Source organism: Sphingomonas crocodyli (assembly GCF_004005865.1).
GTDB classification, from domain to species: Bacteria; Pseudomonadota; Alphaproteobacteria; order Sphingomonadales; family Sphingomonadaceae; genus Rhizorhabdus; species Rhizorhabdus crocodyli.
Genome location: NZ_SACN01000001.1, coordinates 1,131,969 through 2,028,381, shown reverse-complemented (window position 1 = coordinate 2,028,381; position 896,413 = coordinate 1,131,969). Strand labels below are relative to the sequence as shown.

Genomic DNA, 896,413 nt, shown 5'->3' with positions numbered 1-896,413 from the left:
ATCTTGTCGGCAACGTCGCCGCAGCCGAACACGCCGGGCACGTTCGTCTTCGTGCCGCCCTTCTCCACGATCAGATAGCCGTCGCTGTCGAGCGCGAGGTGGCCACGGAACAGCTCGGTCGACGGATGGTGACCGATCGCGACGAAGCCGCCGTCGGTGGCGAGCACCGAAAGCTCGCCCGTCTGCGTGTCGCGCAGTTCGATGCCGACGAGGCCCTGCGAGGGATCGTCGCCGCCGATGAAGCGCACGGTTTCCTTGTTCCACAGCACGTTGACGTTCGGATGCTTGAACAGGCGATCCTGCAGGATCTTTTCGGCGCGCAGGCTGTCGCGGCGATGGATCAGGGTCACGTCCTGGCTGTGGTTGGTCAGATACAGCGCCTCTTCGACCGCGGTGTTACCGCCGCCGATCACCGCCACCTTCTTGCCGCGATAGAAGAAGCCGTCGCAGGTGGCGCAGGCCGAAACGCCCTTGCCGCCCAGTTCCTGCTCGCCCGGAATGCCGAGCCATTTGGCCTGCGCGCCCGTGGCGATCACCAAAGTGTCGCAGACATAGAGCGCGCCGCCATCGCCCTTCAGGCGGAACGGGCGCTCGGACAGGTCGACATCGACGATCGTGTCCCACACCATCGTTGCGCCGACATGTTCGGCCTGCGCCTGCATTTCCTGCATCAGCCACGGGCCCTGGATCACGTCGCGAAAGCCGGGATAGTTTTCGACGTCGGTGGTGATCGTCAGCTGGCCGCCGGGCTGGATGCCCTGCACCACGATCGGCGCAAGCCCCGCGCGCGCGCCGTAGATCGCCGCCGAAAGCCCCGCCGGCCCCGAACCGAGGACAAGCATGCGGGTGGAATGCGTGGCGGCCATATCGTCAAATGCTCCTGTGCGAATCTTGTCTGGCAGATAGGAAGTCGCAGGGGCGCTTGGCAACCGGCGCGCCTTTACTCGACTTTAGTATAATCGCTTTAGGGCGGCCTATATGGACTATCGCCCCATCCGCCTCAGCATCGACAAGCCGCGTCGTCGCACGCCGATCAAATTCGCGCTGATGACGTGCCTTGTCGCCGTCGGCGTCGGCATGACATGGCCGGAATTCAAGGACAGCCCGGTGCTGAAGGCCGCGATCGAGCGCGCGGCGGACAACAAGCTGCGCGATCATTTCCGCACCACCGTCGATCATGTGACGGCGACGCTGCGGGGGCGGTGAGGCCGCAAATGGGGAGCCGCCCTGCTCTCCCCACCTCGTCATTGCGAGCGTAGCGAAGCAATCCAGGCCCGCATGGGAGAGGCTCGCGACCCCACTCTCGTGCGGGCCTGGATTGCTTCGTCGCCTTCGGCTTCTCGCAATGACGAGTGGGGAGGTTCAGGCGCTCCAGCTGCCGTCGAGCAGCTTGATGATCGCCGAAAAGTCCTTCGATGCGCCGCCGAGATTGGCGAAGGCCTGATAGAGCGCCTCGGCATTCGCGCCCATCGGCACCGAAGCGCCGGCATCCTGCGCCGCGCCGATGGCGAGCTTCAGATCCTTGAGCATCAAAGCGGAGGCGAAGCCGCCTTCATAGCCGCGATCGGCGGGCGTTTCCGGGCCGACGCCGGGAACCGGACAATAGCTGGTCATCGACCAGCTCTGCCCGCTCGCCTGCGATGAGATGTCGTAAAAGGTCTGGAGATCGAGGCCGAGCTTGGCCGCGAGCGTGAACGCCTCGCACGTCGCGATCATCGTCGCGCCCAGCAGCATGTTGTTCGCGATCTTGGCCGCCTGTCCGGAGCCGAGGCCGCCGGCGTGGATCACCGCCTTGCCCATCAAAGCAAGGATCGGTTCGGCGCGTGCGAAATGCTCGGTCGCGCCACCGACCATGAAGGTCAGTGTGCCGCCATTGGCCGCCGCGATCCCGCCCGAGACGGGGGCGTCGACCATCGCCAGCCCCTTTGCGCCCGCCGATGCGCCCACGGCCTTGGCGGTCGCGACGTCGATCGTCGAACAATCGATCAGCAGCGCGGAGGCCGGCACCGCATCGAACAATTCGCCTTCATAGACCGACTGCACATGCTTGCCCGCGGGCAGCATCGTCACGACGAACTCGGCTTCCTTTGCAGCCTCGGCGGCCGAACCGACGGGCAGGCACCCGGCGGCCTTGGTGCGATCGAGCGCCTCGGCCGACAGATCGAAGGCGCGCACGTCATGCCCGGCCTTGGCAAGGTTCGCGGCCATGCCGCCCCCCATATTGCCGAGACCGATGAAGCCGATCGTCGCCATGATCAGCGCCCCTTCCAGACGCCGGGACGCTTTTCGACGAAGGCGGTCATGCCTTCGACCTTGTCCTCGGTCGCGGTCAGGATCTGGAACAGGCGGCGTTCGGTGGTCAGCGCCTGATTGAGCGGGGTTTCGAAGGCGAGATTGACCATCTCCTTGTTGATCATCGCGGCCATCGGCGGCATCGATGCGATCGTCGCGGCGGTCTTGAGCGCATCCTCCAGCAGATCGGCGGCGGGCACGACGCGGGCGACAAGGCCGCCCTGCTTCGCTTCGGTCGCGTCCATCATCCGGCCGGTCAGGCACATTTCCATCGCCACCGCCTTGCCGACCGCGCGGGTCAGACGCTGCGATCCGCCCATGCCGGGGGCGACGCCCAGCTTGATTTCGGGCTGGCCGAACTTGGCGGTGTCGGCGGCGATGATGAAATCGGCCATCATCGCGAGTTCGCAACCGCCGCCCAGCGCGAAGCCCGCGACCGCCGCGATCCACGGCTTGCGCGTTGCGACCACGCCCGTCTGCCAACCCGAGAAGAAATCCTCGAGGAAGAAGTCGGCCGCGTCCTTTTCGACCATCTGCTTGATGTCCGCGCCTGCGGCGAACGCCTTCTCGCTGCCGGTCAGGACCGCGCAACGCTGGCTCGGGTCGGCGTCATAGGCACGGAAGGCTTGCGTCAGATCGGCAAGAACCTGCGTGTTAAGCGCGTTCAGCGCCTGCGGCCGGTTGAGCGTGATCAGGGTGACGGCGTCGCGCTGTTCGACGAGGATGGTTTCGTAGCTCATGTCTGGCCCTTCTATTGGCGGAGCAGTTCGCGCGCGGTGATCACGCGCATGATCTCGTTGGTGCCTTCGAGGATGCGATGGACGCGCAGATCGCGCCAGAAGCGCTCGATCGGATAGTCCTGCAAATAGCCATAGCCGCCGTGCAGCTGCAGCGCGCGATCGACGACCGAGGAGCCGGTGTCGGTGGCGAAACGCTTGGCCATCGCGGCGAAGCGGGTCTTGTCGGGCGCACCCGCCGTCACCTTGGCAGCGGCGGAATAGAGCAAGGCGCGCGCCGCCTCGAGTTCGGTCGCCATGTCGGCCAGCGTGAACTGTGTGTTCTGGAAATCGGCGATGGCCTTGCCGAATTGCTGGCGCTGCTTGGTGTAGGCGATCGCCTCGTCGAGGCAGCGTTGCGCGCCGCCCAGCGAGCAGGCGCCGATGTTGAGCCGGCCGCCATCAAGCCCCGACATCGCGATGCGGAACCCCTCCCCCTCCGCGCCGACGCGGTTGGATGCGGGGACGCGGACATTGTCGAAATTGACCTGCGCGGTCGGCTGCGATCGCCAGCCCAGCTTGCGCTCGTTCGCGCCGAAGCTGACGCCGGGCATGTCCTTTTCGATGACGAGGCAGGAGATGCCGTTCGGCCCCGCATCGCCGGTGCGGACCATCGTGACGTACAGCTCGTTCGATCCGCCGCCGGAAATGAACGCCTTCGATCCGGTGACGAGATAGTCGTCGCCATCCCGCACCGCCTTCGTCTTGAGCGCGGCGGCGTCGGAGCCCGATCCCGGCTCGGTCAGGCAGTAGGAAGCGAGCACGTCGCCCGTCACCATGTTCGGCAGATATTTCGCCTTGAGCTCGGGCGTGCCGAAGCGATCGATCATCCAAGACGCCATGTTGTGGATCGAAATGAACGCGCTGGTCGACGGGCAGCCATAGGCCATCGCCTCCATGATCAACGCCGCATCGAGCCGGCCGAGGCCGATGCCCCCGCTGTCTTCGGACACGTAGATCGAGGCAAAGCCGAGTTCGGCCGCAGCCTTTACGACATCGCGGGGGAAATGATGCTTTTCGTCCCATTCGGCAGCGAAGGGGGTGATTGCATCGGCGGTGAAACGGCGCGCCATCTCCTGGATCGCGCGCTGGTCTTCGGTCAGGTCGAACTGGTCGGTCATGGGGCTTTGCGCCTTATCCTCTCATATAGGGTCGCGATACCGGCCCCTGCGACGGCGGCAAGCCAAAGATGATAGCCGATCCCGTATCGGACGATCGGATCGGACCCGGCATCGGTTAGAATATCCTTCCAGAACAGACTGTTGATCGTCAATAGCAGCAGGACGATGCCGATCGTCAGGTCGATCGCCGGCCGCTTCGTCCGCTGCGCCGATCCGCGCCAGCCCCGAATCACGGCGACCGGCAGCCACAGGTTCGCCCACCATCCGAAATGGCCGATCAGCATGCCCAGCGGCCCGATGAACCCGATCGCGAAGCCATCATAAGGCGTGCCCCGCTGCGTGACCGCGACGGGCTGCGCCAGTGAAACCAGCCAGACGATCAAGATGATCGCGAAGACGATGCGGCGAATATTGGGATGCATGCGGCCGTGGGAACCATCCGCGCGTGAAGCCGCTTAAACCGATACGCTAGTGTTTCGTTCCGGATATCAAACTTTATTTTTCGACTGTGTGTTTTCGTGAACACTTCTCCGAAACGAGCGTTCGGCTCTCCATCTTTTTTGGAGTTGCCCATGATCGATATCGATACGGCCAAACGAAACAGATTGCTGGCGGCGCTGAAGCCGCACGACCTCGATTTGCTCCTGCCGTCCTTCACGCTGCAGGATCATCCCGCAGGCCGCCTGCTGCAGGAAGCCGGCGCCGATGTGACGCAGGCGTGGTTCCCTTTGGGGTCCGCCGCCGCGTCCTATGTGGTCGCGGCCGATCATAACCACATGGTCGACAGCGCGCTGGTGGGCAATGAAGGCGCGATCGGCGGGATCATCTCGCACGGTCGCATCCCGGCTTATGCGCGCGCCCATGTCCAGTTCGGCGGGCAATTCCTGCGCATCCACATCAACGCGCTCAACACCGCGCGGCTGCAATCGGCGACGCTGACCGACTGGCTCGCGCGCTATTCGGACTGCCTGGTGGCGCAGTTGTTCCAATCGGCCGCGTGCAACGCGTCGCACACGATCGTGCAGCGGCTCGGCCGCTGGCTGCTCGCCACGCGCGACCGGATCGGATCGGACGAGATCACGATCACGCAGGAACAGCTGGGCGAGATGCTGGGTGTCGGGCGCAGCTTCATCAACCGCTCACTGCGGCAGCTGAATGCCAAGGGCATATTGGGTTCGCGTCGCCGCCGGATCCTGATCGCCGATCCGGAGCGGCTGCGCGCGGCTTCCTGCGACTGCAACGATCGGATCCGCCACCATTTCGAAGCGGTGCTCGCCGGCGTCTATCCGCCCGATCAATGCGCGGTGGCGAAATAGTCGCAACCAAGCCCGCCAGCCCGCGTTCTCACCACGATTGTTGCAGGAGCTTTGCCCGCGTGTCTCTTGGCCAGGATCTCGCCTACCACCTCCCCTTCCTGCGCCGCTATGCGCGCGCGCTGAGCGGCAGCCAGACGATCGGCGATCGGCTGGTGAAGCAGACGCTGGCGGCGATCGTCGCCGATCAGGCGTCGTTCCCGACCGATGTCGATCCGCGCCTCGGCCTCTATGCCGCTTTCCTCGACATCTGGGAGGATCAGGGCGCCGATGCGATGGCGGGCGAGGCCGAGGGCGACGAGGCCATCGCGCACCGCCGGCTCGCGCGGATCACCCCGCGCCCGCGCCAGGCGCTGCTGCTGACCGAGATGGAAGGCTTCACGTCGGAAGACGCCGCCTATCTGATGGATACCGACCGCGCCGAGGTCGAAACCCTCGTCGCCGACGCGGTGGCCGAAATCGAGCGGCAGACCCATGCGCGCGTGCTGATCATCGAGGATGAACCGATCATCGCGATGGACATCGAACAGATGGTCAGCGACCTGGGCCATGACGTCTGCGCCATCGCGACGACGCATAGCGAGGCGGTCGCCGCCGCGCGCGCCCACCGGCCGACTTTGGTGCTCGCCGATGTTCAACTGGCCGACGACAGTTGCGGGATCGAGGCGGTGAAGGACATCCTGACCGACTTCCGCGTCCCTACCATTTTCATCACGGCGTTTCCGGAGCGGCTGCTGACCGGCGACCGGCCCGAACCCGCCTTCCTGATCACCAAGCCGTTCCAGCGTTCGACGGTGAAAGCCGCCATCGCGCAGGCTTTGTTCTTCGACGACGCGACCGTGCCGGCCTAATGCAACCGATTGCAGTTTCGGGCGTTCTATCAATGAGTTCTACAAGAAAGCTTACAGGCTTTCGCAGATACGGAGATAGAGCATGGGCGAGATGATGGACAAAGCCAAGGGCCACACGAACGAAGCCATCGGCAAGGCCAAGCGCGCGATCGGCGACGCGATGGACCGCCCCGACATCCGCGCCGAAGGCGATGCGCAGGAAGCCAAGGGCGACCTGCAGAAGGCCAAGGGCGAAGTTAAGGGCGCGATCAACCGCGTCTGATCGCCCGATCGGTTGGACAGGAAGGGCCGTCCCGTCGGGGCGGCCCTTTTCTTTGCCTACCGCGCCCGCAAGGTCGCCAGCGCCGCCGCGACCTCGGCGGGGCCATAGGGCTTCGCCACGACCGGCACATTGCCGAAGCGATCGCCAAGCTGGCTCTGTTCGCCATAACCGCTGGCGAACACGAAGGGCACGCCCAGTTCGGCCAGTTCTTCCGCGACGGGAATGCTGGTCTCCGCGCCCAGATTGATGTCGAGAACCGCGAAATCGGGCACGCCGTCGGCAATCGCCTCGCGCGCCAGACGCACCGAACCCGCGCTGACGACGGTTTCGGCGCCCAGACGGCGCAGCGTATCTTCGATATCAAGCGCGATCAGCATGCTGTCTTCGACCAGCAGCACCGTCTTGGGGAAATCATCGACCTTCGTGACGGCCTTGCCGACATCGGTCGCCTTGAGCGCGTTGAGCGTCCCCGTCCCAACCGTCACATAGCGCGACGGGATCATGAACTCGGCCTCGAACCCGGTAAGCTTGTAGTCGACGCGCGAACGGCCACCCAGATCATATTCGATCGACCGTTCGATGATCGTCGTTCCGAAGCCCTTGCGCATCGGCGCCTGCACCGGCGGCCCACCGCTTTCGCGCCACATGACGAGCAGATCGCCCTCGACATCGACGCCCCAGCGCAGCTCGACCGTGCCATGATCGCCCAGCGCGCCATATTTGGCGGCGTTGGTGATCAGTTCGTGGAGGACGAGCGCGAAGGTGTTGAACGCCACCGGATCGAGCGAGACTTCCGGCCCCGAAATCCGGATGCGATCTTCCTTGCCGCCAACATAGGCCGCAGCCTCCGCGCGAACGAGTGGCTCGATCTCCACCGCGCCCCATTGCTTGGTCGTCAGCTGATCATGCGCGCGCGCGATCGCCTGCACCCGCCCTTCGAGCGTGGTGACGAAATCCTCATAGGTGTCGGTCGCCCCCTGCGTGCGCGAAATGAGGCTACGCACGAGGCTGAGGATGTTGCGAACGCGGTGGTTGAGCTCGGCGATCAGCAATTCCTGCCGTTCGCGCGCCCGCACCTGATCGGTCTGGCGGCCTTCGGACAGCAGCAGGATCACCTCGAGCAGCGAGGTGCGCACCGCCTCCGCCACGCGCCGTTCGGGCGCGGTGAAGGGTTCGCTGACGCCCTGGACCAGCTGGCGCCACGCCTCGAAGCTCTTGCGCGGCGACAGGCGAATGCCCTCGGCATCCTCCTCCAGTGCCTTTTGCGGATCGCCCGCCCAGCGCACCGTCTTGATCTTTTCGCCACGGAACAGGACGACATAATCGCGGGGGCTTCGCGAGATCGGGATCGCGATCATCCCCGCCGCGCGCTCCGAATAATCGGCGGCCGGCGGATGCAGCTTCGACAGATTGTCGCTGGCGACGATCGCGGAGGCCGCCCCGCGCCCGAGATCGCGGATCAGGGTACGGAACTGCCCCTCGTCCGGCGCCATGCCCGACAGCGCGATCCGCCCGTCGAGATAGACGCCGACTCCGTCGTTCGGAATGGCGGAGGAGATCGTATCGGCGATCCATTCCGGATTGCTCAGCAGATCGGCGTCCTGCGCCAGAACCGCCATCAGCCGATCGGTGATCGCACGCGACCTTTGTTCATATTCCGACGCTTCGGCCCGCTCGCGCGATTCCAGCATCATCGAGAACATGCGCCCGAACAGTTCGGCGGCCGTCCGCTGCTCCAGCGTCGGGCGCAGCGTGGAATAATGGTGGCAGGCGATCAGCCCCCACAATTTGCCCTCGGCCATGATCGAGATCGACAGCGAGGCGCGCACGCCCATGTTGCGCAGATATTCGACATGGACCGGCGAGACCGAGCGCAGCACCGACATCGACAGATCGAGCGGCTGCCCCTGCAGATCGAGTTCGGGCAGCACCGGCGCGCCGCGATCGTCGATATCGGCGATCAGGCGCAGGAAGTTGCGACGATAGAGCGCGCGTGCCTGCCGCGGAATGTCGGTCGCCGGATAATGGAGACCCAGGAAGGATTCGCGGCGCGGCGCGACCGCTTCGGCGACCACCTCGCCCGCCTCATCCTGATCGAAGCGATAGAGCATCACGCGATCATAGCCGGTGATCGCGCGGATCTGCCGCACGCCGCTGAGGAAGAAGTTCTGCATCGAGCTGGAGCTCGACTGGCGCATCAGCATCGATCGGACGGTGATGCCGATATCCTCATGCCCCGCCGGGCCGCTCGGCTCGCCTTCGATAACGATCAGGCTGCGCATGAAGTGCAGCGCGATGTCATATTCGGGCAGGTCGTCGCGCAGCTTGATACGCAGCAGGCGTTCGACGCTGTCCTCGCCCTGCAGATAGGCGATGCGGTTGCGGATATCGTGGACGGCCTGTTCGGAAAACAGCTGGTCGAGCGGCTTGCCAACCGGATCTTCGCCCGGCGCGCCGATATGGTCTGCCAGATTGGCCGAATAGCGGCTGACCAGCCAGTCGGCGCTGACCGCGATCAGGAAACCGAAGCTCTGGACAAGACCGAGAAGGTGGATGGGTTCACGATCGCAGACCGTCAGGTCTGGCTGCTGCTCGAAATCACTCAAGAGAACTTACCTCAATCGTGCGCCACGGAGCGCGCCGTCGCATGGAAGGCACGCTCGAACAGGTCAAACGTCGCCGTGGCGTCGGCGAGGACAGTCGTGTCGCTAGCATCGTTACGCGGGTGCGACTGTAGAATAGTGGACAGTGCCTTCCACGAACTCAGATCGCTCGATGCCGTAAAATAGGCCCCCGCACTTTCGATCAGATCGGGCGCACGCTCCGCCAGATCGCGCAGCAATACGGTCGATCCGAGCCGCGATCCTTCGAGGACGTAGCGCATGCCCAGCGACCCGGCGTCGGGCGTCTCGACACCCTCCACCTTCGCCGGCCGTGGCACGCCCAGTCTATCGAGATCGGCGCGCACCCCGGCGAGCCGCGCCTGCGACGGCGCATCGAGAACGGGCGCCAGCGTTTCCCACGCCGCCGCCTGCGCCGTCAGGAAACGGGTATAGCCTTCGGGGGTCGCCAGATCGCAGCTTCCGAACAGGGCATCGACACGGTCATGCGCGATGCGCGTGGCGCTGCGCAGCAGATCGCGAAGCGACGGGGCGGTATCGATGTCAGGCAAGATAATCCTTCCGGGGCGCCGTTCGGGCGACCGGGCATGGCACAGACCCGACGCCTGCGCAAATGACGCAGATTAGCCGCGCGGACCGGAAACGAAACGATCCCCACCGCGTTCGACGGCGACTATGCATGACGTGACGACGGATAGCGTGACGACGATAAGGGTGCCGATGACCGGCGATTCCACCCAGCCCAGCCTGCTCCGCCCCGGCGAGAATTGCTGGCGTATCGAACAGGCCGATCGCCTGTCGGTGATCGTCGACGCGGCCGATTACTTTCGCGTTGTTCGCGACGCGATGATGGGCGCGAAGGAACAGATATTGCTGGTGGGCTGGGACGTGGATCCGCGCATCCTGCTCGACCCCACCGAGGAGGATGGCGAGACGCCGAACTGCCTGGCCGACTTCATCCCCTGGCTGGTGAAGCGGCGGCCCGAACTGCGCATCCACCTGCTCATCTGGAACATGGGTTTCTTCAAGATGGTGGTGCGCGGCGGCAAGGCGATCTTCCAGCTCGCCCGCTGGCGGATGACGCGCAATGTCGAGATACGCTTCGACAGCAGCCAGCCCATCGGCGCGACCCATCATCAGAAGATCGTCGTGATCGACGACAGCATCGCCTTTTGCGGCGGGATCGACATGACGTCCGATCGCTGGGACACGCCCGAACATCTGGACGACCAGCCCTATCGCAGGCTGCCCGGCGGCAGCGCCTATATGGCGTGGCACGATACCGCGACGGCGGTGGACGGGGCGGCCGCGAAGGCGCTGGGCGAACTGGCGCGCGAACGCTGGCATCTGGGAACTAGACGTCACCTGCCCGCCCCCACACCGCATGCGGCGCCGTGGCCCGAGCGGCTCGGCGTGTTGATGGAGGATCGCGGCATCGCGGTCTCGCGCACCGTACCCAAGACCGAGAAGACCGCCGAGACGCGCGAGATCGAGGCGCTCTATGTCGACATGATCGCGGCGGCGAAGCACTTCATCTACGCCGACAACCAATATTTCGCGTCGCGCAGCGTGGCCGAGGCGATGGCGAAGCGGCTGGGCGAGAAGCACGGGCCCGAGATCGTGATCGTCAACCCGGAGAGCGCCGACGGCTGGCTGCAGGAAGCGGCGATGGGCAGCGCGCGCGCCGAACTGATGCAGGCGCTGATCGAGGCGGACAAATATGATCGCTTCCAGATATACACCCCCGTCACCGCGGCCGGGAAACCGATCTACGTCCATTCGAAGCTGATGATCGTCGATGATCGCATCCTGCGGGTGGGGTCGTCGAATATGAACAACCGGTCGATGGGCCTCGACAGCGAATGCGACATCGCGACCGAATGCCCCGATGTCGATCCGGCGATCCGCCATCTGCGCGAGACGCTGATGGCCGAACATCTGGGCACGACGCGCGAGGCGGTGGCCGAGGGATGCAGCCACAGCAAGTCGTTGATCGCGACGATCGACGCGCTGCGCGGACACGGCAAGACGCTGATCCCCTTCGATCCGCCCGAGATCAGCGACGCGACCGCCGCATTCGGCGCGAGCGGGCTGCTCGATCCGGAATCGGTCGATGAGAGGTTCGAGCCGCTGTCGGGGCGCGGGCTGTTCCGCGGGTTCCTGCGCCGGGGTACGCGTGAATTGTGGAACGATCTGCGCGAACGCCGCCGTCAGCGTCGCGAGCGCAATCGCGGACGCTGGCGTCGCAAGCTGCGAAAGCTCATAGACCGGATGCAATGACCGATCGCCCTGCTCCCGACCGATCCTCCCCCGCCCAGCAGCGCTTCGAGGATGCGGCGCGGGCGGCGGACATGAAGCCGGAGAACCGCTGGGTCGAAGGCTATGCCGATTATGAGTGGGATCATCTGCGCCCGCTGATCCAGGCCTATGGCCTCGATCTGGCGGGCAAGGACGTGCTCGAATTCGGCTGTAATGTCGGCGGATCGGCGGTGGTGCTGGCGGCGCTGGGCGCGCGGTTGACCGCGATCGACATCGACGCCGCGACGATCGCGGTCGCGCGTGCCAATCTCGACCGGCACGGCTTCGATGCAGCGACCACGCTCCATGTCCCCAATACACGCACGATCCCGCTGCCCGACGGCGGCTATGACCTGATCCTCGCCAACAGCGTGCTGGAATATGTGCCCGCCGATTGGTTGCCGCAGGTAATCGGGGAGTTTCACCGGCTGTTGCGGCCGGGCGGTCATCTGCTGATCTGCGGCACCGCAAGCCGGCTGTCGCCGATCGAGCTGCACAGCCGCCGCTGGGGGATCAACTGGCTGCCGCGCGCGATCCTGCCGGGCGAGCAGAGGGGCCTCGGCCCGATCGCCTTGGCGAAGGCGGTGCGCGGGCGGTTCGTCGATGCCAGCGGCGATCATTGGGTTGCGGCCCGCCGGGCGATCCACGGTCGCCTGTCGCCGATCAATCGCGCCATCGCGGCTCTGGCCCGCAGCCCCGGCTGGGTCGCGCCCTATATCGAACTGCTGCTGCGCAAGCCCTGAAACGCAAGAAGCGGCCCGACCCCATCGGGTCGGACCGCTCCTTTGCGTTGGTTATGAAATCGCTGGCTTAGTGCGCCATCGACTTCACGATTTCCTCGACCATCTTCTTGGCGTCGCCCAGAAGCATCATGGTGTTGTCCATGTAGAAGACGTCGTTGTCGACGCCGGCATAGCCGACACCGCCCATCGAGCGCTTCACGAACAGCACGGTCTTAGCGTTGGCGACGTCGAGGATCGGCATGCCGTAGATCGGCGAGGTCTTGTCGGTCTTCGCCGCCGGGTTGGTCACGTCGTTGGCGCCGATGACGAAGGCGACGTCGGTCTGCGAGAATTCGCTGTTGATGTCCTCCAGCTCGAACACCTCGTCATAAGGCACGTTCGCTTCGGCGAGCAGCACGTTCATATGGCCCGGCATACGACCCGCAACGGGGTGGATCGCATACTTCACCTTGACGCCCTCGGCCTTCAGCAGATCGCCCATTTCGCGCAGGACGTGCTGCGCCTGGCTGACGGCCATGCCGTAACCCGGAACGATGACGACCTGTTCGGCCTGCCCCATCAGGAAGGCTGCGTCTTCGGCCGAACCGCGCTTCCAGGGGCGCTGTTCCTTGGCCTCGCCACCACCCGAACCGGCATCGTCGGCGCCGAAGCCACCCGCGATAACGCTGATGAAGCTGCGGTTCATCGCGCGGCACATGATGTAGCTGAGGATCGCGCCCGACGAGCCGACCAGCGCGCCGGTGATGATCATCGCCGTGTTGTGCAGCGTGAAACCCATCGCGGCAGCCGCCCAGCCCGAATAGCTGTTCAGCATCGACACGACCACCGGCATATCCGCGCCGCCGATCGGGATGATCAGCAGGAAGCCGATGATGAAGCTGAGCACCACGATCGCGATGAACAGTTCGGGCGTGTTCAGGTGGAACAGGCCGACCAGCACGACGATCGCGGCGAGCGTGCCGAGATTGATGATGTGGCGGCCCGGCAGCATGATCGGCTTGCCGCCCATGTTGCCGTTCAGCTTCAGGAAGGCGATGACCGAACCCGAGAAGGTGATCGCACCGATCGCGACGCCCAGGCCCATTTCGATCCGGCTGACCTGCAGGATGTCAGTGCCCGTCGCGTCGAGGACGTGGAACGCCTCCGGATTCATATAGGCCGCGATCGCGACCAGAACCGCCGCGAGGCCGACCAGCGAGTGGAAGGCGGCCACGAGCTGCGGCATGTCCGTCATCGCGATTTTCTTCGCGGTCACGAAACCGATCACGCCGCCAATGGCGATCGCGATCAGGATTTCGGGCAGCGACGCGATTTCATGCGTGACCAGGGTCGTGACGACCGCGATCAGCATGCCGGCCATGCCGAAGCGGTTGCCACGGCGCGAGCTGGCGGGGCTGGAAAGCCCACGCAGCGCGAGGATGAAGAGTACCCCGGAAACGAGGTAGGCGAGGCTTACCCAGGCGGGTGCAGCGGCGACTTCGTGCATTTATTGGTCCCCCAAAGTCACCGGGCCTCAGCCCTTCTTCTCTTTTTTCTTGTACATGGCGAGCATCCGTTCGGTGACCGCGAAGCCGCCGAAGATGTTGACGCTGGCCATCACGACCGCGCCCAGGCCCAGATATTTCGCGATGACGCTGCCCGCGGCGGCGCTGGCCACCAGCGCGCCGACGATGATCACCGACGAAATGGCGTTGGTCACCGCCATCAGCGGCGTGTGCAGCGCCGGCGTAACCGACCAGACGACGTAATAGCCGACGAAGCAGGCCATCACGAAGATCGACAGGATCGAGATGAAATCCATATGGTGTCCCCTTAACCCTGCGATCAGCCGTTGAGCCGCGCGTTGACGACCTTGCCGTCCTTGGTCAGCCGGATCGCGTCGCCGATTTCCTCGTCGAGCACCGGCGCGTTCTTTTCCTTGTCCCAGAAGGCGGACAGGAAGTTGAACAGGTTGCGCGAGAACAGAGCCGAGCTGTCGGCGGCGAGCAGGCCCGCCATGTTCTTCGCACCGACGATCTTGACGCCGTGCTTGACGACGGTTTCGCCCGCCACGACGCCTTCCACGTTGCCGCCGCTTTCGGCCGCCATGTCGACGATCACCGAACCCGCGCGCATCGTCGCGATCTGCGCGTCGCTGATCAGGCGCGGCGCGGGCCGGCCCGGAATCAGTGCGGTCGTGATCACGATGTCCTGCTTGGCGATGTGCGACGACACCAGTTCGGCCTGCGCCTTCTGATATTCTTCGCTCATCTCGGTCGCGTAACCGCCCGAACCTTCGCCTTCGATGCCCTTGACGCTCTCGACGAAGATCGGCTTGGCGCCGAGCGACTGGATCTGCTCCTTGGTCGCAGAGCGCACGTCGGTCGCCGAAACCTGCGCACCCAGGCGGCGCGCGGTCGCGATCGCCTGAAGCCCCGCAACGCCGACACCCATCACGAACGCCTTGGCGGCCGAAACCGTGCCCGCCGCGGTCATCATCATCGGGAAGGCGCGGCCATATTCGTTCGCCGCGACCAGAACGGCCTTGTAGCCCGCCAGGTTCGACTGCGACGACAGGATATCCATCGACTGCGCACGCGTGATGCGCGGCATGAACTCCATCGCCAGCGCTTCATAGCCCTTGGCCGCATAGGCATCGACCTTCGGCCGATCCCCGAACGGGTTCAGGCTGGCGACGATCCATGCGCCCGGCTTGGCACCGCCCAGGCTTTCCGGATCCGGACCCTGGATGCCGAACACGATGTCCGCGCCCGCCAGCGTCGCCGCCCGGTCGCCGACCTTGGCGCCCGCATTGCTGTAATCCGCGTCGGCAATCGACGCATGCTCACCCGCGCCGGCCTCGACCGCCATTTCGGCACCGAGGGCGATGAACTTCTTCACCGTCTCCGGGGTTGCCGAAACGCGCGTTTCGCCGGGCGCGCCCTCCTTGAGGACCGCGATCTTCATCCGAGCTTACTTCGGCGCGATGAGGATGACGACGAGCAGACCGACCAGCGAGCTGGCAATGGTCCCCACCTTAATCAGGGTAACAAACCCCGAAAAAGTGCGGTTATGGGCCTTATAATCCATCGGAGCGCCCTTGTCGGCCATGATGTCCCCCGTAATTTGTGGTCGTTTCGTATGCCGGGCGCCTTCTAACCATGCGCAGCGATCGCCTCAAGTGAAAGGTTTCTGGTCAGTAGTGCATTTTCGGAATGGCGGATTTCGGCTTAACCAAAGCTCAAGGGGTATGGGGTTAGGCGTTTCGGCGTCATGGGGACTTTGGCCAAAACTGCTCCCGCACGGGGGCTGCTGCTGATCGACGATCAGCCAGCGCAGGGTAGCCTGATCGCCGCAATGGCGGGTCGGGCGAACTGGCGCGTCTCGCGCGCGCCCGACGTAAACGCCGCTCTCAGGATCGCCGACAGCGGGCGCGAGCGGATCGACGCCGTCCTGATGGACGTGTGGTCGCCCGACGCCGACACTGCAGGCGCCATCGCCCAGATGCGCCGCCACTGGCCGCATCTGCCCGTTGTCGTGATGACCGCGCAGGACAGCGCCCGTCTGGCGATCAGCGCGATCCGCGCCGGCGCGAGCGATTTCGTGATCAAGCCGATCGCCCCCGATCGCCTGCTCGCCGCCCTAGACCACGCCACCACCCGCGGCGTCGACGGCGAACTCCGCCCGCTCGCCGAAAAGCCGCAAGCCAGCCTCGACTTCGCGTCGATGATCGGCAGCGCGCCCTGCTTCCGCGATCTCGTCGAAAGCGCGATGCGCGTCGCGCCCACCCCCGCCCCCGTCCTGATCGAAGGTGAAAGCGGCGTCGGCAAGGAGGTGCTCGCGCAGGCGATCCACCGCGCGAGCCCGCTGGGCGCGCAGCCGCTCGTCACCGTCAATTGCGGCGCAATCCCCGCCAACCTCGTCGAATCCGAACTGTTCGGGCATGAGCGCGGCGCCTTCACCGGCGCCTTCGAACGTCGCCTGGGCAAGTTCGCGATCGCCGATGGCGGCACGATCTTCCTCGACGAAATCGGCGATCTGCCGCTCGACGCGCAGGTCAAGCTGCTGCGCGTGCTGCAATCGGGCGAGATTCAGCCGATCGGCGCGCGCATGCCGCGCAACGTTTCGGTCCGCGTGATCGCGGCGACCAATTCGAAACTGGCGCAGGCCGTGTCGCAGGGGCGCTTCCGCGAAGACCTGTTCTACCGCCTTGCCGTCGTCCAGCTGACGATGCCGCCGCTGCGCGACCGGATCGAGGATCTGCCTGCGCTCGCCTGCGGCCTGCTGACCCGGATCGCCGAGCAGCTGGGCGCGAGCCGGCTGGGTATCGACAAGGGCGCGCTCGACCTGCTCGGCGCGTTCGACTGGCCGGGCAATGTCCGCCAGTTGCACAACGTGCTGTTCCGCGCGGCGATCTTCTGCCGCACAGGGACGCTCACCCGCGCCGATTTCCCGCACCTCGCCCGCTCGACCGCGACCGGCCCCGCCATCGCAATCGCCGACATGCCTGCGATCGACGCGCGCGAACCCGGCCCCTCGATCATCGACCCCTTCGCCGCCGACGGCCATGTCCGATCGATCGAAGCGATCGAGGCCGACATGATCCGCCTCGCGATCCACCGCTATGACGGGCGCATGACCGAAGTCGCCCGCCGCCTCGGCATCGGCCGCTCGACGCTGTATCGGAAACTGGCGGAACTCGGGATCAGCGCCTGAATAATCCTCCCCCGCCAGGGGGAGGTGGCGCCGAAGGCGACGGAGGGGGAGGACACGAAGCCTCCCGTTAGTCGCCGCCCTCCCCCTCCGTCAGCTAAAGCTGACACCTCCCCCTGGCGGGGGAGGATTCAAGGGATAGGCGGCGTCAGCGCCTCGTCGCGCATCCCGCGCCAGACGCGCAGCGCCTGCACCGTCTCCGCAACATCATGCACGCGCACGATCTGCGCGCCCAGCCCCGCGCCGTGCAGCGCCAGCGCGACCGAGCCGCCCAGCCTTTTCTCCACCGGCGCCTCGTTCGACAGCGCCCCGATCATCCGCTTGCGGCTTGCCCCCAACAGCAGCGGGCAGCCGAGGCCGTGGAACAGCGCCAGCCCGTTGAGCAGCGCGAGATTGTGGCGCAGCGACTTGCCGAAGCCGATGCCCGGATCGACGATGATCCGGCTGCGCGCGATCCCCGCCGCCTCGGCCGCCGCGATCCGCGCCTCCAGCCAGTCATAAACCTCGATCAGGACGTCGCCATAGGTCGGCCGCTCCTGCATCGTCTGGGGATCGCCCTGATGGTGCATCAGCACGACCGGGCAATCGCGCCCGGCCAGCAGCGGCGCCGACAAGGGATCCCACAGCAAAGCCGACACATCGTTGACGATGTGCGCGCCCTGCCCCAGCGACGCCTCCATCACCGCCGCCTTGCGCGTATCGATCGACACGATCGCGCCCGCCTTGGCGAGCCCCGCGACCACCGGCCGCACCCGCGCAATCTCATCGCCTTCCCACACCGGCTGCGCGCCCGGACGGGTGGATTCGCCGCCGACATCGACGATCGCCGCCCCCGCCTCGCCCATCGCGACGCCCGCCGCGACCGGATCGACATTCTTCCCGCCGTCCGAGAAGCTATCGGGGGTGATGTTCAAAATCCCCATCACCTGCGGCTGATCGAACCGCAGCACGCGTTCGCCGAGCATTACCGGCGGGCGCGGCGCCGTGATGCGCGCGATCGTCCGGCGGGCCATGTCGGCTTCGGCCGGAGATAAGGCGTCGACAAAGCGATCGATGCCATTGACCGGCACCAGTTGCTCGGCAATCCGCCGGCCGCCTTCGGCGCGGATCACTTCATAAGCGGAGAACCACAGCAGCCCGCCGGCGAGCCGCGCCACCTGTCCATCGCGCCCGAATGGCGCATCGACGAAGGCGGCGGGGCGGAGATAGATGGCCATCCCCGCCCTTTAGCGATTTCATTCGCCCGCGGCGAGGTGACGCTGGCGGACCGCGTCGATCGGTTCGAGGCCGTCGGGGCCTTCGATGTGCCAGAAGCTCCACCCGTTACAGGAAGGCGCGTTCTGGAGCTTTGCGCCCAGGCCGTGGATCGAGGCGGCGGTGCCGTCCGCGGTCGCGATCATCGCATCGGCGCGCACCGTCGCCTTCCAGCGGCGCTTGGCGTCGGTCAGCACGGTGCCCGCCGGGATCAGCCCGCTTTCGACCAGCAGGCCGAAGGCCACGCGCGGGGTCGCCTTCTTTTCGGGGATCGACAGCATCATGCTCTCGTCCAGCGGCAGGGTCGCTTCGATCCGCGCCTCGGCGACCTTGATATATTTGTCCTCACGCTCGATGCCGATCCAGCGGCGGCGCAGGCGGCGCGCGACCGCGCCCGTCGTGCCGGTGCCGAAGAAGGGATCGAGCACCAGATCGCCCGGCTCGGTGCAGGCCAGCATCACACGATAAAGCAGCGATTCCGGCTTCTGCGTCGGATGCGCCTTATGCCCGTCGTCGCCCTTCAGCCGCTCACCGCCCGAACAGATCGGCAGCGACCAGTCGCTGCGCATCTGGATGTCGTCGTTCAGCGCCTTCATCGTGCGATAGTTGAAGGTATATTTCGCCTTCTCCGCCTTCGAACACCAGATCAAAGTCTCGTGCGCATTGGTGAAGCGGGTGCCCTTGAAGTTCGGCATCGGGTTCGACTTGCGCCACACGATGTCGTTCAGGATCCAGAAGCCCTCGTCCTGCAGCGCGGTGCCGACGCGGAAGATGTTGTGATAGCTGCCGATCACCCAGATCGTGCCGTCATCCTTCAGGATACGGCGCGCTTCCTTCAGCCATGCGCGGGTGAAGCGATCATAGGCCGCGAACGTATCGAACTTGTCCCAATCGTCGTCGACCGCATCGACCTGGCTGCCGTCGGGACGGAACAGATCGCCGCCCAGCTGCAGATTGTACGGCGGATCGGCGAAGATCATGTCGACCGAACGATCGGGCAGCTTCGCCATTTCGGCGATGCAATCGCCACGCAGGATCGCGTTGAGCGGCAGGAAGCGGTCATCCGGCTTCGCCTTGGCGCGGGTGGCCGCGCGCGCGCTCCCCGCCTTGATCTTTTCCATTACGCCCATTGGTGTTCCCCCGATCTGATGGCGCATAGGTGAATCGTCGCGACTCTTCGGTCAAGAACAATCACTTGTACCGATTCGCGGAGATTCTGAATCAAAAAGAGAACGAAAAGAGTCCGGCACCGTATGTTGAGTCTCGCGCCACGGCGGAGACTCAACCCCTAGTGGTGTGGCGCGGCGGACTCACCTCGTCGATTTTGCCGGAACGCAGGCTTGTGGCCGTCGTTATGGACGGGGAGTGGGCAAAAGGGACCGGAGAGATGCTGCCTCCTGCCGTGCGCCGCTACGCCACCCCCGCATTGTTCGCGATCGGCGCGATCTTCGTCGGCGTCGTTGGCGGCACCGCCACCGTCAGTGGGATGAGCACCCAGCGTTTCGGATCGCAGGCGGTTGCCGCGGGCCTAGAGCATAACCCCTATGCGCCGGGCAGCGGCGGCTATGGCGAAGGCTATTACCAGCCCGCCGCCTATGACGAAGGGTGCAGCGGCTGTTCCGAACGCGACCTCGGCTATCGCTGGGCGGGCCGTCGCAATCTGGCCTCGCCGGATGAATGCCCGACCGACAGCTGGGGCTTCAACCGGGGGTGCATCGCCTATTTTCGGGATGTGACGGGGGTCTAGTCACACCCTCCCCACTCTAATTACTCCGCCGCGAACATGTTGTACTGCGCGACCGGCGCGAAGCTGCGGCGGTGGAGCGGGGTCGGGCCGAGGCGGCGAAGCCCGTCGAGATGCGCGGGTGTGCCGTAACCCTTGTTCGACGACCAGCCATAGCCGGGATGGACCGCATCATGTTCGATCATGATGCGGTCGCGTTCTTCCTTCGCGATGATCGATGCCGCCGCGATCGACAGGCACAGGGCGTCGCCGCCCACCACCGCGACCGAACGGTGCGACCATTTCGGGCAGCGATTGCCGTCGACCAGGATCATTGCGGGCGCGATCGACAGCGCCGCCACGGCGCGCTCCATCGCGAGCATCGATGCCCACAATATGTTGATCTCGTCGATCTCCTCGACGCTCGCGATACCGATGCCAACGCGCGCGCAGGCCATGATCTCGGCACATAGCCGCGCCCGCGCTTCGGCGCTCAATTTCTTGGAATCGTTGATGCCCGCGGGCACGCAATCGCGATCGAGGATCACCGCGGCCGCAACCACCGGCCCCGCCAGCGGACCGCGACCGGCCTCGTCGACCCCGGCGAGCGGCATGGGATGTGCGATTTCCAGTTCGAAATTTGGCCCCTTCATGGGGCCGTCCTAGCGGCTAGCTCAGGCGACTTCCAGCAGGTGCACGCTGAACAGCTGCGCATCGTCGGTCCAGACGCGACGGGCCGTGAAGCCGGCTTCGGCCGCGAGCGCCTGAAAACCGTCGATGTGATATTTCCAGCTATCCTCGATATGAATCGCCTCGCCCTCCGCAATCGGGAAACGATGATGATCGAGGTGGACGGTCTGATCGGCCTGCGAGACCAGATCGATCCCGACCCGGCCCGTATCCGCATGATAGACCGCGCGGTGGCGGAAGCGCGACACGTCGAAATCGGTGCCGAGTTCGCGATTGGCACGCGCCAGCATGTTCAGGCTGAACCGCGCCGTCACACCTTGCGCATCGTCATAGGCCGGTTCGAGGATCGCGGCATCCTTGCGCAGATCGACGCCGATGATCATCAGCGCGCCCTGCCCCAGCCTCTGCGCCCATTGGGTGAGGAAGGCGAGCGCATCGGGCGGCGTCAGATTGCCGATCGTCGACCCCGGATAGAAGCAGACGCGCGGCCCGCCGCCATCGTTGGCCGGCAGATCGAATTCCTGCGCGAAATCGGCGCACACTGCCTCGACCTGCAGCGCGGGGTATCGCTGCTGGATCGCCTGCGCCGCGCCGAGCAGATGTTCGCGGGAAATATCGATCGGCACATAGCTGCGCGGCGCATCGAGCGCGTCGAGCAGCAGGCCGATCTTGGCGCTCGATCCGCTGCCCAGTTCGACGATCTGCGCATTGGGGCCGATCGCCGCCGCCATCTCGGCCGCATGCGCGCCAAGAATGCCGATCTCGGTCCGCGTCGGATAATATTCGGGCAGTTCGCAGATCCGATCGAACAACAGCGAACCCGATGCATCGTAGAGGAAGCGGCACGGGATCGACTTGGCCGGTGCCGACATGCCCGCGATCAAGGCCGCGCGGAAATCGTCCTGCGGCGGCTCATGGTCGTGGAAACGGACGAGGCCCAGCGCATCGGGGCGGGTCGCCAACAGATCAAGCTTCATCGGCGAGCCTCACTCCGGCAAAGGCCCAGCGCGCGGCGGGCGGGAAGAAGTTTCGGTAGGTCGATCGCGCATGACCCGGCGGCGTTATGCAGGCGCCGCCGCGCAGCACCATCTGCCCCGACATGAACTTGCCGTTATATTCGCCCGTCGCGTCGTCGGCCGGTCGGAAACCGGGATAGGGCGCATAGGCGCTGGCGGTCCATTGCCACAAAGCGCCCGCCATCTGGCGCAGCCCGGTGCCGGTTGCGGGCCGGGGGTCGATCGAGGCGCCGGTCGGCTCGGGCGCGACGCTGCGCGCGGCGACCTCCCACTCCGCCTCGGTCGGCAGGCGCTTGCCCGCCCAGCGCGCGAAAGCATCCGCCTCATAAAAACTGATGTGACTTACCGGCGCGGCCGGATCGATCGGCTGTTCGCCGTGCAGGGTGAAGATGCGCCGTTCGTCGCGCCAGTAGAGCGGCGACCGCCACCCTTCGGCGCCGACAGTCGCCCAGCCATCCGACAGCCACAGGGTCGGGGTCGAATAGCCGCCATCCTCGATAAAGGCGTCCCATTCGCCATTGGTGACGAGGCGGTCGGCAAGACGGAACGGCTCGATCCACTGGCGATGGCGCGGACCTTCATTGTCGAAGGCGAAGCCTGCGCCGTCATGCCCGATCTCGATCAGCCCGCCATCGAAGCGGGTCCAACCGCCCTCGCCGCCCACCGCCGACGCTTCCGCCGGTGGGGCATAAGCGGGTGCGATCGCGTTCATCGAGAAAGCGTGCTTGATGTCCATCAGGATCAGTTCCTGATGCTGCTCCTCATGGTTGAGACCCAGTTCGATCAGGTCGGCGGGAAGCCCGTCGATCCGCGCGAGCATCGCGCGATCGACATGCGCGCGATAGGCCATGATCTCGGCCACCGTAGGCCGGCTGAGCAGCCCGCGCTGCGGGCGCGGATGGCGCGCACCGATCGCGTCATAATAGCTGTTGAACAGGAATTTGTAGGCGGGATCGAACGGCCGATAGGCGGGATCGCGCGCCAGCAGGAAGGTTTCGAAGAACCAGCTGACATGCGCCAGATGCCACTTGGTCGGGCTGGCATCGGGCATCGACTGGAGCTGCTGATCCTCGGGGCTGAGCGGCGCGGCAATCGCCTCGCTGCGCGCACGGACCGTGCGATAGCGATCGGCGAGCGAGATACGCCCGCCCACATGCTCGCGATCAAGGATCACATCGTCGCGCAGATTTCCCCCGATCAGCATCCATTCCGAACGCGAAGCTTCTGAAATTGTTCCAAAAGATCAACGGTAGGGCGATTGATAACGCTCTTCGAAGATATGTCCGTATTTCTGCCAGAACTGCACGCTGGCGATCCCCAGCAGGATCATGGCCACGATCGTCATGATGATATCTTTTATAATTTTCGGCATCAGCCCCGGCCTCGCCCCCTTCGCACCTTATGCGCCCGCCGCCCGAATGCTGGCAAGTGCGCCATCGCGAAGACGAACGGGTCGTGCTACGCAGTTGCATATCGGCGACATATCTTGGGAAGCATGATGGCGACGATCATCGGCAGGGACTTTCAAGATGACAGCAGCGCGCGCTTCTTCCGCATCAGCGCGATCGTCATGGCCGGCATCATCGTGCTGGGCTTTTCGATGCAATGGGCATTGGGCCGATCGACCTTCATGGCGCCGTGGACAGTCCACGCCCACGCCCTGATCTTCTTCGGCTGGACCGCCCTTTATGTCACGCAAAGCTTCCTTGCGGGCCATCCGACCGCCATCGCGCTGCATCGCCGCCTGGGCTGGATCGCGCTGATCTGGGTTCCGCTGATGGTTGCGGCGGGGATCGCCGTCACCATCATGATGGTGCAGCGGGGCCATGCGCCCTTTTTCTTCACGCCGCTCTACTTTCTGATCATGAATCCGATGACGATCCTGGCCTTTGCGGGATTGACCGGGGCGGCGATCGTGATGCGCCGGCGCACCCAATGGCATCGTCGGCTGATGTTCTGCGGGATGACGATCCTGCTGGGACCGGCCTTTGGTCGATTGCTGCCGATGCCGTTCCTGATTCCGGCGGCCGGCTGGGCGGTTTTCGCCGCGATCATCATCTTCCCGCTGATCGGCATCCGCCGCGATCTAAGGGTCGATGGCCGGGTCCATCCCGGCTGGTGGTGGGGCGCCGGGACGATAGTGGCGATGCAGATCGCGATCGACCTGATCGTGCTGAGCCCGGCCGGACCCGCATTTTACAGGGTCGTGACCGCCGGCACGCCGGGTGGCGTCTTGCCGCCGTCGGCCTATCCGCCCCCACCGATGGGGCCGATCGTCACTGGCCGATAGGCTCCACGTCGACCGACACGTCGACCTTCTGCCCGTCCAGCCCGGTGAACACGCCGTCGATCGGCGCGACATCCGCATAATCGCGGCCCATCGCGGTGATGATATGATCCGGTCCCACCATGCAGGCATTGGTCGGATCGAAGCCCAGCCAACCGCGCTTCGGCCCGCACCAGATCGCCGCCCAGGCATGCGTCGCATCGGCGCCGATCAGCCTTTCCTTGCCGGGCGGCGGCACGGTGCGCAAATAGCCCGAGACGTAAGCGGCGGGCAGGCCGTGGCCGCGCAAAGCCGCGACCATGATCTGCGCGAAATCCTGACAGACGCCGTGCTTCTTCTCGAACGCCTCGGCCGGCGGCGTATCGACGGTGGTGGCGCTGCCATCATAGACGAACTCGTCATGGATGCGCGTGGCGAGCGCCAGCCCCGCCTCGACGATCGGCCGATCGGGCCGCAACAGATCCGCCGCCCAATCGGTCGCCGCCTGAAACAGCGGGATCGACGGCGAGGGATAGAGATAATTGGCGGGGCTTTCTGGGCGCTTGTCGGCCTTGGCGCGCGCCAGGCTGGCGATTTCGGCGACGGACAGGTCGTCCGCCTCGGGCACCGGCACTTCGCGATCGACCCGGATCCGCATCCTGCTTTCGATCAGGATCTCGCGCGCCGGCACCTCCAGCACCATACGGCTGACGAAGCCCAGATAGCCGATCGGCTTGGGTTGGGAGAGTTTCGCGGTCGGGCTGATCTCCAGATCGAAGCCGTCGAGCCGCTGCCCATCCCATTCGATCGGCTTCAGCCGCAGGTTGCAGCGCGCGAACGTGACGGGGAAGGCATAGCGGAACCGCGTCTTATGGCTGATCTGATAGAGCATCAGGCTAATGTCATCCCGCCCATGCGCAGGCTTTCCGATCCCTGCAGGAAGAAGCGCTTGCCGATCGCATCGGACAGATCCTCGAGCATATTCTCGATCCCCAGCACCGCGCTGGTATCGAGCGTCTCGGCGGTCGCGGTGCGCACCGCGGCCTCGATCCGGATCGACAGCGAGACATGCGCTTCGGCCATGCCGTCGTCGCGCAGGGTGGGCAGGCGATCGAGGTGCTGGCGGATGCGCCCGACCTGATAGGCGATCGAGCGCGGGTTGAACGGATCAAGCGCGATCATGTCGCGCACCGGCTCGACCGCAAGGCCGGTCAGATACCGCGCGCGATAGCTGATCTGCGTGTCGTTGAGGTCGAGCAGGGTCGTCAGGTCGTCCGCCGACGCATCCTTGCCCGCAAAGCTGCGCAGCAGGCGACAGACCATCAAAGCGCGCTCCACCCGGCGGCCCAGATCGTGGAAGCGCCAACCGGAAGTACGGCCCATATTCTCGGCCGCCAAACCCGCCAGCGCGGAGAAGCGCCCCTGCAATTCCACCGCGCGCGCCAAGGTCGCTTCGGCATCTTCGGAGAAACGCCGGGGGAGCGGCGCGTCGATCAGGCGCCACACATCGGCCGACAGGCGATCGCGCATCACGCTGGCGATCATCCGCGCGCTGCGGATCAGCGAGGCGACGCTGGCCGCACCATCGCCATCGAGCGCGAGCAAGGCGAGGTGGCGCAGGTCGTGCGTCTCGCCGCCGTCGACATCATGCTCCTCGGCATCGTCCTCGGGCTCCGGCCCCGTGCGCGCGGCGCCGGTGGAGACGAGCAGCGAGCCGAGCCGGTCGAGCGTCAGCGGGAACAGGGCCGCGCCGCCATCCGCCACGATGCTGCCGCCCAGCGTCGAGCGTACCAGCCGCAGCGTGGACTCGCCACGCTCCAGATAGCGGCCGAGCCAGTAGAGATTGTCGGCCGCACGGCTCGTCAACGTGCCCGGATTGCGGCGGATCGGGACGAGCGAGGGCAGCAAAGATGTCTGGTCGGTCACGGGCTTGCGCCCCACGATCCAGACGTCGGCGGAAAAAGCGCCCTCGCCCATCACGGTCGCGCGCACGTCGCTGTCGTCGCCCAGCCGCGCGAAGCCGCCGGGCATCACCGTCCAATGCCCCTGCGCATCGCGCGCAGCGAAGACCCGCAAGGTGAACGGACGCGGCACCATCGCGCCGTGCTGAACCGCGGGTGTGGTCGAGACGCGGACGATCTCCTGCCCGACATAGTCCATCGGGCGCAGCTTCATGTCGGCAAGCAGCCGTTCGCGATCGACGGCCGACAGCGAAGACCCCAGCACTGGCCGCCCACCGCGCAGCCCCATCGGCGCCTCACGGAAAGCGGGCCCGATGAGCAGTTCGTCGAGATTATCCTCGACAAAGGCGCGCGGCCCATCCTGCCCGCACCACCAGGTCGCGATATTGGGCAGCTTGAGTTCTTCACCGATCAGCCGGCGGGCGAGCGCGGGAAGGAAGGCAGCGAAGGCATTGGCTTCGATCACGCCCGCGCCCGGCGCATTGGCGATGACGGCCTGTCCCGCCTCCATCGCGTCCATCAGCCCCGGCACGCCGATCGCCGAACCCGAATCGAACGCCAGCGGATCGAGATATTTGGAATCGATCCGGCGCCACAACGCGTCGATCCGCTTCATCCCCTCGATCGTGCGCACGAACAGCCCGTCGTCGCGCACCGCCAGATCGCTGCCTTCGAGCAGCAGCAGGCCCAGATAGCGCGCCAGGTGCGCCTGTTCGGGATAGGACTGGTTGTAGCGGCCCGGCGTCAGCAGGCCGATGCGCGGTTCGGACCGGCGGCACACCGCCGACAGACCTTCGCGGAAGGCCGAAAAGAAGCCCGCCAGACGTTCGACCTGCAAGCGCGTCTGCAGATTGCCCATCACGCGGGTCGCAGCGAGGCGGTTTTCCAGTGCATAGCCAGCACCCACGGGCGCGCGCGCATGATCGTCCAGCACGCGCCACTCGCCGCTCGGGTCGCGTCCCAGATCGACGGCGTAAATGTGCAGGCGATAGCCGCCCGGCGGCTTCACCCCGATCTGCGAACGCCAGAAATCGCGGCTGCCGGTGATCAGTGCCTCGGGCACCGCACCGCTCAGCACCATCTGCTGCTCACCGAAGATGTCGCCGAGCAGGCGTTCCATCAGTTCGGCGCGCTGCGAAACGCCCTCGGCGATGCCGTGCCACTCATCCTCGCCGATCAGCAGCGGGACGGCGGAGAGCGGCCATTGGCGCTCCTGCCCTTCGCCGGGCAGGCGGAAGGCGGTGCCGAGTTCCTGCACCTGCCGCGCGATACGCTGCTGGATCGTGTCGAGCCGCCCGCCATCGGCAAGCTCGCTCAGCCCGTCAAAGAGCGTGTGCCACCAGTGCGCGCCACGGCCCGCATCGCCGCGCAGCGTATCCGCCGCGCCCGCGACGCCGATATAGCTGTGCAGCCAGCCTTGTCCGAGACTTGGCATTCCCGGCAGCTGCGCCATCAGTTCCCCCTGCATGGCGCGCTACACGATCGGCGGTGCGCGAAGGTCTAGCGTCATCGGAAACTCGCTCACCCTCTCCTGTATCGGCATCGTCACCGGGCCGGGCGTGTGTCCATGATCCTGGAACCGCGCACGGCGTCGGGCCTCCGCCTCATAATCGTTCACGGGGACCGTATCATAGTTTCTGCCGCCGGGGTGAGCGACATGATAGACGCATCCGCCCAGCGAACGGCCGTTCCACGTATCGAGTATGTCGAAGGTCAACGGCGCGTTGGGCGGCAGCAGCGGGTGCATGCTGTTTGCGGGCCACCACGCCTTGTACCGCACCCCGCCAACCGCCTCGCCCGGAACTCCCGTCGGCGTCAGCGGCACGCGCCGCCCGTTGCACGAAACGATGTGGCGGCCGGGGATCAGCCCGGCGGCCTTGACCTGCAGCCGCTCGGTCGAGCTGTCGACATAGCGCACCGTGCCGCCGATCGCGCCGGTTTCGCCCAGCACATTCCACGGCTCAAGCGCGTGCGCGATCTCCAGCGACACGCCACCCGCCTGCACGGTACCGTGAACGGGGAAGCGGAACTGCCGCTGCGCCTCGAACCATGCCGGATCGAAATCGTAACCCGCCCCGCGCAGGTCGTTCAGAACCTCCAGGAAATCGGCCCAGACGAAGTGCGGCAGCAGGAAACGATCGTGGAGCGTCGTGCCCCAGCGCACGAACCCGCCCTTCTGCGGCTCGCGCCAGAACCATGCGGTCAGAGCGCGGAGCAGAAGCTGCTGCGCAAGGCTCATCTTCGCCTCGGGCGGCATTTCGAAACCGCGGAATTCGAGCAGGCCGAGCCGTCCGGTCGGGCCGTCGGGCGAATACATCTTGTCGATGCAGATTTCGGTGCGGTGCGTATTGCCCGTCACGTCGACCAGCAGGTTGCGGAACAGCCGATCGACCACCCACGGCGCCGGCTGCGGCCCCTCATCCGGCCCCGGCACCTGCGCCAGCGCGATTTCGAGTTCGTAGAGGCCGTCATGCCGCGCCTCGTCGATGCGCGGCGCCTGGCTGGTCGGGCCGATGGTGAGGCCCGAGAACAGATAGCTGAGCGACGGATGCCGTTGCCAGAACAGCACGAAGCTCTTGAGCATATCGGGCCGGCGGATGAAGGGCGAGTCGTTCACCGAACGTCCGCCCAGCACGATATGATTGCCGCCGCCGGTGCCGATCGCGCGCCCGTCGACCATGAACTTGTCGGCGGTCAGCCCGCATTCGCGCGCCATGTCGTACAGGTTGGTCGTGATGTCGACCGTCTCGGCCCAGCTGCCCGACGGCTGGATATTGACCTCGATCACGCCTGGATCGGGCGTGACCTTCAGAACCTGAAGCCGCGGATCGGGCGGCGGGGCATAGCCTTCGATGCGGACGGGAATGCGGGTCTTCGCCGCCTGCGCCTCGATCTCGGCGATCAGCTCCAGATAATCCTCAAGCCGCTCGGTCGGCGGCAGGAACACCGCGACGTGATCGCCGCGCGCCTCGGTCGTCATCGCGGTGCGGACTGCGCCGGCGATGATCGTCTGCTCCTGCCGATCCTGCGCAACGGCGCCGGTCGCCGGAGCCACGGCCTCCGAACGCTGTTCGATCGCCGCATGAAAATCGGGCAATTCCTCGCGCGGCTCTGTCGTGTCGCGCGGGTGGAGATAGGGATAGGCGGCCGGCGGCACGAAGGGCAGCGAGCCGAGCGGCAGGCGATAGCCGATCGAGGCATCCCCCGGCATCACGAACAGCTTGCCGCGTCGCACCGTCCACTTTTCGGATCGCCAGCGGCGGCCGGTGGGTGCCTGCGCCGCCTGCCACGCCTGGATCGGCAGGACATAGCCGACCGGCTTGCTCAGCCCGCGTTCGAACGCCGTCACCATCCGGCTGCGCGCCTCGGGATCGTCGATCTTCGGGTCGGTCGGGTCGACATTGTCGGGAAGCTGCGCCTCCTTCACCGCCCACTCGATCCCGTCCTCAAAAGCCGGCTCGATCATGTCCGCGCCGACGCCCAGCCCTTCGGCCACGCGCGACAGGAAGGATTGGGCATCGTCGCTGGTCAGCGGCTTGCCGGCCTCGGCGCTGCCCGCGATCAGGCTCGCGTCGCGCCACACCGGCACGCCATCCAATCGCCAATAGACCGAATAGCCCCAGCGCGGCAGGCTTTCGCCCGGATACCATTTGCCCTGCCCGTGGTGGATCAGCCCGCCCGGCGCGAAGCGATCGCGCATCTTACGGATCAGCCGGTCGGCATAGCCCGCCTTGGTCGGCCCTACCGCGTCGCCATTCCATTCGGGCGCTTCCGGGTCGTCGATCGCAACGAAGGTCGGCTCGCCGCCCATCGTCAGTCGCACGTCCTGCGCGGCGAGATCGGCGTCGACCTTTTCGCCCAGCGCGTTGACCGCATCCCAGCGGGCGTCGGTGAAGGGCTTGGTGATGCGCACCGCCTCGGCAATGCGCTGCACGTCCATCGCATAGGCGAAGTCGGTCTTGACCGGATCGGGCGACGTCGGCGTCCAGCCGCCCTCGATCGGCGATGCCGACTGGTGGTGCGGCGTCGCGGCGAGCGGAATATGCCCCTCGCCCGCCAGCATCCCCGATGTCGCGTCGAAGCCGATCCAGCCCGCGCCGGGCACATAGGCTTCGGCCCAGGCATGGAGATCGCAGACATCGTGCGTCACGCCTTTGGGACCGTCGATCGGGGTCACGTCGGCGACCAGCTGGATCGAATAGCCGGACACGAAGCGCGCGGCGAAGCCGAGGCGGCGGAGCAGATGGACCAACAGCCACGCACTGTCGCGGCAGCTTCCCGATCCGATCTCCAGCGTCTCCTCGGGCGCCTGCACACCCGGATCGTAGCGGATGACGTAATCGACCTGTTCGCGCACCGCCTGATTGACCTCGACGAGGAAGTCGATCGTGCGCTGCTTCGTGCCGCCAAAGCGGGCGAGCAGGTCTTCGAACAAAGGCCCCTGCGGCTCGGTTTCGAAATAGGCGGCGAGATCGGCGGAAAGCGCGGGCGCGTAGAGGAAGGGCCGGTGTTCGGCATAATCCTCGACGAAGAAATCGAACGGGTTCACGACCACCAGATCGGCGATCAGATCGACCGTGATCGAGAAATGATCCGCCGGCTCCGGAAACACGATCCGCGCCAGCCAATTACCGTGCGGATCCTGCTGCCAGTTGATGAAGTGGTTTTCCGGGCTGATCGACAGCGAATAGTTCGGCACCGCCGTTCGGCTGTGCGCGGCGGGGCGCAGGCGGATGATCTGCGGGCCAAGCTGGACCGGGCGGTCATAGCTGTAGCTCGTGCGATGATGGAGCGCGGCTTGAATCATGGCCGCAAAGGGATGCCGCAACCGCTTGTGCGGTGCAACAGAGTCGTCATCTCCTTTTCCTCGTCATTGCGAGAAGCCGAAGGCGACGAAGCAATCCAGGCCCGAACCAGAGATGGTTCGCGCGCCTCTCGCATGCGGGCCTGGATTGCTTCGCTACGCTCGCAATGACGAGGTTATGAGTTCCACGATCCCCGGCACCAAAGACGCGACCAGCAGGGCCGCCATGCCGATGTTGAACGCGCGCAGGAGCCCCGGCCGATCGAGCCAGTGGCGGATCGCCACGCCGCCGCCCGCCCAGCACATGATGCACGGCAGGCCGGTGAGGCCCAGCACCGCCGCGACGATCAGCACGTCGGTCGTCAGCGTCTCGGGCCGCGAGAAGCTGGTCGCGGCGCCCAGGCACATCGCCCACGCCTTCGGATTGACCCACTGGAACGCCGCCGCGCCCCAGAAACCCAGCGGCTGCGCGCGTGGCCTCACCTCGCCAAGTCCGGTGGATGTCGCGATCTTGTAGGCGAGCCACAGCAGATAGGCGGTCGAGACGATGTGGAGCGCGGTGTAGAGCCACGGCACGCTTTCGATCAGCCCCGCCAGCCCGAAACCGAGCAGCAGCACCATCACGACGCAGCCCGCGCTGATCCCGAACACATGCGGCAAGGTGCGGCGGAAGCCGAACGTGGCCCCCGACGACAGCAGCATCATATTGTTCGGCCCCGGCGTCCCCGACGAGACGATGCAGAAGGAAGCGGCCGCCGCGAGCAGTTCGGGCGTCATCGCCCGAGTGCTTTGGCAAGGTCGTACTGCGCCGCCACGCCGCCGTTCCAGCGATCGTCGCTGATCGCCGACGCCGCGACGATCAGGACGGTGCCGCCCAGAAAGAAGGTCACGATGCTGGTGGTCAGAACATTGCGCATGGAACGTCTCCTTTTTTGGCCGAGTCTCCGATTGGCCGGTTGACGCCGCCGAATTGTCCTGGCAATTGTTACATGTCAAAATTTATATTGTCATAGTGACAATGTTGGAGACAATCGATGTGGACCCCCGTTCTGGCCGACGATGTGGAGACGGTGTCCGGCCGCCTGCTCTCGGCGATGCGCCGCGACATTGCGGACGGGGTTCTGACGCCCGGCGAAAAGCTGCCCACGCATCGCGATCTGGCGCACCGGCTGGGCATCGGCCTCGGCACGGTCACGACCGTCTATGCCGAAGCGGTGCGCGAAGGGCTGATCACCGCGCAGGTCGGACGCGGCAGCTTCGTCGCCGATCAGGCGAGCCTTGCGCCCCCGCTCGACGACGGCACGATCCGCATGTCGCAGAACGTGCCCCCCCTCGCCCCCGCGCAGCGGCGCTTCGCGGCGACCTTCGGGCGGCTGCGCCAGCGCCCCGACCTTGTCGACCATCTCGGCTACGCCCCGCCCGAAGGCTATGCCGCGCACCGCCGGCTCGGCGCCGAATGGCTCAAGCGCGTGAGCGGGCATGACGCGATTGATGTCTCGAAGCTGATCGTCACCACCGGCGCGCAGCAGGCGATGACGCTGGCGTTCGACACGCTTTGCAAGCCCGGCGACACCTTGCTGTGCGAGGCGGCAACCTATTTCGGGATGCGATCGATCGCGCAGGTCGGCGGCTACAAGCTGCGCGGCGTGGCGATGGACGGCGAAGGGCTGTTGCCCGATGCGCTCGACCAAGCGGCGGCGGAAAGCGGCGCGAAACTGCTCTACACGCTCCCCACGCTCCAGAACCCGACCGGGCGGATCATGTCGTACCGGCGGCGAATGGAGATTATCGAGGTGGCGCGCAAACGTGGCCTCTGGATCGTCGAGGACGATCTCTATTCGGTCTTCGCGATCGGCACCGCCCCGCCCCCGCTCAGCGCCTATGCGCCCGATCGCTGCATCTACATCAACGGCACGTCCAAGGCTTTGGCGCCGGGCCTGCGCGTCGGTTACATGGTGATGCCCAATGCCGACCAATATGATGCGGCGCTGCGCCTGATCCGCGCGCGCATCTATTCGCCCGCATCGCTGGGCGCGATGATCGCGAGCCAGTGGATCGAGGACGGTACGGCCGACGAGGTGGTGGCCGAGGTGCAGGCCGAAATGCTCGCCCGCGGCGCCATCGCCCGCGACAGGCTGGGCAGCGCGTGCGAGGCGCCCGCCGATCCGCGCTGTCCGCATCTGTGGCTGCCCATGCCCGAAATCGACGCCGAACGCCTCGCCGCCCGCGCGATGCGCGCCGGTGTGGAGATCACGCCGCCGTCCGCGCCGTTGGTCGATGCAGGGATGTTGTCGGGCGTGCGGCTGTGCATCGGCGCGGTGGCGGATCGCGCGACCTTGTCGAGCGCGGTCGATCGGGTGGCGGATGCCCTGCGCGAGCGCGATCATGGCGTGGTCTAAGTCCCCTCGTCATTGCGAGGAGCCGCAGGCGACGCGGCAATCCATTCCGAAGTGCGGAGTGGATTGCTTCGCTACGCTCGCAATGACGGGTAGAGAGAGACCATGACCAATCCCTTCCCCATCTTCGAAAGCTGGTTCGCCGAAGCGCGGACGAGCGAGCCCAATGATTCGAACGCGATGGCGCTCGCCACCGTTGGCGCCGACGGGCAGCCTTCGGTGCGCATGGTGCTGCTCAAGGGCCATGATGAACGCGGCTTCGTGTTCTACACCAATTTCGAAGGGCGCAAGGCGGGCGAGTTGCTGGCGCATCCCAAGGCGGCCCTGCTGTTCCACTGGAAATCGCTGCGCCGGCAGATCCGCATCGAGGGGCCGGTGAGCCGCGTCACCGATGCCGAGGCCGACGCCTATTTCGCGACCCGCGCGCGGGATTCGCAGCTGGGCGCCTGGGCCTCCGATCAATCGCGCCCGCTCGACAGCCGCGAGACGTTCGAAGCGCGCTTCGATGCGGTGAAGGCGCGCTTCGAAGGCGGCGACGTCACCCGTCCGCCGCACTGGTCGGGCTTCCGCGTCGCGCCCGAACGGATCGAGTTCTGGCAGGATCGCGCCCACCGCCTCCACGAACGCCGCCTGTTCACGCGCGCCGGCGACGGCTGGAGCGAAGGACTGCTCTACCCGTGACCCTCAACGTCCGCGCAGCATTGGCGTCGGTCTCGGTCGCCCTCATCCTCGCGATCCTGAAGGGTCATGCGGCGTGGATCAGCGGGTCGGTCGCGATGCTCGGGTCGCTCGCGGATACGGTACTCGACATCGTTGCCTCGCTCGCCACGCTCTACGGCGTCCGCCTCGCCGCCCGTCCCGCCGATCGCAAGCACCGCTTCGGACATGGCAAGGCGGAGGCGATCGCGGCTTTGTTCCAGGTCGTCCTCATCAGCATTTCCGCCTTCGGGCTGATCATCCGCGCGATCGAACAGTGGATCGAGGGCGCGGAAACCGGCGCGGCGCATGAGGGGATCGCGGTTTCGGTCCTCTCGCTGATCCTGACCGGCGGGCTCCTGCTTTATCAGCGACGAATCATTGCGCAGACCGGATCGGTCGCGATCCGCACGGACAATGTCCATTATCAGAGCGATCTGCTGCTCAACGGCGCGGTGATCGTCGCGCTGGTGCTCGACGGTTTCGTGGGCGTTACTGGCGCGGATCCTCTGTTCGGCATCGCGATCGCTTTGTGGCTCGCCTGGGGCGCGTGGCGCGCGTCGGGCGATGCGATCGATCAGCTGATGGACAAGGAATGGCCCGAGGAGAAGCGCCAGGCCTTCGTCCGCGCCGTCCGCTGCCATCCCGAGCTTGAGGGCATTCACGAACTGCGCACCCGCACGTCGGGCGACCGCGATTTCGTCCAGTTCCACATCTGGGTCGATCCCGCGATGACGATCGGCGAGGCGCATCGCGCGATGGACGCGCTGGAAGCGCGCCTGATGGCCGAATTCCCCGACACCGAAATCCTGATCAACCCTGAACCGACCGGGCAGTTCGACCCGAAAACGGAGATGACCGCGTGACCAGCCTGCCCTTCCACCAGGTCGATGCCTTTGCCGACCGGCCCTTCGTCGGCAATCCGGCCGCGGTGATGCCGCTCGACGCGTGGCTGCCCGACGATGTGCTGCAGCGGATCGCCGAGGAGAACAATCTGGCGGAGACCGCCTTCCTCGTCCCCGATGCGAGCGGCGAGGCCGATTATGAGCTGCGCTGGTTCACGCCGACGGTCGAGGTCGCCTTGTGCGGCCATGCGACGCTGGCGAGCGGGCATGTGCTGCTGTCGGCCGATCCGACGCTCGACAAGGTGCGCTTCCGCACGCGCAAGTCGGGCCTGCTGGAGGTGTCGCGCGCCGATACCGGCTATCGGCTTGCCTTGCCCGCATGGAAGACCGAGCCGAAGTCGCTTCCCCTGCCCCTGCTCGGCGGGGTCGGCGGCGCGCCGGTCGAGACCCTTTGGCGCGACGGCGGCTATGCGCTGCTCGTCTATGGCAGCGAAAAGGAGATCCGCGCGCTCGACCCCGATTTCCGCGCACTGAAGCCGCTGGGCGATCTGCTGCTGATCGCGACGGCGCCGGGGGATGAGACCGACATCGTCAGCCGTGTCTTCGCGCCCGGCGCGGGGATCGACGAGGATCCGGTGACGGGATCGGCGCACTGCCTGCTGACTGCCTATTGGGCCGCCCGCCTCGGCCGTGACAGCTTCACCGCCTTTCAGGCGTCCGCGCGCGGCGGCCATTTGCGCTGCACGCTCAAGGGCGACTGGGCGATATTGGAGGGGCGGTGCGTGACGGTGATCGAGGGGCGCTTCCGCCTCTAATGCCCGGTCTTGGCGGCCGGGTTCGTCAGCTGCACGCGTGCAGGCTGGGCTTCGATGACGTCATCGGAGGGCGAAACCGGCATCACCTCGATACCCTGTTCGGACATCCGCACCACCAGATGCAGTTCGATGATGGCGCCGCCGGCCTGCGGCATTGCGAACTGAGCGGCGCTGATCTCCTCACCGATCCGCGAGGCCAAGCCGGGAAACGTCTCGATAAAGCCATCGTCGGAGGCGACGGCGCCCTTGAGCTCCAGCGCCGATAAGGGCTGCGCAAACTGGCAGCCGATCCTTTTTTCCCCCATCCAGACGACCCGCGCCTCGCGCCAGCCGATCAATGGCACATCGATCATCACCGACGCGCCCAGAAACAGTGAGACGTTGACGAGCATCGCGAAGCCGCCGCCCGACAGATCGGTGACGATGACATTGTGGATCGCGTCTCCGGACGCGCCCTCAAGGTCGAGCACGATCGAAAGCTCCGGGCGAATGCGCGCGGAAAGATGAACTTCGATGCGCTCGTCATGCCGGCGATCAGTCATCACGCAACTCAACACAGCTACTGACAACGGTGACAATGGCGGAAAATCGGGAAGGTTCCGCTGCGCAAAAACTGATTCAGATTAGTTTTGAGAGAGAGAGTGCCGTTAAATCTGATCGACCGACAGCACCTCGACCCCGCGTTCCGACAGGCGCACGGCAAGTTCGAGTTCGATCACCGCGCCGCCCGCCAGCGGCATCGATGTGAGCGTGGTATCGAAGCGCGTGGTCATCTGCGCGACGAGGCCGGGGAACAGCTCGTTGAAATCGCCATCGGACGCGACCGCGTCCTCAAGCTCCTGCGCCGACAGCGGCTCGGCGAACTGGCAGCCGATGCGCCCTTCGGCCATCCACATCACATGCGCCTCGCGCCAGCCGACCAGCGGCACTTCGACCATCACGGGCGAACCGAGGAACAGGGTGGTGTTGCCCAGCATCGAAAAGCCGCCGCCCGAAAGATCGGTGACGGTGACATGCTGGATGATGTCGCCTTTCGCGCCCTCCATATCGAGCGCGATGCAGATGCCCGGGCGCAGCCGGGCGGACAGGTGGACTTCAATACGTTCGTCGTGGCGCCTGTCGCTCATACTCAACTCGATCGGATTGGTTCGATATCGGAGCAACCGCGGAAAAGCGCCAAAAGTTCCGCGCCCAAAACTAACCTGTGTTGAATTTACAATTGTATGGAAACGCCTCGACCACCCACCTCGTCATTGCGAGCGTAGCGAAGCAATCCAGGCCCGCATGAGAGAGGCTCGCGACCTAACTCCAGTGCGGGCCTGGATTGCTTCGTCGCCTGCGGCTCCTCGCAATGACGAGGGGGTGGATATCAGCGCTTCACCAGCGTCACCTGCGCCACGTCGATGCCGCCGCCGGCAAAGCCGCCTTCGCAATACATCAGGTAGAAACGCCACAGTTTGATGAACTCGGCATCGAAGCCGTCGGGCAGCTTGTTGGCCGCCACGGCCGCATCGAAGCTGACGCGCCAGCGCTTGAGCGTTTCGGCATAATGGAGGCCGAAGCCGTGGCGATCGCGCCATTCCAGCCCCGCCTTTTCCGCCGCCGCACGGAAGCGGCTTTCGGAGATGAGCATCCCGCCGGGGAAGATATAGGTCTGCACGAAATCTGGATCGGTGCGGTAGCTGTCATAGACCGCATCGTCGATCGAGATGAACTGGATCGACGCCTTGCCGCCCGGCTTCAGCGCGCGGGCGATCGCCTGCATGTAAGCCGGCCAATATTCCTCGCCGACCGCCTCGACCATCTCGACGCTGGCGACCGCATCATATTGATCGGGCACGTCGCGATAATCGCAGATTTCGAAACGCGCCTTATCGCCAAGCCCCTTCGCAGCCAGCCGATCGTCGGCATATTTCTTTTGTTCGATCGACAAAGTGATGCCGGTAACGTCGGCGCCGTATTCGGCGGCCGCGACCTCGGCCAACCCGCCCCAGCCGCAGCCGATTTCGAGCAGCTTGTCGCCGGGCTTGAGATCGAGCCGGTCGAGCATCGCGCGGATCTTGCGGACCGATGCGTCCTCCAGCGTCTCGGACGGCGAAATCGGATCGGCGAACAGCGCCGACGAATAGCTCATCGTCCGGTCAAGCCAGAGTTCGTAGAAGTCGTTCCCCAGATCATAGTGGAATGCGATGTTCTTGCGGCTGTTCGCGCGGCTGTTTCGGCGGAAAGCGTGCAGGATCATGTTGAACGCGCGCAGCGGCCCCTGCGCGCGGCCAAGCTCGCCCAGCGGATGCCGGTTGCGCATGAACAGATCGAAGATCGGCACCGGATCGGGGCTGGTCCATTCCCCCTCAGCCCAGCTGCGATACCAGCCGACCGAACCGGCGGTGACGAGGCGGACGAGCGGCATCCAGTTCTTGAGTTCGCAGATCGCGACCGGGCCGTTGGTGGGATTGCCCAGCACGCGGAAGCTGCCGTCGGGCAAGGTCGCCTCGATCGCGCCTTCGACCAGGCCGGTGTGAATCGTATCGAGCAACCGCTGGAATCCCGGCGCGAACAGCCGGGCGATCAACCCTGCGCCGGTCGCGAAACCCCGATCGGCCTTGACGAGATGGCGTCCGCGAGCGGCGGGCGGCTGGGCATTCATCGGTTGTGTTGCTCCCCTCACAACAGCGTCGATAACCGGCTGTATAACGGGGGATACGGGGCGGGAAGCGGGTTTGTTGCGTTATGTGTCGTCACCCCGCAAATTTCGTCATCCCGGCGGAGGCCAGGATCTCAGGAGAGTAGCGGCACGCAGGAGCCGCCTGAGACCCCGGCCTCCGCCGGGGTGACGGCTATTTGCCAGCCGCCGCCAGCGCCCGCTCCCGTGCCTCGCGGTGGCCGATCAGCGGCTCGGGATAATCGTCCGGTGCGCATCCCGCTTCGTGCGGATCGTGGATCGCGTCGCCCTCCAGGCCGCGCAGTTCGGGAACCCACTCCCGGATATAGTCGCCCGCGTCGAACTTCCGCGATTGCACCAGCGGCGCCATGATCCGGCCGAACGGGTTGCTGTCGATCCCGGTGCCCGCCACCCACTGCCAGTTGACCGCGTTGTTGCCGTAATCGGCATCGACCAACGTATCCCAGAACCAGCGTTCGCCACGCCGCCAGTCGATCAGCAGATGTTTGATCAGGAAGGACGCCGCGATCATGCGAACGCGGTTGTGCATCACGCCGGTCGCCCACAGTTCGCGCATCCCCGCGTCGACGATCGGGTATCCGGTGCGCCCCTGCGTCCACGCATCGAAATCGCGATCGGCCGCAGATCCCGTCCGCCAGCGGAAATGATCATAGGCTTCACGGCCATTGCGCCGTCCGTAATCTGGCAGGATATCGATCACGTTCGCGGCGAAATCGCGCCACGCCACTTCGCGCAGCCAGGGTTCTGCCTTGGCGCGGCTATGCTTCGCGGCGCGGTGCCAGACATAGGCTGGCGAGACTTCGCCGAAGTGGAGGTGCGGCGACAGGCGCGACGTGCCGTCGATCGCCGGCATGTTCCGGTCATGGTCATAATCTTCGATCTTCGGCAGGAAGTCCGCCAGCGCCTCGCGCGCGCCCACCTCCCCCGGCGTCCAGATGTCGAAGCCCTTCGCCCAGTTCGGTTTGGTCGGCAGCAGATCCCAGTCGGACAACTTGTCGCCCTCGATCGCGACGTGCGGCGCGGTGAAGGCCGAAGGTGCCGGATGCGGGGTCGACGGCGGCATCTGTTCCTTGAGCGCGCGCCAAAAGGGGGTGAAGACGCGGTAGCGCGTATGCGATCCGGTCAATACGCCTTCGGGCGCGGCCAGCCGCCCGCCTTCGTAGATGCGCAGATCGAGATGCTTGGCGAGCGCCTCTTCGGCCGCCTGCCACCACGGCTCATAATGGCGGATGGCGTGAACGGTCTTCGCGCCGATCGCGTCTGCGACCGCGCGCACCTCGGCGACCGCATCGCCCCGGCGCAGCACCAGCCGCCCGCCGCGCTCGCGGATTGTCTCGCCCAGCGCGGTCAGGCTGTGGTGGAGCCACCAGCGTTGCGCCCCACCGGTCGCCCACGCGCCGGCGGCATCGTCGTCGAGCACATAGACCCCGATCCACGGCCCCTCATGGGTCGCGGCGGCGACGGCGGCTTGATCGGAAAGGCGAAGATCCTGGCGAAACCAGGCGATGGAAGCAGTCATGCGCCCCTTAACGCGCCGGACGCGCGGGGGCTGCGAGCGTCTTCAAAAGCACGGCACGATCGGCCTCGGGCAGCGCGCGGATCAGTTCGATCAGCTTGGCGTTGCTTCGCCGACGCCGCTCGGCCTGCAGATCCTCATCCTTCTTGAGCAAGGATTCGAGCGCGTCGACGTCGATCGGGACGGCGGCGATCAACTGGGTGCGTTCGAGCCGCAGCGCGTCGATCTCGCTCTTGAGCTCGCCTGCGCGCGGATCGGGCTGGGCATAGATGCGCGCCGCGATCGTGCGTCCTTCGGCCGACATGCCGTTCCAATTGGGACCGGGCGTCAGGATCACCGGCGCAGGTGCCGGGGCCACGGGCTTGGGCGCGGCGGCCAGAGCGGGCGCGGAAATGGCGGCGAGCAAAGCAAAACGGAGCGACATCGGGGGCATCCTTTCGATCGGCCCCGCTCTACGCCGTCAGTGGCGCCGCGACAAATGCCCGATGCAGCGCAAGGATCGTCGCGACATGGCGCCGCGCCACTGCCATCCGATCCGCGCCATAGCCGCCACCCAGCGCGCTCGCGATCGGCAATCCGCGCCGCCGCGCCTCGTGCATCACGAAGCCATCGCGCGCCGCCAGCCCCTCGTCGCTGAGCGCCAGTCGTCCCAGCCGATCGTCCCCATGCGGATCGACGCCCGCCTGATAGAGGATGATGTCCGGCGCGAAATCGTCGATCGCGCGCGGCAATGTTTCGCCGAGCGCGATCAGATAAGCGGCGTCATCCGTCCCATCGGGCAGGCCCAGATCGAAGCTGCTGCGCGCCTTCCTTGCCGGGAAATTCTTCTCGGCATGGATCGAAAAGGTGAAGATGTCGGGTCGTCTGGCGAGCAGGGCTGCGGTGCCGTCGCCCTGGTGAACATCGAGATCGACGATCATCACGCGCCCCGCATCGCCCTCCTCGATCAGCCGGTTCGCGGTGATCGCCAGATCGTTGAACACGCAATAGCCCGCGCCCGTATCGGCCAGCGCATGGTGGCTCCCGCCCGCCATGTTCGCGGCATAGCCATGTTCGAGCGCCAGCTTTGCCGCCATCCACGTTCCCCCCGGTGCCAGCTGCGCGCGGCGCGCGGTGCGCGGGACGATGGGGAAACCGATCCGTCGTTCCTTCACCGGCGGCACCGCGCAGGCCAGCACCTCGGCGACATAGGCCGGATCGTGGATCGCCTCGATCCAGCCGACCGGCATCGGATCGGGCGCGTGGATGATATGCGGCACCCCGCTTTCGGCCAGCGCCTGCATCACCAGACCATATTTGTCGAAGGCGAAGCCGCTGCCCACCGCGCCCGGCGCGACATAATCGGGGTGGTGGACGACATGCAGCATCTTGCCAGCGTGCGCGCCCTGCCCCACCTCGTCGGTCATGGATAGCGACTTCATCCGTCCCGATGTGCGGACGTTCCTCGACAAGATCAATGGCATGGACCGGCCGGCGCTCTATACGATGCCCGCCGCGCAGGCCCGCGCGCAATCGGCGCAGGACAATGCGCGCAGCGATCTGCCCGCCGATCCGATCGCGTTCCGGCGCGACATCGACATCCCTGCGCCGCACGGAACGATCGCCGCGCGCTTCTACGATGCGCAGGAGGCGCGCGACGAGGCGGGGCCGCTGATCGTCTTCATTCACGGCGGCGGCTTCGTGCTGGGCGATCTCGACACCTATGACAGCGCTGCGACAGCGATCGCCAACGGGACCGGGCTTCCCGTTATCTCGATCGCCTATCGCCTCGCGCCCGATCATCCCTGGCCCGCAGCACCCGACGATTGCGAGGCGGCGTTGCGCTGGATCGCGGAGCAGCCCGATCTGTTCGGCCGCTCTTACGATCGGATCGCGCTGGCGGGCGACAGCGCGGGGGCGACGCTCTCGATCGTATCGGCGATGGCGCTGCGCGAGACAACCGCCGCCCTGCCCGTCACCGCGATCTGGGCGCTCTACCCCGCGACCGACCTGCGCCGCCGCTATCCCTCGACCGAGCGGTTCGCCGAAAAGCATATGCTGACCGCCGATCTGCTGCGCTGGTTCAACGAATGTTATGCGCCCGATTTCAAGCATTGGCGCGCATCGCCCGCTTATGGTCTGCTCGCGGGCCTGCCGCCGGTGCTGGTGTCGACCTCGTCGCTCGATCCCTTGCTCGATCAGGGCCGCGCCTTCGCCAAGGCGCTGGTCGAGGCGGGCGGCAGCGTCACCTATGACGAGGCGGCGGGCACGATCCACGGCTGGCTCACGCTGCGCCGCGCGCTCCCCTCCGCGAACGCAGATCTCGCGCGCAGCCTTGCGCTTTTCCGCACTTTGATCGACCTGAGGCCATCATGACCGATCTTCCCTATCGCCCCGCCGCCGCGATCATGCTGCTGAACGCCGAAAACAAGGTGTTCGTGGCGCAACGCATCGATACCAAACTCGAAGCCTGGCAGATGCCGCAGGGCGGGCTCGACCCCGGCGAAGACCCGCTGACCGGCGCACTGCGCGAACTGGAGGAGGAGACGGGCATCCCGCCCCGCCTCGTCGAGATCATCGCCAAGGCGCCCCAGGAACTGCTCTACGATCTCCCCCCCGAAATGGTCGGCCGGATGTGGGGCGGCAAATATCGCGGCCAGACCCAGCACTGGTATGTCGCCCGCTTCCTGGGCACCGATGCCGACGTGAATCTGGAGACCGAGCATCCCGAATTCCGCGTCTGGAAATGGGCCGACGCGAACGACCTGGTCGACATGATCGTGCCGTTCAAGAAGCGGCTCTATGCCGAAGTCGTCGAGATTTTCCGCGAGCATCTCGGGGCGCCCCGCTAAGGCGCCCCTTGGTGCCGGCCGTCAGAAGCGCGTGCCGATGCCAATCCCGAACACGAGCGGATCAAGGTGGACCTTCACCCGCTGCACGCCCGCATTGGCGGTGGTGAGGCGCGTCTTCGTGTCGATATCGATATATTTGACGTCGACGTTCATGAAGATCTTCTCGGTAATATCGAAGTCGATGCCCGCCTGCGCCGCCCAGCCGAAGCTGTCCGACATGTGCACGTCGGTCTGCCCCACCGCACCGCGCAGCGCCTTCGACGCCTTCTCGCTGTAGAAGATCGTGTAGTTCACGCCCGCGCCGACATAGGGTCGCACCTTCGCCTCCGGCGCGAAATGATATTGCGCGGTCAGCGTGGGCGGCAGCACCCAGGTCGATGCCAGCTTGCCCAGCGTGCCGGTGGTCCCGGTCTTGCCGCTCGCATTGTGCTTGGTGGTCGCGGCGATCAGTTCGAAGCCGACATGGTCGGTCGCCATATAGGTGACGTCGACCTCGGGCATGATCGAATTGTTCACCTTCACCTTCTCGCCCGGAAAGGCGGGCAGGATGCTGCTGCTCTTTTCGTTCGGCGCGACCAGGATCGCGCGGGCGCGAACGATCACGTCGCCCTGCTTGGCGTGCGCGGGGGCCGCTATGCCTGCGATCGCGGCCGTGGCGAGCAGGATGATGTTGCGGCGCATAGTCTGTCTCCTTCTTCCCTGATGGAGACTGCCCTGCGCCTGGAAGACGGTTGCGGCATTGACGGGGATCAATCCTTGCCTTTCACGCCCAAAGATTGATTTTTCGGGATTTATCCCACATATTCCGAAAAGCGAAAATTGTGGGATAAACGGTGAGAACCCGCGTCGACCCCTTCAGCGACGAACAGGCACGCACCCTCGTCAACCTTCGCCAGCGCTACGAGGTGTGGATGGAGGCCGAACGTGCCCTCGCCGCCCTCCCTTACGATCTGCGCCGCAAGGAAATCGGTGGGCGCGCCTATCTCTATGAGATTGCCGACCGCAGCGGCAATGGCCGCAGCCTAGGCCCGTGGTCGCCCAATCTCGAGAAACAGTTCGACGATTATCGCACGACGAAAGCGGCGCTGAAACAGCAACGTGACGACAGCCGCATTTCGCTCGCGGAAAGCTGCCAACTCTACCGCGCCCTGCGGCTTCCCCTGCTGGCCAGCGAGGCGGGCGCGATCCTGCGCGAAACCGATCGACGCGCCCTGCTGGGCAGCCACCTGACGGTCGTCGGCACCAATGCCCTGCCCGCCTATCAGATCGAAGCCGGGGGCTTCATCCGCGCCGTGCCCGACGAAACCTTCGACTTCGATCTCACATGGTCCGCCAGCGCAGCCGATGAAGCCGCCAAGCCGGTCTGGGATATGCTCAAGGCGGTCGATTCCACCTTCACGGTCAACACCGAACGCCCCTTTCAGGCTCGCAATTCGAAAGCCTACGAAGTCGAGATTCTGGCGGCGCCATCGCGGGTCGACACAATGGGCCGCACCGATCGCCCCATGCCGGTCGCCTTGCCAGAACAGGAATGGCTATTGCTCGGCCAACCGGTCGATCATGTCGTCGTCGGTCGCGACGGCGCGCCGGCCCGGATCGTGGCGCCCGATCCCCGCTGGTTCGCGCTCCAGAAGCTGTGGATGTCGGGACAGGCCAAGCGCAATCCGCTCAAGCGACCGAAGGACCGCGCGCAAGGGATCGCCCTGCTCGATACGGTCGACCTGACGATGCCCCAATATCCGTTAGGCGAGGCGTTCGCGGCAGAGCTGCCGCCCGAACTTGCGCCGCTGTTCGACGAATGGGCCGCCGGACGCCCCGAACGCCCCGCGCCCGCCTGGTAGCTAGAGCGGCTTCACCCCCAGCACTTCGATCGCCTCGGCACGTCCCGCAAAGTCGACGCGCTCGCCCTCGGCCGCGCCGATCAGCGCGCGGGCGATGGGCGATGAGAAAGAGATCATACCAGCCGCCGGATCGGCCTCGTCGTCGCCGACGATCGCGATTTCGTTGGTCTTGCCGTTGAGTTTGTAGCGGACGCGGGTGCCGAAGGCGGCTTCCTCGCCGTCGGCCACAGGCTGAACCTCTGCGGTCGCCTTGCGGGTGCGCCAGTAGCGCAAGTCGCGCTTGATGGGTTTCAGCGTCTCCTCGTCACCGCCCTCGGCGACGCGCGCTTCGAGTGCGGCGACCTTGGTTTCGATGAGCTTCAGGCCGTTTTCGGTGACGAGGTTGGGGCCGGGCGGGATCGGCAGCTCGAACTTGGGTTCGAGATGTTCGTCGTCCCCCTCACGCCGGAAGGCTACGCTCATTCTGCGGCCGCCATCTGCGGCGCGACGATCGAGACGCCGTCGCCGCTCACCGCGACATGGCGGCGCACGCCGACCCGCTTGAGGAAGAGCCAGAGCGCCTCGACATGGATGCCAGCGACAACCTTGAGCGTCAGCAGCGGGTGGCGCACGAACTGGCGCACCCATTCGCCATCGGTCATCTCGCGCCGCGCGCCCGCGAAGGCCGCCATGATCAGCGGGCCGTTGGCGTCGCTACCCTCGACGATCACCTTGGTCCGATCACCCGGCACATCGACCGTGAAGTCGTAGCGCATGTCGATGTCCATGAAGGGCGAGACATAGAAGCATTTGTCGCACGCCTGCTTGATAGTGCCGTCCTGCGGGCCATCGACCGGGATGACGTAGCTGTGGCGTTCCTTGAAGGTGTTCGTCACCTCGTAAATGATCGTCGACAGCGCCCCGTCGCGGCGGTGGCAGAACCACACCGACAGCGGGTTGAAGACGTGGCCGAGCATCCGGGGCATCGTCAGCAAACGGATCGCGCCGCCATCGGGTTCCTGCCCCGCCTGCCGCATCAGCGCCTCGATCTGCGGGCGCAGCGGCACCCCCGATCGATCGCCGAAATCCCTGTCGAAGAAGGAGAACAGGTTGAAGCGATTGCGCGAGAACAGCCGCGATTTAGCGGACAGCGCGTCGATCTCGTCGAGGTCGAACAGGCACTGAAACACCTTGTAGCGCAGCTTGTGCGCGCGCGGGCGATAGCGCTGGTGAAAGACTTCGCCCGTATAGATCGCAGATTTCACGCCGCGGCCGCCTTCGCGTTACCGACCAGTTCCATCGAAAGACGGCCATTGGGATTTTCGACCGTCCACGGCCGCTTCGCGCCCAGCATCTCGGCGACCGCAAGGCCCGATTGCAGCCCGTCCTCATGGAAGCCCGCGCCCAGATGCGCGCCGCAGAAGAAGGTGTTGCGCGCGCCCTGAATGCCCCAGATCTGCCGCTGCGCTTCCAGCGCGGCATGATCGAAGATCGGATGTTCGAAGGTGGTGCGGTTCAGTTCATGCCCCGCCCCGATCGCGCGATTGGGGTTGAGCGTGACGATCAGCGGGCGCTTCGTCTCGAAACCCTGCAGACGGTTCATCCAGTAGGACACGCACAGATCGCCGGTCGCATCATTGGCGTGGCGGCGGCCGAAATAATTCCACGCGCCCCACAGCGAACGCCGCTTGGGCATCAGCGCCGGATCGTCGTGCAGCACGGTCTGGTTGATCGAATAGCGGAAGGCGCCGAGGATCGCGCGCTCCTGCGGGCTGGGATCGGCGAGCATCGCCAGCGCCTGATTGCCGTGCGACGCGATCACCACATCGTCGAACGTATCGCGATGGCCGGCGGTGTCGACGATCGTCACCTGCCCGCCTTTGCGTTCGACCTGCGCAACGGGTGTTCCGACGCGGAACTCGCCGCCGAAGTCGCTCAGCAGCCGTTCGACATAAGTGCGGCTGCCGCCCACCACCGTCCGCCATTTCGGGCGCGCGCCCAGATTGAGCAGGCCGTGATTGTCGCAGAAGCGCACGAACGCCTCGGCCGGATAATCGAGCAGCAATTGCGCGGGCGCGGACCAGATCGCCGCCGCCATCGGCAACAGATGATCGTCGCGAAACGCATCGCCATAACGCCCCTGCTCTAGCATCTGGCCCAGCGTCATATCGCCGAAGCCGCCAATCCCCGCCGCCGCCTCGCGATAGAAGCGGACGAGGTTGCGCAGCATCGACCAGAAGCGCGCCGAAAACAGGTTGGATGGCTGTGCGAACAGCTGCCAGATCCGGTCGCCGGCGGCATATTCGAGCTTCCCGTCGTCGAGCGAGACAGCAAAGCTCATGTCGGTCACGCGCGCATCGACGCCCAGATGGCGGAACATCGCGATCAAATTGGGATAGGTGCGATCGTTATAGACGATGAAGCCGGTATCTACGGGCAGCGTCTGACCGCCGCCCATATCGACGTCGATGGTGCGGCTGTGCCCACCGGGACGCGCTTCGGCCTCGTACAGCACCACGTCGTTCGTCTTCGCGAGCAGCCACGCCGCCGAAAGCCCGGCGATCCCGCTGCCCACAACCGCGATACGCTGTCCGCTGCGGCCTTCACTCATCACGATACCCCACCTGAATGCACGGCCTGCCCCGGCCCTCGCCCAGTTACGGGCGCGATGGCGCGCGGGTTGCGAACCGTCCCCGGCCGCACAGCTAAACTGTAGGGAGCCGATGCGGAAGCCCCGGCCGCGTAACGGTCCCCGCCTCCCTTTCCTCGTCATTGCGAGAAGCCGAAGGCGACGAAGCAATCCAGGCCCGCATGAGAGTGGCTCGCGACCTAACTCTAGTGCGGGCCTGGATTGCTTCGCTTCGCTCGCAATGACGAAGTGGGGAAATGGGCGATACGATCGCACCCGCATCGCAACCACTTGGCCTCGCCCGCCGTATTGCCTACCAAATGACGAAGGGGGACGATCGGGGGCAGGCATGACAGCCATCACCAGCATCATAGTCGCGGCCATCGTCCTGTCGGTGATGATGGCGACCGCATGGTGGGTGCAGACGCGCACCAACCAGTCGGGCTGGGCCGATGTCTTCTGGTCTTTCGCGATCGGGCTGGGCGGGATCATCGTCTGCTTCGCGCATGTCGGCGGGGCGCCCACGCTGCGCACCGGCCTCGTCGCCGCAATGGTGATCTTCTGGTCGATCCGGCTGGGACATCACATCCTCATCCGCACGCTAAGCGCGAAAACGGAAGATCCGCGATACGCCGATCTGCGCCGCGAATGGGGCGATCGTTTCCAGTTGCGACTGTTTCAGTTCCTTCAGATTCAGGCCCTGTGCGGCCTCGGCCTGGTCGCCAGCATCTTCGCGGCCGCGCATCGGCCGGGCGATTTCCCGCTGCTCACCGACTGGATCGGGCTAGCGATCCTGATCGTCTCGGTGATCGGCGAAGGCGTGGCCGACCGGCAGTTGCGCGCCTTCGCGAAGAACCCGGCGAACAAGGGCAAGGTCTGCGATGTCGGCCTGTGGGGCTGGTCGCGCCATCCCAACTACTTCTTCGAATGGCTCGGCTGGGTCGCTTACGCCGTGATCGCGATCGATCTCACAGGCGGCTGGTGGCAGGGCTGGCTGGCGCTGATCGGCCCGGTGCTGATGTACTGGCTGCTCGTCTATGCCTCGGGAATCCCCCCGCTGGAGGCGCATATGCTCCGCTCTCGCGGCCAGGCCTTTCGTGACTATCAGGCGCGCACCAGCGCCTTCTTCCCTCTCCCTCCCAGAAAGTAAGACGCTTCATGGATCTGATCGCCGCCGCCACCGCCGCCGTCGAGCGGTTGCCGCTTCCCGACCCCGTCACTTTGGGCGGTGTCCGCTTCCTTGTCGGCAATACCGGCCGCCGGCTCGCCAAGCTGCCGAGCAACGATGCCGAATTCGCCAGGACGATGGCCGATTACCCGATCGCCACCCACACCGACGACGCGAACGCGCAGCATTACGAAGTGCCCGCCGGCTTCTTCGACCTGTGCCTTGGCCCGCGCCGCAAATATAGCTCGTGCTTCTATCCCTCCCCCACCTCGACGATCGCCGAGGCCGAGGTGGCGGCGCTCACCCAGACGGTCGAGCATGCGAAGATCGAGGACGGGCTGGACATATTGGAGCTTGGCTGCGGCTGGGGTTCGCTCAGCCTCTACATGGCCGAAACCTTCCCCAATGCGCGGATCACCGGCGTTTCCAACTCGCACGGCCAGCGCCAGCATATCGAGAAGCTGGCCGCCGCGAAGGGGCTGACCAACCTGACGATCATCACCTGCGACATGAACGATTTCCAGCCGGAAAAGCGTTTCGATCGTGTGGTTTCGGTCGAGATGTTCGAACATATGTCAAACTGGGATGCGCTGCTCGGCCGCGTGAAGCGGTGGGTGAAGCCCGAAGGCTATCTGTTCATCCACATCTTCACGCACGATAAATCCTGCTACCGCTTCGATCATGCCGACAAGGCCGACTGGATCGCGCAGCATTTCTTCACCGGCGGCGTGATGCCCAGCCACGGCCTGATCCGCCAATATCCGCAGCATTTCACCGTCGAGGAGGAATGGCGCTGGAACGGCAAGCATTATGAACGCACCGCGTTCGACTGGCTCCGGCGGTTCGATGCCAACATCGACAAAATCCGCCCGATCCTGAAGGACACCTACGGCAAGGATGCGAACCTGTGGGAACGCCGCTGGCGGATGTTCTTCCTGGCGACCGCCGGCCTCTTCGGCTGGCAGGACGGCGTGCCGTGGGCGGTGAGCCATTACCGGCTGAAGCCCAGCGCCTGAAAATCCTCCCCGATACGGGGAGGTGGCGCCGAAGGCGACGGAGGGGGCTGGCGGCGAACGACATCGCCTGCCTCTTGCCCCCTCCACCGCTTCGCGGTCCCCCTCCCCGTCCCGGGGAGGAGTTCAAAGCGCCGCCTTCGCCTTGTCCCAATCCTTGCCGTCGAACGGCACGATCCGGACGTCCAGATCCTCCCAGTCGTCCACGCATTTCAGGTGGATGCTGATCCCGTCAGGGTGCGATCGGGGGCGGTAGAAGCTCTTGATCCCGCACTGCGAGCAGAAGATGTGCCGCGCCTTGCCGCTGCCGAAGCGGTAGGTTGTCGTGTCCTTCTGCCCTTCGAGCAGGCGGAAGCGCGTGTCGGGGATGATCAGGTGCAGGAAGCCCGTCATCGAACAGATCGAGCAGTTGCAATCGAGCACCTCGATCGGCCCGTCGTCGACGGTCGCTTCGAACCGCACCAGCCCGCAATGGCAACCGCCTTCTATCTTCATTTGGTGACGATCCGCGTCAGGAAATAGGCCGCCGTTGCCGACGAACCCGAGACGAAGGTGCCCCAGGCCATGTCGGCCAGCGTGATCCTGCTCGACCACACGACCAGGGTGGCCTGATTGGTCAGATCATAGGTCGCGTAGCAGAAGAAGCCGAAGGCCGCGCCCTTCACCAGCGCCCCCTGCCAGCCGGCGCCCGACAAAGCGGGATTGACCGCGAAATAGACCAGGCCGCCGATATAGATGAGGTAGAAGATCACAGCCGAGATCATCCGCGGCTCGGGCGCCAGGATCGATCCGATGATCGGCTTGTAGAGGTGCGGCCCCACCTGCGTCAGCCAGATCGCGTCGATGATCGCGAACACGATCAGGGTGGCGACATAAGCGACGGCGATCCTCAGCATGGCGACATCTTCTCCCTGTTGTGGAGGCGTAATGGACCGGGAAAGGCGCGGGTTCCATCCCCTTCGCACCCAAATGGCCTTTTGCGCATCCATCCGCCGATCCGGCTGCGTAAACCACAAAGCCGAACCCGGTTCGGCACGTCACAGATCGAAACGCCAACGCCCCCTTGCCTTTCCCCCGCCGCCCGTCGATGAGGGGAAGGTCCGGCGCAGGGGAGAGGCCGGGCGACAGAGGAATCATGGCCACCCAGTCCAAGGGCCGCAATGCGGCGGTGTTCATCGTCGCCACGATCCTGATCGACGCGATCGGCTTCGGCATCATCATCCCGGTGATGCCGCGCCTCGTGATGCAGCTGGGCCATGTCGACATCGCCACCGCGACGTGGATCGGCGGCTGGATGTCGGCGATCTATGCGGTGATGCAGTTCCTGTGCGGGCCGCTGGCCGGCAATCTCGGCGATCGGTTCGGGCGGCGCCCGGTGCTGCTGCTGGCGCTCGGCGGGTTCACGATCGACTATCTGCTGATGGGCTTCGCGCCGACGCTGGCATGGCTGTTCGCCGGGCGGCTGATCGCGGGCATTTTCGGCGCATCCTTCGGCCCCGCCACCGCCGCACTGGCCGACATCACCGCGCCCGAGAACCGCGCCAAGAGCTTCGGCCTGGTCGGCGCGGCGTTCGGGATCGGCTTCATCGTCGGCCCGGCGATCGGCGGCTTGCTGGGTGAGATCGACGCGCGAGCGCCCTTCTATGCCGCCGCCGCCTTCTCCGCCCTCAATTTCCTGTTCGGGCTGTTCTTCTTCCCGGAGACGCTCGCCGTCGAAAATCGCCGCGCCTTCCAGTGGCGTCGCGCCAATCCGGTCGGCGCGCTGATGGCGGCGGGCAAGCTGCAGGGCGTGCTGGGCCTCGCCGGCATATTGCTGCTCTGGAACATCGCTTCGATGATCTATCCGGCGACGTGGAGCTTCTTCGCGATCGCGCGCTTCGACTGGTCGAACGGGATGATCGGCGCGTCGCTGGCGGTCGCCGGCATTTCGATGACGATCGTGCAGGGCGGCATTCTCGGCCGCATCGTAAAGGCGTTGCGCGAGCGCAAGACGGCGATGCTGGGCGTTTCGGTCGCGGCGGTCGGCTATATCGCCCACGCCTTCAACCCCTATGGATCGATCGCCTTCGTGCTGGTGGGCGCCACCGCGCTGCAGGCGCTCGTCCAGCCGTCGATCACCGCGATGATGTCGCAGCGCGCGCCCGCCAATGCGCAAGGGGAGATGCAGGGTTTCATCGGCAGCCTGAACGCGATCGGCGCGATTGCGGGGCCGCTGCTGCTCAACCCCGCGCTCGCTTATTTCACCGGCCCGAAGGCCCCGGTCCACTTCGCGGGCGCCGCTTTCATCATCGCCGCCATCTTCGCATTTGCGGCGCTGATCGCTTTGTCGATGGCGAAGCCGATGCGCGAAGTGGACGCGGAGAACGCCGCTTAGAGTGACTTCAGCATCGCCAGCACATCGTCATACCGCCCTTCGGCCTCGGCGAAGCGCAGCGGCTTGACGCGATCGACCAGGATTTCGGCGGGCGTCGGCTGGGTCGCGAACAGGCCCATCACCTCATCGATGAAATCCTGCAGCGGCATATAGCCTTCGCGGGTCGACTGGCCGGGGGTCAGCCCGGTCTGCACCGCAGGCGGCGCAAGCTCGATCACCTCGATGCTTCCGCGCAGCTGCTCGCGCAGGATCACGGTGTAGCTGTGGATCGCCGCCTTGGTCGCCGAATAGACGGGCGCCTTGGGGAACGGCACGAAGGCAAGGCCCGAGCTGACGTTGACGATCGCGGCATCGGCCTGCGTCCTGAGATGATCGACCAGCGCCGCGTTGAGCCGGATCGGGCCGAGCAGGTTGGTGACGATCGTCTCTTCGGCGCCGTTGAGCCCATCACCACGCGTCAGATCGTCGGTGCGCATCATGCCGGCATTGTTGATCACGACGTTGAGGCGCGGATGCTCGGCGATCAGCTTCGCCGCGAAGGCCGCGATCGATTCCGCGCTTTCGACGTCGAGTTCGATCGCGTGCATGCCGGTGCGGCCCGCAATCGTCTCGTCGAGCGCATCGCGGCGGCGGCCCGCGACGATCACGTCATTGCCCAGATCGTTGAAACGGCGCGCAAGCTCGCGCCCGATCCCGCTGCCGCCGCCGGTGATCAGAATAACGTTACCGCTGGTCTTCATCGTTCAAATCCTTGTTCAGGAGGAGGATGACCCTTATTTAGTCCATTAGTTTCGATTCGAAAGAAGGCACCTGAAAGTGCCGTAGTTACCCAAAGGTAAGTGATGATGGCGACGTCCCCGCACGACTTCCCCTTCTCCACCGATCCGCGTGTCGAGGCGCTCGTGACCGAGGTGATCGGCCGGGTCGCCGACAAGTGGACGATGCTGGTTCTGGAGGCGCTGGAGGAAAATGGCGAACTGCGCTTCACCGCGCTCGCCCGCGAAATCCCCGGCGTGAGCCAGAAGATGTTGACCCAGACGGTCCGCGCGATGGAACGCGACGGCCTGCTGACGCGCACCGTCCACCCCGTCGTCCCGCCGCGGGTCGATTACAAGCTCACCGACCTGGGCCACAGCCTCGGTGAGGCCTTCTGCGGCGTGTGGCAATGGGCCGAGGCGAACCTTGCGGCGATCGACGCGGCGCGGGCGGCGTTCGATGCGCGGAAAGGCTGAACCTTTATCCTCCCCCGCCAGGGGGAGGTGGCGCCGAAGGCGACGGAGGGGGAGGACACGATGACCTCCAGTTGGTCGCCGCCCTCCCCCTCCGTCAGCTACGCTGACACCTCCCCCTCCGTCAGCTACGCTGACACCTCCCCCTGGCGGGGGAGGATTGAGATCAGATCCCGTCCGCCACCGGCTCGTAGCCCAGCGCCGTCAGCCCCGCCCCGATCGCGGCGATGCACGCCTCCACCGTCGCCGGATCGGTCGATCGCACCACGAAGTTCGCCCCGCCGCGCCCGTCGCGCCAGAAGGGGTAGCTGCCGATCTGCGATCCCGTATGATCCGCCTCGGTCGCGCGCAGCAGATCGGCGACCTCGCTTTCGGGCACCCAGCACCCGATCGTGCGCGACAGCATCGGGCGGCCGCCCTCCAGCGTGCCGGTCAGCGCCTCGAGCATCAGTTCGGCGATGCGCGGCACGCCTGCCAGGATGAAGATATCGCCCACGCGGATGCCCGGAGCGCCGGTCGCGGCATTCTTGATCAGGGTCGCGCCCGCCGGCACGCGCGCCATGCGCAGTCGCGCCTCGTTGATGCCGCCGCGCGACTCGTAATAGCCCTCCAGCACCGCGCGCGCCTCGGGATGGATCTCCACCTCGACGCCCAAAGCCGCCGCAATCGCATCGACCGTGATGTCGTCATGCGTCGGGCCGATGCCGCCGGTGGTGAACAGATAATCGTTGCGGGCCTTCAGCGCGTTCACCGCCTCGCCGATCGCGCCCATATCGTCGGCGACGACGCGGACCTCGGTCAGGCGGATGCCCTGCGTGTTGAGCCAGGTCGCGACCTGCCCGACATTCCTGTCCTGCGTGCGGCCAGACAGAATCTCGTCGCCGATGATCAGCAGAGCGGCGGTCCAGATGCGGTCGGATGTCATGTCTGTGGCCATAGCGCGGCCAACCGCCCTCGCAAAGTGACGACGATGGGACTATACCGGCGCGCATGACGACCTATGTGAACGCCGACGAAGCCGTCCATTCGCGCACCAGCGCCATCAAGCTGCACGGGCCCAAGGATTTCGAAGGGATGCGCGCCGCCGGCCGCCTCGCCGCCGAGATCCTCGACGCGGTCGCGCCGCACGTCGTGGCCGGCGTCACCACCGAAGAAGTCGACCGCCTCGTCTATGACATGACGATCGCGGGCGGCGCCGTGCCCGCCACGATGAACTATCGCGGCTATACGCACAGCTGTTGCATCAGCATCAATCATGTCGTGTGCCACGGCATTCCGGGCAGCCGCACCTTCAAGGAGGGGGATATCGTCAATGTCGACGTCACCCCCCTGCTCAATGGCTGGCATGGCGATTCGAGCCGCATGTATCTGGTCGGCGATGTCGGCGTGAAGGCGCGCCGGCTGGTCGACGTCACCCACGAATGCCTGATGCTGGGCATCGAGCAGGCGAAGCCCGGCAACCGGCTGGGCGACATCAGCCATGCGATCCAGACCTATGCGGAAAAGCACCGCTACGGCGTCGTCCGCGATTTCTGCGGCCACGGCCTCGGCCGCGTGTTCCATGACGCGCCCGAGGTGGTCCATGTCGGCCGCCCCGGTACCGGGCCGGAGTTGAAGCCCGGCATGTTCTTCACGATCGAACCGATGATCAATATCGGCCGCCCCGACGTGAAGATGCTCGACGACGGATGGACCGCCGTGACGCGCGATCGTTCGCTTTCGGCGCAGTTCGAACATTCGATCGGCATCACCGAAACGGGCTGCGAGATCTTCACGCTCAGCCAGCGTGGCCTGCACAAGCCGCCTTACGCCTGACGGTCATTCGCCGTCGGGCGTCAGCGCCATCACGTCGATGAAATTGCCACGCGCATCGAAGCGGCATTTGAAACGCTTAATGCCTTCGCTGCCCTTGTCGACGGTGCCGTAAATCGCCTGCCCACCATGCTCCTTCACCGGCCTGGCGGTCTTCACATAAAGCGGGCGCGTGCCGTACATGCCGGATGCCTCGCCACGGCAATAAGCCGGGCGGTTCTTCGCCGAAATCGGCGCCGCCTGCGCACCGGACGAGGCGACCAACGCCAGCAACGCGGCGGCAATACGAAAGCGCATGTCCAAGCTCCTGAAACACTGGCACATCTGCATAACCTGTTTCTTATAGTCCCAGGAGTCGGCACATGCGTTCCACCATCGCGATTGCCCTTTTTACGGCTCTGTTGGCCAGCGGCGCAGGCGCAAAGGCCGAGACACTCAACCTCGTCTGCCCCGGCGAGGGCGGGAAGCTCAGCTCGCAGTATAAGAGCGGCTATATGTGGGACGCCAAGCGTAAGAAGTACGTCTCGCAAAGCGGCATGGAAACCGAATCCCGCCCCTATGCCGCAGCGGTAACTGTGCGCATCGCAGGCGACAGCGGATCGATCCAGCTCCCCAAATCGATGGTCCCGCCGATTCACGGCAGCGGCAGCGGCGACGGCTGGTGGCCGCTCAACGACGTCATCGTCGGCGACAAGGAAATCCGTGCGGCGTTCAAGCTCAACGGGCTCAATCACCCGAAAATCCGCATCGATCGCATGACAGGCATGCTGACCATGACCGGAACCGGCTTCGATTTCACCGGCCGGTGCGAAAAGACCGATGCCGGGGAGCGCCGCTTCTAGAAACGATCACCGCTTAGGCAGTGTCAGCCCAAAAAAAGGGCAGCTGTCACAAAACTGCCCCGATATGCGGCAGCGCAACAGAATATCGCGGCGGCGCGGCGCACTATCCTTGCGACTCGCTTCGTGGCACGCTTATGGGACTTTTGTTGCGCGGGCCGGGGAGGGCCAAGTGAAGAAGATCGAAGCCATCATTAAGCCCTTCAAGCTCGATGAAGTGAAGGAGGCGCTGCACGAAGTCGGCGTTTCCGGCATCACCGTCACCGAGGCCAAGGGTTTCGGCCGCCAGAAGGGCCATACCGAACTCTATCGCGGCGCCGAATATGTCGTCGATTTCCTCCCCAAGGTGAAGCTCGAGGTCGTCGTGGAAGACGGCCTGGCCGATCGCGTCGTGGAGGCGATCGCCGCCGCCGCGCAGACCGGCCGCATCGGGGACGGAAAGATCTTCATCATTCCGGTCGAAGGGGCGGTCCGCATCCGGACCGGGGAGAGGGACGGCGACGCGATCTGATCGCGCACCGCATCGGTCAACGGGGCGACAACGATCGCCCGCACAGTTTCAAAAGCATTCTCACGGGGAAGGCACCATCATGGCGAACAAGGCTTCAGACGTCCTGAAGATGATCAAGGACAAGGAGATCGAGTGGGTCGATCTTCGCTTCACCGATCCCAAGGGCAAGTGGCAGCACCTGACGATGGTTTCGGGCGTCGTCGGTGAAGACGAGCTCAACGAAGGCTTCATGTTCGACGGTTCGTCGATCGAAGGCTGGAAGGCCATCAACGAATCGGACATGATCCTGAAGCCGGATCTGGATGCGGTTTGGGTCGATCCGTTCTCGGCCACCCCGATGCTGATCCTGGTCTGCGACATCGTCGAGCCTTCGACCGGCGAACTCTATGCCCGCGATCCGCGTTCGTGCGCCAAGCGCGCCGAAGCCTATGTGAAGACGCTGGGCATCGGCGACACGATCTATGTCGGTCCGGAAGCCGAATTCTTCATGTTCGACGACGTGCGTTTCGACAGCACCTACAGCTCGTCCTACTACCACATCGACGACATCGAACTGCCGACCAACACCGGCAAGGAATATGAAGGCGGCAACCTGGCGCACCGTCCGCGCGCCAAGGGCGGCTACTTCCCCGTCGCCCCGGTCGATTCGGCCGTCGACATCCGCGCCGAGATGGTTTCGACCATGCTCGAAATGGGCCTGCCCTGCGACAAGCATCACCACGAAGTCGCCGCCGCTCAGCATGAGCTGGGCCTGACCTTCGGCACGCTGGTGCAGACCGCCGATCGCATGCAGATCTACAAGTATGTCGTGTGGCAGGTCGCCCAGGCCTACGGCAAGACCGTGACGTTCATGCCGAAGCCGATCGCCAAGGATAACGGCTCAGGCATGCACACCCACATGTCGATCTGGGACAAGGGCAACCCGCTGTTCGCCGGCAACGGCTATGCCGGTCTGTCGGACACCTGCCTGTACTTCATCGGCGGCGTCATCAAGCACGCCAAGGCGCTCAACGCCTTCACCAACCCGACCACCAACAGCTACAAGCGCCTGGTGCCGGGTTACGAAGCGCCGGTTCTGCTCGCTTATTCGGCGCGCAACCGCTCGGCTTCGTGCCGCATCCCCTATGGTTCGGGTGCGAAGGCGAAGCGCGTCGAGTTCCGCTTCCCCGACGCGATGGCCAATCCGTATCTCTGCTATGCAGCGCTGCTGATGGCCGGCCTCGACGGCATCGAGAACAAGATCCACCCCGGCGACGCGATGGACAAGAACCTCTACGATCTGCCGCCGGAAGAGCTGAAGGAAATCCCGACGGTCTGCGGTTCGCTGCGCGAAGCGCTCAACAGCCTCGAAGCCGACCATGCCTTCCTCACCAAGGGCGGCGTGTTCACCGAGGACCAGATCGAGAGCTACATCGAGCTGAAGTGGCCGGAAGTCGCCCGCTGGGAAATGACGCCGAGCCCGGTCGAGTTCGACATGTACTATTCGAGCTGATCCCTACCGGATCGGAACGACAGGAGGGGCGTCCCGGCCATGCCGGGGCGCCCTTCTTCTTTAGATCCTCCCCCGGAGGGGGAGGTGGCAGTCCGCAGGACTGACGGAGGGGTATTGGCCGGCAGCAAGACGCCCGGCCTCGAATACCCCTCCACCGCTTCGCGGTCCCCCTCCCCCTCCGGGGGAGGACTTTACTGTCGAAACATCCCGAAGAACTGCCGCATCTCCTCCACGAAAAGCCCCGGCTCCTGCAGCGCCGCGAAGTGGCCGCCCTTCGGCGGTTCGCTCCAATAGACGAGGTTGCTCATGTGCCGCTCCATCCAGCGGCGCGAGGCGTGGCGGGTTTCGCCTTGGAAGGCCGAATAGCCCGCCGGGATCGGGACACCGGTGGGCATCTGATAGGGCGAATAACGCAGCTCCCAATAGAGCCGCGCCGACGAGGCGGCCGTCGCGGTCAGCCAGTAGAGCGTGATATTGTCGAGCAGGTCGTCGATCGCGAAGACGTTGAGCGGATCGCCGCCGCAGTCGGTCGTCCAGTCGCGGAACTTCTCGTAGATCCAGGCCGCCTGTCCCACCGGCGAGTCGGTCAGCGCGTAGCCGATCGTCTGCGGGCGGGTCGACTGCTCCATCATATAGCCGGTCAGCCACATCGCGGTTTCGGCGCGCTGCGCGAGGTAGCGTTTCTCATCCTCGTCGGCGTTCGCGATGTCGTCCGCGGTCGGGATCGCGAAAGCCAGGTTCGAATGATAGGCGATCAGCCCCGGCGCGGCATCGCCCGCCATCTGCAACGTGATCGACGCGCCATAGTCCCCGCCCTGCGCGACATAGCGATCATAGCCCAGCCGCCGCATCAGTTCGGCCCACGCCTTCGCCGTGCGCTTGATGCTCCAGCCGTGCCGGTCGGGTTTCCCCGAGAAAGCGAAGCCCGGACAGGATGGCAGGATCAGGTGAAACGCATCCTCCGCCTTGCCGCCATGCGCGACTGGATCGACCAGCGGGCCGATGACGTGGACGAACTCGAGCACCGATCCCGGCCAGCCATGCGTCATGATCAGCGGCAGCGCATTTTCGTGCTTCGATCGGATATGGAGGAAATGGATGTCGAGCCCGTCGATGGTGGTGACATGCTGCCCCCAGCCGTTGAGCATCGCCTCACACCGGCGCCAGTCGTAATTGTCGGCCCAATGCGCCACGAGCCGCCGCATGTCGGCGATCGGTACGCCCTGCTTCCACTCGCCGATCGTCTCCGCCTCGGGCCAGCGCGCGTGGCGCAGACGGCTGCGCAGATCGTCGAGCGCATCCTGCGGCATCTCGACGTGAAACGGCCTGATCGTCTCGTCCATTCGCCCTCTCCTTCTCTTTTGCGGGAGAAGGTGACGGACAATCATTTCGGCCGGAAGCCTATTCCTCGCTTTTCCGGTGGACCAGCGCGCCGACGCCGGCGGCCGCCAGCAGCACCGCCGCCGCAATCCCGAACGCCGCCCACGGATGCGTCGTGATCGTCATCGCATAGACCCAGCCGAAGAAGATCGGCGATCCGATCCCCGCAATCGCGCCGACACTGTTGTTCGCGCCTTGCAACTGCCCCTGCTCACGCTCCGACACGCGGCGCGTCATCATCGCCTGGATCGTCGGCATGGCGAGGCCCCAGCAGGCATTGGGGATAAGCCCCAGCGCGAAGACCAGCGGGCTTGTCGCGAAGGCGATCACCGCAAGGCCCAGCGCGCCACCGAACAGCCCGATCAGCATCGTCGCCCGATCGCCCAGCCGCTTCGTCACCGGGCCGACCACCAGCCCCTGCACCAGCATGTCGAGCACCCCCGCCCCCGCGAGCAGCAACCCGACGGCGAAGGTGCCGATCCCGTACCGCTGATCGGCGTAGAGCACATAGACCGCCGCAAAGACGTGGTGCGAGAAATAGACGAGGAAGTTGACCGTCGCGAGGCTCGCCAGTTCGGGATGCGACCGCAGCAGGGTCAGCGCGCCGACCGGATTGGCGCGCTTCCACGAAAAGGCCATGCGCCGGTCCTTCGGCAGCGATTCCGGCAGGACGAACAGGCCGTAGAGGAAGGCGATCCCCGACAAGGCCGCCGCGCTCCAGAAAGGCACGCGCGGCCCGATCTCGCCGAGCATCCCGCCCAGCGCCGGCCCGATCACGAAGCCCGCCCCGAATGCCGCGCCGATCAGGCCATAAGCCCGCGCGCGGCCCTCCGGCGGGGTGATGTCGGCCATATAGGCGTTGACGGCGGTGAAGCTGGACGACGTGATCCCGCCGATGATCCGCCCGATCACCAGCCACGCCATGCTGGGCGCCAGCGCCATCATCACCCAGTCGGCGGCAAGGCCGGCGGTGGAGATCAGGATCACCGGCCGCCGCCCATAACGATCGGAAAGCGATCCGATCAGCGGCGAGCAGACGAACTGCATCATCGCCCAAAGCGCCACCAGCACGCCGTTCCATTCGCCCGCCGCCGCGTTCGACCCGGCGAACTCAGTGATCAACGTGGGCAATACGGGGATGACGAGCCCCATCGCCATCACATCGAGCATCGCGGTGACGAGGATGAAGGCGATCGCCGCACGGTTCGCGCGCGGGGGCATAGGGATGCTCTCCTGGGGCATCCGGCGCCATCTACGCAGGAAATATGACAGCGGCAATGGTTGCCCGAATGGCGGTTAACGGCTAAGGAGCGCGCGTCCGCTCCGCCGGACCGCCGGCGGCCCCCACATCATCGAACCCGCGTTCGCGCCAAACTCGCGCGCGTCACGCCCTCGTCACTTGTCCGCGTCAGGAACTGCCCGTGCACTCGCCCGCCCTCCCGAAACAGACCACGCCCCATCCCGGCATGCGCTTCGGCGAGTTCGTCGCGCTGATGGCGATGGTGATGGCGGTCAACGCGCTGGGCGTGGACATGATGCTGCCGGCGCTGCCCGCGCTGGGCGCCGAACTGGGCGTCACGGTCGAAAATCATCGTCAGTGGGTGATCGCGATCTACATGGCCGGCTTCTCGGTGATGCAGCTCGTTTATGGCCCGCTCGCCGATCGTTATGGGCGCCGCCCCATCCTGATCGCCACGATCGCCACCTATGCGCTGATGAGCCTGATCGCGTCGGTCGCCGCCAGCTTCGCGCTGCTGCTCATCGCGCGGCTGCTGCAGGGCATGGCGTCGGCATCGACGCGCGTGCTTTCGGTTTCGGTCGTGCGCGATTGCTATGGCGGGCGCACGATGGCGCGCGTGATGTCGCTGTGCACGATGGTGTTCCTGGCGGTGCCGATCCTGGCGCCCTCGCTCGGCCAGCTCGTGCTGCTGTTCGCGCCGTGGCGCGGCATCTTCTACGCGCTCGCCGGCTTCAGCGGCCTTGTCGCTTTGTGGGTCGCGCTGCGCCTGCCCGAAACGCTCCATCCGGAGGACCGGCGCGCCATCACGGTCGGCTCGATCGCCACGGCGATGAAGCAGACCGTCACCAACCGCTATTCGCTCGGCTACACCCTGTGCATCGGGTGCATGTTCACCTGCATCATGAGCTTCATCAACAGCGCCGAGCAGGTGTTCGTCGACGTGTTCGACATGGAACGCGGCTTCCCGCTGGTCTTCGCGGGGATCGCCGGCACGATGGCGGTGGCGGCGCTGGTCAACTCGCGCATCGTCGAGCGGTACGGGATGCGCAAGGTTTCGCACACCGCACTGATCGGCATCATCGCGATCAACCTGATCCACCTCGCGGTGATCTTCACGGGCCATGAAACCATCGTCACCTTCGCGGTGCTGCAGGGGCTGATGATGTTCTTCTTCAACCTGACGGGGTCGAACTTCAACGCGATGGCGATGGAGCCGATGGCGCATATCGCGGGTACGGCATCGTCGGTGCAGGGCTTCCTGTCGACGATGCTCGGCGTGATCGCTGGATTCTTCGTTGGGCAGGCGTTCAACGGCACCACGTTGCCGCTGGTCCTCGGCTTCACCGGGGCCGGCGTCACCGCGCTTGTGATCGTCCTGATCGTCGAGCGCGGCCGCCTGTTCCACGGCCATATCGCGAACCGGGTCTAAAAGCCCTCGAAGCGGATATTGTCGTCCAGCGGCACGCGATCGCGCTCGAAATTGTTCGCGGGCGATTCCGGGTCGCGATGGCCGATCGCGACCCCGCAAAACAGCAAAGTGTCGTCTGACAGGCCGAGATGGTCTTTGATGCTGCGCCCATAGACGCCCATATATTCCTGCGGGCAGCTATCCAGCCCCTCGCCGCGCAGCAGCAGCATGATCGTCTGCAGCCACATGCCCGCGTCGGACCATTGTGGCTCCTTCATCGCCTTCGGGAAATGGCAGAGCAGCAGCACCGGCGCGCCGAACGACACCAGGTTGCGATCCGAAAACGCCTTGCTGAACTCGCGCTGGTCGCGGCCGATGCCCAGCGATCCGTAAAGCTGCCCGCCCAGATGCTGCAGCCGGCTGTGATATTTGGGGCCGATCGCACTGGGGGCGGAGAAGTCATATTCCTGCGGATCGTCACGCTCGCTCGCCGCCAGCCGATCCTGCAGCGCCTTCAGCGGCGCGCCGGTCAGCACGATCGCCTCCCACGGCTGATAATTGCATCCCGAAGGCGCCATCCGCGCCTGATCGAGCACGCGCCGCACGGTTTCCAGCGGCACCGGCGTATCGAGAAAGGCCCGGATCGACCGGCGGCTTGCCACAGCTTCGGCGACGTTCATGCATTCCCCCGATCTTTTCGCGTCCGGCCACCTGATAGGAGCCGGCACGGGAGGTCAAGCGATCCTCAGGTGCCCAGGATCGCGAAACTGACCGCGCTGTTGATCAGCGATGCGAGCAGCCAAGTGCCCAGCGCCGACCGAAACGCCGCGAACCAGCCGATCCGCGCATGCGAATGCAGCCAGATCGTCTCCACCCACAGATACCAGACGACCGCCCCGATCGCGAGCAGCGCCCCGGCGATCGCGATCCAATGCGCATGGGCGCGCGCCATGATCGTGCCGACCCCGATCGCGAAGGCCGCCGGCGCCGCGACGAAGCATTGCGCGAAGAACGGCTTGCGCAGCGTCTCCCGATTGAGCGCCGCGCGCTGCCGCTGGAGTCGGCGCAGCGCGAACATCAACGGATAGATGGCGAACAGGATCGACCGCAGGATCAGCAGATTCTGATCCGACGCCATAATCTCCTTGCCGATCGGCGAATGGGTCGGCGGCAGCGCGGTGTGCGAGGCCAATTCCACAGCGTGCGACAACAGGATCGTCAGCATCAGGAACAGCGGCGGGCTCAGCGTATCCGCGAAGCGATCCTCCAGCGGATCGTTCAACTCGCGATCCGAATAGCGCAGCATCTGGATCGGGTGCCTGATCGATCGCCACATCGTGCGCGGATAGAAGATCAGCCAGGTCATCACCTCATAGAGGAATTCCTCCAGCGACTGCAGGATGCGCATGAAGTCCATCGGTCAGCCCCTCTTCGCGGCGCTCAGCAGCCTCGCTATGCCCAATATGATCGCCCCGTTCGCCGCCATGCCGGCCACCAGCAGCGGAACCGCGATCCACGGTGATGAAACGGCCAGCCGCGCCAGCATCATGCTCCACGGCATCGCCAGCAGGATCGCATAGATCCCAGCCAGCCCGTCGCCCTGCCCAAACCAGCCGCTTGCCGATATCGGGATCAGCATCAATGCGCCGATGCACAGCAGCGCATAGACCAGCACGATCAGGCGTGCCGCGCGCATCGATCAATAATCCTTCGACACGCGCACGCTCGCGCTCTGGCGGCCGATCGTCGATATGCTCGACAGCAGCGAGAGCCAGCGTGTGATCTGGAACTCGACACGCGTGGCCGAATAGCCGGCGCCGTCGCTGATCACCTCCACGAAGGTCTTGCGGCCGATATATTTGCCGACCGACAGCGACGTCCCCTGCCCCGTCGTCGGATCGGCAGGCAGGATGCGCAAGCGATCGAGGCCGGTCGCCTTGCGGACCGCATTGATCGGATCGAGCCCGCCGCCGCTGCTGCGTAGCGAATTGACCGCCGCCGCCAGCTGCAGCGCCTCGGGCGCCGACAGGTTGGTGATCGACGTGCCGAACAGAAGGCGCGACAGCAATTCGTCCTCGGGCAGCGACGGCACCGACGTGAAGTTGATCTCCGGCCGCAGCCCGGTGCCGGTCACGCTGATCGTCGCGCTGACGCCGTTGATGTTCGCCTTCGCCACGATATCCAGCACCGGATCGGGCGGCGCCTGCCCCAGGAAGCGGATCGATCCGCGATCGAGATCGAAGCGGCGCCCGGCGAACTCATAGCCGCCACGCACCAGATCGGCCCGCCCGCTGATCGCCGGATTGTCGAGCTGCCCGCCGATCTGCACATTCGCGCGCCATTCGCTGTCGAGGCCCAGGCCCGTGACCATCAGCTGGTTTCGCGCATCCGCCTTGATATCGAGCTTCCACGGCGCGCGCGGCGCGACATCGTCGATGCCGGCGTCGGCGCGGTTGAGTTCGGTCGTCTTGATCTGCGGGATCGCCGCGACGGCGGTGGCGCGGCCCAGGCGGAAGCGGCTCTTGTTGAGCTTCACATCGCCCGCGATCGTGCCGCCATTGCCGTTGGACGTAAGCTGCAGCGGCCCGGTGACGGTCGCGCCGATATCGTCGCGGTTGAGCAGTTGCGCATTGGTCGCATCGACCTGCACGTCCATGCCGAATCCGCGCCCGCCCGCAAAATCGAACGACGCCTTGCCCGCAATCGTGCCGCCGCCACGCGTCTGGCCGGAAAGCTTGCCGATCAGCAGGCGGGAGCCGTCGAAGCGACCGGCCGCATTGATATTGGTGATGACCGTGCCCGAAACCGCGCTTTCGAGGCGCGCGGCCGTGGTCTGCACCGTGCCGCGAATGCGCGGATCGGCAACGGTGCCACCCACGTCCGCGCCGATCGCGACCGGCCCCGAAATGTCGATCGTCTCGACCCCGATCAAACGCCACAGCGTATCCGCCGGACCGTTATAGCGCAGCTGCCCAAACAGCCCGCCATTGCGCAGCCGATCGGCCAGCGCCCCGCCTGCGAGCAAGTTCAAGATCCGCCCCTGCGCACGCCCCACGACCTTGCCGCCGCTGGAGACGATCGCACGCCCCGCCGCGCTGTTCGGCGTCAGCACCGCCGCGACCGCGATGTCGGCGGGACGCGAGGAGAGGACGAGACCTGAACGCGACATGCCCTTGATGGTCAGGTTCGCACGCCCCGTCGGCGGCGCACCATTGCCGGGCGCGGCATAATCGAGCTTGCCCGATGCCGTGCCGCTCAGCCCCAGTTGCGGGAAGCCGATGTCGAGCAGCGACAGCGGCATCGCGCTCATGCTCGCATGGAGTTCGTTCGCGCCGCCGCCGAAGCGGCCCGCGACATTCGCCTTGCCGCCCGCAAAGCTCAGGCTGGTCTGCGCCAGCCGCCAGCCTTCGCCCTCGCGCCGCAGGACGGCGGGCGTGTCGATCGCGATCGGGCGGCGATCGATCGTGCCCTTGCCTTCCACGGTCACGCTGTCGGGCGCGAGCGTCAGGGTCGATTCCACCTGGAAGCCGCGCCCGCGCTGGCCCGATGCCGCGCCACGGATCGTGCCGTTGCCGCCCTTCAGCTTGATGTCGGCCCGGCCGCGCGCAAGGCTGATCCCGCCCATGCGCAGCCCAGCGACGCCCGCGCGGCCGTCGATCGTCGTGCCCGCCGGATCGAGCAGGATCGTCCCGTCGAAGCGGCCCCGCCCGATATCGATCGGCGTCGCCGCCTCGAAACGCGCGCGCTGCGCCAGCAAATGCGGCTCGATCGCCTGCACCCCGCCGCGCACCGCGAACAGCATCGGCCCGGTGACGGTGCCGCCCGCCAGATCGATCCGCCCGGTAAAGCCGCCCGGATCGGAGCGCAGGCTGCCCGAACCCTTCGCGCCCGACACGTCGATCTCGGCCACCTGGATCGTCGCGGGCTGGTTGGGCGGAAGCAGGATCGCGCCGTTGCTGGTGAACGGCCCCAGCATCGATCCGCCGCCAGCCGTATAGCGGAAGCCCTCGGGCGTCGGCTCCAGCTTCAACCCGACATCCTTCAGCCCCAGCGGATCGATCGGCGATGCGAGCAGCAGATCGACCTTCGGGCGCGAGATATTTCCGTCGAGCGTGAGTTCGAGCGCGCCATACTGCGTCTGATTGCCCTTACCCTTGAAGTAGAAGGTGCCGTCCTTGCGCCGATAGCCGCTGCCGGTGATCCGGATCGACGGCCCGGTCAGCACAAGTCCGTCGAAATGGAGGATCCCGTCCGGCCCGCGCCGCATCCGCGTGTCGATCGCCGGCAGGCCGCCCGCCAGATAACGCAGGAAGCTGTTGTCGAAGCGGCGCACCCAGGCGCGCCCGCGCCCGGCCACCACGGTCCCGCCCTTGGCACCCGGCACCACCTTCAGTTCCGAACTGACATCGACGATGCCAAGGCCGGGGATCAGGTAGCGGAGCATTTTCCCATTCAGGGCAACATCATAGTCGCCCGTCCGGAGATCGAGATGGAGATCGAGCAGCCCGCTCAACTTGTCCGAACGCAGCTTGAGCTGCTTGCCGACCACCTCTTTCGCGTCGATCGCCAGAACGCCGTCGACGGTGAGGTTGCCCAGGATTCCGCCCGCGACATCGCCGATCCCGGTCACGCGCCGCGCGGTCAGCCGCACCGGCAGCTTGACCGGCGCGGGGGAAAGTTTCCCCTTCCCGTCTGCGCGCACAACGTCAAACCCGGTATTGTCGAACGCGACATGATCGGCGGTCAGCGCATAGCTGTAATCGGCGGTCGCGAACGGCCCTTCGAACTCCGCATGCAGGCGGATGTTGCGCCCCGTCATGTTCGGGAACAGCGCCGGCGGCTTGATCAGCTTGCCGTCGAGCGTCGCCTTCTCAAACGCATTGTTCGCCAGATCGAGGATGCCCGCGGCGGTGAACTCGATCTCGGGCGTCTTGACCGCGATGCTGCCGTCCAATCGGCGATCGGCCAGGATCGCGCCGCCATCGACCCGGATTTCAGGCGCGGTCAGCCGCTGCAGCTTGCCCTTCAACAGCTTTGACGGCGCCAGCGTGCCGTTCAGCCCATAGCGCCCCTGTTCGGCGGTCAGCGCCAGATCGACGACGCGCAGATCGCCCAGATCGAGCCGCGCCAGCCCCTTCCAGACCTTCCACGTCCCCTTGCCCGAAACGCCGCCCGACACCGGCCGCTGGAACCCGATCAGCCCGGCGAACAGCCCCTTGTCCGGCCCCGTCACGCGCGCCTCGACATCGAAGCGATTGGCGTCCGGCTCGGCATCGACGCGCAGCTTCAGCTGGTCGCGTACGTTGCTGTCGGCCGCCAGATCGATCAGCGCGCGGCCCTTGCGAATGTCGGCGCGCCCGTCGATCCGCACGCTGCTCGCCATGCCTGGCACCGCCTTGCCCAGCCGCAGATGCGCGATCTTCAGCTTGCCCAGATGGATGTCGAAGCCGGGCAGCAGCGGCCCCTTCTTCGTCGAAGGTTTCAGTTTGGGCAGGCGCTGCAGCACCACCAGATCGGATTCGAGCCGGTCAATCGACAGCCGGTTCGCCATCCACGCCGCCGGTTTCCAGTCGAGCGCGATTTCGGGCGCCTCGAGGAACAGCCCGCGCGCATCATAAAGCCGCAGGTCGCGGATCGTCGCCTTGCTCCAGATCGAACCGTCGATCCGCCCGATCTTGATGCGCAGGCCCGATGACGGCGCGATCTTCGCGATGCGATCGACGATCAGCCGATGCCCCGGCCCGGTATCGAGCATCGCCACCGCGATCGCGAGCAGCAGCAACAGCCCGACCAGCGCCATGCCCACGCCGCGCGCGATCCGCAGGAGCATCGCCCGCGACATCAGAAGGCCTGCCCCAGCGAGACATAGACGGTGACGCGCGAATCCCCCGGCCGCCGATTGAGCGGGGTGCCGACATCGACGCGGATCGGCCCGAAGCTGGTATAATAACGCACGCCCAGACCCGCGCCGTAGCGCAGATTGTCGAAGGTCGGCAGCGTCGCCGCATAGAGATTACCGCCGTCGATGAACGGCACCACGCCGAAATCGCCGAAGCGCACGCGGCTCTCGATCGAGAATTCCGCAAGGCTGCGCCCGCCCGCCGGATCGCCGTTGACGTCGACCGGGCCGATCTTCTGATAGCCGAAGCCGCGCACCGATCCGCCGCCGCCCGCATAGAAGCGCCGCGTCGGCGCGATCCGTTCCGCCCCCGCGCCGAAGATGCTGCCCAGCCGCACGCGGCCCGCCATCACCACGCGATCGGTGACGGGCATATAGTAACTGCCGTCGACTTGCGCCTTCACATAGCCGAAGGCGCTCCCCTGCAGCGACGCTTCGGGCGAAACGCGGCCCGACAGGCGATAGCCCTTGCTGGGGTTCAGCAGGTCGTCCGATCCGTCATAGGTCAGGCCTGTCGGGAACGCGCCGATCAGATATTGGCGCGAACGCGGCGCGCCCGTCGCCTTGACGGTATCGTCTTCCTTCGATGCGACGAACTCGACCCCGTAGAACCAGGTCCATTTCTTCTGCCAGATGATGTTGGTCTGGCGCTCCATCCCCGCCGCGATCGTAAGGCTGCGCGCCTCATAGGCATTCTGGTCGAGGTGGCTGAGATAGACCTGCCCCGTCAGCACGCGATCGCGCGCCTTGTAATTATTGCGGCGCAGGACCGCGCCCAGCGTCTGTTCCTGCGTACCCAGCACGCCGCGGAAGGTGACGCCGCCTTCGGGGCGGATCAGGTTGCGATGCTGCCAGCTCGCCTCGACGCGATAGCCCTCGCCCGTGCCATAGCCGAGCGCGCCCGAAATCGTCCGCGCCGGTGCCGGCTCCAGCTTCACCGAAACGTCGACCACGTCGGGATCGCTCGTCTCGACCGGCTTGATCGTCACCGCGCTGACAAGGCCCGTCTGGATAAGCGCGCGGCGCAGATCCTCGATCCGCGCGCTGTCATAAGGCTGGCCGGGGCGGAAGCGGGCGATGCGGCCGATATGCTTGGCGCTGAACAGCCGATCGCCCTCGATCGTGATCTTGCCGAACTTGCGCGAACCATTGGGTTCGATGCCCATGACCAGCGCGGCATTGTGCGCTTCGTGATCGACGGTCAGCTCGGGCTCGGCAACCTTGGCGAAGACGAAGCCTTCGCGCCCCAGCTCCGCCGTGACGGCCGCCTGCCCGGCCGTGATCTTATCCGCGTCGACCGGATCGCCGATCTTGAGGCCCAGCGCCTTGCGCACCTCCGGCGCCCTGTCGCCCGCCGCCTCGATCCCTGGCAGGTCGATCGCTGCCAGCGTGTAGAGCGTCCCCGGATCGGCATCGAGCACGACGCGCAGCTTCCCGCCTGCCGGTCGCTCGATCCGCGTCGAGACATTCGCCTCATAATAGCCGGCCGCGCGCAGCAGTTCGCCCAGCAATTCCTCATCCTGCCGCGCGCGGCGATCAATCTGGGCGATATTGCCCTTACCGTCGCCTTCCTTGAGCGCGGACAGGCTGTCGAAACGCAGCTTCAATCCCGCACGCGTCTCGTCGCTCAGGCCCTCGGCGTCCTGCAGCCCTTCGATCGCGATCTGATAATGTTGCTCGGCCTGTTCATCGACGCCGGTTTCGGCGTCCTTGTCGGGCTTGGTCGTGGCGCCGCCAGAAGACGCATCCTCCCCGTCCATCGACGGCCATTCGACACCCAGATCGGGCAAGGGCGCCATGTCCGACGCGGGATCGAGCCCCGCCGTATCGGACGACGGAAGCGTTTCGGGCGCGACAGGCGCAGTGCCTTGGGCCTCGGTTCGGGCGCCCGCACAGAATAACGCTATGACCGCGAGGGACTGTGCGCCCAACGACGCGCGACCGGCCTTCATGCGCGCCTGTCTAGCGCGGCGTCTGACGCCCCGCCAGTAAACAGTTCGATTAAGAAACCATCCGGCGCACGGCCGTGACGGGTCGTCGCGTCAGTGGACGGTGCCGACGGCGCTCGATTGGGCGAGGACGACGAGGACGCGCTCGATCTGGCGCCATTCGCAGAAACGGATCGCATTGCCGAGTTCGCGGTAACGCACGGCGCGCGATGCCGCCTCAGCAAAGGCCGCATCGCCGAAATCACGCAGCAACTCGGTCGCCTGCTCGATGCCCGATCGATCGGCGATATAGAACAGCTCTTCCAAGCAACCCCTCCCAAAACGCCCCTTCCCCTTCCAAGCCGCGTGCCAGCTTTGCGGACTTGGCCGATTTCAGCCCGTTCGCTGGTGCACGCCGCGTTCACCAAATCCCGATATGAACCGTTGTTCCCGCAACGGGACAGGTGGGACAGCAAATCTTCCGCCCCAAAACACCGGCAAACATGAACGGTGAATGGCTGGCGTCCGCCTGCCTGTCGTGGCAAGGGGCGCGCATGTCCGATCCCGCACCCAAGGCATCGCGCGCCGCCGGCGCCATCCTCGCCCTCACCATCGTCGTCGGGGCCTTCGTCGGCGCACGGATGCACCAGCCCACGATCGGCATCATCGCGGGCCTCGCGATCGGCGCGGCGATCTCCGTCGGCCTCTGGCTGTACGATCGCCGCCGCTGAGGCGGGCCTTCCCCGTTTCCCCTTAACGCAAATCCGATGTGCGTTCGCGTGCATCGCGCCTGCCCCCGGCCCCGTGTATCGCTCGCTCCAAACAGCAGAGTGAGGGGATCGACGTGGACCGACGGCCGTTGCGGATCATCCAATGTGGAGCGGGCCTGGCCGGTAAGGAGGGGTTGCGCGCGATCATAGAGCGCGACGACCTTGAACTGGTCGGCCTCTACGCGCATAGCGATGCCAATGTCGGCCGCGATGCCGGCGACTTCGCGGGGTTTCCCGACACCGGCATCCGCGCCACCAACGATATGGCCGCACTGCTGGCCACCGATGCCGACGCGGTCGTCTATATGGTGCGCCAGCCCAATCTGGACGTCATCTGCGGATTCCTGTCGCGCGGCGTCGACGTGCTCACCTCGGCCGGCTTCATGTTCCCGGCGTGGAACGACAAAGAGGCCGCACGCCGGCTGGAGAAGGCCGGTAAAGCGGGCGGCGCCAGCTTCTTCGTATCGGGCCAGAATCCCGGCTTCGTCGATGAAGTGCTGGTCCTCACGCTCAGCTCGCTCAGTGGCACGTGGGACGTGATCCGGATCGACGAATATGCCGATTGCTCGCGCTACCCGAACCAGGGGACGCTGGCGATGATGGGCTTCGGCCACACGCCGGAGGATTTCGCATCGGGCAAGGTCGCCGAACTGGCGACGATGGTGGGCTTCTTCGAAGCCTCGATCGCCGGGCTCGCCCACGGCCTGGGCATGGATCTCGACGAGATCCGCTCGACCCGCGAACTCGTCACCACGCCGCGCGCGCTCGAACTGCAGGTCGGGCGGATCGAGGCCGGCACCGTCGCCGGGCAACGCTGGCGCTGGGTGGGGATCAAGGACGGCGTCGAGCGCATCGTACAGAACACCTATTGGGTCGTCGGCTTCGATCTGGCCGAAGGCTGGCCGAAATCGGGCGAGATGGACGGCGATACGCGCTGGGAAGTGACGATCGAGGGCCGCCCCTCGCTGCGCTGCGTCTTCGATGCCCGCGAAAGCTTCGTGCCCGGCGCCATGCCGACCGGCGCCTACAATGCCAGCGGCGCGGCCACCGCGCTCGCTCTGGTCAATCGGCTTCACGCAGTCGCCGCCGCCCGGCCCGGCATCGTCGCGGCCGGCGATCTGGCCCAGCCGCGCTGGAAGGGTTAGCGGAGCCGCCGTCCCGTCCACAGCACCCGGCCGACCACGTCGACCGTCTCCGGATTGCACGCCCATTCGGCCGGATAACGTTCGCGATTGTCGCTGCGCACGACGAAGCCCGCGCCCGTCCGCTCGATCCGCTTGACGATCAGCATTCCGTCGATGCGCAGCACATAGATGCCCTCGCGCAGCCGGTTCGCGGCGTCGGCGCGGTCGACTAGGATATCGTCGCCATCGACCAATGTCGGCTCCATCGAATCGCCCGCGACGCGGATCATCGACAGGCCGTCGGTCCCGCCCCCTGCCAGCTCGCGCAGCAGCCGCGCGTCGAACGCCAGCCGCGGGCGCGCCTCCTCCGTATCGACGAAGCCGCCCGGCCCCGCCGACGCACCGACATCGATGCGCGGCACCGTCACCAGATCGGCCTGTCGCGCGCGCCGTGATCCCGCCGCCGCCACGACCGGCGCAGGCGCAACCGCTGGGCCGCCCAGAATTTCCTCAGCCACGCGAAAATAGGATGCGAGGATTTTCCTATCGGCTTCGGCCAGCCGCTGCGGCGTTCCGCGCTTGATGAACTGCTGGATATAGGCCGGATTGCGCCCGATTAGCCGCGACAACGAGCTATAATCCTCGCCCCTCTCGCGGATCAGGGCATCGAGCGCCTGTCGGGCTTCATCCTCCATATCGGCGATTATATGATAGGACTTTTCCTAGACAAGTAGGAAATCGAGAATGAGAACATAAACAGAACATTCGAATCGACCACGGAGGCCGCGATGCACCTGCTGACCACAATTGACCGCTATCTGAAGGCCAGCGGGGTGCCCCCTACCCGCTTCGGGCGCGACGCCGTGCGCGATCCGCGCCTCGTGCACGATCTGCGACGCGGGCGGCAACCGGGCGCACGGATGAGCGCGCGCGTCCTTGCCTATATCGCCGATCGGCAGAGCGAGGTGGCGCGATGAACGATCCGGTTCGCATCATCCTGCGCGGCCTGGCGAAGACACTGGGCGGCGCGATCGAACTGGTCGAGCGTGAGACCATCGACTGGGCGAGCATCACCTTTACGGGCGGGCGTCACCGGTTGCGATTGCGGAGTTCGGCCGATCCCGCCCCGCTGATCGCGACGATCGGCGACATCGACTTTCCGCCGCGCGATCATCTGGTCGCGGACATCCTGATCGGTGAGATCAGCGCGTCGGATCGCGGCTGGCTGTTCGAAGTCGAAGCCCTCACGGTCGAGCTGTGAGGGCCGTTCTCCGACGATGACGTAGTGACAAGATTGACAACATTCGACGAAATCAGCCGTGCTTGCGCACCAGTTCGCGCAGCTTTTCGAGCGCCATGTGCAGCGGTTCGTCGAGCATCGCATCGCCGTCGAGCACATTGGCAGGCTTGGGCGGCGTGACCGGGCGCGCCATATCCACGCGCAGCGGCGTCGGGGCGACCGGCGTGGAGGCGATCGGCATCGGCCCGCCGATCACCGGCGGTTCGACCGGCGGCGCCGGTGCGGGCGCCACGGGCTGCACGGCGGCCGGCCAGATATCGGTCGCGGGCGTCGGCGCCGAAACAGGGGCCGGCTGCGGCGGCTGCGGAACCGGCGCGACCCAGGCCGGTGCGGCCGGGCGTTCGACCGGCGCGGCCTGTACAGGCGGCGGTGCGACAGGTGCGGGCGGCGGAGGCGGCGGCGCCATCACCGGAGCGGGCGGCGTCACGACCGGAGGCGGCGGCGGTGCCATGACCGGCGTGGGCGCCGGCAAGGCCGCGGGCGTACGGCGGGTCGCCATGCCGCGCTCGAGCCGCGCCAGCAGATCGCCGAGCGGCGCCTGATCGAGCGACGCCGGCACCGGCGCATGGAAACGCGGCGCCTGTTCGACCACCGGGGGCGGCGGCGGAGGCGCCACAGGCTCGGGCGGAGGCGGAGGCGCCATGACCGGCGGCGGCGGCGCCATCACCGGTTCGGGTGCGGGCGGCGGAGGCGGTGGCGCGACCGGCGGCTGCATCACCGGCGCAGGTGCGACGGGCGGCACGAGCGACGGCGCTGCGAACGGGTTCTGCGCGAAGGGGTTCGACACGGCAGGCGCCGCCAGCGACGGGGCCGCGAACGGATTTTGCGTCAGCGGCGACGCGAGCAGCTGCGACGGCGCAGGCGCGATCGGTGCCTCGGGCGTCGGAGCCGGGCGCGCCGCGAACGGATCGAGCGGAACGGGCGCGGGGATGATCGGCTCGGGCACCGAAAGCTCCGGCATTGGCGTTTCGGCCACGAACGGCTGCGGCATGATCGGCGCTTCGGGAACAATCTCCGGCTGCGGATCGGGCGCCAGCGCGCTCATGTCGAGGTTCAGTGTCGGTGCCGGCGGCTGCGTCGGTGCGCGCGGCGCAGGCGGCACGCCGGGCAGAAGCTGATCGAGCGGCGGCAGCAGTTCGTCCACCGCGGGACTTACGGCGGCCGGCGTAGTCAGGCCGGTCGGCTCGCCGATGTCGGTCATCGCCGAGAGCGGGCGGCGCGTATCGATCTGCGGTAGCGCCGGGGGTGCCGCCGGGCGCGCGCCGGGCAGCGGGCCGAAGTCGATCGGCGCCGGCCCGTGGCCCGCATCATAATCCTCATAATCGTCGTCGCGGCGCGAACGGAAGATCAGGGAGAGCATCGCCTTACCGAACAGCAGCCAATCGACCAGCACCCAGCCTACGCCCGCGGTCGCGATGCCCGCCAGCGCCGCCAGCAAAGCGCGGTCGCTCGCGGAGATCGGCGGCTCCGCCTCGACCATCAGCTTGGACAGGCGCGACATCGTCGTCAGCCGTTCCAGCGCCTCCTGCGGCAGCGCGAACACCAGGAAGGCCACCGCCGCGCCCATTAGCAGCGCCAGCGATATGCCCATCACCAGGCTCGTAACCCGACCGATGCTCTTCTTCTTTCGTACCACCAGCGCACCCATGACGATCCAGCGAGCCCCCTTAACGCAGGATGTGTTTAATTCGGGTTGAAAACGAATGCATGATCATCGGGGTCCGATCAGTTTTTCGTAAACCGGGCGATAGCGCGCAACGTTCACACCCCAGTTGCGCTCGCGCTCGACGAACGCCCTGCCCCGATCGCGCATCGCTTCCCACCCGCTGCGATCGTCGAGCATGTCGGCGACCGATTTGGCGAGCGCGGCGGGATCGTCGGCGGCGAACAAAGTGCCGGTCACGCCGTCCTCGATCAGTTCCTTGTGCCCGCCCACGTCCGACGCCGCGACCAGCCGGCGCTGCGCCATCGCCTCCAGCGGCTTGAGCGGAGTGACCAGATCGGTCAGCCGCATCGACTTGCGCGGATAGGCCAGCACGTCGATCAGGCTGTAATAACGCTCGACCTCGGTGTGCGGCACGCGGCCGATGAAGTGGATGTTCGCGGCGACGCCCGATGCCTCGGCCTGCGTCTTCAGCGCCGCCTCCATTGGCCCGCCGCCGACCAGCAGCAGTTGCGCCTTGGGCCGCCGCGCGACGATCATGGGCATCGCGGCGATCAGATCGTCGAGCCCTTCATAATCGTAGAAGGATCCGATGAAGCCGATGATATCCCCCGGCTCGATCCCCAGCTTCGCGGCGAGGTCCAGATCGGGCGGCGGGATTTCGCCGAACAGCTCCAGATCGACCCCGTTCGGCGACACCATCACCTTGTTCGCGGGCGTCCCGCGCGCGATCAGATCGCCCTTCAGCCCTTCGCAGATCACCGCGACCGCATCGGCATTCTTCACCACATGCGATTCGACCGCGCGGGTCAGGCGGTAGATCGCCGAACCCTCGGTGCCCGTCCCGTTACCGACCGCCGCATCTTCCCAGAAGGCGCGAATCTCATAGACCAGCGGCAGCTTGAGCGCCTTGGCCGCGCGCAGCCCCGCAAGCCCGTCGAGCGCAGGCGAATGGGCGTGGAGCAGATCGGGCTTCCATTCGCGCGCGACCGCGATCACCCGATCGGCCAGCGCCTTCACCTCACGCAGCTCACCGAAAGGCGCGATCGCCTTCTTCACCGGCGCAGTGCGATAGAAGGTCAGCCCCTCCTCGATTTCCGGATCGGGATCGGGCTTGTTGTAGCGCGGCCCCGTCACCCCCGCGACCTCCCATCCCATCGCGATTTGCGACTTCAGGATGGCGCGCGTGCGAAAGGTGTAGCCGCTGTGGATCGGCAGGCTATGATCGAGGATGTGCAGGATCTTCATAGGGCAGCAGGGCGCATGACGCCCCATGCCTTGTCAACCTGTTTCGGCGCGCTGCGAAAGCGGGTAGGAAGATGTTACGATGATTGACACCGGAACGCTGATCCTCGCCCACCTGTTGCTCGCATGGGCGGCGTTGCGCGTGTTCAACTCGCCCGATCTCAATACCGAACCGCAGCGATCGAAGCGCCAGTTCAAGCAGGTCGGGCCGAAGGCGCGACCGTTCGGACTCGACCCATCAGGCAAACGCCGCCGTGCGTGACATATTCCTCATCGTCTTCATGATGGGATTGACGGTGCTGGCGTTGCGGCGGCCGTTCCTGTTCACCTGCGGCTATATCTATATCGACATCGTCTCGCCGCAGCGCCTGGCCTTCTACCTGCTCAGCTCGATCCCGATCTCGCTGATCTTCTTCATCGCCGCCTTCCTCGGCTGGGCGATGGCGGACAATAAGAAGGAACTCGTCTTTTCCGCGCGGCAGGTGATGCTGATCATGCTGCTCGCCTTGTGCGGCATCACGACGTGGAACGCCGTCTTCTATTCATCGGCGATCGTGAAATGGGACTGGGTGTGGAAGGCGCTGGTCTTCGCGATCTTCCTGCCGATGACGCTCTACACGCGCCAGCGGATCGAACTCGTGCTGGTGTTCATGATCGTATCGCTATCGGCGATCACCGTGGTCGGCGGCGTCAAGACGCTGGCGGGCGGCGGCGGCTATGGCACGCTCAACCTGATGGTGAGCAACAATAGCGGCCTGTACGAAGGCAGCATCATCTCCGCCGTCGCGATCTGCATGATCCCGCTGATCCTGTGGTATTCGAAATATGGCACGATCTTCCCGCGCGGGCCGTGGACGCGGCTCTATTGCTACGCGCTGGTCTTCGCCAATCTGATGATCCCGATCGGCACGCAGGCGCGCACCGGCCTCGTCTGCATCGCGTTCATGATCCTGCTGGAGCTGCGCGCCGCCAAACATCGGATGCGCTACATCGCGATCGTCGCGGCGGCGTCGATCATCGCCATCCCGATGCTGCCCAGTTCGTTCAGTTCGCGCATGGAAACGATCGCCGGCTATAAGGGCGATGCTTCGGCCAGCACGCGCCTTGCCGTGTGGAAATGGACGATCGACTATGTGAAGGAACATCCGTTCGGCGGCGGCTTCGACGTCTATCTGGCCAACAAGCTGACGATCAACATGTCGTACAAGACGGCCGACGGCACGACCGTGAACGTCGTCGGCTATGATCAGGGCCGCGCCTTCCACAACAGCTATTTCGAAATGCTGGGCGAACAGGGCTATCTGGGCGTCATCCTGTTCCTGCTGATCCACCTGACCGGCATCATCCGCATGGAGCTGATCAGACGCGCCTACCGGAATAATTTGGGTGAGGATGCGTGGGTATCGCCACTCGCCGCCTCGCTTCAGCACGCCCACCTTATCTACCTGCTCGGCGCATCCTTCGTCGGCATCGCGCTGCAGCCCTTCATCTATCTGATCGTCGCGGTAGAGATCGGCTTCGATGTCTATGTGCAGCGGCATATCCGCAAAAGAGCGTGGAATCCGTTCCGCGTCCGCAAGGGTCGCCAGTCTCCGGATGGCCAATATCTGCCGAACCCGGAGGATGACGAGGACGATTTTGACGAGCCGGAACCGGAACGATCCCCCACCGGCCCACGTTGGGGCCCTAAAGCGGCGCCCAAACCGATGGGCCGCCCAAGTTGAGTTAGGCATCTGGCGGAAGATTGATGACTGCTAAAAAAGGCGATCCCCTGGTCGAAGGCTTCACACCCCTCCTCCAGTCCTCGCACGATCTCCGGATGCTCTGGGATCAGACGCTCCATTGGATCTCGATCAACTTTCTGGGGATCGCCATAGCCGCGACGGTCGGCGCGATCATCATCGCGGCGTTGTACGGCATCCGTATGTTGGGGCTTCGGCTATGCCGCAATGACGGAATGCGCGGGCATTGGCCGGCGATCATCGGCCGCGCGGTCGCCCGCACCAATCTCTTCTTCATAGTGATGCTCGCAGCCCGGCTGGTCAGCGGATATGCGCGCCCGCCCGAAGCGATCGACACCACGGTACGTTTCCTGTTCACCGTCGCCGCAGCCATTCAGGGTGCGATCTGGGTTCGCGAACTGATCATCGGCGCTGTGGAGCAGCGCGCGGGATCGGACGAAGCCTCGACGTCGCTGGGCAGCGCGGTGGGCATCATCCGCCTGCTCGTCAGCGTGATCTGTTTCGCGATCGCGATCCTGCTGATCCTCGACAATATGGGGGTCAACACGACCGGCCTCGTCGCCTCGCTGGGCGTCGGTGGCATCGCGATCGGTCTGGCGGCGCAGGGCGTCTTCTCCGATCTGTTTGCGGCGCTTTCGATCCTGTTCGACAAGCCTTTCCGGCGCGGTGATTCGATCGGCTGGGATCAGACCACCGGCACCGTCGAGGAAATCGGCCTCAAGACGACCCGCGTTCGATCGGTGACGGGCGAAGAGGTCGTCATTTCCAACGCCAATCTGCTGAACAAGGAAGTGCGCAACCTCGCGCGGCTCCCGCGTCGCCGCGTGGTGCTGGCAATCGGCGTGATCTATCAGACCAGCCCCGAGACATGCCGTCGCATCCCGGAGATCGTCGAGGAGATCGTCTCTGGCGTGGAACATGCCCAGCTCTTTCGCTGCGGCATGACGGGGTTTGGCGCCTCCAGCCTTGATTTTGAGGTGCTGGTGGATGTGATGAGCGATGAGTTCGCCATTTTCGCTCGCGCCCGGCATGAAGTCTGCGTAGGCATTCTCGAACGGTTCGCGAAGGAAGCGATCGAGTTCGCCTATCCCACCCAGACCACCTTCACCGCGGCGCCGGACGGCACGATGATCATGCCCTATCCCGACCATGCGATCGTGCCGGTGATGCCGGCGGAGAATTGATCCGCGCCGGCCAAATCGCCCCCATTGTCACCCACCCGCCCGCATGCGATGGCCCGGTCAGCGGGGCACGCTGATGTTGGGGGATGTTTGAAATGGCGGCTTTGTTACCGATATTGATCGCGGCGTCGGTGGTGCCCGCGACGCCGGTCGAACCGAATATGTGGTTCACCAGCAAGGAGCATCCGAAGACCGCGCTGCAGGTCACGCGGCGGGGCCAGCTCGACTATGCGATCGACGTCGCGCCCGATGGCACTGCGATCCGTTGCGACACGCCGGTCCACGAAGGGCTGGACAAGGATGTCTGCGAAATCGTGATGAAGCGCGCGCGCTTCCAGCCCGCGAAGGACGATCAGGGCAATGCCGCCTTCGCACGGCACGACGTCCTCGTCAGCTTCCTGATGCCCGGCAGCAAGGGCCGGCCCGATCGCTCCAAGCTGACCATCAAGGTCGACAGCCTGCCCGCGGGCGTCGTCAGCCCGGCATATGCGAAGGTCGCTTTCATGGTCGATGCCAATGGCGCGATCAGCCATTGTGCGTCGACGGCGGGCGAACGACGTCGCTTCATGCAGACGGTCGAGGCGCTCGGCCCGGCGGCGTGCGAGGCTCTGGCGAAGGACTATCGCCCCACGCCCGCCCGCAATGCCGCCGGTGCGCCTGTGGCTTCGGTGCAGAGCCTGCTCGTCAAGTTCGAGACGAAGCAGCCCTGAAGTCAGCCGGGGCGGTTCAGCCCCGGCCGATCAGGCGCTTGGCCATGCGATCGGCGACGATCGCGGCGGGAACGTCGTTCGCGGCGCTTTCCGCCCACACGTCGTTCAGGCGCTCGGGGATGCGACGGACGCGCGCTTCGACTTCGGCGCGGTCGCCCTCGCCGAGATATTCGAGCGCGACGTTGATGATGCCGCCGGCGTTGATGACGTAATCGGGCGCATAGAGAATGCCGCGCGCATGGACGCGATCGGCGTCGTTCGGCGTCGCCAGCTGGTTGTTCGCGCCACCGGCCACGACCGGCACGCGGAGCGCGGCGATCGACTGCTCGGTCAGGATCGCGCCCAGCGCGCAGGGGCTGAGCACATCGGCCTCGACCGTCAGGATGTCGGCGGCCGGAACGTGCGACGCGCCCAGTTCGTCGGCCAGCTTCGCCGCACGCGCCGCATCGGCATCGGCCAGCGTCAGCTTCGCGCCATCGGCCGCGAGACGACGGGCAAGGCCGCCGCCGACGCTGCCCACGCCCTGGATCGCGACATGGACGCCCTGCGCGCTATCCTTGCCCAGCGCGCGCTTGATCGCGGCCAGCACGCCCAGATAGACGCCGAACGCCGTCGTCGGCCCTGGATCGCCGCCCGCGCTGCCCGCGGCGACGGGCAGGCCCGAGACGTGGCGCGTCGTCTTTGCGATCGCGACCATATCCGCATCCGACATGCCAACATCCTCGGCCGTCACATAACGACCACCCAGCGAGTCGATCGCGCGACCGAAGGCGGCGAGCATCTCGGGCGTCTTGGTGCGCATGGTATCGGCCAGGATCACGGCCTTGCCGCCGCCCATCGGCAGGCCGGCCATCGCATTCTTGAAGCTCATGCCGCGCGACAGGCGCAGCGCGTCGACGATCGCGTCATCGCCGTTCGGATAATGCCAGAAACGCGTGCCACCCGCCGCCGGGCCGAGGTGCGTCGAATGCACCGCGATGATCGCGGTCAGACCCGAAGCCGCATCGCGAAAGAGATGCAGGCCCTCATGATCGTCAAAATCGGGCAGGGTCCAGGGTGCGGTCATGGCGAGTCTCACGCGAAATTAGATTACGGACGCGCGCAATAATCTTATTCGCCCGATTTGGCCACCCCTTGAGCGCTCTATCGTTCGAACAGACGGGGGAGCCGCTTTTCGAACGGCCAGACCAGCAGGAGCATGATGATGATCGCGGCGCTGTCCGCCACCCAGTCCCAGATGTTCGCATCGCGGCCGAAGATCGGCATGCCCTGGCTGATCTCGATCCACGCGCCGTAGATCGACAGGCCGAGGAGGGTCAGCCAGCGGGGCGCCGCAGGATAAGCAAGCCGCGCGAGTAGGGTCAGCGTCAGAAAGGCGGCGACGTGATCGGTCTTGTCGCTGCCGCCCATCGTGGGGGCTTCGTCCCCCGGCATCAGCGCGGCGCCATAGGTGAAGGCGGTGGTCGCCCAGAAGGCCGCGATACGCAACTTACGCCAGTTGGAAAGCGCCATTCACCTGTCCCCGACATGGAAATGGCCGGGCTTTCGGCCCGGCCATCCCGATTTTCAGTTCGCTTGCGAAGCTTACTTCTTGCCGAGCGAGAGCCCGCCGAAGCGCTTGTTGAAGCGAGCCACCTGGCCGCCCGCGTCGAGCATCTGGCCACGGCCGCCGGTCCAGGCCGGGTGCACCGACGGATCGATGTCGAGGAGGAGCGTGTCGCCCTCCGCACCGTAGGTCGAGCGCGTCTGATACGTGCTGCCGTCGGTCAGCTGGATGGTGATCGTGTGGTAATCGGGATGAATGTCTTTTTTCATAGCACTTGGCTCCGCTTGAGCGGCTGGTTCCAACCAGCCCGGAAATCGAAGGCGCGCCTCTACAGGCACCGGCCTCGCTTGGCAAGTCAGGCGTTGGGATCGCCCGGCGCGGGGAAACTCAGATAAGCGAGCCGCCGCACTTCGAGCCGCCCGCGCGTGACCGTGTCGAGGATCAGCCCGCACGCGCCCGACAGCACCGCGAGGATCATCAGCCCGGTCGACAGCAAGGCGGTGGGGATGCGCGGGACCAGCCCGGTCTGGACATAGGTGATGACCAGCGGGATCGCGAACAGGATCGCGGCCAACGCCAGCAGCGCCCCGATCGCCCCGAAATAGATGATCGGCCGCTCGACCCGATAGAGCGTCAGGATCGTCCGCAGGATCCGCCAGCCGTCGCGATAGGTCGACAGTTTCGAGGTCGATCCTTCGGGCCGTGCGCCATAGGCGGTCATCACCTCGCCCACCGGCATCTGCAGTTCGAGCGCGTGGACGCTGATCTCGGTCTCGATCTCGAAACCCGCGCTCAGCACCGGGAAGCTTTTGACGAAGCGGCGCGAAAAGACGCGGTAGCCCGAAAGAATGTCGGTGAAGCTGCGCCCGAACAGCGAAGCGAGCAGCCCGGTGAGCACCTTGTTGCCGGTACGATGGCCGCGGCGATACGCCTCCTCAATCTCCGACTTGCGCGCGCCGACGACCATGTCGAGCCGTTCGTCGAGCATCATCGCGATAAGGGCGGGCGCCGCGGCGGCGTCATAGGTCGCGTCGCCATCGGCCATCACATAGATGTCGGCCTCGACGTCCGAAAACATGCGGCGGACGACATGGCCCTTACCCTGCATCCGTTCGGTGCGGACGATCGCACCCGCGGCCCGCGCCACCTCCACCGTGCGATCGCGGCTGTTATTGTCGAAGACGTAGATGCGCGCTTGCGGAAGCGCCTGGCGAAAGCCCTCCACGGTCGCGGCAATCGCCGCTTCTTCGTTATAGCAGGGCAGGATGACCGCGATCGATGGCATAGCATCCGGTGATATCGATGGCGTCACGACCTGTCATCCCTTCGCTTTGCGACGCGCAATCATCAATGCGACCCACGCGAACAGCGGCAATATCCACACGATCCGCCCCTGATAGCGCCATTGCGGTTCGGACACCGCCCCGCCCAGCACTGCATTGACCAGCATCGCGACGGCGAACAGCGCGAGCCACAGCGCCAGATCGCGCTCCGCACCGTCGCGGCGCCACGGTCTCGTCGCCATCCAGACGAGAAGGCCGAGGACCGATGCCGCGACGACAATCTTGTGAAGCGCCCAGATCGCATCGACCGGCCAGCCATTCTGTCCGCTCAGGCTGCGCATCATCCGCGCATGTTCGGGTTCGGGGATCGACGGCCAGCAGGGCGAGATATCGCCGCAGCCATAGTTGATGCCGACGTCGAAACGGACGAGCTGCGACAGGCTGTTACGCAGCATCGCGTGCGTCTGGGCAATCGAATAGGCCTTGAGCACCGCAATCGCGAAGGCGGTATCTTGCGCCGACATCGCGCGCCGTTCCTCCGGGCTGGCGAGCCGGAAGATTCCCCGCCCCGGCACGGTCGACCACAGAAACTCGCTGTCGTCGCGCGGATGGGCGTCGCGAAAGGCGCAGATCGCGAAGGTGCGCGGATCGCATCCCCGCGCGACGAAGGCTTCGCCCGGCCCGTCGGCGAAGAAGCGCGCCGTCAGCAGCGGGACGAGCTGTGGCTCCTTTCCAAAGGTGCGCTCCACGACCATGTTGGTCACGATCACCGAGACCATTCCGATCGCGACGGCGATCGATGCTGTGACGATCGCAGGGCGTATCTCCGCAAACGGGCGGCGACGGACCAGCGCGATCGCCACCAACAGCGCGGCCATGCTCAGCAAGATCACGATATGCGTCAGATGCGCGACCGCCGATGCCGCCATCAGCAGGATGAGCAGCACTCGCTCCCACCGCGCCAGCCTGCCCCTCTCGGTCGTCAGCAGGAGGAATGCGATGATCCCGAAGCCGGTCAGCGCATCGGGCATCAGCAGCGCGTCGAAGAAAGGCAGGCTCGTCAGCAGCGCGAGCAGCGCCACCGTCCCTGTGACGATCGTCGGGCGCGCCAGCCCCAGCAGCCGCAGCGACTGACGGATCAGGCCATAGGCGATCCCGGCCTGCAGCAGCACGAACAGCCAGAAGGCGCTCGCGACATAGGCGATCCAAAGCGCCATGCCGAAATAAGGTGATCGCCCCGCCATGACATTGCCGTGCGCGATATCGTTGCCGTTCGCAGCCTTCGCCGGCCGCGCCGCAGCGGCGGGCGCCGGTGCGGGGGCATCGAGCGAACGGGCATAATGCGCGGTCCACGTGGTCGCGATCCGCTTGCCCGAAAACAGATAGACCGCGCTGTCGGCGGCGCGGACATAGGATGTCGTGTCGGCGAAATAGAAGGGCTGGCGGTTGACGATCGCGGGCCAGCACAGGGCCAGCACGCAGGCGATGTGCATCAGCCACGCCGCGATCCGTCCGTGCCTGTCGTCCGTTCCGGCCGCTGACGCCACATCACCCCCGTCGGTCGGCCGTCCCCCAACGGCGTTTTACTGCAACCTTCTTTCGCGGTCCCCCGCCGGATTGGCAACCCGCCGCCGCCCGCTTACCCTTGGATCGACACCGGAGACCGAAAATATGATCGAAGACCTTCGCGATATCATGGCGCGGCTGCGCGATCCGGAGCGCGGCTGCCCGTGGGATGTCGAACAGACCTTCGCCACCATCGCGCCCTATACGATCGAGGAAGCCTATGAAGTCGCCGACGCGATCGAGCGATCCGATATGGAGGCGCTGAAGGACGAACTGGGCGATCTGCAGCTTCAGGTCGTGTTCCACGCGCGCATGGCCGAGGAAGCCGGGCATTTCGCGCTGAAGGACGTGCTCGATTCGATCGGCGCGAAGATGATCCGCCGCCACCCACATGTCTTCGGAGACGGAAGCAGCCCCGGCTGGGAGGAGATCAAGGCCGAGGAACGCAAGGGCAAGAGCGCGGACGCGAGCGCGCTGGCCGGCGTCACCGCCGCCCTCCCCGCCTTGCTACGCGCCGAAAAGCTGCAGAAGCGCGCCGCACGCGTCGGCTTCGACTGGCCCGATCCCGATGGCGCGAAGGCGAAGGTGGTTGAGGAGATCGACGAGGTCGTCACCGCGCCCGATCAGGACGCCCGGACCGAGGAGATCGGCGATCTGCTGTTCGCGGTGGTCAACTGGGCGCGCAAGTTCGGCGTGGATCCGGAAGGCGCGCTGCGCGCGGCCAACGCGAAGTTCGAACATCGCTTCCGATCGATGGAGGATATGGCCGGCGACGATTTTCCTGCGATGTCACTGGACGACAAGGAAAAGCTGTGGGTTGAGGCGAAACGCCGGCCGCGCTGATATCATGGAAGCGACGCTGAATGTGCGTCAGTAACGACGCACGTTAGGGCTTTCGTATATAATTGTAAAACATTGTAAAAATCACGATTTTGCGCTATCCGGGCTCGGAATCCGGGGGGACTGAAATTTTGCGGCCGCATATCCTGCCTCGCCTGTTGCGCGCACCCGATCGCGGGTCGAGGCTGTCGCTCGGCACGCGGATCGAGTTGATCCAGTCGCTGTTCGCCATCCCCGCCCCCGCCGTAATCATGACGATCAGCTTCGCGGGCGCCGGTTATTTCGTGGTTCGCGACAGCAATGATCTGCCACTGCTGGTCCTGTTCATCCTGGGCCTCACGTCGTCGGCGGGGCGGCTGGGCACCCTGTTCGGATATCGCCGATCTGTCTTCTCCGACACGATCGAGCCGCAGCGCGTGTTCACGATCGAACGCTGCTTCGCCGCCAGCTATATCGCCTTCGCCATCTTCTTCGGCCTGTTCTGCGCACGCGCCTTCCTGCTGCTCGACGATCATATGCGCCTGCCGATAGTGGCACTCGTCTATGGCTATGGCGCGGGCGTGGCGGCGACGGTGGCGCTGCGCCCGTGGATCAGCGTGACGAGCATATTGGCCGCGATCATTCCGCTGATCGGCGTCGGCATCGCGATGCGCGAGGGCGCCTATCTGGGCACCGCCGTCCTGACCGTGATGTTCCTGGGCGGCGGCATCATCGCGATGATGCAGCGTTATCGATCGGCGTCGAACGAGATCCAGATGCGCCGCCTCCTGGAAACGCTCAACCGGCAGGACGACCTGACCGAACTGCCCAACCGCCTCCAGCTCGACGAACATTTCGCCAGCCTGGCCGCGCGGCCCGATACCGGCGCGATGATCGCGATCCATCGCGTCGACATCGATGGCTTCGCCAACGTCAATCTGGAACATGGCCAGCAGATCGGCGACGCGGTGCTCAAGGCCATATCGCGCCGGCTGGGGCGGATCGGCCGCGGTTGCCTCTCGGCGCGGCTGGGCGGCGACGACTTCCTGATCGTCCAGAGCGAGATCGGACAGGCGCGCGAGGCCGACATCCTTGCGCACAAGATCGTCCAGACGCTCGAAAAATCCGACGGCATCGCCGGCCGCGACGTCCATGTCGCCGCGCGCGTCGGCTATATCGTCGATATCCAGCGCGACGCCGACCTCGACGACCTCGTCGCCCATGCCGAAGCGACCCTGGCTCGCGCCAAGGACGAAGCCGTGCCGATCGCGGGCGAAACCATCAGCGGCTGGAACGCGGCGGCGTAAGGCCGCCTACCCTCCCCTCCCACTCGTCATTGCGAGCGTAGCGAAGCAATCCAGGCCCGCATGACAGAGGCTCGCGACCTAACTCGAATGCGGGCCTGGATTGCTTCGTCGCCTTCGGCTTCTCGCAATGACGATTTTTGTGTGGGAGCGGTGCCGCTCAGTCCCGCGCTTCGAAGCGCCCGTAGTCGATATCCGACAGCCGCACCTCCACAATGATCCGGTCGCCATCGGCCTGCTGATCCAGCACCTCGCCATGCGCGTGCAGCCACGCAAGCGCGGCGCCGTCGGCGGCGTCGAGGGTGAGGCGGTGAATGTGGGCGCCCTTGCTCAGCAGATCGGAGACGGTGCGGCGCAGGTTTTCGACGCCCTCGCCCGACCAGGCCGACAGGGTCGCGACATCCTCGCGCCGCGCCGCCTCGGCCAGCAGCGCCGCGCGCTCCTCCGCGTCGAGCAGGTCGATCTTGTTCCAGACCTCGATGATCGGCGGCCCCGGTTCTTCGCCTTCAGGCGCCTTCGGTCCCACGCCGATTCCGCCCAGCACGTCGAGCACGTCGGCCGCCTGCGCATCGCTGTCGGGATGCGCGATGTCGCGGACATGGACGATCAGATCCGCGCCCGTTACCTCCTCCAGCGTCGCACGGAAGGCGGCGACGAGCTGGGTCGGCAGGTCCGATACGAAGCCCACCGTGTCGCTCAGGATCGCCTTGTCGAGGCCAGGCAGCGAAATCTGCCGCATCGTCGGATCCAGCGTCGCGAACAGCAGGTTTTCCGCCATCACGTCAGCGCCGGTCATCCGGTTGAACAGGGTCGATTTGCCGGCATTGGTATAGCCGACCAGCGCGATCACCGGCCACGGCGCACGCCGCCTGCGCGCACGGTGCAGCCCGCGCGTGCGGCGCACCTGCTCCAGCTCGCGGCGCAGCTTTGCCATCCGATCGCGGATCATGCGCCGGTCGGCTTCGATCTGGGTTTCGCCCGGACCGCCGAGGAAGCCGAAGCCGCCGCGTTGCCGCTCAAGGTGGGTCCAGCTGCGGACCAGGCGGCCCTGCTGATAATCGAGATGCGCGAGTTCGACCTGCAGCCGACCTTCCGCCGTCGCCGCCCGCTCGCCGAAGATTTCGAGAATAAGCCCGGTGCGATCGATGACCTTCGCCTCGGTCGCCTTTTCCAGATTGCGCTGCTGGATCGGGGTCAGCGCGCCATCGACGATGATGAGTTCGGCCTCGGCCATGCGGGCCGCGAGCGCGATCTGATCGACCTGCCCCGAACCGAACAGGGTCGCGGGCTTGGGATCGCGCAGGCGGAAGGCGAGCCTTTCGACCACGTCGACGCCAATCGCCGCGGCAAGGCCGGCGGCCTCGTCGAGGCGCGCGTCGGTCGATCGCTGCGAAGCCTGATCGGCACGATCGGGCAAGGCCACGAGCGCACGCGCGCCGCGGCCGAACCCGTCGTCCTCACCCCGGTTGAAAACGCTCAATCGTCGCCCGAATCAGCCTCGGCCAGATTCAGCGGGTGTGCCGGCTGAACGGTCGAGATCGCATGCTTGTAAACGAGCTGGCTCAGGCCATCGCGCCGCAGGAGCATGCAGAACAGATCATAGGCCGCGATTTCGCCCTGGAGCATCACGCCGTTGACGAGGAACATCGTCACCGGCTCGCGCGCCTTGCGGCAGGCGTTCAGGAAGACTTCCTGCAGCAGGTGCGACTTCTTTTCCTCGAAGCCCTTTTCGACTTCGGAGATGTCGACGGGGTGCGAAGGCATCACGGTGGAGATCGCATGCTTGTAGATCAGCTGCGACTGGCCGTCCCGGCGCAGCAGCACCGAGAAATTGTCGAACCAAGTGATGATGCCCTGGAGCTTGACGCCCTTGACGAGGAACATCGTCACCGGGGTCTTCGACTTGCGAACCGAGTTCAGGAAAATATCCTGGAGATTATTGACCTTGTTGTCGGCCATCGTGCCGGTCTCCGGTCTTGGCGGGTCGTGGCCCGCTCCTGCGCCTTTGCATGGCGTCGTGCGTCGCCCGCCCAACACGGGAACGGCCGACATATAGCGAGCGGACGCACGCGCGTCCACTTCGCAGATGCAGCAATTTGGCAACAGCGGTCTGTTTTTCGTCATCCCACCGGATTGCGATCATTCTTCCTCTTCGCCCTCGCGCGCATCGGCGAGGCCGAGCGTCTTGAGCTTGCGGTGGAGCGCCGACCGTTCCATCCCGATGAAGCTGGCGGTGCGCGAGATATTGCCCGAAAAGCGGCGGATCTGGACGCGCAGATATTCGCGCTCGAATGTCTCGCGCGCCTCCCTCAGCGGCGTTCCCATGATCGATCGCGCCGCCTCTCCGGGCGCGAGCCGCGCCTGATCGTTGAGGATTTCGGGCGGGAGCATGTCGATCTCGATCCGGCTCACCCGGTCGCCCGGTGCCAGGATGATCGTGCGTTCGACGATGTTGCGCAGCTGGCGGACATTGCCCGGCCATTCGAACGCCTGCAGCACGCCCACCGCATCCTCGCTGACCGTCGGGGTCGGCACGCGCCGTTCGGACGCGAAGCGTGCGGCGAAATGATCGACCAAAGCCGGAATGTCGTCGCGCCGTTCGTGGAGCGGCGGGATCACCACCGGCACCACGTTGAGCCGGTAATAGAGATCCTCGCGGAAACGCCCCGCCTCGATCTCCGCCGGCAGATCGCGCGACGTGGCGGATACGACGCGCACGTCGACCTTGACGATGCGGGTGCCGCCGACGCGGCTGAACGCCTGTTCGGTCAGCACGCGCAGGATTTTCGCCTGCGTCGTCACCGGCATGTCGGCGATCTCGTCGAGGAACAACGTCCCGCCATGCGCGCGCTCGAGCAGGCCGGGACGGACAAGTTCGCCGCCCTCCTCCACCCCGAACAATTCCTCCTCCACCCGCTCCGGCTCCATCCGTGCGGCGGAGACGACGATGAAGGGCGAATCGGCGCGGTTGCTCCACAAATGCAGCAGACGCGCGGCAACCTCCTTGCCGACGCCGGCGGGACCGCTGATCAGCACGCGGCTGCCCGTTGCAGCCACACGCTTCAGGGTCGCGCGAATGCCGTTGATCGCGGCGCTGTTGCCGGTCAGTTCCTCTTCCTGCCCGATCTGGGCCTTGAGGGTCGCATTCTCGCGCCGCAGCGCCTCGGTCTCGGTTGCGCGGCCGACGAGCATCAGCAGGCGTTCGGCCTCGAACGGCTTTTCGATGAAGTCCACCGCGCCGCGCCGGATCGCGGCGACCGCGGTGTCGAGATTGCCGTGACCCGAAATCATCAGCACCGGCAGGCTCGGGTCACGCCGCTTGATTTCGTCGAGCAGATCGAGCCCGTCGAGCCGCGATCCCTGCAGCCACACGTCGAGCAGGACGAGTGACGGCCGCCGGTCCGCGATCGCCGCCAGCGCGCCGTCGCTGTCGGGCGCCATGCGGGCGGTATAACCCTCATCCTCCAGCACACCCGCGACCAGTTCGCGAATGTCGGCCTCGTCGTCGACGATCAGGATGTCCAAAGCCATGCTCACATCACCTATGCGCTACGGGTCAGTGCTGGCAGGCGCTCCTGCGCCTCCAGCTCATCGGATGCGTCGCCGGCCAGGCCGCTCAACGCCTCCAGGTTGAAATCGAGATCGACGATCGTGCCGCCGCCGGGCCGATCGCGGAACGAGATGGTGCCCGAATGATCCTCGACGATCTTGCGGACGATCGCGAGGCCAAGGCCGGTGCCCCGCGCGCGCGTGGTCATATAAGGTTCGGTCAGGCGATCGCGCTCGGCCGGCAGGCCGGGGCCGTTGTCGGCCACCTCGATCGACAGCATGCGATCCTGCTTGGCGATCGTCATCACGATCGCGGGCGGCTGCTGCTGATCCTTGTTCTCGGTGATCGCCTCGACCGCATTCTTGACGATGTTGGTCAGCGCCTGGCCCAGCTGGCGGCGATCGCAGATCATCGTCGGCGCCTCGCCCCCCGTCTCCAGCGCAAAGGCGATGCCGGGATGCGCGACTTCATGCAGGAACAAGGCCTGCCGCGCGACATCGACGATCGCCTCCTCACGGAAGGACGGGCGCGGCATGCGCGCGAAAGACGAGAACTCATCGACGATCCGGCGCATGTCGCCCACCTGGCGGACGATCGTGGCGGTCAGCCGCTCAAACACCGAAGGATCGGAGACGACCTCCTTCCCGTAGCGCCGCTGGAGCCGTTCGGCGGCAAGCTGAATCGGGGTGAGCGGGTTCTTGATCTCATGCGCGATCCGGCGCGCGACGTCGGCCCAGGCGGCGCGGCGCTGATCGGCGATCTGCTGGGTGATGTCGTCGAACGTCAGCACCTGCCCCGCCTCGGCACTCACCGCGCGGGCGGCGAGCGTCTTGAGTTCGTTGCCGACAGGCAGCTGCAACACCACCTCGCGCTCCCCGCTGGTCAGGAAGCGATCGAGTTCGGCCGAAATGTCGGCAAGCGGGACGCCCTCCACCTCCTCGGGCAGCGCGAGCATCTGGCGCGCCGAGGGATTGACCAGCGTGATCCGGTGATCCTCGTCGATCGAGATGATGCCTGCGGTTACGCCCGACAACACCGCCTCGATGAAGGCGCTGCGGCTTTCGAGCTGGCTGTTGGCGGAAACCAGCGCGCCTGTCTGTTCGCCCAGCTTGCGGGTCATGCGGTTGAACGCGGTGCTGAGCGCGCCGATCTCGTCCTGCCCCGGCGGTGCGACAACGCGCGCCGAAAGATCACCGCCCGCAATCCGCCGGGCGGCCGCGACAAGTTCGTTCACCGGGCGGACGAGCCGGTCGGCGACGCGGATCGCGACGAGGATCGCGATGCCTAGGATCGACAGCGACACGACCATCAGCGCGACGTTGAACCGCACCTGCAACACGCGCGATCGATCGACGAGGCGGCTATAGTCGCTCAGCGCCGAGCGCGCGCGCGCCGCCTGCGACAGCACCACCGGATCGGACGACCGCGAAATGTAGAGGAAGGTCTGGCTCGCCTTGTCGAGCAGCATCGTGCCTTCGATCCGGTCGCCCGAAATCGCGGTGATATAAGGCTGCCCGCCCTGCAACAGCTGGATCAGCCCCGGCGGCAGGCGCTTGCGCAGCGGGCGCTTGTCGAGGTTGGCGAGCGCGATCAGCTGCGGCGTGCCGTCGCGCTCGACCGAGATGATCGCGGCTTCGGACAGCTGGCGATAGGCGATCTGCCGCGCGAAGATCGGCGCGAAACGCGGGTCGTCGATCGTCATCACGGTCAGCGCGTCGCGCAGATCGCCCGCCATCGGCACGATATCGCCCAGCAAGCGTTCGCGGCTTTCGCGCACATAGGCCTGCGCCACGCGCTCGGCGCTGGCAAGGACGACGCGCGACCGATCGGAGAAGGAGAATTCGATCCCGAACTGGAACAGCAGCGAGGCGAAGATCACGACCAGCAAGGTCGGGATCATCGCGATCGCAGCGAACAAGGCGACGAGGCGGACGTGGAGCCGCGCGCGATTGCCCAGTTCGGATCGCGCGGCGCGGGCGAGCGCGACCCGCCGGGCGATCAGCACCATCAGGCCCATGATCGGAACGAGATTGCCGACCAGTAGCAGCGCGATCAGCGGCGGGCTCATCAGCCGTTCGGGCGCGCCCTGCCCGCTGATCACCAGATAGCTTATGATCGCGATGACGAGCACCGCGCTGAGCGTCAGCCCTTCGAGAAAAGGCATGATCGGCCAGCGTCGAGTCGCAGCGGCAATGCGCCGCCGCAGGCGGTAGATTCGGCTGGCCGGCACGATCATAGTGGCATCGCTACCACAATGTTGTGGCCTTCGGAACACAGCCCCTTTCGGTTCGACGACGTTTTCCTGTCGTTTCGGCGATCGATCACATTCTCCTCGTCATTGCGAGGAGCCGCAGGCGACGCGGCAATCCACTCCGAACTGCGGAATGGATTGCTTCGTTACACTCGCAATGACGATGGAAGAGGATCAGTCGCTCCGCCGCCCCGTGCCCGCGTCGATCTGCAACTCGGTGAGCTTCTTGCGCAACGTGTTGCGGTTGATCCCCAGCAGCCGTGCGGCGCGCAACTGATTCCCCCGCGCCGCCGCGAGCGACAGCTGGAGCAGCGGGCGTTCGAACTCGGCCAGCACGCGATCATAGAGCCCGTCGGGCGGCAGATCGCGGCCGAAACTCGCGAAATAGCGGGTCAGATGCATCTCGACCGCCTCGGCCAGACCGCCCGCCCCCATCACCGGCGGCGCGCCGTCGGGCTGCGGGCCGCCGTCGAACTGCTGCTCGATGACATTGGCCGTGATCAGTTCGTCGCGGCTGAGCGCCGCCAGACGGCGCATGAGGTTTTCAAGCTCGCGGACGTTGCCCGGCCAGGCGTGGCGCATCAGCCGATCGACCGCGCCGGCATCCAGCAGCTTGCGCGGCAGCCCGTCCGCCGCCGCCCGATCGAGAAAATAGCGCGCCAGCTCGCCGATATCCTCGCCGCGCTGGCGCAGCGACGGCAGGCGGATCGGGACCACGTTGATGCGGTAATAAAGGTCTTCGCGGAACGCACCGTCGGCGATCAGGCGCGGCAGATCCTTGTGCGTTGCCGCGATGATACGAACATCGGCGCGGATCGCACGCGAGCCGCCGACGGTGGTGAACTCGCCCGCCTGCAGCACGCGCAGCAGGCGCGTCTGCGCCTCCATCGGCATGTCGCCGATTTCGTCGAGGAACAACGTGCCGCCCTGCGCCTGTTCGAAACGACCGGCATTGCGGCTGGCGGCTCCAGTAAAGGCACCGCGTTCATGGCCGAACAGCTCGCTTTCGATCAGTTCGCGCGGGATTGCGGCCATGTTGACCGCGACGAAGGGCGCCGCGGCGCGCGGGCCGAAATCGTGGATCGCCCGCGCGACCAGTTCCTTGCCGGTGCCGGATTCGCCCAGAACCAAAACCGTGAGGTCGTTCGCGACGACGCGCGCGATCGTGCGATAGACCTCCTGCATCGGCGGCGATCGGCCGATCAGCGGCAGTTCTTCGACCGGGCCGACGCTGTCGCTCGCGCCCGACGCCGCCCGCGCCGCCAGTGCATCCGATACCGCGCGGGTCAGCGCGCCCAGATCGAACGGCTTGGGCAGATAATCGAACGCGCCCTGCTCGGTCGCGCGCAATGCCGTCGTGAAGGTGTTCTGCGCGGACAGCACGATCACCGGCAGGCCCGGCTTGCTGGCGAGCATTTCGGGAATGATGTCGAGGCCGTTTCCGTCCGGAAGAACGACATCAGTTACAAGAACTTCCGGTTCAAAGCTTTGAAACAATCTGCGCTGTTCGGCGACTGAGGCGGCGGTCTCAACGATATGCCCGGCGCGGCGCAGCGCCTCGCGCACCACGGTGCGGATCGCGCCGTCATCGTCGACGACAAGGACGCGGCCGGTGGTGCTCATGCCTTCACCTTGGCGCGCGGCATCAGGATGCGGAACACGGTCCGTTGCGGGCGACCTTCCCGCGCATATTCGATGAAACCGCCCTGATCGGACACGAGCTTCTCCACTAGAGCCAGCCCGAGCCCGCTGCCGGTACGCTTGCTGGTGACGAAAGGATCGAAAAGATGGGTGCCCATTTCGGGCGGGGCGCCGGGGCCGTCGTCGATCACGCAGATCTCGATCGGCAAGGCGCGCGCCTCCTCCTCGCCCAGACGGCGCATCGAAACGCCGTGGCGATAGGCGGTGGTCAGCGTGATCGTGCCTGGCCCATGCCCCAGCGCCTCGGCCGAATTCTTCATCAGGTTGATCAGGATCTGGATCATCGAATCCCGATGGCCGAGCATCGGTGGCAAGGATGGATCGTAAAGCTCTCTGATCTCGCGACCTTTTGCAAAACCCTGCAACGACACCTCACGCGCATGTGCCAAAATTGCGTGAATGTTCTGCGGCCCCATTTCGATGTGGCGCGTATCGGTGAAGCCCTGCATCCGATCGATAAGAGCAGCGACCCGATCGACCTCCTCGCGGATCAGCGATGTGAGCCCCGCCGAAGCCTCGTCGACGCTGGTTTCCAGCAGCTGCGCCGCGCCACGCACCGCCGACAGCGGATTCTTGATCTCATGCGCCAGCATCGCGGCGGCGGCGACCGCGGTGCGCGTGCCCCCTTCGCGCTCGCTGGTGCGGCTGAGGAACGGCCCGCGCGCATGGCCGTGGAGCGAGACGACGCGCCACCCGAGCCGATCGGGCAGCGGCGAGACCATCAGGTCGACCTTCAGCTCGCGATCGTCGGGCAGTTGCAGCGCCAGATCATAGGCGGCGAACGGCGCATCGGACGGCATGGTGTTCAGCGGATGGCCGATCACCTCCTCGGTCGTGCGGCCGATGATCTGGTTGCGGCTGAGATTCAGGAATTGCTCGGTCGCGGCGTTGATGTCGACGATCCGCCCCTCGGGATCGATCGCCAACACCGGCGTCGCCATCGCGGCGAGCAATTCGCCCGCGCTCAGCGGCCCTGCGGAGCGGTCGGCCGGGCGACGGCCGAACCGGATCAGGCCGCCGCCAGGGAGAGCCACGGTGCGTAAAATTCGGCGAGCATCGCCAGCACGCGCTGGTGGCTCGGCTCCTGATTGACCTTCTGGCGGAACTCGGCCGAACCGTGCAGCCCCTTGGTGTACCAGCCGATATGCTTGCGGGCCATGTTCACGCCCACTTCGTTGCCATAGACTTCGAGCATATCGACATAATGGTTTACGATGATACGATATTGTTCCTCGATCGACGGATCGGGGCGGCGCTCGCCCGTCTGCAGATACTGCATTACCTGCGACAATATCCACGGCCGGCCATAGGCGCCGCGACCGATCATCAACCCGTCCGCGCCCGATTGTTCGAGAGCGGTTTCGGCATCCTCGATCGAGCAGATGTCGCCGTTGACGATCACCGGGATCGAGACCGCATCCTTCACGCGGCGCACGAAGGCCCAGTCGGCCGAACCCTTGTACATCTGGTTGCGGGTGCGGCCGTGGACAGTGACCATCTTGATCCCGATATCCTCGGCGATCCGCGCCAGTTCGGGCGCGTTCAGGCTGTCATGGTCCCAGCCCATCCGCATCTTGAGCGTGACGGGCACGCTCACCGCCTTCGCGGTCGCCTCCAGCAGCGCCGTCGCGAGCGGCAGGTCGCGCATCAGCGCCGAACCCGCATCGCCGTTGACGACCTTGCGGACCGGGCAGCCCATATTGATGTCGATGATCGCGGCGCCCTTGTCCTGGCTCAGCTTCGCCGCCTCGCCCATTTCATAGGGCGTGCAGCCGACCAGCTGCATCGACACCGGCTCCTCGATCGCGTCCCACAGCGCCTTCTGGACCGACTGGCGCGTCTCGCGGATCGCGGCCTGGCTGGCGATCATCTCGGTGACGTTCAGCCCTGAACCATAGCGCCGCACGACCCGCCGAAACGGCAGGTCGCTCACCCCCGTCATCGGCGCGAGGATTACGGGCGTTTCGATCCGGACGGGACCGATCTGGATAGGTTGAAGCTGGGTCACGCTAAAAACTGCCTAATAAACAGGCAGCGCAGATAGTCGATCCAGCCCGAACCGGCAAGCGCGACAACAGTTCTACCCTGTTTGGGGAGGATCGAACCGCGCGTCTCGGACACTATGCCCGAAACGACAGAGACGGAGAGGGATATGGCGATCAAGGTCGTGCAGTGGGGCACGGGAACCGCGGGACTGCGCGCACTGCGCTGCCTGCTCAACAATCCGGCGCTGGAACTGGTCGGCCTGTACGTCGCGCGGCCCGAGCGCGCGGGGCGCGACGCGGGCAGCTTCGTCGACATGCCCGACACCGGCGTCATCACCACCAACAGCCTCGACGAACTGCTGGCGATCGAGGCCGATTGCCTAGTCTATATGGGCAGCTTCGCGCGCGGCGGCTTCGGCGATATCATCCCGTTTCTGGAAGCGGGCCGCAACGTCGTGACCCCCACCCTGTTCGAACTGCTGACCCCGCAGGACGCGCCGGCCGATATCCTCGCGACGATCGATGCGGCCTGCAAGAAAGGGAATAGCAGCTTCTTCTCGACCGGCGCCTCGCCCGGCTTCTGCACCGATTTCTTCCCGACATCGATGCTGGGCATCGTCGACGAGATCCGAGAGATCCGCGTGCAGGAAATCGCCGATTATGGAAGCTATCCCGTCATCGAAGTCGCCCACACATGGGGCTTCGGCGCGCAACCCGGCGATCCGATCCCGCTGCTCGAAGGCGATGGGGTCGAAAAGAACTGGCACAGCATCCCGCGCGACATCGGCCGCCGGATCGGCGTGGAGATCGAAGAGATTCGCATCGTCCACGATGTCGCCATCGCCAAGAAGGATGTGCCGGCAGCCTTCTTCACCATCCCCAAGGGCACGGTCTGCGGGCTGCGTTTCGAGGTGCAGGGGCTGGTCGGCGGCAAGCCGCTCGTGATCCTCGAGCACGTCAATTATTGCGATCTGGATTCGATGCCCGATCATTGGCCGCGTCCCAATGCGGCCAATTGCAACCTCGCCTATCGCACCGTCGTGAAGGGGCGGCCCAATCTGGAGGCCGAAATCACGCTCGATTATCCGGTCGCGGGCGTCCGCGCGGTCAATGCGATCCCGGCGATCGTGGCGGCCCCGGCGGGTGTCGTCGCGGGGTCGGACGTGGCTCCGCTCAACAGCGGCAACGTCAAGCTCGATTGATCCCGACAGGGCGGCGCGTTCCAGGTTGTCGCGATTTCCGAGCCGGCGAATGATTCCATTCGCCTCGAAATCGCTCTAGGCGGGTGACGTGACTCGCACCGCCGCCCTCATTGTCGCCGCCGGTCAGGGCGTTCGCGCCGGACAGTCGATTCCGAAGCAATATGCGACGCTGGGCAATCGTGCGGTGCTGGCCCACGCGATCGACGCGCTGTTGGCGCATCCGGCGGTCGACAGCGTGCAGGTGGTGATCGGCGCGGGGCAGGAGGTGCTCTACTCCGCCGCGATCGGCGACCGCGCCCTGCCCGCCCCCGTCATCGGCGGTGCGGCGCGGCGCGATTCGGTGATCGCCGGGCTGCGTGCGATCGATGCCGACATCGTTCTGATCCACGACGCCGCCCGCCCCTTCCTGCCGCCCGCCGTGATCGATCGGCTGCTGGAGGCGCTCGACAGCCATGACGGCGCGATCCCCGGCCTGCCCGTCGCCGACACGCTGACGACCGCCGAGGGCAAGCCGGTGCCGCGCGACGGGCTGTTCCGCGTGCAGACACCGCAGACCTTCCGCCGCGCCGCGATCCTCGCCGCGCATGAGGCATGGGACGCGGCGGCCGAGGCGACCGACGATGCGCAGGTCGCGCGCGCCGCCGGGCTCTCGGTCGCGGTGATCAAAGGCGATCGCGCGCTGGAAAAACTGACCACCCCCGAAGACTTCGCCGCGGCATCGCAGGCGCTGGAGGCCCGCATGATCAGCCGCACCGCCACCGGCTTCGACGTTCACGCCTTTGCGGAAGGCTCATCCGTCTGGATTGGCGGAGTCGAGATCGCGCACAGCCAGGCGCTGTCGGGCCATAGCGATGCGGACGTCGCGCTTCATGCACTGGTCGACGCACTGCTCGGCACGATCGGCGCGGGCGATATCGGCAGCCATTTCCCGCCCAGCGACATGCAGTGGAAGGGCGCGCCGTCGCACCTGTTCCTCGATCATGCCCGAAAGCTGGTGGTCGAAGCCGGCGGGATCATCGATTTCGTCGACCTGACCATCATCTGCGAAGCGCCCAAGGTCGGCCCGCATCGCGAGGCGATACGCAATCGAATCGCTGATTTGCTGGGCTTGAAACTGTCCCAAGTCAGCGTAAAGGCGACCACCACCGAAAAGCTGGGCTTCACCGGACGTCGCGAAGGTATCGCCGCACAGGCGACCGCGACGGTGCGTGTCCCGGCCTGACAGGAACGAAACGTGGCAGATTTTCACGAAACGATTCTCCCGGCCGAGCTGGTCGACGCCGCCCGACGCGTGATCGAGGCGAACCGTGCGGCGGGGCGCACCGTCGCCGTCGCCGAAAGCTGCACCGGCGGGCTGGTGTCGGCCGCGCTGACCGAGATCCCCGGATCGTCCGACGTGCTGGGCGCCAGCTTCGTGACCTATTCGAACGACGCCAAGACCGGACTGGTCGGCGTCGCGCCCGACCTGATCGATACGTTCGGCGCGGTTTCGATCGCGGTCGGCTGGGCAATGGCGCGCGGCGCGCTGGAACGCAGCGGTGCGGACGTCGCGGTCGCGATCACCGGCGTCGCGGGTCCGGGTGGCGGCACCGAGAAGAAGCCGGTCGGCACGGTCGTCTTCGCGCAGGCGCTGAAGGGCGGCGATGCCGAGGATGTGATCGCCGACAAGCGCCATTTCGGCGATCTCGGCCGGGGCGGTATCCGCCTTCAGGCGGCGCTGTGCGCGCTCGAACTGCTGATGCCGGGCGCGTCGGTCGAACCGTAAAGCTTCTTCGCACGCTCCTCGAACGCGCCGATCATCATGCGCAGCGCGGTCGAGAACACCTGGCCTGCCACCATCTCGAAGATCTTCGACTTGAACTCGAAATCGATCGCGAAATCGACCAGCGTGCCCCCGTGCCCGTCGGGCCGGAAGCGCCAGTCGTTGCGCAGATATTTGAGCGGCCCGTCGAGATAGTCGACATGGATCATGCCCGGCCGTTCCTTGCTCACCTTTGAGGTGAACTTCTCGCGCAGCGCCTTGAAGCCGACCATCAGGTCCGCGACCATCTCGGTCGGGCTGTCCGATTTCACCCGCACCGCCGACACCCAGGGCAGAAACTCGCCATAGCGCGCCACATCGGCCACCAGGTCGAACATCTGCTCCGGCGTATAAGGCAGCGCGCGGGTTTCGCTGTGGCGCGGCATATCAGGCTTTTGCGGTTTCCCGCGCCAGCTTGGCGTTCCGCGCATCGCGCAGCTTCGCGAAATCGTCGCCCGCATGATAGCTCGACCGCGTCAGCGGGGTCGCTGAGACAAGCAGGAAGCCCTTCGCCCGCGCGATCGCGCCATAGGCTTCGAACGTCTTGGGCGCGACGAAATCGATCACCTTGGCGTGCTTTGGCGTCGGCTGCAGATATTGGCCCATCGTCAGGAAATCGATGTCGGCCGATCGCATGTCGTCCATCACCTGATGGACCTCCATCCGCTCCTCGCCCAGGCCGACCATGATGCCCGACTTGGTGAAGATCGACGGATCGAGCCGCTTCACGCTCTCCAGCAGGCGCAGCGACGCATAGTAACGCGCGCCGGGGCGGATCGTCGGATAGAGCCTCGGGACGGTTTCGAGATTGTGGTTATAGACGTCGGGGCGCGCCGCGACGATCATCTCCACCGCCGCATCGGCCTTGTTGCGGAAATCGGGGGTCAGGATCTCGATCGTCATGGCCGGATTGGCCTTGCGCAGCGCCTCGATCACCTTGACGAACTGCTTGGCGCCGCCATCGGGCAGATCGTCACGATCGACCGAGGTGATGACGATATGTTCGAGGCCCAGTTCGGCCGCCGCATCGGCGACGTGCTGCGGCTCCAGCGGATCGACCGCGCGCGGCATACCCGTCTTCACGTTGCAGAAAGCGCAGGCGCGCGTGCAGGTGTCGCCCAGGATCATCACCGTCGCGTGCTTCTTGGTCCAGCACTCGCCGATATTCGGGCAGGCAGCCTCTTCGCACACAGTGGCGAGGTTCAGGCGGCGCATCAGCCCCTTGGTCTCGGTAAAGGCCTTGCCGATCGGCGCCTTGACGCGGATCCAATCGGGCTTGCGCTGCCGAAGGGCGGTGGTGGGGGTGGCTGCGGGCTGCAACGGTTCGGTCATGCGCGTGCAGATAGGGGATATGACCCTGACTTGCCAGCCCCGAGGGAGAAGCCTACGCCGCGCGCCGAAGGAGACTCCCCATGACCGACTTCGCCGGACTGATCGATGGCTATCACCGCTTCAAGGAGGGTGACTGGCAGAAGCAGCGCGCGCGCTGGACCGAGCTGGCGGAGGGGCAGAGCCCGAAGGTGATGGTGATCGCCTGTTCGGACAGCCGGGTCGATCCGACGCAGATCTTCGATACCTCGCCCGGCGAGATGTTCGTGGTGCGCAACGTCGCCAATCTGGTGCCGCCGTTCGAAACGACTCCGGGCCATCATGGCGTGTCCGCCGCGCTGGAGTTCGCGGTGACGCAACTGGAAGTGCCCGAAATCGTCGTGATGGGGCATCAGGCGTGCGGCGGCTGCGGCGCGGCGCTGACCAAGCGGTTCGCCGATGCGCCCAAGGGCAAGGGCGGCTTCATCGCCGACTGGATCAACATTCTCGACGAAGCGCGCGATCGCGTCGTCGCCGAACATGGCCAGGGACCGGAAGCGGCGCGCGCGATGGAGTTCGAGGCGGTTCGCGTCTCGATCGCCAACCTGCGCAGCTTCCCCTGCGTGCAGGCGCGCGAGAAGGCCGGCAAGCTGCGCCTCCACGGCGCCTATTTCGCGATCGCCGATGGCATCCTCCACGTCCTCGACGAAGAAGGCGGCGCCTTCTCGCCCGCCTGATTTCCCTTCCTCGTCATTGCGAGGAGCCGAAGGCGACGAAGCAATCCAGGCCCGCACTGGAGAGGCTCGCGACCATCTCATGTGCGGGCCTGGATTGCTTCGCTACGCTCGCAATGACGAGGGGGCTTGGGGAACGCGCTCCGCCACACGGGCGTTTGGCCGGCCATATCCCACGAGGAGACCGGCCATGAAGTTGCTTACCCTGATCGCCGCGACCACGATGGTCGCGGCCGCGCCGCTGATGGCGCAGACCGCCTATCCGGGCACCGACAGCCCCACCAAGACCGATCCCGCCCATGTCGCCGCCGACGCGGCGGAAAAGCCGCAGACGCAGGCGCTCAACAACTCGGTCGATTCGAACATCGCCCATACCGAGGTCGCCAATGCCGCCAATCAGGCGCAATATGACGCGGACAAGGCCGCTTATCTGGCCGCGATGCGCGAACATCGCCGCGACGTCGCGATCACCGACGATGTCTTCATCCGCCAGCAGGCGGCCTATGCGCAGGCGATGGCCGACTGGCGTGTCCAGACCGCGGCGTGCAAGCGCGGCCACACGCGCGCCTGCGACCTGCCGACGCCCGATCCCATGAACTATATGTAAGTATTACGGAAATTATCGAAACGGCCGCATCCGCCCTTCGCAGATGCGGCCGTTTTCGTCTGGTTCCATCATCGCGCGGCGGGATCGGAACATTTTGGCCTCATCGGTATAGAAATCCGGCCCCAAGCCTTTTCGTCATGTTTTTCAGACGAAAAGGCAATGAAACCACCTGTTCGTTACACATTGTACCACACATAAGCCCTTGCGCGCCCCTCGCACCTGATGCAGTGCAACATGGCAAAGCATCTAACGGGAACGTTCAACATCATGCGCAAAGTTGCTCTCTTCGCTCTCGCCCTTCTCGCCGCTGCTCCTGCCGTCGCGCAGGGCGTCGCCGGCCTCAAGACCGGCGCGATCCTCGTCTCGTCGGACGGCAAGCGTCTCGGCCGCATCGACACGATCACCAGCAAGGACGGCGCGCCCGTCTCGCTGAACCTGATCTTCGATTCGCGCTTCGTGCACGTCCCGGCCTCGACCGTCTCGGCCGGCGAAGATGGCCGCCTGACGACCTCGCTGTCGCGCGACGAAGTCCGCAAGCTCAAGTAAGCGGATCGACCCGGCCGGCTCGCCCGGCCGTCGACACGAAAAGGCCGGCGGAAACGCCGGCCTTTTTCTTTTGTGCGCTCTCCGCACTCTCCTCGTCATTGCGAGAAGCCGTAAGGCGACGAAGCAATCCAGGCCCGGACCAAGAGAGGAGGTTACGCCCCTCTCCCGGTTCGGGCCTGGATTGCTTCGCTACGCTCGCAATGACGAGTTAAGTTTCACCGCGTCAGCTTCTTGTACGACTGCGCGCCCGGACGATCGGCGGCGTCGCCGAGGCGACGGCGCTTGTCTTCCTCGTAGCTCTCGAAATTGCCCTCGAACCATTCGACATGGCCGTCGCCTTCGAAGGCGAGGATGTGGGTGGCGAGGCGATCGAGGAAGAAGCGGTCGTGGCTGATCACCACCGCGCAGCCCGCGAAATTCTCGATCGCTTCCTCAAGCGCGCCGAGCGTTTCGACGTCGAGGTCGTTGGTCGGTTCGTCGAGCAGGAGGACGTTGCCGCCCTTCTTGAGCATCTTGGCGATGTTCACGCGGTTGCGCTCACCGCCCGAAAGCTTGCCGACGATCTTCTGCTGATCCGCGCCCTTGAAGTTGAACGCGCCGACATAGGCGCGGGTCGACTGATCGTGGCCGTTGATCTTCATATAATCGTGGCCGCCGGAGATTTCCTGCCAGACATTGTTCTTGTCATCGAGGTGATCGCGGCTCTGATCGACATAGCCCAGGCGCACGGTGCTGCCCATTTCGACAGTGCCGCTGTCGGGGGTTTCCTGCCCGGTGATCAGCTTGAACAGGGTGGACTTACCAGCGCCGTTCGGGCCGATCACGCCGACGATGCCGCCCGCCGGCAGCGTGAACGACAGGTCGCTGAACAGTTGCTTGTCGCCATAGGCCTTCGAGATATTCTCGACCTCGATCACCTTGCCGCCCAGGCGCTCGGGCACCTGGATAACGATCTGGGCCTTGCCGGGGGTGCGGTTCTGCTGCTGTTCGACCAGTTGTTCGAACTTGGCGATACGCGCCTTCGACTTGGTCTGGCGGGCCTTGGCGCCCTGCCGGATCCATTCCAGCTCGTCCTTGATCGCCTTCTGGCGGCCCGATTCCTCGCGATCCTCCTGCTCAAGGCGCTTCGACTTCTTTTCGAGATAGGTCGAATAATTGCCCTCGTACGGGAAATACTTTCCGCGGTCGATTTCGAGGATCCAACCCACCACGTTGTCGAGGAAATAGCGATCGTGGGTGATCATCAGCACCGCGCCCGCATATTCCTTCAGGTGGTTTTCGAGCCACGCGACGCTTTCGGCGTCGAGATGGTTGGTCGGTTCGTCGAGCAGCAGGATCGACGGCTTCTGGATCAGCAGGCGGGTGAGCGCGACGCGGCGCTTTTCACCGCCCGACAGGTTCGCCACCGACGCATCCGACGGCGGGCAGCGCAGCGCCTCCATCGCGAGTTCGAGCTGGCTGTCGAGCGTCCAGCCGTCGACCGCGTCGATCTTTTCCTGCAGCGCGCCCATTTCTTCCATCAGCGCGTCGAAATCGGTGTCGTCCTGCGGATCGCCCATTTCGGCCGAGATCGCGTTGAAGCGATCGACCATGTCGGCCACGTCGCGCGCGCCGTCCTTGACGTTCTCCAGCACCGACTTGGCCGGATCCAGCTCGGGCTCCTGCTGCAGATAGCCGACGGTGATGTTCTCACCCGGCCATGCTTCGCCGGTGAAATCGGTGTCGACGCCCGCCATGATCTTCATCAGCGTCGATTTACCGGCGCCGTTCGGGCCGACGATGCCGATCTTGGCGCCTTGATAGAATTGCAGGTTGATGTTGTTCAGCACCGGCTTGGGGGCGCCGGGGAAGGTCTTGGTCATGTCCTTCATGACGAAGGCGTATTGAGCGGCCATGAGAGGCGATACCTCGATCTATAATGGGGCTGGAAAACTGCCGCCGGCCCTAACCGACGCGCGCAGGATTGGCAAATGGGGACGCGGCCGATAGCGTCCAATCCATGACGAAAAAAATCCTCGCGGCGCTCGCCGCTTCCGCCGCGCTTATCGCCCCCGCTTCCGCCCAGATCGCTCCGGAGAAAGTCGCCGCGCTGCGCGATGCCGCGCTGAAGGACGATCTGGCCTGGGACATCACCGAAGGGCTGACGACCGAGATCGGCCCGCGCCAGGCGGGCAGCGAGGCGGAGGCCCGCGCACGCGACTGGGCGGTGGAGAAGCTGAAGGCTTTGGGCTTCCAGAACGTCCATATCGAAACGTTCGACGTGCCGTGGTGGGAGCGTGGCGAGGCAAGCGCGGAAATCACCGCGCCCTTCCCCCAATCGCTGACGCTCGCCGCCCTCGGCAATTCGGCAGCGACCCCGGCCAAGGGGTTGAGCGCCGAGGTGATCGGTTTCGACAGCATGGCTGCGCTCGAGGCCGCCGATCCGGCGACGATCAAGGGTAAGATCGTATTCGTCACGCACCGCATGGCCGCCGCGCAGGACGGATCGCCTTACGGCCCCGTCGGCCAGATCCGCCGCAGCGGGCCTTCGGTGGCGTCGAAGAAGGGCGCAGCGGCGATCCTGATCCGGTCGATCGGCACCGATCATCACCGCGTCCCGCATACGGGCGTGCAGAGCTGGGTCGACGGCGCGAAGCCGATCCCGGCCGCCGCGCTTGCCAATCCCGACGCCGATCAGCTGGAACGCGTGCTCAAGCGCGGGAAGCCGGTGACGATCGCGCTCAACATCACCGCGCGCATGGCGGGCACACGCAAGTCGGGCAACGTCATCGCCGACGTGCCGGGCCGCGATCCCAATGCGGGCATCGTGCTGGTCGGCGGGCATCTCGACAGCTGGGATCTGGGCACCGGCGCGATCGACGATGCATCGGGCGTCGCGATCACCACCGCGGCCGCCAAGCGGATCATGGATGCGGGGCAGCCGCTGCGCACGATCCGCGTCGTCTGGTTCGGATCGGAGGAGATCGGCCTGTTTGGTGGCGCCGCCTATGCCCGCGCGCACAGATATGAAAAGCACGCGCTGGCCGCCGAATCGGATTTCGGCGCCGATCGCGTCTGGCGCTTCTCGACCGCGGTAAAGCCCGAGGCGCTGCCGGCGATGAAGCCGATTGCCGAGGCGCTTGCCCCGTTGGGTATCGTGCTCAACCGCAAAAATGGCGAAGCCGGCGGTTCGGACACCGACGATCTGCAGCGTTCGGGCGTGCCGATGGTCTCGCTGAACCAGGACGGTACGCGCTATTTCGATCTGCACCACACGGCGGACGACACGCTCGACAAGATCGATCCCGAACAGCTTCGCCAGAATGTCGCCGCGTGGACGACCCTGCTCGCGATCACCGCGAACGATACGACGGAGTACGGGCCGGTCACGCCGTCCAAGGAATGATCGTCATCCCGGCGGAGGCCGGGATCTCAGGAGATTGGAGAACCGCTAGAGACGCCTGAGATCCCGGCCTCCGCCGGGATGACGGGTGTTACCGCTTCGCCAGCTTCGCCTGCATCTTCGCGAACATCTCGGCCTGCTCGTCGCCGACCTGCAGGATCGACTGGCCGAGCATTTCGATCGCGTGCGCGCGGCCCGGCGTCGCATCGGCGCACAGGTCGATCGTCACCTTCGCCATCGCGGTCATCTCCGGCGGCTTGTCGGCCAGGCTTTCGCAGAACGCCATCACCCGATCCTCAAACTCGTCGTCGGGATAGACGTCGTGGACCAGCCCGATCATCAGCGCGCGATCGGCATCGATCGGCTGATCGGCCATGATGATCCACTTCGCCCAGTGCGGGCCGACAAGGCGGGTGAAGCGGCTGACGCCACCCGACGCCGGGATCGAACCCAGCTTCGCCTCGGGGAACATATAACGTGCGCTCTTGGCCGCGAGGCGGAAGTCGCACGACAGCGACATTTCGAGGCCACCACCCACGCACGGCGCATGATGCGCGACGACGAAGGGTTTCTCGATCGACTCCATCTCATTGTAGAGCGTCTGCATCCCCGGCCCCATCGACTTGCGATACCAGTGGCGCACCTTGGTCGAGCTTTTGCCCTCGGGCACCTGCGTGCCCCCGACCAGATCGGCGCCCGCGCAGAAATAGCGGCCGGTGGAGCGGATCAGGAAAACGCGCTGATCGTCGCGCTCGGCATAGTCGCGGACCGCCTTCGTCAGCCCGTCGAAAATCTCCATGTTGAGCGCGTTGAGCTTTTCCGGGCGGTTGAGCGTGGCGCGGACGATGCCCCCGACCTGATCGATGATGAGCGCCTGCGTCATTTACTCTCTCCCGCGGCCCGATCGGCCCTACGGCCTCGCTAGCCGCCAACTTCTGTCGTTCGAAGCGACAAGGATGCAAGATGGCCATGCAAAAATCTGTCGATCCGGATCACCAAAGCGTGTATGTGGATAGGCTTACAGTATAAGAGGCGAGGACATGGCGGGAAAAATCAGTCTGGATCAGATCAATTGGGACGATCTGCGATATTTCCTCGCCGTCGCGCGCGCGGGGCGGCTGAGTGGCGGGGCGATGACGCTGCGCTGTAACCAGTCCACGGTCGCGCGCCGCATCGACCGGTTGGAGGAGACGCTCAACACCCGCCTCCTCTTCCGGTCGACCGGCGGCGTCTCGCTCACGTCGCCCGGCATGCTGCTGATGGAACATGCCGAGCGGGTCGAATCGCAGCTGCTGGGCGCGGCCGAGGCGTTCGATGGCGATGCGCAGCATCCCTCGGGCGTCGTCCGCATCGCCACCCCCGAAGCCTTCGGCTCCTTCCTGGTCGCGCGGCACATCCATCTGCTGCACGAAAGCTATCCCGACGTGCAGCTCGAACTCATCCCCAGCGCGCAGCCGGTGAGTCTGTCGAAGCGCGAGGCCGATCTGATGGTCTCGCTCCATCGCCCCGAACATGGTCGGCTGAAGGTCCGCAAGCTCGCCGACTATCGCCTCTCGCTCTACGCCTCGCGCGATTATATCGCGAAGCACGGCACGCCGACCTGCGTCGAGGATCTGCAGAAGCACCAGTTTGTCTGGTATATCGACGATCTGCTGCAATCGAACGAGTTCCGCTATCTGCGCCAGCTGGTCGACGACGCGCAGATCGCGTTCAGCAGCAGTTCGATCGTCGCACAGCATGAGGCGGTGACGAGCGGGGTCGGCATCGGCCTGATGCACCGCTTCATGGCCGCGTCAGATGATCGGCTGATCCCGCTCCTGCCCGACGTGACGATCGATCGCACCTATTGGGTGATGTACCGCACCGACCAGCAGGGCGTCTCGCGCATCCGCGCGGTCCTGTCCTTCCTCGACCGGCTGATGCAGGTCAGCCGGCCGTTGCTGGCGGGACACGAGGTCGCGGCGGCGGCCTGACTTCTAAGATCCTCCCCGACACGGGGAGGTGGCGCGCGTAGCGCGACGGAGGGGGCTGGCCACAGGCGATGCGCCCAGCCTCTTGCCCCCTCCACCGGCTTCGCCGGTCCCCCTCCCCATTCCGGGGAGGATTAAAGGAGCTTAGGCCGCCTCGAACATCCGCTTCGCCGCGCCCATGTCGATCTTGAGCGACGGGGTGCGGGGCAGCGCCTCGACCATGCGATAGTCGGTCGGGATCATCGTCTTGGGCAGCAGCGAGCGGACATGCGCGTCGAGCGAGGCCGCATCGGGCGCATCCGCCATGTCGCGCGGCTGGATGAGTGCTACCGGGACGGCGCCAAGGCGGGGCTCGGCCATGCCGACCACCGCCGACGCCGCGACCTGCGGATGGCGGTTGAGCGCTTCCATCACCTGTTCGGGCACGATCTTGAACCCGCCGCGCATGATCGCGCCGTCAAGGCGGCCGCGATGATAAAGGAAGCCGTCGGCGTCGAGCATCACCAGATCGGTCGTCTCGATATAATCCTCGCTCATCCCCGGCGCGAAGACGAGCAGGCGCCCCTCCTGCCCCGCCGGCAGATCCGCGCCCGTATCGACATCGACGACGCGCAGCTTCACGCCCGGACAAGCGCGGCCGACCGAGTCCGCCTTGCTGTTCCCGAACTCCTTGACGTGATCGGGCGTCGTGATCGTCACGATCCCGCCAAACTCGGTCGCGCCATAGCTCTGCGTCACGCAGATCGGATATTTCGCCTCGAACTCGCGCCGCAGCGCCGGATCGAGCGTCGCCGCGCCCGTATTGAGCAGCTTGAGGCTCTTGATGTCCTCATAATCGACATCGGCGTCGAGGATCATACGGAAGGCCGCGGGCGGCACGCCCAGGAATTCGGGCTTATACTGCTTCACGAACGCCACCCAGTCGGCGACGTTGAACTTGTCGACCATGATGATCGGCTGGCCGGACGCGATGGCAGGCACGATGATGTAGATGCCCGAAATGTTGCCGAGCGGGAAAAAGGAGAAAAGCGGGTTGCGCTCGGTGGCGCCGAACTCGGTTGCGATCACCATCCGCTTGAGCAGCTTTTCGTAGCTGATCTCGAAATGCTTGGGCGGGCCGGTCGTGCCGCTGGTCAGCAGCGCGACGCCCGGAATGCCATCGGCCTTGCGCTGTTCGACGCCCGGCACAGCTTTCCAGCTTTCGAGCAGTTCGACCTCAGCCCCATCGTCCGACAGCGCGATCGCCGCGCTGCCCAGATCGCGCGCCGCGCTCAGCGTCGGATCGGTCCACTGCTCGATCCCCGCGATGACGGCAGGCAGTTTCAGCTCACGCAGCTTGTTCGCGATCGCCTCGGGCGACTGATAGGCGTAGATCATCACGATCGGCCGCTGCCGCGAAAACAGCGCCACCAAAGCCGCCGCGAAGGGCGGGCGATTATGCGGGGCGAAGCCGATCGGCGCATCTTCGGGCACGCCCGCCGCCGCCAGCGCGGCATCGATCTTGTCGACGAAGGCCTTCAGCCATCCGCGGCTATACCATTTGCCATGAAACTGGATCGCGCCCTCTTCCGGGTCGCGGCTGAGCTGATCGGCGATCACCTCGGCTATCGTCGTCGCCATCTACACCTCTCCTGTCGCCCGAGCCGTTGCGCGATCAGGCTGACTTGTCCACCGCACCCCCGCGATAATGACGGGAGGCCGTTGCAATTCGGTCCTGCATATCTGCCAGAAGCCAAGGCTGGCAAGCCGCCTATATTGCAATATCGATGCGAATATCTACATTGCGACTGAGCTTCAGCCGTGCGAAGAAACGCCTATGGCTCGTCCCGCTCTCTCCGCCGCCCGCGCGCTCGAAATCATCGATTTGATGGCGGCATCGCCCAAGCAAGCCTTCACCATGTCCGAACTGGTGCAGCAGACCGGCACCAATATCGCATCGATGCACGCGATCCTCGCGGTCCTCGTACAACATGGCCACCTGACCCGCCACCCGACCCACAAGACCTATCGCCTGGCCCCGGCCCTGTTCGCGATCGGCGAGGCAATGGCGCAGCACGATCCGCTCCTCACCTCTTCGCGCGCCGCCGCCGAGGCGCTGACCGAGGCGACCGGGCAGGAAGTGGTGCTCACCGGCCGCGCCGGAGAGGACATCATCTGCCTCGCCCGCTTCGCCAGCAGCCGCACGCCGCAGTTCAGCATGCGCGTGGGCGAACGCGTGCCGCTGCGCCCGCCCCTTGGCGGCACCTTCTGCGCGTGGATGAGCGAGGAGGATATCGCCCAGTGGCTCGGCCGCCGCGGAACCGACAGCCCCGAACTCGACGCGCAGGATCGCGCCTCGCTGCAGGCGGTGCGCGAGCGCGGCTATATCGTCGTCGCCAAATCTCCGCCGCAGCAGGCGCTGGGCACCGCCTTCGCGCTGGCGGGTCGCGAAAGCGCGCTGGAGCCGCGTCAGGTCGATGCGCTGATCGCCGATCTCTATGGCGGCGGCTCCTATCAGATCCACGAAATCGATCCTGACCTGTCCTACGATCTGTCGGCCATCTCGGCGCCGATCTTCGATGCGCACGGCCAGGCGATCTACGCGCTGTCGCTGGGCGGCCACCGCGCGGCGATCAGCGGGGCGGTGGTCGAAAGCCTCGCCCGACAGGTCACCGACGCCTGCGCCGCCGTGATGCGCGAAAACGACGTCCGTATCCCCGGCGTCATGCCCGAACGGAGGATCCGGCAACGATGAGCGATTTCAGCGGCAAGATCGCACTGGTGACAGGTGCGGGCAGCGGCATCGGCCGCGAAACAGCCCTGTTTTTCGCGCGCGCAGGCGCCCGCGTCGCCTGCGCCGATATCAATCCCGACGCGCTCGACGAGACGCTCGGCTTCATCCGCCAAAAGGGTGGCGACGGCATCGCGATCCCGGCCGATCTCTCCACGCCCGAAGCGTGCGAAATGGTCGTTGCCAAGACGATCGAAGGATTGGGCGGACTTCACCACGCTTTCAACAATGCCGGGGTCGCGGGCAGCTTTGGCGATCGGCTGTGGGATGCCGACGGGATCCACCGCACGCTCTCGATCAATCTCGAGGCGGTGATCTGGGGCATGAAGCACCAGATCGCGCACATGGTTGGCAATGGCGGCGGCACGATCGTCAACACCGCGTCGATTGCCGGCATTTCCGGCAATGTCGGCACGCTCGATTATACCGCCGCCAAGCATGGCGTGGTCGGATTCAGCAAGGCGGCCGCGATGATGTACGGCCCACAGGGTGTCCGCATCAACATCGTCTGCCCCGGCCTGATCCAGACCGGCATGACGACGATCGAGGGCCGGCCGATAACCGAAGCCGGCCTCAAGAAGCTCAGCCCGGTGACGGGCCAGATGGGCGAGCCTGCCGACATCGCCGAGGCGGTGTTGTGGCTGTCATCGCCCAAATCGAAGTTCGTTTACGGCGTCGCCCTGCCGGTCGACGGCGGTTTCTCGATCAACTGAAAACAGACGGAGGGGATCATGGAAAAGCTGGAATTTCACGGCCGCGCGGCGGTCATCACCGGTGCCGGATCGGGCATCGGCCGCGCGCTTGCGCATGAGGCGGTGAGCCGCGGCATGGCGGTCGCAATCGCCGACATCAACGCCGAGGGCCTTGAGGAAACCGCCGAGGCGCTGCGCCAGCGGCAGGCCAAGGTCGTCTCGCAGGTCGTCGACGTGCGCTCGGCCGAAGCGGTCGAGGAATTCGCCAAGGCCTGCTTCGATGCCTTCCCGTCGATCGCGGCGGTTTATGCCAATGCCGGCATCATCCGCTATCAGGAGACACCCCGGCTCGATCTCGAAAAGTTCAAGTTCACGATCGACGTCAACCTCTACGGCGTCGTCCACATGCTCCACAGCTTCGTCGGTCGGATGATGGACCGTGGCGAGCCGGCACAGTTCGTCGCCACCGGATCGCAGGCGAGCTTCGTCGTCGCCCCCGAAATCGCCGCTTATGCCGCCAGCAAGCATGGCGTGTGGGCGCTGGCCGAAACGCTCAACATGGAGCTGACCGCGCAGAACTCGCCAGTCCGCGCCTCGATGCTCGCTCCGCCGCGCGTCGCGACCGGCATCGTCGCCACCACCGTCGGCCGCGTCCGCGATGCGCAGGGCGAAAAGGCGGCGGACGATTTCTTCGCCAGCCTCATGCCGCCCGAATTCGTTGCCAAGCTGACGATGGACAAGACCGAGGCGCGCGAACTCTACATCCTGCCCGACACCACCTATCAGGGCATGTTCAACGATCGCATCGCGCCGCTGGTGGCCTGATCATGGCGCTCGTTGCAGAAGAACAGGCGCTCGTCGACATGATGAGCGCCGCGCGTCCCACGCCCAAGAAGGATACGGACGCGATCGCCTATCGCAATGCGGGCCTCGCCTTCAAACTGCCGCCCTCGAATGTCGAGGTCGCGCGGGTCGAGGACTTTGCGGTGCCCGGCCCCGCCGGAGACGTGCCGGTGCGGCTCTATTCGAACGGCGGTGAGAAGACCCGCCCGGCCCTGCTCTACATGCATGGCGGCGGGTTCATCGGCGGCAATATCGGCACGCATGACGATCTGTGCCGCCGGATCGCGGTGGAAAGCGACTGGATCGTCGTCTCGATCGAATATCGCCTGTCGCCCGAGGTTCGCTTCCCCGGCGCACTGGAGGATTGCTATGCGGTCCTCAAATGGGCGTCGGAAAGCCCCAAGGGCATCGACGGATCGACCCTGGCGGTCGGCGGCGACAGCGCAGGCGGCAACCTGACCGGCGCGATCACCCTGCTGGCGCGCGAGCGCGGTGGCCCGAAGATCGCGCACCAGTTGCTCCTCTATCCGATGCTCGACGCGGCCTGCGTCGGTTCGTCCTATGAGGAGAACGCCACCGGCTACTTCCTGACGAGCGAAGCCTGCCGCTGGTATTGGGAGCAATATGCCGAACCCGGCTTCGACCGTACCGCGCCGCTCATGTCGCCGCTCAAGGTCGACGATGTGGCGGGCCTGCCGCCCGCGACGGTCATCACCGCCGATCACGATCCGCTGCGCGACGACGGCATCCGCTATGCCGAGCGGCTGCGTCAGGCTGGCGTGCCGGTGGAGGCGACCAACATGGTCGGCAGCTTCCACGGCTTCCTGAGCTTCCCGCAGCTTGCGAGCGCGCAGCGCGGCGTGAAGCTGATCGCCGATGCGCTGAAGAAGGCTGCGGCCTGAAAAGATCCTCCCCCGGCGGGGGAGGTGGCAGTCCGTAGGACTGACGGAGGGGTATTCGCCGCAAGCAGTTCGCTGCCGGCCAATACCCCTCCACCGGCTACGCCGGTCCCCCTCCCCCTCCGGGGGAGGATTTAGATTACCCCATCGTCGGGATCACGAACGCGCTATCGCCGGCGCCGCCATCGGGCCAACGCTGCGTCACCGTCTTCACCTTCGTGTAGAAACGGATGCCCTCTACGCCGTGCTGGTTTACGTCGCCGAACGCCGAACGCTTCCACCCGCCGAAGCTGTGATAGGCGACCGGCACCGGGATCGGCACGTTGATGCCGACCATGCCGACATTCACCCGCGCCGCGAATTCGCGCGCCGCATGGCCATTACGCGTGAAGATCGCGACGCCGTTGCCGTACTGGTGCTGGCTGGGCAGCGCGAGCGCCTCTTCGAAATTCTTTGCGCGCACCATCTGCAGGACGGGGCCGAAGATTTCCTCCTGATAGGTGCGCATCTCGGTCGTCACGCGATCGAACAGCGTCGGGCCGACGAAGAAGCCGTCCTCATGCCCCTGCAGCTTGAAGCCGCGCCCGTCGATGACGAGTTCGGCGCCTTCGTCGACGCCCATCTGGATGTAATTTTCGATCTTCGCCTTGTGCGCGGCGGTCACGACCGGGCCATAATGTGCGTCCTTGTCGGTCGATACGCCCACGCGCAGCGCCTCGATCGCGGGGATCAGCTTTGCACGCAGCTTGTCGGCGGTGTCGTCGCCCACCGGCACGACGACCGGCAGCGCCATGCAGCGTTCGCCCGCCGAACCGAAGGCCGCGCCGCACAGATCCGCGACCACCTGATCCATATCCGCATCGGGCATGACGATGCCGTGATTCTTGGCGCCGCCCATCGCCTGGACGCGCTTTCCGGCGGCGACGCCGCGATTATAGACGTAGTGCGCGATGTCGGACGAACCGACGAAGCTGATCGCGCCGATCGCCGGATGATCGAGGATCGCGTCGACCATCTCCTTGTCGCCGTGGACGACCTGGAAAATGCCGTCGGGCAGCCCCGCTTCCTTCCACAATTCGGCGATGCGCACCGGCACCGAAGGATCGCGCTCGGACGGCTTCAGGATGAAGGCGTTGCCGGTCACGATCGCCGGGCCGCACATCCACAAGGGGATCATCGCCGGGAAGTTGAACGGGGTGATGCCCGCCGCGATGCCGATCGGCTGGCGCATCGAATAGACGTCGATCCCCGGCCCCGCGCCGATCGAGAATTCGCCCTTCATCAGGTGCGGCGCCCCCGCGCAAAACTCGATCACCTCAAGCCCGCGCTGGATGTCGCCCTTCGAATCCGCGATCACCTTGCCGTGTTCGGACGAGAGGAGGCGCGCCAGCTCCTCCATATTCGCTTCGATCAGTTCCTTGAACCGGAACATCACGCGCGCGCGCCGTTGCGGGTTGGTCGTCGCCCAGGCGGGCTGCGCCGCCGCGGCCGCCGCGACCGCCTTGTCGAGGTCTGCGGCCGTCCCCAGGACGACCCGCGCCTGTATCGATCCGCTGTTGGGATCGAATACATCGCCAAAGCGGGCAGCCTCGGCAGCCGTGCCGGTGCCGAAATAATGCGGGATCGTCTTCATTGTCTGGGCTTTCAGATTATTGAGCCACCTGCAGCGGCGGCGCGAACAGTTCGACATTGTTCTCGCGGATCAGCCAGCCGTCCCCATCGCGGACGAGGGTCATGCGGCAGATCGCGAAGGTGAAGTTTCCGGGCGTGTCGTCCCAGCGCGAAACATAATTATAATAGCGCGCATGCACGATGTCGCGGGTGCCATCCGCATAATCGGCATGCAAGTTTGCCGCGATGTGGCGCAGGCGGCCTTTCAGCTGCTCGTAGGTGCTGGTGCTGACGAAGGACAGCGCCGCACGGCCCTTGATCGGCTCGGGCGTGACGCCGATGAAGACGCCTTCCGGCTCCCACAGCGCCGCCCATTCCTCGCCCATGCCTTCGTCGACGAACCAGCAATAGCGGCCCAGATGGTCGCTGATCGCAACCCAGTCATCGGTCGTGACCTTGGTCATCTTCTATCCTCTCCGAAAGACAACAGTCTCAGTCGATCCGTCCAATGATCGTGCCGACGTCCAGCTCCTCGCCGACCGGCGCGATGATCGTCAGCTTGCCCGATGCGGGCGCCTCGACCTCGTTGGTGGCCTTGTCGGCCTCCAGCAGGAACAAGGGCTCGCCTTCCTTGACCTCGCCACCGTCGGCGACCAGCCATTCGGTGACGGTGCCGGCCTGCATCGAGAAACCCAGCTTGGGCAGAACGACGTCGGTGCTCATTATATCTCCCTCGCGCTCACTTGCGCTCTAGCGTGCGGCGAATGGCCGCCTCGATCTTGTCCTGGCTCCACATGAAGTTCTGCTCCAACGGGGCCGAGTAAGGAACGATGGTGTTCATCGATCCGACGCGCTGGACGGGCGCCTTGAGCGTATCGAACAGCTCCTCGTGGATCCGCGAGGAGATTTCCGCGCCCACGCCGAATTGGACGACCGCTTCGTGCAGCGTCACCGCGCGCTTGGTCTTGGCGACCGACTTGAACACGGTCTCCTGATCCCACGGCATCACCGTACGCAGATCGACCACCTCGACCGAGATCCCCTCGGCGGCCAGCTTTTCCGCGACCGCGAGCGCGTCGAGGATCGGGCGGCCATAGCCGATGATCGAGACGTCGGTGCCCTCGCGCGAGACCTTCGCCTTGCCCAGCGGTGCCTCATAATCGGCGGGCACCTCGCCCTTCATGAACTGGATGTAGGTCGTCTCGACGAAGATGCAGGGATCGTCGTCGAAGATGCAGCTCTTGAGCAGCGCTTTCTGATCCGCCGCATTGCTCGGCACGACCACCTTCAGGCCGGGAACGTGCGCCAGCCACGCCTCGTACATGTCCGAATGCTGCCCGCCAGCACCAATGCCCGCGCCGGACATCGTGCGGATCGTCAGCGGCACCGCCGTCTTGCCGCCCGACATGAAGCGCGTCTTGGCGGCATGATTGACGATCATGTCCATCGCGACGGTGATGAAGTTCATCAGCATGATCTCGGCCACCGGCCGCATGCCCGCGATGGCGGCGCCCACCGCCGCACCCGCAATCGCCTGTTCGGAAATCGGGGTGGAACGGACGCGCGAACCGTACTTGGTCGAAAGGCCCGCGGTGGAGCCCATGATGCCGCCGCCTTCGGGATCGGCAACATCCTCACCGAAGACCAATACGGTCGGATCGGCGGCCATCGCCTCATCGAGCGCCTGCTGGGTCGCCTGGCTCAGGGTAATCTCGGCCATCATGCGTTCTCCAGCACGTGCGCGTAAACGTCGGACAGGTTTTCCGCGACGTCGGGATAAGGCGATTCCTGCGCGAAGGTGACCGCTTCGGCGATCTCGGTCGCCGCATCGGCGTCGATCTTGGCGACCTCGTCCTCGGTCGCGATGCCGCGTTCGATCAGCAGCGCGCGCAATTTGGGGACGGGATCGTTGGCCTTCGCCTCGGCCATCATCTCCTTGGGGATGTAGCTCGAAGGGTCGCCGTAATTATGCCCTTCGAAGCGGAAGGTGCGCGCTTCGATCAGGGTCGGCCCCTCGCCGTCACGCGCACGATCGACCGCTTCACGCGCGGCCGCATACATCGCCTCGGGATCGTTGCCGTCGACCAGAATGCCCGGCATCGCATAGCCCTTGGCGCGATCGACGATATTGCCCGCGGTGCACAGTTCGGTCGCAGTATGTTCGGCGAACAGGTTGTTCTGGCACAGGAAAACGACCGGCAGCTTCCACAAAGACGCCAGGTTCATGCTCTCATGGAACGATCCGATATTGGTCGCGCCGTCGCCGAAATTGGTGACGGTGACGCGCCCGTCCTTGCGCTCCTGCGATGCGAGGGCGAGGCCGTTGGCGATCGGCATGCCCGATCCGACGATACCCGTCGTCACCATCACGCCCGCTTCGGGGTGGGTGATGTGCATGCAGCCGCCCTTGCCCTTGCACGATCCGTCGACCTTGCCGAAATATTCGGCCATCAGCGCCTTCAGCGGCACGCCCTTGGCCAGATGATCGTGCAGGCCGCGATAGATGGTCACGACATAATCGTCGGGCTGCAGCGTGGCGGCCATCGCCGCGGCGACGATCTCCTGACCGCGCGGCGAATAATAGTTCGCCTGCAGGCGGCCACGGCGCAGCAGTCCGCGGATGCTCTCGTCGGTCTGCTTGATGAGTGTGCTCGTCCGGTAGATCTTGATCAGCTCTTCCGGTCCGGCGGCGGCATTTGGCCTTGTCACGGCATCCTCCTTGTTCGCGCCGCCGTCTTAGGCGGCTTTCCCTATCCCGGCGAGGCGGTGGACGGTGTCGGATCGGCACCGCACGCGCCAAACGATCTTGCATAAATGCGTGTAAGCGTCGCGCGTCCTACCCTTTATTGTAGGGATGTCGAAAAATGCACGGCACGCATGGCATTATTCCGGGCAGGGAGCTATGATGGCGCCAAAAGGGGCAGCAACCCATCCAGGAGCGGACGATGAACGAACTGACGGGCGGGATCAAAGCGGACATATTCATTCCGGCATCGGAGTATCGCGATCCGGAGCAGGATCGCCGCGAAGCCGAGCTTTTGTGGCCGCGCACCTGGCAGATGGCCTGCCGCGAAAGCGACCTGAAGGCGAAGGGCGACTATGTCGTCTATGATATCCTCGACGAATCGATCCTGGTCATCCGCACCGGCGATGGCGCCGACGACATCCACGCGATGTACAATGTCTGCCAGCATCGCGGTCGCAAGCTGACCGAGCGGACCAAGGGCAAGTTCGGCAACGACATCGCCTGCCGCTTCCACGGTTGGCGTTTCGGCCTGACCGGCGAGCTGAAGCACGTCCCCTTCGAAACCGACTGGGACGGCTGCGCCGCCTTCAACAAGGCCGAACTGACGATCCCCGCGGTGCAGGTCGCGCGCTGGGGCGGCTGGGTCTGGATCAACCAGGATGCGAACGCGATCCCGCTCGCCGAATGGCTCAAGGACGTGTCACCGGTCCTCGAACCCTTCGATCTCGCCGCGATGCGCCCGCTCTGGTGGAAGACGATCATCGCCGATGTGAACTGGAAGATCATCGTCGAGGCGTTTTGCGAGGGCTATCACAGCGGCGAGACCCACATCAGCGGGATCAACTATCGCGAAGCGCCGATGCCGACCCAGATCGTCGGCGAACATGGCATGTTCTACAACGCGCCCGCCCCCTTCACCGAATACAAGACCGAAAAGGGCAGCTGGACGACGCCCAAGACCTTCGTCGAGCATTTCTGGGCGAACCAGAAGCACCTCTTCACCACGCTCGGCGCGATCACGCTGGAGCCGGGGATGAAGGCGACCGAGCGCCTGCTCGACCTGCCCGACGATACGCCCCCCGAACAGACGCTGGCTTTGTTCTTCGATTACCAGCTCGACGAACTCGCCAAGCGCGGCGTCACCCTGCCCTCCAGCATGAACATGGAGAAGTGGTTCGCGGCGGGCACCGACTGGCACATCTTCCCGAACAGCATCTTCCTGCCCTCGCTCGACGGCGCGCTCTGGTATCGCATCCGTCCGGGCAAGCATCATGATCAGGCGGTGTTCGATATCTGGTCGTTCGGCCGCTTCGCGCCGGGCGCGGAGCCGGTGGTCGAACAGGAAATCTACCACGGCTTCGAAGCCTTCAAGGGCAATTGCGAGTTTCTGGAGGAAGACTTCCTCAACATGGAGGCGGTCAACCAGGGCGTGAAATCGCGCGGCTTCAAGGGCGCGGTGACGAACCCGGTGCAGGAAGGCACCGTCGCCCACTTCCACCGCAAGCTCAGGGAGTGGTGCGGGGCGTAAAAACCCTCTCCCTGCAGGGGAGAGGGGGGACCGCCGGCGAAGCCGGTGGTGGGTGAGGGCACACCTTCACCGGCGCCAGCCATCATTGGAAAGCGTGCCCTCACCCTCCCGCCGCTTCGCGGCTCCTTCCCTCTCCCTGAACGGGAGAGGGACAGTCAGGCGGCCACCATGCTCAGCGCCATCGCCTCCGCCACCTTGATCCCATCGATCGCCGCCGAGAGGATGCCGCCCGCATAGCCCGCGCCCTCGCCCGCCGGATACAGGCCGACGGTGTTGACGCTCACGAAGTCCGCCCCGCGCCGGATCCGCACCGGGGACGAGGTCCGCGTCTCCACCCCCGTCATCACCGCATCGGGATCGTCATAGCGCGGCAATTGCCGCCCGAAGACGGGAAGCGCCTCGCGCAGCGCATCGATCGCATAATCGGGCAGGCAGGCGGAGAGGTCGGTCGGCGCCACCCCCGGCTTGTAGGAGGGAGTCACCTCCCCCATCGCAGTCGATGCGCGCTTCGCCAGGAAATCGCCCACGCGCTGACCCGGCGCATGATAGGTGGAACCGCCTGCGACGAATGCGGCCTCCTCCCATTTCCTCTGAAACGCGATTCCAGCGAGCGGATGGCCCGGATAATCCTTGTCCGGATCGATCGCGACCACGAGACCGGAGTTGGCGTTGAACTCCTGCCGCGAATATTGGCTCATCCCGTTGGTGACGACGCGCCCCGGCTCGGACGCCGCCGCGACCACGCGCCCGCCCGGACACATGCAGAAGCTGTACACCGTCCGCCCGTTCGAACAGTGGTGCGACAGCGCATAGGCCGCCGCGCCCAGATCGGGATGCCCCGCGCAATTGCCGTAGCGCGCGCGATCGATCCAGCTTTGCGGATGCTCGATCCGCACCCCGATCGAAAAGGGCTTCGCCTCGATATGCACGCCCCGGTCGTAGAGCATGTGGAAGGTGTCGCGCGCACTGTGGCCAACGGCGAGGACGACATGATCGGCCTCCAGAAACTCACCCGTCGACAGGTGCAGCCCGCGCACCCGGCGCTCTCCGCCACTCTCCTCGATCTCAATATCCTCGACGCGATGCTGCCAGCGATATTCGCCACCCAGTTCCTCGATCGTCGCGCGCATATTCTCGACCATCGAAACGAGCCGGAAGGTGCCGATATGCGGATGCGCTTCGGTCAAAATATCCTCGGGTGCGCCGGCCTTGACGAACTCGGTCAGCACCTTGCGGCCTAAATGGCGCGAATCCTTGATCCGGCAATAGAGCTTGCCGTCGGAAAACGTCCCCGCCCCGCCCTCGCCATATTGCACGTTGCTTTCGGGGTTCAGCTCCGATCGGCGCCACAGCCCCCAGGTGTCCTTGGTCCGCTGCCGCACGACCTTGCCGCGATCGAGGATGATCGGGCGAAAGCCCATCTGCGCCAGGATCAGCCCCGCAAACAGCCCGCACGGCCCCGCCCCGATCACCACCGGGCGCGGACGCGTCGGCATGGCGGGCGCCTGCGCGACGAAGCGATAGCCGGTATCGGGCGTCGGCCGCACATTGGGATCGCCCGCAAAGCGCGCCAGCACCGCCGCCTCGTCGCGCAACTCCACGTCGACCGAATAGACCAGCAGGATAGCGCTGCGCTTGCGCGCATCATTGCCGCGCCGCGCGATGCTGTGCGCGATCAGGTCGCCGGGTTCGATCCCCAGCCGCGCGACGATCGCGGGGGCGATCGCGTCGGGCGCGTGATCGAGGGGCAGTTTCAGTTCGGACAGGCGGATCATCGCCGCCCTTTAGCGATTGACCGGCGTCGGCGCTACAAGCTGGAAATCAGGACATTGGCGAACATCACCGCCGCCGCGATCAGCATCAGCACCCCGCGCTTCATGTCGCGCTGCTTGGCGATCGTCCACACGCCGCCCGCACCCAGCAGCACCGTCGCCAGCATCAGCAGCGACAGGATCAGCGGCGCGATCGACGACATTGCACTTTCCTCCCCGAAATGGAGGGAGCGGCTTGGTGGCCGTTCATGCTTCTGTCAATCACTGCAAACTAAGGGTAGATGACATTGACAAGCGCCCTGCGACTACACAATTCGGGCCATATAGAACAAACGGATGCATGCGTGCTCGATCCTGAAGTGAATGTTCTGATCGGCAGCGGCGAGAGCGCCGAAGTCTATCGAATGGCGGGCGGCAGCGTCGTGAAGCTGTTCCGCGACGGATTTTCCAGCGACCTGATGAAGCGCGAATATGATGCGGCCGATCTGGCGGCGCAGATGGGCCTGCGCGTCGCGCGTCCACTGGGCTGGCAGACGCTTCAGGGCCGCACCGGGATCATCTTCGAAGATCTGCCGAGCCGCGACATGCACTCGATGCTGCGCCTGCGCCCGCTCACGCTGATCCGCGGCATCCAGCGGCTCGCCGATTATCAGGCGCGTATGCACCGCGTCGAAGCAGGCCTCCCGCTCCATTTTCAGCGCACGTTGCTTGAGCACCGGATCGAGACGGCGGATGTGCCTGATGCATGGCGTAAGGCCGCCCTCGCCCGACTAGCCGCCCTGCCCGATGGCGATCGCCTGTGTCATGGCGATCTGCATCCCGGCAACGCGATCGAAACCGACGAAGGGCTGGCGGTGATCGACTGGCTCAACGCCTGCACCGGTCATCCGGCCGCCGATGCCGCGCGCACCGAACTTCTGCTGCGCTATAGCGGCCACGGCCCGCTGGTCCGGCGGGCGGCAATCTTCCGTATCCCGCGCAACACGGCCGCCTGGCTCTACACCCGCTTCTACACGCGCGCCTCGGGCGTCAGCGCGGCGGACATCGCCGCATGGCGCCTGCCGGTCGCCGTCGCATGGCTGCAACCGCGCAGCAGCGCCAACGTGCCGTTGCTGCACGCCGCGATCGAACGCTGGCTCTAACTTTTCCGAGGATCAGAGTGGTGGGCGCAGCAGGGATTGAACCTGCGACCCCACCCGTGTGAAGGGTGTGCTCTACCGCTGAGCTATGCGCCCACTCTGAAGGGCCTGCTGGCTCCCAAGGCGCCGTGGCAGGGCGCACCCCCTAAGGCGCGTCACGGTCGCTGTCCAGCCAAAAACACGATCGGCGGACAGGAATGCGAAGGCGGCCAAAGGGAGTGCCGCCTCCGCTCCCGAAAGACTTAGTTGACCGCGTCCTTCAGCGTCTTGCCCGCGCGGAACTTGGGCTGGTTCGACGATCCGATGTCCATCGGTTCGCCGGTGCGCGGATTGCGGCCGGTCGACGCCTTGCGCTGATTCACCGAAAATGTGCCAAATCCGACCAGTCGAACCTCGTCGCCGCCCTTCAGCACGCGAACGATCGAATCGAACACCGCTTCGACGGCCTTGCCGGCATCATTGCGGGTCAGACCGGTGACATCGGAAACTTTACCGATAAGCTCTTGCTTGTTCATCATTTTATCCTCTGCCCGTGTTGTTGGGCCGCGCCTGGCGACGTCTTGCCCCCTTGATCGGCGTGATGAGCGCCGTCGATCACGATGCTGCAACAAAGGAATGCGGTCCGCAAGAAGCGAAGGTTAGTCGGCTTCCGGCTTTTTTTCGCTGTTTAGTTGGGCTCGCGCATAGCGCAGGAAGTCCTCGTCCATCGGCGGTGGCTCGGACGGGACGGTGCGTTCCAGATGTTCGGCGACGATGCGCAGCACGGTCAGCCGCGCGGCCTTCTTGTCGTTGCCGTCGACGATATGCCACGGCGCCCAGCGCGTGTTGGTTTCGGCGAACATGTCGCGCATCGCCGCCAGATAATCGTCGCGCCGCGCCCGGTTGCGGAAATCGTCGCGGTTGATCTTCCAACGCTTCCACCGGTTCTCCAGCCGCTCGCGCAGCCGCTCGTCCTGCACGTCGGCGCGGACGTGGACGAAGATCTTGATCGTCAGGACGCCGTCGGCGCGCTGCTGCGCCTCGAACTCGTTGATCTCGTCGAAGCCCCGCCGGCGCAGATTGGCATCGATATAGCCCTCGACCCACTCGACGAGGACGCGGCCATACCAGCTGCGATCGAACACCGCGATCTCGCCGGGCGCGGGCAAAGCCTTCCAGAAGCGCCACAGGAAATGCCGCTGCTTCTCCTCGAAGCTCGGCGCCGCGATCGGCCAGACCTCGTAATGGCGCGGATCCCAAGGGGCGGTGAGCCGCTGGATCGCGCCGCCCTTCCCCGCCGCATCCCAGCCTTCGAAGACGATCATCGTCTTGCGCTGGGCCAGCTTGTGCGCGACGCCCAGCTTGGCCAGCCGGTCCTGCAGCTTCTTCAGTTCGGCGTCATAGTCGCCGTCGAAGGGCGCACCTTCCTCATAATCGCTGAGATCGAGAGATCGCGCCTTCGCCATACAGCGTGCCTAGCGCAATCGATCGAGTGCCGGGGGCGCGAAGCAAGGTAAACGCCGCGGCCACCCTGTATCGGAACGGCACAGTTCCAACCTTAATCCTCCCCCGCCAAGGGGAGGATCAGAGAAAGATGAGGGAGAGCGCCCCGCCTCAGGGCTTCGGCCCGTCCACCACGCGAATGCTGAGTTCGCGCAGCTGTTTGGCCGAAACCGGCGCGGGCGCGCCCATCATCAGATCCTCGGCCTTCTGGTTCATCGGGAACAGAACGACCTCGCGGATATTCGGTTCATCGGCGAGCAGCATGACGATGCGATCGATGCCCGGCGCCGAACCGCCGTGCGGCGGCGCGCCATATTTGAAGGCGTTGATCATGCCCGGGAAGTTCGCATCGACCTCCTCGGCGGTATAACCCGCAATCTCGAACGCCTTGTACATGACGTCGAGCTTGTGGTTCCGGATCGCACCCGACGACAGCTCCACACCGTTGCAGACGATGTCGTACTGATAGGCGAGGATATCGAGCGGATCCTTGGTCTCCAGCGCCTCAAGCTCGCCCTGCGGCATCGAGAAGGGGTTGTGGCTGAAGTCGATCTTCTTTGCGTCCTCGTCATATTCGAACATCGGGAAGTCGACGACCCAGCAGAACTTGAACTCGCCCTGCTCGATCAGGTCCAGCGTCTCGCCGACGCGGGTGCGCGCGAGGCCGGCGAGCTTGGCGGCCTGCCCTTCCTTGCCCGCCGCGAAGAACACGCCGTCATTCGGGCCGAGGCCCAGTTCGGCGATCAGCTTGGCGGTGCCATCGGGGCCGTGGTTCTTGGCGATCGGGCCGCCGGCCTCCCCATCCTTGATATTGATATAGCCAAGGCCGGCATAGCCCTGCGCGCGCGCCCATTCGTTCGCGTCGTCGAAGAATTTGCGGCTGCCCGCGCCCGCGCCCGGCGCCGGGATCGCGCGGATCACGCCGCCGCCCTCGACGATCTTCGCGAACAGGCCGAAGCCCGATCCGACGAAGTGGCTGGTGACGTCGGTGATCTGCAGCGGGTTGCGCAGGTCGGGCTTGTCCGAACCGTAACGCAGCATCGCGTCGCGATAGGCGATGCGCGGGAACGGCGCCTGCGTCACCTTCTTGCCGTCCGAGAATTCCTCGAACACGCCCTGCAGCACCGGCTCGAGCGCCGCGAACACGTCGTCCTGCGTCACGAAGCTCATTTCGAGGTCGAGCTGGTAGAATTCGCCCGGCGAACGATCGGCGCGCGCATCTTCGTCGCGGAAGCAGGGCGCGATCTGGAAATAGCGATCGAAGCCCGCGACCATCAGCAGCTGCTTGAACATCTGCGGCGCCTGCGGCAGCGCGTAGAACTTGCCGGGGTGGACGCGGCTGGGAACCAGATAGTCGCGCGCGCCTTCGGGGCTCGACGCCGTCAGGATCGGCGTCTGATATTCGGTGAAGCCCTGCCCGATCATCCGCTCGCGGATCGAACGGATCACGTTGGACCGCAGCACGATATTCTTGTGGATGCGTTCGCGGCGCAGATCGAGGAAGCGATAGCGCAGGCGGATATCTTCGGGATAGTCGGCCTCGGCCGCGACCGGCAGCGGCAGTTCCTGCGCCGCCGACTGGATCGTCACTTCGCGCGCGCGCACTTCGATTTCGCCGGTCGCGAGGTTCGGGTTCACCGCCTCGGCCGAACGCGCCACCACGTCGCCCGCGATCGTCACCACCGATTCCACGCGCAGCCGCTCCAGCGCCTTGAACGCGGGCGCATCGATGTCGGTCACGATCTGGGTGATGCCGTGATGGTCGCGCAGATCGACGAACAGCAGGTTGCCATGATCGCGCTTGCGGTGGACCCAGCCCGAGATACGGACCTGCGAACCGACTTCGGCGGCGCGAAGCTGGGCGCAATGATGGGTGCGATAGGCGTGCATGGTCTGCTTTCAACTTTTTGGTGAATTGTGAAGGGCTGGCGCTTCGCGCGGGCATGTATGCTTGTCAAGCTTTCAGAGGGGACTATGGGATGTTCGGATGCACATCCACCCTTTGATCACCGACAGCGCCTCGCTCGCCAATCTCTGCGCCCGGCTCTCCAACTCGCCCTTCGTGTGCGTGGACACCGAGTTCATGCGCGAGAACACCTATTGGCCCGATCTCTGCCTGATCCAGATCGCCGATAGCGAAGAGGCCGCCGCGATCGATCCCAAGGCCAAGGATCTCGATCTGAAACCCCTGCTCGATCTGCTGGTCGAGAATGAGGAGGTATTGAAGGTCTTCCACGCCGGCGGACAGGATCTGGAAATCGTCCACAACCTGACCGGCAAGACGCCTTATCCCTTGTTCGATACGCAGGTCGCGGCGATGGCGATGGGTCTGGGCGAACAGATCGGCTATTCGAACCTGGTCGAAACCCTGATCGGCGTGAAGCTCGACAAGGGCGCCCGCTTTACCGATTGGGCGCGCCGCCCGCTCGACAAGCGGCAGATCGATTATGCGATCGGCGACGTCACCCACCTTGCCAAGCTGTTCCCCAAGATGCTGGAAAAGCTGCGCAAGACCGGGCGTGGCGGCTGGCTCGATGTGGAGATGGAGCGGCTCGGCGATCCCGCCAGCTATGCCAACGTCCCCGAACTCGCCTGGACGCGCATCCGCCTGCCCGGCCGCAAGCCCGAGGTTCTCGGCCGCCTGCGCGCCATCGCCGCATGGCGCGAGCGTGAGGCCCGCAACAAGAATATCCCGCGCGGCCGCATCGCCAAGGATGAGACGCTGGCCGATATGGCGTCGCACCCGCCGCGCGAGCAGGCCGATCTCTCCCGCGTACGCGGCCTTTCGCCCAGCTGGGCGTCGAACGACATCGGCGCGCGCCTGATGGCCGCCATCGCCGCCGCCGAGCCGTTCACCGAGGAGGAGATGCCGCCTCGCGAAGATCGCCGCCCCGGCCTCGGCAAGGAAGGCGCGCTGATCGCCGACCTCCTCAAGCTGCTGCTCAAGGTCCGTTCGCGCGATGCCGACGTCGCGCCGCGCCTGATCGCGCGCTCCGACGATCTCGAACTGCTCGCCGCCGGCGTCCGCAAGGATCTGCCCCTGCTCGAAGGCTGGCGCTACGACGTCTTCGGCAAGGACGCGCTCGCGCTGGTCGAAGGCCGCCTCGGCTTCAGCGTCAAGAACGGCAAGATGGTGATGACCGCGATCGAGGGCTAACCGCCATTTTTCGGGCGCGGTGTCTTGCGCCCGCCACACACCATCCCCATCATGGGGGCCATGACGCCAGACCCCATCGACGCCCGCGCCCTCCGTCTCTCGCTCGGGCGCGGTGACGCCAGGGTCGAAATCCTCAAGGGCATCGACCTGAAGGTCACGCAGGGCGAAAGCGTCGCGCTGCTCGGCCCCTCCGGTTCGGGCAAGTCGTCGCTGATGGCGATCCTCTCCGGCCTCGAACGCGCCGATGAGGGGCAGGTCCGCGTCGCCGGTCTCGATTTCGGCAAACTCGACGAGGATGCGCTCGCCACCGCGCGGCGCGGCCGGATCGGAATCATCCTGCAGGCGTTCCACCTGCTCCCCACGATGACCGCGCTCGAAAATGTCGCGGTCCCGCTCGAACTGTCGGGGGAGGCCGACGCCTTCACCCGCGCCCGCGCCGAACTCGAAGCGGTCGGCCTCGGCCACCGCACCGGCCATTATCCCGCGCAGCTTTCGGGCGGCGAGCAGCAGCGCGTCGCCATCGCCCGCGCAATGGCCCCCCGCCCGGCCCTGATCTTCGCCGACGAGCCGACCGGCAATCTCGATGCCGCGACCGGCGCCACGATCATGGACCTGCTCTTCGCGCGCCAGGCAGAGGCCGGCGCCACCCTCCTCGTCATCACCCACGACGCCGCGCTGGCCGCCCGCTGCGGCCGCGTCGTCGAAATGCGCGACGGCCTGATCGTCTCGGACAAGAAAGCGGCGTGACCATCTCATCCATGACTCGTCATTGCGAGCGTAGCGAAGCAATCCAGGCCCCAACTGGAGAGGCTCGTGACCCACTCATGTCCGGGCCTGGATTGCTTCGTCGCCTGCGGCTTCTCGCAATGACGAGTGGTGGGGAGACGGCCGCATGAGCCTCTCTCTCACCCTGGCCCTGCGCGAACTGCGCGGAGGCATGCGCGGTCTGCGACTGCTCGCGATCTGCCTGTTCCTGGGCGTTGCAGCCCTCGCCGGCGTTGGCAGCCTCGCCTCTTCGATCATCGGCGAACTCGAGGCGCAGGGGCAGACGATCCTCGGCGCCGACATCGAAATGTCAGTCACTCAGCGCGGCGCCACGCCTGAGGAGCGCGCCGCCTTCGCCCGCCTCGGCACCATTTCCGAAAGCGTGCGCATGCGCGCGATGGCAACACGCGAAGACGGCTCGGCCTCGCTCCTCACCCAGCTCAAGAGCATCGACGCGCGCTGGCCGCTCTACGGCGCCTTCACGATGCAGCCCGGCGCGCTCACCAATCGCCCCCACGGCCTGCAGGCCGCAATCGCCCCCGCACTTGCCGACCGGCTCAACCTCAAACCCGGCAGCATCATCCGCGTCGGCGAGGCGCGGCTGACGGTGATCGGCCTGATAGCCAGCGAACCCGATCAGGTCGGCGAAGGCTTCAGCCTCGGCCCGACCGTCCTCATCGATCCCGCCGCGCTCGCCGCGACCAGGCTCATCCAGCCCGGCAGCCTCTACGAATCGCGCTACCGCATCCGCCTCGACACGGGCGAGGATGCGCACGCGCTCGCCGAAGATCTCGGCCACCGCTTCCATGACGCCAATTGGGACGTGAAGGACAGCAGCAACGCCGCGCGCGGCCTGCGCCGCTTCGTCCAGCAGCTCGAACAGTTCCTCACCCTCGTCGGCCTCACCGCCCTGATCGTGGCGGGGATCGGCGTGGGCAACGGTGTCGCCTCATGGCTCGATCAGCGGCGCGGATCGATCGCCACGCTCAAGATCCTCGGCGCATCCTCCGTCATCATCTTCCGCGTCTATCTGATCCAGGTCGCGATCGTCGCGGCAGGCGCCATCACCGCCGGTTTGATCGTCGGCATTTTCGTGCCGCAGGCCGTCGGCTGGCTCGCGGGCGATGCCTTGCCCGTGAAACCGCGCTTCGGCCTCTATCCGATCCCGCTGATCACCAGCGCCATTTACGGCCTGCTCACCGCCCTCCTCTTCAGCCTCCCCCCGCTCGCCCGCGCGCGCCGCGTGCCGGCGGCCAGCATGTTCCGTGAGATTGTCGACGGTGCCCGCCGCCCCTCGACGCCTGTCCTGATCGCGATGATCGTCGCGGGCCTCGGCATCGCCGCGCTCGCGATCATCAGCGCGCGCGACGCGATCCTGAGCGCCGGTTTCCTCGCCGCCGCCGCCGGGGTGTTCGCACTGTTGAGCCTGATCGGCTGGGGAATCCGCCGCCTCGCCGCCGCCCTGCCCCGCCCGCGCCGCCCGCTCGCCCGGCTCGCGCTCGCCAATCTCCACCGCCCCGGCGCGCAGACCGATCGGCTGGTCGTCGCGCTCGGCCTCGGCCTCACCCTGTTCGTCACCCTCGCGGTCGCGCAGTCGAACCTGACCGCGCAGATCGAACAGACCGTGCCGAAGAAGGCGCCCAATTTCTTCGCGCTCGACATCCCCGTCGACGGGATCGATCGCTTCCTCCAACTCGCGCGCACCGCCAGCCCGGCCGCGACCACCACCAACGTCCCCTCGCTGCGCGGCACCGTCGTCGCGGTGCGGGGCGTGCGCGTCGCCGATATGAAGCCCAAGCCGCAGGGCGCGTGGATCCTCAACGGCGATCGCGGCCTCACCTATGCCAGCGTCCTTCCCGAGGGGAATGAGATCGTCGAGGGCAAATGGTGGCCCGCATATTATAGCGGCCCACCGCTCATCTCGGTCGAGGATCGCGCCGCACTCGCGCTCGATCTCCACCCCGGCGACGCGATGACCATCTCGGTGCTGGGCGTCGAGATCGAGACCAAGGTCGCCTCGATCCGCCGGGTAAACTGGGAAACGATGGGCTTCAATTTCGGCATCATCTTCGCCCCCGGCGCGCTCGAAGGCGCCCCGCACAGCTATATGGCCACCGTCAGCCTGCCCGACGCGGCCGAGGCTCGGCTCAATCGATCGGTCGCCGCCACCTTCCCCTCCGTCTCGCTGATCCGCGTCAAGGATGTGGTCGGGCAGGTCTCGACCCTGTTCGGCCAGATGGCGACCGCGATCCGCGCCGCCGCCGCCGTCGCCGTCGCGGCGGGCATCGCCGTCCTGATCGGCGCCATCGCCGCCTCGCGCCGCGCGCGCATCTACGATGCCGTCCTGCTCAAGCTCTTGGGCGCGACACGCGGCCAGATATTGTTCGCCCAGGCGCTCGAATATGCCCTGCTCAGTATCGCGGTCGCGATCGTCGCCTTGCTGATCGGAAGTGCTGCGGGCTGGTATCTCGTCACCCAGCTGTTCGAACTCCCCTGGGCAACCGACTGGAGCCTCGTCCTCGCGACGCTCGCCATCGGCGCCCTCGGCACCCTCGGCATCGGCCTATTGGGGGCAATCCCTGCACTGTCAGCACGCCCCGCACGGGCTTTGCGCTCTCTCTAACGTCATCCCGGCGGAGGCCGGGATCTCAGGCGTCTCTTGTGGCGAACTCGTCTCCTCGCCTCCTGAGATCCCGGCCTCCGCCGGGATGACGAATGGGGCTTGACAATGTTCCCTTTATGTTCCAATCATCACGCCGTGCGCAGAACTCCACCCCTTCGATAACGCCCCGTGATTCGCTCGATCCCCATCGCGCGAAAAGCCCGGTTTTCAGCCGAAGGCCACGAAAGCCACAAAGGCCGCGACCATTCTGGCTTTTTGGCTTTCGCCCCACTGATGAGACGGTAACATCGGAAAATCGAACCGGGGGGTCACATGACGAAGGCACTGCGCGCACTCTTCCTTCTGCTCGCTTTCTCACTCGCCGCGACAGCACAGGCCGCCGAACGCCGTAAAGTGATCGTTGATCAGGACGCGTTCGAAGGGCCGGGTCTCCAGCCGATATTGATGCTGTTGCAGGATCCCACGGTCGACGTCCTCGGCATCACGATCGTCAGCGGCGACGGCTGGGCGCCCGAGGAGGTCGCGCAGACGCTGCGCATGCTCGAACTGATCGGCCGCACCGAAGTGCCCGTCATCCAGGGCGCGATCCACCCGCTGATCAACTCCAAGGCGCGCAACACGGCGCGTGAGGGGCAGTACGGCGCGCTCGGCTATCGCGGCGCCTGGACCGAAAGCTGGCCCGGCGACAACACGATGAAGCGCGCGCCCTTCCACGATCCCAAAGTCGTCCCGCCGATGGAAATCGGCCTGCCGAAGATCGCCGCGCGCCCCGGCTCCGCCGCCGATTTCCTGATCGACATGACCCGCAAATATCCGGGGCAGGTCACGATCATCGCGATGGGGCCACTCACCAATCTCGCGCTCGCCCAGCGGCTCGACGACGATTTTGCGGGCCGCGTGAAGGAATTGGTGATGGAGGGCGGCTTCTTCGGATCGACCAGCACGCGCGACGAATTCGCGACGCAGGTCGCCTACGCCCCGCGCCTCTCCTTCAACCATTTCTGGGATCCCGAGGCGTCGCACATCGTCTTCACCTCACCGTGGCAGACGCTCACCCTCGTCACCGGCGACAGCAGCGCCCCCACCCGCGCGGGCGCCGACCTCCTCGCCAGGGCGACCGCCAGCAAACGCCCCGTCGCCCGCTACGTCGCCAGGACCGCCCAGCCCGGCTTCCCTCTGTGGGACGAAGTCGAAGCCGCCGCCTGGCTCGACCCCACGATCGTCACGCAGCGCGGCACATTGGCGATGGACGTCGATCTGATGCCCGGCGCCAATTACGGCGCCCTCCTCACCTGGCCCGCCGGCAAAGGCCCGGGCCTGGGCGAACGCGACGTCAACCTGATCTACGCGATCGACGTGCCCAAGATCGAAGCGATGTTCGTGGATCTGATCGGGCGGTGACTCCCCACCTTCGTCACCCCGGACTTGATCCGGGGTCCAGCTTTTTCCTTCTGAAGCCTTCTCCCGCTTGCGGGAGAAGGTTTGGATGAGGGTCTTCTTTCTTCTTCTACCGTTACGAGGAGGTGAGGCAGACCCTCACCCCAACCCTCTCCCGCACGCGGGAGAGGGAGCAAGTAGAAGCTGGACCCCGGATCACGTCCGGGGAGACGGCAAGGGCTGCAGTCGCCACAAACAAAAAGGGCCGCCGAAGCGACCCTTTGGCTTACATTCCGTGGCCGGCGCCCATGCCGCCCATTCCCCCCATCGCGCCGGGGGGCGCGACGGCGATGAGGTCGACGTCGAAGATCGCGACCGCGTTCGGCGGGATCGGGCCGTTGGGGACGCCGCGCTCGCCAAAGGCCAGCGCCGGAGGCATCCAGAAGCGGTATTTGGCGCCCTGCTTCATCAGCTGAAGGCCCTCGCCCCAGCCGGGGATCATGCCGCCCGCGACGGGAAGCGGCTGCGGGCCGCCGTGGCGCGCGCTGGCGTCGAAGATGTCGCCATTGGCCAGCTTGCCCTCATATTCCACCAGCACCATGTCGTTGGCGGTGGGCGAAGGGCCGCTGCCTTCCTTGAGGACTTCGTATTGCAGGCCCGATGCGGTGACCTTCACGCCGCTGCGCTTGGCATTGGCGGCCAGGAAATCCTCGGGCGTCTGCGCCATCGCCACCTGCTTGTAGGTGCCGACATAGGCCGCGCCCGCTGCCGCCGCGAGGACCACCGCTACCCCGATCCACAGCTTGGTCAGGCTTCCCTTCGCGATCGGGCGAAGGGGTACGGCGGTCACTTCGGACATAGGTCTCTCGCGGTTATTGGCGTTCGGGCGAGACACATGCCGCGTCCGGCCGGACGCGGCAAGGATATTCAGGCGGGTAAGTGCTTCTTACCGAACGCCATCACGCTCGGCGCGCTTGCGCTCGAGCTTGCGGGCGCGACGGATGGCAGCCGCACGCTCGCGGGCGCGCTTTTCCGACGGCTTCTCGTAATGGCGACGCAGCTTCATTTCGCGATACACGCCCTCACGCTGCAGCTTCTTCTTGAGCGCGCGGAGAGCCTGATCGACATTGTTGTCGCGAACGATGATCTGCATAAACCCGTTTATCTCCAAATCCGGCCCGGAACGGAGCGCCGCATCGCCGATCCGACGAGCACCGATTTCCTTGACCGGACAACGTATAAGCCTCGTCGCGAGCATCCGCTTCGCGCCGTGAAGCGCCGCCCCTACACCCCTCATACTGATTCATCAAGTCATACGGCCATTTTCAGCCGCGCTTTTGCGTGCCGCAGTCTTTGCCTATGCTCGCGGCCATGACTCGCTTCACCGTCAACGGCCAGCCCATTCATTATAAGATGGACGCGGCCACGCCCCTGCTCTGGGCCTTGCGCGACGCCTCCAACCTCACCGGCACCAAATATGGCTGCGGCGCGGGGCTGTGCGGAGCGTGCACGGTGCATGTCGATGGCGCGGCGATCCGCAGCTGCCAGGTGCCGATCGGCTCGATCGAGGGCAGCTTCGTGACGACGATCGAGGCGCTCGCCCGCGATCGCAGCCATCCGGTACAGCAGGCATGGGTCGCCGAAAACCTGCCCCAGTGCGGTTATTGCCAGTCGGGCATGATCATGGCGGCGGCCGCTCTGCTCGAAAAGAATCACGCGCCGACCGATGAGGAGATCGACGCGGCGATGACCAACATCTGCCGCTGCGGCACCTATCCGCGCATCCGCCGCGCGATCCAGCGTGCGGGCCGGGTAATGTCGGGGGCGGAGGAAATCTCCGCCGCGCCGCCGCCGGGGATCGATCCCGAAGACGCGGCCAATGCTGTGCCCGCGCTGGTGAAGCCGAAGTGACGTCGGCTTTGCTTTCTGAAAGCTGACGACCCAATTCAGACATCGCTCAGTCGCGTTCCGGCAAATGGGGTGCGAGGCTGGCATCATGCCACCTCGGTTGGAGAGTTTCCAAAGATGCGTACCGTGTCGAAGGGCCTGATGGGCCTGTTGCTCGCCTCTGCCGCGTTCGCGCCCGTTGCCGCACAGGCACAGGAAGCGCGGATGGATCGCCCCGGTCGCGGCGATGGTGGTGGCCGGGATTTTCGTGACCGTGGCGGGGCCCAGCAAATGGGTACGCGCGACTTCGCTCAGGAGCGGGAGGAACGCGCCCGACTGAATCCGCAGGAGCCCTCCCGCGAATTTCAGCCGCCACGTCAGGATCGCCCGACTCCGCCCACCCCTGCCCCGCAGGATCGTCGCGACTTCCGCCAGGGCCAGATCGATCGCAACCAGCTGGAACAGCAGCGCGCCAACGACCGACGCGATTTCCGCAACGATCGCCGTGACGACCGGCAGGACTTCCGTGCCGACCGCCGCGACTGGAACGATCGTCGCGACTGGGGCCGGAACGACCGGCGCGACTGGAGCCGCGACTGGCGCAGCGACCGCCGTTATGCGTGGCAGGATTATCGCCGCGACAATCGCTCGATCTATCGCGTGCCCCGCTATGTCGGTCCGCGCGGCTATGCGTACAGCTATCGCCGCTGGTCGCCCGGCTTCCGGATCGATCCGTGGTTCTATGGCAACAGCTATTGGATCAACGATCCGTGGGGCTATCGCCTGCCGCCGGCCTACGGCCCCTATCGCTGGGTCCGCTATTATGACGACGTGATCCTGGTCGACATCCAGACCGGGATCGTCCGCGACATCATCTACGACTTCTTCTGGCGCTGACCCCGCGCCAGAGACGGAAAGCATCGGGCCCGGCGGAGCGATCCGCCGGGCCTTTTCGTGGGCGTCCGCCCGATATTTTTCATTGCTGAAATGTCCAGAAATGCACGGAAATCTGTCATTTCGCTGACGAACCCATTCCCTGACCGTTCAGCCGCGCTGTGCGAATCAGGAACCTGTCGACGCCCCCTGGTGTTGAGCGCCGACCGAGTTTCGAACGGAGAAGGAGCAATAAAATGCGTACCCCGATTCTGATGGCGCTGATGGCCGCTGTCGCGGTGCCGACGATGGCGCAGGCCCAGTCGGCCGCCGAAGTCCGCCACAGCCAGCGCGAGCTGCGCGAGGAACGTCGCGACCTGCGCGATGCGCAGCGTTACGGCAGCGCCCGCGACGTTCGCAACGCCCGTGAGGACGTCCGCGACGCCCGTCGCGAGGTTCGTGAGGATTGGCGCGATTATCGCCGCACGCACCGCGACGTCTATCGTCGCCCGGCCTATGTCGGCCCGCGCGGTTACGTCTATCGCCCGGTGAATGTCGGCTATCGTTTCCAGCCGGCTTATTACCACTCGCGCTATTACATCGCCGATCCGTGGCGCTATCGCCTGCCGGCCGCCAGCGGCTACAATCGCTGGGTCCGCTACGGCAATGATGCGGTCCTCGTGAACGTCCGCACCGGCCGCGTGATCACGGTGAACAACAGCTTCTTCTGGTAAACATTCCATAGAAGAACCGGCGGCCCCGGCATCTCCAAAGATGCCGGGGCCGCTTGCGTTTGGCTGTGTTGGGGGAATAGGACAGGGCATCTTCCAGACAGGGATGCCCCATCCATGAAAATCCGCGCCCTCCTTTTCGCGACCGCCGCGCTCACCCTCGCTCCCGCCGCGATCGCCCAGACGGCGACGCCGGCGGCTGCGGCTTCCGAGGCGCAAAGCCCCGAGGACAAGAAGCTGCTCCAGCTGTTCGCGGACAGCGACGAGGCCTCGCTCAAGCGCAATCCGATCAGCGCCATGTTCCGCGGCGACATGCGCTATGCCGATCGGCTCGGCGACTTTCTGTCCGACGCCTATTTCGATGGGGAGCGCAAGGCGGGCGAACAGGATCTGGCGAACCTGAAGGCGATCGATCGCGCCAAGCTGAACCAGACCAACCAGATCGCCTATGACGTGTTCAAATGGCAGACGGAAACCGCGCTCAAGAGTCTGACGCCCGACATATTGGCGCTCACCGTGGTTCGGCCGATCGACCATTTCTCCGGCTTCCACACCTTCTATCCCGGCTTCGCGTCGGGCGAAGGCGCCGCACCGTTCAAGACGGTGGCCGACTATGAGAATAATCTGAAGCGCCACCGCGAATATGTCGCCCTGCTCGACGAGAGCATCGCGCGCTTCCGCCAGGGCATGAAATCGGGCGTCGTCCAGCCCAAGCTGATCGTCAACAACGTGATCGATCAGCTCAATCTGCAGATCGATCAGGTGAAGACGGGGCCCGAAGGATCAACCTTCTACGGCCCGGTAAAGACCTTCCCAGAAGGCATCGCCCCCGCCGATCAGGCGCGGCTGAAGGCAGACTATGCCAAGGCGATCACCACACAGATCATCCCCGCCTATGTCCGCCTGCGCGATTTCCTGAAGACCGAATATCTCCCCGTCGCGCGCGACAGCGTGGGCCTGGTCGGCATGAAGGGTGGCGACAAACTCTACGCCTATCTGATCGAACAGAATACGACGCTGCCGTTGAAGGCCGAGGATGTTCACCAGCTGGGCCTCAGCGAAGTCGCGCGCATCACCGGCGAGATGGAGAAGATCCGGACGCAGGTGGGCTACAAAGGCACGCTGGCCGAGTTCTTCGAATATCTGCGCAGCGATCCCAAGTTCCAGCCCAAGAGCGCCGAATGGATCCGCGAGGAATATGTCGCGATCGGCAAGCGCGTCGATCAGCGCATCCCCGAACAATTCGCGCTGATCCCCAAGAGCCCGCTCCAGATCAAGGCGGTCGAGCCCTATCGCGAAAAGACCGAGGCAGGCGGCAGCTATCAGCAGGGCACGCCGGACGGTTCGCGCCCCGGCACCTTCTATTATAACAGCTACGATCTCCCATCGCGCACCACGCCGGGGATGGAGACGTTGTACCTGCATGAAGCCGTTCCGGGGCATCATTTCCAGATCAGTCTGGCGCAGGAAAATGCCGCCCTCCCCGCCTTCATGCGCTTCGGCGGGAACACCGCCTTCGTCGAAGGATGGGCGCTCTATGCCGAGACGCTCTGGAAGGATCTGGGCATGGAGAGCGACCCCTATCAGCGGTTCGGCGGTCTTTCCGACGAGATGCTGCGCGCGATGCGGCTGGTGGTCGATACCGGCATCCACGCCAAGGGTTGGACCCGCGATCAGGCGATCGCCTACATGCTCAGCCATTCCAACATGGGCAAGACCGACGCGACCGCCGAAGTCGAACGCTACATCGCCATTCCGGGTCAGGCACTCGCCTACAAGATCGGCGCGCTGACGATCCTGAAGGAAAAGGCGAAGGCGAAGCAGGTCATGGGCGCGAAGTTCGATCCGCGCGCCTTCCATGCCCAGGTGCTCGATACCGGCGCGCTGCCGATGTCGGTGCTGGAAGCCAAACTCGACCGCTGGATCGAGGCGGGCAAGTAGGATGCTGATCTACCGCTTCCTGACCGGCGTCGACGACAGCGCCTTCTGCCACAAGGTGACGAAGGCGCTGTCCGAAGGCTGGCACCTCCACGGATCCCCCAGCTACGCCTTCGATGCGGCAGCCGGACGGATGATGGCCGGACAGGCGGTCACCAAAGAGGTGGCTGACCAGCCTTATGATCCGGACAAGAAACTGGTGGATTATTGAGACAGAACCGCGTTTACCGGGGCGGCAATGTGAAACGCGCGATGACGGCTTTCATCGCGTCGCTTTCACAATAGGCTTTGTCGTCAGCATCGAGCCTGTCCTTTCCGTTGACGCACAGTTCCGCCGCTAGACGCGGGCTGGCCATGCGCACCGGCTGCGATGAGGCATTGCGACGATCCGCAAGATCACGCACGTCCTTGACGTAACGAAGGATACCGCGACGGTTCTCGGCATCCTCGATCGCCTTGCCATTCTCGACCTCGCCAGCCGCATTGCGGCTCTGTGCCGGCACGGGGACATCGAGCGACGCGAGCGGCAGGCCATCAAGGACCGCCTTGGCCTCGTCGAACCGCTCCAGTTCGCGATAGGCATTGCCCGCGCGGGCCTGCATCAACATCCAATCGATCGATTGATCATCGCGGGGCAAGGCCGTGATCGCGGCGGCATATTCGGCCTGATAGCGCTGCTTGAGCGGGATATCGCCATCGGCCTGCCAACTGGCCTGCACCACCTTCCAGGCGACATCGATAGGACTGCGGCCAAGCGACCGCATCAGCCACGCAGCCTTATAATAACTCGTATCCCGATCGCGCATGGCCCGATATTCGGGACTTGAGATCAGCACCTTGAGCGTCTTGACCTCGTCGGCCGAAAACTCCTCTTGGAACATCACCAGCCCATTACCGGGGCAGACCGGTATATCGAGAGGGAAATGCCAGCTTCCAAAGGGCTTTCCGTCCGGACGGCGACCAAAGATGGTGTAGGATGCGGTCGTTATGTGAGTGAACGCCTCGCCACCCACTGCACATTTCATCTTCACTGGAACGGGCATACCGGCAAAAGCAGGCACCGCCGTTAAGCCAATCGCCATCACCGTGAATTTCAGGTGTCGCATAAACCCCTCCCCCACTGTCACCTGGCAGCATAATGGGGAGATCGGGGAAGGACAGTTATGTTTCGGCCGCTCCTAACCCGGCATCATCGTGCCCGTATCGATGAAGCGCTGGTGCCAACTCAATGCCTCGCGCGGGAGTGAGGGGGCGTGGAGGCCGTAGGAGCCTTTGAGCGCGCGATCATAATAATCGCGCAGCATCTCGCGATATGCGGGGTGGGCGCAGTTGGCGATGATCAGTTCGGCGCGCTTGCGGGGGCTGAGGCCGCGGCAGTCGGCGAGCCCTTGTTCGGTCACCAGCACGGCGACGTCCTGCATGATGTGATCGACATGCGCCGCCTGCGGCACGATTGCGGTGATCGCTCCGCCCTTCGCGGTCGAGGGAGTCATGAAGATCGAGACGAAGGCGTTGCGCGCGAAATCGCCCGATCCGCCGATGCCGTTCTGAATGCGCGATCCCATCACGCAGGTCGAATTGACGTTGCCGTAGATATCCGCCTCGATCAGCCCGTTCATCGCGATGCAGCCGAGGCGGCGGACGATCTCCGGATGATTGCTGATCTCCTGCGGGCGCAGGATCATCCTGTCGCGATAGCGCGCCATATCGTTGTTCACGCGCAAGGCCGCCTCGGGGCTGAGCGAGAAGGCGGTGGCCGATGCCATCCGCATCTTGCCCGCATCGATCAGGTCCAGCATCCCGTCCTGTATCACCTCGGTATAGGCGACCAGATCGTCGAACGGCGCATCGATCAGCCCCGCCATTACTGCATTGGCGATGTTGCCGACGCCCGATTGCAGCGGCAACAGATTGGCAGGCATCCGTCCCACCCGCACCTCATGCGAGAGGAATTCGAGCAGATGGCCGGCGATCGCCGACGCGGTCGCATCAGGCGGACTGAACGGCAGGTTGCGATCGGGCGCGTCGGTTTCGACGATCGCGACGATCTTGGTGGGATCGCAGCGCAGGGTCGGCTCGCCGATCCGATCGTCGGCGCGGACCAGCGGGATCGGCACGCGATGCGGCGGAAGCGCGGTGCCGTAATAGATGTCGTGCATCCCCTCCAGCGCCGCATTCTGCCAGCTGTTGACCTCCAGGATCACCATGTCGGCACGATCGAGCCACGTCTTGTTGTTGCCGACCGACGATGAGGGGACGAGCGAACCGTCCGCGCGGATCCCGGACACCTCGACCACAGCGACATTGAGCGGCCCGAGGAAGCCTTCCCACGCCATCGGCGCGACCTGGCTCAGGTGCATGTCGAGATAGTCCATCTCGCCGCGATTGATCTGTTCGCGCGCGATCGGATCGGAATTGTAGGGCAGGCGCAGTTCGATGCCGTTCGCCTTGGCAAGTGCCCCGTCGAGTTCGGGGCCGGTCGACGCGCCGGTCCACACCTTCACGCGCATCGGGCGGCCGGCGGCATGTTCGGCCTCGATCTGTGCGGCAAGCGCGGTCGGCACCGCCTTGGGATAGCCCGATCCGGTAAAGCCGCTCATCCCCACGGTCATGCCGTGCCGGATGAAGCCCGCCGCCTGTTCGGCCGAACAGATTTTCGAACGCAGTCCGGGGTTCGCGATGCGATCCGCCATATATTCTCTCCTGCCTGCTGGCTTGGGGCCAGGCTCAAGCCGTTGCTGATGAATTGGTCGAAATATGTTCACAAGATCGATATTGGGGGCATCACTTGTGCATAGGATGTTCAAATGACCGATCTGGTGCTCGCGCTGCGAACCTATGCCGATGTGGCCGCCGATGGCAGCTTTTCACGCGTCGCCGAACGATCGGGCGCCAGCCATACGACGATCGCGCGACGGATCGATTTTCTGGAGGCGCATTTCGGCGCGCGCCTGCTCCACCGCAGCACGCGGCGGCTGACACTGACGCAGGAGGGGCTGCGGCTGCTCGATCATGCGCGCACCGTGATCGAGGCGATCGAGAATGCGGCGTCCGAACTGGGCGACGGCAAGGCCGCGCGCGGCGTGGTTCGCGTCGGCGTCACCACCGCGCTGGGGCTGCATTATGCCGCGCGGCTGGGCGAGCTACGCGGGCGCCACCCCGAATTGCGGATCGAGTTCGCCGTCGCCGACTGGCAAGGCGAATTGCACGAGGCGGGCCTCGACCTCGCATTGCGCGTCGGCGATCCCGCGCCCGAAAGCCTGTTCGTCGAACCGCTAGGAGCTATCGCGCGCAGCCTTGTCGCGACCCCGGCCTATCTCGCGCAACGCGGCACGCCGTTGAAGATAGACGATCTGCGCACGCATGACTGCATCGCTTATGGCTATGGCCCCGCCCAGTCGATGTGGGACATTGGCGGCACGACGATCGCGGCCAGCGGCTGTTTTCGCGCGAACAGCAGCGAGGCGGTCTATCGCGCGGTGACGCACGATCTGGGCATCGGCCTGCTCCCCGACATCCGCGTCGCCGAAGCTATTACTGCGGGGCAACTCGTCCGCCTAATGCCTGACACGCCGATCGCGCCATTGCGCCTGTCGGTGGTCCATCATTTTCCGGGGCGACAGATGCCGTTCCGGGTTCGCGCGGTCCTCGATTTCCTCCACCGCGCCTTTCCCGGAGCGGCTTAGACCTATTCGTCCTTCGCCAGCGGGCGGACCTTTTCCAGCAGCGCGGCGAAGACGCGGCCGGGTTCCTCGATCATCGGCAGGTGCGCCGAATGTTCGAACCAGACGGTCGCCTTCGACGGCGCATCGACCCGATCGATCCACGCCGATGCGATCGGGGCCGCGCAGGTATAATCGTGGCGGCCCAGCAGGAAGACGACCGGCGTGTCGAGCCGCTTCACGTTCGCGAAGGTCAGGCTCGACAGCTGCGGGAACATCGTTTCGATCGTGAAGCCACTGCCCGCATCCCACGCCTTGCGATCGGCGGGCGTATATTCGGGCGAGAGACGCGGCGCGTGGAAATAGAAATCGGCATTGTCGCGGCCGGCCGCGAGCGCGCCATAATGGATCGACCATTTGCGCTCAGTCGACATCGCATCGACCGAGAAAGCACCCGGCCCCGGATAAGGCCTGAGCGCCTCCAGTTCGCGCACCGCTTCGGCATTGTTGTCACGCCTGGCCTGCGCGAGCGTCCGGTCATAGCCGACCCGCTCATTCTCGCGGAAGTCGATCAGCTGCCCCATGCCGACATAAGCATAGAGCAGATCGGGCCGCTTGACCGCGACCGACAGGCCCACCGCCGAACCCCAGCTATGCCCGAGCAGGAACACCTTGCGCTTGCCATAGCGTTTGCGCAGCGCCTCGATCAGTTCGATCGTGTCGTCGCGGTAGCGATCGGGTGTGAGCGTCGGCGCGATCACCTTGGGATCGTTGAGCGGATAGGAGCGCCCTGCCCCGCGTTGATCCCACTGGACGACGGTGAAATAATCTTCCCACGGCCGTTGAAATGCCCAGGCGACCGGCATCTCGACCGCGCCGGGGCCGCCGTGGACGAAGATCAGGATCGGGTTCGCCTTATCGGCGCCGCGTACGTTCACCACCTGCCGCGCCCCGCCGAGCGTCAGTTCGAACGTCTCCTGCACGCCTTCGGGCGTCACGATCCGGCCGATATCGGCAACGATCTCCTTGCCCGGCGCGTAGGGGTCATCCGCCGGCGCGACGGCGAAGGCCAGCAGCGCGAGCGCAGCCGCCTTCACGCAAGCGCCTCGGCGATCAGCTTGCGCGAATTGTCGATGCCGTAGAGCGCGATGAAGCTGCCCATGCGCGGGCCTTGTTCCGCGCCCAGTAGGGTTTCGTAGAGCGCCTTGAACCAGTCGCGCAGCGAGGCGAAGCCGTAATCGGGGTTCTTCCCGATCTCATAGACCTCGTTCTGGATATCCTCGGCCGAGGCGCCCGGCATTGCCGCCAGCTTGTCGTCGAGCGCCTTGAGCGCGGCCGCCTCGTTCGGCTCAGGCTTGCGGCGCTTGAGCGTCGGTGCGACGAAATCGCGGTGATAGGCGAGCGCGTGGCCGATCAGCCGATCCAGCTCAGGATATTTCTCTGCCGAGGCATCGGCCACATAATTGGCGAGATAGCCCCACACCTGCTCCTTCGACGCCTCCCCCATCACACCGACGAGGTTGAGGAGCAGGCCGAAGGTCACGGGCAGTTCGCCGTCGGGCAGCTTGCCGCTGTGGATGTGGTGCACCGGATTGCCGAGCCGCTGTTCGATCGGCTGCGCGGGATAATTGCCGCGGAACTGCCAATATTCGTCCACCGCGCGCGGGATCACGCCCATGTGGAGCTGCTTCGCCTTCTTCGGCTCGCGATAGGCGAAGAAAGCCAGGCTCTCTTCGGGGCCGTAGGTCAGCCACTGTTCGAGGCTCAGACCGTTGCCCTTGGACTTGGAGATCTTCTCGCCCTTTTCATCGAGAAACATCTCATAGGTGAACATCTCGGGCGGGCGCGAGCCGAGGACGCGCGCGATCTTCGACGACTGCGTGACCGAGTCGATCAGATCCTTGCCCGACATCTCGTAATCGACGCCCAGCGCGACCCAGCGCATCGCCCAGTCGACCTTCCACTGCAGCTTGGCACCACCACCGAGGATAGACTGGGTGATCGTCTGACCTTCATCCTCGAAGCTGACGAGGCCGGCGTCGGCATCGACGACGGTGACGGGCACCTGCAGGACGATGCCCGACGTCGGGCTGATCGGCAGGACGGGCGAATAGGTCGCGCGGCGCTCGGCGCGCAAAGTGGGCAGCATCACGCCCATGATCGCATCATAGTGGCGCAGGACCGACTTCAGCGTCTCATCGAAACGGCCCGACTTGTACTGTTCGGTTGCCGACAGGAATTCGTATTCGAAGCCATAGCGATCGAGAAATTCGCGCAGCATCGCATTGTTGTGCGCGGCGAAGCTGTCGAACTTTTCGAACGGATCGGGCACCTGCGTCAGCGGCTTGCCCAGGTGCTGTGCGAGCAGTTCCTTGTTCGGAACGTTATCCGGCACCTTGCGCAGCCCGTCCATATCGTCACTGAACGCGATCAGGCGGGTCGGGATATCCGACAATTCCTCATAAGCGCGGCGGACCATCGTAGTGCGCAGCACTTCGTTGAAGGTGCCGATATGCGGCAGGCCCGACGGACCATAGCCGGTTTCGAACAGCACATGGCCCTTGTCCGGCGCGCCTTTTTCATAACGCTTGAGCAGCTTGCGCGCCTCCTCATAGGGCCAGGCCTTGGAGACGAGCGCGGCTTCGCGCAGAGCGGCGGATGTGATGCTGTCGGACATGGCCAGCGCCTGTAGCGGCAAGGGGTGTCTCATATCAACAATCCTCGCTGCGAACGCGATTCGAAGCGGCCGGGCGAACGCCGAAAGTTGTCAAAGTTGTCACTACGTCTGTTTCGGAATTGTTTCCCTAACGGCGCTCCATGACGGCGGTGAGGCTCAGGTGGCGATAAGCGGACATGCGGCAATTTTAGGATGACATGTCCATGTAGGACAGCGGCTTGCCTCCTTTGGTGTAAGACACCTGTTCCCCTGCCGTTCCCCCTGCCCTACATGGGGCTGAGATGCCCCCGCCGCTTCCCTATTCCGCGCTGCACGCGACCCATGCCGGCATCTGGATCGCATCGCCCGATGGGCGCACCCGCGCGGTCGGGCGCGGCGAGGCGACGAGCATCGCGGCCGATGCGCCGACGATCATGCTCAACGCCCCGCTGGTCGCCGCGCGGCTGGGTCTGCCCGAACTGGCAGGGCTCGACCTGCTCGAACTGTTCGCCTTCGTGCATCCCGCGCGCTTCGCGGTGCCGACGCCCGCCGGCATCGCCCGCGCGCTCGATCTCGATCCGCCCGAGGACGAAGCGTCGAGCGCGGCTTTGCTGCTGAAGGCCGCGCAAGCGCTGCTGGCGCGGGTCGAGGCCGGTGAAGGCTGGGCCGAGCGCGACGGGGCGTGGAACAGCGCACAATCGCTCGCCCGCCTGCGCTGGCCGTGGGTCGCAGCACTCGGACAGGTGCTGCGCTCCCCCGAAAAGCCCGAACGCGGCCTCTTCGCGCGCCTGCCCGAATGGGATGAGGAGGCGCGGCGCCCCCCGCCCTCCCCCGTCCTGCTCGAGGAAGCCGATACCGTCGATCGGCTGACGCGCCTGCTTGGCACCGGCGGCGAGAGCCGCGACGGCCAGCGCCGCTACGCGACCACCGCCGCCCGCGCCTTCGATCCGCGCATCGCGGAGGGGAAACCCAATCTGGTGCTGGCCGAGGCGGGCACCGGGATCGGCAAGACTTTGGGCTATCTCGCGCCCGCGACGCTGTGGGCCGAACAGGCGCGCGGCACCGTGTGGATTTCCACCTACACCAAGGCGCTGCAGCGCCAACTGGACAAAGAGACGCGCCGCGCCTTCCCCGATCCCGCGGCGCGAGCGGGCAAGGTGGTGATCCGCAAGGGGCGTGAGAATTACCTCTGCCTGCTCAACCTCGAAGACGCATTGCAGGGCGGGTTCCAGAACCGGGCGGCGGTGCTGGCGCAACTCGTTGCCCGCTGGGCGCGCTACAGCCGCGACGGCGACATGGTGGGCGGCGACATGCCCGGCTGGCTGCCCACGTTGTTCCGACGTGCCGGCTCCACCGCACTGACCGACCGGCGCGGCGAATGCGTCTATGCTGGCTGCCCGCATTATCGGAAATGCTTCATCGAACGGGCGGCGCGCGCCTCCGACCAGGCCGATATCGTCATCGCCAATCACGCGCTGGTGATGATCCTGGCCCAGCGCCGCGCCGATGAGGGTGCGCCGATCGGACGGATCATCTTCGACGAAGGCCACCACATCTTCGATGCCGCCGATTCGACCTTCGCCGCCGTCCTGTCCGGGCAGGAAGCGATCGAGCTGCGCCGCTGGATCATCGGCCCCGAGGCGAAATCGCGCGGGCGGCGGCGCGGGCTTGCCGCACGTCTGTCCGACATCGCCAGCTATGACGAGGAAGGCGCGCTGGCGATCGATGCCGCCGCGACAGCCGCTTCTTTGCTGCCCGCCGATGGCTGGCTCGGGCGGCTGAGCGAGGATTTGCCGCAGGGGCCGATCGAGCGACTTCTAGCCGCCGTGCGCGCGGCCGTGCTGGCGCGCGCCGATGCGGCCGATGCGGGTTACGGGCTGGAGACCGACGCGAACATCCCTCCGCCCGCGCTGATCGACGCCGCGCAGCCCGCCATTGCCGCGCTCGAAGGGCTGATGCGGCCGATGGCGAAGCTGCGCCAGCGGCTGGCGGCGGTGATGGACGACGGGCCAGACTGGCTCGATGGACAGGCGCGCGCGCGGGTCGAGGGGGCGATTGCCGGCCTTGTCCAGCGCGGGCAGACCGTGGCGGCGTGGATCGCGATGCTTGCGCGACTGGGCGGCCCGGTCGATCCCGACTTTGTCGACTGGCTTGCGGTCGATCGGGTCGAGGGGCGCGAGTTCGACATCGGGCTGCACCGCCACTGGCTCGATCCCTCGCGCCCCTTTGCGGAGACGGTGCTCAAGCCCGCACAGGGCGCGATCATCACGTCGGCAACCCTGCGCGATGGCGAGGATTGGGCGGTTGCCGAGGCGCGCAGCGGCGCCGCGCATCTCGACGCGCGCAAAGCGCGGATCGCGGTGCCCAGCCCGTTCGATTATGCTGCGCATGCCGAGGTGCTGATCGTCAACGATCTGAAGCGCGGCGACGTCGCACAACTCGGGCAGGCCTATCACCGGCTGATCGCGGCGGCGGGCGGTGGCACGCTGGGGCTGTTCACCGCGATATCGCGGCTGCGTGCGGTTCACGCCCGCATCGCCGATCGCCTCGCGCGGGACGGCCTGCCGATCTACGCGCAGCATGTCGATCCGATCGACACCGGTACCTTGGTCGATATCTTCCGCGACGATCCGCGATCCTCCCTGCTGGGCACCGATGCGCTGCGCGACGGGGTCGACGTGCCGGGCGATTCGCTGCGGCTGGTGGTGATGGAGGGGGTGCCGTGGCCGCGCCCTACCGTGCTGCACGGCGCGCGCAAGATGGCGGGCGGCGGCAGCGCCTATGACGACCGGATCGTGCGCGCGCGGCTGCGCCAGGCGTTCGGACGACTGATCCGATCATCGGGTGATCGCGGCCATTTCGTGCTGCTGGGGGCGGCGACGCCATCGCGCCTGCTCGATGCCTTTCCGGGCGACGTGCCCGTTCTGCGCGTGACGCTCGACGAGGCCGTGGCGCGTGTTGCGGCTGCACAAAAAGCCGGGGTGGACGACTTCCTATCGTCGCATCTTTCAGGCACTGTTTCGCAAGCCGGAGAGGAGACAAACCGATCGTGAAGACGGTTACGTTGCTGCGCCACGCCAAATCGGGGTGGGACGAACCCGTCTCGCGCGACTTCGATCGCCCGCTCAATGCCAAGGGCAAGCGCGCCGCGCAGCGCGTGGGCGAATATATGCGCCACGAACATCTGGAGTTCGATCATATCGTCGCCTCGCCCGCGGTGCGCGTCGTCGAGACGCTGGAGCATGTCGCGACGGGCCTCGGCGAAACGATCGCCCCCGCCTGGGACAAGCGCGTCTATCTCGCCTCGGCCGAATCGCTGCTCGATGTGATCCAGGAAGCGGACGACGCTTATTCGCACCTGCTGATCGCCGGACATAATCCGGGGCTGGAGGATCTGATCCTGATGCTGGTGCCCGAAGATGTCGAAGGCACCGCCCGCTACGAAGTGGAGGAGAAATTCCCCACCGCCAGCATCGCCGAGATCAGCCTGCCGGTCGAACATTGGGAAGATGTGCGCGCGAACAAGGGCGCCCTCGCCCGCTTCATCCGTCCGCGCGATCTGGATCCGGCGCTGGGGCCGGACGGGAACTGATCCCTACTCCATATCCGCTTCGAGTGCGGCCTTCAGCGAGTCGCGTATCTCTTCGAGTTCGCTGCGGATCGCACGCGGCAAGGCGGGCTGGTTGACCACCAGAACCGGCGCGGGCGCGATGGCGCGCTGACCATTCTCGCCCGCGACTTCAGGCTCGGCCGCTGGCGCATTTTTCTGCGCAAGCAACTTTTGCACACCTTTGATCGTGTAACCCTGATCGTTCAGCAGGCTGTGGATGCGGCGGACGAGCGCAGCATCGGCCGGGCGATAATAGCGCCGGTTGCCCGCGCGCTGCAGGGGCTTGAGCTGCGGAAAGCGGCTCTCCCAATAGCGCAGGATATGCTGGGGAATACCGAGTTCGGCCGAAAGTTCGCCGATCGTGCGGAAGGCGTCTTCCGACTTGTCGCCACCACTAGTCATATCAGAGGATTAGTGGCCGTCCACGATCCTGTCACGCAGCATCTGGCTGGCGCGGAAGGTCAGCACGCGGCGCGGCGCGATCGGCACTTCGACGCCGGTCTTGGGATTGCGACCGACCCGCTCCCCCTTTTCGCGCAGGACGAAGCTGCCAAAGCCCGAAATCTTGACGTTCTGCCCTTCGGCCAGCGCGCCACAGACGTGATCGAGCAATTGTTCGACGATGGAAGCGGATTCAGCGCGTGACAGGCCGATCTCGCGATGAACCTGTTCAGACAAGTCCGCGCGCGTCAACGTACCGCTGTCCAACCCCATATTGTCCCCCACCGATCTCGGATATCACCTTATCGTCGTCTTCGCGTTACGCAAAGACGTTTCCTCGGCAAGATTCGACCATCGCAGGTCGATTCAACGAACAAATTTAACATTGTTTTACAATTGAAGCGATTTCGACCGCTCTCAACTGGTCGTCACCTAGATACGGACGACCGCAGCACCCCAGGTGAAGCCACCGCCCATTGCCTCAAGCACGACGAGATCGCCCGGCTTGATCCGCCCATCGCGCACCGCAACGTCGAGCGCGAGCGGCACCGAGGCGGCCGACGTATTGGCGTGCTGATCGACCGTCATGATCACGCGCTCGGCCGGCAGGCCCAGCTTGCGTGCGGTCGCATCGAGGATGCGGCGATTGGCCTGGTGCGGCACGACCCAGTCGATGTCGCCCATGTCGAAGCCGGCATCCTTGACGACCTCGGCCATCACTTCGGCCAGGTTGACGACGGCGTGGCGGAACACCTCCTGCCCCTTCATGCGCAGCTTGCCGACCGTGCCGGTCGTCGAGGGGCCACCATCGACATAGAGGAGCTGGTTGTGGCGGCCATCGGCGTGAAGCTTGGTCGCCAGCACGCCGCGCGCGCCATCCTCGCTCTCTTCCGCCTTCAGCACGATCGCGCCCGCGCCATCGCCGAAAAGGACGCAGGTCGTGCGGTCTTCCCAGTCGAGAATGCGGCTGAAGGTTTCCGCGCCGATCACCAGCGCGGTATCGGCTACGCCCTTGGCGACCATCGAGTCCGCGACCGACAGCGCATAGAGGAAGCCCGAGCAGACCGCCTGCACGTCGAACGACACGCAATCGTCGATGCCCAGCTTCGCCTGCACCTGCGTGGCCGATGACGGAAAGGTCTGGTCCGGCGTCGCGGTGCCCAGCACGATCAGGCCGACCTCGGAAGCGTCGATGCCCGCGGCGGCCAGCGCGGCGCGTGCCGCGTCGGTGGCCAGCGTGACCGTGGTCTCGTCATCGCCCGCAATGTGGCGGGCCAAAATACCAGTGCGGCCCTGAATCCACTCGTCGCTGGTGTCGACCGTCTGCGCGAGCTCTTCGTTCGTCACGCGCCGCTTGGGAAGGGCCGATCCGGTACCCGCGATGACGGCACGACGCATGAAAAGTCCTTGTCCTCGCCGCCTCTCAAATCCGGGCGACTAATTCAGATTAACTCGAGCCGACGTCAAGCGGCGGCTTCGGGCAATTCCGCATGGGTCCGGAAGCTATCCAGATCCTCGGTGATGCGGCGCGTAATATCTTCCGACACGATCCGCACCGCGACATCGATCGCGTTGGCGGTGCCGGTGGGATCGGCGCTGCCGTGGCTCTTGATGACCAGACCGTTCAGCCCGAGAAATACGGCGCCATTATGGTTGTTCGGATCGAGATGGCCGCGAAGCAGCGTGAAAGCCGGACGCGACAGCAGGAAACCGGCCTTCGAGCGCAGCGAGCTGGAGAAGGCGCGCTTCAGTAGATCGGTGATGAACCGCGCTGTGCCTTCGATCGACTTGAGCGCGATATTGCCCGAAAAGCCGTCGGTCACGACAACATCGACTTCGCCGCGGCCAAGGCGATCCGCCTCGATGAAGCCATCGAAGCGCCATTCGCCACTGGTCTGGGTGCGCAGCAGAGCCGCGGCATCCTTGACCTCGCCAGTGCCCTTCAATTCTTCGGTGCCGATGTTGAGCAGACGGACGCGCGGGCAGCTGAGCCCCATCGCCGCGCGGGCATAGGCCGCGCCCATCACCGCAAACTCGGCCAGGTTGCGCGCGTCGCACTCGGTATTGGCGCCGAGATCGAGCATCACGACGTCATTATCGCCCAGCGTCGGCATCAGCGCGGCGAGCGCCGGCCGATCGATGCCATGCATCGTGCGCAGATTGAGCTTGGCGATCGCCATCAGCGCGCCAGTATTGCCAGCGGACAGAGCCGCGTCCGCAAGGCCGTCTTTCACGGCCAACACGGCGCGCCCCATCGACGACGTCTTTGCCCGGCGGATCGCCTGGCTCGGCTTGTCGTCGCCGGTGATGACGTCTTCGGTGTGGACGATCTCGCAGTCGGCAAGAACGGGGTGACGCGCCACTTCGGCGCGCACCTGCGCTTCGTCACCGAACAGAACGAACCGGATAGCGGGGTTGCGCTTGCGCGCGATCGCAGCACCGGCAACCATCGTCGCCGGCCCTACGTCACCACCCATCGCATCCAGGGCGATCCGGGGCCCCTGTTGACCCGTCGCCATGATCCGGACCTGGCTTACGCCTCGACCGAAACGATCTCGCGGCCGTTATAATGGCCGCAGGCGTTGCACAGGTTGTGCGGGCGCTTCAGTTCGCCGCAGTTCGGGCATTCCTGGAACGCTTCCACCTTCAGCGCGTCATGGCTGCGGCGCATGTTGCGCTTGGAAGGCGAGGTCTTTCGCTTGGGGACGGCCATCTCGGCACCTGTTTCCTGTATTGATCAAATAAAATAGCGACGAACCCCCGTGGCATAAGGATCGCGGCCCTCAGGGCCATCGACCCGTTTGACCGGGCTCGTCGCGAGCGGACCGCCCTATAGCGAATTCACCCCGCGTTGCAAGTAAGTCCATGACCTGCGATCAGAACGGCATATTCGATTTTCGGAGGGGACCCATGATCATTCTGCCCGTCACGCTGACGATTGCCGGCGCGGCCGCCATCGTCAATCTCTGGCTCGCGATCCGCGTTGCGGGTCCGCGGGTCAAGAGCAAGGTCTCGATCGGCCACGGCAACGTGCCCCTGCTGGAGGCGCGAATGCGCGCGCATTCGAACTTCGTGGAATATACGCCGTTCATCCTGATCCTGATGGGCCTGATCGAGCTGGCGCGCGGCACCTCTACGACTTTGTGGGTGATCGGCATCATCTATATCGTCGGCCGCCTGCTCCACGGCATCGGGCTCGACAGCAACGCGCGGATGCGCTTCCGTCAGGTCGGCATCCTCGTCACCTTCCTCAGCCTGCTGGTGCTGGCCGGATGGGCGGTGAGCATTCCTTATGTGACGAAGGACGGCACGATCACGACCGTGTCGAGCGACTCGGCGCACTGATTCTTTCTAGATCCTCCCCCGGCGGGGGAGGTGGCAGTCCGCAGGACTGACGGAGGGGTATTGGCCGGCAGCGATGCGCTTGCGGATAGCTACCCATCCACCGGCTTCGCCGGTCCCCTCCCCCTCCGGGGGAGGATTTTTTAGAGACCCACCACGCGATCCCCGACGAACGGATTGCCCTGCCGTTCGTGGGCGAACGTGGACATCGGGCCGTGGCCAGGGACGAAAGCGGTTTCGCCACCCAGCGGCCACAGCTTCTTCGTGATCGAGTCGATCAGCGCCTGATGGCTGCCCTGCGGGAAATCGGTGCGGCCGATCGATCCCTGGAACAGCACGTCGCCGACCAGCGCGAGCTGCGACGGCGCGTGGTGGAACACGACATGGCCCGGCGTGTGACCAGGGCAGTGGATAACGTCGAGCGTCAGATCGCCCACCGTCACCTGATCGCCGTCCTTCAGCCAGCGATCGGGCTCGAACACGCGGCCCTCGATGCCATAGCTGCGCCCGTCGTCGCCGAGGCGCGCGATCCAGAAGCGATCGCCCTCATGCGGCCCTTCGATCGGCACGCCCAGTTCCTCGGCCAAAATGCCGGTGCCGCCGCAATGGTCGATATGGCCGTGGGTCACGAGCAGCTTTTCGATCGTCACTCCATGCTTTTCTGCCGCGCGCTTGAGCGTGGGGAGATCGCCGCCCGCATCGACGAAGGCGCCCTTCATCGTGTTGGTGCACCAGAACAGAGTGCAATTCTGCTGGAAGGCCGTGACGGGCACGATAACCGCCTGAAGCGGGCGTTTGGGGGCGTCGGTCATGCGATCCGACATGGGCGAGCCACTGTCACGATGCAATACCGGGCTTGCCAGCGTCCCCGCTCTCCCCCAATCGCCGCGACATGATCGCGACCGACCGTCCCTTCGTGCTGCTCGACGATGCGCGGCCGGGCTCGGACGGGGCGCGGCTGTTCGCCGATCCTTGCGAGATCATCCGCGCCGACACGCCCGAGGAGGTCGCCCCCGCTCTCGCCCGACTGCGCGCGGCGCAGGCCGAAGAGCTGCACGCGGCGGGCTATATGGCGTTCGAGGCGGGCCATGCGCTCGAACCCCGGCTCGCCCCCCTCGCCCGCCCCGGCAAACTTCTATGGTTCGGACTGTTCGGTGCGCCCCGGCACATGTCGGCGGACGAGCTGGCCGCGCAACTGCCCGATCCCGCATCGGCCTGGGCCGGCGCGCCGAAGCCGCTGATCGATCGACACGAATATGCTGCGGCGTTCGACAAGGTGCAGGCCTATATCGCGGCGGGCGACATCTATCAGGCGAACCTGACCTATCGCGCCGAGGTGCCGTGCTTCGGGCCGCCGCTCGCGCTCTACGCACGGCTGCGCGCGCATGCGCTGTCGGGCTGGGGCGGCGTGGTCTTCGATGGCGAGGACTGGCTGGTGAGCCTGTCGCCCGAACTGTTCTTCACGCTGGAGGATGGCCACATCACGGTGCGCCCGATGAAGGGCACCGCCACGCGCCTGCCCGATCCCGCCGCCGATGCGAAGGCGGCCGAGCAGCTTGCGGCCGATCCCAAGCAGCGCGCCGAAAATCTGATGATCGTCGATCTGCTGCGCAACGATCTGTCGCGGGTCGCCGTGCCGGGATCGGTGCGGGTGACGCAGGCCTTCGCGGTCGAGACCTATCCGACCGTCCATCAGATGACCTCCACGATCGAAGCGCGGCTGGCCGACGGGCATGACGCGGTCGATCTGATCGCGAAGCTTTTTCCGTGCGGATCGGTGACGGGCGCGCCCAAAATCCGCGCGATCGAGATTATCGAGGAAGTTGAAAGGCTTGCACGCGGTCCTTATACCGGCTCTATCGGCTGGCTGGGTCCGCAGGGTTCGGCCGGCTTCAATGTGGCGATCCGCACGCTTTCGATTGGAAGTGGTCGGAAATCTGCCATTCTGGGGTTAGGATCGGGGATCGTTGCCGATTCGGAACGAGAAGCCGAGTGGCGTGAGTGTATGGCGAAGGGGGAATTCGTCGCGATGGCGAGCAGGCCGTTCGACCTGATCGAAACGATGCATTTCGATGCGATCGAGGGTTTCATGGACCTCGATCGCCACATGGCCCGCATGAAGTCGAGCGCCGACGCGCTGGGCTTCCACTTCAATCGCCATGATTGCCGCAACGACCTGCAGGCCGCGACCTTCCGACTGGCGGACAGCGCGAAGATCCGTCTGCTGCTCGCACGCAGCGGGGCGCTGGCGATCGAAGTCCGCCCGCTGCCCGAAACACCGACCGAAGCCGTAAATGTGAAGATCGTGCCGCTGCCCACGTCGCGCGACGATTTCCGCCTGCAGCACAAGACCAGCGATCGCGTCTTCCTGGACGAAGCACGTCACGCCGCAGGCACGTTCGAAGTCGTCTTCGTCGATCAGGACGGCTATCTGACCGAAGGCAGCTTCACCAACATCTTCGTCGAACGCGATGGCGTGCTGCGCACCCCGTTGATCGGCGCGCTGATGCCCGGCGTGCTGCGCGCGCGCCTGCTCGATGAGGGCAAGGCGGTCGAGGCGGCCTTGAAGCCCGAGGATCTGGCCGACGGCTTCTTCATCGGCAACGCGCTGCGCGGGCTGATGCCGGCGCGGCTTATCTAGGCGGCGTAACGCTCCGCAAGGCCGTGATAGAGACGCTGCTTCGACACCATCGAGGCGGCGAATTCGGCGATCAAGGCGGTGGCGAGCAAGGGGAGCATCAGCGCCCGGTCCCCCGTCGTCTCGGCGATGATGATCACGGACGTCAGCGGCGCGCGCACCACGCCCGTAAAATAGGCGACCATCCCCAGCAGCACGACCGCGCTCGATGGCTCGGACGGCAGCATCATGTGGATCAGATGGCCTAGCCCCGCACCGGTCGCGAGGCTGGGCGCGAAGATTCCGCCGGGCAGGCCCGCGCCCGCCGTCACCAAAGTCACGACGAACTTTGCCGGGCCGAACCAGGGCGAGACCTCCTCCCCCGCGATCATCGCGCGGGCGGGGGCATAGCCCGTGCCCCAGGTCGATCCGATCGCGACCCCGATCACCGCCACGATCAGGCCGGCGGCAAAGGCGAACAGGATCGGATGGCCGAAGGACAGCCGCTTCGCCCCGCCACGCGACAGCCAGAGCATGCCGCGCGCGAACAGTCCGCCCGCCGCTCCGCCGATCAGGCCGACGAGCGGCGCGAGGATCAGGGTCGATTTCACCGACAAAGTCGCGCGGACGAGGCCGAAATAGATATAGTCGCCCGCCAGCCCGAGGCTGATCATCCCGGCCACCAGCACCGCCGTCATAACGAGCAACGTCATCCGCTGCTCATAGGCGGCGGCCAGTTCCTCGATCGCGAAGGCGACGCCCGCCAGCGGCGTGTTGAACGCCGCCGCGACACCCGCCGCCGCGCCCGCGACCAGCACCGAGGCACGGACAGGCACGCGCATCAGCCGGTGCGCATAAGCCATGATCGACGCGCCGACCTGCACCGTCGGCCCCTCACGCCCGACCGACGCGCCGACGCCCAGCGCACCGGCGGTCAGCACGATCTTGGTGATCGCGGTACGTGCCGAGGCGAGCCGCCAGGTCGCGCGTTCAGGCGCGGACTTGGCGGCGATGATCTGCGGAATGCCCGACCCCGCCGCCTCCGGCGCGATCCGCGCGGTGAGCCACGCGATCAGCGCATAGCCGAGCGGCGTGACGAGCAAAGGCGCCCACCACCAGCGCGCGACCAGTTCGGAAAACAGATCGCTCGCGCCATCGGCGAGCCGCGCGAACAGGATTGCGGCCAGGCCGACCGCAATCGCCCCGCCGATCGTCGCCGCGCGCCGCCGCCACGGTGGCGCCACCGGGCCATGTCGGCGGAGCAGCACGCGCCCCTTGCGGACGGTGTCGGTCCAATTGCCGGCTGTGGGGTTACGCTTCACCGCGCCCCCTTAGCGCCATCGATCAGCGATCGAAACCCGCCTCCGCCGCAAGCCTCGCGACCAGATCGGCGGCGGGCATCGATCGGGCGAGCGGCGCGCCCTGCCCCGCCCATTGCGCGCCATAGCCGCCATCCCCGCGCGCCTTGGCGGCGGCGTTGAGCGCCTTGCCCGCATCATAGGCCACCGGATAATCGGGCGCGGCGCCCTCGTTCGCCTCGCCCCACGCCGTGAAGCGATTGGCGAGGCACCGCGCGGGGCGGCCCGATATCGCTCGCGTCATCACCGTATGGTCCGCTGCTTCGCTCGCCAGTGCGGCGCGGTGCCATTGGTCGGCGCTGCTTTCAGGGCAGGCGATGAAGGCGGTGCCAAGCTGCGCGGCGACGGCGCCGAGATCGAGCATCGCACGAACGCTCGCGCCGTCCATGATCCCGCCCGCCGCGATCACCGGCAGGCCCGACTTCGCCACCAGCAGGCGGGTTAGCGCGACCGTACCGAGCCGATCGTCACGCGCATCTGGATCGAACATCCCGCGATGCCCGCCGGCCTCCCATCCTTGCGCGACCACCGCATCGATACCGGCCTTCCGGACCTCTTCGGCCTCGGCAAGGCTCGTCGCGGTCGCCAGCAGCAGGCAACCCACCGCCTTGAGCGCCGCGATGCGATCCGCCGAAGGAAGACCGAAGTGAAAGCTCACGACCGGCGGCGCCTGATCGATCAGCAGCCGGAGCATCGCATCATCCTCGGCGAAGCTGGTGTAGATCTCGCGCAATTCGGCCGGTGGGATCGCGCCCTGCTCCGCAAACAACGGCGCCAGCGCATCGACCCACGCCCTCTCGCGCGCCGGCTCACGACGCGGCGGCGCGTGGACGAACAGATTGACGTTGAACGCCCGATCGGTCCGCGCCCGCACCGCATCGATCATCGCCCGCGCGCCCGCCGCATCGGTCGCGCCGACCGCGATCGATCCGAGCGCGCCGGCATTCGATACGGCAGCGGCCATTTCGGGGGTCGACGTTCCGGCCATCGGCGCCTGGATGATCGGCACGGGCACGGCGATGCGGTCTAGCAAGGTCATCCGTCCATCCTACGATTTTACCATGACAAGCAAAGCTAAGGTTGCCCTAGCCCCCGTCGCGCGCCATAGCCCCGCGCGTTTCTCTACCGGCCCAACAGGAAAGCGAATCCCATGAGCCTTATCGCCTCGGCCCTGAACCGCATCTCGCCCTCGCCCACGCTCGCGATGACGAGCCGTGTGCTCGAGCTGAAGCAGAAGGGCATCGACGTGATTGGCCTCTCCGCCGGCGAGCCCGATTTCCCGACGCCCGACTTCGTCAAGGAAGCCGCGATCGAGGCGATCCGCAACAATCAGACCAAGTACACCAATGTCGACGGCACGGCCGAGCTGAAGGCCGCGATCGCCGGCAAGTTCAAGCGCGACAACAACCTGACCTACGATGCGTCGCAGATCACGGTGAACGTCGGCGGCAAGCACACCCTGTTCAACGCGCTGGTCGCCACCGTCGAGGCGGGCGACGAGGTGATCATCCCCGCGCCTTACTGGGTCAGCTATCCCGACATCGTCCAGTTTGCGGGCGGCACCCCCGTCTTCATCAAGGCGGGCGCGGACAAGCTGTACAAGATCACGCCAGATCAGGTCGAAGCCGCGATCACGCCGAAGACCAAGTGGCTGCTGCTCAATTCGCCGTCCAACCCGTCCGGCGCGGCCTATACCGCCGACGAGCTGCGCGCGATCGCCGAAGTGCTGCGCCGCCACCCGCATGTCTGGGTGATGGCCGACGATATGTACGAGCATATCGTCTATGACGATTTCAAGTTCGCCACGATCGCCGAAGTCGCGCCCGATCTGTACGATCGCACGCTGACGGTGAACGGCTGTTCGAAGGCCTATTCGATGACCGGCTGGCGCATCGGCTTCGCCGGCGGCCCGACCCAGCTGATCAAGGCGATGTCGAAGCTGCAGTCGCAGTCGACGTCCAACCCCTGCTCGATCGCGCAGGCGGCAGCCGTCGCGGCGCTCAACGGCCCGCAGGATCATCTGAAGGAACGCGCCAACGCCTTCCAGAAGCGCCGCGACCTCGTCGTCTCGATGCTCAACCAGATCAACGGCATGAACTGCCCGCGTCCCGAAGGCGCCTTCTATGTCTATCCGGACGTGTCGGGCCTGATCGGCAAGTCGACCCCAGCCGGCAAGAAGATCGAGAATGACGCCGACCTGATCGACTATTTCCTCGACGACGCGCGCGTCGCGGCGGTCCACGGCGCGGCCTTCGGGCTCGAGCCGGCATTCCGCGTCTCCTATGCGACGTCGGAAGCGATCCTCACCGAAGCGTGCGAGCGCATCCAGACGGCCTGCGCCGCGCTGCGTTGATATATATTTCGTCATCCCGGCGGAGGCCGGGATCTCGGCGAGCATCTAGGCGGAAGCTAGCCGCAAGAGTCTCCTGAGATCCCGGCCTCCGCCGGGATGACGCATTTTGGGGCACTCGACATCCCTCGTCGAACTGTGGCATAATCGCCACAGGATGATAAAAAAGGATGCCGTCTTGACGGATTCCCCGAACCGACGCCTTGGTGTCGGAATTGCCGCCGGCCTGCTCCTTCTGGGCGCAGCCGGCACGATGGCCACCCGCAGCCCGGCGATCGCGCCGGCGCCGAAGGTCAACGCAGGCCCCATCGCCCGCGTGCCCGCCCCCGCCGTCGATCCCTCCGATAACGCCGCCACCCGCACCGCCATCTTCGCGGGCGGATGCTTCTGGGGCGTGCAGGGCGTGTTCCAACATGTCGAAGGCGTCACCGGCGCCGTCTCCGGCTATTCGGGCGGCAAGAAGGCTGACGCCGAATATGGCGCGGTCGGCAGCGGCACGACCGGCCATGCCGAAGCGGTGCAGGTTACCTACGATCCGCGCAAGGTGAGTTACGGCACGCTGCTGCGTATCTTCTTCGCGGTGGTCGCCGATCCGACCACGCTCAACCGCCAGGGGCCGGATCGCGGCACCCAGTACCGCACCGCCATCTTCCCGACGACGCCCGAGCAGAAGGCGACCGCAACCGCCTATATCGCGCAGCTGGGCGCGGCGAAAGTATGGAAGGCGCCGATCGTCACGAAGGTCGAGCCGAACAAGGGCTTCTTCGCGGCGGAGAAGTACCATCAGGACTTCCTGACGCGGAAGCCCGATTATCCCTATATCGTCTATAACGACCTGCCGAAGGTCGAGGCGCTGCGCGTCGCCTTCCCGCAGCATTTCCGCAAACAGGCGGTGACGGTTTACAAGATCGGCTGACAAGCCGTCGCCCCGGCGGAGGCCGGGGCCGCCACGAAGCGAAGTACCGGACGAGCGACACAAGATGGCGAAAGGCGGCTGGACCTACATCGTCACCGATCGTCCATTCGGGATCCTGTATGTCGGCGTGACAGCCGACCTCGCCGAACGCATCACGGCCCACCGCGAAGGTCGCGGATCGGCCTTCTGCCGGAGATGGAGCTTGAAGCGCCTTGTTCTAGCAGAGCCGCACGACAGCATTGAGAACGCTATCGTGCGGGAAAAGGCGCTGAAGAATTGGAAGCGTGATTGGAAGCTACGGCTGATCGCGGAGATCAACCCGACTTGGGATGATCTCTACGATCGAATTAATGGCTAGCTTTCGCTCCACTCCGTAGCGGCCCCGGCCTCCGCCGGGGCGACGACTTGTCAGCGCCCGCCGGTCTTGCGGACCGCGCTCTTGTGCGCGCCGACCGGGCCCTTCGGGCGGCCGAAGCGGCGCTTCTGGCCCTCACCACCGGCCGGACGCTCACCACCATTGCGGCCACCATCATGGCGACGGCCGTTCTGGCCGTTGCGCTGCTGACGCAGTTCCTCGGCGGTCGGGGCAGCCGGCTTGGGCAGCTTCGCCTTTTCGGAGACGAAGTTTTCCGGAAGCGGCTGGATTTCCAGCTTCACCTTGGTCAGGCGCTCGATCGCCTTCAGGTAAGGCCGCTCGTCATCCGCCACGAAGGCGATGGCGAGGCCCGATGCGCCCGCGCGCGCGGTGCGGCCGATGCGGTGGACGTACTGCTCGGCAACGTTCGGCAGTTCGAAGTTGAAGACATGGCTGACGCCGCCGACGTCGATGCCGCGCGCGGCGATGTCGGTCGCGACGAGGATCTTCACCTCACCCTTGCGGAAGCCCAGCAGGGTGCGTTCGCGCTGCGGCTGGCTCTTGTTGCCGTGGATCGCGTCCGCCGCGATGCCGGCGGCGCGCAGATGCTTCACGACGCGATCGGCGCCATGCTTGGTGCGGGTGAAGACGAGCGCACGGTCGATCGGCTCGGCCTTGATCCGCATGATCAACAGCGCGGTCTTTTCGGTCGGGTTGCAGAAGGTCGCGAACTGCTCGACGCGCTCGGCCGTGGTCGACTGCGGCGCAACCGACACCTTGACCGGATCGGTCAGGAAGCGATCGCCCAGATCGGCGATCGTCTTGGGCATGGTGGCCGAGAAGAACAGCGACTGGCGCTTCTTCGGCAGCAGCTGATCGACGCGCTTGAGCGCGTGGATGAAGCCCAGGTCGAGCATCTGATCGGCTTCGTCGAGGACGAAGATCTCGACGAACTTGAGGCTGAGCGCACGCTGGTCGATCAGGTCGAGCAGGCGGCCCGGCGTCGCGACGAGCACGTCGACGCCGCGCGACAGCTGGCGGATCTGCCGGTTGATCGGCACGCCGCCGAACACGGTCGCGACCGAGAGGCGCAGATATTTGCCGTACTGCACGAAGCTTTCGGCGATCTGGCTGGCCAGTTCGCGCGTCGGCGCGAGGACGAGCATGCGACAGCCCTGCGGCGGCGTATGCTTCAGATTGTCGGCGAGATGGTGGAGCGAGGGCAGCGCGAAGGCCGCAGTCTTGCCGGTGCCGGTCTGCGCGATGCCGCACAGGTCGCGGCCCTGCAGCAAACCGGGGATCGCCTGTGCCTGGATCGGCGTCGGCACGTCATAGCCCTTCGAGGCGAGCGCGCGCTGGATCGGCTCCATCAGGCCGAGGTCGGAGAATTTGGTCATGATAACTTTCGCATGGATGCGGGCGCACGACATCACAGCCATGCGACAGCGGGTTCGAATGACGACCCGCGTGAATTGGGAAGCCTAAGCTTGGATTGCGTCCTTGGACCCGAGCCGGCCTGTCCATTGGAGCGGACAGGAGATCACGCTGCTCTAAGGCCAATCCCGAATTCCGGCATCGACGCGAGGACGCATATGCAGCATTTTGGCCGAAACTTCAAGTCGAGGGCGGAATGACGATACGCAAAGCTGCTAAAATGCTGATCTGTGGCCTCTTTGCATCGGTGTCAGCTACGCCCGCCCTCGCCGCGCTGTCGGCACCTGAAGCGAAGATGGTGGCGACGGTCGATGCCGAAACCGACCGATCGATCGCGTTGCTCCAGAAACTCGTCGAACAGAATAGCGGGTCGCTCAACATGGAGGGCGTCGCCAAGGTCGGCGAGATGATGCGCGCCGAACTGGAGCCGCTAGGCTTCACGGTGAAGTGGGTGCCGATGGCCGCCGCCAAACGATCGGGCCACATCGTCGCGACCCATGTCGGCGCGAAGGGTGGCAAGCGCCTGCTGCTGATCGGGCATCTCGACACGGTGTTCGAACCCGACAGCCCGTTCCAGCACTGGACCCGCAAGGGCGACGAGGCCGAGGGGCCGGGCGTGGGCGACGACAAGGGCGGGATGACCGTGATGGTCGCGGCGCTCCGCGCGATGAAGGCGGCGGGGACGCTCACCAAGGCCAATATCGAGATCGTGCTGACCGGCGACGAGGAGAATGTCGGCGAGCCGGTATCGATCGCGCGCGGCGATCTGATCGCCGCAGGCAAGCGCGCCGATGCCGCGCTCGATTTCGAAGGACTGGCGCGTGACAATGGCCGCGACATGGGGTCGATTGCGCGGCGCTCCTCCTCATCGTGGGTGGTGAAGGCGACCGGCAAGACCGGCCATTCGAGCGGCATCTTCTCCGATCGGGTCGGTTACGGCGCGACCTACGAACTGGTCCGCATCCTCGATCGTTTCCGCCGCGAGCTGCCCGAAACGAACCTCACCTACAATATCGGCCTGATCGCGGGCGGCGCGACCGCCGAGTTCGACGCGCAGGGCATCCGCGCGACCGCGACCGGCAAGGGCAACATCATCCCGCCCGTCGCCGAAGCGCATGGCGACATGCGCACGCTCTCCGACGAACAGACCATCCGCGTGCGTGAGAAGATGAAAGCCATCGTCGCCGATCACCTGCCCGGAACCGGCGCGGAAATCGCCTTCCCCAAGGATGGCTATCCGGCGATGGCGCCGACCGAGGGCAATCGCGATATCCTGGCGAAGCTGAACGGCGTCAATCGCGACATGGGCCTGCCCGAAATGCCCGAACTCGATCCGCTGCGCCGGGGCGCGGGCGACATCAGCTTCGTCGCGAAGGACGTCGCCGGCTATGTCGGCATGGGCGCCGCAAGCCGTGGCGATCATGCGCCGGGCGAGACCGTGGACCTGAAAAGCATCCCACTCCAGGCCAAGCGTGCGGCGATTTTGATGAGCCGGTTGAGCGCGGAGAAACGATCCAATTAATCCTCCCCGGCACGGGGAGGGGGACCATCCGAAGGATGGTGGAGGGGGTTCGCCACAAGCGATGTACCTTGCCTCCAGCCCCCTCCACCGCTTCGCGGTCCCCCTCCCCGTTCCGGGGAGGATTGGAAGTCAGGCCAAACTCACCCTACCGCCCGCGTGGCGTTCGAGCCGGCCCGCAATCTCAAGCTCCAGCAGCACAGTCTGCACGATCGGCGCGGGCAGGCCGCTCTGGCGGATTATCTCGTCGACCGGCAGTGCGACCGGCCCCATCAGGTCGGTCACGACCCGGCGTTCGGCATCGCCCGCATCCATAGGTTCGGGCGGAACATAGGACGCGCCTCGCCCTGCCCGCACACCGCCGCCGATCGTGCCCATCGCCTCGATCGCGTCGGCGGCGGACTGGATCAACGTCGCGCCTTCGCGGATCAGCAGGTTCGCGCCCTGCGAACGCGGATCGAGCGGGGAGCCGGGAACGGCCATCACCTCACGCCCGAACTCGCCCGCAAGCCGCGCGGTGATCAGCGAGCCGGATTTTGGCGCCGCCTCGACCACCAATGTGCCCAGCGACAGCCCGGCGATGATCCGGTTGCGATAGGGGAAGTGGCGCGCCCGCGGCTCAGTGCCCGGCGGCTGTTCGGCGATCAGCAGGCCACGCGCGGCGATATCGTCCTGAAGCGCGGCATTCTCCGGCGGATAGGCGACGTCGATCCCGCCCGCGATCACGCCCACCGTGCCGCCATCGATCGACCCGACATGCGCGGCGGTGTCTATCCCGCGCGCGAGGCCGGACACCACCGTCCAGCCTTCCGCCGCCAGATCGTGCGCCAGTTGCCGCGCGAAGCGGATCGCGATGCCGCTGGCATTGCGCGCGCCGACCATCGCGACGGCGGGTCGATCGAGCAAAGTCACGTCGCCCTTCACGATCAGGGCCGCCGGCGCATTATCGATTTCGGCGAGGAGCGCCGGATAGGCGGCGGTATCGCGGAACAGGTAGCGCGCGCCGAGGCGCTTTACCGTCGCGACCTCCGCTTCGACCGCCTCTTTCGACGCGACAGCGGGCGCCTTGCCGCCGCCCCGCCGCGCAAGATCGGGTAAGGCCGCGAGTGCCGCTTCAGGGTCGCCGAAACGGCGAAGCAACTGGATGTAAGTGACCGGCCCGATACCGCCCGTGCGGATCAGCCGGAGCCGGGCAATGCCTTCGTCCCGGCCGATGCTCACTCGGGCTTCTTGCCCCCGGACCTTGGCTCCGTCCCCGCGAGCAGGCGCGAAATATTCTCGCGATGCTTGATCAGGACCAGCAGGGTCATGCCCAGGAACACCAGCACCTCATCCGAACGCCCGACCATCGCGGCCACCACCGGCGGCGCGATCGATGCACTCATGCCGCCCAGCGAGGAGATGCGCGTGATCGCGAACATCCCGATCCACACGATCGCAAAGGCGAGGCCCGCCGGCCAGTAGAGCGCCAGGCTGACGCCCAGCATAGTCGCGACGCCCTTCCCGCCCTTGAAGCCCAACCACACCGGATAGAGATGGCCGAGAAAGGACGCGCCCGCCGCATAGACCTCAAGGCCCGGCGCGAAGTGGCGCACGATCAGCACCGCGACCGCGCCCTTCGCACCGTCCAGCAGCAACGTCGCCGCCGCCAGCCCCTTGCGCCCGGTGCGCAGCACGTTGGTCGCGCCGATATTGCCCGATCCGATCTGGCGCAGATCGCCCGCCCCGCCCCAGCGCGTCAGCAGCACGCCGAACGGGATCGAACCCAGCAGATAGGAGCCGATCAGCACGATGGCTGTGGCGATATTCGGCATTCTGGCCCCCGCGAGAAACGGCGGCGACCATAGTGGAACGATCCGCTTTCGCAACATGCACTTGTGCGCACTGCGCCGTCCGAGGCGGTGGTCAAAACTCCGCTTGAAGTTAACCCGGCCCGGTGCTGAAACCGCCGCATGACCGCGCGCCGCATCGCCACCCTCATTCTGTTCGCGCTCGGCGCGCTGATCCTCGCCGAACCGGCGCTCGCATCGACCGCCGGCCCCGCGCAGACCGGAGCGCTCGATCGGGCGATGGGGACGATCGCGGGCAACGGCCAGCCGCTGAGCTTGTCGCTCCAGATCCTGGTCCTGATGAGCCTGCTGACGGTTCTGCCGTCGCTGGTGCTGATGATGACCAGCTTCACGCGCATCATCATCGTGCTGTCGCTGCTGCGGCAGGCGCTGGGGCTTCAACAGACGCCGCCGAACCAAGTGCTGGTCGGCCTCGCCCTGTTTCTCTCGCTGTTCGTGATGCGGCCGAGCATCGACCAGATCAATGCGAACGCCTGGAAACCCTATGGCGCCGGACAGATCGGGATCGAGGAGGCGATCACGCGATCGGGCACCGTGCTGCACGGCTTCATGATCCGCCAGACGCGCCAGACCGACCTCAAACTGTTCGCCGACCTCGCCAAGGCGCCGCGCTTCGCCCGCCCGGCGGACATCCCCTTCTCGATCCTGCTCCCCGCCTTCGTGACCAGCGAATTGAAGACGGCGTTCCAGATCGGCTTCCTGATCTTCCTGCCCTTCCTCGTCATCGATCTGGTGGTCGCGTCGACATTGATGTCGCTGGGCATGATGATGCTATCGCCCGCGATCATATCCATGCCTTTCAAGTTGTTGTTGTTCGTTCTTGTCGACGGATGGGCACTGACGATGGGCTCGCTCGCCGGGAGTTTTGCCGGTGGCTAACTCCCCCCATCCGTTCGTGTCGAGCGAAGTCGAGACACGGCCCCGCACCCTCAACCAACGTGTCTCGACTTCGCTCGACACGAACGGTGTGGGGAGGTGAGGTAGTCATGAACGCAACGTCGCCAGATTATTTCATCGGCATCGCGCAGCAGGCGATGTGGATCCTCGCGCTCGCATCCGCGCCGATCCTGATCCCCGCGCTGATCGCCGGAATCATCCTGGGCATGATCCAGGCGGCGACTTCGATCAACGAACAGACGCTGGCGTTCGTCCCCAAGCTGATCGTCGTCGGCGCGATGCTCGCGCTGTTCGGCGGGGCGATCCTGATGCTGCTCGCCGATTTCACGCGGGAGATGTTCGCGCGGATTCCGGATCTGTTGCGATGATCCCGACGGCCTTTGCCGGGGTCGAAACCCAGCTGTGGCTGTGGATGATTGCCATGATCCGGCCGGGCGCCGCCTTCATGGCCGCCCCCGTATTCGGCGCACCCGCCGTGCCGATGCAGTTGCGCACCGTGATCGCGCTGGCGATCGGCATTCCCGCGCTGGCTAGTACGCCGTTCGTTCTGCCCGAAAGCGGCATCGCCTCCTTCGCCGGAGTCGCGCTGGTCGCGGGTGAAGTGCTCGTCGGTCTCGCGCTGGGCTTCGCCACACAGATAGGCTTTTCGGCCGCGATGGTGTCGGGCGAAGTGATCGGCAATGCGATGGGCCTGGGTTTTGCCGGCATGATGGACCCGGCCAGCGGCACGCCCACGCCGGCGATCAGCCAGTTCATGTCGATCATCGCGACCTTCCTGTTCCTGGCGATCGGCGGGCATCTGCAACTCGCGACGATCATCATCGAAAGCTACAAGGCGCTGCCACCCGGCGAAGCCTGGATGGGGGCCAAGAGCCTGCAGGGACTGGCGCTGTTCGGGGGCGATCTGTTCGCGGCGGGCCTCGCCATCGCCCTGCCCGTCGGCTTTGCCCTGATCCTCGTCCAGCTCGTCATGGCGATGCTCGCGCGCTCGGCGCCGCAGATGAACATCTTCTCGGTCGGCCTGCCCGCAACCCTGCTCGCCGGCCTCGTCCTGCTCGCCATCGCCGCGCCCTCGATGGGCGACGGCATCACTGCCTCGATCCAGCGCGGCCTGGCCGTCGCGCACCAGCTCGCGCTCGGGAAATAGCCTATGTCAGAGGGCCCCGAGAGCGACGACAAGACAGAAGCCCCAACCCCGAAGCGCAAGCAGGAAGCGGTCGAAAAGGGTGACGTCCTCCAATCCAAGGAACTCGGCACCGCATTGGTGATGATCGCGGGCGCCGCGTGGATCGCGCTGGCGGGGCCGTGGTTCATCGGCTCGCTCAAGGCGATGCTGGCCGACGCCCTGTCGTTCGATGTCGGCGCGGTCGAGAACTTCGATGCGCGATCGGCGGTCGTGCGCACCCTGCTGCAGGTGGCGCCGCCGATCATCGTCCTGATGGGCCTCACCTTCGTCGCCGCCATCGCCGCACCGGCGGCGCTGGGTTCGCTGGGCTTTCGCTGGGAGGCGATCGGGTTCAAGGCGAACAAGCTCGATCCGATCGCGGGCATCAAGCGCATCTTCGGCACGCAGGGGCTGGTCGAACTGATCAAGTCGCTGCTCAAGATCCTGGCGATGGGCGCGGTCGGCTATTGGCTGCTGTCGGATCAGGTGACGCAGATCGTCACGCTCGGCCAACAGGATCTGCGCACCGCGCTGGGGCAACTGGGATCGAGCTTCGTCTATGCGATCATCGTGATGACGCTGGCGCTCGCGGTCGTCGGCGGGATTGATGTGCCCGCCCAGATCTTCCAGCGGCAAAAGCGCCTGCGCATGTCGAAGCAGGAGATCAAGGACGAGTCCAAGCAGACCGAAGGTTCGCCCGAAATGAAGGGGGCAATCCGATCGAAGCAGATGCAGATGTCGCGCAGTTCGGCGCGCAAGGCGATCAGCGAAGCGACCGTGGTGCTGACCAACCCGACCCATTTTGCGGTCGCCCTGCGCTACCGCCCCGGCATGGACCCCGCCCCCGTCGTCGTCGCGCGCGGACGCGGCGCCACGGCCGATGTGCTGCGCGAACTGGCGACCGAAAATGGCGTGCCGATGCTGCGCTATCCGCAGCTGACCCGCGCCATTTATTATACCAGCCGATCGGGTCAGATGATCCGCGACGACCTGTTCGTCGCGGTCGCATCGATCCTCGCCTTCGTCTTCAACCTCGATCGCGCGGCGGCCGAAGGCATCGTCCAGCCCGATATCGAGGTGCCCGGCGGCGCCCGTTTCGACGAAGATGGTCGACCAACGGCGTAAAATCCGCCGTCCGCAAACCCTTCGGTAACCATCTTCGCCCTAAAGCACTCGCTCGCGATGCCGTTACCGGCTGAAACGAGGGTGGAATTTCACAATGGTTACGGCTGTCGGATCGTCGATCCTTACATCGCTGGGCGCGTCGAGCCTCGACACGGCCTCGCTCGTCGATCAGCTGGCGACCGCCGCGATCGCGAACAAGACGGCTGCGCTGACCAAGAAAGAAACTGCGAACACCACGAAGATTTCCGATCTCGCCAACGCGATCAACACGATCACGACCTTTTCCTCGTCGCTCGCCTCGCTGATCTCGGGCGGCTCGCTCTATACGCAGCCGACCAGCTCGAACACGTCACTGGTGCAGGTGAGCGCGGTTGCGGGCGCGCGGCTTTCGGGCCTGTCGGCGACGATCGAAGTGAAGAACCTCGCCACTGCGCAGACGATGACGTCTGCCCCGCTCGCCGGCAGCAACGCCACGATCGGCGAAGGCACGCTCCAGCTCAAGGTCGGCGACAAGACCGCGACGATCAAAATCGATTCCACCAACAACACCGCCGCCGGTCTCGCCAAGGCGATCAAGGACGCGAACCTGGGCGTCAGCGCCAGCCTGGTCACTGACAGCACCGGCACGCGTCTGGTCGTGAAGGGGCAGACCGGCGAAGCCAACGCCTTCTCGCTGACCAAACTGACCGGCGACGACGCCGGCATAGGCCGATTCACCTATGATCCGACCACCTATGACGCAGACAACGTCACCGGCCTCAAGCTGCAGCAGGAAGCCGTCGATGCCGAATTGATCGTAGATGGCGTCGCGGTCTCCAAGGCATCGAACAGCTTTTCGGACGTGATTGAGGGCGTGAAGATCGATCTGCAGGGCGCCGCCCCCGGCACCACCGTCTCGATCGGCGCGAACCAGCCGACCGATGCGATCAAGCAGGCGATGAGCGACATCGTCGACGCCTATAACGAGGCGCGCGCCACGCTGAAGAAGATGACCGGCACCGACGGCAGCCTGCGGTCGGACCCCGGCATCCGCGCGCTGATGACCCAGTTGTCGCAGCTGACGACCACCAAGCTGACCTACCCGGTCGATCCCAGCAGCCCTTCGACGCTGGCCGAGATCGGGATCAAGACCAACCGCGACGGCACGCTCACGCTCGACACCGCGCGCCTCAATACGGTGATGACGAGCAATCCCGAAGCCGTCGAGGCGATGTTCAATCCGGGGCAGCGTTCGTCCAACCCGCTGATCCAGATCACCAGCCCGATCGGCAAGACGCCCGGCGGCGTCTATACGATTACGAACGTCAAGGCGGCGACCAGCAACACCGCGGCATCGGCGACGATCGATGGGCAAGCGATGCTCCCGTCGGGCAGCGACAGCGTGCAATCGTCCTTCTTCGCGGCCTCGGCCGGCCTGGTCTTCAAGCCGCTGGGCGACGTCGCCAGCGCGACCATTTCGATCGATCTGGGCATTGGCGGCGCGCTGGAGGCGATCAAGACCCGTCTCACCGCATCCTCGGGCGCGCTCACCGCGTCGCAGAACAGCCTCGATACCGAGAAGAAGTCGATCTCGGACGCGAAGGAAAAGCTGGCCGCCAAGGACACCGCCTATCGCGAGCAGCTGACCAAGCAATATACCACGCTGCAGACGGCCTTGCGCGCCTACAGCTCCACCCAGTCCTATCTGACCCAGCAGATCGACCAGTGGAACAAGAGCGATTGATCCCTGCCCGCGTGACGACCCCCTTTTTTGTTCAGGAGCTTTGAATGCTGATGTCCGGTTATCCCGGTGCCGCCCGTGGCCGTTATCAGGTTGTCGATGTCGAAAGCCGCATCGAGAGCGCGTCGCCGCACAAGCTGATCGCGATCCTGTTCGACGAACTGATCAAGGCGATCGAGATCATGCAGGCCGCGCAGGGCGTCGGCAATCGCGCCAAGATGATCGACAAGCAGCAGCGTGCCGCGAACATCCTGCTCGCGCTCGAAACCAGCCTCGATTTCCGCACCGGCGGCGATCTGGCGATCACGCTGGCGCAGGTCTATCGCGAAGGCCGTCGCCTCGTTCAGCAGGGCGGCCGCGAGAACAAGCCCGAACTGGTCGAGGAAGCCCGCTCGATGCTCGCCGAAATCGCCAGCGCCTGGGATCAGATCGGCTGAGGATGAAGGCGGCGTTCACCACGTCGCTTCATATGTCCTTTAGCAGCGCGCGCCCAGAAACGTCGCGAACGGAGAACAGGCCATGACAGCTCCCCAACGGCAGATTCGCGACGGCGGCACGCTTCAGGCGGTGCGCGCGCCGGAGCAGGTGAACCCGATCCAGGCGGCCGCGGCGAGCGCGCGCCCGATCGAATCCCCCGCGCGCGTACTGCAGGAACAGGTCGGCCGCTACGCCGCTGGCCAGTCTGTGCGCCTGCCGCGCGAGCATCGTTCGCACAATGCCGAACTGTCGCGCTTCATCCTGGGCGCGGTGACGCTCTGGGGCTGCACGCTGGGCGGCATCGGCGCGATCCTCGTCAAGGCGGCGATGTAAGCGCCGCTGCGGCGCTCACTCCTCCAGCTTCGCTCCGTCGACCGTGCGCTCGATCCGGGCGCGCTCCTTATCCGCCGCCTGTTTTTCCGCCTTCGTCCGGCCGAACGCCGCGCGGTTCGCATCGGCGCGGACCTTGTCGTCGGCGCGCTTCTTCGCCTTGCGGGCGCGGTTGAGGTTGATGATCTCGGCCATATGGCGAACCCTGCCCCGAAAAAGGTGACGGCGGAACCCGCTTCGTCTAAGGCGCGCCGATGAATGACGATGCCATCGCCGGCTGGGTGCGCGAGGCGCTGGGCCACACGCCCCGCGATCCGGCCCTGTTCACCCGCGCGCTGACCCACGGCAGCTACAATGCCGACCATTATGAACGGCTCGAATTCCTGGGCGACCGGGTTCTCGGCTTGATCGCGGCCGACTGGATTTATGTCGAGTTCCCGAACGAGCCAGAGGGCAATCTCTCCCGCCGTCTCAACGTGATCGTCAGCCGCGAAACCTGTGCCGAGGTGGGCCGCGAGATCGGCGTGCCCGAGCGGCTGATCCTGGGCAAGCAGGCGCGTGACGATGGCGCGCGCCATTCGGACAATGTCGTCGGCGACGTCGTGGAGGCGCTGATCGGCGCGCTCTATCTTGAGGCCGGACTGGAGGGCGCAACCGCCTTCGTCCGCCGCGTGTGGGGCGATCGCGTGACGCGGCAGGCCCAGGCCCCGCGCCATCCCAAGTCCGCGCTGCAGGAATGGGCCGCCGCCAATCGCTGCCGCCCGCCCGTTTACACGCTGGGTGCGCGCACCGGCCCGCACCACGCACCGCGTTTCAACGTGACCGTCGCCATCCCCGGCCGCGCCGAGGCCAGCGCCGAAGGCACGTCCAAGCAGGAGGCGGAAACCGCCGCCGCCAAAGCCCTTCTGGAGAAGCTCGCATGACCGAACGTTGCGGTTTCGTCGCCGTCGTCGGTGCGCCGAACGCCGGCAAATCGACCCTCGTCAACGCCATCGTCGGCCAGAAGGTCGCGATCGTCAGCCCCAAGGCGCAGACGACGCGCACCCGCCTGATCGGCGTCGCCATCGCCGAACAGTCGCAGATCCTGCTGATCGACACGCCCGGCATCTTTGATCCCAAGCGCCGGCTCGATCGCGCGATGGTCGCGGCCGCATGGGGCGGCGCGCAGGATGCCGATCTGATCGCGTTCGTCCTCGATGCCGAGGCCGGGATCACCAAGCGGGTCGCCCCGCTGGTCCAGACGCTGGCCGAACGGCGCGAGCCGAAGCTCGTCATCCTCAACAAGGTCGATCTCTGTTCGAAGGGATCGCTGCTCGAACTGGCGACCAAGCTTCAGGAAGCGTTGAGCCCCGAGGCGATCTTCATGGTCTCCGCCTCGACCGGCGACGGCGTCGATGATCTCAAGGGCGCGCTCGCTGCACGCATGCCCGAAGGGCCGTGGCACTTCCCCGAGGAGCAGGTGTCCGACGCCACCGACCGCATGCTCGCGGCCGAAGTGACGCGCGAGCAGCTCTATCTCCAGCTCCACGCCGAACTGCCCTATGACAGCGCGGTCGAGACCGAGAAATATGAGGAGCGCAAGGACGGATCGGTCGCGATCTACCAGCAGATCCTCGTCGCCCGCGACACCCAGCGCGCGATCGTGCTGGGCAAGCGCGGCGCGCGCCTGAAGGAAATCGGCAGCAAGTCGCGCGAGGAACTGACCAAGCTGCTCGATCGCAAGGTCCACCTGTTCCTGCATGTGAAGGTGGCCGAGAAATGGAGCGACGATCGCGGTCTTTACCGCGAGATCGGCCTCGACTGGGTCGACTGACCCAGTAACTGTCTTGCGATCGTCATGCCGCTGCTTCACCCTCGTCTCAAAAGCGAGGGCGATGGCATGGCACGAGTCTTTTTCGTCACCAACCGCAACTATAAGGGCCGCAATAACCAGGCGAAGTTCGGCGGCTCCTTTTCCGAAGATGGGGTGGCCGCACTCCGCTACGGCTATGCCGAACTGAGCATCGCGGGCGACGCGGCGAGCATCGACAGCGCGGTCGTCTTCCCCGAACCCGATCTCAAGAAACCGCTGGAGAAGCAGCCCAAATCGGGCAGCGAAGCCTTCCTACGCATGCTCAAGGACGCGATCGTCAACGGATGCGTCCATACCGTGATCTTCATCCACGGCTTCAACGTCAGCTTCGAAGACGCGCTCAAATCGGCCGCGCTCCTGTCGGACAGCCTGGAGTTCGAGGGCAAGAAGCTCAACGTCGTGCTGTTCAGTTGGCCGTCGGATGGCAAGGCCATCCCGCTGATGTCCTATTATAGCGACCGCGACGATGCCCGCGTCACCGCCCCCGCGCTGGCCCGCCTCTATCTGCGGCTATGGGACTTCATCAGCCAGATGAAGACCGACGAATATTGCGGCCGCGCGCTCCACATATTGGCGCACAGCATGGGCAATTATGTGCTGCGCAACGGGCTGCAGGCGCTGCGCGCGAAGGAACCGCGCCGGATCGCGCGCTTGTTCGATCAGATCATCCTCGCCGCGCCCGACGAGGATGACGACGCCTTCGAAACCGACGACAAATTGCGCATGCTCCCCGCGCTCGCGCGGCAGGTGACCGCCTATTACAACCGCAATGATCGCGCGCTGCTGGTGTCCGACAAGACCAAGAGCAATCCCGACCGGCTAGGGTCGGACGGGCCCCGCATGATCGACATGGTGCCCAAGAAGGTCGCCTTCGTCGATTGTAGCCGCTTCGCCGGCCAATCCGACACGCTCGTCCAGCACAGCTATTTCGTGAACTGCAAGGAAGTGACGGCCGATATCCGCGCAGTGCTGGAGGGGTTCATGCCCGACGACATCGGCAATCGGGAGATCGTCCGCGCCGAGCGCCTCTATCGGCTGGGCAATGCTGCGGAGAAGGTGATCGTTCACCCCACCCCGCCCGCCTGACCGCTCAGCCGCGCAGCACCTCGTCCACCCAGGCGGGCACCAGCACGCTCGCCGGCCCCATCCGGCTCTCGTCGAAATTGTAGCTGCCGGCGGATGGCTCGAGGTTGAGTTCGAGCGTCTCTGCGCCGAAATGTCGCGCCATCTGGACATAGCCCGCCGCCGGATAGACCGCACCCGACGTGCCGATCGACACGAACAGATCGGCCTCGGCCAACGCCGCCTCGATCCGATCCATCTCGTACGGCATCTCACCAAAGAAGACGATGTCGGGCCGCACGCCACCGCCCTCCCCGCACATCGCGCACTCCGGCCCGTCGAGCATCGCTCCGCCGAACGCGGCGCGTCCGCCGCAGCCCTCGCACAGTGCCGACATCAGCTCGCCGTGCATATGGAGCAGCCGCTTCGCTCCGGCGCGTTCGTGCAGATCGTCGACATTCTGGGTGACGATCAGCAGGTCGCCGGCCCACTTGGCGTCCAGCCGCGCCAGCGCCTCATGCGCCGCATTGGGCTTCACCCGCCCCAGCGCCGCGCGCCTTTGATCGTAGAAATCGAGCACCAGCGGCCTGTTCCGCGCCAGCGCCTCGGGCGTGCAGATATCCTCGACCCGATGCCCCTCCCACAGCCCGCCGGGTCCGCGAAACGTATCCAGCCCACTTTCGGCCGAGATCCCCGCGCCGGTGAGGACGACGATGTTGCGGACGGCGGCGGGCATGGTTCTCCTATCGATCCGCCCAGGGCAACGCGCGATTAAGGGTTTCGACGACTTCGGCCATCGGCTCGATCACGGTGACGCTGCGCCCCTCGCCGAAGCGGATGCGGGTGCCGTCGGTGACCGAGGAGATGAAGGTGACTTGCGCCGCATTGATGGCGGTTTCCAGGCGATCGGTGTCGGTAAGGGTGACGATCATGGCACATCCTCCTTCATTATTTGTGCCGCCAGATTAGGCCGCTTTTTATCGCTGTCACCGATAAATAATCGCTCCGTCGCATCCATATCGCATCTCGCCCCGTAACTGACGGTGCTTCCCAAATACGGGATGCTTCGAGAGGACTTCTTCCCATGAGCATCAAGTTTCGCCTTAGCCTGGCCGCGATCGCGCTCGCCGTCGCCACGCCCGTCATCGCCAATCCGATGGTCGGCGGCGCCGCGATGTACCCGACCAAGACGATCGTCGACAACGCGGTGAACTCGAAGGATCACACGACCCTGGTCGCCGCCGTGAAGGCCGCCGGTCTGGTCGAAACGCTGCAGGGCGCGGGGCCGTTCACCGTGTTCGCGCCGACCAACGACGCCTTCGGCAAGCTGCCCGCGGGCACCGTCGAAACGCTGGTGAAGCCCGAGAACAAGGGCACGCTGACAACCGTCCTGACCTATCATGTCGTCGCCGGCCGCATGACGTCCAAGGACATCGCCGCCGCGATCAAGGCCGGCAACGGCAAGGCCAGCCTCACCACGGTTCAGGGTGAAAAGCTCACCGCGTGGATGCAGGGCGACAAGCTGGTCCTCACCGATGCCAAGGGCGGCAATTCGACCGTCACGATCAAGGACGTGATGCAGTCCAACGGCGTGATCCACGTCGTCGACACCGTCCTGATGCCGTAAACAACACCGGGGCCAGGCACCCCTGGCCCCATTCGTCATCCCGGCGGAGGCCGGGATCTCAGGAGAGTCGCGGACCGACAGAGACGCCTGAGATCCCGGCCTCCGCCGGGATGACGGATATGGTTGCGTCCCCTCCACTCCCGGCCCATTAAGCCGCCGGATCAAACAAGGCGGGACGGCATGACGGCGATCGGGATTTTGGGCGCGCAGGGACGGATGGGCCTCGCAATCGCCAATGAGGCGACCGGCCTGGGCGCCACGATCGCGGGCGGCGTCGATCGCGAAGGCGCGGTCGTCGGCCCGTATGCGGATGCTGCAGCGCTCGCCGGTGCCGCCGACGTCCTGATCGACTTCTCCTCCCCCGCCGCGCTCGAAGCGCATCTCGCGGCGGCCGAGGCGGCAGGCAAGCCGATCGTCATCGGCACGACCGGCCTGAAGCCCGAGCATCATGCCTGGATCGACAAGGCCGCGAAGCGCATCGCGGTCCTCCAGTCGGCCAACACCTCGCTGGGCGTCAACGTGCTCAGCCTGCTGGTCGAGCGCGCGGCAAAGATGCTGGGCACCGACTGGGATATCGAGATCGTCGAGATGCACCATCGTCACAAGGTCGACGCCCCGTCGGGCACCGCCTTGCTGCTCGGCGCATCGGCCAATATCGGCCGGGGTGCGGCCAACGGCACAGACCTCAACCGCATCGACCGCATGGGCGACGATGCCGGCGCCCGCGAAGAAGGCGGCATCTACTACGCCTCGCTGCGCGGCGGATCGGTGGCGGGCGATCATCAGGTCGTGCTGGCAACCGATGGCGAACGGATCGAACTGGGCCACCGCGCCGAAAGCCGCGCGATCTTCGCCAAGGGCGCGGTGAAGGCCGCCCTGTGGCTCGCGGGCAAGCCGGCCGGCCGCTACACGATGGGCGACGTGCTGGGCCTCTGATGCGCGGGCCGTCCTCCCCCACCCCGTTCGTGTCGAGCGAAGTCGAGACACGGTCCTGCGCGCCCAGCCAACGTGTCTCGACTTCGCTCGACACGAGCGGTGGTTTTGGGGGCGGATACGCGAGATGAAAAAGGCCGACGTCTTCGAGTTCTACAGGCGCCTCGCGGAGACCGATCCGGCGCCGGAGACCGAGCTCGAATATGTGAACCCCTATACGCTGCTGGTCGCGGTCGCGCTGTCCGCGCAGGCGACCGATATCGGGGTCAACAAGGCGACGAAGCTGCTTTTTCAGGAGGTGCAGACCCCGCAGGCGATGCTCGATCTGGGCGAAGAGGGGCTGAAGCAGCACATCAAGACGATCGGCCTGTTCAACACCAAGGCGAAGAACGTCATCGCCGCCGCGCGCATCCTGGTCGACGACTATGATGGCGAGGTGCCGCAGAGCCGCGAGGCGCTGGAGCAATTGCCCGGCGTCGGGCGCAAGACCGCCAATGTCGTGATGAACGTCGCCTTCGGGGCGGAGACGATCGCGGTCGATACCCACATCTTCCGCGTCGGCAACCGTACCGGCCTGGCGAAGGGCACGAACGTGCTGCAGGTCGAACTCAAGCTCGAAAAGGTGACGCCCGCGCCCTTCCGCCAGCACGCTCACCATTGGCTGATCCTGCACGGGCGCTATATCTGCAAGGCGCGCAAGCCCGAATGCTGGCGCTGCCCGGTGGACGATCTGTGCGCCTTCAAGCCGAAGACGCCGGCGCCAAAGGAAAAGATCGCTGCATAGGAGGTTGCCGTGAAACTCCGCCTATCCATCCTCGTTGCCATCGCCGCCCTGACCGCGACCGCGGACGCCCGCCCGCTCAAGCCCGAGCAGGAGGCGTTGATCAAGCCCGACGGCAAGGCCGTCAGCTGCATCCCCATCAACCAGATCCGGTCGAGCCGCGTGCGCGACGACAGCACGATCGATTTCTACATGAACAACCGGAAGGTCTATCGGAACAAGCTGCCTATGAGTTGTCCGTCGCTCGGTTTCCAGGAGCGGTTCGGCTACGCGACCTCGATCTCGCAGCTTTGCTCGACCGACATCATCACCGTGCTGTTCTCAAACCCCAATTTCATGCCCGGCGCATCGTGCGGCCTTGGCCAGTTCCAGCCGGTGACGGGCGCGCCCAAATAAAAAACCGGCGGCGCTTCCCCCCTTCGGAAGCGCCGCCGCACTACGTCCGCCAGGACGAACTGTTATCGTTCAGCCGACCGAAGCGTGGAGCGACCACGCCCATTCCTCGCCCGGCCCGCGCTCGAAACCGAGATCGGCGGCGACGTCCTCGACCGGCCAGTCGAGATAATCCTCCCAATCGACCATCATCAGCGGCTTCTTGATCGCCTCGCCCGCCGTGATGCCCAGCCGCATCGCGTGAAGCTGCGCCGGCATCAGCGCGGGATAATGGAGCGACACGCGATAATATCCGGTCGCGCTGACGAACATGTTCGCTTCCGACAGATATTGGGCGAGCTTGGGGGTGAAATAGGCCGCGATCGACGTCGTGTTCATGATTGCCAGCGCTTCCTCGCCCAGCTGGTGCGGGCCGAAGCCGGTGATCATATGTTCGATATCGTGGTTCGCCACGCGGCGCTTCATCACATATTCGATGTCGTTGCGAACCTCGAGACCCGCCTTCATGAAGTTCATCTCCATGCCGCTCTGGCTGATGAACGCATGGATCTGCGCGCCCAAGGTGCCGGGCTTGCAGGCGGCGACGATATCGGGCGTGTAGCTGGTCATCCGCCGCGCATCGAGCCAGGCGGCCAACTCCGGCTTCTTCGCCCGTTCCGCCTGCATCAGCGCATAGAATTCGGCATTGTCGCGCACCTCGGCCAACGCGCGGACCATGTTCGGGATCAGATAGGTTTCGGGCAGATCCGGCCCATGCCGCCGCAGCGCGAACTGCGCGAAAGTTTCGCGGAAATAGGGATCGTTGAGATATTTCGAATTGGATGTGAGCACGCTCGACACCGCCGGCTCGGCATCGCCGCGCATATAGCGTTTCTCGGCCTCGGTCAGCGCGCGGCGCTCATTGGCGTCGGCGATCGTCGACGGATCCTCGATACGCTCGCGATCGAGCGTGGCGACCTCTGGCGGTGTCATCGGCCTCTCCTCTTATGATCGGGAGGATATGCCTTTGACGCCGCCCGGCAAGCGCCGGGGACAGGTCTTTGCACCCCGCCCCGCCTTATGGCCCATTTGGCCCCGTCAGATGACCCGTAACACTCAGCGGCGCAGAAACGCCCCGTCGAGCATCGGCGGAAAGCTGCCCGCGTCGTGGATGCGCCCGACGATATCGTCGGGCTGCATCACCGCCCCCGTCGCATACCAGCGCACCTTGTCGTGCGGCAGGTTGCGATCCTTGTCGCCCAGCGCGAACAGCTGCGCCATGAAGTGATTGAACAGCTCGTCGGCCTTGGCGAAGCTCTCCTCGCTCAGCCGCGCCAGCCCCGAACGGCAGATGGCATGCGGATCGGTGAAATCGAGGTCGGCGAACAGCTTACGCCAGCGCTCCTGCAGATTGTGTAGCATCTGTTCGTTGAGCTGCGCAAAGGGGCGCAGCGACGCGCGCAGCTTGACGCGATTGGCCGGATAGAGCGCGATCACCCCGATCTTGTCGAGCTTGGTGAGCAGGAAGGTCATCTCGCTCTCGCTCAGTTGCAGATTGTGGCCGATGCGATCGACGCTCCATCCCTTGCTGAGCAGGTAGAAGGTGAGGCCCAGCACCTGATTTTCGGCCAATGCCGCCTCCTGCGCGGCGTTCAGGAAGCTGCTCGACACCGCCTCGGCATCGACCGCGAGTTCGGCGAGTTCGAGCAGGTCGGTATCGACGACGGCGCAGATCCGCTCAAGCGCCGCAACCGTCAGGCCCCGCCCGCTCATGTAGCGTTTCATCGTCTTCTCGCTGACGCCAATCTCCTTGGCGACATCGGCATAACGCAGGCCCGCGGCGTGAAAGAGTCGCTTGAGCTGCGCGAGCATCCGCCCGCTGTCGACATTGCCGCGCCGCACGCCTTCGTTTCTTTCCCTGGCGGCCATCATCATCCCCTCCCCGGCTGATGCACGCATCCAACCCTTTATGCGGGACCGGTCAACCCGAAATCCATCAACAGGGGTCAGGAGCCGTCCCGCACGAATTGATCGACGCTGTCATTATGCGCGCATAGGCTGGCGACATGCTGACCCTGCTCCTGCTCGCCGCCGCCGCGTCCTCCGATCCGCTTCTGTGCGCGCCGGGATCGGGTCCGCATATCGTGGCGCATCGCGCGCGGCGCGACGTGGATCGGCCGGAAAACAGCCTCGCCGAAATGAAGGCCACCGTCACCGCCGCGCCTTATATGCTGGAGATCGACCTGAGCGAGACGCGCGATGGCGTCATCCGCCTGCTCCACGACGACGATCTCGATCGCACCACCAATGGCCACGGGCCGCTCGCCGCGATCACCAGCAACGAGGCGGCGAAGCTGCGCCTCAAGGATAGCGCCGAACCGCCGCCCCGCTTCGATACGGCCGCACGCTGGGCTGCGCGCAATCCCGGCGCCACGCTGATGCTCGATATCAAGAAGGTGCCGCCCGCCCGGATCGCGCCGATCGCCGATCGCGTGGGGATGACCGGCCGGGTGCTGCTGCTCACCTTCGACCGTAAGACCACCGAAGCCGCGATCGCCGCCGATCCGATCTGGCGCATCTCGGCGCTGGTGCGATCAAGCGAAGAACTGCGCAGCTACCAGGCGCTTTTTGGCGATCGGCCGTTCGTGGCCTACCTGCCGACCTTCTCACCGACCGCCCTGTTCGCCGAAGCGCGTGCCGCTGGCGTCACGATCCTGACCGACGCGATGAGCGGCGGCATGGCCTCACCCGACAAACTCGCCGCATCGGATGCGGGCGCCTATCGCCGCTATCTCGCCGATCGCCCCGCCGATCTGCTGGTCACCGACCACGCTACGCGCCTTCCTGCCTGCGTCCGTTAAGGCCGCCACACCTCGTGCCGCGCCATCACCCGTTCGAACAAAGGCGAGGCCAGTTGAACGCCCAGCCAGCGCTGCACGCCGGGTAAAGGCTGCACATCGAACCACGCCTGATCGGTGGCGGCGAACTGGCGCACGAAGGGCATCAGCGCCGCATCGGTTAAGGATCGCGATGCGCCGCAAAGCCAAAGCTGGCGCGACAGACGATCCTCCAGCACCGCCAGCATGTCCATCGCCGCCGCACGATGCTCGGCCGGGTCGGAGCCATGCCGCTCGGGATATTTGTATCGATCGAGGTGGTGCTTGAACGCGCCGTCATTCGCCGCGATCAGCGTGTCGTCATCGCCATCGAGCCAATGTTCGGGATCGTTCCGGCCCAGCGCCCAGCGCATGATGTCGATGCTCTGATCGATCACCTGCCCGTCCGGCAGCACGAGCACCGGCACGGTGCCCTTGGGCGACGCGGCCAGCATCTCCGCAGGCTTGGCCGACAGCTTGACCTCGCGCAGCTCGAACGCCGTCTCGCTCACCAGCAGCGCAAGGCGCGCGCGCATCGCATAGGGGCAGCGCCGGAAACTGTAGAGGACCGGTTCAGTCATCCCGCGTCGGATAGGTCGCGCCGACATGCGCCACGCCCCGCGCCTCGGCGAGGCCCGTCTGGCGGTGCCGTTCGGCATAGCCCGCCTTCTGCGCATCGCTGCGATCGGCATGGCAGGCGGGGCAGCTCACCCCCGCGACATAGAGGTCGGATGCGCGATCCGCGACGCTCACCGGCATGCGGCAACCGTGGCAAAGCTCGTGCGTGCCGGGTGCGAGGCCGTGGCCGACCGCCACGCGCTGATCGAACACGAAGCATTCGCCTTCCCACCGGCTCTGCTCGGCCGGCACGCTTTCGAGATAAGCGAGGATGCCGCCCTTCAGGTGATAGACGTCCTCCACCCCCTCCGACGCCAGGAACGCCGTCGACTTTTCGCAGCGTATGCCCCCGGTGCAGAACATCGCGACGCGCGGCTTCTCGCCTTTGGACAGAAGCGCGTCGCGATGTTCGCGAAACCATGCCGGGAAATCGCGAAAGCTGCGCGTCTTCGGATCGATCGCCCCCGCAAAGGTGCCGACCGCGACCTCATAATCATTGCGCGTGTCGATCAGGATCGTGTTCGGATCGTCGATCAGCGCGTTCCAGTCGCCCGGCGCGACATAATGGCCGACGTCGGCGACCGGATCGATCGCGGGTTCGCCCATCGTCACGATCTCGGCCTTGATGCGCACCTTCATGCGATGGAACGGCATCGCCGCCGCCCGGCTCTCGCGCACGCCGATATTAGCGCAGCCCGGCAGCGTGCGAATATGATCCAGAACCTCGCCGATCGCCGCGTCCGTGCCCGCGATCGTGCCGTTCAGCCCCTCATGCGCGACCAGCAACGTCCCCTTCACCCCGCGCGAACAGCAGGCGAGCGCGAGCGACGCGCGCACGGCCTCGCGATCCGCAAAGGGCGTGAAGCGGTAGAGCGCGACGACCCGGATAGGGAAATCGGCAGCGTCCGGGACGTGATCTGTGTCTGACTGCGGCATTGGCCTGCGGAGTTAATGGCGCACCCGAAGGGATTCGAACCCCTGGCCTCTGCCTTCGGAGGGCAGCGCTCTATCCAGCTGAGCTACGGGTGCGTTGAGGGGCGCTTAGCAAAGGGTTGTGCCCCCCGCCAGCGCAAATCTTCACCCCCAGAGCGCGGGATCGGGTGGCGAGGCGATGCCGTTGGCAAACACGATGCCGGGGCTGCGGTCGCGCGCGAGCAGCAACGGCCCGTCGATATCGACCCAGCGCGCGCCCTGCGCGACGATCGTGGCGGGCGCGATGCCGAGCGAGGTCGAGAGCATGCAGCCGACCATGATCTCCAGTCCAGCCGCCTTGCCCTCCGCCGCCAGCGCCAGCGCCTCGGTAAGGCCGCCCGCCTTGTCGAGCTTGATATTGATCGCGGCATAGCGGCCGACGCACCGCGCGAGATCGGTGCGGTCCTGACAACTTTCGTCAGCGCACAGCGGAATCGGCGAGGTGACGCCGTCGAGCAGATGATCCTGCCCCGCCGCCACCGGCTGTTCGATCAGTTCGACGCCGAAGGGCAGCAGACGCGCGGCTTCGGCGGCGACATCGCGCCCCGTCCAGCTTTCGTTGGCGTCGACGATCAGGCGCGCCTCGGGCGCCCCGCGACGCACGGCGGCGACGCGATCGAGATCGCCCTCCCCCGCCAGCTTGAGCTTGAGCAACGGATAGATGGGCGCCGCGGCGCGGGCATCGGCCTCCATCTTCGCCGGATCCGCGACCGAGATCGTGAAGGCGGATTGGACCGGCGTGATCGCGGGCAAGCCTGCGGCCGCCCAGGCGCGAACGCCGCTCGCCTTGGCTTCGATATCCCACAAGGCCGCATCGATCGCATTGCGCGCCGCACCGCGCGGCATCGCCTTTAGCAGCGTCGCCCGGTCGATCCCGCCCGCAATCGCATCGGCCATCGAACGCGCCTGATCCGCGACGCTCTCGGCGCTTTCGCCGTGATAATAGATGGCGGTGCCTTCGCCCCGGCCGACATGCGACCCGTCGGCGATCTCGACGCAGACGACGTCGACCTGCGTCTTGGCGCCACGCGCGATCGTGAACGCCCCGGCGACCGGCCAGGTCTCGATCCGGACGTCGAGACGTCGCATCAGGTGAGGTTCGATCCCTTGGCTCGCGGCACCGGGAGTTCACCCGGCGTCGGCCACATCGCCTTGGGCAGCAGGCGCCCCTTGCGCTCGAACGCCGCCTTCACCGCCGGCCGCGCGAGGAAAGCCTGCCACAGCAGCCGCAACCGCGACGGCGATGCCGCCCATTGCGAGGCCGCCGGTTGGAACTGGACGACGAGGTTGCTTGCCACATCCTTGTCGTCGATCGCCTTGACCAGCATCTTCTCCGCCTCGGCATCGCGCTTCAGGCAGAGCAGAGCCTCGATCGTCGCGGGCTGATTCTGCTGCGCGACGGCGATCAGCTTCGCCATTGCGGCATTGGCCTCGGCGGTGCGGCCCAGCGATCCCAGCGCGCAGATTTCGGTGCGATCAACCCAGCGGCGGCCATAATCGGTCAGATATTGCGCGGCGGTGGCGTTGATCGCGCGCGCGGCGGTCAGCGCCTGTTCCTCACGCCCCGCCTCGTCGAGCATTTCGGCATAGGTGACGAGCGTCGCGGCCGCCTCGGGCGTCTTCATCAGATTGAGCGCGGCGAAGCCCGACATCAGCTTGAGCGCCTCATCGGTCCGCTTGAGCGCCAGCAGCGCGCGGGCGCGGATCAGGGCCGTGCGCACGGCATCGCGATCCATGCCATTCTGCAGCACAACGTCCGACGTCATCTGGACGACGTCGGCATAGCGGCCGAGCAGCAGCATCGCCGCCGCAGCATCACGCAGCGCGCCCGGCGTATCGGGATTGTCCGAATAGAGATCGAGCTTCGCCTTGGCATAGCGATCGACCATCGGCTTGCCGTTGGGGCCGAGCATATCCTCGATCGACGGCCACAAAACCGAATAGCGGCGCTCGATCGCCATCGCGGTCAACTGCTCTGGCTCCTCGACCCGTTCGAGCAGGTTCGCGGCCTCATCGGCGCGGCCCTGATCGACCAGCGAGTCGATCGCGCCCTGCGTCACGCTGATCCGCAGATCGGGCATGTCGGCGGGCAACCAATCGGCCTTGGCGAGCGCGACCATCATCCGCCCGCGCGCATCGAACGCGCGCTGCTCGCCCAATTGGATCGCGATCGCGCGCACCGAAGCGCCGGTCAGCAGCTCCAGATTCTTGGGCGACGATCCCGCAAGCTGGACGATCTTGTCGGCGGCATCGACGAAATGGCTGGAATCCGCCGCGACGAGCACGCCGAAGGCCTGAACCAGCCCGTCCTTGGGCATCGTCTTGGCCAATTCCTGCTGAACCGCCGGAATCTCGCCGGTGCGGCCGGTGGCGGCCAGGCAGGCAAGCCGCATCCGCTGCACGATCGGCCGCTGCGGCGTTTCGCCCAGCTGCGGCACGATTGGGTCGAGCGCGGCCAGCACACCCGCACAGTCATTGTTCATCGCCGCCGCCTGCGCCGCCTGCAGCGAGGCGTCGGGCGAGGTCGGCAGCGTAGTGGTTTCGACAGCGTGAACCGGCGCTGCCGCAGCGATCAGAAGGCCCGCAAAACCGATCGTGGCCTTACGCCCCATGCTTGACGATCCAATCCTCGACGACGGGGGCGATCTTCTCGCGCCAGCGGCGGCCGTTGAAGATGCCGTAATGGCCGACACCCTCGGCGATCATATGCTTCTTGTGCGTCTTTGGCAGATTGGTGGCGATGGTCAGCGCCGCCTTGGTCTGGCCCAGGCCCGAAATATCGTCCTTCTCGCCTTCGATCGCCAGCAGGCCGCAATCGACGATCGCGCCCGGATCGACCTTGCGCCCGCGATGGGTAAGCTCGCCCTTGGGCAGCAGGTGCCGTTGGAACACGCTGTCGATCGTCTGGAGGTAGAATTCGGCGGTCATGTCGCAGACCGAACGATATTCCTCGTAAAACTTCTTGGTCGACTGCGCGCTTTCCTCATCGCCCTCGACGAGATGCTTGAACATCCCCCAATGGCTGACGAGGTGGTTGCCCAGGTTCATCGCCATGAAGCCGGCCAGCTGCAGGAAGCCCGGATAAACGCGGCGGCCACCGCCCGGATACAGCACCGGCACGGTGTGAATGACATTCTGCTCGAACCAGCTGAGCGGCCGCTGCGTGGCGACGGTGTTGACCACGGTCGGCGCTTCGCGCGTGTCGATCGGCCCGCCCATCATGGTCAGCGTGCGCGGACGGCACGGATGCTTGTCCTCGCACATCAACGCCGTGGCGGCATAGGCCGGCACCGACGGCTGGCAGACGGCGAGCATATGCGTGCCCGGCCCGATCTTCTCCAGAAACTCGACGACGTAATCAATGTAATCGTCCAGATCGAAGCTGCCTTCCTCGATCGGCACGTTCCGCGCATCGCGCCAGTCGGTGATGTACACGTCAGCAAAGGGCAGCATGCGTTCGGCGGTGCCGCGCAGCAGCGTCGCATAATGGCCCGACATCGGCGCAACGATCAGCAGCTTGGGGCTGCCCGTCACGCCCTTGCGACGGAAGCGCTTGACCTGGCCGAACGGCTTGCGAAGGATGATTTCCTCGGTGATCGGCACAGTCTTGCCGTCGATCACGACCTCGGTGAAGCCGAAAGCCGGCTTGCCGCGCGATGCCGAAGCATGGGCGAAGACGTCGAGGCCCGACGCCATCATCGGCGCCATCGAAGCATAAGAGAACGGATTCAGTGGGTTCTGGAGCCATTCTGAGCTGATATCGGCCCAGGTGCTGGCGACCGACAGCAGGTTACGCTGAAACTCATACGCATTGTACAACATCGAACCGCTTCTCCGCTTTGCCACAGCCGTTTTACGACCAACTCGGCAGATCACGCAATGCGAACGCCGCAACCCGGACTGCGGGTCCGACAATTGCCTAACAATGGTTAGAAATCAGCGAATTTTCGTCGTACCGACTGGATCGGTACGACGAAAGAACGATTACTGGTTCAGACGCATGTCCAGATAGCCGTCCACCGACTGCATCAGCTGCGGCATCTCGTCGGCGAAGAAGTGGTTCGCCTGCGGGATGGTGTCGTGGTGGATGGTGATGTGGCGCTGGGTGCGCAGCTTGTCGACCAGCTTCTGGACCGCACCCGGAGTCACGACCTCGTCGGCCTCCCCCTGGATGATGATGCCCGACGAGGGACACGGCGCCAGGAAGGTGAAGTCATACATGTTCGCGGGCGGCGCGACCGAGATGAAGCCCTTGATCTCCGGACGGCGCATCAGCAGCTGCATGCCGATCCACGCGCCGAAGCTGTAGCCGGCGATCCAGGTGGTCTGCGCCTCGGGATGGATCGACTGGACCCAGTCGAGCGCCGATGCCGCGTCCGAAAGTTCGCCAATGCCGTTGTCGAACACGCCCTGGCTCTTGCCGACGCCGCGGAAATTGAAGCGCAGGGTCGCGAAGCCACGGCGCACGAAGGTCTGGTACATCGCCTGGACGATGCGGTTGTTCATCGTGCCGCCCGACTGCGGATGCGGGTGCAGGATCATGGCGACGGGCGCGCGCGGGCGCGGCCCCGGATTGAAGCGGCCTTCGAGACGACCTTCGGGTCCGGGGAAGATGACTTCGGGCATCTTTGTCCTTGAATGCTGGCGGCGCGCGGGAATGGCGTCCTAATGATCGTCCGCCTATATAGAAATGGCTTGGCTTTGCGCAATCTTTGGAAATGCTTCTGTCGAACCGAATCTATCTCGATCATGCCGCGACCACGCCGATGCTGCCGGAGGCGATCGCGGCGATGGCGGACGGCCTTGCGCGCTGGGCCAACCCCTCCTCCCCCCATGCCGAGGGCCGTGCGGCGCGGGCTGCGCTGGAGGATGCGCGCGCCCGAATCAAGGCGGCGCTGGGCTGGAAGCACGACCTGATCTTCACCAGCGGCGCGAGCGAGGCGCTGGCGATCGCACTCGGCCGCGCGAAGGCGGGGCCGCGCTTCATCTCGGCGGTGGAGCATGACGCCGTGCGCCGTGCCGCGCCCGATGCGGGAATATTGCCCGTCGATGCCGACGGTATCGCCGATCTTGCCGCCATCGCCGGCGATCGGCCTCTGGTGGCCGTGCAGGTCGTCAATAACGAGACGGGCGTGATCCAGCCGCCGATCGGCGACCAGCTCTGGCTTGCCGATGCCGCGCAGGCGGCGGGCAAGTTGGCCTTGCCGGACGCCGATTTCGTCACGATATCGGCGCACAAGCTGGGCGGCCCGCCGGGAATCGGCGTACTGCTGATCCGCGACCTTGCGACCCTGAACGCCAGCGGCGGACAAGAGCAGGGCTATCGCGCTGGCACCGAAAATCTGCCCGCCGCTCTGGGTTTCGCCGCCGCGCTCGAAGCCGCCCAACCGTGGATGGATCGCGCCGCCAAACTGCGCGCCCGGCTCGATAGCGCGATCGAGGCGGCGGGCGGCATCATCGTCGCAAAGGATTCCCCGCGCCTGCCGACGATCGCCAGCTATCGGATGCCCGGCGTCGCCGCCACCGCGCAGCTAATCCGCTTCGATCTGGCCGGGATCGCGGTATCGGCGGGCAGCGCCTGTTCTTCGGGTAGCCTGAAGCCCAGCCACGTCCTCGCCGCAATGGGATGGGACGAGACCACCGCGCGCGAAGTGGTCCGCGTCAGCTTCGGGCCGTCGACGACATCGGACGAGATCGATCGCTTCGTCGCCGAATGGACCAGGATCGCCGAAAGCGCGCGGAGCCGCGCCGCATGATCTATCTCGATTATCAGGCAACCACCCCGCTCGCCCCCGAAGCCAGGGCGGCGATGCTGCCCTATCTCGACGACAAGTTCGGCAACCCGCATTCGGCCCACAAGCTGGGCCGCGAAGCCGCAGCGGCGGTCGAGGTCGCACGCGATCAGGTCGCGGCGCTGCTGCCTGTGGGCGGGCGCACGATCTTTACCAGCGGCGCGACCGAGGCGCTCAACCTTGCGATCAAGGGGCTGCCCCCCGGCGATATTGTAACGATCGCTACAGAACATGCGGCCGTCCTCGACACAGTCGAGGCGCTGGCCTGGGCCGGGCGCAACGTCACCCTGCTCCCGGTCGGCCCCGACGGGCTGGTCGACATGGCCGCCGCAATGGGCGCGATCGTGCCGGGCGTGGCGGCGGTTGTTGCCATGCTGGTGAATAACGAGATCGGCGTGATGCACGATCTCGCCCCCCTCGCCGATCTCGCGCACCATGCGGGCGCCGCCTTCGTCTGCGATGCCGTGCAGGGCTTTGGGCGGGTCGCCATTCCCGATTTCTGCGATCTGGTCGCTATCTCCGCGCACAAGATCCACGGACCGAAGGGCATCGGCGCGCTCTGGGTGCGCGATGGAATCGCCCTCGCCCCCCTGCTCCACGGCGGCGCGCAGGAACAGGGGCTGCGATCGGGCACGCTCGCGCCGATGCTCTGCGCAGGGTTCGGTGCGGCGGCGAAGCTGGCTTCCGAGCGACGCGACGCCGATGCCGCGCATGTCACCAAATTGTGGGATCGGCTGGCCGCGCCCTTCCTCGCCGAAGGCTGGACGATCAACGGATCGGTCGATCGCCGCTACAAGGGCAATCTCAATATTCGCCGCCAAAGCATTGATTCCGCGAAGCTGATCTCCGGCCTGCGCGACATCGCCTTTTCTTCCGGTTCGGCCTGCGCGAGTGGTTCGGGGCGGCCGAGCCATGTTCTCAAGGCGCTGGGCCTGTCCGACGCCGAAGCGCGCGCCAGCATCCGCCTCGGCTTCGGGCGATACACGACCGAGACGGAGATCGATGAGGCCGCCCGATTGATTCTCGACGCCGCCGCGCGGCAGGCTATGTGGGCGGCATGACCCGCGTGACCTTCCTCTCCGCCGATGGCGAGCAGCGTTCCGAAGTCGATGCGCCCGCGGGCCATCGCCTGCTCGAAGTCGCGCAGAATGATGGTCAGCCGCTCGAAGGCACATGCGAGGGGCAGATGGCCTGCTCGACCTGCCACGTCCTGATCGCGGCGGAGGATTTCGGCAAACTCCCCCGCGCCTCCGAAATGGAGGAGGATCTGCTCGACCTCGCAAGCCACGTCACCCGCTATTCGCGGCTCGCCTGCCAGATCGAACTGACCGATGCGATCGACACCCTCACCGTGCGCATGCCCGGCGGGGTCAAGAACATGCAGGGCAGGTAACAACTCATCCTCCCCCGCCAGGGGGAGGTGTCAGCGCAGCTGACGGAGGGGGAGGATGCAATGTCTTCCAGTGAGCCGCCGCCCTCCCCCTCCGTCGCCTATCGGCGCCACCTCCCCCTGGCGGGGGAGGATAAAGATCAGGCCGCCATATCGCTGAACTGGAGCCGCGCGAGGCGGGCGTAGAGCCCCTCGCGCGCCGTCAGCGAGGCGTGGGTGCCTTCCTCGACGATCCGGCCCTGATCCATCACGATGATGCGATCGGCAGCACGGACGGTCGCCAGACGATGCGCGATCACGATCGTCGTGCGGTTCGCCATCAGCCGGTCGAGCGCATCCTGCACCAGTCGCTCCGATTCCGCATCGAGCGCCGACGTCGCCTCGTCGAGCAGCAGCAGCGGCGCATCGCGCAGCAGCGCGCGCGCAATCGCGAGCCGCTGACGCTGTCCGCCCGACAGCCGCGCGCCGCCTTCGCCCAGGAAGGTATCCAGCCCCTGCGGCATCGCGCGCAGGAAGCTGGCGGCGTTCGCGGCCTCCGCCGCCTTCCAGATATCGTCCTCGCTCGCGTCCCAGCGGCCGTAGCGCAGATTGTCGCGCGCCGAGGCGCCGAAGATCACCGTTTCCTGCGGCACGATCGCCAGACGCGCGCGGATCGCGGCCGGATCGGCATCGGGCAACGCCACGGCGTCGAGCCGGATCGCCCCGCCTTCGGGATCGTAGAAACGCTGCGCAAGCTGGAGCAAAGTCGATTTGCCCGCCCCCGAAGGCCCGACCACCGCCACCATTTCACCCGGCGCGATCGACAGCGAGAAGTCGTCGAGCGCCTTCACCTCGGGCCGCGTCGGATAGCGGAAGGTGACGTGATCGAAGGCCAGAGTGCCGACCGCCGGCACCGGCAGCGCCACCGGATGGGCGGGCGCATGGATTTCGGGTTCGGCGTGGAGCAGTTCGGACAGGCGCATCGCCGCCCCCGCCCCGCGCACCATATCGCCATAAGCCTCGGCCAGCGCGCCGAACGCGCCCGCCATCAGGCCGCCGGTGATGATGAACGCCGCGATCGATCCGCCCGACAGGCGACCGGCGGCAACGTCGATCGCGCCCTGCCACATCACCATCGTGATCGATCCGAAGATCAACCCCATGATCGCGGCGGTCATGATCGCGCGCATCAGGATGCGGCGCTTGGCGGTGCCGAAGGTCGAAGCGACCACGGTGCCGAACCGTTCTGCCTCGCGCTTTTCCTGCCCGAATGCCTGAACGATCTTCATCGCGCCCAGCACCTCGGCGATCATCGCGCCGACATCCGCAATCCGATCCTGGCTGCTGCGCGAAAGACCGCGCAGGCGCCGCCCCATCACCAGCACCGGCGTCAGCACCAGCGGAATGCCGATCAACAGCATCGCCGCCAGCTTCGGCGCGATCGAGAAGAGGTAGATCACGCAACCGATCGCCAGCACGACGTTGCGCAGCGTGACCGACACCGTTGTCCCCACCACCTGCTCGATGATCGCGGTGTCGGCCGTCAGGCGCGACGCGATCTCGGACGGGCGGTTCTCCTCGAAGAAGCGCGGCGCGAGGCGGAGCAGGTTCGCCTGCACCGCGATCCGGATGTCGGCGACGACACGCTCGCCGATCCACGACACGAAGTAGAAGCGAAACGCTGTGCCCAGCGCCATGATCGCGACGATCAGCAGCAAATATCGGAAGTACGGCGCGACATCTCCGCCCGAGGCGATGAACCCCTTGTCGATCACCATCTGGAAACCGCGCGGGATAGCCAGGGTCGATCCCGCCGCCACCACCAATCCCAGCGCCGCGGCCATGATCTGCAACGGATAGCCGCGGGCAAAGCCCCACAGCATCCTCAGCTCGCCAATCTTCCCCCGCGGTGCCTTGTCGTCCGAGTCTTTCGCCATGCGCGCGAACTAGCATCCCTCCCGCGCGAAGGCGAGAAGCGCGCAACCATTGCGATGCGCGTCTGCCGCCCCTAATGCGGCCGAAGAGTGAGCCATTCCGAGAACTTCACCGCACCTACGACCCCGCCGCGCGAACGCGATACGGCGATCGATGTCCTGCGCGGGCTGGCGCTGATCACGATCACGATCAACCACATCACCGGCTTCACCGATCGTATGGGGCTGGTGGGGATGCAATTCCCCACCCTCACCCTCTGGGGCTTTTCCAGCGCGGCCGAAGTGTTCTTCGTCCTGTCGGGCTATCTGGTCGGCGCGGTCTATTTCGCGAAGGTGAAGCAGCCTTCGCTCGGCGGCTTCGCGGCCAAGGTGTGGCGACGCGCGGGCAAGCTCTACGTCTATAATCTGGCGCTGTTCGTGGCGCTGATCCCTTTGTGCCTCGCCTCGCCCGATCTGGCGCGGCTGGGCTTCTACAGTTGGTTCTTCAAGCATGAGCCGTGGGGCTACGTCGAGTTCCTGCTGCTCTACGTCCAGCCTTACTGCCTCGAAATCCTCGTCACCTATATCGTGCTGCTGGCAACCGCGCCGCTCTTTGCCCTGCTGCTGCGGCTCCAGCCCTTCGTCGCGCTCGTCGCCTCGGTCGGCCTCTATTGGTATGCGCACGAACATATTCGCTTCAACATTCCGGGCGGATCGCCGGTGGGCGACTGGCTGTGGAACTTCAATCCGGCGTCGTGGCAGGCGCTGTTCTTCGTCGCGATGGCGGCGGGGCGCTGGCGCATCCTCGATTGGCTGCGCCGGAAGACTCAGGGTAACTGGTGGCTGCTGATCGCCGCCTGGGCGCTGTTCGCGGGGCTGACCGTGCTGTTCCTTGCGCAGACCTGGTACGGATTCCGCATCGATTTCGTCAGCAAGATCCGCGTCGGCCCGGTCCGCACCGCGCACGCATTGTCGGTGATCTGGGCGATCCTAACCCTGTTCTGGATGTGGCCGCGGCTGGGGCGCTTCTGGCTGTTCCGGCAGGTGGCGATCATCGGATCGAACTCGCTCCAGACCTTCGTGGCCTGCGTCGCGATCAGCTATGCCGCCGGCTATATCTGGATCGAACATGCGCGCACGCACGACGCCTATATCGCCCTGTGCATCGGCAGCGTGGTGGTGCTGGGCCTCGTCGCGAACGGTTATGCGCGTTGGAAGGCGCGCGCTTCCACTTAACTCGTCATTGCGAGGAGCCGAAGGCGACGCGGCAATCCATTCCGAACTGCGGAGTGGATTGCTTCGCTACGCTCGCAATGACGAGAAAAATTAGCGGGGGGCTTAACCGACCGCCGCCAGTTCGCGCGTGAGCAGCATCATAGCGCGCGCCAGATGCTTTTCGACGGTCGAGATCGACAGGCCCATCGCCTCGGCCACCTCGCCCGGCGTCCTTTCCTCGATCCGGCGCATCACGAAAGCGCGGCGGCTCTGCGCGGGAAGTGTCGCCACGAACCGTTCGATCTGGCGAAGCTGATCGCGCGCGGCGAGCATCGGTTCGGGGCTGGCGGAGGGCTGCACGGCCTCCATGTCAACGATCGGTTCGAACGAAGCGATCGCCCCGCGCCGCCCCTCGTCGATCAGGATGTTGCGCGCGACGCGGAACAGATAGTGTTTGCCGTTGCCGACGCCGCCCCAATCCTCGGCCGAAAAGGCGCGCGCCAGCGCCTCCGCCACCACATCGTCGGCATCGTCGTCACTACGCACGCTCGATCGCACGCGCCGCCGCAGCGCTCCCGCATGCGGCATCACTTCGCGCGTGAACCAGTCAATCTTCGAAACCCCTGGACCCATTCCGCTCCCCGAAAGCCGGAATCGATCCCCCTGCGACGTCTTTGTTTATTTGATCGGAGGAAATCACCTTTGGAGGGGGTTGTCCACTCCCCACCTCGTCATTGCGAGAAGCCGCAGGCGACGAAGCAATCCAGGCCCGCACAAGAGCAGGTCATGAACCTACTCCCATGCGGGCCTGGATTGCTTCGCTACGCTCGCAATGACGAGCTAAAGGGGAAAGCCGCGCGGCTTACGCCGCGTCGCCGGCCTTTTCCTTGCCCTTCTTGGAAAAGACGCGGACCGGTTCCTTGCGGCCTTCGACCACGTCCTTGTCGACCACGATCTCCTCGACGCCTTCCATCGACGGCAGATCGAACATCGTGTCGAGCAGCAGCCCTTCGAGGATCGAGCGCAGGCCGCGGGCGCCGGTCTTGCGCATGATCGCCTTGCGGGCGACCGCGATCATGGCGTCGTCGGTGAAGCTGAGCTTCACGCCCTCCATGTCGAACAGCTTCTGATACTGCTTGGCCAGCGCATTCTTCGGCTCGACCAGGATCTTGACCAGAGCGGTCTCGTCCAGATCCATGAGCGTCGCGATCACGGGCAGACGGCCGACGAATTCGGGGATCAGGCCGAACTTGAGCAGATCTTCCGGCTCGCACTGCTGCAGCGTCTCGCCGGTGCGACGCTCCTCGGGAGCCGCCACATAAGCGCCGAAGCCGATCGACTTGCCCTGCAGGCGATCGCCGATGATCTTTTCGAGGCCAGCGAACGCACCGCCGCAGATGAAAAGGATGTTGGTCGTGTCGACCTGCAGGAACTCCTGCTGCGGATGCTTGCGGCCGCCCTGCGGAGGCACCGACGCGGTCGTGCCTTCCATCAGCTTGAGCAGCGCCTGCTGCACGCCTTCGCCCGAAACGTCGCGCGTGATCGACGGATTGTCGGCCTTGCGGCTGATCTTGTCGATTTCGTCGATATAGACGATGCCGCGCTGCGCCCGTTCGACATTGTAGTCCGACGCCTGGAGCAGCTTCAGGATGATGTTTTCGACATCCTCGCCGACATAGCCCGCTTCGGTGAGCGTGGTCGCATCGGCCATCGTGAACGGCACGTCGAGCAGGCGCGCCATCGTCTGCGCGAGCAGCGTCTTGCCCGAGCCCGTCGGGCCGACGAGCAGGATGTTCGACTTGGCGAGTTCGACGTCGGCGCCCTTCGCGCCATGATCGAGCCGCTTGTAATGGTTGTGGACCGCGACCGAGAGGACACGCTTCGCCTTTGCCTGCCCGATCACATACTGATCGAGGTGCGCGCAGATGTCATGCGGGGTCGGAACGCCGCCATCCTTCTTGGAGATGAGCGCGCCCTTGGTCTCTTCGCGGATGATGTCGTTGCACAGTTCTACGCATTCATCGCAGATGAACACGGTCGGCCCGGCGATCAGCTTGCGAACCTCGTGCTGCGATTTCCCGCAGAAGGAGCAGTAGAGGGTGCTCTTCGAGTCGCCGCCGGTCAGTTTCGTCATGCTCTCATCCTATCGGCCAAAACACCGGCCTTCCATAAAGGGGTATCCTAAACCCCGGCTTACCGCCGCCGCAACCGGGAATCGGCGGTAGGGGCGCGACGCTGGCATCTCTGGCAGGAACATGCCCACCCCGTTCGAACTATATGGAGCCGTCACGGTTCCGCACAAGGGCGCGATATCGCGTGATGAGACCTATCGCCAACAATGTCAGCAAAAGCCCCGCAGATGCCCAGCTTATGGCCGCGCCGATCCGCTCCGCAGGCAGCGCCGGCATGGTGATTTCGACTCGATGGCGGCCGGCTGGAACGGGCACGACCACATAATTGTCGGGCGCCGGCAGCCGCTCGGTCGGGCGCCACGCCGATCCGTCGATCCGCATGTCCCAGCCCGAATAGGCCCATTGCCGCACGATGATCCGAGTCGCCGCGGGCGCATTGGCGACGAACGTGATCGCCCGACTCTTCCACTGAAGGACATGGACCTCGGTCGCCGGGTCCACCGTGATCACGCGCTTGGGGCCGAACCGGCGGGCATGTTCGAAGTCGCCGACCCAATATTCGTTCACGTCTCGGGCGTAGTCCTTGAGGTAGGCGGGCGGCCAATTTTCGGTCCGCTGCGCCGCGCGCCACACACGGATGCCCAGCATGCCCGCATCGGCGACGAACAAGGCCGGGATGAGCGCCAGCAGCAGCATGCGCCCGCGATTCGCCTGCCGCCCCTGCGCCACCGCATCCCACGCCATCCCGCCTAGCCCTGCGAGGATCAACGTGTGGAGCGTCAGCATCCGCCACGCGAACTGGATCCGCGCCCAGGGCAGATCCTCACGCCACAGCGGCCGCGCCACCTCGGTCATCAGCACAAGGATGATCGCGAAGGCGATCAGCAGGAACAGCCGCGCCCGCGCGTCGACCGGCTTAGTCTGCCGGGTGAGCAGCATCACCCCGCCCAGCATCAGCACATGGACGGCCAGGCAGATCAGCGCCGCGCCTTCGATCCCCGGATCGGGCCAGCGCACGGACGAGAAGAACAGATAGTTGGTCGGCTTGTAGATGCCGTTGAACAGATGCTGCCCGTTGATCAGGTGGACCTGCGTCAGCGCGGGGCCGAGATAGGCGGCCGCCAGCCCGACCCCCAAAGCCGCCGCCAGCCCGGTCGTCACCCAGATCCGCACCGCATTGCTGCGATCCGCAATCGCCACCGCGTAGAGGCACAGAAACGGCGCACCGAACAAGGCGGTCGGCGCGTGGCTGTAGAGCAAGGCCGCGATGCTGATCGCGAAGCCCGCCCAGCCCGAACGCTCCCCCGCGCGGACCGCATGGGCATAACGCAACCCCCAGGGCAGCACGCCCATCCCGACCAACTCGGCACAGGCCGCGCGCTGATAGCTGTCCATGAAGGCGTGATAGGGCAGCAGCAGATAGATGGCGGCGCCCAGCAGCGCGCCCTTGCGGCTCACCCCCATCGCCTCGAGCCAGCGCAACACGCCCCACCCGCCGACGATGCGCGCGAGCAGCAGGATCGCGATCACCCGGCTTCCGGACCACTCCGCCCCCGGCAGAACCGGATCGAGCAAGGCGGGCAGCCACTGGCTGAGCGGCGGATAGATGAAGAAGACCGGGCTGCCCGACCCGAAGTTCAGATCGGGCAGCCAGCGCGGCCAAAGATCGCCCTGCCAGAAGGCCTGGGCGAAATGCCCTTGCCAGCGATAGGCGATGTAGCTGTCGCCCGTCAGCGCCGCCGGATCGACCAGAGCGGGGCCGAGCAGCACGATGCTCAACACGACGATGGCGAACAGCGCCATGCGCGGACGCGACAACGCCGCCCCGATCCGGTCGATCATGGGCGGCGCTGCGGTTGGTTTGCGAAATCGCGCAGGGCGATCAGGCCGCGATCGCCTCGTCGGCCGGGGTCGGGCGCTTGTCGAACACTTCGTCGATCAGGCCGAAAGCCTTGGCTTCGTCGGCCTCGAGGAACTTGTCGCGATCCATCGCGGCTTCGATCTCCGCAATGTCCTTGCCCGTATACTTGGCATAGAGCGAGTTCAGGCGGTGGCGCATGCGCAGGATTTCGCGCGCCTGGATTTCGATGTCGGCCGCCATACCCTGCGCACCGCCCGAGGGCTGGTGGATCATGATGCGGCTGTTGGTCAGCGCGACGCGCATGCCCTTTTCACCGGCCGAAAGCAGGAAGCTGCCCATCGACGCCGCCTGCCCGATGCAGACCGTGCCGACGCGCGGACGGATGTACTGCATGGTATCGTGGATCGCGAGGCCCGCGGTCACCACGCCGCCCGGCGAGTTGATGTACATGAAGATGTCCTTCTTCGGGTTCTCGGACTCGAGGAAGAGCAGCTGGGCGGTGATCAGCGAGGCCATATGGTCTTCGACCTGGCCGGTCACGAAGATGATGCGTTCGCGCAGGAGACGCGAATAGATGTCGAAGCTGCGCTCGCCGCGGTTCGACTGCTCGATGACCACGGGGACCAGCGCGCCCGTCTCGGGGTTTTCAAACTGGCCGGTCTCGAAAGGATTCTGCATGGGGTGTCTCGCTTTGCCCTCTTAGGTGAAAGCCAACATCGGCGTTTGTTCGGGGGACTTCAAGTAGGGGTGACGAAGATCCTCCCCGGCACGGGGAGGTGGCATGCCGCAGGCATGACGGAGGGGGTTCGCCACAAGCGCGCCACCCAGCCTCTCGCCCCCTCCACCGCTTCGCGGTCCCCCTCCCCGTACCGGGGAGGATTGAAGTCGTGAGCACCCCCGCTATCCTCGCCCCATGAACCACCCCGCCCTCGCCCGCATCCGCCGCCCGATCCTCGGCGCGCTGGGCATCGGCATCGTGGTGGGATTAATCGCCTTCGCCCTGCTCTGCCTCGCCAACCGCGCGAGCCTGGGGGACAACAACACCGCCACAGTCCGCGCCGCCTTTGCGAGCGGCGACCTGCAGGACAAGGACTGGCTGCCCGGCAACACCGATATCGGCCATCACCAGTTCAACGACTGCCTGATCCTCCTCCAGGCGATCGATCAGCGGGGCACGGCGGCGCAGCAGACCGTCAGCCCGATCATCTGGACCGACATGCCCGGCGGCATGTGCGCCAAGCTCCATGCCTTTGCCGAACGCGGCGGGCCGACGCCTCCCGTCGCCTTCTACAATCGCTATCTCCACGGCCACACCGCGCTGACGCGCTATCTGTTGCCCGGCCATTCGGTCGCCGCGATCCGCGAGCTTTATAAAAAGACCGAAATCCGCCTGCTCATGCTGGGCATCGGCGTCGCGATGCTCACGGTCGCGCTGCGGCGCAGGCGCGCGGCGGCAGGGCTGGTCTGGCTCGCGGTATTCATCGCCTTTGCGCGCTTCTTCGGGATCGAGGCGTTCGGGCAATCGCTTGGGCACGGCCCCGCCGACATCGTCTTCATCGCCGCCATGCTGGCGCTCGCAATCGCCAATCTCGCGGGCGGCGTGAGGCTGTGGGTGCTGCTGGTGGGCGCCGCCATCTTCGGGGCGCTCACGATCGACTTCGAGTTCCTGAGCGGCGGCCTGCCGCTCGGCACCGCGCTCGTCATCGGCGGCGCGGCGCTAGCGTTGCGCAGCACCGCGAAGACGCCTCCCGCACTCGCAGCCGTGAGTGCGACGATCGCCTTCGGAGCGGCGGTGGTGACGACGATCATCGCCAAGCTCGCGCTGGTCGCGACGACCTTCGGCGCCGGCGCGCTGACCCAGATCGCGCGATCGACCGAAATGCGGATGGCGATCATCCCCGCGACCGGCGAACCGGTCGACGCCTCCTTCGCCCGCTTCCTGAGCGAATTGTTCTGGAACCTAGACGTCCTCGCGCCCGGCGCATGGCCGCTACCGGTGCTGGCGATCGCGCTGGGCATTGCGGGCGGGCTGTGGGCATTGTTCGTCCTGCGCCGTCACCCCGACGCCCGCGTCCACCAGACGGCATGGCTGCTCGCCGGATCGAACGTGGCGCTGCTCGTCTGGGTGCTCGCCACGCGCCAGCATATCGTGCTGCACGCCTGGTTCATGGATCGCATCTTCGCCTGGACGATCGCGAGCGGCTTCGGCCTGTTCGCTTATGGCGCGATCAAGCGGCGTTCTGCCTAAGCCCGATCGCCGAAGATCTTGTCCTTGGCGGTATCGAGCCCTTTGAGGACCGCCCAGCCCACCGCATAAGTGAAGATGACGGGCACCAGCACGCGCGCCACCGTGGCGGTCGCCGCACCGATGATCGCGCCGTCGGCGGTCGAATCGTCGCCGCTCGCCCCGTCGATCGCGCTGCCGATCAACGCTCCTACCGCCGTGCTCAAAGCCATGCTCTGCCTCCGTTTCGAACCCGTTCCGGGGGTCAGACGCGCGGGGACGGAGCCGGTTCCTGAGACAAAGAAAAAGGCCGCGGAGTTGCCCCCGCGGCCTTTCTCAAAATCGATCGACCGGCGATCAGGCGTCCTTGGCGGCAGCCTTCTTCGCGGGGGCCTTCTTGGCCGGAGCCTTCTTGGCAGGCGCAGCCTCGGCCTTTTCCTCGGCCGGAGCAGCCGCAGCCTTCTTGGCCGGGGCCTTCTTCTTCGGCGCCGGAGCAGCCTCGGCTTCCGCCTCGACCTTCTCGGCCGGGGCTTCGGCCTTCTTGGCGGCGGCCTTCTTCGGCGCGGCCTTCTTTGCGGCCGGCTTCACGTCGTGATCGTGATCGCAATCGGGGCCGTGGACATGGCCATGATCGTGATCATGGTCGTGGCCGCAATCCGGACCATGCACATGGCCCTTGCCGATGCTGTCATCGTCCGCCTCGATCGCGGCTTCCAGTTCCTCGCGCGAAACGGCGCGGTCGGTGACGGTCGCCTTTTCGAACAGGAAGTCGACGACCTTGTCCTCATAGAGCGGCGCGCGAAGCTGCGCGGCGGCCATCGGATCCTGCTGGATGTACTGGATGAAGCGATCGCGATCCTTCGGGCCGTACTGCTGCGCGGCCTGCATGATCAGGCGCTGCATTTCCTGCTCGCTGATCTGGACATTGTTCTGCTGGCCGATTTCCGACAGCAGCAGGCCCAGGCGGACGCGGCGCTCGGCGATCGCGCGATAATCGTCGCGATCCTTCTCCATTTCGGCGCGCGCGGCTTCCGGATCGGCTTCGTGGCCGGCTTCATGCTCGAGCTGCGCCCAGATCTGGCCGAACTCGGCCTCGACCATCGACGGCGGCACATCGAAGCTGTGCGATTCGGCGAGCTGATCGAGCAGCTTGCGCTTCATGTGGGTGCGGGTGAGGCCGTTCAGTTCCTGCTCGACCTGGCCCTTGACGAGGTTGCGCAGCGTCTCGAGGCCGTCGAGGCCCAGCGACTTGGCGAAGTCCTCATCGGCAACCGCTTCCTTGGGGATGCGGATGTCGGTGACCTTGACGTCGAAGGTCGCGGCCTGGCCGGCGAGCTTCTTCTCCGGATAGTCGGCCGGGAAGGTGACGTTGAGCGTGCGCTCCTCGCCCTTCTTGACGCCTTCCAGCTGCTCTTCGAAGCCGGGGATCAGGCGGCCCGAGCCCAGCTCGACCGACATGCCCTCACCGGTGCCGCCGTCGAAGGCGACGCCGTCGACCTTGCCGGCGAAGTCCATCACGACCAGATCGCCCTCGACGGCCGGATGGCCATCGAGCGAATCCGCGTACTGCTTCTGCTGGCCGGCGATGCGGGCGAGCGCGGAGTCGATTTCGGCATCGGCCGCATCGACGGTCAGACGCTCCAGCGTCAGCGCGTCGATCGACGGCGCCGGCACGTCGGGCAGCACTTCGAGTTCGACCTTCAGCGCGACGTCCTTGCCGCTCTCATAGCCTTCTTCCAGCTCGACCGACGGCTGGATGGCGGGGCGCAGCTTCTGCTCGACGAGGAGGGTCTGGATGCCGTCCTGAACCGCCTTCTGCAGCACGTCCTGCTCGATCGCCGGGCCGTGCATCTTCTTGACCAGGTTCGTCGGAACCTTGCCGGGGCGGAAACCGGGCATCTTGATCTGCGGCGCGATCGACTTGATCTCGGCCTCGACGCGCTTGGCAACGTCATTGGCGGGGATCGTGACCTTGTAGGCGCGCTTCAGGCCCTCGTTGAGCGTTTCGACAGTCTGCATGGGGTCGTTGAACCTCTATCTCGAGAAATCTGGCGGCAGGGCCTGCCCCTGGGCGGCGAATCTGGTGCGGGCGAAGGGACTCGAACCCCCACATCTTGCGATGGCAGGACCTAAACCTGCTGCGTCTACCAGTTCCGCCACGCCCGCAAGTTTACGCCCGTAGCCCCGCGGGGTGCTGACGCGCCCCACGGTTTCGGCTGGCGCGATTACCCCAGCCGCCTTGGGGGGTCAATGAAACTATTCTGTCGCTATTGCGAGATCCGCTCAGCCTTCGAGCTGGCGGATCAGCAGGCGGACGTCGGCGTCGAGTTCCGCGTCGGTCTGACGCAGCTTTTCGATCTGGCGGACGGCGTGGATCACGGTGGTGTGATCGCGCCCGCCGAAGCGACGGCCGATCTCGGGCAGCGACCGCGGGGTCAGCTGCTTGGCGAGGTACATGGCGACCTGACGCGGACGCGCCACTTCACGCGCACGGCGGGCCGACGACATTTCGGCCTGACGGATGCGATAATGATCGCACACGCGGCGCTGAATCTCGTCGATGGTGACGCGGCGCTGGTTGGCGCGCAGGATGTCGGCCAGCACTTCCTGCGTGAAATCGACGTCGACCGCCTTGCCCGACAGATTGGCGTAGGCGACCACGCGGTTGAGCGCGCCTTCGAGTTCACGGACGTTCGCGCTGATCCGCTTGGCCAGGAACATCACCACGTCATGCGGGACGTTCGCGTTCGGCATCGCCTCCAGCTTGCGGGTCAGGATGTTCAGGCGCAGCTCGAAATCGGCCGGATTGACGTCGGCGACCAGACCCCAGCTCAGGCGCGAAAGGATGCGGCTTTCGATCCCTTCCAGGTTCTGCGGCGAACGATCCGCGCTGATCACCAGGCGGCGGCCTGCCGAGATCAGCTCGTTCATCGTGTGGAAGAATTCTTCCTGGGTCGATTCCTTGCCGGCGATGAACTGAACATCGTCAATCATCAGCACGTCGGCCGATCGCAGACGCTGCTTGAAGCTGAACGTATCCTTCGCGCGCATGGCCGAGACGAACTCGAACATGAACTTTTCGGCCGACATGTAGAGCACGCGCGCATTGGCGTGGCGGGCGAGATATTCCTGCCCGATCGCGTGCATCAGATGCGTCTTGCCCAGGCCCGTGCCGCCGTGGAGGAACAGCGGGTTGAAGGCAAGCGGGCCGCCCTCCGCCAGCGTCTTGGCGGCATTATAGGCGACCTCGTTGGCCTTGCCGACCACGAAGCTGTCGAAGCTGTAGCGCGGTTCGAACTGCGAACTGCGGCCCGCAACGGCCTCGACGACGGCCGGGGCCGCCTCGACAGGCGCTTCCACGATCGGATCGGCGGCGAAGGGCGCTTCCTCCACGATCGTCGCCGCGGCACCCGCCACGATCGCGACGTCGGCGATCTGCGGCAGGGTCGCGCGCCATGCCTGGCGCAGATGATCGATGAAGTGGGTGTTGACCCAATTGGCCATGAAGTCGCTCGGCGCCACCAGACGGACGCTGCCCGCCACCGGATCGCATTCGCCGAGCGCAAGCTGCTTGAGCCAGCCGTCGAAGGTGCGTGCGCCGACCGCGCGCCGCAGATGGGCGCGAACCGAGGCCCAGGCGCTCGCCATCGGGTCGGCGATAGCCACACCCTCGGCGCTCACGCCCATGCCCCGCCGATCCCAATCGGCAGGCCGATCCAACCCATCCGCCAAGCCCCCGCTCCTTCTTTATCGCCCCAGTTGGGCCCCATTGCGCGGGGCAAAAAGCTTCCCACGGCCCGGGGGACATGCCCGACGGACCCTGAAAAACCGCTCTCAATATTGCCCGGAGGAGAGAATCACTCGCACCGGAGGACACACAGTAGGGAGATCGCGAAAGCGCGATCAAGGCCATCAATTTTCGTCAAAGTGAAATAAACCCCATTGACTCAACAAAGCCGGGGTTTTGACCGTAACAATTATTTTTATGGCCTGTTTTCAGTGGCCTACAGACCACCCTGTCAACGAATCAAGCTAATTCCATAGCTTACAGTTTCGTGACCATTCCAAGAAAAAAGCCCGCCGACGATTGCGTCAGCGGGCTTTTGGAATTTTTCGTGACAGGAAAAAGATCAGCCGAGAGCGGCGATCGCCTTCGTCAGACGCGAAAACTTGCGCGACACGGTGTTCTTGTGGAGCACACCCTTCGAAACGCCGCGATACAGCTCAGGCTGCGCAGCAGCGAGAGCCGCGGTCGCCGCGCTCTTGTCGCCCGACGAGATCGCCGCTTCGACCTTCTTCACGAAGGTACGGATGCGGCTGACGCGCGCACCGTTGATTTCGGCGCGACGGTCGTTGCGACGGATGCGCTTCTTTGCCTGCGGCGTGTTCGCCATGCTCGTTCAAACCCTGTCTATCGAATGTCGGATACGGCGGCAGATCATGCGACCTGCGCCGGGAAGGCCGGCCCAATACACAGATGCCCCCATGCGGTCAACCATCAGCGCTGGCATTTTGGACAGTAGAAGGTCGATCTTCCGCCATCCGCGCGCCGCAGGATCGTCGTCCCGCATTCGCACGCCTCGCCCTCGCGCCCATAGACTCGCCATTCCTTGGCAAAATAGCCGAGCTGCCCGTCGGGCCGCGCATAATCGCGCAGGGTCGATCCCCCGGCCTGGATCGCCGCGGCCAGCACGACGCGAATCGCCTCCACCAGCGAATCCAGCCTTTTGCGCGCGATCCGGCCGCCGGGCGTGGCGGGATCGATTCCCGTCATGTGCAGCGCCTCGCACACATAGATATTGCCCAGCCCCGCCACGATCCGCTGATCGAGCAGCAACGCCTTGATCGGCGCAAACCGCCCGTCGAGCGCCTGAGCGAGCATCTTGCCGTTGAAATCGGGGCCAAGCGGCTCCGGCCCCAGCGCCACGAACGGCGCGAATCCCGCCATATCCTCCTGCCGCACCAGATCGACCGACCCGAAGCGCCTGGGATCGCACAGGGCCAGCCGGTGCCCCGCATCGGTTTCGAGAATCAGGTGATCATGCTTGCCGATCTCTTCGGGATCGATCCGCCAGCGCCCCGACATGCCGAGGTGAAAGATCATCACATCGTCGCGATCGGTCTCGATCAGCCCATATTTGGCGCGTCGCCCCAGCTTCGTGACGGTTGCCCCCGTCAGCCGCTGCCGCAGATCGGCGGGGAACGGCCGGCGCAGATCGGCGCGGCGCGTCTCCACGCTCGTCAGGCGGTGGCCGGCAAGCACGGGATCGAGCCCGCGCACGGTGGTTTCGACTTCGGGAAGCTCGGGCATGATCGCTTTTCTCTATCTCGTCATCCCGGCGGAGGCCGGGATCTCAGGCGTCTCTTGTCCGAAGCGGGAGGCAGGAACCTCCTGAGATCCCGGCCTCCGCCGGGATGACGGTTTGTGTAGGTTGGGTTTGCCGCGCGGCCAAGCCTTGGCTAGAGCGCGCCCATGAGCGAGACCGTTTCCTTCGGCTATACCGACATCGCCCCCGCCGAGAAGACCGAGAAGGTCGGCGAGGTGTTCCGCAGCGTGGCGCGCCGCTACGACATCATGAACGACGCGATGTCGGCGGGCATGCACCGGCTGTGGAAGGACCGCTTCGTGCGCCGCGTGAAGCCGCGTGAGGGCGAGACGATCCTCGATATGGCGGGCGGCACCGGCGACATCGCCTTCCGCCTTGCCAAGTCCGGCGCGCAGGTGACGGTGAGCGACATCAACGCCGCAATGCTCGAAGTCGGCATGGAGCGCGCGCAGAAGAAGGGCATAGAAGGGCTGATCTGGTCCGAACAGAATGCCGAGACGCTCAGCTTCGACGACAAAAGCTTCGACGCCTATACGATCGCCTTCGGCATCCGGAACGTCACCTATCGCGCAAAGGCGCTGGCGGAGGCGCATCGCGTGCTCAAGCGCGGCGGGCGCTTCTTCTGCCTCGAATTCTCGACCACGCTCTGGCCGGGCTTCAAGGAAGTGTACGACGCTTATTCGCACAAGCTCGTCCCCAAGGTCGGCAAGGCGCTGGCGGGTGATGAGGAAAGCTATCGCTATCTGATCGAATCGATCCGCCGTTTCCCGCCGATGGACGAGTTCCGCGCCGAAATCGCCGCCGCCGGCTTCGTCCAGACCAAGGTCGAGCCGATGCTCGGCGGCCTCGTCGCCATTCATAGCGGCTGGAAGATTTGACCTCAGCCGTCGTCCATGTCTGGCGGCTCCTGAAATGGGGCCGCACCCTCGCCCGCCACGGCGCGCTGCGGGGGCTTGAGCGCGATCCGCTGACGCCAGCGCCCGCGCGCCGGCTGATGAAGCTCGCCCGCTTCGCCTCGCGCGTGCCCGCCCGCCCGAACTATGCCGCCGCGTTCGAGGCGCTCGGCCCCGCCGCGATCAAGTTCGGACAGGCGCTCGCTACCCGCCCCGATCTGGTCGGTGAGGAGGCCGCCGCCGAGCTGTTCCGCCTGCAGGACGCTTTGCCCCCCGTCCCCTTCGCGCCGATCCGCGCCGCGATCGAGGCGAGCCTTGGCCAGCCGATCGAGGCCCTGTTCGCCAGTTTCGAGCAGGAGCCGGTGGGTGCCGCATCGATCGCGCAGGTCCACCGCGCCGTCACCACCGATGGCCGCAAGGTCGCGGTCAAGGTGCTGCGCCCCGGCGTCGAGGAAGAGTTCGCCAAGGCGATCGAAACCTATGAATGGGCCGCCGCCCATGCCGAGCAGATGGGCGGCGAGATTTCGCGCCTGCGCCCCCGCCTCGTCATCGCGACCTTCCGCCAGTGGACCGCGCGCGAACTCGATCTGCGCCGTGAAGCCGCCTCCGCATCCGAACTCGCCGAGAATATGGAGGCCGTGCCCGGCTTCGTCGTGCCCAAGATCGATTGGGCGCGCAGCTCGCGTAAGGTGATGACGATGGAGTGGATGGACGGCGTCAAGCTGTCCGATACCGCCGCGCTCACGCTGGCCGGTCACGATCGCCGCGCGCTCGCCAACCGGCTCGTCCTCGCTTTCCTGCGCCAGGCGATCAGCGACGGTTTCTTCCACGCCGATCTCCACCAGGGCAATCTGTTCGCGCTGCCCGATGGCAAGATCGGGGTCATCGACTTCGGCATCATGGGCCGGATCGATCGCCGCGCGCGGATGTGGCTGGCCGAGATCATCCACGGCCTGATCACCGGTAATTACCGCCGCGTCGCCGAAATCCATTTCGAGGCGGGCTATGTCCCCCCGCACCACAATGTCGCCGAGTTCACGACCGCGCTGCGCGCCGTGGGCGAACCGATCCGTGGCCTTGCGGTCAAGGACATTTCGGTCGGGCAGATGCTCGACGGCCTGTTCGCGATCACCCGCGATTTCGACATGCAGACCCAGCCGCACCTGCTGCTCCTCCAAAAGACGATGGTGATGGTGGAAGGCGTGGCGACCGCGCTCGATCCCGATCTCAACATGTGGGAAACGGCCGGCCCGTTCGTGAAGGACTGGATGCGCGGCGAACTCGGTCCCGAAGCGTGGCTGGCCGACCGCATCGTCGACGACGTCCGCACCCTCGCCAAACTCCCCGACCTCGTCCGCCGCATCGAGGAACGCTTCCCCGCCCCCGGCGCGGCGCCCCCGCCCCCGCCGCTGCGCGAGGTGCAGATCGTGCGGATCGGTGCGGGCTGGCGCTACTTGGCGGTTGCGTTGCTCGCGGGGCTGGCTGGCGCTGGAGCCACGCTCATATTATCTTGAGGATATGACCCGCGACGAAGCTCTTGCCCGCCTTCGCCCACACGAGCGCGAATTGCGCTCGGCGGGGGTCGATGCGCTGTATCTGTTCGGGTCGACCGGACGGAACGAAGCAAAGGCGACATCCGATGTGGATCTGTTGTTCGACCTCGACGATGCCAGCGATATGAGCTTGATCGAATTCGCACGCATTCGGAGCCAGTTGGCTGACTATTTGGCGGCGCCGGTCGATCTTGTTGAACGGCGAACGTTGCGCCCTCGAGTGAAGGCGCGAGTAATCCCTGAACTCGTGCAGGTATTCTGAATGGCTTCGGACAGGGATGTCGATCATCTGGAAACGATGCTCGAACTCATCGCACACCTTGAACGTCGCACACAGCCGCTCAGCCTCAGCGATTTTGAGGATGACGAAGACGAAGTCGACTTGGCGGCCTTCCGCGTTGGCCATATCGGCGAGGAAAGCAGCAAGCTCTCGCCGGAGATAAAAGCCCGCCACCCCGAGATTGACTGGAAAAACCTCTACGGGATGCGCAACATCATCTCCCACACCTATACCAAGATTCTGGCCAGAGCCGTCTGGCAAGCGGTGCAGCGACATCTCGAACCGCTAAAAGTCGTTTGCCAAGCCGAATTGGATCGCCTCCTCAAATGACCTCTCCTCGCATCCTCCTGATCGTCGGCGGCGGGATCGCGGCCTATAAGGCGTGCGAGCTGGTGCGGCTGATCCGCAAGGGTGGCGGGTCGGTGCGGTGCGTGCTGACCGAAGGCGCGCAGCATTTCGTGACCCCGATGACGCTCGCGGCCTTGAGCGAAAACGAAGTCCACACCAGCCTCTGGGATCTCAAGAACGAGACCGAGATGGGGCATATCCAGCTGAGCCGCGAGGCCGATCTGGTCGTCGTCTGCCCCGCCACTGCCGATCTGATGGCGAAGATGGCGGCCGGGATCGCCGACGACATGGCGACCACTTTGCTGCTCGCGACCGACAAGCCGGTGCTGGCCGTCCCCGCGATGAACGTGCGGATGTGGCTGCACCCCGCCACCCAGCGCAACGTCGCGACGCTGAAGGCCGATGGCGTCACCGTGCTCGATCCCGATGAGGGGCCGATGGCGTGCGGCGAATATGGGCCGGGCCGCCTGCCCGAACCTCCAGTGATCTGGGACGCGATCCAGCAGCGGCTGGGCGGCACGCTCGCGACATCCGAAGCCGGCGTGCTGACGGGCAAGCATATCCTCGTCACCGCCGGCCCCACGCACGAGCCGATCGATCCGGTCCGCTACATCGCCAACCGATCGTCGGGGAAGCAGGGCTATGCGATCGCCGAGGCGCTGGCGAAGCTGGGCGCGCGCGTTACGCTCGTCTCCGGCCCCACCGGCCTACCCGCCCCCGCCGGGGTGAACCGCGTCGACGTCGAGACCGCGCGGCAGATGGCGGCGGCGGTCGATGCGGCGCTCCCCGCCGATGTCGCGGTGATGGTCGCGGCCGTCGCCGACTGGCGCGTCGACACCAATGCCGATCAGAAGATCAAGAAAGACGGCGCCGGCGCCCCGCCCGCTTTGTCGCTGGTCGAAAACCCCGATATCCTCGCCGGCCTCGGCGCCAGCGATCAGCGCCCCCGCCTGCTGATCGGCTTTGCGGCGGAAACCGAGAAGGTCGTCGACCACGCCGTCGCCAAGCGCGAGCGCAAGGGCGCCGACTGGATCGTCGCCAACGACGTTTCGGGTGACGTGATGGGGGGCGACGCGAACACGATCCACATCGTCACCCGCGACGGCGTCGAAAGCTGGGAACGCCTTCCCAAGGCCGACGTCGCCCGCCGCCTCGCCGCCCGGATCGCCGACGAACTCGTCTGACACCTCCGCCGAGCCGCAAGTCATCGAATAGGGTTTGACTTTTCTGAAACCCGTTCGACAATTCTCGTAGATGGTAAAAGTAATTCCCGTCGATCCCGATCGGCGCGGAAATGCGCCGTCGACTCGGCAGACTGCCTTGGGAGAGGAGCTCGGCATGAACGACAAATTGCAGGCCTCAGCGGCCGACTTCGCTTATTATAACGGCACCGCCGCGGCGCCGACCACGACCAGCTCGATCCTGATCAGCTCGTCGCCCTATCTCAACAACGGCCAGCTGCGCGAACTGATCGCGCAGGAAATGCTGCGCCGGAACGGGCCGGATCTGCCCAACACCGCCTTCATCCCCAACGTGGTTCAGATCATGAACCAGATGGAGGATTATCCCCGGATTGAGCAGCTGTTCGAGGAAGAGAAGAAGCGCCTGCCCGAGTTCCGCAAATGGCTCGACGAGCGCAAGCAGTCGAACTTCACGGCCGAGGAATGCAAGGGCGCCGCACCCGGCACGCTGCGCGCGGTGATCTACGATTTCCTGGCGAACAGCGGCTACGATATCGACCATTTCTACAAGGGCATGAAGATCGAGACCGATCTGGAATTCTACCGCAAGGAACGGGTCCACACCCACGATATCGAGCATATGATCACGGGCTTCGAGACCGATCATGGCGGCGAGCTCGCCCTGCTCACCGCGAACAGCCGCGCGATCTACAAATATTTCACGCCCGAACTCGCCAACTACATGTTCCGCACGCAGAGCTATCTGCGCGCCAAGACGATCATGAAGTCGGGCCTCTTCTATCCGGAGAGCGCGGCGCAGATGCAGGATTATGAGGATGTCGGCGCCGCGATGGGCCGTTCGTGGAAGCACCCGCTCTTCATCGTCCCCTTCCGCGACTATCTCGACTGGCAGGTCACCGACATCCGCGAGGAGTTCGGTATCAAGAACGTCCAGCCCTCGGGCGTCTGGGCGCACACGACCGCGCTCAGCGAGGATCCCCGCCCCGAATACGCACAGGCGGCGGAGTAAGATTTAGCGGGCGGCGGTCTTCGGGCCGCCGCTTCGCCACGCGACGAACCAGATCGCCAGCCCGCCCAGCGCCAGCAGCGCGCCGATCGGGCCGGTCGATGTCCACCCCATCCCCGCTGCGATCGCCACGCCGCCCAGCCACGCGCCCAGCGCATTGGCGAAGTTGAACGCGCTGTGGTTCAGCGCCGCGGCCAGCGCCTGCGCATCCTGCGCCACGTCCATCAGCCGGGTCTGCAGCGCCGGCCCGATCGACAGCGCGGCAAAGCCCATGAAGAACATGTTCACCGTCACCGCCGAAACGCTGTGCGCGCTGATCGCCACCAGCCCCAGCACCACGACGTTGAGCGTCAGCGTGATCGCCACCGCGCGCATCACCCCCTTGTCGGCCAGCCAGCCGCCGAACAGGCTGCCCGCGACCATGCCGACGCCAATCACCGACAGGATCGGCGGCACCGCGGCCTCGGTCATCCCGGTCACGAACACCAGCATCGGCGTGATATAGCTGTACACCGCGAACACCCCGCCAAAGCCGATCGCGGCGATGCCCAGCGTCAGCCACACCTGCCCACGCCCCAGCGCGCTCAGCTCGGTCAGCGGGCTCGCGCCTTCGGGCGCGGGCATGGGGCGCAGCGCGATGCGGCACAGGATCGCGGTCGCCAGTCCGATCGCGGCCACCACCACGAACGCCGCACGCCACCCGGCCAGCTGCCCCACCCACGTTGCAAAGGGCACGCCGACGACATTGGCGCTGCTCAGCCCCAGCATCATCCGCGCCACCGCCTGCGCCCGCTTGTTCGGCGGCACCAGCGACGCCGCGACCAGCGAGGCGATCCCGAAATAAGCGCCATGCGGCAGACCCGCCAAAAATCGCGCCGTCACGACCAATCCGTAACTCGATGCCACCGCGCACAGCAGGTTCGCGATCGCGAAGAAGCCCATCAGCCCGACCAGCATCGCCCGCCGCCCTGTCCGCGCGAAGGCGGCGGCCAGCAACGGCGCGCCGATCACCACGCCCAGTGCATAGGCGCTGATCATATGGCCGGCGACCGGCACCGATACGTTGATGTCGCGCGCGACATTGGGCAGCAGCCCCATCGACGCAAACTCGCCCGTGCCCAGCGCGAACCCGCCCAGCGCCAGCGCGAATTCGGCAAAGCCCACGCCATGCGGCGGGCTTTCGACGCGCGTGTCGAGGTTGATCGGCGGGGCGGCGGTGGACATGGGCTTTCCTCAGGGAGACGGACAGGCTCCTCTCCCGAGGATTGGCGCACTTCGGCGCTCTGCAGCCGCATATGGGTCCACCGCCCATAGGATGCAACCGCCCCGGCCGTCACCCCGGCCTTGTGCCGGGGTCCACCACGCCACAAGCGCAGCGAACCACATCGTCCGGCACGTCCGTCTCCCGGTGGATCCCGGAACAAGTCCGGGATGACGGGTCAGTACACGCCACCCCCTCACTCCCCGATAATCACCGCCACGATCTGCCACCCGCCATTTTCGCGCTCCAGCGACACGGTCTCCACCGTCTCGTCCCGGTTGGCGAAGCGGGTGCGGAACTTGACGACCTGATAGCCATTGGGCGGCGCGGGCAGATCCTGCTGGCTCACGAAGGTGCGCGATATCACCGCGCCCAGCGGCACCCGCGCCTGTTCGGACGCATCGGTCCACATCTGCAGCGTGTTCTGCTTGCGAAACTGCGATCCGGTCTTGCGATAGCTTTCGTCCCACCGCCCCTGATCGAGCAGGGTGAGCCACTGCCGCGCCGTCTCCACCACTTCGGCATTCGGCGCCTGAGTGGATGCCTGTGCGGAGATCGTCGTCACGGTCGACGTGACGGAAGTGGCATTGGGCAACGTCGCCAGCACCAGCAGGCTGAGGGCAGCGGTCATGAGACAAACTCCGATGATGATCCTGTTCCGGCGGAAAGCCCGCCGTGCGCCGCCAATCGACGCCGCTCCCTGATCCACCGCAGCCTGCCCCGCGTCCTCCCCGATGAACCTGTCCCCCAACAAATCGGGGGTCGCCCCGGCCCCAGACCCGACCACAGCACCACCCGCCCGATCGCCCGCCGCATCGCCCCCATTGTCGCCTTCAGCCGCCATCAGCAGCCGCGCCGCCTCCCGACTGCTCGACACGGCCATCTTGCGCCGCGCATCGCGCAGCCGCTCGTTGATAGTATGAACCGAAAGCCCCAGGCTGCGCGCCGTCGACTTCGCGTCATGCCCCCGCACGATCAGGCGAAGCGTCTCCTTCTCCTTCTCGGTCAGCGCGCGAAGGCCGTCCTGGACGTGGATGTTCATGGGGTCAGGCGTAGGTCGGGCGCAGTGGTGGAGCTACCCCAAAAAATTGGGGGATGCGTTCAGGGCCTCGCATTCAAATCTGCGCGAGTGCGGCCCTGAGGGCCGGGATCTGCACAGGTTTGGTAAGCACGAAGTCGACATTGGGGAGGGCGTCCGCATCACCCGCAACGCTGTCCCCCCAACCGGTCAGCAGAACGACCTTGGTCTCCGGCGCGTTCGCCTTGACGGCTGCAGCCACATGCGCCCCGTCGACAGACGGCATGCCCAGATCGGTGATGACCGCATCGAAACGATCGCCCAACTCCCCTGAGATGTGCAGCGTGTCGAGCGCCGCCTGCCCCCCTTCGGCGACGCAGACCATGTGCCCGCTCAATTCCAGCACATAAGCCGTCGATCTAAGGACCGCTCGATCGTCATCGACCACCAACAGCCGCAGATCCCGCGGAGCTTCGATCGAAGCGTCCACGGTCTCGGCCAAAGATACGTCATCTTCGGCCGGGAACAGGATGCGCACCCGCGTCCCGGCGCCGGGCGCGCTGTCGATATCGAGGCTCGCGCCATGCCGCTGGACCGCGGCATGAACCATTGCCAGGCCCAGGCCCGTGCCGCGCTCTCCCTTGGTCGTGAAAAAGGGTTCGAGGCAACGGGAACGGGTCGATGCGTCCATACCCGGCCCATCGTCGCCCACTTCGAACCGAACCAGGGCCTTGCCGCCCTCGCCGACCACCAGCCGTTCGGTGGTGATGCTGATCGTTCCGCCATCGGGCATGGCATCGACGGCATTGAAGATGAGGTTGGTCACGGCGTCGCGCATCTCTGCGCTATTGGCGATCACCCGCGGCATGTCCGCTTCAAGCGCGGTAACGACGTTGATCGTAATGCCCCGCCGATGCGGCATGTCGCTCCACCGTGCTCGGGTCAGTTCGACGGTCTGCGAAATGATCAGGTTGAGATCGATCGGCTCCGACGCGCTTTTCCCCGCCCCCGGACGATAGACATCGCGAAGCCGTGCGATCGTCGCGCCGACATCTTCGACCACCCGGCCGACGATCGCCAGATAATCACGCATTTCGGCGGAGAGTTCGTCGCCTCGATCGATCCAGCATTGCGTGTAGATGCCCACGGGCGAGATCGCGTTGTTGATGTCGTGCGCGATGCCGCTTGCCATCTGCCCTATCGCGCTCAGCCGCTCGCGCTCGACGACCGCCCGTTGCGTGCTTTGCAGATCATCATAGGCTTTTCGCAGATTCATGCGCAGCTTGGCCTGATGGGCAGCCACCGCCACATGTCCACCCAATTGGCGCAGGAAATCGCGGTCCGTGGGTGGAAAGCCGTGGGGCTGCTCGCGCGCGACGACCAGGACGCCCAGAACCTGCCCTTCGATCGATAGGGGTGATAATATGAGCGAACGCATGCCGTGTTCTTGCAACGCTCGCATGAACAGCGGCTCGATATCCGACAGATCGGCTTCATAGACGAGTTCATTCGACGAGACGCAGCACTGCAGATGCTGCTGCTCCGTCGATATGAGATCGTCTTTTCCCAGCCCCAGCTGCTCGGCGAGCTGAGGTTTTTGCACTCCCGCAAAAGTCACGTTGAGTGTCTTTGCCACTTCGTCGTGGCGGCATACGCACACGAAATCGGCGGGCAGTTTCTCTTCCACTGCCTGCACTGCGAACCGGAAGACAGCCGCCATCTCGCTTTGTTGGTTCACCGTGCGGGTGATGTTGTCGAGCAGCATCAGCCGCTCGATCTGTGTGGCCAATCGGCCTTCGACACGCTTGAATTCCGCAAGCCATCTGGTGAGGATCAAGCTTGTCGTGATCAGACCGGCAATGGCAAACAAAGCGCTCAAGCCGAGACCGATGGATTGAGAGAGAAAGCCTCTCATAATCTCCACAGTGATGACAGAGAGTGCAAAGCTGATCAGCAGGACAATGATCGCAATGAGGAGATGCGGAGCCCGCTTACTGTTCCGGCAAACGGCAAAGCCGCGCCGAATATTCTGATCCGTGTCAAATTTATTGCAGAATGGCCTTTTGATCATGATGCCTCCCCCCCGGCAACACGCTCACGATTCAACGTCGGTTAACGATGACAATATCCTCGCCTTACGCTGCAAAATTGCCGCTATCTCGACACGTCATCTTGGTTAACGAGACGACCATTTTTATTCATGAATCATGATTGGATGCTAGTCGGCGAAGCGACTTGAAGTCCTTCGATACGGCCAAGGATTAGACCAAAGTCGAAAATCTTCGCTTTGAGATGCGCCGCCTCCCGACGGCTCGACACCGCCATCTTGCGCCGCGCATCGCGCAGTCGCTCGTTGATCGTCTGAACCGACAGCCCCAGGCTGCGCGCCGTCGCTTTGGCGTCGTGCCCCCGCACGATCAGGCGAAGCGTCTCCGTCTCCTTCTCGGTCAGCGCCGGAAGGCCGTCCTGGACATGGATGTTCATGGGGTCAGGCCTAGGTCGGGCGCGGTGGCGGAGCTACCCAAAAAAATTGGGGATGTGCGATGGGGCTATTATCGTTTCCGCAAACGACGCTTTTAGGTCCGCTTACGGACTGACAGCTTTGCAGATGCGAGGCGAGCAAAGCTGCCTGTAATGGAATGTTTAGCTGAGGGAATATTTCCTCCGCGCCGGTCACGACACATTGATTGCTCGCTTTTGTTCAATATTCACGTGGCGCCCGCAGCACGCAGCTGAAAACGCGACCTGCCGTACACCGGCAGGCCGCGGAAGTGGATAGAGCTGAATACTATGCTGCGGCGAGGACGCTCGCGATCGTCTCGGTGTAAATACTGAGCGCATCATATGCAGCCTCGCTTCGTCCCATCACGGTGACCTCGCGATCTAGCGCGCGGAATTGCTGGACTGCTCGCCTGATTAGCTCGTCATCCTTGAACAGGTCCGGCTTTGCCAAGCACCAGCCGGTTGGCCTTTCGACCACGAACGCAGACAGAGCGGACATGAGCGGAAACAAGATCCCGGGGGCGACCCAAACGACCTTGCCATTCTTGTCGCGGCGAACGGGCCTGCCGCCTACGGGCTTGTCGCCGAAGCGGCCCCGCTCGTGGAGCCGGTGACCGTTCCATCCCTCGTGCGTTTCCCACCTCCGATACTCGCGCACCGCGACAGGGGCGATATCGACGATGAAGTCGTGCAGGCGCTTCGCCGCCTCATCGGCTTTACTGTCTCGCGCCCAGGTGCTGAAATCCGTTAGGCACTTGCCCCCTTGCTTATAGGCAAAGTTCTTCGGAGGGGCTTTGTCACCTAACAGACTCTCAGGCATCAACAGGCGTGCATACTGGAGCACGGCCTGAGTATTGAGGCCTACAGTATCGGTCTCGCTCATTTGCAGCGTCTCACCAGGCAATGCTGCTTCGATCGACACGCGGAGATCGGTTAGGTAACCGCGCGCGCTCGCCTGTGACACGCTGCGCACCGACGTGGCTGTGTTCCGAGCGATAGCAATCTCGACGATCGATTCATGCGACGGGTCCATGATGATTTCAGCCCGCACCTGAAAATCGGTGGGGTCGCCATCCTCGAGCGAAGCGAAGTACCGCCGGAGTTCGCCCTGCGTCTGAGCTCCATTGATGATGCTGGCATTCGTCAGCTTCACGACCTTGCGCTGATCGTCCACAACACAATCGGTGCAAGTGATCGTCACGCCGGAGTTGCGGTTGATAAATCGGTCCGGCAGCTCAATCATGGTAGTTTCGATCTGCTTGTGCACCGCATTCCGTTTTGAGGAGGCGTGCTCAGCGATATAGGTTCGGAGGTTATCCTTCGTACCGATAGGTAGCACTTCACGAGCGCTCAGGTTCGCGAACCAGGTCTGGACCTCGTTACTCTTCTCGGCCGGCGATGTGAGGTTGCGGATGACGTCATACCGCAGGAGAGTCACGTCTTCATTGCGATGACCTTTGGTCATAGCTCATTCCTTTCGTCTGCGTCACTGCCATGACAGCTGGCGGGCACCTGCCCGCAGCCCAACAGAGACAGTTAAAGAATATGTTCTAAGCGATCGCCGGTCAATTGGCGGAAGCCCTTTCCGCCCCGGTCGCTGCAAACTTAGTCTGCGCAAACGCAACTTTGCCGTCTGTCCGCGACCCGATGATGTTTCAGCCACTTGCGGGCAAGAGGCGATTAATTGCAGCCCTCAGGATCGCGAACAGCCACATCGGCCGACTAAATACGGAAGCTTGACAGGCTGGAACATATAGAGTACGAACCTGCTCAATCGCGCTCGCGCGTCGCTCTTTCTCACTGTTGGCCGGACCGCAGAATCTTGCGACTGCCTCGCAAGAGCAACAATTTTCTCGCTGGCGGAGCGATTTCCGCGGTGACGTAGTGACAACTTTGACAACTTTCGCGGTTCCAGCGTGACGCTGCGACTCGTCCGCCGCCGCCCGCTCTATCGCCGCGCGAAGCGGATCGGGATCGCGTCGTAGCCGGCGATCACGCCGCTCGGTTTCAGGCGTACGTCGCCGTCGATCGCGACGTCGGTCAGGCGCGCGGTGACGATCTCGACCGCTTCGGCCATTTCGGCGCGGGCGAGCAGTTGGCCGATGCAGACATGGCGGCCAAAGCCGAAGCCCAGATCGTAGAGCGGTTTCGGCCGATCGAGGCGGAAGGCGTGCGGGTCTTCGAACATCGTCGCGTCGCGCCCGGCGGCGCACAGGTTGAGCGAGACGATGTCGTCCTTTTCGAAGCGATGCCCGTCGCGTTCGAACGGTTCGTCGACCACGCGCATCTGGCGCGGCGTGCCGGGGGAATGGCGCATCCCTTCGGCCACCGCTTCGGGCGCCAGCGCGGGATCACGGCCGACGCGCTCCCACAGCCCCGCCTCGATCAGGCTGTGGAAGCAGCCCGCCAGCGTGAAGCGGGTCGTATCGTGCCCGCCCAGCATCAGGAACACGATCGCCCAGATCAGCTCGGTCTCGGACAGCTTTTCGCCCGCTTCCTGCAGCGCGATCAGCGATCCGACGAAATCGTCCTGCCGGTCCTCCCGCCGCCGCGCGACGACGCCTTCGATATAGGAATAGAGGTAGGTCAGCGCCCCTTCCAGCGCGGGCAGGCCCGGCTGGATCGGCCGTTGCCCCAGCATGCGCAGCTGCACCGTCGCATCGGCGAAATCGGGCACGTCCTCGGGCGAGATGCCCAGGAATTCGGCCAGCACCGCTATCGGATAGACATGCGCGAAATCGGCGACCAGATCGCATCGCTCCGCATCGATGAAGCGATCGATCAGCTCATTGGCGATGCGGCGCATCTGCGGGCGGAAGCCGTTGACCCGCGCGGGCGTGAACGCCTTCAGCACGATCGCGCGGATGCGATCATGCTTGTCGGGCGCCATGAAGTTGAGGTTCCCTTCGCGGATGAACTCGAGAACCAGCTCGCTCGCCCCCACGCGGCGGAAATAGTCGACATTGCGCGCGATCATCCGCTTGTCGCGAAAGCCATCACGCACCGCCTGATAGGAGAGGAATTCGGTGCCGTAGATGCTGGTCGCCATCGGATTGCGCTGCCCGTTCGAAAAGGGGCAGACGGCGTTGGGATCGCGATAGAAGGCGTCGGTTTCGGCCGCGATCGTGGTGAGATCGGTCATGCGCTTCCTCTCCATCTGGTCGCGCGGCCGTCTTCGGGGCCGTCACGGCTTGTCCATCGTCTATCCTGACCCTACCAACCCCGGCGTCAACCGCCGCATCAATCGCCTCAGGGGAGAATTCCATGTCCGCAGAAATCGCCATCCGCCTGAAGCGCCTGCCCAATGGCGAGGGGCTGCCCCTGCCCGCTTATGCGACAGCGCATGCGGCGGGGATGGATGTGGTCGCGGCCGAGGATCTCGATCTGGCGCCCGGCGCGCGCCACGCCGTCGCCACCGGCTTCGCGATCGCGATTCCGGAAGGCTATGAGGTGCAGGTGCGCCCGCGTTCGGGCCTCGCGCTCAAGCACGGCATCACCTGCCTCAACACGCCGGGCACGATCGATGCGGACTATCGCGGCGAAGTGCGCGTGATCCTGGCCAATCTGGGCGCCGAACCCTTCCCGATCCGCCGCGGCGAGCGGATCGCGCAGCTGGTGCCCGCGGCGGTGCAGAAGGCCGCCTTCGTCGAGGTGGAGGAACTGGACGAAACCGCGCGCGGCGCCGGCGGCTTCGGTTCGACCGGCCGATAACTCGACTTTCGACCAACAAAATCCACTTCGCGCAATTGTAAAATACGATATGGTGTGTTCCATATTTCCATAGCAATGATTCACGTTAAGATACGGAGACTACATGGATTCCTGTCTTGCCTGATCCTGCTGTCATTCCCCATGATGAAGTGCGGCGCATCGCCGCGCTGCAGCGTTATGCGATCCTCGATACGCCGCGCGACGGGGCGTTCGATCGGATCACGCAGATCGCGGCACGCATCTTCAACGTCCCCATCGCGATCGTCAGCCTGGTCGATCATGATCGCATCTGGTTCAAGTCGCATCACGGGCTCGACGTCGCCGAAATCGGCCGCGAACCGGGGCTTTGCGCGTCGGCGATCCTGGGCGAAGCGGCCTGGATCGTCACCGAGGCGCATGTCGATCCGCGCACTTTGGCCAACCCGTTGGTCGCCGGCGCTTTCGGCCTGCGCTTCTATGCGGGCGTGCCGCTGCGCACCCATGACGGCTACAATCTGGGCACGTTGTGCGTGATCGATCAGGCCCCACGCGAGATCACGACGGAGGAGATTGCGCAGCTGGAGGATCTGGCGGGGCTGGTGATGGAGCAGATGGAACTGCGCCTCGCCGCCCGCCGCTCGGCCGAACGGGTCGCGATCATCCAGCGCGAGGTCGATCATCGCCTCGTCAACAACCTCAACACGCTGTCGCTGATGCTGATGATGCAGCAGGACGAGGTGGTCGATCTGCTGGCCCGGCACCAGTTGCGCGACGCCGCCAGCCGGATCAGCGCGATCGCCGATCTCCACCGCGCCTTCCTGACCACCGGTTGGGGGGCCGCCGACGATCCCGCGCCCGAACGCGCGGCGGGCCTCACCTATCTGCGCCGGCTGTGCATCAAGCTGTCCGAAATGCTGGGCGGGCGGATCGAGGTGGCGGGGACCGAGATCATCCTCCATCCGCTGCAGGTCCAGTCGCTGGGCCTGATCGTCCACGAACTCGCGATGAACGCGCTCAAGCATGGCGGGCGCCGCATCGTCATCCGCCTCGCGACGACGGGCGACGGGCGGCACAAGCTGACCGTGTCGGATGACGGCCCCGGCCTGCCCGACGGCTTCGATCCGTGGGACGAATCGCATGGCGGCGTGGGCATGTCGATCGTCGTGGCGATGACCGAACAGCTGGAAGGCGAACTGACCTTCGACTCGCCGACGGCCGGCGGCGTGACCTTCGCGGTGTCCTTCCCGGCGACGCTCGCCGGACGTTAGACGCTAGGCGGCGTCACCCTCGGCGCAGTCGGCGCAGCAGCCGCGCACCTCGATCACCGGGCGGAGGCGGGAGAAGCCCGCCTGCTCGGCCGATCCGCGCACCGACTGGGCCAGCTTGTCGTCATCGACATGCGCGACCCGGCCGCACACGTCGCAGACCAGGAAGATGCAGTCATGCTCGCATTCGGGATGCGCGTTGGCGACATAGGCGTTCGCGCTCTCGATCCGCCGCGCCAGATTGGCGGCCACGAACACGTCGAGGATGCGATAGACGCTGTTGGCGGCGACGCGGCGCCCGGTCGACTTCGACACAGCTTCGGCCAGATCATAGGCCGATGCGGGTTTCGTCGCGGCGCTCAGCGCGTCGAAGATCTCGGCGCGCATCGGGGTCCACTGCTCGCCGGCGCGTTCGAAGGCACGGCGCGCGGCGTCAGCCAGCGATGAGCCGTGATGAAGGTGGTGCTGATGTGCGGTCGCCATAGGGCGAATCTAGGGATTCGTCAGGCGAGAGGCAACTGCGACGCGACCGTCTCTCGCCGGTTCAGGAAATGCGCGATCGCAACGAAGGTCACGCCCGCCATCGTATAGGCGACCTCGCCCGGCCCGTGACGCACGAACAAAGCCATCGCCATCAGCGCAATACCGATCGCGCCGAGCACCATCGGAACCGGCCGACGATGCTGCGCGAAACCACGGCCAAGGCCGATCACCGCGAGGAAGATCGCAAGGCCCAGACCCACTTCGTGGATCGCCGGATGGAGCAGCGCGCCGCCCGCCGTCGCGAGCACGGCGACCAGCAGCACGCTTGCCGCGCAATGGACGAGGCACAGCGCCGAAAGACCGATGGCCAGCCGATCGAACAGATCGCGGGAGATACGGGGACGAATCACGCAGGCACTTCCTCTCGCCGCCCATATGGCATGGCAGCGCGAAGGATACAATATAACATGAGGCAAAAATCAGGGACCGATCTTCCAGCGGCCCTGCTCGTCCTGCTTCCAGTAGCGCGGTTCGACGCCCTCGCGGCCGTTCAGCGCGCGCCATGCGGTGCGCGCGCCGGCGATGCTTTCGGCGTCGAAGAAATAGAAGGCGCGATCGAAATCGAGCGCCTCTTCGCGCCAGATCCCGTCGGCCAGCGCGATGTTGCGGGCGCCGTTGCCGGCGGCCACATCCGCCCCGATCAGGATCGGCTGCAGCGCGTCATCCCCGCCTGCGCGGGCATGCGGCAGGAAGCTGTCGGGCGCGTTGGTCCACAGCGCCTCGTCGATCTTCTCGGCCAGCGCATCGTCGCCCGCGACCACCAGCAGGCGGCCGCCGGTTTCCAGCACCCGTTCCGCGATGCGCGGCAGGACACGGTCGAGGGGGAGCCGGGTCAGATGATAGAAATCGACCTGCACCCGGCCCGCCCCTTTTACCCTTAGCCCTCGAAATTGTCGGCGACGAAGCGGTCGAGCAGGCGCACGCCGAAGCCGGTCGCCCCCTTGTCCCACGTCGCGCCGGGCTTCGATGCCCAGACCATGCCGGCGATGTCGAGATGCGCCCAACGCACGCCTTCGTCGATGAAGCGCTTCAGGAACTGCGCCGCCGTGATCGAACCGCCCTCGCGCGGGCCGACATTCTTCATGTCGGCGATCGGAGAATCGATCAGCTTGTCGAACGGATCGCCCATCGGCATCCGCCACAGCTGATCGCCCACCGCCTTGCCGGCGGCATCGAGCTGTGCGGCGAGGCTGTCGTCATTGGCGAACATGCCGCCATATTCGTGGCCGAGCGAGATGATCATCGCGCCGGTCAGCGTAGCGAGATCGACGATCGTCTTGGGATTGTAGGTCTTCTGCACCCAGGTCAGCGCGTCGCACAGGACCAGGCGGCCTTCGGCGTCGGTGTTGATCACTTCGATCGTCTGGCCCGACATCGAGGTGACGACGTCACCCGGACGCTGCGCATTGCCGTCGGGCATGTTTTCGACAAGGCCGCACACGCCGATGACGTGCGCCTTGGCCTTGCGGCCCGCAATCGCCTTCATCGCGCCCGCGACGGCGCCCGCACCGCCCATATCCCACTTCATGTCTTCCATGCCGGCGGGCGGCTTGAGCGAGATGCCGCCGGTGTCGAAGGTCACGCCCTTGCCGACCAGCGCGATCGGATCCTTGGCGCCGTCGGTGCCGTCCCATTTCATCACCAGCAGGCGCGGTTCGCGCACCGAACCCTGCGCGACGCCCAGCAGCGATCCCATGCCCAGCGCGCGCATCTCGTCCACGCCGAGCACGTCGATCTGCACGCCGAGTTCGGTCAAGTGCTGGCAGCGTTCGACGAAGCTTTCGGGGTAAAGGACGTTCGCCGGCTCGGCGACGAGGGTGCGCGTGAACATAACGCCTTCCGCAATCGCCTGCTTGGTCGCCCAGGCATCCTCGACGCCCGCGCCCGCACCGACGATCACGATCTCTTCGAGCGACGGGCGCTGCTTGGCATCGAGCTTGGTGCGATAGGTGTCGTGCCGCCACGCGCGCAGCGTCGCGCCCGAGGCGAGCGAGGCCGCCGCATCGCCGGTCGCGCCCTGCCCGAGTTCGATCGTCAGGCTGGTTTCGCCCGACGTGAGCAGCTTGGCGACCAGAGCCGCGCCCGCACGCTCATAGTTGCCACTCGATCCGACGCCGACCAGCAGGATGCGACGCAGCGCGCTGTCGGCCTCGGCGAAGAATTCGACCACACCGCCCGTCTCGCCATCGAAACGGTTCGCCGAAGCCGCACGACGCGCAATCGCCTGGACCGGCTGCGGCAAGGTGGCGAGCGCGGCGCCGCCCAGAGTGCCGGGGGCTACAACGATTGCAAGGGCCTGATCTCCGCTGGGACGGCTGGCGGCGAAACGAACACGCATATTCTGACACATCCTTATGGGGCTTTGCGTCCCTGTAGAGCCTTTCGAACCGCTTAGGGAACCCCGATCCAATGTTTCGGGAGGATTGCGGGACGCGCCGGGGGATGCGATAGGCGGCCCAATAAGCGCCGGTCGAAGCGGGGTTCAGTGAGGAAATTTGTTGCTATCCTGGCGGTGACGACCGCGCTCGCCGGGACTCCGGGTTGGGCGCAGAACCTGCTGGAGCCTGCCGCCGGTCCGCCGAACCAGGGCGATGCGCCGACCCCGGCGAACGAAGAGGAAGTGACCTTCGCTTCCGATCAGATCACCTATGATACCGACGCGGAGGTCGTGACCGCGATCGGCAATGTCCGCATGGCGCGGCGCGGTGATCGCCTGCGCGCCGAGCGGGTCGAATGGAATCAGAAGACCGGCGAGGTCCGCGCGTCGGGCAATGTCGCGGTCGTCAATTCGGGCGGCGACACCGTCTATGGCGACAGCGTGATCCTGACCGACTCGCTGCGCGACGGCGTGGTCGAAAATCTGCTGCTGGTGCTGAACGACGGCGGGCGGCTCGCGGCCAAGCATGGCGTGCGCAAGGATGGCGTCTCCACGCTGACGATGGCCGCCTATACGCCCTGCGCGGTGCTCGACAGCGAAGGATGCCCCAAGGAGCCGATCTGGAAGATCAGCGCGACCAAGGTGGTCCACGATCCGAACAAGCACCGGATCAGCTACGACAATGCGCGCATCAGCTTCATGGGCACGCCGATCCTGTGGCTGCCGGGCCTGTCGCATCCGGACGGATCGGGCGCGGGCGGCGGATCGGGCTTCCTGTTGCCGCAGGTCAAATATAGCCGGGTGAACGGCGCCGAATTCGCCCTGCCCTATTATTTTCAGCTCGCGCCCAATCGCGATCTTTCGATCACGCCGCACGTCTATTCGAAGGTGCTGCCGTCGATCGAGGCGCAATATCGCCAGTTGACCAGCAACGGCGCGTGGCAGGCGGCGGGCATGCTGACCTACGGCACCCGCGTTCCGATCAACGCCACCGGACCGACGCCCAATTCGGATCGCACCTTCCGCGGCTATATCGACGCGAACGGTCGTTTCCAGCTCGGCCCCAACTGGACGATCAGCGGATCGACCCGCCTTTCGTCCGACCGCAGCTTCATGCGGCGCTACGATATTTCGCGCGACAGCCGCCTGCGTTCGACGATCAACGCCGAACGGATCGACAATGACAGCTATCTGTCGATCGCCGGCTGGGCGGTGCAGACGTTGCGCGTGGGCGACAGCCAGGGGCAGCAGCCGATCGCGCTACCGCTGATCGATTATCGCCGCCGCATCGCCGATCCGCTGCTGGGCGGCATGATCTCGCTGCAGGCCAACACGCTGGCGATCACGCGCACGGCGGGGCAGGACACGCAGCGCGCCTTCACGTCGGCCCGCTGGGATCTGCGCCGCTATACCGCTTTGGGCCAGGAACTGACCCTGACGGCCTTTGCGCGCGGCGACGTCTATCACACGTCCAATATCGCTAGCACGATCACGCCCAGCTATCGCGGCGATCCGGGCTGGACGACGCGCGGGATCGGCGCGATCGCGGCCGACCTGAAATGGCCGTTCCTGGGTTCTTTCCTTGCCGGATCGCAGCGGATCACGCCGCGCGTCCAGATCGTCGCGACGCCGCGCACCAAGAACCTCGCCATCCCGAACGAGGATGCGCGCGCGATCGACCTGGAAGATTCGAACCTGTTCGCGCTCAACCGCTTCAACGGCTATGACCGTTGGGAAGATGGCAGCCGCGCAACCTATGGCATCGAATGGTCGGTCGACGTGCCGGGCATCGCCTTCTCGACCGTGATCGGCCAGAGCTATCGCCTGAACAGCCGCCCCTCGATCCTGCCGCCGGGCACCGGCCTCGAAGGGCGTTTCTCCGACATCGTCGGGCGGACGACGCTGCAATATGGTCGCTTCCTGGAGATCACGCACCGTTTCCGCATCGACAAGGACAGCCTGTCGATCCGCCGCAACGAGGTCGATGCCACGATCGGCAGCCGCAAGACCTATGCGACGATCGGCTATCTGCGGCTCAACCGGAACATCCCGACCACCGCGATCCCGGAGGATCTGCGCGATCGCGAGGAAGCGCGCCTGGGCGGCCGCGTCCAGTTCGCGCGCTACTGGTCTATCTTCGGTTCGACCACGATCGATCTGACCGGCAAGAAGGAAGACCCGCTGTCGACGGCCGACGGCTATCAACCCGTCCGTCACCGGCTCGGCCTGCTGTATGACGACGATTGCTTCGAGTTGGGCGTGACGTGGCGGCGCGATTATGACGCCGCCGGCGACGCCCGCACGGGCAACACCTTTCTGTTACGGGTGGCGCTCAAGAACCTTGGCCGCTAAGCGTGCGTTCAGTCGGGCCCCTTTAGGGGCGGGTCGACTTTGTGGGGAACGAGGATCCTACCTAGCGTGATTAATCTGTCTTCGAAGTTCAAGTCGCGCCTGTTGCCGGTTGCCGCGCTCGGCGCCGTTCTGGCCGTTGCCGCCCCGCTGGTCGCCCAGACGGTGGAGGAGCCGGACAATAGCGGCCTCGATCTCCCCAAGGATATCGCCGTCTTCGGCAGCCGCGATCCCAACATCCGCAAGGCGACCGCGATCGTGAACGGCACGATCATCACCGCCACCGACGTCGATCAGCGCCTCGCGCTCGTCCTCGCGGCCAATGGCGGTGATGAGAAGGTTCCCGAAGAGGAAAAGGAACGGCTGCGCCTGCAGGTGCTTCGCAACCTGATCGACGAAACGCTCGAGATTCAGGAAGCCGCCGCGCAGAAGATCGAGGTGCCCGCTGCCGAGATCAACCAGACGATGGCCCGCGTCGCCGCCAATGTCCGCCGCAATCCGACCGAGTTTGCAGCCTATCTGAAGTCGCAAGGCTCGTCCGCGGAATCGCTCCGCCGCCAGATCCAGGGTGAAATCGCGTGGCGCCGCGTGCTGAGCCGCCGCGTCGAGCCGTTCGTGAACGTCAGCGAGGAAGAGGTGAACGCGATCATCGCGCGCCTCAACGCTTCGAAGGGCGCGACCGAATATCATATCGGCGAAATCTTCCTGTCCTCGACGCCTGAGGCGATGCCCGCGACGCAGGCCAATGCCGAACGGATCATCGATCAGATCCGCAAGGGCGGCTCGTTCCAGGCCTATGCGCGCCAGTTCTCCGAAGCATCGACCGCCGCGGTCGGCGGCGATCTGGGCTGGGTGCGCGGCGAACAGTTGCCCGAACAGCTCGCCACCGCGGCCGCGCAGATGGGTAACGGCATGCTCAGCCCGCCGATCGCGGTGCCGGGCGGCTATTCGATCATCGCGCTGATCGACAAGCGCCAGGTGCTGACCGCCGATCCGCGCGATGCGGTCCTCGCGCTCAAGCAGCTGACGATCACCTTCCCCGCCGGATCGACCCAGGCGACCGCCGCGCCGAAGGTGGAAGCCTTCGCCAACGCCGTCCAGACGATCCAGGGCTGCGGCAAGGTAGCCGAAGTCGCCAAGACGGTCGGCGCCGACGTGGTCGACAATGATCAGGTCAAGATCCGCGATCTGCCGCCGGTGCTGCAGGACATGATGCTCGAACTGCAGATCGGCCAGGCTTCACGCCCGTTCGGTTCGCTGGCCGAAGGCGTCCGCGCGCTTGTCCTGTGCGGCCGCGACGATCCGCAAAGCTCGTCCGATCCCTCGTTCGAACAGATCTATTCGCAGATCGAGGAAGATCGCGTGAACCGTCGCGCGCGCCGCTATCTGCGCGATCTGCGGCGCGACGCCGTGATCGAATATCGATGACACAGGTAGCCGGGCGGGCATGACCATCGCACCGCTCGCCATCGCGCTGGGCGATCCGGCGGGCATCGGCCCCGAAATCGTCGCCAAGGCGTGGACGGTGCGCAACGCCCACGATCTGGCGCCCTTCTTCGCGGTGGGCGATTGCCGGTCGGTCGAGCGCGTGTGGCGCGGGCCGATCAAGCGGATCGGCTCGCCCGACGAGGCCGCGTCCGTCTTCGGTGAGGCGCTGCCGATCATCCAGATCCACGACACCGGGGAGATCGTGCCCGGCCAGCCCGATCTGGCGGGCGCCCGCTGCGCGCTGGACTCGCTGGAGCTGGCCGCCGGGCTGGCGCGATCGACGATGGTCGGCGGCCTCGTCACCGCCCCCGTCTCCAAGGCGCAGCTTTACGCGATCGGCTTCACCCATGCCGGGCAGACCGAGTTCGTCGCCGAACGCTGCGGCATCGCGTCGAGCAATGCGGTGATGATGCTGGCCGGCCCGACGCTGCGGGTCGTGCCGATCACCACCCACATCGCCCTGCGCGACGTGTTCGACGCGCTCTCGATCGAGCTGATCTGCGCCAAGGCGCGCGCCACCGAACGCGGCCTGGCCCGCAATTTCGGGATCGAGCGCCCGCGCCTCGCCATTGCCGGGATCAACCCGCATGCGGGCGAAAGCGGCGCGCTGGGCAGCGAGGAGATCGACCTGATCGCTCCGGCGGTCGAGATATTGCAGGGTGAAGGCATCGACATCGTCGGCCCCCTGCCCGCCGACACGATGTTCCATGCCCGTGCCCGCGCACAATATGACTGCGCGCTCTGCCTCTATCACGATCAGGCGCTGATCCCGGTCAAGGCGCTGCATTTCGACGAGGGCGTGAACATGACGCTGGGCCTGCCGATCGTCCGCACCGCGCCCGATCATGGCACCGCGTTCAACATCGCCGGCAAGGATATGGCGCATCCCGGCGCCATGATCGCCGCGATCGCGCTGGCGGCCGAAGCGGCGCGGAACCGTCTGCAGACCGCGTGAAACCCAAGGCAATCCCCGGCCTGCCGCCGCTGCGTGAGGTGATCGCGCGGCACGGCCTCTCCGCCGACAAGGCGCTGGGCCAGAACTTCCTGCTCGACAGCCAGCTGCTCGATCGGATCGCGCGCGTGCCGGGCGATCTGGACGGCGCGACGGTCTATGAGGTCGGCCCCGGCCCCGGCGGGCTGACGCGCGCGCTGCTCGAGGCCGGCGCGAATGTCGTCGCGGTCGAACGCGATCGCCGCTGCCTCGATGCGCTCGCCGAACTCAACGAGGCGTCAGGCGGTCGGCTGCGTGTGATTTCGGGCGACGCGATGAAGATCGACGAGCGTGTCGAGACGGGCGACGGCGCCCATATCGCGTCCAACCTGCCCTATAATGTCGGCACCGCTTTGTTCGTCCGCTGGATGACGCTGACCGAATGGGCGCCGTGGTGGAAATCGCTCACGCTGATGTTTCAGCGCGAAGTGGCCGATCGGATCGTCGCGAAGCCGGGCACCGACGCTTATGGCCGCCTCTCCGTCCTCGCCCAGTGGCGCGCGACCGCGACGATCGCGATGCCGGTCCACCGCTCCGCCTTCGTGCCGCCGCCCAAGGTGATGTCAGCGGTGATCCATGTCGTGCCCGCCGCGCAGCCCGAAGGCGTATCGATCGGCACGATCGAAGCCCTGACCGCCGCCGCCTTCGGCCAACGCCGCAAGATGCTGCGCCAGAGTCTGAAAGGCGTACCGGGTGCAGTCGACGCGCTGGCAAGCGCCGGCATCGCGGCGGAGCGCCGCGCCGAGACGGTCAGCGTCGAGGAATTTATCGAATTGGCGCGGGTGCTGGGCCGCTGATCCAAAAGTTTCCTATAGGAAACTTTTTCAGGTCGCCCCGATCAGTTCGCCTTGCTGGTCTCTTCGCCCTTCGGCGGAACCTTGGTCGCGGTCTGCGCAGCGACGACGGCGGGCGGCGGGCCCTTGGCGATCGCGGCGGCAAGCTGGGTCGCGGGGGCGCATTCGGCCTTGCAAAGGGTGCGGACGCGGGCGAGATTGGCGCGCGCACGCTCCATCGCGCCGCGCTGAACCATCGCTTCGCCCTGCGCGCCCAGCGCGTTGACGTCGTTCGGTTCGATCGACAGCGCCTCGAAATACATGCGGATCGCCTTGCCCGGCAGCTGCTGCGCCTGCGCGACGCGGCCGAGCGCGACGAAGGCGGCGCGGTTGCGCGGATCGATCGCGAGCGCGGTTTCCAGCGTGTCGTTCGCGGCGGCGAAGTTGCCCGCCTTCAGCTGCGACTGGCCTTCGGCGAGCAGCGCGAGCGACTTGGGGTTGATCTGATCATCGGCCTTTTGCGCGACAACGGTGCTGGAGACGGTGGCGAGCACAAGCGAGAGGGCGATGGCCGGCGGCGAGAAACGCATCAACATCTCCAACAGATAAGCACGGCGCGAGGCTATCATGCCTTGATTAGCCTTGCGACGAAAAAGCCGTCGGTTCCGTCCTTTTCCGGGGTCAACAGCTTTCCAGGGCCACGATACGCGCCTGTGGTGAACAAATCCTTGTCGGCTTGGACTCCGGCCGTCCGATCGACGAACGCCTGCGCCTGCCCCGCCCCTTCCTCATCGAGGACCGAGCAGACCGCATAGACGAGCGCACCGCCCGGCTTTACCAACGTGAAGGCCAGATCGAGCAGGCGCGACTGGATCGCGGTGAGCCGCGCCAGCCGATCGGGGGTGAGCCGCCAGCGCGCCTCCGGATTGCGTCGCCAGGTGCCGGTGCCCGAACAGGGCGCATCGACCAGGACGACATCGCAGCCGCCCATCAGATCGGCAATCGCATCCCCCTCCCGGTTCGGGTTCAACAGGCGGTTCTCGATGCCCGTTACGCCCGCCCGTTCGGCGCGCGGCGCGAGACGGGCAAGCCGCGAACGATCGGTGTCGGCCGCGATCAGGCGACCGCCGCCTCCCATCATCGCGGCGAGCGCGAGCGTCTTGCCGCCCGCGCCCGCGCACAGATCGAGCACGGTCATGCCCGCAGCGGCTCGGGTGGCGAGCGAGATGAGCTGGCTGCCCTCATCCTGTATCTCGATCAGCCCCTGCGCCCATTCGGGCGAAGCCTCGACCTTGGTGCCTTCGGGCAGGCGCAGGCCGATCGGGGAGTGCGCGGTGGCCTTCGCCTCAGGCAGCGCGGCCAGCATCGCATCGCGATCGGTCCGCATCGTGTTGACCCGCAGATCGAGCGAAGCGCGTTCGAGCAGGGCCGCCAGTCCGCTTTCGCCCAGGATCGGCGCGACCTTTTCGGCGAGCCATGCGGGGAGCGCCGATGCGGGCGATCCCGCTTCGTCGGGTGCGATCGGCGCCGGGCAATGCAGCGAGCCATCGAACAAGGCCGCCAGCGACGCATCCTCGCGCGCCAGCCCGACCAGCGCCGCGCGCCCGTTCGCCGGCCGCTCGCCCGCGCGCCGGATCGCGCGATAGACGAGGTCGCGCACCGCGCGCCGATCCTTCGACCCGGCGTAGCGCCGCGTCTTGAAATAGCGCGCGATCAGCGTGTCGGCAGCCGCCCCCGCGTCCCGCGCGGAAGCGACGATCTCGTCAAGCAGGTCGATCGCCGCCTGGGCGCGGGCTTGAGGTGTCATGCCAGCAAACTCCCCTCCCTATCAGGGAGGGGCCGGGGGTGGGTGCGAGCGACGAAGTCGCGAGCATCCTCGCTCGTCCCGTAAAGCTCCGCCTTCGGGCTTCGAGCCCTCGGCTGCGCCACCCACCCCCATACCCCTCCCTTGAAGGGAGGGGCGTTATGTCGGTCAGCGCGTCGGATAATTCGGCGCCTCGCGGGTGATGGTGACGTCGTGGACATGGCTTTCCTTGAGGCCCGCATTGGTGATGCGCACGAAGCGCGCCTTCTGCTTCAGCTCGGGGATCGTCGCCGCACCCGTATAGCCCATCGCCGCCTTCACGCCGCCGACCATCTGGTGGATGATGTCCTTGGCCGGCCCCTTATAGGCGACCTGGCCCTCGATGCCTTCGGGCACCAGCTTCATCTGATCCTTGATGTCGCCCTGGAAATAGCGATCGGCCGAACCGCGGCCCATCGCGCCCAGGCTGCCCATGCCGCGATAGCTCTTATAGGCGCGGCCCTGATAGAGGAACGTCTCGCCCGGAGCTTCCTCGGTACCCGCCAGAAGCGAGCCGACCATGACGCAGCCCGCGCCCGCCGCCAGCGCCTTGGCGAGATCGCCCGAGGTGCGCAGGCCGCCGTCGGCGATCACCGGAACGCCCGACTTGGCGGCTTCCTCGGCCGATTCCATTACGGCGGTAAGCTGCGGCACGCCGACGCCGGCGACGACGCGGGTGGTGCAGATCGAACCCGGCCCGATGCCGACCTTCACGCAATCCGCGCCCGCATCGATCAGCGCGCGGGTCGCCTCTGCGGTCGCAACGTTGCCGGCGACGACCTGGACCGAATTGGACAGGCGCTTCACGCGCTCGACGGCGCGGGCGACGTCGCGGTTATGGCCGTGGGCGGTGTCGATGACGATCAGGTCGCATTCGGCATCGACCAGCGCCTCGGTGCGTTCGAAGCCCTTGTCGCCGACCGTGGTCGCGGCGGCGACGCGCAGGCGGCCGCCCGCATCCTTGGTGGCGTCCGGATAGCTGACAGCCTTTTCGATATCCTTGACGGTGATCAGGCCGACGCAGCGATAGTCATTGTCGACCACCAGCAGCTTTTCGATCCGGCGCTGGTGCAGCATCCGGCGCGCCTCGTCCTGCCCGACGCCCGCGCCGACAACGGCGAGATTCTGGCTGGTCATCAGTTCGGACACTGGCTGCGCGGGGTTTTCCGCAAAGCGCACGTCGCGGTTGGTGAGGATGCCGACCAGCTTGCCGTTCGCCTCGACCACCGGAATGCCCGAAATGCGGTTGGACGCCATGATCGCGCGCGCTTCGCCCAGCGTCTGCTGCGGGCTGATCGTGATCGGGTTGACCACCATGCCCGATTCGAAACGCTTCACCGCGCGGACGGCGGCGGCCTGCTGTTCGATCGTCAGGTTGCGGTGGAGAACGCCCATGCCGCCCAGCTGCGCCATCACGATCGCCATGTCGGCTTCCGTCACCGTGTCCATTGCGGCGGACAGGATCGGGATGTTGAGGCGGATCGCCTTGGTAACCTGGGTGCTGGTGTCGGCCGAACTTGGCAGCACGTCCGATTCGCCGGGCCGGAGAAGCACGTCGTCGAAGGTGAGGCCGAGGCTGATGTCCATTGGGGTCCGAATCCTTAGCGGGGCGTTGGATTCGGGGCCGTATATGCCGGGTGGCGGACGGGCGCCACCCCTTCGTCGATATCAGTCGTCGCCGGCGATCAATACGCGGTTACGGCCGGCATTCTTCGCCTTGTAGAGCGCCTCATCCGCGCGCTTGAGCAGCGCGTCGCTATCCTCGCCCGGCTGAAGCTGCGCGACGCCGGCGGAGAAGGTGACGACGTCCATCGGCTCTCCGGTGGTGCGGTTGACCAGGCTGCGATTGCCCAGTTCGTCGCGCACCTCATCGACGCGCATCGCGGCGCGGCGCGCCATGATCCCGTCGAAAAGGACCAGGAATTCCTCACCGCCGAAACGGCCGACCAGAGTATCTTCGCCCACGCCGTCCGACAGCGCTTCGGCGAACATCTTCAGGATGCGATCGCCGGTGTCGTGGCCGTGCGTGTCGTTGATCTTCTTGAAATGATCGATGTCGCAGAAGGCGACCGACAGTGGATAGCCCTCCGCCTCCGCCTGCTCGATCGCCTCGAGCAGCTTCGCCTGGAAGGCGCGGCGGTTGGCGAGGCCGGTCAACGGATCGCTCTCCGCCGTCGCCTGCGCTTCGGCCAGATCGTCACGCAACGAAGCCATCTGCTCGCCCATCGAGCGGAGCTGCGCCTCGGCATCCTGCGTCTTGCCGATCATCGTGCGGGTGAGTTCGACCAGCAGGCCCAGCGCGGTCTGCGCCGGAACGCCGCCCTTCGTCATCGTGCCCGCACCGCTCGCCAGCGCGCTGCCATAAGCCTTCACGTCGGCGGTCGATTGGGTCACGAGGCCGGCGGCCATCGTCATATTCTTATGCGCGCGGCCCAAAAGCTGATCGAGCAGTTCGGACGAAATCTGGTTCGACGCGGCCTGCGAGATTTCGGCGGCGACTTCGGGACGCAGCAGACCGTCGCGCCGGATCGCGCCGTCGATCGCCGCGACCAGATTGGGGTCGTCCGAACAGAAGAACTGGTGCGCCAGATCATAGTTGATCGGGGTGGGATCGAGCTTGTTGGCGCGCAGAAAACCGCCGATCCGCTCGAACAGGTCCACAGGACGCTCGCCCGGATAGGCGGCGGACTTTTCGGCGACGGGAGGCTTTCCCTGGAACATGGCACCCACTGACAGTGATTTGGTTCGTCCTTCGCGTAACCGATGGAAGGTTAATTTTCGGTTTGCCTCATCCTTAGGTCGAAAATTCTTCATCGCGCGCTCGATTGCGCGCCGGTTGAACCCGGCGCGTCGCTGCGCTAACCCGGTTGTCAATTACGAGGAGGCCAAACGGTCCCATGTCGGCAACGATCGCGCTCGTCGACGACGATCGCAACATTCTCACCTCGGTCTCGATCGCGCTCCAGTCCGAAGGTTTCGTCGTGCGGATCTATTCGGACGGCGACACCGCACTGAAGGCGTTGCTCGACAATCCCCCCGATCTGGCGGTGCTCGACATCAAGATGCCGCGCATGGACGGGATGGAATTGCTGCGCCGCCTGCGCGAGAAAAGCGACGTGCCCACCATCTTCCTGACGTCAAAGGATGATGAGCTCGACGAGGCGCTGGGCCTCGCAATGGGCGCGGACGATTATATCACCAAGCCCTTCTCGATCCGGCTGCTGGTCGCCCGCATCCGCGCGATCCTGCGCCGCACCGATGCGCGCGCCGACAGCGCCGAGCCCGATGCGCCGCCCGCCGAACGGATCACGCGCGGACGGCTGGAGATGGATCCGGCGCGCCACAAGGTGAGCTGGGACGGCAAGGAAGTGACACTGACCGTCACCGAATTCCTGATCCTCGAGGCACTGGCGCAGCGCCCCGGCTTCGTGAAGTCGCGCGATCAGTTGATGGACACCGCCTATCAGGACGATGTCTATGTCGACGATCGCACGATCGACAGCCACATCAAGCGGCTGCGGCGCAAGTTCCGCGCGGTCGATAACGAATTCAAGGCGATCGAGACGCTCTACGGCGTGGGTTACAGGTTCGGTGAAGAGTAAGGACGACGTGCTGCAGGGGTCGGCGCGCACGTCGCTGACCACGCGCATCCTGGCCGTGAACATTTTCGCGCTCGCCTTGCTCGCGGGCGGCTTCTTCTATCTGGACAGCTTCCGCGCCCAGCTGGTCGATGCGCGCATCGCAGAAACGCAGACCCAGATTTCGCTGATCGCAGCCGGCGCCTCTGCGGTGCCCGACGACAGCAAGGCGAAGCTGCTGGCCGAGTTCGGCGAACAGACCGACATGCGGCTGCGCCTCTACGATCTGGCGAAGCCGAATGCGCCGCCCATGTTCGACAGCTGGACGATATCGCCCCCCACCTATCAGTTGCGCGATCCATCGCAGGAGGATTGGGAAAAGCGCGTCGCGCGTTTCCTCGATCGCTTCATCGATCGGATCGTCGGCGCCGATCGGCCGGGTTTCTTCGAGGAGCCCGTTCATGACAGGCTGACAAGCTGGCCCGAAGTGCGTGCATCGATGCGCTCCGGCCAGGTCTTCACCGACGTGCGCCGCGCGGCGGATCGGACCCCGGTGGTGGTGGGCGCGCTGCGGCTGCCGCGATCGAACCATATCCTGCTGTCCACCGAGAATCAGCGCGACATCGTCCGCATCGTCCGTGCGGAGCGGCTGCGGTTGGGCATCGTCCTGCTGATCGTGGTCGGCATGTCGGTGTTCCTGTCGCTGTTCCTGGCGCGCACGATCGTCCGCCCGCTGCGGCGCCTCGCGCTCGCCGCGCATCGGGTGCGGCTCGGCCGCGCGCGTGAGGTGCAGGTGCCCCGCCTCCCCTCGCGCCGTGACGAGATCGGCACACTCGCCCGCGCGCTCAGCGACATGAGCCTTGCGATCCGCCAGCGCATCGACGCGACCGAAGCCTTCGCCGCGGACGTGACCCACGAACTCAAGAACCCGCTCGCCTCGCTGCGTTCCGCGGTCGACAGCCTCGCTCTGGTCAAGGATCCCGCGCTCAAGGAGCAGCTGGTCGATGTGATCCGCGACGATGTCGGCCGGCTCGATCGCCTGATCACCGACATTTCCGAAGCATCGCGCGTCGATGCCGAACTGGCGCGCGCGCGGTTCGAGACGATCGACCTCGGCGTGATGATCGAGGGGTTGTTGCAGGCGCGCGAGCAGCGCGGGTTGAACGAGGACGTCCGCGTCGCCTTCGCCCGCCCGCATCGCGGCAGCGCGGTGGTGTTCGGCGATGGATCGCGGCTGACGCGCGTGGTCGAAAACCTCGTCGACAATGCGATCTCCTTCTCCCCGACCGGCGGCCTCGTTCAGGTCGCCGCGACCCTCGATGGAGAGGATGTCGTGGTCCGCGTGGAGGATGAGGGGCCGGGCGTGCCGCCCGAAGCGCGCGAGGCGATCTTCAACCGTTTCCACAGCGTCCGCCCCGAAAGCGAGGCGTTCGGCCGGCATTCGGGCCTCGGCCTCGCCATCGCAAAGGCGATCGTTGAGGGGCATAATGGCTCGATCGAGGTGATCGACCGCGATTTCGGCCCCGGTGCAAAATTCGTGATCCGCCTGCCGGTGGCAGCGATATGAGCGGCACCCTGATCCACGCCACCTGCGTCGCGATCGAAGGGCGCGGCCTGCTGCTCTCCGGGCCGTCGGGCAGCGGAAAATCCGATCTCGCGCTCCGCCTGATCGATCGCGGGGCGCGGCTCGTGTCGGACGATTACACAAGGCTCGAAGCGCGCGGGGACGTGCTGATGGCCTGCCCCGCCCCCCGGATCGAGGGACGGATCGAGGTGCGCGGCATCGGGATCGAGGAGGTCGAGCCTGCCGGCGAAACCCCCGTCGCCCTCCTCCTCCAGCTCGACGAAACGCCCGAGCGGCTGCCCGATGTCGAGGCGCATATGATGACGATCGAGGGTATCGCGATCCCCGCTCTGCCCTTCGCGCCGTTCGAACATAGCGCGCCGATCAAGGCCGAGGCGGCGCTGCGCCGATATGGTATAGACCTGACACGATGACAGCCCCCCGCCCCGATCGCATCCTGTTCGTCACCGGCATGTCGGGTTCGGGCAAGAAGACCGCGCTCAAGACCTTCGAGGATATGGGCTGGGAAACGGTCGACAATCTTCCGCTCTCGCTGGTCGATTCGCTGCTGGGCGCGGCCCCGGCCGAGGGCGCGCAGGGGCTGAGCCGCCCGGTCGCGATCGGCATCGATAGCCGCACGCGCGAGTTCGACGTCGCCCGCATCGTGCGCGGCGTGCGCCAGTTGCGCGACGAGGAAGGTCGCGACGCGCAAATCCTGTTCCTCGATGCCTCTGGCGCCGAAATCGCCCGCCGCTATTCGGAGACGCGCAGCCGGCACCCGCTGGCGCTCGATCGCCCGATCGAGGACGGCATCACCTACGAACGCGAACTGATGGCCCCGCTGCGCGAAGCCGCCGATCATCTGATCGAGACCACCGGCCGCACGACCAACGATCTGCAGGCGCTGCTGCGTCAGGCGTTCGGCGATGCCGGACAGCCTTCGCAGTTGACCGTGATGAGCTTCGCCTTTTCGCGCGGGGTGCCGCGCGACGCGGACCTGGTTTTCGACATGCGCTTTCTGCGCAATCCGCACTGGGACCCCGATCTGCGTCCCATGACGGGACTCGATGCCCCGGTCGGCGCCTATATCGCCGCCGATCCGATCTGGCCGGAGAGCCGCCAGCGGATCGAAGACCTGCTATTACTGTTGCTTCCGCGCTACGAAGCGGAAGGAAAAAGCTATGTCACCATTGCAATAGGCTGCACCGGCGGGAAGCATCGCTCTGTCCATATGGCAGAGACTGTCGCTGCCCGGTTGCGCGACGCGGGTTTTTCGCCCACGTTGCGCCATCGCGATCTGGTTCTGAAGAAACCGGACGCCCAGGGGGATGGCCGAGCCGGGGTAATGTTGAAACGGTCGGACGGATGAGATGATCGGATTGGTGCTCGTGACGCATGGCCGGCTGGCGGCTGAGTTCGTGACGGCGATGGAGCATGTGGTGGGCCCGCAGACCGCGATCGAAGCGATCTGCATCGGTCCGGACGACGACATGGAAAGCCGTCGCGCCGATATCGCGCGCGCGGTGAAGGCCGTCGACGCCGGCGACGGCGTGATCCTGTTGACCGACCTGTTCGGCGGCACGCCCTCCAACCTCGCCATCTCGCTGATGGAGCCCGGCCGGGTCGAAGTGATCGCAGGGATCAACCTGCCGATGCTCATCAGGCTTGAAGGCGCGCGCAAGATGATGAAGATCAAGGCTGCCGTGGCCGCCGCCCGCGATGCGGGACGCAAATATATATCGGTCGCTTCGGAAGTTTTGGGAGAAGCTGCCGCATGAGCCTGGTCCTTCAGAAAGAAGTCCAGATTACCAATATTCGGGGGCTCCATGCCCGGGCGAGCGCGAAGTTCGTGACGCTCGCCAGCGCGCAAAGCGCCGAAGTCGAAGTCGAAAAGGATGGATCGAAGGTCGCGGGCACCTCGATCATGGGACTGATGATGCTGGGCGCCGCCAAGGGCGACAGCGTGATCATCTCCACCAAGGGTGACGGCGCCGAAAAGGCGCTCGCCGTGCTCGTCGAACTGGTCGAGGGCAAGTTCGGCGAGGATTGATCGACCGGCTTTATCGGTCTCCCCATCACCGTTCGTGTCGAGCGAAGTCGAGACACGGCCCCGCGCGCCCAGCCAACGTGTCTCGACTTCGCTCGACACGAACGGGTAGGGTTTAGGCGCAACAAAGGACCAAGCCCCTGCCCCGCCAGATCACCGCCTTTTCCAATCCGCTGATCAAGCGCGTCCGATCGCTGCGTGAAAAGCGGCATCGGCGTGACGAAGGGCTGTTCCTGGCCGAAGGGCTGCGCATCCTCACCGAAGCCGCCGACGAAGGCGTGCTGCCCGATTACATCTTCTTCGCACGCGACGGCGCGAACCATCCGCTTGCCCAGCGGCTGATCGCCGATGTCGAGGCGAAGGGTGGCGAAGCGATCGAGACCGAGCGCGACATCCTGTCCAAGCTGTCGGGCAAGGATAATCCGCAGGCCGTGATCGGGGTCTATCGCGAACTCGACACCAGCCTGTCGCGGATCGACCGATCGACCGCCGACATCTGGATCGTTGCGCAGTCGCTGCGCGATCCGGGCAATCTCGGCACGATCCTGCGCACCGGCGATGCGGTCGGCGCGGGCGGGCTGATCCTGGTCGACGATTGCGTCGATCCCTTCTCGGTCGAATCCGTGCGCGCGACGATGGGCGCCTTGTTCACGCAGAAGATCGCGCAGGCGCGCTGGCCCGAATTCCTCGAATGGCTCCGCTCCGGCCCCGGCCAGCTTGTCGGAACCAGCCTGAAGGCGACGCACGATTATCAGGCGCCGCGCTATGAAGCGCCGACCTTCCTGCTCGTCGGCAACGAGGCGCAGGGGCTGCCGGCCGATTATGAGGCGGAGTGCGATCTGCTGGTGAAAATGCCGATGCTGGGCAAAGCCGACAGCCTGAACGTCGCGGTCGCCACCGCCGTCATCGCCTATGAGGTGCTGAACCAGCGCAGAGCGAAATGAGCGACGGCAAGCCCGCCAATTACATCACCCCCGCCGGCTATGCCGCGATGCGGGCGCGCTATGACGAACTGTTCGGCAAGGAACGCCCCGCTTTGGTCGAGGTGATCAGCTGGGCCGCGGGCAATGGCGATCGGTCCGAAAATGGCGACTACATTTACGGCCGCAAGAAGCTGCGCGAGATCGATCGTGAACTGGGGCATCTGTCGCGCCGGATGAAATCGGCCAAGGTGGTCGATCCGGCACAGCAGGCCGATCGCAACCGCGTCTATTTCGGCGCGACCGTGACGATCGTCGACGAGGAGGACGAGCGCCGCACCGTCACCCTGGTCGGCGAGGACGAGGCCGATGCGAGCGCGGGCCGGATCAGCTGGCGATCCCCCCTTGCCCACGCGCTCAAGGGTGCCGCGATCGGCGATCTGCGCCGCGTGCGCCTGCCGGCGGGCGAGAAGGAATGGGAGATCGAGGCGATCGTCTATCCGGATCGCTGACCGTCACGTCGCAACATCGTGACATAAGCATGTCATTTCGCCGGCAACTTCGTCACCCATCCTGACAGGGTCGCGGATGGGGGTGACCGCGGCGTCTGGAAACCAGGCGGCGAGGATCACCCATGCACGGACGATTGCAGCACAAGATCGGGCCCCAGATCGGACCAAGCCTCGCCTTCATCTTCATCGGCGGAGAGCATCAGGCGCTGCACCTTGCCCCCGTCGCGGCGGAGATCGCCGCGCGGGCGGGCGACGTGACCGCTTATGTCGCCGACGAAGCCGATGCCCGCGCGATCCGCAATCTGTTCGTCCGGCTCGATGCCCCGCACATTCCGATCCGCGTCATGGCGCTGCCGCGTTGGCTCATCCGTCCCGGCAAGACGCTGCGCCTGCTGCGCTGGAGCGCCGAACTGCGCAACCACGACGCGATCGTCACGGCGGAGCGGACCAGCACGCGCCTGCGCCACCTGCCCGGCCGCACCCCGCCGATGATCCACATCCCCCACGGCGCGGGCGATCGCGCGGTGGGGTTCGAGGATCGGCTGCGGCTGTTCGATCATATCATCGTCGCCGGCCCCAAGGACCGCCGACGGATGATCGCCGAAGGGCTGGTCCGCCCCGATCGCTGCAGCATATCGGGCTATATCAAGCTGGCCGCCGTCGAACGCATCGCGCCGCCGATTGACCTCGGCCTCGATCCGGCGCGCCCGACCATCCTCTACAACCCGCATTTCTCGGCGGCGCTGGGATCGTGGGACCGGATGGGCCGCGCGGTCGTCGATCGGATCATCGCCGACGGCCGCTTCAACCTGATCCTCGCCCCCCATGTCCGCCTGCGCAAGCGGATCGACCGCGCCAGCATTGCGGAAATCGAGGCGCTCGCGGTGCCCGGCCGCGTGCTGGTCGACCTCGGTTCGGCGCGCAGTTGCGACATGAGCTATACGCGCGCCGCCGACATCTATCTGGGCGACGTGAGCAGCCAGATCTACGAGTTCCTTGCCAAGCCCCGCCCCTGCGTCTTCCTCGATCCCGCGCGCACCGCGTGGCGCGGCAACCCCGATTACGCGATGTGGCGCTATGGCGCGGTCGCCTGCGATCCCGACGCGGCAATGGCCGAACTCGGCCGATCGCAAGCACTGCACCCCGTATTTCTGGCGACCCAGCAGCGCGGCGCGGCCGACGCGATGGGATCGAGCGGCGCCGACGCCCCGCAGATCGCCGCGCGCCAATTGCTCGATGCGATCGCCAAGCTGACGTCGCCAACCACCCAAGAAGAGGTGAAACCCATCCCAGTATTGCTGACGGTTCCTTAGCCTTCGGTATAATAGGATGGAATCGAACTGGACGTTTCGTTTCGCTATAAGCACCCCTGCGGATTATCGATGTGATTCGGTTTCCGTTGCGTTGTGGGGGTGAGTGATGCCTACCGTGTTGAGAGCTGGGGCGGACGAAGCGACCGGGCTTTCGGTCGCCGAACGCTGGACTCATTTTGGCGACGCTGTCGAACAGCTGAGCAGCGCGCGCACGATGGACGCCGTCGTCGCAATCCTGCGCCGCAATGCGCGTCGCATCGTGGGTGCGGACGGCATCGCCGTCGTCCTGCGCGACGACGACAAATGCCACTATGTCGCCGAAGACGCGAAGGCGCCGCTGTGGGCCGGGCAGAAATTCCCCGCCGAGACCTGCGTTTCGGGCTGGGCGATGATCCATAACGAAACCGCAATCATCCCCGATGTCGAACGCGACCCGCGCGTCCCCTTCGAAGCCTATCGCCCTACTTTCGTGCGCAGCATGGCGATGGTGCCGATCGGCCGCCCCGATCCCGTCGCCGCGATGGGCGCTTATTGGTCCGAAACCGGCGATCCGAGCGATAACGAGATCGCGCTGCTTGAGGCGCTGGCGCGTTCGGCGTCGACCGCGATCGAGAATATGCGCCTGATCGGGTCGCTCGAAGCGCTCAACGCCAATCTGGGCGAGCGCGTCGCCGAACGCACCGCCGAACTGGAAAAGGCCCAGGAAATCCTGCGCCAGACCCAGAAGATGGAGGTGATCGGGCAGCTGACCGGCAACGTCGCGCACGATTTCAACAACCTCCTTTCGCCGATCATGGCGAGCCTGGACCTGATCCTGATGCGCTCCACCGGCGACGAACGGCTGCAGCGTAGCGCCACAGTCGCGATGGACGCGGCCGAACGCGCCAAGACGCTGATCCAGCGCCTGCTGGCCTTCGCGCGCCGCCAGCCGCTCAGCACCAAAGCGGTCGGGCTCGATCAGCTGACCGAGAATATGTCGAGCCTGCTGGCGAGCACGGTCGGCCAGCGGATCGAACTGCGGATCGACTGCGCGAGCGGCCTGCCGCCGGTGCGGATCGATGAACATCAGCTGGAAATGGCGATCCTGAACCTGGCGGTGAACGCGCGCGACGCGATGGCCGATGGCGGCGCGCTGACCCTTTCGGTGCGCCTGCCCGGCCTTGGCGAGACGCGCCCCGCCAATCTGCCCGCGGGCGATTTCGTGCGGCTGGCGGTGAGCGACACCGGCACCGGCATGGATGCGCATACGCTGAAGAATGCGATCGAACCCTTCTTTTCGACCAAGACGAGCGGCCAGGGCACCGGCCTGGGCCTGTCGATGGTTCACGGCCTGATGGGCCAGCTGGGCGGCGGGCTGGAACTGCACAGCCTGCCGGGCAAGGGCACCGAAGTCGCAATGTGGCTGCCCGTCGCGAAGGTCGTGCCCGAAACGCCGGTGGCGGAGCCCGAGGTCGAGGCCGAAAAGAGCCCCGGCCGGGTTCTGGTGGTCGACGACGAAGCGATCGTGCGATCGGCCACCGCCGAAATGCTCGAGGATCTGGGCTACAAGGTGGTGCAGGCCGAAAATGCGCGCCAGGCGCTCGACCTGATCGATGAAGGCTTTGCACCCACTCTGGTCGTCACCGACCATATCATGCCGGGGATGACGGGCGCCGAGTTCGCGCTGCGGCTGCGCGTCGAGCATCCCGACACCGCGATCCTGATCATTTCGGGCTATCAGGGGATCGACCTGATCGCGCCCGACATCGTCCGCCTGTCCAAGCCGTTCCGCCAGATCCATTTGGTCGCGAGCATCGCGGCTGCGCGCGATCAGGTCGCCGCCTGACCACGCCCAAAAGCCGGTAATTTCGGTAGCGAAAGCCGCAAAAGCCACAATGGTCATGGCTTTCGCGGCCTTTGTGGCTTTCGACATTGCAAAGACATGCCGCCCCGATCCCGGCGATCGGGCCATGATTCATCCTGTGCGTGGTTCGCATCGATCCATTTCCCCCAAATAAATACGATCTTGTCTGCAACAGGCGCTGGTGACGCAGCGGGTCGCTTTGCGGAGATCGAGTGGCATTCGATCATGCGCAGCCATCATGGCTAGAACAAATAGAGAACAATGTCAAGGCCCGTCGTCTCGCTGGCTCATTTTCGCAATTTATTATCGTTTGACAGAAATTAATTGCTGACGGATATCGGCCGCATGGCAAGTGTCGTCAAACTCCATGTCCCGCCCCCTGCCCTGCCGATGCGCGCGCTTTCGCCTGCCGAGCGGCGCGTTCGCGTGGGAAGCCTGTGGCTGAAACATCTCTTCTCATTGCTGTTCGCCGCGTCGGCGATCGTGATGGCGGTGGGGATCGCGGCCATGCTGTTCTACGACGGCGACATGCTGCGCATGGGGCCGAGCGGCACCTATGTCGGCGGCGGGCCGGCGGACACGGTCGCGTTCGGCAGCCTGCCGATCGATCAGCGGCTGATCTATGTGCTGGTGGGGCTGGTGCGCTACGCGCCGGTGGCGATGCTGTTCCGGAGCCTGCGCGCCCTGTTCGGCGGCTATGCCGAGGGGCGCGTGTTCACGCGCGAGGCGGGACGCACGCTGGGGCAGGTCGGTATCTGGCTGTGCGCCTATGCGCTGACGCCCTTGCTGTGCCACCTCGCGCTTTCCGCAACGGGCTATGAGATCGACCGGCAATGGCTCCATCTGGCCAGCGTGCAGGCGTTCGTGCTGGGGCTGCTGGTGTTCGTGATCGGGCAGGTGATGCAGGTGGGGCACGAGATCAGCGAAGATCGCGAGGGGTTCGTCTGATGCCGATCGTCGTCCGGCTCGACGTCATGCTCGCCAAGCGCAAGGTGCGGTCCAACGCGCTCGCCGCCGCCGTGGGCATCACCGAAGCCAATTTGTCGCTGCTCAAATCGGGCAAGGTGAAAGGCATACGCTTCGAAACGCTCGCCGCGATCTGCGACTATCTGCAATGCCAGCCGGGCGATCTGCTGGAATATGAACCCGATGCCGGCGGCGAACAGAACGATCTGAAGCGCACCGGCTGACAGCCCCATAGGATGGACCATGATCGAGCTTGCGACGCCCGAAGGGGCGGCCGATGCCGCGCGCCTGCATGCGATCGACGCATCGCGCCGGGCCTATGCCGTGCGATGGGCGATCAACGCCGCCTGGTACGAGCGACAGGGGCTGTACGATCGGCTGGCGGCGATCGCGACCGGGCATGGGCCCATCGGGCGCGCGATCGATCTGGGATGTGGACAGGGTCACGGCACCGCGGCGCTGTTGAGGCGGGCGCCGTCGATGGAGATTTTGGGCATCGATGAAAATCCGCACGGCCTGCGCATTGCGGGCGCGCGAATGCCCCGATCGGTGCGGTGGCTCCATTCCGATTTGCTCGATCACGATCCGGAGCGCGAGGCATTACTCGATGTCACGCCGATCGACCTCATCAGCCTCTGGTTTCCGGGCACGCACGCGGCGCGCGAGCAGGATGCGACGGTGCGGCGGCTCAACCTTGTCAGCGACGAGCTTTATGCGGTGGCGATGGAGATGACCGCGATCCTGATCGCCGCACGCCATCTGCGCCCCGGCGGCCTGCTCCATATCGTCGACCGCGCCGCCCACCCCGATCCGGAGCGGATCAGGCACGTCTATCGCGACAAGATGGCGCGGATGGCGGGCCGCTACGGCCTGCATCCCATCGACATATGCGCGCTGCCCTATGCGGAACCGCAGGAGGGCGGCATCGCGATCGGATCGCCGCGTTTCGATCGCGATCCGAGCGCCACCTTCGCCATATCGATGTTGCTCCGTCGGTCAGAATCGGTCGAACGGGGATCATGAAAGGACGTTAGCGGTTCACGCATCGCGCCCGACCTGCCAAAGCGCAGGGCGAGGCCAGAATGGAGACCGCATGACGACCCCAGCCGCCGAAGCCCCCGCCCGCAACAAATTCCAGCGCTGGTGGCGGATGTCGGCCATAAGCCAGATCGACCATGATGCGGTGCTGCGCGAACTGGTCGAGGAATCGGGCTGGTCGGCGCGATATGCCTTCCTGATCGTGATCGCGGCGGGGATCGCGCTGCTGGGCCTGTTGATGTCGTCGGTCGCGGTGCTGATCGGTGCGATGCTGTTGTCGCCGCTGATGATGCCGATCATGGGGCTGGGTTTCGGCATCGCGACGCTCGATTTCCGCGAGATACGGCGATCGGCCACTGCGCTGCTGATGGGTTGCGCGATTGCGATCGCGCTGACGACGATCCTGTCGACCATGTCGCCGATCCAGACGATCACCCCCGAAATCGCGGCGCGTACCCAGCCGACGCTGTTCGATCTGCTGGTGGCTTTGCTGTCCGCAATGGCGGGCAGCTATGCGTTGATCCGCGGCCGGGGCGGCGCGGCGGTGGGCGTGGCGATCGCGACCGCGCTGATGCCGCCGCTGACGGTGGTGGGGTTCGGCCTGGCGATCGGCAACTGGACGGTGTTTTCGGGCGCGCTGCTGCTGTTCCTGACCAACGCGGTCACGATCGCGCTGACGGCGGCGCTCATCGCGCGGCTTTATGGCTTTGGCAGCCATTTGTCGCCGCACCATACGGGCTGGCAGCTGATCCTGTTCTTCGCGGCTTTGGGCATTCTCGCGATCCCGCTGGGCGCGGCGCTGAAGCGGATCGCCTATGAAGCGGTGGTTCAGCGGCAGACGCGCGACGTGTTGCAGGCGCGCTTCCCGGCCGGAGCGCGGCTGAGCCAGGTCGAGATCGATCCGGGCGCGGATCCGGTGCGCGTGCGCGCCGTGATGCTGACGCCCAAAATCGCCCCCAATGCCGACGGCGCGATCTTCGGCGATCTGACGGCGCGGCTGCACCGCCCGGTCGACGTCCATGTCGATCAGTTGCTGATCACCCCCGAAACATCGGGCGCCGAGGCGCTGCAGATCGCCAAATCAAGCGAGACGAGTGCGTCGAATGCGGGCAATCGCGAGCGTGCGGCGGCGGCGCTGGCGCTGGTCGCAGGGGTCGAGCCGGCGGCGATCCGCATCGATGAGAAGGCCAAGCGGCTGTCGGCCACTGCGGCGGCGCTGCCCGGGCTAGGACTGGCCGGCTATCGCGCGCTGGAGGGTCGCGCGAACGGCGCGTTGCAGGGATGGACGGCGATGCTCGCCCCGCCCGCCGACGTCACCCCGCCCGATATCGCGATCCGCGACGGCGTGATCGACGATGCGGCGCTGGGCCTTGCCGGCTGGGGATCGCAGCGGCTCAACCGGACGATCGAGGTGCTGGGCGGAACCGCCGGGCAACGCGAGGCGGTGGCCGAAGGGATCGTCGCGCGCGGCGGCCGGGCCGAACCGGGCGATGCGCGCGGGAGCCTGCGGCTCGAATGGCAGGCCGTGAATGCCGCACCCGAGGGAACAAGCGCGGGCTGATGCGTTCTCCCCCTATGGGCAGCATGACAGGGGCAGCGGCGGACGCATGACGACACCGCAATGGATGTCCGTCGCCACGTTGATCGGCATGATGGCGCTCTTCATCTGGGGGCGCTTCCGATATGACGTGACCGCGATCCTCGCGCTGCTGGCGTCGATCGCGATCGGCATCGTCAGCCCGAAGGAGGCGTTCACCGGCTTTTCGGACGATATCGTGATCATCGTCGGATCGGCGCTGGTGATGTCGGCGGCGATGCAGCGATCGGGCCTCATAGAACGCGCGCTCGGCTTCGTCGGGCAAAGGGTGCAGCGGGTGCGCGGGCAGTTGCTGGTGCTCAGCGCGTCGGTGGGCGTGGCATCGGCGCTGGTCAAGAATGTCGGCGCGCTCGCGATGCTGATGCCCGCCGCGTTCCAGATGGCGAAGAAGAACGACACGAGTCCGTCGGTCTTCCTGATGCCGATGTCGTTCGCATCGCTGCTGGGCGGGTTGATGACGCTGGTGGGCACATCGCCCAACATCATCGTCAGCCGCGTGCGCGAGGAGATGACCGGCGAGCCGTTCGGCATGTTCGATTATCTGCCGACCGGGCTGGGCCTGCTGATCGTCGGGCTGATCTTCCTGCGCTTCGGCTATCGCCTGTTGCCGCGCGAGCGGCGCGCGACCGCGACGATGGGGGAGGCGCTCGATATTTCGAGCTATGTCACCGAAGCCTCGATCGCGTCGGGATCTCCGGCGGCCGGACAGACGGTGCGCGAGTTTGTCGAGCGGCATGATCGCGAGATCGGGATCACCCGCGTACTGCGCGCCGGCATCCGCACCGCCCCCTCGGCCGACCTGATCCTGCACGACGACGACATCCTGATCCTGACCGGCGCGCCCGATGCGCTGGAGCGCGTGATCGCGCGCGACGGATTGTCGCTGGCCGGCGAGGAGCGCGCGGCGGCCAAGGGCGGCGGTGGCGACGAAATCGGCGTGATCGAGGGTGTGATCGGCGCGGAATCGGTGCTGATCGACCAGACGGCAGGGCGGATGCGATTGCAGGAACGCTATGGCGTCAACCTGATCGCCGTATCGCGATCGACCGAGCGGCTGACGTTCAAGCTGGGCAATACCAAGCTCAGCGCCGGCGACGTGATCGTGCTGCAGGGGCCGCTCAAGCTGCTGCCTGATCGGCTGCGCGATCTGGGCGTGCTGCCGCTGGCGGAGCGCAGCCTGCGGCTGGGCGCGAGCGGGCGCAGCTGGCTGCCGCTGATCGTGCTGGCGGCGGCAATGGCGGCGACCGCGGCGGGGCTGGTGCCGGTGGCGGTCGCCTTCTTCGCGGCGGCGGGGATCGTGATGGCGACGGGCGCGCTGCCCCTGCGCGACGCCTATCAGGCGGTCGAATGGCCGATCCTGATCATGCTGGGCGCGCTGATCCCCGTCAGCGATTCGCTGCGCACGACGGGCGCGTCGGACGTGATCGCGACGCATCTGTCGCAATTCGCGACGATGCTGCCGCCGTGGGGGGCGGTCGCGCTGATCCTCGTGACCGCGATGGCGGTGACGCCGTTCCTCAACAATGCGGCGACCGTGCTGGTGATGGCCCCGATCGCCGCGGTCTTCGCCCATGACCTCGGCTACCGCCCCGAAGCCTTCCTGATCGCGACCGCCGTGGGCGCCGGCTGCGACTTCCTCACCCCCATCGGCCACCAGTGCAACACGCTGGTGCTGGGGCCGGGCGGATACCGCTTCAGCGACTATGCCCGGCTCGGCGCGCCCTTATCGCTGCTGGTGGTGCTGATCGGAACGCCGCTGATCATGTGGGTGTGGCCGGTTCATTGAGGTCGGCAGCAGCGGCGCCGAACTCTCATCCATTTTGCTCCTAATTCACCGGCCGCATACTTGTCCTCTCCGACGATCTGACCAATTCTGCCGTCCGCTTTGCTGGGGGCTGGGCGCAAATGGTCGAAAATCGTGCAATTCTTCGCGCGCTCGGCGCGCTGCTGATACTGATCACAGTGCTGCACGCGATGCGTATCTATTTGGAGATGGAGACGAATTCGATCGATGGCGCGTTCCAGACCTATAGCGCGGTAAGCGCCTATGTTCGCGGCGAACGGCTGGGCGTGGATTTTCAATCCTATCTCGGCGTCCTCATGCCGCTGGCGATCGTTCCGATCTTCGTCCTCCTTGGCCAGACCGTATTTGCAGCGACCTTTTCGGCCATCCTGCTGTGCTGCGCCGGATGCTACTTCACCTTCCTCGTGCTGCTTCGGCTGACGACGCGGCTGGCGAAGGATGAGGCGGCGCTGTGGGCGATGGCGGCCACCTTCCTGGCGATTGCGGGGATCAGGTTGTGGGCCTTCATCGTCCTGCCCGGCGTGTCGCTCAAGGCTTTGCGTTTCGCGCTGCCCTTCTTCGTGGCGCTGCCGACGTGGGCGCTGCTGCAGCGGCAGGCTGCCAACGGGCGATCGCCGCTGATCCCGCCCGCTTTGCTGGGCGTGGTTATCGCCATCGCGTCATTATGGTCGAACGATGCGGGCATACCCTGCCTGATCGCCGGTATCGGCGTTCACGCGGTGCTGTGCCTTCGGACGCTCGATCCAGCCAGGGCCGCCGCCGCGATCGCGACCCTCATGGTCTCCACCCTTGCCGCGATCATAGTGATCCTGTTGGCGCTGACGCATGGCGCGCCGGGGGAATGGCTGCACTATACGTTCGTGTCGATGCCGGCCGATCAGCCGTGGCTGTTCCCGCCCTGGGCACCCCACGAACGCGTTCTGGCGATCGGGGATATCCTCCACATATTGCAGAAGCCGACCGGCTGGACGATCGCGCTGTGCGGCGTGACGGCCTGCGTCGCGATCTACCGCCTGTGGATGCGTCGCGGCGAAGCCGTTCCGACGGCTATGGTGGCCTTCGTCTATGCCGCGACGACGGGCATCGGCCTGTTGCCGCAAGTGGCCGGGCATATCGATGTCGGTTACGGATTCGGAACGATCATTCCGGCCCTGTTCGCGCCGTTGTGGATCGTCCCACGACTGGGCATTGCAGCTACCCAACTGCTGACTTCGCGCTGGCAGGCGCACATCGCCTTCGTCCTCGCCCTGATCGCGCTCATCATGATAGGCGCAAGCGCCCATGCGCGGCTGAAGCGCAATCAGGCGTACAGCCCGACCATCGGCGCCTTCACCGATCCGGGTGAAGCCGACACGCTCGCCGCCATCAGCCGCGCCCGGCCGATGATCGCGCGCATCGCGCCCGATCCCAGGGACCGCATCCTTTCGACCTATTATTCCGCCGTCAGCATCGCCGCGCAGGCTATTCCCCCCACCCGTTATGGGTCGGTCATCCATGTGCTGGGCGATGATGCCCGCGCGGACTATGTCGCAAAGATACGCACCACTGACTTTGCGCTGGTGACAACGATCAATCCGGAGTTTTCGGACTGGGCGGGCTGGAACCTTCGCGCCTCGTGGTTCGCGATCAAGCCCGTCGTCGAAGGTTATGAGCCGTTCGCGAAATCGCTGCAGCACATCTTCTGGAAACGTCGGGAAGCACCCCTGCCCCCTGCGTCGCCGCTATCCTGCACGGTGCGAGCGCTCGATAAGGGCATCGTCGAGCTGACCATTACGGACATTGCGGGCCAACCGAGCCCGAAGGGCGTCTGGTTCGTCGATGCGAGCGCTTATCTGAGCCACCCCGCCAGTCTCTACTGGATAGCCACCGAAGTCGATGCGTCGGCAGAGCGTTGGCTGATCGCCCGGAAGCAAAAGGGGTGGTACGAATTTCCGAGCTACGGCCTGCCACCGAAGCAGCGGCTTTCGCTGATGGCCGAACATGTCGCGGGAAGGCCGACCCGGATCAGGCTCAAGGCCATTCCAGGCCTATCCGCCCACATCACAGGGCAATGCGCGGCAACGATCTTCGCACCCATGCCGTCGGTCAGCGAACTACCGACCCTGAACGACAGGATCCTGCACGAGGCGCTGGCGCCGCGCCTACCCCGCAGCTGAACGAAAAAGGCCCGCGGTTTCCCGCGGGCCTTGTCCGTTTCGATCGAACCGGAGGCGCGTCTTAGTAAACGCGGGCCTTCGGCTTGATATATTCGATCTCGTCGGTGAGCGTGTAATCGTGCACCGGGCGATAATCGATCGTGACCTTGCCCTGATCGAACCACACCACGGTGTGCTTCATCCAGTTGACGTCGTCGCGGTTCGGGAAATCCTCGTGCATGTGCGCGCCGCGGCTTTCCTGGCGGTTGCCCGCCGAGTGCATGGTGACGACCGCCTGCGGCAGCATGTTGTCGAGTTCCATCGTCTCGACCAGGTCGGTGTTCCAGATCAGCGAACGATCGGTGATGCCGACGTCCGACAGGCTTTCGTAAACCCGATCGATCTGGGTGCGGCCTTCGGTGAGCAGCGCGGTATCGCGGAACACGGCGCAGTGCTTCTGCATCGTGTGCTGCATGTCGAGGCGGATCTGCGCGGTCGGCGTGCCGCCCTTGGCATTGCGATAATGATCGAGACGGGCAAGCGCCTTGTCGTCCGATTCCTTGTTCACCACGCCATGCTTCGAGTTGGGCTGCACCAGCTCCGCAATGCGGAAGCCGGTCGCGCGGCCGAACACCACGAGATCGATCAGCGAGTTCGAGCCCAGGCGGTTGGCGCCGTGGACCGAGACGCATGCCGCCTCACCCACCGCGAACAGGCCGGGGACGACCGCATCGGGGTTGCCGTCACGCAGCGTGACGACTTCGCCGTGATAGTTACAGGGGATGCCGCCCATATTGTAGTGGACGGTCGGCGTGACCGGCAGCGGCTGGCGCGTCAGATCGACACCGGCGAAGATCTTGCCGGTTTCGGTGATGCCCGGCAGACGTTCCGCCAGCACCTTGGGATCGATATGATCGAGGTGCAGGTAGATATAGTCGCCATTCTTGCCGACGCCGCGGCCTTCGCGCATTTCCGCCGCCATCGAACGGGCGACGACGTCGCGCGACGCCAGATCCTTGGCCGACGGAGCATAACGCTCCATGAAACGCTCGCCTTCGGAGTTGGTGAGATAGCCACCCTCGCCGCGCGCGCCTTCGGTGATCAGCACGCCCGCGCCGTAAATGCCGGTCGGGTGGAACTGCACGAACTCCATGTCCTGCAGCGGGAGGCCCGCGCGCAGCACCATGCCGCCGCCGTCACCCGTGCAGGTGTGCGCCGAAGTGGCCGAGAAGTAGGTGCGGCCCGAACCGCCCGTCGCCAGCACGGTGGCGTGGCTGCGGAAACGGTGGATCGAACCGTCTTCCATGCAGAGCGCGATCACGCCCTTGCACGCGCCATCCTCCATGATGAGGTCGAGCGCGATATATTCGACGTAGAAGTCCGTGTCGTACTTCAGGCTCTGCTGATAGAGCGCGTGAAGCATGGCGTGGCCGGTACGATCCGCCGCGGCGCAGGTGCGCTGCACGGGCGGGCCGGCGCCCATATTCTGCATGTGGCCGCCGAACGGACGCTGATAGATCGTCCCGTCTTCGTTACGGCTGAACGGCACACCGGCATGTTCCAGCTCGATCACGGCCGCCGGCGCTTCGCGCACCATATATTCGATGGCGTCCTGGTCCCCCAGCCAGTCCGAACCCTTGACGGTGTCGAACATATGCCAGGTCCAATGATCCGGCGAGTTGTTGCCAAGCGACGCCGCGATGCCGCCCTGCGCCGCGACCGTGTGGCTGCGGGTGGGGAACACCTTGGTGATGCAGGCGGTGCGCAGACCCTTTTCCGCGCAGCCCATCGTGGCGCGCAGACCCGAGCCGCCCGCGCCGACGACGACCGCGTCGTAAACGTGGTCGATGATCTTATAGGCTTCGGCCATTATGCCGGCACTCCCGCGAAGGCGATCTTGAGGATCGAGAAGATCGCGAGGGCTGCCCCGCCGATCGCATAGAGATTGAGAAGCAGGGTCCAGAAGACCTTGCCGGCTTCCTCGTGCACATAGTCTTCCATCAGAACCTGGAGGCCCAGGCGCAGATGGGTGAAGACCGACGCGGTCAGCAGCACCAGCGGCACGGCGACGAGCGGCGAGGAAATCCACTTCACCACGGCTTCATATTCGAAGTGCGGCAGGCGGAAGATCGAGATGACGAACCAGGTGACGAGGAGCAGGTTGCCCGCTGCGGTCACCCGCGAACGCCACCAGTGCTGCGACCCGTGCTTGGCCGAACCGAGACCGCGAACGCGGCCGATACCCGTACCGGTGCCCATCAGTTCGCCCCCATCTTCGCGAAGACCGTGCCCCAGATCGCGAGCGTCACGACCACCGCGCCGACCATGCAGATGATCGACCACTTACGGTTGGTGTGCAGTTCATACCCCGCGCCCATATCGAGCACGAAGTGACGCAGGCCCGAGAACATGTGGTTGAAGAACGACCAGGTGAGGCCAACGGCCACCAGATAGCCGAACCAGCTGGTCGCGACCGCCAAGAAGATGGCGTAGGCTTCCGGTCCCATTGCGGCGGCGGTGAGCCACCAGATAAAGCCGAGACCCCCGGCGACTGCGAGGGCGGAGCCCGTCGCGCGATGCAGGATCGAGATCGCCATGTGGGGACCCCATTTCCAGATCGTAAGATGCGGCGACAGCGGCCGAGCATGATTGCGCGCCATGTTCCCTCCCTTGAAACGCAGGCTCGCGAACGGTCCTTAGTCAAAGAAGCGCGCCATGCAAGGCGGCAGACGCGATAGATCGTGGAAAACGCTTCCTTTCGAAAAAGCATCAACGGCTCGTTTACCATTCCCCCCTATCCCGTCGGCGACGCGGCAAGGCGCGAGAGGACGGACGACTCGATGACACAGATCAGGGATATGGCGGCGGCGAGCCTGAGCGATGAGCAGCTTCGGGCGAAGCTGGCCATCTATGATCCGCGCGGCGACCTGAGCCTGCGCCTGAAGCGGATCTTCGAAGGCGTGGTCGATGCGATCGACTCCGTGATTCCCCGTTATGCCGCGATGCTGTTCGATCAGAGCGAGGCCGCGCGCCGTTTCTTCGTCAGCATCGATCCGAATGGCGATCCGGTCGCGGGCCTGCGTTCGACCTGGCTCGATGTGCCCGAAAATGGCGGCACGCTGGCCCGGCTGCACGATTGCGCCAACATGATCCGCAAGATCGAGGAACAGCGCCGCGATTATAGCGTCGTCGCCAAGACCGCGACCGAAAGCTACGCGATGCTTGTCCGCGCCGTCGCCGAGATCCACGCTGACGATATCGGCCGCGCGCTGGACGCGCAGGACGTGCTGATGACGCTGAACGCGCTCTATATCGACGTGTGCACCAGCCAGCAGCGCCAGATCGAAAGCGCGCGCGAAGCCACCACCCGCACCGGCGACAGCGAACGTTTCCGCAGCCACATCTCCGACGCGCTCGGCAAGATGATCGGCGAATCGCGTGGCCTGCGCGATCGCACCGGTGACACGTCCGCCGCCGCGCGCGGCATGCTGGGCAAGGCATCCGAAGTGGCCGCCGCCGCCGAACAGTCGGCGCTTGCGATGCGCGAAGCCGCCCACACCGCCGCCGGCCTGATCCGCGCGATCGACGAAAGCCGCGCCGAAGTGGAAGTCGCCGCCCAGATCGCGACCAAGGCGGCCGAACGATCGATCCATGCGGTCGCTCTCTCCGAAATCCTGTCCGATCACGCGCTGGCGATCGAATCGATCCTGGGCCTGATCCGCGACATTGCCGGTCAGACCAACCTCCTCGCGCTCAACGCCACGATCGAAGCCGCGCGCGCGGGCGATGCGGGCCGCGGCTTCGCGGTCGTTGCGCAGGAAGTGAAAAGCCTCGCCAGCCAGACGGCGCGCGCGACCGACGACATCGCCGCCAAGATCGCCGCGATCCAGGCCGCGACCCGCCAGACCGTCGACGCCAACGGCGCGATCCGCGACATCGTCGGCGAAGTGCAAAGCTCGGCCGAACGCATCCGTTCGACGATGGAAACCCAGGCGCGCACCGTGACGATGATCACCGCCGCCGTCGACGAAACCGCACTGGCGGCCGACTCGATGTCGTCCACCATCTCCGCAATCCGCAGCGACACCGAGACGGTGGCGGGCGAGATCGACCGCCTCGAAGCCGGTTTCCGCGGTGTCGACAGCGAGTTGAGCAAGCTGGAGACCGTGACGGGCGATTTCGTGAACAAGATGGCGGCGTAAGGCGCCCTCGCCACCCCCACCTCGTCATTGCGATCCTTCGACGGACGGGCTTCGACTTCGCTCAGCCCTGCTCAGGATGAGCGGGTTTTGGGTAAATGACCCTCCGCTCATCCTGAGTAGCCGCTGAGCCTGTCGAAGCGGCGTATCGAAGGACCCAAGTTTTTTTCTAGGCCACACAAGCATCCGTGCTTTGCGCCAGCGGCGCCATATCGCCATTTGCCACGCATGGTTTCCCTGCTCGATCCCGAAGCGCGTGGGCGCGTGATCCTGGTCGGCGCCGGTCCCGGCGACCCCGGCCTGCTCACGCTGCGCGCTGTTGAGGCGCTCAAGAGCGCCGATGTCGTCGTGCATGACGGGCTGATCGACATGCGCGTGCTCGATTTCGCGCCCGCCGAGGCGCAGCGCATCTCCGTCGCCAAGAAGCGCGATCGCCACACCTTGTCGCAGGATGCGATCAACGCGCTGATCATCGCCCATGTGAAGGCCGGATCGGTCGTCGTGCGCCTGAAGGGCGGCGATCCGTTCGTCTTCGGGCGCGGCGGCGAAGAGGTCGAGGCCGTGCGCGCGGCGGGGCTGCGCGTCGATGTCGTGCCCGGCGTTTCCTCGGCGCTCGGCTGCGCGGCCGAAGCGATGCTGCCGCTGACCCACCGCGACTGGTCGAGCGCGGTGAGCTTCGTCGCGGGCACCTGCCAGGGGCTGACCGAACAGAATTGGGCTGGCCTCGCCGGACAGGGTCGCACGCTCGTCATCTATATGGGCGTCACCTGCTCGGGCCTGATCGCCGACAAGCTGATGGCCGACGGCGTCGCGCCCGACATGCCCGTCGCGGTGCTCGAGCGCGGGACGCTGGAGGGCAGCCGCGCGATGCGGACTTTGCTTGCGGACCTGGGCGACATGGTCCAGCGCGAAAAGGTGGTGAGCCCGGCGATCATCGTCGTCGGCGAAGTCGTGATGCTCTCGGATGCCGAGAACCGGCTGCACGCCTTCGCCCGCCAGGCCGAACAGATGGAGATACAGCGTTGAGGATCGTGACCGGTAATGACCTCGTGACCGGGGCGGTGACCTGGTGGACCGGCAAAGGCTGGTCGATCCACGTCGCCGACGCCGTCGATGCGGGGCATGAGGCCGAAGCGATCGCCGCGGTCGAGGAAGCCGCACGCCGCGTCAACGGCCCCGTCGTGATCGAGGGCGTGATGACCGACGCCGGCCCCACCCCCGCCCATATCAAGGACCGTATCCGCGCGTCAGGCCCGACCTGCCGCCAGGATCTCGGCATCCGCCCCGACTTCCAGATCGAGAAGGCCTGATCCAAGCCCATGTACCGTTATGACGAATATGATCAGGCGATCGTCGACGCCCGCGTCGAGGAATTTCGCGATCAGGTGAACCGCCGCCTGTCGGGCGAAATGAGCGAGGACCAGTTCAAGCCGATCCGGCTGATGAACGGCCTCTATCTGCAGCTGCACGCTTATATGCTGCGCGTCGCCGTGCCCTATGGCACGATGAGCGGCCGGCAGATGCGCATGCTCGCGCACATCGCGCGCAAATATGACAAGGATTACGGGCATTTCACGACCCGCCAGAACATCCAGTATAACTGGATCGAACTGAAGGACGCGCCCGACATCCTCGCCGAACTCGCGACGGTCGAGATGCACGCGATCCAGACGAGCGGGAATTGCATTCGCAACATCTCGTCCGATCAATATGCGGGCGCCGCGGCCGACGAGGTCGCCGATCCGCGCCCGTGGGCCGAGCTGCTGCGCCAGTGGAGCACCTTCCACCCCGAGTTCAGCTTCCTGCCGCGCAAGTTCAAGATCGCGGTGATCGGCGCCGAGGAGGATCGCGCGGCGATCCAGCTCCACGATATCGGCCTGCAGATCCGCACCAACGATGCAGGTGAGATCGGCTTCCGCGTGTTCGTGGGCGGCGGCATGGGCCGCACCCCGATGATCGGCCCGGTCGTGCGCGACTTCCTGCCGACCGCCGATTTCCTCAGCTACATCGAAGCCTGCCTGCGCGTGTACAATCGCTATGGCCGGCGCGACAATCTGTATAAGGCGCGGATCAAGATCCTGGTCCACGAGATCGGGCGCGATGAATATGCGCGCCAGGTGGAGGAGGAATTCCTCCACACCAAAACGTTGGGCCTCGACGCCCCGCAGGCCGAGATCGACCGCATCGCCGCGATGTTCGCGCCGCCCGCGTTCGAAACCGGCCTGTCGGACGAGATCGATCGTTCGGACCCCGACTTCGCTCTGTGGGTCGATCAGCAGGTCAAGGCGCACAAGGCGCCCGGCTATGCGATCGTCAACATCAGCCTGAAGCCCGTAGAGGGCATTCCGGGCGACGCCAGCTCGGCGCAGATCGACGTGATGGCCGATCTTGCCGAACGCTATGGCCTCGACGAGTTGCGCGTCACGCATGCGCAGAACATCGTGCTGCCGCATGTGAAGAAGGCCGATCTCTACGCGGTGTGGCAGGCGCTCGACGCCGCCGGCCTCGCGACGCCGAACCTCGACCTGATCAGCGACATCATCGCCTGCCCCGGCCTCGATTATTGCGCGCTCGCCAATGCGCGTTCGATCCCGCTGGCGCAGAAGATCGCCAAGCGTTTCGAAAATCTCGATCGCCAGCGCGATCTGGGCGAATTGAAGCTCAAGATCTCGGGCTGCATCAACGCCTGCGGCCACCACCATGCCGGCCATATCGGCATCCTGGGCGTCGACCGTAAGGGCGAGGAGAATTACCAGCTCTCCTTCGGCGGATCGGCGGCGGCGGACACCAGCCTCGCCAAGATCGTCGGCCCCGGCTTCAATGAGGACGGGATCGTCGACGCGATCGAAAAGGCGGTCGACGTCTATAAATCCCTGCGCGAAGGCGGCGAACGCTTCGTCGACACCTATCGCCGCGTCGGCGACAAGCCGTTCAAGGAGGCGATCTATGGTTAAGTCCCTCCGCTATCGCGACGATGCGGTTCACGAGGAGCCTGCGGTCACGCTCGACTCCTTCCTCGGCCAATCGAACGCGACCGCCGTGCGGCTGGAGCCGACCGACGATCCGCGCGCGCTGATCCCGCATCTCGATCGGCTCGCGCTGATCGAAGTCGCCTTCCCCAAGTTTCGCGACGGGCGCGGCTATTCGATCGGATCGATCCTGCGTGAGGCCGGCTATGTCGGCGAACTGCGCGCGCAGGGCGACGTTCTGGTCGATCAGATCCCGCTGATGCGCCGCTGCGGCTTCGACAGTTTCGTCGCCGACGCCGAGATCGACGTCGAGACGCTGGACAAGCTGCTCGCGCTCCACCCGATCGTTTACCAGCAGACGGCCGACCGGCGCCCGCCGGTGTGGGCCTTGCGGCATGGCTGAGATGGCCACGCGCGCCATCGACCGGATCGACAGCGGACCGCATTTCGATGCGGACGATGTCGCGCGCCTCAACGCGCGGTTTGAAGGCGTGCCGACGATCGAGATGATCCGCACCGTGCTGTCCGAAGGGCTGCTCGATCGCGTCGCGGTCGTGTCCTCCTTCGGCGCGGAATCGGCGGTGCTGCTGCATCTGGTGGCGCAGGCCGATCCCGGCGTGCCGGTGCTGTTCCTGGATACCGGCAAGATGTTTCCCGAAACGATCGCCTATCGCGACGAACTGGCCGCGAAGATCGGGCTGACCGGCCTGCGCGTGATCGAGCCCGAAGCGGCGGTGATCGAGGCGAAGGACGGCACCGGCTTGCGCTGGTCCTACGATCCCGACGGCTGCTGCGAGATCCGCAAGGTGATCCCGCTGGCCAAGGCGATGCGCGATTTCGATGCGCAGATCACCGGGCGGAAGGGCTTCCAGTCCGCCACCCGCACCGGCATCGCGCGCTTCGAACTCGACGGCGACAAGATCAAGATGAACCCGCTGGCCGACTGGTCGAAGGCCGATCTCGACGCCTATTTCGAGGCGAACGATCTGCCGCGCCATCCGCTGGAGGCGCAGGGTTATCTCTCGATCGGCTGCGCGCCGTGCACCAGCATCGTCAAGCCGGGCGAAGACCCCCGCGCGGGCCGCTGGCGCGGGTGGGACAAGGTGGAATGCGGCATCCACGGCGAACCGATCGTCCGTCCGGGCGAGGAACCGGTTTTCTAAAACCGTTTTACGTCACCCCGGACTTGATCCGGGGTCCAGCTGCCTTGCCGCGCCCGTCTCCTTACCAGCTTAGAAGAAGAAGCTGGACCCCGGATCAAGTCCGGGGTGACGGTGGAAGTGAGACCAGCGCACGCCAGAATAGCGAATAGCTCCGGCCGCTATTGCGATCGGAGCGAGGAGTCCCAGCGATGCGGCCCGTGGGCCGAACGGCGTCAGCTCAGCAGATACACGCCGAACTGGTAGATCAGATAAAGCGGGGCGGCGCAGACGGCGCTGCCGAACACGGTATCGATCATGCGTTCGATGACGATCATGACATATCTCCTCTCCCACGCCCTGCTTGTGAGGATCTTGGGTCAGGATAGAGTTACATGATTCGCCTTAGGAGTCAGCCCCTTTTCTGACGGTGCGTCATTCGTCGTAAGCAGGCGCGTACTGATCTTCCGCAAGGTCGGAAAACTTGGTGATGCGGGCTTCGAATTTGAGCCGCACCTTGCCCGTCGCGCCGTGGCGCTGCTTGGCGATGATCAGTTCGGAAATGCCGAAGGCGCGCTCCATTTCGCGGCGCCAGTCCTCATGCGCTTCCCAGGTCTTCGCATCGTCGCCTTCCAGCGGGCGCTTGGGCTCGCGCGACTGGACGTAATATTCGTCGCGATAGACGAACCAGACCATGTCGGCGTCCTGCTCGATCGAGCCCGATTCACGAAGATCCGACAGCTGCGGCCGCTTGTCCTCGCGCTGCTCGACCGCACGGCTGAGCTGCGAAAGCGCGATCACGGGGACGCTCAGTTCCTTCGCCAATTGCTTGAGACCGCGGCTGATTTCCGAGATTTCCTGCACGCGATTGCCATCGCGATTGTTGCCCGAACCCTGGAGCAGCTGAAGATAGTCGACGATGACCACGCCGATCCCGCGCTGCCGCTTCAATCGGCGCGCGCGGGTGCGCAGCGCGGCGATCGTGAGGCCCGGCGTGTCGTCGATATAGAGCGGCAGATGCTCCAGCTCGCCCGACGCGCGGGCAAGGTCGCGAAACTCCTGCGTGCTGATCTTGCCCATGCGCAGATTTTCGGAGCTGATCCCCGATTGTTCGGACAGGATACGCGTCGCCAGCTGATCGGCCGACATTTCGAGGCTGAAGAAAGCGACGCCCGCGCCCACCGACTTTTCATCGGCGATCCCGGCTTCGCGATCGCGGATCAGCCGGATCGCCGCGTTGAAGGCGATATTGGTGACGAGCGAGGTCTTCCCCATGCCCGGACGCCCGGCGAGGATGATCAAGTCCGACGGATGCAGACCGCCGATCTTGCCGTTGACGCTGTCGAGCCCGGTGGTGATGCCCGAAACATGGCCGCCCGAATTGAGCGCGCGTTCGGCCGTCGCGACCGCGATCTTGGTCGCCTGCCCGAAACTCTTGACGCTGCCTTCCTCGCCGCCTTCTTCGGCGACCTTGTAGAGCGCGACTTCGGCGGCCTCGATCTGCCCCTTGGGATCGACCAGTTCGGACGTGTCGAGCGCCTGATCGACCATGCCGCGGCCGACACCGATCAGGGCGCGCAGCAACGCCAGATCATAAACCTGCGCCGCGAAATCGCGCGCGCCGATCAACGCCGCGCCGCTGCCCGTCAGTTGGGCGAGATAGGCCGGGCCGCCGCGTTCGCGCATTTCGGCATCGGCATCGAACATCGGCTTCAGCGTGACCGGATTGGCGATCATGTTGCGATCGACCATCCGAAGCGCTGCTTCGTAGATGCGGCCGTGGAGCGGATCGTAGAAATGTTCGGCGCGCAGGCGGACCTGCACGTCTTCGGCGATACGATTGTCGATCAGCAGCGCGCCCAGCAGCGCGGCCTCCGCCTCAACATTGTGGGGGAGCGTCTGGCCCTCGGGCAGTTCAGCGCCAGGGGCGCCGGGCAGGATACGAAGCGGTTCGGGCATGAGGCGATTATCCGCCTCCCCGCCCCCGACCTCAAGCGCCGCGCCGCAAAATATATTTGGATCGATCTGTGGGTAAGTCGAGTCGTGATCTTGCAATGCTCATAGCGAGCATCAATAATGTAAGCATGCTTGCAAATCCCAACCCAAGCCTGGCGTTGCTGATGCACGATATTTCGCAGCGGGTGCGCTATGCATTCGATGCGAAGGCGCGCGACATCGGCGTGACTCGCCAGCAGTGGCGGACCCTGTTCCTGCTCAGCCGGATGGACGGCCCGACGCAGAGCGAAGTTGCGGATATTCTTGAGGTAGAGCGGATCACGCTGACCCGGATGATCGACCGGCTGGCCGATGCCGGGCTGGTCGAGCGCCGCGCCGATCCGAACGATCGCCGGGTCTGGCGTCTCCACATAACGGAGAAAGCCGGCGATATCGTTGACCGGCTCACCGAAATCGGCCGATCGGTCGAACAGACATATATGGCGGCTATCAGCCCGCAGGAGGCCACCCTCCTGTTCGAACTGCTTGGCCGGATCAGAGAGAGCATGCGCGACGAAGGCAGTGCTGTCCCTTCGCAGAACAAGGTTGAGTCATGAACGAGATGAGCAGAGTCGCCCCCGAGGTGATCGTCGGGGAGCCCAAGATCGCGCCGAAGCGCAATCTGAAGCGACTTGCGCTGATGCTGTCGGTGCCGCTGCTGCTGGCGGCGGCGGGCGCCTATCTGTGGATTTCCGGGCTGGGTAAGGTTTCGACCGACAATGCCCAGGTGAATGCCCATGTCGTCGCGATCGCGCCCGAAGTGGGCGGGCGCCTGATCGAAGTCGGCGTGGTGGAAAACCAGCACGTGAAAAAGGGCGACCTTCTGTTCCGCATCGACCCCGAACCCTATCGCATCGCGCTGATGCAGGCCGATGCCGCCGTCGGCAATGCCGAGCTGTCGATCGCGCAGGCCGAGAGCAACTATCATTCGAAGGCCGCCGATACCCTCAAGAGCGCGTCGGACGTGACCCTGGCGCAGGATACGTTCCGCCGTCAGCAGGAACTGCTCGCCCGCGGCTTCACCACGCGGGCCGCCTATGACGCCGCCAAGGCGCAGTTGGCCGCCGCGCGCGCCGACATCGCATCGACCAAGGCGGAGGCCGAATCGGCCCGCGCCGTCACCCAGCTGAAGAACGGCGTGCATCCGCAGGTCGAAGCCGCGATCGCCCAGCGCGACAAGGCCCGGCTCGATCTGGCCCGCACCGAAATCCGCGCGCCGATGGACGGCGTGATCAGCCAGGCCGACAAGCTGCAGCCCGGCGCGCTGGCCATGCAGTCCTTCTCGCTGCTCAACCTCGTTGCCGGCGAAGGTTACTGGATCGACGCGAACTTCAAGGAAACCCAGCTGGCCGACATCCGCATCGGCCAGCGCGCCGAAGTGGAGATCGACGCGGTTCCGGGCCGCACCTTCACCGGCCATGTGATCGGCATCGGCGCGGGCACCGGATCGCAATTTTCGGTCCTTCCCGCGCAGAATGCGACCGGCAACTGGGTGAAGGTTACGCAGCGCGTGCCGGTTCGCATCCAGCTCGACGAGAAGCCCGATCGCCCGCTGGTCGCCGGCTGGAGCTCGCACGTCACGATCATCACGAAATAAGCGTCTCCTCCCCTGCCCCTCGGTCCCGGCCTCACCCGGAACCGAGGGGCATTTTTGTAGTGATCGCTATGGTTGGCAACCTGCCCGCCCCGCGCTAATTCGATTCCAGCATGTCCGACCCGCGCATCATCGACATCGAACTCGACGAGAAGACGATCATCTGGCGCAATGCCGATGTCGAACAGGAACGTCGGATTGCGATCTTCGACCTGAAGGAAGAGAATTTCTTCCGGCCGCTGCGCGCCTATCCGCAGGGCTATGCGGGCCCGTTCAAGGTCAAGCTGCGCGTCGAGGAAGGGCGGCTGGCGATCGATATCGCGGCGGAGACGGGCGATCTGCTCGAAACCCTGATCCTCGGGCTCGCCAGCTTCCGTCGGCCGATCAAGGATTATTTCGCGATCTGCGACAGCTATTTCCAGGCGATCAAGGTCGCGACACCCCAGCAGATCGAGACGGTCGACATGGCCCGGCGCGGCATCCACAATCAGGCGGCCGAGCTGCTCAAGGAACGGCTGGAGACCAAGATCGAGGTCGATTTCGACACCGCGCGCCGCCTGTTCACCCTGATCTGCGTGCTGCACATCCGTGGCTGAGGCGGTCGACATGGGCGCGGTCGCGGGCGCCGTCCTGATCGATGCGGCGCGCGAGGCGGCGAAGAATGCGCACGCGCCCTATTCGCGCTTCGGCGTGGGCGCGGCGGTGCTGCTGACCGATGGCGAGATCGTCACCGGCACCAATTTCGAAAATGCCAGTTACGGCCTGTCGCTGTGCGCCGAGACGGTGGCGCTGGCGACCGTCAACGCGCGCGGCCGATTCCGTGATGTCGTCGCGATCGGGATCATCGGCGGCGCGCTGAACAAGGACGGGACGATCAGCGGGTCGGCCCCGATCTATCCCTGCGGCCGCTGCCGCCAGATCATCAACGAGGCCGCGCAAATGGGTGGCCGCGACATCGACATCCACTGCGGATCGGCCGATGGCTCCGCCGTCGCGCGCCACAGCGCGTCCGAACTTCTGCCCCACGCCTTCGGGCCGGCGGATTTGGGAATCGGCTAAATCGCGTCGGGGTAGAGGCAGGTCATCAGCCGCGCGGCCTGCAACCCGATCGCCTTGCGAATCTCGGGCGTGTCGATGACGTGCGGTTTCGGATCGACCGCGAACATCGTGCCGTAAACGCTGCGATCCATCCGGAACAAAGGAACCGAAACGTAGCTCTGAAAGCCGTAGGTCGCCGGGACAGGATGATCGCGCCATTGGGGCGCATCGCGCACGCTGTCGATAAAGATCGGGCGGCCGGTTTCGCGGATTTCGTTGCAGATCGTCGCGGCGATATCGAGCTCGTCGCCCGCATTCAGGCCGAATTCGATCCGGTCATAAACCTGGAGCGCCATCCAGCGATCCTCGGTCATCCCCGCGACCGCCGCAAAACCCATTCCGGTCAGGTCGCACAGTTCGCGCAGAACATCGGCAACATCGCTGTTCACCGAAACCGCTGCCAAACTTCGTTCGAAGTCCATTGCAGCCGCCTCCTTTCCCACCCGGTTCTATCGCATCAATCCCACAACGCAATCGTATGCATTCAAAGCACTTTGAAAGCCGGAGCGGGCTGCTAGGACAGTCATATCCAAGAGGGAACGCGCATTATATGTCGATTATGTCGGATAAGTGGATTCGCGAGCGCGCGCAGCAGGACGGGATGATCGAGCCGTTCGTCGAGGCGCAGCGGCGCGAGGGGTGCATCAGCTACGGCCTGTCCTCCTATGGCTATGACGCGCGCGTGGCCGACGAGTTCAAGATTTTCACCAATGTCGACAGCGCGACGGTGGACCCCAAGGATTTCGCCGCGAACAGTTTCGTCGATCGCAAGACCGACGTGTGCGTGATCCCGCCGAACAGCTTCGCACTGGCCCGCACGGTCGAATATTTCCGCGTGCCGCGCGACGTGCTGGTGATCTGCCTGGGCAAATCGACCTATGCGCGCTGCGGCATCATCGTGAACGTCACCCCGCTGGAGCCCGGCTGGGAGGGACATGTGACGCTGGAATTCTCCAACACCACCCCGCTGCCCGCCAAGATATACGCCAATGAAGGCGCGTGCCAGTTCCTGTTCCTGCAGGGCAATGAGCCGTGCGAGGTCAGCTATGCCGATCGCGCGGGCAAATATATGGGGCAGCAGGGCGTCACGCTTCCGCGGCTCTAAACCATGAAGCGGATCGGCATCGTCGCAGGCATGCCCGCCGAGCTGGCGGCCTTCGCGCCGGCGATGGCGCGTGAGGCGATTGCGGGGCCGATCGCGGTCGAGGCGCTGACGCTGGGCGACAAGCAATGCTTCCTCGCCTGCGCGGGGATCGGCAAGGTCGCGTCGGCCAGCGCGGCCGCCCTGCTCGCGCATCGCCACGATGTCGACCTGCTGCTGGTGATCGGCACGGCGGCGCGGATCGGGCTGGGGCCGGGCGGCGCCTTCCGGATCGTCGATGCGGTGCAGACCGATTATGGGGCGCGATCCGAGGCGCGCTTCGCCCGCTTCGATCCGGGCACGATCCCATTCGGCGATCCGCCCGCCCTCACCCCCTATAAGGCGTTCGAACTGCACGCGATCGCGGCGCTGCCGCCCGCAAGGATCGCGAGCGCCGACATGTTCGTCGAAAGCGCAGGCCATGCGGCGGAGATCGGCGCGTCGCTGGGCGCGACCCTGATCGACATGGAGACGGCGGCGGTGGCGCAGTTCGCGACGCTCAACGCCCTGCCCTGGGCCGCGATCAAGGCGGCGACCGATGCGGCCGACGAAGACAGCGCCGCCACCTTCCTCGATCAACTCGCCCGCGCGGCGCGTGCGGCGGCCGAAGCCGCCGAACAGGCGATAGCGGCGCTTTAGACCTTCTCGCCCAGCGCGGCGCGGACCATCGCTTCCCAGATGGCGGGATCGCCCGCGCGGGCCATGTCGGCATCGGGCTCGCGCAGCGTGCGCAGGACGGCAATCGCATCCTCACGATAATCGGGCCAGGCGGCGTCGACCGATCGGGCCGCCGAAACCTCCTGCCCGTGCGCGTTCGCGCTGATCCGCTCACCCGCCAGCACCCGCGCGATCCGTTCGATGGCGCTGCGTTCCGAAATGTTCATGGCTGCGATCCTCCCGAGGATCGACAATCAATGAGCCGCGGCAGTGGTTCCCGCAAGCCCGCCCGCGCGCCGCCGGCGCATCGCCCAGCCGATCAGGCCGAAGCCGGTCAGCATCGTCATCCACGTCGCCGGATCGGGCGCCGCGCCGACGATGCTCTGCCCCACGGTCAGATCGTCGAACTCGAACCCGCCGCCGCCATTCTGGATCAGCTGAACCCGGTTGAAGGCGGTATCGCTCTTGAAGTTGAAGAAGGCATAGGCCTCCCCCGTATTGCCGCCACCGAAGGGGTTGCCGAAATAGGCGTTGCTGAAGGTCGGCGATCCCTGCAGCACCGATTGCAGCGCCCAGGTGCCGAGCAAGGTGTCGTTATTGTAGAGCGCGACGGCATTGTTGCCGTCGAGCGCCGAGCCCCACAGGCCGAAATAGTTCACGCTGGTCGACAGGTTGATCGTCGCGGTGCCGCTGACGCTGCCATATTTGCCGGTGCCGCCGACGCCGCCATAAACGTTGGCGTCCGCGCTGGTGATCCAGCCGCTGCTGGTCGTGCCGGTGATGCCCGAATTGCCGAAGGCCAGGTTCGCGCCGCCGTTGATGTTGCCGTTCAGCGTATCGCGCACGAAGGTGTAGCCGCTGAGCGTGGGCGCAGCGACGCCCGCCCCTTCGACCGACACGATCACCGCCGCCGATGCCGGCGCTGCGACCAAGGCCGCTGCGAAAATCAGAAAAGCTGCACGCACCACATTCACGCCCCAGATACGCCCCCACGCATTCGATTACGCGCAATTCCCTAACGACTCAATGTCACCCGCCATCTTGACGAAAATTGATTAGTTAGCTATCTAATAAATATGAGTCGAGCCAGCCAAGAACGGGATATCGCGCAGCGCCTGCCGATGCTGACGCGCATATGGCGGCAGCTGGCGGATGCCCTGCTGGTCGAGTTCGGCGTGTCCAATTCGACGTCGTGGTGCCTGATCTGGCTCGACCGGCTTGGTCCCGACGTTCGCCAGATCGATCTGGCGCAGGCGATCGGCATCACCCAGCCCTCGCTCGTCCGCCTGATCGATCAGTTGCAGCAAAGCGGGCATGTCGTGCGGATGCAGGATCCGGACGACAAGAGGTCCAACCGCGTCCTGCTGACCGATGCGGGCCGCGAACTGGTGGGCACGATCGAGGCGCGGCTGCGCGACGAGCGCGCCATATTGTTCGACGGGATCAGCGATGCCGATATCGAAACCACCCTGCGGCTGATCGACACATTGTCGACACGCATCGCGGAGCGGCGGGTTTGATCGATGGGCGAGCGTTTCGGCCTTCCGGCGGCCCTGTTTTCGGTCAAATGTTTCGTGGCGGCGATGCTGGCGCTGTTCGTCGCGTTCAGCATCGGGCTTGAACGACCCTACTGGGCCTTCCTGACATCCTATATCGTTGCGCAGCCGCTGGCGGGCGCGGTGATTTCCAAGGCGATCTTCCGCCTGATCGGCACTTTCGTGGGCGCGATCGCGGCGGTGGCGATGGTGCCGCCGCTAGTCAACGCGCCCGAATTGCTGTCGCTCGCCTTTGCAAGCTGGCTCGCGCTGTGCGTGTTCGTGTCGCTGCTCGATCGCACGCCCAAATCCTACATGTTCGTCCTGGCCGGATACAGCGCGTGCATCATCGGCCTGCCCAGCGTCGATGCGCCTGCGCAGATCTTCACCGTCGCGTCGCTGCGCGTGCAGGAAATCAGCATCGGCATCCTTTCGGCCAGCCTGGTTCATGGCCTGATCCTGCCCGGATCGATCACCGGTGTGCTGCTGGCGCGGGTCGAGGCGATCTTGCGCGATGCCGAACGCTGGTCGCGCGACGCGATCGCGACCGATCCGGTGCCCGAGGTCGAGCAGGAACGCCGTCGCCTCGCGCTGGACGTGGCCGAGCTTCACCAGCTTTCGATCCACCTGCCCTTCGACGTATCCCGCCTCGCCCCGCGTGTCCGCACGGTGCGCGCGCTGCAGGACCAGCTCTCGATGCTGCTGCCGCTCGGCGCAGCGGTGCAGGACCGGCTGGACAATGTGCGGCGTGAAGGCGGCGAAGCCTCGCCCGAGGTCGCCGCCCTGCTCGACGATGTTCGCGCCTGGCTTACCGCGCCGGGCGACGATCGCGACACGCGCACCGCCATCGCCGCCGGCCTGATCGCCCGGTGCCGCGCGCTCGAGCCCGATGCCGGCCCCGACATGGCGTGGCGCGAGATGCTGCGGCTGAGCCTGCTTGCCCGCCTCGCCGCGCTCGTCGAGGTGCATCGCGATTGTCGCGACCTGCGTGATCAGCTCGTCACCCACAGCCGCCGCCCCGTCACCCCGCGCGTGGGCGAATTGCTCGAAGGGCGCCGCAATCGGGAGCTACATCGCGATTATGCCGGCGCGGCGCGCGGGGCGTTCAGCGCCTTCGTCACCCTGCTTGTCGGCTGCGCCCTGTGGATCGGCAGCGGATGGAAGGATGCGAGCACCGCCGTGATGCTCGCCGGCGTCTTCCTTGCCTTGTTCTCGGCGTTCGAAAATCCGGCCGCGCCGCTCAAGGCGTTCTGGATCGGCACGCTGATCGCCTCCGTCGTCGGCGCGATCTACGGCTATGCGATCCTGCCGCGCCTCGACGGATTTCCGATGCTGGCGGCGGCACTCGCGCCCGCCTTGCTCATCGGCGGCGCCTTCATGGCATCACCGCGTTATGGCGGGATCGCGCTTCCGGCGATGATGGGGCTGGGCAGCCCCGCTTTGATCGAGGCGCGATACGTCAACGAATTCGCGATCTTCGCCAATGGATCGATCGCGCAGCTTGTCGGCATCTGGTTCGCGATCGTGATGGTCGGCCTGCTCCAGTCGGCGGGGGCCGAGCGCGCGATCCGCCGCACGATCCGCGCCGGCTGGGCCGATATCGCGGCGCGCGCCAATCTGATGTCCGCGCCCGACCTGCGCGGCTGGATCAACCGCATGCTCGATCGGATCGGCCTGCTCGCCCCGCGCCTGGCCGCGATCGGCAAGGATGGCGGCGCCCCGCTCTATGATGCGCTGCGCGATCTGCGCACCGGCATCGCGATCGGCGAGTTGCGCCAGTTGCGTCTCGGCCTGTCCGCCGCGCAGTCCGCGCCGCTGACGCGGGTTCTGGCCGATGTCGGCGATCATTATCGCCGGCTCGACCCCGCCGCTCCCGAACCGGCCGACCCGACATTGCTGCGCGATATCGATGGCGCGATGGACCTGATGGCGAACCATGTCACCCCCGCCACGCGGCGCGACGGAACGCTGGCGCTCGTCAGCTTGCGCCGCAACCTGTTTCCCGATGCCCCCGCTTATCAAAGGATCGCCGCATGACCGGGGAAGTCTCGTTCGACGGGGTGTTCGTGCCGACCCTGCTCGTCCTCGCGATGATCGCGTTGGGGGGCGCCTTCGTCGTCACGCGCCTGATCGGCGCCTTCGGCCTCTATCGTTTCGTCGCCTATCGCGCGCTCGTCGATCTCAGCCTGTTCGTGCTGATCCTCGGCCTGCTCAGCATCCTCGCCCCCTCCTTCGGATATTCGCTATGAACCGCCTTGCCGCCCTGCTGACGCGCAGCGCCGCCACGATCGCCATCGTCATCGCCGCCCTCTTCGTCGCGGTGTGGATGTGGACCCATTATGAGCGCAGCCCGTGGACGCGCGACGGGCGGGTGCGCGCCGATGTGGTGCGGGTGACGCCCGATATCGGCGGGCTCGTCACATCGGTTTCGGTGCGTGACAATCAGGCGGTGAAGGCGGGCGATCCGTTGTTCGTGATCGACACGCCCCGCTATGCGCTGGCGCTGCGCCAGGCCGAGGCGCAGGTGGCGAGCGCGCGGGCGACGCTGGGCCAGGCGCGGCGCACCGCGAAGCGCGATCTGGCGCTGGGCGATCTGGTCGCCACCGAAAGCCACGAACAGAATCTCGCCGCCGTCGCCACCGCCGAAGCCGCACTCGCACAGGCGATCAGCGCGCGCGACGCCGCCGCGCTCAACCTGAAGCGCACGCGCATCACCGCATCGGTCAACGGCGTCGTCACCAATCTCGATCTCCACCCCGGCGATTATGTCGCGGCCGGGCAGCAGGCGATGGCGGTGATCGACCGGGATTCGCTGCGCGTCGAAGGCTATTTCGAGGAGACCAAGCTGCCGCTGATCCGCATCGGCGCCCCGGTGCATGTGCGGCTGATGGGCGAGGCGAGCGATGTCACCGGCCATGTCGAAAGCATCGCTTATGGCATCAACGACACCAGCCGCACCGACAGCGGCAATCTGCTCCCCTCGGTCGAGCCGACCTTCTCGTGGGTGCGGCTGGCGCAGCGTATTCCGGTGCGCGTGCGGCTCGATCATGTGCCCGCTGACGTGCGCCTGATCGCGGGGCGAACGGCGACGGTGACGGTCGAGCCGGCGAAGGAGGCGCGTCATGGCTAAGCCGCTTTTCGCGCCGCTACTGGCGCTGAGCCTCGCCGCCTGCGCGACCGCTGGCCCCAATTATCAAGCGCCGACCCATTCGGTGGCAACGACGCCCGCCGCCACGGGAGCTTTCCATTCGGCGGCAGGTGCGGGTGTCGACGGCGCCGCGCCGCTGCCCGATCGCTGGTGGCGGCTCTATGCCGATCCGAAGCTCGATGCGCTCGTCGAACAGGCGCTGGCGGCGAACACCGATCTGCGCGTCGCCGACGCCAATATCGCGCGCGCCGAAGCCGTGCTGCGCGAGGCGCAGGCGGGACGCACGATATCGACCTCGGTCAGCGCGAGCGCGACGCTGGCGCGCGCATCGGGCACCGGCCAGCCGCTGCCGGGCACCGTCGCCGACAATCTGGGGCTGAGCGCATCCTACCCGCTCGACCTCAACGGCCGGATCAAGCGCGCGATCGAGGCGAGCAACGCCGATGTCGAGGCGACCGAGGCGGCGCGCGACTATGTCCGCGTCAGCGTCGCCGCCGCGACCGCGCGGGCCTACACACAGGTCTGCGCAGCCAACTATCTGCTGGGCATCAACCGGCATGTCGTGGCCCTCCAGCGCGATACGCTCGACGCGACCCGTCGCCTCGCCGCCAACGGGCGCGGCACCGCGTTCGACGTGAGCCGCGCCGAGGCGGCGGTCGATGCGAGCGAAGCCGCCCTCCCCGCCTTCGAAGGCCAGCGGCAGACCGCGCTCTACCTTCTCGCGACTCTGCTCGGCCACGCCCCCGCCGATTATCCGGCCGACATCGCGACCTGCGCCGCGCTGCCCGCGCTCGATCGCCCGATCCCGGTCGGCGACGGCGCCGCTTTGATCCGCCGCCGCCCCGACATCCGCCAGGCCGAGCGCAGCATCGCCGCCGATACAGCGCGTGTCGGCGTCGCGACCGCCGATCTCTATCCGCAGATCAGCATCGGCGGATCGCTGGGGCTGAACGGGCCGGTGAAGGACATCGGCAGCGGCACATCGTTCGGCTTCAGCCTCGGCCCGCTGCTCAGCTGGTCCTTCCCCAACCGCTCGGTCGTCCGCGCCCGGATCGCGCAGGCCGATGCGCAGGTACAGGCCGATCTCGCTGGGTTCGACGGCACGGTGCTGGAGGCGCTGCGCCAGACCGAAACCGCGCTCGAAACCTATCGCCGCGATGCCGAACGCGCCGATGCGCTGGCCCGCGCGAGCAGCGCCGCGTCGCTGTCGGCCGATCAGGCGAACAAGCTGTTCCGTTATGGTCGGGGCGACTTCCTCTCGCTGCTCGACGCGCAGCGCAGCTATGCGAGCGCGGAGGTCACGAGCGCTTCGGCGAAGGCGCAACTCACGCTCGATCAGATCGCGATCTTCATGGCGCTAGGCGGGGGTTGGACGAACAGCTGAAACAATCGTTAGGTTATGCTGTCGAGAGAGGAGACCGGCATGAGCGAACTGACGATCTGGACGCTGGACTGGGTGCCCGATGGCCCGCGCGGCTTCGTGCGCGACCTGCGGCTGCGCTGGGCGTGCGAGGAGGCAGGCCGCCCCTACACGATCCGCACGATCGCGTTTGCGGATCGCGAGACCAACCATCTCGATCGCCAGCCCTTCGGGCAGGTGCCTTATCTGGACGATGGCGGGATCGAGCTGTTCGAAAGCGGCGCGTGCCTGCTCCATCTCGCCAGGGACAATGACGCCCTGATGCCCGCCGATCGGGTCGATGAGGCCGAGACGGTGCAATGGGTGATTGCCGCGCTCAATTCGATCGAGATGGCCACCGTGCCGTGGTGGTTCCTGAACATGACCGGGCAGAAGGATAGCCCGCTGACCGGCTGGGTCGAGCAACGGCTTGCCCATATCGAACGCGTGTTGAGCGAGCGCGAATGGCTGGTGGCCGATCGCTTCACCGTCGCCGATCTGCTGATGGCCGACGTGCTGCGCATCCCGCTGGTCCGCGGCTTCGGCGATCGGCCGGCGACGGAAGCCTATGTCGCGCGCGTCACCGATCGCCCCGCCTTCCGGAAGGCGCATGCCGACCAGATGGCGTTTTTCGCGGCGGCCGACGCGAAGCGGAAGGCTTAGCGGCGGCGCCCCTGATGGCGGATGTTGCCGGGTCGTCCGCGCCGGCCCATCGGCAGGCGCTTGCGATCCTTGCCGCCACGCCGGGGGGCGGTGCCAGCGACGCCACCTTCCTCCAGCTCGAAGCGCAGTGAGCCGGTGATCGGGCTGGCTTCGGCAAGGCGCAGCTTCAGGCGCATGCCCGGCGAATAGGTGTCGCCGCTCTCCTCACCGACCAGCGACTGCGACTTCTCGTCATAGCGGAAATATTCGGTGCCGAGCGTCGATACGGGGACGAGGCCATCGCCACCGATCGTCTCCACCGTCGCGAAGAAACCGAAGGGCTGAACCCCGGTGATCCGCGTGTCCATCAGCTCGCCGACATGCTGGCTGAGATAGGCGGCGACGTAACGGTCGATCGTGTCGCGTTCGGCCTCCATCGCGCGCCGTTCGGCCTGGCTGATCGACTCGCCCAGCGCGGTCATCCGCTCGGCCTCGTCGCCGGTCAGCTTGGTCGATGCCGGAATGTCGACCTTGCCACCACCCTTGAGCCGCGGCGGCGCGCATTCGAGGCCATAAGCACCGACCAGCGAGCGGTGCACGATCAGGTCAGAATAGCGGCGGATCGGCGAGGTGAAATGCGCGTAGCTGCCCAAAGCCAGGCCGAAATGGCCGGTATTGGTGGGCGCATAATATGCCTGCGTCTGTGAACGCAGCACCTGCTCCATGATCTGCGGCTTCACCGTCTCGTCGGGGATCTTGGCGATGATGTGATTGAAGGTGGACGGCTTCACCACCTGCCCCAGCGCGAATTCCATGTCGAAGGTGGCGAGATAGTCCTTGAGCGCGACCAGCTTCTCGCGGCTCGGGCTTTCATGGTCGCGGTACATGACCGGCGCCTTCTTCGCCTCCAGCGCCTTGGCGGCGGCGACATTGGCCGCGATCATATAATCCTCGACCAGCTTGTGCGCATCGAGCCGTTCGCGCGCCGCGACCGACATGATCCGCCCCTTCTCGTCCAGCACGACGCGCCGTTCGGGCAGATCGAGTTCGAGCGGCTCGCGCTTCTCGCGCGCGGCATAGAGCGCCTTCCAGCAGGCCCAGAGCGGTTTCAGCGCGCTCTCGGTCAGCGGATGTTCGATCTTCCCGTCGATCGCCGCCTGCGCATCCTCATAGGGAATGTTCGCGGCGATGCGGACGACCGCGCGGGTGAAGCGCCACGCCTTGATCGCGCCGCTCGCGGTGATCGTCAGGTGGCAGACCATCGCCGCGCGATCCTGATCCTGCTTGAGCGAGCAGATATCGGCCGACAATTCCTCGGGCAGCATCGGCACGACGCGATCGGGGAAATAGACGCTGTTGCCGCGCTTCTTCGCCTCGCGATCGATCGCGGAGCCGGGGCGAACGTAGAAGGAGACGTCGGCGATCGCGACGATCGCCTGGAAGCCGCCGGGATTGGCCGGATCGCTGTCGGGCGTCGCCCAGATCGCATCGTCATGGTCGCGCGCGTCGACCGGATCGATCGCGACGATCGGCACATCGCGCAGATCCTCGCGCCCGTCGCCGAGGTCGAGGCCGGGGACGATCTTCGCCTCCTCGATCACGCTTTCGGGGAAGATGTCGGGGATGCCCAGCTTGTGGATCGCGACGAGGCTGAAGCTGCGCGGGGCGAAGGGATCGCCCAGCCGCTCGACCACACGCGCGGTGATGCGCGGTGGGCGGCCCGCCTTTTCGGCCAGCACCAGATCACCCGCATCGGCATCGCCCGCATCGGACACGATCGTCTCGCGCCGCTCGCGCTTGTCGACGGGGCGCAACCACAGCCGGTCGCCCTCGCGGTGAAGGATGCCCAGCATCTGTTCGGACGATTTGGCGAGCCGCTTCATCGGATGCGCGACCCAACCGCGCCCGGCCTCCTCGGTGCGCACCAGCAGCCGATCGCCGACGCCCAGCGCCGCGCCCTTGCCGCGCATCTCCCGCACGCGCAGCTGCGGCGGGGCGCCGTCGCCATGCCAGCTCTCGGGCACGCCCAGCGCGATCCCCTCATCGGTCACATCGGTGACTCGGATCACCGTGACCTTGGGAATACCCCCCATCTTGTGGAAGGCGCGGCCACGCGCGCTGTCGATGAGGCCTTCGTCGGCCATGTCCTTGAGCAAAGCCTTGAGCAGGATCTTGTCCTGCGCGCTCAGCCCGAACGCCTTGGCAATCTCGCGCTTGCCGGCGGGCGTGGGGGATTTCTGGATGAAGTCGAGGATCTGCTCTCGGGTCGGCAGACCCGGTGAAGGACGCTTGGGCATTCAGGGGAGATAGGCGGGATTGAGGAGACACGCGAGTCCTCTCCCTTGAGGGGAGAGGATAGTGAAGCTTGGCGGCTCGCCGCCTAGCGTAACTTGGAGAGGGTGGAGACGTGCCCTCACCCACCACCGCTTTGCGGCGGTCCCCCCTCTCCCCTGCAGGGAGAGGGATTTAGCCGAACGTCCGCTTGCGCAGATCCTCCACGCAACGCTGGGCGGTCTTGCCGTCCCACGCGTCGGGCCGCTTGCGGTCCTTCTTGGGCTGGGCGAGCGCGTCGAGTAGCTGTTCGAGGAGAGCCGGCGCCTTTACCAGCCGGGCGGTGCCTTCGCTGATCGTGATCGGCCGCTCGGTATTGTCGCGCAGCGTGAGGCAGGGGATGCCGAGATAGGTCGTTTCCTCCTGAATGCCGCCCGAATCGGTGATGACCGCAGCGGCGCCCGACACGAGGCTCATGAAGGCGATATAGGCCTGCGGGCCGATCAGCTTGATCCCCGCAGCCTCCAGCTTTGCGCGACCCTCGTCGCCCAGCCGCTGGCTGGTGCGCGGGTGAACCGGGAAGATCAGGGGCAGATGCGCCTGCACCGCGATCAGCGCGTCGACCAGTTCGGCGAGCTTTTCGGGCACGTCGACATTGGACGGGCGGTGGAGCGTGACGACGCCATAGCCCCCCTTCGCAAAGCCCAGCGCCCCGGCGGTGTCCGCCGCCTCGATCGACGGACGGACGAGTTCGTAGCTGTCCATCATGATGTTGCCGACGCGGGTGATCTTGTTCGCGGGAATGCCCTCCGCGATCAGATTTTCGTCGGCGTCGGGCGACGGGGTCCACAGCACATCGGCCAGGACGTCTGTGACGAGGCGGTTGAGCTCCTCGGGCATGTCGCGGTCGCGGCTGCGCAGGCCGGCTTCGAGGTGGATCGTCGGGATGCGCAGCTTGCCCGCCGCCATCGCGCAGGCCGCCGTCGAGTTCACGTCACCGACGACGATCAGCCAGTCGGGCCGCTCCTCCATCGCCAGCTTTTCATAGGCGATCATCACGCGGCCAGTCTGTTCGGCATGGGTACCCGAACCAATGCCGAGGTGATGATCCGGCGCGGGCAGGCGTAGATCCGCGAAAATGTCGTCGGACATCGCCGCATCATAATGCTGCCCGGTGTGGACGATGATCGGCTGAAAATCGCTCGTCGCCTTCAGCGCGTGCCAGAGCGGCGCCACCTTCATGAAATTGGGCCGCGCGGCGGCGATCAGGTGGACACGGGCAGGACTGGACATAGACGACGGCTCCCCAAGATGCGGTGGGTATAGGGGGAAGCGATGGGGTGGCCAACACCCTCTGCTCGCTACCCTGCCTCCCCATTCGTCGCCCTCCCCTCGTCATTGCGAGCGTAGCGAAGCAATCCAGGCCCGCACTGGAGAGGCTCGCGACCTATCTCCAGTGCGGGCCTGGATTGCCGCGTCGCCTGCGGCTCCTCGCAATGACGAGTAGGGGAGGATGGGGAGCGCGGTGGGACAAGTTGTCCAATGGACTTCGCCCGCCCGCCCGCCTACAGGCCCGCCTCATGCACGCCATCCGGGCCCTCTTCCGGCGTCACGCGCTTCTCGCGGCGATCATCGTCGCGCTCGCGCTTGGCGTAAGGGCTCTGGTGCCGACCGGCTATATGACGAGCGCGAGCACGACCGGCTTCACGGTCACGCTGTGCGGCGGCGAACAGGGGCAGACGGTGCATATCGCCCTGCCCACCGATCCGATGCATCAGGACGACAGTGCCAAGGCCGACAGCCCCTGCGCCTTCACCGGGCTGGGCCTCGCCACGCTCGGCTTCACCGATCCCTTCCTGATCGCGATCGCCATCGCGTTCATCTTGGGCGTCGGGCTGCGCCTTGCCGTCACCGCCGTGCCCGCGCGCGGACGCGCCATCCTGCCCCCGACACGAGGACCGCCTTCGATCGCCTGATCTCTCCAAGCGATTCAAAAGGGGTTTTCATGTCTATCTTCACGCGTCGCCTGCTGGCGACGATCGCGCTGCTGCCCGCATGGCAGATGGCGCAGGCCGCAGACGCCGATGACGGTGCCATCCTGGTCGTCGGCCAGACCGACAAGGCCATCACCGTCGAGCCGCGCGGCCTTTCGGTCAGCCTTGGCGACAAGCAGTTTGCGGGCGTCAACGCCTTCAACGTCGAGGATCTGATCAAATATGCGCCCGATTTCTTCGTGCGCACGCGCTTCATCGGCGACAACAACGCGGTGCCGGGTTTCCGCGGCACCCACAGCACGCAGAGCGCGCGCGCGCTGGTGATGATCGACGGGTTCACCGTCTCCAACTTCCTTGGCAACAGCTTCGGCTTCCCGCCCGCCTGGGGCGTTGTGAGCCCGACCGAGGTTTCGCAGTTCGACGTGGTCTATGGCCCCTATTCGGCGCGCTATCCGGGCAATTCGATGGGCGGCATCGTCAACATCACCACCCGCGCACCCGAAAAGACCGAGGCGTTCGGCACGGTGCAGGGCTTCATGCAGCCCTATCGCCAATATGCCACCCGCGACACTTTGTTCGGTGGCGCGGCGGAGTTCGGCTTCGGCGTTAAACAGGCCGAAGGCCCCTTTTCCGCGCGCGTATCGGCCCGCCGTCTGCTCAACGCCGGGCAGCCGCAGCAATATTATCAGCTGGGCGCGGTGACGACGGGAACGGCAACGCCGATTTCCGGCGGCGTGGTCGATCCCGATCTGATCACCAAGACCCCGGTCGCGGGCGACTATGCGAACAGCGATACGCGGCAGGATCAGGTGCGCGGGCAGATCCGCTACGATCGGGGCGACATGCATGTCGAACTGCTCGGCACCTATTGGTGGAACCGCGAAAAGACGCTCAACCCACGCACCTATCTGCGCGATGCCGCGGGCAATCCCTTTTACGGATCGACCGCGAACGGGGGCCGGGTGAGCCTGAACGGCACCACCTACACCCTGCCGGCGGCGTCGACCTTCAACCTGTCGATCGCCGATCGCGACCAGTGGCTCGCCGGTCTCAAGATCGAGGCGCCCGTCGCGGGCTTCACGGTGAAGGCGAACCTGTCGACGCTGCGGTTCGCGCAGGCCGATACGCGCCGTTCGAACGGCTATGCGAACGGCGTCGCAAATGGCGCGGGGCAATTGACCCGGCAGGGTCCGACCGGCTGGTATACCGGCGACATCCTGATCACCCGCGACGTCGGCGCGCACGACATCGGCTTCGGCCTCAACGCCAATCGCTACGACACCGAACAGACCGTGTTCGGCACGACCAACTGGCGCGCCGCGACCGGCCGCACCTTCCGCTCGCAGACCTTCGGGCGGACGCGGCTGATCGGCGTCTTTGCCGAGGATGAGGTGGATCTGGGCGGTGGCGTGACGATCACCCCCGGCATCCGCGCCGATTTCTGGCGCGCCTTTGGCGGGGGCCTGAGCAGCGTCGCCACCACCGGCACGCAGGCGGGGCAGATCGTCACGCAGACCTATGCCCCGCGCAAGGACAGCTCAGTCGATCCCAAGCTCTCCGCACGCTGGGCGATCGACGCCGACTGGGCGGCCGAACTCAGCCTGGCGACCGCCACCCGTTTCCCGACGGTCGGCGAACTATTTCAGGGGTCGCTCAACGGCGACGGATCGTTCAACGTCAACAGCTTCGATCCGAACCTGAAGGCCGAACGCAGCCGCGACGCAAACTTCCTGCTGCGCCGCCATCTGGGGCCGGTGACGCTGACGGGTAGCGTCTTCTACCAGCGGGTGAAGAATGCGATCTTCAGCTATGTCGGGTTCAACCAGAACGGGGTTTCGACCTCGAATTTCAAGAATATCGACGTCACCCGCCAATGGGGCGTCGAGTTGATCGCGGCGACAAAGGACTGGCCGATCGAGGGCATAGCCATCGACGCCAATGCCGCGATGATCGACGCCGAAACCGTCCGCAACCGCGCCAGCCCGTCCTCCGAAGGCGTCCAGTTCCCGCGCATCCCGCGCTGGCGGATCAATGGCAATATCCGGTACGATCTGACGCCGAAGCTACAGGGCGCATTGGGCTTCCGCTACGCATCGCGGCCGAACACCGATCTCGACGGCCTCCAGCGCGGCGACACTTATGGCTACACGTCCGAACTGATGCAGATCGACGCGCGGCTCAACTGGCGGCTGCGCGACGGGCTGCGGCTGTCGGCGGGTGTCAACAACCTGACCAACGACAAAGCGTGGGTGTTCCACCCCTATCCGCAGCGCACCTTCACGATCGAAGCGGGTTGGACGCTGTGAGCCGCTGGTACAACGCGGTCTGGCGCTGGCATTTCTATGCGGGGATGCTGTGCGTGCCCTTGGTCCTGTGGTTGTCGATCACGGGCACGATCTATCTGTGGAAGCCGCAGATCGAGGCGCTGATCGACCGGCCCTATGCGGGGATCGCAACCGGCCCGCTCGCCCCGCCCTCGCGCATTGCCGAGGCGGCGGTGAGCGCCGTGCCGGGCGGGCGCTTTGCCAAATATCAACTGCCCGCCGCGCCCGGAGACGCGGTGCAGGTGGTCGTCGGCGACACGCGCGTTTATGTGAACCCGTCCAGCCTCGAAGTCCTCAAGACGGTGGGCGAGGAGGATCGACTGATGCGCCTGATCTTCCGCCTGCACGGCGAACTGATGATCGGCGATCCGGGCAGCTGGATCGTCGAGACGATCGCCTGCTGGGCGATCGTGATGATCCTGACCGGCCTCTATCTGTGGTGGCCGCGCAAGGGCGCCGGGCTGGCGGGCGTGCTGTGGCCGCGCCTGCATCTGGGCAGCCGCGCCTTCTGGCGCGATATCCACGCCGTCACAGGGATTTGGGTGAGCATGCTCGCGCTGTTCCTGATCCTGACCGGCCTGCCCTGGGCGAATGCCTGGGGCGGCTATTTCAAGGAGGTGCGCGCCGTTACCGGTCTGGCGGACGGGCCGCAGGATTGGACAACCGGCACCCACGAAGGCCATCACGGCATGGCGACGGGACCGGCGCAGGTGAACCTTGCCGAACTCGACCGCGTCGTCCCCGCCGCCGCGAGCGCGCACCTCGCAGGTCCGGTTCTGATCGCGCCGCCCAAGACGGCGGACGCGCTGTGGACCGCCAAGTCGGACGCGGGCAATCGCCCCGAACGCGCCGATCTGGGCATCGACGGCGGCACCGGCCAGATCCTGACGCGCAAGGATTTTGCCGAGCGCCACTGGGTCGATCGGGCGGTCGGCTATGGCATCGCCGCGCATGAAGGGCAGTTGTTCGGCCTCGCCAATCAGTTGCTGAGCATGGTCGCGACGATGGGGCTGAGCCTGCTCGCCATATCGGGGGCGATCTTGTGGTGGCGCAGGCGCCCGGTGGGGCTGCTGGGCGCGCCGATCCCGCTCAGCCGCCCGACGATGCGCGCGCCGTTGATCGCGCTGATCGCCGGGCTGGGCGGGCTGTTCCCGCTGTTCGGGGCGAGCCTGATCGCGGTGCTGCTGCTCGAATGGGCGTTGTTCCGCCGCCTGCCCCCGGTTGCGCGCTGGCTGGGGCTGCGGCAGAGGATCGCCGCATGACGATCTACCGCATCCTCACCGCCGACGATCATGCCGCGCTTCACCGCGACGGCAGCTTCGCGGGCAGCCCGCTCGACCGCAAGGACGGCTATATCCACATGTCGACCGAGGATCAGGTCGCCGGCACCCTTGCCGCCCATTTCAAGGGCGTCGAGGGGCTGATGCTGCTGACGATCGACGAAGCCCGCGTCGCGACCGACGTGAAGTGGGAGGCGTCACGCGGCGGCGCGCTGTTCCCGCACCTCTACCGCGCGCTGACGCTGGAGGATGTGGTGGCGGAACGTGCGATTACGATCGGCGGCGACGGCTCACACCTGTTCTAACCACTCCCGCTCGACACGAGCGGTGAGTTTTAGGCCCGCAATCCCATCAGCGTCGCGGGCGTCAGCAGCTGGGGCAAAGTCTCGATCTGCCCGTCGCGGTGGTAGAAGAGGTAGAGCGGCACGCCCGAGCGCCCCTTGGCCTCGAGGAAGCGGCCGATCGCCGGATTGCCGTCGGTCCAGTCGCCGACCATCACCGTCACGCCCGCCTGTTTGAACGCCGCGCGGACATCGTCGCGGTCGATCGCGGCCTTTTCGTTGACCTTGCACGTCAGGCACCAGTCGGCAGTGAAATAGAGGAAGACGGGCTTGCCCTCAGCCGTGAGCGACGCGAGCTTGGCCTCATCGAACGCCTCACCCTCAACCTTCGCGACCGATGCGACCGCCCCGCCCTTCGGCACCAGCAGCGCCGCCGCGACGGCGATCGCCAGTGCAGGCAGCAACGGCGCGAAGGCGAAGCGGCGCGCCTTGGCCTGCCGCGCGCCCGCCCACCACAGAGCGAGGCCGAGCAGCAGCGCCGCGCTAATGCCGAGCGCCATGCCATCGACACCCGCCTGCCGCCCCAAAATCCACGCGAGGCCCAGCGCGGTCGCGAACATCGGCACAGCGAGGATGTGGCGCAACGTCTCCATCCACGGCCCCGGCTTGGGCAGCTTGCGGCGCAGCGCGGGGACGAAGCCGATCGCGACGAAGGGCAGAGCGAGGCCGAGGCCCAGCCCGCCGAACACCGCAATCGCCGCCACCGTCGGCAGCACCAGAGCCGCGCCCAGCGCACCCGCCATGAACGGCCCGGTGCACGGCGTCGCGACCAGAGCGGCGAGCACCCCGGTCCAGAAAGCGGGCATCGCGCCCTTGCCGTGAGTCAGGCTGTCGCCGACGCCGATCGTGCGCAGTTCGAACAAACCGGCCATGTTCAGGCTGATCGCGGTCATCAGCAGGAGCAGCCCCGCAATCACGCGCGGATCCTGCAACTGAAAGGCCCAGCCGACCATCGATCCGCCCGCACGCAGCGCGAGGATCACTCCGCCCAGCGCGATGCAGCTCAGGATCACCCCGGCCGCGTAGGATAAGGCTTCGACCCGCGCCTCACTGCCCCCCGCCCGCGCGAGGCTGAGCGCCTTCAAACTCAGGATCGGGAAGACGCACGGCATGATGTTGAGCAGCAGCCCCCCGAGCAACGCGCCGCCCAGCGCGAGCAGGAAGGTGCGCAGGTCAAAACCCTTGCCGTCGCCGCTTGCGCCGATCGCGACCCCGGCGGCGGGCACCGCGCCCTTGCCCGCCTGAACCGTCAACCCGCGCCCCTCGCCGGTCGCGATCACGCCCGACAGGCCGGCGACGTCGGAGCCGTCTTCCTTGGCCTTCGCCTCGACGATCAACTGGTCGCCATTACGGCTGATCGATTGGGGCGCGGCATAATCGATCACGCCGTCGGTCGCGGGGTAGAAATAGGGATCGGCCACCGGCTGCGCGGCCGGATAGGGGATGGCGATGCGGATGCGGTCGCCCTTCTTTTCGAAGCTCGCCGGCTGCGACAGCGGCATCGGCATCGCCGCGCGCCAGCGATCGAACTTCGCGCGCGTCGCCGGATCGACCGCGCCGTCGCCCGCGACCAGATCGACCGAGATACGCCCCTTTTCGGGCACGCAGGTCGATGCCGAACAGACCAGCCAGTTGGCGTCGCCCGCGACGGTGAAGCGCTGACCGGGCTTCAGGTTCGTGGGCACGTCCAGCGTCGTCAGCAGCGCATAAGGCGCCTCATAGACGTAATTCATCAGGCCGAGGACGATCAGCCGCTGCGGCACCGGATAGCGCAGACCATCGGTCTTCGCGCCTTCGGGCAGGCTCCATTCGACGACGGTGGGCACGCCCGCATCGCCGGGATTTTCCCAATAACCGTGCCAGTCCTTCTCCGGCGTCATCGAGAGCGCCAGCGTGATGCGGCTGCCAGGCTTCGGCGTCGCGCTCTCGGCAAGGAGCGTGGCGGTCAGGTGGTTCCCCGCCGCCTCCACGCGCAACGGCGCAAGGAGCAGGGCGAGGAGCAGGAGAAAGCGACGAAGCATCTGCGCGCTATAGGGCCAATGGCGCCCCAAGCAAAATCCTCCCCCGGAGGGGGAGGGGGACCGGCGTAGCCGGTGGAGGGGTATTCGAGGCTGGGCGGTTCGCCACCGGCCAATACCCCTCCGTCAGTCCTACGGACTGCCACCTCCCCCTCCGGGGGAGGATTTACCTAAAGGCGGCGCTCTGTTTGATAGACATAGCCGTCGGGGCCGGGCGTGAAGCCCTTGCGCGACAGGCCGGCGGCGATGAGCGCGTTGCGCGGCTTGATCACGGTGCGCAGGCGATATCCGCCGGTCGCGTTGATCGCGATCTCCTGTGTCGCCTCGCCGGTGTCGCTGGCGAGATCGAAGGTCAGCGCGCCGTCGCGGCACAGGGCCGGCCCCTGCATCGATCCGGCGGGCACGACGCCGGCGAGCGGCGACGGGATATAAGCGCGCGTGCTGCCGTCGGCGGTGCCGCAATGCGTGCCGGGGAAACGCGCGGTCAGATTTTCGACGAACAGGGTGCCGCCCGGCACCGGCCCTTCGCCGGGAACGCTGGCGGTCAGGTTCAGCGCGTCGATCCCGATCCCGCCCCAACCGATGCTGAAGCCGCCGCTCAGTTGCGTGCCCGGATTGGTGCCGGTCATGTCGATGCGCAGGCGGCCTTTCAGCAGTTCGGCGGGAACGGCGTGCGTCTCGATATCGCCCAGCGCAATCTTGCCGAGTTGCGCGTCGTAGATGCGGCCTTCCCACGCCGTGCCTTCGGTGCCTGCCGTAGTGAAGCCGATCTTGCCCAGATGGGCGAGGTCGATCACGGTCTTGAGCGGGACGAAGGCGGCAGCGGCGAGCGCCGCGCCGACGAGCACGATCAGAAACAGCAGCACCCTCAACATCGCATTCCCCCCGAAATGTCTTTTATCCGCGCCGCCGCAGCGTGATCGATGCGGCGAGCGTCCTGTCCGCATTGGGATGCGCGTTCAGCCGCTCGACCACAAGCCCCCGCTTCCCCAGCCCTGCGACCCACGCGAAAAAGGCCTGCGGCTTGACCGCCTCGTAACTCAGAACCGCTGTCTCGCCCTGCGTTTCGACCCGCAGCGGCGTGAAGCCCGCGGCTTCGGACGCGGCCTTGGCGGTGTCCGCCAGCGGGCCAGGCGACGGGCGCACATCGGCGCGGCTTTCGCGCGCAATCTCTTCGGCCAGCGCGCGCACATCGTTCAAATCGCGCTCGGCCGTGTTGCGACGATCCAGCGCCGCCTGCCATCCGATGCCGATCGGCCGAACCACGCCGAACCACAGCAGGATCGGCACCGCGATGACGATCAGCAGCCAGAGCAGCCTTTGCTCGCGCGTCGTGCGCTGGCGCCACCAAGTGAGAACGGCGTCGATCATGCGCGGCGGATCCTGAGGGTGGAGCGGTTCGCATCGCCGCCCGGCAGCGTCTCGATCGCAAGGCCGCTCTGCGACAGCCGCCCCACCAGCGCCGAGACATCGGCCGCACTCGCGCCCGTCACCGACGCGGTCAGCACGCCTTCGGCCGAGAAATCGAGATCGGTCAGCTCGACATTGGGCGTCAGTTTAACCGCATCGAACAGCAAAGCCGCGCCGTTCGGAAAGCCCATGCCGGGGCCGCGCAACCCTTCGGCCCTGAGGCTCATCGCGGTCTGCGCGCCTTCGGGCAGGCTTTCGCGGCCCAACGCCAGGCGGGCGATGCGCGACGCCTCCTGATCCATCAGCCAGCCGTCGATCCCGATCCGCCCGACGCGCGCAATCGGCACCGCGACGATCAGGATCGCGGCCGCAATCGCCAACCGCCGCATCCGCCGCTTCCACGCATCGTCGACGCGCCACACGCGGCGGCGCGCAAAGCGCCCCTGCCGCAGATCGAGCGGAAGCACCGCGAGCGCGGCGGGCAATTCGGCCTCGAACCGGGCATCGTCCATCGGCTCCGGCGCGATCGTGCCGAGGATGGTGGGCGCCAGATCGGGCTCGACCGCGAAGGCATGATCGTGGCCGCGCACCACCGACAGGCCGGGTCGATCCCACAGGCGCGGCGCGCCCTCGCCATAGGCCAGCAGCAAGGGCAGCGGCACGACATGATCGGGATCGATCCCGATCGCCTGCGCCCAGCCGATCCATTGCCGCAGCAGATCGGCGTCGATCGTCGCGACCATCCGCCGCCCGCCATGCACGTCGCCGATCGCGACATGGAGGCTATCGGGCGCGCCGATACTGTGATCGGCGATGGCGAGCCGCGCGGCGGCGGCGGCCTGTGCATAGGTGAGCGCGGGAAGTTCGATCCAGCGGATCGCAACCTCATCCCCCTGCAGGATCAGGATCAGGCGTTCGTCGGGCTCCAGCGATGGCAGATGATCGAGCGCCATGTCGCGCGCGATGACGCGGCCGTCCTCCACACGGAACCAACCTTCGATCGCGCCGACATCGGCGCGCGCGAAGAGCAGCAAGGCCCGCGTCACGGTCATTCAGCCCCCCATTGCCGCATCACCACCCGAGGCGGGGGAATGCCGGCATCGATCAACGCCCTTTCCCTCACCTGCGCACCGTCGACGGTCACGTCAAGGTCGAGCGCGAACCAGCGTGTCCTGATATCGAGCGCCGGGTTCAATCCGGTGACATTGGCGAGGCCGCCCAGACGGTCTGCCGTGAACTTTTCGACCGACTCCCATCCGGTCGCCGGGCGGCTGCGGATGATGGCCGCTGCCTGCGATATGGAGAGCCGCCCGCCGAACTGCATCGCCAGCAACGGTGCCTGATCCGGGCGGATCGTATTGATGTTGATCGCCGCCAGCTCAGCCGAATTGAACGCGCAGACCCAGGGGCGGACGCGCTTGTAGATTGCGGGCGTCACCCCCGCGACGGTGCGCAATTCGCTGGGATCGCCGATCAACGTGTTGGCGGCGCGATAGGGGATGGCGGCGCGTGCGTAACTTTCGTCCTCCGCACCGCCCGGCGCGGTCGTCGTATCGCTGTCGACCCAGTCGCCCAGCGCCGCCGAGATCGCCTGCGCGCGCGGCTGCGGCACGCCCAGGACGAGCAGCAGGGTGCGGAACTGATCAATCCCCTGCCGCCGCGCCTTCCAGCCCGAAAAGACGTCGCCCTGCACCACGCTGTTGAGGTTGAAGCAATTGCCCCCATCGGACAGGCGCGCGCGGATCATCCCGCCTTCGACCGGGATCACCCGCTCCGCATCGCGCCATTCGGGCCGCGCGGTCATGTCGCCCCGGCCGCGATCGGTGAGGTCGGCGGCGATCAGGCTGGCCAGCGCCTCCCCGCCATAAGCATAGCTGCGCGCCTGATCGATCGCGCGGGCATTGCCGGCGAGCCGGGTCGCGAGCCCCAGTCGGTCGAGCGCGAGCACCGCCAGCGTCGCAATCAGCGCGACGAGCAGGAGGACGGCGAGCAAAGCCGCGCCCTCCTCCCGATGGCCGCGCGGCGCCTTCACCGCCCCAGCCCGATCAGGAAAAGCTGGCGCACCTCGCCGATGCCATCGATCGACGCGACCATTTCGACCGCATCGGGCATGATCGCCGGATTGCGCTGGTCCCAATTGTCGGACCACACGCCGTCCTTGCGGAAGCGCAGGTGGACCGCCGAAATGCCGCGCATCGCGACCGACACCACCGCGCGATCCTGCGGCACGCCGTCAACCAGCGGCCAGCTCAGCCGTTCGAGCCGGTCGTCCGCGATCCGATAGGCGACCTTCTGCAGGGTCGATCGGGGTGCATCGCCTTCATTCGCCCAGCCGGCGCGCACGAAGCGCAGGATTGGTCCCGATCCGCCGGGCTGCACCCCGACGAACGCCTTCTGGCTGTCGCCGCGATCGTCGCGGCTGGGGCGCGGGGTCGCCTGCGCGAGATCGGCGGTGACGAGCGCGGTCATCCGGCGCAGCGCCGCGGTGCGATCGAGCGCGCCGAGCGCCTGCCCCTGCGTCCCCGTCGCCATGCTCAGCAGCGCGACGCTCGCCAGCGCGATGATCGCGAAGATGGCCAGCGTGACGAGCAGTTCGACCAGGGTGAAGCCGTCCTCCCCCCGCCTCACGTCCCGCCCTTTCGGATCAGCAGGAGCTGGGCGGCGACATTGCCTTCGGGGTCCATCACGTTGATCGCGATCTTCTGAAGCCGGGTTTCGGGCATACGATCGACGATGCGGGTCCAGCGCCACTGGATGCCGGCATTGGCCTCGACCCCGTTCGTCGTGCCGTAAGCAGGCGCGACCGGATCGGTGAGGATTTCGACCGCCTGGTTCCGCGCGACGATCTGGGCGACCGCCTTTCTTTCTATAGCGACCGCTCCAAAAAGCGTCGCCCCCTCCAGCTTCACCAGCGCCAGCGCCGCCAGCGCGAAGACGGCAAGCGCCACCATCACCTCGATCAGGGTGAAGCCGCTTTCTAGCCCCTCCCCTGAAGGGGAGGGGCTTTTGGTTGCGGATCACACGACAAGCTTCACCTCGCCGCCCGCATCGATCGTCACCCGCGCGGTCACGCCGTCCGCGCTCAGCAGCACGCTGACCGGATCGGCAAGGCCGGTCGCGTCGAAGCGGATGCGCTCGCCCGCCGGATCGATCCGGCTCGCGACACCGTCGGGCCAGGCGACCGGCTGGAGCGGCTTGCGCGTCATCGGGGTCCAGGCGCCGCCCTCCCAGCGTTCGAAGCGATAGCCCGTCCGATCGACCCGGATCGCAACCGGCGCGGAGGCGAGGATCGCGGTATCGCGCGCCGCCTCCGCAGCCGATGCGAAGCGGGCGGCGGTGGTGCGTGCCTCGGTGCTTTGCGACGGCATCGCGAACAAAACGGCCGCCGCCGCAATCCCCATGATCGCGAGGACCGCGAGCAGCTCGACCAGGGTGAAGCCCCGCTCTCCGCTTCGCTTATTTCCAGTTGCCGATATCGGCATCCTGCCCCTCGCCGCCCGGCTTGCCGTCCGCGCCGTAGCTGATGATGTCGAACGCGCCATGCTCGCCCGGGGAACGATATTGGTAGGCATTGCCCCACGGATCGTTCGGCAGCCGCTTGATATAGCCGCCGCGCGGATAGCGTTCGGGATGCGCCATCCCGACCGGCGGCTGCATCAACGCCTGAAGGCCCGCGCCCGTCGGCGGATAGGTGAAATTGTCGAGCCGGTAACGTTCGAGCGCCTGTTCGAGCAGCGCGATATCGGTCTGCGCCTTCTGCGTCATCGCCTTGTCCTGCGCGGGCAGGACGTTGATCACGACGACGGTGGTGAGCAGGCCGAGGATCAGGATCACGACCATCAGTTCGACGAGGGTGAAGCCTCCCTCCTTCGCCTCAATCGTCATCCCGGCGGAGGCCGGGATCTCATGCGGCTCCTGCATCGCGCTCATCTCCTGAGATCCCGGCCTCCGCCGGGATGACGTATCCTGGTTCATCATATGCCTGCCAGCGTATCGAGTTGAAGGACGGGGAGCAGGATCGACAGCACGATCAGCGCGACGATCACCCCCATGAAGACGATCACCAGCGGCTCGAGCAGCGCCAGCAATGTCGCGGTGAACATGTCGAACTCGCGCTCCAGATAGTCGGCCGCGCGTTCGAGCATTTCGTGAAGCCGGCCCGATGCCTCGCCGGAGGCCGCCATATAAACCATGATCGGCGGGAACAGATCGGTGCGGCGCAAGGCCGCCGACAGGCTCGATCCGCCTCTTATGTCCTCGACCATCGCTTCGGAGCCGGCGCGCAGCGCGCGGTTGTGGACGGTGCGCGCGGTGATCGCGATCCCTTCGATCAGCGGCAGGCGGCTCTCGACCATTCGCGATAGCGTGCGCGCCATGCGCGCGGCGTGGAGATCGCGCAGCAGGCGGCCGACCAGCGGCAGGCCGAGCAGGCGCGTGTCGAAGCGCAGCCGCCGCCCCTGATCCGCCATCAGCCGCGCGAAGGCGAACACCCCGATCAGGATCAGCAAGGGGGCGATCCACCAGAAGCGGATGAGAAGTTCGGAGGCGCCGACCACGATCCGGGTGATGAGCGGCAATTGTCGCCCCGATATGTCGAATTGTTCGACGATGCGCGGCACGACGAACAGCATCAGCCCCAGCACCACGGCCGTCGCGACGATCGCGAGGACGGTGGGATAAGCGAGCGCGGTGATCAGCTTGCCGCGCACCGTCGCCTGACGCTCGTGCAGGTCGGCGAGGCGCTCGAGGATTTCGGGGAGCGTGCCGGACGCCTCGCCCGCCGCGACCATCGCGCGATAGAGCGGCGGGAAGCTTTGCGGCTCGGTCGCCAGCGCATCGGCGAGGCGATGGCCCTGGACGACGGCGTCGTGGACCGATCCGAGGACGACGGCGGTGGTCGCCTTGCCCGTCTGCTTCTGGATCGTGCGCAGCGCCTCTTCGACCGGAATGACGGTGACGAGGCTGGCGAACTGGCGGGTGACGAGGGTGAGTTCGCGGGTCGAGAGACGCCGACGACGACGGACCAGTTGCGCGCCGAGGCTGGGGCCGCGCGGTGCGCCCTCCCCCTTGTCGATCGCGACGACGTAGAGACGGCGCGCCTCGAGTTGGGCGCGCGCATGGTCGGGCGTTTCGGCCGCGATATGGCCCCGCCGCTCGCGCCCGCCCGTATCGATCGCATGCCAGGCGAAGTCAGTCATCCGCCCCGTCGCCCCGGATGATGCGCAAAGCCTCGTCGGGGCTCGTCACGCCCTCGCGCACCAGCCGGCGTGCGGCCTTGGCGAGGGTGTCGGCGGTTGCGAAGGCATGTTTGGCGATCGCGGCTTCGTCGCCATCGTCGTTGATGATCGCGCGGATCGTGTCGTCGATGCGGATCACTTCGAACAGGCCAATCCGCCCGCGATAGCCGATATGTCCGCACGCCTCGCATCCGCGCGCGACGCGGACGGTGGGATCGCGCTTGAGCTTGAGCGCGGCGCGCACGGCCGGCGACGGCGTGTCGGCGATGCTGCACACCGGGCAGAGGCGACGAACCAGCCGCTGCGCGATCACCGCGCGCAGGGTGGAGGCGATCAGGAACGGCTCAACCTTCATGTCGCGCAACCGCGTGATCGCGCCGACCGCATCGTTGGTATGAAGCGTCGAGAGGACGAGGTGCCCGGTCAGCGACGCCTGGGTCGCGATCTGCGCTGTCTCCCCGTCGCGGATTTCGCCGACCATTACGACGTCGGGATCCTGTCGCAGGATCGCGCGCAGGCCGGCGGCGAAGTCGAGCCCGACCTTGGGGTTCACCTGCGTCTGGCCGACCCCGTCGACCGCATATTCGATTGGATCCTCGACCGTCAGGATGTTGCGGCTGCCATCGTTGAGCGAACGGAGCGCCGCGTAGAGCGTCGTCGTCTTGCCCGCGCCTGTCGGCCCGGTGACGAGCATGATGCCGTTGGGTTCGGCGAGCGCAGCGCGGAAGGCGCGATCGACGGCAGGGGGCATGCCCAGCTGATCGGTGTCGATCCCGGCCGCTTCCTTGTCGAGGATGCGCAGCACCACCCGCTCCCCCGCGCGACCCGGCAGGGTCGAGACGCGGACGTCGAGCAGGCGCCCGCCGATCGACAGGCCGATGCGCCCATCCTGCGGCAAGCGCCGCTCGGCGATGTCGAGGCGCGACATGACCTTGATGCGGCTGACCACCACGGGGGCTACGGCAGCGGGCAGCCGGAGGCGTTCGGAGAGGACGCCGTCGATCCGCATGCGGACCACCAACCCGGTCTCGAACGGTTCGACATGGATATCGGACACGCCCTGCCGCACCGCATCGGCGATGATGCCGTTGATCAGGCGGATTGCGGGGGCATCGTCGGCGCTGTCGAGCAGATCCTCCGAACTCGGCAACTCGCCCAGATCGTCGAGCCCGATCGCGCCGCCGAGCAGGGCGGCCGCCTGCCCATCGATCGCATAATGATCCGACAGTGCCTGTTCGAAGCGGTCGGCGGCCAGCGGCTCGACCGCGATCGCCCGGCCCATTGCACGGCGCAGCTCGACCAGCGCCGACCTATCGGCATCGGGCCGCAACCCGATCAGCGGGCGGCCATGCGCGTCGGCGGTGCCGAGCGGGACGAGGCCCGCGCGCTTGGCGAAGGCATAGGGGATGACGGGCGCGAAGGGCGCGGCGACCGCGACATCCTCCGCCACATCGCTCATTGCTTCGGCTTCTTCGACGGCTGGACGTCGACCGGGCGGACGACCTGACTGCTGGTCGTCACCGACGGCGTGATGATCTCGGGCGGCCCCGCTGGTGCGGCAGTGGCGGCGGGCGGCGGCGGTGCGACCGGAGCGGTGGCGCCCATATAGTCACGCACCAGTTCGTCGATCGACGGCTCCTCACCCGGCTTGCCGAAGCGCACCTGTTCGCCACGGATATAGCCGTAACGCTGCGCCGCGAGCCGCTCGCTATCCTGCCGCGAACGCAGAATCGTCGGGCGGATGAAGACCATAAGGTTCGTCTTCACATGGCTGCGCGAACGCGACTTGAAGAGTTCGCCAAGGCCCGGAATGTCGCTGAGCAACGGAATGCGCTCGATCGTGCGACGCTCATTGTCGTCGAGCAGACCGCCCAGCGCGATGATGTCGCCATCATCCACCGTCACGGTCGTCTCGATCTGGCGCTTGTTGAGGATCAGATCGGCCGATCCGTTCGTCACCGGCCCCGCGATCGACGACACTTCCTGCTTCAGGAACAGCTTGATCGCGCCGCCCGCATTGATCTGCGGCTTCACCTCCAGCTGGACGCCGACATTCTGGCGCTGGACGGTGCGGAACTGGTTGTCGAAATTGTTCGAAAGCGCCTGGCCGGTGGTGATCGGGATCTCCTGCCCGACCAGCAGCTTCGCCTCCTGATTGTCGAGCGTCAGCACAGACGGCGTCGACAGGATGTTCGACTTGGTGTCGGACTGCACCGCGTTGATGATCGCGCCGAAGATAGCATTCTTGCCGATCTTGTCCGCGAAGCCCGCAAAGCCGCCACCCGCATTCAGGATCGAGCTGACCGCCGCTTCGGCCAGCTGGTCGCTGATCTCGGTATTCTGGGTCGTCGTGGTCGTGGTGCCGTTGACCGTCGTCGTGGTCGTCGAAAGCTCACGCGCGCCGATCGCCCCCGCCACCGTCAGGATGTTGGGCGCGGCGTTCGAATAATTGGTCGCGGCGAACGGGATGTTCGATCCCGGCTTGCCACCCAGCAGGAACTGGACGCCCAGCTTGCGCGCCGCATCGTTCGAAATCTCGACGATGATCGCTTCGACCAGCACCTGATCACGGCGCGTGTCGAGCTGGCGGATCACTTCGCCCAGGGTGCGCTGCACGTCGGCAGGGCCCGCGATGATGATCGCGTTGGCGCCTTCATAGCGGGTGACGATCGATCCGGTGGTGCTGCGCGACGCGGGCGTGGCGACGGGGGCTGCGGCCGGCGCCGCCGATGGCGCGGCTGCCGCGCTGCCGGTCGTGGCGCTGGTGGCGGCCACATCGGGCGCTTGGCCGACGAGTTGCTGGAGGACCGGCAACAGCTTCGCCGCATCGGCATATTCGAGGAAGATGACGCGGATTTCGGACGCATTGGCCGCGCGGCGATCGAGATCCTCGGCTAATGCGGTCATCCGCGCGACGCCGCTCGCATCGCCGCGGATCAGCAGCGCATTGCCGCTGTCGACCGCAACCACACTGACGCCGGTCGGCGCGCCGCCCTGCCCCGTGCCGCCGCTGCCGATCAGCTGGGTCAGAGCGCTCGCAATCTCACGCGCGCCGGCATTCTTGAGCGGCACGAGCCGGGTGTTGCTGTTGTCGCGATCGAGCTGGCCGACCAGCATCCGCATCCGCCGGATATTGTCAGCATAGTCGGCGATGATCAGCGAGTTCGCATTGCGGTTCGCGGTGATCGATCCCTGCGGGCTCGCGAGCGGGCGGAGCGAATCGAGCGCGGCCTGCGCATCGATCGATCGCAGGCGGATCACGTCGGTGACGAAATTGTTGGCCGATACGCCCGCAGAGCCGATCCGGCCGGGGATCGTCGCTGCGCCCTCTATCGGCTGGATGCGGAAGGCGCCGCCCGTCAACGGCACCGCGACCAGGCTGTTCGCGCGCACAGTCGACAGGAACAGCTCGAAATATTCGGACTTGCTGAGCGCGCGATCGGTGACGACCGACACCTTGCCCTGCACCCGCGGATCGATGACGAAGTTGCGCCCGGTGACGCGCGCAGCATCCTGAATGAAGGCGCGGACATCGGCGTCGCGCAGGTTGAGCACCTGCTGGGCAGCTATCGGCTGGGCGGCGGCGATCAGGGCCGCGGCGGCGAGGAGCGTGCGCTTCACTTGGCGCCTCCGATCTGGAGGGTGCGGCTCTCGCCATTGCGGACGACGACGACGGTGACGGGCGTGCCCGCCTGGGTCGATTCGGCGAAGCGGGTCGTGGCCCCCGGATCGGAGACAGAGACGCCGTTGATGCTGGTGAGTATGTCGCCCGGCTGCAGGCCTGCCGCGGCCAGCGCACGGCCATCGCCCTGCTGCTGGATCAGATAGCCGGTGATGCGGCCGCCATCGATGCGCGGCGACAGCGACAGATCGGCCATCAGCGACGCCGCGCCCGAAGGCACCGGCGCGGCGGGCGGTGCGGCCGGAACCGGCATCGCGCCGGGCGCGGACGCCTCCTGCGACTGATCAAGATAGATCTTCTCGGGCGCGCCGGCGCGATCGATCGTGACGCTGTCGAAATCCACGGCGGTCAGCTTGACGCCGGGCAGGATCTCCTCGCCCACCGCATAGCTGTTCTGCGTGCCGTCGGGCAGGCCGATGATCGCCGATCCGCGCCCCGACGCCTGATCGGCGCGCACGCCATGCAGGCTCAGGTCGAGCGGGGTGATCACCGAAGGGCCGCCTCCGTTGAGGCGGAAGAAGGGATCGAAGGCGGCGAACGATGCGGGCGAGGCATCCGCGCTCGCGATGCCGGGCCGATCGCCCTCCCCCGTCGGCGCGAGCAACGCCCAGACGAGCGCCGCGCCGGACAGACCGACAAGGCCCATCATGCCCCATTCGGCCAGCTTGAACGGATTGGGAGAAACAAAATCGCGCGTGGGCACCCAACCACGCCAAACACCAAGACCCTTCACGCGCCCAACCCCCGAACGTCGCACCTGCGACTCCAAGCTATAGGCGAGGCGATCCCCCGTCACAAAGCGCCAACTCACGCTGGCGCACCGCTTTTTTAGTGCGGAATCAGCCTCTGCCGAAGCCGTGCATGTGACGCGCCCATTGCAGCGCGATGACCGCACCTTTCACGGGCTGAATCATCAGGAGCGACATGACGACGGCAAGAGCCGGCCACAGGATCATCTGCACCAGCATCGACACGTCATAGGAAATGTTCATCGCGATGATGAAAGGCGCAAGGACGTGGCCGACCACGAACACCACGATATAAGCGGGCAGATCGTCGGCGCGCTGGGCCGTCCAGTCCTGCCCGCAGGCCGGGCAATGCGGCATCGGGCGCAGGAAACGCGCAAAGAGCGGCGCCTTCCCACAGGACGGGCAAAGCCCTCTGGCACCCAGAATCAATGCGGGCTTGAGCGGACGTTCGGCAGCTTCGGTCATGCCGGCGCCCCTAGCACAGGAGCGCGCCCAGTCGCAGCGTGAAGTTGGTCATCGGACTTGCACGAGGCGCAATTGCGAGCAGCGCAGAAGCAGCCGGAATCAAAAAGCCGGCTGTCGACGGTGGGGGCCATCGGCAACCGGCTCATTGGCGATGGGGCGTATGGATCGGATCGTTGGGGGTAACCCGACCCTGCCTTGCATCTTGCCGTCGGCGGTGCAGCACGACGGACGCCGCCTCTGAAGGCCTTTCGGGCCATCAAAACCAGTTTCTCCCCGTCTCTGTAACCGTTACAAGCCCGATGCGTTGGGGATGGAATCAGATCGATCAACGATTCGGGCATCCCGATGAACCGGGTTGGGGGATGATGGCGGCGCCACGCGAAATGGATCCGATCGAAGCAGCGGCGATGCGCGACGAACTCGCGCTGCTGCTGGCTTCGCCCGCCTTTTCGCGCGCGCCGATCATGAAACGGCTGCTCGAATATCTGGTCGAAGAGACACTGGCCGGGCGCGGAGATCAACTCAAAGCCTACTCCGTTGCGGTGGACGGGCTTGGGCGTGCGCCGGATTATGATGCGCGGGCAGACAGTTATCCGCGCGTCCAGATAGGGCGTCTGCGCCGGCTGATCATCGAACATTATGCCCAGGCGGCGCCCGGACCCGCCGGGCGACTGTCGATCCCGCAAGGCCGCTACCGCGTCGAGCTGGATCGCGGATCGTCGATCGTCGAGCCGGACGAGACGACCGAACCCGTCCCGACCGCGCCGGCGCGCAAACCGATTCTCCTGTGGGCGGCGATCGGCGCCGCCTTCGCGATCGTGATCGCGATCACCGCCGTCATCGCGCTGGTGATCCTGCCGCGCCACGAAGAGGTAACAAGCGCCAGCGGCCGCCCGATGCTCGAACTGGCGGCGGCGAGCGCCAATACACCCGATTCGGAATTGAGCGATCAGGTACGCGCGGTCCTGCTCGACGGGCTGCGGCGCAGTGCGGTCTTCGACGTTCGGACGACGCGCAGCGTTCTGCCGCCCGATCCCAAGGCGACCGAAGCCCGCTACCGTCTCGCCGTCGATATCACGCCCGGCAACGTCCCACGGGTGACGTTGCGACTATGGCGGCTCAGCCCCGATCGCCTGCTCTGGTCGGGCGGTTACGCCTTGCCATCCGCCAACGCGAGCCAGGCCGAGATCGCCCCGCGCCTCGCCTCCGCCATCGCGCTGATCGGCCGCGCCGACGGGCTAGTGGCTGCGCAGGAATATGCCAGCGCGCCCGACGGCCCCTATCGCTGCATGCTCACCTATCCGCGCTATCGCCGCGAACGGACCGACGCCGATCGTGGCGAGCTGGAACATTGCGTGCCGCAAAGCATCCGGCAGGCCGATACGCCGATGTTGCAGGCGACCGCCTCCTACCTCGCGCTCGATCGCCTGTCGGGATCGAAGGGCGCGCCCCAGCGCAACGCGCTGCTGATCGAGGCGCAGACCCATGCGCAGCTGGCGACGACGATCGACCCGACCGATCCCTGGGCGGTGAGTGCGCAGGCGCGCGTCGCGAGCGTGCAGAAGGCGTGTCCTCGCGCGGTGCGCAACGCGATCGCATCGGCCGATCTGGCCCCTTACGAACCCGTCCTGCTGGCCGACGCCGGCGTGTTCCTGCTCAATTGCCACGACGAGCGCGCGGAAAAGCTGATCCGCGACGCGATCACGATCGATGCCGGTCCCGAAGGCCGTTTCTACTGGGCGCTGGTGCTGGTCGCGATCGAGCGAAACGACCGGGCGTTGGCGGCGGAAGCGCTCGACCGCATGACGCCGCCCGTCATCGGCCGCCGCCCGCGCTATCATCTGATCACAGCCGCCGGCTTTGCGATGCTAGGCGATGTTACGCGCGCGCGCGCCGCCTGGGATCAGCTCAAGGCCGCCGATCCGGGGGTCGCCGCGCATCCCGATCAATATCTCGAGCGGACCGGCATCTCGCCGGAGATTGCCGCGCGGGTCATCGCCGACCTGCAGAAGATCGGCCTCGCCGGCGGTTAAAGCGCCAGCGCGGCGATCGAGGCGTCCTGCTGCGCCTGATAGAGCGCGAATTCGTCGATCACCGGCCGGCCGAGCGTGGCTTCGAACGCGGCCTTGTTCGACGCGCCCGCATAATGCGCGCGGGTCGCCTCGCCGAGGTTCGACTGGAAGATGCCCGCCGCGCTGACCGGCAGGAAATCCTCATAGACGATCGGATCGGCGACGACATAGCCGCCGGCCACCAGCGCATCGAGCGACGCGCCCGCAGGCGCGCCAAGCTTGCCGCTGGCGCTGTACGCGAAATAAGCCAGCCCTTCGCGTCGCAACGCATCCCAATCGTCGGGCAGCTCCGCAAAGGCATCGCCGCCGCGCGCGAGCAGCGTGTCGTAGAGCGCACGGCCTTTGGGGGTGAGCGCGACGCCACGCTGCTCGATCTCGCCAAAGCGCGCCAGATGGCGGCCGGGCACACCGCCAAAGTCGATCGGCTCGTCGAGTGCCTTGAAGCTGGTCTGGCGCAGCAGGACCGGACAGGCGCGGCGCGGCGGCCCCTCGATGCTTTCCTTGGGCACGATCCCCGCACCGGGCATCGCCCCCTGCGCCGCATCGATGTCGAGCGTGCGCGGGGTCAGGTGGTTGATGTGCGGGCCACGGAAGCTGACAACATCGGCGACCAGACGGTGCGACGCGAGCAGGGCCGCATAGGTTTCGGCATCGACGGTCGCGTGGCGCTGCCAGCGGAAGGTTTCGAGCAATTCGGTGACGAAGCGGTTCGCGTCCGCCTCGGGCAAGCCGCCGTCGCGTTCGGCCTGTTCGATCAGCGCGAGCGCCCACGGCGTGACGATCTGCCGCCGCGCCAATATCGTCGCCGCATCGGCCCGCAGCGCACCATCCGCGATCAGTTCGAGCCGCAGCAGCGACGTGAACAGCCGGAACGGATTGCGCGCGAGTGATGCCGGGTCGACCGGGCGGAAGGCGGTGGAATGGACCGGCACGCCCGCAGGCGCGAGATCGTAATAGCCGACCGGCTCCATCCCCATGATCGCGAAGGCCCGCGCGCACAGTTGCAGTTCGGCCGCCGTCCCGACGCGGATCGCGCCGTGGCGTTCGCCCGACAGCCGATCGAGCCCCCCTGCCCGCTCCAGCGCGGCCGCCAGATCGGGGTCTCGCGCCAGCACATCGGCATTGATCCGTTCGACCAGCGCGACGAGCGTGCCATATTGCGGGACTTCGGCCCGATACATGTCCGACATTGCCTGCGCGAAGCCGGCGCGGATCCAATCGGGTTCGACGAAATCGGCCATGACGCCGCCGGCTTCAGCCGTCGCTCAGGCGCTCGATATCGGCGCCGACAGCCGAGAGCTTCTCTTCGAGCCGCTCATAGCCGCGATCGAGGTGATAGACGCGATGAACCGCCGTCTCGCCCTTGGCGGCGAGGCCCGCGAGCACCAGGCTCATCGACGCACGCAGGTCGGTCGCCATCACGTCGGCGCCGACGAGACCGTCCACGCCCTTCACAATCGCGGTGCGGCCGTGGACCTGAATATCGGCGCCCATGCGCGCGAGTTCGGGAACGTGCATGTAGCGGTTTTCGAAGATCGTCTCGGTCAACACCGACGTGCCATCGGCCAGCGCGAGCATCGACATGAATTGCGCCTGCATATCGGTCGGGAAAGCCGGGAATGGCGCGGTCGAGACGTTGACCGGCTTGACCCGGCCGTTCGCGCTGACGCGGATACCGCCGTCGATCTCGGTCACGGTGACGCCCGCACCGCGCATCGCGTCGAAGATCGTCGCCATATCGCCCATGCGCGCGCCCATCAGATCGAGCTCGCCGCCGGTGATCGCCGCCGCGCAGGCATAGCTGCCCGCCTCGATCCGATCGGGCATCACCTGATAGCGCGCGCCGTTGAGCCTGGGCTTGCCGCGGATGGTGAGGCGATCGGTGCCGATCCCGTCGATCTGCGCGCCCATCGCGACGAGGCAGTTGGCGAGATCAACGATCTCCGGCTCGCGCGCGGCATTGTCGAGGATGGTTTCGCCCTTTGCCAGCACCGCCGCCATCAGCGCATTTTCGGTCGCGCCGACCGAGACGACCGGGAAGGAATAGCGCCCGCCGGTGAGGCCGCCCGCAGGCGCCGTCGCCTTCACATAGCCCGCCGCCAGTTCGATCTGCGCGCCCAGCGCCTCGAGCGCCTTCAGATGAAGATCGATCGGGCGGTTGCCGATCGCGCAGCCACCGGGAAGCGACACCTTCGCCTCGCCCGCACGCGCGACCAGCGGGCCGAGCACCAGGATCGACGCGCGCATCTTGCGCACGATGTCATAGGGGGCGACCGTCGACGCGAGGCTTTTCGCGTCCATCGTCATCTCGCGCCCGATCGAACCGTCGGTCCCGCGCTGAACCTTGGTCGATACGCCAAGTTCGTTAAGCAGGTGGCCGAAACTGTCGACGTCGGCGAGACGCGGCAAATTGGTGAGGGTCAGCTTCTCGTCGGTGAGCAGCGCACAGGGCAGCAGGGTAAGCGCGGCGTTCTTGGCGCCCGAGATCGGCACCTGCCCCTTGAGCGTGCGACCCCCGCGAATGATGATACGATCCATGAACACGCTTTATCGCAAGCGCGGGCGCACGCAAGGTGGGGGCGTAACGGACGGGCTTCCGTCTCGCTCAATTCGTCATTGCGAGCGTCCTTCGATACGCCACTTCGACAAGCTCAGTGGCTACTCAGGATGAGCGGGTTTATTTTCGTTCCGCTCATCCTGAGCAGGGCTGAGCGAAGTCGATGCCCGTCCGTCGAAGGACGCTCGCAATGACGAGTGAGGAAATTAGCCGATCACGCCTTTTCGAGCGTGCACTGGAGCGGGTGCTGGTTCTGCCGAGCGAAGTCGGTCACCTGGCTGACCTTGGTTTCGGCGACTTCGTAGCTGAACACGCCGCAGATCCCGACGCCCTTCTGGTGGACATGGAGCATCACGCGGGTCGCGTCTTCGATGTTCATGCGGAAGAAACGCTGCAGGCACAGGACGACGAATTCCATCGGCGTATAATCGTCGTTGAGCATCAGCACCTTGTAAGGCGTCGGCTTCTTTGTGCGGGTCCGCGTGCGCGTGGCGAGGCCCAGGCCGGTGCCGCCATCCTCGCCATCCTTGCGGGCGGCCATGACGATGTTGGCCGATGGCTTGTCGAGGGTGGAGAAAGGCAGGCTCATCGCAGGTTCAGACTCGGTTGGAAGCATGGCTCAAGAATATGGCACCGCGCGGCCATTCGGCAAGTGTCCCGAGCGCGGGCGGAGTATCCGTATCGGCGACAAAACGACAACCGGCCGTTCCCGCGCGGGGAACGACCGGTCGTTACGCCAAGATACTGGAAGCAGAAGCGCGGCGGATCAGGCCGCGGTCTTGAACTTCTCGGCCGCGAGCGCATAGCGGCTCGATAGCGGCTGGAACACGTCGCCGGCCAGCTTCAGCCAGGTCTCGCTGAGCTTCGACATTTCGGCGACGGCGCTGTCGAACGACGTCTTCGCATAATCGCTCTGCAGCTGGAACAGCTCGGTCGGGGTCTTGGCCATCGTCATGCTCTTGACGGTCGCCGACGCGGTTTCGAAGTTCTTCTTGCCATAGTCGGCCAGTTCCTGACCGATCGTCTCGGCACCCTTGGCGGCAGTCTTCGCCGAGGTGACGAAGGCTTCGAGGTTGCCCTTCGAGAATTCGGTGATTTCCTCGCCGACCTTCGAGCTCTTCTCAAAGGCGGTCTTCGCGCGATCGCTGATATCGGTGAACATCGTCTTGGCCTTTTCGGTCATTGCGGAGGTGGAAAATGGGGTTTCGAGCGCAGGCATCCCGGTCGGTCCTTTCGAAAGAGGCTTGGGCGTGGCCGCAGGCTTTGCGACCTTAGGGGCGGCAACCTTCTTGGCGGCGGGAGCCACCTTGACGGGAGCCGTCTTCACCGGCGCCTTCTTGACGCTCTTCACGGCCGGCTTGGCCGCCTTTGGCGCAGGAGCGGGAGTTGCGACGGCGACCGGCTTTGCCGGCGCGACGCTCTTGATCGGTTCGACCGCCTTGGGTTCTGCGGCCTTTACCGGTTCGGCAACTTTGACCGGGGCGACGGGCGCGGCCTTCGCCGCAACCGGTGCCGCCTTCGGCCTTTCGGCTTCCACGGACTTAACCGGCGCCTTGACGCCTGCCGCCGGGGTGATGTCGTCAGCCATTGCCCACCTGCTCCTGATGTTGCGATGCACAATACAGGAGGCGACGGATCAGGTCAAGTCTCATTGTGCGCTGCAACAAAGCAGAAGCACAACAGAGAAAATGGCGCTTTTCCGCTGTTGCCCCACCCCGCCAACGCGCATGCGATTGCGCGGTTCCGGCCTGTGGATAAAATTTTTCGAGACGCTTTTGTTACCGCATCCGCACATAGCGGCCGGGGGCATCCTCGATCGCCTTGAGCGGCCCCTTGCCGGGGACTCGCTTGCCCTTGGCCGGCACCTTCGGCCCCGATCGATCGGCGATCCAGCCAATCCAGTCGCTCCACCAACTGCCCGGCGTTTCGACGGCATTCGCCACGAAATCGGCAAAGCTGTCCGCGGCCGGATTGGTCCAATATTGGTATTTCTTCGCCGCCGGCGGATTGACCACGCCCGCGACGTGACCCGACCCCGCCAGCACGAAGCGCCGATCGCCGCGGAAATGATCCATGATCCGCCAGACGCTGGGCGCCGGGGCGATATGATCCTCACGCCCCGCCTGGATATAGGCCGGCGTCAGGATCTTCGTCAGATCGATCGGTACGCCGGCGATGCTCAGCGCGCCCGGCTGCACCAGCCGATTGTCGCGATACAGCGCCTGGATATAGTCGCGATGCCATTCGCCGGGCAGGTTGGTCGTATCGTTGTTCCAGTGGAGCAGATCGAACTCGGGATAATCCTCGCCCAGCAGATAATTCTGGACGACATAGTTCCAGATCAGATCGCGCGCGCGCAGCAGGTTGAACGAAGCGGCCAGGAAGCGGCCGTCGAGCACGCCCTTGTCCCCGGTCAGCATCGGCAGCATCGCCATCAGTTCGTCGCTCAGCAGATGCTTGAGCTCGCCCGCTTCCTCGAAATCGACCTGCGCGGTGAAGAAGGTGGCGCTGGCGACCTTCCCCGCCTCCCCCTTCGCGGCAAGATAAGCGAGCGTCATCGCGAGCACGCTGCCCGCCACGCAATAGCCGATCGTGTGGACGCTCTCGGCCCCCGTCGCCTTGCGCACGGCATCGATCGCATCGATCTGCCCGCCGATCACATAATCGTCCATGCCGATGCCTGCGATGCTCTCGTCCGCCGACTTCCATGAGACGAGGAACACGCTGATCCCCTGATCCACCGCCCAGCGCACGAAGCTGTTCCGCTGGTTGAGATCGAGGATGTAGAAACGGTTGATCCATGCCGGGAAGATCAACAGCGGGGTTTCGAACACCGTCTCGGTCGTCGGCGCATAATGGATCAGCTGATAGAGCGGGGTTTCGTGGATCACCTTGCCGGGCGTGGCGGCGATGTTGCGTCCCAGTTCGAACGCGCCCTGCCGGACCTGGGTCAGCTGCCCCTTGGTGATGTCGGCGAGCATATGTTCGAGGCCGCGCAGCAGATTCTGCCCGCGCGTTTCGAAGATGCGTTCCAGCACCTGGGGGTTGGTCAGCGGGAAATTGGCGGGCGACATCGCCTCGGTCACGGTGCGCATCGCGAAGCGGATCTTGTTGCGCACCTCGGGCTCGACCCCGTCGATCGCATCGACCGCGCGCATGAAATGTTCGCACAGCAGCAGATAGGCCTGGCGGATCACATCGAAGATCGGAGTCTGGCGCCACGCCTCGGCATTGAAGCGACGATCGCGGTCGGCGGCCTTCAGCGCCTCGACATCGCCCTTCATCAGGGCGGTCCACAGGCCCAGCGCGTCGCCCACGGCATCGCTCTGCAGATCGACCAGCCTGGTCGTGTCACCCATGATCGCGCCCATATCGGGGAACTGCATGTCGGGTAGCGGCAGGCTGCCGGCATCGGGCATGGCGTGGACCAGATGTTCCATGATCATCTGCTGCGCCTGTCCGACGACGCCGGTCCAGTGCTGGATTTCGGCAAGCGGCGGCAGCTCCGATACGGTCGTCTGCCTGCCCCAATCCTCGCCGAGATCACCCATGTTACGCTCCGCTGATTTTTTCACGGGCACGCCTGCCAATTCGGCGCGCCCGCGCGTATAAGCCGCTCCCGGTGACATTGGGCGATCGGCCCCGCGTCGCCAAGGAGCAAACACTAGGAATCGTCATGTCCGAGGAATTTTACCGCATCAAGCGCCTGCCCCCTTATGTCATCGCCGAAGTGAACGCGATGCGGGCAGCGGCGCGAGCGCGGGGCGAGGACATCATCGATCTTGGCATGGGCAACCCCGATCTGCCGCCGCCCCAGCATGTCATCGACAAGCTGGTCGAGGTGGCGCAGAAGCCCGACGCGCACGGCTATTCGGCGTCGAAGGGCATTCCGGGCCTCCGCCGCGCGCAGGCCGGCTATTATCAGCGCCGCTTCGGGGTCGACGTCGATCCCGAAACCGAAGTCGTCGTCACGATGGGGTCTAAGGAGGGGCTGTCGAGCCTCGCCACCGCGATCACCGCGCCCGGCGACGTCATCCTGGCGCCGAACCCGAGCTACCCGATCCACACCTTCGGCTTCATCATCGCCGGCGCCACGATCCGTTCGGTGCCGACCACGCCCGACGAACGCTATTGGGAGGCGCTCGATCGCGCGATGAAGTTCACGGTGCCGCGCCCGTCGGTGCTGGTGGTCGGCTATCCGTCCAACCCCACCGCCGAAACGGTCGACCTGGCCTTTTACGAACGGCTCGTCGCCTGGGCGAAGGAGCATAAGGTCTGGGTGCTGAGCGACCTCGCTTATTCCGAACTTTATTATGACGGCAATCCGACGCCTTCGATCCTGCAGGTGCCGGGCGCGAAGGACGTCGCGATCGAGTTTACGTCGATGTCGAAGACCTATTCGATGGCGGGCTGGCGCATGGGCTTCGCGGTGGGCAACAAGCAGCTGATCGCGGCACTGACGCGCGTGAAGTCGTATCTCGATTATGGCGCCTTCACGCCGATCCAGGCGGCGGCGGTTGCGGCGATCAACGGGCCGCAGGATATCGTCCAGAAGAATCGCGAACTCTACCAGCGGCGTCGCGACGTGCTGGTCGAAAGCTTCGGTCGCGCGGGCTGGGACATTCCGCCGTCGCGCGCGTCGATGTTCTGCTGGGCGCCGCTGCCGCCGGCGGTCGCACATCTGGGCAGCCTCGAATTCTCGAAGCAGCTCCTGACGCATGCGGGCGTCGCGGTAGCGCCGGGCGTCGGTTATGGCGAGGACGGCGAAGGCTTCGTCCGGATCGCGATGGTCGAGAATGAGCAGCGCATTCGCCAGGCTGCGCGCAACGTGAAGAAGTATCTGCAGTCGATGGGCGTTAATACGCCCGCGCGAAACGCGGGCTAAAATCCGCCGATTTGTGCGGCGCACAAACAAAAAGGCCGCGGAGTGATCCGCGGCCTTTTCAGTTTCGATCGGTGAGCGATCAGCGGGTAGCCAGCGGGCTTTCCGAGCTGTTCGCAGCCGCGGTCTGGACCTTCGGCGCAGCGAAGGCGACGGCGGTGCCGGCATAGTTGCCCGAGACGCGGCCGTTGCGGACGCGCAGCGAGAACGCCTTGCCCGACTGGTCGGTGCCGTTGACGATCGCGACTTCGCCGGCCTGCTTGACTTCGTAGGTGTAGGTCTGGCCGTCGCGGGTGAAGCTCTGGGTTTCGGCGAGCGCCGGAGCGGCGATCGCGGAGGTCAGGATGGCGAGAGCAACAATCTTCTTCATCAGAAAACTCCTTTCGATTTGAGCCGTCAGCGTCCTCAATCTTGTTGCACTGCGAAATGGAGGATCAGCCGGTTGATCGCAATTGAAAGGATTGCGCCTACGGATGCATAAAATGCAACCAATGCGATTTGTGCAATTATAATGGATGATAAATATCGGATTTCCGCCATTCCTGACATGGGCGTAAGTAGAAACCCGGACGGACGCGCTTGACCGAAAAAGTGCCCGCGCGCACCTTTTCGCCATGCTTCCGATCCTTCCCGTGCTGCCGACCGACATCGCGCACGTCATCCAGACCGCGCTTGCGCCCGTCTTCCTGCTCACCGGCATCGGATCGATTCTGAACCTGCTGGCCAGCCGCCTGTCGCGCATCGTCGATCATGCCCGCCGGATCGAACGTGAGTTCACCCCCGTCGGCGATCCGATTCACGAAAAGCAGGTGAAGCGGCTGCGGCTGCTGGACAAGAGGATGCGGATCGTCGGCAACGCGATCTTCCTATGCACCGCCAGCGCGGTGCTGATCTGCATCGTGGTTGCGGGGCTGTTCGTCGCCAACCTGCTCGAACTCGGCTTCGGCCGGTTGACGGCGTCGCTGTTCGTCCTGGCGATGCTGCTGCTGATCGCGGGGCTGACCCTGTTCTTGATCGAGGTGCGCCTGGCGGTCCACGCCGTCCAGGTCGAAGATGCGCTGCTGGAGCGCGAAGGTCGAAGCTGAATTAAAGCTACCAGATATGAAAAAGGACTGCCGGGCGAGCCCGGCAGTCCCCTTACATGGTCAGCGGCCGGAAGGTGCCGGCCCGGAAGACCCCTGGCGCTTCGTTAGAAGCGCGTCTCCCGAACGGACAGAACCGACCCCCACGCTGAACCATGAGACATCGGATCACCTCCTTTCGCAATGTTGCCGAGGACTCGAATGTGGGTCATCCTGCGGTTGCGAACAAGTCTTGATTTTAAGACGCTTGTCGACAATCCTCTACCGCCCGCGCCGGTTCGGCCCAGGCCGGTACGATCACCGGCGCCAGCCCCGCACCCATCACCGCAAAGCGCCCCCGGCTATAGCCGATCCGATCGAGCAGATTGTCGCGCGCGGAGATCCGTGCGCCTGTCATCATCTTCCCGTCATGCGAAAGCCCACCTGCGGGAAGGGTCGCCGCGCCATAGGAGGTGGTGACGGTCAGGCTGGTCGCCGCCCCCTGCCGCATGATCGCGATCGTCCGCGCGGTCTTGTCGCACGCGATCACCAAAGCGGGCTGAGCGCCGGCCGCGCCATAGACGGCGTAGGATTGCGCCGTGCCGGGAACGTAGCGCCATGTGCCCGCAGTCAGCGGCGCGTCGCGCCAGTCGCGCGGCGGCGTCACCGCGACGGGGACCGGCGGCGGCGCCACGGTCGGCACCGGCTTGGCAACCGGAGCGGGGGTTGTGCAGGCGGCGAGGAGCGCAAGGCCGAGCGCCGGCCCGGCAAGACGAAAACGGATCATCGATGCTGCATGCGCGAAACGAACCGACAAGGGAAGCCTGTCGCGATCAGGCGCCCCGCCCGCGGCACTGACGGATGAGCCGCGCGACATCGCCGTTGACCGGCAACACCGTCGGCGCGCCCGCCACGACCTGCGCCTCGATCGCCTGCCCCTGCCCCGCCACCGCATCGAACAGCTGGTGGCGCGCAGGCAGGACCATCGAGATCGTGCCGCCGGCGGTGCGTGAATAGGTCGCGTCGAGCCGCGCGGTGACCGAACCAGCGCGCATATATTGCCCGCCAAAGCCCTGCGGATCGCCGGTGCGCACCGCGATGAACTCGATCTGCGCGCGCCCGGTGTTGCAGGAGAGCGCATAATCCCACGCGCCGCCGGTGCGCGTGTAGATCACGGCCGGGCCGTCGCCGAGGCGCGGGACATAATGCCAGTTGTTCGCCAATCGCGAGTCGTTCGAACGCCGCTGGACCGGGGCCGGGGCGGGCGTCGGTTCAGAAACCGCAGCAGCAGGTTCGGGCGCAGGCGCGGCGGGAGCAGGCTCGGCCGTCGCGGGGGGAGCCGCCGGCGGTGGCGCCTCTGCTGCCGGGCCGTCGATCGGCCCCAGCGCGGTTTCGGTGCCGCCGTCGTCGAGAGGCGTCTCGTCGGCCAGCCGTTCCTGCCCCGCCGTGACCAGCGGCTCGCGCTCGCCAGTCTTCATATAATTGGCGACCGCCCAGGTGCCGACGAGGATCAGCAGCGTGCCGACCAGCACCAGACGGCGGATCCACACCGCGCGGGATGTGGGCTTACGGACGAGAACGGGCGGCGGATAGACCATGCGGGGAGGCTAACCGCTCGCGCCCCGCCCCGCAACGCAGATGATCGTCAATCGGCGTTGAACGCCGCCGCGCTGATCCCCACCGCGCGCATGTTCGCATCCTGGCTGACCGACAGCGCGTAAGACACCGAATGGCGCTTCGTCTCGGTATGATCCTCATCGTCGATCGTTTCGGTGCGCAGATCGTCGGCGCCGGGCATCTGGTTCGCCTTGATGATGCTCGACAGCGTGCGGCAATCGGCGCCCAGCCCCGGCCCGAAAGCATATTGGAGCAGATATTCGCCGTCGGGCACGCCCTCGATCGTCATCGAATCCGAGTGCGCGATGTAAAAGCTGGCGGCGAGCTTGCCGGTTTCGACATGGCGCAGCTTGACCACGGCATCGCTGTCGCTGTCGTTCGAAATGTCGATCGCATGGCCTTCCTCGGCCAGCTTCAGGTCGCCCGCAAGCCGCGCACCGGTCGCGGGCGGCGTCGCGCAGGCGGCGGCCTGTGCCAGTGCGGTTCCGCTCCAAAACGTCATCAAACCCGCGCCCAGCAGCGCGATCCCATCCGTCTTTCGCATCGTCAAAGCCCCCCGGCCTAAGCTTCGCCCACCTTGGCGCACAGCATCCTTAGCGGCAAGGTCATCATCATTGCCCCCGCCGTCGAACCCCTGCATAACCCTTTATAAAATTCGAGAGGGGAGATTTCATGTCGAGTGAGGGACAGGCTGCGCCAGGCGCGCTGAAGGCGGCGATCATCGTGGTCGTGCTCATTCCGCTGGTGGCGGGCTACATGGTCCTTGGAAGCACGATCGGCATCGTCCATCTGTGGTCCGGCTTCCTGTTCACGCTCTATTGGTCGGCGATCCACCATGCGAGCCCGGCCGCCTATTGGCCCGATCTGCTCGGCGCGCTGATGGGGGTCGGCTATGCCTTCCTGTGCCACTGGCTGCCGATGCAGGGCACCGCAGGCGGCATCGCGCTGCTGGCGATCCTGTGCGTGACGACGTGGATGCTGATCCGGGGCATGCTGCCATTGATCATCAATCTGGGGCTGATGCTGTTCCTGACGGTTTGCACGATTCCGATGGTGGGTGCGTCGAACGATCATCTCAACATCGCGATCGGCGTCGTTTACGGCGCGGCCTATAGCGGGCTGCTGTTCCTGGCGGCGACGAACCTGGGCAAGCTGCGCGCGAACCGCGCTCCGGCCCCCGCTCCGGCGGAATAAGCCATGAGCGTCGACGACCGTATCGACGCTTATATCGCCAAGGCGGCGCCCTTTGCCGCGCCGATCCTGACCCACCTGCGTGGCGTGGTGCATGCGGCCTGCCCGCAGGTGGAGGAGACGATCCGCTGGGGCATGCCCAGCTTCACCTATAAGGGGTCGATCCTGTGCCAGATGGCGGCGTTCAAGGCGCACGCCTCGTTCGGTTTCTGGCAGCGCGAACAGGCGACGGGCGAGGCCCCGGCGAAGGACAAGGATGCGATGGGCCAGTTCGGCCGGCTCACCAGCGTTGCCGATCTGCCCGCCGACGCCGACCTGAAAGCGATGATCGCGCGGGCGATGGCGCTGATCGACACGGGCGCGAAGACGCCACGGCCGATCAAGCACCCCAAGCCCCCGGTCGCCCTGCCCGACGATCTGGCCGCCGCGCTCGCCGCCGTGCCGGCCGCGCAGGCGACCTATGACGGCTTTCCCGAGGGGCAGAAGCGCGAATATGTCGAATGGGTCGTCGAGGCCAAACGCGCCGAGACCCGCGCGGGCCGCATCGCCAATGCGGTCGAATGGATGGCGGAGGGCAAGCGCCGCAACTGGAAGTACGAACGCTGCTGAACCCCCGCCGCGCTTCGGGCGTTGGCAGGATATGACCGATATCATTCGAGGCGACGGACAGGATCTGGTCGCGGCGGTCCGCGCCGCCGCAGCCGCGCACCGGACCACCTGGGAAGCGATGGTCCCCAACCATTTCGAGGTCAATCTCGACATGGAGGCGGCCGAAGAGGAAGCCTATGCGGAAATGGCGCGCGCCAAGGCGATCCTGCGCGACCATATCTGCAAAACCTACGGCATCTCGATCCGCGAACTGAGCAGCCTGGCGATGCCGTAGCCCATCCCAAATCCTCCCCCGCCAGGGGGAGGTGGCGCCAAAGGCGACGGAGGGGGAGGATACGAAACCTCCTATTGGCCGCCGCCCTCCCCCTCCGTCAGCTTACGCTGACACCTCCCCCTGGCGGGGGAGGGTGGAGAGGGTCAGAGCTTCGCCATCACATTATCCGCGAAGCGCACATAATCGGCGATCTTCTCATCGAGCGGCTGGGTGTCTTCCTCGTTCGCATACATGTTGCGGAAGGCGACAGGCATGTCGGTGACGCCCAGATCCTCCATGCGGCGCACATAATCGGGCGTGACCTCATCATAGGTGCGCGCGAAAATGCGATAGGGCTTTGCCGCCGTCCCCGCCTCGTCGCGATAGCCGCGCAGCTTTTCGATCAGGGCGACGAAATCGTCATAGGCGCCGCCCGCATAGATGAACCCGTCATGCAGCGCCGCGCGGCGGAGCGCGGGATCGCTGTGCCCGCCGACCAGGATCGGCAGCGGGCGGCTTCCGACCGGGTTAATCTTCACCGACTGCATGTCGTAAAACTCGCCGTGAAACTCGAAATAGTCGCCGGTCGCGAGGCCGCGGACGATCTCGATACATTCATCGAGCCGCTTGCCGCGCTTGGCATAATCGACCCCCATCGCCTGATAATCGTCGGGCCAGACGCTCAGCCCCACGCCGAAGTTGAACCGATCCCCGCTCAGCGCGTCGACCGAGCAGGCGAGCTTCGCCGAATAGAGCGGCTGGCGGACGGGCAGCTTGACGACGTTGGTGGTGACTTCGAGCCGGCTGGTCGCGGTCAGGATCGCCGAGGAGAGGATGAAGCTTTCGACGAACGGCTTGTTCTCGAGGAAATCACGGCTGCCGTCGCTATTATAGAGATATTCGGTGTCGGACGCCTGCGGGTAGATCAGGCTGTCGGGCACCAGAAAGCCGGCATAGCCCGCCTCCTCCACCGCCTTGGCGAGCGGGATATAGTTGGCGATGGCCGTCATGGCCTCGGAACAGTGGAAGCGCATTTTTATCCTCTCCGCGATGTGCGTGACATCGTGTCAAGGGAGAGGTCGGCCTTTGTCGAGGCTTATCGATCGGCTTCCGAGGGGGCGAACCCCCTATGCGGCTTTGGCCACCTGCGCCGGCCGTTTCCTAGGCTTCGGCTTGGGCCGCGCGAACCAGAAGCTCCAGGCCGCAAGGCTGCCGAGCAAGGTGAGCGCCAGGCCCGACAGCGTCATCACCAACCGATAGGCAAGCCCGCCCACCTTCGCCGCGTGCAGCGGATAGATGAGATTGAATCCCCGGACCTGCAACGGCTGCGCAAGGGCATCGCGCGTTTCGACCAGCCGCCCGCTGTCGGCCGCGAACCAGAGCATCGTCCGTCCGTTGGGCAGCCATTCGGCCGGCTGGCGCATCCGCACCGAGATCAGGCCGCTATCCTTGCGCGGCAGGCTGACGATCCGCAGTTCAGCGTCCGGAAAGCGTGCATGCGCGGTCCGGACGATCGCGGCCCAATCCACGTCGGGCGACAGCTTCGCCGACGGCGCCTTGGGGGCCTTGTTCGCCTTTTCGATCGCCGCAGGGGCTCCCGGCCCGAGCACGAGCGTCGTCACCGGCCGGAAGATGAAGGCGATGCCGGTGTAGAGCGAGAGCAGCAGCAAAGCGGCGGCCATGATGCCGAGATCGCGATGATGGCGCAGGATCGCCGGCCGGCTGAACCGGCGCGGCAGCAGGCGCGCCTCGAACGTCCGCCGCGTCCGCCACCACAGGATCGTGCCCGAAACCACGAAGAACAGCCCGCATATCCCGGCGATGCCGATCACCACTTCGCCCGCATCACCAGCGAACAGATGATGATGGAAATCGAACATCCAGATTTCGGGCCGCGCCCATTGGCTGTCCCAGCGGGTGACGATGGTACCCGCCTGATCGGCATAGGCGCCCGCCCCCTTCGCAAAGGTCAGCCGATCGAGGCCGAAACTGTCACTGGCATAGATGATCGACTGCGGCCGCGCATCGGGCGACGCCATCATCCGCGCCGTCGCGCGGGCGACCGCGTCGAAATCCTCCACGCGCGCATCTTCGGCGTGCGGCAGCATGATCCATGCGTCGCGGTGGACGAGGATCGCGCCGGACAGGCCCAGCAGGGCCAGCACCAGTCCGATCAGCCCGCCCGTCCAGCGGTGCAGCGTGTCGAGCGTCTTCAGAAGCGGTAGTCCCAACCCAGCGTGAAGGTGCGACCGCGCCCGGCGAAATAGGCGAAGTTGTCGGTCGGCAGCCGCGTGTCGCTGCTATAATCGATATATTGCTTGTTAAAGAGGTTCGCGACCGAAAGGCTGATCCCGCCCAACCCGGTCTGATAACGGACTGAGGCATCGGTGATCTGATAGCCGCCAAAGTCGTTCCGCGGATCGCGCACCAGCCCCTTGAACGTGCGGCTGAGATAATATTGCGTCTGGACCCGCGCCGACACCCGCCCAGCGATGTAGCTCGCGGCCAGGTTCAGGCGATCGGGCGAGATGTTGGTGCCGTCCAAATCGGTATCGACCTTGCCGTCGGGCACCGTGCTCGCATCGTAGCGGCCCGACAAATGGGCGTAACCGACATTGAGCTTGAGCCCTTCAATCGGCATGCGGATGCCCGCATTCAGCTCGATCCCGTGGATTTCGACCCGCTGGCGCTGCACGTCGAAAATGCCGTTGGCCTGCGCAATCAGCAGCTGCCCCTTGTCGCTCGACGACCAGAAATAGGTGACGCTGGCATCGAGCGGCCCCTGCTTCACCTCGACCCCGATCTCGCGATTGTTCGAGATGATCGGGCTGATATCGAGGAAGGTATCGATGTCGACATTGGCGCGATTGACCGCGCGGGTGATGCGGCCGACGTCGGGCACGGTGAAGCCTTCCGCATAGCTCGCATAGGCGCGGATGCCGCTCCACGGTTCGAAGATGATGCCACCGTTGAACAGGACGTCGCTGAACTTGGGCTTCCCGCCCGCGACGGTGACGCCACCCGCCGGCGTCGTGGTCGATGCCAGCGTCGTATAGTCGTCGATCTTGATCTGGACATTTTCCCAGCGCGCGCCGCCCGCCAGGCGCAGCTTCTTGTCGAACAGCGCGAGGTTGAACTGGCCGAAGGGCGCGAGGCTGCGGAAATCGGTCGGCGGAACCCAGATGCGGCCGGTGGCGATCAGCCGCTGCTCGGTCTTGTCGAACAGCGTGTCGAAGCCGCCGGTGAGTGTCAGCGCCTCGAAACCAGGGACGGCGCGTTCATAGCTGATCTTGCCGCCCAGCTTGCGCGACCGGTTCTGCGACTGATCGATCAGCGTGCCGATCGGCGCGAGGCGCACATCCTGGAAGGTGGCGATCGCGTTGACCTCGGCCCCGAAGGTGTCGCGGGTGCGGTTGAAGAAGATCTGGCTGACGAAATTGCCACCGCCCAGCGCCGTGTCCGTCACCGACAGGGCAACGCTTTCGGTGCGGCTGCGCGCGGATTCGCCCGGTGGCGTGCCCTTGATCGCGCTGGTCGGACGCCCGGTGAGGCGATTGCCCGCGATCGCGACATAATCGCCATCGCCCTTCAGCTCGTAACGACTGGCGATCAGGTCGATCCGCCCGGTGCCGCCAAGCTGATAGCCGAAGCGGCCGAACAGGTTCAGCGTCTTCGAATCCTGGGTTTCACCCTGCGTCAGATTGACGCCGATGACGCGGCCATCGCCGTCGAAGAAGGCGCCGCGCTTTTCATAGGCCACGCCGACGCTCGCGTCGAAACGATCCGCCTTATACTGGACGAGCCCCGCGACCTTGCCGCCGGTGCCATCACCGTCGAAGCCGTTATTGGCCGTGCCCTGCACGAGCGCGCGGCCCGAAATACCTTCCTTCTTCGGCGCGCCGACCGTCACCTGATTGACGATGCCGCCGGTGCCGCCAATCCCCTGCAGTGCGTTCGAACCGTAGATCAGCTCGACCCGATCGACGAAGAAGCCATCGATCGTGAAACCGTCGCGGCTGCCGTCGCGCAGCGGGGTGGTCTGCGGGATGCCGTTGATCGCATAGAGCGGCGAACGGCCACGCAACGTTTCGCCCGCACCCGAGAGCTTCTGTCGCGTCGGCGAGAAGGACGGCGTCAGGTTCGACACGGCATCCACCACCGATCCCGAAATCGCGATCTGCTGATCGAGGGCCGCCTTGTCGATCAGGTCGATCGTCAGCGGCAGCGCGTTGACCGGTAGCGCGGAGCGTGCGGCGGTGACGATGATGTCGCTGCCGTCGCCTTGCGCAGCATCCGGCGCGGTCGACTGGGCAGATGCCTGCACGGCGATCGCCAGCGACAGGGCGGAAACCGCAGAACTGATGGTGCGACGCATTTTATATCCCCTTTTGGGGCGCGCCTAACCGATCGACTGCGTTATTGCAATTCATTAGCAAGACAGAACGATCCGATGACCGGCACCCCGAACTTTTGGGATGCCGGCCATCGTCTGCATTCGCTGTTGGAAGCAGCCAGCCGATAGCCTTAGTAGGCCGCCGACAGGGTCAGGAACCACTGGCGTGGCGCGATCGGATAGGCCGAATAGCTGTTGGTCGCCGATCCGATCGAGAGCGACGATGCGCCCTTCTTCTTCGTGATGTTGGTGACGTTGAGCGAGATTTCGGCCTTGCGCAGCGGGATCAGATTTTCGGGGATCTTCGCGGCAATGCGGCCCGACAGCAGGAAGTAGGACTTCACGCTGGCGTCGTTGCTGAACGTCGCGAAGCGGCGGCCGACATAGTCGCCGATCAGTTGCGCTTCGAACGGGCCGACACCGGCGGTGGCGACCGTCTTGTTCATCCACTTGGGCGTGCCGGGCAACTGCTTGCCGCACGTCGGAACGATGCCGTTCACGACCAGGAAACCGCCGATGCAGGTGTTGCTGGCGGCGCCTATGCCCGACGCGGTCGACGTATAGTCGTTCTGATATTTGGCCAGGCTGTACGACACCGCATTGTAGAGCGAGAAGCCCTTGTAGCGCACCGTGAACGCCGCATCGACGCCGTCGGTCTTGACGTCGCCGACGTTTACCAGCGTCGACGTGCCGCCGGTGATGCCGCTGCCCGCGATACCGCCCGGATTGGTCGGGATCGCAAGCAGACGATCGCTGAAGTCGACATGGTAATAATTGACCTGCGCGTTCAGCGAGACGCCGTTGTCGAAGCTGCGGTTCGTGCGCAGGCCGATTTCGTAGGTCCAGCTGCTTTCCGGCTTGCCGTCCTTGGCAAAGGCATCGAACGCCGGCTGGCTGCCCGTGAACCAGGGGCCGCCGCCGCCCGCCAGATAGGCCTGATACTGGCGCAGGTTCTTCTGGACGTTGAAATAGACCTGCTCATGCCCGTTGAAGTCATAGGTCGCGCCGATCGCGGGCAGGAACCAGCGTTTCGTGTTGATCTTGCCTTCGGGCAATGCGGTCGTGCCGCCCAGCGAACCGACGCGCGGCTGCACCGGATAACGGCCGTCGGCCCATTGCGCGCTGGTCTTGAAACCGCCCTGGATCAGCAGCTTTTCGGTCGCCTGCCAGCTGTCCTGAATGTGGAGCTGCAGGTTATAGATGGTCGCATCGCCCTGATATTGCGTGAACAGCGGGGTCATCACGTCGCGCGGGCGGACATAAGGCGTGCTGAGTTCGGGCTGTGCCACGGGCACGGCATACCAGCGGCGCCACTGCGTCGTGCTGTTATGTTCGAACCAGCCGCCCAGTTCGATCTTGTGCGTGCCCAGATCGACGTTCAGCGCCACGATCGCGCCTTCGCGATCGATGCGATATTCGGTGGTGCGGGTGATCAGCCCCGAACCGCCCGTCGCCGCGACCAGCGCCGCGCCGGCGGCGGTCGCCTGCGCCGCGGTGATCCCCGTGCAGGCCGCCGGGCGCACGCCATTGGCGTTCGCGGCGAAGCGGCAATTGGTGGGGATCGTCGCATAGTTCGGATCAAGATAGGGCTGCGCGGTCGTGATCGACTGACCCAGCGGGCCCGCGACGACGCCGGCGCCGTCATTGTGGTGATAATAGCCGGTCGTCGACAGGCGCACCTTGTCGCTCAGATTGGCGTCGTAGCGTAGGTAAGCGAGATAATCGGTGCGCTGCGCATCCGAATAATAGTTGCGATAATTGCTGCCCTCGGCCGCCGGCGAATTGCCCGCAGCGCTCAGATAGGAGGTCCGGTAGGTCGTCAGATCGGGGTAGAAGAAGGGCTTGGTATAAGGCGTGAACAGCTGCACCGCCGTCGCCGTGCCCCCCGCCGATGGCTTGAAGAAGACGGTCGCGTCCTCGTTCGGCTGGGTCATGTCGTTATAGTCGAAATAGGCGGTCAGCTTGCCGACCGAGTCCTCGTGGACGAACTTGGCGTTTGCCTGATAGCCGCCCTGCTTGCCGTTGAAGTCCCACGCGCGGGCGCGCTGGCGGGCGCCCGAGATATAGGCCGAATTGCCGTTGCCGAAGGTGCCGCTGTCGACGCGAACGAAGGTGCGCGCGGTATCGTAGCTGCCGAAGGTGTGCGCGGCCTGGATGCCCATCCGATCGAGCGGATCGGACGAGAAGGTTTCGACCGTGCCGCCCAGATTGCTGTTCGACGGGGTGGCGAGATCGCCCGCACCCGCCGACACGACGACGCGGCTGACATTTTCGGAGATGACCGCGCGCTGCGGCGACAGGCCGTTATAATTGCCATAGCTCTGATCGCCCAGCGGGATGCCGTCCATCGTGTAGCCGAGCTGGTTGGCGGCGAAACCGTGGATGAAGATCTGCGCGTTCTGCTCGTTATAGCCCCACGGATCGGCGGTGATGTAGAGCACGCCCGGCAGCGTCTGGATCGCCTTCAGCGGCGAAACGCCCGGCAGGATCTTCTGGATCTCGGTCTGCGGGATCGCGGTCGCCGATCGCGTCGCCTTGGCGGTGACAAGGATCATCGCATTGGTTTCGACGACGCTCACGCTGTCGGCGCTGTCGTCCACCGCAGGCGCGGTGGCGGATGCGGTCTGCGCGACCGCGGCGTTGGCGTAGAAAAGCGCGCCGGCAAGCGCGAGCAGGCTGGTGGTCGGTCGGATCACAAAGTCCCCCATGAGTGATCGTTGCTGCAATGCAGAACGGAGGACGATGTGCGCCCGGACGATGCCAATCCGACGACGCTTCAGTTACCAATCGGAGACTCAAACGATTCCGAGCAACAATTGAGAAAGGCGCGGACCGGGCACCCTGCCCGACCGCGCCTCCCCCACTTAACCTGCGTTTATTCCTCGCTTTCGGGCGTCAGCCGCTTCACGTCGTCGACCGTTATCGGCGGCGAATAGGCATTGCCGAAATGGCCGCGCACATAGGTCGCGACGCTGGCGATCTGTTCGGGCGACAGCATGCCGTTGAAGGTGGGCATGCCGCCGCGTCCCTTGACGATCGTGCTGACCATCCAGTCGGCATCGGCCAGCTTGGCATTCTTCGCCAGCGCCGGGATCGCCGCCGCGCCCGAACCGCCCTCGCCCGCCGGCATGTGGCATGCCTGACAGACTTCGCGATAGACGGCCTCCCCGGTCGCCCCGCCCGCGCCCGGATCGTGCCCCGACGTGTCGCCCGTCCCCTGCGCGAACACGCCGGCGGCGGAAGCCAGCGCCGCGGTGGCGATCACCGCGAGGACGGCTTTGCGCTGCTTGTCCATGCCCCGCATCACGCAGCCTGCGCCATTGCGTGGAGCCGCTGGATCGCGTCGAGCGAGGAGAGCAGCGACGCCTCCATCCACGCGCCGATATAAGACGCATGTTCGCCGGCCAGGACGAGGCGGCCATCGATCTTCACCAGGTTCTGATAATGCGCCTTGCGCGCCTCGTCGTTCCAGCTGGTCGCACAGGCCGCGATCCAGGGGAGCCGGCTCCACGCCACCGCGGTGCCGTTCATAAACTCCTTGCGATAGCTTTCGGGGTGGAAGACCGAACCCTGCTTCAGCGCCTCTTCGACGCGCTGTTCCGGGGTCATGCCGCCGAAGGCATAGGCCGCCGCGCCGCCCGCATAGGCGCCCAGCAGCACCGCCGGCCCCTTCTTGAAGAAGCCCCAGCTGGGATAGCTCAGCTGCGAGATCGACTGGTTGGTGAAGCTGTGCCCGCCATAGATCTTCTCATCCTCCTCCCAGAAGCGGCGCTTCATTTCGAGACCGACCTTGCAGGACGAATGATAGGGCACGCCCTTGATGGCGGCGATCATCTCGGGGCTGGCCTGCACCTCGATCTGGCTCAGGATCGTCAGCGGGATCGTGCAGACGCAATAGTCGGCCGATGCCGTCTTGACCGCGCCACCCTTCGACAGATCCTCATAGCTGATCGTCACGCCGCTGTCGGACTGCGCGATCTTGGTCACCTTGGCATTGTAGGTGATCATGCCGGGCAGCTGCTTGGCGAAGCCCTTGCCGATCATGTCCATGCCGCCGACCGGCTGGAACATCGAGGTCTGCATCACATTGTTGAAATAGAAGGCGTTCGTCATCCACATGCGTGGATCGAGCACGTCGGTAAGCCCGTACGGCTCCGACGGGATCGGCGCGCCGTTGACGCCGCCGCCCGGCGGACGATCATAGCCGCGCGACGACGAGGTGCGCAGGCTTTTGACGTACTTCATATCCTTGTCGAGGATGCCCCAGCCCTTCATGGCTTCGAGCAGCTTGTCCTTGTCCTCCTTGGTCACGCTGTCGTCGAGCGCGCCCTTGTTCACCGCCTTGGCGAGCAGTTCGGCGACATGGCCCTTGAAGTCGGCGCCGACCGCGCCGTAGCGCACCGGCTTACCGCCGAACGCCTTGCTGCTGTGGACATAGCCATTGTGGTTGATCTGGACGAACGGCTCCAGCGCGACGCCGAATTCCTGGCAGTAATGCAGCACCGCCTCGTGGTGATATGGGATGCGCCACGGGCCGGGGTTCAGATAATTGCCGGGCGAGAAGCCGACCTTCTGCACCGCGCCGCCGATTTCCTGAATGACGTCGCCACCACGCACCGTCCAGTTACGGCCGCCGGGGCGGTTCTGATATTCAAGCAGCCGGACCTTGTAGCCCGCCTTCATCAGCTCATAGGCGGCGAGCATGCCCGCAAGGCCCGCGCCGAGGACAAGGACCGAAGCCCCCTTCTTCGCACCGCTCAGCTTGGGCGGGCCGCGGAACTGGCTCGGCTCAGCATGCCCCATCGCGGTCATCGCATGATAGAGCGCCGCCGCACCGCCGGCCTTGCCGATCGCGGTGAGAAGCTGACGGCGGCTGGGAACGAACGCGCCGGCCGGGGACGAAGTGGGATCGGTCATCAATGGCTCCGCAGGAAGCTTGGTTGCTATTCTCCTTATTCCGCCTGCGTTTCGGGGATCGTCATTGCGACCTTATCGTTGCCGGCCATCTTTCATCAGAATCGATGACGTGACCTGTCAGGAAACGTGCGAGCAAAGTTGCTGCAACGCAATACGGTTCGTGGGCGATGCGACGAATTGTGGTGCCCGATGCCCGATTGCGACACTTTCTCCCCCATTCGGAGGGGGGCCGACCCGAACACACTTTGTTACTTGTCGCCCCCGCAGGCGCCGCCTTAGGCTGGGTGTCGAGTGGGGGTATCGTAATGGGCATTTCGACGATGATCGTCGCGATGCTCGCGGCCGGAGTTGCGGACGCGGGCGCGCCAAGAATGCTGTCGCCCGGCGTCGCCGCGCAGGGCACGATCGCAACGGCATCGCCCCGCGATGAGGAAGGACGCCCCTTCGGCTGCTTCGCGCTGATGACCAAGCCGGGCGAACATTACGACATCCGCATGAATGCGCAGGGCTTTGCCGGCGAAGTCCGCGTGGCGCGAGGGGCGCGATGCGATGCCGCCGCGCTCCAGCGCAAGGAGGGCGCGCGCTTCACCCTGGCGGCGGCGGGCGGCCGATATCTTCTGATGGCGCGGGGCGCGAGCGCGAACAGCCGGGGCGGATATTCGCTGATCGCCACGCCCAAGATCGTGCCCGTCGCCCAGGCAGAACCGGATCCCCAACCCGCTCCGATCGCCAACGCGGAGCCCGTAGTCGAAGCTGCACCGTCGACGCGCGCCGGCAAGGATCGCAAGGCGCTGATGATGGCGCAGGTCGAGCAGCGCCGCGCCGTAGTGGAGGCCGCACGGCAGGCCGAGGAGGAGCGCCGCCGCCTTGCGGAAGAACAACGCCGGTTGGCCGAAGAACAGGCGCGTGCCGAGCGCGAAGCGCAACTCGCCGCGGAGGCGAACCGTCCCGACAATACGGGCATGATCATCGGCGCATTCATGGGCGCGCTCAACAGCGGCCTGCAGGACATGGCCCGCCAACAGGCCGCCGATCGCGCCCAGCAGGCGGCATTCAACGCGCAGCAGGCGCAGATCCGCGCGCGCCTGCAAGCCGAACAGGCGCAACGCCAGGCCGCCGCCGAAGCATCGCGCCGCGCGGTCGAGGCGCGTCAGGCGGCGCAGGCGCAGGCCCAGCGCGATGCCGTCGCCAACAACGCCCGCATCCTTGCCGCGCGGCAGGCCAATGCGTCGGGGCGGCCGGCACAGCAGAGCAGCGTCCAGCAAATGCCCACCGCAGCGCCGCCCGCCCGGATGGCGAGCGCGAATACGACAGTGCGCTCCGTGCCGCAAACTGCGGTTCGCGCCACGCCGCAGACGACTGGCCCATCGGGCGCGAGCTTTGTGCCTCCGGTTCCCAGCACGCCGCCCCCTGCCCCTGTCCGGCAAGCGCAGCGCCCCGCCCCGCCGCCGCCCAAAAGCTATCCCCCGGTGCCCGAAGCGGTGTCGGTGTGCATCTCGAGGGGCGAAGGACGCTATACCTGCTTCCACTCCTCGAGTTCGCCGGGACATGCAGTCGGTCCCAACGCCGGGCCTGGATATGAAACACCCGAAAAATGGCTGCGCTGGGTGGGCAATTGCAGCACGCCCGGCCCGGCCTTGCATCTGAACGATGGCGGGATCGCCTGGGGCTGCGGCTATGGCGTGTCGGGCGATCTGGTCGACGCTGCGGTGACATCAGGCACGCAGGTCCAGGGACGCGGGACATTTTATTGCGGTCGTGACGAACAATATTGCCGCCGGCGGACGCCGACGGGAACGCGCTGAGAACGGGGGAATGACGGTGACGAGCATTTGGGCGATGCGGATCGGTGCGCTCCTGCTGTGGTGCGCCATTCTGGTATCTGGCACGGCCCCCGCCTCCGCCGCCGAGGCCCCCGCCGAACCGCCGGCGATTGCCGGACTGACGCTGGGCAGCGCGATCGGCGGCGACAAGAATGCCAACACACGCTGGGGTTCGAACGCCGCAGCGCGCTACTTCATCGAATTGCTGCGCGAGAAGCTGACCGGCGGACGCAACCGGCTCGATGTGGAGATGATTTCGCAAAGCCTGACGAACTCGCAAATCCGATACAAGGTGACCACGCCCGACGGCCAGGTGATCTTTGACGAGAATATGCCCACCGCCATTCCGATGCCCTTTTTCGACGATGGCGGGAAAGGCGCTGTGCGCCAGTCGCTTGTAGATTTCGCGAGGGCCTATGCGGAGGTGCAAGCTGGCGGCGTTCGCAAGCCGACCGAACGGACGGTCGCATCAATGGCTGGCAAGGGTTTCCTGGGCGCAGCTACAACCCACTTCAATCCTCTCGGTTTCAGCGCCGCTGGCGACTATGTAATGAGCCTCTATGCCGGAGGCCCAGCGGCGAGCGCCGGCCTCCAGCAGGGTGACCTGATGACATCGATCGGCGGGCAGAAGCTCAACAGCGCCAAGACCCTGGTCGAGATCGTCGCGGAAATGGCCCCCGGCACCTCCGTACCTGTCGAGATCAAACGCGGCGATCAGGTGATGACGATCAATGTGACGCTCGGCGCTTGGCCGTCGGAAAAGGACCTGAAGGACGACAAGCCCGCGACCATTTTGGATTGGCCGGGCGCCGCCGGTCAGGCGGGCCAGATCACGATGAAGATGAACCCGGCCGAATGGACGCAGACCGACCCGGACCTCGTCAGCCAATGCTATCGCTTCCCGACCACCAAGAACAGCCAGTGGACGTTCGAAACCTGGGCCGAGGCGAAGCAGCCCGGTCTCCTCATTTTCATCGTTGCGGGCGACGACTGTTCAACGGCGACGCCTGTGGCCGGATCCGGCATGTCTCGCAACAACGGATACTTCGTCAGCTATGGCAGCTTTGTCGCCGGCGGCGGCCCCTATCTGGCGCGGATCAGCATGCCGCTTACGTGGCAGGGTAAACCGGTCAGCTTAGGCAAACTGAACGCCGCGCTTACCCGAGGAAAGGACAATATCGTCGGCGCCGTCGCGACCGCCGAGCAACTGCGCACCGCCGCCGTCAAGAAGATCGAATCGAGCGAGGATGGGCGCACCAGCGCGTCGATGATCGCGCCGACCGCGCCGGCACGCGCGCGAGGCGCCGTCATTCAGGATTGCGAACTGTGTCCGGCGATGGTCGTGCTGCCTGCGGGCAGCTTCACGATGGGATCGACCTCGGCTGAGATGGACCGCAAGCCTAATGAGGGGCCGACCCGCACCGTGCGGATCGCCAATGCCTTCGCGATGGGCAAATATGAAGTGACCTTCGACGAATGGGACGCCTGCGTCGCCGAAGGCGGCTGTGCGCGTGTCGCCGACAATGGTTGGGGCCGTGGCAAGCGCCCGGTCGTCAACACGACATGGTTCGACGCGCGCCGCTATGTCGAATGGCTGAGCAAGAAGACGGGCAAACGTTATTTCCTGCCGTCCGAGGCCGAATGGGAATATGCGGCGCGCGCGCGGACATCGACGCCGTGGAACACCGGCGACGCGGTCCTGACCGACGACGCCAATATCCTCGACAGCTATAAGCAGACAGTACCGGTCGGCGGCTTCCCGCCCAACGCCTTCGGCTTGTACGACATGCACGGCAACGCATCCGAATGGACGCTCGATTGCGTCGACGTCGGCTATTTCGGCGTCGGCAGTGACGGCGCGCCCAACATCACCCCCGGCTGCCCGATGCGGGCGGTGCGCGGCGGCAGTTTCCACAACGAACCCGCCGACGTGCGCAGCGCCCGCCGCATGGCGGTCGCCGCCGAAGTCAAAAGCACGTCATCGGGCTTCCGCGTGGCGCGGGCTTTGTAAGAAAGCCCGCTAGCGCCGCCCCTTCGCGGCCTTCGCCTTGCGGGCATTGCCGTAACGCGTCGTGCGCGTGCCCGGCTTGCCGCCGGTAGCGTGCGCCTTGACCGGGGCGTAATGCTCGTCGACCGGCAGGCCGAGTTCTTCCTGCTCCAGCTTGCGGATCTCGTCGCGCAGGCGGCCGGCCTCCTCGAACTCCAGATCGGCGGCGGCGGCGCGCATCTTGGCTTCGAGTTCCTCGATATACGCGCGCAGATTGTGGCCGACCATGTGGGGCCGGTCCTCCAGCCCCGTGTCGACCGTCACCTGATCCTTCGACGCCAGATGGCCGACGATGTCGGTGATGTTGCGGCGGATCGTTTCCGGCGTGATGCCATGTTCAGCATTGTACGCCTGCTGCTTCTCGCGGCGGCGCTGCGTTTCCGCCATCGCGCGTTCCATCGATCCGGTGATGCTGTCGGCATAGAGGATCACGCGCCCGTCGACGTTACGCGCCGCGCGGCCGATCGTCTGGACCAGCGAGGTTTCGGAACGCAGAAAACCTTCTTTGTCCGCATCGAGGATCGCGACGAGGCCGCATTCGGGAATGTCCAAACCTTCGCGCAGCAGGTTGATGCCGACCAGAATGTCATAGACGCCCAGCCGCAGGTCGCGGATCAGCTCGATACGCTCCAGCGTCTCGACGTCCGAATGCATGTAACGGACCTTGAGACCCGCCTCGTGCAGATATTCGGTCAGATCCTCGGCCATCCGCTTGGTGAGCGTGGTGACGAGGATGCGATAGCCCTTCTTCGCCGTCTCACGCGCTTCGTGAACGAGGTCGTCGACCTGGCTTTCAATCGGGCGGATTTCGACCGGCGGATCGATCAGGCCGGTCGGACGGATCACCTGTTCGGCAAAGACGCCGCCGGTCTGCTCCATTTCCCAATTGCCGGGGGTTGCGGAGACATAGACGGTCTGCGGGCGCATCACCTCCCACTCGTTGAAGCGCAACGGGCGGTTGTCGATGCAGCTGGGCAGGCGGAAGCCATATTCGGCGAGCGTGATCTTCCGCCGGTGATCGCCCCGCGCCATGCCGTTGATCTGGCCGATCGTCTGATGGCTCTCGTCGATAAAGAGAAGCGCATTGTCGGGCAGATATTCGAACAGGGTGGGCGGCGGCTCACCGGGCATGCGGCCGGTGAGGAAGCGGCTGTAATTCTCGATCCCCGCGCACGAACCGGTGGCGGCGATCATCTCCAAATCGAAATTGGTGCGCTGCTCCAGCCGCTGCGCCTCCAGCAATTTGCCCTCAGCCTGAAGTTCCTTCAGCCGCTCGGTCAGTTCGAAGCGGATCGCCTCGCTCGCCTGCTTCATCGTCGGCCCCGGCGTAACATAGTGGCTGTTCGCGAACACCCGGACCGAATTGAGGCTCGCCGCCTTCTTGCCGGTGAGCGGATCGAACTCGACGATCTCCTCGATCTCATCCCCGAAGAAGGCGACGCGCCACGCGCTATCCTCATAATGCGAGGGGAAGATTTCGAGATTGTCCCCGCGCACGCGGAAATTGCCGCGCCCGAACGCGGCGTCGTTGCGCTTGTACTGGAGCGCGACGAGCTTCCTGATGATCTCGCGCTGATCGACCGTCTGGCCCTTCTTCAGATCGAAGATCATCGCCGAATAGGTTTCGACCGAACCGATACCGTAGAGGCACGAAACCGACGCGACGATCAGCACGTCGTCGCGTTCGAGCAGCGATCGGGTGGCCGAATGGCGCATCCGATCGATCGCCTCGTTCACCGAGCTTTCCTTCTCGATATAGGTGTCCGACCGCGGGACGTACGCCTCCGGCTGGTAATAGTCGTAATAGCTGACGAAGAATTCGACCGCATTGTCGGGGAAGAATTGCTTGAACTCTCCGTACAGCTGCGCGGCGAGAATCTTGTTGGGCGCGAGGACCAGCGCAGGGCGCTGCAGCCGCTGCACAACGCTCGCCATCGTGAAGGTCTTGCCCGAACCGGTGACGCCCAGCAGCACCTGATCGCGCTCCCCCGCCTCCGCCTGCGACACCAGTTCGGCGATCGCGGTCGGCTGGTCGCCCGACGGCTCGTACTCGGACACGAGCTTGAACGCCTTGCCGCCCTCAGTCTTTTCGGGGCGCTCGGGGCGGTGCGGGATGAAGCTTTGGCCGGTATCCGGCTCGTCGAGTGTGGTGCGGATCTGGATGACCATGACGCCAATATGGGGCACGGACGCCTTTTGTTCCACCCATCAAAATCGATTTGTCGCAGGCAGGCGCGGCGATAGGGTGCGGCGATGGATCCGCTGCTCACCTTCGACGATCGCGACGGCGCCCCGCGCTTCGAAGAGGCGCAGTGTCGGGCAGCAGGCGCCGGCCTGGCGGAGCACTATCGGACAGCCGAGCCCTTCCCGCATATCGTGATCGACGGCTTCCTCGATCCCGCGATCCTGCGCACCGTCGCCGCCGCCTATCCCGATCGCGCCGACAAATCGGCGTTCGACCGCGATCAGGAGCGGCGCAAATATCAATATGCGCCCGAGGAGATCGACGATGCGCGGGCGCGAAACCTGCTGGCGCAACTCAATGCCCGCCCCTTCCTCGCTTTTCTGGAGGAACTGACCGGGATCGCCGGGCTGGTGCCCGATCCCTATTTCACCGGCGGCGGGCTGCACGAGACTCTGACCGGCGGGCATCTGGGCGTGCATGCCGATTTCAACGTCCACCGGATCATGCGGCTGGAGCGGCGGCTGAACCTGCTCATCTACCTGAACGACGATTGGCGGCCCGAATGGGGCGGCGATCTGGAATTGTGGGACAAGGCGATGACCGGGCCGGTGGCAAGCATCGCGCCGGTGCTGGGACGCGCGGTGATCTTCAACACCGCGCTCGACAGCTTTCACGGCCATCCGAGCCCGCTCGCCTGCCCACCCGATCGATCGCGCCGGTCGATCGCGACCTATTATTACACCGCCCCCGAACACGGCGTCGCCAGCCTGCCCAGCCGCACCACCAATTTTCGCATGCGGCCGGGCACCGACGATCGACCCGATCGCCGGGTCGCTTTCGAACATTTCGTCCGCGATTGGATACCCCATCGTCTCCAGCCGCTCGCGCGCCGCCTGAATCGCTTTCGCTGACGTCGGCGGGCCGATATGGTCCCCGGCAAAAGAGATAGCTGAAAAGGGATCGAGGATGCGCGCTGCAGTCTATATGTCGGCCGATGTGCCGCTGGTGATCGAACGGGTCGACGATCCGACGCCGAAGGCCGGACAGGCGATCCTGCAGGTGGCGGGCGCAGGCATCTGCGGATCCGACCTGCACATGAAGCAGCTCAACCGCATGCCCAAGGGCACGATCTTCGGCCACGAATTCGCCGGATCGATCGTGGCGCTGGGCAGCGACATGGACGGCTGGAAAGTCGGCGAGCGCGTGACCGCCCTGCCCGTTCTTTCGTGCAAGAATTGCGCGGCGTGCGATGCCGATCTGCCGTCTTTGTGCACCGGCGTCGCCTTCATCGGCGCGCGACCCGATCGGCCCGGCGCCTATGCCGAATATGTCGCGGTCGATCGGCACATGCTCCAGCGCCTGCCCGAAGGCGTGTCGTTCATCGAAGGCGCGATGGTCGAGCCGCTGGCGGTCGCGCACCACGCAGTCGAGATGGCCGGGGTGAAAAGCAACAGCACGGTCCTGATCATGGGCCTCGGCCCGATCGGTGCGGCGACGGCCCTGTTCGCGCGGATGAAGGGCGCGCGGCATGTGGTGGTCAGCGAGCCAAGCCCGGTTAGGCGCGCGCTGGCGATCGATCTGGGCGCGACCGCGGTGATCGATCCCAAGAGTGAGGACGTCTCCGCGCGCTTCGCCGCGATCACCGGCCGCGCGCCGGAAATCGTGTTCGAATGTGTCGGCAATCCGGGGCTGCTCAAGCAGGCGGTCGGCTATGCCGGCGTGCGCGGCCAGGTGGTCGTGGCGGGTGTGTGCATGGGCGACGACGCGATCAACCCGCTCGCGGCGCTCGGCAAGGAAGTCACGATCAAGTTCAGCCAGGCTTATGGCGAGGGCGATTTCGCGGCGGTGATCGATGCGATCGCGCGGCGGCGGATCGATGTCGCGCCGATGCACAGCCGATCGGTCGGCTTCGACGCCTTTCCCGCTGCGTTCGAGGAACTGGGCAAGGCGCCGAAGGACTGCAAGATCCTGCTGGATCCGAGCCTGTCGTGACGGCCCCCGCCCCCTTCCGCTTCGCCGCGGAGGCGGCGATGATCGAAGACCTCAAGGCGCGTCTGGCCAATAGTCGCGCGGCGCCCGTCGCGGTCGATCCGGATGGCGGCATGGGGATCGCGCCGGTCGATCTGGCGCGGCTCAAGGCCGGGTTCGAGGCGTTCGATTGGGCGGCGTTCGAGGCGCGGGCGAACCGGCACCCCGCCTTCACCCTGCCGATCCGCGGGCAGACGACCCACTTCGTCCGCGTGACGACGGGCGCGGCGGCCGATCGCCTGCCGTTGCTGCTGCTCCACGGCTGGCCGGGTTCCTATCTCGAGTTCGGCGACGCGATCGATCTGCTGATCGCCAGCGGCAAGCCACTCGACATCGTCTGCCCGTCGCTGCCCGGCTACGGTTTTTCGACCCGCGATCTCGAAAGCGACCTGCCGCCGCGCGGGATCGGCGACGTGATGGTCGATCTGATGGCCGCGCTCGGCCATGATCGCTTCGTCGTGCAGGGCGGCGACTGGGGCAGCGTGATCGCGTCCGAAATGGGCCGGTTCCACGCGGACAGGCTGATCGGCGTCCACGTGAACATGGTGCCGATGATGGTGATGCCCGGCGACCCGATCCGCGAGACCGCGACCGAGACGGAAAAAGCGTGGATCGCGCGCAGCGATCGGATGCGGATGGACGGTTCGGGCTATCAGGCAATTCAGGGCACGCGACCCCAAACGCTGGCGGTCGGCCTCGCGGATTCGCCGCTGGGCCTGCTCGCGTGGATCGGCGAGAAGTTCATCGCGTGGAGCGGGCGCGACGCGGCCGGCAAGCCGCTGGCGCGCGACCAGCACATCCTCGACGGAGTCGCGCTCTATTGGGCGACCAATTGCATCGGCAGTTCGGTGCGGCTGTACCGCGACATGTTCCGCAATCCGTCGAGCCAAGCACCGATCACGCCGCCCTGCGGGATCGCCAACTACCCCTATGAGATCATGAAGTCGCCGCGTTCGATCGTCGAGCCGCGCTATAACATCGTCCATTGGGCAGAGCCGGAGATGGGCGGGCATTTCGCGGCGATGGAGGTGCCCGACCTGTTCGTCGCGGATCTGCTGGCCTTTCTGGAGAAGCTGCCATGATCGTGCGCAAGCCGAAGATCGACTTCACCGATGCCCTGCCCCACTGGGCGCCCAACCGCGCCTTCGTGCAGATCAGCAACGCGACCTCGACCGGGCTGGTGCCGATCGAAACCTATCTCAACAAGGTCGTGACGCGCGTTGCCGACAAGCATGGCGATGCCGCACTGAAGGCGGACGCCGCTTTGTTCTGCGCGCAGGAAGGCAATCACTATCGCCAGCACCGCGCCTTCAACAAGGCGCTCTATGGCCGCTATCCCAAGGTGCGCGACTATGAAGCCGCGCTCAACGCCGACTATGATCGCTTCCTCGCCGAAAAGCCGCTCGTGTGGAACGCGGCCTATTGCGAGGGCTTCGAAAGCGTCGGCATCGTCTATGCGCGTTTCCTGTTCGAGGAAGCGGACGACCTGCTCGAAGGCGCGGACGAGCGGCTGGTGCGGCTGTGGAAATGGCATCTGGCCGAGGAATTCGAGCATCGCACCGTCTGCTATGACGTGTTGAAGGCGGCGGGCGGCGGCTATGTCGATCGGATCAAGGGTCTGTTCGCCGCGATCCGCCACCTGATGGCGCACAGCCGCCGCGTCGCCGATTATATGCTGGCGGTCGACCGCGCCGACATGACCGAAGCGGAACGCGCGGCCTCGATCGCCGAGGAGGCCGAATATCGCGCGCGGCGCAAGAAATCAGGGCAGCGCGAGATGCTCAAGCTGCTCTCCCCCTTCTACGATCCGCGCAAGAAGCCGCAGCCGCGGGGCAGCGCGGAATATCTTGCGGCGATGGCCAATTAGATCCTCCCCCGGCGGGGGAGGTGGCAGTCCGCAGGACTGACGGAGGGGTATTGGCCGGCAGCGAACCGCCCGGCCTCAAATACCCCTCCACCGCTTCGCGGTTCCCCTCCCCCTCCGGGGGAGGATTTGTGCGGTGTGACGCCGCGCACTTGCACCGCCATCGCCACGCGCTAGGGTCGCGCCAGCTTTGGGGTGAAGGTGCCGATGAACCGCTTTCGTATCTGTCTGACGATGTTGCTGGCCACCGCGCCGGCGGCCGCTTTCGCCGATGGCTTCGCGCCCGGCCAATGGTCGCACTGGACCGACATGGTCAGCGCCGAAGTGCCGGGCGTGCCGCAATGGGTGGTCAAGATGTTCGCGGGCAACAGCAAGCGGAAGAGCTGCTTCACCGCCGCTCAGGCCACCAGCCGCCCCGAAGCGCTGCTGACGCAGGATGACGCCGCGGTGTGCAAGCCGCGCAAATTCGCGATGGAGGGCGGCAAGTTCGTCTATGACACCTTCTGCACCAACAAACGCTTCCCCGATGGGTTGATGATCGCATCGAAGGGCACCTACACGCCCAACAGCTATACGATCGCCACCACATCGACAGGCACCAAGGACGGAAAACCCGTGAAGATCATCACCACTGGCGGCGGACAGCGGACCGGCGCGTGCAAATAAGCGCCCCCATCGACCTCGACGCCTATCTCGCGCGCATCGGCCTGGGCCTCGTTCCCGAGGCGGATGCCGCCGGCCTTGCCGCCGTGCAGCGCCAACACCGGCTGTCGATCCCGTTCGAAAATCTCGACGTCCGGCTGGGGCGCGGAATCAGCCTCGATCCCGAGCATGTGTTCGAAAAGCTCGTCCACAAGCGGCGCGGCGGTTATTGTTTCGAACAGAACCAGCTGTTCCTGCGCGCGCTGACCGCGATCGGATTCGACGCGCGGCCGCTGCTCGCGCGGGTGTGGCTGATGGCGGACGGCGTGCCGCCCAAGACGCACACGCTGAACCTCGTCACGATCGACGGGATGCAATGGATCGCGGATGCGGGCTTCGGCGGCAGCTATTCGCCGCCGATGCCGCTGATCGCCGGGCCGGAAGTCGAGGCGCCCGACGGTTCGCGCTATCGCCTGTCGACCCATGAGGATCATGGCTGGTTCCTCGAGCGCAAGGGCCATCCCGCGCTCACCGACGGGCGCACGCTCCTCGATGAGTGGCAGCCGCAATACAGCTTCACGCTGGAACCGGTGGCGAGCGCCGATCTGGAGATGGCGAACCACTGGACCTCGACGCGCCCGGAAACGCGCTTCACGACCCTGTCGGTCGTCAGCCTCGTCCTCCCCTCGGGCTTCGCGAGTCTGACCGACACGCATTACACCCGCCGCAACGGCGACCAGCATGTCGAGGCCGAGATCGAGAGCGCGACCGCCTATCGGTTGCGGCTCAACTTCGTGTTCGGGATCGTGCTCGATGAGGTCGAGGTAATGGGATTGGGGCTGTTCGAGTGAGCGCAAAGCCCGCACCCCGCCACGCCGTCCGCTCGGTCGTCGGCGGGTCGCTGGGCAATCTGGTCGAATGGTATGACTGGTACGTCTATTCGGCTTTCTCGCTCTATTTCGCCAAGAGCTTCTTCCCGCAGGACGATCCGACCGCGCAATTGCTGTCGACCAGCATCGTCTTCGCGATCGGCTTCGTCATGCGGCCGCTAGGCGGCTGGGTGCTGGGCCTTGCCGCCGACAAATATGGACGCAAAGCGGCGCTGACCTGGTCGATCATGCTGATGTGCGCAGGATCGCTGATCATCACCTGCTCGCCCACTTATGCCAGCATCGGAATCTGGGCGCCGATCCTGCTGACCGTCGCGCGCATGGCGCAGGGCCTAAGCCTGGGCGGCGAGTTCGGGACGGCGGCGACCTACCTGACCGAGATCGCGCCGCCCGAGAAACGCGGCTTCTGGTCCAGCTTCCAATATGTGACCCTGATCGCGGGGCAATTGCTCGCGCTCGGCCTGCTCGTGCTGCTGCAGTTCGTATTCCTGACCGAAGCGCAGCTTGAGGAATGGGGCTGGCGCTTCGCCTTCGCGACCGGCGCGGTGCTGGCGGTGAGCGTATTCTGGCTGCGGCGCGGGATCGACGAGACCCCGGACTTCGTCGAGGAGTCCACGGGCGAGCGCAAGAAGGGCGGCTTCCTGACGCTGATCCGCGAACATCCCAAGCAGGTCGCTCTGGTGTTCGGCCTGTCGATCGGCAGCAATGTCAGCTTCTACGCCTTCACCACCTACATGCAGAAATATCTGGTCGCATCGGCAGGCTTCGCGAAGGACAAGGCGTCGCTGGTCTGCTCGGCCGCGTTGATCTTCTACATCGTGATCCAGCCGATGCTGGGCGCACTATCCGATCGGGTCGGGCGCAAGCCCCTGCTCTACTGGACCTGGGTGATGGGTGTGCTGACTACGGTGCCCCTGTTCACCGCGATCGGCGCGGCGGGCAGCGGAACGGCCGCCTTCTTCCTGATCTGCGCAGCCTATCTGGTCATTTCTGGATCGAGCGCGACGAGCGCGGTGGTGAAGGCGGAGATGTTCCCCCCGCATGTCCGCGCGCTGGGCGTCGGCCTGCCTTATGCGATCAGCCAGGCGTTTTTCGGGGGAACCGCGGAATCGGTGGCGCTCGGCTTCAAGAGCGCGGGCTATGAAGCGGCGTTCTTCTGGTATGTTGCCGGGTGCATGGGCGTGGCTTTGGTCACGACCCTGTTCGTGCCAGAGACCGCACCGCGGAAAGCACCTCAGCGGATCGCGTAAACCAGTTTGAATTCCTTGCCGTGAATGCGGATCGTGCCCTTCTGCGGGGCATGATCCGTCGACGTTTCGACAACGGGTTCTTCGGCCGGCGCACCCGCCGCAAGCGGGGCGAGCATGATCACGCCACCGAGTCCAAGTCCCCCTGCCATCGCCAGAGCCAGTCGCATCGTCGTCACCTCCCAAGTGAACGCCAGATGAATCGCACGAAGGCGCGGCAGGTTCCGCCGCTAAGGCACTGTTTCGAATCCTATTTCGGAACGTCCCAGCTCTGGCCGGGCAGAAGGGTGCGGAATCGCGACGGATCGATGCGGCGCGCACGGACCACGCGGGCAAGTTCCGCGCGCGGTTCGTCCATCGCCTCCTCGGTCAACTGGAAGGTGCCCCAATGGATGCCCAGCGCCTGCCGCGCGGCCAGTTGCTGGAACACCGTGGTCGACTGCTGCGGATCGATATGGTTGCCGCTGAACACATCGCGCGGATGGTAGGCGCCGATCGGCAGGATCGCGAGACGATAGGGTCCATGCTTCGCCGTTTCGCGCACCCAGGCGCCGTCGCCCCAGCCGGTATCGCCCGCGAAGAAGATGTTGCCGCCGGGCAGTTTCAACGTGAAGCCGCTCCACAACGCACGGTTGCGATCCGATCCCCACCGCGAGCCCCAGTGATGCACGCGCTCGACGATCACCGAGACGCCCGACCGCACCGGCACCCCCCCGCCCCAGTCGCGCGTGACCGACGCGATGTCGCGATCCTTCAGCAGCGTATCGTTGCCCAGGCTGGTGAAGATCAGCGGCCGATCGCGTCTCCACAGCGCCTCGATCGTGTCGAGGTCCATATGATCGTAGTGATTGTGGCTGATCAGGATCAGATCGATCGGCGGCAGATCGCCCAGCCGCACGCCCGGCGCGCGGGTGCGGACCGGGCCGGTGATGCCGAGCGGCCCGACCCGGTCGGCCCAGACCGGATCGGTCAGGATATTGAGCCCCTGCGTCTGGATAAGGACGGTCGCATGGCCGATCCAGATGACGCGCAGATCGTCGCCCGCGACGCGTGCCGCCGGTTTCGTCTGACGAACCGGCGCCGACTTCGGCCAGCCGGGGCCGGGCGCGCCGGTGATTGCGCGCCAGATCCGCGCCGGCGTCATCACCTTCTGCGATCCGCCGCTGCCGAACTGTCCCTCCGGGTTGAAGAAACGCTGGCCGTCGAAATGATCGCTGACGGGGCCGCTATAATAGGTGCGGTCGAGTAAGGACGGCAGCACGAAGCGTGCGGCAAGGCCAAGTGCGATCAGGATGCCGAGGATGATGGCCGCGCGGCGCATCCATTTCGATCGCGTTGCGCGCATCCCACTTCCTCCGCATGATGCGGGCTATGCACCGCATCCTTTTCGCCATAGCCGCTCTTATCGCCACGGACGCGCAGGCGCAGCCTGTTGTTCCGGCAGCGGTTCGACAGCCCTTTACCGCCACCGCGGTGGGGACGCCGAGCATTGAGGGGCTGGCCGATCGCGCAACCGGGCGCGCCGTCACCGCCGATGATCCGGTGCGGATCGCGTCGATCTCCAAGCTGGTCGTCGCGATCGGCGTGCTGCGGCTGGTCGAGGCGGGCAAGCTCGATCTCGATGCCGATGTCTCGCAGGCGCTCGGCTGGCAGGTGCACAACCCCGCCTTCCCCGACGCGCCAATCACGCTGCGGCTGTTGCTGTCGCACCAGTCCTCGCTGACCGACGCGGCGGATTATGTGCTGCCCTTCGATCGCACCGTGCGCGCGCAACTCGCCGATCCGAAGGCGTGGGATCGGGATCACAAGCCCGGCAGCTTCTTCCGCTACACCAACCTCAACTTCCCCGTCGTCGCATCGGTGATGGAGGCCGCGACGGGCGAACGCTTCGACCTGTTGATGAAGCGGCTCGTGCTCGATCCGATGGGGCTTAAGGGCTGCTACAACTGGGCAAGTTGCGACGATGCGACGATCGCCCATGCGGTCGTCCTGTACGACGCCGCGGGCAAGCCGGTGCGCGACGACGATCATGGTCAGCGCCCCGCCTGCACGATCGTCCCCGCCGCCGATGGCGATTGCGATCTCACCCACTGGCGCGCGGGCTGGAACGGGGCAAGCTTCTCGCCGCAGGGGGGGCTGCGCATCTCGATGCGCGATCTCGCGAAGATCGGGCAGATGCTGCTCAACGACGGGCGATCCGGCGGCAGGCGCATCCTGAGCAAAGCGTCGGTCGATCTGCTGCTCGCGCCCCTATGGACCTATGACGGCGCCAATGGCGTGACCGGCGAAAGCACCCCCGGCACGATCTGCCGCTACGGCCTCGCCAGCCAGACGCTCGCAACGCAGCGGGACGGCTGCCGCGAGGATGTGTTCGGCGACGGCATCCCCCGCGTCGGCCATGCGGGCGAGGCCTATGGCCTGCGATCCGGCCTGTGGATCGATCGGGACGCCAAGACCGGGGTCGCCTATTTCGTGACCGCCGTGCCCGACGATGCACCGTCGGGCGCGCATTCGAACTTCACCGCCGCCGAAGAACGGATGGCGACGGGCAGGTAACTCTCGTCATCCCGGCGGAGGCCGGGATCTCAGCGAGCATCTAGATGCCAGTTAGCCGCAGAAACCTCCTGAGATCCCGGCCTCCGCCGGGATGACGGCTAGTGGGTCGAATCCCACGCCGCCACCTTCGCGCGGGTTTCGGCCAGCATCGCGTCGAGCGCGGCGCGATCGTAGAGCTTGCCGCGCATCACGACGGCGCGGATCGTGCGGGTCGCGTCGATGTCCTTCAGCGGATCGGCATCGAGCAGAACGAGATCGGCCGCCTTGCCCTGCGCCACCGCACCATAACGATCGAGCTGGCCGAACCACGCCGGCCCCGCCCGCGTCGCCGACGACAAAGCCTGTTCGGGGGTCAGCCCCTCCTTCACGAACAGGGTGAGTTCGTCGTGCAGCCCCTGCCCCGGATAATTGAACGAGTTGAGGAAGCCCGCATCGGTGCCCGCGATGATCGTCACGCCGGCTTCGGCCAGCATCGGCAGGACGGCGGCCATACGATCGAAATGGGCATGGCGCGCGGCGATACCGGCAGCATCGGCCTGCGCGGCGCGCTCGATCCGCCAGTCATAGGTCTTGCGCAGTTTCGGGCCGATAAGGCTGAGATACTCGTCCTTCGAATGATCCTCGCTGTCGAGCCAGCTGATGATCCGGCTGCCGTTGAGCGTCGGCGTGACGAAGACGCCCTTCGCCGCAAAGTTGCGATAGGCCGCCATCGCGGTCGCGCGGTCGAAGCCGACATCGAGACGGCGGTTCGCCTCGGCCCGATCGATCTTGCCTGCGGCGAAGTCAGCCGCGATCGCCGCCTCATCCTTCACGCCCGCCTTGAAGGCATAATCCATATGCTCGATCGAGCTGATCCCGGCGTCGACCGCCTGTTCGACCGTCAGCGCCATCGGGATGTGGCCCGACGTGCGGATGCCCTGCGCATGCGCCTGGCCCAGCGCGTAAAGGAACAGTTTCGGATCGAGCGTGCTGTCGGTGATCTTGATGAAATCGACCTTGTCGCGATCGTGCAGCCTGGTGATCGCGGCATCGACGTCCGCCTTGCTGCCGACCTCGACCGTACCCTTCCAGATCGGCTTGATCCCCTCGATCTTCGCGCCCGATGACAGCAGGCGCGGACCGAACAGGGTGCCGTTCGCAATCTCGCCGCGCCATGCCAGCACCTGTTCGGGCAGGTCACCCGAACAATCGCGGATCGTGGTGATGCCGTTGGCGACGTAGAGCGGCAGGAGCGCCTTATTCTCCTCGATCAAATCCGGCCCGCCGCCGAAATGGACGTGCATGTCCCAGAGACCAGGGATCAGATAGCGGCCTTTGCCGTCGATCGTGCGCGCAGGCGCCCATGCCTTCGCGATGGCGGCGTCGGTGCCGACCGCGGCGATATGGTCGCCCTGCACGATCACGGTCTGCCCGGCGATCCGCGTGCCATGTTCGACGTCGATCACGGTGACGGCGCGGATCGCGAGATCGGCCGCCGACTTCGCCGCATATGCCGGCGAGGCGAGGAGCAACGCGCCGGCGAAGGTGAACAGCGCGCGCATCACCGCCCCCGCAGCATCGCGATGGCGAGCCACACCCAGCCGAGGATCATCGCCAGCCCGCCCAGCGGCGTGACCGCGCCCAGAATGCGCGGCGCGCCGAAGGACATGGCGAACAAGGTGCCCGAAAAGACCGCGCCGCCCAGCAGGAACAGCCCCGCCGGCCCGCGCCGACCCAGCTGGATCGCGACGAGGCCCGCAATCGCATGGACCATCAGATAGAGCGCGCCCGTCTTGAGCCACTCCACCGCAGCGCCGGTCGCGCCGTGCGAACCATAGGCCCCGCCGATGACCGCGACCGCGCCGGCCACCGCCAGCAGGCCGCCAAGCGGATCACCCTTCCCGCTGCGCTTCGCCATTGCCCTTCTCCCCTTCGTCTTCGTCCTCGCTCAGATCGAGCGCGCGGCCGGGTATGAACATTTGGTCGCGCAAGGCGGCGAGATCGCCCGTCTCCATCTGCGCTTCCAGCCGCGAACCGTCGCGCCGGCGATATTCGGCCTCGACCTTGTCGATGTTCCGATCGCTGACGCCCACGGCCTCGAGCGCGTGGCGGCCGAGCAGGACCGCGCTTTCGAACAATTCGCGGACCATGCCGTTCAGGTCCAACCGCGCCAGATCCATCATATGCCGCCGGTCGAAGGTGCGCACCAGCACCGCCGCCTTGGGGAAGGCGTTGAGGATGGGCTGAAGCTGCGCCTTGCCGAGGTCGTTGCCGTCGACGCAGAAGATGATCGCGCGCGCATCCGCCGCGCCCGCCAGCCGCAATATGTCGACGCGGGTGCCGTCGCCATAATGGACCTTCATCCCGAACTTGCCCGACTGTTCGATCTGCGACGCCTTGTTGTCGATCAACGTCACCTGCGATCCCGACGCGACCAGCATCTGCGCCACCGTCTGCCCGAAGCGGCCATAGCCGACGACGATCGCATCGCCCGTCTGATTGCCGTCGGGGCCGGGCCGATCCTCCTCGGCCTTCACGCCCTTGTTCAGGAAACGTTGCGCGACCATCATCAGGATCGGCGTCGTGACCATCGACAGGGTGACGATCGCGCTGAACAGGCTCGCCGCCTCGGGCGCGATCAGCAGCGCGTTCTGCGCCTGCGCGAACAGCACGAAGGCGAACTCGCCTCCCTGGCTGAGCAGCAGGGCGAAGGCGAGAGCGGAACGCCATGCGACACCGAAGACGCGCGCGATGCCGAACATGACGACCGCCTTGGTCGCCACCACCGCCAGCGCCATCGCGATCACGAACAGCGGGCGTTCGGCGATGACGTGCAGATCGAGCAACATGCCGACCGCGATAAAGAACAGGCCGAGCAGGATCGTGCGGAACGGCTCGACATCAGCCTCCAGTTCATGCCGGTACGGCGAGTCCGCCAGCATCACGCCCGCGATGAACGCGCCGAGCGCCGCCGACAGGTGCAGCGCCTCCATCAGCGCCGCCGCCGCGATCACCGCGAACAGGCCGGCGGCGACGAACAATTCGCGCTCCCCCAGCCGGCCGATCACCTTGAACAGCGGGTTCATCACGAACCGGCCGATCAGGACGAGGCCGATGACCGCGCCGACCGTATAGAGGCCCAGCAGCCATCCGGGCGGCGCATCGGGTGCGGGCGGCGTGCGCGAAAGCGCGGCGATGATCGTGATCAGCGGGACGATCGACAGATCCTGAAACAGCAGGACGGAGAAAGCGCGCTCGCCCGAGGGCGTATTGAGGCGGCCGGCCGACTGCAACATCGGCAGCACCTGCGCGGTCGACGACAGCGCCAGCGGCAGGCCGAGCGCGAGCGCGGCGGCCCAGCTGAAGCCCGTCGTCAGGAAGATGACCGCGCTGATCGCCGCACCACACAGCGCCACCTGGACCAGGCCGAGGCCGAAGATGTCGCGCCGCAATCGCCAGAGCCGGTTGGGATGCAGTTCCAGCCCGACGAGGAACAGCAGCAGGACGATGCCGAGTTCGGCGATGCCCAGCTTCGCCTCCGCATCGCCGATCAGCGCCAGACCATGCGGACCGACCAGCGCACCTGCGACCAGATAACCCAGCGTGGCGCCGAGGCCGAGGCGACGGAACAGCAGGACGAAGACGATCGCCATGCCGAGCAGGATGACGCCGTCCTTCAGCAGGAACGCGGTTTCGTGCGCCTCGTTCACGCCGCAACCCGCGCGGCGCGGGCGGCGGCAACGGCTTCGGCGACCCCTTCGAAGGCGAGCCGGATCGAGGCATGGCGTGCGGGATAGGCGACAGCGGGCAGGAAGATCTCGATCCCCGGCCAATCGCCCGGATCGGCACGCTCCCCGGCGAGGAAAGCGGTCAGCACATCGCGCGCACCCTCCAGTTCATCGAGGCTGCGCCCGATCGCATGCGCGCCCATCAGCGATGCCGAAGCCTGCCCAAGCGCGCAGGCGCGCACTTCGAGGCCCAGCGCGCTGATGCGGCCGTCATCGTCGATGCGAACATCCACCGTCACCCGACTGCCGCAGATCGGGGATCGTTTGGCGGCGCTCCCCTGTGGATCGGGAAGGCGGGCATGATGCGGGATCGTCGCCGCCAGCCGCAGGATCGTGGGATTGTAGAGATCGGCCGACATGCGAGCCATTTAGGAGGGAAAGGCGCGGGTTGCGAGCCTGTAAATCCTCCCCCGGCGGGGGAGGTGGCAGTCCGCAGGACTGACGGAGGGGTATTGGCCGGCAACGAACCGCCAAGCCTCGAATACCCCTCCACCAGCTACGCTGGTCCCCCTCCCCCGCCGGGGGAGGATTTTCATCCCTGCAGATTCCGCCTACCACGCCTGTCGGGGGTGACGATGCGAACAGACCAAAGCTGGCGCTGGGCGGTGCCGACGGTGATCGCGGTGGCGATCGCCCTGTGGCTCGGCTGGGTCGGCTATATCGCGTCAGACGACGGCCTCTATTATTTCGGCGCGGTGAAGTGGGTCGATAATCCGCCCTATGCAGGGGTCGACCACTGGACGACGCGCTTCCCCGTCGTGCTGAGCTTTGCGGCCGCGATCGCGATCTTCGGCAAGGGCTTGGCCGCTTTCCACGCCATGTCGCTCGGCTGGTTCGCGGCATTGCTGGTCACCGTGGGATTGACGGCGAAGCGGATCGGCGGGGCCACCGCGGGCTGGATCGCGGTGATGCTGACCGGCACGATGCCGGTGCTCGCGACCTTCGCGTCGATCGTCAATTGCGACATGGCCGAACTCGTCTTCGTGCTGGGCGGCATCGCGCTGCTGCCCGTCGGACGCGACGACATGCGCAAAGGCTTCGCCGCCGGCATCAGCTTCGGCCTCGCTTTCCTGAGCCGCGAGACGGCGATCCTGCCGCTGGTCGGCCTGTTGCCGATCTTCCTGTGCGGAAAGCCTGTGGGGCGTCGCGCGCTGATCGCGGCGGGCTTCGGCTTCCTTGCGGTGCAGGGGGCCGAGGCTTTGTTCCAGTGGATCGTCACCGGCGATCCGCTCCACCGCTACGGCCTTGCGATCAACCATGACGACAAGATGGACCGCGCCGCCAATGCGGAGGGCAATTTCCTGCTCCACCCGGCGATCGATCCGCTGCTCGTCCTGTTGATCAACGACGATTTCGCGCTTCTGTTCTGGCTACTGATCCCGGCGACGATCGCGCGGCCGTGGCGGCATCTGCGCGGGCGGGCGCAGTCGCGGCTGCTGATCCTCGGAGCAATGGCGGTGGCCGCCTTCTTCGTCGTCGGTGCGCTGGTGCACGAACTCGTCCTCAATCCGCGCTATTTCGTGCTGGCGGCGGTGACGGCGGCGATCGTCGTCGCGCTGTGGCTCGTGCGCCTGCGGCCGATGATGCGCGCTGCAGTGCTGGTGGCACTGGTCGGCGCGAACTTCGCGGCTTTATCGCTCGCCAACCGCCACCCGCACTGGTCGGCCGAGATATTGGTCGAAACGGCGCAGGCGCATTCGGCGCAAGCCGTATTCACCGACAAGACGACCTACGACCGTGCTTTGCTTCCGCTACGCTTCGCCGGGGTTCGCAACGTGCAGGTCGGCGCGCCGACGGCGGGGTCGCTCTACGTCTGCGGGCCGTGCGACGATGCGCCGGGCGATGCCATCACGCCGATCGCGCCGCCGCCGACCGCGATCGGCACACTGTTCGGGGTAATCGGCCTAGACGGCAAGCTGCCCGGTGGCGTGCGGCGCCGGCTGATGGCGCCGGGCGATGCGGCCGAGGTGCGGACGATCCGTTAGGACTGCGCCGCCGTCGGCGGGTTGTGGGTCGCCTGAAGGTAGAGGAACCAGCCGCCGCCGGCATCCTCGCCCTTATTCAGTTCCTCGGCGATCTTCTCGCGCCGCCAGCCGGCGACGGTCGCCATCGCGCGGTCGATATCCTCGCCCGACTGTCGCAACAGGTAGCGCAGGGTCGCGGGCGCGGCAATCAGTTGGTCCATCGCCTGCCCGTCGCGCGATTGCTCACGCCCTTCATGGACGAACATGTCCCAACGCTCGCTTGATCCGAAGGCGGCCTGCATCGCGGCATAATCCTGTGGCAGGCGCGCGACCTCGCCGCCTGCCGCCACGATCATCTCGCGCGTCCACAAGGGCGTCAGATAGGGCGTCGCATCGGCGTGCAGGATATGCGGGGCGCCGTTGATCCGCCCGACGACACGCCGGCGATGAGCGGCGATCAGCCAGTCGAGGACGGTCCCGGCCTTCGCGCTCGCCCGCCGCAGCGCATCGTGGAAACCCAATTTCTCGCCCGCGCCCAGCGCTGTCAGCCAATAGCCGATCTGGAAATCGAGCTGGATCATCTTATCGCCATTGTCGGCCGTCACCGGCCCGAAGTGCGCTGCGGCGGCATAGACCGCCCTGGTGCCGTCGAAGCGGCCGTCGATGAAGATGCTGGCGGGCGGATGCGCGAAGCCGGGAGTGGCCGCGTAATGCTCGTCATGGAAGCGTTCGAAATCGGCGACCACGAACGCCAGCACCTCGGCGCGGCTGTAGAGCCGGGTCGATGTCGCGCTGCCCGTCTTCCACGCGAGCGCGGCGTGCATGAACGCCCAGGCGCCGTCGCGCGACGCCCATTGCCCGATCGTCAGGATATCGTTGCTGTAGAGCCGGTTTTGATCCCAGAAGCGCGCGCCCAGAAAGGCGAATTCGGGCGTGCGGAACAAAAGGCTTCCCCAGCCGGGAAACTGGTGCGCGTGCGACTTATCGATCTGGAAACTGCCGAAGGTCGGCGCGTCGGGCGCATCGCCCGCATAGGGCACAACGACGCGCAACGGGCTGGTGCCGGCCGTCCAGTCGCTCAGCCTGCCGCCCTGCACATACCAGGCCTGCGTCGCGGGCAGGCCCATATTGCCCTGCCCATAATAATGGTTGCGCAGGACGACCGCACGCTGCGCATTGCCCTTATAGACCGGCACGTTGCGCCCGCGTTCGAAAGCGTGGACGGGATCGGAGGCGTAACCGGTCAGATAATCGAGCGCGATCGAGCGCCACGGCCGCCCGTCATGCGCACGGGTGGCGTTCAGATCGTTCGCATAGCGCGCAACCGGCTCGGCGATGATCTGCCGATCGTCGCGCGTGCCACCCGGCCCCGTCGTCGGCGATCGGCCCTGCACGTTGAACGGCGTGTAGCGCAGCCAGACCGCCGCATTGGCCGACAGCGAATTGGGCGAATAGAGCGAGGCGCGATAAGGATCGCGGGTGCGCGCGCCCTCCCGCTGCATCATCGGATGATCGCTCGGTTCCCAGCTCATTACCCGGCAATTGGCAAAGCCGTTCGCCTGCCCGTCATTGCCCGATCCACCCGCGAAGATGCGCAGATCGAAGCCGTTGACCGAATAGTCGCTGTGGCTGGCGAAGGGCACCGACTGATCGTAGAGCGGCACAGTGGCACGCACGTCGGCCACGGCGTGCGTCGGCGGATCGCCCGATCGCCAGATGATTCCCGATCGCACCGTACCGTGCGGATACCAACGATGATCCTTGTCAGTCTTCGCGCAACCGCGCCCGTCGAACGGTCCCGCGAAGATGCGGGGAATGTCGGTGCCGTTGAGCGGACCGCCATCGGGCCGCGCGATCGTCGCGATCGTCCGCCCCGCCTCGTCCTGCACCAGCCATGTGTGCGGGGCCATGTAGCTGTGCTTGCCCGTCGGATCGCCAAAGGGATTGGCTGGCATGGTCGTGGCATCCCAGTCATAGCCGAACTGGAACTGGACATAGTCGCCGCACCGTATCGCCTCGCACCGATAATCGATGCCCGCGATATTGGGGACCGGCCCCTGCGGCAGGCATTCGATCCACGGCGCCTGCCTCGCGCCGAGCAGGGCGTCCTCGAACTGGCAATTTTGCGCGGCGATCCGCGTCATCGCCAGTTCGTTGGGATGCGGCACACCCTGCCCTGACGACCAGTCGACCAGCACCGCCTTATAAGCCTGCCCCGCCGGCACGGCGAGCGGGCCGACCGTGACGTCGATCGTCGTCACCTGCCCGTCCAGCCCCGCATAGCCGATCGTGCGCGGCGGCTGCGGCGTCGCCACGCGCCGCGCATCGACTGCGAGCGCGGCGAGATCGGCGTCGGACAGCAGCAGGTTCGGATCGAGCGGACGATAATCCGGTTCGGCGACCGTCTGGTCGAACCCGATCCCGATCCGCCGCACGCGGATGCCGGCGCCGTCGCGGGTGTTGCCGAGCGACGCGTTCGTCTCGATCTGCACCTCGGGCGGCAAGTGCGGCTTCAGATTGGTCGGGAACGGGCCGCCCGCCGGCTTACCGTCGATGAAGAAGGCGATCCTGCCGCCCGATGTGCCCGGAATGTCGGTCCATTCGACCTCGAGCAGCTGTTCGGTCGTCCCGTTGCGGCCGATGCTGCTGGAAAAGCTGTTCGCGCCGCTTTTGCCCTCGACGCGGCACGACAGCAGCCCTTTTTCGTTGCTGGCATAGAGCGACAGCCGCCCCCGCGCCCAGGCGAAGATGTCGAGCAATGGCGGCCCGACATCGAGCGGAACGATCCCGGCGAAGGACAGCCGCATCCGGAGTGGCGTGCCCGGCGCCTTGGGATCATCATCGAAGGTGAGGCCGAGAGGGCCGGTGCGCAGAAAAGCGTCGCGCGCCAGGCTCATCAGCCCGCCCGCAATCGGCCCGGTGCCGCCCTGAACCACCAGCGGGACCGCCGCCGAAAAGGCGTCGCCATCGCTCGCGAAACCGCCGCCGTCCCGATCGAAGCGCCAACTGGCCGTTCGCTGCTGGATCCGGTCGCTCCGGCCGACGCGGACGAGGCTCAGCCCGTCCGGCACCGACAGCCGGAACGGCCCCTCGCTGCGCGGCTGGAGGCCGAGGGGGATGACCGTGCCGGGATCGCCGTAGATCATCGTCAAACGCCTCTCTCACTCGTCATCCCGGCGGAGGCCGGGATCTCAGGAGAGATGCACAGGGCTAGAGCCTGCTGAGATCCCGGCCTCCGCCGGGATGACGTATTACGGCTTGGCGATCAGCCCAAGGCCTTCTTGAGCAGATCGTTGACGACGCCCGGATTGGCCTTGCCGCCCATCGCCTTCATCGTCTGGCCGACGAAGAAGCCGAACAATTTGTCCTTGCCGCCGCGATAATCGGCGACCTTATCCTCGTTCGCGGCCATCACCTCGGCGATCACGGCCTCGATCGCGCCGGTGTCGCTGGTCTGCTTCAGGCCCTTTTCCTCGACGATCTTGGCGGGATCGTCGCCGGTTTCGAGCATGATCTCGAACACCTGCTTGGAAAGCGAACCCGACAGCGTACCGTCGGCGATCAGCGCGAGCAGCTCGGCGCCCTGCGCAACCGAAATCGGGCTTTCCTCAATCGACTTGCCGACGCGGTTGAGGCCGCCGAACAGATCGGAGACGAGCCAGTTCGACGCGGCCTTGGCGACATCGGCTTCCGACTTGCCCTGCTTGGCCGCCGCTTCGCGCAGCAAAGCCTCGAACCAGCGGGTGTTGGCGACGTCGGCGGTGACCACCTCGGTATTGCCAGCCGAAACGCCCAGAACCTCGCGATAGCGCGCGATCTTGGCGTCGGGCAGTTCGGGCAGGCTCGCCGCGCATTCGGCCAGGAATTCGTCGCTCAATTCGAGCGGCAGCAGATCCGGATCGGGGAAGTAGCGATAGTCATGCGCATCTTCCTTCGACCGCATCGAACGCGTCTCGTTGCGGTTCGGATCGTAGAGGCGGGTTTCCTGCACGATCGTGCCGCCTTCCTCGATCACGTCGATCTGGCGGCGTGCCTCGCCCTCGATCGCGGCCATCACGAAGCGGACCGAATTGACGTTCTTCGTCTCGGTGCGGGTGCCGAAGGGAGCGCCTTTCTTGCGCACCGACACGTTGACGTCGGCGCGCATGGAGCCTTCCTCCATATTGCCGTCGCACGACCCGACATAGCGCAGGATCGCGCGCAGCTTGCGCAGATAAGCACCCGCCTCGGCTGGCGACGACATGTCGGGACGCGACACGATTTCCATCAGCGCGACGCCCGAGCGGTTGAGATCGACATAGGAACTGGTCGGGTGCTGATCGTGCATCAGCTTGCCCGCATCCTGCTCGATATGGATGCGCTCGACGCCCACCGTCTTGGTGACGCCGTCGGCTTCGATCTCGATAGCGCCTTCACCTACGATCGGATGATAGAGCTGGCTGATCTGATAGCCCTGCGGAAGATCGGCGTAGAAGTAGTTCTTGCGATCGAAGCGCGACCATTTGTTGATCTGCGCCTTGATCGCCATGCCGGTGCGCACCGCCTGCCGCACGCATTCCTCGTTCAGGACGGGAAGCATGCCGGGCATCGCCGCATCGACCAGACTAACCTGCGTGTTCGGCTCCGCCCCGAACGCGGTCGCCGCGCCCGAGAACAGCTTCGCATTGGAGACAATCTGGGCATGCACTTCGAGCCCGATCACCACTTCCCAGGGGCCGGTCGCCCCTTCGATCGTATAAGTGCTCATATTACCACCACTTGCCCGGACGTGCCGCAAAGCCTGCGCGCTGCTCGATCGCGAGCGACGCGTTGAGGACGCCCTGTTCGTCAAACGGCTTGCCGATGATCTGGAGACCCAGCGGCAGCCCCTGCGGATCGAGGCCGCCCGGCACCGACATGGCGGGCAGGCCCGCCAGGCTCGACGGTACTGTGAAGACGTCGTTGAGATACATCGCCAGCGGATCGGCCGATTTCTCGCCGAGCGCAAACGCCGCCGACGGTGCGGTCGGCGTCAGCAGGACGTCGCACTTTTCCCATGCCTGCGCGAAATCGCGGGCGATCAGCGCGCGAACCTTCTGCGCCTTGGTATAGTAGGCGTCGTAGAATCCCGCCGAGAGGACGTAGGTGCCGATCATGATGCGGCGCTTCACCTCGGCACCGAAGCCGGCGGCGCGGGTGGCGGCGTACATGTCCTGCAGGTTCGCGCCATCGGGCAGATCGCGCAGGCCGTAGCGAACGCCATCATAGCGGGCGAGGTTCGACGAAGCCTCGGCCGGCGCAATGATGTAATAGGTCGGCAGCGCATATTTGGTGTGCGGCAGCGAGACTTCGACGATCTCGGCCCCCGCATCCTTCATCCACGCAATGCCCTGCTGCCACAGCGCCTCGATATCGGCGGGCATGCCGTCGACACGATATTCCTTGGGAATACCCACCTTCTTGCCCTTCAGATCCGCCGACAGCGCGGCTTCCCAGTTCGGCACCGAAAGCTCGACCGAGGTCGAGTCCTTCGCGTCGAAGCCCGACATCGCCTCAAGCATGATCGCGCAGTCGCGCACGTCATGCGCCATCGCGCCCGCCTGATCGAGCGAGGAGGCGAAGGCCACCGTGCCCCAGCGCGAGCAGCGGCCATACGTCGGCTTGATGCCCGAAATGCCGGTGAAGGCGGCCGGCTGGCGGATTGATCCGCCCGTGTCGGTGCCCGTCGCGCCCGGCGCGATGCGCGCCGCGACCGCCGCCGACGAACCGCCCGACGAACCGCCGGGGGCGAGCGGCGCATTACCACTGTCGTTGCGCCGCCACGGCGAGATCACGTTACCAAACGCGCTCGTTTCGTTCGACGAACCCATTGCGAACTGATCGAGGTTGAGCTTGCCGAGCATGCCCGCGCCCGCACCGAACAGCTTGGCGGTGACGGTCGATTCATAGGTCGGCACGAAGCCGCCCAGCATCCCGCTGGCCGCCGTGGTCTGATAACCTTCGGTGCAGAACAGATCCTTGATGCCCAGCGGCACGCCCGCGAGCGCGCCGAGGTCTGCCCCGTCTGCGCGTGCCTTGTCGGCAGCGTCGGCGGCCGCGATCGCATGATCGGGCGTCTTGACGATGAAGGCGTTGAGCGCGTCGGCGCCCGCAACCGCGGCGTTGAAGGCATCGGCCACTTCGCGCGCGGAAAAGGTGCCAGCGCGGAAGCCGTCGCGGATCCCGGCGATGCCGAGGTCGGTGAGATTTGTAGCAGTCACTATTCAATTACCTTCGGCACGGCGAAGAAGCCATGTTCGGCCTGCGGCGCGTTGGCGAGAACCTTGTCACGGACATCGCCGTCGGTGACGACATCGGCGCGCAGCCGTTGATGGCCGGGGATCACCGAGGCCATCGGCTCGACACCTGCGGTATCGACCTCGCCCAGCTGTTCGATCCAGCCGAGGATATTGTTGAGTTCGGGAACCATCGCATCGACATCGCCTTCGGTCATGGCGATACGGGCAAGGCTCGCGATCTTGCGGACGGTTGCTGCATCTACGGACATGCCCGGCGGCTAGCATCGGCGCGACGGCGCTTCAAGCGCGCTCTGGCCGTGAAGCAGGTGACGATAACCCTTTTCGTCGCCCCAGCGGAGGCTGGGGCCTATTTCTCTATCGGCAAAGGACAGCTAGGAGGCGAGAGAGATAGGCCCCAGCCTCCGCTGGGGCGACGAACATGGGGTTTCTTGCGACGCCCCGTCGGAGACCGCCTTGCTCGCCCGCCGCTTCCTTTACATCATCGCCGGCATCATCGCTTTGATCCTCGCCTTCGGGATCGCGTGGAGCCTGTTTCAGGAGCCGTTGATGCGGATGGCCTTCGTGCCGGGCGAGCCGTTCGAGGCGCCTGCCGCCGCCACCGCTCCCGATTATGCGAAGCCCGAAGCCTGGATCGCGCGGCCCGATCTGAAGACCGATCCGTCGCGCTGGCTGCCCAAGGGGGCGACGCTGCCGAAGGACCGGCCGGTCGCGGTCTTCTACGTTCCGCCCACCACCTATTTCAGCAAGGCGCACTGGAACGCCCCCATCAACGATGCGGATTCGCGCGAGTGGCTGACCCTGTTCACGCAGAGCGAGGCCAGCGCGTTCAACGGCGTCGGCGAAGTCTGGGCGCCGCGCTATCGCCTCGCGACGCTGGGCGCCTTCCTGACCGACAAGCCCGATGCGCAGAAGGCGTTCGATCTGGCCTATGGCGACGTCGTCCGCGCGTTCGACGCGTTTCTGGCGCAGATTCCCGCCGACCGCCCGATCCTGCTCGCCGCACATAGCCAGGGCAGCGTTCACCTGATGCGGCTGATGCACGCCAAGATGGCGGACACGCCGATCGCGAAGCGGATCGTCGCGGCCTATCTGGTCGGCTGGCCGATCTCGGTCGAGGCCGACGTGCCGGCGCTGGGCATCCCCGCCTGCGCGAACCCGGGTGAGGCGAACTGCCTGATCACCTGGCAAAGCTACGCCGAACCCGCCGATCAGCATCAGATCCGCACGATCTTCGAAAGCGGCAAGGGCTATACCGGCCAGCCGCGCAAGGGCACGCATATGCTGTGCGTCAATCCGCTGACGGGCGCACAGGGGGCCACGCCCGCCCTCCCTACCGCCAATCGCGGATCGCTGATTCCCGACAAGGCGGTGAAGAGCTTCACCTTCGCGGCCTCCGGGGTCGGTGCGCGCTGCGACGCCAATGGCGCGCTGCTGATCGGGGCGCCGCCGGAGGGCTATGGCAGCTACATCATGCCCGGCAACAACTACCATGTGTTCGATTACGCCCTGTTCTGGTCGAACATCCGCGCCGATGCGGCGGCGCGGGCCAAGAGCTTCCTCGCGCGATGATCCTGTCGTCCAATCTCGATTTTCGCGAAGCACTGCCCGATCGCGGGCGGCTGGCGGGGCTTGACGTCGGCACCAAGACGATCGGCGTGGCGTTGTGCGACGCCGGCTGGACGATCGCCAGCCCGGCCGAGACGATCGCGCGCACCAAGTTCAGCGTCGACGCTGCCAAGCTGCGCGCGATCGTGGCCGCGCAATCGGTGAAGGGGATCGTCGTCGGTCTCCCCCTCAACCTTGACGGCACGGACAGTCCGCGCACCCAGTCGGTGCGGCAGTTCGCGCGCAATATCGATGCACTGGGCGTGCCGATCCTGCTGTGGGACGAACGCTGGTCGACCGCCGCCGTCACCCGCACCCTGCTGGAGGCCGACGCCAGCCGCGCGCGGCGCGCCGAACTGGTCGACAAGCTGGCCGCCGCATACATCCTGCAGGGCGCGATCGACGCGATGATCTGATCGGAACCGGCAGCCGCCTGCCATGTTGTTTGTGCATGACGCGGCTCTTTCATGTCAGCGATCTGCACTTCGGCCGCGAGGATCGCGAGGCGGTCGATTGGTTCGCGGATCGGGTCCACAGCGAAAAGCCCGACGCCGTGATCGTGACCGGCGACCTGACGATGCGCGCCAAGAAGGCCGAATTCGCCGCCGCCAGCGCCTATCTCTCCGCGCTGAACGTGCCGGTGACGGTGGAGCCGGGCAATCACGATCTGCCGCTCTACAACCCGTTCAAGCGGCTGTTCCGCCCCTACAAGCATTTCAGGAGGCTGGAGGCCAAGATCGAGCGCCCGCTCGACCTCGCGTCGATCTGGCTGGTGCCGCTGAAGACGACGGCGCGATTTCAGCTGCGCAACTGGTCGAAAGGCTGGGTGTCCGAACGCGGGCTGGCCAAGGCGATCGCCTGCCTGCGCCGCAAGCCTGCCGGCGCGGTGGGCGTTGTCGCCTGCCATCACCCGCTGGTCGATCGTGAGGATCTGGAATCGCAGGCGCGCACGCGCGGCGGCAGCGAGGCGCTCGATGCTTTGGTGGAGGCGGGCGCGGAGGCCGTGCTGAGCGGCCATGTCCATGATCCGTTCGACGTCGAATGGCGCGCGACGATCGGATCGATCCGGATGGTCGGCGCGGGCACATTGTCCGAACGGGTCCGCGCCAGCCCCCCGTCGTTCAACGAATTGTGCGTGGAGGACGGCCAATTGACCGTCCGCGTGCGGGCGATGGCCTAATCGCCACCGCCCGCACGGAGGCGTCAATCCTTGGGCGGATCGGCGATCATCGCGGTGAAATTGGCCTGCGCAGCGAGCTTGTCGCCCAGATAGGCCTTGCCTTCGAACTTGCAGACGCTCGCGCGCTTCTGAACGAAGGCGGCGTCGAGACGCAGCAGCACGCCGGGCTCGACGGGGGTGCGGAACTTCACCTCGTCGATCGACATGAAATAGACAAGCTTGCCCGTCCCCGCGAGGCCGAGCGATTCGACCGCGAGCACGCCCGCGGCCTGCGCCAGCGCCTCGACGATCAGCACGCCCGGCATGATCGGGCGGCCGGGGAAGTGGCCGGCGAAGAAGGGTTCGTTGATCGTCACGGCCTTGATCGCCGAGATGCGCTCATTGGGCACCAGCGTTTCGACCCGATCGACCAGCAACATCGGATAGCGATGCGGGATCGCCGCCATCACCCGCCGGATGTCGAGGGGACCGATGGCCCCCTCGCCTGCAGCACCTGCCACTTCGTCCGTCATTTCAGATCAGCGACCCGCCGGGGCGCCCTGCGCCTGCTGGGCCTGGCCCGGCTGCCAGTTGGCCGGCGGCGTGATCGAGACGCTGGGGACCAGCGCGTTGAGCTGGGTCACGACGTCGGGGGTCAGATCGCCGGCCGGGGTGGCGAGCACGACCGAGTCGGGCTGCAGCGCGACCGAAACCTTCTTCGCGGTCATCGCGGCGCGCACGGCGGCCTCGAGCTTCGCGGTGATCTGTTCCTTGGCATAAGCTTCGGCGCGGGCGAACGGCGCGGCGAGGCGCTGCAATTCGGTCTGCGCGGTCTGCGCCTTGGTCTGGAAAGCCGCGATCTTGGCGTCCAGCGTGGCCTTCGGCGTCGCCGGGTTCTTCTGGAGGTTCTCGATCTCGGTGCGCAGCGGGGTCAGCTCGGTCTGGAGCGCGGTCTGACGGGTCTGCACCTGCGTGATCTGCGCGGCATAGGTCGTCTTGATCTGGCCTTCGGCGGTCTTGAAGGCGTTGGTCTGGACGATGGCGGCGTCGAGATTGATCACCGCGGTGCCCTGGCTCGCGTCAAACTGCGCCAGCGCGGGCGCGGAAACCGAGGCGAGCGCAGCGCCGGCGGCAAGCGCCGCGATCTTCAGCTTGGAAATCATCAGAACTGTGTCCCTACGTTGAAATTGAAGGTTTTGGCACGGTCACCCGGCTCCTTCAGCAGAGCCTTGGCAATATCGATACGGAACGGTCCGAACGGCGAGTTCCAGTTGACGCCGATGCCGACCGCGACACGCGGCTTAGCAGAGTCGCCGAAGAACTGCTCCTTATAAACGGGCAGCTGATCGATGACAGCAAAGGCGCTCGGCGTCGACGAGATCGTCAACGGATCGGTCGACACCAGATCGTTGGGATCGCGACTATAGTAAAGCTGGTTGCCATTACCATCGGTGCGCGCGCGCTGGATCAGGTTACAGTTGGTCGGCGTGTTGGGCGGCGAGTTACAACCGTCGGTCGTCGTCGGATCCTTGATGCCGAAGACGGCGCCGACATCCATGAAGATCGACGGACGCAGGCCCAGTTCGCGCGCACCATTGCCCAGCGGGATTTCGAGTTCGGCGCGCGCCTTGTAATAGGCCGTGCCACCCAGCGCGTCGTCGGTGTAGCTCTGACGGTCGGTCAGCAGCACCGGCGCGTTCGGATTGCTCACGTCATACGGGAAGCGGCGGACGCGCGGGCCGACGCCGCGAATACCGAAGCCGCGCATATCCGGATTGCCCAGATAGAAGCGATCGGTAAGGCGGATCGACTGGCCGAGGCCCTTGATATAGCCGCCTTCGAGCGAGGTCGAGAAGACGAAGCCCGATCCCAGACCCCAATATTTGGCGGCGTTGAAGGTGGTGCGGATGTAGCGCACGTCACCGCCGAGGCCGGCAAAGTCCTGACCGAACACGACGCGATTGCCGCGGGTCGGGCGAACGCGATTGTTCAGATTGTCGAACACAAGGCTGTAGCCGACCGACGAGATCAGGCGGTTGCCGAGTGCGTCGCAGAGATAGCGGCCCGCGAGCAGCGGATCGCATCGGCCGCCGCTGAAGAAGGTCGACTGGTCGAGCGACACTTCGTCATAGCTCAGGCCATAACGCATCGCGAGCGTGACGAACTCGGTCAGCGGCACGCCGGCGCGCAGCTGGAAACCGGTGGTCGTCTGTTCGTAGGTCGTCTGGCGGCTGTTACCTGCGAAGTTGAACGAGTTGTAATCGCGGCGGAACACGTCGAAGCCGACCGCGATGTTGCGATCGAACAGATAGGGTTCGGTGAAGCCCAGCTCGATCGACTTCGAATAGGTCGAGTAGGAGACGCTGGCGCGCACTTCCTGGCCCTTGCCCATGAAGTTGCGTTCGCGGATCGACAGATCGACGATGAACTTCTCAAGGCTCGAATAGCCTGCCGACACCTGCAGTTCGCCGGTCGACTTTTCTTCGACATTGGCCTCCAGGATGACGCGATCGGGCTGCGAACCCGGCTTTTGCTCGACCTCGAACTTCTCCTGGAAGAAGCCGAGCGAGTTGATGCGGTCGCGCGAACGCTTCACCTTGAAGCTGTTGAACGCATCGCCTTCCGACAGACGGAATTCGCGACGGACAACCTTGTCCTTGGTATGCGTGTTGCCGTTGATGTCGACGCGCTCGACATAGACGCGCGGCGAATCCGCGATCTTGAAGGTGACGGACATCGTCCGCTCATCCTTGTCGCGCTGGAAATCGGGGCTGACGTCGGGGGTGAAGCCGAACAGGCCGGTCGCTTCGGTGATCGAGTCCACCGTGTCCTCAACCATCTTGGCGTTGTACCAGTCGCCCTTCTTCATCGGCAGCATATACTTGAAGTCGGCTGCCTTGATGTCGCGAATGTCGCTGGTCAGATCGACTTCGCCGAATTTGTAGCGCTCGCCCTCCTCCACCACGTAGGTGATGATGAAGTCCTTCTTGTCCGGCGTCAGCTCGGCGATCGCCGAAACGACGCGGAAGTCGGCATAGCCGTTCGTCAGGTAGAACTGGCGCATCTTCTGCTGGTCATAGGCCAGACGATCGGGATCGTAGCTGGTGCCCGACGAGAAGATCTTGGTGATGCCGCTCTGCTTGGTCGCCATCTCGCCGCGCAGGCGGCCGTCGGAGAACTTCTCGTTCCCGATGATGTTGATCTTGCGGACCTTCGACTTATCGCCTTCGTGGATTTCGAAGATGATGTCGACGCGGTTCTGATCGAGGTTGACCATCTTCGGCTCGATCGTCGCGGCGAAGCGGCCCTGGCGACGATAGAGTTCGATGATGCGGTTGATGTCGGCGCGCACCTTGGAGCGCGTGAAGATCTGGCGCGGGGCCAGCTTGATCTCGGGATTGATCTTTTCCGACTTCAGCCGCTTGTTACCTTCCAGAACGACGCGGTTGATGATCGGGTTTTCGCGCACCTGCAGCGTGATGACGCCGTTTTCGTCACGCACCTGCACGTCGGCGAACAGCTCGGTCGCGTAGAGATCCTTGAGCGCCTGATCGAGCATTTCGGCCGAATATTCTTCGCCCGCGCGCAGCTTCACATACGAACGGACCGTATCCGCTTCCAAACGCTGCGATCCGGCCACGTTGACCTGCTTGATCGTACCGCGGATCGCCGCCGCGCCGGTGGGCGCGGGCGTTGCCGCCGGGGCGGTGGGTGCCGGAACAGGTGCCGCGCCCGAACGCTGCGCGAGCAGCGGGGCGGGCAATCCTCCCAGGACCGTACCGACCAGAAGTGCCGGCAGCATGCGCTTGCCCTGGATGATCGCCGTCGATGCCGTCACGCGTCCCCGCCCTTACGTCAAAAATATTGCTGGTTCGCAAACCATGCGCGATCCAAGTCGGCAGTCACTGCCCGATCCGCGTCAGCCGATCAACCCGGCAAGCCGCTCGAACGCATCCAGCGAGAGAATATCGTTGAGCGTAACGAAGATCATGAAGCTCAACAGCACCGCCAAACCCGAACGGAAAGCCCATTCCATCGCCTTCTCGGGCACCGGCCTGCGCACGACGCCTTCATAGAGGTAGAAGGCGAGATGCCCGCCATCGAGCATGGGGATTGGCAACAGGTTGATGAATCCCAGATTAATCGAAATGAGCGCCATCAGCATTACGACGTTCATCCAGCCCAAAGTCGCCTGCTGACCCGAGACCTGCGCGATCTTGATCGGCCCGCCCAGTTCCTTGACCGATCGACGGCCGCTGATGATCTGGCCCAGCGTGTCGATCATCGTGCGGACGATGTGAAAGGTCTGCTTGACCGCGGCGCCCGGAAGCTGGTGCAGCGGCACCGGCTCGATCAGCGGCTGGCCGGACATCACGCCGATCAGCCCCTTGCGGAATTCGTTGCCGAAGCGATCCCGCTCGACATCGACGCCGGTGGTCATCCACGCGGTCGCGTTGCGGCCGTCGCGGACATAATCGACGCGCAGCTTCTCGTTCGGGCGGAAGCGGATGATGTCCGCCATCTCGTCGAACGTATCGACCTGACGCCCCTCGATCGCGGTCACGCGGTCGCCGATGCGCAGGCCGGCATTGGCCGCCGGCCCCTGTTCCTGCACCGCCGCGATGACGGCCGGGGTGCGCGGCTGCCCATAGGCCGCGAAGAAGGCCATGAAGATGCCGATCGCGACGAGGAAATTGGTGATCGGTCCCGCCGCGACGATGAAGAAACGCTGCCACACGCCCTTCGCCTGGAAGGTCTTTGCGCGCTCCTCGGGCGGCAGGTTGAGCCATTCGGGATCGGGCACGCTGGCCGGGTTCATGTCCCCGGCAAACTTGACGTAACCGCCCATCGGGATCCAGCCGAGCTTCCAGCGGGTGCCGCGACTGTCGGTATAGCCCATGATCTCGCGCCCGAAGCCGATCGAGAAGGCATCGGCCTTCACCCCGCACAGCCGCCCGGCGAAATAATGGCCGAGTTCGTGGACGAAGATCAGCGGCCCGATGACGAGCAGGAACGCGAGGATAGTGAACAGGAAACCAGGCTGGTCGGTCACGCCGCAAGAACCTCCGTAGCCGCAAGGGCGACCCTACGCGCCTCGGCATCGATCGCCAGCACATCGTCGAGATGCGCGGGCGCCGGCGGATCGTAGCGGTCGAGGACCTTCGCGACCGTTAACGCGATATCGAGAAAACCGATCCGCCCGCCCAGAAAGGCCGCGACGGCAATCTCGTTGGCCGCGTTCAGGATCGCGGGACGCGCCCCGCCCGCCGCCAGCGCATCCTTGGCGAGGCCGAGTGCTGGGAAGCGATCGAGATCGGGCGCGGCAAAATCGAGCCGGCCGATGCTGGCGAGATCGAGCCGGCGACATGGCGTCTCCATCCGGTCCGGCCAGGCAAGGCAGTGCGCGATCGGGGTCCGCATGTCGGGCGAACCGAGCTGCGCGAGCACCGACCCATCGACATATTCGACGAGCGCGTGGACCACCGACTGCGGATGGATCACCGCATCGAAAGCGTCGGCGCCCAGCGGGAACAGGTGGTGCGCCTCGATCAGTTCGAGCCCCTTGTTCATCAGGGTGGCCGAATCGACCGAGATTTTCGCGCCCATCGACCAGTTGGGATGCTTCACCGCCTGTGCGGGCGTGGCGGCGCGCATCGCATCGAGGCTCCATTCGCGGAACGGGCCGCCGCTGGCGGTCAGCGTCACCTTGCGGATGCGGTTCGGCCGGTCGGCATCGAAGCATTGGAAGACGGCATTATGTTCGGAATCGACCGGCAGCAAAGTCGCGCCGTGGCGCTGCGCCGCCTGCGTCATCAACTCGCCGGCGGAGACCAGAGCCTCCTTGTTGGCGAGGGCGACCGCCCCACCCTGCCCCAGCGCGGCCATGACCGGCTTGAGCCCCGCAGTGCCGACGATCGCCGCCATCGTCCATTCGGCGCCGCGCGCCGCAGCCTCGACGATCGCATCGGGACCGGCAGCGGCCTCGACATCCGAACCGGCCAGCGCGGCCTTCAGATCGGCGTAGAGCGCTTCATCCCCAATCACCGCGATCCGCGCGTTGGTGCGGCGCGCGGCGGCGGCGAGGCCGGCCACGTCGCGCTGCGCCGTCAGCGCCTCGATCCGATACGCATCGGGATCGCGCTCGATCAGGTCGAGGGTCGATGTGCCGATCGATCCCGTCGCCCCGAGAATGGAAATGCTACGCCCCATGCAACACCCCTGCGGCCACCAAAGCCGCCATGATCACCGCCACCGGCACCAGCCCATCGAGCCGATCGAGCACGCCGCCATGCCCCGGCAGGATCCTGCCGCTGTCCTTCACGCCCGAAATGCGTTTCAGCCAGCTCTCGAAAAGATCGCCCATCTGCGCCAGCACCGCAAGCGGCGCGCAGGCCGAAGCGAGGATCATCGGCAGCCCCATCTGCCACGCGACCAGCGATCCCACGATTTCGGCCGCGACCGCGCCGCCGATCAGCCCCGCCCAGGTCTTGTTCGGGCTGAGCTTCGGCGCGAGCTTCGGCCCGCCGATCGTGCGGCCGGCGAAATAGGCGCCGATATCGGTCGCCCAGACGATCACCATCGTGAACAGAGCAAGCGCAAGGCCCGCCGGCTGTTCGCGCAGATAGAGGAGGGCCAGCGCCGGCAGGGTCGCATAGAGCAGCCCCCAACCGAGCCGCGCGGTGAAGGTGACGACCGCGAGCAGGATCGCGGACAAGCCGGCGATCATCACCGCCTCGGTCGCGAGCGATCCGGGATCACGCACCGGCACGCTGGCGTCGAAATAGAGCGAATAGGCCTGCAGCATGAGCGCGACGCCGACGGCCAGCGCCCATTTCCACTTAGGCACGCCCGCCATCATCGCCCATTCGTGCATCATCGTCACGGAGAGCACCGCCACCAGCGCCCAGAAGGCGATGTCGCCATAGAGGAGCGCACCCAGCGCCACGGCGATCATCACGATCCCCGACAGGATTCGCGTCCGAAGCTCGCGGCTCATGCGAAAGCCTCAGCGGCCCCCGAAGCGGCGGTCGCGCGCGCCGAAATCGGCGATCGCGGCGGCCAGCGTATCGGCATCGAAATCGGGCCAGAGCGTGTCGACGAACAAAAGTTCGGCATAGGCCGCCTGCCACAACAGGAAGTTGGACAACCGCCGCTCGCCCGAGGTACGGATGATCAGATCGAGCGGGGGCAGATCGCTGGTGTCGAGCCGCGCCTCGATCGCGCCGGGCTCGATCGCCGACGGATCGAGCCGCCCGGCCGCGACTTCACGCGCGATATCCCGCACCGCGCGAACCATTTCGTCCTGCGCGCCGTAATTGAGCGCCAGCACGAAATCGAGCCGGCTATTGTCCTTGGTCAGCTCCACGCCTTCGCGGATCAGATCGATCAGATCGCCTTCCAGCGCGCCGATATCGCCGATCGTGCGCAGGCGAATGCCGTTCTTGTGAAGCTCCGCCACTTCCTTGCGCAGATAATGGCGCAATATGCCCATCAGGTCGGAGACTTCCTCCGCCGGGCGGCGCCAGTTCTCCGACGAGAAAGCGTAGAGCGTCAGCGCGCCCAGCCCCATGTCGGCCGCGGCGGTGACGGTGCGGCGCACCGCCTCCGCACCCGCCTTGTGGCCGGCCACGCGCGGCAGGAAGCGGCGCTTCGCCCAGCGGCCATTGCCGTCCATGATGATCGCGACATGACGCGGGCCGTCGCCCGTGACAGGAACGGGATCCGTGACGTTGCTGGCCGGCAGGCCGCTCACTTACCCAGGATTTCCTTTTCCTTGGCCGCCGCCGCCGCATCGAGTTCGGCGATCGTGCTGTCGGTCAGCTTCTGGACCTCGGTTTCGCGGCGCTTGCGATCATCCTCGCTGATCTCGCCCTTCTTCTCGTCGGTCTTGAGATTGTCCATACCGTCGCGGCGGACGTTGCGGACGGCGACGCGCGCCTTTTCGGCATATTGGCCGGCGAGCTTGGCGAGTTCCTTGCGGCGCTCCTCGGTCAGGTCGGGAATCGGAATGCGCAGCGTCTGGCCATCGACGATCGGGTTGAGGCCGAGGCCCGCCGAACGGATCGCCTTGTCGGCCGGGCCGACGCTCGACTTGTCCCACACCTGCACCGACAGCAGCCGGGGCTCGGGCGCGGTGACGGTGGCGACCTGATTGAGCGGCATATGGGCACCATATACCTCAACCGTCACCGGATCGAGCAGGTTCACCGAAGCGCGGCCGGTGCGCAGGCCGACCAGATCGCTTTTCAGCGCTTCGACGGCACCCGCCATACGGCGTTCGAGATCGGCTTTATCATAGGCGGCCATGCCCTATTCTCCTTCGTTCTGCACGATCGTGGCAACGCCCTCACCCGTCAGAACCTTGGCAAAATTGCCCAGTTCGCGGATGTTGAACACGACGATCGGGATATGATTGTCTCGGCACAAAGCCACAGCACTCGCGTCCATGACCTTCAGGTCGTCGGCCAGGACGCGATTGAAGCTGACCGTTTCATAGCGCTTGGCGGTCGCCACCTTCTTCGGATCGGCATCGTAAACGCCGTCGACCGACGTGCCCTTGAACAGGGCGTCGCACTTCATCTCGGCAGCGCGCAGCGCGGCGCCGGTGTCGGTGGTGAAATAGGGATTGCCGGTGCCCGCGGCGAAGATCACCACGCGGCCCTTTTCCAGATGGCGTTCGGCGCGGCGCTTGATGAACGGCTCGCACACCGCCGGCATCGGGATGGCCGATTGGACGCGGGTATCGACGCCGATCTTCTCGAGCGCATTCTGCACGGCGAGCGCGTTCATCACGGTCGCCAGCATGCCCATATAATCGGCGCTGCCGCGATCGAAGCCCTTGGCCGCGCCCGCAAGGCCGCGGAAGATATTGCCCCCGCCGACGACGACGCAGACTTCATAGCCCATGTCCTTCGCCTGCTGGATTTCGCCTGCGACGCGCGCGGTGATGCTGGGATCGATCAGGAGGCCGTCCGGCCCCATCAGCACCTCACCCGACAGCTTCAAGAGGATACGTTTGAAGCGCGGTTGATCCATCGGTGGTGCGATCCCTTATTGTGTGATTTGGCCCGGCTGGCCGCGCACCTTAGAGGGGGTGGCGGAAACTGCCAAGCCGGAGTTCTGACCTTTATCCTCCCCCGCCAGGGGGAGGTGTCAGCGCAGCTGACGGAGGGGGAGGATTCGGGCCGCTAATTGGCCGCTTACCTCCCCCTCCGTCGCCTTCGGCGCCACCTCCCCCTGGCGGGGGAGGACAGGCATAAAAAAAGGCCCGCCCTCCGCGCGGGAGAGCGGGCCTTCTTTGGACGGGGTTTTAGCCCTTGGCCGCAGCGGCGACTTCGGCGGCGAAGTCGCTCGTTTCCTTCTCGATGCCTTCACCGAGCTGGAAGCGGACATAGTCCTTGAGCGTGATCGAACCACCGGCGGCCTTGGCGGCGGCGGCGATGACCTGTGCGATGGGGGTCTTGTTGTCCATCACGAAGATCTGGCTGATCAGCGCGTTTTCCTTGCGGTACTTGGCGACCGCGCCTTCGACCATCTTTTCGATGATGTTGGCGGGCTTGCCCGATTCGGCGGCCTTTTCAGCGGCGATCGCGCGCTCACGCTCGATCGCGGCCGGATCGAGGCCGTCTTCGGTCAGCGCCTGCGGGAAGGCAGCGGCGATGTGCATCGCGATCTGCTTGCCCAGCGATTCCATCTCGGCGACCGGGGCATCGCCCTCGAGCGCGACGAGCACGCCGATCTTGCCGAGGCCCGGAGCCGCCGCATTGTGGACGTAGGGAACGACCACGCCCTGCGCGACTTCGACAACCTTGGCGCGACGCAGCGTCTGGTTTTCACCGATCGTCGCGACGTTCGAGGTCAGCTTGTCGGCGACGGTGCCTTCACCACCCGGATAGGCGGCAGTGGCCAGCGCGTCGATTTCGTTGCCGGTGGTCAGCGCCAGCTTCGAAACGGTGCGGACGAAATCCTGGAACTGATCGTTCTTGGCGACGAAGTCGGTTTCCGAGTTCACCTCGACCGCGGCACCCTTGGTGCCTTCGACGGCGACGCCGACCAGCCCCTCGGCCGCGGTGCGGCTGGACTTCTTGGCGGCGGTGGCGAGGCCCTTGGTGCGCAGCCAGTCGATCGCGGCGTCCATGTCGCCGTTGGTCTCGGTCAGCGCCTTCTTGCAGTCCATCATGCCCGCGCCGGACTTCTCGCGCAGATCCTTGACGGCAGCAGCGGTGATCTCCGCCATATTATGTCCTTTCTCAGTTACCGGACGGGGGAAGGCACGTCGCCGCACCTACCCCCGCGCGTCTCGGACCAGGCCGAGACAATTTGATGACTCGCGGCCGCCCATCGAAACGAGCGGCCGGAATCGATTGGCTTAGGCCAGCGCTTCTTCGACCGGCGGCTCAACGGCCGCGCCGAAATCCTCGCCCTGCGCCTGGCGGGCATTGTTGCCGCCACGGGTCGCCGCTTCGGCAACCGCTTCGCAGTAGAGGCGGATCGCGCGGGCCGCGTCGTCATTCGCCGGGATCGGGAAGGCGATGCCGTCGGGCGACACGTTCGAATCGAGGATCGCGACGACCGGGATACCCAGCGTGTTGGCTTCCTTGATCGCCAGCTCTTCCTTGTTGGCGTCGATCACGAACATCACGTCCGGGATGCCGCCCATGTCGCGGATGCCGCCCAGCGACAGCTCGAACTTGTCGCGCTCGCGGGTCAGCTGCAGCACTTCCTTCTTGGTGAGACCGTGGGTCTCGCCCGACAGCTGCTCCTCAAGGCTCTTGTAGCGCTTGATCGACTGGCTGATCGTCTTCCAGTTGGTGAGCATGCCGCCCAGCCAGCGGTGGTTGACATAGTGCTGACCGGCGCGGAGCGCGGCTTCGCGGATCGGCTCCTGCGCCTGGCGCTTGGTGCCGACGAACAGAACCTTGCCGCCGTGCGAAACGGTCTGCGAGATGAAGTCGAGCGCACGCGCCATCAGCGGCACGGTCTGCGACAGATCGATGATGTGGACGCCGTTGCGATCCCCGAAGAGATACGGCTTCATCTTCGGATTCCAGCGGTGAGTCTGGTGGCCGAAGTGCGCGCCGGCGTCGAGCAACGCCTGCATGGAGACGGTGGGAGCCGCCATAGGATTTTCTCCTTACCCGGTTGAACCTCTGTGGGGCAGGAACCGGGAAACCCGGCACCGGTATGTGCGCCCCACATGTGGAATGCGCGGGCCTTTATGCGACCTGCCGTTGGAAATCAAGGCTTGACGGAAAGAACAAATCATGAACATAAGGAACGAACAAGCCGTTCCGGGCGCTTTTCCCGACATAATCTCGGGCCGAACGCGAAAGGGGGGAACGGTCGGACGAAAGGGACGACGTGATGCTGACTCTGCTTTCCGGTGCGATGTTTTCCGCAATTCTCCTGTTCGCCGTCGCGACGATCGTCGCGGGCGTGAAGTCCGAACTGCCCATGTTCCTGCGCGCTTTCGGGATCGAGCCGAAGCCCGCCGTGCCGCCGCTCCGCCCCGGCGCCGAGCGCCGGGTCCGCATCATTCGGGAAGCGAAGCTGGCTCCGCGCGCTGGGATGCGCGCTGCCGCCTGATCCGCGCATAAGCGATGACGCTGAACGGCACGGTTGCCAGATAGCCGAGCATGATCGCGCTCAGCGTGTGCCAGGGGGCGGTGAACAGTGTCGCCCCCAGGATTGCGACGATCAGGATCATCGGCAGCCGCCACGACCGCGATACATGGAGCGAGCCCCAGCTGTAGGTGGCGAGATCCGATATCATCAGCCCGCCCGACAGGGCCGACCAGGCGCAGATGAAGAAGGGATCGCGAATATGTTCGATCCCCGTCCATTGCCACATCGCGACAGGCACGAGCATCAGCCCCGCCCCCAAAGGCGCGGGCACGCCGGTCAGGAAGCCGGCACTCTTTCGGGGCGATTCGACCGAATCAAGCGAGGCGTTGAAGCGCGCGAGGCGGAGCGCGGCACACACCGCATAGCCCAAAGCGAAGATCCAGCCGAAGCGCGGCAGATCCTGCAGCGCCCACAGATAGACGATGATCGCGGGCGAAACGCCGAAGGCGATCACGTCGGACAGCGAATCGAGTTCGGCGCCGAAGCGGCTCTGCGCATTCAGCAAGCGTGCGATTCGCCCGTCGAGGCCGTCGAGCACGCCCGCGATCGCGATCGCGAGCATTGCCTTTTCCCACTCCCCCGCAATCGCGAAGCGAACGCCGGTGAGGCCGGAACAGAGCGCAAGTGCCGTCACCGCATTGGGGGCGACGGCACGCGCAGGAATGCCCCGGCGGATATTTTCGCGGCGAGGACGAATCATTGCGCCGAACCAACCGTCCGGTCGGCCTCGCCCAGCTTGGCGATGACGGTCTCGCCCGCGATCGTGCGCTGGCCGATCGTCAGGCGATGGCCAGTGCCCGCAGGCAGATAGACATCGACGCGGCTGCCGAAGCGGATCAAGCCGATACGCTGGCCGATGCCGACGGTGTCGCCCGGCTTCACGAACGGCACGATCCGGCGTGCGACCAGGCCCGCAATCTGGGTGAAGCCGATCCGTGTGCCATCCGGCGCTTCGACCAGGATATGCTGCCGCTCATTCTCCTCGCTCGCCTTGTCGAGGTCGGCGTTGAGGAAGCTGCCGGCGATATAGGCGACGCGCTTGATCACGCCGGGGATCGGCGTGCGATTGATGTGGACGTCGAACACCGACATGAAGATCGAGACGCGCGTCATCGGCCCATCGCCGAGGCCATCCGGCCCCGCCATCTCGCGCGGCGGCGGCACATTGACGATCATGGTGACGAGGCCATCGGCCGGCGCGATCACCAGCCCTTCGCCGATCGGCGTCGTGCGGATCGGATCGCGGAAGAAGGCCGCGACCCAGATCGTCACCAACCCCATCGGCCAGGCGAGCGTTTCCCATGCCATGATCGCGAAGATCAGGCAGATCACAGCGGCGATCAGGACGAATTTGCGCCCTTCGGGATGGACGCTGGGCCAGCGCCACTTGACGGAAGTGGTGCCGATGTCGGGCTTTTCGAGCGATGTCATCGCGGCATCCTATGGCCGGTGCGCAGCCGTGACAATCGCCGCGCGGGCGATCCGTTCCCTCGCAGGCCCGAAAAAGCGCCCCCAATCGGCCCAGCCCGGTTGATCACGCTCCCGCGCTGCAATAGGGACCATCCGACAAAAACAGACCCGGAGCATTCAGGACATGGCGAAGATCAAGGTGAAAACCCCGGTCGTCGAACTCGACGGCGATGAGATGACCCGCATCATCTGGCAGTGGATTCGCGAGCGCCTGATCCTTCCCTATCTCGACATCGACCTGAAATATTATGATCTCTCGGTCGAGAAGCGCGACGAGACCAACGACCAGATCACGATCGATAGCGCCAATGCGATCAAGCAGTATGGCGTGGGCGTGAAGTGCGCCACGATCACCCCGGACGAAGCGCGCGTCGAAGAATTCAGCCTGAAGAAGATGTGGAAGTCGCCGAACGGCACGATCCGCAACATCCTGGGCGGCGTGGTGTTCCGCGAGCCGATCGTGATCAAGAACGTTCCCCGCCTGGTTCCGGGCTGGACCGACCCGATCGTCGTCGGCCGTCACGCCTTCGGCGATCAGTATCGCGCGACCGACTTCAAGGTGCCGGGTGCGGGCAAGCTGACCATGAAGTGGACCGGCACGGACGGCCAGGAACTCGAATATGAAGTGTTCGATTTCCCGTCGGCCGGTGTCGCGATGGGCATGTACAACCTCGACGAATCGATCCGCGATTTCGCCAAGGCCAGCATGAACTACGCGCTCGATCGCGGATGGCCGCTCTACCTGTCGACCAAGAACACGATCCTCAAGGCCTATGACGGCCGCTTCAAGGATCTGTTCCAGGAAGTGTTCGACGCCGAGTTCGCCGACAAGTTCAAGGCCGCCGGCATCGTTTACGAACACCGCCTGATCGACGACATGGTCGCCTCGGCGCTCAAGTGGTCGGGCAAGTTCGTCTGGGCCTGCAAGAACTATGACGGCGACGTCCAGTCGGACACCGTCGCGCAGGGCTTCGGCTCGCTGGGCCTGATGACCTCGGTTCTGATGTCGCCCGACGGCAAGACGATCGAGGCGGAAGCCGCGCACGGCACCGTCACCCGCCACTATCGCATGCACCAGCAGGGCAAGCAGACCTCGACCAACCCGATCGCGTCGATCTTCGCGTGGACGCAGGGCCTGCAGTTCCGCGGCAAGTTCGACGACACGCCCGATGTCGTGAAGTTCGCCGAGACGCTCGAGCGCGTCTGCATCGAGACGGTCGAAAAGGGCGGCATGACCAAGGATCTCGCGATCCTGATCGGCCCGGATCAGCCCTGGATGACCACCGAGCAGTTCTTCGAGGAAATCCGCGTGAACCTCGAAAAGGAAATGGCCGCCTGGGCGTAAGTCGCCCGGCATAGCCGCTTCGAAGGGGCCGCCGTTCCAACCCGGAACGGCGGCCTTTTTTGTGGGTCAGCGATCCCAGGCGACGATCGACACTGGGAAGTGGAAGCCGATCCCATCGGCATCGCGCCACGCGCCCACGCCGATGCGATCCTGCCCCCCGGCAATATCGCCGTCGAACAACGCGTTCAGCGCCGCCATATCCTGCGCATCGGCCAACGGAGCGAGCCGCGCCGCGAGCCGATAATCGTCGATCACGGCCTCGCGCAGCCCCGCCTCGCGCCCGATCGCGCGCAACTGGTCGAGCGTGAGCGCGCTGGTGTGCGATGGATCGCGCAGCGTCTCCATCATGTCATAGGCGGCCTGCTTGTCGGGTGCGGGGGTCGCATCGATCACCACGATCAGGCCGCCCGGCCGGCACACGCGCACCATCTCCGCCAGCGCCGCCGCCGGATCGGGCATGTGGTGGAAGCTGTAGCGCGTCGTCACCCGATCGAAGGCGCCGTCCGCAAAGGGCAAGGCGGTCGCATCGCCGACATGCCATTCGAGGTTGCTTCGCCCTTCCCGCGCCTGCCGCGCCTCGGCCTGTTGGATCATCGCGGGAGTCAGGTCGATACCCGTCACGTGCCGCGCCTGCCCCGCCATCGCGCAGGCGAGGATGCCGGGGCCGCAGGCGACGTCGAGCACGTCCGCATCCGCCGTGAGCGCGCAGGCGGCCAGCGTGCGCTCCATCGCCTCCGCCTCGGCATGGAGGGGCAGATCGGCGAAGGGCTTGGCCCAACGGGTGAACTGGTCGACGATCCGTCGATCATGTGCGGTAGCGTTCATGTGCGTCTCCTTTGAGGTGGAGAGGACTAGCCCGCAGCCAATTGGCCGGCTAACGCATGTCGGCCATAGATCATCGAAAATCGGCCATGCGCACGCTCGACGCCAAGGAAACCCGCTCGCTGCTCCAATCGCACGGGCTCGATCGCCCCGAAGGGGTCGGCTTCGCCTTCCTAGATCGCGCGCGGCACCTGTTCTACGATTGGCACACCCACCCCTATCACCAGCTGATCTACGCGCTGGAGGGCGCCACCCAGATCGAAAGCGAGCGCGGCCGGCATGTCCTGCCTAAGGGGCGCGCGGCGTGGATACCCGCCGGGACACGTCACCGCACGCTGATCGCCGATGTCGACGGGGCGTCGCTCTATTTCTCGCCCGACGTGGTGGCCGATGGATCGGACCGCGTGCGGATCCTGAGCGCCAGCCCGTTGATGCGCGAAATGATCCTCCACGCGACCCGCTGGCCAATGGGCGCGAGCGAGAGCGATCCCCTCGCCGCCAGCTTCCTCCAGACGCTGGGCCTGATGTGCGGCGAGTGGCTGGACAGCGAATTGCCGCTGTTCCTGCCGGGCGCCGCGCATCCCTCGATCATCCGCGCGATGAACTATGCGGCTACGCATCTGGACAGCGCGACGCAGGCCGGCGCGATCGCGGTGGCGGCGCTGTCCGAACGCAGTTTCCGCCGCCTATTCGCGCGCGAGACCGGGATGGGATGGCAGGCGTGGCTCGCGCAGGCCCGTATCCTCGCCGCGATGGGCCTGCTGGCGGAGGGACGGCGCGTCACGGACGTTGCCGCCGATGTCGGCTATGCCTCGCTCAGCGCCTTCGCCAGGGCATTTCACCAGCTGACCGGCGAGACGCCGGCGGGTTTCCGCAGCCGCCACGCAGGCGGCTGACGACGCTTACCAGAGGATGCCGTTGACCGGCTGCATCGGCGCGGGCGCCTCGTCCCCGATGGCCTGAAGCAGATCGATCTCGATCGTGCGGCACATCGCGCTCAGCGGCAGATCGTGGACGGTGTTCGCGAACGGATCGACCAGATCGTCGCCGATCGCCAGCACAGCCAGGAACATCAGCCCCGCGATCGTCGAGCCCAGCGGCGTCGCGAAACCCAGCGTCTCGACCAGCCCGATCGGCAGCAGGATGCAGAACATGTGGGTGAACAGGGTCGGGAAGAAGCGATACTGGAACGGCAACGGCGTGTTCTTCAGCCGCTCCATGCCGCCCTGGGCATTGGCGATGTCGACCAGCACGCTTTCCATCGCGCTCTGCTGAATCGTATCGATCCACCCATTCTTGCGCGCGGTATCGATCCGGCGGCCGGTGCCATCGACAAGTCCGTTGGCGGTGTTGGTGCGTGCGAGCGCGAAGTCCGCCTCGCCCTTCGACAGGAAGCGCAGCACCTCCTCGTCCGGGCTCTGCCGGCGCAGCTGGCAACGCAGCGCGTGGACATAGGCGATCTGGCGCAGCACGATCGTGCGCTTCATGTCGCGCGCTTCGGGATCGGGCAGGAAATTGCGCGCCTGCCGCGCGATGTTGCGGCTGGCGTTGATCATCAGGCCCCACAGGCCGCGCCCTTCCCACCATCTTTGATAGGCGGAATTACTTCGGAACCCGAGGAACAGCGCCAACGCCGAGCCGAACACCGTTACCGGCAGTTCGGGCGCGTCGAAGGGCAGGACATAGTAAGTGATGGTGACGAACACGTCCCAGACGAACAGAAGCGACAGCGGCTTCCACACCTCCAGGGCGATCTGCTTCATGCTCGGCGCGGCATTGACGATCATGGGGGCAACCTACATGCGCAATCGTTGGTCGCCTAGCGGATCTCTACCCCATCTTCGCCGGGAAGATCGCCGGCATGCGCGCTCGCATGCTCGGTCGCGTTCGATCCGGCATGGCTGCCCGCATTGGCCATCGCCGCCGCCGTGCCCGAAGCCGGACGCAGGTGGAACCATTCGGAACGCCCGATCACGATCAGGAACGCCAGCACGCCCAAGCCGAAGCACAGCATCATCAGCGAAGCGCGGAGCGATTCATATCGATTCTGGTCACTAGGCTTTTCAAACTGACGCACGCGCAAACTCCTGCAATTGACAGGTTTGCAAGCTAGGAGGTCCGCGCAACCGAAATGTAAGATGCCGGTGACGTTTTATTGCTGCGCCGCACTATTTCGACGAATGGCGATTTTTGGCCGATAAACCGGTGTTTATTCGAACACAGTTCGGCATCGCAAACCGATCAGGCCGCTATCACGCGCCTGAGACAACGTGTCGCAGACAAAGAAAAAGGCCGGCGTCCCGAAGGACGCCGGCCTCATTTCCGTCGCTGGTGCGAAGATCAGGCCGCTTCGGCCTCGTCCTCGTCCACGTTGACCGGACCCGAATCCTGGCCCTTGGCCGAAACGTCACGGTCGACGAATTCGATGATCGCCATCTGGGCAGCGTCCGAAGCGCGGATGCCGGCCTTGATGACGCGGGTGTAGCCGCCGTTGCGCGAGGCGTAACGATCCGCCAGCACTTCGAACAGCTTCTTGAGCTGGGTGTCGTCGAGCAGACGCGCATGCGCCAGACGACGGTTGGCCAGGCCACCCTTCTTCGCGAGCGTCACCAGCTTCTCGACATAGGGGCGAAGCTCCTTCGCCTTGGCGAGGGTGGTGGTGATCTGCTCGTGCTTGATCAGCGCAGCCGACTGGTTGCGGAACAGGGCAGTACGGTGGGATGCGGTCCGCTGAAGCTTACGACCGCCAACGCGATGGCGCATAGTCTCTTCCTTCGTTTGTCAAAGGGCCGTGTGAGGTACCCCAGGCCAGGCGGCAATTAAGGGTGCCGCCCCTTACCCTGCTGATGATGGGGAGAGCCGAAACCCTCCCCGGAACATCAGAATTCCTGTTCGAGCTTCTTGGCCATTTCCTCGATATTCTCAGGCGGCCAGCCGGGGATTTCCATGCCCAGGCGCAGCCCCATCGAAGCGAGGACTTCCTTGATCTCGTTGAGCGACTTGCGGCCGAAGTTCGGCGTGCGCAGCATCTCGGCTTCGGTCTTCTGAACCAGATCGCCGATGTAGATGATGTTGTCGTTCTTGAGGCAGTTGGCCGAACGCACCGACAGTTCGAGCTCGTCGACCTTCTTGAGAAGGTAACGGTTGAGCTGGTTGCTGTCGCCTTCCGGCTCGGCGCCACCGGCAGCAGCCGGAACGCCACCAGCGGTCGGAGCCGCGGTAACGGCCATGCCGTCGTCAAAGTGGACGAACAGCTGCAGCTGATCCTGCAGGATGCGCGCCGAATAGGCCAGCGCGTCCTCAGGCGTCACCGTGCCGTCGGTTTCGATCGTCAGGGTCAGCTTGTCGTAATCGAGTTCCTGCCCGACGCGGGTGTTCTCGACCTTGTAGGCCACCTGGCGGACCGGCGAGTAGAGCGAGTCGACCGGAATCAGGCCGATCGGCGCGTCCGCCGGGCGGTTCGCAGCCGCGGTGACATAGCCCTTACCGACGTCAGCGGTCAGTTCCATGTTGAGGGTCGCGCCCTCGTCGAGGTGGCAGATCACCAGATCCGAGTTCATCACCTCGATATCGCCGGTGGTGGCGATCATGCCCGCGGTGACTTCGGCCGGGCCGGTCGCCGAAAGCTGGAGGCGCTTCGGGCCTTCGCCCTGCATGCGCAGCGCGATCTGCTTCACGTTGAGCACGATGTCGGTGACGTCCTCACGGACGCCGGCGAGCGACGAGAATTCGTGCAGCACGTTCTCGATCTTGATCGACGTGACGGCCGCGCCCTGCAGCGACGAGAGGAGCACGCGGCGCAGCGCGTTGCCCAGCGTCAGGCCGAAGCCGCGCTCCAGCGGCTCGGCGACGAAGGCCGCCTTGCGCTTGCTATCGCTGCTCGCCTTCTTCTCGAGGCCGTTCGGCTTCTTGAGTTCCTGCCAGTTCTTTGCGTTGACAGCCATTTTGTCCCCTGGGGTTTGGCGGGATCATGCATCCCGCCGGGAAACTTAGTGCGGAAAGGCGGCCCGATGGACCGCCTCCCAGGTGCCGATCAGACGCGGCGGCGCTTCGACGGGCGCACGCCGTTGTGCGGGATCGGCGTCACGTCGCGGATCGACGTGATGTGGAAGCCGACCGCCTGCAGCGCGCGGAGCGCCGACTCACGGCCCGAACCGGGGCCCTTGACCTCGACTTCGAGGGTGCGGACGCCATGCTCGGCGGCCTTCTTGCCGGCGTCCTCGGCTGCGACCTGCGCGGCGTAAGGGGTCGACTTGCGGCTGCCCTTGAAGCCCATCATGCCGGCCGACGACCAGGCAATCGCATTGCCCTGCGCGTCCGTGATGGTGATCATGGTGTTGTTGAAGCTGGCGTTCACATGCGCGACGCCGGCGGTGATGTTCTTGCGCTCGCGGCGGCGAATGCGCTGGGATTCACGTGCCATGTTATCCGTTCCTACCTGAGAGAGCGAGCGCCCCTTGCGAAGCGCTCAAGCCCTTACTTCTTCTTACCGGCGATCGGCTTCGCCTTGCCCTTGCGGGTGCGAGCGTTGGTGTGCGTGCGCTGGCCGCGGACCGGAAGGCCCTTGCGGTGACGCAGGCCGCGATAGCAGGCCAGATCCATCAGACGCTTGATGTTCATCGCCACCTGGCGGCGAAGATCGCCTTCCACGGTGTAGCCGGCGTCGATCGCTTCGCGGATCTGGAGGACTTCCTGGTCCGACAGATCCTGAACGCGACGCTCACGCGCGATGCCCAGCTTGGTGGTCAGTTCCTTGGCCTTGGCCGGACCGATGCCGTGAATGTAGGTCAGCGCGATTTCGACGCGCTTGTTGGTCGGGATATTGACACCCGCGATACGTGCCACTTTGCTTTTCTCCTGCTCCACAGGGCCACTGGCAAGCCGGCCCTATCTCGACGCTCGCCCCGGATTTGGGGCACCCCACCACGCGCGAAACGCGGCACACGCGTATAGCGGTACCGAATCCGGGCTCGTTGGGAATGGGTGCGGATAGTGGGATCAGGTGGGGCTGTCAACAGCCGGACTATCGATCCAGTTCCGTCCAGTCCTTGAACGGCAGGTGATAGAGCATATCGAACACTTCCAACTGCATACCCGTCGGTTCGACGGCGTCGGAGTTCCACAGCATCACCACCCCGGCCTTCAGGATCGGATCGAACAGGATCAGCGACCGATAGCCTGCGACCGCCCCGCGATGCCCGATCACCTCGCGTCCCTGATAGTGATAGCTGCGCCAGCCCAAGCCGTAGGACGCGTCCTTCAACTGCTGATCATAGTCGCGCAGGCGATGGATGGAGAATGTGCGAACCCGCGGATCGTGGATCGTGTGGAGCAGCCGATCGGACAGGACGTGCGGGCTTTCGCCCATCTGCGCGCGCATCCACAACGCCATGTCGATGATCGAGCTGTTGACCCCGCCGGCCGCCGGCACCTTGTAATAGGATTCCTCGACCTTCAGCTCGCGCCGGCCATTGTGCGGCGGCGCCCAGCTTGGCGCATTGACCAGGCCGTCGCGCCCGATGCTCGCGGTCTGCATGCCCAGCGGCCGGAACAGCTTTTCCTCGACCAGTTGGGCGTAGGGCTTGCGCCCCGCATTCTCGGCCGCCTCGCTCGCCGCATCATAGGCGATATTCTGATACGAATAGCATTTGCCGGGCGGGCAGAGCAGCGGAATGGCGTTCAGCCGGCTGCGGATCTCCTTGGGATCATGCCCATGCTCAAGGTCGTCGTCATAGGCGTTCTTCCAGATGCCCAGGCTCTGCGAGAGGACATTCTCGACCGTCGCGACCTGCTCTGCCCCGTCGCGGAGCTTGAGCGAGGGCGCCCATTTCGCGATCGGATCGGTGAGCGACAGCTTCTTCTCCGCCGCCATCTTGGCGAGCAGGGTCCCCGCCACCCCCTTCGACACCGACGCCCAGCGGAAGATGGTGTGCGCGGTAACGGGGCTGCCGTCCTTGCCATCGGTCGTGACGCCATAGCCCTTGGCGAAGCTCACCTCGCCATTTTCGATCGTCGCGATCGCGATGCCGACGACGCCCTTCTTGTCGGCGAGCCGCTGCATGCGGGCATCGAGCCGGCCATAATCGATCCGCGTCGGGCCGACCTTGCTGATGCCGATCCGGCTCAGATCGATCGACAGCCGCGCCTTGCCCTGCGGGGCCGCCGGCGTCTGCGCCTTGCGCCAGTAAATGCCGCCGACCGCGACGAAGGCGAGCAGCAGTACGAACAGCACGACACCGCCGACCACCAGCCCGCGTTCGATCGAAACGATCGTCGGCACGGGAGCATCGGGATTTTCGGAAGCGTTCGGGTTTTCAGGCTTGTTCTGTTTTGGTTGCCACGGCGCGATCATGCCCCGGCATAGCATCCCCGCCGCGCACGTCAGCCCAAAAAGTCGGGCGATCGTCGCACGCCAGCAACGGTTCGACTCACCACCCCCTCGTCATTGCGAGGAGCCGCAGGCGACGAAGCAATCCAGGCCCGCATTAGAGAGCCTCGCGAGCCTCTCTAATGCGGGCCTGGATTGCTTCGCTACGCTCGCAATGACGAGGCGCGTGGGGTGAGCTTACGCCTCGTAATGCGCGGTCGTCTTCGCCTTCACCTCGTCGGCGGTGACGCCCGGCGCCAGTTCGACCAGCTTGAAGGGCGATGCGTGATCGGGGCGCTGGAACACGCACAGGTCGGTCACGATCATGTCGACCACATTCTTGCCGGTCAGCGGCAGGGTGCAGGCCGGGATGAACTTGGGGCTGCCGTCCTTGGCATTATGCTCCATCACCACGATAATCTTCTTGACGCCCGCGACGAGATCCATCGCGCCGCCCATCCCCTTCACCATCTTGCCGGGGATCATCCAGTTGGCGATGTCGCCATTCTCCGCCACTTCCATCGCGCCGAGAACGGTCAGGTCGATATGCCCGCCGCGGATCATCGCAAAGCTGTCGGACGAGGAGAAATAGCTGGTCGACGGCAGTTCGCTGATCGTCTGCTTGCCCGCGTTGATCAGGTCGGCATCCTCATCGCCCTCATAGGGGAACGGGCCGATGCCGAGCATGCCGTTTTCGGACTGGAGCGTCACCGTCATTCCGTCGGGAATGTTGTTGGCGACCAGCGTCGGGATGCCGATGCCCAGATTGACGTAGAAGCCGTCCTGAAGCTCGCGCGCCGCGCGCGCCGCCATCTGATCGCGGGTCCAGCTCATGTCAGTTCGCTCCTTGGGCGGGATCGTCCCACCTTTTGTCGGTCGGAAACACGTCGTCGAAGCCCCCGCGCATACCGGGGCCGTAAACCGGGTTGGGCAGCAAGAACCAGCCATTGCCCCACAGCCGCGCGACCTCGCCGTGGCCGGCGGCCTCGCGCCGTTCGCGCGGGCTGGCGATCTGGTTGAACATATCGCTGAAGTCGCCCAGCTGGTCGCCGCCCATCGCGATCACGCAGTAACGCGACGCAATGGTCGATCGGCGGCCGTCCTTCTTTGATCCGGCGCTGTCGTCGCCCTGCAGGAACAAGTCCTGACCGTGGACGAAATCGCCCAGACCCGCATTCTTCACGGCAGCCACCGTCTGATCGGCGGTCTCGGCCGAACGATTGGTGTTGAAGATGACGGTCACGCCCTTCGCGCGCAGCTGCCGCAGCGCATAGACCGCGCCGGGCACGGGGGCGACCGCGGCCGCGCCGGTGCGTTCCCAGCGATCCCACGCCTTGGGATCGAACGGCCCGCCGCCGCGCCGCGCATCCTTCTCCTCGAAGCCGAGGTTGAGCAGCACCGTCTCATCGACGTCGAACACCGCCGCGAGCGGCTTGTCCCCGCACGGCACGAAGCTGGGCGCGGCAAGGGTCGAGCCTTCGGCCAGCACCACGCTATTCTTCGGGCGCCCGACGGCCGCGACATGGTTGAGCAGCGCAGCATAGGCCTGGACCGAGATCGCCCCGCCCTCACCCGAACCGTAGAGATATTGGTAGGTCGGCCCCGGCCCCGCCGGACGCGAGGACGGCGCGGTCACCGCCTGCTGGGGCGCCGCTGCGCATGCGGACAAGCCGCCCAGCGCGATCAGGGCCGCGATGCGCTTCACGCGGCGGCCCGCGGGCGCGTTGTGCGGAACTCGATCCGCTTGTCATAGGGGCTGCCGTTGATCAGCCGCTTCACATAGATGCCGGGCAGGTGGATGCTGTCGGGATCGAGCGAGCCGACCGGCACGATCTCCTCGACTTCCGCGACGCAGATGTTCGCGGCGGTCGCGGCCGGCTGGTTGAAATTGCGCGCGGTCTTGCGGAAGATCAGGTTCCCCGCCTCGTCCGCCTTCCAGCCCTTGATGATCGACAGGTCGGCGCGGATGCCGCGTTCGAGAACATAGGTCTCGCCGTCGAACTCCTTGAGCTCCTTACCCTCGGCGACGAGCGTGCCCACGCCGGTCTTGGTATAGAAACCCGGAATACCGGCGCCGCCCGCGCGCATCCGCTCGGCCAGCGTGCCCTGCGGGCTGAACTCGACCTCAAGCTCACCCGACAGATATTGGCGCTCGAACTCCTTGTTCTCGCCGACATAGCTGGAGATCATCTTGGCGATCTGGCGGGTGCGCAGCAGCTTGCCCAGCCCCTCCCCGTCGATACCGCAATTGTTGGACGCGATGACGAGGCCCTTCGTGCCCGCCGCGACGATCGCGTCGATCAGCCGCTCGGGAATGCCCGAAAGCCCGAAGCCGCCCGAACAGATCGTCATTCCATCGAACAGCAGACCTTCGAGTGCGGCCTCGGCTGAGGGATAGATTTTCGACACGGACGTCCTCCTCGCTGGATGCATCGCCGGTCTAACGGGCCGGGTCGGGGGTGGTCAATCTGTTGCAGCGCATCATTGCAAATGCGCGATTTTCCGCACGCGAAGGGCTTGACCCGCCCCCTCCCCGGACGCAGGGAGAGGGCGATGATCAAGGAACTCGCCGAGATCGACATCAAGCCCGGCCACGAACAGGCGTTCGAGGACGCGGCGCGGCAGGCGATGCGCCTGTTCCTCGGCTCGCAGGGTTGCCTCGCGTTCCGCATCCACCGGTCGATCGAACAACCGTCGCGCTACCGCATGTTCGTCGAATGGGAGACGATCGAGGATCACATGGTCGAGTTTCGCAACTCGGACGCCTTCCTCGCCTGGCGCAAATTGTGCGGCCCGCATTTCCAGAGCCCGCCGCGCGTCGAACATCTCCAGATCATCATCGACAGCGACAGCGAACCCGACGCCCCCGCGCCGACGATCGAACGGCTGATCATCGAGGGCTGAGCCCAAAAGTTTCCTATAGGAAACTTTCAGCCGAACAGCCGCCCCAGCGACTTGTCGAGCATCATCAATTGCCACAGCAGGCGGCCGTGATCGGAAAGGCCGCTCCTGTGATCGCGCACGATGCGGTCGAGCGCGGCGGGATCGAACCAGCCGGTCTGGGCGAGCATCGATCCTTGCGCGATCCGCCCAGCCTCTTCCGCCAGCGGCCCGCGGAACCACGCACTGATCGGCGTGACGAACCCCATCTTCTTCCGAAACAGGATATCGTCGGGCAGGTAGCGGCGCATCGCCTGCTTCATCAGCCATTTGCCGGTCGTCCCGCGCACGCGCATCGACACAGGCAGCCGCGCGGCAAACTCGATCAGGCGATAGTCGAGCAGAGGCTCGCGCGCCTCCAGGCTCACGGCCATGCTGGTGCGATCGACCTTGGTCAGGATGTCGCCCGGCAACCAGATCTGCATGTCGGCATATTGCGCGCGATCGAGCCCGTCGCGCGCGGGCGCCGCCGCCATCGCCTTGATGTAGCGATCCTCGGCACGATGCCCGTTTAGGCTCGACCGCATTTGATCGGTGTAGAGCCGGTGCCGCAGCGCCATCGGCGTGACGCCAACCGCCTCGGCATAAGCCTCCCCCTCCGAACGGCCGAGCGCCTGGAAGGTCGATTTCGCGCGCAGCTTCTGCGGCGCCCAGTCCATCTTCGGATAGAGACGGCCCAGCGTGCCGAACACGTTGGTGCGGAACCCCTGCGGCAGCAGGCGGCGCACGCAATCCTCGGCGTTGAAGAAGGTCAGGCGGCGATAACCGGCGAAAGCCTCGTCCGCGCCGTCGCCCGACAAGGCGACCGTCACCGTCTCGCGCGCCAACTGGCTCACGCGATAAGTGGGCAGCGCGGAAGCATCGGCGAAGGGTTCGTCGAAATGATCGGCGAGCGTGTCGGCCAGACCATAATCGTCGGCCGATACGATCCGCACGCGATGATCGGTCGCGAAGCGCGCGGCGATCTCGCCGGCATAGCGCGTCTCGTCATAATCGGGATGGTCGAAGCCGATCGAGCAGGTCTTGACCGCCTCGCGGCTCTCCTCCGCCATCAGGGCGACGACCGCGCTGCTATCCACCCCGCCCGACAGGAAGGCGCCCAGCGGCACGTCCGCGATCATCCGCGCGGTGACGGCCTTGCGCATCAGATCGACCAGCTCGGCCTCCAGATCGCGCGCCGATCCCTTAGCGCGATCGGCAAAGCTCACGTCCCACCAGCGCACCGGCGCGGGGAGCGGATGGCCGCGTCGCAACGTCAGGTGATGGCCGGCGGGAAGCTTCCTCACCCCCTGCAGCAGGCTGGTGTCGTCGGGCACGTAACCGAAGGCGAGATAGTCGTCGATCGCCGACAGTTCGGGCGTCCGCCGCAGCAGCGGATGCGCGGTCAGCGCCTTCAGCTCCGAACCGAAGATCACGCTGCCGTCCGACAGCTCGGCATAGAAAAGCGGTTTCACGCCCAGCCGGTCGCGCGCGATGAACAGGCTCGCGTCCGCCGTATCGTGGATCGCGAAGGCGAACATACCGTTCAACCGATCGAGCGACTTCGGCCCCCAACGGCGATACGCCTCCAGGATCACCTCGGTATCGCTATGCGTGCGGAACTCGACGCCCAGCGCCGTCAGCTCGGCGCGAACCTCGCGATAATTATAGATCTCGCCATTGAAGATGATGACGTGGCGGCCATCCGCACTCGGCATCGGCTGCACGCCGCCTTCGAGGTCGATGATCGACAGGCGGCGATGCCCGAAGCCGACGCCCGGCGCCGTCCAGATGCCCGAACCATCCGGCCCGCGATGCGCGATCGCATCGGCCATCGCGCGGACCCGCGCCTCCTCGACAGGCTTTGCGACCTGGAGATGGAATATGCCAGCGATGCCGCACATCAGGCGTCGGCCGCCTCGCCGTCAAAGCCGACCATGTCGTCGAGCGCGGTCAGCTGCGCCTCCCAGCCATAGCGTTGGATCATCCATTCGCGCGCGACCTTGCCCATCGCCTCGGCGGCCTTGGGATCGCGGATCAGATCGCTGACGGCATTGGCCAGATCGAGCCGTTCGGCGACGATCAGATGCTTGCCCCGCTCGGCATCCAGCCCTTCGAAGGCGGGGGCCGAGACGACCACGGGCCGCGCCATCGCCATCGCCTCCAGCACCTTATTCTGGATGCCGCGCGCGATTTCCAGCGGGGCGACCACCACCGTTGCCGCCGCCAGCCAGGGGCGCACGTCGGGTACCTCGCCGGTGATGATCACGTTGCGATTGGCCAGTGCCTTCACCGCCGGCGTCGGATCGCGCCCGACGATCGCGAACACCGCATTGGGATGCTTGGCGCGGATCGCGCGGAAGGTGCGCTTGGCGAAATGCTCCACCGCATCGACATTGGGTTTGTAATCCATCTGCCCGGTGAAGACGATCAGCGGATCGTTCTGCTCATCTTTGCGGGGGAAGGCGGCGGGATCGAAATAGTCGGTGTCGATGCCGTTGCTGACGGCCTTCACCTTGTCCGCGCCGAGCCCGGAGATGTGGCGGAACACACCCGCCTCCGCCTCGCTGACGAACAGGCTCAGGTCGGCGCGCTCGGCGGTTTCGATTTCGAACGCCTGGAGCAGTTCGCCTTCGCGCCGGTGGATCCAGCCCTTGGGGCCGGCCGCCTTCGCGCCATAGCTGGCGAACTTTTCGGAATCGACGTCGACGAAGTCCATCACGAAGCGCCGCCCGCCGCGATCTTCGGGCACGAACTGCGCCATCTGCCCCGAATAGACGAAGATCGTGTCGATAGGCCGCTTCTTCAGCAACCGCTTCACCTCCGCCTTCATGGCGCGTGATCGAAACGCGGTGAGCGAGATGGAGTCCCCCTTGGCCATTGCGCGCAGACCGGCCGACACGCGGCTGCGGCGCACGTCGACGAACAGCGAGGAACAGATCTGGCGCAAGGGGGCGACCTTGGCGACGTCGCCGGGCCGGTCGACAAAGCCGACGACATGCACCGGCGCGCGCGCCGCCAGATGGCGCAGGATATGATAGCTGCGGATCCTATCCCCCCGATCGGGCGGATAGGGGATGCGGTGAACCAGAAACAGGATCTCGCCCATCAGCCGAGCCCCCGCGCGATCCACGGCCCGATCCGGTTGGCGATCGACAAAGGCAGTTTCTGCCACAGCGACACCTGCAGCCGATATTTGGGGCTCGTCGGGTTGATCTGGCGCGGCTCCTGCCCGTCGGCGGTGCGGATGGCATAAGCGAGCGGCACCGGTTCGAACCCCCAATTCTTCTTGAAGGCGAAGGCGCCGGTTCCGAACTTCGACCGGCCGAAATCGAACGCCGTCATCCCCTGCCCCCGCGCATGGTTCATCAGCGCGTAGTACATCATGTCGTTCGCACGCCAGCGCCGCGCGTCGTGCGTGCCCCCGCCCCAATAAGGCAGCACCACGCCCTTGTGATAGAGGCTCAGCACGCTCGCCAACGGCACGCCTTCGTGCAGCACGGTCAGGATGTCGGCATCCGCGCCGAATGCATCGAGCACCGCGTCGAACAGCGATCGGGGGAAAACCGGCGTGCCGAGGTTGCGGACGCTTTCGGCATAGACGGCATAATGCTGCGCCCGGTCGATCTCGCTCGCTCCGATCCGCACCTCCAGCGGGAAGCCAAGCGCCTTGCGCACCTCGGCGCGCTGCTTGCGCGGGATGGCGAGCAATTCGGCCTCGTCATCGGCGGTCAGCGAACGCGCGAAGCCGGCATAGATCCCGCCTTCGACATGCCAGCCCGACCCCGAAGGCAGCGCACCACCGCGCAGTTCGAGCGAGGGGCAGCTCAGCCGCTCGGCCCAGGTCCAGCCCGCCTCCGCCAGCGCATCGACGATCACCTGATCGTCGGCGATCGGCCCGCCGCCCACTGCAAACCCCGCCGAAGCCAGCGCGCGACCGAATAAAGGCGAATGAACCTCGGTCATCGGCAACAGCCCGACGATCGCGCCATCGCGCTCGGCGATCAGGTAGCGCGCGGTCTGCCTGCACCCGCGCTCGACACCCATCAGCCATGCCGGCCGATGGAACGCGCTGCCCTGATCATGCGCCATCACATAGGCGTGGATTGCGGCACGCTCCGCGGGGCTGTCGAGATCGGCCAGCCGGGTCGCGATCATGTCAGGCCAGCGCCTCCGCCGCCTTCGCCGCAACCGCATCGACCCGCCCCCACGCGAAATCGCCGATCGCACGCTCCAGCTTGCCCTCCATCGCGGACAGGCGGCTATAATGGCGCAGCTTCGATTTGAGCGGGGCATTCGCGACGCGCGGCTGGCCGGGATCGATCTCCCACGGATGGAAGTAGAAGATGGCAGGCTGGCCAAGGCCGTTCACCTGCCGGATCGCCCAGCGCGAAAAGGCATAAGGGAACAGACGGAAGAAGCCCCCGCCCCCCGCCGCCAGTGTCCGCCCCCGCAGCTTGGCGGTCGTGACCGGCAGTTCGATCAGGGAGTTGTCGTGCAGCGGCTTCCACGCGAAGCGCGGGCTTTCGGGCCATCCATAATGATCGTGGACGACCGGCGCGACGCTCGACGAATAGACATGGCCTTCCTCGGCCAGGATCGCATGCGCCCACGGGGTGCGCGTATCGATCGAGAAGCTGGGCGCGCGATAGCCGGTGACGGCGGTGCCGCCCAGATCCTCCAGCACCTGCTTGGCCTTGCGGACGTCTGCGCGAAACTGCTCTGGCGTCATCTGAAAGACGCGGCCATGATCCCAGCCGTGGCTCGCCAGCTCATGCCCGCCCGCGACGATCCGCTTGATGAGCGCCGGATAACGTTCGGCGACCCAGCCCAGCGTGAAGAAGGTGCCCTTCGCCCCCATCCGGTCGAACAGGGCGATCACCGCATCGGTGTTGCGCTCGACGCGGGGCGCCAGGCTGTCCCAGTCGCTACGATCGATCGTCTTTTCGAACGCGCCGACCTGGAACCAGTCCTCGATATCGACGGACAGGCCGTTCAGCACCACGGGTTTCAAGCCGCGTCCTGGCTACCGTTCGCACCACCGCTGCCGCCGCCCGGCCCCTGATCCTTGGTCTCGACCAGTTCGACCAGCAGCGAAAGGGTGCGGCGCAGGATCGCCTCCTGATCGGCCAGCCGCGCCTCGAGTTCGGCATTGCGCGCGGCAATGTCGCGAAGCGCCTCATTGTCGCCCGCAGCGGCGGCCGGCGCAGGTGCAGGCGGCACCGCATAATCGGGCGTGGTGTAATCCGGAACCGGCGCGGGCGGCGGCGGAGGCGGCGGCACATCCTCAACAGCGCGCAGCGGCGGATATACAGGTGCGGGCGGTTCGATCGGCGCAGCGGCCACCGGCGGCGGGGCTGGTTCGGGCTGCTGTGCCTGTGGCGGCACATCGCCATCATAACGCGGCGGCTGCGCGATCGGCGGCGGCGGCGCCTGTTCGGGCATCGAAAAGCCGCTCATGTCATAAGCCCCGGTCGGTGCCTCGGGCGCCTGCGGCTCGTCCATGTCGTAAGACGGCTCGGTATAAGACGGCTCGACATAAGCGGGCGGCACGAAGGGCTGCGGCGTCGCGCTATACGAGATATTGGGCGCAGGGGCCGGAGCGGGCGGCGGCACAGGCGCCGCAACAGGCGCGGGGGCCGGCTCCGGGAAAACCTGCGGCGCGATAACGGGCGCGACCGGAGGCGGCGGCGGTGTCGGCGCGGGCTGCTGCGGCTCGATCCACGCGGCCGGAGCAACGGGCGTGGGATTATACTGGAACGGCTGCGGCTTGCCCTCGGGCGTCGCATTTTCCGCCGGCATGATGCTTTCGGAAGCAAGATCGGCCGCGACATCCTCGATCACGTCGATGTCGATGTCGACCAGTTGCTCGATCGCCCCCTGCAACAACACGCGCGCCGCCAGCATGTTGAGCCGGCGCGGCACGCCGCCCGACAGGCGGTGCATCGCGGCGAAGGCTTCGGCGGTGAAGCGCGGCGCGCCCTTCCATCCGGCGCAGGCCAGACGGTGCATGATATACGGGCCGGTCTCATCGACCAGCATCGCCGTCAGGTGGTGCGTCGCGATCACACGCTGGCGCAGCTGTTCGAAGCGCGGCTGGGCCAGCGCCTCGCGAAACTCGGGCTGGCCGAGCAGGAAGATCTGGAGCAGCGCCTGCCCGCCGAACTGGAAGTTCGACAGCATCCGCAACTCTTCGAGCGCGGTGATCGGCAGGTTCTGCGCCTCGTCGACGATCAGGAGCGTGCGCTTTCCGCCGCGCGCCTGTTCGTGGAGGAAGCGTTCGATCCGCGCGAGGATCTGGCCCTTCGCCATCCCCTCGCTCTGCACGCCGAGCGAGAGCGCGACGATGCGCAGGATATCCTCGCCCTCAAGCTGGGTGGAAACGAGGTTGACGGCGGTCAGGCGCGATTTGTCGATCGCGCCCATCAGGCGGCCGACCAGCATCGTCTTGCCGGTGCCGACCTCACCCGTCACGACGATGAAGCCTTCGCCCTGGGCAAGGCCATAGCCGAGATAGGTCATCGCCTTACGATGCGTCGCGCTATCGAAATAGAAGCGCGGATCGGGCGTCAGCTGGAACGGCCTGTCCGTCAGGCCATAGGGATCATGATCCATGTCGGACCCCCCTTAGGCCGGTGCGGATCGCGTTAGAAGTTGTATCGTACGCCAAGCTCTGCACGCCCCAAGATGTCGGCCGCATCCCCTTCCCGCTTCGACGCCTCTACGCTGACCGAGGCGGAAGCGATCAGGCTCCTGCCCAGAATGCGCGAATACCGACTGTTCATGACAAGCGACTGAACATCGGGCGTACCGGCCTGGCCATTGATAAACAGGTTGCCGTTAAAAGAAAAGTCGACCGAGGATTTTGGCGACAGCGCGTGGTTGAGCCCGCCCGTGACGAAGATGGTCTGATCGACCACGCCGTCCAGCGACACCGCCAGCGTGGGATCGTCCTGATAGGTACGACGCGAATAGCCGCCGCCCAGATTCAGCGACGTCTGCCGCATCTGATAGCCGTAGACGAAGTTCATCCCGCGCGTGCGATACATGGTCGACGCCGACGATCCGAGCGTGCCGCCAAGACAGCTGCCCATGCCGGGATTCTTGCCGAACACGCACTGGCTGTACGGCGTGCTGCCGCTGCCGCCCATGTCGTCGGGCTCCTGCAACTGGGTCGGCGCGCCGGCGAGCCCTGCGGTCACGCCGCGGCCGAAGCTTTCGAGGCGATCGAACACCACCAGCGCCACCGACGATTTGGAATCGGGCTTCATCTCGATCAGGCCGGTCACTGTGAAGCCGCCATAGCGATAGCCCGCGCGCGCCTCGACATGGGTGCGCCGGCTGGGCGACCAGATCAGGCCGCCATCGGCGACGAAGCCGGCAATATCATAGGTCAGGACGCGCGGATCCGAAGGATCGGCCTGGAAACGCCCGTCGGCATCGAGGATCGGGATCCCGTTCGCATCCACCAACGTCGACTGCTTCGAGTTGGTCGAGCTTTCGTAGCCGCCGCTGCTGACGAAGGCGATCGTCGCCGACAGCGGCACGCGCGTTTCGAGGATCGCGTTGTAATTTTCGAAGCGTTCGTTGAGCTGCCCCGAATCTTCGCGGCTATATTGCGAACTCAGCGTCCAGCTGAACGGCAGGGTGCCGCGCTTCATCCCGATCTGCGCGGTCGCCAGATGGCTGACCGAATCGGAAAAACGATCGAAGCCGGGCGTCACCGGCACGCCCTGGGTCGAATTGCCGGTGGTCACATAGCTGAAGCGATAGCTCGACGCGACGTCCAGCTCGCTGATGTTCGTCGCGACCGACGGCTGGATATAGGCGCCATAGACCTGCGAGATATTGTCGGCATTGCCCACATTGCCCAGCGGCGCGGCGCCCGCCGGATTGACGCGGGTGTAGGTCGCAATCGCGCCGACATCGAGCGCGGAGACATCGGGGATGATGCGGATGCTCGCCCGCGCGATGCCGTTATGCGAACCCGATCGACCGACATCGCCCTGCTGCCGGATGCGGCGGGTGTAGGTGTAGAACAGGGTCGATGCGACGCGGCGCGTATTATATTCGACGCCCAGCCCCGCAATCGCCTCGGCGTAGGTGACGGTTTCTGCGTCGCCCTTGAGCGCGCCCTGCGTGAACTCGCGCACATCGATATAGGGGGTAATCGTCGGGCGACCGGTGCGCTGCGGCTTGCCGCCGGGCAGCCCGCTCATGTCGACGCTCTGCGCATGCGCGACGCCGCCCGCCGCGACGGCGAAACATAGCGCAAGGCCCGCAACGAACCTCCGCACCGCCCCCGAAGCGAGCGCGCTCATCGCGGGGCTTCATACCCGTAATAGCTGCCGAAGCGGCGCGAGCTGGGCGAGAAGCGGACCTTGTTGAGCAGCAGCTGGATTTCCTCGCAGCCACCGAGCAGCAGCGTCGCATCCCGCAGTTCGGCCTCGCCGGTGCGATCGGCCTGCACGACCAGCAGCACCTGCCCGACATGATAGGCCAGCACCGACGCCGGCGACGCCGCCAGCGCGGGCGGGCTATCGAACAGGACGATGCGGTTGGGCTTGGAGGCCAGGCGATCGAGCACGTGGCGGGTGCGTTCCGCCGCGATCAGCTCGGTCGCTTCATTGGTATATTTGCCCGACGGCAGCACGCACAGGCTGCCCACATCAGTCTTGATCACCAGCGTTTCGACATCGATGTCGGGATCGGCCAGCGCGTCCATCAGGCCCACCGGCCCTTCGATGCCCAGCGTCGACAGCACGGTCGGCTTGGCGAAGTCGCCATCAACCAGCAGCACTTCGACATCGCGCTCGTTCGCCATCGAAAGCGCCAGATTGACCGCGCAAAAGGTCTTGCCCTCATTTGCCTGCGCCGAACAGATCAGCAGGCGGCGCCCCTTGGGCAAAGCGGTCGGCCCGATCGCGTTGAGCAGCAGCGTCCGCTTGACGATGCGGAACTCCTCGGCAAGCGCCGTGATCGCCGCGTCGGGCATGATGAAGCCCTGTTCGATCAGCGAGGCGCGATCGACCTTGGCGGTCTTGTAGATGATGTCGGGCGCGGGCAGCGCCGCCGGCTCGGCCGCGACCTGCGGCGTAGCGACAGGCGGCAAGGCCCCTGCCCCGCCACTGCCCGCCAGCGAGACGGGCGGCGGAGGAGCCGGCGCGTCGATCAGCGGCGGCGGCGCGGGCGGCAGTTCGGGGGCCGGCGCGGGCTTGAACGGATCGAAGGCCGGCTGGACCGGCGGCATATCGATGATCGGGGTCGGTTCGCCCGTCGGCGGCACGAAAATGCGCGCGCGCAGAATCCCCTCGAAATCATAGACCGAGCCTGCACGCTCGATCAGCGATCCGCCGCGGCGACGCCCCTTTTTCTGGGCCTTGTCTGGGATCTGATCATCCATCGTCGATCAGCTTATCATCAGACGTTTAACGAATTCGACCAGCAGCAGCAGGCCGAATACGCCGGTCAACGCGCCCGCCGCGGAGGAGAACCAGATCAGCTGCTGCCGCTTGGCCGCGCGCGTCTCCACCGTCACCACTTCGGAAATCGCGCCCAGCACCGGCAGGCCGCTGGCCTTCGCCAGCTGCTGCGTGGTCGTATAGCTGTTCGACAGCTGGCTCTTGGCGAAGGCGACACCCGCGCCGACCACCAGCCCTGCGATCAGCACGCCGGTCAGCAGCAGCGGCCGGTTCGGCGCCGCCGGTTTGGTCGGGAAGGACGGGCGATCGATCACGCGGAACGCAACCTTGTCGCTCTTGCCGGTCGCATCGGCGCGCAGCTTGGCGGTCTCACGATCGGCCAGCAGCTTGTTATACTGATCGCGCAGCACCGTATAATCGCGGTCGAGCTTCTGGCCGGTCGCCTCTTCGTCGGGCGCGGTCAGCTGGCGCGTGGCGATCTGCTGCATATCGGCCTGAAGCTGCGCCTTGCGCGCCGAATACATCGCGACATTGCCCTGCCGTTCGGCCTGCATCGACTTGATCGAGACATAGACCGGGTTGGGCGCCATCGGCCCGGAAACCGATCCGCCGCGCCGCTGCTCGGCACGCGCCTGCGCAAGCTGCGACTTCATCGCAATCACGTCGGGATGCCTGTCGGTCCATCCACGCGCGGTGGCGTCCGACAATTGCCCTTCGAGCAAGGCGATACGCTGTTCGGTCGATCCGCCGCCGGGCGCGCCCGCAACCGGGATGCTCGCCGGGGTCGCCGCCAGCTGCCCGTTCATCGCGGCCAGCGCGCTCTGCGCCGACATCAGGTTGGATTCGACGTTCGACAGTTCGTTGCGCGCCAGCTCCATACGCTGTTCCAACGAACCGCTGCCCGGCAGATTGCCCATCGTCCGCTGCGCCAGCGCCGCGCGCTGCCGATCGACATTGGCGAGTTCCTTGGCCCGGCGCGCCAGCTCCTGATCGAGGAAGGCGAGCGCCTGCTGGCTCTCATCGCGCGACCCCAGGATATTTTCCTGCACGAAGATGTCGACCAGCTGCTGCGTCACGTTGCGGACGATGAACGCGGTCTCGCGGTCCGAAAAATCCTTCAGGCCGACGCGGGTCTTGATCTCGAGCAGATTGTCGCCGTTCGCGGTGATCGAGATGCCCGAACGCAGCGCGCCGATCAGCGGCAGCGATTCCGCCGATGTCAGCGCGCGTTCACCGTTCGACACATTGGCGACGACGCGCTTGAGCGTTTCGGTCGACGTCAGCGACTGGCGGACGCGTTCCATGTCCTTCTGCCGATCGCTGTCGTCGATGCCGATCTGACCGGTCAGCCGCGAACTGGTCTGCACCGAGATGCGGGTCGAGCTTTCGAACGCGGCCGGGATGCGCATGACGAACGCCCAGCCGACCAGGCACACGCCCCACGCGACCACGATCGCGAGCCAGCGCAAGCGCCAGATCGCGAACAGCGCAATCCGTATCTCGGTATAGATCGCTTCCATCGACCCTACACCGCCCCCACGGCCAAGGCAGGATCACGCATCAAAAGGCGCTCTCCGGAATGATGATCACATCGCCGGGCATCAGCTTGACGTTGGCCTTGATGTCGCCGCGCTTGATCAGGCTTTCGATCTTGATCTTATATTCGTCCTGCTTGCCGGTCGTCTGGTTGTGGCGGATCAGGCGCGCACGGTTGCCCGCCGCGAATTCCGAAAGCCCGCCAACCGCGATCATCGCGTCGAGCAGGGTCATTTCCGCGCGATATGGGATCGACGCCGGCTTTTCCGCCGCGCCGACGATGCGGATCTGCTGCGAATAGGTGCCCGAAAAGCTGTTGATGATGACCGAGACAATCGGATCCTTGATATAGGTCGACAGCGCGTCGCGAATATCGTCGGCCAGCTTGGTCGGCGTCTTGCCCACCGCCACCATGTCGGTGATCAGCGGCAACGTGATGCGCCCGTCGGGCCGCACCTGCACCGATGCGCCAAGCTCCGGATTGCGCCACACGAACACGGTCAGCGCATCGAGCGGGCCGATCGCATAATCCTCGCCCGGCGTCGCGCTCGGCGACACGAAAGGCGCAGGCGGCAGCTCCTTGGCCGGTTCCGCCGCGATTGCCGGCGAAACCGCCGCAATCGTCAGCGCAAAGCCGCCCAGTCCCCCAACAAGCGACCGACACAAACCCATACAAATACCTCCGCCAAGCGGCCCATCGCGCAATATGATGGCGAAATCATGCCATGAAGATGTGAACGCTTCCCTTATGTGCGCAGTTGCACCTAAGAATCACAGGATTACATCCCCGTCTATGGTTAATTCGACCGGAACGGGGTGTCCGAGAAACGATTGCGGGCTGGCGCTCGCGCCATAAGCGCCCGCCATGAAGATTGCGATAACATCGCCCACCCCGGTTCGCGGCAGGCCGACCTGATTTCCGAGCAGGTCGAGCGGGGTGCACAGACACCCGACGACGCTCACTTCCTCCTCCACCGGCGCGCCGAAGCGCAGCGCATTGGCGATCGGATAATTGCGGCGGACCACGGTGCCGAAATTGCCGCTGGCCGCTAGCTGGTGATGCAGCCCGCCGTCGACGACCAGGAAGGTCTCACCGTGGCTGACCTTCCGATCGACCACACGGGTCAGATAGACCCCCGCCTCGGCCACGATCCACCGGCCAAGCTCGATCGCGAAGGCGCTGTCGGTCAGGATCGGATCGCGTGCGGCAAGTGCGGTTTCGAGCGCCACGCCGATCGCCTCGATGTCGAGCGGCTTGTCCCCCGCAAAATAGGGAACGCCGAAACCACCACCCAAATTGACAAGCGGGGGAACGACTTGCGATTCATTGCTCAATCGCGCTGCGAGCATGAGGGCGGACGCCTGAGCCTCGACGATCGCATCGACCATCAGCGCCTGCGAGCCTGCGAAGATGTGCAGCCCGCGATAATCCGCGCCCGCCGCCACGATGCGGGCGATCAACGCCGGAACGCGTTCGGCATCGACGCCGAAGGGCTTGGCACCGCCGCCCATCTTCATCCCCGACCCCTTGAGATCGAAGTCGGGATTGACCCGCACCGCGAGCCGGGGGCGGATGCCGATGCGTTCGCCGATCGCCAGCGCGCGCTGCGCCTCGCCTTCGGATTCGAGGTTGATCGTGATGCCCGCGCGGATCGCGGTTTCGAGTTCGCGGTCGCGCTTGCCGGGGCCGGCGAAGGAAATGTCCGCCGACGTCATTCCGGCGTCGAGCGCCAGCCGTGCCTCGCCTTCGGACGCAACATCGATCCCGTCGACCATCGCCGCGATCGCGCGGACCAGCGGGCGATGCGGATTGGCCTTCACCGCATAGTGAAGCTGGACATTGGGGAAGGCCGCACGAAAGCGGCCGATACGCTGCCGGATCGCATCGACATCATAAGCGAAGAAGGGTGTATCGACTGCAATATCAATCAGTTCTTGTACAGTCTTTCGACCGATTATCAATTGATCATTCGATGCAAAAGCTTCGGGAATGGGTCCGGTCGGCTTCATGCCAGCGCCTCACTCTTGAGCGCGGCCCGATCGAGCTTGCCATTGGCGTTGCGCGGCAGATCGTCGCGCCAGCGCACCTCGCGCGGCTGCATGAAGCCGGGCAGGTTGCGCTTGAAATGATCGGTCAGCCGCGCGTCGGCATCGTCGCCTTCGCCGCGCGCAAAGAGCAGGATCGCCTGTCCCAGCCGATCGTCGGGCACCCCGATCGCGACCGCCTCGGCCACCGCGCCGCTGGCAATCGCAGCTTCCTCAATTTCCGTTGGACTCAATCGATTACCTGATGTCTTTATCATTTCATCATCACGCCCGACGAAGCGCAGCAGTCCTTCCGCATCGCGCGTGACCGTATCCCCGGACCAGACCGCCACCCCGCCCTCGCGCGATGCGACCGGCGCCGGCTTGAACCGTTCGGCGGTGCGTGCCGCATCCTGCCAATAGCCCTTGGCGACCAGCGGCCCGGCATGGACGAGTTCGCCCGGTTCGCCATCTTCCGCCACCGCGCCGTCCGCGCCAATTACCAATATCTCGGCAAAGGGGATCGCCGATCCGATCGAGTCCGGATGCGCGTCGATCAGCGCCGGATCGAGATAGGTCGATCGGAACGCCTCGGTCAGCCCATACATCGAATAGAGATCGGCCTTGGGAAACAGCGCGCGCATCCGCCGGACCAGCGGCACGCTCAGCCGACCGCCTGTATTGGTGAGCCGGCGCAGCGGCACGATCGCCGCCTCAGGCCAGTTCGCCTCGGCCAGTTGCACCCAGAGCGGGGGCACACCCGCGAGCGTGGTGATGCCGTATCGCTCGACCGCCTTCACGACATCGCGCGGGGTCAGATAATCGAGCGGCACCACGCTGCCGCCCGCCGCCCAGGTCGAGAGCAACTGGTTCTGCCCATAGTCGAAGCTGAACGGCAGCGCGCAGAGCGTGCGATCATCGGCCTCCAGCTTCAGATAATGCGCCACCGAAATCGCGCCGAGCCACAGGTTCGCATGGCTGAGCATCACCCCCTTCGGCCGCCCGGTGGAACCAGAGGTGTAGAGGATCGCGGTCAGCGCATCGGGATCGGCGCTGGACGGGCCGAGCCCTTCACCCTCGAACAGAGCCGCGCCTTCGGCTTCCTCGATCAGCAGCGCGCAGCCTTCGGGCCGGTCGCCGGGTTCGAGCGTGTCGGCGCGGCCCTTCCCCGCGATCAGCAGGCGTGCGCCGCTGTCGGACAGGATGTGCGCGACCTGCGGATGCTTGAGCAGCGGATTGATCGGAACGTGGATCAGCCCGGCCCGCGCCGCCGCGAGCGGCAGCAGGCAGGTCAGCCGGCTCTTGGCGGCCCAACTGGCCACCCGATCGCCCGCAACAAGTCCGCGCGCCAGCAGGTTGGCGGCAATCGCGCCGACCAGGCGATCGAGCGTCGCATGGTCGATCGTGCCGGCCTTGTCGGTGAGTGCCAGCGCCCCGCGCGCGCCCATCACCGCCAGGTGATCGAGCGGACGCGGGTTCGGATCGAGAGCGACGACCATGCGCCCGCCCTAGCGGTTAATTGGCCAGCATTGAAGTAAACTGTTCCCCTTTCGGGGGAAATCAGCGTTCGGCGAACTGGACGAAATCGACCGTGCCGCCGCGTGCGCCGCACGAGAAGTGACGCTGCCCGCGATCGGCATCGACCACGCCTTCGACCCGCCAGCCATCGCCGTCGCGGCCGACCGAGTCGACGCCCAGCACGCGACCGCGCGCCATGCTTTCGGCGGCGTCGGTGCAGATCGACGCGACTTCGCGCGCATCCCCGCCCGCCGCATTAACGTCGAAGCGGCCGTTCGAACGGACTTCGCGGCGATCGTCACGATCGCGGTTGCGCCCAGCCGACGTCGCGATCGCGACCGCACCGCCCGCAATCACCGCGCCGAGCAGGAAATTGCCGAAAGCGTCACCGCCGCCACGGCGATAATAGCCGCCGCCCCAGCGCGGGCCGCCCCAATAACCGCGCGGTCCCCAGGGACCAGCCTCGGCCGGAGCCGCCGCACCCACCAGCATGGCGGCACCCGCCATCGCACCGATCAGCATCTTCTTCATCGTCGAACACCCCGAATACGCAGAGCCACAGGCTACATCACAGCTGCGACTAACCGCCAGTGGCTTGCGACAAGCTGAATGACGCGACACCCTCCCACCCCCACTCGTCATTGCGACGAGCCGTCCTTCGACAGACGGGCTTCGACAGGCTCAGCCCTGCTCAGGATGAGCGGGAAGTAAAAACCAACCGCTCATCCTGAGTAGCCACTGAGCTTGCCGAAGTGGCGTATCGAAGGACGCTCGCAATGACGAGACTAGGCAGGAAACGAAAACGGGCCGGAAGTTTCCCTCCGGCCCGCTATCGCATCACATGTTCGGATAGTTCGGCCCGCCGCCGCCTTCGGGCGTCACCCAGTTGATGTTCTGGGTCGGATCCTTGATGTCGCAGGTCTTGCAGTGGACACAGTTCTGCGCGTTGATCTGCAGCGCGGGCTGGCCGATGTCCTTGCCCACGATTTCGTACACGCCCGCCGGGCAGTAACGCTGTTCGGGCGCATCGTACCACGGCAGGTTGATGTCGATCGGGATCGACGCATCCTTCAGCTGCAGGTGGACCGGCTGATCCTCCTCATGGTTGGTGTTCGACAGGAACACCGAGGAGAGGCGATCGAAGCTGATCTTACCGTCGGGCTTGGGATAATCGATCTTGGGCGCGATATCGGCGCGCCACATATCCTCATTATCCTTGTGGTGCTTCATCGTGAACGGCAGGCCGATGCCCAGATAGCGCATCCACATGTCGGTGCCGCCGAGCAGCGTGCCCGCCAGCGGACCGAACTTCGCCACCATCGGCTCGACATTGCGGACGAGCTTCAGTTCCTTGGCGACCCAGCTGGCCTCCAGAGCCTCCGGATAGGCCGTGATCTCGTCGCCCTCGCGGCCCGCCTGCACCGCGGCGAAGGCCGCTTCGGCCGCCAGCATGCCCGACTTCATCGCCGTGTGGCTGCCCTTGATGCGCGGCACGTTCACGAAGCCCGCCGAACAGCCGATCAGCGCGCCGCCGGGGAAGGTGAGCTTGGGCACCGACTGCCAGCCGCCCTCGTTGATCGCACGCGCGCCATAGGAGACGCGACGGCCGCCTTCGAGCACCGCCTTGATCGCCGGATGGGTCTTCCAGCGCTGGAATTCCTCGAACGGATAGACGTGCGGATTCTTGTAGCCGAGGCCGACCACGAAGCCGAGCGCGACCTGGTTGTTCGCCTGATGATAAAGGAAGCCGCCGCCCACTTCTTCGGTCAGCGGCCAGCCCTGCGTGTGGATCACGCGGCCCGGAACATGCTTTTCGGGATCGATGTCCCACAATTCCTTAATACCGATGCCGAAGGTCTGCGGCTGACAGTCCGCCTCAAGGTCGAACTTGCCTTTGAGCATCTTCGAAAGATGGCCGCGAACCCCTTCTGCGAAAAAGGTATATTTCGCGTGCAGCTCCATGCCGGGCATGTAGTCCGGCTTGTGCTCACCCTCGCGGTTGATGCCCATGTCGCCGGTCGCGACGCCCTTCACCGAACCATCGTCATTGTAGAGGATTTCGGCCGCGGCGAAGCCGGGGAAGATCTCGACGCCCAGATTTTCGGCCTGCGATGCGAGCCAGCGGCACACGTTGCCGAGCGACGCGGTGTAGGTGCCATGATTGCTCATGAAGGGCGGCTGGATGATGTGCGGGACCGAGAACTGGCGATTCTTGGTCAGCACCCAGTGGAGATTCTCGACAACCGGCACGGTCAGCGGGGTCGAGCTGTCCTCGCGCCAGTCGGGCAGAAGCTCGTCGAGGGCGATCGGATCGATCACCGCGCCCGACAGGATGTGGGCGCCGACTTCCGAACCCTTTTCGAGCACGCAGACGCCGATTTCTGCGCCCGCTTCATTGGCGAGCTGCTTGAGCCGGATCGCGGCGGCCAGGCCTGCCGGACCTGCTCCCACGATCACGACGTCATACGTCATGGATTCGCGTTCGGACATCTCAATACCCCTCGAAACTCTGCCCAGTCTCCGATCGTCGCACCCGACGAACGTCATAGCCGAAAGCCGCTGCCCGCGAATTGACGCCGCCGTCAACCCCATCCTTTACTGTTTGCGTGGAAATGGGGGGGAATATCGACACCGCGGCGTCAATGGCCGCCCTGTTCGCCTGGTGGCGTGACGCAGGGCTGGATTGCTTCGTCGAGGATGTCCCGCGCGACTGGCTGACGCCACCGGTGAAGGCCGTCGTCCGGGCTGCGCCGGTCGAGGTGTCGACGCCATCTGCACCCGCGCCTTCCGCGCCGGTAGCCGCCCCGCCCCCCGCGCCCGCCGCCCTTCCCGACAGCCTCGATGCGCTGCAGGCATGGCTCGCGACCAGCGACGCAATCCGCCTGCCGACCGCCGGCCGCATCGCCCCCGCCGGCGATCCTGCATCGGGCGTGATGATGATGGTCGATCAGCCAGAACCCGACGACGCCGAGGCCGGCCAGTTGATGGCGGGTGAGATCGGCCGCCTGTTCGATCGGATGATGGCCGCGATCGGCCGCGATCGCGCCTCGATCTACCTCGCCGCAATGGCCCCCGCCCGCCCGATCGCCGGGCATGTCGATGCCGCGCTGGCACACCATCTCGGTGAGGTTGCGCGCCGCCACGTCTCGCTCGCCCGCCCCCGCGCGCTGCTGCTGTTCGGCGATCAGCCGGCGCGCGCCTTGCTGGGCAAGGGCACGATCGAGGCGCGCGGCCGCGTCCACGATGTTCAGATCGACGGGGGAGCGACCCGCGTCATCGCCACCTTCCACCCCCGCCACCTGCTCCGCCACCCCGCGCACAAGGCGCATGCCTGGGCGGACCTGCAGCTCCTGATGAAGACACTCGGCCAATGACATTCCGCTCCGCCCTCCTCGCCGCCGCGATCTTCGCCGTTCCCACGATCGCGCATGCAGAAGGCGTCGACATCCCCGCCGCCACGACGCTGAGTGCGACGACGATCGCCCTCCCCTCGGGCCTGACCGCCGAACAGCGCACATCCTGGCGCAACGTCTTCGCCGCGATCCGCAGCGGCGACTGGTCCGCCGCCGACGCGGGCATCGCCGCCAACCCCAAGGGGCCGCTGACCGAAGTGGCGCGCGCCGAACTGCTGCTCGCCAAGGGATCGCCCAAGGCATCGGACGACACGCTTTCCACCCTGCTCGCCACCGCGCCCGACCTGCCCGAGGCGCAGGCGGTGTCGCGCATCGCCAGCCAGCGCCGGCTGAGCGTCCCCGCCCTCCCGCTTCCGCGCGATCTCGTCCGGCTCGCCGGCCCGTCGAAGCGCGCCGCCGCCCGCGCGATCCGCAGCGACCGCGCCGCAGCCCAACTTTCGCAGAGCGTCACCCCGCTCCTCAAGGCTGATCAGCCAACCAGCGCCGAAGCCCTCGTCACCGCGCGGCTCGGCGATCTTTCGCCCGAGGCGCAGGCCGAATGGCTGCAGCGCGTCGCCTGGGGCTATTACCAGACCGGCGACGATGCCTCCGCGATGCGCGTCGCGACGCAGGCGCAGGGATCGAGCCTTGCCGACTGGGGTGTGCAGGCCGCCTGGGTGAACGGGCTGGCCGCGTGGCGATCGGGCGATTGCAACGCCGCCGCTGTCGCCTTCGACAAGGTTGGTAGCCAGGCGCGCGACAGCGAGACGATGGCCGCCGGCCTGTATTGGACCGCGCGCGCCGACATGGCCTGCGGCCGCCCCGACCGGGTCGAACCGCGCCTGCGCTCCGCCGCGCGGATGAAGGAGACCTTCTACGGCCTGCTCGCGCAGGGGCAGCTTGGCATGGTCGCGCGCGCCGACATCCAGCCGCGGCTGACCGCGAACGACTGGGTCGCGATCGGCGCGATCCCCAATGTCGTGCGCGCGACCGCGCTCGCCGAAATCGGCGAAAATGCGCTCGCCGATCAGATGCTGCGCCATCAGGCGCGGATCGGCCGCGCGCAGGATCATGAATCGCTGGTGCACCTCGCCAACCGGCTCGATCTGCCCGAAACCCAGATATGGCTCGCGCAGAACGGGCCGGCGGGTTCGGTCCTCTCGGCCGCGTGCCGCTATCCGATGCCCGGCTGGGCGCCCGTCAGCGGGTGGCAGGTCGACAAGGCGTTGATCTTCGCCCACGCGCTGCAGGAATCGCAGTTCAAGGCGGATGCCACCAGCCCGGCCGGCGCGCGCGGCGTGATGCAGCTCATGCCCGCCACCGCGCAGATGGTCGCCCGGCATCAGGGCCGCACGATCGATGCGGCGACGCTCGGCACGCCCGCTCAGAGCATCGAACTCGGCCAGGCCTATCTTCGCGAACTCGCCGACAGCGGCAATACGGGCGGCCTGCTGCCCAAGGTGATCGCCGCCTATAATGCCGGCCCCGGTTCGGTTGCGAACTGGAATGCGCGCGGCCGCAACCTGGCCGACCCGCTCCTCTTCATCGAAAGCATCCCCTTCGCCGAGACCCGCGCCTATGTCGCGATCGTCCTGCGCAATTACTGGATGTACCAGCGCCAGGCCGGCGTCCTCCCGACCAGCCTCACCGCGATGGCGCAGGGCCTGTGGCCGCGCTTCCCCGGTCTTCCGGGCCGCGAGGCGGTGCGCCTGACGGCGGTCGGCAGCCCGGCAGCGGCGGATTAATCCATTACATCGTCACCCCGGACTTGATCCGGGGTGACGTAGGGAAACGAGACAGACACTCGCGCGTTTCCCACGCATGTCCTCCGTCATCCAGACCTTCGCCTATGACGCGCCGGCCGAGCGCCTCGACGTGCGGTTCGTGAGCGGGCGGCTCTATCATTATTATGGCGTGCCCGCCCGACTGGCGGCGGCGATGAAGCGGGCGACGTCGAAGGGGCGCTTCTTCAACCTGCGCATCCGCGATCATTTCCGCTTCACGCGCGACGATTGACGCGCCTATCTGCTCCGGCTGACCGACGGAGCCGTGCCATGCCGATCAAGGAAGACCTGCCCTTTCACCCCGTGCGCATCGCCGTGCTGACCGTGTCGGACAGCCGCGATCTGGCGAGCGACAAATCGGGCGACACGCTGGTCGCGCGGATCGAGGGGGCGGGGCATATCGTCGCCGATCGCGCGATCATTCAGGACGATTGCGACCTGATCGCCGACCAGTTCCTGCGCTGGATCGAGGATGTGCAGATCGACTGCGTGATCTCTACCGGCGGCACCGGCGTCACCGGGCGCGACGTGACCCCGGAGGCGGTCGAGCGCGTCGCCGACAAGATCATCCCCGGCTTCGGCGAACTCTTCCGCTGGCTCAGCTATGCCAAGATCGGCACATCGACGATCCAGTCGCGCGCCACCGCCTGCGTCGCGCGCGGCACCTATATCTTCGCGCTCCCCGGCTCCACCGGCGCGGTCAAGGACGGGTGGGACGACATCCTGCAATACCAACTCGACAGCCGCCACATGCCCTGCAACTTCGTCGAACTGTTTCCACGCCTGATGGAGAAGTGACGATGCTGGGGCTGCTGATCGCCGCTTCGGTCGCGGCCAGCAATCCGGGCTGGGCGAAGTTCAGCCGGCAGACGATCGGGATCGGCCCCACTGTCACGATCGGCCGGTTCGACGAAAAGGGCACGAAGCGTTCAATCCACTGGTTCCGCTTTCAGGAAGACGTCCGCGTGCAGAAGGACAAGGCCCGCACCTTATGGGCGGACAGCCGCAATTGCCCCGCCGTGCGCACCGCGCTCGACGCTCTGTCGGACGTTCGCTTCGGCGTTCAGGCGCCACCCGATCGCAATGACGGCCCGGTCGTGATCCAACTCGACGGGGTGGGCTACACTTTCGAGAACCGGCTGGCTTTCGGGCCGGGCAAGGAGATCGTGTCGATCTATGCGCGTGAGCGCAGCCCGCTGGCCATTTGGATCGATGCCACGCTGGACGGTCTGAAACCGTGCTGGAGCGAAACCGCGCCCGAGCAATAATGTTCTTGATTTGTTCTGCCACAGGTTCATATTGCCGCGCATGGGCAATGCGCGCGCATCCGAAGGCCGGGGAGCCGTCACCAACGTCGCCAGCACGCGCTTCGACGATAAGGCGCGCGAGGCGGACGGCGATTGGCTCGACGAACGCGAGGGGATAGACGGCGAAGCACCGCGGCTGCGCACCGAGATCACGGTCGAAACCCCGCGCACGATCATCACGCGCAACCAGTCCCCCGACATCGGCTTCGACCGATCGATCAACGCGTACCGGGGATGCGAGCATGGCTGCATCTACTGCTTCGCGCGGCCGACCCACGCGTACATGAACCTGTCGCCGGGGCGCGATTTCGAGAGCAAGTTATTCGCCAAGCCCTCCGCGCCCGATCTGCTGCGCAAGGAACTGGCCGCGAAGAAATATGAATGCCGCCCGATCGCATTGGGCACCAACACCGATCCCTATCAGCCGATCGAAAGCGACTATCGGATCACGCGCGGCATATTGGAGGTGCTGGCCGAACATCGGCACCCGGTGACGATCACGACCAAATCGGCGCGGGTGGTGCGCGACATCGACATATTGGGTGCGATGGCGGCGGATGGGCTGGCGGCGGTGATGATGTCGGTGACGAGCCTCGATCCGCGCATCGCGATGACGATGGAGCCGCGCGCCTCCGCCCCCGCCAAGCGGATCGCCGCGATCGGGGCGCTGACGCGGGCTGGCGTGCCGACCTTCCTTTCGCTCTCCCCCGTCGTCCCCGCGATTACCGATCATGAGATCGAGGCGATCGTCGAGGCGGCGGCCGAACAGGGTGCGCGCGGCGCGTTCAGCCTGATGGTGCGCCTGCCGCACGAAGTATCGCCGATCTTCCGCGCCTGGCTCGACGCCAACTTCCCCGACCGCAAGGACAAGGTGATGAACCTGATCCGCGAGGCGCGCGGCGGGCGCGACAACGATCCCGACTTCCACACGCGGATGCGGCCACAAGGCCCCTATGCGATGATGCTCAAGGCGCGGTTCGAGGCGGCGTGCCGCAAACATGGCCTCAACCGCGAACGCATGACGCTGCGCACCGACCTGTTCGTCAAACCGGGCGGGGATCAGTTGAGCCTGTTCTAGCCTCCTCGTCATTCAATCCACTCCGCAGTTCGGAATGGATTGCTTCGCTACGCTCGCAATGACGAGTGGGGAGAGAAGGGCAGCACCGCCTCCAACTCTGCCAAGGTCGGCGCCCCTGCCCTCGCGACGCCGCTGCGCAGGAGGAAGGCGTCGGACACCATCTCGGCCTGCTGTTCGATCCCGTAGCGCGTGAAGGGCTTGCCGAGCTTCAAAATGTAGCGATAGCTACAAAAGGGATGGCGCATCAGCGGCAACCACCAGCGCCCGCTGCGCTGCGCCTGCCAGACATGGGTCATCTCGTGGAGGAACAGCGCGGCCCATTGCGTGCCCGCATCGGCATAACAGGGCCGCCATGTCGGGCCGTCGGGGTGGCACCAGATTTCGCCGTCGGGCGCCATCACGACATTGCGGCGCTGGAGCGGCCACCAGCGTCTCCGGTTGACCGCAACCTGCCCCACGTCGATCGCATCGCCGAACATGCCGCGCACCAGCGCGGTCTCGGCGTCGGTCAGCGGTCGGCGCGTTTCCATGCCACCGATGTAGGGACGATTATTTGCGGAACCAGCGCAGCCAGTCGCGGCGGCCGCTGCGGCGCGCGGCCGTCAGGCGCGGGGCGCCGGTGGCGGCGACCATCTGCGCGATCTGCCCATCGCTGAGGCTGGTTTCGAACGCAACGCCGAAGCGGTTGCCGCGACACCAGGCGACCCGCGACAGGATATCAATCCCGTTCCACAGCACCCAGATCATCTCGCCCGGCATGCGCGGCATATCGGCGTGGACCAGCGCGCCCTTCTTCGACAGATCGAGCAGGTGGACCGGAACGGTCCGCCCCGCCGCCAGCACGCGCGCCGCCAGAAAGACCTTGAGGCGCTTGCCCTGACGGGGATCGACCGGCTGGCCGACCTCCTGATCGATCTTGAACTGGGCGGACATATCCATCGCAACACTCTCCAGACCGGCTGAACGGGCCGGCGATGGAGAGGTCATACGCACATGTTCCTGCATCCCGGTTAGCCGGGTTGGTGAACGCGGCGTTAGGCAGTCTGTAAAGTGGTGACACCCTTGGCGGGACGACGACGCACAGCCGCGCCGATCAGGCCGAAACCGACCAGCATCATCATCCACGTCATCGGTTCGGGCGCGGTGATGACCGCGATATCGTCGGCGCCCGACGTCATCGACGTGACGCGGCCGACGCCCAGCGCCCAATCGTTCTTGTCGATATTCCGCGACAGATCGAGGAACTTCACCGCGAAATGATCGAGGTCGATGCTGCTCATCACATTGCCGAAGGTGATCGCAAAGCTGCCGGTGCCCTGATTGCGGACGCCATTTTCATAATGCGCGACGCAGTTGCTGCCGCCGCCGCCGCCCATGCAGAGGTCCAGCGTCCCGATCGTGCTCGACGGCCACTGCACGTTGGTCGACGTGGATGCCAGCGCGCCCGTCGCGTTGAACGCGGTGAAGGCGCCGGTCGTGTCGAAGCCGAGCGCGTGGACATAGGAGCTGTAGGCGGAATCATTCTTCAACGTGTAGTTGAAGTTGTACGTCTTCCCGCCGTTGGTGAGCCCGGTATAGGTGAAGGTGCCCGTCGCGCCGACCTTGTTGGTCTCATTGCCCTGCGCCGACATGCCTTCGAAATCGATCGTCCAGCCCATGCCGACATTCGTGCCCTTCACGGTCACGACGTCGTTGAAATCGAACACCGTCGCGGCGGCGGGAACGGACAGGGTGGCGGCGCCGATGACGGTCATCGCCGTCAGGGCCAGATTACGCATGCGCATGTACAACTCTTCCCGGGATCGATTGGGGGACGCGCGGCCCTAAGGCCCAACGTCTGAACAATCAAACGCAGGAAAAGGTTAACATTAGACTTAGGATTTAGAGGGGCGCTTCTTCTCCGCGCCCTTGGCGGCGGGTGCTGCCGCCTCGGCATGCTCCTCGGTCTTCTTTTCGACCTTGGGCTCGGCCGCGGTGACGCGGACGGCAAGCAGGTTCGACAGCTTCGCCTTGAAGCGGGCGAGATCGGCGCCGCCCAGCTGATCGGTGACGGTGAAGCTCATCGTCGCAGGATTGACCGGGCGACCGCCGCGATAGACTTCGTAATGGAGGTGCGGGCCGGTCGACATGCCGGTCGATCCGACATAGCCGATCAGCTGCCCCTGGCGGACGCGCTCGCCCTGCCGCGCGATGATACGGCTCATATGCGCATAGCCGGTCGCGATCCCGCCGCTGTGGTTCAGGCGGACATAATTGCCGTGCCCGCCATGACGGCCGGCGAAAACGACGACGCCGTCGGTGGCGGCAACGATCGGGGCGCCCATCGGCGCGCCGAAATCCATGCCCTGGTGCATGCGCGAGAAACCCAGGATCGGGTGACGACGCATGCCGAAGCTGGACGTCATATAGCCCTGGACCGGGCGGCTCATCGCTCCGCGTGTCTCGCCGGTACCGGCGGCATCATACCATTTGTCGCGCCCACCGGCCGACCAGCGCAGCATCTGCGTCTTGCGCCCGCCCTGCGTCACACCGGCATAGAGAAGCTGGCCAGTCTGCGTCTCGCCGGTTTCGGCGCGGCGATGTTCGATGATCGCATCGAAGCGCGCGTCCGAACCGATCTGGCGCATCGGCAGCTTGACCGCGACGGCGCGGATGAACGCCTGGATCGCGTCCGACGGCATGCCGGCCGAACGCGCGGCGGCGAACAGGCTGGATCCGACGCGGCCCTGGATGCGCAGCGGCGTATTGTCGACCGCGATCGGGATGCGCTTCAGGCGCAGATTGCCGTCGACGCGCTCGATCGCGAGCTTGAGGTCGAACTTGGCGCGGAAGCCGAGGGTTTCGAGCGGGCGCGGATCGCTCTTGCGCGCGCGGCGACCGAGGACGAGGTCCATCCGCGTGCCCGAACGCAGATCGCCCAGCGGCACGGCGCCGCCAACCATATTGGAAACCTGCCGCGCCTCCTCCTTCGAAACGCCGGCGCGTTCGAGGACGCGGGCGAAGCCGTCGCCCTGCCCGATCGTCGCGCTCATTTCGACGCGCGGACGCTCCGGCGTATCGGCCAGCGGCTCGACCGCTTCGGTGGGGGCAAGACGGCGGCCGCTATCGGCGCCAAGGCCCAGCGGTGCGATCGAAAGGCTGCGCGCTTCATCCCATTCGGCGCCGGACAGCGGGCGGCCATATTGGACGGGAAGCGGCTCGAAACCGGGGGTAAAAAGCGCAGCGGCGGTGCACAGGCCGATGCAGGTCGCAAGCCCGCGCCACCAGGTGCGCGAACCGATACGGACGCCCAGATCGACGACGATGTCTGTGGTAGCAAAGCGATCGCCAACCTTGGCGGCCCATTCGCTGTCGGCGATGCGGGTGATCGGGCGGAAGCGGTTCGCCTTGGCGAGCACCAGCGCTCCGTTCGCGCCGCCGCCCTGGCTAAAATCTTCCGCGTAGCCCTGTTGACGGCTGTTCTGGAACAAGCCCTTCGCCCTCTTTGCCGATGTCGCCTAAGCCATTGCCCTGTCGCGACATTGACGCCTCGGGCTCCATCCCTCTGCCCCAACATGGTTAAAGTCAATTTAACAGTCGGACCGTTGCGGCCCGAATGCGACGAACCGAATCATTTTGGCCGTGAGTCGAGTCCTGTGCGAAACTTGGGCAGGGCATGGAAAACCTTGTCGCGTCGCACGCCAAACGGCTCTGGCGACTAAGGCAGGCGATGCCCAGATTGCGCATCGACAGACGTTAGCAGGGCCGAACGCCAATGGGTTTGGCGCAACCTTGCCAGCCTGACGTCCGAACAAGGAAACTGATCATGGCTCTCAAGGATATCCTCGCCGCCACCCCGCTCGGCTTCGGCGCCGCACCGCTCGGCAACATGTTCCGCGCGATCCCAGAGGAGGAAGCGCTGGCAACCGTCGAAGCCGCGTGGAATGACGGCATCCGTTTCTTCGACAACGCCCCCTTCTACGGCGCCGGCCTGGCCGAAATCCGCATGGGCGAGGCACTGAAAGCCAAACCGCGCAATGAATATGTCATCGCCACCAAGGTCGGCCGCGTCGTGCTCGACGAGATCGAGGATGGTGCGCGCGACAATGGCGAAAAGGGCGCGGTGTTCGAACACGGCCGACCGAACAAGGTGATCAACGATTATTCCGAAGCCGCGACTTTGCGGTCGATCGAGGACAGTTTGAAGCGCCTGCAGACCGACCATATCGACATCGTGTGGGTGCATGACGTCGCGCAGGATTTCTACGGCGACGAATGGCTCGACGTGTTCGAAAGTGCGCGCAAGGGCGCGTTCAAGGCGCTCGATCGGCTGCGCGACGAGGGCGTGATCAAGGCGTGGGGCCTGGGCGTCAATCGTGTCGAGGCGGTCGAACTGCTGCTCGATCTCGAAGGGCCGCGCCCGGATGGGTCGCTGCTCGCGGGCCGCTACACATTGCTCGACCATGATCGCGCGCTGCAGCGGCTGATGCCCAAGGTGGTCGAACGCGGCCTCGGCATCGTCGCGGGCGGCCCGTACAGCTCGGGCGCGCTCGTCGGTGGCCCCAACTTCGAATATGCGCCGGCCACGCCCGCGATCCTCGACAAGGTCGCGCGGATCAAGGCGATCGCCGACAAATACGGCGTCAGCATGAAGGCGGCGGGCCTGCAATTCTCGCTCGCCAACCCTGCGGTCGCGGCGGTCATCCCCGGCGCCAGCCGTCCGGGCCGCATCGCCGAAGATCGCGCCGCGCTGAACGAGGTCGTCCCTGTCGAGTTCTGGCGCGCGCTGCGCGACGCCGGCCTTGTCAATCCGGCAGCCCCTCTGCCCGGCCTCAACTAACCATCCCCTCCCCCGGAGTTCCCAATGTCCCAACCCGCCTTGTTCACGCCGCTGACGACCACCAAGCTGTCGCTGCGCAACCGCATCATCATCGCGCCGATGTGCCAATATTCGGCCGTCGACGGATCGATGACCGACTGGCACCTGATCCATCTGGGCCAGCTTGCCTTGTCGGGCGCCGCGCTGCTGACGATCGAAGCCACCGCCGTCACCCCCGACGGCCGGATCAGCTATGCCGACGTCGGCCTGTGGAGCGACGCGAACGAGGCGGCGATGGCCCGCACCGTCGAAGGCATTCGCCGCTGGTCCGACATGCCGATCGCAATCCAGCTCGCCCATGCCGGGCGCAAGGCGTCGACCGACCTGCCCTGGCTGGGCGGCGCGCAGATCGCGCCCGATCACGCCAATGGCTGGCCGACGATCGCCCCCTCCCCGCTTCCGTTCGAGGCGGGCGAGAATCCGCCGGTCGCGATGGACAAGGCCGAACTCGATCGCATCCGCGACGCCTTCGCCAAGGCGGCCGAGCGCGCGGGCCGGATCGGGCTGGACGCGGTGCAGATCCACGCGGCGCACGGCTATCTGCTCCACCAATTCCTCTCGCCTCTCTCGAACCAGCGCGAGGACGACTATGGCGGCAGCCTGGAAAACCGGATGCGCTTCCCGCTCGAAATCTATGACGCCGTGCGCGCGGCCTTCCCCGCCGATCGGCCGGTGACGGTGCGCGTATCGGGCACCGACTGGGTCGAGGGCGGCTGGACGATCGAGGACACGATCGCCTTCGCCAAGGGGTTGGAAGCGCGCGGATGCGCGGCGATCCATGTGTCGAGCGGCGGGCTCGATCCGCGGCAGGATATCCCGGTCGGCCCCAGCTATCAGGTGCCGCTGGCCCGCGCGGTCAAGGAAGCGGTGGACATGCCCGTCGTCGCGGTCGGCCTGATCACCGATTATGATCAGGCCGAAGCGATCGTTGCCACGGGCGATGCGGACATGATCGCGCTCGCCCGCGGTATTCTCTACGACCCGCGCTGGCCGTGGCACGCCGCCGCCCATCTGGGCGCGCAGGTGGCTGCGCCGAAGCAATATCTCCGGTCGCAGCCCCGCCAGTATCGCGATCTACTCGTTGCCTAAGCCTTCCGGCCTGGTCCTTCGGGGTCAGGCCGCAGCCTTCTCCCGTTCGAACACGAAGCCGCGATAATTGTCGGCCGCGATCTCGTTGCACTTGTCTTTGTAGAAGCCGAGACCACCCTGATAGACGAGCACCGAGCGCGGCTTGCCCGGAATGTTCGTCCCCAGATACCAGTTCTTCTCGTCGTGGATGCGCAGCGCCCGCGACGTGGTTTCCGCAGCGTGCATCGCCCATTCGGTCTGCGCCGCCTCGGTCGTGTCGATTTCGACCGCGTCGATCTTGCGCATATGTTCGAAGGCGTTGGCGATCCACTGCACGTGCTGGTCGATCGAGAAGATCACGTTGGCCAGCACGCCGGGGCTGCTCGGCCCGGTGATCGTGAACAGGTTCGGGAAGCCCGCGACCATCAGACCCAGATAGGTGTGCGGGCCATCCTTCCACGCGGTCTTGAGTTCCAGCCCGTCCTTGCCGGTGATGTTCATCGACAGCAGCGGCCCGGTGACGGCGTCATAGCCAGTCGCGACGACCAGCATGTCGATCTCGTGGAACGTGCCGCTTTTCAGCTTCACGCCCGTCTCGGTGATCTCGACGATCGGATCTTCGGTGATGTCCACCAGCGTGACGTTGGGCTGGTTGAAGATCTGATAATAGCCGGTGTCGATGATGATGCGGCGCGTGCCGATATAGCTGCCCGGCTTCGGACACAGCCGCTCGGCCGTGACCGGATCCTTCACCGTCTGGCGGATCTTGTTGCGGACGAAATCGGATACTTCCTGCGCGGTTTCGGCATTGGTCGAAACGTCGGCATAGACGCCGACCAAAGCCGCCGTGCCCGATGCCCAGCACTTTTCCATATTGGCGAGGCGCTGTTCGGGCGTGTGTTCCGCCGCCGTCATCGCGAAGGGCGAACCAACGTCCATGAAGGTCGCGGCGAAGCTGTTGCGTTGCCATTCGCGGTGCGCGGGATAGATCGCCTTGCGCTTGCCGATCTCCTCGTCCGACAGCGGCGGGGTGAGGCACGGCAGGCTGTATTGCGCGGTCCGCTGCAGCACGAACAGATGATCGGCTTCCTTGGCGATCGCGGTCGATGCCTGAACGCCGGTCGATCCGGTGCCCAGCACGGCGATGCGCTTGCCCTTCAGCGCTACCTTGTCACGCGGCCAGCGGCCGGTGTGATAGAGTTCGCCCTTGAAGCTCTTGATGCCCGGAATGTCGGGCAGGTTCGGTTCGGACAGCGCGCCTGCTCCGCTGATGAAGAAGCGCGCTTCATAGGTGTCGCCGGTGTCGGTGCCGACCGTCCAGGTCTTGCTGTCCTCGTTCCAGTCGGCCTTGTTCACCGACGTGTTGAACTTGATGTCGCGGCGCAGATCGTGGCGATCGGCGAGGTGGAGCGCGTAGGTCAGGATTTCGGGCTGGGCGGCGTAACGCTCGGTCCAGTTCCATTCCTGGTCGAGTTCGTCGTCCCACGGCACCGAATAATCCATCGACGGCACGTCGCAGCGCGCGCCCGGATAGCGATTCCAGTACCAGGTCCCGCCGACGTCGCTGCCGCGCTCGATCACCAGCGCCGACATGCCCATCTCGCGCAGCTTGACCAGCATATGCATGCCCGCAAAGCCGGCGCCGACCACGATCGCATCGAAACGTTGCATTTCCCGAATATCCTTCAGCATCCTCTGATAGCGTTTTCGCATCGGGGCTTTGGGGCGGCAACGGGTTGCGGCTGTCGCAAGTTGGACAAGCTTTCGTAAGGTGGCGCTTGCATCCGTCACATGAGCTGCCAATCTTGGCGGCATGGCTCGTTTCGCAGCCCAGCCGGTCGTGGCCGTCCTGGGTCCGACCAACACCGGTAAGACGCATCTCGCGATCGAGCGGATGTGCGGGCATTCGAGCGGCATGATCGGCTTCCCGCTGCGCCTGCTGGCGCGCGAGGTTTACGACCGGGTCGTCGCGATCAAGGGCAAGGAGCGCGTCGCGCTGATCACCGGCGAGGAGAAGATCCTGCCGCCCGACGCGCAATATTATCTCTGCACGGCGGAATCGATGCCGCTCGATCGCGAGTTCGCGTTCGTGGCGCTCGACGAAGCGCAACTGGGTGCCGACCCCGAGCGCGGACACGTCTTCACCGATCGGCTGCTGCGCGCGCGCGGCCGCGAGGAGACGATGATCCTGGGTTCGGAGGCGCTGCGGCCGGTGCTGCGTGCGCTGGTGCCCGATGCCGAGATCATCGGCCGGCCGCGCTTTTCGACCTTGAGCTATGCGGGTGCGACCAAGCTGTCGCGCCTGCCCCCGCGATCCGCGATCGTCGCCTTTTCGGCCGAGGAGGTTTACGCCGTCGCCGAAATGCTGCGCCGTCTGCGCGGTGGGGCGGCGGTGGTGATGGGCGCGCTTTCGCCCCGCACCCGCAATGCGCAGGTCGCGATGTTCCAGGCGGGCGAGGTCGATTATCTGGTCGCGACCGACGCGATCGGCATGGGCCTGAACATGGACGTCACCCACGTCGCCTTCGCGTCGCTGCGCAAGTTCGACGGGCGGCGCGCGCGGCGGCTGACGGTTGCGGAGATGGCGCAGATCGCCGGCCGCGCGGGCCGCCACCAGCGCGACGGCACCTTCGGCACGCTCGCTTATGAAGGATCGCAGGGCGCGCGGTTCGAGGATGAGGAAGTCGACAAGATCGAGGCGCACGTCTTCCCGCCGCTCGATCATCTCTACTGGCGGGTTGGCGCGCCATCGTTCGAAAGCCTCGACGCGCTGCTCACCGATCTGCAGCGTCGACCCGATCGCCCCGTGCTGCGCGCGGCACCACAGGCAGTCGATCTGGCAGTGCTCAAGCGCCTGGCCGACGAGGATTGGGTGCGCGAACGCGCACGCGGGCCGCGGATGATCGCGCGGCTGTGGGCCGCCTGCGGCCTGCCCGATTTCCGCAAGACCGGCGCCGAGCCGCACAGCCGCCTCGTCAGCCGCATCTTCCGCCATCTGAGCGAGGGCGACGGCCACCTGCCCGTGCCCTGGTTCGCCGAGGAACTGGCGCGGCTCGACAGCGTGCAGGGCGATGTCGAAACGCTGGCCGATCGGATCGCAGGGGTGCGCACCTGGGCCTATATCGCCCACCGCGCCGATTGGCTCGCCGATCCCGACACCTGGGCCGAACGCACCCGCGCGCTTGAGGAAAAGCTGTCCGATGCGCTCCACCAGCGGCTGACGCAGCGTTTCGTCGATCGGCGCACGTCGGTGCTGATGCGCGAACTGGGTGCGAAGGGCGGCGAGATGCTGCTGCCCGTCAAGGTCGACGAAGAAGGCACCGTCACCGTCGATGGCGAGCCGATCGGCCGCCTGATCGGCTTCCGCTTCAAGCCCGATCATCGCGCGCGCCACGGCGACATGAAGCGGCTGATGGCGGCGGCCGAACGGCGGCTCGTGACCGAATTATCGTCCCGCGCGCGCCAGTTGGCGGCCGACGAGGACAGTCATTTCACGCTGGCGACCGATGCGGGCCGGCCGGTCGCGATCTTCTGGCGCGGCGATGTCGTCGCGCGGCTGGGTAAGGGGCGCACCCTCCTTACCCCGCGCATCAACCTGCATCGCGCGCTCGACAGCCTGTCGGCGGCGGACCGGACCGGAGTGGAGCAGCGGCTGGCCGTGTGGCTCGAAGGCCGCATCCAGCGCGAACTGAAGCCCCTCACCCGCTATTTCGAGGCGGCGCGCGATCCCGCCTGTTCGCCCAGCCTGCGCGCGCTTCTGTCGCCGTTGGCCGAAGCCGGCGGGATCATCGCGCGGCGCGAACTGGCATCGGCGATCGAGCATCTCGATCGCGAGGGGCGGTCGCGCGCCGACCGGCTCGACGTGAAGCTCGGCACGCTCGACGTCTATGCGCCGACCTTGCTCAAGCCCGAACCGACGCGCTGGCGGCTGGCTTTGTTCGCGGCGGCCGAGGATGCCGACATGCCCGAACTGCCGATTCCCGGCGCGGTATCGATCGCCACGCCGCCCGATCGCGACGCGTGCGAGGCGATGACGCGCGCCGGCTATCGCGCGCTGGGCGCCCAGATGCTGCGCGTCGATCAGGCCGAACGACTCGCGCGGCTGGCGCACGACACGCGCACCGGCCGCAAGCCCTTCTGCCCCGATCCGGGCCTCGCCACCTCGCTAGGATTGCGCGGGGCCAGCTTCACGCAATTGATGCTCGCGCTCGGCTTCCGCGCCGATGGCGAGAATGTGTGGGTGTGGAAGGGCAAACGCGATCAGCCGAAACGCCCGCCCGTCGCGCGGCCGGGCAACGCCTTCGGCGCGCTGGCCGATCTGTGGCCCGGCCATGCAACCCGATAGCCATGCGGCTCGATAAATATCTCTGGTTCGTACGACTGACGAAGACCCGCGGCCTGGCGCAGGACATCGCGGAAGCCGGCCATATGCGGATCGACGGGCGCGTCGTCGAACAGGCGCATGCCGCCGTTCGTGTCGGAAATGTGCTGACTTTTCCGCTGCACGACCGGGTCCGCGTGATCCGCGTGGAGGCGCTGCCGGCCCGCCGCGGCCCCGCCCCCGAGGCGCGGAGCTGTTACACCGACTTGGGATCGGCAAAGCCCAACTCGGTTGACGATTGAGCCCACTCGACATAGGGCGACGCGGTTTCGTCCCCGGGGAGCCAAAATGACCTACGTCGTTACCGACGCCTGCATCCGCTGCAAATATATGGACTGCGTGGAAGTATGCCCCGTCGATTGCTTCTACGAGGGCGATAACATGCTGGTGATCAACCCCAGCGAGTGCATCGACTGCGGCGTGTGCGAGCCTGAGTGCCCGGCCGAAGCGATCCTGCCGGATACCGAAAGCGGTCTGGAGCAGTGGCTGGAGCTGAACAACACGTTCGCCAATCAGTGGCCGAACATCACCCGCAAGCGCGACGCGCCGGCCGACGCCGACGAGTGGAAGAACGTGCCGGGCAAATATGAAGCGCACTTCTCGGCAGAACCCGGTCAGGGCGACTGAGTCCTGCCCTCGGGGTCGCCCTAAGACCCCACAATGGATAGAGAATGTTGCGGTCCGATGTCTGCATCACGGGGTAACATCCCCGTGATGCTGGATTTTGTCGGCTTTATCTGATATAGAGAGTCGCAAGATGGCGCGCTTCTGCTCGCGCACGTGACAAGGAACCTGTTGAACAGCGTCGCATCATTGCCGTTCGGCCGCCGATTGGGGACGCGGACCGGATGGGATCGGGCGATGCTTCCCGTGGAAAGGTGAATAAATGGCTGCCAAGGCGCTGAGCTTCGTTGTCGGCGATTATGTTGTTTACCCCAAGCATGGTGTCGGCCGCGTGGTCGAACTCCAGAGCCAGGAAATCGCCGGAGCCAAACTCGAGCTCTACGTCCTGCGTTTCGAAAAGGAGCGCATGACGCTCCGCGTGCCCACCAACAAGGCGGAAGCCGTTGGCATGCGCAAGCTCTCCTCGTCGGTGACGATGGGCGAGGCGCTGACCACGCTGAAGGGCAAGCCCAAGGTGAAGCGCACCATGTGGTCGCGCCGCGCGCAGGAATATGAAGCGAAGATCAACTCGGGCGACCTCGTGTCGATCTCCGAAGTGGTCCGCGATCTGTTCCGTGCCGACGACCAGCCCGAGCAGAGCTATTCGGAACGCCAGATCTTCGAAGCGGCCGCAAGCCGCCTCGCCCGCGAACTCGCCGCGATGGAAGCCATCGACGAGCCGGCGGCGATGGAGAAGATCCTCGACATCCTGCGCAAGGCGGCCGCTATTCACAACAAGTGATCGGCGCCTCCCGCGTGGAGATACGAAGGGCGGTCCCGCGGGGCCGCCCTTTTCGTTTGTGTACCTCGATCCTCCCCCGCCAGGGGGAGGTGGCGCCGAAGGCGACGGAGGGGGAGGACGGCGACAAACTCCAGATCATCGCTTCCTCCCCCTCCGTCAGCTGCGCTGACACCTCCCCCTGGCGGGGGAGGATTTGGTTAGGGGCGCGCCCTTCGTGCCGATCGATTGCGCGGGAACTCACCACATCGGGGACGATCGGATGGCGACAGCCTGTGCCGTCCGTCACATGTAAACAATTGCAACGATGGTTAAGACCCCATCCACCAAATTGTAAAATCGGGTTAGTGGCCTGCGACGAAGACAAGGGGGAACGCAGCATGTCGATCGTTTCGCAGCCGCCGTCGCGTATCATCCGTCATGGGATCGGGTGCTGATATGCGCATCGCAATTCTTGACGACGAACCGCAGGATCGCGCCTTCGTTGCGCGCACGCTGACCGAAGCGGGCCACGTCTGCTACGAATTCCCCAATGCCCGCACGCTTTCCACGCGACTGCGGCAGGACACGTTCGATCTGCTGATCCTCGATTGGAATATGCCCGACAAATCGGGCGTCGAGATCCTCGAATGGATGCGCAACAATCTGGAACTTCCGGTTCCCGCGCTGCTGCTGACCAACCGTTCGGCCGACGAGGATATCGTGACCGGGCTTGGCGCGGGCGCCGACGATTATATCGTCAAGCCGGTGCAGCCGCCCGTCCTGCTCGCCCGCATCAACGCGCTGATGCGCCGCAGCGGCCCGCGTGAGGCGACGAGCGGCAGCGAGACCTTCGGTCCCTATACGCTTCATCCGATGCGCCAGAACGTGACGGTCGACGGCGACACGATCGCGCTGACCGCGAAGGAATTCGAACTGACCGCCACCCTGTTCCGCAATCTCCACCGCCCGCTCTCGCGCGCTTATCTGCTGGAGATGGTGTGGGGCCGGAACCCGGATCTGCCCACGCGCACGCTGGACGCGCACATCTCGCGCATCCGTTCCAAGCTGGGACTGCGGCCCGAGCGCGGCTATCGCCTCGTCCCTGTTTACAGCTATGGTTATCGCCTCGAAGCCGTCGGGCCAGATGGAGAGGACGGCGAGCACTGAGCGCGGTCGAACTTAGGTGAATAAGGGCACCCCGGCAGTTCCAAAGCGGCTTTATGCCGAATGGCTCGCCGTCGCCATCGTCGCCAGCCTGCTGGTCGCCACGCTTGTCTGGGCGCGCGTCACCGTCCGTCTCGACAATATCCTCTATGATCGCGCGCTGGAGGCCGATCGGCGGACGCCGCCCGACGATATCCTGATCGTCGCGATCGACAGCCCCAGCCTGCGCCAGATCGGCGCATGGCCCTGGCCGCGCAGCGCGCACGCCCAATTGCTCGATCGGCTGGCGGCTGCAAAGCCGAAGGCCGTCGGCTACGACGTCCTGTTCGTCGAGCCGACCCCCTATGACGCCGCGCTCGCCGCGGCGATGCGGCGCGTTCCCACTTATCTGCCTTTGCTTGTCGACGTTCCGGGCACCAATGGCGCGCCGTTCGATGCAATCGATCCCGCCGGCGATCTGGCGACGGCCGCCGCGGGCATCGCACATGTGAATGTCGGCTTCGACGGCGATCGCGTGATCCGTCAGGTGAACCTGGAGGAAGGCGGCGGCGGCAAGCGCTGGCTCCAGCTCGCGGCCGCAATGGCGGGGGTCAAGACCGATCCCGCGATTGATGCGAACCAGCCGGGCCTGTGGCAGGAACGTCCGATCCTGATCCCCTATGGCGGCGGCGCGGGGCATTTCCAGACCGTCCCCTTCGCCGACGTCCTGTCGGGCAAGATCCCGCCCGAATTCCTGCGCGGCCGCTACATCTTGGTCGGCGCGACCGCGAACGGCATGGGCGATTCCTATCCGACGCCCAGCACCGGCGACACCAGCCAGATGGCGGGCGTCGAGATTCAGGCGCATTTGCTCGATGCGCTGCTCCACGGGCACGCGATCACGCCAGCATCCGCCGCGCTCCAGTTGGCCATCGCGCTCGCCGCGCTCTGGATCATGCTGATCGGATTCCTGCGGCTGGGGCCGAGCGGAACCGGCTATCTGCTGCTCGGCCTGCTGATCGCGATCCTGGGCGGCAGTCTGGCTGTGCTCCACTGGGGCCGGCTGTGGGTTCCGCCGGGCGCGACGTTGATGGGGCTGCTGTTCGTCTATCCTTTGTGGGGCTGGCGCCGGCTCCACACGCTCAGCCTCTACATGACCGAGGAGTTGCGCGTTCTTGAGCGCGAGCGCGACGATCTGCCGCAGGCGACGTCGAGCACGCCCAGCGAGGTGACGACGCAGGCCGCTTTGCTGCGCGGTGCGATCGATCGGCTGCGCGATCTTCGCCGCTTCCTGGCCGACGCGATCACCCACCTGCCCGACGCCCTGTTCGTCACCAATCTGGACGGCCGCATCAGCCTGTCGAACGATGAGGCGCGCACGCTGGCCGAGCGGCTGGGCTTAGACGGCGGGCGCGGCGCCGCGATCGGCCCGCTGCTGGAGGCGCTGGGCGCCGCGCCGATCGACGCCGACGGCGAAAGCGAAGGCGGCGTCGACCTGCGCGACGATCAGGAACGCAGCTACGAACTGCGTTGGGTGGCGCAGCATGATGCCGCCGATCGCCGCATCGGCTGGATCGTCCGCATCGCCGACACGACCCGCCTGCGCCAGGCCGAGCGCGGGCGCGAAGAGGCGCTGGAACTGCTGAGCCACGATATGCGCGCGCCGCAATCCGCAATCCTGACGATGATCACGCAGGAAGGCGCGGGTATGCCCACCGATCTGGCCGCGCGCATCGCCCGACAAGCGCGCCGCACGCTCGACCTTGCCGAGAATTTCGTCCAGCTCGCGCGTGCGGAGGCCAAGCCGATCGACGCCGACGAGGTCGACCTGGCCGACGTGTTGATCGATTCGGCCGACGCCTTGTGGGCGCAGAGCCGCGCGCGCGGCGTCGCGGTCGATCTGGAAACGCCCGAAGAACCACCGCTGATGCCCGGCGATCGCCAGTTGCTGACCCGCGCCGTCACCAACCTGCTCTCCAACGCGATCAAATATAGCGACGAGGGCGGCCGCGTGAGCTGCGTTCTCACCCATTGCACCGAAAAGGCCCGGCTGGTGATCGCCGACAATGGTGTGGGGATGACAGAGGCCGAACAGGGCCGCCTGTTCCAGCGTTTCGCCCGCGGACGGCGCGAGGGCGTGGGCCTTGGCCTCGCGCTCGTCGATACGGTCGTGCGCCGCCACGGCGGCACGATCGCCTGCCAGACCGCGCCGGGCGAAGGCACGCGCTTCACGATCGATCTGCCGCTCGCCTCCGCCGCCTGATCCGCTTGCGCGCCACAGCGCATCACTGTATTGATCCAGCAATACAGATGATATGGAGCGCATGATGTCCCGCCGCCCGCTGATCGCCTTCACCGCTGCCGCGTGCGCGCTCGCCGCCGCCTGTTCGGCCAATGCCGCCACCCGCCCCTTCCCGGTGCCCGGCTTCTCCAAGCTGCGCGTCGAAGGGCCTTATACGGTGCGCGTCCACACCGGCGCGAAGCCCAGCGTCGTCGCGCGCGGCCCGCAGGACCGGATCGACAAGCTGATCGTCGAAACGCGCGGCGAGATGCTGGTCATCACCACCGAAAAGAGCTGGGGCTGGAAGGGGATGAGCTGGGGCAAGAACGACACCGTCTATGTCGACGTCACCGTCCCCACCCTCTCCGCCGCCGAACTGACCGGGTCGGGCGATGTGGATGTCGATGTGGTGCGCGCGCCGGCCTTCGCGGCATCGGTAACGGGATCGGGCAACCTCACCGTCGCGCAGGTCCAGACCGAAACGCTGACCAGCAGCGTCACCGGTTCGGGCGACCTGACCGTCAACGGCAAGGCCGAGACGATGACGGCGCGCGTGACCGGATCGGGCGATCTCCACGCCGGCGGCGTCAATGTCGGCACGCTGACCGCGACGGTGACGGGATCGGGCGACATCGCGGTCGGCCCCACCCGCGTCGCCAATGCCAGCGTCACCGGATCGGGCGACATCGACATTGCCGGCCGCCCCCAGTGCAAGACCGCCAAGCGCGGATCGGGCGAGGTTCGCTGCGGGGGGTAAATCCTCTCCAGATCCTCTCCCGGAGGGAGAGGGGGACCGCCCGAAGGGTGGTGGAGAGGTATTGGCCGGCAACGAAGTTCAGCGTTGGTGGAGAGCTACCCCTCCACCGCTTCGCGGTCCCCCTCCCCCTCCGGGGGAGGATTAGGAGCCAGCGATCAACGCCATACGAAGGCATTCGCAGACGACTTCGTCGCGCTGGTTGAGCAACTGGTGGCGGAAGGTGACGATGCCCGCGCCGGGGCGCGACTTGCTGGGGCGAAGCTCCACGACCTCGCTTTGCGCGTGCATCGTATCGCCGATGAACACCGGATTGGGCGTCACCACCTTGTCATAGCCCAGATTGGCGACCAGCGTGCCGAGCGTCGTGTCCCCCACCGACAGGCCGATCATCAGCGCGAAAGTGAAGGTCGAATTGACGAGGATGCGGCCGAACTCGCTCTGCGCGGCGAAATGCGCGTCGAGGTGGAGCGGCTGCGGATTGTGCGTCATCGTGGAGAACAGGAGATTGTCGGTCTCCGTCACGGTGCGCCGGATTTCGTGCGCAACCCGATCCCCCACCTGCCACTGATCGTAAAATCGGCCGGCCATCCTGCCCCTCTCTTTTAGAAATTATCCTTCGCGGTGCGCCGCGCCGCGAGTTCCTCGACGCTGTCGGCGCGCATGAACGGGTTGGTCGCACGTTCGAGGCCGATCGTGGTCGGCACCGTCGCCTCGCCCCGCTCGCGCAGCGTCGTCACCAGATCGAGGCGCGCGGCGATGTCGCGATTGTCCGGCTCCGCCGCGCGGGCATAGCGGGCGTTCGACAGCGTATATTCGTGCGCGCAATAGACCGACGTATTATCGGGCAACGCCGCCAGCTTGCGCATATTGCCGAACATCTGCTCGGCCGTCCCTTCGAACAGCCGGCCACAGCCCATCGCGAACAGGGTGTCGCCGGTGAACACCGTCTGCTCGCCCGGCAGATGGATCGCGATGTGACCGGCGGTGTGCGCGGGGACGTCGATCACCCGGCCCTCCACGCCGCCCAGCCGCACCGTATCGCCTTCGGCCACGGTGCGATCGAGCGTGGGGATCTTGGCGGATTCGGCGGCGGGGCCGGTGATGACGGCGCCGGTCGCGGCCTTGATCTCGGCATTGCCGCCGGTGTGATCGGGGTGCCAGTGCGTGTTCCAGATCTGGCTGATCTTCCATCCCTTCGCATCGGCCGCCTTCAGCACCGGCTCCGCAACCGCCGGATCGACCACCGCCGTCTCGCCGCTCGTCGGTTCGTGGACCAGCCAGACATAATTGTCGCTGAGCACGGGGATGCGTTCGATCTCGATCATGGGCGGCTCCTTGACCGCCCGATGTAGGCGCGTGAGGCCACCACGTCGAGCCGCGGATCAATTCAACTAACTCTTTGCTGGCATCGCGACAAAAATCTTGTAACCAGCCGTGAAGGGCCAAGGCCGAGTCAAACAGAGGGCAGGATGACCAAACTCGCCGACATGATCCGCGACGTCGCAGCGATCGATCCGGATGCGCCCGAGCTGGAATATGAAAAGACCTGGTATAGCTGGCGCGACCTGACCGATCTTTCGGCGGCGATCGATGCGAAGCTGACCGAAGCGGGCCTGGGCGAAGGCGTGCGCGTCGGCTGCCTGCTGCGCAACCGCCCCGAATTCGTATCGACCCTGATCGCCCTGTTCACCACCGGCCGCTGCCTCGCGACGCTCAACGCCTCGGCCCCCGCCGACAAGCTTGCGAACGATGTCGAAAAGGTCGCCGCCCCCGTCATCCTGGCGCTGGACGAGGATTGGGAGCGCCCCGGCGTGCTCGACGCGGCCAAGGCGGCCGGCTCGCTCGGCCTCGCCTTCGACGGCAAGAGCGTGCGCGTCGTCTGCGAAGCGAAGGCGGGCGCGACGTTCAACCACGACGCCCCCGGCATCGCGATCGAAATGCTGTCGAGCGGCACGACCGGCACGCCGAAGCGCATTCCGCTTGCCGCGCGCAATTTCGAAAAGGCGCTGATGAGCGCGGCGGCTTACGAAAAGGGCCGCGATCAGGATGCGCCGATGAAGCTGCGCTCGGGCGTGCAGGTCGTCACCGCGCCGCTCGCGCATATTGCGGGCATCACCGGGATCATGAACCCGGTCCTCGCGGGCCGCAAAATCTGTCTGATCGACAAGTTTAGTGTCGAGGCGTTCCGCGACGCCGTCGTCCGCCATCGCCCGAAGGTCGCGGGCGCGCCGCCCTCCGCGCTGCGCATGATCCTCGACGCCGATATCCCGAAGGAGGATCTGTCGAGCCTGGTCGCCTATCGCACCGGCACCGCACCGCTCGATCCCGATCTGGCCGACGCTTTCTACAAGAAATACGGCATCCCGGTTCTGCAGAACTATGGCGCGACCGAGTTTGCCGGGGGCGCTGCCGGCTGGACGCTGCAGGATTTCAAGGATCATTGGGAAACCGGCAAGCGCGGGTCGGTCGGCCGGCTCAATCCCGGTGCCGAGGCGCGCACCGTCGATCCCGAAAACGGCGACGTGCTCGAATATGGCAAGGAAGGGCTGCTCGAGATTCGCGCGCCCAATATCGGCAATGGCAAGGACTGGGTCCGCACGACCGATATCGCCGTGGTCGACGAGGATCGCTTCCTGTGGATCAAGGGGCGGTACGACAACGCCATCATCCGCGGCGGCTTCAAGATTTTGCCCGACGACGTGATCCGCGCGATGGAGCAGCATCCTTCGGTACGCGAGGCGACCGTGGCGGGCATGCCCGACCGGCGGCTGGGCGAAGTGCCCGTCGCGGCCTTCATCCGCCGCGCCGATACGCAGGCCCCGACCCAGGAGGAATTCGTCGCTTTCCTGCGCGAGCGACTGATGCCCTATCAGGTGCCGGTGAAGATCGTCGAGATGGCCGATTTCCCGCGCACGCCCTCGCTCAAGGTCAGCCTGCCCGCGCTGAAAGCGCTGTTCGAGGCGGAGATGGCGACGAACTGATAGGGGAGACGCCTATCCTGCTTGACGGGTGCGGGGGTCGCTCTTATGGAGCGCCATCCCGGCCCCGGAGAGGGATCGGATCCCTGTGGCGACCGTAGCTCAATTGGTTAGAGCGCCGGTTTGTGGTACCGGAGGTTGCGGGTTCAATCCCCGTCGGTCGCCCCATTGATCCATCTGATTTTGCTGGATATTCCGCAACATCATCACACCGCCCTTCGGTTCAGTTGAACCGTTACCATCTCAAAGCCTTCGCAGCGCGCCGTAGATAGTCCGGATGGAAACGAGCATAGACTCGCGCGGTGATCAGCGGATTCTTGTGGCCGAGGAAGGCCGCAATCTCATCCATCGGCGTTCGCGCCTCCGCCATCCACACCGCTGCGCTATGCCGAAGCATGTGAGGAGTGCACTTCACGCCCGATCGCTCTGACGCAGCTTCGAAGCCCTTGCGAATCGACGCGATGCGCTCGCCACCGCTTTCGATGACGAACAGCGTCTGCGCCATATGGCGAGCCTCCTTCAAAGCCTCCCACACGCGCTCATCGTCGACAGGCACAGTGGCGCGCCCTTTGTTCGGGGCCTCCTTGTCGCCATCGCGGGTAGGCTTGAGGCTGATATGCTTACGCTGCCAATCGACGCGCACCCACGGGAGGGCGAGAAGATGTTTCGACCTGGCGCCGGTAGCGATTGCCAGAAGCACGAACAGCCGAACGTGGGGAGCTTTGCAGCCCTTTAGGAAGCGACGGAATTGCGCCTTGGTCAGATGCTCGACCTCGCTATCCGGCATAGCGGGCACCTTCACCGGAGGCATGACCGGGATCATCTGCTTGTCTTTGTGCGCCCAGGCGAGCGCCGATCGGATCAAGCCCAACTCGTTCCGCACGGTGTTGAGAGCGCGCTGCCGCTGCTCTATGTAGGTCGGCCCGGTCTCGGCGTCGATCTGGTGCGTGCGCAAGCCGGCCCAGAAGGGCTTTGCAGCCACCCACGCCTCTCGCTTGCGCTTTTCATCCTTGAGGCCGCCCAGGCTATCCAGATAGGCCGTGACGATCTCACCGACCGTCTCCGCCGTAGCTAGCGTCCTTTTGCCCCAGAACTCACGAGCCGCGGCCTCTGCGGCCGCTCGATCATCCGTCCCAAGCGAGACGCGGTGCGCTCCCCGCTCGTCAGCCCATTTGATGCAGAATGACCAATATCTTGTCCCGTCTTCTCGAGTTCGAGTGAGACGTCCGATTCGGTAAGGCAGGCCCGGCATTCGTATTCCTCCACCGCTTCGGGCTTGATCCGGTACAGCTTGCCGCCGAACCGCATCGCCTTCAATCGGCCAGCATGGATCTCAGTGTAGATGAACGTGTCGCTGACGTCCCAATGCTCCGCCAGCTTTGCGACCGTGAAGGGCGGGCGAATTGCGGTCATGTCCCCCATCACCCCCTCCCCGTCTGCGCGAGGGCGCGGGCACTCTCTGGCATATCCGCGAGCAAGGCTTCGTCACCATACAGGTGCCAGATGTTCACTGGCGATGGCTTTGCGATCCCGCCTCGCAGCATGTTAAGATGGACCGCTGTGGGATCAGATAACACCTTCTCCATGTCCGCGCACCGCTGCTCGGCGGCTTCGGCGCGCTCGGCAAGGTCGAGGAGCGCGGGGAGGGCGTTGACGGCGGCTACAACCAAGGCAGCGTTATTCCGGCCTTGCTCATCTTGCCACGCATCTTCGCGCCAGCATGTTGGCACTCGGGCGCACAGGTCGCCATCCTCATCGACTGTCCAACCGTTACTGTCAGCCTTGGCGTGAAGCTCCCGCAGTTCAGCGATGGGGGTCATGGTCATCGGCCCATCTCCGCCATGATCTGCTTGTACTTATCCCAGTCCTTCAGGTGCCGATCGGTGACACCGTGGCGCGGCTTGAACATCGCGCACTTGGCGTTGCCGAGTTCGTTCTTGTTTCTGGGTATGAGTAGATCGAGGATGATCTTGGCGGGGTTCTCATGCTCGTTGCACATCTCGTAGGCGTAGAGCATGTGGGCGGCCATCACCGGACAGAGCGGATCGTCCTCGCCAGTGCCGTTATGGTGGCATTTGGCGCAGTTGTCGCTTTCCCAGAAGTCGCCCTCGGTCGCGTTGCTGAAGTAGCCCATCATTCTATCCCCTTCGTGGTTGCGCCGGGGTGGGTGCGGAGATTGGCAAGTGCGCCCTTAAGCCCGCAGTTACACCTCCACGGGCCTGCCCAGAAGCTGCAAAGGTCTTTGTGTTTCGCGGTTCGCGCGATCTCGGCTAGGGCTTCTTCCCAATCCTGAGCCGCCTGTTGCCCATCTGTAGGCAGCATCTCCTCCAACTCGCCAGCAGGAGCGGGGGTGGCCTTAAGTTCCCATGTCCCGAGCGGGAGCAGACCTTTTTCACCATCGCTAAGCCGGTTTACGGAAACCGCGCCGTCGTCGTGAACTTCGGTAACGATACAGTCTTGCCAACCACCTCCGTAGCGTTTCCCGGCAGTTACATGGCAACCGAAGCCAACGTGCGGCCATCCCCCGCGCTCGGGGAGGTCGGGGGTGGTGCGGCAATTCCAGGCGGCGATGGCGTCCTCTCGGTGGGAGAAGTCGTTAAATGGTGCGGGGTCGCCAATGATGCATTGGTCGTTCTGGCACTGAACCGTCGAACTGGCGGTGCTCACCAATTTTGCCTCGCCCCCACAAAACGGACACGGCAAAAGCTCAGTCGTTCCCATGCGAGGTCTCCCCGTTGGTGGTGGCGAGGGCTTTGCGTTCTGCATATTCGCGGCGGATCATCTCCTCCTGCCATTTCTCAGCGGCTCGCTTGACGGATGCGCCAAAGCCCCACGCCCAGCCCTGTTGCCGATTTGCCGACTGCTGGCGGTGGATGTTCAGTTCCCGCTGGCCGAGCTTTCTGGCCTCCGGCGTAAGATCAAAGCTGTCGAGATTCTTCACCGCCCACGCAAGGTAGCTGGGATTGAACGACGCTATGGCGCGCACCGACAGTCCCTTATACTTCCCGAAAGGCATCGGATCGTTCCAGCCAAGGACGCTCACAACCCCTCCCCCTGCTTCTGCGAAGGGGTGGCAGCGAGACTACGAATATCAGCCGCCGCGATTAGATACCCGTAACCTTCGCAGATTTGCGCAGCGCGTTCATATGCCTCCCGCAGCGCGGCGTCCGGGGCGGGTGTCAAAGCACGATCCGCAGCAGCCCTCATTCGTGCTGAAACCCATTCGCTGACAGTCAGCCCCGCCATGCCGGCGGCGTGGTCCATAAGCGCCTTCGCTTGGGTTTCGACTTCGGCGATCGTAGAAGCCTCCCCGCCCGGCTGCTGGAAGGCGAGGCGGACCAGGGCGATCACATTGTCCGCATTGTTCATCAGCCAGTTCGCAGCGTCGGCACGGTTGCCGTAGAGGTTAAGCTCGGCAGCGCCCCGGCGGATCGGGCTGTCGGATCGGAAGGACATTCCATATCCGGGCTGCTTTTCGCGCAGTCGCTCAAGCTGACGGATAGCGGTCTCGGCATCGATCGGCACGACGGCCACCGACGTGGGGGTGTTATCTGGGGTCATGCTGATTGCTCCAGAGCGGCAAGAGACTGAACGACGAAGTCCTTGACGTGACGCAGGCCGACGATGAAGCAGTCGTCGCAAATGTGCGTCTCTCCGGGTGCCGTGCCGCCATTCCGGTAAAGCATGACACTGGCAATCATCTGCGGTCGTTGCTCCCAGCGACCGGGTAGCATTGGGCGATGCTCATCCATCATGAGCACACGGCTATCGTTTCCGAAGCTTTCGGATGGCTTGTGTGTAGGGCGGCGCTGCGCCCCACACAGACAGCAATGATTTGCCCGGCTCACGCCGCCACCTCGAAGACGAAGTGGTTGGGATGGCGACCATAGCTGCTCAGCCCCGCGTCGCTGACGCGATCCCGAAGCTTGGCCATATCGCGGACCAACGAGGCACCGGGCTTGCCGTTACCGCTATACTTTTTGGTGTTCGCCTTGATCAGCTTGTTGAAGCAGTCGGCACCGATTAACCCCATCTCGGCGGTGTCGACACAGTGGACAAGCTTGCGGCCACAGTGCGAGCAATGATCGTCCATTTCGTAGCCGATGATGGTGAGGGTGTTCGTCATGCTCTTGCCTCCGTATCTGATATCATCTAAATAGGAGATATCATTTACACGGTCAATAGGTGATATCAACAAAATGGCAGGCTTGGCAGAAAAAGTGATATCCGATATCCGCGCCGGTGTGGGACGACCGAGGATCAACGGCGAGCAGACGCCAGCACGCTTTCGCGACGGAACGTTGGCGCGCATCGACGCGGCGCTGACCGGCAATGAGAAGCGGTCGGACTTCATTCGCGAAGCTGTCGAGCGCGAGCTAGAGCGGAGGAGCAAGTAGGCCATCACACCCCTCCCTGAGTGCGGAGGTGGTGGGCGCACTTGCGACCAAGCTCGGTCAGTCCGCGCTGGCGCTCGTGAAGCAACCCCTTGCGCCGAAGAGACCGAACGGAATTGGGATCAATATAGCCGGGGTTGAGCAGCCACGCGCGCTTCGCCTCCGTCAGCTTCCCGGCAAGCGCCGCGATCGTGGGGTCGGTCATTTCGCGCGCTCCCTCATCCGCTGCCACATGGCGGCATGTTCAGCCTCGGTTTCCTCAACCTTGGCGAGCGTGATCCCCTTACGAGCGGCAACGGCCGGCCATTCCTCGACAAGCCAACGCCAGTCCTCCCATTCGATGTCGTAGAGGCAGGACCAGTCGTCCACCCAACCCGTCTCGCGGAGGCGGTTCAGCGCGATTTCGGCTTCTCGGCAGTCGGGATGATAGGTATTGGCGTAGAAGTCGCCATCGGACATGCCGACAGAACTAACCGCCGGTTCACCCACCTCGATCGTAACCGAACATCCGAAGCACCGACGCGCTTTGCGAACCGCTTTGATGTTGCTTTCCGTCGCGAAGCTCATGACGACGCCACCCCGCTCTGGCTGGCGCGGGCGCGGGCTTTGAGTGCAGCGGAGGTTAGAGCGAGCGCGGGGGTTGCGGCGCTGTGCCAGTCGAGCTGAAAATCGTCGATCGCCCACACGCACGCTTGCCAGTCGCCATAATGGCCAGCGGTGATCGACCACTTCCTTGGCTCCGGCACAAGTGTCATGGCCACGTCGAGCGAGGCGGTGTAGTGGGGCACAACGATTTCACCGCGCGGGCCGATCCAGTTATCTCCGTTGCACTCATGCCAACCCTGAGTGAGCGCGACGTCCGCATCCACCTCCCGATCCGGCCCGCTCAGCCCTTCCACGCGCTCCGCCAGCGCCATCAGATCATCCGGCATTGCTACCTCCGTTGGCGAGTTCAAGAAGGGCATCGGCGTGGCAAAACTTCCCCGCGCACCAGCACGCCAGATTGCGACCAGCCAGTTCGGCGCGGATGCGTTCGTCGCTAGGATATTCAGCCGCCGCGCGCAGTTCGGGATCGCTGAGCATGGCATGGAAAAAACCGACAGCGCCCTCATGGTCGAGAGCGTGACGCCCCATCGGCCCGCCGCCAATGACGAAGGGGTTGCCCCAGCGCGTCGATCGGTCGACCTTCACAGTGTTCGGCGGCATCCGCCAGCCCTTGCGTCGCGAAAGCTGCACGCGGACAGGCTGAGCCACCCCAGCGGAGGTAGGGGCGGTCACGAGGCCGAAGCCTTGGCAAGCGACGCGCCGCAGAACGGGCAAAAGGTCGCGAACATGCCGACAGCCTTCTTCTTGCCGCGCCCCGTCTCAATCTGCTCGGTGACGATCATCGGCTTACGCCGCATGTCTTCGCTGAACACAATCGGGAACGTCAGCCGCGTGTTGCGCTCGGCAAGCATCGCATCGACTTTGGCGAAACAGTCGTGAGGTTCGCTCACCTTGCCTTCTCCTTCATACGTTCGAGGATGGACCGGACGGGGCTAGGCGGCGTGAGGGACGCTCTTGCCTGTGACGTTGCGGGCCAGAGATAGGGGGCGATGCACCAGGAGGGCGGGAGGGGCTTGGCGGGCGTCATGCTCGCGCCTCCAAGGCCTTGCTCTTCCGCTTTTCCAGCGGCGGGATCGTCTTGATGGTCTTCGCGTACTCGGCGAGCAGGGCGAAGAAGTTCCAGGCGTAGATCAGCGGGTTGGGCTTATGGCCGCCCAGCGCCCACTCGAGCGCGTCCAGCGGGCCGAAGATCAGCAGCAGCGCAAGAACGAACTTGCGGATGAAAGGGCTTCCCCCACGGCTGAGGTTGGGGAAAAGACCGCCGATGATGACGTCGATCAGGACAAATGCCATCACGAAGACCGCCCAGGCGATCGCCCAGCCATTGTCGAACTTGAGCCGCGCGACCATCGTAAGCCCGGCGGCGACCCAAGCGTAATTGGACACCGCATACTGCGTCATGCCAGTCAGCTGACACAGGCGGATGATCAGCGGGACGAACAGCGTCCGCCCGACCCATGCGTCGATCCGGGTCATCGCGCCAGCACCTTCGCCAACTCGCGCTGGCGCCACTCCTCCGCTTCATCGAAGCTCTCCGCCGTGAACAGAGGCGCACCCGCCTTGATCCGGGCTATCCCGTCATGGGTGTAAGTGCCGGCGGCGTCGATCGACGTGACCGGGCTCCAGAGATTGTGGACGGCGAACATCAGTAGGGAACGTCCGTTGCGGCGACGTCCGCAGTCGCGCCCATCTGCTCAAGCATCGAACGCTTGGGCGAACGATTTACGAACTCGCGAGCGAGCGCCTTCATGTCGATGCCGTGCTTCTTCTCGAAGGCCGGTTCGCCGATCTGGTGCTGCTCCGCATGATGATCGCGACAGAGCGAGATGCACCAACGATCTGACGGCTTCATCGACATGCCGCCATCGGTTCCGGTGCGGACATGGGCGCACTCGATCGCGACCTGGCTGCTGCAGACGCAACAAGCGTGGGTCCGGACGAAAGCACGGTGGGCAGGCGAACGCTTGCCGACATCCTCGCGGTGGCTCTTGCGATCGATACGTGCGGGGAACATCAGGCCGCCTCCGCCGCATTCGCTTCGGGCTGCTGGTCCGCATCGTCGTCAAGGAACGCGGTGCTGATCTGGGCCGGCTTGTCCTCGCCGTGCATGTCCTCGACTTCCTCGCGCAGTGCGAGGCCGGCGAGCGCGTCGGCGAACCCATCACGAAGCGCCCAACCCCGCGCGCGGTTGAACAGCATGCGGTCGGGATGCTCGATCCACGGAACCTTGCGGGTGTTCATCCACAGCTTTGCGCGCTTGGCGTCGCCTACGGTGAACTCGCCGACATAGGGATCGGTCTGGTGGCGGCGGGACAGGCTCACCCGGAATCCGTAGTCGTCCGCCCATTCATTGATCGGGGTTCCCGGCGCGGGGATGGTCCCGATCTTCTCCTTGGTGTTGCCGGTCAGAAGGTTCTTCGACTGCACCAGCGCGATTGCGGCGTCGCCCCAGATGGTCGGTCGGCCCTGAATGATCGCGATCTGGCGCAGGCCATAGAGCGGCGGAAGGCCAGCCTCCATTGCGGCGGCAATGCCGAGCATCACCTTATCGGGCTCATTGCCGTAGCTGTCAGGGGCGAGCTTCGCATGAACGACCGCGACTGCGTAGCGATAGGCTTCGTCCATCGAGCGCGGGACGATGTAACCGCCCTCGGTCGCGACCAATTCGACGCGCTGCTGCTGGACGGCGGGAAGCTGGGCCTCACGCGCATCGCGCAGGCGACGCACTTCCTCGTTCGCCGCGTCCGCCCCCTGATCGGCCCGGATGCCTTCGAGGCGCACAACCTCATCCAGCCCGAACTCCTCGATCAGAGCCTCGCGCGCGGCGGCGCGGGCGGCGGCCTTGGGGTCAGTGGTTTCGTCGGTCATGAATTATGCTCCGAAGTCGGTGGCGGACTGCGGGACATCCTCGTCGGCAGTCTCGCGAATGGGGGCGACGTCGATCCACGGATCGGTGCCGAACGCCTTGGTGCAGGCGACGTATTTCCGCTTGAGCGCCTGGATCGCGCCTTCGGTGATCGTGAACACGGTCCCGACAGGCATGATGCGGCCGCGTGTGACGGGTGCGCTTCCGGTCTGCTGATAGACCCACAGGCAAACGGGCGGTTCGGTCTGGGCCGCCAGCTTGCGCGCCCATGCCACGCGATCGGCATGGATTGCCTCGTCGGCGCCGTCTGCGCTGAACACGCACGCGCCATCGGTCGCGGCGATCATCGTCTTCGCTGTCGCGACCGCCTCACGATAGATAATGACGCCCATGAAGTGGCGTTGGCCGCTGATCGCGAAGTCGATGGCCCGATCGACCGGACGCCCTACGGAATTGCTGAACGACTTGAGGTCGACGATCGCCTTGAGCTTAAGATAGTCGAGCTTCGCCTTCATCGGCGCACCGGTGCGGGCGCAATACCAGAAGACGGCGACTTCGGGGTGGCCACCGGCGAAAGCCTTCGACAGATCAGGGTCGCGCTCGATCATCCGCGCGGCGATTTCGATCCGCCTATGCTGCTTGGCGGAGATTTGCGCCCTGCCCTTGGTGGCGGCTTCGTGGCGCGCGACCATATCGTCCCAGATATCGGTCTCGGGCGCGATGTCGAGCAGCTGGCGGATCCAGTCCTCTTTGCGCGCGGCGCGGTTCAGGCCACCTTCCTCGGTGATCCGGCCGAGCGGCTTGAAGCCAGCCTCCCTGATCGCGTGCTTGATTTCATCCGACGAGACGAGCGCCTTGGGATAGTCGCGCTTGTCGAGGTCGATCGCATAGGCTGCGGCGTATGCTTCCGGGCCTTCCACGATCCGCTTGTGATATGCCTTGCCGAGCGCCTTGAACGGGGAATTGTCGACCTCGCGATCGGGGTTCAGATTGCTTTCGCCCCACATGTCCATGCTCGAAACCGCCAGCTTCTTGAGCCGGGTAGCGCTGCACGCCTCGATCGCGTGATAGGCTTCGTCGTCCATCCCGAAGTAGATGCCGGGTTCAGGGAAAGCCGGGGCATCGTCCAGGCGCGCAGGCTCGCACCGCTCCACGACTTCGACGAAGGGATCGTCGCCGATGATCTGGCCAACGGTCTGCACCGCGCCGGACTCCATGAGCTTGGTCATGTCGTTCATGCTGCGGCACTCCCAATCTCCGCCTGCTCGTCAGCGGAGGGAGTGGCCGCCTCATCACGGAGAACCGTGACCGAGCAGGCGGTCGTAGCGCACGGGGGGGGCAGGTGCGCGCTACGAGGGGAGTCGATCCCATAGGCACGAAGCCAGAGGGTCTTGTTGGAGCGGATGCCGAGGGCGACGGTCCCGAGCGAGATGATCAGGATCGTGACGAAGAGGCCGACGCAGAAAGCGGTGGCGATCATGCCGCCCCTCCCGTCGATGCGAGCGCTTCCGCCTCGGCCAAAGCCTTTCTCGCCTTTTCAACGTTGGCGGCGGCGGCCTTGCCTTTGTGAGCCTTGAGGTCGGCCAGAAGCTGTTGCGGGACTTCAATGTCCAGCTTTTCAGCCGACTGGATTGGCCCTTCCATCAACCAAGGCCTCTTGTCGCCGGTATCAATCAGATATGCATCGAAGGCACTCTTGAGCCATTCCTTGGCGACCAATACGGCTTCTTCTTCAGAGCATGCGGGCTGGCATTTCGTCCACGAACCCGAGCCGTCGTAATAGTGGTTCATCCGCCACTCGACCGAGGGCAACTGCTGCGCGCGCCAGTAGTCCTTCGTGCTTCCGAACAGGCAAAGGAGCTTGATTTCACCGGTTGCGCGACCGCGATCATCCGTGTGCGCCGCAAACTCTTCGAAAGTTTTGACACTGACCTTGTTGTAATAGGGATCCTGCACCACGAAGTGCGTGATGGCGCCATCGAGATAGTCCTCAAGCCGCTCAAGGCCGTTGAACTTCTGAAGTTTGGTAATGCGTTCGACGGCCGACTTCTGTGCCGCCGACAGCCCCGCTTCGGCCTCGCGGATTTCGGCTCGGATAGAGGCCAGCTTGTCCGCGGCTAAAGAAATCTCCGCATCGATCGACGCGATGGGCTTTGTGCGGGAAATGTCGCCCATGCTGACGATTTCCACCGCTTCGGCAGGCGCATCTTCTTCCCCGCCTTCATACGTCCAGACGCGAAGGATAGGACGCACAAGAGCGCGGTTATTGCTAAGCGCCTCGACAAACTCATAGGTCAGGCCGCTGCGATCATAGACAGTGTGGCCGGGCTGAATGTCGCTCATGCAACCTCTCCCATCTCAAGGGCCAGATCGTCAAACGACAGGCCAAACTCGTTTTTGATCCGGTCGCTGATCTCAGCGCGACATGCGGCGCGGCGCTCGCCCGTCGTGTCGGCGTGGTGCCGGATAAGGTCTCGGGTTGTCAGATCGGCCGGGTCGACGTCGAACGCCGTCTCAGCGCGGAAGGCATCGCAACCGCGACCGGGCTGGCCGTGAAACTGCTGCTGGGTGCCGCAGCGGGCGCAGCGAGCGAGCGGGCTGTCCGCGCGCCAGATGGTGGCGTAGCGGGTCATGCCATCACCTGCGTTGCATGAGACCAGCGCATGCCGGTGCTGACGTAGAAGATCGCGATGAACTCGGCTTCGAGCGCGAGCTTCTGATCTTCGAGGTCGGACCAGTCCGCGTCCTGCGCGTCGGTGGGATCGCCAACCCGTCCGTAGTGGACAGCGAGGCGGGCCTTGACGCCCGACAGGTCGAGCGCGACATCCCGAAGGGTGCGAACCGGCAGGCCGGTGTCGATGGCGACGAGCGCGTTCATGCCGCCACCTTCCGGGCTTCAGCGATGCGATCGAGCCGCGCCGGAAGGTTGATCCCCGAAAGCTCGCGCTGCGCGTCGCTCAATTCGAGCGGCTTGATCTTCCCCGAGCCGTAAGCGGCCGAGCCCATGAACTCCCCGGCCTTATACCGGGCGAAAAGCTCATCCTTGTGGCGGAAGGCTTCCGCGATGATCTCATCAAGGGTCGGCGTGCCACCGAGCCGTTCGGCCGCGCGGCGAAGCGAATGCTCCGAAGGCATCCGGCGAGTGGGGTTGGTGTGAAGCACTGACGTATCTCCCTCACCACTGTCTTCGAGCCGATGGGCTGATCAGGTGGTGTGGGGAGAGGTATGCGATTATCGCAATGCGATGTCAACGCATAAAATTGCGACTATCGCATTTTATCGCAACTCGTTCAGTCTGGCCATTCCTCGTCGGGATAGAAGCCGGGATCGTCATCGACATACGCGCGCGATTCGGCGGCGCGCGGTGGCGGCGGAGGCGGCAGGTCGGGTACGCTGCCATCGGTGGATATGCGGATGATCGCGCCCCACTCGGTAGCGCGCTGGAATATGCCCACGATTTCGAGGGCGTCGCGGATGTAGCCGCTGATCAGCATCGATCGCTCGTGGCGGATATAGCCGATCTGGATGTTGCGCGCGGACAGGACGCGCACGGCGTTCGGGTCGACGGGGTTGTCCGGCTCAAGCTCAAGGTGAACCGGCTCGCCGGGCTCGCAAAGCTGGATCTCGTATCGCCGCGGTATCTTGCCCTGCTTCGATGGGCGCCGGTTCGGATGATCCGCGCCTACGACGTCGAGGGAGAGAGTGCGGAGGGGCATGTTGCCCTCACAACCCCGGCATAGGCCCGTTGTTGCCGATATGGATCGTGCCGTTGGTGACGGCGGTAACGGCTACTTCGAAACTTATCTCATCATTCAGGCGGATAGTCAGGAAGTGGCTTTCGAAGGCGGGAATGCTGGGATCGTGGAACGTCAGTGTCCCATCAGCCTTTTTGCCGAAGCGATCTTGAACCGCGACCATTCGATAGTCAGCCATTCCCAGACTCTGCCCGTTGGCGATTACCTCGCCGGTGCCTTCGAGGATACGATTAGCCATGTCCGATCCCTTCCCCAAGCCATGCCCGAAATGCGGCCACACTTTCACACTCGCTGAATTGAAGACTATGGCCGTGGGCGACGGTTGGCGACGTTTCATCATTGTGGAGGAAAAAGACGGGACGCTGCAGCCAGTCGATTTCAACGACTTCGAACCCTCCACAATGACCGAGGCCTACTCCCATCCCTCTGGGGCGCGCATCATGCCGCTGGGCCATTCGTCTTCGTGATCAATATTGCGCTTCGTATAGATCTACTTGCTTCGTCGGAGCAGCATCGAGCGGGCGCGATGGCAAAAACCACAAGGCTCGCAGGATGAAGCCCAGCCCTAACAGGAAGATGCTGACGGAAAGCCCAGAGCCCGCAATGACCAGCGCGAAAAAGCGGAATGCAGCCTGCTGTTGGTCGGGCACATAAACGCCGTCGCCAATATACCGCTGGTCCACCGGGACAGTGAAGCCCAAGACCGCCGCCGCGATGGCGATAAAGAACAAGATCGCGCCCGCCATGATAGCGAACCCGCCTGTGGGCCTAGAAATGTCCCCAATCATCTCCGGTCGAAACGACATGCACCCTCCCCTTATACTCTTCGGCCAACCCAGATCACGCGCCCGAAGATGCGCAGATCGGCTTCGTCTACCTCATCCATCGGCACGGTGGTGTTATCGGAGATGATCTTGATCCTCCCCTTCCCTGCCCTGCGCAGCCGCTTGATCATGTGGGCGCCGTCATAGCTCAACGCCCAGATCCGATCCTGCTGGCCGATCGTGTTCTGCGTCGTGTCGACAAGCACCTGGTCGTCATTGATCAGTGTAGGAAACATCGAATCGCCATCGCCCCGCGCGACATACAGCCGGTGCGTCGGCGCGCGCGTGATCGTGCGGAGGAAGTTCGGATCGAACAGGACCGGCGTTTCCTCGGGGAAGTCTTCGGGCGTTGCCCCCGGCCCCATCGAATAAGAAAGATCGAGCTGGCGGATTTCGACCGCGCCGTCTGCCGTCGACGTCGTGACGATCAGGGGGCGGTCGGGCGCCTCGTGCATGCCGAGCGTGCGAACCTCAGCGCCGGCCTCGCCGAGACTGAGGAAGCGCCGGGCCGCCAGCAGTTCGGGCCCTTTGAATTGCCGGATCCCTTTTTTGACCTTTGAAACCATGTCGGCGTCAATGCCGAGTGCTGCAGCCAAGTCGCGCTGTGACCTTCCTTGCTGCTCCATAGCGGCAAAGATTTCTCGGGCTTCCGGGCGCAGTCCATCGTTTGTTGCCATAGCGCCATAGGCCACAGCGATGCGACTATCGCAAACGCGATTATCGCAACTATTTGCTTGCGATCGCATTGCGACTATCGCATATTGCGAGCATGGACCAGCAAGCGACCCACATCATCGACGGCCTCGGCGGCACCAGTGCTGTAGCGCGCCTGACTGAGGCTCCCGTTTCGACCGTCCACAGTTGGCGAAAGAACGGGATACCGGCCTCGCGCATGGCGCATCTGCGGCTCGTGGCTCGCGACCAAGGCAAGTCGCATCTATTCGCGACGGACGCGCGCACCTCGGCCGCAGCATGATCGGCCTCACTCCCCGCCAAGCCGAACTGCTCGCGATCCTGCGCGCTGATCCGACCGTCACGATGGTGGAAATGGCAAAGCGCATGGGCATCACGCGCCGCTGGTCGGTCGCTGGCCATCTGACGGCCCTTGAGGAGCGCGGATACATCGAGCGCCGCCCCGGCCAGTCGCCCAGCTTCCGCCTCAACGCTCACCACGGCTCCACGCCGCTCCGCTTCATCTCGGTTCAAAGCCTCCCGATCGCGGGGGCGCTCCCGGCATGAACACGCTCGCCACCTGCGCCATCGCCTACGCGATCGCTGCCCCTCTTACCGCAGTCACGCTCGGCCTCTGGCTGAACCGCATCCACCAGTCTCAGGCTCTCTCCCCCCATCGTCACCGCGACCTCCTGTCGGCTGACTGCTCGATCCTCGCGACCCGCCTCGATCAGCAGGAAGCATCGGCGCGTGACCAGAATGAGGGCGGTTCGGGCTTTCATCATGGGAGCTTCGATAAGTGACCGCACAACCGGGAATCCACGGCAAGCGGCGCACTTTCGCCGTTTCTGACGCGGTCGACACGCTTGGGGAATCGCTCGCTGCGATCCGCGAGGCTGACGGCCTGACGTGGAAGGATGTGGGCCGCGTCCTCGGACGCTCAGAAGATCAGGCGTCGCAATATGCCAAGGGCACAGCGGAGATGGGCTTCACGTCCTTTCTGCTCGGCCTTCGGGAGTGGAATGGCCGGTTCGGCGCCGACGTCCTCGCCATGATCGGCGTCAAGTCTGTCCCACTCGATAGCGAGGACATGACCGACAACGAACGCCTCGCCAAGCTGCTCCACCTCGCCCACCTCCTTTCCCTCACCCTGCTCGATGACGGCAAGGTCGACGACGACGAACTGCAGGCCATCGGATCGAAGGCGCTCGACGATGCAGCGCGCGGGATCGAAGCCCTCCGCCAGCGTCTCTCGGCTCTGCGGGCGAACGACTGATGGGCGGGTCTGTCTCCTACGTCACCGCCCAGACGGTCGACTATGAAAATCGCGAGGTCGATGACTTCTATCCCACACACCCGGGCGCGACCGCTGCGCTGCTGCAGGTGGAGCAGTTCGACGGCGCTATCTGGGAGCCCGCTTGTGGCGAAGGGGACATGTCCCGCGTCCTGCAGGCGGCCGGCCATGAGGTGATTTCCTCCGATCTCGTCGATCGTGGCTTCGGTGAATCGCGTATCGACTTCCTGATGGAGTGGCAGCCCCGCGCGCCCAACATCGTGACGAACCCTCCGTTCAAGATGGCGGCCGAGTTCACGGCGAAGGCGTTGGAACTGACCACCGGCAAGGTCGCCATGTTCCTTCGCCTCGCCTTCCTTGAGGGCGTCGAACGCGGACAGTGGTTCCCCAACACCCCGCTTGCGCGCGTGTGGATCATGTCGCGCCGGGTGCCGATGCAGCGCGGGCGCCTCTCCGAAGCTGGCGACGGCCACGGCGTGATCGCCTTCGCATGGTTCGTCTGGGAACACGGCCACGAGGGACCGCCGGTCCTCGGTTGGCTCGATTGGAAATCCACCGATCTGGAGCAAGTAGCATGAACGCACAGACACCCATCTCCGCGGTGGCTGGCTGCGGTGAACATCTCGCGAAATACAACCGGTCCCCTGAGGCTCGCGCCCGATCGTCGCAAATGGCGTCCGCTCGCAATGCTTCGGCAACCCCGCCGCGCAAGCGCCGTAAGCTGTCGAACGCTGATATTCGCGTAATGCAGGCATTCCGCCGCTGCGGCTTGTCCTGGCGCATGATCGGCCGTGTCTTTCGCATGTCGGCGAAGGCGGCGACGCATCAGTTTCGCCGCCATGCCGGGGTTACGGTCGCTCGCGACACCTTCGACCGTCTCAACGCCGCATCGCAATCACGCCCCCTCACCAAGATGGAAAGCATGGCTCTTGAGCGCGCCATGCACGCCCTGGGGATGATCGCATGAACGTTTTTGCTGTCACGCTCCCTATGCCTCCCGCGCTGTCGGCGCTGACGAACAACGTGCCCAAAAGGGGCCGCGTCAAGTCCAAGCCCTACAAGGCGTGGCAGGAAGGCGCATCTGCGGTTCTACGCGCCGCGTGGCGCGCCCAGGGATCGCCGAAGTTCGAACCCCACCTGATCGTCACCTATCATCTGGGCCTGAACTACACCGGGGACATCGCCAACCGCGAAAAGGCTCTCACCGACCTTCTGGTGCAGACCATCCCCAACTTCCCCGATGATCGCTGGATCGACCGTATGGAAATCGAGCGCGTCCCCGGAATCGATGGCGCCCGCGTGCTTGTGCAGCAGGCTGCCAAGCCAACCGGAGAAGCGCGTCCCATCGGCGAAATCATCAAGCCGATCGTCGCTGACATCATCTCGAAAATGGAGGACGCGGCATGAGTGCCCCGAAACCCAGTGTTGCGCTTTGGATGCCGGTGTTCATCAAGGACGCCCGCGCGCGTGCGGGCACCTTATCGCATGTCGAGCATAGTGCGCTAAACTATCTTCTCATGCTGCTCTGGGAGCATGATGGGTCGATTGCCGACGATGACAAGGCCATCGCCAAAGAACTGAAACTCACCGTGCGGCAATGGCAGGCCATGCGCCCCACCTTGCTCGCTGACTGCACTATCGCTCAAGGCCGGATCACGCGCCCCGAAACAGCCTCCGAACTGACGAAGGCGCGTCGCAACATAGCTCAAAAATCTGCTGCCGGTCGTGCATCGGCTGAGGCACGGAAATCCAACGGCCGTTCAACGGACGATGCAACGGCCGTTCAACCACACGCGGGTGGTGGTGAAGGTGTAGGTAATAACCTCCTTTACCAAGAGAAGGGTAAGAGAGGTTCGGAGCCTCACGCACACACGCACACGAGGGACGGCCTGACGATCATTGCCGGGGGTGCCCGCTGATGGCCAGCCTCCCCGCCTTCACCGGCTCAGACCTGTTCGCAACCCGCAGCGAACCCAAGGCACTCCGCGAGCACCAGCGAAATGCTATCACCCTGATCAAGCAATCCTTGCTGGCAGGGAATCGACGGATCGTCTGCCAGATGCCCACCGGGGCCGGGAAGACCGTAACCGCGGCGGAAATCATCGGAGGGGCGCTGCGCAAGGGCAACCGCGTCGCCTTCACGGTGCCCGCAATCTCGCTCGTCGATCAAACCGTCGAAGCCTTTGAGGGGCAGGGCGTTGACGCGATCGGCGTGATCCAGGCCAGCCACCCCCGCACCAATCGCGCCCAGCCTGTTCAGGTCGTCTCCGTGCAGTCGCTCGCCAAGCGCGTCCGCCCCGAAGCCGACGTGGTGATCGTCGACGAATGCCATATGCGGTTCAAGGCCGTGTCCGATTGGATGGCCGCTTGCCCGCGCACCGTGTTCGTCGGGTTGTCAGCCACGCCCTGGGCGCGCGGCATGGCCGACGAGTGGCACGATCTGGTCGTCCCGGTCACGATGGCTGATCTGATCGGCCGTAGTTTCCTGTCGCCCTTCCGCGTTTTCGCGCCCAGCCACCCTGACCTGTCGGGCGTCAAGATTGTCGCCGGGGATTACAATCAGGATCAGCTTGGCGAGGTGATGTCCGGCCGCACGATCGTCGCCGATGTCGTGCAGACTTGGCTGGCAAAGGCGAAAGGGCTGCCGACGCTGGTGTTCGCGGTGGACCGTGCCCACGCGGCTCGGTTGGTGGAGCAGTTTGCCGAAGCCGGGATCAGGATGGGCTATTGCGACGCCCACGTCGACCTGATCGAGCGCAAGTTGTTGTTCGCGCGCATGGCTCGGGGTGAAATCTCCGGGATCGTCAACATCGGCACGCTGACGACGGGCGTCGACGCGGATGTCCGCTGCGTGGTTCTGGCCCGGCCGACGCGATCGGAGATGTTGTTCGTCCAGATGATCGGCCGCGCCCTTCGAACCGCGCCCGGCAAGGAGGACGCCCTGATCCTCGATCACGCCGACAATCATGCCCGCCTCGGGTTCGTGACGGACATCCACCACCCGAAACTCCTGTCGGGAGCGTCAGCCAAGCAACAGACTAAATCCGAAAAGGGCGAGCCGATGCCCAAGGAGTGCGGCTCGTGTGGCCTGCTCAAGCCGGCAAAGGTTCACCGCTGCCCAGGCTGCGGTTTCGCGCCGGAGCGGCAATCCGATGTCGAAGTTGAGGCTGGCGAGCTTGTCGAAATGCGCGGAAAGCCGACCAAGGCTGACATGGCCGCCAAGCAGCGCTTCTGGTCGATGGCACGCTACGTCGACATGGAGCGAGGCAAGGGCGGCAAGCTCGCCAAGGCGCTCTATCGCGAGAGGTTCGGCGTATGGCCGAAGGGCTTGCACGACGGCCCGGTTCAGCCTGATGGCGCCTTCCTCGGCTATGAGCGTTCGCGCCGAATTGCCTTCGCAAAGCGGAGGTCGGCACGATGAAAACGATCGATGCAGCGCGCAACAAGTGGAAGGGAATCCTTCTCGCTCTCGGTGTGCCCGATGAGTTTCTCACCGGCAAGCACGGCCCCTGTCCATTCTGCGGCGGCAAGGATCGCTTTCGCTTCGACAACAAGGGCGAAGGGAGTTTCTATTGCTCGCAATGTGGCGCCGGGAAGGGCTTCGACTTCCTGCTGCGCTTGAAGGGTTGGGACTTCAAGCGGGCCGCGAACGAGATTGATCAGGTCATCGGCAACGTGAGCGCAGAACAGGCGCGCCCGGCTATGGCACCGGAACGCCGCAGGGCTATGCTGAACACGCTGTGGATGGGTGGTGCGCCTGTTCGCGAAGGCGACGCGGTCGCCAGCTATCTTGCGGGCCGCGACCTACCGCTTCCGGCCTCTCTCGGGTGCCTTCGTTTCTCGTCGTCGTGCCCTGTCCCCGATAGCCCGTTGAAGCTGCCGGCGATGCTGGCGCTTGTTACTGGCCTCGACGGCAAGCCGGTCAACATTCACCGCACCTTCCTTGGCCCGAACGGCAAGGCAGACATAGACAAACCGCGCGCCATGATGCCCGGAGACCTTCCTGCAGGCAGTGCCGTGCGCCTGGCACCACACGGTGAGAAGCTGGGTATTGCAGAGGGCATTGAAACTGCACTCGGGGCGGCCAAGCGTTTCCAGATACCGGTGTGGGCCGCAATCAACTCGACCCTGATGGCCAAGTGGCTCCCGCCCGAAGGTGTGACCGAGGTCTATATCTTCGGTGACAATGATCCGAAGTTCGGGGGCGCGGCTGCAGCCTACGAATTGGCCCATCGTCTGGCCGTCAAAGACATCTTCGTGCGGGTTCAGATCCCACGTCAACTCGGCCTGGATTGGGCTGACAGGGAGGCCGCATGACCGCCTCAAAGCCCATCAACATCACCAAGGGGGAAGAGAATGGCTGACGCTGACCCGCCGCGCCGCAAGCCGGATACCGGCCTCATCCGCCCGTATCGCCCTCGCCCGCCTAATTTCCGCGCCGTCTTCATCCGCAACGGATGGGCTGGCCCCGATGGTGCGATCGAGGAGATATTCAATACCAACTGGCGCTGCATCCGCCGCTGGATTGATGAGGAAGGCCGCGAAAGTCTGATCCGCGAGCGGGCTGCGCATGTCCGCCAGAACCGGATCGGCTCGCGCCGCTCCGATTACGTGATGGGGCGCAAGCTCCGCGCGCGCCAGGCCGCCGCGCTCACCGGGCAGGAGGAATGATCATGGCCACCGCACCCACGCCCGCCGTCACGATCAGCGAGCACGCAATCTTGAGATACCTCGAAAGGGTCTACGGCATCGACATGGAGCACATCCGCGCCGAGCTATCCTCCCCGGTCGCGGAGATGGCTGTCCGCATGAACGCGCCCTCCATCCGCCTTCGCTCCGGACACCGCGCCATGATCCGCGACGGGGTGGTGACGACCATCCTCTCGAAGCCCAAGCACAGGGGGCGGGTATGAGCGACAACGCCGCAATCGTCCTGCTCATCCTCGGGGTGTGGCTTGGCGTTCCCATGTGGACGATGGCCAGCCAGTCGCGCCGCGCCGCCGACGCCCTGTGCGATCTCCGCGACCTTGCAAAAAGGGGAAGGCCATGACCCGACAGCCCACGAAGCGGAAGAAGGCTGCGACACCCAAGAAGACGGGACGTCCCACCATCCGCACGCCCGAGATAGACCGGATTATCATAGAGGGGATCAGCGCAGGCACGCCCCTCACCACGCTATGCTCTGCGCCCAACATGCCGAACCCCAGCACGGTTTATGACTGGTTGGAGGCGGACAGCAATCTTTCCCAACGCTTCGCGCGCGCACGCGAGATCGGATTTGACGTGATCGCTACCGATGCCTTGGACATCATCGACAAGGAGCCGGGGCGGGTGATTTCGATCACGGACGGCGAACGATCGAGCGAGCGCATGGATAGCGCAGCGGTGCAATGGGCTAAGAACCGGGCCGAACTGCGCCTCAAGCTCCTCGCGAAGTGGGACCCCAAGCGATACGGCGACATGATCAAGCACGCTGGCGCCGACGGCGGGCCGATGGCGATCACCGTCAGCAGCGAGGATGCGGGACTGTGACTTGGGTATATGACGGATCAGGCAAGCACTGGATCGACGATCATCCACGCGTGAAGCGGAAACGCGGGCGCGGACGATTTTCGGACGTGAAGGTTGGCGATCAGCTTATGCAGCGCATCATCTCGCGCTGGGATACCTACGGCAAACCCCCGCCCGGTGTCGCAAATGATCCTGCTCCTGTCCGCCATGAGAAGGATCATGGATATGCCTATGCGATCGTGACCGACATCTGGTTCGATCCGGTGGCAGGCCAGCGCGATCCGCTCAAGGGTGAGATGATCGGCATCCAGCCCCTGCGCCAAGGAATCCCGATCGGCGATAAGCGAGCGCATACCATCCGCGGGCTTGCGTCGAACCAGTGGCAATATGCTGATCGCGACGAGGTCGCGCATTGGGAAGCGGTGCGCGCCGGGGTCAATGACGGCGCGGTAGTCGGCATCGGCAGAGGCAAACGCAACAGGCCCAAGGAGCGGCCGCTCTACCGCCTGTGACTGCCCAACTCACCCCCCGCCAGCGCGAAGCCAACCGCCTTCTCGCCAGCCCAGCCCGCAACATCATGCTGCGCGGAGGCTCGCGATCGGGCAAGACGTTCCTGCTCGTCCGCGCCATTATCCAGCGCGCAATCAACGCGCCCGGCTCACGCCATGCGATCTTCCGCTTCCGCTTCAACCACGCAAAGACCAGCATCTGGGCGGATACCCTCCCCAAGGTGCTCAAGCTATGCTTCCCCACACTTCGAGCGCGCTGGGACAAGACCGACTTCTATGTCGAGCTACCGAACGGCTCCCAAGTCTGGATCGCCGGTCTCGACGATAAGGAGCGCGTCGAGAAGATCCTGGGCGCCGAATATGTGACGCTCTACTTCAACGAGTCCTCGCAGATCCCGTGGGCATCGATCGAGATGGCCATGAGCCGCCTGGCGCAGAAGTGCGAACTCGCCCCCGAGATTGCCGCCGCGACCGGCCGCACACACCTCGCGCTGAAAGCCTATTTCGACTGCAACCCGCCATCAAAGCTGCACTGGTCGTTCCAGCTATTCCGCTCAAAGGTGAAGCCGGGGACAAAGGAAGCCCTGCCGAACCCCGACGATTACGTCGAGATGAAGGTCAATCCGTCCGACAACGCCGACAATCTCCCCGCCGAATATTTCGAGGTGCTCGCCAGCATGTCCGCTGCAAAGCGCCTGCGCTTCGAAGCCGGTGAATGGGCGAGCGAGGTCAACGGCGCGCTATGGGCGCTCGATGATCGCAAGGTTGAGGCGCGGACGCTCGACGATGGCACTGTGATCCCCGCCCAAGAGATACCCGGTATCGATCGCCACCGTGTAGCCGAAGCCCCGGAGATGCGCCGCATCGTCGTCGCGGTCGACCCTTCCGGCACTAAGGGCGATGGGACAGGCGACGACATCGGCATTGTGGTTGCCGGCGTCGGCGTGGATGGACGCGCCTATATCCTTGCCGATGCTACTTGTCAGATGAGCCCCGAAGGCTGGGGCCGCCGTACCGTCGACATGTATCACCGCTGGCAGGCCGATCGCGTCCTGGGCGAGCGCAACTTCGGCGGCGATATGGTCCGCTTCACCGTCGCCACGGCCGACAAGAACGTCGCGTTCAAGGAGGTCGTCGCCTCCCGCGGCAAGGTCGTGCGCGCCGAACCGATCAGCGCGCTATACGAGCAGGGCAAGGTCAGCCACGTCGGCACTTTCGCCGATCTTGAGGACCAGATGTGCAACTTCACCTCGGCGGGATATGTCGGGGATGGGTCGCCCGACCGTGCTGATGCCCTCGTCTGGGCGCTCACCGAGTTGATGCTGAACGGTAGCTCCTACAATGCGTCGGCATGGCTATCTTGATGCCGCTGCTAGGGCAGCATGGCTCTTAGCGCAGAGGTGCGCGCTTGTTATCGAATGGGCGATATAGGAGGCGCCACCAGCGGACACTAACTCGACGCTACCGTCCTTAATCGGCCCGCTTGGCACATGATACGCGAAGTGCCACTCGTGGCAGATATCTCCATAGATGTCATGGTAGCGAAAGGCCACGCGAACCGTATAGCCTGCATCGTAGCTTTGCGGGCTCCCGCGATAGTTCAGGACATGCACTTCCTGACCTGGCTGCAGGAAACCGAGCGGGCTTGCCGCATGCTCGATATCGCGCGGTCCACGCGATGTAATGTAGAGCTCGGACGCTAGTGTCTGGCCGGTGTTTTTGAACCAGAATGTGATCACCTCATCCTGTGGATCGATCGTCGCTTTTGCGATTCCGACGTAGGCTCGAAGCTGGTGGCGGGCTGTGTCGCGCGCAATTGCATTCGATCGAGCAGTTGTCCGAAGTGCGAGGCCTGCAACGATGACAGCGGTTGCTGCGATGACATTCTGCGCGCCAAGTTCTCTGATAAAAGCAATGAGGCTTGCGTCTGCGCCTACCGCTAAGCCGAACCCAGTGCTTGTTGCGATAGTGGCTGCTGCCGCCATTCCAGCCAATACTGAACGATCCACCCCCGGTCCTCCCCGGGAGAAGGGTATCTGACGGCGGTAACTCCCGCCATCCCCATCGCCCACCCTCTCGCGCATGAACACCCCGTTCGCCGACGGCATCTTGAATGCGCTGACCGGGGCTGGCACCGGCCGCGACCCGCGCTCCTACAACGCCTATTTCTTCCGCCGCCTCTCAGATTATGAGATCGAGGCGACCTACCGCGCGTCTTGGCTCTGCCGAAAAGGCATCGACAAGCCCGCGACGGAGATGGTGCGCGAGCGCCGTAACTGGCAGGCCGACGCCGATCAGATCAGGAAGCTTGAGGCGCTAGAGCGCAAGCTGGACCTCTGGAACAAGCTCAAGCGCGCGGAGATCCTGCGCGGCTTGGGCGGCGCCGCGATGGTGATGTGGATCGGGAACGATCGCCCCGACGCGCCGATCAACCCGGACAGCCCCGGCAAGCTGCGCAGCCTCCACGTCTGGCATAAGTCGCGCCTGACGCTCGGGCCGATGCGCACCGACCCGGCCGATGAATGGTATGGCTATCCGACTTTCTACACGCTGAACACCGGCGGCCGACTTCCGGTCAATATCCACCCCTCGCGCGTGATCGCCTTCCGTGGCGATCCGATCCCCGACATCCGCGGCGGATCGTGGGAGGAGCAGTTCTGGGGCGACAGCAAGGTTCAGACCGTGCTCGACGCGGTGCAGAACAGCGACACGGCACAGAACGGGTTCGCGGCGCTGATCAAGGACGCGCGCAATCGTCGCATCGGCATTCCGGGCATGACCCAGATGGCCGCGACCGCCGACGGCGAGCGCATTCTGTCCGCCCGCATGAAGGCGATGGCGCTGGGCGAGTCCATGTTCGGCGTCACCTTCTACGACAGCGGCGACGGCACCAAGGGCGGCGAGACGATCGAGGATCGCCAGATGACCTGGGCGGGCATCCCCGACATCAACAACAATTATCTCGGCATGGTATGCGGCGCATTCGACATGCCCGCGACCGTGATGCTCGGAAAGTCGCCCGATGGCCAGAACGCGACCGGCGCGTCGGACATCGAGCTTTGGCACAAAACCATCAAGGCGCGGCAGGATCTGGACCTGCGCCCCTGCATCGATCAGCTTGACGTGGTGCTCGTGCCAACGGCGCTTGGCGCTCCCGATGGGGATGTGTGGTGGGAGTTCGCCCCACTCTCGACGCCCAGCGAGAAGGAGGAGGCCGAGACGTTCAAGGCCACCGCCGACGCCATGGACAAGGTGCGGACATCGGGCGCGATCCCCGATGAGGCATTTGCGAAGGGGTATCAGAACCTGCTTTCCGAGAAGGGCTGGATTCCCGGCCTCGACGGTGCGCTGGCGGAAATCCCCCCAGATGAACGCTTCGGCCTCAACGCCAGCAACGACGACGATACCAACGAGGAAGACCCGAGCGCGCTACAGGCTGGCCAGCGCGTCGCCGCGAACGACGCTGCGACTTGGCTCGCCGACGCATCCCCGCGCCCGCTCTACGTCCAGCGCAAGCTGCTCAACGCCGCCGACCTGATCGCCTGGGCGAAGGATAACGGCTTCGACACCACCCTGCCCGCCTCCGACATGCACGTGACCATCCTCTATTCCCGCTCGCCGGTCGACCCGATGAAAATGGGCCGAGCATGGAGCGAGGACGAGAAGGGGCAAATCACCGTCCGCCCCGGTGGCCCGCGCGTGATCGAGCGCCTGGGCGAGAACGCCGTCGTCCTGCGCTTCGCCGCGCCCGATCTAGAATGGCGCCACCGCGAGATGATCGAGGCAGGCGGGTCGCACGATTGGCCCGAATACGCCCCGCATATCACGATCAGCTACGGGGTGCCGGCTGACATCGATCTGGACGCGCTCAAGCCGTTCAACGGGGTGCTGCGGTTTGGCCCGGAAATCTTCGAGGCGCTGGACCTCGACTGGAAGCAGAAGGTCAGCGAGGAATGAAACTCATCGTAGCATTGCTCGCGGTGTCGGTGCTGACCGGATGCACCGATCGTGGTCAGTGCCTCCATCATGAGCCGCGCGCTGGCACGATCATAATCGGTGGCCGCGTGCAGGCGACGGTGCGATCGGTGTGCACGCGTTGGGAGTTTCCCGAAGGTCGCCCCTGATGCGCTACGACCTCGCCACCCTCGTCCGGCGCTCCCAGAACCCCCGCCGCAAAACGATCGACATTCGCCCGATCGCGCCGCCGGGGATGCTGGCGCAGGCGCTTTTCGCCCGCTGCTACCGCCCCGTCGTCAACGCATGGACCGCCGCCCTGCCCCGCGTGCTCGCCGAATACGAGCGGTCGATCGCGGTGCGGGACCAACTATCCGGAAATTCCGGACAGTTCACCGACTCCATCTCCTCCCTCTCCGACCTGCTCGACGCCATCGGCAAGGAACTGTCCGACCTCGTGCTGCAGCTTCTGCCGGAGCTTCGGGAATGGGCTGCTCGCGTGTCGGATTGGCATACGGGCCAGTGGCGGGGTGCCGTCCTGTCTGCGACGAACGTGGACATCGAGCAAGTCCTGCTCGCATCCGGCCAGCCACAATCCGTCGCCGAAACCATTGCGTGGAACGTGAGCCTGATCAAGGACGTGAACGCCCAGGCGCAGCAGCGCATCGCCAACGCCGTGTTCGCAGCGGCGCGCGGCAACGTCCCCACCCGCGACCTCGCCCGCCAGTTGCGCGAAATCGTCGGCATGTCCCGCACTCGCTCTATGAACATCGCCAGCGATCAGCTTACGAAGTTTTCGTCGGCCCTCGATCAAGAGCGAGCGACGGACGCAGGCCTTGAGACTTACACATGGATGTGGAGTCATAAAAAGCACGGCCGCAAGGAACACATCGCTCGTGACGGCGACGTATTTCGCTATGACAAACCGCCACAAGACGGGCCACCCGGCTCATTGCCTTTTTGCGGATGCAGGGCTCGCGCGCGGTTGGAATTGAAGTAGATCGTCTGTATATTGATCGGGCCGGAACGCTGTTGGAGCAGCGCCCGGCCCTGACCACAACGATGATAGGACATCGAGATGGCTAAGCGTTCTCTATTTGAGATTCTAGGCGGCGTCACCCGTTTCGGTCGCCTGACGGTGCTTGCCGAGGCCGAGCTGTATGAAACTTCTACTCGCAGCTATAGAATGGCTCTTTGCCGATGCGATTGTGGGGCCATGCGCAGCGTGAGCCCTTGGAAGCTGACCAAGTCGGTTACTGTGAGCTGCGGTTGCTACGCTGCCGAGCGCGCCTCGCGTGAAAATCGCACACATGGGATGACAGGGTCGCGAACCTATCGATCATGGCAAGCCATGAGGAACAGGTGCTTCAAGGCGACGGATATTTCGTATCCGAGCTACGGCGGCCGGGGAATAACTGTGTGCGCGGAGTGGCGGCATAGCTTTGATGCCTTCTATCGCGACATGGGTCATCGACCGCCAGGCATGACGCTCGACAGAATTGACGGTCGCGGCAACTACGAGCCCGGAAATTGCCGCTGGGCGACGCCCTTTGAGCAAGCCGACAACACGATAGCGGCTCACAAAATCGAAGTCGCAGGCGAACTGATAAACGTCTCGGAGGCAGCGCGTCGATCCGGGCTGTCTAGATCGGCCCTCCTCGGTCGCATTGATCGCGGCTTGGCCCCTGAGACGGCAATGACGATGCCAATCGATCGGACGCAGGGCAGCAGGAATAAGTCGAATAATCGCTATGTGACCTATCAAGGCCGTTCAATGCTTATGATTGAACTGTGCGAGGAAACTGGTCTCACGTCGAGCCACATCAACTATCATATGAAACAAGGCCGAACCGCCGACGAGGCGGTCGGGATCATCTTGGCGGGGCAAGCGGCCGACAAAGATAAGTGCCCGCTAGGGCATCCATTATCTGGTGATAACCTGTATGTAAGCCCATCGCGGCCAGGGCGCCAATGTCGCAAGTGCCGCAACATGGCCCGCGCCCGCAGCCGAGCGAAGCGTCGAGCTCAGGGTTGATCGTTCCGGGCTAATCTGACGGCGGTAACTGCCGCGGTTTCCCATCGGCAGAACTCCGCATGTGGAACTGTATGACACCCTGACCCTCGACGGGGCGCGCCGCGATAGCACCGGCAACATGGTTGCTTCGGTGCTGGCCGCCCGCGTCGGCATCCAGGATTATGCCGGTTACGAAGTCGGCAAGCCCGACATGTCCCGCGTCCGCGTCTATCGGCCGGCCGAGGAAGTTTTCAGCCGCGATAGCATGCGCTCGTTTGCCGCGGCCCCGGTCACGATCGACCACCCCCGCGAGGCCGTCACCCCCTGGAACTGGAAAGACCACGCCGTCGGCGAAGTGGCTTCCGATGACATCGTGAAGGACGGCGAGGCGATCCGGGTGCCGTTCCTACTGCGCGACGCCGAGGCGATCAGCACCGTGCTGGCAGGCAAGCGCGAAATCTCAATGGGTTACGACTGCACGCTCGATTGGACCCCCGGCCAGACGGCCGATGGCGAGGCCTACGACGCGATCCAGCGCGGAATCCGCATCAACCATCTTGCCATTGTCGACCGCGCACGCGGCGGCCCTTCGCTTCGCATTGGAGACGGCGAAATGACCACGAAGACTATCACGTTCGACGGGCTTCCGCTGCTCGTCACCGATGCTGCGGAGGCTGTTATCGGCAAGCTGCAGGCCCAGATCGGCACGCTCACCACCGCGAAGGACGGCGTTGCCGCCGAACTGGCGACGGCGAAGACCACGATCGAAGCGAAGGACGGCGAAATCGCCGCTCTCAAGCAGCAGGTCGCGGACGCGGAAGTGACCCCGGCCAAGCTGCAGTCGCTCGCCGATGCCCGCGCCAAACTGATCGACACCGCCAAGAAGATCGCGCCTGCGGTCGTCACCGACGGCAAGACCGACGCGGAAATCCGCAAGGGTGTCGTGCTCGCCCGCCTGGGCGATGCCGCCAAGGACATGAGCGACGCCGCGATCGAGGGCGCTTTCGCCGCGCTGACGCCCGCCGGCTCGGACGCCCTGCGCGATGCGATCACGCAGCAGCCGATCAGCGTGGGCGACGCCCGCGCCGAATACGAGGCGTCGCGCGCCAAGCAGAAGCAGGCGCTGTCCGACGCCTGGAAGCAGCCCGCCGCTGCCAACGCCGCATAAGGGGACCGCGACATGGCCATCACGATTCAGAACAGCTACGCCACCGACTACACGCCCGGATTTCCGGGCATGCTTGCGGACGGCAACACCACGGCGCGCCCGAGCGGCACCGTCGAGGACGCGGCCGGTATCGCCTTCGGCAAGGCGTGTTTCAGCGGCACCAACCCGCGCGGCATCACCGGCACGCCCGGCACGAAGTTCAAGGGCATTGCCATCGCCGACGCAGGCGTCGTGCCTCCGATCGGAGGCGTCGCAGACGTCTATCCGCAGTATGCGAACATCTCGCTCTGCGACATGGGCGACATCTGGGTTCTGGCAGGCGCGAACGTGGCGAAGGACGCGGCGGTCTATGTGACCAGCGCCGGCGCCTTCACCAGCTCGTCGTCGGGCAACACCGCCATTCCGGCGACCTTCATGGAGGCCGTGTCCAGCGGCGCGCCCGTGAAGCTCCGCGTCGTCCAGCAGTAAGGGGGACCAAGAATGAACATGCATGCTGGCATGGGCCATAACGGCGGCCCGATCTTCACCGACGCGCAGCAGGCGGCCGGGTTCGCGATCCCCGCGCTCTACCGCACGCACAGCCGCGTCTTCGAGACCAAATATCCGAGCTTCGACTATGCCGGGCTCGTCCCGGTCAACACCGAAGGCGATATGTGGGACATCGGCACGCTCGTTTATTCGGGCGACATCGCAGGCGTGGCTAACTACGTCGGCGGCAAGGGCTTCGATATCCCGAACGCTTCGGTCAATCTGTCGCAGGGCTCGACCGGCTTCTATCTGGCGGGCGTCGGCTATGAGCTCGGCCTGCAGGAGGTCAACCGCTCCTCGCGCATGGGCGTGCCTCTGGGCGAGCGGAAGGCTTCGGCCGCCCGCATGGTCGCGGAGAAGTTCGTCTACGATCGCGTGATCCGCGGTTCGACGATCAAGAACTTCACCGGCCTGATCAACAACGCGAACGTGCCGACCGCCAATGCGCCCACCGGTTCGTGGGGCACCGCGACCGTCGCCCAGATCATGGCCGACATCAACACGGTCCTGACCGACGTCTACACCAACTCGGGTGAGACCGCGGTTGCCGACACGCTGCTTCTGCCGACCACCAAGTTCCTGGCGATCAATAACACCCAGCTGACCAACACCGGCGACTCGCTGCTGGCCTTCATCCAGAAGAACAACAGCTTCACCGCGATCACCGGCCGGCCGCTGGACATCCGCCCGAGCCGCGAACTGGCGACCGCCGGCGCGTCGAGCACGGCACGCATGATCGCCTACGAGAAGAACCCTGACAACATGGAGTTCTTCCTGCCCGGCATGTTCGAGTTCATGGCGCCCTTCGCCACCTCGTCCATGACGTGGCGTGTGGACGGGATCATGAACGTCGGCCAGTTCGAGCTCTATCGTCCGAAGACGATGAGCTACCGCGACAACATCTAAGGATCGGCGACATGAAGAAGCATACGAATTATGCGGCCGGTCCGCGCGGTATCAACCTCGAAGGCGGCGCAACCCATTGGGTGGAACCGGGCGCTGAAATCGCGATCGGTGGCACCGAGAAGGATGGCCACCACATCGAGATCGAGGGCCGCAAGGTGAACATACTCGGCGACCTGCCCGACTTCGGCAAGAAGGGCGATGCGCCCGCCGAGGCGACGGCCGAGATCGATCGGCTCAAGGCTGCGCTCGCGGACGAGACGGCCCGCGCGGACGAGGCGGAAGCCAAAGTCGCCGAACTCGAAGCGAAGCTCGCTGCCGCGAACAAGCCCTCGGGCGAACCCGGCCCGCTCGATCAGAGTGTCGAGAAGCTGACCGAGCATCTGCAGACCATGACAGATGCGGATGAGATCGAGAAGCTGATCGCCGCCGAGACCGCTGGCAAGTCGCGCTCGGGTGCGCTGGCCGCGCTCAAGGCCCGCCAGGACGAACTGCTCGCTTAACCCCTCCCCCCCCCCTCCCTGGGACACTCGGGCCGCTACCTTCGGGTGGCGGCCCCTTTCTTGAGCGCCGACGCTTAATCAAGCTGCAACAAATCCTTCGCTAAGGGCGCGCGATGAAACTGCTCTGCTCTTTTGGATTGCATCGCTGGCGACGGCGGGTGGCAACGTACAACCCTCGCCGGCTCGTGTGCAGATGCTCTCGATGCGGCCTCATCCGGGTTCACCACCTTAAGCCGAGGGCCTGACGGCGGTAACGGGACAGGGAGCATCGCTCCACCCTCCCCGCCATGGCACTCGGCGCGCTCACCCTCTCCGTAACTCAGGGCGTTCAGGGGCGCCCGTTTCAGGCGAAACTCACCGGCCTGACCACCGGCAAGGTGGAGGTGCTGAACGACGGCGCCCCCGGCTTCTCGACCGTCAACGGCAACGTGATGTCGAGCGGGCTTCCCTATGAGGTGTCCACGCTCTCGATCCGTGAGTATGAGCCGGGCGTAGGACAGGGCTACCGGGATAGCCGGATCGATATCCTTGCCGCATCGCAGGCATCGCTTCGCGCGCAGGCCATCGCCTCGCTGAGCGGCGGGCGAACCCTCGTGCGCTGGCGCGTCGCGGGCAACGTCCAGCCCGACGGCTCGATCGTCTACAAGGTTTATGCCGAGGACGATCTGGGGGCAACGGTGCAGTCGGATGTGGGCACCCCCGTCATCCCGACGCCATCGCCCAGCCTGTCGATCTCCGCGAACGTCAGCGTGGCCGAGGGCAACAGCGGCTCGCAGACCGTCAGCACCACCGTCACCGCCAACCGCGATGGCGTGACAGGCGCTCTCGTCGTCAACCTCGCCTATACTGGCACGGCCACGAGCGGATCCGACTACGCGACCCCGCCCGCCAGCGTGACGATCCCGAGCGGCCAGAACTCCGCGTCGTTCGATGTCTCCATCAATAGCGATACTGCCGTTGAAGCCGACGAGACCATCATCATCACCGCAACTCTCGCCGCCTATCCCACGGTATCGGCGCAGAGGGTCATCACGATCACGAATGATGATAGCGCGGGCGGCGGGCTCCCCGCTCCGACCGGCTCGCCAGTTGTGGGGCAGACGCTAACCGCAACGCCGGGTGCTTATACAAACAATATGCAGTGGCTGCGCGATGGACTGGTTATCCCCGGTGCAACAGCGACAACCTACGTTGTACAGGGTCTCGATAACGGTTTCTCGCTCTCGTATCGCGGCACTAATGGTTCAGCCCAAACGCTCACTTCGGCGTCATCGGCAGTAGCCAGCGGCATAACGGCTTTTGCCGACAATTTCGACAGGGCTGACGGCCTGCTATCGGCAAGCCCTGATTGGCTTGTGACTGGCGTTAACCCCAATAACATCACGATCCTGTCGAATGAAGCTAGGCTTGCGGATACCTCTAACATCGGTTCGACGGCGGCGGTCCGCAAAAACATGGACTCGCTGGATCATTACGTCCGCACGACAATGACGAGCAGCCGTAGCACGCGGTTCCTCGTTGTTCGCTTGCAGGGGAACGGAAATTTCGTTGCCGCCGATTACACCCCCGGAACTGGATCGCGGTTCTTCCGAGTTAACCAAGACAACACCGTAGGCGCTGGCGTCGTGGGGACAACCTATGCATGGACCGCTGTGGCAGGAGATGTCATGGAGCTTCAGGCCGTTGGTGACGAGGCTCGTCTACTTGTGAACGGGGCGTTGGTTAACACCGTGACAGGTATTAACGGTGCTGAAACTGGTACGACATCCGGCCCGAAAAACGCCACTCGTGTGGGCATCGGAGGCAAGTCATCCACTGGCCTTCTGACTGATTTTTCAGCCGGGATCGTAGGTGCCCCGCGAAAGCCAGAAAAGCTGGCGGGATACCTCGTCTGTAACGGCGATAGTCTCACTGCGGGGCAAGCCTCATCGACCGGGTCTACTGGCGATCAGTTCGCAACCGCAGCGCAAAAGTGTTGGCCGGGAGTTATAAAGTCCCTGCGCCCCTCGCTCACCGTGTTCAACAACGGCTTTCCCGGCCTTGCCGCTAATGCGCTGTGGCCAAATGTCCGTAGGCGCGTAAATCTTTACGGCGCTATCGGCATGATCGAGTTCGGCCGCAATGATTTCTTCGCTCACGGCGCGTCGTGGCAGCAGGACGTAAAGGATGGTATCGCGGCTGCGGTAAATTACTACAACACGTACTCGGAGGGCCGCTTCCTTGTATTCTCAATCCTGAATGACCCCACCGCTGACGAACGGTTAGGCGCAACTGGATATAATGAACTCGCCGCGTTGAACGCTGAGCTAGCTGCGCTGTACCCAAACAACTTCCTGGATTGGCGCTCGGCTCTCGTAGCTCTCGGCGGTCCCGGACAGCCTTATGCGGATGCAACGCGGTTCGGGTTTGACCAATTGCCTACAGCATTCCAGCCTACGGATGTGCATATGACTGATGCGGGCTATGCGGCGGCGGCTCAGATTGTTTTGAGCGCACTGCTAGCCAAAGGTTGGGTGCTGTAACCATGATCATCGGCCCCTTCCCCTGCGCCTCTGCCGAGGGATGGCGTATCACGATCAAGGACGGGGCAAACGTCGTTGCGACCTGCTCGTGGACGGACCACGGGCATAGGCTGGAAATCGACAACATCTACGTCTGCGAGGAGCGTCCCGCGCTTCTGGCCCAGATGTTTCAGACCTTCACCAAGCGCCACGCGGGTAGGTTCGTCACCTTCACCGCGCGCAACGATAACGAGCAGATGGCCCGCTTCGCAAAGCTCGTAGGGGCCGAGGAAGTCGCAAAGGTCTTCACCGTAGAACTGGAAGGAAATCGACATGGATAGCGAAGAAGCAAAGCTGGTCGCCAAGCTCAGCGCCAAGGGCAAGTCGGCCTATTATTCCGACCGCCACAACGAGGAAGTCGCCACCGGCAAGACCGGCCAGGTGAACGGTTATCCGAACACTTGGGGCAAGCTCAAGCGCGGCGGCTACAACAGCCTCTGACGGAACGACGGCGGCGCGCCGTTTCACAAAGCGCGCCGCCGCCTCCACCCTCACCGGTCCAACAGATTGAGGGCTAGGTGGGGATATCACCTCCCCCAGCGATCGACCATTCCCAATTCTGGGGGGGGGGGCATTGACGGCGGTAACGGTCGAAGTCTCCCCGATCGACGATGGGGGATGGCCTATCAACCCGCCACCCCGGCCACCCTCAAGATGCGCTATCCCGCATTCGCGTCCGTCCCTGACGAGACGATCCAATACTGGCTGACCGACAGCCTCCGCGCTGTCGACGATAGCTGGATCGAGGGCGACCGGGCTGTTGCTGAGATGGCGCTGGCGGCTCACAACATGACGATCGGCGGCGTGGGCGGTGGTGCTGGGGGCTCGATCCCTTCTGGCGTCACCCGGTTCAAGTCCGGTAGCTTCGACGTCGCCTTTTCCGATACCGCCGCCACGATCGCGGCAGAGGGCGGGTATAAGGCCACTCGCTACGGCATCGAGTTTCAGGCGTTGCTCCGGGCATCGAAGGCTGGGCCTCGCGTAAGTGGCGGTATCGCCGACGGCCCCTGCAACCCCGGATACAACGGCTACGCTGGCCCCCTGCCCCCTTGGGTGCTCTGATGGACGTGCCCGCCATGTTCGCGGGGATCGCGCAGCAGATCAGCGCGGTCTTTGGCGGCCCCTATCATCCCGCCCAGGTCATCACCTTCACCGATGCGGTCTATGACGCCGGCGGGTCGATCGTCTCGCCCGGTGTCGAGGTTCGCCGCGACTGCCAGGTTCAGTTCGACGCCGCCACCGAGGCGATGCGTGCAGAGGGCTTTGCAGACGGCGACGTCCGCTTCCTCATCCTTGCCGCCACCCTCTCCGGATCGATCGATACCGATGCGCAGGTCGAGGTGCTGGAAGGCCCGTTTGCCGGGGTGTGGCGCGTCAGCCAGTTGGAGCGCGATCCGATGAGCGTCTATCATAGCGGGCGCGGGCGCCGTGGCTAGTGCAGCCTTGCCGAAATTCGACGATTCCGCTAAGGAACTTCGAGCCGAACGGGTGCTACCAACACCACGCTCGGCTCTAACCAATACGATCGCGGAAGGATCGGAAATGGCTAAGGCGGGCTTATGCTCGATCGCCGGCTGCGGCAAGCCGGTGAAAGGTCGCGGGTGGTGTTCAGCTCATATCGCTAAGTGGCGCAAGTATGGCGACCCTCTCGCTTCTGTTCGTCGCCCCACCCAATATGGGCCATGCGCTATGCCTGGATGCTCAAAGCAGGGAGCCTCTTCCCGCTCGATGCTTTGCGGTGCCCACTATAAGCGCCGGTGGAGATACGGTGACCCAAACAAGGGAGCCGAGTTCAGGGCGGCATCTGGCGAGCCGCTCGCTTGGCTGATCGCGCATGTCGCCCACGTCGGCGAAGATTGCTTGAAATGGCCATTCGCTGATCGTGGAAATGGATACGGCTGTCTCAACAACGAGGCAGGAGAATTTGTTGGCGCGCATCGGGAAATGTGCCGCAAGGCGCATGGAGAGCCGCCATCCGCCGATCATGCGGCCCTGCACTCTTGCGGTATGGGCCATGAGGGTTGCGTTAATCCGCAGCATTTACGGTGGGGCACGGTCACTGAAAACGCAGCCGACCGCTACGAGCATGGCACGATGAAATTGGGAGAAGACGTTCATAACGCCAAACTCACCGAGGATGACGTTAAGGCAATTCGCGCCGCAGTCGGAAAATCTCAGAACGAGCTAGCCCGCGAGTTTGGCGTCAACCAAGCGACCATCTGGAAAATCTTGCATCGACTGGCGTGGCGATGGCTAAAGTAAAAGGGGGCGACCGCTTTAAGAAGCGCCTGGATGCGATCACTGGTCCCGCTGCGGTTCGGAAGGTCGGGGCGGCTCTCTTTGCGGCCGGCCAGCAAATCCAGACTGATGCTCAGAACAGCATTACCGACGGAGCGGTCACAGGCGCCAACCATCAGCCATCTGCGCCCAGAACTGCCCCTAACAATGATAGTGGGACGCTGGCAAATAACATCGAGACCAACCAGGTCGAGCCGTTGAAGGTTCAGATCAGCAGCAATGCGCCCTACGCCGCTATCCAAGAATTCGGCGGCACGATCAATCACCCCGGCGGGACTGCCTATTTCATCGGCGGGAACGGTCTCGCTGTGTTCGTGCCTGATGACAACATCTTGTCGACCTACCTGCCGCGGACAAAGCCGCACACGATCACTCTGCCAGAGCGCCCCTACATGAGGCCTGCAGTCGAGAAAAACCGCGCCGAAGTGACGAAGATGGTCCGCAATGTGGTGAACGATGTTTTGAAAGGTTTGTGATGGCACGCGCTCGGCACCGGGAGATCAGGAGGGCAGCCCTCGCCGAATTGAAGGCCGATGCCCCCTTGCTCGCCATCATCCCGGCGGATTCCATTTTTCCGCAAACCGTCCCGGCGAACCCGGCTTGGCCGCTCGTCAAAACAGGCGTGCTGAGCGCCGTCACGCCGGTTCGCGGTGCGTGCATAAACGGGGCGGAGAGCATTTTTGCTGTGCACGGCTTCACGAGCGGGGTTCGCCAAGGCTCGCAGCTGATCGAAACGGCCGAGGATCACGCCTCCCGCATTGGGGACGCAATCGCCGTCGCACTGGATGGCAAGCGCCTACCGCTTGAAGGCGGCGGGACGGTGCGCATCCGCTGGACTGGCGCGCAGCTTCTGCAGGATGCCCAAGAGGCGGGCGGCTATCACACCGTTCAAAACTTCCGCGTGCGCCACCTTTCCTGATGTGTCATCACGCCGGAATGACCGATGCGGACATCCGGGCTGAACTTTTCGGGCGGATCATCGTGCGCCTGATGCAGCTTGGCATCGTTCCAGATCACGTCTCTCAGACCATGCTCGCCGAGTTTGAGCGCAACGGCTCGATGATGAGAGGCGACGATGCCAAGCACATGGAGCGCTTGGCTTTCGAACTTCGCGCCCTGATCTTTCGGTCGGGCATCGATATATCGACTAACGCTATCGCCGATCGCGAGGCCGTCGAAGCCCGCCGTGCGCTCCGCCTCGTTTCTACTGACGGCGGTAACGACCCAACCTAACCGCCCATAGCCTCCGCTCCGAACCTTGGAGCGCTGCGCATGTCGATCCCGAACGATCCCGATTTCGTACTTGTCCGCATGGGCAATGGCGCGACGCCCACGGAAGTGTTCGAAATCCTCTGCGGCATCACGTCCGTCAATATCAACAAGACGGCAAACACCACCGACCGTTTCACGCAGGATTGCGAGAAGCCGGGTCAGGTGCCGGTTCGCACCGTCCGCGTGAACGGCAAGCAGTTGGATGTTTCCGGTTCGGGTCTCGTGAACGTCGACCAGATCGAGGACTTCGAAGCCGCACTCGGCATCCGAAAGAACTACAAGACCGAACTCTACAAGCGCGACGGTTCCGATGAAGGCGTCCTCCTCGGCCATTACGAGCATCAGGGCGTGATGACGTCGCAGAACATGAGCCTCACCGATCAGGGCGATAGCTCTGGCGAGGTCGCCATCGCCTCGCACGGTGGCTGGGAGTGGGTGCCGGCCTCTTGAGCCTGCCCACCGACATCATTCTGCCGTTCGCGGACGGCGAGTACAAGTTCGCGCTCCTCCTCCCCCAGCAGATCGAGCTTGAGAAGACCTGCGGCTATATCGACGCCGCAGGCAACCAGCGCCGCAAGGGCGCGATCGAGCTATATGCTGATCTGATCGCGGGCGTCGCGGTCATCGAGGGCGAGGTAGTCTGCAATCCGCATCTCGGCCGCGCATCCGCCTTCGACTGCCGCGAAGTTATCCGCCTGGGCCTGATCGGCGGCGGCAAGGGCGAGGTGAACGGCGCAGAGGTCAACGTCTCCGCGATCCGCGCCAAGTCCCTCGTCGAAACCTACGTCGACACCGCCCCGATCGTCGAGCGGTGGACACTCGCCCTCGCCATCCTCCGCGCCGCTGTGGAGGGCTACGACCCGCCAAAAAAAGCCGCGCCGGCCAAGGCGCCGGCGGCAAAGCCCCCAAGGAAACCGCGCTCCGCGTAGATGAGGTTATGGTCAACTGTGCTATGATGGGCGTGGACTGGCGTGACCTCTACTTCTGGCAATATGGCGGGATGCTGGCGGAATGGAACGCCCGTCACAGTGGCGAGAAGCCCGCCCCCGATCCCGAGAAGATCGACATGCTCCGGGCCGCCATGAAGGCGCACATGCACTAAGCTATGTGGCGGGCGGGTAGAAAAGTCCGAGGATGCAGGCGTTGTTGCGCACCGCTAATTGGACATGGGATCTGGCTGTAAAGCCGCATCCCTCGTAAAGCGCATCACCCTCGGTGAACATTCCTCGGACTGTGTCGAATGGCTCAACGCGGTATGGTCCGTCAGGCTGCTCATCAATGATGCTGTGCAGATGTCGGAAAACTGCGCAATCGAGATAGCGGAGTATCCGATCGGCATTTGGCTGGCCTGGAGCGCTCTTGTTGACGGGCATGGGCAATCCAGATTTCTTCTGGACTATCGCAAACGATCCGTGAGCCGCCCTCATAAGTTCACGGTCCTCGGCATTTTGAAGATCAAGGCAATTTCGGAGGTCGATCACCGCTCCGACGACGGCAGCCTCTTTGTAATCGCCACGGCCAACCTTCCACTCGGCCCACTCTCGCGCCCTGACCGGATCGGATTCCCAGAAATATGCGCCCGGCCCAAGCCAGTCGAAATCTCGATCGCTATGGATTAGCTCGGCTCGCTGGTTGATGATTTCGGCGGCCACCTCGGCGTCGCAGCCGTGGTAGCCTAGCACGAACGACGTTGCGAGCCGGCTCAACCCTGCTTGCGCGGATACTGCGGGTCGCGGCGGTCTAGTTTCACCTGACCATCGGAGGTGTAAGTACCCTCTTTGATCAGCGACGCGCGAGCAACGCTCTTGCTGGCCGTGTTGGCCGCAGTATGTCGGTTGATAAGGCCGATAATGGCAGTACGGCGTTGAGCGTCCGTCATGTCTCACTCCTTTCGCCTACTGACGTGATGGTCATTAGCGTGGACGCTGTCAACGTACGTTGCGACTAAAGGTGGCTTGGTCGAGGTACTGATCATGGCTTTGGTGACGGCGGTAACGCTGGCGCTGGCGATAGTACCAATCTCCCCTTCATGGCCGTTACCGCTGATAGTGTCGTCGTCGATCTCATCGCGAACGTCGACAAGGCGGACGCCGATATCAGGCGCTTTGGCGGCACTGTCGACAATACGACCAAGGCGATCGTTACGTCTGCTGGGCGCGCAGAAAATGCGGTCGTCAAAATGTCGGATCGCGGGGCCGCCGCGACGAAGAACTTCGGCCGGCAGGTGTCCGACGTCGGCGTCCAACTCGGCGGCGGCGCTTCGCCCTTCCTGATCATCGTGCAGCAAGGACCGCAGGTGATCGACGCGCTCGACGAGATGAAGGCGGCGGGCGTCGGCTTTGGCGCGGCACTGAAAGGGATCGCACTGCCGGGCATTCTGGCGGTCGCGTCGGCGATGCTTCCGCTTGTCACCAATCTCCTGAATGCAGGCGAAGCGGGCAAGGCGGCTAAGGACGGCGCCGACCTTTTCAGCAATTCGCTAATCGACCTCAAAGCGCGTGCGAAAGACGCCGACGACGCGCTGCGCAGCCTTAACGAGACGACCGGAAGCCGTCGCTTCGCGGCGATGGCGCAGCAGAACGTCGACAATCTGCTCGCCCAGGCGAACGTCGATCGCATCCAAGGCGAGATTGACAAGCTCTCGGTGTCGACCGGCGGTAGGGCCGCCAATCTCGGTGGCAATTATGCCAATGATCGCCGCGCCGAGGCCATGCAGAAGGAACTGCAGGCCAACAAGGATCTGCTGGAACAGGGCCAACTCCGGCTGTCCCTGATGCAGAAGGCCAATGCTCGGATCGAGGCGGAGGAGGCTGCATCCAAGCGCACCGTGGCCACCAAGACTTCGGAGACGCGCACCCGCGTCGAGAATGCGAAAGCGATCGAAACCGAGGCTGAGAAGCTTGCGCGTCTTCGGAAGGAGGATGAGCAATTCGCCGCCGCGCAGGATCGCGGCATCAACGAAATCCTCAATAAACCCGGCGGATGGGGTGATCAGGTCAAGGCCTCCGACGCCGCTATGGCCGAAGGCCGCAAGGCCGCTGTCGATGCCCAGCGCCGCGCCACCGAGGAGCTATACCGCAACGAGGAAGATCAGATCCGCTCCCTCGCCTCGATCTACGAAGACGCCTTCCTCGGCGGCACCGGCTCGATCTGGCAGACCTTCGAGCGCGAGGGCTTGCGGGTGCTGGCGCTGCTGCTCGCCAAGTTCACGATCCTTCAGTCCACCAAGGGCGGAAGTATCGGAGGCAACCTGTCGTCGGCATTCTCGTCGGTGGCGGGATCGTTCTTCGGCCGGGCCTCGGGCGGATACACGGCCGGCGGGCAGATGGTGCGCGTGAACGAAAGCGCCGCGCCAGGGCGTGTCGAGGGCTGGCAACCGCTGGGGGCTGGGCACGTCATCCCGCTCGGAAGGATGAACGCCGCGCGGCCCGGTGGCGGCGTCACTGTCATGCAGACAATTCAGGTCGACGCGAAGGGTGCGGTCATGAATGACCAGTTCGCCGAGATGATCCTTGCGCGATCGGGACAGCAGGCGATTGAGGTGGGCCGGGTTGCGGCATCGGCTGCGCAGTCCGGCACGATGCGCACACTGCAGCGCCCCCGCCTGCCGGGGAGCCTTGGCTGATGGCGGTCATTATACTCCCCACCTGCCCCACGATTATCGGAAAGGGCTGGCGCTACAACGCCCCCACACAGGTGAACAAGTCTGAATGGACCAGCCATCGCAAGGTGACGGAGCTTCCCGCAGCGCCCCGCTGGATGGCGGAGGTGGCCAGCTTCAATCTCGACAAGGACGAGCACTTTTGGGCGTGGAATGCGTTCTTCGGCGCACTCAAGGGTCGGGGCAATAGCTTCCGCCTGATCGCGGTTCGCAAGCCCCAGATCACCGGCATCACGGTGCGCGCGAACGGCGGCGGCCAGATCGGGTTCAGCCTAAACACCGATGGCTGGGGAGCGGCCGGGCTAAAGGCCGGCCAGTATATCACCGTCAACGATCAGCTGATGCGGCTCATGGCAGACGTGAACCCGGTGGGTGGTGCTGCGACGCTCACCTTTGACCGCTGGCTGCGCGCACCTGTCGCGGACAACGCGATCGTCGAAGTCAGCCTCCCGTATGCCCTCGTCTCGCTGGCGCAGGATGAGACGAGCATCATCGACAACTCCGATCCGTGGAACGACGACGGTGACTGGACCGTGCCGGGGTTCATGGTGGAGGAGGCGTTCTAAATGGCGCTCGATCCCGCTCATAGCGCCGCGCTTGATCAGCCCGTCATCCGGCCGTTCCGCTTTGCCCTGCTCGACTTCGCCGACGGCCCGATGCGCCTCACCGATTTCCCCTATGGTGTGGCATTCTCGGGCACCGGCGACGGGGATCTCGACGGCTTCACCTATAGCCCGGTTGACAATCAGCCGATCAACGTCAGCGATGTGCAGATGAACGAGCGCGGGGCTGAAACCGTGACCTTCACGCTCTCGGGCCTGATCGGGCTGGATACCGACCTTATGAACGTGATCGGCGACGTGTCGAAGTGGCGCGGCCGGGTCGTGCGGCTGTGGCGCGCGATGTTCAGCCCCACACTCGCCATGTATGGGCGCCCCGATCCCTACTTTACCGGCTACATGTCGACGCCGACATTCCAGTTCGGCCGGGAAAGCTCGACGATCAGCTTGAGTGCGGAAACGTACCTCGCTTCGCTCACCCAGGCTTCGGGGCGATCCTACCTCTCGCAGACTGAGTTCGATAGCGGCGATCTGTCGGCAGAGGCATCGGTGGCGATCGCAAACGGGACCGAGACGAACAACCTCGCCGCGTCGGGCATGGGCCTCAACCTGCCCACCGGCGGCCTGTGGAACGCTTTCCAATGACGCGCCGGGTAGATTGGGAGCATCGCCTGGCGGACTATCTCGATAGCGTCCGCACGAAGCGCTATGCCTTTGGCTCGCATGATTGCATGATGCACGCCGCCAATGCCGTGAAGGCCATGACCGGCACCGATTACGCGCGCGGGCTGCGGCGGAAATACCGATCGATGGCGTCGGGCATTCGCCTCCTGCGCGAGATCGGGTTCGACAGCATCCCAGCACTCGTAACCGCCAAGCTGGGCGATCAAATCCCGCCCGCCCTCGCCCGCCGTGGTGACATCGTGCTTTTCGAGGGATCGACGGGCGTTGCCATGACCGACTTCGCCTATTTCGTCGGCAACGTCGAAGGCGAGCCCGAAGGCTTGGTCCGCGTTCCCCGTGCTCAATGGGAAGGCGCTTGGCGGGTTACTTAGTCTGGAAAGCGTCGGGCGCGCATTTCCGACCTACTTCGTTCAGCAATTTAGTGGCGGCCTTGGCGGACCAAGGATGGCGATATGCGACAGTGAAGGCTGTGCGTTCGCCGGTTCGGCGAAGCTGGAAGCTCGCGAAAGCCTTCCCTGGGGGCGCTATGAAGCCCCGCATTTGGACATCGAGATCAACACCGTCAGGGGCCGGGATAGCATTAACCGTGGCGCTGCGGCTGAGATCGCGCTGGATGCATGCCTGAACGATCTCGATCGTTTGCGCCGTGTTCAGGACCAAATCGATCGTGCGCGGAGGGGCATCAGCTGCTGTGACGACGGGGATAGCGGCAAGTAGCAAAAGTCGACGCATTCTGTCTTAACTCCCGCCGCCTAACATACGGCCCGCCCGCTTCACGCCGATGTGACGGCGGTAACGGGACGTAGTGCCCGATACCACCATCTTGCCGCCATGCGCTGCGGTCTGCGATAATGTCGAAGAAGGTTCTTACCCCGCTCCTGATCGCGGGCGCAATCGCCGTGAATGTCATTCCCGGCGTCGGTCAGGCGATCAGCGCGTCGGTCTTCCTCGGCACGTCGGCAAGCGCCGCCACGGCCGTTGCGATCGGCTCGGGGTTTGTCACGGCGGTCACATCACTCGGCGTGACTGCGGCGCTCGGCGTGGCGGGCGGAGCCCTTGGTCCTAAATCTCCCAAGGCCACCTTATCCCAACTCGATCGCCTTAGCGCCTCGATCAATCCGAGTGCGTCGCGCAAGTTCGTCTTCGGCCGCGGCCCTTTCGGCTCGGACATCCGCTACGTCGAGCCAAGCGGCACCGATCAGGAATATGTCGATTACATCATCGCCTGTGCCGCCCACCGCGTGGATTCGATCGACGAGCTATGGATCGACGACCTCCTCGCGTGGACGCCGGGAACGGGGCCGCAGGGCAAGTATGCGGGCTATCTGACCGTAACCCCCGTCCTTGAAGGCAACGCGCTCAACACCGTTCCCATCAATGGCGGCCTAAAGTGGGGATCGACCCGGCGCCTCACCGGCTGCGCCTACATCCACGTTCGCATCAAGCGAACGGGCAACTCGAAGAAGGCGGAAAGCCCGTTCGTCTCGGGCCTGTCCTCGCGCCTCACGATCGTGGGCAACGGCGCTCCCGTCTATGATCCGCGGTTCGATAGCACCGTCCCCGGCGGATCGGGTTCGCAGCGCGCCAATGATCAGTCGACCTGGGCGTTCACGGCGAGCGGGTTGGGCCAAGGCCGGAACCTTGCGCTGCAGACGCTGACCTATCAGCTGGGCTGGCGGATCAACGGCAAGCTATCGGTCGGACCCGGCACCCCGCCCCAGCGCATTAACCTCGCCAGCTACATCACCGCCGCCAACCTGTGCGACGAGGACATCCTGCGCGCCGACGGCTCGACGGAAAAGCGATACACCGGTGCCGGTGTCTTTGGCGAGGACATGGAGCCCGCCGCTGTCCTAGATGCGCAATGCACCGCGTGCAACGGAGCGATCCGCGACGCGGGCGGCAAACTCGAGCTTATCGTCCGCCACAACGACCTTGCGGACGTCGCCGTCGACTTGACCGACGATGACATCCTCGGCCCCGGCACCTGGGAACCCGTCGAGGATCTGGAACAGACTTACAACGTCGTGCGCGGTCGCTACGTCGACCCGTCGGCGAACAGCCTCTATCAGCTTGTGGACTATCCCGAAGTCCGGATCGCCGCAAACGATGGCGTCGATCGCGTCCTCCCGCTCGATCTGCCGCTGATCGATGGCGTGGCACGCGCCCAGCGCATCGCCAAGCAGGTTCTGCAGCGCCGCCAGTATCGCGGCAAGTTCTCGGCCGAGTTCGGCGCCCGCGCGTGGAATGCCAAAGTCGGGGACATCGTGCGCGTTACCCTTTCCGCCGCAGGATGGGTGAACAAGCCGTTCCGCGTCGAGGCGCAGCTTATCTCGATCACCGGCTCCTGTCCGATGGTGCTGCGCGAGGAATCGAACGAGATATACCGCTGGGAGCAGGACGACCGCGCCGGCGTCGAGGCCGCGCCGCCCACCCGCTACGATCCGACCAACGCACCCTACATACGCGCGCTCTATGACGGCTCTGTCGAATATGCCGACGGGACGACGATCGAGGCGCTCAAGCCGGCCGAACCTGGCGCGACCTTCGGCATGGCGCCCGATGAAGCGGCCGAATTGGCGCAGTTGCAGGCTGACACCGCCGCCGCGTTGATCGCCATTGCGGAGGCCGAGGAGCGGATCGACGAGATCGAGGGCACGATCAGCGTCCCGATCGACGAGCTTGAGGCGCGCATCCTCGCAGCCGAAGGCGACATCTCCACGCTCGAAACCGGTATTGCCACCGCGAACTCCGGGATCAGTTCGCTGTGGACCGCCGTAAGCAATGTCGAAGGCGACCTTGCCAGCATCACCACGCGTGTAGGCGCGGCCGAGACCTCGATCGAAACGCAGCAACTGGCGATCGACACGCTCGACACGGACGTCGCGCAGATCACGACCGACCTGTCGACGGCCAACGCTAACATCAGCCTGAACGCGACCGCGATCACGACCCTGCAGGGCGCGCAGTCAACGCTCGAATCGACGGTCAGCGCGCAAGGGGCATCGATCACGACGCTGCAATCCACGACTGGCACGCTTTCCGGGCAGGTGGCAACCCTGACGACCACCGTCACCGCATCGAGCGCCAATCTTGCGCCAAACGGCGGCTTCGAAGACGGTCTAGCAGGATATAGTGGCGCGGGCTTTGCCCTGAACCCAGCGGGCCAGCCTGCTCACGTTTATTCATCCGTTGACAGCTATATGCATGGGCCGCTGTTCGACGTGACGCCCGGTGAAACCTATACACCGTCCGCCGATCTGTACTTCATTGCCGATACCGGTATTTACTACGTAGGTTTGACTTGGCGAGACGCGAGCGGCGCCATTCTGCCGAGCGTCGGATATAGCGCAACGGCGCAAGCAATTCGCGGGACCAGCTTCCCGACTACGTTGGATCAACGGTCGCGCGTCACTGTCATTGCACCGCCTGGGGCCGTGAAGGCGGCGATTTATGTGGCCGATACGGGCGTGACTGGGCTGGCCTATAAGGCGGTGCGCCGGATCAAGGTAGAGCTGGGTAGCACCATGTCGGCCTATTCCGGTGAGGCCAGCATTACGCAGAGCTTTGAGACGCTGACCACGCTGACGATGAACTACGCCAGCCTGTCGTCGACCGTCTCGGTGCAGGGCGTCACCGTATCCAGCCATTCGACCGCGATCAGCACGCTCAACGGCGACGTGAACACGCTGTTCGGCCGCTACGGTGTGGAGATTGGCGTTGGCGGCTACTGGACCGGATTCGTCCTCAACAACAACGGCTCGCGCGGCGACGCCATCTTCAACGTCGACTATTTCGGGATCGGCAAGTCGGGCGTGTTCACCGAACTGCCGTTCCAGGTCGTCGGTTCGAACGTCCGGATCAAGAATGTTCAGATCCAGAACGCGGCGATCGACACGCTGAAACTTGCCGGCAACGCCGTGACGGTCCCGCTCGTCATCTCAAGCGGCGGGTCTCACGTTGGCGACGGCACCTATCAGGAAATCGTCAGCGGCGGCATCACGCTTGATCAGGCGGGCGTGGTGTTCATCAGCACGGTCGTCACGCAGGTTTATGTGGCAACCGGCGTGGCCTTCGAACTGCGCATTCGCGTCAATGGGAGCGTCGTGGGTTCCGTCGGCGGCGGCGCGGTGCAGGTGGCAGTGCCATGTGTTGCCGCGCTGTCTCTTGGCGCAGGCACGCACTCTATCAGCCTCGAATGGTTCGCGCCGCCGTCGATAACGATGGCCAGCGACATCACCTATGTCCAAGGAGCCAAGCGTTGACCTATTTCGTCAAATATCGGCGCTCAGATGGTGTTTTTGCGGGCTGCGGGAGTTGCGATCACGCAAACCTGAACGCCCAGCTTATCAACCGCCCCGACCTCGCGCTGATCGAATGCCTCGAAGACCCCCAGAAATGGGTTGCCGCGCCGGGGGGCGGGATGGTGAGTGTCCTCACCCTCGATCCCGTTCGTGCATTCCTATCCGCTCGCGTCGATGAAGAAGCCGAGGCTGAGCGCATGCGCTTCATCACCCCCGGCGCAGGGATGGCGATGACCTATCTGCGCAAGGAGCAGGAGGCGCGCGCCTATCTAGCGGACGGCGAACTCGGCCCGATGCTTGAGGCCGAGGCGGCAGCTACCGGGCAGAGCGTAGCGGACCTCGCTGCGGCTGTCGTGGCGGCGGCGGACCTATGGGCGGTAGTCGGCGCGGCGATCGAGGGCGCTCGAATGGCCGCCAAGCGCACGATCGCGAACACCGACAATCTCAAGATCATGGATGAGGCGGCCGCGATCGACTGGTCGGCCGTGACCAACGTGGAGGCATGACATGACGGACCGCCTGCCAGCTGACGGCGGTAACTGACGCGGCATCAAGGACATAGCCTCGGCGAAACCTAGAGGGATCGCCGATGCTCTACTTTCAGCCCCAGCGGACCCGAAGCGCGGCGTGCTGCTGACGTGTCTGAGCAGGTCTCATCTTTCCCCGGCAATATAGAGGCGGGGTTCGTGCGTCTTGAAGGCAAGATCGACCGCCTCGTCGACAAGATGGACCATGCTGCCGAGGAGACGATCCGACTTAGGGACCGTGTTCATGCGATTGCGAACGAGGTCACACCGCTGGTGATGGCTGGCATCCCTGAAAAGCTCGTAGCGCACGAGGCCCGATTGAACGCGCTGGAAAGCGATCGCGAGCAGCGCAAGGGCGCAATGGGCGTGATGAAAGCGCTGTGGGCGCTGATCGGCTTTATCGGCGCTGGCGGCGTGGTCGCAGTCGCCAAGCTCGCAGGTGGCTTCTGATGATAGACTGGCGGCCTATCCAGAAGCGCCTTGGCCTTACCCCTGACGGGATCGACGGGCGCAACACCTACACTGCCCTATTTGCCTTCATGGCAGGCCGCGCGCCGGATGACGTCCTGCGCTCTATCGGCAACTCCGCAGCCGTCCATCTGCCCACCTACGGCATGGACAAGCCCCAGCGGCTCGCCTGGTTGCTGGCTGAGACGGCGAACGAAACCGGCAGTTTCACCCGTTTTGACGAGAACCTGAACTATTCGGCGGAGGCTCTGGTCCGCACCTGGCCCTCGCGCTTCACCCCTGCCAGCGCTCCACTCTATGCCCGAAAGCCCGAGCAGATCGCAGAGAAAGCCTATGGCGGGCGGATGGGCAATGACGCCCCCGGCGACGGTTGGAAGTATCGTGGCCGTGGCATGCTGCAGCTTACCGGCAAGGACAACTATGTCCGCTACGACCGGCGCCTTGGGCTTGGCCTCGACACGAACCCGGAAGCGGCCGCCATCCCCGCCCTGTCGCTCCTGATCGCCTTGGAGTTCTATCAACTCGGCAAGGTCATGGATCGCGTTGATGTCGGGGATTTGGCTGGCGCGCGCAAGATTACGAACGGCGGATCTATCGGCCTCGATCATGTGAAGTCGCTCTATGCGAAAGCGATGGGGGTCCTGTCGTGACCCTGCCCCGCCCTGACGCCCGAGGATGGATCGGTATCGGCGTCTATGCGCTGGTCGTCATGGTGTTGGTCATGCTCGCCGCGCTCCCCGAACTGCGTCAGGACGAATATTTCAAGACCGTCGCCACCCTGATCGTCGGCGCTTTCATCAAGGACGTGGTGGCGTGGGCGTATGCCGCAACCAAGGGCGGCGGCGAATTGGCCGAGCGGAATGCGTCCCTTGTCGAGCAGCAGGCGAAGGCGTCCCCACCTATTTCTGACCCGGAGGCCAAATGAACATCGGCAAGCTTCTTGGCAAGATCGCCAAGGCCGCGGCTCCTGTCGTGATCGACGCGCTTGCCGAACGTCGCGAGCGCAAGCGCCGGGAGCGCGAAGATCGCGAGCGGGACGGGGGCTAAGCCGTCTGCGCTACGTCCCGCGCTTCGAAGCGGGACAGCCCGCCCAGCATAGCTTGAGCGTATGCGCGAGCCCCTTCAACGGTGGGGCAGTGATGGACGGGTACAAACTGCCCCTGATGCGTCCCTAACTTACCTCGATAGATATAGCCGGCCGCCCACCACCCGCGCTTGTGCGATGCCAGTTCGACCGTCCATTCCTTGTCGGCCTCGGTCGTGATGATCATGATCGCTCCACCGGCAAGCCTTTGCGCACGCGCTCGATACGCCTCATCGCCGCGGACATATTCTGGGATCGGCCAATCTCATGCTCCGTCGTGCACGCATCCCAGAAGTAGCGAAGGTCGCTCTGGGGAATGCCGAACAGTCGCAGGACGCGCAGCGCCAGGCGAACGTCGGCGCCATCCTGTTGCCCAGCTTTCGCGCGATCGACGGCCGCCTGGAGCACCGCAATCGCTTCATCCATTGCCGGCCCTAGCAATGTCGACAAACGCTCGGGCATACTGACGAAAGATGTGATTCCAGTGGGCGCCAGCGTCGGCGAATGGCGCATCGTCCATCGTGCCCCGCCGAGCATAGTCCCACATCTTCGTGGCCAGCTGATCGACGAGGGCTTCGCGGTCGTTCGTGGTGCAGAGAAGGCAGCGCCCGCTCATAGCCCGAAAAGGAACGCGCCCACGTCCTCATCTGCGATTGGGGCAAACATCACCGGCTCCCAATCAAGCGGGATCCGATCCGTGTCCGTGATTTCGTAGAACACGCCATCGATCCGGCGGCCGAACGCCGCATGACCGCGACCGCGAAACAGCGCATGTCCGTCGCCGCTATAGTTCTCGATCACCTGATAGTCATAGACCGGGCGCAGGTCGTCACTGATCGGCTCGACGCCGGGGATAAGTCCGTTGCTGCTCATGGGAGCCTCCTTGGCTACATGGGAACAAATGTGGAACATTTCATTGGAGTCGGTCAAGCACGATTTCTGGGCAGAGATCATACCAGTGCTCCCCCGTTCACTCCGAACAGATGAACCGGACATTTCAGGAACATGGCGAGACAAGGCGGGAACGGACGAAAAGCATATGCCACTAAAACTGGCATGTTTGGCACAGGCTCACCGGTTTGTGGTACCGGAGGTTGCGGGTTCAATCCCCGTCGGTCGCCCCATTCTCTACCGTCTGGCTTGCAATCGGGGCGCCTTGGCGCCTAAAGCGACGCGTGCTGTCTCAACGTACCCGATATGCGATCCGCGCGTTGCTCCATCTGGGCGACCGCTTTGGCGAAGGCCCGGTCCAATTGACCGAGATCGCCGAAACCCAGAATATTCCGTCCAAGTTCCTGACGGTGATCCTGTCGGAGATGAAGCGCGCGGGTTTCGTCGAAACGATGCGCGGCAAGGAAGGCGGCTACTGGCTCGCCCGATCGCCCGATCAGATCACCTATGGCGATATCGTGCGCGCCACACGCGGCTCGCTCGCGCTCGTCCCGTGCGCCGCGCGGCTGGCTTATACGCCGTGCGACAATTGCATCAGCGAGGCGGAATGCCGCCTGCGCGCCGCGATGCTGGCCGTGCGTGACGAAACCGCCAATATCCTCGATCGCATGTCGCTGGCCGAAAAGCTGCCGGTCGACGAAATCGCCGCGCAATAGTTGCAGCGCACAAAATTCTTCGGAACCTTGGCGGAAAACGGGCGTTTGCGGTGAGTCCGCGTGAGTGCCAAGGGGTCGTTACATTCTAGGATCATTCACTTTTCGCATTGACGCGGATTTGGGGCACGGTATGTCACCCGCTGGGTCGGCATTCGAGCCGAACCTTATAAGAATGCTATGGGAGCTGCTCGAATGAAGAAGCTGAGCTTTGTCGTCGCCGCTGCTGGCCTGATCGCGCTCGCCGCCTGCAGCAAGCAGACGCCTGCCGAGAACGCCATCGACAACAACGTCGCCGCGCTGGAAAACACCGCCGACGCGCTTGAGAACGCCGCTGACGCCACCTCGAACGAGGCGGTCGAGAGCAGCCTCGAGAACGCGGCTGACGCGGTCGAGAACGCTGCGGACGCCGAAGCGGCGAAGAAGTAATCGTTCGGCCCCGCACGGGGTCGTTCTGAAGAACTTCAGCGGGCGCTCCTTCTCCGGAAGGGGCGCCCGTTTTCTATTTAAATCCTCCCCGGCACGGGGAGGTGGCGCCGAAGGCGACGGAGGGGGCTGGCCCCAGGCGCCGCGCCTAGCCTCCCGCCCCCTCCACCGCTTCGCGGTCCCCCTCCCCGTTCCGGGGAGGATATTTGGCCTCGACAAAATACAGCCCGTCCGGCGGCGCGTTGAGGCCCAATTCCGCACGATCGGCGGCCTCCAGGGCGTCGGACACATCGTCCGCACTCCAGCGCCCTTGCCCGACCAGCATCAGGCACCCCACCATCGATCGCACCTGATGGTGCAGAAACGATCGCGCCGCCGCCTCGATCTCGATCACGTCACCGATGCGCCGCACGTCGAGCCGGTCGAGCGTCTTCACCGGGCTTTCGGACTGGCAGTGCGCCGATCGGAAGGTGGTGAAATCGTGCAGGCCCACGAGCCGCTGTGCGGCCTCATGCATCGCGCCCGCATCGAGTTCGTTCGCCACCCGCCACGCCAGCCCATGCTCGAACGTCAGCGGCGCGCGACGATTGACGATCCGATAAATGTAGCGCCGCCCAAGGCAGGAGAAGCGGGCATGCCAGTCGTCGGGCACGACCGCACATTCCAGAATCGCGACCGGCGCGGGGCGGATGCGCGCGTTGATCGCCTCCATCAGCCGGAACGGCGTGATATCCTTCGCGACATCGACATGCGCCGTCATCGCGCGGGCATGGACGCCCGCATCGGTGCGCCCGGCGGCGTGCAGGACGACATCCTCCCCCGTCACGCTCGCCACCGCATCCTCGATCGCCTGCTGGACGCTGGGGCCGTGCGCCTGCCGCTGCCAACCCATGAACGGCCGCCCGTCGAATTCGACCGTCAGGCGGAAGCGCGTCATGCGATCGATGTGCCGACGGGAATCGAAAAGCCGCGCAGCAATTCGTCGGTGCCCATCGCCGCCTTGCCCGCGCGCTGGACGCGGCTCGGCCGAATCGCGCCCTCACCGCAGGCGATCAGCAATGCGTCGTCGATGACCGTGCCGGGCGCACCCTCCCCGGCTTCGATCGTCGCGGCATGGATGCGGATGCGTTCACCGTTCAGTTCGAAGAATGCGCCGGGCGCCGGGTTGAACGCGCGAATCTGCCGCTCGACCTGCGCGGCAGGCTGGGTGAAATCGATCCGGCTCTCGGCCTTGTCGATCTTCGCAGCATAGGTGACGCCCTCCTCGGGCTGCACGACCGGCGGAAAAGCCGCGATGTCGGCCAGCACTTCGACCATCAGCTTTGCCCCGCCCTCGGCCAGTTCGGTGGTGAGGTCGCCCGCCGTCTTCCCGTCGATCGGCGTTTCGAAGGTCGCGAGCATCGGGCCGGTATCGAGCCCTTTCTCCATCTGCATGATGATGACGCCCGTCGTCTTATCCCCCGCCAGGATCGCACGCTGCACCGGCGCCGCCCCGCGCCAGCGCGGCAGCAGCGATCCGTGGACGTTCAGGCAGCCCAGGCGCGGCGCCTCCAGGATCGGCATCGGCAGGATCAGGCCGTAGGCCGCCACCACCGCGACATCAAGATCGAGCGCCGCAAACGCCGCCTGCTCGTCCGCATCGCGCAACGTCACCGGATAGCGGACCGGCAGCCCCAGCGCCTCGGCCCGCGCCTGCACCGGCGAAGCGCGCAACCCCTTGCCCCGCCCCGCGGGCCGCGGCGGCTGGCAATAGACGGCGACGATGTCGTGCCCGGCGGCGACCAGCGCGTCGAGCGTCGGCACGGCGAAATCGGGGGTTCCCATGAAGGCGATACGCATCGCGCTTCTGAAACGCTTGCACGCCCCATATGCAAGCCCATATCGCTATCCGCATGGCATCTCCCGAGATCGAAGCCCTGACGCAGGCGCTGGCGCGGCTCCCCGGCCTTGGGCCGCGTTCGGCCCGCCGCGCGGTGCTCCACCTGCTCAAGAAGCGCGAAGCGGCGCTCACCCCGTTGCTCCATGCGCTCGAACGCGTGAACGAACGGCTGACGAGCTGCTCGACCTGCGGCAATGTCGACACCAGCGACCCTTGCGCGATCTGCGCCGATCCGCGCCGCGACACCCGGATGCTGTGCGTGGTCGAGGAGGTGGCCGATCTGTGGGCGCTCGATCGATCGCGCCTGTTCCCCGGCCGCTATCATGTGCTGGGCGGGCGACTTTCCGCGCTCGAAGGCGTGCGGCCCGAGGATCTGTCGATCGACGCGCTCGTGTCTCGCGTCGCGGCGGGCGGCATCGACGAGGTCGTCCTCGCCACCAACGCGACCCTCGAAGGGCAGACAACCGCGCATTATGTCGCCGATCGGCTTGAAGCCTTGCCGGTGCGCCTGACGCAGCTTGCGCATGGCGTGCCCGTGGGTGGCGAACTCGACTATCTCGATGAAGGCACGCTCGCGCAGGCGCTCAGGGCGCGGCGCCCGGTCACATAAAATCCTCCCCGGTACGGGGAGGTGGCGCCGAAGGCGACGGAGGGGGCTGGCCACAAGCGCAACGCGTGCCTCCCGCCCCCTCCACCGGCTGCGCCGGTCCCCCTCCCCGCACCGGGGAGGATAACTTGACGATTCGCCCCGCAATACCTAGCTGAGCGGCATGGCTATCCGTCCGATCCTTGAAGCGCCCGACGCGCGTCTGCGCACCATTTCGACCCCGGTCGAGACGGTCGACGACGATCTGCGCGTGCTGATCGGCGATATGTTCGAAACGATGTACGATGCGCCGGGCATCGGCCTGGCCGCGATCCAGATCGGCGAGCCCAAGCGCGTGCTGGTGATCGACCTGCAGGAAGAGGAAGATGCGGAGGGCAAGCCGATCCGCAAGCCTCTGGTCTTCATCAACCCCGAACTGTTCGATCCGTCGGACGATTTCTCGGTCTATAATGAGGGCTGCCTGTCGGTTCCCGATCAATATGCCGAGGTCGAGCGCCCCGCGATCGTCCACGCCCGCTGGCTCGATGAGAATGGCGCGAAGCACGAAGAGAAGATCGAAGGCATGCTCGCGACCTGCCTGCAGCACGAGATGGATCATCTCGAAGGCATTCTCTTCATCGACCACCTCTCGCGCCTGAAGCGCGACATGGTCCTCAAGAAGCTCGACAAGGCCCGCAAACACCGCCGCGCGGCCTGAGCCTTCCTCTAATTCGTCATTGCGAGCGTAGCGAAGCAATCCAGGCCCGCACTGGAGCAGGTCGCGCGCCTTCTCGCGTGCGGGCCTGGATTGCTTCGTCGCCTGCGGCTCCTCGCAATGACGAGGCGTAGGGCGCCTACCCCCGCTCCTTCACCCAATAGACATCGTAATATTCATCGCCCTTCGCCTGTGGGAAGCTGGCGATGCGCCGCGTTGCGGACAGGAAGCGGCGGACCTGATCGCGGCGCAGATCGATCGTCCAGCCATAGCCTTCTTCGATCACCTCGCCCGCCGCATCCGGGTCCAGCTTGTGACGCATCAGGATCAGCACGGGCCGCCCCTGTGACTTCTGCAGCGCCCGCGCCTCGGCCACGAAATCGTCGAGGGCGAGATCGCCGCGCGCCTTGCGGGTGAAGGGCACGATCTTGCCGAACCGCCCCTGCCGCATCTGATAGATCGGATTGTCGAGATAATAAGGCAGCGGCTCCATCAGGTGATCGGGATCGCCCATGATGATTGCATCGTGCAGCACCGGCCGCGTCTTGATGAAGCGCGCGACCTCCCGGCTGCGGCTGAAGGGCGGCGCGCCGGTGACGGCTTCGACCACGCCCTTGATCCCGCTCGGCACCTGCAGCGCGAGGATGATCGCGAATGCGCCCCAGCCGACCTTTTCGACCACGCCCCGCCGCACGCGCGCATCCCAGCCGATCCACGCGAGCGTGAGCATGAACAGCATCCACAGCGCCTCATGCCGATAAAAACCGATATAGACCCCGCAGAACAGCAGGGTCAGCCCGATCAGCGAAAGCGCCCCCGCGAGTAGCAGCATCGGCCGCCGCACGAAGCTCAACAGGCTGACAAACATCAGCGCCGACATCGCCCAGCCGAGCCACGCGCCCGGCACGATCCCCAGTGGGGCGAGCAGCTTGGTCGGCGGGCGCAGCATCATCTCCGCAAACCACGGCGCCGGATTCGCCACGGCCCATGCGAGGTCGATCAAAGTGCGCGGCGGCTGCGCATCGGTCACCGCATCGTTGAAGGTCGGATAGACGGTCAGGAACGCCGCGATCACGCCCAGCGCGACCAGCACCGCATTGATCGCCTTCACCCGCCCGCTGCCCGCCTCGCGCCCGCGATCGAACAGCCATACGCCCATGATCAGGCAGGCGAGGAAGGCCGAATGGACGTTGGTATTGGCGAGCAGCGCCAGCGGCAGCCCGATCGTGATGCCCCGCCCCCGCCATCGCCACAGCGCCGCGACCACGAACAGCAGCAGCATCGAGATACCGTAATTCCGCGCGATCACCGCATATTCGAAGAAGGCCGCATGCCCGAAGGCGAACAGCGCGATGATCGCCCAATGGAAGGGCGCGCGCCACAACAGCAGCGCCATCGCCCCGCTCGCGACCAACAGCGCCAGCCCCTGCAGCACCTCCATCCGCCCGGTCAGCGCATAGGCCCCGCGCAGCATCAGATGCCACAAAACCGGATGCGCATCGCCTCGTAAGCCCCGCCACATCGCGATCACATCGTCGCCCTGCAACGCGAAGGACAGCGCGCGCACCTCGTCCCGCCACACCGCATGATGCGCGATCTGCACCGCGACCAATGCGAGCCACAGGATGAAGATTCCCAGCCGGATCAGGCGATCATTCTGTCCCGTTGCGCGGCGTGAACCTTTGCGATTTGCAGATCGAACCAAGCCAGCCCCACTCCGTCACCCCGGCCTTGTGCCGGGGTCCACCGGGCGGCAGGCGTAGGGCATGAGAAATATGCGCAGGGCATGCGGCATGGTGGACCCCGGCACAAGGCCGGGGTGACGCACGATATCTTAATTCCACACTGGCAATCGGCCCGAGCTTTGCCTAGAGGATCGATCCTTCCAGCTGCGGGCGTGGCGGAATGGTAGACGCAGCGGATTCAAAATCCGCCGTTGGCAACAACATGTCGGTTCGAGTCCGACCGCCCGTACCAGCTTTCCCCAGCACGAAAGGATCGGCCAATGGACGCGATCTCCCCCGGCAATGTCGCGGTCGTCACCGGCGCGGCAGGCGGCATCGGGCTTGCCGTCGCGAAACGGCTTGCGGCGAAGGGCATGACAATCTGTCTGGTCGACAGCGCCCCCGGCGTGATCGAGGCGGCCAAGGGCATCGGCACCGGCTTCGTCGTCGATGTGAGCGATCGTGCTGCGGTCGAAAAGCTGGCGACGGACGTGCGCGACCGCTTCGGCCCCGTCGCGCTGCTGATGAACAATGCCGCGATCCACGGCGGGGCGGACAGCCTTTCGGCCGCCGACATCTGGGATCGCACGATCGCGATCAACCTGATGGGCGTGCTCAACGGCGTGCAGGCGTTCGTCCCTGCGATGATCGCCGGCGACAAGCCGGGCATCGTCATCAACACCGGCTCGAAACAAGGCATCACCCAGCCGCCCGGCAACACCGCCTACAATGTCGCCAAGTCCGGCGTGAAGGCGCTGACCGAGGGGCTGGCGCACTCGCTGCGCGAACAAACGGGCGACCGGATCAGCGCCCACCTGCTCATCCCCGGCTACACCTTCACCGGCATGACCCAGCGCGGCGGCGCGACCGTGAAGCCGGCGGGAGCGTGGAGCGCCGAGCAGGTCGCCGACTTCATGATCGATCGCATCGCGGCGGGCGATTTCTACATCCTCTGCCCCGACAATGACGTCACCCGCGAGATGAATCAGAAGCGCATGGCCTGGGCGATGGGCGACATCATCGAGAACCGTCCTGCATTATCGCGCTGGCACCCCGACTGGCAGCAGGCCTTCGCCGATTATATGGCTGGAGAATAACAGCCACGGAGGGGACTATGGGCGTCGCGGAGAACAAAGACCTCGCGATCCGCTTCATCAATTCGATTTCGTCGGGGGAGCGCGACATGAGCCTGCTCGCCGACGATATCACCTGGTGGGTGCCGGGACGCGGCGTGCTCGATCGCGAGACCTTCCTTCAGGTCGCCAACGCCTTCCGCGCGGTGCGCGCGGGTCCGTTCAGGATGGTGATCCGCAACGTCACTGCGGACGAGGATCGCGTCGCGGTGGAAACCAGCGGCGAAGGCCCGCTGATCGATGGCAGCATCTATGCCAACGACTATCATTTCCTGATCCGCATCGAAGGCGGCAAGATCAAGGAAATCCGCGAGCATAACAATTCGCTGATCCCCTACCTCCAGTTCGGCCACAAACTCCCGCCGATGCCGAAACTGCCCGATCCGATTCCGTAACCGTCATCCCGGCGGAGGCCGGGATCTCAGGCGTCTCTAGCCCAGCGCATCTCTCCTGAGATCCCGGCCTCCGCCGGGATGACGCTATTTGAGCGCCGCCCGGATGATATCCGCGTAGATATCCGCGAGCGCCTCGATATCCGCCACCGCCGCGGCCTCATCGAGCTTGTGCATCGTCGCATTGGGCAGGCCGAACTCGACAACCGGGCACAGCCGCGAGAGGAAGCGAGCGTCGCTCGTCCCGCCCGTCGTCGACAGTTCGGGATCGATGCCTGTGCGCTCGCGGATCGCGTCTGCGACCAACGTCGACAGCGCGCCCGGCTTCGTGACGAAACTTTCGCCCGAAACGATCCCGCGCACATTCGCGGTCGGCGCATGGTCCTTCACGATCGCCTCGACCCGGGCGATCAGCTCCGCACCGCGATGTTCGTCGTTGAAACGAATGTTGATCCGCGCGCGCGCCGCGCCGGGGATCAGGTTGGTCGCGCCATTGCCGACATCGACGGTGGTGATCTCGAGGTTCGACGGCTGGAACCAGTCATTGCCGTCGTCGAGGTGCAGCTTCGCCAGCGCATCGAGCGCGGCGATCAGACGCGGCACCGGATTGTCGGCGAGATGCGGATAGGCGACATGCCCCTGCGTCCCCGGCACTTCGATCCAGATATTGACCGAACCGCGCCGCCCGATCTTGACCATATCGCCCAGCCGATGGGTCGATGTCGGTTCGCCGACAAGGCACAGATCGGGCCGGATGCCGCGCGCATTCATCCAGTCGATCAGGGCGACGGTGCCGTAGGTCGCCGGCCCTTCCTCATCGCCCGTGATGATCAGGCTGAGCGTACCCTGATGCTGCGACACGCGATCGGCCGCGGCGACGAAGGCGGCGATCGCCCCTTTCATGTCCACCGCGCCGCGCCCATAGAGCAGGTCGCCCCGGATCGCGGGCACGAACGGATCGGCCGACCATCCATCCCCCGCGGGCACCACATCGGTATGCCCCGCAAAGGCGAAGTGCGGCGCGCCGTGGCCCCGCATTGCGAACAGATTCTCGATCGGCCCGTCGGGCGCCTCGCCAGCCGCGAAGCGGTGGACGGTGAAACCGATCCCCTCCAGCGCACTCCCCAGCACGCCCATCGCACCCGCATCGGCGGGGGTGACGCTGGGGCAGGCGATCAGGCGTTCGGCAAGGGCGAGCGGGTCGAGCGACATGGAACCTCTATGGTGCGGGCGCGGGCGTATTAGCCGAAAAGCCTGCGCTGTCGAACCAGATGTCGGACTTTGCGCCCGTCTTGGGATCGACGACGCGCAGCACGTCATGCCCGCGCAGTTCCTCGCGCCCCGCGACGCGCAGGCCGGATGCGTTGGCCAGCAGATATTCCTCGCCCAGCAGGATCGGCCTGTAGGCGGTCTGCGGCCCCTTCCCGTCGCCGGTCGCGCGCAGCGCCGTCATCAGGCCACGCGCGATCGCGGTCGCCTCCTCGGCTTTGTCGGGCAGGCCCATCATCCGATAGACCGCAACCGCGATCAGATGCGCGTCGATATCGACATAAGCGACATCGAGCCGCTTCACCGCGATATCGAGCGCGAGGCCGACCTTCCTCTCGCGCAGCGCGGCATAAGCGGGCGCAGTATCGAGCCGGTCGAGCCCGTCATAGTCCGGCAGCTTCGTAAAGCTCAGCCGGAAGGCCGCATAATCGATCGCCGTATCGCCATCGCGCAGACGGCGAACGAACTTCGCATAATCGCTGTTCGGATCGATCTTGCCGGACAGCGTCGCCCGCCGCCCCGTCTCGCGCGCTGCAGCGGGCACGGCCAGCGCGACCGCGATCAGACACAGCATCCCCCGAAGCAGCATCGCCCTTCCCTTCCTGCCCCGCTGTGCCACCATATGCGCGGGAGAACCATATGCCGCGCATCGATCTTGACGCCGTTCCACAGACGAACGCCACCGGCTATCCGCCGCCTTATTCGAACGACGTGCAGGGCCGCTTCTACCGCCGCCTCGCCCCCGCCGGCGGGATCACCGATTTCGGCGCGAGCCATGTCGTGCTGAAGCCCGGCGGCTGGTCCAGCCAGCGCCACTGGCATGAGGGCGAGGACGAAATCGTCGTGATGATCGCGGGCGAAGCGGTGCTGATCGACGACAATGGCCGCACGCCTGTCCGCCCCGGCGACATCCTCGCCTTCCCCAAGGGCGACGGCAACGGCCACCACCTGATCAACGAAAGCGACGCCGACTGCGTGTTCGTCGCGGTCGGGCGGCCCAGCGCGACCGACTGCCACTATCCCGACATCGACATGCACCTGAGCGATGGCGCGTATCAGCGCAGGGACGGGACGACGTACTAATTGATCCTCCCCCCGCCAGGGGGAGGTGGCGCCGAAGGCGACGGAGGGGGAGGATACGAGACGCCAGTTAGCCGCCACCCTCCCCCTCCGTCAGCTACGCTGACACCTCCCCCTGGCGGGGGAGGATTGGGTTCAGGCCCGCTCGAACTTCTCGATCACCCACGTCTCCCGCGCCGCGCCCTCGGCCCACTCCACCATGAACGGATGCGCGCGCACCGCCTCGCAATAATCCGCCGCCAGCGCGGGGATCGGGATCGAATAGGTGCGGAAGCGCGTCACCACCGCCGAAAACATGATATCCGCCGCGCCGAACGCCCCGAACAGGAAATCGCCGCCGCCCCCGAAGCGCGTCCGCGCCTGATCCCACAGCGAGGTGATCCGCTGCACATCGGCCTCGACCTCAGGCGGCAGCGGTTCGGACGGATAGACGTGGCGCAGGTTCATCGTGCAGTGACTGCGCAGCGCCGAATAGCCCGCATGCATCTCCGCCGCGATCGAACGCGCAAAGGCGCGCGCGGCGGGATCGGCTGGCCAGTAGCGGTCGACGCCCACCTTGTCCGCCAGATGATCGATGATCGCGGTCGATTCCCAGATCGCGATGTCGCCGTCCCACAGGATCGGCACCTTGCCGTTCGACGGCGCGAAATCGGCTTCGAGCCGGCGGCTTTCCCAGCTCTCGCCATAAAGCGAGACGACCTCTTCCTCAAACGGCAGCCCCGATTGCTTGAGTGCCAGCCACCCGCGCAGCGACCAGCTGCTATAGGCCTTGTTCCCGATAAGCAGCTTCAGCATCGATCGTCCCCCTTCGCGTGCGAGAATCCTTACCCCTCACGCACCCATGTCGCCACCAGGAAGGCGGTGACGATCAGCAGCAGGATCGTCAGCAACGACCAGGGGATCAGGCCGGGTCGCCCGCCCGGCACGCGCCGGCGCATCGCCACGCGCTCCCCGATCATCGTAAAGATGGTCAGCGCGGCTAAAATCAGCGTAGGGATCGCATAGTCGGATTGCACGTTCGGCCCCATGCGCCATGATGGCGCGTCGCTTCAATGGGGAGATACAGTTTGCGCCATCTTCTTCTCGCCGCCGCCGCTCTGGTCGCGGTGCCCGCCATTACGATCGCAGCCAAGCCGCTGCCCAATCCGGGCCTGCTGACGGCGGTGGCCGATCCGCAGCGCAGCGAGGCCGATCGCGCGCGTGACAAATATCGCCACCCGGTCGAAACGCTGGAGTTCTTCGAGGTGCAGCCGACCCAGACCGTGGTCGAATATCAGCCGGGCGGCGGCTGGTTCACCGCGATCCTCGCCCCGATGCTGCGCGAAAAGGGCAGCTATATCGCGATGCCGGGTGAAAAGGGCGCCGCGAACTTCAAGGCGCTGGCCGAAAAGAATGTCGGCTTCTGGGGCCCCGTCACCGTCCACGCGTTCAGCGCCACCGCGCCCAGCACGATCCCGGCGGGCACTGCGGATCGCGTGCTCACCTTCCGCAACGTCCACAACATGATCATGGCGGGCGAGCCGGTCGCGGCGAAGGCGTTCGGCGATTTCTTCGCCGCGCTCAAGCCCGGCGGCATCCTGGGCGTCGAGGATCATCGCCTGCCTGAAGACAAGGACAGCGCGCTGGAAAAATCGAGCGGCTATATCAAGAAATCGACCGTGATCCGCCTCGCAACCGCCGCAGGCTTCAAGCTGGTCGGCGAATCGAAGGTCAACGCGAACCCCAAGGACACGCACGACTGGCCCGACGGCGTCTGGACCCTGCCCCCCACCTACAAGCTGGGCGACAAGGACCGCGCCAAATATCAGGCGATCGGCGAAAGCGACCGCTTCCTGCTCAAGTTCGTGAAGCCCTGATCTGATCCTCCCCCGCCAGGGGGAGGTGGCGCTGAAAGCGACGGAGGGGGAGGATACGGCCAACCAGCGGCTCGCGTCCTCCCCCTCCGTCAGCTTGCGCTGACACCTCCCCCTGGCGGGGGAGGATGAAAGGTAATCTTACTTCAGCTTGTCGATCTGCGCCTGCATGGCGGCAAGCTGCGCCTTGAGGATGTCGACCTCGCTCGCCTTGTCCTCAGTCGCAGCACCCGGCTTGGGCGCTTCGGGGGCCTTGCCGCCCTTGGGCTGGAAGGCCGAGGCGGCGGCTTCGAACATCGCCATGTTGCGCTTGGCGATCTCGGCGAAGGGGCCGCCCGAAAAGGCGCCTTCCATCGCGCTGCGGAACTGCTGCTGGTTGCGGCGGAACGCATCCATCGACGCTTCGAGATATTGCGGCACCATCGACTGCATCGAATCGCCATAAAGCGCGATCAGCTGGCGCAGGAAGCTGACCGGCAGCATCGTCTGGCCGCGCGTCTCTTCTTCCATGATGATCTGGGTCAGGACGTTGTGGGTGATGTCCTCTTCGGTCTTCGCGTCGATGACCTTGAAGTCGCGGCCTTCGCGCGTCATCGTCGCCAGATGATCGAGCGTGATGTAGCTGGAAGTCTCGGTATTATAGAGCCGGCGATTGGCGTATTTTTTGATGATGACCGTGCCCGTGCCGTCCGTCGCTTTCGCCATGCTCCCCCACCTTTCGAAATGCGCGTCTGACTGATGATAGAAGCCATAGCACCGAATCTTGCCGCGCCGCAACACAGGCCGCGCCCCCTGCCCCTGTTCCTGCACATGCTGCGCAGCGAAACCGAAGGACAGCCCGAACGGCTGCGCCACGCGCTGGAGGGATTGAAGACCTATCAGCAGGCGGAACGCCCGGAACGCGGGCAAAGCGGCGCGATCGTCGCCAGCGCCGGCCGTGCCACGCTGCGCGACTTTGGCGGCGCCGGGCGTCCGGTGATCTTCGTGCCGTCGCTGATCAACGGTTCCGAAATCCTCGATCTCGCTCCGCACAATTCGCTGATGCAATGGCTGGCGCGCGAAGGATTGCGCCCGCTGCTGCTCGATTGGGGCACGCCCGAACCCGATGAGCGCGATCTGACGATCGGCGGGCATGTCGAAACCCTGCTCCTCCCCCTGATCGACGCGATCGGCACGGACGCCGCGATCGCGGGCTATTGCCTGGGCGGCACGATGGCGCTGGCGGCCGCCGCGCTGCGCCCGGTGGCGGGCGTGGCGCTGATCGCCGCCCCCTGGGATTTTGCCGGTTTCCCGACGGAATCGCGCGCCAGCCTGGGCGAGCTGTGGGAGAAGGCGAAGCCCACGGCCGAGGCGATGGGCCTGATGCCGCTGGAGGTGCTGCAGCAGGCGTTCTGGAGCCTCGATCCCGCGCGCACGGTGGAAAAATTCGTCCGCTTCGGCCGGCTCGATCCGGACAAGGCGCTGGAGGGGGATTTCATCGCAGTCGAGGATTGGGCCAATGCCGGCGCGCCGCTGACGGCTGCCGCCGCACGCGAATTGATGGAAGGGCTGATGGCCGCCAATGCCAGCGGCGAAGGGCGATGGGAGGTCGGCGGCCGCATCATCCGCCCCGAAACGCTCGATATGCCCATCCTCAACATCGCCTCCACCACCGATCGCATCACCCCGGCCGCGACCGCATGGCGCGGGGGCCAGCGGGTCGAACTGTCCGACGGCCATGTCGGCATGATCGTCGGCCGGCGTGGCAAAACCTCCTTATGGCCCCTAATTGGTGATTGGCTTTCGCAGGTGCGGAAGAACTGATAGGCCCGCCCGTCGCAGGGCAATGCACCGCGATTCGAGACGAAGGCACAGAATCTTCGCTCATGCGGCAAGAAGGAGCGACTTTCAGGATGGACATCGTCATCACCGGGGCAAAGCGCACCCCCGTCGGCAGTTTCATGGGCGCTTTCGGCACCACCCCGGCGCATCTGCTGGGCAAGACCGCGATCGAAGCGGCGCTGATCCAGGCGGGCGTCGCCCCGGCCGAAGTGCAGGAAGTCCTGCTCGGCCAGATCCTCACCGCGGCGCAGGGGCAGAACCCGGCGCGTCAGGCGGCGATGGCGGCGGGCATTCCGCAGGAAGCGACCGCAGTCGGCATCAACCAGCTGTGCGGCTCCGGCCTGCGCGCGGTGGCGCTGGCGGCACAGTCGATCCGTTGCGGCGACGCGCGCATCGTGGTCGCGGGCGGGCAGGAAAGCATGTCGATGGCCCCGCATGCGCAATATCTGCGCGGCGGCGTGAAGATGGGTCCGGTCAGCTTCATCGACACGATGACGCATGACGGCCTGACCGACGCCTTCAACAATTATCACATGGGCATCACCGCCGAAAATCTGGCGGAGAAGTATCAGGTCACGCGCGAGGAGCAGGACGCCTTCGCGGTCGCCAGCCAGAACAAGGCTTCGGCCGCGCGCGCCGCGGGCCGCTTCAAGGACGAGATCGTCCCGGTCACGATCAAGGGCCGCAAGGGCGACACGATCGTCGAGAATGACGAATATATCCGCGACGGCGCGACGATCGAGGCGATGGCCGGCCTGAAGCCCGCTTTCAAGAAGGACGGCACCGTCACCGCCGCCAACGCCAGCGGCATCAACGACGGCGCGGCCGCGATCGTCGTGATGTCGGGCAAGGACGCCGCCGATCGCGGCGCCCCCGTCCTCGGCCGCATCGCCAGCTGGGCGACCTGTGGCGTCGATCCGGCGATCATGGGCATCGGCCCTGCACCCGCGACGCGCATCGCGCTGCAAAAGGCGGGCTGGACGCTCAACGACATCGAACTGATCGAGGCGAACGAAGCGTTCGCCGCGCAGGCGCTGTCGGTCGGCAAGGAACTCGGCTGGAACCCCGACATCGTCAACGTCAACGGCGGCGCGATCGCGATCGGCCACCCGGTCGGCGCGTCGGGCGCCCGCGTGCTGACGACCCTGCTCTACGAAATGCAGAAGCGCGACCTGAAGAAGGGCCTCGCGACCCTGTGCATCGGCGGCGGCATGGGCATCGCCATGTGCATCGAGCGGTAAGTTCCCGTCATCCCGGCGGAGGCCGGGATCTCAGGAGGCTCACGCGCTTCGCTGCGCATGAGATCCCGGCCTCCGCCGGGATGACGATATAGGAAGGGCCGGTCAGCGATGACCGGCCCTTCTTCGTTTGGGGTTACTTCGGATTGGCCTTCAGCCACTCCAGAACCTTGTCCGGCGCGCTCTCGCCATAAGGGTCTTCGTCCGAACCATCGTCGTTGATGCCGGGTTCTTCGAACCAGGCGACGATCTTGCCGTTGTCGACCACCATCGCATAGCGCCACGAACGGTCGCCGAAGCCCAGATGATCCTTGTTGATCAGCATGCCCATGCGGCGGGTGAAATCGCCCGAACCGTCGGGGAGCAGCTTGGTCTTGCTGAGGCCCAGATTCTTGCCCCACTGGAACATCACGAAGGCGTCGTTGACCGAGAGGCAGTAAACCTCCGCCGCACCCGCGGCCTTCAGATCGTCATAGCTGCGCTCATAAGCCGGGCACTGTTCGGTCGAACAGGTGGGGGTGAATGCGCCGGGCAGCGCGAACACGACCTGGCGGCCCTTGCCCAGCAGATCGCCGGTCTGGACGTCCTGCCAGCGGAACGGATTCGGCCCTTCGACACTCTCGTCGCGGACGCGGGTCTTCAGGGTAACGTTGGGAACTTCACGGCCCAGCATGCTTCACTCCTCGATCAATGCGATGACACGCATATGCCGAGGACGAATTGATCGATCCAATTGGAAAGTCAGGTCTCAGTAATCGAAACCTTCGTTCAATCTTTAGCGGATCGGCCCCTCGGCGCGTCCCTGAACGAACTGATCCACATAAGGGTTGCCGCTGTCGTACAGCCGGTCGCGCGGGCCGCGCCAGATGATCTTGCCCTGATAGAGCATGGCCACGCGGTGCGCGATCTTGCGCGCCGAGGCCATGTCGTGCGTGATCGTGAGCGCGGTGACGCCCAGATCCTCGACCAGGCTGACGATCAGATCGTTGATCACGTCGGCGCGGATCGGATCGAGCCCGGTGGTCGGCTCATCGAAAAAGATGATCTCCGGCCGCGGCGCGATCGCGCGGGCCAGCGCCACGCGCTTTTGCATGCCGCCCGAAAGCTCGCTGGGCCGCAGATCGAGGATCTTGGACGACAGGCCCACCCGCTCCAGATTCTCGGCAGCGATCTTGCGCATGTTCGTCGCGTCGCGCGCCTTGCCCTGCGTCAGCGCGAAGGTGACGTTGCGCCAGATCGGCAGCGAATCGAACAGGGCGGAACCCTGAAACAGCATGCCGAACTTGGCGCGCATCTTTTCCAGATCTCGCCCGCGCAGCCCGACGACATTCTGCCCATCGATCCGGATCGAACCGCGATCGGGCTTCACCAGCCCGAGGATGCACTTGAGCGTGACCGATTTGCCGCTGCCCGACTGGCCGATAATGGCCATCGATTCCCCGCGCTCGATCTCCAGATTGACGCCGTCGAGGACATGGTTGTCGCCGAACGTCTTGGAAATGCCGTCGAGGACGATCTTGTGATCCGCCATCAGCCGAACGCCACCAGCGTGATGATCATGTTCGACAACAGGATCAGGATGAAGGCGGAGACGACCGCATCGGTGGTCGCCCGGCCCACGCCCGCCGCACCGCCGCGCGCGTTGAAGCCGTGATAACAGCCCATCAGCGCGATGAAGAAGCCGAAGAAGGCCGATTTCACGACCGCCATCTGCATGTCCGTCGCGGTCAGATAATTGCGCGTGGTGGTGAGATAGCCGACCGCGTTGAAATCGAGCTTGTACACCGCGACGAAATAGCCGCCGAAAATGCCGATCGCATTGGCGACGATCACCATCAGCGGGATCGCGATCAAGGCCGCGATCACGCGCGGGGCGATCAGGTAGCGGTAGGGATCGGTGCGCAAGGTGGTGAGCGCATCGAGCTGTTCGGTGACGCGCATCGTGCCCAGTTCGGCCGCCATTGCGGAAGATACGCGCCCTGCGACCATCAGGCCGACCAGAACCGGCCCCAGTTCGCGCACGATGCCCAGCACGACGATCGCGGGCACCGTCGCGGTCGCATTGAAGCGCGATCCGGCGGTGAAGGTCTGCTGCGCCAGCGCCGCGCCCGAAAAGATCGCGGTCATGCCGACGACGGGCAGCGAGAACCAGCCGATCTGCATCAGCTGTTCCAGGATGCGGCCCGGATAATAAGGCGGGCTGACGGCGTGGCTGATCGTCTTCCAGGCGAAGATCGCGAGGCGGCCCAGCCCTGCGAGCGCCCCGATCAGCAAGCGGCCTATCGAGGCGAACAATCCGATGACGGCATTCAAATCGCGGACTTCCGTGCTATTTCCAGACGCGCTGATAGCGGGAGCCTAGCCCTGTCAGCAACTCATATTGCGACATGCCCGTTGCGGCCGCCGCCGCGGGCAGATCATGGTCGATCTCCAGCCAGTCGCCCGCACCCAGATCGGCATCGCCCAGATCGACCGCGATCAGATCCATCGACACCCGCCCGGCCAGCGGCAGGACGCGATCGCCGATGCGCGCAGCGCCCCGCCCCGCAAAGGCGCGGAAATAGCCGTCGGCATAGCCCAGGTTCAGGATCGCGATCCGCGTCGGCCGGTTCGCGGTGAAGGTCGCGCCATAGCCCACCGTCTCGCCCGCCGGCACATCGCGCACCTGCAAAATCTCCGCCTCGACCCGCGCGACCGGCGCGATATGCCCCTCCGCCTCGGCGCGCGGTATGCCGCCATAGAGGGCAAGCCCCGGCCGGGTCAGATCGAAGCCATAGTCCGCGCCCAGGCAGATGCCCGCCGAATTGGCGAGGCTGTAACGCTGCGCCGCGATCGCCCCGCGCAGTTCCGCGAAGCGCGCAAGCTGCACGGCGTTGAGTGCGTGCCCGACTTCATCGGCGCAGGCGAGATGGCTCATCAACGTATCGACCTTCAGCCCGTCGAGCAGGCCCGACCGCGCCTCCTCGATCGACAGGCCCAGCCGGTTCATGCCGGTATCGACCATCACGTCGCAGGGCCGCTCGGGCGCCGCCGCCTTCCACCGCGCGACCATCTCGGCACTGACGAGGACGGGCCGTGCCCGGCTGGCGAGCGCCACCGCCATGTCGGCGGCGCGGACGCCGTGGAGGACCGCGAGCGACGCGGCGTGCGGCAGATCGCCCACCGCCAGCGCCTCGCCCCAGGTCGCGACGAAGAAATCGCGACACCCCGCATCGGCCAGCCGCGCGACGACCTCGCGTGCGCCCAGTCCATAACCGTTCGCCTTGATCGCCGCCCCCGCCGGCGCCCCGCCCTGCGCGCCCAGCCAGCGCCAGTTGGCGACCAGCGCGTCGCTATCGAGGATCAGGCGGAGGGGGGGATCGTAAGGGTGCACCTTGCCGCGATAGCGGGCGGCCGCGCTCTATTCCAGTTCCTTCCCGCTCGTCTCGGGCAGGCCGAACAATGTCACGACGAACGCCAGCGCCACCACCGCGATCGTGTACCACAGTCCCGCAAAGGGATCGCCCGTCCGCGCGACGATATATTGGCTGATGAACGGCAGGAAACCGCCGAAATAGCCCGTCCCGATATGATAGGGCACCGACATCGACGTGTACCGCACCCGCGCCGGGAACAGTTCGACCAGCAGCGCCGCGACGGGGCCGTAGGTCATGCCCGACAGGAAGCCGATCCCGACGATGCACAGCACCATCTTCACCATCGCACCGATCGGCGGCGTCATCTTCTCCAGCTTGTAGCCTGCATCGGCGAGCGCCGCCTCCAGCGCCGCCGCATCGCTCGCATCGACGGGCTTGCCGCCGATCGTCACCGCGGGCGCCGCCCCCGGCGCGCCCTCCACCTTGGTGTAGGCAACACCCTTCTTCGACAAAGTATCGAGCACCCGCCCGCACGGCGTCTCCTGCCCCTTGCTGGCGAAGGGATCGTAGCGGCAGTCGCTGCCCGTCACGACCACGGGCGCGCGCTCCATCGCCTCGGCCAGCCCCGGATTGCCCGCCGCCGCCATCCAGTGGAACAGCGGGAATAGCAGCAGCATCGTCAGCGCATAGCCGATCAGGATCGGCTTCTTGCGCCCCACCTTGTCGGACAGCCAGCCGAACAGGACGAACCAGAACAGGCTGAACACCGCGCCCCCGCCCACGATCAGCCGCGCGGGCGTATCCTCGATCCGAAGCGCGCTCTGGATGAAATAGAGCGCCTGGAACTGCGCCGTGTACCAGATCACCGTCAGGCCCGCCGCGATCCCGAACAACGCCACCAGCACGCGGCGCACCTTCGCCCAACTGTCGAAACTTTCCTTGAGCGGATTGGCGGCGACTTCGCCCGCCTCCTTCATCGCCATGAAGACCGGGCTTTCCTTCAGCTTCAGCCGCACCCACAGCGAGATAGCGAGCAGGATCAGCGAGAAGAGGAACGGCACGCGCCAGCCCCATTCCGCGAAATCCTCGGTCGAAATGAAGATGTTCGACGTCAGCACCACGATCAGGCTGAGCAGGAAGCCGCCGATCACCCCCGCCTGGATGAAGCTGGTATAGAAGCCGCGCCGATGGTTGGGCGCATGTTCGGCGACATAGATCGCCGCCCCGCCATATTCGCCGCCCAGCGCCAGCCCCTGCAGGATGCGCAGGAACACCAGCAGCACCGGCGCCGTCACCCCGATCGCCTCATAGGTAGGAAGCACGCCCACCAGAGCGGTCGCCACGCCCATCATCGCGATCGTGACGAGGAAGGTATATTTGCGACCCAGCTTGTCGCCCAGCACGCCGAACAGCAGCGCGCCCAGCGGCCGCATCCCGAAGCCGACGCCGAAGCTGGCCAGGAAGATCAGGAAGCTGACGGCGGGATTGTCCGACGGGAAGAAATGCCCGGCGACGATGTTCGCCAGCGTCCCATAGACGAAGAAGTCATACCATTCGAACACGGTGCCGAGCGTCGAGGCGAAGATCACCAGCCGATCGCGTTTCGCGTCGAATGCCACGTCGGCAGTCGCCATCTTCCGAAACTCCCCCAAAAGTCCGTTCTTTTGCCTGTGGCTATGCCAGCGGCGGTCACGCGGCAAGGGCGCGGATGGAACGTCCGATATCTCAATACGTTGGGAGCCGGAACGATACGGAGAGACCCCATGAAGAAACTGATCCTCGCCAGCTCGGCCGCTCTGCTTGCGCTCAGCGTCGCCGCGTGCGGCCCCAAGACCGAACAGGCGGCGGCCGATGCGACCAACACCGCCAGCGACCTCGCCGATCAGGCGGGCGCGGTTGCGGGCAATGCGATGGAGGATGTGCAGGCTGCCGTCACGCCGACGCCGACCGCGCAGGAATTCATCAACACCGCTGCCAAGAGCGACGCGTTCGAGATCGAATCCGCCAAGCTCGCCGCCACCAACGCCGCCTCGGCCGAGGTGAAGGCGTTCGCCGCCGACATGATCACCGCGCACACCAAATCGAGCGCGGACATCAAGGCCGCCGCCGGCACGCTGACGCCGGACGCCGCGCTGACCAAGGACCAGCAGGACGACCTCGCCGAACTCAAGGGCCTGAAAGGCGCCGCCTTCGACGAGGAATATATCGACCAGCAGGTCGACGCGCATGAGGACGCGCTCACGCTGATGCAGGGCTACGCCAAGGACGGCGACAACGCGTCGCTCAAGACCGCCGCCGGCGCCATCGCGCCCACCGTCTCCAAGCACCTCGAAATGATCCGCGCGCTCGACGCGAAGAAGGACTGACGCTCCCTTTCGTCATCCCGGCGGAGGCCGGGATCTCAGGAGGCCCTTGCGACCCGCTCGCCTCCCCTACCTCCTGAGATCCCGGCCTCCGCCGGGATGACGGCTCCCTTGAATTCCCCTCCCCTGCTCCCATCTCCCAGCCGTCGGCCGTGCCCATTCGGGGCGGCAGGCGACAAGCCCGGCGGGTTGCCCGCGGGCGCAACTGGTCAAATCGCTTTTCGAAGGAACAGACCCCTTATGCGTACTCTTGATTTCGCTCCCCTGCTGCGGTCCTCGATCGGATTCGAGAATCTCAATCGCCTGGTCGACTTTGCGACCCGCGGAGAGGGCGACAGCTATCCCCCCTATAATATCGAGAAGACGGGCGACGGCGCCTATCGCATCCAGATGGCGCTCGCGGGCTTCAGCCGCGAGGAGATCGACGTCACCGTGCAGGACAATGTCCTGGTGATCGTCGGCCGCGCCGGGGAGCAGATCGAAGGCGCCGATGCGCCCCAATATCTGCATCGCGGCATCGCCAAGCGCGCGTTCGAGCGCCGCTTCCAGCTGGCCGACACCATCAAGGTGACGGCGGCCGGCTATGAAAACGGCCTGCTCAACGTCTCGCTGGTGCGCGAAATCCCCGAGCACAAGAAGCCGCGCCGCATCGCGATCGACGGCGTCGAACCCGCTCAAGTGATCGACGCCAGCCCGGAGAAGGCCGCGGCGTAACGCCTCGCGTCCCTCAACGATGACAGAAGGCCGGGTCCGCAAGGGTCCGGCCTTTTTGCTTGAGCGCCCTTGCGCGCCGCCCCTCTCCCCACCTCGTCATTGCGAGCGAAGCGAAGCAATCCAGCCCCGCATGTGAGAGGCGCGCGACCTAACTCCAGTGCGGGCCTGGATTGCTTCGTCGCCTTCAGCTTCTCGCAATGACGAGCTGGTTGGGGGCAGGTCGCCCCTAAGCGATGATATCCGGAATCAGCATATCCTCGAGCAGCGCGATCTCGTCCTTCAGGCGCAGCTTGCGCTTCTTGATGCGCGCGACCTGAAGCTGGTCGACCGCATTGGCCGACAGCAGCGCGTCGATGGCCGAGTCGAGGTCGCGATGCTCCTGCCGCAACAGTTCGATCCGCCGATTAATGACCTCGCTGTCCAAGGCGGTCGTCTCCATCGTTCCCCCGCATGATTCTAGCGGGAAACGCCCCCGGCTCAAGCGCCGAGCGCGCCGGAAACCCGCTTTTCAATTCGTTACGTGCACAACGCGACGAATTGCGTCCGGAGAAGGATCGATGTCGTTTTTATGACGCGACACGACTCGCAAAGCATGATCTACTCGTCGGTCTGTCGGTGATGAAAGGAGAACATGCCCAATGTTGACCAGTCATTCGTCCGCCCTTCAAGCCAAGCATGCAGGCATCGAGGCGCGTATCGCAGCGGAGAACCGCAGGCCATCGCCCGATGACATTCTGATCGCCCAGCTCAAGAAGCAGAAGCTTCGAATCAAGGAAGCGATCGCCAGGCTTTAACGCCGAAAAGGGCGGCGCTTCTCAAGCCCGCCCTTCGTTTTACAGCCCGATCGAAACTACCACGCCGACAGGCGGGGCCAGGTCGTTCGCGTCCGTCTTCAGTCCACCCTGAAGCCCGGACGGCGGAGCGGCTTGGTCGCAGCCGCGAGTCGCGGCGGCAGCGATTTGGCAAGCGGCTGACGCGCCAGCAGCGGATTGATCGGCAGCGCGAAGGTGACGCCGAAACGCTTGCCATCCACCCAGGCAATCTCGCCGCGCACCGGCGGCAAGCCGCGCATCTCGACGTCGACGATCGCGCCCTGATCATAAGCGGTATCGGACACCGCCATCAGGCCGGTCGCCGAAAGATCGCGGATACGGATCGGCTGGCGCGGCCGCGCGACATCGCCGCATGCGCTGATCGTGCCGAGCAGCATCATCCGCTGCCGCGGCTTGCGCCTGTCCTGATCGTCCCTGCTCGCTGCTCGCCTGGTCATCCGCCACCGTCCTTGAAGGGCGCCATTTCACCACCGAATGTTGGACAAAGGGTTAAGCGGCTCGACGATTTCGTGCTTCCCCACCTCCCTCGCCTCCCCACTTCGTCATTGCGAGGAGCCGCAGGCGACGAAGCAATCCAGGCCCGCACTGGAGTTAGGTCGCGCGCCTCTCCCATGCGGGCCTGAATTGCTTCGCTCCGCTCGCAATGACGAGACAGGAACAAATAGTGAACTTTATCTTGACATCAAGAACCATTTAGGTTAATAACCCACCCGTTCCTCATCGTCCGGTACAGGCGAAGCGGGGAATGCAGGACCGGCCCGGGGCAGAGCTCGCTCCGTTTCCGGGCCAAGGTCGGCGCGAAGTCATCCGGTTCAGAAGCGGATGCGCATCGCTTCTCGCCGGCGCGTGCTGGACAAAACCGCCGATCAGGCGGGCGTGGTGACGGATAAAGACGGGAAGACAGGGCCGATCCACTGCGGGCAACCGCATCCCGGGTAGCCCCGACCGGACAGATCCCCGCCGCACCCCAATGATCGGGGCCATTCCCTCGAAGAATGGCCGCAGCCACTCCACGGGCCTCGCCCCGCACCTGGTGACAGCAGGTGTGCGTCGAACGCTCCGATCGGCCCCAGCCGCGCCCGCACCACTACCGACTACAGTTCCGCCCGGATGCCCGTGGCAGGACGCGCCGACCTTCCTGTCCTGATTTTACGCCAGAGAACCGTCTTGCGGTGCAGCCCACCACAAGAACCAGCGTCACCCCGGACTTGATCCGGGGTCCCGCTTCTTCTTGCCCCGTCTCCCGCTTGCGGGATAGGGCTGGGGTGAGGGTCTGCCTCACCTCCTCGATACCTGAGAAGAGGGAAGAAGACCCTCATCCAAACCTTCTCCCGCAGGCGGGAGAAGGCTTCAGAAGGAAGAAGCGGGGCCCCGGATCAAGTCCGGGGTGACAAAAGAGGATAGACCGGCGACCACTCGCCAGCCCCCGCCTATTCCTCGCGCGAGATCTTCTCGTTCCGCTCGTGGCGCTCCTGCGCCTCGACCGTCATCGTCGCGATCGGGCGGGCTTCGAGCCGGCCGAGCGAGATCGGTTCGCCCGTCACCTCGCAATAGCCATATTCGCCGTCCTCGATCCGGCGCAGCGCGGAGTCGATCTTGGAGATCAGCTTGCGCTGCCGATCGCGGGTGCGAAGCTCGATCGACCAGTCGGTTTCCGAAGAAGCCCGATCGGTCAGGTCCGCCTCACGCAGCGTATCGGTCTGCAGCTGCTGGAGCGTGCCGGCCGATTCGCGCAGGATCGAATCCTTCCACGCGCGGAGCTTGCCCTTGAAATAGGCAAGCTGCTGATCGTTCATGAAGGGTTCGTCGGACGACGGCCGGTATCCGTCGTCCATTTCAAAATGGGGAACCTTATCCGGATTCGAAACGCCACTTAGCAACGTCGCCATCCTATTCACCGCTCTTATACGGTGTCGGAACTGCCGCCCTTCGGCCGCTCCTCGACCTCTGCCCGAGCGGGCCTATAGACAGGCGTTAACGCCCGCACAAGCGACACTTGCGAGTCATTCACAGCTTTTTATTCGCAGTGAAGCCCCGATCGTTGCGCACGAGCGGGGCTCCATGATCCGATTGTTTCGGAAGTGCTTAGTTCTGGCCCGCCGGCGGGGTCGCCGCCTTGGTCGCGGCTTCCTCAAGCTGCGCAGCGGTCATGCCGATGATCGCGCCGTTCGGGCCCTTGGCGAGCGCCGTCTTGGGCAGCTTTGCCTTGGCGTTGGCGGTGGCGACGGTCACGGTCTCGCCTTCGACGGCCTCGATCGTGCCAACGGCGCCGCCCTGCGGGTCCGAAACCGCGGTGCCGGGCGCCAGCGAGGCGAGGAACTGCGCGTTCTGGTCGGCCGAAGCCGCCTTCGCCTGCGTCTCAAGCTCGGCCTTGGTCATGCCGATCAGCAACGCCTTGTCGCCCTGCGCAAAGGCCGAATTGGGAACGGTGACCTTGACCACGCCGGTGTCGATCACGGCGTTGGTGCCATCGGTCGATGCGATCGTGCCGACCGCGCCGCCCTTGGCATCGGTGACGGCAGCACCCGCGGCGACGTTCGCCTTGGCTGCGGCCGGAGCCGTCGCGGCGGCGGGTGCCGCTGCGTCCTGCGCAAGCGCCGGGGCCGCAGCCGCGGTCAGGAACGCAGAGGCAAGAAAAACAGCTCGCAAAGTCACAATATATACTCCTCGAAGTTGTCACTCGAAGGAAACGACTCCCGAATCGGCGCCAAAGTTCCACCTTTCAGCGGCGAAACGAGCCTGTGCCGGGGTAAAGTCTCGCATATCCGCCATTCCTAGTCCGTTGCGCGCGAGCATCGGGACGGCCATAGGGCGGACATGCATGATATTCGCCTGATCCGGGACGATCCCGCCGCTTTCGACGCCGCCCTCGCCCGCCGTGGCGCCGCGTCGCAAAGTGCCGCGCTGCTCGCGCTCGACGAACGCCGCCGTGCGATCACCACCGAATTGCAAGCCGCGCAGGCGCGCCGCAACGATGCGTCGAAGGCGATCGGACAGGCCAAGGCGCAGAAGGACGAGGCGACCGCCGCCGCCCTGATGGCCGAAGTCGCCGCGCTCAAGGAGCGTATGCCGGCGCTCGAAGCCGAGGGCGCGCAGGTCGACACCGATCTCACCGCCGCGCTCGCCGCCATCCCGAACCTCCCCGCCGCCGACGTGCCCGATGGCGCGGATGAGGAGGAGAATGTCGAGCAGCATCGCTGGGGCCATCCGCCCGAATTCGATTTCGAGGCGAAGGAGCATCCCGACTTCGCCGACAAACTGGGCCTCGATTTCGAATCCGCCGCCGCCATTTCCGGCGCGCGCTTCGCGATCCTGAAGGGCGGCATCGCCCGGCTCCAGCGCGCTTTGGGCCAGTTCATGCTCGACCGGCAGACCGCGCGCGGCTTCACCGAAGTGATCCCGCCGCTGCTGGTGCGAGACGAGGCGATGTTCGGCACCGGGCAACTGCCCAAGTTCGCCGACGATCTGTTCCACACGACCGACGGCCGCTGGCTGATCCCCACCGCCGAGGTCTCCCTCACCAACATGGTGCGCGAGCAGATTCTGGCTGAGGCCGAGTTGCCGACGAAGTTCACCGCGCTGACGCAATGCTTCCGATCCGAAGCGGGTGCGGCGGGCCGCGATACGCGCGGGTTGATCCGCCAGCACCAGTTCGAAAAGGTCGAGCTGGTCGCGATCACCACGCCCGAACAGTCCGACGCGGTGCATGAGGAGATGACCCGCGCGGCCGAGGCGATCCTCGAGGAACTCGGCCTTCCCTATCGCCGCGTCCTCCTGTGCACCGGCGACATGGGCTTCGGCGCGCGCAAGACCTTCGATCTCGAAGTCTGGCTGCCGGGGCAGAAGAAATATCGCGAGATCAGCAGCGTTTCGAACTGTGGCGACTTCCAGGCGCGCCGCATGAACGCGCGCTATCGCCCCGCCGGTGAGACGAAGGGCACGCGCTTCGTCCACACGCTCAACGGCTCCGGCCTCGCGGTCGGCCGCACGCTCGTCGCCGTGCTGGAAAATTACCAGCAAGCCGATGGCTCGGTGCGGATCCCGCAGGCGCTCGTCCCCTATATGGGCGGCCTGACCGAGCTTTGCGCCTTCTGATGCGCATCCTGCTCACCAATGATGACGGCGTGAACGCGCCGGGCCTGAACGTGCTGGAGGCGATCGCGCGGACCTTGTCCGACGACATCACGATCGTCGCCCCGGCGGAGGAGCAATCGGGCGCGGGCCGTTCGCTCACGCTCACGCGCCCCTTGCGGATGCGCCAGATCGACGAGCGGCGTTATGCCGTCGCGGGCACGCCGACCGACGCGGTGATGATGGCGCTGACCGAGGTGATGAAGGACGGCCCGCCCGACCTGATCCTCTCGGGCGTCAATCGCGGTTCGAACCTGGCCGAGGACGTCAGCTATTCGGGCACCGTCGCCGCCGCGATGGAGGGTGCGCTGGCGGGCATCCGCTCGGTCGCGCTCAGCCAGATCTACACCAAGAAGGGCAATGACGGCCCCGGCACCGATGTCAGCTTCGCCGCGGCCGAGGCGTGGGGCGAGCGCGCGCTGCGCCCGCTGCTCGACGCCCCGTGGGTGCCGCGCACCTTGGTGAACATCAACTTCCCGGCGGTCGATCCTCGCGCGGTGCAGGGCATCAAGGTCGTTGGCCAGGGGCTGCGCGATTATGGCGGCGCCACGATGGAGCGCCGCATGGACCCGCGCGGCTTCCCCTATTACTGGCTCCGCCTCGCCAGCCGCCTCGACAGCGCGGCGGTCGACACCGATCTTGAGGCGGCAGCGGCCGGCTGGGTCACGGTGACGCCGCTCCACTGCGTGCTGACGCATGAGCCGTCGATGGCGGCTTTGGACGCGGTGTATCGCTGACAACCACCGTCACCCCCGCGAAGGCGGGGGCCTATCCGCTCTCATCACAAGCGGTGTCGCTTCAGACAAGACTGGATAGGCCCCCGCCTTCGCGGGGGTGACGGTAAAGGGATTCAGTCCCCGAACATCCCCTTCAACCGGGAGAAGAAGCCGCTCGATTGCGGGCATTCCTCGCCGGTTTCGGTTTCGCGGAACTGTTCGAGCAGTTCCTTCTGCTTCGCGGTCAGCCGCGTCGGCGTCTCGACGTCGATCTGGATGACGAGGTCGCCATGCCCGCGCCCGTTGAGGACGGGCATGCCCGCACCGCGCTGGCGGATCTGCTTGCCCGACTGGATGCCCGAGGGGATGCGGATTTCGTGGACCTTGCGGTCCAGTCCCGGCACTTCGATCGCGCCGCCGAGCGCTGCGGTCGTGAAGCTGATCGGCGCGCGCGCGAACAGGGTCGTGCCGTCGCGTTCGAACAGTTCGTGCGCCTTGATGTGCAGGAAGATGTAGAGATCGCCCGGAGGCGCGCCCTGCGCCCCCGCCTCGCCTTCGCCGGTCAGGCGGATGCGCGTGCCTTCGTCGACACCGGCGGGAATGCGGACGTCGAGCGTCTTGGTGCGCTCCACGCGGCCTTCGCCATGACAGTCGACGCACGGATCGGAGATCACCTGCCCCGCGCCGTGGCACGCCGGGCAGGCCCGCTCGACCATGAAGAAGCCCTGCTGCGAGCGCACCTTGCCATGCCCGCCGCAGGTGCCGCAGGTCTTGGCGCTGGTGCCGGGCTTGGCGCCCGCGCCGTGGCAGGTGTCGCACTGGACCGCAACATCGACCGTGATCGACGCCTGCTTGCCAGCAAACGCCTCCTCCAGCGTGATTTCCATGTCGTAGCGCAGGTCCGCGCCGCGCCGCACGCTCTGGCGCCCGCCGCCGCCACGGCCGCCCATGAACTCGCCGAAGATATTCTCGAAGATATCCGAAAAGCCTTCGAAGCCCTGCGGACCGCCGCGCCCGCCGCCGAAGCCGCCCTGTTCGAACGCCGCCTTGCCATAGCGATCATAGGCCGCGCGCTTCTGCGGATCCTTCAGGCAGTCATAGGCTTCGCTGATCGCCTTGAACTTCGCCTCGCTGTCGGCGCAGCCGGGGTTCTTGTCCGGATGGCATTGCATCGCCAGCCGCCGGTAAGACGTCTTGATCGTCTTGTCGTCGGCGGTGCGCTCGACTTCGAGCAGTTCGTAATAATCGAGGTCAGCCATCACGCCCCCGCAAGATGCTGACCGGCCCCGTCGGTGAAGACGGGGCCGGAGAACGCATTACACATGTGACAGGCTTACGCCTTCTTGTCGTCGACTTCCGAGAATTCGGCGTCGACCACATTGTCATCGGCCGGAGCCTCGGCGCCCGGCGAAGCCGCCGCGGCCTGCTCCTGCTCGTAGATCGCCTGGCCGAGCTTCATCGCGACCTGCGCGAGCGCCTGCGCCTTGTCGGTCATCTGGCCGGCATCGCCGGATTCGATGGCCGTCTTGGTCTCGGCGATCGCCGCCTCGATCTCGCCCTTCAGAGCCGCATCGACCTTCGATCCATGCTCCTCGAGCTGACGCTCGGTGGTGTGGACAAGGCTTTCCGCGTTGTTCTTCGCCTCGGCGGCGGCGCGGCGCTTCTTGTCCTCCTCGGCGAACTTTTCGGCATCCTTGACCATCTGATCGATGTCATTGTCCGAAAGGCCGCCCGAGGCCTGGATCTTGATCTGCTGCTCCTTGCCGGTGCCCTTGTCCTTGGCGCTGACGTTGACGATGCCGTTGGCGTCGATGTCGAACGTGACCTCGATCTGCGGCACGCCGCGCGGCGCCGGCGGGATGCCGACCAGATCGAACTGGCCCAGCATCTTGTTGTCGGCGGCCATCTCACGCTCGCCCTGGAAGACGCGGATCGTGACGGCGTTCTGGTTGTCGTCGGCCGTCGAATAGACCTGCGACTTCTTGGTCGGGATCGTGGTGTTGCGATCGATCATGCGGGTGAACACGCCACCCAGCGTCTCGATGCCCAGCGACAGCGGCGTCACGTCCAGAAGCAGCACGTCCTTGACGTCGCCCTGCAGCACGCCCGCCTGAATGGCGGCGCCCATCGCGACGACTTCGTCAGGGTTCACGCCGGTGTGCGGATCCTTGCCGAAGAACTGCTTCACGACTTCGCGGACCTTGGGCATGCGGGTCATGCCGCCGACCATCACGACTTCGTCGATGTCGCCGGTCTTCAGGCCCGCATCGGCCAGCGCCTTCTTCAGCGGCTCGATCGAACGCTGGATCAGCGGATCGACCAGACGCTCCAGGTCGGCGCGGTTGATCGCCTTCACCAGATGCTTCGGGCCGGTCGCGTCGGCGGTGATGAAGGGCAGGTTGACCTCGGTCGTCTGCGCCGACGACAGCTCGATCTTCGCCTTTTCGGCGGCTTCCTTCAGACGCTGGAGCGCGAGGCGATCCTTGGTCAGGTCGATGCCTTCCGACTTCTGGAAATCGGCCGCCAGATATTCGACGATCTTCGAGTCGAAATCTTCGCCGCCCAGGAAGGTGTCGCCGTTGGTCGACTTCACTTCGAACACGCCATCGCCGATCTCGAGGATCGAGATGTCGAACGTGCCGCCGCCAAGGTCATAGACCGCGATCGTCTTGCCGTCGTTCTTCTCAAGGCCATAAGCGAGCGCCGCCGCCGTCGGCTCGTTGATGATGCGCAGCACTTCGAGGCCCGCAATCTGCCCGGCGTCCTTGGTCGCCTGGCGCTGCGCGTCGTTGAAGTAGGCCGGAACCGTGATGACGGCCTGCGTCACCGTCTCGCCCAGATAGGCTTCGGCGGTTTCCTTCATCTTCTGCAGCGTAAAGGCCGAAATCTGCGACGGGCTGTAATCCTTGCCGCCGGCCTGCACCCATGCGTCGCCGTTCGAACCCTTCACGATGTGATAGGGGACCAGTTCGGTGTCCTTCTTGGTCACCGGGTCGTCGAAGCGGCGGCCGATCAGGCGCTTCACCGCGAAGATCGTGTTGTCGGGATTGGTCACGGCCTGGCGCTTCGCCGGCTGGCCGATCAGACGCTCGCCATCCTTGGCGAATGCGACGATCGACGGCGTGGTGCGCGCGCCTTCCGCATTTTCGATCACCTTGGGCTTGCCGCCTTCCATCACGGCGACGCAGCTGTTGGTCGTGCCCAGATCGATACCGATAACCTTAGCCATTATGTTCCTTTCAGCCCCATTCGGTTCAGGCCACCACACCCCCAGTTAACGAGGCGAGCATGATTTCGGCCTGCAATTGACTGGCGCGATATAGGGGGGGATTTTGTTGCCGCAAGGCTTCGCGCCGCCTATTCGACAGCAGATTTTCGAAGGAGATTCCCGTGCGGCACATCATCCTGCTCGCGACGGCCGCCATCGCCGTCACCGCGTGCAAGCCAAAGCTGGCCGATCAGCCGCGCGTCAAGGATGCCTGGGTGCGCCTTTCCCCCGTCCCCGGACGCCCGGCGGCGGGCTATTTCGAGCTGAAGGGCGGCACCGCCGACGACAAGCTGGTCAGCATCAACAGCGCGGTCGTCGAAAAGATCGAGCTGCACCAGAGCGGCATGTCCGGGGGCATGATGACGATGACGCCGATCGCCGAAGTCGCGATCCCCGCGGGCGGCACGGTGGCTTTCTCGCCCGAGGGCAATCACGCGATGCTCTATGGCGTCGACGCCGCGATCAAGCCGGGCACCGCCATCCCCCTCCTCTTCCGCTTCGCCAGCGGCAAGAGCTTCGAGGCGGAGGCGAAGACGATCGCCGCCGGCGCGGAACATGACATGGGCGGCATGTCGCACTGATGCCGATCGCGGGGCCGAACGAAAACGGGCGCCGATCGCCGGTCTTTCTGGTCGGTGCCGAGCGATCGGGATCGACGATGATGCGGCTGATGCTCAGCCACCATCCCGATATCGCCTTTGCGGGCGAAAGCGATTTCATCGTCGATGCGATCACGCCCGAAGGCCGCTTCATGAAGCGCGAGGCGTTCCTGCGGATGCTCTCGCTCGATCGCGTGTTCGGCAATCGCAAGCTCAACATCGCGCAGGGGCTGAACTTCGTCGGCCTTGCCAACGACTTCCTCGATCAGATCGCGGCGACCAAGGGCAATCCCGCCGTCGTCGGCATGACGATCCACCGCCATTATGATCGGCTGCTCCACCTGTGGCCCGACGCGCGCTTCATCCACCTGGTCCGCGACGGGCGCGACGTGGCGCTCTCGACGATCCCGATGGGCTGGGCGGGCAATATGTGGCGCGGCATCCGGCTGTGGGTCGATGCCGAGGAGAATTGGCACGCCCTGTCCGAACGGCTGCCCGACGATCGCTTCATCACGGTCAAATATGAAAATGTCGCGCGCGACGCCGAATATGAACTGCGCCGCGTAACCGACTTTCTGGGCCTGACCTTCGGCCCCGAAATGCTCCGTTATTCGGAAAGCTCGACCTACAGCTCACCGCATGGCGACAGTGTGGGCAAGTGGCGCAAGGCCGACCCCAAGGATCTCTCGGCGGCCGAATTCCGCGGCGCGCGCTGGCTGCTCCAGAACGGCTATCTGCTCAGCGGCACCGTCAAGGCGCCCTCGATCTTCCGCCGCGCGATGTTCCGCATCCAGGACCGGATCGTGATCGCCAATTACCGGCGCAAGAAGTTCGGCACGAAATTGTGGCTCGAAAGCCTGATCTATTCGCGCTTCGGATCGAAGAAGCAGCACGCCCGCATCGTGCGCGCGCAGAATCAGATCATCGACCGGCATTTGAAGTAGGCAAATCCTCCCCGGAACGGGGAGGTGGCGCCGAAGGCGTCGGAGGGGGTGGGCCACAAGCGATACCGCCCAGCCTCTCGCCCCCTCCACCGCTTCGCGGTCCCCCTCCCCGTACCGGGGAGGATTTAAGGCTTACTCCGCCGCCTTCGCGACAGCGACGAGCGCCGGGCGCAGCAGGCGGTCCTTGATCATGTAGCCGCTCTGCATTTCCTGAACGACCGTGCCGGGTTCGGCGTCGCTGGGCAGTTCGACCATCGCCTGATGCTTGTTCGGATCGAGCTTCGCACCGACCGACTCGATCTTCGTGATGTCGTTGCGCTGGAAGATGTTGTCGATCTCCTTGCCCGTCATCTCGATGCCGGCGATCAGCGACTTGACCCGTTCGTCCTCGCGCAGCTCGGCCGGGATCGCGATGATGGCGCGCGACAGATTGTCGGCGACCGACAGGATATCGCGTGCGAACTTCGTCACCGCATAAGCCGCCGTATCGGCCTTTTCCTTCTCGCCGCGGCGGCGGACATTCTCGGTCTCGGCGCGCGCATAGAGGACGTCCTGTTTCAGCTTGACGATCTCGCTTTCGAGCGCGGCGACCGGGCTCTCGGCCGCCGCTTCGGTCTGCTCGGTTTCGGGCGTTTCGACGTCGTTCTCGTTGATCGGTTCTTCGTTCATGCTCTCGTCCGATGTTCGGTGTCGCGGGCCGATATAGTCAAACAAGCCGCGACGAAAAGATGGCAGTGTGATCTTACAGCGGCTATCGGGCGCCAATGTCGATCCTCGACGGCCATAAACAGGCGCTCGAAGTCCTCGCCCAGCGCGCGCGAACCCGTTCGCTGATCGCGCGCACCGGCGCCGATTTCGCCTCCAACGACTATCTGGGCCTGTCGGGTTCGCAGGCGCTGCGCGATGCGGTGGCCGCCGCGATCGGGCGCGGCGTGGCGATCGGCGCGGGCGGATCGCGGCTGCTGCGCGGCAACGATCCCGAGCATCAGGCGCTGGAGGCCGAAGCCGCCGCCTTCTTCGGCAGCGAGGCGTCGCTCTGGTTCTCCAGCGGGTTCGCCGCCAACAGCGCGATCTTTTCGACCCTGCCCGCACAACGCGACCTGATCGTCCACGACGAGCTGATTCACGCGAGCGCGCATGAAGGGATGCGGCTGGGCCGCGCGACGACCGTTTCGGTAAGGCATAACGATCCGCAGGCGTTTGCCGACGCGATCGGCAAGTGGCGCGCCGAAGGTGGCAAGGGCCGCGCGTGGATCGCGGTCGAAAGCCTCTACAGCATGGACGGCGACATCGCCCCGCTGACCGATCTGGCCGCCATCGCAGCGCGCGAGGACGCCTTCCTCGTCATCGACGAGGCCCATGCGACCGGCGTGTTCGGCCCCGACGGGCGCGGGCTGGCCGCCGATCTGGAAGGCCGCGAGAACGTCATCACCCTGCGCACCTGCGGCAAGGCACTGGGCACCGAGGGCGCGCTGGTGTGCGCGGCCCGCACATTGATCGACACTTTGGTCAGCCGCGCGCGCGGCTTCATCTTCTCAACCGCCCCCTCCCCGCTGATGGCGGCCGCGACGCGCGCGAGCCTGACGCTGCTCGTCACCGAGCCGGAGCGACGCGCGCAGCTGCACGATCTGATCGCGCATGCCGCAACCGTCCTGCCCGCGACCGGAAGCCAGATCGTGCCCGTCATCATCGGCGACGATGCCCGCACGATGGCGATCGCCGCCGCATTGCAGGCGGACGGCTTCGACGTGCGCGGCATCCGCCCGCCGACCGTGCCGCCCGGCACATCGCGGCTGCGCGTCTCGCTCACCAACAATGTCACGCGCGAACAGGTCTCGGCGCTTGCCGCGCGCATCAAGGAACTCGCATGACCCTGGTCGTCACCGCCACCGACACCGATGTCGGCAAGACGGTCTTTTCCGCAGCCCTCACCGCCGCGATCGACGGCTGCTACTGGAAGCCGGTGCAGGCGGGGCTGGACGACGGGACGGACAGCGAGCGGGTGGCGCGGCTTTCCGGCCTGCCCGCCGATCGCATCCTGCCCGAAGCCTATCGGCTCAAGACCCCCGCCTCGCCGCATTTCGCCGCCGCGATCGACAATGTCCTGATCGAGCCGGAGCGCCTGACCCCGCCCGCCTGCGACCGCCGGCTGGTGATCGAGGGCGCGGGCGGTGCGCTGGTGCCGCTGACCGGAGGTATCCTCTATGCCGACATGTTCGCGCGCTGGCGCTACGAAACGATCATCGTCGCGCGGACGAGTCTCGGCACGATCAACCACAGCCTGATGACGATCGAGGCGCTGCGCAGCCGCGACGTGCCGATCCTGGGGATCGCCTTCATCGGCGAGGCGAATGAGGATAGCGAGAACACCATCGCCGCGATCGGCCGGGTGAAGCGCCTCGGCCGCCTGCCGCATCTCGCCACGCTCGACACCGCCAGCCTCAATGCCGCCTTCGCCGCCCATTTCCGGATCGAGGATTTCGGATGACGTCGCCCGTCTGGCATCCCTTCACCCAGCATGGGCTGAACGAGGAAATCCCGCTCATCGCGCGGACCGAGGGCGCGATCCTGCATGCGGCGGACGGGCGCCGCTTCGTCGATGCGATCTCGTCCTGGTGGGTGACGACCCACGGCCATCGCCACCCGCGCATCATGGCCGCGATCGCCGATCAGGCGGCGAAGATGGACCAGATCATTTTCGCGGGTTTTACGCATGAACCCGCTGAACGGCTCGCCGCCGGGCTGATCGAGATCATGCCTGCCGAGCTGGCGCACGTCTTTTACTCGGACAGCGGATCGACCAGCGTCGAGGTCGCGATCAAGATGGCGCTCGGATACTGGCTCAACCGGGGCGAGCCGCGCCATCGCATCGTCGTGATGGAGCATAGCTATCATGGCGACACGGTGGGCACGATGTCGCTGGGCGAGCGCGGGGTCTATAACCGCGCCTATCAGCCCTTGCTGTTCGACGTCTCCGCTTTGCCCTTCCCGACCGGCGACGGGCAGGCGACGCTCGATGCGCTGGAGGCGGCATGCCGTGAGAAGCCCGCTGCCCTGATCGTCGAGCCGTTGATCCTCGGCGCGGGCGGGATGCTAATCTACACGCCCGCGATCCTCGCCGAAATGCGGGCGATCTGTGCGCGGCACGACGTGCTGTTCATCGCCGACGAGGTGATGACCGGATGGGGCCGCACCGGCACGCTGCTGGCCTGCGAACAGGCGGGCGTGGTGCCCGATATCCTGTGCCTGTCGAAGGGGCTGACCGGCGGCGCCGTGCCGTTGGCGGTGACGATGGCAAGGTCGGAGATTTTCGAGGCGCATCGATCGGATGATCGCGCGAAGATGTTCTTCCATTCGTCGAGTTACACCGCCAACCCGATCGCCTGCGCGGCGGGCCTCGCCAATCTCGAAATCTGGCGCGACGAGCCGGTGCTCGATCGCATCGCCGATCTTTCCACGCGGCAGGCGGCGAATCTCGCCGCGCTCGATCATCCCAAGATCGTCAACCGGCGGCAGATCGGCACGATCACCGCGATGGAGTTGGCCGGGGATGCGCCCGATTATCTGGATGGGATCGGGCCGAAGCTGGGCGCCTTCTTCCGCGCGCGGGGGCTGCTGCTCCGCCCGATGGGCAACACCGTCTATGTGATGCCGCCTTATTGCATCGAGCCCGACGATCTCGACGCGATCTATGCCGCGATCGCAGCGGCGGCGGACGAGATCGCCTGAACAGCGAAAAGGCGGGAGGTGGCTCCCGCCTTTCGAAACTCTCCACGATGTCCGCCGGGCCTTACCGGAAGTTTTATCAGGCCCGGCGGTTCGTGCGGGCCGGCATCAACGCGACGCCAGCACCACATTGGCCGGGGTGGCATCCGCCATCTGCTGGCGAGCTTCCGCGACGACCTTGTGACGGCAGACCGTGGTCACGATCGCGGCCTGGCCACGGCCGCACAGCTTGTCGGCGGCGCGGTGCAGGCGGACCTGCAGCTGGGCATTGCCCTTGTCGCTGTTCAGATCGAGATCGCCATAAGCGACCTTGACGGCGGGGGCGGCATTCACCGGAGCGGCGAAAGCGATGTTCACGGTCGCGGCGGCAACGGCGGCGACGGCGGTGAGGATCTTGTTGGTGGCGTTCATTTCAAAGTCCCTTTCTCAACTGGCGTTGTCGATGCCGGATACTTTGCAGAGAGCGTGCCAATTTAAAAAATCCAATAAAATCAGACTTTGCGATGATCATGATGGGATTTTCAACACCATATATCGGTGAAAATTGCCACAGTTCGGTATACTGATCGTTTCGGATCCGAATGATCGTTGAAAGCGCCTTATCCTTCTGGCAGTCGGGGTTCAGCGTCAGGCAACCTAAGCCCGCGCATGTCGTTGTTCGTTCGATAGCGTTTCAGGAGAGTGATCCGTGAGCCCGACTTCCGTTCCAGAGGACGCAACCCCGCCCTGGCCCGCCAACCCGCTGCCCCACACGCTCGACGCGACGACGGTGAAGCCGGCGCCCAAGGCCAAGAAGAAGACGGCCCAGCCGGAGGAGCCGGAAAAGGGCAAGGCGAACATCAAGAAGATCGCCGGCGTCGGCGCCGCTGTCGGCATCGGTTCGGCGGCGATCGTCGCAGCCCTGCTATACACGAGCCGCAAGAACAAAGACTAAGCTCGCAACTCGTCCATCCGCGCGCGCAATGTCGCCGCGGTGAAGGGCTTGGACAGCATCGGCCCGCTCCACAGCGCGCCGAGCTGTTCGAGGTCGGCATAGCCGCTCATCAGCAGGATCGGCAGATCGGGCCGCTGCGCGCGGATCAGGCGCGCGGCCTCCGCGCCGTTGAGCCCCGGCATCGCGAAGTCGAGCAGAGCGAAGTCGATCGCCGGCTCGCTTTCCAATTGCGCCAGCCCCTCGCGCCCCGATCCGGCCTCCACCACCTCGCATCCCTGCTCACGCAGCATCTCTGCGGTCACCCCGCGCACGTCGGGATCGTCATCGACCAGCAATACGCACACGCCGCTCCAGTCGGGGCCGATCGTCACCGGCGCCGGGACCGCGTGAACGGGCACGCCGCCCGATATCGGCAGGTAGATGGTGACGACGGTTCCGATGCCCTGCGTGGACTCGATCGCGATGCCGCCCTGCATCTGCTTCAGGATGCCCAGCACCTGCGGCAGGCCGAGGCCCGTGCCATGCCCCGTCTCCTTGGTGGTGAAGAAGGGTTCGAACACGCGCGACAGCGTTTCGGCGGACATGCCGGTGCCCTGATCCTCCACCCGGATCGCGACATAATCGCCCGGCCCCGGCGCTTCGGCTCCGCGCGGGGCATCGTCCACGCTTTGCGCCGCCGTCACGATCCGCAGCCGCCCGCCGTCGGGCATGGCATCGCGGGCGTTGATCGCCAGGTTGAGCAGGATCAGATCGAGCTGGGTCGCATCCGCCTCGACCGCCGGCAGATCAGCACCCAGCGCGGTCTCGATCTCGATCGCGCTGCCCAGCGTCGAATGGAGCAATTCGCTCGCGCTCGTCACCACCGCATTGACGTCGACCGCCTCGGTATGAAGCCGCTGGCGTCGCGAGAAAGCGAGCAATTGCCCGGTCAGGCGCGCGCCCCGCTCCGCCGCGCTGCGGGCATTGGCGAGGCGGCGGGCGACCTTGGGATCCGCATTCCCCTTCTCGATCAGCTCGATATTGCCGATCACGGCGGTCAGCAGATTGTTGAAGTCGTGCGCGATGCCGCCGGTCAACCGGCCGACCGCCTCCATCTTCTGCGCCTGAACCAGGCTTTCGGTCGCCTCGGCCAGTTCACGGGTCCGTTCGGTCACGCGCGCTTCGAGATCCTGATTGAGATCGCGCAACTCCTGCTCCCGCGCGCGCAGCAGCTTGGCAGCGCCGGCGAGCGCGATCTGGACCGCGTCGATTTCGGCAAGTCCGCTGGGCGGCGGCAGGGCGCCGCCTTCGGCCAGCCCGCCCGCCGCGCGCGACAGCCTTTCGAGCGGCCGCGCAATCCCGCGCCCCACCAGCACCGCGCCCACCAGCCCCAGCCCGAGCAAGGCGATGCCCAGGATCGTCCCGGCGATCAGCGCGCCGCGCGCGCCGCGCGCCATTTCGTCGCGCGGGACCGCGACGATCATCGTCCAGCGGGTCGTGGGCGATGTCTTCCACGCCGTGATGCTCGATATGCCGTCCAGCGTCACCGTGGGCTGCACATCCTCATCGGATTGCGCCAGGCGTTCGCGCATACTGGGCGACACGCTTTTGCCGACAAAGGCTTCATTGGCCCGGCTGCGCGCGATGACGGTGCGATTGCCGTCGACCACCACGCCCGTCCAGCGCGGCGGAATATGCTGTTGCTGCATCAGTTCGAGGAAGCTCGATGCGCGGCGGACGACGTTGAGCAGCAGGCGCTGCCCGTCCTCGGTGCGGATCGTGCGCGTGACGATCACGATCGGCTCGCGCGGCGCCACGCCGAAGTGGAGATTGTGGAGGACGATGCGGTCGCCGATGCCGATCGTGCCCGACACCGCCAGCTTTACATTGCGCACCGGCAATTGCCCGACGGGGTAGTGCGTGTTGACCAGCAGGCGGCCGTCCTCGGTCACGACCGACACCCAGCGATCGGTGCCCGCCACCACCTCGCGCGCCTGCGCATCGAACTCGCGCCACCGCCCATGCTTGAGCCACCACGACGCCGACAGCGCCTCAACCAGCACGCGCGCCTGGCCGATATCGCGATCGACCGCGATCGACATGGCGCGCGTCATCCCCGTCAACTGGGTCTCCGCCGCGCGATGTTCCTCATGGTAACTGCGCCACAGCAACGCCGCCGCGACGATCGCCGCCGGCACCAGCAGCACGGCGACGAGCAGCACGAGTCGCGCGCGCACCGTCGCGAAGGCCGCGGGGGCCATTATAGCTGACCTATTATGGGATGGATCCGCACCATTCGCCCCTGCCCCGGCCATCCTGTCGGCGCCCACAACTATCTGCGTCAATTATAGAAACAGAAAAAGCCGTCGGTCCAGCGCTGACCGAGCCGCCGCAAACGTTGCGTAAACTGTAAAATGCATTCAAAAGTACCGCGCGGTTCAGCGTCGCGTCATGAACCGCGTTTCAAATGTTCCATGTCGGAATTGGGGGGCTGCTACATGCTGGCTGCGCGGCTGGATGCGCTTTACCGCCGATGACGGCACGTATCGTCCATATCGTCGATGATGACGAGATCGTCCTCCATTCCGCCGCCTGCCTGGTCGAAGCCGCGGGCTACGAGGTGCGTCGCTATACGTCGGGCCTCAACCTTCTCGACCAGACGGATCTTTCGGGGTTGATCCTGCTCGATATCGACATGCCCGATCTGGATGGGCTGGCGGTGCAGAAGGCGCTGTCGGACAAGGCGCCGTCCCTGCCGGTCATCTTCCTGACCGGGCATGGCGACGACATCATGCGCGCCCGCGCCATGCATGCCGGGGCGATCGACTTCATCGCCAAGCCGGTGCGGCAGGACGTGCTGCTGGAAGCGATAGCTACCGGTTTCGACGAAGCCGGACGGACGAACCGCAGCCGCGCCTGACGATCAACATTCGACGACGTTGACCGCAAGCCCGCCGAGACTCGTTTCCTTATATTTGGAGCGCATATCCTCGCCCGTCTGGCGCATCGTTTCGATGACCGCGTCGAGGCTGACGATGTGCCGCCCGTCGCCGTGGAGCGCGAGATAGGCGGCGTTGATCGCCTTGATCGCGCCCATCGTGTTGCGCTCGATACAGGGGATCTGCACCAGCCCGCCGATCGGATCGCAGGTGAGGCCCAGATTATGCTCCATCCCGATCTCGGCGGCATTTTCGATCTGCGCATTGGTCGCGCCCAGAGCCGCCGCCAGCCCCGCCGCCGCCATCGAGCAGGCGACGCCCACCTCCCCCTGACACCCCATTTCCGCTGCCGAGATCGAGGCGCGCTTCTTGTAGAGGAAGCCGATCGCCGCCGCCGTCGTCAGGAACAATCGCGCGCCCGCGCGGGTGGGCGCGGCGGTGAACACCTCATAATATTTGAGGACCGCGGGCAGCACGCCGGCCGCGCCGTTGGTGGGCGCGGTGACGACGCGGCCGCCCGCCGCATTCTCCTCGTTGACCGCCAGCGCCCACAAGCTCACCCATTCGAACACGGCGGAGGGATCGGAACGCGGCCCACGCGCAATCAGGCTGGAATGCAGGTCGCGCGCGCGGCGACGGACCTTCAGCCCGCCGGGCAATTCGCCCTCCCCACGCAGGCCGCGATCGATGCAGCCGAACATCGCGGCGCGCACGGCGTCCAAGAAGGCGTCGCTCTCTTCCGCCGGCCGCCACGCCAGTTCGTTTGCGGCCACAATTTCGCCGATCGACAGGCCGGTCCGCTCCCCCGTCGCCAGCAGTTCGGCCGCCGATGAGAAGGGGTGCGCCAGCACGAAGTTTACGCGCGGGGCCGCAGCGCCTTCGCGCAGGATCGCGCCGCCACCGACGGAGAACCAGGTCTGCTCGCCCGCCGAGCTATCCGCAAAGGTGGCGGTGAAGCGCATCGCATTGGCATGCCCCGCCAGGAACTCGCCCTTGCGGAAAGGCAGATCGGATGCCTCGTCGAAATCGATCGGACGCACGCCCGCCAGCATCAGACGGCGTTCGGTGCGGATCGCGGCGATCCGATCGCCGATGCCGTCCGGATCGATAGCCTCGGGCGTCTCCCCCGCCAGCCCCAGCAGGATCGCGATATCGGTCGAATGGCCTAACCCGGTGAGCGCGAGCGATCCGAACAGTTCGCAGACCACCCGCACCACATCGCCCCGCTCCACCGCCCATTGCGCGAAGGCAAAGGCGGCGCGCATCGGGCCGACGGTGTGCGAACTCGACGGACCGATCCCGATCGTGAACAATTCGGTGATGCTGATCGCCCGTTCGACATCGGGGCGTTCGGCAGCGGGTGCGGCATCGGCGATCATCGCGACATCATAGGCGCAGATCGATCGAAGCTGAACTCCCCGTCAGCAACGGAACAGAAACACTGTTCGCGCCTTCTATCCTCCGACCCCAATCAACGGGGCGGAGGAACTGAAATGCGGTCCATATTCCTGTGGCTTATCGGCGTACCGATCCCGATCATCCTGCTGCTCGCCTTCTGCACGCACCATTTCTGACGCGTTTTGAGGGCCGCCGCCCTCCAAAACGCGTCATCCCGGCGGAGGCCGGGATCTCGGGAGGTTTCAGCGCATCGCGCCTCTCCTGAGATCCCGGCCTCCGCCGGGATGACGATTGGGGAATGGGGCGCGGAACCGATCGGCTCCGCGCCTTAGCCTATCAGCCCAGGCGCGCTTCGAGCGCTTCCTGTTCCGCCCAGATGCCGGGCGACACGCGATCGCCCAGCTTGCGCAGATCGGCCGCGCTCAGCTTGGCTTCCTCGCGCCAGATCTCGCGATCGACGGTGAACAGCTCCTCCATCGCGCCGGCGGGCATGTCGATGCCCGACAGATCGATGCCGTCCACGACAGGCTGCAGGCCGATCGGGGTTTCGACGGCGTCGGCCGTGCCTTCGGCACGCTCGACGATCCACTTGAGCACGCGCGAATTGTCGCCGAAGCCCGGCCACAGGAACTTGCCGTTCGCGCCCTTGCGGAACCAGTTGACCAGATAGATCTTCGGCAGCTTGTGCGCATCGGCACGCGCGCCGATGGCCAGCCAGTGACTGAAATAATCGGCCATGTTGTAACCGCAGAAGGGCAGCATCGCGAACGGATCGCGGCGCAGTTCGCCGATCTTGTTCTCCGCCGCAGCCGTGCCTTCCGACGCGATGTTGGCGGCCAGATAGACGCCGTGACGCCAATCGAAGCTTTCGGTCACCAGCGGGATCGCCGACGCGCGACGGCCGCCGAACAGGATCGCCGAGATCGGAACGCCGGCCGGATCGGCCCATTCGTCCGCAATCGACGGGCACTGCGCGGCCGGAACCGCGAAGCGCGCGTTCGGGTGCGCCGCCGGGGTGCCCTTTTCGGGGGTCCAGGCTTCGCCACGCCAGTCGATCAGGTTTTCGGGCGGCGTGTCGGTCAGCCCCTCCCACCACACGTCGCCATCGGTGGTGATCGCGGTGTTTGTGTAGATGGTGTTGGCGAACAGGGTGTCGACCGCATTCTTGTTGGTCTTCACGCCCGTGCCCGGCGCCACGCCGAAGAAGCCGGCTTCCGGGTTGATCGCGTAGAGGCGGCCATCCGCGCCGAAGCGCATCCAGGCGATATCGTCACCGATCGTCTCGGCCTTCCAGCCGGGGATGGTGGGTTCGAGCATCGCCATGTTGGTCTTGCCGCAGGCGCTGGGGAACGCCGCCGCGACATAATGGACCGCGCCTTCGGGCGAGGTGAGCTTGAGGATGAGCATATGCTCGGCCAGCCATCCCTCGTCGCGCGCCATCACCGAAGCGATGCGCAGCGCGAAGCACTTTTTGCCCAGCAGCGCATTGCCGCCATAGCCCGACCCGTAGGACCAGATTTCGCGCGATTCCGGGAAGTGGACGATCCACTTGTCCGGGTTGCACGGCCACGGCACGTCCTTCTGACCGGCGGCGAGCGGGGCGCCGACCGAGTGGACGCACTTCACGAAGAAGCCGCTGTCGCCCAGCATGTCGAGCGCGCCTTTGCCCATGCGCGTCATAACCCGCATGGAAAGCACGACGTACGCGCTGTCGGTCAGCTCGACGCCGATCGCGCTCTTGTCCGAACCCAGCGGCCCCATGCAGAACGGGACGACATACATGGTGCGGCCACGCATGCAGCCTTCGAACAGGCCGTCGAGCGTCGCGCGGGTTTCGGCGGGATCGCGCCAATTGTTGGTCGGGCCGGCATCTTCCGGGCGATCCGAACAGATGAAGGTGCGGCTTTCGACACGCGCGACATCGCCGGGGTCGGACCGTGCATAAAAGCTGTTGGGGCGCTTCTCCGGATCAAGCGCAATCAGGGTGCCGGCGGCGACCAGCTCGGCCGAAAGCGCCGAAGCCTCCGCCTCCGAACCGTCGCACCAGCGGATCGAGTCGGGCTGCGTGAAGGCCGCAATCTGTTCGACCCATTCGATCAAAGCAGCGTTATTCGTGGGCGCTGCGACAAGCTCGGGAGCGGATGCCTCCTGAACGGCGGAACTGGGCGTCATAACTATCCACTCCTGGCCAAGTGATGCCCGGATGATCGCGGCACTTCTCCTTTCGATCAAATATGAATAGTGGAGAGATATAAGCTGAGATTAAACGTGGCATGAAATGGCGAATCCATACGGGCTGAATTTTCGGCACCTGCGGCTGCTGTCGATGATCGACAGCTATGGCAGTGTCAGCATCGCGGCGCGCAATGCCGGGATTTCCCAGCCGGCGTTGACCCAGGCGCTGATGAAGCTGGAGGCGAGTTTCGGCGCGTCCTTCTTCCATCGCACCCCGGCGGGCGTGACCCTGACCGCGATCGGAACCCGCGTGCTGCGGCGGGTCGATCGCGCGATGGAGACGCTGGGCAAAGCGATTCGCGCCACCAAAGGCGCACAGGGCGCGCGCGACTCCGAACGGCTGCTGACGAGCGCGCAGGTGCGCGGGCTGCTGAGCCTGGCCGAAGCGGGCAGTTTCGTGGGGGCGGCGAAGACGGCGGATGTATCGGTGCCCGCTTTGCACCGCGCGGTGCGCGATCTGGAACAATTGTGCGGCGTGTCGCTGGTGCGGCGATCGGGGCGCGGGGTGTCGCTGACCGACGCCGGCACGCGGCTGTCGCGCGGCTTCGCGCTGGCGATGTCCGAACTCAGCACCGCGCTCGACGAATGTGGCGGGGGCGGGCAGCGGCTGGCGATCGGGGCGATGGCGCTCTCGCGATCCTCGCTGCTGCCCGCCACGCTCGCCGAACTGCTGCGGCAGGTGCCCGAGGCGACGATCGACGTGGTCGACGGATCCTATCTGGAACTGGTCGATTTCCTGCGATCGGGCCGGATCGACACGCTGATCGGCGCGCTGCGCGATCATCCGGCGCGCGACCTGCACCAGGAGCCATTGTTCACCAACCGGCTGACGATCATCGGCCGCGCCGATCATCCGCTGGCCAAGGGCACGGCCAGCTTCGAGGATCTCGCGGCCTATCCGTGGATCGTCGCGCGGCGCGCATCGGGTCTCCTCGAAAAATGGCAGGAGATGTTCGATCAGGCGGGCAAGCCGCGCCCGACCGCGCCGATCCAGTGCGGTTCGGTCGAGCTGATCCGCGGCATGCTGATGCGATCCGACTTCCTGACCATGCTCTCCACCGATCAGGTCGCGACCGAGATCGAGGCGGGGGCGCTGCGCCGGATCGACAGCATCGTGCCCGATACGATGCGGCGGATCGGCATCATCACCCGGCGCGACTGGCATCCCACCCCGTTGCAGGATTTGTTCATTTCGACGCTGAAGACGGTTGCGGAAGCGGATGGCTGAAAGGCCGTGAAACGGTGAAGGCCACAATGGTTGTGGCTTTTGTGGCCTTTGGATTCGGGACGTGGAAGCAGGGGCTTAGCGCGAATGAGGGGTTGCATTGGGAGGACGCCCCTCCCCTCGTCATTGCGAGCGGAGCGAAGCAATCCAGGCTCGTATGGGAGTGGTTCGCGAGCCTCTCCAGTGCGGGCCTGGATTGCTTCGTCGCCTTCGGCTCCTCGCAATGACGAGGTGGGGAGAGGAGGTCGCAGCGATAGCCGCAAGGCTCGACCCGGCTCGCGCACCATACAGGCGACCAGGTGGCCGAACAAAGCGGCGACGATAAGAATCCCCAAAACGGCCAACATCAGCTTCCCCCCTCAAGCCAATAGCGCCACATAGAACAAAAAGAGAACATTGTCAAGAGCGCGCGGGAAACCCGCCATATTGCGATAAACGCACGCAACAAATCGCGCCCACGAACGTCGAGCCATCGACGGACCGATCGGGCGGGAGACGAGGATGATAGCAGCGATCAGGGCCAGCTGCCTTGCCGCGCTGACGCTCGCCTTTGCGACGCATGCCGTGCCGGTCAGCCCCGGCGCGCAGAGCGCGGGCGGCGCGATCGTGAGCGAGCATCCGGCGAACCGGCCGGGCGAGATCAGCCTGCTGACGTACAATGTCGCCGCCCTCCCCTGGCCGATCGCGAACCGCACCGACGCGCTGAACGCCATCGCCGCGCGGCTGAAGGCCCTGCGCAGGAGCGGTGCCGCGCCGCAGATCGTGGTGGTGCAGGAGGCGTTTACCGACGAAGCGCAGGCGATCGGGCATGCGGCGGGCTATCGCTATCAGGCGATCGGCCCCGGCCCGGACGATGCGCGGCCGAAGGTGGCGCTGGCGGCCGATTTCGTGCGCGACCGGACATGGTATCGCGCCGAAAAGAGCGATCCGACGCTCGACAGCGGCCTTGCCATCTTCTCCGATTTTCCGATCCTCGCGACGCGCAGCGTGCCCTTCGCCGCCTGCGCGGGGATCGACTGCGCGGCGAACAAGGGCGTGCTGATCGCGGCGATCAAGGTGCCGGGCCTGCCCGAGCCGATCGAGGTCGCGACCACCCACCTCAATTCGCGCGCGGCATCGCTGACCAGCCCGGAACGCAATCTCTATGCCTATCGCGCGCAGCTTGATGCGATCGACACGGCGCTGGCGGCGTCAGGCAGCAAGCATGTCCGGCTGTTCGCGGGCGACTTCAACGTCCACTCGCCCGATCGCCTCGCAGCACTTGAGGCGCATAGCCGCCGGTGGCAGGTGCGGCCCGCGACCGCGATGGGGATGATCCGCCTGCCCGCCAGCTATTGCGGCGTGCCGGGCGAAACATCGTGCGGCTACGAACTGCCGATCGCGTCCAACCTGCCGCTGGGCGACGCGACCGACTGGCAATTCTTCGCGGGCAACAGGACGACCGACATAAGGCCGCTGCGCCGCGTGCAGCTGTTCGGCCGCGACACCAATGGCGCGATGCTGTCCGACCATATCGGGTACAGCGTGATCTATCGGCTGAGCCCGCGATCAGCCCCGATCGCTTAACGTCCTGCGGAAGCGACGCAGTTCGTCGACGAACAGATCGGGCTGCTCGAACGCGGCGAAATGGCCGCCGCGCGGCAACTCGTTCCAGTAGATGAAATCGGGATAGAGCCGCTCGGTCCACGCGCGGGTCGATCGCATGATCTCCTTGGGGAAACTCGACACGCCGACCGGCAGATCGACCTTCAGCGCCGCGAAGTTGGTCGAACTCTCGTGATACATCCGCGCCGCGCTCGCACCGCTGTTCGTCAGCCAGTACAGCATGATGTTGTCGAGGATTTCGTCATAGCTGAACACGTTCGTCGGGTGGCCCGCACAATCGGTCCAGAGAAAGAACTTCTCGTAAATCCACGCGGCCTGCGCGACCGGGCTGTCGGCCAGGCCGTAACCCAGCGACTGCGGCTTGGTGCGCTGCACCTCCGAATAGGCACGGTTATATTTCTGGTGGATCGCGAAATCGGCCATCACCGCGGCCTCGACCGGATCAAGCGCGCCCATTTCGGCCTCGGTCGGGAAACCGAGCGGCAGATTGAGGTGGATCGCGGCGAGGCCCGCGGGCGCCTGCGATCCCATCGCCTGCGTTATGCCCGCGCCCCAATCGCCGCCCTGCGCGATATAATCGCGATAGCCCAGCCGATCCATCAGCACGGCCCAGGCACGTGCCACCCGTTCGATATTCCAGCCGGGCTCGCACGGCTTACCGGAGAAACCGTAGCCGGGGATGCTGGGGATCACGAGGTGGAAGGCGTCTTCCGCGCGGCCGCCATTGGCGACGGGATCGCTGAGGCCGTCGATCACCTTCAGGAACTCGACAATCGATCCGGGCCAGCCGTGCGTGAGCAGCAGCGGCGTCGCGCCCGGCTCGGGCGAGGGCACGTGGAGGAAGTGGATGTCGAGCCCGTCGATGGTCGTGACCGAAGATCCCCGCCGGTTGATCTCCGCCTCGCAGCGCCGCCAATCGTAACGGTGCAGCCAATGATCGCAGAGCGCCCGCATCTCATCGAGCGGAACGCCCTGAAACCACCCCTCCCCCGTTTCGCGATCGGGCCAGCGGACCAGACGGAGTCGGGCCGCGAGATCGGCCAGTTCGGTTTGCGGGATGGCAAGCGTGAGCGGCCGTATCGCCGTTGCGTCGGTCATGGATTCTCCCCTCGCGCGATGAAGTCGCGCGTCGCCCGCACAAAGTCCATCAGCACCGGATCCTGATTGGCGCGCATCCAGATGAGATCGACGTCGAGGCTGACCTGAAGTTCGGACACCGGGCGCATCACGACGCCGTTGGGTAGGGCATTGCGGACGGATTCGTTGACGAAGCCGATCCCCGTCCCGCGCGCGATCAGGGCAAGCTGGAGGAACACGTCGCCGCCGACCTCCAGCGCCACGCGCGGCTTGAAGCCGTGCGCATGGAAGGCGGCGTGCAGCTTCGCCTGGCCCAGGAAATATTGGTCCATCGAGACGGTGACGAACGCCTGATCGCGCAGTTGATCGAAGGTCAGGCTGTCATGGACGGCGAGCGGATGATCCTCCCGCATCACGACGATGAAGCGATCGCTGACGATCGGCAGATAGTCGATTTCGGGAAGCTGGCTCGATCGTTCGATGATGAAGCCCGCATCGATCTTGCGATTGCGCAGGGCGGCGAGTTGTTCGGTCGACGACATGTTGATCAGTTGCAGGTCCACGCGCGGGCGGGCGGCGATGTAGGAGGCGACCGCGCCCGTCGCGAGCGGGCTGAGCACAGCAAGCTTGATCATCGAGACGGTGAGTTGCCCGGTCGTGCCGTCGGCGACGCGGCGGGCATGATCGTAGGTCGCATCGACCTGCGCGAGCAGGCGGCGGGCGTCGTCGAGCATCACGCGGCCCACCGGCGTCACCTTCGCGCCGTGAGTCGATCGTTCGAGCAGGGGGGCGCCCACCGTGGCTTCCAGCAGCGCGATATGCCGCGACAATGCCGATTGCGCGATGTTGAGATCGGCCGCCGCCCGGCTGAAGCTTTCGCGTTCGGCGACGGCGACGAAATAGCGAAAGCGTCTCAACGACATAACAGCCTCCCAAGGCCCCATCTTATTTTGCGATGGAGCCGCCGCCAATCTGTATTGGACAGGATCGGCCACGCCAGAGAAACAGGCGCCACTTCCGGCAGACCGGACGAGATAAGACGACGGAGTAGGAGGGCAGCCATGACCGTCCATATCGACAGCTGGACCGACCAGCATTTCGACCTGATCATTCGCGGCGGCATGGTCGTCGACGGCACCGGCCTGCCGCGGCGGCGGGTGGACCTCGGCATACGCGGCGGCAAGGTGGTGGCGATCGCGAAGCTCGACGGATGCCGCGCCGATGAGGAGATCGACGCGACGGGCATGATCGTCGCCCCCGGTATCGTCGATCCGCACACGCATTACGACCCGCAGATCACCTTCGATCCGCACGCGACCATGTCGTGCTTCCACGGCGTGACCACCGTGGTCGCGGGCAATTGCGGCTTTTCGGTCGCGCCGGTGAAGCATGACGATATCGAGTTCCTGACCGACATCTTCGCCAGCGTCGAGGATATGAACCCGGTCGCGCTGAGCGGCGTGCCGTGGGACAATTTCGAAAGCTTTCCGGAGTTTCTGGGGTCGCTGAACGGCAAGCTGGGCGTCAATTTCGCCTGCTATGTCGGCCATTCGAACGTCCGCCGCTGGGTGATGGGCGACGATTGCTACGACAAGGAAGCGACCCCTGAGCAGATCGTCGCGATGCAGGCGATCGTGGCCGAGGCGATCAGCGCGGGCGCGGCGGGGCTGTCGTCATCGTCGGCCCCCACGCATCTGGACATCAAGGGGCGGCCGGTGCCGTCGCGCGCGGCGACCAAGGAGGAGCTGATCGCGCTGGTCGAGACGGCGGGCCGCACCCGGCCGGGATCGATCTGCTATCTGCCGCAAAGTGCGATCGGCGGGCTCAATGAGCAGGACCAGAACCTGCTGATCGAACTGGGGCTGGCCGGGGGTATTCCGGTGATCATCCAGGGGCTGGGCGGGCGCAGCAAGGTCGATGCGCCGACGGCGACCTGGGATGCGTGCGTCGACTTCCTGGCCGATGCGACGGCGCAAGGATCCCCGGTCTATTCGCTGCTGATCACGCGGCCGTTCGATCGCACGGTCGAGATCGGGCCGAACAACGTCCATTATCGCGCGGTTTTCGACTTTCACGACTTCCTCAATCTTCCGATCGAGGAAAGGCGCGCAGCGGCGAAGGATCCGGCGTGGCGCGACAAGCTGCGCACGTCGATCGAGAACTACAACCGCGATCCGGCCAAGGGCACGACCCTGCCGCCGCCCAGCCTTGCGACCGTCTTCGTCGTGCAGGTCGCCGAGGAGCGCAATCGCTGGGCCGAGGGGATGACCGTCAAGCAGCTGGGCGAAAAGCTGGGCGTGGCGCCGATGGATGCGCTGCTCGATCTCGCGCTCGACGAGGATTTCCGGACCAACTTCCGCTGGCGCACCGAAACGCCCGAATGGAGCGAGGCGGTGGGGATTGCGCAGAAGCACCCGAACATGATCGTCGGCACCTCGGACGGCGGCGCGCACCTGCACAAGGATGACGGGGCGGACTGGTCCTCCTACTTCCTGCGCAGCTGGGTGCTCGATCGCGGGGCATGGTCGCTCGAGGAAGGCATTCGGCAGATCACGCAGGTGCCGGCCGCGCTGCTGGGCTTCAGCGATCGCGGCACGCTGAAGGTCGGCGGGTGGGCGGACATCATGGTGTTCGATCCGGCGACGATCGCGCCGTGGCGCAAGGAGTTCGCGCACACGCTGCCGGGCGGGATCGGCCGCTGGCAGGCGCTGGGCAAGGGCGTGGCCGCGACGATCGTCAACGGCGTCCCGATCGTGCTCAATGGCGAACTGACCGGCAAGCTGCCGGGCCATATCGTGTCGCCCGGATCGGAGGGCGATGTTGTCGCCCCGGTTCTGGAAGGAGCGGCCCAATGAAACCGGACAACGCGATCGAGGTTCGCAAGCTCACCGGCGCGATCGGCGCCGAGATCAGCGGGATCGACCTGTCGACCGACTTTTCGGACGAGGCCGTGACCACCGTTATGGACGCGCTGCACGACAATTACGTCGTCTTCTTCCGCAACCAGAAGCCGCTGAGCGAGGAGGAGCATATCCGCGCCGGCCGCCGCTTCGGCGTGCTCGACAAGTCGGAGGTGCAGCCGAAGCCCACCGCCAATCCCGAAATCCTGATCCTCGATCAAATGACGGGCAAGGGCCAGGGCGCCGAACTGTTCCACCGCGACCGCACCTTCCTGGAGACGCCGCCGCTGGGATCGATCCTGCAGTGCATGAAGAAGCCCGATATCGGCGGTGACACCTGCTGGGCGAGTTCGGTTGCGGCCTATGAGGCGCTGTCGGAGCCGATGCGGGGCTTCATCGACGGGCTCTACGCCACGCATTCGATCCAGCGGCTCGCCTCGCGCAGCCAGGTGGTTCGCGACACGCTGGGCGACAAGATCCATAGCTGGCCGAGCGCGGTGCACCCCCTGGTCGAGGTGCATCCGGTGACGGGACGCAAGGCGCTGAACGTCAACGCCAACTGGACCACGTCGATCGAGGGGGTGAGCGCGGACGAGAGCGAGATGCTGCTCAACTTCCTGTTCGAACATTCGAAGCGGCCGGAGTTTCAGGTGCGGTTCCAGTGGAACCTGAACGACGTCGCCTTCTGGGACAATCGCACCGCGCTCCATTGCGCGATCGCCGATTACGACACCCGCCGCATCATGAAGCGGGTCGCGCTGAGCGGCCACAAGCCCAAGGGACCGCGCGACATCAACTGAAGCTTTGGGAGAGGCTTGAGATGGCAGACCAGGAAGACCGATATCCGCTGCCGGATATCAATAAGAAGGTGCGGATCACCACGCTCGACGATCATCGCTGGCAGATCGTGCGCCGCCAGAAGATCGGCGACCGCACCGTCGAGGCGCGCGAGAAGTGGATGGAGTTCAACCCACGCTATCTGTCGGCCTATGTCGAATGGGATCCCGGGATGATGATCCGCGCGCACGGCCATAACAGCGATCATATCGTGTTCGTGATGGCGGGTTCGATGATGTGCGGGGATCGCGAATGCCTGCCCGGCACGCACCTGGCGCTCGATCATGGCGACACGTTCGGGCCGTTCATCGCGGGGCCGGACGGGTGCACGACCTATATGATCATGATGGGCGATCCGGGCAGCTTCCCGGCGGACCCTGCGGGCTTCGAAAAGCTGCGGCAGGAACGCGGGGTGGTGCAACTACCCGATATGGATATCGAGATGCCGGCGTTCATGAAGGATCCGCGCAATGCGGTGACGAAGGACGGGAGCTAACGAGACTTCTCCCCTCCCTGCCCAGGGAGGGGTTGGGGGTGGGTTAGAAAAGGCCGGGGGTCGAACCTCCGGCCTTTTCTGTTTGCGAGCGGTGGAGAGTCTTTTGAGCGCGCAGACGCGCGCACCCACCCCCTTCCCCTCCCTGGGCAGGGAGGGGAGTTAAGTTTTCCACGGCCACATCCCCTTCAGCTTGGCCACCATCGGGCCGAGGCGTTCGATCTGGTCCATCATCTCGTCGGGCTGCACGCCGGGCACCTGAACGCGCAGGTTGATCGCGTCGGCGCCGACTTCGCGCGCGGCTTCGGCGAGGCGTTCGGCGACTTCGTCGGCGTCGCCGTTGATCAGCTGATTGCCCTGCCAATATTGCGAGGTCGTATCGCTGCCATAGCCGCGATAGACGCCCATCTGCTTGTCCTGACGCCCGAACGTCCCCTCCCCCATCCACACGCGGCGGATCAGGATGATCGGACCGGTGCCGCCCGCGTCACGATATTTGCCGGCGAGTTCGCGCAGACGCTCCGGCGCGGTCATCGATTCGAACAGGATGCCCGCGCCGTTCGCCGCCGCCGCCCGCACGCCGCGTGGGGTGGCGCTGGCGGTGACGAGGGGGACCGGCGCCTGACGGCAGTGCATGATCGCCCAGTCCTTGGCGAACTCGCCCTCCGCCTCGCCGCGCAGCGCCTTCGCGATCAGGCCGAGCGAGCGGTGGTAGGTTTCGATATAATCGTCCTTCGACAGCTCCATGATGTCGAAATCCGCCTGCCACGATCCGGTCCCCGCGCCGAAGCCGACCCGGCCGGGGAAAGCGGCGCTGAGCCACGCAATCTCCTCGGCGATCAGCGCCCACGGCTTGAGCGGCAGCAGGACCGGCGCGGGCGCGACCCAACCGTGCGGCATGGCATTGAGCATCCAGCCCGCCGTCTGGATCGTGTTCGGGATATAGCCGGGGAAGCCGCCATGATGTTCGCCCATCATCACCCCGTCGAAGCCGACCTCGACCGCGCGCTTCGCCTGCGCCAGTTCGTAACGGACGATCTCGGGGGCGGGCAGGCCGTCGTGCAGGTAGATGCGGATCGATACCGATCCGGGCGCGAAGGGGGCGTTGTCCACGGGTGAGTCCTTCACAATGTCGTGTAGCGGCCGCCGTCGACGATGATCGTCTGGCCGTTGATATAGCGGGCGCCGTCGCCGACGAGGAAGGCGACGACCGGCGCGACGTCGGTGGTCGGATCGCCGACGCGGCCGAGCGGGACCACCTTGTCCATTCGCGCCTTGAGCCCCGGATCGATCGCGAACGCCTTTTCCAGCCCCTCGCTGAGCGCGAGCGGGGAGACGACGCTCACCGATATGCCATCCGGCCCCCATTCGACCGCAAGGCTCTTGGCGAAGCCGCGCAGCGCGCCCTTCACTGCGGCATAGGCAGGCATACGCACCGAACCCTCCATCCCCGCGGGCGAGGTGAACAGGACGAAGCGCCCCCGCCCGCGCTTGAGATGCGGCCTGGCGGCGACCGCGAGATTGTAGGCGCCGCGCAGCGACACCGCGACGCCACCGCGCCACAGATCCTCATCGATATCCTGCACCTCGGCCAGCGTGCCGCCGCCCCGGCTGATCGCGTTGTGGACGACGGCGTCGAGCTTGCCGAACACCGCGATGCTGCGCTCGACCGCTTCGGTGACGTCCTCGATCCGGCTGACGTCGCCCTTCACCCAGATGGCGTGGCCGCCCTTCTCGCGGATCGCCGCCTCGGTGACGCCGCCATTGTCGCCCGGCGACAGGATGACGATGCGCGCGCCCGCATCGGCGCAGGCGAAGCAGATGCCCCGCCCCAGCCCCGATCCGCCGCCGGTGACGAGGACCACGCGGCCATCCAGATAATGCTTCATGTTCGCAGCCTGCGCCGCCTTCTTCTTCGCGCTCATGGCGTCATCCACCTTCCGCCGTCGGCGCTGATCGTCGTGCCCGTCACGCTGCGCCATGCCGGCGTCAGCAGCGAGGCGATGAGGGGCGCGATGCTGTGCCGCAGATCGGGCGCGGCGAGGCTCATCGCGGGCAGGCCGGGCCGTTCGAGATCGGCGTCCCCCGCCCCCGCCAGCAGCGCGCCGGGCACGGCGAGGCTGTTCACGGTGATGCCCAGCGGCCCCCATTTGCGCGCGACCGCCTTGGCGATCGATCGTTGCCCTTCGGCGACGGTCGCCCAGGCGACGAGGCCCGCAGCGCCCGTCATCGCCAGCGACGGTTCGATCAGGATCACCGCCCCGCCCCGTTCGCGCAGCGCATGATAGCCCGCCTTGAAGAAAGCGAGGATGTGGTGCAGCGGCTCCTCCGCAATCGCGGCCCAATGATCGGCCGACATCTTGTGGATCCTGGCGGGCTTGCCCGCGCGCGGATCGATCCACGCCCATATCAGCGCGTCGACAGGCCCCAGCGCCGCCAGATCATAAGCCGCCGAAGGATCGATGACGGTCACGCGCGCGCCGCCGGCCTCCAACCCTTCCGCCAGTTCGGACGCCACGGGGCCGGCGCCGAACAGGGCGATATGCTTCGCATCTTCCATGCGTCTTTCGCCGCTCCCTGCTGCCCATATCCACGTCGGGCTTCGCCGGGGACCGAACCATTGCCGGTCATAGCCGTCAAGACGATTGGAATAGTTTTTCCAGATATCGAGAAGATTTACAATTTCGAGTAGCGCGCCGGCCCGCTACGCTGTCGGCAAAACAGACGGGAGAGGATGATGCTCGAACTGGCGAAGGGGCTGTACGTCGTGGCGGGGGCCGGCGGCGGCGGGATCGGGACAGACACCTGCACGCGTATCGCCGAGGCGGGCGGCACCGTGCTGGGCCTCGACAAGACCGAGATCGGTTGCGAGACGGCGCGCGCCGCGCTGGGCGACGGGCACCGCGTCGTGCAGATCGACCTGGAGGACGAGGCGGGGCTGGCGACAGTGCTGGAGGAGGCGCAGCGCGACTTCGGGCTGGTGCGCGGGCTAGCCAACATCGTCGGCGGCATTCCCGATCGCAAGCTGGTCGCGCCTTTGCTCGACCTCGACGGACAGGCGAATTTCGAACGGCTGATCCGGCTCAACCTCCTCCCCGGCCTCGCCGCCTCGCGCGCGGTGGCGCGGATGATGCAGGCGCATGGCGAAGGCGGCAGCATCGTCAACACCGCGTCGATGGTGGGGCAGGTTTCGATGGCCTATGCCGCCGGCTATGGCGCGTCGAAGGCGGCATTGATGAACCTGACGCGGACGATGGCGGTCGAATGGGGGCGGATCGGCATCCGCGTCAACGCGGTCTCCCCCGGCACGATCAAGACCGCCAAGATCGGCCGCGACAGCCTGAACACCAATTCGGCCGAGCAAGCGGAGGCGGAGAAGGCGGCCGAACGCGCGGTGATCCCGCTGGGCCGGCGCGGGCTGCCCGACGATGTGTCGGACGTGATCCTGTTCTTCCTGTCCGATCTCTCGCGCTACGTTTCGGGGCAGATATTGGGCGTCGACGGCGGCGCGATGGCGCGGGCGCCCTATGACGATGCGGACAATGTTTCGGTGTTCATTACCGATGCCGGGACGCGTGCGCGGTTGAAGCAGAGTTGAGCTTCGGAATTGGGACATTTGCCCAACAATGCGAGCCGAAGTACGATTGTCGAATGCCGTATTTGCTCTGGGAAGTCTGGACTGACGAAGAGGGCTTCGAGGAATTTACCCTTGTAAGCGAAGCCTCTGATAAACGTATCGCAGACTGCTTTCCGGCGCTGAAGCGAACATTGAGCATCTACGCTTCATCGAGTTTTGAAGCGCGTCGAATATATGGGCGCATGTCCGTTGATGAAGAATGGGTTCCGCCGGACGGCATAGAGGATCAGATCGTCACTGATGCCGACGCCGCACATCAAGCCGACTATCTGGCTAGGCGTGATGTCGGCTGACTTCAGCTTTTGAAATAATCAGCCTTCGTCACGCGCCCTTATCGCGCACTACCCCAGCGTCAAATAAAGCTCCGCCTCGATCAGCCACGCGGCACCCGTCTGTCGCCACTTCGCGGTGTAGTCGCCGCTGGCGATGATCCGGTCGCCGACCGCGCCTTGCCATGTGCCATGTTCGAAGGCGATCGGCTCGATGGATGAGGCGACCACTCGGTCGGGGGTGCGCGTGTAGATGACGCGTTCGGGCGCGGCGAATTCGCGCTTCCAGGCGAGGAGTTGCGCCTTGCGGCCCGACAGCAATGCGCTGTCGGTGCCGGTGACGAGGACCGCGTCGGGCGCAAGCAATGGCCCGATCGCGGCAAGGTCCGCCTCGGCGAGCGCGCGGTTGAAGGCGGCTCGGGTGAGGCGGATGGAAAGGTCGGCTTCGGTCGTCATGACCGAAGCCTCTATCAGATCGCGCCTTGCGCTTTCAGCCCCGCAATCTCGTCGTCGTTCATGCCGAGCAGGTCGCCGAACACTTCCGCATTGTGCTGGCCGATTTCGGTCGGCGCGGTGGTGCGGATCGAGCTGGGGGTATCGGACAGGCGCGGGAAGGCGTTCTGCATCTTGAACTTGCCCCAGCGCGGGCTGTCGACCTCGACCAGCGCATCGCGGGCGGCGAAGTGGGGGTCTTCGAGCATCTCGGCGGCGCGGTAGATCTTGCCGGCGGGGATGCTGTGTTCGATCATCAGCGCTTCGAGCTGGTCGACCGTGAGCGTGCGGGTCCATTCGGCGATGATCTCGTCGAGCTCACGCAGGTTGTTCGCGCGGGCGACGTGGGTGGCGTAGCGCGGGTTCTGCGCCAGTTCGGGCTGGCCCATCGCCTTGGCGAGGCGGGCGAAGATGCCGTCCTGATTGGCGCCGATCAGATATTCGCCGTCGCTGCACGGATAGACGTTGGAGGGGGAGACGCCCTCGAGGATCGATCCGGTGCGCTTCCGGATGTGGCCCGAAATCATATATTCGGGGACGATGCTTTCCATCACCTGCAGCACGGCTTCGTAGAGCGCGCTGTCGACGACCTGGCCCTTGCCGGTGGTCTGGCGGGCGTGGAGGGCGGCGAGCGCGCCCATGCAGCCATAGGTGGCGGCCAGGCTGTCGCCGATCGAGACGCCCATGCGGCTGGGCGCGCGATCGGGGTCGCCGACGATGTAGCGCCATCCGCCCATCGCCTCCCCGATCCCGCCGAAGCCCGCGCGGCTCGAATAGGGGCCGGACTGGCCATAGCCCGAGACGCGCACGATGATCAGGCCGGGGTTGATCGCGTGGAGCGTTTCGGGGCTGAGGCCCCATTTCTCCAGCGTGCCGGGCTTGAAATTCTCGATCAGGATGTCGGCATGGGCGACGAGCTTGCGCACGATTTCTTGTCCCTCGGGCACGCGCAGATTGGCCGTGACCGACTTCTTGTTGCGGGAGACGACCTCCCACCACAATTTCTCGTCGCCGTGGCCCCAGTTGCGCATCGGATCGCCCATTTCGGGCGGCTCGATCTTGATGATCTCGGCGCCCATGTCGCCGAGCAGCTGGCCGCAGAAGGGGCCGGCGATGAGCTGGCCCATTTCGACCACGCGGATGCCCTTGAGGGCGCCATTGTTCACAACGTCTGTCATGCCGATTACTCCGCCGCGACCGCAAGGTGGCGCCACACCGGCTGCTGCGGCGCGGGCAGGCCCGTTTCGGCTTCGCAGGTGGCGCGCAGTTCTTCAATCGATCCGCCATGATCGAACAAGGGCAGCGGATCGGGCGACGTCATGTCGGCGCGCAGCTTCGTGGTCGCGGCGTCGTCGACCGCGCCGTCGACGATCACGACGCCATAAGCGCGCGCGCCTTCGACGGTGACGAGGCCCTGGGCGACTTCCTTCGCCACCAGCGCCGGATCGCGCTGGAGCGGATCGCCCCAGCCACCGCCGCCCCAGGTGATGAAGTGGAGCATGTCGCCCGCTTCGACGGCCATATTCTCGAGCTTGTTGCCGACGATGGTCTGGGTGCCGTCGGCCTTTTCGAGGATCTTCTTGGCGCGCGCGCCCGGCTTGCCGCCGTTGACGCCCCACGGCTTGGTGAACCAGCGGTCGTCGTGGATCGCGATCGTGCCCGGCTCGGTAAAGCGGTAGGTCATGTGGATGCCGTTGCCGCCGCGATGGAGGCCCGCACCGCCCGAATCCGGGGCGGTCTCATAGCGTTCGATAACGAGCGGGAAGTAGCGTTCGAGGAACTCGTTGGGCACGTTGGTGAAGCCCGGCCACAGCGAATGGCCGTCCGGCCCGTCGCCCATCGGGCGCCCCGGAATGCCGCCGAAGCCGATCTGGAACAGCTGGAACCACTGCCCCTCTCCATCCACGCCCGAATAGAAGAGGTGGGGCGAGGAGGAGAAACCGGCCGCGTTGAGGAATTCGGGGGTCTTCTGCCCCAGCAATCCGCCCAGGATATCGAAGATGCGGCCGAGCGCGTGGGTGCGACCCGAGAGCGCGGCGGGATAGTTCGGCTTGAGGAGCGAGCCCCTGGGGATGCGCACCTCGATCAGATCGTAGAAGCCGTCGTTGAACAGGATCTGCGGGTCGAAGACCATGATCATGTAGATGCCGAAGAACATCTTGAACATGTTTTCGTTGAGGAAGAAGTTGATCGCGGCCGGGCTCTGCGGATCGGTGCCGTCGAAATCGAGGATGACCTTTTCGCCTTCGCGGTGCATGGTGCAGCGGATGCGATAGGGGCCGAAGCCCATGCCGTCGTCGCAGATGAAATCCTCGAAGCTGACCGGCGCTTCGCCGATCGAGGTCGAGATGAGATGCTTCATCGCGCGATAGTTGCGCGCGAGCAGTTCCTCGGTCGCCGAAACATAGACGTCCTCGCCGAAGCGGACCGCCATCTCTTCGATCCGGCGTGCGGCGACGCGGCAGGAAGCGATGAGCGCGTTCAGATCGGCCTTGCACCAATCGGCCTTGCGCGACTGGTGCATGATCAGACGGATCAGATCGGCGTTATAGACGCCCTTCGAATAGATCTTCACCGGCGGGATGCGCACGCCTTCCTCGAAGATCGAATGCGCGTCGATCGGCATCGAGCCGGCGACCTTGCCGCCGATGTCGCTCTGGTGCCCGAACATCGCGGTGAAGGCGAGCAGGCGCCCCTCGCGATAGACGGGCAGCAGCACCATCCAGTCGTTCGAATGGCTGATCGCGCCTTCGACCGAATAGGGATCCGACATCATAAACATGTCGCCTTCCTCGATCGTGCCTTCATAGCCGGCCAGGAAGCCGCCGATGAAGCTGCCGAACTGGCCGACGATCATCCGGCCCTTATGGTCGGCGATCAGCGGGAAGGCGTCGCCCTGTTCGCGGATGCCGGGTGACATCGCGGTGCGGACCAGGGTCGCGTCCATTTCGACGCGTGCGTTGCGCAGCGCGTTTTCGATGACCTCCAGCGTGACCGGATCGATCGGCTTCGACGCGAAGGGGGCGGGATGGGTTTCGATGATCTGTGCGGGCATCTTCTATAGCCTCCTTCAGGCGGCCGGATTGATCAGGATGTTGCCGACGCGGTCGACCGTGGCGACGCAGCCGCCTTCGATGAGCGTGGTCGAGTCCATCTCGATAACGATGGCGGGGCCGGGGATGATGTCCCCCTGCTCCAGCTTGGCGCGGTCGTAGATCGCGCCGGGGCGGAAATCGCCGTCGAGCCAGATCTGATGGTCGCGGATCTTGGCCTGCGCCGGATCGCCGTCGCCGACCGGCAGATCGGCCGCCGGCAGATCGAGCGTCGCGCCCATCGCCACCGCGCGCAGGTTCACCAGCTCGTGCGGGCTTTCCATGTTGAAGGTGAAGAGGCGGTGATGCTCCTCATCGAAGCGCGCCTCGACCCCGGCAAGCCCGTCGCAGCGCAGCGTTTCGGGATCGATCGACAGCGGCACTTCGAACGCCTGGCCTTCGTAGCGGACATCGATTTCGAACTGCGCGGTGATCTCCGACGCCGGAATGCCGTCGTCGGTGAGCTGCTTTTCCACCTGCGCGCGCATCTCTTCAAGGATGCCGATCACCTCGGCCTCATCGGTCTCGGTGAACCGCTTGGAGAAGCTGCGCGCGGTCTCGGTGCGGGTGCGGGTCGTCGCGTCGCCCAGCGCGCACAGCACGCCCGGCGAGACCGGCGAGACGGCGGGCCAGCTGCCCATCAGCCGCGCGACCGCATTGACGTGGAGCGGGCCGGCGCCGCCAAAGCCCATCAGCGCGAAGTCGCGCGGGTCATAGCCCTGCTGGACCGAGATCATGCGCAGCGCGCCGAACATATTCTCGTTCACGATGTCGATGATGCCGCGCGCGGCTTCGTACAGGCCGATGCCCAGCGCGTCGGCGATCGTCTGGACCGCCTTGATCGAACCTTCGCGATCGAGCTTGAAGGTGCCGCCCAGCAACGCCTCGGGCAGATAGCCCAGCACGACGTTGGCGTCGGTCACCGTCGGCAGCGTGCCGCCCTTGCCATAGGCCACCGGCCCCGGCACCGCGCCCGCCGACTGCGGGCCGACACGCAGCGCCTTGGTGAGTTCGGGAACGTAGGCGATCGAGCCGCCGCCAGCACCGACCGTCTTGACGTCGAGCGCCGAGGCGCGGACCGCGAGGTGGCCGACCTCGGTGGTGCGCACGCGGCGCGCCTCAAGGTTCTCGATCAGCGCGACGTCGGTCGAGGTGCCGCCGACGTCGAGCGTCAGGATGTTCTTGATGCCCGCATTCTTGCCGACCCACAAAGCGCCGGTGACGCCGCCCGCCGGGCCCGACATCAGCAGCGACACCGGATGCTGTTCGGACATTTCCGACGACATCAGCCCGCCGTCCGAGCGCAGCAGCGACAGCCGCCCCGCCATCCCGCTGTCGCGCAGCTTGGAGCGCAGGTTGCGGACGTAGCGGCCGACCACCGGGCGCACCGCGGCGTTGGCGACCGTCGTCAGCGTGCGCTCATATTCCTGCATTTCGGGCAGGACTTCGTGGCTCAAGGAGACGGGGATGTCGGGCATGATCTCGGCCGCCAGTTCGGCGACCCGCTTCTCATGCGCACCGTTGAGGTAAGCGTTCATCAGGCTGACCGTCAGCGCCTCGACACCCTGCGCCTTCAGCTTTTCGAGCTGCCCACGAATGTCGGCATCGTCGATGCCTTCGATCTCATTGCCGCGCGCATCCAGACGCCCCTGAATCTCGAACGTGTCGAGCAAAGCCGCCAGCGGCTCGGGCTTCGGCCAGATGATCCAGCCGGCCAGACCGCCCGGCACGAAGCTGCGCGCGATCTGCATGATCTGGCGATAGCCGCGCGTGACGATCAGACCGACGCGCGCGCCCTTCCCTTCCAGCACCGCATTGGTCGCGACCGTCGTGCCGTGCAGGAAAGTCTCGATATCCGCCGGCGTGATCCCGGCCTTCTCGCAGATCGCGGTGACGCCGTTCAGGATGCCGACCGAAGAGTCGGCCGGGGTCGACGGCGTCTTGTGCCGCCAGAAGCTGCCCGATTCCTCCTCAAGGAGGAGCAGGTCGGTGAAGGTGCCGCCTACGTCGACGCCCAGACGATATGCCATGTCTCAGTTGCTCCGGATATTCTGCGGAAAGCCGCCGGCGCGGGCGACCATCGAAGGAAGTGGCTTGCGCATCACATCGGTGAACCAGCGGTTCGCCGCGATCAGCGCGTCGAGATCGAGCCCGGTCGCCACACCTGAGCGATCGAGCAGATAGTGGACGTCCTCTGTGGGCACGTTGCCCGCCGCACCCGGCGCGAAGGGGCAGCCGCCAAGGCCGCCCAGCGAGGCGTCGATCGTGGCGGCGCCCGCCTCCACCGCCGCCCAGACGTTCGCCAGGCCGGTGTTGCGGGTGTTGTGGAAATGGCAGCGGACCGGGATGTCGCCGATCGCATCGCGCACGCGGCCAACCAGATCGGTCACCTGCGCGGGCACGGCGACACCGATCGTATCGGCCAGCGCGATTTCGCGGGGATTGGCGTCGGCAAGGCGCTTGGCCATTTCGACGACATGATCGGGCGAAACATCGCCTTCGAACGGGCAGCCGAAGGACGCGCCGATCGTCACCTGCGCGCTGCGCCCTTCGGCGAGGCCGAGGCGGATGATGTCGCGCGCGACATCGACCGATTCGAACGCGGTCTGCCCCTGATTGCGCATCGCGAAGCTATCGGTCGCGACGCACACCGCGCCCAGTTCGTGAACCTTGGTCGCCAGCGCCCGTTCGGCGCCGCGCACGTTGAGGACGAGGCCGATATAGGTGACGCCGTCGATATCGGGCAGGCCGTCGATAACCTCGGCGGCGTCGGCCATTTGCGGCACCTTCTTCGGGTTGACGAAGCTCGCCACCTCGATCCGGCGGATGCCCGCGCTCACCGCACGGCGAACAAGCTCGATCTTGTCCGCGGTGGGCACGACGAGGCTTTCATTCTGAAGGCCATCACGCGGACCGACCTCGACAATCTCTATGCTGGTCATGCTGGGCCTCCCTCCCAAGGCGGCGCACCGCGCCACCGTCCAGGGAAAGAGTTTTGCTTGGGCGCCCGTGTGACGGAACAAGGTCAGCGGGCTTTGTTCGCCTGGCGAACGGTGATTTTCAGCCCTCAACGGAAAACGCCGGGCAAGGGGACCAGCCCTTGCCCGGCGCTACGCCCTCCTGCGGGTGTTCGGGGCTAGCCGCGCTTGGCGGCGAGGCCGTTCAGATGCGCGATCGTCTCGGCTTCGCTGACGACGTCGGCATATTTGGCGTTCATGTCGAACAGGTTGGCTTCATGCGGCGCGGGGTGCCGATCGCCGCACGCCTCGGCGATCACCGAGGTCCGGAAGCCATGCGACATCGCGTCGACGCAGGTCGCGCGCACGCAACCGCTGGTCGAAACGCCGGTCAGCATCACGCCGTCGACGCCCATCGCGGTCAGCGTCGAGGCGAGCGAGGTGCCGAAGAAGGCGCTGGGATATTGTTTCGAGACGATCAGCTCGTCGGCCTCGGGCACCAGCCCCTTGGGCCAAGCGCCCATCGGATTGCCCTGCAGGAAATAGCGCAGCGGCTTCGACTTTTCGAAGAAGCGGCCGCCGTCGAGCGCGAGCGGATGATAGACGACGTTGGTCAGGATCACCGGCACGCCCGCCGCCCGCGCCGCTTCGCGAACGCGCAGGGTGGAGAGGAGCGAGGCGTCCGATCCCATGTAGAGATCGCATTCGGGATTGAAGTACGCCTCGACCATGTCGATCACGATCAGCGCCAGCTTGTCGCCGAAGCCGACGCGACGCCCGAAGGCGCGGGCATAGTTTTCGGACAGGTCGTCGCTCATCTTTCTCGTCCTTCAGTAGAGCCAGGGCTGGGCGCGGCGCTGTGCGGCCTCGAACCCATCGATGTCGGTGGCGGCGCGGGCCATGATCGTGTCGATCTCGTCCCAGCCGTTGAGCAGGCGTTCCTTGGCGGGCGCATCGATATCGAACGCGATCGAGATGTCGCCGCGCCCGATGCGCTGGGCAGGCAGGTCGACGCTCAGCGCACCCTGTGCGGCGGCATCGGTCAACTGGCCTATCGCCTCGCGATCCAGCCGGATCGCCAGCACGCCGTTGCGCAGGCAGTTCGCCGCGAAGATTTCGCCGAAGCTTTCGGCGACGACGCAGGTGATGCCCGCGCCCGCGAGCGCCCAGACCGCCTGCTCGCGGCTCGATCCGCAACCGAATTCGCGCCCTGCCAGCACGATCCCCGCACCGGCCGCCAGCGCCGGATCGACCGGATTGTCGACGGGCTGATCATCGGCATCGAAGCGGCGATCATAGCAAAGGTAACGGCCCAGCCCGTCCTTCTCCATGATCAGCAGGAAGCGCGCCGGGAACAGGACGTCGGTGTCGATCCGGTCCTCGATCAACGCGAGTGCGGGGGCTTCGAGCGTGGTGAAGGCCTTCATACCAGATCCCGCACGTCGACGAGGTGGCCGGTGACGGCGGCGGCCGCGGCCATTGCGGGGCTCATCAAATGGGTGCGCCCGCCCCGGCCCTGCCGTCCTTCGAAATTACGGTTCGACGTGGCGGCGCAGCGTTCGCCGGGGGTCAGCCGATCCTCGTTCATCGCGACGCACATCGAACAGCCCGCCTCGCGCCATTCGAAGCCTGCGTCGCGGAAGATGCGGTCGAGCCCCTCGGCCTCGGCCTGATGCTTGACCGGGGTGGAGCCGGGAACGACGAGCGCACGGACGTTCGATGCGACGCGGCGGCCGGCGGCGACCTTCGCCGCCTCGCGCAGATCCTCGATCCGGCCGTTGGTGCAGCTGCCGATGAACACGCGGTCGATCGCGATGTCGGTCAAGGCCGCGCCCGCCGTCAGGCCCATATAATCGAGCGCGCGGCGTTGTTGCGCCTTGGCCGCATCGGTGGGTGCGGCTTCGGGATCAGGCACGCGCCCGCCGATCGCGGCGGCGTCCTGCGGGTTGGTGCCCCACGTCACCTGCGGCGAAAGGTTCGACACATCGACCGTCAGCGTCGCGTCATAGACGGCGTCCGCATCGCTCGGCAGCGTGCGCCAGTAATCGACGGCTGCGGCGAAGGCGTCGCCCTGCGGCGCATAAGGCCGTCCCTCGACCCACGCAAAGGTGGTCGCGTCGGGCGCGACGAGGCCGATGCGCGCGCCCGCCTCGATCGTCATGTTGCACAGGGTCATGCGCGCGGCCATCGACATGGCCGACACCGCCTCGCCGCGATATTCGACCGCATAGCCGGTGCCGAAGCCTGCGCCGAAGCGGCCGATCAGGTAGAGCGCGAGATCCTTCGCCCCGACCCAGGCGGGCAGATCGCCCTCGATCCGCACTTCCATCGTCTTCGCGCGCGTCTGGACGATGCACTGCGTCGCCAGCACGGTCGCGCAGTCGCTCGCGCCGATACCGAAGGCCAGCGCGCCGAAAGCACCGTGGGTCGAGGTGTGGCTGTCACCGCAGGCCAAAGTGATGCCGGGCAGCGTGAAGCCCTGTTCGGGGCCGATCACATGGACGATGCCCTGACGCGGATCATCGAGTGCGATGTGCGGCAGGCCGAAGTCGCGCGCATTTTCCGCGAGCCGCGCGACCTGCGCCGCCGCCAGCCCGGTCAACGCCTCGCTGCGCCCATCGCTGGGCACCGCATGATCGGGCACGGCCAGGTTCACGCCCGGCCGCCGCGCGGGGCGATCGCGGTCGCGCAAGGCGAGGAAGGACTGGTGGGTGCTCACCTCCTGCAGCAGGTGACGATCGACATAGAGAAGCGTCGATCCGTCGCCCATGTCGGCGACGACATGCGCGTCCCACAATTTGTCGTAGAGGGTGCGGCCCGCCATCGGATCAGCGCGCGATCTGGATGATGACGCGGCCGACATCCTTGGCCGCGTCGCCGGTCAGCAGCGCGAAGGCGTCCGCCGCCTGTTCGAGCGGGAAACGCGCGCTGATCGTCGGGGAGAGATCGAGCTTGCCTTCCGCAATCAGGCGCAGCGCGCGCGCCTGATCGGGGCCGCCGCGTACGCCGACGACGTGGAGTTCGCGGTTGACGATATCCCAGTTGGTGACGGGCAAAGCGCCGCCGCCGGTCAGCGCGATCGTGGCGCCGGGGGCCGCGACCTTGAACGCCTGCTCCATGCCCCATTCGGTCGCCGATGTTTCGACGATACCGGCAAAGCCAGCGGGGAAAGCCTCCAGCACCGCAGGCGAGACATCCTCGCCATGCGCATTGATGCGGAACACGCGCTCGGCGCCCAGTTCGCCCGCCATGCCGGCCTTGGCGCCGCGCCCGCCGATGGCGATGGGCTTGAGGCCGATCGCGCGGGCGGTGGCGATCGCGCCATGTCCCATCGCGCCGACCCCGACGATCGCGACCGGCGAACCTTCGGGCAGGCCCAATTTGTCGAAGGCGTTGAGCGCATCGACGACGCCGGTGATCATCGCCGCCGCCTCATCGCTGACGCCATCGGGCATCACGCACAGCTTGCGCACCGAAACGAGCGCATAATCCTGCGCGCAGATCTGACGAACGTAGCGGCCGAGATCGGGCGAGAGGCACAGATTGGTGCGGCCTGCCGAACAGTTCGCACAGGTGCCGCAATTGTCGAGCGACTGCGCGGTGACACGCTGCCCGACTTCGAAGCCCGTCACGTCCGGCCCGAGCGCCGCAATCTCCGCCGAGAAATCGGCGCCGATGCCGATCGGATATTCGGTAACGTAGCGCCCGCCGCGATTGAGATAGACGCCGAGGCAGGTGCCGTAAGGCGAATAAGCCAGCACGCGCACCAGCACCTCGCCCGGTCCGGGCGTGGGGATTTCGATGTCGTCGATCCGCAGATCCGCCGGACCGTGAAGCCGTGCCGCGCGCATTACTGACGGCCGAACTGCCAGACGAGGACGGTGCAGCCCTTGGTCGATCCGGTCGCGCCCAGCAGCGGCGTATCCGCCTCACCCGACGTATAGTCCTGCGGCACGAAGTCGCCCGCGGTGCCATCGACCGAACCGGCGAGGATGAACGCCTCCCAATCCGTACCCAGCACCGGCGCCGTGCCCTGCCAGCCGGCGGGGATTTCGGCGATCAAAGTGCGCGCACCCGACACCGGATCGGCGCTGAGCGGCTTGATGCCCCATTCGGCCGGGAAGGCCGCGTCGGGGCCGGCGGCGACATCGGCGACCGGCAGGCTGAAGACGTGGCCGCGCGGATCGTTCGATTCCGGCAGCGGATATTCCTTCGGCTCGGCCGGTTCGTGGACGAGGTTGAGGACGAGCACGCCGTCGCTGCGGGTCAGCGCCATCGCGCCGATATGCGATTTCTCGTCATGGCCGTGGACGATGTGCGCGGGGCGATAGAAATAATCGCCCTCCTTCCAATAATGCACGTCGTCGAGCGTGACCGAACCTTCGAGGATGAACACTTCCTCGACCGCGTCATGATAATGGGCGACGCCGCCGCCGCGCCAGTTTTCGGGAATGCCGACGATCGACGTGACATGCCCGGTCGCCTCGTCGAGGCCCAGCAGGCGGCGGCGCAGGCCGTGCTTGCCCAGAGGCTCCCACGGCATTTCGGAGGCGCGAATGCGCTGGAGCGGTTTTTCGGTCTTACGCATCGCGCCCATGATCAGAACTCCTCCATCAGACGGCCGAAACCTTCCTTGCGATCCATCACGCCATTGGCGCGCAGCGCGTGCCAGTAGGTCGCGGTGTTGATCGCGATCACCGGCTTGCCGAGCCACAGTTCGGCCGCCGCCGCGATCCGCATCGCCGACACGTTGGTGCCGCACTGGATCAGCGCATCGACATCGTCGCCATCGAGCGCGCGGAACGTATCGCGGATCGTTTCGGGCGTCTGTTCCGCGATGGCATGCCACGACGGGCACTGCAGCGGAATGTCGCGCACCGTTTCGTAACCGTGATCCGACAGGAAGTTGCTGACCTCGGCATTGGCGGTCGGATAATAAGGCGAGAAGAACGCCACCTTCTTGATGTTCTGCCCGTACGCCTTGAGCGCGGCGACGACCGATTCCGCGCCGGTCGAAACGCCCAGGCCCGAAACCTGCTCGACATTCTGGCGCCACTTCACCGCACCTTCGGCCCCGCCGAAGAAGGTGACGGCCGACATGCCCATGACCAGATAATCGGGGGCGCAGGTCAGCACGCCCTTCACCGCGTCGATCGTGTTGTGGCTGATCTCCCACGCGCCGGCCATGAAGGTCTCGTTCGAAACCGCCTTGGCATTGTCGACGACGATGCGGCTGTAATGGTTGGTCACGCCCGCGGGGCGCAGATCGTCGAAGTCGGGCTGGACGACCGTGTTGGTCGACGGGCCGAGCACGCCGAACTTGTAGCGATAGCCCAGAACGTCCTTGTTGCGGCGTTCGATGGGGGGTGCGATCTGAAGGTCGGTCACTGGATGCCCTCCTCTTCTTCAAGGCTCTGGAACATGGCCTGGCGCAGCAGATAGTCGCGACGCAGGCCGGGATCGGCGTGGATGGTGCGCATGCGTTCGCGGCGCTTCTTGGCCGCTTCGTCCGCGCCCTGCTCCATCAGCGCCATATTCTCGATCGTCTGCGCCTGGATGAAGCTGTGCGTCACGGTGCGGCGCTGGCGCTCGAACAGGGCGAGCAGGCCGGCGTCGCCGCCCTTGCGCAGGATGCGATGCAGCTTGTCGGCCAGGTTCCACGCATCGTGGATGCCGCTGTTCATGCCGAAGCCGCCCATCGGGCTGTTGAGGTGCGCGGCATCGCCGATGATCGCCATGCGACCTTTAAGAAACTTGTCGGCCACGCGCTGATGCACGCGATAGATCTGGCGATAGTCGGTGACGACCGGCTGATCGCCCACGATCCGGCGGAACACGTCCGCCGCCTTCGCATCCGACGTCAGATCCTCATTGGTCGCATCGCCATCGGCCGGCACCAGCACGCGCCAGAATTTCGGCACGCGCAGCAGGACCAGCCATTCGGCGGGATCGGCGATGTAATTGACGTAGGACAGATCCGGAACGACGTCCTCGATCGGGAACTGGGTCGACATGCTGAGGAATTTCTCCTCATAGGTGAACCCACCGAACTCCGCGCCGATCAGCTTGCGGACGATCGAGCGCGATCCGTCCGCGCCGACCAGGAACCTGGCCGCGATCTCGACCTTCTCGCCATTCTGCTCGATGGTGGCGATCACTTCGTCGCCGGTGTCGCGCGCGTCGATCAACGGCGCGTTGAACAGCACCTCGACATTGCTCTCGCCCGCCAGCCGTTCGGCCAGCAGGTTGGCCATGTAGAATTGCTCGCACTGGAGACGGAAGGGATAGCGGGTGCGATCGGCGACTTCGCTCAGATCGAACTCCAGCCGCTCGCCGCTCTGGCGATCGCGCCACTGATAGACGGGCGCCTTCAGCCCCTGTGCGATCAGCGGTTCGGCCACACCGATCTCATCGAGCATTTCCAGCGAGGCGGCATGGAAAGTCGAAGCGCGCAGATCGTTCGCGCACGACGATTCCGCTTCCACCAGCATCACCGACAAACCCATCGATGCCAGCCGCGCTGCGCATACCGTCCCGACGGGGCCGGCCCCAACCACCAGCACTTCGACTTTCCGCATCTTATGACCACCCAAGTCTTATGTCTGTCACACGGGTTCAGATGGCATTCGGTTGCGTAACGGCGCCAATCACTTGCGCTGTTTGTTCGCCTGGCGGACAGTGCCCGGCGAGCGGTGTTGCCCGCGCTTGACTTGCGCCCGTCAGGTAAGGACGTTTCCCGTATGGAAGACGATCAGAAGGCCGAAAAAGACGGATCGATCCGCGCGATCAGCCGCGCGATCGCGGTGCTGCAGGCGATCAACCGCAACGGCGCGCTCACGCTGACCGAAATTGCGGACAATGCGGGCATCCCGCACCCCACCGCGACGCGCATCGTGCGCACGTTGCTGGAGGAGCGGCTGATCGAGCGCGAGCCGTCGCGCAAGCGTTACCGCCCGACCGCCCTGATCCAGACATTGTCGTGCGGATTCCAGAATCACGATCGTCTGGTGAGTATTTCGCGCCCGCACATCACGCGGCTGACCCGGCTGATCGACTGGCCGATCAGCGTGGTGACGCGCGTGGGGCAGGCGATGGTGGTGCGCGATTCGACCAGTGCGCTCACCTCGCTCACCTTCAACAATTATTATCCGGGGTGGCAGGTACCGCTGCTGCCGTCGTCATCGGGCCGCGTCTATTTCGCCTTCGCCTCGCCCGACGAGCAGGAGGAATTGCTCAAGGCCTATCGCGTCAACCAGCGTGGCGTCGACAACCTCACCCTGCGCGAGTTCGAAAGCGGCGAGGCGACGGCGAAGATAAGGCGGCAGGGCTATGCCGCTGCGACGCGCACGCAATATTCGGCCAATCCGGGCAAGACATCGTCGATGGCGGTGCCGATCTTCGAAGGCGACGTCCTGCTGGGCGCGCTGACGATGGTGTTCTTCGCCAACGCTTTGTCGATCCCCGACGCGATCCGCCGGTTCCTGGAACCACTCAAGGATTGCGCCAAGGCGATCGGCGACGAGATGGCGGCGGCGGAGTAAGCCGCGCCCCCCCCTTTTCATCGTCATTGCGAGGAGCCGCAGGCGACGCGGCAATCCAGGCCCGCACTAGAGTTAGGTCGCGAGCCTCTCCAGTGCGGGCCTGGATTGCTTCGCTACGCTCGCAATGACGAGGTGTGTTAGACGAGCACCGCCCGCTTCAGGCGCATCGCCTCGCGCCGGAAGAACAGGCCGGCGACCAGCGCGACCACGATCAGCGCGCAGCACAGCATGAAGCCCGGCTTGTAGCTGCCGAAATGGTCGTAGAAGACGCCCGCCAGCCACACGCCGCTGCCCGATCCGATCGCCTCCAGCACGATGAACCAGCCGGTGAGCTGCCCCAGCTTCGGCCCCGCGAAGAAGTCCGCGATCACGACCTGCGTCAGCACATAGCAGCCGGCCCAGCCGAGCCCGAGGAGGACCAGACCCGGCCACGCAAAGGCCGGCTTGCTGAGCGTCAGCAGGATCGCGCCGCCGAGCAGCAGGAAATGCTGCGTCGACCACACCGTCTGCACGCCCCAGCGTTCGGCGGCTGCGCCGACCATCACCTTGCCGACGAGGCCCAGCGTGAACACCACCGTCATGCCGGCGGCCGCGGTGCGCGGGTTCAGCCCGATATCCTGCAGGTGCAGGAACAGGTTGAGCAGGAAGGCGGTCGATCCGAAGAAGGTGCCGAAGGTCGCGATGATCAGCAGCGTGACGCCCAGCGGGCTGCGCGGCGTCGATGCCATCGATACCGGTGCTGCGACGGTGCTTTCCTCGGTCGTCGTCGCCACATCGCGCGGCGGGCGGATCAGGAAGGCGGCGACCGGCAGGATCAGCAACGGCACGATCGCGAGGCCGGCGAGCAGGTGGCGCCAGTCCATATGCTCCTGCGCCAGCACCATCAGCGGCGGGAACAGCGACGCGCCGATGCTGGTGCCCGACAAGGCTACCGACGTCGCAAAGGCGCGCCGTGTTTCGAAGCGTTCGCGGATCAGCAGGACGATGATCACGACGTGCGAGCTGGCGAAGCACAGCCCGAACAGAACGTAGAGGGCGTAGATCTGCCCGATCGTCGCGGCCTTGCTATAGGCGTAGAGCGTCGCCGACATCAGCAGCAGCCCGGCGATCACGATCCGGCGCGGCGCGATGTGGCGGGTGAGGATGCCGATCCCGAGCCCCGCAAGGCCCGACGACATCAGGAAGATCGTCTCGCGAAGTTTCAGGTCGCCGCGCGAAATGCCGAGATCGGCGAGCAGAGCCTTGTCGAGCGTGGGCAGGCCCGAACTGATCGTTCCGTGACATATCGTCATCACCAGCAGGAGTCCGCAGACCAAGGTCCATCCGCGTCGATTGGTCCCGCTGTTCGTCGTCATAGTGCTGCCCATCCTATCATCGGCTTCACACTATGACGATCAGGCGACAAGGACACCGCGTCCCCCACTTTGTCCGCCAGGCGAACATGCCCCCGACGCGCCGTTGAGCGCGGCTGCGACGCGATTAGCCAGACGGTCATCCGAGGGAGAGATTTGATGGCCGATCCGAAACTTGCCGAGATGCTGCGCGCGGGCCACTTCGTCGTGGCGCCGGGCATTCAGGATATGATCACCGCGGTGATCGCCCGCGAGGTCGGCTTCGACGCGGTCTATGGCAGCGGCTATTGGCTGACGGCATCCGCCTACGGCCTGCCCGACGCGGGGATCGCTTCGGTCACGCAGATGACCGACCGGATGGCGACGCTGGTCCAAAGCTCGAACGCGCCGGTCATTGCGGACGCCGACACCGGCTATGGCGGCCTGCTGAACGTCCACCACACCGTGCGCGGCTATGAGGCGGCGGGCGTCACCGCGATCCAGATCGAGGATCAGGATTTCCCCAAGAAGTGCGGCCACACCCCGTTCAAGCAGATCGTTCCGATCGAAGACATGGTCGAAAAGATCAAGGTCGCGGTCGACGCCAAGCAGAGCGCCGACTTTCTCGTCATCGCGCGCACCGATGCGATGCAGAGCGAAGGGCTGGACGGCGTGCGCCGCCGGATGGATGCCTATGCCGAGGCCGGCGCCGATGTGCTGTTCCCCGAGGCGCTGACGACCGAGGATCAGATGCGCAGCTTCTGCGCCGGCGTCGACAAGTCCGTCCTCGCCAATATGGCGTCGGGCGGCCTGACCCCGATCCTGCCGCCCAAGCAGCTCGAGGAAATCGGCTTCGCGCTCGCCATCTTCCCGGCGCTGACCAGCCTGGTCGCGGCGGCGGCGGTCGAGGATTGCCTGCGCACGCTGAAAGGCGGCGACGGCTCGGGTGGCGAGCGCCGCCTGTTCGATTTCAAGCAATTCTGCTCGCTCATCGGGTTCGAAGACGTCTGGGCCTTCGAACGCAAATGGGCGCGCCCCGAATAATCCCGAACAATCCAAAAGCGATTTCGCAAGGAGTTTCCGTAACATGGCTATCTGGCTGAAGCGCGGCGCGAAGGCCGACGAGAAGAAGGCGATCGACGCGAGCGTCCGCGAAACCGTCGAGCGCACGCTTGCCGACATCGCGGCGCGCGGCGACGCGGCGGTGCGCGAACTTTCGCAGAAGTTCGATAACTGGTCGCCCGAAAGCTTCCTGCTCTCCGAAAAGGAAAAGCAGGCGTGCCTCGACCAGCTGACCGCGCAGGACCTGAAGGACATCGAGTTCGCGCAGAAGCAGGTCCGCAACTTCGCGCAGATCCAGCGCGACAGCATGAAGGACGTCGAGGTAGAAACGATGCCCGGCGTCATCCTGGGCCACAAGAACCTGCCGATGAACGCGGCCGGCTGCTACGTTCCCGGCGGCAAATATCCGCTGCTGGCGTCGGCACACATGTCGGTCATCACCGCCAAGGTCGCGGGCGTGCCGCGCGTGATCAGTTGCGCCCCGCCGTTCCAGGGCAAGCCCGCCCCCGCGATCGTCGCCGCGCAGGTGATGGCCGGTGCGGACGAGATCTACGTGCTGGGCGGCATCCAGGCCGTCGGCGCGATGGCGCTGGGCACCCAGTCGATCTCGCCGGTCGATATCCTGGTCGGCCCCGGCAACGCCTTTGTCGCGGAGGCCAAGCGCCAGCTGTACGGCAAGGTCGGCATCGATCTGTTCGCCGGCCCGACCGAAACGCTCGTCATCGCCGATGAGAGCGTCGACGGCGAACTGTGCGCCACCGACATCCTCGGCCAGGCCGAGCATGGCCCGGACAGCCCCGCCATCCTGCTCACCACGTCGGAAAAGCTGGCGCGCGAGACGATGGCCGAGATCGAGCGCCTGCTCCTGATCCTGCCGACCGCGCCGCACGCCCGCCGCGCGTGGGAGGATTATGGCGAGGTGATCGTCGCCGAAAGCGACGAGGAAATGGTCCGCATCGCCGACGAGATCGCGTCGGAGCACGTCCAGGTGATGACGCAGGATCCGGACTACTTCCTCGACAACATGACCAACTATGGCGCGCTGTTCCTCGGCCCGCGCACCAACGTGTCCTATGGCGACAAGGTGATCGGCACCAACCACACCCTGCCGACCGGCAAGGCGGCGCGCTATACGGGCGGCCTGTGGGTGGGCAAGTTCCTGAAGACCTGCACCTATCAGAAGGTCACGACCGACGCCGCGTCGGCGATGGTCGGCGAATATTGCAGCCGCCTGTGCGACCTCGAAGGCTTTGCCGGTCACGGCGAACAGGCCAACATCCGCGTCCGCCGCTACGGCAACCGCGACGTCCCCTATGCGGGCCGCGCCGAGCCGGTGGTCGCCTGATTGATTGGGGGAGGTGCGTTGCGCCTCCCCACCCTTTCGTCACCCCGGGCTTGACCCGGGGTCCCGCTTTTAGCTGAGGCTGCAAGAAGAAGCGGGACCCCGGGTCAAGCCCGGGGTGACGTATTTTGGGAAGCGGCCGGCCGCTCAGGGCCGCGTGATGCCCGGTTCCAGCGTGATCGCCCAAGGGCCGTCATGCCATTCGAGCAGCAGGCACCCGCTTGAGCTCTGTTCCGCAAAGCCGTGGATGCTGTAGGCGGGGTTCCACAGGAAGGAGCCGGCGCCCATCGGGCGGGTTTCGTCGGGCTGGATATCGCCTTCCAGGCAGAAGATTTCCTCCTGCACCGGATGCCAGTTCGGCCCGCCGCCCTTGAAGCCGCCGGGCACGCGCAGCAGACGGGTGTCGGCGCCGGTCAGCGGATCGAGCCACAGAACGCGGCGTTCGAATCCGGTGAAGGGCTTGCCCCCGATAACGGGCGTGAACGGCTCGATCGCGAACACGTCCTCGTTGATCTCGATCATCGGCGCACGTTCGGCCGACTGGTCGCATGGCGCGTCGAAGATGGCGATCAGTTCGCACCCCTCGGCCGATCCGCACGCGGCCTCATAGCCGCCGCCCAGAACGACCCACGCGCCCGCCGCAAGGCTGCGCCCGTCAATTTCGAACCGGCCCGAACGGACGTAGATCTGCGTCAGCGGCGCGTCGCCGGCCGTGCCCTGCCATCCGGCGGGCAGCGCGATCAGGCCGCTGCGCAGCGATCCGTCGTCGAGCCGGCGCAGCGCGCGCACCTGCGCTGGGCTGCCCCAGTCCTCGAATGGCTCGACCCCGATCTGATGATCGTGCCGGCATTCCGAAATATCGACGCGAAAAGTCTCGATCACCGCACTGCCCCTATGCGATTCCTTGCGAGCATGCCCCTGCGCGTCACGATCGAAAATGGCGAATTCATCCTAACGAAACGTCGCGTGGCGAACAAAGTCGGTGTCGCGGTGTTGCGACCACGACGCCATGATAATGTCATATCGCTTGGACTTTGGGAGATTTGCCAATGCGACCGCGGATCGAAGCTCTGGATGTGGATGCGATGGATTGGGCGCCGCTTGGCCCCGCAGGTCTCTACAGCAAGATGCTGAGCCGCGACACCGAGACGGGCGCGCGCACCGCGCTGCAGCGGCTGTGCCCGGCGGACAATTACGAACCGCCCAAGGTCGCGCATTATCACCACACCTATGAAGAAATCCTCGGCGTCGCGGGCGATTTCAGCTTCGACAGCCGGCTGTGGGTGAAGCCCGGCACCTATGTCTTCCATCCGCCGCTGACCGTCCACGGTTTCAAGAGCGCGATCCGTGAGGAATCGCTGTTCCTGTCGCGCGTCGGCCGCGATCTCGATTTCAACTTCGTGCCCGAGCCACTGAAGACCGATCTCTACACGGTCGAAGGCGCCACCCCGCCCCGTGCGCCGACCGCGATGCGCGATCCGGTGGAGGACAAAGGCTGGACGGTCGCCAACTTCCTGGGCGGCACGGCCGAAGTCTGTGTGCTCAGCACCGATCCGGAAACGGGCGAAGGCAGCGCCTTCGTGAAGCTGCCCGCCGGCTGGACGAGCAGCGTTTCGAGCCTGCCGACCTATCTCGAAATGTTCGTGATCGAGGGCGGCCTGGCGGTCGACGGCGGCGAAACCGGCCCGCGCCATGCCTATTTCTTCTATCCGCCCGCCGACGCGATCAGCGCGCTGGCGACGACCGGCGAGACGCAGCTCTACGTCAATTTCGGCGCGTCGATCGGGTTCTGAGGCGATGACGACCGCGCTCCTGTCCAATGCCGGCACCCGTTTCGGCCTGATCGCGGCTGAGTTGCTCGCGGGCCGGCGCGACCGGCTGATCCTCACGGTCGATCGCGATTGCGATGCGGGCCTGCGCGACAAACTGGCGGCGCTGGCGGGCGCGGAGATCATCGAGGCCGATTGCGCGGTCGAGGCCGATTGGGATCGGATCGCGGCGCTGATCGGCGGGGACGTGATCGACCTGCAGGTCCACTGCCCGCCCGCCGCGCTGGGCGCGGTGAAGGCCGAGGTCGCGCTCCATTCGGCGTGGCTCGCGGCGCGCAACGCCAACCGGCTGATGCGCGGACAGGGCACGTTGCTGGTCCAATATCTGACCGCCGAACCCGGCAAGCCCACCCCCGAACTCGACGCTGCTGCCAACGCCTTCACGCTGGCGCTGTCGGGCGCTTTGCTCGATGCAACGAAGGCGGGGCTGACGCTGCGGTCGAACCGGCTGGGCTTCCCCGCTTCGGCCGATCCCGCACATGTTCGCGCGGCGACCGAGACGCTGATCGACGATCGTAGCCGCTTCATGACCGGCGCGGTCATCACGCTCGACGGACGCAGTGCGACGGGTGCGGCCTCGCCCCGGCTCGACGGCAAGACGATCCTGATCACCGGCGCGACATCGGGCATCGGCCGCGAAACCGCGATCGAGATGGGGCGCCTTGGCGCCTTCGTTGCGGTCGGCGGGCGCAAGCAGCCGCTGGCGCAGGAAACGCTCGATCTGGTCCGTGCGGCGGGCGGCGACGGGATGACCGTGTCGCTCGACGTCACCAGCAAGGATGCGTGGACCGCCGCGATCGCCAGCGTGATCGCCGCACGCGGCGCGATCCACGGCCTGATCAACAATGCGGGCGAGCAGAAGAACCGGACGATCGCCGAACTAGCGCAGGCCGATCTGCAATTCCTGACCGACATCAACTATCGCGGCATGCGCACCGGCATGGACGAGGCGCTTCATCCGATTGCGGCGAGCGGCGGCGGCGCGATCATCAACATCGCATCGGTCGCGGGCATCCGCGCCGGCTATGGCGCGTCGGCCTATGGCGGATCGAAGGCGGCGATGATCGGGCTCAGCCTGGCCTATGCGCGCGATTTCGCGTCGACCGGCGTGCGTGTGAATGCGCTGCAGCCCGGCTTCATCTGGAGCGACAGTGTGGCGGATTCGATGGGGGCCGAAGGCGCCGCCGCCTTCCGCGCGATGATCGAGCCGCGCACGCCGCTGGGCCGCGTCGGCGCGCCCGATGATGTGGCGGGCATGATCGCCTTCCTCCTGTCCGACGCCGCCGCCGCGATCAGCGGACAGGCGATCACCGTGTCGGGCGGGCTGGAGCTGACCTTCCCCTGATGCACACGCCGCCGACAGGATTTCGCATCGTCCTGTCGGCTCTGCTGATCCTTGCCGGCCTGTGGCTGACGATCGGCGGGGCGTTGTTGATCATGGCTGGTGGCGGTATCGGTACCGCGATTGCCGGAGCTACGACGATCGGCGCGGGATGGGCCTATCTGCGCCACCCCGCCGCTGGTGTGGCGCTGCTGTTCCTCACCATCGCCGTCGCTGCGATCGCGACGATCCGCGCGCTGGGCTTCGATGCATGGGCGCTGCTCCCGATTGCGGGGCTGCCAGGCCTGTTCGGACTGATCATGCTGATTTCCGCGATCCGCCGTCGGGCGACGCGGCTCATGCTGATCGCCGGCATCGTCGTGGCCGTCGGCGGCCTGACTCTATGGCTCGTCCGGCCGCCCCAGGCGCCGGCGGGTGCGGGCGCCCCTGCCCCCGACAGCGATTGGCCACTCTACGGCCGATCGCCCGACGGATCGCGCCGTGCGCCCGATCGGCAGATCACGCCCGCCAATGTCGGCGCGCTGGAGATTGCGTGGAGCTATCGCACCGGCGAGACCTATCCGGGCTCGACGCCCAGCTTCGAGGCGACCCCGATCCGGATCGGCGACCGGCTGGTCTTCTGTACCCCCGACGATGACGTCATCGCGCTCGATCCGGTGACGGGGCGGCAGGTGTGGCGCCACGATGTGGGGATAGACGGGGCGCTGCGCGGCAACGCGCGGTGCCGGGGCGTCTCTTACCACCGCTCCGCGACCGCAGGCGCATGCGCCGAACGCATCCTGATCGGGACGATGGACGCGCGGTTGATCGCGCTCGACCTGCGTGATGGGAAGCTGTGTCGCGGGTTCGGGCGCGGTGGGCAGGTCGATCTGACCGAAGGGCTCGGTCCGATCCCGGCGGGCATGTACACCGAGACATCCCCGCCCGCCGTTATCGGCGACATCGTCGTGCTGGGCGGCGGCGTGAAGGACGGGGTGATGGTGGACGGCGCATCGGGCGTGATCCGCGCCTTCGATGCGATCGACGGCCACCTCGTCTGGGCGTGGGATCTGGCACACCCGCAGGGCCGCAGGGCCGACGGCATCTTCACGCGCGGCACGCCCAATGCCTGGGCGCCGATCGGGATCGATCCCGCGCTCGGCCAGTTCCTCGTGCCCCTCGGCTCCAGCACGCCCGATTTCGTCGGCACGCACCGATCGGCCGCGTCGAACCGCTATGCGACATCGCTGGTGGCGATCGACGCGCGCACCGGGCGCGAGCGCTGGCATTTCCAGACGGTCCACCACGATCTGTGGGATTACGACCTGTCCTCCCCGCCCCTGCTGGTCGACTGGCCGGCGGGTGGGCGCAACATTCCCGCCGCGATCTTCGCGACCAAGACGGGGGCGGTGTTCGTGCTCGACCGGCGCACCGGCACGCCGCTGACCCGCGTGATCGAACGCCCGGTGCCGCGCAGCGACTTCCCCGGCGAAAGCGCCGCGCCCACCCAGCCGCTGTCGATCGACATGCCCGCGCTCGGGCGACAGCGGATAAGCGGCGCGGACATCTGGGGCACGACCCCGTTCGACCAGCTATGGTGCCGCATCGCATTTTATAGCGCGCGCTACGAAGGTCCGTTCACCCCGCCATCGGTGGGCGGCAGCATCACCGTTCCCTCCTCGACCGGGGGCGTGAACTGGGGCGGGCTGTCCTACGATCCCGAGCGGCGATTAGTGCTGGCCAACTGGGGCAATCTCGCCGTGCGCACCCACCTGATCGACAAAGGCGAGACGGGTGCCCCGCCCGCACCGATCGCAGCACTTCCGGGCGTCCAGCCCGATGCCGGCATCCGCCACGCCGCCTTGCCGCAGATATTCCTGTCGCCGCTGGGCATACCCTGCACGCGCCCGCCCTTTGGCGAGATCGGCGCGATCGACCTCAAGACGCGCCGCCTCGCCTGGAGCCGCCCGCTCGGCACGATGCGCGACAGCGGGCCGTTCGGCCTGCGCAGCGGCCTCGCCATCCCGATGGGCGTACCGAACATGGGCGGCACGATCACGACCGCGGGCGGCCTCACCTTCGTCGGCGCGACCCAGGACGCCTATCTGCGCGCCTTCGCCACAGCCGACGGCCGCGAACTGTGGCGCGCCCGCCTGCCCGCCGGCGCGCAGGCGACCCCGATCAGCTACAGCGCGGGCGGCCGCCAATATGTCGTGATCGCCGCCGGCGGCAGCGCGCTGCTCCAATCGAAACCGGGAGACTGGGTGATCGCCTTCGCGCTGCCGAAGCGGTGATCCGACGCCAATTCTTGCCAATTTTTGCCAAAGCAAATATCTTGCTCGTCATGAGCACGATGAACATCTCGCTGCCCGAAAAGCTCAAGGCGTTCGTGGACGAACAGGTCGCAGGACGCGGTTATGGCACGAGCAGCGAATATGTGCGTGAGTTGATCCGCAGGGAGCAGGATCGCCAGCACCTGCGCCGGCTGCTGCTCGACGGTGCCGAATCCGCGCCCGGCGCTCCGGCGGACAGCGATTATTTCGAGGAATTACGCGCCCGCGCCCGTCCCACGGCATGACCGCAAAATGGGTCGTTCCGCGCGCTCAGGCCCATCGCGACGTTACGGACGCCATCGATCATTATGGACTTGAGGCCGGGCCGGACGTCTCACTCGGCTTCGTCGAGGCACTCGAGGCGGCCTATCGTTCGATCGGGGAGCATCCCGGCATCGGCTCGCCACGCTACGCGCATGAACTAAACCTGCCCGGCCTGCGGTATCGCAGGCTCGCCCGCTTCCCGTGGCTGGTCTTCTACATGGAACGGGACGACCATATCGACGTGTGGCGTGTGCTCGATGCCCGCCGCGACCTTCCGATGTGGCTCGATGAGCCCGACGCACCTTAGCCAAACGCAAAACAGGCCGCGGTCGTGGGGACGACCGCGGCCTGCCTTGTAGGAACATCCGGCGGGTGAACGAGGCCCGCCGGATGTCGGGGATCAGAATTCCTTGCTGGCGCGGACGCCGAAGGCACGCTTGGGCGGAGCGACGATATATTCGCCGTTCGTCCGGTTCGGGTTCCAGTTGCCGTAATAGCGGCTGAAATCCGGGGTCGTGTCGTTGAAGACGTTGTCGACGAAGATCGATGCCGACCAGTCGTCGCCCTTCAGGCCGAACTGCAGGTCGAACACGGCCTTGGCATCGAGACGGACGCGATTGTCGAAGCGGACATATTTGCCCGAACGATAGCGACCGCTGACTTCGAAGAAGCCCTTGGTGCCATCATCCATCACCGGCGCTTCGACGCGGGTGCTGCCGGACAGCGAGTGCTTCGGGATCCACTGCACGCGGTTGCCGCCGAACTGGCGCGGAACCGCACCCGCCACCGCCGGGAACACGTCGCGGGCCGCGAAGTCCTTATACTTCGAGTCCGTGTAGGCGTAGTTGGCGTTGAAGGTCAGCCAGTCGGTGGCCTTCAGACCGGCGCCGAGCTCGAGGCCCTTCACCGTCGCCTTCTTGGCGTTGATGATGTAGTTCGTCGTGATGCCGGCGAAGGCCGGGCACTGCGCCTCGGGGCCGAACGGGCTGTTCTGACCGAAGCAGACCGTCGTCACCTGGATATTCCGCCAATCGGAATAGTAGATCGCGGCGTCGAGCGTCAGGCGACGATCGAAGAAGCGGCCCTTGGTGCCGAGTTCGTAGGTCCAGATCTTTTCCTGACCGAACGGACGGACCGAGTCCGCAACCGCGCCGGTGTTGAAGCCGCCCGGCTTCGAACCCTTCGAGATCGTGGCGTAGATGTTCGTATCCGGATCGATCTTGTAGCTGGCGCTGACGCGCGGCAGCCAGGCGTCGAAGCTGGTCTTTCCACGGAAGTTGATCGCGGTCGAACCCGACGAGTTCAGCGAGTTGAACAACGTGGCCGCATAGGCCCGGATCTTCTCATGATTGTAGCGCAGTTCACCGGTCAGCGTGAAGGCATCGGCGAACTCATATTCGAGCGAGCCGAAGGCCGAATAGGTGTTGGTGAACAGGCCGGCCGGACGGCCCGGAATGTTCGAACGGCTGCCGGTGACGAACGACTGCGAACCGACGAAGCGGGTATAATCCACCTCGGTATAGTTTTCGTCGAAATAGTAACCGCCGAGCAGCGCGTGGAACGAGTCGTTGTCGTAGTTCAGGCGGACTTCCTGGCTGAGCTGCCGCAGCGACGTATCGCTGTCGAAGATGCCGACGCAGATCGCGGGCACGCAGTTCTGGATGCCGTTGGTGATCGTGCCGGTGGGCACGTTGTCCGGCTTGTTGTCGAAGTCGAGCTTGATGCTGCCCTTCGTGCGGTTGTAGCCGGTGATCGAGTTCAGCGTGAAGCCGTCGCCCAGTTCCAGCTCACCGTTGATGACGCCGCGCCAGGTGCGCGACTTGGAGCCGTAATAATCGGTGTTCGTGGAGATGCCGATCTGGCTCTGATCGAACTCCTTCTCACCGATATAATTCACGCCGAACAGGGTCGTGTTCGCGCGCGGCGTGATGTAGCCGGCGTTCGGCTGGATATGGTCGCGCAGATAGCTGAGCTGGGTCTTGAGCTTCAGGGCGCCGGTCTTCAGCAGCGCGGAGCCGCCGAAGCCATAGGTCTCGCTGCCGCCCAGATGCTGGCCGTTGCCCGGATTCTTGTAGAAGCCGTTGAAGTTCCGGTAGGTGCCCGAAAGCTTGACCGCCAGCGTGTCTTCCACGACCGGGCCGGTGATGTGCGCGGTGATTTCGCGACGGCCGCGATCGCCCAGCGCACCGTCGATCTTCGCGCCGGTGGTGAAGGACGGTTCGCGGCTGACGAACTGGATCGCGCCGGCGAAGGCCGAACGACCGAAATAGACGGTCTGCGGCCCCTTCACGACTTCGATCCGCTCGAGATCCATCAGCGCGGCCGCGGTCTGCGCGCCCGAACCGCCGAGGATGTTGTTGAGCGTGACGCCGGTGACATCGACACCGTCGACGATGATCGCGACGTTCGAGCGACCTTCGGTCAGCGCGATACCGCGAAGGCTGGGACGGATTTCCGCGGGCGAGAAGCCGCGATCCATCTGCAGGCCTGGCGTGAGCTGTGCGACCTTGTCGACCGAGCTGACGCCCTTTTCGACGATCGCATTTTCGCCGAGCGCGTTGATCGCGATCGGAACGTCGATCAGCGATTCTTCACGGCGACGTGCGGTGACGATGATGTCGGTGCCGCTGTCGGCGGCGGTGTCCGCCGGAGCGGTCTGTGCATAAGCGCCGGTCGGCGCCCCGATTGCGATCGCAAGCGTTGCCGCCCCGACCAGAAATTCCCTCTTACGCATAAGCGCCTCCCTTCGCTGCCTTGCCGCATCGAAGCTACGGAGCAACCAAACTGTCACAACAAAGTTGAGCCGTTTTGTTCGCCTGGCGGAACTACGCCCTTGCGCGGCACTATCTGCCTCCTGCAAAGGCGGCTGTTTTCCGCCGTTTTAAAGCGATTTACTGCGACCCCGCCCAGATCCGTAGCGCGGGGCGATTAAAATTTAGGCACATGCCCTTTTTATACCGGGGCGCAGATTTAGGACGAAGCCGCCAAAGGCCGCCCCTACCGGACAGATGCCGAGAATCATTGCGGATCGCGAAACCATTCCGCAGCTTATCGATTTTCGAAACATCTGTTTCGTGAAGCCGCCGGCAGGCTGAATCTTTGGAAGGAATTTTCCGGCGGTCTGTGGGAATTTTCTCGCATGGCCCTGAACGATCCCTCGCCGCCCGCGGGCGCCGCACCGGACTGGACGATCCCGCAGGATTGGGCCGCCTATACGCCTGCCGAACATGCGACCTGGGACCGACTGTTCGAACGGCAGGCGAAGATGCTGCCCGATCGCGTGGTGCCCGAGTTCATGGCGGGCCTCGACGTGCTGCGGATGGACAAGCCCGGCATTCCCGATTTCGAGGCGCTGTCCGAACGGTTGATGAAGGCGACGGGGTGGCAGGTCGTGGCCGTTCCCGGCCTCGTCCCCGATCGCGTCTTCTTCGATCATCTCGCCAATCGCCGCTTCGTGGCGGGCAACTTCATCCGCACGCCCGACCAGATCGACTATCTGCAGGAACCCGACGTCTTCCACGACGTCTTCGGCCATGTGCCCCTGCTCGCCCACCCTGTCTTCGCCGATTATATGCAGGCTTATGGCCAGGGCGGGCTGCGCGCCGATGGCCTCGGCGCGATCGAGCGGCTGTCGCGGCTCTATTGGTACACCGTCGAGTTCGGGCTGATCCGGCAGGGCGGCGACCTGAAGCTCTACGGCGCGGGCATCGTCTCCTCGCACGGGGAGTCGATCTATGCGCTCGACGATCCTTCGCCCAACCGGATCGGCTTCGATCTGCGCCGGATCATGCAGACCGAATATCGGATCGACGATTATCAGCAGAGCTATTTCGTGATCGATAGTTTCGAGGATCTGCTGCGCCAGACGATCGAGACCGATTTCGCCCCGCTCTACGCCGCGCTCGACGGCCAACCCGATTTCGCGGTCGACACATTGCTGCCGACCGACCGGATCTACACGCACGGCACTCAAGCCTATGCGCGCGACAAAATCAGACAAAGTGAGAGGATGTGATCATGGCTGAGGATGCCAACCCGTTGGGCCTCAATGGCTTCGAGTTCGTCGAGTTCACCTCGCCCGATCCCGAGGCGATGGCCGCGCAGTTCGAGCAGCTGGGCTTCGTCCCCACGCACCGCCACCCGCGCAAGAACATCACCCGATACAAGCAGGGGCGCATCAACCTGATGCTCAACCGCGACGATGCGGGCCGGGTCGCGGCGTTCCGGGGCGAGCATGGTCCGTCGGCCAGCGCGATGGCCTTCCGCGTCGCCGATCCGGCGGCGGCGATGACATGGGCGCTGGAGCATGGCGCCAAGCGGACAGACGAGGACGACACCGTGATCCAGGGGATTGGCGGCTCCTACCTCTACTTCATCAAGGATGGCGACGATCTCTACGCCGACTGGGCCGAATTCCCCGGCTGGCGCGAGGCGGAGGCGGCGAACTCGGTCGGTCTCGACCTGCTCGACCACCTGACCCACAATGTCCGGCGCGGGCAGATGCGAGTGTGGAGCGAGTTCTACCGCACGCTTTTCAATTTCGAGGAGCAGAAGTTCTTCGACATCAAGGGCAAGGCGACCGGGCTGTTCAGCCAGGCGATGATCGCGCCGGATCACGCGATCCGCATCCCGCTGAACGAAAGCCAGGACGAGACCAGCCAGATCGAGGAGTTCATCCGCGAATATAAGGGCGAGGGCATCCAGCACCTCGCGCTGACCACCGGCAATATCTACGACACGGTCGAAAAGCTGCGTGCGCGCGGCGTGCGGCTGCAGGACACGATCGAGACCTATTACGAGCTGGTGGACAAGCGCGTGCCCGGCCACGGCGAGGATCTGGACCGCCTGAAGCGCAACCGCATCCTGATCGACGGCAGCGTCGAACGCGACGAAGGCATCCTGCTGCAGATCTTCACCGAGAATATGTTCGGCCCGATCTTCTTCGAGATCATCCAGCGCAAGGGCAATGAAGGCTTCGGCAACGGCAATTTCCAGGCGCTGTTCGAGTCGATAGAACTCGATCAGATCCGGCGCGGCGTGATCGCGGTCGACGCCTGAACAGGCCGGACAGGAGAGCGCCGATGCTGACGGGCTTCGGAAACCATTTCGCCACGGAGGCGGTGCCGGGCGCGCTGCCGGTGGGGCAGAATTCGCCGCAGAAGGTGCCGTTCGGGCTGTACGCCGAGCAGTTGTCGGGAACGGCCTTCACCGCGCCGCGCCACGAGAACCGGCGCAGCTGGCTCTATCGCATCCGGCCATCGGCGAACCATGCGGCATTTGTGCCTTATGATGGCGGCGGCCTGCTGCGCGCGCCCGACGGGCCGGTGAGCCCCAACCGGCTGCGCTGGGATCCGTTGCCGATCACCGGGACGGCGACGGACTTCATCGACGGCCTCACGACCTATGCGGGCAATGAGGGCTGCGGGGTTCATCTCTACGCGATCAACCGCGCGATGAACGCGCGCGCCTTCGCCAATGCGGACGGCGAGATGCTGATCGTCCCGCAGGAGGGGCGGCTGCGGCTGACGACCGAGATGGGGGCGTTCGATGTAGAACCGCTCCAGATCGCGCTGATCCCGCGGGGCGTGCGCTTCTGCGTCGATCCGGTCGATGGCGCGGCGCGCGGTTATGTGTGCGAGAACTATGGCACCGCCTTCCGCCTGCCCGATCTCGGCCCGATCGGATCGAACGGCCTCGCCAATCCGCGCGACTTCGAGACGCCGGTCGCGGCCTATGAAGATGAGGATAGGCCGACCGAGCTGGTGATGAAGTTCGAAGGCAAGCTGTGGACCACGACGATCGACCATTCGCCGTTCGATGTCGTCGCGTGGCACGGCAATCTCGCGCCCTGCCGATACGATCTGCGCCGGTTCAATGTGATGAACACGGTCAGCTTCGATCATCCCGATCCGTCGATCTTTACGGTGCTGACGTCGCCCAGCGACACGCCGGGCACCGCCAATATCGACTTCGTGATCTTCCCGCCGCGCTGGATGGTGGCGGAGGGGACGTTCCGGCCGCCGTGGTTCCACAGGAACATCATGTCGGAATTCATGGGCCTGATCACCGGCGCCTATGATGCGAAGGTCGGCGGGTTCGCGCCGGGCGGGGCGTCGCTCCACAACCGCATGGGCGCGCATGGCCCCGATCGCGCGAGTTACGAGGCGGCGGTCGCTGCCGATCTGAAGCCGCACAGGATCGCCAACACGATGGCCTTCATGTTCGAAAGCCGCCACGTCTTCCGACCGACGCGCTTCGCGATGGAGACGCCCCTGCTCCAGCCGGATTATGATGCCTGCTGGTCCGATTTCCCCAAGGCGGAGCTGCCGCGATGATCGACGAGACCCACGATTCCGCCCGCACGAGCTGGGTCGAGAGCGCGAACGGCCATGCCGATTTCCCGATCCAGAACCTGCCTTATGGCATCTTTTCGGCGAAGGAAGGCGGGCGCCGCGCCGGCGTGGCGATCGGCGACATGATCCTCGATCTGCCCGCGATCGCCGAACGCCTGCCCGATACGGTGCGCGACGCGATCGGCCAGCCGACGCTCAACGCCTTGTTCGCGCTGCCGGGCGAAGATCGGCGGCTGCTGCGCAAGGCGCTGTCGGCGATGCTGGCGGACGATCGGCACAGGAAGGCGCTGGAGCCGCATCTCCATCCGGCGACGGAGTGCACTCTGCACCTGCCGGCCGCGATCGGCGACTATACCGATTTCTATGTCGGCATTCACCACGCCAACAATATCGGCCGCCAGTTCCGGCCCGATAACCCCCTGCTCCCCAACTATAAATATGTGCCGATCGGCTATCATGGTCGCGCATCATCGGTGCGGGCGTCGAACGTGCCGGTGGTACGGCCCAACGGGCAGCGCAAGGCGCCCGATGCCGACGTGCCCGACTATGGCCCCACCCGACGGCTCGATTACGAACTCGAAATCGGCGTGTGGATCGGCGCGGGCAACGCGCTTGGCCAGCCGATCGCGATCGGCGAAGCGGGGCGGCATGTCGCGGGCTTCTGCCTGCTCAACGACTGGTCGGCGCGCGATTTTCAGGCGTGGGAGTATCAGCCGCTCGGGCCGTTCCTGGCCAAGAATTTCCATTCGACCGTCTCGCCCTGGGTCGTGACCGCCGAGGCAATGGCGCCCTTCCGCATCGCGCAGCCGCCGCGCCCCGAAGGCGATCCGGCGCCCCTGCCCTATCTGTTCGATGAGGAGGATCAGGCGGAGGGCGCGCTGAACCTGACGCTCGAAGTCTATCTCTCGACCGCGAAGATGCGCGCCGATGGCGTCGCGCCGATGCGTCTGAGCCGCGGCCCCGCGTCCAACATGTACTGGACCGTCCAGCAGATCGTGACGCACCACGCGTCGAACGGGTGCAACCTCAATCCGGGCGACCTGCTGGGCACCGGCACGATCTCCGCGCCGACGAAGGACGGCTTCGGGAGCCTGATGGAGATTTCGGCGGGCGGGAAGGAGCCGGTGGCGCTGCCTACCGGCGAGACGCGCACCTTTCTGGAGGATGGCGACGAGGTGATCCTGCGCGCGACCGCATCGGCGGAGGGGCGCGCCTCGATCGGCTTTGGCGAGTGCCGCGCGGTGATTACGCCGGCACCGTAAAGCCGGCGGGATCGTGCGATCCCACCGGCCAAAGGTTCGTCAGCCCTGAATGAAGGCGAGGATGTCGGCGTTGAGCACGTCGGCATTCACCGTCAGCATGCCGTGCGAATAGCCCTCGTAAATCTTGAGGGTCGGGTTCGGCAGCAGTTCGGCCTGCAGCAGCCCGGCATTCTTGTACGGCACGACCTGATCGTCGTCGCCGTGGAGAACGAGGGTCGGCACGCTGATCGCCTTGAGATCGTCGGTCTGATCGGTCTCGGAGAACGCCTTGATGCCTTCATAATGGGCGAGCGCGCTGCCCATCATGCCCTGGCGCCACCAATTGTCGATCACGGCCGGCTTCACGTCGGCGCCTTCGCGATTGTAGCCGTAGAAGGGACCGGAGGCGACGGCGCGGAAGAAATCGGCGCGGTTGGCGGCAAGGCCGGCGCGCAGGCCATCGAACACCTCGATCGGCAGGCCGCCCGGATAACGATCGGTCTTGAGCATGATCGGGGGAACCGCGCTCACCAGCACCGCCTTGGCGACGCGGCCCTGCGGGATGCCGTGACGGGCGACATAGGCCGCGACTTCGCCACCGCCGGTCGAGTGGCCGATGTGGATGGCGTTGCGCAGGTCGAGATGTTCGGCGACCGCGGCGGCATCGGCGGCGTAGTGCGCCATGTCATGCCCGAAATCGACCTGCTGCGAGCGGCCATGACCACGGCGATCATGCGCGATGACGCGATAGCCCTTCGACAGGAAGAACAGCATCTGCCCGTCCCAATCGTCGGCCGACAGCGGCCAGCCATGATGGAACATGATCGGCTGCGCGTCCTTCGAACCCCAATCCTTGTAGAAGATTTCGACGCCGTCCTTGGTGGTGACAAAGTTGCTCATCGTTCGTCCCTTTCGTCTCGAAGAAGCTGATGGGAAATGTCTAACCGGAACCATTTTTACGATGCAGAGCGATAAAATCGTCGCACACGTTCAACAAAATCGAAAAGCCCGACATGGAAACCGCCATCCCGGATTCCCGCCGGATGGCCTCGCCCCGCGGCACGGCCGCGCCCAGTCTGAACAGCTATCAGCGACGGGATTCGCCATGACCTACACGCTTCAGCAGCTTTCGGATTTCGAGGATATCCGCACCCTCAAGCATCGCTATTTCCGGGGGATCGACACCGCCGATCTGGCGCTGCTCGACACCTTGTTCACCGACGATCTGGTGGTCGAATATCGCGGCGGGGATTATTGCGTGAAGCTGACCGGGCGGACGGACATGGTCGAGTTCCTTGCCAACAGTTTCAACGCGCAGGCGGTGGCGATGCACCACGGCCATATGCCCGAGATCGAGCTGACCGGCCCCGACAGCGCCACGGGCATCTGGTATCTGGAGGATATCTTCATCTCGCTGGGCCAGCGGCGGCACACGATGGGCAGCGCGATCTACCGCGACGTCTATCGGCGCGAGGACGGGCGCTGGAAGATCGCGCGTACCGAATATGATCGCATCATCGAGGTCGTGCGCCCGCTCGGCCCCGACGAACGGATCACCGCGCACCATCTGGCCAAAGCGGGGCGGCCGACCGATCAGGTGCGCGATATCTCGCACCTGATCAGCTTCACTTAGGCGGACGCCTGCATCATCGGCGCATTGTGGCTATAGGCCATCTCCTCATAGCGCGATGCGATGCGCCAGCCGTCGGGCGTACGGACGAGTTCGTCGCGATACCACAGGCCGATGAAGAAGGTCTGCGTTCCGCCGTCCCCCGCCTTCATCACCATCGGGTTGAACAGGATCGTCCGGCTTTTCGCGCGATCGCCGTCGAGCGTCAGCTGGGTCGTCGCGACCATGTGCTGATATTTTGGGAAGTTGCCGAGAACCGTGGGCAGCCACGCCTTGATCTCGGTGACATTCCCCTTCGCGCCGCCCGTCTCGGTATAGTCGATCGCGGCATCGGGGGTGAACACGCTGTCGAGCGCATCCCAGTTGCGATCGTCGATCGCGAAGCTGTAGCGCGCGAACAGATCCTGGATCTCCAGCCGATCCGACATTTCCTGCAATGACATCATCGGTAGTGCCCTCCCCTTACGGCGCCATGTACTGGCCGCCATTCACGTCGACCGAGGCGCCGCTCATCACCTTCGAATAATCGGAGACGAGGAACAGGACGGCCTTGGCGCAATCCTCCTCGGGCGGGATGATGCCCAGCGCGATGCGGGCGGTGATCTCCCCGACGACTTCGCCGCGGTCGCGGCCGGCGGCGACCTGGCTGTCGATATAGCCATAGACCGGTGCGCCGCCGATCCAGCCCATGCGGGTCAGGTTTACGCGAATGCCGTGGCGGCCGAAATCCTTCGCCATGTGCCGGGTCAGCGCGTTGAGGCCGCCCTTGGCGGTGCCGTAGGCGCCTTCGCCCGGAAAGGGATCGACGGTCGATTGGGTCGAGACGTTGACGATCGCGCCCTTGCTCGCCTTGAGCGCGGGCAGGCACGCCTGCGCCATGCGGAGCGCACCGGCGCAGTTGACGTCATAGACCGCGGCGAACTCGGCCACGTCGACCTCGTCGGTCGTCTGCCAGGGGCCGTGGATATAGGCCGAGTTGACGAGGCCATCGATCCGGCCGAACGCCTTCTCTGTCGCCGCCGCCAGCGCGCGGCATTGGTCGGCGCTGGTGACGTCGGTGGGGACGGCAACCGCCTCCCCGCCTGCTGCGCGGATTTCGTCCGCGACCCCGTCGATAAACGCCTTGTTGCGCGCGCCGAGGCCGACCTTCGCGCCCTCCGCTGCGGCGATCCGGGCAAGCGATTGCCCCATGCCCGGCCCGACGCCGCTGATGATGATGACCTTGTCTTTCAAAAGCATATCCGTCTCCTCCTCCGCGTCGGGACGTCAGCCTGCGGCAACCGCCTCGGCTGCGCCCCGTATCGCGCCTTCGATGTAACTCACGCCCGTCGCGTCGCCGTAGCTCCGCACCGTCAGCCCGGCGGCGGTCAGCTGATCGGCCAGACTCGTGTCGCCATGCGCGCCCATCGCGACGATGACATGATCGGCCGGCACCGCCTGCGCCGCGCCATTGCCGTCGACGAAGCGCACCGCATCCTTGTCGATCGCGATGTCGCGCGATCCGGGGAACATCGCGACGCCATGTTCGGCAAGTTCGGGCAGCAGCCGCATCCGGCGCACGGCGGTCAGCCCGCCGCCGAAGCGGACGGCATCGCCCACGATCGTCACGTCGCGCCCGCGCTCGACCAGGAATTCGGCGAGTTCGCAGCCGACCAGTTCGCCGCCGATGATCACGATCTTCTGGCCCAGCGGCATCCAGCTGCGCGTCGCCTTGCGAACCAGATCGAGATTGGCGGTGGCGCCGGTTGCGGCCCCCACCTTGGTCGCGAGGCGCGTCGTCCAGCTGGTCTTGCGCTTGAGCGCGTCGGTGCTCTCGCCGAACATCATCGCGCGCATGTCATCCCCGCTGAAGACATGATCGTGTTCCGCGCCGGGGATCGGCGGCATATCGCGCACCGCGCCGGTCGCGACAAGGACGCGATCGGGCCGCAGCGACGTGACCAGATCGACCGTCGCCTCGGTGCCCAGCCGCACGTCGACCGACGATGCATCGATCTGCCCGCGCAGCCAATCGAGCAGCCGTTCATTGGGTTCGTAGGCGAGACCCGCGAAGCGCAAGGTGCCGCCGAGCCGATCGGCCTTTTCGAGCAGGATCACCTCGTCTCCGCCCAGATCGAGCCGGCGCGCCGCCTCCATCCCGCCCGGCCCGCCGCCGATCACGACGACGCGGCGCTTGTCATGTTTCGGCAGCCAATCCTGCCCTTCATAGGCCGTCTCCGGCCGCACCGCGCAGCGCACCGGCACGCGGATGTAGATGTTGCTGACGCAGGTGTAGCAATAGATGCACGGGCGCACGTCGCCGATGCGCCCTTCGGCCAGCTTGTTGGGCAGTTCGGGATCGGCGAGCAGCTTGCGCCCCATCGCCAAGAAATCGAACCCGCCGCGCGCCAGCACCTTGTCCGCGACATCCATTTCCAGCCGGCCCGAGGCGATGACGGGGATACGCAAAGTCTCCTTGATCGCCTTGGCGGATTCCAGGTGCGCGCCGGGTTCGTGCGGGATGTTCGATGCGGAATGGAGCTTGGCCTGGCCGATATCGTGATAGGCGCTGACGGTGATCGCGTCGGCGCCCGCCGCCTCGATCAGCGGCGCGATCGCGCGCGCATCGTCGATCGTGATGCCGCCTTCCTTGCCGACCTCACGACTGTCGATCTTCACCCACATCGGGAAATCGGGGCCGATCGCGGCGCGGACGGCGCGGACCACCTCGATCAGCAGGCGGGCGCGTTCGGGTGCGGTCTTGCCGCCATAGCCGTCGGTGCGGCTGTTGGTGACGGGCGAGACGAAGGCGGACAGCAGATAGCCGTGCCCGCCATGCACTTCGACCCCGTCGAAGCCCGCTTTCTTGGCGCGGACGGCGGCGTCGGCGAACTGGCGGATGGCGAGCGCGATATCATCCTCGTCCATCACCTTGATCGACGGCATCGTGCCGTCGCCGATGAAGGCGGCGATTTCTTCGGGCAGGAAATATTGGATGAAGTCGGCGCTGACGCCCGGCGGGATCGCGGGCGCCCAGAGCGGATGCCCGTCGAGCGCCGAATAGGCCGCGACCAGCCCGCCATGATGGAGCTGCGCGGCAATCTTCGCGCCGCCCGCGTGAACCGCATCGGCCAGCCGGGTGAGGCCGGGAAGGAAGCGATCGTCCGAAATCGCGGTCTGGTTGGGCGATACGCCGCCCACCGGCCAGGCGACCCCGGTGACGCCGGTGATGATCATCCCCGCCCCGCCCTTGGCCTGCGCGACATGATAATCGATCAGCCGATCGCCGACCGTGCCGTCCGCTTCCGACAGGCTGACGCCCATCGCGGTGACGATCATCCGGTTCTTGAGAACCATCGATCCGATCCGCCCTTCGGACAAAAGGGCGGGATGGCTGTTGCTGCCGCGCGCCATGATCCTCTCCTTCACTGCGCCGTCGCGCCGCCGTCGATGACCAGCGGATGGCCGGTCACGAAGCTGGCGCCATCCGAACAGAGCCAGAGGACCGCCGAAGCGATCTCCTCGGGCTGGGCGATGCGACCCATCGGGGTCATCTGCTCGATCGCGGCGCGGATTTCCGGCATGGCATCGAACTTGGCCGTCATCGGCGTGCGCACCGCGCCGGGGCAGACCGCATTCACGCGAATGCTCGCGCGCGCGTAAGTCAGCGCCGCCGATCGGGTAAGGCCGATCACCGCATGTTTGGACGCGACATAGCCCACCTGCGGCGATCCGGTGATGCCGTTGATCGACGACGTGTTGACAATCGCGCCGCCCGATCCCTGCGCCAGCATCTGACGCACTTCGGCCCGGATGCACGCGGCGACGCCCGCCAGATTGACCGCGAGCGTGCGTTCGAAGGCGACCGGGTTGTCCCACATATCGTCTTCCAGATTGACGCCGGCATTGTTGAACGCGACATCGAGCCGACCGAAGGCATCGACCGTCCCGGCGATCAGCGCGTCGACCGCCTGTTCATCCGCGACGTTGCAGGGGATGAAGCGCGCTTCGCCCCCGGCCGACGCGATCATGGACACCGTTTCCGCGCCCGCATCGCCCGGCAGATCCGAGACCACCACGCGCGCCCCTTCGCGCGCGAAAGCGATCGCCGTCGCACGCCCGATCCCGCCGCCCGCGCCCGTCACCAGCGCGACCTTTCCGTCAAATTGCGATGCCATTTCCTCTCCCCGCCCTGTGGGCTGCTTTCTTATCCGGACGACAAGCAGCGCCTGTCGCGATCGCAGCACCAGTGCGGGGACGCATGGCTCCGAAACGCCGGAAAATCAGCCATTAGACGCCCTTATAAGGACGAAGAGCGGTTAACTGTTACACCCTGTCTCGCAAATCCGCGCTGACAATCAACCGGGCCGTGCAGATCGCGTTTTCGCGCGATTGCGCGCGGCCTCAAAACAGCCTGGGCGCACTCAGGTAGATGGGGATGACATTATGGACAAAGTGACTCTTCTCGCGCGTCCGGCGCTGATCGCGCTGGCCGTCGCCAGCACGAGTGCGTTCGCGCAAACCGCACCGACCACACCGGCCGCGCAATCGGATGAAGGCGTGGCCACCCTGCAGGACATCGTCGTCACCGCGCGCCGCACATCGGAATCGCTTCAGAAGACGCCGATCGCGATCACCGCGCTCGACAACAAGACGCTCGAGAAGATGAACGTCCAGTCGGTCGACAAGGTCGCGCAGGTCGCGCCGAACCTGATCATCAGCCAACAATCCTCGTCGCTGTCCGCCGCGTCGATCACCATTCGCGGCATCGGCCAGACCGATCCGTCGCTCGGCCTCGACACCGCCGTCGGCATCTATCTCGACGGCGTCTATGTCGCGCGCAGCGCCGGCTCGCTGTTCGATCTGGTCGACGTGGAGCGGATCGAGGTGCTGCGCGGTCCGCAGGGCACATTGTTCGGCCGCAACACGACCGGCGGCGCGATCCAGCTGCTGTCGAAGAAGCCGCAGGACGAGTTCGGCGTGTCGGCCAAGGTCGGCTACGGCACCCGCCGCAACATTTCGGGCAAGGTCCGCATCGACACCGGCGAGTTCGGCGATTCCGGCCTCTCCGCCTCGGCCACCTATCTGCACCGCGAACGCAACGGCTATTTCGACAATTTGCTCACCCCAAAGCGCAAGGATCCGGGCTCGCTGAACGTCGACGCATTCGGGCTGGGCCTGCGCGGTGATTTCGGCGCGTTCCAGTTCAACTATGCGTTCGATTGGGACGATCGCACCGGTGCCTCGGCCTTCTTCCAGACGGTCGCGCTCAGCCCCGACGCGCGCACTTATTATGGCCGCTCCGCCGGCCTGGGCGGCGCGCCGCTCCAGTTCATCGGCGCGGGCGTGCGCCTGAACTCGGGCCTCCAGCAGCCGAGCGGCCTGCCGGGCAACAATTACGGATCGCAGACGCGCAGCCAGGGCCACAGCCTGACCGCATCCTACGAAGTGTCGGATGCCTTCACGATCAAGTCGATCACCGGCTACCGCAAGCTGCTAATGAAGAACTCGCTGTCGCTGTCCGGCCAGGGCGACCTGAAGGGCCGCGTGCTCGATTTCACATCGCCCACGCTCACCTCGATCAAATCGGTGTCGCCCTATAACGGCTTCAATTCGCCGCAGCGCCAGCGCCAGTTTTCGGAAGAGTTGCAGCTGCTCGGCAATACTGGCGACTTCTCCTACGTGCTGGGCGCCTATTATTTCCGCGAGCGCGTGTCGGAGAATAACAACCAGAATCTGACGCTGGTTCTGTCGCCGTTCGCCTTGCCGTTCCTCGGCATACCGACGGCGGTGCGCGATGCGCTGGTCGCGCAGAATATCGACCTGATCGGCCTCAACACATCGCCGCTCGCCGCCTATCGCCAGACGTCCAAATCCTACGCCGCGTTCGGGCAGCTGAGCTGGAAGCCGCAGGCGCTGGACGAGAAGCTCGAGGTGACCGGCGGCATCCGTTACACCAAGGACAAGAAGGCCACGACGATCGCCAACGCGACCAACGGCGTGCCCAACGCATCGAACACGTCGCAGGGGATCAGCTTCGAGAATACCGCATTCCTGGGCTCGCTCAGCTATCAGGTCGCGCCGTCTGCTTTGGTCTATGCCAAGGGTTCGACCGGCTATAAATCGGGCGGGTTTAATCCGCGCGCCGACGGCATCTGCACCGCGCCGACGGCGACGGGCGCCTGCCCCGGCGGCGTCTATCGGCTCAATTCGTTCAAGCCGGAAAAGCTGACCTCCTACGAAGCCGGTGCGAAGCTGGACCTGTTCGACCGGCATCTGCGCATCAACGCGGCGGCGTTCCTGAGCAAATATGACGATCTGCAGGTGCCGCAATTCGCGGCGGGCAGCGGCGGCGCCACGACATTGCTGGTCAATGCGGGCAAGGCCGAGTTCAAGGGCGTCGAACTGGAAATCACCGCGCTTCCCGCGCGAGGGCTGACGCTGTCGGGATCGATGGGCTACACCGATCCGAAGTATAAGCAGTTCCTGTTCCTGAACCCCAACACCAACACGGTCAGCGATATCGCGGCGACCGCGCGCTTCCCGAACGTGGCCAAGTTCAATTCGAACCTGGCGGCCGACTATACCTTTGCGCCGATGAGCATGGGCGTGTTGTCGGCACGGGTCGCTTATGCCTATCGCAGCAAGATCTTCTACCATCCCAACGATGCGGTGAACCCGTTCCAGCGGGACATTGCCGGCCCGGCGACGAACACGGTCAGCGCGCGCATCGCGCTGAGCGAGATTGCTCTGGGTGGACGGGCCAAGGGTGAGATCGCGCTCTCGGGCGACAATCTGCTGAACGAGGATCAGGTGATGTACGGCATCGACTTCGGTTCGCTCGGTTTCGGCGGGCAGCTCTATGCCGAACCGCGCCGCTTCCTCGTCGAGTTCAAGGTCGACTTCTGATCCGGGTTTTGCCGGGGCGGGCAATGCCCCCCCCGGCGCCCCATCAAAATGCGAAGCCGAGTTCGACGCCGTACGTGCGTCCGCGCTCATAGGTGCCGGACAGCGCCAGCACCGATGCACCGAACGACACGATCTTCTTGTCGAACAGGTTCTGACCGAAGGCCGAAACCGACGCCTTCGCGCCGCCGACCGGAATGTCGACCAGCCCGAAGCGGCCGTCGACCAGCCAGTAGCCCGGCCGCCGGTTGAACTCTTCCAGCACCGTTTGCCCGTTCAGGATGTTCCGTTGCGGGGTGGACGTCAGGAAATAGTGGCTGCGATAGCGCCCCTCGGCCCGGCCCTGCAGGTGCATGCCATTGCCCATATCGGGCGCATCATATTGCGCGCTCAGCCGGCCGGTCCATTTCGAGCTGTAGGTCGTGCGCGCGAAGCTGGCGACGTCGACGCCGTTCAGGATGAACGTCTTATAGTTCAGGTCCGCATAGCCGATGTTCCCGCTGAGCATCAGGCCGCGCACCGGCAGCCATTCGGCCTCCAGTTCGAAGCCCTTGATGTCGGCCTTACCGGCATTGTCGAAGAATTGGCGCCCGTTGATGAAGTTCTGCGTCTGCAGATCCTTATAGTCGCTGATATAGGCCGAGGCGTTCAGGCGCAGCCGGTTGTTGAACAGCTGCGTCTTCGCGCCCACTTCGTAGGCCAGCAGCGTTTCGGGCTTGTAGGCGATACCGCTCAGGATGCCGCCCGCGACATAGCCGCTGGACACCTTGGCATAGACGGTGGCGTCGCTGTTCGGCCGCCAGGTCGCGATGCCGGTATAGGTGAGCCGCTTGTACGAGACCTTGTAGGTGCCAACACCCAGCTGACCGCCCTGCGCACCCGACACCGACGAGATGACGTTCTCACGATCGTCGATCGTGCCGCGCAGACCCGCGGTCACGTCGAACGTGTCGGTCAGGTGGTAGGTGAGCTGGCCGTAGCCCGCCCAGCTGTCGTTGATCGCCAGCGTGCGGGTAACGCCGCTGCCGAATGCGGCGTCGAGCGGGCTCGGCACGTTCACGCCGCCCGGCATCGGCTGGAGCACGCCCAGAATGTCGGTCGCGGGCGATCGTTCGTGGAAATAGAAGACGCCCGTGGTCAAATCGTAATTGTCGCCGTCGATCTGGAACTGAACCTCCTGGCTGAACTGCCGCTGGCTGGTCTTGCGCGCCGCCAGCAGCGAGAAGAAGTAATCGTTCGGGCCGGGGATGTTAGCGGGCGCGAACAAGGCGCCCTGGATCTGCGCGGGGGTGAGCCCCGGTGTGATCAGCGCGCCGAACTGCGCGAAGGTGAAACGCAGGCCGCCGGTCGAGGCGAGATCGAACAGGTTCGGATCCTGCCGGAACTTGCGATAGGCGGTGATGCTCTTGACCGTCAGACGATCGGTCGCGTTCAGCGTCATCGTGAAGCTGTGGCCCTGCGTCACCACATGTTCCTCGCTGGTCGCATTGGCGACCGCGCGAAGCCGGGTGGGCGATGTGTTGGTGATGCCCCCGAACAAAGGCTGAAGCGCGAAGATCGGCGCGAGGATCTGACCCGACTGATCGGGGATCACGCCGAAATTCTGCGCAGGGCGCGCGACCGAGCGCGAGTCCGTATAATCGAAGCGGTAATCGGTGACGAGCGATCCGAACTCGCCGCGCACCGCGATCTGGCCGCCGTCGATATTCCGGCCGCCCAGCTTCTTCGCATAGGTCTGCGTGCCGAAAGACGGATCGCGCAGCGACAGGTTGAACGTCTTGCCGCCGATCAGGTTGGTATAGTCGCCGTCGATCTGATCGTGGAGATAGGCGAGCTTGACGGTGAAGGGGCCGAAGGCGGGCAGATCGAGCACCGCCTTGCCGCGCCACGCATCGTAATTGCCGTAGGATCCGGTGGCCTTCAGCCCCCATTCGCCCTTGGGCGCGGCGGAGACGAGGCTGATCGCGCCCGACGTGGCATTACGGCCGAACAGGGTGCCCTGCGGACCACGCAGCACCTCGACCCGCTGGATATCGGCCAGATCGAACACCGAGCCGACCGTGCGGCCGATATAGACGCCGTCGAGATAGATGCCGACCTTCGGATCGACCGCATTGTTCGACGTGCCCGATGCGATGCCGCGGATGATGATCGTCGGGTTGGACGCAAGGCCCTGCGTATTGATCTGCAGGCTGGGGGCGAGGCCCGCCAGATTTTTGACGTTGGTGATCCGCATCTGATCGAGCTGTTCGCTGCTGATCGCGGTGACGGCGACGGGAACCTTCTGCAGGCTTTCCTCGCGCCGCTGTGCGGTCACGACGATTTCTTCGAGCGATGTGTTGTCGAGCGGCGGCCCCGCCTGTTCGGCGTGCGCTGCGGTGGCCAGAACGGACACGCCGCAGAGCGCGAGGGTGCTGAAACGCATATTATCCTCCCCAGTTTTATCATGTGCGCAGGTATTCGCGGCTCCGCACCCGCTGCCCGGGGTGCGTTACCGATGGTGTGCGGCGCCATGCTGGGGACCAATCGCCGCCGCTATTCCGGTCGACGAACGCCCTGTCGGTTGTCAGGTCGAATTGCCTCGATTCATCGACTATCCTCTCCTTTGTCCGCAACCGTGTCGGGCGAAGCCCTTGTTTTTACACGTGTCGCGCTTTTGATTTGGTGTGACAGTATGACAAGAATGATACTCGTCAAGAGGCGATCCGCGCTTCTACGGCGGGGCGGAGCGAGGCGTCTTATCAGCGCCTTTTCGGCCACAAGGTGCGGGCAACCGCGAGCACCGCATACCATTGGCCGGGCAAGGTGGCGGTGCGCCGATCCTCCATCGCAATCGCGCGGACATCGCCCCGAAACGTCTCGATCAGTTCGCGCAGTCTGGCGACGCCCGTCGGGGAGAGTTTCTGCGTTTCGGCGCCGAACATCGCTTCGGGATCGCCATAGTCCATCGAGAAGAACAGTGGTTTGAGATGCTGATCGAAATGCCGCCGCATCGGCGCGCGTTGCCATTTATGATCGGGGCGCAACCGCGCGCGCACCCGCCCGCCGGGCAGGCGATCGATCAGCGCGAGCCGCTCCAGCCGTTCGACGTGGCGATCGGCTTCGTCAGCCGGAATACGGAAGCCTTCGGTCGCCTCGGACAGCGGCCAGCCGTTGACGATCAGGAAGAAGATCGTCGACAGATTGGCATCACGCGTCAGCGCCTCTTCCTGCGCGAGCGTGAGATCGTCCTGCCCCTGCGATCGGTTGCCGCAATCGTCGGCCAGTTCGGCGAGGCTGGTATGCGCCAGCGCGCACAGGCGGCCGAGCATCTGCACCGAAAGGCCGCGCCCGTGCAGCCAGCGTTTGATCGTGGCCGGGCCGACGCCCAGTTCGATCGCCAGCGCCGCCTGCGTCCAGCCAGCGCCGCGCAACATTCGTCGCAGACGCGACAGGAGTTGCTCCATTTCGGCAACCGATGGATCGCTTGATGGCTGTTGTGGCATCACTGGATGATACCTTTATCCAGAGCGACCGCGACATCAAGCCGCCGGCCCGCTTAGCTTGTCAGCGATGATCCACCGGTGTCGGCGGCGCCAGCACCGTAGCTCATCTCCAACCTGGTCCGGTCGCACACCCTTCCGCGACCGGACATTTGGCCCTCTCAGCGCCTGAAGAAATCGGGATAGCGGCTGAGCAGTTCGCCCATCTCATTGTCCGAGATGTTGAATTCGAACCCTTCTTCGTCGCCGCGCTTCCGATATCCATAGACGTTGGTCCATTTCCAGCCGGGCGTGCCGTCCACCGGAAAGACCTCCCACGTCAGATGGCACAGCGCCGAACCGGCCGATACCGGGACGACCTTATAATCGATCAGGCGGATATCGGTGCCCACGCCGACGCGATCGAACCGCTCGACCTGCCCGGTGCACGCCGCATCGGCGGTCGCGCGATCCTCGAAGCTGTGGACGCGGCCCTGCGTGAAGGAGACGTACGGAAAGACATAGTGGCCTGCGATCGCGCGGCCATCCTTGGCGATCATCGCCTGGCCGTAGCTTTCGCACAGCGCCTCGGCACCCTTGGTCATCACTCGCTCTCCCTATCTTATGGAAGCGCGATCCTAATCGTCGCAGCGATGTTGCGCGCGGTCGCACGGACATTTTCCGAGGCGGCGGCGAGCGCATCGGCGACGGTGCAGGGTCCGGGCACGACGCCGAACATCGCATCGATGCCATGCGCGAAGGTTTCTTCCGCGCCAGCGCCCAGCATTCCGGCGATGGCGACGACGGGCTTGCCGTGCCGGCGCGCGATCCGGGCGACGCCAATGGGGGTCTTGCCGTGAATGGTCTGGCCGTCGATCCGGCCCTCTCCGGTGATGACCAGATCGGCGTGTGCGATCGCCGCGTCGAGGCCGACCAGATCGGCGACGGTTTCGATCCCCGGCTCCAAGGCGGCGTTGCAGAAGGCGATCAGGCCGGCACCAAGACCGCCCGCCGCACCGGCGCCGGGCGTGTCCGCCACCGCAAGGCCAAGCTGCGCGGCGATGCAGTCGGCATAATGCCGCAAATTGGCGTCGAGCGTCTCGACCTGCGCCGGGGTCGCACCCTTTTGCGGACCGAAGATCGCCGATGCGCCGCGCGGGCCGACGAGCGGATTGTCCACGTCGCTCAGCACGCGGAAGCGGCTTTCGACCACGCGTGGATCGATCCCCGAGACGTCGATCCGTGCGAGTGCCCCGAGACCGCCGCCGCCACGCGCGACCTCCCGTCCGTCCGCATCGAGCAAGCGGACGCCCAGCGCCTGCGCCATGCCCGCGCCGCCATCGTTGGTCGCGCTGCCGCCGATGGCGATCAGGAAGTCGCGCACGCCCCGATCGAGCGCCGCGACGATGAGTTGGCCGACGCCATAGGTCGTCGCGCGCATCACATCGCGCTCCCCCTCCGGCACCAGCATCAACCCGCTGGCGGACGCCATTTCGATGATCGCGCCCCGCCCGTCGCCAAGGATCCCGAACAGCGCGTCGACCGGCGCGCCCAGCGGCCCGGTGACGGTGCAGGGCACGCGCTCGCCTCCCGTCGCGTCGATCAGCGCGTCGAGCGTCCCCTCCCCGCCGTCCGCCATCGGGATGCAGGCATAGTCCGCGTCGGGAAGCACGTCGCGAAAGCCGCTCTCGATCGCGTGGGCGACATCGCGCGCGCTCAGGCTCTCCTTGAACGAATCCGGGGCGATGACGATGCGCATCGGCCTATCGCATCCCCGGCCGTGCGGTCGCGCGCAGGACGAGAGCGATGCCGATCAGCAAGGCGGCGGCGAGGACGAACAGAGCAAGGCTGGTCGTGCCCGACGCCTGCTTAATCCAGCCGACCATATAGGGGCTCAGGAAGCCCGCAATCTGCCCGATCGAGTTGATCAGCGCGAGGCCGCCGGCGGCGGTCGAGGCGCTGAGATAGCGATTGGCGATCGGCCAAAACATCGGCAGCGCCGACAGCGCGCCTGCCGCCGCCAGCGTCATGCCGAACAGCGAGAGGCCGACCGCATTCGGCGCACCGCCCGCGAGCAGCAGGCCGATCGCGCCCACGGCCATCGGGACGATCAGGTGCCAGCGCCGCTCGTTCCGACGATCGCCTGACCGGCCGAGCAGCAGCATGAAGACGACCGCAGCGGCATAGGGCACCGCGCTCATCAACCCGATCATCAGCGGTTCGGTCTCGCCGCTCGCGCTGATGATCGTCGGCAGCCAGAAGTTGATCGCATAGACCCCGCTCTGGATGCAGAAATAGATCAGGCCGAGCGTCCACAATCCGCCTTCGAGCAAAGCGATGCGCAGCGAAACGGGAGCCTCGCCTTGCGCCTCATCGCCGCGGCGCAGGGCATCGGTCAGAGCCGTACGCTCGTCGGGCGTCAGCCACGGCGCAGTCTCGATCCCGTCGCTCAATACGAACCACACCAGCACGCCCAGCAGCACGGTCGGCGCGCCTTGCAACAGATAGAGCCACTGCCAATCGAGCAGCCCACCCTGCCCCTCGCGAAAATGCGCCAGGATCCAGCCCGATACCGGCCCGCCCAGCACGCCCGACATCGGGATGGCCGACATGAACACCGTCATCACCCGGCCGTGGCGTTCGGGCGGAAACCAGCGCGTCAGATAGAAGACGATGCCAGGGAAGAATCCCGCCTCCGCAGCACCTGTCAGGAAGCGCAGGACGTAGAATTCGATCGGGGTCCGCACGAACATCAGCCCGACCGAGAAGACGCCCCACACCACCATCATCACCGCGATCCAGCGCCGTGCGCCGACCCGCTGGAGGATCAGGTTGCTCGGCACGCCGAACGCCAGATAGCCGATGAAGAAGATGCCGGCGGCGAGGCCATAGACGACCTCGCTCATCCCCAGATCGTCGAGCATCCGCAGCTTGGCGAAGCCGACATTCACCCGATCGATATAGTTGAAGAGATAGCAGACGAAGAGGAAGGGGATCAGCCGCAGGCCGATCTTGCGATAGGACCGGTCGAGATCGCTGCGTTCGTCCATCCCCGCCCCTTTCGATCGTTAGCCAGCGGCTATAGGCGGCGGGGCGGCGGCTGCCAAATCAGTGGCGGGCAATCAGTGGCGGGGCGACAATTCACGTTTCAGCCCCACGAGGCGGATCGCGCGATTGCCCACGCAGACCGGCGCGGCGATCAGGCGCATCCAGCGCGGTGTGCCGTCGGTCGCGCGGATCTGCGCATCGAGCGTGAAGCCGCGATGATGCTGGATCGCATAAGCGCGCAGCCGCTCCATCGCAGCGCGCGAGTCTTCGGAATATTGCGCGACCGTCGCCGCACGCGAGAGATCGGTGCCGCGCGGCAGGCCGAACAGATCATAGACCGCGTCCGACCAGGTCAGTCGACTGTCCTTCAGATCGCACTCCCACCGCCCGATGGAGTGACGCGCGAGGAAGGCGTCGTCGACTGCCGACAAGGTGGCCGCCGCGTCGCCATCGACCAGATGGCACAGATCGAAATGCCGATCGCTGTCGAGGATCGGCCAGCTGTGAAACAACGGCAATGGTTCGGTTGGCTTCACGCGGGGATCCCTGATGACAACCCGCTGCTAGACATCAGCATTTAACGGCGCGTTATCGCTACGCGCCGTTCATGCATCCGATTGCATTACACACGCAAGGCGCGATCAGGTCGCCTCGAACGCCAGCGTCACCGTGTAGCTGTAATAAGGCGCATCGGCGCCCGCAGGCGCGCTGTCGCGATGACGGACGAGCAGCAGGTATCGCCCCGCATCGGGCGCGGTGACGGCGATCTTGCCGTCGGTGCCGCTCTTGATCTCGCCCACCGTCTTGCGACCGTCATAGAGGCCGGCTTCGCGGAAGACCGTGACGTCGGCACCGGCCAGCGGCTTGCCCTGATAAAGGACTTCGAGCGCGAACGGCTCGCCCGCGCCGATTGCGGTCGGATCGGACAGCGGGTGCAGTTCCAGCGCCTTGCCGCGCGCATCGAGCGCCCCCTTTGCGCCAGGCTTGCCACGCAGAACATAAGCGTCGGCCAGCGTGGTGCTCTGCACCTTGCGGGTTTCCGCTCCGGTCGGCGGCGTGGAGCCTTCGGCCACGAACTTCCAGTCGGTGCCGCTGCGATACATCTGATTCATCCGGCCATAACGCTGGCCCGAGGACAGGCGGTAAATGCCGTCGGCGGGCAAGGTCGCCTCCACCACCGCACGATCGGCGAAGGTCGCCGGGTTGGGCAGGCGGCGGACCGCGCCGTCGGGGCCGGTCACTTCGAACGGCGCATCGTTCATGATGATTTCGGGGCGGAAGGCGTCTTCGGTGAAGCTCGCCTCGATCACGACCTTGTCACGCTGCCCAACGTCGAACACCGCCGGGGCGATATAGGGCATGTGCGCGAAGGCGGGCGCCGCCATCGGCCCCAGCAACCCCGCCAGTGCGACGTCGCGCCACGCGGCGCTTGCCCGCGCCTTCAACGGCCACCGCCCCCGCACCGTCCGTGAACCCACCATGATCGCCCTCTTTCGTTACGTCGTCGATTGCACACTTGCTAACGAGAACGACTCGCATTAGCAAGTCTCGCCAGAGCGATAAGGGGAATGAGAATGACGACCAATTTCCTGCTGCGGAGCGTATGCTTCGCGGCACTGGCGGTGTCTTGCCAGGCGCAGGCGGCGGCGATTGCCGATGCGGCGGCGGCGAACGATGCGGACACCATCACCGTGACCGCGACGCGCACCGAAAAGGCGGTGATCGACGTGCCGGCGACCGTGTCGGTGATCGACGCGCAGACGATCGACGATCGCTTCATCAACGATGTGAAAGATCTGGTCCGCTACGAACCCGGCGTCACCGTGCGCCGCGCGCCCGCGCGCTTCACCGCGGCGGGCAGCTCGACCGGGCGTGACCGCGACAGCGGCTTCAACATTCGCGGGCTCGAGGGCAATCGCGTCCTCATCACCGTCGACGGCGTGCGCGTGCCGGACGGCTTCAGCTTCGGCGCGCAGAATGTCGGCCGCGGCGACTATGTCGATCTCGACCTGATCAAATCGGTCGAAATCCTGCGCGGCCCGGCCTCGGCGCTGTACGGCAGCGACGGCGTGGCGGGCGCGGTGAGCTTCGTCACCAAGGATCCGATCGATTTCCTGAAGGACGGCAAGAGCATCGGCGGCGGCGTGCGCGTCGGTTATGACTCGTCGGACGAAAGCTGGGTCAAGGGCGGCGTCGCGGCCGCCAAGGCGGGCGATGTTTCGGCGATGGTCGCCTACACACGCCGCGACGGCAAGGAACTGGACAATAAGGGCACGAACGACGCCGCGAACGTCGATCGCACCACCCCGAACCCGCAGGACACATCGTCCAACGCGGTGCTCGGCCGGCTGGTGTGGCAGCCCGAGGACGCGCATCGCCTGCGCTTCACCTACGAACATTTCGACAATGACGTCGATACCAACGTCCTGAGCGCGATCGCCAAACCGCCGCTGGCCGCCACGTCGGTTCTTGGTCTTACCGCCGCCGACGATACGAAGCGCAATCGCGGCACGATCGACTATCGCTATGTCGGCGAAGGGCTGTTGTCCGGTGCGCGCGCCGCGCTGTGGTATCAGAAGTCCGAGACGCTGCAGACTGCGGCCGAGGATCGCAGCACCGCCGCCGATCGCATCCGCATCAACCGCTTCGACAACCGCGTGTGGGGCGGGATGCTCCAGCTCGAAAGCAAGTTCGAGACGGGCGATATCGAACATCTGATCGTCTATGGCGCCGATCATTCGGAAACGAAGCAGACCGGCGTGCGCGATGGCACCGTGCCGCCGGCGGGCGAAGTCTATCCGACCCGCGCCTTCCCGACGACCGACTATGACCTGACCGGCCTGTTCGTGCAGGACGAGATCAGCATTGCGGGCGGCCTCGTCACTTTGTTCCCGGCCCTGCGCTGGGATCATTACAAGCTGAAGCCGAAGGCCGATGCCCTGTTCAGCGGCTTCGTGCCGCAGGGGCAGAGCGATTCCAAACTCACCCCGCGCATCGGTGTGGTCGTGAAGCCGACCGAGAATATCCGCCTGTTCGGTAACTATACGCAGGGCTTCAAGGCGCCCGAGCCGAACCAGCTCAACAACAGCTTCGCGAACGTGGTCGCCAATTACCGGTCGATCCCCAACCCGAACCTGAAGCCGGAATCGAGCCGCAGCGTCGAAGGCGGCGTCCGCTTCGTCGACACGCACGGTTCGGCCGAGATCGTGGGTTTCAGCAGCAAGTTCCGCAACTTCATCGATCAGATCCAGATCAGCGGCAACTTCACCGCCGCCAATCCGGCGGTCTATCAATATGTGAACCTGGGCCGCGTGAAGATCCACGGAATCGAGGCGAAGGGCGAATATCGGACCGACATGGGCTTGGGCGTCCGCGCTGCAGCCAGCTGGGCGAAGGGATCGGTGCGCCAGACGGGCGTCGCAGGCACCCGTCCGCTCGACAGCGTCGAACCGTTCAAGTTCGTCGCGGGCGCCTTCTACCAGCCCGAAGGCGGCGCCTTCCGCGGCGAGGTCGTGTGGACCCATTCGGCGGGCAAGAAGCAGTCGCGCACCAACAACAGCTGCAACACCGCCACCACCGTCTGCTTCACGCCGCCCGGTTTCTGGGTGCTGGATGCGACGGCATCGTACAAGGTGATGGAGCATGCCACGGTGCGCGTCGGGCTGTTCAACATCTTCGACAAGAAATATTTCTGGTGGAGCGATGCGCGTGGGCTGGCTTCGAACTCGACGATCCGCGATGCCTTCAGCCAGCCGGGGCGCAATTTCGGCGCGTCGCTGACGCTGAGCCTGTAAGGAGGACGATGATGATCCGAACCAATCTGATCGCGGTCGCTTTGGCCTTCGCCTTCGCCACCTCCCCTGCGCTCGCAGCGCCGGTCTATGGGGACAAGGCGCAGGACCGCGCGGCGATCCTGAAGATGGCGGGCACCTTCAAGGTGACGTTCGACATGCGCGAAACCGTCCCCTTCGTCGCGGGCTACGAAGCCTATAAGTCGAAGCTGAGCGGCGGGCACGAAGTGGTGCGCGTCGTCGTCGACACACCCGATCTGATCGCGCTCCAGCATCTGCTGGTCGTCGACATGAAGGACGGCAAGAAGCCGATGGTCATCAAGCATTGGCGGCAGGATTGGGCGTGGCAGCCCAAGTCGGTGCTGACCTATGCCGGGCCGGGCCGCTGGACGCTGACGCCGGTTGCGGCCACCGATGCGAAGGGCGCCTGGTCGCAGACCGTGTACCAGACCGACGACAGCCCGCGTTACGGCGGCATCGGCCGCTGGCGCTATGACGACGGCGTGACGCGCTGGACCAGCGACGAAACGCTGCGCCCCCTCGCCCGCCGCGACGCGACCCGCCACCCGCCCTACGATCACTATCTGGGCGTCAATCGCCACGCGCTGACGCCCAACGGCTGGGTGCATGAGCAGGACAATGCCAAGATCGGCCCGAAGGACGGCAAGCCCGCGACCTACGTGCACGAAACGGTAATCAACAATTACGTCCCCGCCACCGATTTCCCGGCGCAGGCGGCCGAGGATTATTGGGTCAAGACCGCCGATTACTGGGCGGCCGTCCGCGCCGACTGGGATCGCGTGATCAAGGCGAAGAAGGGCGTGACCCTGGCCGAGGAGCCGGAGTTCGGATCGACCACCGGCCACGAACTGATGCTGACCGCCGAGGACATCATCAGCGGCGAGGCCAAGGAAGATGCGGCGATCGCCGAGGCGAAGGCGCTGATCGAGAAGGAAACCTCGAAATAAGCTTCAGGAGCGCCGCGGCCTGCGCGGTCGCGGCGCTCCTGGCGCTCAGGCGGGTTGCATGCTCGCCAGCAGGCTGCGCCAGCCATCGATCGTGGTCGTCGCGCGATATTCGGCCTGCATGTCGGGCGTGAGGATTTCCAGCATCTGGCGCCCTTCGACCCACAGTTCGATCACGCCGAACATGCCGCCGCGCTTGCGATATTTGGCGGGCCAGCCTTCGCGCCGCGCGATGCCCAGCACCGCCGCCATGTCGAGTTCGGTGCCCACCGCCGCATGGGTCGGCGTGTAGCGATCGCGCCCTTCCCAGCTCCCAAAGGCGTCGGCATCGCCATCCGCCTCACGCAACGTCGTGCCCAGCGGATAGACCTCGATCGCGGTGCGATAGGCATCGTCGGACAGCGCAATCCAGCTCGCGTCGGACACCGGCGGAAACGGCAAAGCGAGGCCGCCGATCAGTTCGGCCATGACATCGGCGACATTCTTCGGATCGGCGGCACTGATCGAAACGTGAAACAGCATCGGTTATCCCCTTTCGGCGGCGCCCAATGATATATGGCACAAATTGTGTCAATGATGTTTTGACATTTTTTGTGCCACGCCTTAGCCAGCGCGCCATGAGCGACGATGCCGAGAACTCCCCCCGCAAGCAGGCCGCGCGCCAGCGCATCGTCGAGGCGCTGCTGTCGCTGCTGCACGATGGGGAGGACATCAATCACGATCGGGTCGCCGAACGCGCGGGCGTCGGCCGGCGGACGGTCTATCGCTACTTCCCCGATCGCGAAGCGCTGATGCAGTCGGTGTGGACCGGGGTGACCTCGCTCGCGGGGCCGGATGTCACCTTTCCGACCACCGAGGCCGATTTGCTGGCGACGATGCCGGGTATCTACGAAGGCTTCGACAAGATTGCGGACTATGCCACTTTGATCCGATCGACCCCGCAGGGCCGCGCCGTGCGACTGTCGCAGCGCGAACGCCGGGTCGAAAGCTATACCGCGGCGGCGGCCGACGCGGTGGCCGAACTGCCGCCCGAGGATCAGCGGCTCGCGACCGCGATCCTGCAGGTGCTGCACACGACACCGTGGCTGGAAATGCGCGACCATTGGGGACTTTCGGGCACGCAGACCGCCGAAGCCTGCGGCTGGGCGATGCGCGTGCTGTTACAGGATCTGCGCGCACGCGGCGCCAGCCCGCTGGCCGAGGGACCGGCGGCTCAGCTGACGATCAAATCCTCGCCGAAATAGGGGCGCAATCCCGCGTCCGTCTTTGCCTGCGGCGCGCCCGAAGGCGCGGGATCCTTCAGCCAGTTCCACATGCGGCGGATGTCGATGGGGCCGTTGACCGCCGATCGGCCATGTTCGTTCTGATAATAATTATGCGCGCGCTTATCGATGTAGAGCATGTGCGCTTCCTCACGGTCGAGTTCGTCCGCGAACTTGGCGTAGCCTTCGGCGGTCACCTCCACCGACGCCTTGCCCCGTTCGATCAGGCCGGCGATCGATCGGACCGCGAACTGCACCGCAAGCTCGAGCAGATCGATGACGTGGAAGCCGCCGAAATTGTTCGAGTTCGGGCCGTAGGACATGAACAGATTGGGGAAGCCCGGCAGCATCACGCCCAGATAGGCGCGCGGCCCATCCTTCGCCCACAGATCCTCGATCCGCGCGCCATCGCGGCCGCGCACCTCCATCGGCCACAGGAAATCGTTCGCCTTGAACCCGGTGGCGTAGAGGATGATGTCGACCGGATAATCCGTCCCCCCGGCGCGCACGCCCGCAGGCGTGATCCGTTCGATCGGATCGCTGACCAGCGACACATTGTCCTGCAACAGCGCGCCATAGACATTGTCGTCCGGATCGACACGGATCGGGCGCGACGACAAGGGCGGCGTCGGCGGGATCATCCGGTCGATCAGTTCGGGCCGGCTGGCGAGTTGGCGGTTGATATAGGCGACGCGATTGTCGCGAACGAGCTTGTTCGCGGCGCTGCGCGCATGTTCGTCGACATAGGTCGGATCGGCACGACATCCCGTCATCACCGAATCCGGGTGGCGCAGCGCGTTCAGCCGCAGCCGTTCGAAATTGAGGTAGAAGGGAATGTTCTTTTCGAGCCACAGCAACTGCCACGGCGTCGTCTTCAGATATTCGGCATCGTCGAAGCACCAGTTCGCCGTTCGCTGAAACAGGAAGGTGTGCGCCGCCGTCTTCGCGATCACCGGCAGCGTCTGATAGCCCGACGCGCCCGATCCGATCACCGCAACACGCTTGCCATCGACGCCGAGCCCTTCGGGCCATTGCGCCGAATGGCAGGCTGTGCCCTGAAAGCTCTCCATCCCCTCGATCGTGGGAAGCTGCGGACGCGATAGGAAGCCTACGCAGCTGACGACCGCGTTCACCCGCACGTCCTGCGCGCCATCCGGCCCCTCGGCGCGGATATCCCACAGCTTTGCGTCCTCATCCCAGGTCATCGCCTTGACCTCGGTGTTGAAGCGGATGTGATCGCGCAGGCCGTATTCGTCGGCGATCCACTTGAAATATTTCAGCTGCTCGTCGCGCGCGCAGAAAGCGAGCGGGAAGGGATAGTTGATACCGAACTGGTGCGAATAGCCGCGGCTGGCGGTGTCGACCCGCGCGCCCGGATAGCGGTTTTCATACCAGGTGCCGCCGACCTCCGCATTCTTTTCGAACACGACGAAGGGAATGCCGGCCTGCTTCAGATGCACGGCGGCGGCGAGGCCCGATAGCCCGCTGCCGACCACCGCAACGCGGAAGCCTTCGCGCGCCGCCGGGGCAACATCGCCGGACCAGCGGACCCCGCGCTGCATCGGATCGAACGCCGCCTGCTCGATCCACAGATCGCGCTCCGCCTCGGGCAATTCATAGCCCGCGGTCATGCTCAGGCTTTTGAGCAGCCGGTCGGTCGATCCCAGATCGGCGCCCGACGCCCCGCTGTCGCGCCGCGCGCGCAGAAAGGCGGCCGCCTTCGCGCGCAGCAGGCCGACATCGGCGACGCTTTCGACGTCGCTGATCGTCAGATCCTCGCGGGTGCTGCGCGCCATCGCCATATTGGCCAGCTCGTCATCACCGGTCAGTTGATAGAGGACGCCCCGCAACACCATCGGATCGGCATGCGCCACGGCGTCATCGATAACCGCATCGGACGACGCGGTAAGGTCGAGAATATCGGTCATGGACGGAAGGCTATTGTGCGTCCGCGCGACGGGTCAACAACGCACAACCGTCGTTCCAGTAGCGATTTTAGCGACCCCGTTCTGCACGCCACGCGACGCCGAACCGCACGCCCCCGAAAAGTGGCGCAGTTCCGCGAAAGGTCAGCCGCGCTGGATGGCCGTGCGGATAATCTCCGACGGCTTGCTCTCGCTCGGCCCCTCGAGCGAGGGCCGGCCCAGCAAGTAACCCTGCGCCTCCGAACAGCCTTCGGAGCGCAGCATATCGAGCTGGGCTTCGGTCTCGACTCCCTCGGCGAGCACCGGCATGCCGATCGTCGAGCCGAGCGCGATCACGGCGCGGATGATCGCGCGCGCCTGTTCGCTCTTTTCCGATTCCAGCACGAACGACCGATCGATCTTGATCTTGTCGAATGGGAAGGAATGGAGCGTTTCGAGCGACGAATAGCCCGTGCCGAAATCGTCGATCGCGATCGACACGCCCATCGCCTTGATCTGGCGCAGGATGTGGAGCGCGCTGGTCTTGTCGGCGATCAGCGCGGTTTCGGTGATCTCGAGTTCCAGCCGGCTGGGCGGCAGCCCGGTCTCCAGCAGGATTTCGGCAAGCGTGGTCGCAAGGCTCGGGCGGGTGAGCTGGACCGGCGACAGGTTCACGGCGACGCGATGGGGCTCGGGCCACGAAGCCGCCTCGCGGCATGCACGGCGCAGGACGCATTCGCCCAGTTCGATGATGCAGCCGCTTTCCTCAGCGACCGAGATGAAGTCCTGCGGTGCGATCCAGCCATCGATCGGATGCTGCCAGCGCGCGAGCGCCTCATATCCCGTGACCTCGCCGCTATCGAGCGAGCGCTGCACCTGATAGGCGAGCGACAGGCCGTCGACCGCGATCGCATCACGCAGGTCGTTCGCCATCTGGCGGCGCTTCCGCGCGACCTCGTCCATGCCATATTCGTATCGGCACAGCTGCACGCCGTGGGTCGCCTTGGCGCGGTACATGGCGAGATCGGCGTTGCTCAATATCTGTTCGCGATCGCCGCCATCATCGGGGAAGATCGCAACGCCCAGGCAGGCGCGTGGTTTGATCTCCAGCCCGTCTCCCTCGATCGGGGCATCGAGCGTGTCCGTCAGTTGATCGAGGAAGCCGTTAAGTTCGGCTTCGTCGGTGAAGCTGCAAGCGGCCGCGAATTCGTCGCCGCCGAAGCGCGCGAGGATCTGCCCCTCGCCCAGCATTGCCGACATGCGCTGGCCGAGCGTTTCGAGGATCATGTCGCCGACGCCGTGACCGTATGTGTCGTTGATCTCCTTGAAGCCGTCGAGATCGATCACGACCAGGCCGACCTTGCTGTTTCCCGCCTGCGCACGGCGGACGGCCTCTTCGACTTGGCCGTTGAAATTGGTGCGGTTGGGCAGGCCGGTCAGATCGTCATGCATCGCCATATGCGCGATGCGCGCTTCGGATCGATGGCGCTCGCTCACATCCTCGAACGTCGCGACGAAGCCGCCATCGGGCAGCGCCTGATAGGATACATCGACCACGCCGCCATCGTCGAAACCGATTGTCACCGATCCGCCGCCGCCCGGTTGCGCCAGACAGGCGCGCAGCCAGCCGCGCCCCGCCTCGATCCGCTGCTGATCGACGATGACGCTGCCGCGCGCGAGCAAGGCGGTGCGCATGAAATCGGAGAAGCTGAGCCCTTCGAGCGCCACGTCCGGCCCCAGCCGGTACATCGTGCGGAAGCGCGCGTTGACGAGGGCGACCCGCTCCTCAGGATCGAACAGGGCCAGCCCCTGATGCATGTTGGTGAGCGCGGCATCGAGCTTTTCGGTCAGCGCGATCAGGCGGTCCTGATCCTCCTTCTGACGGCTGATATCGCGGGTGATCTTGGCGAAGCCGATAATGTCGCCCTGTTCGCCGACGACGGCTTCGATCGTCACATTGGCCCAGAAGCGGCTGCCATCCTTGCGATAGCGCCAGCCCTCGGCGGTGAATTTGCCCGTGTCGCGCGCCGCGGCGATCGCGCGCTGTGGGGCGCCGGCCGCCTGATCATCCTGCGAATAGAAGCTGGCGAAGTTGAGCCCGATCGCCTCTTCGGACGTGAAGCCCTTGAGCCGCGCCGCGCCCGCATTCCAGCTGACCACCCGGCCATCGAGGCTGAGCATGTAGAGCGCGCAATCGGTGATGCCCTGCACCAGGATGCGGAACTCGCGGCCGCGCGACTTGATCGCGGCGACGGCGGTCGCGTTGATGATCGAGGCGCCGATGCCGATCAGGAGAACCGCGAGCGCCAGCGCGCCGATCACGAGGCCCAAAGTGACCGGGGAGAGGATATTTTCGCCCGACGCGCCATCGGCGTCCGGAATGACCTGCAGCGCCAACATGCCGGTGAAGTGCAGCGACAGGATCGCGAGCATCAGCAGCCCGCCGGCCGCCAGCCCGCTGCCCGCTCCGCGTGAGCGCAAGGCGAGCGTCAGCGCGGGGATCGCAAAGCCGACCGCGCACAAGGCTGACAAGGCGACGAGGCCGGCATCCCAGCCGAAATGCCCCGGAAACTCGACCCCGCTCATGCCGATATAGTGCATCGCGGTGATGCCGGCACCGACGAGCGCGCCACCGGCGGTCAGGAACGGCCACGAATGCCGGCGCCGATACGGAAGCGTGAAGCCCGCGATCGTCATGATGATGGCGACCATCAGCGACAGCCCGGTCTGCTCATAGGCGTAGCCGACCACGATCGGACCGGTATTGTAGCCGAGCATCGCGACGAAATGCGCCGACCAGATGCCGAAGCCGGTCATCACGCCCGCGGTCAGCCGCCAGCGGCGATCGATCCACAGCGCCTCGCCCCGCTGCTGGCGCAGCAAGGTCACGGCGGCAAGGCTGGTCAGCCCGCAGATCAGGCCCGCCAGCGCAACCAATCGCCAGTCATGCTGGTAACGCACGCAATACCAAAGGTTGAGCAACGCAGAACTTTCCGGACAGACCAATGGCGAACAACGCCGTGGTCCGCTTAACCGCGAATTCCTTGAAATTCAGCAAACGACTGCTGAATGCGGGTTCAGCATTGTGAACAATCGCAAATTTCTGAGTGCGCAAGTGCGCTTAAGGCGCGACTCGAAAGCGATCGGCCGATCTGGACGGCCGATCCCGTGAAGTGCACAATCCCGGTCGAGCCGACAGCCTCGCCGACAGAGCGAGACAGGCAAGGAGAGCCGCCGTGGCAATTGCAGGTCAGCAAAGCACCTATGATATCGACGTCGTGCGCCGGATCGCGCTTCCGGGCATGAGCCTGGACATTTCCGATTTCCGTTTCGACAGCACGACCGAGATGTCGTTCATCGACGATCACCACTCGTTCGGCCTGTGCCTGTCCGAAACGCCGCGCAACAGCCGCAGCCGTTTTGCGGGCGCCGACATGGATTATACGCCGACGGGCCGGATCGCCTTCCAACCGGCAGGCACCACCCTGCTGGCGCGCAATGACGGCGGGCAGCAGACGATCCTGCGTTTCCGCATCAGCCAGAAGCGCTTCGACGCGGTGAGCGAGCGCAAGCTGAACTGGGGCGCGCGCGAACTCGTGCAGAGCATCAACCTTTCCGCGCTTCCGATCCGGCAGTTGCTCGAAGGCCTGTCGACCGAACTCGCGCAGCCGGGTTTCGCCAGCCGATCCTATGTCGACGGCATGGCGACGCTGCTGATCGTCAATCTGCTGCGATCGGTGGGGTTCGATCAGGACAATAGCTATGATCGGGGCGGGCTGACGCCGTTTCAGATGGCGCGGATCGACGCCCGGCTCGACGATGCCGCACGCCCGATGCCGACGGTCTGCGAACTCGCGACTTTGCTCGGCCTGAGCGAACGCCATCTGCGCCGCGCCTTCCGCCAGTCCAGCGGCACCACGCTGCGCGATCGGCTGCAGGAGGTGAGTTGTGCCCGCGCATCCGAATGGCTGACCAAGACCGACATGCCGGTGAAAATGATCGCCGCACGGCTGGGCTTCACCACGCAGGGCAGCTTCACGACGGCCTTCGGCCGCGCGACCGGCGAGACGCCCACCGCCTTCCGACTGCGCTCGCGGCACTGATCGCGGCCTTCGTGGCCGAAACTCCGAAACGCTGAAACCGCCGGCGGTTGATCCGTCGGCCCAGGCGCGGCTTGATCCCATCGAACGACCCGGACGGTCAGGCTCCGGGCGGATAGGGAGACGATGCCGTGAAGGTTCCGTTCGTCCACGGGCCGGGAGACCTGCGCCTCGACGAGATCGAGACACCCGTCGCAGGGCCGAACGATGTCGTCGTCCGCATCGCGAGCGCGGGCATTTGCGGCAGCGACGTCGGCTATGTCGCGATCGGCGGCGTCGCCGGGCCTTCGGACATTCCCGTCCCGCTGGGCCACGAACTGGCGGGCACGATCGCGCAGATCGGCAGCGCGGTCGCGGGTTTCGCCATCGGCCAGCGCGTGATCGTCAATCCCACGATGAACCTGATTGGTAATGGCGGCCCCGAGGGTGGCTTTGCCGAACATCTGCTCGTCCGCGGCGTCGCCGACCATCCGGATGCCTTGTTGCCGATCCCCGATCATGTCTCGTTCGACGAAGCGGCGCTGGCCGAACCGCTCGCCGTCGGCGCGCACGCTGCCAACCGATCGGGCGCGAGGAAGGGCGATCAGGTCGTCGTGTTCGGCGCGGGGCCGATCGGATTGGCGACGATCGTCAATCTGCGGCGCATGGGGATCGACCAGATCGTCTCGGTCGACCTGTCCGCCTTCCGGCGCGAACGCGCACTGGCGCTGGGCGCACACGAAGCGATCGATCCGCGTACGGGCAATCTGGCCGACGCGCTCAAGGGCTTTCACGGCACCGCGCAAAGCTGGTTCGGGGAAATGCCCGCGACCACCCATTATATCGAGGCATCGGGCGCGCCCATCATCGCCGACATATTGGCGATGGCCGCGCCCGGCGCGATCCTGTGCGTCGTCTCGGTCCAGAAGAAGCCGGCCGAAATCGACTTCCAACAATTGCTGGGCCGCGAGCTGACGATCACCACCGCCTGCGCCTATCGCGACGAATTCGCGCAGATGCTCGACCTGATCGGATCGGGCGATTTCGATGTCGGACAGATGATCAGCCATCGCTTCGACGGCGCCGATTTTCTGGAGGCGTTCGCCATCGCCTCCGATCCCGAACGGGCGGCCAAGGTGCTCGTCCAATATCCATAAGGTCGAGAGGAGGATGCCATCATGCAGCATGAGGGCGCGAAGGTTCTGATTACCGGGGGCACCAGCGGCATCGGCGCCGCGATCGCCGCCGCTTATGTCGCCGACGGCGCGACCGTGACGATCACGGGCACGCGCGGCGGCCCGGCCGACTATGACGCCGATCTGTCCGCCTATCGCTACCTCCAACTTGCCAGCATGGAGGATCCGGCTGCTATCGATGCGGTGGCGGACGCGGTCGGCGATGTCGACGTGCTGATCAACAATGCCGGCATGAGCATGATGGCGGTCGGCCTCGACGAATGGGAGCCCGACATCTTCGCCCGCGCGGTGAACATGCACCTCGTCGGCGGCTATCGGCTGTCGCATGCGCTCAAGGACCGGCTGGGCGCGAGCAAGCGGCGCGGCGGCGGGGTGATCACCGGCATCGGATCGATGTCGTCGCTGTTCGGGATCGAGGCGGTGCCCGGCTACGGCGCGGGCAAGACCGGGCTGCTGGGCCTGACCCGCGCGATGGCGGTCGCCTGGGGCCGCCACAACATCCGCGCCAACGTGCTCGCGCTGGGCATGATCGAGACGCGGATGACCAAGCCCGCGCTCGACTATCCCGGTTTTGCGGAGCCGTTCATCGCGCGCACCCCGCTGGGCCGCATCGGCCAAGCCGAGGATTGCGCCGGCCCTGCCCTGTTCCTCAGCAGCGCGGCGGCATCCTTCATCACCGGACAGACCATCGCCGTCGACGGCGGCTTTTCAATTCAGGGGTGATCGACATGGCAAAGGCACAGACTTTGGCGGATTTGGGCGGGATCATGCAGATCGCGTTCGTGCCGCAGGATTTCGACGGCGCGATCCAGCACTGGCTGAACAAGGGCGCCGGCCCCTTCTTCATCCTGCAGGACAATCAGGCCGAATGGACCGCGGCTTATGGTGTCGAAAAGGACATCGTCCTGGATATCGCGCTGGGCAATTGGGGCGAGATGCAGATCGAGATCATCCGCCAGAAGAACTCCGGCAAATCGGTCTACAGCGACTGGTTCGACGCCGGGAAGGACGGCGTCCACCACACCTGCATCGTCGTCGAAGACATGGCCACTGCGCGCGCTCTGGCGGCGGAGAAGGGCTTCGAGGTGGTTCATGAAGGCCGGCATTTCGGCCCCGAATGGATCTACATCGACACCAAGGGCGGCGACGGCACGCTGCTGGAAATCCTGTGCATGCCCGGCGGCAATCCCGGCCTCGCCGCGATGACGCGCGAGGCCGCGCGCGACTGGGACGGCAGCGATCCCATCCGCATCCTCAATCTCGGCTGACAAGGAGACACAGCATGGACGTCGTGAAAGACCTTGTCGCCAAGCGACCCGACATGTGGGCGTTGCAGATCGCCCGCGAGGGTCAGCGTTTCCAGATCAACGATTTCATCCACTGCGTGCCTTCGGTCTCGAACGTCTATCTGATCAAGACGGCCGAGGGCGACATTCAGATCAATGCCGGCATGGGCTTCGAGGCACCGACAATCGCGAAGGAACTCGCCCCCGTCCGATCCGGCCCCCTGCCCTATCTGATCCTGACGCAGGGCCATGTCGATCATGTCGGCGGCGTCGCGCAGCTTCGCCAGCCCGAGACGAAGGTGATCGCGCAGAAGAACAATGCCGATTGCCAGGCGGATGATCAGCGGATCAAGACGGTCCGCAATATCCAGTCGTCGACCTGGTTTCCCATGCAGACCGCGACGCTCCATGCGCCCAACACCGCGCCGATGCAGGACGTGCCGAAGCCCGACATCCTGGTCGACGACCGCCTCGATCTCACGCTGGGCGGGCTGGATCTCGAACTGCTCTCGGTCCCCGGTGGCGAGACGGTCGACAGCCTTGCCATCCACCTGCCGCAGCATCGCATCGTCTTTACCGGCAATATGTTCGGGCCGCTTTTCCCGCACTTCCCGAACCTGTGCACGATCCGGGGCGATCGTTACCGCTTCGCCGAACCCTATCTGTCGTCGCTGCGCCGCGTGCGCGATCTGGAGCCGGAATTGCTGATCACCGGCCATTTCGAGCCGATCGTCGGGCGTGACCTGATCCGCACCTGCCTCGATCGGCTCCACGATGCGGTGTCCTATGTCCACCAGACCACGCTCGACGGGATGAATGCGGGCAAGGACATCTTCACGCTGATGCGTGAGGTGAAGCTGCCCGACCATCTCTATGTTGGCGAAGGTTACGGGAAGATCAGCTTCGTGGTCCGCACCGTGTGGGAACAATATATGGGCTGGTTCAAAGCCCGCGCGACCAGCGAAATGTATGCGGCGCAGCCTGCCGACATCTATGCCGATCTTGCGGCGCTCGCAGGTGTCGATGCGGTCGTGGCGCTGGGGCGGAGCAAGTTCGACGCGGGCGATCCGGAGACCGCGCAACTCCTGGCCGAAGTCGCGCTGGCCAAGGCCCCCGATGATCGCGGCGCGCTTGCCCTCTCGCTCGACGCGCATCGCGCTCTGCTCGTCCGCACCGATCCGCCCAATTTCTGGGAGGCGGGCTGGCTGCGCGCGCATGTCGCGAAACTCGAAAAGGCAGTTGGAGGCGCAGCGTGAGCAACAAGATCGAGATTACCGACCTGCTGAATCCGGTCCTGTCCGATGCGGTGAAGGGCGGCCTAGCCTATGCCGCCGCCAATCCGATCGACCTGTCGATCGAAGCGATCCTCGGCAAGGCGCGCAAGGATACCGGCCTTACCGATTTCGGCCCCGACGATTTCCGCCCCCGGCTCGCGCGACTGGTCGACGAGTGGAATGGCGATACGCGGATGACGGCGCTCAACCGCATGATCCTGTTCGACGTCGCCAGCCGTCACGCCGCCAACCGCCTGCTGATCCAGGATTATGTGAAGAAACATCCGGACGTGCATGACGAGGTGATCGAACGTCCGATCATCGTCGTCGGCCTCCCCCGATCGGGCACGACCCACCTGCTCAACCTCCTCGCCGCCGACAGCCGCCTGCGATCGCTGCCGATGTGGGAGGGGAATGAGCCGCTGCCCAATCCGCTGAAGCCCATCGGCCCGGACGGGATCGACCCGCGCTACACCCGCGCGGTCGCCGAACATGAGGCGGCGATGGCATCCTCCCCGCTCACCGCCGCGATGCACCTCGTCGGCCCGGACGATTTCGATGAAGACCTGTTCCTCATGTGCCCCGACTTCGCGACCTATTTCTGGGAATGGATGTCGCGCGTGCCCAAGTGGCGCGATTTCCACACGTCGACCGACCAGACGTCGCATTACGAATATCAGCGCACCGTGCTGAAGATCCTCCAGCACAAGAAGGGGCCGGTGCGTTGGGTCAACAAATGCCCGCAACATCTGGAACAGCTGCCGGTGCTCAAGAAGGTCTATCCCGACGCGATCGTGGTGATGACCTATCGCGATCCCGTCGACGCGATCCAATCGGCCGCGACGATGATGGCCTATGCCGAACGCGCGCGTTATCCCGATATCGATGCCCGCTGGGTGTTCGATTACTGGGCCGACCGGGTCGAACAATTGCTGCGCGCCAGTGTGCGTGACCGCGACGTCTGGCCCGAGGATCAGCGGGTCGACGTGCCGTTCGAAGCGCTGATGAAGGACGAAATGGCCTTCGTCCACGCCGTACAGCGCAAGGCGGGCCTGCCGCCGTCGGACAAGGCCGATGCCGAAATCCGCCACTTCGTCGAAACCCATCCGCGCGGCAAGCATGGGCAGGTGAGCTACAATATCGAACGCGACTTCGGTGTTTCGCGCGACGAGCTGCGTAAACGCTTCGCCTTCTACTTCGATGCCTTCCCCGCGATCGAAGCGGCCCGGAACGGCTGACGGGCATTCAGCCCGATCGCTTCGTCGGCATCGCGTAGAAATGGCTTGATTTCGCCACTCCATCGCCTCCACCCTTGGGGTCAGGCGATGGAGTGAGCATGGCCGATGTGCGTTCTGTGGTGGTGGGTGCGGGTGTCGTCGGGCTGGCGATCGCGGCGCGTCTCGCCCGGAACGGGCTGGAACCGATCATCCTCGACGCCGAAGCCGACTTCGGCACCGGCACCAGTTCGCGCAACAGCGAGGTCATTCACGCGGGCATCTATTATCCGGCAGGATCGCTCAAGGCGTCGCTCTGCGTGCGGGGCCGCGCGCTGCTCTACGATCATTGCGCGCGCAACGCCGTTCCGCACCGCCGGATCGGCAAGCTGATCTTCGCGCGCGACGCCGCACAGGCCGCCAGCCTCGACACAATCGAGCAGGCTGCGGCTTCGGCCGGGGTCGACGATCTGATCCGTCTCGATCGGCGGGGCGCTTCGTCCTACGAAGCCGAACTGCCCTGCCATGAGGCGCTGTTCTCACCATCGACCGGGATCATTGACGCGCATGCCTATATGCAGAGCCTGCTCGGAGAAGCCGAGGCATTTGGCGGGCGCTTCGTGGGCCGATCGGCGGTCACGCGCCTGTCGCGCCGTGCCGACGGCTGGGGCGTTCACATTGCCGGCGAAGAGGACGGCGACCGCCCTGCGCTGACGGCGGACATCCTCATCAATGCGGCCGGATTGGGCGCGCATCTGCTGGCCGCGCAGACGGAGGGGTTGGAGCCGCCCGACCGCCCGACCATCCATTACGCACGCGGCCATTATTTCAGCTATGGCGGTAAGGTGCCGTTCCGCCATCTGATCTATCCGGTGCCCGTGCCCGGCGGGCTGGGCACGCACCTGACCTTCGATCTGGCGGGCGGCGCGCGCTTCGGCCCCGATGTCGAATGGATCGATGCGATCGCTTATGGGGTCGATACCGTGCGGGGGGCCGATTTCCTGGCGGCGGCGCGCGCGATCTGGCCGGGGATCGAGGCCGATCGGCTGGCGCCAGCCTATTCGGGCATCCGGCCCAAATTGTCCGGCCCCGGCGAACCGGCGGCGGACTTCCGGATCGACGGGCCGGACCGGCACGGGCTCGACGGACTGGTCAACCTGTTCGGAATCGAATCCCCCGGCCTCACCAGTTCGCTCGCCATCGCCGAAATCGTCGCCGACAAACTCGATCTGGCCAAGCGTTGAGCAACGACAAGGCCTTTAGCGAACCGGAGATGAGCGACCTGCGCGGCCGCGCGACGCGCAACGCGCTGTCGACGGGCGGCGCGCAGGCCTATCGCCTGCTGCTCCAGATATTGTCGGTCGTCACCCTGTCACGAATGCTGCCACCCGGCGATTTCGGCCTGATGGCGATGATCGCGCCGATGATCGCCTTCGTCCTGCTGTTCGGCGATCTGGGGCTGACGCAGGCAGTCGCCACCGCAAAATCGATCAGCCCGCGACAGATCAGCGCGATCTTCTGGATCAACATCGCGGTGGCCGCGACGCTGGCCGTCGTCCTCGCAGCACTCGCCCCGCTTGCCGCCGATTTCTACGGCGAGCCGCGGCTGATCGGGCCGATGCGCGTGCTGGCCGGCACGATCCTGCTCACCGCCCTGGGGGGGCAGCATCAGGGGCTGATCGTGCGATCGATGCAGTTCGGGCGGCTCGCGATGATCGATATGAGCGCCGCCACCGCCGGCTTCGTCGCGGCACTCATATGGGCCTCGATCGCGCCGAGCATCTGGGCGCTGGTCGCCCAGTCGGTCACCGCGTCGCTGGTCGGCGTGACCGGCCTGTGGCGCGTTTCGCGCTGGCGACCGGACTGGTCGGCCGACATCAGGGAGGCGTCGCCGCTGCTGCGCTTCGGATCGGGATTGATGGGGTTCGACCTCACCAACTTCCTGTCGCGTAATCTGGACAATGTGATCATCGGGCATAGCAGCGGCGCGGCGCAGCTCGGCTATTATGACCGCGCCTACAAATTGCTGCTGTTCCCGCTGTCGCAGGTCAATTCGCCGGTCGGGCGGGTGCTGGTGCCGATGCTGGCGCGGCTGCGCGACGATCCCGAACGGTATCGCCGCGTCTATCTGCGCACGCTCCAGCAACTGATGCTGTTCACCCTGCCGGGGGTCGTCTTCCTGCTCGCCAACGCGCACAGCGCGATCCCGACGATCCTCGGCCCCCAATGGCAGCCGAGCGTCGCGATCTTCCTGTGGCTCGGCCTCGCCGCGATCCACCAGCCGATTTCGGCGACGACCGGGTGGCTGTTCGTCAGCCAGCAGCGCGGCACCGAATTCGCGTGGTGGGGACTGGTGATCGCGATAACGTCGATCGCCGCCTTCCTGATCGGTGCGCCGTGGGGTGCGGTCGGCGTGGCGGCGGCCTATGCGATCAGCGATCTGTTCATACGCGCGCCGATCGTCTGGTTTTGGGTCGGGCGGCGCGGGCCGGTGCGGACGCGCGATCTGGCACGGCTTGCGGCCCCCAACGTCCTTGCCTGTACGGTTATGGGTTTTTCGCAATTGTTTCTGACAGATAAGCCGATTAGCCCTTGGCCCCTGCTCGATCTCGCCATTCGATTGCCCCTCGCCTTCGCCGTCGCGTGGGGGGTGCTGGCGATCTTTCCGGCCGGGCGAGCCGCGCTGCTCGATCTGAAGCATACTGCACTGAGCCTGACGAACCGTGCCAAAGAGCAGACTAATCGAGCCAGCTGACGACGAATAGTTTCGCCTCCACGGTGGACCGAACGGCCGTAAAGGTTTATTAACGGGATGGTTCAGTAATTGGGGGCCTCCTCGATGATGAATGTGTGCGCAGTTGTTTTGACGTATAATCGCAAGGATCTTCTTGCCGAGTGCCTCGACGCAATTCAGCAACAGAGCGTTGCGTGCGGTTCCATTATTGTTCTCGACAACGGCAGCTCTGACGGCACCGTCGATATGCTGCGATCTTCAGGCGATCGGATCGAGATTCACGCATTGCCATCCAATATCGGCGCGGCGGGCGGCTTCAACGCCGCGATGCGGGCCGGTTATGAAAGCGGCGCGGACTTCATCTGGGTGATGGACGACGACGTCATCGCCGCCCCCGACGCGCTCGAAAAGCTGCTCGATGCCCGCGCGATGCTGGCGGGCAAGGCGATCCACCCGCCCTTCCTGATCTCCACGGCGCGCGCGCCTGGAGGGGAAATCACTAATACGCCCGCGCTCGATACGCGGCTCAACCCACTCGACTATGAAAGCTGGCCCGATCTTCTGGCGCATGGGCTGATGCCGGTGCGGCGCGCGACCTTCGTGTCGATCCTGCTCCCGCGCGAAACGCTGCGCGAACATGGCCTGCCGATCCCGCAATTCTATATCTGGGGCGAGGATACCGAATTCACCACGCGGATCACGCGCGACCGGCCCGGCTATATGGTCGGCGACAGCCGCGTGGTGCATGTGCGCCAGATGTCGGGCTCGCTCGACATCCGCACCGAGACCAATCCGCGCCGGATCGGCTATCACTTCTACGCGATCCGCAACAATATGTGGATGGTGCTGCAGGCCGGCAAACGGCGCGCGATCGTCAAGCTGGTCAAGCGGCGCGCGGTCCTCGCGCTCCAGCTGTGTCGTGAAAAGCAGTTCTACAAGGCGAAGATGGTCGCCAAGGGCGTACTCTCCGCCTTTTTCTTCAAGCCGGTGCCGGACATGGTCGATCGGCCGAACGCGACGGGCGCAAGCAGGGCCGAAACGCTGCCGTCGTCGATATCGAACGACCCCCTCGGATTTTCCAGCGCCGCCTGATCCGGGCGGCGCTGGATCATTCAGAAAACCGGCTCGGCATCGGGATCGATCAACGGCCAGTTGGCGTCCTTGTCCGAAATCACGCTGACCGGCAGCGGCCATTGGATGTCGAGCAGCGGATCGCTGTAGCGCACGCCACCTTCGGCATCGGGCGTGTAAGGCGCCGATACGAGATACGAGACCTCGATATCGTCGACCAATGTCTGGAAGGCGTGGGCGAAACCCGGCGGCACATAGAGTTGCCGATGGTTTTCGGCGCTGAGCTCGAACCCCTCATGCTTCAGATAGGTCGGCGAACCCGAACGCATGTCGACGATCACGTCGAGGATTCGGCCCCGCACGCAACGCACCAGCTTCGCCTCGGTGAAGGGCGCGCGCTGGAAATGCATGCCCCGCACCGTGCCCGCCGTGGCCGAAACCGACATGTTCTGCTGAACATAATCGGTGGCGAGGCCGCGCGCCGCAAACTCGGCCTTGCACATCGTGCGCGCGAAGGAGCCGCGTTCGTCGCCGCGCAACTCGGGTTCGATCACCCACGCATCCTTGAGCGTCGTTTCCCGGAAGATCATGCCAGCGCCTCCAGCGGACGACGGCGCAGGCCGAAATGGGCTTCCTGTTCGGCATAAAGCGCGTCGACGGTTCGGCCGCCGGGGATCACGACATCGGCGAAGCGCAGCGCCTGATCCTTCGCGATCGGCCGGACCAGCCGGCACCCCAGGGCGAGCCCCAGCGGCAGCAACTGCTCATCGGCGATGACGTCGGCATTCTCCGCCACGCCATAGGCTTCGTGCCCACCAAACTCGCCGATCACCTCGCCGGCGGCCAGATCGCGCTTGGCGACCGCCACGACCCCGACGACCGGCGCGCCCGCCGGCGCCAGCACGGCATCGCCGAACAAGGCCGCGCGGGCGATCGAGTTCGGCACCTCGAAATGGCAGAGATGATAGGGGGTGTAGAAGCAGTAGTACGGCCCCTTCCCCAGCTTGTAGAGATCGAGGAAATGCTGCTGGCGCGGATCGTCATGCGTGCCCAGCACGAACACGCCCGGCCCCGGACGCGCGCCGACGACATAATCGACAAGGCCGTCGGGCGCGTCTGCCAGATGTTCGGCAAAGGCATCGAGCGTCTGTTCGAGCGGGACGAGCGGCGCGGTCGGATCGCCGCCCGAAAAATCCGGCCCGATCATGCCCCGCCGCGCGACCTTCATGCCCGTGCCGTTGGCGACGATCGCCTGTTCGTAGGATATCTTGGTGCCGTCGGCGAAGGACGCGACCATCGCCGGCTTCTGCCCCCATTTCTCGGCAAAGGCCCGCTGCGTCGTGGGGTTGCGATAGGGATCGTGCAGCCCCTTGATATTACCGCACAGCACCGGCTTCACGCCCAGGCCCTGCACGAAGCGGTAGAGGTTCATCTGCACGCCCGGCTGATCGCCGTCGGAAAAGCTGTAGATGACGCCCGCCGCATCGGCCTTCACCTTCAGGATCGGGCCGACCGTGCCGTCTAGTTCGGCGTTCATCTGCACGACATGCTTGCCCGCCCCGATCGCGGCGAGCACGACCTGCGCGGCATAATCGACCGATCCGGTCACCTCGACCAGCACGTCGACCCCGTCCGCGCTGGCAAGACCGATCGCATCCTCGGTCGCGACCAGCCGGCCTTCCGCAATCGCAACGGCGATGTCCGCGCCGGACGCGATATCGGGTTCGATCCCGATGTCCGTAAACGCCCGCACGGCCGGCCCGATATTACGGTTGGCGACGCCGACGACGCGCATCCCCTTCACCGAATGGACGATCTGCCGCACGATCGCGGCGCCCTGAAAGCGCGCGCCCACGATGGCCACCCCGATCGGGCGCCCTTCGGCCTCGGCCTTCTCCAATGCCTTGTCGACGATGATCATGGCCGCCCCCGGTCAGGCCCAGACGCGCCAGGGCGGATTTTCGCGCCACTGGCTTTCCAGCAGATGCTTGTCGCGCAGCGAGTCCATGCTCTGCCAGAAACCGTCATGGTGATAGCTGCCCAGCTTCCCCCGCTCGATCAGCCGGTCCATCGGCTCGGCCTCCAGCACGGTGTCGTCATCGTCGATCAGGTCGATCATCTCCGGCTCGCACACGAAGAAGCCGCCGTTGATCAGGCCGCCGTCCGCCGGCCCCTTCTCACGAAAGCCTTCGACGACCCCGTTATCGTCGCCGATCTTGAGCGCGCCATAACGACCCGGCTGGGTCACGGCGGTCAGCGTGCACCACGCGCCCGCGGCCTCGTGCGCGGCGATCACCTTGGGGATGTCGACATTGCTCAGCCCGTCGCCATAGGTCAGGCAAAAACGCTCGTGACCCAGCACGTGCCGCGCGCGCTTCACCCGGCCGCCCGTCATCGAATCCAGCCCGGTGTCGAGCACGGTGACGCGCCAGTCCTCGCCTTCCCAGCCGTGCCATTCGGTGTCGCCGCTGCCCAGGTCGATCGAGAAATCGCAATTGTGGCCGCGATAATTGAGGAAGTAATTGCGGATGAAATCGACCTTGTAGCCGCCCAGGATCACGAAATCCTTGAACCCATAATGGGCATAGATCTTCATGATGTGCCACATGATCGGCCGGCCGCCGATCTCGACCATCGGCTTGGGCCGGACGGAGGTTTCCTCGCTCAAGCGAGTGCCGAACCCGCCTGCCAGCAACGCGACCTTCACGCCGCGGCCCTCCGCTGCTGATCGGGTCTCTGCCAGCACAGATCCTCGCTCAGCCGGCCTGCCGCGATATGATCCTGCAGCACACGCAGCCGGATCATCGGCGAAGAACGGAAATCGGCATCGGCAAAGCCCATCGCGCCAAGCCCGTCGACCAGTTCGGCGATCGACTGCCGCAGCGTTACCTGCGGCTGATGCGAAGGTGCCAAGGCGGCATAGAGGCTGAAATCGACCTGATAGGAGCGGCTGTCCGCCGGGGCATCGAGGTTGATCGAGACGGTGGTGCCCGGCACGGCGTCAGCCACCGCCTGGGCCAGATCGCGCACCTGATAATTGCCGTCGTTGCTGCCGGCATTGACCACCAGATAGCGGCCGCCATTCGCCGCTTCGCGCGTCGCCGCCCACAGCAGCGCGCGGGCCATATCCTGCGTGTCGATCAGCGGGCGCCACGGCGTGCCATCGGACAACACCGTAATCTCGCCTGCGGACAATGCGCAGGCGACGAAATCGTTGAGGACGAGATCGAGCCGCAACCGGCTGGACATGCCGCACGCGGTCGCGAAGCGCAGGCAGGTGATCGTCATCCCGGTGTCGATCTCCGCCAGCCCACGCTCGGTTCCGATCTTCGATCGGGCATAAGCGGTGATGGGATTAAGCGGATCGCCCTCGCTGCGCGGGCCGCCATCGGCCACGCCATAGACGCTGCAGCTCGACGCGAAGACGAAATTGCGGACGCCCGCATCGGCGGCGGCGCGGGCCAGCGCGATCGACGCATTTTCGTTGATGGCGCGGGTCACATGCTCGAAGCGATTGCCCATCGGATCGTTCGAAACCGCCGCGAGATGAATGACCGCATCGACTCCTTCGAGCAGCGATCGGTCGATCGCGCGGACATCGCCATAACTTTGCCGGTCGATCAGCCGCTCGGGCAGCGACGCGACGCCCGTCAGGCAGTGGGCGAAATAGGCGTCGTCATAGCCGTGGATCACCGCGTCCGGTATGGCCGCGCGCAGGCAACGCACCACCGCCGGGCCGACATAGCCCAGATTCCCGGTGACCAATATTCGCATCGCAAATCTCCCCAAAGCTACTCACGGCGCCTTCCAGCACAGGTTCGCAGCCTCGGGTGCGGGGGCATGCGATCCAGGCCGTGAACGGCCTGTTCCAAGTCGCTTTCCTGCCCCCGCGGGAAAAACGCTTGAGATTGTCTGTGTTGAAAGACGGCGCGCCTGAACGACGGCTATCCGGCAGGTTGCGGCTTCCCCCCACGCTTCCGCCCGACGGCGAGAAACCCGGTACAAACTCGCTGGAGTTGAACGGCATACGCTTCACTCCCCAACCTGCCGCGGCGCAACAGATAGAAAGCCATGCGAATCGTCAACCGAGGCGGTTTTCGGAAAAACGCCTTTGGATAGGACAAAAACGGCTGATTTCAGCCATCATTCGGCGGAAAAATCGTAACGTTGTCGGCACGTTAGAACGGCGCGATCCATCGACAAGCCCAATCATTACGTAATCACAACATATATTATGCTGCGCCGCAACTCATCGCGAAGTCCGCACGGTTAGACTTGAGGCCTATTAACGAAATTCATGATTTATAGGGACTTGCAAAACTCGGCCGGATTTTTTCCGAACGGCCGAAGATTGCGACCATAATCGCACGAATATTATCGCTTTATGATCGATACTATATCGCTTCTTTCGATCGACCAGGGGGTCGACGATCGTGCACGCCCGTCGTTGATAAGGCAGGCTCTGCTCACCGGCGAGTAATTTGGCTGGGGCGCCAGGAGCCTCAACCAGGCCTTTACGCCCCAGCAAAATCAATGCCTTACGGATTTCAACAGCGCCGTTTGACACCGATTATGTACCACGAGACTGTACCAATTGGTCAATGGCGATCAACCACGCACGTCGGCGGATCCTTCAGCCAGACCCACCTTCGAGGCAATTTCGTCTTGGGAATGTCACGAAGAGTCGTGATAACTGTGCAATGGCCCTCGCAACGCCCGAACGAGCTCTCTGGCTCACCAGGCATGTGCTCGTGCATGAGCCGGAGCTCCGCTCTTGGCTCACCCGTCGGAGCGTCCCAGGGCTAGAGGTCGACGACGTTATCCAGGAGACTTATGCCATCCTCGCGGGGCTGTCTTCGGTCGAGCATATCCACAATCCACGGATCTATCTCTTCGAAGTCGCAAAATCCGTAATCCTGCAATCCTTCCGGAAATCCCGGCTGGTCTCGTTCAGCGCATTGGCGGAGTTTGACGCACTGCTCATTCCCGACGACGTGCCCTCTCCCGAAGCGATAGCGTCTGGGCGCCAAGAGCTCGGTCGATTGGCGGAGATGATCGAGAAATTGCCGCCAAAATGCCGCGAGGCCTTTGTCCTCCGCAAGGTCCGGGGATTGAGCCAGCGAGAGGCCGCCGTCGCCATGAACGTGTCTGAAAACACGATCGAAAAGCATATAGGTAAAGCACTTAATATGCTAGGGTCGATAATTGGGCGTGGCGGAAACCGCGATGCCGCTGCATCTAATAGCCATGAGCCAATCCAAGCCGACGGAACCGACAGAGCCGCGCGCGACCGCCGCTGATATTGATCAGGAGGCGGCGGATTGGGTGGCGCGTCAGGATCGCGGCCCCTTGTCCGACGAGGATCAGGCGGAACTTGAGCGCTGGGCAGCGAGCGATGCACGCCGCGCTGGCGCCTATGCTCGCGCGTTGGCCGTCAATCTCCATTTAGACCGAGTAGTGGCGCTCGGGGACGACTTCGCCGCTGCGCCGCCCACGGTCGAGACGCCTTCACGGCGCAAGGTCTTGGCGGCCGCTGCAAGCGCGGTTTTTGCAGTCACCACGGGCCTCGGCATTTTCGCTGCAAACCGCCGCTCTGCTTCGTCGATAGGTAGGTCCATCGCAACTCCCAAGGGCGCAGTGCGACAGCTGGCACTCCAGGAAGGGTCACACATAACGCTCAACACGCTGACCCAGATCACGCCTGCAATGAGCGAAAGCTTGAGGCGGGTAGACCTGTTGACCGGCGAAGCGCTGTTTGACGTCGCCAAGGATCCAACACGACCATTCATCGTCTATGCCGGCGATATGAGCGTACGCGCAGTCGGCACGAGCTTTTCGGTCCGGCGCATCGGCGAGGATGAGATTCGGGTTCTCGTTACCGAAGGCGTCGTCGAGGTCGCTCGCAATGACGAGATTCTGGGCCGTGTTCATGCCGGCATCGCCTTCTCGGTCAACGCAACCTCGACGCCCGTGATCACCAATCTGGCGCCTTCGCAGGTGCACGGCGCATTGGCCTGGCGCCAAGGGCGGCTCGACCTCGAAGGCATGACACTCGCTGATGCGGTCGCGGAATTCAGCCGCTACTCCGATCTTAAGATCGAGGTGAGCGATCCTTCGATCGCCAATCTGCACATCACCGGTGTGTACGCTACAAATGACCCCGCAGGCTTTGCGGAAAATGCAGCCTTGAGCCTTGGGCTGAGCAGCGTACGCAAAGGCAACGTCGTGACGATCTCGCGAAACTGAAAATCTTTTGTCAGCGAATGGCGGGAAGCCGTCTGCTCCGCATCCTAAGGCCATCGAGGCATTGGCCTTGGTTCGATGCGGGGGATTTCATGATTTCGAGAACTATGTTGGCGTGCGGATCAGCCGTCGTCGCGGTTGCGACTGCCTCACCGGCAATGGCGCAGCGCGTACAGTTTGATATTCCAGCCCAAGATATTTCAGCCGCGATCTCCACGTTCGGACGCCAGTCAGGCCTTCAGGTCATTGCGCCAGTAGATCACAAAACCTCGAAGCGGAGCCATGCGGTCAAGGGCATGTTGGACGCCCGGACGGCGCTGAACATCTTGATCGAGGGCACGGGCCTCGAGATCGCCTCCGACAAAGGCGACGTGATTATCCTGCGCCGGGATGCTCAAGTCCAAGGTGCAGCAGATGAGCAATCCACCGGTTCCGATATCGTGGTTACTGCTCAAAAGCGGCCCGAGGTTGCGCAAAAAGTACCGATCACACTGACCGCCTTCAGCTCCAAGGATCTTGCGAACCGGAATATCGAGGATGTCAGTGATCTGGCCTCGTTCACGCCTGGCCTGGTGACGTCCAAATTCAGCTACGGTCAGCCAATCTTCGCCATCCGTGGCGCCGACAACACGTTCAGCGCGGCTGGAGCTGCCAAGCCGATCGGCGTGTTCATCGACGATGTTTATCTGCCGCGCTTCTCGGCTTCCAACATCTCGCTTGCTGACGTTCAGTCGGTGTCCGTTTTGAAAGGCCCGCAGGGCACTTTGTTTGGCCGAAATGTCACCGCCGGTGCGATCTTGATCCAGACCCGCGAGCCGTCACTCGCTGACATCCAAGCCAATGCGCGGGCCGGAATTGGCAATTACGGCCTCTATGAATTTTCGGGCTATATGAGCGCGCCCTTATCGGACCAGGCCGCCGGATCTGTCTCGATCGATCGGCAAAAGCGCAACGGCTTTGGCAAGGACATCCTCAACGGCAAGAAAGAGGATGATGCGGATTCGTGGTCGGGCCGCGCGCAGCTCGTGTTCAAGCCGAGCGACATGTTCAAGCTTCGCCTGTCGGGCGACTATGAGCATGCTGAAAATGGCGGCCGCGCACTGTCGGCGCTCACCGGGAGCGACACCAACCGCCGGACCTCCGAACTGGGAGTTCAGCAGACCTATCGCGCCAACATCGCCGGCACTTCAGCACGGATCGAGCTTGGGGACGGTCCGGTTAAGGTGACCTCGGTCACCGCATATCGCTACTCTAAGAGCTTCGAGATTTTCTCGCGCACAGGCCTGTCATTCCGAAGCCTGGCGAGCCAATTTCAGGAAATTGGCGAAGAGCAGGAACGGGACTCCGCTTTCAGCCAAGAGGCTCGTGTCAGCTATGACAGCCAGGCGGTGAACCTCGTCACAGGCCTGTTCTACTTCGATCAGCATTCCAGGCGCGGGTTGCGAAAATATCGTCTCGCCGCTCGGACCGGCGCCACCTCGTTGGACAATTTCTACGATCAGGACGTCAAAACGACCAGCATCGCGCCTTTTGCAGACGCGACCTGGCACGTCACAGATCAGCTCGATCTGACTGGAGGCGTGCGATACACCTACGAACGCAAGGAAGCTCAGGAGCGCCTGACCAACCGTACCGCGCCGGCCAGCAGCTTCCTTGGCAATGACGATCATAGTTGGCGCCAGGTCACCTACCGTACGGTTGCCACCTATCGCCCGACTGACGACATCACCTTGTACGGTAGCCATGCGACCGGGTTTACCGCTGGTGGCTACAACACCGAGGCCGACGTCATCGCAGCCTTTCGCAACACGTTTAAGCCCGAAACGTCTAGCTCCTATGAAATCGGTCTGAAGTCCCGTTTTGCTGACGGCCGCGGCCGTCTCAACATTGCGGGCTTCACGACGAGGTATAAAGACAAGCAGGAGTTCGTCTTCAATAACCTCACGTTCGTTGGCAACATCACCAACGCCACGCGGGCAAAGGCAAAGGGTATTGAGGCCGAGTTGGGCTTCAGCCCGATCCAGCCGCTGACGATCAACGCCACGCTGGCTTATATGGACGCAAAATACGGGACCTATGTGATCCCAGGCGGCGCGGTCCAGACCGGCAACAAGCTCGGGAAATCGCCTCCGTGGTCCTATTCGATCGCGGCAGACCTCGATCAGCCGATCTCGGCCACGCTGAGGATGCTGGCGAGCATCTCGTTCGCACACAAAGACCGCTACTTTCCCAGCGCGAGCAATACGCTGCCGATCCCCAACACCAACCTTCTCGATGGGCAAGTGGGCTTAGCGAGCACGGATGAGCATTGGCGGCTGATGGTCTGGGGACGAAACCTGACCAATCGCAAATATCCGCTGATCCTCTCCAATTTCGTCGTGAACGCGGAATGGCTGGCTCCGCCTCGGACCTATGGGCTGCGGGTTAGCTATAAATATTGAAGGGGTGCGAAGGCTGGGCAGTTTGCTGCTCAGTCTTCGCCTTCACGAAGGCGCTTCATGTGCTGACCAATTCACAAAATATGACCGCTCTTTTGTCGCTATTGGTGAGCCTGGCCGCGCTCGAGCCGGCGGCTGCCAGTCCGCGGCGGACCTCCGATAATGCGTGCACCAAACTAAGCAAACTCGATCTCCCCAACGTCGAAATCCTCTCAACGACGTTCATTGACGCCAAAGACTATCCAAGCTCCGCTCCAACCATATCCGGCGCTAAAACGGTCACGCTCGCCCCACATTGCGAGGTGAAGGCCATCGCACGGCCGACACGCGATTCCGAGATTGGCATAGAGATCTGGCTGCCCGCGACCGGGTGGAACGGCCGATATCAGCAGATTGGCAATGGCGGTTGGGCTGGCGCGATCCATAGGCGCCCTCTAGCCGATGCACTCAAGCGTGGTTTCGCCGCAGCGTCGACCGACAACGGGCATCAAGGTGGGGTAGACGATCACGGTCAGGGACAAAGATCTGCTGAGTTTGCGATCGGTCATCCAGAAAAGCTGATCGACTTCGGCTCACGCGCGCTCAGCGAAACCAGACGGGTTGCGACCGCAGCCATCACATCATTTTACGGACGCCCTGCCCAACATTCCTATTTTGTGGGCTGCTCCGACGGTGGCCGCGAAGCCCTGATGGCAGCTCAACGCTTTCCGGAATATTTTGACGGCATCCTCGCTGGCAATCCCGGCAATGCCTGGTCGCGATGGGCTGCCGGCTTGATATGGACCCAGCAAGCTCAGCGTGCCGGCTCCCCTGGGGCAATACCAATCACCAAACGCGCGCTCATTCAAAACGCGGTAATGTCGGCTTGTGATCAGATAGATGGCGTGACGGACGGACTGATTGCGGATCCGCGCTTCTGCCGCTTTGATCCAGCGGTTCTGACATGCAGCGGCACTGCCACCGACAACTGCCTCACAGACCCCCAGGTCGCCACTTTGCGGCAGATCTACGATGGTCCCCGCAATCCGCGGACCGGCGAGCAGATATATCCTGGCTATCCGCCAGGGATCGAGAATGCTCCAGGCAGCAATCTTATCACGCCCTGGCAGCCAGGGATGAGCTCGTTCGGAGACACCTATTTCGGCCAAGCGCTGTTCGAACGCCGCGATTGGGATTTCCGGTCTCTCGACTTCGACAAGGATATCGCCCTTTCCGATCGCAAGGGTGCCCCTGTTGTCGATGCTACCAATCCTGACTTGCGGTCATTTCGAGCCCGCGGGGGCAAGCTCATCCATTATCATGGTTGGTCGGACGCTCTCATGCCCGCCGGGGCATCGATCGCTTATTACGAAGCGGTAATGGCATTCATGGCCCGCTTTCCCGACCAGCAAAGCGTAGCCAATGATCCCATCACCTCTTTCTATCGGCTCTTTCTGATCCCTGGCATGGGTCATTGCTACGGCGGGGATGGCCCCACTGCGATCACCGTCGATGCGGACACGACCGATCCAAAACGCGACCTCATTACGGCGCTCGAACAATGGGTCGAGAAGGGTGTCGCACCGCAAATGTTTGTGGGCTCGGGCCCGGTTCCGAACGCCCCATCCCGGCGCTTATCCAGACCGATCTGCCCTTATCCGCAGATCACTCGCTATGACGGCAGCGGCAACACCGACATCGCCTCCAGCTTCGCTTGCGCGAAGGGGACGGGCGACCGGTGAGTATGGAACTGAATCGCCGTGAGCTGATGCTCGGCAGTCTGGTCGGCCTAGGCCTTCAGACAGTGAAACCCGATCGGGCGTCAGCAACCACCGCCTACACCTTACCGGCCTGGACACCGGGGATGCTCGATATCCACCATATCGACACCGGCGTTGGCAACGCGACCTTCATCATGGGGCCGGACGGAACGACCATTCTCATCGACTGCGGTGCAACGCGAGGCGGCCCACCTGCCTCAACGCCGCTGCGCCCCAATGACACGCGAAGAGCGGGAGAATGGGTCGCGCGCTATGCGTTGCGCCATGCCCGCGCCGCCAAGCGCACCACGCTCGATTATATGATCGCCACCCACGTCCATCCTGACCATGTTGGCTCGCCAAAGGATGGGGATCCCAAAGCGCCTGAAGGATATGTCTTATCGGGTCTGAGCGAGGTCGATGCGCTCATGCCCGCAGATCTCGTCATCGATCGTGGCTTTCCAGATTATGACCCCCTGCCCCTGATCGATGCGCCTTTCGCAGCGAACCATTTCGCCTGGCTGACCGCGCGCCTGCAAAATGGGCGCAAAGTTCAGCACGTTGCCGTCGGCTCGAAAGAGCAACTCGTCAGCCGAACGCCCGGCGCCTTCACTGTGCGGTTCACAGGGGGCAACGGACGCGTTTGGAGCGGCGGCAATGGCCAATCCCGCGACCTGCTACCGCCGCGCCAGTCATGGACGCCCGAAGGCACGCCCGAAGAAAACCATATGTCGATCGCGCTGGTCCTCGAATATGGGCCCTTCCGGTATTTTACCGGCGGCGATCTTGTCGCTGACACACATGATGGCGCCATTCCCTGGCTCGATGTCGAAACACCGATCGCGCGCGCGACCGGCCAAGTCGACGTCGCGGCCGCCAATCATCACGGCTATTTTGACGCATGCTGGCCGGAATTTGCGCGCACGCTCGCGGCGGACACCTACGTCATTCAAGCTTGGCATGCGACGCATCCAGCAATGGCATCGCTACAGCGCATGGCCGATGCTTGGCGTGGTCGTCCCACCAAGGATGTCTTCATAACCCGCCTCGATCCGGCAAGCCGCGCCGTCAACGAACGCTTTGTGCCAAAGGTGAAGAGCACAGAGGGTCATGTCGTGGTGCGCGTCTCACCGGACGGCCATTACCGCACCTTCGTCACCGATAGCCGCGACGAAACTGACCAGCTCCGCTTCACCGGTGACATCAAAGCCTCCAAGCGCCTGCAGACGCATGCGCCTTTCCCTTCAATCGGGCGATGACCAATGACCAATCAATTTCGCAAGAATGACAGCCCGCGCCACGAGCGTGCCGCAACCACCCCGGGCGCCCCGCCGGCTCTTTCCACGTATGAATTGGCACACCGAGATCTCAATTTCCTCGAGCGCGACGAGTTAAGGTCGCTTCGCTTTCAACTTGAATTGCTCAAGCCCGAAATGCTCCTCGATGATGCCAAGATTGAATCCACATTCGTCATCTATGGCTCTGCCAGAACGCCCGTGACGGATCCCCGCCGCACCGCGGACAATCAACGCTCCCATTATGAGGAAGCCCGGGCCCTTGCCCGCCTTGCCAGCAGCGTGCCTGAAGGTGAGGACGGCAGCAGGAATTTCGTGGTCTGTTCGGGCGGAGGCCCATCGATCATGGAAGCCGCCAACCGCGGTGCAGCCGACGTTGGCCGCGCATCGATAGGCCTCAACATCGTGCTGCCTTTCGAGCAGATACCCAATGCGTTCGTCACCCCCGAGCTAAGCTTCCAATTCCACTATTTCCCACTGCGCAAAATGCATTTCATCCTGCGCGCCAAGGCTGTGGCCGTCTTCCCTGGGGGCTTTGGGACGCTCGATGAGCTTTTCGACATTCTGACCCTGATGCAGACGGGAAAGATGCCAGTCGTGCCCGTGCTCCTGTTCGATCAGAGCTTCTGGAAGCAGGTCATCAACTTCAACACGCTCGTCGATGCGGGCATGATCGCAGCGCGTGACCTCGAGCTGTTTCAGTTCGTCTCTTCGGCCGAAGAGGCCTGGGATCGCGTCCAAAGCTTCTATGACGCAAACCCCGAACCTTTGTGGCACCGCCGTGCGCCAGCTTAGCGCATAGTCGACATCATCGTTCGTCGTTCACGGCTCCCCGCGACAATCAAATATGTTGGTCCATGCTTGCTGCTGGGGCTTCAACACTCCCATGTATACGAACGACTTGCGCCGGCACGCCAGCAACCGTGCAGCGCGCTGGCACATCCTTGAGCACAACGCTTCCAGCCGCGATCTTACTGAACGCACCAATTTCGATATTCCCGATCACCTTCGCGCCCGCGCCGATCATGACGCCACGCCGGACTTTGGGGTGCCGGTCACCCAAGATTTTCCCACTACCGCCCAGGGTAACGTTCTGGAGGATCGACACATCGTCTTCGACGACGGCCGTCTCCCCGATCACAACGCCCGCTCCATGATCGAGCATGATCCCGCCACCGATCCGCGCTCCGGGGTGAATATCTGGCCCTAAGGTGAGCGAGACGCGGCCAGAGATCCACGACGCAAGCTCGCTACGTTGCTCGGTCCAAAGCCGATGGGCAACTTTGTGGGCCTGCAGAGCCCGGAACCCCTTATAGTGGAGGAGTGCGTGCAAATAAGTGGTGCACGCCGGATCACGATCGCGAACAGCTTGAAGGTCTCGAACCAACGTTGCCGCAATGGCCGGGTCAGACAAAGCTTCAGCCAATATGTCGTGAAATGCGGTCTCATCCATCTCGGCGATGCGCAGATCACGTACCAAGATAGCAGCGAGAGCCTCCGGCAAAGAAGGGCGCTCGATGATGAGCGACTGGAGCAACTGTCGTAGCAGGGGCTCTTTGGCCCCCAATTGCTGGGCCTCTGCGCCGATGGTTTCCCATAAGCCAAGCTGCGAAGCTTTTGCCAAATGCTGCTGCACCGTCATGTCGCGAACCCACCTATCGCCCCGGATGACGATAGAGCGGGTTCGCTTGGCATTTTAGCCTGGTTTATGCGCGTCCATCATAAGTGGAGCTTATTCGCTCGCCAGGACCAAGAGCGTCACAAGGTCCTTTGCAAACGTCATGAGGTCTTTGCCCGCGGCCCGGTTTTCAGGAGAGGCCATCGCCGCATCGAAGCGAGCGCGATCAGCGAAATGCATCTCGGCGACGAGAAAATAAGGCGCTTCGCCGAAGGGGCTACTGACATCACGAAAGACCTCCACCTTTTCCAGGTGAGGCACCTTTTGCATCAAGGGCAGATGGACCTGCTCATAATGGGTGAGGAATGCCACCTCGACCGAGGGCCGCTTATACAGAGCGACAAGTTTTATCGTCATGTCCCGCTTTCATTGCTGGGTGTCGAATGTGATGGTTCGGGCAACGGTGTGGGTCGCCCATCGTCGCCGATCGCAACAAAGGTAAAGGCGGCCTCGGTCACCTTCTCAGCCGCATTGCGATGCAAAGGCCGACGCCACGCCTCCACCTCGATCGTCAGCGACGTACGCCCCGTACGGCCTAGGACCGCGTAGACGGAGACCTCATCACCAACCTTCACCGGCTTTAGGAAGGTCATGGAATCAACCGCGATCGTCGCCACACGGCTCTCAGCGCGCCGGGCTGCTACGTTGCTCGCAGCCAAATCCATCTGACACATCAACCAACCGCCGAAGATATCCCCCGAAGGATTGGTATCTGCCGGCATCGCAATCACCCGCACGGCAGCCAGATCCTGTGGTGGCTGCTGGTCCATTTTGGCTTCAACCATCGGTGGGCCAGTTTTCGATCACCTCGACAAAGCGCGACAGCCAACCATTGGTCTGGTGTCCGTCCACCACCCGATGATCGATGGTCAGCGAGACATAGCAAAGCGGCCGGACTTGGATGGTGTCGATCCCATCGACCTCACGCACGACGACACGCTTCTCGGTCTTCCCAATCCCCAAAATGGCAGATTGGGGCTGATTGATGATGATCGGCGATGCGAAAAGTGAGCCCGAGACGCCGTGATTAGAGATGGTGAAAGTGCCACCCCGCATGTCGGCCGGCGTGAGCTTATTGCCGCGGGCACGATCCACCATCTCGGTCAGCCGCTTCGCGATACCAAGCAGCGACAGCTCCTGGCATTTCGAGACGACCGGTACGACCAGGCCCTTGTCGCCAAGCGCGGTACCAATGCCGATGTTGACGTCGTCAAAGATATCCAAGCGATCATCAAACCAGCGGCTATTGATCGCTGGCGCCGCCTTCATCGCTGCCACGCAGGCGGCGATGAAATAGGCCGTAAAGGTCAGGTTCGCACCATCGGCGGCAAAAGCAGCCTTATGCTTCTTGCGGTGCGCCATGATCGCGGTGAAATCGCACTCGAACATGGCGGTCACGTGCGGCGCCACGGTCACACTGTTGAGCATGTTTTGCGCGATCGCCAAACGCATCCGGTCGTGTGGAACCGAGCGGACCCCGCCAACGGCAAGCGGCACCTCTTCGCGCGCCACCGGCACTGAGGCAGGCTTCGGGACAATTGGAGCCACCTCGATGACCGGCGCAACCGCTGGAGTGGCCGCGCGGTTGGCAACAGCCTTGTCGACGTCCGCGCGGGTAATACGGCCGCCTTTGCCCGTACCGCGAATGGTGACAGGTTCAATATTATGGGTCTTCACCGCGCGACGCACCGCAGGAGACAGGGCTGAGACAACAGCATTATCTTCCAATGGCTCAGTCGATGAGGATGCCGGGGCCAAGCTTGCCCCCTCAGGCGTAGCCCCAGCATCCCCCGAGGCGTCGGAGAATTGGCCAGACGCCAACGCCTCGTCACCGATCCGCAGGCGGCCGAGCAGAGCGCCAGGCTCAGCCTCCGCGTCGGATTGCAGTAAGATTTCCGCGATTACGCCAGCGCCAGGTGCTGGCACTTCCTGCGTAACCTTGTCGGTCTCGAGTTCAACCAGAGGATCATTTTCCTCGACCCGCTCACCGACTTTCCGGAGCCAATTCCGGACGATCGCTTTGGTGCCCTCCTGCTCGATGGGCACAAGAATATCGATATATCCCATCTTCCCCGCCTCAGAACGCGATCAGTTCGTCGATCTTGGCGCGAATGCGCTCGACCGATGGCACTGCCCAATCGAGCAGCAGCGGATTATGCGGGCTGGGAATATCGGGCATGGTCACGCGCGCCACCGGCGCATCGAGGTCCATGAAGGCCTCATCCGCAACCACGGCCGCAATCTCAGCGCCAAAACCCGCCGTCTGGAGATCCTCGTGAACGATGAGGCAGCGCCGGGTCCGCCGAACGGACTCGAGCACGGCTTCACGGTCCCACGGCATCAAGGTGCGCAGGTCAATGACATCGGCCGAAATATGCTCAGCGGCATCCTCGCAGCGAGGCACCATCGCGCCCCACGTGACAATGGTGATGTCATTGCCGCGCTTGGTGAACTTGGCCTTGCCAAAAGGCAGCACGAAATCGTCACCGGGATAGGGACGGCGCGCCCAAGCCAGGTCGAGCAGGTTGCGATGTTCGAAGAAAATGACGGGGTCATTGCCACGCATCGAGGCGCGAAGCAGACCAACCGCATCCTCAGCGTTGGACGGCACAGCCACCTTCCAGCCGGGATTATGCACGAACGCGACCTCGTTGGTCTGGCTGTGCCAAGGATCACCGCACTTGAAGAAGCCGCCGGGGATGCGGACGACCATTGGGGCTGCAAAGCGATTATTCGTGCGCCACCGCATCGTGCCGCAATCGTTGATCTGCTCGGTGGCAGGCTCGGCATATTTGCGGAACTGGATTTCCGGCACAGGCATCAACCCCGCCATCGCCATGCCGACAGCACGACCGATAATCCCCTCTTCCGACAACGAGGTGTCGAAGACGCGGCTCGTCCCAAACTTTTCCTGCAGGCCAAGGGTTACGGCGTGAACACCGCCCTTGGGCCCGATATCCTCACCGAACAAAACGACCTTCTCGTTGATGGTCAGCTCATGATCGAGCGTGCGACGGATCGCCGTCACCATATTGATCCGCTGCCCTTCGGGTTTGGGCTCCTCGGTCGCCACAGGTGCGACATAGCCATGCAGCGCCATTCCGCCTTCGGCCTGCATCTCACCTTCGAAAAAGACGTTCTTGAGAACGCTTTCTGGCTGCGAGATAGGACGTGCCTTAGCTTCAACACAGGCGGCTTCGGCGGTCTCCTTGGCATCGGCCTGGAGACCATCCCATTCGGCCTCGCTCAGCACGGCCGGGACGAGATAAGATTTGAGCTTGGGCAGCGGGTCGCGTGCCCATTCAGACTCGACAAATTCTGGCGATTTATAGGTCTGAGTATCTTGGAAACTGTGGCCCTGCAGACGCGGCACAGTCAGGCGCAGCATCGCAGGTGCGCGCTGCTCTCGGACGTAGGTCGTTGCCTCGTCGACAAGACGCGCGGCCTCTGCTGGATCGGTGCCATCGCCTGAGAAGATCTCAAGGCCCTTCCAACTCGCCAGATTGGCCGCAATATTGCCGCCAGGGGTCTGGAAGGTCGACGGCACCGAAATGCCAAAGCCATTATCCTCGATGTAAAATAGCATCGGCAGCTTCTGAGTGGTCGCGATCGTCAGCGCGGCCCAAAAGCCGTTAGATGCAACCGATCCGTCACCGCCCAAAACGACAGCAAGCGCCTGGTCGTAAGCAGGATCTTTCACGACGGTGCGATAATATTCGATCGCCTGCGCCCAGCCGGCCGTCGGCGTATATTGCGCCCCCACGCCACCACACATCGGAAGCGCCGATGCGCCGGTTGGATTAGGGAAGTTGAAAACGACACCGATGTCGCGGCCATCTGAATAGCCACCAGCACGCCCCATCGCTGAACCGAGCGCATCGGCCACATTCACGCCCAGCGCGAGCAAAAGGGGGCGCGACCGATAATAACCACAGCTCGCATCCTGGGGATTATCGAGACGACAACCGAGCAGGATCTGCCCCATGTCATGGCCGCGTGCCGAGAACTGGTAGAGCACCTCTTTTTCAGGGACGAGGCGCGTTTCCTCCATTTCGTCGAGCGCCCGCGACAGATGGACGAGATAGGCTACACGCTTCCAATCGACATTATCGTCGGGCGCGTTGCGGCGGTCAGCCTTGAGAGCAGAAGCTGGCATTTTATTTCCTGAGATCAGCGCAGCGACGCAAGGGCGTCGACAAAGGCGGGAACAGCGTCGGGTGTAAGGCCGGCAATGTTGATGCGGCCCGAAGGAGGCATGTAGATGCCGCGCTCTTCACGAAGGCGAGCGACCTGCTGCGGGGTTAGCGGCAGGGTTGAAAACATTCCCTGCTGGCCCTTGAGCGGGGCCAGCGCGGGGTCAGCCGCGGCGAGAAGGTCACGAACGCTGCGAATGCGCTCACGCATCTCTGTCAGTTCCGCCTTCCAATCTTCGGTCAGCGCTGGATCTGTAAGAATGACGCGTACAACCGCCGCCCCATGATCGGGTGGCATCGACCAATTGGCCCGCGCGAGTGACAGCAGGTTGGATTGAACAATCGCAGCCGTGTCCGCGGTTCGCGACAGGGCGTAGAGAGCACCAACCCGTTCGCGATAGAGCCCGAAATTCTTGTCACAGGAATAAGCCAACAGGCCTTCACCCACGACATCCAGAACGATCCGGACGCCCTGAGCATCCTCATCAAGCCCACGCCCCAAGCCCTGATAGGCCAGATCAATCAGAGGCAGGATACCGCGGTCGCGCATGACGACCGCTAGGGCCTGCCATTGGGCAGCATCAAAATCCGCGCCCACCGGATTGTGGCAGCAACCATGAAGCAAGGCGACATCGCCCCGCTTCGCCTGATTGAACGTCTCCAACGCCTGAGCGAAGTTTAGTCGCTGGCTGGGGACATCGAAATGCTCATAAGGCGCCAGCTCAAGTCCGGCTGCCTTCAGGATGGGATGATGGTTCGGCCAGGTTGGTTCGCCCAGAAGGATACGTGCTTGCGGATTGAGCCGCGCAATAAGCTCGGCAGCTAGGCGCAGTGCGCCCGTACCACCTGGCGTTTGAAGGCCAGTGAGACGATCAGCATGGTCGGTGGCGCCAAAGATGATCGGCTTGAGAGCCTCAAAGAAACCCGCATCGCCCTCAGGCCCAAGATAACCCTTGCTCTCTTGCTCCTCGAGCAAACGCCGCTCAGCCTCCTTGACGGCACGCATCACCGGCGTGCGCCCTTCAAGGTCGCGATAAACCCCAACACCGACGTCGATTTTGCCGGTCCTGGGATCGTTTCGGAATGCCCCGATCAGCGCGAGAAGCGCGTCGGCAGGCTGCGGCGCGAGCGCCTCAAATAGGCTGGAGGACCCGCGGTCCAAAACGGCATCGTTGAGCATGATTGCGCCACCTTTCTTCGGTGACATTTGTAGCTCACGAAAGTGGTTCGCGCTTTTCAATATGAGTGATAATTGAACCGATATCGATACGATCCATTCTCGGAGAGCGACATGGAGAATAATTTATTTCACGCTGCCACACTCGATCCACTGGACCGTCGAATCCTCCGCGTGCTGCAGCGTCGAGGCGATATCAGTCAGGCTGATTTGGCCCTTGAGGTTGCGGCATCGCCCGCCTCCTGCTGGCGGCGCATCAAGGCTCTTGAAGCGGCTGATGTCCTGCTCGAGCATGTCCGCTTGGTTGACCCTTACAAAGTGGGCCGAGGCCTCGACGTTGTCTGCCAGGTCCGACTGAAATCCCACGAACCTGAGGTACGCGCTCGATTTGAGACATTCATCCAAACCCAGGATCAGGTGCTCGAGTGCCTCTCAATGTCTGGTGAATGGGATTATCTTCTTAGGGTCGTTGCCGGCGACGTTCGCGAATATGAGACATTCCTCATGCGCGACCTCCTCGGGCACCCAAGTGTCGGTACGTCTGCCTCAAACTTTGCCCTGGCTCGGGTCAAATATTCGACGTCGATCCCGGTTTGACGCTTGGGGATGCGAGCCCATCATAATGACATTCGGTCGAGACATCTCATCAGGCAATCTCGAGCGCGTCGAGCGCGGGCTGGTCATCGCCGGCTCAAAACGTCGGACTGGGATCCAAGAAGGATATCGTCGAGCCAGGCGTTTGCAGCGCCCAGATCATCAAAGATTTTAAGCTCGATCCCGTCGAAAATTCTACGCAATTGCCGACCAGCCAGTGCGCTAGCATTCACCAAAGCGAACGCCGACTTACGCGGGCTTTGCAATACAAGCTGGCGCAGAGCCAGCACGACGTCCTGGCTCTGAATCTGCGCTGGCGAAACATCGTAAAGGAGCTGATGTGCACCGCCATTGGCGGGCAGCCTTTTGCGTGCTCGCTCCAAATCCTCGGCAAATTTCTCAACGTCAGCTAGACTAGCAAAGCCTCTCAACGTCACATGCAACCGATTTCGGTGCGGCAGTGCTTCCACCTCAAACATGCAGCATCGCTCCCGTGAAAGGCTCTTACTGGCCTCGCATGATATTAAAATAGTCCGTATGGACGGTCAAATAATGGCAGCCAGATCGCTATTGCGGCCATCCAAACCTCCAACAGGAGAGTTAGAGCCCCTTTTCGGGCATGATGAGTGCTGCGACCATATCGGCAAGATCGTCAGGAGAAACAGCGCCCATCGGGTCAAACCAGGTATGCGTCCAGTTGATCATGCCAAAAAAGAGCATGGTCAGCGCCCGCAAACGCGCCTTGTCTTTTGGCGCTGTTGGGAGGCCCGAGAGCAAATCCTGCACTGTGTCGATGATCAACCGCTGTTTGCGGATGATGGCACCGCGCCGCGGTTCCGGCAGATTGATCAGCTCATTCAAGAGCACCTTCTGGCGATCAACCGCGCCGATATAATGGCGCATGAAAGCGTGCGCGAGTTGAGAGACCTTCTCGCCATTGCTGACATTGCTGCTGGTTACCGCGTCAACATCCTCGACAAGCTGGTCGAGGTGCGACGTCATCACCTCGTAGAGCAAATCCTCTTTCGATGGGAAATAATGGTAGAGGAGCGACTTGGACACTTTGCAAGCGCCAGCAAGCTCGATCATCGAGGCGCCTTGGAAGCCAGCTCGAGCGAATAAGGCCGCTGCCTGGTCCAGCATTGCTTCGCGGCGTTCGCCATAATCGGCCGCCTGCGTCCGTGCCATGCGCCTCTATCACTCCTGTGCAATCCTTCGATCACGCAAGCTTTAGAGGCTCGGCGCCGATCCGTCACGTCCGGCGCCGAGATAGGTCCTCACATCGCGTTCATCGTAAGCAGATCGTAGGTTGCACACAGCTCATCAGCCGCATCGGTGATTGCGACGGCCCAGCGGACCTCACCATATTCGTCATTGCGCTGTGCTTTCGATTTGACCGTGAGCGACACCTTGATCGCTTCGCCAGGAGACACGGGCCTAACGAAACGCAGACCCTCCAGCCCGTAATTGGCCAGAACGGGACCAGGTGCCGGATCGACAAACAGCCCGGCCGCAAAAGAGAGCAGCAAATAGCCGTGCGCGACGCGGCCGGGGAAGAAGGGGTTAGCAGCAGCAGCCTCCTCATCCATATGCGCGTAGAAGGTATCACCCGTGAACTCAGCGAAATGCTCAATATCTTCGAGCGTCACCGTGCGCGAGGCGGTGTTGAGCGTATAGCCGATCGCCAATTCACCAAAGCGTTGGCGGAAGGGGTGAACATCTCCCTCCGACTGCGGCGAACCTGGCAGCCACTGGCTCACAACCCCCGACAGCAGGCGAGGATTACCCTGCAATGCGGAGCGCTGCATATAATGTTTGACGCCGCGCACACCGCCCATCTCTTCACCGCCACCGGCCCGTCCGGGGCCTCCGTGGATCAGCATGGGAAGCGGCGAGCCGTGCCCGGTCGATTCCTTAGCGCTATCGCGATCGATAAAGACGATGCGGCCGTGGAAGGCGGCGGCGCCAAGAACGAAATCACGAGCAACCTGAGGGTCATAGGTGAAGACTGACAGCGCCAAGCTGCCCTTACCGCGATTAGCGAGCGCGATCGCGTCATCGAGGTCGCGATATGGCATAAGCGTCGACACCGGGCCGAAAGCTTCGACATCATGGACGAGATCGCTGCCCCAAGGATCATCGGTGCGAAACAAAAGCGGCGACATGAACGCACCATCGGCCGCCTTTGCCCCGGTCAGCGCCACATGGTCGATATCGCCAAAAACGAGCGCTGCCTGACGCGATACGAGCCGCGCCTTTTCACGCACATCGTCGCGCTGCTGCTGGCTGACCAATGCCCCCATTGAGACGCCCTCAACCTGAGGATTGCCGACAACCACCTTCGAGAGCCGGACGATCAGCGCGGCCTGCACGGCATTGAGTAGCTTGGCCGGCACAAAGGCACGGCGAATGGCCGTACATTTCTGTCCAGCTTTGACCGTCATTTCGCGTGCGACCTCTTTGACAAACAGGTCGAACTCGGGGCTGTCAGGGGTCGCATCGGGGCCAAGGATGGAAGCGTTGAGCGAATCCCGTTCCGCCACGAAACGCACGGACTCGCGTTGGATCACGGGATGCGATTGAAGCTTGATGGCAGTCGCCGCCGATCCAGTGAACGATACGACATCCTGACAACCAAGATGATCGAACATGTCGGCGGTAGGTTCAAGCAAGAGCTGGATCGCTCCTGCCGGAAGAACCCCCGCCTCGATCATGATGCGGAATGCGGCTTCAGCGACGTAGCCCGTCGAACCCGCCGGTTTGATGATCGCCGGCACACCCGCCAGGAGCGTAGGCCCAAGCTTTTCCAGCATGCCCCAGACAGGGAAGTTGAAGGCGTTGATATGGATCGCAGCGCCGTGCAGCGACGTATAGACGTGCTGACCGATAAAGGTGCCGCGCTTGCCGATCGGCTCATGCGCACCATCGATAAGAATGACATCATCGGGGAGTTCGCGTCGCCCTTTAGAGGCAGTTGTGAACAGGGTGCCAGCACCGCCCTCAATATCGATCCAGCTATCACCCTGTGTGGCGCCCGTTGCCCAGGACAAAGCGTAGAGTTCGTCTTTGCGCGCCATGATCGCGGTCGCGAGCGCCTTGATCATCCGAGCACGCGCATGAAAAGTCATAGCGCGCAGTGCCGGTCCACCGACGTTGCGGGCATGGTCGAGCATCGCCTTGAAGTCGATGCCCTTGCTTCCCAAACGGGCAACGACCTCGCCGGTTATCGCGGAACGAACGTCCGTCAGGTCGCCTGTAGCCTCAGTCCAGGTATCCGCCGCATAATTGAGAAGCGTCGTCATCGCGCAGTCCTTTTTGAATCGAGATGTGTCAGCGGCCGGTGAAGTTCGGCGGGCGCTTGGCGGTGAAGGCAGCGACACCTTCCTGATAATCGTGGCTGAACCCCAGTTCGCGCATCACATCACGCTCGAGGTCGAGTTCGGCATCGAGCGAATGGAGCCAAGAGGATCGGATCAGCGATTTGGTGCGCGCGAGCCCTCGGGTTGGCCCCTTGGCAAATCGCGTTGCCAGACCGGCCACTTCGGCGTCCAAGGCCTCATCGTCGACACAGCGCCAGATCAAGCCCCATTCTTGAGCCTTCTCAGCCGACAAAGGCTCTCCCGTCAGCGCCAGCCCAAGCGCGCGCGCCTGCCCGACCAGCCGGGGCAAAATCCAGGTGCCTCCGGAATCTGGGATCAGCCCGATATTGGCAAAAGACTGGATGAACTTGGCGCTGCGCGCCGCGATCACGATGTCACAGGCAAGCGCGATATTTGCGCCAGCACCTGCCGCCACCCCATTTACCGCGGCGATGACAGGCATACGCAGCCGGGTCAGGCGGCGGATGAGCGGCGCATAATAGAGCTCCACCGACTCCCCCAGATCCACGGGCTCACCTCCAGGCGCCACCGCCCGGTCGCCAAGGTCCTGGCCCGCGCAAAAGCCTCGCCCAGCACCGGTGAGCACGAGCGTGCGCACATTATGATCATCATCAATGCGATCGATCGCACGCGCGACCTCGGCGTGCATGGCAACGGTAAAGCTGTTGAGCCGATCAGGACGGTTGAGGGTCAGACGCGCAACACCATCAGCGACATCCAGCTTGATCGTTTCGAACATCCCAATCCCTCATTTCCAGGCTGTATTTATTAATAGACTGCCCGGTCAGACAATTATTGGCAACCCGATATTTTCGGGTTAGTCGAGCGCTCATGGAGATTCGCACCACCCATCCGATCGCGGTCGTCGGCGCTGGCACTATGGGGGCAGGAATAGCCCAAGTGGCAGCAACGGTTGGCCATCCTGTCACCGTCGTGGATCAGGATCCCGCAGCACTCAGCCGAGGTCGGGCGTCCGTGAAGGCCGCTCTCGACACAGCGGTTGCTAAGCGCCGACTGGAGCCTGCCGCACGCGACGAGATTGAAGCGCGGATCACATGGTCAACGGAGCTTACGCAGGTCGCTCGCAAATCGCTGGTGATCGAAGCTATCGTCGAAAAGCTCGACGCCAAACAGCATCTCATCGGCACGATCGCGCGCGTCGCATTGTGCAACATGCCTATCGCAAGCAACACCTCGTCGTTGGGGATCGGCGAACTGGCTCAAGCCCTCGCCACACCAGATCGCTTCTTAGGCCTTCATTTCTTCAATCCAGTGCCGGCAATGAAGCTCGTCGAGGTAATTGCAGGCCCCAAAACTAGCCAAACTGTCATTGCTGCGATGGTCAATCTCATGCTCGCTTGGGGCAAGCATCCGGTGGTTGTCCGCGACGTGCCGGGCTTCATCGTCAACCGTGTGGCTCGCCCATATTATGGCGAGGGCTTTGCGGCCGTGGATGACGGAATTGCACCGGCGACAGTCGACGCAGCCATGACCGGTGCCGGCGGCTTTCGTATGGGGCCATTAGGGCTGGCGGATATGATCGGCCACGACGTCAACTTCACCGTCGCATGCTCGGTCCATGACGCTTATGCTGGCCGGACCCGATTTCGCCCACAAAAAGCTCAGCGCGCCTTGGTTGAGGCGGGGCGCCTTGGCTGCAAATCAGGCCTTGGCGTCTATGATCACGGGAAAAAGCTGCCTGTAGCTGATTTTGCCGAGCCAGCCTTAGCACCAGTAGAAATCGCGCTTTGCGTCCTAGACCTTCTCGCTCCCCTTGGCGCTGAAGCACGTGCCGCCAAGATTGCCGTCGTCAATGACCCAACGCTCGAACCCGACATGATCCGTATCGGGGATAGCGTCATGGCGCTGGGCGATGGGCGACGGTTCGACCAAAGGCCTGGCGTTGATATTCTTATCGATCATGTGCGGGACTTTGCCACTGCCACCACATGCGTAATTAGCGCGCGATCCCCAACCCATGCGATGGCGGCGACAGGGCTCCTCCAAGCGATCGGTCGCAGGGTTGTGATCGTACCTGATCGTGCCGGCCAGGTCGTGCTGCGCACCTTGGCCCAGCTCGCTAACGCTGCTGCGGATGCCGAGATAGACGAGGTGGCAGATGCCAATGGCATCGACGAGGCCATGCTACATGGCGCTAATCATCCCGAGGGCCCGTTGGGATGGGCCCGACGCATTGGCCATGACCGAGTTCGAACCGCTCTGAGCAACATCGCCCACGCGGAAAAAGACTCGATGTACGAGCCCTCACCGTTTTTCGATCCTCGATGAGTTCGCCCATCCAAGACGCCGACCATCTAGCCCGCAATGTCGCCGACGCGATGCTAGAGCGCGAAGGCACAGCGTCCAACTGGGGCCTTGTGATCGAGACGGCAAAAGTCGGCTATGCGCGGGTGCGCATGGTGCTTCGCGCCGACATGCTCAATGGCCACCGAACGGCACATGGCGGCATGATCTTCGCGCTGGCAGACACCGCGTTCGCTTATGCCTGCAATAGCCGCAACCAGATCACCGTCGCGCAGCAAGCCTCCATCCATTTTCTAGCACCAGCCCATGAAGGCGATGTGTTGATTGCTGAAGCCTATGAGGACGCCGTTATCGGCCGCTCGGGCTCCTACCGGGTCGACGTCCGCACGAAGGCCGGTCGACCCATTGCATATTTCCAAGGACTGTCCCGCACGATCGGCGGAGCAATCCTCCCTCTTGAGGAGTAGCCCTGTGGCCGAAGCCTTTATCTGTGATGCGATCCGCACTCCCATCGGCCGTTACGCTGGGTCCATTGCGGGCATCCGAGCCGATGATCTCGCTGCCATCCCGCTGCGCGCGCTTCGCGAACGCAATAGCGGCATCGACTGGAGCGCACTCGATGACATCTTGATGGGGTGCGCAAACCAAGCCGGCGAGGACAATCGCAACGTCGCCCGTATGGCGGCCCTGCTCGCTGGCCTTGGGACAACCGCGCCCGGCACGACAATTAATCGCCTGTGCGGCTCGGGCATGGACGCCGTTGCTTATGCCGCGCGCGCGATCAAAGCGGGCGAAGCTGATTTCATCGTTGCGGGCGGCGTTGAGAGCATGAGCCGAGCCCCGTTCGTCATGCCAAAAGCTGAGACCGCCTTTGCGCGTGCCAATGCGGTCTATGACACCACCATCGGCTGGCGCTTCGTCAACAAGCAGCTGAAGGCTGAGTTCGGCATCGATTCAATGCCTGAAACGGCCGAAAATGTCGCTCAGGATTTCGGGATTAGCCGAGAGGATCAGGACCGCTTTGCCGTTGAGAGCCAGCGCCGCGCCGCTGCTGCACAAGCAAGCGGACGCTTCGATGCTGAGATTGTTGCGGTGCCAGTGCCCCAGAAAAAGGGCGACCCGCTGCTGATCACACGCGATGAGCATCCGCGCGAAACCAATGTCGATGCGCTTGCAAAGCTTAAGCCGATCGTCCGTGCTGACGGCACCATCACGGCTGGTAATGCCTCAGGGGTGAATGATGGCGCGGCGGCTGTCATCATTGCCAGCGAGGAGGCCGTTCGCCGCCACGGCCTGACACCTCGCGCGCGCGTTCTCGGCACAGCCGTCGCGGGCGTTGAGCCTAGGATCATGGGCATCGGCCCCGCCCCTGCATCCGAACGCCTTATGGCGCGGCTAGGCCTTACGATCAGCGAGTTCGACCTGATCGAGCTGAACGAAGCTTTTGCGGCACAAGGCCTCGCTGTGCTGCGCCAACTCGGCCTTCCCGATGATGCGGACCACGTAAATCCCAATGGCGGCGCCATTGCGTTGGGCCATCCGCTTGGCATGTCAGGGGCCCGGCTTGTTCTGACAGCGACCGAAGAGCTTCAGCGCCGCCAAGCGACGCGAGCCATTTGCACGATGTGCATTGGTGTCGGCCAAGGCATCGCTCTGGCGATTGAGCGTGTTTGATATTAATTGACCGTACGGTCGGTCTATTTTATATAGCGGGCAACGACAGGAGAGTTGGATGTACACGACCGAACTCGGGAAGGCCGATTCCAAGGCCCCCGTCCCGCTGGTGCAGGAAGATCCAGAGCTGCTGGCAGCCTTCGAGGCTCGCGTCGCGGCCGATGATTTTATCGAACCCAAAGACTGGATGCCGGACGCCTATCGTAAAACGCTCGTTCGCCAGATTTCCCAGCATGCCCATAGCGAAATTGTCGGCATGCTACCGGAAGGCAATTGGCTCACCCGTGCGCCGTCGCTGCGCCGCAAAGCCGTGTTGCTGGCCAAGGTGCAGGATGAGGGCGGTCACGGTCTGTATCTCTACTGCGCAGCCGAAACCCTGGGCACGAGCCGTGAGGACATGATCGACGCTCTGCATAGCGGCAAAGCGAAGTACAGCACGATCTTCAACTACCCGACGCTCACGTGGGCCGACATTGGTGCGATTGGTTGGTTGGTCGATGGCGCGGCCATCATGAACCAAGTGCCGCTGCAGCGGACCTCTTATGGCCCCTATGCGCGCGCAATGGTGAAGGTCTGCAAGGAAGAGAGCTTCCACCAGCGCCAGGGCTACGAGATCATGATGGCTATGGCCAATGGCACGCCTGAACAAAAGGCGATGGCGCAAGACGCACTCAACCGTTGGTGGTGGCCGTCGCTGATGATGTTTGGTCCGCCGGACGCCAATTCCCCCAATTCTGCCCAGAGCTTCCGCTGGCGCATCAAGCGCGACAGCAATGACGATCTGCGTCAAAAGTTCGTCGATATCACCGTGCCCCAGGCGGACTATCTGGGCCTTACGGTTCCCGACCCTGCCGTTACGTGGAACGAGGTGAAGGGCGGATATGACTTTGGCGAAGTCGACTGGGAAGAATTCTACGCCGTGGTGCGTGGCGAAGGCCCAACGGCCAAAGAGCGTCTGAAGGCGCGCCGCGAAGCCTGGGACAACGGTGCGTGGGTTCGCGAAGCCGCTGACGCGCACGAGGCGAAGCGGCGCGCTCGCTTGGCTGCCTGACGAAAATCAAAAGGTGATAGGACGATGAGCCACGATTGGCCTCTCTGGGAAGTATTCATTCGCTCTAAGGGCGGTCTTAGCCACAAGCATGTAGGCTCAGTTCATGCACCTGATGCGGTGCTGGCAGTACGCCACGCTCGAGACGTCTACACACGTCGCTTGGAAGGCGTGAGCCTATGGGTCGTGAAGTCGAGCGACATCGTCGCATCGGATCCGGCTCAAGCTGGTCCACTGTTCGAGCCGGCGGAAAGCAAGATCTATCGGCATCCGACCTTCTACGACATCCCCGACGTCGTGACGCACATCTGATGACGCCCTCCCTTCCCACGATCCAGCCGGATGCCGTCGCTGCGGCCGAAAAGGCCGCGCACGGCGGTAGCTTTGCCGCTGGCGAGCCCACCGCATCACATCCTGCGCTGTTTGATTATCTGCTGCGCCTGGGCGACGACAGCCTGATCCTTGGCCAACGGCTTACGGAATGGTGCGGCCATGCCCCCATTTTGGAGGTCGATCTAAGTCTCGCCAATATCGGCCTCGACTTGATCGGCCAGGCGACTTTTTTCCTCGACCTTGCTGGCGAGGTTGAGGGCAAAGGCCGCGACGGTGACAAGTTAGCTTTCCATCGAGACGTACTGGCTTTCCGCAACTGCCTGCTCGTCGAGCAACCCAATGGCGACTTTGCCCAGACGATGGCGCGCCAGTTTCTTTTCTCCACAGCGCAGTTGGCCCTTTTCGAGGGCCTCGCCAGTTCGACTGATCCGCATATTGCTGCGATCGCTGCCAAGGCCGTCAAAGAGATCGCTTATCACGCCGAGCTATCCGCTGACTGGGTAATCCGACTGGGCGACGGAACCGACGAAAGCCGCGGCCGCATGGTCGAAGGGCTCGATTGGTTCTGGCGCTTTGTCGACGAGATGTTCGACATGGATCCGAGTGAGCAGGCGCTCGCTGATTTAGGGATCGCCGTTGATCGCGCAGCCCTGCGCCAACGCTTCGATGCTACAATCAATCGGGTTCTGCGTGATGCCACCCTCCCCCTGCCCGAATATCCTCGTGGTGTGAAAGGCGGCCGGGTCGGTCATCACAGCGAGCATCTGGGTCATTTGCTGGCGACGATGCAATATCTGCCACGCACCTATCCGGACGCTGTTTGGTAAGAGCGATGCAGGCGATCGACGCCACCATCTCGGCCCGCATCATGGCGGTGCTCGATAGCGTGCCTGACCCTGAGATCCCCGCGGTCTCAGTCACGGACCTAGGCATTGTGAGGGGCTTACGCGATACGCCTCCCACGGTGCTGGTGACCCCGACTTATACGGGGTGCCCTGCTACGCTTGCGATCGAGGCTTCGATCCGCTGCGCGCTCGATGAGGCTGGCTTCCAATATGTGGGCATTGAGACGGTTCTCGCGCCGGCTTGGTCGACCGATTGGATATCTGATCGAGGCCGTGCACGCTTGCTCGATTATGGCATTGCCCCGCCGCCGCGCGGGAGTGGCGCCAATAGATTGCGCAGCGACGATCTCGTCACCTGCCCGCGTTGTGGGTCGCATCATACCCAAGAAGTTAGCCGCTTTGGATCCACACCCTGCAAGGCGCTGTGGCGCTGCCAGACGTGCCTGGAACCATTTGACCGTTTCAAATGTCACTGAGGAAATATCGTGTCCGCTGGCTTTCATACGCTCAAAATCCTCGACGTTCGCCGCGAGACCGACGACGCCATTTCCGTGACGTTAGAGCCCGCGGCTGACGCCCGCGGCGAGTTCGACTTCACGCCTGGCCAGCACCTCACCTTGCGAGCCGACATCGGTGGGGAAGATATACGTCGCAATTATTCGATTTGCGTCCCCCCAGGTGGAGACCTCAAGATCGGCATTAAGCGCTTGCCGGGCGGTGCTTTCTCGAGCTGGGCAATGGACGCTCTGAAACCCGGCGGCACACTCGAAGCCATGCCGCCAAGAGGCCATTTCACCTGGCAGTTCGATCCGGCAATTGCACGAACCTATCTGTGCTTTGCCGCAGGCTCAGGAATCACACCGATCCTTTCGCTCATCGAAACGGGCCTGACCATCGAGCCGCAGAGCCAGTTCACATTGCTCTATGGCAACCGTACGTCGAACTCGATCATGTTCCTGGAAGAGTTGGCCGCACTTAAGGATCGCTACCTCGGCCGGCTTCAGGTCTATCATTTCCTCACGGCCGAAGCCGATGATGTTGAGTTGTTCAATGGCCGCCTCGACGCGCGACGCATTGCCGAGACATTATCGTCGCTGGTAGATCCCAAAGCCGTCGACGTGGCCTTCATTTGCGGCCCAACAGCTATGATGGATGCCGCTGAAAGCGCGATGCTCGAAGCCGGAGTGCCGCAAGGCCAGGTCTTGGTCGAGCGCTTTACCGCGGATCGTCCTGATGCAGCGCAAGAGCAGGCTGAACGCGCCGCCGCGGAACGTGCCGAAGGACTGCGAATGCAGATCACCATCGATGGCCGTCGACGCCTGGTTGAGTTCCATGCCGATAAGGGCAGCATTTTGGAAAGTGCCCGCGAAGCAGGGCTCGCGGCTCCCTTCGCCTGTAAAGCAGGGGTCTGCGCAACCTGCCGGGCCAAACTGGTCGCAGGCGAGGTCCGAATGAAGACCAATTATGGTCTGAGCGCAGATGAGGTTGCGCAGGGTTATGTCTTGACCTGCCAGGCCGTTCCGCTGGGCGAAGGGGTTATGCTCGACTATGACGCTTAGTCACCGCCAGGCGAGGCCATCACCTTGCTATGCGGCGAGCTACGTCGATGAAATGCTGCACGATCTCTGGGACGCTCGAAGCATCCCAGGCGATCGCGAGGTCGATCGTCGCCGTTAGATCCTGAACCTGACGAAAGCAGACGTCTTTCCAGGGAAGACTTGCCGCCCATGCTGGAACGAAAGAGATCCCATCCCCTGCGCTGACCCGCGCTAGCGCGGTCAAAGTTGCGTCGGCGGCTTGGCTAGAGGCAAGATCCAATCGCGCTCGCTCAAGCTGGGCATCAACCTCTCCAAAGGCGTCACGCAGATCGCCCCGCGATATCCTGACAATCTTTTGCGGCCTTAAGTCGCGCAGCTGTAACAGCTCGACCCGCGCAAGCGGATGGTCGACGCGCATCGCGGCCACAAATGCCTCGCGGCGTAGAGTCTCGAGACGCAATGCCCCACCGTTGCGCGGCGGACGCAGCAAGGCGACGTTCAAAGCACCCGTTTCCACGGCGGTAACGAGCTGAGCGCTTTCCCTTGTTTCTATGTGGATCGCGGCCGTCGGATATCGCCGCCTGAACTCGCTCAAAACGGCGGGCAAAAACTCAAAGGCTGTTGGAAGAATAGCGCCGATTCGTATCGTGTTTGCGGCCTGCCCCGCTGCGGCACGCGCAGAGTCGATCGCACGTTCCAGCTTGATGAGAATCGCCTCGGAATCAGCCAAAAAAGCTCGTCCGGGTCCCGTTAGCAAAACTTTGCGGGTTGTTCGTTCGACCAATCGAAACCCGAGCCGAGCTTCCATATCTCGGATCAATTGGCTCAAGGCCGGCTGGGTCATGCCGAGCCGCTGCGCGGCCCGCCCAAAGTGCAACTCCTGCGCTAATGTTGTGAGCGCTTGGAGCTGTCGTATTTCGGGCGGGCGCGTGGCCGTCAAAGCATCAACACCGATAGAAAGGACGCTCACCGAGCGTCGTCGTGCGATGCATTATGCGCGTATGTCGCGCATCCCAGCCGTCTCTACGGTGCATGGTGCATCGGTTATCCCACATGACCATATCCCCATCCTGCCAGACCTGTTTGAACTGATATTGGGGTTGGCGGACATAACCAAAGAGCTCGTCTAGGAGCGAAGCGCTCTCGTCCAGAGGGAGGCCCACGATCCAGGTGCTTGCGCTTGGCAGGCCCAGATAAAGGCAATTGCGACCACTATCGCCATGCGTACGCACCATCGGGTGCCGCACATGCGCCCACAAACGGACATCGTCGGTGTCCGGCGCCGTATGGCCAGCCCGCACCCGGCCGGATCCGTCGAACACCGTCGTAAATTGGATCAGGCGCCCCTCGAGAATCCGGCGAATGCTGGCGGGGAGCTGATCATAAATCCCGTACATATCCGCAAAGAAGGTATCACCACCTTCTGGCGGCAGCTGGATCGCGTGCAGCAGAGCAGCGGCAGGCGGCTGCTCGTAAAACCAAGTGTCGGTGTGCCAATCGGCTTCATCATTGCCCATCGTGCCTGCAACTTTGCCGTCAACCTCAGCGTTGCTGATCACCAAGATCTCTTCATATTTGCCGTGCGCACCTTCCTCGCCCTTGAGCTGACGCGGATGCTTGACGAAATCGCCGAGCATGGCCGTGAACCGCACATGCTGCTCGTCGGTGAAATCATATCCGCGAAAGCGCACGACACCGTGATCTAGCCACGCCTGCCTAACTTGAGCAACGTCATGCTGATCGAGACGCTCGAAGTCGAAGCCCTCAATGTCAGCGCCAAAACCTGTGCTGAGAGGGGTGATTTGGATCGACGTTTCGACACGGGGGAACTGCGTGGCGGTGGCGGATCTGTTCATGACGATCTCCTGTCTCGGAAAAGTCGACAGTGCCACAGCTGTTCAAGTCAGATAAATTATTAGTCAGACGATTTAATAAGCTGTGTCAATGAATTTGAACCGCGCGAAAATGCTGCCCATTCTCCCCGGTTTGCTCAAATGCGATGGCCGCTTGTCGAGCGCTATCGATGCATGGCCCAACCACGTAGGGATTGGCGTTACGCTTGCGAACAGCTGCGATCTGCCACGGCAAAAACTCCTGAGCGATGTCGCAGATCGCAAGCCGGCCATCGACCAAAAGGCTCGCCGCAACCGCAACTGGAAGTGCGGTGACCCCCACCCCGCGACTGGCCAAATGTGCGCAGGCAGCCATCCCCAAACCAACGTCGATCCAGCGTGGTTGAAAAGCTTCCGCGCCGGCGATGTCGTGCCAGCGAAAATATTCGAGCATCTTTTCGTAGCGATAGCTGTTTCGGGGCGACCGAATGATCGGCAGGCGGGTGAGATCGGATATGTTCATCGCCCCGCTTGGCGGTAAAATCGCTGGTGACCCCAACCACTTAACCCCAAAATCGCAAATGTGATCGCTCACGAGCTCTGGGTCGGTAACAGGCTGCAAAACCAATGCGACGTCGATGTCGCCATTATGGAGCGCGGCCATAAGCTCGGTCAGTGAGCCCGTTCGAATACCGATATTGAGGGATGTGTGGGCTCTCAAATTCTGGAGGAACTCAGGCAACCACGACATCGCGATGACTTCGGTAACGCCGACATAGCCGGTGGTTGCAGCAGAAGCAGCATCACGTGCCTCCTCCTGCAGTTCCTTGGAAAGGATAACGATCGCTTCGCATTTGGCGAAAACCCGACGCCCTGCATTGGTGAGCTCAAAGGTCTTGCCGCTGCCACGATAGAGTTCTGTACCGAGCTCTCGTTGGAGAGCCGCCATTCGCATGGAAACGACCGGCTGGCTGACGCGGAGCCGCTTAGCCGCTTCTGAGAAATTGCGCAGCGTCGCGACCCAATAAAAGGTCTCTAAGAAACTTACATTCATGCCGGCGAGCTCCCTCGCGCCAGACTATAAGATAATTTGATTTTTCATGTAAATCTTTCATTCTTGATTATAATTTTGATCGAGCAGAGCCTCGTCATCGTGTCGTAACAAATGCGATGGGGGGAACCATGACTCGTTATAAAGCACAGCTGGGTCGACGCTCGAGCGTGACCGCAATCGTCCTTGCTCTGAGCGCCGGTCTCGCTGCGATGCCGGCGGCCGCGCAGTCTGTGGCCGGGGGGACCGCGACCAGCCCGAGCGAACAACCTGAGGTCGTCGAAGACATTGTCGTGACCGGGTCGCGAATTATCCGCGATGGTTATAAGGCTCCGACCCCCACCACCGTCCTTGGCGCCGCAGTCATCGAACAAAGCGCTGTGACCAATGTTGGCGACCTGCTCGGACAATTGCCATCTTTCCAGGGTGGCTCGACGCGGACCGGAACCGCGATCAACGCGTCGCAGGCGGCCGGCGCGAACCAGATCAACCTGCGAGGCCTGGGCAATACGCGCACGCTCGTTCTCGTCGATGGTGCGCGATTTACGCCCACCACCAATAGTGAGACGATCGACACCAACCTTATCCCAGTGTCGCTGATCGACCGTGTCGATGTCGTGACGGGCGGCGCATCGGCGGCTTATGGTTCGGGCGCTGTGGCGGGCGTAGTCAACTTCGTCCTGAAGAAGGACCTTCAGGGCCTGCGCGCTAATGTTTCGGCCGGCATCACTCAATATGGCGACAATGAAGACATCATGGCTTCGTTCGCTTTTGGGACGTCATTCGCCGATGGCCGCGGTCATGTGATGGCGGCCCTGGAATATGAGAAGAATTGGGGTGTCTCGAAACAGGGAAGCCGCCCCTGGCAGCGCCCCGGTTTCAATGTCTTGGCCAATCCCGCTTACACGCCCACGAACGGCCAGCCGCGTCAGCTTCTTCTTCCCGATGTGCAACTGTCGGTCGCAACGCTCGGTGGCCTCATCACCAGTGGTCCGCTCAGGGGAACGCAATTCGGGCCTGGCGGCACAACCAGCCAGTTTCAATATGGCTCGATTGTCTCTGGAACCTTCATGTCCGGCGGTGGCGGCATCAATGCAGGCCTGCTCGTCCCGCTCCTGCCGCCTTTGAAGCGTTTGAGCTTCTTTGGACGGGTCAGCTATGATCTGACCGACGACGTCACGGTGACGGCCGATGTTAGCCACGGCCGTTCTTCCTCGAGCAATCCGTTTGTTGCCCCCTTCAATCTCGGCAACCTGACGATCCAGCGGACCAACGCCTTCCTGCCCTCCAATATCGTTGCGCAGATGACGGCCGCTAACGTCACATCCTTTGGCTTTGGACGCTTCTCCCCGGATTGGGGCTATCTGACCACGGATAATGCGAACACGACGGACCGCGGCATTGTCAGCCTCGAGGGGTCTTTGGGCGATAGCTGGAAATGGCGCGCTTATGCCGAAACCGGCCGCACGGATTCGGATGGCCGTGTCTTGAACAATGTCATCGTGGCGAACCTCGCCAATGCGATCGACTCTGTGATCAATCCCGCGAACGGCCAGCCGATCTGTCGATCGACGCTAACCAGCCCCAACAATGGGTGCGTGCCACTCAATCCCTTCGGACAGGGTTCGGCGTCGCAAGCCGCTTTGAACTATATTCATGGCACTCAGTTCATTGAGACCAAGCTGACCCAGACCTCGGCTGGTGGCAGCATTAGCGGCGAACCTTTCTCGACTTGGGCGGGGCCGGTTTCGGTGGCCGCTGGCGCCGAATATCGACGCGAAGCGCTCAACTCTGCGGTCGATACGATCTCGCAGACGAGCGGTTTCCTGCTGGGCAACCCCAAGGCGGCCAAGGGCCAATATTCGGTCAAGGAAGCCTTTGCCGAAACGGTGGTTCCGCTTCTCAAAGACCTGCCCTTTGCCAAGGAGCTCGATCTCAATGCGGCAATCCGGCTGACGGATTATAGCACGAGCGGTACCGTCACCGCGTGGAAGGTCGGCGGGACCTATGCGGTTAGTGATGACATCAGCTTCCGGGTCACGCGCTCGCGCGATATTCGTGCCCCCAATCTCAATGAGCTTTTCCAGGCCGCATTCCTCAGCTTCACCACGATCACCAATCCGGCCAACAATGTTCAGAGCACCATCCAGCAGTTCACGACGGGCAATCGCGCACTGAAGCCCGAACGCGCCAACACGCTGACTTATGGTGTCGTGGTGACGCCCACCTTCATCCCGGGCTTTAGTTTTTCGGTCGATGCCTATGATATCAAGGTGGAGGACTCGATCGTTACGCTGCCCTCGCAGACGATCATCAACAATTGCTTCAGGGGCCAGTCGACGTTCTGCCCGTTTGTCGCCCGCGATGGCGCGGGAAACATTGCGTCGGTCACGAACGTCTTCTTCAATCTATCGAAGCAAACAGCACGCGGCGTCGATTTCGAGGCGAGCTATATCCTGCCGCTTTCGCGCCTAGGCGTGGATTCGAACGGCACATTGTCGTTCAGAGGCTTGGCGAACTACGTGTCCAACCTGACGGCAGGCGCAGGCTATAATCAGGCCGGCGAAGTGGGTACGCAGAGCTTTGCGGGAACGTCGGGCCTCGTCGGCTTGCCGCATTGGCGCGCAGATGGCCATGTTACCTACGCCAATGGCCCGCTCACGACCGACGTTGAAGTCCGCTACATCGGCGGCGGCTCTTACAGCAAAAACAATGCTGTGTTTGGCATCGACAAGAATGACGTGGCGTCCCAGACCCTGGTCAACCTCGGCGTGCAATATACGCTCGCAATGCGCGGCAGCCATGAGGTGCAGATCTATGGGAAGGTCAACAACGCGTTCAACGCCCGTCCCCCGCTCAATCCGTTCATTTTCATCACGCCTACGCAGACCAACCCGGCTCTTTACGATGTCGTCGGGCGCAATTTCCTGCTCGGTGTGCGCGTGAAGATGTAATGTGAGTAGTGGGCTCAGCAGTGTTCCTGCTGGGCCCACTATCATTTCGCCCTAGCAATCACCCGCTCCATTCCGGTGATTGAACGACTTAGGTGAATGATGGCGACTTTTGTTCTTGTTCACGGCGCTTTTCACGGCGGTTGGTGTTATTCGAGGGTGAGCGAACGGCTCATCGCCTTCGGGCACACAGTCTATGCCCCCACCTTAACCGGGCTTGCCGAGCGCGCCCACTTAGCGACCCCAATGGTGAACCTGTCGACCCATATCGACGATGTCGTAGACGTCATCACGGGCGAGGATCTCAATGACGTCATCCTATGCGGTCATAGTTATGCTGGCATGGTGATAACGGGCGTCGCGGACCGGATCGCCGAACGGATAAAGACGCTTTTCTATCTCGATGCAGCGGTCCCCACCGATGGCAAATCGCTCTTCGAGCTGCGCGGTGAGCAGGCAACGCTCGCGGCCTTGGCGGCCGCCGGTGAAACGGGATGGCTCGTCCCATCATTAAGCGCCCAAGCTTTCGGCGTTAATCCAGACGATGCCGAGTGGGTCGATCAGAATTGTACCCCCCACCCTATTGCCTGCTTCATCGAGAGGTTGCGCCTAAGCGGCCGGGAAGCGCTCGTTGCGCATCGCACCTATGTGCGTGCTGAACGCTATGCGTCACCAGCCGTCGGAGAAACCTACGACCGCATCAAGCAGGATCCGCAATGGCGGGTCGTGGCGCTCGACTGTGGCCACGATGTGATGATCGATGCGCCTGAGGAACTGGCGAACCTCCTTCTTCAAGAAGTCGAGCGCTAGCCCATGCTCATTCAGCTGCCAAAAGCCGCTCATTTTACGGCCGCACCGCAGGTCGGCTGGCCAACGACACGATAGAGACGATTGGAAACTCGGCCATGCCAGACGAAAAAACCGTAATCGATCAACTGATCTCGAATATCGAGCAGTTCCGATTTGGCGACTGGGCGCCCGACATATCGCATCGGGCAAGCCTCTGCTTGCTCGACAGCCTCGCCTGCTATTCAGCCGGGCGCTCGCTCAACCATTTCGCGCCTATCGCGCACGTCGCAGATCAACTGTTCAACATCGCGGCTTCGCAAAGTGATCCCTCGGCCTTTGTCATGGCCTATCTCTATGGCTCTGCAGCCAATCTTTTGGACTATGACGATACGCTGGGCTCAGGGCATCCAGGTGCCGCAATCGTCGGCGCCGTTCTAGCGGTCGCGGCCAAGCGGCAATTGTCCATCGATCAGCTGCTGCGCGGAATTGCCGCAGGCTATCAAACCGAATGGCTCCTTGGAATGGCAAGTGCACCCACGGCACAGCGGGCAGCTCTGGTGCGTGGGGTTGGTGCGTGGGACACAGTAGCGGCAAGCGTCGGCATCAGTGTCGCACTCGGTGTCGGCGACGACATCCTCAAAAACACCCTTGGCCTAGCTGTTGCCCATTCGGTCATTCCCTACACCGCTAAATGGTATGAGCGTCCGGTCCCGTCGCTCAAAAATAATCTGGGTTGGATGGGGGCCGGTGCCGTTCTGGCATCCGAACTAGCGCTCAAAGGGAAGACGGGCGTCACCAATGCCCTCGAGGGCGACAATGGCATGTGGCGGATGGTGGGCTCGGATCGCTTCGACCTCGACCCAAGCCTGTTTGAACGCCCCGCCGTTCTTCGTGTGGGGTTTAAAGCCTACCCCGCCTGCTGGCACCTCCAAGCCTATTTGAAGGCGTTCGACGCGTTGCTCAAAGCCTCAGATGCCAATGACGAGGTGGCTGAGATCGTTGTTCGCGGCCCCAAGGACGTCGAGAAATTCTGCAATCCGAACATTCAGGCCCCCACGGATACAGCGTTCAGCCTACCGGCCGCATTCAGCCTTCTCCAGAGCGGCATCGAACCGGGCCCTCGCTGGGTAGAATATGGGGACGATGATGCTGTGTTTAGGCATCGAGACCTGTTCCGGTTTGAATTGTCTGAAGATCGCAGCGTCGAGCTGCGCCTACGCGATGGTCGACACCTGCGTGAAACGACGTCCACCGGCGACATGCGTGATCTGGCGCCAAGCGGACTGAGCGAGACCGCACTGCATGAAAAATATGCGCGCCTAACAGCCCCAGAATTGCAGGCTGCCACGACGGCAGCGCTCTTTGATGCTCCATCGAACGTCGCCACGACAGCGCGCTTCTACGAAGCCTTCCGCAAGTCGATTGCGAGCTCGGTCGACGTTGCATGAGCCGACGTCACACCTCTCCCCTCAAGCGCGGTGCACGTGCCGCCTATCGCATTCCTCAAAGGACCTTTTGTGGCGCATTTTGAAATATACCCAATGCCCAAAGCGATCGACGACACTCTCAAGGGCGATCTCATTCGCGCGGAAGTCGCGACCATCGGACATTGGCGGCGATGGGGCTTCCCGCACAGGTCGATCCAGCGGGTTGGATCAGGTGAGGCGATCGTCGGCACCGCCGTCACCGTCGCTTGCCCGAGTGAAGACAATAGCATTGTTCACCACGCCGTATCGCTGCTGCGCGAAGGCGACATCTTGGTCATCGACCGCCTGGGCGACAATGACGTCGCCTGTTGGGGTGGTGTGGTCAACTATGCCGCCAAGCTGCGCGGCGCTGCGGCGGTCATCATCGATGGGCCCTGCACCGATATCCGTGAAATTGAACAGGCGGGTCTGCCTATTTGGTGCCGCGGTGTCTCGGGACGTACATCTTTGCCGTTGGGCAATGCCGGCCGGATCAATGTGCCCATCGCTGTTGGCGGCGCGGTCGTCATGCCAGGCGACGCCATATTGTGCGACGATGACGGTCTAGTCGTCTTGCCACCAAGCGAGGCGGCCGCAGTCGCAAAACGCGCCATCGAACATCAATCACGGGCGGGTGGCACATTGGCGAGCTTGCGCGAAGGTCAGTCGATTGCCGAGATGAGCGGGGCTGCAGCCAAAATCCGCAAGGCGCAGGAGCTGCCGCTATGAAACTCGCCGTTATACAAATGAACTCGGTCAGCGACGTATCGGCCAATATCGAGCGCGCGACACATATCATGCGCGATGCTGTCGAGCAGGAAGGCGCTGACTGGCTCCTTCTGCCCGAACATTATCATTGGGCAGGTGGCACGCCGGCGGACCGACTAGCGTCAGCCGAATATCTGGGCGAAGGCCCCGCCTATCGCAAAGCTCAGGATTTCGCGCGCGAGCATGGTGTGTTTGTCCATGCCGGCAGCCTCTACGAGCGCATTTCTGGCTCCGACAAGATCTACAATACCAGCGTGGTTTTCGACCGCGCTGGACGCGAGATTGCGACGTACCGCAAAATCCACCTGTTCGATATCGATACACCCAATGGTGGCACCTATCGCGAGTCCGACACAGTCGCGAGCGGGGACACTATTGCCGTCTACGAGGCCGAAGGCGTCCGCTTTGGTTGCTCGATCTGCTACGACCTGCGCTTCCCTGAATTGTTTCAGGCGCTCGCAGATCAGGGCGCAGACGTCATCGCTATGCCTGCCGCCTTTCTATTCGAAACGGGAAAGGCGCACTGGGAACCGCTGTTGCGCGCACGCGCAATCGAAACCCAGACCTATATCGCGGCATCGGGCAGCTGGGGTGAAGTGCTCAACGACGGCAAGCCACACCGCACCTTTGGCCATTCTATGATCGTCGACCCTTGGGGTCAGATCCTATCGCATCTCGCCACGGACGATGGATATCTGACAGCGGATGTAGATGCCGAGATGCTCGCTCGTGTTCGGCAAAATGTCCCCTTGCGCCGACATCGTGTTCTTCCCGCCCTGTACCGATAGGCTCCAGATGATCAGGATCAACTCATGACGCCCCATTCTTCATCAGAGCCCCATCCCAAGGCGGGTGGCCGTGCTTTGGCATTATTGCCCCTGTTGCCGCTAGCCGCGGTCTATGGGGTGCAATATTTTGATCAGATCCTGCTGGGCCTCTTCGTCCAACCAATTAAGTTGGAATTGGGGCTTTCAGACACGCAGCTCGGCCTACTCACAGGGGCAGCTTTTGCTCTGCTCTACACGATCCTCGGCCTGCCGCTGGCCCGCGTCGCCGATCGTAGCAGTCGCAAAAGACTGATCGTGATCTGTACGGCGGTGTTCAGCCTGGCGACCGCAGCCTCAGGCCTTGCGGTCGGCTTTATCTCATTATGCATCGCGCGCATGCTGGTCGCCGTCGGCGAAGCCGGCACAATGCCTGCTGCGGTTTCGATCTTGGCGGATGCTTACCGCCCGCATCAGCGGCGGTTGGTTATGTCTCTGCATAGCTGTGGCGCCTTTTTGGCCACCGCCGTCGGACTGCTGGCGGCGAGCCTCTTGAGCTCGGTCTTGAGCTGGCGCAGCGTTTTCCTGATTGCAGGCATTGGCGGCGTCATCCTTGCGTTGATCGTTGCATGGTCTGTGGCCGAGCCCATTCGACAGGCTGCACCTGCGGGCGGCGAAGCACGCAGCCTCACACGGGACCTCAAGACGATCTTGCGCAAACCGACCTTCTTGCTGCTCGCTTTAGCATTGGGCATTGGCGCCATCGCATCGGCTGCGATGATCAACTGGTTTCCAGCCTTTCTGGCGCGGTCACAAAAGGTCCCTCAGCCGCAGATCATGCTTTACCTCGCAATCGCCTGGGGCGTTGCAGCGACATCCGGCGGCGTCTTTTTTGGGATGCTGACCAATTGGCTCCATGCGCGCGGTGGCCGCTTGCCCCTGTTCGTTTTGGGCGCCTTGATATTCACTTTCTCGATGGTGGCCTGCCTGGTCTTCCTCACGAATACCACCATGACCACAATCGCCGTTTTCATGGTCGCATTCTTCCTGATGGGAGGCATTCGAGGGCCGGCCTTTGCGGTGATCCAAGACATCATTCCGCAGGAGATGCGAGCGACCGCCAGCGCGATCTTCATGTTCTCGATGTACTTTATCGGGTTCACCCTGGGACCGCTTCTAACCGGCATTATCAGCGATCTTCTGGGCGCCAGCGAAGGTCCGGAGTCTCTTCGCTATGCCTTGCTGTTCGTGGTCGCCACGAGCGGGTCCTTGGGTGCGATCTTAGCGATAATTTCGGCGCTCTTTTACCCTGGCGGATCGGATCAGCGCCTCTAAGCGAATATAAAGGTGGGCCGAGGCCTTTCGGTCTCGGCCCACAGTTGGGTCGCCCATGACAAACCCAGTTGACCGCCGCGTCGACAGAACAGGTCAACTGGACCACCAGCACAGCGGAGAGATGGAAGGCTGGCGATCGACACGAACCTCTAAAATTACGACTCCGACGTCAAAGTCGAAGTTCAGTGCATACTATTCGTTCAGGTTATGGATATTTGCGGCTGCCGCTATCGGCCTACTTCCCGGATGAGCAGAGTGAATGTCCGACGGCGCTCTACGCCACAATTGACGTATAGATTTTACGATATGCGCTACGGCCGCATCATGCTTGGCGGCCTCATTTCGTACGTGCAAATGCGCTTGCGCATATATTGGGTTACGTGCCCTTGCGAGGTCGGCAAGAACCGCATGAGCGTCAGCATTCCGCAAAAGCGGTCTATGGCCTGGACGCCTCGATGTCCGTTCCACGAGCACTTCGATGTCGGCGTCTAACCAAACCGCAAGCCCGCGCTCCAAAATCAGACTGCGTGTCTCTTGGTTCATGAAGGCACCGCCACCGGTCGCGATCACTTTAGGGGTCGCGTCAATAAGCCGAGCCAGCACCCGGCGCTCTCCGTCACGGAATTCCTGCTCGCCGTAGAGTTCGAACAGATCAGAAATGGAACGCTTGGCAGCGCATTCGATCTCGTGATCTGAATCAACAAAAGCGAGCCCCAAACGTGTCGCAACACGCTGCCCGACGGTGGTCTTGCCGGCGCCCATGAGGCCGACCAGAACGACGGGACGACGGTGCATAGGGATAGCCATTCCCTGAGCCTCACCGCGCTCATGACCGGGCATTTGAAGATCGCATGGCGGATCTAAAGGGAACGGATCCGGCCCTTTCATCAATCGCGATCCAGAGGCCAGACCGGCCGTCTCAAGTCGAAGAGATCGGTGGTCCGCGCATAATAACCTGGCCCATGCATTCGCCCGATCAGGCGCATCGCATCGACGTTCAGGCGCATCTTATCCGCATCGACTATGAATTCGTCGCGGACATGGCCGTAAACGACCTCCCCGATGACAATCGACTGTGTTTCGGACACCTCAACAATCTGCTGCAGACGGCATTCAAAGCTGGCAGGGACCGATGCGATACGTGGCGGCGCAACGCGCTCGCTGGGCAGCACCTCAACGTTGAACAACGCCGCCTCGTCCGTGCCTTCAGGCGCATCGATGCTCGTATCGTTCATAGCGACCGCTTGCGCTTCGCCTGCGATGTTCACCACAAACGCTTTGCCCGAACGGATATTGGCGGCGGTATCCTTAAGCTGCCCGCCCGCTCTCTGCATGATCCCCAGCGCCACGATCGGCGGATCATCGCCAAACATGTTGAAAAAGCTGAACGGCGCTGCGTTGAGCATTCCGGCCGGATTGAGCGTCGTCACCCATGCAATGGGGCGGGGCGTGATGACCGAGGCCATCAGCTTGTAGCGTTCCGATCGAGACAGATGTTCAAAGTCGAACTGCACCAAAACCTCGCACCTAGGTCACTGGGCGGCAGTGTTTACTGCCCGTTAGAACCGGCCCGACAAAAGCGCTCCGGCCCCTGGGACACGCGCTTCGAGCCCGAGCTGCTTAAGCATCTGGTACGATGTACAGACGGCGGCGGAGATTACGGGCAGCCCGATCTTGTCTTCGACCCGCTGGATAGACGGCAGCGAAGGCATCTGAACGCAGGCCGACAGCACCAGCACATCGACACCTGTGAGATCGAGCCGAAGATAGTGCTCGAGCAAATTATCAGGATCTTGTGCAGCAACGGTCAGATTGTCGGGGATCTCCAGCGCCAGCCAGTCCTGCACCGCAATGCCTTCATGCTCGATATAGGAGACGACCAGCTGGGTAAGCGGCTTCATATAGGGAGCGACGATCGCCACGCGTTTTGCCTCAAGCGTCTTCAAGCCATCAACGAGCGCGCCAGCGCTGGTGACGACGGGTGCAGCATGGCCGTTTTCGACCGTACGCGCGTGGAGCCGCTGTTCGGACTGGCGGTGATAGCCCTTGCCCATGCTCATGATCGCAACAAGGCATGCATAGCCCAGCACGTCGACGGCGGCGTCCGAGAGCTCAAGCGCACAGCGATCAGAATCCGCGTCCATCGCGGCGAGCTCTTCTGCGGTCACCTTCTTCATGCGCATGCGCGATGAGTGAAATGTGAAGCGCTCAGGAAGGATCGCCTCGCGTGCACGCAGCATGGCGGGGATCTCGGTCTCCATCGTGACATTCGAACTCGGCACGATCTGACCGATGCGATAGGTTCGGCTCATGCGGCAGTACCCGCGGCTGCAACAACGGGATGGCGCAGCGTACCGATACGATCGACCGTGGCGACGATCGTGTCTCCAGGCCATACCCATTCTTGCGGGTCACGCCCGGCTCCGACGCCGGCAGGCGTGCCTGTCGCAATGATATCGCCCGGTTCGAGGGTGATCCCCTTGCTCAAATCAGCGATGAGCTCGTCGACCTTGAACAGCATATAAGCGGTATTGCTGTTCTGCTTTTCAACGCCGTTGACCGAGAGGTTGAGATCGAGCGTTTGGGGATCAGGGATCTCGTCAGCCGTGACGATACACGGCCCCATCGGCGCGAAGCTGTCCTGCCCCTTGGAGTAGATCCACTGGCCAGCACGACGGCAATCACGCGCGCTCATGTCGATGAGCACGGTATATCCAAACACATATGCAAGCGCGCCTTCACGCGCGACACCTTTAGCAGTGGTGCCGATCACGGCCGCCAGCTCGACCTCCCAATCGAGCTGCTGGGTGATCTCAGCATTGTGGAGAATGGGCTCATTCGGGCCGATTACGGTGGTTGGCGGCTTGGAGAAAATCACCGGCTGGCGCGGCAAATCGGCGGAGGTGTCGAGCGACTTGGCCGATTCCGCGACATGCTCGGTATAATTTAGGCCAATACCGAAGATGTTCTTGCGAGGGCGCGGGATCGGAGCCAGCAGCCGCACATTGGCGAAAGGCAGAGCGGTCCCGATTGGGAAAAGCCCCTTTGCTTCATCGATCAGCGCTGAGACGATTTTCACCGCCTGAGGCCCGAGATCGATAAACCCAAGCATCGTTGAGGGAAGGTCGATGCCCTTGGTGGCACCAAAGCGCTGCAGATCGACGACCAGATTGTCGACGAGAGCGCCGAGCCGAGCTTCGGCTTCGACGGTCGCCCGATAGGTAACGAGACGCATCTGTGCTGATATCCTTTTGCTAATCAGCCGATGAGCGGCTGGTGGCCGCCATTTTCGCCAAAGGCTTCCTCACGATAGAGGCCTAGGGCGTTGATGACGGGAAGGTCGTGGAAGGCGAACAAGCAGGCGTCGTCGGTTTGCGACGCATTGGCATGTTCGTGGTACATCCAGGCCGGCACGACGAAGATGTCGCGCTCACGCCAGTCGAAGCGGCGGCCGTTGATCACGGAATAGCCCGCCCCTTTGGCGCATTGATAGACAAAGCTGCCGGTTTGCCGATGGGCTTTGGTGTGCTCGCCCGGGCGCAGCAATTGCATCGACGCCCCGATCGTCATCATCACCGGTCCGCCGCTGATGGGATTGATATAATCCATCATCACCCCATCAAAGGGGGAGCCATCGGTGACCTTGGCGAAGCGGGTGAGCGCGTCATAGGTCGGAGCCCATTCATATTTGAGCAGGGGTGAGTAGCGCTTGCTCCAGCTCTGGCCGGCAGGCCGGAGCCCTGCGGCCGCCCAGGTCGCCGTAGAGTCATCGACAGGAAAGGAGACGGCCTGGTTGAGGTCAGGATGGACCTCATAAAAATTGGCTTCGAGCGCATTCATCAAGGGGATGTCGAGGCCATCCTGCCAGATGCACACCGTGCCATCTTCAGACACACCATGCTCATGCCAGGTGCCATTTGGCGTCAGGACAAAGTCGTTGGCGCCGAGCGTCATCTTATGCCCGTCGACATTGGTGAAGGCGCCCTGTCCCTCCATGATGAACCGCAGCGCCGATGCGCTATGACGATGGCTCGAAGCACATTCGCCGGGTGCCATCACCTGGAGGCCTGAATAGAGCCAACCAACGGCCGCCACGACATCGCTGCGGCCTTCATTTTCGAGATAGACGACACGACGCCCCGCCTGCTCGGGAGTTACGAGATCGAGCGCACGCAGCACATCGTCGCGCAAATCCTGATAGCGCCACAGCATCGGCACCGAGCTGCTGACCGGCTCCCAAGGCTCAATCTTATTGGCGACGGTCCACAATGCGCCCGTGCCCAGCGCTTGGAGCCTTTTATAATAAGCGATCAGCTCTGGGGTATCGGCCACATTGGCGCGGCCCAGCATGTCCTCGCGATATTGATCATAGCTCGACGCCATTGGCTGCCCCTAGGCTTGAGGTTTGACGGGCTCGGCTTCGAGAGCCTCGGGTTCATCACGAAAAGAGGCTGAGGCGCGCGCTCGACGGTCGACACGCAGATCGAAGATATCGAAGCGGTTATAGGCTCCGATGATGTCGTGCATTTGCTTGGGCTGAATGCATGCACTCAGGTCGATCTCAGCGTAGACAATCCCCTCATCATCGATGAGCGGGTCGCCAATCACATTGCCGGCCGGATCGATGACGCCCGAAAAAGCGCTATTCTTGCGCTCGAGGAGGGCTCGATTAGCCGGACGTTCTGCCGACATCGCCTCAATGATCTCCTCGCTCACGGTCGAGCAGGCGACGATGGTGAAGAGCTTGCCTTCAAAACTATGGGCCGTGGCGCGAATGCGGATCGCGGCCGCCATGTCGTAGGATGCAGGCGCAACGGGCAGCGCGATATAATTGGCGACGTGCACCAACTCGCCTTCTGAGAGGAGCGCGAAGCGTGCGAGCGTGTTGGTATTCTCGCCGCAGGCGAGCGTCCCCAGCGGACCTACCGCTGTGTCATAGACTTTGAGGCTCGATCCATCGCCGCCCGCCCAGCTGAGCTTCTCGGCCCAAGTCGGCACGAGCTTGCGGTGCTTGCCCAGCAAAGTGCCATTGGCGCCAATGATGAGATTGGTGTTGTAGATCGTCGCGACCGATCGAGGATCGCGCTCATTAATGCCAATTACGACCACACAATCATGCTCGCGGGCGGCAGCGCATAACCGATCGACTTCCGGGCCGGGCACGGTGATCGCGGAGCGGCACAAGCGTTCGAACCATGCCCCGCCTTCGATCGGCGTCATCAGCCAGTTCCAATAGGGATAGCCAGCGACAAAGACCTCGGGAAAGGCGACGAGCTTCGCGCCATTGCTCGCAGCCTCCGCGATCAGGGCGCAGGCCTTGTCGACTGTGGCAGCGGGATTGAGGAAGATTGGTGCGGCCTGGACCGCTGCAACCTTCGACTTGGGCAATTCGAGCATCATCGTCCTTTCGCTATTCACCTCGCTGTTGGAAGCGACGCTCAGGTCACCGCGGCGCGTTCGCGATATTCAGGCTTGTCCCAGGCGCGCGTTACGCAGACCTCGCGGATCCGCTCGACGGCCTCGACGATGTCGGCATAACGTAGGTAGAGCGGGGTCAGACCGAAGCGCAGGACATCTGGCGCACGAAAGTCGCCGATAACCTCAAAGGCTTTGAGCGCCTGGACAATCTCATAGCTGTTGGGGTGCGCATAGGAGATCTGGCTCCCACGCAGATCAGGCTCGAGAGGGCTGACCAACGTGAATCCAAATTCGCCGCAACGTTCTTCCATCTGTTCGATGAAGAGCTGGCTCAGTCGAAGCGACTTCTTGCGCAGCTCGCGCATATCTGCGCGACACAGTAGATCGACGCCGGCCTCGAGAGCGACAAGGCCCAACACCGGCGGCGTGCCGCACAAGAAACGTGTGATCCCCTCGGCCGGTCGGTAATCCTCTTCAAAGGTGAAGGGGCTGGCATGTCCAAACCAGCCCGAGAGCACCGGTCGAGCCGAATGATGCCGCTCAGCGACAAATAGGAAAGCTGGTGCACCAGGGCCGCCATTCAAATATTTATAACCACAGCCGACGGCGAAATCGGCTTTCGCGCCGTTAAGGTCGACTTCGATCGCACCAGCGCTGTGGCTGAGATCCCAAATTACGAGCACGCCCTTTTCGTGAGCACGCCGAGTGACCTCGGCCATGTCGCGCACGAGGCCTGATTTGTAGTGAACTTGGGTGAGCAGAAGGACTGCGACATCCTCGTCAAGCCGCTCCAGCACAGCTTCGGGTTCAACAGCTACGGACTGAATGCGCCCGCCGCTAAAGGCGGAAATCCCCTGCATCATATAGACGTCGGTTGGGAAATTGGTGCTCTCAGACAGGATGATATGGCGATCGGGCCTGAGCGATAGAGCCGCCGTTAGCGCCTTAAAGATATTCACCGACGTCGAATCCGCGGCGATTACCTCACCCGATGCCGCGCCGATGATCCGCGCGATCTTGTCGCCAATGCGCTGCGGTGCCGTCGACCAATTTGCTCCCAACCAAGAGGTAATCAGCCCCTCCCCCCATTGCTGGGATACCGCAGCGGCAAGCTGCGCTGCGGTTGCTTTGGGCGCCGCGCCCAAGGAATTGCCATCGACGTAAATGAGGCCGTGGCGGAGCTGAAACTCATCGCGAAAGGCGCGCAGCGGATCGCGAGCATCGAGATCGGCAATCTCGGCGGGGTCAAAGTTCATCAAATTATCTCCCGTAAAATGGCGCGAACGGGGCTTGCATCGGCCTGTGCGATCTTCAGAGGCAGCGCGATCAGCTCATATTGGCCAGCCGGCACCTCATCGAGGACGAGCCCTTCCAGGATGCGCATGTCGCCGGCTTGGATTTCGCGATGTGCGTCCAGCGTTTTGGATTGCTCAGGATCGAGCGATGCTGCGTCAGTGCCGACGAGGCAGACGCCCGCTTCGCGCAACATGGCGATGACGGTCGGTGCGATAGCCGTGAAGTTGGAATCCCAGCGATCGGTGGGGAAAGTGTCGTAGGTGCGAAAGATCACCCGCGGGACATCACCGAGCGCGGCCCAATCAACGTCGTCAGGCTCAACCCGCCCGAGTGCGTGGCGAACGTCGAGCACAACACAGCGCCCGACATAAGGCGCGAGCTCGCAGTCAGCGCTGGCAAGACCATGCACGTCATAATGGACAGGAGCATCCGCATGGGTCCCCGCATGAAGCGGCGTGTCCATTGCGCCGACATTGACGGGACATTGCGCGCTGATCTCAGCGTTGCGCTGGATCGCAAAAGGCGCTTCGCCTGGCCACATCGGCATAGCGGGTCGCAGCGTCTGCGAGATATCCCACAGCCTCATGCGACGGATCCCGCCGGCGGGTCAGCATAATTGGGTCCTTCTTTGGGCGCGACCATCCGCGTGCGCATCGACCAAAGCTCGGGGAAAAAGCTGAGGCTCAGCGCTTTGACCAGATAGTTGACGCCAGCCGAACCACCCGTCCCCATCTTTTGCCCGATCACACGAGCGACGGTCTTCATGTGTTTGAAGCGCCATTCCTGGAAATAATATTCGAGCGCCGTGATCTTCTCGGCAAAAGCGTAGAGATCCCAATGCGCCTCGACATCGGAATAGATAGCTAGCCAAGCATCCTCGACAGCATCGCAAGGCTGATATGGCTGGCTAAAGTCCCGATTGAGATGCGACGCAGGGATCGGAAACCCCCGCCTGGCAAGGAGCCTCAGCAATTCGTCATAAAGCGATGGCGCGCCAAGCGCCGCGGTCAGCCGTTCATGTGCAGCGACATCGTCATTATGAACAAGCAGGAGGTCCTCGCGCTTGTTGCCCAGCAGGAACTCCAGCTCGCGATATTGGTGCGACTGAAAGCCCGATGCTTTGCGCAAGAAACCCCTGAAGGTGAGAAAGTCGTGCGGGGTTAGCGTCGCCAGCACTTCCCAGCTGTGGATCATATGACGCTGGATTGTCGCGATCCGGTCCAGCGTCTTGCCAGCATGATCGAGGTCGTCAGCGCGTATCCCCGCTACGACCAGCTTCGCCTCGTGCAACACCAGTTTGAGCCATAGCTCCATCGTCTGGTGCATGATGATGAAGAGCATCTCATCAGGCTTGTCCGACACTGGGATCTGGGCGGACAGGAGCTGCTCGGTCTGGAGGTGCTTGGCGTAGGACAGGCCCTTGTCCCACTGGATCGTCTCGCCATCGATCTTGGCTTCAAAGGTCTCGACGCCATCTTCGACAAAAGCACGGATCGACATAGCTCAACGCCCTCCCGAGGCGGGTGCGGTCGCCCAACGGGTCAAAGGCGCACGAGTTTTGATGGTTTTGAGACAGATGGTGGTCGAGAGGCGGTGCACACCGGGCAATCTCGACATTTCATGGCGCAACAGGTCGTCGAGATGATCGACCGAACGCGCGAAGATCCGCAGCAGATAATCACTGTCGCCCGCCGTCGTGTGGCACTCGATAATGGCGGGGTGGGCGCTCGCAGCCTTCTCGAACTCTTCATGTCCGTCGAGGCTGATCCGAACGAAGGCATAGCATTGTACGGCCAGCCCCAGCGCGGCAGGGTCGATCTGCGCACTATAGCCCTGAATGGCGCCTTCCTCTTCCAGATCGCGCACACGCGACCAGCAAGGAGATTTGGACAGGCCCACGCGTTCGCCAAGATCGGCGAACGACATCCGCCCATCCGTTTCGAGCTCTGATAAGATCTTCCAGTCAATCCGGTCCATTGTCATCCCTCCGATCAAAGGCCGCAGGTTGCTGCAGCACAGATCGATCGGCAAATTTTTGGCCTTTCGGCAGAACATCATCCTTATAGCCGGTAGCAGTCAGCACATTGTTCCGAAGTTAGCCGGTGATCGACCGCCCTTCGGGACAATGTTTCGCAGCCATGACGATATGGTCCCGCGCCAAGACAAGGAGCTTGGTGATGGCTGTGACGCATGTGTACGAAACCCCTCCGGAGGGCGTCGCATCCGACTGGACGATGCCGCAAAATTGGGATCGCTTTACCGATGCTGAGCATGCGACTTGGGATCGGCTGGTGGCTCAACAGTCACGCGCCCTTGATGGCCTAGCGTGCAGCGCCTTCCTGAGCGGTCTGGATATTTTGCGGCTGTCGAAGCCAGGTATACCGGATCTGCGTGAGCTCAATGCACGACTGGGCGCTGCCACAGGTTGGGAGATCGTCGCCGTTCCTGGGGTTATCCCAAATCAGCCCTTTTTCGAGCATCTGGCGGAACGTCGCTTTCCCGCCGCCAACTTTCTTAGATCGGCAGACTCGCTTGATTATAGCGAGGAGCCGGACATGTTTCATGACCTGTTCGGCCATTTGCCGACCCTGACCGATCCGGTCTTCGCAGACTTCATGATGGCATATGGCAAAGCCGGATTGCGTGCCGAAAAGCTTGGCGCGACCGACTATCTGGGTCGCCTCTATTTGCACACGGTCGAGTTCGGCATCGTGCGTGAGAATGGCAGCCTACGTGGCTTTGGTGCTGGTATGTTGTCGAGCTACAGCGAGACGGTCCATGCGCTGACATCGCCCAATGTCCGCCGGCTCACATTCGACCTCAGTCGTGTGATGCAGACCGACTATTTGTTCGATAAATTCCAGCCGACCTATTTCGTCATCGACAGCTTCGAGCATCTTTTGAAGGTGACGTCCCAAACCGATTTCGGTCCGATCTACGAACGGCTGCAAGGGCAACCTTTGCTCGCAGCCGACGCCGAGTGCGAAGGCGACATTCTGGCCGCTTGAAGCGCGCTCGCCGCTCTCAGGCCAATCCCATTTTCACCAGCCATTTGGCTATTCTCAGTCTTGGGGAGCAACTATGCGCGTCGGCGTTCCAAAGGAAATCAAGAACCACGAATATCGCGTCGGCCTGACCCCGGCCTCGGTCGCCGAACTGACCGCTGCCGGCCACGAAGTCATCGTCCAGACCCAGGCGGGCATGGGCATCGATTTCGAGGACCAGGATTATGTCGATGCGGGCGCGCGGATCGTGCCCAATGCCGGCGCGGTCTTTTCGGGCGCCGACATGATCGTGAAGGTGAAGGAGCCGCAGCAGAGCGAGATCGCGATGCTGGAACCGCGCCACCTCCTCTTCACCTATCTCCACCTCGCGGCGGATAAGCCGCAGGCCGAAGGGCTGATGGCGTCGGGCGCGACCTGCATCGCCTATGAAACGATCACCTCGCCGCGCGGCGGCCTCCCCCTCCTCAAGCCTATGTCCGAAGTCGCGGGCCGCATGTCGGTGCAGGTCGGCGCGCATTATCTGGAAAAGGGCCAAGGCGGTCGCGGCGTGCTGCTGGGCGGCGTTCCGGGCGTCGCGCCCGCGCGGGTCGCGATCCTCGGCGGCGGCATTGCCGGCGTGAATGCGGCGCAGATGGCGGTCGGCATGCGCGCCGACGTGACGATCTACGACATCTCGAACGATCGCCTTGCCGAACTCGACATGGTCTTCGGCAGCCAGATCAAGACGGCCTATGCCAGCAAGGCCGCGATTGCAGCCGCCGTCGCCCGCGCGCATCTCGTGATCGGTGCGGTGCTGGTCCCCGGCGCCGCTGCGCCCAAGCTCGTCACCCGCGACATGCTCAAGACGATGAAGCGCGGCTCCGTCCTCGTCGATATCGCGATCGATCAGGGCGGCTGCTTCGAAACCAGCCATGCCACCACGCATGACGATCCGGTGTTCGAAGTCGACGGCATCATCCACTATTGCGTCGCCAACATGCCCGGCGCGGTCGCCCGCACCTCGGCCTTCGCCCTCAACAACGCCACCCTGCCCTTCGTGCTCAAGCTCGCCCATCTGGGCGCCGACGCCGCGATGGCCGCCGATCCGCACCTCGCGGCCGGCCTCAACGTCTCGGGCGGCAAGATCCGGCACAAGGCGGTCGCTGACGCGCTCGATCTGCCGTTCGCGGCATAGCCAATGTGCTAAAGGCGGGCGCCAGCGCCCGCCTTTATATTGATGCCCAGCTCGAGCCGGGCCTCACCAACGCAGCTTGATCTCAGTCGCGTGCCAGATGGTGCGAGACGAGTGCGTTTTGCCGCACCTTGTCCTCGTCGACGATGATACCCAACCCTGGTCCTTCGGGCAGGTAGACAATCCCATTCTTGATGAAAGAAGCGAAGTTCGTCACGTCGCCTGTCAGGCGCAGAACCGACCGGAACGAATGCCCAATATCGATGAGATTGGATGTCGTGACTGCCAGATGCAGTGAGGCCGCTTGCGTTATGCCCCCCTCTCCCATCGAGTTCGCATAACAAAGAATGCCATTGTCTTTGGCGAGGTTAGCCAAAGCCTGAGCGCGCAACGGCCCTCCATTCTTTGTAATCTTGATGCTGAAGACCATCGCAGCGCGTTGCTCGATAATCCGCTTTGCGCTCGCCATACCTGTCAGGCTCTCGTCGGCCGAGATCAACAAGCTCGTATTCTTCTGGAGCTCGGCCATGCCGTCGATATCGCCTTTCGCGATGGGCTCTTCGACGAAGGCGAGAAGCGAGTTCTCAACGCCTGCCAGAAACTCAGCAGCCTGCTCACGGGTCCACCCCGTATTGGCATCGGCCTTGAATCGAACGCTCTTGCCATAACGCTCATCGAGGATCGCCACGCGCTTGATTTCGTCAGCGATCGTCGACGAGGGCGCGCCCATTTTGAGCATGAAATCGACATAGCCCTCTTTGAGCTTTGCATCGACCACCGCGATGTCGTCTTCAGCCGTGCCGTTATTGAGCGGATGCGACACCGGAAGCGATGTGCGGATCACTTGGCCAAGCAGATTTGCAACCGGGACGCCGAGCCTTTTGCCCTTAATATCGAGCAGCGCGATGCTGACAGCGCCCTTGGCAAGGAGATGCTTTTCCGGTCGGACCTTATCGAGCAGGCCGTCAATCTCCGCCGGCTCACAATCCTGCTCTGCCAAAAGGATCGGCAGCAGTTCGTCTTTGAGGACCTGGATGACCTCGTCAGCATCCTCCTCCGTAAAGGGCTGCTGCGGATTAGCCTCACCCCAACCGACATTGCCGTCGCTGTCTGTCAGTTTGAGCAGGACGGGGAACATGTCGGTCAGCGGGCCATAGGACAGCTTATAGCCACCCAAATCGTAGCGGAGCTTGAAGACGTCCGCTGTGATGATCCGAGGCATGGTGATCGTTCCTTGGTAGCGTCAGAAGTGGGTGCTCAAATGGCGGCCTCGTCGACCCGATGTTTGGGAAGGGTCAGCACGAGCGCGCAGGACAAGAGGATTGTCCCGATCATCAGCGCAAAGGCGGTCGCAAAGCCTCCATCAGCTGCCCCAACAAGGAAGCCGATCATGATCGGTGACAAAAAGGCAGCGATCTGGCCGGCCATGTTGATGAGGCCGGTCAACACCCCCATGAGCGACTTGGGCATCGTCGTGATCGGCAGCGCCCAGAAGGTCGACGAGAATACACTCAAAAAGAAACCGGTGAGCGTCTGACAGACGATCAGCATGGGCGTCGATGAGGCCGTGAAGGTTAAATAAAGGAAGAGTGCCGCTGCCAACTGGGTTGCCATGATTGGGACGCGGCGTCGGGTGCTAAAATAGCGATCCGAAACCCAACCTCCGATCAAGCATCCAATAGTGGCGGCGAAGAAAGGCAGCGATGCTGCCGCGCCCATCTCAACCGCCGAAAAACCGCGCACTTTGACCAGATATGTCGGAAGCCAGCCAGTGAACCCCCAATTGCCGATATTGAAGGCAAACAGCACGAGGAAATAGCGCAAGATGCCGGGTTCGCGGAATGCCGCGACAAAGCCCATACCCGGCTGGACCTTGGCTACGGCTACATGCTCGTCACCTTCGATTTCCGCCAATTCTTCAGGCGTTACGTGCGGGCTCTTAGACGGGTCGTCGCGCACCAAAACCCAGAACAGCAAGGCGATGACAACGCCTGGCACAAACAGCGCGTAAAACACCGTCCGCCACGTCCCAAAAGACATCACAGCGACCACGAAGAGGGGAGCAAGCGCGCCTCCAAGAGGCGTCGAGGCGAGCTTGATGGCATTTGCCGTTGCACGCTCCCGAGCCGGGAACCAAACTGCCACCGCCTTAAATGCTGATGCCGGATAAACCCCTTCGCCCAAGCCAAAGAGAAAACGGGCAATCAGCATGACGGTCATATTCGTCGCAGCCCCGGTCAATGCTGCAAAGGTTGACCACCACAACATTGCGACAGCCGTCACTCGCCGAACCCCGAAGCGATCGGCAAGCATGCCACCGGGCACTTGCGAGAGGGCGTAGCCAGCAAAAAATACGCTCATCAAAACACCGCTCTCGAGCGCGGTAAGCTCCAGATCCTTGGCGATAAATGGGATCACCGCCGACATCACCATGCGGTCGAGAAACGACACGATCGAGGTGACAAACAGGACGGACAATATCGTGTGGCGCGCTTTCCAGCGAAACGCTCGGATCATCTTATTGTCCTTCCCGTAGGAGCAAAGGCCGGCTTAGCGTCATTGATCGATCAATGGCTGAAGGCTCGCCAATTCTGCGAGCGTGACCGGCTTGAGAGGGGGGCGCACATGATAGAAACCGATATCGGCTGGCGCGCGCTGTTGCACTTCGCTCAAAATGCGCGTGATCGTGTACCCGCATTGCCGTCCCTGACACGGTCCCATACCCGAGCGGCTAGCAGCTTTGATCTGATTAGGCCCCGGTAAGCCGATCTTGGCGAGCGATCGGATTTCGCCTGCACTAATCTCCTCGCAGCGGCATACGATCGTCTTATCCGTTGGCGCGAATATCGCGCGGCGCGGCTTAAACATCGCATCGAGGAATGGGCGCACAGCCAGTTCTCGTGCCAAGGCCTTACGCACCGGGCGAGCAGCGTGCGCGGCAGCCTCGCTGCTGAGCCGCCCTAATTGAGCAGCAGCCCTCAAAGCTGCCAATTCACCCCGCAGGAGCGCAGCATTGGCCCCACCAATCCCAGCGCCATCACCCGCCACAAAGAGTTTTGATTGGGATGTCTCCCCCCAAGGATCGACGACGGGCCTGAAACACTGCTGTGCGTCATCCCATTCGATGGCGCAGTCTAGTGACATCGCCATATGTATGTTGGGTACAACCCCTTCGTGAACGAGCAAGGCGCCGGCATCGACAATTTCGCTGCCTTTGGCAGTCTCAAACCGAACCTGCCGGAGGCTCTCATCACCGAGTGCCTCCAAATCGGTCACCCCGCGCTCGACGCGCACTCCGCTGGTTGTCAGCTTTGCCATCCAGCTAAGCCCTTTGAGCAGATCTGCCGAAGCCCGTAAGGCTTTAGGCAGATGCTTGAGGGCCGCACGCCACTGTCCTGGCGGCGTCGTATCGAGATAGCCCGCAAGCTCTCCCCCAGCCCGCAGCAACTGAATTGCATAGAGAAGCGGCAAAGGCCCGCAGCCCGCGATCCAGGTCGGGCCGGTTGGGATTTGCCCCGCGGTCTTGAGCAAGATCTGCGCCGCCCCCACGGTCACCACACCTGGCAATGTCCAGCCGGGAAAGGGGATCGGACGTTCTTGCGCACCTGTGGCGAGAATGATGGCTTTCGCATCCACCATCTCGGCTACACGCTTGCGGCTCAAATAGGCGCGGAAACCCGGCTCAATTTGCCACAACTGCGCACCGTGCAAATAGCGCGCACCGCTTGTACGAAAGGCTTCGGCGACAGCGCGTCCTTCGACATAGGTCGGCCCCAGAATGGCATCGCTGCGCGTATTTCGCTCAACGGCACGCCAGATCTGTCCACCAGGTGCAGGTTGATCGTCGATGACAGCCACATTGAGACCATGATGACGCGCGGTAATTGCAGCGGACATGCCGGCAGGACCGGACCCGACGATCAGGAGATCAACCGCGCTCATGATATCGGCTTTCGAGCGCGCTGACGGCTCACCCGCATACCCTCGCAGACGGGTTCGACGCAGGTCTGGACCGATGACACCCCGTTCACTTCAGCCAAACATTCAAAGCATACTCCCATCATGCAGTAAGGCGCGCGCTTACCGCGTCCGACAGGAGACAAGCGCGACCAAGCCTCAGGCTGTCGCAACAATACGGCTGCCACACTCTCACCGGGCTCGGCCGTGACAGGCATGCCATCAATCTCGATTGTGAAATGCTCAGGGCCAGGTTCATGCAGCTTGCGAAACATCGAAACGCCTATGGTGAAAAACATCGAGAGCGGATGGCAGGCACCCTTGCGCAATAGATTGCGCGAACATGCCGGAATGGGCTGCGGCCAACGTGATGCCAGAATGGCAAAGCGCAACGAACACACCAGGATGGCTGCTCGACTCCGCATAGATCGGATGACCATCGGGGGTCATGATGCGCAGCCCTGACCACTGACGAACAAGCTTCGCCTCACCCAGTCCTGGCAGGCGACGGATCGCATTCGCACTCAGAGCGGCCGCGGCCGCAACGGTTGTCGAAGCATCGAGCCCAACCTCCTCATGAGTGAGCCCGATAAGGACCGATCCCTCGCGCGTCTGACGCAGGCCGCTCATTGGCAGTGGCAGAAAGGGTTCAATCCGTTCCGTGACAAGGATCTGACCGCGCTGCGCGCGCAAAGGAATATCTAGTCCGACCTGCGCTGCCAGAGCCTTAGATCCCAGTCCCGCCGCGATCACGACGCGACCAGCTGAAACCGATCCGCCACGATAGTCGATCCGCAAGCCGCCTTGGCGGTCCGATGTGATCGCCGACACCACCGCTTGCCCGCACAACGAGCCGCCACGCTTCACGATGCCGGCATGGAGGGCCGCCAACAGGCGCAATGGGTTCACATGACCATCGTCGCGGCCATAAGAAGATCCAACGATATCCTTGCCCAGCCGGACCTTGGGCATAAGCGCCTGCAATGCGGCCCGGTCGAGCATCTCCCAGGGCGGCATTTGCTCACCGAGTTCCGCACGCAACCGCGCTTGCATAGCGCTGACGCGCTCGAAATCCGCTTCGCTCATGGCCAGCATCAAGCCACCGCTTCGATCATAATGAAGATCGATCCCGGTCTCATCTTCCAGCACAGCACAAAATTCTGGCCAACGCTCGAGCGAGCCATGGGTCAGAATGCGGTAGCCCGGCACTTCGATGCCCTTGCCCTGCTCCCATATCAGGCCAAAATTCGCGACTGCCGCACGAAAATCGCGGTCACCGCCATCGAGAACCACGACGCGCTGGCCTAGGCCTGCCAGGCCATAGGCGATCGCGGCCCCCACTGTGCCTGCGCCGATAACGACGACGTCTGCCTCCGAGTTCGTCCCTTGCATTTGGCGAAATTAGGCGGCCATATTCCATTTAGTCCAAGTGGAAAATTGGTACCTGCTATTGCTGGAACTTATACTATGGCGAGAGAAGTTAACCTCCGACAGATTGAGGCATTCAAGGCTGTCATCGAGACGGGCACGGTGAGTGCTGGAGCGGGCATGCTCAACATCTCGCAGCCCGCGATGAGCCAGCTCATAGCCCATATGGAAACTGACGCTGGGCTGAAGCTGTTCGACCGCGTCAAAGGCAGGCTCGTGCCAACCGATCGCGGCATGCGCCTCTATGAGGAGATTGGCCGCATTTTCGCCGGGGTCCGCCAGGTGCAAAATGCCCTGGAGGCCATCAGGCGCGAGGAACAGGGTACGCTCGCGATCGGTGTAATGCCCGCCCTTGCCAGTTCGTTCATCCCCCAGGCCTTGCCGGCCTTTGTGAGGGATAGCGGCAATGTGTTCTGTTCAGTGCAGCAGATGAGCTCGCAATGGATTTTGGACTGGTTGATCGCGCGTAAGCTCGATGTTGGCCTCGTCGGAGCCGGCTTTGACAACCCTTATGTGGTGAGCGAACCGCTCATCGAGCATCCACTCGTCTGCATCATGCCCAGTGGCCATCCGCTCAGCGCAAAGACGGTGATTGAACCGAATGATCTTGAGGACGTGCCATTCGTCACCTTGCATCCTGATACCAATATCGGCCGGAGGGTGCAGGACATGTTTGAGGCGTATAACGTCCGACCAAGAGCTGTCGCGATCGCCAATGTCGCACCGACCTTGTGCGAATGCGTGGCAGCTGGCCTCGGCGTGACTTTGATCCACCCACTGTCAGTCAGTGGGCATAGCGGACGCCTAGCTGTCCGCAGATTTGAACCGGAAATTCCGTATCACTATCAACTCTGCCGCATGGCCGACACGCGCAACGCCGAGATTATCGACGCATTTGCCGAGCGCCTGCGATTAACCGCAGCCGAAGTTTCGCGGTCGCTTTTGACAGATAGCTAACCTCCCATCGACCAGCACAAACCGGTCCGAATGCCTTAAACCACTCTACGAACCGCCGCGACTTGAGAGCTTCTTCGAGATTCCTCGCGTACCAAAAAGTGCTTACCGACAGTATAAGCTGCACCAATACGATGCCCGATTTTCCGTCTTTGACTAAAAGCCCACCCCCCTTTCACCATGAAGACAATAAATTACCAGGGAAGGAAAAGGGGCATGATGAAACCTTCGGAAAAGGGCAGGAAATCGGATAATCTTGGGCTGCGTTACACGGCTAGCCTGCTGGCGATGGTTACAGTCGCTGTGCCCAGCGTGGCTGCCGCGCAGGACACGACCACCAACGACAATACGGTTAGCGAGATCGTCGTCACCGGCACCCGCGTTATCCGCGACGGCTATCAGGCACCGACCCCAACTTCGGTGATCGGGGCACAGGAATTGACCGCGAAGGCGGCCGCCAACATCGCCGATTTCGTCAACGAGCTGCCATCGCTTTCGGGCAGCACTTCGCCCAGAGCCAATGTCGGCTCGCTCAGTGGCGGCCTTATTGGCGTGAATGCGCTCAACCTGCGCAATATCGGCGCGAACCGCACCTTGGTCCTGCTTGACGGTCAGCGGGTTGCTGCATCGACGCTGACAGGCCTGGTCGACATCAACACGCTCCCTCAGGCGCTGGTGAAGCGCGTCGACATCGTTACTGGTGGTGCCTCGGCGGACTGGGGTTCGGACGCAGTGTCGGGCGTCGTCAACTTCGTCCTCGATAAGGATTTTACCGGCCTCAAAGGCTCGATCCAGGGCGGCGTCACCACCTATGGCGACGATCGCAATTTCAACATCTCGCTATCCGCCGGCACACGCTTTGCGGATGGTCGCGGTCATGTGATGATCAGCGGTGAAATTGCGCATAACGCTGGCATTAAGAGCATCGGCGACCGTAAATGGTTCAATAGCTCCAAGCTGTTCATCAACCCGGCCTACACCCCGACCAACGGCCAGCCACAGCTGCTCAACCTACCGGGTGCCGGCTTTGCGACAGCGACCCCTGGCGGCCTCATCACTTCGGGTCCTTTGCGTGGGACCTATTTCGGTCAAGGCGGGACGCCCACGCAGTTCAACTACGGCTCGATCGTCAGCGGCAACATCATGGTTGGCGGCGATTATCTCTATGCGGATTTCGCGCGGTCAGGAGACCTCGATCCTAAGCTGAACCGCCAAAGCTTGTTCGGCCGTACCAGCTATGAACTGACCGAAAACGTCACCATCTATGGTCAGGCATCTTATAGCCGCGCCACGTCTCGCGTGGCTTCGCTTAACCAGTTCAACTTCGGTGCGGCGACCGTGGCCGCAGGCGCGACGTCGACTGCGAGCAGCATCATCATTCAGCCGGACAATGCCTTTATCCCGGCCAGCATTGCCCCGCGGGTGACGACAGCTTTCGCGCTTGGAACGTTCAATCAGGATCTCGGTCCGGCGATCGCGACCACCCGTCGTTCCTCGCAGCGTTATGTCCTGGGCCTCCAGGGAGACCTAACGGCGCTCGGCAAAGAGTGGCAGTGGGACGCTTATGCGCAACGGAGCGTCAATAACGTCTACACAGACGGCCTGCTGACGATCACATCGCGCTTCAATCAAGCGATCGACGCCGTCCGCAATCCGACGACAGGCGCGATCGTCTGCCGTTCGACGCTCACCAATCCGACCAACGGCTGCGTGCCCTACAATATTATGGGCACGGGCGTCGCGAGTGAAGCCGCGCGCAATTATGTTCTGGGAACCAGCTGGGGTCGCAGCAAGCTCAAGCAGGATGTGTTTGCAGGCACGTTGCGCGGTGAACCCTTCTCGACTTGGGCGGGGCCGGTCTCGTTGGTCACGGGTATCGAACATCGGCGCGAGCGCGTGTCGGGCTCGAATGATCCGCTGTCGACGACGCGCTCCTTCTTTGCCGGCAATTTCCTGGCGAGCTTTGGTTCCTATCATGTGACCGAAGGCTTCTTGGAAACCGTAGTCCCGCTCGCCAAGGATCTGCCGTTCGCCGAGAGCCTGGATTTCAACGGTGCGGTTCGCGCAACCGATTATAGCACTTCGGGTTATGTCACGACCTGGAAGGCCGGTCTCACCTGGGCTCCGGTCAGCGACATCACGTTCCGCGTCACCCGGTCGCGCGATATCCGTGCGCCCAATCTGGCAGAACTGTTCCAGTCCGGCCAAAGCTCGACCACTTCGATCGTCGATCCGTTCCGTGGGAATGCAGCGACAACGGTCTTCCAGGTGACATCTGGTTCGACCACGCTGAAGCCCGAAAAGGCCGACAGTTTGGGTCTGGGCGTCGTGCTCAAGCCGAGCTTCATTCCGGGCTTTGCCGCTTCGGTCGACTATTACAATATCAAGATCGAAGACGCGATTCAGACGGTCACGGCCGCTGCGCTGGTCAATCAGTGCTTCCTTGGAAACACCCAATTCTGTTCGCAAATCACCCGTAACACGGCTGGCGTGATCACGTCGGTGGCTGTGAAGCCGGTGAATGTCGCTCGACAGAAGTCGCGCGGGATCGACTTTGAGGCTAGCTACCGTCGACCGGTCGCTGGAGGCGATGTGCGCCTGCGCGTCTTGGCCACGCGCTTCATCGAGAACACGACCAATGACGGCATCACGCCGGCGGTCGACACGGTCGGCACGAACGGCACCAATGGTACAGCCCGCAATACGCTACCCAAATGGCGTTATCTGGCGTCCATCGGGTATGACTATGATCCTGTCTCGATCTCGCTCACCGGACGCGGCTTCAGCTCGGGCGTTTACAATACCACCTATGTCGAGTGCACCTCCGGTTGCCCGACATCGACCGCCGCAAATATGACGATCAACAACAACCGTCTGCCTGGCGCACTCTACTTCGACACCAACGTCACGGTAAAACTCCCGCACGACATCGAAGTGTTCCTGGCGGTCGACAATATCGCCAACAAGGATCCCGCCCAGATGGCGTTCGGCACTGGCATCGGATCGGCACCGCTGAGCATCAATCCGCTCCTTTATGATGTCCTCGGGCGGACGTTCCGGGCTGGCGCTCGCTTCAAACTCTAAGCCTTCACCCTAGGCTTTGACCTGCCGCTGCGTAACGGAAGACCTTCCGAAACGCAGCGGCATTTTGCTGACCAAAAAGCTCCCCTGTGACTGTGTTTGACGTCTACTGCCTTTGTCAGATATCACTTTGATGCCCTTATAGGCGCCGGGTATTCAATGGGGTTATGCAATGCAGCATATCAATCTAAGGCAGATTGAGGCTTTCAAGGCCGTCATCGAAACTGGCACTATCAGTCGGGCGGCCCAACTGATGGGTATATCTCAACCCGGAATGAGTAAGGCTATCGCGCATCTCGAGGAGGACACCCAACTTCAATTGTTCGATCGCTCCAAAGGGCGCCTCGCCCCAACCGAACAAGGCATGCGGCTTTACCGCGAGGTCGAGCAGATCTTTGCGGGTGTCCGACAAGTTGAGAATGCCGTCGAGGTCATTCGGCGCGAGGAAAAGGGACAGCTGTCGATCGGCGTCATGCCAGCATTGTCAGGTGACTTCGTTCAGCGCGCGACAACAAACTTTCTAGCGTCGCGCCCTCACGTCTTCTGCTCTGTTGAAACGCTTGGATCGCAGTGGACCGTGGATCGGATTGCGTCTCGCAAGCTCGATATCGGACTGATCGATTCCGGCCTCGAACATCCTTATCTCATTACCGAACCGATCATGGTTCATCCCATCGTGTGCATCATGCCGCTTGGCTCTCCATTGGCGGAGAAGCGCGTGATCACACCGTCAGATCTCGAGGGCGTCCCATTTCTTGCACCCGACCCGGCAAGGATCTTTGGCCATCAGATCCAGCGTATGTTCCAAGAACACGACGTACGGCCCAAAAACGTCCTTGCCGCCAATGCATTGCAAACCATGTGTGGTTTTGTCGCAGAAGGCCTTGGTGTCTCGCTCGTCCATCCGCTTGTGATTAGCGGCATGCGAGACCGTGTCATTGTGCGGCGGTTTGAACCGGAAATCCTATTCCATTTCGTCATGTGCCGTAGCGCCGACAACCGCAATGCAATGCTCGTCGAGGAGTTTGCTACCCATGTCCGGGCGCTCGCAGCAGAAGCTTCGCTCGCGACCTCCGAAATGGTGTGACGCCGAAAATCGCGCTGACCGCCTCTCAGCTCGCGAGAGACAGCATAACCAATCTGAATACCGCACCAAAATTTTGGATTTGGACGAATAGAAACGCCCCCCCTAGCCTTTCCTCCAACAGGGAAGGTTATGGACGCGGACATTGTCATCATCGGTGCCGGCACGGTCGGTTCCGCCATTGCGTATGGTTTAACTCGGATCGGACAGAACGTTCTCGTTCTGGATGGCGAGGACCGTGATTTTCGAGCAGCGACCGCCAATTTCGGGCTGGTGTGGCAGCACGGTAAGGGCGATGGCATGCCCGGCTATCATGCATGGACGAGCCATTCGGTCGATCTGTGGCGAGACTTCTGCACTGAGCTTGAAGAGCTTAGCAGCACCGACCTCCAATATGAGCATGATGGCGGTGTAGCCTTATGCTTGGGAGAGACCGAGTTCGAGCAGCGTCGATCCGCGCTGCTGCGCCTTCATAATCAGCTTTCGGGCACCAAGGCTGATTGGGAGATGATCGACAGGTCTCAACTCCAAAGCCTATTCCCTAAAGTGCGCCTTGGCGATGAGGTGGTAGGTGCCAGCTTTGGGCGTCGCGATGGTCATGCCAACCCTCTGCGACTGCTGAGCGCATTGCATATGGGCATCGTGCGAAACGGTGGGCGCATTCGGGGTGGAAGCCCCGTTCGATCGATCCGCTCTGATATGCGAGGCGGATTTGTCGTCCAGACAGCTTCAGAGCGCTTTTCAGCCGCTCGTATTGTTCTGGCGGCTGGCCTGGGCACAAAAGCTCTCGCCTCCCAAGTTGGACTGGACATTCCTGTCCGCCCTCAACGTGGCCAAATCCTCGTCACCGAACGGTTGCAGCCTTTACTCCCCCTGCCCTCGTTCGACGCGCGCCAAACGCGCGAAGGCACAGTAATGATGGGGTCGACGACCGAAGAAACCGGCTTCGATGCTTCAACAACGACGTCGGCAGCGGCCGCCATCACCTCTCGGGTTTTGCGACAATTTCCTCAGCTCGGCGACGCTAAGCTGGTACGGCACTGGTCAGGGCTGCGGATCATGACCCCTGATCACTATCCCATCTACAGCGAGTCAGAGACCCATCCCGGCGCATTTGTCGCGCAGTGCCATTCCGGCGTGACGCTGGCTGCTGTGCACGCCCTCCCGCTCGCACAGGCGATCGCAGCCGGTCGACTGCCAGCGTCCCTCGATATCTTCCACCAAAGGCGCTTTGATGTTCCGCAAGCTGCATGACCCCGCCGAGAAATCGCTAAAGATCGATATCGACGGATTACCCACAGTGGTTGAACCCGGCGAAAGCGTTGCAGCGGTATTGCTGCGGCAAGATGAGGCCTGGTCGCGCATGACCCCGGTCTCAGGCAGCAAACGCGCCCCCTATTGTATGATGGGCGTGTGCTTTGAATGTCTGGCCGAGGTCGATGGTGTAGCGTCGGTCCAGACCTGCCTGACATCGGCACGAGACGGCATGTGCGTCAAACGGCAGCGGTGCGTGCCGGGCTTCAGCGCATGATGCACTTCGATCTTTTGATTGTCGGCGCGGGACCTGCAGGCATGTCCGCGGCGATTGCTGCACGCGAGCTTGGCCTAAGCGTTCTCGTCGTGGATGATCAGCCGGCACCCGGCGGACAGATCTGGCGTTCCATCGAGCTGACAACAGCCCGTGACAATATTCTAGGCCCCGCCTTCGTCGAAGGACGTGCGATAGCCCAAGCGTTTCGCGCATCAGGCGCGATCTATCGGCCGACCTCGCAACTCTGGCGAATAGAAGCCGGCTTCCACGCCTACATGACGCATGAAGGCAAAGCCGAATGTGTAACGGCCAGAGCGATCATCCTTGCAACGGGAGCCCAAGAACGCCCCGTCCCCTTCCCAGGCTGGACGCTTCCTGGCGTCTTGACGGTTGGGGCTGCTCAGATCCTTTTGAAGAATGCGGGTCAAATACCCACACAACCAGTTTGGATCGCTGGGAGCGGGCCTCTTCCTCTGCTCTACGCGACGCAATTGCTCAGTGCGGGTGGCCGCATTGCAGGCTATCTCGACACGACACCCGCTGGGCGTTGGTTGCAGGCTACGCGCCATTTCCCGGGAGCCATGCGCGGCTATCGCGATCTCCTCAAAGGCCTATATTGGAGCGCTCGGCTACATGCGAGCGGCTTCCCCATCATCAAGAGGGTCGCCGAGATCGAGGCCCTGGGAAAAGACCAGATCCAAACGTTGCGCTATCGCACCCAGCGGGGAGCGGTGAAGCAGGTTCCGGCTGAACTTTTGCTCGTTCACGAGGGCGTCGTCCCGAATATCCATGCGGCCATGTCGATGGATTGCGCGCTCAAGTGGAATGCGGCGCAAGATAGCTATACGCCAGTGCTCGACGATTGGGGGGAGAGCTCGCAAGCCAATGTGTTCATCGCTGGGGACGGCGCTGGCATCGGGGGCGCCAAAGCGGCTTGTCTGCGCGGCGAATTGGCTGGGCTACGGGTTGCAATGAAACTTGGCGCCGTCACCGAAAACGCAGTGACACGGCGCGCCCATTCTATCCGCGCACGCTTACACGCCGAGCTCGCTGTTCGCCCATTTTTAGATGCCATGTTCCGCCCCCGCAAGCAGGCCTTTGTGCCCCCGGCCAACACCATTGCTTGTCGGTGTGAGGAGGTAACAGCAGGCGCGATCCGCGCGATGGCCAATCTTGGTCGCCCCGGTCCTAATCAGGTCAAGGCTGCAACGCGGTGCGGCATGGGGCCATGTCAGGGACGCCAATGCGGCTATACGGTCACACGCATATTGGCTGATGCCCAGAACCGGTCACCCGAAGATGTCGGCTATTTCCACATCCGACCGCCGCTCAAACCGGTGACGCTCAAGGAGCTTGCCTCGTTGAACGAAATCGCCCGGAGCGACGCATGACGCCGCGCGACGACAATCAACTCAGTGCCCCTCAGGAGAATATGATGCCGACACCATTCTCCTGGAAAGCACGCCACAGCGTGCTGTCAGTTTTGTTCATCACCTGGATCGTCTCCCACATGGATCGCATGGTGATGTCGATCGCGATTCCCTATATCGCAGCCGACTTCCAGCTCAGTTCGCTCGCAAGCGGTTTCGTGCTTAGCGCCTTCTTCGCTGGCTATTCGATTTCACACATCCCTGGTGGCCTCCTTGCTGATCGTTTTGGGGTGCGAAGGGTCACTACGATCGCACTTCTATGGTGGTCGGCATTCACAGCCCTCACCGGCTCGGTTGGCAGCCTCGCACAAATGCTCTTCGCGCGCTTATTCTTCGGATTGGGTGAGGGCATTTTTCCGGCCTGTGCATTCAAAACCATCTCGGTCTGGTTCCCTTTGCGTGAGCGCGCGACCGCGAACGCCATCATGTTGTCGTCAAATGCTCTTGGAACGGCGCTCGCACCTCTCATCGTTGTCGGTGTGATGGCCACTTGGGGATGGCGGGCAGCATTCCACCTGATGTTCATCCCAGGGATTATCATCGCGGCGATCTATTGGTTCTTGGTGGCGGACAGCCCCGCGAAAAGTCGCCGCATCTCGCCTCAAGAGCGAGCAGAAATCGAGGCAGGCTCGGACGACAAGGGTGACGACACGGCAAAGCACAGCCTGCGCGATGCGTGGCAGCAGCCTTATATCCTACGCTACTTCCTGATCTTGTTTGTGTTCGACATCGCGTTTTGGGGCTTCACCACCTGGCTGCCGACATATCTGGTCAAAGCGCGCGGTTTCTCGCTCGTTGAGATGGGCGCGGCAGCATCCTTGCCATTCTTTGCAGGAACATTGGGGTTCATCGTCGGTGGATTTGTGTCCGACCGCCTGTTTCCCGCGCGGCGCGGCGTGCCGATCATTGCAACAGAGCTAATCTCAGCAGCTTTGCTCTACATAATGTTCACGACCCAATCGACGCCCGTGCTCATCGTCTGCCAGACGCTCGCCGGCTTCTTCCTGAGCGCATTTTTCTCGACCTTCTGGGCCTATCCGATGAACAGTGTCCCCTCACGTATGATGGGCGTCACCGGCGGGTTCATCAATATGGCTGGCCAGCTCGCTGCCTTCTTATCGCCGCTGGCGATCGGATATCTCCTCGATATGTCGAGTGGAGGCTTTGGTATGACTTTCGCGCTCATGATTGGTTCGTTGATCGTCTCATCGATCATCGTCCTATCCCTCCCGTCGCGCGTCACCCCAGCAACGGCTATCGCATAACCACACAGAATACCGACGCCAAAAAGTCGACTTTGACGGCAAGCCGCTCTTGTCTGATTTGGAGCGCAACGAACGACGAAAAGGGCCTGACAATGAGCGATTTTCCAGGAACGGCGACTATGGCGCGGATCGTAAGCGCCGAGGTCTTCGAAATCGAAGCGGCCTTTGTCACGCCCTATAAGCTAACCCACGGCACCGTCGCGACCACCACCGCTGTGATGATCAAGTTGGTCGACGCCGACGGGATCGTCGGCTGGGGCGAAGCCAATGCCGCACAGTCGTTCACGGGTGAATCCTCCGCCGACGTATTTCGCGCTCTCAATGAGATATTGCTGCCAGCCGTGTTCACGGCCTCTGCCCCTGAACCGGGGTGGATCGATCGGATGCTCGACGGCCTCATGCCTAAGCAGCTTTACGGGAAAGGCAGCGTCAGCATGGCGTTGCTCGACATATTGGGTAAGCGCCTCAATGTGCCGGTCTCAACTCTCCTTGGAGGCGCGGTCCGCGACGAGCTTCCTGTGCTGTGGCCGCTGAGCAATGGCACTGCGGAAGACGATTACGCCGTCATCGATGAGAAGGCAGCCCAAGGCTTCACCAGCTTCATGCTCAAAATGGGCACTTCGCCCATCGCTGACGAGATCGCGCGCGTAGCGGCCCTTGAGGCGCGCTACAGTGATCGCATTGGGTTTATCGCAGATGCCAATCAGGGATGGGACCGCACTCAGTCGCGAGAATTTCTCGACGGCGTAAAGGGATCACGCCTGGTCTTTGTCGAACAGCCCGTCATCGGTGATGACTTGGAGGGCCTAGCCGAACTTGCGCGGTCTACGACCTTTCCGATCTCGGTTGATGAATCTTTGATTGGGCTGGAAGTTGCTGGCCGCATCGCCAGCCTTGGGGCTGCCAGCATTTTCAGCATCAAGTGTAGCAAAAATGGCGGCCCCCTGCGCGCGCAACGCATCGCGTCGGTCGCCGAGGCATTTGGCTTTCGCTGTTATATGAACTCTATGCTCGAGTTCGGCATTACGCAGGCCGCCTCACTCCAGCATGCTATGACGATCAACAACCTCGTCGACTTTGGCCATGCCTATATGTCGACCCTGCGCCTTGCTGAAGATCCCACAGATTTCGGATCTTTCGTACGCAACGGACGGGTCAAAGCGCCCGCCCGTCCGGGGCTCGGGATCGAAGTTGACGAAGACCATGTTCGTCGGCTGGCGATCAAAACACAGATCCTGCAAGCCTAATTTTGCCTAGAACGGCGCTCTCACGGTCATTGGAATTGCCCGTCACGCCAGCCGTTTTCGTTGACTCATCTGTCGGCAACCTCGCAGCTATAGCGTGGCCTTTGAAAGGGCTTTGAGAAACCTGCCCTCCAGCTGCCGTTTTTTTTGGGGGGGGAAGAACCGCCCGGCCAATTACGAAGGCGATACGCGCTTTGCTATAACGCCGAGGCGGCAACAGATAAGTCCATTGGGTAGCGGATATGCCGGCCGTCAGTTTCAACTGGCGGCCAAAATCGCTTCATCTTTCTAGCTTGCCGCTCAAAAAATTAGCGAAATTGAACGAGCCATACCATAACCGCATAGAATACCGGCAAGAAGGTTTAGACTTTGACTGCATTGAGCATGCCCCGCAGTCTCCACTCTTAAGCTCAAGAAAAAGGGGAGCTAAAGTGGGGAAGTTAAATAATAAACACACCGCCAATGCGCGTTTTTTTCGCGCATCCGCGAGCATAATTGCCATCATTTGCGCAGGGTCGGCCTGCCCCTCGCTGGCACAGAACAATAATATTCAAAATCCTGCGGAAGATGTGACCGAGATTTCGGACATTATCGTGACAGGAACTCGCGTTATTCGCGATGGTTACAAAGCTCCAACTCCGACGACGGTTATCGGAGAAGCGGAAATTGCCGCCAAGGCACCTGCCAATTTGGCTGATTACGTCAATCAGCTCCCGTCGCTTGCCGCGACGAGCACGCCAAAGGCAAATGTCGCCTTCATCAGCGCAGGCTATGTCGGCATCAACGCCCTGAACCTGCGTAGCCTGGGCGAAAACCGCACGCTTGTTCTTCTCGACGGTCAGCGCGTTGCGCCTTCGACCCTCGACGGATTGATCGACGTGAACCAGTTTCCTCAGGCCCTGGTCAAGCGCGTCGACGTCGTGACGGGAGGTGTATCGGCCAGTTGGGGCTCCGACGCGGTCTCGGGTGTCGTCAACTTCGTGCTCGACAAGGAGTTCACCGGGCTGAAAGGCGAAGTCCAGGGTGGCGTCACCACTTATGGCGACGATCGCCAATATAAAGTGTCGCTCGCGGCTGGCACAAAGTTCGCTGACGACCGCGGTCATATCATGATTAGCGGTGAAATTGCGCACAATGACGGGATTACGGGCATTGGTTCGCGCAAGTGGTATGATGGCTCGAAGATCTTCAATAATCCGACCTATACCGCGACGAACGGCCAACCGAGGCTGATCTCCAGCCCAGCCGTCGGCTATCTATCTACTTTTGGCGGCGTGATCACCACGCCGGGCGCGCTCTACGGCACCTATTTCGGTCCCGGTGGTACGCCCGCTAGGCTCAATCTGGGGTTGGTTAGCGGCGTCAACATGCAGGGCGGTGACTGGCAGTATGCCGACTTCACCAAGAACGGGGACCTCACTCCCAAGCTCAGCCGCCAGAACATCTTCGGTCGAGTCAGCTTCGACGTTGCCGACAATGTTCAGCTCTTTGCGCAGGGCTCTTACGCTCGGGCGACATCACGTAATGCGATCCTGAACTATCTTGGCTTCGGCATCACCGTGCAACGCGACAACGCGTTCATTCCCGCCAGCATAGCGAGCCAGATCACCGGACCGTTCACGATCAACACTTTTGCTGGCGACCTCGGGGTCGTCACCGCGCACACCAAGCGCACTTCGTGGCGCAGCGTGGTCGGCGCCAAGGGCGACTTCGCACTCGCCGGAACCGATTGGGATTGGGACACCTACTGGCAGAGAGGGATTGCGCGTTCCTATGTTGGTGCGGACGTTCCGATCAATCAGAACGCCACAAATGCGTTCGATGCGGTGCGTGCACCGAATGGGGTCATCGTTTGCCGGTCAACACTCACAAACCCGACCAACGGGTGCGTTCCGTTCAACCTGTTCGGCACCGGGGTCAACAATCCCGCAGCAGTCGACTATGTCTTGGGAACAGCATTCCGGCGTGACCGTCTGAAGGAGGATGTTTTTGCAGCGACGCTGCGCGGCAATCCGTTCTCGACCTGGGCGGGACCGGTTTCGGTGGCAGCAGGCGTGGAACACCGACGTGAAGGTGTCTCGGGTAGCGTTGATCCGCTCGATGCGACCTTACCCGCAAGGCCTGCATATTTCGTCGGCAACTATCGTCCAACCTTCGGATCCTATCACGTGACCGAAGGCTTCCTCGAAGTTGTCGTTCCGCTGGCAAAGGATGCGCCGTTCGCCAAGAATCTCGATCTGAATGGGGCCATTCGCGCAACCGACTATAGCACTTCGGGCTATGTCACGACGTGGAAGCTTGGCGTCACTTATTCGCCTATCGAGGACATCACGTTCCGGGTCGCCCGGTCGCGGGACATTCGTGCGCCCAACCTCGCCGAACTGTTCACGACCTCGCTGACCGCAACGCAGGTGCTCAATGACCCTGCGAACGGAAATACGTCGTACAACGTCTTCCAGGTCTCACGTGGCAATCTCGCATTGCGTCCTGAAGTCGCGAACTCACTCAACCTGGGCGTGGTGGTCCAGCCGCAATTCCTGCCGGGCTTCGCTGCGTCCGTCGACTATTATGACATCAATATTGATGATGCCATCTCGACTGTCGGAGCGCAGATTGCCGTCAACCAGTGCGCGGGTGGCAACACGGTATTTTGCAACCAGATCACTCGTGGTGGCCCACTCGGTTCGAGCGGCGTCCCCATGCTGACCTCGGTTGCAGTGTCGCCGATCAACTTTGCCAAGCAGCATGCAAAGGGTGTCGATCTTGAAGCGAGTTATCGTGCGCCCGTATTCGGTGGTAATCTTGGCCTAAGGTTTGTTGGTACCCGCTACATCAAGAACCTGTTCGACAATGGCATTTCGGCGCCCGTCGATACGGTTGGCACCAACGGCTATAACACCGTTGCCAAGAACTCGCTTCCCAAGTGGCGCTATGTGGCGAGCATCTCCTGGGACAGGGATCCGATCGCACTGTCCCTCACTGGTCGCGGCTTCAGCGCGGGCAAGCAGAACACGACGTACATCGAATGTACGACGGGTTGTCCGGCGTCCACGGCAGATAATCAGACGATGAACGACAATAGTCTGCCGGGAGCCTTCTACCTTGATGGGAATATCACGGTGAAGCTTAGCGGGCAGATCCAGACCTACTTGTCGGTGGACAACATCCTGAACAAGGATCCGGCCTCCGTCGCATATGGACCTGGCCTGTCGGTCGTACCGATCAACGTGAATCCGGTCCTCTACGACGTCCAAGGCCGGGTCTTCCGGGCTGGCGTTCGCTTTAAACTGTAACCCCCAATCACCGCAGCCTCTCGCTTCACCGGGAGGCTGCGGTGAACATTCGCGCAGATAAGTGCGCTTCCATTGCGTTACTTTTGATCGCTTGGCTGGACGCCGGGAGATGCATCGATAGGAATGGTGTAAACGGAGTGGCGATGCCTCATTCGATCTCGATCTACGCGGCTAGCGCCCGGGCCCATATCCCCAACCAGATCACCGAGCCTGCGAAAAACCGGAGAGCAATGCCACAGCGATCGGCAGCTTTCACAGCCGCCCTTCTCCTAGGCATGCTGAGCGCCTTTAAGCCAGCACCCATCCTAGCAGCCCAACCGCTGCGAGCACCGATAGTCAGGACAGACAAAGGGCTTTTGCGGGGCTCCGTTTCTAACGGCATTACGAGATATCTTGGAGTACCTTATGCGGCCGCGCCGATCGGGGATCTCCGCTGGCGTCCCCCTGAAGCACATGCGCCGTGGCCCCAAGTTCGAAACGCCACCGCCTTCGCCCCGATCTGCGCACAAACTACAACTCTCGGCGTCTTCTCCGGCCCCCGAAACGCCAACGAGGACTGCCTATATCTCAATGTTTTCACGCCGACCGCTCGGCCTCCGGCTCGGCTTCCCGTGATCGTCTATCTTCACGGCGGCGGCAATTTCACCGGGGAAACACCCAGCTATGACGGCAGCAAATTAGCGGCCCGTGGCAATGTGGTCGTCACGGTTGAGTATCGCCTAAATCTGATGGGATTTTTGGCGCATCCCGCGCTGGATCAAGAAGGACACAGCTTCGGCAATTACGGCATTCTCGATCAGCAAGCCGCGCTCAGGTGGATCCAGAGCAATATCGCACATTTTGGGGGCGATAAACGCAATGTGACGCTCGCCGGACAGTCTTCAGGAGCAATCGACGTACTCCTGCATATGGTATCGCCTACTTCTGCCGGCCTCTTCCACCGCGCGATTTGCCAAAGCTCATGCTATGCTAATTTCCCAGCGATCACGCAGGATGCCGCCGAGGCTATAGGCGTCGCTTTCGCACAGGCCGCGGGCTGTGGTTCGGGGCGTGGTTCGGAAACTGCGCGATGCCTTCGCGAGCTTCCTGCCACGAAGATCGAGGAGCTGGCTGGTACTGCTAGCGCTCAAAGCAAGTTTGTCATCATTGGTGCGGGTATCGTTGACGGGCAGACCCTGCCCGATCAGCCGCTAACGTTATTCAAAACTGGTCGCTTTCGTCACGTGCCCCTGATGACCGGTGCCACAATGGACGAGCAGGGCTTTTTTCTCGCGATAACTCAATATTGGTCCCACTCGGATAACGCGAAGCGCATCCCGCCTACCGCGGACCAATATGAACGCTACGTCCGTTCAAGCTATGCGCCCCCCAAATATCCTGAAAGCACGGCGTCGGATATTTTGTCGCTGTACCCGCTAAGCAGTTTAGAAAGCCCGGCACAGACATGGTCGCGCGCGGCGAGCGACGCAAAAATCTGCGACATTCGTCGGCTCAGCACGCTGCTGGCGCAACAGATCCCCGTTTATGCCTATGAGTTTTCAGATCGACGGGCGCCATCCATATTTCCAGATATGCCTGGACTGACCTTAGGCGCATACCACACAGCCGATATCCAATATCTGTTCCCCCTTTGGCATGGCGGGCCAGATGGCGTGAGCAGGCCATTGAACAGCCAGCAGTCGAGATTGTCAGACGAAATTGTCGCCGCATGGAGCAATTTTGCCCGCACCGGCAATCCGAATGGAGCGGGGAATGCCCCCTGGCCACGTCACACAGAAAAAGCTGGCAGCGATGCTTGGCTTATACAGGATCATCCCGCTTCATCGCGTCTCACCGACCACCAATATGCGATGAGGCGCCACTGCGATTTTTGGGATTCATTGACGCCGTCGCCTTAACTGTAAGCAAGGCCGAACTGTCGTCGGTTATCTGTCGCTCACGATCCTCTTGGAGATGGCAGACGCCGTACGGCGGATCTCATCCACTAACGCTTCAGCAAAGCGGGCATTACGCCCGTCGGCCATCCTCGCTAGCTGAAAGTGAAACATGATGTCGGGATCAAATGGCCTAACGGCGACACGATGCTCCATTCCGTCGAGCATGATGGGGTGAACCAGTGAGACACCCAAACCCGCGGCCACAAACTCACAGACAGGTTGTGCAGAGGTCGCTGACAATATGATGTTGGGCTGGACCTTATAGGTATCGAGCACCTTGGTGATCAGATGGCTGACATAAATATCAGGATCAAACCCAATGAAGGGCAGTTGGTCCAGATCGCTGGGCTCGACGCGCTTCTTGCTCGTCAGCGGATGATCAAGCGGCATGATGCAGACCAGCGGGTCCTCCATCAGTGGCTCGAAACTCACATAGGGATTGTCGATCCTACCATTGGTCAGCCCGACGTCGAGCTGCCGCACGACCAAGCGCTCAACGACCATGTGTGAGCTATAGGTTTTGATCGAGCAGAAGACATTGGGGTGCTTGTCCAGAAAGTCGATGATTACCCGCTGAATGAACGAGCCGGCCAGCGCTGGTAGAACACCGATCATCAGCCGCCCCTGCTCTTCGCGCCTAAGAGCATCGATTGCATTCTCGACCTGGCGAACCCCGGCAAAGATCCGATCAATCTCATTGTGCAGCCGGATTGCATGCTCCGTTGGCGCAAGCCGCTTCTTCACGCGATCGAAAAGCTTAAGCCCGGTATCCAGTTCGAGATGAGCGATCAGCTTGCTCATTGCAGGCTGGGAAATGCTAAGGATTTCGGCTCCACGGCTGACCGTTCCGCTCTCAATGAGAGCCTTGAAAGCTTCGATCTGACGAAGATTGATTTGGCGGGGCACGTAGCCTCCAAAAAAAGGGGCCAATAGGCTCGGGCGAGATGATATTCATAACTCTTTGGAATACAAGTTCACGATCCTAATCAGGGTCGAATGATCACATGCCATAGCCATAAGGGGTGCCGCAGCCCCACAATATAACCATTTGGAATAAGTTACGAAACAACAGGTCTTTGACGTTCTGAAAATGGCGCGACACATCGTCTGGCGGATCCATCTGCCTGAAAGCACGCAATGTTTCGCAAAATCGACCCTGCTCGAGCACCGAGCCCGGTCATGCTCACTATCGATGGCGTCGGAGTCACCGCCGACGAGGGCGAGCCGCTCGCAGCCGTCCTTCTACGCAATGCGCCTTATTCTTGTCGGCGGACGCCCGTGAGCGGCGCCTCCAGAGCCCCCTTTTGTATGATGGGGGTGTGCTTTGAATGTCTTGTCGAAGTCGACGGTGCGACATCCACGCGCAGTTGCCTCGTGCGCGTGCGCGACGGATTAGATGTGCGCCGCCAGAACCACCGCCCAGGACCCGATGGTGGATTAGCATGATCGACGTCGCGATCGTCGGCGCAGGGCCGGCCGGTATGACGGCGGCGCTTGAACTCCAAAAGCTGGGCCTATCAACAACTGTCATCGACGATCAGCCAGCACCTGGCGGACGCATCTTTGCCAATATCGAACAGCGGCCCGCTCATGGTGCTGAAGATCGATCAGGCGCCGCATTGGTGCGCCGATTTCGGCAAATGGGCGGTGACTACAGACCCGCATCCGAGGTGTGGCAAATCGAGCCCGGGCCCCGTCTATTTCTATCGAGCTCAGGACAGGCTCAAATGATCGAGCCACGGTTCATATTGATGGCGACGGGCGCACAAGAGCGGCCAATGCCATTTCCCGGCTGGCAATTGCCTGGTGTTATGACCGTGGGCGCTGCGCAGATACTGCTCAAGACGGCGCGCCAAATACCCGACAAGCCCGTATGGCTAGCAGGCTCAGGCCCCCTCCTCCTCCTCTACATGCATCAGCTCATTGCCGCAGGCGGCATGGTTGAAGGCATTCTCGATACGTCCCCCTCGGGACGGATCATTACAGCTGCGCGCGCGCTCCCTGGCGCGATTACCTATGGCTGGCGCGATTTGTTGAGAGGGCTCGCTTGGCAATGGCAGTCCCGCTCAATCAAGGTCGTTCGCGGCATTACCTCCCTCCAGGCCCGTGGCGGGGATAAGCTATCGCACGTCACCTACTCCACAGACGATGGCCAAATCGGGGAGATCGCGACCGAACTTCTCTTCATCCATGACGGCGTCGTGCCCGGTCTCCACGGAACCATTGCGGCTGGTTGCGATCACCGGTGGAACGAGGCCGAACAATGTTTCGAACCCATCCTTGATACATTTGGCCGGACCTCGGTTGAGACCATTTTCGCAGCCGGCGATGGCGCAACCATCGGCGGTGCTCGTGCCGCCACCTTATCGGGCCGTTTAGCAGCGATAGGGATTGCCCGGGCCGCAGGCACCATGAGCTCAGAGCAAGCCGAAACCGCAGCCAAGCCCGTGCGGCGTGGACTGGCTAAGGCCGCACGCTTCCGCCACTTTGTCGATGCTCTGTATCCACCCGTCAAAATGGCGCTGCCGGATGAGACGATCACCTGCAGATGCGAGGAGGTCACTGCGCGCGATATCCGCGCAGCATTGAAAAACGAGGCGCATCTGGGTCCCGACGGCATCAAGATCGCAACGCGCGCTGGTATGGGGCCCTGCCAAGGTCGCCAATGTGGAGCGAGCCTCACGCGCTTGGTGCGCGAAGCACATGGCGGAGCACCGGATGCGATTGGCTTTTTGCGCATTCGGCCTCCGTTGAAGCCCCTCACGCTGGGCGAGCTTGCAACATTGGATAGCGGCATATGACCGAGACCGCTGATGCCATCATAATTGGTGGCGGTCTGCACGGCCTGTCAGCTGCGCTGCAACTCGCGCGGCGCGGGCTCAATGTTCTGCTGCTTGAGCGGGCACGGATCGGTCGTCATTCTTCGGGAGCGTCTGCTGCTGGTGTGCGAACGCTTGGCCGTGCTCCCGCAGAACTACCGATATCGCTCGCCGCAATGGAGATGTGGCACAATATCGCAGACCTGGTTGGCGACGATTGCGGCTTCCAAGCGACTGGCCAGCTGCGGGTTGCCGAAACGCAGGCCCAGCTCGAACAATTGTCCGCGCAGGTCACCCAGCACCAACTGCGCGGCTATACCAACGAAGAAATCGTGGGTGCGGCAGAGCTGCGCGAGCTTGCGCCTACCATAGCTCCGCACTGCTTAGGCGGCGTCTTTGCTCGGCGCGACGGCGCCGCGGACCCGCATCGCACGCTCGCGGCATTTCTACGCTCTGCACGCTCAGCCGGCGTGCAGATCCGTGAAGGTGCTGGGGTGACGTCTCTTGCGAAGCGCGGTGACATTTGGCTGGTGGCGGCCGGGGAGGATCGGTTCGAGGCACCGCTCCTGGTCAATGCGGCGGGCGCTTGGGCGGGTCAGATCGCAGCGATGGCGGGCGATGACATTCCAATTGGCACCAAGGCATCAATGATGATCGTCACCGAGCGGATCGCCCCCATGCTCAAGCCGACAGTAAGCGCAGTAGGCCGCATGTTGTCGTTCAAACAAACGCTTCAGGGCACAATTCTCATCGGGGGAGGTCAGCAAGGCCGCTTCGACCTCGTGCGAGAAAGCGCCGATGTCGACGCACGCGCCCTTGCTAAGTCTGCGGCAGCAGCGGTCGCTCTCTTTCCCGGTGTGGAACGGCTCCGGATCGTGCGGACATGGTCTGGCTTGGAAGCCGCAACACAAGACCATATTGCGATTGCAGGACTCTCGCCGTCCACCTCAGGCCTTATGCATTTATTCGGTTTCACAGGTCACGGCTTCCAGCTCGTGCCGGCCTTAGGGATTGTTACGGCCGACATGCTGCTTGATGGCGCCACTTGCTTCGATGTCGCTGGGCTGCGGCCAGATCGCCTTATGCATGGAGCTGCGCGCGACCCGCTTCTGGCAAAACAAGCCTGAGCACGACATCAAAGACGGCAGGACAATGGTAAATCAAGCTAGTCCTGCCTGACAATTTGCAACCGCCACCCCTCAGCCTTTGGCATTGAAATATGGAAGCCACGAGGGCAGTGCGCCATGTGATGGACGAGATTGAACACCGGCTAGCCGAAAAAGTAGCGCAACTGCCGGACTGGCTACGCCACGACCTGAGCTCAAAGGATACCCCCACGCGTAAACGAGCTGAGGAGGCACTAGCCGCCATCCTGTCCGCTTCACTGAAGGCCATCGAATAGCTCACCCAAACGAGCCATCACCCGCGCAGAGTTTGTCTCCCTTCCTCAATCGTGCATAGTTTGTGACAGCAGGATGGAGGCCGTTTTGAACAGCGAAGATCTTATTGGTTTGACGGCGCAGATCGTCACCAGCCATGTCGAGAGCAACCGAGTCAATATGGCTGACGTGCCAGCGCTCATCCAAAGCGTCTATGGCGCTTTGACGAACTTAGGATCGCCGGCTCCCGTACCCGAAGTTCCACAAGAACCCGCGGTTTCCATCCGAACCTCTGTGAAGCCCGACAGCATTACCTGTCTTGAATGCGGTTCGAAGCAAAAGATGCTCAAGCGGCACCTCAGCAATGCGCATGGGCTGACGCCAGTAGAATATCGGGCCAAATGGAAATTGCCCACCAGCTATCCGCTCGTGGCGCCCAACTATGCGGATGTTCGCAGACAATTGGCCCACAAGATTGGGCTCGGGAAGAAGGAACCCGTGAAAGCACCGACCAGGAGGAAGCGCAGCTCCTGACCGCCTTCCTGCGGCTATCCCGATCTATCTCCACCCATCAAGGACTGCGTGTGGCTGACACGAAAGTCTCATCCGACGACGCGGTTGTCGAACGGATAGCTGTTATCGCCGCAGATGCGGACGGCCTTGTCGCTAAGTGCGACCAAGGCAAACGACTGGTTTATGCTTGGGCGAGAATCGTCAACATAATGGGCGTGATGGTCGATCATCATTATGCCGGTCGCATCATGCTGCTGACCTTTGAAATCCGTGACGAGCGCACAATCCTACTCAACGAACTAGAGCCTGCTTGGCGATCGGTCGTTGCCTCTCTGCAGCGCCACCTGAGGGGCGCCCTACCCTTTTCCTTATGGGGATCGCAGCTCGTCCAGAGACCGGGATTTACAGAGGTTTATCAAGCCTCGCTTTGATGGCTTCTAACGTTCATCCCCTTTGCCAACCTTGCATTAGTAGGCCAGCAAAGGGGAGAGCGGAGCGTCGCTTAAGCCGGCAGTGCCGCCTGGACGATAATCTCGATCAGAATGGCCGGCGCACCGAGCTCGCACTGGGCCGTCGCACGCGCAGGTGCTGCTTCGACATCAATCCAGCCATCCCACGCCTCGTTCATACCGGCAAAGTCGCGCCCGATGTCCTTCAGCCAGATTTGGACGTTGAGCAGTCGGCTTTTATCGGTACCGGCTTCAGCCAACACCTTATCAATCTTGGCGAGCGCCTCGCGGGTCTGCGCCACGATGTCACCATCCCAATTATCGGCGACCTGCCCCCCCAGATAGAGCACGCCATTATAGGCGACAGCCCTGCCACGACGCGGGTTGGTTTTGATGCGGGTGATGTCGTTCATTGGAAGCCTTTCGATTGCAGCCACCTTGCTAGATGGGAGCCATTCAGGCGTCCAAGTCGAAACACGATGGTCCATATTCGGAGAAGTTATGACCTGAGCCTGATCCCCCTCACCGATTCTGTGCGAAGGATAAAAAGGCTGCCGCATTCGGCCATTTTCCGCATCTACCCGCCTCCAGGAGGAACCTAACCGGCGTTCAAAGTTCATAACCTTCGAGAATATTATAAGCGATTCTTGATCTTTGACTGACTTTTCCCTGTCACGCAGTCTCAACCCCAACGTAACAGGGGCACGACGCGCCTGGCTAAGTCTCAAAACAGGGGGGCAGTATATGAGGGAAGTCAATCAGGCGCGGACAGCGAGAAACTCGATGATGTCGGCTAGTTCGGTCTTAGCGTTGCTTGCATCGATTTCCGCAGCAGCGCCTGCGGTGGCCCAATCTCCGGCTGACGTCACAGAAGTCTCAGACATCATCGTGACGGGTGTGCGCGGTAAACCGCGCTCTGCACTGGACAGCCCGACGCCTGTCGACGTGCTCAGCGGTAAGGATCTGGCGGACGCGGGGCACGCCAACCTTTATCAGGACATGCAGCTGCAGGTCCCTTCCTTCAACTATACGACCAAGGCTGGTGGCGGCACATCGAGCGCAATCCTCTCAGGCGGCTTGCGCGGCCTTAACCCAGACCACACGCTCGTTCTCGTCAACGGCATGCGGTTCCACCACACCTCGCTGATCAACGTGGGCCAGGGCCTCTACAACGGCACGGCACCTGTTGATCTGGGTATGATCCCGACCTCGTCGATCAACCGTATCGAAGTTCTGCGCGAGGGGGCCGCCGCGCAATATGGTTCGGACGCAATCTCTGGCGTGATCAACGTCATTTTGAAGGATACGCCCGGAGGATCGCTTAGCGCGCAATATGGTCAGAATATGGACCGTAGCGACGGCGAGCAGCTTCTCATTCGCGGCGACTATGGCTTCAAATATTCCGATACGGGATCGCTGAACCTGTTCTTCTCAGCAACCGATCAAAATGCATCCGACCGCTCTTATCCGATCGCGTCGACCGTCCAACTTTATCCCAGACTGGCCAACGGGCAGCTCGACCCGCGCGAAGCGACGGTCAATCGGCAGATCAGCAAGGGCTTCGGCCTGTTCCCGACAAAGCAGTGGCAGGTCGGGTTCAACGCGAGCGATCAGGTTGGCGACGTTGAGCTGTTTGCCTTCGGCACGTTCAGCAAGCGTACCACCGACATCATCTTCCCACCGATCATTCCGAACCAGAAGGAAGCGCTGCCGGAAATCTATCCGAACTTCACTTATGTGATCCAGCGGATCCGCGAGACCGATGGGCAGCTGGCGATTGGCGCACGCGGCACGATCAGCGACTGGGATTGGAGCCTGTCTTCGACGGCAGGCGAAAATCATGCGCCCCAAGACACGCTCGACAGTCTCAATCCGAGCCTTGGACCGACGAGCCCAACCGAGTTTTACATCGGTTCGCTGACTTCGCAGGAATGGGTCAACTCGCTTGATGTGACCCGCAAGCTCGACATGTCGAGTGGTGGCAGCCTTCAGGTTTCGTTTGGTCTCCAGCACCGGTTCGAACGCTTCAAGATCGCAGCCGGCGATCTGGCGAGCTATCAGTTGGGGACCTATGTCCGCCCGGCGGGCCAGGCTTTCGCTGGCCAGTTCCTGCCGGCGGGTGCGTTCTTCGCACCAGGCTTGCGGCCCGCTGACGCAGGCTCTTGGAACCGCAATGTCCTCGCTGGCTATGTCGAATTGGGATATGAACCCACTGAGCGCCTGTTCATCGGGGCTGCTGGCCGCGTCGAGCGTTATGATGACACATCCGGCACCAGCGTCGTGGGCAAAGTCGATGGTCGCTACAAGGCGACCGATTGGCTTTCGCTGCGTGGCTCTTTCGGCAACGGCTTTAGGGCCCCAAGCCTTGCCCAGCAGCATTATTCAAAGGCCAGCACGACGCCGAGTAATGCCGCTGCCAATCTTGGTCAGCCGATCACCAACCAGATCCTGCCTGTCGGTACCCCGGCTGCCATTGCTCTAGGCGCCTCGCCGCTAAAGCCTGAAAAGTCGATCGATGCGAGCCTCGGCTTCACGATGAACCCCGCCCCGAACTTCAATGTGACGGTCGACGGCTATATTGTGAAGCTTAGCGATCGCATCGCGCTTGGCAGCATTTTGCAGGGTGCGGCTGTCGCCAACATCCTCAGGGCCAATGGCATCGATCCCAACCTCACCGGTCAATATTTCACCAATGCCGTTGATACGCGCACGAGCGGTGTGGATGTCATCGCCACTTACCGTGCCGATCTCGGTAATGCCGGTGATCTCCGCCTGACAGCAGCGTTCAACTATAACCATACCAAGATTACGGACATTGCGCCCAACCCCGCGGCGTTGAACGCGCTCGGCGCGACCTACGTGCAGGTTGATCGCGTTACCCAGGGCTATCTGACGGACGCAATCCCCGAAACCAAGGTGGCGCTTGGTGCCAATTGGACCGTCGATAAGTTCACGTTCAACCTTCAGGGCGTCCGCTACGGAAGCTTTGAAACACCCGGCGCGAACGCGACGCTCGATCGCTTCTTCAAGGCGAAGTGGATCACCAATGCGATGGTGAAATACAATATCACCAAGCAGGTGAGTTTTGCGGTTGGCGCAGACAATCTCTTCAACGTCTACCCGCCGGCCAACAACATCCCGCTCGCCCAATATGGCTACAACCAATATCCGCGCTTTGGCCCGTACGGCTTCACTGGCGGCTTCTATTATGGGCGCATCCAGATCGATTTCTGATCCATGTGCTGGGCTCATTGAGGCCGACTGCCTGCTCGCAAACTGGGTGACGGAAACCACCGTCACCCAGTCTCACCCGAGCAAAGACGAGATCGCAGCGCCAAGCTGCGCAAAGCAGGGATAGGATGCGGCTGCACCTCTTGTGCGGCCGCATGGCCGTAGGCAACGATCGTGCAAGAGAAAAGGCATCCGAAATGTTTCGTATAGGCGTAGACGTCGGCGGCACCTTCACCGACTTCACCATTTCCAATGCCGTTTCCGGCGAGAATCTCTACTTCAAGCTTCCGTCCACCCCTGCGGACCCTTCAGATGCCATCGTCGATGGCATTAGCCAGATCCTCACCATCTTCGACATATCGGCAAAAGACATCGCCTATATCGGTCATGGAACGACCGTGGCGACCAACATGATCATCGAGCGCCGTGGCGTCCCGACTGGTCTCATTACCACCAAGGGTTTTCGCGACGTCCTCGCAATCGGGCGCCAAACCCGCCCAGCATTATATGATTCCGCTGTCCGCAAACCTGAGCCGCTCGTCGACCGATATCGGCGACTTGAGGTTGGCGAACGTATGACCGCTCAGGGCGAATGCCTCGCTCCGCTCGATGAACGAGAGCTCGATGCCATCATCAGCGAACTAGCATCCACTGGCATCGAAGCGCTCGCGATCTCGTTCCTCCACTCCTATCGCAATCCCGAGCATGAGGAGGTTGCCGCTCGCTTGGTTCGAGAGAAGCTGCCTGGCGTTTATGTCAGCGTTTCTTCGAATGTGCTGCCTGAGTTTCGAGAGTTTGAGCGAACCTCAACGACCGTGCTCAATTCTTATGTCGGCCCCAAGATGGAGGCCTATTTCGATCGCCTGAAGCGCAAGATTGCGGAAATTGGCATCGGTTCGGCACCAATGATCGTCCACTCCAATGGCGGCCTTCTGTCGATCGAAACAGCCAAACGCCTGCCGGTCACCACTTGCCTGTCGGGTCCGGCGGCTGGCGTCATTGGGGCCGCTGTCGTCAGCACCGCGGCGGGCTTTCCGAACCTAGTGACCTTTGATGTTGGTGGCACGAGCACCGACGTATCGCTCATTGTCGATGGCAAGCCCAAGCTCACCTCGAGCCGCGAAGTGGCAGGCTATCCCGTCAAATTGCCGATGATCGATATTCATGTGATCGGCGCTGGCGGCGGCAGCATCGCGCAGGTTGATGCAGCCAAATCCCTCAAAGTCGGTCCACGGAGCGCAGGTGCTCAACCTGGGCCTGTCGCTTATGGGCGCGGCGGCACCGAGCCCACGATCACAGACGCGAATATCTGCCTCAATCGCCTCAACCCCGTCGCGCTGTTGGATGGGCGCATGCCGATTGACCGTGCAGCAGCTCTTGCTGCGATCGAAGAGAAGGTCGCCCGCCCGTTGGGACTGTCCGTTGAAGAGGCAGCCTATGGCATCATTCAGGTCGCCGCCGCCAATATGAGCCGTGCAATCCGCGCGGTCACCACCGAACAAGGCTATGACCTCGCCCGCATCGCCCTCTTTGCTTTTGGTGGTGCCGGACCGCTCCACGCTGCGGAAGTTGCGCGCGAGGCCGGTGTTGAACAGATCATCGTCCCGCAAGAACCGGGCACGATGTGCGCGCGCGGCGTGCTGCTATCCGACGTGAGCCTGAGCTTTGTTCGGATGCAACTTGCCCCTGTCACGCCCGATAGCTGGCGCAAAGCATGTGAAGCGATGCGCGATATGGTCACGGAAGGCGATCAGTGGCTCGCCTCGGAGAATGTCGCGAGCGAAGCCCGTGGCTTCGAGCTGTCCATCGACGCGCACTATCTTGGCCAAAGCCACGAGATACGCGTCGAGGTTGCGTCAATCGATGACGATGGCCTCAATGCTTTCCTGCGCGCATTCGGCGCCGTGCACCAAGCGACCTACGGATATGAAAATCCCGACCAGCAGGTTTTCATTGTAAGCTGCCGGCTTCGGGCCGTCGGTCAGGTACCCAAAAGTGTTGGTGCGGCTTATGCCGGCGGGCCATCGATCGTTGAGGCCAAGACCGACAGTCGCAATGTCTATTTCGGCCCCCAAGATGGTTGGTTGGACACCCCCGTCTATCGCCGTTCCGCCCTGCCTGTCGGCGAGACTGTCTCCGGACCTGCGATCATTGACGAGATGAGTTCGACGACGGTCGTGCTGGCGGGACAGCGAGCCGTCATCGACGGCTTTGGCAACATCATCATCTCGAACTGAGCGAGGAACTCATGGCTCATACCACTTCGCAGACCCCGGCATCGGTGGCACCCCAGTTCGATGCTATCGCAATGGAGGTCTTCAGCAATCGGATGTTGTCGATCACCGAGACGATGGCGCTCCATATGATGCGGTCGTCTTACTCCCCCGTGATCAAGGAACGGCGGGACTTTTCCGTGGGTATCTTTGATGCCAACGGCCGATTGATCGCACAGGGTACGCACATCCCGCTCCACCTTGGTTCACTCCTCGGAGGTGTCGAGAGTCTGCTGCAGCGCTATAGCGTCGACCAAATGATTGATGGCGACGCTTTCGTCTGCAACGATCCTTACCTTGCTGGCGGCACCCACATTCCTGATATCTCGGTAGTCACACCGATCTTCATCGATGGGGAGGTCGTAGCCTTCGCCGCCAATATCGGTCACCACTCAGATCTCGGTGGAGCCGTACCTGGCTCGATCTCCCCTGACTCACGATCGATCTTCTCGGAAGGGTTGAGAATTCCCATCATCCGGATCGCGCGTGCTGGCGAGATCGATGAGGACGTGTTGAACCTCATCTCTCAAAACTCGCGAATGGCTGAGGAGCGTCGCCTCGACTTGCGAGTGCAGATCGCGGTCAATGAGCGTGGGGGCACTGAAACTAAGGCTCTGTTCCGGCGCATGGGGCTCGATAACGCGAAGACAGCAATTCGCGACGTCTTCGCCTATACGGCCGAACGCCTACGTCGCTCTGTCGCCTCATTGCCTGACGGGCGTTACAGCTTCACAACCTGGCTTGATGACGATGGCACGGGCAGCGAGCCCGTTCCGATCGTCGCCAACGTCATCGTCGAGGATGACCAACTCCATATCGACCTCGAAGGCACTGGCCCTCAGGCCCAGGGCGCTTTCAACGTGCCGCGCAATGCGCTGCGCGCCACGATCTACTATTGCGTCAAGGCGCTCCTGGATCCTGACCTCATGCCCAATTCGGGCATGTTCGATGGCGTAAAAATCTCCGCGCCGGAAGGATCGATAGCCAATCCGAAGTTTCCGGCAGCTGTCGGCGTTCGCAGCAACACCTGCCAGAAAATCGCGGGCGCAGTTTTTGGCGCCTTCCGCGACGTTTTACCGATCGAACGGCAAATCGCGTCAAGCAACGACCTCCTGCCCTCCTTCCTTTTTGCCGGCACACAACCTGATAGCGAGCGCTTCTACGTATGCGGCGAAACGATCGGCGGCGGCGGCGGCGCGCGATATGACGGAGATGGTATGGACGCGATCCACGTCCATGTGACCAACACGCTCAATCTGCCAACCGAGTCTTTGGAAAACGAATATCCCTTGCTGTGCGAGGAATATGCTTTGGCCGTGGACTCTGGAGGAGCCGGCCGTTGGCGCGGCGGCCTCGGCATCGCCCGGCAGGTGCGCGCACTCCACGATGCCACGACATTCTCTGCTCGGTCGGATAGCTATATCCACGGCGCAGAAGGTCTCGACGGCGGGCAGACCGGCGGTCTCAGTGTCATCACTCGAAACCCTGGGCGAGACGACCAAGAGGCCCTTCCCACCAAAGTTGCCCAGCTCATTTTGAAGGCGGGCGATAGCATACGTGTGCAGACACCTGGTGGCGGTGGCTTTGGCCCGGCCAAGGAACGCCCCCTCGACGAGCTCGCTCGAGATTTGCGCGATGGTTTCGTGTCACAAGAGGCTGCTGAGCGCGACTATGGCACCGACCGTGTTCGAGCAGCCATTGAAGCGACGGGATCTTCCACCGCCGCAAGCGCCCAGTAACCGGCGCAGCGCCCTCCACATAGGACATGAGCGAAATGGGCAGTGAAGGACGGGTGACGGGAGACCGCGAATATCGCGACGGCGATTTCAACCCAGAACGATCGTCGATGTTTCGATGGGTCATTCTGGGGCTCGCCTGCTTCATCTATATGTTGGTCGCAGCCGATCGCGCCAACCTCGGTGTGGCCCTCCCAGGGATCAAGAAAGAGTTTGAGATTAGCAACACCGAGGCTGGCTTGTTCGCCACCTTGATGTTCGTCTGTTTCTCGGTGGCTCAGCTCCCCTCGAGTTTCCTGGTTCGGCGGTTTGGGCCGCGATGGGTCATGACGATAGCGCTCGCCCTGACGGCGCTTGCATCATTCCTGATCGGAACCAGCGACACGACGATGGATATCAAGATCTACCGTTCGCTCCTGGGCGTTGTGGAAGCCTCGATTTCGATCTGCTGCATCACAACGATCAATCACTGGTTTTCGACGCGTGAGCGAGGAACCGCGACCGGCTATTATTGGGGTGCGTCAAAGCTTGGGCCGGTAATCTGTCCGCCGATCAGCGTCCTAATCCTCCAGCATTTTGGATGGCGCGCGATCTTCCAATTTTTCGCGATTCCGGTCCTCGCTGCTGCCATTGTGTGGTTTGTTTTCGTCCGCAATCGACCGGATCAGTCGCGGTTCGTGTCCCCAGCCGAGCTACGCCAGATCCAAAATCCACAGGCGATCGAAGCGAAACGGCGTGTGCGCTTGTCTTCCGGGGTCCCTCCTTGGATCGATAGGGTGATCCGCCTGCGTCAGGTCAAACTGATCGACACCGGTCAGGGCGTCTTCCGTTCCTGGAACATCTTTGGGATCATGCTCGCCAGCATCTTCATGGTCGGCATCTTCAACGTGTTCCTGGCATGGATCCCCTCCTATCTGCTCAACGCCAAGCAGCTCCCACTGACCACCGTGGGCTTTGTGGCAGCAACGCCTTTTGCCGGTGCAGTGGTTGGCAACCTCGCTGGCGGTTGGATCTCCGACAATATCCTCGAAATGCGGCGCAAACCGCTCATGATGACGGGCGCGCTGTTCACCGCGATCGCGCTAGCGGGTTTGATCTTTTCGCCAGCCAATGCTGTTCTGACAGGCGCATTGCTGCTCGTGACAGGCTTCGTCGTCGGCCTGGGGTACCCCCATTTTACGATCTACCCGATGAGCCTGACCACCAAAGAAGTTTATCCGATTGCATATGGTCTGACCGGGATGGGCGCAGCCGTTGGAGCTGCACTCTTCCCGCTGGCAGCGGGCATCTTGCTCGATGCCTATAGCTGGGACGTTGTCTTTGCCTTCCTGGCGGTCTCCGCCTTGGCCTGCTTGTTTTTCCTGAGCACGATCGACGAACCGGCACAGGCCAATGAGACTGTATAGCGCCACGATCTGCGGCACTTGGTGGCAATCATGATTGGAGAAGTGAAGCTTGGCCGCTTCTGGCAAGAATTGGGCAGCGTGTAGAGCGGAGAGCACAATGGCATATGTTGAGAGCCGCCGATGCAACCGGCACAAGCGACCGGCCCTTGCGGCAGCTTTGGTTCCCGTCTGCAAGGTAGCATCAGCAGGACTGCTCACCGGCGCTTTGATGATGGCGGCACCGTTATCCGCTCAGAAGCTCGAAGAGATAAGTCGACCGAAGGGACCTCTCAGTTTGGAATCGACGGGAAGCTTTTTCGTCGGTGGACACGCAGCCAAGCAAAATGCGACCGAGATCGGCCTTTATGGCGACGGTGAAATCACCGTCGACCAGATGTATGTGCAATATCTCATTCCGCAAAAGCGCTCGGGACTCCCGGTCGTGATGGTTCATGGCGGCACGCTCACCGGGAAAAGCTACGAAACCACGCCCGATGGCCGCATGGGTTGGTATGAATATTTCGCGCGACGCGGTTTCCCGAGTTACGTTGTGGATCAGGTCGGGCGTGCCCGCTCAGGCTTCAATCAAGCCCCCTTCAATGCTGCGCGCGCGGGCGCTGCTAACCCACAAAGCCAACCAAATCTGCGCCGCGTTGCGAACGATGTCGCCTGGGTGCGCTTTCGTTTTGGTCCAAAAGCCGGAGAAGCGTTTAGCGACAGCCAATTTCCGGTGGCCGCGGCAAGTGAGTTCGCCAAACAGGCAGTTCCGGACCTAGGCCAGAGCTTCCCCGCATATGACCCCAATTTTTCAGCCCTCGCAGCACTAGCACAGCAATTGAAGGGCGCCGTGCTCATGGGCCATTCACAAGCAGGTCGCTACCCATTTGAAGCCGCTTTGCTCGCCCCCAGCGGCATCAGAGCGCTGGTCGCGATCGAGCCGCCAGGGTGCAAGGCGGCTGAATATAGCGATGACCAGATCACGAAGCTCGCGCGGCTACCGATATTGGTCGTCTATGGCGACCATCTCGAAACACCCCAAAGCCAAGGTGTGAGTTGGCTCCCCTTTTTCCAAGACTGTGAGAAGTTCGTTGCTCGCGTGAACGCCGCAAAGGGTAATGCCAAAATGCTGCATACGAGTGAGCTCGGCATCCGCGGGAATAGTCACATGATCATGCAGGATCGAAACAATCTCCAGATTGCCGATCTCATCATTAAGTGGATCAGAGAGATGACCCGACCGGCGCGCTAGCCGCGCTGGCAGAACACCTAAATCCGCTAGCACCCCTAAACGCCGCCTTCCCGCGCCTGCGGCGCCATCAACCAAGCCAAAGCGGCGGTAGGATCGTCGAATATTTGCATCTGTGGCACCATCATGGTTCGCCGTATCTGCATACGAGCAACCGCGCTTTTCGTGACCATCGCGGTGCGGCTCGAGACTGGGAAATTTTCGAAGACTTTACCGAGCACTCCCAACGTATCTTGAGGTAGAGGCTGATTGTCCGTCAGCACAATCCTGAGCCGGTACCCAGGCTCTATTCGCTCTCGCCGCCTGCAAGCTTCACAGTCGGCCGCATAACGACGCATTTCATCAGGCGTGAATAAGCCTGACCAGCTTATATCGAGGAGGTTCCACGCGCGGTTGAACTGAATGGTATACATCAGGCCTCCGCGAGAATGCGCCACCGGCAAGCCAAGGTCGTGCTGTGGCTTGCCCTGATCAATCCGCCAATTTTCTCGGGCCAAAGAAGATGTAGACCAACTTGGTATCTTCGAGAAAATGGGAGAATTGGAGCGAATTTGCGGGGATGGTGACAATATCCCCAGCGCGAAGAACGACCTTATGGTCTCCGACAGTCGTTTCGATCGCGCCTTCGAGAATGACGCTGATCTCTCGCATACCATATGTCGAGCAGCCTTCGGCCGGCATGCGCTGGCCTGTTTTGAAATGCCCCGTCCCAACGATAAGCGTGTCAGCAGCGTCATCTTTGAACATGAACTGCTCGAGCAGCGGTGCACTGCTGCTCTGCGACCAGAGCAAAGTTTTGGCCTCCACGGTCAATTCTTCTGTTCCAAAACAGCGCGAAAGATTGAGGGCGTCCCCACGTAAAGCAGGATCGCAGGCTGATCGGTTTCGTTCCAAGCCGTATGGGGCGAAATGGACCGGAAATGCATGCTGTCGCCCTTTCGAAGAACCTCACGCAGGTCTCCGACTTGGGACACAAGCTCCCCGCTAACTACAAAGAGGAAATCTTCGCCTTCGCGCTGGTCAACTGGAAAGCGATGCCCTGGCGGGATGGTCATCAGGATCGCATCCATCATCTGCCCCGGCAGTGCCGAGCTCAGCTGCTGATAAATGACCGGAGAGTCGATATCGATATATTCGGGTTCGTCAGCACGCCGAACGATGTTCTCGTCCTTCGGCACCTCCATGAAATATCCGATATCCACCTCGAGCGCTGCCGCTAGCGCAGTCAGGGATACGAGCGATGGCACCGTCTGATTGCGCTCTGCCTGCGACAAAAATGGCGCAGACAAACCGCTCGCGTCCGCCAGGGCCTGCAGCGTCAAACCAAGCTCCTGGCGACGGCTCTTAATCCGGCCGCCTATGGCAATCTTCCTGGGCGTCCGCTTGGGGGCTAGGAAGGGCATTCGCGTCTCTCCAAATAAGCATTTTGTTTCGCAAGGCCCGGATGCTCGACGACATCCGGGCCTTTGTCGTTAGAACTTCGCCGCCAATTCGACACCGTAGGTTCGCGGTCGGCCCTGATAGTTATAGTCGGGGGCCACGACCTCCTCATAATAGCGCTCGTTGAGCAGATTTTTCCCCCAGATCGCGATCGACCAGCCCTTTCGATGCTCCAGAGCAATACGACCGCTCACAAAGTTGATCGGGTCGCGAACTGGCACACCGACGAAGGTACCGCCTTCATGGAAGTAGGTCTTACCGCGACGCTGCCAGTCGGCTCGGAATACGCCATTATAGTCGTCCGATAGCGGAGCCACATATTCCACGCCCGAGCTGATCGTCAGCTTGGTCGTATAAGGTACCTGATTGCCGATCGCAGCGGGGTTGGCTGCATATTTTTTGATCTCCGCATCGGTGAAACCAACGCTGCCGAAGACCTTGAAGCTGGTCACGGGACGCAGTGTCCATTCAAGCTCAACGCCAGTGATATCGACGCGATCGATGTTGGTGACGATCTGCGCATTGACCGATCCGTTGAAATTGAAGGCCTGCAGATCCTTAGCGCGGGTGATGAAAGCGGCCCCGCTCAATGTAAGCATATTGTCGAGCAGCGAGGCCTTCGCGCCGACTTCATAGCTGGTCGCGACTTCTTTCTTATAGACAGATGCCGAGATGGGAGCGCCCGTAAAAGGGTCGACTTCCGTACCCGGCGAGTTGAAGCCGCCCGACCGAAAGCCTTGCGCTGCCGTTGCATAAACCTGAGTTTGATCCGACGGCTTCCAACGAATGGTGCCCTTGGGCTGAAACTTCTTGAAGGTAGCTTCGCGCTTAGCAGGCCCCGTAATCGGCAGACCAAAGCCATCGACTCTGAACGGCGCCACACGGGGATCGGTCTGCCGCCGACGATCGCTGTCGAAACGGCCAGAGAGCGACAGCTCAACCGTCTCGGTCACATCATAATTGATCTGGCCAAACAGCGCGTAAGCGAAGTCCTTGTTGTTTTCTGCGAAATAGCGCCGCGTTTGATTGGGAGTTAGCGGATCGAAATCAAGCACGGGAATGATGCCAAAACCCAGATCCTCATTCGTACCCGTTACCAGCGAACGGTCGCGCCACAGAAAATAGGCGCCGGCGATATAGCGCAAGGGCTGGTCGCCCGGAGAGGTTAAGCGGACCTCCTGGCTCCAATTTTTGATGTCATTATCCTGGAAGGTCGTGTTGTAGCCCGCCGGGAATTGCACATCTGCACCGTTAGGATTGCCGCTCGGGCCGAGCCCGAACGTCCGCGGGTTGGTACAATTGACAAGGCCATCCGACACCGATCCATAGCCAAACAGATAGCACTGACGGTTGTTCGAATAGTCGTAGCCATCAAACGCTACGAGATGCTGCACATTGCTATAAGCGGTCGTCGATGTGAGCGTTCCGATCGCGGTATCGACGTCGACCTTGAGCGAGAAATCAATCAGCTGGCGGTCATCAAAGCCCAGATTATTCGATTCTGGCGCCACCACATCATTCGCAACGTCGACATTGGGTACCGGGTCAAGGAACGGTCGCCCCGATGCCTGCAGAAGCGGACGCGCAAAATATGCGGCACCACCCTTGCGGGTCGAATAGAAGCCTCGAAAATCGACCGACACCGTGTCCGTCGGGGTCCAGTCCAGCCGCAGCCTAGCAGTCGTATCCTCGAAATAATCGACCTTCTTGTTAAGGAAGCTGTTGCGGATCAGACCATCCGACTGCGACCGCGAGATCCCAGCGCGAACAAGCAGAACGTCGTCGATAAGCGCGCCGCTGACAGCAGCACTGGCGGTAAACGCGTCGCCATTGCCGTAGCCAACGCGCAGATTACCCGAGAAGTCATTGGTTGGACGCTTGGTCGTGATATTGATCGCACCAGCAATGGCGTTTCGCCCATAAAGCGCGCCTTGCGGTCCACGCAGAACCTCAATTTGCTGGATGTCGAAAAACTCCTGTTTGAACTGGAGCGGGCTCGACAATAGCACTCCATCGATCGAAATCGCGACCGGCGTCTCGCCGTTACGGATCTGACCAACACCGCGGATATTGATCGAGACGTTCCCCGAATCCTGCGCGTCAGCAATTGTGATGTTGGGAACAAGCGCGATGAAATCGGTTGCTCGCGTCAGATTTGCGCGCTCGATAGAGGTCGCGGTGATCGCCGTGACCGCGACTGGCGCGTCCAGCAGCTTTTCCTCGCGTGACCGTGCAGTGACAACGATTTCATCCAAAGATGTAGGCACCTCCGCGCTAGGCGCAGATGTCTGAGCCTGAGCTGCTGCGGGCGCCAGGCACGCCACAGCCAACATCGCCGCGATCGAACTACCCCCCATGTAAGCGATCTTCATAAAAGCCCCTTCCCTTTATGTCGGCTCGGCGGCGCTCGCCTGTCCCAGCTACCATCAAAGGGATATGATCAAATATTTTGATGTCAACAAAAAGTTTGACATGTCACATTATGTGATACAGCTCTGTGACAGCGAGGGGCGCTGCTGGGATATTCGGAGCGTGTCGGCTGGCTTACAGGCTACAAAAATCGAAAGAGGACATCGGATCGATCATGCGTGTGGCAACTGATGTTGGAGGAACTTTCACCGATCTTGTCGCTATCGGACCGGACGGGATCGTCACGGCTAAAGCTGATACGACACCGCCCAATTTCGATCAGGGTGTGCTGCACGCGATTGACCGGGCGGGCCTCTCTCCAGAGACGTTCGCATTCTTCGCCCACGGGACAACGGTCGTCATCAATGCCTTGCTCTCGCGAACCGGCAGCAAGACAGCTTTGATCACAACCCGTGGTTTTCGGGACGTCCTCGAAATCGCACGAGGTAATCGACCCGACCTGTTCAATTTCGCGTTCAAGAAGCCCGCACCGTTCGTACCGCGCTATCTGCGCTTCGAAATGGACGAGCGCATTGGGGCCGATGGCGAGATAATCCAGCCAATCGACCTTGCCAGCCTAGAAGCGATTGGCAAGGTGCTTGAAGCAGAAGGCGTTGAGGCGGTCGCCGTGTGCTTTCTGCATTCTTATGCGAACGCTGAACATGAAGCTTCCGTCTGCTCTGAGCTTCGCGCACTTTGGCCCAACCTCTCGGTTGTTGGATCCTATGAGGTATGTCGCGAATGGCGCGAATATGAGCGGACAAGCACGACCGTATTATCAGCTTATGTCCACCCTATAGCTAAACGCTACCTGGGGCAGCTGGAAGCCGGCCTCCAGGCCCGTGGCCTGTGCTCAGCACCTTATATCATGCAGTCAAACGGGGGCGTCACGACTGTGCAGGGAGCGCGACATAATCCAATCGCGCTTGTGGAATCTGGTCCCGCAAGCGGCGTATTGGGCGCTGCTGCGCTTGGTCGCAAAATCGGCGAGCCAAATCTCATCGCGCTCGATATCGGCGGCACGACGGCCAAGACCGCGTTGATCCGTGATGGACAGGCAAGGATCACCACCGATTATAAGATCGAGTGGCATCGCACCAATCCGGGCTACCCAATCCGAACCCCCGTCGTTGACCTTGTCGAGATCGGCAATGGCGGCGGATCAATCGCATGGATTGATGATGGCGGCCGCCTCCATGTCGGTCCCAAGAGTGCAGGCTCGACACCTGGCCCAGCCGCTTATGGCCGAGGCGGTACCGAACCCACGACCACGGATGCCAATCTCGTACTGGGGCGGATTAATCCGAAATTGTTTCTCGGCGGAGAGCAAGCGCCCGATATCGAGAATGTCCAGGCAGCATTCCAACGTTTTGCGGACCGAATGGGCGGCAGCGTCCAGGACATTGCTCGCGGTGTTATCCGCATCGCCAACGCGAACATGGTCAATGCTCTCAAGCTCGTGTCACTCAATCGCGGCTTCGATCCACGCGACTTCGCGCTCATTGCCTTTGGCGGCGGTGGTGCGATGCACGCTGTCTCGCTTGGCAAGGACCTCTTAGCGCGTAAGGTGATCATTCCGGCGAACTCAGCGGTATTCTCGGCCTGGGGGATGTTGATGAGCGACATCCGCCGAGATTTTCTGATGACCAGGGTCGAGCAGCTCGCCACCTACCCGACTGATACCCTTAATATGGTCTACGGCGATATCGAAGCCGAAGCACAAAAAGTCTGCGCTGACGAAGGCATGGATGCATCGCGCCTGCGCTTCGAACGCTTTGCCGACATTCGCTATTGCGGACAGGATCACACGGTCAAAGTGCCGATGGCAGCGGGGCTCTTAGGCTTAGCGCAAGTTGGGCAGGCTGTTGAGGATTTCCACGCTGAGCATGAGCGGGAATATAAGTTCCGGCTGCCTAATGACGTCGAGTTGGTGAACTATCACGTCGTCGCTTTCAACGAGACCGACAAGCTAGACCTCCCGCCAAAGACCATAACGGGCGCCACAGTCAGCGACGCCCTCTCGGGTCGACGCGTCATCGATTTCGATGTCGATGGCGTCCATGAGAGCGCAGCGTACGATCTGAACCGCTTTGAGCCAGGCATGGAGATTGCCGGTCCCGCGGTGATCGAGGACAAAACCACCACGATCGTCATCAACCCCGGCTGCAGGGCTACGATGGACGCGGTGGGCAACATTCATATCGAGCTCGGGAATTGATCATGAGCGAGAACGACCCCTTCACCCAGGAAATCATCAAAAACGCGTTGGTAGCGATCGGCGACGAGATGTTCGTGGCGATGGCCAAGACGAGCATGAGCCCGATCATCTATGAGGCGCTCGATTATTCAGTTGGCATCACCAATGCGCGCGGAGATCTCATCGCCCAAGGCAATGGGACGACCGTTTTCCTGGGCATGATCGACTCTCTGATTCAGGACATCCTCGAGAAGTTTCAACCCAGCGGCGACATATTCCCGGGCGACGTTTTCATATCAAACGACCCCTATAAGGGCGGCGGCACACATCTGTGCGACGTCGCCATCGCGCAGCCCATTTTCTATCGTGACCAGTTGGTCGCCTTCGCAATGAACAAGGCGCATTGGGTTGACGTGGGAGGAATGGCGCCAGGCAGTTTTACCACGGACTCCACCGAGATCTTTCAAGAAGGAATTCAGCTTCCAACGATCAAGGTGTTCGAGAAGGGTAAGCCCCTGAGCGGTGTGCTCGAGCTAATCCAATCCAATATTCGTCTACCGAAAGATTCGATGGGTGATTTTTGGGCCGGCATCGCTGCCAACAAAGTAGCAGAGACACGTCTTGTCGAGCTCTTCGATCGCTATGGAAGCGATGCGATGGAGCAAGCGATGAGTGATTTGCTCGACTATGGCGAAGCGATGGTCGCGGCTGATTTGAAGAAACTGCCGCAAGGGACCTTTTATGCTGAGGATTGGATCGACGACGATGGCGTCACCACTGAGCCTCTTAAGGTTTGCGTGCGGATCGACATCAGCGAGAATAAGTTCAAGGTCGATTTCACCGGTAGTGCGCCGCAAAGTGTAGGCCCGTGCAACAACTCTCGCACTGGGCTCGTTTCCGCCGTTCGCACAATTTTCAAGGCTCTCACCAACCCCAGCATTCCCGCCAATGGTGGATGCTTTCGTGCGATCGAGGTCGTCTGCCCCGATCGCACCTTGTTCACCGCCGAACGTCCAGCACCAGTCGCGACATATTGGGAAACCATGTTGTACGCGCAGGACCTCATCTGGAAAGCCCTGGCAAGCCATCTGCCCGAACGCCTAACCGCAGGGCATGTGCTTTCCGTATGCGCTGTGATTTTCGCAGGCAAACACCCAAAGACCGGAGCATCGACTATTCTCGTCAGCCCGCTTCTCGGCGGGTGGGGCGCAATGGAGAACCGTGATGGCCTGAACGGGCAATTTTCGGTGGCCGATGGCGAGACCTACAATATCCCTGTTGAGATCACGGAAGAAAAATATGGCGTGAAAGTTCGCCGCTACGCCTTTCACGATGATGACGGCGGTGCCGGCCAATTCCGAGGCGGTAAGGGTGTCGCGCTAGAATATGAGATCCCGGAAGACGGTTGGACTTTCACCGGTAGCTTTGGCCGGTGCAAATTTCCGCCGTGGGGGGCAGCCGGCGGACAAACAGGCTCGCCCAACTATGCTGAAATCCTCCGCCAGGGTGTCCGAGCAGACCCGCCCGAGATCATGGCGAAGCCAGCGCGGGTGCGATTACAAAAGGGTGATGTGGTGCGGATGGTTACTGCGACCGGTGGCGGTTGGGGCGACCCTCAACTGCGTGACAGGTCAGCCATAGCGCAAGATCTACGCGACGGCTTTGTCACAGCAGAGCAGGCTCTGCGAGACTATGGTTACGCCTCCTAAGCCTATCGGAGCATCCATGCAGGAAAACGGCGCAAGGGGTGTGAAAACACTCCTTTCGAAGGCGCGTGTCTTTGATGGCGTATCGCCCCAGCTTAGCGAGCCCTCGTTTATCACAGTCGTAGATGGTAAGTTCGAAGCGATCGATGCGACCCGTCCGAAAGGTCGTTTCGATTGCGAGGTCGATCTGGCGGGCAGAACGCTGATGCCGGGCCTGATCGATGCTCACTTTCATGCCTTTGCCACCGAGACCGATACAGCAAAATGTGAGCGATACCCGCAAACCTACGAAGCACAGCGCGCTAGGCTGAACCTAGAAGCGGCTTTGCTGCGTGGTTTCACGACGATCCGTGATGTGGGCGGCGGCGATCACGGTACCTGGCTCGCGGCTGAGCAAGGATTGTTCCCGTCACCACGCATCTTCTTTTGTGGTCGCGCCTTCAGTCAATCAGGAGGACATGGCGATGCGCGCGCACCTTATGAAAGCAGTGATCTATGCGGCTGTGCGCCGCGTGGAGCCTTATCCGACCTGCTAGATGGCGTGGATGCCCTGCGCAAAGCCTCACGGGAGGCGCTGCGGCAAGGGGCACATCATCTCAAGATCTTTATGTCGGGCGGCATCTCAACCCCCAGCGATCCGATCTGGTATCTGCAATTTTCAGACGACGAAATTGCGGCGGTCGTCGATGAAGCCAGGCGCAGACGGCGTTACGTAGCGGCCCACGCATATACCGCTGACAGCATAATGCGGGCTGTGAACCTCGGGGTTCGTTCAATCGAGCATGGCAATTTGATCGACCTGCCGACTGCAAGAGCGGTGGCGGCGGCTGGAGCCTTCGTCGTTCCAACGCTTGTGACCTACGACGCGCTCTATCGCTTTGGGAATGATGCAGGGGCCCCATCCCATAGCCTTGAAAAGCTTGCCGAGGTTCGGGAGCGCGGCTTTGATGCCATCCGCATTTGCCGATCGGCCGGAGTTCGCTTGGGTTTTGGTACCGACCTCCTTGGTTCGTTGCATGCATATCAGCGTGATGAGTTTCATCTGCGCGCGCGTGTTGAAGCAGCGCCGGACATTTTGAGATCGGCGACTTCGATCAACGCATCGCTGCTCGATATGGAGGGAAAGCTTGGCGTGATTTCGCCCGGTGCCTTCGCCGATTTCCTGATTGTCGACGGCGACCCACTCAAGGACATAACGCTGCTTGCGACAGGCAGTGAAGGCATTTCTCAAATATGGAGCCGCGGCCGCAAGGTCCGGTGACCGCCTTTAGCCGCAGCAAAAACTCCCGCACCACGACGCTGGACATGACCCCAGCGAATAGGCTGAGCCAAAATGCGACTTTGACAGCAGATGCGTGGCGATATTCAATCTTGCGGCTACCGCATTTGCTGGGGAGCACCTTGGAACCCTGAAAATGGAAGCCCGATGAAAGTTCGCCATACGATCCTCTCAACGCTTTTTGTGACTTGGATCGTGTCGTTCCTCGACCGCATGGCTTTACCGGTGGCGCTTCCCTATGTGGCGGACGACCTTCATCTCAGTCCCCTCGCCCTTGGCTTTGTTTTGACGGCCTTCCACGGCGGCTATGCACTCAGCCAAATCCCAGGCGGACTGCTCGCCGATCGTTTTGGTGTCCGCCGGGTCGCGACCCTTGCTATGCTCTGGTGGTCGGTTTTTACAGCGATTACGGGCTCTGTCGGCAGCCTTGTACAGATGATGGTTGTCCGGTTCCTGTTTGGACTCGGCGAGGGCCTATTTCCCGCTTGTGCATTCAAGACTGTGGCCGTCTGGTTCCCCAAAAAGGAGCGCGCCACCGCCAATGCAATCCAACTGGCGTCTAACCCTTTAGGAGCCGCGCTGAGCCCGCTCATCGTAGTGTGGATCATGTCGACTTGGGGATGGCGAGCGGTATTTCACACGCTGTTTTTTGTCGGGATCATCATCTCATTCTTGTTCTGGAAGATGGTCCGCGATGATCCCTCGAAGGATTCTCGCCTGTCATCAACCGAACTGTCCGAGATCGAAGGCGACGTAACGGCTGATCTTGATGCGGCTTCTGGCAACGTAAGCATAACGGATGCTCTTCGTACACCCAATGTCGTGAAATATTTCACGATAGCCTTCTTCTTCGGCATCGCCAATTGGGGCTTCATGACCTGGTTGCCCACCTACCTCGTGAAAGCGAGAGGCTTCTCGATGGTCGAGATGGGGGTGGCAGCCTCGCTCCCATTTTTCGCAGGCAGTTTGGGCGCACTGAGCGCAGGCTGGGCATCGGACAATCTATTCGCCACGCGTCGCCGCGTTCCCGTAATTGGAGCGATCATCGTGGCGCCGATCCTGATGTTCGCGTCGATGACAGCTCAGTCGACAGCTCTCCTGGTGATCTGCCAAACACTCACTGGCTTTTTCCTCTTATTCTTCCATGCATCATTTTGGGCTTTCCCAATGAATACCATCCCAAAGAAGATGATGGGTATTGCTGGAGGCTTCATCAACATGGCGGCTCAGATCGCGGCGTTCGTGTCCCCGCTACTGATCGGCTTCGTCGTGGACCAGTCGAACGGAAACTATAATTACGTGTTCGGTGTCCTGATCTCAGCGCTGCTGATGGTTTTGATGATGGCGCTTATACTGCCGCGGCAAACGGGCGAGAACACTCTTGCAGCCACTCACTGACGGGTAATCGGCCTACCGCGCAAGTATGTCGCGTGAAATCCTCGCAGCTACGGCGCGAGTATCTTCCATGAAAGCTGTCACCAAATCCGCATTGCGGCTGTCCGCCAGCCGGCATAGCTGGAACCAATAGGGGACTTCCGGCTCAAACCGCCTAGCAATGAGGCGATCTTCGAATCCGCTCAAGCTAAGCGGGTGAACAAGGCTGACGCCTAAGCCCGATGCTACGAGCTCACACACTGTCGGCGCCACATTCGTCGCCAGCACAGTGCGAGGTTCGACCCGGTAGCGTTCCAGCATATCGGCGACACGCGTGCCGATATCCGCCATAGGATCAAAAGCTATGAAGGGTGTATCATGGAGATCCTCGGGCTCGATCACATCCTTGGCCGCAAAAGGATGGTCTGGCGACGCGATCGCGACCAATGGATGGGTCATCAACGGCTCACTCGTGACATAGCGGCTGTCGGCCTTGCAGTTGACCAACCCGACATCAAAACGCCGAGAAACGATCCGTTCTACAATCCAGTCCGAAGTGAGTTGTTCGACGGCGCAAAATACGCCTTGCCGAGAACCTAGGAACGTCCGCGTGACGCGCTCGATAAAAGGGCCAGAGAGGGCTGGCATGACGCCGACCGCAATGCGGCCCTGTTTTTCTCTGCGGATCGCTTCGACCGCATTTTCGACCTGCAATACACCTGCGAAGATACGGCCTACTTCCTCATAGAGGCGAAGACCGTTGGCCGTTGGCGCTAATCGCCCCTTGAATCGGTCGAATAGCTTCAATCCGGTGTCCATCTCCATATTGGCGATTTGTTTGCTGATCTGGGGTTGAGACATTCCGAGCACCAGCGCAGCTCGGCTCACGGTCCCGCTTTCTACCACCGCCTTAAAGGCCTCAATTTGGCGGAGATCAACATTTCGGGGCACGGCTTTACCTCAGTGAATAGGTCGACCGAGTATCGGACTTGGACGAATATAGTATGAGTTTCTACGAACTCTCGGTGCAAGAGGGTTTTGTATGAACGCAGATGTCGTGGTGGTTGGGGGTGGGCTTGTCGGCGCCTCTATCGCGCTTGGCCTAGTCAAAAAGGGTCTCGAGGTCCTCGTTATCGACGGCGAAGACCGTGATTTTCGGGCATCAAACGCAAATGGCGGCCTTGTTTGGCAACACACTAAAGGGCTTGGAAACCCGCATTACCAAGCGCTGACGCGTCAGTCTGTAGACGTCTGGGGCGCATTTAGGGACGAGCTTGAGCATCTTGCCGGCATTGAGGTGCCCTATCAGCAGAGCGGCGGCCTGCAGCTGTGCCTCGGCGAAAACGCCTTTAGCAAGCGCCGTAGCGACCTCGAGCGTCTCCATAATCAAATTGTAGGAACCCCAAGCGAGACCGAGCTCCTCGATCGTCCAGCGCTGGATCGCCTTCTTCCGGGCGTTCGGTTTGGCAAAGATGTCACCGGCGCGAGCTATTGCCGCCGTGACGGTTTCGCTAACCCTTTAGCGACGCTTGCGGCGCTGCACATCGCAATCGTGCGGCTTGGCGGGCACATTCGTGGGGGAATGACAGTCCGAAACGTCGTTCAGAATGATGCTGGCCTCTTCCTGATCGACTATGGCTACGAGACAGCGACCGCCTCAAAAGTCGTCCTTGCAGCAGGTCTAGGCAGCGCGGCGCTAGGCGCGCACCTAGGCCTTGCCATTCCGATTAGCCCTTTGCGCGGTCAGATCCTCATAACCGAACGTGTTGAACCCTTCCTGCCTGTGCCGATTCTAGGTTTGGCGCAGTTGCAAGAGGGTACCGTTATGATCGGCACAACGCACGAACATGCGGGCTTAGATGCCGCCGTTACCGCTGATGCCGCGACCTCAATGAGCGCTGAGGCCGTGCGCATGATCCCAGCTTTAGCGATGCTTAAAGTGGTCCGACAATGGGCCGGGCTACGGGTTATGACGCCGGACGGCTATCCGATTTACGCGCAGTCCAAAAGCCATCCAGGCGCCTTCGTAGCAACCTGTCATTCGGGCGTAACCCTGGCAGCCGCTCACGCGACCATGATTGCTGATGGAATCGCGGCCGGCGCTTTTCCCAACGATCTCGCCGCCTTCACGCCAGACCGCTTTTCTAAAACCGATCTCAACTGAGTGCGGCCGGCGCCGCGGCTCGTGCTCTTGCCCCTTTTTTGGAGATTCTAATGTCGGAAATCATACGCATGGACGGAGAGGCCCGCGGGAGCCGCGTCGTCATCCATAATGGTATCGTCTATCTGGCCGGTGTCACGGCCCCGGATCGCGAGCAAGATATTGGCGGTCAAACCACCCAGGTTCTCGATCGTATCGACGCCTATTTGGAGCGCGCAGGCACCGACAAGACCCGCCTGCTTACCGCACAGATCTGGCTTCGTGACATTGAGCGGGATTTTGCCGGGATGAACGCGGTATGGGACCATTGGACTGCTCCCCACGCAAGCCCGACCCGTGCCACTGTCCAGAGCTCAATGGCATCCACACCGACCCTCGTCGAAATTGTCGTCACTGCAGCGCTACCGTGAATATCAAAGAGACCGGATAAATTACCACAGCGCCAACCTGTCCATGACGACCCCGATGCGCCTAAGCTCGCTCAAGATAGCCTCATATCGAGCATGAGCCCTACGAATACACAGGACGATTCTTGGACTTTGACACATGACTGTAACGCTCGCCAAAACTCCCACTCACATAACCAAATAAGGGAGTGAGACGATGAAGAACTGGGGAAAATTGGGAGCGCCCACGCGCGCCATACTCGCGAGTAGCGTCAGTATCGCTACGGTAGCTGGATTTATGATGTCAGCCCCCGCGCTTGCACAAAGCGCTGCTTCTCAGCCTCTGACAGAAGAACAAACGGCAGAAGTCGAAGACATCGTTGTCACCGGCACCCGCGTGATCCGTGACGGATATACAGCTCCTATACCGACAACCGTTCTCGGAGCTGCCGACATTGCGACTAGGGCACCTAGCAACGTCGCCGACTTCGTCAACATTCTCCCCTCACTCGCCAGCAGCGTGAAGCCCACGACCAGCATCGCATCGGTGGGTCCCGGCACGAGCGGCATCAATGCGCTCAACCTTCGAAATCTTGGCGTCAATCGAACGTTGGTACTGCTTGATGGGCAGCGTGTGGGCGCGTCGACCCTTACCGGCTGGGTCGACATCAACCAGTTCCCGCAAGCGCTCATCAAGCGTGTCGACGTTGTTACGGGTGGCGCTTCGGCTGACTGGGGCTCGGACGCTGTCGCAGGCGTGGTCAACTTCGTCCTAGATCGTGACTTTAAGGGCGTGAAAGGCGACGTCCAAGGTGGTGTCACCACTTACGGCGATGATCGCAATTACAAGGCCTCGCTAACTGCAGGCGCCAGCTTCGCCGATGATCGTGGCCACATCCTTCTGAGCGGTGAAATCGCCCATAATGACGGCGTCCGCGGGATCGGTGATCGCAAATGGTACAAAGCGAAAAAGATCTTCTTCAATCCCGCTTATACCGCCACCAATGGCCAACCACAGCTGCTGGTCCGCGAAAACACCGGCTTCGCCACTGTAACCCCTGGCGGCATCATCACATCGGGCCCGCTGCGCGGAACCTATTTTGGGCAAGGTGGGACACCCACCCAGTTCAACTACGGGTCGATCGTCAGCGGTAATTTCATGCAAGGCGGAGACTCGCAATATTCTGACTTTGGAACGACCGGCGATCTCAGCCCTCGCCTGTCGCGTCAAAATGCATTTGGCCGCTTGAGCTTCGACGTTACCGACAACGTCCAGATCTTTGGTCAGCTATCTTATGGCCGCGCGCATAGCCGTGTCGCCTTTAGCGATCAGTTCGTCTTTGGTTCAAGCACGGTGGCTGCCGGCGCGACCTCGACGGTTAGCACCATCGTTATTCAGCCAGACAATGCCTTCATTCCTGCGAGCATTCGTTCGCGTGTGACCGGACCATTTAGCTTGGGCACGACGAATGAGGATCTGGGTCCGATCATTTTGACAACCAACCGTAAGTCGGTTCGCGGCATGATCGGCGCATCGGGTGACTTCGATGCGGTGGGCTCCAACTGGAAGTGGGATGCTTATGCGCAGCGCAGCGTCAGCCGGGTGTATACGGCGGCTCGCACAACCATCACCGCTCGCTACAATCAGGCGATTGATGCTGTGGTCAATCCTGCCACCGGCGCGATCGTCTGCCGCTCGACGCTCACCAATCCGACCAACGGCTGCGTCCCTTACAACATCTTCGGCACCGGCGTGGTGAGCGATGCTGCGCGTAACTATGTCCTAGGCACGGCCTTTGGCCGCACGCGCCTCACGCAAAACGTCCAGGCGTTGACCATGCGCGGCGATCCGTTCTCGACATGGGCAGGCCCTGTTTCGGTCGCCTTTGGTGTCGAGCATCGCAAGGAAGCTGTAAGCGGTAGCAGTGATGCGCTGTCGCCGGCGCGCTCTTATTTTGCAGGCAATTACAACGCCAGCTTTGGTTCCTACAACGTCACCGAAGGCTTCCTGGAGGCTGTGATCCCGCTTGCCAAGGATGCCTCCTTTGCCAAGAGCCTCGACCTCAATGCGGCAGTCCGGGCGACGGATTATAGCACGTCAGGCTATGTGACGACGTGGAAGGCTGGCCTGACCTACAAGCCTATCGATGACATCACGCTGCGTGTGACGCGTTCGCGCGACATTCGTGCGCCCAATCTGTCCGAGCTGTTCCAGTTCAACCAGACAGCGGGCGCCAACGTCACCGATCCATCGCGTGGCAATGCAGCGACAACTGTGTTTTCGGTGACGAGTGGCAATCCGAACCTGAAGCCAGAAAAAGCGGACACTTTTGGCGCAGGCCTGGTTGTTCAGCCGAGTTTCCTCCCCGGCTTCGCGGCCTCGGTCGACTATTATAATATCGACATCAAGGGTGCGATCAGCACGGTCGTTGCTCAGACGCTGGTCAATCAGTGCTTTGCTGGAAACACGCCTCTGTGCGCTCAGATCCAGCGCAATGCCGCCGGCGTGATCACAACGGTGCTGGTTCAGCCGATCAATCTGAGTAAGCAGTTGTCGCGAGGCGTCGACTTTGAAGCCAGCTACCGCCGTGACCTTGCAAACCTGTCTTCGGGGCTGAGCGGCAACCTGACATTGCGTGTTCTCGCGACGCGCTTCATCAAGAACTACTTCAACAATGGCATCAACCGTCCGACCGACACGGTTGGAACGAACAGTCAGAATGGCACTGCGGCGGGCGTTTCTCCGTCCCTACCCCGCTGGCGCTATTTGGCCTCTGTCGGCTGGGACGGCGAGGCTGCGGCTGTGCAGCTCACTGCGCGCGGGTTCAGCTCTGGCAAGCTAAACACTGCTTATATTGAGTGCACGACGGGTTGCCCCACCTCCACAACCGAGCAGATGACGATCGAAAATAATCGCGTTCCCGGTGCGATCTATTTCGACGCCTATGGAAGCTACAAACTGTTCGGCGATGCTGAGGTCTTCGTCGCCGTAGACAATTTCACGAACAAGTCACCGGCGCAGGTAGCCTATGGCCCATCGATCGGCGGCACGCCGATCAGCGTGAACCCTGCACTCTTCGATGTTCTCGGACGTACGTTCCGCGCGGGCTTCCGCTTCAAGATCTAAGATAACTTTCCTCGCCGTCCCGCCTTGAGCGGGACGGCGAGAGTTTCTCTTCGTACGTAGCCCTCCCGATGCGGGCTAGGCTTCCGGCACACTATTCTCGCGCCTATTGAATGCGGTCGAGAATATCCGATGCGACATTTCGGATTATCGCTGCAAATCTTCGAACAAGTTCGGCGTTGCGGTTATCCGCGCTGTAGCACAGCTGGTAATGAAGCGAGATCGCAGGTTCAAAACGACGCACTGTAACCCGGTGCTCAAGCCCGCTGAGCGCCAGGGGATGGACTAGCGAGACCCCTAATCCGCCGGCAACAAACTCACACAAAGTCGATGCCACATTCGACACAAGCAGGATGTTTGGCCGCACGTCATGTGCATCGAGCATCTCACGTACCAGCCTGCCGACGTCTGGCTCAGAAAATGTTACAAACGCGACGTCGCGGAGGTCCTCTGGCCGGACGACCTCACGGCTTGAGAGTGGATGGCCAATAGGCATCACACAAACCAGAGGATGTTCCATAAATGGCTCGCGAACCACGAATGGGTTATCGATGAGGTGGTTCACTAGTCCGATGTCGAGTTTCTTCGTCACGACCCAATCGATCACCCAAGGTGACACGAGAGAGTGGACCGAACAATAAACGTTTGGACGCTCCTCCAAAAAACGCAGCGTCGCACGTGGTATAAAGGATCCTGAAAAAGCTGGCATGCAACCAATCGCCAGTCGCCCCTGCTCTTCGCGCCGAATGGTGTCGATTGCATATCCGACCTGACTGACGCCGGCGAAAATACGGCCAACTTCTTCATAGAGGCGCATCGCATCGGCCGTTGGCACCAGCCGTCCGGTTGATCGATCAAAGAGCTGTAGGCCAGTATCGGCCTCAAGATTCGAGATGAGTTTGCTCATCGCGGATTGAGTGATGTGAAGTTGTTCGGACGCTTTGACGACAGATCCTCGCTCTACGACCGCCTGAAAAGCTTCGACCTGACGGAGGTAAATCTGTCTCGGCATCCTTAACCCTGACGAATAGCCCATGTCGCTAATCGACTTGGACGGAAAGAAAATGGGCGAATAGGCTCATGTGATGCAAGCACATTCGCGCAAAAAAATGCGGCTTAGAAGCGGGTCAAGAGTGACAGAGGCCCAGCCCTGTCTGTTACAGTCTGCCCGCCGATTTGCGGCGCCAAGCAGCGTCGATCTCTGGACGGCCGCCATCAACTTTTTGCTTCCACACAGTGGACAGGCTGATCGTGGAGACGTGAGGTGATGTTCCGCAAGTTAGACGATCGCCCCGGCACTATCACCATTGAGATCGACGGCTTGCCGGTGATCGCCGAGCCCGGCGAGTCTGTTGCAGCGGTTTTGCTGCGCCAACCCACACCGTGGACGCGTCGTAGCGCGGTATCGGGTGCGCCCCGCGCGCCCTATTGCATGATGGGTGTTTGTTTCGAATGTCTCGCTGAAGTGGACGGCGTCGCATCGGTCCAAACCTGCCTGGTTCAGGTAGCCGACGGCATGCGGATCTCGCGTCAGGCGGGCAAACGCAGGATCGTCGCATGAAATCGGTAGATCTTGCCATTATCGGCGCTGGCCCGGCAGGTATGGCCGCGGCCATCACGGCGTCTTCATACGGCTTGACTGTCATCGTCTTCGATGAGCAACCGGCCCCTGGTGGTCAAATTTGGAGATCGGTCGAAACCGCCAGCCGGCGAGATGCCATTCTCGGGCCATCATTCGTCGAAGGACGAGCAATCGCTCAAGCTTTTCGCGCCTCGGGCGTGGTTTATCAACCCGAGGCCAAGATCTGGCATATCGAAGCCGGGTATAGTGTTTATTACAGCCTTGCTGGCGAAGCTCACAGGGTTGACGCCAAGGTTGTCATTCTCGCCACCGGAGCACAGGAACGGCCTGTACCTTTTCGCGGCTGGACGCTTCCTGGCGTTTTGACGGTTGGGGCTGCTCAGATCCTTTTGAAGAATGCGGGCCAGATTCCGCAGGAACCCGTCTGGATAGCCGGGAGCGGGCCTCTACCTCTGCTCTACGCGGTTCAGTTCCTCCAGGCTGGCGGACGGCTAGCGGGCTTTCTCGACACGACGCCGCCCGGCCAATGGCGCCAGGCTATACGACACTTCCCAAGGGCCATCCGAGCATGGCCTGAACTCGTGAAAGGGTTAAAATGGAGCGCCACACTGCGCCGTGCAACCCGCGTGATAAAAGGCGTGGAGGATATTGAGGCTGTCGGCGACGGTTCGCTTAGGCAAATACGCTACCGTAAAAATGGCAGCTGGCACTCCACAGAAACCAGCGTGTTACTCATCCACGAAGGTGTGATCCCGCATATCCACGCTGCCATGTCGCTCGATTGCACAATGACGTGGAATGACGCCCAGGACTGCTTTGCGCCAAAGCTTGACCAGTGGGGTGAAAGCTCTCGTGACAACCTGTTCATTGTAGGCGATGGTGCTGGCATTGCCGGCGCCAAAGCAGCCCTCTTGCGGGGTAAGCTTGCGGCTCTCCGCATTGCAGAGCGACTTGGTCGGCTCGCCAGCGCGAACGCTGTGGTGGTCCGCGATCGGATCGACAAACAATTGGCTCGCGAATTGGCGATACGCCCATTTCTCGATGCGATGTTCAAACCGCGGCCGCAGGTCTTTAGACCAGCGGATGAAGTGATCATATGCCGTTGCGAAGAAGTGACGGCGCAGCAGGTCCGATCGCTCGCCCACATCGGCCGTCCTGGTCCAAGCCAGATAAAAACGGCCACACGGTGTGGCATGGGGCCATGTCAGGGGCGGCAATGCGCCTATACGCTACAGCGCATATTGGCCGTCGAGCAGAACAGATCCCCGCAAGAGGTGGGGTTTCTTCATATCCGTCCGCCACTTAAGCCGGTGACGCTCGGAGAACTTGCTATTCTGGGTAGCACCAAAAGCGCGGCTCATAGCGACGCCACCGAGGTCCACGAATAGCGCATAGTCGTAAGATGTTTGCTCGCTAATGCGTCACTCCTGCAACGGCGGCATCAAGCACCGCCAGGAGCGGCGCCCTCTGCGCGAGCGCGCAATATCGCCTGAACTCGCATGCGAAGGGCTTGTGGCAATGCTCGCCTGTGTCGCGAAACACCTCCGCCCCGCGGATTGAGACGTTAGCGTCGGCGGCCACATTGGGACGCCGCGCTAATTGCCGCCGCATCGAGCGCGTGACGTCGGCATCCTGGAAGCGGACGACAGCGATGTCCGGCCGCCGCCAATCAGGCGCGCTCTCAAGGTGGCGGATGACCGCCTGTGAGATGGTGACGCCACAGCTCCGCATGATCCAAACCTGGGTCGCGATGTCAGCCAGTTGATAGGGTTTGACGCGGGGTGATGCCTTGACCTCAATCGCGCGCCAGCCGCCCTCACCATCGGGCTCGAGGATGTCGACACGGCACAGCACATTATCGTGGAGGAAAGTCGCCTCGAAGATTGGCCTGGGCTTAGCCATTGCGAGCAACTGCGTCGTCCGATCAATTGCTGCCTGCATATCGGGCAAGGCATCGACCATGATCCCGTCAGGATGCGCTAGGAGCGCCTTGTGGCCGACTTGATGCCCAAACTGGAAGCGGGCGAGCGTCTCAGGGTCGAACTGTCCGACATGGCGGCGGTGCACCTGAAGCCACAGCCGCCGCGGACAATGTTCGAAGGCCGCGATCTTCGACTTGGACAGCCGATATTTGGTGGGGCTCTCGCTCATGCTGCGAGCCTCTGAGGCACTGCCCCTTCACAAGCTCCAGACCCCTCGCTGGCAAGCCCGATCAGATAGTCAGCAGCCGCCTGCGCCTTGCTCGCCGCCGTCAGGATTGCGCGCGGATCATCGGCCAGGATCCTAAGCCAGGACGCGACATAAGGCGCATGGTCCGTGCGCGGTTCGCAGCCAAGCTGGAGGTGACCAACCGTGAAGGCTGCACCAAGCTCTGCGACCAGCTCTTCCATCGCATAAGCTTCAGAACCAAAGCGCCCCGTCAGATCCCGATCGAGCCGCGCCTTGGCCCCTGACCAATGGACCAGCTCATGGGAGAGCACGGCATAATAAGCCTCGGCCGATCGGAAGGCACCAAAGGACGGCATCGAGATGAGGTCAGCGTGCGGATCGTAGAAGGCGACGTCCCCGCCTTCCCAGATATCGGCAGGTTGGGCACGGAAGAAGGCCTCAGCCGCCTCGATCCGAGCCGAGGGTGAGAGCCCACTATCAGGTGATGCATAGCCATCGACCTGATCAGCATTGAAGACGTGGAAGGCACGCGCCAGCAGGCGCTGCTTCTCGCCCTCTCCATCCTGGTCTTCGGTCTCCCTCGCATCGATGGGCTTCCACAGCACAACGGTTGTCGCGCGCTCGCCCTTGCGCACCTGCGCGCCCAGCTCTGCCCATTGCCGATAGGTCGCCCAGCGTCCCGAAGCGAAACCCCGACGGCTGGCTTCGGCCCACAGCAGCAAGGTGTTGATCCCGCGATATGGTCGGTTGGTCAACGCATTGGCGGGCGCTCCAATGCCAGCACCCAAATGCCAAGGCATTCGGCACGTCCCCACACCCGCTTCAATCGCAGCGATAATGTCCGCTGTGATCCGTTGATACAGGTCCATCTTCATCCACGCTCTCCGACCATTGCGGGAGAGGTTCGTGGAGGGCGGCGCTAAGTTTACCGGTCGAGCATGAACCTGACAGCTTAGCCCGGTGATATTTTGCTCACACACTTAGTCGCAAAGGGCTCCATACAAAATCTATGTGATGCCAATGCCGTACATATGCACGCCTATCTCATAAAAATTTACTCGTATAATGTAAGCAGCGATTTTGAAAAAATATGAGCTCCATGTCTCAAAAAATCGTCAAATGATAAAACTATCTTTATCAAAATCACTATGGTAGTGACTAGTCACCATATTTTTGAAGAATGATGCCATCCCCGATGCCAAGCCATTGTTACGTTTAAAGGTACGCGCGCCGGCACACTCAGCGAAGTCGGGCCTGACACCCGGTTCATATATGAGGATGGCTGGGCACAGGAGATTGCTTGCGCGCTACCCATCACACAGCGTGAACATTTTTGGCGAAATGGCCTCATTCCTTTTTTCCAGCATCTCGGCCCTGAGGGTTGGCTGCGCGGCCGCCAGGCACGTGCAGGCGGCACGCCAAACCAAGACGATTTTGGCCTACTCTTAAATTATGGCGCCGACTGCATCGGCGCGGTCGGCATCCTTCCGTTGGACGACATCCATGTCCACCCGCTCGTTGACGCAGATCCAGTTGAAGAAGCAGCAACCGCTCCAGGGCGGACATTGTCAGGCGTCCAGAAAAAGTGGTTGGTCTATCGCACTGCCCAGGGGTGCGTCGCTGCAACTCGGCTAGAGGATCCGGCAACGCATATAGCCAAGTTCAACAGTCCCGACGTCCCGACACTGGTTCTCAACGAGGACCTCTCGCTCCGCCTCGCCCGCGAGGTTCTAGGCACCAGCGAAGTCACCGCCGCGGCAATCGGGCAGGTTGAGGGCGAAGACGGCATTGCTCTTATCGTCGAGCGCTTTGATCGGCTTGGCGATGTCCGGCTGCGGCTGGAGGACTTTGCCCAAATCCTCGAACGCCCTCGAGGCACAACCTTCGAAGGCAAATATCAGGGAAGCTATGAGGAAGCCGCTGACGTCATTGCTCGCTTCTCATCGCGCGCCCTTATCGACCTAGATCGTTTTTTTCGTCTCGTGCTCTTCAATCTCGTCATCGGCAATGCCGACGCGCATTTGAAGAATTTCTCGCTGCTCGAGCGCGATGAGGGGTTGAGGCTTAGCCCTGCCTATGACCTTCTCAATACGCTGGTATATCCGCGCTATGATCGAGTGAGCGCGCTCGAAATTGGCGGCAGCAAGCGTTCCTTCGACACTATCGATCGCGATCTCTTGACGCGGTTCGGGGTTGTGATCGGGCTGCCTCTCAGAGCTGTCCAACGAACAATTGATCAACTCAAGAAGCGAATAACGAGCGCCTCGGCGCTCGCGCTGCCACCCCATATTCAACCTGATGATTTCCGTGCCCGCTATCGGGAGGTGGTCATAGCCAATGCAGAGAGGATGCTCGCATGACCAATTGGCCAATCGACTGGCGTGCCGTCGTCGACGAGGCTGTACGCCGTCGCAAACGCGAGGGCCTGTCTCAGCGCAGCTTGGGTGAACTTGCGGGCGTCAGCGCACCAACGATCAATGCATTTGAACAAGGCGAGATCAATCTGCGCTTCGAACGCATTGTCGCAATCTTGCACGCGCTTGGTATGTTCGTATCGCCCGGCAAAGCGGACGCATTCGACACCTTTATCTACAATGCACGCCGCAAATGGGAGGAGCTTGTCGCTCCCTTGCCTAGTGATGACCCCAGCCGCCAGCCGCTAGGCCATAGCGAACAGGCCTATGAGCTAAATGGTATCAAGGCTCCCGGATCGACGCCGCAGCTACGCCGAGTTCTCGCCGAACTCCCCAAAACATCTGGCTGGTCACCCTTCTGGGTGCCAACCCGCGAGGAACTGCGTCCCTATATCGAAGATGGAATGCTCGAATGCTGGCTCGGCCGCCCAGATCACGACCGAGCATTTCCAGACCCAGCTCACACCGACTTCTGGCGGATCGATCGTAAAGGGCAAGCCTATCTGCATCGCGGCTACCAGGAAGACGGGATGGACAATCTCGAGCCAGGTACGATCTTCGATCTAACCTTGCCTATTTGGCGTACCGCTGAAGTGCTGCTGCACGCAGCCAACCTGGCCTCCGCGCTCGGCGGCAGCGGTGAGACAACGGTTCGCTTCCACGCCCGCTACTCAGGTATCGAAGGCCGCGATTTGATCAATTGGTCGAAGCCGCGGACGCGCATCTACATTGACGGGCGGCACCGTGCACGGTCGTCACAGATCGACCTTGAGGCCTATACGGATGTCGAAAAGATCGAGACCGAACTGGCGGTGGTGATCGCAGAGATCCTAACCCCCTTATACGAGCGCTTTGACGGCTACGAATTAGCACCAGATCTGATTGAGACTGAGATCCGGGACATGCGGCGCCAACCGGGCTTTGGCCGACGCGATCTCTGACCGAAGCACCATCAATGGCTGACCCATCGCGTGGATGGGTACGCCTATTGCCCCAGCACAGTCTCATATCCCTGACCTGAGGAGCGAACCACGATCGTTCGGCTCATCGATGTCGTGTAGATCGCTTTCGTCGTATCCCGATCGGTGAAAGTATATTCACGACCGCTGGTTTGACGGAGCGCATCTCGAAACTTGTGCGCCGCTACAGTCTTGGCGTGCGGCTCGAGACGCGCCACAACCTCTGCCCGCGGGTGCCCAAAGCTGTTCTCATAGCCATTGCTAAAGATCGAACTCGTGGGCGTTAGCGTGTCGGCCCAAACCTTCGATGTCGAGGTCGTCAGACTACCATGATGTCCTGCACGCAGCACATCGATATCGAGCCAGGCCGCAGGGTAGCGGCTCATGATCATATTCTCGGTCGCATGGGTTGCATCACCCGTAATGACCGCCTCGAAATCACCAAGCCGGACCATCACGACGATACTCATCGCATTCTTGCGGCTGGCAGGGTGCTCCACCGCCGCCGCCAAAATCCAGACCTTCGCAGAGCCGCAATTGATGTCAGGGTTAGGCTTGGCCTGCGCGTCGAAATATTCGGCCGTTAGGCGCTTCGCCTTTGCCGGAGTGGCATTGAGCCAATCGTATAATTCCTTGTCCGCATAGTCCGCGCGATCGGCCACATACCAAGCTTGCCCGATCGAGATCTCATCGAGCACCTCAGGCAGAAGATTATAATGGTCGGCGTCAGGATGTGTGACGATCAGATAGTCGATATCGCCTCCCACGGGCTCAATCTGCTTCCAAAGATAGTCGCGAACGTCGTCGGGCGATCGCCCGCTCAGCGATCCGCTGTCTATCAAGATGGTCGAGCCGTTGGGGCAAACAATCAGCGTGCCATCGCCCTGACCGACGTCCATGAAATGGATCGAAAGCGGTCTCGTGGCAGCGAGTGCCGCGGGAGAAGCGAGCCGAGCCGTCCAACTTTTGCTGACATAGCCCTCTACCCCGTTGGAGAGGCGAACCCGGTAAAAATAGGGAACACTGTCGAGAAGCTCTGCATTCTCACCGGGCAACAGCGTGCCAACGCGACGAGAAGGAGGGCCAAGCGGCTCTTCGCGGACAGCGACATTGGAGCGGACCCGCTCGGAGGGACGGATCTTCTCCTGTGCAAATGCACTCGCGGGCAACAGCAGGGTGAAGGCGGTTAGGACAACGATAAAACGTCGCAGCGTCGCCTGATATGAACCTTTCCAAGACATCCTACCCTCCCCCGACAAGATTTCACCCTTGATCATTTGCCCCCTCGCTTGGGGAGGTGCCCTCCGGCTCAGTCGGCGCTGGCTTGAAGTCCGCGGGCCGATTGATCGGATTATAGCCTTTGGCCATTCGCTCGATCACCGAGTGGTGAGCCAAAGCGCCTTCAGCAATTTTGCGCGGCTCAGCACGTGGCAGATAATAGCCTCCGCCCGTAACCTTCTCTGGGAAGCGCTTCCACTTGCGTCGCTTGGGAAGATATTCGAGCGGCCACCAGGCAGCGGTCATAGAATTGTGAATGGGGCCATGCGCGTCGGGTGCCACATACATATGCTTGCCACCGGGCAAGGAGGCGCCTTCCGCTAGGTGGCGGAACATAGCTTCGTTGATTTCGAGCCCATATTTCTGGGCCTCACGCGCCATCCAGATCAGGGGAAATTTCGCGACCTGACTCTCAGCTTCAGCCCAACCGCCACCAACATCGCAATGATCGCCAGCAAACCAGACCGTCTGCTGGTCCTGCGGGCCTTCGGCAGGCGCGAAGGGATCGGGCTTGAAGTCCTGGCCAGGCGTCCAATTGTAGAGCCGGAACATACGACGACGCTCATCGATCGCTGCCGCTTGGCGAAACACGCGAACGCTTGGATTGGACTTGGTGTAAGGAAGGTAGGATTGGCTCGGCAGTCGCAATAAGCCTGGGCGAACAAAGACCGAGGCCACCGTATCCCACACGCCGACAAAATGGATCGGCACCCGCCTCCCGCCAATCACCCGCCGGAATTGCCAAGCGACGTCGAGACTGTCCTCACGATCCGCCTTTTTATAGGCTTTGAGCGCATATTCGGCGAGGTTACGCTGGTCCGGATCGAGCAGACCGAGCAGGTGGATCATCCCGGCAACTGCGCGTGCGGTATAGGCACCACGACTGAAACCAAACAGGAAGATCCGATCTCCAGGCTGGTAGGTCTCAATCAAGTAGCAATAAGCCGCGAGCATGTTGGCATCGAGCCCCCACCCCGTCGCTAAGCCGAAAGTCGCGACCGCGCTTTGCATAGCGGGGCTCCAGTCGCTGATCAGCGGCACGGTTCCTATTCCGGGATGATAGAAGACACGCTGGTGCTCACTGCGATCAAGGCAGCGATATAGCTTCACTACGTTGGTCAAGTTATCCTTGACCTCATTACTCGTACCATCGAGCAGCAGGATGAGATTACGCGGCATCGTCTTCCCCCCGGCATTAAGGCACCATCATTTGGCCAAACGGTCAAGACGTTCCTAAACCGGAATGAACCGATTCATCCGTTAGAATTACCTTTAGCAAGATCCCCACATGACCTTTTCAGCCACAATCGGGCCGCAAGCACATGGCCATCGATTGAATGACAAATAATTTGGCGCGTTATGTGAACCTTATGCCTCGGCTCGACGACAAGATTATTGCGGCCGCTCCTCTGCCACTCTGAGGTCGCGCAACTTAGTCAGGATCTCGAACCAGCGCTTCACGCCCTCAATATCCCCCGCCTGCCCTAGTTCGAAGATGCGGACACCGACAAAGGAAAGTGCCTTGTCGCCATGCGTCTTCTTGATCGCGAGAGCTTCGGCCCATCGCTCTTGATCGGGCGTCATCCGATGGACTTGGCGCCAAGTGCGCTGCATTTCGCGAATTTGCCTCTGAGGTCGCTACACGGGACTGCCTGAAGAGCCGTCCCTGCTGAGAGGGAGGTCACCGTGATAAAACTTGGAAAATGGCGCAGCCTCATCGCTTTCTCCAATGTATGACCCTGCGGTCAGACAAGCATCCTGCAGTCGGCAATACAAGGGCGCCCAACCGAGATCTCATGCGCCGGCCGCGACGGTCTAATGACCTTGGCTTGCTCGCCGCCGTCGTGCCGGGCAGAAAGCGCGCGGTTGCGGAGGGTTTGCAATGCTTGGCCAACCCCAACGTTGGGGCTCTACCCTGGTTTATGGGTTCGCCCATTTCGGCAAGAGCCTGCTGTGGTATTCGAGCGAGATACTCTTCGCCTTCTTCCTAACCGAGCTAGCTGGCTTACGAGCGTCGCAAATGGGCGTAGTCCTCGCTGCGGGATTTGTCGCCAGCGCGTTCATCGATCTGGCCGTCGCGCTGACGCTCAGACAATGGCTCGTCGCCTCTGGCACCGCCGGCCGACTGCAGCTTGCAGGGTCAGCGATCAGCTCGCTCATGCTCGGTGCTGTATTTGCCGGCGCCTGGCTCCCGGCAGATATACGGTATGGCTATGCGCTCATCGCAGGCGTCGCATTCAGGGTCGCTTATGCTCTGTATGACATCCCGCAAAACGCATTGATGTCGCTTGCCACAACGGACGCCGCGAGCCGCCGAAGCGTTGCCTCGACGCGCATCTGGTTTAGCGGCGGAGCGACGCTCACGATCGCCGCGGTGATCGGGCCCATGATTGCGAGCTCCAAGCGCTCTGAAGGTGCATCGCTGCTGGTCTTGTTATCCGCAGCCTTTGCGGTGGTCGCGGTGATCAGCGCCTTCATGCTCTCGCGCTACTTGTCGGCCCCCAAAGACACTATGATTGAAGAACGCTCGGTCCGCCGCTGGCATCCAACGGCGGAGTTCTGGCTGATCATCTCCATGTCCTTTGCGACAACGATTTTCACGCCCGCTTTTGCCAAGCTCGTCCCCTATGTGGCCGACCAAGCGCGCGGAGCAGGCCTGTGGGGGAGCCTCACAATCGCGATGATGGCGGTCGGGATCATGGGCGGACAACCATTATGGCTGCGCATGCATCGCCATATGTCGAGCGGCCTCGTCCTGATCGCAGCCTCCGTGGCGCAGATCGGATCGTTGATTGTCTTTTGGTCGGCAGGTCCGACGACCTCTGTCCTATCGGCGGTGGCCGCTATCGGATTTGGCCTCGGCAATGGCGGTGTCGGCATGGTGATGTGGGCGGCGCTCAGCGACGTGGTCGCGCGCTCGGCTCCAGGAAGTGCCGGGGTCGCTTATGGACTATTCCTAGCCTCCAATAAGATTGGGCTCGCGCTTGGCGGCGGCGTCATTGCCGTCGCCCTCGCCGGCGTGTCTCTCGACGATTTCCGCGATCTGACCTTGTTGATGCTTATGGCGGCAATTCCAGCCGTAGGGGCGATATGCCTCATCGCAAGCGGCATGCTGTTCCGGATCGTTCGCCCGGCACGATCTTGAAGCGCGGGCGGCCGATATCTCTAACTTACGGCTGAGGCACTGCCCCCCGGGAGGCAGCAATGGGAGCACGCAACCCTTGCGGTGCAAAGAAGGTCGCGCGCAGCGGGAGCATGGCTGCCCCTATAGCCGCGGCGTCTGACTGGACCTCGCCTGGCACCAGGCGCGCGATCGGGCGGGCGACGGAGCGCCGGCGTTGGTCGAACATTTCCAACTTCGCCGCCAATCGCCTGGCCAGATCCACCGGGATCAGGCCGCCCAAAACGATGGCATCAAGATCGAGGATAGCCGCCGCATTTGAGACGATGATCGAAACGGAATCATGCACCCGGGTTATCCACTCCTCGATCGCCGGCCATGACGGGTCATAATGGGTGACAAGCTCATCCACCGTCTCGAAACTCGCTCCGTCCCGCGCGACGAGTATCCGCAAGAGCTCGAGATTAGGGAACGGATAGATATTGGGCGGCAAGCCGCCAGCAAACTCGCCGGCATTGCCATAGCGCCCTCGCCACAATTCACCGTTCAACATGAGGCCGCCGCCAACGCCGGAACTCAAATAGAGATAAGCAAAGCTTGGCGCCCAACGCCCTACGCCCAGCATGCCCTCTGCCAAGGTCGCCGCATTGCCGTCATTCTCGGCGAAAACAGCACAACCGAGCCTGGCGCCCAGAACCTGCTGCACGTCGATCCCAGCCCATTCCTCCAAATAGCTCGGGGTATTGAAGGACCGCTCGTCAATGAACGAACCAGCGATACTCAGCCCTAAGCCGGCAAAGACACCGCGTCGATCCTGATCGCCGGAGTAGCCACGCAAACCCTCTTCGATCCAAGCCGCGACATTCTCCACGCCCATGCTGCGCGGATGCGCCTTGCTCTGGTCAACAATATCCCCTGCAAAGTTCATCACCACCATCGCCGCCGTACCCGCGGTGATCGAAACGCCGACCGAATGCGCGAACTCGCCAGCCAATTTGAGCGCAGATGTTCGATAGCCCTTGGTGCCACTGACCTTTTCACCCGAGACGATCATCTCGCGATCCGACAATCCACCTACGATGCGTGAAATTGACTGCTGGGTGAGATCCAAAGCATTGACGAGATCGCCCTGCGTGGTGCCGCCGCCCCGAAACAAGACATCGAGAACGCCGCGTTCGCTGTTCATCAATCGCCCGAAAGATGGATCATTCTCAGACATTTCGTCGGCTTATCTCCTGCCCAAAGCGCGTGATCGCACCTGCCGCATGTGGATACAACCGCGCCAGGAAGAGAATATGTCATCAAATATACTCATTGAGAGTGCATTTGCGCGTTGTTGGTGGCATGATCGCCGCCAAGCGGACTTGCGACGAGTGATTTCGGCGCATCCATACCGCGCAACAGGAGGATCAGGTGGCTAGGAATCGCTCGAATATTTTGCGTTTCGCGAGCTCGGCATGTTCGGCCGCGTTCATCGTCATGGCGTTCGGAGCACCGAGCTATGCACAAGACGTCGCGCCAGAAGCCGGGACAGACATCAATGACATTGTCGTCACCGCAACGCGGCGCGCCGAACCGTTGCAGAAGGTTCCGATCGCGATCTCGGTCGTCGGCGGAGATCTTCTGCGCTCGGAAAATCGAGCGGGCTTGCAAAGCATTTCGGCGATCGTCCCGTCACTGAACTTTCGCAACACCGCATCGGCCAAGGATCAGGCACTCTTCATCCGTGGCTTGGGCACAGTCTCGACCTCGCCTGGCGTAGAGCCCACGGTCTCGACCGTGATCGACGGCGTTGTTCTGGCTCGCCAAGGCCAGGCCAGCATGGATCTGATGGATATCGATCATATCGAAGTTCTGCGCGGCCCCCAGGGCACGCTCTTTGGTAAGAATGCGTCGGTTGGCGCGGTCAATATCGTCACCCGCGCGCCCGGTGACGCGTTCCACGGTTTTGCAGATATCGGCTATTATACGGGCGGCGATGAGTGGCGGCTGCGTGCTGGCGTCTCGGGCCCGCTGGCTGGCGACAAGGTCGCCTTCAGCCTGACGGGCGCTTATTCGCATTTCAACGGCAACGTCACCAACGTCTTCAACAACAAGACCGTCAATGGCTTTCGCAATGCAGGCGTTCGCGGCAAGCTCCAGTTCACGCCGAGCGAAGATCTGAAAATCACGCTGATCGGCGACTATGCCGATGCGAAATCCACCACGCCGCAAGGCGTCGTGTCGTCGACCACTTTGGTCGCCTATCCGACGAATGTCGTGACCAACTTCCCGGCCTTTGCGTCAGCTTTGGCACCGGTCGTTCCCCGCGCCGACAATCGTGCGATCAACAGCAATTACTCTACCTTTGCCAAGGACAAGAACCGGGGGATCTCGCTTCAAGCCGATTGGAGCCTGGGCGACTATACCGTCACGTCCATCACCGCATGGCGGGGCTGGAAAAATGACCAGGCACAGGATCAGGATCGCCTGCCCGCTGCCACCACCGCTTTTCCCCAGCAGCACGACATCGGCAATCTCGACTTCGATCAATATTCGCAGGAGCTGAGGCTTGCATCGCCCAAGGGCCAATTTATCGACTATCAGGTCGGGCTCTTCTTCTTCCAGGGCGACGACAAGGAGCGCTATCAGCGCATCACGACGCTCGCCACAGGCGCCAGCTTTCTAGGCGTTGCGAATTATAGTGTGAAGAACAAGAGCTATGCGGGCTTCGGTGAAGCCAATCTCCACTTCACCGATCAGTTTCGCGCGACGCTCGGCGCACGCCTGACGCGCGACAAGCTGCGTTATTCCTTCGTCCGGACCTCGACCTCGCCCACAGCGGTTGCGGGCATCCAGACTGCATTTACAGCGGGCGGAAATACGAGCGACACCGGCTTTTCGGGTCGCGCAGGGCTCCAATATGACCTCGCACCGAGCGCGATGGCCTATTTCACTTATGGCCGCGGCTATAAGGGACCGGCCTATAATGTCGCTTTCAGCATGCTGCCGCAGGACACGATGGCGCTGAAACCGGAAACCTCCAACTCCTACGAAGTCGGCATAAAATCGCGCTTCCTCGACAATATGCTGCGCGTGAACATCGCGGGCTTCCTCGACAAGTTCAAAAATTATCAGGTCAATTTCTTCGACACGTTCAACGGGTCGCCTGTCACCCGCCTCGTCAATGCGGGCCGCGTGTCCACCCGCGGTGTCGAGCTTGACGTTGACTTTCAGCCCACGCGAGCACTCACGCTTTCGGCTGGCGGCGCTTATACCAAGGCACGCGTCGACAATTTCATTTGCCCTGCGGGCGCCAATGCATCCTGTCAGATCAATGGCCGGCCGCTTCCTTATGCGCCCAGGTGGAAGGGCAATGTCCGGGCAAGCTATGAGCTGCCCGTGAGCGACGCTCTCTCCATCCGACTGACCACCGATGCCAATGCGCAGAGCAAGGTTCAGTATAGCATCAACCAAACTCCAACGACCGAGCAGAGCGCCTTTGGGATCTGGAATGCGTCGCTTGGGTTGATCGGCAAGGATCGGTGGGAGCTCAACCTGGTCGTGAAGAACATCACGGATAAGTCCTACTCGACTAACCTTGGGACATTTGGTCAGGGCGTGGTTCGCTTCGTGCCCCGCGATGATCGCCGCTACGTCGGCGCCAATTTCCACCTGAGCTACTGAGGCAAAATATCGGAGCCGCGAACCGGCTCATGTTCGACCATATGGCTCCCCCTCAAATGGGGGAGCCAAGCAGCGAAGAACCCTTTGTGTATGACCAAGCTTTCGACCGATCGACGCCATTTTCTTGAATTGATGGCCGCCGGCGCAACCGCGATCGTCGGGGCATCCAACCCCGCACAAGCTGCGCGTGGCCCTTATCCGCCCGATGTCGGCTCCAAATTCTATGCAGATGGTCGGGTTCACCCCTTTGCCGGCAACACCGTCATTTGCCACGTGCCGCAGCAAGGAGAGCATGCAGCCTGCTTTGACGCGCTGTTGGATATTTATCGGGAAGCGCCAAAGCATGCTTTCCTCCGCAAAGTCGCTCTGCTTCCTCCATCAAGCTATCACATGACAGTCTTTGGCGGCGCCAATGACCGTCCCCGACTGCCAAAGTCATGGCCGGCCGACTTGTCGCTCGACATGCCGATGGCGCAATGTACCGAGATCCTCACCGAACGGCTCAAAACCGCGCGCATTGATTGTCGCGTGCCGATCAAGATGCGGGTTGATCCATCGCAGGACCCAACCAATGGTGCGCCCCTCACCCTGCGCCTCCTGCCGGCAGATGCCGCCGAACATAGCAAACTCGCCGAGCTGCGCCGCGCAATTGCCGACGCGACCAAGATCCCGCTCCCGGCCCCTGACACATATCGTTTCCACATTTCGCTCGGCTATTTCATCGCCTGGCTGAACGCCGCGGAAGAGGCCTCTTTCATCACGACATTCAATCGGTGGGCCCATGAGCTTGCCGCGAAGTCACCGGTGATCACCCTGGGTGCGCCAGAATTCTGCACCTTCCATGACATGTTTGCCTTTCACCGCATTCTCTATCTGGCAGCGCAAACTGGCCCAGCTCAGAAGTGAAGCGAGCACGAGCTTGCGCGGTGGGCTAGCAGATCACCCAACCATTCTTACGGCCCAGAGCATAATGACGACGGTCGCACAGTGACGTCGCAGGGAGAGGAAAAGGCCATGCAGCTGAACGTCGAACCTGTCTCATCGTCAGACCCGGTCGTCGCCAACGATCCCCCGGCCGATGGCATCGACGCGCCTGACCTGCGCCTGTTCGTTTTTGCGCTCTTTTTCGTATTTGGCGGCATCACCAGCCTGAACGATGTGATCATCCCCAAGCTGAAGGACCTGTTCACGCTCAGCTACGCCCAAGCGATGCTGGTTCAATCAGCCTTTTTTGCTGCCTATTTTCTCATCTCATTACCGGCCGCCGCCATCGTTCGACGCGTCGGCTATATGGTCACTGCAGCCATAGGCCTGGTCACTATGACGGCTGGCTGCCTGCTGTTCGTGCCCGCCGCAGCATCTGCGACATTCGGCATATTCCTGCTGGCATTGTTCGTCCTGGCAGCCGGCATCACGACTGTGCAGGTCGTCGCCAATCCGCTGATCTCGCTGCTTGGGCCGCCTCGAACGGCCAGCAGTCGACTAACCTTCGCGCAGGCCTTCAATTCGCTCGGCACGACCCTTTTCCCGATCATCGGGTCGATGCTCATCCTCGGATCGCTCGCTAAAATTGATCCCTCAGCACTCAAGGGTCCAGCGCTCGACGCGTATCGCGCCGCCGAAGCCCAGGTGGTCGTCCACACTTATCTCGGCCTTGCCGTCGCCATTCTCACCGTGGCGGCCATCGTGTGGGCACGACGCGGTCGATTGGCCACCACAATCGCGGACGACGCACCGATCCTGCGCGCCTTCAACCTGCTCAAACAACCAAGGTTCGCGTTCGGCGCGCTTTCGATCTTCCTTTATGTCGGCGCTGAGGTCGCCATCGGTTCGCTCATCGTCAGCTATCTGACCCAGACCGATACGCTCAACCTGTCACAAGAAGCCGCTGGAACCTATGTCGCCTTCTATTGGGGCGGCGCGATGCTCGGGCGCTTTGCCGGCTCTGCCCTGCTCAGGGTCTTGGATCCAGGCAAGGTGCTCGCCGGGGTCGCCACCGCCTCCATCGCGCTGATCCTTATCTCGGCCAACAGCATCGGCGCGGTGTCCGGATGGTCGCTTCTCGCAATCGGGCTCATGAACTCGATCATGTTCCCAACGATCTTCACCTTGGCGAGCACCGGGCTTGGCAAACGTGCCGCCGAAGGGTCGGGCGTGATCTGCATGGCGATCGTGGGTGGCGCCATCATCCCGCCGCTCACGGGGCAGCTTGCCGATTTGGCGGGGCTGAGAATGAGCCTTCTCATCCCAGCACTCTGCTATGTCGCGATCGCGGCCTTCGGTTTTCTCACGCGCCGTCGCCTTGCTTGAAGACGTCCGTGCGATGATAAGCGAGATAAGCGGCCTGCTCAGCACTGAACCCGCCGACATTGACGATCGCATCGAAACCCCAAGCTGCCCACACGTCGCTCGGCAGCCTTATGGACTTCAGAACGGTGCCATCATCCATAAAGCTGATCAGGCCACGATCGAAGAGCTTGTCCACATGGGGCGATAGAAGCAGCCCGTTACAACCATCGAGCTTCTCCAGATCCGAACAATGCCGCCAGGGCTTGATGTGGCTGGCGATAAGGAATTGCGGATCTGAGACGCCGGTCAGCCGACACGCAGTTTCATTGAGCCGAACATTGGATCGAAAGATGCCCTGCCCTCGGCGCGATAGGATCAGTTGCTCCTTTTGGGTGGGGCCGATGTCGGTTCGCCCTTGCAACGCCTGTTGGGCAACCTCGTCCCCTGCCTGCACCGCATCGTCAGACGGTTCTCCATTCACAAAGGCCGCAATCGAAAGACCAAGTTTGTCGAGAATGATCGCTGCGAATGGCTCAGAGATCTCCGCCAGATAGACGCCTTGATTGCCATTGCCGTTGGCTTGAAGCGGCGCATATTTCGGCTCGAGATGGGCTGCGAGTTCGGCAATGAAGTCCTTGGGCTTCACCGGTGTTTCGGCAAGCTGGAACTCCACCGGCACGAACCAGCCATCGTCTGACCATTGGTCACCAATGCTGCCAAAATTGGGCTTACCTGCGGACTCAGCGGGCCCCTGTGCGACACCGACGGCTTTGATCATCGTGTCGCAGAACGAGAGGATCAGATCGCCGGCCTCAACCTGCGCCATATTGTCGTAGAATGGATTACGCCGACCCGCCTTATTGCGCTTGGGCGACCATAGAAACCCGCCCTGCACCTCATGCTTGTAGGTCTGGTTCTGATTGACCCACCAATAGCGCATCCGCTCTTCCCCATCTGCTTAGGTCCCGCATATGCGAGCTAGCCGACTTTGTCGCCGCGTGCGTGCGGCCAAGGCGGTGGATGTAGAAGCCTCTCGAACGACAACCTTAGCCGCACGCCCCTCGGTGTTGTGCTCTCTGCCCCTGCCGCTCAAGCCGGCGGGTGCCCGTGTGGCACTTGAAGCTCGAGGATTTCGAGAGGGCGGGCGAGCAAATCGGGTTGGAGCACCGTGTCGAGATGCTCGCGTGTCATCAGCCCACGGCTTAGAATGATGTCATAGACCCCCTGCCCTGAACTATGCGCTTCGACCGCCACTTCGGTTGCAAATTGGTAGCCAATATAGGGATTGAGCGCGGTCACGATCCCGATCGATCGCTCGACCTGGGCCCTCAAGGGCTCACGATTGGCGGTGATGCCGCGCACGCAGTTTCGCTCGAGGGTGAGGCACGCCGCCGTCAGATGCGATAGGCTTCGCTCCAAACTGTGGAAGATGATCGGCTCGAATGCATTGAGCTGCAATTGCCCTGCTTCGGCCGCCATCGTGATCGTGATGTCATTGCCAATGACTTCGAAGGCGACCTGATTGACGACCTCTGGAATGACCGGATTGACCTTACCCGGCATGATGGATGAGCCGGCCTGGCGAGGCGGAAGATTGATCTCATTGAAACCAGAGCGAGGTCCTGAGGACAGCAGGCGTAGATCGTTGCAGACTTTGGACAGCTTAACGGCGATCCGCTTTAGAACGCCCGATAGCTGGACGAAGGCTCCGCAATCCTGGGTCGCTTCGATCAGATTAGGCGCGGTGATCAGATCTTCGCCGACAATGTTCGAGAGCCGCTCGCGCACCAGCGCGGCATAACGGGGGTGCGAGGTAATACCCGTCCCGATCGCCGTACCACCCAGGTTGATCTCTTTGATCAATAGGGACGCTTCAGCAAGCCGAGCCTCATCCTCGGCAAGCATCAAGGCATAGGTGCCAAATTCCTGCCCCAAGGTCATTGGCACGGCATCTTGGAGCTGGGTACGCCCCATCTTGAGAATATCGGCAAACTCATCCGCCTTGTCAGCAAAAGCCGAACGCAGGATCGCCATTGCGCTCAGAAGGCGCTTAATGGCCGAGAGGGCTGCAAGCTTGAGAGCTGTCGGATAGACGTCATTGGTCGATTGCCCGCAATTGACGTGCTCATTCGGGTGAAGCTCGGCATAGGTGCCGCGCTCGAAACCCAAAAGTTCGAGCGCACGGTTTGCGATAACCTCATTAGCGTTCATGTTCGTCGAGGTACCCGCCCCGCCCTGGATCGGATCGACGATGAATTGGTCGTGGAGGGCGCCAGCGCGGATCTCATGGCAGGCCGCCACGATGGCGGCACAGCGATCTCCATCAAGCCGCCCTAACTCAAAATTGGCCTGGGCTGCTGCCTCTTTAATGGCTGCAAGCGCAATGATGAGATCGGGAGACCGCGCGATCGTAGTCCCGGTTATCGGAAAATTCTCAACGGCGCGCAGCGAATGGATCCCATAATAAGCGCTGAGAGGGATCGGCATATCGCCAATGAGGTCGTGCTCAAGGCGCGTCTTCTTTCGCATTTGGGTCATGCGCTGGCTCCTGGTCTGCTGGGAAAGGGAACGTGGTTTTCCATGTTCAATGGCAAGCGAGTGCACTCGCGCCTTGCGAGCGCACGGATCTATCCAGGTAAGATGGCCGGCACAGGCGGCTGCACGACCAAGGCTGAAGACTATTCCCGCCTTGGTCGCTCAGTTCATGCCGCGATTTCACCGACGACGCGGATACGCACCCGGCGGGCGTCACCTGGCAGATAGGATAGTGGCATATCTTCCATATCGACGACCTTGAGGCTGCCAGGCGCAGCCCCCGCTGCGAGCGCACGCCCCTCGGCATCCTCTCGCGCCGTGTGGATCGCTTGTTCGCGGCTGAGGTTTGAAAAGATCTGATCGACTTCGCCACTCGCCTGCGCGATCGCAGCACCAACCGCATTGGCAACGGCATGATGCTCGACGCGAATGACCTCGGCACAACCTTCGACATGATCAGGGATCAGGAAACTCCCGCCACCCACCGCCAGGAGCTTCACATCTCCTGCTTCGGTTTTCATGCGATCGACGCCTTCTGCGATCATATTGCCCATGCGCTCTAGCGTCCTGGCCACGAGCTCTGGTGCCAAGTGTTTCACTAGCGAACGGTCACCCAGATCAATTCGCCCTGCAGCACATGCAATGTCTGTCGAGGTCAACGTGTCCCCGCCGAAGACGAGCCCCTTTTCCACGAGACGGAACCCAACGCTCTTCGGCCCGATACGCGCACCATCTGTGCTGATTTCGGTACCACCGCCCAGTGCGATCGACAGAAGGTCTGGCATGCGGAACAAGGTCCGCACCCCACCAATATCGACCGCCGAATTGGCTTCGCGCGGAAAGCCGCTCGTCAGATAGCCAATGTCGCTGGTGGTCCCACCGACATCGACCACGACCGCATCTTCCAGTCCCGATAAGAAGGCTGCACCGCGCATGCTGTTGGTGGGCCCTGAGGCAAAGCACCAGACCGGATAGCGCATCGCCATTGTCGCGGGCATGATCGTGCCGTCATTCTGGGTCAGGAAAAACGGCGCTTCGATACCGCTCTCGCGCATCGCTTCACCAAAGGCAGCTACGGTCTTGCGCGCCAATTGCTGAAGGCTCGCATTCAACACCGCCACATTCTCACGCTCGAGCAGACCAATGCGCCCGAGTTGGTGTGACAGGGTGATGCTAGCGCCTGGCATTTCGGCCGCGATGATCTCTTCGGCCTCTTTCTCAAACGCATTGGTGAGCGGCGAAAAAACGCTCGTGATCGCGACGGACTGCAGTCCTGCATCCGCCATCCGCCTCGCCGCATCGCGGATCGCTACACGATCGAGATCGACAATCGGGCGCCCATCATATTCGTGACCACCTGCAACCATATGCGCCTGCCCACGAACTTCGGCGACCAGGTCAGACGGCCAGGCTGAAAATGGCGGCACACTCGCGCTTGCCGGAAGACCGATACGCAAAGCACCGACCTTTTCGAGTGCACGTCGCTCGATCACAGCATTGGTGAAATGGGTGGTTCCGATCACGACAGCCGAGATCGCACTGCGCTCACATCCCGTCTGATCGAGCAGCTTGGAAAGCGCAGTCCGCACACCACTCAAAACGTCAGCGGTCGTGCCCGTCTTCACCGCCCCGAGAACACGGCTTCCATCGATCAAAACGGCGTCTGTATGAGTGCCGCCAACGTCAATACCGATGCGGCTCATTGGCCCTGCTCCTCGAAGACGGTGATATAATCGGTGTCATGGCCAAAGGCGCGTGGCCCGACATGGGCGATGCCTTTGGGCGTGCGCAGGACAGGCGACGCAGGAAGTGCGACAACGCTCACCCGCTGGCCGTAGCGCAGGCTTTCGGTACCGATGGCCTCGCCAGATTCGGTGTCGAGCAAACAGATGAGATCGGGTGTCGTCACGACGATCTTGCCGTCGCGCCACCCGACAGCGAACTCATTTTGAAAGGCGACATCAAAGACGGCCCCGCGGTCATCCCCTATGCCCTCGACCCGCGTTGTACCGCGTAAGAAACCCTCGGTGGCTTGCCGCTGCACATCGGCAACCTTGCCCCGGAAGAGAAGCTTCCCCTTGGCAGCCACAAGCGCTGCTGCAACAGGATCCTCATGCGCGGCTCGAGCCCGGCGCACCTCTTGCCCCAAAGCGATGGCCTGGCTCGTCGTGTTCGGGATCGCATAAGCCTTAACTTCGGCGCCGGTGCGCGGCGCCTTGCAGGTGGCGGCCACCGAACCAAGCTCGGCGCAGACCTTGCGGCTAAGCCGTTCGAGCCATTTCCAACTGGCGGCCCGGGTCACCACAATCTCATTGTCGCGAATGTCCGCAATGCTGAGCGGCGACATGGGTAAGTCGGCAATGGCGAAGCTGTTCATTTGCGCTTCGGGGAAAGCACGCCCCATCGCATCGGCATCGACCACCGGAAGCCCGGTCACCGCGCCGACGAGAAGCGGCTGGAACGCATTTCCACCGCCAACCTCCATCGTCATCACGGCCGAAAAGCGTCGCCCCAGAAAGTCTTCCATCGCCCGCAGCGCCTTTGCGCCAATCTCAGCATCAGCGAGCCGCTCCTGTCCAACGAGCGGCGATCCCATCATCGTGACCACGGCTACGAGATCATCGTCGGCAAGGTCCGACGGGTCCATCAGCTTGACTCGAACCCCATCGGCGTAGAGATTTTGGAGATTAATCTGGAAGATATAGGGAGCTCCTCCGCCCCCGCTGCCAAGGATTGATGCCCCTGTCGCCAATGACTCCAACTCATCCTGCTCAATCTGTCTCATTAACGGGTCCCAGTTCGATTGTGGGCGCGACCCTGCCCTTGCAGGAGCGGGAGGGCTATGCGGGCGAGCACTTACATCGCTCGCGAGTGGCCTTCGTCACGATCGGCCAAGCTCCTAGGCCCGATGTCGTGCACGACTTGCTCGAGATGCTCGATGGCGATGCTGATTATGAGCAATTCGGTGCGCTGGACGGTCTGACACGCAGCGAAGTCGAAGCGCACCGAGCGCGCGGTGATACGGCCGCACTCTACACCCGCCTTGCTGACGGCTCGCATGTTGAGGTCGATGGTGGCTTCATCGTCGAGCGGCTCAGAGCCCTGATGAAGCAGCTAGACGGCGAGGGCTACGACCTCATCGTCCTGATCTCGACGGGTATCTACGAACCCTTCGCAATGCGCACACCACTCGTCCACGGCGAACGCGCCGTCAGCGCGTGGATTGCGGCCTTGACCGTGGGCGATTGCCGCATCGGCGTGGTCTATCCGCTGCCGGGTCAGTCGGACATGTCCCACGGCACACTCATTCAAAGCGCGCGGGCGGTGGCCGCAACCGGCGATACGGCACGCCTGGAAGATGCCGCCGCCCATCTGGGTGACGCCGACCTCATCCTCATGCATTCGGTTGGCTATGACGATGCCAGCGCTCGGCAGATCGGCGCGGTCACGGGCAAATTGGTCGTTACAGCCCGGCGTATCATCGGCGGTGCAGCACGCCTGCATCTGTCGGAAATGGCGGGCGTCTCGCAATCCGGCGCGATGCCAGCACTGAAAGGTGAAGCGCTTATCGAGCGGCTGCCATCACCTGCAATCCCGCTCACTCAACGCGAACGCCAAGTTCTTTGCCACGTCCTCGAAGGCAAAGCGAACAAGTCGATTGGTCGGCTGCTCGGCATTAGCCACCGGACCGTGGAAATCCATCGTTCGCGAGCCATGAACAAATTGTCTGCGACATCGCCGACCGAACTCATCCGCCGCGCCCTCATCCTCGATCGCTCGGCAAGCTAGGCTCGGGACGCAAAATAAGTGCCGGCACGCATAAGTGGCGGCACGTATATAATGGCTGAACTGCGCGGCTTACCACTGATCAACGCCCTTCTTGGAGCCGATCATGTCAGTCCGCGTTGCCTTTGTTACTATCGGACAATCGCCACGCAGCGACATGTTGCCGGAGATCCTGGCGCATTGCTCAGTAGCCTTTGAAGCCATCGAACGCGGCGCCCTCGACGGGCTAGATGATGCTCAGATCGCAGCGCTCGCGCCGAAGGCACATCAAGGCCATTTGCTAACCAGGCTCCGCGACGGCCGCGATGTGATCGTCGGCAAGCCCGCAATCGAGCAGCGCCTCCAAACCATCATCAAAGACTTGGACACCCAAGGCTTTGACCTGCTCGTGCTGCTGTGCACGGGCCATTTTGATCGCTTCGGTACCTCTACGCCGCTGCTTCATGCGCAGCATGTGGTCGATCATTTGGTCCAAGGCCTGGCAAGCGATGCAGAGCGGGTCGGGATCATTCTTCCGAGCCCGGACCAAGTGAGCGAGTTTCATGGCCTAGGCAATTTGCCGGTCAAAGTGGTCAGTGCATCCCCTTATGCGCCGGACCATGACGCGGCGTTGCGCGAAGCAGGCACGGCTCTCGCCGATACCGATATCATTGTGTTGCACTGTATGGGTTTTACCGAAGCGATGCGGCGGGTCGTAAGCGACGCTGCCAACCGCCCAGCTTTGGCACCCCGGCGTCTGCTCGCGCACGCGATCGACATCATGTTGTCGTGATGCCGCGGTGGCGGCTCCGGGTCTGATCGCCCCGCGCCGCTACCTCACCACCTGCAATCTGGGGTCGGGCACCATGTTGTCCGCCCTCGACGGATTTCGGCGCCTAGCGCGCCGGAAAGGTCGTTGTTCATCAACGAAAAGGGAGGGAAACTATGGGAATGAGTTCACACGCACGACGTAGGTCGTTTTTGGGGGAAACTGCCACCGCAGCGCTGATCGCGCTCGCGTCGGCGCAGGGCGTCTCAGCCCAGGTTGCAGCACCGGAGCAGGACACAGAGGCTAGCACAGCGATTGGGGATATCGTTGTGACGGCCACGAAGCGCGCAACCAAGCTCCAGGACCTGCCAGAATCTATCAAGGTCATTGATTCCGTTCAGCTCGAAAATTCGAACGTCCAGAACCTGCGCGGCTTCGTGCAGCTGACGCCCAACCTGTTGGTGCGCGAAACCTTCCGTTCGAATGAGACCTTCCTGACGATGCGCGGCATTTCGAGTGCGCAAGGGGCACTCCCGCCCGTCGCGTTCGTGGTGGATGGCATCCAGCTTGGCTCGAACGATTTCATCAACCAGGACCTGCTCGACATTGAGCGCATCGAAGTGCTGCGCGGGCCCCAGGGCGCGCTCTATGGCCAAGGCGCAATTGCAGGTGCGATCAACGTCGTCACCAAGCAGCCTACCAATGACCTCTCGATCAATGCCAAAGCGTCCTACGGCAATGCCGATACGATGCGGTTCGCAGGCTCGGTTGGCGGCGCGATCGTTGAAGACACGCTCTTCGCTAAGGTTTCAGGCTATTATAAGCGCAGCGACGGCCTGATCCGCAACAATGCGGGCACGCGCATCACGCCCTATGAACAGGGCTATGTCCGCGGCCAGCTCAATTATGAGAGCGGCGATTTCCACGGCTATCTGTTCGGCTCCTACACCAAGGGCAATGGCAATTGCTGCATCCAGGACATCGTCAATAAGCGTCAGAATGGCGTCATCGTCCCCGGCTTTCGCACGCTCACCGGTGCCTACACCCTGGTCGACGTTGACGATGTCACGGGCAATCCTGGCCCCACCTCAAACGTGTTGGGCAAATCCTGGGAGCGCTTCCGCAACGCTGGCCTGAAGCTCGAATATGACTTCGATCCCTTCTCGGTTTCGTTGGTCTCGGGCTACAATTATGTGCGCCAGCGCATCTATGGCGATGCGGATTACACGGCTCCTTCGGCGGGCATCACCCAGCTGGTCCAGGACATCCCGTTCACCACGCGGGTGTTCAACCAGGAGCTTCGGGTCACCTCCCGCGACACCGGCCCGTTCAAATGGCTGATCGGCGCCTTCTACCAGAAGCGCCGTGAGGTCCAGGACATCGCCGTTGGCCTTGATCCGGGTGCACCGCTCAATCAGCGCCCGGGCAGCATCTCGACCTTCGTGCTGCGTCAAAACAACGTGACGCGCAGCACGTCGTACGCCTTCTACGCTAATGCGAGCTACGACATCACCAACCGGCTGCAGCTGTCAGGCGCATTCCGCTACGATCGCGACCGTCAGAGCGCGGTCAACACGTTGGCGGCGGGCTCGAACAAGGCGCACACGTTCACCCAGCCGCAGCCCAAGGTCCAGCTCTCCTACAAGTTCAACAAGGATCTGCTGGTCTATTCGAGCTACTCGATCGGCTTCCGCTCCGGCGGCTATTCGCAGAACTCGGCCTTCGACAACGAGCTGACCAAGAATTACGAGATCGGCTTCAAATCGACGCTGTTCGACGGAGCTGCCGTCCTCAACGCCGCCATCTTCCACATCGATTATCAGAACCAGCAAATCTCGTTCGTGCAGCTGCAGCCGGTCGTGCTCCGGCAGGTGGTCAATATCGACAAGACGGGAATTGACGGCCTTGAAGTCGAATTGACGGCCAAGCCGACCGAGAATCTCACGGTGTCGGCCGGCGTCGGCGTGGTCAACACTACGATCGAAGCGATCTCGGCCAATGCGCTCACCACCGGTCTCGACCTCAATGCACTCATTGGGAACAAGTCGCCGCTGGTGCCCCCGATCACGCTCAATGGCTCGATCGACTATGTGATGCCATTGTCGGATAATTACAGCCTCCTCTTCCACGGCGACTATCGGCGTGAGGGCGGCTATAATTTCGATCTCGCCAACACGATCCGGACCGGCACACAGGACCTGATCAACGGCAAGATCGCCCTGCAGACCGGCCGCTGGCAGGCCGGCATCTGGGCGAACAACCTCACGAACAATCGCTATGCGACCAATGTCGGCGTGACGGGTATCCCCTATCGCTACCCGAACCAGCCGCGCAGCTATGGCGTCGAGCTTTCCTTCAAGCTCTGATCCTCAGGAAAAGGCGCGCTGCTGCTCATCGGCAGCGCGCCGAACCCCTCGATCTGTGTAAGACGATATCACCGGCCGAACAGTGAAGAGAGACTGATGTCGTCGAAAACACCGTCCAGCGAATATTCGGGATCCGCCGTCCCAACCGACGCCACCGTTAGCGGTTGGCAAGTGGCATTGACCAAGCTTGGCGTCGTGGTCGCCCTTCCCGCTTTTGTGATGGGAGCCAAGGTCGGCGGTGCCCTAGGCCTCAAAGCCGCCCTCGCCTCAATGGCGCTTGGCGGGATCATGCTAATGATCATGGGGACACTGACGGGTGCGGTCGCCGCCAAGAGCCGGCTTTCGACATCCCTCATCACCCAGTTCGCTTTTGGGCGCCTAGGTGGGCGCCTGGTCAATGCCATTCTCGCCGTGACGCTCCTGGGCTGGTTCGGGGTAACCGCACAGATCTTTGCTCAGGGCGTTCGGGGCATCGCGCTCGACTTTCAGTTCGCGGCCTGGCCCATGCAAATCTACGCCGTAATCGGTGGCGCGATGATGATCGCGACGACGATCTTCGGCTTTTCGGCCCTTCGCCGCTTGTCCGACATCACAATCCCGCTCCTGATGATCGTACTGCTCGTCGCGACTTATCGAGGTCTGCAGACGACCCCGCTCGATCAGCTGCTCGCAATATCAGGCGAGACCTCGGATCTGGGGCTCGGCATCTCGGCCGTGGCGGGCGGCCTCGCCGCCAGCATCTGCGTATTTCCCGATCTATGCCGCTTCTCCCGGAGCACCGGCGATGCGCTTCTCGCATCGGGCCTCACCTACGGCCTCGGCGTCCCTGTCGTACTCGGATTGTCGGCTGTCATCAGCCTCGCCGCTGGCAGCCAAGATCTGATCACCATCCTCACAACCCTAGGGCTCGGCATCCCGGCCTTGCTGCTGCTGGTCTTCAAAGCGTGGACCACCAATGCCGGCAACCTCTATTCGGCTTCGCTCGGTTTCTCGACGATCGTCCCCAATGTGCCACGCACAATGCTTGTGATTGCCGCAGGCTCGGTGGGCATCTTGCTCGCGGTCCTCGGCATCACCGACGCGCTGATCCCCTTCCTGCTTCTGCTCAGCATCACGATCCCCCCAATCGCCGGAATCTATGTCGTCGACTTCTTCCTGATCCGATCACAGCATTACGACCTAGATCGGCTGACAGAGGAACCCGCAATATCCGCGTCCGCCTTCGGCGCTTGGGCTCTGGGGATCAGTGTCGCGACCATCACATCGCACGGAATGATGTCACTTTCCGGGATGCCTGCGGCGGACTCCATTCTCGCAAGCTCTGCGCTGTACCTACTTTTCGCTCGATATCTTTCCCCGCTCTTTGGTCGCACTCGCGCTACCGAGAAATGAGATCGTCATGACCAAGCACATCCGCATCGTCACGCCTCACACAACGCCTCGTCCGACAAAGCTCGACGAGCTCATCGGGCTCGATGTCGAAGCCTCGATCACCTTCTCGCACGTGGGACTGACTGCTGGTCCTAAATCGGTCGAGAGCGTCTATGACGAGGCGCTCGCTGCACCTTATGTGGTTGAGCGCTGCATCGAAGCCGAGCGAGATGGTGTGGATGCTGTAATCGTCGATTGTATGGGCGATCCTGGCGTTGATGCCGCACGTGATATGGTCGCAATTCCGGTCCTTGGGCCGGGAGAAACCAGCATGCACGTCGCGTCCATGCTTGGACATCGCTATGGTGTGGTCACCATCTCCGACCGCGTCCGTCCCATCTTCGAGAAGCACGCCCGTGTCCACGGCACATACGAAAATCTCGCATGTGTGCGGTCAGTCGACATCTCGGTCCTCGCGATCGCCCATGAGCATGATCGGCTGGTGGAGGCACTGATCGAGCAGTCGACAGCCGCTATCACCAACGACAAAGCCGATGTGATCTTGCTGGGCTGCACCGGCTTCCTCGGCATCAGCGAAAAGCTCAAGGAGGGATTGGAGCGCCGCGGTTTCATAGTGCCTGTGATCAATCCGCTGCGCACGACCGCAATGATTGCTTATGCGATGGTATCTGTCGGATTAGCTCATCGGTTCAATGAGCGGGAGTCAAGCTAAGCGCCCAAAGTCGCTAACGCGCTGATCTATTGACCTAACTAGTATTTTGCACGCTATCCTGAACGTCCTAAAGTCGGCATGCAGCACGTAATTACCGAGAAGGTCGTCAAGATCTCATCATCGCCCCTTATCGAGCGGCAGGCAAGCTAATGCTCATCGATGTAATCATCACCACCCGTCGTCCGATGGCATACAAATCTCAAAAATTGTCGATTCGATGATAACAAACATCGAGCCAAAGCGGTTCTAATTTATTCTTCTGTACATGGTACATTGCTCGAAGACATTGTAAGAGTTAGCATTCACGGCATTTTTATATTGTCACTACGTTCATCGGGGGGTGATCGTGCGCATATCTCGAATGATCTGGCAGAATTTTGCGGCCTTTTCCCTTCCATTCGCGCTGTGTGCGTGTGGATCTTCGACACCGCTTTTTGTCAAAAAGCCTTCCGCGCCAAAGACGCTGCAGGAGGGCGTGTCAGTGTCCACTTCGGTCGTCTATATTCGTCCGTGGGCCGAGCTTGCCGATAGCCTTTCTCCTAAATTCGCGAACACACCGGACAATGCGCTTAGCAATGTGCTCGGCGCGCAGAGTTTTTCAGACTTTCGTTTGCTGCAATCGCTGGGCATCTCAGCCCAGGCCGGTGTGCAACTCGATCCCGTCAGCGCGGTCACCGATGAGGCCGTCCGCAAGCTAGCCACGAAGACGACCGGCGACGTCACCGAGACTGTCAGCGATACAACCGACCGCACGGTCACAACCAAAAGCGTCGACGATAACAGCCCGCCTGCAACCGCGGATCTACCAGCTGCAAGAAGCGGCAGCGCAACAGCCCTTGCAGATCAGATCGGCGCAACCCGTACGCCAGGCACTGAACCACTATTTCGCTACTCGACCGCCGCAGCTCTCTACCAGGAGATCGGTCTTCTCAATGATGCCGTTGCCGGAATTCCAGGTTTTGCCGGCAAGAAGCCCTACATCATTCGCCTTCGCGTCGGGGTGCTTCCCTATCGTCGTGATTTGGAATGGGACGTTTATGCGCATCTGATGCTTGCCGATGGCGTCGACACGGTAGGAGCGCCCCAAATTGTGCTGCCGATCCTGTCGTCAGAAGCCTTTGAAGGCACTATGGACGCATCGGCACTGCAACAAATCAACGAACTCCGCCTTGGTATCCAGGCTCTGGCCGCCAATGCCAAAATCTCAGGTGGCATTAGCCGGCTCAATGACAATCTCACCCAATTCCTTAGCCGCTCGTATAGCCCGTCACTACAAGTCACCGGGACGAGCGGGCTGAGTATCGACGTCAAGTTCGGGGCTAGCCGTGACAGAACAGGCTATGCGCTTACAAGCCGCAATTTCTATGTGACTGTTGTCGCCTATCTGGATGAGCCCCTACTCAATGGTTCACCAAAAAGATATCGCTTCCACACTCAATATGAAGCGCGCGACGCTAAAAAGGGCCAGCTAGTTAAGAGCGATACGAAGAGCTATTTCCAGCGCGCGGATGCCGCAGTTGCACGTGCGAACATCGTTTTGCCTGAAGGCTGTGACGGCGCCGATTTAATTTTTCGCTATATTGAGTATGTGAATCTGTACGGCGGCGGCGCTGCGAAAGAGCTCCAGGCAAACTACGGACAATGCACGAGCCCGGATACACTCAAACGACTGGGAAAATATGATTTCATGCTCGACGCGCTCGCTGCGCGCCGGATGGTCGAGAAGTCCTCCTTTCCGCTCGAGTTACAACCTCGTCGCGCGGCATTTCTATCCGGAGCGGTCCCACTTGTCCAAGAAAGTGCCGAAGGCCTAGTCGTCGACATCCCTTATTCGGGTCCAGATGAGCTACCGCTCGGTCGGTTAAGAGCTCAGCTCGTCGATAATGGCGGGATGATGTCGCTGTCGCCTCGCTTGGTTACACTCAAATCATCGGGAGCCCAGCGGCTGGTCCACCTCGAATTTCCTCCGCTCTCGGCATTCAAGTCCGAGGCTATTGCTCCGAGTAAAGGTGGCGCAAAGCCGATTGCTGATCCCCGGCAAAAACCTCAGGGCTGGAGCGTGGTCCTGACACTCGCGCCCCAAGCAACGTCGGAAGCGCCGATCGCTTTTCGCGCCAGTCTTGCCAATGGCTATGTTGCCACAGCGACTAAAGCGGCCACTCCCGACTTCGCCTTCTCAACGCCTGTCCGATCAGCCCGCCTCGGTGCCGACGGACTGTTATCGTTCAGCGTTCAGGTCAAACCGCCTGAGAACGGAAAGATCAAATTGTCGGCCAAGGATGCCGAATTGATCGAGAATGGCGCACCCGTCGGCGACCTCACGATCAGCACCGCAGGCACTCGGTCGATCACATTGCGCAATGCAATGCCCGGACAAACTGTAACCTTAACGGCGACCGCGACACTCGACGCCGATTCCAAGGCGAAGGCAGAAACCAGCGTGGCCGTTCTTGTTCAACCGCCCTTAACGTCCAAGTGAGGCTGAGATGACCGAAGATAAGCCGCGGCGACGTCCTAGTCGGCGTAACGCAGATGGTGAGGATGCCTTGGAGGCGCACCTGAATGATCCGCCACCTAGCCCCCACATTCCCGAGCCCCCACGCCGTCCCGGCAAACCTCGCCGGCCTAGGCCAACACGCAGCCGAGGGCAGCCCTCTACAGAACGTAACGAGCATACGCCGCCAGAACGGCCAGAAGCTAAAGACTAGCGCCTCAACTTTTACGCCATCGCCTCAATGCGAGCGTCAAAGGACCGGCAATGCTGACAAAACAAGATTTAGCCAATTTAACTGCGGACGGTTCTTTTTCCTCCTTGCCTGCACGCGTTGCGAAGCGTCGCATTTTACGCCCGGACGAGGCAGCTGCAGCTATCCGGAATGGGATCGTCCGCGCTGCACGCGATTGTGAGCGCTGGGGTGGCGAATGGCCAACCGACCGAGGATGCGAGAATCTACTGCAGGTTCGCGCTGCCGAGGAGTTACACGAGCAGATGGCAAGCCTTGGATTAGGGTGGCTGACGCTCGAACAACCGCTAGCCACGATCATCGATGAGGGCACCGCTAAGCTTGGACGCCCTCACGCGGGGCTCAGTCCCCAAAAACGCGCTGATATTGCGATCTGGAACAAGGCGGATCAGATCTATGGCGTTGTCGAGATTAAACGCGCCGAACGGGATCGCGATTGGCAGAGCGACCTAGAAAAATTGGCACGTATCCTCGCTCGTTACTCGCGGTCACATAAGAACTACATACGATATTGCATCCTTGGAGTATTCATTTCGCAACGTTGCAGCGAACTAGTTAATGAACGTGGCAAGTCTCTGGAAAAAATTGCCGCCACGATAGCAAATCGATTTGAACTTAAGCATAGTACCATTTTTGATATGGATAATATTCACCACTGGGATGGCGGTGGCGCCGATGACTGGATCTGTGGAGCAGCCACTGTAGTATTATCGCACGGATAGCTCAAATATTTCCATCAATATATATTACTTAAATTCTTATCCCTGGACGCTTTTAATCGGCTTACGTCGAATTATAAAATCACGATGCCGTAATGCAAAACCGCTTCGATTTTATCGACAACGTTTGCGCACCAATTGAGAAGTTGGCCACAAATGCGATATTGAAACACGGGCCCATCCATTTCGAATCAATAATTTTTTTCAAGAAAATTATCCACAAGCATTGCAAATGCTCGACTTATGCTCACGATAAGCAATGTGATTCGATGAAATCGGATTACAGATGGGGGTTACTTATCATCATGGGGGCGTGATGAGGGTATTGTTTCTATTGATACTTGGTTGCGCGGCGGGTTCGTTATCGCGACAAGCGCAGGCATCGGACCAATTCCCGGAATGCACCGACGAGGCCCGGCATGTTGCCGAGGCCACGCCCTCGGTCGCAATCAACGATTTCGGGCAGGCCAATCAGACGATCTACAGCCTCGGTGGCTATTCTGCAGTTTGCATAGGCGACAGCGTTAACCGCTACCACCTCGAGGCCAATGTTGCACATGTTCGCGAAAGCGCTGGGGGCGCCAACGCCGCCCTCATAGGAGTAGGCCTCCAGCTTTTTCCTATTACTGGCGCAAATGAACTCGCCATCGTTCCGCTCGCCCGCCTAGGCTATGAGGACTTCCAGTCCGGCCGGCAGAATATTATCTTCGGAGGAGGAATTGCGTTTGTTGGGCGCCTAACTCTAGCGTCGCGAACCGAACGGATTGGGGCCTGCGAGGTCGCGATTCCAGTCCGCCAGCTACTGCTTTATGGCCGCACGGATTACAGCGACCGCCGCAGCGCCAGCAGCAACCGGCCAACGCTGTCGCAACAGAAGAGCCAGCTGACATTTGCCGCAAGCATAGGGCTGGACCAGCAGGTTGGCCGTAGCCCTTGGCGCTGGCGTGCAGCGGTGTCGCACGAGACGATTGACGGGGGAACTGTCAACGGTGTGACTGCGCTGGAACTATCGGCTCGTCCGGTCAGCCGTGACCACAGCAATTACCGCTGGAACTTCGCGCTACGCGGCAGTCTGGGAGACCACGACTATCGCGGGATCGCAGTCGCGATCACCCGACGCTTCAGCTGGAAATGACGAGGACGCTATGAAGTTTGATGTCGGCCTAGTCGATTCAATTGAGAAATATGGAATTGCAGGGCTATTCCTCTTCGGCCTTCTATCTCTCGGCATCGAACGGATGTGGGCCGCGAGCGCAGATGGCCTGCGTTTGTGGTGGACAGGCACTCCGCTGCGGGTCGCACTGATCAAGCCCTTAGTCATGACCGTGCTGCTTCTAATTCCACTCGGCCTGACTTTATACGTGATCGCTAAGACCAGTGAACGCCTAACGACCGCTGCCAAGGTTCTCGATGGTCGTTGGGCTCTGCCAGGGCTGAGTTGCGATCAGGCTGGAACATTTAGCGTTGATCAATCATCTGGGCACTTTGTAATCAGGCAGAGCGACGGCTTCTTCCTATTTGCCGACATTGAGCATGTCGCGGCCGACGCGGTCCAAGTCCGCCGGCAGGGCGCTCCAGGAGCAGTTCGTTACGAACGACATGGCCCCCTTCTCTTTGAATTTTTGATGTCGGGCGGCCCTCCGAGGGAGCTTTCTCTATGTCGGCAATAATCCTCGCGCTCACGGCCGCAGCCGCTCGCCTTGGGCCGATTAACGAATATCTAAACGCGAAAGCCGATCACTATTGGCCGTGTCAAGAATATGCCAGAACGATTAAACTGAGAGGAATGAACGCACTTGGCCCCGAGGCGCGCGATCAAATCGTCGTGTGTCCTTGGTATCGGTCGAGTAGCCGCAGGCCACGTAACGGTTCCACATTAAAGTTCGAAGCAATTACGTCGAAAAAGCTTGCCGGGTCGATGCCCTCCACGCCGTTTCGGCAGGGCATGCATTCGACCTCGCCGAGTAGTGATCTCATCGACCCCGTCGCTATCGTTGTTGTCCGTCCCGCTTTCGCGCAATGCTCAAATCCAGGCATTGGATGGATCGGCCTATTCGACCGCAACGATCGGACCGCCCCCCTCATCGTCTATGATGGCCACCCGCCGAGTGGACAAAGCGGCGATGGGCGGAATGTACCGACGCTGGGCGACCTTATTAGTTTCGCCTCAAACGATCCGGGCCTTTTGCTCGACACCGAAGCGCCGTGCCTCCTCAAAAATATGAACCAGTGCCAGAGCCGGCCCATCGTGGGGACGTTTCGGGTCATAGCTCGCGCCCATGCGCCGGCAGGCCCACGGGGTCAATTAAGATGGCATTTGTGCATCGCACCTCTGAAAGGAGACATCTTGTGAAACCCGCTCTTTGGCGCATTGCCTTCACGCTTGCTCTACCGACAGCTTTGGCTGCCGCTGCCCCTCAGCCAACCGTCGCGGTCTGCATGCTTAGACACAGCGACACCGCGCAAGCGGCTCGTTATCGGGTAACGATCGACTGGAATGGCTTCGGTGATCAGGACACCGCCCGGATCGATTTGGCGGCTGAAGACGCATCGGGCGATATCTGGCCGCAATTTCGCGACCAGCGCCTCAAGCCTCAGACAAAACCGACGGTCGACATAATCACCGTTAGCGATGTGTCACGCTACCCGCTCAATTTTTATCTCGTCGGGCTCAACGACGACGCTGTCGCTGCGTTCGACGACGAGTGTCGCGCTGGCTTTTGCTCGGTCAAGGCATCAATGCCAGGGATTGAACAGCTTGGGACAGGCGCATCGATTCCGGCCGTCGTCGACGCTTATAGCTGCCCGAAGGGATAGCTCGCAGAACAATTAGCAAACTAGGAATCGGGCGTGACCAATAACACCGGTCCGCACCTGTTTATGGGGGAGAAGAAAACTGGCTAGCAAGGAAGACATTGTCACACTTTTGCTAAGCCGGCAGTCGAGTATAATCGCGGCGGTCAACCTGCTCGATGGAATCGACGTGGGCCTGTATGATGCGGACTTCGCGCGGTCCGTCTTCTGGTGGTGGGGCGAATATGCTCTGCAAGCGAGATGCAGCGGTGAGGATATCGCAAAAGCGCTCGGCACGATTGTTGATCTAGCCGACGGCAAATTTCCCACAGGCTTTGTGCCCCCCTCGCATGCGCTGACGTCGCCTTATATAAAGTGTCGCCGCTCCGACGACCGCCCTGCAGGTGAGCGGGCGAGTGTTCGCGATGCCGCAACGATGATGCTTTGGGCCGACGCTGATTCCAGGAGGGCGATGAAAGATGACAGCATTGAAGTGCAGTCGCGGATCGGGACAGTCAGCTACAAAAGTATGATGGCTGCCTTACGGCCAGATTATCAGCGGAGCATCGGCATCGATCACGGAGCAGAGGCGACGATCACCAATAAATTTCGAGGACCGAGAGCGTTGATGTTCTTCACTGTTGCATCGGATCTTCTCGATGCGCTTGACGGAACACCGGAGGCTGAACGCGCTGACACAGCGCGCGATGTGCTTGGACTGGTCCACATAAGGCCCGATGTACAACAGATCCTTGTCATATTTGACAGCGATGGTAGCGAAGGTCGCGGCGACAGAGGACGGCCTACGGTACTGGACTCCGGCGGCAATCCCCGCTTCCTCTCACATCCAGACAGCGGGGCCGCATCCGATCCTTGGGGAAGAACTGCCGATCTTGAGAAGATTCCACGGAATTTTCTGCGGATAGCCTCGATGCCCGAGCGTGTTTGCGGCCCCTATCCCGTCTATGGCACCGATCCCGAAAAATCGACACCAGGGCCTTTCAGAGTTCATTTTCTAGGGGGCGCGAATGTCAAACGCGGCGACGTTCTCGGTCAAGGCCACAATCCCGGCAAATATGACAAGGAATATGCTGAGCACTTAACCCAACGCTGGGAAGCCCGACACGGTGTAGACATTTGCACGCATTTATTGGCCATTCTGTAGATCAGGCTCTGAACATCATATGATCACGACGCACAATCTTGCTTGGTTCGAGACGCTCGACGTTGCTGCGCTTTCTAGTTGGTTAGCGCAGTGCCTGCGGCGCCATCGAGAGACCCCTGACGACCGGATGGTGTTTGCGCCCCTACATGGCGACTTTGATTTTGCCGATACGCCGGCCGCCGCCCTTGCGAATGCAATTGCACAGCTGCCACAGACAACACAAGTCACGTTTGGTGACGCCGTGGCCATGCTCATCGGACAATGGCCCGCCAATGACTCTGTTTCATGGCTTATTCTGATCGAGCTGGCTTGGCGGCTCGACTTGGCGCAAGCTGTCGACATCCTTGCATCACGCGCATCTGCGTCTTTTCTAGACACTCTCTTTGAGAACGATGCACACCGGTTTGAGATCATCATCGGTTTCTGCCGCAACCTTATGGGGCAGCAGCGACCCGGCGCGATCGCATTCCTATACAAACTGGTAGAGCACCCTCTTTTCGATGATAGCGATGCCCGCGGGACGCTTCTCGCTCTATGCGAGCGAGCTCCAAGGGAGATCACTGCCCATCTGTGTGTTCTGCGAGAGCAACTGCACGCGCAAGCACAGCGGATTGCGCGTGGTAGGGGTGAAGATGCCAAGGAGCAATTTCACCTTAAACTGGCATCCGATATCTTCGATGCGGTCGGCATCGACCAGATCTGCACCAGCGTTCCGAAATGGTTCGTGGTCGCGAGCGATGATTCCGACTGCCCGTCCGATTATTGGCTCCTAAAGCATATCCTGCGGATCTGTTCCGTACGCCAAGCTCCTCCAGACGGCATTTTGCTTGCCCCACCCGGTCAAAGTGCGAATGTCCGTAGGGTGAGCAATTTCGCCTTCACCGTAGAGACTGCACCTATGGATGCAGACCTCACCGATCCCGACATCGCGCTCGGCGTGACGGCGGCCGCTCTAGACCAGGTATCCTGATTGATGATTGACACCGACGTTCAGGAACTAACAGACCATATCGTCGCGGCAGCCCGACTGCGTACCGAAATTGCGCCATTCGAAAGCGATATGACGCTGACGCGCGACGGTGGCACGGTCTTCTATGCGGTCGACACCAATATAGTCCTGCTCTTTCTTGACCCGAAGGACCGCGGGCCATTGCGCGATGGCCTGGGTGGTTTTACCCATATCTTCCCTAGCGACAGCGGTGAGGAAGGTATCGCCGAGGCTCTAGCAGCCGCGCTCACTCGCTATATTATTTATCGAACCAACACCTTCGTCCGAGACGACCAAGCCATCAGCCTTCCGCTCCTTCTTCTCGACGGACATGACGCTGAAGTTCGCCATGCTTATGACCGGTTCATAGTTCGCTCTGAAGGCGATGTTGAGCAAGCTCGAACACAACTCAACCTCCTTAAGGATGAGCTAGAATGGGCAGTGGCCGCAGAGAACGTCTCCGAACGGGTTGAGCGTATCAAATCGTCTGCCCGAACACTGCTCGAGCGACTATATTTCGACAATAGTCATGGCGCACTTGCAAGGAAGATGGGGTCTTTACTCTCGGGCGGACGATTGGCGCGCCTGTCGGTGGTTGGCGAACGTTTTGCGCAGGCGGTCGGACTTGAGCGATCACAAGCGATCCGACAGGCCTTCTTGCCGGCACACGACCTCATGGCGAGCGTCGAGGAAAACCGCCTGCGCTTCGAGTGGGATCGGCGGTTGCGCGCGTACAAGAAGGTGCAGGGAAAAAGTGTCGCGATCGACGCCGGAGCACTGACCCGCCTTGAGATCGTCAATAGTAAATTGCGCGAACACAAGATAAGAATTTGCCTTATCACCGCTGATAGCTCGATGATTAGCGCCTGCTCCAGCTACGTTCCGGAAGGAACTGATACCGACTTCTCACAACTTTATCTCCGTCACCCGCGCGCATTTCTTGCTGCTGATGAAGTTTTGACACCAGCCAATCTTTCCGCCGCAAAACAAATCGGCGGCAATGGCATCATGATCAACTGGCTCGACACGCTGCTTGCGGATCTAACCTCCGACAATGGGCCATCGCTTGATGAACTTGGCTCGCGTGCCGCAGGGGATAATCGATCACTCCTCAAAGAGCGCGTGCAGCAGGTCGTGTCTATCGACAACAATGCAATCGGGACATTGGTAACTGATTGGAGCGCCCATACCCAGGCGATCCAAGCCGAGCATGCCGCAACCAGCAATCTAGCGCAGGAAGAGCTACAGCGCACCATCGGTCAGGTAAATTTTGACCAGCTCGATGCTGCGCTCGACCTTGTCCAGCTCGCTTTGAGTAAGGAAAGCGAAAAGACTTGGGACGACTATTATCGCGCAGTTGTCCGCACCGGTTTTGACCTTTTGCATGCGCAAAGCGAAGGCCCGGGACGCCGTCGCCGACGCATGGCGCCTGCCGTCAATTTCCAATCCTTCACCCATGCTCGCGATTTTGTACGCGAAGTCATCGCGGCCCGTGGTGTGATGCGCTTTGGCCCAGGAGAGATCGAGGAGCGCCTGGCGCTGATCGAAGCCCAGGGGGGTAGCTATGCCGTCTTACTCGCCTATGCCGTCCTCTTCGCTGATGACGGGCGCTGGCACGTCGCACTCCTAACCGCCAAACGTGCTATGGCCGTCCACCAAATCTACGATAGGCACAAAAAGGCGCAGGATGGAGACACCTTCGTCCCCGAAGCCGTGCGCAATCGTGTGTCGGGTCGCGAAGCTTGTTATTGTGCCGCGGTCGCCCAGCGAATGATGGCGCGTTCGCTCGGCGACTTCGACAAGTCTCATGAATACCTAAAACGAGCTCGGGATGCTCTAAGAGCGCGGGACAATCACCTTAGTTCCCCGCAAGATACAGAAACACGCTTCCGAGCCGAAGAACTCGCCTGCTCGACGTCACGCCTACTCTTTCAGCGCTACCGATTAAAGCCAGACACTGAAGCCCTAGCCAGACTTGTGGTGGAAGCTAGGCGCTTGCAATTGTTAGCTTTTGAGATCGCAGCTCAGGCTCGCGACATATCGGACGAGTGGAGTCGCTTGGTTGTCGAGCGCAGTGCACTGGCCAATCTGTTTACACTCCACGCCCTAGACGAGAGCCAGGTCGGGCAATCCTGGGATGAAACATTCGTCCAGGCCGCAAGACGATTCCTAGAACTCACCCGTTCTGAGAATCTCACTGGCGCGTTCCCAGAGACTGATCTTTCGAAGATCATTGGTATTTTTGCTGAAGCCCGCTTTAGCAATCCCGATCGCAACAGGCGGCGTCTTCTATCGCGCGATCTATTCATTTTTGAAAATGAGATGATGCATGACGATAACGCACCGCTCATGCCTTATGATCACGCCCGCTATAAAGATCTCATCAGCCTGAGTCGTCGGGCGCTTGATCGAGAAGTTTAGTCAAGATTGGGAGCGGTCAATCCGGCAATCCACTTGCAAATTTCACTGCGCTTTTCGGTAGTCTATTTTACTGAGATACGAGCTATCACGGCACTCTAAAGCCACACTTACTTCGGTTTGTTCTTGATGGAATTTGACCCGCCTCGCCTCTTCGTCGGCGCGCTTGCAGGATATGAGCGACCACCGCCAACTACGAGTAATACCCTCCAACTCTTGGGCGTCCCGATTTTATCAAGCTCCGCTTCGACCTGCTCCTGCGAGAGATAAGGGCCTGTCATATAAACGAGCCCAAGGAACTGCGTAAATTCACTTCCTGCATAACCCATCATGTCTTCATACAATCCCCCGATCGCTGTGGCAGCCTTTGACTGTTCTGCAACAAACTTCACTTCGACCGCGGTTGCTATCGATTCGATCCCAAAATCAGGATGATAGGTTTTCGTCTGCTTCGGTGTTGCGGGTTCTCTGATGACACCTGGAAATGCCAACCGCAGAGAGTGTAAAAGCGCATCCTGAACATCTTTCTCGCGGCTTGGCTTAATGCCAATCGCCCCAAGATATTGAGGAGTCTGCTTCAGCATTCGAATAAGCACTCGGCGCTCAATCCCAGTATCTGTCGGGATTTCGATCATAGGATTGAGGAGCTCAATATGCTTGCTGACCATCGAGACTGCGGCAGTGCCAGCGCCGTAATATTCATCAAAATATTTGATCTTTGAGAAATCATCATCATTAAGCGCTACGATCTCTTTGTCGAACGATCGCAACGACCTTCTCAGTTTGATTAGCTGGTAAACAATGCGCACGGCGTCTATCGCGCGACGCGTCGTATCACCCAGATGAGCTGCCATGTCAGCTAGATAGTCATCCCGACTATGGTCATCGGGATAGTGTTCATCTGCATCTGCATAGGCGTTGATCTGCGTCTGGCAATCTTGGACTAGCGCCCGTGCAGCAGCGAACGCCTTATTTGCTAGCCCTATGTTGATATTCGTCAACGCCGCCATTTTTTGCGCCTTCCAACAGCGGCGATCACAGCCCCGCATGATATTTGTACGGTCACATTGGGGCCGCTGAATAGGGGTGCGATAAGCGACGAACTATAGGCTGTATTTCTGACGCCGGGGATCTCCCCAAGACCCGATGGCAATGCCAGCACTGGATGCTGGGAAACAGCCATCGATTGGCTATGTTTTGTTTCCATCGGCCCAACCTGCCGGCCCCGAGCGATGCCAAATTGGCTCTGGATTGTCCGCGTAAAAGCGCTCAACCACCGTCCACGCTTCCTCCGCCGAGGACACAAACCGGATCAGGTCGAGATCACGCCGATCGATCATGCCGGCGGCAGCCAACGCCTCAAAATCGACGATCCTGTTCCAGAAATCCTGATCGAAAAGCACCACCGGCACGATCGGCATCTTGCCGGTCTGCATGACCGTGAGAATGTCGAACAGTTCATCGAGCGTCCCAAAGCCGCCTGGAAAAACCGCCACTGCCTTTGCACGCAGCAGGAAGTGCATCTTACGCAGCGAGAAATAGTGAAACTGGAAGCTTAGTTCGGGCGTCACATAAGGGTTAGGGATCTCCTCCCAAGGCAGCACGATCCCAAGACCAATAGAGGTTTGGCCAACATCTGCAGCACCACGGTTCGCGGCCTCCATGATCGACGGGCCGGCTCCCGAACAGACCACGAATTGGCGGTGGCCATCGTCACCAACAGGCGTGCCACTTGCAAGCCGCGCCAACGCACGGGCTTCTTCATAGGGTGTCCGTCGATTGCCCGCCGGGTCGATCGGGACATTGGCCGGGCTTCGGGCTGAGCCGAACACCACGAAGGTGGAATCAATCTTCGCGTCGTCCAGCAGCATTTCGGGCTTCAGCAACTCGAGCTGAAAACGCAGCGCCCGCAGTTCATCGCGCTCGAGGAAATCCGGATCACGGTGAGCGAGCAGATAGCTTGCGCGACCGGCGTCGATCGCCTGCGCCGTCGCCGGCTTCCGCGCGCGAGGGCTATCGTGCCGGCGAAATTGATTGGTCATGATGTCACCTGTTGAAATGGCAAAGGAGAGAGGGCGCGGGATCGAGACCCGCGCTTAAGGCTCGCCCCGGAGAAGCGAACCGGAGGACGGCAAACAGCCGATTTTAGCGGAACTCCGTCACTAGCCCGTCGAGCGAGGCCAGGTTGATCGGCTTGAAGCCGTAGGTGCTGATCAAAAGATCATGGATTTCGGCGGCGCTCTTCTTCGCCCTGTCCCATGCACGCAAACTATCTCCGATCGCGGCAACCTTATCGCGATGCGCCACAAGACCATCGCGGCCCGTTATCGCGCCATGCCCCGGCACGACCTCGGCAACGTCGAAGGCCAGAGCCTTATCGAGCGCACGCGGCCATCCAGCCAAAGTGCCACCGCTTGCATAGCCAACGACAGGGTTTGTCACGCCCTTGGTCCCTGCCATCATGTCGCCAAGGCAGACAGTCTTCCATTCGGGGAAATAGACCGCGATGTCCCCGTCGGTATGGCCGGGCCCGAGATATCGCAGTCGAACGGTCTTCTCCCCAAGATGGAGGGTCAGCTCGTCAGAGAAGGTGATATTGGGCGGCCCAGGCATCGCCTGCTCGAGCATATGTTTGCGTGAATTGTCCTGCGCGATGATCATCACATCGGCCGGCCACTCGGCATTGGCGCCGCTATGATCCTCATGAAAATGCGTGTTCACGACATAGCGGACCGGTTCGGACGTCACCGACCGGATCGCCGCTAAGACATGAAGATAATCAATAGCGAACCAAGGGTCGACGACGACCACGCCGTGACCTGTGGCATAGATGATCATATTCGGATTGGGCCCTTCGCCGTTCGCAGGCCCCTCGATGACGTACATATTGGGGTGGAGTTGGCGGACCTTGAGAACCGAAGTGAGATAAGCGGGTTGAGCCGCCTTAACCGGCGCGACAGGCGCACCAAACATCATGCAAGCGGCCAGAAGCCAGCCAACCCTATGAGGTCGCATCTCGATCTCCCTTATGCCTTGAGCAGCTTTGAGCGCCTGGGCTCGCCAGCGAACGTGATCCGGTCATTCTCGTCGCGGCTGTCAGTGACGAAAATGCGGTACTGGCCGTCTGGCGTGACGCGCACGACGACATGGCCTTCTGTGCTCTTCACTTGTCGTAAGAAGCGTTGGTTGACCGCGCTGCTGGCCGGGTCGAGCCGAGTGATGAAGACATCACGCGGCGAACGCCCCTTCCATGCATTCAGCATCCGCTGGAGGGGCGCCATGCCTGGGTGGGTCGCATGCCAAGCCTGGATCACATAGGCATCAGCGTCGAGCGACTGAGCAAAGCCCACGCCAGCCGCATCGAAATAGCCATGATGGTCAGCCGATGCGACGTCGACTGGCCCCGCTGCGCGCGTGATCGGCGTCTCGACATCCATCCAAGGGAAAGCACCGTCGACAGTGTCGGCTACGAGATCGCCACCGGCAAAATAGCGGAAGGGTCCACAAGCAAGAACCATCGCGATCGACATATTGTTTTCGAGCGGCGTCGATTCTGGCGTCCAGGTCGAAGGTGGCGGCAACAGGTCGCGCGAACCATCCCCCCTTCCCGTCCAGACGCGCCCGTCGCCACCGACAAAGCGGAGCGTGAAGGCACCGGCCTTTATGGGCCTCACTTGAGTGGTCGAGCCAACCTGCACATGTTCGACCCGCCGGCCGGCCCGAACCCGCGCATTGAGCCAAGCCACATGATTGGTTGCCCAAGGCAGCTTGAGCAGTGGCACCGGATCATAGGTCGGAAAGCCGCGATCAACGACAAGCGTGGCTGGCATCAACGCATCAACCTGCGGCAGGCCCGTCAGCACCACGCCGTCGGCTGTAGTGGGGTCCCCATCGATCGGCGATCCGACATGATCGGGATGGACGTGGGTCGCGATCATATAATCGAGCGTGGTGCGCTTGGCCGCGCGCGCATGACGCAGCGCATAGCGTGCGACCCATTCACCGACGGCCCTAGAAGAGTCCGGCCGCAAAGGTGTTGAGGCAGGTGGGCCGCCTCGCGTTGCACCGCAGTCGATGAGAATGGTCGTTCCGTCCGGCCCCATGATGAAGGTCGCGTTGCCGACACCGGTATCGATGTGATGGATGTCGAGCGTGCCGGGTGTCCAAGCCGGTAGACTTCCCTGATCAGTCGTCGCTGCGACAGCGCGCCACGCCATCGGCGTGACGCCCAGCAGACTTGCCACCAAGAAGGAGCGGCGATTGGTGGTGATCATGGCTTTGCTCCGGGCTGTGTCGGGTCTTGATTTTGGGATGCCGCAGAGGCGGGCGACGAGACGCAGGCGAAGCTCGCTGCGGCATCGGTGTCCCCCCTGCCCTTGTATCTGGTCATCTGGGGATAGGCGCAGATAGGCCGGGACATGGTCCTGCTCGGATCATTGGGAACCCTGCCCGACCCAATGATCATCTGCGGGGCAATGCCCTTTTCCACCCACTGCTCGAGCGCGAGCACCAAATCGTATCGCGTGTCAGCTTTATCCCTGCCGGCTGGCGGCGTGATAGCGGTGGGGCCATCACCGCCGTAGCAATGGCCCATGCCAGGGATCAGGAACAGCCGATAGAAAGCGCCGAGCGAGGCCGGATCAGAGCTTCTGCGGTCAGGATAGCGGCGCATGAAGTCTGCGACCGTCTCATAATAAGCGATCGATGCTCCCGCCGGCATGAGCGCGTCCGACCAGCCATGATATTGCAAGAGCTTGCCACCGTGCGCGCGGAACGAGCGGAGATCGGGATTGGTGGCGTCGACAACCGGCGCGCCCTTGCGATCGGAAAGCGCCATGTCGCGGTCGAAGTCGAAGCTGTGCGGATCCCAATCCCGCCGCTCGAAGACCGCATGACCAAAATAGGTGTCGCCATAAGAGAAGGTACTGGGACGCCACGGCGCGATGACGTGATTATACCCGGGCGCATTCTCAATCCCTGGCGGATAGCCAGGGTAGATCCGTTCGCCAGTGCGAGGATTCTTCGGACCGTCGTAGATCTTTTGAAGCGTTGCGACCTGCGCTGTGCTCAGACAATCAGGCGCGTCGCCCCCTGCACATGCAAGCACCACTGGATCGAAGCGACAGAAACGCGGATCGGCAATCAGGCCGTCCTTGATACCGTCGACCTGATCGCAGGCAGCAATCGCAGCATTTTGGATGAGCGCGCGCTTGGTCACAGGAATGGCGCCCGGCGTGTCGGCGAGTTGAGCCTGCTGAGCCCAAATCAGACCGGCTGCCCAATGCGACCAATCATTGCCCGGATTGCCCGCGAGAATGCCGTTAAAATCTTCGGGAAAACGCTGCGCCGCCATCAAGGCTTCACGGCCACCATCGGAGCAGCCCACAAAATAGGAATATTGGGGAGCGCGCCCATAATAGGCCTTGATGACCGCAATAGCCGCAACGCGCGTCTCTCGAAGCGCGCGTGAGCCGAAGTCGATCAGCTTCTCAGGGTGCCCGATCGCGAATTCAGCCGATCGCTGCCCCTTTCCACTGTCGTCGATCCCGCCTTGATGACCATTGTCGGTCGCGGCCACCGCATAGCCGCGCTGTAACGCGGCTGCGAGCGGACGTCGGTGGATGGCCCCTGCCCAGCCGCCGTTTCCGGTCTGCTGATATCGGCCATTCCAATTCTCAACCGGCAGCCAGATCTCAATGCCGATCTCGGAATCGGTCGTAGGGCGAGCCACCGCCTTCACTTCGCAATGCGAAGCCAGCGACACCACAGCCGCTCCCGCAACGGTCGGAACGGAGCTCTCAAACGGACCGGCTGGCACGAAGGCGGCAGAGGTGATCTCGGCTCCCGGCAAGCGAAGATGGGCCAGAGCTTGGCACATCTGAGGTGCACCCAGGTAAGAACCCACAATCGGCTGACCGAAACCCGCCTGCCCGGATGTCGCCATGAGCCATGCAAAAGAAAGTGCCCAGATACGGGTCGAGGTGACGGCCGGCTTAGCCGACCGCCCCTCCTCTCGCATCCGGTCGCACTGCGACATCAGAACTTGACCGACGCGGTCGCCCCATAGGTGCGCGGCGGGCCGTACCATTGGGCCAAAGTGCCGGTCGTCGTCGCGTTCAGCTCATAATCTTTGTCGAACAAATTCTTGACCCAAAACGCCAGCCTGTAGCGCCGATCGGGGGTTTCGTAGGCAAGGCCAGCATTGGTCAGGTCGAACGACTGCACGGCGAGCTGGGTGGTCGATGCGCTAATCGTGTAGGTGCCGGTCCACATGTAGCTGGCATTGGTGCTGACATAGCCGAACCCCTCGATCAGGTGCTCGTAATGGACCGTCGCCGACGCCTTATTGCGCGGCGAATAAGCCAGCGAATTGCCGGTATAGTTGAGTAGGCCGGGGACCACGAACTCCTGATATCGGCTGCGCAATGCGCCATAATTCAGATTGATATCGAGGCCGTTGATCGGGTGCAGCCCGAGCTCCACTTCGACGCCCTTCGATTTCGCCTGCGCAGCGTTCGTGATGTTGCCAATGCCCGTCAGGCTGTTGAACACGAACTCCTGCTTGTTTTTGAAGTCCATCTTGAAGGCTGCGACGTTCAGCGTGACCCGGCGATCGAAGAAGGCTGATTTCAGGCCCGCCTCATAGTTGGTGACCTTTTCGGGCTGAAAGCCTTGGGCAACCGCCGCCAAAGTGGTGTTGGTCGTGGCAAAACCACCCGAGGTGAAACCCCGGCTATAATTGGCATAGACCAACGTGTTTTCGTCGACATTCCACGACAGCACCGCGCGCGGCGTGAACTGATTGAAGGTCCGCGACAGCTTACCCGTCGAGAAGTTACGCGCAGGAGCGAGTGCGTTGATGAAGTCGACGCTCGCCTTCTTGACGTCATGCGTATAGCGGCCGCCCAGCGTAAGCTTGAAGTTCCCCGGCAGGTTGATGTTGCCGTCGACATAGCCCGAAATGCTGTTGACGGTCGTGGCCTGGTTCGCCGTGGTATTGCCCGACACAATACCGGTCCTAGCCGCCAAGCTCGTGACCCGCAGAACCTGCTCCGCATCGTTATGGAGATAATAGACGCCCGCGATAAAATCGCCCCAGGTCCATTTCGGGCTGGTGTAGCGAACCTCCTCTGAAAAGTCCTTCACGTGCGCGGTATCGTCGTTGATGCCTTGGCTGCCAGCCGTCAGGAAACGAAAGCTGGCACCTGCCGTCGAAAGGCGCTCGCGCGACTTCAGTTCTCGATAGGCGGTGGTCGCGGTCACCACACCCATATCGTCGGGAATGGTCCACGTGGTGGTGTTCGAGATGCCGCCGGTACGACGCCTGAACCGTTGATCGACGCCGAGAACCGAGATCCGCGGATTGCCAGTGCTCCCGGCCGCCAGCGACGACAAAGTGCGACCATTATTATCGTCCCGCGCATAGTCGGCGATGAAAAGGGTCTCGAAATCGCCGGAGCGCGCGCGCAACTGTCCGCGAAAGCTGGTGCTATCGAGATCATCCTGCTTGCGCTGGCTGACCTGATCATAGCCATAGCCGCCATGGCTCATATGCGACGCGACCACCTTGACCGCCACATCGTCGCTGACCGGCACGCTCACGAGGCCGTTCGCCTCGATCTGGTTGTAATTGGCATAGCCAACCGAGGCCGAATATTCCGGCTTAGTGAAGGACGGTTTGCGCGTGGTCAGAACAATCGCACCGCCCGTCACATTGCGACCAAACAAAGTGCCCTGCGGACCGCGCAGCACCTGGACTGAAGCCAGATCATAGAGATTGAAGACTGCGCCAGAGGGCCGCGAAATGAAGACATCATCGAGCATGATCGCGACCGGGCGATCCACACCGATCTGCGAAAAGCTGTTATTGGCACCGCGGACCGAGATGTTGGGCGCCTGGTAGCTGAACGCCGCCATCGTCAGACCTGGCGTGACACGGGCGACATCCTGGATCGTGTTGACCCGCTGATTTTCGAGGTCGGCCGTAGACAGCACGGTCACGGCGACGGGTACCTTTTGCAGCTGCTCGTCACGGCGCTGCGCAGTCACAACGATGTCGGAGCCTTGTCGGTCACCATCTGCGTCAGACAGATTGGTATCGCTTAACGCAGCCGAGCCTTGGCCGGTCGGTCGCACGATAAAGAGGCCAGACCGCCCCCTGCGTGCAAAGAGCCCCGATCCATTGAGGAGGAGATCGAGACCCTGCTGGGCGGTATGATTACCGCGCAGTGCCGGAGCGCGCTGCCCCTGCACAGCCTTATCGTCAAACGCCACCTGCTGACGCGAAGCCCGCGCAAAAGCACGCAGAGCCGAACCGAGGTCCTGTGCAGGAATATCAAATGTGAAGGTCTGCTCTTGCGCCCAAGCCGGAACGGCCTGGCTAAAAACGGCAAGCGCGGTAGCCGATACGCCCACGCGAAAGGCGTGGCGAAACCGTCCAAATGGCATTGATTATCCCCCGGTCATGATCCTGTGACGGGAGCCCCCCGTCGCTCAGTAAGACGCGCGACGTCAGGCATGGGACAGCAAATAGTTTGCAGGATTTCGAGGCAGCATTTCTGCAATATTATTGTCGCTCAATCGTAATCGATCGCCCTGCTCGCTTGACCCGTATCTTATTGAAAACGCTAACCCCCTCCAAGAAGGCGTCAGTATCGCCGGCATCGAAGACGCCGTTGACTTTGATGCCGGCAAGACTGCCATCGGCCAGCGAGATCCGCTCGGGGGCATAACGATTGAAGCGCTCGACAGCGCTGGGGAGCGGCTCATTGTCAAAATCTAGCTGGCCAGCCTCCCAAGCGAGGGAGCGCGCAATGTCTGGCCTCTCGATCGTCGCTGCCGCCATGTTGAGCGGAGCCACCAACTCGCGCCCCGGCACGAGTGCGAGATCAGCGGGACGGGACGATCCCTTCAAGACGAGTTGCGCGCCGCGCTCACCATTTGAACGGCCAAGCACCTCAACATGCCCGTCATAGAGCAAGACGCGTACATCGCCGCGGAGCAACTCGACGCTGAAGGATGTACCGGTCGCGACGATAAGCTTGTTGCCAGCCTTCACAGTGAATGGCCGCAGCGGATCCTTTGCCACGTCAAATTTGGCGCGGCCGGAAAGCAATGTGAGCTGACGGCTATCGTCCTCAAGCCGGACATCCACATTCGTGTCTGCGTCCAGTGAAATGCGCGATCCGTCAGTGAGCATAGCCACGCGGCGCTCACCAATGCCTGTTCCAAAATGCTCGGCAGGATTGCGCAACATAAGCGCGCTCGACAGGACGACGATGAGGAATGCCGCTGCGATACCGGCGCCCCAGTACCAACGCCGTGAGCCCGACCGTGCCCAGCGACGGCTCTGCTCGTGGGCATAATTATCGAGCGCTTCGGTTCGCATTGCGATCATCTCAGGACGCCCGGAAGCAGCGTCCGCTATGCGCCAGACCTTGACCGCTTCGTCAAACGCGGCGCGATGTCCTTCCTGCTGCAGCCAAAGATCAAATTCCGCCTGCTCATCGGTGCTAAGCTGGCCCTCGGCCAGCCGCATGCACCACAAGGCTGCCGCTTCGTCCCGATCGACGGGCTCGTCGTCAAAAGCCGCGCGGGTCACAGCGGGGCCCTCATACGCTTCATCAGCAATCCCATCGCTTTTGCGACGTGCTTCTTCACCGCGCTGCTCGTGATGCCGAATGCGTCAGCAATCTCTGATTGGCCGAGATTTTCGAGACGGTACAAGATGAAGATGGTTCGCGTCCTCTCTGGTAGTTCGTTCAATATATGGCCGAATGCTTCGAGCTCGGCACGGCTTGCAACGATCCGGTGCGGGTCGAGAGACTCGACGTCCAATTCTTCCGCGCTCGCCAAACTATCGCGATAGTCAGCTCGCACACGCGCACGCCTAGCTCGATCGGTCAGCAGATTGCCGGCGACCTGGAACACATAGGCATCAAGCGATGATGTGGCTTCGCCCTGCGATCCTAAGAGCCTCGTGAAGACTTCCTGCGTCAGATCCTCAGCTTCGGTATGATCACGCACCCTTCTGAGGAAAAACGACATCAGCGCCGGCCGCCACCGCCGGTTGAAGTCCACATCGTCCTGATCGAGTTTGGCGTGCATTCCGTGCGTCGCCTTATGAGTGCTTGAGGTATAAGACGCGCCACCAGGCTTTTGGGACAGCAGCCGTCACGAAAGAGTCACAAATTATCAATCGCGATCCAGACGCAGCGTGTTTTCGTATCCGCCAGATCGAGACCGATGGGGCTTATCATCGCCCGTCATGACAAAAGTGCGAAACCGCCAGATCGAGGAGTGAAGTGCGCGAAGCGCTGCGGATTATACTCAACGACAAGCCGCAATTTCGGCCACTCAGCATCGATCAATATAACTCGAGGCTCCAATGCGCCCCTGAGGCGAGACCATCCCGCTCCCTCCCGGTTGCTCGCAGAGGGCTGCGAGTTTTGCGGGAGAACCTCCTCGCGGCCATGAACCCTAATTTGCGGCACTGTCCACACCAAACCGAATTCGATCTGCGTACATAACCCTGCCCTACAAATAACCTTATGGGTTATTTAAGGCGGTGAGAGGAGTCGAATTATGCCGAATATCGATGCCAACTTTATCGTCGCGATTGCTACCTTAGTTACCAGCTTGTCAGGGCTGGTATGGGCCTTACGTCGACGCAACTGATTATGACGCCTTGGGATGACCTAACACTCCCCAGCCCGCGCAATCCCATTTTGTGCTATAAGCTCTGAGCACTTTTCGCGCCTGATCCGGTTAAATTACCTCGCCCCAGACATAGGGACAGCAATATTGGACCGTGTTTAACCGCCAGAACTCACGAGTAACTTTATATTGAAGGCGAATCCTCCGATAGACTTGGCCATCCAGCGAAAATTGTTCGGCTTCCTATCGCCTAGAAGGCACGCCTCTCCGAGAAATCTGTTCGGTCACGGTATGTAGCCACAATTCCAAAATCGTGGTTGATCAACGATGATGGGTGAGTGACAATCATTACCTCATCATAGAAATAATACATTTCAATCTATATCTAAATATATCTAGCAATATCACCATTTTGGTAGCATCCATCCCTCTTACACCTATTCAATGGCCGAGATTATGCTAATTTTGAATTAGGGAGCTCGTGCGGGGATGAATATGTGGGGTTGGCTAAAAAGAATTGGCGGCCGCTCGGCACAGACGGGACAGTCCAATACACATACCGCTACGTCCGCCTCTAATCCAGACTGGTCAGCTGATCGCGAGTTCAGCCGCCTTATGTGGGTTGGCTTGGGGGTATTTGCGGTCACTGTGGCCGGTGCCCTCATGGCCTGCTGGGCGAAAGGATCGACGGCGGCCTTCGGGATCGTTATTGTCGTCATGACGACTGGTGGCGCTGGCGGCGCCGCGATCGGCTTTCTGTTCGGCATTCCCCGCCTTCTCGCAAAAGGCGGGACCGCGATTGTTGCTGATCCGCCTGAAGGCGCAACGACGGAAAGCGACGGTGCACGCACCCAAGATCGCATCGAGAGCCGCCTTCTCGCTTCTAATTCCAATTTGGAAGAAGTGTCTGACTGGCTCACCAAGATAATCCTCGGCGTGGGCCTTACCCAGGCTTATCAGTTGAACGATGCGCTGGTGCGATTTGAGCAGTTGATCGCTCTCTACGCGCCCGCCGATCAACGCTCGCTGCCGCTTATCGCGACGATATCGCTCTTATTCGCGGTAATCTGCGGCTTTCTTGCTATGTATCTGGAAACCCGCCTGGTTCTCAGCCGCATCTTCAATACGGTCGAACAAGCGCTCGCAAACGCAAATCGTCGCGCAACCAGGGCGGAAGGCTTGGTCAACGACCTTACCGATGCCGTCGCAAAGGTCGCGGCCGATCCGAACGGGAGAGCGGGGCTCGCGGCAGCAGCCGACAGCCTCAAATCGGTCGCAGACACCGATGGTAGGCCAAATGTGCGGTCTGCCGCAGCAGTCGCCTTGGCACTGGCGGGACGCGCCGAGGAAGGTGTCAGACTTGCCACGGACAACACAGTTGCTGGACAGATCACCGCGATGCAGATCTCCCTCTATGGGCCTCAACCTGAGGGCTATCAGGAAACGTTGCGACTATCCGCCATACTGAGCCGGACGGCGGAGGCCACATCACGCGCTGATTATTGGTTTTACCAGATGGCGGCGTTCGGCCAACAGCATCGATATCTAATCGGCCAACAGCGCCCTCGCCACGAGATCCAAAGCGCCCGCGACAATGCGCTAGACTGCGCGCAGCGATGCCTCGAAATAGACGCCTCCTATCGCATCCGGATCTTCTGGCTGCTTCACCCCGATCGATCACCCAATCCTGACGATGACGACCTCGCGAGCCTCGGCGACGATCCGGATTTCGGAGAACTGGTCGGTGTAGCCTAAAGCGATAAAAGAACGCCGCGCGGAACGAGAGCGGTGGTCCTTCCATGCTGGAATCTCACGCACCTCACTCCAGCTAGACTCTAAGGTTGAGGTAGAAACATGTCATCGATCGCCATCCTGATCGGCAATGCAGATTATCTTCAGCAGACGCCGCTCGATTGTTGTCGGCGCGATGTCGAGGCGATGCAACGGCTTCTTGAGGCAACCGAGCGGTTCGAACGGGTCGATGCCCATATCGATTTACGCGCAGAAGAGATGCGCGATGTCGTGCGCAACGCACTGCCTGCAGACGGTGGTTGCGATGAGATCTTTTTCTATTTCTCAGGTCATGGCGATCAACAAGGGGCCGACTTTTATTACTGCGGCACCGACTACGACACAAAGCAACCGAACCTGACGGGCCTGTCCTCGTCGGTCCTTCACGACCTGTGTCGCGCCGCTTCTCCGACCACGCTCGTGACGGTGACCGACGCCTGCTATTCTGGAACATTGCTCATTAAGAAGGGGCCGCCACCGTCACCGCCCATCGTCAAAGACGGTTTCCGCAACGTGCTGCATTTCTCCTCATCGATGGACAGCCAAACCTCGATGGGCGGAAATCCGCTGAGCGAGTTCACTCTTGCTTTCCTGGAAGCGAGCGCACGCAAGACCGAGGGGCCAGTCTACTACACGGACATTGAAGGCGCGTTACGCGACGCATTCCTACATAATGATGACCAAACTCCATTCTTCGTCAGTCAGGCGACTGGCCGAGAGCTCCTCGTTGATGATGCTGCGCGCCTGGCGGGGTTCAGGGCTTGGCTAAGCACCACTTTTCGCGCGCCTGATGCAGATGGCACTAGCGAAGAAGACGTCGTAACTCCGGAACCTAATGGTACCGACCTGATAGTGCCTCCACCACCCACGCCTAGACAGATCCTCGAGGCAGCCGAGAGCAAGACAGGATCCGCGGACCGAATGCGAGAGTTAACTCGCGCCCTGTTTGACGGGGTCGACAGTTCGTTCGACGCTAACGAGTTCGCCGAGTTCTTCGAAAAATCGCTAGTCTATCACAACCGCTATGAGGAAGCTGCTGTCGAGGATTTCATGATCCGGGTGCTGGCGCGGGAAGACCGACCCGATAGCCTCGTAACTGCCGAGATCAAGCGGGTCCGGCGCAAGCGGACTCCGTGGGAAAGAATGACCGGAAGCCTCGCCTTCGCGATGTCAAATTTCGAAGACGACTTCACTGAGCGATTTGATCTGTCGCTCAATTGTCAGCTGGACCAGGCGCAACTCAAGATCACGCTCACTCCTAAATTCAGCCGGCTTCAACAGATCGTTCTCATACTAAGCTGCGCACCAAGCCTCGAGTATCTCTATGTTTTCGAGATAGTCAGCCTGCATTTTCGTAATGATTGGGATCGGTTTGATACCGAGGGTCGTGAAATACTGCGCCGGTGGTACAAGCTCACTTGGTCGGACAGTGCTGATGGGCTAATCGAAAAGATTCAGAATGGCCTCGCGGAGGCGGCTCGGAAGCACGTCGATGATGTCATTCAGACTCTAGGAGATGACTGAAATTTCGATCGCAACCGCCTCGCGTACAGGGAGGCTGGCATAGTGAGGCCAGCGAAAAATGTATGGGCCCGCAGCGCGTATTCGTTAAATTCGCGTAGTTGACCGCTGCTCCTCGTGGGAAGAATGTGACCGTAATGCGCCCCAAAATCGGTCGTTCGGGACGCCTTGCAGATTTCCCGAAAGCAGACATCTCCGTAATATCGGCTGCCCCTAGCGGTGATCGATCCAAATGGCTTAGCTCATTCTTAATTCTTCGTTTGTCCGATATCTATATCGGTGGAAGATCAAGCGGGCTAAAGCACGGCCTGCAGAGGAGCCTATGAATTCAACCTGCAGTCTGATCTTTCGGTCGCAGGTTCCAGCTTTACACAAGTCCTCTAAGAGAGGTTGGCTGATTAGATTGAGTTCCCGGTAACGGCCGCGTGCGCTCAGTGTCTGGTATTTGCCTGCATTGCCTCTGCAGGATGATCCTTCTGGCTGCTTAGAAACAGTATCCATTTAGGAGTGATTTCAAGCATATGCAGTGCGGCGAAGGCAATGGACTTGCGATCGCGTTTAGTGTCCATCTGCTCGGTGCATTTATCATTGACCTAAACTCACGCAGCGGCGGTAATGCGGCAGCGAGACTACATGAGATAGAAGCGCCGCGGGCTGGGATGAACCGTTACGGCGCCACGGGGAGGGGTATGACCAACAGTTACGGCGAGGAACCGTCCAAGCTTCAGTTCATCCGCGACCAAGCGGCCACCGAAGATTTTTTCGGATCGCATGATCGGGTCGCTAGGGCCATCGCCTCTGTAATCGCTAATAACAAAGACCTGAAGGTCATCGGACTGCTCGGACGCTGGGGTAGCGGCAAATCGACGGTCGTCGCCCATGTCCAAAAACATCTCGCGGCCGATCAGCGTCTTAAGTCACACGTTTTTTGCTATGATGCCTGGCTCCACCAGAGCGACCCTCCCCGGCGTTCATTTCTGGAAACGCTGATTGCGTTCCTGATCGCGAACAATCTCACCACCGAGAAGCGTTGGAAAGCTGACCTCGACATCCTCAATCGGCAGGTCGAATACACTGAAACCCGGTCCACGCCTACGCTGACGATCGCGGGTCGTATCTTTCTGTTCAGCTTCGCCCTAATTCCGCTCGGCATGCAACTCATCGACCATGACTGGTTCCAAGAGCTTGGGAAAGCGGGTTTTCGGGGAAAGGCATTTTACCTTGGGCTGCTTTTGTTATTCGCGCCGGCATTAATCGGCGGTGTTTTGGCCCTTTGCGCTAAAGGTAAAGACCGCGAAAATCTCTGGGCTCTATTCGTAAACCGCCAATCCCAGCACCAGCGCAACCGTACCACCAGAACACCCGATCCAACGACGATCGAGTTTCAGAAGCTTTTTCGTAAGGTCATCTCGGCAGTTCCTGCGGACACGTGCCAATTGATCTTCGTGATCGACAATCTCGACCGGCTACACGAGGCCGAAGCTGTGGAGATGTGGGGCACGATCCGCAGCTTCTTCTTGGGTTCGCACGGCGATGAGCTTGATCCGACGCGTGTGAACCTACCCGTCGTTATCCTACCGATCGATCAGGATGCCATCACCCGTATGTACGCGGTCGAACATGGCGAAGCGGTAGCTCCCAAGTTGGCCCGCTCCTTCATGGACAAAACCTTCGACCTGACATTCCACGTCGCTAGCCCGCCGCTCTCGGACTGGAATCGATACCTTCGTGATAGGCTACTAGCGGTATTCAATGAGCAGTTCGACGAGCGGTGGGCCTTTCAGATGGGGCGGCTCTATGGGCGTTGGCGCGAAGCCGATCCCGCCAACGAAATCACACCACGCGCGCTAAACGTCACCGTGAATGAGGCCGCCACGCTATGGCTGCAATGGTCGCGCGAGGTCACATTCGTGGCAATCGCCTACTTCGTCATCTTCCGGGACGCGATCGCAAAAAACGTCGAACAGGCAGTTATGGAACCGGCGATCGATCTATCCGATCTCGATCCCAACTGGCGCTCCGGAGTGGCGGCACTGCACTATGGAGTACCACCCGAGGTCGCCATTCAGATCTTGATGGAACCGCGACTGCTCGACGCGATGAGTGGCCGTTCACCCGACCAGTTCAAGCGCCAAGCGGCCCTGCCAGGCTTCAAGGAGGTACTACAGCGCATCCTCGACAAAGCCCACCCGATGGATCCAAAGGCAGCAGCTCAGACTGCCGTCTTGCTTGACGAGCTTGGCATCGAAAGCGACCCATCGACTGAAAGTATTTGGGCGGCTCTGCGAGCCAGGATTGCCGCAGGGCGGCCTTGGGAGGATCTTGCCTCTGTCGACGCCGATGGATTGCAGGCTATGCTCGCCAACTGCCCTTCGGCCCGCCTCGCTCCGTTCATTGATCAAATGGCGCAAAAGTTGTCGAGCGCTGACGATAGCATGATCACTGGGGAGGATGGCCGGCGGGCGTTTTTGAGGATGACGCAGGCCCTTAATGAGGCCACGGAACGCGGACAGTGCAATTTGCCTTCGATTGCCATCCGCGGCACCGTCGAAAACTACCTTAACCTCGTGGGTGCTGTCGGCGCGCCGCCTAATGCCGCAAAACTCATTGATCCTCCGGGGTCAATCCAATTTGCGGCCAACAAGTTAGCAGAGTTGCTTAAGGTCTCTAAGACAGCGGTCGGCGCAGGGCGAAAATTCGAGGCACTCATGGTCCGAAGGGATGAGATCGACTGGAGCAGTTTCCTAGCGGCCGCTTATGAGGTGGCGAACGGGCAACCGGCGACACACGTCGGCATCGCTCCGGCTCTCCACGCGCTTGGGCGCTTCTATCAAACGGACGATGCCACGAAGGAATCGGTCAAGACGCTGTCACAGAATGGGATGCTGACTGGACGGATGAATGAGTTTCAGAGCAACCGAAATGACGGCCCTCTTGCGGAAGCTATCGCGCTGCTGATCATGAGTGGAGGGGACATGCCGCCCCCAAACGGCATTTCTTGGTCAACGATTGCCGAGGTGCCCTCGTTCGGCAACGATGTCCGCAATGCCCTTCTGCTCTTTGGCGAAGAGGCCCCTCTGCTGCGGCTCGTATATATAGCAGCCAACAACGATAACGTTTCGCCTCTCTGTCGTGCAGTGGCAACCGCTTACCTCCGTTCTAGCAATCTTGGCAGACTAGCGGTGCGAGCGGTGATTAGCGGCGTGGACACCTACCTCACGCTCTTCGAGGTCGACGATCATGCTCGTTTCGCCGCGCAGCTACCCAATTATCCAAACTTCTGGGACGAGCTGAGGACAGCACAGCTGAACGAGAGCAGCCTTAGGCTTTTCTCGCTCTTAGCACTCTCGGACGAGCCGGCCATTTCGGGCGCAGTGAGGAAATCAGCCCGCGCAATCCTTCTGACGCACTTGCGGGCCACTTCGCAGGAGACTTGGCTATCATCGATCCAGACCGGCGATGAACCGTTACCTAGCGCACAGGCTTTCGCCGATGGCACCAAAGGCAGTGCCAACATCGGAATCTCGCTGTTCAATGCTCTTAATAGTCAGATCGATAGTATGGTCGGTGATAGTTTGCCCGGCTATGCAGCGCGGTGGTTCGCGGCGACCAGACTCTTAGCGAACTCGCATATAAAAACGCTCTTTAAGAATTTGCGTGACTATATTCTGGCGCATGCCCACTCCGCCAGCGTGGTGCCGCTGTTGATCCTGGGAAGCGATCAGTTGCTCGATGCAGGCGAGTTCGCCAAGCAAGGCGATCGGTGCGTGAGGCTCCTTCTTCCCTCGTTTTTAGATGATCTAAAGGGACGCGAGTGGCTTCAGGGGCGTCCCGAGAGGGTCGCCGCGTGGCTAAACTCGAGTGGGCAGGATAGTCGCGCGGTTTTTGCCGATCAGTTGCGCCAGCGATGGTCTCAAGCTGACGACAACAGCAAGGCTTCTATCCAGAGCCTCTGGGATGCATGCAATCTCGAAGGTCACCTCGATTGAAACGCGACGAGCAACTTTGCGCCCCAACTTCTGTCATCGGATCAGATCGCCGCCAATCTCGAAAACTCATTCGTTGGCGCGATGGCCGACAGGCGACTACTCCACAACACGCAGCGCGCGCGGTGCGAGCTCGCATCGTGCACGCTGTATCGCGAGATCGAGTGCGAGATCGTCGCTGGCGACGAGAATATCTTCCAAAATGGATTGAAGCCGGTCGTGACGCGCGAGCCGCATGAGCACTCCGGCATTGTCGAGCCCCTCGGGTAGAACCTGGACGGTGTAGCTATTGTCTTCGACGTCCACTGAGTAGGAGAGTCTGAGATTATAATATTTGAGCGCGTTATCAGCCCTATCAAGAGCGAGCTTCAGCAACGACGCTTCATTTCCAGGTAGGCGCTTCATCTCCTTCTTGGCTTCTTGGCGGCGACCACCGGCATCTTTTCAGTATATTGCATAGCTTGCGCGTCCGATTGGCATTGGCGACGAGTGACCGTTAAGACAGGCGCCCTGCATCAGACAAGCCGACAGAGTGGGCCCAATGAAGCGTTGCGCATCGAATCTTGGGATATCCGCAATTTCCGGCTGCATGCAGATACCACACCGGCGCGGACGCCAATGGCAAGACCTCGCTGTCCGAGATCATTAAGCTCAGGGATGACCGGCGGTAAAACTTAGCGGATAGTGGCCCCGACGGGGCCGCCGGTCAGGCGCCGCCGAGCTGCTTCACGACATGGGCCGTGCGTTCGAGCAGGTCGAGTGCCTTGGTCACCCAGAGGCCCGCGATCGTGCGAAGCACCTGGCCGCGATAGATCCACCGTGCGCGCCGTTCGCCATGACGGTTGACCCAGAGCATGTAGACATCCTCGAGATTCGCCTGGATGTCCTCGGCGGTAGCCGGTTCAAGCAGAGCGTCGAGCCAAATCGAGTGCGGGCAGGCGAGCATCTCGATCGGATTGATGCGCACATCGCGTACGACGATCTGCGACAAGACGTCGGCGTCAATCCGAAGCTCGGGCTGAAACTTCAACGCCTCGCCAAGATCCTCCAAAGTGAGCTGCTCGACCGAACTGATTTGGACTTCGTCGCCTTTATCGGTGCGCAGCGTGACCTCGTAGCGAACGCTGCCCTGCTCGTAGAAGGCCTGTGCGGTCGACCCGAAGCCGCCGCAGCTGATGGTGACTTTGCCTTTGCTCACGACATCGCTCCCGCCCAAGCGAAGCCGCCGAGTGCCTGCACCCGAGTCATCGATTGCCTGATCGCCAAGCGGCCAGCCGCGCTCACCGTGAAGGCCCGCCGGCTGCGGCCCGCAGCGTCGTTCTTTTGGCTTTCGGAGAGCAGCTTCTTCGCCGCCATCCGGGTCAGAGTCGTATAGACCGCGCCGAATTGCGGAACCCGGTCGCCGCCGGGCGCGTCGACCATCCGCGCGTAGATTTCGCTCGGAAGCGCCGCTTCGCCCGCCTGGAGGCTCGCGAGCAGCACATCCTCTTCGAGTTTGCCGAGCATTGGTTGTCCCTTTCAAGTCTACAATGTAGACGTCTACTGTGTAGAGTTCAAGGGCGATTTCGGGTGTCTATCTACGCTGTAGGTGTTGGGCAGTCTTGCCTATCGCACCGGGACGGTTCCCCCGTCGGGCCGTGCGGATCCAAGCTCGCTCAACGAGCGCACCACCTCGTCCCTCGACGGCGCACGGCGCAGCGGCGTGAGCATAGCGATCGCTTTGCCATGCTCGCGCTCGGCCGTGTGCAGATCCCAGGCCATCTGAAGGTTGAGCCAGAAGTCCGCGTCGGTGCCAAGCACGCGGGCAAGCCGGAGCGCCATCACGGGCGTGATCGTGCGCTTGTTGTTGAGCAATTCGCTCACGGTCAGACGCGACACGTCGAGCGCGTCGGCGAGCCCCTGCTGGGTGACGCCATCGAGCATTAGGAAATGACGGCGGATGACCTCGCTCGGGGCGGGTGGCGCCGGCGTGAAGGCGGCGCTCACCCTTGTGCTCCCGTCAGAGCGCCTCGAGCCGCGCCTCGCACACCCGCGACGCTGTCGCGTCCCAGGCGAAGCTGATCGCCCAATGCTGGTCGAAGACCGCTGCATAGCGATCGTCCCCGAGTGCGTAGATCTCGGCGATCGCGCCGAGCGTCGCCCAACTGCGCGAGGCGAGCAGCAAATGGATCAACCAATGGGCGCCCGCGACGACGGGCTGGGGCAGGTCGGGGTAAGCGCAGGTCGCAAAGATCTGCGACAGAATAGGGTCGGTGATCGACGGCATGACGGTCTCCCTGATGATCGGACGGCGGCGACGGATCGCTGCCGTCCGGCGGGGAGATGCCGGTCCGGATCGTGAAATTGTGGGTCCAGGTCCAGGTCGTGGGCGCGCCAGCGTAGAAGGGGGCAAGACCCCTGGTCGAGCGGCTCACCTTGCCGATCAGCGCATCGAAGAAATTCTGGATCGCTTCGATATCATCGACGCCGCGTTCGGGCCGGGCGAGCAAGAATTGGGCCTGGTTGAGGGATCGCAGCGCTTCGCGTTGCGTGAGATAGAGGTGCGCGAGTTCATGCGCTTCGAGGAACGCGCGACGCCCCGTGCCTTCGAAGACCGGCAGCGCGAACCGCGCCAGCGCATAATCAATGACGATCTCGCGCCATTCGCTGATCGTCGGCCTGACGTTCCACGGGATGGACGTTGACGAGGGAGGCGCATGCGTGACCTCGTCGTTGTCTCGAACGACGGCCTCGAGATCGGCCCACGTTTTGACTGGCGCCGGCAGCGCGATCCTGATCGCCTTGCCGCCGAACGATGTCGACCAACTCTTGCGCTGCCAGATCTGGATCGCGAACGCGCTATGTGCCGATGCCCGCCAGTTGGCGGCGAAGGGGGGCAAATCCCGCATGGAATGGAGCGCCAACATTGCCTGTATGTAAGGTGTAGGATTGCATGATCAAGAGGCGGTCGAAAATAAGGGTCCGCGCGGTAATGCACCTTGGGCAGAGGCACCTATGGCGGTCCGCTCGGCGCTCTATAATCGCAAGTAGCAGCCACGCGCGCAGGGTCTTGGGCGGCCGGATGCCCATCTTTGCATAATGAGTGCAGCGGGCAGTGCCGACGGGAACATCGCTATATAGATTTGGTCCGCTAGCCCGGAAAAAGTCGGAAGGATGGGGACGCTTAAGCGGGATACCCGCGACAAGTGCGGTGACGGCCTCTAAGCGCTCGCCAATCCACTCTCGCGTGAAATCCCGATCGGCTGCCGACATTTTTTGGTCACCCATGCGGTCGGCCGTATCATCGAGCATGAGGCATGCTCCCTCCAGCGTCGCGCTAACGGCAACAAGGCGCCGGGCAAGAGAAAAACTGCCCTGATCGTCCAGATCGTAAATCGGAAACCTATTCATTTCGCTGATTACACTTCGGATCATCAGGCTGGCTGCCCTTATATTGATTGCCATCGGCAAGAAGTATGCGGAGGTGCGGTGGAAGCTCTCGAGTGCCTCGTAGCCGTGAGCAAGCAGCCGCTCGGCCGCTTTACGTAGCTGTTTTCTACGGTGCCAGTGCGGTGCGAAAGCTGTGAAATAAGTCAGTGCCAGCGCGATGATCGCCCCGAAAAATTGCGCCCATCCCGCTAGCTTGTCGTGAGCCTCCAGCCATGTAACGAGAGCTTGCATGGCGTCGGAGACCCTTTCGCATCATTATTAGCCGAAACGTGAAGGGCGTCGAACTTCTATAACGTCGTTAAGGCGACATCGAACAACTGCGCGATGGATACAGCCATACCGAACTTCATAAAAGTCGCGCGCCATATGCGCCAAAGTGTTGGGCTAATTGACATGACCGTGACGAGGCCAACAGGAAACCGCAGGATCGACTTTGACCGTCGCGAATGGTTTAGTACCCATACATTCAAATCCAGAGTGATCCGGAAAGCCGAACGAGCGAACTGAGAATACCTTGATGGTTTCGCCGCTTCCTTCCGGAAACGAATATCGCAGACCGACAATGAGCCACGCAATGTCGCTCGGATATCCGCTGCTAAAATCCCAAGGCACAAACGTTTCAGAAAAGAGGGGTTGATCTCGGGCTGGGAAGACCGTTGGCCCGGCCTCGCCCGCCCCACGAATTTTCTCCGCTACCGCGGCTGCGCAATTCTGAAGGGCGTTGTCTCGAACGGAAAGATCAAGAGACGGACCAACAGTCTCATACATATGATCATAGAATATGCATTGCACATACTCTCTAACATCTGTGGCCGGAGTTGCCCCAGAATTAAGGGGATTTATTTCCAATTGCAGACAATATCCTTTGCAGTCGTAGTTGACGGACACCCCATGCAATTTGATATCAACATCGAGCCAAGGACGATTGGCTTCATGCGCCGCATCTGCACTTCGTTTATTTTCGTATGCAGCTTTCTTGGCGAAGTACGCAGCAGCGATGGCCGCGGCCATAGTTATCGCTCCTAGAACGATGCCCAAACCAGCAAAGTAGACCGTCCACCAAGAAGCGTCGGCTGACGACTTTGCAGCATCTGCGGCTTTCCATTGAGCGCAGAAGGCGGCGGTTTCGGGGGTTTTTGCACTATAGCAGGGATCGGACGAATAGCTCGCGAACCGGGTGAATGTTGCCTCCGATGTGCCGCGCGCCGACGAGGCTGAAGATTGACCGGCCTGTGTTGAGGAGTTCTCGTTGGCGCACAAGAAAAGCCACCCAAGCGCTATAATTGATATTTTTCTCGTAAGCATTTGCGAAGGATTTCTTAGATTGACGAGTGATGCAATCACTACCTGCATTGCTTGAGCTTCGGGCTATTGTTGGATCGGATAGCGCCTGGCCTGGGCGGTCCGCTGCAGTACCGCGATCTGCGCACGCCGTAGCTTCGGACAATCATGACGGGGATCGAGCATCGCGGCGAGCGCATTTCGCGTCGCTCATTCTTGGCCCTGCGCCGCCATCCATGCTCTGCGGATAAAGCCGGTACGGTATTATGCAGGCTATTGGGCGTCTGATCCTGCTAATGCGGCTTCGACTCTGTTTGCGGCTCCCGCCAAGTCGTTGACGATCGTCCGACCGTCGATCCGCACTGGAGTGATCCCGAAGCCACGCAGCTTCTCCGAGATCGCCTCATCCTTTTTCTTCTTGCCGCCGCTGTGGAAACGGCCCCCGTCGCAGAAGACTGCTATTCTTTGCTCTGGAAAATAGAGGTCAGCCTCGGTCACCGCAGCATGCGAGTAGCGGAAGTCCAGGTCGCCCCAGAGATTGTAAAAAGATGGGTAGGTTCCGCCATTCTCCATAATCAGCATCTGGAGCTGCGGATGATGGCCTCGCCGCGCCAGTTCCTGGAGAAGAAACAATTCGATCGGCGAATCCGCTCCCCAAATCCGCCGGGGTTCGAGCTTCTTGAACGGTGTAAACAGAAGCTTCTGCCGGTTCTTAGCGTAGCGCCGCCAAGCGTCGCCGGGTGGCAGACCGATATCCGGCTGCAGCACCTCGTCATGATCGAAGCTAGTCGCCAGCCAGAACTGGCCAATGACGAGGCCGAGTTCGTCGAGATGACCTTTTCCACCAGCGAGCCCAGGAGTGTTTATCCCGAACAGGCCGTAGCTGCCCTCGAATGGATCAAAACGAGCATAAAGCGGTGGATTGGCCGGATCGTAAGCGAGAGTCAGCTTCTCGACGAGGTCGATCGGCGCCGTCTGGATTTCCCCGCGCTTGCTCGCCGGTAGCAGACTGAGTGCGAAAGGCGTCGTCCCGAAGCCTTCGCCTTCTCCGGCCTTGGCGACGAGGCTTGCGACTATGAAGATCATCTGAAATTCGATGTTCGCCTCGCGGAATAGAGCAACTTCGCCCTCGCTAGGTGTATCATGAAGTGTCCCGCCGGCCGCTGTTACCATCGATTTGGTGATCGGCTGGATACCGCCCAGCTCAAAGATTGAGCGGCGGACGAACGCCGGCACGGGTGACCAGTCAACGCGGTAGGGCAAGGCGGGACGAATTGAATATGTCGGATCGGCGAGGAGATGAGATGGGCGGTTGGCGATCATCGGCGCCACATGTCAGCGACAACCCAGTGAGGCAATCTCCGCAATCTTTTCTTTCGATTTTCGTGCGTAAAGATTCGCGATAAAATGGGGGGGGGGGGGGCGGCGTAGGGCCGGGTTGTTCTGATCCAGCGTGACCACTGCGTCGCCGGCGACCAACGGGAGTGCCACGGCGAGCTTTGAACCCTGCGCGGCGCGCTCGGCGTCAGTGAAGGACGTGTAGCGCGCATCGGAATCCAGTTGGGCGACGTTGTTGTAGCGCGGGTTCGGGCTGAGACGCTCCTCTGATGCACCGCCGTCGACCCGGAAGGTGAAATGGGAAGTAGGGTCGCCGCCCAAAGAGAAAATCCGCATGGGTGCCGGCTGACCGAATTCGTCGAACGCCGCGAACCGATATTCGAGGGTGAGGTCGCCCGTACAGATCGCACTGACTTCAACCATGAAGGGGGCGGCGGCGACACGGGTGACGGCGGTTGTGACCGATAGGTCGGTCATCGGGTCGCGCTTCGTGCTGATGGACCACTCGGAACCTTCTGCGCCTGACAGGTCGTCGCCCATCGGTTCGGCCTCGGCGACCACCTGATCCATCGCGTTGGTGACTTCGCCACTAAATTGCTGGGCCTGCGCTGCTGACGTGTTTGCCTCAGCGCTCTCGTCGGCTTCCTTGGTTCCCTGCAACCATCCAATGGCTGCGAACATTAGGATGCCAACGGCAATGAGCCCCAAGAGTGCAAAAATCCGCACGAGCATCGGCTGCGGCGAATGCGCGTGCGGCTCGACGGCGGTCGCATCGAGCAGACGCCTTTTCTCCTGCTCAAATTCGGCCTCCGTAATCATGCCGGCTGTACGAAGCTGAACCAGCCGCTCGAGCTCGTGCGTAACATCAGCCATGCGCCGGACAGTCGATGACGTTCAGCAGATAGAAGCTCGTATCGTCGGGCTTCTTCACGACGTAGGTCCCGACGGGCCCGGCCTTGAAGGTCGTCGTCATTCCCGGCTGGAGCTCTGGAAGCGGTAGATCAGGCCTATTGCCGAGAAAGTCGAAAATATGGGCTTTGATCGGGAAGGACGAGCGATTGATCAGCTTGACCGTGGCGGAGGCGCAGGCCGCCGTGACGAACCTTTCATCGTCGGGATATTCGCTTTCATAATTCCAAGGGGAAGTCAGCGCCTCATCGCTGATCGTGATCTCGGTCCCCGCGTATTTCTGTTGCGCGATATCGCCGGTGAGTGGCGGCGGTGCCCTCACGACCTCATCGCCGATCGCGCTTGCATTGGCCGCATTGGCTTCGGCGGGTGCCGCGATGTTTGCCGTAGCTGTTGGTGTAGGACGCGGCTCAGGGAAGACGAAGACGCGTAACAGGAAATAGGCCGCGATGAGCAAGATCGCGAGCAACTGGATCCCCCAGAACCAGTAGGCGAAGCGTCGAAGGCCGCGTGTCTGTCGCCAGCCCTGCGCGAATGTTCCGATGGCTGGCTCCGCGTGGGTGGCGTGCGGCTGCTGGCCGAGAATGACGAATTTCTGCTGCTCGAACTCCGCGTCGGTCAGCACGCCTTCGGTCTTGAGCCGCGCAAGGCGCTCGAGCGCCTCGATCCGGTCGGTCATCGGTTGCCCCCTATGTCCATCAGGGGCAACGGCCAAAGCCGGATGTTGGAAACACTGGCACAGCACAGCGCGCATGCGCCTTTACCGGCAAGCCGGCTGGACATGCGCGCATGCCACCCGGCCGATGATCTCGACCGAGGTGCTGGCAAAGAGGTTTCCACGCCCCGCCCCCGAGTATTGCGGAGGCGAGGTGTTTGTAGGCGGGCGGTGTGCAGGAAGGCAATGTCGTATCGCGCAGATTTGGTTGGGTAGGCTTTGCTGCTGTCAAAAGCTGTCATGCTCATCTCCCACGGCTCAATTGTTGACGAACCAGGGCCGGGGCGGCGTGTTGATCTGCTCATGGCGCACACCCCGATCGCGCGGCCCCCAATAGTCTCGGCCCGATCTGAGAATGCGGTGGTCACTCCCCCGTACGGCGTCGGGCTCAGGGTCGATCAGGAAGAGGCTCCCGTTGATTGCCCGAATGACCCCGTGCCCTTGCGAACCCCGCCCCGTCCAAAAGAACACCCGCTGGCCGATGGTGAGGGTTGGATCTTGGTCCCTGCTCACGAACCCGTTCACGGCTCGGGTGTGCTGGGGTTGTCCGGCATCTCAACGATGATGCCACTGGCCCGGGCCGCACTGGCGTAACGCGAGAGCGGCGCCGTGCCGACGAACAAGGCGTCACGCTCAATGGGCAGGTTGAGCATCCCTCGGATCGAGCCGAGCTCGCTGAGGCTGACATAGCCAAGCTCGGGTTCGCTCAGGCCCAGATCGCATAGACCGAAGGCGCGATCAGGTTCGGCGGGATCAATCTCGGTCAGCAACCAGGTGGCGGCCGCATCGGGCGTGAAGAGCTTGACCACGGGGACCGGATCGATCTGCTCCCCAGCCGCGGTGCGCCGTCCATTGGCCAGCAATTGTGCGAAGTCGGCGGGGGTGAGGAAGGGGACAATGATCATCGTACCGGCTCTCCCTGTGCGTGGCTGGTGGTGGCTGGCACGGGGTCGCCTTCGACGATGAGCGGGGGGATGGTGAAATTGGCCCGGCGGAAGTGATCGAGGATGGCGGTGTAGGAACCCAGACGTGTGACCGTCTGCAGATCGATGAGAACATGACCCTCCTCATCGGCGGCATAGGCACGGGGTTGACCGACGGAGGGATCGAAGACGACCCGTCCGGCTTCCCATCCGCCGGCACAGGCGCTGGACCAGCGGACGAAGGGGATGCTGTGCGTGATGCACCATCGTTCGAGCTCTTCGAACTGCGCCCCGGGCACATCATGGTCACATAGGAAGAGGGGTCGCCCGACGGTGCGGTGGTGCGCATCGAATAATGGCCCACACCATTGGGTGGAGAGGCCTTCGCCGACAATGACATCGACGAGGGTGCGGTAATCATCATCACTGAGCGTGCCGCCGAGGATGATCGTTGCTGCTGCACGATTGGCCATGTCGGGTCTCCTCAAGCCGCTCGCGGGGTGTCGACGAGCTGGAGGGGCGCGGGCTTAGGAACGGGGGTCCACTTCTCGACCCGCTTGTGGAGGGCTTGGGCGACGGCCCGGTCGATGCGCCCCCAATCGAGATAGCGCTCGAACAGGGCCTGGGCAGCGTTGGACGCACCGGCAAAGTGGAGGGCTGTGACGAAGGCTTCGAGGGTCAGATGGCGGTAGGGGACTTGGCCGTCTGTGGGTGGGTTGAGGAAGGCGGTGTAGAAATCGGCCTGACGCTGGGCCCGGTCATGGGCGGCAGGGGCAATGCTCACGAATATGGCCTCGGGCCAATCCCCGCGCATGACGGTCGCTTGGGCTAACAGATGCTCACGGAACAATTGCTGAAGGGGATTTACGCGCAGGGCGGCGTGCTGGGGGTCTTTGAACAGGCCCGACGCTTCGGCGAGATCATCATAATGGCCCGGGGTACAGGCGGCGGAGTCATGAAGGCTCTCGGTATATTTGAACTCAAACGCGATGACGGCCGGCTTGGTCTTACGTCCCTGGCGGCGGTTGACGAAGGCGCAGACATCGAAGGCGGATCGGTCCCCGGTGAGAGTGGGGTCTGCGCGGCCGGGCGAATGTTCGAAGCGGATATGGTCGACGCTGGCGATGTTGAGCTCGGGAAAGAGCTGGCACAGGACGCGGGCGGCCAAACCCAAATCGAGGGCAAGCATTCCCATGACGTTGATGCTGAGACCCGTCGAGCCGAGGGCGTTGGCGAACACCCGGCCGGCGTCGATGAACGCGCCCGGCTCTTGGTAGGCGACGACGTGCTGGGCGAGGTTGGCGAGGTCGGGACTAAGGAAGTTGCGCCCCGCCTGGGCGGCCGTAATGCTTAGCCGTGATCCGAGGCGGCGGGGTCCGTTGCGACCCTGATGATAGCCGGTCGGGATCTTATGGTCGGTGAGCCAAAGGACCTGCAACAACCGGGCACAGGCTTTGAGGCGACTGTCGTGGCGCTCATGAACATGGAAGCGCTTCAACAGCTCGACGGGCACAATGGGCAAGGGCGCGGTCACGGGCCGGGTGGACTGCGACATAGGGTCTCCTCGTCAAAGGCCCCATACGGGGCGGACGAAGAGGGTTCATTGGGCTAGCGTCTTTGTGGACAGGATTGGCTGAGCCTCGTGACCGCAAACCCCGTCTGAGGGGCGGCCTTGCCCGGAGGTTGGCGGTGTCAAGAAACCCGCCCTGCCCCGCTTTGGACCGTTCTCCAGCGCTCTATTTCCAAAGATTTGCGAGGTGGGTTGAACCCTGTTTTCCGCCGATGATGTCCCTACAGAAACCCGGCGTCAGAGCTGATCCAGAGAACCCGCGCCACATCACCAGACCGGGCCGGAAAAGACAGAAAGCCAAAGCGCTTAACCCCCTGCAGGGTGTTGAAGAGCAGGGAAGAGAAAGGCGTTCAGGCAGGCATTAGCATGCAGGGTGTAGAGGCAGTACAGGGTGTAGAGCGCAAGCGCATATAAAGCGCGAGCGCACATCGGCAGGTGCGCGATTTGATGCTCACTGGTCTAGCGTTTTGCTCTGACTGGGTAGAGCCTCGCACCGTTCAATCAACGGCACCTGGATCGCGGCACCGTGTGTATCAAACCACCTAAAGTAACGATCGTCATAGGGGATCGGACTCGTCCGCGCGATCGTCATGTCCGGCAAGACGTTAACCTGGGCCCAATCGTTAAATGATCGATCTTGCAGCAGTCGCGCAAAGCCGACGCGCCGCCCCGCGATACATCCTTTGTCGCGCAGGATGAGCTGCGCGCGATCGGCAAACTCCCATGTGGGATTAGCCGGCGCCCCTTCCCACCAGGGCAGGCGAAACCCCTTCATCATGTAGCGAAAGCGGTCCCACTGCCATCCAACCGGGCGGCCCTCGGCGTGGTGAATGCGCACGGTGCGAACCGAACGCTCTTGCACAAGCGGCCGGCGTACAACCTTTTCGAGGCTCAGGCGCACATGCTCGTTAAAACCCACCCCATCCCCGAAGATGCGGAACAGATGGGTCGGCACGTGGAAGAACAGATGGGTGTGGAGACCAAAACGCCAGCCGTGTTCCTGCACCCAGAAATATACTGCTGGCACGCCTTGGCGTTCGAACCATCGATCGATCCGAGCAAGCCACTGGTGCAGGCTTGGCAGAACATCGTCGCCCACCACGTTCACCGTCGACCAACTGATATCGACTTTGGTGTTCAAGGCCAGGCCCAGGCAGTTCGCGAAGGCAATCCCGCGATAGGCGCGCTTGAACTGGCTGAGGCCAATCCCGTCGGTGATCGCATGCCATTTGCGCGCTCGCGCATAGCGCCCGAAGCGCAACCGCCAGTCGGCATCAGCAGGAATATGGTCCATCTGCATTGAGCACTTTTCCGACCAGGTGAAGGTGGGCGAATACGAGGCGGTGCACGACCGCCTCGCATCGGCAGCTTCAAATTTCCACGCGCGGCGTGGAGGCCGGATCCCGGTCACCGAGCGGCACGTACGGCAATGCCAACTTCTGGCGGTGCGCCGGCTGGGGGCCGGGCCCAGGACGGACTTCGAGAACCGTCTGGTAAACCTCCGGCCAGGTCTTGCAATGTGCGTCGATGATCTGGTCGAGCTCGTCTTGATCAGCCCAGGCATGACGGTCGCGGCACCACTCGCTATGCTCGTCGTCGAAGCTCTCGCCATCGGGAAGATGTGCGCGGGCTTCATGCTCGATCACCCACCAACCTTCACGGGTACGATACGTCTCGACCAAGGCTTCGGTGACGAGGCGAGCGATCGACATGTCGAACTCAACCTCTTCACACCGGATCAGCATGTTGAACGGTGCCGGCGGCAACCCAGCGCGATAGGTTAGCAGGCGCTTGGCGCGCGCATGTGCGCTGGCAAGCATCTGACCGGCGCGCACAGACGATGTCGGCCCGCTGATCGGAGTATTGGTGTAAGGCAACTGGATGCGGGCTTTAGGCGGAATATAATAGTCGCTGTCCGGGCTGTTGAAGGCGGGCCGGCACCCCAAGTTCAGATAGACATCAGTAAACGGCACGTAGGTCGCCAGGCTGCGATCCTGGAAATGACCAAGCTTGAACGAGTATGTCAGCGAGCGGACCTGATCGTATAGTGCACGCGGCAGATGATCGATGCACAGATCGTAATCTGCGGGGTGGTTCTCATCAAACCCGGTGATGATGAGCGCGAAGGGATTCAACTCCATTTTGGTCTTCCTTTTGATCGATTGAATATGGCGCGGCGCCAAGAGCGACGATGCGCGCGCGGTCGGTTCGGGGGGCGTCGGCGTCGTTTCGGCCCAGGAATTATTCCCAGGGCGGAAGCAAGATCTCGTCATCGTCGCCAATGGGTCCAGGATCGACCGAGACCGGCGGCAACGGCTCGTCGAGTTTGTGAACCTCGATGGCGGGCCGCAAGGACATCTCGGTCATTTCGAAGCTGAAGCCCGGCACGTCGTTCTTCTCGACGGCCTCAACCAGATAGGACCAGGGATCGCCGGTCAGTTCAGGCGGAATCGGCCCCAATCGGCTCAACGCGTCGCGCTGCTTGATGATCTGGCGCCCGGTCTTCATGTCACGACCGACCCAAGACTGCCCCCAAGCCTGCAGCCTATGAGCGAACGGATCGGAGACCGGCCCAAACGACCGCAGCATTTGCTTGTCATACAGCTCGTCGGTCATGAAATCCGACAGGCTCACCCGGTAAAGCTCCGGATGCAGACGCTTCACATCGATCAGCGGAAAATCGGGCGCATAATTGCGGAGGTTTCCGCCCTGATTAGGCCAGTTGCCAAGCGTGATCGCCGTCCCGGTGAGCCGCCGCAAGGAATCGACGACGTCGCTCTCCCGGCCGGGCGGCAAGCCGATGGCATCGCGCAGCTCGATCAGGTCGATATCGAGCATGTGAAAAGCTTGGCCAAACACAGATTCGTATTGCGCCCGGCTGGCGATGTACGAGAGAACCGGCCAGTCCTCGATGCGAGCCAGCGGCACGGGACGAAAACGACGCCGCGCTCGAAAGTCGATACGGGTACGGCGCTCGTAATAACTCGCGGTGACCACGGTCTGATCGCCCAATGACAGAAATGGCCCACGCAAGGCGAAACGCGGCGATCGCGCCCCACGCTTATGGTCGTACCCGCCCTTTTTATCCTTCTCCGCAACGCTCGAGACCATATTCGCGAACGGGTTGTCCTGACCCGCGCTGATCGGGCAGAACGGCCGGGCGGAAGGCCAAAATTTCTCGTTCATGCTTCACCCCCTTCCGGGAGCTTCAAAAGAGAAATGGAATTTTCGATTATCCGATTATTTTCTGGTTTTTTTGAAGGGTCCTCAGCCTGAAGGGTACCCCCAACACTGGTAATATAGGGGCCCTGAAAACATACCGTTTCCGCCTGAGCGACCGCCGCATCGATGCAGGGATAGTATTCGCTCGCGTTGCCACGGCCAGCACCGCGCTTACGGCGCACCCACAAGCCTTCACGCTGCAGCAGCGCGCGAACCTTCTTAACATAGATCGCGGAGCGCTTGATCTGGCGTGCCAACGAAGAGACACTGGCAAAGCAGCCGCCACCGTTGCGGCACAGGCACAGCATGACGAACGAGAGATCGGCCGCGGCGTTCGGCAGCCGCCGGCGCGCCGTCAACGCGTATATCGCCTGCATGAACGGCTCGAACATGGCGTCGTACCGCATGTCGCCGCCGCTAGCGGACCGATAAACTTTGCCCTCCGCAACGCGACGCAAAAGCGATGCGACCTTGCTCTCGACATCGGCTTTCGACCACGGCTCTGATCCGTCCCGTTTCGGACGACGCAGGTCGACACGCTCCTGGAACAGGAGCCAACTCTTCTCGATCAGTTCGTGAGGATCGGCGATGCCCTTGTTCCAGACATCGTACACGATCCGACGCATTTCAACGTCGCGACCGTCACGGATCAACCCCGTGGCTACATCGGGCTGAGGCGCGACGGGCCGAGCGATCCGATCGCTCAGCTCTTCGAGCGCAACGGTAATCTGATCGATCTGGCGTGCATTAATCAGCGGCAGCAAGACGCGCGGCACATCAAGTGGCGACGAGCCAATCCATTCAAACGGCTTCTTCGTAACGGGATGAACACCCCATCCGACGAAATATGAACCCTGCGCCAGGATATCGAACTGGCGGCGATGCACAGTGCGCACCGGCTCTTCTGCACGATAGAGCAACAGCGCTTTGGGAAACTGGCCAACACGCTCGAGCGGGTCGCCAGGCGCAATAGCGGAGACGAGGCATTTGGCTTCGCTCACCATAGCCGCATCAGTGAAGTCCAGGTCGATCGCGATAACGATCCCGCACGCGATCGCAGCGCCTCCGAACCCGAAATACCGGAGATCACGTTCGATCGTAGCGAGCGACGGAAGCGCGTCGCACCGCGGCTTCCAGGCAATCGCGGGCTGCTTCGTGCCAACCTTGGTGGGGATAGGGCTGTACCCATTCTTGCGGATATCGACCGCAATCTCCGCGTAGCGGGTCGGCGTGGCGAACGGGCTCACGAGCGCGCCTCCATCGCTTCTGCAGCGGAGACGCGAGTGGCGTTCAGCCACTCGATAATTGCTGCAGGGGGATAGAGGTAAAAGCGACCGAAACGGACCGCGCGCGGCCCTTTCCCGCGGCGGCGCAGATACGCGAGTTCCTTGCGGGTCAGAGCAAAACGCTCTTCGACTTGGCTCGGCAGCAGCAGCTTGCCAGGACCGATCAGGCCCGGGCCGAGCAGAAGCTCAGCACCGTCGCGGTGGTGAGCATCGATAAGACCATTACGCATCATGACCGCCCTCCTGCAGAAGGCGATTCACCGACGCGGCGGTGATCAGGGTGCGGCGCCCGACCTTACGAGCCGTCAGACGGCCTTCATTGATCAGCGTGTGCGTTGTAGTCCGCGAAATGCCGAGCGCAGCGGCAACCTCGATGATTGATAATGCAAGACGTCCGTTGAGAACATTGGACGCCTGCGTGGGCACAAGACTATCTTCGAAATTGAGCTCGAAGACCGGTTTCGTCTGATGATGTGATGGCATTGGATGTTCCTGCTGGCCGGCGGCGTTGCCGGCGAGCAGGTGACTCGCTGCTTCTCAATTTGGCAGGAACCCTTGGCAAATTTGCAAATTTCGATTTTAAGCGCCTTGCCGAATTGATTGTCGGAGCTCACGATGCATCGCCCTAAAGCGTTTTTGCGGAATTCGGCGATTCAATTGCTTTGAAGCCAGAAGTTCCAACTTCGCCGCTGCTAAGTTTATCAGGCTCGGCCCGCACTCCTCCAAAAACTGCCGAAGCTCTTCGTCTGTAGCATATGGGCGTGTGTCGCCTAAGTCGGGAACAACTTTGCGATTGAGCTTGATCCAGTTGATCGCATCACGTTCTAGAAAACAAATGGGAGCATCCACTGCCCAGGCCGGAATAGCTGGATAATGTAACCAATCATCGCGCTTTTTAGAAAATCTGCCATTCTTCAGCTCTCCGACAGCATACATTCGTCGAGAAGGCCATGCTTGGCAAGGTATTAGATAGATTGTATCAGTCGGCATAATAGGGACGAATGCTCGAATATACCCCATTTTCAAATCATCATATAGTGCACGCAATACACGCAACTCTAATCTTTGTTCATTCAAAATTTTATTGATGCGAGCCGGCGGTGAATATCTAAGCAGCTCGTTATAGTCTTTATCTATCGATACAACTGATCGACGTCTCGCCAACTCTGAAGGAGTTATTGTACGGTCACCTCTCTTAAGACGTTGGGGAAGCCACTCGCCGTACCGAAAAATATTATCGTCCATGCTGCCCTCAAAACATCACTTTGAACATCGCTAAAGCCGTTGTTGCTACAGGGAAGAGTCCCACTGAGCACCGACCTCCACAGCACGCTGTGGATCTTAACCAGGGTAGAGATGCGAGAGATCAACGCCTATCTCAATTGCCTCCACGGCCTCCTTCAAGTTCGCCACCGTCAGTCCCTTGCTGTACCTTGCCGTCTCACCGACGGTCGCATGCCCCGTCAGCTCGTCGATCGTTTCGCTCGGCACTCCAGCACGTCTCATGAAGGTCGTGGCACTGTGGCGAAACGAATGGAAATCTCGGCCTGTCGCAAACAGCTGCACGTCACGGCGATACCGCGTGAACCATTTCGAATAGTTATGACCTAGGCGGTCATCAGCCCCGCCCGGCTGAAGGCCTGGGAAAACCATGCGAGCACCAGTACGCCTCTGATCCTCTGCGTAGTCGAGCCAGCCCAAGCGGATCAGCTCCGAGTGGACGGGGGCGAGACGTACAGCATTCACATTCTTGAGCTGCTGACCGTCTCGTGTGTTAAGATCGAATACCCAGACCCCTTCGACCTGGCGGATATCCGCTGACCGAAGCTGGCAAATCTCTTCCTGACGCATGCCGGAAAACACCGCGATCAACGGCAGCCAGAATTTCTCGTCGCGCAAGATTACGTCGCCAGGCTTAGAGCGACGACTTGACGACTGACACCCTGTCCATACCGGCGTGGCAAAAAGTTCAGCCAGCTCTTCGCGCGTCCACATCTGCCGCTGATCCCGGGCGCGCTTCGCAGCAGCGAACTTCCAACCAAGGAAGATGTTGTCGGCCGTATGGCCTTGCTCGATCGACAAATCCCATAGCGACGCAAGCGCTGCGAAATGCCGCTGCACCGTACGGGACGAGAGGCGTTCGATTTCACGACCAGAGCAAGCCTTCACGATATCGGCCGCCTTCATACCCCTGAACTCGGCCGCCTTGCCGTAATTTGCGGGCAAGTCTTCCAATAGCCGTTTGAACGCAGCGGCTTCAGGTCGCGTGTAAGCGGCGATTGGGCGATCGCCGCCATGCTCAAGAAACAGAGCGTAGGTCTTGCGGGCTTGGAGCGCTGTCTGCTGCTCCCAAACCTTGCGACGGAGCTGAGCTTCACGGAAGCCCTCGGCTTCCACCGAAAATAGCGGCCCAGTCGGCGGCTCAGACATTGGTGTCGGCGCGGGCATAGGCGCAGACACGAACGGCTCTATTTCCGCGAGAGCGCGAACCAGTATCTTGTCTTTGGGCTCGTAGTTGAAATCACCCTCGGCACGCGCTCGTAGCGTTTCCGCGACATCGACGCCCGCACGTAACATGGCTTGCGACGCCTTGCGGATACTGAGCTTGTCGAAGTTCGTATCCATGCCGTAGCGGCGCGCCAGCATGACAGACGTAACGTCCTGAACTGCACCGAAGGCATTGCTCGCGAGATCAAGGCGCGCTCGTTCGGCGACCTCGGTATAATGTCGGACCTTCGCCTCACGCCAAGTGTCGGGGATATCGCTCATGAGACGGAAATCGTCGTTCTTGGCGATGATCGTCCCGTAGAAATCCTTCACCAGCGCAGCGATGTCGTCATCTGTCAGCGTAGGCATACGTACGATCGCACCGAACAATTCCTCAGATCGCAGGTAGAGGTAGCGCGATAACCGGCGCGCTGCATCTGCTTCGTGCGTTCTCAGACTGCAGGTTAATTCTGTGCGCCTCAAGCTTTCACGAAGCTCCTCAGGCACAGCACGTCGGAAGTGATAAATAGCCCCTCGTCTGATCGTATTTGGAATCGCTCCCATATGCACAAAGCTCCAGCTCTGTAGCAGGGCTCTGTAGCAAAACCCCAGCTACGTTCCGGCGCTGTTGAAAAAAACGATGCCTATCAGAGGCTTGGGAGAAAGTTGGCTGGGGCGCCAGGAGGCGGAGCTGGGCACACAATTAAGGCCCGGAATTGCTGATTATCCCATATAATCAACCCCATGCACCCCACGAATGGACCCCACAAACGGACCCCACAGACCTCTTGCGGACATCTCAAGAGAGCCCTAGGGAGCCTTCATGGCTACCCTCAAAGCACACCGCCAGCGATGGCAGGCGAAGGTCCGCATTCCGATTGAGCATCGTGCCGCCTACGATGGTCGCGAGTTCCTGTATCGCCACCTCGCCACCTCTGATCGGCGCGTTGCCAAGGTGGAGGCGGACGCTTGGGAGGCGACGCTGCGGCTGGAGTGGCAGGCCAAGGTCGGCGGCCTTGACGATAAGCCCAAGGGGCTTCGTCAGGTCTATAATGATCTTAGGCGGCGCGCGGCGGCTGGCGAGTTCCGGATGGAGATACGCGACGAAGACCCGGTGATCGCTGGCATTGATTACGAACTAGAGAAGCTGGGCGATATCGTCGGGGAGCGCGACTACACGCCCACCGAGGCGGCGCGGAACATGGCCCTGAACGATGCGCGCAGGGAGTTGCACGGCCAGCGCGTCAAGAAGCGTCCTGAACTGGAGCCGACCTTCAGCGAGGTCTGCGACGACTTCATGGCCCTATGGCGATCCCAACGGCACCTGAAGGAAACCAACACGGAGCAGCAGAAGCTGGCGACGTTCAAGCTGTTCGAGGGCTTCTGGGGCGACAAGCCGCTGCGAGGGGTCCGCCAGCCGGATGCGTCCGCCTTCCATGACGCCCTGCGCCGCACCGATCCGAACTGGGCGCGTTCGCCGTCCGCGAAGGAAATGACGTGGACGATGATCCAGCGGGAGTACGGCAACCAGACCAAGGGCGGCCTGTCGGACGCGACCATGAACCGTCACATGGCTACCCTGAAGGGGCTGTGGGACTGGGCGGCACGGCGCGGCCACTGCGAAGGCTTCAACCCGTTCGAAGGCTTCCACCGCAAGCTGCGGGCTGGCGTCAATGTGGATGGGTATGTCGCATGGGAAACGGATGAGTTGAACCACCTGTTCGCCCAGCCTCCCAAGCGGGCAGACCTGCGCGAGTTGATCGTCGTCGGCATGTTCACCGGGATGCGCCTGGACGAAATCGCGTCGCTCAAATGGGACCAGATCAGGACCGACGAAGGCGTCACCTACTTTCAGGTGGAGGATGCAAAGACTCCTGCGGGTAACCGGCAGGTGCCCCTTCATCCATCCTTGGGTTGGCTGAAGGCGCGGAAGGACGACGCGAAGGAAGAGCGGGTGTGGCCGACGTTCAACCCTGAGGGACCGGGCAAGAAAGCTGGCGCGGACGCGGGCAAGGAGTTCTCCCGCTTCAAGTCGGCGCGAGGCTTCAAGGACCGGCGGAAAGCGTTCCACTCATTCCGCAAGAACGTGACCCGGATGATGGAGCGCGGGGGCGTGCGCGAGAACGAATGGGCGCAGGTGTTCGGCCATGAGAAGGGCTTCACCTACGGGCGGTACAATGCTGATGGCATCACGCTTCAGCAGAAAGCCGACATTATTGCGCTGATCGCGTATCCGGCAGTCTCGATACCCCTAGTCACGGAAAGTCCCGGCTTGGGCGAGGGTCATCAATAAAAGTGATGACCCCCATGCTGACCTTTTTCGCCCCGCAGAAGGCTTAGCGGCTGGGCGCGCCATCCGGCCCGCCTAACGCTGCGCTGGCATCTGATCGGATATAGACCCGCCGCAGTTTATCAGCATCGACGGCCATCTCCTCGACTTCGTCGAGAGCTATCGGCAAGTTCATTGCCTCGTAGTAGGGTCCAACACCCGCAATTCGCTCAGCGATGGCCCGCGCCTCTTCAAACGTGACGTCGAGCGAAATTACGACCCGATCCGACATAGCTTCTCCTCTTCGCTGGTTTGGAGATAGCGACTTCCGCGATCCAATCCAGCTTGCAATCGATCAGCTTTCGACGCTGCAGTGATCCCGCAGGATCGCGATGGGGTCACCATGATTGACGCGCGGCAGCTGCATGCGTGGCTGAAGGTCTCGACACCCGTGCATAAATGGGTTGGCCGCCGGGTCGAAGAGTACGGGTTCGAAGACGGCGCGGACTTTCGGACATCCGTGTCCAAAACCGGCGGACGTCCCCGCACCGACTACCTCCTCACCGTCGACATGGCCAAGGAGCTGTCGATGGTCGAGCGCACCGAGCTTTGCGGGCAAAGGGTGTCATTGCTGGAAATGAGACCCCCTACGTCCATCCGCAGAATGGCCAGACATACCGTGAGTTTCACCTTGCCTTCCGTGACACGATGGTCGTGGTCTCTGGCTACAGCGTCGAGCTGCGCGCCCGGATCATCGACCGCTGGCAGGAGCTGGGATCAGCTTTTCGGATTAGGCCGCACTCTTGGAGCAGGGAAACCGCTCCGGGGGCGGCTTCTCGAATTGACCCGCACCCTTGAAGAAGAAACCTCTCCCATCCGCGCCCTTCTCGGATTGGCCCGCACTAGTGGATAGAGAAACTGACCGCCCTGTCGGGCACGGACGATTAGCCAGCACTATCGGAGAGGAAACCGCCCGCGACCGAGTTCGGCTCGTGCCTCTTGACAGACCGCATCGCTCAACGCACGCGCACGCCCAACTTTAGGTTATCTATATACACTCTCACTCATACCCTTCCTGAAAGATACTAAGGAAGGATCATGGAGGAGTTATACCCTAGGTTTCCCCTTCAGGTCTCTCTCAGTCCACCCTGAGCCACCTCCATCTCACCGCCGCCACCAACGGCTGATCCCACACATCCCAATTCCAATCGGTGACCTCCCAGCTTGATCGGCTGGTCGAGGACCGTAGCGCCGCGTCCAGTTGGTGGCATCCCTAACGGGGCTGGACGCGGCGCGCCCCTTCATTCCGAAATCCTGCGGACGGTCGAAAACCGCCGCCGGTCGACCGCTGGCGTCCTGCCAGCTTCCCTTGGGCCTCAAGCCCGCCACCACCTGAGAAAGGAACCCCATGACCGACACCACCAATGCGCCTTTGACGGCTGACGTGGATGGCGACTTCGCCATTGACGATTACGCCATTGACCCGGCGGATCAGCACATCGCCAACGAGATCCAGAACTTTGACCCGGTTTATGACACTCCCGGCACCGTCACGGTGAAGGGGCTGGTCAAGCTGCCGAGCAAGGTCGGCGTCAGCGCCCTCCCTCCGCAATATGCCGACCCGATCAGGCAGAAGCTGGCCGACACGACCGAACCCAAGCGCGCGGCGCTGGAGGAGGAATTGGTCAACAAGGCGCTGTATGACATCGCCCTGACGAACCGCGTCAAGAATGGTCCCGGCCCGCTGTCGATGGGTGCGACCATCTACGCCCAGGAATTCTTTCAGGTGGCGAAGGAAGAGATGGACCTCCAGCAGGAGTTCCTGTCCCTGAGCCAACAACTGGCGGAGGTCGACCACGTTCGGCATGTGACCGACGAACAGACCGGCCAGAAGTCGGAGGTCATCGTCAACAAGGTCGCCGGGGCGGCGCGCGCGCGGATGGAAGCGCGCGTGGCGGAGATCAATCTCCACCTCAAGTCGCATGAGGCCGGGGCGGAACGTCGCCTTGCCAAAGCCCTGAAGGAAAGCGTGGAGGCCCGTAAGGCACTCGACGCCGCTGTGGCCGAGGAGGCGGAGGTCGAGCAGATGGCAACGGCGATGGTCCGCGACGAACGGATCAAGGAACGTGCTACCAAGCGCGCTGGCATTCGCCGTCACGCGCTCTAATGGCGCTTTACTCGACCCGGCAAGGTCGCTGGATCACCCGCCCCACGCGAGCGGTCGACACCGGCCCTAACCCGTATGACGAAGGCACCAAGCACTTCGCCGAACGTCACCAAGAGACGACCATCGAACTGCCCTGCGGTCTCACCCGCATCGATCTTGGGGAGCCCATCGTCCACATGGGCGTGAAGGTCTCCACCAAGAAGCCTGCGGCTCCCCGCCGGGAACCTGCGGACACCCCGCCGGAAACTGGCGGTGAAACCGCAACGCCTGCGGCGAAAGCCCCAGCCGAGCGCGACTGGCGCAAAGATTACGGCATGGCCCGCAGCGCATGACCACTCCTGAGGACAAACCCATGAACGACGAACCGACCCACCCGCCGATGGCGGAGGAAGCAGCCGCTGCCACTGTGGCAACGGACGACCCCACACCGCCGACCCCGCCAGAAGCCGACGATGGCCCGCCTGTGCGACCCGACAGCATCGAGGTCGACCTTGGCGAAGGCATGACGCAGGTCACCTACCTCTAACCAGACCCCCGCACCCTTCCCCCGTCTGCCGGTTAATCATCGACAGACGCTGGAGGGGTGCGCCTTCAAGGCTACGCCCATGCGATCCCGAAAGACCCCGCCGGTCCCTGTGCCGGATGGCTCCAAGTTCTGCTTCAAGTGCAAACTCGTCCTGCCGCTGGCGCTCTTCGCCAAGGACGCGAAACAGTACGATGGCAAGAAACACGACTGCCGCCGATGCGACAGCGCCGCCGCCTATCAGCGCCAGCTGCGCAAGCGGGCTGGTCCGTCACCGGACGCTCTAATGGCCGAACCGCTGATCCCGGTAGACTATGATCGGATCGACCGAGCCCGCCGAAACATGCGGCTCGCTTCAGGCACCCACGCCTAACCAACTCCTCACCCAGCGCGACCCACGCACGTCCCTAGGTCTCACCTTGGGCGATGCTGGCGCGCATCCTCATGAAAGCCACCCATGAAAAGCGTCACCATTCCTCCCGGCCTTGAAATAGTATCAGGCGAAAAGATCGGCCGCGATCCGCGCGGCATGTCTGCCCCCGAACTGGAAGCACTCGGGCATTCGTCTAGTTCCGTCTTAGGCGCGGTAAGGGCCAAGTGCCTTGACTGCTGCGCCGCCCAACTTGCCGAAGTGCGAAAATGCACGGCAACCGCCTGCGCCCTGTGGCCGCTGCGGATGGGCACCAACCCGCTCAACCGCAGGACGCTGACGGAGCAACAGCGGGAAGCCCTGCGGGAGCGCGCAGGTGCTGCGAGGGCCGCGAAGGCCACCGCTTAGTCGGCGTTAAGACCAGATCAGATTTTGGCGAGGGCATAGTGGCGAGGGCGATCAGTCCCCCTGAAGCGCCGCCGCCCTCGCTGATCCTTCATCCCGTATCAACAGAAAGACCACCCAATGGCCCGTTCACGCACCCGCCGCGTCCGTCGTCCAACTCTCGACGGCCTGACGTTCCCCTTCGCCGCTATGGCCGCGCGTTTCATGGAACCCGCCGACCGCAACCATTACTCGTCGCTGTGCCTAGCATCGCGAACGGCGGGAGCGCCGAAGCTCTTCGCCGCAGCGGCAGAACGCGCTCGCGGAGAAGTCCGCTTGGACGGTCTGTGATGGTTCGTCCTCACCGGCCTGACGGCGTCATTTCGGATCTTCCGTACGAAAACTGGCGACATCGCGTCATACATCAAGCGGCTCGCCTCCTTCGGGAAGAGGAAATCCGCCTCCGCACACGTCCGTCCCTTTCCGCACTGGAGCAGGAGTTGGCGGAGCTTGAAGCAAAGCGAGACGAGGGAGGCGTCCGTGGCGCTAACACCTGAAGAAGAGCGAGAATATCAGCGGCTGCACCGCGAGCTGGCTCGGATTGAAGCTCAAGAGGCAGGCGAGCGTAAGCTGAGCGAAGCTCGCGCCAAGCGGCCAGCCACCGCTCCTGAAAAGGAAGGCTTCTCGACATGGCGCGCCGTCGTCGGTTCCGTCCGTGATGCCGTCCAAGGTGCCGTCGACACGGTCGAGGACGTCACGAACTGGGCGTCCGACAAGACCGACATGGGCGGCGTGCTGATTGGATCGAAGGCCAGCAACGGCATCTTCGAGGTCGTCGCAGGCCGTAAAGAGTTCCTGAAGCGCAGCGGCGGCGACGCCGACGTGACCCTGCCCCAGCTCGCTGGTACGGAAAATGCAGGCACGGCGGAGAAGATCACGCGCGGCGTGGGTTCGTTCGTGGTTCCCTTCGTAGGCTGGGCGAAAGCCTTCAAGGCCACCGAAGCTGCCACCGTCCTCGGCCGTGCGGGACGCTCAGTCCTCGCCGGGTCGGTCGTGAACTTCACCTCGCACGATCCCGTCGAAGGCAACCTCGCGAACACCCTGAAGGGCTGGGGCTTCGATAACGCCGCGCTCGACGCCATCGCCTCGTCGGAAGATGAGGACGGCATGACGCAGCGCGTGAAGGCGGTCGTCGCCAACCTCCCGCTCGACATCGCAGGCGAAGGTCTGATGGAAGGTGCGATGGCTGCGGCCCGTGCCTACAAGACCGTCCGCGCTGGCAAGCAGGCTACCAAGGACGCCGTCGCGGCCACCCAAGAAGACCTTCGGGTCAAGCGCGTGGTCGCCAAGGCGGTCGAACCGCTGGCTGGTAAGACCGGCGTGCGGATCAACGGTAAGAACCCGTTGGACGTCCCGGCCGTTGCCCCCAAGGCAGCGAACGACGCGAACGTCGTCACCGCAGACACCGTGCTGTCCCCTGCAAAGCCTAAGCCGGAAGCGCCCAAGGCTCCCTCAGGGACAACCGCGGAATTGCCTGAGGCTCCCGCAGGTGGCCCTAAGATGGTCACCGTGCCCGAGAGCCAGGTCAAACCGAAGACCATCGAAACCCTCGACGACTTCACCGACTTCGTGCGGACGACCCTCAAGGCCGTCCCGGCGGATCAGGCGGAGCGCCTGGACAAGATCGCCAAGTCCCTCGTCGATAATCCCCACAACGCCCTGTCGGAGCTGGGGATCGATCCCTTGAAGCTCGACTACAGCCTGTTCGAGGATGCCTCCAAGATCGAAGCCATGCAGCACAGCTTGGCTGAGATCGTGAACGACATCGCGTCGAAGACCGGCCGCACCGGCACACGCGTCACCAACATGGAGACGGTGCGAACTGCGCGGCTGCTGGCAGTGAACCCCAAGGTTCTGACGGACCTCGTCGGGAACACTAAGGGTCTCACGGGTCGCCTGACGGCGGCGCGGGTGATCGTCGGCCAGCATGCCCACAAGCTCGTCTCCGACGTCGATGCGGCTATCGCTGAGATCGCCAAGGGCGGCGCAGGCAAAGCCTACAACGAGTTCACGCACACCCTCGCGCGCCACGCCTCCCTACTGGGGACGCTGCGCGGTGCCGGGTCCGAGATCGGCCGCGCGCTCCAGTCGCTCCAGATCACTTTGGAGGTGAAGGAAGCGGGCAAGACCATCGCCCAGCAGGCGGAAGCTGCACTGGCCAAGGCTCGCGCCAAGGCGGCGCAGGATGCCCAGCGGGTGACCGACAAGGCCGAGAAGGTCGCTGCGAAGGATGCTGCCAAGGCGGCCAAGGTCGCGGCGCGCGAGGTCGACGCTGCTTCTCCGGAAGCGACGCGGTTCCTCGAAGGTCTGACGAACCATCAGGTCGACGACGCTGCTTTCGAAGCTCTGGCCCAGAAGCATGGCGTAGGAGTCCGAGACGTCGCTCGTCAGCTCGGCGTCGACTGGCATTCGGTGAACAAGCTGCGGGAAGCAGAGCGTCGCTATACAGACCTGTTCAAAGACCTCGGCACGGACGCGGGTAAGCTCCGCCTCCTGAACAAGCTCAAGAGCGCCAAGGGCGACCTCGAACAGCTCTCGAAGATCACCAAGGGCCGAGACCTCAAGTTCCTCGACCGGGTCGATGCCGTCGTGCAGGAGACCCGAGGCAACCTGTTCTCGGTAGGCACCGCAGCCATGAACATCATGGGCGCGGGTGCGATGATGGGCCTGCAGTCTATGACCCACGCCCTCGCGGTGATGGGCCATGCGGCTGTCTCGCCGATCAGCGCCCGGCACGCCTACGCCGCTCGCATCCACATGCTCAAGACGTGGGCCTCGGTCCACGCTCCCGTGTCCGCCTTCGGCGACGCCATGTCGAATGCATGGGCGGTCCTGAAGCACGACATGCTGGAAGAAGCGTCGCTCCTGACGGACGCCGCAGGCTTCGGCAAGGCGGCCACCAAGCTGCAGTCAAAGGCCATCGCGGCGGAAGCCGGGGTGACCCGAGGGCTGGTGCGGGAAGCTACTGGGCGCGGCCCGGCATGGTACATCTCGCCCGAGACGCTCCTGAAGGTCTCCGACCAGATCGAGCAGTTCCCCATCGGGAAGGTCGGTCAGATGGGTCTGGAGTGGATGCTCCGCGCAGGGGCCACGGCGGTCAACGTCGGCGGCTCGGGATCGCGCCTTGCATCCTCGCTCTTCATCAACGCCCCTGACCAGCTGGCGGGCACACTCGCGGCTCGCGCCGGGGCGCACTCGGCGGCTATCGAACGGGCGGCGGAGGAGGCAGCGGAAGCTGGCCTGACCGGCAAGGAGCTTCACGGCTACATCAAGCAGCGCGCGTTCGACCTCGCTGACGACATCGACGGCATCTCGCCCGAGCCGTTCGAGGATGGCGTGCGGGAGGTGCTGGACAAGGAAGGTCGCGAGTACGCGCAGAGCGTCCTGTTTCAGGATGAGCTGGAATGGGGAGCAAGCCGCTTCGCACTCGGGCTACACGCCCGTGTGCCGGTGCTTGGTTCTCTTATCGCTCCGTTCGTGCGAACGCCGTTGCGCATCCTCGAACGCACGATGATCGACTTCACCCCGATGGGCTTGTTCAAGAACTCGGTACGGGAAGCGTGGGCGGCGGGTGATGAGGTCGTGCGTGGCGAGATCGCGGCGCGCTATACAATGTCGCTCGCGATGTTGATGATGGCCTACAACCTAGCCCAAGATCGCCAGATCATCGGTTTCGATGGTGGCTCGCGCAGCTCAGCCCGCATTGATCGCGCATCTTACACCATCCGCGTTGGCGGAGACGTGTGGGAGTATAACCGGCTCGATCCGTTGGGTACGGTTCTTGGTCTCGCTGCGGACCTTCGGGAAGCGATTAATGCGAACCAAGACCGAGAGATCGAGGACGTCTGGCAGCTTGGAGAAGTGGCTCTTGAGGTCAGCCTGTGGCCGATCTTTAAGAACATCCTAAGCAAGACTTGGATGCAGAGCTTCAAGCAGCTCAACGACATCATGGCTGCTCCTAATTACGACAGCTACCAAGATCGCTTCGGGCGTTGGATAGCATCGCTCGCCCCCCGTGGCGTCCCACTATCTGGTCTCCAGCGGCAGTTCGACAAGTGGGACGAGGGCGTCGTTCGTGAAGCCCGTGGGTGGACTGAAGGTCTCCTGAAGTCGTCCTGGGGCTCATCCTCGCTCCCCATCAAGCGCGACGCCATCCTTGGCCGTCCGGTCACCCAGTCGGTCGGCGAACGTCTGATCGGCGTGAAGGCCGGTCCCGAGGGGATCGATCCGCTTGAGCGCGAGCTTGAGACCCTCTCGTTCGACCTGCCGCCCGTCCGCACCAAGCTGAAGGGCGTCCGCCTGTCCTCTTCCCAGATCAGCCGTTGGCTTGAGCTGCGTGGACAGGAAGTCCGCGACCGATCCGGCATGACGCTGGAGGAGAAGCTGACGGCCCTGATCGCCCATCCCGGCTATCAGGCGCTGGGCCACAACGGTAAGGTCGAGGAGATCAAGTCCGCGATGGAGGGCTATGCGGCCCTCGCCACCCAGCAGCTCCTGCGGGAAGACAAGAAGTTCGCCTACAGCGTCCTCAAGGAGGAGGTCTGGGAGGACTTCAAGTCGCAGGATCGCAGCCGCGATGAAGCAGACGCACAGACCCTCAAACTCGCACAGGAGCTTGGGATCGTCGTGGGTGAGCCTGAGGTGAACTGAAGGATGGGGTGGGTGCCTGAGGTACCTGCCCCATTTTTCTAAGGAGATATCAATGAGAGGGCCACTTCACCCTACTGACTTACCTGAGGGCCACCTGCTGTGCCGAGGGTGTAACGAGGTTCAACCGAAGCAGCGTTTCTATATCTCGCGGACGATTGAGCGGGGTCGGTCGTACACCTGCCGACGCTGCACCCGCCGCCGGGTTCCTATCAGCCGCGTAGTGAGCGAGTGGAGGGCCAAAGGTCTCCTTTAACGTTCGAATGGTTGAACGTGCGGGATCTCAATCGCCTCCAAAGCCCTGTTTATGGGGAACAAAATCCCAGACTTGGCACTGTTGATTTGCCATCGTGCCGTAAGGCATCGTTAGCTCAATGGCGGGGGCTATCGGCAGTGATGACAAGGCGACAACGCGACTTCAGACCTCGTTCTGTGGAGGCGAGGCGTGGTCGATGACTTGAGGGCGTTGGGGCGCTGGAGCCTTTGTTGCACCTACATCGCCAAGCATGCGCCCTCCCGGTTGGCGATGTCGCAGCTGGCGTTCTTCGCCGCTGCGGCGCTTTATGATCGGGCAGGCCAGCCTCAGACGATGACCGAGCTTCGCGCATTACTTGGAGACGTCAGCGGGGGATCGATAAAGGAAACCTATGCCATCTTCCTGTCGTCGCGTTCAGCGCGCCGCGATGGTCTCGGATGGCTGGTCCAATACCCATGCCCGTTCGATGCCCGCAGGAAGCTCCTTTGCCTTACCGCAAGGGGCCGCTGGGTGATCGAGGGCGTCCTGAAGTACATGGCGGCAGTTTAGCCGGAGCCGCTGGGGGGCGGTCACTTTTGGTGCAAAAATCCGAAGCGGTATACGAGAGAGACGATCACGCCCCGTCCCCCCGTGGGGGTGGGGGTGCCGTCACCTGCCATCCAGATAGCTGGCGATGCCCTACCGCAGTCAGCCACGCGGCGGCGATGCATTTGGTCGCCAAATCAGGGTCGGCATCCTTCCCACGCTGGGCGTATCCGATGGGTATACCCACACGATGCAACGGTAACATGTGGGATGATTGCACCATTTGGGTTGACGCACGATATTTGATACGTCTAGCGGTAAGGAGCTAGATGCAAATGGGACAGCGGCGCGACGCCAAGTAGCCAGTTGCAGGCACAAAAGGGAGACCATCCATGACCAGCATTCAACGTGTCCTCGCCACCCGCACCCGCGTTGCCGCACTGTTCGACGACGCAAGCCCGGTAGTTTCATGTGAGATCAGCCCGGACGGCGCTGCGCGGGTCGCTGCGGTCCGCGCTCGGGTCGATGCGCTACTGCCTGCAGCCTTTCAGGCGAATGCAGCCGCATGACGCTCGTGGGCTACGCTCGCGTGTCCTCTACGGGGCAGAGCCTAGAGGTGCAGCAAGAGCAGCTGAGGGCGGCTGGGTGCGAGAAGATATTCGCCGAGAAGCGGAGCGGCAAATCGACGGATGACCGCAGCGCCCTGAAGCATGCCCTAGAGTGGGTCCGAGAGGGTGACACCTTAGTCGTGACCAAGTTGGACCGCCTCGCGCGGTCAGGCCGCGACCTATATCTGATCGTCGACCAACTATCCTCCAAGAACGTCGGGTTCCGCTGTCTCTCGCAGGGGGCGGTAGACACCACCACGCCGATGGGGAAACTCGTCCTGGGCATCCTTGGGGCAGTGGCGGAATTCGAGCTAGACATCCGGCAAGAGCGTCAGCGCGATGGGATCGAACGCGCCAAGCGGGAGCGCCCGGAGGTCTACCGAGGGCGACGCCCCACAGTCGACCAAGAGGCGATCCGAAAGCTGCGCGCGGAAGGCGTGGGACCGAGCGCCATTGCCAAGAAGCTGGGCTATGGGCGGATGACGGTTTACCGGGCGCTGAAAGGCGAACCCGAACCCACCTGACACCCTCGGAACAACCACAGGACCACCTCAGGCGGACCTCGGGCATCCCTCGGGGTCCGTTGGTGCGTCCGCCTCTGTAGATTTGGCTTGCGGGGGAGGTGCCCTGCTTTTTTCGTTTCGGCTTTCCGGAGCCACGGCCGGTTCTGAGGGGTGACCTTAAGGCACCCTTCCGTTATCCCAAGCTGCGCTGCGGGCAACTAGGAACCCCTCGCTGCGGCGGGGGAGAGGGTAGCGGCTAAACGCCCCTGATGCCCGCAGCCACCAGAAACCTAAGATCGTCCTAAAGCAATCCCTAGCTCCTCCAGAGATGGGATGTCTCGGACCTGTGAAGCGCCGTAAGCGCGCGGAGCTGGCTTGCTATTAAGTCGCTGCTGCGCTTTCGCCACGGCGATCCCGTGAACGCTGGCCTAGGGCCCTCTGCGGTGTTCCTGCGCAAATTTGCGGCAACCCCGTGCCCTTAGTCTTGGATCTCCGCGCGGCTCACGGCGCGAAGTGTTGTGCGACTGTTCGCGCTCACATATCGTTTCGGAGATACGTTTCATCGGGAGGATGCTTTGGCTGTCGACATGGGTCCGAGAAGAGATGTTCCGGACTTGGAAGACCTTAGTCGGGAGCAGCGAATAGAGGCGATGGTCGCTTGGTTTTTCGACAACTTCGAAGACCCCGCAGAACTCACCCCATACGAAAGCGCAGAGGGCGGTTATCAGTGGATTTGGGGAGGGCCATATAACGCCCTAGAGGAGATCGGTGACGCCTTCGCTGACTTCGCCTCAGATGAGGAAATGCAAGCAGCTGCTGATGAGGTCGAAAGCGACGGATTGCATGAGTGGGCTCCGAATCATAATCGCATGATCGAAGTCGACGAGGAAGACGTCGAAGATGTCCTTCCCCCGCTCTCTGAGAGAATTGCTGCCCTCAGGGGGCAACTTGATCAACTCGACGAAGCCTTAGTCGGGCTCGGCCAAGTCGCTCCACAAATGGGGCACAATCGCCCCCCTGAAGGGATGCGCTTAGGTCTTTCCGATGATGACATCCGCGAGGCGCGCGACAGCGTTCAGGACGTTCGCGGCGAACTCGACAAGCCCGATCCGCTCACTAATGGCGATCCTGCTGTTCTTTCGAGGGCAGAGGGTCGTTTCCGATCACTTGCCATCAAGGTCCGTCAATGGGCGATGGCGGCTGGCAAGCTGATCGCGGCGGGCGTTGCGGCGCAGGTCGGCGCGGAGCTGTGGGACGACCCCGTGGCTCTATATCACAAGCTCGAAACAATAGCGGGCACCCTCAATCACTGGTCGAGCTTCATGCAGATGCTTTTCTAATCGATGATGCGGATTGCAATCCGTTCTTTTTATGTTCCAATGGGTGGATGGATCGAATCACCATCCCCCGCCTCGCCGATATCCTCCTGAACGCCCCCGGCTGGGCTCGCGTGGGCCTCACGGTCCCCAATGCCCGGATGCGCGAACAGGCCGCAGACGCCCTCGCAGCAACCATAGTGGACCGGCTTGGCCTTGAGGTGGACGAGAGGGACCAACGGACCTTCCCGCTGCCTCTGCCGGAGCCCAAGGGGCGGTGACGGGACGGCGGCGTACCGCGATGGCGCAAATAGCTTACGCTATCCGTCATTATAATCAAATCCCTAGATCATCAACATTTGTATTAATACTGATCTGATGAACAATTATATTTACACGTTCCAAAACTTGGGGAACTTCTTTTAACAGAAACTCGCCAATTCGTTCGACTGCATTTTCAAGTTGACCATCTGTCATTATAGCAGCTTGATTTAGCGTATCATCAGCATCCACATAGAGAGATAATTCACAGGATATCAGCTTTGTCATGCGAACATATTCCGTCGTAGAGATAGCGGAGCACTTCAGCGTGACACGTCGGGGCCTTTTACACCCAAACAGGCCATTGGAGGCTAGCGGTCGCCGCGAATGGCGTATGGATTAAAGCAAAGCGAGCCCCAAAGGAGCTCTTCATCCCGCTTAAAGCGCCTGGAGAAGTTCAAGGTCAATCCAAACCGTCTGCCCCATCGCAGAAGCGGTGGCACCTTGCAGCCTTGCTGAAGTGTCGCTCCCGACCTGTCCGTTGAAGGTCAGGCGAAAGTTTGTCAGACCCGCGAAGACATTCTCCGCACCTGCAGTGTGCTGACGGATATCCACTTGCCCCGTGATGACTGTTCCTTGCACATTCAGAGCGCCGACGTAGAAGAAACCTCCGTCGCCACCCGCTACCTTTCCCTCGGACAAAGTCACTACGCCGCATCCGTAGTCCGTTCCGACCCGAAACGTCACCTTGTAAAGACCATCCTGCATGAACCCCTCCCTCTAGATCGATACCATCGTAGATGGGAAATCGTTACGGCCATTCAAGGATGTGTCTATAGGGCTCTGTAGGAGAGCCCCGAGGTGCCATCATGCACCGGTTCAGCTTGAAGAATGAACCGATGCAGCAACCTTATATCTTCCGCAATTTGTAGGGCTTTCCGTCGATCATGGCGCGGAATAGCTCGACAGCCTCATGGGACCATTTCCGGGTGGCGCTCTTCTTCCCGGTCTTTATTCGCTCATGATAGCAGTTGTCGGATGCCCGAAGGTCGACGCCGGTCTCGGCCTGAAGCCGCTTGATAAGCGGGTGAACACCATTCCACGTCGACATGCCTAACTCATCAGCCACCTGCGATAGAGTAAGAGGGTGGGTCTTATTGTCGGTATCCGCAAAGGTCAGACCGAGCATCTTCGGTAGCGCCGTATCGTCAGATGCTACATTTTCGAGCGTGGTGTAGTCGACTTCCACTGTTCCACCGGGAAGGTCCTTTCGGGTCAACTTCATCAGCCTAGCGGCAAGTGAGCGCAGCAATGCTGGGTTCACTTGCTTCAACTCATGCCGGGCGGACAGCAACTCGTACACTTCGATGAGTGACGTCACATTGAACACCCGCATGCGATATTGCCGCTTGTCCTCCTCATCGTCGATGACGAACTCAGATTGCGAAGGAGTGGCACCCGCCTCGGGCTTCCACACGATCTGAGCCACGTTAGGGATGAGCCCTGTCTCATCCGCAACAATGCGCCCGATGTCTCTCAAGAGCGTTCTGACGTTCGGATCACCTAAGCTGTACCCGAATATGAAAACCGGATGCTCAACGAAATAGGTGAGAAGCTTTGCGGCGAAGTAGCGGCTTTGCTTATCCCAGTTATTGTAGTCTGGCCGAGTGAGAACGATGCTTCTCGGATCCTTACTCAAACCGTGAATATGGAAAATCTCTCCGAACGAGTTAAGATCATATTTCAGGACCCCCCGACCGACGATCGGCTCGTATCCGCTAAAAACTCGCTCAAGCATCTCATCGTAGTTCGTCGTTATGACTGCGTGCGGGCGAATTTCCTTGAGAGCATTTAACTCCTCCAGATGCTCTTTAGGAAAATCTCCGATATCCTTTGGCGTCAAATCAAGCAGGTGCTTAGCTATTAGCGCCTTCATAAAGACATGTTTGTCACTACCTGCAAAATATGATGGGTCGAACTTCTCTTGATTATTCCACGCCCATTCAAGGACCACGTCTGCTATCGCCGTTCCGATGTCGATTTGATTGCTATCATACTTTTGCACGAAATATGAATACGGACGGCTCTGGCCTCCCACCTGTGCTAGCGCGAACTGGAGAGCGCCGTCCCAGTCTGGCGCACCTATGTAACGGCGTGCTAGGCCAGACCCCACGAACAGCACAGGCTGAACCTCGAAGTTCTCAACGATCCCTTGGATTGCCCCGGCAATCGTCTGCGGAGCATCGAGACTTGATGAATCGTCGACAGCAGGCTCCGCTTCCTGCGGGGCTCCATCGGAAGGCTGTGCTTTATTGGTCATGCTTTATGTTTGGCCGCACCTACTGGCCAATGCAACATCGTGGGGCGACATTTTGTCCCATGATTTATCCGGTACAATGTGAATCAATGGGAGCCACAAACGGACCCCACAAACGGACCCCACACTCCACGTCCGTTCAGCGTTAAGCTGTTGATTTATCTCGATTAAATCGAGTTGGCTGGGGCGCCAGGATTCGAACCTGGGAATGGCGGCACCAAAAGCCGCTGCCTTACCGCTTGGCGACGCCCCAGCAGCCATGCTTTCGCTGGCAGGGCGCTCCCCCTAGCGCGAGACGGATGCAGATGGAAGCCTCGACGATGCGATGAGGCTGGGCTAGGTCTGTCATCGGCATCAAAAAGGGCTGACGATGGCGGTATTGATCACGGGCGCGGCGGGCTTCATCGGCTATAGCTGCGCGATGCGGCTGCTCGCGCGCGGCACCGCCGTGATCGGCATCGACAGCGTCAACGATTATTATGATCCGACACTGAAGCGCGCGCGCATCGCGAAGCTCGAAACCGAAGCGCGCGATCGCGGCGGCGACTTCCGTTTCGTCCAGGTCGATTTCGCCGATCATGAGGCGCTCGAACGCGCGCTCGATGGCCTTGCGTTCGACAAGATCATCCATCTCGGCGCGCAGGCGGGCGTCCGCTACTCGATCGAAAATCCGCGCGCTTATATCCAGTCGAACCTGGTCGGCCACCTGAACATGCTCGAGGTCGCGCGGCACCGGAAGGTCGCGCATATGGCCTATGCGTCGTCCAGCTCGGTCTATGGCGGTAACGACACCCTGCCCTTCCGCGTCGAGGATCGGGTCGATCATCCGCTGTCGCTCTATGCCGCGACCAAGAAGTCGGACGAGTTGATCAGCGAAACCTACGCCCACCTCTATCGCCTGCCGCTCACCGGCCTGCGCTTCTTCACCGTCTATGGCCCGTGGGGTCGCCCCGATATGGCGATGTGGCTGTTCACCAAGGCGATCTTCGAAGGCCGCCCGATCCAGGTGTTCGGTGAGGGCAATATGCGCCGCGACTTCACCTATATCGACGATATCGTCAGCGGCGTGATCGCCTGTTCGGACACGCCCCCGGCCGATGACGGTGCCGAGAAGGCGGGCGGCAGCAAGAGCCCGCACGCCGTTTACAACATCGGCAATCACCGCTCCGAAGAACTGAGCCACATGATCGACCTGGTCGAGGCGGCGTGCGGGAAGAAGGCGATCCGCGAGTTGCAGGGGATGCAGCCGGGCGACGTGCGCGACACCTTCGCGGACATTTCGGCGATCCAGCGCGATCTGGGCTATCAGCCGTCGACCAGCATCGACGTGGGCGTGCCGCGCTTCGTCGACTGGTATCGCCAGTATCATGGGCTCTGACGCATGAAGCGTGTCGTTCTGATCGCCTTCGCGGCGCTGGCGCTCGCGGGCTGCGAGAAGAAGGCCGAGGTCAATCCGGTCAACCCGGACACGCCCGCCGATCCGCAGATCGTCGACATTGCCGGCCTGCCCGAGGATCGATCGGCCGAGATCACCGCGATCGACGCGAGCACCGGCGATGCATCGGGCATGCCGCGCGACGGCGGCAAGGCGATCGAGCTGCCGCAGCAGGCGGCTTCGCCGACCCGCGACGAAGTCACCGTCAACAGCGTCGCGCCGGCACCGCCGCCGATGGTGGTGCCCCCGCCGGTGGTGGCGCCGGCACCGGCCCCTGCCGCTGCGGCCCCGGGCGGAGACGCCGAATAGATTTTGCGAGACATTGCGGCGACAGGAGGACGACATGACTGACGATCTGAAGGCCCGCGCCATCGCGCTCTACGACCGTTTTACCCACGTCCATCACGATCGACGCGCCTTCATGGGCGAGATGACCAAGCTGGCGGGCAGCGCCGCCGCCGCGCAGGCGCTGATCGCCACGATCGCCGCCGATCCCGCCGCCGCCGTGGTGATCGCGGAGGACGACAAGCGCCTCGACGCGAAGATGGTCGGGTGGAAGGGCGCCAATGGCCACACACTCACCGGCTATATGGCGATCCCCAAGAAGCATGCGAAGAAGCCCGCCGCCGTCCTCGTTGTGCACGAAAATCGGGGTCTGCAGCCCTACACGAAGGATGTCGCGCGCCGCCTGGCGATCGCTGGCTTCGTGGGTGTCGCGATCGACTTCCTCTCGCCCCAGGGCGGCACGCCCACCGATGAGGACAAGGCGCGAACGATGATCGGCGCACTCGATATGCCGATGACGATCGCGGACGGGGTCGCGACGGTCGATTGGCTGTCGAAGCACAAATTGCTCAATGGCAAGGTCGGCGTGGTCGGCTTTTGCTGGGGCGGCGCGATGGCCGATCGGCTCGCGGTCGCGTGCGGGCCGACGCTGGCGGCGGCCTGCGCCTTCTATGGCCCGCCCCCGCCGCCGTCGGAGGCTGCGAAGGTCAAGGCCGCGTCGCTGCTCCATTATGCCGGCACCGACGATCGCGTGAATGCCGGCGCCGGCCCGTGGGTCGATGCGCTGAAGGCCGCGGGTGCGGAGGTCACGCGCTACGATTATCCGGGCACGCAGCACGCGTTCCACAACGATACGTCGGCGGCACGCTTCAACGCCGAAGCCGCCACCCTCGCCTGGGATCGTACGATCGCCTTCTTCAAGGAGAAGCTGGCCACGGAGTCGGGGAAATGAGCGACGAAGTCACCCTCTACTACAACCCCCGCTCGCGCGCGCAGATGGCGCATTATGCGTTGGAGGAAGTGGGCGCGCCCTACAAGCTGGTCCATATCGATTTCGAGAGTGGCGAGAACCGCAAGCCCGATTTCCTGAAGATCAATCCGATGGGCAAGATCCCCACGATCGTCCATCGCGATACGGTGATCACCGAAGCGGCGGCGATCATCGGCTATCTGGCGGATGCCTTCCCCGCCGCCGGCCTTGCCCCTGCAGTCGGCGATCCGCGCCGCGGCACGATGCTGCGCTGGCTAGTCTTCGGCGCGAGTTCATTCGAACCCGCGATGGTCGACGTGATGATGAAGCGCGAGCCGGTCAACAAGATGATGGCCGGCTGGGGGGACTGGGACGACGTGCTCGGCGCGCTCGAAGTGATGCTCGATCCCGGCCCCTGGGTGCTGGGCGATCAGTTCAGCGCGGCGGACATCTATGTCGGCGCCGAACTCGCCTGGGCGAAGACCTTCGGCGCGCCGGGCATTGCCGATCGGCCCAAGCTGCTCGCCTATATCGATCGCATCACCGCGCGCCCGGCCTATCAGCGGACGATCGGTGCCACCGGCTGAGACGCGCACGATTGGCGATGTCGCGATCGCCGTCCACGATCGGGGATCGGCGATCGCTCTGCTCGAAGGCTGGGTGAGCGCAGGCGAGCGGCGGACGGTCAGCTTCGCCAACGCGCATAGCGTCAACCTCGCCGCGCGCGATCCCGCCTTCCGCGCGGCGCTGTCGCAGATGCTGGTGCTGAACGACGGTATCGGCGTCGATCTGGGCAGCAGGCTGCTCTACGGCGCGCGCTTCCCCGCCAATCTCAACGGCACCGATTTCGTGCCCGCTTTGCTAGCCGCCGCGCAACCGCGCAAAGTCGCGCTGCTGGGGGCCGCGCCGGGCGTCGCGGATCAGGCGGCCACCCGGCTCGCTGCCGCCTTCCCGCAGCATCGCTTCACGGTGATCGGCGACGGCTTCTTCGCTGACGAAGCCGCCATCGTCGATCGACTGGCGGCGGCGCAGGCCGATTACGTCCTCTTGGGCATGGGCCAGCCCCGGCAAGAGCTGTTCGCCGCGCGTCATGCGGGGCGCTGGCCCGGCGTGACGCTGTGCATCGGCGCCTATATCGATTTCGCCGCCGGCCGCGTGCCGCGCGCGCCTCTGTGGGTCCGAAAGCTACACGGAGAGTGGCTTTTCCGGCTTTCGATCGAGCCGCGCCGGATGGCCGGTCGCTACCTGATCGGCAACGCCCGTTTCCTCGCCGCCATGCTCATCCAGCGCGTAAAGAAAAAGGGCCCGGTGGCGAACCACCGAGCCCTTTAGAAGCTCTCGCTTCCTTCGCGTTCTCAGCGGCGATCGCCCATGAACTGCAGCAGGAAGGTGAACATGTTGATGAAGTCGAGATAGAGCGTCAGCGCGCCCATGATTACCGACTTGCCGACGAAATCGGTGCCGGCGACATGGTAATAGAGGCTCTTGATCTTCTGCGTGTCATAGGCGGTCAGGCCCGCGAACAGCAGCACGCCGATCGCCGAGATCACCAGCTGCATCATCGACGACTGCAGGAAGATGTTGATCAGCATCGCGACCAGCAGACCGACGACACCCATGATCAGGAAGGTGCCGAACGGCGCCAGATCACGCTTCGTGGTGTAGCCGTAGAGGCTCAGGCCCGCGAAGGCCGTCGCGCTGGCGAAGAAGGTCGTCGCGATAGAGGTGCCGGTGTAAACCAGGAAGATCGACGACATCGACAGCCCCATCGACACCGCAAAGGCCCAGAAAAGAGCCTGCGTCGCGAAGGTCGACAGACGGTTGATCCCGAAGTTCAGCACCAGGATGAACGCCAGCGGCGAGAACATGATGACGTACTTCAGCAGACCCGGACCGCCCAGGATCTGCAGCGCCGCGCCCGACTGCGCGAACAGCAGGGCGACGATGCCGGTCAGCAGCACGCCCGACGCCATGTAATTGTAGATCGAGAGCATGTAGGACCGCAGCCCTGCATCGAAAGCAGCCTCGCCAACGCCAGCGCGCGTCGCGCGGGGCGCGGCAGTCGCCCGGGGGTCAGACCAGTTAGCCATGATGTGCACTCTCCAATAAACGGCGGGTCAAAACGACCCTAAGCCGGTTCATCCGAATATCGGACTAAACCATTCCCTTTTCAAGCAGACGCGCGTTGAATGCGCCGTGAATGCATGATCCTCACGCCATAGAAACGATCCAGCAATGTTCCGCCTCTTCGTCGCCCTCAAACCACCTTTCGCGATGCGCGCCGCTTTGCTCGACGCGATGGGCGGCGTGCCGGGCGCGCGCTGGCAGGATGACGAGCAACTCCACCTGACCCTGAGCTTCATCGGCGAGGTCGACCGGCATCAGGCGGAGGATATCGCCGCCGCCCTCGGCAGCGTCCGCCATCCGCCCGTGCGCTTCGCGCTCGCGGGTCTCGGCAGCTTCGATACACGCGATCGGATCACGTCTTTGTGGGTGGGCGTCACCCCGCAGGACGAAGTGCGCTCGCTCCACGACGCCGTCCTGCGTGCGCTGACCCGCGCCGGCGTCCGCCCCGAAGCGCGCGCCTTTCTGCCTCACATCACGATCGCCCGCTTCTCACGCGGCAACGCGCCGACCGGAGACATCCCCGCAGCCCAACTCACCCCCGCCCCCATCGAAGCGACGTGCGAGCATTTCATCCTGTACGAAAGCCACATGGGGTCGGAGGGTTCGACCTACACGGCGGTGGAGAGATACGCGCTTCTCTAGAAACTCGTCATTGCGAGGAGCCGAAGGCGACGCGGCAATCCAGGCCCGCGTTGGAGATGGTCAGAAACCTCTCCTAGTTCGGGCCTGGATTGCTTCGCTACGCTCGCAATGACGAGTTTGGCGAAGCTACTTCGTCACCACACCGCAGGCGATGCGACCACCCGCATTGCCGGTCGGATCGGTCTTGTAATCGTCGGCCGTCGCATGAACCACGATCGCCGCGCCATCCGCGTCGAGCAGCGGATGATCGCCGCCCGTCAGCGTGCCGTGCGGCACCTTGGCCATGAACTTGCCCGTGCCGTCGGCGCCGACGGTCATGTTCGGCATGTCGCCCATATGCGCACCGGCCGGATTGTCCTTGCCGTGCTGCTTGCTCATCGGGTTCCAGTGGCCGCCCGCGCTTGTGAAGTCGGGCGCGGTGCAGGCGCCGGTCGTGTGAATGTGGACGGCGTGGACGCCCGGCGGCAGTCCTTCGGCCTTCAGCATCACGGACAGGCCGTCCTTGCCCTCCATGAACATCGCCTTGCCCTTCACCACGCCCTTGGCGTCCTTGAGCTCGGCGGTGGCATGGCCCGCGCCGCCATGCCCCATCTTGCTATGATCCATCTGGGCGACGGCGGGCATGCTCGCGCACAGGATTGCGGCGGCTGCGATCGAAAGGCGGGAAACACGCATATTGTTCTCCTTTGGTCCGTCCCCACGGATATTCCGCTTTCGGGTCATAGCGTATAACAGTGACGGATCGAGAGGGGTTCCGGCCGGAATTTCCGAATGCGTGCGTGGGGGAATGGCGTGGCGGTTGCGGATCAGAAGATCGTCGTCGTGGGTCTCGGCTATGTCGGCCTGCCGCTCGCGGTACAGCTTGCCAAACATTATCCCACGGTCGGCCTCGACATCGATCAGGGGCGGATCGACGAGCTACGCAAGGGCCACGATCGCACCCGCGAGGTCGATGCGGATGCCCTCAACGCCTCGTCACTCGTCCTGACGGCAGACCCGTCCGAGGCCGCCGATGCCGACATCTATATCGTCACCGTCCCCACGCCGGTCGACGACGCCAACCGCCCCGATCTCAGCCCGGTCATGTCGGCGACGCGCACCGTCGCGGGCCTGCTCAAGCCCGGCCGCGCGCATGTCATCGTCTATGAAAGCACCGTCTATCCGGGCGTGACCGAGGATATGTGCGGGCCGGAACTGGAGGCGAAATCGGGCCTCAAGCGCGGCACCGACTTCTTCCTGGGCTACTCGCCCGAACGCATCAATCCGGGCGACCGCGAACATACGGTCGATCGCATCGTGAAGGTGGTCGCGGGCGAAAACCCGGAGATCACCGAACGCATCGCCCAGATCTACGACAAGGTGACGAGCGCGGGCGCCTTCCGCGCCGCATCGATCAAGGCCGCCGAAGCCGCCAAGGTGATCGAGAACGCCCAGCGCGACATCAACATCGCCTTCATGAACGAGATCACCCAGATCTTCGCCCGGCTCGACATCTCGATCTGGGATGTGCTCGAGGCCGCGGGCACCAAGTGGAACTTCCTGAAGTTCCAGCCCGGCCTCGTCGGCGGCCACTGCATCGGCGTCGATCCCTACTATCTCAGCCATTGCGCGCAGAGCGTGGGCCACCTGCCCCGCGTCATCCTCGCCGGCCGCTCGATCAACGATGCGATGGCAGGCTGGGTCGCCGATGCGATCCATACCAAGCGCAAGAGCAAGATCGGCTCGGTCCTGATGATGGGCGTCACCTTCAAGGAGGATGTGCCCGATCTGCGCAATTCGAAGGTGTTCGACGTGGTGAAGCGCCTGCGCTGGCTCGGCCACCGCGTCACCCTCCACGATCCGCTCGCCGATCCGGTCGAGGCGCGCCACGAATATGGCGTCGGCCTCTCGTCGGACGCGCTGTCGGGTCGCTACGACGTCGTCGTCGGCGCGGTGCCGCATGGCGACTATAAGGGCCTCGATCCCAAGCTGATCGACGATCTGGTCGAACCCAACGGCCTCGTCGCCGACATCAAGGGCATGTGGAGCGGCAAGGCGTTGCGCTCCGATATCGAGCGTTGGACGCTCTGATCGTCGCGCACCGATCGACATGGATGATCTTTTCGCCGACAGGGCGATCCGCGATCGGGCGCTGACCCGCGCGGACCTCCAATCGCTTCGCGGCGCGCAGACGCTCATCGCCTGCGATCTCGAAGAGGCCGATCTCGCGCGGCTCGACCTGTCGGGCTGGACCTTCGAACAGTGCAACCTGCGCCGCGCCGATCTGTCCGGCGCCCGGCTCGAACGGACGACCTGGCGATCCTGCCGGGGTGCCTTCGTCAATTTCGTCGGCTGCGACCTGTCCGAAGCCTCGTTCTTCGCCAGCGACATCAACAATGCATCGATGCGGCGAACCACGCTGGAGGCGGCGCGCTTCGTCGGCTGCAAGCTCACCGGCGTCGATCTGTCCGACGTGAAAGCCATCGATCTTCATGTCGAGGAAACGTTGCTGATCAACGCCAAGCTTGCCGGGCGCAGCTTTCACAAGGCCCATCTCAAGCGGATCGATTTCTCGCAGGCCGATCTGCGCAAGTGCGACTTCCGCCTCGCATCGTTCGAAGATTGCAGCCTGCGCGAGGCCATCGTCGATGGGGCGCGCTTCGAAGGCGCCGATCTGCGCGGCGCGGATCTGGGCGGCGCGGATCTGGGCGGCATCAAGCTGGGCGACGCGTCGCGCTTTCGCGGCGCCACCATCTCGCGCGAACAGGCCGCGCAGCTCTTGAGCGAGGTCGGGCTGAAAGTCCGCTAAGTCGACGCGGGGGCAGCCGGTTCTTGGCGCAAGATCTTCTCCATCGGCCGGTCCTTGGCGAGTTCGTCGATCAGTTTGTCGAGATAGCGTATCTCGCGCATCACCGGCTCCTCGACCGCCTCGACACGCACGCCGCAGACCGTCCCGGTGATCAGCGCGCGGGCCGGGTTCATGCGCGGCGCTTGTTCGAAGAAGCTTTCGAAATCGACGCGCTTGTCCAACTGCTCCTGCAACGTCGCTTCGCTGTGGCCGGTCAGCCAGCAGATGATCGTGTCGACCTCCGCCTTGCTGCGCCCCTTCTTCGCGGCCTTGGCGACATAGGCCGGATAGACGCTGGCGACGGCCATCGCATGGATGCGGTGCTTCGTCATTTCTGGATCATCCCCTCGCATCGCGCATCGAAACCGCGCGCCAGTTCGGCCAGGCTGACCTTGCCCAGCCGCGCGATCAGCAACGCCTCCGCTTCGCGCAGCGCATCGTCCAGCGCTTCGTTCACCGCCTGCTCGACCGCGCAGTCCGGATTGGAATTCTCGCTGCCGATCGCAAAGATGCGCGGGCCGCCCACGGCATTGTGGACGTCGAGCAGCGATACCTTCGCCAGGTCCGCCGCGATCACCCAGCCGCCGCCATGCCCCTTTTCCGATCGCACATAACCCGCGTCGCGCAGGCCCGCCATCGTCCGCCGCACCACCACCGCATTGGTGCCCAGCATCTGCGCGATCGTTTCGGACGTCATCGGGCCGTCGCGCCGCGCCATGTGGAGCAGAACGTGCAGCATTCGGGAAAGGCGGCTGTCCTTCCTCATGATCCGACCTTTGCACGACAAGCGGGATTGGCAGGAGGTGCATTTCACGATACTTATAATGTTACATGATATTTGGAGTCATTGCGATGCGCGAGTTCGAAAACCCCGATCATTGGGATACCGCCGCCCAGCATTATGAGCGGACCGCCCACCCCTTCACCGCGCGCTTTGCCGAGGCGGCCCTCGCTCGCGTCCCGCTGACGCCGAAAAGCCGCGTCCTCGATGTTGCGGCAGGCACGGGCGCGCTCGCCCTCGCGGCGGCGCGAACCGACGCGCAGATCCTCGCGACCGATTTCTCTCCCGGCATGGTTGCGCGCATCGCCGCCGCCAATCTCCCCAATGTCGAAGCGCAGGTGATGGACGGGCAGGCGCTGACCTTGCCCGATGCAAGCTTCGACGCCGTCTTCTCGATCTTCGGCGTCATCATGTTTCCCGATTGGCGCAAGGGCCTCGCCGAAATGGCGCGCGTCACGCGGCCGGGCGGCTACGGCGTGATCGCGAGCTGGCAGAGCCGCGGCGCTGCGACCTTCCTGCTGCTGGGGGATATCCGCCGCAAACTCTTCCCCGATCGCCCCGGCATAACGATGCCCGAAGCCGTCGGCGCGATGAGCGATCCGGCCGATCTCGCAAGCCTTCTGGTCGCCGCAGGTTATCGCGATCCGCAGGTCGATCGGGTGACGCACGATTATGATCTGGAGGTCGCGCTCCTCGACGATCCCGACAGCCTGTTCGGCATGTCGCCCGACTGGACCGAACTGAACGCCGCCGACAAAGCCGCCGTCATCGCCGAAGTGCGGCAGATGGCGGGCGACCGCCCGATCCTCCCAATCCCCTCCACCGCGCTGATCGGGGTTGCCCGGCGCTAAGCCTTGGCCTTTCGGGGGTTCACGCCTCCGAAAGGCTCAGCACATTGCCTTCGCTGTCGGCGAACCACGCCACCTTCGCCGCGCCATCGGGCGACGTCCACACGCCATCGGCGTCCTGGCCCATCCCCTCGTAGATCGTGAAGGCCACGCCCTTGCCGCGCAGGTCGGCAACCGCCGCGCTTATGTCGGCGACATTCCATCCCAGCACCGGATGCGGCCCCGCCTGATAGTGCGGAAAGGGCGTCATGCGCAGCAGCGCGCCGCCCATGTCGAAGAAGGATCCGAAATCGTCGCTGCTCTTGAGCGCGAGGCCCAACACGTCGCGATAGAAGGCGGTCGCCCGATCGCGATCACCGACATTGACGAAGCTCACCGGCACGCTGCCCTCGATCATCACCGCCCCTGTCACAGCCGACGTCACAGCCGACGGGGCGGAAACTATCACGATATCGGCGCGGTCTCATGCGGCTTCGATCCGAAGCGGACAAAGAAAAAGGGGCCGGCCCGAAGGCCGACCCCAATTCTCGAACCGGTCGCCGGTTGCCCGGCGACCTCGGCATTACATGCCGGCGCCGAACGTGATTTCCACGCGGCGGTTCTGCGGCTCGCGGACGCCGTCGGCGGTCTCGACGAGCGGGCGGCTTTCGCCGAACGCTTCGGTCGCCATCGCGGCTTCCGGCACGCCCTTGCCAGCCAGGTAGGCCTTCACGGCGTCGGCACGACGCTGCGAGAGACCGACGTTGTACTGGTCGCTACCCGACTTGTCGGCGTGACCAGCAAGCTGGACCTTCGCCTGACCGGTCGTCGCATAAGCGTTCGCGGCGTTGTCGAGGATCGAAGCCGCTTCAGCCGTGATGTTCGACTTATCCCAGTCGAAGAACACGATGAACGGACCCGGGGTCTCGACAACCGGCGGCGGCGGAGGCGGCGGCGGCGGGGGAGGCGGCGGGGGCGGAGGCGGCGGCGGCGGCGGCGGAGCAGCCGGTTCGCCGAAGTTGTAGATCAGGCTGGCGAGAACGCTGTGCGAACGCCACTTGGTCTCGTAGCTCGCGCCCAGACGGTCGAGAACCTTCACGTCGTCGACGACGAAGTAACGATACTTCACGCCAACGTCGATGTTGTTGGTGACCGGGTAACGAACGCCGGCCAGCGCCTGCCATGCAAAGCGCGAGTCGCTGTCGTTGATGAACGACGCCGAACCGATCGTGTAGGTGCTCAGCTTGACGCGGGCGACACCGGCACCACCGCCGACGAAGCCCTGGAAGCCGTCATCGGCGCCGAAGTCCAGCAAACCGTTGACCATGAAGCTCAGCGCGCTGTTGTGACCGGTGGCATTGTAGTTGCCGGCCGGAGCGAGCGTCGCGCCACCCGTGTTCGGGGTCGGGCCGCTGGCTTCCCAGTTGTTCACGCGGTTACGCTTGTAAGCCGCTTCGCCTTCCAGGCGGAACATGCCGAAGTCGTAGCCGACGATGCCGTCGACATCGAAGCCGACCTTGCTGTCCGCGGTGGCCGTGGTCGGCACGTTCGCGCGGGTGACGTCGAAGTTCAGATCCTCAAGGATCATCCCACCACCTTCGACACCGACGTACCAAGCCTTATCCTTGGCAAAGGCCGGAGCGGCCATCGCGGTCGAGGCGAGCGCTGCCATCAAGGCAAGCTTGCGCATATCATTCCCCTTTCCAATCGTTCCGGGAAGGAACTGTATCCACCTAACCCAAGTAACCAAATATATGCAAGCGCGCACATATCTGTTGCTGCGAAGACACAATCTCAGGGAGGATGAGCCCCACCCCTCTGTTTGGCGACGACAGACAAGCCGGGAAACGCGGGTTCATCGAAAGGGTTGCGTCGATTTCACAAAAATTTTCGGGTGTGATTTTTTAGCCTCGCTCATGCGGAAATCAGCCCATGCGCGCGTGCGGCATCGAGCAAGCCAACGATTGCGTTGCGCGCCTGAACGTCGATCGTCGCGCCGCCCGCTGGGTCTGAAATGGCGGGCCTGCGCGCGCCCAATACCGGATTTCCGCCAATTATGACCTTCGCCACCGGCAGCTCGCCGATCGCCCAGTCATCATCGACGCGATAGACCCAAAGCGCGTCGGCCAAGCTCCACACGGCCATGCCCGGCCGCAGGTCCAGGTAACGCCACGGCAGCATCACCTTCAGCCCGCGCCGCTCGGTCCACACCCGGCCCAGCTCGCGCTCGGCGATCGCCTTCGCCTGCCCCGCCGCCATCGCCGCGGGAAGCTCGCGCGCGTCGGTCCGCACCGCGCCACCCCGCCGCCGCGCGCGCTGCAAGCCCGCCTGCCAGTCGCGATCCGGCTCATAATAGGTGATGCTGATCTCGTCGGGCAGCTTGCCCGCCCCCTGCGCCGCCTCCTCGCGCCGCACCATCCGCCGCTCACCGCCGTTCGCCCCCAGATCGCCCGCAGCGATCGTCACAGGCGCCGCCCCCGCCGCATCCAGCCGCAGCACCGCGCCATCATCGCGCGCACCCATCGGCTCGATCAGCATCAGCGCCTCGATCGCCCCGCGCACGCTGTCGCCGCTCACCGCATAGCCGTCGACGCTCGCCGCCCCGCTCGCCGCGACCTCCGCGCCGCCCAGTTCGCCCACGATCGCCGCCACCGGCACCGCGCCCTCATCGGCCACCAGTTCGAACGACAGGCTTCGTCAGATTGTCCCACGTCTCGATCGCGTTCGGCCATTTGGCGATCTCGTCGGCCCAGGCGTGGCTGTGTTGGGGGCCGCGCAGCATCTCCGCCTCCGCCGCCGAATAGAGCGCGGCCTCCGCGCCCCCCTTCCATTTCAGCCGCCGCAGCGAGCTTTCATAGGTCGGCCGCGCCGTCGGATCGCCGATGTTGAGCAGCCCGCTCGGCCCCTCCACCATCACCGCGCGCGCTTCGGCAATGCTGGCCGCGACCAGGGCGATGCGCGCCGTGCCGTCCCGTTCGGCCACGCCGCGCACCCATTCCGCCCCCGCCCGCGTCTTGCCGAAACCGCGCCCCGCCAGGATCAGCCACAGCCGCCAATCGCCCTCTGGCGCGCATTGCGAAGCCCGCGCCCGCACGCCCCAGCCATATCGCACCTTGCGCAGATCGCATGGCTTGATCGCCCCGATCGCCGCCATCCTCTCGTCCGCCGGCATCCGCGCCCATTGTTCGAACTGCGACGCGCCCTCGGCTTCGGCCTCAGGCGAACACGGCGTCGTCATCGTCGCCCTTCAGCCGCTTCGCGATCGCCTTCACCTCATCGGTGATCGCCGCGCGCATCTCATCCTCGGTCTCGATCGATCCGCCATCTTTCATCCGCGCGCGATAGGCCGCCAGCATCGCCAGCCCCAGCCGATCCGAATATTCGCGGACATAGCATTTGATCTCACCCCCGTGGATCACCGCGCGTTCGACGCCGAACAGAGCGCGGCCCAGCAACTCCGTCTCCAGCCGCGCATAAGCCTCACCCAGCGCCGCCATCCACCCATCCCGAAACGCCGCATCCTTGCGCCGCAGCCGATACACCGTCGTCGAACTCAGCCCCGACTCCCGGCACGCCTCCGACACGTTCAAACTGTGCCCCAGCACGTCCAGAAACTTTGCGCGCTTGCTCTCCGCCGCCACAGCCATCCTCCCCGCAAATGAAAAGGGCCGGACAGCATCTCCGTGTGGAGACGCCCCGGCCCTCGACGCAATTTCTCATCTTGCGACTCACCTACCCGATGAGCGTCACGATGTCAAGCGATTTTTACCGATTTGGTGAAATACCCAAATCCTCCCCGGAGGGAGAGGGGGACCATCCACAGGATGGTGGAGAGGTATTGGCCGGCAGGGGAGGTTTCGTTTGTGGCGAATACCCCTCCACCGCTTCGCGGTCCCCCTCCCCCTCCGGGGGAGGACTTGCGAAAGCCCCACTCGTCATTGCGAGGAGCCGAAGGCGACGCGGCAATCCAGGCCCGCACTGGAGATCGTCGCGAACCTCTCACATGCGGGCCTAGATTGCTTCGCTCCGCTCGCAATGACGAAGCGGGGAGAAGTCCTGCAACGGGCCGCAGGCCCGCAAGGCCGAACGGCCGCCCGCGCTTATTGCGCGGAAGCCAAGCCGCGCGGATGCGCGCCGCCCGGCGTCTGAGGCCGAATCAAAGACTCAAACCCACCAAAATCTCGTTCTGCTTCACCGTCCCCGGCTTCAGCGGCGAGTTGTAATAAGCATGCTCGACATCGCCCGCCGCCGTCCGCGCCTTGGCCGAAACCCAGCGCAGAAGCTCGGCCGCCTTGTCCGCGAACAATTTGTCGTTGGGCTTGCCGCTCACCTTTACCGCCGCCATTTCGCGCGCCGGGATTTCGACGATCGCGATCCCCTCGCCCGGCTCGGGCACGTCCTTGCGCGCCATGCCTTCGGGCAGCAGGAAGCGGATGCGCCAGCTGCCGCCGCTCGCCGGTTCGGCCAGGATCGGCATCGCGATCGGGATTTCGTCATCCTGATCCTTGTCCGCTCGCGCGCCGCCGAACATATAATCGGCAAGCAGGCCGAAGCCGTTGCCCAGTGCGCGGTCCCGCGAACCATGCTGGATCGTTTCGATCGCCAGCATCGCGGGGTAACGGCGCAGTTCGAACGCGCCTTCGCCCGCCAGAAGCTCGAAGCGCGGCGCTTTCGCCTGCCGCTCCTTCAGGTACAGATAGGCCGCCCCGCCCGCCGCCACCGCGACCGCGCCCGCAACCCACTTTCCCCAACCGAACTTCTTCGCTTCCGCCATCTGCACGCTCCTTGGACGCCGCGGCGCCTAGCAACCGACTTTGTCCGGAAAAGGGCGCTTCCCTAGATCCTCCCCGCACGGGGAGGGGGACCAGCGAAGCTGGTGGAGGGGGCAAGAGGCCGGACGCAGCGCTTGTGGCCAGCCCCCTCCGTCGCCTTCGGCGCCACCTCCCCGTCCCGGGGAGGATTTCGACGTTTTCGACCAACCACCGTTCCGCACGACCAACGACATTGGCCCCCGCCCCCACCCCCGTTACCCCTGCTGCGCAACAACAGGGAGGGGTCCCCATGAACATCCGCTCGATCATCCTCGCTACCGCGATCGCGGCTGCGCCTTATGCCGTCCTCGCGGTTTCGCCCAAGATCCTCGACGTGCCCGGCCGATCGGACAATGCCCGCGCCGCCGATGCGGGGCGCAAGCCCGTCGAAATCCTCAGCTATTTCGGCGTGAAGCCGGGCCAGCGCGCGCTCGATCTGATGGCGGGCGGCGGCTATTATTCGGAGCTTCTTGGGGCATCGGTAGGCCCCAAAGGCTCGGTCGTCGCCTTCATCAACGCCACGCCCGAGGATGGCGACACCGCCAAGCAGGACGCCGCCTGGGCAAAACTGCTCGCCCGCGAACCCAATGTCCGGCTGCAGAAGGGCAAGGTGAACGCGCTAACGTTCGCGCCCGCCAGCTTCGATTTCGCGCTGCTCCACCTCGAATATCACGATTTCTACTGGCAGTCGGAACAATATCACTATCCCCGCACCGATCCGGATGACGCGCTCAAGCGGCTATATGCCGCGATGAGGCCGGGTGGCGTGGTCGGCGTCGTCGATCATGTCGCCGATGCGGGCGGCGACGTGCGGACGGTCGTCGACAAGCTCCACCGCATCGATCCGGCGATCGTGAAGGCCGATTTCCAGCGCGCGGGCTTCGTCCTCGATGGCGAATCCAACGCGCTGATGACCGGCGCGGACGATCACGCCAAACTCGTCTTCGACCCCGCCGTCCGCGGCAAGACCGACCGCTTCGTCTTCCGCTTCAAAAAGCCTGCTTAATCAATCCTCTCCCGGAGGGAGAGGGGGACCGCCCGAAGGGTGGTGGAGAGGTATTGGCCGGCAGCGAAGGCTTCGCCTGTGGAGACTACCCCTCCACCGCTGCGCGGTCCCCCTCCCCCTCCGGGGGAGGATCTAAGCAGAAACCCGCCGCGCCGCTTCCACCGGCGGCGCGCCGGGCATCGGGGCGCGCTCGGCCGCCCACGCCATCACCTTCACCACCTGCCTCTCCACCGCGCTCAATCCGTAGCGCGGCGCACTCAGCCCGATCCGTGCGCGCACCTCGCCCGGCACCAGATCGACCGCCGCACGCACCAGCATCTTCTGCACCGGCCGGGTCGGCCTGGGCAGCAGCGGCGCATCCCCCATCATCGTCAGAAATTCGTGCAGGATCGCCGATCCCTCCAGCCCCGGCAGCGTCTCGGCCAGCATCGCCTCCCACGCATCGACCGACATCGGCGCCCCCGCCGCGCCATAAAGCCGCGCCGCGCCCGCCCCTTCGGCGAACGCCTGCGACACCTCCGCCCGGCTCAACGGCCGCGCGAACACCGAATAGGCCTCGATGAATCCGAAGGACGCGGTCGCCTGCACCCAATTGAGCAGCCGCACGTCATTGGCGTGATAGGGGGTGCCGTCGGGCGTCTCGCCGCGCACCTTGTCGTGCATCGCCACGACATGCGCGATCATCGCCTCGGCCGCGCTTTTCGGCCCGTACACCGTCATCATCGCCGCAAAGCCGGTGCGTTTCAGCCGCCCCACCGGATCGCGCCGGAACGAACTATGCTCCCACACGCCCGTCCGCACCGAAGGCTCCGCCAGCTCCAGCACCACCGCCGCCACGCCCCCGATGAACAAGGTCACCGGATTGCGGAAGATCGCCCAGGATATGGAGTCCGCGAGCACCAGCGCCGCCTCCCCCTTCGGCTCGGCAAAATCGAAATCCATCCCCGCGGGCGGGGCCATCAGCGCGCGAATATGATCCAACATAGATCATTAAATGGGGATGCGGCCCCGAGGTTCCACCCCCATCGTCATTGCGAGGAGCCGCAGGCGACGCGGCAATCCACTCCGAACTGCGGACTGGATTGCTTCGCTACGCTCGCAATGACGAAGCGAAAATGCGACGACGGGCGCATGACAATCCGCGGCCTCAACCACCTCACCCTCACGGTCGCCGATCTCGATCGCGCGGTCGATTTCTACCGCGATCTGCTCGGCCTCGCGCTGCGCGCCCGCTGGGCGGAGGGCGCCTATCTGGAGGCAGGAAGCCTGTGGCTCTGCCTCTCGCTCGACCCCACCGCCACGCAGGCATCGCGCACCGACTATACCCACTACGCGTTCGACGTTGCGCCCGACGATTTCGATGCGCTCGCCACGCGTATCCGCGCCGCCGCACCGATCTGGAAGGACAATCGCAGCGAGGGCGCCTCGCTCTACTTCCTCGATCCTGATGAGCACCGGCTGGAACTTCACGCCGGCAGCCTCGCCTCACGCCTCGCGCATTATCGCGCCACCGGGGTCGATATCGCGATTGTCGACGGCTAAGCCTCCGCCGCCAAACTCGCCACCCACGCCTTCGTCGCCGGGCACCCATCCATAGCGCGCGCATATCCCTCGCGCGCCGTCGTCCGCGCCACATAATCGCGCGCCGCGCCCGTCAGCGTGTAGCCCGCCGTCCGCTCGGCGAATTGCAGCGCGTAGGTCACCGAAATGTCGGCCGCGGTGAAGCGATCGCCCGCCATATAAGGCGCACTCTCCAGCTGGCGCGTCACCAGCCCCAGCCGGCTTTCGAAGACGGTCATGCCCAGCCGCGCGCCCCAATTGTCCTTCTCGCCCTCGGGCGCCATCATCCGGCTTACGGTGCTGATATAGGTCGGCCCGGCCAGCCCCGCTTCGCCCATGTGCAGATATTGCAGATAGGCGCCGAATCCCGGATCGCCCGGCCCCATAGCCAGCGGCGTCGGCCCGTATCGCGCCGCCAGATATTCGATGATCGCAATGGATTCGACCATCACCATATCGCCATCCTGCAGCGCGGGAATGAACCCCGCCGGATTGATCGCCAGGAACGCGGTATCATTCTCGACACCCTTGAGCAGATCGACGTCGCGCAGGCGATAGGGCAGCCCCATCTCCTCCAGCATCCAGACGACCCGAAAGCCCCGGCCCTCGCCCCAGACGGTGATCATCTGCCGCTCCTCCTAAAGCGCCCGCGCGACGCGAAACCCGATTTCGGGCGATGTCGTCAGCGGCGCCGCCGCTTTGCGCGCGGCCGATCGCGCCGCCGCCGGATCGCTTGCATAGCTGCCGCCGCGCACCACACGATCGGCGCAGTTCGGCATCACGATCGCGCTGCCATCGGCCGGCGCCCGGAAATAGCCGACCGCGTGGCAATCAATCACCCATTCGGCGACATTGCCGTGCATGTCGTGGACGCCGAAGCCGTTGGCCGGAAAGCCGCCGGTCGGCACGCTCTGGTTGAACTGGCCCAGGATATTGGCGTCGTCGGTGATGATCGCATCGCCCGTATTCCACGGCGTCGTCGTTCCGGCCCGCGCCGCATATTCCCATTCGGCTTCGGACGGCAGGAAATAACGCTGCCCGGTCGACTTGCTCAGCCAGTCGGCATAAGCGCGCGCGTCATACCAGCTTATGTTCGCCACCGGCCGCCGCCCGTCGTTCGACGCCGCCAGCGTCCGGCACGGCCCCGCCTTCGCGCAGGCCGCCCATTCGTCGAACGACACCTCATATTTCCCGATCGCGAAGGGCCGCGCGAACGCCACCCGGCGCACCGGCCCCTCATCGGCCTTGCGCCCCTCCTCGGCGGAGGTCGATCCCATCAGGAAACCGCCCGTCGGCAGCACGACCATTTCGGGGCAGGTCGCCTCGCAATCGCGGAAGGAGCCGACCTTGCGCGCGGGCGCATCCGCCGCCGCGGTTTCGGAGGCCGTTCCCGCCTTTGCCTCATCGACATAAGCCATCGCCTGACGCGTGATTTCCCATCCGTCCGGCTGCTGCCCGACGACCGTCGCCGTCACGGTGATCGGAAAGCCCTTGCGCGACGAATCCGGCACCAGGCCGCCCTCTGCGGGCAAAATCTGATAATAGAGTTTGGTCGCCGGCACATAATGCGCGGATCTGGCGACCACCAGATAAGGGCCGCCGCCCGCGACGAAGCGGCGCGTCGACTGCCACCCCTTCTGCACCGTTTCGTAGGTAAGCGCCCCTTCTCCTTTAATCGCGAATGTATCGAGCTTGCACTCGGCCCCCGGCGTCGCGCCGATATGGAAATAGAAATACATGAGCGGATTGATCGAAAGGAGCGTCCCTTGCAGGATCTTGAGCTCCCACACCTGCCCCGGCTGGGTATCGATCTGCATGCAGTAGATCGGGTCGCGCGGGTGATCGAATGGCATGGTGCGCGAGTTCAGGACCAGAGGCTGTCCGCTGACGATTTTGCGCACCGGCGCGGCATCCTGCGCATAAGCGGAAACGGACGCCGTGATCGCAGCCCACATAAGCAACAGCACGCGCAGATACTTCGCCATATGTCCCCCATTCAACGCGCCCGACCCTAGCCGAACCGCGATTGGAGGAAAGCCGATATCGACATGGCGGATTTGTGCGCATCTCCGGCGAAACTAACTTGCGTTAGTGCACGTTCGGCGGAACAATCGCGGCGAGGCCCTCCGCACATATTGCGTCACAAGGCGCGATCCCGGGAAGGACACGGGGGGCCTCGCCCGCTTTCAACCTTCGGCCAGCTTCATCATCACCAGCCCGCTTACGATCATCGCGGCGGCCGCCAGCCGGATCGGCGTCGCCGCCTCGCCCAGTGCGATGATGCCCACCGCGAACGCGCCGACCGCGCCGATCCCGGTCCACACCGTATAGGCCGTACCCAGCGGCAGCGACCGCATCGACCACGAAAGCATCCCGAAACTCACCAGCATCGCCGCGATCGTCACGATCGACGGCACCAGCCGGGTAAAGCCCTGCGATTGCTTCATTGCAGACGCCCAGACGATTTCGAACAGACCGGCGACGATAAGAATGGCCCATGCCATGACAGCCTCCTTTTTCAGGGCTGCCGGGCCGTCCCGGTCTTGAACGCCCGTGGTTCGGGCACGGGAACGTGGTCTCCGCGCCGCCGATCTAGGAATAAGGGCGCTGCCGGTCAACCGCCGGCGGCTTCGGCTCTCCATGTGACGACCAGAGCATCGCGCCAGGCGGGCATCCCCTCCATCAGCGTGCGGATCGGCGTCACGCCATGCCGGATGCGCCGATCGTCGAGCAGCACCGCGTCGCCCGGATGGCTGAGCGTGAAGCGCCCGATCGATCGCCCGTCCGCGTCGCCGATTTCGGTCACACCCTCGGTCACATTCTCGCGCGCGATCAGCATCACCAACACCCAGTCGACCCCGTCGCGGTGCAGCCCCTCGGGCGTCGGGCGGCCGATTTCGGCGGGTGACGTCTCGATCCGGAACTGGTGCATCTCGCTATGCCACGCCGCATCCGCCGCCCGCGCGTCGAGCGCGGCGAACAGGGGCGTCAGGCGACCGAAGATCGACCGCACGACCGGCCCCTGCGCGATCGCCCCCTCCACCGCGTCGAACCAGCGCTGCACGTCGCCGTTCAGCGGGTTATAGTCGCGGCTCTGATAATGCGGCTGGTGCGCCTTGCGAACCACATCGCCGCCCCGCGCCCCGAAACTCGCATGCCGCCTGCGCCGATATCGCCCGCCATCGGCCATATAGCGATCCTCGCCCAGCCGATCCCAAGACGCCGCAAACTCGACCCAGTCGCCCTCGCCCCATCCGATCAGGCGCTGCAACGCCGGCGCGGGCAGATGGACGAAACCCCGATCGGCCAGCTCCCCGGCGACATCGACAACGCAATGATTTTCCAATGCGAACACCCTCCTGCCGCGCAGATAGGTATGCGTGTGAGGTTTTGCGACCAACCTCCCCACCCGTCACCCCGGGCTTGACCCGGGGTCCAGCTGCCTTGCCCGGCGCTGGTGAAGAAGGAAGAAGCTGGACCCCGGGTCAAGCCCGGGGTGACGGTGGTGGGGGACGACGGCCTACGCCCCAATTGTGGTCGTCTAATTATAGTTTAACGTAGGTGAAACTCGATAGGAGCAAACTGTTGACTATCACCGTCACATTCGACGGAAATCCGACCGCGCTCTATAAATTTTGGGCGATGCCTGGCGAAGGCACTCAAGAAGAATCTTACCTTCGAGACTTACTCGTAGGCCATAAGTTGTTTTTTCAGGCAGCTCACAAACTGAACGATCCGTTTGACTGTTTGCCAGCCATCTACACTGCATTCACGCCCGACCGCGCCAAGATGCTTTTCGAGCGTCACATTCGAAGCGAGACGCCGGACGTGACCGACGCGGATTGTGCGGCTGAGGTCGAACGCCGTGTCACGTGCTTTGACTTCTCGTTGGTTGGAACACCTGAGTTTCAGCTTGGCGCACGCGATGCGTTTAAAGAGCATCGAGAAGTGATGGCAGTCTACTGCCTGTCAGCGCGCGTCGATTCCGTACTCATGTGGAGCCACTACGCAAAAAATCACACTGGCTTCGCGGTCAGATTTGACTACTCGGACACCTTCATCGGCGAAGCTCAACGGGTGCGATATGTCCACAAGCGACCGCTTATCGATCCTGGTTCGCGCGACGAACGCAACATGTATGTCGTGCTGCTTAGTAAAGCGCGTGATTGGAAATACGAACAGGAATGGAGAATCACTCGGATTGGTCGACCCGGTCTGCACAAATTCAACCCAAAAGCACTTACTGGGATCGTCTTCGGAATGGCGATGCCTCAGCTTGATCGAGACCGGTTGCGTGCCCTTTGTGGCGAAGGTGGCTTCGAACCAAAGTTTTATCAGGCTGTGGACGATGCTCGTTCGTTCAATGTTCAGATAGTAGAAGTTTAGACAAATGGCGGTCTTCGATACAACCGGCTGAATGGTCATACATCTAGTTTTAGAACGCGGAGCTGACGTTAGTATCTTGATAGCGCAATGACCGCTTTCCACCCATCCTCGTCATTGCGAGCGTAGCGAAGCAATCCACTCCGCATTTCGGAATGGATTGCCACGTCGCCTTCCGCTCCTCGCAATGACGAGGGGATATGACGGCCCTCACCCCGCCCCGGCGATCCGATAATAATCCGCCACCCGATCCAGCCCCATGCCCAGCACCAGCTTGCCCGCGCGCCGGGGCCAGCCGAGCGCCTTTTCCGCTGCCTCGATCCCCTCGCCCGCACACACCACGCGCCAGAGGATGTCGCTGAGGCCACCGCCTGCCGCCGCCACGGCCGCTTCGAAGCGGCGTTTGGCGTCGATCATCGCGGTCGTCGGGTCGGCGCCGCGCGGGGGCCCGCGTCGTCCGCCGCCCGAAGGCCCTGCATCCCAGCGCATCGTCACACGCGGGCCGAAGCCGGCCATCTCATAGTCGGCGCGCAGCCGCTCCCCCGCCAGATATTGCCGCTCGCTCACCAGCCCCCGCGCGAACAGCCAGCCGAGCGGCGATTCCGCCGCGTTCACGCTCACCGTGCGACCGCGCGGCGCGCCTTCGCGTGCGCGCACCGCGCCGATCCCCGGCTCCAGCCGCCTCTCCTCGATCAACCGTCCCGCCATGCGTGCCTCCTTCGTGCGAATCGACGAATTTACACTTGCCATCGCGGCGCATCTGTAGGACAGAGCATAACCAAATTGGTTTAATGGAGCCCAGACATGATCACCTGCATCCGCGAGGTTCGCCGCGCCAAGGGCATGACGCTGCAGGACGTCGCCGATGCCTGCGTCCCGCCCACCACCGCGCAGACGATCGGCCGGCTCGAAACCGGTACCCGCACCGTCTCGGTCGGCTGGCTCAACCGGATCGCCAAGGCGCTGGGGGTCGAGGCCGCCGAACTGGTCAAGCTGCCCGATCGCGCGGACCTGCCCGTCGCCGCGATCCTGTCGCCCGACGGCGCCGTCGCCCCGCGCCATCCGCAGACGATCACCCCGCCGCATCCGGAGGAGGGCGCGGTCGCGATCACCGTGTCGGCCAGCTTCGGCGATTATCGCCACGGCGACGTATTGTGGTGCGATCGCGTCGCGCCCGACGATTTCGGCGCCGCGCTCAACCGCGACGTGCTGGTCCCCCGCCCGGCGGGCCGCTTCGTCTTCGGCCGTCTGATCGGCCGCGAGGGCGCCAGGCTCCAGATCCTGCCCCCCGGCCCCGGCACGCGCCAGCAGGTCGTCGACAACGCCCCGTGGCTCGCCGTCGCGACGCGCCTCGTGCGCGACATGCGCTGAGGCGATGAACCGCAAGGCCAATAATCGTAAAGAACGCCTCGCTTGCTTCATCCGCGATGTGTGGGATGAAGGCGATGCGGACGCGGCCGACGCCTATGTCGCGCCGGTCTATACGATCCGCCACGATCCGGGCGATCCGTGGGACGGCGCCGTCCTCGATCTCGATGGCTTCAAGGATCGCGTACGCCAGTCGCGCGCCGCCTTTCCCGATCAGCGTTTCGACATTCAGGGGCTGTTCGAAGATGGCGACAGCGTGGTGATGACGTGGCTGTGGTCCGCCACGCACCAGGGCGACATCCCCGGCTTCCCCGCGACCGGCAAGCCGATCCGCATGTCAGGCGCGACCGTCTATGCCTTCGACGCCGACGATCGGCTGACCAGCCACTGGCAGATCACCGATCGGCTGGGCGTCTATCAGCAGCTGCACGCGAACCAGGCGTCGTCGAACCCCTAACTCGTCTCCCCACTCGTCATTGCGAGGAGCCGCAGGCGACGCGGCAATCCAGGCCCGCACTTGAGGTAGGTCGCGAGCCTCTCCAGTGCGGGCCTGGATTGCTTCGCTCCGCTCGCAATGACGAGTGGGGAGACGAGATGGGGGAATTGACCTTCCGATACACGAACCATATACGATCCGTATATCGGGAGGCGCATATGGGCATCGTGAAAATCGACGAGGATCTACACGAGGATATCCGCCGCGCATCCAGCGTGATGTGCCGGTCGATCAACGCGCAGGCCGAATATTGGATGAAGATCGGCATGCTGGCCGAAGCGCATCCGACGCTGAGCTTCAATGAGATCGTTCGCATGCAACTGGGCGCCGCGAACGTGCATCTCACGGACGCGTTGATCACCGCCTGATGGTCAAGACGCCCGACGAAATCGCGCTGATGCGCATCTCCGGCCGGCTGCTCGCCAGCGTGTTCGAAATGCTTGATGGGCAGGATCTGGCCGGCCTGTCGACGATGGCGGTCAACGATCTGGTCGATCGCTTCATCACCGTCGATCTCGCCGCCCGCCCCGCCAGCAAGGGGCAGTATGGCTTCAAATATGTGCTCAACTGCTCGATCAACCATGTCGTATGCCACGGCGTGCCCGATGCGGCGCGGATGATCCGCGACGGCGACATCATCAACCTCGATATCACGCTGGAAAAGAACGGCTTCATCGCGGATTCGAGCAAGACCTACATTGTCGGCACCGCCTCCCCCGCCGCCCGCCGCCTCGTGAAGGTGACGCAGGAGGCGTTGTGGAAAGGGATCGCGCAGGTCCGCCCCGGCGCCTGCCTTGGCGATATCGGCGCCGCGATCGAACGGCATGCCAAGAAGCACGGCTATTCGGTCGTCCGCGAATATTGCGGCCACGGCATCGGGCGCGAGATGCACGAAAAGCCCGAAGTCCTCCATTTCGGCCGGCCGGGCACGGGGATGCGCCTGCGCGAAGGCATGGTCTTCACGATCGAGCCGATGCTCAATGAGGGCACACGCAAGGTTTCGGTCGAGGAGGACGGCTGGACGGTCGTGACCAACGATCGCAAGCTTTCGGCCCAGTTCGAACATAGCGTCGCCGTCACCGCCACCGGCGTCGAAATCCTCACCCTGCGCCGCGACGAAACCCCGTGGCTGGCACGGCTGGCGGCCTGACTTTCCATCCGTCACCCCGGGCTTGACCCGGGGTCCCGCTTCTTACTTTTACGCCCTCTCAGGAAAGGCTGTGAAGCCAGAAGAAGCGGGAGCCCGGATCAAGTCCGGGGTGACGTAAGAGATTGAGCGCAAATCCTTCTTCTGCTGTTGCGCCACCTGCTTCCCCCCGTTAGCAGCCGCACAAAATGTGCATGGGGGATGCCAGCGATGTTTAGCTCTACGGGTCGGATCGACGCATGATCGACAAGGCCGACACCGCCCTGCTGATCAGCAGCTCCGCGCTCGTCCTGTTCATGACGCTGCCGGGCCTCGCCTTGTTCTATGGCGGCCTCGTCCGCGCGAAGAACTTCCTCTCCGTGCTGATGCACTGCTTCGCGCTGACCGGCCTCGCCTCGCTTCTCTGGTTCGCCGGCGCCTACAGCCTCGTCTTCCGGGGGGACGGCGCGTGGATCGGCGATCTGTCCGCAATCGGCCTGGCAAACCTCGCGCCGGTACGCGACGGCCTCGCCGTCCCCGAAAACATCTTCGCGCTGTATCAGATGACCTTCGCGGTCATCACCCCGGCGCTGATCGTCGGCGCTTTCCCCGAACGCGTGCGCTTCGGCTGGATGATGGCGTTTTCGGCTTTGTGGATCGTGCTGGTCTATGTGCCCGCCGCGCACTGGATCTGGGGCAATGGCTGGCTGGCGGCGATGGGCGTGCGCGATTTTGCGGGCGGCATCGTGGTGCATACGACGGCGGGCATTTCGGCGCTGGTGCTGGCGATGATGATCGGCCCGCGCCGCGGCTTCCCCCAGTCGCTGATCCCGCCGCACAGCGCGGCGATGACGATGATCGGCGCCGGCATGCTGTGGGTCGGCTGGTTCGGCTTCAACGGCGGATCGGCTCTGGTGGCGGACGGCACGGCGGGCAATGCGCTGCTCGCCACGCATCTGGCCGCCAGCGCCGCCGCGCTCACCTGGGCAGCGATCGAGAAGGTGAAGATCGGCAAGCCGACCTCGATCGGCCTCGTCACCGGCGCGATTGCCGGCCTCGCCACGATCACGCCGGCGGCCGGCTGGGTCTCGCCCACCGCGGCGGCCGCGCTGGGCGTCGCGGGGTCGCTCGTCTGCTTCGTGGCCGTGATGCTGGTCAAGCATCGCTGGAAGATCGACGACTCGCTCGATGTCTTCGCGGTCCACGGCGTCGGCGGGATGCTGGGGTCGCTGCTGCTCGCGATCCTCGCGCAGCCGATGCTCGGCGGCACGTCGCCCGCCGGGCTCGATGTGGTGCCGCAACTGGGGGTGCAGGCGCTCGCCATCGCGGTCGTAGCACTCTGGTCGGCGGTGCTGACCTGGCTCATCGCCTTCGTCGCCGGGCTGTTCCTGCCGATGCGCGTCGATGCGGAGGCCGAGCATGACGGGCTCGACCTCAGCCTCCACGGCGAACGCGCCTACGAGTTCGATTGATCCGGCCCATGCTCGTGCGCCATGAAGGGCGCATGAGCACCGACGCCCGCCGCACCAGCCCGTCCGCGCTTCGCAACCGCGCGCCGATCCTCGAGGTTCTGACGGCGGTGATGCCGCCAACGGGCACGGTCGTCGAAATCGCCAGCGGCACGGGCGAACATGTCATCCACTTCGCGGCGGGGCTGGCCGGGCTGACGTGGCAGCCGTCCGATCCCTCGCCCGAGGCGCGCGCCTCGATCGCCGACTGGATCGTGGCGGAAGGCACGCCCAACATCCTGGCGCCGCTCGATATCGATGCGGCGGCCGAAAGCTGGCCGATCGACCGGGCCGACGCGATCGTCGCGGTCAACATGATCCACATCAGCCCCTGGGCCGCGACGCTCGGCCTGCTCCGCCACGCCGCCGAACTGCTCCCGGCCGGCGCCCCGCTCGTCCTCTACGGCCCGTTCATCCGCGATGGCGTGGAGACCGCCCCCAGCAACATCGCCTTCGATGCCGATCTGCGCGCGCGCAATCCCGAATGGGGGCTGCGCGATCTGGCCGAGGTCGAGCGCGCCGCGCTGGCCGCGGGTTTCCGCCACATGGTGTTCTTCGCGATGCCCGCGAACAACCTGTCGGTCGTGTTCCGGAGAAGCGCGTGACGCGCCTTGCCGCCTGCAGTTGCGGGCAACTCACGGTCGCGTGCGCCGGCGAACCCGTCCGCGTCTCGATCTGCCACTGCCTCGACTGCCAGAAGCGCACCGGCAGCATCTTCGCGGCGCAAGCCCGCTTCCCGCGCGCGGCCGTGACGATCACCGGCCCCTCCGCGACGTGGAGCCGCACGGGGGATGAGGGCACCACCGCCAGCTTCCACTTCTGCCCCACCTGCGGATCGACCGTCTGCTGGGTTCCGGATGCCGCGCCCGACATAATCTACGTCGCCGTCGGCGCCTTCGCCGACCCCGCCTTCCCGCCCCCTTCCGTCTCGGTGTACGACGATCGCCGCCATTCGTGGGCGTTCAACGCGGGCGATCTGCCGATGGAGCATTGGGGCTGACCGCCGGCTTCCTCTCGCGGATCGACAATGACGGGCCGATCGCGCTGGTGATCGGCAACGGCATCCATCGCTACGACGCCGCCGATACGGGCACCGACTGGAATGCGATGATCCAGCGCATGGCCGCGCGCCACGGCCTCGCGTCGGCCGATCACGCCGCCCGCTTCGCGCTGACCGAACTGTACGACCTGATCGACCTCAAGCTCCCGCCCGACGCGACCCCGCAGACGCTTCAGCGCGAGTTCTGCGCATCGATGGCCGGCTGGTCCCCCGCGCCGCATCACCATCGGATCACTGCCTGGGCGGCGGCGCACAATGCGCCGATCCTGACCACCAATTTCGACACGATCCTGTCGGACGCGGCGGGCGCGCGGCTGCGCACCATGTTCGAACCGCGCGGCGGGCTGAAGCGGCCGACCGACTATTATCCGTGGGAGAAATACTTCGCCCACGCCCGCATGGCGAACCCGTGTGACCGTTTCGGCATCTGGCACATCAACGGCTTCATCACCCACATCCGCAGCATCCGCCTCGGCCTCGTCCACTATATGGACGCCGTCGCCCGCGCCCAATCGTGGCTGCGCGGACGCAACGGGCTGTTCGGCAAGGGCGACGTCGCGCACTGGCGCGGCCGCCATTCGTGGCTGCACATCGTCTTCACCATGCCGCTGCTGATCTTCGGCCTGCAACTCGGCACGCAGGAGGTGTTCCTGCGCTGGCTCCTGATCGAGCGCGCGCGTTACTTCCGCCGCTTCCCCGATCGCCGCAAACCCGCCTGGTATGTCCACCCGGCAAGCGAGGCCTCGCCCGACGACCGCGCCAAATATTTCTTCCTCGAATCGATCGGCATCACCACCATCGCCACCGACGATTATGACGCCATTTATGGAGAGGCGGCGTGGCGCATCTGACCACCCGCGCGCCCGGCAAAGGAGCCACGATGCGACCGCTCACCGCCGCCCTCGCGGCCTCCCTGCTCATCGCCACCGCCCCCGCGCTGGCCGCCGATCCGACGCCCGACCTCGCCGGCCTCTCCCCCGCCTGTCAGGGCGCGGCCAAAGCGATGCGCGCCTGCCTCCAACAGACGATCGACGCCGGCGCCCCCGACACCATCCGCGCCCCCTGGGAAAAGCAGATCGCCGACAGCGTGAAGATGTGGCGCGCGGCAAAGGACAAACCGGAGACCGACCAAAGCTGCAAGGACATCACGGCGAAATACGATTGCGAGTGAGCTTACCCGCCGTTCGGCCTGCCCGCGGCAAACAATCCGAGCCACGGCGGCGCGTGGAATAAGGCCATCAGCGCATACATCGTCGTCATGCTGCCGATCGGCGCGATGGCGGAGGCCGAACACAGGGCCGCCACGCCCGGCCCGGCCAGCGCGTTCGCCAATGCCATCAGCGCGAAGACCGGGCTGGCCGCCAGTTTCAGCCAGCGCGCCATCGTCATGCCTTGGGCGGGGCGGCGGGATCGCGGAAGGCGGCTTCGCCCGCGTCCGAAATCTCCGCCCAGGTCGCGTCGACGGCCGGCTCCGCGACATAATTGTCGTGCCAGTTCCACCATTTGTACGGGCGGTCCTGCGGATAGCCTTCGGGCGAATCCTCCCAGATTTCCTGCCGACCCAGCGGCGTGAGATCGAGGTAGCTCCACAAGGTGCCCATCGCTTCGTCACCGCGATTGTCGATGAAATAGGTGCGGAAGATCGCGTCGCCATCGCGGATGAACACATTGTGCCCGTGCCATTCGTCGACGCCGAAGTCCGCGTCGAAAGCGTCGGTGATCGTGTACCAGGGGATCTGCCCCCACCCCATGCGCGCCTTGAGCCGCGCGATATCGGGCTGCGGCGCGCGTGAGGCATAGACCAATGTGGTGTCGCGCTGATGCAGATGGGTCAGGTTCGATACCTGATCGGCCACCATCGAACATCCGCGGCAAGCATGATCCGGCCAGCCGAATACGCCGGGTTCGAAGAAGGCGCGATAGACGATCAGCTGCCGCCGCCCCGCGAACAGATCGAGCAGGCTGACCGGTCCGTCCGGCCCTTCGAACCTGTAATCCTTTTCGATCGCCATCCACGGCATGCGGCGGCGTTCGGCGGCCAGCGCGTCGCGGGCGCGGACATGCGCCTTTTCCTTGATCAGCATCGCGGCGCGCGCCTCGCGCCACGCCTCCGGGGAGACGATGGGCGGATGATTGGCCGGAAGATCGTGCTGCATGATCGCGCCCCCGCTCAGCTCTGTTCGCCGGAAATCTCGCCGATCCGCGCAACCACGCCGATCCAGCCGCCGCTCATATTGGTATAAGCGGTCTCGTTGCGCGGCAGGACGAAGCCCGAATGGACGACGCGCAGCCGCGTGCCATCCGCCTGCGGCTCCAGCGTCAGCGACACGACGGTGTCGAGCAGCGAACCATAGCCGACATTGTCCGCATGCCCGCCCCGCCAGCTATAGGCCAGGCAGCGATTGGGCACGACTTCGACGACCTCGCACTGGATCGTCCCGTCCCATTCGCCCGCCGCGCTCGTCTGATAGGTGAAGCGATTGCCGACGACCGGTTCGAACCCCACCGGCGTCATCCGCAGCCAGCGCGCCATCAGATCGGGCCGGATCAGCGCCGCCCAGATCGTCTCTGGCGAATGCGGAAACACCTCGTCGACCACGATCTCGCGGGTTGCGGCCTGCACGTTCACATCGGTCACGGATCGATCTCCTTCAGCAGGGCGCGCAGCTCGGCAAAGCCTTCGCGCCAGAATGTCTCGTAATGGCTCAGCCAGTCGAACAGCGGCGTCAGCCCCTCGGGCCGTGCGCGATAGAAGGTCCGGCGGCCGTCGGGCCGCTCCACCGCCAGCCCGGCCTGCTTGAGGTGCCGCAGATGCTGCGACACCGCGCCCTGCGTCACCCCGCTCGTCGCGGTCAGTTCGGCGACGTTGAGTTCGGAACGCATGAGGCGTTCGAACACCGCGCGCCGCGTGGGATCGGCAAGCGCGCGCAGCACGGTATCGATCTGGGTTTGCATCATACGAATCGATTAGCATTTGCTAATATATTAGTCAAAACTAATGGATATGCACCTGGTTGCCTCCGCCGCCCCGCCCGCCTAAGAAGCCTTCATTCGCAAGGATCCGGTGCAATTCCGGATGGCTATTCCGGCCGCCGATCCGCCGGACAACATCACACATGCAACCTCTCAGCGCCCTGCGTGCGCCATGTGCCTTGATGTGGACAATCCCATGCCCTTCCTGTCGTCCTCCTATCGCCGCCAGTGGTTCGGCACCGCCGATGGTGCCCGCCGCGATATCCTCGCCGGCATCGTCGTCGCGCTCGCGCTCATTCCCGAAGCGATCGGCTTTTCGATCATCGCCGGGGTCGATCCGCGCGTCGGCCTCTACGCATCGGTCGCGATCGCGATCATGATCGCTTTCATCGGCGGGCGGCCGGGCATGATCTCCGCCGCGACCGCCGCCGTCGCCGTCCTTGTCGGCCCGCTGGTGCGCGATCATGGCGTCGAATATCTCTTCGCCGCGACCATCCTGATGGGCCTGATCCAGATCGCGGCAGGGCTGTTGCGGCTCAATCTGGTGATGCAGTTCGTGTCGCGATCGGTGATCACCGGGTTCGTCAACGCGCTCGCCATCCTGATCTTCATGGCGCAGCTGCCGCAGCTGACCGGCGTGACGTGGCACACTTATGCGATGATCGCGGGCGGCCTCGCTATCATCTACGCGCTGCCGCGCCTCACCACCGCCGTCCCCTCCCCGCTGGTCGCGATCCTCGTGCTGAGCGCGATCAGCATCGGTATGGGCCTGCCGGTCAACACGGTCGGCGATATGGGCAAGTTGCCCGATGGCCTGCCCGGCTTCGCGCTGCCGCAGGTGCCGCTGACGCTGGAGACGCTGCGCATCATCCTGCCTTATTCGCTGGCAATGGCGGCGGTGGGCCTGCTCGAATCCCTGCTGACCGCGCAGATCGTCGACGACATGACCGATACGGACAGCGACAAGCGCGTCGAATGCGCGGGGCAAGGCGGGGCGAACATCGTCGCGGCCCTGTTCGGCGGCATGGGCGGCTGCGCGATGATCGGCCAGTCGGTGATCAACGTCACCTCGGGCGGGCGCAGCCGGCTGTCGACCTTCACCGCGGGCGTGGTGTTGCTGTTCCTGCTCGCGGTGCTCGGCCCTTGGGTGGGGCGCGTGCCGATGCCGGCGCTGGTCGCAGTGATGATCATGGTGTCGATCGGCACGTTCAGCTGGAACTCGATCCCCAATCTGCGCCGCCACCCGCCGACATCGTCGATCGTGATGCTGGCGACCGTGATCGTCGTCGTCGCGACGCGCGATCTGTCGCTGGGCGTGCTGACCGGCGTGCTGCTGTCGGGCATCTTCTTCGCCGGCAAGGTGCAGCGCATGTTCGCGGTGGAGCGCGAAGCCGCCGCCAATGGCGGGCCGATCGTCTATCGCGTGACGGGTGAGATCTTCTTCGCCTCGGTCGATCGCTTCACCCGCGCCTTCGGGCCGGAGGGCGCCGCGATCGTGACGATCGACGTCTCCGCTGCGCACTTCTGGGACATTTCGGGCGTCGGCGCGCTCGACAAGGTCGTCGCCCGCCTGCGCCGCGACGGGGCGATCGTCGAGGTGATCGGCTATAACCGCGCCAGCGCCGACATCGTCGATCGCTTCGCGCTGCACGACAAGACGGGGGTGGAGCTGGGCGCGGTTCCGCATTGATAGGATAAAGCGCGGCGGCATTGCTCCCGCCGCCTGCCCGGCTATCCTCCCGCGCAAATGCATAAAGGAGAGCCCGCATGAACCCCTGCCCCAACCGCCTCAACAATAAGGTCGCGATCGTCACGGCGGGGGCGGGGCGGATCGGATCGGCGGTGGTGCGGCGGCTGATCGGTGAAGGTGCGAAGGTGGCGGTCGTCGATCTGCGCGGCGATGCGGCGCAAGCGGTGGCCGATCTGCACGGCGACGCCGCGATCGGCCTCGCCTGCGACATGGCTGACGTGAAACAGGTCGAGGCGATGGTGGCCGCCACGATCGATCGCTTCGGGCGGCTCGACATCCTCCACAACAATGCCGCCTTCCCCAGCAAGGGGGACGGCACCGCGATCGACACATCGTTCGAGCTGTGGGACGCCAGCATGGCGGTGAGCCTGCGCGGTTATTTCGCCGCGGCGAAGTACGCGATCCCGCACATGATCGCGGGCGGCGGCGGATCGATCATCAACACCACGTCGTGCGCCGGGCTGGCGGGCGATGTCGCACGCATCGCCTATGCCACCGCAAAGGCCGGCATCCTGGGCTTCACCCAGTCGGTCGCGACCCAGCACGGGCATCAGCGCATCCGTTGCAACGCGATCGCCCCCGGCCTGATCGCCGATGAAGGGATGCGCGCGATGATGCCCGGCTATATCGACATGTTCGCGCGCCACATCGCGCTCCCGTTCGTCGGCGAGGGCGACGACATCGCCGCGATGGTCGCCTTCCTCGCCTCCGACGACGCGCGCTACATTACCGGCGAATGCTACCGCGTCGACGGCGGCTATCTGGCGCGCCAGCCGCTGGCGTCCGACCTGCGCGACGCGGGTTAACGCACCTGCTTCGCCTGCTTGTGGAGCCGGCGCGCATTGTCGATCAGCGCCACGCCGTCCGGCCCCCACATCAGCCGCATCAGCCGCCGTTCGAACGGCCCCTGCTGGAGCAGCCAGAACAGCGGCATCGCCAGATAGCGCGCCGCCACCGCGACCGCGCTTTTCACCGGCCCCAGCCCCGCATTGTGCCGCGCCTTTGCGGGCAGCGCGCCCAGGATCGGTAGCTTGAACATCGCGAACTGGATCATCAGCGGCAGGATCGCGCGAACCTGCGTCTTGTGGAAATTGCGCTTCATCGTCTCGGCCGAAAGCTGCGGGAAATTCTGGCCGGTCGCGGGGATGGTGTCGATCGTGTCGCTATGCCCGAACAGATGGTCGTATTTGCGGTAGAGCGCGCGCAACTGCGCCATGTCCTGCGGAATCTCCGCCTCCGGCGCGCCGACAAGGCGGAGATAGGCGCCCACCTCGCGCACATATTGGTCGCGCTTCGCCTTGGGCAGGCGGCGCGGCAGCCAGAAACCGCGAAAGGCGAACGCCTCATACATGCGCAGGATCGGGTGCATTTCGGTCAGCGCGGCCCACATCGCCTCGCGCGGTTCGGCGGCCGCATAGCCGCCCAGGTCGGGCGCGCCGATATCGATCACGTCGCCCGCGACCCTCTTGTGCACGCGGTGCAGGTGATCGGCCATCTTGCGCGCGGTCGCCCCGTCGCCCAGCCACATCGGCGCATGCATCCCCGAATTGCGCTGGAACCGTTCGAAGGCATCGAAATAGGTCAACGTCCCGTCGCGCGCCTTGCGCGACAGCGGATCATGATCGCGGATGCCCGCCGCGATCGGCTTGTAGGTAAGCTGCATCAGCGACTGCCCGATGCTCTCCAGCACGATAACCGCCGGATGGAGCAGCACGTCCCACGCCACGCTGCCCGGCCCGAACAGCCCGTAATCGGGCGCGCCATCCGGCCCGGTCGGGGCGCCCGCGGGCACCGGCTCACCAAAGCGCCGCCAGCGTCGCTCGGTCCCCATCAGCTTTTCGGTCGACAGGATATTGTCGACGACGCGCGTGTTCGCCTCCGCCGTGCTCATTGGCCCTCTCCTCCGCTCCCCGACTCAATTCCCGGTCGGGAATATACTTGCCTTATCGATGCGGACGGGGCGATAGGTCAACCCTGGGAAACGGATGGGCGGATATGGCGGCGGCGCGGCGATCACCGGGGAACAGGGCGGGGCTCGATCTCGCGCGGATCATCACGGCGGCGCGCGAGATCGCGCCCGACGCGCTGTCGATGCAGGCGGTGGCGGACGTGCTGGGCGTCGATCGCAAGGCGCTCAACTATCATGTCGGCGATCGCGAAACCCTGCTCGGCCTGATCGCGCAGGAAAGTTTTGCCAGCAGCTTTTCGGGGGTCGAGATCGCTGCGCATGCCGACTGGCGGGAGGCGTGCCGCATCTATGGCCGCGGCTATGCGCAGGCGGTGATCGTCACCGGATCGCACGCGCGCCACCTGCCCCCGCACCACGCGCTCGCCGGCCGCTTCCTCGCGACGACCGAGGCGCTGCTGCTCAAGCTGACAGATGCGGGCTTCGATGATGCGGCGGCGGTGCGCAGTCTCGCCTTGCTCACCAACATCTGCCACGCCTTCGCCCGCGACGCCGAAACCAGCCGCACCAACCCGGCCAACACGCGCATCAACCTGCTGCTCGGCAGCCTTTCCAGCCACGGCGAGGCCGCCTTCCCCAATCTGGCGCGCATCACCGAAGGCGGCATAGACACCTATGGCGACGCCCAGCTCGACTTCGCGATCGAGACCTGCATCGCGGGGATGGCGGCGCGGTTGGGGGATGCCACCGAATGATGTGGCGAGCGTCAGGCGCGGCGCTGATCGCGCTGATCGTCGGCGCGGCGTTCTGGATCATGGGTTCGGCAATCGTCTTCGACAGGTCCGGGCAGGTTGCGTCCGCAGCCATTACGAGCGGAGGCCCACCCGCCCAGCCTCTCCACGTCTTACCGTTCGGCCTTTTCTACGCCGTTCCACAGCATGACGGGACGATCGAAATCACATGCCGTGACGGCTCGCGCGCCCGGTGGGGATATGTCAGCGGCTATGTCCACACATGGCTTCGTGTCGAGAAGGGGCAAGGCTGTAGGGACGTCGCGAACGACAGCGCATTGGGTGGCCGCGCCGCCCCTTAAAACACCTTCCCTTCCCAGCGTGCCTCGCGCGCTTTTTCGTCCAGGTAGCGGCTGAGCGCGAGGGCGGCGATCAGGGTTGCAGGAGCGATGGCGTGGCTCCATTCGCCGGCGACCAGCAGGGTCGCGATCGCGCCCGCCATCGCGAGCGCCGCCAGCACGCGCCCCAGATCGCGGGTGCGCAGCGGGACGAGCAGCATCGCGGCGGTCAGCTCGATCGTGCCGGTCAGATAATGGAAGCCCGCCGGATAGCCCCAGCGCGCATAATCGGCGCGCACCGATGCGGGCGGGAACAGGTTCGCGATCCCGCCGACCAGGAAGAAGGCGATCAACCCCGCGATCAGCAGAGCGCGCAGCAGGGATCGGGGCGTGCGGGGAAAGATCATGTCGGCTCCTTGGCTTGTGCGCGGCGCTTGCCGCCGGGGTCCGACGGCTTCATAGAACCTCAACCAAGGTTGAGGTCAAGGACAATCGCGATGGCGGTCAAAACCGCGCTGACGGTGGGCGATGTGGCGAAACGCAGCGGCGTGCCCGTATCGACGATCCACTTTTACGAGGCGGAGGGGCTGATCCACGGCTGGCGCACCGCGGGCAACCAGCGGCGCTACGAACGCGCCGTCCTGCGCTACGTCGCGTTGATCCAGGTGTCGCAGCGGGTCGGCCTGTCGCTGCGCACGATCAAGGATTTCTTCGCCACGATCCCCACCGATCGCGTGCTTTCCGCGCAGGACTGGCACCGCCTGGCCGAGCCGTGGCGCGCGTTGATCGACGCGCGGATCGAAACGCTGCGCCGCCTGCGCGACGAGGTCGACAGTTGCATCGGCTGCGGCTGCCTCTCGCTCACCGATTGCCCGCTACGCAACCCGGAGGACCGGCTGGCCGGGCAAGGCGCGGGGCCACGCATATTGATGCGGCCGCCTGCGAAATCGCTTTGATCAACAGGCCCGGTGATAGGCGTTGAGCCACAGCTCCGCCGCCGTTTCCGACGTGAAGACGCCGTGGGTCGCCGGGTTGAAGCCGCGCTTCATCTGCATCTTTACCAGGCTGGAGGCGACGATGATCGCGGCGCGTTCGGGCGGGCGATACATGCGGCACATCGCGGTGTGGAGCATGCCGGCGACTTCGGGCGCCTGCACCGGCGCATCGCGCAGGTCGACCAGGGTGCGTGACGGCTGCCCGCTGCGCCGCGCCTCGATCAACACCGCCTCGAACTCACGGATATGCGCCGCGACATGTTCGACCGACCAGAATCCCCGGCCGACCACCTTGATCAGGTTCTGCACCCGATCGACCGCGATGGTGAGAACACCCCGCGAAGATAGAGCGGATGGATCCGGCGATGTGTGAACGCTGGCAGTCTGCATGGCGAAGTCCCTCAACTTCACCCGGCGGTGCCTCCGTCTCCCTAAGGATTGGTGGACCGGCGGCGCGGAACGGGGCGAACCTCCACCAATGGATAAGGCATGAGTGATTTTAGGAGGTGGATTGGAGCCTGATTGGGCAATAGCGCAGACCGGAGACGAAGATTAGCATGCGCTAATGACCGATCATCTCTTCACATTCATTTGCGAGTTCGAAGGTGGCACTTATGCCTCGCAGGTTCAGGCACTCAATGCCCATCATGCTTTGATGGAATGGGGAAAGTCGCTTCGGCATAGCCGCCCGATGGGCGACCGGGCCGAGATCATTGCCGATGCCGCATTCGACGAAGACGAGCCCCCAACGCCGCTAGATGGCTTGGACAATGTGTGGTGCTGGACTACGGAAATCGACGGTCGGCTTCTGCTTGCCAACATCGTGCGAACCCTTGGCCGGTCGAACGTGCATCCATGACACCATCCGAAGCGTTCGAAAGCCTCTCTCTTTCGCTCATCGGCCTGCCGATCAGCTATATCTGGCGCGGCTACGGCTCTGCACTTTTCGTAGAGTGCGGCGAATTGCATCCTCTCCTCAATCGGGTTGGGTCGCCGGGTCATCCTGAAGGCGATGTCTCGTTAGCCGTCGAATGGAGTTGGCGCATCGAGGACGAGAACGCGATCCGATGCGGAAGCTGGAGTGAAGAAGACCTTTGGGAGCCAGCCTTCGATACGCTGCGAAACACACGCATTGCCCGATGTGAGTTGTTCGGCGCGTTACCCGAGATCGTGATCACCAACGATCGCGGCACTCGTTTTCTGTCTTTCTCAACCACAGACGGGCAGCCCAAATGGCACTTGGTGGACCGACGAAGCGGTCCATCACGCTGGTTCAGCGTTCGAGACGGGAAGCTGCATCTCGGGGACGGCAGCGAGCCTGTGGTCTAAGTACCGCCCCCCTAAACCACCACCGTCCCCAGCCGCGCCGCCGCCGTCAGGTAGCCGCGCATGCCCTGTGCCGCGCGGTCGGTGAGTTCGATGAAGACGCGGCGGCCGTCGAGGGGGTCGGCGATGCGTTTGAAGAGGCCCGCGTCGGTCAGCTGGCGGATCCAGCGCAGCGCGGTCGTCGCGGGGACGGCGGAGGCGATGCACAGGCTGGAGACGGCGACCGGGCGCTGTTCGATCCGCGATGCGGTGAGATCGAGCAGCATGTCCCACGCGGGATCGGCGAACAGTTCGTTGCCGAAAAACTGATCGCGCAGGCGGCGGGCGCGGATCATCGCGCGGATCGCAGGGGCATCGGCCGGTTCGATCGTCGCGCCATCCTCCGCCGGGATCGGCGGCGGCGAGGCGCGTTCGCGCACACCCGTCGGCTGCACCTCGTCCGACAGCCGCGCGAGGGTGCGCGCGATGCGGCCCACCTCCTCGCTCAATTTCTGGAGCCGCGCCTGCCCGCCGTCCGATTTGACGTCGTGCAGCACGGTGCGCGGCCGCGCGAGCATTTCGGCCACCGCCAGCGCGCGTTCGGCCGGTTGCGGGGTCGCGAGCAGAGCGACGCCCGGCTGTTTGATCCGCGCCGCCGCCAGATCGATCAGGGCCGGCGCGACCGTGACGACGCTGGCATGGTGGCCCATCTCCGCCTCGGCATCGAGCCGGTCGAGCAGGCGATCGAGCGCGTCGCCATGATCGGCGGTGACATCGACGACGACCAGATCGGTCGACACCTGGATATTGAGCCGGTCGATCGCCGCCGCGATCGGCAAAGCGGCGGCGACGCGCGCGCCTGCATGCGTGGCGCTGCGCGTCGCGGCGGCGATGCCGGCGTCGCTGTCGCCAAATATCAGAACGGTCGGCGAATCATCCCAATCGGCCATGCTTCTTCTCCGCCGAAGCCAGCGGATCGCCCCCGATCCGTACTGACATCCCTGTTCGGCTTTCGTTCCAGAATAGCAGCCATATCGGACATGTCAGCCCGATTGCTCGAAAATGGAGGAAGTTGCCGGCCGGTTGCCACGGACTGTCCCGCTTCGGAACATCCGTGCGCCGAGTCTCGTTCTTTGCCGGATATCAGGCGAAGAGAGGAGTGCGACGAATGTCCGGAAAATATGCGCCGCGCAACGAGCAGGGCAAACATGTGATCGCCAAGGACGACCCGCATGCCCTGCGCGTCCTCAAGGAAGAACATCACATCTTCCGCCGTCTGTTCGACGAGGCGAACCATGCTGGCGAGGATCGGCTGCTTCAGATCGCGCGCGAATTGTGCATGCGCCTGTCGGTGCACATGACGATCGAGGAGGAGATCCTCTATCCCGCACTCAAGCCCGTGATCGGCGCCGACGAGGTCGACGAGGGCATTGTCGAACATCAATCGGGGAAGCGCATCTGCGCTGAACTGGAGCAGCTGGACGGCACCGAGGAATTGTTCGCGTCCAAGGTCCATGTGCTGGGCGAGGAGACCGTCCACCATATCGACGAGGAGGACGAGGATCTGTTCGAGGACGCCAAGGAAGCGCACGAAAAGGGTAAGGTCGATCTCGACGCGCTGGGCGAGGAATTGCGCGCGCGGCAGGCCGAACTCTACGATCAGATCGCCGAGACGGGCGAGACCGGCAAGACGTGCGATGCGGTGGCCGACGAGGTGGAGCGGGTCTGACCCCGCTCCATCGCCGACCGCCCGCCCTAACCCGCCGCGCTCGATTTCCGCTCGGCCGCGGCCTCGCGGCACATGCGCGTCAGATCCTTGCGCAGGCTCGGTCCGCTCATATGCGCGAGGACGTTGGCGAAGCCTTCGCGCGACAGTGCGCGCTCGATTTCGACCATGCTGACGCAATCGCCCGATTGCGCGAGTTGATAGGCGCGTTCGATGATGTTCATCGGCGGTGGCCTCCACGCGGGCCGGGGCCGGCGCCCGGCGTCCGTTCGCGGAAGATGATGCGCCCCTTGCTCAGATCATAAGGCGTCATTTCGACATGAACCCGATCGCCGACGACCGATCGGATGCGAAATTTGCGCATCTTCCCGGCGGTATAGGCGATGATCCGATGGTCGTTTTCCAGCATCACGCCGAAACGGCCATCGGGCAGGATTTCGTCGATCTGGCCTTCCAGGACCAGCAGTTCTTCCTTCGCCAAATCAGGCGTCCTGCAGGTTGACCGCGGAGACCTTGCCGTTGCGGCCGGTTTCGAGTTCGTACTGGACGCGCTGTTCCTTTTCGAGGGTGCGCATGCCCGCGCGCTCGACCGCGGTGATGTGGACGAATGCGTCCGCGCCGCCTTCGTCGGGCGCGATGAAGCCATAGCCCTTGTCGGCATTGAAGAATTTGACGATGCCGGTGATCATGAAGTCGTTCCTTTCGAAATAGGGATGGCGCGATCGAACCCGATCGCGCGGTAAGGCTGGAGGAAGCCGCGCCGGATCAACCGACGCTGGCGGTTTTCTCGGCTTCGCGCGCCTCGCGCAGGCGATCGGCGTAGAGCAACTGTTCGGCCAGTGCGCGCCACGCGCTTTCGGCGCGCAGATGCCGTTCGCGGACATTCTCGAGTTGGGTGCGTTCGGCCTCGCGCGCGCATTCGGCGGCGCGCGCCAGATAGAAGTCGCTCGTGCTGCTCATCGTAACCGCGCGATCAGCCGACGATCCGGGCGACGCGCGGCGTCTCTATCGGCTGGCGATGGGGAAGATGATCGATGCCCATAAGGGGCTCCCTGGCTTGCAAGCGGGAGCGCCTATGTCTCTCAGCCGTCGGTGGCTCACTGGATGGATGCCGACGATGCCGCGTCCATAGCACGTCCGATCCCAAATGCCTAATTTCCTGAGCCGGATGCGCCTTTTCCGGGCAGTAACCTCGCCACATATACGCCGTCACCCCGGGCTTGACCCGGGGGCCCGCTTTAAACCGAAGCAGGAAGAAGAAGCGGGACCCCGGATCAAGTCCGGGGTGACGCATTCTTGTTATCCGCGGGTGCCGAAGCCGATGTCGAGGAAGCTTGGCATCGGGCCGTTCCAGCCATCGTCGGGACCATCATCGGCGAATTCGTCGCGGCGGCCACGGCCGCGGCGATCGTCGTCGCGGCGCGGGCGGCGATCTTCGCGCGGCGCCTGTGCTTCGCGGGGAGGACGCGGTTCGCGCGGAGCCTGGGGCGCTTCGGCCTTCTTCTCCTCGCGCTTGTCTTCACGCTTATCGTCACGGGCACCACCGCGCGGCTTGCGGCCGCGGCCACGCGGCGCTTCGGCCGCCGGCTCCTCGTGCGTGTCGGCCGGCGCGCGCCCGATCCGCTCGATCGCCCCACCGGTCAGCTTCTCGATCGCCTCGATCGCCTCGGCGTCATCCGGGGTGACGAGCGTAAACGCCTTGCCCGTCGCGCCGCCGCGACCGGTACGGCCGATGCGGTGGACATAATCGTCCGGATGCCACGGCACGTCGAAGTTGAAGACGTGGCTGACGCCCTTGATGTCCAGACCGCGCGCCGCGACATCGGACGCGACGAGGATATTGATCTCGCCCGCCTTGAACCGTTCGAGTTCACGCAGACGTTCGGGCTGCTCCATGTCGCCGTGGATCTGCCCCGCCTTGAAGCCGTGGCGAGCCAGGCTCTGCGCCAGTTCGCGCACCGTCGTCTTGCGGTTCGAAAAGATGATCGCGGTGTTCACGTCATCCGCGTTGAGCAGACCGCGCAGCGTCTCGCGCTTGCCCCGGCTCGACGTTTCGACCAGCCGCTGCTCGATCGCGAGATTCTTCGACGCGGGGCGCGAAACCTCGATCTGCTTGGGGTTGGTCAGGAATTTGTCGGCCAGCTTCTTGATCGGCGCGGGCATCGTCGCGGAGAAGAGAAGCGTCTGCCGCTGCGCGGGCAGCTTGGTGCAGATTTCCTCGATGTCCGGGATGAAGCCCATGTCGAGCATGCGATCGGCTTCGTCGATCACCAGCAGCGAACAGCCGTTGAGCATGATCTTGCCGCGGCCGAACAGGTCCATCAGGCGGCCCGGCGTCGCGATCAGCACGTCGACGCCCTTTTCAAGCGCGGCGACCTGATCGCTCATGTTCACGCCGCCGATCAGCAGCGCCATGTTGAGCTTGTGATACTTGCCGTATTTCTCGAAATTCTCGGCAACCTGCGCGGCGAGTTCGCGCGTCGGCTCGAGGATCAGCGATCGCGGCATGCGCGCGCGGGTGCGGCCGTGCGCCAGGATGTCGATCATCGGCAGGACGAAACTGGCGGTCTTGCCGGTGCCCGTCTGGGCGATCCCGATCAGATCCTTCATCATCAGGACGGGCGGGATCGCCTGCGCCTGAATCGGGGTCGGCTCGGTATAGCCAGACTCCTCGACGGCGCGGAGAAGTTCGTCGGAAAGGCCGAGATCGGCGAAGGACATTCAGGGTTCCGGAAATAGGCGGTACGGCGCACCGCATCAAAGCGCCGCTGCGCTTGGGCGCGAAGGCCCGATTTGTCAAGGCTTACAGGGCTGTTCGGCGGCCATTTTACGCGGTGTCCGACAGGCGGTCAGCACGGAATTTGCCGCGGTGGGATGAACCCGCCCCCTATCCACATTATATTTCCATTCGAAGGCGGACGCAGTAGGAGCGCCGCAGACACGCGCCCGCCGCACGCAAGATTGTATCAAGGACCGTTCCATGCCGCATTATCGTTCCCGCACCAGCACCCACGGCCGCAACATGGCCGGCGCGCGCGGGCTGTGGCGCGCCACCGGCATGAAGGACGAGGATTTCGGCAAGCCGATCATCGCGGTCGTCAATTCGTTCACGCAATTCGTGCCCGGCCACGTCCACCTGAAGGATCTGGGCCAGCTTGTCGCGCGCGAGATCGAGGCGGCGGGCGGCGTCGCCAAGGAGTTCAACACGATCGCGGTCGATGACGGGATCGCGATGGGGCATGACGGCATGCTCTATTCGCTGCCCAGCCGCGATCTGATCGCCGACAGCGTCGAATATATGGTCAACGCGCACACCGCCGACGCGATGGTGTGCATCTCCAACTGCGACAAGATCACGCCGGGCATGCTGATGGCGGCGATGCGGCTCAACATCCCCGCCATCTTCGTGTCGGGCGGGCCGATGGAGGCCGGCAAGGCCGACATTCATGGCCAGACGATCGCGCTCGATCTGGTCGACGCGATGGTCGCCGCCGCCGACGAAAGCTATACCGACGAAGAGGTGAAGGTCATCGAACGATCGGCCTGCCCCACCTGCGGCAGCTGTTCGGGCATGTTCACCGCCAATTCGATGAACTGCCTCACCGAAGCGCTGGGCCTCTCGCTGCCCGGCAACGGTTCGGTCCTCGCCACCCATGCCGATCGCGAGAAGCTGTTCCGCGAGGCAGGGCACACGATCGTCGATCTCGCGCGCCGCTGGTATGAGCAGGAGGACGCCTCCGCCCTGCCCCGCAGCATCGCCAGCTTCGCCGCGTTCGAAAATGCGATGAGCCTCGACATCGCGATGGGCGGATCGACCAACACGGTCCTCCACCTGCTCGCCGCCGCTTATGAAGGCGAAGTCGCCTTCACGATGGCCGATATCGACCGGCTGTCGCGCCGTGTGCCGTGCCTGTGCAAGGTCGCGCCCGCCAAGCAGGACGTCCATATGGAAGACGTCCACCGCGCCGGCGGCATCATGGCGATCCTGGGCCAGCTGGAGCGCGCCGGCCTGCTCGACACCAGCCTGCCCACCGTCCACGCGCCGACGATGGCCGACGCCATCAACCGCTGGGACATCAGCCGCACCAACAGCGAGAGCGTGCAGGAATTCTACAAGGCCGCGCCGGGCGGCGTGCGCACCACGGTGGCGTTCAGCACCAGCAACCGCTGGAAGGAGCTCGACACCGATCGCGAGACGGGCGTGATCCGCAGCGCCGAGCACCCCTTCTCGAAGGATGGCGGCCTCGCCGTCCTGTTCGGCAACCTCGCCCCCGAAGGCTGCATCGTGAAGACCGCGGGCGTCGATGAGAGCATCCTGAAGTTCAACGGCACCGCGCGCGTCTACGAAAGCCAGGACGCATCGGTCGCGGGCATCCTGGGCAACGAAGTGAAGGCCGGCGACGTGGTGGTGATCCGCTACGAAGGGCCGAAGGGCGGGCCGGGCATGCAGGAAATGCTCTATCCGACCAGCTATCTGAAGTCGAAGGGCCTCGGCAAAGCCTGCGCGCTGATCACCGACGGACGCTTTTCGGGCGGCACGTCCGGCCTGTCGATCGGCCATGTCTCGCCCGAGGCGGCCGAAGGCGGGCTGATCGCTCTGGTCGAAACCGGCGATCCGATCGTGATCGACATCCCGAACCGCGTCATCAAGCTCGACGTCGACGACGCGGTGCTCGCCGCCCGGCACGCCGACATGGAAGCGCGCGGCAAGAAGGCGTGGAAGCCGTTCGGCCGCAAGCGCAACGTCTCGCCGGCGCTGCGGGCCTATGCCGCGCTCACCACCAACGCCGCCAAGGGCGCGGTGCGCGACGTGAGCCAGGTCGAAAAGGACTGACCTTATCGGGCGTCGTCGCTCAGACGGCGACGCCCAGCAGGCTCGGCGGGGCGAGGTTCACCTCGTTCTGGACGATCTCGACGATATCGTCGATCCGCGTCTCGCAGCCCGGAAACTGGCCGAGATAGTGGATCGTCCAGTTGCAGCCGGTCGCACTCTCGCTCGCGGTCGGCTTTGGCATGGGAATGATGATCTTGCGGTCGCTCGCCGCCTGCACCGCCTCATCCGCATCGACGCGGGCCTGCACCATCGCCTGAATCTCGGCACCCGAAGCCAGATCACGCATGGCAATCTCCTACCACCAACACGCCCCCGGTGTGCGGGAAACGGCGGAATGGCGGCTCCGTTCCGGCGGGGCGATCAATCCGCGCTGACGTAGATCCACGCGGTCGTCGCGCCAGTGTCGGTTTCGATCGATGCGACGACGCGGGCATAGCCATCGCCTTCGAAATCATCGAGCCGCGCCCAGTGTGCGGGAAGGTCTGCGGAGTCGAGCAGGTGGACGGGCACAGCATCCCCGGCGGGATCGAGGATCAGCGCGGGATAGCCGAAATCGGCGCCCCAGCCCTTTTGCACCAGCCGCCCACGCACGATCCCCCCGCGCCAGGTTCCACGCAGATCGGCGAGTTCGTGATGATTGGCGCGGCCCGGCGCCAGCGTGCCGTACACGGCGAGGCGGCAGTCGACGTCCGCGATCAATCCTTGGGCACCAGCTTGCGGAAGCGATCGATCTCGCACTGCGCGCCCGAACGGGTGCGGATGACGTCGCGATCCGAACAGATGCGGCCGTCGTGGGTCGGCTTCATGTAGAAGCCCGAATAATAATCGAGCGCGGGGCAATTGGAGGAGAAGCGCGCGCGCAGCCGATCGCCGCTTTTGGTGACGAGGTCGATCGCGTCGTCCGTCACCACCGCGGCGCCCGCGATCTGCGACAGGGCGACGCATTTCGGCCCCTTCTTCTCTTTCCACTTGAGCGGCTTCTGCGCGGTGGCGCGGCGTTTGATGATCAGGGTCTGCTGGATCGTGACCTGCGCGAATTCCTGTTGCGCAGGCGTCGGCGAGACCGGCGCCATCACGGCGCCCGCCAACGCAACCAACCCTGTCGTCCCCGCGATTCGCAAACGTGCCAGCCTTTTACCCCGCCGCTATGTCCCTTCGGCAGCTTGGTTGAACGCTGGATTAACTGGCAAAAAAGCGGAAAGCTGCATAAAGTTTTGCACATGCCCGAAATCTGTGGACCGACGCCCGCATTGCTCGCCCGGCTGGCCGACATATTGGGGCCGCAAGGCTTCACCGCGGACCCTGCCGATATCGATCCCTGGCTGAGCGACTGGCGCGGCCGGTATCGCGGGGCGAGCGCCGCCTTGCTCTCTCCCGCCAATGCCGAACAGGTTGCGGCGATCGTGAAACTCGCGGCCGAGGCGCGCGTGCCGCTGGTGCCGCAGGGGGGCAATACCGGCACCGTGGCGGGCGCGACCCCGCCGGTGGACGGATCGGCGCTGCTCGTCTCCACCCGCCGGATGAACCGCATCCGCGCGATTTCGGCCGAGGATAATGCCGTGATCGCCGAAGCGGGTGTGATCCTGTCCAACCTGCACGACGCCGCCACCGCGATCGGCCGCCGTTTCCCGTTGTCGCTCGCGGCCAAGGGATCGGCGACGATCGGTGGCCTGGTGTCGACCAATGCGGGCGGCACGCAGGTTCTGCGCTTCGGCACGATGCGCAACCTGCTGCTGGGGATCGAGGCGGTGTTGCCCGACGGATCGATCTTCCACGGGCTGGAAACACTGAGGAAGGACAATCGCGGTTACGATCTGCGCCAATTGCTCGCGGGCGCCGAAGGGACGCTGGGCATCGTCACCGCCGCCAGCCTGCGCCTCGTGCCCCAGCCTGCCGCGCGGGCGGTCGGCTGGGTCGGCCTGCCCGATCCGCAGGCCGCGCTCACCCTGCTGCGCCGGCTGGAGGAGGCGACGGGTGAGGCGGTCGAAAGCTTCGAACTGGTCCCCGCCCGCGCGCTCGATCTCGTCCTCGCCAACATTCCGGGCACCCGCGCGCCGCTCACCGGTCCGCACGCCTGGAATGCCCTGATCGAGGTGACGGGGGCCGAAGGCGGCGCCGATCCCGCCGCTCTGCTCGAATCCGCGCTTGCCGCCGCGATCGAGGCCGAGCTGGTCGAGGATGCGACGATCGCCGCCAGCGAGGCGCAGGCCGAGGCGCTGTGGGCGCTTCGCGAATCGATTTCGGAGGCCGAGCGGATCGACGGGGCTTCGGCCAAGCACGACATCGCCGTGCCCGTCACCGCGATGCCCGCTTTCCTGATCGAGGAGGAGGCCGCGGTCGAGGCCGCCTTCCCCGGATGCCGCATCATCGCCTTCGGCCATCTGGGCGACGGCAATATCCACTTCAACATCCTGCCGCCCCACGGCGTGGATCGGGGGGCGTGGATGGCCGAAAAAGGCCCCGAAGTCAGCGCCTTCGTCCATGATCGCGTCGCGGCGCGCGGCGGCACCCTTTCCGCCGAACATGGCATCGGGCAGGCCAAGCTGGCCGAGTTCGTCCGCCTCGCCGATCCGGTGCGGCTGGCAACGATGACCGCGATCAAGCAGGCGATCGATCCTTTGGGGCTGATGAACCCCGGCAAGCTCCTTCCGCTTGCGTCGCGCGCGCCCACGCCATAGAGCCTCGGCCCATCGTGGGGGCGGTGTGTCGGCTCCACCAGACGTCTTCAGGAGTGTATCACATCATGGCGAGCGCACCCGCCCAGGGCCTTCCGCTGTTCTACAAGGATCTTCAGCCGCTCTCGAGCCTGGATCATGCCGATTGGAAGGCGCGCAACATCGGTTCGGCGAGCTTCTTCGCGCAGGCGCATGCCGTGCCGCTGACGGTCGAGGAATTCATCTCGGCGCAGCGTTTCCACCCGATCGTCTTTTCGGCCGGCGACAATCCCGTGCCGCTCGCGCTCATGGGCCTGAACGAGGGCGTCAACGTCTTCGTCGATGAAAATGGCCAGCCGAACCGCGAGATGTACATCCCGGCTTACGTCCGCCGCTATCCGTTCCTGCTGGCGCGCCTGCGCCCCGATTCGGACGAGCTGTCGCTCTGCTTCGATCCTTCGTCGGGCGTGCTCGGCGCGTTCGATGAAGGCGATCCGATCTTCGTCGATGGCCAGCCCAGCGACGTGATCAAGGGCACGCTGGAATTCTGCGAAAAGTTCGAACAGGCGGGCGCCCAGTCGGGTTTCTTCATGAACGAGCTGATCAACAACAAGCTGCTGATCGATGGCGAAGCGACGATCCAGCTGCCCGATGGCAGCGCGCCCTTCGTCTATCGCGGTTTCCAGATCGTGTCGGAAGAGCGCGTGCTCGAACTGCGCGGCGATGTGGTGCGCAAGCTGGTGCAGACCGGCGTGATGCCGCTGATCTACGCCCACCTCTTCTCGCTGCAGCTGATGCAGGTGCTGTTCGGCCTGCAGCAGGAACAGGGCAAGGTTCCGCAGCCCGAACTCGTCCTGCCGTCCTAATCCAAACGCCTTGAAGTCACCCCGGCGACAGCGCCGGGGTGACGATCGCGCCGCGCCCCCGCATCGTCGCTACCGCAGCGAAACGACCGGGCTGAGTCGCCGCCGTCACTGACATCGATATCAGCATGAAGCGCCGATATTTTTCGGGGCTCGTTTCGCTGCGCCAATTAACCATCTGAATCGATGATCATTTTTCCGCGCTCTAGGGAAATTTCCCTACACGCGAGAATGCCTTGAAAAGGCAATATACCCTTCCTATCTTGTTGTTGTGCGGTGCCGTGCCCCCCTTTCGCGGCGGCGCACTGCGCATCCTCCTTGGATGCGCTCCTCCCTGAACCTTGGCCACCTCGCGCTTGCGCGAGGTGGTTTTTTCTTGTCCAACGCAGATCGAATGCTGCGGGGCGGGCGCTGCTTCAAAACACGGTGATCCAAATCACTCCATGTAAACTAATGTGCATTAGTTTACATTGATGGTCCTGTTTCGAGGGAGCGAATGCTCAAAGACCTGCGCATCCTGATCGTCGAGGATCAGCCTATCATCGCCTTCGCCGTGCAGGAGATGCTGCACGAATTGCGCGCCGAAATCGTGGGGCCGGTGAAGACGCTGGCCGAGGCGATAGATCTCGTTTCCACCCAGCATTTCGATGCGGCGCTGATCGACGTGTGGCTGAAGGGCGAAGCATCCTTCCCGATCGGCAATCTCTTGGCCAGCAAGGGCATACCCTTCATGGTGATGAGCGGGCTGGCCAATGAAGGCGAACCGCAAAGCTTCCAGGACGCGCCCCGCCTGTTGAAGCCGTTCACGCTCGACGAACTGAAGGCCGGCTTCGCCAATAGCGGCCTGTTTCGCGGCCGATAAGGGCAGCTATTCCGCCGCCATCGGCAAGGCGGCGTCGCGCAGGCGATCCGCCAGCCGCGCGGTGATCTCGCCAAACAGGGCGCGGCATTCGGCCAGCCCCTGCGGAATGATCGCGCCCGCCCCGTCGAGGTAGAGCGTGCGGTCGAACTCGATCTGGATCGCGTGGATGCCGCCGCGCGGATTGGCATGGCGGCGCAGCGCATGGCCGCCCGCATAAGGCGCGTTGCGGATCGCGGGCAGGCCGGTCTCCGCAACCGTCTCCATCACCAGATCGATCAGGCCGATATCGGCAGCACTCCCGTGCAAATCGCCCACCACGATCCGCGCAGGCGTGCGCCCATAGCTGGGGGGGAGCGCGGGCATCGAATGGCAATCGAGCAGCAGCGCCGCGCCATATTGCGTCCGCGCCGCGCCCAGCGCCTCGGCGATCGCGCGATGATAGGGCATGTGGATCGTCGCGATCCGGCCCAGCGCCTCGTCGGCCGGCAGGCGCCCCCGCCACAATTCGCCAACATGCGGCAGGCGGCGCGGAAACAGGCCCAGCCCGGCGCGCAGCTTGGGGGTCGGCGGCAGCGGATCGATCGCGATCGGGCCGAGGATCATTTCCGGATCGATCTCGCGCGGATCGCGGTTCAGATCGAGCATCGCCCGCGCCAGCCGCGCGACGATCAGGGTCGCGCCGGTGCCGCGCGCGCCGTCCGCAATTTTGTCGGCCAGCCGATCCTCAAGCCCTGCGAGCGTATCCTCGCTCACCCGCGCGGTGGCGAGCAGGGTCTGCGGATAGACGCGCCCCGCGTGCGGCACCGCGACGACCACGGGGTGCCCCCCCGGCGATCCCGCCTCGATCGTGAACGGCACGTCCATGCCCTGATTGCGACTCCACTGTTACAAACGTCTGCGTGCATCTTTTGCGGCGTGCGATGGATTTTGTTAAGAGCTTGCAGCATAAGCGCGTTGGCGGCGTTATTGACGCAGGCTTCAGGCGGACTGGCATGACGATCCGAATTCTTTTGGCCGAGGACGACGATTCGATGCGCGAATATCTTTCGCGCGCGCTCGAAAAGACCGGCTACAGCGTAACGACCGTCGATCGCGGCACCGCCGCGCTGCCGCTGCTTGAGAATCAGCGCTTCGATCTGCTGCTGACCGACATCGTGATGCCCGAAATGGACGGCATCGAACTGGCCCAGCGCGCGAGCGTGCTGGCGCCCGACATGCGCGTCATGTTCATCACCGGCTTCGCCGCGGTCGCGCTCAAGAACGGCCAGACCCCGCCCGATGCCAAGGTTTTGTCGAAGCCGTTCCACCTGCGCGACCTGGTTCTCGAGGTCGATCGCATGTTCCAGGTAGGCACCGCCGCCGACCTCTGAAATTATGTTACGTTCGGTCTTGCGCGGGGCGGATCACCCCGCTAGAGACGCCGGCGTTGGGCGTGTAGCTCAGTGGTAGAGCACTGTGTTGACATCGCAGGGGTCGCAAGTTCAATCCTTGCCACGCCCACCATTAAAAGCCCGCCAGGTCAGCGACTTGGCGGGCTTTTTTGCGTCTTGCGATAGCGCCTGCTTACGGCCGCAGCGACGCGCCGCCGTCCACGGCCATCACCTGCCCGTTGATCCATTCGCCATCCTTGGAGAACAGCATCGCCACCATTGCGGCGATGTCCTCCACGCGGCCCAGGCGGGGGGATCGGTGGGCGGCGAGCATGGCGGCTTGGTTTTCGGCGGGCATGTGGGCGAGGTGATAATCGGTCATCACCATGCCGGGGCAGATCGCGTTGGCGCGCACCCCGTCCTTGCCCCAGCGGCTCGCGATATGGCGGACGAGCGCGTTCACGCCCGACTTGGTCATCGCATAGGCCACGCGCTGCGGCTCGCCCATGTGGCCGGCCGAGGAGGAGGTGACGACATAGGCGCCCTTGTTCGCGATCAGGTGCGGCAAAGCGTGGCGCGCGCACAGCAAAGCGCCGCGCAGGTTCACCGCGATCGTCCGGTCGAAAATGTCGAGCGGGATGTCGAGCGCATTCGTGTCGCTGAGGATCGCCTTCATGTCGGCGGCATTGGCGTGCATGAAATCGAGCCGGCCGAATGCTTTCACCGTGGCATCTACGAGGCCGGCGATCGAGGCGTCGTCGGATGCGTCATAAGCCATCGACGCCGCCCGCCCGCCGGCCGCGACGATCGCATCGGCGGTGGCGCGCGCCGAATCCGCGTTGATGTCGCCGATCATCACCGCCGCCCCCTCTTCGGCCAGCCGCAACGCGGTCGCCCCGCCGATCCCGCCGCCGCCGGCCACGATCGCCACCTTGCCTTCCAGTCTGCGCATCCTGCTTATCCTTTTCGTGTGATCAGCCGCGCCGGGATCGGCTGGTGGCCGAGACTCCCCGGCAGCGGCGGATAGGTTTCTCCTGGGACGGTTTCGAGCCGGTCCAGCCGGTCGAGCAATGTCTCGACCGCGATCTGCGCCTCCATCCGCGCGAGGCCCGCGCCGGGGCAGACATGCGATCCCGCGCCGAAGGCCAGATGCTTGCGCGGCTCGCGCCGGTCGAGGCGGAAGGCCCCGCCTTCGTCGATCAGCCGCTCGTCATGATTGGCCGAACCGATCCCCATTTCGACCCACTCGCCCTTCCCCATCGCGACCCCGCCGAAGACGGTGTCGCGGGTGCATTGGCGCGTGGTGCGCTGAACCGGCGAATCGCGGCGCAGCGATTCCTCGACGAAGTTGGCGACGAGCGACCGATCGGCCGCGAGCGCCGCCCAGATGTCCGCATCCTGCACCAGCCGGTTGACGAGGTGCGCGAGCAGCGACCGGGTGGTGTGCACCCCCGCCTGGATCATGAAGTGCAGCTGGGTGACGATCTCCGCATCGCTCAGCGGCTCACCCTCGATCACCGCGTCGAGCAGCAGCGCCATCAGGTCGTTCGACGGCCGATCCAGCGCGCGTTGATGCGCGAGATAGGCGGAGAAGAAAACGTGGCTCGACGGCCCCTCCGGCGGCACGCCCGGCGTCACCGGGCGCTGCATCAGCGTGCCGTCTTCGGACCAGCGCATGAATTCGCCCGCCGCCGCATCGTCGAGATCCATGATCCGCGACATCGCGAAGGCCGGGATCGCCATCGCATAATCGTCGTGCAGATTGGCCACGGGCTTTGCGAGCATCGCATCGACCAGCCGGTCGCATTCCTCGCGCAATTTGGGTTCGACTGCCTTCAGCCGCGCGGAGGACATCGATGCGGTGATCAGCCGGCGGATCGCCTTGTGGCGTGGCTCCTCGATCTCGCTCAGATAATGCTGTTCGGCCGGGATCGCGTCGACGCCCGCGGGAATGCCGGTGATCGGGCCGAGATCGGCACGGAACGTATCGACGTCGGTCAGCGCGGCGCTGACATCTTCATAGCGCGACAGATACCAGGCGCCCTTGGGCGTGCGGTAGATCGGCTGCTCGGCCCGGATCCGCGCGAGAATATCGAACGGCACACCTTCGGATACGAAGCGCGGATCGTGCGGATCGAAATCGGCCATCGCGGCATCCCCTCAGCCTGTTGATGCTGAGCTATGGCGCGGCCGGCGGCGGCGGGAGTGCGAAGTCGGGCTTTCCGGGGTGACGGATGCTTCAGGCGGCGATTGCTATTGAGAAAAGCGCAGCAGCCGTTCAAGCGCGCGCAACTTCACCGCAAAATCTTTGCGGGCACTCGCTCGATTACGAGAGCTGCAGACGGTCGAGGTAAAGAGGAGTTGGCCGAGTTGATCTAACTCGTCGGCCTCGTAGGCACGCAACGTAGCCCGTTCATCCGCCGAAAATTTTGACAACGCCGCCTCGAGGCGAAAAACCTGCTCCTCAGGAAGCTCCCCACATATCTGGGCGTAGTGCCTAGCGGAAATTACCTGCTGCGCGGCTTCGATCGACGATGACGACTTTGCGTACACTGCGCTCCCTAGAATAAGCGCCCACCACATAGTGGCGAAGGTCCGCACTAACATCAGCCGAAACGCCCCGGCACGTAGCGTTCGGGATCGAGCCCCGCCGGTACCGCCCGCCCCAGCAGCAGCGCCGCCGCCAGCGCCGCGGCGGCGGGCGCGGTCTGGATGCCGAAGCCGCCCTGCCCCGCGCACCAGAAGAAGCCGGGTGCCTTCGCGTCGAAGCCATAAACCGGCGCGCGATCGGGGGAGAAGCTGCGCAGGCCCGCCCAAGCATGTTCGCGCTTCAGGATGCGCCAGTCGACCGCATGCTCCATCCGGTCGATCGCGATCGCGACGTCGAGTTCTTCCGGCGCCGCATCGCACGGATCGCACGCCGTCTCGTCATGCGGGGAGAGCCAGAGCTTGCCGGCCTCGGGCTTGAAGTAGAACAATTCCTCCGCATCCATGACCAGCGGCAGATCGGCAGGCGCAGGCGGATCGACCGCAAGCTGGATCACGGTGCGGCGATAGGGCTGGATGCCGATCGGGGCGACGCCCGCCAGCCGCGCGACGTCATCGGCCCAGGCGCCCGCCGCGTTGACGAGGATGTCGGCGGCGAAGCGCCCGGCGGTCGTCTCCACCACCCAGCCGCCGCCTTCGCGCGCCGCGCCCAGCAGCCGCGCCGAGCGCACGATCTCCACCCCGGCCCGCCGCGCCTTGCCCAGACAGTCGGCATGGAGCGCGGCGACGTCGATGTCGGCGCAGCTTGGCTCGTAAAGGCCGGTGTCGCGCTCCGCCCGCACGCCGGGCACCCAGCGTTCGATACCGGCGCGGTCGAGCGGCTCCAGCACCACGCCCGTTCCCGCAAACTCCGCCGCCAGCCTGTCCAGCGCCGCGCGCCCTTCGGCGGTGCCCGCGACATGCAGGCAACCGCGCGGTTTCAGGAAGCCGCCATCCTGCAACGGGGTGAGCGACGCGCTGGTCAGCGGCTGCACCGCCGGCCCGCCATAGGTTTCGGACCAGAAGGCGGCCGATCGCCCGGTGCTGTGATAGCCCGGCTGATCCTCCCCCTCGATCAGGATGATGCGGGCGGCGTTCCCGATCGCCGCCGCCAGACTGGCGCCCGCGATTCCGGCACCCACGATCAGGATTTCGGCACGGCTTAGACTAAGGTCCATAAGGCCCGCTTACGGTTTGGTAACCGCCTCCGTCTAGTTCTCCTTAACCATGATTACCGATGCATCCGATATTTTCGCGGCCGTCTTGTCGGTCCTGCTGCTGATGGCGGCGTGGACCGATCTGCGCAGCCGGATCATCAGCAACGAGCTGAACGCCGTGATCGCATTGCTTGCGATCGTGTGGTGGTTCGTCGGCGGCTATCCGCTGTGGCCCGATATCGGGCTGCGCGTGATCCTGGCCTTCGGTCTGTTTGCGGTGTTCGCAACGCTGTTCGCGCTGCGCATCATGGGCGGCGGCGATGTGAAGATGATGGGCGCCTTCGCGCTCTGGCTGCCGATGCCGCTGGTCCTGCCGATGCTGTTCGTGACCGCGATCGCCGGCGGCCTGATCGCCGGCTTCCTGGCCATCCGTGCCCGTTTCCGCCCGAACGAAGCCCCGCCCGAGGTGCCTTATGGCATCGCGATCGCGCTGGGCGGCTTCTGGGTCATGGCAAACGGGTTGTTAACCATCCGCGCTGCATAAAGACGACATCGAGCGAACGTTTGCGCTCAAGGACGAGGCTTTCCGACGATGGACGCTAGGAAATTGCTGTTGCTGATCGTGGCGCTGTTGATGGCGGGTGTATCCGCCTTCTTCGCACGCGGCATGTTCGGGGGCGAACCCGAAGCGGTTGCCGCGCCTGCGGCCGTCGCCGCCGCGCCCGTGCCGTCCGGCCCCGAAGTGCTGGTCGCATCGCGCGCTTTGCCGGTCGGCACGATCATCGGCCCGGAAAGCGTCCGGTATCAGCGTTGGCCCGCCGATCTGGTCGACGCGAAGAATTATTATGTGAAGGGTGAATCCGACATCGCCTCGCTGACGGGCACGGTCGTTCGCGTCCCCGTGACCGCCGGTCAGCCGGTGACGCAGGGTTCGCTGGTGAAGCCGGGCGATCGTGGCTTCCTCGCCGCCGCACTGGGGCCGGGCATGCGCGCCGTGACGGTCGCCGTGTCGGCGCAGTCGAGCGTCGCGGGCTTCGTGTTTCCGGGCGACCGGGTCGATCTGCTGCTGGCGCAGGAAGTGCCCGGCGGCGGCGATGGCCCGCCGCTGAAGGCGGCCGAGACGATCATCCGCAACATCCGCGTCCTCGCCACCGATCAAAAGACCGACAAGACCGTCGACGAGGCCGGCAAGACCGTCGTCGCGCAATATTCGAACGTCACGCTGGAGGCGACGCCGAAAATCGCCGAGAAGATCGCCGTCGCGCAGACGATGGGGCAGCTGTCGCTGTCGCTCCGTTCGATCGCCGACGACAAGGCGCAGCTTGAGGATGCGATCGCCAACGGCCAGGTTTCGGCCCCCGCCGACGCCCGCGCCGAACGCCAGCTGATGCTCCAGCTTTCGTCGACCCCGATCGATACCAACCCGACCTACACCGTCGGCGCCGATGTCTCGCGCTTCCAGCGCAGCTCGGTGCCCGCGAAGGTCGCCGGCGGCACGCCGCTGGCCACCCCGATGGGTGGTGGCGCGCCCAAGCCGATCGTCACCATCCGCCGCGGCTCGGCCACGGCGGCGGGAGAGAATTGAGATGCGTATGCGTAACACCGCCCCTCTGATCACCGGAGCGATCCTGCTGGGTCTCGCCCTCGCGCCCACCAACGGCGCGTCGGCCGCGACCCCGTCGAGCGGCGTCACCCGTCACGCGCTGACGGCCAAGCCGACCGACGTGATGACGCTGTCGATCGGCCAGGGCCAGCTTGTGCAGCTGCCCGCGGCGATGAGCGACCTGTTCGTCGCCGATCCCGCCGTCGCCGATGTGCAGGCGCGCTCGCGTAGCCAGCTCTACGTCTTCGGCAAGGGCGGCGGTTCGACGGTGGTCTATGCGACCGACGCGACCGGCAAGGTCGTCTGGTCGTCCACGGTGCGCGTCGACAAGAATATCACCAACGTCGAAACGATGCTCAAGCTCGCCATGCCCGATGCGGACATCAAGGCGACGACGATGAACGGCATCGTCCTGCTCACCGGCACGGTCGCAGCCCCGGCGGATGTCGAGGAAGCGCAGAAGCTGGTCGAAAAGTTCGTCGGCGCCGGCAAGGACGGCGACGGCGTTCAGGTCGTCAACCGGATCAAGTCGGCCACGCCGCTGCAGGTTCAGCTGCGCGTGAAGATCGCGGAGGTGAACCGCGCCTTCGCCAAGTCGGTGGGCGTCAACCTGCTGAGCCAGGACACGTCGGGCGGTTTCCTGTTCGGCGTGGGCCGCGGCGATGCGGGCACGATCACCACGACGACCGATCCCGTCACCGGCCTGCCCAACGGCACCGAATATAAGTTCAACAATGCGGTGGGCGCGACCACGCTGGGCTTCGCCAAGCATATGCTGGGCATGGACCTGCTCGCCACGCTCGACCTTGCCGAAACCGACGGCCAGCTCACCACGCTTGCCGAGCCGAACCTGACCGCAATGTCGGGCGAGACTGCCAGCTTCCTGGCCGGCGGCGAAATCCCGATCCCGCTGTCGCAGGGTCTGGGCGCCGTTTCGGTCGAGTTCAAGCAGTACGGCGTCAGCCTGTCCTTCACCCCGACGGTGCTGTCGGGCGGCCGCATCTCGCTGCGCGTCCGTCCCGAAGTGTCGCAGCTGTCGTCGGCCGGTGCTGTGAAGGTCGGCTCGATAGAAATCCCCGGCATCACCACGCGTCGTATGGAAACGACGGTCGAGCTCGGTTCGGGCCAGGCCTTCGTGATCGGCGGCCTGCTGTCGAACACGTCGAACAACACGATCGACAAGGCGCCGTTCCTGGGCGACCTGCCGATCCTGGGCAATCTGTTCCGTTCCACCGGCTTCAAGCGCAACGAGACCGAATTGATGGTCGTCGTCACACCCTATCTGGTGCGCCCGGTCTCCGCTTCGCAGATCGCGCTGCCGACCGATGGGATGCGCGCGCCGACCGATGGCGAAGCGATCATCGCCGGCCAGATCTTCAGCGGCAAGCCGGGCGCCAAGCCCGCCGTGCCGCAGGCCGCGCCCGCCCGCACCATCCCCGCTCCGCAGGGTCCGGTGTCGAAGGCCGCGCCCAAGTCCACCACCCAGACCGCATCGATCCCCGATGCGGGCTTCTCGATCTACTGATGGGACATCAGACGATGCATCGCGCCATCCTCTCCCTCGCCCTGATCGGGCTTCCGCTGTCGCCCGCGCTGGCGGATCGCTTCAACCGGACGGTGGACTCGGTCCACCAGCCGGTCGTCTCGCGATCCGACTATGTGCTCGACGTACCTGCCGCCGGGCTCAGCCCCGATCAGGCCGACAAGGTCGATCAGTGGTTCCGCGCGATCGACCTCGGCTATGGCGACCGCGTCAGCCTGGATGCGTCGCAGGCGGGCAGCAGCGGCGCTGCGGCCGACGTCGCGAAGATCGTCGGCGGCTACGGCCTGCTGATGAGCCGCGGTGCGCCCGCGACCGAAGGCGCGATCCCCGGCGGCTATCTGCGCATCGTCGTCAGCCGTTCGACCGCCAGCGTCCCCGGCTGCCCCGATTACAGCCAGCCGTCGCAGCCCAATTTCACCGCCTCGACATCGTCCAACTATGGCTGCGCGACCAACAGCGCGCTCGCCGCGATGATCGCCAATCCGGAAGATCTGGTGCGCGGGGCCGAAGCTTCGGGCGCCGACAATGCCGAGGGCGCGACCCGCGCGGTCCGCGCATGGCGCGCGTCCGAACCGACGTCGAAGCAGGGGCTGAAGCAAGAATCGACGAAGGGAGGCAATTGATATGAACGCGCCCTTCAACCCGACGGCCGCAGCGACCCGGCACCCGTTCGCGGCCTATGTCTGCGACGATCTGTCGGCCGAACTGCTCAAGCCGCTCGCCTTCGAACTCGGCTGGCCGCCGGAATCGGTGTCCAAGGGCGGCATTCGCACGGCGATCCAGTCGCTGTCGGTATCGGCCAGCCCGACGATCCTGTTCGTCGACTTGTCCGATTGCGCCGATCCGCTGGGCGATATCAACGCGCTGGCCGAAGTATGCGAACCCGGCACCGCCGTGATCGCGTGCGGCGCGATCAACGATGTCCGCATGTATCGCGAACTGCTGAACAGCGGCATTCAGGATTATCTGCTCAAGCCCTTCACCGCCGATCAGGTGCGTGACAGTTTCGCCACCGCACAGATGATGCTGATGGGCCCGCGCCACGGCAGCGCGGACGATATCCGCATCCACCTGATGACCGCGGTGATCGGCGTGCGCGGCGGCGTCGGCGCGTCGACGGTCGCCAGCTCGCTTGCGTGGCTGATGGGCGAAACCGGCGGCCATTCGACCGCCCTGCTCGACCTCGACGTCCATTTCGGCACTGGCGCGCTCTCGCTCGATCTCGAGCCGGGCCGTGGCCTCACCGACGCGATCGACAATCCCGCGCGCATCGACGGCCTGTTCCTCGAACGCGCGCTGGTGAAGGCGAACGACAAGCTGGCGGTCCTTTCGGCCGAAGCGCCGATCGGCAATCCGATCGTCACCGACGGACAGGCTTATTATCAGCTTCAGGAGGAAATGAAGGCGGCGTTCGAATGCACCGTCGTCGACATTCCCCGCCACATGATGATCCAGCATCCGCACCTGTTCCACGACGTGCAGTCGGTGGTGCTAGTGGTCGATCTGACGCTGGCGGCGACCCGCGACACGATCCGCATCCTTGCGTGGCTGAAGACCAACGCGCCGCAGGCCGGCGTGCTGATCGTCGCCAACAAGGTCGCGCCCAGCCTGACCGAGATCAGCCGCAAGGATTTCGAAAGCTCGATCGAACGCTCGGTCGATTTCCTGCTGCCCTATGATCACAAGCAGGTCGTCAATGCCGCCAAGCTCGGCAAGTCGATCGCCGACGCCGGCAAATCGTCGAAGCTGGGCCAGGGCATCGGCCAGATCGCCAAGAAGCTGCTCGAACTCGTCACCGAGGACGACACCGCCGAAACCAAGAAGGCGTCGCTGCTCGATGAGCTGGTGACGATCTTCAAGGCCAAGCCTTCGGGCGTGAAGAAGTAAGCGGACGGCTGAGGCGCGCATAGGGTGACCACCCTCCTCATCTTCACCTTCCTGATGACGAGCATGCTCGCCGTCGCCTGGGCGATCGCGCGGCCTGCGTCGGCGCGCGCCAAGGCGCGACGGCTCGCATCGATCAAGTCGCGCCACGCCACCGCCGGTGAAGCCGTGGTCAGCGAACAGGTGCGCAAGCTCCTGTCGAGCCGCGCTGCGCTGGCCGCGCGGCAGGGTTCGCTGTTCGCCAGCCTCGTCCCCGGCCCCGCCGACCTCGCCCTGCGCATCGATGCGGCGGGCAAGGATTGGACGCCCAAGCAATTCTACATCGTCTCGGCCGCGGCGGGCTTCGTGCCCTTCGTGCTGCTCTGGGCCTATGGCTTCCCCTTCCTGATGGCGCTGATGCTCGGCGCCGCGATCGGCCTTGCGATCCCGCGCATGGTGCTGACCTCGCTGGTCAAGCGCCGGCTGAACGGGTTCATCAGCCGCTTTCCCGACGCGATCGAGCTGCTGGTCCGCGGCCTGCGCGCCGGCCTGCCCATTTCCGAGACGATCGGCGCCGTCGGCTCCGAAATCGACGGCCCGGTAGGCGAGGAATTCCGCACCGTCGCCGATCGCATGAAGATCGGCCGCACGCTCGAAGGCGCGTTGCAGGATACGGCGGACCGGATCGGCACCGCCGAATTCCAGTTCTTCGTCATCACGCTGGCGATCCAGCGCGAGACCGGCGGCAATCTGGCCGAGACGCTCAGCAACCTGGCCGACGTGCTGCGCAAGCGCATGCAGATGAAGCTGAAGATTTCGGCGATGTCGTCCGAATCGAAGGCGTCCGCCTATATCATCGGCGCTTTGCCCTTCGTCGTGTTCGGCCTGATCAGCTTCATCAGCCCCGCCTATATGGGCGGTTTCTTCCACGACACGCGGCTGATGATCGCGGGTGGCGTGGGCCTCGTCTGGATGTCCATCGGCGCGTTCATCATGCGCGAAATGATCAACTTCGAGATCTGACGCGATGAGCCCGCACGCCCCCGATGCCGCTTTCTACCATACGGTCATTTCGATCGGCATGGCGCTGGCCACCGCCGTCGTCGTCCTGATCCTGGGCCATTCGATGGTGAAAACCTTCGCGCGCGATCCGATGGCGCGCCGCGTGAAGGCGCTCAACGATCGCCGCGAACAGCTGAAGGCCGGCGTCGCCGCCTCCAAGACGCGCCGCCGCGCCAAGCTGGAGCAGAAGAACGCCAAGATCGACTGGATGAAGTCGGTCCTGGGTTCGATGAAGATGCTGCAGGATACGCAGCTCAAGGATGCGGCGCTCAATCTGTCGCGCGCGGGTATCCGCACGAAGGATGCGGCGATCACGGTCATCTTCTTTCGTCTGGTCGCCCCGATCCTGATCGGCGGCACCGCGGCGATCGGCGTCTATCTGCTCAACTGGTTTCCGGAAGCTTCGGCCTTCAAGAAATATATGATCGTCGCGGGTTCGCTGGTGCTCAGCTACAAGGCGCCCGACATCTATGTGAAGAACCTGATCACCAAGCGTCAGAAGGAAATCCGCAAGGCGCTTCCCGACGCGCTCGATCTGATGGTGATCTGCGCCGAAGCCGGCCTGACCGTCGACATGGCGTTCAACCGCGTCGCGCGCGAACTGAGCAAGGCTTATCCCGAACTGGGCGACGAATTCGCGCTGACCGCGATCGAATTGGGCTTCCTCACCGATCGGCGCATGGCGTTCGAGAACCTCGCCAAGCGCGTGAACCTCGAATCGATCCGCGGCGTCGTGACCACGATGGTGCAGACCGAGAAATACGGCACCCCGCTCGCGGCTGCCCTCCGCGTCCTCTCGGCCGAATTCCGCCACGAACGCATGATGAAGGCCGAAGAAAAGGCCGCGCGCCTGCCCGCGATCATGACCGTTCCGCTGATCATGTTCATCCTGCCGGTGCTGTTCATCGTCATCCTCGGCCCTGCCGCCTGCTCGATCAGCGACAACATGTTCCATTAATGGGACTCGGGAACCCTTAACGCCTCCCATTCGTTGCGGTGCAGCAACTTTCAGGGATGTCTAAGGCGTGTTCGAATTCTCGACCAACCAGTGGGCGATCATCGGTCTCGTCCTGATCCTCGGCTGGCTGCTGGGCCTGTTCACGATGGCCGGCGGGCGCAAGTGGAAGCAGGGCTATCTGGCCGAACGCGATCGGCGGATCGAACTGGAAAAGCAGCAGGCGACCTATGAAGATCGCCTCGCCGCGCATCAGGCGCAGTCCGATCGCCTCGCGTTGCTCGAAAAGGAACGCGCCGCGCAGGACGCGCGCATCGCCGAACTCGAGCGGGATCGGGATCGCGCGGTCGCAGCCCCCGCAGTCGCGCCCGTCACGTCGGCCACCGCCGGATCGATCGCCGCCGCGGCCTCTGGCCAGCGCGACGATCTCTCGCTGATCTTCGGCGTCGGCCGCGGCGGCGAACAGCGGCTGAACGATCTGGGTATCTATCGCTACAAGGACATCCTCGCGCTGAGCGCCGCCGACGAAGCCGATCTCGAAGCCCGCCTGGGCCTCGAACGCGGCGAAATCGCCGAGGAACGCTGGCGCGAACAGGCCGACCTGCTGGCGCGCGGCAAGTTCGACGAACATGCGCGGTTGTTTGCGTAACCCCCTAAGACCTCCCCGGAACGGGGAGGGGGACCGCGCCGAAGGCGTGGTGGTGGGGTAATCCTGAACAAGAGGTGTCGCGCCAACCCCTCCACCATGCTGCGCATGGTCCCCCTCCCCGTTCCGGGGAGGTTCTATCGGATCAATTCACCTTGCCCGGATCGCTCACCGGCAGCGGCAGCGGTGCAACCGGCACCCCCTCCTCCACCAGCGCACGGGCATCCTCCAGCGAAGCCCGCCCGTGGATCGGGCGGGCGTCGGCCTCGCCCAGATGCATCGCGCGGGCTTCGTCGGCGAAGCGATCGCCGACATTGTCCGATCCTTCGAGCATCTTGGCCTGCACCTTCGCCAGCGCCGCCATCATCGCCTTGTGCTGCGCCGGATCGATCGCGCCGCCCGCCATCGGGACGGAGGCGTCGGCCGGCACCACCTCCGCGCGCTGATTGCCCTTCGCGCCGACGCGCGGCGCCATTACCGCCTTTTCGACCTTGTCCGATCCGCAATAGGGGCAGGTCACAAGCCCGCGCGCCTTTTGCCGTTCATAGTCGTCCGACGATCCGAACCAGATTTCGAACACATGATCCTGCGCGCACTGCAGGTCGAAAACGATCACGCCATCTTCTCCACCGCGGCGATCGGCCGGCGATGCGCGAGCGCGGGAACCCGCGCGCGGACGTCCTCCAGCTTCGCCATGTCGATCTCGGCATAGCCCACGCCGATCTCGTCCCCCATGTCGAGCAGTATCTCCCCCCAGGGATCGACCACCAGCGAATGCCCGTAAGTCTCTCTGCCGTCCTCATGCAAGCCGGCTTGCGCCGAAGCGATGACGAATGATCCCGCCTCGATCGCGCGGGCGCGCAGGAGGACGTGCCAGTGCGCCTTGCCCGTCGGCACGGTGAACGCCGCCGGCACCGCCAGCATCTTCGCACCCGCATTGCTGAGCGCGCGATAGAGATCGGGGAAGCGCATGTCGTAACAGATCGACAGGCCCAGTTCGCCCCACGGCGTCGTCGCCAGCACCGTGCGATCGCCCGGCGCATAGGCCGCGCTCTCGCGCCAGCTTTCGCCCGTCGGCAGATCGACGTCGAACAGGTGGATCTTGTCGTATCGCCCGCGGATCGCGCCCTTATCGTCGATCACGAAGCCGCGATTGACGAGGCGCCCGTCATCCCCGCCCTTCAGCGCAAGGCTGCCGATATGCACCCACAGCCCCGCCTTGGCCGCCGCCGCGCGCACATGCGCCAGCACCTCATCCTCGCCCTCGACATGCAGGTGCCCCGCCGCGCGCTTGCGGTCGCGATCGAGCAGGCCCGACATTTCGGGGGTGAACAGCATCGCCGCGCCGCCCGCCTTCGCTTCGCCGATCGCATCGACGATCGTGCGCGCATTCGCGATCGGATCGATCCCCGATCGCATCTGGAGGACGGCGGCGCGCATCTTATGCGGCCAGCAGCGGATCGAGCTTGCCCTGGCGATCGAGCGCGACGATGTCGTCGCAACCGCCCAGATGCTGATCGTTGACGAAGATCTGCGGCACGGTGCTGCCACCGTTCGACCGCTCCAGCATCTCGGCGCGCTTCGGCCCGCCCATGCTGATGTCATATTCCTCGAAGTCGACGCCCTTCTGACTCAGCAGCGCCTTCGCGCGCGTGCAATAGGGGCAGTACTGCTTGGTGTAGATTTCGACCTTGGCCATAATGTGTTCCTTACTTTCCGCCGAATTGTGGTCGGCGGGTCGCAATGTCAACGCACGGCCCCCGCATCGCGCACCACGCGCGCCCAGCACAGGACGGAGACCGTCCCGGCCCCAGCCCGCTTGAGCGTGCGCGCACAGGCGTTGACGGTCGCGCCGGTGGTATAAACATCGTCGATCAGCAGGATGTGGCGCCCCTTGATGTTTGCTCCCGCGCGAACCGCAAACGCGCCCTGCACGGTGCGCTGCCGCGCCTTGGGGCCGAGGCCGCGCAGCGAAGGCGTCGCGCGGTGGCGCTCGATCAGGTCGACCGCCACCTCCGCCCCCGATATGCGCCCGATCGCCCGCGCCATCAGCGCCGCCTGATTATAGCCGCGCCTCCACAGCCGCCAGCGGTGAAGCGGCACCGGCACCAGCAGCGCATCGGCCGGCACATGCCGCCGCATCAGCGCCGCCATCGTCTTCGCAACGCCCGGCCGCCGCCCATATTTGAGCCGCAGCGCCAGTTTCCGCGCCGTATCCCCATAAGCGACCGCCGCGCGCATGCCCGAAATCGGCGGCGGATCGGCGTGGCAGGCACCGCACAGAGCCTCGGGTCCGGCCGCCAGTTCGAACGGCTCCCCGCACGCCGCGCAGGCGGGGCCGTCGAGGAAATCGAGCGCCGACCAGCAGGCGAGGCAGAAGCTGTGATCGTCCTGCGTCACCACCCCGCACCCCGGACAGCGCGGCGGCAGCGCGTAGCGGACCACCGCGTCGCTTATGCGCCAGATTGTCGCCAAGCCCCCCATGCGCACCTTGTCACCCGCGCCCGCCCGGCGCACAAGCGCGCGCGTGGACAATCCCGAGATATTCGACCGCGCGCTGCGTCGCCTCCGCCGTGACCGCGCCGCGCGCATCTTCGCCGATCACGCCTTCCTGATCGATCATATGGCCGACGAGCTGGCCGAGCGGCTCTCCGCCGTGCAGCGCGAGTTCAAGAACGTCCTGATCCTCGGCAGCCATGACGGCCGCGTCGCCTTGCGCTTCGCCGCCCCCGGCCGCGCGATCGTGCAGGCCGATGCCGGCGCGCGCTTCGCATCGTGGAGCGACGGCACGCAGGCGGACGAGGACCAGCCGGCCTTTGCCCCCGGCAGCTTCGACCTGATCGTCTCGGTCGGCGTGCTCGATCAGGTGAACGACCTGCCCGGCGCCCTCTCGCTGATCCGCCGCGCCTTGCGCCCCGACGGGCTGTTCCTCGGCGCGTTTCTGGGGGCGGGCACGCTCGAATGGCTCCGCTCCGCCACGCTCGCGGCCGACATGGCGGTGGGCGAGAGCGTGTCGCCCCGTATCCATCCGCAGATCGACATACGGTCGGCTGGCGATCTGCTGTCGCGCGCGGGCTTCAATCTGCAGGTGGCGGACGGGGAACGGATCGACGTCGGCTATGGCGATCCGCTGCGCCTGATCGGCGACCTGCGCGGGATGGCCGCGACCAACATCCTCGCCAACCGCGACCGCCGCCCCCTCACCCGCGCGTGGCTGAGCGCCCTGTTCGAAAAGTTCGCGACCGACGCCGACGCGAACGGCCGCCTGCGCGAGCGGTTCGAGATCGTCTATCTGACCGGCTGGTCGCCGGATGCCTCGCAACCCAAACCGGCGAAGCGCGGAAGCGCGACGGCCAGTCTGGCGGCGGCGTTGAAGGGCAAGGAGTAATCCGCCCTCCCCACCTCGTCATTGCGAGAAGCCGAAGGCGACGCGGCAATCCACTCCGAACTGCGGAATGGATTGCTTCGCTACGCTCGCAATGACGAATGTGTGGGACGACGGGGGTAATTACAAAGGCTTCGCGTAAATCCGATAGACCTTGTTGACCTTGCTATCGATCGTCTCGGCGATCGAGCGCATGCCCTGATTGTCCTCCAGCACCCAGCCGATCTCGCCGCGCGAGGCGCCGAAATTGGCGACCGCGTCGCGGCGGATATATTCGATCATCATGAAGGCGAGCTGGCTGGCGAGGCGTGTCGCCTGCAGCTTCTTGACCACGCCCATCAACGGCACGCGCATCGTGCGCACCTGTGGGCGACGCAGGCGCTTGAGCAGCTTGATCCAGCCGAACGGGAACAGCCGGCCGTTCAGATCGCGGGTCAGTTCGTTCAGGTCCGGCCATGTCATCATGAAGGCGACCGGTTCGCCATCCACTTCGGCGACGCGGATCAGATCCTCGAACACGATCGGCTTCAGCTTCTTGCCCGTATGTTCGATCTCGCTCGGCGTGATCGGCACGAAGCCCCAATTGTCCGACCAGGCATCGTTGAGGATCGACAGGATCAGCGCGGCTTCCTCATCGAACTTCGATTTGTCGACCCGGCGGATGCGGATGCGCGCATTGCGCTCACCCGACTGGACGATGCGCTGAACCAGCGGCGGGAAATCGCGGACGATATCGAGATCGTAGGTCAGCAGATCCTTGATCCCGCCATAGCCCAGCGCCTCGATCCAGCCCTGATAGGCCGGATTGTTGTGCCCCATCTCCACCGTCGGCGGATGATCGTGCCCCTGGACGAGCAGGCCGGGCTTTTCCCACATCGAATTGCTGATCGGCGCCATGACGCTGGTCATGTTCATGCCGCGCAGCCAATCCTCCGCCGCGCGGATCAGCGCGTGGGCGACCGCCTCGCTCTCCGCCTCCAGCATGCCCCATTGGCCGATGCCGGGGCCGCCGCCCTGTTCGGGCGGCATGGTGAGGATCAGACGGTCGATATGCGCCGAAATGCGGCCAACCGCCTTGCCGTCGCGCTCGGCGAGGAAAAGCTGCTGGTCGGCATGCTCGTAGAACGGATTCTTCCCCGGCGTGACGAGTTCGAGCGCCTCCATGCGCAGCGGCGGCACCCAGTTGGGATCGGCCGCATTGAGCGCAAACTCGACCTCGACGAACCGCTTGCGGTCCGCCTTGGTGCTGATGGGACGGATGTTGAGGGGCATCAGTGCTGGATGCGGCTGCTCGGATGGCCCGTGGCGACGCCGCCCGAAAGCTGCGCGACCCACGGATAACGCTCGGCCACCTCGGGCGTGTAGCCCAGGTTGAACACCGTTTCGGACTTCTTCGACTTCTCGATCTTCTCGTAATAGGTGCCGAACAGGCGGTCCCAGAAGTAGTTGGTGATGCCGAAATTGCCGCGTTCGTCATGGAAATGATGCGCCATGTGGCGCGCCTTCATCGCGACGATGAACTTCATCTTCGGCTTGTAGGCCAGATGCTGGATGCAGTGGAAGAATTCGTACACGCAGGTCGTGATCAGCCCGGTCGCAAAGGCCGCCAGCGCGGCGCCGGGGCCGCCGATCAGGTAAGCGATCGGCGCGGTCGCGATCGCGATCGTCGGCAGCGTGGTGTGCAGCGCGCCGAACAGGATCTCCAGACGGTTCGGATCCTGATGGTGATCGTAATGGATCCGCTTCCACGTCGCGGCCAGCATCGGCACCTTGTACATCCACTGGCTGTGCAGCACCCAGCGGTGCAGGCAGTACCAGACCGCCGGATAGACCAGGATCGACACGGCGATCGCCGCCAGCGTCGGCAGCGGCGCGGCCGGATAGACGAAGAACAGCCCGATCGCGACAGCCGCGCACAGCAGATAGCCGATGATCGCGGGGTACTGGAAATAGGCAACCCAGAGCTGCTTGAGCGTCATCCGGTCCAGATGGTGCTCTTTGGCCCAGAAGGCGGGCTTGGCGTTCGAAAGCTTCACGCGATGTTCCTTGCGACGCCTGCTTGTGAGCGCAGGCTTCCATATTGGGCATCGCCAATGGCTTGGCAATAAGGCGGATTTGCGACCGACCTATGTCCTGATCCTCCCCCGCCAGGGGGAGGTGGCGCCGAAGGCGACGGAGGGGGAGGATACGAAACCTCCCGTTAGCCGCCGCCCTCCCCCTCCGTCAGCTGCGCTGACACCTCCCCCTGGCAGGGGAGGATTAAATGGTCACTCCTCCGTCCGGATCAGCACGGTTTCGCCGATCAGCAGGAACAAGAGGAACGGCGCCCAGGCGGCCAGCATCGGCGGATAGGCGCCCAGATTGCCCATCGCGAGCGCGAAATTGTCCGCCACGAAATAGGCGAAGCCCAGCGCCATGCCGATCACCGCGCGCACGAACAGCCGCCCCGATCGCGCCAGGCCGAAGGCCGCGACGCCCGCCAGCAGCGGCATCAGCACCGCCGACAGCGGCCCCGAAATCTTGTGCCACATATTGGCTTCCAGCGTGCCGGTCGGCCGCCCCGCGGCGTTCAGATCGGCGATCGCGTCGCGCAGCGCGGGCAGCGACTTGGCGTTGGGATCGACGCTCGCCAGCGTGAAACGATCGGGCGTCACGCCCTTGGCGAAATCGAAATAAGGCAGCTTTTCGGTCACGCCGCGCTTCACGTCGAACCGCGTCACGTCGCTCACGCGCCAGCCGCCCGAAATCTGGATCGCGCGCGCGCCCTTGATGATCGCCAGCAGCGTGCCGCCGTCGCGATCGTAGATCGATACGCCGTCCAGCCGGGTCGCTGCCCCGCGCCCGCTGGCGCTGTTGGCGTGGACCAGATCGTCGCCGTCGCGCACCCAAACGTTCGCGACGATGCCGCGATCGACCGGGATCGGCCCGTAATTGGCGTTCTGCCACGCGGTGAGCGTCGCGGTCGATCGCGCCACCACCCGCTCGTTGAACGCAAAACTCAACGCCGCCACGCCGATGCTCGCCAGCACGAGCGGCGCGAGGATCTGATGCGCGGAAACGCCCGCCGCCTTCATCGAGATGATCTCGCTGTTCTGGTTCAGCGTCACCAGCGTGATCAGCGTGCCCAGCAGCGCCGCAAAGGGCAGGAATCGCTGGATGATCTGCGGCACGCGCAACGTCGTATAGACCCACAATTCATGGTCGCCATTGCCCGGCCAGGCGAGGATATCGCCCGATTCCCCGAGCAGATCGAGCGCCATCAGCACGATCACCAGCGCCGCCAGCACCGCCGCCGATCGCACCAGGAACATGCGCATCATGTAGAAGGTGAGCGTGCGCGACGTGAAGAAATTGAGGTTCAGCTTCATGCCGGCAGATACCTCCGCACGGCCTTGAACCAGCGGATCAGCATCTTGAGCCCCTTGTCGGCGACGCGCTCCAGCGCGCCGATCGGCTGGCCGCCCGGCACGAAGGCGATCGTGCGGAACATCCACCATGTCAGCGCCCCGAAGGCGAGGAACGGCACCCAAAGCGCAATCAGCGGATCGATCCGGCCCAGCGCCGCGACCGATGCGGCATATTCGTTGATCTTGTGCTGCGTCACCAGCAGCACGATCGACACGAACACGCCCAGCGCGGACGAGGATCGCTTCGGCGGCACCGCCAGCGCCAGCGACAGCATCGGCAGCAGGAACATCGTCGCCACCTCGACCAGGCGGAAGTGGAATTCGGCGCGATATTCGGATTTCACCTTGGCCGGCGTGCGATCGTCATGCGCGACGCGCGCCAGTTCCGGAATCGTCATTTCCAGATCGCGGCCGCCGCGCTGGCGGAACGCCTCCATCTTCGGCAGGTCGATCGGCAGATCGTGGCCGACGAAGCTCAGCACGCGCGGCTCCTTGAAGCCCGGCGCATCGTGGACGAGCACGCCGTTGCGCAGCCGCAGGATGATCGTGTCGGGATCGTCGGTGGCCATGAACTGGCCATGCTCGGCGGTGACGGCCAGGCTCTTTCCGTCCTTGCCGTCGTTCATCACGAAAATGCCCGAAAGCTCGCGCCCGCCGTCGCGGCTGTCCTCGATGCGGACGGTCAGGCCCTTGCCGAGCTTGGTGAACTCCCCGACCTTGATCGACGCGCCCAGCGCGCCGGACCGCAGTTCGAAACGAATGCCTTCATAGGCATAGCGCGAATAAGGCTGAATGAAGCCCACGATCGCCAGATTGAGCAGAGCCAGCGCGATCGCATAGGCATAAGGCACGCGCAGCAGCCGCACATAGCCCATGCCCACCCCGCGCATCACGTCCAGTTCGGACGACATGGCCAAGCGGCGGAACGCCAGCAGACAGCCCAGCATCAGCCCGATCGGGATGCCCAGCGACATATATTCGGGGATCAGATTGGCGAGCATGCGCCACACCACGCTCACCGGCCCGCCTTCCTGAACCACGAACTGGAACAGGCGCAGCATCTTGTCGAGCGTGAGCAGCATGGCCGCGATCACGAGCGTCGCGATCAGCGGCGTGGCGATCAACTTGGCCAGATAACGGTCGGTTAGCGTGCCAAATCTCAACTTTTAGACGCCTCTTGACCATGTTCTGGCCGCAATCGCGACCCATCTGTCGACTCATGGAGGCGAGTGCCGGCCATGCGCTTCGAGCGCGGGCTATAGCCTCCGGGAGTAGAGAGGTCATGTCGAAACTTACACGCGGACTATTGGGAGCGGCGATCGCACTGGCGGGTAGCGCCGGCGCGGGCCTTCCCGCGCATGCCGCCATCCTCGGCCCCGAGGCCGCCGCCTGCGCCCCCGGCGCGAAGACCCCGGCCCTGCTGGTCAGCATCGACGGGTTCAAGGCGCGCACGGGCAATTTGCGGGTTCAGCTCTATGGTCCGAACCCCGACGATTTCCTTGCCAAGGGCAAGAAGATGAAGCGGATCGAAATGCCGGTCAGCGCCAATGGCGCGATGGACGTGTGCGTCGCGCTGCCCGCCACGGGCGATTATGCGATCGCGGTGCGCCACGATGTCGATGGCAGCGGCAAATCGAACTGGGACGATGGCGGCGGCTTTTCGCGCAATCCGAAGCTGTCGCTGCTCTCGCTCAAGCCCGATTATGACAAGGTCGTGATCCACACCGAAAACGGCGTGAAGCGCGTGCCGGTGACGATGCAGTACCGCAAGGGCCTGTCCATCGGCCCGATCGCGATGGCCAGCCGCTGATGGTCGAAGTCGCGCTCCTGTCCAACCCGCGGTCGACGGGCAACAAGCATCTGTTGCCGCGGGTGCGGAGCTTCTGCGCCCAGCATAGCGAAGTCTTCCATTACGAAGTCGAAAGCGTCGAGCAGATCGGTGAGGCGCTGCGCACCATTGCGCGCGTCAAGCCCAAGGTGCTGGTCGTCAACGGCGGCGACGGCACGGTGCAGGCGGCGCTGACCGAACTCTATCTGGGTGGCCATTTTGATGGTTCGCCGCCTCCCGTCGCGGTTCTGCCCAACGGCAAGACCAACCTGATCGCGCTCGATCTGGGCGCGGTCGGCGATCCGATCGATGCTCTCAAGCGCGTGCTGGAAATCGCCCGTAGCGACATGGGCGATCATGTCGTCGTGCGCGAACTGATCGCCTTGTCGGGGCATGAGACCGGCAAGCCGGTGTTGGGCATGTTCCTGGGCGGTGCGGGTCTGGCCGACTCGATCCTCTATTGCCGCAACAAGATCTATCCGCTGGGCCTGCCCAACGGGCTGAGCCACGTCATCACCGCCATCGCGGTGATGATGGCGCTGGTGCTCAACATCCGCGCCGCCTTCCTGCCGCCGCGCGCGACCCAGATGAAGGTGACGATGGTTCGCCAGGGCCAGTTGCAGGGGAAGTTCGCGGTGCTGATCGTCACCACGCTTCACCGCTTGCTGCTGGGCAGCGATATCGGCCGCACCACCAACGGCATGCTGCAGATGATCGCGGTCGAACAGACCCCGATGGCGCTACTGCGTGCGCTGGGCGCCAGCCTGTTCGGTATGATCGGCCGCAACCGGATGCAGGGTGTCCACATCCAGCAGGGCGACGAGATCCGGATCGAAGGCGATCGTTCGTCGGTGATTCTCGACGGCGAAATCTTCCAGCCGGTCGCCGGCGGCGTGCTGGTGCTGAAGCCGACCGCGCCGGTGTCGTTCGTCAAGCTCGCGGCCTGATTTCGTGACATCCCCCCTCTCCGCCCTGGTCGCGGAGGAGCTGGCCCTGCCCGTCGAACCCGCCGTGGCCGCGATGGCCGCCGCCATCGCCGCGCGCTACCCGAACGCCGCGCGTGCGGTGCTGTTCTACGGATCGTGCCTGCGCGAGACGCGGCTCGACGGGTTGATGCTCGATTTCTATCTGATCGTGTCGGATTATCGCAGCGCCTATAGTGGCGGCTGGCTGGCGTGGGCGAACAAGCAGATCCCGCCCAACGTCTTCCCGTTCGAACATGATGGCCTGGTCGCCAAATATGCGGTGCTGAGCGAGGCCGACTTCGCCGCGCTCAACCGGCCGGAAGCGTCGAGCGTGTCGGTGTGGGCGCGCTTTGCCCAGCCATCGCGACTGGTGTGGGCGGCGGACGATGCGGCGCGGGCGACGGCGGTGGCGGCGATATCGGAAGCGCCGGTCACCTTGTTCGAACTCACGATGCCGATGATGGGGCACGGCACCGAATATCAGATGGCGGACGTATGGCGTCGCGGCTTTCAGCTTACCTACGGCGCCGAATTGCGGGCCGAGCGAAAGGGGCGGAACAATAGCGTCGTCGATGCCGATCCTGATCGATACGAACGCTTCGGCCTGGCGGCTGGATCGCAAATCGCGGCGCGACGGGGCATCGGCCCGAATGGCGAAGTGCCCGATGCCCTTTCGCCGACGGCGGCCAATCGTCGTTGGACGAAGCTCCAGCGCCACGGCAAGCTGCTCACCCTCGCCCGCCTTGCCAAGGCGACGACAACCTATGCCGGCGGGATCGATTATCTCGCGTGGAAGATCAACCGCCACGCCGACGCCGCCATCACCATCCGCCCCTGGCAACGCCGCTGGCCGATCCTCGGCGCACTCAGCCTGCTGCCCAAGCTGCTGATGAAGGGTTCGGTCAGATAATCCTCTCCCGGAGGGAGAGGGGGACCATCCGCAGGATGGTGGAGAGGTATTGGCCGGCAGCGGAGGTTTCGTTTGTGGCGAATACCCCTCCACCGGCTATGCCGGTCCCCCTCCCCCTCCGGGGGAGGATTTTAAGGGTTAAGCCGCCGCCACGCCCGGCGTCGCCGTCACCTGCCGCGCCATCGTCTTGTCGATCGCGCCGCCCAGCGCTGCGACGGTGAAGGGTTTGCGCAGCACCTCATGCCCCGCAAAATCGTCGGCCTGCCCCGCCTCGCCGACATAGCCGGTGACGAACAAAACCGCGACGTCGGGGCGCACGTCATGCGCGCGGGCGACCAGTTCCGGCCCGGTCATCCCAGGCATCATCACGTCGGTCATCAACAGGTCGATGCGCAGCGCGCCGTCGAGCAGCGCCAGCGCCTCCTGCCCGCTCGCGCAGCCGGTGACGCGGTGGCCGAGTTCGGTGAGCGCGGCGCGGGTCGCGGCGTGGACGCGGCTGTCATCCTCGACCATCAGCACGTCGAGCGTCCCGCCGCCCGGCAGGGTCGCGATCGGCGGGATCGTCCGTTCGCGCCGCACCGCGCCCGCCGCCGCGTGGCGCGGGAAATAGAGCGAGATCGTCGTGCCGCGCCCCGGTTCGGATTCGATGCGAATATCCCCGCCCGACTGGCGGACGAGGCCGAAAATCTGGCTGAGGCCCAGCCCCGTCCCCTTGCCCGCCGGCTTGGTGGTGAAGAAGGGTTCGAAGGCGCGGGCGCGCACCGCCTCGCTCATCCCGCTGCCCGTATCGGTGACGGCGATGCGCGCATAATCGCCCGCGGGCACCGCCTCGCCATCGCCCACGCTGATATTGCGCACGTCGATGTCGAGCCGCCCCTCCCCCTCCATCGCGTCGCGCGCGTTGACGGCCAGGTTGAGGATCGCATTTTCCAGCTGATGCCGGTCGACCCAGATCGGCCACACCCGGCTGCCCGCCGACGTATGCACCACGATCCGCTCGCCCAGCGTGCGATCGAGCAGGTCGGTCATCCCCTGCACCAGCCGATCGGGCTGCACGCTGTCGGGCAGCAAAGGCTCGGCGCGCGCGAAGGACAGCAGGCGGCGCGTGAGTGCGGAGGCGCGATCGGCCCCCTCCATCGCGCTTTCGAGATATTGGCCGGTTTCGGCAGACCCTTGCGCGAACTTGCGCCGCGCCATGTCGATCCCGCCGACGACGACCGCGAGCATATTGTTGAAATCATGCGCGATGCCGCCGGTCAGTTGGCCGACCGCCTCCATCTTCTGCGCCTGCGCTAGCTGCGCCTCGGCGCGGGCGCGCGTCTCGGCCTCTTCCTTCAGCTGCGCATTGGCCTCACGCAGTTCGCGCGTCCGTTCGGCGACGGCGGTTTCGAGCGCGGTTGCGCGATCGCCCTCCGCCTCCGCCAGCGCATCGGCCGATCGCCGCCCGGAGGCCGCCGCCGCCGCGAGCCAGCCGAGCAGCAGCGCCGCCGCGACCATCCCCAGCCCCAGCACCGACAGCAAGGTCGAGAAATTGTTCGCCCGCTCGCCCGAAAAGATCGTCGCCTGCGATCGATCGGCCAGCCGTTCGCGCTCATTGCCCGCAATCTCGGCCAACAGGCGCGTGATTCGCTCGACATTGATCGAGCTGCCCGCCTTGCTGAACTGGCCGACCGCGTACCAGCCCTTCTTCACATTCGCGAAGGCCGCCGCCGCCGCCAACTCGCGCTCGCGATCGGCCAGCACGTTGCCGAGCCGGTCGACCAGAGCGGTCTGTTCGGGTTCGTCAGCGGTCAGATCGCGCAACTGCTTGAGCTGCGCCTTCGCACGGCGCCATTCGTCGTAGAAGATCGTGCCGGTGCGCCGATCCGAACTCACCACATAGCGGCCCAGCGCCGCCTCCGCCCGCGCGATCGATGCGTCGAGCGAGCGGGTGAGCACCATCACGTCGCGGCTATGCTGTTCGCGCTTGAGCGCCAGATCGCGTTCGGCATTCGACCGCGCGACCATCGTGACGACCGCGAGCAGCAGCCCCACCACCGCCAACGCCGCGATGATCGCCGCCGCCAGCCGCAACAGGGCGGGCGGAAGTCCCTTATCGATCGCGGCGGGGGAAAATGTCGCCATGCGCACAGTTTAGCACGTCCCAGCTTTGGGACCAGTACGGATTGGAGGGAGTTCGACGAACGGCACTGCGGCCCTAGATCCTCCCCCGGAGGGGGAGGTGGCAGGCCGAAGGACTGACGGAGGGGTATTGGTCGGCAGCGATACGCCCAGCCTCTTGCTACCCCTCCACCGCTTCGCGGTCCCCCTCCCCCTCCGGGGGAGGATTTAAAGGCTCAGGGAATAACCCCCGTCGCGCGCCCTGCGCGTTCGAACATGCCCAGGATCTCGCCGACCTGCTCGTCGGTATGTTCCGCGCACAGCGAGCAGCGGAGCAGGAACATGCCGGCGGGCGTCGCGGGCGGGCGGGCCGTGTTCACGTAAAGCCCCGCCTCCAGCAGGCCCTGCCACAGCGACACGGCCTGCGCCATGTCGGTCAGGATCACCGCGATGATCGCCGATTGCGCGCTCTCGGTGCCCAGCTTGTAGCCCATGTCGCGCAGCCCCTGATGGAGCCGCTTCGAATTCTTCCACAGATGCGCGCGCTTTTCGCCCGCATGCATCAGCTTGCGGATCGAGGTCGCGGCGGTCGCGACCACCGACGGCGGCAGCGATGCCGTGAAGATATACGGGCGCGACACCAGCCGCATCACTTCGAACTTCGGATGGTTCGAAACGCAGAAGCCGCCGACCGTGCCGACCGATTTGGAGAAGGTGCCGACGACGAAGTCGATATCCTTCTCGCACCCCATCTCTTCATAGACGCCGCGGCCGTTGGGGCCGAAAAAGCCCATGCCGTGCGCCTCATCGCACAGGATCATCGCGCCGTGCTTCTTGGCGACCGCCACCATCTCCGGCAGCGGCGCGACATCGCCCAGCATCGAATAGACGCCTTCCAGCACCACCAGCTTGCCGGCCTCCGCAGGCAGGCGGCCCAGACGCTTGTCGAGATCCTCGACGCTGTTGTGGCGGAACCGGACGACCTCGGCCTTGCCCATCGCGCAGCCGTCATAGATCGACGCATGGCTGTCGGCGTCGAGGATGATGTAATCCCCCTTGCCCGCCAGCGCGGAAATCATGCCCAGATTGGCCTGATATCCGGTCGAAAAGACGATGGCGTGATCGACGCCATAATATTCCTTGAGCGCGTCTTCGCAGTCCTTGTGGCCCGAATAGGTGCCGTTCAGAACGCGGCTGCCCGTCGTGCCCGACCCGAATTTGTCGAGCGCGGCCTTGCCCGCGGCGATCACGTCCGGATCGAACGTCATCCCCATATAATTATAGGTGCCGAGCAGGATGGTGCGCTTGCCGTTGATCATCGCCTCGGTGGGCGACAGCACCTTGTCCATCACGATCGCATAAGGATCGCGGACACCGGTGGCGAGCAGCGCCTCGCGCTCGTTGATCAGCGGATCGAATTTCGTGAAAAGATCGACCACGGGCTTCTGTCAGTCCTTGAGCTTGGCGACCGCATCGACCAGCTGGCCGACGGTTTCGATTTCGGCCTGCATGTTCATCGTGATGATGATGTCGAACTCGTCCTCGATCGCGGCGACGAAATCCATCACGGTCAGGCTGTCCCATTCGAGATCGCCCGCGAAGGTCGTCGCGTCGGTGAGCTTGATGCCCTTCTTGTTGAACGGCGCGATCTGCTCGGCCACCGTTTCGAAAATCTCGTCTCTGTCGCTCATGGGGCGTCCTTTAGGATGGTCGTGCCGGGATTGCCAAGCGAATGCGGCGGGATCGGGGCGCTAAGACGACCTTCCGCCATATAATCCGCCCCCGCCTCCCCACCTCGTCATTGCGAGGAGCCGCAGGCGACGCGGCAATCCAGGCCCGCACGGGAGTGGGTCGCGACATACTCTCGTGCGGGCCTGGATTGCTTCGCTCTGCTCGCAATGACGAGGTTGGGGGGACGGGCGGCCCTCTCCGTCATTCCCGCGAAGGCGGGAACCCATCCAGTCTCTCCGCAAGCGAAAGCTTCGGATAGGCCCCCGCCTTCGCGGGGGTGACGGAGCAGGGGTGACGGAAAGGGAAAGAAGTGCCATCGTTCGCGTAACAATCCGGGGGGATTGGCCTGGGGATGAAAATGAGCCGCGACGACGAACCGCCACGTCCGAAACCGAAGGGCACGTTCGCGCCCGACGCGGTCCACCTGCTGCGCACCACCCAGCAGATCCAGTATCAGTTGAGCCAGATGGCCGATCAGAAGGCGAGCATGCTGATGGGCGCCACCTTCGTGATCTTCACGATCACGATCGGCATGGTGAACTCGAAAGGCGGCGCGCCGCTCGCGCTTCTCGTCCTCGGCGCATCGGCCTTCGTCGCCGCGCTGCTCGCGGTGCTGGCGGTCCTCCCCTCGACCAAGGTTCCGCCCAAGGCGGACGGCCCCGCCAACATGCTGTTCTTCGGCAGCTTCACCCAACTGACCGAGGAGCAATATGTGCAGATGATCCTGGATTCGGTCGGCGACAGCGACGTCGTCTATGCCGCCTTCGCGCACGATATCTACCAGAATGGCCGCGTCCTCGCGCGCAAGAAGTATCGGCTGCTCGGCTACGCCTATCGCGTCCTGCTGGGCGGCCTGATCTTCAGCTTCGTGCTGTTCGTCGGCCAGTTCGCGATGAATTACTGATGTTCAGCTTCGTTCACGATGCCGACGCCAACATCCTGCGCATCAGCGTGGAGGGGCTGTACGAGATGGAGGACGTTCCCGCGCTGGGCGCCGCCCTGCTGAGCGCGGCGCAGCGCGGCGCGCTGACCACCGGCGATTTCGACGTCCTCGTGGAATCGCTCGATTTCCCGCTCCAGCATGAGGATGTGAACGAACAATTCGTCGCGATCATGCAGGCCGGTATGGCGATGACGACGGGTTACGCGGCGATCGTCGTCGGCAGCCCCGAGAATTACGAACAAGCCTCCCGCACCCAACGCCACCCCCGCCTGCGCGTGTTCATGTCGATGGCGGAAGCGGAGGACTGGCTGGCGCAGATGGGCGCGGCCAAACTCGACGATGCGGGCGTGAAGCAGGCGGAGAGCATCGAGGCGCTACGGAAGTTGGCGGGGATTTAGGGACAACGCATCACCAACGCGGCCTACACGCAATGAACTACATTCACACGATCAAACATGATCAGAAAACAACATCGCTTTTTACAGCGTGCGCGATCTGGTGATAAAATGAGTGGAGACCCAAGCAGATATCACCGCCGATATCTTCCTCTGCGTTAGTTAGGGCCTCGCGCGCCTCTCGCCGATCTTGAATTTTCCCAACCGACCACATGCAGCCAGCAAGAAGCAGCGTAGCTGCGCCTATTGCAGATTGCATGTGCCCCAGGAATCCGGCAGCTGCGCCCGGCACAAGGATGGAACTCATCGTTCCAGCGGTCCCTTTAACAAGCTCGCAGTTCGTCTTGAACTGGAGTCCCCTACGCTGCTTTTCGACTTCGGCTGACCGCAAACGATAATCGTTGATCCGATCTGCAACCGTTTTGTCAAACGCCTCGGAATCTCCGCCGAGTTTCGCAAGATCGCTTACAGAGCGTAGAAGGTCATCTCTTCCTTCGGCCTGCCGTCCCCACGCCGACGTGCGTAGCTTCAAAACGTCATCAATCGACATCTTCTGGAGCACCTCTTCGTTGAGATATTCTCCGTGAGCGATGTTCAAAACCCTGTTACGCAACAGCCAATGCGGATCATCTTCCGCTACAATGTCGATGACATCTGCCGCCCTGCGCGCAAAAGACCCTGCAATTCTACTGGGCTGATCACCCGCGAATACCGGCACCAAATCCTTCGCCGCACAATATCCAATCGCTTTCATAGTCGAGGCAATCCGACCCCTCGCAATTTGGGATAGCACCTCCCGCAGTTGCTCGCGCTCTAGATTTCCCTGCAAATCTGGCAGTTGAGGATCATCATTTATCCTATTATCAGCCCAGCCATTCGGAGCCGCAAGTTCCTGTATTAGCTCATCAGGCAACGACATAAGCTCTTTATCGCCACTAACGGCGGCAACAAGAACATCATTATCACGCCCAACATTCCGATAGCTCCACAGCATAAATTCCGGGTTTAATGAATAATCTCCCATTAAAACTGCGCCGATTGTAAATTGCTTTTCTGTCTGAAGGTCGTAAGTCGAAACCACATCAATCAAGCCGTCCGCGCGTGCTGGCTTCAACACTTCAAGCAATTCATCAAATCGATTGTCATAATTTTGAGTCTTGCCGAGACAACGGGCGCTTTGTCCACCCAGCTTACCTCCGAACAAGGCCGGCATCCCCATCGCGAGCATGAATGATTGCGGGGGGATGAAATCTCGGTCGGAAGGATCAGCGATGAAAATTTTGTCGAATGTCAGCAGTGCACGCTTAACTTCGACCTCGGTTGGCGGACTTTCAGCCGGCGCCAAGTACGCATTTCGGATAGCCATCGTCACCTCCCCCGGTAGTAGGGCAGGCCCTACTCAGGCAAAACTAACACGCGAGAGATTACCCACAAACAGCGCACTCAGTTCAACTCATGGCTTGACAAGCCAGAACAAACAGAGTACATATTCTGCCGTAGCGCGCCCGCGCATCGGCTCTTTCTCACTGTCGGCGGCATCGCACTTATTGCAAGTGAATCGCAACAACCTCACTGGGGACTGATTTCCCGCGATGACGTAGTGACAAGTTTGACAACTTTCGCGCCCCAGCGTGACGCTGCGACTCGTATCGCGAGCAGCCTAGAGCCAGCCCTCTTTGCGATAGGCTTCGGCGGTCGCCTTCAGGCCCACCAGCCCCGGCAGTTCGGGGGTCCACAGGCTTGCGGGCGGGCGCTTCGCGCTCACCCAGTCGGGGTGGCAGAAATAGGCGACGCGATCGCGGGTCAGCTTGGCCTTCGGGCCGCGCCGCGCCTCTTCATACAAGGCGCCGAGGCGCAGCGCGAATTGGGGGACGGGCAGCGCGATCACGCGGGGATTGCCCACCGCCTCGCCCAGCATCTTGCCGAACTCCCGATGGCCATAGCCGGTCGCCGCGCCGTCATCGGGTTCGTACATCTGGTCGATCGTCTCGCCGGCCGTGATCAGATCGATCAGCAGCCGTGCCAGATCCTGCGCCGCGATGATCGACAGGCGGCCGCGCGGGGGCAGCGGCACAAACCCCTTCTTCGCCAGCCGGAACAGCTCCAGCATCTCGCGATCGCCGGGGCCGTGGATCGCGGGCGGGCGCACGATCGTCCAGTCGAGCGACGACTGGCGCAACATCGCCTCCGACGCCGCCTTCGACCAGCCATAGTTGGACAGGTCCGGCTCACGCGCCGACAGCGACGAGACGTGGATGAACCGCTTCACGCCCACGCCCTCGCACGCCGTCGCCAGCGTCGCCGTGCCGGTGACATTGCCTTCGACGAAGCCGGCCAGCGTCGGCGCGTTGATCACGCCCGCAATGTGGATCACCGCGTCGGCGCCCTCGACCAGATCCATCAGCGCGCGGGCATCCTCCAGCGTACCGGGCACCCATTCGACATTGGGGCGCGGCAGCTGCGCACGGCGGGTGAGCGCCGCAATCGCATGCCCCCGCTCCGCCGCGACGCGCAGGACGTGCCCGCCCAGAAAGCCGGTGCCGCCGGTGACCGCTATCCTCACAGGAGCACCATATGATCGCGGTGGACCATCGTGGATCGCGGGGCATAGCCCAGGATCGCCTCATGCTCGTCGCGGCGCTTGCCCACGATCGCGGCGGCATCGGCGGCGTCATATTCGGCCAGCCCGCGCGCCAGCAGCGCGCCATCCGCCCCCACGATGTCGATCACGTCGCCGCGCGCGAAGCGGCCCTCGACGCTGGTCGCGCCCGCCGCCAGCAGGCTGCGGCCCGATGTCAGCGCGGTCGCGGCGCCGGCGTCGACCGCGATGCGCCCCTTCGACGTCAGCCGTCCCGCCAGCCACGCCTTGCGCGCCGAGCCGGATTTGGTGCCCAGGAACACGGTGCCGCGCCCGTCGGCGTCATAGGCGGCCAGCGGATGATCGCGCTTGCCGGAGATGATCGCGAGGTGCGCGCCGGACGCCTGCGCGATCCGCGCCGCCTCCAGCTTGGAGATCATGCCGCCCGATCCCATGCCCGACGCCGAACCGCCATCGGCCATCGCGCGGATCTTCGCATCGATCCGGGCGACTTCGGGCACCAGCTTGGCGGCCGGGTCACGGTGCGGATTGGCGGTGTAGAGGCCGTCGATGTCGGACAGCAGGATCACGCCCTGCGCATCCGCCGCCTGCCCGATCCGCGCGGCGAGCCGATCGTTGTCGCCGAACCGTATCTCCTCGGTCGCGACCGAGTCATTCTCGTTGATCACCGGCACGACGCCCAGGCTCAGCAGCCGATCGAGCGTGGAGGCGGCATTGAGGAAGCGGCGGCGATCCTCAAGGTCGTCCAGCGTCACCAGGATCTGCGCGGCGGTCAGCCCCTTCGCGCCCAGCAGTTCGGCCCAGCAGTGCGACAGCGCGATCTGCCCCGTCGCCGCGGCCGCCTGTGCGTCCTCCAGGCTGGCGCGCCCGCCCTTGGGCAGCTTCAGCCGGCGTGCCCCCAGCGCGATCGCGCCCGAGGAGACGACCGCGATACGCTGCCCCGCCGCATGGCGCGCGGCGATGTCAGCCACCACGCCCTCCAGCCAATCACGCCGCACCTTCCCGTCCGGATCGACGAGCAACGCCGACCCGATCTTGATGACCAGGCGGGAACAGGCGGCGGGAGCGAAGCGAGAAGCGCCGCTCAGATCGGCGACCATTCGATCGTGTCCTCGCCCTCGTCGCCATCCTCGACCACGCCGGGCTCCGGCCCGATCGCTTCGAGCAGCTTGTCGAGCGCCCAATCGACGCCCACGCCGCTTGCGCCCGAAATCGGGATCACCTCGGCCCCGCTCTCCTCCTCAAGCTCGGCCGAGAGCGCGGCGATCAGCTCGTCATCCAGCGTGTCAATCTTGTTGAGCGCGACGATCACCTGCTTCTCGTCGAGGCCCGCGCCATAAGCCTCCAGCTCGTCGCGGACGATCCGGTAGCTGCGCGCGACATCGGGGTCATTCGCGTCGACGAGGTGGAGCAGCACGCGGCACCGCTCGATATGGCCCAGGAAGCGATCACCGATCCCCGCGCCCTCCGCCGCGCCTTCGATCAGGCCGGGGATGTCGGCGATCACGAACTCGCGCTGCTTGTGCCGCACCACGCCCAACTGCGGCCGCGTGGTCGTGAAGGCATAGGCGCCCACCTTCGCCTGCGCGTTCGTGACCTGATTGATGAAGGTCGATTTGCCGGCATTGGGCAGGCCGACAAGGCCCGCATCGGCGAGCAGCTTGAGCCGCAGCCACACCCACGCCTCTTCATACGGCCATCCGGTGCCGTGCTGGCGCGGGGCGCGGTTCGTGGACGTCTTGTAGGTGGCGTTGCCGCGCCCGCCGTCGCCCCCGCGCAGGAAGGTGACGCGCTGGCCCTTCTGGGTGAGGTCGAGCAGGAGCGAGCGTTCCTCGTCGTCCGCCAGGATCTGCGTGCCGATCGGCACCTGGATCACCAGATCGTCGCCGCCCGCGCCCGTGCGATTCGAACCCGCGCCGCCATGTCCGCGCTGCGCCCGGAAATGCTGGGTGTAGCGGAAGTCGATCAGCGTGTTGAGGCCGGCGACGGCTTCGAAGATGATGTCCCCGCCCTTGCCGCCATTGCCGCCGTCGGGGCCGCCATACTCAATGAACTTCTCACGCCGGAAGCTCACCGCCCCCGGTCCGCCTCCGCCCGAACGGACGAAGATCTTGGCCTGATCCAGAAAATGCATCGCGCGCCTTTATACGATTTGGCCGGATTTTGAAGCCTTGGCGACAACCTACCCCTTATTCGTCATTGCGAGGAGCCGTAAGGCGACGCGGCAATCCACTCCGAACTGCGGACTGGATTGCTTCGCTATGCTCGCAATGACGAGTGGGGAGAGTGGCTACCAGCCGCGCATATGCTTGATCTGGGTCGCCATCGTCTCGCGCATCGCTTCGCGCGGGAGATCGAGGGCGCTGGCGATCGGCGCGCCGAGGAGGCCGTCGGCCAGCGCGCCCATGACGAGCGCCTGCGTGATCCGGCGCACCGAAGCGCCGCGATGATCGCCCAGCTGCTCGACCAGATCGTGGAGCGATTCCATGATCGGCGCCAGCGCGGCATGATCGCCCGACAGCGTCATCCACGACATCAGCGCCGACAGCCCTTCGCGTTCGAAGATGTCGAAGACCAGATCGACCACCGCGCGGGCATCATCCTCGGTCTCGCGCATGCGGCGGACTTCGGACGCGATCGTGCCGACGACGCGCACGGCCATCGTTTCGGCCATCGCGCGGCGCAGCCCTTCGGCCGATCCGAAATGGTGGAGCACATTGGCATGGGTGCGGCTGATGCGCTTTGCGACGGCCGTGAGCGTCACGGCCTGCGGTCCTTCGTCGGTCAGGATCCCGCACGCGGCCTCCAGGGCCACCTTGCGCATTTCAACATTGTTCAGTCGTGCACGCTGCTGCGGCATCGATACTTCCCCAATCGCGACCGCCCCCGCCGCTGATTGGCCGGCTTTAGAGGCTTTCGGTGAAAGAGGATAGACCCGAGACTGTCACCAAATTGGCGCGATTACTGTCGACGATTACTGGCGGCCATATTTCAGGCCGCCAGCGCATCCTCGCGATCATAATGCATTTCACCGTCCTGGGGCGTGCCGCGACTACCGGCTTTGCGCCGATATTCGACGCAAGGCTCCACGCTGCCCCGCGCACGGCACGTCCGCGTCACGGTGCGGCCGGTCGGCTCGAAGCCCAGCTTGCGCAACACGCGGCCCGACGCCGGATTGTCTGCGAAATGGCCTGCGACCAGATTCGGCAGACGCAGGCTGGAATCGGCGATGTCGCACACCGCCTGCCCCGCCTCGGTCGCGAAACCGAGACCCCAATAAGGCCGCGCGATCCAATAGCCGAGTTCGACGCCGTCATCGGTCGAATCGAGGCCGATCCCGCCGATCAGCCGCGGCGAAGCGCCAGTGCGCGCGAAGATCAGGAAATTGGGCAAAGGCCCACGCTCTGCCGAAACGAACGCCTCGGCATCGGCTTGGCTATAAGGCCAGGGTACACGGGCAAGCTTGCTGACCACCGCGAAATCGGCGATCGCAGCCGCCAGCGCGGGTGCATCTTCTCTCCATGCCGGCCGCAACAGCAGCCGTTCAGTCCGTGCGAACATCGTGGATTCTCTCCCTCTCCGCCGCCCCGAAAACGCCTTTGCTCGCAAAAGGTTACAGGGAAGCGACAAATATTTTCAGCCCTGAAAAATCAGGCCCGAAAACGGATGTGAAAGTGAGGGAAACACGAAAAAGGGGACGGTCTCCAGACCCTCCCCTCGCAGCCCATCTGAGTGGGTGCTCGGGTCGCCCTCAAGGCGACCCGTATTTCGGATCGCCGGTTACTCGGCGGCTTCGGCCAGACCGTCGACGCTGACGAATTTGCGACCGAGCTTGCCATCGTGGAAGCGGACGCGGCCGTCGGTCAGCGCGAACAGCGTGTGATCCTTGCCCATGCCGACATTGACGCCCGGATAAACGCGGGTGCCACGCTGGCGGATGATGATGTTGCCGCCGATCACTTCCTGACCGCCGAACTTCTTGACGCCAAGGCGACGGCCGGCCGAATCACGACCGTTACGCGACGAACCGCCTGCTTTCTTATGTGCCATTGTCTAGACTCCTGGTTCGCTTCGCGGGCTTAGCCGATTGCCGTGATCTTAAGGATCGTGTGCTGCTGGCGGTGGCCGTTGCGGCGGCGATAATTGTGGCGGCGGCGCTTCTTGAAGACGATGACCTTCTCGCCCTTCGCCTGCGCGATGATCTCGGCCGAAACGGTCAGGCCCGAAACGTCCTTCAGGTCCGAACCTTCGCCCGCGAGGAGCACGTCGTCCAGCGACACGGTCGAGCCCGCGTCACCCACGATCTTCTCGACGACGATCTTGTCTCCTGCGGCAACGCGATACTGCTTGCCGCCCGTGCGCACGATAGCGAACATGGCCCTCATCACTTCTTCAAAGCTGTTAGCGCGAACGTGATGACTTTTGGCCATCTGCCTCCACGCGGAAAGACCGGCTCCCTATGGGCAGAGCGGCCGATTGTCAACGAAGAGATTCAGCATTTCCCGCGTTTGACGCAGCTTTGCCGAGTCCCGCCAGAGTCCTCACATCCCCGGATGGAGTCTTCGCACCCTTAGTGGCGGTGTTCGCGCCTCAGATGGTAGCGGCCGTCGACGAATCCATCGAACAGCCCGGCAATTGCGGGATGCTCGATCTGTTCGTCGCTGTCGTCGCGCACCAGGTTCTGCTGGCTGACATAGGCGACATAGCTGCCTTCATCATTCTCCGCGAAGAGATGGTAGAAGGGCTGGTCCTTGGCCGGGCGCATGTCCTGGGGAATCGATTCGTACCATTCCTCGCTATTGGCGAAGACGGGGTCGATATCGAACACCACGCCGCGAAACTCGAAGATCCGATGGCGCACCACATCGCCGATCGCAAAGCGGGCGTGCGAAATGGGCGGAACGGCGATTCCAGCGATGATCGCGCTGTCCGGCGCGGGCGGGGAAGGCAGATTCTTCTCTATCACAAGGGATAATGTAGGGTGGATGGCGCAACATGCAAGCACGGGCTTGGCAAGCCCAAACTCTTGGGCTAGAGCGCCGCCTCCATCGACCGGACGGGCCATCCTGTGGCTCGGAGATGACCTCTGCGGAGAGGTGGCAGAGAGGTCGAATGCGCCGCACTCGAAATGCGGTTTACGGGCAACCGTAACGTGGGTTCGAATCCCACCCTCTCCGCCACACACCCCGTCACCGGGGTTCCAACATATTGAAACGTCGCTGCGTGCGGCCTGCCGACGGCACGGCGATATCGAGCCGATAGCCTATCGGCTCGGCTGCTGGCGCGATGTCGCGCGGGCACAGATCATCACGGCGACAAGCGCCTGCGATCCGCGGGGATCGCGACGTCACGCCGAGGGCGCGACGACGGCTGGGCCGAAAAAAGGGGCCGCCGAAGCGGCCCCAGTCATATGCGCCTGCTGAAACCCTTATTCGTGCGGCACGTAGCGCGGCACGTCATAATCATATTTGCGCCAGTCACCCTGCTTGTACTCGATGCCCGTCTTGTAGGTGCAGTCGGTGACGTAGGTGGCCCACAGGCGCGTTCCGGTGCGCACCAGGGTCCAGCCCCAGTTCGCCTCGCCATTGCCCTTTACAAGGTTGCCGTCGCCATCCTTCTCGCCCGGAGGCGCCTGCGCGACCGTGCCGTGCGCGACGCCCGCCGCGCGCCAGAAATAGCCGCGCGTGCCCCGCTTGTAGGAGGAGACGCCGCCTTCGACGCACTCGCCGCCATATTTCGCCTTGGTCGGCCCGCGCTCGTCCGAGGTCGCGACGCGGGTGCCTTCCGGAATATAATATTCCTCGAAGCTGGGATGGACCTCGGCGCCGCCGCCGAAATTGCCCGGCTTGTCGCTGGGCGGTGCGGCGATGCCCGAGACGAACGTCATCCACGTCATCTCGCCCGTATCGGGATCGCGCCGCATCAGGCTGTGGAGATAGCCCGGAAAGTTGCCGCCCTGGCGATAAGCGGGAAACGGATCGTCGACATACCAGGTATATTTGTAGCGGTTCCAGTCGCGCACGCGGGCATGGGCGCGGGCACCGGCCTTGCTGGTGGCCGACGCGACGAACTTCGGCGCCCCCTTATACCATTGCAGCAGCACCGCACCCTGACGCGACGTCGTCGCGCCATGCTGCAGACCCGCGGGCATATAGCTGTACGAATATTTGGTCAGCTTTTCGTCGCCGATGCTCAGATCGCCGTCGAGGACGACGATCTCGTTATCGACCTCGTCATAGCCGGCGGGCTGGGTCCAGCCGGCGGGAACGTAGGTAATCTGCGCGACGGCATCCATGCTGGGCGACTGACTAAGCAGGCGGCGCTGCAGGCCCGCTGTGATTCCCGGCGCCTGAAACGCCTCCCACGTCACGAACTCGATGTTCGGGATGTTGTGCATCAGACCCGGACGGCCTTCGACCTCATAGCCCTTTTCGGGCACCGGGAAGGGCGGCGCCTGGTTGACGGTGGGCGGGCCGAACTGTTCGGCGAAGGCAGGCAGCGCGGCGACGGTCGCGCCGGCGGCAAGTGCCACGGTCAGGCACAATTTCGCGCGCAGCTTCATTTCGCACCTCCCGCCGCCTTGGCAGCCGGCTCGACGCACTGGTTACGATAGGTTTCCCAATGGCCGGGCCCGGTGCGGTAGAGCCACACCGCGAAGCTGTCCGAATATTGGCTCAGACCACCATGCGCGGTGCCTGCGGGACGGAAGAAATAGCCGTTGGTGCCATAGGTGCCCGCAACCTGCCCTTCCGGCAGGCATTCGGCGACGGTCATGTCGCCGGCGAGCATATAGCCCTCCTGCCAGCTCTTGCTCGACGCCCAGAGCGGCAGATCGCCCTCCCCGCTCATCACCGGATAGCCGCCCGGCGACATCGCGATCCACGTCTTCTGCCCGGTCTTCGGATCGAGACGCAGCAGGCGGACATGGACGGGCGAGTTCTTCATAACCGGCTCGTCACGATATTTCGGCAGGCTCGCCGGGCCGGTGACGGCGATGTCGTTATAGGCAAGGCCATCGATCGCGTCGGCCGCCTTCGTGCCCGCCTTCGACTTCGCGCTTGCCGTATAATCCGGCGCGCCGGCCCAGAACATCAGGACGGTCGCGCCCTTTTCGGTGCCGTAGCTGTGCGCATAGCCTGCGGGATAATAAGCATAGCCATAGCGGCCGACCGGCTTGGTCCCGATGCTGAGTCCGCCTTCGACGACGAACATCTCGAGATCGGCCGAGTGATAGCCCGACGGCTGCTTCCAGCCTGCGGGCAGCTTCGCCAGGATCGTGCGCGCGCCGGTCTTCTCGTCGAAGCTCAGCTGCTTGAACTCGGCGGTCGGCAGGCCGGGGAAGACCAGCGGGCGCAAATGCAGCACGCTCGGTTGCACGAAGCCCACGAACTCGGTCGCACGATCGCGCGATTCCGGGATCCGGATATCCGCCGCAAGGGCCGACGTGCCCAGCAGCACAGTGCTGCACAGGGTCAGGCCCAATCGAAGTCGATTGCTTATTGGCATTGGCAGCTCCCAAAATATCTGCGGTTATCGACCGCAAAATCGTCAGATTCTAACACGTAACACTCTGATTTCAGTCGTGAACTTCGTATCGCGGCACGTCATAATCGTACTTCCGCCAACCCTCCGGCAGATATTCGAGGCCGGTCTTGTACGAACAGTCGGTGACATAGGTCGCCCACAGCGGCGTGCCGGTACGGACGATCGAGATGGTGTAGCCCGGCTCGTTCGAACCGCGGCTCAGCGGGCCGCCATGCGCGACGCCCGCCGGGCGCCACCAATAGGTGTGGCCGCCATAGGTAACCGGGGTTTCGCCCTGCGCCAGGCATTCGCCGATGACGGTGTCGTCGCTCTTTTCGAGGAGGAAATATTCCTCGAAGCTCGGATGGATTTCATAGCCCCCGCCGAAATTGCTCGGCTTGCCGCTGGGTGGCGCGGGGATGCTCGACCCGAAGGTGATCCACGTCATTTCGCCCGTATCGGGATCCTTGCGGATGAGCTTGTGGAGCGCACCCGGAAAGTTTCCGCCGGTGCGATAATGGGGGAAAGGCTCCCCCACATACCAGGCCGCATCGAACTGGTTCCAGTCGCGGATGCGCGCCGCCGGACGCGCGCCGGCCTTGCTGTTGGCGGACGCGACGAACTTCGGCACGCCCTTATACCATTGCAGCATCACCGCGCCCTGCCGCGACGTCGTCGCTCCATGCGCCACGCCCGCGGGCATGAAGCTGTAGGAATAGCGCGTGAGCTTTTCGTCGCCGATGCTCAGATCGCCTTCGAGCAGGATGATCTCATTATCGACATCGTCATAGCCGGCAGGCTGACTCCAGCCCGCGGGCACCGCCGTGATCTGCGCGATCGCCCCCATGCTGGGCGACTGGCTCATCAGCTTGCGCTGCAGCCCGCCGCCGATACCCGGCGCCTCGAACGCCTCCCAGGGAACCTCCTTCGGGGTATAGTGAAGCACGAACCCCGACCCCGGCTTACCCGGACGCCCTTCGACCGCATAACCTTCCTCCGGCACCGCGAAGGGCGGCGCCTGATTGACGGTCGGCGGCCCGAACGACTGGGCATAGGCAGGCAAGGCCAGCAGGCAGGCCGACAGGCACAGTCCCATGCGGAGGGCGTTTACGCCCCCCGCCGTTACGGCCGATCGGCCTGCCTTGCGCATCAGAAGGAGAAACCGACGCGGGCCATCACCTGACGCGGCTCACCGACATAGCCGGTGACGATCGGCCGCACCGCGTTCGCGCTCAGCAGGCCTGCCTGCACGAAGCTCTTGTTCGCGAGGTTGCGCCCTTCGAGCGATGCGTTCCACCGGCCATCGTCGCTACGCCACGCGACCGAGGCGTTGAACAGGTTGAGCTTCGGCGTCTGAACCAGTTCGGGTTCGTTCGCGATGTTGTTGTACACCTTCGACGTGTAATCCCAGACGCCGTTGAGCGTGAACTTGCCCGGCACGCCCGAAATCTCCGGCGAGAAGCGGAAGCCCGCGCTGACCTTGGCCCTCGGCAGGCCTTTGATCTTCCTGTTCGTGCAGTCCACCTGCACGCCGAACTGGTTTCCGCAGGTGAACGACTTGGTATATTTGCCCCGGTTGAACGCGGCGTTGCTGTACAGATTGAAGCTGTCCGAAATCTGCCAGTTCGGCTCCAGTTCGAGACCCCAGGTCCGCGCCGCGCCGGCATTGAGCGTGGCGATGAACGCGGTGTTCGGAATGATCGTCGAAAGCTGCAGATCGCTATAATCGGCGATATAGGCCGTCGCGTTCACGCGGAACCGATATTCGGGGATGTTGAGCTTCGCGCCCAGTTCGTAGCTGTCGACGAATTCCGCGCCGAACGGCGTGGGCTGCAGAACCGCCGTGATCGGATCGCGCGAGTTGAAGCCGCCGCTGCGCGTGCCGCGCGTCCACGAGATATAGGTGAACAGCTGGTCGTTGACCTCCCAGTTCACACCCAGTTTCGGCGTGGTCGACGAATAGGTCGACTTGCCCAACTGCGTGCCGGCGGCCGAGCCGATCGTGAGCGCGAGATAGTCGGTCGTTTCCCGCGTATAGCGCAGGCCCGCAAGGACGCTGAGGCCGTCGACGATCGTGTAGGTCGCCTGACCGAAGACGGCGGGCGCCTTCACCTTGTTCGCGGCATCATCGGTCTGGGCGCCGCTGCGTGCACCCTGCTGCGTGCCCTTTTCGTAGAAATAATAGACGCCGCCGACGGCCTTCAGGCGCTCACCCGTGTAGATCAGGTTCGCTTCCTGCGTGTACCAGCTGCTCTTGAATTCGACCCGGTCGGCATTGGCGACGACCAGCCGTCCGCCATTGGCCGCAACCTTCGCGGCCGTCAGGAAGCCGTCATTGCCCAGGCTGACCTGACGAAGCCGGCCATAGCCGCTGATCAGGCCGAATTCGAGGTCGTCGGTGATCGCATAGGTCGCGTTGAGCGTGACGCCGCGCTGATAGATGCGCTGATAATAATTGGCGACGACTTCGTTCACCGTCAGATCGCGGTTGGGGGTGGCATAGGGATCCACCACGCCGACGGGCGCGATCAGCGGCAGCGGCACGGTGCTGTCGGAGCGATCCTGCATCGCATAAGCCGCAAGCTCGAACGTCAGCTTCTCGTCAGGCTCGAACAGCAGCTTGATGCGTTCGGCGCTGCGATTGAGATCGCCGACGCGGCGATCTTCGTCGAGGCTGAAGATGAAGCCGTCACGACGGCGGTGCAGGCCGCTGATCGAGAAGGCGAGCTTGTCTTCGATCAACGGGCCGCTGAGATAGGCTTTCGCCTCGCGCGCCTGGAAATTGCCGACGCTGAGCTGGCCCGCGCCGGTCCAGTCGTAGGACGGCTTCTTGGTCACCAGCTTGATCGCGCCGCCCGAGGTGTTGCGCCCGTACAGCGTGCCCTGCGGGCCGCGCAGGAACTCGACACGATCGACGTCGAAGAAGTCGAAGAAGGCGCCGTTCGGGCGCGGCTGAATGACGTTGTCGATATAGACGCCGACGGTGCCGTTCGCGCGGATGCCGCCCGTTTCGGTGCCGGCGCCGCGCACGACGATCTTCATCTGGCTCGAACCCGCGGTCGCCTGCGACAGCACGATGCCCGGAACCTGGTTCACCATGTCGCGCACATCGCGGACCTGGCGTTCCATCAGCGCTCCCTCGCTGATCGCCGTCACCGAAACCGGGGTGGTGCGGACGGTGCCGCCATAACGTTCGGCGGTGACGAGGATTTCGCCCTCGCCTTCGGTCGCCTGATCTTCGGCGGCCGGCGCGGTCGCCTGTTGCGCCCAGACCGGCGAGACGAGCGTCGCCGACCCCAGAAGGGCCGCGAGGCACTTGGCCCGCATAGTGTTTCGAGATGCTTGCGTCATGTGAACCCCCTTATGTGCCCCGACTCAGTGCGAGCCGGACCGTTCCCTGCGCGGCATATTTTTTCGGAGGTCTGATCGTTTCCCTGGCCCCGCATCTGTGCGGGTGTCTCAGTTCACCTCAGCCCCATTTGTTATATATCCATATCAAATCACGAGTCGGCGTTCACCGCAAGTCATTTGTTATACTTTTATGGTAATTAAATTGCCTGATGCGAAACGGCGCGTCGTCCGTGGGCGCTGTTCGCCAGATGATGAGTTCAGGCCAGATCGGCCCGGTGGCGGACGAGCGAGGCGAGCACGCCGGAAATGGCGAGCGGGATCGCGAAGCAGAGGAAGACAATCCACAGGGGCAGGTCTTTACCCAGCAGAAAACCGCCCAAAATCGGCCCGATCACCGATCCGCCACGGCCGATGCCGATCGCCCAGCCGATGCCCGAGCTGCGCACTTCCGACGGGTACATCTGCGCCGCCAGCGAATAGAAGCCGGTGAAGCCGCCCTGCACCGTCACACCCATGCCGACCGCGACGATCAGCACCAGAGCGAGCGGCATCGGCATGCTGAAGATCATCATCAGCACGCAGCCGACGAGCATGTAGGTGCGGATCAGCCAGCCGATGTCGCGCTTCGTCGCCAGCCAGCCGATCGTCGCCGCGCCGATGAAGCCGCCGACGTTGAAGATCGATCCGGCCCACAGTGAATCGCCCGCGCTCAGCCCCGCTTCGGTCGCCAGCTTCGGGATCCAGCTCGTCACGAAATAGAGGACCATGAAGCCCGCGAAGGTCGAGAACCACAAAGTCACGGTCGACTTCCACAGGCCGTCGGCGAACAGGTGGCCCAGCTTCGGCGCCGCGCTGCGCGTGCGCGGCGGCGGCAGGCTGTCGAGGCGCGCGAGGCCGAGCCGAGCGCGCAGCGTGTTGATCTTTGCGAGCGCGCCGGCCGGCTGGCGGTTCTGGAGGAAATCGATCGATTCGGGCAGCAGGAAGAAGGCGATCGGCAGGATCGCCGCGCTGACCACGCCCGCACCCAGCAGGGTCGCCTGCCAGCCATAGTGCGGGATCGCCCAGATCGCGGCGAGGCCGGTGAAGACCGCACCGATCGGATAACCCGCCTGAAACGCCCCGATCGCGATGCTGCGCTTGCCCGCGGGCGCATATTCGCTCGCGAGGGCGGCGATGCTGGCGAGCAGCGTGCCGATGCCAAGGCCGGTCACGAGCCGGAAGCCGACGAAGGCCGGGATCGTCCCGACCAGCCCGGTGCCCAGCGCGCCGATCGTGATCAGCACCAGCGCGCCCAGCACGACCGGGCGGCGCCCGATCCCGTCGGCCAGCGGCGCGATCAGCACGCAGCCGAGCATCATGCCCACCAATCCGGCGCTGAAGATCACGCCCAGCGCCTCGAAACTGACGCCCCAGTCGGTCGCCATTGCAGGGGCGACATAGGATATGATCAGCACGTCCATGCCATCGAGCATGTTGATCACGGTGCAGATCGCGACCACCATGATCTGCAATGGCGTCCAGCCGACCAGATCGGTCGAGGCCGCTACGTCGATGCTGCGTGTCGTGTCTGTCGCCATTTTTGCCCCCGCATGTCGCCAGGGAATATTACGCACCTGCAAAGGGGCGGCAAGAGATTTGTCATAATGTTATAACTTTTGATCAAATCATCGATTCCGGCGTGCTTGCGCCTTCCGTGAGACGGGTTCGCAAGTTATAGGTCGCTTGCCGATGCGGTTCGCCAGTGAGCGACCTCATCCCCAATATCGGGCGCATCGTGCGGAGAGAGATTGAATGATCGGCGCCAATCGCGAAATGTTCAGCGTCGACCGCAAGACGGCCGTTCCGCTTTATCATCAGATCTTCCTCCAGCTGCGCGACGAAATAGTTTCGGGCAGCCGCCCATTTGGGTCGCTGATGCCGACCGAGCAGGAATTGTCGGAGAATTTCGGCGTTTCGCGGATCACCGCGCGGCGCGCGATGGACGAACTGGCGCTCCAGCATTTCGTGGCGCGCAAGCGCCGCGTGGGCACGCAGGTGATCTACAATCTGCCCGTCAAGCCGATCGAGGCCGACATCGCCAAGGCGGTCGACTCGCTCGTCACCTTCGGCCGCAAGACCAAGGTGACGGTGCTCGAAATCACGCGCGAGGAGGTGGGCGAGCCGGTCGCATCGCTGCTGGGCGTCGCCGCGGGCAGCCGCGTCGTGCGCGCGGTGCGCCTGCGCTGGCTGGATGGCGAACCGCTGGGCTGCACGATCGCGCATGTGCCCGAACATCTGGGCTTCATGATAAACGAAAAGAGCCTGAAGGAAGCGCCGATCGTCAGCTTGGTCCAGCAATCGGGCCGCAAGTTCGGCGGCGCGGCGCAGACGATCGCCGCCGTCTCGGCCGATCCGGGGATGGCGGCGCTGCTCAAGATCGACCCGATCGCGCCGCTGCTGCGCGTCACCCGCGCCTTCCATGACGAGGATGGCGGCCCGATGCTGCTGACCCAGGCTTATTATCGCGCCGACCGATATCAGGTGCGCTTCGATCTCCAGTCGAACACGATCCAGGCCGCTTTCTGATCGCCGCCGTGCGATTTTGAACGACCGCGCATCTGTGAGATTATCGGGCACCTGAAGGATGCGTGGCATGACGATCGACGACCGGGCGCTGGATTATGTGACGGGCGCGCTCTCCCCGCAGGAGCGCGATACCGTGGCGCGCGATCGCCTGTCCGATCGGCAGCTCGACACCGCGATCCGCGACTGGGAGACGAAGCTCGCCCCGCTCGCGGACACCAGGGAAAGCCCGCCCGCCCCCAAGGGGTTGTTCGATCGGATCGCGCAGGGCGTCGCGCGCGAACGCGAGGCGATGGCCGGCAAGACCGTCAGCCCCTTCGACGAAGCCGAATGGCGCGTGCTGTCGCCGGGCGTCGAGACGCGTCAGCTCTGGTCGGCGCAGACCTTCATGTATCGCTGCGAGCCTGGGGCCACCCTGCCCTCGCACGTCCATACCGACACCGAAAATCTGATCGTCATTTCGGGCGACTGCGTGATCGGCGGCCGGGCGCTGCGCACCGGGGACTGGTATAGCGCGCCGCCGGGGACCGAGGATCTGGACGTCCGCACCACCGCAGGCTGCGTCCTTCTGGTCCAATATACTGCCTGAGCCTGCATCCGGACCGGCTATATCATCCGTAGAGACGTTGCCGGAGATAACGGCTGACGGGGAGGGACGGATGGCAGATTATATGGCCGCTTATCGGATCGATCGCTGGCGCAGCTGGCTGCGGCGAGTGCTGGGCGCCATCTATCTGGCCGCCGGCATCGCGCATCTGACAACACCGCAGCCCTTCGTTAAGATAACGCCCGATTGGGTGCCGATGCCCGAAGCGGTCGTGATCGGCACCGGCATCGCCGAGATCGTCGGCGCGATCGCGCTGCTGTTCGTGCCGCAGCTCTATTACGCCGCCGGCATCGCCTTCGCCGCTTATGCGGTGTGCGTCTATCCGGCGAACATCAAGCATGCGATCGACGGGATTTCGATGTCCGGAACCGGGCTCGACTGGACGGACATAGGGCTCGCCTATCACATCCCCCGCCTCGCCTTTCAGCCAGTTCTGGTCTGGTGGGCCCTGTTCGCGGGCAATGTGATCGACTGGCCCTTTTCGCGGCGCAGGTTCTGATCCTAGACGGCCGGCGCCACATAAGCGGTGAACAGCAGGCACCCGGCCTGCGTCGACATGCGGCTGTGGATCGTGCCGGCGGGCACACGGATATAGTCACCCACCCCGAAGCTGCGCCCGCCGACCACCAGATCGCCCGCGACCACGACAATATGTTCGTCCAGCCCATCGGGCTGATCATGCGGCTCCTCGACCGCGCCGGGATCGCAGCGGATCAGGATCGCGTCGTCGCACCATAAGGGTTTGAACTCGACGCGCGGCCCGTGCAGCCGCCAATCGCCATCGACGCAGGGCTGGACATGCTTGCCGTCGAGCGCGCGCTGCTCCTCGCCCAGCGCGCGTTCGATCCGCGCCCAATCGCGCGTCGCAGGAGCAGGCGCCGATCCGCCCGACTGCAACCCGGCAAAGAGTCGTTCGGCAAAGCCGATCCCCTCGTCGAGCGCGCTATTATAAAGCCGCTCGCGCGCGGCGGCCGCGCGCTCCTCGGGCGATAGCGCGCCCAGCACATAAGCGATCGCGCGGTCCTCGATCGTGTCGCGAAGTCCCTTGGTCATGTCGGTTATACGTTGTCACTCAGCGGATTGGACGCAGGCACCGGAAACGATTGCTTCGATCATGCCCGCATCAGCTTTCCATGCAGAGCTTGAGCGCCTGCGTGCCGCGCCGGATCCAGCTCTTGACCGTGCCGAGCGGCAGCCCAAGCTGTTCCGACAGTTCCGAATGGCTCAGGCCATAATGGTACATCGTCACGATCGCGCGCGCCTGATCCGACGGTAGTTGGCCGAGACACCGGTTCAGCTTGGGATCGGGCGGCTCGATCGCCTCTGTCGCCAGACTGGCGAGGTTCGCCTCGTCCAGTTCTTCGGCCGGTTGCCGCCGCCGCCCCAGATCGAGCGCGGCGTTGCGGGCGATGATCCCGATCCACGTCTTCGCGGTGCCACGTTCGATGTCGAAGCGGCCTGCTGTGCGCCACAATTTCATGAAGGCTTCCTGCACGGCATCCTCCGCCGCCTGCGGATCGCGCAACAGGCGCAGGGCGATGGCGTACACCCAGTCGCCCTGGGTTTCGTACAGCCGACGGAAGGCCCCTTCGTCGCCCGCGCCCATCGCCATCAACAGCGCCTCGGGACTTTGCATCTTCGTCAGTGTCGTGGTCCTGCCGCAAGGGTTCAGCAGCGCCTGCGCGCTCCCGTTCGTTACGCAACGATCACCGGAAACGGATGCATTCTGCCGGCCTTCTGCAAAGAAATAAACTTCCGCGTCCGGCTGCATCTGCGGCCTCATCGGCGCCGGTAATTGCCCCACGAAACCAACATGACGGCGCGACCCGGCCGCCGCCACTTCCAGGGGGTAAGGTTTGATGAGACGAGGATTGATCGTGGCCGCGGCTGTGATGGGGCTGGCGCCCGTATCGGCAGCTTTGGCGGCGGACGCCGACGGCGCGGATCAGGCGATGGCGACCGAACCCGCCAGCATCGCGCCGATGGAGGATGAAAAGGACAGTTTCCTTTCCAATGGCGGCCGCCTGCTGCTGACGGGCGGCGTTTCGACGATCGAGGGTTCGGCAGGCGGCGGCCTGGTGCCGTGGGCGACGATCGGCGGCTACGGCACGCGCAACGAATTCGGCATCAGCACCTTCGTCACCGGGGTCGACACCCGCGACTTCACGCTCGCCTCCTATGGCGGCGCGATCAATTTCCGTAACCGGGTCGAATTGTCGGTCGCGCGACAGAATTTCAATCTGCGCAAGGTGGGCGGCGCGCTGGGCCTCGGCAATCGCTTCACGATCAGCCAGACGATCCTGGGCGCCAAGGTCCGCCTGATCGGCGACGCGGTGCTGGAGCAGTCGGCCTATCTCCCGCAGATTTCGGCGGGCCTTCAGTACAAGATCAACGACGACGAAACCGTCGTCGGCGGCGCGCTGGGCGTGGAGCGCAAGGGCGTCGATTTCTACGTCGCAGCGACCAAGCTGATCCTGTCGCGCAGCCTACTGCTCAACGCGACCGCGCGGCTTACCAAGGCGAACCAGTTCGGTATCCTCGGCTTCGGCGGCCTTGGCGGCAAGGACCAGAAGTACAAGCCGCAGTTCGAAGCGTCGGCCGCTTACCTGCTCAGCCGTAAGATCGCGGTGGGCGCCGAGTTCCGCACCAAATCGAACCGGCTCGAAGGCGCACTGGGCGGCTCATCCTTCCGCGAGGAAAATGCCTGGGACGCCTTCGTCGCCTTCGCGCCGACGCGCAACGTCTCGGTCACGCTGGCCTACGCCCGCCTCGGCCAGATCGCGCTGCGCCGGCAGAACGGCGCCTACGCCTCGCTCCAGGTCGGTTTCTGATCCTTCCAAACGAGAGGACTATCGCATGTTGAAGCTCATCCTGCCGGTGGCGATGCTCGCCGCCATCACGCCCCAGATCGCCGCCGCCCAGGCGACCGATCCGACTCCCGCAATCAAGGAACGTTATGCCACGCTCCCCAACCTGACCGACGACACCAAGCTGTACGAGACGTTCGGCCGTCGCGAAGGGCTGGTCGCGATCATGGACGATTTCATGAACCGCCTCGTCGCCAATCCGCGCACCCGGCCTTACTTTGAAAATTCCGACAAGGAGCGGATCAAGGCGCTGCTGGTCGAACAGGTCTGTGTCGTCCTGAAGGGGCCGTGCACCTATTCGGGCCGTTCGATGGCCGAAGCGCATATGGGCATGAACGTCAACGAAGGCGCCTTCTTCGCGCTGGTCGAGGAATTCCAGAAGACGCTCAACGCCCGCAACATCCCGTTTGCCGCCCAGAACCGGTTGATCGCGTCGCTGACGCCGATGCACCGCGACATCATCGATCGGTAAGCGGCCATGAGGTCCTCCGTCCCGGTTCCGCTGTCCGTCGCGACGTCCACCCTGATCGTGGTCGGAGCCATAATGATGATGACCACGAACGCGGCGGCGCAAACCCCTATGACCGGGGCGGAGGGCGCCAGGCTCTATCAGGCGAGATGCGGCACCTGCCACAGCATCGCCGCGAACAAGATAGGGCCGGCGCACAAGGGGGTGTTCGGGCGGCAATCCGCGATGGCGCCGGGGTATAATTACTCCCCGGCGCTCCGGGCCGCGAACATCAACTGGAACGCCGCCACGCTCGATCAATGGCTGCAGGGGCCACAGAAGATGGTGAAGGGCAGCCGCATGTTCCTTGCGGTGCCCAACCCCACCGAGCGGGCGGCGATCATCGCCTTCCTTCAATCGGATGCCGCAAAGTGATCGGCCGCCATCCGGTTACGCCCCCTGCGACCAGGCGATCGCGTCGGCGCCCGCCGGCAGAAACATCGGGCAATCGGGATCGGTCGCCGCCCGGAACACGGCCTCGGCCACGTCGCGCGCGGTGGTGACGTCGCCGTTCGCGGCCTCGTACATCGCCGCAAGCGTCCGCTCCCCGAAATCGGCATAGGCAGCCGGAAAGCCGCCGGCTTCCGCGATCTGGCTTTGCGCCGAGGCGGCGAAACTGGTCGACGGCGCCATGCCGGGCAAAACCATCCGGGCGCGGATGCCGACCTCCGCCAGTTCGTGCGCCGCCGATTCCGTCAGCGCATTCATCGCCGCCTTGCTCGCGCGATAGACCGACAGCAGCGGCAGCGGCTTATAGGTCGAACTTGAGCCGATATTGACGATCGCGCCCGAACCGCGCTCACGCATGCCGGGCAACACCGCCTGCATCATCGCGATCGTGCCGAACAGATTGGCGTCGAAGATCCGGCGCACCGCCTCCATCGGCGTCCCTTCGACTGCGTTGAGCCAGCCGATGCCCGCATTGTTGACCAGCACGTCGATGGGGCCGGCCTGCGCGATAGCCGCCGATATGCTCGCCGGATCGGTCACGTCGAGCGGCAGCACCCGCAGATGATCGGACGCCGGCAAAGTGTTCGCGGCGGGATCGCGCATCGTGGCGATCACCGACCAGCCCTGTTCCAGAAAATAGGCTGCGATCTCGCGGCCGAAGCCGGTCGAGCAACCGGTGATGAGGACGGTGTTCATTGCATAACTCCTTGCGGATTTTCCCCTGCCGTCCCAAAATATGAACGATCCTTCAGTTCGGGAATTCGCATATGAACCGCCCTGTTCCGGCCCTCCTCCGCCCCCGGAAAACACCGCAACAGGCGCGATCGACCGCCACGATCGAGGCGATCCACATCGCGACGATTCAGGTTTTGCTGGCGGGCGGCGTGGGCCGGCTGACGACGACGCGGGTGGCCGAGCGCGCCGGCGTTTCGGTCGGCACGCTCTACCAATATTTCCCGCACAAGCAGGCGCTGCTGTTCGCGCTTGTCGAGCGGCAGTTCGACCTGATCGAAGGCGCGATGGTCGCCGCCGCCACAAAGCTCGAAGGGCAGGATCTGGCGGCCATCGCGGAAGGGCTGGCGATCGCCTGGCTCGATGCCAAGATGGCGGACATCGTCTCCTCGCGCGCCATCTACGCCATCGCTGCCGAGTTCGACCTGTCCGACCTGATGAGCCGCGCCGCCACCTGCATGACCGATCTGATCGGCGGGCTGCTGTCCTCCTCGCCCGGCACCGACTTTCCCGATCGCGACGCGGTGGCGTTCATGGTCGCGGCGCTGCTCGGCGGTTCGGTGCGCGTGGTGATGGAGGCGGACGGATCGGACGAGGGCTTCGATCGCCTGCGCCGCGAACTACCACGCGCTTGTTACGCCTATCTCGCTGCAGCCGACCGGGGCGCTATCCGACAGGCCGGATAGCGCCCCTTTTCGGCATCAGCCGCGCCGCACGATCTTCTCGCGCGTCGTGGCGGTAACGTCGAACGTGCCGATCGACTTCGTATCATAGGGTTTCGCCATGATCGTCGACACGGCGACATAGTCGGCCGAGGCGCGATCGTGGGTGAGCGTCAGGACGATATAGCCCTTCGCCTTCTGGTCGCAGAAGGCGACTTCGGGGCTGGACTGCATCAGCATCTGGCCGAGCGGAAGTTGCGGCAGCATGTCGCCCTGCGACGGGCTGGTGATCGACGACGTGCCGAATTCTGCCGCGACCAGCCGCCCTTCGGCGTCTTGCAGGTCGTTCACCCAGAAGGCGTGGCTATCGCCAGACAGGACGATCGGCCGGCTTTCCGCCTTGCGGAACGACGCATAGAGCCGCTCGCGCGCCGCCGGATAACCGTCCCACGCATCGAGATTGAACGGCAGGCCCGCCGCGAAGCTCGCCATCGAAACCTCGACCTGCTTGCGGATGTAGTCGGGCAGCGCGCCGAGCAACGGGCCGGCCTGCGCCGCCGGCAGCTTCGGCCCATTGACGCGCGCCATCACCACCTGATTGCCGATCACCTGCCACGGCGTGCCCGCCTTGACCGAGGCGGTCAGCGTGTCGGTGATCCAGCTCTGCTGCGGCGCGCCCAGCATCTCGCGTTCGGGCCGCTTGAGATCGGCGAGGCGCGCGGCGAAGGTTTCGGCGCTGGGCAGCCGCCCGTCATCATCCACCTGTTGCGACCGCGCGAGCAGCCGGGTCTCGACCATCAGCAGCGTCGCGACGTCGCCGAACTGGAAGCTGCGGTTGATCGCATCCCACGGCTTGCCGGGGGCCGCATCACGGATCGGCATCCATTCGAAATAGGCCTGGAGCGCGGCGGCCTTGCGCTTCTTCCACTCGCCTTCGGTTTCGGGCTGGTGGTTTTCGGCGCCGCCGACCCAGCCGTCATTGGCGACTTCGTGATCGTCCCACACGCAGATGAAGGCGGCGCGAGCGTGCGCGGCCTGAAGGTCCGGGTCGCGCTTATATTGGGCGTGGCGGGTGCGGTAATCGGCCAGCGTCACGATCTCGTGCGGCGGCTCGTGATTGCGGCCCAGCTTCTTGCCGGTGCCGCCGCCATAACCGTCCGGCCCATATTCGTAGATATAGTCGCCCAGGTGGACGATCGCGTCGACGCGGTCGAGCTTGCTGACCGCGTCATAAGCGTTGAACAGGCCGCCGGGATAAAGCTGGCACGTGACGACCGCCAGCACCGCATCGGCGATCTTGCCCTGCGCCAGCGTGCGGACGCGGCCGACGGGCGAGCGTGTGCCGTCCGCCGCTTCGAACCAGTAATGATATTCGGTGCCGGCCTTCAGCCCCTTGGCATCAACCTTCGCGGTGAAATCGCGCGCGGGCCGCGCCTCGACCGTGCCCGATCGGATCGCGGGCCCGTCGGCACGCTCGGCAATGGACCATTTGAGCGGGACAGGCGCGCTGTGCGCCGGATCGGCCGGCGTCGCGCGGGTCCACAGGATTGCGGAGGTCGCGGTCGGATCGCCGCTCGCCACGCCATGATCGAAGCTGATTTTGGCGGCGGAGGCGGCGCGCGCCGCCCCCACCGGAAGCGCCACGCCCGCGCCGAGCAGCCCGAGCGCGGAGCGCCGATCGACCCGGATCATTTCGCACCGCCGAAGCGATAGGCGACGCGCACGCCATAGAAGCGCGGTTCGCCCGCGATGAAGGTCGGCAGGCCCAGCGAGTCACCGGTATTGCCGGCATCCTTGATATATTTCTTGTCGAGCAGGTTATCGACATAAGCTTCGATCTGCAGACCGTTGTCGAACTCGTAACCGACACGCGCGTTGACCAGCGCGAAGCCCTTCTGCACCTCATCCTGAATATTGTCGGCGACGAGCGCACCGGTGGAGACCTGCTGCAGGTCCGGGCGATCATTGTCGTCGTCGAAGAACACCTTCGACTGCCAGGTCAGGCTGGGCGTGAAGGTCACGCGGCCGGGGCCGGCGGGCACGCCGACGATCGCGCCGATCGATGCCGAATGATCGGGCGAGAGGCGCAGGCGATTGCCGTCGCGCACGCCACTCTTCAGGCGGCTGTGGTTATAGGCATAGGTCGCGATCAACGCGACATAGTCATTCGGCACATAGCGCATGTCGCCTTCGAAGCCGTAGGTTTCGGCGCGACCGGCATTGGTGGTGATGATCTGGGTGCCCTGCTGCACCGTCGTCTGGAAGTTCTTATATTCATAATAGAAGACCGATCCGTCGAGGATCAGCTTGCGATCGAGGAGTGCGCCCTTCGCGCCCACCTCATAGCTGTCGACCGTCTCGTTCGGCAGCGGATTGAACCGCGTGGCCGCGAGCGGGGTCGACGGGCTGGACGCCGCCAGCACGCGCGGACGACGGCCACGCGCATAATTGGCGTAGATGCTGGCATCGTCGGTGGGGCTGTAACGCGCGGTCAGGCGCCAGCTGAAGCCGTCATCCTTCATGCTGGCGCTGTCGGTACCGCCATTGCCTGCGGTCGGCTGGAGGCCGAGGCCGATCATCGGCACCGGATAGGCGACCGAGGTCGGGATCGTCGCCGCACCCGGCACCGCGAGCGCGCCGAGCAAGGCGGTGCGCTGCGCCGCCGGCTGGCCGAGCGCCGCGATGAAGGTGCCCAGGATCGAGCGCCCGTTGAGGACGGCCGAGGTAAAGCTGCTGTCCTTGTCGTCATGCGTCCAGCGCAGGCCCGCGCCAATTTCGAACTGGTCGGTGACCTTGAAGGTCGCATCGCCGAAGATGTCGAACGCCTTGGTGCGCGCGAAATTGGTGCTGGTTTCGAGGTGGTTCGACTTCAGGTTCGCGGCGATCGCCGTCGCCTGCGCCGCCGACAAGGCGACGCCCGAAGCCCCCGCAACACCGCGCAGAAGCTGCGAGGTGAAGGCGGTGCTGCCGAACAAGGCGGCCGGCGCCGGATCGGTCGCCGCGCGGCCCGGAATCGCGCCGCCGCCGTTCATCGCGCTGGCGAAGCGGGCGAGCGCCATCCGCTCGTCAAACTGCGCCGGTCCGCGCTGCGATCCCTTTTCGTGGAAATAGCTCGCGCCGACGAACGCCGACAGACGATCATCGTCATAGCGCAAGCGCAGTTCCTGGCTGGTCTGGCGCCCGCGCGCATCTTCGGCGGCGGTCAGCACGGGCAGCGAGATGCCGTCGGCGTCGAAAATCTCGAGCGCGTCGAAGCGGCGATAGGCGCTGATCGATGTCAGCGTGAAACCGTTGCCCAGCGCCAGATTGGCGATGCCCGTCACGCCCCAGACTTCGCGATCGAGGCCGAGCGGCTTGCCGCCTTCGAAGCCCGCGCCGGCAACCAGCGCCGCGCCGCTGTTGCGCCCCGCCGTGCCGATCACCGCGCCGGTCGCCGGATCGGTCGGGCGATAGGCGATCGATTTGAACGACGTGCCGGTCGGCTCGTCCTTCTGATAATTGCCGATCACGTCGAAGGTCAGCCCGCCGGTTTCGGCATGAAAAGCGCCGCGGATCGCCTTCGTATCGTCCGAATTGAAGTCGCGATCGCGATCGAGCAGGTTCTTCACATAGCCGTCGGCCTTGCGGATGCGGCCCGCGACGCGCAGCGCGACGCCTTCGCCCAGCGGCGCGTTCGCCATGCCCTCGGCCGTCCAGGCGTTGAAATTGCCGTAGGAGCCGCTGGCATAGGCCGCGAAGCCCTTCGGATCGGCCTTGTTCTGGATCAGGTTGACCGCACCGATCAGCGCGCCGCGACCATAAAGCGTCGACTGCGGCCCCTTTGCGACTTCGACGCGCTGCATGTCGAACAGTTCGACATAGGAGCCGCGCGACTTGGAGATAGAGACGCCGTCCTGAAAGACCGAGACGCGCGGCTCGTTGAAGGCGGTGCCGCTGTCCGACGTGATGCCGCGGATCACGAAGCCCGGATTGTTCGGCGACTGGTTCTGAACGTCGAAGCCGGGGATGAAGCGGCCCACTTCCTCGAACTCGGACAGACCGAACCGATCGAGTTCGTCGCCCGTGACCGCGCTGACCGCGACCGGCACTTCGATGCTGTTCTGTTCGCGCAGCTGCGCGGTGACGACGATGTCGCCGCTTTCGCCCACCGCATCGGCCACGGGGGCCGCCTGAGCAAAAACGGGCGCGGAAAGCGAAGCGAGGCCGGCGGTCGCCAGCCCGATCAGTGTGGGTCGCATGGTGGATTCCCCTTGGTCTTGATGTTGACCTATGGGTTAAGCTCAAGCCATGACGCCCCCGTTGCGGTTCGGCGACCACGATTGTCACAAATGGCTGATTTCTAATCGAAACGACTAGACGCCCTAGTCGGATCGCGGAGCGCGCCGCGCAGCCCCGCCGCTTATTCTCCGGGCCAAAGTTCGCAGCGGAGACGGTTCATGGGTGTGCAGGCAACCGGCGGCGCGAGCGCCAGCTTTTCGGCAGGCGGCAACGGTGCGTCGCTCGATCTCGCGGCGAACCTGATCGCGAGCAACCGGACATCGACGGGCCTCGATACGGTCGCGCTGGCGGCCGACGTGAAGGCGCAGGGCGATGCCTCGCTTGCGCAGGCCGTGTCCGAAAAGCTGTCGCCGGTCGAACAGGGTGAGTTCGCCTCCGCATTGGGCGAAAGCGGCGGTTCGGAAGAAGGCGTCGGCGCCTTCTTCGACGGCGCGATCCGGGGCGACTTCAGCGACAATCAAAGCTGGTCGAAGCTGGCCGGGCAGACCGTGGTCGGCTTCATCCCCGTCGTCGGCCAGATCGCCGATGCGCGCGATACGGTCGCCGCGATCGGGCAGGTCGTGCGCGGCGAGGAAGGTGGCTGGCTCAATCTGGGCGCGGCGGCGGTCGGCTGGATCCCCGGCATCGGCGATGCCGCCAAGGGCGCGATCCGTGGCGGCAGCAATGTTGCCGAGGCCGGCACCGACGCGCTTCAGGCGGCGGCCAAGCATGGCGACGAAGCCGCCGAAGCCGCGACCGACGTCGCGCGCCAGACGCGCCGCTTCGACGATGCCGATGCCTTCAACCGCGCGGCCAACGATGCGCAGCCCAACATGCGCTACGAATATGGCAATTACGCCTATGAAACCGACGCGCTGGGACGGGTGAAGACATCCGAAGGCACGATCAGCCTCGACGCCGCCGGCCGCAACGATCCCGACCTGCAAACCTCGATCGGGCATGAGGGCAAGAAGACCGACGTCGGCTTCCACATCATCGCCGATCGCTTCGGCGGCCAGACGAACCGCCTCAATGTCGTGCCGGGTAACGGCAAGCCGACCGGCGACGGCCTTCCCAACCTGAACAACGGCGCTTACAAACAGTTTGAAAATACGGTCGGGAAACTGGCGGAAAATCCGGCCAACACGGTCGAGATTCGGATCGAGGCGAATTACGCCACGGGCAATGCCAGCAACCGGCCGGACAGTTTCGAGGCATCCTATCGCGTCAATGGCGGCGTGTGGATGACTCAGAACTTCGTCAACAAGTGATCGTGAAGGCCGGAGCGCAGATCATGGATTTCACCGAAGCCCAGAACGATGTGGTCCGCAGCGTCGCCGGTTCGGCCGATGTCGGCGCGTGGGAACGTCTGCTCGCCGATGTCGAAATCCTCGAACATGGCGACAGCTACCAGATCGACTATGTCTGCCTCGCCATCGTGCGGAAGCCCGACGGTGAGTTCGCGTCCGCCCAGTTCAAGCTGGACGAAACCGCACGCGGCGCGATCGCCACGCTCTATCGCCAGCGTAAGGACGATGCCGGCGACGTGATCGGCGGGTTCGAGCTGAAGATCGACCAGCCCGGTCACTTCCGCTTCGACTATCTGAATGGCGCGCCCAAGCGCATCAACGGCGTCTGGGACGAGGAGCGCGCGCACGTGCTCAACAACTATCTCGACGTGTACAAGTCGGAACTCGCCGCGCGCTGAGCCTTCCCGATCCTCCCCCGGAGGGGGAGGGGGACCATGCGCAGCATGGTGGAGGGGTATTCTCCACACGCGCAACCTTCGCTGCCGACCAATACCTCTCCACCACCCTTCGGGTGGTCCCCCTCTCCCTCCGGGAGAGGATTTGGACACCTCCACTAGTCGCTCCGACTAGGTCGCCTAATCGTTACGCTGAGCGCGCCGAATCCCGCTTCATGGTCAGATGCTCGGGCAACTTCTTCCGGGAGCCACGCACATGACCACGATCAACGCCAACCTCGCCTCCACGATGATGGGATCCTCGTTCGCCGCCGGTTTTTCGGCCGGCGCGCAGTTCATGATGGCCAGCGGCATCGCCGCGCGTTTCCTGTCGCCGCTGGGCGCGGGGCCGCTCGCCTTCGCGATGATGCCGGCGCTGTGGAACGTCAGCGCGCGCAACGCCGCCGCCGCCGAACCCGAAGCGCAGTGGACCGCCAGCACCGGCCAGAACGGAACGGCATCGATCGATCTGGGCGACGGCTACAGCCTCGCGCTCAACGAGAATAACAGCGAGATCACGATCACCAACGCCAATACCGGCGAAACCACGCGCATCTGGGGCGATCCGCATGTCGAGGTGGACGGCAACCACGTCTTCGATTTCTGGGGCACGACCACCTTCACGCTGGACAACGGCACCAAGATCACGATCGACACCGAACAATTCGGCGGCAATCCCGACGCTTATGTCGCGAGCCAGCTGACGATCACCAAGGGCGACAATGCGATCGTCGTCGACGGGATCAGCCAGAACGATCTGGGCGATCTTTCGATCAGCATGAGCCAGGATGGCTATGCGCTGGACGCCGCGACCCGCGACGGCTTCGTCCTCAACGAAAATGCCAGCGGCAGCGGCTGGCGTTCGGACATTACCGGCCAGATCGCGACCCAGGCCGATCTGAACGCCACCCGCCCCGGCGAAGCCTATGGCCCCGGCAGCACGATGCCCAGCGTGGACGAGTTGAGCAGTGCGCTCTCGATGTTCCTCGGCTTCGGCGTGCTGATGAGCATGGCGATGCTGAGCACCGAGAATATCGACACCAGCATCACCACCAACGCGATCCTGCGCGCGATCCTGCCGCAGGTCGACGCCTGACCTTAGCCCAGGCACAGGACGGCGCGGGCCGGGCGGGGAAACCTTGCCCGGCCCTTCGTCGTTCGACGACACTGGACGTCCAGGAGATCAACCCATGTTCAGTCCCACAGGAGTGCTCATGACCGTCGCGATCGCCGCCGCCCCCGTCAGCGGCCCCACCCGAACCGCCATCCTCGACAGCGCACGCGAACCCGTCAGCGCCGCGATCGGCAAGCCCGTCCTGTTCAAGGTGCGTCAGCTGAAGGAGGCCGATGGCTGGGCCTTTCTGATCGCCGACATGGAGGAGCGCGAAGGCGTGCCGATCAGCTATGCCGGCACCAGCCGCGCCGACGCCGCCGAACAGGGTTTCATCTCGCGCACCTACGCCGCTCTGCTCCACAAGAAGGGCGACAGCTGGACGGTGATCGACAAGGCGATCGGCCCGACCGACGTCGCGTGGGAAGGCTGGGCCAAGACGTACAAGGCGCCGGCTGGGATTTTCGTGCCCTAATGAATCCTCCCCCGGAGGGGGAGGGGGACCGGCGCAGCCGGTGGAGGGGTAGCTCTCCACAAGGGCATCGCTGCCGGCCAATACCTCTCCACCACCCTTCGGGCGGTCCCCCTCTCCCTCCGGGAGAGGATCTAATACGTCCCGTGTTCGTCCTTGGGATACCACCAGGCGAAGCGCGTCTTCAGGTCGGTCGTCGAAAAGACGATGTGCCCGCGATTGCGTTCGAAGCCCATTGCCGGGCGACCATCGAGATTGCCCGACCACCAGCCCGATTGCGATCGGCCGACGAAGGTCGCGCGCCGGGATCCGGCCGTGAACGTCATGTGATGCACGCCCTGCGCATCGACCCGGTCGGCAAAGCGGCACGCGACCGGCGCGGCATCGGCAAAGCTGCAGCGCACATCCTCGGCGGGGGCGGCGCTGGCGGCGAGGAAAAGGATCGGAATCAGCATCACGGCAAAAAGGCCGGAAACGCCTAGACGTTCCCGGCCAGTCACACGGTGCCCCTAAAAATCAGTGGTTCGCGAAGATGCCGACGGCGCGTTCGCCACGGCGGATCGCCTCGCCCTGGCTGTCGGCCGGGCGTTCATAGCGCGTCGTCACGATCTGCGCGGCGGTGCGCGCGTCGGTGGCGTTCTTCAGCGCGTTGCCGGCGGCGGACTCGGTCGTCGTCAGCTCGTGCTGGATGAAGCGAAGCTGTTCGGCGAAGGAGGAGCCGCGAATGTCATGCTTCGCCCAGCGTGCGAAATCGGCCTGACGCGGCCCTTCCCACTGCGCGAGGCCATAACCGGGGCCGCCGCCGATCTGGCTGATGCCCGCATCCATACCGCTTTCGGCGTCGAGGTTCGCAACGATCCCGGCCGCCTGCGCCTTGCTCCAGCCCTGCGACTGGAAATAGGCCATCGCCTGATCGATCCGATCCTCGCGGCTGCCCTGCCCTGTGGGCGTGACGCCCTGCGTGCCGCCGGTGCCGCCGCTCGGCGCGGTCTGTTCGCTGGCCGGCGCGCGCAGGATCACGCCGCCGTGGCTCAATGCCCAGCTGAGATTGTTCTTCGAAATCTGCTGGGTGCCGTCGGCGTTGATATTGTTCGATCCGATCATCTTGCCGTCGCCGGCATAGATTTCGGTGTGCGATACGCCGCCGCCCTGAATGATCACGACGTCGCCCGGCTTCGCCTCCGCCGGGCTGACCGCGGTCCAGCCCTGCGCACGCAGCGTGCTGTTGAGCTGCGCGACCGAATTGGTGTGGAGGTTGGCGGGAAGCTGCCCTGCCTCGGTCAGCACCGCCGACACGAAATTCGCGCAGCACACGTTCGAAGGAACGTTCGCGTCCATCGGCAGATTGTCGTTGCGATTGACCTTCAGCGACGACGCGTTCTGGCCGAGATATTTCTCCGCGATCTCCGCGACATTGCCCGTGCCGCTGCCGGGCACCGCGCCATCGACGCCGCCGGTTCCGCTGACGCCACCCGAACCGCCCGATCCGCCACCGGCCGGGATGTTGATCTGCTGCCCCGGATAGATGAGGTCGGGATTGGCGATCTGCGGGTTCGCCTGGATCAGCGACTGGAGCGAGATGCCCTTCGCCTGCGCGATATCCCAGAGCGTGTCGCCCGATTTGACAGTATAGTCGCCCTGCGTCGAACCGCCCGCATAGGCCGAATATTGGGTGCTCGATACCGAGGAAACGCCGGTCATGCCTCTGCTCCATCCTTCTCGATCATGGATGGAGAATAGGCCGCGACCGGCGCCCTAGTCGCTAATCGGAACGCTTAGAACGCCTCCCGCCGGTCGACCAAAAAGTGCATGTTGGCGGCAAAGGCGCGTGCATTGGCGCGCAGGCCCGGATCGGAATCGAGATCGCGCGCCGTGGTGTCGAGCGCCGCGAACGACGCCTTGCCGTAACGGCTGCTGGAGAAAAGCGGGACCGCCGCCTTGGTGACGCTGCGCTCCGCCCCCGGCCAGGTCGCAAGGCAGGCGAGGCTGGAGACGAGGCCGCGCAGCTGCTCCTGGCTCACTTCGGCCTTGGCGATGCGCGAACGCTTGCGCCAGTCGGTCGGAAGGCTGCGATCGAGTTCGGTGCGATAGTCGGCCGGGCCGGCGGCGCTGGCCGTGCCATAATCGACGCACTGCGCGAGCGGCGGGGCGACCGCCGCCTCGGCCATTTCAGGATCGCCCGCAATCGGCTTCACCGCGCCCTGCGCATAGGCATAGCGCACGAAGCTGCCGCCGCCCGGCTGGCCCGGCATCGTGATGACGAGTGCGCCGGTGCGAGCCGAAGCCGAAGCGCCGGTGCTGCAGGTGCCGAACGGCGCCGATACGGTCGGCGTCTGCCCGGTCGGCGCCTGCACGACCACATAGCGCGCGGGGCACTCACTTCCGCCCTGCCCTTCGACCAGGAAATAATGGCCGCCCTTGAACGGATAGCGCCCGGTGACGGTCATCCGGTCGATCAGCTGCGCGCCGAAGGGACGCGACAGCACGGTCGCGCCCAGCTGCAGCGCCTGTTCGCTGCCCGACGTCACGACCTTGAGCTGCGGCCCGGCGGGGGCGCGGCGGGCGGCGGTGGCGGGGAGGGAGAGAATCGCGGTGGTCGAAACGGCAACGGTCAGGGCGAGGAGAGGCAGCTTCATGGATCCTCCGATGACGCGGGGTCGGTGATGGCAAACACGCTTATGCTGGCGTCGGGTTCCCCGCGATCGTGCGCGCCGTACGATTATCCGCGTCGGTGGCGACCGCAGGACGCGGATCGGCGATGCGGGTGTCGGGCGCGGCGGCATTGGCGCCCGGCGGCAGCTCGGTCGGCTGCTGCGGCGCCAGTTCGGGCGTTCGGGTGGGATTGCCGGTCAGCACGCGTTCGGCGGGAATGCCGAGGCGCGCCGCGAGGCGGTTAATCGTGTCGTTAATCCGCGAGGTGAAGCTGGACGTCCCCGACGGCAGCGCATCGGGCGCATCGGTGCGGAATTTGCCCAGCGGTCCGGCATCTGCGACCAGCCGATCGAGCGGCGACACGCGATTAAGAAGCCGATCGAGGCTGCTTTGCGTCGAAAGCCCGGCATCGGCCCCGTCATCGGCGCGATCCATCGCCGCCAGCCGATTCAGGCTGGCCGACGACGATGCTCCACTGATCGGGCTTACCATGCGTGCCTCTTACCCGCCGTTGGCTGCGGCAAGGCCGCGCGTCGCGAGTTCGAGCCGGGCGACGACGCCCGAAGCGCCTTCGCCGACATCGGCCGAGCCCGCGACGTCGAGCGCGGTGCGCAGGCCCGCGACCTGCTGATCGCCGTCCGCACCTGCAAGGCCCGCGACCTGGACCACGGCAGCGCGGGTGAAATCCTCCAGCGCGCGGCGCAGGTCACCTTCTTCGGTGGGGGTCGCGCCGGTCTGGCCAGCGATCGACGACGCGAGGCCGTTCAGATCATAGACGTCGCCGCCGCGCGCCAGCTCCGACGCATCGGGGCGGAAATCACTCGCACCGACCGACGCGCTCCAAGAGGCCGCGCCCGACGTGCTGGCGCCACCGCTCGCGCCGACCCAGGCGAGCAGCCGGTGGCCGATCTCACCGATCGCCGCGGCCGCCAGATCCTTGGCGACGGCACCGCTCGCCTGCCCGATGGGCAGCGCCGCGGAAGCCTGGTTTATGCCAATAAACGTCATCATCTTCGTCCTATCGAACCATCAGGTGGGGCCGACACCGAATGCCCGCCATAGTCGAAACGACTAGGCGCGCAGGCGTGGCGGCAACCACCCTGTCGCCCTTATGCCGCGATCCCGTCGCCACGCCCATAATCGGTAAGATTAGTGCGCGCCTGCCGGGGCGGGAGCGGCTTCCTGCCCTGCGCGCGCCAGTCGGCGGCATCGAGCGCCATGATCCGCACGTCGCGGCCGAACAAGGTGTCGCGACCCGCATCGACGAAGCCCAGTCGAGCGAGCGAGAAAGGCACTGCGCGATGATCGGGATGGAAGGCGCTGACCAGCCGATCGCGCCCCAACGTGCCGATCGCATGATCGATCATCGCCGCCCCCGCCTCGACCGCCAGCCCGCCGCGCCATGCGGAAGGCGCGAGCTTGCCGCCGAGTTCGAGCAGCGCGGGATCGTCGCGAAAGGGGGTGAGCGAGAACAGGCCGATCAGATCGACCTCGCCATGCCGGCGCACCGCGAAGGTGCCGATCCCGGCATCGCGCAGCGGCGCGTTCCAGCGCAGGAATTGCAGCGCCTTGAGGCCATCGTCGGGCACGCCATCGACCAGCTGGTGCGCGACACGCGGATCGGCGTGGAGCGCGGCGATCGCGAACAAATCGGCCGCGCCGATCGGACGCAGCGTCAGCCGCCGCGTCGTGAGGTCAACGGGGCTGTTCTGGCCCATAACGATTGTCGGGAGCCTGCGGATCGGCCGGATTATCGGATTCGAACCGGGCCAGCGTTCCGGGGCTACCCAGCGGGCGGCCGAGCGGACAGCTGTCGTCGGTCAGCCGTTCGAGCACCCAGGGCAGCGTGCGCAGCGACGATGTCGCGAGCGCGCGGATCGCGGAGTCCGCGCCGTCCTTCTTCACCGAACCCTGCGATCCGAAATCGCCGTTCCAGGCATTGTCGGTCTTGTTCGGGGACGTCTGGATGAGGCCGAATACGATACTCATGGCAGGCTCCTTTCACCCGCGAAGATGCGCGCCGCCGCGCACCTCCGCCATAATCGGATGGATTAGCCGCGCTTGGGCACGAAGCCACCGCGCAGCGCGACGCTCGACAGGTCGATGCCCGACTGCTGGAGCATCATCTGCGAAACGCCGCGGCCATATTGGGAGAGATTCCCCTCCTTGCGCGCCGATTGCCAGCCCGAATGGAGCGTGACGAACAGGATCTTGAACTCCTCGCCCAGCTTCGCGCGGCCCGACGGGCTGTTGAAGCGGCTGTCGCGCGACAAGGCGGTGCCGATCTGCGAACGCACCCCGCGCACGTCGGCTGGCGAGGGATCGCCGGCACCGTTCACGATCATCCAGCCGAGCACGAGATAGGCGGTCATCGCATCGCCCGCATCGTTGCTCTTGAGGCCGAAGGGCGCGACGATCCCCTGCCAGATCTTGGCATAATCATGCTTGGCGAACTGCGCGGCGGCCGCACTCGCATGCGCCGGATTCTTCTGCCGCACGCGGCCCAGGAACTCGGCCATCGCCTGCTTGCGGATCGCGGGGGTCGACGAATAGGTCAGCGGGATCGGCGCAGCCGAGGCAGCCGCCCCGCCGCCGCCGCCCGAAAAAGCTGCGGCCAGCCCGCGCGGCGCGGGGCGCGCACTGCTGACGCGGCTCTTGAACGCGCGTTTGGCCTCATATTCGATCGGGACGCTGCCGGCGTAGAGGCTCATCGACTGGAAATTCTGGTCGATCACCTGATCCATATAGTCCTGCGCGAAGGCAGGTTGCGCGATCAGCACCGCGCCACTCAGGCCCAGAACCGCCCGGCCCACCATGCTGCGAACGCTAACCATATGAAACTCCACGATCGTTACGGCCAAAGCACCTAACGGGCGACGCCAAAAGAAGGTGCCATAAAAGATGAAGATGCCGGGCACCGCTCGTCGCGGGCCCGGCACCTCGTATCGCATTGCGACAGGCGATTACTGCTTGCGCGCCATCGTCGAGAGCGCTTCGCCGATCGACTTGATCGTGTTGGTCATGGTGCTCATCAGCAGGTTGAACTCCTGCACCGAGACCTGATAGTCGGTCGTCGCTTCGCGGCTTTCGTCCGCGCTCTCGGCCAGCTTGTTCATCTCGTCGGCCTTGCGATCGACAGCCTTGCCGATGGCTTCGGCGATCGCCTGCAGCCACGAACGCGGACCCTTCGACGAGCCGCTGCGCTCCGCATTTTCCCAGGCCTCGCGGACCGCGCCCTGGATCGCCTGGCTCAGTTCGTCCATCTGGCGCTGCATGTCGCCACGATCCGACGGGCTGGCATTGAGCATGTCGCCCAGCGCATCCGCCCAGCCCTGCGCCGATTCCTGCGAGTTCTGGATCGCGCCCTGGAAATCGCCGACCGAACCGGCCGCTGCGCCCTGCGCCATGTCGATCAGCGGCTGCGGCAGACCGAGCTGGTCGCCGACCGTCTGGATCGCTTCCTGGATGACCGACGAAACGACCTGCATCGCGAGCTGCGCGAAGAGGCTGGTGCCGCCCGTGGCGACGCCGAGTGCGATCTGAGAGACCATGCTGATCGGATTGAAACCGCCCGACATATCAATTCTCCTATCTTGAACCATCGGTTCGAAAATCTGGCCCGCCCCCGTGGGCGGCATCGCCGAACCGACTGGTTGGCCCGACGTGATCTTAGTGCCAGCGCCACCGATTCATTTCGCTCCGCGTTTCGACTATCCAGCCTAGTCGAATTGATTAGTCGCCCCCTTCTTCATCCTCCCCCGCCAGGGGGAGGTGGCGCCGAAGGCGACGGAGGGGGAGGTCGGCGACCAATTCCAGATCATCGTATCCTCCCCCTCCGTCAGCTGCGCTGACACCTCCCCCTGGCGGGGGAGGATGAAGGTGTTAGTCGGCCGGATAAAACAGCAAGCCAGCCAGCGCCGCGAGTTCGCGCATCCCGTCGAGTTCGAGCTTTCGGCACACGTTGGACAGGTGAACGCGCACCGTATTTTCCGCGATCAGCAGCAGGGTCGCGATATCGCCGTTCGATCGGCCCCAGCCGAGGAAGCGGATCACGGTCAGTTCCATCGGCGTGAGCTTGAGCAGGGCTTCGCGATGCCGCTTGGGCACGCGCGCGGCCTCGACGATATGCTCGCCCAGCGCCACCGGGGATGGTGCGCCGGGCAGCGCATCCGCCTTACGCAGCAGATCGGCGATCGCGGCGAGGCGTTCGTCCTCGGCCATCGCAGGCGGAACGGGTTCGGCCGCGGCGCTCATGGATCGAACGCCTTCATCAGTTCGATCAGCACCGCCGGTCGGCTGGCGATGTCGCGCACGATCGCGCCGACATAGCTACCGAGCAGCAGCAGGATCACCGCCGTCGCGGCAAGCGCCTTGATCGACATCGACATCGTGAAGACGTTCAGCTGCTGCGCGAAGCGGTTCATCAGGCCCAACCCCGCGTCGATCAGGAACAGCACCGTCAGCACCGGCGCCGCGAACAAAGTGGCCAGCACCATCAGCCGTCCGAACTCCGCCTCGAACAGCATCACGCCGCGCGGATCGAGCGTCGGCATCGGCGCGGCGATCGGCCAGATCGCATAGCTTTCGATGATCACGCGCACGACCAGCGACAACCCACCCGAAAAGATGAAGACCAGGTTCGCGAGCCGCCCGAGGAACGCGCCGTTGAGCGAGGTCTGATGCCCCGACAGCGGATCGACGATCTGCGCCATCGTCGCCCCCACCTTGGTATCGATGATCTGCCCGGCGGCTTCCAACGCCCACAGCACCGATCCGAAGAAGAACCCAATGACCAGGCCGACGAAAGCCTCCTTCGCGAAGATGCCCGCCCAGCGTTCCGCCCCGATCGTCGCGATATCGAGCGGCGGCTGGAGCGACAGGCTGACGAGACCGAGCGAAATGAAGATCGAATTGCGGACGAGCGGGGGCACCGTCTCGCTCGCGAACATCGGCAGCATCAGGAACGCCACCGCGATCCGCGCGGTCGACACGCCAAGCAACAGAACCTGATCGGCCCATCCATTCATCGGCGGATCATTGCCGGAAATTCAGTGAACACCCGATCGCTGAACCGATAGAGTGACGATGCGAGCAGCGACGCGGTGATGAACAACGTCACCACGATCGCGAAAAACTTCACCGTATATTGCAGCGTCTGTTCCTGGATCTGCGTCGCCGCCTGGACGATCGCGACCAACAGGCCCGCGACCGACGCGACGATGATCGGCGGCGCCGACAGGATCAGCACCAGCCAGAGCGCATCGTTGGTCAGCGCGACGAAATCGCCGTTCATGGCCGCTCTCCGCTACACATAGGACAGCACCAAGCCGTGCGAGAGCTTCACCCAGCCATCGACCAGAACGAACAACAACAGCTTGAACGGCAAGGATATCGTCGTGGGTGACAGCATCATCATCCCCATCGCCAGCAATATGTTCGAGATGACGAGATCGATGACGAGGAAGGGCAGGAAGATCAGGAAGCCGATCTGGAACGCCAGCGACAGTTCCTTCACCACGAAGCTGGGGATGACGACGACGAAGTCCTGCTCGCTCATCTCGGCCGCGCGATCGGGGTTGCCGACGCGCTGCGCGGTCTTGAGGAAGAAGGTCCGCTCCTTGGGGTCGCTATGCTTGAGCAGGAAGTCGCGCAAAGGCTCCTTGCCCGCATCCATCGCGGCCATCAGCTTGCTTTCGGTCCCCACCTCCTGCGCGGGATTGCTGATCACGGCGGCCTGCATCTGCTGCCCGACCGGATACATGACGTAGAGCGACAGGATCAGCGACAGGCCATTGATGACGATGTTCGGCGGCACCTGCTGCAGGCCCAGCGCGTTGCGCAGCAGGCTCAGCGTGACGACGATCTTGGTGAACGACGTCACCATCACCGCGAAGAAGGGCGCGATCGCCAGCGCGATGACGACGACGAGGGCGGAGCCCGGCGTGAAGGTGGACAGGTCCATCCGCGTCAGCCCGCATCGCCGGCCCGAACGGCGGTGACGAGGACGCCATAGCCCTCCCCCACCGCGACCAGTTCGCCATCGGCGATCACGGCGCCGCCCGCGATGACGCGCACGGGCAATGTCCCGCCCGCAATGGGCAGCGGCAGCACGCTGCCCTTGCCCAATGTCGCCATCTCGGCTGCGGTCAGCCCGTTGCCGTCGAACTCGATCGTGGTGGCTACGCGGATGCTGGCCCAGTCGCCCGCGCCAGACGGCGTGCCGGGCGCATCGGCATCGGTCATGTAGGTCCGGTCAGACACGTTGGCATTCCCCTGCTGTGGGTCATTTCCCAAGGTTGCGAACCCCTTTTTCAATTCGATCGTCGCGGTCGCGCGATCGTTTCTCCCCGGAAGGTAGAGCCGGGCGACAAGCGGCCCGAGCCCCAACAGAATGAAGTCGCCGCGCCCGATCGTGCTCAGCCGTGCGGCGGCGATCGGCAGCGCATCGATCCGCGCGGTCCATCGCAGCGCGAGCCCGCCGATCAGCGGCGGCAGATCGATCGGCAGCGGCAGCGGCTCGATCTCGACACCCGGTGGCGTCGCGATCAGCAGGCGGTGGCGCAGCGTGCCCGATCGATCGAGCGCGTCGAGCCGGATGATCACCAGATCGCCCTCAAGATCGGTGACGAGGCCCGCCGGGTGCAGTTCCAGCGCGAAGATCCGTTCGGCCGCCGCCACCAGATTTTCGATCCGGCCGAGCGTCGCGGCGGATGCGATCCCGTCGGGCGCCCCCTCCCCATTCGTCATCCGGGCGAGCTGGTTGTCGACCAGCAGCGGGGCGACCAGCAGAGATCCGATCCGCGTGTCGAAGCGGATCCACACCGTCGCCGCGCGCAGATCGCGCCCGCCCGCCATCCGCGCCGAAATGCGCAGATCGTCGATCTCGCGATTGTTGAGCGCGGCGATCAGGCCGGTTTGCGCCTCGGCATGGTCGCGGCGCAAGGCGGGCAGGCGTTGTCGGATCGACGATGGTCGGGCGTTCATGGGTGCGCTCCCGGATCTGCCTGCCCTTCCGGCAGGTCGGTTGGTGTCAGAGGCGCCCCCTCTTTCCCCCAATTCCGAAGCAGGCGGACCGATCCGGTGGCGACGCCGATCAGCATCACCTCCCCCTCGGCCTCGATCAGCATCACGCGCTCGCGCTGGCCGACGGGCAAGGCGCGAATGAAGCGGAGTTGACGGTCGGGTTCGCCCGGTCGCCGGCCGATCCCGCGATCCTGCCACTGGCGCATCGCCTTCAGCACGAACCACGCAATCCCCAGCACGATCGCCAGAGCGATGATCGTGCCGAGCAGTCCGGAAATCGCGGTGCCGATCGTCGAATCCAAGGGTCAGGCCTCCATCGCCAGCGTGGGATCTTTGGTCATGTCAGTGGTGCGCGGGCCGCCTTCGTCGCGAACTTTCTGGGCCCACAGGATGATCTGGGCGATCGCATCGAACATGTCGCGCGGGATCACCTCGTCCACCGCGCCATGTTCGTAGAGGCCGCGCGCGACCTCGACATAGCGGACGATCGGCACCCCTTCCTCCTCCGCCGCCTCGCGCATCGCCTGCGCCAGCGGGCCTTCACCCTTGCCGGTCATCACGGGGACGGGGCAGCTTTCGGGATCATAATCGATCGCGATCGCGAGGTGCGTCGGGTTGGTGACGAGGACGTTGGCGTTGCGCGCCGCGCCCACCGCATTCTGCTCGGCCCATTCCTGATGAAGCTGGCGGCGGTTGGATTTGATGAGGGGGTCGCCCTCATTCTCCTTCACCTCGTCGCGTATGTCGCGCATGCTCATCTTCATCTTCTTGATGTAGCTGTGCCGCTGCCACGCCATGTCGAGCACGGCGACCATCACGAAGGTACCGAAGGTCCACAGCAGGACCGATCGGGTGATGTTGCCGGTATAGGCGATCACCGCCGCCGCCGCGCCGCGCCCGTCGGTCTCGGCGGTGGGCAACAGCATCGGCCCGGTCTTTTCGATGATCTCGGCCAGCGATCCGCGCAGCACCAGGAAGGTGACGCCCGCGATCAGGATCGCCTTGGCCATCGTCTTCGCCAGCTCGACCAGATTATCGAGGCTGAACATCCGCTTGAACCCTTCCATCGGGTTCATCTTGTCGAGCGAGGGCTTGAGCTTTTCGAAGGTGAAGACGCCGCCGGCCTGCAGGAACTCGGTCAGCACACCGACGATCGACGCCGGGATCATCGCAAGGCCGGTGATGACGAGCAGCGCGAGAAACGCGCTCCAGCCCAGTTGACCGACAGCATGGGGAAAGGGATCGCCGCGCGAAATCATCGCGAAGCCGTCCTCGAACAGCGATCCGATCCGCCCCGCGGCAATCCCGCTGCCGAACAGCAGGACGAGCAGCCAGGCGAACAGAGTCGCGGTCGACGTCAGGTCTTTGGACTTGGCGACGTCGCCCTTCTTGCGCGCGTCGTCCAGCCGCTTCTGTGTCGGCAGCTCCGTCTTGTCGCCACCGTCATTCTTGTCGGCCACCGGCCTCTCCCAGCAACAACACCGAAGCGACCTTCAGAAAGGCCGCCCCGCTACGCTGCCGGACGCTAAACAACCCATAAGGCTTCCCATCCGGCCTATAAAAGACCGAACAGGTTGCATCTGATAACCGGACCCACTCAGGCCATCAAACAGCCTTGATTATCAAAAGTTCCAAAAACCAAGTCAATTAGTTGGCCGTCACAATAATTTCATGGAACTGTCCCGAATCATGCGATTCCACCCCAAATTCCGGGCTTAAATTCCCGAACTTATTGAGGTTCCGTGCTTTTGTGCGCTCGGATACATTTCACGATGAAATGAGCGGATAGCGTGTTGGATCGGCCGAAATCTGCGATAAACCGTTCATTTTTTTGGGTTGCATTGCTGCTTTGTATCCGTAGGCTTTTAGGGCCGGACGAGAGACCCGGATCGCTGGACCCGCGATAACTGACGAGAACAATACTACCCCCAGGGGGACGTATAGGTGCGTATCAGGAGCGGTGTATGCGTATGGATTGCGGTGCCCCCGGAAAGATCGATATTCGCAATAAAGCGAAGGGTTTTTTACTTTCCCTGATCTTCTGCTCATCCGCTGCCCAGGCAGCGGATTGTGGCACCACCGGCATCTCCGCGAAATTTGGCGAGGCCGCGGCGCTTTGCGGGGGTTCATCGGGCGTTGAACAGGCGTCCGCCAGCCTGATGGACATGCCCCGATCGGTGTCGATCAGCATGCCAGCCGGCAAGTCCGCCCACGCTTATGCCCCCACCCCCTATCGCGCCGCGCCGACCACGCATCTGATCCGCCAGGTCGCCGCGCGCCACCGCATCGATCCGGCACTGCTCGCCGCGATGGTCCGCGCCGAATCGGGCGGCAAGCTGAACGCCGTCTCGCACAAGGGCGCGCTGGGCCTGATGCAGGTCATGCCCGCCACCGCGCGCAGCATGGGCGTCGCCGATCCCAGCCAGCTGCTGGTCGATCCGGCGCTCGCGCTCGATACCGGCGCGCGCTACCTCAAGACGCTGCAGTACAAGCTGGGCAACAACGTCCCCCTGATCGTCGCGGCGTACAATGCCGGGCCGGGCGCGGTGACGAAGGCCGGCATGCGCATCCCCGCCTATCGCGAGACCCGCGCTTATGTCGGGCAGGTGATGGGCACCTACATCGCCAGCCGAACCGCAACCACGGCCACCCGCTGAGGAGCGATCCATGAGCGTCGAACGCTATCTGGCTTCGAGCGAAGTCGTCTCGCGAGTGAAGCTGTCCGCGCGCTTCGCCGATCTCGCATTGGTCGCGGGCATCGTCGCGATCGTCGCGCTGATGATCCTGCCGATGCCGGTGATCGTCATCGACATGCTGGTGGGCATCAACATCACCTTCGGCGTGCTGTTGCTGCTCAACACGCTCTACATTCGCGGGCCGCTGGATTTCTCGTCCTTCCCCGCGGTGCTGCTGGTCTCCACCCTGTTCCGCCTGTCGCTGTCGATCGCGACGACGCGCATGATCCTGATCGAGGGGCATGCCGGCCACATCATCCAGACGTTCGGCACGATGGTGGCGGGCGGGAACCTTGTGGTCGGTCTGGTCGTCTTCCTGATCATTACGGTCGTGCAATTTATCGTGATCGCGAAGGGGGCGGAGCGCGTGGCGGAAGTTGCGGCTCGATTCAGTCTGGATTCGATGCCCGGCAAGCAGCTGTCGATCGACAGCGACTTGCGCTCGGGCCTGATCGACAAGGATGAGGCGCGCCGCCGCCGCAAGGTGCTGGAGCAGGAAAGCAAGCTGCACGGCAGCCTCGACGGCGCGATGAAGTTCGTGAAGGGCGATGCCATCGCCTCGATCGTGATCGTCGTCGTCAACCTGATCGGCGGCCTGACGATCGGCGTGATGCAGCAGGACATGAGCCTGGGCGACGCCACCCACAAATATTCGATCCTGACGATCGGCGAAGGCCTGGTCGCGCAGATCCCGGCTTTGCTCGGCGCGATGGCCGCGGGCCTGATGGTCACGCGCACCACCGACGAGGAGAAAGACAGCAATCTGGGTCAGGCGATCCATAGCCAGCTGACCGCCAATCCCCGCGTGCTGATCTTCGTCGGCGCGATCGCGTGGCTGATGGCGCTGGTGCCCGGCTTCCCGATCGCGGTGTTCCTGGCGCTCGGCGCGGGGCTGATGGTGTCGGGTGCAGCGATGCATCCGCGGCTGCAGCCCTACATCATCCGCCACGCCGGCCCGCTCCAGCGCACGCTGCTGCGCAAGCTGCCCGAACAGCCGGCGACCAAGGTGGCGACGCCGTCGCTGCCCAAGCCGGTCGTGCCGCTGCTCCTCGAAGTCGGCGCCCGTCCGGTCGAGGTGGAGGCCGAGGCGCTTAACACCTCGCTCTCCACGATGCTCGACGCGCTCCAGCATCGCACCGGCGTCCCCCTGCCCCGCCTCGCCATCCATTTCGTCGATGGCGAGACGCTGAGCGGCTGGCGTCTGCTCGTGTTCGAGATCGCGGTCGGCGGCGGCGAGAGCATCCAGCAGGTCGATATGGTCCCTGCGGTGGAATCGCTGCTGCGCCGCCAGCTGCCCCAGTTCCTGGGCGTGCAGGAGGCGGTGGGCCTGCTCAACCGCGTCGGCGACGATTATCCCGAAGTGGTCAAGGAGGCGGTTCGCGCCGTTCCCGCCGCCAAGGTCGCCGAAATCCTCCGCCGCCTGGCCGAGGAAGAGGTGCCGATCCGCAACATGCGCGACGTGCTGGAGGGCATCACCGCCGCCGCGCAGCAGGATCGCGATCCCGGCCGCATCGCCGATTACACGCGCATCGCGCTCAAGCGCTATCTGCTCGATGCCTATGCCCGCGACGGCATGATCGCCGCTTTGGTCGTGTCGACCGCGCTGGAGGCGATGGTGCGCGATGCGACGCGGATCATCGACGGGGTCGAGCGCGTCGCGCTGCAGCCCGAAATCGCGCAGGAGCTGATCGAAACGATCGCGAAGACCGCGAACGAGACGGGCGCCAACGTGCTCGTCACCTCGTTCGAGGCGCGCCGCGCGATGCGCAAGCTGATCGAACCGATGATGTTCGATCTGCCCGTGCTCGCCTTCAACGAACTTTCAACGACCGTCCGTTTCGACGTCCGCGGCGAAATCGGCCTGCCACAGCGGGGGCTTCCGTCTGAGCCGGCCGCCATCGCCGCGGAATAACAGGAGACTTACCCCCCGTGCCATCGATCAAGCGCCCCTTGATGTTGCCCGCCGCCGCCGCGATGGCCGCGGCCATCCTCGCGACCCCGGCCAGCACCGCGCCGCTCCCCTCGGCCGCCGTGCAGGTGTCGATCGTCGCGCGCGACCAGCCCGTCGCCGCCTTCGTGCGCGATCTGTTTTCGCGCGTCGGCCAGCCCGTCGTCACCAGCGGCAACATGACCGGCACCGTGAACGGCAGCTTCACCGGCACCGCGAACAAGATCTTCAGCGACATCGCCAAGGCGTTCAACCTGGTCGGCTATTATGACGGCGCCGCCGTCTATGTTTACTCGGCCAATGAACTGACCGTGCAGACCCTGCCGGTCGGCCGCGGCACCGCCGCCCGCGTCGTCAGCCAGGTGCAGAGCCAGCGGCTCGCCGATCAACGCAACCTCGTCCGCGCCTCGGGCGACGGCGCGCTGGTGGCCAGCGGCACGCCCCGTTTCGTCGAACAGGTGCAGGCGCTCGCTCAAGGCTCCGGCTCGGCTGGTGGCAGCGGCCGCTCGGCCTATCTCGATTATGGCGCATCGGGCTCGCAGTCGCTCGAATTCCGTGTCTTCTACCTGCGCTATGCGCGGGCCGAGGATACGACCGTCAGTGCGGGCGGGCGCGAAGTGACCGTGCCCGGCCTTGCCCACATCATCCAGAATCTCGTCCTCGATCAGCGTCCGGGCAACCAGCTGAGCTTCGGTTCGCGCCCGGTGCGGCAGAGCATGCCGCGCCTCAAGGGGCTGGGCCTCAATTCGGTCGCGCCGAACGCGCAGCAGACCCCGTTCCTCGGCCTCCCCTCGGGCGGGATCTATCCCGCGCAGGGCGATCCGAATTACGCCACCGGCGGCTATGGCGCGGGCGGCTTCGGCGGGGACGGCGGCGGATCGCCGCTGTCGCCCGACATCGTCCGGATCGAGGCGAATCCCTATACCAACTCGGTCATCGTCCGCGACGTGCCCGAGCGGATGAACGCCTATGACTCGCTGATCCGCGCTCTCGATGTCGAGCCGCAGCTCGTCGAGGTCGAAGCCACGATCATCGACATCAACATCGACAAGATGCGCGAGCTGGGCATCAACTGGCGCTTCGGTTCGGGCGGCTTCGGCGCCTTGTTCGGCAACGGCACCGACAGCGATCTGGGCCTGCTGCCCGTACCCGGCACGTCGCGCCGCGACAACGTCACCAACATCACCCCGTCGGCCAATGGCGGGACGATCTCCACCATCATCGGCAACCAGCGCCAGTTCATCGGCCGCATCACCGCGCTCGAGCAAAAGGGCGCCGCCCGCATCGTATCGCGCCCGCAGGTGATGACCCTGTCGAATGTCGAGGCGATCTTCGATCGGACCCGCACCTTCTACGTCCGTGTCGCGGGCCGTGAGGAGGTCGATCTGTTCAACGTGACGGCGGGCACCGTCCTGCGCGTCAACCCGCACGTCTTCCGCGATCATGATCAGACCCGCATCCGCGTGCTCGTCGCGATCGAGGATGGCAGCATCAGCCCGGAATCGGTGGTCGAGAATATCCCGATCGTCGAACGATCGACCGTCAACACGCAGGCGATGGTCCTCAACGGCGAAAGCCTGCTGCTGGGCGGCATGACGGTCGACGCCGATGTCGACAATGTGTCGAAGGTGCCGCTGCTGGGCGATATCCCGCTGCTGGGCAACCTGTTCAAGACCCGCTCCAAGCAGCGCGGCCATACCGAGCGGCTGTTCCTGATCACGCCGCGCCTCGCCACCCTGTCCGATCGCGTCGGGCCTGTCACCACGTCGGTCACGACCGAGGCGGCGCAGCCCTTCATGTATCAGAACCAGCCTCAGACCGCCCCCAATCCTCTGTCGAAGCCAGCGGAGAGAACGCAATGAGCAACGATGCCGCGCCCGTCCTGCGCGTGTTGAACGGCCGTCTTGCGGGAACCGAAAAGACGCTGCCGTCCGATCGCGCCATCTCGATCGGCCATCAATTCTGGCAGGACGTGGTGATCCGCGAGCCGGCGACGAAGGGCATCGCGCTCGAACTGTCGCTCGATCCCGCGGGCACGGCACAGGTCACGGTGCTGAGCGGTGAGGCAAGCCTGCTGGGATCGACGGTGAGCGCGGGCAACACCGCGCTGCTGCCCGCCTACGTCCCCTTTTCGATCGGCGGCGTGGCGATGGCCTGGGGCCAGCCGGAAAGCGCGCGCTGGACCGAGGCGGGCGGGCTCGCGCTCGCCGTCCCCACCCCGCGCCCAGCCGATCCCAGCCTGCAGGATCAGGCGATGGCGATCGTCGGCAAGCTGGGCGACAAGGCAGGCGACATGCTGACCGGCTGGCGCCTCGTCGCACTCGGCGGCGCTGGCGTACTGCTGGTCGCCGCGACCGCCGCCGGTCCTGCAATGGACGCGCTGGGCCTGCGCGCGGACCGCGCCCAGCGTGTCGAACGTGCGCTCGACGAAGCCGGCCTGCCGCAACTGCGTGCCGCCAACAATGACGCGACCGGCGGCGTGATCGTCACCGGCGTTGTCGGCGGCGATGCCGAACGCGCGAAGGCCGAACAGGTGTTGCGCGCCTCCTATATTCCCGGCCAGCTCGACGTGCAGACCACGACCGATCTCGCCAATGCCAGCGCCGACGTCGCGCGGATCCACGGGCTTCAGGCGATGGCCCGCCCGATCGGCCACGCCGCGATCGAACTGCGCACCACCCCACTCGCCCCCGATCAGAAGACCAAGCTGGTCCAGGCGGTGAAGACCGACGTCCGGCAGGTTCGCCAGGTCGTTCTGCGCGACGATCTGATGCCAGATGACAACAGCCCCGTCCGTTCGGTCGCCGACGCCACCAAGAAGGTGTCGACCGTCGTTTCGGGCGACCCCGCTTATATCCAGACCGCCGACGGCGCCCGCTACTTTGCGGGCGCGATGATGCCCAGCGGGCATCGGCTGGTCCGCATTCAGGGCCATGACGTCCTGCTCGAAAAAAATGGCCGGGAAACACGGCTGACCTTCTGAAGACCAACACGTGTGCAAGTAGGAGTGTAGTGACATGACGAACACCACAGTGACCGGCGGCCTGGGCCTGATGGCCAGCAGCCCGTTGACCGGCAACAAGATGGGCAAGAGCGGCGCGCCCGGCACCTGGTTCGAAGCGCTCGCCGATGCCTGGGGCCAGACGCTCGACAATCAGGCCCAGCGGATCGAACAGATGTCCGACACCGTTTCGGCGGGCGCGGACAATCCGTCGCAGATCACCAAGCTGACCACCGAATCGCTGCGCATGAGCTTCATGTCGAACAGCTCGTCCAGCTCGATCGACAGCGTCGGTAAGGCGCTCGAAACGATGGCGCGTAAGGGCTGAGGGGGGCGATCATGTCGATCGACGCGATCGCGGCCACGGGGCTCGCCCCCGTGGTCCCGCCCGAGGTGCAGA

General features: G+C 64.1%; 912 protein-coding genes, 8 tRNA genes, 5 pseudogenes and 1 other annotated feature (2 of these 926 only partly in view). Of the genes and pseudogenes, 440 read left to right on the top strand and 485 right to left on the bottom strand.

Annotated elements, in window-relative coordinates:
- On the bottom strand, nt 1–866 hold the 5' portion of the coding sequence (gene trxB / locus EOD43_RS09750; protein WP_127743284.1) for a thioredoxin-disulfide reductase. The gene continues 100 nt to the left of window position 1, outside the view; only the first 866 of its 966 coding nucleotides appear in the window; the start codon lies at nt 864–866; the stop codon falls past the left edge of the window.
- A 112-nt stretch (nt 867–978) separates the two neighbouring features.
- Here trxB and EOD43_RS09745 point away from each other — a divergent pair, with 112 nt between their 5' ends.
- Nucleotides 979–1,206, top strand: coding sequence for a hypothetical protein (locus EOD43_RS09745; protein ID WP_127743282.1), 228 nt, complete (start codon nt 979–981; stop codon nt 1,204–1,206).
- Between the two features lie 156 nt (nt 1,207–1,362).
- Here the strand turns inward: EOD43_RS09745 and mmsB are convergent, their stop codons facing one another.
- From mmsB to EOD43_RS09725, 4 genes are read right to left on the bottom strand one after another with little or no spacing between them, the layout of a single operon-like run.
- Nucleotides 1,363–2,253, bottom strand: coding sequence for a 3-hydroxyisobutyrate dehydrogenase (gene mmsB / locus EOD43_RS09740; protein WP_240653133.1), 891 nt, complete (start codon nt 2,251–2,253; stop codon nt 1,363–1,365).
- Nucleotides 2,254–2,255: 2 nt separating this feature from the next.
- Entirely contained in the window at nt 2,256–3,032 is a 777-nt protein-coding gene (locus EOD43_RS09735) for an enoyl-CoA hydratase-related protein (protein WP_127743280.1), read from the bottom strand.
- 11 nt (nt 3,033–3,043) lie between these two features.
- Nucleotides 3,044–4,189 (bottom strand): acyl-CoA dehydrogenase family protein, encoded by a 1,146-nt coding sequence (locus EOD43_RS09730; protein ID WP_127743278.1) that lies wholly within the window; start codon nt 4,187–4,189, stop codon nt 3,044–3,046.
- A complete protein-coding gene (locus EOD43_RS09725) occupies nt 4,186–4,611 on the bottom strand; it encodes a hypothetical protein (RefSeq protein ID WP_127743276.1) in 426 nt (141 codons plus the stop codon). The genes EOD43_RS09730 and EOD43_RS09725 overlap by 4 nt, the downstream gene beginning before the upstream one ends.
- Nucleotides 4,612–4,761: 150 nt before the next feature.
- Here EOD43_RS09725 and EOD43_RS09720 point away from each other — a divergent pair, with 150 nt between their 5' ends.
- From EOD43_RS09720 to EOD43_RS09710, 3 genes are all read left to right on the top strand, one after another.
- Nucleotides 4,762–5,505, top strand: coding sequence for a Crp/Fnr family transcriptional regulator (locus EOD43_RS09720; RefSeq protein WP_127743275.1), 744 nt, complete (start codon nt 4,762–4,764; stop codon nt 5,503–5,505).
- A gap of 59 nt (nt 5,506–5,564) precedes the next feature.
- Nucleotides 5,565–6,353: a response regulator gene (locus EOD43_RS09715; protein WP_127743274.1), complete on the top strand. Its 789-nt coding sequence runs from the start codon at nt 5,565–5,567 to the stop codon at nt 6,351–6,353.
- Between the two features lie 82 nt (nt 6,354–6,435).
- Nucleotides 6,436–6,615, top strand: a complete 180-nt coding sequence (locus EOD43_RS09710) for a CsbD family protein (protein ID WP_127743273.1) — start codon at nt 6,436–6,438, stop codon at nt 6,613–6,615.
- A 56-nt stretch (nt 6,616–6,671) separates the two neighbouring features.
- Here EOD43_RS09710 and EOD43_RS09705 read toward each other — a convergent pair whose 3' ends face one another.
- Entirely contained in the window at nt 6,672–9,221 is a 2,550-nt protein-coding gene (locus EOD43_RS09705) for an HWE histidine kinase domain-containing protein (protein ID WP_127743272.1), read from the bottom strand.
- An 11-nt stretch (nt 9,222–9,232) separates the two neighbouring features.
- Nucleotides 9,233–9,787 carry a biliverdin-producing heme oxygenase gene (locus EOD43_RS09700; protein WP_127743271.1) on the bottom strand — a complete coding sequence of 185 codons (555 nt, stop codon included), beginning with the start codon at nt 9,785–9,787 and terminating at the stop codon, nt 9,233–9,235.
- A 169-nt stretch (nt 9,788–9,956) separates the two neighbouring features.
- On the opposite strand from EOD43_RS09700, the gene EOD43_RS09695 reads away from it, so the two are divergent.
- Entirely contained in the window at nt 9,957–11,516 is a 1,560-nt protein-coding gene (locus EOD43_RS09695; RefSeq protein ID WP_206363512.1) for a phospholipase D-like domain-containing protein, read from the top strand.
- Nucleotides 11,513–12,277, top strand: a complete 765-nt coding sequence (locus EOD43_RS09690) for a class I SAM-dependent methyltransferase (protein WP_127743269.1) — start codon at nt 11,513–11,515, stop codon at nt 12,275–12,277. Before EOD43_RS09695 ends, EOD43_RS09690 begins: the two co-directional genes overlap by 4 nt.
- 67 nt (nt 12,278–12,344) lie before the next feature.
- Here the strand turns inward: EOD43_RS09690 and EOD43_RS09685 are convergent, their stop codons facing one another.
- From EOD43_RS09685 to EOD43_RS09670, 4 genes are read right to left on the bottom strand one after another with little or no spacing between them, the layout of a single operon-like run.
- Nucleotides 12,345–13,763, bottom strand: a complete 1,419-nt coding sequence (locus tag EOD43_RS09685) for an NAD(P)(+) transhydrogenase (Re/Si-specific) subunit beta (protein ID WP_127743268.1) — start codon at nt 13,761–13,763, stop codon at nt 12,345–12,347.
- Between the two features lie 27 nt (nt 13,764–13,790).
- The gene (locus EOD43_RS09680; protein ID WP_127743267.1) at nt 13,791–14,078 is read right to left on the bottom strand and encodes an NAD(P) transhydrogenase subunit alpha part 2; all 288 of its coding nucleotides are present in this window, start codon (nt 14,076–14,078) and stop codon (nt 13,791–13,793) included.
- Nucleotides 14,079–14,101: 23 nt separating this feature from the next.
- A complete protein-coding gene (locus EOD43_RS09675; RefSeq protein ID WP_127743266.1) occupies nt 14,102–15,223 on the bottom strand; it encodes an NAD(P) transhydrogenase subunit alpha in 1,122 nt (373 codons plus the stop codon).
- 6 nt (nt 15,224–15,229) lie between these two features.
- Nucleotides 15,230–15,367, bottom strand: coding sequence for an aa3-type cytochrome c oxidase subunit IV (locus EOD43_RS09670; RefSeq protein ID WP_127743265.1), 138 nt, complete (start codon nt 15,365–15,367; stop codon nt 15,230–15,232).
- A gap of 171 nt (nt 15,368–15,538) precedes the next feature.
- Here EOD43_RS09670 and EOD43_RS09665 point away from each other — a divergent pair, with 171 nt between their 5' ends.
- Nucleotides 15,539–16,972: a sigma-54-dependent transcriptional regulator gene (locus EOD43_RS09665; protein ID WP_276318186.1), complete on the top strand. Its 1,434-nt coding sequence runs from the start codon at nt 15,539–15,541 to the stop codon at nt 16,970–16,972.
- Between the two features lie 128 nt (nt 16,973–17,100).
- Here EOD43_RS09665 and folP read toward each other — a convergent pair whose 3' ends face one another.
- Both folP and EOD43_RS09655 read right to left on the bottom strand, forming a co-directional pair.
- Nucleotides 17,101–18,186: a dihydropteroate synthase gene (folP, locus tag EOD43_RS09660; protein WP_127743263.1), complete on the bottom strand. Its 1,086-nt coding sequence runs from the start codon at nt 18,184–18,186 to the stop codon at nt 17,101–17,103.
- An 18-nt stretch (nt 18,187–18,204) separates the two neighbouring features.
- On the bottom strand, nt 18,205–19,353 hold the full coding sequence (locus EOD43_RS09655; protein WP_127744696.1) for a site-specific DNA-methyltransferase: 1,149 nt from the start codon (nt 19,351–19,353) through the stop codon (nt 18,205–18,207).
- Between the two features lie 257 nt (nt 19,354–19,610).
- Here EOD43_RS09655 and EOD43_RS09650 point away from each other — a divergent pair, with 257 nt between their 5' ends.
- Nucleotides 19,611–19,970 carry a hypothetical protein gene (locus EOD43_RS09650; RefSeq protein ID WP_127743262.1) on the top strand — a complete coding sequence of 120 codons (360 nt, stop codon included), beginning with the start codon at nt 19,611–19,613 and terminating at the stop codon, nt 19,968–19,970.
- 20 nt (nt 19,971–19,990) lie between these two features.
- Here EOD43_RS09650 and EOD43_RS09645 read toward each other — a convergent pair whose 3' ends face one another.
- The 3 genes from EOD43_RS09645 to egtB are packed head-to-tail and all read right to left on the bottom strand — an operon-like array spanning nt 19,991 to nt 22,856.
- Nucleotides 19,991–20,599, bottom strand: a complete 609-nt coding sequence (locus tag EOD43_RS09645) for a ribonuclease HII (RefSeq protein ID WP_127743261.1) — start codon at nt 20,597–20,599, stop codon at nt 19,991–19,993.
- Between the two features lie 21 nt (nt 20,600–20,620).
- On the bottom strand, nt 20,621–21,613 hold the full coding sequence (egtD, locus tag EOD43_RS09640) for an L-histidine N(alpha)-methyltransferase (RefSeq protein ID WP_127743260.1): 993 nt from the start codon (nt 21,611–21,613) through the stop codon (nt 20,621–20,623).
- Nucleotides 21,603–22,856, bottom strand: a complete 1,254-nt coding sequence (gene egtB, locus EOD43_RS09635) for an ergothioneine biosynthesis protein EgtB (protein WP_127743259.1) — start codon at nt 22,854–22,856, stop codon at nt 21,603–21,605. Before egtB ends, egtD begins: the two co-directional genes overlap by 11 nt.
- Before the next feature lie 294 nt (nt 22,857–23,150).
- Between egtB and EOD43_RS09630 the strand changes: the two genes are divergently transcribed.
- On the top strand, nt 23,151–23,942 hold the full coding sequence (locus EOD43_RS09630) for a hypothetical protein (protein ID WP_240653132.1): 792 nt from the start codon (nt 23,151–23,153) through the stop codon (nt 23,940–23,942).
- Here the strand turns inward: EOD43_RS09630 and EOD43_RS09625 are convergent.
- The 5 genes from EOD43_RS09625 to EOD43_RS23625 form a co-directional block, all read right to left on the bottom strand.
- On the bottom strand, nt 23,929–24,810 hold the full coding sequence (locus tag EOD43_RS09625) for a transglutaminase family protein (protein ID WP_127743258.1): 882 nt from the start codon (nt 24,808–24,810) through the stop codon (nt 23,929–23,931). The two genes, EOD43_RS09630 and EOD43_RS09625, sit on opposite strands and share 14 nt — an antisense overlap.
- Complete coding sequence (locus EOD43_RS09620; protein ID WP_240653131.1) at nt 24,810–27,332, bottom strand: circularly permuted type 2 ATP-grasp protein; 2,523 nt, start codon at nt 27,330–27,332, stop codon at nt 24,810–24,812. Before EOD43_RS09620 ends, EOD43_RS09625 begins: the two co-directional genes overlap by 1 nt.
- A 21-nt stretch (nt 27,333–27,353) precedes the next feature.
- Complete coding sequence (locus tag EOD43_RS09615) at nt 27,354–30,686, bottom strand: transglutaminase family protein (RefSeq protein WP_127743256.1); 3,333 nt, start codon at nt 30,684–30,686, stop codon at nt 27,354–27,356.
- A gap of 153 nt (nt 30,687–30,839) precedes the next feature.
- Entirely contained in the window at nt 30,840–31,460 is a 621-nt protein-coding gene (locus EOD43_RS09610) for a LysE family translocator (protein ID WP_127743255.1), read from the bottom strand.
- The gene (locus EOD43_RS23625) at nt 31,457–31,600 is read right to left on the bottom strand and encodes a hypothetical protein (RefSeq protein ID WP_164857172.1); all 144 of its coding nucleotides are present in this window, start codon (nt 31,598–31,600) and stop codon (nt 31,457–31,459) included. Before EOD43_RS23625 ends, EOD43_RS09610 begins: the two co-directional genes overlap by 4 nt.
- A 117-nt stretch (nt 31,601–31,717) precedes the next feature.
- On the opposite strand from EOD43_RS23625, the gene EOD43_RS09605 reads away from it, so the two are divergent.
- The 4 genes from EOD43_RS09605 (at nt 31,718) to EOD43_RS09590 (ending at nt 35,435) form a co-directional block, all read left to right on the top strand.
- Nucleotides 31,718–33,082, top strand: a complete 1,365-nt coding sequence (locus tag EOD43_RS09605) for an aminotransferase-like domain-containing protein (RefSeq protein WP_127743254.1) — start codon at nt 31,718–31,720, stop codon at nt 33,080–33,082.
- 102 nt (nt 33,083–33,184) lie between these two features.
- Nucleotides 33,185–33,760 carry a pyridoxamine 5'-phosphate oxidase gene (pdxH, locus tag EOD43_RS09600; RefSeq protein ID WP_127743253.1) on the top strand — a complete coding sequence of 192 codons (576 nt, stop codon included), beginning with the start codon at nt 33,185–33,187 and terminating at the stop codon, nt 33,758–33,760.
- Nucleotides 33,757–34,641, top strand: a complete 885-nt coding sequence (locus EOD43_RS09595; RefSeq protein WP_240653130.1) for a cation diffusion facilitator family transporter — start codon at nt 33,757–33,759, stop codon at nt 34,639–34,641. The genes pdxH and EOD43_RS09595 overlap by 4 nt, the downstream gene beginning before the upstream one ends.
- Entirely contained in the window at nt 34,638–35,435 is a 798-nt protein-coding gene (locus EOD43_RS09590) for a PhzF family phenazine biosynthesis protein (RefSeq protein WP_127743251.1), read from the top strand. Before EOD43_RS09595 ends, EOD43_RS09590 begins: the two co-directional genes overlap by 4 nt.
- Here EOD43_RS09590 and EOD43_RS09585 read toward each other — a convergent pair.
- The 6 genes from EOD43_RS09585 to EOD43_RS09560 all read right to left on the bottom strand — a co-directional run bounded on the left by EOD43_RS09585 (nt 35,432) and on the right by EOD43_RS09560 (nt 41,001).
- Nucleotides 35,432–35,977, bottom strand: a complete 546-nt coding sequence (locus tag EOD43_RS09585) for a PilZ domain-containing protein (protein WP_127743250.1) — start codon at nt 35,975–35,977, stop codon at nt 35,432–35,434. The genes EOD43_RS09590 and EOD43_RS09585 overlap by 4 nt on opposite strands.
- Before the next feature lie 105 nt (nt 35,978–36,082).
- Entirely contained in the window at nt 36,083–36,562 is a 480-nt protein-coding gene (locus tag EOD43_RS09580) for a PilZ domain-containing protein (protein ID WP_127743249.1), read from the bottom strand.
- A gap of 242 nt (nt 36,563–36,804) precedes the next feature.
- Nucleotides 36,805–38,082, bottom strand: coding sequence for an SAM-dependent methyltransferase (locus tag EOD43_RS09575; RefSeq protein ID WP_127743248.1), 1,278 nt, complete (start codon nt 38,080–38,082; stop codon nt 36,805–36,807).
- Between the two features lie 190 nt (nt 38,083–38,272).
- The gene (locus tag EOD43_RS09570) at nt 38,273–39,637 is read right to left on the bottom strand and encodes a cryptochrome/photolyase family protein (protein WP_127743247.1); all 1,365 of its coding nucleotides are present in this window, start codon (nt 39,635–39,637) and stop codon (nt 38,273–38,275) included.
- Between the two features lie 7 nt (nt 39,638–39,644).
- Entirely contained in the window at nt 39,645–40,058 is a 414-nt protein-coding gene (locus EOD43_RS09565) for a hypothetical protein (RefSeq protein WP_127743246.1), read from the bottom strand.
- 28 nt (nt 40,059–40,086) lie between these two features.
- Entirely contained in the window at nt 40,087–41,001 is a 915-nt protein-coding gene (locus EOD43_RS09560) for a histone deacetylase family protein (protein WP_127744694.1), read from the bottom strand.
- 37 nt (nt 41,002–41,038) lie between these two features.
- Between EOD43_RS09560 and EOD43_RS09555 the strand changes: the two genes are divergently transcribed.
- Together EOD43_RS09555 and EOD43_RS09550 are read left to right on the top strand one after the other, a co-directional pair.
- Nucleotides 41,039–41,989: an alpha/beta hydrolase gene (locus EOD43_RS09555; RefSeq protein ID WP_127743245.1), complete on the top strand. Its 951-nt coding sequence runs from the start codon at nt 41,039–41,041 to the stop codon at nt 41,987–41,989.
- The gene (locus EOD43_RS09550; protein ID WP_127743244.1) at nt 41,986–42,465 is read left to right on the top strand and encodes an RNA pyrophosphohydrolase; all 480 of its coding nucleotides are present in this window, start codon (nt 41,986–41,988) and stop codon (nt 42,463–42,465) included. The genes EOD43_RS09555 and EOD43_RS09550 overlap by 4 nt, the downstream gene beginning before the upstream one ends.
- Before the next feature lie 21 nt (nt 42,466–42,486).
- Here EOD43_RS09550 and EOD43_RS09545 read toward each other — a convergent pair whose 3' ends face one another.
- Nucleotides 42,487–43,146, bottom strand: a complete 660-nt coding sequence (locus EOD43_RS09545) for an OmpW/AlkL family protein (RefSeq protein WP_127743243.1) — start codon at nt 43,144–43,146, stop codon at nt 42,487–42,489.
- Between the two features lie 152 nt (nt 43,147–43,298).
- Between EOD43_RS09545 and EOD43_RS09540 the strand changes: the two genes are divergently transcribed.
- Nucleotides 43,299–44,306: a GSU2403 family nucleotidyltransferase fold protein gene (locus EOD43_RS09540; protein ID WP_127743242.1), complete on the top strand. Its 1,008-nt coding sequence runs from the start codon at nt 43,299–43,301 to the stop codon at nt 44,304–44,306.
- Here the strand turns inward: EOD43_RS09540 and EOD43_RS09535 are convergent, their stop codons facing one another.
- Genes EOD43_RS09535 through EOD43_RS09525 form a run of 3 tightly spaced genes read right to left on the bottom strand, consistent with a single transcriptional unit; the run spans nt 44,307 to nt 46,896 of the window.
- A complete protein-coding gene (locus EOD43_RS09535) occupies nt 44,307–44,768 on the bottom strand; it encodes a GreA/GreB family elongation factor (protein ID WP_127743241.1) in 462 nt (153 codons plus the stop codon).
- Entirely contained in the window at nt 44,765–45,550 is a 786-nt protein-coding gene (locus EOD43_RS09530) for a DUF1365 domain-containing protein (protein ID WP_127743240.1), read from the bottom strand. The genes EOD43_RS09535 and EOD43_RS09530 overlap by 4 nt, the downstream gene beginning before the upstream one ends.
- Nucleotides 45,547–46,896 (bottom strand): NAD(P)/FAD-dependent oxidoreductase, encoded by a 1,350-nt coding sequence (locus EOD43_RS09525; RefSeq protein ID WP_127743239.1) that lies wholly within the window; start codon nt 46,894–46,896, stop codon nt 45,547–45,549. The genes EOD43_RS09530 and EOD43_RS09525 overlap by 4 nt, the downstream gene beginning before the upstream one ends.
- A gap of 367 nt (nt 46,897–47,263) precedes the next feature.
- Between EOD43_RS09525 and EOD43_RS09520 the strand changes: the two genes are divergently transcribed.
- Both EOD43_RS09520 and EOD43_RS09515 read left to right on the top strand, forming a co-directional pair.
- Nucleotides 47,264–48,064 (top strand): DUF1295 domain-containing protein, encoded by an 801-nt coding sequence (locus EOD43_RS09520; protein WP_127743238.1) that lies wholly within the window; start codon nt 47,264–47,266, stop codon nt 48,062–48,064.
- Between the two features lie 8 nt (nt 48,065–48,072).
- Nucleotides 48,073–49,098, top strand: a complete 1,026-nt coding sequence (locus EOD43_RS09515) for an SAM-dependent methyltransferase (protein ID WP_127743237.1) — start codon at nt 48,073–48,075, stop codon at nt 49,096–49,098.
- A 123-nt stretch (nt 49,099–49,221) separates the two neighbouring features.
- Here the strand turns inward: EOD43_RS09515 and EOD43_RS09510 are convergent, their stop codons facing one another.
- The gene (locus EOD43_RS09510; protein WP_127743236.1) at nt 49,222–49,590 is read right to left on the bottom strand and encodes a GFA family protein; all 369 of its coding nucleotides are present in this window, start codon (nt 49,588–49,590) and stop codon (nt 49,222–49,224) included.
- A complete protein-coding gene (locus tag EOD43_RS09505) occupies nt 49,587–49,991 on the bottom strand; it encodes a DUF2177 family protein (protein WP_127743235.1) in 405 nt (134 codons plus the stop codon). Before EOD43_RS09505 ends, EOD43_RS09510 begins: the two co-directional genes overlap by 4 nt.
- A gap of 239 nt (nt 49,992–50,230) precedes the next feature.
- Here EOD43_RS09505 and EOD43_RS09500 point away from each other — a divergent pair, with 239 nt between their 5' ends.
- On the top strand, nt 50,231–51,469 hold the full coding sequence (locus EOD43_RS09500; RefSeq protein ID WP_127743234.1) for an MFS transporter: 1,239 nt from the start codon (nt 50,231–50,233) through the stop codon (nt 51,467–51,469).
- Here EOD43_RS09500 and EOD43_RS09495 read toward each other — a convergent pair.
- Entirely contained in the window at nt 51,466–52,209 is a 744-nt protein-coding gene (locus tag EOD43_RS09495) for an SDR family oxidoreductase (protein ID WP_127743233.1), read from the bottom strand. The two genes, EOD43_RS09500 and EOD43_RS09495, sit on opposite strands and share 4 nt — an antisense overlap.
- A gap of 105 nt (nt 52,210–52,314) precedes the next feature.
- Here EOD43_RS09495 and EOD43_RS09490 point away from each other — a divergent pair, with 105 nt between their 5' ends.
- Nucleotides 52,315–52,701, top strand: a complete 387-nt coding sequence (locus tag EOD43_RS09490) for a winged helix-turn-helix transcriptional regulator (protein ID WP_127744693.1) — start codon at nt 52,315–52,317, stop codon at nt 52,699–52,701.
- A gap of 163 nt (nt 52,702–52,864) precedes the next feature.
- Here EOD43_RS09490 and EOD43_RS09485 read toward each other — a convergent pair whose 3' ends face one another.
- Complete coding sequence (locus EOD43_RS09485) at nt 52,865–53,623, bottom strand: competence/damage-inducible protein A (protein ID WP_127743232.1); 759 nt, start codon at nt 53,621–53,623, stop codon at nt 52,865–52,867.
- 65 nt (nt 53,624–53,688) lie between these two features.
- On the opposite strand from EOD43_RS09485, the gene map (EOD43_RS09480) reads away from it, so the two are divergent.
- The gene (gene map / locus EOD43_RS09480) at nt 53,689–54,513 is read left to right on the top strand and encodes a type I methionyl aminopeptidase (RefSeq protein WP_127743231.1); all 825 of its coding nucleotides are present in this window, start codon (nt 53,689–53,691) and stop codon (nt 54,511–54,513) included.
- 3 nt (nt 54,514–54,516) lie between these two features.
- Here the strand turns inward: map (EOD43_RS09480) and EOD43_RS09475 are convergent, their stop codons facing one another.
- Nucleotides 54,517–54,807 (bottom strand): hypothetical protein, encoded by a 291-nt coding sequence (locus EOD43_RS09475; protein ID WP_127743230.1) that lies wholly within the window; start codon nt 54,805–54,807, stop codon nt 54,517–54,519.
- Nucleotides 54,808–54,872: 65 nt separating this feature from the next.
- Between EOD43_RS09475 and EOD43_RS09470 the strand changes: the two genes are divergently transcribed.
- The 3 genes from EOD43_RS09470 to glnA all read left to right on the top strand — a co-directional run bounded on the left by EOD43_RS09470 (nt 54,873) and on the right by glnA (nt 57,352).
- Nucleotides 54,873–55,352, top strand: a complete 480-nt coding sequence (locus EOD43_RS09470; protein ID WP_127743229.1) for a hypothetical protein — start codon at nt 54,873–54,875, stop codon at nt 55,350–55,352.
- A 169-nt stretch (nt 55,353–55,521) separates the two neighbouring features.
- Nucleotides 55,522–55,860, top strand: coding sequence for a P-II family nitrogen regulator (locus EOD43_RS09465; RefSeq protein ID WP_127743228.1), 339 nt, complete (start codon nt 55,522–55,524; stop codon nt 55,858–55,860).
- 79 nt (nt 55,861–55,939) lie between these two features.
- Nucleotides 55,940–57,352, top strand: a complete 1,413-nt coding sequence (gene glnA / locus EOD43_RS09460) for a type I glutamate--ammonia ligase (RefSeq protein ID WP_127743227.1) — start codon at nt 55,940–55,942, stop codon at nt 57,350–57,352.
- A gap of 191 nt (nt 57,353–57,543) precedes the next feature.
- Here glnA and EOD43_RS09455 read toward each other — a convergent pair whose 3' ends face one another.
- Together EOD43_RS09455 and EOD43_RS09450 are read right to left on the bottom strand one after the other, a co-directional pair.
- Complete coding sequence (locus EOD43_RS09455; RefSeq protein WP_206363511.1) at nt 57,544–58,695, bottom strand: epoxide hydrolase family protein; 1,152 nt, start codon at nt 58,693–58,695, stop codon at nt 57,544–57,546.
- Between the two features lie 58 nt (nt 58,696–58,753).
- Nucleotides 58,754–59,953: a TCR/Tet family MFS transporter gene (locus EOD43_RS09450; RefSeq protein WP_127744691.1), complete on the bottom strand. Its 1,200-nt coding sequence runs from the start codon at nt 59,951–59,953 to the stop codon at nt 58,754–58,756.
- Between the two features lie 200 nt (nt 59,954–60,153).
- Between EOD43_RS09450 and EOD43_RS09445 the strand changes: the two genes are divergently transcribed.
- Complete coding sequence (locus EOD43_RS09445) at nt 60,154–61,401, top strand: multidrug effflux MFS transporter (protein WP_338068993.1); 1,248 nt, start codon at nt 60,154–60,156, stop codon at nt 61,399–61,401.
- On the opposite strand, the gene EOD43_RS09440 is transcribed toward EOD43_RS09445, so the two are convergent.
- From EOD43_RS09440 to EOD43_RS09415, 6 genes are all read right to left on the bottom strand, one after another.
- Nucleotides 61,398–62,060, bottom strand: a complete 663-nt coding sequence (locus tag EOD43_RS09440; protein ID WP_127743226.1) for a nitroreductase — start codon at nt 62,058–62,060, stop codon at nt 61,398–61,400. The genes EOD43_RS09445 and EOD43_RS09440 overlap by 4 nt on opposite strands.
- Before the next feature lie 65 nt (nt 62,061–62,125).
- Nucleotides 62,126–62,797 (bottom strand): hypothetical protein, encoded by a 672-nt coding sequence (locus tag EOD43_RS09435; RefSeq protein WP_127743225.1) that lies wholly within the window; start codon nt 62,795–62,797, stop codon nt 62,126–62,128.
- Nucleotides 62,798–62,800: 3 nt separating this feature from the next.
- On the bottom strand, nt 62,801–63,076 hold the full coding sequence (locus tag EOD43_RS09430) for an SCO4225 family membrane protein (RefSeq protein WP_127743224.1): 276 nt from the start codon (nt 63,074–63,076) through the stop codon (nt 62,801–62,803).
- 3 nt (nt 63,077–63,079) lie between these two features.
- Nucleotides 63,080–67,210, bottom strand: a complete 4,131-nt coding sequence (locus EOD43_RS09425) for a translocation/assembly module TamB domain-containing protein (protein ID WP_240653129.1) — start codon at nt 67,208–67,210, stop codon at nt 63,080–63,082.
- 11 nt (nt 67,211–67,221) lie between these two features.
- Complete coding sequence (locus EOD43_RS09420; RefSeq protein WP_127743222.1) at nt 67,222–69,231, bottom strand: autotransporter assembly complex protein TamA; 2,010 nt, start codon at nt 69,229–69,231, stop codon at nt 67,222–67,224.
- Nucleotides 69,232–69,321: 90 nt separating this feature from the next.
- On the bottom strand, nt 69,322–69,534 hold the full coding sequence (locus EOD43_RS09415; RefSeq protein WP_206363510.1) for a hypothetical protein: 213 nt from the start codon (nt 69,532–69,534) through the stop codon (nt 69,322–69,324).
- A gap of 227 nt (nt 69,535–69,761) precedes the next feature.
- Here EOD43_RS09415 and EOD43_RS23620 point away from each other — a divergent pair, with 227 nt between their 5' ends.
- Nucleotides 69,762–69,938, top strand: a complete 177-nt coding sequence (locus EOD43_RS23620; RefSeq protein ID WP_164857171.1) for a hypothetical protein — start codon at nt 69,762–69,764, stop codon at nt 69,936–69,938.
- A gap of 113 nt (nt 69,939–70,051) precedes the next feature.
- Entirely contained in the window at nt 70,052–71,122 is a 1,071-nt protein-coding gene (locus tag EOD43_RS09410; protein ID WP_127743221.1) for an NAD(P)H-dependent amine dehydrogenase family protein, read from the top strand.
- Here the strand turns inward: EOD43_RS09410 and EOD43_RS09405 are convergent.
- Nucleotides 71,119–71,796 carry a S24 family peptidase gene (locus tag EOD43_RS09405; RefSeq protein WP_127743220.1) on the bottom strand — a complete coding sequence of 226 codons (678 nt, stop codon included), beginning with the start codon at nt 71,794–71,796 and terminating at the stop codon, nt 71,119–71,121. The genes EOD43_RS09410 and EOD43_RS09405 overlap by 4 nt on opposite strands.
- Before the next feature lie 93 nt (nt 71,797–71,889).
- Between EOD43_RS09405 and EOD43_RS09400 the strand changes: the two genes are divergently transcribed.
- Both EOD43_RS09400 and EOD43_RS09395 read left to right on the top strand, forming a co-directional pair.
- Nucleotides 71,890–72,078 carry a hypothetical protein gene (locus EOD43_RS09400; RefSeq protein ID WP_127743219.1) on the top strand — a complete coding sequence of 63 codons (189 nt, stop codon included), beginning with the start codon at nt 71,890–71,892 and terminating at the stop codon, nt 72,076–72,078.
- Entirely contained in the window at nt 72,075–72,362 is a 288-nt protein-coding gene (locus tag EOD43_RS09395) for a hypothetical protein (protein ID WP_127743218.1), read from the top strand. The genes EOD43_RS09400 and EOD43_RS09395 overlap by 4 nt, the downstream gene beginning before the upstream one ends.
- A gap of 52 nt (nt 72,363–72,414) precedes the next feature.
- Here EOD43_RS09395 and EOD43_RS09390 read toward each other — a convergent pair whose 3' ends face one another.
- Both EOD43_RS09390 and EOD43_RS09385 read right to left on the bottom strand, forming a co-directional pair.
- Nucleotides 72,415–74,037, bottom strand: coding sequence for a hypothetical protein (locus EOD43_RS09390; protein WP_127743217.1), 1,623 nt, complete (start codon nt 74,035–74,037; stop codon nt 72,415–72,417).
- 75 nt (nt 74,038–74,112) lie between these two features.
- Nucleotides 74,113–75,312, bottom strand: a complete 1,200-nt coding sequence (locus EOD43_RS09385; protein ID WP_127743216.1) for a TIGR04063 family PEP-CTERM/XrtA system glycosyltransferase — start codon at nt 75,310–75,312, stop codon at nt 74,113–74,115.
- A 79-nt stretch (nt 75,313–75,391) separates the two neighbouring features.
- Here EOD43_RS09385 and EOD43_RS09380 point away from each other — a divergent pair, with 79 nt between their 5' ends.
- From EOD43_RS09380 to EOD43_RS09365, 4 genes are all read left to right on the top strand, one after another.
- Nucleotides 75,392–75,571, top strand: a complete 180-nt coding sequence (locus EOD43_RS09380; protein WP_127743215.1) for a hypothetical protein — start codon at nt 75,392–75,394, stop codon at nt 75,569–75,571.
- Entirely contained in the window at nt 75,564–77,033 is a 1,470-nt protein-coding gene (locus tag EOD43_RS09375; RefSeq protein ID WP_127743214.1) for a DUF5935 domain-containing protein, read from the top strand. Before EOD43_RS09380 ends, EOD43_RS09375 begins: the two co-directional genes overlap by 8 nt.
- Nucleotides 77,034–77,056: 23 nt before the next feature.
- Entirely contained in the window at nt 77,057–78,235 is a 1,179-nt protein-coding gene (locus EOD43_RS09370; protein WP_127743213.1) for a mechanosensitive ion channel family protein, read from the top strand.
- Between the two features lie 92 nt (nt 78,236–78,327).
- Nucleotides 78,328–78,942 carry a hypothetical protein gene (locus EOD43_RS09365; protein ID WP_127743212.1) on the top strand — a complete coding sequence of 205 codons (615 nt, stop codon included), beginning with the start codon at nt 78,328–78,330 and terminating at the stop codon, nt 78,940–78,942.
- Nucleotides 78,943–78,958: 16 nt separating this feature from the next.
- On the opposite strand, the gene EOD43_RS09360 is transcribed toward EOD43_RS09365, so the two are convergent.
- The 5 genes from EOD43_RS09360 to EOD43_RS09340 all read right to left on the bottom strand — a co-directional run bounded on the left by EOD43_RS09360 (nt 78,959) and on the right by EOD43_RS09340 (nt 83,318).
- Entirely contained in the window at nt 78,959–80,008 is a 1,050-nt protein-coding gene (locus EOD43_RS09360; RefSeq protein WP_127743211.1) for a Glu/Leu/Phe/Val family dehydrogenase, read from the bottom strand.
- A gap of 77 nt (nt 80,009–80,085) precedes the next feature.
- Entirely contained in the window at nt 80,086–80,454 is a 369-nt protein-coding gene (locus EOD43_RS09355; protein ID WP_127743210.1) for a VanZ family protein, read from the bottom strand.
- Between the two features lie 72 nt (nt 80,455–80,526).
- A complete protein-coding gene (gene rpmE, locus EOD43_RS09350; protein ID WP_127743209.1) occupies nt 80,527–80,757 on the bottom strand; it encodes a 50S ribosomal protein L31 in 231 nt (76 codons plus the stop codon).
- A gap of 86 nt (nt 80,758–80,843) precedes the next feature.
- Nucleotides 80,844–81,773 carry a glycosyltransferase family 2 protein gene (locus tag EOD43_RS09345; RefSeq protein WP_127743208.1) on the bottom strand — a complete coding sequence of 310 codons (930 nt, stop codon included), beginning with the start codon at nt 81,771–81,773 and terminating at the stop codon, nt 80,844–80,846.
- 33 nt (nt 81,774–81,806) lie between these two features.
- A complete protein-coding gene (locus tag EOD43_RS09340) occupies nt 81,807–83,318 on the bottom strand; it encodes a hypothetical protein (protein WP_240653128.1) in 1,512 nt (503 codons plus the stop codon).
- Nucleotides 83,319–83,442: 124 nt separating this feature from the next.
- On the opposite strand from EOD43_RS09340, the gene mazG reads away from it, so the two are divergent.
- Both mazG and EOD43_RS09330 read left to right on the top strand, forming a co-directional pair.
- Nucleotides 83,443–84,180 (top strand): nucleoside triphosphate pyrophosphohydrolase, encoded by a 738-nt coding sequence (mazG, locus tag EOD43_RS09335; RefSeq protein WP_127743207.1) that lies wholly within the window; start codon nt 83,443–83,445, stop codon nt 84,178–84,180.
- A 128-nt stretch (nt 84,181–84,308) separates the two neighbouring features.
- The gene (locus EOD43_RS09330) at nt 84,309–85,463 is read left to right on the top strand and encodes a GGDEF domain-containing protein (RefSeq protein ID WP_164857170.1); all 1,155 of its coding nucleotides are present in this window, start codon (nt 84,309–84,311) and stop codon (nt 85,461–85,463) included.
- 157 nt (nt 85,464–85,620) lie between these two features.
- Here the strand turns inward: EOD43_RS09330 and hflX are convergent, their stop codons facing one another.
- From hflX to dusB, 7 genes are all read right to left on the bottom strand, one after another.
- Complete coding sequence (hflX, locus tag EOD43_RS09325; protein WP_127743205.1) at nt 85,621–86,940, bottom strand: GTPase HflX; 1,320 nt, start codon at nt 86,938–86,940, stop codon at nt 85,621–85,623.
- Nucleotides 86,937–87,419 (bottom strand): RNA chaperone Hfq, encoded by a 483-nt coding sequence (hfq, locus tag EOD43_RS09320; protein ID WP_127743204.1) that lies wholly within the window; start codon nt 87,417–87,419, stop codon nt 86,937–86,939. The genes hflX and hfq overlap by 4 nt, the downstream gene beginning before the upstream one ends.
- Before the next feature lie 180 nt (nt 87,420–87,599).
- Entirely contained in the window at nt 87,600–88,991 is a 1,392-nt protein-coding gene (gene ntrX / locus EOD43_RS09315) for a nitrogen assimilation response regulator NtrX (RefSeq protein WP_127743203.1), read from the bottom strand.
- A gap of 11 nt (nt 88,992–89,002) precedes the next feature.
- A complete protein-coding gene (locus EOD43_RS09310; protein ID WP_127743202.1) occupies nt 89,003–91,246 on the bottom strand; it encodes a sensor histidine kinase in 2,244 nt (747 codons plus the stop codon).
- Nucleotides 91,247–91,435: 189 nt separating this feature from the next.
- On the bottom strand, nt 91,436–92,884 hold the full coding sequence (gene ntrC / locus EOD43_RS09305) for a nitrogen regulation protein NR(I) (RefSeq protein WP_127743201.1): 1,449 nt from the start codon (nt 92,882–92,884) through the stop codon (nt 91,436–91,438).
- Nucleotides 92,881–93,996 carry a two-component system sensor histidine kinase NtrB gene (locus EOD43_RS09300; RefSeq protein WP_127743200.1) on the bottom strand — a complete coding sequence of 372 codons (1,116 nt, stop codon included), beginning with the start codon at nt 93,994–93,996 and terminating at the stop codon, nt 92,881–92,883. Before EOD43_RS09300 ends, ntrC begins: the two co-directional genes overlap by 4 nt.
- Nucleotides 93,972–94,970: a tRNA dihydrouridine synthase DusB gene (gene dusB, locus EOD43_RS09295; RefSeq protein ID WP_127743199.1), complete on the bottom strand. Its 999-nt coding sequence runs from the start codon at nt 94,968–94,970 to the stop codon at nt 93,972–93,974. Before dusB ends, EOD43_RS09300 begins: the two co-directional genes overlap by 25 nt.
- Before the next feature lie 144 nt (nt 94,971–95,114).
- Between dusB and EOD43_RS09290 the strand changes: the two genes are divergently transcribed.
- From EOD43_RS09290 to EOD43_RS09280, 3 genes are all read left to right on the top strand, one after another.
- Nucleotides 95,115–96,149 carry an NAD(P)H-dependent amine dehydrogenase family protein gene (locus tag EOD43_RS09290; protein ID WP_127743198.1) on the top strand — a complete coding sequence of 345 codons (1,035 nt, stop codon included), beginning with the start codon at nt 95,115–95,117 and terminating at the stop codon, nt 96,147–96,149.
- 88 nt (nt 96,150–96,237) lie between these two features.
- Entirely contained in the window at nt 96,238–97,371 is a 1,134-nt protein-coding gene (locus EOD43_RS09285) for a bifunctional 2-C-methyl-D-erythritol 4-phosphate cytidylyltransferase/2-C-methyl-D-erythritol 2,4-cyclodiphosphate synthase (RefSeq protein WP_127743197.1), read from the top strand.
- Between the two features lie 12 nt (nt 97,372–97,383).
- Nucleotides 97,384–97,914 carry a CinA family protein gene (locus tag EOD43_RS09280; RefSeq protein ID WP_127743196.1) on the top strand — a complete coding sequence of 177 codons (531 nt, stop codon included), beginning with the start codon at nt 97,384–97,386 and terminating at the stop codon, nt 97,912–97,914.
- On the opposite strand, the gene EOD43_RS09275 is transcribed toward EOD43_RS09280, so the two are convergent.
- Both EOD43_RS09275 and lipA read right to left on the bottom strand, forming a co-directional pair.
- Nucleotides 97,857–98,336, bottom strand: coding sequence for a type II toxin-antitoxin system RatA family toxin (locus EOD43_RS09275; protein WP_127743195.1), 480 nt, complete (start codon nt 98,334–98,336; stop codon nt 97,857–97,859). The two genes, EOD43_RS09280 and EOD43_RS09275, sit on opposite strands and share 58 nt — an antisense overlap.
- A 1-nt stretch (nt 98,337) precedes the next feature.
- Nucleotides 98,338–99,282 carry a lipoyl synthase gene (lipA, locus tag EOD43_RS09270; RefSeq protein ID WP_127743194.1) on the bottom strand — a complete coding sequence of 315 codons (945 nt, stop codon included), beginning with the start codon at nt 99,280–99,282 and terminating at the stop codon, nt 98,338–98,340.
- An 80-nt stretch (nt 99,283–99,362) separates the two neighbouring features.
- Here lipA and EOD43_RS09265 point away from each other — a divergent pair, with 80 nt between their 5' ends.
- From EOD43_RS09265 to EOD43_RS09255, 3 genes are all read left to right on the top strand, one after another.
- Nucleotides 99,363–99,995, top strand: a complete 633-nt coding sequence (locus EOD43_RS09265; RefSeq protein WP_127743193.1) for a carbonic anhydrase — start codon at nt 99,363–99,365, stop codon at nt 99,993–99,995.
- A 187-nt stretch (nt 99,996–100,182) separates the two neighbouring features.
- Nucleotides 100,183–100,599, top strand: a complete 417-nt coding sequence (locus tag EOD43_RS09260) for a hypothetical protein (protein ID WP_127743192.1) — start codon at nt 100,183–100,185, stop codon at nt 100,597–100,599.
- 234 nt (nt 100,600–100,833) lie between these two features.
- Nucleotides 100,834–101,145, top strand: a complete 312-nt coding sequence (locus tag EOD43_RS09255; protein ID WP_127743191.1) for a hypothetical protein — start codon at nt 100,834–100,836, stop codon at nt 101,143–101,145.
- A 215-nt stretch (nt 101,146–101,360) separates the two neighbouring features.
- Here EOD43_RS09255 and ettA read toward each other — a convergent pair whose 3' ends face one another.
- On the bottom strand, nt 101,361–103,040 hold the full coding sequence (ettA, locus tag EOD43_RS09250; protein ID WP_127743190.1) for an energy-dependent translational throttle protein EttA: 1,680 nt from the start codon (nt 103,038–103,040) through the stop codon (nt 101,361–101,363).
- Between the two features lie 104 nt (nt 103,041–103,144).
- Between ettA and EOD43_RS09245 the strand changes: the two genes are divergently transcribed.
- A complete protein-coding gene (locus tag EOD43_RS09245) occupies nt 103,145–104,530 on the top strand; it encodes a M28 family peptidase (protein ID WP_127743189.1) in 1,386 nt (461 codons plus the stop codon).
- 88 nt (nt 104,531–104,618) lie between these two features.
- Here EOD43_RS09245 and EOD43_RS09240 read toward each other — a convergent pair whose 3' ends face one another.
- The gene (locus EOD43_RS09240) at nt 104,619–105,410 is read right to left on the bottom strand and encodes an enoyl-CoA hydratase/isomerase family protein (RefSeq protein ID WP_127743188.1); all 792 of its coding nucleotides are present in this window, start codon (nt 105,408–105,410) and stop codon (nt 104,619–104,621) included.
- A 157-nt stretch (nt 105,411–105,567) separates the two neighbouring features.
- On the opposite strand from EOD43_RS09240, the gene EOD43_RS09235 reads away from it, so the two are divergent.
- Nucleotides 105,568–106,500 (top strand): LysR family transcriptional regulator, encoded by a 933-nt coding sequence (locus EOD43_RS09235; protein WP_127743187.1) that lies wholly within the window; start codon nt 105,568–105,570, stop codon nt 106,498–106,500.
- A gap of 141 nt (nt 106,501–106,641) precedes the next feature.
- Here the strand turns inward: EOD43_RS09235 and EOD43_RS09230 are convergent, their stop codons facing one another.
- Complete coding sequence (locus EOD43_RS09230) at nt 106,642–108,117, bottom strand: class I adenylate-forming enzyme family protein (RefSeq protein WP_127743186.1); 1,476 nt, start codon at nt 108,115–108,117, stop codon at nt 106,642–106,644.
- A 196-nt stretch (nt 108,118–108,313) separates the two neighbouring features.
- Here EOD43_RS09230 and EOD43_RS09225 point away from each other — a divergent pair, with 196 nt between their 5' ends.
- The 4 genes from EOD43_RS09225 to EOD43_RS09210 are packed head-to-tail and all read left to right on the top strand — an operon-like array spanning nt 108,314 to nt 111,704.
- Nucleotides 108,314–109,231 (top strand): IclR family transcriptional regulator, encoded by a 918-nt coding sequence (locus EOD43_RS09225; RefSeq protein WP_164857169.1) that lies wholly within the window; start codon nt 108,314–108,316, stop codon nt 109,229–109,231.
- Nucleotides 109,228–109,980 (top strand): SDR family NAD(P)-dependent oxidoreductase, encoded by a 753-nt coding sequence (locus tag EOD43_RS09220; RefSeq protein WP_127743184.1) that lies wholly within the window; start codon nt 109,228–109,230, stop codon nt 109,978–109,980. The genes EOD43_RS09225 and EOD43_RS09220 overlap by 4 nt, the downstream gene beginning before the upstream one ends.
- A gap of 18 nt (nt 109,981–109,998) precedes the next feature.
- Nucleotides 109,999–110,784: an SDR family NAD(P)-dependent oxidoreductase gene (locus EOD43_RS09215; RefSeq protein ID WP_127743183.1), complete on the top strand. Its 786-nt coding sequence runs from the start codon at nt 109,999–110,001 to the stop codon at nt 110,782–110,784.
- A gap of 2 nt (nt 110,785–110,786) precedes the next feature.
- Nucleotides 110,787–111,704, top strand: coding sequence for an alpha/beta hydrolase (locus tag EOD43_RS09210; RefSeq protein ID WP_127743182.1), 918 nt, complete (start codon nt 110,787–110,789; stop codon nt 111,702–111,704).
- Between the two features lie 136 nt (nt 111,705–111,840).
- Here EOD43_RS09210 and EOD43_RS09205 read toward each other — a convergent pair whose 3' ends face one another.
- The 5 genes from EOD43_RS09205 to EOD43_RS09185 are packed head-to-tail and all read right to left on the bottom strand — an operon-like array spanning nt 111,841 to nt 116,021.
- Complete coding sequence (locus EOD43_RS09205; RefSeq protein WP_127743181.1) at nt 111,841–113,334, bottom strand: CoA-acylating methylmalonate-semialdehyde dehydrogenase; 1,494 nt, start codon at nt 113,332–113,334, stop codon at nt 111,841–111,843.
- Between the two features lie 16 nt (nt 113,335–113,350).
- Complete coding sequence (locus EOD43_RS09200; RefSeq protein WP_127743180.1) at nt 113,351–113,776, bottom strand: nuclear transport factor 2 family protein; 426 nt, start codon at nt 113,774–113,776, stop codon at nt 113,351–113,353.
- 28 nt (nt 113,777–113,804) lie between these two features.
- Nucleotides 113,805–114,035: a biotin/lipoyl-containing protein gene (locus EOD43_RS09195; protein ID WP_127743179.1), complete on the bottom strand. Its 231-nt coding sequence runs from the start codon at nt 114,033–114,035 to the stop codon at nt 113,805–113,807.
- 16 nt (nt 114,036–114,051) lie between these two features.
- Nucleotides 114,052–115,032 (bottom strand): alpha-ketoacid dehydrogenase subunit beta, encoded by a 981-nt coding sequence (locus EOD43_RS09190; protein ID WP_420822452.1) that lies wholly within the window; start codon nt 115,030–115,032, stop codon nt 114,052–114,054.
- Nucleotides 115,032–116,021, bottom strand: coding sequence for a thiamine pyrophosphate-dependent dehydrogenase E1 component subunit alpha (locus EOD43_RS09185; RefSeq protein WP_127743177.1), 990 nt, complete (start codon nt 116,019–116,021; stop codon nt 115,032–115,034). The genes EOD43_RS09190 and EOD43_RS09185 overlap by 1 nt, the downstream gene beginning before the upstream one ends.
- A 236-nt stretch (nt 116,022–116,257) precedes the next feature.
- On the opposite strand from EOD43_RS09185, the gene EOD43_RS09180 reads away from it, so the two are divergent.
- A complete protein-coding gene (locus EOD43_RS09180) occupies nt 116,258–117,586 on the top strand; it encodes an aromatic ring-hydroxylating oxygenase subunit alpha (protein WP_127743176.1) in 1,329 nt (442 codons plus the stop codon).
- Nucleotides 117,587–117,741: 155 nt separating this feature from the next.
- On the opposite strand, the gene EOD43_RS09175 is transcribed toward EOD43_RS09180, so the two are convergent.
- Both EOD43_RS09175 and EOD43_RS23615 read right to left on the bottom strand, forming a co-directional pair.
- Nucleotides 117,742–119,361: an NAD(P)/FAD-dependent oxidoreductase gene (locus EOD43_RS09175; RefSeq protein ID WP_127743175.1), complete on the bottom strand. Its 1,620-nt coding sequence runs from the start codon at nt 119,359–119,361 to the stop codon at nt 117,742–117,744.
- A gap of 32 nt (nt 119,362–119,393) precedes the next feature.
- A complete protein-coding gene (locus EOD43_RS23615) occupies nt 119,394–119,561 on the bottom strand; it encodes a hypothetical protein (protein WP_164857046.1) in 168 nt (55 codons plus the stop codon).
- A 141-nt stretch (nt 119,562–119,702) separates the two neighbouring features.
- Here EOD43_RS23615 and EOD43_RS09170 point away from each other — a divergent pair, with 141 nt between their 5' ends.
- Nucleotides 119,703–120,500 (top strand): phosphotransferase family protein, encoded by a 798-nt coding sequence (locus tag EOD43_RS09170; RefSeq protein ID WP_164857168.1) that lies wholly within the window; start codon nt 119,703–119,705, stop codon nt 120,498–120,500.
- An 18-nt stretch (nt 120,501–120,518) separates the two neighbouring features.
- Here EOD43_RS09170 and EOD43_RS09165 read toward each other — a convergent pair.
- The 4 genes from EOD43_RS09165 to aspS all read right to left on the bottom strand — a co-directional run bounded on the left by EOD43_RS09165 (nt 120,519) and on the right by aspS (nt 123,869).
- Nucleotides 120,519–120,593, bottom strand: a tRNA-Val gene (locus EOD43_RS09165).
- A 146-nt stretch (nt 120,594–120,739) separates the two neighbouring features.
- Nucleotides 120,740–121,012 carry an HU family DNA-binding protein gene (locus EOD43_RS09160; RefSeq protein WP_127743173.1) on the bottom strand — a complete coding sequence of 91 codons (273 nt, stop codon included), beginning with the start codon at nt 121,010–121,012 and terminating at the stop codon, nt 120,740–120,742.
- 123 nt (nt 121,013–121,135) lie between these two features.
- Nucleotides 121,136–121,942 carry a polyphosphate kinase 2 family protein gene (locus EOD43_RS09155; RefSeq protein WP_127743172.1) on the bottom strand — a complete coding sequence of 269 codons (807 nt, stop codon included), beginning with the start codon at nt 121,940–121,942 and terminating at the stop codon, nt 121,136–121,138.
- Nucleotides 121,943–122,090: 148 nt separating this feature from the next.
- Nucleotides 122,091–123,869, bottom strand: coding sequence for an aspartate--tRNA ligase (gene aspS, locus EOD43_RS09150; RefSeq protein ID WP_127743171.1), 1,779 nt, complete (start codon nt 123,867–123,869; stop codon nt 122,091–122,093).
- Nucleotides 123,870–123,966: 97 nt separating this feature from the next.
- Here aspS and rnd point away from each other — a divergent pair, with 97 nt between their 5' ends.
- The 4 genes from rnd (at nt 123,967) to EOD43_RS09130 (ending at nt 129,925) form a co-directional block, all read left to right on the top strand.
- On the top strand, nt 123,967–125,136 hold the full coding sequence (rnd, locus tag EOD43_RS09145) for a ribonuclease D (protein WP_127743170.1): 1,170 nt from the start codon (nt 123,967–123,969) through the stop codon (nt 125,134–125,136).
- Nucleotides 125,137–125,196: 60 nt separating this feature from the next.
- Nucleotides 125,197–125,883 carry an ABC transporter ATP-binding protein gene (locus EOD43_RS09140; protein WP_127743169.1) on the top strand — a complete coding sequence of 229 codons (687 nt, stop codon included), beginning with the start codon at nt 125,197–125,199 and terminating at the stop codon, nt 125,881–125,883.
- Between the two features lie 145 nt (nt 125,884–126,028).
- The gene (locus EOD43_RS09135) at nt 126,029–128,524 is read left to right on the top strand and encodes an ABC transporter permease (RefSeq protein WP_127743168.1); all 2,496 of its coding nucleotides are present in this window, start codon (nt 126,029–126,031) and stop codon (nt 128,522–128,524) included.
- A gap of 312 nt (nt 128,525–128,836) precedes the next feature.
- Nucleotides 128,837–129,925 (top strand): nucleoside hydrolase, encoded by a 1,089-nt coding sequence (locus tag EOD43_RS09130; protein WP_127743167.1) that lies wholly within the window; start codon nt 128,837–128,839, stop codon nt 129,923–129,925.
- 262 nt (nt 129,926–130,187) lie between these two features.
- Here EOD43_RS09130 and EOD43_RS09125 read toward each other — a convergent pair whose 3' ends face one another.
- Nucleotides 130,188–130,760 (bottom strand): FKBP-type peptidyl-prolyl cis-trans isomerase, encoded by a 573-nt coding sequence (locus tag EOD43_RS09125; RefSeq protein WP_127743166.1) that lies wholly within the window; start codon nt 130,758–130,760, stop codon nt 130,188–130,190.
- A gap of 87 nt (nt 130,761–130,847) precedes the next feature.
- Nucleotides 130,848–131,054 carry a 30S ribosomal protein S21 gene (rpsU, locus tag EOD43_RS09120; protein WP_010126124.1) on the bottom strand — a complete coding sequence of 69 codons (207 nt, stop codon included), beginning with the start codon at nt 131,052–131,054 and terminating at the stop codon, nt 130,848–130,850.
- Between the two features lie 218 nt (nt 131,055–131,272).
- On the opposite strand from rpsU, the gene EOD43_RS09115 reads away from it, so the two are divergent.
- The 5 genes from EOD43_RS09115 (at nt 131,273) to EOD43_RS09095 (ending at nt 135,541) form a co-directional block, all read left to right on the top strand.
- Nucleotides 131,273–131,812, top strand: a complete 540-nt coding sequence (locus EOD43_RS09115) for a (2Fe-2S)-binding protein (protein ID WP_127743165.1) — start codon at nt 131,273–131,275, stop codon at nt 131,810–131,812.
- A 114-nt stretch (nt 131,813–131,926) separates the two neighbouring features.
- Nucleotides 131,927–132,685, top strand: a complete 759-nt coding sequence (locus tag EOD43_RS09110; protein ID WP_127743164.1) for an RcnB family protein — start codon at nt 131,927–131,929, stop codon at nt 132,683–132,685.
- 233 nt (nt 132,686–132,918) lie between these two features.
- Nucleotides 132,919–133,395, top strand: coding sequence for an RcnB family protein (locus EOD43_RS09105; protein ID WP_127743163.1), 477 nt, complete (start codon nt 132,919–132,921; stop codon nt 133,393–133,395).
- Nucleotides 133,396–133,509: 114 nt separating this feature from the next.
- Nucleotides 133,510–135,333, top strand: a complete 1,824-nt coding sequence (locus EOD43_RS09100; protein WP_127743162.1) for a DUF885 domain-containing protein — start codon at nt 133,510–133,512, stop codon at nt 135,331–135,333.
- Between the two features lies 1 nt (nt 135,334).
- Nucleotides 135,335–135,541 (top strand): DUF1737 domain-containing protein, encoded by a 207-nt coding sequence (locus EOD43_RS09095; RefSeq protein ID WP_127743161.1) that lies wholly within the window; start codon nt 135,335–135,337, stop codon nt 135,539–135,541.
- A 13-nt stretch (nt 135,542–135,554) separates the two neighbouring features.
- On the opposite strand, the gene EOD43_RS09090 is transcribed toward EOD43_RS09095, so the two are convergent.
- Nucleotides 135,555–136,436 (bottom strand): hypothetical protein, encoded by an 882-nt coding sequence (locus tag EOD43_RS09090; protein ID WP_127743160.1) that lies wholly within the window; start codon nt 136,434–136,436, stop codon nt 135,555–135,557.
- A 72-nt stretch (nt 136,437–136,508) separates the two neighbouring features.
- Nucleotides 136,509–138,023 carry an acetyl-CoA hydrolase/transferase family protein gene (locus tag EOD43_RS09085; protein WP_127743158.1) on the bottom strand — a complete coding sequence of 505 codons (1,515 nt, stop codon included), beginning with the start codon at nt 138,021–138,023 and terminating at the stop codon, nt 136,509–136,511.
- 114 nt (nt 138,024–138,137) lie between these two features.
- Between EOD43_RS09085 and EOD43_RS09080 the strand changes: the two genes are divergently transcribed.
- Nucleotides 138,138–139,016 (top strand): LysR family transcriptional regulator, encoded by an 879-nt coding sequence (locus EOD43_RS09080; protein ID WP_127743156.1) that lies wholly within the window; start codon nt 138,138–138,140, stop codon nt 139,014–139,016.
- A 2-nt stretch (nt 139,017–139,018) separates the two neighbouring features.
- Here EOD43_RS09080 and EOD43_RS09075 read toward each other — a convergent pair whose 3' ends face one another.
- Both EOD43_RS09075 and EOD43_RS09070 read right to left on the bottom strand, forming a co-directional pair.
- Complete coding sequence (locus tag EOD43_RS09075; RefSeq protein ID WP_127743154.1) at nt 139,019–140,089, bottom strand: alpha/beta fold hydrolase; 1,071 nt, start codon at nt 140,087–140,089, stop codon at nt 139,019–139,021.
- Nucleotides 140,086–141,669: a lysine--tRNA ligase gene (locus EOD43_RS09070; protein ID WP_127744687.1), complete on the bottom strand. Its 1,584-nt coding sequence runs from the start codon at nt 141,667–141,669 to the stop codon at nt 140,086–140,088. The genes EOD43_RS09075 and EOD43_RS09070 overlap by 4 nt, the downstream gene beginning before the upstream one ends.
- Nucleotides 141,670–141,950: 281 nt before the next feature.
- Here EOD43_RS09070 and EOD43_RS09065 point away from each other — a divergent pair, with 281 nt between their 5' ends.
- Both EOD43_RS09065 and EOD43_RS09060 read left to right on the top strand, forming a co-directional pair.
- On the top strand, nt 141,951–144,701 hold the full coding sequence (locus EOD43_RS09065; protein WP_127743152.1) for an ATP-dependent DNA helicase: 2,751 nt from the start codon (nt 141,951–141,953) through the stop codon (nt 144,699–144,701).
- Entirely contained in the window at nt 144,698–145,240 is a 543-nt protein-coding gene (locus EOD43_RS09060; protein WP_127743150.1) for a SixA phosphatase family protein, read from the top strand. The genes EOD43_RS09065 and EOD43_RS09060 overlap by 4 nt, the downstream gene beginning before the upstream one ends.
- Before the next feature lie 3 nt (nt 145,241–145,243).
- Here the strand turns inward: EOD43_RS09060 and EOD43_RS09055 are convergent, their stop codons facing one another.
- The 5 genes from EOD43_RS09055 to rpmF form a co-directional block, all read right to left on the bottom strand.
- A complete protein-coding gene (locus tag EOD43_RS09055; protein ID WP_127743148.1) occupies nt 145,244–145,660 on the bottom strand; it encodes a MerR family transcriptional regulator in 417 nt (138 codons plus the stop codon).
- A gap of 9 nt (nt 145,661–145,669) precedes the next feature.
- Entirely contained in the window at nt 145,670–145,972 is a 303-nt protein-coding gene (locus EOD43_RS09050) for an integration host factor subunit alpha (protein WP_127743146.1), read from the bottom strand.
- A 159-nt stretch (nt 145,973–146,131) separates the two neighbouring features.
- Nucleotides 146,132–147,097: a beta-ketoacyl-ACP synthase III gene (locus EOD43_RS09045; RefSeq protein WP_127743144.1), complete on the bottom strand. Its 966-nt coding sequence runs from the start codon at nt 147,095–147,097 to the stop codon at nt 146,132–146,134.
- A 65-nt stretch (nt 147,098–147,162) separates the two neighbouring features.
- On the bottom strand, nt 147,163–148,218 hold the full coding sequence (plsX, locus tag EOD43_RS09040) for a phosphate acyltransferase PlsX (protein ID WP_127743142.1): 1,056 nt from the start codon (nt 148,216–148,218) through the stop codon (nt 147,163–147,165).
- Between the two features lie 14 nt (nt 148,219–148,232).
- Complete coding sequence (gene rpmF / locus EOD43_RS09035) at nt 148,233–148,412, bottom strand: 50S ribosomal protein L32 (protein WP_127743140.1); 180 nt, start codon at nt 148,410–148,412, stop codon at nt 148,233–148,235.
- A 197-nt stretch (nt 148,413–148,609) separates the two neighbouring features.
- Between rpmF and EOD43_RS09030 the strand changes: the two genes are divergently transcribed.
- Nucleotides 148,610–149,044 carry an MAPEG family protein gene (locus tag EOD43_RS09030; RefSeq protein WP_127743138.1) on the top strand — a complete coding sequence of 145 codons (435 nt, stop codon included), beginning with the start codon at nt 148,610–148,612 and terminating at the stop codon, nt 149,042–149,044.
- Between the two features lie 140 nt (nt 149,045–149,184).
- Here EOD43_RS09030 and EOD43_RS09025 read toward each other — a convergent pair whose 3' ends face one another.
- On the bottom strand, nt 149,185–149,853 hold the full coding sequence (locus EOD43_RS09025; protein WP_127743136.1) for an MBL fold metallo-hydrolase: 669 nt from the start codon (nt 149,851–149,853) through the stop codon (nt 149,185–149,187).
- An 80-nt stretch (nt 149,854–149,933) separates the two neighbouring features.
- Here EOD43_RS09025 and pabB point away from each other — a divergent pair, with 80 nt between their 5' ends.
- Nucleotides 149,934–151,682 (top strand): aminodeoxychorismate synthase component I, encoded by a 1,749-nt coding sequence (gene pabB / locus EOD43_RS09020; RefSeq protein ID WP_206363509.1) that lies wholly within the window; start codon nt 149,934–149,936, stop codon nt 151,680–151,682.
- On the opposite strand, the gene EOD43_RS09015 is transcribed toward pabB, so the two are convergent.
- Nucleotides 151,679–152,980 (bottom strand): chloride channel protein, encoded by a 1,302-nt coding sequence (locus EOD43_RS09015; protein WP_240653127.1) that lies wholly within the window; start codon nt 152,978–152,980, stop codon nt 151,679–151,681. The genes pabB and EOD43_RS09015 overlap by 4 nt on opposite strands.
- A 22-nt stretch (nt 152,981–153,002) precedes the next feature.
- Nucleotides 153,003–154,055: an NAD(P)H-dependent flavin oxidoreductase gene (locus EOD43_RS09010; RefSeq protein ID WP_127743134.1), complete on the bottom strand. Its 1,053-nt coding sequence runs from the start codon at nt 154,053–154,055 to the stop codon at nt 153,003–153,005.
- 111 nt (nt 154,056–154,166) lie between these two features.
- Between EOD43_RS09010 and EOD43_RS09005 the strand changes: the two genes are divergently transcribed.
- The 3 genes from EOD43_RS09005 (at nt 154,167) to EOD43_RS08995 (ending at nt 156,640) form a co-directional block, all read left to right on the top strand.
- Nucleotides 154,167–155,369, top strand: coding sequence for a pyridoxal phosphate-dependent aminotransferase (locus tag EOD43_RS09005; protein ID WP_127743132.1), 1,203 nt, complete (start codon nt 154,167–154,169; stop codon nt 155,367–155,369).
- Between the two features lie 175 nt (nt 155,370–155,544).
- Nucleotides 155,545–156,282 carry a peptide-methionine (S)-S-oxide reductase MsrA gene (gene msrA, locus EOD43_RS09000; protein WP_240653126.1) on the top strand — a complete coding sequence of 246 codons (738 nt, stop codon included), beginning with the start codon at nt 155,545–155,547 and terminating at the stop codon, nt 156,280–156,282.
- Nucleotides 156,283–156,346: 64 nt separating this feature from the next.
- The gene (locus EOD43_RS08995) at nt 156,347–156,640 is read left to right on the top strand and encodes a GIY-YIG nuclease family protein (protein ID WP_127743130.1); all 294 of its coding nucleotides are present in this window, start codon (nt 156,347–156,349) and stop codon (nt 156,638–156,640) included.
- 50 nt (nt 156,641–156,690) lie between these two features.
- Here the strand turns inward: EOD43_RS08995 and EOD43_RS08990 are convergent, their stop codons facing one another.
- Entirely contained in the window at nt 156,691–158,034 is a 1,344-nt protein-coding gene (locus EOD43_RS08990) for a DEAD/DEAH box helicase (RefSeq protein WP_206363508.1), read from the bottom strand.
- A 257-nt stretch (nt 158,035–158,291) separates the two neighbouring features.
- Here EOD43_RS08990 and EOD43_RS08985 point away from each other — a divergent pair, with 257 nt between their 5' ends.
- Nucleotides 158,292–159,593: a M20/M25/M40 family metallo-hydrolase gene (locus tag EOD43_RS08985; protein WP_240653125.1), complete on the top strand. Its 1,302-nt coding sequence runs from the start codon at nt 158,292–158,294 to the stop codon at nt 159,591–159,593.
- A gap of 129 nt (nt 159,594–159,722) precedes the next feature.
- On the opposite strand, the gene dprA is transcribed toward EOD43_RS08985, so the two are convergent.
- Nucleotides 159,723–160,811 (bottom strand): DNA-processing protein DprA, encoded by a 1,089-nt coding sequence (gene dprA / locus EOD43_RS08980; protein WP_420822437.1) that lies wholly within the window; start codon nt 160,809–160,811, stop codon nt 159,723–159,725.
- The gene (gene plsY, locus EOD43_RS08975) at nt 160,808–161,404 is read right to left on the bottom strand and encodes a glycerol-3-phosphate 1-O-acyltransferase PlsY (RefSeq protein WP_127743124.1); all 597 of its coding nucleotides are present in this window, start codon (nt 161,402–161,404) and stop codon (nt 160,808–160,810) included. Before plsY ends, dprA begins: the two co-directional genes overlap by 4 nt.
- A 138-nt stretch (nt 161,405–161,542) precedes the next feature.
- Between plsY and fliP the strand changes: the two genes are divergently transcribed.
- From fliP to EOD43_RS08940, 7 genes are all read left to right on the top strand, one after another.
- A complete protein-coding gene (fliP, locus tag EOD43_RS08970; RefSeq protein ID WP_127743122.1) occupies nt 161,543–162,319 on the top strand; it encodes a flagellar type III secretion system pore protein FliP in 777 nt (258 codons plus the stop codon).
- 107 nt (nt 162,320–162,426) lie between these two features.
- Nucleotides 162,427–162,705: a flagellar biosynthesis protein FliQ gene (gene fliQ, locus EOD43_RS08965; protein WP_127743120.1), complete on the top strand. Its 279-nt coding sequence runs from the start codon at nt 162,427–162,429 to the stop codon at nt 162,703–162,705.
- The gene (gene fliR, locus EOD43_RS08960) at nt 162,702–163,484 is read left to right on the top strand and encodes a flagellar biosynthetic protein FliR (protein WP_127743118.1); all 783 of its coding nucleotides are present in this window, start codon (nt 162,702–162,704) and stop codon (nt 163,482–163,484) included. The genes fliQ and fliR overlap by 4 nt, the downstream gene beginning before the upstream one ends.
- Nucleotides 163,485–163,487: 3 nt before the next feature.
- Nucleotides 163,488–164,627, top strand: a complete 1,140-nt coding sequence (locus EOD43_RS08955) for an EscU/YscU/HrcU family type III secretion system export apparatus switch protein (RefSeq protein WP_127743116.1) — start codon at nt 163,488–163,490, stop codon at nt 164,625–164,627.
- 94 nt (nt 164,628–164,721) lie between these two features.
- Nucleotides 164,722–166,350 carry a flagellar filament capping protein FliD gene (gene fliD / locus EOD43_RS08950; protein WP_127743114.1) on the top strand — a complete coding sequence of 543 codons (1,629 nt, stop codon included), beginning with the start codon at nt 164,722–164,724 and terminating at the stop codon, nt 166,348–166,350.
- A 44-nt stretch (nt 166,351–166,394) separates the two neighbouring features.
- A complete protein-coding gene (locus tag EOD43_RS08945) occupies nt 166,395–166,784 on the top strand; it encodes a flagellar export chaperone FliS (protein WP_127743112.1) in 390 nt (129 codons plus the stop codon).
- A gap of 82 nt (nt 166,785–166,866) precedes the next feature.
- The gene (locus tag EOD43_RS08940; RefSeq protein ID WP_127743110.1) at nt 166,867–167,157 is read left to right on the top strand and encodes a hypothetical protein; all 291 of its coding nucleotides are present in this window, start codon (nt 166,867–166,869) and stop codon (nt 167,155–167,157) included.
- 15 nt (nt 167,158–167,172) lie between these two features.
- Here the strand turns inward: EOD43_RS08940 and EOD43_RS08935 are convergent, their stop codons facing one another.
- Nucleotides 167,173–167,349, bottom strand: a complete 177-nt coding sequence (locus EOD43_RS08935) for a DUF4169 family protein (protein WP_127743108.1) — start codon at nt 167,347–167,349, stop codon at nt 167,173–167,175.
- A gap of 59 nt (nt 167,350–167,408) precedes the next feature.
- On the opposite strand from EOD43_RS08935, the gene rnc reads away from it, so the two are divergent.
- From rnc to EOD43_RS08920, 3 genes are all read left to right on the top strand, one after another.
- Complete coding sequence (rnc, locus tag EOD43_RS08930; protein ID WP_127743107.1) at nt 167,409–168,077, top strand: ribonuclease III; 669 nt, start codon at nt 167,409–167,411, stop codon at nt 168,075–168,077.
- Nucleotides 168,074–168,967: a GTPase Era gene (era, locus tag EOD43_RS08925; RefSeq protein ID WP_127743105.1), complete on the top strand. Its 894-nt coding sequence runs from the start codon at nt 168,074–168,076 to the stop codon at nt 168,965–168,967. The genes rnc and era overlap by 4 nt, the downstream gene beginning before the upstream one ends.
- A gap of 66 nt (nt 168,968–169,033) precedes the next feature.
- Nucleotides 169,034–170,092 carry an alpha/beta hydrolase gene (locus EOD43_RS08920; protein ID WP_127743103.1) on the top strand — a complete coding sequence of 353 codons (1,059 nt, stop codon included), beginning with the start codon at nt 169,034–169,036 and terminating at the stop codon, nt 170,090–170,092.
- A gap of 4 nt (nt 170,093–170,096) precedes the next feature.
- On the opposite strand, the gene EOD43_RS08915 is transcribed toward EOD43_RS08920, so the two are convergent.
- Nucleotides 170,097–170,804, bottom strand: a complete 708-nt coding sequence (locus tag EOD43_RS08915; RefSeq protein WP_127743101.1) for an NAD-dependent deacylase — start codon at nt 170,802–170,804, stop codon at nt 170,097–170,099.
- A gap of 7 nt (nt 170,805–170,811) precedes the next feature.
- A complete protein-coding gene (locus EOD43_RS08910) occupies nt 170,812–171,000 on the bottom strand; it encodes a hypothetical protein (protein WP_127743099.1) in 189 nt (62 codons plus the stop codon).
- A gap of 152 nt (nt 171,001–171,152) precedes the next feature.
- On the opposite strand from EOD43_RS08910, the gene EOD43_RS08905 reads away from it, so the two are divergent.
- The 4 genes from EOD43_RS08905 (at nt 171,153) to EOD43_RS08890 (ending at nt 173,805) form a co-directional block, all read left to right on the top strand.
- On the top strand, nt 171,153–171,695 hold the full coding sequence (locus EOD43_RS08905) for a fasciclin domain-containing protein (protein WP_127743097.1): 543 nt from the start codon (nt 171,153–171,155) through the stop codon (nt 171,693–171,695).
- A gap of 180 nt (nt 171,696–171,875) precedes the next feature.
- Nucleotides 171,876–172,631, top strand: coding sequence for a 4-hydroxy-tetrahydrodipicolinate reductase (gene dapB / locus EOD43_RS08900; RefSeq protein ID WP_127743095.1), 756 nt, complete (start codon nt 171,876–171,878; stop codon nt 172,629–172,631).
- Between the two features lie 124 nt (nt 172,632–172,755).
- The gene (gene nth, locus EOD43_RS08895; protein WP_127743093.1) at nt 172,756–173,412 is read left to right on the top strand and encodes an endonuclease III; all 657 of its coding nucleotides are present in this window, start codon (nt 172,756–172,758) and stop codon (nt 173,410–173,412) included.
- A gap of 9 nt (nt 173,413–173,421) precedes the next feature.
- Complete coding sequence (locus EOD43_RS08890; RefSeq protein WP_127743091.1) at nt 173,422–173,805, top strand: hypothetical protein; 384 nt, start codon at nt 173,422–173,424, stop codon at nt 173,803–173,805.
- A 69-nt stretch (nt 173,806–173,874) separates the two neighbouring features.
- Here EOD43_RS08890 and EOD43_RS08885 read toward each other — a convergent pair whose 3' ends face one another.
- Nucleotides 173,875–174,774: a Coq4 family protein gene (locus EOD43_RS08885; protein WP_127743089.1), complete on the bottom strand. Its 900-nt coding sequence runs from the start codon at nt 174,772–174,774 to the stop codon at nt 173,875–173,877.
- 123 nt (nt 174,775–174,897) lie between these two features.
- Nucleotides 174,898–175,740: a helix-turn-helix domain-containing protein gene (locus EOD43_RS08880; protein ID WP_127743087.1), complete on the bottom strand. Its 843-nt coding sequence runs from the start codon at nt 175,738–175,740 to the stop codon at nt 174,898–174,900.
- A 107-nt stretch (nt 175,741–175,847) separates the two neighbouring features.
- On the opposite strand from EOD43_RS08880, the gene EOD43_RS08875 reads away from it, so the two are divergent.
- A complete protein-coding gene (locus EOD43_RS08875; protein ID WP_127743085.1) occupies nt 175,848–176,642 on the top strand; it encodes a glycerophosphodiester phosphodiesterase family protein in 795 nt (264 codons plus the stop codon).
- Here EOD43_RS08875 and EOD43_RS08870 read toward each other — a convergent pair.
- The 7 genes from EOD43_RS08870 to EOD43_RS08840 form a co-directional block, all read right to left on the bottom strand.
- On the bottom strand, nt 176,639–177,238 hold the full coding sequence (locus tag EOD43_RS08870; RefSeq protein ID WP_127743083.1) for a glutathione S-transferase: 600 nt from the start codon (nt 177,236–177,238) through the stop codon (nt 176,639–176,641). The genes EOD43_RS08875 and EOD43_RS08870 overlap by 4 nt on opposite strands.
- Nucleotides 177,231–178,211, bottom strand: coding sequence for an oxygen-dependent tRNA uridine(34) hydroxylase TrhO (trhO, locus tag EOD43_RS08865; RefSeq protein WP_127743081.1), 981 nt, complete (start codon nt 178,209–178,211; stop codon nt 177,231–177,233). Before trhO ends, EOD43_RS08870 begins: the two co-directional genes overlap by 8 nt.
- 16 nt (nt 178,212–178,227) lie before the next feature.
- Nucleotides 178,228–178,304: transfer RNA gene (locus tag EOD43_RS08860), tRNA-Arg, on the bottom strand.
- 48 nt (nt 178,305–178,352) lie between these two features.
- On the bottom strand, nt 178,353–179,339 hold the full coding sequence (dgcA, locus tag EOD43_RS08855; RefSeq protein ID WP_420822451.1) for an N-acetyl-D-Glu racemase DgcA: 987 nt from the start codon (nt 179,337–179,339) through the stop codon (nt 178,353–178,355).
- Entirely contained in the window at nt 179,336–180,859 is a 1,524-nt protein-coding gene (locus EOD43_RS08850) for a hypothetical protein (RefSeq protein ID WP_127743076.1), read from the bottom strand. Before EOD43_RS08850 ends, dgcA begins: the two co-directional genes overlap by 4 nt.
- Nucleotides 180,849–182,069: a polyhydroxyalkanoate depolymerase gene (locus tag EOD43_RS08845; RefSeq protein WP_127743074.1), complete on the bottom strand. Its 1,221-nt coding sequence runs from the start codon at nt 182,067–182,069 to the stop codon at nt 180,849–180,851. Before EOD43_RS08845 ends, EOD43_RS08850 begins: the two co-directional genes overlap by 11 nt.
- A 162-nt stretch (nt 182,070–182,231) precedes the next feature.
- On the bottom strand, nt 182,232–182,873 hold the full coding sequence (locus EOD43_RS08840; protein ID WP_127743073.1) for an alpha/beta hydrolase: 642 nt from the start codon (nt 182,871–182,873) through the stop codon (nt 182,232–182,234).
- 92 nt (nt 182,874–182,965) lie between these two features.
- On the opposite strand from EOD43_RS08840, the gene EOD43_RS08835 reads away from it, so the two are divergent.
- From EOD43_RS08835 to EOD43_RS08825, 3 genes are read left to right on the top strand one after another with little or no spacing between them, the layout of a single operon-like run.
- Nucleotides 182,966–184,003 (top strand): cysteine desulfurase family protein, encoded by a 1,038-nt coding sequence (locus tag EOD43_RS08835; RefSeq protein WP_127743071.1) that lies wholly within the window; start codon nt 182,966–182,968, stop codon nt 184,001–184,003.
- On the top strand, nt 184,000–185,100 hold the full coding sequence (locus EOD43_RS08830; protein WP_127743069.1) for a cysteine desulfurase family protein: 1,101 nt from the start codon (nt 184,000–184,002) through the stop codon (nt 185,098–185,100). Before EOD43_RS08835 ends, EOD43_RS08830 begins: the two co-directional genes overlap by 4 nt.
- On the top strand, nt 185,097–185,432 hold the full coding sequence (locus EOD43_RS08825) for a 2Fe-2S iron-sulfur cluster-binding protein (RefSeq protein WP_127743067.1): 336 nt from the start codon (nt 185,097–185,099) through the stop codon (nt 185,430–185,432). The genes EOD43_RS08830 and EOD43_RS08825 overlap by 4 nt, the downstream gene beginning before the upstream one ends.
- A 137-nt stretch (nt 185,433–185,569) precedes the next feature.
- On the opposite strand, the gene EOD43_RS08820 is transcribed toward EOD43_RS08825, so the two are convergent.
- Entirely contained in the window at nt 185,570–187,345 is a 1,776-nt protein-coding gene (locus tag EOD43_RS08820) for an ABC transporter transmembrane domain-containing protein (RefSeq protein ID WP_127743065.1), read from the bottom strand.
- Between the two features lie 87 nt (nt 187,346–187,432).
- On the opposite strand from EOD43_RS08820, the gene opgC reads away from it, so the two are divergent.
- Nucleotides 187,433–188,557: an OpgC domain-containing protein gene (gene opgC, locus EOD43_RS08815; RefSeq protein WP_127743063.1), complete on the top strand. Its 1,125-nt coding sequence runs from the start codon at nt 187,433–187,435 to the stop codon at nt 188,555–188,557.
- A 102-nt stretch (nt 188,558–188,659) separates the two neighbouring features.
- Here the strand turns inward: opgC and EOD43_RS08810 are convergent, their stop codons facing one another.
- The 4 genes from EOD43_RS08810 to clpP all read right to left on the bottom strand — a co-directional run bounded on the left by EOD43_RS08810 (nt 188,660) and on the right by clpP (nt 193,207).
- On the bottom strand, nt 188,660–189,169 hold the full coding sequence (locus EOD43_RS08810) for an RNA polymerase sigma factor (RefSeq protein WP_127743061.1): 510 nt from the start codon (nt 189,167–189,169) through the stop codon (nt 188,660–188,662).
- A 229-nt stretch (nt 189,170–189,398) separates the two neighbouring features.
- On the bottom strand, nt 189,399–190,670 hold the full coding sequence (gene clpX, locus EOD43_RS08805) for an ATP-dependent Clp protease ATP-binding subunit ClpX (protein ID WP_127743059.1): 1,272 nt from the start codon (nt 190,668–190,670) through the stop codon (nt 189,399–189,401).
- A 139-nt stretch (nt 190,671–190,809) separates the two neighbouring features.
- Nucleotides 190,810–192,510: a hypothetical protein gene (locus EOD43_RS08800; protein ID WP_127743057.1), complete on the bottom strand. Its 1,701-nt coding sequence runs from the start codon at nt 192,508–192,510 to the stop codon at nt 190,810–190,812.
- 40 nt (nt 192,511–192,550) lie between these two features.
- A complete protein-coding gene (gene clpP, locus EOD43_RS08795) occupies nt 192,551–193,207 on the bottom strand; it encodes an ATP-dependent Clp endopeptidase proteolytic subunit ClpP (protein WP_127743055.1) in 657 nt (218 codons plus the stop codon).
- A 235-nt stretch (nt 193,208–193,442) separates the two neighbouring features.
- Here clpP and EOD43_RS08790 point away from each other — a divergent pair, with 235 nt between their 5' ends.
- The gene (locus EOD43_RS08790; RefSeq protein ID WP_127743053.1) at nt 193,443–194,777 is read left to right on the top strand and encodes a hypothetical protein; all 1,335 of its coding nucleotides are present in this window, start codon (nt 193,443–193,445) and stop codon (nt 194,775–194,777) included.
- Here the strand turns inward: EOD43_RS08790 and EOD43_RS08785 are convergent.
- From EOD43_RS08785 to mutM, 6 genes are all read right to left on the bottom strand, one after another.
- Nucleotides 194,774–194,986, bottom strand: a complete 213-nt coding sequence (locus EOD43_RS08785) for a hypothetical protein (protein ID WP_127743051.1) — start codon at nt 194,984–194,986, stop codon at nt 194,774–194,776. The genes EOD43_RS08790 and EOD43_RS08785 overlap by 4 nt on opposite strands.
- A gap of 124 nt (nt 194,987–195,110) precedes the next feature.
- Nucleotides 195,111–196,772, bottom strand: a complete 1,662-nt coding sequence (gene tig, locus EOD43_RS08780; RefSeq protein ID WP_127743049.1) for a trigger factor — start codon at nt 196,770–196,772, stop codon at nt 195,111–195,113.
- 62 nt (nt 196,773–196,834) lie between these two features.
- Nucleotides 196,835–196,919 (bottom strand) — tRNA-Leu (locus EOD43_RS08775).
- A gap of 117 nt (nt 196,920–197,036) precedes the next feature.
- Complete coding sequence (gene dnaA / locus EOD43_RS08770; RefSeq protein ID WP_420822450.1) at nt 197,037–198,401, bottom strand: chromosomal replication initiator protein DnaA; 1,365 nt, start codon at nt 198,399–198,401, stop codon at nt 197,037–197,039.
- A 482-nt stretch (nt 198,402–198,883) separates the two neighbouring features.
- Complete coding sequence (gene rpsT, locus EOD43_RS08765; RefSeq protein WP_127743047.1) at nt 198,884–199,147, bottom strand: 30S ribosomal protein S20; 264 nt, start codon at nt 199,145–199,147, stop codon at nt 198,884–198,886.
- Between the two features lie 104 nt (nt 199,148–199,251).
- Complete coding sequence (gene mutM / locus EOD43_RS08760; protein WP_127743045.1) at nt 199,252–200,064, bottom strand: bifunctional DNA-formamidopyrimidine glycosylase/DNA-(apurinic or apyrimidinic site) lyase; 813 nt, start codon at nt 200,062–200,064, stop codon at nt 199,252–199,254.
- Nucleotides 200,065–200,226: 162 nt separating this feature from the next.
- On the opposite strand from mutM, the gene EOD43_RS08755 reads away from it, so the two are divergent.
- The 6 genes from EOD43_RS08755 (at nt 200,227) to EOD43_RS08730 (ending at nt 205,365) form a co-directional block, all read left to right on the top strand.
- Nucleotides 200,227–200,958, top strand: coding sequence for a class I SAM-dependent methyltransferase (locus tag EOD43_RS08755; RefSeq protein ID WP_127743043.1), 732 nt, complete (start codon nt 200,227–200,229; stop codon nt 200,956–200,958).
- On the top strand, nt 200,955–202,487 hold the full coding sequence (ubiB, locus tag EOD43_RS08750; RefSeq protein ID WP_127743041.1) for a 2-polyprenylphenol 6-hydroxylase: 1,533 nt from the start codon (nt 200,955–200,957) through the stop codon (nt 202,485–202,487). Before EOD43_RS08755 ends, ubiB begins: the two co-directional genes overlap by 4 nt.
- Before the next feature lie 4 nt (nt 202,488–202,491).
- A complete protein-coding gene (locus EOD43_RS08745; RefSeq protein ID WP_127743039.1) occupies nt 202,492–202,788 on the top strand; it encodes a nucleotidyltransferase family protein in 297 nt (98 codons plus the stop codon).
- Entirely contained in the window at nt 202,789–203,136 is a 348-nt protein-coding gene (locus EOD43_RS08740) for a HepT-like ribonuclease domain-containing protein (protein WP_127743037.1), read from the top strand. It abuts the gene before it with no gap.
- Nucleotides 203,133–204,338 (top strand): bifunctional phosphopantothenoylcysteine decarboxylase/phosphopantothenate--cysteine ligase CoaBC, encoded by a 1,206-nt coding sequence (coaBC, locus tag EOD43_RS08735; RefSeq protein ID WP_127743035.1) that lies wholly within the window; start codon nt 203,133–203,135, stop codon nt 204,336–204,338. Before EOD43_RS08740 ends, coaBC begins: the two co-directional genes overlap by 4 nt.
- A 154-nt stretch (nt 204,339–204,492) precedes the next feature.
- Entirely contained in the window at nt 204,493–205,365 is an 873-nt protein-coding gene (locus tag EOD43_RS08730; RefSeq protein WP_127743033.1) for a hypothetical protein, read from the top strand.
- A gap of 3 nt (nt 205,366–205,368) precedes the next feature.
- Here EOD43_RS08730 and EOD43_RS08725 read toward each other — a convergent pair whose 3' ends face one another.
- The 6 genes and pseudogenes from EOD43_RS08725 to EOD43_RS08700 form a co-directional block, all read right to left on the bottom strand.
- Complete coding sequence (locus EOD43_RS08725) at nt 205,369–206,586, bottom strand: MFS transporter (RefSeq protein ID WP_127743031.1); 1,218 nt, start codon at nt 206,584–206,586, stop codon at nt 205,369–205,371.
- A gap of 233 nt (nt 206,587–206,819) precedes the next feature.
- Nucleotides 206,820–207,665, bottom strand: coding sequence for a helix-turn-helix domain-containing protein (locus EOD43_RS08720; protein ID WP_127743029.1), 846 nt, complete (start codon nt 207,663–207,665; stop codon nt 206,820–206,822).
- 73 nt (nt 207,666–207,738) lie between these two features.
- Entirely contained in the window at nt 207,739–209,712 is a 1,974-nt protein-coding gene (locus EOD43_RS08715) for a GAF domain-containing hybrid sensor histidine kinase/response regulator (RefSeq protein WP_127743027.1), read from the bottom strand.
- A gap of 218 nt (nt 209,713–209,930) precedes the next feature.
- Nucleotides 209,931–210,125, bottom strand: a pseudogene (locus EOD43_RS08710) (helix-turn-helix domain-containing protein); the annotation flags it as partial.
- 304 nt (nt 210,126–210,429) lie between these two features.
- Nucleotides 210,430–211,608, bottom strand: a complete 1,179-nt coding sequence (locus EOD43_RS08705) for an AIPR family protein (RefSeq protein ID WP_127743025.1) — start codon at nt 211,606–211,608, stop codon at nt 210,430–210,432.
- Nucleotides 211,609–212,091: 483 nt separating this feature from the next.
- Complete coding sequence (locus tag EOD43_RS08700) at nt 212,092–213,285, bottom strand: cytochrome P450 (RefSeq protein ID WP_164857167.1); 1,194 nt, start codon at nt 213,283–213,285, stop codon at nt 212,092–212,094.
- A gap of 122 nt (nt 213,286–213,407) precedes the next feature.
- Here EOD43_RS08700 and dut point away from each other — a divergent pair, with 122 nt between their 5' ends.
- Nucleotides 213,408–213,854, top strand: a complete 447-nt coding sequence (gene dut / locus EOD43_RS08695) for a dUTP diphosphatase (protein WP_127743020.1) — start codon at nt 213,408–213,410, stop codon at nt 213,852–213,854.
- Between the two features lie 116 nt (nt 213,855–213,970).
- Nucleotides 213,971–215,101 carry a sensor histidine kinase gene (locus tag EOD43_RS08690; protein ID WP_127743017.1) on the top strand — a complete coding sequence of 377 codons (1,131 nt, stop codon included), beginning with the start codon at nt 213,971–213,973 and terminating at the stop codon, nt 215,099–215,101.
- A gap of 3 nt (nt 215,102–215,104) precedes the next feature.
- Here the strand turns inward: EOD43_RS08690 and EOD43_RS08685 are convergent, their stop codons facing one another.
- The 4 genes from EOD43_RS08685 to EOD43_RS08670 all read right to left on the bottom strand — a co-directional run bounded on the left by EOD43_RS08685 (nt 215,105) and on the right by EOD43_RS08670 (nt 217,979).
- A complete protein-coding gene (locus EOD43_RS08685) occupies nt 215,105–215,581 on the bottom strand; it encodes a Fur family transcriptional regulator (protein WP_127743015.1) in 477 nt (158 codons plus the stop codon).
- A 20-nt stretch (nt 215,582–215,601) separates the two neighbouring features.
- The gene (locus tag EOD43_RS08680) at nt 215,602–215,991 is read right to left on the bottom strand and encodes a MerC domain-containing protein (RefSeq protein ID WP_127743013.1); all 390 of its coding nucleotides are present in this window, start codon (nt 215,989–215,991) and stop codon (nt 215,602–215,604) included.
- A 69-nt stretch (nt 215,992–216,060) separates the two neighbouring features.
- Nucleotides 216,061–216,498, bottom strand: a complete 438-nt coding sequence (locus EOD43_RS08675) for a DNA polymerase III subunit chi (protein WP_127743011.1) — start codon at nt 216,496–216,498, stop codon at nt 216,061–216,063.
- Between the two features lie 20 nt (nt 216,499–216,518).
- Nucleotides 216,519–217,979: a leucyl aminopeptidase gene (locus tag EOD43_RS08670; RefSeq protein ID WP_127743009.1), complete on the bottom strand. Its 1,461-nt coding sequence runs from the start codon at nt 217,977–217,979 to the stop codon at nt 216,519–216,521.
- A 147-nt stretch (nt 217,980–218,126) separates the two neighbouring features.
- Between EOD43_RS08670 and EOD43_RS08665 the strand changes: the two genes are divergently transcribed.
- The 4 genes from EOD43_RS08665 (at nt 218,127) to rsmA (ending at nt 223,643) form a co-directional block, all read left to right on the top strand.
- A complete protein-coding gene (locus EOD43_RS08665; RefSeq protein WP_127743007.1) occupies nt 218,127–220,370 on the top strand; it encodes an LPS-assembly protein LptD in 2,244 nt (747 codons plus the stop codon).
- A 66-nt stretch (nt 220,371–220,436) separates the two neighbouring features.
- Entirely contained in the window at nt 220,437–221,795 is a 1,359-nt protein-coding gene (locus EOD43_RS08660; RefSeq protein ID WP_127743005.1) for a peptidylprolyl isomerase, read from the top strand.
- A 19-nt stretch (nt 221,796–221,814) separates the two neighbouring features.
- Nucleotides 221,815–222,810 carry a 4-hydroxythreonine-4-phosphate dehydrogenase PdxA gene (gene pdxA, locus EOD43_RS08655; protein WP_127743003.1) on the top strand — a complete coding sequence of 332 codons (996 nt, stop codon included), beginning with the start codon at nt 221,815–221,817 and terminating at the stop codon, nt 222,808–222,810.
- A complete protein-coding gene (gene rsmA, locus EOD43_RS08650) occupies nt 222,807–223,643 on the top strand; it encodes a 16S rRNA (adenine(1518)-N(6)/adenine(1519)-N(6))-dimethyltransferase RsmA (RefSeq protein WP_127743001.1) in 837 nt (278 codons plus the stop codon). The genes pdxA and rsmA overlap by 4 nt, the downstream gene beginning before the upstream one ends.
- Nucleotides 223,644–223,684: 41 nt before the next feature.
- Here rsmA and EOD43_RS08645 read toward each other — a convergent pair whose 3' ends face one another.
- The 4 genes from EOD43_RS08645 to EOD43_RS08630 form a co-directional block, all read right to left on the bottom strand.
- A complete protein-coding gene (locus EOD43_RS08645) occupies nt 223,685–224,209 on the bottom strand; it encodes a tetratricopeptide repeat protein (RefSeq protein ID WP_127742999.1) in 525 nt (174 codons plus the stop codon).
- Between the two features lie 35 nt (nt 224,210–224,244).
- Nucleotides 224,245–225,426 (bottom strand): RsmB/NOP family class I SAM-dependent RNA methyltransferase, encoded by a 1,182-nt coding sequence (locus EOD43_RS08640; RefSeq protein ID WP_127742997.1) that lies wholly within the window; start codon nt 225,424–225,426, stop codon nt 224,245–224,247.
- Nucleotides 225,427–225,591: 165 nt separating this feature from the next.
- Nucleotides 225,592–227,049, bottom strand: a complete 1,458-nt coding sequence (guaB, locus tag EOD43_RS08635; protein WP_127742995.1) for an IMP dehydrogenase — start codon at nt 227,047–227,049, stop codon at nt 225,592–225,594.
- 81 nt (nt 227,050–227,130) lie between these two features.
- Nucleotides 227,131–228,183, bottom strand: coding sequence for a GGDEF domain-containing protein (locus EOD43_RS08630; RefSeq protein WP_127742993.1), 1,053 nt, complete (start codon nt 228,181–228,183; stop codon nt 227,131–227,133).
- Nucleotides 228,184–228,359: 176 nt separating this feature from the next.
- Here EOD43_RS08630 and EOD43_RS08625 point away from each other — a divergent pair, with 176 nt between their 5' ends.
- The 16 genes from EOD43_RS08625 (at nt 228,360) to EOD43_RS08550 (ending at nt 244,800) form a co-directional block, all read left to right on the top strand.
- Nucleotides 228,360–229,064: a response regulator transcription factor gene (locus tag EOD43_RS08625; RefSeq protein WP_127742991.1), complete on the top strand. Its 705-nt coding sequence runs from the start codon at nt 228,360–228,362 to the stop codon at nt 229,062–229,064.
- Nucleotides 229,054–230,607, top strand: a complete 1,554-nt coding sequence (locus EOD43_RS08620; protein ID WP_127742989.1) for a sensor histidine kinase — start codon at nt 229,054–229,056, stop codon at nt 230,605–230,607. The genes EOD43_RS08625 and EOD43_RS08620 overlap by 11 nt, the downstream gene beginning before the upstream one ends.
- Nucleotides 230,604–231,038, top strand: a complete 435-nt coding sequence (locus EOD43_RS08615) for an HPr kinase/phosphorylase (protein WP_127742987.1) — start codon at nt 230,604–230,606, stop codon at nt 231,036–231,038. Before EOD43_RS08620 ends, EOD43_RS08615 begins: the two co-directional genes overlap by 4 nt.
- The gene (gene rapZ / locus EOD43_RS08610; RefSeq protein WP_127742985.1) at nt 231,035–231,973 is read left to right on the top strand and encodes an RNase adapter RapZ; all 939 of its coding nucleotides are present in this window, start codon (nt 231,035–231,037) and stop codon (nt 231,971–231,973) included. The genes EOD43_RS08615 and rapZ overlap by 4 nt, the downstream gene beginning before the upstream one ends.
- A 1-nt stretch (nt 231,974) precedes the next feature.
- A complete protein-coding gene (locus EOD43_RS08605; protein ID WP_127742983.1) occupies nt 231,975–232,382 on the top strand; it encodes a PTS sugar transporter subunit IIA in 408 nt (135 codons plus the stop codon).
- Nucleotides 232,379–232,654: an HPr family phosphocarrier protein gene (locus tag EOD43_RS08600; protein WP_127742981.1), complete on the top strand. Its 276-nt coding sequence runs from the start codon at nt 232,379–232,381 to the stop codon at nt 232,652–232,654. Before EOD43_RS08605 ends, EOD43_RS08600 begins: the two co-directional genes overlap by 4 nt.
- Before the next feature lie 137 nt (nt 232,655–232,791).
- Entirely contained in the window at nt 232,792–233,595 is an 804-nt protein-coding gene (locus EOD43_RS08595; RefSeq protein WP_127742979.1) for a TrmH family RNA methyltransferase, read from the top strand.
- Entirely contained in the window at nt 233,592–234,083 is a 492-nt protein-coding gene (gene greB, locus EOD43_RS08590) for a transcription elongation factor GreB (protein WP_127742977.1), read from the top strand. The genes EOD43_RS08595 and greB overlap by 4 nt, the downstream gene beginning before the upstream one ends.
- A 122-nt stretch (nt 234,084–234,205) precedes the next feature.
- On the top strand, nt 234,206–235,396 hold the full coding sequence (locus EOD43_RS08585; RefSeq protein WP_127742975.1) for a glycosyl transferase: 1,191 nt from the start codon (nt 234,206–234,208) through the stop codon (nt 235,394–235,396).
- 106 nt (nt 235,397–235,502) lie between these two features.
- Nucleotides 235,503–237,221 (top strand): GAF domain-containing hybrid sensor histidine kinase/response regulator, encoded by a 1,719-nt coding sequence (locus EOD43_RS08580; protein ID WP_127742973.1) that lies wholly within the window; start codon nt 235,503–235,505, stop codon nt 237,219–237,221.
- 363 nt (nt 237,222–237,584) lie between these two features.
- A complete protein-coding gene (locus EOD43_RS08575) occupies nt 237,585–238,187 on the top strand; it encodes a DUF2975 domain-containing protein (protein ID WP_127742971.1) in 603 nt (200 codons plus the stop codon).
- On the top strand, nt 238,187–238,429 hold the full coding sequence (locus tag EOD43_RS08570) for a helix-turn-helix domain-containing protein (RefSeq protein WP_127742969.1): 243 nt from the start codon (nt 238,187–238,189) through the stop codon (nt 238,427–238,429). The genes EOD43_RS08575 and EOD43_RS08570 overlap by 1 nt, the downstream gene beginning before the upstream one ends.
- A gap of 19 nt (nt 238,430–238,448) precedes the next feature.
- Nucleotides 238,449–239,228, top strand: a complete 780-nt coding sequence (locus tag EOD43_RS08565; protein ID WP_127742967.1) for a class I SAM-dependent methyltransferase — start codon at nt 238,449–238,451, stop codon at nt 239,226–239,228.
- 70 nt (nt 239,229–239,298) lie between these two features.
- Nucleotides 239,299–240,804, top strand: a complete 1,506-nt coding sequence (locus EOD43_RS08560) for a DUF389 domain-containing protein (RefSeq protein ID WP_240653124.1) — start codon at nt 239,299–239,301, stop codon at nt 240,802–240,804.
- Nucleotides 240,805–240,850: 46 nt separating this feature from the next.
- Nucleotides 240,851–242,626, top strand: coding sequence for an SLC13 family permease (locus EOD43_RS08555; protein WP_127742965.1), 1,776 nt, complete (start codon nt 240,851–240,853; stop codon nt 242,624–242,626).
- Nucleotides 242,627–242,745: 119 nt separating this feature from the next.
- Nucleotides 242,746–244,800, top strand: coding sequence for a hypothetical protein (locus EOD43_RS08550; protein ID WP_127742963.1), 2,055 nt, complete (start codon nt 242,746–242,748; stop codon nt 244,798–244,800).
- 61 nt (nt 244,801–244,861) lie between these two features.
- On the opposite strand, the gene sdhA is transcribed toward EOD43_RS08550, so the two are convergent.
- Genes sdhA through sdhC form a run of 3 tightly spaced genes read right to left on the bottom strand, consistent with a single transcriptional unit; the run spans nt 244,862 to nt 247,439 of the window.
- Nucleotides 244,862–246,649 (bottom strand): succinate dehydrogenase flavoprotein subunit, encoded by a 1,788-nt coding sequence (gene sdhA / locus EOD43_RS08545; RefSeq protein ID WP_127742961.1) that lies wholly within the window; start codon nt 246,647–246,649, stop codon nt 244,862–244,864.
- Nucleotides 246,649–247,038, bottom strand: a complete 390-nt coding sequence (gene sdhD / locus EOD43_RS08540) for a succinate dehydrogenase, hydrophobic membrane anchor protein (RefSeq protein ID WP_127742959.1) — start codon at nt 247,036–247,038, stop codon at nt 246,649–246,651. The genes sdhA and sdhD overlap by 1 nt, the downstream gene beginning before the upstream one ends.
- Complete coding sequence (gene sdhC / locus EOD43_RS08535; RefSeq protein WP_127742957.1) at nt 247,038–247,439, bottom strand: succinate dehydrogenase, cytochrome b556 subunit; 402 nt, start codon at nt 247,437–247,439, stop codon at nt 247,038–247,040. The genes sdhD and sdhC overlap by 1 nt, the downstream gene beginning before the upstream one ends.
- A gap of 180 nt (nt 247,440–247,619) precedes the next feature.
- Between sdhC and EOD43_RS08530 the strand changes: the two genes are divergently transcribed.
- The 6 genes from EOD43_RS08530 (at nt 247,620) to EOD43_RS08505 (ending at nt 253,110) form a co-directional block, all read left to right on the top strand.
- Nucleotides 247,620–248,981, top strand: coding sequence for a methyl-accepting chemotaxis protein (locus EOD43_RS08530; RefSeq protein ID WP_127742956.1), 1,362 nt, complete (start codon nt 247,620–247,622; stop codon nt 248,979–248,981).
- 225 nt (nt 248,982–249,206) lie between these two features.
- A complete protein-coding gene (gene cobA / locus EOD43_RS08525) occupies nt 249,207–250,004 on the top strand; it encodes a uroporphyrinogen-III C-methyltransferase (RefSeq protein WP_127742954.1) in 798 nt (265 codons plus the stop codon).
- Nucleotides 250,001–250,288 (top strand): DUF2849 domain-containing protein, encoded by a 288-nt coding sequence (locus EOD43_RS08520; protein ID WP_127742952.1) that lies wholly within the window; start codon nt 250,001–250,003, stop codon nt 250,286–250,288. The genes cobA and EOD43_RS08520 overlap by 4 nt, the downstream gene beginning before the upstream one ends.
- Before the next feature lie 9 nt (nt 250,289–250,297).
- On the top strand, nt 250,298–251,932 hold the full coding sequence (locus tag EOD43_RS08515) for a nitrite/sulfite reductase (protein ID WP_127742950.1): 1,635 nt from the start codon (nt 250,298–250,300) through the stop codon (nt 251,930–251,932).
- Nucleotides 251,925–252,350: a DUF934 domain-containing protein gene (locus tag EOD43_RS08510; RefSeq protein ID WP_127742948.1), complete on the top strand. Its 426-nt coding sequence runs from the start codon at nt 251,925–251,927 to the stop codon at nt 252,348–252,350. Before EOD43_RS08515 ends, EOD43_RS08510 begins: the two co-directional genes overlap by 8 nt.
- Nucleotides 252,343–253,110, top strand: a complete 768-nt coding sequence (locus EOD43_RS08505) for a phosphoadenylyl-sulfate reductase (protein ID WP_127742946.1) — start codon at nt 252,343–252,345, stop codon at nt 253,108–253,110. The genes EOD43_RS08510 and EOD43_RS08505 overlap by 8 nt, the downstream gene beginning before the upstream one ends.
- A gap of 411 nt (nt 253,111–253,521) precedes the next feature.
- Here the strand turns inward: EOD43_RS08505 and EOD43_RS08500 are convergent, their stop codons facing one another.
- Entirely contained in the window at nt 253,522–255,045 is a 1,524-nt protein-coding gene (locus EOD43_RS08500) for a replicative DNA helicase (RefSeq protein WP_127742944.1), read from the bottom strand.
- Between the two features lie 161 nt (nt 255,046–255,206).
- Between EOD43_RS08500 and EOD43_RS08495 the strand changes: the two genes are divergently transcribed.
- The 4 genes from EOD43_RS08495 (at nt 255,207) to EOD43_RS08480 (ending at nt 257,734) form a co-directional block, all read left to right on the top strand.
- Nucleotides 255,207–255,638, top strand: a complete 432-nt coding sequence (locus tag EOD43_RS08495; RefSeq protein ID WP_240653123.1) for a MarR family winged helix-turn-helix transcriptional regulator — start codon at nt 255,207–255,209, stop codon at nt 255,636–255,638.
- Nucleotides 255,635–256,678 (top strand): HlyD family secretion protein, encoded by a 1,044-nt coding sequence (locus tag EOD43_RS08490; RefSeq protein ID WP_127742940.1) that lies wholly within the window; start codon nt 255,635–255,637, stop codon nt 256,676–256,678. Before EOD43_RS08495 ends, EOD43_RS08490 begins: the two co-directional genes overlap by 4 nt.
- Nucleotides 256,679–256,788: 110 nt before the next feature.
- Nucleotides 256,789–257,271 carry a UPF0262 family protein gene (locus EOD43_RS08485; RefSeq protein ID WP_127742938.1) on the top strand — a complete coding sequence of 161 codons (483 nt, stop codon included), beginning with the start codon at nt 256,789–256,791 and terminating at the stop codon, nt 257,269–257,271.
- 10 nt (nt 257,272–257,281) lie between these two features.
- Nucleotides 257,282–257,734 (top strand): cytidine deaminase, encoded by a 453-nt coding sequence (locus EOD43_RS08480; RefSeq protein WP_127744680.1) that lies wholly within the window; start codon nt 257,282–257,284, stop codon nt 257,732–257,734.
- Here EOD43_RS08480 and EOD43_RS08475 read toward each other — a convergent pair.
- On the bottom strand, nt 257,731–258,195 hold the full coding sequence (locus EOD43_RS08475) for a GAF domain-containing protein (protein ID WP_127742936.1): 465 nt from the start codon (nt 258,193–258,195) through the stop codon (nt 257,731–257,733). The two genes, EOD43_RS08480 and EOD43_RS08475, sit on opposite strands and share 4 nt — an antisense overlap.
- A gap of 128 nt (nt 258,196–258,323) precedes the next feature.
- Between EOD43_RS08475 and dcd the strand changes: the two genes are divergently transcribed.
- On the top strand, nt 258,324–258,878 hold the full coding sequence (dcd, locus tag EOD43_RS08470; protein ID WP_127742934.1) for a dCTP deaminase: 555 nt from the start codon (nt 258,324–258,326) through the stop codon (nt 258,876–258,878).
- A gap of 3 nt (nt 258,879–258,881) precedes the next feature.
- The gene (locus tag EOD43_RS08465) at nt 258,882–259,553 is read left to right on the top strand and encodes a phosphorylase family protein (protein WP_127742932.1); all 672 of its coding nucleotides are present in this window, start codon (nt 258,882–258,884) and stop codon (nt 259,551–259,553) included.
- On the opposite strand, the gene EOD43_RS08460 is transcribed toward EOD43_RS08465, so the two are convergent.
- On the bottom strand, nt 259,550–259,798 hold the full coding sequence (locus EOD43_RS08460) for a hypothetical protein (protein WP_127742930.1): 249 nt from the start codon (nt 259,796–259,798) through the stop codon (nt 259,550–259,552). The two genes, EOD43_RS08465 and EOD43_RS08460, sit on opposite strands and share 4 nt — an antisense overlap.
- Nucleotides 259,799–259,825: 27 nt before the next feature.
- Nucleotides 259,826–260,536 carry an Npun_F0296 family exosortase-dependent surface protein gene (locus tag EOD43_RS08455; RefSeq protein ID WP_127742928.1) on the bottom strand — a complete coding sequence of 237 codons (711 nt, stop codon included), beginning with the start codon at nt 260,534–260,536 and terminating at the stop codon, nt 259,826–259,828.
- A gap of 156 nt (nt 260,537–260,692) precedes the next feature.
- On the opposite strand from EOD43_RS08455, the gene EOD43_RS08450 reads away from it, so the two are divergent.
- Genes EOD43_RS08450 through EOD43_RS08425 form a run of 6 tightly spaced genes read left to right on the top strand, consistent with a single transcriptional unit; the run spans nt 260,693 to nt 266,316 of the window.
- Nucleotides 260,693–261,091, top strand: a complete 399-nt coding sequence (locus tag EOD43_RS08450) for a MarR family winged helix-turn-helix transcriptional regulator (RefSeq protein ID WP_240653122.1) — start codon at nt 260,693–260,695, stop codon at nt 261,089–261,091.
- Between the two features lie 3 nt (nt 261,092–261,094).
- Complete coding sequence (locus tag EOD43_RS08445; RefSeq protein WP_127742924.1) at nt 261,095–263,143, top strand: FUSC family protein; 2,049 nt, start codon at nt 261,095–261,097, stop codon at nt 263,141–263,143.
- Nucleotides 263,140–263,355: a DUF1656 domain-containing protein gene (locus tag EOD43_RS08440; protein WP_127742922.1), complete on the top strand. Its 216-nt coding sequence runs from the start codon at nt 263,140–263,142 to the stop codon at nt 263,353–263,355. Before EOD43_RS08445 ends, EOD43_RS08440 begins: the two co-directional genes overlap by 4 nt.
- On the top strand, nt 263,352–264,236 hold the full coding sequence (locus EOD43_RS08435; protein ID WP_127742920.1) for an efflux RND transporter periplasmic adaptor subunit: 885 nt from the start codon (nt 263,352–263,354) through the stop codon (nt 264,234–264,236). Before EOD43_RS08440 ends, EOD43_RS08435 begins: the two co-directional genes overlap by 4 nt.
- Nucleotides 264,229–265,638, top strand: coding sequence for an efflux transporter outer membrane subunit (locus tag EOD43_RS08430; RefSeq protein ID WP_127742918.1), 1,410 nt, complete (start codon nt 264,229–264,231; stop codon nt 265,636–265,638). The genes EOD43_RS08435 and EOD43_RS08430 overlap by 8 nt, the downstream gene beginning before the upstream one ends.
- 39 nt (nt 265,639–265,677) lie before the next feature.
- Entirely contained in the window at nt 265,678–266,316 is a 639-nt protein-coding gene (locus EOD43_RS08425) for a glutathione S-transferase family protein (protein WP_127742916.1), read from the top strand.
- Here the strand turns inward: EOD43_RS08425 and EOD43_RS08420 are convergent.
- Complete coding sequence (locus EOD43_RS08420) at nt 266,313–268,592, bottom strand: ribonuclease R family protein (RefSeq protein ID WP_127742914.1); 2,280 nt, start codon at nt 268,590–268,592, stop codon at nt 266,313–266,315. The genes EOD43_RS08425 and EOD43_RS08420 overlap by 4 nt on opposite strands.
- Nucleotides 268,593–268,761: 169 nt before the next feature.
- On the bottom strand, nt 268,762–269,859 hold the full coding sequence (gene wecB / locus EOD43_RS08415) for a non-hydrolyzing UDP-N-acetylglucosamine 2-epimerase (protein ID WP_127742912.1): 1,098 nt from the start codon (nt 269,857–269,859) through the stop codon (nt 268,762–268,764).
- A gap of 287 nt (nt 269,860–270,146) precedes the next feature.
- Here wecB and EOD43_RS08410 point away from each other — a divergent pair, with 287 nt between their 5' ends.
- From EOD43_RS08410 to EOD43_RS08395, 4 genes are read left to right on the top strand one after another with little or no spacing between them, the layout of a single operon-like run.
- The gene (locus EOD43_RS08410) at nt 270,147–270,542 is read left to right on the top strand and encodes a hypothetical protein (RefSeq protein ID WP_127742910.1); all 396 of its coding nucleotides are present in this window, start codon (nt 270,147–270,149) and stop codon (nt 270,540–270,542) included.
- Between the two features lie 29 nt (nt 270,543–270,571).
- Nucleotides 270,572–272,866 carry a TonB-dependent receptor gene (locus tag EOD43_RS08405; RefSeq protein WP_127742908.1) on the top strand — a complete coding sequence of 765 codons (2,295 nt, stop codon included), beginning with the start codon at nt 270,572–270,574 and terminating at the stop codon, nt 272,864–272,866.
- Nucleotides 272,863–274,146 (top strand): PepSY-associated TM helix domain-containing protein, encoded by a 1,284-nt coding sequence (locus EOD43_RS08400; protein WP_240653121.1) that lies wholly within the window; start codon nt 272,863–272,865, stop codon nt 274,144–274,146. Before EOD43_RS08405 ends, EOD43_RS08400 begins: the two co-directional genes overlap by 4 nt.
- Entirely contained in the window at nt 274,143–274,469 is a 327-nt protein-coding gene (locus tag EOD43_RS08395; protein WP_127742906.1) for a DUF952 domain-containing protein, read from the top strand. The genes EOD43_RS08400 and EOD43_RS08395 overlap by 4 nt, the downstream gene beginning before the upstream one ends.
- Before the next feature lie 29 nt (nt 274,470–274,498).
- Here the strand turns inward: EOD43_RS08395 and EOD43_RS08390 are convergent, their stop codons facing one another.
- The 14 genes and pseudogenes from EOD43_RS08390 to EOD43_RS08325 all read right to left on the bottom strand — a co-directional run bounded on the left by EOD43_RS08390 (nt 274,499) and on the right by EOD43_RS08325 (nt 288,066).
- On the bottom strand, nt 274,499–276,526 hold the full coding sequence (locus EOD43_RS08390; RefSeq protein WP_127742904.1) for a protein-disulfide reductase DsbD family protein: 2,028 nt from the start codon (nt 276,524–276,526) through the stop codon (nt 274,499–274,501).
- A gap of 167 nt (nt 276,527–276,693) precedes the next feature.
- Nucleotides 276,694–277,398, bottom strand: a complete 705-nt coding sequence (gspN, locus tag EOD43_RS08385; RefSeq protein WP_164857166.1) for a type II secretion system protein N — start codon at nt 277,396–277,398, stop codon at nt 276,694–276,696.
- A 22-nt stretch (nt 277,399–277,420) separates the two neighbouring features.
- On the bottom strand, nt 277,421–277,894 hold the full coding sequence (gene gspM / locus EOD43_RS08380; RefSeq protein WP_127742900.1) for a type II secretion system protein GspM: 474 nt from the start codon (nt 277,892–277,894) through the stop codon (nt 277,421–277,423).
- Nucleotides 277,891–278,985 (bottom strand): type II secretion system protein GspL, encoded by a 1,095-nt coding sequence (gspL, locus tag EOD43_RS08375; RefSeq protein ID WP_127742898.1) that lies wholly within the window; start codon nt 278,983–278,985, stop codon nt 277,891–277,893. The genes gspM and gspL overlap by 4 nt, the downstream gene beginning before the upstream one ends.
- On the bottom strand, nt 278,982–279,965 hold the full coding sequence (gene gspK, locus EOD43_RS08370) for a type II secretion system minor pseudopilin GspK (protein ID WP_127742896.1): 984 nt from the start codon (nt 279,963–279,965) through the stop codon (nt 278,982–278,984). The genes gspL and gspK overlap by 4 nt, the downstream gene beginning before the upstream one ends.
- Nucleotides 279,962–280,561, bottom strand: coding sequence for a type II secretion system minor pseudopilin GspJ (gspJ, locus tag EOD43_RS08365; protein ID WP_164857165.1), 600 nt, complete (start codon nt 280,559–280,561; stop codon nt 279,962–279,964). Before gspJ ends, gspK begins: the two co-directional genes overlap by 4 nt.
- A pseudogene (gene gspI, locus EOD43_RS08360) lies at nt 280,558–280,902 on the bottom strand (type II secretion system minor pseudopilin GspI); the annotation flags it as partial. The pseudogene gspI and the gene gspJ, both read right to left, overlap by 4 nt.
- 48 nt (nt 280,903–280,950) lie before the next feature.
- Nucleotides 280,951–281,415, bottom strand: a complete 465-nt coding sequence (locus tag EOD43_RS08355; RefSeq protein WP_164857241.1) for a GspH/FimT family pseudopilin — start codon at nt 281,413–281,415, stop codon at nt 280,951–280,953.
- On the bottom strand, nt 281,390–281,854 hold the full coding sequence (gene gspG / locus EOD43_RS08350) for a type II secretion system major pseudopilin GspG (RefSeq protein ID WP_127744678.1): 465 nt from the start codon (nt 281,852–281,854) through the stop codon (nt 281,390–281,392). Before gspG ends, EOD43_RS08355 begins: the two co-directional genes overlap by 26 nt.
- A 53-nt stretch (nt 281,855–281,907) precedes the next feature.
- Entirely contained in the window at nt 281,908–283,131 is a 1,224-nt protein-coding gene (gene gspF / locus EOD43_RS08345; protein ID WP_127742888.1) for a type II secretion system inner membrane protein GspF, read from the bottom strand.
- Nucleotides 283,124–284,629: a GspE/PulE family protein gene (locus EOD43_RS08340; protein ID WP_127742886.1), complete on the bottom strand. Its 1,506-nt coding sequence runs from the start codon at nt 284,627–284,629 to the stop codon at nt 283,124–283,126. Before EOD43_RS08340 ends, gspF begins: the two co-directional genes overlap by 8 nt.
- Nucleotides 284,626–286,791 carry a type II secretion system secretin GspD gene (gene gspD / locus EOD43_RS08335; protein WP_127742884.1) on the bottom strand — a complete coding sequence of 722 codons (2,166 nt, stop codon included), beginning with the start codon at nt 286,789–286,791 and terminating at the stop codon, nt 284,626–284,628. Before gspD ends, EOD43_RS08340 begins: the two co-directional genes overlap by 4 nt.
- Nucleotides 286,788–287,555 carry a type II secretion system protein N gene (locus EOD43_RS08330; RefSeq protein WP_127742882.1) on the bottom strand — a complete coding sequence of 256 codons (768 nt, stop codon included), beginning with the start codon at nt 287,553–287,555 and terminating at the stop codon, nt 286,788–286,790. The genes gspD and EOD43_RS08330 overlap by 4 nt, the downstream gene beginning before the upstream one ends.
- A gap of 136 nt (nt 287,556–287,691) precedes the next feature.
- Complete coding sequence (locus EOD43_RS08325) at nt 287,692–288,066, bottom strand: DUF983 domain-containing protein (protein ID WP_127742879.1); 375 nt, start codon at nt 288,064–288,066, stop codon at nt 287,692–287,694.
- 362 nt (nt 288,067–288,428) lie between these two features.
- Between EOD43_RS08325 and EOD43_RS08320 the strand changes: the two genes are divergently transcribed.
- Complete coding sequence (locus EOD43_RS08320) at nt 288,429–290,099, top strand: hypothetical protein (protein WP_164857164.1); 1,671 nt, start codon at nt 288,429–288,431, stop codon at nt 290,097–290,099.
- On the opposite strand, the gene hglS is transcribed toward EOD43_RS08320, so the two are convergent.
- The 5 genes from hglS to EOD43_RS08295 all read right to left on the bottom strand — a co-directional run bounded on the left by hglS (nt 290,096) and on the right by EOD43_RS08295 (nt 296,246).
- Complete coding sequence (gene hglS / locus EOD43_RS08315) at nt 290,096–291,379, bottom strand: 2-oxoadipate dioxygenase/decarboxylase HglS (RefSeq protein WP_127742875.1); 1,284 nt, start codon at nt 291,377–291,379, stop codon at nt 290,096–290,098. The two genes, EOD43_RS08320 and hglS, sit on opposite strands and share 4 nt — an antisense overlap.
- Before the next feature lie 13 nt (nt 291,380–291,392).
- On the bottom strand, nt 291,393–292,676 hold the full coding sequence (murA, locus tag EOD43_RS08310) for a UDP-N-acetylglucosamine 1-carboxyvinyltransferase (protein ID WP_127742873.1): 1,284 nt from the start codon (nt 292,674–292,676) through the stop codon (nt 291,393–291,395).
- 233 nt (nt 292,677–292,909) lie between these two features.
- On the bottom strand, nt 292,910–293,236 hold the full coding sequence (gene clpS / locus EOD43_RS08305) for an ATP-dependent Clp protease adapter ClpS (RefSeq protein WP_127744677.1): 327 nt from the start codon (nt 293,234–293,236) through the stop codon (nt 292,910–292,912).
- A gap of 225 nt (nt 293,237–293,461) precedes the next feature.
- Nucleotides 293,462–294,283: a phasin family protein gene (locus EOD43_RS08300; protein ID WP_127742871.1), complete on the bottom strand. Its 822-nt coding sequence runs from the start codon at nt 294,281–294,283 to the stop codon at nt 293,462–293,464.
- A gap of 190 nt (nt 294,284–294,473) precedes the next feature.
- On the bottom strand, nt 294,474–296,246 hold the full coding sequence (locus tag EOD43_RS08295; protein WP_127742869.1) for a PHA/PHB synthase family protein: 1,773 nt from the start codon (nt 296,244–296,246) through the stop codon (nt 294,474–294,476).
- A gap of 125 nt (nt 296,247–296,371) precedes the next feature.
- On the opposite strand from EOD43_RS08295, the gene EOD43_RS08290 reads away from it, so the two are divergent.
- On the top strand, nt 296,372–297,580 hold the full coding sequence (locus EOD43_RS08290) for an LL-diaminopimelate aminotransferase (RefSeq protein ID WP_127742867.1): 1,209 nt from the start codon (nt 296,372–296,374) through the stop codon (nt 297,578–297,580).
- Between the two features lie 79 nt (nt 297,581–297,659).
- Here the strand turns inward: EOD43_RS08290 and EOD43_RS08285 are convergent, their stop codons facing one another.
- Entirely contained in the window at nt 297,660–297,947 is a 288-nt protein-coding gene (locus EOD43_RS08285; RefSeq protein ID WP_127742865.1) for a hypothetical protein, read from the bottom strand.
- 244 nt (nt 297,948–298,191) lie between these two features.
- Between EOD43_RS08285 and EOD43_RS08280 the strand changes: the two genes are divergently transcribed.
- Nucleotides 298,192–298,662 carry a DUF2721 domain-containing protein gene (locus EOD43_RS08280; protein WP_127742863.1) on the top strand — a complete coding sequence of 157 codons (471 nt, stop codon included), beginning with the start codon at nt 298,192–298,194 and terminating at the stop codon, nt 298,660–298,662.
- Between the two features lie 235 nt (nt 298,663–298,897).
- Here the strand turns inward: EOD43_RS08280 and EOD43_RS08275 are convergent, their stop codons facing one another.
- The 3 genes from EOD43_RS08275 to EOD43_RS08265 are packed head-to-tail and all read right to left on the bottom strand — an operon-like array spanning nt 298,898 to nt 300,799.
- On the bottom strand, nt 298,898–299,425 hold the full coding sequence (locus EOD43_RS08275) for a hypothetical protein (protein ID WP_127742861.1): 528 nt from the start codon (nt 299,423–299,425) through the stop codon (nt 298,898–298,900).
- A gap of 46 nt (nt 299,426–299,471) precedes the next feature.
- Nucleotides 299,472–300,236, bottom strand: a complete 765-nt coding sequence (locus EOD43_RS23890; protein WP_206363507.1) for a hypothetical protein — start codon at nt 300,234–300,236, stop codon at nt 299,472–299,474.
- A 47-nt stretch (nt 300,237–300,283) separates the two neighbouring features.
- The gene (locus EOD43_RS08265; RefSeq protein ID WP_127742859.1) at nt 300,284–300,799 is read right to left on the bottom strand and encodes a hypothetical protein; all 516 of its coding nucleotides are present in this window, start codon (nt 300,797–300,799) and stop codon (nt 300,284–300,286) included.
- Nucleotides 300,800–300,927: 128 nt separating this feature from the next.
- Here EOD43_RS08265 and EOD43_RS08260 point away from each other — a divergent pair, with 128 nt between their 5' ends.
- The 3 genes from EOD43_RS08260 to EOD43_RS08250 are packed head-to-tail and all read left to right on the top strand — an operon-like array spanning nt 300,928 to nt 302,329.
- Nucleotides 300,928–301,449 (top strand): hypothetical protein, encoded by a 522-nt coding sequence (locus EOD43_RS08260; RefSeq protein WP_127742857.1) that lies wholly within the window; start codon nt 300,928–300,930, stop codon nt 301,447–301,449.
- A 3-nt stretch (nt 301,450–301,452) separates the two neighbouring features.
- Nucleotides 301,453–302,055 (top strand): YdeI/OmpD-associated family protein, encoded by a 603-nt coding sequence (locus tag EOD43_RS08255; protein ID WP_127742855.1) that lies wholly within the window; start codon nt 301,453–301,455, stop codon nt 302,053–302,055.
- A 31-nt stretch (nt 302,056–302,086) separates the two neighbouring features.
- Nucleotides 302,087–302,329: a hypothetical protein gene (locus EOD43_RS08250; protein WP_127742853.1), complete on the top strand. Its 243-nt coding sequence runs from the start codon at nt 302,087–302,089 to the stop codon at nt 302,327–302,329.
- A gap of 143 nt (nt 302,330–302,472) precedes the next feature.
- Here the strand turns inward: EOD43_RS08250 and EOD43_RS08245 are convergent, their stop codons facing one another.
- The 6 genes from EOD43_RS08245 to EOD43_RS08220 all read right to left on the bottom strand — a co-directional run bounded on the left by EOD43_RS08245 (nt 302,473) and on the right by EOD43_RS08220 (nt 311,618).
- On the bottom strand, nt 302,473–303,318 hold the full coding sequence (locus EOD43_RS08245; RefSeq protein WP_240653119.1) for an LLM class flavin-dependent oxidoreductase: 846 nt from the start codon (nt 303,316–303,318) through the stop codon (nt 302,473–302,475).
- A gap of 117 nt (nt 303,319–303,435) precedes the next feature.
- Nucleotides 303,436–304,524 carry a PepSY-associated TM helix domain-containing protein gene (locus tag EOD43_RS08240; RefSeq protein ID WP_127744676.1) on the bottom strand — a complete coding sequence of 363 codons (1,089 nt, stop codon included), beginning with the start codon at nt 304,522–304,524 and terminating at the stop codon, nt 303,436–303,438.
- Nucleotides 304,521–306,683 carry a TonB-dependent receptor gene (locus EOD43_RS08235; RefSeq protein WP_127742849.1) on the bottom strand — a complete coding sequence of 721 codons (2,163 nt, stop codon included), beginning with the start codon at nt 306,681–306,683 and terminating at the stop codon, nt 304,521–304,523. The genes EOD43_RS08240 and EOD43_RS08235 overlap by 4 nt, the downstream gene beginning before the upstream one ends.
- Nucleotides 306,684–306,832: 149 nt before the next feature.
- Nucleotides 306,833–309,409 carry a TonB-dependent receptor gene (locus EOD43_RS08230; RefSeq protein WP_164857163.1) on the bottom strand — a complete coding sequence of 859 codons (2,577 nt, stop codon included), beginning with the start codon at nt 309,407–309,409 and terminating at the stop codon, nt 306,833–306,835.
- A 167-nt stretch (nt 309,410–309,576) separates the two neighbouring features.
- On the bottom strand, nt 309,577–309,996 hold the full coding sequence (locus tag EOD43_RS08225) for a c-type cytochrome (RefSeq protein ID WP_164857162.1): 420 nt from the start codon (nt 309,994–309,996) through the stop codon (nt 309,577–309,579).
- Between the two features lie 8 nt (nt 309,997–310,004).
- A complete protein-coding gene (locus tag EOD43_RS08220) occupies nt 310,005–311,618 on the bottom strand; it encodes a flavin monoamine oxidase family protein (RefSeq protein WP_127742843.1) in 1,614 nt (537 codons plus the stop codon).
- Nucleotides 311,619–311,923: 305 nt separating this feature from the next.
- Between EOD43_RS08220 and EOD43_RS08215 the strand changes: the two genes are divergently transcribed.
- Nucleotides 311,924–313,423, top strand: a complete 1,500-nt coding sequence (locus tag EOD43_RS08215; protein ID WP_127742841.1) for a hypothetical protein — start codon at nt 311,924–311,926, stop codon at nt 313,421–313,423.
- A gap of 16 nt (nt 313,424–313,439) precedes the next feature.
- Nucleotides 313,440–315,452 (top strand): SUMF1/EgtB/PvdO family nonheme iron enzyme, encoded by a 2,013-nt coding sequence (locus tag EOD43_RS08210; RefSeq protein WP_164857161.1) that lies wholly within the window; start codon nt 313,440–313,442, stop codon nt 315,450–315,452.
- A 9-nt stretch (nt 315,453–315,461) separates the two neighbouring features.
- Here the strand turns inward: EOD43_RS08210 and uvrB are convergent, their stop codons facing one another.
- The gene (gene uvrB, locus EOD43_RS08205; protein ID WP_127742837.1) at nt 315,462–317,657 is read right to left on the bottom strand and encodes an excinuclease ABC subunit UvrB; all 2,196 of its coding nucleotides are present in this window, start codon (nt 317,655–317,657) and stop codon (nt 315,462–315,464) included.
- Nucleotides 317,658–317,741: 84 nt separating this feature from the next.
- Here uvrB and EOD43_RS08200 point away from each other — a divergent pair, with 84 nt between their 5' ends.
- From EOD43_RS08200 to EOD43_RS08170, 7 genes are all read left to right on the top strand, one after another.
- Nucleotides 317,742–318,584, top strand: a complete 843-nt coding sequence (locus EOD43_RS08200; RefSeq protein WP_127742835.1) for a 2OG-Fe(II) oxygenase — start codon at nt 317,742–317,744, stop codon at nt 318,582–318,584.
- A 55-nt stretch (nt 318,585–318,639) separates the two neighbouring features.
- Nucleotides 318,640–319,665 carry a zinc-dependent alcohol dehydrogenase gene (locus EOD43_RS08195; protein ID WP_127742833.1) on the top strand — a complete coding sequence of 342 codons (1,026 nt, stop codon included), beginning with the start codon at nt 318,640–318,642 and terminating at the stop codon, nt 319,663–319,665.
- Nucleotides 319,662–320,783 carry an epoxide hydrolase family protein gene (locus EOD43_RS08190; RefSeq protein WP_127742831.1) on the top strand — a complete coding sequence of 374 codons (1,122 nt, stop codon included), beginning with the start codon at nt 319,662–319,664 and terminating at the stop codon, nt 320,781–320,783. The genes EOD43_RS08195 and EOD43_RS08190 overlap by 4 nt, the downstream gene beginning before the upstream one ends.
- On the top strand, nt 320,780–321,568 hold the full coding sequence (locus EOD43_RS08185; protein WP_127742829.1) for a metal-dependent hydrolase: 789 nt from the start codon (nt 320,780–320,782) through the stop codon (nt 321,566–321,568). Before EOD43_RS08190 ends, EOD43_RS08185 begins: the two co-directional genes overlap by 4 nt.
- A gap of 204 nt (nt 321,569–321,772) precedes the next feature.
- Complete coding sequence (locus EOD43_RS08180) at nt 321,773–322,231, top strand: DUF3617 domain-containing protein (RefSeq protein WP_127742827.1); 459 nt, start codon at nt 321,773–321,775, stop codon at nt 322,229–322,231.
- Nucleotides 322,222–323,058 (top strand): arylamine N-acetyltransferase family protein, encoded by an 837-nt coding sequence (locus EOD43_RS08175; RefSeq protein ID WP_338068992.1) that lies wholly within the window; start codon nt 322,222–322,224, stop codon nt 323,056–323,058. The genes EOD43_RS08180 and EOD43_RS08175 overlap by 10 nt, the downstream gene beginning before the upstream one ends.
- Entirely contained in the window at nt 323,055–324,347 is a 1,293-nt protein-coding gene (locus tag EOD43_RS08170) for an MFS transporter (protein WP_127742825.1), read from the top strand. The genes EOD43_RS08175 and EOD43_RS08170 overlap by 4 nt, the downstream gene beginning before the upstream one ends.
- Here EOD43_RS08170 and EOD43_RS08165 read toward each other — a convergent pair.
- Both EOD43_RS08165 and EOD43_RS08160 read right to left on the bottom strand, forming a co-directional pair.
- On the bottom strand, nt 324,332–324,514 hold the full coding sequence (locus EOD43_RS08165) for a hypothetical protein (RefSeq protein ID WP_127742823.1): 183 nt from the start codon (nt 324,512–324,514) through the stop codon (nt 324,332–324,334). The genes EOD43_RS08170 and EOD43_RS08165 overlap by 16 nt on opposite strands.
- Before the next feature lie 80 nt (nt 324,515–324,594).
- Complete coding sequence (locus tag EOD43_RS08160) at nt 324,595–325,689, bottom strand: MBL fold metallo-hydrolase (RefSeq protein ID WP_127742821.1); 1,095 nt, start codon at nt 325,687–325,689, stop codon at nt 324,595–324,597.
- 26 nt (nt 325,690–325,715) lie between these two features.
- Between EOD43_RS08160 and EOD43_RS08155 the strand changes: the two genes are divergently transcribed.
- Nucleotides 325,716–326,900, top strand: a complete 1,185-nt coding sequence (locus EOD43_RS08155) for a serine hydrolase domain-containing protein (protein ID WP_127744674.1) — start codon at nt 325,716–325,718, stop codon at nt 326,898–326,900.
- Nucleotides 326,901–326,998: 98 nt separating this feature from the next.
- Here EOD43_RS08155 and EOD43_RS08150 read toward each other — a convergent pair whose 3' ends face one another.
- Genes EOD43_RS08150 through EOD43_RS08135 form a run of 4 tightly spaced genes read right to left on the bottom strand, consistent with a single transcriptional unit; the run spans nt 326,999 to nt 331,035 of the window.
- Nucleotides 326,999–328,441 carry an amidohydrolase family protein gene (locus EOD43_RS08150; protein WP_127744673.1) on the bottom strand — a complete coding sequence of 481 codons (1,443 nt, stop codon included), beginning with the start codon at nt 328,439–328,441 and terminating at the stop codon, nt 326,999–327,001.
- The gene (locus EOD43_RS08145; RefSeq protein ID WP_127742819.1) at nt 328,441–328,797 is read right to left on the bottom strand and encodes a DUF423 domain-containing protein; all 357 of its coding nucleotides are present in this window, start codon (nt 328,795–328,797) and stop codon (nt 328,441–328,443) included. The genes EOD43_RS08150 and EOD43_RS08145 overlap by 1 nt, the downstream gene beginning before the upstream one ends.
- On the bottom strand, nt 328,772–330,532 hold the full coding sequence (locus EOD43_RS08140) for a cation:proton antiporter domain-containing protein (RefSeq protein ID WP_206363552.1): 1,761 nt from the start codon (nt 330,530–330,532) through the stop codon (nt 328,772–328,774). The genes EOD43_RS08145 and EOD43_RS08140 overlap by 26 nt, the downstream gene beginning before the upstream one ends.
- 53 nt (nt 330,533–330,585) lie before the next feature.
- A complete protein-coding gene (locus EOD43_RS08135) occupies nt 330,586–331,035 on the bottom strand; it encodes an iron-sulfur cluster assembly scaffold protein (protein ID WP_206363506.1) in 450 nt (149 codons plus the stop codon).
- A gap of 207 nt (nt 331,036–331,242) precedes the next feature.
- Between EOD43_RS08135 and EOD43_RS08130 the strand changes: the two genes are divergently transcribed.
- Nucleotides 331,243–332,652 carry an ArnT family glycosyltransferase gene (locus EOD43_RS08130; protein ID WP_164857160.1) on the top strand — a complete coding sequence of 470 codons (1,410 nt, stop codon included), beginning with the start codon at nt 331,243–331,245 and terminating at the stop codon, nt 332,650–332,652.
- On the opposite strand, the gene EOD43_RS08125 is transcribed toward EOD43_RS08130, so the two are convergent.
- The 4 genes from EOD43_RS08125 to gatC form a co-directional block, all read right to left on the bottom strand.
- Nucleotides 332,649–335,777: a hypothetical protein gene (locus tag EOD43_RS08125; protein ID WP_127742811.1), complete on the bottom strand. Its 3,129-nt coding sequence runs from the start codon at nt 335,775–335,777 to the stop codon at nt 332,649–332,651. The two genes, EOD43_RS08130 and EOD43_RS08125, sit on opposite strands and share 4 nt — an antisense overlap.
- Before the next feature lie 119 nt (nt 335,778–335,896).
- Nucleotides 335,897–337,378: an Asp-tRNA(Asn)/Glu-tRNA(Gln) amidotransferase subunit GatB gene (gene gatB, locus EOD43_RS08120; protein ID WP_127742809.1), complete on the bottom strand. Its 1,482-nt coding sequence runs from the start codon at nt 337,376–337,378 to the stop codon at nt 335,897–335,899.
- Between the two features lies 1 nt (nt 337,379).
- Nucleotides 337,380–338,870, bottom strand: coding sequence for an Asp-tRNA(Asn)/Glu-tRNA(Gln) amidotransferase subunit GatA (gatA, locus tag EOD43_RS08115; protein ID WP_127742807.1), 1,491 nt, complete (start codon nt 338,868–338,870; stop codon nt 337,380–337,382).
- Complete coding sequence (gene gatC, locus EOD43_RS08110) at nt 338,870–339,157, bottom strand: Asp-tRNA(Asn)/Glu-tRNA(Gln) amidotransferase subunit GatC (protein ID WP_127742805.1); 288 nt, start codon at nt 339,155–339,157, stop codon at nt 338,870–338,872. The genes gatA and gatC overlap by 1 nt, the downstream gene beginning before the upstream one ends.
- A 205-nt stretch (nt 339,158–339,362) precedes the next feature.
- On the opposite strand from gatC, the gene EOD43_RS08105 reads away from it, so the two are divergent.
- Genes EOD43_RS08105 through EOD43_RS08095 form a run of 3 tightly spaced genes read left to right on the top strand, consistent with a single transcriptional unit; the run spans nt 339,363 to nt 341,694 of the window.
- A complete protein-coding gene (locus tag EOD43_RS08105) occupies nt 339,363–340,478 on the top strand; it encodes a DUF3089 domain-containing protein (protein WP_127742803.1) in 1,116 nt (371 codons plus the stop codon).
- Nucleotides 340,475–340,930, top strand: a complete 456-nt coding sequence (gene ruvX / locus EOD43_RS08100; RefSeq protein ID WP_127742801.1) for a Holliday junction resolvase RuvX — start codon at nt 340,475–340,477, stop codon at nt 340,928–340,930. Before EOD43_RS08105 ends, ruvX begins: the two co-directional genes overlap by 4 nt.
- Nucleotides 340,931–340,965: 35 nt before the next feature.
- Nucleotides 340,966–341,694: a metallophosphoesterase family protein gene (locus EOD43_RS08095; protein WP_127742799.1), complete on the top strand. Its 729-nt coding sequence runs from the start codon at nt 340,966–340,968 to the stop codon at nt 341,692–341,694.
- 23 nt (nt 341,695–341,717) lie between these two features.
- Here EOD43_RS08095 and fabZ read toward each other — a convergent pair whose 3' ends face one another.
- The 11 genes from fabZ to rpsB all read right to left on the bottom strand — a co-directional run bounded on the left by fabZ (nt 341,718) and on the right by rpsB (nt 352,795).
- Complete coding sequence (fabZ, locus tag EOD43_RS08090; protein ID WP_127742796.1) at nt 341,718–342,206, bottom strand: 3-hydroxyacyl-ACP dehydratase FabZ; 489 nt, start codon at nt 342,204–342,206, stop codon at nt 341,718–341,720.
- A 6-nt stretch (nt 342,207–342,212) separates the two neighbouring features.
- On the bottom strand, nt 342,213–342,836 hold the full coding sequence (locus EOD43_RS08085) for an OmpH family outer membrane protein (RefSeq protein WP_127742794.1): 624 nt from the start codon (nt 342,834–342,836) through the stop codon (nt 342,213–342,215).
- Nucleotides 342,836–345,475: an outer membrane protein assembly factor BamA gene (gene bamA / locus EOD43_RS08080; protein WP_127744672.1), complete on the bottom strand. Its 2,640-nt coding sequence runs from the start codon at nt 345,473–345,475 to the stop codon at nt 342,836–342,838. Before bamA ends, EOD43_RS08085 begins: the two co-directional genes overlap by 1 nt.
- A gap of 117 nt (nt 345,476–345,592) precedes the next feature.
- Complete coding sequence (locus EOD43_RS08075; RefSeq protein ID WP_127742792.1) at nt 345,593–346,726, bottom strand: M50 family metallopeptidase; 1,134 nt, start codon at nt 346,724–346,726, stop codon at nt 345,593–345,595.
- Entirely contained in the window at nt 346,723–347,883 is a 1,161-nt protein-coding gene (locus tag EOD43_RS08070; RefSeq protein WP_127742790.1) for a 1-deoxy-D-xylulose-5-phosphate reductoisomerase, read from the bottom strand. Before EOD43_RS08070 ends, EOD43_RS08075 begins: the two co-directional genes overlap by 4 nt.
- Nucleotides 347,873–348,670, bottom strand: a complete 798-nt coding sequence (locus tag EOD43_RS08065; protein ID WP_127742788.1) for a phosphatidate cytidylyltransferase — start codon at nt 348,668–348,670, stop codon at nt 347,873–347,875. The genes EOD43_RS08070 and EOD43_RS08065 overlap by 11 nt, the downstream gene beginning before the upstream one ends.
- 9 nt (nt 348,671–348,679) lie before the next feature.
- On the bottom strand, nt 348,680–349,348 hold the full coding sequence (locus EOD43_RS08060; RefSeq protein WP_240653234.1) for an isoprenyl transferase: 669 nt from the start codon (nt 349,346–349,348) through the stop codon (nt 348,680–348,682).
- A gap of 74 nt (nt 349,349–349,422) precedes the next feature.
- A complete protein-coding gene (gene frr, locus EOD43_RS08055; protein WP_127742784.1) occupies nt 349,423–349,980 on the bottom strand; it encodes a ribosome recycling factor in 558 nt (185 codons plus the stop codon).
- A 3-nt stretch (nt 349,981–349,983) separates the two neighbouring features.
- Nucleotides 349,984–350,709, bottom strand: a complete 726-nt coding sequence (pyrH, locus tag EOD43_RS08050) for a UMP kinase (RefSeq protein WP_127742782.1) — start codon at nt 350,707–350,709, stop codon at nt 349,984–349,986.
- A gap of 274 nt (nt 350,710–350,983) precedes the next feature.
- Complete coding sequence (tsf, locus tag EOD43_RS08045) at nt 350,984–351,910, bottom strand: translation elongation factor Ts (RefSeq protein WP_127742780.1); 927 nt, start codon at nt 351,908–351,910, stop codon at nt 350,984–350,986.
- A gap of 132 nt (nt 351,911–352,042) precedes the next feature.
- Nucleotides 352,043–352,795 carry a 30S ribosomal protein S2 gene (gene rpsB, locus EOD43_RS08040; protein WP_127742778.1) on the bottom strand — a complete coding sequence of 251 codons (753 nt, stop codon included), beginning with the start codon at nt 352,793–352,795 and terminating at the stop codon, nt 352,043–352,045.
- Between the two features lie 242 nt (nt 352,796–353,037).
- On the opposite strand from rpsB, the gene EOD43_RS08035 reads away from it, so the two are divergent.
- Nucleotides 353,038–353,259, top strand: a complete 222-nt coding sequence (locus EOD43_RS08035; protein WP_127742776.1) for a hypothetical protein — start codon at nt 353,038–353,040, stop codon at nt 353,257–353,259.
- Here EOD43_RS08035 and EOD43_RS08030 read toward each other — a convergent pair.
- Complete coding sequence (locus EOD43_RS08030) at nt 353,207–353,995, bottom strand: CDP-alcohol phosphatidyltransferase family protein (RefSeq protein WP_127744671.1); 789 nt, start codon at nt 353,993–353,995, stop codon at nt 353,207–353,209. The genes EOD43_RS08035 and EOD43_RS08030 overlap by 53 nt on opposite strands.
- Nucleotides 353,995–354,729 (bottom strand): phosphatidylserine decarboxylase, encoded by a 735-nt coding sequence (locus EOD43_RS08025; protein ID WP_127742774.1) that lies wholly within the window; start codon nt 354,727–354,729, stop codon nt 353,995–353,997. Before EOD43_RS08025 ends, EOD43_RS08030 begins: the two co-directional genes overlap by 1 nt.
- Nucleotides 354,730–354,892: 163 nt before the next feature.
- Here EOD43_RS08025 and EOD43_RS08020 point away from each other — a divergent pair, with 163 nt between their 5' ends.
- Nucleotides 354,893–356,113, top strand: a complete 1,221-nt coding sequence (locus tag EOD43_RS08020) for an NADP-dependent isocitrate dehydrogenase (protein WP_127742772.1) — start codon at nt 354,893–354,895, stop codon at nt 356,111–356,113.
- A 66-nt stretch (nt 356,114–356,179) separates the two neighbouring features.
- On the opposite strand, the gene EOD43_RS08015 is transcribed toward EOD43_RS08020, so the two are convergent.
- Nucleotides 356,180–356,938, bottom strand: coding sequence for a class I SAM-dependent methyltransferase (locus EOD43_RS08015; RefSeq protein ID WP_127742770.1), 759 nt, complete (start codon nt 356,936–356,938; stop codon nt 356,180–356,182).
- Between the two features lie 86 nt (nt 356,939–357,024).
- Between EOD43_RS08015 and EOD43_RS08010 the strand changes: the two genes are divergently transcribed.
- Nucleotides 357,025–357,831 carry an AraC family transcriptional regulator gene (locus tag EOD43_RS08010; protein WP_127742768.1) on the top strand — a complete coding sequence of 269 codons (807 nt, stop codon included), beginning with the start codon at nt 357,025–357,027 and terminating at the stop codon, nt 357,829–357,831.
- 6 nt (nt 357,832–357,837) lie between these two features.
- On the opposite strand, the gene EOD43_RS08005 is transcribed toward EOD43_RS08010, so the two are convergent.
- From EOD43_RS08005 to EOD43_RS07960, 10 genes are all read right to left on the bottom strand, one after another.
- A complete protein-coding gene (locus EOD43_RS08005) occupies nt 357,838–358,722 on the bottom strand; it encodes a bestrophin family protein (RefSeq protein WP_127742767.1) in 885 nt (294 codons plus the stop codon).
- 32 nt (nt 358,723–358,754) lie between these two features.
- A complete protein-coding gene (locus EOD43_RS08000; RefSeq protein ID WP_127742765.1) occupies nt 358,755–359,012 on the bottom strand; it encodes a hypothetical protein in 258 nt (85 codons plus the stop codon).
- 263 nt (nt 359,013–359,275) lie between these two features.
- Entirely contained in the window at nt 359,276–359,698 is a 423-nt protein-coding gene (gene rplQ, locus EOD43_RS07995; protein ID WP_127742763.1) for a 50S ribosomal protein L17, read from the bottom strand.
- 116 nt (nt 359,699–359,814) lie between these two features.
- Nucleotides 359,815–360,879: a DNA-directed RNA polymerase subunit alpha gene (locus tag EOD43_RS07990; RefSeq protein ID WP_127742761.1), complete on the bottom strand. Its 1,065-nt coding sequence runs from the start codon at nt 360,877–360,879 to the stop codon at nt 359,815–359,817.
- A gap of 89 nt (nt 360,880–360,968) precedes the next feature.
- Nucleotides 360,969–361,358, bottom strand: a complete 390-nt coding sequence (rpsK, locus tag EOD43_RS07985) for a 30S ribosomal protein S11 (protein WP_127742759.1) — start codon at nt 361,356–361,358, stop codon at nt 360,969–360,971.
- A 53-nt stretch (nt 361,359–361,411) separates the two neighbouring features.
- Complete coding sequence (rpsM, locus tag EOD43_RS07980; protein WP_127742757.1) at nt 361,412–361,780, bottom strand: 30S ribosomal protein S13; 369 nt, start codon at nt 361,778–361,780, stop codon at nt 361,412–361,414.
- Between the two features lie 178 nt (nt 361,781–361,958).
- Nucleotides 361,959–363,287: a serine hydrolase domain-containing protein gene (locus EOD43_RS07975; protein WP_127742755.1), complete on the bottom strand. Its 1,329-nt coding sequence runs from the start codon at nt 363,285–363,287 to the stop codon at nt 361,959–361,961.
- A 213-nt stretch (nt 363,288–363,500) separates the two neighbouring features.
- Nucleotides 363,501–364,136 carry a 3-oxoacid CoA-transferase subunit B gene (locus EOD43_RS07970; RefSeq protein WP_127742753.1) on the bottom strand — a complete coding sequence of 212 codons (636 nt, stop codon included), beginning with the start codon at nt 364,134–364,136 and terminating at the stop codon, nt 363,501–363,503.
- Between the two features lies 1 nt (nt 364,137).
- Nucleotides 364,138–365,007 (bottom strand): HAD family acid phosphatase, encoded by an 870-nt coding sequence (locus EOD43_RS07965; RefSeq protein WP_127742751.1) that lies wholly within the window; start codon nt 365,005–365,007, stop codon nt 364,138–364,140.
- On the bottom strand, nt 365,004–365,711 hold the full coding sequence (locus EOD43_RS07960) for a CoA transferase subunit A (RefSeq protein WP_206363504.1): 708 nt from the start codon (nt 365,709–365,711) through the stop codon (nt 365,004–365,006). Before EOD43_RS07960 ends, EOD43_RS07965 begins: the two co-directional genes overlap by 4 nt.
- Before the next feature lie 144 nt (nt 365,712–365,855).
- Between EOD43_RS07960 and EOD43_RS07955 the strand changes: the two genes are divergently transcribed.
- The gene (locus EOD43_RS07955; RefSeq protein ID WP_127742747.1) at nt 365,856–366,206 is read left to right on the top strand and encodes an antibiotic biosynthesis monooxygenase family protein; all 351 of its coding nucleotides are present in this window, start codon (nt 365,856–365,858) and stop codon (nt 366,204–366,206) included.
- A 26-nt stretch (nt 366,207–366,232) separates the two neighbouring features.
- Here the strand turns inward: EOD43_RS07955 and EOD43_RS07950 are convergent, their stop codons facing one another.
- The 13 genes from EOD43_RS07950 to EOD43_RS07890 form a co-directional block, all read right to left on the bottom strand.
- Nucleotides 366,233–368,125, bottom strand: a complete 1,893-nt coding sequence (locus tag EOD43_RS07950) for an XrtA/PEP-CTERM system amidotransferase (protein WP_127742745.1) — start codon at nt 368,123–368,125, stop codon at nt 366,233–366,235.
- On the bottom strand, nt 368,125–369,333 hold the full coding sequence (locus tag EOD43_RS07945) for a TIGR03087 family PEP-CTERM/XrtA system glycosyltransferase (RefSeq protein ID WP_164857239.1): 1,209 nt from the start codon (nt 369,331–369,333) through the stop codon (nt 368,125–368,127). Before EOD43_RS07945 ends, EOD43_RS07950 begins: the two co-directional genes overlap by 1 nt.
- On the bottom strand, nt 369,330–370,379 hold the full coding sequence (locus tag EOD43_RS07940) for a FemAB family XrtA/PEP-CTERM system-associated protein (RefSeq protein ID WP_127742741.1): 1,050 nt from the start codon (nt 370,377–370,379) through the stop codon (nt 369,330–369,332). The genes EOD43_RS07945 and EOD43_RS07940 overlap by 4 nt, the downstream gene beginning before the upstream one ends.
- A 1-nt stretch (nt 370,380) precedes the next feature.
- Nucleotides 370,381–371,226: an XrtA system polysaccharide deacetylase gene (locus EOD43_RS07935; RefSeq protein ID WP_127744670.1), complete on the bottom strand. Its 846-nt coding sequence runs from the start codon at nt 371,224–371,226 to the stop codon at nt 370,381–370,383.
- Between the two features lie 5 nt (nt 371,227–371,231).
- Nucleotides 371,232–372,836, bottom strand: coding sequence for an XrtA/PEP-CTERM system-associated ATPase (locus EOD43_RS24050; protein ID WP_127742739.1), 1,605 nt, complete (start codon nt 372,834–372,836; stop codon nt 371,232–371,234).
- 32 nt (nt 372,837–372,868) lie between these two features.
- Complete coding sequence (locus EOD43_RS07925; RefSeq protein ID WP_127742737.1) at nt 372,869–374,542, bottom strand: porin family protein; 1,674 nt, start codon at nt 374,540–374,542, stop codon at nt 372,869–372,871.
- Entirely contained in the window at nt 374,539–375,624 is a 1,086-nt protein-coding gene (locus EOD43_RS07920) for an AAA family ATPase (RefSeq protein ID WP_127742735.1), read from the bottom strand. The genes EOD43_RS07925 and EOD43_RS07920 overlap by 4 nt, the downstream gene beginning before the upstream one ends.
- Before the next feature lie 6 nt (nt 375,625–375,630).
- On the bottom strand, nt 375,631–377,163 hold the full coding sequence (locus EOD43_RS07915; protein WP_127742733.1) for an XrtA system polysaccharide chain length determinant: 1,533 nt from the start codon (nt 377,161–377,163) through the stop codon (nt 375,631–375,633).
- A 40-nt stretch (nt 377,164–377,203) separates the two neighbouring features.
- Complete coding sequence (locus EOD43_RS07910; RefSeq protein ID WP_127742731.1) at nt 377,204–377,851, bottom strand: XrtA/PEP-CTERM system exopolysaccharide export protein; 648 nt, start codon at nt 377,849–377,851, stop codon at nt 377,204–377,206.
- Nucleotides 377,852–377,950: 99 nt separating this feature from the next.
- Nucleotides 377,951–379,189 (bottom strand): pyridoxal-dependent decarboxylase, exosortase A system-associated, encoded by a 1,239-nt coding sequence (locus EOD43_RS07905; protein ID WP_127742729.1) that lies wholly within the window; start codon nt 379,187–379,189, stop codon nt 377,951–377,953.
- On the bottom strand, nt 379,186–380,703 hold the full coding sequence (locus tag EOD43_RS07900) for an acyl-CoA ligase (AMP-forming), exosortase A system-associated (RefSeq protein WP_127742727.1): 1,518 nt from the start codon (nt 380,701–380,703) through the stop codon (nt 379,186–379,188). Before EOD43_RS07900 ends, EOD43_RS07905 begins: the two co-directional genes overlap by 4 nt.
- A gap of 61 nt (nt 380,704–380,764) precedes the next feature.
- Nucleotides 380,765–381,253 carry a hypothetical protein gene (locus tag EOD43_RS07895; protein ID WP_127742725.1) on the bottom strand — a complete coding sequence of 163 codons (489 nt, stop codon included), beginning with the start codon at nt 381,251–381,253 and terminating at the stop codon, nt 380,765–380,767.
- A gap of 306 nt (nt 381,254–381,559) precedes the next feature.
- The gene (locus tag EOD43_RS07890) at nt 381,560–383,212 is read right to left on the bottom strand and encodes an electron transfer flavoprotein-ubiquinone oxidoreductase (protein ID WP_127742723.1); all 1,653 of its coding nucleotides are present in this window, start codon (nt 383,210–383,212) and stop codon (nt 381,560–381,562) included.
- A gap of 152 nt (nt 383,213–383,364) precedes the next feature.
- On the opposite strand from EOD43_RS07890, the gene EOD43_RS07885 reads away from it, so the two are divergent.
- The 6 genes from EOD43_RS07885 (at nt 383,365) to EOD43_RS07860 (ending at nt 388,283) form a co-directional block, all read left to right on the top strand.
- Nucleotides 383,365–384,096 (top strand): uracil-DNA glycosylase family protein, encoded by a 732-nt coding sequence (locus EOD43_RS07885; protein WP_127742720.1) that lies wholly within the window; start codon nt 383,365–383,367, stop codon nt 384,094–384,096.
- Nucleotides 384,093–385,859, top strand: a complete 1,767-nt coding sequence (locus EOD43_RS07880; RefSeq protein ID WP_127742718.1) for a lytic transglycosylase domain-containing protein — start codon at nt 384,093–384,095, stop codon at nt 385,857–385,859. The genes EOD43_RS07885 and EOD43_RS07880 overlap by 4 nt, the downstream gene beginning before the upstream one ends.
- A gap of 76 nt (nt 385,860–385,935) precedes the next feature.
- Complete coding sequence (locus EOD43_RS07875) at nt 385,936–386,130, top strand: KTSC domain-containing protein (RefSeq protein WP_127742716.1); 195 nt, start codon at nt 385,936–385,938, stop codon at nt 386,128–386,130.
- Nucleotides 386,131–386,168: 38 nt separating this feature from the next.
- A complete protein-coding gene (gene moaB / locus EOD43_RS07870; RefSeq protein WP_127742714.1) occupies nt 386,169–386,696 on the top strand; it encodes a molybdenum cofactor biosynthesis protein B in 528 nt (175 codons plus the stop codon).
- A gap of 2 nt (nt 386,697–386,698) precedes the next feature.
- Complete coding sequence (locus EOD43_RS07865; protein WP_127742712.1) at nt 386,699–387,166, top strand: hypothetical protein; 468 nt, start codon at nt 386,699–386,701, stop codon at nt 387,164–387,166.
- A gap of 40 nt (nt 387,167–387,206) precedes the next feature.
- Nucleotides 387,207–388,283 carry a PA0069 family radical SAM protein gene (locus tag EOD43_RS07860; RefSeq protein ID WP_127742710.1) on the top strand — a complete coding sequence of 359 codons (1,077 nt, stop codon included), beginning with the start codon at nt 387,207–387,209 and terminating at the stop codon, nt 388,281–388,283.
- A 47-nt stretch (nt 388,284–388,330) separates the two neighbouring features.
- On the opposite strand, the gene EOD43_RS07855 is transcribed toward EOD43_RS07860, so the two are convergent.
- From EOD43_RS07855 to EOD43_RS07840, 4 genes are all read right to left on the bottom strand, one after another.
- A complete protein-coding gene (locus EOD43_RS07855) occupies nt 388,331–388,813 on the bottom strand; it encodes a vgr related protein (RefSeq protein ID WP_127742708.1) in 483 nt (160 codons plus the stop codon).
- A gap of 19 nt (nt 388,814–388,832) precedes the next feature.
- On the bottom strand, nt 388,833–389,222 hold the full coding sequence (locus EOD43_RS07850) for a PilZ domain-containing protein (protein ID WP_164857159.1): 390 nt from the start codon (nt 389,220–389,222) through the stop codon (nt 388,833–388,835).
- A 95-nt stretch (nt 389,223–389,317) separates the two neighbouring features.
- Entirely contained in the window at nt 389,318–390,061 is a 744-nt protein-coding gene (locus EOD43_RS07845) for a cistern family PEP-CTERM protein (protein ID WP_164857158.1), read from the bottom strand.
- A 96-nt stretch (nt 390,062–390,157) separates the two neighbouring features.
- Nucleotides 390,158–391,753 carry a M23 family metallopeptidase gene (locus EOD43_RS07840; protein ID WP_127742702.1) on the bottom strand — a complete coding sequence of 532 codons (1,596 nt, stop codon included), beginning with the start codon at nt 391,751–391,753 and terminating at the stop codon, nt 390,158–390,160.
- 335 nt (nt 391,754–392,088) lie between these two features.
- On the opposite strand from EOD43_RS07840, the gene EOD43_RS07835 reads away from it, so the two are divergent.
- Nucleotides 392,089–393,102: an aldo/keto reductase gene (locus tag EOD43_RS07835; protein ID WP_127742700.1), complete on the top strand. Its 1,014-nt coding sequence runs from the start codon at nt 392,089–392,091 to the stop codon at nt 393,100–393,102.
- Nucleotides 393,103–393,126: 24 nt separating this feature from the next.
- The gene (locus EOD43_RS07830; RefSeq protein ID WP_127742698.1) at nt 393,127–394,230 is read left to right on the top strand and encodes an NADH:flavin oxidoreductase/NADH oxidase; all 1,104 of its coding nucleotides are present in this window, start codon (nt 393,127–393,129) and stop codon (nt 394,228–394,230) included.
- A gap of 24 nt (nt 394,231–394,254) precedes the next feature.
- Here the strand turns inward: EOD43_RS07830 and EOD43_RS07825 are convergent, their stop codons facing one another.
- Nucleotides 394,255–395,880: a flavin-containing monooxygenase gene (locus EOD43_RS07825; protein ID WP_127742695.1), complete on the bottom strand. Its 1,626-nt coding sequence runs from the start codon at nt 395,878–395,880 to the stop codon at nt 394,255–394,257.
- A 142-nt stretch (nt 395,881–396,022) separates the two neighbouring features.
- On the opposite strand from EOD43_RS07825, the gene EOD43_RS07820 reads away from it, so the two are divergent.
- The 7 genes from EOD43_RS07820 to EOD43_RS07790 all read left to right on the top strand — a co-directional run bounded on the left by EOD43_RS07820 (nt 396,023) and on the right by EOD43_RS07790 (nt 404,155).
- Complete coding sequence (locus EOD43_RS07820; RefSeq protein WP_127742693.1) at nt 396,023–398,554, top strand: helicase-related protein; 2,532 nt, start codon at nt 396,023–396,025, stop codon at nt 398,552–398,554.
- A 2-nt stretch (nt 398,555–398,556) separates the two neighbouring features.
- Complete coding sequence (locus EOD43_RS07815; protein ID WP_127742692.1) at nt 398,557–398,832, top strand: RNA-binding S4 domain-containing protein; 276 nt, start codon at nt 398,557–398,559, stop codon at nt 398,830–398,832.
- A gap of 46 nt (nt 398,833–398,878) precedes the next feature.
- A complete protein-coding gene (fdxA, locus tag EOD43_RS07810; protein ID WP_127742689.1) occupies nt 398,879–399,217 on the top strand; it encodes a ferredoxin FdxA in 339 nt (112 codons plus the stop codon).
- A 259-nt stretch (nt 399,218–399,476) separates the two neighbouring features.
- Nucleotides 399,477–399,995 (top strand): CarD family transcriptional regulator, encoded by a 519-nt coding sequence (locus tag EOD43_RS07805; protein WP_127742687.1) that lies wholly within the window; start codon nt 399,477–399,479, stop codon nt 399,993–399,995.
- A 435-nt stretch (nt 399,996–400,430) separates the two neighbouring features.
- Nucleotides 400,431–401,141, top strand: a complete 711-nt coding sequence (locus tag EOD43_RS07800; RefSeq protein WP_127742685.1) for a response regulator transcription factor — start codon at nt 400,431–400,433, stop codon at nt 401,139–401,141.
- A gap of 16 nt (nt 401,142–401,157) precedes the next feature.
- Nucleotides 401,158–403,380, top strand: a complete 2,223-nt coding sequence (locus tag EOD43_RS07795; protein ID WP_127742683.1) for a CHASE2 domain-containing protein — start codon at nt 401,158–401,160, stop codon at nt 403,378–403,380.
- Nucleotides 403,381–403,441: 61 nt separating this feature from the next.
- Nucleotides 403,442–404,155, top strand: a complete 714-nt coding sequence (locus EOD43_RS07790; RefSeq protein ID WP_240653118.1) for a head GIN domain-containing protein — start codon at nt 403,442–403,444, stop codon at nt 404,153–404,155.
- A 141-nt stretch (nt 404,156–404,296) separates the two neighbouring features.
- On the opposite strand, the gene EOD43_RS07785 is transcribed toward EOD43_RS07790, so the two are convergent.
- Nucleotides 404,297–404,743: a MaoC family dehydratase gene (locus tag EOD43_RS07785; RefSeq protein WP_127742679.1), complete on the bottom strand. Its 447-nt coding sequence runs from the start codon at nt 404,741–404,743 to the stop codon at nt 404,297–404,299.
- Nucleotides 404,744–404,757: 14 nt separating this feature from the next.
- On the bottom strand, nt 404,758–405,480 hold the full coding sequence (gloB, locus tag EOD43_RS07780; protein WP_127742677.1) for a hydroxyacylglutathione hydrolase: 723 nt from the start codon (nt 405,478–405,480) through the stop codon (nt 404,758–404,760).
- A gap of 144 nt (nt 405,481–405,624) precedes the next feature.
- Here gloB and EOD43_RS07775 point away from each other — a divergent pair, with 144 nt between their 5' ends.
- Together EOD43_RS07775 and EOD43_RS07770 are read left to right on the top strand one after the other, a co-directional pair.
- A complete protein-coding gene (locus tag EOD43_RS07775) occupies nt 405,625–407,136 on the top strand; it encodes a class I adenylate-forming enzyme family protein (protein ID WP_127742675.1) in 1,512 nt (503 codons plus the stop codon).
- 88 nt (nt 407,137–407,224) lie between these two features.
- Nucleotides 407,225–407,301, top strand: a tRNA-His gene (locus EOD43_RS07770).
- A 67-nt stretch (nt 407,302–407,368) separates the two neighbouring features.
- Here EOD43_RS07770 and EOD43_RS07765 read toward each other — a convergent pair.
- From EOD43_RS07765 to EOD43_RS07645, 26 genes and pseudogenes are all read right to left on the bottom strand, one after another.
- Entirely contained in the window at nt 407,369–408,385 is a 1,017-nt protein-coding gene (locus tag EOD43_RS07765; protein WP_127742673.1) for a tyrosine-type recombinase/integrase, read from the bottom strand.
- Nucleotides 408,386–408,399: 14 nt separating this feature from the next.
- Nucleotides 408,400–408,546: pseudogene (locus EOD43_RS24195) on the bottom strand (helix-turn-helix domain-containing protein); the annotation flags it as partial.
- 8 nt (nt 408,547–408,554) lie between these two features.
- Nucleotides 408,555–408,959: a hypothetical protein gene (locus EOD43_RS07755; protein WP_127742669.1), complete on the bottom strand. Its 405-nt coding sequence runs from the start codon at nt 408,957–408,959 to the stop codon at nt 408,555–408,557.
- Complete coding sequence (locus EOD43_RS07750) at nt 408,956–409,270, bottom strand: hypothetical protein (protein ID WP_127742667.1); 315 nt, start codon at nt 409,268–409,270, stop codon at nt 408,956–408,958. The genes EOD43_RS07755 and EOD43_RS07750 overlap by 4 nt, the downstream gene beginning before the upstream one ends.
- On the bottom strand, nt 409,267–409,854 hold the full coding sequence (locus tag EOD43_RS24190; RefSeq protein WP_164857156.1) for a Lar family restriction alleviation protein: 588 nt from the start codon (nt 409,852–409,854) through the stop codon (nt 409,267–409,269). The genes EOD43_RS07750 and EOD43_RS24190 overlap by 4 nt, the downstream gene beginning before the upstream one ends.
- The gene (locus tag EOD43_RS07740; RefSeq protein ID WP_127742663.1) at nt 409,841–410,176 is read right to left on the bottom strand and encodes an exodeoxyribonuclease X C-terminal domain-containing protein; all 336 of its coding nucleotides are present in this window, start codon (nt 410,174–410,176) and stop codon (nt 409,841–409,843) included. Before EOD43_RS07740 ends, EOD43_RS24190 begins: the two co-directional genes overlap by 14 nt.
- Complete coding sequence (locus EOD43_RS07735; RefSeq protein ID WP_127742661.1) at nt 410,173–410,658, bottom strand: hypothetical protein; 486 nt, start codon at nt 410,656–410,658, stop codon at nt 410,173–410,175. The genes EOD43_RS07740 and EOD43_RS07735 overlap by 4 nt, the downstream gene beginning before the upstream one ends.
- 32 nt (nt 410,659–410,690) lie before the next feature.
- Nucleotides 410,691–410,834: a hypothetical protein gene (locus EOD43_RS07730; protein ID WP_164857155.1), complete on the bottom strand. Its 144-nt coding sequence runs from the start codon at nt 410,832–410,834 to the stop codon at nt 410,691–410,693.
- A gap of 143 nt (nt 410,835–410,977) precedes the next feature.
- Complete coding sequence (locus EOD43_RS07725; protein WP_164857154.1) at nt 410,978–411,487, bottom strand: hypothetical protein; 510 nt, start codon at nt 411,485–411,487, stop codon at nt 410,978–410,980.
- A gap of 47 nt (nt 411,488–411,534) precedes the next feature.
- Nucleotides 411,535–411,732 (bottom strand): hypothetical protein, encoded by a 198-nt coding sequence (locus EOD43_RS07720; RefSeq protein WP_127742655.1) that lies wholly within the window; start codon nt 411,730–411,732, stop codon nt 411,535–411,537.
- Nucleotides 411,729–412,094 (bottom strand): hypothetical protein, encoded by a 366-nt coding sequence (locus EOD43_RS07715; RefSeq protein ID WP_127742653.1) that lies wholly within the window; start codon nt 412,092–412,094, stop codon nt 411,729–411,731. Before EOD43_RS07715 ends, EOD43_RS07720 begins: the two co-directional genes overlap by 4 nt.
- Nucleotides 412,091–412,459: a hypothetical protein gene (locus EOD43_RS07710; protein WP_127742651.1), complete on the bottom strand. Its 369-nt coding sequence runs from the start codon at nt 412,457–412,459 to the stop codon at nt 412,091–412,093. The genes EOD43_RS07715 and EOD43_RS07710 overlap by 4 nt, the downstream gene beginning before the upstream one ends.
- Complete coding sequence (locus EOD43_RS07705; RefSeq protein WP_276318199.1) at nt 412,449–412,763, bottom strand: DUF4326 domain-containing protein; 315 nt, start codon at nt 412,761–412,763, stop codon at nt 412,449–412,451. Before EOD43_RS07705 ends, EOD43_RS07710 begins: the two co-directional genes overlap by 11 nt.
- A 38-nt stretch (nt 412,764–412,801) precedes the next feature.
- On the bottom strand, nt 412,802–413,023 hold the full coding sequence (locus EOD43_RS07700) for a hypothetical protein (RefSeq protein WP_206363503.1): 222 nt from the start codon (nt 413,021–413,023) through the stop codon (nt 412,802–412,804).
- Nucleotides 413,024–413,156: 133 nt separating this feature from the next.
- Nucleotides 413,157–413,609 carry a hypothetical protein gene (locus EOD43_RS07695; RefSeq protein ID WP_127742647.1) on the bottom strand — a complete coding sequence of 151 codons (453 nt, stop codon included), beginning with the start codon at nt 413,607–413,609 and terminating at the stop codon, nt 413,157–413,159.
- Nucleotides 413,606–413,779 (bottom strand): hypothetical protein, encoded by a 174-nt coding sequence (locus tag EOD43_RS23610; RefSeq protein ID WP_164857152.1) that lies wholly within the window; start codon nt 413,777–413,779, stop codon nt 413,606–413,608. Before EOD43_RS23610 ends, EOD43_RS07695 begins: the two co-directional genes overlap by 4 nt.
- A complete protein-coding gene (locus EOD43_RS07690) occupies nt 413,779–414,147 on the bottom strand; it encodes a DUF968 domain-containing protein (RefSeq protein WP_127742645.1) in 369 nt (122 codons plus the stop codon). The genes EOD43_RS23610 and EOD43_RS07690 overlap by 1 nt, the downstream gene beginning before the upstream one ends.
- Nucleotides 414,147–415,001, bottom strand: coding sequence for a hypothetical protein (locus EOD43_RS07685; RefSeq protein WP_127742643.1), 855 nt, complete (start codon nt 414,999–415,001; stop codon nt 414,147–414,149). The genes EOD43_RS07690 and EOD43_RS07685 overlap by 1 nt, the downstream gene beginning before the upstream one ends.
- 3 nt (nt 415,002–415,004) lie before the next feature.
- Nucleotides 415,005–416,237: a hypothetical protein gene (locus tag EOD43_RS07680; protein WP_127742641.1), complete on the bottom strand. Its 1,233-nt coding sequence runs from the start codon at nt 416,235–416,237 to the stop codon at nt 415,005–415,007.
- Complete coding sequence (locus EOD43_RS07675; protein WP_127742639.1) at nt 416,234–416,479, bottom strand: hypothetical protein; 246 nt, start codon at nt 416,477–416,479, stop codon at nt 416,234–416,236. The genes EOD43_RS07680 and EOD43_RS07675 overlap by 4 nt, the downstream gene beginning before the upstream one ends.
- Nucleotides 416,476–417,342 carry a hypothetical protein gene (locus EOD43_RS07670; protein WP_127742637.1) on the bottom strand — a complete coding sequence of 289 codons (867 nt, stop codon included), beginning with the start codon at nt 417,340–417,342 and terminating at the stop codon, nt 416,476–416,478. The genes EOD43_RS07675 and EOD43_RS07670 overlap by 4 nt, the downstream gene beginning before the upstream one ends.
- A complete protein-coding gene (locus EOD43_RS07665; RefSeq protein ID WP_127742635.1) occupies nt 417,339–417,632 on the bottom strand; it encodes a hypothetical protein in 294 nt (97 codons plus the stop codon). The genes EOD43_RS07670 and EOD43_RS07665 overlap by 4 nt, the downstream gene beginning before the upstream one ends.
- Nucleotides 417,629–417,877: a hypothetical protein gene (locus EOD43_RS07660; RefSeq protein WP_127742633.1), complete on the bottom strand. Its 249-nt coding sequence runs from the start codon at nt 417,875–417,877 to the stop codon at nt 417,629–417,631. The genes EOD43_RS07665 and EOD43_RS07660 overlap by 4 nt, the downstream gene beginning before the upstream one ends.
- Nucleotides 417,874–418,161, bottom strand: a complete 288-nt coding sequence (locus tag EOD43_RS07655; protein ID WP_127742631.1) for a hypothetical protein — start codon at nt 418,159–418,161, stop codon at nt 417,874–417,876. Before EOD43_RS07655 ends, EOD43_RS07660 begins: the two co-directional genes overlap by 4 nt.
- Before the next feature lie 128 nt (nt 418,162–418,289).
- Nucleotides 418,290–418,715: an HIRAN domain-containing protein gene (locus EOD43_RS07650; RefSeq protein ID WP_127742629.1), complete on the bottom strand. Its 426-nt coding sequence runs from the start codon at nt 418,713–418,715 to the stop codon at nt 418,290–418,292.
- A 7-nt stretch (nt 418,716–418,722) separates the two neighbouring features.
- Entirely contained in the window at nt 418,723–418,992 is a 270-nt protein-coding gene (locus EOD43_RS07645; RefSeq protein WP_127742627.1) for a hypothetical protein, read from the bottom strand.
- On the opposite strand from EOD43_RS07645, the gene EOD43_RS07640 reads away from it, so the two are divergent.
- Nucleotides 418,991–419,221: a hypothetical protein gene (locus EOD43_RS07640; RefSeq protein ID WP_127742625.1), complete on the top strand. Its 231-nt coding sequence runs from the start codon at nt 418,991–418,993 to the stop codon at nt 419,219–419,221. The genes EOD43_RS07645 and EOD43_RS07640 overlap by 2 nt on opposite strands.
- Here EOD43_RS07640 and EOD43_RS07635 read toward each other — a convergent pair whose 3' ends face one another.
- Together EOD43_RS07635 and EOD43_RS07630 are read right to left on the bottom strand one after the other, a co-directional pair.
- Nucleotides 419,222–419,500: a hypothetical protein gene (locus EOD43_RS07635; protein WP_127742623.1), complete on the bottom strand. Its 279-nt coding sequence runs from the start codon at nt 419,498–419,500 to the stop codon at nt 419,222–419,224.
- 71 nt (nt 419,501–419,571) lie between these two features.
- Nucleotides 419,572–420,255 (bottom strand): LexA family transcriptional regulator, encoded by a 684-nt coding sequence (locus EOD43_RS07630; protein ID WP_164857151.1) that lies wholly within the window; start codon nt 420,253–420,255, stop codon nt 419,572–419,574.
- 92 nt (nt 420,256–420,347) lie between these two features.
- Between EOD43_RS07630 and EOD43_RS24185 the strand changes: the two genes are divergently transcribed.
- The 16 genes from EOD43_RS24185 to EOD43_RS07555 are packed head-to-tail and all read left to right on the top strand — an operon-like array spanning nt 420,348 to nt 428,928.
- Nucleotides 420,348–420,554 carry a carph-isopro domain-containing protein gene (locus EOD43_RS24185; RefSeq protein ID WP_127742619.1) on the top strand — a complete coding sequence of 69 codons (207 nt, stop codon included), beginning with the start codon at nt 420,348–420,350 and terminating at the stop codon, nt 420,552–420,554.
- The gene (locus tag EOD43_RS07620; RefSeq protein WP_127742617.1) at nt 420,551–420,817 is read left to right on the top strand and encodes a LexA family protein; all 267 of its coding nucleotides are present in this window, start codon (nt 420,551–420,553) and stop codon (nt 420,815–420,817) included. Before EOD43_RS24185 ends, EOD43_RS07620 begins: the two co-directional genes overlap by 4 nt.
- A complete protein-coding gene (locus EOD43_RS07615) occupies nt 420,814–421,053 on the top strand; it encodes a hypothetical protein (protein WP_127742615.1) in 240 nt (79 codons plus the stop codon). Before EOD43_RS07620 ends, EOD43_RS07615 begins: the two co-directional genes overlap by 4 nt.
- Nucleotides 421,050–421,526, top strand: a complete 477-nt coding sequence (locus EOD43_RS07610; RefSeq protein WP_127742613.1) for a hypothetical protein — start codon at nt 421,050–421,052, stop codon at nt 421,524–421,526. Before EOD43_RS07615 ends, EOD43_RS07610 begins: the two co-directional genes overlap by 4 nt.
- The gene (locus tag EOD43_RS07605) at nt 421,526–422,122 is read left to right on the top strand and encodes a hypothetical protein (RefSeq protein WP_127742611.1); all 597 of its coding nucleotides are present in this window, start codon (nt 421,526–421,528) and stop codon (nt 422,120–422,122) included. The genes EOD43_RS07610 and EOD43_RS07605 overlap by 1 nt, the downstream gene beginning before the upstream one ends.
- Nucleotides 422,119–422,511 carry a hypothetical protein gene (locus EOD43_RS07600; RefSeq protein ID WP_127742609.1) on the top strand — a complete coding sequence of 131 codons (393 nt, stop codon included), beginning with the start codon at nt 422,119–422,121 and terminating at the stop codon, nt 422,509–422,511. The genes EOD43_RS07605 and EOD43_RS07600 overlap by 4 nt, the downstream gene beginning before the upstream one ends.
- Nucleotides 422,508–422,951, top strand: coding sequence for a hypothetical protein (locus tag EOD43_RS07595; protein ID WP_127742607.1), 444 nt, complete (start codon nt 422,508–422,510; stop codon nt 422,949–422,951). The genes EOD43_RS07600 and EOD43_RS07595 overlap by 4 nt, the downstream gene beginning before the upstream one ends.
- Nucleotides 422,948–423,463, top strand: a complete 516-nt coding sequence (locus EOD43_RS07590) for a DUF1376 domain-containing protein (RefSeq protein WP_127742605.1) — start codon at nt 422,948–422,950, stop codon at nt 423,461–423,463. Before EOD43_RS07595 ends, EOD43_RS07590 begins: the two co-directional genes overlap by 4 nt.
- Nucleotides 423,463–424,965 (top strand): DEAD/DEAH box helicase, encoded by a 1,503-nt coding sequence (locus tag EOD43_RS07585; RefSeq protein WP_127742603.1) that lies wholly within the window; start codon nt 423,463–423,465, stop codon nt 424,963–424,965. Before EOD43_RS07590 ends, EOD43_RS07585 begins: the two co-directional genes overlap by 1 nt.
- A complete protein-coding gene (locus EOD43_RS07580; RefSeq protein ID WP_127742600.1) occupies nt 424,962–425,861 on the top strand; it encodes a DUF7146 domain-containing protein in 900 nt (299 codons plus the stop codon). The genes EOD43_RS07585 and EOD43_RS07580 overlap by 4 nt, the downstream gene beginning before the upstream one ends.
- A gap of 39 nt (nt 425,862–425,900) precedes the next feature.
- On the top strand, nt 425,901–426,215 hold the full coding sequence (locus EOD43_RS07575; protein ID WP_127742598.1) for a hypothetical protein: 315 nt from the start codon (nt 425,901–425,903) through the stop codon (nt 426,213–426,215).
- Nucleotides 426,216–426,217: 2 nt separating this feature from the next.
- Nucleotides 426,218–426,457, top strand: a complete 240-nt coding sequence (locus tag EOD43_RS07570) for a hypothetical protein (protein ID WP_127742596.1) — start codon at nt 426,218–426,220, stop codon at nt 426,455–426,457.
- A complete protein-coding gene (locus tag EOD43_RS23605; RefSeq protein WP_164857150.1) occupies nt 426,454–426,594 on the top strand; it encodes a hypothetical protein in 141 nt (46 codons plus the stop codon). Before EOD43_RS07570 ends, EOD43_RS23605 begins: the two co-directional genes overlap by 4 nt.
- A complete protein-coding gene (locus EOD43_RS07565; protein ID WP_127742594.1) occupies nt 426,591–427,076 on the top strand; it encodes a terminase small subunit-like protein in 486 nt (161 codons plus the stop codon). The genes EOD43_RS23605 and EOD43_RS07565 overlap by 4 nt, the downstream gene beginning before the upstream one ends.
- Nucleotides 427,073–427,567, top strand: a complete 495-nt coding sequence (locus EOD43_RS07560; RefSeq protein ID WP_127742592.1) for a hypothetical protein — start codon at nt 427,073–427,075, stop codon at nt 427,565–427,567. The genes EOD43_RS07565 and EOD43_RS07560 overlap by 4 nt, the downstream gene beginning before the upstream one ends.
- Nucleotides 427,564–428,928 carry a phage terminase large subunit gene (locus EOD43_RS07555; RefSeq protein ID WP_127742590.1) on the top strand — a complete coding sequence of 455 codons (1,365 nt, stop codon included), beginning with the start codon at nt 427,564–427,566 and terminating at the stop codon, nt 428,926–428,928. Before EOD43_RS07560 ends, EOD43_RS07555 begins: the two co-directional genes overlap by 4 nt.
- On the opposite strand, the gene EOD43_RS07550 is transcribed toward EOD43_RS07555, so the two are convergent.
- Nucleotides 428,920–429,573, bottom strand: a complete 654-nt coding sequence (locus tag EOD43_RS07550) for a hypothetical protein (protein WP_127742588.1) — start codon at nt 429,571–429,573, stop codon at nt 428,920–428,922. The two genes, EOD43_RS07555 and EOD43_RS07550, sit on opposite strands and share 9 nt — an antisense overlap.
- 73 nt (nt 429,574–429,646) lie before the next feature.
- Here EOD43_RS07550 and EOD43_RS07545 point away from each other — a divergent pair, with 73 nt between their 5' ends.
- From EOD43_RS07545 to EOD43_RS23590, 20 genes are all read left to right on the top strand, one after another.
- Nucleotides 429,647–431,521, top strand: a complete 1,875-nt coding sequence (locus EOD43_RS07545; protein WP_127742586.1) for a phage portal protein — start codon at nt 429,647–429,649, stop codon at nt 431,519–431,521.
- Nucleotides 431,518–431,688, top strand: coding sequence for a hypothetical protein (locus tag EOD43_RS23600; RefSeq protein WP_164857149.1), 171 nt, complete (start codon nt 431,518–431,520; stop codon nt 431,686–431,688). Before EOD43_RS07545 ends, EOD43_RS23600 begins: the two co-directional genes overlap by 4 nt.
- Complete coding sequence (locus EOD43_RS07540) at nt 431,688–432,518, top strand: phage minor head protein (RefSeq protein WP_127742584.1); 831 nt, start codon at nt 431,688–431,690, stop codon at nt 432,516–432,518. The genes EOD43_RS23600 and EOD43_RS07540 overlap by 1 nt, the downstream gene beginning before the upstream one ends.
- A 78-nt stretch (nt 432,519–432,596) precedes the next feature.
- Nucleotides 432,597–433,553, top strand: coding sequence for a hypothetical protein (locus EOD43_RS07535; protein WP_127742582.1), 957 nt, complete (start codon nt 432,597–432,599; stop codon nt 433,551–433,553).
- Nucleotides 433,554–433,614: 61 nt separating this feature from the next.
- Entirely contained in the window at nt 433,615–434,700 is a 1,086-nt protein-coding gene (locus tag EOD43_RS07530; protein ID WP_240653117.1) for a DUF2213 domain-containing protein, read from the top strand.
- A gap of 12 nt (nt 434,701–434,712) precedes the next feature.
- A complete protein-coding gene (locus tag EOD43_RS07525; protein ID WP_127742580.1) occupies nt 434,713–435,168 on the top strand; it encodes a structural cement protein Gp24 in 456 nt (151 codons plus the stop codon).
- Between the two features lie 12 nt (nt 435,169–435,180).
- On the top strand, nt 435,181–436,134 hold the full coding sequence (locus EOD43_RS07520; RefSeq protein ID WP_240653116.1) for a DUF2184 domain-containing protein: 954 nt from the start codon (nt 435,181–435,183) through the stop codon (nt 436,132–436,134).
- Between the two features lie 11 nt (nt 436,135–436,145).
- On the top strand, nt 436,146–436,634 hold the full coding sequence (locus EOD43_RS07515) for a hypothetical protein (RefSeq protein WP_127742578.1): 489 nt from the start codon (nt 436,146–436,148) through the stop codon (nt 436,632–436,634).
- 287 nt (nt 436,635–436,921) lie between these two features.
- Nucleotides 436,922–439,156: a Calx-beta domain-containing protein gene (locus tag EOD43_RS07510; RefSeq protein ID WP_127742576.1), complete on the top strand. Its 2,235-nt coding sequence runs from the start codon at nt 436,922–436,924 to the stop codon at nt 439,154–439,156.
- A gap of 2 nt (nt 439,157–439,158) precedes the next feature.
- Entirely contained in the window at nt 439,159–439,476 is a 318-nt protein-coding gene (locus EOD43_RS07505) for a hypothetical protein (RefSeq protein WP_127742574.1), read from the top strand.
- The gene (locus tag EOD43_RS23595; RefSeq protein ID WP_164857148.1) at nt 439,469–439,636 is read left to right on the top strand and encodes a hypothetical protein; all 168 of its coding nucleotides are present in this window, start codon (nt 439,469–439,471) and stop codon (nt 439,634–439,636) included. Before EOD43_RS07505 ends, EOD43_RS23595 begins: the two co-directional genes overlap by 8 nt.
- 177 nt (nt 439,637–439,813) lie before the next feature.
- A complete protein-coding gene (locus tag EOD43_RS07500) occupies nt 439,814–440,257 on the top strand; it encodes a DUF4054 domain-containing protein (RefSeq protein ID WP_127742572.1) in 444 nt (147 codons plus the stop codon).
- Complete coding sequence (locus tag EOD43_RS07495; protein ID WP_127742570.1) at nt 440,257–440,631, top strand: hypothetical protein; 375 nt, start codon at nt 440,257–440,259, stop codon at nt 440,629–440,631. Before EOD43_RS07500 ends, EOD43_RS07495 begins: the two co-directional genes overlap by 1 nt.
- A 106-nt stretch (nt 440,632–440,737) precedes the next feature.
- Complete coding sequence (locus tag EOD43_RS07490) at nt 440,738–441,457, top strand: helix-turn-helix domain-containing protein (protein ID WP_127742568.1); 720 nt, start codon at nt 440,738–440,740, stop codon at nt 441,455–441,457.
- On the top strand, nt 441,445–441,969 hold the full coding sequence (locus EOD43_RS07485; protein WP_127742566.1) for an HK97-gp10 family putative phage morphogenesis protein: 525 nt from the start codon (nt 441,445–441,447) through the stop codon (nt 441,967–441,969). Before EOD43_RS07490 ends, EOD43_RS07485 begins: the two co-directional genes overlap by 13 nt.
- Complete coding sequence (gene gp17, locus EOD43_RS07480; protein WP_127742564.1) at nt 441,969–442,412, top strand: tail completion protein gp17; 444 nt, start codon at nt 441,969–441,971, stop codon at nt 442,410–442,412. Before EOD43_RS07485 ends, gp17 begins: the two co-directional genes overlap by 1 nt.
- 17 nt (nt 442,413–442,429) lie before the next feature.
- Entirely contained in the window at nt 442,430–442,726 is a 297-nt protein-coding gene (locus EOD43_RS07475) for a hypothetical protein (RefSeq protein ID WP_127742562.1), read from the top strand.
- A gap of 39 nt (nt 442,727–442,765) precedes the next feature.
- The gene (locus tag EOD43_RS07470) at nt 442,766–443,215 is read left to right on the top strand and encodes a hypothetical protein (RefSeq protein ID WP_127742560.1); all 450 of its coding nucleotides are present in this window, start codon (nt 442,766–442,768) and stop codon (nt 443,213–443,215) included.
- Nucleotides 443,212–443,694, top strand: a complete 483-nt coding sequence (locus EOD43_RS07465) for a GTA-gp10 family protein (protein ID WP_164857147.1) — start codon at nt 443,212–443,214, stop codon at nt 443,692–443,694. The genes EOD43_RS07470 and EOD43_RS07465 overlap by 4 nt, the downstream gene beginning before the upstream one ends.
- A gap of 8 nt (nt 443,695–443,702) precedes the next feature.
- Nucleotides 443,703–443,867 (top strand): hypothetical protein, encoded by a 165-nt coding sequence (locus tag EOD43_RS23590; RefSeq protein ID WP_164857146.1) that lies wholly within the window; start codon nt 443,703–443,705, stop codon nt 443,865–443,867.
- A gap of 1 nt (nt 443,868) precedes the next feature.
- Here the strand turns inward: EOD43_RS23590 and EOD43_RS07460 are convergent, their stop codons facing one another.
- The 3 genes from EOD43_RS07460 to EOD43_RS23960 are packed head-to-tail and all read right to left on the bottom strand — an operon-like array spanning nt 443,869 to nt 445,052.
- A complete protein-coding gene (locus EOD43_RS07460) occupies nt 443,869–444,417 on the bottom strand; it encodes a hypothetical protein (protein WP_206363502.1) in 549 nt (182 codons plus the stop codon).
- 50 nt (nt 444,418–444,467) lie between these two features.
- Nucleotides 444,468–444,644: a hypothetical protein gene (locus EOD43_RS23585; protein ID WP_164857145.1), complete on the bottom strand. Its 177-nt coding sequence runs from the start codon at nt 444,642–444,644 to the stop codon at nt 444,468–444,470.
- A 3-nt stretch (nt 444,645–444,647) separates the two neighbouring features.
- Entirely contained in the window at nt 444,648–445,052 is a 405-nt protein-coding gene (locus EOD43_RS23960) for a hypothetical protein (RefSeq protein WP_240653250.1), read from the bottom strand.
- Here EOD43_RS23960 and EOD43_RS07455 point away from each other — a divergent pair.
- From EOD43_RS07455 to EOD43_RS24045, 11 genes are all read left to right on the top strand, one after another.
- Nucleotides 444,945–446,390, top strand: coding sequence for a phage tail length tape measure family protein (locus tag EOD43_RS07455; RefSeq protein ID WP_240653233.1), 1,446 nt, complete (start codon nt 444,945–444,947; stop codon nt 446,388–446,390). The two genes, EOD43_RS23960 and EOD43_RS07455, sit on opposite strands and share 108 nt — an antisense overlap.
- Complete coding sequence (locus tag EOD43_RS07450; RefSeq protein WP_127742551.1) at nt 446,390–446,992, top strand: hypothetical protein; 603 nt, start codon at nt 446,390–446,392, stop codon at nt 446,990–446,992. Before EOD43_RS07455 ends, EOD43_RS07450 begins: the two co-directional genes overlap by 1 nt.
- Nucleotides 446,993–447,631, top strand: coding sequence for a hypothetical protein (locus tag EOD43_RS07445; protein ID WP_127742549.1), 639 nt, complete (start codon nt 446,993–446,995; stop codon nt 447,629–447,631). It begins immediately after the preceding gene.
- The gene (locus tag EOD43_RS07440) at nt 447,628–448,041 is read left to right on the top strand and encodes a DUF6950 family protein (protein ID WP_127742547.1); all 414 of its coding nucleotides are present in this window, start codon (nt 447,628–447,630) and stop codon (nt 448,039–448,041) included. The genes EOD43_RS07445 and EOD43_RS07440 overlap by 4 nt, the downstream gene beginning before the upstream one ends.
- Nucleotides 448,042–448,114: 73 nt before the next feature.
- Nucleotides 448,115–448,387 carry a hypothetical protein gene (locus EOD43_RS07435; protein ID WP_164857144.1) on the top strand — a complete coding sequence of 91 codons (273 nt, stop codon included), beginning with the start codon at nt 448,115–448,117 and terminating at the stop codon, nt 448,385–448,387.
- A gap of 134 nt (nt 448,388–448,521) precedes the next feature.
- On the top strand, nt 448,522–451,935 hold the full coding sequence (locus EOD43_RS07430; protein WP_127742543.1) for a phage tail protein: 3,414 nt from the start codon (nt 448,522–448,524) through the stop codon (nt 451,933–451,935).
- The gene (locus EOD43_RS07425) at nt 451,932–452,480 is read left to right on the top strand and encodes a hypothetical protein (RefSeq protein ID WP_127742541.1); all 549 of its coding nucleotides are present in this window, start codon (nt 451,932–451,934) and stop codon (nt 452,478–452,480) included. Before EOD43_RS07430 ends, EOD43_RS07425 begins: the two co-directional genes overlap by 4 nt.
- Before the next feature lie 132 nt (nt 452,481–452,612).
- Nucleotides 452,613–452,951, top strand: coding sequence for a hypothetical protein (locus EOD43_RS07420; protein WP_127742539.1), 339 nt, complete (start codon nt 452,613–452,615; stop codon nt 452,949–452,951).
- Nucleotides 452,951–453,619 carry a glycoside hydrolase family 19 protein gene (locus tag EOD43_RS23885; RefSeq protein WP_206363501.1) on the top strand — a complete coding sequence of 223 codons (669 nt, stop codon included), beginning with the start codon at nt 452,951–452,953 and terminating at the stop codon, nt 453,617–453,619. The genes EOD43_RS07420 and EOD43_RS23885 overlap by 1 nt, the downstream gene beginning before the upstream one ends.
- Nucleotides 453,616–453,894 carry a hypothetical protein gene (locus EOD43_RS07410; protein ID WP_127742537.1) on the top strand — a complete coding sequence of 93 codons (279 nt, stop codon included), beginning with the start codon at nt 453,616–453,618 and terminating at the stop codon, nt 453,892–453,894. The genes EOD43_RS23885 and EOD43_RS07410 overlap by 4 nt, the downstream gene beginning before the upstream one ends.
- A complete protein-coding gene (locus EOD43_RS24045; RefSeq protein ID WP_276318185.1) occupies nt 453,891–454,016 on the top strand; it encodes a hypothetical protein in 126 nt (41 codons plus the stop codon). The genes EOD43_RS07410 and EOD43_RS24045 overlap by 4 nt, the downstream gene beginning before the upstream one ends.
- On the opposite strand, the gene EOD43_RS07405 is transcribed toward EOD43_RS24045, so the two are convergent.
- The 3 genes from EOD43_RS07405 to EOD43_RS07395 form a co-directional block, all read right to left on the bottom strand.
- A complete protein-coding gene (locus EOD43_RS07405) occupies nt 454,013–454,240 on the bottom strand; it encodes a hypothetical protein (RefSeq protein ID WP_127742535.1) in 228 nt (75 codons plus the stop codon). The genes EOD43_RS24045 and EOD43_RS07405 overlap by 4 nt on opposite strands.
- Nucleotides 454,237–454,479 (bottom strand): hypothetical protein, encoded by a 243-nt coding sequence (locus EOD43_RS07400; RefSeq protein WP_164857143.1) that lies wholly within the window; start codon nt 454,477–454,479, stop codon nt 454,237–454,239. The genes EOD43_RS07405 and EOD43_RS07400 overlap by 4 nt, the downstream gene beginning before the upstream one ends.
- 186 nt (nt 454,480–454,665) lie before the next feature.
- Nucleotides 454,666–454,926 carry a hypothetical protein gene (locus EOD43_RS07395; protein ID WP_164857142.1) on the bottom strand — a complete coding sequence of 87 codons (261 nt, stop codon included), beginning with the start codon at nt 454,924–454,926 and terminating at the stop codon, nt 454,666–454,668.
- A gap of 302 nt (nt 454,927–455,228) precedes the next feature.
- Here EOD43_RS07395 and EOD43_RS07390 point away from each other — a divergent pair, with 302 nt between their 5' ends.
- Both EOD43_RS07390 and EOD43_RS07385 read left to right on the top strand, forming a co-directional pair.
- A complete protein-coding gene (locus EOD43_RS07390; protein WP_127742529.1) occupies nt 455,229–455,660 on the top strand; it encodes an RrF2 family transcriptional regulator in 432 nt (143 codons plus the stop codon).
- A 192-nt stretch (nt 455,661–455,852) separates the two neighbouring features.
- Nucleotides 455,853–456,086: a hypothetical protein gene (locus tag EOD43_RS07385; RefSeq protein WP_127742527.1), complete on the top strand. Its 234-nt coding sequence runs from the start codon at nt 455,853–455,855 to the stop codon at nt 456,084–456,086.
- Nucleotides 456,087–456,231: 145 nt separating this feature from the next.
- Here EOD43_RS07385 and truA read toward each other — a convergent pair whose 3' ends face one another.
- Together truA and fmt are read right to left on the bottom strand one after the other, a co-directional pair.
- A complete protein-coding gene (truA, locus tag EOD43_RS07380) occupies nt 456,232–457,020 on the bottom strand; it encodes a tRNA pseudouridine(38-40) synthase TruA (protein ID WP_127742525.1) in 789 nt (262 codons plus the stop codon).
- Nucleotides 457,017–457,922 (bottom strand): methionyl-tRNA formyltransferase, encoded by a 906-nt coding sequence (gene fmt / locus EOD43_RS07375; RefSeq protein WP_127742523.1) that lies wholly within the window; start codon nt 457,920–457,922, stop codon nt 457,017–457,019. Before fmt ends, truA begins: the two co-directional genes overlap by 4 nt.
- A gap of 53 nt (nt 457,923–457,975) precedes the next feature.
- On the opposite strand from fmt, the gene recR reads away from it, so the two are divergent.
- Together recR and def are read left to right on the top strand one after the other, a co-directional pair.
- Nucleotides 457,976–458,572, top strand: a complete 597-nt coding sequence (gene recR / locus EOD43_RS07370; RefSeq protein ID WP_127742521.1) for a recombination mediator RecR — start codon at nt 457,976–457,978, stop codon at nt 458,570–458,572.
- A gap of 160 nt (nt 458,573–458,732) precedes the next feature.
- Complete coding sequence (def, locus tag EOD43_RS07365; RefSeq protein ID WP_127742519.1) at nt 458,733–459,266, top strand: peptide deformylase; 534 nt, start codon at nt 458,733–458,735, stop codon at nt 459,264–459,266.
- Nucleotides 459,267–459,402: 136 nt separating this feature from the next.
- Here def and EOD43_RS07360 read toward each other — a convergent pair whose 3' ends face one another.
- Nucleotides 459,403–460,968, bottom strand: coding sequence for a hypothetical protein (locus tag EOD43_RS07360; protein ID WP_127742517.1), 1,566 nt, complete (start codon nt 460,966–460,968; stop codon nt 459,403–459,405).
- Nucleotides 460,969–461,154: 186 nt separating this feature from the next.
- Between EOD43_RS07360 and EOD43_RS07355 the strand changes: the two genes are divergently transcribed.
- The 3 genes from EOD43_RS07355 (at nt 461,155) to EOD43_RS07345 (ending at nt 462,515) form a co-directional block, all read left to right on the top strand.
- Nucleotides 461,155–461,240, top strand: a tRNA-Leu gene (locus EOD43_RS07355).
- A gap of 28 nt (nt 461,241–461,268) precedes the next feature.
- Nucleotides 461,269–462,084: an SDR family NAD(P)-dependent oxidoreductase gene (locus tag EOD43_RS07350; protein ID WP_127742515.1), complete on the top strand. Its 816-nt coding sequence runs from the start codon at nt 461,269–461,271 to the stop codon at nt 462,082–462,084.
- Nucleotides 462,085–462,101: 17 nt separating this feature from the next.
- Nucleotides 462,102–462,515, top strand: a complete 414-nt coding sequence (locus tag EOD43_RS07345; RefSeq protein ID WP_127742513.1) for a nuclear transport factor 2 family protein — start codon at nt 462,102–462,104, stop codon at nt 462,513–462,515.
- An 84-nt stretch (nt 462,516–462,599) separates the two neighbouring features.
- Here EOD43_RS07345 and dapE read toward each other — a convergent pair whose 3' ends face one another.
- Together dapE and EOD43_RS07335 are read right to left on the bottom strand one after the other, a co-directional pair.
- A complete protein-coding gene (dapE, locus tag EOD43_RS07340; RefSeq protein ID WP_127742511.1) occupies nt 462,600–463,724 on the bottom strand; it encodes a succinyl-diaminopimelate desuccinylase in 1,125 nt (374 codons plus the stop codon).
- A gap of 7 nt (nt 463,725–463,731) precedes the next feature.
- Nucleotides 463,732–464,370, bottom strand: coding sequence for a DUF4919 domain-containing protein (locus EOD43_RS07335; protein WP_164857141.1), 639 nt, complete (start codon nt 464,368–464,370; stop codon nt 463,732–463,734).
- 50 nt (nt 464,371–464,420) lie between these two features.
- Here EOD43_RS07335 and EOD43_RS07330 point away from each other — a divergent pair, with 50 nt between their 5' ends.
- Nucleotides 464,421–464,864, top strand: coding sequence for a cupin domain-containing protein (locus EOD43_RS07330; RefSeq protein WP_127742507.1), 444 nt, complete (start codon nt 464,421–464,423; stop codon nt 464,862–464,864).
- A gap of 132 nt (nt 464,865–464,996) precedes the next feature.
- Here EOD43_RS07330 and EOD43_RS07325 read toward each other — a convergent pair whose 3' ends face one another.
- Together EOD43_RS07325 and EOD43_RS07320 are read right to left on the bottom strand one after the other, a co-directional pair.
- Entirely contained in the window at nt 464,997–465,656 is a 660-nt protein-coding gene (locus tag EOD43_RS07325; RefSeq protein ID WP_127742505.1) for a glutathione S-transferase family protein, read from the bottom strand.
- A gap of 29 nt (nt 465,657–465,685) precedes the next feature.
- Complete coding sequence (locus tag EOD43_RS07320) at nt 465,686–465,877, bottom strand: hypothetical protein (RefSeq protein ID WP_127742503.1); 192 nt, start codon at nt 465,875–465,877, stop codon at nt 465,686–465,688.
- Between the two features lie 36 nt (nt 465,878–465,913).
- Between EOD43_RS07320 and EOD43_RS07315 the strand changes: the two genes are divergently transcribed.
- Nucleotides 465,914–466,717 carry a class I SAM-dependent methyltransferase gene (locus tag EOD43_RS07315; protein ID WP_420822436.1) on the top strand — a complete coding sequence of 268 codons (804 nt, stop codon included), beginning with the start codon at nt 465,914–465,916 and terminating at the stop codon, nt 466,715–466,717.
- A gap of 138 nt (nt 466,718–466,855) precedes the next feature.
- Here the strand turns inward: EOD43_RS07315 and phaR are convergent, their stop codons facing one another.
- The gene (gene phaR / locus EOD43_RS07310) at nt 466,856–467,419 is read right to left on the bottom strand and encodes a polyhydroxyalkanoate synthesis repressor PhaR (RefSeq protein ID WP_127742499.1); all 564 of its coding nucleotides are present in this window, start codon (nt 467,417–467,419) and stop codon (nt 466,856–466,858) included.
- 33 nt (nt 467,420–467,452) lie between these two features.
- Between phaR and EOD43_RS07305 the strand changes: the two genes are divergently transcribed.
- Nucleotides 467,453–468,517: an alpha/beta fold hydrolase gene (locus tag EOD43_RS07305; protein WP_338068990.1), complete on the top strand. Its 1,065-nt coding sequence runs from the start codon at nt 467,453–467,455 to the stop codon at nt 468,515–468,517.
- A gap of 89 nt (nt 468,518–468,606) precedes the next feature.
- Nucleotides 468,607–469,776 carry an acetyl-CoA C-acetyltransferase gene (locus tag EOD43_RS07300; protein ID WP_127742495.1) on the top strand — a complete coding sequence of 390 codons (1,170 nt, stop codon included), beginning with the start codon at nt 468,607–468,609 and terminating at the stop codon, nt 469,774–469,776.
- 133 nt (nt 469,777–469,909) lie between these two features.
- Here EOD43_RS07300 and EOD43_RS07290 read toward each other — a convergent pair whose 3' ends face one another.
- The 5 genes from EOD43_RS07290 to EOD43_RS07270 form a co-directional block, all read right to left on the bottom strand.
- Entirely contained in the window at nt 469,910–470,446 is a 537-nt protein-coding gene (locus tag EOD43_RS07290) for a peroxiredoxin (RefSeq protein WP_127742491.1), read from the bottom strand.
- A 102-nt stretch (nt 470,447–470,548) separates the two neighbouring features.
- Nucleotides 470,549–471,304, bottom strand: a complete 756-nt coding sequence (locus EOD43_RS07285; protein ID WP_127742489.1) for an ABC transporter ATP-binding protein — start codon at nt 471,302–471,304, stop codon at nt 470,549–470,551.
- Nucleotides 471,304–472,086, bottom strand: coding sequence for an MlaE family ABC transporter permease (locus EOD43_RS07280; protein WP_127742487.1), 783 nt, complete (start codon nt 472,084–472,086; stop codon nt 471,304–471,306). The genes EOD43_RS07285 and EOD43_RS07280 overlap by 1 nt, the downstream gene beginning before the upstream one ends.
- A 16-nt stretch (nt 472,087–472,102) precedes the next feature.
- Nucleotides 472,103–473,146, bottom strand: a complete 1,044-nt coding sequence (alr, locus tag EOD43_RS07275; RefSeq protein WP_127742485.1) for an alanine racemase — start codon at nt 473,144–473,146, stop codon at nt 472,103–472,105.
- A 27-nt stretch (nt 473,147–473,173) separates the two neighbouring features.
- Nucleotides 473,174–474,763: an MFS transporter gene (locus EOD43_RS07270; protein ID WP_127742483.1), complete on the bottom strand. Its 1,590-nt coding sequence runs from the start codon at nt 474,761–474,763 to the stop codon at nt 473,174–473,176.
- A gap of 129 nt (nt 474,764–474,892) precedes the next feature.
- On the opposite strand from EOD43_RS07270, the gene EOD43_RS07265 reads away from it, so the two are divergent.
- The gene (locus EOD43_RS07265) at nt 474,893–475,495 is read left to right on the top strand and encodes a DUF4142 domain-containing protein (protein ID WP_127742481.1); all 603 of its coding nucleotides are present in this window, start codon (nt 474,893–474,895) and stop codon (nt 475,493–475,495) included.
- Nucleotides 475,496–475,732: 237 nt separating this feature from the next.
- Nucleotides 475,733–476,206, top strand: a complete 474-nt coding sequence (locus EOD43_RS07260; RefSeq protein ID WP_127742479.1) for an Hsp20 family protein — start codon at nt 475,733–475,735, stop codon at nt 476,204–476,206.
- Nucleotides 476,207–476,432: 226 nt separating this feature from the next.
- On the opposite strand, the gene EOD43_RS07255 is transcribed toward EOD43_RS07260, so the two are convergent.
- A complete protein-coding gene (locus EOD43_RS07255) occupies nt 476,433–476,645 on the bottom strand; it encodes a YdcH family protein (protein ID WP_420822435.1) in 213 nt (70 codons plus the stop codon).
- Between the two features lie 199 nt (nt 476,646–476,844).
- Here EOD43_RS07255 and EOD43_RS07250 point away from each other — a divergent pair, with 199 nt between their 5' ends.
- Nucleotides 476,845–477,000, top strand: a complete 156-nt coding sequence (locus tag EOD43_RS07250; protein WP_127742477.1) for a YdcH family protein — start codon at nt 476,845–476,847, stop codon at nt 476,998–477,000.
- 98 nt (nt 477,001–477,098) lie between these two features.
- On the opposite strand, the gene EOD43_RS07245 is transcribed toward EOD43_RS07250, so the two are convergent.
- From EOD43_RS07245 to EOD43_RS07235, 3 genes are all read right to left on the bottom strand, one after another.
- On the bottom strand, nt 477,099–477,476 hold the full coding sequence (locus tag EOD43_RS07245; protein WP_127742474.1) for a PilZ domain-containing protein: 378 nt from the start codon (nt 477,474–477,476) through the stop codon (nt 477,099–477,101).
- 993 nt (nt 477,477–478,469) lie between these two features.
- Nucleotides 478,470–478,928, bottom strand: coding sequence for an RNA polymerase-binding protein DksA (gene dksA, locus EOD43_RS07240; protein ID WP_127742472.1), 459 nt, complete (start codon nt 478,926–478,928; stop codon nt 478,470–478,472).
- Nucleotides 478,929–479,124: 196 nt separating this feature from the next.
- Entirely contained in the window at nt 479,125–479,694 is a 570-nt protein-coding gene (locus tag EOD43_RS07235; protein ID WP_127742470.1) for a hypothetical protein, read from the bottom strand.
- Between the two features lie 162 nt (nt 479,695–479,856).
- Here EOD43_RS07235 and serS point away from each other — a divergent pair, with 162 nt between their 5' ends.
- Together serS and surE are read left to right on the top strand one after the other, a co-directional pair.
- A complete protein-coding gene (serS, locus tag EOD43_RS07230; RefSeq protein ID WP_127742468.1) occupies nt 479,857–481,134 on the top strand; it encodes a serine--tRNA ligase in 1,278 nt (425 codons plus the stop codon).
- Nucleotides 481,134–481,907: a 5'/3'-nucleotidase SurE gene (gene surE, locus EOD43_RS07225; protein ID WP_127742466.1), complete on the top strand. Its 774-nt coding sequence runs from the start codon at nt 481,134–481,136 to the stop codon at nt 481,905–481,907. Before serS ends, surE begins: the two co-directional genes overlap by 1 nt.
- Before the next feature lie 113 nt (nt 481,908–482,020).
- Here the strand turns inward: surE and dnaJ are convergent, their stop codons facing one another.
- Together dnaJ and dnaK are read right to left on the bottom strand one after the other, a co-directional pair.
- Nucleotides 482,021–483,145 (bottom strand): molecular chaperone DnaJ, encoded by a 1,125-nt coding sequence (gene dnaJ, locus EOD43_RS07220; RefSeq protein ID WP_420822434.1) that lies wholly within the window; start codon nt 483,143–483,145, stop codon nt 482,021–482,023.
- A gap of 74 nt (nt 483,146–483,219) precedes the next feature.
- Complete coding sequence (dnaK, locus tag EOD43_RS07215) at nt 483,220–485,115, bottom strand: molecular chaperone DnaK (protein WP_127742462.1); 1,896 nt, start codon at nt 485,113–485,115, stop codon at nt 483,220–483,222.
- A gap of 161 nt (nt 485,116–485,276) precedes the next feature.
- On the opposite strand from dnaK, the gene EOD43_RS07210 reads away from it, so the two are divergent.
- Nucleotides 485,277–485,735, top strand: a complete 459-nt coding sequence (locus EOD43_RS07210; protein ID WP_127742460.1) for a copper chaperone PCu(A)C — start codon at nt 485,277–485,279, stop codon at nt 485,733–485,735.
- The gene (locus EOD43_RS07205; RefSeq protein WP_127742458.1) at nt 485,735–486,697 is read left to right on the top strand and encodes a sulfotransferase family protein; all 963 of its coding nucleotides are present in this window, start codon (nt 485,735–485,737) and stop codon (nt 486,695–486,697) included. Before EOD43_RS07210 ends, EOD43_RS07205 begins: the two co-directional genes overlap by 1 nt.
- 132 nt (nt 486,698–486,829) lie before the next feature.
- On the opposite strand, the gene grpE is transcribed toward EOD43_RS07205, so the two are convergent.
- Nucleotides 486,830–487,366, bottom strand: coding sequence for a nucleotide exchange factor GrpE (gene grpE, locus EOD43_RS07200; RefSeq protein ID WP_127742456.1), 537 nt, complete (start codon nt 487,364–487,366; stop codon nt 486,830–486,832).
- Nucleotides 487,367–487,461: 95 nt separating this feature from the next.
- Here grpE and EOD43_RS07195 point away from each other — a divergent pair, with 95 nt between their 5' ends.
- Genes EOD43_RS07195 through EOD43_RS07185 form a run of 3 tightly spaced genes read left to right on the top strand, consistent with a single transcriptional unit; the run spans nt 487,462 to nt 490,426 of the window.
- Nucleotides 487,462–488,568, top strand: coding sequence for an 8-amino-7-oxononanoate synthase (locus tag EOD43_RS07195; RefSeq protein ID WP_127742454.1), 1,107 nt, complete (start codon nt 487,462–487,464; stop codon nt 488,566–488,568).
- Nucleotides 488,565–489,185 carry a dethiobiotin synthase gene (gene bioD / locus EOD43_RS07190; RefSeq protein ID WP_127742452.1) on the top strand — a complete coding sequence of 207 codons (621 nt, stop codon included), beginning with the start codon at nt 488,565–488,567 and terminating at the stop codon, nt 489,183–489,185. The genes EOD43_RS07195 and bioD overlap by 4 nt, the downstream gene beginning before the upstream one ends.
- Nucleotides 489,182–490,426 carry an adenosylmethionine--8-amino-7-oxononanoate transaminase gene (locus tag EOD43_RS07185; protein WP_127742450.1) on the top strand — a complete coding sequence of 415 codons (1,245 nt, stop codon included), beginning with the start codon at nt 489,182–489,184 and terminating at the stop codon, nt 490,424–490,426. The genes bioD and EOD43_RS07185 overlap by 4 nt, the downstream gene beginning before the upstream one ends.
- 105 nt (nt 490,427–490,531) lie before the next feature.
- Here the strand turns inward: EOD43_RS07185 and EOD43_RS07180 are convergent, their stop codons facing one another.
- A complete protein-coding gene (locus tag EOD43_RS07180; protein WP_127742448.1) occupies nt 490,532–490,834 on the bottom strand; it encodes a UrcA family protein in 303 nt (100 codons plus the stop codon).
- 277 nt (nt 490,835–491,111) lie between these two features.
- Here EOD43_RS07180 and EOD43_RS07175 point away from each other — a divergent pair, with 277 nt between their 5' ends.
- A complete protein-coding gene (locus EOD43_RS07175; protein WP_240653115.1) occupies nt 491,112–491,357 on the top strand; it encodes a hypothetical protein in 246 nt (81 codons plus the stop codon).
- Here the strand turns inward: EOD43_RS07175 and EOD43_RS07170 are convergent.
- Entirely contained in the window at nt 491,354–493,597 is a 2,244-nt protein-coding gene (locus tag EOD43_RS07170; protein WP_127742446.1) for a hybrid sensor histidine kinase/response regulator, read from the bottom strand. The genes EOD43_RS07175 and EOD43_RS07170 overlap by 4 nt on opposite strands.
- A 272-nt stretch (nt 493,598–493,869) precedes the next feature.
- Here EOD43_RS07170 and EOD43_RS07165 point away from each other — a divergent pair, with 272 nt between their 5' ends.
- On the top strand, nt 493,870–494,256 hold the full coding sequence (locus tag EOD43_RS07165; protein ID WP_164857140.1) for a response regulator transcription factor: 387 nt from the start codon (nt 493,870–493,872) through the stop codon (nt 494,254–494,256).
- A 3-nt stretch (nt 494,257–494,259) separates the two neighbouring features.
- Here the strand turns inward: EOD43_RS07165 and EOD43_RS07160 are convergent, their stop codons facing one another.
- Nucleotides 494,260–495,654, bottom strand: coding sequence for an L-serine ammonia-lyase (locus EOD43_RS07160; RefSeq protein ID WP_127742442.1), 1,395 nt, complete (start codon nt 495,652–495,654; stop codon nt 494,260–494,262).
- Between the two features lie 355 nt (nt 495,655–496,009).
- Complete coding sequence (locus EOD43_RS07155; protein WP_127742441.1) at nt 496,010–497,845, bottom strand: phosphoenolpyruvate carboxykinase (GTP); 1,836 nt, start codon at nt 497,843–497,845, stop codon at nt 496,010–496,012.
- A 106-nt stretch (nt 497,846–497,951) separates the two neighbouring features.
- Here EOD43_RS07155 and EOD43_RS07150 point away from each other — a divergent pair, with 106 nt between their 5' ends.
- Nucleotides 497,952–499,136, top strand: a complete 1,185-nt coding sequence (locus EOD43_RS07150) for a LysR family transcriptional regulator (protein WP_127742440.1) — start codon at nt 497,952–497,954, stop codon at nt 499,134–499,136.
- A 498-nt stretch (nt 499,137–499,634) separates the two neighbouring features.
- Nucleotides 499,635–500,699: an endonuclease/exonuclease/phosphatase family protein gene (locus EOD43_RS07145; RefSeq protein WP_127742439.1), complete on the top strand. Its 1,065-nt coding sequence runs from the start codon at nt 499,635–499,637 to the stop codon at nt 500,697–500,699.
- Here EOD43_RS07145 and EOD43_RS07140 read toward each other — a convergent pair.
- Both EOD43_RS07140 and EOD43_RS07135 read right to left on the bottom strand, forming a co-directional pair.
- Nucleotides 500,682–501,836: an epoxide hydrolase family protein gene (locus EOD43_RS07140; protein WP_127742438.1), complete on the bottom strand. Its 1,155-nt coding sequence runs from the start codon at nt 501,834–501,836 to the stop codon at nt 500,682–500,684. The two genes, EOD43_RS07145 and EOD43_RS07140, sit on opposite strands and share 18 nt — an antisense overlap.
- On the bottom strand, nt 501,833–502,738 hold the full coding sequence (locus EOD43_RS07135) for a LysR family transcriptional regulator (RefSeq protein ID WP_164857139.1): 906 nt from the start codon (nt 502,736–502,738) through the stop codon (nt 501,833–501,835). Before EOD43_RS07135 ends, EOD43_RS07140 begins: the two co-directional genes overlap by 4 nt.
- Nucleotides 502,739–502,876: 138 nt before the next feature.
- On the opposite strand from EOD43_RS07135, the gene EOD43_RS07130 reads away from it, so the two are divergent.
- From EOD43_RS07130 to EOD43_RS07120, 3 genes are read left to right on the top strand one after another with little or no spacing between them, the layout of a single operon-like run.
- Nucleotides 502,877–504,670: an N-acyl-D-amino-acid deacylase family protein gene (locus EOD43_RS07130; protein ID WP_127742436.1), complete on the top strand. Its 1,794-nt coding sequence runs from the start codon at nt 502,877–502,879 to the stop codon at nt 504,668–504,670.
- The gene (locus EOD43_RS07125; protein WP_127742434.1) at nt 504,667–505,515 is read left to right on the top strand and encodes a TauD/TfdA dioxygenase family protein; all 849 of its coding nucleotides are present in this window, start codon (nt 504,667–504,669) and stop codon (nt 505,513–505,515) included. Before EOD43_RS07130 ends, EOD43_RS07125 begins: the two co-directional genes overlap by 4 nt.
- A gap of 20 nt (nt 505,516–505,535) precedes the next feature.
- The gene (locus tag EOD43_RS07120) at nt 505,536–506,048 is read left to right on the top strand and encodes a hypothetical protein (RefSeq protein ID WP_127742432.1); all 513 of its coding nucleotides are present in this window, start codon (nt 505,536–505,538) and stop codon (nt 506,046–506,048) included.
- Nucleotides 506,049–506,207: 159 nt separating this feature from the next.
- Here EOD43_RS07120 and EOD43_RS07115 read toward each other — a convergent pair whose 3' ends face one another.
- From EOD43_RS07115 to EOD43_RS07105, 3 genes are read right to left on the bottom strand one after another with little or no spacing between them, the layout of a single operon-like run.
- A complete protein-coding gene (locus EOD43_RS07115) occupies nt 506,208–507,158 on the bottom strand; it encodes an LLM class flavin-dependent oxidoreductase (RefSeq protein WP_164857138.1) in 951 nt (316 codons plus the stop codon).
- Nucleotides 507,159–507,169: 11 nt separating this feature from the next.
- Entirely contained in the window at nt 507,170–507,970 is an 801-nt protein-coding gene (locus tag EOD43_RS07110; RefSeq protein WP_164857137.1) for an SDR family NAD(P)-dependent oxidoreductase, read from the bottom strand.
- A complete protein-coding gene (locus EOD43_RS07105) occupies nt 507,967–508,605 on the bottom strand; it encodes an SDR family oxidoreductase (protein WP_127742426.1) in 639 nt (212 codons plus the stop codon). Before EOD43_RS07105 ends, EOD43_RS07110 begins: the two co-directional genes overlap by 4 nt.
- Nucleotides 508,606–508,779: 174 nt before the next feature.
- Here EOD43_RS07105 and EOD43_RS07100 point away from each other — a divergent pair, with 174 nt between their 5' ends.
- Together EOD43_RS07100 and EOD43_RS07095 are read left to right on the top strand one after the other, a co-directional pair.
- Nucleotides 508,780–509,643 (top strand): SDR family NAD(P)-dependent oxidoreductase, encoded by an 864-nt coding sequence (locus EOD43_RS07100; RefSeq protein WP_240653114.1) that lies wholly within the window; start codon nt 508,780–508,782, stop codon nt 509,641–509,643.
- Nucleotides 509,644–509,696: 53 nt separating this feature from the next.
- Entirely contained in the window at nt 509,697–509,975 is a 279-nt protein-coding gene (locus EOD43_RS07095) for a hypothetical protein (RefSeq protein ID WP_127742424.1), read from the top strand.
- Nucleotides 509,976–510,023: 48 nt separating this feature from the next.
- On the opposite strand, the gene EOD43_RS07090 is transcribed toward EOD43_RS07095, so the two are convergent.
- The 12 genes from EOD43_RS07090 to EOD43_RS07035 all read right to left on the bottom strand — a co-directional run bounded on the left by EOD43_RS07090 (nt 510,024) and on the right by EOD43_RS07035 (nt 523,070).
- On the bottom strand, nt 510,024–510,407 hold the full coding sequence (locus EOD43_RS07090; protein WP_127742422.1) for a nuclear transport factor 2 family protein: 384 nt from the start codon (nt 510,405–510,407) through the stop codon (nt 510,024–510,026).
- A gap of 14 nt (nt 510,408–510,421) precedes the next feature.
- Nucleotides 510,422–511,621 carry a CaiB/BaiF CoA transferase family protein gene (locus tag EOD43_RS07085; protein ID WP_127742420.1) on the bottom strand — a complete coding sequence of 400 codons (1,200 nt, stop codon included), beginning with the start codon at nt 511,619–511,621 and terminating at the stop codon, nt 510,422–510,424.
- A 5-nt stretch (nt 511,622–511,626) separates the two neighbouring features.
- Nucleotides 511,627–513,498, bottom strand: coding sequence for a hydantoinase B/oxoprolinase family protein (locus EOD43_RS07080; protein WP_127742418.1), 1,872 nt, complete (start codon nt 513,496–513,498; stop codon nt 511,627–511,629).
- Between the two features lie 15 nt (nt 513,499–513,513).
- Nucleotides 513,514–515,565: a hydantoinase/oxoprolinase family protein gene (locus EOD43_RS07075; protein WP_127742416.1), complete on the bottom strand. Its 2,052-nt coding sequence runs from the start codon at nt 515,563–515,565 to the stop codon at nt 513,514–513,516.
- 3 nt (nt 515,566–515,568) lie between these two features.
- Complete coding sequence (locus EOD43_RS07070) at nt 515,569–516,477, bottom strand: hydroxymethylglutaryl-CoA lyase (RefSeq protein ID WP_127742414.1); 909 nt, start codon at nt 516,475–516,477, stop codon at nt 515,569–515,571.
- A gap of 194 nt (nt 516,478–516,671) precedes the next feature.
- Nucleotides 516,672–517,310 (bottom strand): isochorismatase family protein, encoded by a 639-nt coding sequence (locus EOD43_RS07065; RefSeq protein WP_127742412.1) that lies wholly within the window; start codon nt 517,308–517,310, stop codon nt 516,672–516,674.
- 12 nt (nt 517,311–517,322) lie between these two features.
- On the bottom strand, nt 517,323–517,919 hold the full coding sequence (gene leuD, locus EOD43_RS07060; RefSeq protein ID WP_127742410.1) for a 3-isopropylmalate dehydratase small subunit: 597 nt from the start codon (nt 517,917–517,919) through the stop codon (nt 517,323–517,325).
- Nucleotides 517,916–519,316 carry a 3-isopropylmalate dehydratase large subunit gene (gene leuC / locus EOD43_RS07055; RefSeq protein WP_127742409.1) on the bottom strand — a complete coding sequence of 467 codons (1,401 nt, stop codon included), beginning with the start codon at nt 519,314–519,316 and terminating at the stop codon, nt 517,916–517,918. Before leuC ends, leuD begins: the two co-directional genes overlap by 4 nt.
- A 4-nt stretch (nt 519,317–519,320) precedes the next feature.
- The gene (locus EOD43_RS07050) at nt 519,321–520,343 is read right to left on the bottom strand and encodes a zinc-dependent alcohol dehydrogenase (protein WP_127742407.1); all 1,023 of its coding nucleotides are present in this window, start codon (nt 520,341–520,343) and stop codon (nt 519,321–519,323) included.
- Nucleotides 520,343–521,089 (bottom strand): cupin domain-containing protein, encoded by a 747-nt coding sequence (locus EOD43_RS07045; RefSeq protein WP_127742405.1) that lies wholly within the window; start codon nt 521,087–521,089, stop codon nt 520,343–520,345. The genes EOD43_RS07050 and EOD43_RS07045 overlap by 1 nt, the downstream gene beginning before the upstream one ends.
- 2 nt (nt 521,090–521,091) lie before the next feature.
- Nucleotides 521,092–521,880: a maleate cis-trans isomerase family protein gene (locus tag EOD43_RS07040; protein WP_240653113.1), complete on the bottom strand. Its 789-nt coding sequence runs from the start codon at nt 521,878–521,880 to the stop codon at nt 521,092–521,094.
- Nucleotides 521,877–523,070, bottom strand: coding sequence for an FAD-dependent oxidoreductase (locus EOD43_RS07035; RefSeq protein ID WP_127742404.1), 1,194 nt, complete (start codon nt 523,068–523,070; stop codon nt 521,877–521,879). The genes EOD43_RS07040 and EOD43_RS07035 overlap by 4 nt, the downstream gene beginning before the upstream one ends.
- Before the next feature lie 162 nt (nt 523,071–523,232).
- Here EOD43_RS07035 and EOD43_RS07030 point away from each other — a divergent pair, with 162 nt between their 5' ends.
- A complete protein-coding gene (locus tag EOD43_RS07030) occupies nt 523,233–524,033 on the top strand; it encodes a helix-turn-helix domain-containing protein (RefSeq protein WP_127742402.1) in 801 nt (266 codons plus the stop codon).
- Nucleotides 524,034–524,170: 137 nt separating this feature from the next.
- Here the strand turns inward: EOD43_RS07030 and EOD43_RS07025 are convergent, their stop codons facing one another.
- Nucleotides 524,171–525,388: an MFS transporter gene (locus EOD43_RS07025; protein ID WP_164857136.1), complete on the bottom strand. Its 1,218-nt coding sequence runs from the start codon at nt 525,386–525,388 to the stop codon at nt 524,171–524,173.
- A 156-nt stretch (nt 525,389–525,544) separates the two neighbouring features.
- Between EOD43_RS07025 and EOD43_RS07020 the strand changes: the two genes are divergently transcribed.
- Nucleotides 525,545–526,408, top strand: coding sequence for an isocitrate lyase/PEP mutase family protein (locus EOD43_RS07020; RefSeq protein WP_127742398.1), 864 nt, complete (start codon nt 525,545–525,547; stop codon nt 526,406–526,408).
- Between the two features lie 43 nt (nt 526,409–526,451).
- Nucleotides 526,452–527,771 carry a histidinol dehydrogenase gene (hisD, locus tag EOD43_RS07015; protein ID WP_127742396.1) on the top strand — a complete coding sequence of 440 codons (1,320 nt, stop codon included), beginning with the start codon at nt 526,452–526,454 and terminating at the stop codon, nt 527,769–527,771.
- 144 nt (nt 527,772–527,915) lie between these two features.
- On the opposite strand, the gene EOD43_RS07010 is transcribed toward hisD, so the two are convergent.
- A complete protein-coding gene (locus EOD43_RS07010) occupies nt 527,916–528,650 on the bottom strand; it encodes a cupin domain-containing protein (protein WP_127742394.1) in 735 nt (244 codons plus the stop codon).
- Between the two features lie 167 nt (nt 528,651–528,817).
- On the opposite strand from EOD43_RS07010, the gene EOD43_RS07005 reads away from it, so the two are divergent.
- From EOD43_RS07005 to EOD43_RS06985, 5 genes are read left to right on the top strand one after another with little or no spacing between them, the layout of a single operon-like run.
- Complete coding sequence (locus EOD43_RS07005) at nt 528,818–529,561, top strand: cupin domain-containing protein (protein WP_127742392.1); 744 nt, start codon at nt 528,818–528,820, stop codon at nt 529,559–529,561.
- Nucleotides 529,562–529,565: 4 nt separating this feature from the next.
- Nucleotides 529,566–530,942: an SDR family NAD(P)-dependent oxidoreductase gene (locus tag EOD43_RS07000; RefSeq protein ID WP_127742390.1), complete on the top strand. Its 1,377-nt coding sequence runs from the start codon at nt 529,566–529,568 to the stop codon at nt 530,940–530,942.
- A complete protein-coding gene (locus EOD43_RS06995) occupies nt 530,942–533,212 on the top strand; it encodes a pyrroloquinoline quinone-dependent dehydrogenase (protein ID WP_127742388.1) in 2,271 nt (756 codons plus the stop codon). Before EOD43_RS07000 ends, EOD43_RS06995 begins: the two co-directional genes overlap by 1 nt.
- A gap of 59 nt (nt 533,213–533,271) precedes the next feature.
- The gene (locus tag EOD43_RS06990) at nt 533,272–533,496 is read left to right on the top strand and encodes a type II toxin-antitoxin system ParD family antitoxin (protein WP_206363500.1); all 225 of its coding nucleotides are present in this window, start codon (nt 533,272–533,274) and stop codon (nt 533,494–533,496) included.
- The gene (locus EOD43_RS06985; protein WP_127742384.1) at nt 533,493–533,822 is read left to right on the top strand and encodes a type II toxin-antitoxin system RelE/ParE family toxin; all 330 of its coding nucleotides are present in this window, start codon (nt 533,493–533,495) and stop codon (nt 533,820–533,822) included. The genes EOD43_RS06990 and EOD43_RS06985 overlap by 4 nt, the downstream gene beginning before the upstream one ends.
- Nucleotides 533,823–533,915: 93 nt before the next feature.
- Here EOD43_RS06985 and EOD43_RS06980 read toward each other — a convergent pair whose 3' ends face one another.
- Nucleotides 533,916–536,249, bottom strand: a complete 2,334-nt coding sequence (locus EOD43_RS06980; protein WP_127742382.1) for a TonB-dependent receptor — start codon at nt 536,247–536,249, stop codon at nt 533,916–533,918.
- A 405-nt stretch (nt 536,250–536,654) separates the two neighbouring features.
- Here EOD43_RS06980 and phhA (EOD43_RS06975) point away from each other — a divergent pair, with 405 nt between their 5' ends.
- The 4 genes from phhA (EOD43_RS06975) to fahA are packed head-to-tail and all read left to right on the top strand — an operon-like array spanning nt 536,655 to nt 541,130.
- On the top strand, nt 536,655–537,530 hold the full coding sequence (phhA, locus tag EOD43_RS06975; RefSeq protein ID WP_127742380.1) for a phenylalanine 4-monooxygenase: 876 nt from the start codon (nt 536,655–536,657) through the stop codon (nt 537,528–537,530).
- Between the two features lie 2 nt (nt 537,531–537,532).
- The gene (gene hppD / locus EOD43_RS06970) at nt 537,533–538,573 is read left to right on the top strand and encodes a 4-hydroxyphenylpyruvate dioxygenase (protein WP_127742378.1); all 1,041 of its coding nucleotides are present in this window, start codon (nt 537,533–537,535) and stop codon (nt 538,571–538,573) included.
- Nucleotides 538,574–538,596: 23 nt separating this feature from the next.
- On the top strand, nt 538,597–539,850 hold the full coding sequence (hmgA, locus tag EOD43_RS06965) for a homogentisate 1,2-dioxygenase (protein WP_127742376.1): 1,254 nt from the start codon (nt 538,597–538,599) through the stop codon (nt 539,848–539,850).
- Nucleotides 539,847–541,130: a fumarylacetoacetase gene (fahA, locus tag EOD43_RS06960; protein WP_127742374.1), complete on the top strand. Its 1,284-nt coding sequence runs from the start codon at nt 539,847–539,849 to the stop codon at nt 541,128–541,130. The genes hmgA and fahA overlap by 4 nt, the downstream gene beginning before the upstream one ends.
- Before the next feature lie 39 nt (nt 541,131–541,169).
- Here the strand turns inward: fahA and EOD43_RS06955 are convergent, their stop codons facing one another.
- Nucleotides 541,170–542,009: an alpha/beta fold hydrolase gene (locus EOD43_RS06955; protein WP_127742372.1), complete on the bottom strand. Its 840-nt coding sequence runs from the start codon at nt 542,007–542,009 to the stop codon at nt 541,170–541,172.
- Between the two features lie 205 nt (nt 542,010–542,214).
- Here EOD43_RS06955 and EOD43_RS06950 point away from each other — a divergent pair, with 205 nt between their 5' ends.
- Complete coding sequence (locus tag EOD43_RS06950; RefSeq protein WP_127742370.1) at nt 542,215–542,742, top strand: nuclear transport factor 2 family protein; 528 nt, start codon at nt 542,215–542,217, stop codon at nt 542,740–542,742.
- Here the strand turns inward: EOD43_RS06950 and EOD43_RS06945 are convergent.
- From EOD43_RS06945 to EOD43_RS06930, 4 genes are read right to left on the bottom strand one after another with little or no spacing between them, the layout of a single operon-like run.
- Entirely contained in the window at nt 542,739–543,185 is a 447-nt protein-coding gene (locus tag EOD43_RS06945) for a nuclear transport factor 2 family protein (protein WP_127742368.1), read from the bottom strand. The genes EOD43_RS06950 and EOD43_RS06945 overlap by 4 nt on opposite strands.
- Nucleotides 543,186–543,201: 16 nt before the next feature.
- On the bottom strand, nt 543,202–543,978 hold the full coding sequence (locus EOD43_RS06940) for an SDR family oxidoreductase (protein ID WP_127742366.1): 777 nt from the start codon (nt 543,976–543,978) through the stop codon (nt 543,202–543,204).
- A 27-nt stretch (nt 543,979–544,005) separates the two neighbouring features.
- Complete coding sequence (locus EOD43_RS06935) at nt 544,006–546,132, bottom strand: oxidoreductase (protein ID WP_240653112.1); 2,127 nt, start codon at nt 546,130–546,132, stop codon at nt 544,006–544,008.
- A gap of 11 nt (nt 546,133–546,143) precedes the next feature.
- Complete coding sequence (locus EOD43_RS06930) at nt 546,144–546,896, bottom strand: glucose 1-dehydrogenase (RefSeq protein WP_127742364.1); 753 nt, start codon at nt 546,894–546,896, stop codon at nt 546,144–546,146.
- A 268-nt stretch (nt 546,897–547,164) separates the two neighbouring features.
- On the opposite strand from EOD43_RS06930, the gene EOD43_RS06925 reads away from it, so the two are divergent.
- Nucleotides 547,165–549,627 (top strand): TonB-dependent receptor, encoded by a 2,463-nt coding sequence (locus EOD43_RS06925; RefSeq protein WP_127742362.1) that lies wholly within the window; start codon nt 547,165–547,167, stop codon nt 549,625–549,627.
- Between the two features lie 43 nt (nt 549,628–549,670).
- Here the strand turns inward: EOD43_RS06925 and EOD43_RS06920 are convergent, their stop codons facing one another.
- From EOD43_RS06920 to EOD43_RS06890, 7 genes are all read right to left on the bottom strand, one after another.
- Entirely contained in the window at nt 549,671–552,049 is a 2,379-nt protein-coding gene (locus EOD43_RS06920) for a TonB-dependent receptor (RefSeq protein ID WP_127742360.1), read from the bottom strand.
- A gap of 316 nt (nt 552,050–552,365) precedes the next feature.
- Complete coding sequence (locus EOD43_RS06915) at nt 552,366–553,070, bottom strand: helix-turn-helix domain-containing protein (RefSeq protein ID WP_276318184.1); 705 nt, start codon at nt 553,068–553,070, stop codon at nt 552,366–552,368.
- Nucleotides 553,071–553,267: 197 nt separating this feature from the next.
- A complete protein-coding gene (locus EOD43_RS06910) occupies nt 553,268–553,690 on the bottom strand; it encodes a hypothetical protein (protein ID WP_127742356.1) in 423 nt (140 codons plus the stop codon).
- 17 nt (nt 553,691–553,707) lie between these two features.
- On the bottom strand, nt 553,708–554,844 hold the full coding sequence (locus EOD43_RS06905) for a glycerate kinase (RefSeq protein ID WP_127742354.1): 1,137 nt from the start codon (nt 554,842–554,844) through the stop codon (nt 553,708–553,710).
- A gap of 4 nt (nt 554,845–554,848) precedes the next feature.
- Nucleotides 554,849–556,135 carry an MFS transporter gene (locus EOD43_RS06900; protein ID WP_127742352.1) on the bottom strand — a complete coding sequence of 429 codons (1,287 nt, stop codon included), beginning with the start codon at nt 556,133–556,135 and terminating at the stop codon, nt 554,849–554,851.
- Nucleotides 556,136–556,207: 72 nt separating this feature from the next.
- Entirely contained in the window at nt 556,208–556,669 is a 462-nt protein-coding gene (locus EOD43_RS06895; RefSeq protein WP_127742350.1) for a hypothetical protein, read from the bottom strand.
- A gap of 105 nt (nt 556,670–556,774) precedes the next feature.
- Nucleotides 556,775–557,614, bottom strand: a complete 840-nt coding sequence (locus EOD43_RS06890) for a DUF4198 domain-containing protein (RefSeq protein WP_240653110.1) — start codon at nt 557,612–557,614, stop codon at nt 556,775–556,777.
- A 93-nt stretch (nt 557,615–557,707) separates the two neighbouring features.
- On the opposite strand from EOD43_RS06890, the gene EOD43_RS06885 reads away from it, so the two are divergent.
- Both EOD43_RS06885 and EOD43_RS06880 read left to right on the top strand, forming a co-directional pair.
- A complete protein-coding gene (locus EOD43_RS06885) occupies nt 557,708–559,927 on the top strand; it encodes a TonB-dependent hemoglobin/transferrin/lactoferrin family receptor (RefSeq protein WP_127742348.1) in 2,220 nt (739 codons plus the stop codon).
- 8 nt (nt 559,928–559,935) lie between these two features.
- The gene (locus EOD43_RS06880) at nt 559,936–560,892 is read left to right on the top strand and encodes a DUF6607 family protein (RefSeq protein WP_127742346.1); all 957 of its coding nucleotides are present in this window, start codon (nt 559,936–559,938) and stop codon (nt 560,890–560,892) included.
- 45 nt (nt 560,893–560,937) lie between these two features.
- Here EOD43_RS06880 and EOD43_RS06875 read toward each other — a convergent pair whose 3' ends face one another.
- Nucleotides 560,938–561,411 (bottom strand): hypothetical protein, encoded by a 474-nt coding sequence (locus EOD43_RS06875; protein WP_127742344.1) that lies wholly within the window; start codon nt 561,409–561,411, stop codon nt 560,938–560,940.
- Between the two features lie 95 nt (nt 561,412–561,506).
- Here EOD43_RS06875 and EOD43_RS06870 point away from each other — a divergent pair, with 95 nt between their 5' ends.
- A complete protein-coding gene (locus EOD43_RS06870; RefSeq protein WP_127742342.1) occupies nt 561,507–562,133 on the top strand; it encodes a TetR/AcrR family transcriptional regulator in 627 nt (208 codons plus the stop codon).
- On the opposite strand, the gene EOD43_RS06865 is transcribed toward EOD43_RS06870, so the two are convergent.
- Both EOD43_RS06865 and EOD43_RS06860 read right to left on the bottom strand, forming a co-directional pair.
- Nucleotides 562,103–564,079 (bottom strand): flavin-containing monooxygenase, encoded by a 1,977-nt coding sequence (locus EOD43_RS06865; RefSeq protein ID WP_127742340.1) that lies wholly within the window; start codon nt 564,077–564,079, stop codon nt 562,103–562,105. The two genes, EOD43_RS06870 and EOD43_RS06865, sit on opposite strands and share 31 nt — an antisense overlap.
- Nucleotides 564,080–564,220: 141 nt before the next feature.
- A complete protein-coding gene (locus tag EOD43_RS06860) occupies nt 564,221–567,037 on the bottom strand; it encodes a bifunctional diguanylate cyclase/phosphodiesterase (protein WP_127742338.1) in 2,817 nt (938 codons plus the stop codon).
- 254 nt (nt 567,038–567,291) lie between these two features.
- Between EOD43_RS06860 and EOD43_RS06855 the strand changes: the two genes are divergently transcribed.
- The 9 genes from EOD43_RS06855 to EOD43_RS06815 all read left to right on the top strand — a co-directional run bounded on the left by EOD43_RS06855 (nt 567,292) and on the right by EOD43_RS06815 (nt 576,930).
- The gene (locus EOD43_RS06855; protein WP_127742336.1) at nt 567,292–568,158 is read left to right on the top strand and encodes a helix-turn-helix transcriptional regulator; all 867 of its coding nucleotides are present in this window, start codon (nt 567,292–567,294) and stop codon (nt 568,156–568,158) included.
- A gap of 128 nt (nt 568,159–568,286) precedes the next feature.
- Entirely contained in the window at nt 568,287–569,291 is a 1,005-nt protein-coding gene (locus EOD43_RS06850; RefSeq protein ID WP_127742334.1) for a zinc-dependent alcohol dehydrogenase, read from the top strand.
- Between the two features lie 21 nt (nt 569,292–569,312).
- Nucleotides 569,313–570,053 (top strand): SDR family NAD(P)-dependent oxidoreductase, encoded by a 741-nt coding sequence (locus EOD43_RS06845; protein WP_127742332.1) that lies wholly within the window; start codon nt 569,313–569,315, stop codon nt 570,051–570,053.
- A gap of 5 nt (nt 570,054–570,058) precedes the next feature.
- Nucleotides 570,059–570,598 carry a VOC family protein gene (locus EOD43_RS06840; RefSeq protein WP_127742330.1) on the top strand — a complete coding sequence of 180 codons (540 nt, stop codon included), beginning with the start codon at nt 570,059–570,061 and terminating at the stop codon, nt 570,596–570,598.
- 14 nt (nt 570,599–570,612) lie between these two features.
- Nucleotides 570,613–571,872 carry an MBL fold metallo-hydrolase gene (locus EOD43_RS06835; RefSeq protein ID WP_164857135.1) on the top strand — a complete coding sequence of 420 codons (1,260 nt, stop codon included), beginning with the start codon at nt 570,613–570,615 and terminating at the stop codon, nt 571,870–571,872.
- Nucleotides 571,869–573,128 (top strand): sulfotransferase family protein, encoded by a 1,260-nt coding sequence (locus EOD43_RS06830; protein WP_127742326.1) that lies wholly within the window; start codon nt 571,869–571,871, stop codon nt 573,126–573,128. Before EOD43_RS06835 ends, EOD43_RS06830 begins: the two co-directional genes overlap by 4 nt.
- Nucleotides 573,129–573,226: 98 nt before the next feature.
- On the top strand, nt 573,227–574,348 hold the full coding sequence (locus EOD43_RS06825) for an NAD(P)/FAD-dependent oxidoreductase (protein ID WP_127742324.1): 1,122 nt from the start codon (nt 573,227–573,229) through the stop codon (nt 574,346–574,348).
- 29 nt (nt 574,349–574,377) lie between these two features.
- Nucleotides 574,378–575,859: a lipopolysaccharide biosynthesis protein gene (locus tag EOD43_RS06820; protein WP_164857134.1), complete on the top strand. Its 1,482-nt coding sequence runs from the start codon at nt 574,378–574,380 to the stop codon at nt 575,857–575,859.
- A gap of 84 nt (nt 575,860–575,943) precedes the next feature.
- Nucleotides 575,944–576,930 (top strand): glycosyltransferase family 2 protein, encoded by a 987-nt coding sequence (locus EOD43_RS06815; protein WP_127742320.1) that lies wholly within the window; start codon nt 575,944–575,946, stop codon nt 576,928–576,930.
- A gap of 20 nt (nt 576,931–576,950) precedes the next feature.
- Here EOD43_RS06815 and rfbC read toward each other — a convergent pair whose 3' ends face one another.
- From rfbC to EOD43_RS06795, 4 genes are read right to left on the bottom strand one after another with little or no spacing between them, the layout of a single operon-like run.
- Nucleotides 576,951–577,499 carry a dTDP-4-dehydrorhamnose 3,5-epimerase gene (gene rfbC, locus EOD43_RS06810; RefSeq protein ID WP_127742318.1) on the bottom strand — a complete coding sequence of 183 codons (549 nt, stop codon included), beginning with the start codon at nt 577,497–577,499 and terminating at the stop codon, nt 576,951–576,953.
- Entirely contained in the window at nt 577,496–578,830 is a 1,335-nt protein-coding gene (locus EOD43_RS06805; protein WP_127742316.1) for an NAD(P)H-dependent oxidoreductase, read from the bottom strand. Before EOD43_RS06805 ends, rfbC begins: the two co-directional genes overlap by 4 nt.
- Before the next feature lie 12 nt (nt 578,831–578,842).
- The gene (gene rfbF / locus EOD43_RS06800; protein ID WP_127742314.1) at nt 578,843–579,616 is read right to left on the bottom strand and encodes a glucose-1-phosphate cytidylyltransferase; all 774 of its coding nucleotides are present in this window, start codon (nt 579,614–579,616) and stop codon (nt 578,843–578,845) included.
- Nucleotides 579,613–580,683, bottom strand: a complete 1,071-nt coding sequence (locus EOD43_RS06795) for an NAD-dependent epimerase/dehydratase family protein (protein ID WP_127742312.1) — start codon at nt 580,681–580,683, stop codon at nt 579,613–579,615. The genes rfbF and EOD43_RS06795 overlap by 4 nt, the downstream gene beginning before the upstream one ends.
- Nucleotides 580,684–580,763: 80 nt before the next feature.
- On the opposite strand from EOD43_RS06795, the gene EOD43_RS06790 reads away from it, so the two are divergent.
- The 7 genes from EOD43_RS06790 to EOD43_RS06760 all read left to right on the top strand — a co-directional run bounded on the left by EOD43_RS06790 (nt 580,764) and on the right by EOD43_RS06760 (nt 589,419).
- Nucleotides 580,764–581,129: a hypothetical protein gene (locus EOD43_RS06790; protein ID WP_127742310.1), complete on the top strand. Its 366-nt coding sequence runs from the start codon at nt 580,764–580,766 to the stop codon at nt 581,127–581,129.
- Nucleotides 581,130–581,609: 480 nt separating this feature from the next.
- The gene (locus EOD43_RS06785) at nt 581,610–582,209 is read left to right on the top strand and encodes an RNA polymerase sigma factor (protein ID WP_127742308.1); all 600 of its coding nucleotides are present in this window, start codon (nt 581,610–581,612) and stop codon (nt 582,207–582,209) included.
- Nucleotides 582,121–583,155, top strand: a complete 1,035-nt coding sequence (locus EOD43_RS06780) for a FecR family protein (RefSeq protein WP_240653232.1) — start codon at nt 582,121–582,123, stop codon at nt 583,153–583,155. Before EOD43_RS06785 ends, EOD43_RS06780 begins: the two co-directional genes overlap by 89 nt.
- Nucleotides 583,156–583,244: 89 nt before the next feature.
- Nucleotides 583,245–585,593 (top strand): TonB-dependent receptor, encoded by a 2,349-nt coding sequence (locus tag EOD43_RS06775; RefSeq protein ID WP_164857132.1) that lies wholly within the window; start codon nt 583,245–583,247, stop codon nt 585,591–585,593.
- Between the two features lie 59 nt (nt 585,594–585,652).
- Nucleotides 585,653–587,311, top strand: coding sequence for a tannase/feruloyl esterase family alpha/beta hydrolase (locus tag EOD43_RS06770; RefSeq protein ID WP_127742302.1), 1,659 nt, complete (start codon nt 585,653–585,655; stop codon nt 587,309–587,311).
- Between the two features lie 2 nt (nt 587,312–587,313).
- Entirely contained in the window at nt 587,314–588,588 is a 1,275-nt protein-coding gene (locus EOD43_RS06765) for a ComEC/Rec2 family competence protein (protein WP_127742300.1), read from the top strand.
- Between the two features lie 3 nt (nt 588,589–588,591).
- Complete coding sequence (locus EOD43_RS06760; RefSeq protein WP_127742298.1) at nt 588,592–589,419, top strand: LOG family protein; 828 nt, start codon at nt 588,592–588,594, stop codon at nt 589,417–589,419.
- Between the two features lie 46 nt (nt 589,420–589,465).
- Here EOD43_RS06760 and cysE read toward each other — a convergent pair whose 3' ends face one another.
- The 6 genes from cysE to EOD43_RS06730 all read right to left on the bottom strand — a co-directional run bounded on the left by cysE (nt 589,466) and on the right by EOD43_RS06730 (nt 595,675).
- Nucleotides 589,466–590,266 (bottom strand): serine O-acetyltransferase, encoded by an 801-nt coding sequence (gene cysE, locus EOD43_RS06755; protein WP_127742296.1) that lies wholly within the window; start codon nt 590,264–590,266, stop codon nt 589,466–589,468.
- A 90-nt stretch (nt 590,267–590,356) separates the two neighbouring features.
- Nucleotides 590,357–590,659 carry an EthD family reductase gene (locus tag EOD43_RS06750; protein ID WP_127742294.1) on the bottom strand — a complete coding sequence of 101 codons (303 nt, stop codon included), beginning with the start codon at nt 590,657–590,659 and terminating at the stop codon, nt 590,357–590,359.
- Complete coding sequence (locus EOD43_RS06745) at nt 590,656–591,087, bottom strand: acyl-CoA thioesterase (RefSeq protein ID WP_240653109.1); 432 nt, start codon at nt 591,085–591,087, stop codon at nt 590,656–590,658. The genes EOD43_RS06750 and EOD43_RS06745 overlap by 4 nt, the downstream gene beginning before the upstream one ends.
- A complete protein-coding gene (locus EOD43_RS06740) occupies nt 591,080–592,369 on the bottom strand; it encodes a dihydrolipoamide acetyltransferase family protein (RefSeq protein ID WP_127742291.1) in 1,290 nt (429 codons plus the stop codon). Before EOD43_RS06740 ends, EOD43_RS06745 begins: the two co-directional genes overlap by 8 nt.
- Before the next feature lie 10 nt (nt 592,370–592,379).
- Nucleotides 592,380–594,353, bottom strand: coding sequence for an alpha-ketoacid dehydrogenase subunit alpha/beta (locus EOD43_RS06735; protein WP_240653108.1), 1,974 nt, complete (start codon nt 594,351–594,353; stop codon nt 592,380–592,382).
- Nucleotides 594,354–594,472: 119 nt separating this feature from the next.
- Nucleotides 594,473–595,675, bottom strand: coding sequence for an amino acid aminotransferase (locus EOD43_RS06730; RefSeq protein ID WP_127742287.1), 1,203 nt, complete (start codon nt 595,673–595,675; stop codon nt 594,473–594,475).
- 111 nt (nt 595,676–595,786) lie between these two features.
- On the opposite strand from EOD43_RS06730, the gene EOD43_RS06725 reads away from it, so the two are divergent.
- Nucleotides 595,787–596,269, top strand: coding sequence for an Lrp/AsnC family transcriptional regulator (locus tag EOD43_RS06725; protein ID WP_127742285.1), 483 nt, complete (start codon nt 595,787–595,789; stop codon nt 596,267–596,269).
- Between the two features lie 83 nt (nt 596,270–596,352).
- Here EOD43_RS06725 and EOD43_RS06720 read toward each other — a convergent pair whose 3' ends face one another.
- The 4 genes from EOD43_RS06720 to paaG all read right to left on the bottom strand — a co-directional run bounded on the left by EOD43_RS06720 (nt 596,353) and on the right by paaG (nt 600,385).
- Entirely contained in the window at nt 596,353–596,745 is a 393-nt protein-coding gene (locus EOD43_RS06720; protein ID WP_127742283.1) for a hypothetical protein, read from the bottom strand.
- Nucleotides 596,746–596,866: 121 nt separating this feature from the next.
- Nucleotides 596,867–597,454, bottom strand: coding sequence for a TetR/AcrR family transcriptional regulator (locus EOD43_RS06715; protein ID WP_127742281.1), 588 nt, complete (start codon nt 597,452–597,454; stop codon nt 596,867–596,869).
- An 89-nt stretch (nt 597,455–597,543) separates the two neighbouring features.
- Nucleotides 597,544–599,568, bottom strand: coding sequence for a phenylacetic acid degradation bifunctional protein PaaZ (gene paaZ / locus EOD43_RS06710; RefSeq protein ID WP_127742279.1), 2,025 nt, complete (start codon nt 599,566–599,568; stop codon nt 597,544–597,546).
- Between the two features lie 28 nt (nt 599,569–599,596).
- Complete coding sequence (gene paaG / locus EOD43_RS06705) at nt 599,597–600,385, bottom strand: 2-(1,2-epoxy-1,2-dihydrophenyl)acetyl-CoA isomerase PaaG (RefSeq protein ID WP_127742277.1); 789 nt, start codon at nt 600,383–600,385, stop codon at nt 599,597–599,599.
- Between the two features lie 92 nt (nt 600,386–600,477).
- Between paaG and EOD43_RS06700 the strand changes: the two genes are divergently transcribed.
- The 8 genes from EOD43_RS06700 to EOD43_RS06665 are packed head-to-tail and all read left to right on the top strand — an operon-like array spanning nt 600,478 to nt 607,370.
- Complete coding sequence (locus tag EOD43_RS06700; protein ID WP_127742275.1) at nt 600,478–601,935, top strand: 3-hydroxyacyl-CoA dehydrogenase NAD-binding domain-containing protein; 1,458 nt, start codon at nt 600,478–600,480, stop codon at nt 601,933–601,935.
- Nucleotides 601,932–602,378, top strand: a complete 447-nt coding sequence (gene paaI, locus EOD43_RS06695; RefSeq protein ID WP_127742273.1) for a hydroxyphenylacetyl-CoA thioesterase PaaI — start codon at nt 601,932–601,934, stop codon at nt 602,376–602,378. Before EOD43_RS06700 ends, paaI begins: the two co-directional genes overlap by 4 nt.
- A gap of 4 nt (nt 602,379–602,382) precedes the next feature.
- Nucleotides 602,383–603,585, top strand: coding sequence for a 3-oxoadipyl-CoA thiolase (pcaF, locus tag EOD43_RS06690; RefSeq protein ID WP_127742271.1), 1,203 nt, complete (start codon nt 602,383–602,385; stop codon nt 603,583–603,585).
- Nucleotides 603,586–603,643: 58 nt separating this feature from the next.
- Nucleotides 603,644–604,636 carry a 1,2-phenylacetyl-CoA epoxidase subunit PaaA gene (gene paaA / locus EOD43_RS06685; protein ID WP_127742269.1) on the top strand — a complete coding sequence of 331 codons (993 nt, stop codon included), beginning with the start codon at nt 603,644–603,646 and terminating at the stop codon, nt 604,634–604,636.
- Between the two features lie 24 nt (nt 604,637–604,660).
- Nucleotides 604,661–604,945: a 1,2-phenylacetyl-CoA epoxidase subunit PaaB gene (gene paaB / locus EOD43_RS06680; protein WP_127742267.1), complete on the top strand. Its 285-nt coding sequence runs from the start codon at nt 604,661–604,663 to the stop codon at nt 604,943–604,945.
- Nucleotides 604,945–605,793: a 1,2-phenylacetyl-CoA epoxidase subunit PaaC gene (gene paaC, locus EOD43_RS06675; protein WP_127742264.1), complete on the top strand. Its 849-nt coding sequence runs from the start codon at nt 604,945–604,947 to the stop codon at nt 605,791–605,793. Before paaB ends, paaC begins: the two co-directional genes overlap by 1 nt.
- A gap of 5 nt (nt 605,794–605,798) precedes the next feature.
- Nucleotides 605,799–606,287, top strand: a complete 489-nt coding sequence (paaD, locus tag EOD43_RS06670) for a 1,2-phenylacetyl-CoA epoxidase subunit PaaD (protein ID WP_127742262.1) — start codon at nt 605,799–605,801, stop codon at nt 606,285–606,287.
- 9 nt (nt 606,288–606,296) lie between these two features.
- The gene (locus EOD43_RS06665; RefSeq protein ID WP_127742260.1) at nt 606,297–607,370 is read left to right on the top strand and encodes a 2Fe-2S iron-sulfur cluster-binding protein; all 1,074 of its coding nucleotides are present in this window, start codon (nt 606,297–606,299) and stop codon (nt 607,368–607,370) included.
- Between the two features lie 19 nt (nt 607,371–607,389).
- Here EOD43_RS06665 and EOD43_RS06660 read toward each other — a convergent pair whose 3' ends face one another.
- The 3 genes from EOD43_RS06660 to EOD43_RS06650 all read right to left on the bottom strand — a co-directional run bounded on the left by EOD43_RS06660 (nt 607,390) and on the right by EOD43_RS06650 (nt 610,235).
- Nucleotides 607,390–608,319 (bottom strand): LysR family transcriptional regulator, encoded by a 930-nt coding sequence (locus tag EOD43_RS06660; protein WP_127742258.1) that lies wholly within the window; start codon nt 608,317–608,319, stop codon nt 607,390–607,392.
- Complete coding sequence (locus tag EOD43_RS06655; RefSeq protein ID WP_127742256.1) at nt 608,294–609,205, bottom strand: TauD/TfdA dioxygenase family protein; 912 nt, start codon at nt 609,203–609,205, stop codon at nt 608,294–608,296. The genes EOD43_RS06660 and EOD43_RS06655 overlap by 26 nt, the downstream gene beginning before the upstream one ends.
- An 85-nt stretch (nt 609,206–609,290) precedes the next feature.
- Nucleotides 609,291–610,235 (bottom strand): LysR family transcriptional regulator, encoded by a 945-nt coding sequence (locus tag EOD43_RS06650; protein WP_127742255.1) that lies wholly within the window; start codon nt 610,233–610,235, stop codon nt 609,291–609,293.
- Between the two features lie 128 nt (nt 610,236–610,363).
- Here EOD43_RS06650 and EOD43_RS06645 point away from each other — a divergent pair, with 128 nt between their 5' ends.
- From EOD43_RS06645 to EOD43_RS06620, 6 genes are all read left to right on the top strand, one after another.
- Nucleotides 610,364–613,186, top strand: coding sequence for a TonB-dependent receptor (locus EOD43_RS06645; protein ID WP_164857131.1), 2,823 nt, complete (start codon nt 610,364–610,366; stop codon nt 613,184–613,186).
- Between the two features lie 96 nt (nt 613,187–613,282).
- The gene (locus EOD43_RS06640) at nt 613,283–613,993 is read left to right on the top strand and encodes an alpha/beta fold hydrolase (RefSeq protein WP_240653107.1); all 711 of its coding nucleotides are present in this window, start codon (nt 613,283–613,285) and stop codon (nt 613,991–613,993) included.
- Between the two features lie 95 nt (nt 613,994–614,088).
- Nucleotides 614,089–615,420 (top strand): MmgE/PrpD family protein, encoded by a 1,332-nt coding sequence (locus EOD43_RS06635; protein WP_127742251.1) that lies wholly within the window; start codon nt 614,089–614,091, stop codon nt 615,418–615,420.
- A 93-nt stretch (nt 615,421–615,513) separates the two neighbouring features.
- Nucleotides 615,514–616,167: an RraA family protein gene (locus EOD43_RS06630; protein WP_127742249.1), complete on the top strand. Its 654-nt coding sequence runs from the start codon at nt 615,514–615,516 to the stop codon at nt 616,165–616,167.
- Nucleotides 616,164–616,994: a carbon-nitrogen hydrolase family protein gene (locus EOD43_RS06625; RefSeq protein ID WP_127742247.1), complete on the top strand. Its 831-nt coding sequence runs from the start codon at nt 616,164–616,166 to the stop codon at nt 616,992–616,994. Before EOD43_RS06630 ends, EOD43_RS06625 begins: the two co-directional genes overlap by 4 nt.
- A 24-nt stretch (nt 616,995–617,018) precedes the next feature.
- On the top strand, nt 617,019–618,305 hold the full coding sequence (locus EOD43_RS06620) for an MFS transporter (protein WP_127742245.1): 1,287 nt from the start codon (nt 617,019–617,021) through the stop codon (nt 618,303–618,305).
- A gap of 192 nt (nt 618,306–618,497) precedes the next feature.
- On the opposite strand, the gene EOD43_RS06615 is transcribed toward EOD43_RS06620, so the two are convergent.
- Genes EOD43_RS06615 through EOD43_RS06570 form a run of 10 tightly spaced genes read right to left on the bottom strand, consistent with a single transcriptional unit; the run spans nt 618,498 to nt 627,050 of the window.
- Nucleotides 618,498–619,145 (bottom strand): shikimate kinase, encoded by a 648-nt coding sequence (locus EOD43_RS06615; protein WP_276318198.1) that lies wholly within the window; start codon nt 619,143–619,145, stop codon nt 618,498–618,500.
- Nucleotides 619,146–619,192: 47 nt separating this feature from the next.
- On the bottom strand, nt 619,193–619,819 hold the full coding sequence (locus EOD43_RS06610; RefSeq protein ID WP_127744657.1) for a flavin reductase family protein: 627 nt from the start codon (nt 619,817–619,819) through the stop codon (nt 619,193–619,195).
- A gap of 45 nt (nt 619,820–619,864) precedes the next feature.
- Complete coding sequence (locus tag EOD43_RS06605; protein WP_127742243.1) at nt 619,865–620,617, bottom strand: maleate cis-trans isomerase family protein; 753 nt, start codon at nt 620,615–620,617, stop codon at nt 619,865–619,867.
- The gene (locus tag EOD43_RS06600; protein ID WP_127742241.1) at nt 620,614–621,540 is read right to left on the bottom strand and encodes a fumarylacetoacetate hydrolase family protein; all 927 of its coding nucleotides are present in this window, start codon (nt 621,538–621,540) and stop codon (nt 620,614–620,616) included. The genes EOD43_RS06605 and EOD43_RS06600 overlap by 4 nt, the downstream gene beginning before the upstream one ends.
- A 23-nt stretch (nt 621,541–621,563) precedes the next feature.
- Nucleotides 621,564–622,655 (bottom strand): cupin domain-containing protein, encoded by a 1,092-nt coding sequence (locus tag EOD43_RS06595; RefSeq protein ID WP_240653106.1) that lies wholly within the window; start codon nt 622,653–622,655, stop codon nt 621,564–621,566.
- 42 nt (nt 622,656–622,697) lie between these two features.
- Complete coding sequence (locus EOD43_RS06590; protein WP_240653105.1) at nt 622,698–623,705, bottom strand: carbon-nitrogen hydrolase family protein; 1,008 nt, start codon at nt 623,703–623,705, stop codon at nt 622,698–622,700.
- Between the two features lie 38 nt (nt 623,706–623,743).
- The gene (kynU, locus tag EOD43_RS06585) at nt 623,744–624,979 is read right to left on the bottom strand and encodes a kynureninase (protein ID WP_127742238.1); all 1,236 of its coding nucleotides are present in this window, start codon (nt 624,977–624,979) and stop codon (nt 623,744–623,746) included.
- Nucleotides 624,979–625,605 (bottom strand): arylformamidase, encoded by a 627-nt coding sequence (gene kynB / locus EOD43_RS06580; protein WP_127742236.1) that lies wholly within the window; start codon nt 625,603–625,605, stop codon nt 624,979–624,981. Before kynB ends, kynU begins: the two co-directional genes overlap by 1 nt.
- Complete coding sequence (locus EOD43_RS06575; protein ID WP_127742234.1) at nt 625,602–626,519, bottom strand: tryptophan 2,3-dioxygenase; 918 nt, start codon at nt 626,517–626,519, stop codon at nt 625,602–625,604. The genes kynB and EOD43_RS06575 overlap by 4 nt, the downstream gene beginning before the upstream one ends.
- A gap of 3 nt (nt 626,520–626,522) precedes the next feature.
- Nucleotides 626,523–627,050 carry an Lrp/AsnC family transcriptional regulator gene (locus EOD43_RS06570; protein ID WP_240653104.1) on the bottom strand — a complete coding sequence of 176 codons (528 nt, stop codon included), beginning with the start codon at nt 627,048–627,050 and terminating at the stop codon, nt 626,523–626,525.
- Between the two features lie 146 nt (nt 627,051–627,196).
- Between EOD43_RS06570 and phhA (EOD43_RS06565) the strand changes: the two genes are divergently transcribed.
- Together phhA (EOD43_RS06565) and ald are read left to right on the top strand one after the other, a co-directional pair.
- A complete protein-coding gene (gene phhA, locus EOD43_RS06565; protein WP_127742232.1) occupies nt 627,197–628,027 on the top strand; it encodes a phenylalanine 4-monooxygenase in 831 nt (276 codons plus the stop codon).
- A 73-nt stretch (nt 628,028–628,100) separates the two neighbouring features.
- Nucleotides 628,101–629,198, top strand: coding sequence for an alanine dehydrogenase (gene ald / locus EOD43_RS06560; RefSeq protein ID WP_127742230.1), 1,098 nt, complete (start codon nt 628,101–628,103; stop codon nt 629,196–629,198).
- An 82-nt stretch (nt 629,199–629,280) separates the two neighbouring features.
- On the opposite strand, the gene EOD43_RS06555 is transcribed toward ald, so the two are convergent.
- Genes EOD43_RS06555 through EOD43_RS06535 form a run of 5 tightly spaced genes read right to left on the bottom strand, consistent with a single transcriptional unit; the run spans nt 629,281 to nt 634,544 of the window.
- Nucleotides 629,281–630,417, bottom strand: coding sequence for an enolase C-terminal domain-like protein (locus tag EOD43_RS06555; RefSeq protein WP_127742228.1), 1,137 nt, complete (start codon nt 630,415–630,417; stop codon nt 629,281–629,283).
- 35 nt (nt 630,418–630,452) lie between these two features.
- Entirely contained in the window at nt 630,453–631,712 is a 1,260-nt protein-coding gene (locus tag EOD43_RS06550) for an MFS transporter (RefSeq protein WP_127742226.1), read from the bottom strand.
- Between the two features lie 39 nt (nt 631,713–631,751).
- A complete protein-coding gene (locus EOD43_RS06545) occupies nt 631,752–633,137 on the bottom strand; it encodes an NAD(P)/FAD-dependent oxidoreductase (protein ID WP_127742224.1) in 1,386 nt (461 codons plus the stop codon).
- On the bottom strand, nt 633,134–633,427 hold the full coding sequence (locus tag EOD43_RS06540) for a (2Fe-2S)-binding protein (protein ID WP_127742215.1): 294 nt from the start codon (nt 633,425–633,427) through the stop codon (nt 633,134–633,136). Before EOD43_RS06540 ends, EOD43_RS06545 begins: the two co-directional genes overlap by 4 nt.
- Nucleotides 633,408–634,544 (bottom strand): NAD(P)/FAD-dependent oxidoreductase, encoded by a 1,137-nt coding sequence (locus EOD43_RS06535; protein WP_127742213.1) that lies wholly within the window; start codon nt 634,542–634,544, stop codon nt 633,408–633,410. The genes EOD43_RS06540 and EOD43_RS06535 overlap by 20 nt, the downstream gene beginning before the upstream one ends.
- A 75-nt stretch (nt 634,545–634,619) precedes the next feature.
- Between EOD43_RS06535 and EOD43_RS06530 the strand changes: the two genes are divergently transcribed.
- The 10 genes from EOD43_RS06530 (at nt 634,620) to EOD43_RS06485 (ending at nt 650,360) form a co-directional block, all read left to right on the top strand.
- On the top strand, nt 634,620–635,537 hold the full coding sequence (locus tag EOD43_RS06530; protein WP_127742211.1) for a LysR substrate-binding domain-containing protein: 918 nt from the start codon (nt 634,620–634,622) through the stop codon (nt 635,535–635,537).
- Between the two features lie 213 nt (nt 635,538–635,750).
- Nucleotides 635,751–638,618: a TonB-dependent receptor plug domain-containing protein gene (locus EOD43_RS06525; RefSeq protein ID WP_164857130.1), complete on the top strand. Its 2,868-nt coding sequence runs from the start codon at nt 635,751–635,753 to the stop codon at nt 638,616–638,618.
- 169 nt (nt 638,619–638,787) lie between these two features.
- Entirely contained in the window at nt 638,788–639,702 is a 915-nt protein-coding gene (locus EOD43_RS06520) for a LysR substrate-binding domain-containing protein (RefSeq protein WP_127742207.1), read from the top strand.
- A gap of 129 nt (nt 639,703–639,831) precedes the next feature.
- A complete protein-coding gene (locus EOD43_RS06515) occupies nt 639,832–640,953 on the top strand; it encodes an NAD(P)/FAD-dependent oxidoreductase (protein ID WP_127742204.1) in 1,122 nt (373 codons plus the stop codon).
- Nucleotides 640,934–641,230 carry a (2Fe-2S)-binding protein gene (locus EOD43_RS06510; protein ID WP_127742202.1) on the top strand — a complete coding sequence of 99 codons (297 nt, stop codon included), beginning with the start codon at nt 640,934–640,936 and terminating at the stop codon, nt 641,228–641,230. Before EOD43_RS06515 ends, EOD43_RS06510 begins: the two co-directional genes overlap by 20 nt.
- Nucleotides 641,227–642,621 carry an FAD-dependent oxidoreductase gene (locus EOD43_RS06505; protein ID WP_206363498.1) on the top strand — a complete coding sequence of 465 codons (1,395 nt, stop codon included), beginning with the start codon at nt 641,227–641,229 and terminating at the stop codon, nt 642,619–642,621. The genes EOD43_RS06510 and EOD43_RS06505 overlap by 4 nt, the downstream gene beginning before the upstream one ends.
- A complete protein-coding gene (locus EOD43_RS06500; RefSeq protein WP_127742200.1) occupies nt 642,618–643,925 on the top strand; it encodes an MFS transporter in 1,308 nt (435 codons plus the stop codon). The genes EOD43_RS06505 and EOD43_RS06500 overlap by 4 nt, the downstream gene beginning before the upstream one ends.
- Before the next feature lie 92 nt (nt 643,926–644,017).
- Nucleotides 644,018–645,172: an enolase C-terminal domain-like protein gene (locus EOD43_RS06495; protein ID WP_127742198.1), complete on the top strand. Its 1,155-nt coding sequence runs from the start codon at nt 644,018–644,020 to the stop codon at nt 645,170–645,172.
- A gap of 239 nt (nt 645,173–645,411) precedes the next feature.
- On the top strand, nt 645,412–648,462 hold the full coding sequence (locus tag EOD43_RS06490) for a TonB-dependent receptor domain-containing protein (RefSeq protein ID WP_127742196.1): 3,051 nt from the start codon (nt 645,412–645,414) through the stop codon (nt 648,460–648,462).
- A gap of 143 nt (nt 648,463–648,605) precedes the next feature.
- Nucleotides 648,606–650,360 carry a carboxylesterase/lipase family protein gene (locus EOD43_RS06485; RefSeq protein ID WP_127744653.1) on the top strand — a complete coding sequence of 585 codons (1,755 nt, stop codon included), beginning with the start codon at nt 648,606–648,608 and terminating at the stop codon, nt 650,358–650,360.
- A gap of 27 nt (nt 650,361–650,387) precedes the next feature.
- Here the strand turns inward: EOD43_RS06485 and EOD43_RS06480 are convergent, their stop codons facing one another.
- Nucleotides 650,388–651,305 (bottom strand): LysR substrate-binding domain-containing protein, encoded by a 918-nt coding sequence (locus EOD43_RS06480; RefSeq protein ID WP_127742195.1) that lies wholly within the window; start codon nt 651,303–651,305, stop codon nt 650,388–650,390.
- A gap of 231 nt (nt 651,306–651,536) precedes the next feature.
- On the opposite strand from EOD43_RS06480, the gene EOD43_RS06475 reads away from it, so the two are divergent.
- The 6 genes from EOD43_RS06475 (at nt 651,537) to EOD43_RS06455 (ending at nt 655,541) form a co-directional block, all read left to right on the top strand.
- Nucleotides 651,537–651,845, top strand: a complete 309-nt coding sequence (locus EOD43_RS06475; RefSeq protein ID WP_127742193.1) for a (2Fe-2S)-binding protein — start codon at nt 651,537–651,539, stop codon at nt 651,843–651,845.
- The gene (locus EOD43_RS06470; RefSeq protein ID WP_127742191.1) at nt 651,842–653,200 is read left to right on the top strand and encodes an FAD/NAD(P)-dependent oxidoreductase; all 1,359 of its coding nucleotides are present in this window, start codon (nt 651,842–651,844) and stop codon (nt 653,198–653,200) included. The genes EOD43_RS06475 and EOD43_RS06470 overlap by 4 nt, the downstream gene beginning before the upstream one ends.
- Entirely contained in the window at nt 653,197–654,345 is a 1,149-nt protein-coding gene (locus EOD43_RS06465; protein WP_127742189.1) for an NAD(P)/FAD-dependent oxidoreductase, read from the top strand. The genes EOD43_RS06470 and EOD43_RS06465 overlap by 4 nt, the downstream gene beginning before the upstream one ends.
- Before the next feature lie 122 nt (nt 654,346–654,467).
- On the top strand, nt 654,468–654,620 hold the full coding sequence (locus tag EOD43_RS23580; protein ID WP_164857129.1) for a hypothetical protein: 153 nt from the start codon (nt 654,468–654,470) through the stop codon (nt 654,618–654,620).
- Nucleotides 654,621–654,705: 85 nt separating this feature from the next.
- Nucleotides 654,706–655,131, top strand: a complete 426-nt coding sequence (locus EOD43_RS06460) for a Ros/MucR family transcriptional regulator (RefSeq protein ID WP_420822433.1) — start codon at nt 654,706–654,708, stop codon at nt 655,129–655,131.
- A 50-nt stretch (nt 655,132–655,181) separates the two neighbouring features.
- Nucleotides 655,182–655,541 (top strand): hypothetical protein, encoded by a 360-nt coding sequence (locus EOD43_RS06455; protein ID WP_127742185.1) that lies wholly within the window; start codon nt 655,182–655,184, stop codon nt 655,539–655,541.
- A gap of 71 nt (nt 655,542–655,612) precedes the next feature.
- Here EOD43_RS06455 and EOD43_RS06450 read toward each other — a convergent pair whose 3' ends face one another.
- Nucleotides 655,613–655,972 carry a RidA family protein gene (locus EOD43_RS06450; RefSeq protein ID WP_127742183.1) on the bottom strand — a complete coding sequence of 120 codons (360 nt, stop codon included), beginning with the start codon at nt 655,970–655,972 and terminating at the stop codon, nt 655,613–655,615.
- Nucleotides 655,973–656,303: 331 nt separating this feature from the next.
- Between EOD43_RS06450 and EOD43_RS06445 the strand changes: the two genes are divergently transcribed.
- The 5 genes from EOD43_RS06445 (at nt 656,304) to EOD43_RS06425 (ending at nt 665,433) form a co-directional block, all read left to right on the top strand.
- Nucleotides 656,304–658,793 carry a TonB-dependent receptor plug domain-containing protein gene (locus EOD43_RS06445; protein ID WP_127742181.1) on the top strand — a complete coding sequence of 830 codons (2,490 nt, stop codon included), beginning with the start codon at nt 656,304–656,306 and terminating at the stop codon, nt 658,791–658,793.
- Nucleotides 658,794–658,918: 125 nt separating this feature from the next.
- On the top strand, nt 658,919–661,027 hold the full coding sequence (locus EOD43_RS06440; protein ID WP_240653102.1) for a hydantoinase/oxoprolinase family protein: 2,109 nt from the start codon (nt 658,919–658,921) through the stop codon (nt 661,025–661,027).
- A gap of 11 nt (nt 661,028–661,038) precedes the next feature.
- Nucleotides 661,039–662,802, top strand: a complete 1,764-nt coding sequence (locus EOD43_RS06435; protein ID WP_127742179.1) for a hydantoinase B/oxoprolinase family protein — start codon at nt 661,039–661,041, stop codon at nt 662,800–662,802.
- A gap of 26 nt (nt 662,803–662,828) precedes the next feature.
- Nucleotides 662,829–664,205, top strand: a complete 1,377-nt coding sequence (locus EOD43_RS06430; RefSeq protein ID WP_127742177.1) for an MFS transporter — start codon at nt 662,829–662,831, stop codon at nt 664,203–664,205.
- A gap of 97 nt (nt 664,206–664,302) precedes the next feature.
- Entirely contained in the window at nt 664,303–665,433 is a 1,131-nt protein-coding gene (locus EOD43_RS06425; protein ID WP_206363497.1) for an alpha/beta hydrolase family protein, read from the top strand.
- A gap of 35 nt (nt 665,434–665,468) precedes the next feature.
- Here the strand turns inward: EOD43_RS06425 and EOD43_RS06420 are convergent, their stop codons facing one another.
- The 4 genes from EOD43_RS06420 to EOD43_RS06405 form a co-directional block, all read right to left on the bottom strand.
- The gene (locus EOD43_RS06420; protein WP_127742175.1) at nt 665,469–665,843 is read right to left on the bottom strand and encodes an STAS/SEC14 domain-containing protein; all 375 of its coding nucleotides are present in this window, start codon (nt 665,841–665,843) and stop codon (nt 665,469–665,471) included.
- 58 nt (nt 665,844–665,901) lie between these two features.
- Nucleotides 665,902–666,237, bottom strand: a complete 336-nt coding sequence (locus tag EOD43_RS06415; RefSeq protein WP_240653228.1) for a cupin domain-containing protein — start codon at nt 666,235–666,237, stop codon at nt 665,902–665,904.
- A gap of 2 nt (nt 666,238–666,239) precedes the next feature.
- Nucleotides 666,240–666,833, bottom strand: a complete 594-nt coding sequence (locus EOD43_RS06410; protein WP_127742171.1) for a helix-turn-helix domain-containing protein — start codon at nt 666,831–666,833, stop codon at nt 666,240–666,242.
- 69 nt (nt 666,834–666,902) lie between these two features.
- Nucleotides 666,903–669,242: a TonB-dependent receptor gene (locus tag EOD43_RS06405; protein ID WP_127742169.1), complete on the bottom strand. Its 2,340-nt coding sequence runs from the start codon at nt 669,240–669,242 to the stop codon at nt 666,903–666,905.
- 212 nt (nt 669,243–669,454) lie between these two features.
- Between EOD43_RS06405 and EOD43_RS06400 the strand changes: the two genes are divergently transcribed.
- The 4 genes from EOD43_RS06400 to EOD43_RS06385 all read left to right on the top strand — a co-directional run bounded on the left by EOD43_RS06400 (nt 669,455) and on the right by EOD43_RS06385 (nt 675,859).
- Nucleotides 669,455–671,497: a hydantoinase/oxoprolinase family protein gene (locus EOD43_RS06400; protein WP_127742167.1), complete on the top strand. Its 2,043-nt coding sequence runs from the start codon at nt 669,455–669,457 to the stop codon at nt 671,495–671,497.
- 2 nt (nt 671,498–671,499) lie between these two features.
- Nucleotides 671,500–673,185, top strand: coding sequence for a hydantoinase B/oxoprolinase family protein (locus EOD43_RS06395; RefSeq protein WP_127742165.1), 1,686 nt, complete (start codon nt 671,500–671,502; stop codon nt 673,183–673,185).
- A gap of 16 nt (nt 673,186–673,201) precedes the next feature.
- The gene (locus tag EOD43_RS06390) at nt 673,202–674,443 is read left to right on the top strand and encodes a metal-dependent hydrolase family protein (RefSeq protein ID WP_164857128.1); all 1,242 of its coding nucleotides are present in this window, start codon (nt 673,202–673,204) and stop codon (nt 674,441–674,443) included.
- A 165-nt stretch (nt 674,444–674,608) separates the two neighbouring features.
- Nucleotides 674,609–675,859, top strand: coding sequence for an MFS transporter (locus EOD43_RS06385; protein ID WP_164857127.1), 1,251 nt, complete (start codon nt 674,609–674,611; stop codon nt 675,857–675,859).
- A 12-nt stretch (nt 675,860–675,871) separates the two neighbouring features.
- Here the strand turns inward: EOD43_RS06385 and EOD43_RS06380 are convergent, their stop codons facing one another.
- Nucleotides 675,872–676,786, bottom strand: coding sequence for a LysR substrate-binding domain-containing protein (locus EOD43_RS06380; RefSeq protein ID WP_127742159.1), 915 nt, complete (start codon nt 676,784–676,786; stop codon nt 675,872–675,874).
- Nucleotides 676,787–676,877: 91 nt separating this feature from the next.
- Between EOD43_RS06380 and EOD43_RS06375 the strand changes: the two genes are divergently transcribed.
- The 3 genes from EOD43_RS06375 (at nt 676,878) to EOD43_RS06365 (ending at nt 681,509) form a co-directional block, all read left to right on the top strand.
- Nucleotides 676,878–677,999, top strand: coding sequence for an NAD(P)/FAD-dependent oxidoreductase (locus EOD43_RS06375; protein ID WP_127742157.1), 1,122 nt, complete (start codon nt 676,878–676,880; stop codon nt 677,997–677,999).
- Between the two features lie 50 nt (nt 678,000–678,049).
- On the top strand, nt 678,050–678,406 hold the full coding sequence (locus EOD43_RS06370; RefSeq protein WP_127742155.1) for a RidA family protein: 357 nt from the start codon (nt 678,050–678,052) through the stop codon (nt 678,404–678,406).
- 193 nt (nt 678,407–678,599) lie between these two features.
- Complete coding sequence (locus tag EOD43_RS06365) at nt 678,600–681,509, top strand: TonB-dependent receptor plug domain-containing protein (RefSeq protein WP_127742153.1); 2,910 nt, start codon at nt 678,600–678,602, stop codon at nt 681,507–681,509.
- Nucleotides 681,510–681,612: 103 nt separating this feature from the next.
- Here the strand turns inward: EOD43_RS06365 and EOD43_RS06360 are convergent, their stop codons facing one another.
- Complete coding sequence (locus tag EOD43_RS06360; protein ID WP_127744650.1) at nt 681,613–682,518, bottom strand: LysR substrate-binding domain-containing protein; 906 nt, start codon at nt 682,516–682,518, stop codon at nt 681,613–681,615.
- Between the two features lie 255 nt (nt 682,519–682,773).
- Between EOD43_RS06360 and EOD43_RS06355 the strand changes: the two genes are divergently transcribed.
- Complete coding sequence (locus EOD43_RS06355; protein ID WP_127744649.1) at nt 682,774–683,067, top strand: (2Fe-2S)-binding protein; 294 nt, start codon at nt 682,774–682,776, stop codon at nt 683,065–683,067.
- A complete protein-coding gene (locus EOD43_RS06350; RefSeq protein WP_127742151.1) occupies nt 683,064–684,476 on the top strand; it encodes an FAD/NAD(P)-dependent oxidoreductase in 1,413 nt (470 codons plus the stop codon). Before EOD43_RS06355 ends, EOD43_RS06350 begins: the two co-directional genes overlap by 4 nt.
- A gap of 25 nt (nt 684,477–684,501) precedes the next feature.
- Here EOD43_RS06350 and EOD43_RS06345 read toward each other — a convergent pair whose 3' ends face one another.
- Nucleotides 684,502–685,239 carry a hypothetical protein gene (locus EOD43_RS06345; RefSeq protein ID WP_127742149.1) on the bottom strand — a complete coding sequence of 246 codons (738 nt, stop codon included), beginning with the start codon at nt 685,237–685,239 and terminating at the stop codon, nt 684,502–684,504.
- Entirely contained in the window at nt 685,236–686,132 is an 897-nt protein-coding gene (locus EOD43_RS06340) for an ArdC family protein (protein ID WP_127742147.1), read from the bottom strand. Before EOD43_RS06340 ends, EOD43_RS06345 begins: the two co-directional genes overlap by 4 nt.
- A 330-nt stretch (nt 686,133–686,462) precedes the next feature.
- Between EOD43_RS06340 and EOD43_RS24180 the strand changes: the two are divergent.
- The 3 genes and pseudogenes from EOD43_RS24180 to EOD43_RS06325 all read left to right on the top strand — a co-directional run.
- Nucleotides 686,463–686,729 (top strand): annotated as a pseudogene (locus tag EOD43_RS24180) (HipA N-terminal domain-containing protein); the annotation flags it as partial.
- An 18-nt stretch (nt 686,730–686,747) separates the two neighbouring features.
- A complete protein-coding gene (locus tag EOD43_RS06330) occupies nt 686,748–687,617 on the top strand; it encodes a HipA domain-containing protein (protein ID WP_127742145.1) in 870 nt (289 codons plus the stop codon).
- Entirely contained in the window at nt 687,614–688,612 is a 999-nt protein-coding gene (locus EOD43_RS06325; RefSeq protein WP_127742143.1) for a helix-turn-helix domain-containing protein, read from the top strand. The genes EOD43_RS06330 and EOD43_RS06325 overlap by 4 nt, the downstream gene beginning before the upstream one ends.
- 44 nt (nt 688,613–688,656) lie before the next feature.
- On the opposite strand, the gene EOD43_RS06320 is transcribed toward EOD43_RS06325, so the two are convergent.
- The 3 genes from EOD43_RS06320 to EOD43_RS06310 all read right to left on the bottom strand — a co-directional run bounded on the left by EOD43_RS06320 (nt 688,657) and on the right by EOD43_RS06310 (nt 691,492).
- A complete protein-coding gene (locus tag EOD43_RS06320) occupies nt 688,657–689,907 on the bottom strand; it encodes an MBL fold metallo-hydrolase (protein WP_127742141.1) in 1,251 nt (416 codons plus the stop codon).
- Complete coding sequence (locus EOD43_RS06315) at nt 689,894–691,087, bottom strand: DUF2235 domain-containing protein (RefSeq protein WP_127742139.1); 1,194 nt, start codon at nt 691,085–691,087, stop codon at nt 689,894–689,896. The genes EOD43_RS06320 and EOD43_RS06315 overlap by 14 nt, the downstream gene beginning before the upstream one ends.
- A gap of 213 nt (nt 691,088–691,300) precedes the next feature.
- A complete protein-coding gene (locus EOD43_RS06310) occupies nt 691,301–691,492 on the bottom strand; it encodes a DUF6961 family protein (protein ID WP_127742137.1) in 192 nt (63 codons plus the stop codon).
- Nucleotides 691,493–691,790: 298 nt separating this feature from the next.
- On the opposite strand from EOD43_RS06310, the gene EOD43_RS06305 reads away from it, so the two are divergent.
- Complete coding sequence (locus tag EOD43_RS06305) at nt 691,791–693,053, top strand: MFS transporter (protein ID WP_127742135.1); 1,263 nt, start codon at nt 691,791–691,793, stop codon at nt 693,051–693,053.
- A 25-nt stretch (nt 693,054–693,078) separates the two neighbouring features.
- Here EOD43_RS06305 and EOD43_RS06300 read toward each other — a convergent pair whose 3' ends face one another.
- The gene (locus EOD43_RS06300) at nt 693,079–694,248 is read right to left on the bottom strand and encodes an ROK family transcriptional regulator (protein WP_127742133.1); all 1,170 of its coding nucleotides are present in this window, start codon (nt 694,246–694,248) and stop codon (nt 693,079–693,081) included.
- Nucleotides 694,249–694,442: 194 nt separating this feature from the next.
- On the opposite strand from EOD43_RS06300, the gene EOD43_RS06295 reads away from it, so the two are divergent.
- From EOD43_RS06295 to EOD43_RS06285, 3 genes are all read left to right on the top strand, one after another.
- The gene (locus tag EOD43_RS06295) at nt 694,443–696,695 is read left to right on the top strand and encodes a TonB-dependent receptor (protein WP_240653099.1); all 2,253 of its coding nucleotides are present in this window, start codon (nt 694,443–694,445) and stop codon (nt 696,693–696,695) included.
- Nucleotides 696,696–696,785: 90 nt separating this feature from the next.
- Nucleotides 696,786–697,601, top strand: a complete 816-nt coding sequence (locus EOD43_RS06290) for a DUF1868 domain-containing protein (protein ID WP_127742129.1) — start codon at nt 696,786–696,788, stop codon at nt 697,599–697,601.
- Nucleotides 697,602–697,709: 108 nt separating this feature from the next.
- Nucleotides 697,710–699,005, top strand: coding sequence for a sugar MFS transporter (locus EOD43_RS06285; RefSeq protein ID WP_127742127.1), 1,296 nt, complete (start codon nt 697,710–697,712; stop codon nt 699,003–699,005).
- On the opposite strand, the gene EOD43_RS06280 is transcribed toward EOD43_RS06285, so the two are convergent.
- The 4 genes from EOD43_RS06280 to EOD43_RS06265 form a co-directional block, all read right to left on the bottom strand.
- Nucleotides 698,983–699,924 carry an HNH endonuclease gene (locus EOD43_RS06280; RefSeq protein ID WP_127742125.1) on the bottom strand — a complete coding sequence of 314 codons (942 nt, stop codon included), beginning with the start codon at nt 699,922–699,924 and terminating at the stop codon, nt 698,983–698,985. The two genes, EOD43_RS06285 and EOD43_RS06280, sit on opposite strands and share 23 nt — an antisense overlap.
- Nucleotides 699,925–700,073: 149 nt before the next feature.
- A complete protein-coding gene (locus EOD43_RS06275) occupies nt 700,074–701,522 on the bottom strand; it encodes an aspartate ammonia-lyase (protein WP_127742123.1) in 1,449 nt (482 codons plus the stop codon).
- Between the two features lie 164 nt (nt 701,523–701,686).
- Nucleotides 701,687–703,222 carry a hydantoinase/oxoprolinase N-terminal domain-containing protein gene (locus EOD43_RS06270; RefSeq protein WP_127742121.1) on the bottom strand — a complete coding sequence of 512 codons (1,536 nt, stop codon included), beginning with the start codon at nt 703,220–703,222 and terminating at the stop codon, nt 701,687–701,689.
- Nucleotides 703,219–704,304, bottom strand: coding sequence for a DUF917 domain-containing protein (locus EOD43_RS06265; RefSeq protein WP_127742119.1), 1,086 nt, complete (start codon nt 704,302–704,304; stop codon nt 703,219–703,221). The genes EOD43_RS06270 and EOD43_RS06265 overlap by 4 nt, the downstream gene beginning before the upstream one ends.
- 20 nt (nt 704,305–704,324) lie before the next feature.
- On the opposite strand from EOD43_RS06265, the gene EOD43_RS23880 reads away from it, so the two are divergent.
- The 13 genes from EOD43_RS23880 (at nt 704,325) to EOD43_RS06195 (ending at nt 721,353) form a co-directional block, all read left to right on the top strand.
- Nucleotides 704,325–705,308 carry an AroM family protein gene (locus EOD43_RS23880; protein WP_206363496.1) on the top strand — a complete coding sequence of 328 codons (984 nt, stop codon included), beginning with the start codon at nt 704,325–704,327 and terminating at the stop codon, nt 705,306–705,308.
- 103 nt (nt 705,309–705,411) lie between these two features.
- A complete protein-coding gene (locus EOD43_RS06255; protein WP_127742117.1) occupies nt 705,412–706,077 on the top strand; it encodes an AroM family protein in 666 nt (221 codons plus the stop codon).
- A gap of 305 nt (nt 706,078–706,382) precedes the next feature.
- Complete coding sequence (locus tag EOD43_RS06250; protein WP_164857126.1) at nt 706,383–708,419, top strand: TonB-dependent receptor; 2,037 nt, start codon at nt 706,383–706,385, stop codon at nt 708,417–708,419.
- Nucleotides 708,420–708,515: 96 nt separating this feature from the next.
- A complete protein-coding gene (locus EOD43_RS06245; RefSeq protein ID WP_127742113.1) occupies nt 708,516–709,811 on the top strand; it encodes a cytosine permease in 1,296 nt (431 codons plus the stop codon).
- Nucleotides 709,812–709,818: 7 nt separating this feature from the next.
- Nucleotides 709,819–710,523, top strand: coding sequence for an aspartate/glutamate racemase family protein (locus EOD43_RS06240; RefSeq protein ID WP_127742111.1), 705 nt, complete (start codon nt 709,819–709,821; stop codon nt 710,521–710,523).
- Nucleotides 710,524–710,884: 361 nt separating this feature from the next.
- Nucleotides 710,885–713,002 (top strand): hypothetical protein, encoded by a 2,118-nt coding sequence (locus EOD43_RS06235; RefSeq protein WP_127742109.1) that lies wholly within the window; start codon nt 710,885–710,887, stop codon nt 713,000–713,002.
- A gap of 279 nt (nt 713,003–713,281) precedes the next feature.
- Nucleotides 713,282–713,989: a hypothetical protein gene (locus tag EOD43_RS06230; RefSeq protein ID WP_127742107.1), complete on the top strand. Its 708-nt coding sequence runs from the start codon at nt 713,282–713,284 to the stop codon at nt 713,987–713,989.
- Between the two features lie 313 nt (nt 713,990–714,302).
- Entirely contained in the window at nt 714,303–715,121 is an 819-nt protein-coding gene (locus tag EOD43_RS06225; protein WP_127742105.1) for a hypothetical protein, read from the top strand.
- A gap of 10 nt (nt 715,122–715,131) precedes the next feature.
- The gene (locus tag EOD43_RS06220; RefSeq protein WP_127742103.1) at nt 715,132–715,656 is read left to right on the top strand and encodes a hypothetical protein; all 525 of its coding nucleotides are present in this window, start codon (nt 715,132–715,134) and stop codon (nt 715,654–715,656) included.
- Between the two features lie 679 nt (nt 715,657–716,335).
- Entirely contained in the window at nt 716,336–716,803 is a 468-nt protein-coding gene (locus EOD43_RS06210) for a hypothetical protein (RefSeq protein WP_127742099.1), read from the top strand.
- A gap of 166 nt (nt 716,804–716,969) precedes the next feature.
- Nucleotides 716,970–717,944 carry a hypothetical protein gene (locus tag EOD43_RS06205; protein ID WP_127742097.1) on the top strand — a complete coding sequence of 325 codons (975 nt, stop codon included), beginning with the start codon at nt 716,970–716,972 and terminating at the stop codon, nt 717,942–717,944.
- A 19-nt stretch (nt 717,945–717,963) separates the two neighbouring features.
- Nucleotides 717,964–718,914, top strand: a complete 951-nt coding sequence (locus EOD43_RS06200; protein WP_127742095.1) for a hypothetical protein — start codon at nt 717,964–717,966, stop codon at nt 718,912–718,914.
- A complete protein-coding gene (locus EOD43_RS06195; protein ID WP_127742093.1) occupies nt 718,915–721,353 on the top strand; it encodes a hypothetical protein in 2,439 nt (812 codons plus the stop codon). It begins immediately after the preceding gene.
- Between the two features lie 107 nt (nt 721,354–721,460).
- Here EOD43_RS06195 and EOD43_RS06190 read toward each other — a convergent pair whose 3' ends face one another.
- The 8 genes from EOD43_RS06190 to EOD43_RS06155 all read right to left on the bottom strand — a co-directional run bounded on the left by EOD43_RS06190 (nt 721,461) and on the right by EOD43_RS06155 (nt 731,457).
- Entirely contained in the window at nt 721,461–722,360 is a 900-nt protein-coding gene (locus EOD43_RS06190) for a PD-(D/E)XK nuclease domain-containing protein (RefSeq protein WP_127742091.1), read from the bottom strand.
- Between the two features lie 180 nt (nt 722,361–722,540).
- Complete coding sequence (locus EOD43_RS06185) at nt 722,541–723,392, bottom strand: LOG family protein (protein ID WP_127742089.1); 852 nt, start codon at nt 723,390–723,392, stop codon at nt 722,541–722,543.
- A gap of 103 nt (nt 723,393–723,495) precedes the next feature.
- Nucleotides 723,496–724,326 (bottom strand): MBL fold metallo-hydrolase, encoded by an 831-nt coding sequence (locus tag EOD43_RS06180; protein ID WP_164857125.1) that lies wholly within the window; start codon nt 724,324–724,326, stop codon nt 723,496–723,498.
- A 50-nt stretch (nt 724,327–724,376) separates the two neighbouring features.
- Nucleotides 724,377–725,624 (bottom strand): MBL fold metallo-hydrolase, encoded by a 1,248-nt coding sequence (locus EOD43_RS06175; RefSeq protein WP_127742085.1) that lies wholly within the window; start codon nt 725,622–725,624, stop codon nt 724,377–724,379.
- Nucleotides 725,621–727,114: a tannase/feruloyl esterase family alpha/beta hydrolase gene (locus EOD43_RS06170; RefSeq protein ID WP_164857124.1), complete on the bottom strand. Its 1,494-nt coding sequence runs from the start codon at nt 727,112–727,114 to the stop codon at nt 725,621–725,623. Before EOD43_RS06170 ends, EOD43_RS06175 begins: the two co-directional genes overlap by 4 nt.
- A gap of 272 nt (nt 727,115–727,386) precedes the next feature.
- Entirely contained in the window at nt 727,387–729,798 is a 2,412-nt protein-coding gene (locus EOD43_RS06165) for a TonB-dependent receptor (RefSeq protein WP_127742081.1), read from the bottom strand.
- A 118-nt stretch (nt 729,799–729,916) separates the two neighbouring features.
- Nucleotides 729,917–730,951, bottom strand: coding sequence for a FecR family protein (locus EOD43_RS06160; protein WP_127742079.1), 1,035 nt, complete (start codon nt 730,949–730,951; stop codon nt 729,917–729,919).
- A complete protein-coding gene (locus EOD43_RS06155) occupies nt 730,948–731,457 on the bottom strand; it encodes an RNA polymerase sigma factor (RefSeq protein ID WP_127742077.1) in 510 nt (169 codons plus the stop codon). Before EOD43_RS06155 ends, EOD43_RS06160 begins: the two co-directional genes overlap by 4 nt.
- A gap of 1,038 nt (nt 731,458–732,495) precedes the next feature.
- Here EOD43_RS06155 and EOD43_RS06150 point away from each other — a divergent pair.
- The 3 genes from EOD43_RS06150 (at nt 732,496) to EOD43_RS06140 (ending at nt 739,307) form a co-directional block, all read left to right on the top strand.
- On the top strand, nt 732,496–733,761 hold the full coding sequence (locus EOD43_RS06150) for a hypothetical protein (protein WP_127742075.1): 1,266 nt from the start codon (nt 732,496–732,498) through the stop codon (nt 733,759–733,761).
- Nucleotides 733,762–733,860: 99 nt separating this feature from the next.
- A complete protein-coding gene (locus EOD43_RS06145; RefSeq protein WP_127742073.1) occupies nt 733,861–735,321 on the top strand; it encodes a caspase family protein in 1,461 nt (486 codons plus the stop codon).
- A 686-nt stretch (nt 735,322–736,007) separates the two neighbouring features.
- A complete protein-coding gene (locus tag EOD43_RS06140; RefSeq protein WP_164857123.1) occupies nt 736,008–739,307 on the top strand; it encodes a P-loop NTPase fold protein in 3,300 nt (1,099 codons plus the stop codon).
- 96 nt (nt 739,308–739,403) lie between these two features.
- On the opposite strand, the gene EOD43_RS06135 is transcribed toward EOD43_RS06140, so the two are convergent.
- From EOD43_RS06135 to EOD43_RS06115, 5 genes are all read right to left on the bottom strand, one after another.
- Nucleotides 739,404–739,709 carry a hypothetical protein gene (locus tag EOD43_RS06135; RefSeq protein ID WP_127742069.1) on the bottom strand — a complete coding sequence of 102 codons (306 nt, stop codon included), beginning with the start codon at nt 739,707–739,709 and terminating at the stop codon, nt 739,404–739,406.
- A gap of 301 nt (nt 739,710–740,010) precedes the next feature.
- Nucleotides 740,011–740,502, bottom strand: a complete 492-nt coding sequence (locus tag EOD43_RS06130) for a hypothetical protein (RefSeq protein WP_127742067.1) — start codon at nt 740,500–740,502, stop codon at nt 740,011–740,013.
- Nucleotides 740,499–740,810, bottom strand: a complete 312-nt coding sequence (locus EOD43_RS06125; RefSeq protein ID WP_127742065.1) for a PadR family transcriptional regulator — start codon at nt 740,808–740,810, stop codon at nt 740,499–740,501. Before EOD43_RS06125 ends, EOD43_RS06130 begins: the two co-directional genes overlap by 4 nt.
- Before the next feature lie 99 nt (nt 740,811–740,909).
- Entirely contained in the window at nt 740,910–741,290 is a 381-nt protein-coding gene (locus tag EOD43_RS06120) for a HigA family addiction module antitoxin (RefSeq protein WP_240653098.1), read from the bottom strand.
- Between the two features lie 13 nt (nt 741,291–741,303).
- Nucleotides 741,304–741,570 carry a hypothetical protein gene (locus tag EOD43_RS06115; protein ID WP_127742061.1) on the bottom strand — a complete coding sequence of 89 codons (267 nt, stop codon included), beginning with the start codon at nt 741,568–741,570 and terminating at the stop codon, nt 741,304–741,306.
- On the opposite strand from EOD43_RS06115, the gene EOD43_RS06110 reads away from it, so the two are divergent.
- Nucleotides 741,557–741,988, top strand: coding sequence for a hypothetical protein (locus EOD43_RS06110; RefSeq protein ID WP_127742059.1), 432 nt, complete (start codon nt 741,557–741,559; stop codon nt 741,986–741,988). The two genes, EOD43_RS06115 and EOD43_RS06110, sit on opposite strands and share 14 nt — an antisense overlap.
- A 154-nt stretch (nt 741,989–742,142) precedes the next feature.
- Here the strand turns inward: EOD43_RS06110 and EOD43_RS23875 are convergent, their stop codons facing one another.
- From EOD43_RS23875 to EOD43_RS24175, 17 genes and pseudogenes are all read right to left on the bottom strand, one after another.
- Nucleotides 742,143–742,964, bottom strand: a complete 822-nt coding sequence (locus EOD43_RS23875; protein ID WP_206363495.1) for a hypothetical protein — start codon at nt 742,962–742,964, stop codon at nt 742,143–742,145.
- Between the two features lie 153 nt (nt 742,965–743,117).
- Entirely contained in the window at nt 743,118–744,086 is a 969-nt protein-coding gene (locus EOD43_RS06100; RefSeq protein WP_127742057.1) for a hypothetical protein, read from the bottom strand.
- Nucleotides 744,087–744,287: 201 nt separating this feature from the next.
- Nucleotides 744,288–745,337, bottom strand: a complete 1,050-nt coding sequence (locus tag EOD43_RS06095; RefSeq protein ID WP_164857122.1) for a PDDEXK family nuclease — start codon at nt 745,335–745,337, stop codon at nt 744,288–744,290.
- Nucleotides 745,338–745,349: 12 nt separating this feature from the next.
- The gene (locus tag EOD43_RS06090; RefSeq protein ID WP_127742053.1) at nt 745,350–746,225 is read right to left on the bottom strand and encodes an SHOCT domain-containing protein; all 876 of its coding nucleotides are present in this window, start codon (nt 746,223–746,225) and stop codon (nt 745,350–745,352) included.
- The gene (locus tag EOD43_RS23870; RefSeq protein ID WP_206363494.1) at nt 746,218–746,940 is read right to left on the bottom strand and encodes an SHOCT domain-containing protein; all 723 of its coding nucleotides are present in this window, start codon (nt 746,938–746,940) and stop codon (nt 746,218–746,220) included. The genes EOD43_RS06090 and EOD43_RS23870 overlap by 8 nt, the downstream gene beginning before the upstream one ends.
- 557 nt (nt 746,941–747,497) lie before the next feature.
- The gene (locus tag EOD43_RS06080) at nt 747,498–747,881 is read right to left on the bottom strand and encodes a DUF2958 domain-containing protein (protein ID WP_127742051.1); all 384 of its coding nucleotides are present in this window, start codon (nt 747,879–747,881) and stop codon (nt 747,498–747,500) included.
- The gene (locus EOD43_RS06075; RefSeq protein ID WP_127742049.1) at nt 747,878–748,372 is read right to left on the bottom strand and encodes a hypothetical protein; all 495 of its coding nucleotides are present in this window, start codon (nt 748,370–748,372) and stop codon (nt 747,878–747,880) included. The genes EOD43_RS06080 and EOD43_RS06075 overlap by 4 nt, the downstream gene beginning before the upstream one ends.
- Before the next feature lie 11 nt (nt 748,373–748,383).
- Nucleotides 748,384–749,454: a PGN_0703 family putative restriction endonuclease gene (locus EOD43_RS06070; RefSeq protein WP_127742047.1), complete on the bottom strand. Its 1,071-nt coding sequence runs from the start codon at nt 749,452–749,454 to the stop codon at nt 748,384–748,386.
- Nucleotides 749,455–749,920: 466 nt separating this feature from the next.
- Nucleotides 749,921–750,769 carry a hypothetical protein gene (locus EOD43_RS06065; protein WP_127742045.1) on the bottom strand — a complete coding sequence of 283 codons (849 nt, stop codon included), beginning with the start codon at nt 750,767–750,769 and terminating at the stop codon, nt 749,921–749,923.
- Between the two features lie 70 nt (nt 750,770–750,839).
- Nucleotides 750,840–751,610 (bottom strand): hypothetical protein, encoded by a 771-nt coding sequence (locus tag EOD43_RS06060; protein ID WP_127742043.1) that lies wholly within the window; start codon nt 751,608–751,610, stop codon nt 750,840–750,842.
- Nucleotides 751,611–751,710: 100 nt separating this feature from the next.
- On the bottom strand, nt 751,711–752,655 hold the full coding sequence (locus EOD43_RS06055) for a hypothetical protein (protein ID WP_127742041.1): 945 nt from the start codon (nt 752,653–752,655) through the stop codon (nt 751,711–751,713).
- Nucleotides 752,652–753,938, bottom strand: coding sequence for a bifunctional DNA primase/polymerase (locus EOD43_RS06050; protein ID WP_127742039.1), 1,287 nt, complete (start codon nt 753,936–753,938; stop codon nt 752,652–752,654). Before EOD43_RS06050 ends, EOD43_RS06055 begins: the two co-directional genes overlap by 4 nt.
- Nucleotides 753,935–754,210: a hypothetical protein gene (locus EOD43_RS06045; RefSeq protein ID WP_127742036.1), complete on the bottom strand. Its 276-nt coding sequence runs from the start codon at nt 754,208–754,210 to the stop codon at nt 753,935–753,937. The genes EOD43_RS06050 and EOD43_RS06045 overlap by 4 nt, the downstream gene beginning before the upstream one ends.
- On the bottom strand, nt 754,200–754,460 hold the full coding sequence (locus EOD43_RS06040; RefSeq protein WP_127742034.1) for a helix-turn-helix domain-containing protein: 261 nt from the start codon (nt 754,458–754,460) through the stop codon (nt 754,200–754,202). Before EOD43_RS06040 ends, EOD43_RS06045 begins: the two co-directional genes overlap by 11 nt.
- 96 nt (nt 754,461–754,556) lie before the next feature.
- Nucleotides 754,557–755,222 (bottom strand): hypothetical protein, encoded by a 666-nt coding sequence (locus EOD43_RS06035; protein ID WP_127742032.1) that lies wholly within the window; start codon nt 755,220–755,222, stop codon nt 754,557–754,559.
- Nucleotides 755,223–755,318: 96 nt separating this feature from the next.
- On the bottom strand, nt 755,319–756,833 hold the full coding sequence (locus EOD43_RS06030) for a site-specific integrase (RefSeq protein ID WP_164857121.1): 1,515 nt from the start codon (nt 756,831–756,833) through the stop codon (nt 755,319–755,321).
- Between the two features lie 21 nt (nt 756,834–756,854).
- Nucleotides 756,855–757,028, bottom strand: a pseudogene (locus tag EOD43_RS24175) (DUF6538 domain-containing protein); the annotation flags it as partial.
- A gap of 259 nt (nt 757,029–757,287) precedes the next feature.
- Here EOD43_RS24175 and EOD43_RS06025 point away from each other — a divergent pair.
- Entirely contained in the window at nt 757,288–758,757 is a 1,470-nt protein-coding gene (locus EOD43_RS06025) for a tyrosine-type recombinase/integrase (protein ID WP_127742028.1), read from the top strand.
- A 43-nt stretch (nt 758,758–758,800) separates the two neighbouring features.
- Here the strand turns inward: EOD43_RS06025 and EOD43_RS06020 are convergent, their stop codons facing one another.
- Nucleotides 758,801–759,025: a hypothetical protein gene (locus EOD43_RS06020; RefSeq protein WP_127742026.1), complete on the bottom strand. Its 225-nt coding sequence runs from the start codon at nt 759,023–759,025 to the stop codon at nt 758,801–758,803.
- Between the two features lie 111 nt (nt 759,026–759,136).
- Here EOD43_RS06020 and EOD43_RS24170 point away from each other — a divergent pair, with 111 nt between their 5' ends.
- The 12 genes from EOD43_RS24170 to EOD43_RS24130 all read left to right on the top strand — a co-directional run bounded on the left by EOD43_RS24170 (nt 759,137) and on the right by EOD43_RS24130 (nt 770,373).
- Complete coding sequence (locus tag EOD43_RS24170; protein ID WP_206363493.1) at nt 759,137–759,646, top strand: antA/AntB antirepressor family protein; 510 nt, start codon at nt 759,137–759,139, stop codon at nt 759,644–759,646.
- Between the two features lie 495 nt (nt 759,647–760,141).
- Nucleotides 760,142–760,900, top strand: a complete 759-nt coding sequence (locus EOD43_RS06010) for a hypothetical protein (protein ID WP_127742022.1) — start codon at nt 760,142–760,144, stop codon at nt 760,898–760,900.
- The gene (locus tag EOD43_RS06005) at nt 760,900–761,232 is read left to right on the top strand and encodes a hypothetical protein (RefSeq protein ID WP_127742020.1); all 333 of its coding nucleotides are present in this window, start codon (nt 760,900–760,902) and stop codon (nt 761,230–761,232) included. Before EOD43_RS06010 ends, EOD43_RS06005 begins: the two co-directional genes overlap by 1 nt.
- Before the next feature lie 20 nt (nt 761,233–761,252).
- Entirely contained in the window at nt 761,253–761,426 is a 174-nt protein-coding gene (locus EOD43_RS06000) for a hypothetical protein (protein WP_164857120.1), read from the top strand.
- Nucleotides 761,427–761,505: 79 nt separating this feature from the next.
- Nucleotides 761,506–761,796: a hypothetical protein gene (locus tag EOD43_RS05995; RefSeq protein ID WP_127742016.1), complete on the top strand. Its 291-nt coding sequence runs from the start codon at nt 761,506–761,508 to the stop codon at nt 761,794–761,796.
- A gap of 84 nt (nt 761,797–761,880) precedes the next feature.
- A complete protein-coding gene (locus tag EOD43_RS05990; RefSeq protein WP_127742014.1) occupies nt 761,881–762,201 on the top strand; it encodes a hypothetical protein in 321 nt (106 codons plus the stop codon).
- 516 nt (nt 762,202–762,717) lie between these two features.
- Entirely contained in the window at nt 762,718–766,887 is a 4,170-nt protein-coding gene (locus EOD43_RS05985; protein ID WP_127742012.1) for a hypothetical protein, read from the top strand.
- 442 nt (nt 766,888–767,329) lie between these two features.
- On the top strand, nt 767,330–767,689 hold the full coding sequence (locus EOD43_RS05980) for a hypothetical protein (protein WP_127742010.1): 360 nt from the start codon (nt 767,330–767,332) through the stop codon (nt 767,687–767,689).
- Between the two features lie 368 nt (nt 767,690–768,057).
- A complete protein-coding gene (locus tag EOD43_RS23570) occupies nt 768,058–768,234 on the top strand; it encodes a hypothetical protein (RefSeq protein WP_164857119.1) in 177 nt (58 codons plus the stop codon).
- Complete coding sequence (locus EOD43_RS05975; protein WP_127742008.1) at nt 768,231–768,797, top strand: recombinase family protein; 567 nt, start codon at nt 768,231–768,233, stop codon at nt 768,795–768,797. The genes EOD43_RS23570 and EOD43_RS05975 overlap by 4 nt, the downstream gene beginning before the upstream one ends.
- 554 nt (nt 768,798–769,351) lie before the next feature.
- Complete coding sequence (locus tag EOD43_RS05970) at nt 769,352–770,116, top strand: hypothetical protein (protein WP_127742006.1); 765 nt, start codon at nt 769,352–769,354, stop codon at nt 770,114–770,116.
- 47 nt (nt 770,117–770,163) lie between these two features.
- Entirely contained in the window at nt 770,164–770,373 is a 210-nt protein-coding gene (locus EOD43_RS24130) for a DUF6771 family protein (RefSeq protein WP_127742004.1), read from the top strand.
- Nucleotides 770,374–770,428: 55 nt separating this feature from the next.
- Here the strand turns inward: EOD43_RS24130 and EOD43_RS23565 are convergent, their stop codons facing one another.
- The 4 genes from EOD43_RS23565 to EOD43_RS05950 all read right to left on the bottom strand — a co-directional run bounded on the left by EOD43_RS23565 (nt 770,429) and on the right by EOD43_RS05950 (nt 772,923).
- The gene (locus EOD43_RS23565; RefSeq protein ID WP_164857118.1) at nt 770,429–770,641 is read right to left on the bottom strand and encodes a hypothetical protein; all 213 of its coding nucleotides are present in this window, start codon (nt 770,639–770,641) and stop codon (nt 770,429–770,431) included.
- 150 nt (nt 770,642–770,791) lie between these two features.
- Entirely contained in the window at nt 770,792–771,121 is a 330-nt protein-coding gene (locus EOD43_RS05960) for a GrlR family regulatory protein (protein ID WP_127742002.1), read from the bottom strand.
- Between the two features lie 142 nt (nt 771,122–771,263).
- Nucleotides 771,264–772,673: an SIR2 family NAD-dependent protein deacylase gene (locus tag EOD43_RS05955; protein ID WP_127742000.1), complete on the bottom strand. Its 1,410-nt coding sequence runs from the start codon at nt 772,671–772,673 to the stop codon at nt 771,264–771,266.
- 175 nt (nt 772,674–772,848) lie between these two features.
- Nucleotides 772,849–772,923 (bottom strand) — tRNA-Gln (locus tag EOD43_RS05950).
- Nucleotides 772,924–773,040: 117 nt separating this feature from the next.
- Here EOD43_RS05950 and EOD43_RS05945 point away from each other — a divergent pair.
- Genes EOD43_RS05945 through EOD43_RS05925 form a run of 5 tightly spaced genes read left to right on the top strand, consistent with a single transcriptional unit; the run spans nt 773,041 to nt 776,692 of the window.
- A complete protein-coding gene (locus EOD43_RS05945) occupies nt 773,041–774,048 on the top strand; it encodes an SDR family NAD(P)-dependent oxidoreductase (RefSeq protein WP_127741998.1) in 1,008 nt (335 codons plus the stop codon).
- 3 nt (nt 774,049–774,051) lie between these two features.
- On the top strand, nt 774,052–774,414 hold the full coding sequence (locus tag EOD43_RS05940) for a hypothetical protein (RefSeq protein ID WP_127741996.1): 363 nt from the start codon (nt 774,052–774,054) through the stop codon (nt 774,412–774,414).
- Nucleotides 774,415–774,448: 34 nt separating this feature from the next.
- The gene (locus EOD43_RS05935) at nt 774,449–775,342 is read left to right on the top strand and encodes a dienelactone hydrolase family protein (RefSeq protein ID WP_127741994.1); all 894 of its coding nucleotides are present in this window, start codon (nt 774,449–774,451) and stop codon (nt 775,340–775,342) included.
- Nucleotides 775,339–775,947 (top strand): glutathione S-transferase family protein, encoded by a 609-nt coding sequence (locus EOD43_RS05930; protein ID WP_127741992.1) that lies wholly within the window; start codon nt 775,339–775,341, stop codon nt 775,945–775,947. The genes EOD43_RS05935 and EOD43_RS05930 overlap by 4 nt, the downstream gene beginning before the upstream one ends.
- On the top strand, nt 775,934–776,692 hold the full coding sequence (locus EOD43_RS05925; RefSeq protein ID WP_127741990.1) for a WecB/TagA/CpsF family glycosyltransferase: 759 nt from the start codon (nt 775,934–775,936) through the stop codon (nt 776,690–776,692). The genes EOD43_RS05930 and EOD43_RS05925 overlap by 14 nt, the downstream gene beginning before the upstream one ends.
- A 23-nt stretch (nt 776,693–776,715) precedes the next feature.
- Here EOD43_RS05925 and EOD43_RS05920 read toward each other — a convergent pair whose 3' ends face one another.
- On the bottom strand, nt 776,716–777,450 hold the full coding sequence (locus EOD43_RS05920) for a Bax inhibitor-1/YccA family protein (protein ID WP_127741988.1): 735 nt from the start codon (nt 777,448–777,450) through the stop codon (nt 776,716–776,718).
- Between the two features lie 145 nt (nt 777,451–777,595).
- Between EOD43_RS05920 and thpR the strand changes: the two genes are divergently transcribed.
- Complete coding sequence (thpR, locus tag EOD43_RS05915) at nt 777,596–778,129, top strand: RNA 2',3'-cyclic phosphodiesterase (RefSeq protein ID WP_127741986.1); 534 nt, start codon at nt 777,596–777,598, stop codon at nt 778,127–778,129.
- 126 nt (nt 778,130–778,255) lie between these two features.
- Here the strand turns inward: thpR and EOD43_RS05910 are convergent, their stop codons facing one another.
- Nucleotides 778,256–778,804: a superoxide dismutase family protein gene (locus EOD43_RS05910; RefSeq protein ID WP_420822432.1), complete on the bottom strand. Its 549-nt coding sequence runs from the start codon at nt 778,802–778,804 to the stop codon at nt 778,256–778,258.
- Nucleotides 778,805–778,900: 96 nt separating this feature from the next.
- Between EOD43_RS05910 and EOD43_RS05905 the strand changes: the two genes are divergently transcribed.
- Together EOD43_RS05905 and EOD43_RS05900 are read left to right on the top strand one after the other, a co-directional pair.
- Entirely contained in the window at nt 778,901–780,199 is a 1,299-nt protein-coding gene (locus tag EOD43_RS05905; protein ID WP_127741978.1) for a nucleotide sugar dehydrogenase, read from the top strand.
- A gap of 19 nt (nt 780,200–780,218) precedes the next feature.
- Nucleotides 780,219–780,917, top strand: a complete 699-nt coding sequence (locus EOD43_RS05900) for a pentapeptide repeat-containing protein (RefSeq protein ID WP_127741976.1) — start codon at nt 780,219–780,221, stop codon at nt 780,915–780,917.
- On the opposite strand, the gene EOD43_RS05895 is transcribed toward EOD43_RS05900, so the two are convergent.
- Entirely contained in the window at nt 780,914–781,288 is a 375-nt protein-coding gene (locus tag EOD43_RS05895) for a DUF2200 domain-containing protein (RefSeq protein WP_127741974.1), read from the bottom strand. The two genes, EOD43_RS05900 and EOD43_RS05895, sit on opposite strands and share 4 nt — an antisense overlap.
- Nucleotides 781,285–781,722: an Rrf2 family transcriptional regulator gene (locus EOD43_RS05890; protein WP_127741972.1), complete on the bottom strand. Its 438-nt coding sequence runs from the start codon at nt 781,720–781,722 to the stop codon at nt 781,285–781,287. Before EOD43_RS05890 ends, EOD43_RS05895 begins: the two co-directional genes overlap by 4 nt.
- 86 nt (nt 781,723–781,808) lie before the next feature.
- On the opposite strand from EOD43_RS05890, the gene EOD43_RS05885 reads away from it, so the two are divergent.
- A complete protein-coding gene (locus EOD43_RS05885; protein ID WP_127741970.1) occupies nt 781,809–782,588 on the top strand; it encodes a class I SAM-dependent methyltransferase in 780 nt (259 codons plus the stop codon).
- Nucleotides 782,589–782,607: 19 nt separating this feature from the next.
- Here EOD43_RS05885 and EOD43_RS05880 read toward each other — a convergent pair whose 3' ends face one another.
- The 6 genes from EOD43_RS05880 to EOD43_RS05855 all read right to left on the bottom strand — a co-directional run bounded on the left by EOD43_RS05880 (nt 782,608) and on the right by EOD43_RS05855 (nt 787,338).
- Complete coding sequence (locus tag EOD43_RS05880; RefSeq protein ID WP_127741968.1) at nt 782,608–782,982, bottom strand: VOC family protein; 375 nt, start codon at nt 782,980–782,982, stop codon at nt 782,608–782,610.
- 165 nt (nt 782,983–783,147) lie between these two features.
- Nucleotides 783,148–784,254 (bottom strand): OmpA family protein, encoded by a 1,107-nt coding sequence (locus tag EOD43_RS05875; RefSeq protein WP_127741966.1) that lies wholly within the window; start codon nt 784,252–784,254, stop codon nt 783,148–783,150.
- A gap of 224 nt (nt 784,255–784,478) precedes the next feature.
- Complete coding sequence (locus EOD43_RS05870; protein ID WP_127741964.1) at nt 784,479–785,240, bottom strand: phage tail protein; 762 nt, start codon at nt 785,238–785,240, stop codon at nt 784,479–784,481.
- Nucleotides 785,230–785,802 carry a terminase large subunit domain-containing protein gene (locus tag EOD43_RS05865; RefSeq protein ID WP_420822431.1) on the bottom strand — a complete coding sequence of 191 codons (573 nt, stop codon included), beginning with the start codon at nt 785,800–785,802 and terminating at the stop codon, nt 785,230–785,232. Before EOD43_RS05865 ends, EOD43_RS05870 begins: the two co-directional genes overlap by 11 nt.
- Entirely contained in the window at nt 785,780–786,205 is a 426-nt protein-coding gene (locus EOD43_RS05860; protein WP_127741962.1) for a hypothetical protein, read from the bottom strand. Before EOD43_RS05860 ends, EOD43_RS05865 begins: the two co-directional genes overlap by 23 nt.
- Nucleotides 786,206–786,720: 515 nt before the next feature.
- A complete protein-coding gene (locus EOD43_RS05855) occupies nt 786,721–787,338 on the bottom strand; it encodes an SOUL family heme-binding protein (protein WP_127741960.1) in 618 nt (205 codons plus the stop codon).
- A 287-nt stretch (nt 787,339–787,625) separates the two neighbouring features.
- On the opposite strand from EOD43_RS05855, the gene EOD43_RS05850 reads away from it, so the two are divergent.
- Entirely contained in the window at nt 787,626–788,381 is a 756-nt protein-coding gene (locus EOD43_RS05850; protein WP_127741958.1) for a class I SAM-dependent methyltransferase, read from the top strand.
- A 132-nt stretch (nt 788,382–788,513) separates the two neighbouring features.
- Here EOD43_RS05850 and EOD43_RS05845 read toward each other — a convergent pair whose 3' ends face one another.
- Nucleotides 788,514–789,365: an oxygenase MpaB family protein gene (locus tag EOD43_RS05845; RefSeq protein WP_127741956.1), complete on the bottom strand. Its 852-nt coding sequence runs from the start codon at nt 789,363–789,365 to the stop codon at nt 788,514–788,516.
- 147 nt (nt 789,366–789,512) lie between these two features.
- Between EOD43_RS05845 and EOD43_RS05840 the strand changes: the two genes are divergently transcribed.
- Nucleotides 789,513–789,923: a VOC family protein gene (locus EOD43_RS05840; protein ID WP_127741954.1), complete on the top strand. Its 411-nt coding sequence runs from the start codon at nt 789,513–789,515 to the stop codon at nt 789,921–789,923.
- Here EOD43_RS05840 and EOD43_RS05835 read toward each other — a convergent pair.
- The 4 genes from EOD43_RS05835 to EOD43_RS05820 all read right to left on the bottom strand — a co-directional run bounded on the left by EOD43_RS05835 (nt 789,920) and on the right by EOD43_RS05820 (nt 793,287).
- Nucleotides 789,920–790,567, bottom strand: a complete 648-nt coding sequence (locus EOD43_RS05835) for a glutathione S-transferase family protein (protein WP_127741952.1) — start codon at nt 790,565–790,567, stop codon at nt 789,920–789,922. The two genes, EOD43_RS05840 and EOD43_RS05835, sit on opposite strands and share 4 nt — an antisense overlap.
- Before the next feature lie 12 nt (nt 790,568–790,579).
- Nucleotides 790,580–791,926: a formylglycine-generating enzyme family protein gene (locus EOD43_RS05830; protein ID WP_127741950.1), complete on the bottom strand. Its 1,347-nt coding sequence runs from the start codon at nt 791,924–791,926 to the stop codon at nt 790,580–790,582.
- 201 nt (nt 791,927–792,127) lie between these two features.
- Entirely contained in the window at nt 792,128–792,445 is a 318-nt protein-coding gene (sugE, locus tag EOD43_RS05825; protein ID WP_127741948.1) for a quaternary ammonium compound efflux SMR transporter SugE, read from the bottom strand.
- Between the two features lie 110 nt (nt 792,446–792,555).
- A complete protein-coding gene (locus tag EOD43_RS05820; protein WP_127744645.1) occupies nt 792,556–793,287 on the bottom strand; it encodes a 2OG-Fe dioxygenase family protein in 732 nt (243 codons plus the stop codon).
- 239 nt (nt 793,288–793,526) lie between these two features.
- Here EOD43_RS05820 and EOD43_RS05815 point away from each other — a divergent pair, with 239 nt between their 5' ends.
- A complete protein-coding gene (locus EOD43_RS05815) occupies nt 793,527–794,327 on the top strand; it encodes a DUF2971 domain-containing protein (RefSeq protein ID WP_127741946.1) in 801 nt (266 codons plus the stop codon).
- Between the two features lie 207 nt (nt 794,328–794,534).
- Here the strand turns inward: EOD43_RS05815 and EOD43_RS05810 are convergent, their stop codons facing one another.
- A complete protein-coding gene (locus EOD43_RS05810; protein ID WP_240653097.1) occupies nt 794,535–795,032 on the bottom strand; it encodes a DUF6456 domain-containing protein in 498 nt (165 codons plus the stop codon).
- Nucleotides 795,033–795,128: 96 nt separating this feature from the next.
- Here EOD43_RS05810 and EOD43_RS05805 point away from each other — a divergent pair, with 96 nt between their 5' ends.
- From EOD43_RS05805 to EOD43_RS23560, 9 genes are all read left to right on the top strand, one after another.
- Nucleotides 795,129–795,695, top strand: a complete 567-nt coding sequence (locus EOD43_RS05805) for a helix-turn-helix domain-containing protein (RefSeq protein WP_127741944.1) — start codon at nt 795,129–795,131, stop codon at nt 795,693–795,695.
- Nucleotides 795,696–795,699: 4 nt separating this feature from the next.
- Nucleotides 795,700–796,149 (top strand): ester cyclase, encoded by a 450-nt coding sequence (locus EOD43_RS05800; RefSeq protein ID WP_127741942.1) that lies wholly within the window; start codon nt 795,700–795,702, stop codon nt 796,147–796,149.
- A gap of 197 nt (nt 796,150–796,346) precedes the next feature.
- Complete coding sequence (locus EOD43_RS05795) at nt 796,347–796,556, top strand: ParD-like family protein (protein WP_127741940.1); 210 nt, start codon at nt 796,347–796,349, stop codon at nt 796,554–796,556.
- The gene (gene map / locus EOD43_RS05790) at nt 796,556–797,338 is read left to right on the top strand and encodes a type I methionyl aminopeptidase (RefSeq protein WP_127741938.1); all 783 of its coding nucleotides are present in this window, start codon (nt 796,556–796,558) and stop codon (nt 797,336–797,338) included. The genes EOD43_RS05795 and map (EOD43_RS05790) overlap by 1 nt, the downstream gene beginning before the upstream one ends.
- A 236-nt stretch (nt 797,339–797,574) precedes the next feature.
- Nucleotides 797,575–798,786, top strand: a complete 1,212-nt coding sequence (locus EOD43_RS05785; RefSeq protein ID WP_127741936.1) for an ammonium transporter — start codon at nt 797,575–797,577, stop codon at nt 798,784–798,786.
- 32 nt (nt 798,787–798,818) lie between these two features.
- Nucleotides 798,819–799,427, top strand: coding sequence for a DUF938 domain-containing protein (locus tag EOD43_RS05780; RefSeq protein ID WP_127741934.1), 609 nt, complete (start codon nt 798,819–798,821; stop codon nt 799,425–799,427).
- Nucleotides 799,424–799,822: a GFA family protein gene (locus EOD43_RS05775; protein ID WP_206363566.1), complete on the top strand. Its 399-nt coding sequence runs from the start codon at nt 799,424–799,426 to the stop codon at nt 799,820–799,822. Before EOD43_RS05780 ends, EOD43_RS05775 begins: the two co-directional genes overlap by 4 nt.
- Nucleotides 799,813–800,733: an SIR2 family protein gene (locus tag EOD43_RS05770; protein ID WP_127741930.1), complete on the top strand. Its 921-nt coding sequence runs from the start codon at nt 799,813–799,815 to the stop codon at nt 800,731–800,733. Before EOD43_RS05775 ends, EOD43_RS05770 begins: the two co-directional genes overlap by 10 nt.
- Nucleotides 800,721–801,053, top strand: coding sequence for a hypothetical protein (locus EOD43_RS23560; protein WP_164857117.1), 333 nt, complete (start codon nt 800,721–800,723; stop codon nt 801,051–801,053). The genes EOD43_RS05770 and EOD43_RS23560 overlap by 13 nt, the downstream gene beginning before the upstream one ends.
- A 2-nt stretch (nt 801,054–801,055) precedes the next feature.
- Here the strand turns inward: EOD43_RS23560 and EOD43_RS05760 are convergent, their stop codons facing one another.
- Genes EOD43_RS05760 through EOD43_RS05745 form a run of 4 tightly spaced genes read right to left on the bottom strand, consistent with a single transcriptional unit; the run spans nt 801,056 to nt 802,837 of the window.
- The gene (locus EOD43_RS05760) at nt 801,056–801,265 is read right to left on the bottom strand and encodes a hypothetical protein (RefSeq protein ID WP_240653096.1); all 210 of its coding nucleotides are present in this window, start codon (nt 801,263–801,265) and stop codon (nt 801,056–801,058) included.
- A gap of 2 nt (nt 801,266–801,267) precedes the next feature.
- Complete coding sequence (locus tag EOD43_RS05755) at nt 801,268–802,038, bottom strand: DUF899 domain-containing protein (protein ID WP_127741926.1); 771 nt, start codon at nt 802,036–802,038, stop codon at nt 801,268–801,270.
- A 14-nt stretch (nt 802,039–802,052) separates the two neighbouring features.
- Nucleotides 802,053–802,520: an SRPBCC family protein gene (locus EOD43_RS05750; protein WP_127741924.1), complete on the bottom strand. Its 468-nt coding sequence runs from the start codon at nt 802,518–802,520 to the stop codon at nt 802,053–802,055.
- A complete protein-coding gene (locus EOD43_RS05745) occupies nt 802,517–802,837 on the bottom strand; it encodes an ArsR/SmtB family transcription factor (RefSeq protein WP_240653095.1) in 321 nt (106 codons plus the stop codon). The genes EOD43_RS05750 and EOD43_RS05745 overlap by 4 nt, the downstream gene beginning before the upstream one ends.
- Nucleotides 802,838–802,936: 99 nt before the next feature.
- Nucleotides 802,937–802,992: a sequence feature (sul1 is cis-regulatory element that is thought to sense ions involved in sulfur or methionine metabolism; They are found in Alphaproteobacteria), on the top strand.
- 59 nt (nt 802,993–803,051) lie between these two features.
- Between EOD43_RS05745 and EOD43_RS05740 the strand changes: the two genes are divergently transcribed.
- Together EOD43_RS05740 and EOD43_RS05735 are read left to right on the top strand one after the other, a co-directional pair.
- A complete protein-coding gene (locus EOD43_RS05740; protein ID WP_127744642.1) occupies nt 803,052–804,545 on the top strand; it encodes a SulP family inorganic anion transporter in 1,494 nt (497 codons plus the stop codon).
- 77 nt (nt 804,546–804,622) lie between these two features.
- Complete coding sequence (locus tag EOD43_RS05735; RefSeq protein WP_127741920.1) at nt 804,623–805,411, top strand: SDR family NAD(P)-dependent oxidoreductase; 789 nt, start codon at nt 804,623–804,625, stop codon at nt 805,409–805,411.
- On the opposite strand, the gene EOD43_RS05730 is transcribed toward EOD43_RS05735, so the two are convergent.
- Nucleotides 805,408–806,496: an oxygenase MpaB family protein gene (locus tag EOD43_RS05730; RefSeq protein WP_206363491.1), complete on the bottom strand. Its 1,089-nt coding sequence runs from the start codon at nt 806,494–806,496 to the stop codon at nt 805,408–805,410. The two genes, EOD43_RS05735 and EOD43_RS05730, sit on opposite strands and share 4 nt — an antisense overlap.
- Nucleotides 806,497–806,600: 104 nt before the next feature.
- On the opposite strand from EOD43_RS05730, the gene EOD43_RS05725 reads away from it, so the two are divergent.
- Both EOD43_RS05725 and EOD43_RS05720 read left to right on the top strand, forming a co-directional pair.
- Nucleotides 806,601–807,266, top strand: a complete 666-nt coding sequence (locus EOD43_RS05725; RefSeq protein WP_127741918.1) for a TetR/AcrR family transcriptional regulator — start codon at nt 806,601–806,603, stop codon at nt 807,264–807,266.
- Nucleotides 807,263–807,604 carry a hypothetical protein gene (locus EOD43_RS05720; protein WP_127741916.1) on the top strand — a complete coding sequence of 114 codons (342 nt, stop codon included), beginning with the start codon at nt 807,263–807,265 and terminating at the stop codon, nt 807,602–807,604. Before EOD43_RS05725 ends, EOD43_RS05720 begins: the two co-directional genes overlap by 4 nt.
- Here EOD43_RS05720 and EOD43_RS05715 read toward each other — a convergent pair.
- A complete protein-coding gene (locus EOD43_RS05715) occupies nt 807,601–807,987 on the bottom strand; it encodes a DoxX family protein (RefSeq protein ID WP_127741914.1) in 387 nt (128 codons plus the stop codon). The genes EOD43_RS05720 and EOD43_RS05715 overlap by 4 nt on opposite strands.
- A 90-nt stretch (nt 807,988–808,077) precedes the next feature.
- Here EOD43_RS05715 and soxR point away from each other — a divergent pair, with 90 nt between their 5' ends.
- The gene (gene soxR, locus EOD43_RS05710) at nt 808,078–808,536 is read left to right on the top strand and encodes a redox-sensitive transcriptional activator SoxR (protein WP_127741912.1); all 459 of its coding nucleotides are present in this window, start codon (nt 808,078–808,080) and stop codon (nt 808,534–808,536) included.
- Here the strand turns inward: soxR and EOD43_RS05705 are convergent, their stop codons facing one another.
- Nucleotides 808,537–808,965, bottom strand: a complete 429-nt coding sequence (locus EOD43_RS05705) for a hypothetical protein (protein ID WP_127741910.1) — start codon at nt 808,963–808,965, stop codon at nt 808,537–808,539.
- A 175-nt stretch (nt 808,966–809,140) separates the two neighbouring features.
- Here EOD43_RS05705 and EOD43_RS05700 point away from each other — a divergent pair, with 175 nt between their 5' ends.
- Both EOD43_RS05700 and EOD43_RS05695 read left to right on the top strand, forming a co-directional pair.
- Nucleotides 809,141–809,434 (top strand): hypothetical protein, encoded by a 294-nt coding sequence (locus tag EOD43_RS05700; RefSeq protein WP_127741908.1) that lies wholly within the window; start codon nt 809,141–809,143, stop codon nt 809,432–809,434.
- Entirely contained in the window at nt 809,431–809,904 is a 474-nt protein-coding gene (locus EOD43_RS05695) for a hypothetical protein (RefSeq protein WP_127741906.1), read from the top strand. The genes EOD43_RS05700 and EOD43_RS05695 overlap by 4 nt, the downstream gene beginning before the upstream one ends.
- 11 nt (nt 809,905–809,915) lie before the next feature.
- On the opposite strand, the gene EOD43_RS05690 is transcribed toward EOD43_RS05695, so the two are convergent.
- Nucleotides 809,916–810,830 (bottom strand): winged helix DNA-binding protein, encoded by a 915-nt coding sequence (locus EOD43_RS05690; RefSeq protein ID WP_127741904.1) that lies wholly within the window; start codon nt 810,828–810,830, stop codon nt 809,916–809,918.
- 218 nt (nt 810,831–811,048) lie between these two features.
- On the opposite strand from EOD43_RS05690, the gene EOD43_RS05685 reads away from it, so the two are divergent.
- On the top strand, nt 811,049–811,609 hold the full coding sequence (locus tag EOD43_RS05685) for a hemerythrin domain-containing protein (RefSeq protein WP_127741902.1): 561 nt from the start codon (nt 811,049–811,051) through the stop codon (nt 811,607–811,609).
- A 26-nt stretch (nt 811,610–811,635) separates the two neighbouring features.
- Here the strand turns inward: EOD43_RS05685 and EOD43_RS05680 are convergent, their stop codons facing one another.
- The 5 genes from EOD43_RS05680 to EOD43_RS05660 form a co-directional block, all read right to left on the bottom strand.
- A complete protein-coding gene (locus EOD43_RS05680) occupies nt 811,636–811,830 on the bottom strand; it encodes a hypothetical protein (RefSeq protein ID WP_127741900.1) in 195 nt (64 codons plus the stop codon).
- On the bottom strand, nt 811,827–812,087 hold the full coding sequence (gene infA, locus EOD43_RS05675) for a translation initiation factor IF-1 (protein ID WP_127741898.1): 261 nt from the start codon (nt 812,085–812,087) through the stop codon (nt 811,827–811,829). The genes EOD43_RS05680 and infA overlap by 4 nt, the downstream gene beginning before the upstream one ends.
- 1 nt (nt 812,088) lies before the next feature.
- Entirely contained in the window at nt 812,089–812,295 is a 207-nt protein-coding gene (locus EOD43_RS05670) for a cold-shock protein (protein ID WP_127741896.1), read from the bottom strand.
- Between the two features lie 76 nt (nt 812,296–812,371).
- Nucleotides 812,372–812,566 carry a hypothetical protein gene (locus tag EOD43_RS05665; RefSeq protein ID WP_127741894.1) on the bottom strand — a complete coding sequence of 65 codons (195 nt, stop codon included), beginning with the start codon at nt 812,564–812,566 and terminating at the stop codon, nt 812,372–812,374.
- A 339-nt stretch (nt 812,567–812,905) separates the two neighbouring features.
- The gene (locus EOD43_RS05660) at nt 812,906–814,327 is read right to left on the bottom strand and encodes a DEAD/DEAH box helicase (protein ID WP_127741892.1); all 1,422 of its coding nucleotides are present in this window, start codon (nt 814,325–814,327) and stop codon (nt 812,906–812,908) included.
- A 259-nt stretch (nt 814,328–814,586) separates the two neighbouring features.
- On the opposite strand from EOD43_RS05660, the gene ilvD reads away from it, so the two are divergent.
- Nucleotides 814,587–816,440 (top strand): dihydroxy-acid dehydratase, encoded by a 1,854-nt coding sequence (ilvD, locus tag EOD43_RS05655; protein WP_127741890.1) that lies wholly within the window; start codon nt 814,587–814,589, stop codon nt 816,438–816,440.
- 19 nt (nt 816,441–816,459) lie between these two features.
- Here ilvD and EOD43_RS05650 read toward each other — a convergent pair whose 3' ends face one another.
- The 3 genes from EOD43_RS05650 to EOD43_RS05640 form a co-directional block, all read right to left on the bottom strand.
- The gene (locus tag EOD43_RS05650; protein WP_127741888.1) at nt 816,460–816,726 is read right to left on the bottom strand and encodes a hypothetical protein; all 267 of its coding nucleotides are present in this window, start codon (nt 816,724–816,726) and stop codon (nt 816,460–816,462) included.
- A 74-nt stretch (nt 816,727–816,800) separates the two neighbouring features.
- Nucleotides 816,801–817,139, bottom strand: a complete 339-nt coding sequence (locus tag EOD43_RS05645) for a gamma-glutamylcyclotransferase family protein (protein WP_240653094.1) — start codon at nt 817,137–817,139, stop codon at nt 816,801–816,803.
- Nucleotides 817,136–817,513, bottom strand: a complete 378-nt coding sequence (locus tag EOD43_RS05640) for a hypothetical protein (protein ID WP_240653225.1) — start codon at nt 817,511–817,513, stop codon at nt 817,136–817,138. The genes EOD43_RS05645 and EOD43_RS05640 overlap by 4 nt, the downstream gene beginning before the upstream one ends.
- Nucleotides 817,514–817,660: 147 nt before the next feature.
- Here EOD43_RS05640 and EOD43_RS05635 point away from each other — a divergent pair, with 147 nt between their 5' ends.
- From EOD43_RS05635 to EOD43_RS05625, 3 genes are all read left to right on the top strand, one after another.
- On the top strand, nt 817,661–819,118 hold the full coding sequence (locus tag EOD43_RS05635; protein ID WP_127741884.1) for an FAD-binding oxidoreductase: 1,458 nt from the start codon (nt 817,661–817,663) through the stop codon (nt 819,116–819,118).
- Nucleotides 819,119–819,183: 65 nt separating this feature from the next.
- Nucleotides 819,184–819,960, top strand: a complete 777-nt coding sequence (locus tag EOD43_RS05630; RefSeq protein WP_127741882.1) for a SapC family protein — start codon at nt 819,184–819,186, stop codon at nt 819,958–819,960.
- A gap of 493 nt (nt 819,961–820,453) precedes the next feature.
- On the top strand, nt 820,454–820,819 hold the full coding sequence (locus EOD43_RS05625) for a response regulator (protein ID WP_127741880.1): 366 nt from the start codon (nt 820,454–820,456) through the stop codon (nt 820,817–820,819).
- A 6-nt stretch (nt 820,820–820,825) separates the two neighbouring features.
- Here the strand turns inward: EOD43_RS05625 and EOD43_RS05620 are convergent, their stop codons facing one another.
- Nucleotides 820,826–821,683: an N-formylglutamate amidohydrolase gene (locus EOD43_RS05620; RefSeq protein WP_127741878.1), complete on the bottom strand. Its 858-nt coding sequence runs from the start codon at nt 821,681–821,683 to the stop codon at nt 820,826–820,828.
- A gap of 128 nt (nt 821,684–821,811) precedes the next feature.
- Between EOD43_RS05620 and cpdR the strand changes: the two genes are divergently transcribed.
- Both cpdR and EOD43_RS05610 read left to right on the top strand, forming a co-directional pair.
- The gene (gene cpdR / locus EOD43_RS05615) at nt 821,812–822,189 is read left to right on the top strand and encodes a cell cycle two-component system response regulator CpdR (protein ID WP_127741877.1); all 378 of its coding nucleotides are present in this window, start codon (nt 821,812–821,814) and stop codon (nt 822,187–822,189) included.
- Nucleotides 822,190–822,247: 58 nt separating this feature from the next.
- Nucleotides 822,248–822,322 (top strand) — tRNA-Val (locus EOD43_RS05610).
- A gap of 60 nt (nt 822,323–822,382) precedes the next feature.
- Here EOD43_RS05610 and EOD43_RS05605 read toward each other — a convergent pair.
- The 4 genes from EOD43_RS05605 to EOD43_RS05590 form a co-directional block, all read right to left on the bottom strand.
- Nucleotides 822,383–823,141 (bottom strand): SDR family NAD(P)-dependent oxidoreductase, encoded by a 759-nt coding sequence (locus EOD43_RS05605; RefSeq protein WP_206363490.1) that lies wholly within the window; start codon nt 823,139–823,141, stop codon nt 822,383–822,385.
- Nucleotides 823,142–823,146: 5 nt separating this feature from the next.
- A complete protein-coding gene (locus EOD43_RS05600) occupies nt 823,147–824,337 on the bottom strand; it encodes a cytochrome P450 (protein WP_127741872.1) in 1,191 nt (396 codons plus the stop codon).
- Between the two features lie 105 nt (nt 824,338–824,442).
- Nucleotides 824,443–824,742 (bottom strand): hypothetical protein, encoded by a 300-nt coding sequence (locus tag EOD43_RS05595; RefSeq protein WP_127741870.1) that lies wholly within the window; start codon nt 824,740–824,742, stop codon nt 824,443–824,445.
- A 53-nt stretch (nt 824,743–824,795) separates the two neighbouring features.
- The gene (locus EOD43_RS05590) at nt 824,796–825,893 is read right to left on the bottom strand and encodes an NAD(P)/FAD-dependent oxidoreductase (RefSeq protein ID WP_127741868.1); all 1,098 of its coding nucleotides are present in this window, start codon (nt 825,891–825,893) and stop codon (nt 824,796–824,798) included.
- A 49-nt stretch (nt 825,894–825,942) separates the two neighbouring features.
- On the opposite strand from EOD43_RS05590, the gene EOD43_RS05585 reads away from it, so the two are divergent.
- The 8 genes from EOD43_RS05585 (at nt 825,943) to EOD43_RS05550 (ending at nt 833,547) form a co-directional block, all read left to right on the top strand.
- On the top strand, nt 825,943–826,416 hold the full coding sequence (locus EOD43_RS05585; RefSeq protein ID WP_127741866.1) for an A24 family peptidase: 474 nt from the start codon (nt 825,943–825,945) through the stop codon (nt 826,414–826,416).
- A gap of 48 nt (nt 826,417–826,464) precedes the next feature.
- Nucleotides 826,465–827,457, top strand: coding sequence for a Flp pilus assembly protein CpaB (gene cpaB / locus EOD43_RS05580; protein WP_127741864.1), 993 nt, complete (start codon nt 826,465–826,467; stop codon nt 827,455–827,457).
- 7 nt (nt 827,458–827,464) lie between these two features.
- Entirely contained in the window at nt 827,465–829,000 is a 1,536-nt protein-coding gene (locus EOD43_RS05575) for a type II and III secretion system protein family protein (RefSeq protein WP_127741862.1), read from the top strand.
- Nucleotides 829,000–829,641: a CpaD family pilus assembly protein gene (locus tag EOD43_RS05570; RefSeq protein WP_240653093.1), complete on the top strand. Its 642-nt coding sequence runs from the start codon at nt 829,000–829,002 to the stop codon at nt 829,639–829,641. The genes EOD43_RS05575 and EOD43_RS05570 overlap by 1 nt, the downstream gene beginning before the upstream one ends.
- A 1-nt stretch (nt 829,642) precedes the next feature.
- Nucleotides 829,643–830,905: a pilus assembly protein CpaE gene (locus EOD43_RS05565; RefSeq protein WP_127741858.1), complete on the top strand. Its 1,263-nt coding sequence runs from the start codon at nt 829,643–829,645 to the stop codon at nt 830,903–830,905.
- A 54-nt stretch (nt 830,906–830,959) separates the two neighbouring features.
- On the top strand, nt 830,960–831,904 hold the full coding sequence (locus EOD43_RS05560; protein ID WP_127744639.1) for a type II secretion system F family protein: 945 nt from the start codon (nt 830,960–830,962) through the stop codon (nt 831,902–831,904).
- Between the two features lie 4 nt (nt 831,905–831,908).
- Nucleotides 831,909–832,901: a type II secretion system F family protein gene (locus EOD43_RS05555; RefSeq protein WP_127741856.1), complete on the top strand. Its 993-nt coding sequence runs from the start codon at nt 831,909–831,911 to the stop codon at nt 832,899–832,901.
- A gap of 67 nt (nt 832,902–832,968) precedes the next feature.
- Nucleotides 832,969–833,547 (top strand): hypothetical protein, encoded by a 579-nt coding sequence (locus tag EOD43_RS05550; protein ID WP_127741854.1) that lies wholly within the window; start codon nt 832,969–832,971, stop codon nt 833,545–833,547.
- Between the two features lie 142 nt (nt 833,548–833,689).
- Here the strand turns inward: EOD43_RS05550 and EOD43_RS05545 are convergent, their stop codons facing one another.
- From EOD43_RS05545 to EOD43_RS05530, 4 genes are read right to left on the bottom strand one after another with little or no spacing between them, the layout of a single operon-like run.
- Nucleotides 833,690–834,160, bottom strand: a complete 471-nt coding sequence (locus EOD43_RS05545; protein WP_127741852.1) for a DUF1178 family protein — start codon at nt 834,158–834,160, stop codon at nt 833,690–833,692.
- On the bottom strand, nt 834,157–834,984 hold the full coding sequence (locus EOD43_RS05540; protein ID WP_127741850.1) for a carbon-nitrogen hydrolase family protein: 828 nt from the start codon (nt 834,982–834,984) through the stop codon (nt 834,157–834,159). The genes EOD43_RS05545 and EOD43_RS05540 overlap by 4 nt, the downstream gene beginning before the upstream one ends.
- Nucleotide 834,985: 1 nt before the next feature.
- Nucleotides 834,986–835,243, bottom strand: coding sequence for a glutaredoxin 3 (gene grxC, locus EOD43_RS05535; RefSeq protein ID WP_127741848.1), 258 nt, complete (start codon nt 835,241–835,243; stop codon nt 834,986–834,988).
- A 47-nt stretch (nt 835,244–835,290) separates the two neighbouring features.
- Nucleotides 835,291–836,028 (bottom strand): ComF family protein, encoded by a 738-nt coding sequence (locus EOD43_RS05530; protein WP_127741846.1) that lies wholly within the window; start codon nt 836,026–836,028, stop codon nt 835,291–835,293.
- On the opposite strand from EOD43_RS05530, the gene EOD43_RS05525 reads away from it, so the two are divergent.
- Nucleotides 836,027–836,932, top strand: coding sequence for a methyltransferase domain-containing protein (locus EOD43_RS05525; protein ID WP_127741844.1), 906 nt, complete (start codon nt 836,027–836,029; stop codon nt 836,930–836,932). The genes EOD43_RS05530 and EOD43_RS05525 overlap by 2 nt on opposite strands.
- A 120-nt stretch (nt 836,933–837,052) precedes the next feature.
- Here the strand turns inward: EOD43_RS05525 and EOD43_RS05520 are convergent, their stop codons facing one another.
- The 4 genes from EOD43_RS05520 to lptF all read right to left on the bottom strand — a co-directional run bounded on the left by EOD43_RS05520 (nt 837,053) and on the right by lptF (nt 841,499).
- On the bottom strand, nt 837,053–838,201 hold the full coding sequence (locus tag EOD43_RS05520) for an N-acetyltransferase (RefSeq protein ID WP_127741842.1): 1,149 nt from the start codon (nt 838,199–838,201) through the stop codon (nt 837,053–837,055).
- On the bottom strand, nt 838,201–838,908 hold the full coding sequence (locus EOD43_RS05515; RefSeq protein WP_127744638.1) for a sterol desaturase family protein: 708 nt from the start codon (nt 838,906–838,908) through the stop codon (nt 838,201–838,203). Before EOD43_RS05515 ends, EOD43_RS05520 begins: the two co-directional genes overlap by 1 nt.
- Before the next feature lie 288 nt (nt 838,909–839,196).
- Nucleotides 839,197–840,291 carry an LPS export ABC transporter permease LptG gene (lptG, locus tag EOD43_RS05510; RefSeq protein ID WP_127744637.1) on the bottom strand — a complete coding sequence of 365 codons (1,095 nt, stop codon included), beginning with the start codon at nt 840,289–840,291 and terminating at the stop codon, nt 839,197–839,199.
- A 2-nt stretch (nt 840,292–840,293) separates the two neighbouring features.
- Nucleotides 840,294–841,499 carry an LPS export ABC transporter permease LptF gene (lptF, locus tag EOD43_RS05505; protein WP_127741841.1) on the bottom strand — a complete coding sequence of 402 codons (1,206 nt, stop codon included), beginning with the start codon at nt 841,497–841,499 and terminating at the stop codon, nt 840,294–840,296.
- A gap of 119 nt (nt 841,500–841,618) precedes the next feature.
- On the opposite strand from lptF, the gene EOD43_RS05500 reads away from it, so the two are divergent.
- From EOD43_RS05500 to EOD43_RS05490, 3 genes are read left to right on the top strand one after another with little or no spacing between them, the layout of a single operon-like run.
- Nucleotides 841,619–842,146, top strand: coding sequence for a DUF2141 domain-containing protein (locus EOD43_RS05500; RefSeq protein WP_127741839.1), 528 nt, complete (start codon nt 841,619–841,621; stop codon nt 842,144–842,146).
- Complete coding sequence (locus EOD43_RS05495) at nt 842,146–843,111, top strand: diacylglycerol/lipid kinase family protein (protein ID WP_127741837.1); 966 nt, start codon at nt 842,146–842,148, stop codon at nt 843,109–843,111. The genes EOD43_RS05500 and EOD43_RS05495 overlap by 1 nt, the downstream gene beginning before the upstream one ends.
- Before the next feature lie 4 nt (nt 843,112–843,115).
- Nucleotides 843,116–844,039: a hypothetical protein gene (locus EOD43_RS05490; RefSeq protein WP_127741835.1), complete on the top strand. Its 924-nt coding sequence runs from the start codon at nt 843,116–843,118 to the stop codon at nt 844,037–844,039.
- Nucleotides 844,040–844,177: 138 nt separating this feature from the next.
- Here the strand turns inward: EOD43_RS05490 and EOD43_RS05485 are convergent, their stop codons facing one another.
- The 3 genes from EOD43_RS05485 to EOD43_RS05475 all read right to left on the bottom strand — a co-directional run bounded on the left by EOD43_RS05485 (nt 844,178) and on the right by EOD43_RS05475 (nt 847,830).
- Nucleotides 844,178–846,163 carry an ATP-binding protein gene (locus EOD43_RS05485; protein ID WP_127741833.1) on the bottom strand — a complete coding sequence of 662 codons (1,986 nt, stop codon included), beginning with the start codon at nt 846,161–846,163 and terminating at the stop codon, nt 844,178–844,180.
- A gap of 212 nt (nt 846,164–846,375) precedes the next feature.
- Nucleotides 846,376–847,578, bottom strand: coding sequence for a serine palmitoyltransferase (spt, locus tag EOD43_RS05480; RefSeq protein WP_127741831.1), 1,203 nt, complete (start codon nt 847,576–847,578; stop codon nt 846,376–846,378).
- Between the two features lie 9 nt (nt 847,579–847,587).
- The gene (locus EOD43_RS05475) at nt 847,588–847,830 is read right to left on the bottom strand and encodes an acyl carrier protein (RefSeq protein WP_127741829.1); all 243 of its coding nucleotides are present in this window, start codon (nt 847,828–847,830) and stop codon (nt 847,588–847,590) included.
- A gap of 398 nt (nt 847,831–848,228) precedes the next feature.
- Here EOD43_RS05475 and EOD43_RS05470 point away from each other — a divergent pair, with 398 nt between their 5' ends.
- Both EOD43_RS05470 and EOD43_RS05465 read left to right on the top strand, forming a co-directional pair.
- Complete coding sequence (locus EOD43_RS05470) at nt 848,229–848,774, top strand: Pycsar system effector family protein (protein ID WP_127741827.1); 546 nt, start codon at nt 848,229–848,231, stop codon at nt 848,772–848,774.
- On the top strand, nt 848,774–849,211 hold the full coding sequence (locus EOD43_RS05465; protein WP_127741825.1) for a hypothetical protein: 438 nt from the start codon (nt 848,774–848,776) through the stop codon (nt 849,209–849,211). Before EOD43_RS05470 ends, EOD43_RS05465 begins: the two co-directional genes overlap by 1 nt.
- 61 nt (nt 849,212–849,272) lie before the next feature.
- Here the strand turns inward: EOD43_RS05465 and EOD43_RS05460 are convergent, their stop codons facing one another.
- The 9 genes from EOD43_RS05460 to hspQ form a co-directional block, all read right to left on the bottom strand.
- On the bottom strand, nt 849,273–850,574 hold the full coding sequence (locus tag EOD43_RS05460; RefSeq protein WP_127741823.1) for a hypothetical protein: 1,302 nt from the start codon (nt 850,572–850,574) through the stop codon (nt 849,273–849,275).
- A gap of 294 nt (nt 850,575–850,868) precedes the next feature.
- Nucleotides 850,869–851,771 carry an SDR family oxidoreductase gene (locus EOD43_RS05455; protein ID WP_127741821.1) on the bottom strand — a complete coding sequence of 301 codons (903 nt, stop codon included), beginning with the start codon at nt 851,769–851,771 and terminating at the stop codon, nt 850,869–850,871.
- A complete protein-coding gene (gene proB, locus EOD43_RS05450) occupies nt 851,768–852,907 on the bottom strand; it encodes a glutamate 5-kinase (protein ID WP_127741819.1) in 1,140 nt (379 codons plus the stop codon). The genes EOD43_RS05455 and proB overlap by 4 nt, the downstream gene beginning before the upstream one ends.
- On the bottom strand, nt 852,892–853,941 hold the full coding sequence (obgE, locus tag EOD43_RS05445; RefSeq protein WP_127741818.1) for a GTPase ObgE: 1,050 nt from the start codon (nt 853,939–853,941) through the stop codon (nt 852,892–852,894). Before obgE ends, proB begins: the two co-directional genes overlap by 16 nt.
- 156 nt (nt 853,942–854,097) lie before the next feature.
- Nucleotides 854,098–854,631 (bottom strand): TetR/AcrR family transcriptional regulator, encoded by a 534-nt coding sequence (locus EOD43_RS05440; RefSeq protein ID WP_240653092.1) that lies wholly within the window; start codon nt 854,629–854,631, stop codon nt 854,098–854,100.
- 167 nt (nt 854,632–854,798) lie between these two features.
- Nucleotides 854,799–855,368: a GNAT family N-acetyltransferase gene (locus EOD43_RS05435; protein WP_127741814.1), complete on the bottom strand. Its 570-nt coding sequence runs from the start codon at nt 855,366–855,368 to the stop codon at nt 854,799–854,801.
- Nucleotides 855,369–855,587: 219 nt separating this feature from the next.
- Nucleotides 855,588–855,857 carry a 50S ribosomal protein L27 gene (gene rpmA, locus EOD43_RS05430; protein ID WP_127741812.1) on the bottom strand — a complete coding sequence of 90 codons (270 nt, stop codon included), beginning with the start codon at nt 855,855–855,857 and terminating at the stop codon, nt 855,588–855,590.
- Between the two features lie 29 nt (nt 855,858–855,886).
- A complete protein-coding gene (gene rplU / locus EOD43_RS05425; protein WP_127741810.1) occupies nt 855,887–856,183 on the bottom strand; it encodes a 50S ribosomal protein L21 in 297 nt (98 codons plus the stop codon).
- A 194-nt stretch (nt 856,184–856,377) separates the two neighbouring features.
- Nucleotides 856,378–856,758, bottom strand: coding sequence for a heat shock protein HspQ (gene hspQ, locus EOD43_RS05420; RefSeq protein ID WP_420822448.1), 381 nt, complete (start codon nt 856,756–856,758; stop codon nt 856,378–856,380).
- Nucleotides 856,759–856,897: 139 nt separating this feature from the next.
- Here hspQ and EOD43_RS05415 point away from each other — a divergent pair.
- Nucleotides 856,898–856,987, top strand: a tRNA-Ser gene (locus tag EOD43_RS05415).
- A gap of 248 nt (nt 856,988–857,235) precedes the next feature.
- On the opposite strand, the gene EOD43_RS05410 is transcribed toward EOD43_RS05415, so the two are convergent.
- The 5 genes from EOD43_RS05410 to EOD43_RS05390 all read right to left on the bottom strand — a co-directional run bounded on the left by EOD43_RS05410 (nt 857,236) and on the right by EOD43_RS05390 (nt 864,259).
- On the bottom strand, nt 857,236–858,369 hold the full coding sequence (locus EOD43_RS05410; RefSeq protein ID WP_127741806.1) for a DUF4437 domain-containing protein: 1,134 nt from the start codon (nt 858,367–858,369) through the stop codon (nt 857,236–857,238).
- Nucleotides 858,366–859,313, bottom strand: coding sequence for a DUF4437 domain-containing protein (locus tag EOD43_RS05405; RefSeq protein WP_127741804.1), 948 nt, complete (start codon nt 859,311–859,313; stop codon nt 858,366–858,368). Before EOD43_RS05405 ends, EOD43_RS05410 begins: the two co-directional genes overlap by 4 nt.
- A gap of 70 nt (nt 859,314–859,383) precedes the next feature.
- Complete coding sequence (locus tag EOD43_RS05400; protein WP_164857116.1) at nt 859,384–860,427, bottom strand: DUF4437 domain-containing protein; 1,044 nt, start codon at nt 860,425–860,427, stop codon at nt 859,384–859,386.
- 53 nt (nt 860,428–860,480) lie between these two features.
- Entirely contained in the window at nt 860,481–862,682 is a 2,202-nt protein-coding gene (locus tag EOD43_RS05395) for a TonB-dependent receptor (protein WP_127741800.1), read from the bottom strand.
- 257 nt (nt 862,683–862,939) lie between these two features.
- Entirely contained in the window at nt 862,940–864,259 is a 1,320-nt protein-coding gene (locus EOD43_RS05390; protein ID WP_127741798.1) for an MFS transporter, read from the bottom strand.
- A gap of 214 nt (nt 864,260–864,473) precedes the next feature.
- Between EOD43_RS05390 and EOD43_RS05385 the strand changes: the two genes are divergently transcribed.
- From EOD43_RS05385 to EOD43_RS05375, 3 genes are all read left to right on the top strand, one after another.
- Nucleotides 864,474–865,247 (top strand): GntR family transcriptional regulator, encoded by a 774-nt coding sequence (locus tag EOD43_RS05385; protein ID WP_240653091.1) that lies wholly within the window; start codon nt 864,474–864,476, stop codon nt 865,245–865,247.
- 67 nt (nt 865,248–865,314) lie between these two features.
- Nucleotides 865,315–865,833, top strand: coding sequence for a cupin domain-containing protein (locus EOD43_RS05380; protein ID WP_164857115.1), 519 nt, complete (start codon nt 865,315–865,317; stop codon nt 865,831–865,833).
- A 70-nt stretch (nt 865,834–865,903) separates the two neighbouring features.
- On the top strand, nt 865,904–866,350 hold the full coding sequence (locus tag EOD43_RS05375) for a DoxX family protein (protein ID WP_127741794.1): 447 nt from the start codon (nt 865,904–865,906) through the stop codon (nt 866,348–866,350).
- Between the two features lie 2 nt (nt 866,351–866,352).
- On the opposite strand, the gene EOD43_RS05370 is transcribed toward EOD43_RS05375, so the two are convergent.
- Together EOD43_RS05370 and EOD43_RS05365 are read right to left on the bottom strand one after the other, a co-directional pair.
- A complete protein-coding gene (locus EOD43_RS05370) occupies nt 866,353–866,904 on the bottom strand; it encodes a cupin domain-containing protein (RefSeq protein ID WP_127741792.1) in 552 nt (183 codons plus the stop codon).
- A gap of 70 nt (nt 866,905–866,974) precedes the next feature.
- Nucleotides 866,975–867,463, bottom strand: coding sequence for an RNA polymerase sigma factor (locus EOD43_RS05365; protein WP_164857114.1), 489 nt, complete (start codon nt 867,461–867,463; stop codon nt 866,975–866,977).
- A 265-nt stretch (nt 867,464–867,728) separates the two neighbouring features.
- Between EOD43_RS05365 and EOD43_RS05360 the strand changes: the two genes are divergently transcribed.
- From EOD43_RS05360 to EOD43_RS05350, 3 genes are all read left to right on the top strand, one after another.
- Nucleotides 867,729–868,682, top strand: coding sequence for a DUF3034 family protein (locus EOD43_RS05360; RefSeq protein WP_240653090.1), 954 nt, complete (start codon nt 867,729–867,731; stop codon nt 868,680–868,682).
- A gap of 25 nt (nt 868,683–868,707) precedes the next feature.
- Nucleotides 868,708–869,190: a group I truncated hemoglobin gene (locus tag EOD43_RS05355; RefSeq protein WP_127741786.1), complete on the top strand. Its 483-nt coding sequence runs from the start codon at nt 868,708–868,710 to the stop codon at nt 869,188–869,190.
- Between the two features lie 72 nt (nt 869,191–869,262).
- A complete protein-coding gene (locus tag EOD43_RS05350) occupies nt 869,263–869,601 on the top strand; it encodes a c-type cytochrome (protein WP_164857113.1) in 339 nt (112 codons plus the stop codon).
- 15 nt (nt 869,602–869,616) lie between these two features.
- Here EOD43_RS05350 and EOD43_RS05345 read toward each other — a convergent pair whose 3' ends face one another.
- A complete protein-coding gene (locus EOD43_RS05345; RefSeq protein WP_127741782.1) occupies nt 869,617–870,372 on the bottom strand; it encodes an SDR family oxidoreductase in 756 nt (251 codons plus the stop codon).
- Nucleotides 870,373–870,443: 71 nt separating this feature from the next.
- Between EOD43_RS05345 and EOD43_RS05340 the strand changes: the two genes are divergently transcribed.
- A complete protein-coding gene (locus EOD43_RS05340) occupies nt 870,444–871,094 on the top strand; it encodes a TetR/AcrR family transcriptional regulator (protein ID WP_127741780.1) in 651 nt (216 codons plus the stop codon).
- A 15-nt stretch (nt 871,095–871,109) separates the two neighbouring features.
- Here EOD43_RS05340 and EOD43_RS05335 read toward each other — a convergent pair whose 3' ends face one another.
- Complete coding sequence (locus tag EOD43_RS05335; protein ID WP_240653089.1) at nt 871,110–872,762, bottom strand: alkaline phosphatase D family protein; 1,653 nt, start codon at nt 872,760–872,762, stop codon at nt 871,110–871,112.
- Nucleotides 872,759–875,308: a TonB-dependent receptor gene (locus EOD43_RS05330; RefSeq protein WP_127741778.1), complete on the bottom strand. Its 2,550-nt coding sequence runs from the start codon at nt 875,306–875,308 to the stop codon at nt 872,759–872,761. Before EOD43_RS05330 ends, EOD43_RS05335 begins: the two co-directional genes overlap by 4 nt.
- Before the next feature lie 198 nt (nt 875,309–875,506).
- On the opposite strand from EOD43_RS05330, the gene EOD43_RS05325 reads away from it, so the two are divergent.
- The 4 genes from EOD43_RS05325 to EOD43_RS05310 all read left to right on the top strand — a co-directional run bounded on the left by EOD43_RS05325 (nt 875,507) and on the right by EOD43_RS05310 (nt 878,657).
- Nucleotides 875,507–876,598, top strand: a complete 1,092-nt coding sequence (locus tag EOD43_RS05325; protein ID WP_127741776.1) for a DNA/RNA non-specific endonuclease — start codon at nt 875,507–875,509, stop codon at nt 876,596–876,598.
- Nucleotides 876,599–876,621: 23 nt separating this feature from the next.
- The gene (locus tag EOD43_RS05320) at nt 876,622–877,035 is read left to right on the top strand and encodes a hypothetical protein (protein WP_164857112.1); all 414 of its coding nucleotides are present in this window, start codon (nt 876,622–876,624) and stop codon (nt 877,033–877,035) included.
- A gap of 253 nt (nt 877,036–877,288) precedes the next feature.
- Nucleotides 877,289–878,167, top strand: a complete 879-nt coding sequence (locus EOD43_RS05315) for a DUF1521 domain-containing protein (protein WP_164857111.1) — start codon at nt 877,289–877,291, stop codon at nt 878,165–878,167.
- A 118-nt stretch (nt 878,168–878,285) separates the two neighbouring features.
- Nucleotides 878,286–878,657, top strand: a complete 372-nt coding sequence (locus EOD43_RS05310; protein WP_127741770.1) for a hypothetical protein — start codon at nt 878,286–878,288, stop codon at nt 878,655–878,657.
- Between the two features lie 131 nt (nt 878,658–878,788).
- Here the strand turns inward: EOD43_RS05310 and EOD43_RS05305 are convergent, their stop codons facing one another.
- From EOD43_RS05305 to EOD43_RS23555, 17 genes are all read right to left on the bottom strand, one after another.
- On the bottom strand, nt 878,789–879,154 hold the full coding sequence (locus EOD43_RS05305) for a hypothetical protein (RefSeq protein ID WP_164857110.1): 366 nt from the start codon (nt 879,152–879,154) through the stop codon (nt 878,789–878,791).
- A 16-nt stretch (nt 879,155–879,170) separates the two neighbouring features.
- Nucleotides 879,171–880,355, bottom strand: a complete 1,185-nt coding sequence (locus EOD43_RS05300; protein WP_127741766.1) for a phage tail tip lysozyme — start codon at nt 880,353–880,355, stop codon at nt 879,171–879,173.
- 74 nt (nt 880,356–880,429) lie between these two features.
- Complete coding sequence (locus EOD43_RS05295) at nt 880,430–881,290, bottom strand: hypothetical protein (protein WP_127741764.1); 861 nt, start codon at nt 881,288–881,290, stop codon at nt 880,430–880,432.
- Nucleotides 881,291–881,330: 40 nt separating this feature from the next.
- On the bottom strand, nt 881,331–881,798 hold the full coding sequence (locus EOD43_RS05290; protein ID WP_127741762.1) for a hypothetical protein: 468 nt from the start codon (nt 881,796–881,798) through the stop codon (nt 881,331–881,333).
- 9 nt (nt 881,799–881,807) lie between these two features.
- On the bottom strand, nt 881,808–882,317 hold the full coding sequence (locus EOD43_RS05285) for a hypothetical protein (protein WP_127741760.1): 510 nt from the start codon (nt 882,315–882,317) through the stop codon (nt 881,808–881,810).
- Between the two features lie 98 nt (nt 882,318–882,415).
- Nucleotides 882,416–883,024 (bottom strand): GNAT family N-acetyltransferase, encoded by a 609-nt coding sequence (locus tag EOD43_RS05280; RefSeq protein ID WP_127741758.1) that lies wholly within the window; start codon nt 883,022–883,024, stop codon nt 882,416–882,418.
- Complete coding sequence (locus EOD43_RS05275; protein WP_127741756.1) at nt 883,002–883,295, bottom strand: hypothetical protein; 294 nt, start codon at nt 883,293–883,295, stop codon at nt 883,002–883,004. Before EOD43_RS05275 ends, EOD43_RS05280 begins: the two co-directional genes overlap by 23 nt.
- Nucleotides 883,296–883,357: 62 nt before the next feature.
- A complete protein-coding gene (locus EOD43_RS05270) occupies nt 883,358–884,140 on the bottom strand; it encodes a DUF6683 family protein (protein WP_127741754.1) in 783 nt (260 codons plus the stop codon).
- Nucleotides 884,141–884,269: 129 nt separating this feature from the next.
- The gene (locus EOD43_RS05265; protein WP_127741753.1) at nt 884,270–884,884 is read right to left on the bottom strand and encodes a hypothetical protein; all 615 of its coding nucleotides are present in this window, start codon (nt 884,882–884,884) and stop codon (nt 884,270–884,272) included.
- A gap of 304 nt (nt 884,885–885,188) precedes the next feature.
- On the bottom strand, nt 885,189–885,560 hold the full coding sequence (locus tag EOD43_RS05260) for a helix-turn-helix transcriptional regulator (RefSeq protein ID WP_164857109.1): 372 nt from the start codon (nt 885,558–885,560) through the stop codon (nt 885,189–885,191).
- The gene (gene sctT, locus EOD43_RS05255; RefSeq protein WP_127741751.1) at nt 885,557–886,333 is read right to left on the bottom strand and encodes a type III secretion system export apparatus subunit SctT; all 777 of its coding nucleotides are present in this window, start codon (nt 886,331–886,333) and stop codon (nt 885,557–885,559) included. Before sctT ends, EOD43_RS05260 begins: the two co-directional genes overlap by 4 nt.
- Nucleotides 886,330–886,599: a type III secretion system export apparatus subunit SctS gene (gene sctS, locus EOD43_RS05250; RefSeq protein WP_127741749.1), complete on the bottom strand. Its 270-nt coding sequence runs from the start codon at nt 886,597–886,599 to the stop codon at nt 886,330–886,332. Before sctS ends, sctT begins: the two co-directional genes overlap by 4 nt.
- Nucleotides 886,600–886,611: 12 nt before the next feature.
- The gene (gene sctR / locus EOD43_RS05245; RefSeq protein ID WP_127741747.1) at nt 886,612–887,268 is read right to left on the bottom strand and encodes a type III secretion system export apparatus subunit SctR; all 657 of its coding nucleotides are present in this window, start codon (nt 887,266–887,268) and stop codon (nt 886,612–886,614) included.
- Between the two features lie 5 nt (nt 887,269–887,273).
- Entirely contained in the window at nt 887,274–888,290 is a 1,017-nt protein-coding gene (locus EOD43_RS05240) for a FliM/FliN family flagellar motor switch protein (RefSeq protein WP_127741745.1), read from the bottom strand.
- On the bottom strand, nt 888,287–888,631 hold the full coding sequence (locus EOD43_RS05235; protein WP_240653088.1) for a FliO/MopB family protein: 345 nt from the start codon (nt 888,629–888,631) through the stop codon (nt 888,287–888,289). The genes EOD43_RS05240 and EOD43_RS05235 overlap by 4 nt, the downstream gene beginning before the upstream one ends.
- A 3-nt stretch (nt 888,632–888,634) precedes the next feature.
- Nucleotides 888,635–889,789, bottom strand: a complete 1,155-nt coding sequence (locus tag EOD43_RS05230) for an EscU/YscU/HrcU family type III secretion system export apparatus switch protein (RefSeq protein ID WP_127741743.1) — start codon at nt 889,787–889,789, stop codon at nt 888,635–888,637.
- A 491-nt stretch (nt 889,790–890,280) separates the two neighbouring features.
- Nucleotides 890,281–890,520, bottom strand: a complete 240-nt coding sequence (locus tag EOD43_RS23555; protein ID WP_164857108.1) for a hypothetical protein — start codon at nt 890,518–890,520, stop codon at nt 890,281–890,283.
- Here EOD43_RS23555 and EOD43_RS05225 point away from each other — a divergent pair.
- The 6 genes in view from EOD43_RS05225 to EOD43_RS05200 are tightly spaced (at most 34 nt apart) and all read left to right on the top strand, a layout consistent with a single transcriptional unit that may run on beyond the window.
- Entirely contained in the window at nt 890,519–890,986 is a 468-nt protein-coding gene (locus EOD43_RS05225; protein ID WP_164857107.1) for a lytic transglycosylase domain-containing protein, read from the top strand. The genes EOD43_RS23555 and EOD43_RS05225 overlap by 2 nt on opposite strands.
- Nucleotides 890,987–890,996: 10 nt before the next feature.
- Entirely contained in the window at nt 890,997–892,976 is a 1,980-nt protein-coding gene (locus EOD43_RS05220) for a flagellar biosynthesis protein FlhA (protein WP_127741740.1), read from the top strand.
- A gap of 17 nt (nt 892,977–892,993) precedes the next feature.
- Nucleotides 892,994–894,874: a type III secretion system outer membrane ring subunit SctC gene (gene sctC, locus EOD43_RS05215; RefSeq protein ID WP_127741738.1), complete on the top strand. Its 1,881-nt coding sequence runs from the start codon at nt 892,994–892,996 to the stop codon at nt 894,872–894,874.
- Nucleotides 894,871–895,995, top strand: a complete 1,125-nt coding sequence (locus EOD43_RS05210; protein ID WP_127741736.1) for a SctD/MshK family protein — start codon at nt 894,871–894,873, stop codon at nt 895,993–895,995. The genes sctC and EOD43_RS05210 overlap by 4 nt, the downstream gene beginning before the upstream one ends.
- A gap of 34 nt (nt 895,996–896,029) precedes the next feature.
- Nucleotides 896,030–896,341 (top strand): hypothetical protein, encoded by a 312-nt coding sequence (locus EOD43_RS05205; protein WP_127741734.1) that lies wholly within the window; start codon nt 896,030–896,032, stop codon nt 896,339–896,341.
- Between the two features lie 11 nt (nt 896,342–896,352).
- Nucleotides 896,353–896,413 carry the 5' portion of a hypothetical protein gene (locus tag EOD43_RS05200; RefSeq protein WP_164857106.1) on the top strand. It continues 341 nt past the right edge of the window, so the window shows 61 of its 402 coding nt (coding positions 1–61); it begins with the start codon at nt 896,353–896,355; its stop codon lies off the right edge, out of view.

Coding starts and splice junctions, on each gene's coding strand:
- EOD43_RS06760 (WP_127742298.1), top strand. CDS start 588,592: ATGACCAATCAATTTCGCAAGAATGACAGCCCGCGCCACGAGCGTGCC.
- coaBC (WP_127743035.1), top strand. CDS start 203,133: ATGACCTCTCCTCGCATCCTCCTGATCGTCGGCGGCGGGATCGCGGCC.
- EOD43_RS08585 (WP_127742975.1), top strand. CDS start 234,206: ATGCACGGACGATTGCAGCACAAGATCGGGCCCCAGATCGGACCAAGC.
- EOD43_RS06410 (WP_127742171.1), bottom strand. CDS start 666,833: ATGCCCTTCCTAGCCCCCAAGCGGACGCCCAGGAAGATTGCCATAGGC.
- EOD43_RS08605 (WP_127742983.1), top strand. CDS start 231,975: ATGATCGGATTGGTGCTCGTGACGCATGGCCGGCTGGCGGCTGAGTTC.
- dcd (WP_127742934.1), top strand. CDS start 258,324: ATGTCGATTATGTCGGATAAGTGGATTCGCGAGCGCGCGCAGCAGGAC.
- EOD43_RS06385 (WP_164857127.1), top strand. CDS start 674,609: ATGAAAGTTCGCCATACGATCCTCTCAACGCTTTTTGTGACTTGGATC.
- EOD43_RS06615 (WP_276318198.1), bottom strand. CDS start 619,145: ATGCCCGGTCATGAGCGCGGTGAGGCTCAGGGAATGGCTATCCCTATG.
- EOD43_RS06485 (WP_127744653.1), top strand. CDS start 648,606: ATGCCTCATTCGATCTCGATCTACGCGGCTAGCGCCCGGGCCCATATC.
- EOD43_RS07720 (WP_127742655.1), bottom strand. CDS start 411,732: ATGACCGACCCCACGATCGCGGCGCTTGCCGGGAAGCTGACGGAGGCG.
- EOD43_RS07495 (WP_127742570.1), top strand. CDS start 440,257: ATGGACGTGCCCGCCATGTTCGCGGGGATCGCGCAGCAGATCAGCGCG.
- EOD43_RS09585 (WP_127743250.1), bottom strand. CDS start 35,977: ATGACTGATCGCCGGCATGACGAGCGCATCGAAGTTCATCTTTCCGCG.
- EOD43_RS09500 (WP_127743234.1), top strand. CDS start 50,231: ATGGCCACCCAGTCCAAGGGCCGCAATGCGGCGGTGTTCATCGTCGCC.
- EOD43_RS07300 (WP_127742495.1), top strand. CDS start 468,607: ATGGACATCGTCATCACCGGGGCAAAGCGCACCCCCGTCGGCAGTTTC.
- EOD43_RS08185 (WP_127742829.1), top strand. CDS start 320,780: ATGATCGTGCGCAAGCCGAAGATCGACTTCACCGATGCCCTGCCCCAC.
- EOD43_RS08390 (WP_127742904.1), bottom strand. CDS start 276,526: ATGCTTCGTCGCTTTCTCCTGCTCCTCGCCCTGCTCCTTGCGCCGTTG.
- EOD43_RS08885 (WP_127743089.1), bottom strand. CDS start 174,774: ATGACACCGCCAGAGGTCGCCACGCTCGATCGCGAGCGTATCGAGGAT.
- EOD43_RS06985 (WP_127742384.1), top strand. CDS start 533,493: ATGACCGCAAAATGGGTCGTTCCGCGCGCTCAGGCCCATCGCGACGTT.
- EOD43_RS07685 (WP_127742643.1), bottom strand. CDS start 415,001: ATGACCGACGAAACCACTGACCCCAAGGCCGCCGCCCGCGCCGCCGCG.
- EOD43_RS08670 (WP_127743009.1), bottom strand. CDS start 217,979: ATGCGTGTTCGTTTCGCCGCCAGCCGTCCCAGCGGAGATCAGGCCCTT.
- EOD43_RS08300 (WP_127742871.1), bottom strand. CDS start 294,283: ATGGCTGACGACATCACCCCGGCGGCAGGCGTCAAGGCGCCGGTTAAG.
- EOD43_RS05660 (WP_127741892.1), bottom strand. CDS start 814,327: ATGTCCTTCGCCGATCTCGGCCTTTCCGACGAACTTCTCCGCGCCGTC.
- EOD43_RS08730 (WP_127743033.1), top strand. CDS start 204,493: ATGAACGACAAATTGCAGGCCTCAGCGGCCGACTTCGCTTATTATAAC.
- EOD43_RS06820 (WP_164857134.1), top strand. CDS start 574,378: ATGAGCGACCTGCGCGGCCGCGCGACGCGCAACGCGCTGTCGACGGGC.
- EOD43_RS07505 (WP_127742574.1), top strand. CDS start 439,159: ATGATCATCGGCCCCTTCCCCTGCGCCTCTGCCGAGGGATGGCGTATC.
- EOD43_RS06720 (WP_127742283.1), bottom strand. CDS start 596,745: ATGTTTGAGGTGGAAGCACTGCCGCACCGAAATCGGTTGCATGTGACG.
- gspG (WP_127744678.1), bottom strand. CDS start 281,854: ATGCAGGAGCCGCATGAGATCCCGGCCTCCGCCGGGATGACGATTGAG.
- EOD43_RS08425 (WP_127742916.1), top strand. CDS start 265,678: ATGAGCGAACTGACGATCTGGACGCTGGACTGGGTGCCCGATGGCCCG.
- EOD43_RS08935 (WP_127743108.1), bottom strand. CDS start 167,349: ATGGCCGAGATCATCAACCTCAACCGCGCCCGCAAGGCGAAGAAGCGC.
- EOD43_RS23870 (WP_206363494.1), bottom strand. CDS start 746,940: ATGACCGACCGGATCGAGGCGCTCGAGCGCCTTGCGCGGCTCAAGACC.
- EOD43_RS05410 (WP_127741806.1), bottom strand. CDS start 858,369: ATGAAGCTGCGCGCGAAATTGTGCCTGACCGTGGCACTTGCCGCCGGC.
- moaB (WP_127742714.1), top strand. CDS start 386,169: ATGCCGATCAAGGAAGACCTGCCCTTTCACCCCGTGCGCATCGCCGTG.
- EOD43_RS07265 (WP_127742481.1), top strand. CDS start 474,893: ATGAAGAAACTGATCCTCGCCAGCTCGGCCGCTCTGCTTGCGCTCAGC.
- EOD43_RS07825 (WP_127742695.1), bottom strand. CDS start 395,880: ATGCAACGTTTCGATGCGATCGTGGTCGGCGCCGGCTTTGCGGGCATG.
- EOD43_RS08255 (WP_127742855.1), top strand. CDS start 301,453: ATGAGCGTCGACGACCGTATCGACGCTTATATCGCCAAGGCGGCGCCC.
- EOD43_RS09095 (WP_127743161.1), top strand. CDS start 135,335: ATGCTGATCTACCGCTTCCTGACCGGCGTCGACGACAGCGCCTTCTGC.
- EOD43_RS06075 (WP_127742049.1), bottom strand. CDS start 748,372: ATGGCCAATCGTGCAGCAGCAACGATCATCCTCGGCGGCACGCTCAGT.
- recR (WP_127742521.1), top strand. CDS start 457,976: ATGGCATCTCCCGAGATCGAAGCCCTGACGCAGGCGCTGGCGCGGCTC.
- EOD43_RS05805 (WP_127741944.1), top strand. CDS start 795,129: ATGATCACCTGCATCCGCGAGGTTCGCCGCGCCAAGGGCATGACGCTG.
- EOD43_RS05330 (WP_127741778.1), bottom strand. CDS start 875,308: ATGCGACCCACACTGATCGGGCTGGCGACCGCCGGCCTCGCTTCGCTT.
- EOD43_RS08355 (WP_164857241.1), bottom strand. CDS start 281,415: ATGCCGATATCGGCAACTGGAAATAAGCGAAGCGGAGAGCGGGGCTTC.
- EOD43_RS08395 (WP_127742906.1), top strand. CDS start 274,143: ATGACGATCTACCGCATCCTCACCGCCGACGATCATGCCGCGCTTCAC.
- EOD43_RS06500 (WP_127742200.1), top strand. CDS start 642,618: ATGACGCCGCGCGACGACAATCAACTCAGTGCCCCTCAGGAGAATATG.
- EOD43_RS05375 (WP_127741794.1), top strand. CDS start 865,904: ATGGCAGATTATATGGCCGCTTATCGGATCGATCGCTGGCGCAGCTGG.
- EOD43_RS07515 (WP_127742578.1), top strand. CDS start 436,146: ATGAAGAAGCATACGAATTATGCGGCCGGTCCGCGCGGTATCAACCTC.
- EOD43_RS05650 (WP_127741888.1), bottom strand. CDS start 816,726: ATGCGTGATCTGGCTTCGGGTGCCGAGATTCAGGCGATGGTGCAGGCC.
- EOD43_RS05885 (WP_127741970.1), top strand. CDS start 781,809: ATGCGCGAGTTCGAAAACCCCGATCATTGGGATACCGCCGCCCAGCAT.
- EOD43_RS08715 (WP_127743027.1), bottom strand. CDS start 209,712: ATGATCAAAAGGCCATTCTGCAATAAATTTGACACGGATCAGAATATT.
- hppD (WP_127742378.1), top strand. CDS start 537,533: ATGGCTGAGGATGCCAACCCGTTGGGCCTCAATGGCTTCGAGTTCGTC.
- EOD43_RS06245 (WP_127742113.1), top strand. CDS start 708,516: ATGTCGTCGAAAACACCGTCCAGCGAATATTCGGGATCCGCCGTCCCA.
- EOD43_RS05935 (WP_127741994.1), top strand. CDS start 774,449: ATGACTGACGATCTGAAGGCCCGCGCCATCGCGCTCTACGACCGTTTT.
- EOD43_RS05795 (WP_127741940.1), top strand. CDS start 796,347: ATGGGCATCGTGAAAATCGACGAGGATCTACACGAGGATATCCGCCGC.
- EOD43_RS07975 (WP_127742755.1), bottom strand. CDS start 363,287: ATGATCGCGCCGTGGCAACCAAAACAGAACAAGCCTGAAAACCCGAAC.
- serS (WP_127742468.1), top strand. CDS start 479,857: ATGCATGATATTCGCCTGATCCGGGACGATCCCGCCGCTTTCGACGCC.
- EOD43_RS06355 (WP_127744649.1), top strand. CDS start 682,774: ATGTTCCGCAAGTTAGACGATCGCCCCGGCACTATCACCATTGAGATC.
- rpmF (WP_127743140.1), bottom strand. CDS start 148,412: ATGGCCGTCCCCAAGCGAAAGACCTCGCCTTCCAAGCGCAACATGCGC.
- EOD43_RS08575 (WP_127742971.1), top strand. CDS start 237,585: ATGGCAAGTGTCGTCAAACTCCATGTCCCGCCCCCTGCCCTGCCGATG.
- ettA (WP_127743190.1), bottom strand. CDS start 103,040: ATGGCCGCTCAATACGCCTTCGTCATGAAGGACATGACCAAGACCTTC.
- EOD43_RS08220 (WP_127742843.1), bottom strand. CDS start 311,618: ATGACCGATCCCACTTCGTCCCCGGCCGGCGCGTTCGTTCCCAGCCGC.
- EOD43_RS09160 (WP_127743173.1), bottom strand. CDS start 121,012: ATGAACAAGCAAGAGCTTATCGGTAAAGTTTCCGATGTCACCGGTCTG.
- EOD43_RS08745 (WP_127743039.1), top strand. CDS start 202,492: ATGACCCGCGACGAAGCTCTTGCCCGCCTTCGCCCACACGAGCGCGAA.
- EOD43_RS07135 (WP_164857139.1), bottom strand. CDS start 502,738: ATGTCGTTGAGACGCTTTCGCTATTTCGTCGCCGTCGCCGAACGCGAA.
- EOD43_RS08825 (WP_127743067.1), top strand. CDS start 185,097: ATGACCCGCGTGACCTTCCTCTCCGCCGATGGCGAGCAGCGTTCCGAA.
- leuC (WP_127742409.1), bottom strand. CDS start 519,316: ATGGCGGGCCGCACCCTCTACGACAAATTGTGGGACGCGCATGTCGTC.
- EOD43_RS08405 (WP_127742908.1), top strand. CDS start 270,572: ATGTCTATCTTCACGCGTCGCCTGCTGGCGACGATCGCGCTGCTGCCC.
- EOD43_RS05370 (WP_127741792.1), bottom strand. CDS start 866,904: ATGACCAAGGGACTTCGCGACACGATCGAGGACCGCGCGATCGCTTAT.
- EOD43_RS05405 (WP_127741804.1), bottom strand. CDS start 859,313: ATGCCAATAAGCAATCGACTTCGATTGGGCCTGACCCTGTGCAGCACT.
- EOD43_RS07440 (WP_127742547.1), top strand. CDS start 447,628: ATGACGCGCCGGGTAGATTGGGAGCATCGCCTGGCGGACTATCTCGAT.
- EOD43_RS06030 (WP_164857121.1), bottom strand. CDS start 756,833: ATGCCTACGCTGACAGATGACGACATCGCTGCGCTGGTGAAGGATTTC.
- EOD43_RS06265 (WP_127742119.1), bottom strand. CDS start 704,304: ATGAGACAGATTGAGCAGGATGAGTTGGAGTCATTGGCGACAGGGGCA.
- plsY (WP_127743124.1), bottom strand. CDS start 161,404: ATGCCGAATATCGCCACAGCCATCGTGCTGATCGGCTCCTATCTGCTG.
- EOD43_RS06765 (WP_127742300.1), top strand. CDS start 587,314: ATGGAACTGAATCGCCGTGAGCTGATGCTCGGCAGTCTGGTCGGCCTA.
- EOD43_RS08835 (WP_127743071.1), top strand. CDS start 182,966: ATGCTTCTGTCGAACCGAATCTATCTCGATCATGCCGCGACCACGCCG.
- EOD43_RS24130 (WP_127742004.1), top strand. CDS start 770,164: ATGGATCGAATCACCATCCCCCGCCTCGCCGATATCCTCCTGAACGCC.
- leuD (WP_127742410.1), bottom strand. CDS start 517,919: ATGAAGGCCTTCACCACGCTCGAAGCCCCCGCACTCGCGTTGATCGAG.
- EOD43_RS06510 (WP_127742202.1), top strand. CDS start 640,934: ATGTTCCGCAAGCTGCATGACCCCGCCGAGAAATCGCTAAAGATCGAT.
- surE (WP_127742466.1), top strand. CDS start 481,134: ATGCGCATCCTGCTCACCAATGATGACGGCGTGAACGCGCCGGGCCTG.
- EOD43_RS05700 (WP_127741908.1), top strand. CDS start 809,141: ATGACCGATCATCTCTTCACATTCATTTGCGAGTTCGAAGGTGGCACT.
- EOD43_RS07110 (WP_164857137.1), bottom strand. CDS start 507,970: ATGAGCGCGAAGAAGAAGGCGGCGCAGGCTGCGAACATGAAGCATTAT.
- EOD43_RS06135 (WP_127742069.1), bottom strand. CDS start 739,709: ATGAAGCGCCTACCTGGAAATGAAGCGTCGTTGCTGAAGCTCGCTCTT.
- gatC (WP_127742805.1), bottom strand. CDS start 339,157: ATGTCCGTAGATGCAGCAACCGTCCGCAAGATCGCGAGCCTTGCCCGT.
- EOD43_RS05780 (WP_127741934.1), top strand. CDS start 798,819: ATGAGCACCGACGCCCGCCGCACCAGCCCGTCCGCGCTTCGCAACCGC.
- EOD43_RS09435 (WP_127743225.1), bottom strand. CDS start 62,797: ATGGACTTCATGCGCATCCTGCAGTCGCTGGAGGAATTCCTCTATGAG.
- fmt (WP_127742523.1), bottom strand. CDS start 457,922: ATGCGTATCGCCTTCATGGGAACCCCCGATTTCGCCGTGCCGACGCTC.
- EOD43_RS09260 (WP_127743192.1), top strand. CDS start 100,183: ATGAAGTTGCTTACCCTGATCGCCGCGACCACGATGGTCGCGGCCGCG.
- EOD43_RS09695 (WP_206363512.1), top strand. CDS start 9,957: ATGACCGGCGATTCCACCCAGCCCAGCCTGCTCCGCCCCGGCGAGAAT.
- EOD43_RS09575 (WP_127743248.1), bottom strand. CDS start 38,082: ATGAATGCCCAGCCGCCCGCCGCTCGCGGACGCCATCTCGTCAAGGCC.
- EOD43_RS06315 (WP_127742139.1), bottom strand. CDS start 691,087: ATGCCGCGTAATCTCATCCTGCTGCTCGATGGTACGAGTAATGAGGTC.
- EOD43_RS06115 (WP_127742061.1), bottom strand. CDS start 741,570: ATGCCGTCGATCACCGACCCTATTCTGTCGCAGATCTTTGCGACCTGC.
- EOD43_RS09720 (WP_127743275.1), top strand. CDS start 4,762: ATGATCGATATCGATACGGCCAAACGAAACAGATTGCTGGCGGCGCTG.
- EOD43_RS06515 (WP_127742204.1), top strand. CDS start 639,832: ATGGACGCGGACATTGTCATCATCGGTGCCGGCACGGTCGGTTCCGCC.
- EOD43_RS06240 (WP_127742111.1), top strand. CDS start 709,819: ATGACCAAGCACATCCGCATCGTCACGCCTCACACAACGCCTCGTCCG.
- EOD43_RS07750 (WP_127742667.1), bottom strand. CDS start 409,270: ATGATGGGCTACTTCAGCAACGCGACCGAGGGCGACTTCTGGGAAAGC.
- EOD43_RS08510 (WP_127742948.1), top strand. CDS start 251,925: ATGGTTAAGTCCCTCCGCTATCGCGACGATGCGGTTCACGAGGAGCCT.
- EOD43_RS05620 (WP_127741878.1), bottom strand. CDS start 821,683: ATGGACGTGCCGTTCACGATCGAGGCGGGATCGCCGGGGGGGCACCCC.
- EOD43_RS05990 (WP_127742014.1), top strand. CDS start 761,881: ATGAAAAGCGTCACCATTCCTCCCGGCCTTGAAATAGTATCAGGCGAA.
- EOD43_RS07195 (WP_127742454.1), top strand. CDS start 487,462: ATGTCGATCCTCGACGGCCATAAACAGGCGCTCGAAGTCCTCGCCCAG.
- EOD43_RS09190 (WP_420822452.1), bottom strand. CDS start 115,032: ATGGCCGAGATTACCCTGAGCCAGGCGACCCAGCAGGCGCTCGATGAG.
- EOD43_RS07350 (WP_127742515.1), top strand. CDS start 461,269: ATGGACGCGATCTCCCCCGGCAATGTCGCGGTCGTCACCGGCGCGGCA.
- EOD43_RS06870 (WP_127742342.1), top strand. CDS start 561,507: ATGAGCGACGATGCCGAGAACTCCCCCCGCAAGCAGGCCGCGCGCCAG.
- EOD43_RS09710 (WP_127743273.1), top strand. CDS start 6,436: ATGGGCGAGATGATGGACAAAGCCAAGGGCCACACGAACGAAGCCATC.
- clpP (WP_127743055.1), bottom strand. CDS start 193,207: ATGCAGAATCCTTTCGAGACCGGCCAGTTTGAAAACCCCGAGACGGGC.
- EOD43_RS23590 (WP_164857146.1), top strand. CDS start 443,703: ATGGTCAACTGTGCTATGATGGGCGTGGACTGGCGTGACCTCTACTTC.
- EOD43_RS08085 (WP_127742794.1), bottom strand. CDS start 342,836: ATGATTTCCAAGCTGAAGATCGCGGCGCTTGCCGCCGGCGCTGCGCTC.
- EOD43_RS07050 (WP_127742407.1), bottom strand. CDS start 520,343: ATGCGCGCGGCACGGCTTCACGGTCCGGCGGATCTGCGGATCGACGAC.
- EOD43_RS06520 (WP_127742207.1), top strand. CDS start 638,788: ATGCAGCATATCAATCTAAGGCAGATTGAGGCTTTCAAGGCCGTCATC.
- EOD43_RS05295 (WP_127741764.1), bottom strand. CDS start 881,290: ATGAAGCTGCCTCTCCTCGCCCTGACCGTTGCCGTTTCGACCACCGCG.
- phhA (WP_127742380.1), top strand. CDS start 536,655: ATGGCCCTGAACGATCCCTCGCCGCCCGCGGGCGCCGCACCGGACTGG.
- grpE (WP_127742456.1), bottom strand. CDS start 487,366: ATGAACGAAGAACCGATCAACGAGAACGACGTCGAAACGCCCGAAACC.
- EOD43_RS05745 (WP_240653095.1), bottom strand. CDS start 802,837: ATGCAAACCCAGATCGATACCGTGCTGCGCGCGCTTGCCGATCCCACG.
- EOD43_RS09515 (WP_127743237.1), top strand. CDS start 48,073: ATGGATCTGATCGCCGCCGCCACCGCCGCCGTCGAGCGGTTGCCGCTT.
- EOD43_RS05810 (WP_240653097.1), bottom strand. CDS start 795,032: ATGGCGGGACGGTTGATCGAGGAGAGGCGGCTGGAGCCGGGGATCGGC.
- EOD43_RS07255 (WP_420822435.1), bottom strand. CDS start 476,645: ATGGAGACGACCGCCTTGGACAGCGAGGTCATTAATCGGCGGATCGAA.
- EOD43_RS08180 (WP_127742827.1), top strand. CDS start 321,773: ATGAACCGCTTTCGTATCTGTCTGACGATGTTGCTGGCCACCGCGCCG.
- EOD43_RS07650 (WP_127742629.1), bottom strand. CDS start 418,715: ATGCCCCTCCGCACTCTCTCCCTCGACGTCGTAGGCGCGGATCATCCG.
- EOD43_RS07695 (WP_127742647.1), bottom strand. CDS start 413,609: ATGACCCGGATCGACGCATGGGTCGGGCGGACGCTGTTCGTCCCGCTG.
- EOD43_RS07105 (WP_127742426.1), bottom strand. CDS start 508,605: ATGGAAGATGCGAAGCATATCGCCCTGTTCGGCGCCGGCCCCGTGGCG.
- EOD43_RS06885 (WP_127742348.1), top strand. CDS start 557,708: ATGACGACCAATTTCCTGCTGCGGAGCGTATGCTTCGCGGCACTGGCG.
- paaD (WP_127742262.1), top strand. CDS start 605,799: ATGCAGGCGATCGACGCCACCATCTCGGCCCGCATCATGGCGGTGCTC.
- EOD43_RS07595 (WP_127742607.1), top strand. CDS start 422,508: ATGAACGTTTTTGCTGTCACGCTCCCTATGCCTCCCGCGCTGTCGGCG.
- EOD43_RS09080 (WP_127743156.1), top strand. CDS start 138,138: ATGACCGATCTGGTGCTCGCGCTGCGAACCTATGCCGATGTGGCCGCC.
- EOD43_RS06890 (WP_240653110.1), bottom strand. CDS start 557,614: ATGGTGGGTTCACGGACGGTGCGGGGGCGGTGGCCGTTGAAGGCGCGG.
- clpX (WP_127743059.1), bottom strand. CDS start 190,670: ATGACGAAACTGACCGGCGGCGACTCGAAGAGCACCCTCTACTGCTCC.
- EOD43_RS06405 (WP_127742169.1), bottom strand. CDS start 669,242: ATGAAGATCGCTTACATGGGGGGTAGTTCGATCGCGGCGATGTTGGCT.
- EOD43_RS06065 (WP_127742045.1), bottom strand. CDS start 750,769: ATGCAGATGGACCATATTCCTGCTGATGCCGACTGGCGGTTGCGCTTC.
- EOD43_RS06300 (WP_127742133.1), bottom strand. CDS start 694,248: ATGTCTGAGAATGATCCATCTTTCGGGCGATTGATGAACAGCGAACGC.
- EOD43_RS06045 (WP_127742036.1), bottom strand. CDS start 754,210: ATGATGCGTAATGGTCTTATCGATGCTCACCACCGCGACGGTGCTGAG.
- EOD43_RS05930 (WP_127741992.1), top strand. CDS start 775,339: ATGAGCGACGAAGTCACCCTCTACTACAACCCCCGCTCGCGCGCGCAG.
- EOD43_RS08060 (WP_240653234.1), bottom strand. CDS start 349,348: ATGGACGGCAATGGCCGCTGGGCGAAGCGCCGCTTCCTGCCGCGCGTG.
- EOD43_RS06225 (WP_127742105.1), top strand. CDS start 714,303: ATGAGGGTATTGTTTCTATTGATACTTGGTTGCGCGGCGGGTTCGTTA.
- EOD43_RS07130 (WP_127742436.1), top strand. CDS start 502,877: ATGACCGTCCATATCGACAGCTGGACCGACCAGCATTTCGACCTGATC.
- EOD43_RS08515 (WP_127742950.1), top strand. CDS start 250,298: ATGTACCGTTATGACGAATATGATCAGGCGATCGTCGACGCCCGCGTC.
- EOD43_RS07475 (WP_127742562.1), top strand. CDS start 442,430: ATGACCGATGCGGACATCCGGGCTGAACTTTTCGGGCGGATCATCGTG.
- EOD43_RS05395 (WP_127741800.1), bottom strand. CDS start 862,682: ATGACGCAAGCATCTCGAAACACTATGCGGGCCAAGTGCCTCGCGGCC.
- EOD43_RS06640 (WP_240653107.1), top strand. CDS start 613,283: ATGATGGCGACTTTTGTTCTTGTTCACGGCGCTTTTCACGGCGGTTGG.
- EOD43_RS06980 (WP_127742382.1), bottom strand. CDS start 536,249: ATGCGTAAGAGGGAATTTCTGGTCGGGGCGGCAACGCTTGCGATCGCA.
- EOD43_RS06350 (WP_127742151.1), top strand. CDS start 683,064: ATGAAATCGGTAGATCTTGCCATTATCGGCGCTGGCCCGGCAGGTATG.
- EOD43_RS05585 (WP_127741866.1), top strand. CDS start 825,943: ATGATTACCGATGCATCCGATATTTTCGCGGCCGTCTTGTCGGTCCTG.
- EOD43_RS09255 (WP_127743191.1), top strand. CDS start 100,834: ATGGCAAAGCATCTAACGGGAACGTTCAACATCATGCGCAAAGTTGCT.
- EOD43_RS09205 (WP_127743181.1), bottom strand. CDS start 113,334: ATGAAGACGATCCCGCATTATTTCGGCACCGGCACGGCTGCCGAGGCT.
- fabZ (WP_127742796.1), bottom strand. CDS start 342,206: ATGACGGACGAAGTGGCAGGTGCTGCAGGCGAGGGGGCCATCGGTCCC.
- EOD43_RS07270 (WP_127742483.1), bottom strand. CDS start 474,763: ATGGCGACTGCCGACGTGGCATTCGACGCGAAACGCGATCGGCTGGTG.
- ald (WP_127742230.1), top strand. CDS start 628,101: ATGCGCGTCGGCGTTCCAAAGGAAATCAAGAACCACGAATATCGCGTC.
- EOD43_RS08150 (WP_127744673.1), bottom strand. CDS start 328,441: ATGCGCGCGCTGTTCACCTTCGCCGGCGCGTTGCTCCTCGCCTCGCCG.
- EOD43_RS08275 (WP_127742861.1), bottom strand. CDS start 299,425: ATGATCCGTTTTCGTCTTGCCGGGCCGGCGCTCGGCCTTGCGCTCCTC.
- EOD43_RS06145 (WP_127742073.1), top strand. CDS start 733,861: ATGTCATCGATCGCCATCCTGATCGGCAATGCAGATTATCTTCAGCAG.
- EOD43_RS08910 (WP_127743099.1), bottom strand. CDS start 171,000: ATGATCGTCACCCTTACCGACACCGATCGCCTGGAAACCGCCATCAAT.
- EOD43_RS06220 (WP_127742103.1), top strand. CDS start 715,132: ATGAAGTTTGATGTCGGCCTAGTCGATTCAATTGAGAAATATGGAATT.
- sdhD (WP_127742959.1), bottom strand. CDS start 247,038: ATGGGCACCGGTACGGGTATCGGCCGCGTTCGCGGTCTCGGTTCGGCC.
- gatB (WP_127742809.1), bottom strand. CDS start 337,378: ATGAGCACTTATACGATCGAAGGGGCGACCGGCCCCTGGGAAGTGGTG.
- EOD43_RS09090 (WP_127743160.1), bottom strand. CDS start 136,436: ATGCGACACCTGAAATTCACGGTGATGGCGATTGGCTTAACGGCGGTG.
- EOD43_RS08945 (WP_127743112.1), top strand. CDS start 166,395: ATGCTGATGTCCGGTTATCCCGGTGCCGCCCGTGGCCGTTATCAGGTT.
- EOD43_RS07430 (WP_127742543.1), top strand. CDS start 448,522: ATGTCGAAGAAGGTTCTTACCCCGCTCCTGATCGCGGGCGCAATCGCC.
- EOD43_RS09030 (WP_127743138.1), top strand. CDS start 148,610: ATGATCATTCTGCCCGTCACGCTGACGATTGCCGGCGCGGCCGCCATC.
- EOD43_RS06535 (WP_127742213.1), bottom strand. CDS start 634,544: ATGCAAGGGACGAACTCGGAGGCAGACGTCGTCGTTATCGGCGCAGGC.
- EOD43_RS07570 (WP_127742596.1), top strand. CDS start 426,218: ATGGCCACCGCACCCACGCCCGCCGTCACGATCAGCGAGCACGCAATC.
- EOD43_RS09650 (WP_127743262.1), top strand. CDS start 19,611: ATGCTGCCTCCTGCCGTGCGCCGCTACGCCACCCCCGCATTGTTCGCG.
- EOD43_RS05840 (WP_127741954.1), top strand. CDS start 789,513: ATGACAATCCGCGGCCTCAACCACCTCACCCTCACGGTCGCCGATCTC.
- EOD43_RS07615 (WP_127742615.1), top strand. CDS start 420,814: ATGAACACGCTCGCCACCTGCGCCATCGCCTACGCGATCGCTGCCCCT.
- EOD43_RS08840 (WP_127743073.1), bottom strand. CDS start 182,873: ATGCCCGAAGTCATCTTCCCCGGACCCGAAGGTCGTCTCGAAGGCCGC.
- EOD43_RS05465 (WP_127741825.1), top strand. CDS start 848,774: ATGTTCAGCTTCGTTCACGATGCCGACGCCAACATCCTGCGCATCAGC.
- EOD43_RS05685 (WP_127741902.1), top strand. CDS start 811,049: ATGTCCGGAAAATATGCGCCGCGCAACGAGCAGGGCAAACATGTGATC.
- EOD43_RS09680 (WP_127743267.1), bottom strand. CDS start 14,078: ATGGATTTCATCTCGATCCTGTCGATCTTCGTGATGGCCTGCTTCGTC.
- EOD43_RS06900 (WP_127742352.1), bottom strand. CDS start 556,135: ATGGACGAACGCAGCGATCTCGACCGGTCCTATCGCAAGATCGGCCTG.
- EOD43_RS06275 (WP_127742123.1), bottom strand. CDS start 701,522: ATGACCCAAATGCGAAAGAAGACGCGCCTTGAGCACGACCTCATTGGC.
- EOD43_RS06055 (WP_127742041.1), bottom strand. CDS start 752,655: ATGAACGAGAAATTTTGGCCTTCCGCCCGGCCGTTCTGCCCGATCAGC.
- map (WP_127741938.1), top strand. CDS start 796,556: ATGGTCAAGACGCCCGACGAAATCGCGCTGATGCGCATCTCCGGCCGG.
- EOD43_RS09275 (WP_127743195.1), bottom strand. CDS start 98,336: ATGCCGCGCCACAGCGAAACCCGCGCGCTGCCTTATACGCCGGAGCAG.
- EOD43_RS06930 (WP_127742364.1), bottom strand. CDS start 546,896: ATGGCATCGCAATTTGACGGAAAGGTCGCGCTGGTGACGGGCGCGGGC.
- EOD43_RS05730 (WP_206363491.1), bottom strand. CDS start 806,496: ATGAGCACGGCGGAGGCGAACACGCGCGTCGTCGACAATATCCTGTCG.
- EOD43_RS08125 (WP_127742811.1), bottom strand. CDS start 335,777: ATGATCTACGGCGATCCCGGCACGGTCATCCCCCTCGGCCTCCAGCCG.
- EOD43_RS07680 (WP_127742641.1), bottom strand. CDS start 416,237: ATGAACGACATGACCAAGCTCATGGAGTCCGGCGCGGTGCAGACCGTT.
- guaB (WP_127742995.1), bottom strand. CDS start 227,049: ATGGACATCAGCCTCGGCCTCACCTTCGACGACGTGCTTCTCCGGCCC.
- EOD43_RS06235 (WP_127742109.1), top strand. CDS start 710,885: ATGATCTGGCAGAATTTTGCGGCCTTTTCCCTTCCATTCGCGCTGTGT.
- EOD43_RS08625 (WP_127742991.1), top strand. CDS start 228,360: ATGTCGGCAACGATCGCGCTCGTCGACGACGATCGCAACATTCTCACC.
- EOD43_RS09535 (WP_127743241.1), bottom strand. CDS start 44,768: ATGAGCGTAGCCTTCCGGCGTGAGGGGGACGACGAACATCTCGAACCC.
- EOD43_RS09005 (WP_127743132.1), top strand. CDS start 154,167: ATGAGCCTTATCGCCTCGGCCCTGAACCGCATCTCGCCCTCGCCCACG.
- sctS (WP_127741749.1), bottom strand. CDS start 886,599: ATGAACGGCGATTTCGTCGCGCTGACCAACGATGCGCTCTGGCTGGTG.
- EOD43_RS05555 (WP_127741856.1), top strand. CDS start 831,909: ATGAGCCCGCACGCCCCCGATGCCGCTTTCTACCATACGGTCATTTCG.
- EOD43_RS08550 (WP_127742963.1), top strand. CDS start 242,746: ATGGTCGAAAATCGTGCAATTCTTCGCGCGCTCGGCGCGCTGCTGATA.
- EOD43_RS07790 (WP_240653118.1), top strand. CDS start 403,442: ATGATGTCCCGCCGCCCGCTGATCGCCTTCACCGCTGCCGCGTGCGCG.
- EOD43_RS24190 (WP_164857156.1), bottom strand. CDS start 409,854: ATGGGAACGACTGAGCTTTTGCCGTGTCCGTTTTGTGGGGGCGAGGCA.
- rpmA (WP_127741812.1), bottom strand. CDS start 855,857: ATGGCACATAAGAAAGCAGGCGGTTCGTCGCGTAACGGTCGTGATTCG.
- rpsU (WP_010126124.1), bottom strand. CDS start 131,054: ATGCAGATCATCGTTCGCGACAACAATGTCGATCAGGCTCTCCGCGCG.
- EOD43_RS08215 (WP_127742841.1), top strand. CDS start 311,924: ATGGGCATTTCGACGATGATCGTCGCGATGCTCGCGGCCGGAGTTGCG.
- EOD43_RS05350 (WP_164857113.1), top strand. CDS start 869,263: ATGATGATGACCACGAACGCGGCGGCGCAAACCCCTATGACCGGGGCG.
- EOD43_RS05940 (WP_127741996.1), top strand. CDS start 774,052: ATGAAGCGTGTCGTTCTGATCGCCTTCGCGGCGCTGGCGCTCGCGGGC.
- dapB (WP_127743095.1), top strand. CDS start 171,876: ATGACGGCGATCGGGATTTTGGGCGCGCAGGGACGGATGGGCCTCGCA.
- EOD43_RS09115 (WP_127743165.1), top strand. CDS start 131,273: ATGACTCGCTTCACCGTCAACGGCCAGCCCATTCATTATAAGATGGAC.
- EOD43_RS07285 (WP_127742489.1), bottom strand. CDS start 471,304: ATGGCGGATCACAAGATCGTCCTCGACGGCATTTCCAAGACGTTCGGC.
- pdxA (WP_127743003.1), top strand. CDS start 221,815: ATGACCATCGCACCGCTCGCCATCGCGCTGGGCGATCCGGCGGGCATC.
- EOD43_RS07250 (WP_127742477.1), top strand. CDS start 476,845: ATGTTGACCAGTCATTCGTCCGCCCTTCAAGCCAAGCATGCAGGCATC.
- kynB (WP_127742236.1), bottom strand. CDS start 625,605: ATGAGGCTGTGGGATATCTCGCAGACGCTGCGACCCGCTATGCCGATG.
- EOD43_RS08985 (WP_240653125.1), top strand. CDS start 158,292: ATGCTGATCTGTGGCCTCTTTGCATCGGTGTCAGCTACGCCCGCCCTC.
- EOD43_RS07535 (WP_127742582.1), top strand. CDS start 432,597: ATGGCTAAGCGTTCTCTATTTGAGATTCTAGGCGGCGTCACCCGTTTC.
- fliQ (WP_127743120.1), top strand. CDS start 162,427: ATGAACGCAACGTCGCCAGATTATTTCATCGGCATCGCGCAGCAGGCG.
- EOD43_RS07690 (WP_127742645.1), bottom strand. CDS start 414,147: ATGTTCCCCGCACGTATCGATCGCAAGAGCCACCGCGAGGATGTCGGC.
- EOD43_RS09050 (WP_127743146.1), bottom strand. CDS start 145,972: ATGGGGTTGGACAGCGGTACGTTGACGCGCGCGGACTTGTCTGAACAG.
- rapZ (WP_127742985.1), top strand. CDS start 231,035: ATGACAGCCCCCCGCCCCGATCGCATCCTGTTCGTCACCGGCATGTCG.
- map (WP_127743231.1), top strand. CDS start 53,689: ATGACGACCTATGTGAACGCCGACGAAGCCGTCCATTCGCGCACCAGC.
- EOD43_RS23615 (WP_164857046.1), bottom strand. CDS start 119,561: ATGTCGTCGATCGCGCCGCTGATCCTGTCGCTGCTGATGCTGGCGACG.
- EOD43_RS06490 (WP_127742196.1), top strand. CDS start 645,412: ATGCCGGCCGTCAGTTTCAACTGGCGGCCAAAATCGCTTCATCTTTCT.
- EOD43_RS08430 (WP_127742918.1), top strand. CDS start 264,229: ATGGCTAAGCCGCTTTTCGCGCCGCTACTGGCGCTGAGCCTCGCCGCC.
- EOD43_RS07865 (WP_127742712.1), top strand. CDS start 386,699: ATGCTGGGGCTGCTGATCGCCGCTTCGGTCGCGGCCAGCAATCCGGGC.
- EOD43_RS08940 (WP_127743110.1), top strand. CDS start 166,867: ATGACAGCTCCCCAACGGCAGATTCGCGACGGCGGCACGCTTCAGGCG.
- EOD43_RS07510 (WP_127742576.1), top strand. CDS start 436,922: ATGGCACTCGGCGCGCTCACCCTCTCCGTAACTCAGGGCGTTCAGGGG.
- EOD43_RS05240 (WP_127741745.1), bottom strand. CDS start 888,290: ATGAACGCCCGACCATCGTCGATCCGACAACGCCTGCCCGCCTTGCGC.
- EOD43_RS05695 (WP_127741906.1), top strand. CDS start 809,431: ATGACACCATCCGAAGCGTTCGAAAGCCTCTCTCTTTCGCTCATCGGC.
- EOD43_RS07045 (WP_127742405.1), bottom strand. CDS start 521,089: ATGGGCGCGATGCGTAAGACCGAAAAACCGCTCCAGCGCATTCGCGCC.
- EOD43_RS08070 (WP_127742790.1), bottom strand. CDS start 347,883: ATGGGGCGTAGCATTTCCATTCTCGGGGCGACGGGATCGATCGGCACA.
- EOD43_RS08495 (WP_240653123.1), top strand. CDS start 255,207: ATGCACGATATTTCGCAGCGGGTGCGCTATGCATTCGATGCGAAGGCG.
- rpsT (WP_127743047.1), bottom strand. CDS start 199,147: ATGGCGAACACGCCGCAGGCAAAGAAGCGCATCCGTCGCAACGACCGT.
- gp17 (WP_127742564.1), top strand. CDS start 441,969: ATGGCACGCGCTCGGCACCGGGAGATCAGGAGGGCAGCCCTCGCCGAA.
- EOD43_RS08785 (WP_127743051.1), bottom strand. CDS start 194,986: ATGGCTTTGAGCACGGCGGTAGGAGCGTTGATCGGCAGCGCGATCGAC.
- EOD43_RS07755 (WP_127742669.1), bottom strand. CDS start 408,959: ATGACCATGACCCCCATCGCTGAACTGCGGGAGCTTCACGCCAAGGCT.
- EOD43_RS06040 (WP_127742034.1), bottom strand. CDS start 754,460: ATGCCATCACATCATCAGACGAAACCGGTCTTCGAGCTCAATTTCGAA.
- EOD43_RS09485 (WP_127743232.1), bottom strand. CDS start 53,623: ATGACATCCGACCGCATCTGGACCGCCGCTCTGCTGATCATCGGCGAC.
- EOD43_RS05800 (WP_127741942.1), top strand. CDS start 795,700: ATGAACCGCAAGGCCAATAATCGTAAAGAACGCCTCGCTTGCTTCATC.
- EOD43_RS09580 (WP_127743249.1), bottom strand. CDS start 36,562: ATGAGCGACAGGCGCCACGACGAACGTATTGAAGTCCACCTGTCCGCC.
- EOD43_RS05910 (WP_420822432.1), bottom strand. CDS start 778,804: ATGCGTGTTTCCCGCCTTTCGATCGCAGCCGCCGCAATCCTGTGCGCG.
- EOD43_RS05355 (WP_127741786.1), top strand. CDS start 868,708: ATGTTGAAGCTCATCCTGCCGGTGGCGATGCTCGCCGCCATCACGCCC.
- EOD43_RS07880 (WP_127742718.1), top strand. CDS start 384,093: ATGACATTCCGCTCCGCCCTCCTCGCCGCCGCGATCTTCGCCGTTCCC.
- sdhA (WP_127742961.1), bottom strand. CDS start 246,649: ATGGCCGAAGCCTATAAGATCATCGACCACGTTTACGACGCGGTCGTC.
- EOD43_RS23610 (WP_164857152.1), bottom strand. CDS start 413,779: ATGTTCGCCGTCCACAATCTCTGGAGCCCGGTCACGTCGATCGACGCC.
- rpmE (WP_127743209.1), bottom strand. CDS start 80,757: ATGAAAAAAGACATTCATCCCGATTACCACACGATCACCATCCAGCTG.
- EOD43_RS07405 (WP_127742535.1), bottom strand. CDS start 454,240: ATGATCATCACGACCGAGGCCGACAAGGAATGGACGGTCGAACTGGCA.
- EOD43_RS08005 (WP_127742767.1), bottom strand. CDS start 358,722: ATGATCGTCAATGCCGCGCCGAGCATGAAGCAGATCGCCCTGGAGGTG.
- EOD43_RS08800 (WP_127743057.1), bottom strand. CDS start 192,510: ATGATCGACCGGATCGGGGCGGCGTTGTCGCGTCCGCGCATGGCGCTG.
- EOD43_RS06020 (WP_127742026.1), bottom strand. CDS start 759,025: ATGTCGGATCGGGTCGTAATTTCGCTCGACGTCACGTTTGAAGAGGCG.
- EOD43_RS23885 (WP_206363501.1), top strand. CDS start 452,951: ATGATAGACTGGCGGCCTATCCAGAAGCGCCTTGGCCTTACCCCTGAC.
- EOD43_RS05565 (WP_127741858.1), top strand. CDS start 829,643: ATGAACGCGCCCTTCAACCCGACGGCCGCAGCGACCCGGCACCCGTTC.
- EOD43_RS08875 (WP_127743085.1), top strand. CDS start 175,848: ATGCTGACCCTGCTCCTGCTCGCCGCCGCCGCGTCCTCCGATCCGCTT.
- EOD43_RS06190 (WP_127742091.1), bottom strand. CDS start 722,360: ATGGCGGCGTTGACGAATATCAACATAGGGCTAGCAAATAAGGCGTTC.
- EOD43_RS06400 (WP_127742167.1), top strand. CDS start 669,455: ATGCGTGTGGCAACTGATGTTGGAGGAACTTTCACCGATCTTGTCGCT.
- paaB (WP_127742267.1), top strand. CDS start 604,661: ATGAGCCACGATTGGCCTCTCTGGGAAGTATTCATTCGCTCTAAGGGC.
- obgE (WP_127741818.1), bottom strand. CDS start 853,941: ATGCATTTTCTGGATCAGGCCAAGATCTTCGTCCGTTCGGGCGGAGGC.
- EOD43_RS06340 (WP_127742147.1), bottom strand. CDS start 686,132: ATGAAGATGGACCTGTATCAACGGATCACAGCGGACATTATCGCTGCG.
- EOD43_RS05890 (WP_127741972.1), bottom strand. CDS start 781,722: ATGAGGAAGGACAGCCGCCTTTCCCGAATGCTGCACGTTCTGCTCCAC.
- plsX (WP_127743142.1), bottom strand. CDS start 148,218: ATGGCGACGGGTCAACAGGGGCCCCGGATCGCCCTGGATGCGATGGGT.
- EOD43_RS09685 (WP_127743268.1), bottom strand. CDS start 13,763: ATGCACGAAGTCGCCGCTGCACCCGCCTGGGTAAGCCTCGCCTACCTC.
- ntrX (WP_127743203.1), bottom strand. CDS start 88,991: ATGGCTTTGGACATCCTGATCGTCGACGACGAGGCCGACATTCGCGAA.
- EOD43_RS09200 (WP_127743180.1), bottom strand. CDS start 113,776: ATGACCAAGGTCACGACCGATGACTGGGTTGCGATCAGCGACCATCTG.
- EOD43_RS07785 (WP_127742679.1), bottom strand. CDS start 404,743: ATGGCCGGCCGATTTTACGATCAGTGGCAGGTGGGGGATCGGGTTGCG.
- tsf (WP_127742780.1), bottom strand. CDS start 351,910: ATGGCGGAGATCACCGCTGCTGCCGTCAAGGATCTGCGCGAGAAGTCC.
- EOD43_RS06290 (WP_127742129.1), top strand. CDS start 696,786: ATGACCAAGCTTTCGACCGATCGACGCCATTTTCTTGAATTGATGGCC.
- EOD43_RS06785 (WP_127742308.1), top strand. CDS start 581,610: ATGGCCCTCGCAACGCCCGAACGAGCTCTCTGGCTCACCAGGCATGTG.
- EOD43_RS07245 (WP_127742474.1), bottom strand. CDS start 477,476: ATGACCAGGCGAGCAGCGAGCAGGGACGATCAGGACAGGCGCAAGCCG.
- EOD43_RS09455 (WP_206363511.1), bottom strand. CDS start 58,695: ATGGACGAGACGATCAGGCCGTTTCACGTCGAGATGCCGCAGGATGCG.
- fliD (WP_127743114.1), top strand. CDS start 164,722: ATGGTTACGGCTGTCGGATCGTCGATCCTTACATCGCTGGGCGCGTCG.
- EOD43_RS09430 (WP_127743224.1), bottom strand. CDS start 63,076: ATGCGCGCGGCACGCCTGATCGTGCTGGTCTATGCGCTGCTGTGCATC.
- EOD43_RS07485 (WP_127742566.1), top strand. CDS start 441,445: ATGGCTAAAGTAAAAGGGGGCGACCGCTTTAAGAAGCGCCTGGATGCG.
- EOD43_RS08340 (WP_127742886.1), bottom strand. CDS start 284,629: ATGAGCGATGTGGCGGAGGATGTCGCGGTCGCCGCGCCCTTCGCGCCC.
- EOD43_RS05515 (WP_127744638.1), bottom strand. CDS start 838,908: ATGACGCTCAAGCAGCTCTGGGTTGCCTATTTCCAGTACCCCGCGATC.
- EOD43_RS09400 (WP_127743219.1), top strand. CDS start 71,890: ATGCACCTGCTGACCACAATTGACCGCTATCTGAAGGCCAGCGGGGTG.
- dnaK (WP_127742462.1), bottom strand. CDS start 485,115: ATGGCTAAGGTTATCGGTATCGATCTGGGCACGACCAACAGCTGCGTC.
- EOD43_RS08640 (WP_127742997.1), bottom strand. CDS start 225,426: ATGACACCTCAAGCCCGCGCCCAGGCGGCGATCGACCTGCTTGACGAG.
- EOD43_RS06010 (WP_127742022.1), top strand. CDS start 760,142: ATGACCGACACCACCAATGCGCCTTTGACGGCTGACGTGGATGGCGAC.
- EOD43_RS05640 (WP_240653225.1), bottom strand. CDS start 817,513: ATGGCGCCGGTCTCGCCGACGCCTGCGCAACAGGAATTCGCGCAGGTC.
- EOD43_RS05690 (WP_127741904.1), bottom strand. CDS start 810,830: ATGGCCGATTGGGATGATTCGCCGACCGTTCTGATATTTGGCGACAGC.
- EOD43_RS09310 (WP_127743202.1), bottom strand. CDS start 91,246: ATGATCGTGCCGGCCAGCCGAATCTACCGCCTGCGGCGGCGCATTGCC.
- EOD43_RS08200 (WP_127742835.1), top strand. CDS start 317,742: ATGGATCCGCTGCTCACCTTCGACGATCGCGACGGCGCCCCGCGCTTC.
- EOD43_RS07020 (WP_127742398.1), top strand. CDS start 525,545: ATGGCCGATCCGAAACTTGCCGAGATGCTGCGCGCGGGCCACTTCGTC.
- EOD43_RS07170 (WP_127742446.1), bottom strand. CDS start 493,597: ATGGCCCCCGCGGCCTTCGCGACGGTGCGCGCGCGACTCGTGCTGCTC.
- EOD43_RS05500 (WP_127741839.1), top strand. CDS start 841,619: ATGTCGAAACTTACACGCGGACTATTGGGAGCGGCGATCGCACTGGCG.
- EOD43_RS09245 (WP_127743189.1), top strand. CDS start 103,145: ATGACGAAAAAAATCCTCGCGGCGCTCGCCGCTTCCGCCGCGCTTATC.
- EOD43_RS06920 (WP_127742360.1), bottom strand. CDS start 552,049: ATGCGTTTCAGCACCCTCGCGCTCTGCGGCGTGTCCGTTCTGGCCACC.
- EOD43_RS08285 (WP_127742865.1), bottom strand. CDS start 297,947: ATGAAGAAGATTGTTGCTCTCGCCATCCTGACCTCCGCGATCGCCGCT.
- EOD43_RS09195 (WP_127743179.1), bottom strand. CDS start 114,035: ATGAGCACCGACGTCGTTCTGCCCAAGCTGGGTTTCTCGATGCAGGCC.
- EOD43_RS23580 (WP_164857129.1), top strand. CDS start 654,468: ATGGACGAGATTGAACACCGGCTAGCCGAAAAAGTAGCGCAACTGCCG.
- EOD43_RS07800 (WP_127742685.1), top strand. CDS start 400,431: ATGCGCATCGCAATTCTTGACGACGAACCGCAGGATCGCGCCTTCGTT.
- EOD43_RS09345 (WP_127743208.1), bottom strand. CDS start 81,773: ATGCCATCGATCGCGGTCATCCTGCCCTGCTATAACGAAGAAGCGGCG.
- EOD43_RS08820 (WP_127743065.1), bottom strand. CDS start 187,345: ATGGCGAAAGACTCGGACGACAAGGCACCGCGGGGGAAGATTGGCGAG.
- EOD43_RS05225 (WP_164857107.1), top strand. CDS start 890,519: ATGCCAGCCGGCAAGTCCGCCCACGCTTATGCCCCCACCCCCTATCGC.
- EOD43_RS06550 (WP_127742226.1), bottom strand. CDS start 631,712: ATGATCCGAGCGTTTCGCTGGAAAGCGCGCCACACGATATTGTCCGTC.
- EOD43_RS09265 (WP_127743193.1), top strand. CDS start 99,363: ATGACCGACTTCGCCGGACTGATCGATGGCTATCACCGCTTCAAGGAG.
- EOD43_RS09420 (WP_127743222.1), bottom strand. CDS start 69,231: ATGAAGGCCGGTCGCGCGTCGTTGGGCGCACAGTCCCTCGCGGTCATA.
- EOD43_RS09210 (WP_127743182.1), top strand. CDS start 110,787: ATGGCGCTCGTTGCAGAAGAACAGGCGCTCGTCGACATGATGAGCGCC.
- EOD43_RS07885 (WP_127742720.1), top strand. CDS start 383,365: ATGGCCGCCCTGTTCGCCTGGTGGCGTGACGCAGGGCTGGATTGCTTC.
- grxC (WP_127741848.1), bottom strand. CDS start 835,243: ATGGCCAAGGTCGAAATCTACACCAAGCAGTACTGCCCCTATTGCACG.
- EOD43_RS06910 (WP_127742356.1), bottom strand. CDS start 553,690: ATGACCAAGGGTGCCGAGGCGCTGTGCGAAAGCTACGGCCAGGCGATG.
- EOD43_RS06950 (WP_127742370.1), top strand. CDS start 542,215: ATGACCTACACGCTTCAGCAGCTTTCGGATTTCGAGGATATCCGCACC.
- EOD43_RS08560 (WP_240653124.1), top strand. CDS start 239,299: ATGACGACCCCAGCCGCCGAAGCCCCCGCCCGCAACAAATTCCAGCGC.
- EOD43_RS07035 (WP_127742404.1), bottom strand. CDS start 523,070: ATGCGGAAAGTCGAAGTGCTGGTGGTTGGGGCCGGCCCCGTCGGGACG.
- wecB (WP_127742912.1), bottom strand. CDS start 269,859: ATGTCCAGTCCTGCCCGTGTCCACCTGATCGCCGCCGCGCGGCCCAAT.
- EOD43_RS23625 (WP_164857172.1), bottom strand. CDS start 31,600: ATGCGCAATGTTCTGACCACCAGCATCGTGACCTTCTTTCTGGGCGGC.
- EOD43_RS09615 (WP_127743256.1), bottom strand. CDS start 30,686: ATGATTCAAGCCGCGCTCCATCATCGCACGAGCTACAGCTATGACCGC.
- EOD43_RS05260 (WP_164857109.1), bottom strand. CDS start 885,560: ATGAGCGCCGCGGCCGAACCCGTTCCGCCTGCGATGGCCGAGGACGAA.
- EOD43_RS07520 (WP_240653116.1), top strand. CDS start 435,181: ATGAACATGCATGCTGGCATGGGCCATAACGGCGGCCCGATCTTCACC.
- EOD43_RS06915 (WP_276318184.1), bottom strand. CDS start 553,070: ATGGAGCAACTCCTGTCGCGTCTGCGACGAATGTTGCGCGGCGCTGGC.
- EOD43_RS07645 (WP_127742627.1), bottom strand. CDS start 418,992: ATGGCTAATCGTATCCTCGAAGGCACCGGCGAGGTAATCGCCAACGGG.
- EOD43_RS06095 (WP_164857122.1), bottom strand. CDS start 745,337: ATGATCGCCAACCGCCCATCTCATCTCCTCGCCGATCCGACATATTCA.
- EOD43_RS08705 (WP_127743025.1), bottom strand. CDS start 211,608: ATGACCAAAGGTCATCGCAATGAAGACGTGACTCTCCTGCGGTATGAC.
- EOD43_RS09565 (WP_127743246.1), bottom strand. CDS start 40,058: ATGTCGCTCCGTTTTGCTTTGCTCGCCGCCATTTCCGCGCCCGCTCTG.
- EOD43_RS06530 (WP_127742211.1), top strand. CDS start 634,620: ATGGCGAGAGAAGTTAACCTCCGACAGATTGAGGCATTCAAGGCTGTC.
- EOD43_RS05435 (WP_127741814.1), bottom strand. CDS start 855,368: ATGTTCGCACGGACTGAACGGCTGCTGTTGCGGCCGGCATGGAGAGAA.
- lipA (WP_127743194.1), bottom strand. CDS start 99,282: ATGACCGAACCGTTGCAGCCCGCAGCCACCCCCACCACCGCCCTTCGG.
- EOD43_RS07955 (WP_127742747.1), top strand. CDS start 365,856: ATGATCAAGGAACTCGCCGAGATCGACATCAAGCCCGGCCACGAACAG.
- fdxA (WP_127742689.1), top strand. CDS start 398,879: ATGACCTACGTCGTTACCGACGCCTGCATCCGCTGCAAATATATGGAC.
- EOD43_RS23555 (WP_164857108.1), bottom strand. CDS start 890,520: ATGCTGATCGACACCGATCGGGGCATGTCCATCAGGCTGGCGGACGCC.
- EOD43_RS05835 (WP_127741952.1), bottom strand. CDS start 790,567: ATGATCACCGTCTGGGGCGAGGGCCGGGGCTTTCGGGTCGTCTGGATG.
- EOD43_RS23890 (WP_206363507.1), bottom strand. CDS start 300,236: ATGGTCTATCCGCCGCCCGTTCTCGTCCGTAAGCCCACATCCCGCGCG.
- EOD43_RS09560 (WP_127744694.1), bottom strand. CDS start 41,001: ATGCTGCATGTCGTCCACCACCCCGATTATGTCGCGCCGGGCGCGGTG.
- EOD43_RS05365 (WP_164857114.1), bottom strand. CDS start 867,463: ATGGCGATGGGCGCGGGCGACGAAGGGGCCTTCCGTCGGCTGTACGAA.
- EOD43_RS06840 (WP_127742330.1), top strand. CDS start 570,059: ATGGCAAAGGCACAGACTTTGGCGGATTTGGGCGGGATCATGCAGATC.
- EOD43_RS08140 (WP_206363552.1), bottom strand. CDS start 330,532: ATGGCGATCGTCTTCGTCCTGCTGTTCCGTCGCCTCGGCCTCGGCGCC.
- EOD43_RS09155 (WP_127743172.1), bottom strand. CDS start 121,942: ATGGCGAAGGCGCGATCTCTCGATCTCAGCGATTATGAGGAAGGTGCG.
- EOD43_RS06360 (WP_127744650.1), bottom strand. CDS start 682,518: ATGCCGAGACAGATTTACCTCCGTCAGGTCGAAGCTTTTCAGGCGGTC.
- EOD43_RS07080 (WP_127742418.1), bottom strand. CDS start 513,498: ATGCCCGCACAGATCATCGAAACCCATCCCGCCCCCTTCGCGTCGAAG.
- rfbC (WP_127742318.1), bottom strand. CDS start 577,499: ATGATCTTCCGGGAAACGACGCTCAAGGATGCGTGGGTGATCGAACCC.
- EOD43_RS24170 (WP_206363493.1), top strand. CDS start 759,137: ATGATTGACGCGCGGCAGCTGCATGCGTGGCTGAAGGTCTCGACACCC.
- EOD43_RS06740 (WP_127742291.1), bottom strand. CDS start 592,369: ATGGGATATATCGATATTCTTGTGCCCATCGAGCAGGAGGGCACCAAA.
- EOD43_RS23600 (WP_164857149.1), top strand. CDS start 431,518: ATGAAACTCATCGTAGCATTGCTCGCGGTGTCGGTGCTGACCGGATGC.
- EOD43_RS07845 (WP_164857158.1), bottom strand. CDS start 390,061: ATGCGTAATCTGGCCCTGACGGCGATGACCGTCATCGGCGCCGCCACC.
- EOD43_RS08915 (WP_127743101.1), bottom strand. CDS start 170,804: ATGCCCGCCGCCGTCCGCAACATCGTCGTCCTCACCGGCGCGGGGATC.
- EOD43_RS06990 (WP_206363500.1), top strand. CDS start 533,272: ATGAACATCTCGCTGCCCGAAAAGCTCAAGGCGTTCGTGGACGAACAG.
- EOD43_RS08015 (WP_127742770.1), bottom strand. CDS start 356,938: ATGAACGCTACCGCACATGATCGACGGATCGTCGACCAGTTCACCCGT.
- EOD43_RS06365 (WP_127742153.1), top strand. CDS start 678,600: ATGAAGAACTGGGGAAAATTGGGAGCGCCCACGCGCGCCATACTCGCG.
- EOD43_RS06995 (WP_127742388.1), top strand. CDS start 530,942: ATGCACACGCCGCCGACAGGATTTCGCATCGTCCTGTCGGCTCTGCTG.
- EOD43_RS05785 (WP_127741936.1), top strand. CDS start 797,575: ATGATCGACAAGGCCGACACCGCCCTGCTGATCAGCAGCTCCGCGCTC.
- tig (WP_127743049.1), bottom strand. CDS start 196,772: ATGCAGACTGTCGAAACGCTCAACGAGGGCCTGAAGCGCGCCTACAAG.
- EOD43_RS07620 (WP_127742617.1), top strand. CDS start 420,551: ATGATCGGCCTCACTCCCCGCCAAGCCGAACTGCTCGCGATCCTGCGC.
- hglS (WP_127742875.1), bottom strand. CDS start 291,379: ATGGCCGATTTCGTCGAACCCGATTGGATCCGCGCCGGCTTCGCGCAG.
- gloB (WP_127742677.1), bottom strand. CDS start 405,480: ATGATCGAGATCGAACGCATCCCCGTGCTCAGCGACAATTATGTCTGG.
- EOD43_RS06600 (WP_127742241.1), bottom strand. CDS start 621,540: ATGCGTCTCGTTACCTATCGGGCGACCGTCGAAGCCGAAGCTCGGCTC.
- EOD43_RS05390 (WP_127741798.1), bottom strand. CDS start 864,259: ATGGCGACAGACACGACACGCAGCATCGACGTAGCGGCCTCGACCGAT.
- EOD43_RS07910 (WP_127742731.1), bottom strand. CDS start 377,851: ATGGGTTTGTGTCGGTCGCTTGTTGGGGGACTGGGCGGCTTTGCGCTG.
- EOD43_RS08445 (WP_127742924.1), top strand. CDS start 261,095: ATGGGCGAGCGTTTCGGCCTTCCGGCGGCCCTGTTTTCGGTCAAATGT.
- EOD43_RS06805 (WP_127742316.1), bottom strand. CDS start 578,830: ATGATCATCGTCGACAAGGCATTGGAGAAGGCCGAGGCCGAAGGGCGC.
- EOD43_RS06000 (WP_164857120.1), top strand. CDS start 761,253: ATGAACGACGAACCGACCCACCCGCCGATGGCGGAGGAAGCAGCCGCT.
- paaZ (WP_127742279.1), bottom strand. CDS start 599,568: ATGACGACGCTTCTCAATTATGCGGCGGATACCTGGACTGAGGCTACA.
- dut (WP_127743020.1), top strand. CDS start 213,408: ATGTCCGCAGAAATCGCCATCCGCCTGAAGCGCCTGCCCAATGGCGAG.
- EOD43_RS06475 (WP_127742193.1), top strand. CDS start 651,537: ATGTTTCGCAAAATCGACCCTGCTCGAGCACCGAGCCCGGTCATGCTC.
- EOD43_RS23570 (WP_164857119.1), top strand. CDS start 768,058: ATGACCAGCATTCAACGTGTCCTCGCCACCCGCACCCGCGTTGCCGCA.
- EOD43_RS06435 (WP_127742179.1), top strand. CDS start 661,039: ATGGCTCATACCACTTCGCAGACCCCGGCATCGGTGGCACCCCAGTTC.
- EOD43_RS09045 (WP_127743144.1), bottom strand. CDS start 147,097: ATGCGTCGTGCCGTCATCGCGGGTACCGGATCGGCCCTTCCCAAGCGG.
- EOD43_RS07575 (WP_127742598.1), top strand. CDS start 425,901: ATGGCTGACGCTGACCCGCCGCGCCGCAAGCCGGATACCGGCCTCATC.
- EOD43_RS05285 (WP_127741760.1), bottom strand. CDS start 882,317: ATGATGACGTTTATTGGCATAAACCAGGCTTCCGCGGCGCTGCCCATC.
- rnc (WP_127743107.1), top strand. CDS start 167,409: ATGAATGACGATGCCATCGCCGGCTGGGTGCGCGAGGCGCTGGGCCAC.
- thpR (WP_127741986.1), top strand. CDS start 777,596: ATGTTCCGCCTCTTCGTCGCCCTCAAACCACCTTTCGCGATGCGCGCC.
- fliP (WP_127743122.1), top strand. CDS start 161,543: ATGACCGCGCGCCGCATCGCCACCCTCATTCTGTTCGCGCTCGGCGCG.
- EOD43_RS07165 (WP_164857140.1), top strand. CDS start 493,870: ATGACGGCACGTATCGTCCATATCGTCGATGATGACGAGATCGTCCTC.
- EOD43_RS08145 (WP_127742819.1), bottom strand. CDS start 328,797: ATGGCGAAGCGCAGCGGGAAGGGTGATCCGCTTGGCGGCCTGCTGGCG.
- EOD43_RS08480 (WP_127744680.1), top strand. CDS start 257,282: ATGGGCGCGGTCGCGGGCGCCGTCCTGATCGATGCGGCGCGCGAGGCG.
- EOD43_RS05495 (WP_127741837.1), top strand. CDS start 842,146: ATGGTCGAAGTCGCGCTCCTGTCCAACCCGCGGTCGACGGGCAACAAG.
- EOD43_RS07925 (WP_127742737.1), bottom strand. CDS start 374,542: ATGAGCGCGCTCGCTTCGGGGGCGGTGCGGAGGTTCGTTGCGGGCCTT.
- truA (WP_127742525.1), bottom strand. CDS start 457,020: ATGACGCGCTTCCGCCTGACGGTCGAATTCGACGGGCGGCCGTTCATG.
- EOD43_RS06945 (WP_127742368.1), bottom strand. CDS start 543,185: ATGATGTCATTGCAGGAAATGTCGGATCGGCTGGAGATCCAGGATCTG.
- frr (WP_127742784.1), bottom strand. CDS start 349,980: ATGGCCGCCTATGATAAAGCCGATCTCGAACGCCGTATGGCGGGTGCC.
- EOD43_RS05280 (WP_127741758.1), bottom strand. CDS start 883,024: ATGGGCCAGAACAGCCCCGTTGACCTCACGACGCGGCGGCTGACGCTG.
- EOD43_RS05460 (WP_127741823.1), bottom strand. CDS start 850,574: ATGGCTATCCGAAATGCGTACTTGGCGCCGGCTGAAAGTCCGCCAACC.
- EOD43_RS07900 (WP_127742727.1), bottom strand. CDS start 380,703: ATGGTCGTCGCTCTCGATCCGAACCCGCGTCCGCTCGATCACCTGGCG.
- EOD43_RS05975 (WP_127742008.1), top strand. CDS start 768,231: ATGACGCTCGTGGGCTACGCTCGCGTGTCCTCTACGGGGCAGAGCCTA.
- EOD43_RS08235 (WP_127742849.1), bottom strand. CDS start 306,683: ATGCGTCGCACCATCAGTTCTGCGGTTTCCGCCCTGTCGCTGGCGATC.
- EOD43_RS07090 (WP_127742422.1), bottom strand. CDS start 510,407: ATGACGACCGAAGCCGACCTTTCCATCCGCCTCACCCGAGCCGCCTTC.
- EOD43_RS05475 (WP_127741829.1), bottom strand. CDS start 847,830: ATGAGCGACAGAGACGAGATTTTCGAAACGGTGGCCGAGCAGATCGCG.
- EOD43_RS08700 (WP_164857167.1), bottom strand. CDS start 213,285: ATGACCGATCTCACCACGATCGCGGCCGAAACCGACGCCTTCTATCGC.
- EOD43_RS24185 (WP_127742619.1), top strand. CDS start 420,348: ATGGACCAGCAAGCGACCCACATCATCGACGGCCTCGGCGGCACCAGT.
- EOD43_RS09220 (WP_127743184.1), top strand. CDS start 109,228: ATGAGCGATTTCAGCGGCAAGATCGCACTGGTGACAGGTGCGGGCAGC.
- EOD43_RS09225 (WP_164857169.1), top strand. CDS start 108,314: ATGGCTCGTCCCGCTCTCTCCGCCGCCCGCGCGCTCGAAATCATCGAT.
- EOD43_RS05875 (WP_127741966.1), bottom strand. CDS start 784,254: ATGCGCAAGCTTGCCTTGATGGCAGCGCTCGCCTCGACCGCGATGGCC.
- phhA (WP_127742232.1), top strand. CDS start 627,197: ATGGCTGTGACGCATGTGTACGAAACCCCTCCGGAGGGCGTCGCATCC.
- EOD43_RS07990 (WP_127742761.1), bottom strand. CDS start 360,879: ATGGCTGTCAACGCAAAGAACTGGCAGGAACTCAAGAAGCCGAACGGC.
- EOD43_RS06420 (WP_127742175.1), bottom strand. CDS start 665,843: ATGTATACCATTCAGTTCAACCGCGCGTGGAACCTCCTCGATATAAGC.
- EOD43_RS05880 (WP_127741968.1), bottom strand. CDS start 782,982: ATGATCGAGGGCAGCGTGCCGGTGAGCTTCGTCAATGTCGGTGATCGC.
- EOD43_RS07675 (WP_127742639.1), bottom strand. CDS start 416,479: ATGATCGCCACCGCTTTCTGCGTCGGCCTCTTCGTCACGATCCTGATC.
- EOD43_RS06835 (WP_164857135.1), top strand. CDS start 570,613: ATGGACGTCGTGAAAGACCTTGTCGCCAAGCGACCCGACATGTGGGCG.
- EOD43_RS07400 (WP_164857143.1), bottom strand. CDS start 454,479: ATGGATGAAGCGATTGCGGTGCTCCAGGCGGCCGTCGATCGCGCGAAA.
- EOD43_RS09180 (WP_127743176.1), top strand. CDS start 116,258: ATGAACGAACTGACGGGCGGGATCAAAGCGGACATATTCATTCCGGCA.
- EOD43_RS07635 (WP_127742623.1), bottom strand. CDS start 419,500: ATGGCGGGCGCGATCTTGTTCTTTATCGCCATCGCGGCGGCGGTCTTG.
- kynU (WP_127742238.1), bottom strand. CDS start 624,979: ATGAACTTTGACCCCGCCGAGATTGCCGATCTCGATGCTCGCGATCCG.
- EOD43_RS09290 (WP_127743198.1), top strand. CDS start 95,115: ATGGCGATCAAGGTCGTGCAGTGGGGCACGGGAACCGCGGGACTGCGC.
- EOD43_RS06465 (WP_127742189.1), top strand. CDS start 653,197: ATGACCGAGACCGCTGATGCCATCATAATTGGTGGCGGTCTGCACGGC.
- EOD43_RS06620 (WP_127742245.1), top strand. CDS start 617,019: ATGACGCCCCATTCTTCATCAGAGCCCCATCCCAAGGCGGGTGGCCGT.
- EOD43_RS06655 (WP_127742256.1), bottom strand. CDS start 609,205: ATGAACAGATCCGCCACCGCCACGCAGTTCCCCCGTGTCGAAACGTCG.
- EOD43_RS08230 (WP_164857163.1), bottom strand. CDS start 309,409: ATGGGGGACTTTGTGATCCGACCGACCACCAGCCTGCTCGCGCTTGCC.
- EOD43_RS09470 (WP_127743229.1), top strand. CDS start 54,873: ATGCGTTCCACCATCGCGATTGCCCTTTTTACGGCTCTGTTGGCCAGC.
- EOD43_RS08165 (WP_127742823.1), bottom strand. CDS start 324,514: ATGCGACTGGCTCTGGCGATGGCAGGGGGACTTGGACTCGGTGGCGTG.
- EOD43_RS06575 (WP_127742234.1), bottom strand. CDS start 626,519: ATGTCGATCCGTGCTTTTGTCGAAGATGGCGTCGAGACCTTTGAAGCC.
- EOD43_RS05300 (WP_127741766.1), bottom strand. CDS start 880,355: ATGACCGGCGTTTCCTCGGTATCGAGCACCCAATATTCGGCCTATGCG.
- EOD43_RS08260 (WP_127742857.1), top strand. CDS start 300,928: ATGTCGAGTGAGGGACAGGCTGCGCCAGGCGCGCTGAAGGCGGCGATC.
- EOD43_RS07385 (WP_127742527.1), top strand. CDS start 455,853: ATGAAGAAGCTGAGCTTTGTCGTCGCCGCTGCTGGCCTGATCGCGCTC.
- pyrH (WP_127742782.1), bottom strand. CDS start 350,709: ATGGATCAACCGCGCTTCAAACGTATCCTCTTGAAGCTGTCGGGTGAG.
- EOD43_RS07025 (WP_164857136.1), bottom strand. CDS start 525,388: ATGACGACGAACAGCGGGACCAATCGACGCGGATGGACCTTGGTCTGC.
- EOD43_RS09505 (WP_127743235.1), bottom strand. CDS start 49,991: ATGCTGAGGATCGCCGTCGCTTATGTCGCCACCCTGATCGTGTTCGCG.
- EOD43_RS06150 (WP_127742075.1), top strand. CDS start 732,496: ATGAATATGTGGGGTTGGCTAAAAAGAATTGGCGGCCGCTCGGCACAG.
- EOD43_RS05310 (WP_127741770.1), top strand. CDS start 878,286: ATGACCGTCGCGATCGCCGCCGCCCCCGTCAGCGGCCCCACCCGAACC.
- EOD43_RS05760 (WP_240653096.1), bottom strand. CDS start 801,265: ATGGCGCGCTGGCTGAAACTGGCGGCCAGCCCGGTCTTCGCGCTGATG.
- EOD43_RS09065 (WP_127743152.1), top strand. CDS start 141,951: ATGCCCCCGCCGCTTCCCTATTCCGCGCTGCACGCGACCCATGCCGGC.
- EOD43_RS08720 (WP_127743029.1), bottom strand. CDS start 207,665: ATGAACATCCACGTCCAGGACGGCCTTCGCGCGCTGACCGAGAAGGAG.
- EOD43_RS07065 (WP_127742412.1), bottom strand. CDS start 517,310: ATGAGCGACGACCTGTCCGAAAACTATGCCCGCGCCTTCGGGCGTCGC.
- fahA (WP_127742374.1), top strand. CDS start 539,847: ATGATCGACGAGACCCACGATTCCGCCCGCACGAGCTGGGTCGAGAGC.
- EOD43_RS06725 (WP_127742285.1), top strand. CDS start 595,787: ATGGAGAATAATTTATTTCACGCTGCCACACTCGATCCACTGGACCGT.
- EOD43_RS08740 (WP_127743037.1), top strand. CDS start 202,789: ATGGCTTCGGACAGGGATGTCGATCATCTGGAAACGATGCTCGAACTC.
- EOD43_RS05540 (WP_127741850.1), bottom strand. CDS start 834,984: ATGCGCGCCGCCGTCCTCCAGATGCGATCGGGGATCGATCCGATCGCG.
- EOD43_RS05210 (WP_127741736.1), top strand. CDS start 894,871: ATGAGCAACGATGCCGCGCCCGTCCTGCGCGTGTTGAACGGCCGTCTT.
- EOD43_RS06200 (WP_127742095.1), top strand. CDS start 717,964: ATGATCACGACGCACAATCTTGCTTGGTTCGAGACGCTCGACGTTGCT.
- EOD43_RS09620 (WP_240653131.1), bottom strand. CDS start 27,332: ATGGCGCAGCTGCCGGGAATGCCAAGTCTCGGACAAGGCTGGCTGCAC.
- bioD (WP_127742452.1), top strand. CDS start 488,565: ATGACCCTGGTCGTCACCGCCACCGACACCGATGTCGGCAAGACGGTC.
- EOD43_RS06815 (WP_127742320.1), top strand. CDS start 575,944: ATGATGAATGTGTGCGCAGTTGTTTTGACGTATAATCGCAAGGATCTT.
- EOD43_RS23565 (WP_164857118.1), bottom strand. CDS start 770,641: ATGACAAAGCTGATATCCTGTGAATTATCTCTCTATGTGGATGCTGAT.
- EOD43_RS08020 (WP_127742772.1), top strand. CDS start 354,893: ATGGCGAAGATCAAGGTGAAAACCCCGGTCGTCGAACTCGACGGCGAT.
- EOD43_RS08880 (WP_127743087.1), bottom strand. CDS start 175,740: ATGCGTGCATCAGCCGGGGAGGGGATGATGATGGCCGCCAGGGAAAGA.
- EOD43_RS08160 (WP_127742821.1), bottom strand. CDS start 325,689: ATGCGCGCAACGCGATCGAAATGGATGCGCCGCGCGGCCATCATCCTC.
- EOD43_RS06100 (WP_127742057.1), bottom strand. CDS start 744,086: ATGCAGGTAGTGATTGCATCACTCGTCAATCTAAGAAATCCTTCGCAA.
- rplU (WP_127741810.1), bottom strand. CDS start 856,183: ATGTTCGCTATCGTGCGCACGGGCGGCAAGCAGTATCGCGTTGCCGCA.
- dapE (WP_127742511.1), bottom strand. CDS start 463,724: ATGTCGCTCGACCCGCTCGCCCTTGCCGAACGCCTGATCGCCTGCCCC.
- EOD43_RS05995 (WP_127742016.1), top strand. CDS start 761,506: ATGCGATCCCGAAAGACCCCGCCGGTCCCTGTGCCGGATGGCTCCAAG.
- EOD43_RS08530 (WP_127742956.1), top strand. CDS start 247,620: ATGACACAGATCAGGGATATGGCGGCGGCGAGCCTGAGCGATGAGCAG.
- EOD43_RS07205 (WP_127742458.1), top strand. CDS start 485,735: ATGCCGATCGCGGGGCCGAACGAAAACGGGCGCCGATCGCCGGTCTTT.
- EOD43_RS06270 (WP_127742121.1), bottom strand. CDS start 703,222: ATGAGCCGCATCGGTATTGACGTTGGCGGCACTCATACAGACGCCGTT.
- EOD43_RS07395 (WP_164857142.1), bottom strand. CDS start 454,926: ATGAGCAGCAACGGACTTATCCCCGGCGTCGAGCCGATCAGTGACGAC.
- EOD43_RS06255 (WP_127742117.1), top strand. CDS start 705,412: ATGTCAGTCCGCGTTGCCTTTGTTACTATCGGACAATCGCCACGCAGC.
- EOD43_RS09130 (WP_127743167.1), top strand. CDS start 128,837: ATGACGAAGGCACTGCGCGCACTCTTCCTTCTGCTCGCTTTCTCACTC.
- EOD43_RS07640 (WP_127742625.1), top strand. CDS start 418,991: ATGTCCGATCCCTTCCCCAAGCCATGCCCGAAATGCGGCCACACTTTC.
- EOD43_RS08325 (WP_127742879.1), bottom strand. CDS start 288,066: ATGACCGAAGCTGCCGAACGTCCGCTCAAGCCCGCATTGATTCTGGGT.
- EOD43_RS06310 (WP_127742137.1), bottom strand. CDS start 691,492: ATGACGCCCGATCAAGAGCGATGGGCCGAAGCTCTCGCGATCAAGAAG.
- EOD43_RS08570 (WP_127742969.1), top strand. CDS start 238,187: ATGCCGATCGTCGTCCGGCTCGACGTCATGCTCGCCAAGCGCAAGGTG.
- sugE (WP_127741948.1), bottom strand. CDS start 792,445: ATGGCATGGGCCATTCTTATCGTCGCCGGTCTGTTCGAAATCGTCTGG.
- EOD43_RS07820 (WP_127742693.1), top strand. CDS start 396,023: ATGGCTCGTTTCGCAGCCCAGCCGGTCGTGGCCGTCCTGGGTCCGACC.
- EOD43_RS08905 (WP_127743097.1), top strand. CDS start 171,153: ATGAGCATCAAGTTTCGCCTTAGCCTGGCCGCGATCGCGCTCGCCGTC.
- fliR (WP_127743118.1), top strand. CDS start 162,702: ATGATCCCGACGGCCTTTGCCGGGGTCGAAACCCAGCTGTGGCTGTGG.
- EOD43_RS05740 (WP_127744642.1), top strand. CDS start 803,052: ATGCCCTTCCTGTCGTCCTCCTATCGCCGCCAGTGGTTCGGCACCGCC.
- EOD43_RS05520 (WP_127741842.1), bottom strand. CDS start 838,201: ATGCCCCTCAACATCCGTCCCATCAGCACCAAGGCGGACCGCAAGCGG.
- EOD43_RS07445 (WP_127742549.1), top strand. CDS start 446,993: ATGGCGCTCGATCCCGCTCATAGCGCCGCGCTTGATCAGCCCGTCATC.
- EOD43_RS08920 (WP_127743103.1), top strand. CDS start 169,034: ATGGCACGAGTCTTTTTCGTCACCAACCGCAACTATAAGGGCCGCAAT.
- EOD43_RS08450 (WP_240653122.1), top strand. CDS start 260,693: ATGCTGACGCGCATATGGCGGCAGCTGGCGGATGCCCTGCTGGTCGAG.
- pabB (WP_206363509.1), top strand. CDS start 149,934: ATGATCGCGACCGACCGTCCCTTCGTGCTGCTCGACGATGCGCGGCCG.
- EOD43_RS09725 (WP_127743276.1), bottom strand. CDS start 4,611: ATGCATCCCAATATTCGCCGCATCGTCTTCGCGATCATCTTGATCGTC.
- EOD43_RS09730 (WP_127743278.1), bottom strand. CDS start 4,189: ATGACCGACCAGTTCGACCTGACCGAAGACCAGCGCGCGATCCAGGAG.
- EOD43_RS06470 (WP_127742191.1), top strand. CDS start 651,842: ATGATCGACGTCGCGATCGTCGGCGCAGGGCCGGCCGGTATGACGGCG.
- egtB (WP_127743259.1), bottom strand. CDS start 22,856: ATGCTGATCGGGGGAAATCTGCGCGACGATGTGATCCTTGATCGCGAG.
- EOD43_RS07325 (WP_127742505.1), bottom strand. CDS start 465,656: ATGCTGAAGCTGCTTATCGGGAACAAGGCCTATAGCAGCTGGTCGCTG.
- EOD43_RS06735 (WP_240653108.1), bottom strand. CDS start 594,353: ATGGAGGAAACGCGCCTCGTCCCTGAAAAAGAGGTGCTCTACCAGTTC.
- EOD43_RS07730 (WP_164857155.1), bottom strand. CDS start 410,834: ATGATTGCCAGTGTCATGCTTTACCGGAATGGCGGCACGGCACCCGGA.
- sdhC (WP_127742957.1), bottom strand. CDS start 247,439: ATGGCGCGCAATCATGCTCGGCCGCTGTCGCCGCATCTTACGATCTGG.
- cpaB (WP_127741864.1), top strand. CDS start 826,465: ATGGACGCTAGGAAATTGCTGTTGCTGATCGTGGCGCTGTTGATGGCG.
- EOD43_RS07030 (WP_127742402.1), top strand. CDS start 523,233: ATGGAAGACGATCAGAAGGCCGAAAAAGACGGATCGATCCGCGCGATC.
- EOD43_RS06555 (WP_127742228.1), bottom strand. CDS start 630,417: ATGCCTCGGATCATCACAGCGGACGTCTTCAAGCTCCGCTACGATTTG.
- EOD43_RS07470 (WP_127742560.1), top strand. CDS start 442,766: ATGTCGATCCCGAACGATCCCGATTTCGTACTTGTCCGCATGGGCAAT.
- EOD43_RS09360 (WP_127743211.1), bottom strand. CDS start 80,008: ATGACCGCACCCTGGACCCTGCCCGATTTTGACGATCATGAGGGCCTG.
- EOD43_RS08565 (WP_127742967.1), top strand. CDS start 238,449: ATGATCGAGCTTGCGACGCCCGAAGGGGCGGCCGATGCCGCGCGCCTG.
- EOD43_RS07260 (WP_127742479.1), top strand. CDS start 475,733: ATGCGTACTCTTGATTTCGCTCCCCTGCTGCGGTCCTCGATCGGATTC.
- EOD43_RS05320 (WP_164857112.1), top strand. CDS start 876,622: ATGGATTTCACCGAAGCCCAGAACGATGTGGTCCGCAGCGTCGCCGGT.
- EOD43_RS06175 (WP_127742085.1), bottom strand. CDS start 725,624: ATGATCACCACCAATCGCCGCTCCTTCTTGGTGGCAAGTCTGCTGGGC.
- EOD43_RS06750 (WP_127742294.1), bottom strand. CDS start 590,659: ATGACGATAAAACTTGTCGCTCTGTATAAGCGGCCCTCGGTCGAGGTG.
- EOD43_RS06865 (WP_127742340.1), bottom strand. CDS start 564,079: ATGACCGATATTCTCGACCTTACCGCGTCGTCCGATGCGGTTATCGAT.
- EOD43_RS08600 (WP_127742981.1), top strand. CDS start 232,379: ATGAGCCTGGTCCTTCAGAAAGAAGTCCAGATTACCAATATTCGGGGG.
- EOD43_RS09215 (WP_127743183.1), top strand. CDS start 109,999: ATGGAAAAGCTGGAATTTCACGGCCGCGCGGCGGTCATCACCGGTGCC.
- EOD43_RS07155 (WP_127742441.1), bottom strand. CDS start 497,845: ATGACGCCCAGTTCCGCCGTTCAGGAGGCATCCGCTCCCGAGCTTGTC.
- EOD43_RS07330 (WP_127742507.1), top strand. CDS start 464,421: ATGCCGCGCATCGATCTTGACGCCGTTCCACAGACGAACGCCACCGGC.
- EOD43_RS07290 (WP_127742491.1), bottom strand. CDS start 470,446: ATGCTGGGCCGTGAAGTTCCCAACGTTACCCTGAAGACCCGCGTCCGC.
- EOD43_RS07590 (WP_127742605.1), top strand. CDS start 422,948: ATGAGTGCCCCGAAACCCAGTGTTGCGCTTTGGATGCCGGTGTTCATC.
- EOD43_RS08420 (WP_127742914.1), bottom strand. CDS start 268,592: ATGCCCAAGCGTCCTTCACCGGGTCTGCCGACCCGAGAGCAGATCCTC.
- EOD43_RS06925 (WP_127742362.1), top strand. CDS start 547,165: ATGGACAAAGTGACTCTTCTCGCGCGTCCGGCGCTGATCGCGCTGGCC.
- EOD43_RS09395 (WP_127743218.1), top strand. CDS start 72,075: ATGAACGATCCGGTTCGCATCATCCTGCGCGGCCTGGCGAAGACACTG.
- mmsB (WP_240653133.1), bottom strand. CDS start 2,253: ATGGCGACGATCGGCTTCATCGGTCTCGGCAATATGGGGGGCGGCATG.
- EOD43_RS05205 (WP_127741734.1), top strand. CDS start 896,030: ATGACGAACACCACAGTGACCGGCGGCCTGGGCCTGATGGCCAGCAGC.
- EOD43_RS05380 (WP_164857115.1), top strand. CDS start 865,315: ATGACGATCGACGACCGGGCGCTGGATTATGTGACGGGCGCGCTCTCC.
- EOD43_RS06325 (WP_127742143.1), top strand. CDS start 687,614: ATGACCAATTGGCCAATCGACTGGCGTGCCGTCGTCGACGAGGCTGTA.
- EOD43_RS07895 (WP_127742725.1), bottom strand. CDS start 381,253: ATGAAGAAGATGCTGATCGGTGCGATGGCGGGTGCCGCCATGCTGGTG.
- EOD43_RS06645 (WP_164857131.1), top strand. CDS start 610,364: ATGACTCGTTATAAAGCACAGCTGGGTCGACGCTCGAGCGTGACCGCA.
- uvrB (WP_127742837.1), bottom strand. CDS start 317,657: ATGGTCATCCAGATCCGCACCACACTCGACGAGCCGGATACCGGCCAA.
- EOD43_RS23875 (WP_206363495.1), bottom strand. CDS start 742,964: ATGCAAGCTCTCGTTACATGGCTGGAGGCTCACGACAAGCTAGCGGGA.
- hfq (WP_127743204.1), bottom strand. CDS start 87,419: ATGGCCGACAACAAGGTCAATAATCTCCAGGATATTTTCCTGAACTCG.
- EOD43_RS06940 (WP_127742366.1), bottom strand. CDS start 543,978: ATGCTTTTGAAAGACAAGGTCATCATCATCAGCGGCGTCGGGCCGGGC.
- EOD43_RS07100 (WP_240653114.1), top strand. CDS start 508,780: ATGATGCTCGAACTGGCGAAGGGGCTGTACGTCGTGGCGGGGGCCGGC.
- EOD43_RS05920 (WP_127741988.1), bottom strand. CDS start 777,450: ATGGCTAACTGGTCTGACCCCCGGGCGACTGCCGCGCCCCGCGCGACG.
- EOD43_RS06825 (WP_127742324.1), top strand. CDS start 573,227: ATGGCCGATGTGCGTTCTGTGGTGGTGGGTGCGGGTGTCGTCGGGCTG.
- EOD43_RS09025 (WP_127743136.1), bottom strand. CDS start 149,853: ATGACCGACGCCCCCAAACGCCCGCTTCAGGCGGTTATCGTGCCCGTC.
- EOD43_RS05735 (WP_127741920.1), top strand. CDS start 804,623: ATGAACCCCTGCCCCAACCGCCTCAACAATAAGGTCGCGATCGTCACG.
- EOD43_RS06395 (WP_127742165.1), top strand. CDS start 671,500: ATGAGCGAGAACGACCCCTTCACCCAGGAAATCATCAAAAACGCGTTG.
- EOD43_RS07500 (WP_127742572.1), top strand. CDS start 439,814: ATGGCCTATCAACCCGCCACCCCGGCCACCCTCAAGATGCGCTATCCC.
- EOD43_RS07140 (WP_127742438.1), bottom strand. CDS start 501,836: ATGACCGACGCAACGGCGATACGGCCGCTCACGCTTGCCATCCCGCAA.
- EOD43_RS08095 (WP_127742799.1), top strand. CDS start 340,966: ATGACGCGGCTCTTTCATGTCAGCGATCTGCACTTCGGCCGCGAGGAT.
- EOD43_RS07455 (WP_240653233.1), top strand. CDS start 444,945: ATGTCGGATCGCGGGGCCGCCGCGACGAAGAACTTCGGCCGGCAGGTG.
- EOD43_RS06035 (WP_127742032.1), bottom strand. CDS start 755,222: ATGGACGATAATATTTTTCGGTACGGCGAGTGGCTTCCCCAACGTCTT.
- EOD43_RS08135 (WP_206363506.1), bottom strand. CDS start 331,035: ATGGCTCGCATGTCGGCCGATCTCTACAATCCCACGATCCTGCGGCTG.
- EOD43_RS05575 (WP_127741862.1), top strand. CDS start 827,465: ATGCGTAACACCGCCCCTCTGATCACCGGAGCGATCCTGCTGGGTCTC.
- EOD43_RS05850 (WP_127741958.1), top strand. CDS start 787,626: ATGAACATCCGCTCGATCATCCTCGCTACCGCGATCGCGGCTGCGCCT.
- EOD43_RS08580 (WP_127742973.1), top strand. CDS start 235,503: ATGCCTACCGTGTTGAGAGCTGGGGCGGACGAAGCGACCGGGCTTTCG.
- EOD43_RS05635 (WP_127741884.1), top strand. CDS start 817,661: ATGCCCGAAATCTGTGGACCGACGCCCGCATTGCTCGCCCGGCTGGCC.
- EOD43_RS05440 (WP_240653092.1), bottom strand. CDS start 854,631: ATGCGCAAGGTGGCCCTGGAGGCCGCGTGCGGGATCCTGACCGACGAA.
- EOD43_RS09175 (WP_127743175.1), bottom strand. CDS start 119,361: ATGATCCGCCTGTCCGAACTGAAACTGCCCCTCGATCACGCGCCCGAC.
- EOD43_RS08280 (WP_127742863.1), top strand. CDS start 298,192: ATGCTTCCGATCCTTCCCGTGCTGCCGACCGACATCGCGCACGTCATC.
- EOD43_RS05275 (WP_127741756.1), bottom strand. CDS start 883,295: ATGAGTATCGTATTCGGCCTCATCCAGACGTCCCCGAACAAGACCGAC.
- rpsK (WP_127742759.1), bottom strand. CDS start 361,358: ATGGCACGTGAATCCCAGCGCATTCGCCGCCGCGAGCGCAAGAACATC.
- EOD43_RS06605 (WP_127742243.1), bottom strand. CDS start 620,617: ATGAGCCGAACCTATCGCATCGGTCAGATCGTGCCGAGTTCGAATGTC.
- EOD43_RS23585 (WP_164857145.1), bottom strand. CDS start 444,644: ATGACGGACGCTCAACGCCGTACTGCCATTATCGGCCTTATCAACCGA.
- cysE (WP_127742296.1), bottom strand. CDS start 590,266: ATGACGGTGCAGCAGCATTTGGCAAAAGCTTCGCAGCTTGGCTTATGG.
- EOD43_RS06540 (WP_127742215.1), bottom strand. CDS start 633,427: ATGTTTCGCAAGCTGCATGAACCTGGCCCTGAGCATTTCACAATCGAG.
- EOD43_RS05705 (WP_127741910.1), bottom strand. CDS start 808,965: ATGCAGACTGCCAGCGTTCACACATCGCCGGATCCATCCGCTCTATCT.
- paaI (WP_127742273.1), top strand. CDS start 601,932: ATGAGTTCGCCCATCCAAGACGCCGACCATCTAGCCCGCAATGTCGCC.
- EOD43_RS06005 (WP_127742020.1), top strand. CDS start 760,900: ATGGCGCTTTACTCGACCCGGCAAGGTCGCTGGATCACCCGCCCCACG.
- EOD43_RS08290 (WP_127742867.1), top strand. CDS start 296,372: ATGTCCGAGGAATTTTACCGCATCAAGCGCCTGCCCCCTTATGTCATC.
- EOD43_RS07120 (WP_127742432.1), top strand. CDS start 505,536: ATGGCAGACCAGGAAGACCGATATCCGCTGCCGGATATCAATAAGAAG.
- EOD43_RS07450 (WP_127742551.1), top strand. CDS start 446,390: ATGGCGGTCATTATACTCCCCACCTGCCCCACGATTATCGGAAAGGGC.
- EOD43_RS07315 (WP_420822436.1), top strand. CDS start 465,914: ATGGGGAGATACAGTTTGCGCCATCTTCTTCTCGCCGCCGCCGCTCTG.
- EOD43_RS06505 (WP_206363498.1), top strand. CDS start 641,227: ATGATGCACTTCGATCTTTTGATTGTCGGCGCGGGACCTGCAGGCATG.
- hisD (WP_127742396.1), top strand. CDS start 526,452: ATGGCTATCTGGCTGAAGCGCGGCGCGAAGGCCGACGAGAAGAAGGCG.
- EOD43_RS08555 (WP_127742965.1), top strand. CDS start 240,851: ATGACGACACCGCAATGGATGTCCGTCGCCACGTTGATCGGCATGATG.
- egtD (WP_127743260.1), bottom strand. CDS start 21,613: ATGAAGCTTGATCTGTTGGCGACCCGCCCCGATGCGCTGGGCCTCGTC.
- EOD43_RS09495 (WP_127743233.1), bottom strand. CDS start 52,209: ATGAAGACCAGCGGTAACGTTATTCTGATCACCGGCGGCGGCAGCGGG.
- EOD43_RS07850 (WP_164857159.1), bottom strand. CDS start 389,222: ATGGATATGTCCGCCCAGTTCAAGATCGATCAGGAGGTCGGCCAGCCG.
- EOD43_RS06595 (WP_240653106.1), bottom strand. CDS start 622,655: ATGCTGGGCCGCGCCAATGTGGCCGATACCCCAGAGCTGATCGCTTAT.
- EOD43_RS05340 (WP_127741780.1), top strand. CDS start 870,444: ATGAACCGCCCTGTTCCGGCCCTCCTCCGCCCCCGGAAAACACCGCAA.
- EOD43_RS09645 (WP_127743261.1), bottom strand. CDS start 20,599: ATGAAGGGGCCAAATTTCGAACTGGAAATCGCACATCCCATGCCGCTC.
- EOD43_RS08435 (WP_127742920.1), top strand. CDS start 263,352: ATGAACCGCCTTGCCGCCCTGCTGACGCGCAGCGCCGCCACGATCGCC.
- EOD43_RS06305 (WP_127742135.1), top strand. CDS start 691,791: ATGCTTGGCCAACCCCAACGTTGGGGCTCTACCCTGGTTTATGGGTTC.
- EOD43_RS09625 (WP_127743258.1), bottom strand. CDS start 24,810: ATGCTCTATCAGATCAGCCATAAGACGCGGTTCCGCTATGCCTTCCCC.
- bamA (WP_127744672.1), bottom strand. CDS start 345,475: ATGCTGCCGGCACTTCTGGTCGGTACGGTCCTGGGAGGATTGCCCGCC.
- EOD43_RS06180 (WP_164857125.1), bottom strand. CDS start 724,326: ATGATGTTTGGTGCGCCTGTCGCGCCGGTTAAGGCGGCTCAACCCGCT.
- EOD43_RS07855 (WP_127742708.1), bottom strand. CDS start 388,813: ATGGAAACGCGCCGACCGCTGACCGACGCCGAGACCGCGCTGGTGCGC.
- EOD43_RS09370 (WP_127743213.1), top strand. CDS start 77,057: ATGACTGCTAAAAAAGGCGATCCCCTGGTCGAAGGCTTCACACCCCTC.
- EOD43_RS07180 (WP_127742448.1), bottom strand. CDS start 490,834: ATGAACGCCACCAACAAGATCCTCACCGCCGTCGCCGCCGTTGCCGCC.
- EOD43_RS05265 (WP_127741753.1), bottom strand. CDS start 884,884: ATGTCGGGCGGTTTCAATCCGATCAGCATGGTCTCTCAGATCGCACTC.
- EOD43_RS06625 (WP_127742247.1), top strand. CDS start 616,164: ATGAAACTCGCCGTTATACAAATGAACTCGGTCAGCGACGTATCGGCC.
- EOD43_RS06060 (WP_127742043.1), bottom strand. CDS start 751,610: ATGGAGTTGAATCCCTTCGCGCTCATCATCACCGGGTTTGATGAGAAC.
- EOD43_RS08490 (WP_127742940.1), top strand. CDS start 255,635: ATGAACGAGATGAGCAGAGTCGCCCCCGAGGTGATCGTCGGGGAGCCC.
- greB (WP_127742977.1), top strand. CDS start 233,592: ATGAGCGACGGCAAGCCCGCCAATTACATCACCCCCGCCGGCTATGCC.
- EOD43_RS05400 (WP_164857116.1), bottom strand. CDS start 860,427: ATGGGACTGTGCCTGTCGGCCTGCCTGCTGGCCTTGCCTGCCTATGCC.
- EOD43_RS06080 (WP_127742051.1), bottom strand. CDS start 747,881: ATGATCATTGTCCCCTTCCTCACCCCCGCCGACTTCGCACAATTGCTG.
- EOD43_RS08990 (WP_206363508.1), bottom strand. CDS start 158,034: ATGACCAAATTCTCCGACCTCGGCCTGATGGAGCCGATCCAGCGCGCG.
- EOD43_RS05630 (WP_127741882.1), top strand. CDS start 819,184: ATGGCGAGCGCACCCGCCCAGGGCCTTCCGCTGTTCTACAAGGATCTT.
- rnd (WP_127743170.1), top strand. CDS start 123,967: ATGCACATCCACCCTTTGATCACCGACAGCGCCTCGCTCGCCAATCTC.
- EOD43_RS06125 (WP_127742065.1), bottom strand. CDS start 740,810: ATGCTCGGCAAACTCGAAGAGGATGTGCTGCTCGCGAGCCTCCAGGCG.
- EOD43_RS07805 (WP_127742687.1), top strand. CDS start 399,477: ATGGCTGCCAAGGCGCTGAGCTTCGTTGTCGGCGATTATGTTGTTTAC.
- EOD43_RS09240 (WP_127743188.1), bottom strand. CDS start 105,410: ATGACGCAGGCGCTCATCATCGATCAGGTCGGGGGCATCGTCCGCGCC.
- EOD43_RS06230 (WP_127742107.1), top strand. CDS start 713,282: ATGCTGACAAAACAAGATTTAGCCAATTTAACTGCGGACGGTTCTTTT.
- EOD43_RS09655 (WP_127744696.1), bottom strand. CDS start 19,353: ATGGGCGTAATGGAAAAGATCAAGGCGGGGAGCGCGCGCGCGGCCACC.
- EOD43_RS06445 (WP_127742181.1), top strand. CDS start 656,304: ATGAGGGAAGTCAATCAGGCGCGGACAGCGAGAAACTCGATGATGTCG.
- paaG (WP_127742277.1), bottom strand. CDS start 600,385: ATGTTCGAAACGATCAAGCTGGATGTCGCTGATGGTGTTGCGCGTCTG.
- EOD43_RS07075 (WP_127742416.1), bottom strand. CDS start 515,565: ATGGCATATCGTCTGGGCGTCGACGTAGGCGGCACCTTCACCGACCTG.
- EOD43_RS06280 (WP_127742125.1), bottom strand. CDS start 699,924: ATGCGCTATTGGTGGGTCAATCAGAACCAGACCTACAAGCATGAGGTG.
- phaR (WP_127742499.1), bottom strand. CDS start 467,419: ATGGCGAAAGCGACGGACGGCACGGGCACGGTCATCATCAAAAAATAC.
- EOD43_RS09745 (WP_127743282.1), top strand. CDS start 979: ATGGACTATCGCCCCATCCGCCTCAGCATCGACAAGCCGCGTCGTCGC.
- EOD43_RS07830 (WP_127742698.1), top strand. CDS start 393,127: ATGTCCCAACCCGCCTTGTTCACGCCGCTGACGACCACCAAGCTGTCG.
- rplQ (WP_127742763.1), bottom strand. CDS start 359,698: ATGCGCCATCGCGTTGGCGGTCGTAAGCTTCAGCGGACCGCATCCCAC.
- sctR (WP_127741747.1), bottom strand. CDS start 887,268: ATGGACCTGTCCACCTTCACGCCGGGCTCCGCCCTCGTCGTCGTCATC.
- EOD43_RS09105 (WP_127743163.1), top strand. CDS start 132,919: ATGCGTACCCCGATTCTGATGGCGCTGATGGCCGCTGTCGCGGTGCCG.
- EOD43_RS06730 (WP_127742287.1), bottom strand. CDS start 595,675: ATGCTCAACGATGCCGTTTTGGACCGCGGGTCCTCCAGCCTATTTGAG.
- EOD43_RS08250 (WP_127742853.1), top strand. CDS start 302,087: ATGACCGATATCATTCGAGGCGACGGACAGGATCTGGTCGCGGCGGTC.
- EOD43_RS08195 (WP_127742833.1), top strand. CDS start 318,640: ATGCGCGCTGCAGTCTATATGTCGGCCGATGTGCCGCTGGTGATCGAA.
- EOD43_RS05865 (WP_420822431.1), bottom strand. CDS start 785,802: ATGACGACGCCGTGTTCGCCTGAGGCCGAAGCCGAGGGCGCGTCGCAG.
- def (WP_127742519.1), top strand. CDS start 458,733: ATGGCTATCCGTCCGATCCTTGAAGCGCCCGACGCGCGTCTGCGCACC.
- EOD43_RS08645 (WP_127742999.1), bottom strand. CDS start 224,209: ATGCGTTTCTCGCCGCCGGCCATCGCCCTCTCGCTTGTGCTCGCCACC.
- EOD43_RS07725 (WP_164857154.1), bottom strand. CDS start 411,487: ATGAAGTCCGACCGCTTCTCATTGCCGGTCAGCGCCGCGTCGATGCGC.
- EOD43_RS06495 (WP_127742198.1), top strand. CDS start 644,018: ATGAGCGATTTTCCAGGAACGGCGACTATGGCGCGGATCGTAAGCGCC.
- EOD43_RS08755 (WP_127743043.1), top strand. CDS start 200,227: ATGAGCGAGACCGTTTCCTTCGGCTATACCGACATCGCCCCCGCCGAG.
- rpsB (WP_127742778.1), bottom strand. CDS start 352,795: ATGGCGGCTCCCACCGTCTCCATGCAGGCGTTGCTCGACGCCGGCGCG.
- EOD43_RS09675 (WP_127743266.1), bottom strand. CDS start 15,223: ATGAAGATCGCGGTCCTCAAGGAGGGCGCGCCCGGCGAAACGCGCGTT.
- EOD43_RS23605 (WP_164857150.1), top strand. CDS start 426,454: ATGAGCGACAACGCCGCAATCGTCCTGCTCATCCTCGGGGTGTGGCTT.
- EOD43_RS09520 (WP_127743238.1), top strand. CDS start 47,264: ATGACAGCCATCACCAGCATCATAGTCGCGGCCATCGTCCTGTCGGTG.
- EOD43_RS05345 (WP_127741782.1), bottom strand. CDS start 870,372: ATGAACACCGTCCTCATCACCGGTTGCTCGACCGGCTTCGGCCGCGAG.
- EOD43_RS05290 (WP_127741762.1), bottom strand. CDS start 881,798: ATGGTAAGCCCGATCAGTGGAGCATCGTCGTCGGCCAGCCTGAATCGG.
- EOD43_RS07670 (WP_127742637.1), bottom strand. CDS start 417,342: ATGAGCGACATTCAGCCCGGCCACACTGTCTATGATCGCAGCGGCCTG.
- EOD43_RS08850 (WP_127743076.1), bottom strand. CDS start 180,859: ATGGGGCGTAAGGCCACGATCGGTTTTGCGGGCCTTCTGATCGCTGCG.
- EOD43_RS06650 (WP_127742255.1), bottom strand. CDS start 610,235: ATGAATGTAAGTTTCTTAGAGACCTTTTATTGGGTCGCGACGCTGCGC.
- EOD43_RS05960 (WP_127742002.1), bottom strand. CDS start 771,121: ATGCAGGATGGTCTTTACAAGGTGACGTTTCGGGTCGGAACGGACTAC.
- EOD43_RS09735 (WP_127743280.1), bottom strand. CDS start 3,032: ATGAGCTACGAAACCATCCTCGTCGAACAGCGCGACGCCGTCACCCTG.
- nth (WP_127743093.1), top strand. CDS start 172,756: ATGAAAAAGGCCGACGTCTTCGAGTTCTACAGGCGCCTCGCGGAGACC.
- EOD43_RS06795 (WP_127742312.1), bottom strand. CDS start 580,683: ATGCGAATATTGGTCACCGGGAATCTGGGCTATGTCGGCCCGGCGGTG.
- EOD43_RS07585 (WP_127742603.1), top strand. CDS start 423,463: ATGGCCAGCCTCCCCGCCTTCACCGGCTCAGACCTGTTCGCAACCCGC.
- EOD43_RS05530 (WP_127741846.1), bottom strand. CDS start 836,028: ATGGGGGGCTTGGCGACAATCTGGCGCATAAGCGACGCGGTGGTCCGC.
- EOD43_RS07435 (WP_164857144.1), top strand. CDS start 448,115: ATGGCGATATGCGACAGTGAAGGCTGTGCGTTCGCCGGTTCGGCGAAG.
- EOD43_RS05600 (WP_127741872.1), bottom strand. CDS start 824,337: ATGGCCGATTTCGATCCGCACGATCCGCGCTTCGTATCCGAAGGTGTG.
- EOD43_RS07525 (WP_127742580.1), top strand. CDS start 434,713: ATGGCCATCACGATTCAGAACAGCTACGCCACCGACTACACGCCCGGA.
- EOD43_RS07905 (WP_127742729.1), bottom strand. CDS start 379,189: ATGAAGCCGACCGGACCCATTCCCGAAGCTTTTGCATCGAATGATCAA.
- EOD43_RS09365 (WP_127743212.1), top strand. CDS start 78,328: ATGGCGGCTTTGTTACCGATATTGATCGCGGCGTCGGTGGTGCCCGCG.
- EOD43_RS07665 (WP_127742635.1), bottom strand. CDS start 417,632: ATGACCCGCTACGCCACCATCTGGCGCGCGGACAGCCCGCTCGCTCGC.
- mutM (WP_127743045.1), bottom strand. CDS start 200,064: ATGCCCGAGCTTCCCGAAGTCGAAACCACCGTGCGCGGGCTCGATCCC.
- EOD43_RS06155 (WP_127742077.1), bottom strand. CDS start 731,457: ATGCACGCCAAACTCGATCAGGACGATGTGGACTTCAACCGGCGGTGG.
- EOD43_RS05625 (WP_127741880.1), top strand. CDS start 820,454: ATGCTCAAAGACCTGCGCATCCTGATCGTCGAGGATCAGCCTATCATC.
- EOD43_RS08475 (WP_127742936.1), bottom strand. CDS start 258,195: ATGGACTTCGAACGAAGTTTGGCAGCGGTTTCGGTGAACAGCGATGTT.
- cpdR (WP_127741877.1), top strand. CDS start 821,812: ATGACGATCCGAATTCTTTTGGCCGAGGACGACGATTCGATGCGCGAA.
- EOD43_RS09055 (WP_127743148.1), bottom strand. CDS start 145,660: ATGACTAGTGGTGGCGACAAGTCGGAAGACGCCTTCCGCACGATCGGC.
- EOD43_RS06845 (WP_127742332.1), top strand. CDS start 569,313: ATGCAGCATGAGGGCGCGAAGGTTCTGATTACCGGGGGCACCAGCGGC.
- EOD43_RS05335 (WP_240653089.1), bottom strand. CDS start 872,762: ATGATCCGGGTCGATCGGCGCTCCGCGCTCGGGCTGCTCGGCGCGGGC.
- EOD43_RS07345 (WP_127742513.1), top strand. CDS start 462,102: ATGGGCGTCGCGGAGAACAAAGACCTCGCGATCCGCTTCATCAATTCG.
- EOD43_RS07920 (WP_127742735.1), bottom strand. CDS start 375,624: ATGGATGATCAGATCCCAGACAAGGCCCAGAAAAAGGGGCGTCGCCGC.
- sctT (WP_127741751.1), bottom strand. CDS start 886,333: ATGAATGGATGGGCCGATCAGGTTCTGTTGCTTGGCGTGTCGACCGCG.
- EOD43_RS05945 (WP_127741998.1), top strand. CDS start 773,041: ATGGCGGTATTGATCACGGGCGCGGCGGGCTTCATCGGCTATAGCTGC.
- EOD43_RS08295 (WP_127742869.1), bottom strand. CDS start 296,246: ATGGGTGATCTCGGCGAGGATTGGGGCAGGCAGACGACCGTATCGGAG.
- EOD43_RS08265 (WP_127742859.1), bottom strand. CDS start 300,799: ATGCGAAAGACGGATGGGATCGCGCTGCTGGGCGCGGGTTTGATGACG.
- EOD43_RS09070 (WP_127744687.1), bottom strand. CDS start 141,669: ATGTCCGACAGCATCACATCCGCCGCTCTGCGCGAAGCCGCGCTCGTC.
- EOD43_RS05845 (WP_127741956.1), bottom strand. CDS start 789,365: ATGTTGGATCATATTCGCGCGCTGATGGCCCCGCCCGCGGGGATGGAT.
- EOD43_RS05220 (WP_127741740.1), top strand. CDS start 890,997: ATGAGCGTCGAACGCTATCTGGCTTCGAGCGAAGTCGTCTCGCGAGTG.
- EOD43_RS08725 (WP_127743031.1), bottom strand. CDS start 206,586: ATGTCCACCGCCGCCCCGCCGATCAACCTCGACACGCGCGTCGAAAGC.
- EOD43_RS06140 (WP_164857123.1), top strand. CDS start 736,008: ATGACCAACAGTTACGGCGAGGAACCGTCCAAGCTTCAGTTCATCCGC.
- EOD43_RS05715 (WP_127741914.1), bottom strand. CDS start 807,987: ATGATCTTTCCCCGCACGCCCCGATCCCTGCTGCGCGCTCTGCTGATC.
- EOD43_RS07630 (WP_164857151.1), bottom strand. CDS start 420,255: ATGGCAACAAACGATGGACTGCGCCCGGAAGCCCGAGAAATCTTTGCC.
- EOD43_RS09510 (WP_127743236.1), bottom strand. CDS start 49,590: ATGAAGATAGAAGGCGGTTGCCATTGCGGGCTGGTGCGGTTCGAAGCG.
- pdxH (WP_127743253.1), top strand. CDS start 33,185: ATGACCAATCCCTTCCCCATCTTCGAAAGCTGGTTCGCCGAAGCGCGG.
- EOD43_RS05325 (WP_127741776.1), top strand. CDS start 875,507: ATGGGTGTGCAGGCAACCGGCGGCGCGAGCGCCAGCTTTTCGGCAGGC.
- dksA (WP_127742472.1), bottom strand. CDS start 478,928: ATGGCGACGTTGCTAAGTGGCGTTTCGAATCCGGATAAGGTTCCCCAT.
- EOD43_RS05485 (WP_127741833.1), bottom strand. CDS start 846,163: ATGGCGACATTTTCCCCCGCCGCGATCGATAAGGGACTTCCGCCCGCC.
- EOD43_RS07085 (WP_127742420.1), bottom strand. CDS start 511,621: ATGACAGACGTTGTGAACAATGGCGCCCTCAAGGGCATCCGCGTGGTC.
- EOD43_RS09385 (WP_127743216.1), bottom strand. CDS start 75,312: ATGAAGATCCTGCACATCCTCGATCATAGCCTGCCGATCCACAGCGGC.
- EOD43_RS06285 (WP_127742127.1), top strand. CDS start 697,710: ATGCAGCTGAACGTCGAACCTGTCTCATCGTCAGACCCGGTCGTCGCC.
- EOD43_RS09545 (WP_127743243.1), bottom strand. CDS start 43,146: ATGCGCCGCAACATCATCCTGCTCGCCACGGCCGCGATCGCAGGCATA.
- EOD43_RS06165 (WP_127742081.1), bottom strand. CDS start 729,798: ATGCCATTTGGACGGTTTCGCCACGCCTTTCGCGTGGGCGTATCGGCT.
- EOD43_RS09085 (WP_127743158.1), bottom strand. CDS start 138,023: ATGGCGGATCGCATCGCGAACCCCGGACTGCGTTCGAAAATCTGTTCG.
- EOD43_RS08130 (WP_164857160.1), top strand. CDS start 331,243: ATGCGAACAGACCAAAGCTGGCGCTGGGCGGTGCCGACGGTGATCGCG.
- EOD43_RS07970 (WP_127742753.1), bottom strand. CDS start 364,136: ATGAGCTGGACCCGCGATCAGATGGCGGCGCGCGCGGCGCGCGAGCTT.
- ilvD (WP_127741890.1), top strand. CDS start 814,587: ATGCCGCATTATCGTTCCCGCACCAGCACCCACGGCCGCAACATGGCC.
- EOD43_RS09555 (WP_127743245.1), top strand. CDS start 41,039: ATGGATAGCGACTTCATCCGTCCCGATGTGCGGACGTTCCTCGACAAG.
- EOD43_RS09605 (WP_127743254.1), top strand. CDS start 31,718: ATGTGGACCCCCGTTCTGGCCGACGATGTGGAGACGGTGTCCGGCCGC.
- EOD43_RS09110 (WP_127743164.1), top strand. CDS start 131,927: ATGCGTACCGTGTCGAAGGGCCTGATGGGCCTGTTGCTCGCCTCTGCC.
- cobA (WP_127742954.1), top strand. CDS start 249,207: ATGGTTTCCCTGCTCGATCCCGAAGCGCGTGGGCGCGTGATCCTGGTC.
- EOD43_RS06430 (WP_127742177.1), top strand. CDS start 662,829: ATGAGCGAAATGGGCAGTGAAGGACGGGTGACGGGAGACCGCGAATAT.
- EOD43_RS06375 (WP_127742157.1), top strand. CDS start 676,878: ATGAACGCAGATGTCGTGGTGGTTGGGGGTGGGCTTGTCGGCGCCTCT.
- EOD43_RS06630 (WP_127742249.1), top strand. CDS start 615,514: ATGCCCAAAGCGATCGACGACACTCTCAAGGGCGATCTCATTCGCGCG.
- EOD43_RS09610 (WP_127743255.1), bottom strand. CDS start 31,460: ATGACGCCCGAACTGCTCGCGGCGGCCGCTTCCTTCTGCATCGTCTCG.
- EOD43_RS08245 (WP_240653119.1), bottom strand. CDS start 303,318: ATGACGGCCATCGCCAACTATATCCCGCTCGCCAAGGCGGTGGAGGAG.
- EOD43_RS06590 (WP_240653105.1), bottom strand. CDS start 623,705: ATGATGCTCGAATTGCCCAAGTCGAAGGTTGCAGCGGTCCAGGCCGCA.
- EOD43_RS05315 (WP_164857111.1), top strand. CDS start 877,289: ATGACCACGATCAACGCCAACCTCGCCTCCACGATGATGGGATCCTCG.
- EOD43_RS07715 (WP_127742653.1), bottom strand. CDS start 412,094: ATGAGCTTCGCGACGGAAAGCAACATCAAAGCGGTTCGCAAAGCGCGT.
- EOD43_RS05855 (WP_127741960.1), bottom strand. CDS start 787,338: ATGGCGGAAGCGAAGAAGTTCGGTTGGGGAAAGTGGGTTGCGGGCGCG.
- EOD43_RS05570 (WP_240653093.1), top strand. CDS start 829,000: ATGGGACATCAGACGATGCATCGCGCCATCCTCTCCCTCGCCCTGATC.
- EOD43_RS09425 (WP_240653129.1), bottom strand. CDS start 67,210: ATGCTCCTGCGGATCGCGCGCGGCGTGGGCATGGCGCTGGTCGGGCTG.
- EOD43_RS08035 (WP_127742776.1), top strand. CDS start 353,038: ATGCTGACTCTGCTTTCCGGTGCGATGTTTTCCGCAATTCTCCTGTTC.
- EOD43_RS09475 (WP_127743230.1), bottom strand. CDS start 54,807: ATGCGCTTTCGTATTGCCGCCGCGTTGCTGGCGTTGGTCGCCTCGTCC.
- folP (WP_127743263.1), bottom strand. CDS start 18,186: ATGGCCATCTATCTCCGCCCCGCCGCCTTCGTCGATGCGCCATTCGGG.
- gspM (WP_127742900.1), bottom strand. CDS start 277,894: ATGATCGACGCCGTTCTCACTTGGTGGCGCCAGCGCACGACGCGCGAG.
- EOD43_RS06320 (WP_127742141.1), bottom strand. CDS start 689,907: ATGATCAAGGGTGAAATCTTGTCGGGGGAGGGTAGGATGTCTTGGAAA.
- EOD43_RS06185 (WP_127742089.1), bottom strand. CDS start 723,392: ATGACCAATCAATTTCGCCGGCACGATAGCCCTCGCGCGCGGAAGCCG.
- EOD43_RS08955 (WP_127743116.1), top strand. CDS start 163,488: ATGTCAGAGGGCCCCGAGAGCGACGACAAGACAGAAGCCCCAACCCCG.
- EOD43_RS07145 (WP_127742439.1), top strand. CDS start 499,635: ATGATAGCAGCGATCAGGGCCAGCTGCCTTGCCGCGCTGACGCTCGCC.
- EOD43_RS08410 (WP_127742910.1), top strand. CDS start 270,147: ATGCACGCCATCCGGGCCCTCTTCCGGCGTCACGCGCTTCTCGCGGCG.
- EOD43_RS05470 (WP_127741827.1), top strand. CDS start 848,229: ATGAGCCGCGACGACGAACCGCCACGTCCGAAACCGAAGGGCACGTTC.
- EOD43_RS07335 (WP_164857141.1), bottom strand. CDS start 464,370: ATGCTGCTTCGGGGGATGCTGTGTCTGATCGCGGTCGCGCTGGCCGTG.
- EOD43_RS06525 (WP_164857130.1), top strand. CDS start 635,751: ATGATGAAACCTTCGGAAAAGGGCAGGAAATCGGATAATCTTGGGCTG.
- EOD43_RS07890 (WP_127742723.1), bottom strand. CDS start 383,212: ATGTCCGAACGCGAATCCATGACGTATGACGTCGTGATCGTGGGAGCA.
- EOD43_RS08790 (WP_127743053.1), top strand. CDS start 193,443: ATGAACCACCCCGCCCTCGCCCGCATCCGCCGCCCGATCCTCGGCGCG.
- EOD43_RS07605 (WP_127742611.1), top strand. CDS start 421,526: ATGGGCGGGTCTGTCTCCTACGTCACCGCCCAGACGGTCGACTATGAA.
- EOD43_RS05720 (WP_127741916.1), top strand. CDS start 807,263: ATGATGTGGCGAGCGTCAGGCGCGGCGCTGATCGCGCTGATCGTCGGC.
- EOD43_RS09100 (WP_127743162.1), top strand. CDS start 133,510: ATGAAAATCCGCGCCCTCCTTTTCGCGACCGCCGCGCTCACCCTCGCT.
- hmgA (WP_127742376.1), top strand. CDS start 538,597: ATGCTGACGGGCTTCGGAAACCATTTCGCCACGGAGGCGGTGCCGGGC.
- EOD43_RS09135 (WP_127743168.1), top strand. CDS start 126,029: ATGAGCCTCTCTCTCACCCTGGCCCTGCGCGAACTGCGCGGAGGCATG.
- EOD43_RS05900 (WP_127741976.1), top strand. CDS start 780,219: ATGGATGATCTTTTCGCCGACAGGGCGATCCGCGATCGGGCGCTGACC.
- aspS (WP_127743171.1), bottom strand. CDS start 123,869: ATGCACGCCTATCGCACCCATCATTGCGCCCAGCTTCGCGCCGCCGAA.
- EOD43_RS09355 (WP_127743210.1), bottom strand. CDS start 80,454: ATGGCGCTTTCCAACTGGCGTAAGTTGCGTATCGCGGCCTTCTGGGCG.
- EOD43_RS08615 (WP_127742987.1), top strand. CDS start 230,604: ATGAGCGGCACCCTGATCCACGCCACCTGCGTCGCGATCGAAGGGCGC.
- EOD43_RS07095 (WP_127742424.1), top strand. CDS start 509,697: ATGCCGTATTTGCTCTGGGAAGTCTGGACTGACGAAGAGGGCTTCGAG.
- mazG (WP_127743207.1), top strand. CDS start 83,443: ATGATCGAAGACCTTCGCGATATCATGGCGCGGCTGCGCGATCCGGAG.
- ntrC (WP_127743201.1), bottom strand. CDS start 92,884: ATGAGCACCACCGGCCGCGTCCTTGTCGTCGACGATGACGGCGCGATC.
- EOD43_RS06635 (WP_127742251.1), top strand. CDS start 614,089: ATGCCAGACGAAAAAACCGTAATCGATCAACTGATCTCGAATATCGAG.
- ruvX (WP_127742801.1), top strand. CDS start 340,475: ATGATCCTGTCGTCCAATCTCGATTTTCGCGAAGCACTGCCCGATCGC.
- EOD43_RS09690 (WP_127743269.1), top strand. CDS start 11,513: ATGACCGATCGCCCTGCTCCCGACCGATCCTCCCCCGCCCAGCAGCGC.
- EOD43_RS09450 (WP_127744691.1), bottom strand. CDS start 59,953: ATGCCCCCGCGCGCGAACCGTGCGGCGATCGCCTTCATCCTCGTCACC.
- EOD43_RS07490 (WP_127742568.1), top strand. CDS start 440,738: ATGGCTAAGGCGGGCTTATGCTCGATCGCCGGCTGCGGCAAGCCGGTG.
- EOD43_RS05830 (WP_127741950.1), bottom strand. CDS start 791,926: ATGGCGAAGTATCTGCGCGTGCTGTTGCTTATGTGGGCTGCGATCACG.
- EOD43_RS07580 (WP_127742600.1), top strand. CDS start 424,962: ATGAAAACGATCGATGCAGCGCGCAACAAGTGGAAGGGAATCCTTCTC.
- EOD43_RS06955 (WP_127742372.1), bottom strand. CDS start 542,009: ATGAGCAACTTTGTCACCACCAAGGACGGCGTCGAAATCTTCTACAAG.
- EOD43_RS06090 (WP_127742053.1), bottom strand. CDS start 746,225: ATGGCTGATGTTACGCACGAGCTCGAGCGGCTGGTTCAGCTTCGTACA.
- proB (WP_127741819.1), bottom strand. CDS start 852,907: ATGGTCGCCGATCTGAGCGGCGCTTCTCGCTTCGCTCCCGCCGCCTGT.
- gspF (WP_127742888.1), bottom strand. CDS start 283,131: ATGACTGACTTCGCCTGGCATGCGATCGATACGGGCGGGCGCGAGCGG.
- EOD43_RS07070 (WP_127742414.1), bottom strand. CDS start 516,477: ATGACCAGCATAGAGATTGTCGAGGTCGGTCCGCGTGATGGCCTTCAG.
- EOD43_RS06715 (WP_127742281.1), bottom strand. CDS start 597,454: ATGGCACGGACGCAGGCGGCCGATTATGGCGAACGCCGCGAAGCAATG.
- EOD43_RS07915 (WP_127742733.1), bottom strand. CDS start 377,163: ATGGAAGCGATCTATACCGAGATACGGATTGCGCTGTTCGCGATCTGG.
- EOD43_RS24045 (WP_276318185.1), top strand. CDS start 453,891: ATGAACATCGGCAAGCTTCTTGGCAAGATCGCCAAGGCCGCGGCTCCT.
- EOD43_RS05665 (WP_127741894.1), bottom strand. CDS start 812,566: ATGAGCAGCACGAGCGACTTCTATCTGGCGCGCGCCGCCGAATGCGCG.
- EOD43_RS08995 (WP_127743130.1), top strand. CDS start 156,347: ATGGCGAAAGGCGGCTGGACCTACATCGTCACCGATCGTCCATTCGGG.
- EOD43_RS05955 (WP_127742000.1), bottom strand. CDS start 772,673: ATGACCAATAAAGCACAGCCTTCCGATGGAGCCCCGCAGGAAGCGGAG.
- EOD43_RS08065 (WP_127742788.1), bottom strand. CDS start 348,670: ATGAGCCGCGAGCTTCGGACGCGAATCCTGTCGGGGATCGTGATGATC.
- EOD43_RS07710 (WP_127742651.1), bottom strand. CDS start 412,459: ATGCCGGATGATCTGATGGCGCTGGCGGAGCGCGTGGAAGGGCTGAGC.
- EOD43_RS08500 (WP_127742944.1), bottom strand. CDS start 255,045: ATGCCCGAACCGCTTCGTATCCTGCCCGGCGCCCCTGGCGCTGAACTG.
- EOD43_RS06450 (WP_127742183.1), bottom strand. CDS start 655,972: ATGAACGACATCACCCGCATCAAAACCAACCCGCGTCGTGGCAGGGCT.
- EOD43_RS08465 (WP_127742932.1), top strand. CDS start 258,882: ATGAAGCGGATCGGCATCGTCGCAGGCATGCCCGCCGAGCTGGCGGCC.
- EOD43_RS06905 (WP_127742354.1), bottom strand. CDS start 554,844: ATGCGCATCGTCATCGCCCCGGATTCGTTCAAGGAGAGCCTGAGCGCG.
- EOD43_RS23595 (WP_164857148.1), top strand. CDS start 439,469: ATGGATAGCGAAGAAGCAAAGCTGGTCGCCAAGCTCAGCGCCAAGGGC.
- era (WP_127743105.1), top strand. CDS start 168,074: ATGACCGAACGTTGCGGTTTCGTCGCCGTCGTCGGTGCGCCGAACGCC.
- EOD43_RS06935 (WP_240653112.1), bottom strand. CDS start 546,132: ATGGCGCGCGGCAGCAACAGCCATCCCGCCCTTTTGTCCGAAGGGCGG.
- EOD43_RS05680 (WP_127741900.1), bottom strand. CDS start 811,830: ATGAACATCATCGAACGCGCCTATCAACTCGCGCAATCGGGCGATTGC.
- EOD43_RS07160 (WP_127742442.1), bottom strand. CDS start 495,654: ATGATCGCCGATGCCGCACCCGCTGCCGAACGCCCCGATGTCGAACGG.
- EOD43_RS07005 (WP_127742392.1), top strand. CDS start 528,818: ATGCGACCGCGGATCGAAGCTCTGGATGTGGATGCGATGGATTGGGCG.
- EOD43_RS05905 (WP_127741978.1), top strand. CDS start 778,901: ATGCGTGCGTGGGGGAATGGCGTGGCGGTTGCGGATCAGAAGATCGTC.
- EOD43_RS08460 (WP_127742930.1), bottom strand. CDS start 259,798: ATGAACATTTCGGAACGCAGCGCCATCGAACGGATCGCGCGGGTGCTG.
- EOD43_RS06390 (WP_164857128.1), top strand. CDS start 673,202: ATGCAGGAAAACGGCGCAAGGGGTGTGAAAACACTCCTTTCGAAGGCG.
- EOD43_RS06070 (WP_127742047.1), bottom strand. CDS start 749,454: ATGTCGCAGTCCACCCGGCCCGTGACCGCGCCCTTGCCCATTGTGCCC.
- EOD43_RS08630 (WP_127742993.1), bottom strand. CDS start 228,183: ATGTTCCAGGGAAAGCCTCCCGTCGCCGAAAAGTCCGCCGCCTATCCG.
- EOD43_RS08870 (WP_127743083.1), bottom strand. CDS start 177,238: ATGACTGAACCGGTCCTCTACAGTTTCCGGCGCTGCCCCTATGCGATG.
- EOD43_RS05755 (WP_127741926.1), bottom strand. CDS start 802,038: ATGCAGCACGATCTTCCGGCCAATCATCCGCCCATCGTCTCCCCGGAG.
- EOD43_RS09230 (WP_127743186.1), bottom strand. CDS start 108,117: ATGGCGACGACGATAGCCGAGGTGATCGCCGATCAGCTCAGCCGCGAC.
- EOD43_RS07545 (WP_127742586.1), top strand. CDS start 429,647: ATGAACACCCCGTTCGCCGACGGCATCTTGAATGCGCTGACCGGGGCT.
- EOD43_RS23620 (WP_164857171.1), top strand. CDS start 69,762: ATGTCCGATCCCGCACCCAAGGCATCGCGCGCCGCCGGCGCCATCCTC.
- EOD43_RS08025 (WP_127742774.1), bottom strand. CDS start 354,729: ATGACATCGCTCGAAAAGCCCGACATCGGCACCACTTCCGTCAAGTGG.
- soxR (WP_127741912.1), top strand. CDS start 808,078: ATGGCGGTCAAAACCGCGCTGACGGTGGGCGATGTGGCGAAACGCAGC.
- EOD43_RS05725 (WP_127741918.1), top strand. CDS start 806,601: ATGGCGGCGGCGCGGCGATCACCGGGGAACAGGGCGGGGCTCGATCTC.
- EOD43_RS07600 (WP_127742609.1), top strand. CDS start 422,119: ATGAACGCACAGACACCCATCTCCGCGGTGGCTGGCTGCGGTGAACAT.
- paaA (WP_127742269.1), top strand. CDS start 603,644: ATGTACACGACCGAACTCGGGAAGGCCGATTCCAAGGCCCCCGTCCCG.
- EOD43_RS06345 (WP_127742149.1), bottom strand. CDS start 685,239: ATGAGCGAGAGCCCCACCAAATATCGGCTGTCCAAGTCGAAGATCGCG.
- EOD43_RS08830 (WP_127743069.1), top strand. CDS start 184,000: ATGATCTATCTCGATTATCAGGCAACCACCCCGCTCGCCCCCGAAGCC.
- EOD43_RS08685 (WP_127743015.1), bottom strand. CDS start 215,581: ATGGCGACCGCACATCAGCACCACCTTCATCACGGCTCATCGCTGGCT.
- EOD43_RS09630 (WP_240653132.1), top strand. CDS start 23,151: ATGGCGACGATCATCGGCAGGGACTTTCAAGATGACAGCAGCGCGCGC.
- EOD43_RS06440 (WP_240653102.1), top strand. CDS start 658,919: ATGCGGCTGCACCTCTTGTGCGGCCGCATGGCCGTAGGCAACGATCGT.
- EOD43_RS06025 (WP_127742028.1), top strand. CDS start 757,288: ATGGCTACCCTCAAAGCACACCGCCAGCGATGGCAGGCGAAGGTCCGC.
- EOD43_RS24050 (WP_127742739.1), bottom strand. CDS start 372,836: ATGGATCATGATCCCTATGGCCTGACGGACAGGCCGTTCCAGCTGACG.
- EOD43_RS07815 (WP_127742692.1), top strand. CDS start 398,557: ATGCGGCTCGATAAATATCTCTGGTTCGTACGACTGACGAAGACCCGC.
- EOD43_RS05385 (WP_240653091.1), top strand. CDS start 864,474: ATGATCGGCGCCAATCGCGAAATGTTCAGCGTCGACCGCAAGACGGCC.
- EOD43_RS08225 (WP_164857162.1), bottom strand. CDS start 309,996: ATGGACAAGCAGCGCAAAGCCGTCCTCGCGGTGATCGCCACCGCGGCG.
- EOD43_RS07125 (WP_127742434.1), top strand. CDS start 504,667: ATGAAACCGGACAACGCGATCGAGGTTCGCAAGCTCACCGGCGCGATC.
- EOD43_RS09670 (WP_127743265.1), bottom strand. CDS start 15,367: ATGGCCGACAAGGGCGCTCCGATGGATTATAAGGCCCATAACCGCACT.
- EOD43_RS08440 (WP_127742922.1), top strand. CDS start 263,140: ATGACCGGGGAAGTCTCGTTCGACGGGGTGTTCGTGCCGACCCTGCTC.
- EOD43_RS07000 (WP_127742390.1), top strand. CDS start 529,566: ATGACGACCGCGCTCCTGTCCAATGCCGGCACCCGTTTCGGCCTGATC.
- EOD43_RS07835 (WP_127742700.1), top strand. CDS start 392,089: ATGGCTCTCAAGGATATCCTCGCCGCCACCCCGCTCGGCTTCGGCGCC.
- EOD43_RS07940 (WP_127742741.1), bottom strand. CDS start 370,379: ATGATCGCGACCCGGCTGGCCGATCTCGACAGCCCCGCGGAGCGTGCC.
- EOD43_RS08505 (WP_127742946.1), top strand. CDS start 252,343: ATGGCTGAGATGGCCACGCGCGCCATCGACCGGATCGACAGCGGACCG.
- EOD43_RS07775 (WP_127742675.1), top strand. CDS start 405,625: ATGACCAAACTCGCCGACATGATCCGCGACGTCGCAGCGATCGATCCG.
- dnaA (WP_420822450.1), bottom strand. CDS start 198,401: ATGGCGAGCGCCTGGGCCTCGGTTCGCGCCCATCTGCGGCGCGCGGTC.
- EOD43_RS07540 (WP_127742584.1), top strand. CDS start 431,688: ATGCGCTACGACCTCGCCACCCTCGTCCGGCGCTCCCAGAACCCCCGC.
- EOD43_RS08010 (WP_127742768.1), top strand. CDS start 357,025: ATGCGCACGCTCGACGCCAAGGAAACCCGCTCGCTGCTCCAATCGCAC.
- EOD43_RS06700 (WP_127742275.1), top strand. CDS start 600,478: ATGGAGATTCGCACCACCCATCCGATCGCGGTCGTCGGCGCTGGCACT.
- EOD43_RS09010 (WP_127743134.1), bottom strand. CDS start 154,055: ATGACCTTGCTAGACCGCATCGCCGTGCCCGTGCCGATCATCCAGGCG.
- EOD43_RS07305 (WP_338068990.1), top strand. CDS start 467,453: ATGATAGAAGCCATAGCACCGAATCTTGCCGCGCCGCAACACAGGCCG.
- murA (WP_127742873.1), bottom strand. CDS start 292,676: ATGGATCGTATCATCATTCGCGGGGGTCGCACGCTCAAGGGGCAGGTG.
- EOD43_RS07150 (WP_127742440.1), top strand. CDS start 497,952: ATGGCGAATCCATACGGGCTGAATTTTCGGCACCTGCGGCTGCTGTCG.
- EOD43_RS09525 (WP_127743239.1), bottom strand. CDS start 46,896: ATGAGTGAAGGCCGCAGCGGACAGCGTATCGCGGTTGTGGGCAGCGGG.
- EOD43_RS08845 (WP_127743074.1), bottom strand. CDS start 182,069: ATGTTGTACAATGCGTATGAGTTTCAGCGTAACCTGCTGTCGGTCGCC.
- EOD43_RS07765 (WP_127742673.1), bottom strand. CDS start 408,385: ATGCCGGGCCTGCCTTACCGAATCGGACGTCTCACTCGAACTCGAGAA.
- EOD43_RS06880 (WP_127742346.1), top strand. CDS start 559,936: ATGATGATCCGAACCAATCTGATCGCGGTCGCTTTGGCCTTCGCCTTC.
- EOD43_RS09380 (WP_127743215.1), top strand. CDS start 75,392: ATGATTGACACCGGAACGCTGATCCTCGCCCACCTGTTGCTCGCATGG.
- EOD43_RS08155 (WP_127744674.1), top strand. CDS start 325,716: ATGCACCGCATCCTTTTCGCCATAGCCGCTCTTATCGCCACGGACGCG.
- EOD43_RS05590 (WP_127741868.1), bottom strand. CDS start 825,893: ATGGACCTTAGTCTAAGCCGTGCCGAAATCCTGATCGTGGGTGCCGGA.
- EOD43_RS09405 (WP_127743220.1), bottom strand. CDS start 71,796: ATGGAGGATGAAGCCCGACAGGCGCTCGATGCCCTGATCCGCGAGAGG.
- EOD43_RS05560 (WP_127744639.1), top strand. CDS start 830,960: ATGACGAGCATGCTCGCCGTCGCCTGGGCGATCGCGCGGCCTGCGTCG.
- clpS (WP_127744677.1), bottom strand. CDS start 293,236: ATGGCCGCCCGCAAGGATGGCGAGGATGGCGGCACCGGCCTGGGCCTC.
- EOD43_RS09440 (WP_127743226.1), bottom strand. CDS start 62,060: ATGAACGTCGCCGAAGCTGTGGCAAGCCGCCGGTCGATCCGGGCCTTT.
- EOD43_RS09550 (WP_127743244.1), top strand. CDS start 41,986: ATGACCGATCTTCCCTATCGCCCCGCCGCCGCGATCATGCTGCTGAAC.
- EOD43_RS06370 (WP_127742155.1), top strand. CDS start 678,050: ATGTCGGAAATCATACGCATGGACGGAGAGGCCCGCGGGAGCCGCGTC.
- glnA (WP_127743227.1), top strand. CDS start 55,940: ATGGCGAACAAGGCTTCAGACGTCCTGAAGATGATCAAGGACAAGGAG.
- EOD43_RS08810 (WP_127743061.1), bottom strand. CDS start 189,169: ATGGGTCCAGGGGTTTCGAAGATTGACTGGTTCACGCGCGAAGTGATG.
- EOD43_RS06545 (WP_127742224.1), bottom strand. CDS start 633,137: ATGAGCGCGGTTGATCTCCTGATCGTCGGGTCCGGTCCTGCCGGCATG.
- EOD43_RS09140 (WP_127743169.1), top strand. CDS start 125,197: ATGACGCCAGACCCCATCGACGCCCGCGCCCTCCGTCTCTCGCTCGGG.
- EOD43_RS06775 (WP_164857132.1), top strand. CDS start 583,245: ATGATTTCGAGAACTATGTTGGCGTGCGGATCAGCCGTCGTCGCGGTT.
- dnaJ (WP_420822434.1), bottom strand. CDS start 483,145: ATGGCTGACCTCGATTATTACGAACTGCTCGAAGTCGAGCGCACCGCC.
- EOD43_RS08485 (WP_127742938.1), top strand. CDS start 256,789: ATGTCCGACCCGCGCATCATCGACATCGAACTCGACGAGAAGACGATC.
- EOD43_RS09125 (WP_127743166.1), bottom strand. CDS start 130,760: ATGTCCGAAGTGACCGCCGTACCCCTTCGCCCGATCGCGAAGGGAAGC.
- EOD43_RS05670 (WP_127741896.1), bottom strand. CDS start 812,295: ATGATCACCGGCATCGTCAAATTCTTCAATGCCGACAAGGGCTATGGC.
- EOD43_RS09235 (WP_127743187.1), top strand. CDS start 105,568: ATGGCGGGAAAAATCAGTCTGGATCAGATCAATTGGGACGATCTGCGA.
- trhO (WP_127743081.1), bottom strand. CDS start 178,211: ATGCCGCAGTCAGACACAGATCACGTCCCGGACGCTGCCGATTTCCCT.
- EOD43_RS06745 (WP_240653109.1), bottom strand. CDS start 591,087: ATGGTTGAAGCCAAAATGGACCAGCAGCCACCACAGGATCTGGCTGCC.
- EOD43_RS07950 (WP_127742745.1), bottom strand. CDS start 368,125: ATGTGCGGCATCGCTGGCATATTCCATCTCCAGGTCGCAAAGCCTGTC.
- EOD43_RS06425 (WP_206363497.1), top strand. CDS start 664,303: ATGGCATATGTTGAGAGCCGCCGATGCAACCGGCACAAGCGACCGGCC.
- gspL (WP_127742898.1), bottom strand. CDS start 278,985: ATGACCGTGACGCGGGCCTTGCTGCTCTTCGCGCGCGCCGATGTCGGC.
- EOD43_RS07875 (WP_127742716.1), top strand. CDS start 385,936: ATGTCCTCCGTCATCCAGACCTTCGCCTATGACGCGCCGGCCGAGCGC.
- EOD43_RS05605 (WP_206363490.1), bottom strand. CDS start 823,141: ATGCGCAGACTGGAAGGCAAGGTGGCGATCGTGGCCGGCGGCGGCGGG.
- EOD43_RS07660 (WP_127742633.1), bottom strand. CDS start 417,877: ATGAACGCGCTCGTCGCCATCGACACCGGCCTGCCGGTTCGCACCCTT.
- EOD43_RS05525 (WP_127741844.1), top strand. CDS start 836,027: ATGCGCACCTTGTCACCCGCGCCCGCCCGGCGCACAAGCGCGCGCGTG.
- paaC (WP_127742264.1), top strand. CDS start 604,945: ATGACGCCCTCCCTTCCCACGATCCAGCCGGATGCCGTCGCTGCGGCC.
- EOD43_RS09490 (WP_127744693.1), top strand. CDS start 52,315: ATGGCGACGTCCCCGCACGACTTCCCCTTCTCCACCGATCCGCGTGTC.
- EOD43_RS05270 (WP_127741754.1), bottom strand. CDS start 884,140: ATGGTTAGCGTTCGCAGCATGGTGGGCCGGGCGGTTCTGGGCCTGAGT.
- EOD43_RS09570 (WP_127743247.1), bottom strand. CDS start 39,637: ATGACTGCTTCCATCGCCTGGTTTCGCCAGGATCTTCGCCTTTCCGAT.
- EOD43_RS05895 (WP_127741974.1), bottom strand. CDS start 781,288: ATGACGAAGCACCGCATCCATGCGATGGCCGTCGCCAGCGTCTATCCG.
- EOD43_RS07185 (WP_127742450.1), top strand. CDS start 489,182: ATGACGTCGCCCGTCTGGCATCCCTTCACCCAGCATGGGCTGAACGAG.
- EOD43_RS07860 (WP_127742710.1), top strand. CDS start 387,207: ATGGGCAATGCGCGCGCATCCGAAGGCCGGGGAGCCGTCACCAACGTC.
- EOD43_RS06875 (WP_127742344.1), bottom strand. CDS start 561,411: ATGCTGTTTCACGTTTCGATCAGTGCCGCCGATCCGAAGAATGTCGCC.
- EOD43_RS07565 (WP_127742594.1), top strand. CDS start 426,591: ATGACCCGACAGCCCACGAAGCGGAAGAAGGCTGCGACACCCAAGAAG.
- gspN (WP_164857166.1), bottom strand. CDS start 277,398: ATGTTGAGGGTGCTGCTGTTTCTGATCGTGCTCGTCGGCGCGGCGCTC.
- EOD43_RS08320 (WP_164857164.1), top strand. CDS start 288,429: ATGATGGCGGCGCCACGCGAAATGGATCCGATCGAAGCAGCGGCGATG.